The 901,269-nt window shown below is 59.4% G+C and carries 876 protein-coding genes, 15 tRNA genes, 2 other RNA genes, 2 pseudogenes and 3 riboswitches (2 of these 898 cut by a window edge); of the genes and pseudogenes, 488 read left to right on the top strand and 407 right to left on the bottom strand.

Features of this window, described 5'->3' with window-relative positions; all coding sequences use genetic code 11:
• The 4 genes from EYD00_RS09460 to queF form a co-directional block, all read left to right on the top strand.
• Positions 1-372, top strand: the final stretch of a protein-coding gene (locus EYD00_RS09460; RefSeq protein WP_004443027.1) for a branched-chain amino acid ABC transporter substrate-binding protein. 732 nt of this gene lie to the left of the window's left edge; the window shows 372 of its 1,104 coding nt (coding positions 733-1,104); its start codon lies beyond the left edge, outside the window; its stop codon occupies positions 370-372.
• A gap of 66 nt (positions 373-438) precedes the next feature.
• Positions 439-840 carry a glyoxalase superfamily protein gene (locus EYD00_RS09455; protein ID WP_004443026.1) on the top strand — a complete coding sequence of 134 codons (402 nt, stop codon included), beginning with the start codon at positions 439-441 and terminating at the stop codon, positions 838-840.
• 155 nt (positions 841-995) lie between these two features.
• Entirely contained in the window at positions 996-1,898 is a 903-nt protein-coding gene (locus tag EYD00_RS09450; RefSeq protein WP_004443025.1) for a cation diffusion facilitator family transporter, read from the top strand.
• A gap of 16 nt (positions 1,899-1,914) precedes the next feature.
• A complete protein-coding gene (gene queF, locus EYD00_RS09445; RefSeq protein ID WP_004430149.1) occupies positions 1,915-2,379 on the top strand; it encodes a preQ(1) synthase in 465 nt (154 codons plus the stop codon).
• A 25-nt stretch (positions 2,380-2,404) separates the two neighbouring features.
• On the opposite strand, the gene EYD00_RS09440 is transcribed toward queF, so the two are convergent.
• Positions 2,405-3,157 (bottom strand): DUF2076 domain-containing protein, encoded by a 753-nt coding sequence (locus tag EYD00_RS09440; RefSeq protein ID WP_004443024.1) that lies wholly within the window; start codon positions 3,155-3,157, stop codon positions 2,405-2,407.
• Positions 3,158-3,257: 100 nt separating this feature from the next.
• Positions 3,258-3,848 (bottom strand): HupE/UreJ family protein, encoded by a 591-nt coding sequence (locus EYD00_RS09435; RefSeq protein WP_004443023.1) that lies wholly within the window; start codon positions 3,846-3,848, stop codon positions 3,258-3,260.
• Positions 3,849-4,081: 233 nt separating this feature from the next.
• Between EYD00_RS09435 and EYD00_RS09430 the strand changes: the two genes are divergently transcribed.
• Positions 4,082-4,663, top strand: a complete 582-nt coding sequence (locus tag EYD00_RS09430) for an ATP-dependent Clp protease proteolytic subunit (protein ID WP_003523060.1) — start codon at positions 4,082-4,084, stop codon at positions 4,661-4,663.
• Positions 4,664-4,734: 71 nt separating this feature from the next.
• Here the strand turns inward: EYD00_RS09430 and EYD00_RS09425 are convergent, their stop codons facing one another.
• Positions 4,735-4,977 carry a pentapeptide MXKDX repeat protein gene (locus EYD00_RS09425; protein WP_004443022.1) on the bottom strand — a complete coding sequence of 81 codons (243 nt, stop codon included), beginning with the start codon at positions 4,975-4,977 and terminating at the stop codon, positions 4,735-4,737.
• A gap of 182 nt (positions 4,978-5,159) precedes the next feature.
• On the opposite strand from EYD00_RS09425, the gene EYD00_RS09420 reads away from it, so the two are divergent.
• Positions 5,160-5,708 carry a sigma-70 family RNA polymerase sigma factor gene (locus EYD00_RS09420; protein ID WP_044459666.1) on the top strand — a complete coding sequence of 183 codons (549 nt, stop codon included), beginning with the start codon at positions 5,160-5,162 and terminating at the stop codon, positions 5,706-5,708.
• On the top strand, positions 5,705-6,349 hold the full coding sequence (locus tag EYD00_RS09415) for an NrsF family protein (RefSeq protein WP_034498755.1): 645 nt from the start codon (positions 5,705-5,707) through the stop codon (positions 6,347-6,349). The genes EYD00_RS09420 and EYD00_RS09415 overlap by 4 nt, the downstream gene beginning before the upstream one ends.
• Before the next feature lie 79 nt (positions 6,350-6,428).
• Here EYD00_RS09415 and EYD00_RS09410 read toward each other — a convergent pair whose 3' ends face one another.
• Positions 6,429-7,511 carry an esterase-like activity of phytase family protein gene (locus tag EYD00_RS09410; RefSeq protein ID WP_034498757.1) on the bottom strand — a complete coding sequence of 361 codons (1,083 nt, stop codon included), beginning with the start codon at positions 7,509-7,511 and terminating at the stop codon, positions 6,429-6,431.
• 274 nt (positions 7,512-7,785) lie between these two features.
• Here EYD00_RS09410 and EYD00_RS09405 point away from each other — a divergent pair, with 274 nt between their 5' ends.
• The 4 genes from EYD00_RS09405 to leuA all read left to right on the top strand — a co-directional run bounded on the left by EYD00_RS09405 (position 7,786) and on the right by leuA (position 11,521).
• Positions 7,786-8,964 carry a benzoate/H(+) symporter BenE family transporter gene (locus tag EYD00_RS09405; RefSeq protein ID WP_004443018.1) on the top strand — a complete coding sequence of 393 codons (1,179 nt, stop codon included), beginning with the start codon at positions 7,786-7,788 and terminating at the stop codon, positions 8,962-8,964.
• Positions 8,965-9,000: 36 nt separating this feature from the next.
• A complete protein-coding gene (locus EYD00_RS09400) occupies positions 9,001-9,291 on the top strand; it encodes a BrnT family toxin (protein WP_004443015.1) in 291 nt (96 codons plus the stop codon).
• Complete coding sequence (gene brnA / locus EYD00_RS09395) at positions 9,251-9,493, top strand: type II toxin-antitoxin system BrnA family antitoxin (protein ID WP_004443014.1); 243 nt, start codon at positions 9,251-9,253, stop codon at positions 9,491-9,493. The genes EYD00_RS09400 and brnA overlap by 41 nt, the downstream gene beginning before the upstream one ends.
• A gap of 318 nt (positions 9,494-9,811) precedes the next feature.
• Complete coding sequence (gene leuA, locus EYD00_RS09390; protein ID WP_004443011.1) at positions 9,812-11,521, top strand: 2-isopropylmalate synthase; 1,710 nt, start codon at positions 9,812-9,814, stop codon at positions 11,519-11,521.
• Between the two features lie 198 nt (positions 11,522-11,719).
• Here leuA and EYD00_RS09385 read toward each other — a convergent pair whose 3' ends face one another.
• Positions 11,720-12,685 carry a metallophosphoesterase family protein gene (locus EYD00_RS09385; protein ID WP_004443010.1) on the bottom strand — a complete coding sequence of 322 codons (966 nt, stop codon included), beginning with the start codon at positions 12,683-12,685 and terminating at the stop codon, positions 11,720-11,722.
• A 65-nt stretch (positions 12,686-12,750) separates the two neighbouring features.
• On the opposite strand from EYD00_RS09385, the gene EYD00_RS09380 reads away from it, so the two are divergent.
• Entirely contained in the window at positions 12,751-13,242 is a 492-nt protein-coding gene (locus EYD00_RS09380; protein WP_004443008.1) for an NUDIX domain-containing protein, read from the top strand.
• Between the two features lie 15 nt (positions 13,243-13,257).
• Here EYD00_RS09380 and EYD00_RS09375 read toward each other — a convergent pair whose 3' ends face one another.
• Complete coding sequence (locus tag EYD00_RS09375) at positions 13,258-14,250, bottom strand: glutathione S-transferase family protein (RefSeq protein WP_004443005.1); 993 nt, start codon at positions 14,248-14,250, stop codon at positions 13,258-13,260.
• Between the two features lie 295 nt (positions 14,251-14,545).
• Here EYD00_RS09375 and EYD00_RS09370 point away from each other — a divergent pair, with 295 nt between their 5' ends.
• Positions 14,546-15,115: a GNAT family N-acetyltransferase gene (locus EYD00_RS09370; protein WP_004443004.1), complete on the top strand. Its 570-nt coding sequence runs from the start codon at positions 14,546-14,548 to the stop codon at positions 15,113-15,115.
• 211 nt (positions 15,116-15,326) lie between these two features.
• Positions 15,327-16,640 (top strand): MFS transporter, encoded by a 1,314-nt coding sequence (locus tag EYD00_RS09365; protein WP_034498759.1) that lies wholly within the window; start codon positions 15,327-15,329, stop codon positions 16,638-16,640.
• A gap of 56 nt (positions 16,641-16,696) precedes the next feature.
• Here EYD00_RS09365 and EYD00_RS09360 read toward each other — a convergent pair whose 3' ends face one another.
• Positions 16,697-17,662, bottom strand: a complete 966-nt coding sequence (locus EYD00_RS09360; RefSeq protein WP_004443000.1) for an MBL fold metallo-hydrolase — start codon at positions 17,660-17,662, stop codon at positions 16,697-16,699.
• 86 nt (positions 17,663-17,748) lie between these two features.
• On the opposite strand from EYD00_RS09360, the gene EYD00_RS09355 reads away from it, so the two are divergent.
• The gene (locus EYD00_RS09355) at positions 17,749-18,702 is read left to right on the top strand and encodes a LysR family transcriptional regulator (protein WP_004442997.1); all 954 of its coding nucleotides are present in this window, start codon (positions 17,749-17,751) and stop codon (positions 18,700-18,702) included.
• Between the two features lie 19 nt (positions 18,703-18,721).
• Here the strand turns inward: EYD00_RS09355 and EYD00_RS09350 are convergent, their stop codons facing one another.
• From EYD00_RS09350 to EYD00_RS09330, 5 genes are all read right to left on the bottom strand, one after another.
• Positions 18,722-19,135 carry a GNAT family N-acetyltransferase gene (locus tag EYD00_RS09350; RefSeq protein ID WP_004442995.1) on the bottom strand — a complete coding sequence of 138 codons (414 nt, stop codon included), beginning with the start codon at positions 19,133-19,135 and terminating at the stop codon, positions 18,722-18,724.
• 89 nt (positions 19,136-19,224) lie between these two features.
• Positions 19,225-21,309: a membrane protein gene (locus tag EYD00_RS09345; RefSeq protein ID WP_004442993.1), complete on the bottom strand. Its 2,085-nt coding sequence runs from the start codon at positions 21,307-21,309 to the stop codon at positions 19,225-19,227.
• A gap of 1 nt (position 21,310) precedes the next feature.
• Positions 21,311-24,121 carry a DUF4159 domain-containing protein gene (locus EYD00_RS09340; RefSeq protein ID WP_004442990.1) on the bottom strand — a complete coding sequence of 937 codons (2,811 nt, stop codon included), beginning with the start codon at positions 24,119-24,121 and terminating at the stop codon, positions 21,311-21,313.
• Positions 24,118-25,044, bottom strand: coding sequence for a DUF58 domain-containing protein (locus EYD00_RS09335; protein ID WP_004442988.1), 927 nt, complete (start codon positions 25,042-25,044; stop codon positions 24,118-24,120). Before EYD00_RS09335 ends, EYD00_RS09340 begins: the two co-directional genes overlap by 4 nt.
• A 25-nt stretch (positions 25,045-25,069) precedes the next feature.
• Positions 25,070-26,080 (bottom strand): AAA family ATPase, encoded by a 1,011-nt coding sequence (locus EYD00_RS09330; protein ID WP_004442986.1) that lies wholly within the window; start codon positions 26,078-26,080, stop codon positions 25,070-25,072.
• Positions 26,081-26,255: 175 nt separating this feature from the next.
• Between EYD00_RS09330 and EYD00_RS09325 the strand changes: the two genes are divergently transcribed.
• Genes EYD00_RS09325 through EYD00_RS09315 form a run of 3 tightly spaced genes read left to right on the top strand, consistent with a single transcriptional unit; the run spans position 26,256 to position 28,773 of the window.
• A complete protein-coding gene (locus EYD00_RS09325) occupies positions 26,256-26,885 on the top strand; it encodes a DUF1285 domain-containing protein (RefSeq protein WP_004442985.1) in 630 nt (209 codons plus the stop codon).
• The gene (locus EYD00_RS09320) at positions 26,882-27,520 is read left to right on the top strand and encodes an NUDIX hydrolase (protein WP_004442984.1); all 639 of its coding nucleotides are present in this window, start codon (positions 26,882-26,884) and stop codon (positions 27,518-27,520) included. The genes EYD00_RS09325 and EYD00_RS09320 overlap by 4 nt, the downstream gene beginning before the upstream one ends.
• The gene (locus tag EYD00_RS09315) at positions 27,517-28,773 is read left to right on the top strand and encodes a CCA tRNA nucleotidyltransferase (RefSeq protein ID WP_004442983.1); all 1,257 of its coding nucleotides are present in this window, start codon (positions 27,517-27,519) and stop codon (positions 28,771-28,773) included. The genes EYD00_RS09320 and EYD00_RS09315 overlap by 4 nt, the downstream gene beginning before the upstream one ends.
• A gap of 26 nt (positions 28,774-28,799) precedes the next feature.
• On the opposite strand, the gene EYD00_RS09310 is transcribed toward EYD00_RS09315, so the two are convergent.
• From EYD00_RS09310 to hemF, 3 genes are all read right to left on the bottom strand, one after another.
• Positions 28,800-28,985, bottom strand: a complete 186-nt coding sequence (locus EYD00_RS09310; RefSeq protein ID WP_004442982.1) for a DUF1059 domain-containing protein — start codon at positions 28,983-28,985, stop codon at positions 28,800-28,802.
• A 119-nt stretch (positions 28,986-29,104) separates the two neighbouring features.
• Entirely contained in the window at positions 29,105-29,371 is a 267-nt protein-coding gene (locus EYD00_RS09305; protein ID WP_004442981.1) for a hypothetical protein, read from the bottom strand.
• A gap of 121 nt (positions 29,372-29,492) precedes the next feature.
• Positions 29,493-30,404, bottom strand: a complete 912-nt coding sequence (gene hemF, locus EYD00_RS09300) for an oxygen-dependent coproporphyrinogen oxidase (RefSeq protein WP_004442979.1) — start codon at positions 30,402-30,404, stop codon at positions 29,493-29,495.
• A 128-nt stretch (positions 30,405-30,532) separates the two neighbouring features.
• On the opposite strand from hemF, the gene EYD00_RS09295 reads away from it, so the two are divergent.
• Complete coding sequence (locus EYD00_RS09295) at positions 30,533-30,808, top strand: hypothetical protein (RefSeq protein WP_004442978.1); 276 nt, start codon at positions 30,533-30,535, stop codon at positions 30,806-30,808.
• Between the two features lie 59 nt (positions 30,809-30,867).
• Here EYD00_RS09295 and EYD00_RS09290 read toward each other — a convergent pair whose 3' ends face one another.
• Positions 30,868-32,520: a Na/Pi cotransporter family protein gene (locus EYD00_RS09290; RefSeq protein WP_004442976.1), complete on the bottom strand. Its 1,653-nt coding sequence runs from the start codon at positions 32,518-32,520 to the stop codon at positions 30,868-30,870.
• Positions 32,521-32,693: 173 nt separating this feature from the next.
• Positions 32,694-33,167, bottom strand: a complete 474-nt coding sequence (locus EYD00_RS09285) for a tRNA (cytidine(34)-2'-O)-methyltransferase (RefSeq protein ID WP_004442975.1) — start codon at positions 33,165-33,167, stop codon at positions 32,694-32,696.
• Between the two features lie 234 nt (positions 33,168-33,401).
• Between EYD00_RS09285 and EYD00_RS09280 the strand changes: the two genes are divergently transcribed.
• The 3 genes from EYD00_RS09280 to EYD00_RS09270 all read left to right on the top strand — a co-directional run bounded on the left by EYD00_RS09280 (position 33,402) and on the right by EYD00_RS09270 (position 38,517).
• On the top strand, positions 33,402-34,277 hold the full coding sequence (locus EYD00_RS09280; RefSeq protein ID WP_004442973.1) for a phosphodiesterase: 876 nt from the start codon (positions 33,402-33,404) through the stop codon (positions 34,275-34,277).
• Between the two features lie 376 nt (positions 34,278-34,653).
• On the top strand, positions 34,654-36,504 hold the full coding sequence (locus EYD00_RS09275; protein ID WP_004442971.1) for an ABC transporter ATP-binding protein: 1,851 nt from the start codon (positions 34,654-34,656) through the stop codon (positions 36,502-36,504).
• Positions 36,505-36,648: 144 nt separating this feature from the next.
• Positions 36,649-38,517, top strand: coding sequence for an ABC transporter ATP-binding protein (locus EYD00_RS09270; protein WP_004442969.1), 1,869 nt, complete (start codon positions 36,649-36,651; stop codon positions 38,515-38,517).
• Positions 38,518-38,526: 9 nt separating this feature from the next.
• Here the strand turns inward: EYD00_RS09270 and EYD00_RS09265 are convergent, their stop codons facing one another.
• Entirely contained in the window at positions 38,527-39,459 is a 933-nt protein-coding gene (locus tag EYD00_RS09265; protein ID WP_004442967.1) for an endonuclease/exonuclease/phosphatase family protein, read from the bottom strand.
• A 309-nt stretch (positions 39,460-39,768) separates the two neighbouring features.
• Here EYD00_RS09265 and petA point away from each other — a divergent pair, with 309 nt between their 5' ends.
• From petA to EYD00_RS09245, 4 genes are all read left to right on the top strand, one after another.
• Entirely contained in the window at positions 39,769-40,347 is a 579-nt protein-coding gene (petA, locus tag EYD00_RS09260; protein ID WP_004442965.1) for a ubiquinol-cytochrome c reductase iron-sulfur subunit, read from the top strand.
• Between the two features lie 14 nt (positions 40,348-40,361).
• Positions 40,362-41,645, top strand: coding sequence for a cytochrome b (locus EYD00_RS09255; RefSeq protein WP_004442963.1), 1,284 nt, complete (start codon positions 40,362-40,364; stop codon positions 41,643-41,645).
• 22 nt (positions 41,646-41,667) lie between these two features.
• On the top strand, positions 41,668-42,555 hold the full coding sequence (locus EYD00_RS09250; protein WP_004442961.1) for a cytochrome c1: 888 nt from the start codon (positions 41,668-41,670) through the stop codon (positions 42,553-42,555).
• Positions 42,556-42,781: 226 nt separating this feature from the next.
• A complete protein-coding gene (locus EYD00_RS09245) occupies positions 42,782-43,324 on the top strand; it encodes an adenine phosphoribosyltransferase (protein ID WP_004442960.1) in 543 nt (180 codons plus the stop codon).
• 43 nt (positions 43,325-43,367) lie between these two features.
• On the opposite strand, the gene EYD00_RS09240 is transcribed toward EYD00_RS09245, so the two are convergent.
• The 3 genes from EYD00_RS09240 to ychF form a co-directional block, all read right to left on the bottom strand.
• Positions 43,368-43,835, bottom strand: coding sequence for a MaoC family dehydratase (locus EYD00_RS09240; protein ID WP_004442959.1), 468 nt, complete (start codon positions 43,833-43,835; stop codon positions 43,368-43,370).
• Positions 43,832-44,305: a MaoC family dehydratase gene (locus tag EYD00_RS09235; protein ID WP_004442958.1), complete on the bottom strand. Its 474-nt coding sequence runs from the start codon at positions 44,303-44,305 to the stop codon at positions 43,832-43,834. Before EYD00_RS09235 ends, EYD00_RS09240 begins: the two co-directional genes overlap by 4 nt.
• Before the next feature lie 295 nt (positions 44,306-44,600).
• On the bottom strand, positions 44,601-45,704 hold the full coding sequence (ychF, locus tag EYD00_RS09230) for a redox-regulated ATPase YchF (RefSeq protein WP_004442957.1): 1,104 nt from the start codon (positions 45,702-45,704) through the stop codon (positions 44,601-44,603).
• 241 nt (positions 45,705-45,945) lie between these two features.
• Here ychF and clpS (EYD00_RS09225) point away from each other — a divergent pair, with 241 nt between their 5' ends.
• On the top strand, positions 45,946-46,257 hold the full coding sequence (gene clpS / locus EYD00_RS09225) for an ATP-dependent Clp protease adapter ClpS (protein WP_034498844.1): 312 nt from the start codon (positions 45,946-45,948) through the stop codon (positions 46,255-46,257).
• Between the two features lie 3 nt (positions 46,258-46,260).
• On the opposite strand, the gene EYD00_RS09220 is transcribed toward clpS (EYD00_RS09225), so the two are convergent.
• From EYD00_RS09220 to EYD00_RS09200, 5 genes are all read right to left on the bottom strand, one after another.
• Positions 46,261-46,713 (bottom strand): GNAT family N-acetyltransferase, encoded by a 453-nt coding sequence (locus EYD00_RS09220; RefSeq protein ID WP_004442955.1) that lies wholly within the window; start codon positions 46,711-46,713, stop codon positions 46,261-46,263.
• Positions 46,714-46,720: 7 nt separating this feature from the next.
• Positions 46,721-47,437 carry an aminoacyl-tRNA hydrolase gene (pth, locus tag EYD00_RS09215; protein ID WP_004442954.1) on the bottom strand — a complete coding sequence of 239 codons (717 nt, stop codon included), beginning with the start codon at positions 47,435-47,437 and terminating at the stop codon, positions 46,721-46,723.
• Positions 47,438-47,536: 99 nt separating this feature from the next.
• Complete coding sequence (locus EYD00_RS09210) at positions 47,537-48,250, bottom strand: substrate-binding periplasmic protein (RefSeq protein WP_004442952.1); 714 nt, start codon at positions 48,248-48,250, stop codon at positions 47,537-47,539.
• Positions 48,251-48,266: 16 nt separating this feature from the next.
• On the bottom strand, positions 48,267-50,654 hold the full coding sequence (locus EYD00_RS09205) for an EAL domain-containing protein (protein ID WP_004442951.1): 2,388 nt from the start codon (positions 50,652-50,654) through the stop codon (positions 48,267-48,269).
• 298 nt (positions 50,655-50,952) lie between these two features.
• Positions 50,953-51,561 carry a 50S ribosomal protein L25/general stress protein Ctc gene (locus tag EYD00_RS09200; protein WP_004442950.1) on the bottom strand — a complete coding sequence of 203 codons (609 nt, stop codon included), beginning with the start codon at positions 51,559-51,561 and terminating at the stop codon, positions 50,953-50,955.
• A gap of 302 nt (positions 51,562-51,863) precedes the next feature.
• Here EYD00_RS09200 and EYD00_RS09195 point away from each other — a divergent pair, with 302 nt between their 5' ends.
• The 3 genes from EYD00_RS09195 (at position 51,864) to adh (ending at position 56,690) form a co-directional block, all read left to right on the top strand.
• Positions 51,864-53,945 carry a putative bifunctional diguanylate cyclase/phosphodiesterase gene (locus tag EYD00_RS09195; RefSeq protein WP_034498846.1) on the top strand — a complete coding sequence of 694 codons (2,082 nt, stop codon included), beginning with the start codon at positions 51,864-51,866 and terminating at the stop codon, positions 53,943-53,945.
• A gap of 94 nt (positions 53,946-54,039) precedes the next feature.
• Positions 54,040-54,999: a helix-turn-helix domain-containing protein gene (locus EYD00_RS09190; RefSeq protein WP_006699467.1), complete on the top strand. Its 960-nt coding sequence runs from the start codon at positions 54,040-54,042 to the stop codon at positions 54,997-54,999.
• Between the two features lie 173 nt (positions 55,000-55,172).
• Positions 55,173-56,690 (top strand): aldehyde dehydrogenase, encoded by a 1,518-nt coding sequence (adh, locus tag EYD00_RS09185; protein WP_004442948.1) that lies wholly within the window; start codon positions 55,173-55,175, stop codon positions 56,688-56,690.
• Positions 56,691-56,832: 142 nt separating this feature from the next.
• On the opposite strand, the gene EYD00_RS09180 is transcribed toward adh, so the two are convergent.
• Entirely contained in the window at positions 56,833-59,097 is a 2,265-nt protein-coding gene (locus tag EYD00_RS09180) for a methyl-accepting chemotaxis protein (protein WP_004442947.1), read from the bottom strand.
• 189 nt (positions 59,098-59,286) lie between these two features.
• On the opposite strand from EYD00_RS09180, the gene EYD00_RS09175 reads away from it, so the two are divergent.
• The 4 genes from EYD00_RS09175 to EYD00_RS09160 are packed head-to-tail and all read left to right on the top strand — an operon-like array spanning position 59,287 to position 62,755.
• Positions 59,287-60,126, top strand: coding sequence for a glycosyltransferase family 2 protein (locus EYD00_RS09175; protein ID WP_004442945.1), 840 nt, complete (start codon positions 59,287-59,289; stop codon positions 60,124-60,126).
• 20 nt (positions 60,127-60,146) lie between these two features.
• A complete protein-coding gene (locus EYD00_RS09170) occupies positions 60,147-60,434 on the top strand; it encodes a lipid-A-disaccharide synthase N-terminal domain-containing protein (protein WP_034498763.1) in 288 nt (95 codons plus the stop codon).
• Positions 60,409-61,917, top strand: a complete 1,509-nt coding sequence (locus EYD00_RS09165) for an ArnT family glycosyltransferase (protein ID WP_004442942.1) — start codon at positions 60,409-60,411, stop codon at positions 61,915-61,917. The genes EYD00_RS09170 and EYD00_RS09165 overlap by 26 nt, the downstream gene beginning before the upstream one ends.
• Positions 61,907-62,755: a phosphatase PAP2 family protein gene (locus tag EYD00_RS09160; protein WP_034498766.1), complete on the top strand. Its 849-nt coding sequence runs from the start codon at positions 61,907-61,909 to the stop codon at positions 62,753-62,755. The genes EYD00_RS09165 and EYD00_RS09160 overlap by 11 nt, the downstream gene beginning before the upstream one ends.
• A 229-nt stretch (positions 62,756-62,984) precedes the next feature.
• Here the strand turns inward: EYD00_RS09160 and EYD00_RS09155 are convergent, their stop codons facing one another.
• From EYD00_RS09155 to lgt, 6 genes are all read right to left on the bottom strand, one after another.
• A complete protein-coding gene (locus EYD00_RS09155; protein WP_003522877.1) occupies positions 62,985-63,917 on the bottom strand; it encodes a ribose-phosphate pyrophosphokinase in 933 nt (310 codons plus the stop codon).
• A gap of 220 nt (positions 63,918-64,137) precedes the next feature.
• Positions 64,138-64,872: a hypothetical protein gene (locus EYD00_RS09150; RefSeq protein ID WP_004442940.1), complete on the bottom strand. Its 735-nt coding sequence runs from the start codon at positions 64,870-64,872 to the stop codon at positions 64,138-64,140.
• Positions 64,873-64,961: 89 nt separating this feature from the next.
• The gene (locus EYD00_RS09145) at positions 64,962-66,113 is read right to left on the bottom strand and encodes a M24 family metallopeptidase (RefSeq protein WP_004442939.1); all 1,152 of its coding nucleotides are present in this window, start codon (positions 66,111-66,113) and stop codon (positions 64,962-64,964) included.
• Position 66,114: 1 nt separating this feature from the next.
• The gene (gene pgeF, locus EYD00_RS09140; protein WP_004442938.1) at positions 66,115-66,909 is read right to left on the bottom strand and encodes a peptidoglycan editing factor PgeF; all 795 of its coding nucleotides are present in this window, start codon (positions 66,907-66,909) and stop codon (positions 66,115-66,117) included.
• Positions 66,910-67,060: 151 nt separating this feature from the next.
• Complete coding sequence (locus EYD00_RS09135) at positions 67,061-68,161, bottom strand: class I SAM-dependent methyltransferase (protein WP_004442937.1); 1,101 nt, start codon at positions 68,159-68,161, stop codon at positions 67,061-67,063.
• 16 nt (positions 68,162-68,177) lie between these two features.
• The gene (lgt, locus tag EYD00_RS09130) at positions 68,178-68,990 is read right to left on the bottom strand and encodes a prolipoprotein diacylglyceryl transferase (RefSeq protein ID WP_034498768.1); all 813 of its coding nucleotides are present in this window, start codon (positions 68,988-68,990) and stop codon (positions 68,178-68,180) included.
• A 308-nt stretch (positions 68,991-69,298) separates the two neighbouring features.
• On the opposite strand from lgt, the gene EYD00_RS09125 reads away from it, so the two are divergent.
• The 4 genes from EYD00_RS09125 (at position 69,299) to EYD00_RS09110 (ending at position 71,662) form a co-directional block, all read left to right on the top strand.
• Positions 69,299-69,562, top strand: coding sequence for an accessory factor UbiK family protein (locus EYD00_RS09125; protein ID WP_004442935.1), 264 nt, complete (start codon positions 69,299-69,301; stop codon positions 69,560-69,562).
• Between the two features lie 426 nt (positions 69,563-69,988).
• Positions 69,989-70,489 carry a type III secretion system chaperone family protein gene (locus tag EYD00_RS09120; RefSeq protein ID WP_004442934.1) on the top strand — a complete coding sequence of 167 codons (501 nt, stop codon included), beginning with the start codon at positions 69,989-69,991 and terminating at the stop codon, positions 70,487-70,489.
• A gap of 1 nt (position 70,490) precedes the next feature.
• Positions 70,491-71,309, top strand: a complete 819-nt coding sequence (proC, locus tag EYD00_RS09115) for a pyrroline-5-carboxylate reductase (RefSeq protein ID WP_004442932.1) — start codon at positions 70,491-70,493, stop codon at positions 71,307-71,309.
• A gap of 11 nt (positions 71,310-71,320) precedes the next feature.
• Positions 71,321-71,662 carry a tRNA-binding protein gene (locus tag EYD00_RS09110; protein WP_004442931.1) on the top strand — a complete coding sequence of 114 codons (342 nt, stop codon included), beginning with the start codon at positions 71,321-71,323 and terminating at the stop codon, positions 71,660-71,662.
• A gap of 14 nt (positions 71,663-71,676) precedes the next feature.
• On the opposite strand, the gene EYD00_RS09105 is transcribed toward EYD00_RS09110, so the two are convergent.
• From EYD00_RS09105 to EYD00_RS09085, 4 genes are all read right to left on the bottom strand, one after another.
• On the bottom strand, positions 71,677-73,056 hold the full coding sequence (locus EYD00_RS09105; RefSeq protein ID WP_004442930.1) for an ATP-binding protein: 1,380 nt from the start codon (positions 73,054-73,056) through the stop codon (positions 71,677-71,679).
• A gap of 31 nt (positions 73,057-73,087) precedes the next feature.
• On the bottom strand, positions 73,088-73,801 hold the full coding sequence (locus EYD00_RS09100; RefSeq protein WP_004442929.1) for a response regulator: 714 nt from the start codon (positions 73,799-73,801) through the stop codon (positions 73,088-73,090).
• Between the two features lie 2 nt (positions 73,802-73,803).
• Positions 73,804-74,310 (bottom strand): MarR family winged helix-turn-helix transcriptional regulator, encoded by a 507-nt coding sequence (locus EYD00_RS09095; protein WP_004442928.1) that lies wholly within the window; start codon positions 74,308-74,310, stop codon positions 73,804-73,806.
• A 236-nt stretch (positions 74,311-74,546) separates the two neighbouring features.
• Positions 74,547-75,146: a DUF1236 domain-containing protein gene (locus EYD00_RS09085; protein ID WP_004442927.1), complete on the bottom strand. Its 600-nt coding sequence runs from the start codon at positions 75,144-75,146 to the stop codon at positions 74,547-74,549.
• A 229-nt stretch (positions 75,147-75,375) separates the two neighbouring features.
• On the opposite strand from EYD00_RS09085, the gene EYD00_RS09080 reads away from it, so the two are divergent.
• The gene (locus EYD00_RS09080; RefSeq protein WP_004442926.1) at positions 75,376-76,020 is read left to right on the top strand and encodes an MBL fold metallo-hydrolase; all 645 of its coding nucleotides are present in this window, start codon (positions 75,376-75,378) and stop codon (positions 76,018-76,020) included.
• Positions 76,021-76,106: 86 nt separating this feature from the next.
• Here EYD00_RS09080 and EYD00_RS09075 read toward each other — a convergent pair whose 3' ends face one another.
• From EYD00_RS09075 to EYD00_RS09060, 4 genes are all read right to left on the bottom strand, one after another.
• A complete protein-coding gene (locus EYD00_RS09075; protein ID WP_003494703.1) occupies positions 76,107-76,322 on the bottom strand; it encodes a cold-shock protein in 216 nt (71 codons plus the stop codon).
• 445 nt (positions 76,323-76,767) lie between these two features.
• Positions 76,768-77,670: a DMT family transporter gene (locus tag EYD00_RS09070; protein ID WP_034498771.1), complete on the bottom strand. Its 903-nt coding sequence runs from the start codon at positions 77,668-77,670 to the stop codon at positions 76,768-76,770.
• Between the two features lie 152 nt (positions 77,671-77,822).
• Complete coding sequence (locus tag EYD00_RS09065; protein WP_004442924.1) at positions 77,823-78,134, bottom strand: hypothetical protein; 312 nt, start codon at positions 78,132-78,134, stop codon at positions 77,823-77,825.
• 136 nt (positions 78,135-78,270) lie between these two features.
• Positions 78,271-79,194, bottom strand: a complete 924-nt coding sequence (locus EYD00_RS09060) for an EAL domain-containing protein (RefSeq protein ID WP_004442923.1) — start codon at positions 79,192-79,194, stop codon at positions 78,271-78,273.
• Between the two features lie 212 nt (positions 79,195-79,406).
• Between EYD00_RS09060 and EYD00_RS09055 the strand changes: the two genes are divergently transcribed.
• On the top strand, positions 79,407-80,609 hold the full coding sequence (locus EYD00_RS09055) for a pyridoxal phosphate-dependent aminotransferase (RefSeq protein ID WP_004442922.1): 1,203 nt from the start codon (positions 79,407-79,409) through the stop codon (positions 80,607-80,609).
• A gap of 59 nt (positions 80,610-80,668) precedes the next feature.
• Here EYD00_RS09055 and EYD00_RS09050 read toward each other — a convergent pair whose 3' ends face one another.
• Positions 80,669-81,775: a calcium:cation antiporter gene (locus tag EYD00_RS09050; protein ID WP_004442920.1), complete on the bottom strand. Its 1,107-nt coding sequence runs from the start codon at positions 81,773-81,775 to the stop codon at positions 80,669-80,671.
• Between the two features lie 195 nt (positions 81,776-81,970).
• On the opposite strand from EYD00_RS09050, the gene EYD00_RS09040 reads away from it, so the two are divergent.
• The gene (locus EYD00_RS09040; protein ID WP_004442919.1) at positions 81,971-82,237 is read left to right on the top strand and encodes a DUF2188 domain-containing protein; all 267 of its coding nucleotides are present in this window, start codon (positions 81,971-81,973) and stop codon (positions 82,235-82,237) included.
• Positions 82,238-82,340: 103 nt separating this feature from the next.
• Here the strand turns inward: EYD00_RS09040 and EYD00_RS09035 are convergent, their stop codons facing one another.
• A complete protein-coding gene (locus EYD00_RS09035) occupies positions 82,341-83,285 on the bottom strand; it encodes a LysR family transcriptional regulator (protein ID WP_004442917.1) in 945 nt (314 codons plus the stop codon).
• Positions 83,286-83,374: 89 nt separating this feature from the next.
• On the opposite strand from EYD00_RS09035, the gene EYD00_RS09030 reads away from it, so the two are divergent.
• The gene (locus tag EYD00_RS09030; RefSeq protein WP_004442916.1) at positions 83,375-84,412 is read left to right on the top strand and encodes an NAD-dependent epimerase/dehydratase family protein; all 1,038 of its coding nucleotides are present in this window, start codon (positions 83,375-83,377) and stop codon (positions 84,410-84,412) included.
• Positions 84,412-84,801, top strand: a complete 390-nt coding sequence (locus tag EYD00_RS09025) for a DUF6220 domain-containing protein (RefSeq protein ID WP_004442914.1) — start codon at positions 84,412-84,414, stop codon at positions 84,799-84,801. Before EYD00_RS09030 ends, EYD00_RS09025 begins: the two co-directional genes overlap by 1 nt.
• Positions 84,802-84,841: 40 nt before the next feature.
• Here EYD00_RS09025 and EYD00_RS09020 read toward each other — a convergent pair whose 3' ends face one another.
• From EYD00_RS09020 to trxB, 4 genes are all read right to left on the bottom strand, one after another.
• Positions 84,842-85,957, bottom strand: a complete 1,116-nt coding sequence (locus EYD00_RS09020) for an alkene reductase (RefSeq protein ID WP_006699634.1) — start codon at positions 85,955-85,957, stop codon at positions 84,842-84,844.
• A gap of 121 nt (positions 85,958-86,078) precedes the next feature.
• On the bottom strand, positions 86,079-86,369 hold the full coding sequence (locus tag EYD00_RS09015) for an ArsR/SmtB family transcription factor (RefSeq protein WP_004442911.1): 291 nt from the start codon (positions 86,367-86,369) through the stop codon (positions 86,079-86,081).
• Between the two features lie 596 nt (positions 86,370-86,965).
• The gene (locus EYD00_RS09010; protein WP_034498849.1) at positions 86,966-87,862 is read right to left on the bottom strand and encodes a LysR family transcriptional regulator VtlR; all 897 of its coding nucleotides are present in this window, start codon (positions 87,860-87,862) and stop codon (positions 86,966-86,968) included.
• A gap of 24 nt (positions 87,863-87,886) precedes the next feature.
• Positions 87,887-88,861: a thioredoxin-disulfide reductase gene (gene trxB, locus EYD00_RS09005; protein WP_034498773.1), complete on the bottom strand. Its 975-nt coding sequence runs from the start codon at positions 88,859-88,861 to the stop codon at positions 87,887-87,889.
• A 250-nt stretch (positions 88,862-89,111) separates the two neighbouring features.
• Here trxB and EYD00_RS09000 point away from each other — a divergent pair, with 250 nt between their 5' ends.
• Entirely contained in the window at positions 89,112-89,579 is a 468-nt protein-coding gene (locus tag EYD00_RS09000) for an Lrp/AsnC family transcriptional regulator (protein ID WP_004442906.1), read from the top strand.
• Positions 89,580-89,598: 19 nt separating this feature from the next.
• Here EYD00_RS09000 and EYD00_RS08995 read toward each other — a convergent pair whose 3' ends face one another.
• Positions 89,599-90,654, bottom strand: coding sequence for a glycosyltransferase family 4 protein (locus EYD00_RS08995; protein WP_004442903.1), 1,056 nt, complete (start codon positions 90,652-90,654; stop codon positions 89,599-89,601).
• Between the two features lie 85 nt (positions 90,655-90,739).
• Positions 90,740-91,216, bottom strand: a complete 477-nt coding sequence (greA, locus tag EYD00_RS08990) for a transcription elongation factor GreA (RefSeq protein ID WP_003522847.1) — start codon at positions 91,214-91,216, stop codon at positions 90,740-90,742.
• Positions 91,217-91,437: 221 nt separating this feature from the next.
• Here greA and EYD00_RS08985 point away from each other — a divergent pair, with 221 nt between their 5' ends.
• The 3 genes from EYD00_RS08985 (at position 91,438) to EYD00_RS08975 (ending at position 95,388) form a co-directional block, all read left to right on the top strand.
• Positions 91,438-92,670, top strand: a complete 1,233-nt coding sequence (locus EYD00_RS08985; RefSeq protein ID WP_006699637.1) for a putative DNA modification/repair radical SAM protein — start codon at positions 91,438-91,440, stop codon at positions 92,668-92,670.
• Complete coding sequence (locus EYD00_RS08980) at positions 92,670-94,112, top strand: UdgX family uracil-DNA binding protein (RefSeq protein WP_004442900.1); 1,443 nt, start codon at positions 92,670-92,672, stop codon at positions 94,110-94,112. The genes EYD00_RS08985 and EYD00_RS08980 overlap by 1 nt, the downstream gene beginning before the upstream one ends.
• A 136-nt stretch (positions 94,113-94,248) precedes the next feature.
• A complete protein-coding gene (locus EYD00_RS08975) occupies positions 94,249-95,388 on the top strand; it encodes a GGDEF domain-containing protein (RefSeq protein WP_034498776.1) in 1,140 nt (379 codons plus the stop codon).
• An 18-nt stretch (positions 95,389-95,406) separates the two neighbouring features.
• Here the strand turns inward: EYD00_RS08975 and EYD00_RS08970 are convergent, their stop codons facing one another.
• From EYD00_RS08970 to EYD00_RS08960, 3 genes are all read right to left on the bottom strand, one after another.
• A complete protein-coding gene (locus EYD00_RS08970) occupies positions 95,407-95,610 on the bottom strand; it encodes a type II toxin-antitoxin system antitoxin (RefSeq protein ID WP_004442898.1) in 204 nt (67 codons plus the stop codon).
• Positions 95,611-95,827: 217 nt separating this feature from the next.
• Positions 95,828-99,316, bottom strand: coding sequence for a carbamoyl-phosphate synthase large subunit (carB, locus tag EYD00_RS08965; RefSeq protein WP_034498779.1), 3,489 nt, complete (start codon positions 99,314-99,316; stop codon positions 95,828-95,830).
• Between the two features lie 158 nt (positions 99,317-99,474).
• Positions 99,475-100,338: a LytTR family DNA-binding domain-containing protein gene (locus tag EYD00_RS08960; RefSeq protein WP_034498781.1), complete on the bottom strand. Its 864-nt coding sequence runs from the start codon at positions 100,336-100,338 to the stop codon at positions 99,475-99,477.
• A 47-nt stretch (positions 100,339-100,385) separates the two neighbouring features.
• On the opposite strand from EYD00_RS08960, the gene EYD00_RS08955 reads away from it, so the two are divergent.
• Together EYD00_RS08955 and ypfJ are read left to right on the top strand one after the other, a co-directional pair.
• On the top strand, positions 100,386-100,874 hold the full coding sequence (locus EYD00_RS08955; RefSeq protein WP_004442895.1) for a DUF2306 domain-containing protein: 489 nt from the start codon (positions 100,386-100,388) through the stop codon (positions 100,872-100,874).
• A 98-nt stretch (positions 100,875-100,972) separates the two neighbouring features.
• Complete coding sequence (gene ypfJ / locus EYD00_RS08950) at positions 100,973-101,890, top strand: KPN_02809 family neutral zinc metallopeptidase (protein WP_004442894.1); 918 nt, start codon at positions 100,973-100,975, stop codon at positions 101,888-101,890.
• Positions 101,891-101,920: 30 nt separating this feature from the next.
• On the opposite strand, the gene EYD00_RS08945 is transcribed toward ypfJ, so the two are convergent.
• The gene (locus tag EYD00_RS08945; RefSeq protein WP_004442892.1) at positions 101,921-102,400 is read right to left on the bottom strand and encodes a DUF2938 domain-containing protein; all 480 of its coding nucleotides are present in this window, start codon (positions 102,398-102,400) and stop codon (positions 101,921-101,923) included.
• A 287-nt stretch (positions 102,401-102,687) separates the two neighbouring features.
• Positions 102,688-104,778 carry a methyl-accepting chemotaxis protein McpU gene (gene mcpU, locus EYD00_RS08940; RefSeq protein ID WP_004442890.1) on the bottom strand — a complete coding sequence of 697 codons (2,091 nt, stop codon included), beginning with the start codon at positions 104,776-104,778 and terminating at the stop codon, positions 102,688-102,690.
• Positions 104,779-105,108: 330 nt separating this feature from the next.
• Here mcpU and EYD00_RS08935 point away from each other — a divergent pair, with 330 nt between their 5' ends.
• Entirely contained in the window at positions 105,109-106,506 is a 1,398-nt protein-coding gene (locus tag EYD00_RS08935; RefSeq protein ID WP_004442888.1) for an MATE family efflux transporter, read from the top strand.
• A 37-nt stretch (positions 106,507-106,543) separates the two neighbouring features.
• Here EYD00_RS08935 and carA read toward each other — a convergent pair whose 3' ends face one another.
• The gene (carA, locus tag EYD00_RS08930; protein ID WP_004442887.1) at positions 106,544-107,749 is read right to left on the bottom strand and encodes a glutamine-hydrolyzing carbamoyl-phosphate synthase small subunit; all 1,206 of its coding nucleotides are present in this window, start codon (positions 107,747-107,749) and stop codon (positions 106,544-106,546) included.
• Positions 107,750-108,087: 338 nt separating this feature from the next.
• On the opposite strand from carA, the gene EYD00_RS08925 reads away from it, so the two are divergent.
• The 5 genes from EYD00_RS08925 to EYD00_RS08905 all read left to right on the top strand — a co-directional run bounded on the left by EYD00_RS08925 (position 108,088) and on the right by EYD00_RS08905 (position 115,247).
• On the top strand, positions 108,088-108,537 hold the full coding sequence (locus EYD00_RS08925) for a GatB/YqeY domain-containing protein (RefSeq protein WP_004442886.1): 450 nt from the start codon (positions 108,088-108,090) through the stop codon (positions 108,535-108,537).
• Positions 108,538-108,788: 251 nt separating this feature from the next.
• Positions 108,789-109,298, top strand: coding sequence for a GNAT family N-acetyltransferase (locus EYD00_RS25895; protein WP_004442885.1), 510 nt, complete (start codon positions 108,789-108,791; stop codon positions 109,296-109,298).
• Positions 109,299-109,701: 403 nt separating this feature from the next.
• Positions 109,702-111,687, top strand: a complete 1,986-nt coding sequence (gene dnaG, locus EYD00_RS08915; RefSeq protein ID WP_004442884.1) for a DNA primase — start codon at positions 109,702-109,704, stop codon at positions 111,685-111,687.
• A gap of 393 nt (positions 111,688-112,080) precedes the next feature.
• Positions 112,081-114,135 carry an RNA polymerase sigma factor RpoD gene (gene rpoD, locus EYD00_RS08910; RefSeq protein WP_004442883.1) on the top strand — a complete coding sequence of 685 codons (2,055 nt, stop codon included), beginning with the start codon at positions 112,081-112,083 and terminating at the stop codon, positions 114,133-114,135.
• Between the two features lie 194 nt (positions 114,136-114,329).
• A complete protein-coding gene (locus EYD00_RS08905; RefSeq protein ID WP_004442882.1) occupies positions 114,330-115,247 on the top strand; it encodes a DUF930 domain-containing protein in 918 nt (305 codons plus the stop codon).
• Positions 115,248-115,325: 78 nt separating this feature from the next.
• Here EYD00_RS08905 and EYD00_RS08900 read toward each other — a convergent pair whose 3' ends face one another.
• Positions 115,326-117,878, bottom strand: coding sequence for an HWE histidine kinase domain-containing protein (locus EYD00_RS08900; protein ID WP_004442879.1), 2,553 nt, complete (start codon positions 117,876-117,878; stop codon positions 115,326-115,328).
• A 253-nt stretch (positions 117,879-118,131) separates the two neighbouring features.
• Here EYD00_RS08900 and EYD00_RS08895 point away from each other — a divergent pair, with 253 nt between their 5' ends.
• Positions 118,132-118,554: a secondary thiamine-phosphate synthase enzyme YjbQ gene (locus tag EYD00_RS08895; protein WP_004442878.1), complete on the top strand. Its 423-nt coding sequence runs from the start codon at positions 118,132-118,134 to the stop codon at positions 118,552-118,554.
• A 150-nt stretch (positions 118,555-118,704) separates the two neighbouring features.
• Positions 118,705-119,040 (top strand): hypothetical protein, encoded by a 336-nt coding sequence (locus EYD00_RS08890; RefSeq protein ID WP_004442876.1) that lies wholly within the window; start codon positions 118,705-118,707, stop codon positions 119,038-119,040.
• Between the two features lie 154 nt (positions 119,041-119,194).
• Here the strand turns inward: EYD00_RS08890 and EYD00_RS08885 are convergent, their stop codons facing one another.
• Positions 119,195-119,938, bottom strand: coding sequence for an SIMPL domain-containing protein (locus EYD00_RS08885; RefSeq protein WP_004442875.1), 744 nt, complete (start codon positions 119,936-119,938; stop codon positions 119,195-119,197).
• A gap of 178 nt (positions 119,939-120,116) precedes the next feature.
• Between EYD00_RS08885 and EYD00_RS08880 the strand changes: the two genes are divergently transcribed.
• Positions 120,117-120,192: transfer RNA gene (locus EYD00_RS08880), tRNA-Ile, on the top strand.
• Between the two features lie 177 nt (positions 120,193-120,369).
• Here the strand turns inward: EYD00_RS08880 and EYD00_RS08875 are convergent.
• On the bottom strand, positions 120,370-120,735 hold the full coding sequence (locus EYD00_RS08875; protein ID WP_004442874.1) for a hypothetical protein: 366 nt from the start codon (positions 120,733-120,735) through the stop codon (positions 120,370-120,372).
• 211 nt (positions 120,736-120,946) lie between these two features.
• A complete protein-coding gene (locus EYD00_RS08870; RefSeq protein ID WP_004442873.1) occupies positions 120,947-121,579 on the bottom strand; it encodes an outer membrane protein in 633 nt (210 codons plus the stop codon).
• 436 nt (positions 121,580-122,015) lie between these two features.
• Here EYD00_RS08870 and EYD00_RS08865 point away from each other — a divergent pair, with 436 nt between their 5' ends.
• Together EYD00_RS08865 and EYD00_RS08860 are read left to right on the top strand one after the other, a co-directional pair.
• The gene (locus EYD00_RS08865; protein WP_004442872.1) at positions 122,016-122,468 is read left to right on the top strand and encodes a hypothetical protein; all 453 of its coding nucleotides are present in this window, start codon (positions 122,016-122,018) and stop codon (positions 122,466-122,468) included.
• Between the two features lie 199 nt (positions 122,469-122,667).
• On the top strand, positions 122,668-123,228 hold the full coding sequence (locus EYD00_RS08860) for a dual specificity protein phosphatase family protein (protein ID WP_034498853.1): 561 nt from the start codon (positions 122,668-122,670) through the stop codon (positions 123,226-123,228).
• 130 nt (positions 123,229-123,358) lie between these two features.
• Here the strand turns inward: EYD00_RS08860 and EYD00_RS08855 are convergent, their stop codons facing one another.
• On the bottom strand, positions 123,359-124,618 hold the full coding sequence (locus tag EYD00_RS08855; RefSeq protein ID WP_034498785.1) for an AGE family epimerase/isomerase: 1,260 nt from the start codon (positions 124,616-124,618) through the stop codon (positions 123,359-123,361).
• A 179-nt stretch (positions 124,619-124,797) separates the two neighbouring features.
• Between EYD00_RS08855 and metH the strand changes: the two genes are divergently transcribed.
• Positions 124,798-128,571 (top strand): methionine synthase, encoded by a 3,774-nt coding sequence (metH, locus tag EYD00_RS08850; RefSeq protein WP_004442869.1) that lies wholly within the window; start codon positions 124,798-124,800, stop codon positions 128,569-128,571.
• Between the two features lie 69 nt (positions 128,572-128,640).
• Here metH and EYD00_RS08845 read toward each other — a convergent pair whose 3' ends face one another.
• From EYD00_RS08845 to EYD00_RS08805, 8 genes are all read right to left on the bottom strand, one after another.
• Entirely contained in the window at positions 128,641-129,972 is a 1,332-nt protein-coding gene (locus EYD00_RS08845) for an MFS transporter (protein WP_004442867.1), read from the bottom strand.
• A 77-nt stretch (positions 129,973-130,049) separates the two neighbouring features.
• Positions 130,050-130,826, bottom strand: a complete 777-nt coding sequence (locus EYD00_RS08840; RefSeq protein WP_004442865.1) for an AAA family ATPase — start codon at positions 130,824-130,826, stop codon at positions 130,050-130,052.
• Between the two features lie 59 nt (positions 130,827-130,885).
• Complete coding sequence (locus EYD00_RS08835) at positions 130,886-131,929, bottom strand: zinc-dependent alcohol dehydrogenase family protein (protein ID WP_004442864.1); 1,044 nt, start codon at positions 131,927-131,929, stop codon at positions 130,886-130,888.
• A 95-nt stretch (positions 131,930-132,024) separates the two neighbouring features.
• On the bottom strand, positions 132,025-133,083 hold the full coding sequence (locus tag EYD00_RS08830) for an ABC transporter ATP-binding protein (protein ID WP_004442863.1): 1,059 nt from the start codon (positions 133,081-133,083) through the stop codon (positions 132,025-132,027).
• 12 nt (positions 133,084-133,095) lie between these two features.
• Positions 133,096-133,878, bottom strand: coding sequence for an ABC transporter permease (locus EYD00_RS08825; protein ID WP_004442862.1), 783 nt, complete (start codon positions 133,876-133,878; stop codon positions 133,096-133,098).
• Positions 133,875-134,759 (bottom strand): ABC transporter permease, encoded by an 885-nt coding sequence (locus tag EYD00_RS08820; protein ID WP_004442861.1) that lies wholly within the window; start codon positions 134,757-134,759, stop codon positions 133,875-133,877. The genes EYD00_RS08825 and EYD00_RS08820 overlap by 4 nt, the downstream gene beginning before the upstream one ends.
• Positions 134,760-134,859: 100 nt before the next feature.
• Positions 134,860-135,966, bottom strand: coding sequence for an ABC transporter substrate-binding protein (locus EYD00_RS08815; RefSeq protein WP_004442860.1), 1,107 nt, complete (start codon positions 135,964-135,966; stop codon positions 134,860-134,862).
• Positions 135,967-136,254: 288 nt separating this feature from the next.
• Positions 136,255-137,133 carry a MurR/RpiR family transcriptional regulator gene (locus EYD00_RS08805; RefSeq protein WP_004442858.1) on the bottom strand — a complete coding sequence of 293 codons (879 nt, stop codon included), beginning with the start codon at positions 137,131-137,133 and terminating at the stop codon, positions 136,255-136,257.
• 172 nt (positions 137,134-137,305) lie between these two features.
• Between EYD00_RS08805 and EYD00_RS08800 the strand changes: the two genes are divergently transcribed.
• The 8 genes from EYD00_RS08800 to EYD00_RS08765 all read left to right on the top strand — a co-directional run bounded on the left by EYD00_RS08800 (position 137,306) and on the right by EYD00_RS08765 (position 146,834).
• The gene (locus EYD00_RS08800; RefSeq protein WP_004442857.1) at positions 137,306-138,079 is read left to right on the top strand and encodes an N-formylglutamate amidohydrolase; all 774 of its coding nucleotides are present in this window, start codon (positions 137,306-137,308) and stop codon (positions 138,077-138,079) included.
• 213 nt (positions 138,080-138,292) lie between these two features.
• Positions 138,293-139,807 (top strand): amino acid permease, encoded by a 1,515-nt coding sequence (locus EYD00_RS08795; protein ID WP_004442855.1) that lies wholly within the window; start codon positions 138,293-138,295, stop codon positions 139,805-139,807.
• Between the two features lie 63 nt (positions 139,808-139,870).
• A complete protein-coding gene (locus EYD00_RS08790) occupies positions 139,871-141,238 on the top strand; it encodes a glutamine synthetase family protein (protein WP_004442854.1) in 1,368 nt (455 codons plus the stop codon).
• Between the two features lie 18 nt (positions 141,239-141,256).
• A complete protein-coding gene (locus tag EYD00_RS08785) occupies positions 141,257-142,645 on the top strand; it encodes an aldehyde dehydrogenase family protein (protein WP_004442851.1) in 1,389 nt (462 codons plus the stop codon).
• Positions 142,642-143,787 (top strand): iron-containing alcohol dehydrogenase, encoded by a 1,146-nt coding sequence (locus EYD00_RS08780; protein WP_034498788.1) that lies wholly within the window; start codon positions 142,642-142,644, stop codon positions 143,785-143,787. Before EYD00_RS08785 ends, EYD00_RS08780 begins: the two co-directional genes overlap by 4 nt.
• A 285-nt stretch (positions 143,788-144,072) precedes the next feature.
• Complete coding sequence (locus EYD00_RS08775; RefSeq protein WP_004442847.1) at positions 144,073-144,789, top strand: ParA family protein; 717 nt, start codon at positions 144,073-144,075, stop codon at positions 144,787-144,789.
• Between the two features lie 145 nt (positions 144,790-144,934).
• Positions 144,935-145,582 carry a TetR/AcrR family transcriptional regulator gene (locus EYD00_RS08770; RefSeq protein WP_004442845.1) on the top strand — a complete coding sequence of 216 codons (648 nt, stop codon included), beginning with the start codon at positions 144,935-144,937 and terminating at the stop codon, positions 145,580-145,582.
• A gap of 46 nt (positions 145,583-145,628) precedes the next feature.
• Positions 145,629-146,834 carry an MFS transporter gene (locus EYD00_RS08765; protein WP_034498792.1) on the top strand — a complete coding sequence of 402 codons (1,206 nt, stop codon included), beginning with the start codon at positions 145,629-145,631 and terminating at the stop codon, positions 146,832-146,834.
• Between the two features lie 57 nt (positions 146,835-146,891).
• Here EYD00_RS08765 and EYD00_RS08760 read toward each other — a convergent pair whose 3' ends face one another.
• Positions 146,892-148,277 carry a L,D-transpeptidase family protein gene (locus EYD00_RS08760; RefSeq protein ID WP_004442842.1) on the bottom strand — a complete coding sequence of 462 codons (1,386 nt, stop codon included), beginning with the start codon at positions 148,275-148,277 and terminating at the stop codon, positions 146,892-146,894.
• Between the two features lie 155 nt (positions 148,278-148,432).
• On the opposite strand from EYD00_RS08760, the gene EYD00_RS08755 reads away from it, so the two are divergent.
• From EYD00_RS08755 to EYD00_RS08745, 3 genes are all read left to right on the top strand, one after another.
• Entirely contained in the window at positions 148,433-149,266 is an 834-nt protein-coding gene (locus EYD00_RS08755) for an aldose 1-epimerase family protein (RefSeq protein WP_004442840.1), read from the top strand.
• A 115-nt stretch (positions 149,267-149,381) separates the two neighbouring features.
• Positions 149,382-149,720, top strand: coding sequence for a protein tyrosine phosphatase family protein (locus tag EYD00_RS08750; protein WP_003522797.1), 339 nt, complete (start codon positions 149,382-149,384; stop codon positions 149,718-149,720).
• Positions 149,721-149,770: 50 nt separating this feature from the next.
• Entirely contained in the window at positions 149,771-150,112 is a 342-nt protein-coding gene (locus EYD00_RS08745; RefSeq protein ID WP_004442838.1) for a RidA family protein, read from the top strand.
• A 270-nt stretch (positions 150,113-150,382) separates the two neighbouring features.
• Here EYD00_RS08745 and EYD00_RS08740 read toward each other — a convergent pair whose 3' ends face one another.
• The 4 genes from EYD00_RS08740 to EYD00_RS08725 all read right to left on the bottom strand — a co-directional run bounded on the left by EYD00_RS08740 (position 150,383) and on the right by EYD00_RS08725 (position 155,229).
• Complete coding sequence (locus EYD00_RS08740) at positions 150,383-151,147, bottom strand: HugZ family pyridoxamine 5'-phosphate oxidase (protein WP_004442836.1); 765 nt, start codon at positions 151,145-151,147, stop codon at positions 150,383-150,385.
• 67 nt (positions 151,148-151,214) lie between these two features.
• Positions 151,215-152,882: a thiamine pyrophosphate-binding protein gene (locus EYD00_RS08735; protein WP_004442835.1), complete on the bottom strand. Its 1,668-nt coding sequence runs from the start codon at positions 152,880-152,882 to the stop codon at positions 151,215-151,217.
• Positions 152,879-154,081 (bottom strand): succinate--glutarate CoA-transferase, encoded by a 1,203-nt coding sequence (caiB, locus tag EYD00_RS08730; RefSeq protein WP_004442833.1) that lies wholly within the window; start codon positions 154,079-154,081, stop codon positions 152,879-152,881. The genes EYD00_RS08735 and caiB overlap by 4 nt, the downstream gene beginning before the upstream one ends.
• A 167-nt stretch (positions 154,082-154,248) precedes the next feature.
• Positions 154,249-155,229 (bottom strand): alpha/beta fold hydrolase, encoded by a 981-nt coding sequence (locus EYD00_RS08725; RefSeq protein WP_004442831.1) that lies wholly within the window; start codon positions 155,227-155,229, stop codon positions 154,249-154,251.
• A gap of 147 nt (positions 155,230-155,376) precedes the next feature.
• Between EYD00_RS08725 and ettA the strand changes: the two genes are divergently transcribed.
• The 3 genes from ettA to metF all read left to right on the top strand — a co-directional run bounded on the left by ettA (position 155,377) and on the right by metF (position 159,095).
• Positions 155,377-157,026, top strand: coding sequence for an energy-dependent translational throttle protein EttA (gene ettA, locus EYD00_RS08720; protein WP_004442830.1), 1,650 nt, complete (start codon positions 155,377-155,379; stop codon positions 157,024-157,026).
• A gap of 160 nt (positions 157,027-157,186) precedes the next feature.
• The gene (locus tag EYD00_RS08715) at positions 157,187-158,200 is read left to right on the top strand and encodes an ArsR/SmtB family transcription factor (RefSeq protein ID WP_004442828.1); all 1,014 of its coding nucleotides are present in this window, start codon (positions 157,187-157,189) and stop codon (positions 158,198-158,200) included.
• Position 158,201: 1 nt separating this feature from the next.
• The gene (gene metF, locus EYD00_RS08710; RefSeq protein ID WP_004442827.1) at positions 158,202-159,095 is read left to right on the top strand and encodes a methylenetetrahydrofolate reductase [NAD(P)H]; all 894 of its coding nucleotides are present in this window, start codon (positions 158,202-158,204) and stop codon (positions 159,093-159,095) included.
• A 465-nt stretch (positions 159,096-159,560) separates the two neighbouring features.
• Here metF and EYD00_RS08705 read toward each other — a convergent pair whose 3' ends face one another.
• The 7 genes from EYD00_RS08705 to EYD00_RS08675 form a co-directional block, all read right to left on the bottom strand.
• Complete coding sequence (locus tag EYD00_RS08705) at positions 159,561-160,787, bottom strand: lytic murein transglycosylase (RefSeq protein WP_004442825.1); 1,227 nt, start codon at positions 160,785-160,787, stop codon at positions 159,561-159,563.
• A 122-nt stretch (positions 160,788-160,909) separates the two neighbouring features.
• A complete protein-coding gene (locus EYD00_RS08700; RefSeq protein WP_004442823.1) occupies positions 160,910-161,689 on the bottom strand; it encodes a glycoside hydrolase family 25 protein in 780 nt (259 codons plus the stop codon).
• Positions 161,690-161,922: 233 nt separating this feature from the next.
• On the bottom strand, positions 161,923-162,642 hold the full coding sequence (locus tag EYD00_RS08695; RefSeq protein WP_004442821.1) for a class I SAM-dependent methyltransferase: 720 nt from the start codon (positions 162,640-162,642) through the stop codon (positions 161,923-161,925).
• Entirely contained in the window at positions 162,639-163,889 is a 1,251-nt protein-coding gene (locus EYD00_RS08690; protein WP_004442818.1) for a BtaA family protein, read from the bottom strand. Before EYD00_RS08690 ends, EYD00_RS08695 begins: the two co-directional genes overlap by 4 nt.
• Before the next feature lie 333 nt (positions 163,890-164,222).
• On the bottom strand, positions 164,223-165,302 hold the full coding sequence (locus EYD00_RS08685; protein ID WP_004442817.1) for a lytic transglycosylase domain-containing protein: 1,080 nt from the start codon (positions 165,300-165,302) through the stop codon (positions 164,223-164,225).
• A gap of 123 nt (positions 165,303-165,425) precedes the next feature.
• Entirely contained in the window at positions 165,426-166,061 is a 636-nt protein-coding gene (locus EYD00_RS08680; protein ID WP_004442814.1) for a LysE family transporter, read from the bottom strand.
• Positions 166,062-166,113: 52 nt separating this feature from the next.
• Positions 166,114-167,325 carry a pyrophosphate--fructose-6-phosphate 1-phosphotransferase gene (locus EYD00_RS08675; RefSeq protein ID WP_004442813.1) on the bottom strand — a complete coding sequence of 404 codons (1,212 nt, stop codon included), beginning with the start codon at positions 167,323-167,325 and terminating at the stop codon, positions 166,114-166,116.
• Positions 167,326-167,653: 328 nt separating this feature from the next.
• On the opposite strand from EYD00_RS08675, the gene EYD00_RS08670 reads away from it, so the two are divergent.
• The 18 genes from EYD00_RS08670 (at position 167,654) to murB (ending at position 187,298) form a co-directional block, all read left to right on the top strand.
• Positions 167,654-168,394: a J domain-containing protein gene (locus EYD00_RS08670; RefSeq protein WP_034498855.1), complete on the top strand. Its 741-nt coding sequence runs from the start codon at positions 167,654-167,656 to the stop codon at positions 168,392-168,394.
• Positions 168,391-169,170, top strand: a complete 780-nt coding sequence (locus EYD00_RS08665) for an N-acetylmuramoyl-L-alanine amidase (protein WP_004442811.1) — start codon at positions 168,391-168,393, stop codon at positions 169,168-169,170. The genes EYD00_RS08670 and EYD00_RS08665 overlap by 4 nt, the downstream gene beginning before the upstream one ends.
• A gap of 248 nt (positions 169,171-169,418) precedes the next feature.
• Positions 169,419-169,958: a lytic transglycosylase domain-containing protein gene (locus EYD00_RS08660; RefSeq protein ID WP_004442810.1), complete on the top strand. Its 540-nt coding sequence runs from the start codon at positions 169,419-169,421 to the stop codon at positions 169,956-169,958.
• Positions 169,959-170,046: 88 nt separating this feature from the next.
• A complete protein-coding gene (locus EYD00_RS08655) occupies positions 170,047-171,234 on the top strand; it encodes an FAD-dependent oxidoreductase (RefSeq protein ID WP_004442809.1) in 1,188 nt (395 codons plus the stop codon).
• 60 nt (positions 171,235-171,294) lie between these two features.
• Complete coding sequence (locus tag EYD00_RS08650) at positions 171,295-172,485, top strand: NAD(P)/FAD-dependent oxidoreductase (protein WP_004442808.1); 1,191 nt, start codon at positions 171,295-171,297, stop codon at positions 172,483-172,485.
• A 56-nt stretch (positions 172,486-172,541) separates the two neighbouring features.
• Positions 172,542-172,944: RNase P RNA component class A (gene rnpB, locus EYD00_RS08645), an RNA gene on the top strand.
• Positions 172,945-173,345: 401 nt separating this feature from the next.
• A complete protein-coding gene (gene mraZ, locus EYD00_RS08640; protein WP_004442807.1) occupies positions 173,346-173,786 on the top strand; it encodes a division/cell wall cluster transcriptional repressor MraZ in 441 nt (146 codons plus the stop codon).
• 14 nt (positions 173,787-173,800) lie between these two features.
• A complete protein-coding gene (gene rsmH, locus EYD00_RS08635; protein ID WP_004442806.1) occupies positions 173,801-174,826 on the top strand; it encodes a 16S rRNA (cytosine(1402)-N(4))-methyltransferase RsmH in 1,026 nt (341 codons plus the stop codon).
• Position 174,827: 1 nt separating this feature from the next.
• Entirely contained in the window at positions 174,828-175,385 is a 558-nt protein-coding gene (ftsL, locus tag EYD00_RS08630) for a cell division protein FtsL (protein WP_004442805.1), read from the top strand.
• Positions 175,385-177,127, top strand: a complete 1,743-nt coding sequence (locus tag EYD00_RS08625; RefSeq protein ID WP_004442804.1) for a peptidoglycan D,D-transpeptidase FtsI family protein — start codon at positions 175,385-175,387, stop codon at positions 177,125-177,127. Before ftsL ends, EYD00_RS08625 begins: the two co-directional genes overlap by 1 nt.
• A gap of 57 nt (positions 177,128-177,184) precedes the next feature.
• Positions 177,185-178,654: a UDP-N-acetylmuramoyl-L-alanyl-D-glutamate--2,6-diaminopimelate ligase gene (locus EYD00_RS08620; RefSeq protein WP_004442802.1), complete on the top strand. Its 1,470-nt coding sequence runs from the start codon at positions 177,185-177,187 to the stop codon at positions 178,652-178,654.
• Complete coding sequence (locus EYD00_RS08615) at positions 178,651-180,084, top strand: UDP-N-acetylmuramoylalanyl-D-glutamyl-2,6-diaminopimelate--D-alanyl-D-alanine ligase (RefSeq protein ID WP_034498796.1); 1,434 nt, start codon at positions 178,651-178,653, stop codon at positions 180,082-180,084. Before EYD00_RS08620 ends, EYD00_RS08615 begins: the two co-directional genes overlap by 4 nt.
• Before the next feature lie 23 nt (positions 180,085-180,107).
• A complete protein-coding gene (gene mraY / locus EYD00_RS08610) occupies positions 180,108-181,208 on the top strand; it encodes a phospho-N-acetylmuramoyl-pentapeptide-transferase (protein WP_003522196.1) in 1,101 nt (366 codons plus the stop codon).
• 3 nt (positions 181,209-181,211) lie between these two features.
• Positions 181,212-182,621, top strand: a complete 1,410-nt coding sequence (gene murD / locus EYD00_RS08605; protein WP_004442796.1) for a UDP-N-acetylmuramoyl-L-alanine--D-glutamate ligase — start codon at positions 181,212-181,214, stop codon at positions 182,619-182,621.
• A gap of 5 nt (positions 182,622-182,626) precedes the next feature.
• Positions 182,627-183,781: a putative lipid II flippase FtsW gene (ftsW, locus tag EYD00_RS08600; RefSeq protein WP_004442795.1), complete on the top strand. Its 1,155-nt coding sequence runs from the start codon at positions 182,627-182,629 to the stop codon at positions 183,779-183,781.
• A 6-nt stretch (positions 183,782-183,787) separates the two neighbouring features.
• A complete protein-coding gene (gene murG, locus EYD00_RS08595; protein ID WP_004442793.1) occupies positions 183,788-184,924 on the top strand; it encodes an undecaprenyldiphospho-muramoylpentapeptide beta-N-acetylglucosaminyltransferase in 1,137 nt (378 codons plus the stop codon).
• A complete protein-coding gene (gene murC, locus EYD00_RS08590) occupies positions 184,921-186,336 on the top strand; it encodes a UDP-N-acetylmuramate--L-alanine ligase (RefSeq protein WP_004442790.1) in 1,416 nt (471 codons plus the stop codon). Before murG ends, murC begins: the two co-directional genes overlap by 4 nt.
• Entirely contained in the window at positions 186,333-187,298 is a 966-nt protein-coding gene (gene murB, locus EYD00_RS08585) for a UDP-N-acetylmuramate dehydrogenase (protein ID WP_004442789.1), read from the top strand. Before murC ends, murB begins: the two co-directional genes overlap by 4 nt.
• 89 nt (positions 187,299-187,387) lie before the next feature.
• Here the strand turns inward: murB and EYD00_RS08580 are convergent, their stop codons facing one another.
• Complete coding sequence (locus EYD00_RS08580; protein WP_034498798.1) at positions 187,388-188,692, bottom strand: MFS transporter; 1,305 nt, start codon at positions 188,690-188,692, stop codon at positions 187,388-187,390.
• Between the two features lie 175 nt (positions 188,693-188,867).
• Entirely contained in the window at positions 188,868-188,996 is a 129-nt protein-coding gene (locus EYD00_RS26185) for a hypothetical protein (RefSeq protein WP_004442786.1), read from the bottom strand.
• Between the two features lie 237 nt (positions 188,997-189,233).
• On the opposite strand from EYD00_RS26185, the gene EYD00_RS08575 reads away from it, so the two are divergent.
• The 9 genes from EYD00_RS08575 (at position 189,234) to EYD00_RS08535 (ending at position 201,518) form a co-directional block, all read left to right on the top strand.
• Positions 189,234-190,160 (top strand): D-alanine--D-alanine ligase, encoded by a 927-nt coding sequence (locus tag EYD00_RS08575; protein WP_004442785.1) that lies wholly within the window; start codon positions 189,234-189,236, stop codon positions 190,158-190,160.
• A complete protein-coding gene (locus tag EYD00_RS08570) occupies positions 190,148-191,080 on the top strand; it encodes a cell division protein FtsQ/DivIB (RefSeq protein WP_004442784.1) in 933 nt (310 codons plus the stop codon). Before EYD00_RS08575 ends, EYD00_RS08570 begins: the two co-directional genes overlap by 13 nt.
• Positions 191,077-192,408 carry a cell division protein FtsA gene (ftsA, locus tag EYD00_RS08565; RefSeq protein WP_004442783.1) on the top strand — a complete coding sequence of 444 codons (1,332 nt, stop codon included), beginning with the start codon at positions 191,077-191,079 and terminating at the stop codon, positions 192,406-192,408. The genes EYD00_RS08570 and ftsA overlap by 4 nt, the downstream gene beginning before the upstream one ends.
• Before the next feature lie 91 nt (positions 192,409-192,499).
• Positions 192,500-194,254: a cell division protein FtsZ gene (ftsZ, locus tag EYD00_RS08560; protein ID WP_004442782.1), complete on the top strand. Its 1,755-nt coding sequence runs from the start codon at positions 192,500-192,502 to the stop codon at positions 194,252-194,254.
• 270 nt (positions 194,255-194,524) lie between these two features.
• The gene (lpxC, locus tag EYD00_RS08555) at positions 194,525-195,484 is read left to right on the top strand and encodes a UDP-3-O-acyl-N-acetylglucosamine deacetylase (protein ID WP_004442781.1); all 960 of its coding nucleotides are present in this window, start codon (positions 194,525-194,527) and stop codon (positions 195,482-195,484) included.
• A gap of 232 nt (positions 195,485-195,716) precedes the next feature.
• Positions 195,717-196,583, top strand: a complete 867-nt coding sequence (locus EYD00_RS08550) for an outer membrane protein assembly factor BamD (protein ID WP_006697761.1) — start codon at positions 195,717-195,719, stop codon at positions 196,581-196,583.
• A 15-nt stretch (positions 196,584-196,598) separates the two neighbouring features.
• Positions 196,599-198,272, top strand: coding sequence for a DNA repair protein RecN (recN, locus tag EYD00_RS08545; protein ID WP_004442779.1), 1,674 nt, complete (start codon positions 196,599-196,601; stop codon positions 198,270-198,272).
• Between the two features lie 115 nt (positions 198,273-198,387).
• Complete coding sequence (gene ligA, locus EYD00_RS08540) at positions 198,388-200,562, top strand: NAD-dependent DNA ligase LigA (RefSeq protein WP_004442778.1); 2,175 nt, start codon at positions 198,388-198,390, stop codon at positions 200,560-200,562.
• Between the two features lie 62 nt (positions 200,563-200,624).
• Positions 200,625-201,518, top strand: a complete 894-nt coding sequence (locus EYD00_RS08535; RefSeq protein ID WP_034498801.1) for an aminoglycoside phosphotransferase family protein — start codon at positions 200,625-200,627, stop codon at positions 201,516-201,518.
• 4 nt (positions 201,519-201,522) lie between these two features.
• On the opposite strand, the gene EYD00_RS08530 is transcribed toward EYD00_RS08535, so the two are convergent.
• Both EYD00_RS08530 and EYD00_RS08525 read right to left on the bottom strand, forming a co-directional pair.
• Positions 201,523-202,056 (bottom strand): GNAT family N-acetyltransferase, encoded by a 534-nt coding sequence (locus EYD00_RS08530; protein WP_004442775.1) that lies wholly within the window; start codon positions 202,054-202,056, stop codon positions 201,523-201,525.
• A 179-nt stretch (positions 202,057-202,235) separates the two neighbouring features.
• Positions 202,236-203,165: a DMT family transporter gene (locus tag EYD00_RS08525; RefSeq protein WP_004442774.1), complete on the bottom strand. Its 930-nt coding sequence runs from the start codon at positions 203,163-203,165 to the stop codon at positions 202,236-202,238.
• A 197-nt stretch (positions 203,166-203,362) separates the two neighbouring features.
• Between EYD00_RS08525 and gcvA the strand changes: the two genes are divergently transcribed.
• The 3 genes from gcvA to EYD00_RS08510 are packed head-to-tail and all read left to right on the top strand — an operon-like array spanning position 203,363 to position 205,454.
• Positions 203,363-204,265, top strand: a complete 903-nt coding sequence (gene gcvA, locus EYD00_RS08520; protein ID WP_004442772.1) for a transcriptional regulator GcvA — start codon at positions 203,363-203,365, stop codon at positions 204,263-204,265.
• A gap of 42 nt (positions 204,266-204,307) precedes the next feature.
• Complete coding sequence (locus tag EYD00_RS08515; RefSeq protein WP_004442770.1) at positions 204,308-204,916, top strand: 3'-5' exonuclease; 609 nt, start codon at positions 204,308-204,310, stop codon at positions 204,914-204,916.
• Positions 204,917-204,962: 46 nt separating this feature from the next.
• Positions 204,963-205,454, top strand: a complete 492-nt coding sequence (locus EYD00_RS08510; protein WP_004442768.1) for a CreA family protein — start codon at positions 204,963-204,965, stop codon at positions 205,452-205,454.
• Between the two features lie 36 nt (positions 205,455-205,490).
• On the opposite strand, the gene EYD00_RS08505 is transcribed toward EYD00_RS08510, so the two are convergent.
• Positions 205,491-205,958 carry a chemotaxis protein CheW gene (locus EYD00_RS08505; protein ID WP_003522339.1) on the bottom strand — a complete coding sequence of 156 codons (468 nt, stop codon included), beginning with the start codon at positions 205,956-205,958 and terminating at the stop codon, positions 205,491-205,493.
• 226 nt (positions 205,959-206,184) lie between these two features.
• Between EYD00_RS08505 and EYD00_RS25890 the strand changes: the two genes are divergently transcribed.
• The 3 genes from EYD00_RS25890 (at position 206,185) to EYD00_RS08495 (ending at position 208,052) form a co-directional block, all read left to right on the top strand.
• Positions 206,185-206,343: a hypothetical protein gene (locus EYD00_RS25890; protein WP_006697769.1), complete on the top strand. Its 159-nt coding sequence runs from the start codon at positions 206,185-206,187 to the stop codon at positions 206,341-206,343.
• Positions 206,344-206,484: 141 nt separating this feature from the next.
• Positions 206,485-207,093: a cytochrome oxidase assembly protein Sco gene (gene sco, locus EYD00_RS08500; RefSeq protein ID WP_004442764.1), complete on the top strand. Its 609-nt coding sequence runs from the start codon at positions 206,485-206,487 to the stop codon at positions 207,091-207,093.
• Positions 207,094-207,173: 80 nt separating this feature from the next.
• On the top strand, positions 207,174-208,052 hold the full coding sequence (locus EYD00_RS08495; RefSeq protein WP_034498804.1) for a 50S ribosomal protein L11 methyltransferase: 879 nt from the start codon (positions 207,174-207,176) through the stop codon (positions 208,050-208,052).
• A 148-nt stretch (positions 208,053-208,200) separates the two neighbouring features.
• On the opposite strand, the gene EYD00_RS25885 is transcribed toward EYD00_RS08495, so the two are convergent.
• On the bottom strand, positions 208,201-208,374 hold the full coding sequence (locus EYD00_RS25885) for a hypothetical protein (RefSeq protein WP_003522343.1): 174 nt from the start codon (positions 208,372-208,374) through the stop codon (positions 208,201-208,203).
• Positions 208,375-208,667: 293 nt separating this feature from the next.
• Here EYD00_RS25885 and EYD00_RS08485 point away from each other — a divergent pair, with 293 nt between their 5' ends.
• On the top strand, positions 208,668-210,509 hold the full coding sequence (locus tag EYD00_RS08485; RefSeq protein ID WP_004442760.1) for an aminopeptidase P family protein: 1,842 nt from the start codon (positions 208,668-208,670) through the stop codon (positions 210,507-210,509).
• Here the strand turns inward: EYD00_RS08485 and EYD00_RS08480 are convergent.
• Positions 210,506-210,820: an AzlD family protein gene (locus tag EYD00_RS08480; RefSeq protein WP_004442758.1), complete on the bottom strand. Its 315-nt coding sequence runs from the start codon at positions 210,818-210,820 to the stop codon at positions 210,506-210,508. The genes EYD00_RS08485 and EYD00_RS08480 overlap by 4 nt on opposite strands.
• Positions 210,817-211,536, bottom strand: coding sequence for an AzlC family ABC transporter permease (locus EYD00_RS08475; protein WP_004442756.1), 720 nt, complete (start codon positions 211,534-211,536; stop codon positions 210,817-210,819). The genes EYD00_RS08480 and EYD00_RS08475 overlap by 4 nt, the downstream gene beginning before the upstream one ends.
• Positions 211,537-211,702: 166 nt before the next feature.
• Between EYD00_RS08475 and EYD00_RS08470 the strand changes: the two genes are divergently transcribed.
• Positions 211,703-211,939, top strand: a complete 237-nt coding sequence (locus tag EYD00_RS08470; RefSeq protein ID WP_004442755.1) for a DUF2164 domain-containing protein — start codon at positions 211,703-211,705, stop codon at positions 211,937-211,939.
• Between the two features lie 80 nt (positions 211,940-212,019).
• Here the strand turns inward: EYD00_RS08470 and pncA are convergent, their stop codons facing one another.
• A complete protein-coding gene (pncA, locus tag EYD00_RS08465) occupies positions 212,020-212,646 on the bottom strand; it encodes a bifunctional nicotinamidase/pyrazinamidase (RefSeq protein WP_034498807.1) in 627 nt (208 codons plus the stop codon).
• 451 nt (positions 212,647-213,097) lie between these two features.
• Here pncA and EYD00_RS08460 point away from each other — a divergent pair, with 451 nt between their 5' ends.
• Complete coding sequence (locus EYD00_RS08460; protein ID WP_004442753.1) at positions 213,098-214,384, top strand: DUF2778 domain-containing protein; 1,287 nt, start codon at positions 213,098-213,100, stop codon at positions 214,382-214,384.
• Positions 214,385-214,396: 12 nt separating this feature from the next.
• Here the strand turns inward: EYD00_RS08460 and EYD00_RS08455 are convergent, their stop codons facing one another.
• The 5 genes from EYD00_RS08455 to EYD00_RS08435 all read right to left on the bottom strand — a co-directional run bounded on the left by EYD00_RS08455 (position 214,397) and on the right by EYD00_RS08435 (position 219,477).
• Positions 214,397-214,822: a DMT family transporter gene (locus EYD00_RS08455; RefSeq protein WP_004442752.1), complete on the bottom strand. Its 426-nt coding sequence runs from the start codon at positions 214,820-214,822 to the stop codon at positions 214,397-214,399.
• Positions 214,819-215,301, bottom strand: coding sequence for a DMT family transporter (locus EYD00_RS08450; RefSeq protein WP_004442751.1), 483 nt, complete (start codon positions 215,299-215,301; stop codon positions 214,819-214,821). The genes EYD00_RS08455 and EYD00_RS08450 overlap by 4 nt, the downstream gene beginning before the upstream one ends.
• Before the next feature lie 272 nt (positions 215,302-215,573).
• A complete protein-coding gene (locus EYD00_RS08445) occupies positions 215,574-216,386 on the bottom strand; it encodes a glycosyltransferase family 25 protein (RefSeq protein ID WP_034498809.1) in 813 nt (270 codons plus the stop codon).
• Positions 216,387-216,489: 103 nt separating this feature from the next.
• Positions 216,490-218,964, bottom strand: a complete 2,475-nt coding sequence (locus tag EYD00_RS08440) for an ATP-dependent helicase (protein WP_034498859.1) — start codon at positions 218,962-218,964, stop codon at positions 216,490-216,492.
• 102 nt (positions 218,965-219,066) lie between these two features.
• Positions 219,067-219,477, bottom strand: coding sequence for a carboxymuconolactone decarboxylase family protein (locus EYD00_RS08435; RefSeq protein WP_004442748.1), 411 nt, complete (start codon positions 219,475-219,477; stop codon positions 219,067-219,069).
• Between the two features lie 223 nt (positions 219,478-219,700).
• On the opposite strand from EYD00_RS08435, the gene EYD00_RS08430 reads away from it, so the two are divergent.
• The 4 genes from EYD00_RS08430 to EYD00_RS08415 all read left to right on the top strand — a co-directional run bounded on the left by EYD00_RS08430 (position 219,701) and on the right by EYD00_RS08415 (position 229,347).
• A complete protein-coding gene (locus EYD00_RS08430; RefSeq protein WP_004442747.1) occupies positions 219,701-220,867 on the top strand; it encodes an efflux RND transporter periplasmic adaptor subunit in 1,167 nt (388 codons plus the stop codon).
• Positions 220,864-224,013 (top strand): efflux RND transporter permease subunit, encoded by a 3,150-nt coding sequence (locus EYD00_RS08425; protein WP_004442746.1) that lies wholly within the window; start codon positions 220,864-220,866, stop codon positions 224,011-224,013. The genes EYD00_RS08430 and EYD00_RS08425 overlap by 4 nt, the downstream gene beginning before the upstream one ends.
• 131 nt (positions 224,014-224,144) lie before the next feature.
• The gene (locus EYD00_RS08420; protein ID WP_004442745.1) at positions 224,145-225,557 is read left to right on the top strand and encodes an FAD-binding oxidoreductase; all 1,413 of its coding nucleotides are present in this window, start codon (positions 224,145-224,147) and stop codon (positions 225,555-225,557) included.
• A 91-nt stretch (positions 225,558-225,648) separates the two neighbouring features.
• Complete coding sequence (locus EYD00_RS08415; protein ID WP_004442744.1) at positions 225,649-229,347, top strand: AsmA family protein; 3,699 nt, start codon at positions 225,649-225,651, stop codon at positions 229,345-229,347.
• A 374-nt stretch (positions 229,348-229,721) separates the two neighbouring features.
• Here the strand turns inward: EYD00_RS08415 and EYD00_RS08410 are convergent, their stop codons facing one another.
• The 4 genes from EYD00_RS08410 to ssrA all read right to left on the bottom strand — a co-directional run bounded on the left by EYD00_RS08410 (position 229,722) and on the right by ssrA (position 231,394).
• Positions 229,722-229,931 carry a ribbon-helix-helix domain-containing protein gene (locus EYD00_RS08410; protein WP_034498861.1) on the bottom strand — a complete coding sequence of 70 codons (210 nt, stop codon included), beginning with the start codon at positions 229,929-229,931 and terminating at the stop codon, positions 229,722-229,724.
• A 106-nt stretch (positions 229,932-230,037) separates the two neighbouring features.
• Positions 230,038-230,241 (bottom strand): DUF4169 family protein, encoded by a 204-nt coding sequence (locus tag EYD00_RS08405; protein ID WP_004442742.1) that lies wholly within the window; start codon positions 230,239-230,241, stop codon positions 230,038-230,040.
• Between the two features lie 38 nt (positions 230,242-230,279).
• Complete coding sequence (locus tag EYD00_RS08400) at positions 230,280-230,792, bottom strand: SspB family protein (protein ID WP_004442741.1); 513 nt, start codon at positions 230,790-230,792, stop codon at positions 230,280-230,282.
• Between the two features lie 230 nt (positions 230,793-231,022).
• Positions 231,023-231,394: a transfer-messenger RNA gene (ssrA, locus tag EYD00_RS08395) on the bottom strand.
• Between the two features lie 142 nt (positions 231,395-231,536).
• Between ssrA and EYD00_RS08390 the strand changes: the two genes are divergently transcribed.
• From EYD00_RS08390 to EYD00_RS08360, 7 genes are all read left to right on the top strand, one after another.
• A complete protein-coding gene (locus EYD00_RS08390) occupies positions 231,537-231,845 on the top strand; it encodes a DUF2853 family protein (protein WP_004442740.1) in 309 nt (102 codons plus the stop codon).
• A 99-nt stretch (positions 231,846-231,944) separates the two neighbouring features.
• Complete coding sequence (locus EYD00_RS08385) at positions 231,945-232,739, top strand: thymidylate synthase (protein WP_004442739.1); 795 nt, start codon at positions 231,945-231,947, stop codon at positions 232,737-232,739.
• Positions 232,736-233,263: a dihydrofolate reductase gene (locus EYD00_RS08380; RefSeq protein ID WP_004442738.1), complete on the top strand. Its 528-nt coding sequence runs from the start codon at positions 232,736-232,738 to the stop codon at positions 233,261-233,263. Before EYD00_RS08385 ends, EYD00_RS08380 begins: the two co-directional genes overlap by 4 nt.
• Before the next feature lie 143 nt (positions 233,264-233,406).
• Positions 233,407-234,525 carry an FtsH protease activity modulator HflK gene (gene hflK / locus EYD00_RS08375; RefSeq protein ID WP_004442737.1) on the top strand — a complete coding sequence of 373 codons (1,119 nt, stop codon included), beginning with the start codon at positions 233,407-233,409 and terminating at the stop codon, positions 234,523-234,525.
• 1 nt (position 234,526) lies between these two features.
• Positions 234,527-235,450, top strand: coding sequence for a protease modulator HflC (hflC, locus tag EYD00_RS08370; RefSeq protein WP_004442736.1), 924 nt, complete (start codon positions 234,527-234,529; stop codon positions 235,448-235,450).
• Between the two features lie 194 nt (positions 235,451-235,644).
• Entirely contained in the window at positions 235,645-237,189 is a 1,545-nt protein-coding gene (locus tag EYD00_RS08365; protein ID WP_004442735.1) for a Do family serine endopeptidase, read from the top strand.
• An 88-nt stretch (positions 237,190-237,277) separates the two neighbouring features.
• Positions 237,278-238,027: an SDR family oxidoreductase gene (locus tag EYD00_RS08360; protein WP_004442734.1), complete on the top strand. Its 750-nt coding sequence runs from the start codon at positions 237,278-237,280 to the stop codon at positions 238,025-238,027.
• A gap of 23 nt (positions 238,028-238,050) precedes the next feature.
• Here the strand turns inward: EYD00_RS08360 and EYD00_RS08355 are convergent, their stop codons facing one another.
• Both EYD00_RS08355 and serB read right to left on the bottom strand, forming a co-directional pair.
• Entirely contained in the window at positions 238,051-238,614 is a 564-nt protein-coding gene (locus tag EYD00_RS08355; RefSeq protein ID WP_004442733.1) for a GNAT family N-acetyltransferase, read from the bottom strand.
• A complete protein-coding gene (gene serB / locus EYD00_RS08350) occupies positions 238,611-239,501 on the bottom strand; it encodes a phosphoserine phosphatase SerB (protein ID WP_004442732.1) in 891 nt (296 codons plus the stop codon). The genes EYD00_RS08355 and serB overlap by 4 nt, the downstream gene beginning before the upstream one ends.
• On the opposite strand from serB, the gene miaA reads away from it, so the two are divergent.
• Positions 239,500-240,396, top strand: coding sequence for a tRNA (adenosine(37)-N6)-dimethylallyltransferase MiaA (gene miaA / locus EYD00_RS08345; protein ID WP_034498813.1), 897 nt, complete (start codon positions 239,500-239,502; stop codon positions 240,394-240,396). The genes serB and miaA overlap by 2 nt on opposite strands.
• A gap of 6 nt (positions 240,397-240,402) precedes the next feature.
• On the opposite strand, the gene EYD00_RS08340 is transcribed toward miaA, so the two are convergent.
• Positions 240,403-242,409, bottom strand: a complete 2,007-nt coding sequence (locus tag EYD00_RS08340; RefSeq protein ID WP_004442730.1) for an ATP-binding protein — start codon at positions 242,407-242,409, stop codon at positions 240,403-240,405.
• Between the two features lie 381 nt (positions 242,410-242,790).
• Between EYD00_RS08340 and EYD00_RS08335 the strand changes: the two genes are divergently transcribed.
• The 4 genes from EYD00_RS08335 to EYD00_RS08320 all read left to right on the top strand — a co-directional run bounded on the left by EYD00_RS08335 (position 242,791) and on the right by EYD00_RS08320 (position 246,201).
• Complete coding sequence (locus EYD00_RS08335; protein WP_004442729.1) at positions 242,791-244,584, top strand: acetolactate synthase 3 large subunit; 1,794 nt, start codon at positions 242,791-242,793, stop codon at positions 244,582-244,584.
• Positions 244,585-244,603: 19 nt separating this feature from the next.
• On the top strand, positions 244,604-245,176 hold the full coding sequence (gene ilvN, locus EYD00_RS08330; protein ID WP_004442728.1) for an acetolactate synthase small subunit: 573 nt from the start codon (positions 244,604-244,606) through the stop codon (positions 245,174-245,176).
• A gap of 130 nt (positions 245,177-245,306) precedes the next feature.
• Entirely contained in the window at positions 245,307-245,675 is a 369-nt protein-coding gene (locus EYD00_RS08325; protein ID WP_006697797.1) for an ArsR/SmtB family transcription factor, read from the top strand.
• Positions 245,668-246,201, top strand: coding sequence for an SRPBCC family protein (locus EYD00_RS08320; protein ID WP_004442726.1), 534 nt, complete (start codon positions 245,668-245,670; stop codon positions 246,199-246,201). The genes EYD00_RS08325 and EYD00_RS08320 overlap by 8 nt, the downstream gene beginning before the upstream one ends.
• A gap of 165 nt (positions 246,202-246,366) precedes the next feature.
• On the opposite strand, the gene EYD00_RS08315 is transcribed toward EYD00_RS08320, so the two are convergent.
• A complete protein-coding gene (locus EYD00_RS08315) occupies positions 246,367-247,212 on the bottom strand; it encodes an aldo/keto reductase (RefSeq protein ID WP_004442725.1) in 846 nt (281 codons plus the stop codon).
• 162 nt (positions 247,213-247,374) lie between these two features.
• Here EYD00_RS08315 and EYD00_RS08310 point away from each other — a divergent pair, with 162 nt between their 5' ends.
• A complete protein-coding gene (locus tag EYD00_RS08310) occupies positions 247,375-247,968 on the top strand; it encodes a LysE family translocator (protein ID WP_004442723.1) in 594 nt (197 codons plus the stop codon).
• An 18-nt stretch (positions 247,969-247,986) separates the two neighbouring features.
• Here EYD00_RS08310 and EYD00_RS08305 read toward each other — a convergent pair whose 3' ends face one another.
• From EYD00_RS08305 to EYD00_RS08295, 3 genes are read right to left on the bottom strand one after another with little or no spacing between them, the layout of a single operon-like run.
• Positions 247,987-248,775, bottom strand: a complete 789-nt coding sequence (locus EYD00_RS08305) for an anti-sigma factor family protein (RefSeq protein WP_004442721.1) — start codon at positions 248,773-248,775, stop codon at positions 247,987-247,989.
• On the bottom strand, positions 248,772-249,323 hold the full coding sequence (locus EYD00_RS08300) for an RNA polymerase sigma factor (RefSeq protein WP_004442719.1): 552 nt from the start codon (positions 249,321-249,323) through the stop codon (positions 248,772-248,774). The genes EYD00_RS08305 and EYD00_RS08300 overlap by 4 nt, the downstream gene beginning before the upstream one ends.
• Positions 249,307-249,687 carry a COG4315 family predicted lipoprotein gene (locus EYD00_RS08295; protein ID WP_044459614.1) on the bottom strand — a complete coding sequence of 127 codons (381 nt, stop codon included), beginning with the start codon at positions 249,685-249,687 and terminating at the stop codon, positions 249,307-249,309. Before EYD00_RS08295 ends, EYD00_RS08300 begins: the two co-directional genes overlap by 17 nt.
• Before the next feature lie 207 nt (positions 249,688-249,894).
• Here EYD00_RS08295 and EYD00_RS08290 point away from each other — a divergent pair, with 207 nt between their 5' ends.
• Complete coding sequence (locus EYD00_RS08290; protein WP_004442716.1) at positions 249,895-251,022, top strand: ATP-dependent DNA helicase; 1,128 nt, start codon at positions 249,895-249,897, stop codon at positions 251,020-251,022.
• Positions 251,023-251,028: 6 nt separating this feature from the next.
• Here EYD00_RS08290 and EYD00_RS08285 read toward each other — a convergent pair whose 3' ends face one another.
• Positions 251,029-251,727, bottom strand: coding sequence for a MerR family transcriptional regulator (locus EYD00_RS08285; protein ID WP_034498818.1), 699 nt, complete (start codon positions 251,725-251,727; stop codon positions 251,029-251,031).
• A 234-nt stretch (positions 251,728-251,961) separates the two neighbouring features.
• Here EYD00_RS08285 and EYD00_RS08280 point away from each other — a divergent pair, with 234 nt between their 5' ends.
• Both EYD00_RS08280 and EYD00_RS08275 read left to right on the top strand, forming a co-directional pair.
• Positions 251,962-252,717 (top strand): pyridoxine 5'-phosphate synthase, encoded by a 756-nt coding sequence (locus tag EYD00_RS08280; protein WP_034498863.1) that lies wholly within the window; start codon positions 251,962-251,964, stop codon positions 252,715-252,717.
• Positions 252,718-252,891: 174 nt separating this feature from the next.
• On the top strand, positions 252,892-254,157 hold the full coding sequence (locus tag EYD00_RS08275; RefSeq protein WP_004442710.1) for an NAD(P)/FAD-dependent oxidoreductase: 1,266 nt from the start codon (positions 252,892-252,894) through the stop codon (positions 254,155-254,157).
• A gap of 69 nt (positions 254,158-254,226) precedes the next feature.
• Here the strand turns inward: EYD00_RS08275 and EYD00_RS08270 are convergent, their stop codons facing one another.
• Positions 254,227-255,273, bottom strand: coding sequence for an NAD(P)-dependent alcohol dehydrogenase (locus EYD00_RS08270; protein ID WP_004442709.1), 1,047 nt, complete (start codon positions 255,271-255,273; stop codon positions 254,227-254,229).
• Between the two features lie 189 nt (positions 255,274-255,462).
• Here EYD00_RS08270 and EYD00_RS08265 point away from each other — a divergent pair, with 189 nt between their 5' ends.
• From EYD00_RS08265 to ilvC, 3 genes are all read left to right on the top strand, one after another.
• Entirely contained in the window at positions 255,463-256,368 is a 906-nt protein-coding gene (locus EYD00_RS08265; RefSeq protein ID WP_004442707.1) for an AraC family transcriptional regulator, read from the top strand.
• Between the two features lie 397 nt (positions 256,369-256,765).
• Entirely contained in the window at positions 256,766-257,419 is a 654-nt protein-coding gene (locus tag EYD00_RS08260) for a TetR/AcrR family transcriptional regulator (RefSeq protein WP_004442706.1), read from the top strand.
• Positions 257,420-257,468: 49 nt separating this feature from the next.
• Complete coding sequence (ilvC, locus tag EYD00_RS08255; RefSeq protein ID WP_003495030.1) at positions 257,469-258,488, top strand: ketol-acid reductoisomerase; 1,020 nt, start codon at positions 257,469-257,471, stop codon at positions 258,486-258,488.
• A gap of 68 nt (positions 258,489-258,556) precedes the next feature.
• Here the strand turns inward: ilvC and EYD00_RS08250 are convergent, their stop codons facing one another.
• A complete protein-coding gene (locus EYD00_RS08250; RefSeq protein WP_004442701.1) occupies positions 258,557-259,588 on the bottom strand; it encodes an endonuclease/exonuclease/phosphatase family protein in 1,032 nt (343 codons plus the stop codon).
• Positions 259,589-259,696: 108 nt separating this feature from the next.
• Positions 259,697-260,149 carry an RbsD/FucU family protein gene (locus EYD00_RS08245; RefSeq protein WP_004442699.1) on the bottom strand — a complete coding sequence of 151 codons (453 nt, stop codon included), beginning with the start codon at positions 260,147-260,149 and terminating at the stop codon, positions 259,697-259,699.
• Between the two features lie 272 nt (positions 260,150-260,421).
• Here EYD00_RS08245 and EYD00_RS08240 point away from each other — a divergent pair, with 272 nt between their 5' ends.
• The 5 genes from EYD00_RS08240 (at position 260,422) to EYD00_RS08215 (ending at position 266,889) form a co-directional block, all read left to right on the top strand.
• Complete coding sequence (locus tag EYD00_RS08240; protein ID WP_034498821.1) at positions 260,422-261,666, top strand: aminotransferase-like domain-containing protein; 1,245 nt, start codon at positions 260,422-260,424, stop codon at positions 261,664-261,666.
• A 334-nt stretch (positions 261,667-262,000) separates the two neighbouring features.
• The gene (locus EYD00_RS08230) at positions 262,001-262,984 is read left to right on the top strand and encodes an ABC transporter substrate-binding protein (protein ID WP_004442696.1); all 984 of its coding nucleotides are present in this window, start codon (positions 262,001-262,003) and stop codon (positions 262,982-262,984) included.
• A 9-nt stretch (positions 262,985-262,993) separates the two neighbouring features.
• Entirely contained in the window at positions 262,994-264,688 is a 1,695-nt protein-coding gene (locus tag EYD00_RS08225) for an ABC transporter permease (RefSeq protein WP_004442693.1), read from the top strand.
• Complete coding sequence (locus EYD00_RS08220) at positions 264,676-265,704, top strand: ABC transporter ATP-binding protein (RefSeq protein WP_004442691.1); 1,029 nt, start codon at positions 264,676-264,678, stop codon at positions 265,702-265,704. Before EYD00_RS08225 ends, EYD00_RS08220 begins: the two co-directional genes overlap by 13 nt.
• A 75-nt stretch (positions 265,705-265,779) precedes the next feature.
• Positions 265,780-266,889, top strand: coding sequence for an endonuclease/exonuclease/phosphatase family protein (locus EYD00_RS08215; protein WP_004442690.1), 1,110 nt, complete (start codon positions 265,780-265,782; stop codon positions 266,887-266,889).
• 29 nt (positions 266,890-266,918) lie between these two features.
• Here EYD00_RS08215 and EYD00_RS08210 read toward each other — a convergent pair whose 3' ends face one another.
• Positions 266,919-268,658, bottom strand: a complete 1,740-nt coding sequence (locus tag EYD00_RS08210; RefSeq protein WP_004442688.1) for a GGDEF domain-containing protein — start codon at positions 268,656-268,658, stop codon at positions 266,919-266,921.
• A 212-nt stretch (positions 268,659-268,870) separates the two neighbouring features.
• On the opposite strand from EYD00_RS08210, the gene EYD00_RS08205 reads away from it, so the two are divergent.
• Positions 268,871-268,946: transfer RNA gene (locus tag EYD00_RS08205), tRNA-Thr, on the top strand.
• Positions 268,947-269,007: 61 nt separating this feature from the next.
• Here EYD00_RS08205 and EYD00_RS08200 read toward each other — a convergent pair.
• Positions 269,008-269,361, bottom strand: coding sequence for a nuclear transport factor 2 family protein (locus EYD00_RS08200; RefSeq protein WP_004442686.1), 354 nt, complete (start codon positions 269,359-269,361; stop codon positions 269,008-269,010).
• Between the two features lie 394 nt (positions 269,362-269,755).
• Here EYD00_RS08200 and EYD00_RS08195 point away from each other — a divergent pair, with 394 nt between their 5' ends.
• A complete protein-coding gene (locus EYD00_RS08195; RefSeq protein ID WP_003522436.1) occupies positions 269,756-270,358 on the top strand; it encodes a J domain-containing protein in 603 nt (200 codons plus the stop codon).
• 7 nt (positions 270,359-270,365) lie between these two features.
• On the opposite strand, the gene EYD00_RS08190 is transcribed toward EYD00_RS08195, so the two are convergent.
• Positions 270,366-270,932: a DUF922 domain-containing Zn-dependent protease gene (locus tag EYD00_RS08190; protein WP_210276986.1), complete on the bottom strand. Its 567-nt coding sequence runs from the start codon at positions 270,930-270,932 to the stop codon at positions 270,366-270,368.
• 200 nt (positions 270,933-271,132) lie between these two features.
• Complete coding sequence (locus tag EYD00_RS08185; protein ID WP_004442682.1) at positions 271,133-271,588, bottom strand: PRC-barrel domain-containing protein; 456 nt, start codon at positions 271,586-271,588, stop codon at positions 271,133-271,135.
• A 140-nt stretch (positions 271,589-271,728) separates the two neighbouring features.
• On the opposite strand from EYD00_RS08185, the gene EYD00_RS08180 reads away from it, so the two are divergent.
• Complete coding sequence (locus tag EYD00_RS08180) at positions 271,729-272,148, top strand: DUF1801 domain-containing protein (RefSeq protein WP_004442680.1); 420 nt, start codon at positions 271,729-271,731, stop codon at positions 272,146-272,148.
• Between the two features lie 40 nt (positions 272,149-272,188).
• Here the strand turns inward: EYD00_RS08180 and EYD00_RS08175 are convergent, their stop codons facing one another.
• Positions 272,189-273,157, bottom strand: coding sequence for an alpha/beta hydrolase (locus tag EYD00_RS08175; protein WP_004442678.1), 969 nt, complete (start codon positions 273,155-273,157; stop codon positions 272,189-272,191).
• Positions 273,158-273,338: 181 nt separating this feature from the next.
• Here EYD00_RS08175 and EYD00_RS08170 point away from each other — a divergent pair, with 181 nt between their 5' ends.
• Positions 273,339-273,935 carry a hypothetical protein gene (locus tag EYD00_RS08170; protein WP_004442676.1) on the top strand — a complete coding sequence of 199 codons (597 nt, stop codon included), beginning with the start codon at positions 273,339-273,341 and terminating at the stop codon, positions 273,933-273,935.
• 90 nt (positions 273,936-274,025) lie between these two features.
• Here EYD00_RS08170 and uvrB read toward each other — a convergent pair whose 3' ends face one another.
• Entirely contained in the window at positions 274,026-276,995 is a 2,970-nt protein-coding gene (gene uvrB, locus EYD00_RS08165; protein WP_034498865.1) for an excinuclease ABC subunit UvrB, read from the bottom strand.
• 263 nt (positions 276,996-277,258) lie between these two features.
• On the opposite strand from uvrB, the gene EYD00_RS08160 reads away from it, so the two are divergent.
• Together EYD00_RS08160 and EYD00_RS08155 are read left to right on the top strand one after the other, a co-directional pair.
• Positions 277,259-277,612, top strand: a complete 354-nt coding sequence (locus tag EYD00_RS08160) for a DMT family protein (protein ID WP_003507620.1) — start codon at positions 277,259-277,261, stop codon at positions 277,610-277,612.
• Positions 277,613-277,714: 102 nt separating this feature from the next.
• Positions 277,715-278,137, top strand: a complete 423-nt coding sequence (locus EYD00_RS08155) for a GNAT family N-acetyltransferase (protein ID WP_081859515.1) — start codon at positions 277,715-277,717, stop codon at positions 278,135-278,137.
• Positions 278,138-278,176: 39 nt separating this feature from the next.
• Here EYD00_RS08155 and EYD00_RS08150 read toward each other — a convergent pair whose 3' ends face one another.
• Entirely contained in the window at positions 278,177-278,560 is a 384-nt protein-coding gene (locus EYD00_RS08150) for a winged helix-turn-helix transcriptional regulator (protein WP_004442667.1), read from the bottom strand.
• A gap of 145 nt (positions 278,561-278,705) precedes the next feature.
• Between EYD00_RS08150 and EYD00_RS08145 the strand changes: the two genes are divergently transcribed.
• Together EYD00_RS08145 and EYD00_RS08140 are read left to right on the top strand one after the other, a co-directional pair.
• A complete protein-coding gene (locus EYD00_RS08145) occupies positions 278,706-279,317 on the top strand; it encodes an NAD(P)-dependent oxidoreductase (protein ID WP_004442665.1) in 612 nt (203 codons plus the stop codon).
• 12 nt (positions 279,318-279,329) lie between these two features.
• Positions 279,330-279,806 carry a nuclear transport factor 2 family protein gene (locus EYD00_RS08140; protein ID WP_004442663.1) on the top strand — a complete coding sequence of 159 codons (477 nt, stop codon included), beginning with the start codon at positions 279,330-279,332 and terminating at the stop codon, positions 279,804-279,806.
• Positions 279,807-279,871: 65 nt separating this feature from the next.
• Here EYD00_RS08140 and EYD00_RS08135 read toward each other — a convergent pair whose 3' ends face one another.
• The 3 genes from EYD00_RS08135 to EYD00_RS08125 all read right to left on the bottom strand — a co-directional run bounded on the left by EYD00_RS08135 (position 279,872) and on the right by EYD00_RS08125 (position 281,827).
• Complete coding sequence (locus EYD00_RS08135; protein WP_004442661.1) at positions 279,872-280,465, bottom strand: hypothetical protein; 594 nt, start codon at positions 280,463-280,465, stop codon at positions 279,872-279,874.
• Between the two features lie 5 nt (positions 280,466-280,470).
• Positions 280,471-280,863: an acyl-CoA thioesterase gene (locus EYD00_RS08130; protein ID WP_004442658.1), complete on the bottom strand. Its 393-nt coding sequence runs from the start codon at positions 280,861-280,863 to the stop codon at positions 280,471-280,473.
• A gap of 76 nt (positions 280,864-280,939) precedes the next feature.
• Positions 280,940-281,827, bottom strand: coding sequence for a TrmH family RNA methyltransferase (locus EYD00_RS08125; protein WP_004442656.1), 888 nt, complete (start codon positions 281,825-281,827; stop codon positions 280,940-280,942).
• 209 nt (positions 281,828-282,036) lie between these two features.
• Between EYD00_RS08125 and EYD00_RS08120 the strand changes: the two genes are divergently transcribed.
• Positions 282,037-282,121 (top strand) — tRNA-Tyr (locus EYD00_RS08120).
• 25 nt (positions 282,122-282,146) lie between these two features.
• Positions 282,147-282,220: transfer RNA gene (locus EYD00_RS08115), tRNA-Gly, on the top strand.
• A 133-nt stretch (positions 282,221-282,353) separates the two neighbouring features.
• On the opposite strand, the gene EYD00_RS08110 is transcribed toward EYD00_RS08115, so the two are convergent.
• Positions 282,354-282,674, bottom strand: coding sequence for a BA14K family protein (locus EYD00_RS08110; RefSeq protein ID WP_004442654.1), 321 nt, complete (start codon positions 282,672-282,674; stop codon positions 282,354-282,356).
• Between the two features lie 264 nt (positions 282,675-282,938).
• Here EYD00_RS08110 and EYD00_RS08105 point away from each other — a divergent pair, with 264 nt between their 5' ends.
• Positions 282,939-283,388, top strand: coding sequence for a hypothetical protein (locus EYD00_RS08105; protein WP_004442652.1), 450 nt, complete (start codon positions 282,939-282,941; stop codon positions 283,386-283,388).
• Between the two features lie 498 nt (positions 283,389-283,886).
• Complete coding sequence (locus EYD00_RS08100; protein WP_022556541.1) at positions 283,887-284,255, top strand: MliC family protein; 369 nt, start codon at positions 283,887-283,889, stop codon at positions 284,253-284,255.
• A gap of 456 nt (positions 284,256-284,711) precedes the next feature.
• Here the strand turns inward: EYD00_RS08100 and EYD00_RS08090 are convergent, their stop codons facing one another.
• The gene (locus tag EYD00_RS08090) at positions 284,712-285,344 is read right to left on the bottom strand and encodes a TerC family protein (RefSeq protein ID WP_004442646.1); all 633 of its coding nucleotides are present in this window, start codon (positions 285,342-285,344) and stop codon (positions 284,712-284,714) included.
• 401 nt (positions 285,345-285,745) lie between these two features.
• Here EYD00_RS08090 and tuf (EYD00_RS08085) point away from each other — a divergent pair, with 401 nt between their 5' ends.
• The 11 genes from tuf (EYD00_RS08085) to rpoC all read left to right on the top strand — a co-directional run bounded on the left by tuf (EYD00_RS08085) (position 285,746) and on the right by rpoC (position 300,469).
• Positions 285,746-286,921, top strand: a complete 1,176-nt coding sequence (gene tuf / locus EYD00_RS08085; RefSeq protein WP_004442617.1) for an elongation factor Tu — start codon at positions 285,746-285,748, stop codon at positions 286,919-286,921.
• Positions 286,922-287,064: 143 nt separating this feature from the next.
• Positions 287,065-287,958 (top strand): NAD-dependent epimerase/dehydratase family protein, encoded by an 894-nt coding sequence (locus EYD00_RS08080; RefSeq protein ID WP_004442645.1) that lies wholly within the window; start codon positions 287,065-287,067, stop codon positions 287,956-287,958.
• A 125-nt stretch (positions 287,959-288,083) separates the two neighbouring features.
• A tRNA-Trp gene (locus tag EYD00_RS08075) sits at positions 288,084-288,159 on the top strand.
• Positions 288,160-288,342: 183 nt separating this feature from the next.
• Positions 288,343-288,543, top strand: coding sequence for a preprotein translocase subunit SecE (gene secE / locus EYD00_RS08070; RefSeq protein WP_004442643.1), 201 nt, complete (start codon positions 288,343-288,345; stop codon positions 288,541-288,543).
• 21 nt (positions 288,544-288,564) lie between these two features.
• On the top strand, positions 288,565-289,095 hold the full coding sequence (nusG, locus tag EYD00_RS08065; protein ID WP_003523721.1) for a transcription termination/antitermination protein NusG: 531 nt from the start codon (positions 288,565-288,567) through the stop codon (positions 289,093-289,095).
• Positions 289,096-289,239: 144 nt separating this feature from the next.
• On the top strand, positions 289,240-289,671 hold the full coding sequence (gene rplK / locus EYD00_RS08060; protein ID WP_004442641.1) for a 50S ribosomal protein L11: 432 nt from the start codon (positions 289,240-289,242) through the stop codon (positions 289,669-289,671).
• Positions 289,672-289,673: 2 nt separating this feature from the next.
• Entirely contained in the window at positions 289,674-290,369 is a 696-nt protein-coding gene (rplA, locus tag EYD00_RS08055) for a 50S ribosomal protein L1 (RefSeq protein ID WP_003507704.1), read from the top strand.
• 355 nt (positions 290,370-290,724) lie between these two features.
• Positions 290,725-291,243, top strand: coding sequence for a 50S ribosomal protein L10 (rplJ, locus tag EYD00_RS08050; RefSeq protein ID WP_004442637.1), 519 nt, complete (start codon positions 290,725-290,727; stop codon positions 291,241-291,243).
• Between the two features lie 59 nt (positions 291,244-291,302).
• A complete protein-coding gene (rplL, locus tag EYD00_RS08045; protein WP_004442635.1) occupies positions 291,303-291,680 on the top strand; it encodes a 50S ribosomal protein L7/L12 in 378 nt (125 codons plus the stop codon).
• Positions 291,681-291,943: 263 nt separating this feature from the next.
• Positions 291,944-296,080 carry a DNA-directed RNA polymerase subunit beta gene (rpoB, locus tag EYD00_RS08040; RefSeq protein WP_034495659.1) on the top strand — a complete coding sequence of 1,379 codons (4,137 nt, stop codon included), beginning with the start codon at positions 291,944-291,946 and terminating at the stop codon, positions 296,078-296,080.
• A 180-nt stretch (positions 296,081-296,260) separates the two neighbouring features.
• Entirely contained in the window at positions 296,261-300,469 is a 4,209-nt protein-coding gene (gene rpoC / locus EYD00_RS08035; protein WP_004442633.1) for a DNA-directed RNA polymerase subunit beta', read from the top strand.
• Between the two features lie 138 nt (positions 300,470-300,607).
• On the opposite strand, the gene EYD00_RS08030 is transcribed toward rpoC, so the two are convergent.
• The 3 genes and pseudogenes from EYD00_RS08030 to EYD00_RS08020 form a co-directional block, all read right to left on the bottom strand.
• Positions 300,608-301,693 (bottom strand): helix-turn-helix transcriptional regulator, encoded by a 1,086-nt coding sequence (locus tag EYD00_RS08030; RefSeq protein WP_034495656.1) that lies wholly within the window; start codon positions 301,691-301,693, stop codon positions 300,608-300,610.
• Positions 301,694-301,789: 96 nt separating this feature from the next.
• Positions 301,790-302,141 (bottom strand): annotated as a pseudogene (locus tag EYD00_RS08025) (VOC family protein).
• A 12-nt stretch (positions 302,142-302,153) separates the two neighbouring features.
• Positions 302,154-302,447, bottom strand: coding sequence for a hypothetical protein (locus EYD00_RS08020; RefSeq protein ID WP_003523731.1), 294 nt, complete (start codon positions 302,445-302,447; stop codon positions 302,154-302,156).
• Between the two features lie 527 nt (positions 302,448-302,974).
• On the opposite strand from EYD00_RS08020, the gene rpsL reads away from it, so the two are divergent.
• The 31 genes from rpsL to rplQ all read left to right on the top strand — a co-directional run bounded on the left by rpsL (position 302,975) and on the right by rplQ (position 322,609).
• Complete coding sequence (gene rpsL / locus EYD00_RS08015; RefSeq protein WP_003507760.1) at positions 302,975-303,346, top strand: 30S ribosomal protein S12; 372 nt, start codon at positions 302,975-302,977, stop codon at positions 303,344-303,346.
• A gap of 76 nt (positions 303,347-303,422) precedes the next feature.
• Positions 303,423-303,893, top strand: a complete 471-nt coding sequence (gene rpsG / locus EYD00_RS08010) for a 30S ribosomal protein S7 (RefSeq protein ID WP_004442621.1) — start codon at positions 303,423-303,425, stop codon at positions 303,891-303,893.
• A 34-nt stretch (positions 303,894-303,927) separates the two neighbouring features.
• A complete protein-coding gene (gene fusA / locus EYD00_RS08005) occupies positions 303,928-306,027 on the top strand; it encodes an elongation factor G (RefSeq protein ID WP_004442619.1) in 2,100 nt (699 codons plus the stop codon).
• A 65-nt stretch (positions 306,028-306,092) separates the two neighbouring features.
• Entirely contained in the window at positions 306,093-307,268 is a 1,176-nt protein-coding gene (gene tuf / locus EYD00_RS08000) for an elongation factor Tu (RefSeq protein ID WP_004442617.1), read from the top strand.
• A 311-nt stretch (positions 307,269-307,579) separates the two neighbouring features.
• Positions 307,580-307,888: a 30S ribosomal protein S10 gene (gene rpsJ, locus EYD00_RS07995; RefSeq protein WP_003507767.1), complete on the top strand. Its 309-nt coding sequence runs from the start codon at positions 307,580-307,582 to the stop codon at positions 307,886-307,888.
• Positions 307,889-308,056: 168 nt separating this feature from the next.
• A complete protein-coding gene (gene rplC / locus EYD00_RS07990; protein WP_004442604.1) occupies positions 308,057-308,698 on the top strand; it encodes a 50S ribosomal protein L3 in 642 nt (213 codons plus the stop codon).
• A 12-nt stretch (positions 308,699-308,710) separates the two neighbouring features.
• Positions 308,711-309,331: a 50S ribosomal protein L4 gene (gene rplD / locus EYD00_RS07985; RefSeq protein ID WP_003495173.1), complete on the top strand. Its 621-nt coding sequence runs from the start codon at positions 308,711-308,713 to the stop codon at positions 309,329-309,331.
• Positions 309,328-309,621 (top strand): 50S ribosomal protein L23, encoded by a 294-nt coding sequence (locus EYD00_RS07980; RefSeq protein ID WP_003521003.1) that lies wholly within the window; start codon positions 309,328-309,330, stop codon positions 309,619-309,621. Before rplD ends, EYD00_RS07980 begins: the two co-directional genes overlap by 4 nt.
• Before the next feature lie 43 nt (positions 309,622-309,664).
• Positions 309,665-310,501: a 50S ribosomal protein L2 gene (gene rplB / locus EYD00_RS07975; RefSeq protein WP_003521004.1), complete on the top strand. Its 837-nt coding sequence runs from the start codon at positions 309,665-309,667 to the stop codon at positions 310,499-310,501.
• A 15-nt stretch (positions 310,502-310,516) separates the two neighbouring features.
• Complete coding sequence (gene rpsS, locus EYD00_RS07970) at positions 310,517-310,795, top strand: 30S ribosomal protein S19 (RefSeq protein ID WP_003507772.1); 279 nt, start codon at positions 310,517-310,519, stop codon at positions 310,793-310,795.
• Between the two features lie 2 nt (positions 310,796-310,797).
• Positions 310,798-311,187, top strand: coding sequence for a 50S ribosomal protein L22 (gene rplV, locus EYD00_RS07965; RefSeq protein WP_003521005.1), 390 nt, complete (start codon positions 310,798-310,800; stop codon positions 311,185-311,187).
• Positions 311,187-311,918: a 30S ribosomal protein S3 gene (gene rpsC, locus EYD00_RS07960; protein ID WP_004442600.1), complete on the top strand. Its 732-nt coding sequence runs from the start codon at positions 311,187-311,189 to the stop codon at positions 311,916-311,918. The genes rplV and rpsC overlap by 1 nt, the downstream gene beginning before the upstream one ends.
• Before the next feature lie 38 nt (positions 311,919-311,956).
• The gene (rplP, locus tag EYD00_RS07955; RefSeq protein WP_003495190.1) at positions 311,957-312,370 is read left to right on the top strand and encodes a 50S ribosomal protein L16; all 414 of its coding nucleotides are present in this window, start codon (positions 311,957-311,959) and stop codon (positions 312,368-312,370) included.
• A 12-nt stretch (positions 312,371-312,382) separates the two neighbouring features.
• Positions 312,383-312,583, top strand: a complete 201-nt coding sequence (gene rpmC / locus EYD00_RS07950; protein WP_003495193.1) for a 50S ribosomal protein L29 — start codon at positions 312,383-312,385, stop codon at positions 312,581-312,583.
• A gap of 11 nt (positions 312,584-312,594) precedes the next feature.
• Positions 312,595-312,831 carry a 30S ribosomal protein S17 gene (rpsQ, locus tag EYD00_RS07945; RefSeq protein WP_003495195.1) on the top strand — a complete coding sequence of 79 codons (237 nt, stop codon included), beginning with the start codon at positions 312,595-312,597 and terminating at the stop codon, positions 312,829-312,831.
• 234 nt (positions 312,832-313,065) lie between these two features.
• Complete coding sequence (rplN, locus tag EYD00_RS07940) at positions 313,066-313,434, top strand: 50S ribosomal protein L14 (RefSeq protein ID WP_003495199.1); 369 nt, start codon at positions 313,066-313,068, stop codon at positions 313,432-313,434.
• 12 nt (positions 313,435-313,446) lie between these two features.
• The gene (rplX, locus tag EYD00_RS07935; RefSeq protein ID WP_003521006.1) at positions 313,447-313,755 is read left to right on the top strand and encodes a 50S ribosomal protein L24; all 309 of its coding nucleotides are present in this window, start codon (positions 313,447-313,449) and stop codon (positions 313,753-313,755) included.
• On the top strand, positions 313,748-314,302 hold the full coding sequence (gene rplE, locus EYD00_RS07930; protein WP_003495201.1) for a 50S ribosomal protein L5: 555 nt from the start codon (positions 313,748-313,750) through the stop codon (positions 314,300-314,302). The genes rplX and rplE overlap by 8 nt, the downstream gene beginning before the upstream one ends.
• A 33-nt stretch (positions 314,303-314,335) precedes the next feature.
• Positions 314,336-314,641 (top strand): 30S ribosomal protein S14, encoded by a 306-nt coding sequence (gene rpsN / locus EYD00_RS07925; protein ID WP_004442591.1) that lies wholly within the window; start codon positions 314,336-314,338, stop codon positions 314,639-314,641.
• A gap of 12 nt (positions 314,642-314,653) precedes the next feature.
• Positions 314,654-315,052 carry a 30S ribosomal protein S8 gene (rpsH, locus tag EYD00_RS07920; RefSeq protein WP_004442588.1) on the top strand — a complete coding sequence of 133 codons (399 nt, stop codon included), beginning with the start codon at positions 314,654-314,656 and terminating at the stop codon, positions 315,050-315,052.
• Positions 315,053-315,095: 43 nt separating this feature from the next.
• Positions 315,096-315,629 (top strand): 50S ribosomal protein L6, encoded by a 534-nt coding sequence (rplF, locus tag EYD00_RS07915; RefSeq protein WP_003495204.1) that lies wholly within the window; start codon positions 315,096-315,098, stop codon positions 315,627-315,629.
• A 12-nt stretch (positions 315,630-315,641) separates the two neighbouring features.
• Positions 315,642-316,004: a 50S ribosomal protein L18 gene (gene rplR, locus EYD00_RS07910; RefSeq protein WP_003507787.1), complete on the top strand. Its 363-nt coding sequence runs from the start codon at positions 315,642-315,644 to the stop codon at positions 316,002-316,004.
• Positions 316,005-316,123: 119 nt separating this feature from the next.
• A complete protein-coding gene (gene rpsE, locus EYD00_RS07905) occupies positions 316,124-316,693 on the top strand; it encodes a 30S ribosomal protein S5 (protein ID WP_004442585.1) in 570 nt (189 codons plus the stop codon).
• A gap of 11 nt (positions 316,694-316,704) precedes the next feature.
• The gene (rpmD, locus tag EYD00_RS07900) at positions 316,705-316,911 is read left to right on the top strand and encodes a 50S ribosomal protein L30 (protein WP_003495212.1); all 207 of its coding nucleotides are present in this window, start codon (positions 316,705-316,707) and stop codon (positions 316,909-316,911) included.
• 16 nt (positions 316,912-316,927) lie between these two features.
• Entirely contained in the window at positions 316,928-317,407 is a 480-nt protein-coding gene (gene rplO, locus EYD00_RS07895; protein ID WP_003521009.1) for a 50S ribosomal protein L15, read from the top strand.
• Positions 317,408-317,735: 328 nt separating this feature from the next.
• Complete coding sequence (gene secY / locus EYD00_RS07890; RefSeq protein ID WP_004442582.1) at positions 317,736-319,076, top strand: preprotein translocase subunit SecY; 1,341 nt, start codon at positions 317,736-317,738, stop codon at positions 319,074-319,076.
• Complete coding sequence (locus EYD00_RS07885; RefSeq protein WP_003507790.1) at positions 319,073-319,663, top strand: adenylate kinase; 591 nt, start codon at positions 319,073-319,075, stop codon at positions 319,661-319,663. The genes secY and EYD00_RS07885 overlap by 4 nt, the downstream gene beginning before the upstream one ends.
• 299 nt (positions 319,664-319,962) lie before the next feature.
• Positions 319,963-320,331 carry a 30S ribosomal protein S13 gene (gene rpsM / locus EYD00_RS07880; protein WP_003516122.1) on the top strand — a complete coding sequence of 123 codons (369 nt, stop codon included), beginning with the start codon at positions 319,963-319,965 and terminating at the stop codon, positions 320,329-320,331.
• Between the two features lie 138 nt (positions 320,332-320,469).
• The gene (rpsK, locus tag EYD00_RS07875; RefSeq protein WP_003495225.1) at positions 320,470-320,859 is read left to right on the top strand and encodes a 30S ribosomal protein S11; all 390 of its coding nucleotides are present in this window, start codon (positions 320,470-320,472) and stop codon (positions 320,857-320,859) included.
• A 195-nt stretch (positions 320,860-321,054) separates the two neighbouring features.
• On the top strand, positions 321,055-322,065 hold the full coding sequence (locus EYD00_RS07870) for a DNA-directed RNA polymerase subunit alpha (RefSeq protein ID WP_003495228.1): 1,011 nt from the start codon (positions 321,055-321,057) through the stop codon (positions 322,063-322,065).
• 118 nt (positions 322,066-322,183) lie between these two features.
• Positions 322,184-322,609, top strand: coding sequence for a 50S ribosomal protein L17 (rplQ, locus tag EYD00_RS07865; RefSeq protein ID WP_004442575.1), 426 nt, complete (start codon positions 322,184-322,186; stop codon positions 322,607-322,609).
• 82 nt (positions 322,610-322,691) lie between these two features.
• Here the strand turns inward: rplQ and EYD00_RS07860 are convergent, their stop codons facing one another.
• Genes EYD00_RS07860 through msrP form a run of 3 tightly spaced genes read right to left on the bottom strand, consistent with a single transcriptional unit; the run spans position 322,692 to position 324,618 of the window.
• The gene (locus tag EYD00_RS07860) at positions 322,692-323,012 is read right to left on the bottom strand and encodes a hypothetical protein (protein ID WP_004442573.1); all 321 of its coding nucleotides are present in this window, start codon (positions 323,010-323,012) and stop codon (positions 322,692-322,694) included.
• Positions 323,009-323,674, bottom strand: coding sequence for a protein-methionine-sulfoxide reductase heme-binding subunit MsrQ (msrQ, locus tag EYD00_RS07855; protein ID WP_004442570.1), 666 nt, complete (start codon positions 323,672-323,674; stop codon positions 323,009-323,011). The genes EYD00_RS07860 and msrQ overlap by 4 nt, the downstream gene beginning before the upstream one ends.
• A 2-nt stretch (positions 323,675-323,676) precedes the next feature.
• A complete protein-coding gene (msrP, locus tag EYD00_RS07850) occupies positions 323,677-324,618 on the bottom strand; it encodes a protein-methionine-sulfoxide reductase catalytic subunit MsrP (protein WP_004442569.1) in 942 nt (313 codons plus the stop codon).
• A gap of 312 nt (positions 324,619-324,930) precedes the next feature.
• Here msrP and ilvD point away from each other — a divergent pair, with 312 nt between their 5' ends.
• Together ilvD and EYD00_RS07840 are read left to right on the top strand one after the other, a co-directional pair.
• Positions 324,931-326,766 carry a dihydroxy-acid dehydratase gene (ilvD, locus tag EYD00_RS07845; RefSeq protein ID WP_004442566.1) on the top strand — a complete coding sequence of 612 codons (1,836 nt, stop codon included), beginning with the start codon at positions 324,931-324,933 and terminating at the stop codon, positions 326,764-326,766.
• A 451-nt stretch (positions 326,767-327,217) separates the two neighbouring features.
• The gene (locus EYD00_RS07840; RefSeq protein WP_034499158.1) at positions 327,218-328,219 is read left to right on the top strand and encodes a serine hydrolase domain-containing protein; all 1,002 of its coding nucleotides are present in this window, start codon (positions 327,218-327,220) and stop codon (positions 328,217-328,219) included.
• Between the two features lie 5 nt (positions 328,220-328,224).
• On the opposite strand, the gene EYD00_RS07835 is transcribed toward EYD00_RS07840, so the two are convergent.
• Positions 328,225-328,575 carry a lysozyme inhibitor LprI family protein gene (locus tag EYD00_RS07835; RefSeq protein WP_004442563.1) on the bottom strand — a complete coding sequence of 117 codons (351 nt, stop codon included), beginning with the start codon at positions 328,573-328,575 and terminating at the stop codon, positions 328,225-328,227.
• Positions 328,576-328,744: 169 nt separating this feature from the next.
• Between EYD00_RS07835 and EYD00_RS07830 the strand changes: the two genes are divergently transcribed.
• Positions 328,745-330,151 (top strand): DegQ family serine endoprotease, encoded by a 1,407-nt coding sequence (locus EYD00_RS07830; protein ID WP_004442560.1) that lies wholly within the window; start codon positions 328,745-328,747, stop codon positions 330,149-330,151.
• A complete protein-coding gene (locus tag EYD00_RS07825; RefSeq protein WP_004442558.1) occupies positions 330,148-331,464 on the top strand; it encodes a replication-associated recombination protein A in 1,317 nt (438 codons plus the stop codon). Before EYD00_RS07830 ends, EYD00_RS07825 begins: the two co-directional genes overlap by 4 nt.
• 80 nt (positions 331,465-331,544) lie before the next feature.
• Here the strand turns inward: EYD00_RS07825 and EYD00_RS07820 are convergent, their stop codons facing one another.
• Complete coding sequence (locus EYD00_RS07820) at positions 331,545-331,859, bottom strand: DUF1883 domain-containing protein (protein ID WP_004442557.1); 315 nt, start codon at positions 331,857-331,859, stop codon at positions 331,545-331,547.
• 252 nt (positions 331,860-332,111) lie between these two features.
• Between EYD00_RS07820 and EYD00_RS07815 the strand changes: the two genes are divergently transcribed.
• The 5 genes from EYD00_RS07815 (at position 332,112) to EYD00_RS07790 (ending at position 338,479) form a co-directional block, all read left to right on the top strand.
• The gene (locus tag EYD00_RS07815) at positions 332,112-333,926 is read left to right on the top strand and encodes a methyl-accepting chemotaxis protein (protein WP_004442555.1); all 1,815 of its coding nucleotides are present in this window, start codon (positions 332,112-332,114) and stop codon (positions 333,924-333,926) included.
• 174 nt (positions 333,927-334,100) lie between these two features.
• Complete coding sequence (locus EYD00_RS07810; RefSeq protein WP_004442553.1) at positions 334,101-335,369, top strand: extensin-like domain-containing protein; 1,269 nt, start codon at positions 334,101-334,103, stop codon at positions 335,367-335,369.
• Between the two features lie 498 nt (positions 335,370-335,867).
• Positions 335,868-336,689: a sulfite exporter TauE/SafE family protein gene (locus tag EYD00_RS07800; protein ID WP_004442551.1), complete on the top strand. Its 822-nt coding sequence runs from the start codon at positions 335,868-335,870 to the stop codon at positions 336,687-336,689.
• A 105-nt stretch (positions 336,690-336,794) separates the two neighbouring features.
• A complete protein-coding gene (locus tag EYD00_RS07795) occupies positions 336,795-337,721 on the top strand; it encodes an ABC transporter ATP-binding protein (RefSeq protein WP_004442549.1) in 927 nt (308 codons plus the stop codon).
• Positions 337,718-338,479 carry an ABC transporter permease gene (locus tag EYD00_RS07790; RefSeq protein WP_004442548.1) on the top strand — a complete coding sequence of 254 codons (762 nt, stop codon included), beginning with the start codon at positions 337,718-337,720 and terminating at the stop codon, positions 338,477-338,479. Before EYD00_RS07795 ends, EYD00_RS07790 begins: the two co-directional genes overlap by 4 nt.
• A gap of 78 nt (positions 338,480-338,557) precedes the next feature.
• Here the strand turns inward: EYD00_RS07790 and ribB are convergent, their stop codons facing one another.
• The 4 genes from ribB to EYD00_RS07770 all read right to left on the bottom strand — a co-directional run bounded on the left by ribB (position 338,558) and on the right by EYD00_RS07770 (position 341,329).
• Positions 338,558-339,199: a 3,4-dihydroxy-2-butanone-4-phosphate synthase gene (ribB, locus tag EYD00_RS07785; RefSeq protein WP_004442547.1), complete on the bottom strand. Its 642-nt coding sequence runs from the start codon at positions 339,197-339,199 to the stop codon at positions 338,558-338,560.
• A gap of 120 nt (positions 339,200-339,319) precedes the next feature.
• Positions 339,320-339,469: riboswitch (FMN riboswitch) on the bottom strand.
• Positions 339,470-339,628: 159 nt separating this feature from the next.
• The gene (locus tag EYD00_RS07780) at positions 339,629-340,336 is read right to left on the bottom strand and encodes a TIGR02281 family clan AA aspartic protease (protein WP_004442546.1); all 708 of its coding nucleotides are present in this window, start codon (positions 340,334-340,336) and stop codon (positions 339,629-339,631) included.
• Entirely contained in the window at positions 340,333-340,524 is a 192-nt protein-coding gene (locus tag EYD00_RS07775) for a DUF1289 domain-containing protein (protein WP_004442545.1), read from the bottom strand. The genes EYD00_RS07780 and EYD00_RS07775 overlap by 4 nt, the downstream gene beginning before the upstream one ends.
• Before the next feature lie 19 nt (positions 340,525-340,543).
• Positions 340,544-341,329, bottom strand: coding sequence for an adenosylcobinamide-GDP ribazoletransferase (locus EYD00_RS07770; protein ID WP_004442544.1), 786 nt, complete (start codon positions 341,327-341,329; stop codon positions 340,544-340,546).
• A gap of 153 nt (positions 341,330-341,482) precedes the next feature.
• Between EYD00_RS07770 and cobT the strand changes: the two genes are divergently transcribed.
• Positions 341,483-342,517: a nicotinate-nucleotide--dimethylbenzimidazole phosphoribosyltransferase gene (gene cobT / locus EYD00_RS07765; RefSeq protein WP_004442543.1), complete on the top strand. Its 1,035-nt coding sequence runs from the start codon at positions 341,483-341,485 to the stop codon at positions 342,515-342,517.
• Positions 342,518-342,543: 26 nt separating this feature from the next.
• Positions 342,544-342,930, top strand: coding sequence for a diacylglycerol kinase (locus tag EYD00_RS07760; protein WP_373887379.1), 387 nt, complete (start codon positions 342,544-342,546; stop codon positions 342,928-342,930).
• Between the two features lie 60 nt (positions 342,931-342,990).
• Here the strand turns inward: EYD00_RS07760 and pdhS2 are convergent, their stop codons facing one another.
• A complete protein-coding gene (gene pdhS2, locus EYD00_RS07755) occupies positions 342,991-344,526 on the bottom strand; it encodes a two-component system sensor histidine kinase PdhS2 (RefSeq protein ID WP_004442536.1) in 1,536 nt (511 codons plus the stop codon).
• A gap of 108 nt (positions 344,527-344,634) precedes the next feature.
• On the opposite strand from pdhS2, the gene EYD00_RS07750 reads away from it, so the two are divergent.
• The 4 genes from EYD00_RS07750 (at position 344,635) to EYD00_RS07735 (ending at position 347,684) form a co-directional block, all read left to right on the top strand.
• Positions 344,635-345,228, top strand: coding sequence for a thermonuclease family protein (locus EYD00_RS07750; protein WP_004442533.1), 594 nt, complete (start codon positions 344,635-344,637; stop codon positions 345,226-345,228).
• Positions 345,221-345,877 carry a uracil-DNA glycosylase family protein gene (locus tag EYD00_RS07745; protein WP_161794436.1) on the top strand — a complete coding sequence of 219 codons (657 nt, stop codon included), beginning with the start codon at positions 345,221-345,223 and terminating at the stop codon, positions 345,875-345,877. The genes EYD00_RS07750 and EYD00_RS07745 overlap by 8 nt, the downstream gene beginning before the upstream one ends.
• A gap of 67 nt (positions 345,878-345,944) precedes the next feature.
• Complete coding sequence (locus tag EYD00_RS07740; protein WP_003507846.1) at positions 345,945-346,433, top strand: Lrp/AsnC family transcriptional regulator; 489 nt, start codon at positions 345,945-345,947, stop codon at positions 346,431-346,433.
• 285 nt (positions 346,434-346,718) lie between these two features.
• A complete protein-coding gene (locus EYD00_RS07735; RefSeq protein WP_004442522.1) occupies positions 346,719-347,684 on the top strand; it encodes an aliphatic sulfonate ABC transporter substrate-binding protein in 966 nt (321 codons plus the stop codon).
• A 242-nt stretch (positions 347,685-347,926) separates the two neighbouring features.
• Here the strand turns inward: EYD00_RS07735 and EYD00_RS07730 are convergent, their stop codons facing one another.
• From EYD00_RS07730 to EYD00_RS07710, 5 genes are all read right to left on the bottom strand, one after another.
• A complete protein-coding gene (locus tag EYD00_RS07730) occupies positions 347,927-348,751 on the bottom strand; it encodes a class I SAM-dependent methyltransferase (RefSeq protein ID WP_004442516.1) in 825 nt (274 codons plus the stop codon).
• A gap of 84 nt (positions 348,752-348,835) precedes the next feature.
• Positions 348,836-349,102 carry an usg protein gene (locus tag EYD00_RS07725; RefSeq protein WP_004442513.1) on the bottom strand — a complete coding sequence of 89 codons (267 nt, stop codon included), beginning with the start codon at positions 349,100-349,102 and terminating at the stop codon, positions 348,836-348,838.
• 169 nt (positions 349,103-349,271) lie between these two features.
• On the bottom strand, positions 349,272-350,102 hold the full coding sequence (locus EYD00_RS07720) for an ABC transporter permease (RefSeq protein ID WP_004442510.1): 831 nt from the start codon (positions 350,100-350,102) through the stop codon (positions 349,272-349,274).
• Positions 350,099-350,902 carry an ABC transporter permease gene (locus EYD00_RS07715; protein WP_004442507.1) on the bottom strand — a complete coding sequence of 268 codons (804 nt, stop codon included), beginning with the start codon at positions 350,900-350,902 and terminating at the stop codon, positions 350,099-350,101. The genes EYD00_RS07720 and EYD00_RS07715 overlap by 4 nt, the downstream gene beginning before the upstream one ends.
• A gap of 112 nt (positions 350,903-351,014) precedes the next feature.
• Entirely contained in the window at positions 351,015-351,788 is a 774-nt protein-coding gene (locus EYD00_RS07710; RefSeq protein ID WP_004442506.1) for an ABC transporter substrate-binding protein, read from the bottom strand.
• A gap of 347 nt (positions 351,789-352,135) precedes the next feature.
• Here EYD00_RS07710 and EYD00_RS07700 point away from each other — a divergent pair, with 347 nt between their 5' ends.
• The gene (locus tag EYD00_RS07700) at positions 352,136-354,334 is read left to right on the top strand and encodes an OmpA family protein (RefSeq protein WP_034499124.1); all 2,199 of its coding nucleotides are present in this window, start codon (positions 352,136-352,138) and stop codon (positions 354,332-354,334) included.
• A 286-nt stretch (positions 354,335-354,620) separates the two neighbouring features.
• Here the strand turns inward: EYD00_RS07700 and EYD00_RS07695 are convergent, their stop codons facing one another.
• Both EYD00_RS07695 and EYD00_RS07690 read right to left on the bottom strand, forming a co-directional pair.
• A complete protein-coding gene (locus EYD00_RS07695; protein WP_004442502.1) occupies positions 354,621-355,544 on the bottom strand; it encodes a pseudouridine-5'-phosphate glycosidase in 924 nt (307 codons plus the stop codon).
• Between the two features lie 28 nt (positions 355,545-355,572).
• Positions 355,573-356,514, bottom strand: a complete 942-nt coding sequence (locus EYD00_RS07690; protein ID WP_004442500.1) for a carbohydrate kinase family protein — start codon at positions 356,512-356,514, stop codon at positions 355,573-355,575.
• A 246-nt stretch (positions 356,515-356,760) separates the two neighbouring features.
• On the opposite strand from EYD00_RS07690, the gene recA reads away from it, so the two are divergent.
• Positions 356,761-357,849 carry a recombinase RecA gene (recA, locus tag EYD00_RS07685; protein WP_004442498.1) on the top strand — a complete coding sequence of 363 codons (1,089 nt, stop codon included), beginning with the start codon at positions 356,761-356,763 and terminating at the stop codon, positions 357,847-357,849.
• A gap of 15 nt (positions 357,850-357,864) precedes the next feature.
• Here recA and EYD00_RS07680 read toward each other — a convergent pair whose 3' ends face one another.
• Complete coding sequence (locus EYD00_RS07680; RefSeq protein WP_006698766.1) at positions 357,865-358,086, bottom strand: hypothetical protein; 222 nt, start codon at positions 358,084-358,086, stop codon at positions 357,865-357,867.
• Here EYD00_RS07680 and alaS point away from each other — a divergent pair.
• Positions 358,085-360,748: an alanine--tRNA ligase gene (gene alaS / locus EYD00_RS07675; protein ID WP_034499121.1), complete on the top strand. Its 2,664-nt coding sequence runs from the start codon at positions 358,085-358,087 to the stop codon at positions 360,746-360,748. The genes EYD00_RS07680 and alaS overlap by 2 nt on opposite strands.
• Before the next feature lie 205 nt (positions 360,749-360,953).
• On the opposite strand, the gene EYD00_RS07670 is transcribed toward alaS, so the two are convergent.
• Both EYD00_RS07670 and EYD00_RS07665 read right to left on the bottom strand, forming a co-directional pair.
• Positions 360,954-361,580 carry a glutathione S-transferase family protein gene (locus EYD00_RS07670; protein WP_004442494.1) on the bottom strand — a complete coding sequence of 209 codons (627 nt, stop codon included), beginning with the start codon at positions 361,578-361,580 and terminating at the stop codon, positions 360,954-360,956.
• A 440-nt stretch (positions 361,581-362,020) separates the two neighbouring features.
• Complete coding sequence (locus tag EYD00_RS07665) at positions 362,021-363,235, bottom strand: NADP-dependent isocitrate dehydrogenase (protein ID WP_004442491.1); 1,215 nt, start codon at positions 363,233-363,235, stop codon at positions 362,021-362,023.
• A 214-nt stretch (positions 363,236-363,449) separates the two neighbouring features.
• On the opposite strand from EYD00_RS07665, the gene EYD00_RS07660 reads away from it, so the two are divergent.
• From EYD00_RS07660 to EYD00_RS07625, 7 genes are all read left to right on the top strand, one after another.
• Complete coding sequence (locus EYD00_RS07660) at positions 363,450-363,980, top strand: hypothetical protein (RefSeq protein ID WP_004442489.1); 531 nt, start codon at positions 363,450-363,452, stop codon at positions 363,978-363,980.
• Between the two features lie 282 nt (positions 363,981-364,262).
• Positions 364,263-365,096, top strand: a complete 834-nt coding sequence (locus tag EYD00_RS07655; protein WP_004442488.1) for an RNA methyltransferase — start codon at positions 364,263-364,265, stop codon at positions 365,094-365,096.
• Positions 365,080-365,901, top strand: a complete 822-nt coding sequence (murI, locus tag EYD00_RS07650) for a glutamate racemase (RefSeq protein ID WP_004442486.1) — start codon at positions 365,080-365,082, stop codon at positions 365,899-365,901. The genes EYD00_RS07655 and murI overlap by 17 nt, the downstream gene beginning before the upstream one ends.
• Before the next feature lie 388 nt (positions 365,902-366,289).
• Positions 366,290-366,529 (top strand): hypothetical protein, encoded by a 240-nt coding sequence (locus tag EYD00_RS07640; protein ID WP_004442482.1) that lies wholly within the window; start codon positions 366,290-366,292, stop codon positions 366,527-366,529.
• A gap of 187 nt (positions 366,530-366,716) precedes the next feature.
• Positions 366,717-367,355 (top strand): LysE family translocator, encoded by a 639-nt coding sequence (locus EYD00_RS07635; RefSeq protein ID WP_004442479.1) that lies wholly within the window; start codon positions 366,717-366,719, stop codon positions 367,353-367,355.
• 34 nt (positions 367,356-367,389) lie between these two features.
• Positions 367,390-368,277, top strand: coding sequence for an EamA family transporter (locus EYD00_RS07630; RefSeq protein WP_004442477.1), 888 nt, complete (start codon positions 367,390-367,392; stop codon positions 368,275-368,277).
• 128 nt (positions 368,278-368,405) lie between these two features.
• Positions 368,406-369,923: a helicase HerA domain-containing protein gene (locus tag EYD00_RS07625; RefSeq protein WP_004442474.1), complete on the top strand. Its 1,518-nt coding sequence runs from the start codon at positions 368,406-368,408 to the stop codon at positions 369,921-369,923.
• Here the strand turns inward: EYD00_RS07625 and EYD00_RS07620 are convergent, their stop codons facing one another.
• The 3 genes from EYD00_RS07620 to EYD00_RS07610 all read right to left on the bottom strand — a co-directional run bounded on the left by EYD00_RS07620 (position 369,924) and on the right by EYD00_RS07610 (position 371,930).
• Positions 369,924-370,310, bottom strand: coding sequence for a hypothetical protein (locus EYD00_RS07620; RefSeq protein ID WP_286084879.1), 387 nt, complete (start codon positions 370,308-370,310; stop codon positions 369,924-369,926).
• A gap of 239 nt (positions 370,311-370,549) precedes the next feature.
• Complete coding sequence (locus EYD00_RS07615) at positions 370,550-370,759, bottom strand: hypothetical protein (protein WP_004442471.1); 210 nt, start codon at positions 370,757-370,759, stop codon at positions 370,550-370,552.
• A gap of 187 nt (positions 370,760-370,946) precedes the next feature.
• On the bottom strand, positions 370,947-371,930 hold the full coding sequence (locus EYD00_RS07610; protein WP_004442467.1) for a TerC family protein: 984 nt from the start codon (positions 371,928-371,930) through the stop codon (positions 370,947-370,949).
• Between the two features lie 451 nt (positions 371,931-372,381).
• Between EYD00_RS07610 and rpsD the strand changes: the two genes are divergently transcribed.
• The 5 genes from rpsD (at position 372,382) to EYD00_RS07585 (ending at position 376,685) form a co-directional block, all read left to right on the top strand.
• Positions 372,382-372,999, top strand: coding sequence for a 30S ribosomal protein S4 (gene rpsD, locus EYD00_RS07605; protein ID WP_004442465.1), 618 nt, complete (start codon positions 372,382-372,384; stop codon positions 372,997-372,999).
• A gap of 69 nt (positions 373,000-373,068) precedes the next feature.
• On the top strand, positions 373,069-373,998 hold the full coding sequence (locus tag EYD00_RS07600) for a glutaminase (protein ID WP_004442464.1): 930 nt from the start codon (positions 373,069-373,071) through the stop codon (positions 373,996-373,998).
• A 61-nt stretch (positions 373,999-374,059) separates the two neighbouring features.
• A complete protein-coding gene (gene ttcA / locus EYD00_RS07595) occupies positions 374,060-374,986 on the top strand; it encodes a tRNA 2-thiocytidine(32) synthetase TtcA (RefSeq protein WP_004442462.1) in 927 nt (308 codons plus the stop codon).
• Positions 374,987-375,002: 16 nt separating this feature from the next.
• Positions 375,003-375,830: an inositol monophosphatase family protein gene (locus EYD00_RS07590; RefSeq protein ID WP_004442460.1), complete on the top strand. Its 828-nt coding sequence runs from the start codon at positions 375,003-375,005 to the stop codon at positions 375,828-375,830.
• A gap of 30 nt (positions 375,831-375,860) precedes the next feature.
• A complete protein-coding gene (locus EYD00_RS07585) occupies positions 375,861-376,685 on the top strand; it encodes an inositol monophosphatase family protein (RefSeq protein WP_022556490.1) in 825 nt (274 codons plus the stop codon).
• A 221-nt stretch (positions 376,686-376,906) separates the two neighbouring features.
• Here the strand turns inward: EYD00_RS07585 and EYD00_RS07580 are convergent, their stop codons facing one another.
• The 3 genes from EYD00_RS07580 to EYD00_RS07570 form a co-directional block, all read right to left on the bottom strand.
• Positions 376,907-378,115, bottom strand: coding sequence for a multidrug effflux MFS transporter (locus EYD00_RS07580; RefSeq protein ID WP_006698780.1), 1,209 nt, complete (start codon positions 378,113-378,115; stop codon positions 376,907-376,909).
• Positions 378,116-378,252: 137 nt separating this feature from the next.
• Positions 378,253-378,588: a Grx4 family monothiol glutaredoxin gene (grxD, locus tag EYD00_RS07575; protein ID WP_004442454.1), complete on the bottom strand. Its 336-nt coding sequence runs from the start codon at positions 378,586-378,588 to the stop codon at positions 378,253-378,255.
• A 146-nt stretch (positions 378,589-378,734) separates the two neighbouring features.
• Complete coding sequence (locus EYD00_RS07570) at positions 378,735-378,983, bottom strand: hypothetical protein (RefSeq protein WP_004442452.1); 249 nt, start codon at positions 378,981-378,983, stop codon at positions 378,735-378,737.
• Positions 378,984-379,093: 110 nt separating this feature from the next.
• Between EYD00_RS07570 and EYD00_RS07565 the strand changes: the two genes are divergently transcribed.
• Positions 379,094-380,242, top strand: a complete 1,149-nt coding sequence (locus EYD00_RS07565) for a hypothetical protein (protein WP_004442450.1) — start codon at positions 379,094-379,096, stop codon at positions 380,240-380,242.
• A gap of 117 nt (positions 380,243-380,359) precedes the next feature.
• Here the strand turns inward: EYD00_RS07565 and EYD00_RS07560 are convergent, their stop codons facing one another.
• From EYD00_RS07560 to EYD00_RS07545, 4 genes are all read right to left on the bottom strand, one after another.
• Positions 380,360-380,593, bottom strand: a complete 234-nt coding sequence (locus EYD00_RS07560) for a BolA family protein (protein ID WP_003516012.1) — start codon at positions 380,591-380,593, stop codon at positions 380,360-380,362.
• A 16-nt stretch (positions 380,594-380,609) separates the two neighbouring features.
• A complete protein-coding gene (gene purL, locus EYD00_RS07555; RefSeq protein ID WP_004442443.1) occupies positions 380,610-382,844 on the bottom strand; it encodes a phosphoribosylformylglycinamidine synthase subunit PurL in 2,235 nt (744 codons plus the stop codon).
• Between the two features lie 114 nt (positions 382,845-382,958).
• Positions 382,959-383,543 carry an acyloxyacyl hydrolase gene (locus tag EYD00_RS07550; RefSeq protein WP_004442440.1) on the bottom strand — a complete coding sequence of 195 codons (585 nt, stop codon included), beginning with the start codon at positions 383,541-383,543 and terminating at the stop codon, positions 382,959-382,961.
• A 107-nt stretch (positions 383,544-383,650) separates the two neighbouring features.
• The gene (locus EYD00_RS07545) at positions 383,651-385,069 is read right to left on the bottom strand and encodes an aminotransferase-like domain-containing protein (protein WP_004442438.1); all 1,419 of its coding nucleotides are present in this window, start codon (positions 385,067-385,069) and stop codon (positions 383,651-383,653) included.
• Between the two features lie 93 nt (positions 385,070-385,162).
• On the opposite strand from EYD00_RS07545, the gene EYD00_RS07540 reads away from it, so the two are divergent.
• Positions 385,163-385,468 carry a DUF1127 domain-containing protein gene (locus EYD00_RS07540; RefSeq protein WP_004442436.1) on the top strand — a complete coding sequence of 102 codons (306 nt, stop codon included), beginning with the start codon at positions 385,163-385,165 and terminating at the stop codon, positions 385,466-385,468.
• Positions 385,469-385,740: 272 nt separating this feature from the next.
• Here the strand turns inward: EYD00_RS07540 and EYD00_RS07535 are convergent, their stop codons facing one another.
• The 14 genes from EYD00_RS07535 to bcp all read right to left on the bottom strand — a co-directional run bounded on the left by EYD00_RS07535 (position 385,741) and on the right by bcp (position 398,403).
• Positions 385,741-386,145 carry a hypothetical protein gene (locus EYD00_RS07535; protein ID WP_004442434.1) on the bottom strand — a complete coding sequence of 135 codons (405 nt, stop codon included), beginning with the start codon at positions 386,143-386,145 and terminating at the stop codon, positions 385,741-385,743.
• A 77-nt stretch (positions 386,146-386,222) separates the two neighbouring features.
• Positions 386,223-386,894, bottom strand: a complete 672-nt coding sequence (gene purQ / locus EYD00_RS07530) for a phosphoribosylformylglycinamidine synthase subunit PurQ (protein WP_004442432.1) — start codon at positions 386,892-386,894, stop codon at positions 386,223-386,225.
• 19 nt (positions 386,895-386,913) lie between these two features.
• Positions 386,914-387,156: a phosphoribosylformylglycinamidine synthase subunit PurS gene (gene purS, locus EYD00_RS07525; protein WP_003507918.1), complete on the bottom strand. Its 243-nt coding sequence runs from the start codon at positions 387,154-387,156 to the stop codon at positions 386,914-386,916.
• A 54-nt stretch (positions 387,157-387,210) separates the two neighbouring features.
• Complete coding sequence (gene purC / locus EYD00_RS07520; protein WP_004442430.1) at positions 387,211-387,975, bottom strand: phosphoribosylaminoimidazolesuccinocarboxamide synthase; 765 nt, start codon at positions 387,973-387,975, stop codon at positions 387,211-387,213.
• 205 nt (positions 387,976-388,180) lie between these two features.
• Positions 388,181-388,744, bottom strand: a complete 564-nt coding sequence (locus tag EYD00_RS07515) for an alpha/beta hydrolase (RefSeq protein WP_004442428.1) — start codon at positions 388,742-388,744, stop codon at positions 388,181-388,183.
• Positions 388,745-388,824: 80 nt separating this feature from the next.
• A complete protein-coding gene (gene purB / locus EYD00_RS07510) occupies positions 388,825-390,132 on the bottom strand; it encodes an adenylosuccinate lyase (RefSeq protein WP_004442427.1) in 1,308 nt (435 codons plus the stop codon).
• Between the two features lie 81 nt (positions 390,133-390,213).
• Positions 390,214-390,720 carry a hypothetical protein gene (locus EYD00_RS07505; RefSeq protein WP_034499155.1) on the bottom strand — a complete coding sequence of 169 codons (507 nt, stop codon included), beginning with the start codon at positions 390,718-390,720 and terminating at the stop codon, positions 390,214-390,216.
• A 61-nt stretch (positions 390,721-390,781) separates the two neighbouring features.
• Entirely contained in the window at positions 390,782-391,459 is a 678-nt protein-coding gene (rpe, locus tag EYD00_RS07500; RefSeq protein WP_004442425.1) for a ribulose-phosphate 3-epimerase, read from the bottom strand.
• A gap of 131 nt (positions 391,460-391,590) precedes the next feature.
• Complete coding sequence (locus EYD00_RS07495) at positions 391,591-392,718, bottom strand: ABC transporter substrate-binding protein (protein WP_193604412.1); 1,128 nt, start codon at positions 392,716-392,718, stop codon at positions 391,591-391,593.
• A gap of 837 nt (positions 392,719-393,555) precedes the next feature.
• Positions 393,556-393,981, bottom strand: a complete 426-nt coding sequence (locus EYD00_RS07485; protein ID WP_004442420.1) for an NUDIX domain-containing protein — start codon at positions 393,979-393,981, stop codon at positions 393,556-393,558.
• 8 nt (positions 393,982-393,989) lie between these two features.
• Positions 393,990-395,486: a DEAD/DEAH box helicase gene (locus EYD00_RS07480; protein ID WP_004442417.1), complete on the bottom strand. Its 1,497-nt coding sequence runs from the start codon at positions 395,484-395,486 to the stop codon at positions 393,990-393,992.
• Positions 395,487-395,705: 219 nt separating this feature from the next.
• Positions 395,706-397,004 carry a M23 family metallopeptidase gene (locus EYD00_RS07475; protein WP_004442415.1) on the bottom strand — a complete coding sequence of 433 codons (1,299 nt, stop codon included), beginning with the start codon at positions 397,002-397,004 and terminating at the stop codon, positions 395,706-395,708.
• Between the two features lie 92 nt (positions 397,005-397,096).
• A complete protein-coding gene (locus EYD00_RS07470; protein ID WP_004442413.1) occupies positions 397,097-397,918 on the bottom strand; it encodes a ferritin-like domain-containing protein in 822 nt (273 codons plus the stop codon).
• Between the two features lie 17 nt (positions 397,919-397,935).
• Positions 397,936-398,403, bottom strand: coding sequence for a thioredoxin-dependent thiol peroxidase (gene bcp, locus EYD00_RS07465; RefSeq protein ID WP_004442409.1), 468 nt, complete (start codon positions 398,401-398,403; stop codon positions 397,936-397,938).
• Between the two features lie 235 nt (positions 398,404-398,638).
• Here bcp and EYD00_RS07460 point away from each other — a divergent pair, with 235 nt between their 5' ends.
• Positions 398,639-402,022, top strand: coding sequence for a YhdP family protein (locus EYD00_RS07460; protein ID WP_004442406.1), 3,384 nt, complete (start codon positions 398,639-398,641; stop codon positions 402,020-402,022).
• 43 nt (positions 402,023-402,065) lie between these two features.
• On the opposite strand, the gene tyrS is transcribed toward EYD00_RS07460, so the two are convergent.
• Entirely contained in the window at positions 402,066-403,319 is a 1,254-nt protein-coding gene (gene tyrS, locus EYD00_RS07455; RefSeq protein ID WP_004442404.1) for a tyrosine--tRNA ligase, read from the bottom strand.
• A 149-nt stretch (positions 403,320-403,468) separates the two neighbouring features.
• Between tyrS and EYD00_RS07450 the strand changes: the two genes are divergently transcribed.
• A complete protein-coding gene (locus EYD00_RS07450; RefSeq protein ID WP_034499111.1) occupies positions 403,469-404,590 on the top strand; it encodes an anhydro-N-acetylmuramic acid kinase in 1,122 nt (373 codons plus the stop codon).
• Between the two features lie 239 nt (positions 404,591-404,829).
• Here the strand turns inward: EYD00_RS07450 and EYD00_RS07440 are convergent, their stop codons facing one another.
• Entirely contained in the window at positions 404,830-405,507 is a 678-nt protein-coding gene (locus EYD00_RS07440; RefSeq protein WP_003522662.1) for an alpha/beta hydrolase, read from the bottom strand.
• 211 nt (positions 405,508-405,718) lie between these two features.
• Here EYD00_RS07440 and EYD00_RS07435 point away from each other — a divergent pair, with 211 nt between their 5' ends.
• From EYD00_RS07435 to sufA, 7 genes are all read left to right on the top strand, one after another.
• The gene (locus EYD00_RS07435; RefSeq protein ID WP_034499108.1) at positions 405,719-406,888 is read left to right on the top strand and encodes a cysteine desulfurase family protein; all 1,170 of its coding nucleotides are present in this window, start codon (positions 405,719-405,721) and stop codon (positions 406,886-406,888) included.
• A 198-nt stretch (positions 406,889-407,086) separates the two neighbouring features.
• Complete coding sequence (gene sufB / locus EYD00_RS07430) at positions 407,087-408,556, top strand: Fe-S cluster assembly protein SufB (protein WP_004442395.1); 1,470 nt, start codon at positions 407,087-407,089, stop codon at positions 408,554-408,556.
• Positions 408,557-408,735: 179 nt separating this feature from the next.
• A complete protein-coding gene (sufC, locus tag EYD00_RS07425; protein ID WP_003522658.1) occupies positions 408,736-409,491 on the top strand; it encodes a Fe-S cluster assembly ATPase SufC in 756 nt (251 codons plus the stop codon).
• 23 nt (positions 409,492-409,514) lie between these two features.
• Positions 409,515-410,786: a Fe-S cluster assembly protein SufD gene (sufD, locus tag EYD00_RS07420; RefSeq protein WP_004442392.1), complete on the top strand. Its 1,272-nt coding sequence runs from the start codon at positions 409,515-409,517 to the stop codon at positions 410,784-410,786.
• A gap of 110 nt (positions 410,787-410,896) precedes the next feature.
• Positions 410,897-412,138 (top strand): cysteine desulfurase, encoded by a 1,242-nt coding sequence (locus EYD00_RS07415; protein ID WP_004442389.1) that lies wholly within the window; start codon positions 410,897-410,899, stop codon positions 412,136-412,138.
• A 36-nt stretch (positions 412,139-412,174) separates the two neighbouring features.
• Entirely contained in the window at positions 412,175-412,558 is a 384-nt protein-coding gene (locus tag EYD00_RS07410) for an SUF system Fe-S cluster assembly protein (RefSeq protein WP_004442386.1), read from the top strand.
• Positions 412,559-412,663: 105 nt separating this feature from the next.
• Complete coding sequence (gene sufA / locus EYD00_RS07405; protein ID WP_004442383.1) at positions 412,664-413,053, top strand: Fe-S cluster assembly scaffold SufA; 390 nt, start codon at positions 412,664-412,666, stop codon at positions 413,051-413,053.
• Between the two features lie 216 nt (positions 413,054-413,269).
• Here the strand turns inward: sufA and EYD00_RS07400 are convergent, their stop codons facing one another.
• Positions 413,270-413,545 (bottom strand): hypothetical protein, encoded by a 276-nt coding sequence (locus EYD00_RS07400; RefSeq protein ID WP_004442381.1) that lies wholly within the window; start codon positions 413,543-413,545, stop codon positions 413,270-413,272.
• A 338-nt stretch (positions 413,546-413,883) separates the two neighbouring features.
• On the opposite strand from EYD00_RS07400, the gene EYD00_RS07390 reads away from it, so the two are divergent.
• Positions 413,884-414,354, top strand: a complete 471-nt coding sequence (locus EYD00_RS07390; RefSeq protein ID WP_234882505.1) for a DUF6714 family protein — start codon at positions 413,884-413,886, stop codon at positions 414,352-414,354.
• Between the two features lie 10 nt (positions 414,355-414,364).
• Here EYD00_RS07390 and EYD00_RS07385 read toward each other — a convergent pair whose 3' ends face one another.
• Genes EYD00_RS07385 through EYD00_RS07375 form a run of 3 tightly spaced genes read right to left on the bottom strand, consistent with a single transcriptional unit; the run spans position 414,365 to position 417,595 of the window.
• Positions 414,365-415,573, bottom strand: a complete 1,209-nt coding sequence (locus EYD00_RS07385; protein WP_004442376.1) for an ABC transporter permease — start codon at positions 415,571-415,573, stop codon at positions 414,365-414,367.
• Complete coding sequence (locus EYD00_RS07380) at positions 415,563-416,282, bottom strand: ABC transporter ATP-binding protein (RefSeq protein ID WP_004442374.1); 720 nt, start codon at positions 416,280-416,282, stop codon at positions 415,563-415,565. Before EYD00_RS07380 ends, EYD00_RS07385 begins: the two co-directional genes overlap by 11 nt.
• Positions 416,283-416,296: 14 nt before the next feature.
• Complete coding sequence (locus EYD00_RS07375) at positions 416,297-417,595, bottom strand: efflux RND transporter periplasmic adaptor subunit (protein ID WP_004442370.1); 1,299 nt, start codon at positions 417,593-417,595, stop codon at positions 416,297-416,299.
• 238 nt (positions 417,596-417,833) lie between these two features.
• Between EYD00_RS07375 and EYD00_RS07370 the strand changes: the two genes are divergently transcribed.
• Positions 417,834-417,989, top strand: coding sequence for a hypothetical protein (locus tag EYD00_RS07370; RefSeq protein ID WP_004442368.1), 156 nt, complete (start codon positions 417,834-417,836; stop codon positions 417,987-417,989).
• A gap of 148 nt (positions 417,990-418,137) precedes the next feature.
• Here the strand turns inward: EYD00_RS07370 and EYD00_RS07365 are convergent, their stop codons facing one another.
• Positions 418,138-418,587, bottom strand: coding sequence for a GNAT family N-acetyltransferase (locus tag EYD00_RS07365; RefSeq protein ID WP_004442365.1), 450 nt, complete (start codon positions 418,585-418,587; stop codon positions 418,138-418,140).
• Between the two features lie 191 nt (positions 418,588-418,778).
• On the bottom strand, positions 418,779-419,363 hold the full coding sequence (locus EYD00_RS07360; protein WP_004442364.1) for a GNAT family N-acetyltransferase: 585 nt from the start codon (positions 419,361-419,363) through the stop codon (positions 418,779-418,781).
• Positions 419,364-419,570: 207 nt separating this feature from the next.
• On the opposite strand from EYD00_RS07360, the gene EYD00_RS07350 reads away from it, so the two are divergent.
• The gene (locus tag EYD00_RS07350) at positions 419,571-419,789 is read left to right on the top strand and encodes a hypothetical protein (RefSeq protein WP_004442362.1); all 219 of its coding nucleotides are present in this window, start codon (positions 419,571-419,573) and stop codon (positions 419,787-419,789) included.
• Between the two features lie 193 nt (positions 419,790-419,982).
• Here the strand turns inward: EYD00_RS07350 and EYD00_RS07345 are convergent, their stop codons facing one another.
• From EYD00_RS07345 to EYD00_RS07295, 11 genes are all read right to left on the bottom strand, one after another.
• Complete coding sequence (locus tag EYD00_RS07345; protein WP_131258821.1) at positions 419,983-421,089, bottom strand: site-specific integrase; 1,107 nt, start codon at positions 421,087-421,089, stop codon at positions 419,983-419,985.
• Positions 421,090-421,224: 135 nt separating this feature from the next.
• A complete protein-coding gene (locus EYD00_RS07340) occupies positions 421,225-421,728 on the bottom strand; it encodes a hypothetical protein (RefSeq protein ID WP_034499098.1) in 504 nt (167 codons plus the stop codon).
• A gap of 255 nt (positions 421,729-421,983) precedes the next feature.
• Entirely contained in the window at positions 421,984-422,247 is a 264-nt protein-coding gene (locus tag EYD00_RS07335) for a hypothetical protein (RefSeq protein ID WP_034499096.1), read from the bottom strand.
• Complete coding sequence (locus EYD00_RS07330) at positions 422,244-422,552, bottom strand: hypothetical protein (protein WP_034499093.1); 309 nt, start codon at positions 422,550-422,552, stop codon at positions 422,244-422,246. Before EYD00_RS07330 ends, EYD00_RS07335 begins: the two co-directional genes overlap by 4 nt.
• Positions 422,549-422,821: a hypothetical protein gene (locus EYD00_RS07325; RefSeq protein WP_034499090.1), complete on the bottom strand. Its 273-nt coding sequence runs from the start codon at positions 422,819-422,821 to the stop codon at positions 422,549-422,551. Before EYD00_RS07325 ends, EYD00_RS07330 begins: the two co-directional genes overlap by 4 nt.
• Complete coding sequence (locus EYD00_RS07320; protein ID WP_034499087.1) at positions 422,818-423,195, bottom strand: hypothetical protein; 378 nt, start codon at positions 423,193-423,195, stop codon at positions 422,818-422,820. Before EYD00_RS07320 ends, EYD00_RS07325 begins: the two co-directional genes overlap by 4 nt.
• Positions 423,192-423,458 (bottom strand): hypothetical protein, encoded by a 267-nt coding sequence (locus tag EYD00_RS07315; protein WP_034499085.1) that lies wholly within the window; start codon positions 423,456-423,458, stop codon positions 423,192-423,194. The genes EYD00_RS07320 and EYD00_RS07315 overlap by 4 nt, the downstream gene beginning before the upstream one ends.
• On the bottom strand, positions 423,455-423,781 hold the full coding sequence (locus EYD00_RS07310; protein WP_034499082.1) for a hypothetical protein: 327 nt from the start codon (positions 423,779-423,781) through the stop codon (positions 423,455-423,457). Before EYD00_RS07310 ends, EYD00_RS07315 begins: the two co-directional genes overlap by 4 nt.
• Positions 423,778-424,113: a hypothetical protein gene (locus tag EYD00_RS07305; protein ID WP_051674222.1), complete on the bottom strand. Its 336-nt coding sequence runs from the start codon at positions 424,111-424,113 to the stop codon at positions 423,778-423,780. Before EYD00_RS07305 ends, EYD00_RS07310 begins: the two co-directional genes overlap by 4 nt.
• The gene (locus EYD00_RS07300) at positions 424,110-424,403 is read right to left on the bottom strand and encodes a MerR family transcriptional regulator (protein ID WP_034499080.1); all 294 of its coding nucleotides are present in this window, start codon (positions 424,401-424,403) and stop codon (positions 424,110-424,112) included. Before EYD00_RS07300 ends, EYD00_RS07305 begins: the two co-directional genes overlap by 4 nt.
• 289 nt (positions 424,404-424,692) lie before the next feature.
• A complete protein-coding gene (locus EYD00_RS07295; protein ID WP_131258818.1) occupies positions 424,693-425,340 on the bottom strand; it encodes a LexA family transcriptional regulator in 648 nt (215 codons plus the stop codon).
• A gap of 71 nt (positions 425,341-425,411) precedes the next feature.
• Here EYD00_RS07295 and EYD00_RS07290 point away from each other — a divergent pair, with 71 nt between their 5' ends.
• From EYD00_RS07290 to EYD00_RS07275, 4 genes are read left to right on the top strand one after another with little or no spacing between them, the layout of a single operon-like run.
• Positions 425,412-425,642 (top strand): hypothetical protein, encoded by a 231-nt coding sequence (locus EYD00_RS07290; RefSeq protein WP_131258815.1) that lies wholly within the window; start codon positions 425,412-425,414, stop codon positions 425,640-425,642.
• Positions 425,639-425,887: a hypothetical protein gene (locus tag EYD00_RS07285; RefSeq protein WP_034499074.1), complete on the top strand. Its 249-nt coding sequence runs from the start codon at positions 425,639-425,641 to the stop codon at positions 425,885-425,887. Before EYD00_RS07290 ends, EYD00_RS07285 begins: the two co-directional genes overlap by 4 nt.
• Entirely contained in the window at positions 425,887-426,222 is a 336-nt protein-coding gene (locus tag EYD00_RS07280; RefSeq protein WP_034499072.1) for a hypothetical protein, read from the top strand. The genes EYD00_RS07285 and EYD00_RS07280 overlap by 1 nt, the downstream gene beginning before the upstream one ends.
• A 1-nt stretch (position 426,223) precedes the next feature.
• Positions 426,224-426,823 carry a hypothetical protein gene (locus EYD00_RS07275; protein WP_131258813.1) on the top strand — a complete coding sequence of 200 codons (600 nt, stop codon included), beginning with the start codon at positions 426,224-426,226 and terminating at the stop codon, positions 426,821-426,823.
• Here EYD00_RS07275 and EYD00_RS07270 read toward each other — a convergent pair.
• Positions 426,814-427,506 (bottom strand): hypothetical protein, encoded by a 693-nt coding sequence (locus EYD00_RS07270; RefSeq protein ID WP_034499069.1) that lies wholly within the window; start codon positions 427,504-427,506, stop codon positions 426,814-426,816. The two genes, EYD00_RS07275 and EYD00_RS07270, sit on opposite strands and share 10 nt — an antisense overlap.
• 71 nt (positions 427,507-427,577) lie before the next feature.
• On the opposite strand from EYD00_RS07270, the gene EYD00_RS07265 reads away from it, so the two are divergent.
• The 30 genes from EYD00_RS07265 to EYD00_RS07120 all read left to right on the top strand — a co-directional run bounded on the left by EYD00_RS07265 (position 427,578) and on the right by EYD00_RS07120 (position 460,110).
• On the top strand, positions 427,578-427,922 hold the full coding sequence (locus EYD00_RS07265; RefSeq protein ID WP_051674220.1) for a winged helix-turn-helix domain-containing protein: 345 nt from the start codon (positions 427,578-427,580) through the stop codon (positions 427,920-427,922).
• Positions 427,915-428,721 carry a ParB/RepB/Spo0J family partition protein gene (locus tag EYD00_RS07260; protein WP_034499066.1) on the top strand — a complete coding sequence of 269 codons (807 nt, stop codon included), beginning with the start codon at positions 427,915-427,917 and terminating at the stop codon, positions 428,719-428,721. The genes EYD00_RS07265 and EYD00_RS07260 overlap by 8 nt, the downstream gene beginning before the upstream one ends.
• Positions 428,722-428,731: 10 nt before the next feature.
• Positions 428,732-429,844 carry a toprim domain-containing protein gene (locus EYD00_RS07255; RefSeq protein ID WP_034499063.1) on the top strand — a complete coding sequence of 371 codons (1,113 nt, stop codon included), beginning with the start codon at positions 428,732-428,734 and terminating at the stop codon, positions 429,842-429,844.
• Positions 429,841-430,293 carry a hypothetical protein gene (locus tag EYD00_RS07250; RefSeq protein WP_131258810.1) on the top strand — a complete coding sequence of 151 codons (453 nt, stop codon included), beginning with the start codon at positions 429,841-429,843 and terminating at the stop codon, positions 430,291-430,293. Before EYD00_RS07255 ends, EYD00_RS07250 begins: the two co-directional genes overlap by 4 nt.
• Positions 430,290-430,508, top strand: a complete 219-nt coding sequence (locus EYD00_RS07245) for a hypothetical protein (protein WP_034499060.1) — start codon at positions 430,290-430,292, stop codon at positions 430,506-430,508. Before EYD00_RS07250 ends, EYD00_RS07245 begins: the two co-directional genes overlap by 4 nt.
• Positions 430,505-430,765 carry a DUF2312 domain-containing protein gene (locus EYD00_RS07240; protein ID WP_034499058.1) on the top strand — a complete coding sequence of 87 codons (261 nt, stop codon included), beginning with the start codon at positions 430,505-430,507 and terminating at the stop codon, positions 430,763-430,765. The genes EYD00_RS07245 and EYD00_RS07240 overlap by 4 nt, the downstream gene beginning before the upstream one ends.
• 17 nt (positions 430,766-430,782) lie before the next feature.
• Entirely contained in the window at positions 430,783-432,231 is a 1,449-nt protein-coding gene (locus tag EYD00_RS07235) for a hypothetical protein (RefSeq protein ID WP_051674218.1), read from the top strand.
• Between the two features lie 56 nt (positions 432,232-432,287).
• Positions 432,288-432,656, top strand: coding sequence for a Gp49 family protein (locus tag EYD00_RS07230; RefSeq protein WP_034499056.1), 369 nt, complete (start codon positions 432,288-432,290; stop codon positions 432,654-432,656).
• Between the two features lie 60 nt (positions 432,657-432,716).
• On the top strand, positions 432,717-434,636 hold the full coding sequence (locus EYD00_RS07225; RefSeq protein WP_034499055.1) for a hypothetical protein: 1,920 nt from the start codon (positions 432,717-432,719) through the stop codon (positions 434,634-434,636).
• Positions 434,633-434,971 (top strand): theronine dehydrogenase, encoded by a 339-nt coding sequence (locus tag EYD00_RS07220; protein ID WP_131258807.1) that lies wholly within the window; start codon positions 434,633-434,635, stop codon positions 434,969-434,971. The genes EYD00_RS07225 and EYD00_RS07220 overlap by 4 nt, the downstream gene beginning before the upstream one ends.
• A 106-nt stretch (positions 434,972-435,077) precedes the next feature.
• Complete coding sequence (locus EYD00_RS07215; protein WP_034499053.1) at positions 435,078-435,374, top strand: hypothetical protein; 297 nt, start codon at positions 435,078-435,080, stop codon at positions 435,372-435,374.
• 634 nt (positions 435,375-436,008) lie between these two features.
• A complete protein-coding gene (locus tag EYD00_RS07210) occupies positions 436,009-436,704 on the top strand; it encodes a hypothetical protein (RefSeq protein ID WP_131258804.1) in 696 nt (231 codons plus the stop codon).
• A 351-nt stretch (positions 436,705-437,055) separates the two neighbouring features.
• Positions 437,056-438,669, top strand: a complete 1,614-nt coding sequence (locus EYD00_RS07205) for a hypothetical protein (protein ID WP_034499048.1) — start codon at positions 437,056-437,058, stop codon at positions 438,667-438,669.
• 375 nt (positions 438,670-439,044) lie between these two features.
• The gene (locus EYD00_RS07200; protein ID WP_034499046.1) at positions 439,045-439,266 is read left to right on the top strand and encodes a hypothetical protein; all 222 of its coding nucleotides are present in this window, start codon (positions 439,045-439,047) and stop codon (positions 439,264-439,266) included.
• Complete coding sequence (locus EYD00_RS07195) at positions 439,266-440,882, top strand: portal protein (protein ID WP_034499044.1); 1,617 nt, start codon at positions 439,266-439,268, stop codon at positions 440,880-440,882. The genes EYD00_RS07200 and EYD00_RS07195 overlap by 1 nt, the downstream gene beginning before the upstream one ends.
• Positions 440,883-440,920: 38 nt before the next feature.
• Positions 440,921-441,265, top strand: a complete 345-nt coding sequence (locus EYD00_RS07190; protein WP_131258801.1) for a hypothetical protein — start codon at positions 440,921-440,923, stop codon at positions 441,263-441,265.
• Complete coding sequence (locus tag EYD00_RS07185; protein WP_034499041.1) at positions 441,262-442,209, top strand: hypothetical protein; 948 nt, start codon at positions 441,262-441,264, stop codon at positions 442,207-442,209. Before EYD00_RS07190 ends, EYD00_RS07185 begins: the two co-directional genes overlap by 4 nt.
• 156 nt (positions 442,210-442,365) lie before the next feature.
• Positions 442,366-443,328, top strand: coding sequence for a phage capsid protein (locus EYD00_RS07180; protein WP_034499039.1), 963 nt, complete (start codon positions 442,366-442,368; stop codon positions 443,326-443,328).
• Positions 443,329-443,393: 65 nt separating this feature from the next.
• Positions 443,394-443,666, top strand: coding sequence for a hypothetical protein (locus EYD00_RS07175; RefSeq protein ID WP_034499037.1), 273 nt, complete (start codon positions 443,394-443,396; stop codon positions 443,664-443,666).
• Positions 443,667-443,742: 76 nt separating this feature from the next.
• Positions 443,743-444,396, top strand: a complete 654-nt coding sequence (locus EYD00_RS07170; RefSeq protein ID WP_034499036.1) for a phage connector family protein — start codon at positions 443,743-443,745, stop codon at positions 444,394-444,396.
• Positions 444,396-446,474, top strand: coding sequence for a phage tail protein (locus EYD00_RS07165; RefSeq protein WP_034499035.1), 2,079 nt, complete (start codon positions 444,396-444,398; stop codon positions 446,472-446,474). The genes EYD00_RS07170 and EYD00_RS07165 overlap by 1 nt, the downstream gene beginning before the upstream one ends.
• Positions 446,475-446,494: 20 nt before the next feature.
• Positions 446,495-447,028 carry a hypothetical protein gene (locus tag EYD00_RS07160; protein WP_131258799.1) on the top strand — a complete coding sequence of 178 codons (534 nt, stop codon included), beginning with the start codon at positions 446,495-446,497 and terminating at the stop codon, positions 447,026-447,028.
• A 133-nt stretch (positions 447,029-447,161) separates the two neighbouring features.
• On the top strand, positions 447,162-449,828 hold the full coding sequence (locus EYD00_RS26420; protein ID WP_051674215.1) for a lytic transglycosylase domain-containing protein: 2,667 nt from the start codon (positions 447,162-447,164) through the stop codon (positions 449,826-449,828).
• 209 nt (positions 449,829-450,037) lie between these two features.
• Positions 450,038-451,420, top strand: a complete 1,383-nt coding sequence (locus EYD00_RS07150; protein ID WP_131258796.1) for a hypothetical protein — start codon at positions 450,038-450,040, stop codon at positions 451,418-451,420.
• Positions 451,417-453,918, top strand: a complete 2,502-nt coding sequence (locus EYD00_RS07145; protein ID WP_034499030.1) for a hypothetical protein — start codon at positions 451,417-451,419, stop codon at positions 453,916-453,918. The genes EYD00_RS07150 and EYD00_RS07145 overlap by 4 nt, the downstream gene beginning before the upstream one ends.
• 72 nt (positions 453,919-453,990) lie before the next feature.
• Positions 453,991-456,729 (top strand): hypothetical protein, encoded by a 2,739-nt coding sequence (locus tag EYD00_RS07140; protein ID WP_034499028.1) that lies wholly within the window; start codon positions 453,991-453,993, stop codon positions 456,727-456,729.
• A gap of 71 nt (positions 456,730-456,800) precedes the next feature.
• Positions 456,801-458,342 (top strand): hypothetical protein, encoded by a 1,542-nt coding sequence (locus tag EYD00_RS07135; RefSeq protein WP_034499026.1) that lies wholly within the window; start codon positions 456,801-456,803, stop codon positions 458,340-458,342.
• 73 nt (positions 458,343-458,415) lie between these two features.
• Positions 458,416-459,327, top strand: a complete 912-nt coding sequence (locus tag EYD00_RS07130; RefSeq protein WP_034499023.1) for a lysozyme family protein — start codon at positions 458,416-458,418, stop codon at positions 459,325-459,327.
• Positions 459,320-459,610 carry a hypothetical protein gene (locus EYD00_RS07125; protein WP_034499020.1) on the top strand — a complete coding sequence of 97 codons (291 nt, stop codon included), beginning with the start codon at positions 459,320-459,322 and terminating at the stop codon, positions 459,608-459,610. Before EYD00_RS07130 ends, EYD00_RS07125 begins: the two co-directional genes overlap by 8 nt.
• A gap of 176 nt (positions 459,611-459,786) precedes the next feature.
• A complete protein-coding gene (locus EYD00_RS07120) occupies positions 459,787-460,110 on the top strand; it encodes a hypothetical protein (protein WP_034499017.1) in 324 nt (107 codons plus the stop codon).
• A gap of 89 nt (positions 460,111-460,199) precedes the next feature.
• Here EYD00_RS07120 and EYD00_RS07115 read toward each other — a convergent pair.
• Together EYD00_RS07115 and EYD00_RS07110 are read right to left on the bottom strand one after the other, a co-directional pair.
• Positions 460,200-460,276: transfer RNA gene (locus EYD00_RS07115), tRNA-Arg, on the bottom strand.
• 48 nt (positions 460,277-460,324) lie between these two features.
• Positions 460,325-460,630 carry an ETC complex I subunit gene (locus EYD00_RS07110; RefSeq protein WP_004442361.1) on the bottom strand — a complete coding sequence of 102 codons (306 nt, stop codon included), beginning with the start codon at positions 460,628-460,630 and terminating at the stop codon, positions 460,325-460,327.
• Between the two features lie 264 nt (positions 460,631-460,894).
• On the opposite strand from EYD00_RS07110, the gene EYD00_RS07105 reads away from it, so the two are divergent.
• Positions 460,895-460,971 (top strand) — tRNA-Pro (locus EYD00_RS07105).
• A 52-nt stretch (positions 460,972-461,023) separates the two neighbouring features.
• Here EYD00_RS07105 and EYD00_RS07100 read toward each other — a convergent pair.
• Entirely contained in the window at positions 461,024-462,166 is a 1,143-nt protein-coding gene (locus tag EYD00_RS07100; RefSeq protein ID WP_004442359.1) for a ceramide glucosyltransferase, read from the bottom strand.
• A gap of 211 nt (positions 462,167-462,377) precedes the next feature.
• Complete coding sequence (locus EYD00_RS07095) at positions 462,378-462,647, bottom strand: DUF982 domain-containing protein (RefSeq protein ID WP_004442357.1); 270 nt, start codon at positions 462,645-462,647, stop codon at positions 462,378-462,380.
• Positions 462,648-462,870: 223 nt separating this feature from the next.
• Here EYD00_RS07095 and EYD00_RS07090 point away from each other — a divergent pair, with 223 nt between their 5' ends.
• Positions 462,871-463,119, top strand: a complete 249-nt coding sequence (locus EYD00_RS07090; protein ID WP_003522642.1) for a BON domain-containing protein — start codon at positions 462,871-462,873, stop codon at positions 463,117-463,119.
• A gap of 60 nt (positions 463,120-463,179) precedes the next feature.
• Here the strand turns inward: EYD00_RS07090 and EYD00_RS07085 are convergent, their stop codons facing one another.
• Both EYD00_RS07085 and EYD00_RS07080 read right to left on the bottom strand, forming a co-directional pair.
• A complete protein-coding gene (locus EYD00_RS07085) occupies positions 463,180-463,662 on the bottom strand; it encodes a DUF192 domain-containing protein (RefSeq protein ID WP_004442355.1) in 483 nt (160 codons plus the stop codon).
• A complete protein-coding gene (locus tag EYD00_RS07080) occupies positions 463,662-464,240 on the bottom strand; it encodes a cold-shock protein (protein ID WP_004442353.1) in 579 nt (192 codons plus the stop codon). The genes EYD00_RS07085 and EYD00_RS07080 overlap by 1 nt, the downstream gene beginning before the upstream one ends.
• A 192-nt stretch (positions 464,241-464,432) precedes the next feature.
• Between EYD00_RS07080 and EYD00_RS07075 the strand changes: the two genes are divergently transcribed.
• Positions 464,433-464,873: a VOC family protein gene (locus EYD00_RS07075; protein ID WP_004442352.1), complete on the top strand. Its 441-nt coding sequence runs from the start codon at positions 464,433-464,435 to the stop codon at positions 464,871-464,873.
• Between the two features lie 157 nt (positions 464,874-465,030).
• Positions 465,031-466,293, top strand: a complete 1,263-nt coding sequence (locus tag EYD00_RS07065) for a D-Ala-D-Ala carboxypeptidase family metallohydrolase (RefSeq protein WP_004442350.1) — start codon at positions 465,031-465,033, stop codon at positions 466,291-466,293.
• A gap of 367 nt (positions 466,294-466,660) precedes the next feature.
• Here the strand turns inward: EYD00_RS07065 and EYD00_RS07060 are convergent.
• Positions 466,661-466,736 (bottom strand) — tRNA-Lys (locus EYD00_RS07060).
• 280 nt (positions 466,737-467,016) lie between these two features.
• Between EYD00_RS07060 and EYD00_RS07055 the strand changes: the two genes are divergently transcribed.
• Both EYD00_RS07055 and EYD00_RS07050 read left to right on the top strand, forming a co-directional pair.
• On the top strand, positions 467,017-467,763 hold the full coding sequence (locus EYD00_RS07055; protein ID WP_004442349.1) for a cytochrome c biogenesis CcdA family protein: 747 nt from the start codon (positions 467,017-467,019) through the stop codon (positions 467,761-467,763).
• A 34-nt stretch (positions 467,764-467,797) separates the two neighbouring features.
• On the top strand, positions 467,798-468,736 hold the full coding sequence (locus EYD00_RS07050; protein WP_004442347.1) for an AEC family transporter: 939 nt from the start codon (positions 467,798-467,800) through the stop codon (positions 468,734-468,736).
• Here EYD00_RS07050 and EYD00_RS07045 read toward each other — a convergent pair.
• Positions 468,720-469,928: a UbiH/UbiF family hydroxylase gene (locus EYD00_RS07045; protein ID WP_004442345.1), complete on the bottom strand. Its 1,209-nt coding sequence runs from the start codon at positions 469,926-469,928 to the stop codon at positions 468,720-468,722. The two genes, EYD00_RS07050 and EYD00_RS07045, sit on opposite strands and share 17 nt — an antisense overlap.
• A gap of 209 nt (positions 469,929-470,137) precedes the next feature.
• On the opposite strand from EYD00_RS07045, the gene pcsA reads away from it, so the two are divergent.
• From pcsA to EYD00_RS06995, 10 genes are all read left to right on the top strand, one after another.
• The gene (gene pcsA / locus EYD00_RS07040) at positions 470,138-470,863 is read left to right on the top strand and encodes a phosphatidylcholine synthase (protein ID WP_006698811.1); all 726 of its coding nucleotides are present in this window, start codon (positions 470,138-470,140) and stop codon (positions 470,861-470,863) included.
• Between the two features lie 212 nt (positions 470,864-471,075).
• Positions 471,076-472,635: an ABC transporter ATP-binding protein gene (locus tag EYD00_RS07035; protein ID WP_034499013.1), complete on the top strand. Its 1,560-nt coding sequence runs from the start codon at positions 471,076-471,078 to the stop codon at positions 472,633-472,635.
• A complete protein-coding gene (locus EYD00_RS07030; protein WP_004442339.1) occupies positions 472,625-473,716 on the top strand; it encodes an ABC transporter permease in 1,092 nt (363 codons plus the stop codon). Before EYD00_RS07035 ends, EYD00_RS07030 begins: the two co-directional genes overlap by 11 nt.
• Positions 473,716-474,636: an ABC transporter permease gene (locus EYD00_RS07025; protein WP_004442337.1), complete on the top strand. Its 921-nt coding sequence runs from the start codon at positions 473,716-473,718 to the stop codon at positions 474,634-474,636. The genes EYD00_RS07030 and EYD00_RS07025 overlap by 1 nt, the downstream gene beginning before the upstream one ends.
• 35 nt (positions 474,637-474,671) lie before the next feature.
• Positions 474,672-475,745, top strand: a complete 1,074-nt coding sequence (locus tag EYD00_RS07020) for a BMP family ABC transporter substrate-binding protein (protein WP_004442334.1) — start codon at positions 474,672-474,674, stop codon at positions 475,743-475,745.
• A 298-nt stretch (positions 475,746-476,043) separates the two neighbouring features.
• Positions 476,044-476,781, top strand: a complete 738-nt coding sequence (locus tag EYD00_RS07015) for a FadR/GntR family transcriptional regulator (RefSeq protein ID WP_034499011.1) — start codon at positions 476,044-476,046, stop codon at positions 476,779-476,781.
• Positions 476,782-477,003: 222 nt separating this feature from the next.
• The gene (glmU, locus tag EYD00_RS07010; protein WP_034499008.1) at positions 477,004-478,365 is read left to right on the top strand and encodes a bifunctional UDP-N-acetylglucosamine diphosphorylase/glucosamine-1-phosphate N-acetyltransferase GlmU; all 1,362 of its coding nucleotides are present in this window, start codon (positions 477,004-477,006) and stop codon (positions 478,363-478,365) included.
• 102 nt (positions 478,366-478,467) lie between these two features.
• Entirely contained in the window at positions 478,468-480,294 is a 1,827-nt protein-coding gene (gene glmS, locus EYD00_RS07005) for a glutamine--fructose-6-phosphate transaminase (isomerizing) (RefSeq protein WP_004442330.1), read from the top strand.
• The gene (locus EYD00_RS07000; RefSeq protein ID WP_004442328.1) at positions 480,291-480,794 is read left to right on the top strand and encodes a GNAT family N-acetyltransferase; all 504 of its coding nucleotides are present in this window, start codon (positions 480,291-480,293) and stop codon (positions 480,792-480,794) included. The genes glmS and EYD00_RS07000 overlap by 4 nt, the downstream gene beginning before the upstream one ends.
• A 12-nt stretch (positions 480,795-480,806) precedes the next feature.
• Complete coding sequence (locus EYD00_RS06995) at positions 480,807-481,475, top strand: DUF502 domain-containing protein (protein WP_004442327.1); 669 nt, start codon at positions 480,807-480,809, stop codon at positions 481,473-481,475.
• A 1-nt stretch (position 481,476) separates the two neighbouring features.
• On the opposite strand, the gene EYD00_RS06990 is transcribed toward EYD00_RS06995, so the two are convergent.
• Genes EYD00_RS06990 through recG form a run of 4 tightly spaced genes read right to left on the bottom strand, consistent with a single transcriptional unit; the run spans position 481,477 to position 484,559 of the window.
• Positions 481,477-481,860 (bottom strand): type II toxin-antitoxin system VapC family toxin, encoded by a 384-nt coding sequence (locus tag EYD00_RS06990; protein ID WP_004442325.1) that lies wholly within the window; start codon positions 481,858-481,860, stop codon positions 481,477-481,479.
• Positions 481,857-482,114 (bottom strand): type II toxin-antitoxin system Phd/YefM family antitoxin, encoded by a 258-nt coding sequence (locus tag EYD00_RS06985; protein ID WP_004442323.1) that lies wholly within the window; start codon positions 482,112-482,114, stop codon positions 481,857-481,859. The genes EYD00_RS06990 and EYD00_RS06985 overlap by 4 nt, the downstream gene beginning before the upstream one ends.
• A gap of 54 nt (positions 482,115-482,168) precedes the next feature.
• Positions 482,169-482,441, bottom strand: coding sequence for a hypothetical protein (locus tag EYD00_RS06980; RefSeq protein ID WP_004442322.1), 273 nt, complete (start codon positions 482,439-482,441; stop codon positions 482,169-482,171).
• A 12-nt stretch (positions 482,442-482,453) separates the two neighbouring features.
• Positions 482,454-484,559: an ATP-dependent DNA helicase RecG gene (gene recG / locus EYD00_RS06975; RefSeq protein WP_004442320.1), complete on the bottom strand. Its 2,106-nt coding sequence runs from the start codon at positions 484,557-484,559 to the stop codon at positions 482,454-482,456.
• Between the two features lie 188 nt (positions 484,560-484,747).
• Here recG and EYD00_RS06970 point away from each other — a divergent pair, with 188 nt between their 5' ends.
• From EYD00_RS06970 to EYD00_RS06955, 3 genes are all read left to right on the top strand, one after another.
• Positions 484,748-485,059, top strand: coding sequence for an FAD assembly factor SdhE (locus EYD00_RS06970; RefSeq protein ID WP_004442318.1), 312 nt, complete (start codon positions 484,748-484,750; stop codon positions 485,057-485,059).
• A gap of 4 nt (positions 485,060-485,063) precedes the next feature.
• A complete protein-coding gene (gene mfd, locus EYD00_RS06965; RefSeq protein ID WP_034499003.1) occupies positions 485,064-488,561 on the top strand; it encodes a transcription-repair coupling factor in 3,498 nt (1,165 codons plus the stop codon).
• A gap of 380 nt (positions 488,562-488,941) precedes the next feature.
• Entirely contained in the window at positions 488,942-489,286 is a 345-nt protein-coding gene (locus tag EYD00_RS06955) for a hypothetical protein (protein ID WP_004442315.1), read from the top strand.
• 55 nt (positions 489,287-489,341) lie between these two features.
• Here the strand turns inward: EYD00_RS06955 and EYD00_RS06950 are convergent, their stop codons facing one another.
• From EYD00_RS06950 to EYD00_RS06940, 3 genes are read right to left on the bottom strand one after another with little or no spacing between them, the layout of a single operon-like run.
• Positions 489,342-490,274 (bottom strand): DMT family transporter, encoded by a 933-nt coding sequence (locus EYD00_RS06950; RefSeq protein WP_004442314.1) that lies wholly within the window; start codon positions 490,272-490,274, stop codon positions 489,342-489,344.
• Between the two features lie 50 nt (positions 490,275-490,324).
• The gene (locus EYD00_RS06945; RefSeq protein ID WP_034498999.1) at positions 490,325-490,993 is read right to left on the bottom strand and encodes a DsbA family oxidoreductase; all 669 of its coding nucleotides are present in this window, start codon (positions 490,991-490,993) and stop codon (positions 490,325-490,327) included.
• Positions 490,994-491,032: 39 nt separating this feature from the next.
• Positions 491,033-492,880, bottom strand: a complete 1,848-nt coding sequence (locus EYD00_RS06940; RefSeq protein ID WP_034498996.1) for an extracellular solute-binding protein — start codon at positions 492,878-492,880, stop codon at positions 491,033-491,035.
• Positions 492,881-493,187: 307 nt separating this feature from the next.
• Between EYD00_RS06940 and EYD00_RS06935 the strand changes: the two genes are divergently transcribed.
• Positions 493,188-493,844: an invasion associated locus B family protein gene (locus EYD00_RS06935; RefSeq protein ID WP_004442311.1), complete on the top strand. Its 657-nt coding sequence runs from the start codon at positions 493,188-493,190 to the stop codon at positions 493,842-493,844.
• Between the two features lie 100 nt (positions 493,845-493,944).
• Here the strand turns inward: EYD00_RS06935 and hspQ are convergent, their stop codons facing one another.
• The 4 genes from hspQ to EYD00_RS06915 form a co-directional block, all read right to left on the bottom strand.
• Positions 493,945-494,274: a heat shock protein HspQ gene (hspQ, locus tag EYD00_RS06930; RefSeq protein WP_004442310.1), complete on the bottom strand. Its 330-nt coding sequence runs from the start codon at positions 494,272-494,274 to the stop codon at positions 493,945-493,947.
• Between the two features lie 87 nt (positions 494,275-494,361).
• Entirely contained in the window at positions 494,362-495,282 is a 921-nt protein-coding gene (locus EYD00_RS06925; protein WP_034498993.1) for a DMT family transporter, read from the bottom strand.
• 99 nt (positions 495,283-495,381) lie between these two features.
• Positions 495,382-496,791 carry a type I glutamate--ammonia ligase gene (glnA, locus tag EYD00_RS06920; protein WP_004442307.1) on the bottom strand — a complete coding sequence of 470 codons (1,410 nt, stop codon included), beginning with the start codon at positions 496,789-496,791 and terminating at the stop codon, positions 495,382-495,384.
• Between the two features lie 70 nt (positions 496,792-496,861).
• Positions 496,862-497,200, bottom strand: coding sequence for a P-II family nitrogen regulator (locus tag EYD00_RS06915; RefSeq protein ID WP_003515720.1), 339 nt, complete (start codon positions 497,198-497,200; stop codon positions 496,862-496,864).
• A gap of 357 nt (positions 497,201-497,557) precedes the next feature.
• On the opposite strand from EYD00_RS06915, the gene EYD00_RS06910 reads away from it, so the two are divergent.
• Positions 497,558-499,033 (top strand): bifunctional ADP-dependent NAD(P)H-hydrate dehydratase/NAD(P)H-hydrate epimerase, encoded by a 1,476-nt coding sequence (locus EYD00_RS06910; protein ID WP_004442300.1) that lies wholly within the window; start codon positions 497,558-497,560, stop codon positions 499,031-499,033.
• A 237-nt stretch (positions 499,034-499,270) separates the two neighbouring features.
• Here the strand turns inward: EYD00_RS06910 and EYD00_RS06905 are convergent, their stop codons facing one another.
• Positions 499,271-500,311 (bottom strand): GlxA family transcriptional regulator, encoded by a 1,041-nt coding sequence (locus EYD00_RS06905; protein WP_004442297.1) that lies wholly within the window; start codon positions 500,309-500,311, stop codon positions 499,271-499,273.
• A gap of 271 nt (positions 500,312-500,582) precedes the next feature.
• Positions 500,583-500,801, bottom strand: a complete 219-nt coding sequence (locus EYD00_RS06900; RefSeq protein WP_004442294.1) for a DUF1127 domain-containing protein — start codon at positions 500,799-500,801, stop codon at positions 500,583-500,585.
• Between the two features lie 70 nt (positions 500,802-500,871).
• On the opposite strand from EYD00_RS06900, the gene EYD00_RS06895 reads away from it, so the two are divergent.
• On the top strand, positions 500,872-501,810 hold the full coding sequence (locus EYD00_RS06895) for a LysR family transcriptional regulator (RefSeq protein ID WP_169692031.1): 939 nt from the start codon (positions 500,872-500,874) through the stop codon (positions 501,808-501,810).
• A 45-nt stretch (positions 501,811-501,855) separates the two neighbouring features.
• Here the strand turns inward: EYD00_RS06895 and EYD00_RS06890 are convergent, their stop codons facing one another.
• On the bottom strand, positions 501,856-502,776 hold the full coding sequence (locus EYD00_RS06890) for a methylenetetrahydrofolate reductase (RefSeq protein WP_034498988.1): 921 nt from the start codon (positions 502,774-502,776) through the stop codon (positions 501,856-501,858).
• A gap of 90 nt (positions 502,777-502,866) precedes the next feature.
• Positions 502,867-503,643, bottom strand: a complete 777-nt coding sequence (locus EYD00_RS06885; RefSeq protein ID WP_034498985.1) for a formyl transferase — start codon at positions 503,641-503,643, stop codon at positions 502,867-502,869.
• A gap of 188 nt (positions 503,644-503,831) precedes the next feature.
• On the opposite strand from EYD00_RS06885, the gene EYD00_RS06880 reads away from it, so the two are divergent.
• Both EYD00_RS06880 and EYD00_RS06875 read left to right on the top strand, forming a co-directional pair.
• Positions 503,832-503,993, top strand: coding sequence for an entericidin domain-containing protein (locus EYD00_RS06880; RefSeq protein ID WP_004442283.1), 162 nt, complete (start codon positions 503,832-503,834; stop codon positions 503,991-503,993).
• 109 nt (positions 503,994-504,102) lie between these two features.
• Positions 504,103-504,867: a phosphodiester glycosidase family protein gene (locus EYD00_RS06875; RefSeq protein WP_004442280.1), complete on the top strand. Its 765-nt coding sequence runs from the start codon at positions 504,103-504,105 to the stop codon at positions 504,865-504,867.
• 9 nt (positions 504,868-504,876) lie between these two features.
• Here EYD00_RS06875 and EYD00_RS06870 read toward each other — a convergent pair whose 3' ends face one another.
• Entirely contained in the window at positions 504,877-505,224 is a 348-nt protein-coding gene (locus EYD00_RS06870) for a hypothetical protein (RefSeq protein ID WP_004442278.1), read from the bottom strand.
• Between the two features lie 650 nt (positions 505,225-505,874).
• Between EYD00_RS06870 and EYD00_RS06860 the strand changes: the two genes are divergently transcribed.
• Positions 505,875-507,278 (top strand): L-serine ammonia-lyase, encoded by a 1,404-nt coding sequence (locus tag EYD00_RS06860; RefSeq protein ID WP_004442275.1) that lies wholly within the window; start codon positions 505,875-505,877, stop codon positions 507,276-507,278.
• A gap of 65 nt (positions 507,279-507,343) precedes the next feature.
• The gene (locus EYD00_RS06855) at positions 507,344-507,778 is read left to right on the top strand and encodes a DUF1489 family protein (protein ID WP_004442274.1); all 435 of its coding nucleotides are present in this window, start codon (positions 507,344-507,346) and stop codon (positions 507,776-507,778) included.
• 72 nt (positions 507,779-507,850) lie between these two features.
• Here EYD00_RS06855 and EYD00_RS06850 read toward each other — a convergent pair whose 3' ends face one another.
• On the bottom strand, positions 507,851-508,456 hold the full coding sequence (locus EYD00_RS06850; RefSeq protein ID WP_004442271.1) for a transglutaminase-like cysteine peptidase: 606 nt from the start codon (positions 508,454-508,456) through the stop codon (positions 507,851-507,853).
• Positions 508,457-508,701: 245 nt separating this feature from the next.
• Between EYD00_RS06850 and EYD00_RS06845 the strand changes: the two genes are divergently transcribed.
• Entirely contained in the window at positions 508,702-508,962 is a 261-nt protein-coding gene (locus EYD00_RS06845; RefSeq protein ID WP_113394563.1) for a hypothetical protein, read from the top strand.
• Between the two features lie 196 nt (positions 508,963-509,158).
• Here EYD00_RS06845 and EYD00_RS06840 read toward each other — a convergent pair whose 3' ends face one another.
• Both EYD00_RS06840 and EYD00_RS06835 read right to left on the bottom strand, forming a co-directional pair.
• Positions 509,159-509,776 carry a PilZ domain-containing protein gene (locus EYD00_RS06840; protein WP_004442270.1) on the bottom strand — a complete coding sequence of 206 codons (618 nt, stop codon included), beginning with the start codon at positions 509,774-509,776 and terminating at the stop codon, positions 509,159-509,161.
• A gap of 172 nt (positions 509,777-509,948) precedes the next feature.
• Positions 509,949-510,503, bottom strand: a complete 555-nt coding sequence (locus tag EYD00_RS06835) for a PAS domain-containing protein (RefSeq protein ID WP_004442267.1) — start codon at positions 510,501-510,503, stop codon at positions 509,949-509,951.
• A gap of 353 nt (positions 510,504-510,856) precedes the next feature.
• On the opposite strand from EYD00_RS06835, the gene EYD00_RS06830 reads away from it, so the two are divergent.
• Together EYD00_RS06830 and EYD00_RS06825 are read left to right on the top strand one after the other, a co-directional pair.
• Positions 510,857-511,594 (top strand): rhomboid family intramembrane serine protease, encoded by a 738-nt coding sequence (locus tag EYD00_RS06830; RefSeq protein ID WP_004442265.1) that lies wholly within the window; start codon positions 510,857-510,859, stop codon positions 511,592-511,594.
• Between the two features lie 154 nt (positions 511,595-511,748).
• The gene (locus EYD00_RS06825) at positions 511,749-512,183 is read left to right on the top strand and encodes a CBS domain-containing protein (protein WP_004442263.1); all 435 of its coding nucleotides are present in this window, start codon (positions 511,749-511,751) and stop codon (positions 512,181-512,183) included.
• Between the two features lie 144 nt (positions 512,184-512,327).
• On the opposite strand, the gene EYD00_RS06820 is transcribed toward EYD00_RS06825, so the two are convergent.
• From EYD00_RS06820 to folE, 3 genes are all read right to left on the bottom strand, one after another.
• Entirely contained in the window at positions 512,328-513,260 is a 933-nt protein-coding gene (locus tag EYD00_RS06820) for a patatin-like phospholipase family protein (RefSeq protein ID WP_004442259.1), read from the bottom strand.
• Between the two features lie 94 nt (positions 513,261-513,354).
• On the bottom strand, positions 513,355-513,807 hold the full coding sequence (gene hisI, locus EYD00_RS06815) for a phosphoribosyl-AMP cyclohydrolase (RefSeq protein WP_004442257.1): 453 nt from the start codon (positions 513,805-513,807) through the stop codon (positions 513,355-513,357).
• A 127-nt stretch (positions 513,808-513,934) separates the two neighbouring features.
• On the bottom strand, positions 513,935-514,561 hold the full coding sequence (gene folE / locus EYD00_RS06810; RefSeq protein ID WP_003495569.1) for a GTP cyclohydrolase I FolE: 627 nt from the start codon (positions 514,559-514,561) through the stop codon (positions 513,935-513,937).
• 281 nt (positions 514,562-514,842) lie between these two features.
• Between folE and EYD00_RS06805 the strand changes: the two genes are divergently transcribed.
• The 4 genes from EYD00_RS06805 (at position 514,843) to thrS (ending at position 518,302) form a co-directional block, all read left to right on the top strand.
• A complete protein-coding gene (locus EYD00_RS06805) occupies positions 514,843-515,289 on the top strand; it encodes an iron-sulfur cluster assembly scaffold protein (RefSeq protein WP_034499140.1) in 447 nt (148 codons plus the stop codon).
• A gap of 3 nt (positions 515,290-515,292) precedes the next feature.
• Positions 515,293-515,652 (top strand): membrane protein insertion efficiency factor YidD, encoded by a 360-nt coding sequence (yidD, locus tag EYD00_RS06800; protein ID WP_004442241.1) that lies wholly within the window; start codon positions 515,293-515,295, stop codon positions 515,650-515,652.
• Complete coding sequence (locus tag EYD00_RS06795) at positions 515,649-516,173, top strand: DUF1697 domain-containing protein (protein ID WP_004442236.1); 525 nt, start codon at positions 515,649-515,651, stop codon at positions 516,171-516,173. Before yidD ends, EYD00_RS06795 begins: the two co-directional genes overlap by 4 nt.
• Positions 516,174-516,298: 125 nt before the next feature.
• Complete coding sequence (thrS, locus tag EYD00_RS06790) at positions 516,299-518,302, top strand: threonine--tRNA ligase (RefSeq protein WP_004442234.1); 2,004 nt, start codon at positions 516,299-516,301, stop codon at positions 518,300-518,302.
• 214 nt (positions 518,303-518,516) lie between these two features.
• Here the strand turns inward: thrS and EYD00_RS06785 are convergent, their stop codons facing one another.
• Entirely contained in the window at positions 518,517-519,497 is a 981-nt protein-coding gene (locus tag EYD00_RS06785) for an RgsD C-terminal domain-containing protein (protein WP_004442231.1), read from the bottom strand.
• Between the two features lie 110 nt (positions 519,498-519,607).
• On the opposite strand from EYD00_RS06785, the gene EYD00_RS06780 reads away from it, so the two are divergent.
• The 3 genes from EYD00_RS06780 to EYD00_RS06770 all read left to right on the top strand — a co-directional run bounded on the left by EYD00_RS06780 (position 519,608) and on the right by EYD00_RS06770 (position 522,066).
• Positions 519,608-520,189, top strand: coding sequence for a nitroreductase family protein (locus tag EYD00_RS06780; protein WP_004442229.1), 582 nt, complete (start codon positions 519,608-519,610; stop codon positions 520,187-520,189).
• The gene (locus EYD00_RS06775) at positions 520,189-520,800 is read left to right on the top strand and encodes a flavin reductase family protein (RefSeq protein WP_004442227.1); all 612 of its coding nucleotides are present in this window, start codon (positions 520,189-520,191) and stop codon (positions 520,798-520,800) included. Before EYD00_RS06780 ends, EYD00_RS06775 begins: the two co-directional genes overlap by 1 nt.
• Positions 520,801-520,911: 111 nt before the next feature.
• Entirely contained in the window at positions 520,912-522,066 is a 1,155-nt protein-coding gene (locus EYD00_RS06770; RefSeq protein ID WP_034498979.1) for a DUF2336 domain-containing protein, read from the top strand.
• Positions 522,067-522,272: 206 nt separating this feature from the next.
• On the opposite strand, the gene EYD00_RS06760 is transcribed toward EYD00_RS06770, so the two are convergent.
• A complete protein-coding gene (locus EYD00_RS06760) occupies positions 522,273-522,692 on the bottom strand; it encodes a hypothetical protein (RefSeq protein WP_004442223.1) in 420 nt (139 codons plus the stop codon).
• Between the two features lie 107 nt (positions 522,693-522,799).
• Between EYD00_RS06760 and EYD00_RS06755 the strand changes: the two genes are divergently transcribed.
• Positions 522,800-523,255: a GNAT family N-acetyltransferase gene (locus tag EYD00_RS06755; protein ID WP_004442221.1), complete on the top strand. Its 456-nt coding sequence runs from the start codon at positions 522,800-522,802 to the stop codon at positions 523,253-523,255.
• Positions 523,256-523,641: 386 nt separating this feature from the next.
• Here the strand turns inward: EYD00_RS06755 and EYD00_RS06750 are convergent, their stop codons facing one another.
• Complete coding sequence (locus EYD00_RS06750) at positions 523,642-524,874, bottom strand: AI-2E family transporter (protein ID WP_004442218.1); 1,233 nt, start codon at positions 524,872-524,874, stop codon at positions 523,642-523,644.
• Positions 524,875-525,103: 229 nt separating this feature from the next.
• On the opposite strand from EYD00_RS06750, the gene EYD00_RS06745 reads away from it, so the two are divergent.
• The gene (locus EYD00_RS06745; protein WP_004442215.1) at positions 525,104-526,837 is read left to right on the top strand and encodes an ABC transporter ATP-binding protein; all 1,734 of its coding nucleotides are present in this window, start codon (positions 525,104-525,106) and stop codon (positions 526,835-526,837) included.
• A gap of 16 nt (positions 526,838-526,853) precedes the next feature.
• Here the strand turns inward: EYD00_RS06745 and EYD00_RS06740 are convergent, their stop codons facing one another.
• Positions 526,854-527,075 (bottom strand): hypothetical protein, encoded by a 222-nt coding sequence (locus EYD00_RS06740; protein ID WP_004442209.1) that lies wholly within the window; start codon positions 527,073-527,075, stop codon positions 526,854-526,856.
• Positions 527,076-527,201: 126 nt separating this feature from the next.
• Positions 527,202-527,567 (bottom strand): VOC family protein, encoded by a 366-nt coding sequence (locus EYD00_RS06735; protein WP_004442206.1) that lies wholly within the window; start codon positions 527,565-527,567, stop codon positions 527,202-527,204.
• Positions 527,568-527,829: 262 nt separating this feature from the next.
• On the opposite strand from EYD00_RS06735, the gene EYD00_RS06730 reads away from it, so the two are divergent.
• The gene (locus tag EYD00_RS06730; RefSeq protein WP_004442203.1) at positions 527,830-529,155 is read left to right on the top strand and encodes an Nramp family divalent metal transporter; all 1,326 of its coding nucleotides are present in this window, start codon (positions 527,830-527,832) and stop codon (positions 529,153-529,155) included.
• A 6-nt stretch (positions 529,156-529,161) separates the two neighbouring features.
• On the opposite strand, the gene EYD00_RS06725 is transcribed toward EYD00_RS06730, so the two are convergent.
• The 6 genes from EYD00_RS06725 to EYD00_RS06695 form a co-directional block, all read right to left on the bottom strand.
• Positions 529,162-529,494: a helix-turn-helix domain-containing protein gene (locus EYD00_RS06725; RefSeq protein WP_034498976.1), complete on the bottom strand. Its 333-nt coding sequence runs from the start codon at positions 529,492-529,494 to the stop codon at positions 529,162-529,164.
• On the bottom strand, positions 529,484-529,762 hold the full coding sequence (locus tag EYD00_RS06720) for a BrnT family toxin (protein WP_004442197.1): 279 nt from the start codon (positions 529,760-529,762) through the stop codon (positions 529,484-529,486). The genes EYD00_RS06725 and EYD00_RS06720 overlap by 11 nt, the downstream gene beginning before the upstream one ends.
• A gap of 116 nt (positions 529,763-529,878) precedes the next feature.
• Positions 529,879-533,697, bottom strand: coding sequence for a vitamin B12-dependent ribonucleotide reductase (locus tag EYD00_RS06715; protein WP_004442195.1), 3,819 nt, complete (start codon positions 533,695-533,697; stop codon positions 529,879-529,881).
• Positions 533,698-534,520: 823 nt separating this feature from the next.
• Positions 534,521-535,018 (bottom strand): xanthine phosphoribosyltransferase, encoded by a 498-nt coding sequence (gpt, locus tag EYD00_RS06705; protein WP_006698845.1) that lies wholly within the window; start codon positions 535,016-535,018, stop codon positions 534,521-534,523.
• A 306-nt stretch (positions 535,019-535,324) separates the two neighbouring features.
• Positions 535,325-536,170, bottom strand: a complete 846-nt coding sequence (locus EYD00_RS06700) for a universal stress protein (protein WP_034498973.1) — start codon at positions 536,168-536,170, stop codon at positions 535,325-535,327.
• Between the two features lie 105 nt (positions 536,171-536,275).
• Positions 536,276-537,067: a competence/damage-inducible protein A gene (locus EYD00_RS06695; protein WP_004442187.1), complete on the bottom strand. Its 792-nt coding sequence runs from the start codon at positions 537,065-537,067 to the stop codon at positions 536,276-536,278.
• A 277-nt stretch (positions 537,068-537,344) separates the two neighbouring features.
• On the opposite strand from EYD00_RS06695, the gene wrbA reads away from it, so the two are divergent.
• Positions 537,345-537,944: an NAD(P)H:quinone oxidoreductase type IV gene (wrbA, locus tag EYD00_RS06690; RefSeq protein WP_004442185.1), complete on the top strand. Its 600-nt coding sequence runs from the start codon at positions 537,345-537,347 to the stop codon at positions 537,942-537,944.
• Positions 537,945-538,430: 486 nt separating this feature from the next.
• On the opposite strand, the gene EYD00_RS06680 is transcribed toward wrbA, so the two are convergent.
• Together EYD00_RS06680 and EYD00_RS06675 are read right to left on the bottom strand one after the other, a co-directional pair.
• Positions 538,431-538,676 carry a DUF982 domain-containing protein gene (locus tag EYD00_RS06680; RefSeq protein ID WP_004442183.1) on the bottom strand — a complete coding sequence of 82 codons (246 nt, stop codon included), beginning with the start codon at positions 538,674-538,676 and terminating at the stop codon, positions 538,431-538,433.
• Positions 538,677-538,757: 81 nt separating this feature from the next.
• A complete protein-coding gene (locus tag EYD00_RS06675) occupies positions 538,758-539,045 on the bottom strand; it encodes a hypothetical protein (RefSeq protein ID WP_004442182.1) in 288 nt (95 codons plus the stop codon).
• Positions 539,046-539,779: 734 nt separating this feature from the next.
• Between EYD00_RS06675 and EYD00_RS06665 the strand changes: the two genes are divergently transcribed.
• From EYD00_RS06665 to exoR, 9 genes are all read left to right on the top strand, one after another.
• Complete coding sequence (locus tag EYD00_RS06665; RefSeq protein WP_004442177.1) at positions 539,780-539,932, top strand: DUF3309 family protein; 153 nt, start codon at positions 539,780-539,782, stop codon at positions 539,930-539,932.
• 239 nt (positions 539,933-540,171) lie between these two features.
• Positions 540,172-540,245, top strand: a tRNA-Cys gene (locus tag EYD00_RS06660).
• A gap of 243 nt (positions 540,246-540,488) precedes the next feature.
• The gene (locus EYD00_RS06655) at positions 540,489-541,160 is read left to right on the top strand and encodes a protein-L-isoaspartate O-methyltransferase family protein (RefSeq protein WP_004442175.1); all 672 of its coding nucleotides are present in this window, start codon (positions 540,489-540,491) and stop codon (positions 541,158-541,160) included.
• 392 nt (positions 541,161-541,552) lie between these two features.
• The gene (popZ, locus tag EYD00_RS06650) at positions 541,553-542,515 is read left to right on the top strand and encodes a cell division protein PopZ (protein ID WP_004442172.1); all 963 of its coding nucleotides are present in this window, start codon (positions 541,553-541,555) and stop codon (positions 542,513-542,515) included.
• Between the two features lie 238 nt (positions 542,516-542,753).
• A complete protein-coding gene (locus EYD00_RS06645; RefSeq protein ID WP_004442169.1) occupies positions 542,754-545,597 on the top strand; it encodes a valine--tRNA ligase in 2,844 nt (947 codons plus the stop codon).
• Between the two features lies 1 nt (position 545,598).
• On the top strand, positions 545,599-545,892 hold the full coding sequence (locus tag EYD00_RS25880; protein WP_131258793.1) for a hypothetical protein: 294 nt from the start codon (positions 545,599-545,601) through the stop codon (positions 545,890-545,892).
• 145 nt (positions 545,893-546,037) lie between these two features.
• Positions 546,038-547,327 carry an outer membrane protein transport protein gene (locus EYD00_RS06635; RefSeq protein ID WP_004442167.1) on the top strand — a complete coding sequence of 430 codons (1,290 nt, stop codon included), beginning with the start codon at positions 546,038-546,040 and terminating at the stop codon, positions 547,325-547,327.
• 268 nt (positions 547,328-547,595) lie between these two features.
• A complete protein-coding gene (locus tag EYD00_RS06630) occupies positions 547,596-547,889 on the top strand; it encodes a hypothetical protein (protein ID WP_244467030.1) in 294 nt (97 codons plus the stop codon).
• A 1-nt stretch (position 547,890) separates the two neighbouring features.
• The gene (gene exoR / locus EYD00_RS06625; protein ID WP_004442165.1) at positions 547,891-548,685 is read left to right on the top strand and encodes an exopolysaccharide production regulator ExoR; all 795 of its coding nucleotides are present in this window, start codon (positions 547,891-547,893) and stop codon (positions 548,683-548,685) included.
• Between the two features lie 35 nt (positions 548,686-548,720).
• On the opposite strand, the gene xth is transcribed toward exoR, so the two are convergent.
• Together xth and erpA are read right to left on the bottom strand one after the other, a co-directional pair.
• Positions 548,721-549,518, bottom strand: coding sequence for an exodeoxyribonuclease III (gene xth, locus EYD00_RS06620; protein ID WP_004442163.1), 798 nt, complete (start codon positions 549,516-549,518; stop codon positions 548,721-548,723).
• A gap of 277 nt (positions 549,519-549,795) precedes the next feature.
• Positions 549,796-550,128, bottom strand: coding sequence for an iron-sulfur cluster insertion protein ErpA (gene erpA, locus EYD00_RS06615; RefSeq protein ID WP_004442162.1), 333 nt, complete (start codon positions 550,126-550,128; stop codon positions 549,796-549,798).
• A 215-nt stretch (positions 550,129-550,343) separates the two neighbouring features.
• On the opposite strand from erpA, the gene EYD00_RS06610 reads away from it, so the two are divergent.
• From EYD00_RS06610 to EYD00_RS06550, 13 genes are all read left to right on the top strand, one after another.
• A complete protein-coding gene (locus tag EYD00_RS06610; RefSeq protein WP_004442160.1) occupies positions 550,344-551,561 on the top strand; it encodes a deoxyguanosinetriphosphate triphosphohydrolase in 1,218 nt (405 codons plus the stop codon).
• 74 nt (positions 551,562-551,635) lie between these two features.
• Complete coding sequence (argS, locus tag EYD00_RS06605; RefSeq protein ID WP_004442158.1) at positions 551,636-553,393, top strand: arginine--tRNA ligase; 1,758 nt, start codon at positions 551,636-551,638, stop codon at positions 553,391-553,393.
• A 66-nt stretch (positions 553,394-553,459) separates the two neighbouring features.
• Positions 553,460-556,504 (top strand): SPOR domain-containing protein, encoded by a 3,045-nt coding sequence (locus EYD00_RS06600; RefSeq protein WP_004442154.1) that lies wholly within the window; start codon positions 553,460-553,462, stop codon positions 556,502-556,504.
• A 242-nt stretch (positions 556,505-556,746) separates the two neighbouring features.
• The gene (gene nagZ, locus EYD00_RS06595) at positions 556,747-557,763 is read left to right on the top strand and encodes a beta-N-acetylhexosaminidase (RefSeq protein WP_022556274.1); all 1,017 of its coding nucleotides are present in this window, start codon (positions 556,747-556,749) and stop codon (positions 557,761-557,763) included.
• Between the two features lie 55 nt (positions 557,764-557,818).
• Complete coding sequence (locus EYD00_RS06590; RefSeq protein WP_034498970.1) at positions 557,819-558,664, top strand: segregation and condensation protein A; 846 nt, start codon at positions 557,819-557,821, stop codon at positions 558,662-558,664.
• Positions 558,657-559,391 (top strand): SMC-Scp complex subunit ScpB, encoded by a 735-nt coding sequence (scpB, locus tag EYD00_RS06585; protein WP_004442146.1) that lies wholly within the window; start codon positions 558,657-558,659, stop codon positions 559,389-559,391. The genes EYD00_RS06590 and scpB overlap by 8 nt, the downstream gene beginning before the upstream one ends.
• Before the next feature lie 130 nt (positions 559,392-559,521).
• Entirely contained in the window at positions 559,522-559,728 is a 207-nt protein-coding gene (locus EYD00_RS06580; protein WP_003509722.1) for a twin-arginine translocase TatA/TatE family subunit, read from the top strand.
• A gap of 56 nt (positions 559,729-559,784) precedes the next feature.
• The gene (gene tatB, locus EYD00_RS06575; protein WP_004442140.1) at positions 559,785-560,531 is read left to right on the top strand and encodes a Sec-independent protein translocase protein TatB; all 747 of its coding nucleotides are present in this window, start codon (positions 559,785-559,787) and stop codon (positions 560,529-560,531) included.
• On the top strand, positions 560,528-561,331 hold the full coding sequence (gene tatC, locus EYD00_RS06570) for a twin-arginine translocase subunit TatC (protein WP_022556270.1): 804 nt from the start codon (positions 560,528-560,530) through the stop codon (positions 561,329-561,331). Before tatB ends, tatC begins: the two co-directional genes overlap by 4 nt.
• 101 nt (positions 561,332-561,432) lie before the next feature.
• Positions 561,433-562,716: a serine--tRNA ligase gene (serS, locus tag EYD00_RS06565; protein ID WP_004442134.1), complete on the top strand. Its 1,284-nt coding sequence runs from the start codon at positions 561,433-561,435 to the stop codon at positions 562,714-562,716.
• 173 nt (positions 562,717-562,889) lie between these two features.
• On the top strand, positions 562,890-563,660 hold the full coding sequence (surE, locus tag EYD00_RS06560; protein WP_004442133.1) for a 5'/3'-nucleotidase SurE: 771 nt from the start codon (positions 562,890-562,892) through the stop codon (positions 563,658-563,660).
• Positions 563,657-564,310 (top strand): protein-L-isoaspartate(D-aspartate) O-methyltransferase, encoded by a 654-nt coding sequence (locus EYD00_RS06555; protein ID WP_004442132.1) that lies wholly within the window; start codon positions 563,657-563,659, stop codon positions 564,308-564,310. Before surE ends, EYD00_RS06555 begins: the two co-directional genes overlap by 4 nt.
• A gap of 345 nt (positions 564,311-564,655) precedes the next feature.
• Positions 564,656-566,221 carry a LysM peptidoglycan-binding domain-containing M23 family metallopeptidase gene (locus tag EYD00_RS06550; RefSeq protein WP_034498966.1) on the top strand — a complete coding sequence of 522 codons (1,566 nt, stop codon included), beginning with the start codon at positions 564,656-564,658 and terminating at the stop codon, positions 566,219-566,221.
• 290 nt (positions 566,222-566,511) lie between these two features.
• On the opposite strand, the gene mobB is transcribed toward EYD00_RS06550, so the two are convergent.
• From mobB to moaA, 5 genes are all read right to left on the bottom strand, one after another.
• Complete coding sequence (mobB, locus tag EYD00_RS06545; protein WP_004442130.1) at positions 566,512-567,027, bottom strand: molybdopterin-guanine dinucleotide biosynthesis protein B; 516 nt, start codon at positions 567,025-567,027, stop codon at positions 566,512-566,514.
• A complete protein-coding gene (gene mobA / locus EYD00_RS06540; RefSeq protein ID WP_004442128.1) occupies positions 567,024-567,650 on the bottom strand; it encodes a molybdenum cofactor guanylyltransferase MobA in 627 nt (208 codons plus the stop codon). Before mobA ends, mobB begins: the two co-directional genes overlap by 4 nt.
• Positions 567,647-568,846: a multidrug effflux MFS transporter gene (locus tag EYD00_RS06535; protein WP_004442126.1), complete on the bottom strand. Its 1,200-nt coding sequence runs from the start codon at positions 568,844-568,846 to the stop codon at positions 567,647-567,649. The genes mobA and EYD00_RS06535 overlap by 4 nt, the downstream gene beginning before the upstream one ends.
• A 1-nt stretch (position 568,847) precedes the next feature.
• Positions 568,848-569,816: a DMT family transporter gene (locus EYD00_RS06530; protein ID WP_004442125.1), complete on the bottom strand. Its 969-nt coding sequence runs from the start codon at positions 569,814-569,816 to the stop codon at positions 568,848-568,850.
• Positions 569,817-569,986: 170 nt separating this feature from the next.
• A complete protein-coding gene (gene moaA, locus EYD00_RS06525) occupies positions 569,987-571,036 on the bottom strand; it encodes a GTP 3',8-cyclase MoaA (RefSeq protein ID WP_004442124.1) in 1,050 nt (349 codons plus the stop codon).
• 107 nt (positions 571,037-571,143) lie between these two features.
• Between moaA and EYD00_RS06520 the strand changes: the two genes are divergently transcribed.
• From EYD00_RS06520 to EYD00_RS06510, 3 genes are all read left to right on the top strand, one after another.
• A complete protein-coding gene (locus EYD00_RS06520; protein ID WP_004442123.1) occupies positions 571,144-571,512 on the top strand; it encodes a gamma-butyrobetaine hydroxylase family protein in 369 nt (122 codons plus the stop codon).
• A 217-nt stretch (positions 571,513-571,729) separates the two neighbouring features.
• On the top strand, positions 571,730-573,541 hold the full coding sequence (locus EYD00_RS06515) for a monovalent cation:proton antiporter-2 (CPA2) family protein (protein ID WP_034498961.1): 1,812 nt from the start codon (positions 571,730-571,732) through the stop codon (positions 573,539-573,541).
• A 51-nt stretch (positions 573,542-573,592) separates the two neighbouring features.
• Positions 573,593-574,201, top strand: a complete 609-nt coding sequence (locus EYD00_RS06510) for a pyridoxamine 5'-phosphate oxidase family protein (protein ID WP_004442121.1) — start codon at positions 573,593-573,595, stop codon at positions 574,199-574,201.
• Positions 574,202-574,295: 94 nt separating this feature from the next.
• On the opposite strand, the gene EYD00_RS06505 is transcribed toward EYD00_RS06510, so the two are convergent.
• The 8 genes from EYD00_RS06505 to EYD00_RS06470 form a co-directional block, all read right to left on the bottom strand.
• Positions 574,296-575,366 (bottom strand): GGDEF domain-containing protein, encoded by a 1,071-nt coding sequence (locus tag EYD00_RS06505; protein WP_004442120.1) that lies wholly within the window; start codon positions 575,364-575,366, stop codon positions 574,296-574,298.
• Between the two features lie 497 nt (positions 575,367-575,863).
• Positions 575,864-577,081, bottom strand: coding sequence for a molybdopterin molybdotransferase MoeA (locus EYD00_RS06500; RefSeq protein WP_004442117.1), 1,218 nt, complete (start codon positions 577,079-577,081; stop codon positions 575,864-575,866).
• A complete protein-coding gene (gene moaC, locus EYD00_RS06495) occupies positions 577,082-577,588 on the bottom strand; it encodes a cyclic pyranopterin monophosphate synthase MoaC (protein ID WP_004442115.1) in 507 nt (168 codons plus the stop codon).
• Between the two features lie 6 nt (positions 577,589-577,594).
• Positions 577,595-578,410: an indole-3-glycerol phosphate synthase TrpC gene (gene trpC / locus EYD00_RS06490; protein ID WP_004442113.1), complete on the bottom strand. Its 816-nt coding sequence runs from the start codon at positions 578,408-578,410 to the stop codon at positions 577,595-577,597.
• Positions 578,411-578,420: 10 nt separating this feature from the next.
• On the bottom strand, positions 578,421-579,434 hold the full coding sequence (trpD, locus tag EYD00_RS06485) for an anthranilate phosphoribosyltransferase (protein ID WP_004442111.1): 1,014 nt from the start codon (positions 579,432-579,434) through the stop codon (positions 578,421-578,423).
• A gap of 16 nt (positions 579,435-579,450) precedes the next feature.
• Positions 579,451-581,343 (bottom strand): peptidyl-prolyl cis-trans isomerase, encoded by a 1,893-nt coding sequence (locus EYD00_RS06480; RefSeq protein ID WP_004442108.1) that lies wholly within the window; start codon positions 581,341-581,343, stop codon positions 579,451-579,453.
• A 404-nt stretch (positions 581,344-581,747) separates the two neighbouring features.
• Positions 581,748-581,882, bottom strand: coding sequence for a hypothetical protein (locus tag EYD00_RS26175; RefSeq protein ID WP_004442104.1), 135 nt, complete (start codon positions 581,880-581,882; stop codon positions 581,748-581,750).
• A gap of 38 nt (positions 581,883-581,920) precedes the next feature.
• Positions 581,921-582,100, bottom strand: coding sequence for a hypothetical protein (locus tag EYD00_RS06470; RefSeq protein ID WP_004442101.1), 180 nt, complete (start codon positions 582,098-582,100; stop codon positions 581,921-581,923).
• Between the two features lie 436 nt (positions 582,101-582,536).
• On the opposite strand from EYD00_RS06470, the gene coaD reads away from it, so the two are divergent.
• The 6 genes from coaD to EYD00_RS06435 all read left to right on the top strand — a co-directional run bounded on the left by coaD (position 582,537) and on the right by EYD00_RS06435 (position 587,999).
• Positions 582,537-583,031: a pantetheine-phosphate adenylyltransferase gene (gene coaD / locus EYD00_RS06460; RefSeq protein ID WP_004442098.1), complete on the top strand. Its 495-nt coding sequence runs from the start codon at positions 582,537-582,539 to the stop codon at positions 583,029-583,031.
• Between the two features lie 28 nt (positions 583,032-583,059).
• A complete protein-coding gene (locus EYD00_RS06455) occupies positions 583,060-583,629 on the top strand; it encodes a peptidylprolyl isomerase (protein WP_004442095.1) in 570 nt (189 codons plus the stop codon).
• A gap of 36 nt (positions 583,630-583,665) precedes the next feature.
• Positions 583,666-584,175, top strand: a complete 510-nt coding sequence (locus EYD00_RS06450) for a peptidylprolyl isomerase (RefSeq protein WP_004442093.1) — start codon at positions 583,666-583,668, stop codon at positions 584,173-584,175.
• A gap of 262 nt (positions 584,176-584,437) precedes the next feature.
• Entirely contained in the window at positions 584,438-585,520 is a 1,083-nt protein-coding gene (queA, locus tag EYD00_RS06445) for a tRNA preQ1(34) S-adenosylmethionine ribosyltransferase-isomerase QueA (protein ID WP_004442091.1), read from the top strand.
• On the top strand, positions 585,520-586,650 hold the full coding sequence (gene tgt / locus EYD00_RS06440; RefSeq protein WP_004442089.1) for a tRNA guanosine(34) transglycosylase Tgt: 1,131 nt from the start codon (positions 585,520-585,522) through the stop codon (positions 586,648-586,650). Before queA ends, tgt begins: the two co-directional genes overlap by 1 nt.
• A gap of 191 nt (positions 586,651-586,841) precedes the next feature.
• Positions 586,842-587,999: an aminodeoxychorismate synthase component I gene (locus EYD00_RS06435; RefSeq protein ID WP_034498956.1), complete on the top strand. Its 1,158-nt coding sequence runs from the start codon at positions 586,842-586,844 to the stop codon at positions 587,997-587,999.
• Here the strand turns inward: EYD00_RS06435 and EYD00_RS06430 are convergent, their stop codons facing one another.
• From EYD00_RS06430 to EYD00_RS06410, 5 genes are all read right to left on the bottom strand, one after another.
• Complete coding sequence (locus EYD00_RS06430; RefSeq protein WP_004442083.1) at positions 588,000-589,277, bottom strand: type III PLP-dependent enzyme; 1,278 nt, start codon at positions 589,275-589,277, stop codon at positions 588,000-588,002.
• Positions 589,261-590,793, bottom strand: a complete 1,533-nt coding sequence (locus EYD00_RS06425; RefSeq protein ID WP_004442081.1) for an AMP-binding protein — start codon at positions 590,791-590,793, stop codon at positions 589,261-589,263. The genes EYD00_RS06430 and EYD00_RS06425 overlap by 17 nt, the downstream gene beginning before the upstream one ends.
• On the bottom strand, positions 590,790-591,053 hold the full coding sequence (locus tag EYD00_RS06420) for an acyl carrier protein (protein ID WP_034499138.1): 264 nt from the start codon (positions 591,051-591,053) through the stop codon (positions 590,790-590,792). Before EYD00_RS06420 ends, EYD00_RS06425 begins: the two co-directional genes overlap by 4 nt.
• 108 nt (positions 591,054-591,161) lie before the next feature.
• The gene (locus EYD00_RS06415; protein ID WP_081859529.1) at positions 591,162-592,052 is read right to left on the bottom strand and encodes a hypothetical protein; all 891 of its coding nucleotides are present in this window, start codon (positions 592,050-592,052) and stop codon (positions 591,162-591,164) included.
• Positions 592,053-592,189: 137 nt separating this feature from the next.
• A complete protein-coding gene (locus EYD00_RS06410) occupies positions 592,190-593,317 on the bottom strand; it encodes an S-(hydroxymethyl)glutathione dehydrogenase/class III alcohol dehydrogenase (RefSeq protein WP_004442072.1) in 1,128 nt (375 codons plus the stop codon).
• Between the two features lie 428 nt (positions 593,318-593,745).
• Here EYD00_RS06410 and EYD00_RS06405 point away from each other — a divergent pair, with 428 nt between their 5' ends.
• From EYD00_RS06405 to EYD00_RS06395, 3 genes are read left to right on the top strand one after another with little or no spacing between them, the layout of a single operon-like run.
• Positions 593,746-595,017, top strand: a complete 1,272-nt coding sequence (locus EYD00_RS06405; protein ID WP_004442069.1) for a pilus assembly protein — start codon at positions 593,746-593,748, stop codon at positions 595,015-595,017.
• Positions 595,004-595,579, top strand: a complete 576-nt coding sequence (locus EYD00_RS06400; protein ID WP_004442067.1) for a TadE/TadG family type IV pilus assembly protein — start codon at positions 595,004-595,006, stop codon at positions 595,577-595,579. Before EYD00_RS06405 ends, EYD00_RS06400 begins: the two co-directional genes overlap by 14 nt.
• 5 nt (positions 595,580-595,584) lie before the next feature.
• Entirely contained in the window at positions 595,585-596,154 is a 570-nt protein-coding gene (locus EYD00_RS06395; RefSeq protein WP_004442066.1) for a TadE family protein, read from the top strand.
• Between the two features lie 39 nt (positions 596,155-596,193).
• On the opposite strand, the gene trmFO is transcribed toward EYD00_RS06395, so the two are convergent.
• The 3 genes from trmFO to EYD00_RS06380 form a co-directional block, all read right to left on the bottom strand.
• Positions 596,194-597,633: a methylenetetrahydrofolate--tRNA-(uracil(54)-C(5))-methyltransferase (FADH(2)-oxidizing) TrmFO gene (gene trmFO, locus EYD00_RS06390; protein ID WP_034498950.1), complete on the bottom strand. Its 1,440-nt coding sequence runs from the start codon at positions 597,631-597,633 to the stop codon at positions 596,194-596,196.
• 518 nt (positions 597,634-598,151) lie between these two features.
• Entirely contained in the window at positions 598,152-598,295 is a 144-nt protein-coding gene (locus EYD00_RS06385) for a DUF1127 domain-containing protein (protein ID WP_003495735.1), read from the bottom strand.
• Positions 598,296-598,767: 472 nt separating this feature from the next.
• Entirely contained in the window at positions 598,768-598,914 is a 147-nt protein-coding gene (locus tag EYD00_RS06380) for a DUF1127 domain-containing protein (protein WP_004442060.1), read from the bottom strand.
• A gap of 583 nt (positions 598,915-599,497) precedes the next feature.
• Here EYD00_RS06380 and EYD00_RS06370 point away from each other — a divergent pair.
• The 4 genes from EYD00_RS06370 (at position 599,498) to EYD00_RS06355 (ending at position 602,937) form a co-directional block, all read left to right on the top strand.
• A tRNA-Leu gene (locus EYD00_RS06370) sits at positions 599,498-599,580 on the top strand.
• A 240-nt stretch (positions 599,581-599,820) separates the two neighbouring features.
• Positions 599,821-601,299: a trigger factor gene (gene tig, locus EYD00_RS06365; RefSeq protein ID WP_004442056.1), complete on the top strand. Its 1,479-nt coding sequence runs from the start codon at positions 599,821-599,823 to the stop codon at positions 601,297-601,299.
• Between the two features lie 206 nt (positions 601,300-601,505).
• On the top strand, positions 601,506-602,042 hold the full coding sequence (locus EYD00_RS06360) for an ATP-binding protein (RefSeq protein WP_004442054.1): 537 nt from the start codon (positions 601,506-601,508) through the stop codon (positions 602,040-602,042).
• A 247-nt stretch (positions 602,043-602,289) separates the two neighbouring features.
• Positions 602,290-602,937: a hypothetical protein gene (locus tag EYD00_RS06355; protein WP_004442052.1), complete on the top strand. Its 648-nt coding sequence runs from the start codon at positions 602,290-602,292 to the stop codon at positions 602,935-602,937.
• 249 nt (positions 602,938-603,186) lie between these two features.
• Here EYD00_RS06355 and sthA read toward each other — a convergent pair whose 3' ends face one another.
• The 3 genes from sthA to EYD00_RS06335 all read right to left on the bottom strand — a co-directional run bounded on the left by sthA (position 603,187) and on the right by EYD00_RS06335 (position 607,931).
• Positions 603,187-604,590, bottom strand: a complete 1,404-nt coding sequence (gene sthA / locus EYD00_RS06350) for a Si-specific NAD(P)(+) transhydrogenase (RefSeq protein ID WP_004442050.1) — start codon at positions 604,588-604,590, stop codon at positions 603,187-603,189.
• A gap of 750 nt (positions 604,591-605,340) precedes the next feature.
• Complete coding sequence (locus EYD00_RS06340; protein WP_004442049.1) at positions 605,341-605,874, bottom strand: DUF1003 domain-containing protein; 534 nt, start codon at positions 605,872-605,874, stop codon at positions 605,341-605,343.
• A 116-nt stretch (positions 605,875-605,990) separates the two neighbouring features.
• On the bottom strand, positions 605,991-607,931 hold the full coding sequence (locus EYD00_RS06335; RefSeq protein WP_034498947.1) for an LTA synthase family protein: 1,941 nt from the start codon (positions 607,929-607,931) through the stop codon (positions 605,991-605,993).
• Positions 607,932-608,158: 227 nt separating this feature from the next.
• Here EYD00_RS06335 and EYD00_RS06330 point away from each other — a divergent pair, with 227 nt between their 5' ends.
• Positions 608,159-609,838: an NAD+ synthase gene (locus EYD00_RS06330; protein WP_004442045.1), complete on the top strand. Its 1,680-nt coding sequence runs from the start codon at positions 608,159-608,161 to the stop codon at positions 609,836-609,838.
• Between the two features lie 272 nt (positions 609,839-610,110).
• Here EYD00_RS06330 and EYD00_RS06325 read toward each other — a convergent pair whose 3' ends face one another.
• On the bottom strand, positions 610,111-610,488 hold the full coding sequence (locus tag EYD00_RS06325) for a bleomycin resistance protein (RefSeq protein ID WP_004442044.1): 378 nt from the start codon (positions 610,486-610,488) through the stop codon (positions 610,111-610,113).
• 192 nt (positions 610,489-610,680) lie between these two features.
• Between EYD00_RS06325 and EYD00_RS06320 the strand changes: the two genes are divergently transcribed.
• Together EYD00_RS06320 and bluB are read left to right on the top strand one after the other, a co-directional pair.
• A complete protein-coding gene (locus tag EYD00_RS06320) occupies positions 610,681-611,511 on the top strand; it encodes a TolB family protein (protein WP_004442042.1) in 831 nt (276 codons plus the stop codon).
• Between the two features lie 70 nt (positions 611,512-611,581).
• Positions 611,582-611,764, top strand: a riboswitch (cobalamin riboswitch).
• A gap of 136 nt (positions 611,765-611,900) precedes the next feature.
• A complete protein-coding gene (gene bluB, locus EYD00_RS06315) occupies positions 611,901-612,593 on the top strand; it encodes a 5,6-dimethylbenzimidazole synthase (protein ID WP_092651278.1) in 693 nt (230 codons plus the stop codon).
• A 205-nt stretch (positions 612,594-612,798) separates the two neighbouring features.
• Here the strand turns inward: bluB and EYD00_RS06310 are convergent, their stop codons facing one another.
• The 3 genes from EYD00_RS06310 to EYD00_RS06300 all read right to left on the bottom strand — a co-directional run bounded on the left by EYD00_RS06310 (position 612,799) and on the right by EYD00_RS06300 (position 616,880).
• Positions 612,799-613,899: a DUF2865 domain-containing protein gene (locus EYD00_RS06310; RefSeq protein ID WP_034498943.1), complete on the bottom strand. Its 1,101-nt coding sequence runs from the start codon at positions 613,897-613,899 to the stop codon at positions 612,799-612,801.
• Between the two features lie 150 nt (positions 613,900-614,049).
• The gene (locus EYD00_RS06305; protein ID WP_004442037.1) at positions 614,050-614,442 is read right to left on the bottom strand and encodes a VOC family protein; all 393 of its coding nucleotides are present in this window, start codon (positions 614,440-614,442) and stop codon (positions 614,050-614,052) included.
• A gap of 122 nt (positions 614,443-614,564) precedes the next feature.
• Positions 614,565-616,880: an NADP-dependent malic enzyme gene (locus EYD00_RS06300; protein WP_004442036.1), complete on the bottom strand. Its 2,316-nt coding sequence runs from the start codon at positions 616,878-616,880 to the stop codon at positions 614,565-614,567.
• A gap of 229 nt (positions 616,881-617,109) precedes the next feature.
• On the opposite strand from EYD00_RS06300, the gene EYD00_RS06295 reads away from it, so the two are divergent.
• Positions 617,110-617,949: a UDP-2,3-diacylglucosamine diphosphatase gene (locus EYD00_RS06295; RefSeq protein WP_006697377.1), complete on the top strand. Its 840-nt coding sequence runs from the start codon at positions 617,110-617,112 to the stop codon at positions 617,947-617,949.
• A gap of 297 nt (positions 617,950-618,246) precedes the next feature.
• On the opposite strand, the gene dgcA is transcribed toward EYD00_RS06295, so the two are convergent.
• Complete coding sequence (gene dgcA, locus EYD00_RS06290) at positions 618,247-619,230, bottom strand: N-acetyl-D-Glu racemase DgcA (RefSeq protein ID WP_004442032.1); 984 nt, start codon at positions 619,228-619,230, stop codon at positions 618,247-618,249.
• 143 nt (positions 619,231-619,373) lie between these two features.
• Between dgcA and EYD00_RS06285 the strand changes: the two genes are divergently transcribed.
• Genes EYD00_RS06285 through EYD00_RS06270 form a run of 4 tightly spaced genes read left to right on the top strand, consistent with a single transcriptional unit; the run spans position 619,374 to position 623,381 of the window.
• Positions 619,374-620,534 (top strand): ABC transporter permease, encoded by a 1,161-nt coding sequence (locus EYD00_RS06285; RefSeq protein ID WP_004442030.1) that lies wholly within the window; start codon positions 619,374-619,376, stop codon positions 620,532-620,534.
• A gap of 10 nt (positions 620,535-620,544) precedes the next feature.
• A complete protein-coding gene (locus tag EYD00_RS06280) occupies positions 620,545-621,384 on the top strand; it encodes an ABC transporter ATP-binding protein (protein ID WP_004442028.1) in 840 nt (279 codons plus the stop codon).
• 8 nt (positions 621,385-621,392) lie between these two features.
• On the top strand, positions 621,393-622,763 hold the full coding sequence (locus EYD00_RS06275) for an MlaD family protein (RefSeq protein WP_004442026.1): 1,371 nt from the start codon (positions 621,393-621,395) through the stop codon (positions 622,761-622,763).
• A gap of 15 nt (positions 622,764-622,778) precedes the next feature.
• Entirely contained in the window at positions 622,779-623,381 is a 603-nt protein-coding gene (locus EYD00_RS06270) for an ABC-type transport auxiliary lipoprotein family protein (protein WP_034498940.1), read from the top strand.
• Between the two features lie 58 nt (positions 623,382-623,439).
• Here EYD00_RS06270 and EYD00_RS06265 read toward each other — a convergent pair whose 3' ends face one another.
• Positions 623,440-623,877, bottom strand: a complete 438-nt coding sequence (locus tag EYD00_RS06265) for a PACE efflux transporter (protein WP_004442023.1) — start codon at positions 623,875-623,877, stop codon at positions 623,440-623,442.
• Between the two features lie 259 nt (positions 623,878-624,136).
• Here EYD00_RS06265 and EYD00_RS25875 point away from each other — a divergent pair, with 259 nt between their 5' ends.
• Together EYD00_RS25875 and EYD00_RS06255 are read left to right on the top strand one after the other, a co-directional pair.
• Positions 624,137-624,295 (top strand): hypothetical protein, encoded by a 159-nt coding sequence (locus EYD00_RS25875; protein ID WP_004442022.1) that lies wholly within the window; start codon positions 624,137-624,139, stop codon positions 624,293-624,295.
• Between the two features lie 148 nt (positions 624,296-624,443).
• Positions 624,444-624,695, top strand: a complete 252-nt coding sequence (locus tag EYD00_RS06255) for a hypothetical protein (RefSeq protein ID WP_004442021.1) — start codon at positions 624,444-624,446, stop codon at positions 624,693-624,695.
• A gap of 130 nt (positions 624,696-624,825) precedes the next feature.
• On the opposite strand, the gene EYD00_RS06250 is transcribed toward EYD00_RS06255, so the two are convergent.
• The 3 genes from EYD00_RS06250 to EYD00_RS06240 form a co-directional block, all read right to left on the bottom strand.
• Positions 624,826-625,014, bottom strand: a complete 189-nt coding sequence (locus tag EYD00_RS06250; RefSeq protein ID WP_004442020.1) for a hypothetical protein — start codon at positions 625,012-625,014, stop codon at positions 624,826-624,828.
• A 262-nt stretch (positions 625,015-625,276) separates the two neighbouring features.
• On the bottom strand, positions 625,277-625,501 hold the full coding sequence (locus tag EYD00_RS06245) for a hypothetical protein (protein WP_004442019.1): 225 nt from the start codon (positions 625,499-625,501) through the stop codon (positions 625,277-625,279).
• 202 nt (positions 625,502-625,703) lie between these two features.
• Complete coding sequence (locus tag EYD00_RS06240; RefSeq protein ID WP_004442017.1) at positions 625,704-625,955, bottom strand: hypothetical protein; 252 nt, start codon at positions 625,953-625,955, stop codon at positions 625,704-625,706.
• Positions 625,956-626,357: 402 nt separating this feature from the next.
• On the opposite strand from EYD00_RS06240, the gene tolA reads away from it, so the two are divergent.
• Positions 626,358-626,801, top strand: a complete 444-nt coding sequence (gene tolA, locus EYD00_RS06235) for a cell envelope integrity protein TolA (protein WP_004442015.1) — start codon at positions 626,358-626,360, stop codon at positions 626,799-626,801.
• A 161-nt stretch (positions 626,802-626,962) separates the two neighbouring features.
• Here the strand turns inward: tolA and EYD00_RS06230 are convergent.
• Positions 626,963-627,038, bottom strand: a tRNA-Lys gene (locus EYD00_RS06230).
• A 155-nt stretch (positions 627,039-627,193) separates the two neighbouring features.
• Positions 627,194-627,448: a GlsB/YeaQ/YmgE family stress response membrane protein gene (locus EYD00_RS06225; protein WP_004442014.1), complete on the bottom strand. Its 255-nt coding sequence runs from the start codon at positions 627,446-627,448 to the stop codon at positions 627,194-627,196.
• A gap of 137 nt (positions 627,449-627,585) precedes the next feature.
• Here EYD00_RS06225 and EYD00_RS06220 point away from each other — a divergent pair, with 137 nt between their 5' ends.
• The 3 genes from EYD00_RS06220 (at position 627,586) to EYD00_RS06210 (ending at position 634,062) form a co-directional block, all read left to right on the top strand.
• Positions 627,586-630,204 carry a mechanosensitive ion channel family protein gene (locus EYD00_RS06220; protein WP_034498936.1) on the top strand — a complete coding sequence of 873 codons (2,619 nt, stop codon included), beginning with the start codon at positions 627,586-627,588 and terminating at the stop codon, positions 630,202-630,204.
• 349 nt (positions 630,205-630,553) lie between these two features.
• Positions 630,554-633,067, top strand: coding sequence for a GcvT family protein (locus EYD00_RS06215; protein ID WP_004442011.1), 2,514 nt, complete (start codon positions 630,554-630,556; stop codon positions 633,065-633,067).
• Positions 633,068-633,228: 161 nt separating this feature from the next.
• Positions 633,229-634,062 carry a response regulator gene (locus EYD00_RS06210; RefSeq protein WP_004442009.1) on the top strand — a complete coding sequence of 278 codons (834 nt, stop codon included), beginning with the start codon at positions 633,229-633,231 and terminating at the stop codon, positions 634,060-634,062.
• A gap of 15 nt (positions 634,063-634,077) precedes the next feature.
• On the opposite strand, the gene EYD00_RS06205 is transcribed toward EYD00_RS06210, so the two are convergent.
• Complete coding sequence (locus EYD00_RS06205; protein ID WP_004442008.1) at positions 634,078-635,634, bottom strand: phospholipase D family protein; 1,557 nt, start codon at positions 635,632-635,634, stop codon at positions 634,078-634,080.
• Positions 635,635-635,787: 153 nt separating this feature from the next.
• On the opposite strand from EYD00_RS06205, the gene EYD00_RS06200 reads away from it, so the two are divergent.
• Genes EYD00_RS06200 through EYD00_RS06190 form a run of 3 tightly spaced genes read left to right on the top strand, consistent with a single transcriptional unit; the run spans position 635,788 to position 637,106 of the window.
• Entirely contained in the window at positions 635,788-636,102 is a 315-nt protein-coding gene (locus EYD00_RS06200; RefSeq protein ID WP_006697387.1) for an ArsR/SmtB family transcription factor, read from the top strand.
• Positions 636,099-636,455, top strand: a complete 357-nt coding sequence (locus EYD00_RS06195; protein WP_004442005.1) for an SRPBCC family protein — start codon at positions 636,099-636,101, stop codon at positions 636,453-636,455. Before EYD00_RS06200 ends, EYD00_RS06195 begins: the two co-directional genes overlap by 4 nt.
• A 42-nt stretch (positions 636,456-636,497) precedes the next feature.
• Positions 636,498-637,106, top strand: a complete 609-nt coding sequence (locus tag EYD00_RS06190) for an ATP-dependent Clp protease proteolytic subunit (RefSeq protein ID WP_004442004.1) — start codon at positions 636,498-636,500, stop codon at positions 637,104-637,106.
• A gap of 87 nt (positions 637,107-637,193) precedes the next feature.
• Here EYD00_RS06190 and parE read toward each other — a convergent pair whose 3' ends face one another.
• Positions 637,194-639,323, bottom strand: a complete 2,130-nt coding sequence (parE, locus tag EYD00_RS06185; RefSeq protein WP_034498930.1) for a DNA topoisomerase IV subunit B — start codon at positions 639,321-639,323, stop codon at positions 637,194-637,196.
• A 224-nt stretch (positions 639,324-639,547) separates the two neighbouring features.
• Here parE and EYD00_RS06180 point away from each other — a divergent pair, with 224 nt between their 5' ends.
• From EYD00_RS06180 to pyrG, 4 genes are all read left to right on the top strand, one after another.
• Complete coding sequence (locus EYD00_RS06180; RefSeq protein ID WP_034498928.1) at positions 639,548-640,429, top strand: dienelactone hydrolase family protein; 882 nt, start codon at positions 639,548-639,550, stop codon at positions 640,427-640,429.
• 213 nt (positions 640,430-640,642) lie between these two features.
• Positions 640,643-641,413 carry a triose-phosphate isomerase gene (gene tpiA / locus EYD00_RS06175; RefSeq protein WP_004442001.1) on the top strand — a complete coding sequence of 257 codons (771 nt, stop codon included), beginning with the start codon at positions 640,643-640,645 and terminating at the stop codon, positions 641,411-641,413.
• 115 nt (positions 641,414-641,528) lie between these two features.
• Positions 641,529-641,987, top strand: a complete 459-nt coding sequence (gene secG / locus EYD00_RS06170; protein ID WP_004442000.1) for a preprotein translocase subunit SecG — start codon at positions 641,529-641,531, stop codon at positions 641,985-641,987.
• Positions 641,988-642,146: 159 nt separating this feature from the next.
• A complete protein-coding gene (gene pyrG, locus EYD00_RS06165) occupies positions 642,147-643,775 on the top strand; it encodes a CTP synthase (protein ID WP_006697393.1) in 1,629 nt (542 codons plus the stop codon).
• Positions 643,776-644,078: 303 nt separating this feature from the next.
• On the opposite strand, the gene fumC is transcribed toward pyrG, so the two are convergent.
• A complete protein-coding gene (fumC, locus tag EYD00_RS06160) occupies positions 644,079-645,470 on the bottom strand; it encodes a class II fumarate hydratase (protein ID WP_004441998.1) in 1,392 nt (463 codons plus the stop codon).
• Between fumC and EYD00_RS06155 the strand changes: the two genes are divergently transcribed.
• Together EYD00_RS06155 and EYD00_RS06150 are read left to right on the top strand one after the other, a co-directional pair.
• A complete protein-coding gene (locus EYD00_RS06155; protein ID WP_125270496.1) occupies positions 645,460-645,801 on the top strand; it encodes a hypothetical protein in 342 nt (113 codons plus the stop codon). The two genes, fumC and EYD00_RS06155, sit on opposite strands and share 11 nt — an antisense overlap.
• A gap of 70 nt (positions 645,802-645,871) precedes the next feature.
• Positions 645,872-647,830 carry a L,D-transpeptidase family protein gene (locus EYD00_RS06150; protein WP_286086108.1) on the top strand — a complete coding sequence of 653 codons (1,959 nt, stop codon included), beginning with the start codon at positions 645,872-645,874 and terminating at the stop codon, positions 647,828-647,830.
• 63 nt (positions 647,831-647,893) lie between these two features.
• On the opposite strand, the gene EYD00_RS06145 is transcribed toward EYD00_RS06150, so the two are convergent.
• A complete protein-coding gene (locus tag EYD00_RS06145; protein WP_034499129.1) occupies positions 647,894-648,454 on the bottom strand; it encodes a CHAT domain-containing protein in 561 nt (186 codons plus the stop codon).
• 24 nt (positions 648,455-648,478) lie between these two features.
• Positions 648,479-649,180: an HAD family hydrolase gene (locus EYD00_RS06140; RefSeq protein ID WP_004441993.1), complete on the bottom strand. Its 702-nt coding sequence runs from the start codon at positions 649,178-649,180 to the stop codon at positions 648,479-648,481.
• 187 nt (positions 649,181-649,367) lie between these two features.
• Between EYD00_RS06140 and rpiA the strand changes: the two genes are divergently transcribed.
• The 3 genes from rpiA to gor all read left to right on the top strand — a co-directional run bounded on the left by rpiA (position 649,368) and on the right by gor (position 652,176).
• Positions 649,368-650,063: a ribose-5-phosphate isomerase RpiA gene (rpiA, locus tag EYD00_RS06135; RefSeq protein WP_004441991.1), complete on the top strand. Its 696-nt coding sequence runs from the start codon at positions 649,368-649,370 to the stop codon at positions 650,061-650,063.
• Between the two features lie 16 nt (positions 650,064-650,079).
• Entirely contained in the window at positions 650,080-650,646 is a 567-nt protein-coding gene (locus EYD00_RS06130) for a DUF2059 domain-containing protein (RefSeq protein ID WP_004441989.1), read from the top strand.
• A gap of 141 nt (positions 650,647-650,787) precedes the next feature.
• Complete coding sequence (gene gor / locus EYD00_RS06125) at positions 650,788-652,176, top strand: glutathione-disulfide reductase (RefSeq protein WP_004441987.1); 1,389 nt, start codon at positions 650,788-650,790, stop codon at positions 652,174-652,176.
• On the opposite strand, the gene EYD00_RS06120 is transcribed toward gor, so the two are convergent.
• Positions 652,173-653,078 (bottom strand): LysR family transcriptional regulator, encoded by a 906-nt coding sequence (locus tag EYD00_RS06120; protein ID WP_004441984.1) that lies wholly within the window; start codon positions 653,076-653,078, stop codon positions 652,173-652,175. The two genes, gor and EYD00_RS06120, sit on opposite strands and share 4 nt — an antisense overlap.
• 528 nt (positions 653,079-653,606) lie before the next feature.
• On the opposite strand from EYD00_RS06120, the gene EYD00_RS06110 reads away from it, so the two are divergent.
• Positions 653,607-654,983 (top strand): class II 3-deoxy-7-phosphoheptulonate synthase, encoded by a 1,377-nt coding sequence (locus tag EYD00_RS06110; RefSeq protein ID WP_004441981.1) that lies wholly within the window; start codon positions 653,607-653,609, stop codon positions 654,981-654,983.
• A gap of 166 nt (positions 654,984-655,149) precedes the next feature.
• Here the strand turns inward: EYD00_RS06110 and EYD00_RS06105 are convergent, their stop codons facing one another.
• The 6 genes from EYD00_RS06105 to EYD00_RS06075 form a co-directional block, all read right to left on the bottom strand.
• On the bottom strand, positions 655,150-656,883 hold the full coding sequence (locus tag EYD00_RS06105; RefSeq protein ID WP_034498925.1) for a TadG family pilus assembly protein: 1,734 nt from the start codon (positions 656,881-656,883) through the stop codon (positions 655,150-655,152).
• A gap of 1 nt (position 656,884) precedes the next feature.
• Positions 656,885-657,307 carry a TadE/TadG family type IV pilus assembly protein gene (locus tag EYD00_RS06100; RefSeq protein WP_004441978.1) on the bottom strand — a complete coding sequence of 141 codons (423 nt, stop codon included), beginning with the start codon at positions 657,305-657,307 and terminating at the stop codon, positions 656,885-656,887.
• A gap of 136 nt (positions 657,308-657,443) precedes the next feature.
• A complete protein-coding gene (gene radC, locus EYD00_RS06095; protein WP_004441977.1) occupies positions 657,444-658,277 on the bottom strand; it encodes a RadC family protein in 834 nt (277 codons plus the stop codon).
• A gap of 13 nt (positions 658,278-658,290) precedes the next feature.
• On the bottom strand, positions 658,291-659,130 hold the full coding sequence (map, locus tag EYD00_RS06090) for a type I methionyl aminopeptidase (RefSeq protein ID WP_006697403.1): 840 nt from the start codon (positions 659,128-659,130) through the stop codon (positions 658,291-658,293).
• A 31-nt stretch (positions 659,131-659,161) separates the two neighbouring features.
• Complete coding sequence (sfsA, locus tag EYD00_RS06085; protein WP_004441973.1) at positions 659,162-659,881, bottom strand: DNA/RNA nuclease SfsA; 720 nt, start codon at positions 659,879-659,881, stop codon at positions 659,162-659,164.
• 224 nt (positions 659,882-660,105) lie between these two features.
• The gene (locus tag EYD00_RS06075; RefSeq protein WP_004441971.1) at positions 660,106-661,965 is read right to left on the bottom strand and encodes a PHA/PHB synthase family protein; all 1,860 of its coding nucleotides are present in this window, start codon (positions 661,963-661,965) and stop codon (positions 660,106-660,108) included.
• Between the two features lie 25 nt (positions 661,966-661,990).
• On the opposite strand from EYD00_RS06075, the gene EYD00_RS06070 reads away from it, so the two are divergent.
• On the top strand, positions 661,991-662,536 hold the full coding sequence (locus EYD00_RS06070; RefSeq protein WP_100911034.1) for a hypothetical protein: 546 nt from the start codon (positions 661,991-661,993) through the stop codon (positions 662,534-662,536).
• A 468-nt stretch (positions 662,537-663,004) separates the two neighbouring features.
• Here EYD00_RS06070 and fnrN read toward each other — a convergent pair whose 3' ends face one another.
• Positions 663,005-663,730, bottom strand: a complete 726-nt coding sequence (fnrN, locus tag EYD00_RS06065; RefSeq protein WP_004441967.1) for a transcriptional regulator FnrN — start codon at positions 663,728-663,730, stop codon at positions 663,005-663,007.
• Between the two features lie 212 nt (positions 663,731-663,942).
• Here fnrN and hemN point away from each other — a divergent pair, with 212 nt between their 5' ends.
• The 9 genes from hemN to EYD00_RS06025 all read left to right on the top strand — a co-directional run bounded on the left by hemN (position 663,943) and on the right by EYD00_RS06025 (position 672,036).
• Positions 663,943-665,292, top strand: a complete 1,350-nt coding sequence (hemN, locus tag EYD00_RS06060) for an oxygen-independent coproporphyrinogen III oxidase (protein ID WP_004441965.1) — start codon at positions 663,943-663,945, stop codon at positions 665,290-665,292.
• Positions 665,293-665,406: 114 nt separating this feature from the next.
• A complete protein-coding gene (locus EYD00_RS06055; RefSeq protein WP_003495848.1) occupies positions 665,407-665,691 on the top strand; it encodes an acyl carrier protein in 285 nt (94 codons plus the stop codon).
• Between the two features lie 88 nt (positions 665,692-665,779).
• Complete coding sequence (locus EYD00_RS06050; protein ID WP_004441960.1) at positions 665,780-666,259, top strand: 3-hydroxyacyl-ACP dehydratase FabZ family protein; 480 nt, start codon at positions 665,780-665,782, stop codon at positions 666,257-666,259.
• Between the two features lie 51 nt (positions 666,260-666,310).
• Positions 666,311-666,472, top strand: a complete 162-nt coding sequence (locus EYD00_RS25870; protein ID WP_006697406.1) for a hypothetical protein — start codon at positions 666,311-666,313, stop codon at positions 666,470-666,472.
• On the top strand, positions 666,469-667,665 hold the full coding sequence (locus EYD00_RS06045) for a beta-ketoacyl-ACP synthase (RefSeq protein WP_004441958.1): 1,197 nt from the start codon (positions 666,469-666,471) through the stop codon (positions 667,663-667,665). Before EYD00_RS25870 ends, EYD00_RS06045 begins: the two co-directional genes overlap by 4 nt.
• An 11-nt stretch (positions 667,666-667,676) precedes the next feature.
• Positions 667,677-668,957 (top strand): beta-ketoacyl-ACP synthase, encoded by a 1,281-nt coding sequence (locus EYD00_RS06040; RefSeq protein WP_022556203.1) that lies wholly within the window; start codon positions 667,677-667,679, stop codon positions 668,955-668,957.
• 140 nt (positions 668,958-669,097) lie between these two features.
• On the top strand, positions 669,098-670,126 hold the full coding sequence (locus EYD00_RS06035; protein ID WP_004441953.1) for a zinc-binding dehydrogenase: 1,029 nt from the start codon (positions 669,098-669,100) through the stop codon (positions 670,124-670,126).
• Between the two features lie 5 nt (positions 670,127-670,131).
• The gene (locus EYD00_RS06030) at positions 670,132-671,061 is read left to right on the top strand and encodes a lipid A biosynthesis lauroyl acyltransferase (RefSeq protein WP_004441952.1); all 930 of its coding nucleotides are present in this window, start codon (positions 670,132-670,134) and stop codon (positions 671,059-671,061) included.
• A gap of 279 nt (positions 671,062-671,340) precedes the next feature.
• The gene (locus tag EYD00_RS06025) at positions 671,341-672,036 is read left to right on the top strand and encodes a nitrogen regulation protein NR(II) (RefSeq protein ID WP_006697409.1); all 696 of its coding nucleotides are present in this window, start codon (positions 671,341-671,343) and stop codon (positions 672,034-672,036) included.
• Between the two features lie 53 nt (positions 672,037-672,089).
• Here EYD00_RS06025 and EYD00_RS06020 read toward each other — a convergent pair whose 3' ends face one another.
• On the bottom strand, positions 672,090-672,893 hold the full coding sequence (locus EYD00_RS06020) for a TSUP family transporter (RefSeq protein ID WP_004441947.1): 804 nt from the start codon (positions 672,891-672,893) through the stop codon (positions 672,090-672,092).
• A gap of 181 nt (positions 672,894-673,074) precedes the next feature.
• On the opposite strand from EYD00_RS06020, the gene EYD00_RS06015 reads away from it, so the two are divergent.
• The 5 genes from EYD00_RS06015 to recJ all read left to right on the top strand — a co-directional run bounded on the left by EYD00_RS06015 (position 673,075) and on the right by recJ (position 679,253).
• Positions 673,075-674,034: a nucleoside hydrolase gene (locus EYD00_RS06015; RefSeq protein ID WP_004441945.1), complete on the top strand. Its 960-nt coding sequence runs from the start codon at positions 673,075-673,077 to the stop codon at positions 674,032-674,034.
• Positions 674,035-674,336: 302 nt separating this feature from the next.
• Positions 674,337-675,557 (top strand): LL-diaminopimelate aminotransferase, encoded by a 1,221-nt coding sequence (locus EYD00_RS06010; RefSeq protein WP_004441943.1) that lies wholly within the window; start codon positions 674,337-674,339, stop codon positions 675,555-675,557.
• Positions 675,558-675,618: 61 nt separating this feature from the next.
• Entirely contained in the window at positions 675,619-676,929 is a 1,311-nt protein-coding gene (locus EYD00_RS06005; RefSeq protein ID WP_004441941.1) for a homoserine dehydrogenase, read from the top strand.
• 187 nt (positions 676,930-677,116) lie between these two features.
• The gene (locus EYD00_RS06000) at positions 677,117-677,341 is read left to right on the top strand and encodes a hypothetical protein (RefSeq protein WP_022556200.1); all 225 of its coding nucleotides are present in this window, start codon (positions 677,117-677,119) and stop codon (positions 677,339-677,341) included.
• Between the two features lie 103 nt (positions 677,342-677,444).
• Positions 677,445-679,253 carry a single-stranded-DNA-specific exonuclease RecJ gene (recJ, locus tag EYD00_RS05995; RefSeq protein ID WP_081859527.1) on the top strand — a complete coding sequence of 603 codons (1,809 nt, stop codon included), beginning with the start codon at positions 677,445-677,447 and terminating at the stop codon, positions 679,251-679,253.
• A 129-nt stretch (positions 679,254-679,382) separates the two neighbouring features.
• Here recJ and EYD00_RS05990 read toward each other — a convergent pair.
• The 6 genes from EYD00_RS05990 to EYD00_RS05965 form a co-directional block, all read right to left on the bottom strand.
• A tRNA-Glu gene (locus EYD00_RS05990) sits at positions 679,383-679,457 on the bottom strand.
• Positions 679,458-679,904: 447 nt separating this feature from the next.
• A tRNA-Glu gene (locus EYD00_RS05985) sits at positions 679,905-679,979 on the bottom strand.
• Between the two features lie 341 nt (positions 679,980-680,320).
• A complete protein-coding gene (locus EYD00_RS05980; RefSeq protein ID WP_004441935.1) occupies positions 680,321-681,094 on the bottom strand; it encodes an amino acid ABC transporter ATP-binding protein in 774 nt (257 codons plus the stop codon).
• Between the two features lie 12 nt (positions 681,095-681,106).
• Positions 681,107-682,264, bottom strand: a complete 1,158-nt coding sequence (locus EYD00_RS05975) for an amino acid ABC transporter permease (RefSeq protein WP_004441933.1) — start codon at positions 682,262-682,264, stop codon at positions 681,107-681,109.
• Between the two features lie 2 nt (positions 682,265-682,266).
• Positions 682,267-683,463 (bottom strand): amino acid ABC transporter permease, encoded by a 1,197-nt coding sequence (locus tag EYD00_RS05970; protein WP_004441931.1) that lies wholly within the window; start codon positions 683,461-683,463, stop codon positions 682,267-682,269.
• A 106-nt stretch (positions 683,464-683,569) separates the two neighbouring features.
• Positions 683,570-684,592: an amino acid ABC transporter substrate-binding protein gene (locus EYD00_RS05965; RefSeq protein WP_004441929.1), complete on the bottom strand. Its 1,023-nt coding sequence runs from the start codon at positions 684,590-684,592 to the stop codon at positions 683,570-683,572.
• A 376-nt stretch (positions 684,593-684,968) separates the two neighbouring features.
• Between EYD00_RS05965 and EYD00_RS05960 the strand changes: the two genes are divergently transcribed.
• A complete protein-coding gene (locus tag EYD00_RS05960; RefSeq protein WP_004441928.1) occupies positions 684,969-686,156 on the top strand; it encodes a cystathionine beta-lyase in 1,188 nt (395 codons plus the stop codon).
• A 2-nt stretch (positions 686,157-686,158) separates the two neighbouring features.
• On the opposite strand, the gene EYD00_RS05955 is transcribed toward EYD00_RS05960, so the two are convergent.
• Both EYD00_RS05955 and EYD00_RS05950 read right to left on the bottom strand, forming a co-directional pair.
• Complete coding sequence (locus tag EYD00_RS05955; protein ID WP_004441926.1) at positions 686,159-687,340, bottom strand: FAD-dependent monooxygenase; 1,182 nt, start codon at positions 687,338-687,340, stop codon at positions 686,159-686,161.
• Between the two features lie 28 nt (positions 687,341-687,368).
• On the bottom strand, positions 687,369-687,614 hold the full coding sequence (locus EYD00_RS05950) for a zinc-finger domain-containing protein (RefSeq protein ID WP_004441925.1): 246 nt from the start codon (positions 687,612-687,614) through the stop codon (positions 687,369-687,371).
• Between the two features lie 170 nt (positions 687,615-687,784).
• On the opposite strand from EYD00_RS05950, the gene EYD00_RS05945 reads away from it, so the two are divergent.
• Entirely contained in the window at positions 687,785-688,561 is a 777-nt protein-coding gene (locus tag EYD00_RS05945; protein WP_004441923.1) for an alpha/beta fold hydrolase, read from the top strand.
• Here the strand turns inward: EYD00_RS05945 and EYD00_RS26095 are convergent.
• Positions 688,546-688,692 carry a hypothetical protein gene (locus EYD00_RS26095; RefSeq protein ID WP_004441921.1) on the bottom strand — a complete coding sequence of 49 codons (147 nt, stop codon included), beginning with the start codon at positions 688,690-688,692 and terminating at the stop codon, positions 688,546-688,548. The two genes, EYD00_RS05945 and EYD00_RS26095, sit on opposite strands and share 16 nt — an antisense overlap.
• Positions 688,693-688,761: 69 nt before the next feature.
• Here EYD00_RS26095 and cysE point away from each other — a divergent pair, with 69 nt between their 5' ends.
• The gene (cysE, locus tag EYD00_RS05940) at positions 688,762-689,586 is read left to right on the top strand and encodes a serine O-acetyltransferase (RefSeq protein WP_004441918.1); all 825 of its coding nucleotides are present in this window, start codon (positions 688,762-688,764) and stop codon (positions 689,584-689,586) included.
• 141 nt (positions 689,587-689,727) lie between these two features.
• Entirely contained in the window at positions 689,728-689,931 is a 204-nt protein-coding gene (locus tag EYD00_RS05935) for a DUF3126 family protein (RefSeq protein ID WP_003524869.1), read from the top strand.
• A 50-nt stretch (positions 689,932-689,981) separates the two neighbouring features.
• Here the strand turns inward: EYD00_RS05935 and EYD00_RS05930 are convergent, their stop codons facing one another.
• On the bottom strand, positions 689,982-691,376 hold the full coding sequence (locus EYD00_RS05930) for a cytochrome P450 (RefSeq protein ID WP_004441917.1): 1,395 nt from the start codon (positions 691,374-691,376) through the stop codon (positions 689,982-689,984).
• A gap of 111 nt (positions 691,377-691,487) precedes the next feature.
• Here EYD00_RS05930 and EYD00_RS05925 point away from each other — a divergent pair, with 111 nt between their 5' ends.
• On the top strand, positions 691,488-692,144 hold the full coding sequence (locus tag EYD00_RS05925) for a TetR/AcrR family transcriptional regulator (RefSeq protein WP_004441916.1): 657 nt from the start codon (positions 691,488-691,490) through the stop codon (positions 692,142-692,144).
• 86 nt (positions 692,145-692,230) lie between these two features.
• Here EYD00_RS05925 and fdhA read toward each other — a convergent pair whose 3' ends face one another.
• Both fdhA and EYD00_RS05915 read right to left on the bottom strand, forming a co-directional pair.
• On the bottom strand, positions 692,231-693,421 hold the full coding sequence (gene fdhA / locus EYD00_RS05920) for a formaldehyde dehydrogenase, glutathione-independent (protein ID WP_004441915.1): 1,191 nt from the start codon (positions 693,419-693,421) through the stop codon (positions 692,231-692,233).
• Between the two features lie 160 nt (positions 693,422-693,581).
• Positions 693,582-694,454: an ATP-binding protein gene (locus EYD00_RS05915; protein ID WP_004441913.1), complete on the bottom strand. Its 873-nt coding sequence runs from the start codon at positions 694,452-694,454 to the stop codon at positions 693,582-693,584.
• Positions 694,455-694,661: 207 nt separating this feature from the next.
• On the opposite strand from EYD00_RS05915, the gene yajC reads away from it, so the two are divergent.
• From yajC to EYD00_RS05890, 5 genes are all read left to right on the top strand, one after another.
• The gene (yajC, locus tag EYD00_RS05910; RefSeq protein ID WP_004441911.1) at positions 694,662-695,009 is read left to right on the top strand and encodes a preprotein translocase subunit YajC; all 348 of its coding nucleotides are present in this window, start codon (positions 694,662-694,664) and stop codon (positions 695,007-695,009) included.
• Positions 695,010-695,089: 80 nt separating this feature from the next.
• Positions 695,090-697,654: a protein translocase subunit SecDF gene (secDF, locus tag EYD00_RS05905; protein WP_004441909.1), complete on the top strand. Its 2,565-nt coding sequence runs from the start codon at positions 695,090-695,092 to the stop codon at positions 697,652-697,654.
• Positions 697,654-698,046: an Mth938-like domain-containing protein gene (locus tag EYD00_RS05900; protein WP_004441908.1), complete on the top strand. Its 393-nt coding sequence runs from the start codon at positions 697,654-697,656 to the stop codon at positions 698,044-698,046. The genes secDF and EYD00_RS05900 overlap by 1 nt, the downstream gene beginning before the upstream one ends.
• A 23-nt stretch (positions 698,047-698,069) precedes the next feature.
• A complete protein-coding gene (locus EYD00_RS05895; protein WP_004441906.1) occupies positions 698,070-698,915 on the top strand; it encodes a phytoene/squalene synthase family protein in 846 nt (281 codons plus the stop codon).
• Between the two features lie 126 nt (positions 698,916-699,041).
• Positions 699,042-699,500 (top strand): hypothetical protein, encoded by a 459-nt coding sequence (locus tag EYD00_RS05890; protein ID WP_004441904.1) that lies wholly within the window; start codon positions 699,042-699,044, stop codon positions 699,498-699,500.
• Positions 699,501-699,518: 18 nt separating this feature from the next.
• Here EYD00_RS05890 and EYD00_RS05885 read toward each other — a convergent pair whose 3' ends face one another.
• From EYD00_RS05885 to lipB, 3 genes are all read right to left on the bottom strand, one after another.
• Positions 699,519-700,457 (bottom strand): DMT family transporter, encoded by a 939-nt coding sequence (locus EYD00_RS05885; protein ID WP_004441900.1) that lies wholly within the window; start codon positions 700,455-700,457, stop codon positions 699,519-699,521.
• Positions 700,458-700,528: 71 nt separating this feature from the next.
• A complete protein-coding gene (locus EYD00_RS05880) occupies positions 700,529-701,596 on the bottom strand; it encodes an NAD(P)-dependent alcohol dehydrogenase (RefSeq protein WP_004441897.1) in 1,068 nt (355 codons plus the stop codon).
• A gap of 64 nt (positions 701,597-701,660) precedes the next feature.
• Complete coding sequence (gene lipB / locus EYD00_RS05875) at positions 701,661-702,392, bottom strand: lipoyl(octanoyl) transferase LipB (protein ID WP_034498919.1); 732 nt, start codon at positions 702,390-702,392, stop codon at positions 701,661-701,663.
• A gap of 189 nt (positions 702,393-702,581) precedes the next feature.
• On the opposite strand from lipB, the gene EYD00_RS05870 reads away from it, so the two are divergent.
• Positions 702,582-702,666: transfer RNA gene (locus tag EYD00_RS05870), tRNA-Leu, on the top strand.
• A 577-nt stretch (positions 702,667-703,243) separates the two neighbouring features.
• Positions 703,244-703,630, top strand: a complete 387-nt coding sequence (locus EYD00_RS05865; RefSeq protein WP_034498917.1) for a PAS domain-containing protein — start codon at positions 703,244-703,246, stop codon at positions 703,628-703,630.
• A 58-nt stretch (positions 703,631-703,688) separates the two neighbouring features.
• Here EYD00_RS05865 and EYD00_RS05860 read toward each other — a convergent pair whose 3' ends face one another.
• Positions 703,689-703,856, bottom strand: a complete 168-nt coding sequence (locus EYD00_RS05860; RefSeq protein WP_003502827.1) for a Thivi_2564 family membrane protein — start codon at positions 703,854-703,856, stop codon at positions 703,689-703,691.
• Between the two features lie 124 nt (positions 703,857-703,980).
• On the opposite strand from EYD00_RS05860, the gene EYD00_RS05855 reads away from it, so the two are divergent.
• Positions 703,981-704,409 (top strand): OsmC family protein, encoded by a 429-nt coding sequence (locus tag EYD00_RS05855; protein WP_004441881.1) that lies wholly within the window; start codon positions 703,981-703,983, stop codon positions 704,407-704,409.
• Positions 704,410-704,412: 3 nt separating this feature from the next.
• On the opposite strand, the gene EYD00_RS05850 is transcribed toward EYD00_RS05855, so the two are convergent.
• Genes EYD00_RS05850 through EYD00_RS05840 form a run of 3 tightly spaced genes read right to left on the bottom strand, consistent with a single transcriptional unit; the run spans position 704,413 to position 707,525 of the window.
• Positions 704,413-704,907 (bottom strand): peptide deformylase, encoded by a 495-nt coding sequence (locus EYD00_RS05850; RefSeq protein WP_004441879.1) that lies wholly within the window; start codon positions 704,905-704,907, stop codon positions 704,413-704,415.
• An 18-nt stretch (positions 704,908-704,925) separates the two neighbouring features.
• On the bottom strand, positions 704,926-705,225 hold the full coding sequence (locus tag EYD00_RS05845; RefSeq protein WP_004441875.1) for a hypothetical protein: 300 nt from the start codon (positions 705,223-705,225) through the stop codon (positions 704,926-704,928).
• Positions 705,225-707,525 (bottom strand): FdhF/YdeP family oxidoreductase, encoded by a 2,301-nt coding sequence (locus EYD00_RS05840; RefSeq protein WP_004441873.1) that lies wholly within the window; start codon positions 707,523-707,525, stop codon positions 705,225-705,227. Before EYD00_RS05840 ends, EYD00_RS05845 begins: the two co-directional genes overlap by 1 nt.
• Positions 707,526-707,918: 393 nt before the next feature.
• Here EYD00_RS05840 and mgtE point away from each other — a divergent pair, with 393 nt between their 5' ends.
• A complete protein-coding gene (gene mgtE, locus EYD00_RS05835) occupies positions 707,919-709,346 on the top strand; it encodes a magnesium transporter (protein WP_004441871.1) in 1,428 nt (475 codons plus the stop codon).
• A 74-nt stretch (positions 709,347-709,420) separates the two neighbouring features.
• Positions 709,421-709,807, top strand: a complete 387-nt coding sequence (locus EYD00_RS05830) for a MerR family transcriptional regulator (protein ID WP_004441868.1) — start codon at positions 709,421-709,423, stop codon at positions 709,805-709,807.
• 251 nt (positions 709,808-710,058) lie between these two features.
• Here EYD00_RS05830 and EYD00_RS05825 read toward each other — a convergent pair whose 3' ends face one another.
• Both EYD00_RS05825 and EYD00_RS05820 read right to left on the bottom strand, forming a co-directional pair.
• Complete coding sequence (locus tag EYD00_RS05825) at positions 710,059-711,024, bottom strand: acetyltransferase domain-containing protein (protein WP_004441866.1); 966 nt, start codon at positions 711,022-711,024, stop codon at positions 710,059-710,061.
• A 68-nt stretch (positions 711,025-711,092) separates the two neighbouring features.
• The gene (locus tag EYD00_RS05820; RefSeq protein ID WP_004441862.1) at positions 711,093-711,785 is read right to left on the bottom strand and encodes a DUF599 domain-containing protein; all 693 of its coding nucleotides are present in this window, start codon (positions 711,783-711,785) and stop codon (positions 711,093-711,095) included.
• A gap of 500 nt (positions 711,786-712,285) precedes the next feature.
• On the opposite strand from EYD00_RS05820, the gene cobU reads away from it, so the two are divergent.
• The 5 genes from cobU (at position 712,286) to ccoP (ending at position 716,439) form a co-directional block, all read left to right on the top strand.
• Positions 712,286-712,807, top strand: coding sequence for a bifunctional adenosylcobinamide kinase/adenosylcobinamide-phosphate guanylyltransferase (gene cobU, locus EYD00_RS05815; protein ID WP_004441859.1), 522 nt, complete (start codon positions 712,286-712,288; stop codon positions 712,805-712,807).
• Positions 712,808-713,044: 237 nt separating this feature from the next.
• Positions 713,045-714,667: a cytochrome-c oxidase, cbb3-type subunit I gene (gene ccoN / locus EYD00_RS05810; RefSeq protein WP_034498913.1), complete on the top strand. Its 1,623-nt coding sequence runs from the start codon at positions 713,045-713,047 to the stop codon at positions 714,665-714,667.
• Between the two features lie 9 nt (positions 714,668-714,676).
• The gene (gene ccoO / locus EYD00_RS05805; RefSeq protein ID WP_003495954.1) at positions 714,677-715,408 is read left to right on the top strand and encodes a cytochrome-c oxidase, cbb3-type subunit II; all 732 of its coding nucleotides are present in this window, start codon (positions 714,677-714,679) and stop codon (positions 715,406-715,408) included.
• A gap of 12 nt (positions 715,409-715,420) precedes the next feature.
• Positions 715,421-715,573 (top strand): CcoQ/FixQ family Cbb3-type cytochrome c oxidase assembly chaperone, encoded by a 153-nt coding sequence (locus EYD00_RS05800; RefSeq protein ID WP_004441852.1) that lies wholly within the window; start codon positions 715,421-715,423, stop codon positions 715,571-715,573.
• 2 nt (positions 715,574-715,575) lie between these two features.
• Positions 715,576-716,439: a cytochrome-c oxidase, cbb3-type subunit III gene (gene ccoP, locus EYD00_RS05795; RefSeq protein ID WP_004441850.1), complete on the top strand. Its 864-nt coding sequence runs from the start codon at positions 715,576-715,578 to the stop codon at positions 716,437-716,439.
• Positions 716,440-716,562: 123 nt separating this feature from the next.
• Here the strand turns inward: ccoP and mazG are convergent, their stop codons facing one another.
• From mazG to EYD00_RS05780, 3 genes are read right to left on the bottom strand one after another with little or no spacing between them, the layout of a single operon-like run.
• Positions 716,563-717,408, bottom strand: a complete 846-nt coding sequence (gene mazG, locus EYD00_RS05790; RefSeq protein ID WP_004441847.1) for a nucleoside triphosphate pyrophosphohydrolase — start codon at positions 717,406-717,408, stop codon at positions 716,563-716,565.
• A gap of 52 nt (positions 717,409-717,460) precedes the next feature.
• Entirely contained in the window at positions 717,461-718,048 is a 588-nt protein-coding gene (locus tag EYD00_RS05785) for a deaminase (protein WP_004441844.1), read from the bottom strand.
• Positions 718,014-718,322 (bottom strand): hypothetical protein, encoded by a 309-nt coding sequence (locus tag EYD00_RS05780; RefSeq protein WP_022556178.1) that lies wholly within the window; start codon positions 718,320-718,322, stop codon positions 718,014-718,016. Before EYD00_RS05780 ends, EYD00_RS05785 begins: the two co-directional genes overlap by 35 nt.
• On the opposite strand from EYD00_RS05780, the gene cysG reads away from it, so the two are divergent.
• The 5 genes from cysG to EYD00_RS05755 all read left to right on the top strand — a co-directional run bounded on the left by cysG (position 718,308) and on the right by EYD00_RS05755 (position 723,233).
• Positions 718,308-719,771, top strand: coding sequence for a siroheme synthase CysG (cysG, locus tag EYD00_RS05775; protein ID WP_004441841.1), 1,464 nt, complete (start codon positions 718,308-718,310; stop codon positions 719,769-719,771). The genes EYD00_RS05780 and cysG overlap by 15 nt on opposite strands.
• A complete protein-coding gene (locus EYD00_RS05770) occupies positions 719,764-720,078 on the top strand; it encodes a DUF2849 domain-containing protein (protein ID WP_004441838.1) in 315 nt (104 codons plus the stop codon). The genes cysG and EYD00_RS05770 overlap by 8 nt, the downstream gene beginning before the upstream one ends.
• An 8-nt stretch (positions 720,079-720,086) precedes the next feature.
• Entirely contained in the window at positions 720,087-721,757 is a 1,671-nt protein-coding gene (locus EYD00_RS05765) for a nitrite/sulfite reductase (protein WP_004441837.1), read from the top strand.
• A 10-nt stretch (positions 721,758-721,767) separates the two neighbouring features.
• The gene (locus EYD00_RS05760; protein ID WP_004441835.1) at positions 721,768-722,274 is read left to right on the top strand and encodes a DUF934 domain-containing protein; all 507 of its coding nucleotides are present in this window, start codon (positions 721,768-721,770) and stop codon (positions 722,272-722,274) included.
• Between the two features lie 146 nt (positions 722,275-722,420).
• Positions 722,421-723,233, top strand: a complete 813-nt coding sequence (locus EYD00_RS05755) for a ferredoxin--NADP reductase (RefSeq protein ID WP_004441832.1) — start codon at positions 722,421-722,423, stop codon at positions 723,231-723,233.
• Between the two features lie 58 nt (positions 723,234-723,291).
• On the opposite strand, the gene EYD00_RS05750 is transcribed toward EYD00_RS05755, so the two are convergent.
• Entirely contained in the window at positions 723,292-724,578 is a 1,287-nt protein-coding gene (locus EYD00_RS05750; protein ID WP_004441829.1) for an MFS transporter, read from the bottom strand.
• Between the two features lie 192 nt (positions 724,579-724,770).
• Here EYD00_RS05750 and EYD00_RS05745 point away from each other — a divergent pair, with 192 nt between their 5' ends.
• Positions 724,771-725,274 carry a hypothetical protein gene (locus EYD00_RS05745; RefSeq protein WP_004441826.1) on the top strand — a complete coding sequence of 168 codons (504 nt, stop codon included), beginning with the start codon at positions 724,771-724,773 and terminating at the stop codon, positions 725,272-725,274.
• A 28-nt stretch (positions 725,275-725,302) separates the two neighbouring features.
• Here EYD00_RS05745 and EYD00_RS05740 read toward each other — a convergent pair whose 3' ends face one another.
• The 6 genes from EYD00_RS05740 to EYD00_RS05715 all read right to left on the bottom strand — a co-directional run bounded on the left by EYD00_RS05740 (position 725,303) and on the right by EYD00_RS05715 (position 732,061).
• Positions 725,303-726,106: an endonuclease/exonuclease/phosphatase family protein gene (locus EYD00_RS05740; RefSeq protein WP_004441824.1), complete on the bottom strand. Its 804-nt coding sequence runs from the start codon at positions 726,104-726,106 to the stop codon at positions 725,303-725,305.
• Between the two features lie 166 nt (positions 726,107-726,272).
• Positions 726,273-726,830: a fasciclin domain-containing protein gene (locus tag EYD00_RS05735; protein ID WP_034498907.1), complete on the bottom strand. Its 558-nt coding sequence runs from the start codon at positions 726,828-726,830 to the stop codon at positions 726,273-726,275.
• A 247-nt stretch (positions 726,831-727,077) separates the two neighbouring features.
• Positions 727,078-729,942 (bottom strand): aminomethyl-transferring glycine dehydrogenase, encoded by a 2,865-nt coding sequence (gene gcvP / locus EYD00_RS05730; protein WP_004441820.1) that lies wholly within the window; start codon positions 729,940-729,942, stop codon positions 727,078-727,080.
• Positions 729,942-730,304 (bottom strand): glycine cleavage system protein GcvH, encoded by a 363-nt coding sequence (gcvH, locus tag EYD00_RS05725; RefSeq protein WP_004441817.1) that lies wholly within the window; start codon positions 730,302-730,304, stop codon positions 729,942-729,944. The genes gcvP and gcvH overlap by 1 nt, the downstream gene beginning before the upstream one ends.
• Before the next feature lie 27 nt (positions 730,305-730,331).
• Entirely contained in the window at positions 730,332-731,471 is a 1,140-nt protein-coding gene (gcvT, locus tag EYD00_RS05720) for a glycine cleavage system aminomethyltransferase GcvT (RefSeq protein ID WP_004441816.1), read from the bottom strand.
• 150 nt (positions 731,472-731,621) lie between these two features.
• Positions 731,622-731,709, bottom strand: a riboswitch (glycine riboswitch).
• Positions 731,710-731,875: 166 nt separating this feature from the next.
• Positions 731,876-732,061, bottom strand: coding sequence for a DUF3008 family protein (locus EYD00_RS05715; protein WP_004441815.1), 186 nt, complete (start codon positions 732,059-732,061; stop codon positions 731,876-731,878).
• 171 nt (positions 732,062-732,232) lie between these two features.
• On the opposite strand from EYD00_RS05715, the gene EYD00_RS05710 reads away from it, so the two are divergent.
• Positions 732,233-732,613 carry a hypothetical protein gene (locus EYD00_RS05710; protein ID WP_004441813.1) on the top strand — a complete coding sequence of 127 codons (381 nt, stop codon included), beginning with the start codon at positions 732,233-732,235 and terminating at the stop codon, positions 732,611-732,613.
• Positions 732,614-732,702: 89 nt separating this feature from the next.
• Positions 732,703-733,677, top strand: a complete 975-nt coding sequence (locus EYD00_RS05705) for a copper chaperone PCu(A)C domain-containing protein (RefSeq protein WP_004441811.1) — start codon at positions 732,703-732,705, stop codon at positions 733,675-733,677.
• A gap of 213 nt (positions 733,678-733,890) precedes the next feature.
• Here the strand turns inward: EYD00_RS05705 and EYD00_RS05700 are convergent, their stop codons facing one another.
• Positions 733,891-734,220, bottom strand: coding sequence for a hypothetical protein (locus EYD00_RS05700; RefSeq protein ID WP_004441809.1), 330 nt, complete (start codon positions 734,218-734,220; stop codon positions 733,891-733,893).
• 200 nt (positions 734,221-734,420) lie between these two features.
• On the opposite strand from EYD00_RS05700, the gene crcB reads away from it, so the two are divergent.
• From crcB to EYD00_RS05670, 6 genes are all read left to right on the top strand, one after another.
• Positions 734,421-734,798, top strand: a complete 378-nt coding sequence (crcB, locus tag EYD00_RS05695) for a fluoride efflux transporter CrcB (protein ID WP_004441805.1) — start codon at positions 734,421-734,423, stop codon at positions 734,796-734,798.
• 66 nt (positions 734,799-734,864) lie between these two features.
• Positions 734,865-735,854: an RluA family pseudouridine synthase gene (locus EYD00_RS05690; RefSeq protein WP_004441802.1), complete on the top strand. Its 990-nt coding sequence runs from the start codon at positions 734,865-734,867 to the stop codon at positions 735,852-735,854.
• Between the two features lie 6 nt (positions 735,855-735,860).
• Positions 735,861-736,526 carry an HAD family hydrolase gene (locus EYD00_RS05685; protein ID WP_004441798.1) on the top strand — a complete coding sequence of 222 codons (666 nt, stop codon included), beginning with the start codon at positions 735,861-735,863 and terminating at the stop codon, positions 736,524-736,526.
• Between the two features lie 32 nt (positions 736,527-736,558).
• Positions 736,559-737,353 (top strand): ATP12 family chaperone protein, encoded by a 795-nt coding sequence (locus EYD00_RS05680; RefSeq protein WP_004441795.1) that lies wholly within the window; start codon positions 736,559-736,561, stop codon positions 737,351-737,353.
• 60 nt (positions 737,354-737,413) lie between these two features.
• A complete protein-coding gene (locus EYD00_RS05675; protein ID WP_004441793.1) occupies positions 737,414-737,902 on the top strand; it encodes a hypothetical protein in 489 nt (162 codons plus the stop codon).
• A gap of 217 nt (positions 737,903-738,119) precedes the next feature.
• The gene (locus EYD00_RS05670) at positions 738,120-738,509 is read left to right on the top strand and encodes a RidA family protein (RefSeq protein ID WP_004441786.1); all 390 of its coding nucleotides are present in this window, start codon (positions 738,120-738,122) and stop codon (positions 738,507-738,509) included.
• Positions 738,510-738,567: 58 nt separating this feature from the next.
• Here EYD00_RS05670 and fghA read toward each other — a convergent pair whose 3' ends face one another.
• Genes fghA through EYD00_RS05655 form a run of 3 tightly spaced genes read right to left on the bottom strand, consistent with a single transcriptional unit; the run spans position 738,568 to position 740,570 of the window.
• Positions 738,568-739,401 carry an S-formylglutathione hydrolase gene (gene fghA / locus EYD00_RS05665; protein ID WP_004441784.1) on the bottom strand — a complete coding sequence of 278 codons (834 nt, stop codon included), beginning with the start codon at positions 739,399-739,401 and terminating at the stop codon, positions 738,568-738,570.
• 28 nt (positions 739,402-739,429) lie between these two features.
• Complete coding sequence (locus EYD00_RS05660) at positions 739,430-740,089, bottom strand: DUF1345 domain-containing protein (protein ID WP_004441782.1); 660 nt, start codon at positions 740,087-740,089, stop codon at positions 739,430-739,432.
• 25 nt (positions 740,090-740,114) lie between these two features.
• Entirely contained in the window at positions 740,115-740,570 is a 456-nt protein-coding gene (locus EYD00_RS05655; RefSeq protein WP_004441780.1) for a YaiI/YqxD family protein, read from the bottom strand.
• 162 nt (positions 740,571-740,732) lie between these two features.
• On the opposite strand from EYD00_RS05655, the gene EYD00_RS05650 reads away from it, so the two are divergent.
• Positions 740,733-741,185 carry a DUF5680 domain-containing protein gene (locus tag EYD00_RS05650; RefSeq protein WP_004441778.1) on the top strand — a complete coding sequence of 151 codons (453 nt, stop codon included), beginning with the start codon at positions 740,733-740,735 and terminating at the stop codon, positions 741,183-741,185.
• Between the two features lie 49 nt (positions 741,186-741,234).
• Here the strand turns inward: EYD00_RS05650 and EYD00_RS05645 are convergent, their stop codons facing one another.
• Positions 741,235-741,891 (bottom strand): peroxiredoxin, encoded by a 657-nt coding sequence (locus EYD00_RS05645; RefSeq protein WP_004441776.1) that lies wholly within the window; start codon positions 741,889-741,891, stop codon positions 741,235-741,237.
• Positions 741,892-742,110: 219 nt separating this feature from the next.
• Between EYD00_RS05645 and EYD00_RS05640 the strand changes: the two genes are divergently transcribed.
• A complete protein-coding gene (locus EYD00_RS05640; RefSeq protein ID WP_004441774.1) occupies positions 742,111-742,758 on the top strand; it encodes a glutathione S-transferase family protein in 648 nt (215 codons plus the stop codon).
• Positions 742,759-742,803: 45 nt separating this feature from the next.
• Here EYD00_RS05640 and EYD00_RS05635 read toward each other — a convergent pair whose 3' ends face one another.
• Positions 742,804-743,433, bottom strand: coding sequence for a DUF1062 domain-containing protein (locus tag EYD00_RS05635; RefSeq protein ID WP_034498902.1), 630 nt, complete (start codon positions 743,431-743,433; stop codon positions 742,804-742,806).
• Positions 743,434-743,917: 484 nt separating this feature from the next.
• Between EYD00_RS05635 and EYD00_RS05630 the strand changes: the two genes are divergently transcribed.
• Positions 743,918-745,084, top strand: a complete 1,167-nt coding sequence (locus EYD00_RS05630) for a S41 family peptidase (protein ID WP_004441770.1) — start codon at positions 743,918-743,920, stop codon at positions 745,082-745,084.
• Between the two features lie 374 nt (positions 745,085-745,458).
• Here EYD00_RS05630 and EYD00_RS05625 read toward each other — a convergent pair whose 3' ends face one another.
• The 10 genes from EYD00_RS05625 to EYD00_RS05580 form a co-directional block, all read right to left on the bottom strand.
• Positions 745,459-746,019, bottom strand: a complete 561-nt coding sequence (locus tag EYD00_RS05625) for a hypothetical protein (protein ID WP_034498899.1) — start codon at positions 746,017-746,019, stop codon at positions 745,459-745,461.
• Between the two features lie 55 nt (positions 746,020-746,074).
• Positions 746,075-747,448 (bottom strand): ISNCY family transposase, encoded by a 1,374-nt coding sequence (locus tag EYD00_RS05620; RefSeq protein WP_131258787.1) that lies wholly within the window; start codon positions 747,446-747,448, stop codon positions 746,075-746,077.
• Between the two features lie 225 nt (positions 747,449-747,673).
• Positions 747,674-749,455, bottom strand: a complete 1,782-nt coding sequence (locus EYD00_RS05615; protein ID WP_004441767.1) for a chloride channel protein — start codon at positions 749,453-749,455, stop codon at positions 747,674-747,676.
• A gap of 21 nt (positions 749,456-749,476) precedes the next feature.
• Complete coding sequence (locus EYD00_RS05610) at positions 749,477-750,307, bottom strand: MBL fold metallo-hydrolase (RefSeq protein WP_004441765.1); 831 nt, start codon at positions 750,305-750,307, stop codon at positions 749,477-749,479.
• Between the two features lie 2 nt (positions 750,308-750,309).
• Entirely contained in the window at positions 750,310-751,092 is a 783-nt protein-coding gene (locus tag EYD00_RS05605; RefSeq protein WP_004441764.1) for a TatD family hydrolase, read from the bottom strand.
• A gap of 11 nt (positions 751,093-751,103) precedes the next feature.
• Entirely contained in the window at positions 751,104-752,654 is a 1,551-nt protein-coding gene (gene metG, locus EYD00_RS05600; RefSeq protein WP_004441762.1) for a methionine--tRNA ligase, read from the bottom strand.
• 250 nt (positions 752,655-752,904) lie between these two features.
• Entirely contained in the window at positions 752,905-753,930 is a 1,026-nt protein-coding gene (locus EYD00_RS05595) for a DNA polymerase III subunit delta' (protein WP_004441761.1), read from the bottom strand.
• A complete protein-coding gene (gene tmk / locus EYD00_RS05590; RefSeq protein ID WP_004441759.1) occupies positions 753,923-754,597 on the bottom strand; it encodes a dTMP kinase in 675 nt (224 codons plus the stop codon). The genes EYD00_RS05595 and tmk overlap by 8 nt, the downstream gene beginning before the upstream one ends.
• A 137-nt stretch (positions 754,598-754,734) precedes the next feature.
• Complete coding sequence (locus EYD00_RS05585) at positions 754,735-755,907, bottom strand: D-alanyl-D-alanine carboxypeptidase family protein (protein ID WP_034496194.1); 1,173 nt, start codon at positions 755,905-755,907, stop codon at positions 754,735-754,737.
• A gap of 71 nt (positions 755,908-755,978) precedes the next feature.
• The gene (locus tag EYD00_RS05580; RefSeq protein ID WP_034495691.1) at positions 755,979-757,067 is read right to left on the bottom strand and encodes a septal ring lytic transglycosylase RlpA family protein; all 1,089 of its coding nucleotides are present in this window, start codon (positions 757,065-757,067) and stop codon (positions 755,979-755,981) included.
• Between the two features lie 314 nt (positions 757,068-757,381).
• Between EYD00_RS05580 and EYD00_RS05575 the strand changes: the two genes are divergently transcribed.
• The 14 genes from EYD00_RS05575 (at position 757,382) to EYD00_RS05510 (ending at position 768,741) form a co-directional block, all read left to right on the top strand.
• The gene (locus EYD00_RS05575; RefSeq protein WP_004441749.1) at positions 757,382-757,720 is read left to right on the top strand and encodes a hypothetical protein; all 339 of its coding nucleotides are present in this window, start codon (positions 757,382-757,384) and stop codon (positions 757,718-757,720) included.
• A gap of 242 nt (positions 757,721-757,962) precedes the next feature.
• Positions 757,963-759,105: a tyrosine-type recombinase/integrase gene (locus tag EYD00_RS05570; RefSeq protein ID WP_034495693.1), complete on the top strand. Its 1,143-nt coding sequence runs from the start codon at positions 757,963-757,965 to the stop codon at positions 759,103-759,105.
• A gap of 272 nt (positions 759,106-759,377) precedes the next feature.
• Positions 759,378-759,581, top strand: a complete 204-nt coding sequence (locus EYD00_RS05565) for a helix-turn-helix transcriptional regulator (RefSeq protein ID WP_034495695.1) — start codon at positions 759,378-759,380, stop codon at positions 759,579-759,581.
• 2 nt (positions 759,582-759,583) lie between these two features.
• A complete protein-coding gene (locus EYD00_RS05560) occupies positions 759,584-760,675 on the top strand; it encodes an AAA family ATPase (RefSeq protein WP_081859331.1) in 1,092 nt (363 codons plus the stop codon).
• A gap of 187 nt (positions 760,676-760,862) precedes the next feature.
• Positions 760,863-761,120: a hypothetical protein gene (locus EYD00_RS05555; RefSeq protein WP_034495697.1), complete on the top strand. Its 258-nt coding sequence runs from the start codon at positions 760,863-760,865 to the stop codon at positions 761,118-761,120.
• 127 nt (positions 761,121-761,247) lie between these two features.
• Complete coding sequence (locus EYD00_RS05550; RefSeq protein WP_051674132.1) at positions 761,248-761,577, top strand: HNH endonuclease; 330 nt, start codon at positions 761,248-761,250, stop codon at positions 761,575-761,577.
• Between the two features lie 157 nt (positions 761,578-761,734).
• Positions 761,735-763,399, top strand: coding sequence for a terminase large subunit (locus EYD00_RS05545; protein WP_034495699.1), 1,665 nt, complete (start codon positions 761,735-761,737; stop codon positions 763,397-763,399).
• A 537-nt stretch (positions 763,400-763,936) separates the two neighbouring features.
• Positions 763,937-765,103: a phage major capsid protein gene (locus EYD00_RS05540; protein ID WP_051674135.1), complete on the top strand. Its 1,167-nt coding sequence runs from the start codon at positions 763,937-763,939 to the stop codon at positions 765,101-765,103.
• Positions 765,036-765,383: a head-tail connector protein gene (locus EYD00_RS05535; protein ID WP_081859333.1), complete on the top strand. Its 348-nt coding sequence runs from the start codon at positions 765,036-765,038 to the stop codon at positions 765,381-765,383. The genes EYD00_RS05540 and EYD00_RS05535 overlap by 68 nt, the downstream gene beginning before the upstream one ends.
• Positions 765,380-765,922 carry an HK97 family phage prohead protease gene (locus EYD00_RS05530; protein ID WP_034495703.1) on the top strand — a complete coding sequence of 181 codons (543 nt, stop codon included), beginning with the start codon at positions 765,380-765,382 and terminating at the stop codon, positions 765,920-765,922. The genes EYD00_RS05535 and EYD00_RS05530 overlap by 4 nt, the downstream gene beginning before the upstream one ends.
• The gene (locus EYD00_RS05525; RefSeq protein WP_034495705.1) at positions 765,909-767,114 is read left to right on the top strand and encodes a phage portal protein; all 1,206 of its coding nucleotides are present in this window, start codon (positions 765,909-765,911) and stop codon (positions 767,112-767,114) included. The genes EYD00_RS05530 and EYD00_RS05525 overlap by 14 nt, the downstream gene beginning before the upstream one ends.
• Entirely contained in the window at positions 767,111-767,455 is a 345-nt protein-coding gene (locus tag EYD00_RS05520; RefSeq protein ID WP_034495707.1) for a phage head completion protein, read from the top strand. The genes EYD00_RS05525 and EYD00_RS05520 overlap by 4 nt, the downstream gene beginning before the upstream one ends.
• Positions 767,452-767,766 carry a hypothetical protein gene (locus EYD00_RS05515; protein WP_034495709.1) on the top strand — a complete coding sequence of 105 codons (315 nt, stop codon included), beginning with the start codon at positions 767,452-767,454 and terminating at the stop codon, positions 767,764-767,766. The genes EYD00_RS05520 and EYD00_RS05515 overlap by 4 nt, the downstream gene beginning before the upstream one ends.
• Positions 767,767-767,886: 120 nt before the next feature.
• Positions 767,887-768,741: a nucleoside 2-deoxyribosyltransferase gene (locus EYD00_RS05510; protein ID WP_051674138.1), complete on the top strand. Its 855-nt coding sequence runs from the start codon at positions 767,887-767,889 to the stop codon at positions 768,739-768,741.
• A gap of 71 nt (positions 768,742-768,812) precedes the next feature.
• On the opposite strand, the gene EYD00_RS05505 is transcribed toward EYD00_RS05510, so the two are convergent.
• Positions 768,813-768,902: transfer RNA gene (locus EYD00_RS05505), tRNA-Ser, on the bottom strand.
• Here EYD00_RS05505 and EYD00_RS25865 point away from each other — a divergent pair.
• Positions 768,903-769,205 (top strand): hypothetical protein, encoded by a 303-nt coding sequence (locus EYD00_RS25865; protein WP_004441748.1) that lies wholly within the window; start codon positions 768,903-768,905, stop codon positions 769,203-769,205.
• A 277-nt stretch (positions 769,206-769,482) separates the two neighbouring features.
• Here EYD00_RS25865 and EYD00_RS05495 read toward each other — a convergent pair whose 3' ends face one another.
• Together EYD00_RS05495 and EYD00_RS26170 are read right to left on the bottom strand one after the other, a co-directional pair.
• The gene (locus EYD00_RS05495) at positions 769,483-769,710 is read right to left on the bottom strand and encodes a hypothetical protein (RefSeq protein WP_004441747.1); all 228 of its coding nucleotides are present in this window, start codon (positions 769,708-769,710) and stop codon (positions 769,483-769,485) included.
• A 15-nt stretch (positions 769,711-769,725) separates the two neighbouring features.
• Positions 769,726-769,989, bottom strand: coding sequence for a hypothetical protein (locus EYD00_RS26170; protein WP_004441746.1), 264 nt, complete (start codon positions 769,987-769,989; stop codon positions 769,726-769,728).
• Positions 769,990-770,119: 130 nt separating this feature from the next.
• Here EYD00_RS26170 and EYD00_RS05485 point away from each other — a divergent pair, with 130 nt between their 5' ends.
• The 3 genes from EYD00_RS05485 to EYD00_RS05475 all read left to right on the top strand — a co-directional run bounded on the left by EYD00_RS05485 (position 770,120) and on the right by EYD00_RS05475 (position 772,815).
• Positions 770,120-770,839, top strand: coding sequence for a hypothetical protein (locus tag EYD00_RS05485; RefSeq protein WP_004441745.1), 720 nt, complete (start codon positions 770,120-770,122; stop codon positions 770,837-770,839).
• A 139-nt stretch (positions 770,840-770,978) separates the two neighbouring features.
• Entirely contained in the window at positions 770,979-772,472 is a 1,494-nt protein-coding gene (locus EYD00_RS05480) for a D-alanyl-D-alanine carboxypeptidase (protein WP_004441744.1), read from the top strand.
• Between the two features lie 82 nt (positions 772,473-772,554).
• On the top strand, positions 772,555-772,815 hold the full coding sequence (locus EYD00_RS05475) for a hypothetical protein (protein ID WP_004441743.1): 261 nt from the start codon (positions 772,555-772,557) through the stop codon (positions 772,813-772,815).
• Positions 772,816-772,907: 92 nt separating this feature from the next.
• Here EYD00_RS05475 and gyrA read toward each other — a convergent pair whose 3' ends face one another.
• A complete protein-coding gene (gene gyrA, locus EYD00_RS05470; RefSeq protein WP_004441736.1) occupies positions 772,908-775,700 on the bottom strand; it encodes a DNA gyrase subunit A in 2,793 nt (930 codons plus the stop codon).
• A 216-nt stretch (positions 775,701-775,916) separates the two neighbouring features.
• On the opposite strand from gyrA, the gene EYD00_RS05465 reads away from it, so the two are divergent.
• Positions 775,917-776,546, top strand: a complete 630-nt coding sequence (locus EYD00_RS05465) for a MarC family protein (protein ID WP_004441730.1) — start codon at positions 775,917-775,919, stop codon at positions 776,544-776,546.
• A 128-nt stretch (positions 776,547-776,674) separates the two neighbouring features.
• Complete coding sequence (locus EYD00_RS05460) at positions 776,675-777,823, top strand: CBS domain-containing protein (RefSeq protein WP_004441729.1); 1,149 nt, start codon at positions 776,675-776,677, stop codon at positions 777,821-777,823.
• Positions 777,824-777,876: 53 nt separating this feature from the next.
• On the opposite strand, the gene EYD00_RS05455 is transcribed toward EYD00_RS05460, so the two are convergent.
• Together EYD00_RS05455 and EYD00_RS05450 are read right to left on the bottom strand one after the other, a co-directional pair.
• Complete coding sequence (locus tag EYD00_RS05455; RefSeq protein ID WP_234882499.1) at positions 777,877-778,140, bottom strand: hypothetical protein; 264 nt, start codon at positions 778,138-778,140, stop codon at positions 777,877-777,879.
• A 33-nt stretch (positions 778,141-778,173) separates the two neighbouring features.
• Positions 778,174-778,752 carry a single-stranded DNA-binding protein gene (locus EYD00_RS05450; RefSeq protein WP_048902810.1) on the bottom strand — a complete coding sequence of 193 codons (579 nt, stop codon included), beginning with the start codon at positions 778,750-778,752 and terminating at the stop codon, positions 778,174-778,176.
• 264 nt (positions 778,753-779,016) lie between these two features.
• Between EYD00_RS05450 and uvrA the strand changes: the two genes are divergently transcribed.
• Positions 779,017-781,938, top strand: a complete 2,922-nt coding sequence (gene uvrA / locus EYD00_RS05445) for an excinuclease ABC subunit UvrA (protein WP_004441722.1) — start codon at positions 779,017-779,019, stop codon at positions 781,936-781,938.
• A 56-nt stretch (positions 781,939-781,994) separates the two neighbouring features.
• The gene (locus EYD00_RS05440; RefSeq protein WP_004441715.1) at positions 781,995-782,795 is read left to right on the top strand and encodes a DUF72 domain-containing protein; all 801 of its coding nucleotides are present in this window, start codon (positions 781,995-781,997) and stop codon (positions 782,793-782,795) included.
• A 6-nt stretch (positions 782,796-782,801) separates the two neighbouring features.
• Here EYD00_RS05440 and dusA read toward each other — a convergent pair whose 3' ends face one another.
• Positions 782,802-783,812: a tRNA dihydrouridine(20/20a) synthase DusA gene (gene dusA, locus EYD00_RS05435; protein WP_004441712.1), complete on the bottom strand. Its 1,011-nt coding sequence runs from the start codon at positions 783,810-783,812 to the stop codon at positions 782,802-782,804.
• A gap of 137 nt (positions 783,813-783,949) precedes the next feature.
• Between dusA and EYD00_RS05430 the strand changes: the two genes are divergently transcribed.
• Both EYD00_RS05430 and EYD00_RS05425 read left to right on the top strand, forming a co-directional pair.
• The gene (locus EYD00_RS05430; RefSeq protein ID WP_004441710.1) at positions 783,950-784,639 is read left to right on the top strand and encodes a fumarylacetoacetate hydrolase family protein; all 690 of its coding nucleotides are present in this window, start codon (positions 783,950-783,952) and stop codon (positions 784,637-784,639) included.
• 27 nt (positions 784,640-784,666) lie between these two features.
• Positions 784,667-785,200 (top strand): gamma carbonic anhydrase family protein, encoded by a 534-nt coding sequence (locus tag EYD00_RS05425; RefSeq protein WP_004441707.1) that lies wholly within the window; start codon positions 784,667-784,669, stop codon positions 785,198-785,200.
• A 39-nt stretch (positions 785,201-785,239) separates the two neighbouring features.
• Here the strand turns inward: EYD00_RS05425 and zur are convergent, their stop codons facing one another.
• Genes zur through znuC form a run of 3 tightly spaced genes read right to left on the bottom strand, consistent with a single transcriptional unit; the run spans position 785,240 to position 787,408 of the window.
• Positions 785,240-785,653, bottom strand: coding sequence for a zinc uptake transcriptional repressor Zur (zur, locus tag EYD00_RS05420; RefSeq protein ID WP_004441705.1), 414 nt, complete (start codon positions 785,651-785,653; stop codon positions 785,240-785,242).
• The gene (gene znuB, locus EYD00_RS05415) at positions 785,650-786,468 is read right to left on the bottom strand and encodes a zinc ABC transporter permease subunit ZnuB (RefSeq protein ID WP_004441703.1); all 819 of its coding nucleotides are present in this window, start codon (positions 786,466-786,468) and stop codon (positions 785,650-785,652) included. The genes zur and znuB overlap by 4 nt, the downstream gene beginning before the upstream one ends.
• The gene (gene znuC, locus EYD00_RS05410; RefSeq protein WP_004441701.1) at positions 786,461-787,408 is read right to left on the bottom strand and encodes a zinc ABC transporter ATP-binding protein ZnuC; all 948 of its coding nucleotides are present in this window, start codon (positions 787,406-787,408) and stop codon (positions 786,461-786,463) included. Before znuC ends, znuB begins: the two co-directional genes overlap by 8 nt.
• A gap of 104 nt (positions 787,409-787,512) precedes the next feature.
• Between znuC and znuA the strand changes: the two genes are divergently transcribed.
• Positions 787,513-788,532 (top strand): zinc ABC transporter substrate-binding protein ZnuA, encoded by a 1,020-nt coding sequence (znuA, locus tag EYD00_RS05405; RefSeq protein ID WP_004441699.1) that lies wholly within the window; start codon positions 787,513-787,515, stop codon positions 788,530-788,532.
• A 60-nt stretch (positions 788,533-788,592) separates the two neighbouring features.
• Here znuA and EYD00_RS05400 read toward each other — a convergent pair whose 3' ends face one another.
• Positions 788,593-789,645, bottom strand: a complete 1,053-nt coding sequence (locus tag EYD00_RS05400; RefSeq protein ID WP_034495714.1) for a LacI family transcriptional regulator — start codon at positions 789,643-789,645, stop codon at positions 788,593-788,595.
• Between the two features lie 487 nt (positions 789,646-790,132).
• On the opposite strand from EYD00_RS05400, the gene EYD00_RS05395 reads away from it, so the two are divergent.
• The 3 genes from EYD00_RS05395 to EYD00_RS05385 all read left to right on the top strand — a co-directional run bounded on the left by EYD00_RS05395 (position 790,133) and on the right by EYD00_RS05385 (position 794,255).
• Positions 790,133-792,598, top strand: coding sequence for a beta-mannosidase (locus EYD00_RS05395; protein ID WP_034495716.1), 2,466 nt, complete (start codon positions 790,133-790,135; stop codon positions 792,596-792,598).
• A gap of 122 nt (positions 792,599-792,720) precedes the next feature.
• Positions 792,721-793,752, top strand: coding sequence for an L-glyceraldehyde 3-phosphate reductase (gene mgrA, locus EYD00_RS05390; RefSeq protein ID WP_004441690.1), 1,032 nt, complete (start codon positions 792,721-792,723; stop codon positions 793,750-793,752).
• 179 nt (positions 793,753-793,931) lie between these two features.
• On the top strand, positions 793,932-794,255 hold the full coding sequence (locus EYD00_RS05385) for an RcnB family protein (protein ID WP_004441687.1): 324 nt from the start codon (positions 793,932-793,934) through the stop codon (positions 794,253-794,255).
• Between the two features lie 65 nt (positions 794,256-794,320).
• On the opposite strand, the gene gnd is transcribed toward EYD00_RS05385, so the two are convergent.
• From gnd to ccoG, 5 genes are all read right to left on the bottom strand, one after another.
• Positions 794,321-795,751 carry an NADP-dependent phosphogluconate dehydrogenase gene (gnd, locus tag EYD00_RS05380; RefSeq protein WP_004441685.1) on the bottom strand — a complete coding sequence of 477 codons (1,431 nt, stop codon included), beginning with the start codon at positions 795,749-795,751 and terminating at the stop codon, positions 794,321-794,323.
• Between the two features lie 127 nt (positions 795,752-795,878).
• A complete protein-coding gene (gene ccoS / locus EYD00_RS05375; RefSeq protein WP_004441684.1) occupies positions 795,879-796,052 on the bottom strand; it encodes a cbb3-type cytochrome oxidase assembly protein CcoS in 174 nt (57 codons plus the stop codon).
• Positions 796,049-798,331, bottom strand: a complete 2,283-nt coding sequence (locus EYD00_RS05370) for a cation-translocating P-type ATPase (RefSeq protein ID WP_004441681.1) — start codon at positions 798,329-798,331, stop codon at positions 796,049-796,051. Before EYD00_RS05370 ends, ccoS begins: the two co-directional genes overlap by 4 nt.
• On the bottom strand, positions 798,328-798,828 hold the full coding sequence (locus tag EYD00_RS05365; protein ID WP_004441680.1) for a FixH family protein: 501 nt from the start codon (positions 798,826-798,828) through the stop codon (positions 798,328-798,330). Before EYD00_RS05365 ends, EYD00_RS05370 begins: the two co-directional genes overlap by 4 nt.
• Positions 798,825-800,408: a cytochrome c oxidase accessory protein CcoG gene (gene ccoG / locus EYD00_RS05360; protein ID WP_004441679.1), complete on the bottom strand. Its 1,584-nt coding sequence runs from the start codon at positions 800,406-800,408 to the stop codon at positions 798,825-798,827. The genes EYD00_RS05365 and ccoG overlap by 4 nt, the downstream gene beginning before the upstream one ends.
• Positions 800,409-800,529: 121 nt before the next feature.
• On the opposite strand from ccoG, the gene EYD00_RS05355 reads away from it, so the two are divergent.
• Together EYD00_RS05355 and EYD00_RS05350 are read left to right on the top strand one after the other, a co-directional pair.
• Entirely contained in the window at positions 800,530-800,934 is a 405-nt protein-coding gene (locus EYD00_RS05355) for an SRPBCC family protein (RefSeq protein WP_004441675.1), read from the top strand.
• 11 nt (positions 800,935-800,945) lie between these two features.
• Positions 800,946-801,302, top strand: coding sequence for a VOC family protein (locus EYD00_RS05350; protein ID WP_004441672.1), 357 nt, complete (start codon positions 800,946-800,948; stop codon positions 801,300-801,302).
• A gap of 72 nt (positions 801,303-801,374) precedes the next feature.
• Here EYD00_RS05350 and hflX read toward each other — a convergent pair whose 3' ends face one another.
• From hflX to dusB, 9 genes and pseudogenes are all read right to left on the bottom strand, one after another.
• A complete protein-coding gene (gene hflX / locus EYD00_RS05345) occupies positions 801,375-802,781 on the bottom strand; it encodes a GTPase HflX (protein ID WP_004441669.1) in 1,407 nt (468 codons plus the stop codon).
• A 108-nt stretch (positions 802,782-802,889) separates the two neighbouring features.
• Entirely contained in the window at positions 802,890-803,180 is a 291-nt protein-coding gene (gene hfq / locus EYD00_RS26090; RefSeq protein ID WP_197483846.1) for an RNA chaperone Hfq, read from the bottom strand.
• Positions 803,157-803,372: pseudogene (hfq, locus tag EYD00_RS26165) on the bottom strand (RNA chaperone Hfq); the annotation flags it as partial. The pseudogene hfq (EYD00_RS26165) and the gene hfq (EYD00_RS26090), both read right to left, overlap by 24 nt.
• Positions 803,373-803,556: 184 nt before the next feature.
• Positions 803,557-804,933 (bottom strand): Trk system potassium transporter TrkA, encoded by a 1,377-nt coding sequence (trkA, locus tag EYD00_RS05335; protein WP_004441664.1) that lies wholly within the window; start codon positions 804,931-804,933, stop codon positions 803,557-803,559.
• 48 nt (positions 804,934-804,981) lie between these two features.
• Positions 804,982-806,346 carry a nitrogen assimilation response regulator NtrX gene (gene ntrX / locus EYD00_RS05330; RefSeq protein ID WP_004441661.1) on the bottom strand — a complete coding sequence of 455 codons (1,365 nt, stop codon included), beginning with the start codon at positions 806,344-806,346 and terminating at the stop codon, positions 804,982-804,984.
• On the bottom strand, positions 806,336-808,597 hold the full coding sequence (locus tag EYD00_RS05325; protein ID WP_004441659.1) for a sensor histidine kinase NtrY-like: 2,262 nt from the start codon (positions 808,595-808,597) through the stop codon (positions 806,336-806,338). The genes ntrX and EYD00_RS05325 overlap by 11 nt, the downstream gene beginning before the upstream one ends.
• Before the next feature lie 150 nt (positions 808,598-808,747).
• On the bottom strand, positions 808,748-810,199 hold the full coding sequence (ntrC, locus tag EYD00_RS05320) for a nitrogen regulation protein NR(I) (protein ID WP_004441656.1): 1,452 nt from the start codon (positions 810,197-810,199) through the stop codon (positions 808,748-808,750).
• Positions 810,196-811,344, bottom strand: coding sequence for a two-component system sensor histidine kinase NtrB (locus EYD00_RS05315; protein WP_004441645.1), 1,149 nt, complete (start codon positions 811,342-811,344; stop codon positions 810,196-810,198). The genes ntrC and EYD00_RS05315 overlap by 4 nt, the downstream gene beginning before the upstream one ends.
• Positions 811,341-812,357, bottom strand: a complete 1,017-nt coding sequence (gene dusB / locus EYD00_RS05310; protein WP_004441643.1) for a tRNA dihydrouridine synthase DusB — start codon at positions 812,355-812,357, stop codon at positions 811,341-811,343. The genes EYD00_RS05315 and dusB overlap by 4 nt, the downstream gene beginning before the upstream one ends.
• Positions 812,358-812,632: 275 nt before the next feature.
• Between dusB and EYD00_RS05305 the strand changes: the two genes are divergently transcribed.
• Together EYD00_RS05305 and EYD00_RS05300 are read left to right on the top strand one after the other, a co-directional pair.
• The gene (locus EYD00_RS05305) at positions 812,633-813,820 is read left to right on the top strand and encodes a bifunctional 2-C-methyl-D-erythritol 4-phosphate cytidylyltransferase/2-C-methyl-D-erythritol 2,4-cyclodiphosphate synthase (protein ID WP_004441640.1); all 1,188 of its coding nucleotides are present in this window, start codon (positions 812,633-812,635) and stop codon (positions 813,818-813,820) included.
• Entirely contained in the window at positions 813,817-814,326 is a 510-nt protein-coding gene (locus EYD00_RS05300; protein WP_004441636.1) for a CinA family protein, read from the top strand. Before EYD00_RS05305 ends, EYD00_RS05300 begins: the two co-directional genes overlap by 4 nt.
• On the opposite strand, the gene EYD00_RS05295 is transcribed toward EYD00_RS05300, so the two are convergent.
• Both EYD00_RS05295 and EYD00_RS05290 read right to left on the bottom strand, forming a co-directional pair.
• Positions 814,308-814,760, bottom strand: a complete 453-nt coding sequence (locus EYD00_RS05295) for a type II toxin-antitoxin system RatA family toxin (RefSeq protein WP_004441633.1) — start codon at positions 814,758-814,760, stop codon at positions 814,308-814,310. The two genes, EYD00_RS05300 and EYD00_RS05295, sit on opposite strands and share 19 nt — an antisense overlap.
• 9 nt (positions 814,761-814,769) lie before the next feature.
• The gene (locus tag EYD00_RS05290) at positions 814,770-815,339 is read right to left on the bottom strand and encodes a P-loop NTPase family protein (RefSeq protein WP_004441631.1); all 570 of its coding nucleotides are present in this window, start codon (positions 815,337-815,339) and stop codon (positions 814,770-814,772) included.
• A gap of 249 nt (positions 815,340-815,588) precedes the next feature.
• Here EYD00_RS05290 and EYD00_RS25860 point away from each other — a divergent pair, with 249 nt between their 5' ends.
• The 3 genes from EYD00_RS25860 (at position 815,589) to EYD00_RS05275 (ending at position 817,644) form a co-directional block, all read left to right on the top strand.
• Positions 815,589-815,765: a hypothetical protein gene (locus EYD00_RS25860; protein ID WP_003496171.1), complete on the top strand. Its 177-nt coding sequence runs from the start codon at positions 815,589-815,591 to the stop codon at positions 815,763-815,765.
• Between the two features lie 125 nt (positions 815,766-815,890).
• A complete protein-coding gene (locus EYD00_RS05280) occupies positions 815,891-816,625 on the top strand; it encodes a helix-turn-helix transcriptional regulator (protein ID WP_004441626.1) in 735 nt (244 codons plus the stop codon).
• An 89-nt stretch (positions 816,626-816,714) separates the two neighbouring features.
• Positions 816,715-817,644, top strand: coding sequence for a DMT family transporter (locus EYD00_RS05275; protein ID WP_004441623.1), 930 nt, complete (start codon positions 816,715-816,717; stop codon positions 817,642-817,644).
• Between the two features lie 200 nt (positions 817,645-817,844).
• On the opposite strand, the gene lipA is transcribed toward EYD00_RS05275, so the two are convergent.
• The 11 genes from lipA to EYD00_RS05220 all read right to left on the bottom strand — a co-directional run bounded on the left by lipA (position 817,845) and on the right by EYD00_RS05220 (position 829,235).
• Positions 817,845-818,816: a lipoyl synthase gene (gene lipA / locus EYD00_RS05270; protein ID WP_004441621.1), complete on the bottom strand. Its 972-nt coding sequence runs from the start codon at positions 818,814-818,816 to the stop codon at positions 817,845-817,847.
• Positions 818,817-818,918: 102 nt separating this feature from the next.
• A complete protein-coding gene (locus EYD00_RS05265) occupies positions 818,919-819,167 on the bottom strand; it encodes a GlsB/YeaQ/YmgE family stress response membrane protein (RefSeq protein ID WP_004441618.1) in 249 nt (82 codons plus the stop codon).
• Positions 819,168-819,262: 95 nt separating this feature from the next.
• Complete coding sequence (gene lpdA, locus EYD00_RS05260) at positions 819,263-820,708, bottom strand: dihydrolipoyl dehydrogenase (RefSeq protein ID WP_004441615.1); 1,446 nt, start codon at positions 820,706-820,708, stop codon at positions 819,263-819,265.
• Between the two features lie 57 nt (positions 820,709-820,765).
• Positions 820,766-821,410 (bottom strand): SGNH/GDSL hydrolase family protein, encoded by a 645-nt coding sequence (locus EYD00_RS05255; protein ID WP_004441612.1) that lies wholly within the window; start codon positions 821,408-821,410, stop codon positions 820,766-820,768.
• Positions 821,411-821,422: 12 nt separating this feature from the next.
• A complete protein-coding gene (locus EYD00_RS05250; RefSeq protein WP_004441609.1) occupies positions 821,423-822,793 on the bottom strand; it encodes a pyruvate dehydrogenase complex dihydrolipoamide acetyltransferase in 1,371 nt (456 codons plus the stop codon).
• Between the two features lie 14 nt (positions 822,794-822,807).
• On the bottom strand, positions 822,808-824,229 hold the full coding sequence (locus EYD00_RS05245; protein ID WP_004441606.1) for a pyruvate dehydrogenase complex E1 component subunit beta: 1,422 nt from the start codon (positions 824,227-824,229) through the stop codon (positions 822,808-822,810).
• Between the two features lie 17 nt (positions 824,230-824,246).
• On the bottom strand, positions 824,247-825,290 hold the full coding sequence (gene pdhA / locus EYD00_RS05240; RefSeq protein ID WP_004441604.1) for a pyruvate dehydrogenase (acetyl-transferring) E1 component subunit alpha: 1,044 nt from the start codon (positions 825,288-825,290) through the stop codon (positions 824,247-824,249).
• A 153-nt stretch (positions 825,291-825,443) separates the two neighbouring features.
• Positions 825,444-825,761 carry an FtsB family cell division protein gene (locus EYD00_RS05235; protein ID WP_004441601.1) on the bottom strand — a complete coding sequence of 106 codons (318 nt, stop codon included), beginning with the start codon at positions 825,759-825,761 and terminating at the stop codon, positions 825,444-825,446.
• Between the two features lie 338 nt (positions 825,762-826,099).
• The gene (gene eno / locus EYD00_RS05230; RefSeq protein WP_004441599.1) at positions 826,100-827,374 is read right to left on the bottom strand and encodes a phosphopyruvate hydratase; all 1,275 of its coding nucleotides are present in this window, start codon (positions 827,372-827,374) and stop codon (positions 826,100-826,102) included.
• A 137-nt stretch (positions 827,375-827,511) separates the two neighbouring features.
• Positions 827,512-828,357 (bottom strand): 3-deoxy-8-phosphooctulonate synthase, encoded by an 846-nt coding sequence (kdsA, locus tag EYD00_RS05225; RefSeq protein WP_004441596.1) that lies wholly within the window; start codon positions 828,355-828,357, stop codon positions 827,512-827,514.
• Complete coding sequence (locus EYD00_RS05220; protein ID WP_004441594.1) at positions 828,354-829,235, bottom strand: VOC family protein; 882 nt, start codon at positions 829,233-829,235, stop codon at positions 828,354-828,356. The genes kdsA and EYD00_RS05220 overlap by 4 nt, the downstream gene beginning before the upstream one ends.
• 474 nt (positions 829,236-829,709) lie before the next feature.
• Here EYD00_RS05220 and EYD00_RS05215 point away from each other — a divergent pair, with 474 nt between their 5' ends.
• Entirely contained in the window at positions 829,710-830,000 is a 291-nt protein-coding gene (locus EYD00_RS05215; protein ID WP_034495721.1) for an RHS repeat-associated core domain-containing protein, read from the top strand.
• Between the two features lie 212 nt (positions 830,001-830,212).
• Positions 830,213-830,614, top strand: a complete 402-nt coding sequence (locus EYD00_RS05210) for a hypothetical protein (protein WP_044458780.1) — start codon at positions 830,213-830,215, stop codon at positions 830,612-830,614.
• A 268-nt stretch (positions 830,615-830,882) separates the two neighbouring features.
• Here the strand turns inward: EYD00_RS05210 and EYD00_RS05200 are convergent, their stop codons facing one another.
• A complete protein-coding gene (locus EYD00_RS05200) occupies positions 830,883-831,215 on the bottom strand; it encodes a hypothetical protein (protein WP_034495722.1) in 333 nt (110 codons plus the stop codon).
• 83 nt (positions 831,216-831,298) lie between these two features.
• Positions 831,299-831,841: an RHS repeat-associated core domain-containing protein gene (locus tag EYD00_RS26340; RefSeq protein WP_081859337.1), complete on the bottom strand. Its 543-nt coding sequence runs from the start codon at positions 831,839-831,841 to the stop codon at positions 831,299-831,301.
• A 316-nt stretch (positions 831,842-832,157) separates the two neighbouring features.
• Here EYD00_RS26340 and lexA point away from each other — a divergent pair, with 316 nt between their 5' ends.
• Together lexA and EYD00_RS05185 are read left to right on the top strand one after the other, a co-directional pair.
• Positions 832,158-832,880 (top strand): transcriptional repressor LexA, encoded by a 723-nt coding sequence (lexA, locus tag EYD00_RS05190; RefSeq protein ID WP_004441588.1) that lies wholly within the window; start codon positions 832,158-832,160, stop codon positions 832,878-832,880.
• A gap of 252 nt (positions 832,881-833,132) precedes the next feature.
• Complete coding sequence (locus tag EYD00_RS05185; protein ID WP_004441586.1) at positions 833,133-833,810, top strand: glutathione S-transferase family protein; 678 nt, start codon at positions 833,133-833,135, stop codon at positions 833,808-833,810.
• A 19-nt stretch (positions 833,811-833,829) separates the two neighbouring features.
• On the opposite strand, the gene EYD00_RS05180 is transcribed toward EYD00_RS05185, so the two are convergent.
• A complete protein-coding gene (locus tag EYD00_RS05180; RefSeq protein ID WP_286084884.1) occupies positions 833,830-836,304 on the bottom strand; it encodes a ComEC/Rec2 family competence protein in 2,475 nt (824 codons plus the stop codon).
• A gap of 262 nt (positions 836,305-836,566) precedes the next feature.
• On the opposite strand from EYD00_RS05180, the gene gltA reads away from it, so the two are divergent.
• Entirely contained in the window at positions 836,567-837,856 is a 1,290-nt protein-coding gene (gene gltA, locus EYD00_RS05175; RefSeq protein ID WP_004441580.1) for a citrate synthase, read from the top strand.
• A gap of 123 nt (positions 837,857-837,979) precedes the next feature.
• On the opposite strand, the gene lpxB is transcribed toward gltA, so the two are convergent.
• From lpxB to EYD00_RS05105, 15 genes are all read right to left on the bottom strand, one after another.
• Complete coding sequence (lpxB, locus tag EYD00_RS05170) at positions 837,980-839,161, bottom strand: lipid-A-disaccharide synthase (RefSeq protein ID WP_004441577.1); 1,182 nt, start codon at positions 839,159-839,161, stop codon at positions 837,980-837,982.
• On the bottom strand, positions 839,158-840,024 hold the full coding sequence (locus EYD00_RS05165) for an LpxI family protein (RefSeq protein WP_004441575.1): 867 nt from the start codon (positions 840,022-840,024) through the stop codon (positions 839,158-839,160). The genes lpxB and EYD00_RS05165 overlap by 4 nt, the downstream gene beginning before the upstream one ends.
• A gap of 3 nt (positions 840,025-840,027) precedes the next feature.
• A complete protein-coding gene (lpxA, locus tag EYD00_RS05160) occupies positions 840,028-840,843 on the bottom strand; it encodes an acyl-ACP--UDP-N-acetylglucosamine O-acyltransferase (RefSeq protein ID WP_004441573.1) in 816 nt (271 codons plus the stop codon).
• A complete protein-coding gene (fabZ, locus tag EYD00_RS05155) occupies positions 840,840-841,307 on the bottom strand; it encodes a 3-hydroxyacyl-ACP dehydratase FabZ (protein WP_004441570.1) in 468 nt (155 codons plus the stop codon). Before fabZ ends, lpxA begins: the two co-directional genes overlap by 4 nt.
• Positions 841,300-842,367 (bottom strand): UDP-3-O-(3-hydroxymyristoyl)glucosamine N-acyltransferase, encoded by a 1,068-nt coding sequence (gene lpxD / locus EYD00_RS05150; protein WP_004441568.1) that lies wholly within the window; start codon positions 842,365-842,367, stop codon positions 841,300-841,302. The genes fabZ and lpxD overlap by 8 nt, the downstream gene beginning before the upstream one ends.
• Positions 842,368-842,416: 49 nt before the next feature.
• Complete coding sequence (bamA, locus tag EYD00_RS05145) at positions 842,417-844,741, bottom strand: outer membrane protein assembly factor BamA (RefSeq protein ID WP_004441565.1); 2,325 nt, start codon at positions 844,739-844,741, stop codon at positions 842,417-842,419.
• A gap of 199 nt (positions 844,742-844,940) precedes the next feature.
• Positions 844,941-846,062 carry an RIP metalloprotease RseP gene (rseP, locus tag EYD00_RS05140; protein WP_161794434.1) on the bottom strand — a complete coding sequence of 374 codons (1,122 nt, stop codon included), beginning with the start codon at positions 846,060-846,062 and terminating at the stop codon, positions 844,941-844,943.
• A 49-nt stretch (positions 846,063-846,111) separates the two neighbouring features.
• Positions 846,112-846,945 (bottom strand): phosphatidate cytidylyltransferase, encoded by an 834-nt coding sequence (locus tag EYD00_RS05135; protein WP_004441563.1) that lies wholly within the window; start codon positions 846,943-846,945, stop codon positions 846,112-846,114.
• Positions 846,945-847,688, bottom strand: coding sequence for an isoprenyl transferase (locus EYD00_RS05130; RefSeq protein ID WP_004441561.1), 744 nt, complete (start codon positions 847,686-847,688; stop codon positions 846,945-846,947). The genes EYD00_RS05135 and EYD00_RS05130 overlap by 1 nt, the downstream gene beginning before the upstream one ends.
• Before the next feature lie 62 nt (positions 847,689-847,750).
• Complete coding sequence (gene frr, locus EYD00_RS05125) at positions 847,751-848,308, bottom strand: ribosome recycling factor (RefSeq protein WP_004441558.1); 558 nt, start codon at positions 848,306-848,308, stop codon at positions 847,751-847,753.
• 61 nt (positions 848,309-848,369) lie between these two features.
• Entirely contained in the window at positions 848,370-849,092 is a 723-nt protein-coding gene (gene pyrH / locus EYD00_RS05120) for a UMP kinase (RefSeq protein WP_003502561.1), read from the bottom strand.
• 97 nt (positions 849,093-849,189) lie between these two features.
• Positions 849,190-850,116 carry a translation elongation factor Ts gene (tsf, locus tag EYD00_RS05115; RefSeq protein ID WP_004441554.1) on the bottom strand — a complete coding sequence of 309 codons (927 nt, stop codon included), beginning with the start codon at positions 850,114-850,116 and terminating at the stop codon, positions 849,190-849,192.
• Between the two features lie 357 nt (positions 850,117-850,473).
• Entirely contained in the window at positions 850,474-851,241 is a 768-nt protein-coding gene (gene rpsB, locus EYD00_RS05110; RefSeq protein ID WP_003502558.1) for a 30S ribosomal protein S2, read from the bottom strand.
• A gap of 6 nt (positions 851,242-851,247) precedes the next feature.
• A complete protein-coding gene (locus EYD00_RS26160; RefSeq protein WP_003512833.1) occupies positions 851,248-851,373 on the bottom strand; it encodes a hypothetical protein in 126 nt (41 codons plus the stop codon).
• Between the two features lie 60 nt (positions 851,374-851,433).
• Entirely contained in the window at positions 851,434-852,276 is an 843-nt protein-coding gene (locus EYD00_RS05105; protein ID WP_034495726.1) for a cell envelope integrity EipB family protein, read from the bottom strand.
• A gap of 116 nt (positions 852,277-852,392) precedes the next feature.
• On the opposite strand from EYD00_RS05105, the gene EYD00_RS05100 reads away from it, so the two are divergent.
• From EYD00_RS05100 to EYD00_RS05085, 4 genes are read left to right on the top strand one after another with little or no spacing between them, the layout of a single operon-like run.
• Positions 852,393-852,863, top strand: coding sequence for a RidA family protein (locus tag EYD00_RS05100; RefSeq protein ID WP_004441543.1), 471 nt, complete (start codon positions 852,393-852,395; stop codon positions 852,861-852,863).
• Positions 852,860-853,600: a glycerophosphodiester phosphodiesterase gene (locus EYD00_RS05095; RefSeq protein WP_004441541.1), complete on the top strand. Its 741-nt coding sequence runs from the start codon at positions 852,860-852,862 to the stop codon at positions 853,598-853,600. The genes EYD00_RS05100 and EYD00_RS05095 overlap by 4 nt, the downstream gene beginning before the upstream one ends.
• Entirely contained in the window at positions 853,597-854,790 is a 1,194-nt protein-coding gene (locus EYD00_RS05090) for a GNAT family N-acetyltransferase (RefSeq protein ID WP_004441539.1), read from the top strand. The genes EYD00_RS05095 and EYD00_RS05090 overlap by 4 nt, the downstream gene beginning before the upstream one ends.
• Before the next feature lie 22 nt (positions 854,791-854,812).
• A complete protein-coding gene (locus EYD00_RS05085; protein WP_004441536.1) occupies positions 854,813-855,244 on the top strand; it encodes an HIT family protein in 432 nt (143 codons plus the stop codon).
• A gap of 184 nt (positions 855,245-855,428) precedes the next feature.
• Here the strand turns inward: EYD00_RS05085 and EYD00_RS05080 are convergent, their stop codons facing one another.
• Positions 855,429-856,271 (bottom strand): urea carboxylase-associated family protein, encoded by an 843-nt coding sequence (locus tag EYD00_RS05080; RefSeq protein ID WP_161794433.1) that lies wholly within the window; start codon positions 856,269-856,271, stop codon positions 855,429-855,431.
• A 118-nt stretch (positions 856,272-856,389) separates the two neighbouring features.
• Between EYD00_RS05080 and EYD00_RS05075 the strand changes: the two genes are divergently transcribed.
• Positions 856,390-857,268, top strand: a complete 879-nt coding sequence (locus tag EYD00_RS05075) for a LysR family transcriptional regulator (protein WP_004441528.1) — start codon at positions 856,390-856,392, stop codon at positions 857,266-857,268.
• On the opposite strand, the gene EYD00_RS05070 is transcribed toward EYD00_RS05075, so the two are convergent.
• The 6 genes from EYD00_RS05070 to cckA all read right to left on the bottom strand — a co-directional run bounded on the left by EYD00_RS05070 (position 857,252) and on the right by cckA (position 865,270).
• Positions 857,252-858,202, bottom strand: coding sequence for a phosphatase PAP2 family protein (locus EYD00_RS05070; RefSeq protein WP_004441524.1), 951 nt, complete (start codon positions 858,200-858,202; stop codon positions 857,252-857,254). The genes EYD00_RS05075 and EYD00_RS05070 overlap by 17 nt on opposite strands.
• 55 nt (positions 858,203-858,257) lie before the next feature.
• The gene (locus EYD00_RS05065) at positions 858,258-858,602 is read right to left on the bottom strand and encodes an AzlD domain-containing protein (protein ID WP_004441522.1); all 345 of its coding nucleotides are present in this window, start codon (positions 858,600-858,602) and stop codon (positions 858,258-858,260) included.
• A complete protein-coding gene (locus tag EYD00_RS05060) occupies positions 858,599-859,357 on the bottom strand; it encodes an AzlC family ABC transporter permease (protein WP_004441519.1) in 759 nt (252 codons plus the stop codon). The genes EYD00_RS05065 and EYD00_RS05060 overlap by 4 nt, the downstream gene beginning before the upstream one ends.
• A gap of 165 nt (positions 859,358-859,522) precedes the next feature.
• Positions 859,523-862,030, bottom strand: coding sequence for an ATP-dependent Clp protease ATP-binding subunit ClpA (gene clpA / locus EYD00_RS05055; protein WP_004441518.1), 2,508 nt, complete (start codon positions 862,028-862,030; stop codon positions 859,523-859,525).
• 10 nt (positions 862,031-862,040) lie between these two features.
• The gene (gene clpS, locus EYD00_RS05050; RefSeq protein ID WP_003502541.1) at positions 862,041-862,397 is read right to left on the bottom strand and encodes an ATP-dependent Clp protease adapter ClpS; all 357 of its coding nucleotides are present in this window, start codon (positions 862,395-862,397) and stop codon (positions 862,041-862,043) included.
• A 284-nt stretch (positions 862,398-862,681) separates the two neighbouring features.
• Entirely contained in the window at positions 862,682-865,270 is a 2,589-nt protein-coding gene (gene cckA, locus EYD00_RS05045; RefSeq protein ID WP_004441511.1) for a cell cycle histidine kinase CckA, read from the bottom strand.
• Between the two features lie 659 nt (positions 865,271-865,929).
• Between cckA and EYD00_RS05035 the strand changes: the two genes are divergently transcribed.
• Positions 865,930-867,177, top strand: coding sequence for a flagellar biosynthetic protein FliO (locus EYD00_RS05035; protein ID WP_034495730.1), 1,248 nt, complete (start codon positions 865,930-865,932; stop codon positions 867,175-867,177).
• A 103-nt stretch (positions 867,178-867,280) separates the two neighbouring features.
• Here the strand turns inward: EYD00_RS05035 and dksA are convergent, their stop codons facing one another.
• A complete protein-coding gene (gene dksA, locus EYD00_RS05030) occupies positions 867,281-867,700 on the bottom strand; it encodes an RNA polymerase-binding protein DksA (protein ID WP_004441503.1) in 420 nt (139 codons plus the stop codon).
• Between the two features lie 302 nt (positions 867,701-868,002).
• Here dksA and EYD00_RS05025 point away from each other — a divergent pair, with 302 nt between their 5' ends.
• The 4 genes from EYD00_RS05025 to EYD00_RS05010 all read left to right on the top strand — a co-directional run bounded on the left by EYD00_RS05025 (position 868,003) and on the right by EYD00_RS05010 (position 871,851).
• Complete coding sequence (locus tag EYD00_RS05025; protein ID WP_044458792.1) at positions 868,003-868,479, top strand: SixA phosphatase family protein; 477 nt, start codon at positions 868,003-868,005, stop codon at positions 868,477-868,479.
• Positions 868,480-868,606: 127 nt separating this feature from the next.
• Positions 868,607-870,085: a YcjX family GTP-binding protein gene (locus EYD00_RS05020; protein WP_004441498.1), complete on the top strand. Its 1,479-nt coding sequence runs from the start codon at positions 868,607-868,609 to the stop codon at positions 870,083-870,085.
• Positions 870,082-871,161, top strand: coding sequence for a YcjF family protein (locus tag EYD00_RS05015; RefSeq protein WP_004441496.1), 1,080 nt, complete (start codon positions 870,082-870,084; stop codon positions 871,159-871,161). Before EYD00_RS05020 ends, EYD00_RS05015 begins: the two co-directional genes overlap by 4 nt.
• A 129-nt stretch (positions 871,162-871,290) precedes the next feature.
• Positions 871,291-871,851: a hypothetical protein gene (locus EYD00_RS05010; protein WP_004441493.1), complete on the top strand. Its 561-nt coding sequence runs from the start codon at positions 871,291-871,293 to the stop codon at positions 871,849-871,851.
• Between the two features lie 13 nt (positions 871,852-871,864).
• Here EYD00_RS05010 and folK read toward each other — a convergent pair whose 3' ends face one another.
• From folK to folP, 3 genes are all read right to left on the bottom strand, one after another.
• Entirely contained in the window at positions 871,865-872,380 is a 516-nt protein-coding gene (gene folK, locus EYD00_RS05005) for a 2-amino-4-hydroxy-6-hydroxymethyldihydropteridine diphosphokinase (protein WP_004441490.1), read from the bottom strand.
• A 4-nt stretch (positions 872,381-872,384) separates the two neighbouring features.
• Positions 872,385-872,750: a dihydroneopterin aldolase gene (gene folB / locus EYD00_RS05000; protein WP_003502532.1), complete on the bottom strand. Its 366-nt coding sequence runs from the start codon at positions 872,748-872,750 to the stop codon at positions 872,385-872,387.
• Between the two features lie 78 nt (positions 872,751-872,828).
• Entirely contained in the window at positions 872,829-873,614 is a 786-nt protein-coding gene (gene folP / locus EYD00_RS04995; RefSeq protein WP_081859338.1) for a dihydropteroate synthase, read from the bottom strand.
• 178 nt (positions 873,615-873,792) lie between these two features.
• On the opposite strand from folP, the gene EYD00_RS04990 reads away from it, so the two are divergent.
• Positions 873,793-874,419, top strand: coding sequence for a DUF922 domain-containing Zn-dependent protease (locus EYD00_RS04990; protein ID WP_004441483.1), 627 nt, complete (start codon positions 873,793-873,795; stop codon positions 874,417-874,419).
• A gap of 302 nt (positions 874,420-874,721) precedes the next feature.
• Here the strand turns inward: EYD00_RS04990 and EYD00_RS04985 are convergent, their stop codons facing one another.
• Entirely contained in the window at positions 874,722-875,042 is a 321-nt protein-coding gene (locus tag EYD00_RS04985; protein WP_004441480.1) for a 2Fe-2S iron-sulfur cluster-binding protein, read from the bottom strand.
• Between the two features lie 131 nt (positions 875,043-875,173).
• A complete protein-coding gene (locus tag EYD00_RS04980) occupies positions 875,174-875,542 on the bottom strand; it encodes an Hpt domain-containing protein (protein WP_004441477.1) in 369 nt (122 codons plus the stop codon).
• 476 nt (positions 875,543-876,018) lie between these two features.
• Between EYD00_RS04980 and EYD00_RS04975 the strand changes: the two genes are divergently transcribed.
• Positions 876,019-882,384, top strand: coding sequence for an apolipoprotein A-IV repeat region-like domain-containing protein (locus EYD00_RS04975; protein WP_034495736.1), 6,366 nt, complete (start codon positions 876,019-876,021; stop codon positions 882,382-882,384).
• A 110-nt stretch (positions 882,385-882,494) separates the two neighbouring features.
• On the opposite strand, the gene EYD00_RS04970 is transcribed toward EYD00_RS04975, so the two are convergent.
• Positions 882,495-883,412, bottom strand: a complete 918-nt coding sequence (locus EYD00_RS04970; protein WP_006698029.1) for a PhzF family phenazine biosynthesis protein — start codon at positions 883,410-883,412, stop codon at positions 882,495-882,497.
• 307 nt (positions 883,413-883,719) lie between these two features.
• Between EYD00_RS04970 and EYD00_RS04965 the strand changes: the two genes are divergently transcribed.
• Both EYD00_RS04965 and EYD00_RS04960 read left to right on the top strand, forming a co-directional pair.
• Positions 883,720-884,493, top strand: a complete 774-nt coding sequence (locus EYD00_RS04965; protein WP_004441471.1) for an NAD kinase — start codon at positions 883,720-883,722, stop codon at positions 884,491-884,493.
• A gap of 20 nt (positions 884,494-884,513) precedes the next feature.
• Complete coding sequence (locus tag EYD00_RS04960) at positions 884,514-885,014, top strand: hypothetical protein (protein WP_004441468.1); 501 nt, start codon at positions 884,514-884,516, stop codon at positions 885,012-885,014.
• 25 nt (positions 885,015-885,039) lie between these two features.
• Here the strand turns inward: EYD00_RS04960 and EYD00_RS04955 are convergent, their stop codons facing one another.
• From EYD00_RS04955 to EYD00_RS04940, 4 genes are all read right to left on the bottom strand, one after another.
• The gene (locus tag EYD00_RS04955) at positions 885,040-885,522 is read right to left on the bottom strand and encodes a cysteine hydrolase family protein (RefSeq protein ID WP_004441466.1); all 483 of its coding nucleotides are present in this window, start codon (positions 885,520-885,522) and stop codon (positions 885,040-885,042) included.
• A gap of 75 nt (positions 885,523-885,597) precedes the next feature.
• Positions 885,598-886,729 (bottom strand): peptide chain release factor 2 gene (gene prfB, locus EYD00_RS04950; protein WP_004441463.1). Its coding sequence is split into 2 segments (ribosomal slippage): positions 885,598-886,659 and positions 886,661-886,729, totalling 1,131 coding nucleotides; the frame shifts between segments, so codons are not numbered across the junction.
• Between the two features lie 98 nt (positions 886,730-886,827).
• A complete protein-coding gene (locus EYD00_RS04945) occupies positions 886,828-889,275 on the bottom strand; it encodes a penicillin-binding protein 1A (protein ID WP_004441461.1) in 2,448 nt (815 codons plus the stop codon).
• Positions 889,276-889,600: 325 nt separating this feature from the next.
• Positions 889,601-890,860 (bottom strand): N-acetylmuramoyl-L-alanine amidase, encoded by a 1,260-nt coding sequence (locus tag EYD00_RS04940; protein ID WP_034495741.1) that lies wholly within the window; start codon positions 890,858-890,860, stop codon positions 889,601-889,603.
• Positions 890,861-891,505: 645 nt separating this feature from the next.
• On the opposite strand from EYD00_RS04940, the gene EYD00_RS04930 reads away from it, so the two are divergent.
• The gene (locus EYD00_RS04930) at positions 891,506-894,400 is read left to right on the top strand and encodes an Rne/Rng family ribonuclease (RefSeq protein ID WP_004441454.1); all 2,895 of its coding nucleotides are present in this window, start codon (positions 891,506-891,508) and stop codon (positions 894,398-894,400) included.
• A 224-nt stretch (positions 894,401-894,624) separates the two neighbouring features.
• Here the strand turns inward: EYD00_RS04930 and EYD00_RS04925 are convergent, their stop codons facing one another.
• The 3 genes from EYD00_RS04925 to EYD00_RS04915 form a co-directional block, all read right to left on the bottom strand.
• Positions 894,625-895,329, bottom strand: coding sequence for an SDR family oxidoreductase (locus EYD00_RS04925; RefSeq protein WP_004441449.1), 705 nt, complete (start codon positions 895,327-895,329; stop codon positions 894,625-894,627).
• 144 nt (positions 895,330-895,473) lie between these two features.
• Positions 895,474-895,836, bottom strand: coding sequence for an antibiotic biosynthesis monooxygenase family protein (locus EYD00_RS04920; RefSeq protein WP_004441445.1), 363 nt, complete (start codon positions 895,834-895,836; stop codon positions 895,474-895,476).
• Positions 895,833-896,159 (bottom strand): NIPSNAP family protein, encoded by a 327-nt coding sequence (locus EYD00_RS04915; RefSeq protein WP_004441442.1) that lies wholly within the window; start codon positions 896,157-896,159, stop codon positions 895,833-895,835. Before EYD00_RS04915 ends, EYD00_RS04920 begins: the two co-directional genes overlap by 4 nt.
• A 74-nt stretch (positions 896,160-896,233) precedes the next feature.
• On the opposite strand from EYD00_RS04915, the gene EYD00_RS04910 reads away from it, so the two are divergent.
• Entirely contained in the window at positions 896,234-896,917 is a 684-nt protein-coding gene (locus tag EYD00_RS04910) for an ArsR/SmtB family transcription factor (RefSeq protein ID WP_004441439.1), read from the top strand.
• Positions 896,918-896,940: 23 nt separating this feature from the next.
• On the opposite strand, the gene EYD00_RS04905 is transcribed toward EYD00_RS04910, so the two are convergent.
• Positions 896,941-898,098: a pyridoxal phosphate-dependent aminotransferase gene (locus EYD00_RS04905; RefSeq protein ID WP_006698022.1), complete on the bottom strand. Its 1,158-nt coding sequence runs from the start codon at positions 898,096-898,098 to the stop codon at positions 896,941-896,943.
• Between the two features lie 173 nt (positions 898,099-898,271).
• Here EYD00_RS04905 and EYD00_RS04900 point away from each other — a divergent pair, with 173 nt between their 5' ends.
• The 4 genes from EYD00_RS04900 to accC all read left to right on the top strand — a co-directional run.
• Positions 898,272-899,039 (top strand): DsbA family protein, encoded by a 768-nt coding sequence (locus EYD00_RS04900; RefSeq protein WP_004441433.1) that lies wholly within the window; start codon positions 898,272-898,274, stop codon positions 899,037-899,039.
• 125 nt (positions 899,040-899,164) lie between these two features.
• The gene (aroQ, locus tag EYD00_RS04895; RefSeq protein WP_004441429.1) at positions 899,165-899,602 is read left to right on the top strand and encodes a type II 3-dehydroquinate dehydratase; all 438 of its coding nucleotides are present in this window, start codon (positions 899,165-899,167) and stop codon (positions 899,600-899,602) included.
• Positions 899,603-899,627: 25 nt separating this feature from the next.
• A complete protein-coding gene (accB, locus tag EYD00_RS04890) occupies positions 899,628-900,116 on the top strand; it encodes an acetyl-CoA carboxylase biotin carboxyl carrier protein (RefSeq protein ID WP_004441427.1) in 489 nt (162 codons plus the stop codon).
• A gap of 12 nt (positions 900,117-900,128) precedes the next feature.
• Positions 900,129-901,269, top strand: the 5' portion of a protein-coding gene (accC, locus tag EYD00_RS04885; protein WP_004441425.1) for an acetyl-CoA carboxylase biotin carboxylase subunit. It continues 206 nt past the right edge of the window; 1,141 of the gene's 1,347 nt are visible here — the first part of the coding sequence; its start codon is at positions 900,129-900,131; its stop codon lies beyond the right edge, outside the window.

Genomic DNA, 901,269 nt, shown 5'->3' with positions numbered 1-901,269 from the left:
ATCGGCGGTGACGGCCTGTCGAACAGCGAGTTCTGGAACATCGGTTCGCAGGCTGGCGAAGGCACGATCTTCACCAATGCTTCCGACGCGCTGAAGAACGCTGATTCCAAGGCTGCTGCGGAAGCGCTGAAGGCCGCCAACATTCCGGCGGAAGCCTTCACGCTTAATGCTTACGCTGCTGTCGAAGTCCTGAAGGCCGGCATCGAAAAGGCTGGTGCCAAGGATTCCGAAGCGGTTGCCAAGGTCCTGAAGAGCGGTGAAGCCTTCCCGACCGCAATTGGCAAGGTCACCTATGGCGAAAGCGGTGACCTGACCTCGCAGACCTTCTCGCTGTTCAAGTGGCAGGACGGCAAGATCGTCGCAGCCGAATAAGCTGACCTTACCGGCCGCACCTGTTGCGGCCGGTTTCATTTATGGCCTGAAGAGGGTGAAGGCAGCATGGCCGATGCCGGGACGCGCATAGACGGAGATATCGCTTTCGAGCGGATATTCCCCATCCTCAGGATGTTCGACGAGGCCAAGGCACGGGAGTTCTATATCGATTTTCTCGGCTTCGAGGTCGAGTGGGAACACCGCTTCGGCGAAAATTTCCCGCTCTACATGCAGGTTTCCCGCGCGGGGATGGGTCTTCATCTCAGCGGCCATCATGGCGATGCGACACCGGGCTCGAACATCTTTGTCACGATGCACGGCGTTCATGCCTTTCAGCGCGAACTGGCAGCGAAGGATTATCGCTTCATGAAGCCGGGTGTCGAAGAGTTGCCATGGGGCGACGTGATGGAGGTGACCGACCCCTTCGGCAACCGCATCCGTTTCTGCGAACAGAAAAGCCGGCCATGAGGCCTTGAAGGCCGCTACGGCTCTTGACCTTTGCCATGGTTTGAACGATAGAACGCGCAAATTGCGAACCGCGCGCACGGGTACCCCCGTGCGCGCGGTTCGTGCGTTTTGGGACTTGATGATGCAATTCGTTCGCATCCGCACGGGGACAGAAAATGAACGTTGAAGGCAATGCGCTGGTCAGGAAGCTCGCATTCTGGGGCATTCCGCTTTCTTTCGGTGTACTCGGCCTCAAGCTTGTGGCCTGGTGGGTTACCGGCTCGGTCGCGCTGCTGTCCGACGGTCTGGAATCGACCGTCAACGTGGTCGCGGCTTTCATCGCCTATTTCGTCATTCGTTATGCGCAGAAGCCCGCCGATGACGACCACCAGTTCGGCCACCACAAGGCGGAGTATATTTCCGCTGTTGTCGAAGGGGTGCTGATCGTTGTCGCCGCCCTGCTGATCGTGCAGGAGGCCTGGGGCGCTCTCTTCAATCCGAGACTGCCGGAAGCGCCGGTACTTGGTCTTGCCATCAATGCCGCGGCCGGGATCATTAACGCTGTCTGGGCGACAATATTGATCCGCGTCGGCAAACAGCATTCTTCGCCGGCGCTTGCGGCCGACGGCCACCACATTATGTCTGATGTCGTGACATCGGCAGGCGTACTTGTCGGCCTCGTCCTGGCATTGCTGACGGGCTATGCCATTCTCGATCCCGCGCTTGCCATTCTCGTGGCCGTCAACATTCTGTTTCAGGGCTCGAAGGTCATCCTGCATTCGCTGGGTGGCCTGATGGACCGGGCAGTGGAGCCCGAGGAGGATGAGGCGATCAAGAAGGCGATCGCAGCCAATTCCGGTGGCATTATCGGTGTCCATGATCTCAGAACCCGCCGCGCCGGTTCGGCCGCCTTCATCGATTTTCACGTCGTCGTACCGGCGATCATGACGGTGCGTGAGGCGCATGATATTTGCGACCGCCTTGAAGATGCCATAAGGGACGTCATACCGGGCGCCAGCCTTGCCATTCACGTCGAGCCGGAAGGCGAAAAGGCGCATGGCGTCAAAGTGATCGTTTAAAAAACAGGAGTTTTCCATGTCCGTGACGGATGTTTCCGGCCTGTCGCAGCTGGGCACGAAGGTCGATACGCCAGAGAGCCCTGAAAAGGCCGTTCTCGAAAAGGTGCCCAACGGCAATGCCGGCACCGATTATGTCGTGCGCTTTACCGCGCCCGAATTCACCTCGCTTTGCCCGATGACCGGCCAGCCGGATTTCGCCCATATCGTCATCGATTATATTCCCGGCGACTTTCTGGTGGAATCGAAGTCGCTGAAGCTGTTCCTGCAGTCCTTCCGCAACCATGGCGCATTCCATGAGGATTGCTCGGTCTATATTGCCAAGCGCCTTGTGGAATTGCTGCAGCCGAAGTGGCTGCGTATCGGCGCCTATTGGTATCCGCGCGGCGGCATTCCGATCGACGTGTTCTGGCAGACCGGACCGGCGCCCGAGGGCGTATGGCTGCCGGATCAGGGCGTTGCCACTTATCGCGGCCGCGGCTGATCCGGCTCTTTAGGTGAAAAAAAGCTCAAACGAACGAGCTATCGTCGCCTGAATCGAAGTCGGCATCATCGGCGCTGTCGTCGTAATCGGCCTGCTGGATATCGTCGTCATTGTTATCCTGCGGGTTCGCGCTGTCACCATAATAGTTGTTGATGACCGTTTCTTCGACTGGCGCATTGCCAGTGCCGCTATTGCCGCCGAAGGGCGAGCCGAGACCGAGCGACGACATGTGGCTGCCGAAGATGCCGCTCAGCGAGTTCGCAAGCAGCATGCCACCTGCAACGCCGGCTGCGGTGCCAAGCGCGCCCTGCAGGAAACCGCCGCCAGACCGGCCGGCTGCTGCCGGCTGCTGACCCCACGGTCCACCGGGCTGCTGCTGGGCTGCCTGCGATCCCCACGGACCGGCCGTCTGGCCAGCGGTATCGTTGCGCCACGAGGCCGGGGCGGCAGCAACAGGTGTTGGTGTCGGAGCTGGCGGCTGCGGCTGGCCGGTGCCGAAGATGGAACTGAGAAAGCCGCCCTGCGCTGCGGCCTGAGGGGCCGGGTTGGCGCTTTCCAATGCGTGGATGCGCTCTTCGAGCTGCTTGATATGGGCTGCTGCCGCCTCCAGTCCCTTCTCCTGCACGATCACCGCCTGAGCGAGATAATAGGGAGCTGCGGGCTGATCGCGCACGGCGTCTGCGATCAACGTTTCCGCCTCGCGGTCACGCGGGGTGGCGGATGCGGCCTTGGTTCTTTCGAACAGGCCCTTGAGAAGCTGGCTTTCTTCCGGTGACATGTGCTGCCTCCTTACCGTGAAGCGAAATTCTACGATAAGGAGGTAGGCCACAATTTTGGCTTTTCAAAGCGGTCCGAATTTTAAATTTCGGTAATGATTCTCAGCCGCCGAAAGCGAGCGAGAGGCCCGCAATCGCCGTGAGCGCGCCAACCGTGCGGCTGGCGACCGAGCCGAAGCGGGCGATGCCGAGACCGAGGGCGATGCCGGCAAGGTGCAGGATGGCGGTGGCGATCATGAAGCCGATGCCGAATTGCAGCGCGCCCGCGCTGCCGAGTTCGCCGCCATGCGCATGGCCGTGGAAAAGCGCGAAAGCGCCGACAACGGCCGCGGCTGCTGCGGTGGGAAGCTTTGCCGCCATGGCGACCAGAAGGCCAAGGCCGATGACGGAGGCGAGAATGGCGGGTTCGACGAAGGGAAGGTCGATGCCGTAAACCGCCATCAGGAAGCCCACAGCCATGGTGCCGACGAAGGCGGCCGGCACGATCCAGAGCGCCCTTCGGTCACTTTGCGCGACAGCAATCTGGGAGGCCCAGATGCCGACCGCCACCATCGCCAGAATATGATCCGCACCGAAGAAGGGGTGAGAGACACCGGCCATGAAGGAGCCGTGTTCTTCCGGGTTCAAATGCGCGAAAGCGGGCAGGGTGGTAAGGCCGAGCGCGGCGGCTGCAAGGCTTAGTCTTTTCAGCATGGTTCCCTCTTAAGATTATCGCCGCTCACCTGCTGTCTTGGGGTTCCGCAGCGTGCGGCACTGCAATGAGACGCTGACGATATCGCGAAGACGAACGAGCTGTCCATGCGTCATCTGCCGGGGGTGCTGTTTATTGTTCGGGCGCGAACCTTGTCTTTTTTGCTCATTGCCTTACGTAACAAGTCGCACTATGTCCGAAGGGCATGCACGAATTTTGCTGGAGAGAGCCGTTGATGAACGAAGACGAAGACGACAAGAGCAAGGAACTGCCGATCGGCAAGGAAACGGAAGCGAATCTTTTCAAGTCGCGTTCGATCTTCATCTATGGTGGCATCACGCAGGAACTGGCGCAGAAGGTCTGCACGCAGCTCGTGGCCCTTGCCGCCGCCAGCGACGACGACATCCGCGTTTACGTCAATTCTCCGGGCGGTCATGTCGAATCGGGTGATTCCATCCACGACATGATCAAGTTCATCAAGCCGAAGGTTTACATCATCGGCACGGGCTGGGTCGCCTCCGCCGGCGCGCTGATCTATGTTTCGGTGCCGAAAGAACGTCGCCTTTGCCTGCCGAACACCCGCTTCCTGCTGCACCAACCCTCCGGCGGTACGCGCGGCATGGCGTCCGACATCGAAATCCAGGCTCGCGAAATCATCAAGATGAACCAGCGCCTGATCAAGATCTTCTCCAAGGCCACCGGCCAGAGCGAAGAAAAGATCGCCAAGGATATCGATCGCGATTACTGGCTCGGCGCGGAAGAGGCCAAGGACTATGGCCTCGTCGGCAAGATCGTCGAAAGCCAGTCGGAACTCTGAGTTCCGGATTTTCAGTCGATAAAGCCCGCATCGGTGAAAACCGATGCGGGCTTTTTCCTTTCGGGCCGTTGTTATTTCATCATATCGCAGGCCTTCATCATGTCGGCTTTCTTCATCTTGTCCATTTCCATACCGGCCTTGTGCATGCAGGCCTTCTTGCCGGTCACGGACATGCCATCTTTTTTCATCGTCTCCATTTTCATCGCGTCGGGCTTCATGGCGTCTGTCTTCATGCCGTCGGCATGGGCGATGCCCGTGAGGGAAACAGTAGAGAGCAGGGAGGCGGCGGCAACGGCGGTGAAAATGCGGGTCATGAAGGGTCTCCTCTGGACGTGATCGAATGTCCGCCGGCATCATGTCGGGGATCACGATTGTCCATTCGGGAGAAATGGACGGTCGTTACAGCTTCACACGTTTGTGACAACATCTTCGGGCGAGATTTTTCAAACCACCGTGTAACAATATGCTGCCGACCGCGAATAACCCGATAGTGACAATGACAGGCAGCCTTTCAGAAGACACTTTAAAGACGCTGATGCTGCGTTCCCTCGACGGGGACGAAGGCGCCTACAGGCATTTGCTTCATGCCCTGCGCCGGCTGCTGACTGCTTACTACGGTCGGCGCATGGGCGCCGCTTCAAGGGCAGAAGTGGAAGATCTTGTGCAGGAAACGCTATTGTCGCTGCATGCGAAGCGGGCGACCTATGATCGCTCAAGACCGTTCACGGCCTGGTTTTTTTCGATAGCGCGCTACAAGCTCATCGATCACTATCGCGGCAGGGGCGCGCGCATGCGGGGGGAGGTGGAGCTGGATGAGACCCTGGAGGCGGATTGGTCTGTCGACGCCGTCACCGCGCGGATGGATATCGAACGGTTGCTCGAGGATTTGCCGGAGCGGCAACGCGAGCTCATTCGCAGCGTGAAGCTTGAAGGGCAGTCCATTGCCGAAGCGGCAAAAAAAACCGGCCAGACCGAGCTTGCGGCACGAGTCGGCATTCACAGGACATTAAAAACCCTGGCGGCGAAGTTGCGAGGCGACACGTGAAGAAAACGGAAGATATTATCGAGCGACTGGCAGCAGATCTCAGGCCCGTTCCGGCTTTTGCGCTCGAGCGTCGGCTGGCCTTTGCAGCCCTGCCGGCGCTTGGCGTTTCACTTCTGCTGATGTTCATCATTTTGGGACCGCGCGGCGATATGCGGGATGCGGTGAGCGAGCCAGCTTTCTGGGTGAAATCTTTCTACAATGCCCTGCTGGCGATGGTCGCTTTTTTCGCGGTCAGGCGTCTTGCCCGGCCGGAGGGAGAAAGAAGCTGCCTGTTTGTCGGGATCGCGGTGATCGTTTCGGCAATGGCGGTGATGGCCTTCGTGCAGCTGGGATTTGCCCTGCCTGAAGCCTACCGCAGGCTCATCCTGGGTTCTTCAGCCCTGCATTGCCCGCTCTTGATCGTCGCCTTTTCTGTTCCGGTGTTTTTTGCGAATTTTGCCGCTCTCAAACGATCTGCTCCTGCCGATCCCGCCCTGGCAGGTTTTGCTGCGGGACTTGCGGCCGGAGCGGCCGGAGCCTGGGTCTATTCCTGGTTCTGCAGCGAAAACGGCCTGGCCTTCGTGCTGATCTGGTATTCGCTGGGTATTCTCCTCACCGGTCTGATTGGGGCCTTCGCCGGTTCACGTCTTCTCCGCTGGTGAAGGCAGGTTTCCTGTTGTGTCGTGTCCGCTCATGCCGGCCCTGTGGGCTGTCAGGGGCCGGCACGATCCTTATCGTGTGTTACTCACCGAGGTTTGCCGGCACTGCGAAGGCTGCAAACTGGGTGAACTGCTTGCCCGGGTTGAAATTATCGTCCGAGGCGATGACAAAGAGCTGTTTGCCATCCACGACCGGTCCAAAAGCAAGGCTTTCGATATTGTCTATGTCGAGGCCGAAGTCGCCTTCCTTGATTTCGAACCATGCCGATTTGGAAACGGCGGCCACGGATGCCGGATCGATCCTGTCCTTGCCGAGAATATTCTCGGCGCGGGAGAGGTCGACGACGAAGAAGCGGATATGGTTGCCGACCCCGGAGGCGAAATTGCGCTCGACGGCGACGAGGCGGCCGTCCGGCAGGGCCGCAAGAGCGGAGAGGCCATTGTCATTGTATTTCGGCTCGGCGGCTGTCGGTGTGTTGGAGATCGCCTCCGTCACATAGATATGTTCAGCGACCGGCTTCAGGGTCGCGGTATCGATGACGAGAATACGGGCCGGGCTGCCCGCCTGCGGCGTCGCCTTCGGGCCATCCTGAGTGAGCGCATTTTCGGTGGCGGCGATCAGTCTGCCAGGTGTCAACGTCAGTCCTTCGAAGCCGAGATTGTTTTGCACGCCCCTGGTCTTCGCGTCATCGATGAGATAGGCGTCGGGCAGCGCCAGCCGTTTGACATCGCTTCCATCGAGGTTTGACACATAAATCGCCGGCTGGTTTTTCAGGTCGCGTTCCGAAGACCAATAGAGCTTGCCGCCCTTGCGGTCGAGTGTGATGCCTTCCGCGTCGATGCCTTTGGGAGCGAAGGCCGCGCCGGTCTCATCCTTCAATTCATGCATGGCGGCGATATTGAGGGTGGCGACGCCTTCCGACACCGCCAGTTCCAGCTCGTAATAACGGGCCGGGCCCTTTTCCACGCGGTCGTCGGAAATTGCGAGATAACGCCCGGTTTCGCTGTCGAAAGCGAGATCGGAGATCCCGCCGAAGGTGACGCCATCGATGGCGAGGCCGGAGGGAACGACGATCTGGCCCAGAAAGGCCGGCTGCGGCAGGGTCTGGGCAGCCGCCGGAAGGGCTGCAAAACCCAGGGCTGCAATGGTGACGATACGAAACATGAAGCTCCCTCCTGTGGCGGATGATCCGTTGCGATGCAGGGAGGATTAGCGTGCTGCCGCTAAACTTTGATGACGTTTTCCATGCCGGCGTACCCGAAGTCCGGCGGTTCATCTTGCCAAGCCCCGTCTTTTTTGATCCTGAATATAGCCATGCTTCATCCAGAGCGTGCTGCTATCTTCAGATTCGCGCTTCACGCTTCAAATTTGTTCGTGTCCGTCGCCAGTGCAGATCGCTGCGGTTTCTTGCGACGGGCAGCAGGCCGCAGAGTGCTTCATGCTGAGAGATTTTTCCGTCCAGAGCCTGTTCATGGGCTGCCTCACCGCCTTTGTCGGTTTCGCCAGTTCCTTTGCCGTCGTGCTGCAGGGCCTCAAAGCCGTGGGCGCGACCGATTTCGAGGCCGCGTCGGGACTGATGGCACTTTCGGTGGCGATGGGGCTTTGCGCCATCGTTCTTTCCGTCGCCACCCGGCTGCCGGTCAGCATTGCATGGTCGACGCCGGGCGCCGCACTTCTGGCCACGACGGGCGTGATCGAGGGCGGTTTTCCTGCGGCTGTCGGCGGCTTCATTGTCTGCGCCGTCCTGATCATCGTTGCCGGCCTGTTCAAGCCGCTCGGTCGGGCGGTTGCCTCCATTCCGGCGCCACTCGCCAATGCCATGCTGTCGGGTGTCATCATCGGCCTGTGTTTCGCCCCGATCAAGGCGATCGGCTTCAACCCGGCGCTTGGCCTGCCGATCATTCTGGCGTGGATTGTCGTGGGGGCTTTCAGGCGGCTGTTTGCAGTACCTGCGGCCCTTGCCGCCTTCGTGCTGGTGATGATTTTCGGCGTCGATATTCCGGCGGGTGCGCTCGATAGCGTCGCGCAATCGCTGACGCCGCCGATGGAATGGGTAACGCCCGTCTTCAGCCTGCATGCCGTCGTCTCCATCGCGCTGCCGCTCTTCATTGTCACCATGGCCTCGCAGAATATTCCCGGCATTGCGGTGCTGAAGGTCAATCACTACGACCCGCAGCCCGGCCCGCTTTTCGCCGCGACCGGCTTTTTCTCGCTGCTTTCCGCGCCCTTTGGCGGCCATGCGGTCAATCTTGCGGCAATAACGGCGGCGATGTGCGCGGGCGAGGATGCCCATCCTGATCCAAAGCGGCGCTATTGGGCGGCGATCATCGGCGGTGTCGGCTATATTATTTTCGGTCTGCTAGCCGGCGTGGTCACGGCCTTCGTGGCGCTTGCGCCGCCTATCCTCATTCAGGCGGTGGCGGGGCTGGCGCTGGTCGGCGCTTTTTCCGGCTCCGCGGTCGCCGCGTTCAAGGACCCCGAAACCCGCGAGGCTGCGGCCATCACTTTCCTCATCACGGCCTCCGGCCTCTCCTTCGGCGGCGTTTCCGGCGCTTTCTGGGGCTTGATCGGCGGCGGGTTGATGATGGCGTTGCAACGGTTGGTAAGGCGTGGTTAGATAGTGGAAATGGTATAGTTTTTATATTATATTCTCATGGAATTCGAATTTGATCCGGCCAAGAGCGCTGGCAATAAAGACAAGCACGGGATTGATTTTGTCGATGCTCAGGCGTTGTGGCACGACAAATTCGGTTTGACCGTTACCGCGCTGGGCGTCGGTGAAGAGCGGTTTGCGCTCATCGCTCTTCTCGGCGGCAAATTATGGCTCGCAGTGCATACGCTGCGGGATGGGCGTATTCGAATCATTTCCGTTCGGCGCGCCCGTGAGTTAGAGAGGCATCATTATGAAGACAATAAGCGCAGAAGAATTCGACAGAATGGCTGATGATGGCGAGGACATCGGTGAGTATCTCGACTGGACAACGGCGCGGCATCTGAATATCGAGCCCAAACGTGTCAACATCGATTTTCCGACGTGGGTCGTCAACGACCTGGACAATGAGGCTCGGAGACTTGGGGTGACCCGGCAGTCGCTTGTCAAATTGTGGATCGCGGAAAGGCTTGAGATCGGCCGACACGCAAAATAGGCCTGCACCGCACAAGATCACTTGTCAGACCGCCAGCCGCTGTTTATACACATCGCCATGAGCAACAGCATCGCAACCATTTCCGGCATGAGCGCGCAGATTTCTGCGAAGGCCTCGCCGTGCGGTGCACTCTCGCTTCTTAGCCTCGACCTTACACGCGGTTGCCGGGTCCAGTGAGGAGCGCCCGGCGGCCGAAAGCCCGCTGGTGCAAACGCTCCTCATCTCGAAATCTCATTTTATACTGGATTTAGGCCCTCAAGGGCCGCGCATCCGCCGATGGCTTGAATAAGCCCGCGGATGGCGCAAGGAGGAAGCGACATGGACGCCAAGACCACCACTGTTTCCAAGGGCATGACCGACGCGAGCGTGAAGTATCGCCCTTATCCCACGATCAACATCCCCGACCGCACCTGGCCTTCCAAGACGATCACCAAGGCGCCGATCTGGTGTTCGGTGGACCTGCGCGACGGTAATCAGTCGCTGGTCAACCCAATGGGTCACGACCGCAAGGCCCGCATGTTCAAGCTGCTGCTCGAAATGGGTTTCAAGGAAATCGAGATCGGTTTCCCTTCCGCGTCGCAGACGGATTTCGATTTCGCCCGCTGGTGCGTGGAAGAGGGCAATGTGCCCGATGACGTCTCGTTGCAGGTTTTGGTGCAATGCCGCCCGGAACTGATCACCCGCACCTTCGAAGCGCTGGAAGGCGCTAACAAGCCGATCATCCATTTCTACAATTCGACATCGGAACTGCAGCGCCGCGTGGTGTTCGGCAAGGATGTGCACGGTATCAAGCAGATCGCGGTCGATGCGGCCAAGATGATCACCGACATGGCGGCCAAGGCCGGCGGCGGCTACCGCTTCGAATATTCGCCTGAGAGCTTTACCGGCACAGAGCTGGAAGTGGCGCTGGAAATCTGCAACGCCGTCGTCGAGGTTGTGAAGCCGACGGCCGACAACAAGCTGATCTTGAACCTGCCATCGACGGTGGAAATGGCGACGCCGAACATCTATGCCGACCAGATCGAATGGATGTGCCGCAATGTCGACAATCGCGAAAACGTCATCATCTCGCTCCACCCGCATAATGACCGCGGCACGGGCATTGCGGCGACCGAGTTGGGCCTGATGGCGGGTGCGGACCGCGTTGAAGGCACCCTGTTCGGCAATGGTGAGCGCACCGGCAATGTCGATGTCGTGACGCTGGCGCTGAACATGTATACGCAGGGTGTGGACCCTGAGCTGGACTGCCGCGATATCGAGCGCATCAAGGCGGTCTATGAATATTCCAACGAGATGACGATCCCCGAGCGCCACCCTTACGTGGGCGAACTGGTCTACACGGCGTTTTCCGGCTCGCATCAGGACGCCATCAACAAGGGCATGAAGGCGATCAAGGTCGCCAATCATCCCGTCTGGGAAGTGCCCTATCTGCCGATCGATCCAAAGGATGTGGGACGCTCATACGAGGCGATCATCCGCATCAACTCGCAATCCGGCAAGGGTGGCATCGCCTATATCCTCCAGCAGGATTACGGCATCAACCTGCCGCGCAATTTGCAGGTGGAGTTCCGCGAGGATATCCAGCGCATCACCGATGAAGAGGGTGTCGAGCTGCCGGCCAAGCGCATCTATGAGCGCTTTATCGAGCGCTACGTGACGCAGCCGAATGCGCGCCTCAAATTCGTCGATCACCACACCTATCCGGCCGGCGATTTCAAGGGCGTGCGCATCGTTGCCGCCGAGATCACCGACAATGGTGAGGTGAAGCGCATTGAAGGCAAGGGGACCGGTCCGATCGACGGGTTCATCAATGCGCTGTCGGTTTATCTCGGCATTGATCTCTCGGTGAACGATTATTCCGAGCACTCGCTGCAGCACGGCTCGAATGCCTCGGCCATCGCTTATGTCGAGATGGAACATCCGGGCGGCAAGCTGTTCGGAGCAGGGGTGAATACGAATATCGTGGCGGCTTCGCTGGAAGCGATCGTTTCTGCGGCCAACCGGGTGCTGGAAGAGCGGGCGAAGTAAGGCTGGCGTTGAGGGTGGGGCAAAGCCCCCCCCTCTGTCCTGCCGGACATCTCCCCCCAAGGGGGGAGATCGACTCCCGGACAGGTCTCGCCCATCTCAACGTTTGTGAATGAAATGGCGGTAGCGCTTTCCGCTGATCTCCCCCTTGAGGGGGAGATGCCCGGCAGGGCAGAGGGGGTAAGCCGCACGCGCTAAGGTTTACTCCTCCGGGCTCTGCTCCGCAGGCCGCGAAAACCCCAGCGGCCGCCCGTTTTCATAAAATACCCTGATATCCTCAAGCGCGACACCCGTTGCCGTCTCATTGAGGCTGTGCCGTTCGCAGGTCACGTTCCAGGTGCCGGGACCGCCGGAGATGTTGAAGAGATTATAGGCCGCGCGCGGTTTTTCTCCACCGGGCCCCTGGCTGGCAGAGGCGATGCCGACCACGGGAATGTGGTCTTCACCATGGTGCGTGTTCAGCCAATAGACTGTGTTCAAATGTGTATGGCCATGCAGCACGAGCTCCGCACCGCCGACGCCTAGCGCCGCGGCGAAACGGCGTATGCCGATCATGCGCTTGTGCGTTGGGGCGGCGCCACGGATCGGCGGGTGGTGAATCATCACGACGCGGAACAGCCCCTGTTCCCCGGCTTTTTTCAACAGTTCCGCGGTGGCGCGCGCCTGCCGGTTGCCGAAATAGCCGGTGGCCGAGAAAGGTGGCGTCGCAATCGAGGTGGAGCAGCCGATCAGCGCGATGGGGCCGCGCACGCGCATATAGGGGAATATCTTGCGGTCGTCGTCCCACTCGGCAGGGTCGCCATCGCCACGAACATAGGGGTACCAGGCCTGCATGGCCTTGTCATGCGCGCCGGACACATAGGCGTCGTGATTGCCGGGAACGACGGAGGTCTTTTCGGGGTCACCCACCTCTTCCAGCCAGTCGGCGGCGGCGCGAATTTCAATGCCGGTCGCAAGATTGACGAGATCGCCGGTGATAGCCAGATGATCCGGTGATTTTGTCTCCAGATCGTCCAGCAGCTTTTCCAGCGTATCTGTGAAGAGATGCTTGCGGCGGTTGCGATGCCAGTTGACGAAACCGGTGATACGCTTGGATGCAAGTTCGCGAAAAGTGAGTTTTGGAAGTGGCCCCAAATGGACGTCTGAAATATGCGCAAGTTTGAACATGGCGGCAGAGATAACCTATGATATGCCGCACGTCCAACAAAAGCCGGCAGGCGGGGAGAAACAGGGTGAATGACGAGACAACCGGGCGGCAGGCCCGTCCGTTCCATATGCGCGTCTTCATTCGTTTGCTGCATTTCGTTTTTCTGTTCACGCGCGGCGCAACTCTTGGCGTGCGTGCCGCCTGCTATGATGGAACCGGCAGGATTTTCCTCGTCCGCCACACCTATCTGCCGGGCTGGTATCTGCCGGGTGGAGGGGTGGAGCGGGGTGAAACCCTGCTCGCGGCGCTTCACAAGGAAATTAGGGAGGAAGGCAATCTCGAAGCCACGTCAAAGCCTGAGCTTTTCCATGTTTATCTCAATCTGGAAGGCAGCAATCGCGACCATGTCGCGCTTTATCGGCTTGAGGTTACCCAGACCAAGCCGAAAAAGCCGGATCATGAAATTGCCGAAAGCGGCTTTTTCGATCTTTCAAATCTGCCCGAAGGAGTGACAGCCGCAACCCGCCGCCGCCTTGCAGAACTTGCCGGCGAGGCGGCGCTCGCCGATCACTGGTAGCAGTGTCCACCCTCGTCAGGAAAGCGAGTCGCGGCCATGGGCCTTTGTCAGGTCCAGCTCGGGGCCGATGGGCACGATGCCTGTCGGGTTGATGGTGCGGTGGCTGCGGTAATAATGTTCCTTGATATGGCGCATATCGACCGTGTCAGGCACGCCCGGCGTCTGGTAAAGATCGCGCAGGTAACCCGTGAGGTGCGGATAGTCGTGGATGCGGCGGATATTGCACTTGAAATGGCCGACATAGACGGGGTCGAACCGAACCAGTGTGGTGAACAGGCGCCAGTCCGCTTCCGTCTGCTCCGAACCGAACAGGAAACGGCGGTGCTTCAGCCGGTCTTCCAGCATGTCCAGCGTTTCGAAGACCTTGACCGCATTCTGCTGATAGGCATCCTGCGTTGTGGCAAAGCCAGCCTTGTAGACGCCGTTATTGACGGTGTCGTAAATCACGTCGTTCAACGCGTCTATTTCGGCGCGCAACGTCTCGGGATAATAATCGGTCTGCGAGCCGGTGAGGTCGTTGAAGGCGGAGTTGAACATGCGGATGATTTCCGCCGATTCGTTGGAAACGATGGTGCCGCGCTTCTTGTCCCAGAGCACCGGCACGGTCACGCGGCCGGAATATTTGGGATCCGCTTTGGTGTAGACCTGCCAGAGCGCGGATGAACCGAAAAGGTGATCCTCGGTCGCACCTGGCGTCCGCTCACCTTCAGGCTTAAATTCCCAGCCGTTTTCCAGCATCAAAGGGTCGACAACCGAGACCGAAACAAGCTCTTCCAACTTTTTCAGCTTGCGAAAAATCAGGGTTCGGTGCGCCCAGGGGCAGGCGAAGGAGACATAGAGGTGGTAACGGTCCTTCTCCGCCGCGAAGCCGCCTTCTCCTGAAGGGCCGGGTGCGCCATCCGCCGTTATCCAGTTGCGGAATTGCGAGGCGCTGCGCTTGAAATGCCCCTTGGTTTCCTTGGTGTCGTACCAGACGTCTTTCCATACGCCTTCCACCAGCATGCCCATGACGATCTCCTTGATTGTTTCCTTGGCGGCAATCCTACCTGTTTCACTCGTTGTCGCGAACCCGCAAGGCATTGAACAATGCGTTTCCGTGCTGCAGAGCTGGAATGGGGCGGCGACGAGATTTGTTCTGGACGGGTCGTTATTTTCCTGATAATTGCGATTTTCACAAATCTGAGGAAATTTTTGATTATGATCGAACTACGGATGCTCCGACGACGCTGACGCTCCTGAACGCCCTAACCGGCGCAGCCGTCATCTATTGTCGCATCCGCATTCTGGAAGTTTCGGTCTCTTCATGTCCAAGCACGATCTTGTCTACCTCACCGAGGACGCGTCGCACGACGCCATCATCGAAGTCATCAACGAAGAAGCATTTGGCCCCGGCCGGCACACCCGTGCGGCAGCACGCATCCGCGAGCAGGGTCCGCATGACCGGTCGCTCTCCTTCGTCTGCGCCGATGATGGCGAGACGATTGCCTCGGTGCGCATGACGCCGGTTCTGGCAGGCGATGTGAAGGGTCATATGCTTGGCCCGCTTGCGGTTCGGCCCTCTCACAAGAACAAGGGCATCGGCCGGGAACTCGTCCGGATCGCCATCGCGGCGGCAAGGCGCAAGGGCTCCGAAGCCGTGATACTGATCGGCGATCCGCCCTATTACATGCCGCTCGGGTTCGAGAAAGTCGCTTATGCGGCGCTTGATTTTCCGGGGCCGGTTGATCCGAACCGGGTGCTGGTCGTGCCGCTTGGCAATGACGTGCACCAGCGGCTGAAGGGCAATATCGGCTGGCGCAAATGCGAGGCCGTGATGCCGGCCGCGACAGTGGAAGATGAGGGTTTCGAGGCGCCTCTTCGGGTTTACGGGTGACGGGATATCCGAAGAGCTTTTTGCTTCTTAGCGCAACATAAGCCCCGTCATTCCGGCCTTGAGCCGGAATGCAGCCAGGTCAAGTCTTTGGGCTGAAATCTTCTTCCAGTAGCCTGTTTCGAAACAACGCGTCTCCCTCCACAGAATTCAATTCCGTTTCCTCCCCCCATACGATAGCAAGTGAAAGTCGGTTTTTGCGAAGGGACGAGGCATGACGGCAATCACCATGAATGATGCGCTGGAGCGCGCGGGCGCAGGCGCCTATCAGCGCAGGCTGATGGGCATATTCGGCCTCGTCTGGGCGGCGGATGCCATGCAGGTTCTGGCCGTCGGTTTCACTGCGGCCTCCATTGCCGCAACCTTTGGGCTGACGGTGCCGCAGGCGCTGCAGACCGGAACAGCGTTCTTTTTCGGCATGTTGCTGGGTGCTGCGGGTTTCGGACGGCTGGCGGACCGTTACGGCCGTCGCCGGGTGCTGATCGTCACGGTGGCCTGTGATGCCCTGTTCGGCGTGCTTTCGATATTCTCGCCGGATTTCACCATTCTGCTTGTCCTGCGCTTTCTCACCGGGGCCGCCGTGGGCGGCACGCTGCCGGTTGATTATGCGATGATGGCGGAATTCCTGCCCGCCAAGAATCGTGGGCGCTGGCTCGTCTTTCTGGAAGGTTTCTGGGCTGTCGGGACGCTGATCGTGGCGCTTGCAGCGTGGGGTGCCAGCCTTGCCGGTGTTGCCGATGCCTGGCGATATATCTTTGCCGTAACCGCGTTCCCGGCTGTCCTCGGCCTTGGCCTTCGCTTTCTCGTGCCGGAATCGCCGCTTTATCTCCTGCGCACGGGCCGGTCGGAGGAAGCAAAGGCCGTCGTCAACCGTATGCTGGTCACGAATGGCCGCGCTCCGCTCGATGCCGGGACAGGGCTTTTCCAGCCTGAAGTGTCCAAGGGGCAGGGGATATTTTCACCGGCGCTGCGCCAACGCAGCATCATGATCCTCTCAATCTGGTTTCTCGTTTCCGTTTCCTATTACGGCGTCTTCACCTGGATGCCGGCGAAGCTGGCGGGAGATGGCTTCGGTTTCGTACGCGGTTATGGTTTCCTTGTGTTGGTGGCGCTGGCACAGATCCCCGGCTACGCGCTCGCGGCCTATGGTGTCGAAAAGTGGGGTCGCAAGCCGACGCTGATCGGCTTCTGCCTGCTCTCCGCGCTCGGATGCCTGCTTTTCACGCTTGCTTCCGGCGGTGCGATGATTGCCGCCTCGCTTCTCATCATGAGCTTTGCGTTGCTTGGCACCTGGGGCGCTCTCTATGCATTCACGCCGGAACTTTACCCGACGGAATCACGGGCAACCGGCATGGGTGCCGCAGGGGCGATGGCGCGGCTTGGCGGCCTGATGGCGCCATCACTCCTCGGTTATGCCATTGCGCAGGGTTTTGGTGTCGCGATCGGCATATTTGCCGGGCTGCTGGTACTGGCCGCCATTGCGGCGACAATGATCAATGCGGAAACGCGCCAGGTGGCGCTGACATAGGGTGTCAGTGCGGGACGATGGCCTGACCCTTGAGGATCAGGCCATTCTGTTCGGCTTTATAGCGTCGTGTAATTCACCGGCAGCCAATCATAATTGGTGCTGTCGGTGCGCACATGACCGATGCCGGGGAAGGCGATATGCGCCCCTGCCACCAGATATTTGCCTTCCACCGCCTGTTTAAATGCCAGATCACGCGTGGCGACGGCTGCCTTCTGATCGACGTCGAATGCGACGGCGACATCAGGTTCATCGAACTGGAGGATATCGCCATGGGTAATATCGCCCCAGAAGACGATTTTCTGGCCGTTGCTTTCGAGAACGATGCCGCTGTGGCCCGGCGTGTGGCCGGCGTAAAGGACTGAGCCGAGACCGGGAACCGCCGCGGCATTGTCGCCGAACGTCTCGAACTTGCCGGCATCGATATAGGGCTGGATGCTTTCTTTGGCTTCGGCATAGCCCTTCTTCAGCGCCTCCGGTGCTGCCTTGGCCTTCGCCTCATCGAGCCAGAAAGCGGCTTCGCGCTTGTTCACGCGCAGGGTCGCGTTGGCGAAGACGCGCTTGCCATCCGCGGAGAGACCCCCGGAATGATCTGTATGGATATGGGTGAGAACGACGTCATCTATCTCATCCGCTTTGTAGCGCGAGGCTTCGATATTGGCGACGAGCCTGCCGAGGCTTGGGCCAAGATAGGAGCCGGTGCCGGCATCGATCAGCACCAGCCTGTCACCGGTGTTGACGAGAAACGCATTGACGGACGTAGGCGTCTCTTCCGGAAGGAACGCATCCTGAAGCGCCTTCGTCGCATGTTCCGTCGTGGTGTTGGTGTAGATTTTGGCAAGCGGCAGCGCAATGACGCCGTCCGAAAGCGCAGTAACTTCCACCTTGCCGACCATCAGCCGGTAGAAGCCGGGCGCCTGCGTGGCGACAAGCGGTGCCTTGGCAAATGCGACGGAGGGCGCAACAAAGGGGGCGGCGATGAGGGCGCTGGCGGCGCCTTTGAGAAGTGAGCGACGTGATGGCATTGAAGGCTCCTGGGTTTAGGAATGTCTTGAAACTTTCCGATCTCCAGTTAAGTGTAGGCAGGTTAGCAATCAAATCGATGTGACTTATGCAAACTATCGATCATTTCAATCTCCGTTCCTTCGATCTCAATCTCCTCGTCGCTTTCGATGCGATGATGGAAGAGATGAACGTCACGCGCGCGGCACGGCGGCTGAAAATCCAGCAACCTGCCATGAGCCATAATATCTCCACCCTGCGCACACTGTTTCAGGATGAGCTGTTCATTCGCGTGGGGCAGGAAATGAAGCCGACGGCGCGGGCGCTCAATCTGGCGGGGCCGGTGCGGCAGGCGCTGAGACAAGCGCAGGCGGCGGTGCTGACGGCTGATGTGTTCGATCCGGCGACCGAGCGGCGGACGTTCCGGCTCGGCATGTCCAGTGAGGTGGAGCTGCTGCTTTTGCCGGATCTGTCCGCGCGGCTGCGCGAGATCGCACCCGGTATCCGTATCCTTGCGCGCAACGGGCAACAGCAGGAAATCACCGCTATGCTGGATACGGGCGTGATCGACATGGCTGTCGGATGCACCTATTCGAAGGAGCAGCGGCACCATTGCGAACCGCTTTATTCTTCCAGCGTGCTCTGCTGCTTCAACCCGGCTCTGCTCGATCTGCCCAATCCCGTTGGACTGGACGCCTATCTGTCGGCCAAGCACGCGGTCATATCACAGACCGACAGTCTGCATGGCTGTATCAAGGACGCGCTGGAACTGACCGGACTGGAAATCGACGTCGTCGCCGCTGCGCCGGATTTTCTTTCCGTGCTGGCAACGGCGCGCTCCTCAGCCGTGCTGGCGACCGTGTCTTCGCGCATTGCTCAGCGTTATGCGCCCATGCTGGGACTGGAAGTGAGCCCGGTGCCGGTGACGTTGAATTTCCCGCCTGTCGCCATGGTCTGGACATTGCAGACCGATGCGGATGCGGGAGCCGTGTGGCTGCGTCAACAGATTCGCGAGACCATGGGACGCACGGTCGACAGCGAGGTGTCGGGCATCGCCGCCTGAAATTTGCGTGGCTGGCGCTCTAGAACCGTTTCTCCAGCCAGGTGATGGATTGGCCGCTGGAGAGTGGCCCAAGCGAACCGATCTTGGTGAAACCGTACCGCTCGTAAGTCCTCAGCGCATCCGGGTTCATCGTGTCGATATAGGCGCCCATACAGCCGCGCTTTTTCGCCTCGTCTTCGGCCATGGCCAGAAGTTTCGCGGCCGTGCCTTGTCCGCGCATCGTCTCCGGCACGAAAAGAAGCTGCACATAAAGCCAGCCGCGGGCGGTGTGGCCCACCAGGCCGCCGGTGACCTCATTGTCGTCATTGCGGATGGTGATGATAATGTCGCGTTTGTCGCTTTCGCCGAAACGAGCAAGATTATAGGCCACCAGAGGATCGCGGATGGCTTTTTCGGCCTCTGGATCGGCGGCATCGCTTAAAACGAAATTCATGTTCATCTTCCCCGGCCGCCGGGCGGTGGCCGTTTCCCGTTTACGTGCCGAGACGAGGGGAAAGCCCCACGATCTTTGCTGGAACGCCCTTACCGGCCTTCACGCCACCATAGAGCGGAGAAGGCAAGCAGCAACGCGCCTAGCCCGGCGAAACCTGCAAAGAGCGGCAGGGTGTTGACGCCTTTCAGCACCGTCTCGTCGGTCATGCGTATCAGCATGCGATCCTCATCGGCAACCCTGATATCGCCGCGGACCGGCAATATATCCGGCAGTGCGACCCGGCCGGAATTATCGGCGACACGGTGCACGCTGCCTTTGGTGGCATCTGCCAGCGGCTTCAGCGTTTCGGTCGTTGAAATCATCGCCTTGAATTCGGGTGCGTCCACTGCGCCAACATGGACGAGGGTGGTGAAATCGCCGTTCTTGATTTCGAACAGGCCGGTCTCATCCATGCGGCGTTCGATCCTGTAGAGACCGGGCTCGCTGCTGGTGAAAGCCATGTTTTCGGTTTTGCCGGAAGGGAAACGCACGCTGGCCTGACCGGGATCGTCACCGATGGTCTGACGGGTGATCTGCAGGGTGCGTCCGTTGGCGCGCGCCGTCAGCGCCTCTTCCTCAAGCTCGGGTTCTTTCATCAGCCAGTGGGCGATGCGGCGGTAAAGCGCCACATGCGGGCCGCCGCCCTCATAACCACGCGCCCAGAGCCAACCCTGATCCGACAACAGCATGGCGACACGGCCTTCACCCTGGCGGTTGAGCACCAGCAGCGGGTCCTGACCATCGCCCAGCATCACGGTCTGGCCCTGCGGCGGGTCGACGCTGATGGTGCGGAACCAGCGGCCCCATTGGGGCGGCTCGTTGCCTGATCCCTCTAGCCCTCGGGTGACCGGGTGTTTCTTGCCCGCTTCCGAAAGGCGCGGGTAGAAGGCGGCCTGATGCACCTGACCGGTCGGCTGCGCCGGCAGCACGGAGGCCAGAGGCGTCATGGCGATTGAATCCTGACCGGCATGTTCCGGCCCGGCGGCAATCAGCAGCGCGCCGCCTTTTTCGACATATTGGGCGATGTAATCGTAATAGAGGATCGGCAACACGCCGCGATGCTGGTAGCGATCGAAGATGATGAGGTCGAAATCATTGATCTTCTCGACGAACAGCTCCCGTGTGGGGAAGGCGATCAGCGAGAGTTCGTTGATCGGCGTGCCGTCCTGCTTTTCCGGAGGACGCAGAATGGTGAAATGCACCAGATCGACCGAGGTGTCGGATTTCAGGAGGTTGCGCCATGCCCGCTCGCCGGCGTGCGGTTCGCCGGAGACGAGCAGCACGCGCAGGTTCTGACGGATGCCTTCGATCAGATGAACGGCGCGGTTATTGGCAACAGTCACTTCGCCCGGGATTTCGGCGACGGAAAATTCCATGACATTGTTGCCGCCGCGTGGGACCTTGAAGCGGAACGGCGTCGGCTGACCGGGTGTCGCCTGTAGGGTGGCGATCTCTTCGCCATTCATCTTCACCGTCACCTCAGCCGCGCCACCGCCTGCCGGGCGTCCGTCATCGAAGACGCGCAGCGTCAGTTGCTGTTCCTCATTGACGATGCCGAAGCGCGGGGCGCGAACGATTTCGATACGGCGGTCGAACTCATCAGCCTTGCCCGTGATCAGGCCGTGCACGGGCGCGCGGAAGCCGAGCGCCTGCTCGGCGTTGGGCAGGGCATTGGGAATATCGTGAATCTGGCCATCGCTCAGGAAGATCGCGCCACCCACGCGGGAAGGCGACACATCGGAAACGGCGGAGGACAAGGCCGAAAAAAGCTGGGTCGAGGGCGAATCGCTCTCGCCATTGTCGCGCACTTCAACGATGCGCGGCTCGATGCGGGGGAAACGGGACAGCCGGTCTTTCAGCGCATTGAGCGCCGTATCCGTCATCTGCGGCCGGTCCTGCACGTCCTGGCTCTGCGAACGATCGACGATGACGGGGACGATGGTGGAAAGCGGCTCGCGCTCCTCCTGCGTCAAAAGCGGATTAGCGATGGCGGCAAGCAGGGCGGCGAGCGCGAGCCCGCGCAGCCATGCGCCACGCACGCCGCGCCACAGGCCGATGAAGGAAAGGAGAAGTGCTGCGACGGCCAGAACGGCGATCACGATCCATGGCAGGAAGGGGGCGAAGGTCAATGTCATGTCACTGCCCCAACCGTTCGAGAAGTGCCGGAACGTGGACCTGATCGGCCTTGTAGTTGCCGGTCAGCATATACATCATGATGTTGACGCCGGAGCGGAAGGCATGTTCGCGCTGCATCTCGTCAGGCGGAACGGTGGGCAGAACCGGTGCGCCCTGCGCATCGACGGCCCATGCGCCGGCGAAATCATTGCCGGTTATCATGATCGGCGTCACGCCGTCCCCGGAGGAGGAGAGGCCGGAGGTGGTCTTGGCGGCACCCTGACGCGATTCCACCCAGAGCGGCGAGCCATTGTAACGGCCGGGGAAATTGGTGAGCAGGTAGAAGGAACGCGTCAGGACGTGATCCTCCGGCACGGGCTCCAGCGGCGGAATATCGATATTGGCGAGGATCGCCTGCAAACGCTCGCCATTGGCGCTGGTCGCGCCGGTATCGAGCGAGGAGAACTGGTCACGCGTATCGAACAGCACGGTGCCGCCGGCGCGCATATAGGCGTCGATGCGCGAGATGGCGGCGCTGGACGGCATGGGCGCGGAGGCCGAAACCGGCCAGTAGATGATTGGGTAGAAGGACAATTCATCCTTGGAAATATCGAGGCCGACAGGCTGCCCGGGCTCCAGCGTCGTGCGCCAGGTCAGGAATTCGCTCAAACCCTGCAAACCCTGTTCTGAAATGCGGTCGACATCGTCTTCGCCGGTGCGGACATAAGCAAGATGGGTGGTGTCCAGCCGCTCGAATATCTGCTCGTCGCCGGGTTTGGGATCGTCGGCACGAGCATCGGTTGGCGACACCGCGGCAAAGGCGCCGAGGGCGAGGAGTATGCTCGCGGCCGTGGCGCTTCTGGCTTTCGGCAGGCGGGCAAAGGCACCGTTCATGAAAAGCACGATCAGGCTGTCGGCAATCAGCATCAGGAAGGCAGCGATGAAGAGGGCGGGACGCAGCGATTTCGCGGTTTCGCCGATCAGCGCTTCACTTGACGTGCTGACACCGGCGGCCGAGGTATCGAGCGCGCGCAGCGTCGCACCTGCCGGCAGAAGATTGAGAGCCACGAAACCATCCTCTGTGCCGTAAAGGCCGGGGGGATTGTCGAAACCGGTGCGCGGAAGCTGGCCCGCGCGCATTTCCAGCGGCCGGGCAGTGCCGATTTCGGCAGATAGCGCGCCTTCCGCCGTCAGCAGCCGGAAGGGTGGTAGAGCGGCGGCCGGGGCATTGGCGGAAGCCGAAGCGCCGCCCGCCTTGGACAATTGCACGATACGGCGAAGCATATCGACGAAGTGGCCTGATATCGGCAGGTCGGACCAGCTGGCCTCGGCGCTGACATGGAACAGCACGATGCGGCCTGCCTCGACGTTGCGGGTGGTGACGAGCGGCGTGCCATCGGCGAGGCTTGCCCAGGTGCGTTCGGCGAGGTCCGGTGTCGGCTCGGCCAGAACCTGACGTTTGACGAGAATGCCATCGGCTTTCGGCATGCCGGCGAAAGCGCCGAATGCAGGGAAATCGGCAAGCGGTTGCGGTTCAGCCCAGGAGAGTGCGCCGCCGAGCGCGCGTTCGCCCTGTCTCAGCGTCACCGGCACCAGCGGGTCGTCGGCGGGGGCTGCAGCAAGGCGTGGCCCGGCGAAGCGGATCAACGTGCCGCCGCCCGCAAGCCATTTTTGCATCGGCTCATATGTTTCCTGCGGCAGGCGGCCGATATCGGCCATGACAATGACGGAGGGGTTGGATTGCAGGATTTCCGGGATGGCCTGCGCCAGATCGGCCTGCCGCTGCGGAATGAGATCGACGAAGGGCTGAAGTGCGCGGCTGATGTAATAAAGCGGTTGCAGCAGCGGCTGGAAATCATTGCCGGTTTCGCCTGCCAGCAGCGCCACGCGGCGGCGGCGGAAGCCGTCATCGAGAAGATGCACTGCACCCGCCGTGGAAACACCTTCAAGGGAAAGACGGGCGAAATCGTTGCGCAATTCGAAGGGTGCTTCCACCGTTGCCGTTGTTTCAGCCTGGCCGGGGGCGAAGGTGGCGATGCCATTGGCGAGGATGCGGCCCTGGCTGTCCTGCGCGTTGACCGTCAACCGGGCAGCTTCCGCAGTATCGAGCCTTGAAAGCGAAACGCTCATGGCGTCGGCATTGTTGGTTGCGCCCGTTATCGCGGCAATGGCCTTGCCGTCGCCGCTGACGATACGGAATTCGGCTGGTGAAAGACTGGCCAGCGTTTTCAGGGCGCTTTCGTCCTGCGCCGTCTGCACGCCATCAGCGATATAGGCGAGGGTGCCGGGGGTCGTGCCGTTAAGCGCTTCGGTGATGGCTTCGGCCGTACGGACACGATCGGGCACGAGCGGCTTCGGTTTTGCCGCTGCCAGCTTTTCCAGGGCGACCGCTGTCGTTCCGGGTACGGCGTCATGTTCGGCATCGGCTGTAAAAGCGATGGCGACGGGGCGCTCGGCACGCTCTGCATCCCCGATCACGGCTTCCGCGGTCGCCACGCGCCGCTCCCAGTCGGGCGCAGACGCCCAGCTATTGTCAACCACCAGCACCAGCGGGCCGCTGCCGGCGATGCCGCTGTTGCGTGGATTTACCACGGGATCGGCGAGAGCAAGAATCACGGCGGCGGCAAGCGCCATGCGCAGCAAGGTGAGCCACCACGGGCTTTTCGACGGCGTTTCCTCGCGTTTCAACACCGTCGCCAGAATCTTCAGTGGCGGGAAGACCTCTGCCTTGGGGCGCGGCGGGGTCAGCCGCAGCAGCCACCAGATGGCAGGCAGCGCCAGCAAGCCGAAGAGGATGTAGGGGCTGGTGAAGACGAAAGGCAATGCGCTCATCGGCGGCCACCGCCTTGCCCACCGCCCTGTGCCGGCGCGCCGGAGAGATACATGTGCATGGCGACCAGTGCCTCGGAAGCAAGATGGTCGGTGCGGTGGAACACGAAGTTCCAGCCAAGACGGCGCAGCGATGAGGACAGCGCCTCGCGCCTTGCGAGATAGGCGCGGGTATAGTCTTCGCGAATGGTCTCGGCGCGGCCGGACACCAGTTTTTCGCCGGTTTCCGGATCGCTGAATTCGGTGCGGCCGGAATAGGGGAAGGTTTCTTCGGCCGGGTCGGCAATTTCCACCACGTGGCCGCGCAAGCCCCGCCGTGCGAGCGGTGAAATGCGCTCCATCACGGCCTGTGCATCATCGAGAAAATCACCGATCAGCACGATGTCGCTCGCGCCACGGATCATGCCCGTTTCCGGCATGCCTTCGGTCGGCGGCGCATGCATGATCGCGGTGGCGAGCCGTTCGGCAGCATTCCGGGCCGAAACCGGTTCCATGATACCGGGGCAGCCGATGCGCTCGCCGGAGCGCGCGAGGATTTCCGCCAGCGCCAGCATCAGCACCAGGGCCCGGCTTTCCTTGGAGACGGAACCGAGGGTCGATTTGAACATCATCGACGGTGACATGTCAGCCCAGAGCCAGATGGTGTGGGCCGCTTCCCATTCGCGGTCACGCACATAGGTATGATCGTCGCGGGCCGAACGCCGCCAGTCGATACGCGAGAGACTTTCGCCTTCGGCATAGGGGCGGAACTGCCAGAAATTTTCGCCGATGCCGCGCTTGCGGCGGCCATGCCAGCCAGCGGTGACGGTGTTGGCGATGCGCTTTGCCTCGACCATGCAGTCCGGCACCAGGGCAGCGCGCTGGCGCGCGCGCGCCAGAACTTCGCTACCCGGCGTCTTGTCTACGATCTGGCCGATGGATGCCACATGCAGTCCTTTCGCGAACGTCGCTTCAGTTCTTCGCCTGCTCCACGAGGGCAGCGATGACATCGCGCACCGACATGCCTTCGGCGCGGGCCGCAAAGGTCAGCGCCATGCGGTGTTCCAGCACCGGTTCGGCCAGCGCATAGACATCGTCAAGCGAGGGCGCGAGCCTGCCTTCGTAAAGCGCACGCGCACGGGCCGTCAGCATCAGCGACTGGCCGGCGCGCGGACCGGGACCCCAGGCAACGTTCTTATCGGTCAACTTGTTGCCGTGGCCGGGGCGGGCGGAACGGACGAGCGATAGAATGGCGTCCACCACCTTGTCGCTGACCGGCATCTGGCGGATGAGCGCCTGTATCTCCATCATTCGGGGCGCATCGATGACGCCGCGTGCTTCGCCCGAGGCGGTGCCCGTGGTGTCGAGCAGGATTTGGCGTTCGGCGGCAAGTTCGGGATAACCGACATCCACCTGCAGCAGGAAGCGGTCGAGCTGGGCTTCGGGCAACGGATAGGTGCCCTCCTGTTCCAGCGGGTTCTGCGTTGCGAGAACGTGGAACGGCTTCGGCAGCTCATAGGTCTGGCCGGCCATGGTGATGTGGTATTCCTGCATGGCCTGCAGCAGCGCGGACTGCGTGCGCGGGCTGGCGCGGTTGATTTCATCGGCCATCAGCAACTGCGCAAAAACCGGTCCCTTGATGAAGCGGAACGAGCGGCGGCCGTTTTCGTCCTGGTCCATGACTTCGGAACCGAGAATATCTGACGGCATCAGGTCCGGTGTGAACTGAATGCGGTTGGCGTCGAGGCCGAGCACGGTGCCGAGTGTGGTGACGAGCTTGGTCTTGGCAAGGCCGGGAACGCCGACAAGAAGGGCATGGCCGCCGGAGAGGATGGCGAGAAGCGTGTTCTGCACCACCTTTTCCTGGCCGAAGATAACCTTGGAGACTTCCGCGCGGATCGCCGCAATGTCGGACAGCGCCTTTTCGGCCGAGGCGATGATCGCCTTTTCATCGAGGGTTTCGCCGGTATTCATCACGCCCATGTCGCTCTCCTCATACCTTCGCCGCTGTCACATTTGCATTCCGGTTTTGCTGGCCGCCAGCCGGAACGGATTTTGCGCTGCATATAGCTTATTGCTCTCTTGGCCGCTGACAAGCGCCATTCGAATGACTATGTCGTGACTTAGTATTTCCTTATCGGCAAAGCGAGACTCGAATATGGCAGCGGAGACGATAAATTCGGCTGATGATGCGGCTGGCCTTGCGGCGTTGATTTCCCGCGCCGCGGAACAGACCGGTGACGCCAGGCGCGGACCGGCCCCGGTGGACCGCTGGAATCCACCCTTTTGCGGCGATCTCGACATGGAAATCCGGGCCGACGGCACCTGGTTCTACCTCGGCACGCCCATTGGCAGGGCGCCGCTGGTGCGGCTGTTTTCGACCGTTCTGCGGAAGGATGAGGATGGCAAAACCTATCTTGTAACTCCTGTGGAAAAAGTCGGGATCCGGGTCGTCGATGCGCCTTTCGTCGCCGTGGAAATGAAGGTGACGGTGGGCGAGGAGGATGGGGAGCCTGTGCTCACTTTCCGGACGAATGTTGGCGACGTGGTAGAGGCGGGGCGGGAGCATCCGCTGCGGTTTGAAATTTCGGGCGAAAACCGCGAGTTGAAGCCCTATCTTCTGGTCCGCGGCCGTCTGGAAGCGCTTGTCTCGCGAGCCGTGATGTACGACCTCGTCGCCCTCGGTGAAGTGATCGAGGTAAACGGCGTCGACATGTTCGCGGTGCGCTCGGGCGGCGTCGTTTTTCCAGTCATGCCCGCCAATGAACTGGAACGGCTTTCGCAATGACGATCACGACAATAGGCCTCAAGGCTTTTACTGCCAGCGACTTCCGCCGCCGGGTGCTGCAGGAGGGCGAGGGCGTGGCCGAGCGCGAAAATGGCGACCATGTCCTCAATCCGGGCGTGGTGCTGTCCGGGAACGGCATCAAGCTGAAAGACGCCGCCGTGCTGGTCCCCGTTATCGATGACGGCAATGATGCCCGGGTGATCTTCACCCAGCGCACCTCCACCTTACGCAAACATTCAGGCCAGATTTCCTTCCCGGGAGGCGGTATCGACGCCGAGGACCGCACGCCGGAAGAGGCAGCATTGCGCGAAGCGGAGGAGGAAATCGGTCTGTCCCGGTCCTTCGTGGAAACTGTGGGGCGATTGCCGGATTATATCTCCGGTACGGGTTTCCGGATAAAGCCGGTGCTGTCCGTTGTTCGGCAGGGCTTCGACCTCACGCTCAATCCGGCGGAAGTGGACGAAGTTTTCGAGGTGCCGCTGTCCTTTCTGATGAACCCTGAAAACCACGCGCGCGGTAGCCGCATCTTTCAGGGGAAGGAGCGGTTTTTCTATGAAATGCCCTATGGCGAACGCTACATTTGGGGCATTACGGCGGGCATCGTCAGGACGATTTACGAAAGGTTTTATTCATGAACAGCCTTGCCGGCCAGGACTGGTTCGAAAAACCGGCACTGAAGCGCATTTTCGCGCTTTTGAATGCCGATGGCGGCGAGGTGCGGATCGTCGGCGGCGCGGTGCGCAACGCGCTGATGGGCCTGCCGGTGGTCGATATCGACATGGCCACGACGCTGACCCCTGACGTGGTTGTTGCGCGGGCCAAGGCCGCGGGCATCAAGGCGGTGCCAACAGGCATCGAGCATGGCACGGTAACGCTGGTCATCGACGGTGAAGGTTTCGAGGTGACGACGCTGCGCCGCGATGTGGAGACCAATGGCCGCCACGCACAGGTGGCCTTCGGCACCGACTGGCAGACCGATGCCGAGCGGCGCGATCTCACCATCAATGCTCTTTATGCCGATGAAAAGGGCGAGATCATCGACCTTATCTACGGGTTGCCCGATATCGAAACCGGAACCGTGCGCTTCATCGGCGATGCGGCGACGCGAATTTCGGAAGATTATCTGCGGATTCTCCGCTTTTTCCGCTTTTTTGCCCATTATGGCTCTGGCCGCCCGGATGCAGATGGCTTGCGAGCCAGCGCACGGGCCAAGGACAGGCTGGCGACGCTTTCGGCCGAGCGGGTGTGGAGCGAGTTGAAAAAGCTGCTTTCGGCCCGCGATCCTTCCCGCGCCCTGCTCTGGATGCGGCAATCGGGCGTTCTAACGGAAATTCTTCCCGAAACCGAGAAATGGGGGATCGACGCCATTCACGGTCTGGTCGCGACGGAGCAGGCTCTTGGCTGGGCGGTGGATCCAATGCTGCGGCTTGCCGCGATCGTGCCGCCGGATGGCGAGAGGATGGCCTCTCTGGCCGCGCGGCTGAGGCTGTCGAAGGCAGAAGCTGCCTACCTTGCCCATTGGGCCGCGGCCCCGCCGGCAGATCCCGAACTGAAGGAGACGGCGCTCGACCGGCTGCTTTATCGTCAAGGTGTTGAAGGCGTGAAGACGCGGCTGAAACTCGCGCTTTCCTCCGCTCGTGCCGATATTTCGGCCGGCGAGACAGCCATGCAGAAGGCTGCGCGGTTTTCGACACTGCTGGCGAGGGCGGAGAAATTCCAGAAGCCCGGATTTCCGTTAAGCGGTGCAGACGTGATGGCAGCGGGCGTCGCGGCCGGTCCGCAGGTCGGCGAGGTGCTGAAAAGCCTTGAGGAAAAGTGGATCGACGTCAATTTCTCGCTTGACCGGGCAGCGTTGACCGCCCGGCTTAAAGAGATGCTTCAGAACTGATATTGCCAGAGCGCTGATACTACGGTTTAAGCCGCATTCGCCTCGTCGCGGATGCGGGCCTTGATGTTCTCGATCATATTTTCGCGGATAACGGTTTCGCCGTGGGCCGAGCGCATATGCTCCACCGTGCGGCGGACGACTTCAGCATCGTCATCTGCGCGTGTATGCCAGGCGCAGCCCGGCACGAGCGTTCCACATTCAAAAAGTCTCATGGTCTTGCCTCCCTGCTTCAGAAAAAGGCAGCATTGAAGTGACGTGCTGCCCTTCCGTTATGAAACAAAAGTCCGCCGCTTATGTTCCAAAGCGGCGTCCTTGAGCGCTGATACCGGACTTATTCGGGCATCGCCCAGCACTGGAAAACGGAGGACGTCCCGGCTGGCGGGATTTTTGTGCTGGGTCGTTCGTCGTTATCCGCGCGCTTCACGGCTTTTCCGGCGAGCGTGCGTTTCACCTGTTCGACATAAAAGGAATGCGGCAGTTCGCGATCGCCTGTTGAGCGCATTTCGGCGGCCAGGCGGTCAATCAATGCGGTGGTATCGATGGATTGCGATGCTCCCTCGGCGGAAGCAGAAATAGGCATGCTGTTCGAAGTAATCATGACGATAGCTCCTCCAGTACGTCTGCGGGAGGAGACTACCACTGCCTTGATTTTTCCATAAGTCCTAATTTACGCTATTTGCGACAAAATGGCTGATAAGCGTCAAATTTGCGTGAGGTTTTCACGGCCAGCGCACCACCGGCGGCAGGGAGGACAGGATCGATTCGACGTTGCCGCCGGTCTTCAGTCCAAAGATGGTGCCGCGATCGTAGAGAAGGTTGAATTCCACGTAGCGGCCACGGCGAATAAGCTGCTCGTCGCGGTCCTCTTCCGTCCAGTTCTGGTTGAAATTGGCGCGGACGATTTTCGGATAGACCAGATTGAAGGCCCGGCCGACATCCTGCACGAAGGCGAAATTGGCGTCCCAGCCGCCATTTTGCTCTTGCGGATGCAGCCAGTCGAAAAAGATGCCGCCGGTGCCGCGCGGCTCGTCGCGGTGCTTCAGGTAGAAATACTCGTCGCACCACGTCTTGTATCGTGGATAGTCCGCCACGGGATGGCGGTTGCAGGTGATCTCGAAGGCGCGGTGGAACAGCTGGGTATCGGCGTCCTGTTGCGTCCGCCTGCGGCCAAGCACCGGCGTCAGGTCCGCGCCGCCGCCGAACCAGTGGCTGGTGGTGACCACCATGCGGGTATTCATATGCACGGCCGGCACATTGGGATTGACCGGATGGGCGATGAGCGACAGTCCCGATGCCCAGAAGCGCGGGTCTTCTTCCGCGCCCGGTATCTGCTTGCGGAATTCCGGTGAAAATTCGCCGTAGACGGTGGAGGTGTGCACGCCAACCTTTTCGAAGACGCGCCCTTCCATCATAGACATCTTGCCGCCGCCGCCTTCACCATTGTCACGCAGCCAGTCTTTCTGGACGAAACGGCCCGGTTCCTGATCGGACAAGGGGCCGGTCAGTTCGTTTTCCAGGGTTTCGAAGGAGGCGACGATGGTGTCGCGCAGATGCTGGAACCATGCCTGGGCAACGGCCTTCTTGTCTTCAATGTCCTCGGGCAAGCCCTTCGGCAAGATCGGCCGTTCCATGTCTCATTCTCCTGCGGTGTAGTCTGTCATGCCGCCTCTAGCAGGTGTTTGCGCCGCGCACAAATTCGACTCGCCAAGTCAGCGTGTCGACACTATCTTTAAAGACGTAGGTGCCAGAGGTGAATATCATGACGAAATTTACCGGACCGCCGCCCCTCGACGGGCTGAAGCGCAGAATTGCCAATCACCGCAGGGAGCGCGACAGCGCCGGCGGCGAACAAAAGCGTGAGGGCATGTTCGTGCGGCAAACGTTTTGTCTGGGACGCGAAGAAGCCCGCGCCAAGGCCCGAGAATGGTTCGACAGCTTTCCCAAGGCCGCTTACTGGACTGAAGTGGAAAGCTGGCGGCAGCTGGAAGGTGACCGCATCGAATTCACCATGCGCCGGCTTCCCTCGGCAGACTGATTTTTAGAGTGCTTTCGTCTTTCCGTACCGAAAAACCGGGCGACGCTTCCTGAAATCCTCTAGGCGCGCGGCTCGGCGTATCGCAAACGGCTTTCGATCAGCACGCCGCTTTCATCCAGAATGGGGTGCGCCACCGAAACGATATGGGCGTTGATACGCTTGAGGTCGCGCAGCATGTCGAGATGCAGCGAGCTTGTCTGCATGCTTTCCGTCAGTCCATCGCGCAGCCGCTCCAGATGGCGGTTGGAGGATTGTTTTTCGAGGCGGCGAATATCCACCTTGCTTTCCATCAGCCTGCGGGCAAGTTCGAAATCGCCGGTCACCAGAATGCTCTGGGCGGCGCGCAGGTTTTCGATGGTCATGTCGAACAGGGTCTTCAACTCCTCATAACCGTCATCGGAAAATTTGAAGCTGTTCAGCACCTTCTTGCGGATCTGTTCGCAAATGCCCTTTTCGATGATGTCGCCGATATGTTCGAGGTTGATGGCATAATCGATGATTGCGATCGAACGGCGGGCATCCTCATCGTCAAGCCCCTTGCGGCCGAGCTGGGACAGATAGACCTTTACTTCCTGCTGGCGGCGGTCGACCTTTTTTTCGAGCAGGGATATTTCGGCAAGCGGCGCCAGGTCGTTGTGCTTGAAGGCGTTTTCGGCGCGGATCAGCATTCGCTCGATGCTGTCGCCGACGCTCAGGACCTCCCGCGTTGCATTGGCCAGTGCCACCACCGGCGTTGCCAGCGCCTGTTGATCGAGGAAATTCGGGCCGTCTTCGGCTTTCGGATCACCGGGAACCAGCTTCGCCATCAGATCCGAGATGAGGCCCGAGAAGGGCCATGCGAGCGCGGCCAGGATGACGTTGAAGATGAGATGGGCGTCGACCGGCAGTTTCGCGGGTGAAAGCGGCAATTGCTGCAGAAACTCCGCGCCATAGGAGGCGAGCGGCAGGGCGATGAGGCAGCCAGTGGTGCGCACCGCGAGATTGCCTATGGTGATGCGCCGCGCCGAGGCGGGGCCGGAAAGCGTGGCGATGACCGGAGGAATGGCGCCGCCGAGATTGGCGCCGAGAATGAGGACGATGACGAGGCCGGTGGAAAGCGTTCCGGTGGCCGCAAGCGACAGGATCAACACCACCACGGCAAGGCTGGAGGAGGAGACGAAGGCAAGCACCGCGGAGAAAATCAGCGCAACGGGCCAGGCCCCGTCGAGCAGGCCGATAAAGACGGCAAGCGCGGGCGAGGCGCGCATGGGCTCGGTCGCGCCGCTCAGCAGATGCAGTGACAAAAGCATCAGGCCGATGCCGATCAGCGCCGTTCCGCCGCCCTGCCTGGCGTTGGAGCTTCCCTTCTTGAGCACGATGCCCGCGAGGATCAGAAGCGGTGACAACCATTCGACGCCCGCCGCCACGATCCACGCGGTCACGGCGGTGCCGACATTGGCGCCAAGCAGCACGACCTGTGCCATGCGCGGCTTGATGAGATCACGTTCGGCGAAGGAGGCGACGGTGAGAGCGGTTGCCGTGGAGCTCTGCAGCGCGACGGTGGCGAAGAAGCCGGAAAAGAAGGATCGGGGCCCGTTCTGGGTGCCGGTGGCGAGTACGCTCCTCAGTTTCATGCCAAAGGCACGGGTCACGCCATCCTTCACCTGGGCGAGGCCGAAGAGCAGCAGCGCGACCGCGCCGAGAAGATTGACGATGACAATGGTGGACTGCATGCGACGTCTCCACACACCCGCCGGCGGACCGTCTCGGCGAGGGCGATTTTTATTGTCCGGCTAATCAGTATAGGAGCGTGAACGCCTCCGGTACAGGCCGGGTTGCGACAGTTTCGCGGCAAAAACGGCCAATTTTCAAATTTGCCTGAAAAATTGGCTGTAAAGATGGCAGGTCAGGACCATGAGGTCTGGCGCAAGGCCTCGCCGGTGACCATCGCAGCCGACATCGCAACGTTGATCGAGCGCTGCCCGGCGACCATCGGAATGATGATTCGCTCATCCGCCTTTTCATGCACGTGATCAGGCACGCCCGCACTTTCGCGGCCAAAGAGCAGGATATCGTCGGCACGATAGGTGATATCGGTATAGGGCTGGGCTGCCTTGGTGGAGGCGAGGACGAGCCGCCGGCCGGTGGTTGCCCGCCATTCCTCGAAGCGATCCCAGCTGACATGGCGCGTGAGGGCCGCCGCCGCAATGTAGTCCATGCCGGCCCGTTTCAGATTGCGATCCGAGATGTCGAAACCTGCGGGTTCGATGATGTCGACGCCAAGGCCAAGGCAGGCGGCCAGCCGCAGGATGGTGCCGGTATTGCCGGGAATGTCGGGCTGGTAAAGGGCGATTCTGATTTCGGTCGTGGTGCCGGACATGGAGATCTCACTGCGGTTGCTGTGCTCGTCCGATTATCACGCGCAGGCAAGGGACGACAGGCAGTTTGCGAAAAGTCCCTCTCGGGTGCCATTCCAGACCGGATATTCATGCGCGTGACACACTGGGCGGCTACCCATTCACCAGTACATCATCAGGCTTGCCCGAACCATCGGGAACGGTTGACGTCGGCCTACTTGAGCCGGATCTTCTGCACGCAGCAACAGGGGGATAGCATGTCCGAACGGGTGAATTTCGTCCATCTGACCGATCTGCATGTGGGCAATCCGCAGGTGCAGGATGACGATCTTTATTCAGAGACCTCGGCCACGCTTTCCACGACGCTTGCGCAGATCAAGGCGCTGGTGCCGCCGCCCGAATTCATCGTCGTCAGCGGCGATCTGACCAATCGGGGCGATGCCGGCAGCTATGAGGAGCTCAAGCGTCTGATAAAGGAAGCGGAACTCGGTATGCCTGTGCTTTTCGCGCTCGGCAATCACGACCGCCGCGATGGATTTTATCCCGTGATGCTCGATCGCCACGAGGATCTGGACGAGCCCTATGACCATGCCGAGGTGATTGCCGGCATTCACATCATCGTCATGGACACCAGCGTTCCCGGCAAGGTTGGGGGGGCTTTCGAACCCGGACAGGTCGAATGGCTTGAGGATGAGCTGGAAAACCATCCCGAATTGCCGAAGCTGCTGGTGATGCACCATGCGCCGGCGCTTGATTTCGACCGTCCCGATGCGGAGTGGGAATCCCTGTCCTTTGACGATACCGAGATTCTGGACGAGCTGCTGTTCGAACATGACGTCATTGGTATTCTGGCAGGCCACATCCATTACGACCGCATGTCACACTGGCAGGGCATTCCCATCGTGGTCGGTATCGGCCAGCATTTCGCGACCGATCCTCTGTGGCTGCATGAGGGCGTACGCATGCTCTCCGGCGCATCTTTCGCCATCGGCACGATAAGGGATACGGGTCTGACCGTTACCTTTGCCCCGCAGCCCAGCGACCGTCGGGAACTCAAGCGCCATACTCAGGCCGGAATGATCGAGTTGATCACGGAATATGAGAGTGGTCAGGCGCAGGACGCAGCCGAATAAGGCGGTGCAGCACGGCAGGCGGTGGTCGGAAACCTTTGCGGGTAAATCCGTCCCTTTGTGCTACTCGAACATCTCGAGTTTTCGAGCGTGTCGGTGTCTTTCCGGCTGGTCATTGCTTAATTTTTGCGCTACAAGGCCATATCTTCAACACCAGCCAAGGGAGGTTCTTATGCCAAATGACATTCGTATTCGCCTCCCGGCCCCAGTAGTGCTGCTGCTGGCCTAGGTGTTACTCTGCGGCTCGGCCGCGTTTCCCTTATTCCGATTCGTCATGTGGCTGTCACGGCCATGTTCAAAGACTTTTCCGTTCCGTCGTGGGCCATATTGCGTCCGCTTACCTTTGACGACGGGGCGATTTATTGCCGGAGCTTGGCCTATGTTTGGCTGGTTTGAAAAACGTCTCGATCCCTTTCCGTCTTCGACGCCTTCCGTGCCGCCGAAGACGCTTCTGCCGTTCCTGTGGCATTATGTGAAGCCCGCCTGGCCGTGGCTGCTGCTGCTCGGCCTGATGTCGATGGGCATCGCCGTTGCGGAAGCGATGCTTTACAAATTCCTCGGCAATATCGTCGACTGGCTTTCCACGGCCAATCGCGAGACGTTTTTTGCCGATGAGGGCTGGCATCTGATCATCATGGCCGGGCTGGTGCTGTTTCTGCTGCCGCTGATGGGCGCGATCCACACCATGACGATGCACCAGACGCTTGCCGGCAATTTCGGCATGATTGCGCGCTGGAAAATGCACCGTTTCCTGCTGCGCCATTCCATGACGTTTTTCGCCAATGAATTTGCCGGCCGGGTTTCGACCAAGGTCATGCAGACGGCGCTGGCGATCCGCGAAGTGGCACTGAAGGTCATCGACGTCTTCGTCTACGCGATCAGCTTTGTCTTTTCGATGCTGTTCATGGTCGCGGCTGCCGATTGGCGACTGGTTATCCCCCTTTTGGTCTGGCTGGGTATCTACATGGGTATACTCGCCTATTTCGTGCCCAAGCTCGGCCGGCTGGCGCAGGAGCAGGCCGATGCGCGCTCCATGATGACGGGCCGGATAGTCGACAGCTATACGAATATCTCGACGATCAAGCTGTTTTCCCATGCGGGCCGCGAGGAGAGATACGCGCGTGAGGGCATGAACGTGTTTCTCGGAACCGTTCACCGCCAGATGCGCAAGATTTCCGGCTTCAACATCCTGATCGACCTCAACAATGCGGTGGTTCTGTTTTCAACGGCCGCGCTCGGTCTCTATTTCTGGATGCAGGGTTCGGTGACGGCTGGCTCCGTCGCCATTGCCATCAGCCTTGCGATGCGCGTCAACGGCATGTCGCAGTGGATCATGTGGGAAGTCACCTCACTGTTCGAAAATATCGGCACGGTCTATGACGGCATGTCGATGATGACGAAACCGCACGATATCGTCGATGTTCCGAAGGCTCCGGAACTTGCGGCCCCGCAGGGCGGCATCCGCTACGACAACGTCCGCTTCCACTATGGCAAGAACAAGGGCGTGATCGACGGGCTGACGCTCGACATCAAGCCAGGCGAGAAAGTTGGTCTTGTCGGTCGTTCGGGGGCGGGCAAGACGACGCTGATGAACCTGCTGCTGCGTTTTTACGATCTGGAAGGCGGCAGGATCACCATCGACGGTCAGGACATCTCCAAGGTGTCGCAAGACAGCCTGCGAGAATTGATCGGTGTCGTGACGCAGGATACGTCGCTGCTGCACCGCTCGATCCGCGACAACATTGCCTATGGTCATCCGGAAGCCACCGACGAGCAGGTGATTGCGGCAGCAAAGCGGGCCAATGCCTGGGATTTCATCGAAACGCTGGTCGACATGCATGGTCGCCAGGGCCTCGATGCCCAGGTAGGTGAACGCGGCGTGAAACTGTCGGGCGGCCAGCGCCAGCGTATCGCAATTGCGCGCGTCTTCCTCAAGAACGCGCCGATTCTGGTACTTGATGAGGCGACCTCGGCGCTCGATTCAGAAGTCGAGGCGGCAATTCAGGAGAACCTGTTCTCGCTTATGGAAGGCAAGACGGTGATCGCCATCGCCCACCGTCTCTCGACGCTGACCGAAATGGACCGGCTGATCATTCTGGACAAGGGCCGGATTGTGGAAGCGGGCAGCCATGCGGAACTGGTGGCAATGGGCGGCATTTACGCCGATCTGTGGCGGCGCCAGTCCGGCGGCTTCATCGCCGATCACGAGGCGGAAGCGGCCGCGGAGTAAGGAAAGACGAAGGGCGGGAAACAGGGTTCCCGCCCTCCGTCTTTTATTCCCGCCTTTTTCATTCTCGGAACGTTACCGAAATATAATCTCTCACCGTAGCCTCCGCGGCTGTTCCCGCACCGGGAATCCGCCTATATCCGGATCATGCTCATTACCCGCATCTTCGAGTATTTCGAGAACTGGATAAAGCCCTTCGACCGCAAGGACGATTTGCGGCCGCCGGAAAGCACGTTCGCCTTCATCTGGTTTTATATTTCGCAGGCGAAAGCGCCGTTCTTCGCGATGCTGGTGCTGGGTGGGCTGACTGCGGCCATCGAGGCGGCGCTTTTCTGGTTCGTCGGTCGGCTTGTTGATATTCTCTCGACGGTAAAACCGGAAGAAGGCTGGGCCGGGTTGCTTTCCACCCATGGCGGCGAGCTCGTCGGCATGCTTGTCCTGATCGGGGTCATCCGCTTCATCGTCACGATGCTGACGGCGCTGGTGGATCAGCAGATCATCACGCCCGGCTTCTACAACCTGGTGCGCTGGCAATCCTACATGCATGTGGCGCGGCAGTCGCTGACCTTTTTCCAGAACGATTTTTCCGGCCGCATCGTCACCAAGGTCTGGTCCGGCGGGCAGGCGGCGGGCGACCTTGTGACCTCGTTGATGGAAAGCGTCTGGTTCGTCGGTATCTATTCCGTCTCGATGCTGTTTCTGATCGGGGGGCTGGACTGGCGGCTTGCGGTCGTCGTCGTTGTCTGGGTGGCGATCTTCTCGCTGCTGGCGCGCTATTTCGTGCCGCGCATCCGCTATCATTCAAAAGAAACGGCGGAAGCCGCCTCCATGCTTTCCGGCCGCATGGTAGATGCCTACAGCAATATCCAGACCCTGCGGCTGTTCGGGCGCGACGACGCCAATGACCGCTACATGCGGCAGGGCTTCGATATCTTTCAGCGTGCGACGATGACGTTCACGCGGTTCATTACCGGCGTGCGGGCATCGATGGCGCTGCTGTCAGGCGTTATGATCACGTCCATGGCGGCTCTCTGCATCGATCTGTGGCTTTCCGGCAAGATCAGTTCCGGTGCGGTGGCCTTCACGCTGGCGCTGGTGCTGCGTCTCAATTTCCTGCTGGGGCGCCTGATGACGCAGTTCAACGGCATCATGCGTAATTTCGGCACGGTGCAGAACGCCGCCGAGTTGATCTCTCAGCCGATCGGTCTCGTCGATGCGCCTGACGCGGTTATGCTGGAGGTTAAAAAACCGAGCATTCGTTTCGAGAATGTCAGTTTCCACTATGGCCGAAAGAACGGCGTCATCGACCATCTCAATCTCGACATCAGGGCAGGGGAAAAGGTCGGCATCGTCGGACGCTCCGGCGCGGGAAAATCCACCCTCGTTAATCTGCTGCTGCGGTTTTACGATGTCGAGAAAGGACGCATTCTCATCGACGGGCAGGATATTGCGGGGGTAACCCAGGAATCGCTGCGGGCCCATATCGGCATGGTTACGCAGGACACCTCGCTGCTGCATCGCTCTATCAGGGACAACATCCTGTTCGGCCGCACCGACGCCAGCGAAACGCAATTGCAGGAGGCGACGCGACGGGCCAAGGCGGACGACTTCATCAAGCGGCTGGAGGATCAGCGCGGACGCACCGGTTTCGACGCCCATGTGGGCGAACGCGGCGTGAAACTCTCCGGCGGCCAGCGCCAGCGCATCGCCATTGCCCGTGTGATGCTGAAGGATGCGCCAATCCTCGTGCTTGATGAGGCGACCTCAGCGCTCGATTCCGAGGTAGAGGCTGCGATCCAGAGTAATCTGGACGAGCTGATGCAGGGCAAGACGGTACTGGCAATCGCCCACCGCCTTTCGACCATCGCGGCGCTCGACCGGTTGATCGTGATGGATCAGGGGCGCATCGTCGAGCAGGGCACACATTCGGAACTGGTCTCGCGGGGCGGACTCTATTCGGAGCTCTGGGCGCGGCAATCGGGCGGGTTTCTCGCAGCAGACGAGGCGATCCCGTAAAGCGCGGCGCTATTTGCCGATCATGAAGTCGGCCATCAGGCCGTAATGATTGGAGCCGAGACTGTCCGGCAGGCGCGTGGTTTTTATCAGCGTTGCCGGTTCACGGGCGAAGATATGGTCGATGGCTATGCCGAAACGTCCCACTTCCGTTGGCCAAGTCGCGGGCTCCCAGGGGGCTTTCCTGAGATTGTTGGCGGCCAGAAAATCCCGCATATCGGGAGCGATGCTTGCCGAATTGAAGTCTCCTGCAAGAATGAGCGGCCCGGTGACGCGGTAGAGAATTTCGCTGACCTCGTCCAGCTCGTCGCGGTGATAATCGTCGAAATAGGGCTTGGTAAGATGTGCCGCGGCCAGCGTGACTTCCCTGCCGTCGAGATCGATTTTGGCGATCGCGAAACGGTCGCGGCGCAGGTCGCTAAGACTATGAAAATGGCCTTCGAGCAAAGGCCGCTTCGACAGGATCACGAGGTCACAGCCTGGCGTTCCCTCGAAGCAGCCCAGCCTGTGCGGATATGTCTGTTGCAGACGCGGCAGAGCCGATTGTAGGGCGTCCGCTTCAAAGAGATAAACCGCATCGGCGTGTGATTCGACAATCGCGTCGGCAATAACCTCCGCATTGGCGGCGTTATCCATCAGCACATTGAAGGAAAGCAGCCGGAACGGCTGCGCATCCGGTGCGGCCGTGGCCGATGTCGAAAAATCCAGAAGCATGGCCACCGCATGGACGGCGAGCGCAATCGACCAGACCAAGAGCACGGCGGAAAAGGCGTCGCGCATGAGCCAAAATACCAGCCATGACAACAGGATGCAGATAATGGCGATATGAAGCTGGAAGCTGGTGACGAAGGCAAGAAGCCAGAAATCGGTGATGTAGCGCAGACTGGCAATGACGAGAACGGCAGCAACCGCCGTGGAGACCATGCACGAGAGCTTCGCCGTCATCCGAATCCCTGCTTTCCAAGCTCTCCCTCGTAGTCTCCTAACATGGCGCCTTTGGGTGCACAATGTTGCCCGACTGCCAGAGGCGGCGAAAAAATGAGAAGCAAATCGGGCGCTTCGGGCAGAATTACGGCAGCTTTGTGTGCTTTGCTCTTGCCAAGTCGGTCAATATTTTGCGATCACACAGAGTGACGCGGTTTCTTGATGCCGCAGTTGTGTCCAGGACGGTGGGACGGAGATTGTCCTGGATCAAATCATAGCGGGAGGACTCATGCGATTTACGGCAAAAACAGCGCAGAGGATGGTGTAGCGGTGAGCGAGCACGTAACCAATCACGACGCTTCGGGTGAACCGACCCGTCGCGATTTTCTTTATCTAGTGACAGGAATGGCGGGCGCCGTCGGTGCCGCCGCAGTTGCATGGCCTTTCATTGACCAGATGCGCCCCGATGCATCGACGCTGGCGCTGGCCTCCATCGAAGTGGATGTCGCGGCGGTCGAGCCGGGCATGTCACTTACCGTCAAGTGGCGCGGCAAGCCGATTTTCATCCGCAACCGCACGGAAAAGGAAATCGAGGAAGCCAAGGCGGTCGCTCTTGGCGAACTCAAGGATCCGGTGGCGCGCAACGCCAACATTGCCGCCGACGCGCAGGCGACCGATATCGACCGTTCCGCCGGCGAGGGTAAGGAAAACTGGATCGTCATGGTCGGTTCCTGCACCCATCTCGGCTGCGTTCCGCTCGGCCAGGCCGGCGATTTCGGCGGATGGTTCTGTCCCTGCCATGGCTCGCACTACGATACGGCGGGCCGCATACGTAAGGGTCCGGCGCCGCAGAACCTCGCCATCCCGACATTTGCATTCACATCCGATACCGTGATCAAGATCGGATAAGGGGACAGATATTCATGAGTGGTCATTCCAGTTATCAGCCGTCCACCGGCATCGAGAGGTGGATCGATTCGCGGCTTCCCTTGCCGCGCATGATCTATGACAGCTTCGTTGCCTATCCTGTCCCGCGTAATTTGAACTACGCCTACACTTTCGGCGCGATGCTCTCCGTCATGCTGATCGTGCAGATCCTTACCGGCGTCGTGCTGGCCATGCATTATGCGGCCGAAACGACGGTTGCCTTCAATTCCGTCGAAAAGATCATGCGCGACGTCAACCACGGCTGGCTGCTGCGCTACATGCATGCCAACGGCGCGTCGTTCTTCTTTATCGCGGTTTACCTGCACATCGCCCGTGGCCTCTATTACGGCTCCTACAAGGCGCCGCGTGAAATCCTCTGGATTCTTGGCTGCGTCATCTTCCTGCTGATGATGGCGACGGGCTTCATGGGCTATGTTCTGCCCTGGGGTCAGATGTCCTTCTGGGGCGCGACCGTCATCACCGGCTTCTTCACGGCGTTTCCTGCCATCGGCGAATGGATCCAGCAGTTCCTGCTCGGCGGCTTTGCCGTGGATCAGCCGACGCTGAACCGCTTCTTTGCGCTTCACTATCTGCTGCCGTTCATGATTGCGGGCGTCGTTATCCTGCATATCTGGGCGCTGCACGTCACCGGCCAGACCAATCCTACCGGCGTCGAAGTGAAGAGCAAGACCGACACCGTTCCCTTCACGCCCTATGCGACGCTGAAGGATGCGCTCGGTGTTTCCGTGTTCCTGATCGGTTATGCCTGGTTCGTCTTCTACATGCCGAACTTCCTTGGCCACCCTGATAACTACATCATGGCAGATCCCTTGAAGACCCCGGCGCATATCGTTCCGGAATGGTACTTCCTGCCGTTCTACGCCATGCTGCGCGCCATCACCTTCAACATCTGGGTCATCGATTCCAAGCTGGGTGGCGTTCTCGTGATGTTCGGCGCAATCGTCGTGCTGTTCTTCCTGCCCTGGCTCGATACGTCGAAGGTTCGCTCCGCCGTCTATCGTCCCTGGTACAAGATGTTCTTCTGGCTATTCGTGGTGAATGCCATCATGCTCGGCTGGCTGGGTTCGCGCCCGGCGGAAGGCACCTACGTCATCATGTCGCAGATCGGCACGCTTTATTACTTCGGTTTCTTCCTCGTCATCATGCCGATCCTCGGTCTGGTCGAAACGCCCCGGCGTATTCCGAATTCGATTACCGAGGCCGTTCTCGAAAAGAACGCCGCCAAGTCGGGTGCCGCGCCTGCGGCTGCCGAAATCTGAGCGCGAAGGAAGGATGACGACAATGAAGAAGCTTGTAACGAGCATCGCGCTTTTCGCCGCCATCGGCTGTTCCTTCACCGTCGCCTCGGCGGCGGAGGAGAGCCATGACCTCGCCACCAAGACGGAACATGCGATTGCCGGGGGCCACTTCCCGGTGATCAAGCCCGAGGAGCAGAGCTGGTCATTTGCCGGTCCTTTCGGCAAATATGACAAGGGCCAGCTGCAGCGTGGTCTCAAGGTCTACAAGGAAGTCTGCTCGGCCTGCCATTCCATGAGCCTTGTCTCTTTCCGTACGCTGGAGGATCTTGGCTATTCGGAAGAGCAGGTAAAGGCTTTCGCCGCTGAATATGAAGTGCAGGACGGTCCGAATGCCGACGGCGAAATGTATAATCGCAAGGCCGTGCCGTCAGATCATTTCCCATCGCCATTCCCGAACCATGAGGCGGCTGCTGCCGCCAATGGTGGCGCCGCACCGCCAGACATGTCGCTGCTTGCCAAGGCGCGCGGCGTGGAGCGTGGTTTCCCGCAATTCATCATCGACATGATCCCGATCGTCGGCGGTTATCAGGAAGGCGGCCCGGATTACATCCATGCGCTGCTGACCGGATATCAGGACCCGCCGGCTGGTGTTGAAGTGGCCGAAGGCACACATTTCAATCCGTATTTCGTCAGCGCGGTCGCGTTGAAGATGGCGCCGCCGATCAGCGCCGATCAGGTGACTTACGACGATGGCGCGCCGCAGACCGTGGATCAGTATTCCAAGGATGTGGCCGCCTTCCTGATGTGGGCTGCAGAACCGCATCTGGAAGAGCGCAAGCGCACCGGCTTCATGGTCATGGTGTTCCTGTTCATCTTCACCGCGCTGATCTACCTCACCAAGAAATCGGTCTACGCCAACAAGGAACATTGATCGGCACTTCGGTGCCGGCAGTCATCGGCCCCCATGGTCTCCATGGGGGCCTTTTTATTTGAAGTCTGGCATTGACCTGGTTGTCGTTCACAAGATGCGGATTTGCGATGCTCCATACCAATCGGCGTTGGCCGAAGGTTGCGCCGGTCCTTTTTAGTTGGTGCGCCGCCGTCAAGTTGATAGGGTGGCCCGAACCATCCATTTCCCATTTTTAACTGGAAATACCATGACCGTTATCGCTTCGGAGCTTTCCGCTGCCATCCGTTCCATTCCCGACTATCCGAAGCCGGGCATCATCTTCAGGGACATCACCACGTTGCTTGGCAATCCCCGCGCATTCCGCCGCGCCGTGGACGAACTCGTGCAACCTTATGCGGGAACGAAGATCGACAAGATCGCGGGCATGGAAGCGCGCGGCTTCATTCTGGGCGGCGCGGTGGCGCATCAGCTTTCGGCCGGCTTCGTGCCGATCCGCAAGAAGGGCAAGCTCCCGCATGCCACTGTAAGGGTTGCCTATAGCCTGGAATACGGCGTCGATGAAATGGAAATGCATGTTGATGCGGTGCAGCCGGGTGAAAAGGTCATTCTGGTCGATGACCTGATTGCGACCGGCGGGACTGCCGAGGGCGCTGTCAAGCTTTTGCGCCAGATGGGCGCGGAGATCGTCTCCGCCTGCTTCGTTATCGATCTGCCTGATCTCGGCGGCCGCAAGAAACTCGAGGACCTCGGTGTCGAGGTACGGACTCTGGTGGAATTTTCCGGTCATTGAGCGGCGGGTGGGGCAGGTCGCAATGACATGCCCCGAAGCTGGCTTACTCGAATTCCAGAACCCCGCTCTGGAAAGTCAGGACGGTCTCTCCCGACTGGTTGACCCCTTCGTTAAATGTGGTGTTCAGCCAGATACCGGCCCGGGATTCCAGCGCCCGGGTATCGAGCAGGGTGACGAAGTAGGTGACATCGTCTCCCGCGAAGACCGGCTTTTTCCATTTAAGTTCCCGAAAGCCCGGTGAAGGGCCGAGTTTTGGCGGTTCAAGGCCCTCAAGCTTCAGTCTTTTAACCTCTTTGGCCCAGTACGAGAGAAAACACTTCATCCAGCCTGCACCAGTGTGCCATCCAGATGCGCAAAGTGCGCCGAAAACGCTGTTCTTTGCGGCTTCGGCATCAAGATGAAATGGCTGCGGATCGAAATCGCGGGCGAAGCGAATAATGTCTTCGGCGGAAAAATGCAGCGTATCGAGGGTCACTCGTTCGCCGATCGGGGAGAGTTCTGCCAGTCTCATGCCGCAATACCTCCATTGCCGCGCATCAGGAACATCACGGTGTTTTCGCCGTGCGACACCAGAACGTCGCGCTGGTTATAAAGCTCGTGGCGAAATTTCACGAGGCCGATACCGGGGCGCGAAGCCGAAGGGCGCTGCTCCAGCACGATGGATTTCCCAGAAAGCGTATCTCCTGCCAGAACCGGCTTCTTCCAATCAACGTAGTCGATGCCGGGGCTGCCCTGCGACGTCGAATCCGAGATATAGCTGTCCGCCATCATTCGCATCAGCAGACTGCAGGTGTGCCAGCCGGAAGCTGCAAGCCCACCAAGAATGCTCTGGCGGCCTGCTTCTTCGGAAAGATGCATGGGTTGCGGATCGAATTCGCTGGCGAAAGCAATGATCTGCCCCGCGGAGATCGGTTGCGGTCCAAGCGGAAACTCCCGCCCTACCGTGAAATCCTCGTAAGCATAGGTCGCGACCGGCGCCATGGTTTCCTCCCTTCGCACAGTCAATACCGTCGCATCTAAGAGGATTTTTCCCTTTACGTAAAGGTCAAATCGGTGGCGCAATATGGAGCGGGAAGGCGCTATGGAGCGAGCGGATGCGTCTCGCATCTTCCCCCGCCGCGGAGAAGGTCGCGGCAGCGGGATGAGCGGGCGAAGGTAGCGAGCTGCGGCAACGTTGCCCTTCATCCGACCCTTGGGGCAATCTTCTCCCCGCTCGGGGAGAAGAAACAAGCGGCTGGGTCCGCCCCATAAAAGAAGCAAGCCCGTTCAGATCAAATCAGGTATTAAAGCGGAAGTGGATGACGTCGCCGTCCTGAACCACATATTCCTTGCCTTCGTCGCGTCCCTTGCCAGCTTCCTTGGCGCCGACTTCGCCCTTGTAGGTAACATAATCGTCAAAGCCGATGGTGAAGGCGCGGATGAAGCCGCGTTCGAAATCGCTGTGGATGACGCCGGCGGCGGCGGGTGCTTTGGTGCCGCGCACGATCGTCCATGCGCGTGTTTCCTTGGGGCCGACGGTGAAATAGGTGATGAGGTCGAGCAGGTGGTATCCCGCACGGATCAGCCGGTCGAGGCCGGCCTCGTTAAGACCAAGGGCCGAGAGGAATTCTTCGGCTTCATCGGCTGGAAGCTGCGCGACTTCGGCTTCGATCGCCGCCGAGATGATCACGCATTCCGCACCCTGTTGCTTCGCCATTTCCGCGACGGCTGCTGTGTGCTCGTTGCCGGACGATGCGTCGGCTTCCGAGACGTTGCAGACATAAAGCACCGGGTGCGATGTCAGAAGGTTGAGGCCTTTGAGGATTTCGATTTCCTCGTCCGCCAGTGTCTTCAAAAGCAGGCGTGCCGGCTTTCCGTCGGTGAGCAGCGCGATGACGGCTTCCATGACAGGCAGTTGGGCCAGCGATTCCTTGTCCTTGCTGGTGGCGCGCTTGCGCGTCTGCTCGACGCGGCGTTCAAGGCTTTCGAGATCGGCGAGCATCAGCTCGGTCTCGATCGTTTCGGCATCGCCAACCGGGTTGATGCGGCCTTCCACATGGGTGATATCGTCGTCTTCAAAGCAGCGCAGCACGTGTACGACGGCATCGACTTCGCGAATGTTGGCGAGGAACTTGTTGCCGAGACCCTCGCCCTTCGATGCGCCGCGAACCAGACCGGCAATATCGACGAAGGAGATGCGGGTCGGGATGATTTCCTTCGAGCCGGCGATGTCGGCAAGGATTTTCATGCGCGCATCGGGCACCGCCACTTCGCCGGTATTCGGTTCGATGGTGCAGAAGGGATAGTTGGCGGCCTGTGCGGCGGCCGTTTTCGTCAGCGCGTTAAAAAGAGTGGACTTGCCGACGTTCGGCAATCCAACGATACCGCATTTGAAGCCCATGGCTTGAAACCTGTCCGTTTGAAAGAATTCGTTGAGGAGCCTTTTGCGGAAAGGGCGGGGGAAGGTCAAGCCCGCGGGTCGATTTGGGCCGGCAAAGGCTTCTTAAAGGCGAGGAATTCCTGACAGACTTGCCGATGGCGTGGTTGCGGCGCAATATAAGCGGGTCAAGCGATCGATCTTTCGTCATCAACGGGGTTTTCCCATGAGCAACCGCGATGAACGGCAGGCACGAGCGGCCATGATGAGCGACAGTCCTGTCGATCTCAAACCAAAACCGAAGGTCAAGCCAAAGCTGGAGCGGCCGAAGCTCTACAAGGTCATTCTGCTGAATGACGACTATACGCCACGTGAGTTCGTGACTTTGGTGCTGAAAGCCGTGTTCCGCATGAGCGAGGAGGCTGGCCACCGGGTGATGATGACGGCGCACCGTTTCGGCAGCGCGGTGGTCGTCGTTTGCGAACGTGATATTGCCGAGACGAAGGCCAAGGAGGCGACCGATCTCGGCAAGGAAGCGGGATTTCCGCTGATGTTCACGACCGAGCCGGAGGAGTGAGCATCAATCCTGCCGGATCTGAAAACCGGTCTTGTTCTGCACGAAGCCGCAGCTTTCGTAAAAGGCGTGAACCTCCGGGCGTTGTTGCCCTGTCAGCAGCATCACCTTGTAACAATTCGCCGCAAAAGCCGCCTCGACGGCATGGCGCACGACCGCGCGGCCATATCCGCGGCCGCGACGGTTTTCCAGTGTCACCACGTTTTCGATAAGAGCATAGGGACGGGCGGCGCGCGTGAGATTTGGAACAATCTGCAGCGTGGCGGTAGCGACCGCTTCCTCGCCTTCGGTCGCAAGAAACACGGTCAGACCCGGCTGGGCGAGCATGGCCGCAAAAGCCGTCTTTGCTTCTTCTGTCGTCATTTCCGGGTCGGATGGATTAAGCGCCCGGTAGAGATCAAGCAATCCAGCCAGATCGCTGGTTCCGGCTTCGCGCGGGGCGATGGTCTTCGAAGACATTCGCGATCTAATCCTTCTTGCCGAACATCCGTTTCAGCATCTCGGCCATCGGCCCGGTCTCCGGCAGCTTTTTAGGCTGGGCGCTGTTGCGTGCCTGGTGGATATGAGACTGCGCGGCGGGTTTGGCTGCCTTGGCCGGCTTCTCGGCTTCGGGCTTGCTGCCCGTGGCCAGCGCCAGCTTGTTCATCAGCTGGGAATCCTCCGCCTTCACCAGCATGGCGGCGTTGTCGGCAATCGCATCCAGCAGCGGCTCCAGCCAGACCCGGTCGGCCTTGGCGAAATCGCCCAGCACATGGCCGTGCACGCGCTCCTTGTCACCGGGATGCCCAATGCCGAGGCGCAGGCGTCGGTAATCCTTGCCGCAATGGGCGTCGAGCGATTTCAGGCCGTTATGGCCACCGTGACCGCCGCCGGTCTTGATGCGCACGCGCCCGGCCGGAAGATCGAGTTCGTCATGGATGGCGATGATGTCCGCCGGCGTGAGTTTGAAGAAGCGCATCGCTTCGCCCACGGATTCGCCCGACAGGTTCATATAGGTCTGCGGTTTCATCAGCAGGACCTTTTCTCCGGCGATCTCGCCTTCGGAAATCTCGGCCTTGAATTTCTTTGACCAGGGCGCGAACGAAGGCAGGCGCTGTAACGCATCCACCGCCATGAAGCCGATATTGTGCCGGTTTCCGGCATATTGCGTGCCGGGATTACCAAGTCCTGCGATGATCTTCATGAAGCATGTCCGCGTTGTGCCTGATGATGCTGTTGTCACCACCCTGAAATCCGCTGGCTGTCAATCTTTTTGTGGGGTTGCGGCAATGCCGGCCGACGCTCAGGGCCTGATGAGATCGTAACGGTCGAAGATCCGCTGTTGTGTCCCGTCGGCGATCAGCTCATCGAGACGGGCCTGCAATTTCGCGATAACCTCGTCCGGCACGCTCTTGTTGCAGGCAAGCCCAAGCTGCTGTCTCGACAGCGTTATCACTTCCCTGAAAGTGTGCGCCGGCAGGCTCTTGAAGGTGCTTTCCGACATGGGCATAAGGTCGATGCGTCCGGCCGTCAGCTTGTGAAGCGTGATCTCGAAATCCGCGCCGACATCCACCTGCGGAAAACCGAGCGTTTCCAGAAGGGTTTCGGTGTAGTCGCCGCGCTGGGTTCCAACCCGGTATTTCTTGGCGTCTTCGAGGCTCAGGACGTTGATATTCGTCTTGCGCCGCGCCACGAGAATGTTGCGATCGATATGAATTGGCGAGACCCATTTGAAGAGCTTTTCCCGCTCGGCGGTCCTCGCCGTGGCGAAGGCACAATGCATCGGCTGTGTTGTGGCAAGGGCGATCGCCCGGGCCCACGGCATGACGGCGACCTCGTAGCTGGTGCCGGTGTCCTCAAGAATGATCTTGAGCTGGTCGAAATAGACGCCGCGTACGCTGCCGTCACTGCCCTGCAGGTTGTAGGGCGGGTAGACTTCCGTGGTCAGGAAAAGCTTGGCCGCGCAGACGGGATTGGCAAGAGCAAGAAAGACCAGGCAAAAGCGGATCAATCCCATGACTACTCCCCGCGGCTCAGGCTTGTCGCGCCGCTGCGCGGCTTTGTCCAGACCCGGCCTCATAGGCGGCAATCAGCCGCTCGATGGGCTGCGGGCGAGCGAAAAAGTAACCCTGGCCATAATCGGCACCCATATCCGCCAGAAGCAGCTTCTGCTCCTCCGTCTCGACACCCTCGGCGATGACAACGCAATTCATCTTGTGCGAGATGGCTGCGATACCTTCGACCAGCATGCGGTTGCGCTGCCGGATTTCCACCGTATCGTCGCAGATCGAGCGGGTGAAGGATTGGTCGATCTTTACAATATCGACCGGAAAGCGGCTGAGATAGCTGAGCGACGAGTAACCCGTGCCGAAATCATCCAGCGCGATGCGGCAACCCAGCTGATGGATGGCGGTGAGGATCGCCCGGATCTGCGGATCGTCCTTCATGATGACCGCTTCGGTGATTTCGATGACCAGCCGCCCGGGAAGAATGCCGTGCCGGTGCAACAGTCCGGCAATGCGTGTCGGCAGTCCCGGTTCGAACTGCAATGGCGAAAAATTCACCGCCACATAGGTTTGCGCCATGCCCGGCAGGCGCGACAGCCTGGCGAGATTGGCGACCGACTGATCAAGGATCACGTTGCCGATACGGTGAATGGTTCCGTTCTCTTCCGCAAGGCTGATGATGGCAGCAGGGGAAAGCAGCCCCTTATCCGGATGGTTGAGGCGCAGCAAGGCCTCGAAACCCGCTGTCTGGCCGGTTGCAATGTTTTGAATTGGCTGAAAATAGGCCTCGAACCAGTCTTCGGAAAGCGCCTGCGCGATATCCCGTTCCAGTTCCGCATGTTCGCGGGCCCTGTCCATGATCGAGCTGTCGAAGACCTGGGAGCCGTTCTTGCCCGTCCGCTTGCGGGTATACATGGCCATGTCGGCGTTCTGCAGAAGCTCGGAGGCACTCGCGGCGTGAAGAGGGTAGACCGCCATACCAATACTGGCGCTGAGGCGGATGCTGTTGTTCTCGATTTCAAATGGAGTGTCCAGCAGGGTGCAGATGCGCTCACAGAACTGCAGGGCGCGCTCTTCCACCTTGTCACCGGCCAGCAGGATTGCGAACTCGTCTCCGCCCAGACGCGAGGCGCTGTCCAGCGGTGTCAGCAGCGGCTGCAGTTTTAATGTGAATTCGCGCAGAACGGCATCGCCTGCGGCGTGACCGAGATTGTCGTTGATGGCCTTGAACCGGTCGAGATCTATGAACAGGCACGCGAGTTCGCTGCCGTTCCTGTCCGCATCGCGAATCTGCAGGTCGAGGATGGCCTCGAAGCCCTGACGGTTGAAGAGGCCGGTCAGATGGTCGGAAATGGCCTGCTGGCGATTACGCTTTTCCGACTGCCGAAGTTCGGTCACGTCGGTCATAACGCAGAGGCAGGTGCTGTGATGGGCCGTATCGCTGGAATCGAGGGCTTTTTCTAGGATAAGGGCATCCATGACGCTGCCATCCCTGCAGTGGAAGCGAACGGTGATGCCTGCCTGTTGGGTGTCAGCCGCCTGATGCGCCGCCCTGCGTTCCTGGAATAATGTCCGGTCATCGGGGTGGATGAGGTCGGCGAAATTCAGGCCGAGTATTCTGGCACGGTCATAACCGGTAGCCTGCACCCAGTAGTCGCTGACGGCGGCGATCCTGTCGTGCCTGTCCAGCGAAAACAGCATGGCCGGCGTGCGGTTGTAGATTTCCGTCTTGCGGGCGTGGGCGTTCTTTATCTCCAGCTCTTCTTTTTCGAGCTGGCTCTGCATTTCGTTGAAGCTTTTCGCCAGCCGGCCGATCTCGTCTTTCGACCGCCAGTCGACGTGGTGGCGGGAGCCGAGGCGTCGTGTCGCTTCTATTGCCGCGGCCAGCCGCATCAGCGGGCGGATGACCATGAAGCGGTTACCGGCAATGGCGGCAAGGACCATGGTAAGAATGGCGAGGATGAAAATCGTGATAAAGGCCAGTTCGGTGCGGCTGAGGGAGGTCAGAAGACCGACATCATCGTAATACACCGTCAATTGGCCGACCGTGACGGGCCCCTTGGTCGTCTTGTAGATGACCTCGCGCGTCGTCGAGGCGGCATCCTGGATGATGTCGCTGCCGGCGGTCTGAACGACATCAAGCTGGCCGGACGTATCCTTGACCTCGACCATACGGATCATGGGATCGGAGACAAGGGTTCCGGTAATCTGGTTTATCGTGTCGTCATCGAGGTCCCACAGGGGGCGGGCCAGCGCCTGCGTATTTGTCGACAGCAGAATTTCGATATGATTGCGCTGGCTGCGAATAGCCTCGTTATAGGAAAGTGTCAGCAAAAGCGTGAAGAGCGGGGCGACCACTGTAAGAAGTGCGCCGGAAACAATCGCGATAAAGCGACTTTCGACGGAATGAGCCATGTTCGATTGCAGCTACCCTTTGCCCCAGACTTGCTGCGCCCTGTTTCATCCTTTCGGACAGAGATGCGTCAGATCCCGGGCAGAGCCCTTTCCCCACGCTATTTCTCGACCCGCCGGTGTTTCCATGAGGGCGCAAGGGTATCGTTTCATGGAAGTGTTAATCGACGCTGAAACAGGGCCCGCATCGCTGGCGGGAAGCGGGCTTTCTGTTTTTAAAGTTCATAAAAACTAAAAGGCCCGTTCCGGAAACGGAACGGGCCTCGTTCTTCAAAGCTGTCCGGCCTTGCGGCCGCCGATTTTATTCCTCGGAAGCTTCTTCAGTTGCTTCTTCTTCAACGCCTGCTGCCGGGGCAACGATCGTTGCGATCGTGAAGTCACGGTCGGCGATAACGGGCGTGATGTTCTTCGGCAGCTTGACGTTCGAGATGTGAACGCTGTCGCCGATCTTCAGGCCGGAGAGGTCAACCGTGATGGCTTCCGGAATGTCGTTGGCCGGGCAGTGGAATTCCACCGTGTGGCGAACGATGTTCAGAACGCCGCCGATCTTGATGTCCGACTTTTCTTCGTTTTCGAAGTGAACCGGAATTTCGACGTTGACGAGCGTGTTGCCCGAAACGCGCAGGAAGTCGACATGCATGGTGAAGTCGCGGACCGGATCAAGCTGGTAATCCTTCGGGAGAACCTTGATCTTCTTGCCGTCGACGTCGATCGTCGCAACCGTCGTCATGAAACCGCCGGCGTGGATACGCTTGGTGACTTCGTTGGTGGACAGGGCGATAGAAATGGGGGCCTGCTTGTCACCATAGATGACAGCGGGAATCAAACCGTTGCGGCGAAGTTCACGAGAGGACCCCTTACCAACTCGTTCGCGCGCCTCGGCCTTGAGCTCATACGATTCTTTGCTCATGGCAATTCCTTTCGAGGTTATATGGAGAGTTCATGCCCGCGGGCGCTGAACTGGGGAGGCGGCAAGCGCCATCCCACCCGCGTTGCCTCCAAGGGTGTCTACACGGGTGCGGGCGCTATAATACAAACGGGAGACAAAGACAAGAGAGGCCTGCTTTTCGATCGCACGCCTTGCGGGTTTATTAGGTTGTACTAATTCACTCGCATGTTGCAACTTTTAATATGTGCTTATCCATTCATGTAAACCGGGCGAAAACTTGGCGAATGATAAGGCTACGCGAAATTCCAACTGCGTAGATGACAATGCTTAAAGTTCTCCAGTGCCTTACCATCGATCACGACTATCGATATACCGTCGCAGCGGTTTTCGTCTGCATGCTCGGTAGTTTCGTGTCGATGCGCCTTTTTTCGAAAGCACGCCTGGCGACGGGGGTGCAGAAGGTCAACTGGCTGTTTCTGGCAGGTGTCAATGGCGGCGCGGCGATATGGACCACCCATTTCGTGGCGATGCTGGGCTATGTTGCCGCGGGTGACGTGGGATACGATCCGTATCTGACCGGGCTGTCACTTCTGATTGCGATTACCACAACGACTGCCGGTTTCGGAATTTCTGCCTATGGCGGACGCAGCGTGCTGGTGGAAGCCGGCGGGATCATCCTTGGTCTCGGCATTGCAGCCATGCACTACACCGGCATGGCGGCCTACAATGTTCAGGGCATGATTTTCTGGGATCAGAACTATGTCATCGCGTCCCTGGTGCTGGGGGCAGTGCTGGGCGCCGTTGCAGTCAATCGGGTCTCGCGGCCCGTCAATCGGTTCTGCCAGTACAGCGCGGTGGCGTTTCTGATCCTGGCGATAGCGTCGATGCATTATACCGGCATGGCCTCCATGTCTTTCGCCTTCGACCCGCGCATCGTCATTCCTGAAAATCTGCTGCCGCCGGCCATCATGGGCGGAGGCGCCATTGCGGTAACGCTGTTGCTGCTGGCGCTGGGGCTTTCCACTTATGTCATCGACGCCCAGTCCACCCAGCAGGCGGTCGCCCGCTATCGCCATCTTTCCCTGCACGATCCGCTGACCGGCATTCCCAACCGGGCAGCCTTCATCGAACATCTCAATCGTCGCACGCGTCATATTTCGTTGGGCGCACACACGGCGCTTCTTTCCATCGATCTCAACCGTTTCAAGGAAATCAATGACGTTCACGGCCATGCGGCGGGCGACGCCGTGCTTCGCACCATCGCCGACCGGGCGAGTTCCGTGCTGAAGGCCGGCGAATTTCTGGCGCGCATGGGCGGTGATGAATTCGTGGCGATGACAAATTCCTATTATACCCGCGCCGATGGCGCCGAATTCGCCCAGAGGCTGATCGACCAGATCAGCAGACCGGTGGAATGGAACGGGCAGACATTTTCGGTCGGTGCGAGTGTGGGCATTTCGGTCCGCAATACCGGCTCCATCGATGCCGATACGCTGATGGCGCAGGCGGATGTCGCCATGTACCGGGCAAAAAGCGGCAGTTCGGATACGATCTGCTTTTACGACAAATCGATGGATGAGGCCGCGCGTGAACGCAATGTGCTTGCCGTCGCCATGCGTAGCGGCCTCGCCAATAACGAGTTCGAGCTTTATTACCAGCAGCAGAACGACACCAGAAGCGGCAGTATCGTCGGCTTCGAGGCGCTTTTGCGCTGGAACCATCCCGATCGGGGCATGATTTCTCCCGCCGAATTCATCCCGATCGCGGAGCAGACGGGGTTCATCGTCGAACTCGGCGAGTGGGTTCTGAGAGAAGCCTGCGCGCAGGCGGCACTCTGGAAAAAATCGCTTTCCATTGCGGTGAATGTGGCGCCGCAGCAGCTTGCGGATAACGAGTTCCCGGACAAGGTCGAAAAAATCCTGGCAGAAACGGGCCTTGCGCCTGAAAGGCTCGAGCTGGAAATCACCGAGGGCAGCATCATCGCCGATCACCGCCATGCGCTTGTCACCATCCGCAAGCTCAAGGCGCTCGGCGTCAAGATCGCGATGGATGATTACGGCACGGGCTATTCCTCGCTTTCGACGTTGCAGAGTTTCCCTTTCGACAAGATCAAGATCGACCGCGCCTTCATCGACGGGCTGTCGACCAATGTGCAGTCCGAAGCGATCGTGCGTTCGACGCTCATTCTGGCGCATAGCCTGAATATTCCCGTGCTTGCGGAGGGTGTGGAAACCAAGGCCCATGTCGAGTTCCTGCGCCGCGAAGGCTGCCTGCAGGTGCAGGGCTTCTTTTTCGGCAAGCCCGGTCCGCTGACATCCATTGCCAGCCTCGTGGATGACACCTTCCTGTCCGTTGAGGACGAACCTGCGGTCACTGCCGGCAGGCGTTACTTCAAGGCGGTCTGACCGTCAGCTGCGCCTCCGATGCCGGTCGCGAAGTTTTTTGTTGAAACATCGACGCTTCCAGCGCACCATCGCCCAAAAGCTTTGGGAGGAGCGCATGCCGACAGATATCGCCCATGCGGAACGCGTGTATGAAACCGCACGCCACCGTTCCGCAGCCGCAAGTTCGCCGATTGTCGCCTCGTGGCGTCGCTGCATGGTCAAGCACCGTCTTGCACCGGAAGAAAATCGCAAGCCGATCTTTCTCAGCGAGACGGAGTTTCGGCGCGCCCGTGAAAGTGCCGCTGGCCTGATTGCTGAAAGCACCGACGAACTTGACCGAATTTTCCACAGTGTCGGGAGATCCGGCTGCTGCCTGCTCCTGACCGATGCTCAGGGCGTTGCGCTGGAGCGGCGAGGCGCGTCCGGCGATGATCGCGATTTCCGGGCGCTCGGCCTCTGGTCCGGCGCCGTCTGGAGCGAAGAGAGCGTTGGCACAAACGGCATAGGCACCGCGCTCGTCGACGAGCGTTCGGTGGTTGTCTATCGTGACCAACATTTCTTCACGTCGAATACGGAACTGTGCTGCACCACGGCTCCCATTCGCGATCATACCGGCCGGGTGACGGGTGCGCTCGATATTTCCACCTGCCGCGATGACATCAACGAGATGACCTTTTCTTTTGTCACCCAGGCGGTGAAGGACGCGGCGCAGCGCATTGAGGGCAATCTGTTCCGCCGTGCCTTTCCGGGGGCACGCATCGTCGTCGTGCCAAGTGGGTTCGGGGCGGCGCTTTCGCTGCTCGCCGTGGATCAGGACGATCTCGTGCTCGGCGCGACCCGTGCCGCTCGTCTTGCGCTGAAGCTGGACGATGCCCGCATCGCGCAGGGTCTCCCGGCCGCGGATATCCTGCAGGAACAGCGCCATGACAGCGGTTCCGACCTCGCGGAAGCGGAGCGTTCGGCGCTGCGGCGCGTGTTGTCGCGCACCAACGGCAATGTCACGCAGGCCGCGTCCTTGCTCGGCATCAGCCGGGCCACGCTTCATCGCAAGATGAAGAAATTCGACGTTCATTGACGTCCTTGTGGTTGCGATCCGGCCGATCACGCCGGATCAACGCGGCTTTGTCGCAGATGTGAGACAATGTGCGCTGCGGAACCGCGTCGCCCCTCTACCGAACCGCGCCATCTGGGCCCACCTTCCTTTCATGCGGTCCGCTCAGGATCGTTTTCATCAGGGAGGATGAAATCATGAATATTCAGGTTCAGCAGAAAGCGGGCGAAGCGCCCTTCAAGCTGAAATACGGCAATTACATTGGCGGCAAGTGGGTGGAGCCGAAATCCGGCCGCTACATGGACAATCTCTCGCCGGTGACCGGCCACAAGATCTGCGAAGTGCCGCGTTCGGATGCAGCCGACATCGAGTTCGCGCTCGACGCGGCCCACAAGGCCCGCGACAAATGGGGCAAGACGAGCATAACCGAGCGCTCCAACATCCTGCTCAAGATCGCCCAGCGCATTGAAGACAATCTAGATCTCATCGCCCGGGCTGAAACCTGGGATAACGGCAAGCCGCTGCGTGAAACCACCAATGCGGATATCCCGCTCGCCATCGACCATTTCCGCTATTTCGCAGGCTGCATCCGCGCTCAGGAAGGCACGATCGGCGAGATCGATAACGATACCGTCGCCTATCACTTCCATGAACCGCTCGGTGTCGTCGGCCAGATCATTCCATGGAACTTCCCGATCCTGATGGCTGCGTGGAAACTCGCACCGGCGCTTGCAGCAGGCAATTGCGTGGTGCTGAAGCCGGCCGAGCAGACGCCCGCCTCCATTCTCATCGTGATGGAGCTGATTGAAGACCTTCTGCCGCCTGGCGTCCTCAACATCGTCAATGGTACTGGCCTTGAAGCCGGCAAGCCGCTGGCGCAGAGCAACCGCATCGCCAAGATCGCCTTTACCGGTTCCACCTCGGTCGGCAAGGAAATCATGCGTTATGCCGCAGACAACGTCACCAACATCACCTTGGAACTGGGCGGCAAGTCGCCGAACATCTTCTTTGCCGACGTGATGAACGAGGACGATGCCTTCCTCGACAAGGCGCTGGAAGGTTTTGCCTTCTTCGCGCTGAACCAGGGTGAGGTCTGCACCTGCCCCTCGCGTGCTCTGGTGCATGAATCGATCTATGACCGTTTCATGGAAAAAGCGATCAAGCGCGTTCAGGCCATCAGCCAGGACGATCCGCTCAATCCGTCGACGATGCTGGGCGCACAGGCCTCGCAGGAACAGTTCGACAAGATCATGAGCTATCTGGAGATTGGCAAGAAGGAAGGTGCCAAGGTTCTGACCGGCGGCGACCGCAAGACGCTGACGGGTGATCTGAAGGACGGTTATTACATTCAGCCGACCGTCTTTGAGGGCAACAACAAGATGCGGATTTTCCAGGAGGAAATCTTTGGTCCTGTTGTCTCCGTCACGACCTTCAAGACGGTGGAAGAGGCGCTCGAAATCGCCAATGACACGGTTTACGGGCTGGGCGCTGGCGTCTGGAGCCGTGACACGAACATCGCCTACCGCGCCGGGCGAGGCATCGAAGCGGGCCGTGTTTGGACGAACTGCTATCACGTCTATCCGGCGGGTGCCGCCTTCGGCGGCTACAAGCAGTCTGGTATCGGTCGCGAGACCCACAAGATGATGCTCGACCACTACCAGCAGACCAAGAACCTGCTCGTGTCCTACAGCCCGAACAAGGTTGGTTTCTTCTGAGGTCCTCCCCGGAAGCCGGCGAGGGGCTGTGGTGCCAGGTCGCCGGCGTGTTCGCAGGGGCTTCTGCCCCTGGGAGCCCGGATCGGGCTTTCAGGCAAAATAAAAGGCCGGAGGTTTTGCCTCCGGCCCTTTTTGTTTCGCATCATGCCGCGTAACGCTGGTCTCGCCGGCGGGGATCGCCCACGGAGAATTGCCCCACCTGTTCGGTCAGGCCATCCGCCTCGTTGGCGAGCGAGAAGGCGGCGGCCGTTGTCTCCTCCACCATGGCGGCGTTCTGCTGCGTCACGTGGTCGAGTTCATTGACGGAGGCATTGATCTCGCTGAGACGGCCGGATTGTTCGCGCGACGCGGTGGCGATTTCGCCGATCTGGTCGTTGACCGACTGGATGCGTTTCTGGATCTGTTCCAGGCTTTCACCGGTCTTCAACACCAGCGCCACACCGCTTTCCACATCACCCGCAGAGGTGGCGATGAGCTGCGTGATGTCGCGGGCGGCGGCGGCCGATTTCTGGGCTAGTTCGCGAACTTCCTGCGCCACGACTGCAAAGCCCTTGCCGGCCTCGCCGGCGCGCGCTGCTTCAACACCGGCATTCAGCGCCAGAAGATTGGTCTGGAAGGCAATCTGGTCGATGACATCGATGATCTGGCGGATTTTGGCCGAAGAGGTCTCGATGCGTTCCATGGCAACGATCGCTTCTTTGACGACAGCCGTGGATCTATGGGCATCCTGCATCGTATCCGCCGTGGCGGCGACGGCGACATTGCAGCGCGACAGCGACAGATTGACAGCCTGCGTCATGTCTCCGAGCGCCGCTGCCGCCTCCTCAAGGGCTGCTGCCTGACGTTCTGTGCGCCGCGACAGGTCTTCCGAGGCGCTTTTCAGCTCGCCGGAACCGGAGCGGATGGCATTGGCGCTTCCGCCGATATTGGAGATCGTCGCTTCCAGCCCTGCCATGGAGTTGTTGAAGTCGATGCGCAGATGATCGAGTGACGGAACGAAGGATTTTTCGATGCGAAGATCGAGCCTGCCGGCGGCCAGATTGGCAAGACCCGTGGCGAGCGCGTCCACGGCTTCTTCCAGTTCCCTGGCGCTTCTTGCCTTCTCCATCTCGCGCTGGGCGCGTTCCTCGTCCAGTTCTTCACCCTTGCGGTGGGCTTCGGCTTCCATCCGCTGCTTGTCCAGAATGCCCTGGCGGAAGGATTCCAGCGCGCGCGCCATGGTGCCGATCTCGTCGCCACGGGAAACTGCCTTGATCTCGATGTTGTTTTCACCGCCGTTCAGGCGTTCCATAAGACCGGCTAGTCCGGTCAACGGCTTGGTCAGGCTCGCGGAAACGAAAATCCCGATCAGCGTCATTATTGCAAGTACGGCCAGCGTTGCGACCGCTGCCCAGAAGGCGAGATCGTTGGCAGCGGCGAGAACCTTGCTTTCCTGCTGGCCGATGGCAAGAAGATGTTTCTGTCCGAAGACGGCGACCGGACGATAGGCATAGAAGATATTGCCCGCAGGTGTCTGCGCCATGACCGTTCCGGCGTCGTTTACGCTGGAAAGGGCAGCGAGACTTTCGGAAACGGCAGCATCCGCACCGCCCGAGAGGACGCCAGCCCTGAGTTTCCCGTCGGCGCTCAGGAGAACGGCGTCATCGATGGTCTTGCCGGTTTCCTCGGGCGTCACCACCGCGCCGATGCGATCGGCGGCGATGCGCATGATAACGGCACCCTTGCGCTGGAGCTGACCCCAGTTGGAGACGGCGAGCGGCATGCCGATCATGGCCGAATTATTCTCGCCATCGCTGAAGCCCGTGGTGCTGACGACGCCGTCCTTGCCGGCTTCGATGCGGTCGAACAGCTCCTTGATCGCGGCGTTCTGCGGTTCCGTTACATTGGTCAGGAAGTTCTTTCCCTTGGTCACGGAATAGATAATCAGGCCGTTCTTGTCGATCACGTAGATATCGCTGACGCGGGTATTACGCCAGACGCTGGCAATGGCGGCGTTGATGGTCGCATGACGAATGGCGTAGAGCAGCCGCAACCCTTCGCCGTTGAAGGAGGCGCGCTCCTCTTCGGAGACGCCCTCTCGGCGGAAAGCCTGGATGATGGCGTCCTTTTCCGTTGGAACAACGGTGGTCATCGTTTCCAGCGCCTGGGCCACCGCGGCGTTCTGCGACAGTTCGGAAATGCTCTGTTCGACGCGCAACGTATAGGCATCAAGCTGCTTGGACTGGTTGCCTGCAACCGTTTCGAGCCTGATCTTGCTGGCGTCGATCAGCCCCGATTTACCCATCTCGTAGGACAGCAGCCCCACCGACAGGCAGGAAACCAGTGTCGCACCGGTAACGAGCGCGGCAAATTTGGCTTTGATTGACAATGATTTAACTTTGACAGCAGTCGGATTTCCACCCGGCATCCTGTTTTCCTCCCCCCAAAAAACGTGGCCGTACCGTTGCAAAAATTGTTTACGGTCGCGTTAAAGGACAGGGAATTGTAGGATAATTTCCCGCATGGCGTGAAAAAATCGAAGAGCCGCGCCGATAGGAACCACGTAATAAAACTGCAACAGAACGGGCGCATATCCAGCGAAGATCAACGGCTGTTCATGTTCATGCAAGCTTTTCACGCTCCTTCTCTCGCCACAATCGATGATGTTTGCGGAACCCGCGCAGACGGATGTGACGGAGCCAATTTGCGATCTGCCCCGGATTTTGCCGTTGTCGTGCCCATGCACAATGAAGAAGCGAGCGTTGAAACGCTGGTGGCAGAGATCGTGAGCGCCTGTGCGCCGGTCGGCCGCTTCGAGATCGTGGTGGTGGATGACGCTTCTTCTGACCGCACGGCGGAAGCGGTTCTGGCGCTCGCTGCCCGTTACAACATGTTGCGGCTGGTGCGGCACGACCGCCAGGGCGGTCAATCGGCTGCGATCCACAGCGGAGTGCAGGCGGCGCGCGCGCCTATCGTATGTATGCTGGACGGCGACGGCCAGAATCCGCCGGACAATCTGCCGGCACTTCTTGCACCGCTTCTGTCCGCCAATGCACCGCGCCGGCTTGGGCTGGTGGCCGGCCAGCGCGTCGGCCGGCGCGACACGCTGGGAAAACGCCTTTCCTCCCGCTTTGCCAACGGGCTTCGGGCGCGAATTTTGAAGGATGGCACGCGCGATACGGGCTGCGGCCTCAAGGCCTTTCGCCGCGACGCCTACCTCGCTTTGCCCTATTTCGACCATCACCACCGCTACTTCCCGGCGCTGTTCAATCGTGACGGCTGGCAGGTCGCCCATGTCGACGTCACGCACCGGGCACGGCTGCATGGAAATTCCCATTATACCAATATCGGCCGGGCGCTGGTGGGCATCCACGATCTGATCGGCGTCGCATGGCTTTTGCGCCGGCGCAAGCGGTCAAGCTGGGCTGAAACTTTCATAACGGAGACATTGCCGTGAACGTACCGGCTTTATGGTCCATGCTGCATGTGAACAGCTGGGAAGAATTCGTATGGGTCTTGACCGGTTTCATGGGCCAGATGCTGTTCACCATGCGTTTTCTGCTTCAATGGATTTCTTCGGAACGGGCTAACCGGTCAGTCATGCCGGTGGCTTTCTGGTATTTCTCCATTCTTGGCGGTCTGGTTCTGCTTTCCTATGCACTGTGGCGGCGCGACCCGGTCTTCGTTCTCGGACAGGCTTCCGGCCTTCTCATCTATGCTCGAAATCTCTGGTTGATCCATGCAGAACGCCGCCAGCATGCATGAGGCGGCGACCTTGCCTTATGCGCAGGCGGACGATGAGCGTCGATGGCTGACATTCGCGTTTTCAGCGATTGTCCTCGTAACCGCGCTGCGCGTCCTTGGGCTGGCCTTCAACCGCACCGACCTTTTCGTCGATGAGGCGCAATATTGGCTGTGGGGCCGCGAGATGGCGCTTGGCGCCTATTCCAAACCGCCCCTGATCGGGTGGTTTATCCGCGCGGCAACCATTCTGGGCGGTGGTGAGGGCACGTTTCAGGTGCGGTTGGCCGCGCCCGTGGTGCATGGGGTCGCGGCGGCGGCCATCTTCGTGCTTGGCCGCATGATCTATGATGTCAGGCAGGCATCCCTGGCCGCCCTTATCTATCTGACCTTGCCGGCCGTGACGCTCGGCAGCCTGCTGATCTCGACCGATACGCCGATGATGCTGTTCATCGTGCTGTCGATGATATCAGTGCGCAAGCTTGCGCTGGCCCGCAACGAGGGGAGGGCGGCGCCGGGCTGGAGCATCGCTCTCGGCCTCTGTTTCGGCCTCGGCCTGATGTCGAAATATGCGATGATCTATTTTCTGCCCTGCTTCATTGCCGCCGGCTGGCTTTGCGAGGCATGGCGCATCCGGCTGCGCGACGCGGTCATTGCTGCGTTCGTCTGCGTTGCCGTCATCGCGCCCAATCTGTGGTGGAATGCGGCCCATGATTTCATGACGGCACGCCACACCGCCGACAATGCCAACTGGCACGGTGTCCAACTCAAGATCGGCTCCGCGCTTGAATTCTTCTTTTCCCAGGCAGGTGTGGTTGGGCCATACGTCTTCGTCGGTATGATTGTTGCGACAATCCGCGCAAAAACCGGTGAAGCACGCGCACTCGTCGCTCTTTCCGTACCGATCGTGCTTTTGATCACGGCACAGGGTCTCATGTCGCGGGCACTCGCCAATTGGGCGGTGGGAGCTTATGCGGCAGGCGTACTGCTGGCGGTGCCGATCCTGGCATCGCGACGTTGGCTCATCGTATCCACACTGGTCCTCGGCGGCATCGTCGCAATCGCGCTGCCGCTGATGACGATAGTGGGAACGGGCCTGCGCCTGCCGAACAGTAAACTGGCGATGGCACGTTATCTTGGAAGCTCCGAGCTGGTATCGACCGGCCTGTCACGGGCGCGTGAAGCAGGCGCGGACGCAATTGTCGCCAATGATCGTTCGATATTGGCCGAGCTCTTTTACCAGTTGCGGGACGAGAAACAGATGTTGACGCGTGCGCTTCCGGAAACCGGCGTGCCGTCCAGCCATTATGCCCTTCTTTATCCATTGAAGCCGGGCGAAGCGAAAAATCCGCTGTTTCTGGCAAGTGCCGATGGCTTGCCGGCGTGTCTTGCAGGCGAGGAGCCGGTGGCGCACTGGACCGCCGGCCCGGGCTTTGTCGAGGGCAGGGAAATCGGGCTGTGGCGCCTGCCACCACAGTGCATCCCGGAGAGCGTCAATGGGCAATGATGTCTCGCATATGCGGATCACCATCTGGGTTACGTTCGCAGCGCTTGCGCTGGTGATCCTGTTTGCGACCTTTCCCTCTATAGATCTGCGCTTTTCCGCCTTGTTTTTCTCGCCGGTGGGCCAGCCATGGCCTGGCCGGGAGCCGTTTCCGGAATGGCTGCGCGACACGTTGCGGGAAGGTGTCGAGCTCGCCGCGCTTCTGACTTTCCTGGTCCTCGTCGGCAATCTCCGGCTCGGCACTTCGCAGCGAACCGGCTGGCGAGTCTGGGCGTTCCTTTGTGGTCCCGTGATCCTCTGTGCCGGGCTGCTGGTCAACGGCGTGCTGAAGGCCATGATCGGTCGCGCGCGTCCGTTCAGCGTTACCGAATTTGGCGGGCATCAGCTTTTCACGCCACCTTTTCAGTTCAGCACTCAATGCTATTCGAACTGTTCGTTTTCTTCGGGTGAAACCGCGCTGATCGCGAGTTTTTTCCTGCCCCTCTGTGTGCTTGTCTGGCCGCGCCTGCGGCCCTATGGGCGATGGGTGGTGGGCGCCTTTGCCGCCGGGGCAATCATCCTCATGTCCGGTCTTCGCATCGCGGCCGGCGGGCATTTCCTCAGCGATGTGGTGATGTCCATCCTGTTTTCGGCCCTGACGACACTGTTTCTGTACCGGGTGCTGGCGATAAGCCACCACCGTCACCTCTTCAGCGGTGCTGCCATCTCGGCCGATACGATCAGCCTTTGGCGCAATGGCCGCCACGCCATACTTACCCGCGTTCGGGGCTGGTGGCCGAAAATCAGGGCTGCAGCCACCCGTCTCCAACGGCCCCCGGACACGGGTGCGGCGTCGTCTTAGTTGGGAGTTCGAGGTGCAGCATCGCTGGGGTGGGAGCGAGCGGCAAGACAGTTCCGACTTATCCTCGGGGTTGTCCCTATTGCCCGCGCGCCTTGATTTTATCGACGTGGTTAGCTCCTCGGCACAAGGCCGAGGATCACGTTGAGTGAATATGCGCCCACTTTGGCTCAAGCGCATGCCGGAAAAACCGGCAGACGTAGGCAACCCTCAGCGTGATTGCTGAATTTATTCAGTCGAACAGGCCGGAAACCGACTGTTCCTGCGCGGTCCGGTTGATTGCTTCGCCGAGCAGGCCGGCGGTGCTCACCACGCGGATATTATGCGCGGACTGGACACCGGTGGTCGGCTGGATGCTGTCGGTGATGACGAGTTCGCGCAGCTTGGAAGAGGCCACGCGGGCCACCGCGCCGCCGGACAGTACGCCATGGGTGATATAGGCAGTAACGCTGGTCGCGCCCTTTTTCAGCAGGGCTTCAGCGGCGTTGCAGAGCGTGCCGCCGGAATCGACGATGTCGTCAATGAGGATGCAGTCCTTGCCGGAGACATCGCCGATGACGTTCATGACTTCGGATTCGCCGGGACGGTCACGGCGCTTGTCGACGATGGCCAGAAGACAGTCGAGGCGCTTTGCCAGCGCACGGGCGCGAACCACGCCGCCGACGTCAGGCGAAACGACCATGACATTGTTGGTGTCGTAGTGATCCTTCACGTCGCGGGCGAGAATCGGTGCTGCAAAGAGATTGTCGGTGGGGATATCGAAAAAGCCCTGGATCTGTCCGGCATGAAGATCGAGGGTGAGAACGCGGTCGGCGCCGGCTTCGGTAATGAGATTGGCAACGAGCTTGGCGGAAATCGGAGTGCGGGGGCCGGCTTTGCGGTCCTGGCGGGCGTAACCGAAATAGGGAAGCACCGCGGTAATTCGTTTGGCCGAGGAGCGGCGCATGGCATCGATCATGATGAGCAGTTCCATCAGATGATCATTTGCCGGGAAGGAGGTGGACTGGACGATAAAGACGTCCTCGCCGCGCACGTTCTCGCTGATTTCTACGAATATTTCCTGGTCAGCAAACCGCTTTACAGTGGCATTTCCGAGAGGAACATTAAGATACTTGCAGATCGCTTCGGCAAGGTGCCGGTTCGAATTGCCTGCGAAAACCTTCATTGCGGCCGCCTGTTTCCATGCCATCGCCTTGCGCCACGGGGCTCAATCCGCCGTAACCAAGCGTCGTTCAAGGGGAGGAACATCCGGCTGAAAAGCCTTTGCCGGATACGCCTTGTTGCCATGCGCGCCTTAATAGCGCTGTTGCTTCCGATTGCAAGAGGACTCCGCGCTTTCACAATGATTTTCGTGAAATCTCTGTGACTTCTCCCGTCGTTTCACCTCATCCGCTTTGAGACTGCTTCCATGACGTGTAGTCGTTGAGTGTTTTTGCAGCGATGTCCTGCATGACTTTGTCGGTCACGGCGGCCCATGGATCACTGCCTCGCGCGGTCACTGCCTCCTGCCCCTGCAGGCGGTGCAGCCGCACGCCATTGGCGTCGAGAACGTCCCACACGTATACGACATTGACCTTGCCGCCATCGGCAAAGGCGGAAAAATATCCCTTCAGAATATTTTCGGCGGAATTGTCGTTGGATGCGCGGATTGTCAGCCCTTTGGCCCGCGCTTCGGCCCCCAGTTGGCGGGATAGCGGTGTCACCGCCTGTACCGGTGCGCCGATGATGGGCAGGAAGCGGATGGAATTCGCGGCGGTGGCAGGTGCAAGGGAAGCCGTCTGCTGTGATGGCGGTTGTTGCGTGACGGCGGGGGCCGCGGCCGCGGTCTGGTTCTGACGGAGCGGTTCCCCGTACTGGCTGCCATTGGACAGCGCCTGTGCCTGTGCCTGCAGGGAGTTCTGGGGTGCATAGGCAGGGACGGACGATGCGATTGCCGGCCCGCCTGCGGGTGCGCGGTCGGCGGCTGCCGCCATCTGGTCGAGATCACCCTGTGTTACCGGCGTCGACTGTGATGCATTGTGGCCGACATCCACCTGTGGCGTCAGCGCTTCCGTGGTGTTGCAGCCGGACAGGATCAGTGCCAAAGCCGGAACGATGAGGGCAACCCCCAACCGGCTCATGCGATTTTCCCTCTCATGTTCCGCTCCTTCTTGCCCAAGGTGGCGCAATGTAAGGGCGGTTTTCCCGCTGTGTCAAACCCGGGGGCGATTTAAGCTGTGAGAAGATCGAGGCTGTGACGCGACAGTGGCTCCGGCGCGCCGTCCGTGGTCAGATATGTCTGGCCGAGCGTCATGGCCGTGCCGGAATCGGAATCCATCACGATCATATGCACGAAGAGTGTCATGTCGGGCGTGATCTCCTGCGGGTTGCCGGCATGGAACATCTGATGCTCCATCCAGGAGGGCGAAAAACGCGCGCCGAGCGAGTAACCGCAGGAGTTCAGCCGATGGCGGGTGAGGCCGCGCTCGTCCATGACGCGGGCATGCACATCGAAGACATCGCCAAAGGTCTTGCCCGGCCGCAGCACCTCCTCGATGGCGGTGAGGTTTTGCAGGCAGGCGCTGTAAAGCTCCTTCTGGCGGAAGTCTTGTTCGCCGATCACCACCGTGCGCATCATGGCGGCATGGTAATGGGCGCTGACGCCGGCCCATTCCAGTGTCAACTGATCCTTGTTGTCGAGGACACGACGGCCTGCCTTGTAGCGGCATAGAAGCGCATCCGCGCCTGAGCCGATGATGAATTCATTGGCGGGGTAGTCGCCGCCGCCCGCGAGCACGGCACCCTGCATTGCCGCAAGAATGGCGGCCTCGTCCGCGCCGGGCTTGATGAGCGGCAATGCTGCATCGAGAGCCTCATCGGCCAGCTGGCCAGCCTTGCGGGCATAGGCGATTTCGGCGGGACTTTTGACGAGCCTGAGGGTGCTGACGAGATACGACGCATCGGCCATCTGGCCGAAGCTCGCAAGCTGGTGATCCAGCAGGCGGGCGACACGGCCGGTCATGCCGTGGGTGTCATATTCCACGCCGATCTTTGCGCCCAGAAGGTCCAGATCGCTCAGCAGGTTTTTGAGATCGAGCGTCGGGTCGGCATTGGGTCGATCGACCCAGAGGAGGACGTTCTCGATGATCGAAGTATTGCGGGCCTGACGCAGATCGGCCGAGCGTGTCAGCAGCGTCATGGAGCCGTCCGATTTCACCACCAGCGTCTGGAAGAAGCAGTAGCCGAAAGTATCGTAGCCGGTCAGCCAGTACATGCTTTCCTGGGCGAAAAGCAGCAGCGCATCCAGCTTCTCCTCGGCCATTTTCGCGAGCAGCCGCTCGCGGCGGGCATCGAATTCCGAAAGCTCGAAATGCAGGGCCATCTTAGTCCTCCAGAATTGCGATTGCGGAAATCTGCCGGCCGTAATCGGGTTCGGCGCGGTGGGTGGTGCGGCGGTAGGAATAGAAGCGTTCTTCGTCCGGGTAGGTGCAGAGACCAAGATTTTCCGCCTTCACACCGGCTTTGGTCAGGCGGTCGATGGTGAACTGCTTGAGATCGAACAAGGCGTGGCCCTCTTTCTCCGCCCTGGAGAAATAATCCGCGTAAGCGGGCTCGATATCGGTGAAACGCGCGACATATTCCGGCCCGACCTCATAATTGTCCTGGCTGATGGAGGGGCCGAGCGAGGCAGCAATACGATCGCGGCTGGCCCCGAGCTTCGTCATCGCCTCGATCGTGTTTTCCAGCACGCCGAACAAAGCACCCTTCCAGCCGGCATGGGCGGCACCCACGACGCCCGCTTCCGCATCGGCGAACAGGATGGGGCCGCAATCGGCGCTCAACACGCCGAGGACGAAACCGGGTGTCGCTGTCACCATCGCATCTGCCTGCGGACGGCTGCCGTCATAGGTTCCGTCAACCACGACAACCTCGGGGGAGTGGACCTGATGGACCGTGGCGAGGCGGTCTGGGGCAAGGCCGAACCATTGGGTTACGCGGCGGCGGTTTTCCTGCACCCGTTCCGGCTCGTCATCAGATCCGAGCCCGACATTGAGGCCTTGATAAAGACCATCGGAAACGCCGCCCTGCCGGGTGAAAAAGCCATGGCGGATGCGATTTTTATCGAAGGCGGCGAGGAGGGGACTCTGGATGGGGAGCGGCAGCGTTACGTTCTGCATGGTGCGGGAGTTCCTTGGAGAATTTCGCTGTAGCCCAGTGGAGCAGGGTCAAGCGAGATGTTTCCTGTTGCCGCGGCGTTGCGCGGCGTGTGTGATGCAGTGTGCCTGCTTCGTGTGTCGCGACGATGTTGGCCCAGAGGTTATTACGCTGTCAATCCACCGCACGAAACGGCAGAAGATGGAGCGCGGGACTGGAAACGGCGATGACTTTGAAAAGTTCCCCCATCTTGCCGGCGCCTTCGCCGGCGAGGCGGTTGACGGCTTCGGCGATGGCGAGGGTCTGGTCCGCGGTTGCCTTGGCGGCGAGCGCGCCGGCCCGTTCCTTGAGGCCGAGGCCGTAGAGGAAATCGCCCTGTCTCAGGGTGCCGTTAACGTGAACACCGGTCGCCTCGGCCGTTTTCACAAGACTTTCGAAATCGACATGGCTGGTCAGATCGGCTTCGCCTGGATGGGCGAGCGGCGGATCGAAGGCATGGTTGCGCATGGCCTGCAGCGTGTCGCCATAGCCGGCAACCAGATGGCCGTAATCAATGGCGAGCGCGGTGCCGCCATGGGCGGACAGGCGCTGGCAGATTGCGGTCATCACCGCTTCCCGGGCAGGCGAAATCTCGAATATCGTGCCAAGCGGCTGCCGTTCGGGCTGCGGCGGAAGCAGCGCCGGGTCTATGCTGGCAAGACCCGTGGAGAAGACGAGGTCGCCATTGGCATCGAGGCTGACCACGCGTTCGCGGAAACCCTGCGGCGTCCTGACGAATTGCCGGATCGGAATGGCGTCGAAAAGTTCGTTGGCGACAAGCAGCAGGAAACCATCAGGCACATCGTCGAAACTGTCATGCCATGCCAGTCGACCCGCATGTTCGGCCAGCGTTTCCTTCTGGATGGCGGAAAGGCGGGGGCTTGTCTCCACCAGATGCACCCGCATCGTCTCATAGAGCGGCGGCGCGATGCGGCGGATGACGCGCAGCATGTCCGCCATCATGGTGCCGCGGCCGGGGCCGATTTCCACCAGCCGGGTTTCAGCGGGTGCACCGTGCCTCTGCCACGCATGAACCACGAAAACACCAAGCATTTCACCGAAAAGCTGGCTCACCTCCGGGGCGGTGATGAAATCACCCGAACGGCCGAAGGGCTCGCGGCTCTTGTAATAGCCATGTTCCGGATCGGCGAGGCAAAGTGAAAAGAAGTCGGTTACGCTAAGCGGACCGTTGAGCCGGATAAGTGATTTGATGCGTTGCGCGAGCGGTGTGGTCATGGCTGGCCATACCGCTTTAGGCGACTTTTGTCGCGCGGCGCGCGCGCAGGACGGCCCAGAGGCCCAGAAGGAACATTGGAGTGGACAGAACCATGCCCATGGTCAGCCAGTTGCCGGCGAGGTAACCGATCTGCGCGTCCGGTTCGCGAAAGAATTCCACGAAGATGCGTGACAGCGCATAACCGCAGACGAAGATGCCAGTGACGGTGCCGGGCCGCTTCAGAGCCTTGAAGGCGTAAATGGCGATGGCCAGAACGATGGCCAACACGAGGCCTTCGAGGCCAGCCTCATAAAGCTGGCTCGGATGGCGCGCGAAAGGGCCGCCTGTGGGAAAGACGACCGCCCATGGCACATCGGCAATGCGGCCCCACAATTCGCCATTGATGAAATTGGCAATGCGCCCGAAGAGCAGCCCGATGGGCGCTACGGCCGCGACGATATCGAACATGCTCCAGACAGGAATGCCGTTCTTGCGGGCGAAAAGAAGCATGGCGATCGTCGTGCCGATCAGGCCGCCATGGAACGACATGCCGCCATTCCATATTTCGATGGCTCTGATGGGATTGGCGGCGACCGCAGCGAGATCGTAGAACAGGATGTAGCCGATGCGTCCGCCAAGCACGATTCCGCCAGCAGCCCACAGGATGAAATCGTCAAGATGCTGCGCCGAGATGGGTGAGGCGTCGTTAGGCCACAGGCGATCCGTGCGGGCGAGGCGGCGGGCGTAAAGCCAGCCGAGCATGATCCCCGCAACATAGGCGATGCCGTACCAGTGGATCGCCAGAGGACCGATGGACAACGCTATCGGGTCGATGTTCGGGAAGGGCATGATGGCGAGTGAAGTGGGAGCGGCTATCAATCCGTATATATTCCGTCATCGTTGCTGGGCGGACAACGGATCATCCATTGTCTCAAAGGACCGGGCGATGATGCTCACCGGTTCTTTGACGCCAAGGAAAATGGCGATTGCGGTGGCGGCGGTCAAGGTGATTCTTTAAGCTATGGCTCAACATACCAAAGGTGACGCAAGCTCTTGGGATTTTTCGATTTCGCTTGCAAGGCGACGGTGGAGTGCCTACCTGAATGCTATCAACAGCGGGCAAGATGATGCCCCTGAACCGACGAAGGATGAGCGCCATGAGCACGACAGGCACCAATCGTTTTCTCGATGAATTCGCCAAGCTGATGACGGATGCGGCCGGCGCGGCCCAGGGCGTGCGCAAGGAAGCCGAGGCTGCGTTCCACGCACAGGCCGATCGCTGGCTGAACAGTCTGGATGTCGTCCGGCGCGAGGAATTCGACGTCGTGCGGGAGATGGCTATCCAGGCGCGGGATGAAAATGACGCCCTGCGCGCCCGGATCGAGGCTCTCGAAGCAAAGCTTTCGGCCACGAAGGACTGATTCTTCATCACTTTTCTCAGAAGCCCCGGATCGCAGGCGATTCCGGGGCTTTTTGTTTTTCGGCTCTCTCTGGCCGACTTGGTCTCCGGTTGCCGAAAGTCGTGCTCAGACGCGAATTTTTTGGGCCTGTGGACACTTCCAAAAAACACAATCGGCAGAGTCGCTTAAGACTCTCGCCTGAGGTGATGGGGGAGAAGATATCCACTGCTCAAAAAGCAAAAATGGCGAGCGAGGGGTGGCAGCGGGACTCGGCCATTATACACTGATTTTAAATGATGATTCGAAAAGACCGGTAAGCTCCAGACAGGGTGAATGCGTTATTCTGGTGGTGTCGGGCAATCGTCTCAAATGTTTATCCCGGTTTGTATGTGCGTTTTGTGCCCGGCGTTCAAAACACGACATTCCGACCGGCTGAGAAGGTGCCGCATGAGTCTGATAGAATTTGAAATTGAGCGTCAGTCCAATCCCGTCGATATGATCGAGATTGTCGCTGCCTCGAATGACTGGTCGTTCGAGCGTTCGGGCGAGGACGAGATCGCCATGACTGTGGCGGGCCACTGGGCCGATTATCACGTTTCATTTGCGTGGATGGAAGATTTCGAAGCGCTGCATCTTGCCTGCGCCTTTGACATCAAGGTGCCCGATCACCGTGTCAACGAAGTCATTTGCCTGCTGTCGCAGGTCAACGGTCAGGTGCTGATGGGGCATTTCGATCTGTGGCGGCAGGAAGATGTCGTGATCTTCCGCCAGTCGCTGCTTCTGTCAGGCGGTGCCGAGCCGAACAACCAGCAGGTGGAAGTGCTGCTCTCCAGCGCGCTGGAGGCCTGCGAGCAATATTATCAGGCATTCCAGTTCGTCGTCTGGTCGGGTCTGGATGCGAAAAGTGCAATCGAAGCGGTCATGTTCGAGACCGTTGGAGAAGCGTAACATGGTGTACAAGGCTTCCGGGCCGCTCGTCCTAGTGGGCGCCGGCAATATGGGCGGCGCCATGCTGTCTGGCTGGCTGAAAAAGGGCGTGCCGGGATCGCAGGTCATTGTCGTTGACCCGCGGCCCTCCGACGCCATGCGCACAACGATTACGGAAGCGGGTGCGGCCCATAGCGAAAGCGCGCCTGAAGGCGTCAAGGCCGGCATTCTTTTCGTGGCGGTGAAACCGCAGATGATGGAAGCAGTGCTGCCTTCGCTGAAGCCCCTGCTGGGCCCGGAAACGGTCGTCGTCTCCATCGCGGCGGGCACCACCATTGCCACCTTCGTTTCGCATTTCGGTGCGATTGCCGCGGTGCGCGCCATGCCCAATACGCCAGCGATGGTGGGCCGTGGTGTTACCGGCGCATATGCAAATGAACTTGTGACGCCCGAGCTTAAAGCCGTGGTGGACGGATTGCTGAAGGTCAGCGGTCCGGTCGAATGGGTGGATGCCGAAAGCGATATCGATGCCGTGACCGCGGTTTCGGGCAGCGGGCCAGCCTATGTCTTTTATCTCGTGGAATGCATGGCTGAAGCCGGCCGTAAGGCCGGTCTGCCGGCGGATGTGGCCATGCGTCTGGCGCGTGAAACCGTGGCTGGCGCCGGCGAGCTTCTGCACCAGTCCTCCGACGAGGCGGCGCGCCTGCGCCAGAATGTGACTTCGCCGGGCGGCACCACGGCTGCCGCACTTTCCGTGCTGATGGCCGAAGACGGCATGCAGCCCCTGTTCGACAGGGCGGTCGCCGCTGCCAAGACCCGCGCAGAAGAACTGGCGGGCTGAGGAGGCGGGCGATGAGCGGCGAAATTTCCTATGCCGATTTCGAGAAGGTGGATATCCGCGTCGGTACGATCGTGGAAGCCGAGCCTTTTCCCGAGGCGCGCAAACCGGCAATCAAGGTGAAGATCGATTTCGGGCCGGAGATCGGCATCAAGAAGTCCTCGGCGCAGATCACGGTGCACTATACGCCGGAAAGCCTTATCGGCCGGCAGGTTCTGGGCGTGGTGAATTTTCCGCCGCGCCAGATCGGGCCGTTCCGCTCCGAGGTCCTGACGCTTGGCTTTGCCGACGCCAATGGAGATATCGTACTGGCTGCGGTTGAAAGGCCGGTTCCTAACGGCGAGAAAATGTGCTGATTGGCGGCCTGCCGTCAAGCCGGGATTTTGACGATAACCCTCAATCCGCCCATCGGGCTTTTATCCAGCGACACGTCGCCGCCATGGCTGCGGGCGATGTCGCGGACGATGGAAAGGCCAAGGCCGGTGCCCGAGGCATTGAGGTTGCGCGCCTCGTCCAGTCGGAAAAACGGCTTGAATACATCCTCGCGTGAATTCTCCGGAATGCCCGGACCGTCATCGTCAAAGGTCATGATAATGGAGCGTGGCGCCTTGCGGATATCGACGTGGAGGTTGCTGGCATAACGCCGGGCATTTTCGGCCAGATTGGCGACGAGCCGTGAAAGTGCGTTCGGCCGCGCGATGATCCTCTCGATATTATAGAGTTCGTAGCTGAATTTCTTGCCGTGCAGTTCGAAATCATGGCCGATTTTTTCGAGAAGTCCGGGAAGCTCCAGCGTGCCGACATCCTCTTCCACATCCGTACGGGCAAAGGTCAGATAGGCTTCCAGCATCGACTGCATGTCTTCCACATCCTTGTCGAGCCCCTCAAGATCCGGATTGTCGCCGGCGAGCGCCAGCTGCAGCTTGAAGCGGGTGAGGATGGTGCGCAGGTCGTGGCTGACACCGTTCAGCATGGCGGTGCGCTGCTCCATCTGCCGTTCAATGCGCTCCCGCATCAGGATGAAGGCAAGGCCCGCCCGGCGTACTTCATCCGCGCCGCGGGGAGAATAGGCGCTGACCTTCTGGCCCTTGCCGAAATTCTCCGCCGCCTTGGCAAGCGCTTCTATCGGCTTGATCTGGCCGCGCAGGAAGAGGATCGAAATGGCGATGAGCACCAGCGATGCGCCAACCATCCAGACAAGGAAGATGTGGGTATTGGAGGCATAGGCCGCGCTTCTGCTGGTGAAGACGCGGAGCGTCTTATCATCGAGCTGGACACGGATTTCCACCAGTGAGCCGTTGCCATAGGTATCGATCCAGAAGGGCCTGCCGATCTGTTGGCTGAGCTGGTTTGCGAGGATGGTATCGAGAATCGAGAACAGCGGCTCCGGCCGTGGCGCGGGCAGGTCCGTCTTGGGCTCGATATAGACGCTGAGACCCAGCTTGTCGCGGGCGATGCGGATGACCCGCTGATAGTCATCCTCTTCGGGGTCTGTCTGTAGAAGTTCGATGATCGCGGCGATATCCCGGGTCACCGCTGCCGAAAGGCGTTCGGTCACCAGCTGCCAGTGGCGCTCCATGAAGACGGCTGCGACCACGGCCTGCAGCAGGATCATCGGCAGGATGATGATGAGGAGCGAACGGGTGTAAAGCCCGGTGGGCAGCCAGTGTCGCAGCCATCTGCCGATGGAGCGCCAGGTCTTTGCGACGGCGCTTTTTTTAAACGTGTCGAGAAAATCGAGGCTCGCCATGGTCGTGCGTTCGCCCTTCGTTGGGTGCTCGTCAGTCCACGCTGAGGCGGTAACCGATGCCACGCACCGTTTGCAGATAGACCGGGTTGGCAGGGTCGTCCTCGATCTTGCGGCGAAGACGGTTGATCTGCACGTCGATGGTTCTTTCGCCCACTTCCGACTCCGCTTCCACCAGCTCGTGCCGTGGAATGGTATCGCCGGCGCGTAGCGCAAAAAGCAGCATGATCTCCTGTTCACGATCTGTCAGGCGGATCGTTTCCGGACCGCGCCGCAGTTCCCTCCTGGGAATGGAGAAGCTGTAGGGGCCGAACATGATCTGTTCGATCTTCGGCGTGTCCGGGGAGGTGTTGCGCCGCAGAATATTGTTGATGCGCAGGACCAGTTCGCGCGGATCAAAAGGCTTGGCGAGATAATCGTCCGCTCCCGCTTCCAGCCCGGCAATGCGTGAATCCGCTTCCGAGCGGGCGGTCAGAAGAATGACCGGCACGGATTTGTCTTCGTTCAGCGAGCGGGTCAGCGAAAGCCCGTTCTCTCCGGGCATCATCACGTCGAGGATCAGCAGATCGAAACGGATGCCCGTCATCTTGCGGCGGGCTTCTGCTGCATCGGCCGCAACGGAGATGCGATATCCCTTGTCGCCAAGAAAACGCTGCAGGAGATCGCGGATGCGAGCGTCATCGTCGACGATCAGGAGATGAGCCGCATCGTCGTCCGCTGGTGGACGTTTTGCCGGAGCTTGCGCCATCGTCACTCATCCTCCACGCTGGTCATCGTCGCCGGACTGCGCATCTGCGCCAGAAATTTGCGCACGCAGGCGCGCGCATCGGGACCGAGGCCTTCCAGCGCGCGGTCGATGCGGCGTGATTGTGGTTCGCTGAGCGCCAACGCCAGTTCGCGGCCTGTCAGCGTCGGATAGAGCCGGCGCTGGCGGCGGTCTTCAGGACCTGCCATCTGGCGGATGTAACCGTCGTCGATCAATTGCTTCAACACTCGGGCGAGGCTCTGTTTGGTGATCTGCAGCGTATCGAGGAGATCCGCCACGGTCATGCCCGGCTGCCGGCTGACAAAATAGACCACCCGGTGATGCGCGCGCCCATAATCAAGTTTCGACAGGATGACATCGGGATCGGAGACGAAATCGCGATAGGCGAAAAACAGCGCTTCGATCGTGTCGAAGTCAATCTTGCCGTCGTCAACCTTCGGCAGTGCCGGTGTCTGTCTGGCGGCGGCGGTTTTGAGCGATTGCGGTGGCACTGCGGTTCCTTCATATTCTGCGGCTGTCTGATCATATGTTGCAGGCGTCGATGCGCCAATATTCTGTAAACATAGCCGAAAATGCGTCCGCTCGGGAGAATGCCGCGATCATTTTCTGTTGCGGTGGATAATATGGCGAGGGTGCCGGTGCAACTGGAATTCTAAGCGACCTTTACCGCAAATACAAAAGAGCGCGGAAACTCCGCGCTCTCAGCATTACTGTGGTAATGGCCGTCTTACTGGTAGACGTAGACGATACGACGTGTCGAGGGTTCTACGAGTACAGGTACATCGTTCACCCGCACATACCGATACTGATAATCTGGAACTTCAACCAGACGGGTATCGGCCGGCAGGACGCTGCCAACGGCAATGTCACCGTCATAGGTGATGGTATCGGCAGGGTGCTCGTCAATATAGGTGATGACCGACTGGGGCGGATCAACTTCGCCGACGCGGCCCAGATTCGGATCGCCGGGGTTCGGTTCAGCCTGGACACTCGAAGTTTTTTCGTAGGTCACGACCGGCACGCTGAGTTCCGTGCGGCGTTCCTTGAGAATGACGGGCGAACCTTCATACATCACGTTCAGGTAATCGGCATGGGCCCAGCCGCGCAGACCGTTCACCTCGATGCGACACCAGCTGCTGCCTTCCATGCAGCCGTCCAGCACGGCATTGCTGCCACGCGTGGCGAGGCCGACTTCCGGATAGTCGTCACCGGGGCCGGACCGGACAGAAATATCCGAGGCGGTTGTTGCGACCATGGCGGCATTTGCATAGCCCGCCATCAAGGCGAAGGCGCCACCAGCGATCAGCATTTTAAGCGTCTTGTCCATGTGTCTCACTCCTTTCAAGACTGGTGCTACAACGTCGCAATCCCCAGGGCGTTCCACATTTTTCGGGAAGATGATGTCTCATCAAGCCGCCTCTTCGTGTTATCTAACTGTATGGAATAGGGATTTTCTTCGTGAATTCGCCGCTGAGAACAAGGCGACCTGTCGCCATTGTGCCGTAACCGGTAGCGAGCTATAGGATGGCGGATCTTTCAGACAGGAGACACGGGATATGGGAAAGTTGCAGGCCGGGATTATTCCGGTCACGCCATTTGAGCAGAATTGTACCGTCCTGTTTGATCAGGACACCAAGGAAGGTGTCGTCGTCGATCCTGGCGGGGATGTGGACGTCATTCTTCAGGTAGTTGCTGAAAACGGCATCACGCTCAAGGAAATATGGTTGACGCACGGCCATCTCGACCATGCCGGTGGTGCGGATGAGTTGCGCGAAAAACTCTCCCTGCCGGTGATCGGGCCGCATGAAGATGACCGGCCCCTGCTGGAGAGAATTGAGGTGCAGGCGCAGAAATACGGCATCAGCGGTCTGAAGAACGTCGTGCCGGATTCATGGCTGAAGGAAGGTGACAAGGTCTCCTTTGGTGATCACGTCTTCGAGGTCTATCATTGCCCGGGGCACGCGCCCGGGCACGTAATCTATTACAACCGCGACCAGAACTTCGCCCATGTGGGCGACGTGCTGTTTGCCGGGTCGGTGGGGCGCACGGATCTGCCGGGTGGAAACCACGAGCAGCTGATGGCGTCCATTCGCGATAAGCTGCTGCCGCTTGGCGACGATGTCGGTTTCATCTGCGGCCACGGCCCGGGCGGACGGCTGGGTGAGGAGCGGCTGACCAACCCCTATCTCAAGGGACTGTGAGCGCCGGACGGCTGCGGTCTGCAGCGCGCACAAAAAAACCCGGCATTCCTGCCGGGCTTCAACTAGAAAAGAAAGCCGTTTTAGGGTCAGCCAGCAATCTGCAGATTGACTGCCTTCGGCCCTTTGCCGCGACGATCCGGTTCCGTGTCGAAGCTCACTTTCTGATTTTCTGAAAGTCCGGACAGGCCGGAAGCCTGTACGGCAGAGATGTGAACAAAGATATCAGCGCCACCATTGTCTGGCTTGATGAAGCCGAAGCCTTTGTCTGTATTGAAGAATTTTACGGTGCCAGTTTCGGCCATGCATCAGGTCCTTTTCGCTCTGCCCGCGTTCAGCTACAGGCAGCATTACAGTTTTGCCCCGCGTGGGCGTTGGCAGGCAGTTTTTGACTATTGAGAAAATGGACCTTCGCAGCGGGAAGTAATGGCGTTCTCATCCAACGTTTTTCGTCCCACCGCCCGAGGTTTATAGCGTCCCCAGTGCGCAAATTTATAGGCCTTCCCATGCTCGCAAATTGCCCGAACCGCAGTAGATTGCTGCGTTTATCGAAAATTGGCAAGCAAAAGTTTTTACGGGCTTTTTGTCAGATAAAAAACCTGCGGTAGAGTTACGCGTGGGAACCGCACATTTTTTTCGCATAAGTGATAGTTGATGAAATAATTGCCGGTCGGTCTGAGCTTTCCCGGCAAAAATTTGGACGCGTGACCGCGATTTCCCGAGAAAACAGAAAAAACAGTTCTTTTCGCGTCACGCCGCTTCTGTCGCGGTTTTTTGCCGTTTGCGCGTCAGTTCCGGTACCAATTCCACGATCAGGATGGCGATGAAAATGATCAGGCAGCCGACATAGCCGGCACTGGAAATGGTTTCCTTGAGGAAAATCGAGGCCAGCAGGGCGCCGAAGAGCGCCTCCGACGACAGGAAAATCGCGGCCTGCGGCGCTGTTGTGTAGCGCTGGGCAATCACCTGAAGCACAAAGGCGAGGCCGGAAGAAACGAGGCCGACATAGAGAATTTCTACCATCGACGCCTCGATGGCGACCATGCTGATCGGTTCGGATACAACGCCGATCATGCAACTAAGAAGGGAGCAAACCGCGAATTGTGTGCAGGAGAGCGCAAGCGGCCGGCCGCTTTCGGAAACAAAGCGTCCTGCGAGCGTAATCTGGATCGCCCAGAAGAAAGCACAGATGATGCTGAGAATATCCCCTTTCGTCAGCGTCTCGAAGGCGCCGCCGGAAAGGAGGAATATACCGCCGAGCATCATCAGCGCGCAGGGCCAGACGACCCAGTGGGGGTGACGGCGGTAAAGCAGAACGGCAATCACGGGCACGAAGATGACATAGAGCCCGGTCAGGAAGCTGGAATTGGTGACCGTCGTGGTCAGCAGCCCGACCTGCTGGGTGGTGGCACCGCCGAACAGCGCAAGACCGACGAGAATGAAGCTGCCGATCTGACGCGGGCGCGGCGGTGATTTCAGGGACCGGGTTTCCATGAGCGCGAAGGGCAGCACGGCGATGGCGGCGATGGCGAAACGCAAACCGACGAACCAGAAAGGGCCAATCGAGGCCATGGCTGAGGATTGTGCGACAAAGCCGCCTCCCCAGATTGCTGCGGCGAGCAGAAGCAGCATATTGGCCTGAATTCGCGTCATTATTGGCACCAGCAACGCGGGGCCGGGAGATCATTGACGTCACGGCCGGGCAAACAGGGGATTTTGTGAGGTGTCATCCAGCTGTGTCGGACGACTGTTTCCCGGGTGCTTTAGCAGCAACATGCCGATGCCGCAAGTCGAGGGGAGGGCCGTTATCTATAACGGCGGGCCTCGTCCTTCAGGCTGCGCCGGGTAAGCATCAGGCCGCCAAGGCCTAGGCCGACGAACGCCGCGGCCGAGAGGACGATGAGCAGGATATGCGGACCTGCCTTCGTCGTCGCAGCCACCTGCGGTATGGCGGAGGTATGCAGGGTGTCCACCGCTTGCGCAGCCGCATTGGCCGATGTCGCGATGCCGGCTGCCATGGTGATGATGACAAGGAAAGCCGCGACCGCCATCCAGAGGGAAAACAGCGTTCTCTGTGCCCTTAACCTTTCAACGGAAGTGCGGTCGTTGGTAAACATGGCTGTCGCCTCTTGTCCCTGTTCTTAAAGGACAAAAGAGGCTTCGAAATGGACGGCTTGGAGACCGAATTCTGGCGTTCCGCGGCATTTATTGCGGCAATATTGTGGCGGGGGCGTTTTTGAACCGGAATTGGCGTCAGAGGCCGCGTTTTCCGAAGGTCCGAGTCTGGCGAAGGGGATGCGCGTCAGTGGTACGCTCCTCACGGAAAAAAGCCGCGGAGCCTTTCTCCAGTCGCGCGGCAGGGGAAAAATAAGCGCTGCCCAGCTCGGGAAAGCGCGCATCGAAACTGGTGGGCGCAAGTTCCGGTTTTGCCAGAATGTAGCCCTGCATCAGGAAAACGCCGAGTTCCTCACATTGCTCCACCTGCCAACCGGTTTCCAACCCCTCGAAAACCGGCTCTATCCCATCCTCCCGAAACTGGCTGACAATGACGCGCAGGAGAGCGGCGCCCGCAGAATTCTGCATGAAGTCGCGCACCCAGCCCGCTTCGAATTTCACATAGTCCGGCTTGATGAGCTTTACCCGTTCGATGGCGGTATCGCCGGCGCCGTAGTCATCGAGCGCCACGCGAAAGCCGATATCGTGCATGTGGTAGGCGAAATCTGCGACCATCTGGGTGTCGGAGGCCTTCTTCTCGGAGATTTCGCAGACGATACGGTCTGCCGTCATGCCGGCCTCGTGGGCTGCGAGACGCATGCGCTCCACTTCCTGCCGCATCTTGGCTGGCGTCTGGAACAGGCCGGGATGGAAATTGACGAAGATGCGCGCGCGGGAGCGGCTGAGCCTGCCGGTGTTGAGAATGTGGATGGTCCGCAGGATGCTGTCGATATTTTCGATGTCTTCCGGTGCCACCAGCGAGAAAAATTCACCTGGTGTTACCGGTTCGCCGTTGCGGTGGGGTCGCACAAGACCTTCGAAGGAATCGATGTCCAGCGGCCCGCTTGATGTGCGACGGAATATGGGCTGCAGGGCGGACTTGAGGTTGAAGCTGTTATAGGCGGTGGACCATGTGCCATCGGCCTCGCGGACAAGACTGGAAAAGATGCTTTTGGGCGCCATTTTTCAACCAGCTATAGAGAGACACGACCCCTAGGCTCGCGAATGTAGCTCAACAAGCGTTACTTCCGGGTTAAGGAAGGCTTAAATTGTACCCCACGGCGGATAGGCTGGCTTTTGGCCTTGAAACTAGGCCCGTCTTTCGACATAGAAATTGCCGCAGCAGACGAGATTTCCAAGCTCTGCGATGTCAACCCCAATAGGACCGATTAAAAATGGCCTTCCTTGCCGACATTCTCTCCCGCGTAAAGCCATCCGCCACCATCGCCGTTAGCCAGAAAGCCCGCGAGCTTAAAGCGCAGGGCCGCGATGTGATTAGCCTTGGCGCCGGCGAGCCGGATTTCGATACGCCCGACAATATCAAGGAAGCGGCCATTGACGCGATTAAACGCGGTGAAACGAAATACACGCCTGTTTCCGGCATTCCGGAACTGCGCAAGGCGATTGCCGACAAGTTCAAGCGTGAAAACGGCCTCGACTACAAGCCGGAGCAGACGATTGTCGGCACCGGCGGCAAGCAGATCCTGTTCAACGCTTTTATGGCGACGCTGAACCCCGGTGATGAAGTCGTTATCCCGGCGCCGTACTGGGTCAGCTATCCCGAGATGGTCTCGATCTGCGGCGGTACGCCGGTATTCGTCGACGCGACGCTGGAAGACAATTTCAAGCTGAAGCCGGAAGCGCTGGAAAAGGCGATCACGCCGAAGACCAAGTGGTTCGTGTTCAACTCGCCGTCCAACCCGTCGGGCGCGGCCTATTCGCACGACGAGTTGAAGGCGCTGACCGATGTGCTCGTCAAGCACCCGCATGTATGGATCCTCACGGATGACATGTATGAGCACCTGACCTATGGCGACTTTAAATTCGTCACGCCGGTGGAAGTAGAGCCTTCGCTCTATGACCGCACGCTGACGATGAACGGCGTTTCCAAGGCCTATGCCATGACCGGCTGGCGTATCGGTTACGCTGCCGGCCCGCTGCCGCTCATCAAGGCCATGGACATGATCCAGGGTCAGCAGACCTCGGGCGCGAGCTCCATCGCACAATGGGCCGCGGTCGAAGCCTTGAACGGCACGCAGGATTTCATTCCGGCGAACAAGAAAATCTTCGAAGGCCGCCGTGACCTGGTCGTCTCCATGCTCAACCAGGCCAAGGGCATCAGCTGCCCGGCTCCGGAAGGTGCGTTCTACGTTTACCCGTCCTGCGCCGGCCTGATCGGCAAGACCGCGCCGTCGGGCAAGGTCATCGAGACGGATACGGATTTCGTCTCCGAGCTTCTTGAAGCCGAAGGCGTTGCCGTTGTGCAGGGCTCGGCCTTCGGTCTCGGCCCGAACTTCCGCATTTCCTATGCCACCTCGGAAGAGTTGCTGGAAGAGGCCTGCAAGCGCATCCAGCGCTTCTGCGCCGATTGCCGCTGATCGGTTTGTAACCTCGATTGAAAAAGCCCGGCAGCGATGCCGGGCTTTTTTCGTTTCGGTCAGAGCCCCAGGAACAGCAGCATGATGAAGGTGGCGAAGAGAATGAAATGCGTCATTCCTTCAATCGCGTTGGTTTCACCGTCATTGAGGTTGATGGCGGCGGCGATGAGCGTGATGAAGACCATGACGGTCTGAACGGGCGTCATCGCCATGATGAAGGGCTGGCCGGTATAGAGCGCGATACCCTCCATCACGGGCACGGTCAGGATAACCGTCGAGAGCGATGCGCCCATGGCGATATTGACCACGGCCTGCATACGGTTGCGCAGGGCAGACCTGAGCGCGGTGAGGATTTCCGGCGATGCCGAGATCGTCGCCACCACCACGGCCATCAGCGCTGGCGGTGCGCTGGTGCCTTCAAGACTTTCGCCCAGGAAGGCGGACATGAATTCCGCCAGTACGCCGATCAGAACCACGCCGGCGATGATGAGGCCGATGGAGAGTAATACGTTGCCTTCATCGTCCTCTTCCGCATGGCTGCCTGCTGGCTGGCCGGCCGGATGTGGCTTTCGAGGGTAAGTGTAGCTGAAAAAATAGCTGTGCGGGCCCACCTGCATTTTGAGGAACAGCGCATAAAGCGCAATCATCGCCACGATTGTGAACACCGAGTAGATGTGCCAGCTCTGTTCAGGAATGAACTCAGGCACTATCATCGATATGCCCATGGCTGTCAGGATCATCACGCCATAGGTCTTGCCGGAATCATCGTTATACGGCTGTTCTCCGTGGCGAAGGCCTCCAAGAAGCGCGGCGAGACCAAGAATGCCGTTGATGTCGATCATCACGGCGGAATAGATCGTATCCCGCACCAGCGTGGGTGAACTGGATTCGCTCATGATGATGGCAAGGATCAGCACTTCCACCGCAACGGCCGACAGCGTCAGGATCATGGTGCCGTAGGGGTCGCCCACCTTGGCGGCCAGGATTTCGGCGTGATGGGCAACCCGCATCGAGACGAGAACAATGAGCCCGATCAGCACGACGGCAGCGATGATCGTCGCCGTCTTTCCCGCTTCGAAGATTGCATGTTCGGCCAGATAGGCGACGATTGCCGCCGGTATCGCCAGAAGCAGCATACGCTCCTGTTTCAGAATAGAACCCGCCATTGACTTCCCTTCCCCCGGATCGGCTTAGGCTGTGACGTATCGTCCCTCAGATCAAGCAGGATTTGCGCTTGAGTGCTTTTGGTAGGATAGTGATGTCGCAGGACATGCTGCTCATGCCGCGGTGTCCCCATCGGGTGCAATGCTTGAAGCGCGGTTGTGGTTGCCATGTCGCCTACCGAAACAGGAGGAACATGCATGACCAAAGTGGTGTATGAAATCGTCGAACATGACGGGGGCTTCGCCTACCGCATGAACGGCGCTTATTCCGAAACATTTCCTACCTATGCGGATGCCGTCGAGGCTGCGCGCATCGTCGCTGCCGAACAGCAGGTGGGTGGCGATGACGAGGAAATCAGCTATCAGGATGAGAGCGGCCACTGGCATGAAGAATACAGCCAGGGCGGCGATCGCCCGGAAGCCGAGGTGGTGGACAAGACAACGCAGCAGGCCGAACCATTCTGACGGGCGATCCGTGGATTTTATGCAAACCAGGATCGCTTTTCCGTTCCGCCGGTCCCTTCCAGTTGGGGATCGCGGGCCTGCCTCGTATCGACGCGGCACTGCCTTAGCGCTGTTTCGGTGGCGCGCCCGGATCGGTTTCCTTGAGATGACTCTTGAGGCCTTCGACCAGGGCGCTGAAGACGGCGCGGCATCGCGGTGAGGTCTTGAGGTTTTCGTGCATCGCGACCCAGGTATGGAGCGGGATATCGATGTTCGGCAGAACCTGAACCAGTCGCGGGTCCTTGCGGGCCAAGCCAATCTGACAGACGCCGATGCCCGCGCTGGCGCGGATCATGGCAAGTTGTGCAAGGTTGCTGTCGGCGCGTATTTCGAAGGAAATTTCCTCAACATCGGGGATGTCAGGATCGAGCGAACGCATCCGCTGGATGGCCGCCCGGATGAACGGCGTCTTGCGGTCAAAACCAACCATCCGGTGGTGGTTCAGGTCTTCCATGCTCTTTGGCGTTCCGGCTTTTGCCAGATAGTCGCGCGTCGCATGAAATCCAAGACGGAAATTGCCGATGTAACGCATGACGATCGCGTCCTGCAGCGGCTCGGTCATGCGAATGGCAATATCCGCCTCGCGTCTTAGAAGGTCTTCCAGCGTATCTGATAATGACAGCTCGATTTCAAGCCGCGGGTGAACCTCCTGCATGGCCGTGATAATCGGCGGCAGCATTTCGACGCCGATGATGTCAGATGCGCTGATGCGCACCGTGCCTTCGATCTTGCCGACTTCGCCGGAGGCCGCGCGCATGAGGGCGGCGGTCGTCGCCGCCAGATTTTCCGCATAGGGGCGGAGCGCAAGGGCTGCTTCCGTCGGCATTAAGCCGTGCGGCGAGCGGATGAACAGAGGAAAGCCGACGGCCTCTTCCAGCGCGCCGATGTGACGTCCCGCCGTCGGCTGGGTGATGCCAAGCTCGCGGGCGGCGGCGGACAGCGAACCGTCGCTCAGCACGCTAAGGAAGGTGCGATAAAAATCCCAGCTGACGTCGCGGTTCTTGCTCATAAAATTTTGTATAGCCGATCCACTGATTTCGATAATTTCGTATATCGCAAAACGCGACGATACTCCATCCCAGAACAAGGAGTACGGCGATGATATATGAAAACAACGCAGATTCAGCAGAGAATGATCGGCGACTGGCGCTGGTTCTGGGCGTGAATGGGGGTGTCGGCGGCCAGGTCTCCCGTATGCTGCAGCAATGGGGATGGCGCGTGAGGGCGATGACGCGGCGGAAGGCGGCTTCCCACATCACTGGCGATGTCGAGTTCGTGGTGGGTGACGCCATGAGCGGTCAGGACGTCTTGAAGGCGGCACAAGGTGTTCGGCTGATCGTCCATGCGGTTAATCCTCCCGGATACCGCGATTGGGAGAAGCAGGTATTGCCGATGCTGGACAACACGATCGCGGCTGCTGAAAGCTGTGGGGCGAGGATTGTTTTCCCGGGGACCATCTATAATTTCGGCTCTGACGCCTTTCCGCTGCTGAGCGAGGAGAGCCCGCAAAAGCCCTTTACCCGCAAGGGCGCTTTGCGTGTGGAGATGGAGCGGCGGCTTAAACTGGCTTCGATGCGCGGCGTGCCGGTGCTGATCGTCCGGGCGGGCGACTTCTTTGGGCCAGATGCGAGAAACAACTGGTTTTCGCAGATGCTGGTGCGACCCGGCAGGCCGGTTCGCAGCGTGCAGAACCCTTCCGCCCGCCATGCAGGACACCAATGGGCTTATCTGCCTGACGTGGCGGAAACCATTGGCCGACTGCTCGACCGTGCAGACGAGCTTCCGGCCTTTGCCGTCTATCACATGGAAGGTTTCTGGGATTTCGACGGGCTGCAACTGATTGAAGCGATCGAGCGGGTTGTGGGCCATCCGGTCAAGCGGCGACGTTTATCCTGGACAGGCATCAAAATAGTTGCGCCGTTCGTTCCGCTGTTCCGCGAAGTGCTGGAAATGCAATATCTCTGGCAGATGCCGATCAGGATGAGCAATCGTAAGCTGACAGATTTCCTTGGAAGTGAGCCGAAGACACCTATCGACATTGCGGTGGCGACCACGTTGGCGGGTCTCGGCTGCCTTGACGAGAGGCCGCGGCCGTCGAACCTTGCGCATCCGGCCGACGCCGAAGGCAGGGCGTGATGGGCGCGGTTGCGAACGGAATGTCGACCAGGCGTCGCGCCTTTGCCGTGATTTCGGCAAGCGTGCCCGTGCTGATCTTCGCTCAGGTGCTGCTGGCCGGGCTGTCGATCTATTACGATGGATCACTGCTGTCGCTGCACAAGGGGCTCGGCCTTCTGATCGCCGTTCCGATCCTGTCGCTGGCGGTCCTCGCTTTGCGATACGAGGACCTGCGGCCCAATCTTGGCCGTTCGCTGGTGCTGCTTGCTATCTATTGTCTGCAGGTGGCGCTGATGAGCATCGGTCGGGAAACGGGCAATGGGCTGTTGCAGGCGCTGCATCTGCCCAATGCCTTCGTAATGGGCGCCTTTTCCGACTTTGCCGCCCGGCAGGCGAGAAGCGCGCGATGAACGAAAACGCCGCATCAACGATGCGGCGTCTTTTTCATTACTATTGGGCGAGGGCCGGATAGTCGGTGTAACCTTCGGCGCCGCCGCCATAGAAGGTCGGCTGGTTCGGTTCGTTCAGCGGCGCGTCGTTTTTCAGGCGGCGCACCAGATCAGGATTCGCGATGAAGGCCTTGCCGAAAGCAACGGCATCAACCTTGCCACTTTCCACGGCTTCGATGGCGCTCTGCCTATCGTAACCATTGTTGGCGATCCACAGGCCCTTGCCCCCGGCATTGCGATAAGCCGCCTTGAAGGACGCGTAATCGAAAGGCTTGTCGCCCTGCTTGAAATCGCGCGGACCGCCCGTCGCACCTTCAACGACATGAATGAAGGCGAGATTGCGCTTGCCCAGCTGCTCAACCACGTAATTATAGAGCGGTTGCGGATCAGCCTCGAAAATATCGTTGGCAGGGGTAACTGGCGAGAGGCGGATGCCGGTGCGGCCGGCGCCGATCTCTTCCGCCACCGCGTCGACGACTTCCAGCAGGAAGCGAGCGCGGTTTTCGATGGAGCCACCGTAATCATCCGTGCGCTGGTTGGTGCTGGATTTCAGGAACTGCTCGATCAGGTAACCATTGGCGGCATGGATTTCGACGCCGTCGAAACCGGCCTCCAGTGCCGCGCGCGCGCCGCTGCGGTAATCCTCGAGGATGAGGCCGATATCGTCGATGGTGAGGGCACGGGGCTCGGAGGTTTCGGCAAAGGCACCGGTGCCGTCATCATTGATGATATAGGTCTTCGATTTGGCGGTGATGGCCGAGGGGGCGACCGGCTGGCCGCCATGCGGCTGCAGCGAGGTGTGGGAAATTCGGCCCACGTGCCAGATTTGGGCAACGATCTTGCCGCCCGCCGAATGAACGCCGTCAGTGATCTTTTTCCAGCCTTCAATCGCTTCCCGCTTATAAAGACCGGGAACATCGGCGTAACCCTGGCCCTGCTGGGAAATGGGCGTGCCTTCAGTGACGATCAGGCCGGCTGTCGCCCGCTGCTCGTAATAGGTGGCGTTGAGATTGTTGGGAATGGCGCCCGGGGAGCGATTGCGGGTGAGAGGGGCCATGACGATGCGGTTGGCGAGTGCGATATCGCCGGCCTGTGCCGGTTCGAAAAGACTGGTCATGCGACTTCACTTTCTGGTCGGTTGGCGAAATTGCGCGGCAGGCGCGCTATCCTGATATGGGTGCCGGTGCGAAACCGTGTCGCGGTTCCGTCCGGCACCCCGGGCTCAAAGCTTGGGAGGCTCAGAGATTGGTTTGCAGATAATTGCGGAAAGCATCGATGGTTTCCTCGTTGCGCTCAAAAAACACCCATTGCCCCACCTTCTTCGACCTGATCAGGCCCGCCGCCTGCAGTACCGCAAGATGCGAGGAGACGGTGGATTGCGACAGGCCGCTGATCTGAAACTGGTTGGCGCAAACACCCATGCTGAGCGGATGCTCCTGACAGAAGTGACTTTCCGGAGACTTCAGCCATTCCAGAAATTTCAGCCGTGCGGGGTGCGAAAGGGCTTTGAGGACTTCCTCCGGGTTCATTGGGGTTTCTTCAATATCTGGCATACCCGATATTTATATCGACTATTATCGATATACAAGTCACGTCTCTGTGAGGACTGCACGGGCGCGGTGGCATCGGCAAAAAAAAGGCCGCTGGATATTTCCGCGGCCTGATAAGTTTGAAGGTCAAAACCTCCAGAGGGGAACAGCTGTCGCGTGCCTGAGCGAGCGTGACAGCCAACCAAGATATGGTGGGAGCGACAATGCAAAACAAGGTTGCATCATCCGATATTTCGCCAATTTGGAGAAAATTCTTGCGGGTAAAAAAAGAGGGCCGCCGGATGTATCCAGGGCCCTTTAAGTGTGAAGGTCAAAAACCTCCAGAGGGGAACAGCTGATGCGGTGGAACTGGGAGGAAAAGCCACCGTGTGCATCAGCTGAGAGCGATATGGTGCTTTTTTGTGCACGAAACAATTCTTTTTTGTGCAGGTCAGGCATGCGTCGGGTGCAGGCCTCGATATTTCAGGTATATTTTATGTGCAAAGCTGGCGAAGGGCGACTGGTCGCCCTTCCATGAATTCCCCTGTATCTCCTTGAAAAATAACGTCTATTTCAGCCCCTCGGCTATTTAAACGTCAGAAATTCCAATTGCGCGCCTTGGCGACGATAAAGTCGCGGAAGGCCTTCAGCTTTGCAGCATTTTTCATCTCGTCCGGATAGCAGAAATAGGTGTCGAATGACGGAATGTCGGCCGCGAGCGATAACTGGATGAGGCCGGGGTCCCGGCCGACAATGTAATCCGGCAAGCAGGCGATACCTATTCCCAGCAGGCATGCGCGCTTGATCGAGGTCTGGCTGTTGATCTGCAGATGGGGGGTGCGGGTATTGTCGGAAGACCGCCCGGCATTTTCCAGCCAGTTGACATCTAGCAGGTAGTTCGGCGCGGGTTCGCCAAACGAGATGATGCGGTGGTTGTCCAGATCCTCAACCGACTGGGGCTCGCCATGGCGATTGATGTAAGACGGCGCGGCATAGACGTGCATGTGCACCGTGAACAGCTTGCGCTGGATGAGGTCCGATTGCTGGGGCTGGCGCAGGCGAATGGCGCAATCTGCGTGGCGCATGTTCACATCCAGCTCCTCATTGTCGAGGATGAGCTGGATCGACATTTCCGGATAGAGCTGCAGGAATTCCTGCACCTTGTCCGTCAGCCAGCCCTGACCGAGGCCCACCGTCGTCGTGACGCGCAGCTTGCCGCTCGGCTTTTCCGTCGTTTCGGTGAGTTGCATCTTCACCGTTTCGAGCTTCAGCAGCACATCGTGAGCGGTGCGATAGAGCAGTTCGCCCTGTTCGGTAAGAATAAGACCGCGGGCGTGGCGATGAAACAGCTTGACGCCGACATCCTGCTCCAGCGCGCTGACCTGGCGGCTGATGGCCGACTGGGACAAATGCAGCTTGTCGGCAGCATGGGTGAAAGACCCTGCTTCGGCTGCGGCATGAAATATGCGCAGTTTATCCCAGTCCAATGGCATTGCCATGCCTATCCTGCCTTTCAGTTATTCCGCTGCGACAGCAAGCGGTTGATGCGCGGTGAGATAACGTTCCGCTTCCAGCGCGGCCATGCAGCCCATGCCGGCGGCGGTGATTGCCTGACGGTAGATGTCGTCGGTGACGTCGCCGGCCGCGAAAATGCCTTCCACGTCGGTGGCGGTGGAATCGGGAGCGGTCCACATATAACCGTTGTCCTTCAGCTTCACCTTGCCCTTGAAGAGCTCCACGGCAGGCGCGTGACCAATGGCGACGAAGACGCCGTCAATGGGCCTTTCGCTGATCGCGCCGGTTTTGGTGTCGCGCAGCTTGACGCCGGAAACGGAGGGCGGCATCGGCGGTTTTGCGGGCGCGCCGGTAATTTCGGCAACTTCCGTGTTCCAGAGGATATTGACGTTGTCCTTGGCAAAGAGCCGTTCCTGAAGGATTTTTTCCGAACGGAAGCTGTCGCGTCTGTGCACGACCGTTACCGTCTTGGCGATATGGGCGAGATAAAGCGCCTCTTCCACGGCGGAATTGCCGCCGCCCACCACGATCACATCCTTATTGCGATAGAAGAAACCATCGCAGGTGGCACAGGCGGAAACGCCGAAGCCCTGGAAATGTTGCTCGCTCTCGATGCCGAGCCACTTGGCCTTGGCGCCGGTGGCGATGATCAGCGTGTCGGCGGTCCATACCTGGCCAGAATCGGTCTTCACGACGAACGGGCGAACGCTGGTTTCAACTTCGGTCACCAGGTCACTGACGATTTCCGCGCCGACATGCGTCGCCTGCTTCAGCATCTGGTCCATCAGCCACGGGCCCTGGATAGGGTCTGCAAAGCCCGGGTAATTCTCGACATCGGTGGTGATCATCAGCTGACCGCCCTGTTCCATGCCGGCGATCAGCACCGGCTTCAGCATTGCGCGTGCCGCGTAGATCGCCGCCGTGTAGCCTGCGGGACCGGAGCCGATGATCAATACCTTGGTATGGCGGGCAGACATGGGAAATTTCCTTCTCAATAGCAGGGTCTTCAGTCGAGGGCCTTCCAGCCGCGGCAGGGCGGACGGGCCATAACCCCTTCGTTGGCGGGTATTTAAGGTTGTCTAGTGCCTTTATTCAAGGGCAGCCTTGCGTTACCAACAAGGCAGTTGTGGATGCACGCGCAATTTTGTGACCGGTTGGCGGCATATCGTTGCGAATCCCGCGCCGAATAGTACAAGGAAGTTCTCCAGCTTAACGAGGTACTCCTCCGTGACCAGCGTCGAACTCGATGCCATCGATCTGAAAATCCTGCGCGAATTGCAGCGCGACGGGCGCATGACCAATGTGGAACTGGCCGAAAGGGTCGGTATCTCGGCTCCTCCGTGCCTGAGGCGTGTCCGCAAGCTCGAGGAGGCGGGGGTAATCGAGGGTTATCACGCCATGTTGAACGCGCCGAAGCTCGGTTTTGATCTCGTCGCCTTCTGCATGATCGGTCTCAAGCGCCAGTCGGACAGCAATCTGAAGGCCTTTGCCGCGGCGACGGCCGGGTGGCCTCTCGTGCGCCAGGCCTGGATGGTATCCGGCGAAAGCGACTTCCTGTTACATTGCGTCGCAAGAAACCTGACGGAATTTCAGGACTTCGTCATCGAGGTTCTGACTGCGGATGAGAATGTCGATACGGTGCGCACCATGCTGACCATCCGTCAGGTCAAGCGCGTCGGTCTCGTGGAAATCTGATTTTCCGGCTTGCGACGCATTACCCCCGCCGCAACGCCTCATAGACTTCGCCAAGACTGGCCGCTTCTTTTTCCAGCGGAAAAGTGCTGCGCACATGCGCAAGTCCGGTACTCGCGTGGACTTTGGCCATGGCGGGATCGGCGAGATAGGTCTTTATTGCATCCCTCAGTGATGCATAGTCGCCCGCTTCAACAACCGCCCCGGTCTCGCCCGTGACGATCATTTCCTCGTAGGCACCGGCATTGCTGGCGACGACGGCCGTTTCCGAGGCCATTGCTTCAAGCGGAGTCAGCCCGAAACCCTCGTTGCGCGAAGGCGCGACATAGAGCGTCAGCCGCCTGTACCACGGCTTGATGTCATCAACTTCACCCTGAAACACGATACGATCTGCGAGGCCGGCGGCGTTGACATCTGCTTCAAGGGCTTCGGCAAAAGCCTTGTGTTCCGCCGTCACGCGGCCTGAAACCACAGCTGTCCATTGCGGATAGGCGGGCAGAAGTTCGATCATGGCACGCACGAAAAGATCGGTGCCCTTCTGGTGGCGGACCCGCCCGAAGCAGCCGATCAGATATTGTCCCGGCAGGCCGGTCGCGGCTATCGTGTCCTCAGGACCGGTTGCCGGATGGAAAAGTTCGGTATCCACGCCATGCATGACAACGCGATGGGGCACTTCAAGAAATGAGCCTGAGCGGATGTTGGTGGCCACCACGGCATCCATCCTGGAGATCAGGAAACGGGTATAGGCGGAATGCCGCCTCTGCGCGGCCGAGGTGAAGAGAAGCTTCACCTTCATGCGCAGCACATCACGCATGAAAATTCCCGGTAACATTTCGAGGTTGCGGCGGGCATGCCAGATGCGCGGGCCGCCAAACGGGCCGCCTTGCCAGAGCCGCCACAGGTCGCGGAAACGCACATGCGGCAGATGCGGCGGCAGGCCGGGGCCGATGGTGGCGACCTTCTGTCCCAGCCGGTTCTGCACCGGTATCAGCTGAACGATTGTAGAGGTGACGCCGGAGAGCCTGCGTTTGAAATTCGGCGCAAGCACCTGCACATCTTTCAGGCTGACGTGGGACAAGATGGGCTTCCGTCTTTGCGGCTGGTTCAGGGGAGCAACAGGTCAAAAGCAATGCGCCCGCTGGCGGGCGCATTGCATGGGGCAATCAGCCCCACTGAACCGCGAGGATCTCGTAACCCTTGGCGCCGCCAGGCGCGTTGACTTCGATGCTGTCGCCAACTTCCTTGCCGATCAGGGCGCGGGCAATCGGCGAAGAGATGGAAATACGGCCGGCCTTTACGTCGGCTTCCTGGTCGCCGACGATCTGATAGGTCTTTTCCTCGTCGCTGTCTTCGTCAACCAGCTTCACGGTGGCACCGAACTTGATCTTCGAACCCGACATCTTGGAAAGGTCGATGACTTCAGCGCGCGCCGTCAGATCTTCGAGTTCCGTGATGCGGCCCTCGTTATGGCTCTGCGCTTCCTTGGCAGCATGGTACTCGGCGTTTTCCGAAAGGTCGCCATGGGCGCGCGCTTCCGCAATCGCCTCGATGATGCGGGGGCGTTCCTCCTGCTGGCGCCAGCGAAGCTCCTCCTGAAGCTTGACGAATCCACCCTGGGTCATCGGTACTTTTTCTACCATTTTTTTATCCTTCGCATTCCGGTCGCTTTACCTGCAGACACAAAAAGAAACAGGTTCCGGAGGGGAACTCCGGAACCATGCCAAAATCATAACTGAGCGGACTATATCAGAAGACGACAGCGAAATGCCAGCAAATTTGAGGCATCAATATTTCTTTGTCTTTCCAATGACTTGAATATCCTGATTGACAATCTTCAAGAGAACATATAGTGAACATTATTATGAAGAAGTCAATCAGGCAACGGCTGGCCATTCTCTCTGACGCCGCGAAATACGACGCCTCCTGCGCATCGAGCGGGACGGCGAAACGGAACTCCGCAGCCTCTGGCGGATTGGGCTCGACAGAAGGGTCTGGCATCTGTCATGCCTATGCGCCGGATGGGCGCTGCATATCGCTCCTGAAAATCCTGCTCACCAATTTCTGCATCTATGATTGCGCCTATTGCATCAACCGTTCTTCCAGCAATGTGGAACGGGCGCGGTTTACCGCAGAAGAGGTGGTGTGGCTGACGCTCGAATTTTACCGGCGCAACTATATTGAAGGGTTGTTCTTATCCTCGGGTATCATCCGTTCCTCTGATCACACGATGGAGGAGATGGTGCGTGTGGCGCGTGAACTGCGCGTCACCCATGGCTTTCGTGGATACATCCACCTCAAATCCATCCCGGAAGCGTCTCCGAAATTGATCGAGGAGGCGGGGCTTTATGCGGACCGGTTGTCGATCAACATCGAGTTGCCCACCGATAGCGGCATCGGCCGTTTTGCGCCGGAAAAGCAGCCCGCCAATATTCGCCGCTCTATGGCCGATATTCGCCTGAAGATCGAGGAGGCGGGCGAGCCTACCGTCAAAACGCGAAAAACCAAGCGTTTTGCGCCCGCCGGACAGAGCACGCAGATGATCGTGGGCGCCGACGGTGCCGATGACAGCACCATTCTTTCCACCAGCGCGCGGCTCTATGGAAGCTATGGTCTGCGGCGCGTCTATTATTCGGCGTTCAGCCCAATTCCGGATTCGTCGAAGAACCTGCCACTCATCAAGCCGCCGCTGATGCGCGAACACCGCCTCTATCAGGCGGACTGGCTTTATCGTTTTTACGGTTTCGATATCGGCGAGATAACCGCTATCGGCGGAAACGGCATGCTGGATCTTGACATCGACCCGAAGCTTGCCTGGGCATTGAAGCATCGCGATCAGTTTCCGGTAAACGTCAATGCGGCGGATCGCGAAATGTTGCTGCGTGTACCCGGTTTCGGCACCAAGACGGTTGCCTCGATTCTCTCGTCGCGGAAGTTCCGCAGCCTGCGGCTGGAAGATATCGCCCGCTTCGGCGTATCTCTCAAAAAGGTGAAGGCCTTTATCGTCGCGGAGGGATGGACACCGGGCAAGCTGATCGAACGGCCGGATCTGCGCGCGATGTTTGCGCCGCAGCCTGAACAATTGTCGCTGTTGTGATGTATGGCCCGGTGCTGGAGGGGCGGGGGGATTTCACCGAGTGGCGCGATGCTGCGCGCGCGGCGCTTGCGGCCAATATACCGCCGGAGAAGATCGACTGGCGGCTGCAGGATGACGGGTTTGGGCTTCTCGACTTTTCCGGTGCGCCATTGCCAACGGAGGGCGGCGCCCCGGTTCCCGTACCTGCCGCATTTGTCGCACTGGCGCAGGCCGTCATCTGCCACAGCGATCCCGGCCGTTTCGCGCTGCTCTACAGGCTATTGTGGCGGCTGAAACGGGATCGGGCCCTGCTGCAGTTCAAGTCCGATCCGGATGTTTCCGATGTGCGGCTGCTCGAAAAGTCTGTCCGTCGCGATTATCACAAGATGACGGCCTTCGTGCGTTTCAAGGAGCTGTCATTGCCGCAAGGGCAGGGCGGGCGACGGCGGTTCGTGGCGTGGTTCGAACCGGACCATTTCATCATCGAACGTACGGCTCCGTTTTTTCAACGTCGCTTCACCGACATGGACTGGTTGATTGTCTCGCCGAAGGGCAGCGCCCGATGGGACGGAAACCTGCTGCAGACATCACGGGAGGCTGCCGCCAAGCCTGATCTCAAGGATGAAACGGACGATCTCTGGCGGACCTATTACGCCAATATTTTCAACCCGGCCCGCTTGAAGATCAAGGCCATGACAGCGGAGATGCCGAAGAAATACTGGAAGAATCTGCCGGAAGCCGAGCTCATCCCTGACCTGATTCTGGGCGCGGAGGCGCGGGTGCTGGAGATGGCGGCGAAGGAGGCGAGCCAACCGAAGCCGTTTCACCATCGCCTCCAGGCAGCGGCTTCCGCACGGGAAGAGCAGCCACCTTTGCCGGATGGCACGCTTGCTTCGCTGGCGCATGAAGCGCGCCACTGCACACGGTGTGCCCTGCATTGCAAGGCGACGCAGACCGTTTTTGGTGACGGGCCGGAAAACGCGAAGATCATGGTCGTCGGTGAGCAGCCGGGCGATCACGAGGATCTGGCCGGAAAACCTTTTGTCGGCCCCGCAGGCCAGCTGTTCGACAGGACGCTCAGAGAGATCGGTGTGGACCGCGGCGGGCTTTACGTTACCAATGCCGTGAAACACTTCAAATACGAAACGCGCGGCAAACGGCGCATCCACCAGCGGCCGAATGCGGGGGAAGTGGAGCAATGCCGCTGGTGGCTCAACCAGGAAATCGCGCTTGTTCAGCCGAAGCTGATCGTTGCGATGGGTGCAACGGCGCTATATGCGCTGACCGGCGGCAAAGAAAAGGTCTCGGAGATTCGCGGCCGGCCCTTGCCAATGCAAGAAGGGCGGACGCTTTTTGTCACCGTGCACCCATCCTACCTGCTTCGCCTCCCTGATGAGCAGGCTAAAGAGATGGAAATCAAGAAATTCAAACAGGACATGCTTTATGTAAGAAATTTTGAATAGTCTTTTCTATGTATATATTTTATCGAATATCAACTTGGCGTTGTTATGCTTTGCGCATCGTTAGTTTTTCGTTTTAATTGAAATTTATTCGAGTCATTTTATATGTCTCATCAAAATATTTATAAACGGGCGTATTATGCTTGGTGAACTTGACCTTGCAACAGTCATACTAATGCAAAAATGCTCCTACATCGTGGGGCTAATGAGTTTTATTTATTTGATGCTGACCAATCGCGGCCTGCGCGGTCCTGTCACTCTTGCCGCGGGCTTTGCGGCAATGGCCGTCGGCTCAACGCTTGCCGGATATGGCGAGTGGAAGATATTGTCGCCGGCCTTGCGGCGGTTGGGCAGTATCGTATTCGGTATTGCAGGTTATGCGCTTATCTGGCTTGGTCTGAAAGCGTTGAGCGACGGCCGTTTTGTATCGCCGAAAACTCTGCTTGGGACTTGTCTTGTCGTGGTTCTCGGGATTGTCCTCGCGTATGAGGTGGCGGAGAACAATGCGTTGCGCGCTGCGCTGTTCAATGGCTGTGCGGCGCTCGCCTATCTCGGCGCAGCCGTGGTGCTGTTTAGCGGCTGGCGCAAGGAGCCGCTTCTTTCCCGCATCGCGATGGGCGCGATCACCACCGTCTCGGGGCTGATTTCACTTCTGGTGGTAAAGGGGGTGCTTTCACCCTCTCTCGCCTCCATCGACATCGTCAATGCGTTCTTCCTCATCATTATGCTCAACTTTGCGATTGCCCTGTTCGTGATGGTGCTGGTGGCTGAACGCTCGGAGCGGAAACTGTTGATCCTTGCCAATACGGATCCGCTGACAGGCGTGAAGAACCGGCGCTTCTTCTTCCAGACGATGCCCACAAAGCCTGATCCCACCGATGCGACAATGCTACTCGATATCGATCACTTCAAATCGATCAACGACCGCTTCGGCCATTCCGTCGGTGACAGCGTCCTGCAGGAAGTGGCAAAGCGGATCGGCGGCAGTATTCGCAGTGGCGACGTGCTGGCCCGTTATGGCGGCGAGGAATTCATCATCTTCCTGCCCGGCGCAGGAAGCCAAAAGGCGTCAATGATAGGCGAGCGCATTCGCAACGCGGTTGCTTTGAAAGAGGTGGACTGCGGCGGGCTGCGTGTCGGTGTGACAATCAGCATCGGCATTGCGACAAGCGGCGAGATACACTGTGATCTCCAGACGCTGGCCGACATGGCCGACCGCGCGCTGTACCGCGCCAAGAGCGAAGGCCGCAACTGCGTACGGGAAGCACTGGCGGCTTAAAGCCTGCCGTTTCAGATGCTATTCGCTCTCGTTCGATTTGTGGCCCAGGTCATGGCCTACCTCTCGCTCACGCTGCCTAAGGGCTTCTTTCAGAAGAATTTCGATCTGCGCGTTAATGCTGCGCAGCTCGTCGCTCGCAGTCTGGCGGACAGCGTTCAAAATCACCGGTTCGATGCGCAGTGGGAAAGCTACACGCATCGGGCCGGGCGGTCGTCCAGTCATGCTTTTGCTCCAGATGCGGGTTCAGGAACTGGGTGATCGGCGATGGCGGAGAATTCTCGGGACAGGGAAAAATCGTCATCGGCCTGCGGGTGGAAATGATGTTTTTTTGATACCGGCGTTGGATTGCAGGTGTATTACGCAATGAGAAACGCCGCCAACCCGGTGGTTCGCGGCGTTCCGGCGTTCATTCAGTTCGTCAGGCTTTCTTGCTGATCTCTTAGTTGAAGTAGCTCTGCAGCGGCTTCACTTCCAGATTGCCGGCCTTCAGCGCCTTGATGGCGAGGGCGGCTGCTTCGGCACCTGCCATCGTTGTGTAATAGGGCACCTTCTGCATCAACGTTGCGCGGCGCAGAGACTTGCTGTCTGAAATCGCCTTGTTGCTGTCGGTGGTGTTGATGACGAGCTGGACCTGACGGTTGCGGATTGCGTCCTCGATATGCGGACGGCCTTCCTGCACCTTGTTGATCTTTTCGGCGTTGATGCCTTTTTCGGCAAGGAAACGCTGGGTGCCGCCGGTGGCCAGCACTCTGAAGCCGCTTTCCACGAGAATGCGGATGGCGGGCAGAACGCCTTCCTTGTCCTCATCACGGACCGAGACGAAGACCGCGCCGGAGCGCGGCAGGTCAACACCGGCGCCGAGCTGGCTCTTGGCGAAGGCGAGCGCGAAATCAGTGTCGAGGCCGATGACTTCACCGGTCGAGCGCATTTCCGGTCCGAGCAGAATGTCGACGCCGGGGAAGCGCGCGAAGGGGAAGACGGCTTCCTTGACGGCAATGTGCGTGAGGTTACGCGGATCAGGCTTCTCGCCGTAAGCGGCAATCGCCGGATCGAGCCTCTCGCCCGCCATGACGCGGGCGGCGATCTTGGCGATCGGCGCGCCGATGGTCTTGGCGACGAAAGGCACGGTACGCGAGGCGCGCGGGTTGACTTCGAGAACGTAGATCGTGCCGTCCTTGATGGCGTATTGAACGTTCATCAGGCCGCCGACCTTGAGCGCCTTGGCAAGCGCCGTCGTCTGGCGCTCCAGTTCGTCGAGGGTTTCCTTGCTGAGCGAACGCGAAGGCAGCGAGCAGGCCGAGTCGCCCGAGTGGATGCCGGCCTCTTCGATGTGCTCCATGATACCGGATACGAAGACGTTTTCGCCATCGCACAGCGCGTCGACGTCCACTTCGACGGCGTTGGTCAGGTAGCTGTCGAACAGCAGCGGGTTCTTGCCGAGCAGGGTGTTGATCTGGCCGGTCTTGTCGTTCGGGTAACGCTGCTTGATGTCCTCGGGTACGAGACCCGGAACCGTGTCGAGCAGGTAGGTCTGGAGCTGGCCTTCCGAATGGATGATCTGCATGGCGCGGCCACCCAGAACGTAGGACGGGCGAACCACCAGCGGGAAGCCGATTTCAGAAGCGACAAGGCGGGCCTGCTCGACCGAATAGGCGATGCCATTGTTCGGCTGGGCGAGATCGAGCTTCATCAAGAGCTTCTGGAAGCGGTCGCGGTCTTCGGCAAGGTCGATCATGTCAGGCGCGGTGCCGAGGATCGGGATACCGTTCTTTTCCAGCGCTTCTGCAAGCTTCAGCGGTGTCTGGCCACCGAACTGCACGATGACGCCGACGAGTTCACCCTTTTCCTGTTCGGCGCGCATGATTTCGATCACGTCTTCGGCCGTCAGCGGCTCGAAATAGAGGCGGTCGGAAGTGTCGTAGTCGGTGGACACCGTTTCCGGATTGCAGTTGATCATGATCGCTTCAAAGCCGGCATCCTTCAGCGCGAAGGCGGCGTGGCAGCAGCAATAATCGAACTCGATGCCCTGGCCGATACGGTTCGGGCCGCCGCCGAGGATGACGACCTTCTTACGGTCGGAGACCTGCGCTTCAGAGCGGGCTGCGCCGACGAAGGGTATTTCATAGGTCGAATACATGTAGGCGGTCGGCGAGGCGAATTCGGCGGCGCAGGTGTCGATGCGCTTGAAGACCGGGCGGACGTTCAGGCTGTTGCGCAGCTCGGCCACTTCCTTCGGGCGCTTCGAGGTCAGGCTGGCGAGGCGGGCATCGGAGAAGCCCATGGCCTTCAGCATGCGCAGGTTCTCGGCATCCTGCGGCAACCCATGCTCGCGGATGCGGGCTTCCGTGTCGACGATGGCCTTGAACTGGGCGATGAACCAGGGGTCGATCTTCGAGTTCTCGTGGACTTCCTCTTCGCTCATGCCCATGCGAAGCGCCTGGGCGACCATGCGCAGGCGATCCGGCGTCGGCGTGCCGATGGCAGCACGGATCGCGTTCTTGGAGGCTTCGCCCTCTTCGTAACCGGGAATTTCGATTTCATCGAGACCGGTAAGGCCGGTTTCGAGACCGCGCAGCGCCTTCTGCAGGGATTCCGCAAAGGTGCGGCCGATGGCCATGACTTCACCGACCGACTTCATCGCGGTGGTGAGGATCGGCGACGCGCCCGGGAACTTCTCGAAGGCGAAACGCGGGATCTTGGTGACGACGTAGTCGATGGACGGTTCGAACGATGCCGGGGTGGCGCCGCCGGTGATGTCGTTTTCGAGTTCGTCCAGCGTGTAGCCGATGGCCAGTTTGGCAGCGATCTTGGCGATCGGGAAGCCGGTTGCCTTGGAAGCCAGCGCAGAGGAGCGCGATACGCGCGGGTTCATTTCGATGACGACAAGGCGGCCGTCCTTCGGGTTGACGGCGAACTGCACGTTGGAGCCGCCGGTCTCGACGCCGATCTCACGCAGCACCGCAATCGAGGCGTTGCGCATGATCTGGTATTCCTTGTCGGTCAGCGTCAACGCTGGCGCAACAGTGATGGAGTCACCGGTGTGGACGCCCATCGGATCGATGTTTTCGATGGAGCAGATGATGATGCAGTTGTCCGCGGTGTCGCGGACGACTTCCATCTCATACTCCTTCCAGCCCAGAACCGATTCTTCGACCAGAACTTCCGTCGTCGGCGAGGCGTCGAGGCCGCCGGAGACGATGTCGAAGAATTCCGAGCGGTTATAGGCAATGCCGCCGCCCGTGCCGCCCAGCGTAAACGACGGGCGGATGATGGCGGGCAGGCCGACATGATCGATGGCCTGGGCGGCAATGGCCATGGCGTGGGCCATGTAACGCTGCTTGCGGTCGGTTTCGCCGAGGTTCCACTGGTTTTCGAGGTCGTCCAGCGCCTTGTCGAGTTCGGGGCCGGAGAGCTTGCCCTTCAGTTCCGCCCGCGCAGCTTCATGCTTCTTGCGGTCTGCATCCTTGATTTCCGTGGCGTTGGCGAGCATCGAGCGCGGGGTTTCAAGGCCGATGCGGGCCATGGCTTCGCGGAAGAGGGCCCGGTCTTCAGCCATGTCGATGGCTTCGGGCTTCGCGCCGATCATTTCGACATTGTAGCGGTCGAGAACGCCCATGCGCTTGAGAGAAAGCGCGGTGTTGAGCGCGGTCTGGCCGCCCATGGTCGGCAGCAGCGCGTCGGGACGCTCCTTTGCAATGATCTTGGCCACGACTTCAGGGGTGATCGGCTCGACGTAGGTGGCGTCCGCGAGACCCGGATCGGTCATGATCGTCGCCGGGTTGGAGTTGACCAGAATGACCCGGTAACCTTCTTCCTTCAGCGCCTTACAGGCCTGCGTGCCGGAGTAATCGAATTCACATGCCTGACCGATAACGATCGGTCCCGCGCCGATGATGAGGATGGACTTGATATCTTGGCGCTTCGGCATGGGCTCTCTCGTTCCGCTTTTCGGTTGCGCAAAACACCGGCCAGGGTGGAAGATCACCGGCCGGGGAGCGCAATTCAAATGTTTTCAGGCTAGAAGCGGCTTATAGGCAAATGTTTTTGAGAACGGAACCCCATAAATTCCGGAATCGACAGAAACTCTTAACGGGCAGGGGCAAGCGCGGCAAAACGGGCCTGTACCGCCGCGGTATAGGAGCGGCTGACGGGAATTTCTGTGCCGTCCCTTGTCATGAGAAGCAGACGGCCTGTCTGTTTACGCAGCGCGACGACATTCGTATCGGCAATCCAGTGGGAGCGGTGCACCTGCAAGCCCCGCGTCTCGCCAATCTCCTTCAGCGCATCGGCAAAACGCAACAGGACGAGTTGACGCCCGCGCGTGGTGACGATTTCGGTATAATGGTCCTGTACTGAGAGCCGCAGCAGTTCGCCACGCTTTTGCGGTGGAAGCCGCTCCAGCAGCGGTGCGAGGCCCTTAGCGTGTTTGATGTCTTCGTCTCTGACCGTAGAGGCATTGGCCGTCGTCTCGAACGACTGGCAGGCGGTGAGATAACTCAGCAGGCAGAAGATGGCGCAGAGAGGCAGGGAGGACAGGCTGCTCTGCAAAAAGGGGCCGAAACCCATTTCCCTGCCTGAAAAGACCCCGTTTGTGATGGTAAGCAAGAGCCCGATCGGCAAGGCGGCCGTCAGCGAGCCGATCATCATGCGCGCCAGCATATTTTCGATGCGGCCGGCAAGGATGCTGTTGGCGATGATGGAAAAGGATATGGCAAATATCCAGGCGCCGGCCTGAATGATTGTCCAGTAAAGCAACCGGTCGGCGAAGCTCATGGTTTCGCTCGTTCCGAAAGGCCCGGTCACGATGAAGATCGCCAGCACCGCAAGGAATGTCAGCCACAGCCTGCGCGATTGCAGAACGGCGTGCATTTCACGAAGCGTGGATTGCAGATACGGGTGATCCACGAAGTTTTCCTGCTGATGGCGCCAATCCGTTTTTCCTGTCCGCATGTTTCGCCGAAATTGCCGGTGATTTCAACCGAGCCGAAACAGCAACCATGTCATTCCAGCCTCTGTTAGACGCACCGCTTGCCGTGCAATTCCATGTCGCCACCGTCATGCCCGCAGCCATTCTCGGGGCCTTCATCTTCCTGCGTCCCAAGGGAACCGCCATCCACCGGCTGCTCGGCAAGATCTGGGTGATGCTGATGGTTTCGACTTCCATTTCAACCTTCTTCATCCATGAATTGAGGATGTTTTGCGGTTTCAGCCCGATCCATCTCCTCTCCGCTTTCACGATATATGGCTGTCTGCAATCGATCTACTTCGCCCGGCGTGGCGATATCAGACGCCATATGCGGATTATGCAGAGCGTTTATCTGGGCGGCATCGTTATTGCGGGAGGATTCACCTTCGTTCCCGGACGCCTTATGAATAAGGTTGCTTTCGGTGGCGGCGGAGCGGGATTTGTGGCCGTTTCCGCCGGCGCTCTGGTCTTTGCCTTCCTGTTTCTGACCGTGTTGAAACAAAGACGCAGAGCCGCATGAAAGACTCCGCTGACCGCCTCTGCTTTCTTCCGGAACAAGATGTATTATAGTGCCGTTATAAGGCAGCTTGTTGAGGCGATAGTCGCCGGGAGAATAGCATGGAATGGAGAGGGCGCCGCCAGTCGGACAATATTGAGGATCGGCGCGGCATGTCGGCGGGGCCGAGTGATCCTTTTTCCCGAGGCGGGATGCGCGTGCCAATCGGGCGTCGCGGCGGCGGTATCGGGATTGGCGGTCTTCTGGTCATTCTGTTGATCAGCTGGGTGCTCGGCATCAACCCGCTGACGCTGCTGACCGGCGGCGATCTGTCGATGGATGGCGGCGGTACGACGCAGTCGGGGACCCAGCAGTCCGGCACACGACCACAGGGGCAATCGTCCGACGAGACGACCGCCTTCGTCCGCACCGTTCTTGCCGAGACCGAGGATACGTGGAGCGGCATTTTCCAGTCGGCAGGCGAAACCTATCAGAAGCCGACGCTGGTTCTGTTCTCCGGGCAGGTGTCTTCCGCCTGTGGTTATGCTTCCGCTGCCAGCGGTCCGTTCTATTGCCCGGGCGACCGTAAGGTCTATCTCGATACCAGCTTCTTCAAGGAACTGGACCAGCGTTTCGGCGCGGCTGGCGATTTCGCGCAGGCTTACGTGATTGCTCATGAGGTCGGCCACCACATCCAGAACCTGACCGGCGTTCTGCCTGAGTTCAACCGCCGCCGTCAGTCGATGAGCCAGACGGACGCCAACAAGATGTCGGTGCGTGTGGAGCTTCAGGCGGATTGTTATGCGGGCATCTGGGGCAAGTTTACCGAACAGAAGGGCATTCTTGAGACCGGCGACCTTGAGGAAGCCCTGAACGCCGCCCACCAGATCGGCGACGATACGCTGCAGAAGCAGACTCAAGGCTATGTGGTGCCCGATAGCTTCAACCACGGCACCTCGGCGCAGCGCATGGAATGGTTTAAGCGCGGCTTCCAGAGCGGCCGGGTCGAGGACTGCGATACTTTCTCGGCTAATATCTGAGGAGAGGGGGCTTTTCAGCCCCCTTTTCGTTTAGCTCATCAAGAGCGCCACGACATACATGCCGAGGGCGAAGATGGTATGGGCCACGAGGTTGAGGACGCGAACCTTCGTTGGGTTCGGTGTCTTCGATGCGGCCCAGCCAATGCCGAGACCCGGCTGCAGCAGGAACCAGCCTGCGCCCACCGTTATGATGCCGACGACCCACGGCGCTATAAAGGACGGGTTTGCAAACCAGGCGGGCGGGACCACCAGGGCAAGAATGACACCATAGAGAATCCCGACGGCGTAATGCGAAATCCAGCCGAGCGCCAGTTCATGCTCGTAGGGTTCAGCTGTGGCGATGCTGTCGTGAAATATCCTGCCTTTCGGCACATGCCAGAACCAGCGGCCGACCGGCGCCCAGTTCGGGGCGGACTGGCCGAAGAACCGGTGCAGTATGATTGCCCATATATCCATAAACACGGTGCCGCCAATGCCCATGGCAATGCCGCGCCAAATCAGTTCCAGCATGAATCCCTCCGCATGATCATGATCGATCAAGCTCTAGCGGATCGTGTGAATGGCGGGAACCGACTATTAGGAGGGTGGACAAAAAAATGGCCGGATCGCTCCGGCCATGAGGTGAGAAAGGCGTAAGATTTCACCTCCGTCATGCTCGGGCGTGTCCCGAGCATCTGCGACGTATGTTTTACACGAGACGTGGTTGGATCCTCGGGACAAGCCCGAGGATGACGTCGAGCGTGGTGATGGTTGGCCATGATCCGGTGCTATAATGATCGGCCAATATCCATTCTCCCTTAAGCAGCCCGCCCATATTCCGCCTGCCGCCGCGTAGCCGTGGCGAGCTGGAACTGCGCTAGCAACTCATTCAGCGCCGCCGCTTCCGAGGCGAGGCCATGACTTGCTGCCGTCTGCTCCTCGACCATGGCGGCATTCTGCTGCGTGCCCTGATCGATGGTGTTGATGGCGGTGTTGATTTCCTGGAGGCCGGTCGACTGTTCGCGCGATGCGGTGACGATCGCGTCGATGTGGCGGTTGATCTCCTGCACTTCGCGGACGATGGTTTCCAGCGCCTTGCCGGCATTGCCGACGAGTTCGACGCCGGACTGCACCTGCGAGGTGGAGGCGTTGATCAGCGTCTTGATCTCCTTTGCCGCATTGGCGGAACGCTGGGCAAGTTCGCGCACTTCCTGGGCGACGACAGCAAAACCCTTGCCGGCCTCGCCGGCGCGGGCGGCTTCAACACCGGCGTTGAGCGCGAGCAGGTTGGTCTGGAAGGCGATCTCGTCGATCACGCCGATGATGTTGCTGATCTCGGAAGATGATTTTTCGATGCCTTCCATGGCGCGCACGGCATCTTCGACGATGACGCCGGACTGTTCGGCATTGCCGCGGGCGCGGTCGACCAGACGGCCGACTTCTTCCGCACGGCGGGCGGAATCCTTGACAGTCGTGGTGATTTCCTCAAGCGCCGCCGCCGTTTCTTCCACGGAGGCTGCCTGCTGTTCGGTGCGTCGCGCCAGATCGTCGGCTGACTGGCGAATTTCGCCGGCACCGGCATCGATCGCAAGCGCGTTCTGTCCGACGGTGCTGAGCGCAGCATTCAACTTCGCAACTGAATTGTTGAAGTCGTCGCGCAGGCGATCGATGCGGGACACAAACGGCGTATCGATACGATAATTGAGATCGCCGTTGGAGAGATGAGCAAGACCCTTTGCCAGTGAATCGACTGCAAACTGGATATCGGCCGCGTCTTTTGCTGCCAGTCGTTCCCGCTCGTTACGCTCCTGTTCGGAAAGTGTGCGGTTCTGTTCGGCGTCCCCTTCGAGCCGCAGGCGTTCCATGGCGTTCGAGCGGAACACGGCAACGGCCGCAGCCATGGAGCCGATCTGATCGGTGCGTTCCTGGCCAGGAATGGCGACCTCGAGATTGCCGGCAGCCAGGCCTTCCATGGCGGAGGTCATCTGCGTTACCGGGCGAACGATGAAGCGGGAGAGCACGGTCGCCAGCAGGCCGATCATGATCGTGGCGGCGAGAATGGTGGCGATGGTCGCGGCCATGCGGAACTGCCCGATGGCGCCATAGGCAACATCGGAATCAACAACAAAGCCAAGATACCAGTCGACCGAAGGCAGGCCGGCAACGGGAATGAAACTGGTGATTTTGCCCTTGCCGTTGATTTCCGTCTGGGAAATTGCAGAAGAAATCACCGGCGTATCGACTTTGAAGAGATCGGTCAGCGGCTTGTCGACGAATTTTGCATCGGGATGGATGAGAATCTTGCCATCCTTGCTGACGAGGAAGGCGTAACCGTCCTTGCCGGCATCCACTGACGTGATCATCTTGACCAGGGAGTCGAGCGAGAAGTCGCTGCCGGTCACACCGGTAAGCTTGCCGTCGACGGAGACCGGAATGGCAGCCGTGATGATGAGGCCGCCGGTGGAGGCGTCGTTATAAGGCTCGGTCAGCACCGTCTTGCCGGCTTTCACCGCATCCAGGTACCACGGGCGCTTGCGCGGGTCGTAGCCTTCCGGCAGCGGTGTCTTCGGGAAGGTGGTGAAGGTGCCGGTTTCCGCATTGCCAAAATATGTGGACATGAATTGCGCGGTCAGCACCTCATTCTCCAGGAACTGCAGCTTCGCACCGTCCTCGGGAAGCTTGGCAAGCGTCTTTGCCACGGTTTCCGTCAGCATGATGCGGCCATTCAGCCAATTCGCGATGCTCTGGGCGGCCTGCTTGCCGGAAGAATCGATATTTTCCGCCACCGCTTCGGTGGTGACCCGATGCTGAAGGCTGTCGATATAATACGAGAAGCCCGCGAAGGCGGCGACGACAAGAGATGACGCGGCAACCAGAATGCGCGTCATAAGATTGGTTTTCTTTGGCAAGCTACAGATCCTTGAAGCCCGATGCACCGATAAGGTCATCTTGAACAATGGTTGGGGAAACATGCCTCGAAGGCGGGAATATTCTGCGTCATGCAGCTTATGATTTTAGAAGAACTATTCGATGTTCTAATGGATAAAGGCGAATGGTAAAATTCGACTAAACTTGTGTTTGGTGAGGGCTCGTATTGCGAATTTGTCGAGCCTTTTCAGAACTGCGTAATTTTTAACCATGCACTGCTGCCGGTTGCATGCAGACAGCGATTATTTTATTCATCCTCGTGCTGCCGTTGCGCAAATCGCGGGCAACGGCCAATGTTCGGGTGAATTACAATGTCTTCGTCGGTTGTTGCAGGAACCGTTCCGTCCGGATCGGGGTCGTGGTTTTCGCATTTCAAGGCTACGCTTGTTCTCGGGATTCCGCTTATCGGCGCGCAGCTCGCGCAGCTTGGCATCCATACCACCGATATGGTGATCGTCGGTCAGCTGGGTGCAGAGAAGCTGGCGGCCATGGTGCTGGCCGGGCAGTTTTTCTTTGTCGTCTTCATTTTCGGCTCGGGCTTCTCCGTTGCCGTCGTACCCATGGTGGCCCAGGCTTACGGGCAGGGCGATGCGACATCTGCGCGCCGCTCTTTGCGCATGGGCATGTGGGTGGCCATTGCCTATTGGCTGCTGGCGCTGCCGATCTTCATGAATGCAGAGCGCATTCTGGTTGCGCTTGGGCAGAACGCCAACGTAGCGGCACTGACCGGCCATTATCTCGCCATCGCCAAATTCGGCCTTCTGCCGGCGCTGCTGTTTTATGTGCTGCGTGGCCTTGTCAGCGCCATCGGCCGCGCAGGCATCATTCTTTATGCCACCATCATCATGCTGGTGATGAATGGTATACTCGCCTATGCTCTTGTCTTCGGACATTTCGGGCTGCCGGCCATGGGCATGAATGGCGCGGCCGTGGTTGCGGTCATCGTCAACGCCTTCAGCTTCATCTTCATCGTGGCTTATGTGCAGACGCGCGAGGAAACGAAGAAATACGAGCTGTTCGTGCGCTTCTGGCGGCCGGACTGGCATGCGCTTTTTGAAGTGCTGCGTCTTGGCCTGCCGATCAGCATCACCATTCTTGCCGAGGTGACCCTGTTTGCCGCCGCCTCGATCCTGATGGGGCAGATCGGCACGGTACAGCTCGCGGCGCACGGCATTGCCCTGCAGCTCGCTTCCATCGCCTTCATGATCCCGCTCGGCCTTTCGCAGGCAGCGACCGTTCGCGTCGGCGTGGCGCGGGGCCAGGGGGACTTCAAGAACCTCATCCGCGCTTCGATCATGATTTACGCCATCGCCTGTGGCATCGCCCTGTGCGGTGGCATCCTGTTTGCGGCGGTGCCGGAATTTCTGGCGAAGTGGTTCCTTGATCCCAAACTTCCGGAAGCTGCGGAAGTGCTCGCTTATGCGAGCAGCCTGGTGGTGATTGCCGGCATCTTCCAGCTTGTCGATGGCATTCAGGCCGTGACGGCAGGCCTGCTGCGCGGGTTGAAGGATGCGCGCATACCGGCGATGCTGGCGCTGATCTCCTATTGGCCGATTGGGCTGGCGCTTGCCTGGACCATGGCTTTTCCGCTCGGTTTCGGCGGGCGCGGTGTCTGGTTCGGCTTTGTGATCGGTCTTTCGACAGCCGCCGTTCTTCTCACCATCCGCTTCGTGCTGCTTGTGAAGCGTGAAATGAAAACGGCCCGCTGAGAAGCGGGCCGCATGTAACGTCCGGATTGGAAAAGTATCAGCGCTCGGCGAGCGCTGCCTCACCCTTCTTTTCACGCAGCAGGTTGACGAAGCGGCGGAAGAGATAGTGGCTGTCCTGCGGGCCCGGCGATGCTTCCGGGTGGTGCTGGACGGAGAAGACCGGCTTGCCGGTGATGCGCAGGCCGCAATTGGTACCGTCGAACAGCGAGATGTGGGTCTCTTCGACGCCCTCGGGCAGCGACTTGGTATCCACCGCAAAGCCGTGGTTCATCGAAACGATTTCCACCTTGCCGGTCGTGAAGTCCTTGACCGGATGGTTCGCGCCATGGTGGCCCTGATGCATCTTTTCGGTCTTTGCGCCAACCGCAAGGCCGAGCATCTGGTGGCCGAGGCAGATGCCGAAGATCGGCAGGTCGGTCTTGATGAGGTTCTGGATGACAGGAACGGCATATTCGCCCGTCGCAGCCGGGTCTCCGGGGCCGTTGGACAGGAACACGCCATCCGGCTTCAGCGCCAGGATGTCTTCGGCCGAGGTCTGCGCCGGAACGACCGTGACCTTGCAATCGAGACCGGCAAACAGGCGCAGGATGTTGCGCTTGACGCCAAAATCGACGCAGACGACGTGATACTTGGCATCGGCTTCGCCGAGCGTGCCGTAACCCTTGTTCCAGACCCACGGCGTTTCAGCCCAGGTGGAAGACTGGCCGGAGGTGGCTTCTATGGCGAGGTCGAGGCCGACGAGGCCGCTCCATGCCTTGGCTTCCGCCTTCAGCGCTTCGATGTCGAAGACGCCGTTCGGATCATGGGCGATAACCGCGTTCGGGGCACCGTTTTCGCGGATCCATGCCGTCAGGGCGCGGGTGTCTATGCCGCAGAGGCCGATGACGCCGCGGGCCTTCAGCCATGCATCCAGATGCTTGACCGCGCGGAAGTTCGAGGGGTCGGTGATGTCGGCCTTGAAGATGACGCCGACGGCGCCGCGCCGGGCGGCGGGCGTCAGGTCTTCGATATCTTCTTCATTGGTGCCGACATTGCCGATATGCGGGAAGGTGAAGGTAACGATCTGGCCGAGATAGGAGGGGTCGGTGAGGATTTCCTCGTAACCCGTCAGCGCCGTGTTGAAGCAGACCTCGGCCTGAACCTTGCCGGTTGCGCCTATGCCTGTTCCTTCAATCACCGTGCCATCGGCAAGAACAAGCATTGCGGTCGGTTTGCGGGTAGTCCAGGGCGCTGTCTCGGTCATCTCGTTCCGTTTCTGCCGCTTCGCACCCCGCCTCTTGAAAGGCAGGGGGTAAGGGGCCATTTTTGTCGCAGGCTTCGTGACATAAAGGGGCGCGCGATAAAGCTCGCGTTCCGACCCTTCGTTAAAATCTCGTGCAGGTGCCGGAAAATAACGAAAGCAGCCCAAGCGGTCAACCGCAGGGCCAAGATTTACGTGGAATTAAACCGACGTATTTTCAAGGTCTTATGCATTTGATTTGCTTGAGCGTGTCGGCTCGTTTATGTCGTTTCGCAAAATGAGGTGGAAAGTTTCCGTATCGAGAAGCTGCGGAAAGCGCTTTCCCAAGGAGAAGAAAAATGATGCGCGACACGTTCGCAAACGCTTTGAAGGACGCATTGAAGGCTCGTGATGCACGCCGCACCTCGACCGTGCGTCTCATCCAGACGGCCATCAAGGATCGCGATATCGCCAACCGCGGCGTGGGCAAGGACCCCGTCAGCGATGAAGATATCATGCAGATTCTGACCAAGATGGTGAAGCAGCGGGAAGAATCCGCCAGCATCTATGAAGGTGCGGGCCGTCCCGAACTTGCCGCTCAGGAGCGCGAAGAAATCGTCATCATCAAGGAATTCATGCCGGAAGAAATTCCGGCCGAGAAGGTGCGCGAACTTTGCCAGGCCGTCATCGCCGAAACCGGTGCTTCCGGCCTGCGTGACATGGGCAAATGCATGAATGCGCTGAAGGAACGTTATCCCGGTCAGATCGACTTTGCGAAGGCCTCCGGCGTCGTGAAGGATTTGCTGAAGTAGGTTTGCCGCTCCAGAAAAACCAAAAGCAGGGCAGCCATGGCTGCCCTGTTTTTTTTTGTCCGCAGAGACCCACTCAGGTGAACCGAAATGTTGTCATGCGCAGGTATCAAGGGCGGCGTAAAAGCCCGCTCGGCTGCGGCATAAAAATCCGGCAGTCCGAGCAAAACAAGTGGTATGATCGCATTTGCCCCATTTGTTTTGTCACATCCAAAGGCTTGTTCGCTGGTGGGATATTAACAACGGAGTGGGTCGTGAATTTCAGTCTCGATGCAGCATCGGTAGCCGATATGTCTGCTGTTCAAAATATGATGCAATTATACACGCATGATTTCTCCGAATTTTGGGCTGGGACGCCGCGAGGTGAACTTGGCCAAGATGGCAGATTTCCCGATTATCCGATCGCGCCGTATTTTGAGTGCCCCCGGTGGTCAGCTTTCCTGTTTAAGATAGACGATAAGCCTGTTGGATTTGCACTTATCAATGATAAGGGCCACTCGGCCTTACCGACCGAATATTCCGTCGGAGAGTTTTTCATCGTGCGAAAGTATCGCGGACAGGGGCTTGGTCTGATTGCGGCACAGAGACTTTTTCATCGGTACCCGGGGGCCTGGGAAGTTGCCGTCGCCAGAAAAAACACGACGGCGCTGGTATTCTGGCAGGGAGCAATCCGGAAATGTGCCGCTGAGGGCAGCGTTTCCGAACTGGACTGGAACCGTCCTGAATGGAATGGCGCCATCTTCCGGTTTCGCATTTGCGCATAGGAACGCGCCGGAGCCAGAAGTATAGCGAAAAAGTAAAGGCAGGGCAGATGTGGGCTGCCCTGCCTTTTTCTGTCGACGAAAACGCATTCCGGCGGATCAGAATGCTCTCAAGCGCAGGCGTTTTTCGGGGGACGTGCCTGCGGGCGTCGGCAGATTTCTGCGATTTCGTTGCTTTGGCTGTGGCTGTGTTTTTACATCGCGCGGACGGACTGCTCAAATTACAAAAACATAATTTTTAGTGATGATGCAGCGCCACAAATTTGCCTAAAGCAGGCGCAAAGGGCTTTGCCAGCTTTTGCGCCACCCTGTGAATAACGGGTATTGTGGCTGTGAACTGGTTCATAGGGTTGGTGCTGGCGCCATTCTGCGCTTATATGAAAGACTGGCCTCGAACAGGTAACCCATGCGCTTTTCCAACTCTTTCCTTGATGAGATACGCGACCGCGTGAACATCTCCGATGTGATCGGCAGACGTGTGTCCTGGGACAAGAAGAAGACCAATGCGCCGCGCGGGGATTATTGGGCCTGCTGCCCGTTCCATGGCGAAAAAAGCCCGAGCTTTCACTGTGAGGACCGCAAGGGGCGGTATCATTGCTTTGGTTGCGGCGTTTCCGGCGATCATTTCCGCTTTCTGACCGAGCTTGAGGGCTTAAGTTTCCCGGAAGCCGTGCAGCAGATCGCCGATATGGCCGGCATTTCCATGCCGCAGCCCGATCCGCAGGCGGAGAAGCGGGAGCGTGAGCGCACCTCTCTTCAGGACGTCATGGAAATGGCGACGCTGTTCTTTCAGGATCAGCTGCAAACGGCGCTCGGCGCTCGGGCTCGGGCTTATCTGCGCGATCGCGGGCTGACCGGGCGTACCATCGAGACTTTTCGGCTGGGTTATGCGCCTGATAGTCGCAACGCGCTGAAGGAGCATCTTGCAAGCAAGGGTGTTTCCAAGGAGCAGATGGAAGCCTGCGGGCTGGTGGTCCATGAAAACGTGCCGGTTTCCTATGACCGTTTTCGCGACCGCATCATGTTCCCGATCCTGTCCTCGCGGGAAAAGGTGATTGCCTTCGGCGGCCGCGCCATGGCTTCGGATGCGGTGGCGAAATATCTCAATTCCAACGAGACCGAGCTCTTTCACAAGGGCAATGTTCTCTATAATTTCGCCCGTGCACGTCGGGCCGCACAGGCGGCGGGCGGCACGGTCATTGCAGTCGAAGGGTATATGGATGTCATCGCGCTTTATCAGGCGGGCGTCGAAAATGCCGTCGCACCGCTCGGCACTGCCTTGACCGAAAGCCAGCTCGATCTGCTCTGGAAGATGTCGCCGCAGCCGATCCTCTGCTTCGATGGCGACGGCGCCGGCATTCGCGCCGCCAACCGTGCCGCTGATCTCGCCTTGCCACATATCAAGCCGGATCGCTCCGTCAGCTTCGCGCTTCTGCCCGACGGCAAGGATCCGGATGATCTCGTGCGTCTGGAGGGTAGGGCGCCTTTCGACCGCGTTCTTTCCGAGGCAAAGCCGCTGGCCGCGATGATCTGGAGCCGCGAGACCTCAGGCGTTACTTTCGATACGCCGGAAAAGCGTGCCCAGCTTGAGAGCCGCCTGCGGCAGATCGTGGCCGTTATTGGTGACGAGACGGTGCGGCGCTTCTATCAACAGGACATGCGTGACAGGCTGAATGCCTTCTTCCAGCCGCGCTTTCAGGCAGGCGGGCAGCAGGGTGGCAATTTCCGCCGCAATGGCGCACAGGCGCCGGGGCGTGGCTTTCAGCGCAACGCACCGGGCCGGGGTGGGGCTATGGCGACACCTGCCAGCAGTATTTCGGAACGGTTGGCGCAATCCGGCCTTGTCAGGGGTTATCAGACCAAGCCGTCGCTTCGGGAGAGCGTTCTGGCCATCACCATCGTCAACCATCCCGAACTGCTTCTCGAGGAATATGACGAGATCGCCGCGATCGATTATGAGAACCGTGACCTGCAACGCCTGTGGTCTACGGTTCTGACCTACGCGGCCGAAAATGCGGCTGCGATATCGCGGGCGGGGCTGATCGAGCGCCTGTCGCAGCAGGGCTTCGACGTGCTGCTGAAAACCATGGATCAGCAGGTGCGCAATGCCCGTCTGTGGACGGCGACCGGCGAGGCGGCGATGGAGGATGCACGGGAAGGTTACGTGCAGGCGCTTTCCCTGCACAAAAGGACAAAGTCGCTCCTCTGGCAGAAAAAGGAGCTGGAGCGCGAAATTGCCGAGGCGACGGATGATGAGCGCGGGACCCTTCTGGTGCGCGCGCTTGCCGAGGTTCAGCTGGAGATCGGCCGAATGGAAAATCAGGAGGCCATCATCGATGGTTTCGGGGTTATGTCCGGCCGGGTGAAGGGACCGGCCGTCGGTCATGGATGATCGTCGCGGCAAGAATTGAAAGGTGTGTGGGGTTGCCTTTTGCGGCAGGCGTCCTAAATAGGGGATAGTCTGGTGATAATTCGCAAAATGCGGCTCTTTTTAAGAATTTCCGTGGCTGTCTCGCCTTCAAAGGCTTGACGGGGCGGGAAATAGCGGGAATCACCAATTCAGGAAAAGTAAGGTGGAATGAGCCTTGGCGGATAGAAATTGCATGAGCAAGCATTTCCGGGTGCACTGTCCTTGCATTCTGCCTGAGGCTGCCGTGGTTAATCGGCAATTAAAGATCACTCCGTTAGGTGTCTGACAGTGATTCGCGGCAATGCGCCGGATGCTCAAGGGGCGGACGGCGATGCGGCGGAACAGGTGTTAGCGTCAGGGAAAGCGACGAGATAGATGGCAACCAAAGTCAAAGAAAACGAAGAAGCAGAAAACGAACGCGACGGTGCGACGGACGGCCCGCTTCTCGACCTTTCGGATGACGCGGTCAAGAAAATGATCAAGGCCGCCAAGAAGCGCGGCTATGTGACGATGGACGAGCTGAATTCGGTCCTGCCGTCCGAAGAGGTGACCTCCGAGCAGATCGAAGACACGATGGCGATGCTGTCCGACATGGGCATCAACGTGATCGAGGACGAGGATGCCGAGGAAGCCGCCGGTGGCGATGACGACGGCGATTCCGACGGTGACGATTCCGAGGGTGGCGAACTTGCGCCTTCCAGCGGCACCGCGCTTGCGACCGCCAAGAAGAAAGAACCAACCGACCGCACCGACGACCCCGTGCGCATGTATCTGCGCGAGATGGGTTCTGTCGAGCTTCTGTCGCGCGAAGGCGAAATCGCCATCGCCAAGCGCATCGAGGCTGGCCGCGAGACGATGATTTCGGGCCTGTGCGAAAGCCCGCTGACGTTCCAGGCGCTGATCATCTGGCGCGACGAACTCAACGAAGGCACCACGCTGCTGCGCGAGATCATCGATCTCGAAACGACCTATTCCGGCCCGGAAGCCAAGGCTGCGCCGCAGTTCCAGAGCCCGGAAAAGATCGAGGCCGACCGCAAGGCCGCCGAAGAAAAGGAAAAGACCCGCAAGCTGCGTGCTCCGACCGGTGACGAGGATGTCACCGATGTTGGTGGTGACGGCCTGCCGCCGGAAGAGGAAGAAGAGGACGACGACGAGTCCAATCTTTCCCTTGCCGCGATGGAAGCCGAACTGCGTCCGCAGGTCATGGAAACGCTCGACACCATTGCCGACACCTACAAGAAGCTGCGCAAGCTTCAGGATCAGCAGGTGGAAGCGCGTCTGGCCTGCACCGGTACGCTCTCTTCCGGCCAGGAGCGCCGTTACAAGGAATTGAAGGATCAGCTGATCACGGCCGTGAAGTCGCTTTCGCTGAACCAGAACCGCATCGACAGCCTTGTCGAGCAGCTCTACGACATTTCCAAGCGTCTGATGCAGAACGAAGGCCGGCTGCTGCGCCTTGCGGAATCCTATGGCGTCAAGCGCGACAGCTTCCTCGAGCAGTATCACGGTGCGGAACTCGATCCGAACTGGATGAAGTCGATCGCCAATCTGGCCGCCCGCGGCTGGAAGGAATTCGCGCGCGAAGAAAGCAACACGATCCGGGAAATCCGCCAGGAGATCCAGAACCTCTCCACGGAAACCGGCATTTCCATCGCCGAATTCCGTCGCATCGTTTCGATGGTGCAGAAGGGTGAGCGCGAAGCGCGCATCGCCAAGAAGGAGATGGTCGAGGCCAACCTGCGTCTCGTGATCTCGATTGCGAAGAAGTACACGAACCGTGGTCTGCAGTTCCTCGATCTCATTCAGGAAGGCAATATCGGCCTGATGAAGGCGGTGGACAAGTTTGAATACCGTCGCGGTTACAAGTTCTCGACCTATGCGACATGGTGGATCAGACAGGCGATCACCCGCTCGATTGCTGATCAGGCCCGCACGATCCGTATTCCGGTGCACATGATCGAAACGATCAACAAGATCGTTCGTACCTCGCGCCAGATGCTGCACGAGATTGGCCGCGAGCCGACCCCGGAAGAACTGGCCGAAAAGCTGGCCATGCCGCTGGAAAAGGTGCGCAAGGTTCTGAAGATCGCCAAGGAGCCGATCTCGCTCGAAACCCCCGTGGGTGACGAAGAGGATTCGCATCTCGGTGACTTCATCGAGGACAAGAACGCGCTGCTGCCGATCGACGCCGCCATTCAGGCGAACCTGCGCGAAACGACCACCCGCGTTCTGGCTTCGCTGACACCGCGTGAGGAACGTGTTCTGCGCATGCGCTTCGGCATCGGCATGAACACGGACCATACGCTGGAAGAGGTCGGCCAGCAGTTCTCGGTCACGCGCGAACGTATTCGCCAGATCGAGGCGAAGGCGCTGCGCAAGCTGAAGCACCCAAGCCGCTCAAGAAAGCTCCGCAGCTTCCTCGACAGCTAAGCTTTTGCTTCCTTTAAAATTGAACCCGGTCAGTCAGCTCTGGCCGGGTTTTTTGTTTTCCGCACCGGCGAACTCTGCGACAAGCCTTATGTGTGAGGCAGGCGATCCGCTTCCGCTGGATATGTCCGGGTTCGATTTGGTTCGGTAAGATGCAACAGGTTTCGGCAGGCAGGTGGCGGTGGAAGGGATGGGCGATGCCCGTCTCCGTTCTTCTGCATCTTGTCGTCGTGGCGATTTTCCTTTTCGAATTGCCGGAGCGTGTAGCCGAGCCGCAGGAACCGGAAAGCATCAGCGTCGATCTGGTGCCACCGCCTGAGGAAAAAAAGGCAGAAGAGGCCCCGCCGCCCGGTGAGGAGAAGGCGAAAGAGGAAAAACCGCAACCTCCGCCACCACCTCCCGCGCCACCGGCTGAAGAAGCGAAACCGGTGCCGCAACCGCAGGCGACGTTGCCTTCCATCGCCATGCGGCCGGAAGAGGCGCAGGCAGACCCTGAGGACAAGGCCGGCAAGACTGAAGAAGCGGAAAAGACACAACCATCCGCAGAACCGCCGCGCGAGCCCGAGAAAGCGGCCGAGGAAAAGCCTGCGCCCGCCGCCGCCAACAGCGACCTCAAGGTTTCCGCCGAGCAGGGAGAGATCGCGGTTGCGCCGATGAAAGAAGAAGCGTCACCGGAGCAGCCGCCAGTACCGCAACCAAAGCCGCCTGAGGAAAAGCCTTCTGAGGCAAGGGAAAACAAGCCCGCGAAACTTCCTGCGGCTAAGAGTTTGCTTTCATCGGCTCTACTGACACCGGCGCAGAGACGGCAGATGTTTGGCGATCTACCGCCGCGGCGTCGTATCGTGCAGCTTTGCCAAGCGGAAGCACTGGCCCAAATAAGACAGGTTTACGCTGATACCCGCGGCATGTATGGCTTTTCCGACACGGGCGGACGTATATCGGGCAATGTTCTTGACGCGACTGGCGGCGCATTCAACGTCGGCGACGTCTGGCGCGATGTCACGTTTCAATGCGAGGTGGATGTCGATAACTATGCAGTGACGGCCTTCAGAATTAAGATGGGGGACGTCATCACGCCAGCTGAAGCAAGGAAACGGGGTTTCACCGGTCGGTAGCAGATCGGTCGCCGAATTAAAAAATGATCCGTCCTCCAAATGCACGGAAAACCTCGGTTGACGTTTGTCACTTGTCGCTCAAACGCGCTCCGCATCGCCCACCAAAACCCCAATCCCGGCCATTAGCGCATCCTCGTCATAGGGCTTCCTGATCACCGGAACAGCGCCGAATTCATCCGGCACCATGCTGCCATCGGCGTAGCCGGTAGCGAACATGAACGGGATGCCACGGCGGTGAAGTTCCCGGGCGACGGGAATGGAGGTGTCCGAACCGAGATTGATGTCGAGAATTGCCACGTCAGGCACATAGCTTTTCAGCTTTTCAATTGCCATCGCAGACGAAGTCGCCGTTTCGATGGTTTTGATGCCGTTATCCTCGAGCATGTTTTCGACGTCCATGGCGATCAGCATCTGATCTTCGACGAGTAATATTTTCAACGGCTCCTCCCGGTTATAGCGGCTGGATTGCCGCGCGGGCTCATTTTCTGTCGGTATTTCGACACTTTCGGTGGCTGACGAGACATGACGGAAGGGCAGCATAATTTCTGCCTCCAATCCATCGGGCAAATAGCGCAACGTACTGCGTCCGCCGAGATCGTAAGGAATGCTGCGGCTGATAAGCGCCGTGCCGAAGCCGGCGCGGGATGGCGTCGGCAGTTTGGTGGTCAGCACTTCCCGCCACTCGATTTCGCAATCGCGGTTTTCGTTGACCCACCAGCGCACATGCAATTGCCCACCGTTCTGCGAAAGCGCGCCGTATTTGGCGGCGTTCGTCGCCAGTTCGTGCAGAACGAGCGCCATGACGGAGAAGGCGCGCGAATCAAGTGTGACGTGGGGACCTTCGAGTTTCACCGTCGTTTCCGGGGAACGATGCGGCGATAATTCCGCGTCGAGAAGATCGCGCAGCGCGCCGCCACCTTCGCCTCGGATGATCTGATCATGGGCAAAGGACAAGGCTTGAATACGGCCCTTCAGGGCAGCCACATATTCCTGCAGGGTCTTGCCTTCCTGTGAGGGATTGCCGACCAGCGATTTGATGATGGCGAGAACATTCTTGACGCGGTGGTTGAGCTCCTCGTTCAACATGCGCTGGCGCACTTCGGCGCGTTCCCTTTCGCCGGCCATTAGCTCGCTGTGATGGAAGGCGACCTCGACCAGCGCAATTCTGGCGGCTTCCGCTATTTCCCGGTCATCTTCCGACCAGGGCTGCGCCCTCTGATGCACCGTCTCTTTCCAGATCGCGAAACTCTTGCGTGGTGTGAGACGGTCCCCCATCGGGCCGGTTTCATAGGATTTTTCCGGATTGCCGGCCCAGTTCAGATTTTGCACGATCTCCTTGCGGAAAAACAGGAGATAGTCCTGTTTCACCTGAGAAAGTGGGATGGCGAGCATTCCCGCTGCCGTGTCGGCGTAGATTTCCGCCTCAGGTATCGCCTGCGACAGCGCATGGGTCGCCCAGACCCTGCCTTCCGAGGCCGAGGCGACGAAACGCGCGAGCCTTGGAATGGCGTCATGCGGTGGTGTTGCGCCATGGCCGTGCCAGTTGTTGTCTACCCAGAGACCGACACCATCACACGGCATCAGATCGGCAAAATCCTGAAAACTGTCGATCAGCAGTTCTTCGATATTGGCGTGGTGCGCGGCTAGCCGCAGGAAGCGATCGAGCGCGGCATGGGCATGGTTGACGGTGTCCAGCCGACGTTTCTGCTTGAGGACCTGCAAATGCATGGAGAAGAATTCTCCAAACATTTCAGCGGCAATCCTCACCGGCATTGTCAGGACACGCGGGGAATAATGGTGACAGGCGATCAGACCCCAGAGGGTGCCATCGACAATCACCGAAATCGACATGGAAGCGGCGACGCCCATATTGCGAAGATACTCGCAATGGATGGGAGAGACGCTGCGGAGGTGCGCGAAAGAGAGGTCGAGCGGTTCGCCGGAGATATCAAGGGCGGGCAACACGGGGATTCGTGTGCCGCTGGCATCAGAGATAATGCGGAGCGTGTTCTTGAGATAAAGCGTGCGGGCCTGCTGGGGTATGTCGCTGGCGGGGAAATATTGGCCGAGGAAGCTTTCCAGTTCCGGTTGCTTTGCTTCCGAGACGACCTTGCCGGCTCCATCTTCCTCAAAGCGGTAAATCATTACCCGGTCGTAGCCAAGCGTCGCCTTTACCAGCCTGGTCGTTCTGGAGATGAGGCTTTCCACGCTGTCCGCCTCGCGAATGCGATCCACCATCTTGCGTGCGGTGCCCAGGGGCTGGGTTTCGCTGCGGGACGGTTCGAATTCGATGATCGTGGTGGATTTGTAGCGGTGGAGCGAAATGTCGAAGCTTCGGCCGTCGCCCATTTCCGTTGCGGGCAACATGGCCGGGCGCGTTGTCCTCCCGGTTACAGTCAGCGCGTTGCGGAGGTTGTGTACGATGTCCTTGCCGAGAACCTCTTCGGCGGTCCGGCCATTGATATCGCCTTCCACACCCAGAATGTCGCAGCAATTTGCCGAATGCCGCAGCACCATGCGCAAAGCGTTATCGCAGGCGATGAGACAGCCATGGGGTTGAATATAGCCGGGGATATGGATGGGCTCGCGGTCGCAATTGGTCAGATCGACACGATAGTCAGTGGGTGCCATGAGAAAGTCTTTCGCACCCTGTGTCAGTCCTGCGCTGCAAATGCCGTGTTTGTCTATGGAAGGGATAGCCTGGATAATTCATTATTATATTGCCAACCCTTCCCCGTTTTATGCAACTGCAGTGGCGGTTTTCCGTTCTGCTGTCATGGGCTGTTATCGCCCTGTCGTCTTATACTTATCGCCATCGGATAGAATTTGACATGGTGCAACGTTCGCAGCGCCGATTTTGTTCCCGACTATTTGAAAGAAAAACGTGCCGCAGAAGAAAATAATCATCTCTACCCACGGGCAGGGCCTTTACGAGTTTACGTCTGAAGCAAAAGGCTTCGTAAATCAGGCCGGCTCAACGGAAGGCTTGCTGACAGTCTTTGTCCGGCACACGTCCTGTTCCCTGCTCATCCAGGAAAATGCCGATCCCGACGTCCGGCGCGATCTCACGGAGTTTTTCTCCCGTCTCGTCCCGCCTTCGAGCGATCCTTCCATGCGGTGGGTTGTCCACACCCTGGAGGGGCCCGACGACATGCCCGCCCACATCAAATCGGCGCTGACGATGGTTTCCATCGGCGTTCCCATCACGGATGGCAGGCTCGTGCTTGGCACCTGGCAGGGCCTTTATCTCTTCGAACATCGCGATCAGTCGCATCGGCGCGAAGTCGTGCTGCATATCTCGCCGTGATGTGCGGATCCTGATCGGGGTGTCCGCGTTAACCACCCTGAACGCCTGCTGAACATTCGGTTCTGCTGATATTCAGATGGGCGAGTCTAGGGTCTCGTCAATCGCCGGGGGATGTTCCCCCGACGTCAAAGAAACAAACGGAGTGAGTTCATGTTCAGCACCTTCGCAAAAGCCGGCCTGGCTGCCCTCATCGCCCTTGGTGGTATTTCCGTCACCGCTCCAGCTGCTTCGGCCGGCTCGGATGTACAGTTCCGAGTTCAGGTTCAGGATGGTTATGGTCATCGTCCCGGCTGGGGCCGCCCGGATCGCCCGCGCCGTGGCTGCTCGCCCTGGCTTGCGGAAGAAAAGGCAAGCCGCATGGGTCTTCGCCGCGCGCGTGTTGTTGATGTATCTCCGCGCCGCGTCGTCGTTGCAGGTTTTGACCGCCACGGCCGTGACCGCATCGTATTCGCCAATGAGCGCGGCTGCCCGGTGATCCGCCGCTAAAGGCAGCGATCCTGATCGATCTGCCGGCATCCCCGTCCCGGCAGATGGACAAAACGCCCCTCGCTTCCTGAACGGTAGCGAGGGGCGTTTCATTTTATCTGTGCTATGGCGGAGGCCGAGCCGGTGCGGGCGGCCCAAAAGCCGCCCTTGCCGATTACTGCTCGAGCGCAAAGGTGACGTTAACCACAACGCTGTAGCTGTTTTCACCAGAGGCAATCGGGACACTGTCCGCTTCCTTCGCCATGGAGGCGCGCATCATGGCCTGCGGCACCGGCATCGGGCGCTGCGAGTTTTCGGTGATCTGGATAACACGGCCGAGCTTTACGCCAGCAGCTTCGGTCAGGGTCTTGGCCTTGGAAAGAGCGTCGGCCACGGCCTGTTTGCGAGCCTCGGTGACGGTGGCTTCAGGCTTGTCGTTGGTGAAGCTGATGTCTCCACCCTGGTTGATGCCGAGCTTGACGGATGTATCGAGGATCGCGCCGAGTTTCTTCAGGTCCCGCACCCGCACGGTCAGGCCGTTGGACACCTGGTAACCGGTGATTTCGGGAGCGACATAGACGCCGTCCTTTGGCTCATAATGCTTGTAGAGCGGCTGCACCGAGAAGTTGCTGGTCTGCAGGTCACGATCCTCGATCGCCGCCTCCTTCAGCGCCTTCAGAACATCGGCCAGCGCCTTTGAATTTTCCGAAAGAGCGGCCGCCGCGGTCTCTGCCTGCTTGACGACGCTGAACGACAGGATTGCCATATCAGGAGCGATGGCCGCCTGGCCTTCGCCGGAAACGCTGATTGTGGCTTCACGCGGGGTGGCCTCCTGCGCGAGCAACTGGCCGGAGAGCGGCATCATGGCTGCTGCTGTCATTGCGGTAAGTGCAAAAAGGCGGGCCGATTTTGTCTTCATGGTGTTTCCTCGTTGATTGAGTCCCTTGAACGGGTATTGCCTTAGATTGTGTAGCTAATACGGCGGCACTGTTTAGCGAAAGCATCAATGGCTTGTCGGGCTGTAAAAATTGCGTTAGAGCGTGACCACCGGATTCGAACCATTGCGAAACCGGTGTTTCGGATAGCGTTTTCCGAAGGGGCCTGTAGCTCAATGGTTAGAGCCGGCGGCTCATAACCGCTTGGTTGGGAGTTCGAGTCTCTCCAGGCCCACCATTTTTCTTTTTTAATCAGATGGTTGTTGATTTTCTGTGCTGATCGCGGGGGTGCTGTCGCGCCGCACGCAGTATCGGTGAAAGCGCGTGGTGGGGATGAAAATCGTATCTCGCAATCTCATTCGCTGAAAGCAGCCCGGCTTGCCATTTGAAGCAAACCGGGCCGCAGGATCGGACATCAGTTGCAGACCCGCATGCTTTCGGTGTGCCAGCCGCCGTCATAGGAATTCGGAACCCGCCGGTCTTCAAACCAGCAGCGCGGCGGCGGCGGTGGCGGTTCGTAATAACGGGGGCCGCTATTATTGGCGATGGCGCCGCCGATCAGGCCACCGATGACGCCTGCTGCGAGGCCTCCGGCAATGGCTGCGCCATCATTGTGGCGACGGTGTTCGCGATAGGGCGGTGGCGGCGGGCCGCCACGGTCGTAGCCCCGATCGTAACGCGGACGGTAGGGATAGTCCTGCGCGCTGGCGCTGCCATAGGATGCGAAAATGCTGCCAGTGGCAACAAGCGCGGCAATCGTGGAAAGAATTATCTTTTTCATCGGGCTACTCCATAAGCCTGCTTCGGGAGATAGAGGCTCATTATGCCCGCATGATGGCACGGAACTGCTGAACGGCTTGTGAATGTTTCATTTTTACGGAGTTCATATTGTTCCGTTTTTTCGCAGAGCGGATCGTAGCCTGCGCTGGGCTTCTGCAACGAAAGAAGCCCGGCGGATGGCCGGGCTTCGGGTCTACAAAACTCGATTGTGATCAGAACTTCACGCCGAGGCCCACCTTGACGGTGTGCTGGTCAAGGTCGGTATTGATGCCAAATATGTCCTTGTCGCCGTAATCGTTGTAACGATATTCCAACCTGCCGAAGACATTGTCGGTGAAGGCGTAATCCAGACCTGCGCCAACGGTGTAGCCGTTGAAGGTGGCGGTGTCCTTGCCGGCGCCGGGGGTGTCGATGAAGCCGCGTGTGGCGGTCCAGCCGGCCGTGCCATAAAGGAGAGCGCGATCGAAGGCATAACCAACGCGGCCACGAACGGACCCTTGCCAGTCGGTGCCAATGTTCACGCCTGCATAATCATTGTCATTCCAGTTATAGTCGACGTCACCCTCGATGCCGAGAACGAAATTATTGTCGAACTGGTAATTGTAACCGGCGAAGGCGCCGAGAATGCCGCCATCGAAATTATCCGAGCCTATGGGGGCACCGGCCGAAAAGTCACCATTTGCCCAGCCCGCGCCACCTTGAATACCAAGATAAGGACCAGACCAGGTGAAGACCGGTAACGTTTCCTGTGCGACCGGAGGCGCCGGTGTTTCGTAGACGGCATCCGCGGCCATTGCGGTGCTGGCCGAAAGGGCCAGGAGCGACGTTACGATCAGCGTTTTCATCGTTTTCTCCCTGAGCTGACTGATATGTAGCATAGTTTAGTAACTTTTAATATGGGGTGGCTTTCGGCGGTGCCAAGGGGCGGCTTGTCGTCCCTGCCGGCTGGCCTACTTACCTCCATGCCGCGGCGTTTCGTTATGTCCCGCCATGCTGTTCTGATGCTGCGAACGTCTTCGGCGGCGTTTGGTTCCCTTCGCCGTTCTTTCTGAGGACGGCAATGCCGGCGCTATCTGTCACGCTTGGTTGTCTTGACACCGGGGGGAGCACCCATAGAGTTGTGGCTGACGGCTGCGATGCCGGTGCTTCGCGCCATATGCTAGAGGCTTGAGCCGCCGTCGAGATAATACCCCAACGACCGCCTCGCGCGGCCGTTTGTGGCTGGAAGGGCAGGGGAGGGCAGAAACGTATGGAGCTTTATTTTAGCGGAGGAGGGGCGACGTGATTGTCGGAGCCGTTCTCAGCGCCATTCTTCTCCTCACCCTTATTGCATTTCCGCGGCATCTCAAACCAGTGGTCATCTGCCTGCTCCTGATATGGGCCGGCACGGCTGCCTTTGTCATTTACGACTGGCGTCGCAGCAGCCAGCGGCTGGAGCATATCGTCGCGACTGCCGGGTTCGAGGCCGCCTGTCCGGACCCTGCATTGCCCATTCGCGTCAGCTTCCGCAATGATAACAATGTCGCGGTGCAGCGTCTGACCTACACGCTGGAGGGCTTCGAACCGGCCTTTCGAGCTTCCGTATCGTTCGATCCCTATCAGGTGAGCGAAAGGCGGATCGAAGCCGGGGAAACCTTCGCCGCCTGCCGGACATTTCGCCTGCGCAACAACGAGCGGGTGGAACCGCAAAGGCTGGAGTGGCGGGTTACCGTCATTTCCGCCGAATTTGATTGAAGAGATCACACCGGTGCCAGCAATCACGGTATTTTGAGAATTTATGCTTGGGTCCAAAGGCCCTGCATTGCAACCGCTCCATGGGCCTGCCGTGCCCCGGCTGCTTGCGAAGCGCACGGGCCGCGACGGGGCGTGACTTGTTTTCGCCGGTTTGCGGTGTCATCTGCCACACATTGGATTGATGTCGCGGGTTGATGTTTTGCGTATTTTTCTGAAGTTTTTGAAGATCACGGCCATTGGCCTCGTTGCCCTCCCGGTTTTGGCCGGCGCACATATGGGCATCGGCCAGCTGACGGGGAATTTTCATGAGGTCATTCCCGGCGAGCTTTATCGTTCGGCTCAGCCGAGTGGCAAGGACATCGCCGCTTACGCCAAGGCCTATGGCATCAAGACCATCATCAACCTGCGCGATGAAAAGCGTGAAGCCTGGTATGATACCGAAAGCAAGGCCGCGAAAAACAACGGCATCCGGCTGGTCGACTATCCGCTGAGCTCAAGCGAGAAAGTCTCGGTGGAAGATTCAGAAACGCTGGCGGCGGTGCTGCGCAACGCGGAAAAGCCTGTTCTCATCCATTGCGAACATGGGGCGAACCGCACCGGGCTTGCCTCTGCGATCTATGTTGCCGCCGTGGCAGGCAAGAGCGAGGCGGCCGCCGAGTTTCAACTTTCGCCCTATTACGGCCATGTGCCGATCCCTGGCATCGGGCGTTATGAAATGTATCAGTCCTGGGATGACTTCGAGGAAACAATCGGGTTTTGACTGTTGCTTTATCCTCGGCCCTATGCCGGGGATCTAACCGCGTTGCGTCCGGCCGATAGGCTGCAGATGCCCGGGACAAGCCCGAGCATGACAGTGGAGAAGTCTTCGAACGCCGTTGCGAACAACGCGCTTAATAAGCCCCGCCGCTTTCCCCGATCACCCTTGTCAGGCTGCCCGTAGCCGGGAAAAGCGGGATGAGGCAGGCCTGGAGGGCGTGGTATATATCACCCTTGCCGGGGAACAGCGTGTGAGCGGGAACCAGATTTTCCGTCAGTTCCTCATGCCAGCCGCCATTTTCATGGTCGATGAAGCTGTTGGCGATGGTGCTCCAGATGCGGCGGTAGCTGTCTTCATAGAAAGGGTCCGCCGGCAGGTTTTCGTTGAGGAAATGGGCCGCACCCGCCGCTTCGCACATGGGCCACCAGAGCTTTGCCCGCTTGTCGGGATTGTCGTTCCAGTCGAGCGTATAAAAGAAGCCGCCCTTTTCCCGATCCCAGCCAAGCGCCATGGACTGCACGAACAGCGATTTGGCGGCCACCGGCATCCAGTCGTGGCGGCGATCACCCAACACCCAAAGCTGGAGGAGGAGGCGCGCCCATTCCAGCCAATGGCCGGGGGTGGAGCCGGAGGGACGGAACATCTCGTTGCCGCGATAGTCCTTGTCGAGTGTCCAGTTGTCGTCGAAATGCTCCGGAACCCGGAAATCCAGTTCACCGGCGCGACGGCGGATGAGAAGATCGGCGATGCGTTCGGCCTTGCCGAGGTAGTTTTTGTCGCCGGTCACCTCATAGGCGGCCATCAACGCTTCGGTCAGATGCATATTGGAATTCTGGCCGCGATAATTATCGATGGGCGACCAGTCACGGTTGAATTCCTCGGCGATCGCGCCGTGCTTTTCTTCCCAGAAACGGGTTTCCAGCACTTCGGTAATATCGGCCAGCATCTGGTCGGCGAGCGGGTGGCCGACGGTCTTGGCGGAGGAGGCGGCCAGAAGCACGAAGGCATGGCCGTAACCCTGCTTGGTGGCGTCCAGGGGGCCGGCATCGTTAACCTGCCAGAAATAGCCGCCATGCTCGCTGTCGCGATGCCTGTTCCAGAGATAGGTCATGCCGTGGTCGACAATATCGCCACAGCCCGGACGGCCGAGCAGATGGCCGATGGAGAAGCAATGCACCATGCGCGCGGAGGCATGGATGCCGCGCACGGGATCGTTTGCCTGCAGCGGCGCGCCCTTGACATCGAGATCGAAGAAGCCGCCGGCAGGATTGAGCGCCCGGTACTGGAAGAAGTCGAAAAGCCCCTCGGCCTGTTTTACCAGCCACTGGCGGTGCCAGGGCAGGGTATTCCAGTTTCGGCTGTTGTGATCGTCCTCAGACATCGCGTCCTCCATGCGGTTTGCTGCTTCGGCTTATATCCTTGCCGTATAAACCTGTCATCTGTCAGCGATATTTCGTAACGTGACGCAACGACGCAAAGCCATGCCTGTCCCTTGAAGATATATTGACATAAACATATCTTTATGTGACTTGACGACTTGCGATCTTGCAAATCGAAATGAGGAGTGTGCCCGTGTTTGACGATCTGTTTGGCCCTGAGGGGGCAAAGCGCGACGGCGCGGAAATTTTCAAGGCGCTGCGCGAAGCCGCCAGCGAACGCATCCTCATTCTCGACGGCGCCATGGGCACGCAGATTCAGGGTCTTGGTTTTGACGAAGATCATTTTCGCGGTGACCGCTTCATCGGCTGCGCCTGTCACCAGAAAGGCAATAACGACCTTCTGATTCTGACCCAGCCGGACGCTATCGAAGACATCCACTATCGCTACGCCATGGCGGGTGCGGATATTCTCGAAACCAACACGTTTTCCTCGACCCGTATCGCGCAGGCTGATTACGAGATGGAAAATGCGGTCTATGACCTCAACCGCGAGGGTGCGCAGATCGTCCGCCGCGCCGCCCAGCGCGCCGAGCGGGAAGATGGCCGCCGCCGTTTTGTCGCTGGCGCCATCGGCCCCACCAACCGTACGGCCTCGATTTCGCCAGATGTCAACAATCCCGGTTACCGCGCCGTCAGCTTTGACGATCTGCGTATCGCCTATGGCGAGCAGATCGACGGCCTGATCGACGGCGGCGCCGATATCATCCTCATCGAGACAATCTTCGATACGCTGAATGCAAAGGCGGCGATCTTCGCCTGCGAGGAGCGTTTCGAGGCCAAGGGCATCCGCCTGCCGGTCATGATCTCGGGCACGATCACAGACCTATCCGGCCGCACGCTTTCCGGCCAGACGCCGTCTGCCTTCTGGAATTCGGTGCGCCACGCCAACCCCTTTACCATCGGCCTTAACTGCGCACTCGGTGCGGATGCAATGCGTCCGCACCTGCAGGAGCTTTCAGACGTCGCCGACACCTTCGTCTGTGCCTATCCGAATGCAGGCCTGCCGAACGAGTTCGGACAGTATGACGAAACGCCTGAGATGATGGCGCGTCAGGTGCAGGGTTTCGCCCGCGACGGCCTCGTGAACATCGTTGGCGGTTGCTGCGGCTCGACGCCGGAGCATATCCGGGCGATTGCCGAAGCGGTGAAGGATTACAAGCCGCGCCCGATCCCCGAGCACAAGCCCTTCATGTCGCTTTCGGGCCTTGAGCCCTTCGTGCTGACCAAGGACATTCCCTTCGTCAACGTCGGCGAGCGCACCAACGTCACCGGCTCGGCCAAGTTCCGCAAGCTTATCACCGCCGGTGATTACACGGCGGCGCTGGCCGTTGCCCGCGATCAGGTGGAAAACGGCGCGCAGATCATCGACATCAACATGGATGAAGGCCTCATCGATTCCGAAAAGGCGATGGTCGAGTTTTTGAACCTCATCGCTGCCGAGCCCGACATCGCCCGCGTGCCTGTCATGATCGACTCGTCGAAGTTCGAGATCATCGAGGCAGGTTTGAAATGCGTTCAGGGCAAGTCGATCGTCAATTCCATTTCGCTGAAGGAAGGCGAGGAGAAGTTTCTCCAGCAGGCGCGGCTCGTCCACAATTACGGCGCGGCAGTCGTTGTCATGGCCTTTGACGAGGCGGGGCAGGCGGATACCTATCAGCGCAAGGTGGAAATCTGCGCGCGGGCCTACAAGCTGCTGACCGAAAAGGCCGGGCTGGCGCCTGAGGACATCATCTTCGATCCGAACGTCTTTGCTGTCGCGACCGGTATCGAGGAGCACAATAATTACGGCGTTGATTTCATCGAGGCCACCAAGACCATCCGCGAAACCATGCCGCTTACGCATATTTCCGGTGGCGTTTCCAACCTTTCCTTCTCCTTCCGCGGCAATGAACCGGTGCGCGAGGCGATGCATGCCGTGTTCCTGTATCACGCCATCCAGGTTGGCATGGATATGGGCATCGTCAACGCCGGTCAGCTTGCGGTTTATGACAATATCGACCCGGAGCTTCGCGAGGCCTGCGAGGACGTGGTGCTGAACCGCCGCGATGACGCGACCGAACGCCTGCTGGAGGTCGCGGAGCGTTTCCGGGGCACGGGCGCCAAGGATACCAAGGTTCAGGATCTTTCCTGGCGTGAACTGCCCGTCGAGAAAAGGCTGGAGCACGCGCTGGTCAACGGCATCACCGAATATATCGAGGCCGATACGGAAGAGGCGCGCCAGAAGGCGGAGCGTCCGCTGCACGTCATCGAAGGGCCGCTGATGGCCGGCATGAACGTGGTGGGCGACCTCTTCGGTTCGGGCAAGATGTTCCTGCCGCAGGTGGTGAAATCCGCTCGCGTGATGAAGCAGGCCGTGGCGGTGCTTCTTCCTTACATGGAAGAAGAAAAGCGCCTGAACGGCGGCGAAGAGAAGAAGGCGGCCGGCAAGGTGCTGATGGCGACCGTCAAGGGCGATGTGCACGATATCGGCAAGAACATCGTCGGTGTCGTTCTCGCCTGCAACAATTACGAGATCATCGATCTCGGCGTCATGGTGCCGACGACGAAAATCCTCGAAACGGCAATCGCCGAAAAGGTGGATGTGATCGGCCTTTCCGGCCTCATTACCCCGTCGCTGGACGAGATGGTGCATGTGGCCGCAGAAATGGAACGGCAGGGTTTCGACATCCCGCTGCTAATCGGTGGTGCGACGACGAGCCGTGTGCATACGGCGGTAAAAATTCATCCGCGGTATGAGCAGGGGCAGGCGATCTATGTGACCGACGCCTCGCGCGCCGTGGGCGTCGTGTCGGCGCTTCTCTCCGCCGAGCAGAAGCCGGCTTATATCGACGGTATTCGCAGCGAATATGCCAAGGTGGCAGAGGCTCACGCCCGCAACGAGCGTGAGAAGCAGCGCCTGCCGCTTTCCCGCGCCCGCGAGAATGCGCACAAGATTGACTGGTCGAGCTATAGCGCCGTCAAGCCGCAGTTCTTCGGCACAAAGGTATTCGAGACCTACGACCTGGAAGAGCTTTCCCGGTACATCGACTGGACGCCCTTCTTCCAGACCTGGGAGCTGAAGGGCCGTTTCCCGGCCATTCTCGAAGACGAAAAGCAGGGAGAGGCGGCGCGGCAGCTTTATGCCGATGCGCAGGCAATGCTTGCGAAAATCATCGAGGAGAACTGGTTCCGGCCGCGTGCGGTGATCGGCTTCTGGCCTGCCAACGCTGTCGGTGACGATATCAGGCTGTTTACGGATGAGAGCCGTAAAGAAGAACTGGCGACTTTCTTCACGCTGCGTCAGCAGCTTTCCAAACGCGATGGACGCCCGAATGTGGCGCTCTCCGATTTCGTTGCGCCCGTCGATAGCGGTGTTGCCGATTATGTCGGCGGCTTCGTGGTAACGGCGGGTATCGAAGAAGTGGCGATTGCCGAGCGTTTCGAGCGGGCGAATGACGATTATTCGTCCATCCTCGTGAAGGCGCTGGCCGACCGTTTTGCGGAAGCCTTTGCAGAGCGCATGCATGAGCGGGTGCGTAAGGAGTTCTGGGGTTATGCACCGGATGAGGCTTTTGCCGGTGATGAGCTGATTGGAGAGGCCTATGCCGGTATCCGCCCGGCACCTGGCTATCCGGCCCAGCCCGACCACACCGAAAAGAAGACGCTGTTTGCCCTGCTCGACGCCACCAATGCGGCGGGTGTGGAATTGACGGAAAGTTACGCCATGTGGCCGGGTTCTTCCGTCTCCGGCATCTATATCGGTCATCCCGAGAGCTATTATTTCGGCGTTGCCAAGGTGGAGCGTGATCAGGTGCTGGATTATGCGCGCCGCAAGGATATGCCGGTTGAGGAAGTGGAGCGCTGGCTCGGTCCGGTGCTCAACTACGTGCCGACGAACGGCGAGGAGAAAATCGATAGCGCGGCCTGATGGTTCACGCATTGCCGGGACAAATAAAAAGCGCGGGTCTTGCCCGCGCTTTTTTGTTTACTGTGGAACCTACGACCGCAACGCCGCCAGTTCCTCAATGCCGACATGGCTCTCTATCTCGCTGCCGCGCAGATAGAGGTAGAGACCGATCGCGAAGGCGAGGACGGCGATGAAGACCAGATACCAGGCGTGGGCCATGGGGTTGATCGCAAGCGCCGTCGTCACGCCGATCGGCGTCAGCCCGCCGAAGACGGCATAAGAGACGTTGTAGGCGAAGGAGAGGCCGGAAAAACGGACGGATGCCGGAAACGCCCGCACCATGACATAGGGCACCGCACCGGCCATGCCGACCGAAAGGCCCATGACGCCGTAAAGCAAGAACATGGTCTGAAGCGAGGTGCCGGCGTAGCTGTAGAAGGTGAAGGTGGCGATACCGAAGAAGATGCTGGCGCCCATGAAGAAGAGGCCGGAGCCGATACGGTCGATCAGCGCCCCGGCAATGATGACGCCGAAGATCAGGAACAGCGTGCCGAAGCTGGTGCCGGCGAGCGCCTGCGTTGGCGTATAGCCGTAGAGCTTTTGCAGGAAGGTCGCCGTCATCAGCGTGGTGACGACGATTGCCGCTGACAGAACCCAGGTCAGCAGGGCGGAGATGATCACGCCGCGCATATGGTGCTTCAGCACCAGCCCGAGCGGCAGCTTGTCCGTCAGTGACTTCGACTTCTTCATTTCCATGAAGATCGGTGTCTCTTCCAGCCAGCGGCGCAGATAAACGGCGATGAGGCCGAAAATGCCGCCGAGCAGGAAGGGAATGCGCCAGGCGTAACCGGCCACGTCTTCCGGCGTGAAAAGCGAATTGATGGCAAAGGCGATCAACGAGCCCAGCATGATGCCAAAGGAAAGACCGGAGGTGAGGAAACCACAGGCGAGGCCGACGCGGCGGAAGGGCACGTGTTCGGCAACGAAGGTCCAGGCGCCGGGCACTTCACCGCCGATGGCGGCACCCTGCAGCATGCGCAGGATGATGAGCAGGATGGGAGCGGCCACGCCAATGGTGGCGTAGGTCGGCATCAGTGCCATGCCCAGCGTGGAAAGAGCCATCAAGAGGATCGAGAAAGCGAAGACACGCTTGCGGCCGTAACGGTCGCCATAATGCGCCAGTACGATACCGCCCAGCGGCCGCACCAGATAACCGGCGGCAAAGATGCCGAAGGTCTGGATCATCACCAGCCAATCCGGCATCTCAGGCGGGAAGAACAGATGGCCGATCACGGTCGCGAAAAATACGAAAATGATGAAGTCGTAAAATTCGAGCGCACCGCCCAGGGCCGAAAGGCCGAGCGTTTTGTAATCCTGGCTATTGAGGGGCCGGGCTGCCGCCGGTGTGGTGGTGGGAGACATGAGGCTGCTTCTTTTCTAAATTTCGTATTACTTATGGGAATGCGGCAAGCGCAGCGCGATTTCAAGCCTTATGCTGTTCAATCACTCAGGTATTTCGATGGGCTGTCGAGAAAGCGCCGCAGGAAGATTATGGTCTCCAACTCGTCATAAAGACGTTCGGTGATGCCATCCTCGTCGAAATGATAAATCGTTGCCTCTGGAATGGCCAGAAGGACGGGCGAATGGGTGGCGATGATCAATTGCCCGCCTCGATCGGCCGCATGGCGGATGAGCGCGGCGAGTTCGAGCTGTTTCTGCATTGAAAGCGGGCTTTCCGGTTCATCCAGAAAATAAAGACCGGCACCGTGCAACCTCTGCTGCATGATGTCCATAAACCCTTCGCCGTGGGAACGGCGGTCGAGTATATTGTTCCTGACGATCCTGCGAAATGTCTCGGGCGTTTCCTCTGGAAAATCCTCGCCTTTTTTCAGTGCCTTTTCCCGCTCCCAGCGAAAATCGTCCAGCGCTTCCTCATTCTGGCGGCGGATATAACCAAGCACGTCTTCGGCGCGCAGAAACATGCGGATTTTCGGATATTTCTTGCGGGCGAAATAGAACGACTTCGCCACGGTCTCGGCGTGCTGAAGGTAAAGGTCGCCGGTTACCTGACCGTGATTGCCGATGGCATAGGCAGTCATTCCCGCCGCCAGTCCTTCCAGCAGTGTTGATTTGCCCGAACCGTTATTGCCGGCGAAAAAGGTGATCGGCGTCTTGAACTCAAGACGTTGCAGATGGCGCAGCGCAGGGACGGAGAAGGGATAGACGTCGCTTCCGTCGAGGTTCTCTTTTGTGGTTACGCTATCGAGAAACAGCATGTTGGGCTCCTCCTGACGGAAGACACTTAAACGGTGCCCCGTGTCAAAAGCCATTATCCCTATTCGAAACGGTCGATGATGCTGATGCCGCTTTCCCTGAAGCTGTCCATGGCGGGCAGGGCGGTTGCGGCCTCGGAAAGCGTGATGTGGCGGCCGATCAGCTTTTCCGGCGCGAGCCTGCCGCTTTCGATCATAGCCAGCATGTCCTCATAACGCCACGCCTGCATGCCGTGGCTACCATAGATCTCCAGCTCATGCGCGATCACCCGCGCCATGGGAATGGCGGGCATGGCGTGGTCGGCGAGCATGAGCCCCACCTGCACATGGCGGCCGCGCCGGCGCAGGTTGCTGATGGAGTTGCAGCAGGTCTGCGGGTGGCCGAGCGCATCGACAGAGACATGTGCACCGCCACCCGTCACCTCGCGAACCGCCTCGGCAACATCGGCAACCGCGCGGCTGTTGATGGTGGCGGTCGCGCCGAGCTGCCGCGCAAGTTCGAGCTTGTCTTCGGCAATGTCGATGGCGACGACCTGCGCGCCGAGGCCGGCGCCGATCATGATGGCGGAGAGGCCGACGCCGCCGCAGCCATGCACCGCCAGCCATTCGCCGCCCTTCAGGCGTCCCTGATCGGTTACGGCACGGAAGGAGGTGGCGAAACGGCAACCGAGGCCGGCGGCGGTGGCGTAGCTCATCGTATCCGGCAGATGCACGAGGTTCTGATCGGCATAATCGATGGCGACATATTCGGCGAAGGAGCCCCAATGGGTGAAGCCGGGCTGGAACTGCGCCTCGCAGACCTGCTGGTTGCCGGAGCGGCATTCATGGCAATGACCGCAGCCGGAGACGAAGGGCACGGTGACGCGGTCGCCGGTCTTGAAGCGGGTGACGTTTTTGCCGACAGCGGCAATCACCCCGGCGAATTCGTGGCCGGGAACATGCGGCAGGCGAATATCCGGGTCATGTCCCATCCAACCGTGCCAATCACTTCGGCAAAGGCCGGTGGCCTTTACCTCGATGACCACACCGCCATCTGTCGGTTCCGGATCCGGCAGGGACGCGACAACGGGGGTCTCACCGAATCGTTCGTAATAAAGCGCGCGCATCATGGCCTCACATCGTTGGTATGCAGGTTCGAAGTCATACCTGCTCTACCATCTCCCGCAAATGGGCGAAGCGGTTTTGCGTCTGGAAAAGCGTTTTAGTCCTTGATGAGCATCAGGTCGCCGGCTGCGAATTTCAGCGTGACCTGCTCACCGACGGCGGGCGGTGCTGTGCCGGGATCGTTGAACATGTCGAATGACAGCGTGGATCCGCCGAGATCGAGGCGGGTGCGGATGACCGAGCCGAGGAACTGGCTGGAGGTGACCGTGCCGGAAATGGCGACATCGCCTTTCGCGTCGCTGCCGAGCGAACCCGCTTCAGGGCGCAGGGCAAGGGTGATTTTTTCGCCGTTTGCCGCATTGACCGGCTTTTGCAGGGTGATCTGCTGCTCCCCGACCTGGATGGTGTTGGATGAGGAGTCCGCCACGATCGCGTCGATGAGGTTCAGCGTGCCCACGAAGGAAGCGACGAAGCGGGTCGCGGGCGTGTTGTAGATATCAAAGGGCGAGCCGATCTGGTCGGCGCGGCCGGCATTCATGACAACGATGCGGTCGGAAATCGACAGGGCCTCTTCCTGATCGTGGGTCACGAAAATGGTAGTGATGCCGAGTTTCTGCTGAATCTGACGGATTTCCTCGCGCAGCGAAACACGGATCTTGGCGTCGAGTGCCGAGAGCGGTTCGTCCAGCAAAAGCACTTCCGGCTTCGGCGCGAGCGCACGGGCCAACGCCACGCGTTGCTGTTGGCCACCCGACATCTGGTAGGGATAACGGTCAGCCAGATGCTCCAGGTGGATGAGCTGGAGCATTTCTTTCACGCGCGCGTCGATTTCGGCTTTCGGTTTGCCAGCGACTTTCAGGCCGAAGGCGACGTTTTCATAGACGTTCATGTTCGGGAACAGCGCATAAGCCTGGAACACCATGCCAATATTGCGCTGGTTGGGCCGGAGCGTTGTCTGGTCCTTGCCGTTGATGACGATCGACCCTCCGGTCGGGATTTCGAAACCGGCGATCATGCGCAGTACCGTGGTCTTGCCGCAGCCCGATGGCCCGAGGAAGGAGACGAACTCGCCCTTTTCGATGGCCATGTTGAAATCATGTACGACCTGGACGGAGCCGAAGGATTTCTTGATGTTGCTAAGTGTCAAAAAGCTCATGAAATATTGTCCTCAGGCCTTGGGAGGCGCGCCCTTCTGGTAGCGTGAAACGAGTTGGATCAGACCGAGGCAACCCCAGGTAATGCCGAAGGAAATCACGGCAAGCGCTGCCGGTTCATAGGCGCGGTTGGCACCCAGCAGCTGCATGTAGGGGCCGAAGGCCGGGCGGTTCAAAAGGGCTGCCATGGTGAATTCACCGATGACGATAGCGAAGGTCAGGAAGGCGCCCGACAGCACGGCGACCAGAACATTGGGCAGGATGATGCGCGAAAGGATGGTCGTCCAGCCCGCGCCAAGGCTCTGCGCCGCTTCCGTCAGTGTCGCCACGTCGATGGTTCTGAGGCCGGTATCGACGGCGCGGTACATATAGGGCAGGGCGAGCGTGGCATAACCGAACATCAGAAGCAGGTTGGTGCCGAAGCTCGTGCCGGTCAGCGGCAGCCAGCTGGAGGTGTTGTAAAGCCTGATATAACCGAAGACGATGACGATGGCCGGGATGACCAGCGGCAGAAGCGTGATGAATTCGATATAGGGGCGCAGGCCCGGCAGTTTCAGACGCACCCAATAGGCGGTCGGCACCACCAGCAGGACGCCGAAAATGATGGTGAACAGCGCCATGACGACGGAATAGCTGAAGGTTTCCTGGAAGCGCGGGTCGCCCAGCACCTTGGCATAAGCGTCGAAAGAATATTCGCCGCGCCGCATTTTCAGCGAGAAATTGGTCATGCCGATCAGCGGCAGGGCGAAATAGAGCAGGCCGAAAATCAGCGCGCCCCAGGCGAAGAAACGCTTCATTTCAGCCACCTTTCGCTGCGGGCGCGCAGCCAGATATAAAGTGCATTGGCAATGCCTGTCACGACGATCATGCCGAAGGCGAGCGCGTAACCGAGATGCGGATTGCCGAGAACGTCGCCGCGAATCTGCGCGAAGAGCAGGATCGGTACGATGTTGAGCGAGGAGCCGGTGAGCGCAATTGCGGTGGCCACTGCGCCGAAGGCATTGGCAAACAGCAGCGACATGGTGCCGAGCAGCGACGGCAGCAAGATCGGAAAGGCCACCATGCGCCAATATTGAAAGCCGGTGGCTCCGAGAATTTCCGCCGCTTCGCGCCATTCGCGCTTCAGGCCGTCAAGCGCGGGCGTGATGATGAGGATCATCAGCGGAATCTGGAAGAACAGATAGGTGACGGTGAGACCCCAGAAGGACAGGATGTTGAAGCCGAGCATCCTGAGATCGATGCCGATCTGCGTCTTCAGGAAGACGGTCAGGAGGCCGACCGGGCCAAGCGTGGCGATGAAGGCGAAGGCAAGCGGTACCCCGGCGAATTGCGAGGCGACGCCTGAAAAGGTGAGAAGCGGTCCGCGGATACGCTGCGGCAGACCACCGAGCACTACGGCCGCGGCGACGGCAAAGCCGATCAGGCAGCCGAGCGCTGCAGAAGCGAGGCTGATCTTTATCGAGATCCAGTAGGCCGAAAGGATGGATGCGGTAAAAAGCCCTGCAATGTTTTCAAGCGTGAAAGTTCCGTCTGTCCGCTGGAACGCGCCAACGACGATCTTCATCGTCGGCATAATCAGAAACAGCAGCACAAAAACGGCAAAAGGTACGACGCCTATCCAATGCAGCGGCAGCTTTCTGCGCGCGTCGGATGGTCCGCCGGTGTTGGTTGATGGCATCCTTGTCCCCAAACGCCGTTTTCAAACGGTCTGTCTATAAAGGTCTATATTATAAAAGAAGCACCCCGGCTTTGATCGGCCGGGGTGCGTTTTCAACAATTTACTTCACGTTCGCGCCGACAACGCTATCCCAGCCGCCAGTGACGGCCGCCTTGTTGGCATCGACTTCCTCGAGCGTCGGGAAGATCGCCTTTTCATAGGCTGCTGCCGGCGGCAGGCTGTCGATCAGGTCCTGCGGAACCTTGCCGGCCTTGACCATGGCGTTGAAGCGGATCGGGTGGCAATAACCCTTCAGCCAGCCGAGCTGACCGTCGTCGGAGTAGAGGTGCTCCATCCACAGCTTGGCAGCATTCGGATGCGGGGCGTAAGCGGAAATGCCCTGCACGTAAACACCGGCGAGAACGCCCTTCTCGGGAACGACGACTTCCGTCGGCGGGTTGTCGTTCAGCGTCTTCTTCCAGGATAGCGCATTATAGTCCCAGGCAACGATAATCGGCGTGGCACCCTGTGCAAGTGTACCGGCCTTGCCAATAGTCGGCAGGAAGTTGCCAGCCTTGTTGAGGTCGGCGAAATATTTCAGGCCGGCTTCACCGGCTTCCTTGCCGGATTTTGCTCCGGTTGAAAGACCGGCGGCGAGAACACCGAGGATAGCCTGGTTGGAGGCGCGCGGGTCACCCGCAAGCGCGACCTGACCGGAATAGTCAGCCTTCAGAAGGTCTGCCCAGTCCTTCGGCGTTTCCTTGACAAGATCCTTGTTCACGAAGAACGACATCACGCCGTAATAATCGCCGTACCAGTAACCTTCGGAATCCTTGACGTTGTCAGGAATTTCGTCCCAGGTGGAGACCTTGTAGGGCTGCAGCAGGCCTTCGGCCTTCATCTGCGGGCCGAAAGCAAGACCGACGTCAATGACGTCAGGCGCCTGCGGGCCCTTATTGTCCTTGTTTGCCTTGACTGCTTCGACTTCGTCGGCGGAGCCGGCGTCGGGGTTCAGTTCATTGACGGTGATTTCCGGATATTTCGCCTTGAAGGCGGCGATCACGTCGCCGTAACCACACCAGTCGTGCGGCAGGGCGATGGTGGTCAGCATGCCTTCCTTCTTGGCGGCGGCGATCAGTTCGGCGCTCGGCTCAGCGGCGGCAATAGCGGTGGAGGCGATGACCAGTGCGGTGGTTGTAGCAAGCAGTCGGCGGCAGTGAGAGATCACTTTTTTCTCCTCTTCGTGTTCTCATATTGCGGACGCTGATACGGATTCTCGATGAAGCTAATGTGACGGCTGGATGGCAATTCATTTATCCGGATTCCGCCACTTTAAACCCATTTTCCGCCATTATCGGGCTTTTTGCCAGCAATTGCGGGAGTTGACCGTTTTTGTCCGTTAGACCAGATGCGTTCCCCAGCTTGGTTTTTCCCCTGCTTTATCGTGCTGGTAGCGATCGCAGGTATCCAATCAGCGTGCGGCATCGGCGTCAAGTCGTATGCCGGCTACGCATATTCACGTTCTGTCAGGGCGTCGGAACAGGCGTGTCTGTTCAAACAGGCCCTCCAGTGCGTTCATGCGTTCCTTGGTCTCGTCCCACGTGCCGCTCTGCACCGCTTCGATCAGCGCCTCGACGACAAAAAGCGTAACGACAGACGAATCCCACGCGGACGGGGCCTCTATTTTGACCCGGAAAATATGCAGCGCATGACGCGCCACCGGCGATGTCCACTGGTCGGTAAAGAGGATGATCTGCACCCCATTTGCCTTGGCCACCTCTGCCAGCGTCGTCATATCGTGCTCGTAACGGCGGATGTCGAAAATGACGAGCACATCGCCGGCGCTCATATTCAGCATATATTGCGGCCAGGCGCTGGAGTTGGACGACATCAGCGTTGTCTTCGGCCGGATCACCTGCATGTGGGTGAAGAAATATTCGGCAATCGCACCGGTGATGCGCCCGCCGACGAAGTAGATGCTGCGCTTGCGGTCGGAAAGCAGCGCGGCGGCATTGTCGAAGACGGCGGTATCGAGATCCCCAAGCGTATCGCGCAGATTGCCGGTAATGGCGTCGGCGAAACGGTTGAGAATGTGCAGGCCCGGCGCGTTGGTTGCCCAGCGGTCATGTTTGGCCACCGGACCGGAGATCGTCGCTTCCAGCTCCTGGTGCAGATGCGCCTGAAATTCGGGGTAGCCCTTATAGCCGAGCTTCTGCACCATCCGCGCCACTGTCGGGGTGGAAACACCGGCATTTTCGGCAATCGTGGTGATGCTGCCGAGGCCGGACACCGGATAATTGCCGAGCAGGCTTTCTGCCAGCCGTTTTTCGGAACGTGTCAGCGCGTCGTAATGGGCATGGATGACGTCCGACACGGTGGCCGCGGTGTTGCGCAAATCTTTCCCCTTCCGGTCTTTCTGCCTGTGTGGGCTAAAATAAACATCTCTGCCCGTGATTGAGTCAATGGAAAAATGAAGAGAAAATTTCAAAATTCCATTTGACTCCCGCCATAATGTGAAGAATTCTTTTCGCCGTTAGGGAAGACGGTTTTCCGGGTGGGGTACGTGCATGACGGTGCGTTCGCGGTTTTTCACAGAAGCGGAAGGGCAGGCCGTTGGCATCGAGAATGCCGGTGCGGCGGGCGATGTCCTGCTCGTCTGCGAACATGCTTCGGCCACCGTCCCGCAAAGATTAGGCACGCTCGGCCTGTCGCCCGAGGTTCTTTCAAGTCATGTGGCATGGGACCCCGGCGCTCTGGCCGTTGCCCGTCTGCTTTCGGAGAAGCTCGACGCGACGCTCATTTATCAGAGGTTTTCCCGCCTGGTCTATGATTGCAACAGGCCCCCCGAATCGCCGTCCGCCATGCCGGTGAGAAGCGAAGTGTATGATATTCCCGGCAATTTCGACCTCACCGAAGCGGAGCGGTTTGCCCGAACGTCAGCGCTGTATGTGCCGTTTCACGACCGGGTGAGCGAGATCATCGCCGAGCGGCAGGCGAAGCGCCGCAAGGTGGTGGTGGTGACCATCCACAGTTTCACGCCGGTTTATCATGGCCGGTTCCGCGAGGTTGAGATCGGCATCCTGCATGATACCGACAGCCGTCTCGCTGACGCCATGCTGACAGGCGCCGAAGGGGCCTCGCTCACGGTCAATCGCAACGATCCTTATGGCCCGGAAGATGGCGTGACGCATACGTTGCGACTGCATGCGCTGCCGGACGGGCTTTTGAACGTCATGATCGAGATCCGCAACGATCTGATCGCCGATGAAGGAGAGCAGGCGAACATCGCCGCATTTCTACACGAGCTTATGGGGAAGGCACTCGCATCGATCGACGAGTGAGGGAGCAGGGGCCGGCCGATGGTGAACACACCGGGGTCAGGCGTCGAAGGGAGACTGCCGCCATCCGGTCAAAGAAGCCGGAAAACGAAGCGGTACGGGAACAGCAGATGCGTGCGGCGCGATCCGGGAGTTTCCTGATGGCGCCGAAGACTGGGGCACAATCGGCCAATAACGGCTGACTGGCTTGTTTTTTTCTTATCAGGAGAGAAGGGCATGGACAGTTCATCGTCAGGCGTCAGCTACAAGAAAGCTGATGCATCCTATTTCGAAAAACGCGGACTATCCCGTTATGCGGGCGTGTGGTCGCTCTGGTCGCTTGGCGTCGGCGCGGTCATATCAGGGCATTTTTCCGGATGGAATTTCGGTTTCTCCACCGGCGGCTGGGGCGGCATGCTGGTGGCGGGCATCATCATCGCCATCATGTATCTTGGGCTGACATTCTCGATCGCCGAAATGAGCCCGGCGCTGCCACACACGGGTGCGGCCTATTCCTTCGCCCGCACGGCCATGGGCCCATGGGGCGGCTTCATCACCGGCCTTTGCGAGAATGTTGAATATGTGCTGACGCCGGCGGTCGTCGTCACCTTCATCACAGCCTATGTGAACTCGATTCTCGGCCTCGATCCGGCCTATTCACCCTTCGTGTGGATAGCGTTTTACGCTATATTCCTTGCTCTCAACGTCTTCGGGCTCGAGCTTTCCTTCAAGGTGACGCTCGTCATCACGCTGATTTCGCTCGCCGTTCTGGTGTTCTTCTGGATCAGTGCCATTCCCAATATCGATTTTTCGCGTTTTGCGCTCAACATCGGCGTCGGACCTGATGGCAAGGCGGTGGAACTGCCGGAGGGCGGTGGCTCGTTCTTCCCGTTCGGTTTTTCGGGCGTTCTCGCCACGCTGCCTTTCGCGGTCTGGCTGTTCCTCGCCATCGAGCAGCTGCCGCTCGCGGCTGAGGAATCCGTCGATCCGAAACGCGACATGCCGAAGGGAATCATCCTTGGCATGGTCACGCTGATGGTTTCGGCCTTCATGATCGTGCTGCTCAACCCGTCGCTGCCGGGCGTCGGCGCCTTCCATCTCAGCTCGTCGCTTGAGCCGCTTTTGGACGGTTTCAAGGCGATCTATGGCGATGGCGGCGTGGTGCTGCTTGGTCTCGTGGCTCTCACGGGCCTGATCGCAAGTTTTCATACGATCCTCTATGCGCAGGGCCGCCAGATCTATTCGCTGTCGCGTGCGGGTTACTTTCCGACCGTGCTGTCGATCACGCATTCGAAATACCGCACGCCATACGTGGCCAACATCACCGGCGCCATAGTCGGGCTCGCGGTCATGCTGGTCATCTGGTTCGCGCTGGGTGCGGAACAGGGCGGCAGCATCATCGGCAGCGTGCTTTTGAACATGGCCGTGTTCGGCGCGATGTTCTCCTACATCATGCAGGCGATTTCGTTCATCCTGCTCCGCAAGAACCTGCCGCATATCGAGCGGCCGTTCCGCTCGCCCTTCGGCATTCCCGGTGCGGTGCTGACAATCATCATCGCCATCGTCACGCTGCTCTACCAGATCCAGGATCCGAACTTCACAAAGGGCGTGCTCTGGGTCGCCGTCTGGTTTGCGGTCGCCATCGCCTATTTCGCTTTCATCGGCCGTCATCGCCTCATCCTCTCGCCGGAAGAGGAATTCGCGCTGGAGCACAAGCAGGCTGCCATGGCAGCGGCGGCTGCAAAGGCCTGATGCTCAAACAAACGGGCGGCCGGATACGGCCGCCCGGTCACGACACTAAAGGGGACGGATAAAATGACGAGCTACACATTCGACGCGCTTAAAATGGATGTCGCTGAGGGCCGCATCGACACGGTTCTGGCCTGCCTTGTGGACATGCAGGGGCGTCTGATGGGCAAGCGGTTTCAGGCCGAGTTTTTTGTTGAAAGCGCCTATGAGGAAACCCATAGCTGCAATTACGTACTCGCTACCGACATGGAAATGGAAACCGTTCCCGGTTACAAATCGTCCAGCTGGGAAAAGGGTTACGGCGATTATGTGCTGAAGCCCGATCTTTCGACGCTGCGGCGTGTGCCGTGGCTGGAAGGCACGGCGCTGGTGCTGTGCGACGTTCTCGATCATCACACACACGAAGAGGTGCCCCATTCACCGCGCGCACTGTTGAAAAAGCAGGTGGCGCGGCTGGAGGCCATGGGGCTGAAGGCCTATATGGCGACCGAGCTGGAATTCTTCCTGTTCGACCAGACCTTCGACGCGGCGCGCGCCGGCGGCTATAAGGGGCTGAACCTCGCCAGCGGCTATAATGAAGATTACCATATCTTCCAGACAACCAAGGAAGAGGATGTTATGCGGGCGCTGCGCAAGGGTCTGCAGGGTGCCGGCATTCCGGTTGAAAATTCCAAGGGCGAGGCGTCTCCCGGTCAGGCGGAAATCAACGTTCGTTATGCCGAGGCGCTGACCATGGCCGACCGGCACGCCATTATCAAGAACGCCACCAAGGAGATCGCCTGGTCCAAGGGCAAGGCCGTGACGTTCCTCGCTAAGTGGAACTACAATGCCGCCGGCAGTTCTTCGCATATTCACCAGTCGCTGTGGAGCCTCGACGGCAAGACCCCGGCTTTTCTGGACAAGGACGCCGAGCATGGCATGTCCGAACTGATGCGGCATTATGTTGCCGGCCTTCTGGCCCATGCCAGCGAGATCACCTATTTTCTGGCGCCCTACATCAATTCCTACAAGCGGTTCATGGCCGGAACCTTTGCGCCCACGAAGGCGATCTGGAGCCTCGACAACCGCACGGCGGGATATCGCCTCTGTGGCGCCGATACCAAGGGCATCCGCATCGAATGCCGCGTGGGCGGCTCCGATCTCAACCCCTATCTCGCCATGGCTGCCCTGCTTGCAGCAGGCATTGACGGCATCGAAAATAAACTTGAACTTGAGCCCGAATTTGTCGGCGATGCCTATGGCGGCAAGGATGTGCGCGAGATACCCAAGACGCTGCGTGACGCCACTGCGTTTCTGGACGGATCGAAAATGCTGCGCAGCGCCTTTGGCGACGATGTGATCGATCATTACGTCCGCGCCGGGGCGTGGGAACAGGAAGAATACGACCGCCGCGTGACCGACTGGGAAGTGGCGCGCGGTTTCGAACGGGCCTAATCATTACGGGAAAACATCATGACCATGATCCAGAATATCTCGCCCATCGACGGCTCGGTTTATGCCGAGCGGGAGGCGATGTCGCTGGAGGCGGCACGGGCCGCCGTTTCAAAGGCGCGCAAGGCGCAGAAGGACTGGGCTCGACGCCCGCTTGAGGACCGCGTTCAGTTGGTTCTGAAAGGTGTCGCACGCCTCAACGAGATGGTGGATGAGGTCGTGCCGGAACTTGCCCATATGATGGGCCGTCCGGTGCGCTATGGCGGCGAGTTCAAGGGGTTTAACGAACGCTCCAACTATGTCGCCTCCATTGCAGCCGATGCGTTGGCGCCGCTCGTCATCGAGGAAAGCGGCAATTTCGAACGCCGCATCGAGCGTGAGGCGCATGGCGTGGTCTTCGTCATAGCGCCCTGGAACTATCCTTACATGACGGCGATCAACACCGTCGCGCCGGCTTTGATGGCCGGCAATACGGTCGTCATCAAACATGCGGCGCAGACGCTGCTGGTGGGCGAGCGCATGGTGCGGGCTTTTGTCGAGGCCGGTGTGCCTGACGATGTCTTCATCAATGTCTTCCTCGACCACGGTACGACCTCGGCGCTCATTTCCGAAGGCCTTTTCAACTTCGTCAACTTCACCGGTTCGGTGGAAGGTGGCCGCGCCATCGAGCGCGCCGCTGCCGGCACCTTCACCGGTCTAGGTCTTGAACTTGGCGGCAAGGACCCCGGTTATGTGATGGAGGATGCCGATCTGGATGCCGCCGTCGATACGCTGATGGATGGCGCCACCTATAATTCCGGGCAATGCTGCTGCGGCATCGAGCGCATCTATGTCAACGAAAACCTCTATGACGCCTTTGTCGAGAAGTCGGTCGCGTGGGTTTCCAATTACAAGCTCGGCAATCCGCTGGAGCAGGAAACGACGCTCGGGCCGATGGCCAACAAACGTTTCGCCAAGGTGGTGCGTGCGCAGATCGCGGATGCAGTTGCCAAGGGCGCGAAAGCGCTGGTAGATCCGAAGCTATTCCCTGCCGATGATGGCGAAAGCGCCTATGTCGCGCCGCAAATCCTCGTCAATGTCGATCACTCCATGGAGTTCATGACCGAAGAAACCTTCGGCCCGGCGGTCGGTATAATGAAGGTGAAGAACGATGACGAAGCCATCGCGCTGATGAATGACAGCAAATACGGGCTGACTGCTTCGCTGTGGACGCAGGATGCCGCCCGTGCCGGGCGCATCGGCCGCGAGATCGAAACCGGAACCGTGTTCATGAACCGCGCTGATTATCTCGACCCGGCGCTTTGCTGGACCGGTGTGAAGGAAACGGGCCGTGGCGGTTCGCTCTCCGTCCTCGGTTTCCAGAACCTGACCCGTCCGAAATCCTACCATCTGAAGAAAGTCACGAAATGAATATCGTCGCCAACTGGAGCTATCCCACCGCCGTCAAGCTTGGCCGTGGCCGGATCAAGGAACTGGCGGAAGCCTGCAAGACGCTTGGTATCAAGAAGCCGCTTCTCGTTACGGATCGCGGCCTTGCCAATATGGCGATCACCGCGCATGCGCTGGATGTGCTGGAAGAGGCGGGTCTCGGCCGGGCGATCTTCGCCGAGGTCGATCCGAACCCGAATGAAATCAACATGGAAGCGGGTGTGAAGGCCTATCGCGATGGCGGCCATGACGGCGTCGTCGCTTTCGGCGGCGGCTCGGGCCTCGATCTTGGCAAGACCATCGCCTTCATGGCTGGGCAGACCCGCCCGGTCTGGGATTTCGAGGATATTGGCGACTGGTGGACACGGGCGGACGCTTCCAAGATCGCGCCTATCGTTGCCGTTCCGACGACGGCCGGCACCGGTTCGGAAGTCGGTCGCGCCAGCGTCATCACCAATTCGCAGACGCATGTGAAGAAGATCATCTTCCATCCGAAGCTCTTGCCCGGCGTCGTCATTTGCGATCCGGAGCTGACGGTTGGTATGCCGAAAGTCATCACGGCCGGCACGGGCATGGATGCTTTCGCCCATTGCCTGGAGGCCTATTCCTCGCCCTTCTATCATCCGATGAGCGCCGGTGTGGCGCTGGAGGGTCTGCGTCTCGTCAAGGAATTCCTGCCGCGCGCCTATAAGGACGGTACGGATATTGAAGCCCGCACCAACATGATGGCGGCGGCGGCCATGGGGGCGGTTGCCTTTCAGAAGGGGCTGGGGGCCATTCACTCGCTCTCGCATCCGATCGGCGCTGTCTACAACACCCATCACGGCATGACCAATGCCGTCGTCATGCCGGCGGTGCTGCGCTTCAACCGTCCTGCCATCGAGGACAAGATTGCCCGCGCCGCTGCCTATCTTGGCATTTCCGGCGGTTTCGACGGCTTTTATGACTATGTGCTGGAGCTTCGCAAGGAACTCGGCGTGCCTGAGAACCTCACCGCCATGGGCATCAAGCCGGATCGTATCGACGAACTGGCGGCGGAAGCGATCAAGGACCCGAGCTGCGGTGGCAATCCGGTGCCGATGACGCTTGAGAATACCAAGGCGCTTTTTGAGGCTTGCTTTTAAGGAGTTACCTTTGATCGCCGGGTTTGTGAGAGGTTGAGAGGGTGCCGCTTGTTTCTTCTCCCCGGCGGGGAGAAGAAACCTGCGGCGACGCTGTACCCCGCATCGGTGCCGGCGACCATACGACCTCTAATCCATGAAGCCCGCGACGCCATCGCGGGCTTTTTGTTACGCGGCGTAATCGTTATTAGTGTTTTATTAACCCTGTTCGTTAAGATTATGGAAAGCACCATGAAGTGCGTCGGTGCGTGAATGAGCATGAAACGGCTCTGACAAACAGGGGGTATCATGTCAGTCATCACTTTCGCCAATACCAAGGGCGGCGCGGGAAAAACCACGGCCGTGCTGCTTCTGGCGACCGAACTCGCCCGTAGCGGCCATCGGGTGACGGTTCTGGATGCCGATCCGCAATTGTGGATTTCCCGCTGGTACGAACTCTCGGGCATGGTAGAAAACCTGTCAGTGATTTCGCATGTGACGATGGCTTCGCTTGAAGGCCACATTCGCGAAAACCGGGCCAATACAGACTGTTTCATCATTGACCTGCCCGGCGCAAAAACGCCGCTTTTGACCATGGCTCTGGGTATTTCCGATCATGTTCTGATCCCGGTACAGGGATCGGCCATGGATGCGCGTGGCGCTGCCGAAGTTCTCGATCACATAGAATTCCTGAACCGCAAGATGGGCAAGGCGATCGCCCATTCCATCGTGCTGACACGGGTCAACGCCATGGTGGCAACGCGTTCGCTGTTGCTCGTCAAGATGCTGCTGGCGGAAAAGAACGTCTCCGTGCTCAACACGGCGATTGTCGAGCGGGCGGCCTATCGCGATATTTTCGACTATGGCGGCACGCTTCTCTGTCTGGATGGCAAGAAGGTCAGCAATATCGACAAGGCGGTAGAAAATGCGGCGGCCTTTGCCGAGGAAGTCATCAACCTCCTGCCGAAAAGACTTCCGAGGCGCGTTGCGCACCTGGCACGTCTCGTGACACGCAGGGCTGCCTGACCTCGCGTTGCGAATCCCGCCCGGTTGCGGCGACGGTGCGACGGTTTGGTGAAATGGGTTCCCCACCAAAATGCGGAGAAGAGGCGGCCTTTACGAGGCGCTCCCACGTCCTCTTCATGGCGCGAAATTTTTGCTTGATTTGGAAATGATCGTTTCCTATATTCCGCTCATGAGCAATTTCAGCCAGCCCCATTCCCCGGAACAGCGCCATCGCGGCCGCCCGCGCGAGTTCGATCTTGAACGCGCGCTCGATGGCGCGATCAAGGTATTCTCGCGGCGCGGTTATCACGCCACCTCGGTAGGCGATCTTACCGATGCGATGGAGCTGGCCCAGGGTAGCCTCTACAAGGCCTTCAAGGATAAGAAAGCCGTCTTCATCGCGACGATGGAGCGCTACAGGATCATACAGACCGAGCGTTTCGAGGCAGCTGTGGCCGGTTTCGACACCGGTTATGAGCGGCTGAGAGCGGGGCTGATGTTTTACGCCGAACGATCCTACGGCGGTGTTGGCTCCGACGGATGTCTGGTGGTTGGTGCCGCTGCTGATCTGGCGGCACTGGACGACGACATCGCCGTTGTAGTCGAGAGGGCCGTGAAGGCGAGGGAGCGGATCGTCGCCCGCCTTGTTGCCGAAGGGCAGAAGGATGGTTCCGTGCGGTCCAAGGCCGATCCCGATGATCTTGCGCGGGCGATGCTGTGCATGATGTACGGTATGCGCGTGGTGGGAAAGACAGGGCGGAGCCTTAAAGACATGGTGGCCGTGGTGGATATTGCCATGAGGCTTGCCGAGTAATTTTGTGAATATTTAGGAAACGATTGTTTCCATATTGGAGAAAATGATGACGACGCGTGTGATTGATGGGGATGATATTCAGGCACCATCCATTTCCCCGGCTTTGACTTTCCTGCTGGCGACAGCCTGCGGATTGATCGCGGCCAATCTTTATTATGGTCAGCCGCTTGCCGGCATCATCGGTGCGGAGCTTGGTCTTTCCCCTGGCGCGACGGGGCTGATCGTGACCCTGACACAGATTGGTTACGGTATCGGTCTGCTGTTTGTCGTGCCGCTCGGCGATCTCGTGGAAAACCGCAAGCTGGTCGTCGGCTCCGTCTCCATGGCGGTGCTTTCCCTTGCGGCCGCAGCATTCGCGCCACATGCGACGCCGTTTCTGATCGCAGCCTTCCTAGTAGGGGTCAGTTCGGTGGCGGTGCAGGTCATCGTTCCCTATGCGGCCCATATGGCGCCGCACGCCATTCGCGGGCGGGTGGTCGGCAATGTCATGAGCGGGTTGATGGCCGGCATCATGCTGGCGCGGCCGGTTTCCAGCCTTCTGTCGGAAGTTGTCTCCTGGCGCGGTGTGTTTCTGACGTCTGCGGCCGTCATGGCGCTTCTTGCCGTGGTGCTTTTCCGGCTCCTGCCGACCCGTATGCCTGAAGCGCGGCTGAGCTATGGCGCCTTGATGGCTTCGATGGGCCGGCTGGCGCTCCACACGCCCGTCCTGCGGCGGCGGGCGATCTATCATGCCTTTCTCTTCGCGGCCTTCAGCCTGTTCTGGACCACGACGCCTCTTTATCTGAGTGGGCCGCATTTCAATCTCAGCCAGGGTGAGATCGCACTCTTCGCACTGGCTGGTGCGGCCGGCACCGTCGCCGCCCCGATTGCCGGGCGGATGGCCGATCGCGGCTGGACGCGGGCGGCGACATTCTTTGCACTGCTGGCGGTAGCACTCTCTTTCGCCGTCACGCATCTTGCGCCTGAGGGATCGCATCTGGCGCTCGCCATTCTTGTCATTGCCGCAATCGTTCTGGATTTCGGTGTCACCACCAATCTGGTGCTCGGGCAGCGGGCGATCTTCACGCTGGGGGCGGAATTCCGCAGCCGCCTGAACGGCATCTATATGGCGACATTCTTCATGGGCGGTGCAATTGGTTCCGCCGTTGGCGGCTGGGCCTATGCGGTTGGCGAATGGCAAGCCGCCTCCTGGATCGGCTTTGCTCTTCCGGTAACCGCGCTGCTATATTTCCTGACGGAAAAGCGCGACTGAAACGTCATAACTAAAAAAGCCCGGACCGCCGGGCTTTTTCCTTTTCTTCCAGTCGATTTATTCCGCGAATTCGACCACCACACCGGGACGGACCATTTTCGCCAGTTCGGTGGCATCCCAGTTGGTCAGGCGAATACAGCCATGGCTGTTCGTCTTGCCGATCTTCGAGGGTTCCGGCGTGCCGTGAATGCCGTAGGTCGGCTTCGACAGGGCGATCCAGACCGTGCCGACAGGACCGTTCGGGCCCGGCGGGATCTGCAGGATCTTGTCGTTCTGACCCTGCTTGAAGTTGATCTTGGGATTATAGGTGTAGCCCGGATTGAGCGCGATACGCTCTACCGTATGGGTGCCGCTTGGCGAGGGCGTGTCCGTGGAGCCGATCGTGGCTGGATAGGCGGCAATCAGATTGCCGTCCTGGCCATAGGCGAAGACCTGCTTGATACCCTTGTGCGCAACGATGCGGGCGACCTGCCCCTTCTTCGCCTCGCCGGGATTGACGACCTTGATGATAGTGCCGGGCACGGAGAAATCGACGCCGGGGTTCAGCTCTTTCAGATAGTTCTCATCCATATGGAAGCGTTCGGCCAGCGCTTCCGAGGTCGACGTGAAGGAAAGGGCAGGAAGCTGCGATTTCTCGGCATAGTCGTCCGGGATGGAGGCCACGTAGGGGCCGGCGGCATCGGCGGCGGTGATCGTGTAATCCACAATCGGCATGCCGCCCGAGGCGCGCAGGCGTTCCAGAATGTCTTCTGAATTGTTCGGGTCGAGCTTTTCGCCCGTCATGTCCTGCCAGGCGGCTATGGCCTTGTTGACATTGTCGCCCATCTTCCCGTCGATCACGCCGGGGGAGATGCCCTCGCGGTCGAGGAAGGTCTGGAGCGCGACGATTTCCTGGCGGGAACGGTTGACCGGCGTCGTTACCGGCGTATGCCGCTCGATCAGGTGGTCCGGTTGCGGAACGGCGGCCGTGGTGCTTTCTCCCGGCATCGGCTGGCCGAGCGGGCCGCTTTCCACCGCGCCGGGGGCTGGCACGGAACCGGTGTAGAGATTCTCATCGGAGCCGTCGCCGCGATATTCGCGATAATCGCGCACGTTGCCGTTGTCCTGATAACCGTAGTCGCGCGGCGGCTCACGATACTGGCCACCGGGGGCGGGTGGATAATAGGTGGTGTCGCGCTGGCGTACCTGCTGCCGCTGCTGGTAGCCGGAGGGCATTTCGGTGGCCAGCAGGTTGCCGTACTGGTCGTAGAACACGGTACGACCCATTGCGTCACGGCTGATGACGATGTCGCCACGTTCCGGCATGAAATCGAGAACGCGGCCATCCGGCGTAACCAGCATGGTCTGTTCGCCATAACGCTGCTGCGCGCCAGCCTGTAGCGGAGCGAAAATCGACGCCACGGCGATCGTCAGGCCCAGAGCTGCGTTAAGAAACTGTTTCACGATTCTGCTATCCCTTGCTTCGTCACCGATAAACACACCGTAATCTTGACCCTATTGTGAAAAAGGTGAATTCGCGGTTAATGCAATCTTAATTTCCGTCACGGTTAGTAGCGTTTCCGTGAACCATGCGTTTTTACTGCCACAGGGAGGTTGTCTTGCGTTCGTTTCAGGCTGGCAGATCGCCACGCATTTTCCTCGATGAGACCTCCGTTTTCGATATCGGCGCCTGCGTCGTCGATGGCATAGACATCGCGCCCGGCCGCGCTATTCCCGATGATGGCGATGCGCGTATCGACCACTCGCTTGAAGGCTTTCTTTTTACCTGTGGTCCCGATCATATCCGTCATCCCGAACCGATTGATGGTGACCGCGAGGGGCGTCGATATCCCTTGCATGGCTCCTTCTCCTCGCATCCCGCAACGATCACCGCGTTCGATGTTCTCGAGTCCAATGCGCTGGCGCGCGTCGAGGTTCCCGTGAAGCTTGCCGATGGCGGCACGGCGCTGCTGGAACGGACATGGAAGATCGATGGCGAAAGCGGCGAGGTCAGCCTCGATGACAGGATCGTCAATACGTCCGGGCGGCCGATCCCAGTATTCCTGATGTACCATATGAATGTCGGCGCTCGCCTGTTTGACGATGCGGTGCGGCTTGAAGGCGCAATGCTGGATGGCGGCGGCCATGGCTGGCGTTTTGGCGAGGAGCCGGGCACTGTTTTCTGCGTGTCGGCCGGCAAGACTGAATGGGCGGAATTGAAACTCGGCCCGATTGCGGCCATTGGCGGGAAGACGCTCACCGTGCGTTTTCGCACGGAGACGCTGCCCCATCTGCAGATGTGGCGCAACCAGCAGGCACCGGCGAACGTGCTCGGCATCGAGCCGGTTTCGCATCGCTGGGTGGGGCGTAGCGAGCTTGAGGCCGCCGGTGAGTTCAATATTCTTCAGCCGGGGGAAAGCCGTTCCTTCGGTCTGCGCTTTTTCATCCTCTGAGCCGTACCGAATGAAGACCGCGCATCATTGACGCATGGGATTTGACCGCTTACATCGGATGCGGATTTCAAGGATGACGGCCAGCGGCGCGGACGCCGGTTTCAGGAGGCATGACATGGATATCAGGCGCATAGACGACGAATATTCGGTAACTGGACAGATCAGCGTCGCCGATCTGGATGAGATCAAGGCACTCGGCTTCAAGTCGATCGTCTGCCACCGCCCGGACGGCGAAGAAGACGGTCAGCCGCTTTTTGCCGATATTGCCGAGCGTGCAGAGCAGCTTGGCCTGACGATCATGCATGTGCCGGTCGGCCGCTACGGCGTCGATGCCGATGCCGTTGCCGGCATGGTGGATGCGCTCGATGAATTGCAGCGCCCGATGCTCGGCTATTGCCGTTCCGGCGCGCGCTCCACGGCGATCTACGAAAAGACCCATCACCTGCGCGGCTGATTTTTCGCGCATCATTCTATTTTTCAAGTGCCAATCAACAGGAGTTTTCCATGACCATCAAGCGTATCGAGCCGGGCAAGCGCATGAGCGGCGCCGTCGTTCACGGCAACACCGTTTATCTGGCCGGCCAGGTTGGTGAAGGTACGAGCGTGACGGAACAGAGCAAGTCGGCTCTCGCTGAAGTCGACCGCCTGCTGGCTGCTGCCGGTTCCGACAAGTCGAAGATCCTGCAGACCATCATCTACCTCTCCGACATGTCCACCTTCGGCGAAATGAATGCTGTCTGGGAAGGCTGGATCGACCCGGCAAACCCGCCGGCCCGCGCCACCAGCGAAGCCGCGCTGGCAACGCCGGATTACAAGGTTGAATTCATCGTCACCGCTGCTCTCTGAGCATCAGTCTGATCTTTAAGAAAAGGCCGGGTCGCGGAATGCGGCCCGGCCTTTTTTGATAGGATGGGGTCAAAAACTCGCCCCATCATGCCGGGCTTGACCCGGCATCCAGCCACGGCGCGTCTGCGCCGTGAAAAGAATCTTTCGCGATCAAGGGACTTGATCGCGCTGGACCCCGGATCTAGTCCGGAGCGACGGCGCGGCGCGGCGACATGGCCACAAAATGCCAAGTAGAAGCAATTTTCATGTTTTTTGAATCGCTTGCGTCCGTCACCTCACCGGCGAAGCAAGCGCCTTCTCAAACTGCTTCAGCGTCGTCACCCGCTCCGTAAACCAAAGCCGGGCCAGATCGCTGGCCGAGGCGAAATCGATACCATCCGGATCGATGGAGGTGATCGTCCATCGGCCAGCCTTTGCGCCAGCTAGAACGGCGAGCCGAGCTGCTTCGCCCTTGATGGCGTTAAGGCGGGTCGCTTCGCTTTCCGCCGCCGCCATCAGTTCTTCTGCGCCTGACAGATCGGTCCGCAGATCGGCGGGGATGATATTGCTGGCGTTGCGGGCCGGGCCGCCATTAATCTGCACGCCTTCCGTCCGCAGCCGGTAAAGCCTTGTGTCGGGAAGGGAGAGATAAAGTTTCGCTTTGGGGTAGCGGGCAATGTAGCGCGCGATGGCGATCGGCACTTCATCCGGGCTGATTTGTTCCGCCCTGCCCACCAGTGTCAGGCGCGGCAGCGTCAGCGCGTCACCCTTGCCGAAAGGGGCGAGTGTCAGCGAGACACGAGAATCGCTTTCCATATTGCGGGCGTGCAGCGTCAGCCCGGCCGCGAAGAAGAACGGCGTGCCATCCGGCTCGATGCCGATATTGGTCGCGGTTGTATAGGGATAACCGCTGACGGGATCGAGCGTGGCGATTGCTGCCGTGCGGGACGTGTGCAGCACATCGCGGGCCACGCGCACTGCCTCGAAAGGCGCGCCGGCCGAGGGCTCGATCTTCGCGCCGCGTGGGGTGATGACGGGAGGGGCTGTATCCGGCATGGCGTTTCCTAAGCTGTGAGTCACAGTCAGGATTTACACCATGCCGAAGCCATGTCCATGCGCGTTATCAGCTTCGGGTTCTGATCTGCGTCAGGGTACGCGTCGGCGTGATCGCTTCCGCATCCAGCTTCACCTCGATGATCGCCGGTTTGCCGCTTGCCCGTGCCCGTTCGAAGGCGGCGGCGAAGTCTTGCGTTCTTTCCACCGTTTCGCCGTGTCCGCCATAGGCTTTGGCAAAGGCGTTGAAATCCGGATTGACGAGATCGGTGCCGCTGACACGACCGGGATATTCCCGCTCCTGATGCATGCGGATCGTGCCATAGGTGCCGTTATTGACCAGCACGGTGATGATTGGCAGCCCGTAACGCACGGCGGTGATGAATTCCTGCCCGTGCATCATGAAGCAGCCGTCACCGGCAAAGCAGATCACCTCGCGCTCCGGGAACAGGTGCTTGGCGGCCACCGCCGCCGGCAGGCCGTAACCCATGGAGCCTGATGTCGGGGCCGATTGCGTGTTGAAACGGCGGAAGCGGTGGAAGCGGTGCAGCCAGGTGGCGTAATTGCCGGCGCCATTGGTGAAGATGGCGTCTTCAGCAACGTTCGCCTCGATCCAGTCCATGATCGGACCCATCTGCACGGCGCCGGGGCCTGTCTGCGGCGGCGTTGACCATTTGAGATAGGCCTCATGCATTGAGGCCGTGCGATCGGCCCAGGCGGCATTGCCGGCAAGATCGATGGAGGCAAGCGCGGCAACGAAATCGTTCGGGGAGGCGCAGATAGCGAGGTCCGGCCGATAGACGCGGCCGAGCTCTTCCGCCTCCGGATAGATATGGATGAGCTTCTGTGACGGGTAGGGAATATCGAGCAGCGTATAACCGGAGGAGGGCATTTCGGAGAGGCGGCCACCGAGTAGCACCACGAGGTCGGCTTCCTTGATTTCCCTGGCCAGTGCCGGGTTGATGCCGATGCCGACATCGCCTGCGTAGGAGGCGCTCATATGATCAAACAGCATCTGGCGGCGGAATGAACAGCCCACGGGAAGTTTGTGCTTTTCTGCAAAAGCCTTGAAGCCCGTGACGCTTTCCTCGGACCAGCGGGTGCCGCCGGCGATGAAGACCGGGCGTTTTGCCTCGCCCAGCATTTTGGCGAAGGCGGCCATTTGCGACAGGCCTGGATGTGCCTCGACGGGCGTATAGGGCTTTGCCTCGGGAGCTTCGACCTCTTCCACCAGCATGTCTTCGGGCAGCGTCAGCACCACGGGGCCGGGGCGGCCGGAAGTGGCGACGGCAAAAGCGCGGGTAACGAATTCGGGAATGCGGCGGGCATCATCGATCTCGCCCACCCATTTTGCGAATTCGGTAAAGGCGCGGCGATATTCCACTTCCTGAAAGGCCTCGCGCTCGCGGGCATCCCGCTGCACCTGACCGATGAACAGGATCATCGGAATGGAATCCTGCCTTGCAATGTGCAGGCCGGCCGAGGCATTTGTGGCACCGGGGCCACGGGTCACCATGCAGATGCCAGGCTCGCCCGTCAGCCGGCCCCAGGTATCGGCCATCATGGCGGCGCCGCCTTCCTGACGGCAGACCACGGTTTCGATGCCGCTTTCATAAAGCGCATCCAGAACGGCCAGATAGCTTTCGCCCGGAACGCAGGAAACGCGGGAGACACCATTGGCCTTCAGCGCTTCGACGATCAATTGCCCGCCTGTTCTTTTCATTCCGGCTGCAGTCATGGCGTCGTGGTCCTTTCGATGTTTTCCAGTTCGGCCAGCACCTGCGCCTGATGTTCGCCGAGCTTAGGGCTCGGGCGTTCATAACGCAGCGGCGTCTGAGACATGATAATGGGTGTGCGGACACCGGGGATGACAGTGCCGTCTTCCGCCTCCAGATCGATACGGAGGCCGCGTGCCTTCACCTGCGGATCCGCGAACATTTCCTCGATGGAATTGATCGGTCCGGCGGGGACGGCGTTCTTCTCGCAGGCGGTCAGAAGATCGCGCTTCTGCCATTTCAGCGTCTCCGTGGAAACGATCTGCCGCACCTCGACCTTATGCGCCACGCGGGCCTTGTTTGTCGCGTATCGCTCGTCATCGGCGATCGCGCCGATGCCGAGGATATTGCAGAGGCGGCGGAACTGACCGTCATTGCCGACCGCGAGGATCAGGAAGCCGTCGGCCGTTGGCACCACCTCATAGGGGGAGATATTTGGGTGGGCGTTGCCGAGCCGGACGGGAGGCCTGCCGGAGATCAGGTAATTCATGTTCTGGTTGGCGAGAACGGCCGATTGCACATCGAGAAGCGCCATGTCGATATGCTGGCCTTCGCCAGATCGAATGGCGTGGATCAGGGCCGCCTGAATGGCCGATACGGAATAGATGCCGGTGAAGATATCGGCAACCGCCACGCCTGCCTTCATCGGCTGTCCATCGGCTTCGCCCGTAATCGACATGAAGCCGGACATGCCCTGCACGATATAATCGTATCCGGCGAGATCGGCATAGGGCCCGGTCTGGCCGAAGCCGGTGATGGAGCAATAGATCAGCTTTGGATTGAGCGCCCTCAGGCTTTCGTAATCGAGGCCATATTTTGCAAGCCCGCCGCGCTTGAAATTCTCGATGACGACATCGGCGGTGCGCACCAGCCGGCGCACCAGTTCGCAGCCCTCGGGTGTTTTGAGATCGGCGACGATGGAGCGTTTGCCGCGATTGGTGGCGTGGTAATAGGCGGCGGAGAGGTTTTCTCCGTCATTGCTCTCAACGAAGGGCGGTCCCCATGCGCGTGTATCATCGCCGCCTTCGGGGTTTTCGACCTTGATAACGTCTGCGCCCATATCGGCCAGCATCTGCCCCGCCCAGGGACCGGCGAGAACACGCGCCAATTCGATGACGCGGATGCCCGATAGCGGCGGTTTCCTGTTCGGCTTGTCGGTCATCTATCCCCCGGTACTTGGTGTCTGCCGGTTTATAGACCGCTGCTTGCCGCGTCGCATGTGATTTTATCTCATGGACTTATTCCGTTTTGGAACGGCACTAAACTGGGGCTGATACGGCAGCTTCGACATTCGGTATTTTGAGAGTCCCCTAATTCCGTCATTCCGGCTCAAGGCCGGAATGACGGGGAAGGCGTTTTACTGTCATCCACGACGCGGCCGCACCAGGCGGCAAAATCCGCCGCGACGGCCTGCCAGCCGATTTCGTTCAGCGTCTCGTGCCGCATGCCCTTGTAAATCGTGTGCTCGACACGGCTGAAGCCCGCCTCCCGGAAACGTTCGGCAAGCCACACGATCTCCCTGCCGTCGTTGGTCGCGGCGTCCTCATCACCGCTCACCAGCAAAAGCGGCAAAGCCTTCGGCAGACGCTCGATAAGTTTCGGGCCGCGATAGGAGAGTGCCAAGACATCCTGCCAGAGGGAAACGCTCGCCTCGAACTGGCAGAGCGGGTCTTCCACATAGGCGTCCACCGCCGCCTTGTCGTGGCTCAGCCAGTCCGCATGGGTGCGCTTTTCCGGCATTTTCGCGTTCCAGGCGCGGAAAGTGGCTTTCGGCAGGATGGCGCTCGGCACATCCGAGCCTTTCAGCATTTTTTCCAGCCGCAACACAATCTGCGCGAAACGGCCCATAAGACCGGGATTGAGATTGGAATTCCAGATCGACAGACCATCGAAGGCGTCGGGGTAACTGACAGCGGTATTGAGCGCCACGAGGCCCCCCATGGAGTGGCCGAACAGGATCACCGGCAGGCCGGGATGCCGCTCGCCGGCCAGCCGGCGCATCGCCATGACGTCGGCCACGACCTTGTCCGCGCCATCCTTCCAGGCAAAGCGGCCAAGAGGCGCATCCGCTGCTTTCGTGCGACCGTGGCCGCGATGGTCGTGGGCATAGACCTCGAAACCCTGCTGCGACATGACGTCGGCAAAACGGCGGTAACGGCCGGCATGTTCCACAAGGCCGTGGCAGATCATCAGCACGCCGCGGGCGGGAGCAAGGGCGGAAGGTTGATGACGGAAGGCGATGGATGCGCCAGAAGGGGCTTCCAGCCTCTCAATCCGGCTGAATGCGAAGTTATCGGTCGTCTCATTCATCGTCGCACCCGTCGTCTCATCGCGCAGCGTGTCATAATCATGGGGTCATAATCGTGCCAGAGGTTGCCCCAAGGTCCTATTTACCCTACATAGCGGCAAATTTCCCGATACGTACTCTTAAAAATCCGATGTGGAGCATTCGCTACAATGGCACGTCAATTCATCTATCACATGGCTGGGCTGAACAAGTCCTATGGCGCGAAGAAGGTTCTGGAGAATGTGCATCTCTCCTTCTACCCTGACGCCAAGATCGGTATCCTCGGCCCGAACGGCGCGGGTAAGTCGACCGTTCTCAAGATCATGGCCGGCCTTGACAAGGAATATACCGGTGAGGCCTGGCTCGCTGAAGGTGCGACGCTCGGTTATCTCGAGCAGGAGCCGAAGCTCGACGAAAACAAGACCGTGATGCAAAACGTCATGGAAGGCGTGGCGAGCAAGACGGCGATCGTTGACCGCTACAACGAGCTGATGATGAACTATTCCGACGAAACGGCGGAAGAGGGCGCGAAGCTTCAGGACATCATCGACAGCCAGAACCTGTGGGACCTCGAAAATCAGGTCGAAATGGCCATGGACGCCCTGCGCTGCCCGCCCGGCGATTCGCCGGTGACCGGCCTTTCGGGTGGTGAGCGCCGCCGCGTGGCACTGTGCCGTTTGCTGCTGTCGCAGCCGGACCTGCTGCTGCTCGACGAACCGACCAACCATTTGGACGCTGAAACCATCGCCTGGCTCGAAAAGCACCTGCGCGACTATCCCGGCGCCGTGATGATGATCACCCACGACCGCTACTTCCTCGACAACGTGACGGGCTGGATTCTCGAGCTCGATCGTGGTCGCGGCATTCCTTACGAGGGCAATTACTCCGCTTATCTGCAGGCGAAAGCCAAGCGCATGCAGCAGGAAGCCCGCGAAGATGCTTCGCGTCAGAAGGCCATCAGCCGCGAACAGGAATGGATCGCCTCCAGCCCCAAGGCCCGCCAGACGAAGTCCAAGGCGCGTATCAAGGCCTATGACGAGCTGGTGGAAGCAGCGGAAAACCGCCGTCCCGGCGATGCGCAGATCGTCATTCCGGTCGCCGAGCGTCTGGGCCGCGTCGTCATCGAGGCTGAGAACCTCACCAAATCCTATGGCGACCGCGTGCTGATTGAGAACCTGTCCTTCAAGCTGCCCCCGGGCGGTATTGTGGGCGTCATCGGCCCGAACGGCGCCGGTAAGACGACGTTGTTCAAAATGATCACCGGTCAGGAAAAGCCTGATAGCGGCTCGGTGACTGTTGGTGACACCGTTCAGCTCGGTTACGTCGACCAGAGCCGTGACGCGCTGGCGGGTGACAAGACCGTGTGGGAAGAAATCTCCGGCGGCAACGACATCATCAAGCTCGGCAAGTTCGAAGTGAACTCGCGCGCCTATTGCGGCGCCTTCAACTTCAAGGGCGGCGATCAGCAACAGAAGGTCGGCAACCTCTCGGGTGGTCAGCGCAACCGCGTGCACCTTGCCAAGATGCTGAAGGCGGGCGGCAACGTACTGCTGCTCGACGAACCGACCAACGACCTTGATACGGAAACGCTGGCGGCGCTCGAAGAAGCGCTGGAAGCCTTCGCCGGTTGCGCCGTTATCATCAGCCACGACCGCATGTTCCTGGACCGCCTCGCGACCCACATTCTCGCTTTCGAGGGTGACAGCCACGTGGAATGGTTCGAAGGCAACTTTGAAGACTACGAAAAGGACAAGGTCCGTCGCCTCGGCCCGGAAAGCATCAAGCCCGGCCGCGTGAGCTACAAGCGTCTGACACGCTGATCCGTTTGTCATAACTTCAAAAAAGGCCCGCCGCAAAGCGGGCCTTTTTCCGTGTAATAAGTGGAGATGATCGTCTCGCGCGGCACTTTGCGCTTGCATCTCGCGCCACATCGACATAAAGATATCTTTATATGTTGATTAGCTTGCGAGGCGCGGCAGAGTGGCGTTCGGTCTGGACAAATTGGTGGATCTCCTGAAGGCGGCGGGTGAGCCGACGCGCTTCCGGTTGCTGGCGCTTCTTTCGGCCGGCGATCTGACGGTGACCGACCTTACCGAAATCCTTGGCCAGTCGCAGCCGCGTATCTCCCGTCACCTCAAGCTTTTGACGGAAGAGGGGCTGATCGAGCGTTATCAGGAAGGTGCGTGGGCCTATTTTCGCTTGCGGCAGGATGGCGAGCCTGCGGGTGTCGTTCGGCAGTTGCTTGCAGCGGCCTCGCCTTCCGACGCGGTTCTTCAGCGTGACAGTGAGCGACTGGCCGCCGTCAAGCGGGTGAGGGCGGAGCGTGCGCAGGATTATTTCAGCCGTAATGCGTCCGCCTGGGACGAACTGCGTCGCCTGCATGTCAGCGACGAAGCCGTGGAAGGCGCGCTGCTGAAGCTGGTGGGCACCACGCCCGTCGATTCGCTGCTCGATCTCGGCACGGGCACCGGCCGTATCCTGCAGCTTCTGAGCGGCATTTATCGCCGTGCCATCGGCGTGGATGCGAGCCGCGACATGCTTTCGGTGGCACGCGCCAATCTCGACAAGGCGGGCGTGGTGAACGCCTCTGTGCGCCATGGCGATATTCTCAATCTGCCGCTCGAGGGACAGGATTTCGATCTGATTGTCATCCATCAGGTGCTGCATTTCCTCGACCAGCCCGAGATCGCCCTTTCGGAAGCCGCGCGTATGCTGCGTCCGGGCGGTCGGTTGATCGTCATCGATCTTGCGCCGCATTCCTTTGAATATCTGCGCGACGAACACGCGCATGTGCGGCTAGGCTTCTCGCACCCGCTGATGGAAGAGTGGATGAAGAAGGCTGGGCTTTCTCTGGAGCGTGCCGTCGATCTGCATTCTGAAAAGGCGTCCGACGAAGCTCTGGACGTCACGATCTGGGTTGCCCGCGACCAGCGGCTGCTGATGGCAGACGATGTGGCGCAAGAGGCGGTTTTACTTCGCTCCGGGAGGGCATGATATGTTGAGGTCGGAAACCGCACGCCGTGATGGCGACATCCGGTTGTCTTTCGAATTTTTCCCGCCCAAGAACGCCGAGATGGAAACCCAGCTCTGGGAAACGGTTGCCGAGCTCAAGAAGTGGAACCCGGATTTCGTCTCCGTCACCTACGGTGCCGGTGGTTCCACCAAGGCGCCGACGCTGGACGCGGTGCGCCGGATGATCGGTGACAGCCACCTGGCGACGGCCGCACATCTGACCTGCGTGGACGCGAGCCGCGATGAGGTGCACCAGGTCGTCGACGAGTTCCGTAATGCGGGCGTTCGTCATTTCGTGGCGCTGCGCGGTGATCCCTCCACTGGTATCGGCACGGCTTACCAGCCGCATCCGCAGGGTTACGAGAACGCCGCAGCGCTGGTAAAGGGCCTCAAGGAGCTGGGCGACTTTGAGATTTCGGTCTCCGCCTATCCTGAAAAGCATCCGGAAAGCGCAAGTGAAGCTGTTGATATCGACATGCTGAAGCGCAAGGCGGATAATGGCGCTACCCGGGCGCTGACGCAGTTCTTCTTCGATAATGACGTGTTCGAACGTTACATGGAACGGGTTACGGCGGCGGGGATCACCATTCCGGTGGTTCCGGGCATCATGCCGATCCAGAATCTCACCCAGCTCAAGCGTTTCGCCGGACGCTGCGGCACAAGCATTCCTGCGTTTCTGGATGAGCGTTTTGAAGGCTATGACGAGGATCTGGAGGGCCGCGCCCGCGTGGCCGCAGAGGTTGCGGCCGAGCAGATCGCCGATCTCCAGCGGCGCGGCGTCAATGAGTTCCACCTCTATACCATGAACCGCGCGCCGCTGGTGGATGCCGTGCTTGAAAATCTGGGTCTGGAGCGTCTGTGCCGCAGCGCCGCGTGATTTCAGCCAGTCTATTTTCGGACAGAAAAAAGCGCAGGTCCCTCGGGGCCTGCGCTTTTTAAATTCGTGTCATCTACGGTTCTTCACTGCGTTTGGTCTTCACGTCTCGTCAGATGAAAAGCATCATCGCTACGAACAAAAACGCCAAACCGACTGCCAAGGCATTGAGAGATTTTGTAAGTCCCATGGGTGCCTCCTCTTGTTGACAGCTTCGATAATATGACCGTTTTGTGGCAGTTGAAAAGCGGTTTTTGTGATGCGGTGCAGCACGTCTTTCAGGGCCTCAAAAAAGGAATTTCCGTAATTATCTGAAAATGAATGGTTATTTTCTTATCACGCAGTGCTTCATGTGTTTAAAAAAAGTAAATGACCGGGGTTTTATCCCCAGTCATCCGGTCGAGATTAACGATTTTCGCCTTGATTCCGGCCGACAGATTAAGGGCCGGAGAGCAGCGTTAAGACAGGTTAAAGCGCCTGTAGAAGAGCTGCCGTAGGCCAGCCGTCCGCCGGCATGCCGAGGCGCTGCTGTTCCTTCTGGATGGCGACGCGGGTGCCAGAACCGAGAATGCCATCCACCTTGCCGACATTATGGCCGCGTGCTTCGAGCTTGGTCTGAAGCTGCTTCATGGTGGCGTCATCAAAGCCGGGATCTGGGTTGCCCTTGTCATAGACCGGGCCGCCCATCAGGCGGGTAGCGAAATAGGCAGCCGAGGTCGTGTAGATGAACGACTGGTTCCATTCCAGATAGATGTTGAAGTTCGGATAGGTAAGGAAAGTCGGACCCTTGCGGCCCTGCGGCATGATGAGTGCGGCGGGAAGGGAGGCGAAGTTCTTGTTGCCATCGCGCGGGGTGACGCCAAGCGCAAACCATTCGCCGGCGGTCAGCGGGCCGCCAAGGCCGGATTTTTCCCAGGGCAGGTTCTCGGGCAGGGAAACTTCCTGAATCCAGGGTTCGCCCTTTTTGAAGCCGAGGTGCTGGATGAATTTTGCAGCCGTCAGAATGGCATCGGGCGCACTGCTCTTGACGTTGATGTGGCCGTCACCATCACCATCGACGCCGAAGGCGATGATATCCTTCGGCAGCATCTGCACCTGGCCGATTTCGCCGGCCCATGCGCCCGTATTGGTGGCAGGATCCAGATCGCCATGCTGAACCATTTCGATCAGCGCGAGCAGCTGCGGACGGAAGAGCTCCGGGCGGCGGCAATCATGCGACAGGGTTACCAGCGCGTTGCGGGTGTTGAAATCGCCCTGAACGGCGCCAAAATCGGTCTCCATGGCCCAGAAGGCGGCAATGACGCCAGCGGGCACGCCGAACTCGTTTTCGGCGCGGGCGAAGGTGGAGGAGAGCTCCTGCAGCTTCTTGCGGCCGATATCAAGGCGAGCCTGGCTGACGGTGCGCTGCGAGAATTCGAGGAAAGTCTGGCGGAAAACGCCCTGCGCGCGGTCACGCGATAGCACCTTCTGGTCGATCTGTGCGCCCGCCAATGCCTTCTGGATCGCATCTGCCGGAATGCCCTTGGCAAGCGCATCGGCCTTGACGCCTTCAAGAAACGTACCGAGATCACCACCGCAGGCCACCTGCTTGGGATCGTCAGGCGATGCAACCGGTGGCGTGGCGAGGGCTGCGCTGGAAGACAAAAGAGACAGAGCGGCGGCAAAGATTATGCTGCGCGACCGGAACGTGGGCATGGGAATTTCCTCGATAGGTTGTTAGCCCGCTTTACCCATATGTTTGCGACAAAAAAACGGATCGGGCGATCTGACGTGGTTGAACAACGCCGAATTTTGGAAAGTGTTGCTTCTTGGCCGTCCTATTTGGCCGAAGCGATCCATTTCCGCCAGTTTTTCTCGCTTCCGGCAAAGACGTTGATGTCGGTCGGGCCATTTACGCCGGGTACGACGCCTGTTGCGGTGTATTGCCAGAAGGCCCATTGCCGGTCTTCATAGATCTTGGTCGGATGCGCGGCGACGGACCGCACCCAGAAATGATAGTCCTTGAACTGGCCGACGAGATTGTCGCGGTGGAAATCAACCGAGGTATAGATAATCGGACGTTTGCCGTAATGGGCTTCGATGCGGTCGAGGAAGCGCTGCATTTCGGCGCGTACGATGCCGGGGGCCGGGCGCGTCTTGCAGGTGGGGGAGGCAGGGTTCCACTCCACGTCGAGAACCGGTGGCAAAGTAACGGCGTCCTTCGGCACGTTGCGAATGAACCAGTCGGCCTGCGCGTCTGCCGTCGAGCAGAAATAATAGAAGTGGTAAGGCGCATGCAGAATATTCGCGGCTGCGGCGCTGCGCCAATGGTCGCCGAATTTCGGATCGATTCGATCCGACCCCTCCGTTGCCTTGATGAAGACGAATGACACGCCCGACTTGCGCACGGTCTGCCAGTCGACATCGCCATTCCATTTGGACACGTCGATGCCGTGCACCTCATGGCGGTGCGGGTTGTTGACGCCGAAATCCTGCGGGTCGGTATCGGAAAATTTTGGCTTGGATACGGACGCGGTTTCGAGCAGATCGTAACTCGTGGAGGTGCAGCCGCCGATCAATAGCAAAGCCGACAATAGTGCCGATAAACGCAGCCGCATTGGAACCCTGATGAAAATATTGCCCCTATACGGCCGCCAAAACGGCGCGCCGTATCTCCCGATTTACGCATAACATGGTAAACAAACTGATATGGCAAGTGGCAACGTGCTTTTTGCACCCGACAGTCGCTGGATTTGAAGCGATTTGCGCATTCATCGCCGAATAAGGCGCTGCAGGAGCCTTGACGGTGACGCCCCTCGGCGCTGCGCGGGGTCCGTTCTACCTTCTGCAATCAGGCCTCGGCCAGGATGCGGTGGATTTTCGGTTGCTGCGCTTCAGTGACCGGAAGGGTAATGACAGCCCGCCAGGCGTAACCACGGGCGATTTCCTCAAATTCGAGGTTGCCATCAAAACGGCCTGCCATATTGGCCAGAACATAGCGAAGATTCGCGCGGGGCGTAACATGGAAGCGCGTGAGCCAGCCGTGCAGGAGCGTGCGGAACCACTTCGGCAGCTGCTCCTGCTGGCCGAAATCGACAATATGCAGCGCGCCACCGGGTTTCAGCGCCTTGAGCGCCTGTTCCACTGCCTTTTCCCAGTCCGGTATCATCGACAGCGCATACGGAATCATGACCCGGTCGAACCCGTCGGGCTGACCGAACTCGGAGGGGCGGAAAGCGGTGGCGTCGGCCACGCGCAAAATCGGGCGTTCCGCCCTGCCGGCGAAATTCTCGGCTGCGGTCAGCAGCATTTCGGCGGAGATGTCGAGGCCGAATAGTTTGGCGTCAGGAAACCTGCGGCCGGCCAGCAGCAGGTTGCGACCGGTGCCGCAGCCGACTTCCAGGAGCGTGCCGCCCTTTGGTACGTTCAGGCCGGAAATGGTCCGGTCGCGGCCAAGAAGGTAATATTTGCGGGTGATATCGTAGATATGCCGCTGGTGGCGATACATGCGGTCCATCAGGCTCGCATGTGCACTATCTGCAAGACTTACATTCTCACCGACGGTTTTCATGCCATAGCCCTCTGGTAAATATGGAAACCGCCATAAATGGCCGAGCGGTCCAAGGCGTTGAGCTCGCTGGAGCGCTCTTCCAGATAGACCCACTGATTACGGATATCGGGGGAAAGCCGGCCTTCGATCACGCTCTTTTCGGCTGCGGTGCGGAAGATGACGCGAGCGCCCGATGCGGCGGTGCGGCTGATCTGCGACCACAATTCGTTGAGCTGCACATCCGTCATCCAGTCCTGCGCGTCCAGGAGGATATAGCGGTCGACGGCGCTTGCCGGCTTTTTGGAGAGAAGCTCGGTGTAGGTGGCGTGATGCACGGCGACGCGCGCCGTATTGTTGCGGATTGTCTCGTAATATTCCGACTTGAGATAGGCGGGCAAAGAGCCTTCATGCGGCTCCGGATAACGGCGTGCAAAGGCCTGCCAGGCAAAATAATTGTCGCTCAGCGGAAAGTTGCAGGCGAGTTTTTCCAGCCGCTGCTTCAGAACCGAGGCAACCGTGCCGTCATCGGAAAGGCTTGCCAGTTCGTCATATTGGCGGGGCGGTATGCCGAGACCGAAGAGGGAGCTTTTGCGTTTCGTCAACCAGCGGACCACCTTCTTGTCGAAGAGCGGCGCGACCTTGCTGTTGAAAAACTGGCGCTGTTCTTCGAGCGTCCGGGCCCTGGCCATTTCGGTGAGCTTCACACCGTGCAGCCTGGCCATGAGATGGCCTGCGCCGATGAAGCGTCCGAGCAGGCCGGTGTGATAGATGTTCCTGTCAAACACCGAAATGCGACGACGGCCGGAAAGCGTGCGCTTCGACCAGTAAGCCTTGGTCGTGGCATCGAGATGTTCGGCGATGAAGCGATCGTAACCGTGGCTGTTGCTGCGCATATTGGCGCGGCCGAAGTGACGCACCACGTCCTGATGGGCGGGCAGATGGCGGAAGGCGGCGAGCTTCAGCTTGTTCAGCGCAATGTGATGCGGATTGAGGTCAACCACGTCGATGCTGGCCGGGTTGCGCGAGAGATAGGCCAGCATGTTGCAGCCGCCGGAACCGATGGTGACGATACGGTGACCTTCGCCCAGCTCCATCGCCTCCATGTCGATCTCGGGATCTTCCCAGATTTGCGGATAGACGAGGCCGGAGAAGAGAACGCCGAAGAACCGTTCGGAGAGGCCGCTTTTCGAGAGAGCCTTGTGCTGGAGCAATGCGGACTTCAGTTTCGTGTTCTTGCTGAAGCCGGTCTTGGGTGCCGCACTCGTCATTTGTTCACCTCTCAGTCGATTGAGAGGCGTCTACAGCCGTGACGCTACAGTTTGATGACAGGGGCTGTGGGCGAAGGTGGGGAATGATGGAGACGCTGGAAAACCAGACGGGGCCGGCACTGCGGGACACAAAGAACCGCCCCAGCCACAGATGGGGAGGCAACTCGCGCCGCTACGGATACGTCGCCTCGGGCTCGTCCCGAGGATCTGCACGTCCTGATATTTGCGGGGTTTTCAAATCCTTGGGACAAAACCAGGGATGGCGAAAGGAAAATGCTCGACGTTCAAAGAAGGCAAACGGCTGCGCCGCGCTCAGAGCGACGCCAGAGGCGATCACTTGCGCAGAACGTGCAGCATGCCCTTGCGTTTTGCATCGTAATAATAACCGCGCGCGTAAAGCCTGACGGCGTTGTCGCGGTCGTTGCCCGCTACCACCCATGCGCCGCGTAAATATTTGACGGCGTATTTGAGATTGGTTTCGGCGTCGAACAGGCCCGAGGCGGGGCCATCGAAGCCCATGGAGCGTGCCGTAGCGTGCCTGATCTGCATCAGGCCGAAGTTACCGCTGTTATAGGCGCCGGGATTATACCGGCTTTCGCGCTGCACCACGCGATGAACCAGATCTTCCGGTACATCATACATGCTGGCGTATTTGGAAATCAGCCCGCTCAATTTTTCGCGTCCGGCAGGTGGCGTATTAAGCGGCGCGGTCATCGCTTCATTCTGCCGGATGGCGGCAAGGGCGGCGTTGGTCGGCCCGGCGGCATAGGCGAGAACGGTGCTGTCCGGCTTGGGCAGCGGAATGACTTTGCGTTCGGCCGTCAGTTCGGTGCCGATGGAGGGTGAGCCGGGCGGCGGCGGTGCCGGCGGGAAGCTGCCCTTGACGGCAACCACCTGCGGCAGATCGGCCGCGGCATTATGGGAGGCAGGTTTGGCCGCCGCAGCCGCCGTTTCGATGGCTGCCGCCGCGGGAGCGGCGCTTGCCGGTGCGAGTGCTGCGGCCGCGGTGGGTGCAGATGCCGCCACGGCGGCTTGGGCGACCTCGGTCTGCTGCGGCTGCATCTGGGCAGTGATCGCAGCGGCGGCAGCTATTTCGGAAGCCGGCGGCAGCGCCACGCGTCCGCCCTTGACGGCGACGGCTGTGGGAAGTGCTGCTGCCTGAGAAGAGACTGCGGTTTCGGCGGTCTGAACCGATGCAGCTGTCGGAGTTGCTGCTGCGGCCTCGGTCGCTACCGGCTGCGCGGATGTCGACGCAGGAGTGGTCGCGGGGTCGACCGTTGCGATTTTAGGGCCGTTTGGCCCATCCTTCGCGGTATATTCGACGCTGGTGCATGCGCTCAATGCCAGTGCCAGACCCACGGTGGAAGACAGAAGAAGTGTCCTTCTTCCGCGGAATTTGCCCGAATTTCGCATGTTGCCGCCTTCGTTATGCCTGTCTTTCGATACCCCCGCGTCGAGCGAAGCAGGCAGTGTCCCGTCGAGCTTCATTAACCTATTGTAAGGAAAGCGGCAAGCCGGGAGGCGACTTGCAGTGTTTCAGGCCGCGATGCGTCTGTATCCGGCGCTGACCGCACGGCCGGAAATGAAGTGCGTGCGGTACTTCTGGCGGATTTTCTTGTCGCCAGACATGCGCCGCACCAGTGCCAGAGTCGATTCGGGAAACAGCCCCTGCACGATGAGAATGGCCAGAGCCAGAAGCAGGACTGCGGCCTGCGCCACGGCAAACGTCTCTACCGCATTGCCGGTGGTGGAAATGAATTGCGGCAACAGCGCCAGGAAGAAGGTGAAATAGCGCGGTCTCAGGGCGGCGGTTGCATAACAATCGCGGAACGTTCCGCTCCCGGACTTGCCAGCCAGATTGTCATTATCGGCATTGGCCGCCTGGGCGGCGGGAGTGGCGAAAGTCCACAGGAAAAACAGCATCAGCCAACCGAGTCCGGCCCATTGCACGATTTCCACGAAAGACTGCGGCATATAGGCAAAGCCGGCCACAGGAATGGCTGAAATCGTCATGGCGGTTACGATACCGAGAGCGCCGCCGCTGACGGAAGCCAAAAGCGTCTTTTTGCCGCGGATGGCGGCATAAGAGGCGACAGAAAATACAAGGGGAGAGGGGAGTGCGAACACCGCGGCACATGCTGCGCAAAAAATCAGCCAGGCCTGTCCAGACATTCTCTTCCTCCTTGCCCTCCCTGTCGCCGTCTTATTTTAGCCTACCGTAAAATCAGGCCGCTGTGAACGGCTGACCGACATGTTCCATCACTTCGGTAAACCATTTGGCAGAGAGGTCGAAATGCTTTCCGCCCTTGATACGCGGAAATTCGATGGTCCGCAATTTGCCATTCTGGTCTTCGTCGTGGCCGGTGACACCGGAGACCTTGTTGAGTGCGCTTTCCACGGCGAGATCGACCATGCCCTGGATGAGGCGCAGATCGTCGCCATTGGCGGGGGCAGAGCGGGCGAAATAGCCTGATTTCTGCACCATGGAGCGTTCTGCGCCGATGAGGCTGGCAAACTGCTTCTGGAACCAGCCGCCGACATTGATCGTGTCGATCTTCACATGGCCGAAGGCATCGCGCTTTACCGCTTCGCCGGAAGCCTCGCGTTCAGCGACGATGGAATCGAGGCCGGCACCTTCGGAGACGAACAGCGTGACGTAGCCGTGTCTGTCCATGATTTCCTTCAGGCGCTCGGCTTCCGCTTCGATGTCGAAGGCCATTTCCGGCAGGTAGATGCCGTCGATGTTCTTCATCTGCGTGTTCATCATCAGGCCTTCGACATATTCGTTGCCGTTGGTCTTCTGGATATAGGCACGGGCGGTAGCCGCCGTCAGCCAGCCGCAATGGCGGCCCATGACTTCGTGGATAACGAAGGTTTTGGGGGCTGCGCTCTGCTCGTTGCTGACATTGTCGAAGAAGGACGCGCCGACTTCGGCGGCCGTCCAGGCGCCAAGCGACTGCTTGATCGGAACCACGTCATTGTCCACCGTCTTCGGCAGACCGACGACGGTGAGGTCGTAGCCGTTGGCGCCGAGATAGGCGGCGAGGTCCGCTGCGGTCGTATTGGTGTCGTCACCGCCGATGGTATGAAGAATGGTGACGCCGTCAGCCGCCAGCCGCTCGGCAGCGACACGAAGCGGATTATCGCCTTCCTTGACGAGGCCGCGCTTGGCGCAATCGGCGGCGTTGGTAAGCTTGACGCGGCTGTTGCCGATCGGCGAGCCGCCGTAACGATGCAGCAGATGCGCCTTTTCCCGCATGTCTTTGCTGATTTCGATGCGATCACCCAGAAGCACGCCCTGATAACCGGAGCGGTAAGCGATGATGTCGATCTCAGGCGCTATATCGCTGTATCGTTCGATCAGGCCGCCCACGGCCGAAGAGAGACAGGGCGCAAGGCCACCCGCGGTCAGCATTGCGACTTTCTGTTTGGCCATCATGGCTCTCCTTTTGCGTATACTCAAACACATGTCTGGACATGTCTGGCAAATGGATGCGACAGCCGCGTGTAGGTGTAAAGTGAATTTATCAAGAAAAACGCCGATTTCTCGCGCTTTTTCAGCGGCTTGACCTGACCGGGCAAATATAATCGTTTCAATAGGCCCATTGCGGACACGGGCCCAGTGCCCTGTGGAAAACCCGGAGTTCCGTTCACCCCGCTATCTTGTTCCTGAAGCAAAACTGTCGCAAAGATGAATAAAAGTTAATGCCGCTTACCCGCTGTGGATATTGCATTCGCGGCAATATCCCGTCATGCTTGCGGTCATGATGTTCGATTTCGCCTGTTTGCAAATTTCATCCCTGTGGGAACGGCTGCTCGGCGCAATCGGCGACGCGGCAGGCAACGCGCTTGGTCGCGTGGTGGAAGCCATCCGCACCCTGTTCGAAGGTGATCCGGAAACGCGCCGCAAGGTCTCTTTTTCCGTGGCCATCATCGCGCTTTCCGCCAAGATGGCGAAGGCCGACGGCATCGTCAACGATGCCGAGGTACGGGCCTTCAGGCAGATTTTCGATTTTCCGGAAGAAGAAGCCAAAAACGTTGCCCGTCTTTATAACCTCGCACGTCAGGACGTTGCGGGTTACGAAGCCTATGCGGAGCGGCTGGCCGGTCTTTGCGGTTCCGGTCACGATAATTGCGAGATGCTGGAAAGCGTCATCGACGGCCTTTTTCATATCGCCAAGGCGGATGGCCTGATCCACGAGCGTGAGCTTGCCTTCCTCGGCCGTATCGCGGAAATCTTCCATATCACCGAAGATCATTTCGAAACGATCATGGCGCGGCATGTGCATATGGATGGGCGCGATCCCTACCGCGTGCTCGGTGTTTCGCCGTCCGACGACTTCCTGGATATCCGCAAGCGTTACCGTTCGCTGGTGGCGGAGCATCATCCCGACAAGCTCATCGCCCGTGGCGTTCCCATGGAATTGCATGCGGCTGCGAATGAGCGTATGGCGGCTCTCAACGCCGCCTATGCGGCCATCGAGAAAGAACGCCGCGTCGCATGAGTGAATGTCTGCCGGATTTTACCCCGGATTTCGGGGGCGCAACTGTTGCGCCTTCGCCTAATCACGGCGAGAGGATCGGCGTGCCCGGTCCCGATATCATTCTTCTTCATTATACCGGCATGACGACAGCCGATGGTGCTCTGTCGTGGCTCTGCAATCCCGAAAGCCAGGTGTCGAGCCACTACTTTGTTTTCGAAGACGGGCGCATCATCCAGCTTGTGCCGGAAACCCGCCGTGCATGGCACGCCGGAAAAAGCTCCTGGGCCGGGGACGAGGATATCAACTCCCGCTCCATCGGCATCGAAATCGCCAATCAGGGTCATCCCGGCGGGCTGCCGGAATTCCCCATGGAGCAGGTGGAAGCCGTCATCGAATTATGTCGCGATTGCGGCCAGCGGTGGCATATCGCCCCTGAAAGGGTGCTTGCCCACTCGGACGTGGCGCCGATCCGCAAGGTCGATCCGGGCGAAAAATTCCCGTGGGACATCCTGTCGCAGCACGGTGTCGGCCATTGGGTTGAACCCGCGCCAATCCGCGGCGGGCGTTTTTTCCAGCGCGGCGACCATGGCCAGCCCGTCGAAGCGCTGCAGTCTATGCTGTCCATCTATGGTTACGGCGTTGAAATAACGGGCAATTATTGTGAAAAAACCGAGGGCGCCGTGGCGGCGTTCCAGAGGCATTTCCGGCCCGCACTGGTGGATGGCATTGCGGATTTTTCCACCATTGACACCCTGCACCGGCTGATTGCCCGCCTGCCGAAATTTTCGGTCGCCTGAACGCAGATTCTGGAAAACGAATCCCGGTTTGCCGCGCTCCGCAAGTCGCTTTTTTGGGGTTGCCACAGTTAATCCGCATTGAGGAAGTTTAAGAACAGCACTGTATGCGGTGACGTTCTTCAGGGGAACCTGCCGTCAATATCAATCAAGGAGACCGGACAGCGGAGAGTCGCGATCGACTTTCCGGGCGTTGACTAATTGTGCCGATTCATTGTTCCGGTCCTCCGATCTGGAGACTTTTTCTACATATGAACAGGGTTGTTGTTGCTGTCGTAGTGGGTATTGCTGTACTCGCTTCGCAGGCGGGGATTGCTTTTGCCAAAGACGAAGACGTGAAGACCAAAACCGTGACGCTGGAGAATTTCTTCCGCAAGCCCGGTTATCCCATGCCAGAAAAGAGCCTGCCTTCTTCGCTCAGGAACGATTATTCCGATCTGATCGTCAAATATGCCAAGCGTTACGGCGTTCCCACCAATCTGGCGCATGCCGTGGTTTCGGTTGAAAGCAAGTTCAACCCCAAGGCTCGTGGTAGCGCAGGCGAGGTCGGGCTGATGCAGATCAAGCCGGCGACGGCGCGGATGATGGGCTATCGCGGCACGACCAAGGCACTCTACGATCCCGAGACCAATATTCGCTGGGGAATGCAATATCTGGCGACGGCGCATCAGCTGGGCGGCGGTCAGGTTTGCAGCACGATCCTGCGGTACAATGCCGGCCATGGCGCTACCCGCATGAACCCGGTCTCCAAGCGTTATTGCGGCAAGGTGCAGGCGCTGCTGGCCGGCTGAGGCCTCCATCGTCTGAGAAATTGCGAAAAGCGATTCCGCTTCCACCCGGCATGCTGTAGTCAGAAGCAAAGCTGATACGGAGCATGACATGCCGGATTTCAAATATATCGTCGTCGGGGCCGGGATGATGGGAGCGGCTGCGGCGCGGCATCTCTCAGTGCAAACGGATGACGTGGCGCTGATCGGCCCGGGTGAACCCGCCGATCGCAAGACCCATAAAGGCGTGTTCTCAAGCCATTACGACGAGGCGCGCATCACTCGCGGGTTTGACGGTGATCCCGTCTGGGCGGAACTGGCGCAACGTTCCATCCACCGTTATGCCGAGATCGAGGCTAAGAGCGGCATCCGCTTTTTCACCGAAGCGGGCTGCCTGTTCACCGGCAACGGCAAGGGTCTTGCCGGTGATTATGTCTCGCGCGCCCTTTCCTCGGCCGACCGTCTAGGCCTTGGCATAGAGACGCTGCGCCATGATGTGCTTGCCGACCGGTTTTCGATGTTCTCCCTGCCAGCCGATCACGGCGGTTATTTCGAGGCGCGGAATGCCGGTCACGTCAATCCACGCGCCCTGGTGAAAGCGCAGTGCGCCATTGCGGAAGCGCAGGGCGCACGGTTGCTGCGCGAGACGGTGGCGCATATTCGCGATACCTCCCGTGGCGTTGAGGTTTCGACCCGCGAAGGGGCCATCCACACCGCCGAAAAGGTCATCGTAGCCGCCGGCGGTTTTACCAACATGGCAGAACTTCTTCCATCGCCGGTCGATATGGCGGCAACGGGCCGAACCATCGTGTTTTTCGAACTGGATGAGGCAAGGCAGGCCCTGTTTGGAGCGATGCCATCCACCATCGTCCTCGCGGAGACCGAGGACGACATCGTCTACATCCTGCCGCCGGTGCGTTATCCCGACGGCAAGGTCTATCTGAAGATCGGCGGCGAGAGCGAGAAGGGCAGGCTAGAAACGCTGGCTGAAGCGGTTGGCTGGTTCCATTCGGACGGCACGCCTGAGGAGGTGGAGTTTTTGAAGAAGCGGGCGCTATCACTGATGCCGGAGCTTGCCGGCTGCCCCGTGACCTCCGGCTCTTGTGTCGCCTCCATCACCCGCAGCGGCTATCCCTACATCGGCTATACGCAATCTTCCAACATCGCGGTTCTGACCGGCGGCAATTTCGTTTCCGCCAAATCTTCGGACGAAATCGGACGGCTGGGAGCCGTGCTGCTTTTGAACGGTCAGCTGGCAGAGGATGAGTTCGCCGCCGAAATGGCCCCGGTTTTCGTCTGACATTTTCGGGCGAAGCGGCTAAAAGGTTTCGACGGAAGTGAGCGGGTAAAGAGGGGCGGCATGTCGGGACATTTCAAATATATCGTCGTGGGCCGCGGCATGATGGGCGCCGCCGCCGCCCGCCATCTGGCCGAAACAGTGGATGGCGTCGCGCTGATCGGTCCCGGTGAGCCTGCAGATATAAAATCGCATCAAGGCGTCTTCGCCAGCCATTATGACGAGGCGCGGATTACCCGCACCATCGATGGCGATGCCGACTGGGCGTTGCTCGCTAACCGTTCCATTGCACGTTATGGCGATATTGCGACACGCAGCGGTGTCGAGTTTTACGCGCCGGTCGGCTGCCTGATGGTTGGACCTGAGCGGGGCGGCGCCAATCCCTTTGTCGATGATGTTCTGAAGGCGGCTGCTCGGCTCGGGGTTTCCACGGAACTCCTGGATGACCAGAGCCTGAAAAGCCGCTTTCCCTATTTCTCCTTCGAACAGAGCTGCGAAGGCGTCTTCGAGAGGGATAATGCCGGTTACGTCAATCCCCGCGCGCTGGTGAAAGCACAGACCATACTGGCGGAAAAGGCGGGTGTTACGCTGATCGACGATATCGTTGTTTCCACGCGGGAAGAAAGTGGCCGGGCATCGGTTCATACGGCATCAGGTGCGGTTTATACCGCAGACCGGGTGTTGGTGGCGGCTGGCGGCTTCTCGATTACCAAAGATCTGTTGCCCCAGCCGGTAGCGCTGGATGTCTATGCACGCACCGTTGCTTTCTTTGAGATAGATGGGGGTGATCTGGATCAATATGCCGGCATGCCGTCGCTGATCTACGAGCCGCGCGATACGACAAAACATATCTATCTTCTGCCGCCGGTCCGCTATCCCGATGGCAAATTCTACCTGAAGATTGGCGGTGATCCCGATGACAAGCGGCTCGGCAGTGATCCGGAAATCCGGGAATGGTTCCGCTCCGGTGGACGGGAAAGCGTGCGGGATCATCTCGCTGACATCGTCGGAACGCTGGTGCCTGCCATCGATCTCTCGCGTGTCTCGATGGCCGCCTGTGTCGTCTCCAAAACCGGCAGCGGTTATCCCGCCATTGGTTTCACAGCCTCGCCGCGCATCGCCGTTCTGACCGGTGGTAACGGCACGGCGGCCAAGAGCTCCGATGAGATCGGACGGCTTGGCGCGTTGCTGCTACGAGACGGAGAAATCGCCGACGGTGCTTTCTCGACGGATTTCAAACCCGCATTTCTTTAATCTTGGCCGTCGCTTTTCGGTGGCTTTCGCTGCGGAACATGGTTATGCAGCCCATGCCAGTTGGCCGGGCAGCCGCGCTTTACCAATGTCGAAAGACGGTAAGGTGAGGAAAGTCCGGGCTCCACGGAAATACGGTGCCGGATAACGTCCGGCGGGGGCGACCCCAGGGAAAGTGCCACAGAGAGCAAACCGCCATGCATCCGCATGGTAAGGGTGAAAGGGTGGGGTAAGAGCCCACCGCGCTTCTGGTAACAGCGGCGGCAAGGTAAACCCCACCGGGAGCAAGACCGAATAGGGATGACACGGGGCGGGCGAAAGCCCGTTCACAGCCGGTTTCCGGGCCCGTCATCCGGGTGGGTTGCGCGAGGCGGCATGCAAATGCCGTCCCAGATGAATGGCTGCCACGTTCCGGGTCAAACCGGGGCCATACAGAACCCGGCTTACAGGCCAACTGGCGAATTTCCTCTTCGGCTTCGAGGGTGGAAATTTTGGCGGGATGAAGACATCCTGTTGTTTCATAAAAGAAAATATATTTTTCCATGATGCATTTTTGCGTCGTGAAGGCGGGTTGCTGCGCGCAAAGTAAACCATTCGTTAAACTTAACGGCTTATGAATTTCCGATGCGAAGGCGGTATCGTGCCGGCTTCATCCCATTGACGCCCATAGTGTCCCATGGTATCCCAAATGCACACCACATTGGGTCGTGTTTTTGACCCGCAATCGCTGAAACGAGTGAGGAGCCTGCAAGGGGCTGCTGCAGGGCATGTCGCCCTGGCGCTTGGCGATGTGTCGTGCGTACCGGTGTCGGCTGCGGGGCGGATGAATCGCTTTGCGGCATGCGGTTTTGGCGAGTTGAGTGATGGACCGCTTTTTATCGAACGTGACGAACAGGATCGACGCCAAGGGGCGCGTTTCGGTTCCGTCTCCGTTTCGTTCGGTGCTGGCCAAGCGCGGCGTTCAGGAGCTTTATTGTCTCCAGGATTTTGCGTTTCCGGCAATCAGTGTCGGCGGTCCGGATCTGCTGGAGCGCTACGAGCGGCAGATTGCGTCCATGGATGCCTTCTCGCCGGAAGCGAACGCAATGTCGCTGCTGGTTCACGGCGGCGGTGTTTTCATGAAGCTCGACCAGGAAGGTCGATTGATGGTGACGGATTTTGTGCGGGAATTCACCGGCATCTCTACCGAGGTCACCTTCGTCGGACGAGCGGATCATTTTCAGCTTTGGCAACCGGATGCGTTTTTGGCGGCGCAGGCGGAAGCAAGAGCGGGGCGCGGTTTTTCGGCTGCTCGCCCCGCCTAGGACGGGGACACTCAATGGCGGCGAATTCTGGCGGACGATCTTCTGATGCCGATGGCGGACCTCAGCGCCATATCCCCGTGCTGCTTCGTGAAGTCATCAGCGCGCTTGAACCCGCCCCCGGCAAAATTATTCTGGATGGCACTTTCGGCGCCGGCGGCTATACCCAGGCCATTCTCGATCGCGGCGCAAATGTCATCGCACTAGACCGCGATCCAACGGCGATCTCCGGCGGTCAGGCAATGGTCGCAGCCAATGGCGGCCGGCTTTCGCTCATCCAGTCGCAATTTTCCGATCTCGCGAAACATGCGCCCGAGGGCGGCCTTGATGGCGTCGTTCTCGATATCGGCGTATCTTCCATGCAGATCGACGAGGCCGAGCGCGGTTTTTCCTTCCAGAAGAACGGCCCGCTCGACATGCGCATGTCCGCTTCCGGCGTTTCGGCAGCCGATGTCGTCAACCGCGCCAAGGTTGGTGATCTCATCCGCATCTTCGGTTTTCTCGGGGAAGAAAAGCAGCCGGGTCGCATTGCCCGCGCTATCGAGAAGAGGAGAGCGGAAGAGCCTTTCCGCACCACCCGCGATCTGGCGGGCCTGATCGAGATCGCCACGCCACGCAAAGCCAAGGACAAGATTCATCCGGCAACGCGGGTGTTCCAGGCGCTGCGTGTTTTCGTCAATGATGAGCTGGGTGAGCTGGCGCAGGCATTGTTTGCCGCCGAGCAGGTTCTGAAGCCCGGAGGTCGGCTGGTCGTCGTCACCTTCCATTCGCTGGAAGACCGTATCGTCAAGAAATTCTTCTCCGACCGTTCGGGCAAGGCAGCCGGTTCCCGGCATCTGCCGATGGTGGAGGACAAGCCCTCCATTTTCGAGAATATCGGGAAGCCGATGATTGCTGCCAGCGACGAGGAGGCGGAGCTTAATCCGCGGGCCCGTTCGGCCAAGCTCCGCGCTGGCCTGCGCACCACGGCACCGGCGCGCGCTGCGGATTTCTCGATATTCGAGCTTCCCGATCTCGCCAGCCTTGAAAAGATGGGAGGCTGATATGCTGCGCACTTTCGATGTCATCTTGATGGGGGTCATGGTCGCTGCGGCGGTCGTGACCTATTCGATCAAGCACAAGGCCGATCTCAAGCTTGAGGAGGTCCGCAAGCTGGAGGCGGAAATCAAGCTTGAGAAAGATACGATCGATCTCCTGCGCGCTGACTGGGCGCTGCTGACGCAGCCGAACCGTCTGCACCGTCTCGTCAATGCCTATCAAACGGAACTCGGTCTTTCGCCGACACTGCCGACGCAACTGGCGCAGCCGCGCGAGCTGCCGATGCTGCGTTCGCAATTGCCGCAGCCGCCCGAACCGGAAGGCATGAGCGTCGAGGATGTCATCGCCGCTGCCGTCAATGGCTCCAAACCCGGCGCGACGCTGGGTGGCGCTTCCAAGCCAAAATCACCGCCGGCAGGCCAGATTGCCGTCAACGGCGTGCCGGTGCCTACGCCGCGTGCCCGTGTTTCTCGCCCGGCACCGGCACCCGTGCCCGTTGCCTCCGCCACCGCCGGTGATGAAACCGACATGGACGACACGATAACAGGATCGGTGAACCGCTGATGTCTTTTCTCTCCCGCGCCATGGTTTTGAAGAGCAAGGCTCACTTTTCCGCCAGCACGACCGGCATCCACACCGATCATGCGGCGTTTGAAGGCGCGCGCAAGAAGCGCGCGGCGCAGGCGAAAAGCCGCGTCGGCCTTCTCATTTTCGGTTTCGTCGCCTTTTACGCCGTCGTCGGCGGCCGTCTGGTGCAATATGGCATGGCAGAGCAGGAGACGGTGTCGAGCATCGCGCCGGCCGACAGGCTGATGGCGTCGCGCCCTGATCTTCTCGACCGTAACGGCGAGGTGCTGGCCACCGATATCCGCACCGTCTCGCTGTTTGCCGAGCCCCATCGTATCGTCGATATTGACGAGGCCATCGAAAAGCTGCGCACCGTCCTGCCGGATCTCGACCAGCGCACGACCTATCAGAAGCTCTCCTCCAATTCGCGGTTCCAGTGGCTGCGCCGCCAGTTGACGCCAAAGCAGCAGAGCCAGATTCTCGCGCTCGGCATTCCCGGCATCGGCTTCCGTCCGGAAAAACGCCGCTTCTATCCCGGCGGGCCGACCGCAGCGCATGTCGTCGGTCACGTTAATATCGACAACCGCGGTGTTGCCGGCATGGAGCGTTACGTCGACAGCCAGGGTCTTGCCGATCTCACGGCGCTCGGCATGACGAGCGATCAGCCGCTCGAACCTGTGAAGCTTTCCATCGACCTGCGCGTGCAGTCCATCGTGCGCGAAGTCGTGACTTCGGCCATCACCAAGTTCCAGGCGATCGGCGCCGGTGCCGTGGTTCTGGATGTGCATACCGGCGAAGTGCTGGCCATGGCCTCGGTGCCGGATTATGATCCGAACAACCCGGCCGAAGGCGCGAAAGAAGGCTGGCTCAACCGCATGTCGAACGGCACGTTCGAAATGGGCTCCACCTTCAAATCCTTCACCATTGCCATGGGTCTTGATTCGGGGCGCGTCCGCCTCGGTGATATGTTCGACGCGCGTTACCCGATCCGCATCGGCGGCTTCACCATCAAGGACTTCCACGGCAAGGGCCGCATGCTCTCGGTGCCGGAAATCTTCCAGTTTTCGTCCAATATCGGTACGGCCAAGATTGCCGATACCGTTGGCACCGAAGGGCACAAGGAATTCCTGACGCGGCTTGGCCTTCTCACCCGCATGCAGACCGAACTGCCTGAAGTAGCGCTGCCTTCGCAGCCGCGTGAGTGGAAGAAGATCAACTCCATCACCATCTCCTTCGGCCATGGCGTTTCAACCACACCGCTGCAGACGGCGGTTGCCGGTGCGGCACTCGTCAATGGCGGCAAACTCATCGAGCCGACCTTCCTGCCGCGCACCCGTGAACAGGCGGATCAGGTGGCAAAGCAGGTGCTGAAACCCGGCGCCAGCAAGGATATGCGCTTCCTCTTCGAATGGAACGGCGTCAACGGTTCAGGCCGAAATGCGCGCGTCGATGGCTTCAACGTCGGCGGCAAGACCGGCACGGCCGATAAGGTCGTCAACGGCCGTTATGTGCACGACAAGAACTTCAACGCCTTCCTGTCGGCTTTCCCGATGGATGATCCGCAATATGTGGTGCTGTCCTTCATCGACGAACCGAAGACCGACAAGGGCAATGGCGCGGCACTAGCCGGCACGTCCGCAGCGCCCATGGTGCACGATATCATCAGCCGCACGGCGGCGGTGCTGGGTGTGAAGCCGAAGTTCGGCAAGGATGGCTCGGCCTTGCTCGTGTCTTATTGATTGTTAGCTTATGATGTTCCGGCGATTCGTGCCGGGGGGACAAGACGGAAACAGTCGATGAATTTGCGAGATATATCCGGAAATGCGTTTCCGGAATTGAAAGAATTGCTCCTGTCTGAGATCGGGGCGATCGAAATCGGGGGGATCACCGCAGACAGCCGCAAGGCTGCGCCGGGCAGCCTGTTCGTTGCGGTTTCTGGCACCAAGGCTGATGGTGCGACCTATGTAAAGGATGCGGTTGCCAAGGGTGCCGTTGCCGTTGTTTCCGGGCACGCGGTGGAAGCCGAAGTGCCGGTTCTGGTCGTGACCGACCCACGCCTTTATCTCTCCCTTGCCGCCTCCCGCTTTTACGGAAAACAACCGGAAACCATGGTCGCCGTCACTGGCACCGCGGGAAAGACCTCGGTTGCCTCCTTCGTGCGGCAGATCTGGGCTTTCGCCGGCCATGCCGCAGCCCAGATCGGCACAACCGGTGTCATCGCTCCCGGCCGGGAGGATTATGGCGCGCTGACGACGCCCGATCCGGTGACGCTGCATGCGCTTCTGGCCGAGCTTGCGAGCGAGGGCGTCACCCACGCGGCGATGGAAGCTTCCAGCCACGGTCTCGACCAGCGCCGCCTCGATGGCGTGCGCCTTTCTGCCGCCGGCTTTACCAATCTTGGCCGCGACCATATGGATTACCATCCGACCGTCGAGGATTACATGGCCGCGAAGATGCGGCTTTTCGATACGCTGATGGAAAAAGGCGCTCCCGCCGTGATCTTCGCCGACGATCCTTGGTCGGACAAGGCGGTTCATGCGGCGCGCGAAGCGGGTCTCGATGTCCGCACCGTCGGACGGAACGGGCAATATCTCGCTTTGAAGCGCGTTGAGCATTTCCGCCACAAGCAGATGATCGAAGTGCATCATGACGGCGTCATCCACGAAGTCGATATCCCGCTCGCGGGTGATTTCCAGGTGGCCAATGCGCTTGTTGCCGCCGGTCTTGCCATGTCGACGGGTGTTCCCGCCGCAACGGCGCTCAAGGCGCTCGAAAAGCTTGTCGGCGCTGCCGGCCGTCTCGAATTAGTGGGACAAACGAAAAACGGCGCGCTTGCCTATGTGGATTACGCCCACAAGCCCGATGCGCTGGAAAACGTGCTGACCTCGGTCCGGCCCTTCACCTCCGGCCGCATCATCACCGTTTTCGGCTGCGGCGGCGACCGCGACAAGGGCAAACGCCCGATCATGGGCGAGGTCGCGACCCGTCTTTCCGACATCGTCATCGTCACGGACGACAATCCGCGCTCGGAAGACGCGGCGACGATCCGCTCCGAGGTGATGGCGGCGGCGCCCGACGCTCTGGAAATTGGCGACAGGTCCGAGGCGATCCGCCATGCGGTATCGATGCTGTCGCATGGCGATACGCTGATCGTCGCGGGCAAAGGGCATGAAGAAGGGCAGATCGTTGGCTCCGTGACACTGCCTTTTTCCGATCATGAACAGGTGCGCACTGCACTGGCAGCGCTGGAAGGATCGAAAATTTGAGCTGGTTATGGACAGTCGCCGATATGATCGCCATCACCGCAGGACGCCCGGTGGGCAACCTGCCGACAGGAATCACCGGCATTTCCATCGACAGCCGGACGGTGAAGCCGGGTGAAGCTTTCTTCGCCATCAAGGGTGATCGTGTCGACGGTCACGACTATACGAGTTTCGCGGTTGCCAACGGGGCAGGACTTCTGGTCGTTGCTGAAGCCAAGCTGCCAGCGCTCGGCCGCCTGACGGTGCCGATGATCGTGGTCGAAGATGTTCTTGCAGCCCTTGGCAAGCTTGCCATCGCGGCGCGTCAAAGAACATCGGCGCGCATCATCGCGGTGACGGGCTCGGTCGGCAAGACGACGACGAAGGAAATGCTGCGGCAGGCGCTCGCGCCATCGGGCCGGGTGCATGCGGCGGTGGCTTCCTTCAACAACCATTGGGGTGTGCCGCTGACGCTTGCCCGCATGCCCGCCGATACTGAATTCGGCGTGTTCGAAATCGGCATGAACCATTCCGGCGAAATCCGGCCTTTGGTGAAGATGGTCCGCCCACATGTGGCGATCATCACCACCATCGCGCCTGCCCATCTCGGCAACTTCAACAACATCGAAGAGATCGCCGCCGCCAAGGCGGAGATTTTCGAGGGCGTGGAGCAGGGCGGTTCCGTCATCCTCAATCGTGACAATGCCCAGTTCGAGCAGCTTGAAGAGGCCGCGCAGGAGCAGGGCATCGAACACATCCTGACCTTCGGTCAGCATGCCAAGGCGGATTTCCGCCTCGCGGATTTCGAGAGCACGACGACTGGCTCGACGATCTGGGCGATCCTGAACGGCGAAACCAGCGAGCTGCATCTCAACATTCCGGGCCGGCACATTGCGGACAATGCGATGGCGGTGCTTGGCGCAGTGGCGATCACGGGCGCCAATCTCGACCGTGCTTTCGAAGCGCTGGGATCGCTTGAGGCGGTGAAGGGGCGTGGCCAGCGCCACCATCTGCAGATCAACGGCGGCTCCTTCCTTCTGATCGATGAAAGCTACAACGCCAATCCTGCCTCCATGCGGGCGTCGATCGCGGTGCTGGCGGAAACGCCGACGCAGGGCCATGGCCGTCGCGTTGCCGTCCTCGGCGACATGCTGGAGATGGGCGAATTTTCGGCACAACTGCATGAGGAATTGGCCGGGCCATTGCTTGCGGCGGGTATCGAACATGTGTGGCTGGCAGGCGAGGCGATGGCCGCTTTGCGGGACGCGCTGCCTGACAGCGTCACCATCATCTGGTTCCCGACGACGGCGGAACTCACCGATTTCGCCCTGCAATGGGTGCAACCGGGAGACGCGCTGATGGTAAAATCGTCACTTGGGCTTGGTTTCGGCAAGATTGTCGCCGCCCTGCTTGACAAGTATCCGGCATTCCCCGAGACGGAACGCCAAGTCTGAAATAGCCTTTTGAAAGGGCAATTATGCTGATCTGGCTCGTCGAACTGTCGGATAAAATTCAAATCTTCAACCTGTTCCGGTACATCACCTTCCGGGCGGGGGCGGCGATGTTCACCTCTGCGTTGATCGTCTTCCTGTTTGGACCGGCCATCATCAATTCGCTGCGCGTGCGCCAGGGCAAAGGCCAGCCGATTCGCGCCGATGGGCCGCAGACGCATTTCAAGAAAGCCGGCACCCCGACCATGGGCGGCTTGATGATCCTCGCCGGCATTCTCGGCGGTTCGCTTCTGTGGGGCGACCTGTCGAATGTCTATGTCGTCGCCGTTCTAATGGTGACGCTTGGTTTCGGAGCCATCGGCTTCTACGACGATTATCTGAAAGTGACGAAACAGAGCGACAAGGGTTTTTCCGGCAAGGCTCGTCTCGGCATCGAATTCCTGATCGCGGCGATTGCCGTGTTCTTCATGATGAAGATGGCGCTTGCCTCGGCACCGCATGGCGGCACGCTCGGCAGCTCCATCGCTTTTCCCTTCTTCAAGGAATTTGTGATCAATCTCGGTTATTTCTTCGTGCTGTTCGGTGCTTTCGTCATCGTCGGCGCGGGGAATGCGGTGAACCTGACCGACGGTCTCGACGGGCTCGCCATCGTGCCGGTCATGATCGCGGCCGCCACTTTCGGTGTGATCGCCTATCTCGCCGGTAACGCCGTTTTTGCCAATTACCTGCAGATCAATTTCGTGCCCGGCACGGGTGAACTCGCCGTTATTGTCGGCGCCGTCATCGGTGCCGGCCTCGGTTTTCTGTGGTTTAATGCGCCGCCCGCCGCCATCTTCATGGGCGATACGGGTTCGCTCGCGCTGGGTGGCCTGATCGGCTCCATCGCAGTCGCCACCAAGCACGAGATCGTCATGGTCATCGTCGGCGGTCTCTTCGTCATGGAAACCCTGTCGGTCATCATCCAGGTCTTCTGGTTCAAGCGCACCGGCAGGCGCGTCTTCCTGATGGCGCCGATCCATCACCATTTCGAGAAAAAGGGCTGGACGGAAAGCCAGGTGGTCATCCGTTTCTGGATCATTTCCGTTGGCCTCGCGCTGCTTGGCCTCGCTACCCTGAAGCTGAGGTGAGCGATGATCCCGGTCACGTCGTTCAAGGGTAAGAAAGTCGTTCTTTTCGGGCTCGGCGGTTCGGGTCTTGTCACGGCCCGGGCGCTGGTCGCCGGCGGTGCCGACGTCGTGGCTTTCGATGATAATCCCGACAGTGTCGCAAAGGCCGAGGCCGAGGGCATCAAGACGGCGGATCTTCGGACGATTGACTGGTCGAGTTTCTCCTCCTTCGTGCTGGCACCGGGCGTGCCGCTGACGCATCCGAAGCCGCACTGGTCCGTCGATCTGGCGAAAGCCTCCGGCGTCGAGATCATCGGCGATATCGAGCTCTTTGTCCGAGAACGTCGTGCCCACGCGCCGGATTGCCCCTTCATTGCGATTACCGGGACCAACGGCAAGTCGACCACCACGGCGCTGATCGCACATATTCTGAAATCGGCTGGTCGCGATACGCAGCTTGGCGGCAATATCGGTACGGCGGTACTGAGCCTCGATCCGCCTAAGGCGCAGCGCTTCTACGTTGTTGAGTGCTCGTCCTACCAGATTGACCTGGCACCCACGATCAATCCGACTGCCGGCATTCTTCTCAACCTCACTCCCGATCATCTCGACCGGCATGGCACGATGCAGCACTATGCCGACGTCAAGGAACGGCTTGTTGCCGGCAGCGGCACGGCGATTGTCGGTGTCGACGACAGCTACTCGACGCTGATTGCCGATCGCGTTGAGCGTGCCGGCGTCAGGGTTGAGCGCATTTCCAAGCGCAATGTCGTTTCCGAAGGTCTTTATGCCGAGGGCAGCCGCATCCTGCGGGCGCATGGGGGAACTTCGTCGCTACTTGTCGATCTCGATGGTATCCAGACGCTTCGCGGCAGCCACAATGCGCAAAATGCGGCGGCGGCAATTGCGGCCTGCCTTGCAGTCGGTGTTTCCGAGGATGAAGTTCGTGCAGGTCTCAAATCCTTCCCTGGCCTCAAGCATCGCATGCAGCCGGTTGGCCGACGCGGCAATGTCACCTTCGTCAATGACAGCAAGGCCACCAATGCCGATGCGGCGGCACCTGCGCTTTCGAGCTTTGACCGCATTTACTGGATTGCCGGCGGTCTGCCGAAGGCCGGCGGGATTGCCAGCCTTTCACCGCTTTTCCCGCGCATTGCAAAAGCCTATCTGATCGGCGAGGCGGCGGCGGAATTTGCAGCGACGCTCGGTGAAGCGGTGCCCTACGAAATATCCGGCACCCTGGACAAGGCCGTGCAGCATGCGGCGGCGGATGCGGAAAAAGACGCGACGCCCGGCAATATCGTGATGTTGTCCCCGGCTTGCGCAAGTTTCGATCAATATAAGAACTTTGAAGTCAGAGGTGATTCGTTTGTCGCGCAGGTCGCGGCGCTCGATGGCATGACGATGCTCGTTCACTCTGGAAAAGGGGGCTGAAGGCCATGGTAAGCCGAGTTGATCGCGGTCCGGTCGCGGAATGGTTCTGGACCATCGACCGTTTCTTTCTGGCGGCATTCATCGCGCTGATGGGCATCGGCCTGATGCTGTCCTTCGCGGCGTCGCCGGCCGTTGCCGAGCGTATCGGCCTCAACAGCTTCTTTTTCGTTGAGCGTCAGGCCATGTTCATGGTGCCATCGCTGGCGATCATGGTTGGCTTGTCCTTCCTGTCGCCGCGCCAGGTGCGCCGCGTGGCGGTCATCATGCTGATCGCCTCGCTGCTGATGATGATCTTTGCACTGTTCTTCGGCATCGAGGTGAAGGGCGCGCGGCGGTGGATTTCCATCGGCACTTTCTCGATCCAGCCGTCGGAATTCATGAAGCCGGCTTTCGTCATCGTCTGCGCATGGCTTTTTGCAGAGCGGGCGCGCCATCCGGAAATTCCGGGCAATCTCTTTGCGATCATCACCTTCGGAATCGTGGCCGCACTTCTCATCGCCCAGCCTGACTTCGGCCAGACGATCCTGACTTCCGTTGTCTGGGGCGGCATGTTCTTCATGGCGGGTGTGCCGTGGTTCTGGATCATCATGCTCGGTGGTCTCGGCGTCGGCGGCATCATCTCCGCCTACCTCATGCTGCCGCACGTGGCCGGCCGTATCGACCGTTTCTGGACGGGTGAGGGCGACACGTTCCAGGTGGACACGGCGCGTGAAGCGATCATTCGTGGCGACTGGTTCGGTCGCGGACCGGGTGAGGGTATCGTCAAGCGCATCATTCCCGATAGCCATACCGACTTCATCTTCTCGGTTGCGGCGGAAGAATTCGGCATCGTTTTCTGCATGTTTCTTGTTGCCATCTTCGCCTTCATCGTGCTGCGCGGCCTGTCGCACGCCTTCAAGGAAAAGGACGATTTCTGCCGCTTCGCCGTGGCTGGCCTTGTGCTGCAGATCGGCATGCAGTCGATGATCAATATCGGCGTCAATCTGGAACTGATGCCTGCCAAGGGCATGACCTTGCCGCTGATTTCCTATGGTGGTTCGTCAATGATGGCGATATGCGTGACCGCCGGTTTCCTTCTGGCATTGACACGCCACAGACCCGAAAAGCGGGCGCAGGAGCGGAGTTTCTTCCGCGTTGGTTCCGGCGTTCCCGCGGAGTAAACGATCATGAGCAAGGGTATTGTTCTTCTTGCCGCCGGTGGAACCGGCGGCCATGTGTTTCCGGCAGAAGCGCTGGCGCATACGCTGAAGGCACGCGGTTATCAGGTGCATCTCGTCACCGACAGTCGCGCCGAGCGTTATGCGGGCAAGTTTCCGGCAGATGAAATTCATGTGGTTCCGTCTGCCACCATCGGCTCCAAAAACCCAATTTCCGTGGCGGGTTCGCTCTGGAAGCTCTGGGTTGGCCTGCGCGCGGCGCGTCGGCTGGTCGCAAAACTGAAGCCGGTCGCGGTTGTCGGTTTCGGCGGCTATCCGACCGTGCCGCCGCTGCTGGCCTCCACCGGGCTTGGAGTGCCGTCGATCATTCACGAACAGAACGCCGTGATGGGCCGCGCCAACAAGGCACTTGCCGGGCGGGTAAAGGCAATTGCCGGCGGCTTCCTGCCGCCCGCCAATGGTCAATATTCCGACAAGACCGTCGCGACCGGTAATCCGGTGCGCCCAGCGGTGCTGGCGGCATCTGAAATACCCTACACGGCCTCGCAGACAGGCGAGCCTTTCCAGCTCGTTGTCTTTGGCGGCAGCCAGGGCGCGCAGTTTTTCTCGAGCGCGGTACCCGCCGCAATCTGCCTCCTGAAAGACGAGCAGCGCAAGCGCATCGTCGTCACCCAGCAGGCGCGGCCGGAAGACAAGGACAGCGTCATCGCGTCCTACCAGAAGCTCGGCGTGAAGGCGGATGTTTCGCCCTTCTTCGGCGATATGGCGTCGCGTATCGGCGAGGCCGATCTGGTCATCAGCCGCTCGGGCGCTTCGACGGTATCGGAGCTTTCGGTGATCGGCCGTCCGTCGATCCTCGTGCCTTATCCGCATGCGCTGGATCATGATCAGGCGGCGAACGCGGCTGCGCTTTCGGCGGCGGGTGGGGCAAGCGTCATCAAGCAGGCGGAGCTCTCGCCGCAGAAGCTCTCTGGCCTGCTGTCCTCGGCGCTTGCCGAACCCGAGCGGCTTTCCGCAACGGCGGCGGCGGCGAAGGCAACCGGCAAACCGCACGCGGCGGATGTGCTGGCCGATCTGGTGGAGGCGATTGCCTCCGGCCGGTCCGTACAGGAATTCAAGAAGAATATTGAAGGAGTTGGGGCATGAAGATGCCGAAAGCCATAGGCCTTGTGCATTTCATCGGCATAGGCGGGATCGGCATGAGCGGCATTGCCGAAGTGCTTCACAATCTCGGCCACCGGGTACAGGGATCGGACCAGGCCGACAGCGCCAATGTGCAGCGTCTGCGTGACAAGGGCATCGAGGTTTTTGTGGGCCACACGGCTGACAATATCGGCGATGCAGAGGTCGTCGTCGTTTCGACCGCGATCAAGAAGAACAATCCGGAGCTCGTCGCCGCGCGGGAAAAGCACCTGCCGATCGTGCGCCGCGCGGAAATGCTGGCCGAGCTGATGCGCTTCCGTAACGCCATCGCCATCGGCGGCACGCACGGCAAAACGACGACGACCTCCATGGTCGCCACGCTCCTAGAAGCCGGCAATCTCGACCCGACCGTCATCAATGGCGGCATCATCAATGCCTATGGCACCAATGCCCGCATGGGTGAGGGTGAGTGGATGGTGGTGGAGGCCGACGAGTCCGACGGCACTTTCCTGAAGCTGCCGGCCGACGTCGCCGTCATCACCAATATCGATCCGGAACATCTCGACCATTACGGCAATTTCGATGCCGTACGCGCCGCATTCCGTCAGTTCGTCGAGAACGTGCCTTTCTACGGTTTCGGCGTCATGTGCCTCGATCATCCCGAAGTGCAGGCATTGGTTGGCCGCATCGAAGACCGCAAAGTCATCACATATGGCGAGAACCCGCAGGCCGACGTGCGGTTTTCGAATGTCCGCATCGACGGTACGCGCTCGGTCTTCGACGTGGAAATCCGCCGTCGCCGCACCGGCAAGATTTTCTCTTTCAAGGACCTCGTCCTGCCGATGCCCGGCCGCCATAACGTTTCGAATGCGACAGCGGCAATCGCGGTTGCCAATCGTCTAGGCATCTCGGAAGCCGACATCAAGAAGGGGCTTGCCTCCTTCGGTGGCGTCAAGCGACGTTTCACGCTGACGGGTGAAGCCAACGGGGTGCAGGTTTTTGACGATTACGGTCACCACCCGGTCGAGATCAAGGCTGTGCTGAAGGCGGCGCGGGAAGCCTGCAAGGGCCGCATCATCGCCGTGCACCAGCCACACCGCTACAGCCGTCTTTCGAGCCTGTTTGATGATTTCGCGCATTGTTTCAACGATGCCGATACGATTCTTCTTGCTCCGGTTTATGCAGCGGGCGAAGATCCCATCGAAGGCGCAAGCTCCGAAGCGCTGGTTTCGGCCATCAAGGCCGCTGGCCACCGTGACGCGCGTTTCCTCGAAAAGCGGGAGGACCTTGCGTCACAGGTCGCAGCCATTGCGAATCCGGGTGATTTCGTGGTTCTCTTGGGGGCTGGGAATATCACGCAATGGGCAGCGTCGCTGCCTTCGGAATTGAAGAGCATATCAGGAAAGTCTGAATGAGACAGGTCGATGGGGTTAAATTGCTGGGGAGGCTCGGCGACGGGGTAAAGGAATTGCGGGGACGTCTGACACCGGATGCGCCTATGGACCGCGTGACGTGGTTCAGAGCCGGCGGTCTTGCGGAGGTGATGTTCCAGCCGCACGATACGGATGATCTGATTGCCTTCCTGAAAATTCTGCCGGAAGATGTGCCGCTGACCGTGGTTGGCGTCGGCTCGAACCTTCTGGTGCGTGACGGCGGTATTCCGGGCGTGGTCGTGCGCCTGTCCGCCAAGGGCTTCGGTCAGGTGGAGCTTGCCGGTGAAAACCGCATCAAGGCGGGCGCGATCTGCCCGGACAAGCATATTGCAGCCATGGCCATGGATAATGGCATTGGCGGCTTCCACTTCTATTACGGCATTCCGGGCTCCATCGGCGGAGCGCTGCGCATGAATGCGGGCGCAAACGGCGGCGAGACGCGTGAACGTGTCGTGGAAGTCTACGCGGTCGACCGTCAGGGCAACCAGCATGTGCTTTCCAATGCCGATATGGGCTACAGCTATCGTCATTCCGGCGCCGACGCAGGCCTGATCTTCACCGGTGCGCTCTTCGAGGGCTATCCCGAGGACAAGGCGAAAATCCGCGCCGATATGGATGCGGTGCGTCATCACCGCGAAACCGTGCAGCCAATCCGCGAACAGACCGGCGGCTCGACCTTCAAGAACCCCGAAGGTCATTCCGCATGGGAGCTTATCGATGAGGCGGGCGGTCGTGGTCTTGTGATCGGCGGCGCGCAGATGTCATCACTGCATTGCAATTTCATGATCAATACCGGCCATGCGACCGGTTACGATCTGGAATATCTAGGCGAGACCATCCGCAAGCGCGTGTTTGACAAATCGGGCATCCGGCTGGAATGGGAAATCAAGCGGCTCGGGCTGTTCATGCCCGGTCGTGAAGTGGAGCCTTTTCTGGGGGCTTGATGCCAGTCGGCCTTGCTAAGATGTAAACACATTAAAGCCCGCGAAACTCTCGTTTCGCGGGCTTTTTGTTACTGTCGGTATCTATGGACTCAGACTTCGTCCTTGCGGGACAGAAGAATGCAGGCCAGCGTGATGAGCGCGGATACGCAGAGGTAATAGCCGACATAGCCCATGCCGTAGTTCACCTGCAGCCATGTGGCGATGTAAGGCGCCAGCGACGCGCCGAAGATGCCGGCCATGTTGAAGGTGATCGAAGAGCCGGTATAGCGGACGCGGGTCGGGAAGGGGGCGGCGAGCGCCGTTCCGATCAGGCCGTAGGTCATGCCCATCAGCATCATCGCGAGAGCCGCGAAGACGAAGATCGAGCCTTCGCTGCCGGTCATCAGGCCGGGCAGCAGGAAGGAGAACAGGCCGATCAGCACTGTCGTCAGGATCAGAATTTCGCGGCGACCGAATTTTTCCGCAAACTTGCCGGCAATCGGAATGAAGATACCGAAAACGACGGAGCCGAGGATCTGCACTTCCAGCGCGTCGAGGAACGGAATTTTCAGGACCTTGACGTTGTAGGAGAGCAGATAGGCCGTGCCGATGTAGAAGAGCACGAAGGTGGCGAGCGCCACAAAGGTGCCGAGCACGAGGCTGCGCTTGTGGTTGCGGAATAGTTCCGCGACCGGCACGGCCACACGTTCTTCCTTTTCGATGGCCTTCTGGAAGTCGGGCGTTTCGGTGATCGACAGGCGAACCCACATGCCGACCGCGATCAGGATGATCGAGGCGACGAAGGGAATGCGCCAGCCCCAGCTGAGAAGCGCTTCCTGCGACATGAAGTGCAGCAGGATCCAGAACACGCCTGACGAGAGGAACAGGCCGACGGGTGCGCCAAGCTGCGGGAACATGCCGTACCAGCTGCGCTTGCCGGGAGGGGCGTTTTCCGTCGCGAGCAGGACGGCACCGCCCCATTCGCCACCAAGACCGAAGCCCTGGCCGAAGCGGCAAAGTGCGAGCAGCAGCGGCGCCAGAACGCCGGCCGTCTCATATGACGGCAGCAGGCCGATCACGACCGTCGAGACACCCATGGTCAGCAGCGCCGCGACAAGCGTCGTCTTGCGGCCAACGCGGTCGCCATAGTGGCCGAAGACCACGGCGCCGAGGGGGCGGGCGAAAAAGGCGATGGAGAAAGTTGCGAAAGACGCCAGAAGCGCCGTCATCGGATCATTGTTCGGGAAGAACAATGTCGGGAACACGAGCACTGCGGCCGTGGCGTAAACGTAGAAATCGAAAAACTCGATGGTCGTACCGACCAGACTGGCAGTGAGAACTCGTGCAGGCGAATTTGTCTTTACAGCGTTCGAATTGTCAGCGGTCGGCGATACCGGAGATATCGCGTCGGTCATGGTATTGGTTCCATTTTGGATGATTGCAATGTCATGCCTTGGGAGGCGACATCTGCGTTAACGCAATTTTTGTTCTTATGGAATGCTAAAAAAGAAATAATGCAGATAATGTGATCCGTCAGGGCGACACGTGTGGTCACGGCCTTGGAGAACGTTCGTCGATTGAGAGACTGATTCAGGCCGCGGTTTTAAAACGCTGAAACGGCAGATAATTTGCCTGGGGAATAATCCTGTCTGTTAACGTTTCGGCCTTGCCTTTGTCGCGCGGCAGCAGACGCGCCGGCGTCGTTTTATTTCCGATCATTGAAAACCTGCATGTTGCATTCCGCGCAACTCTCTGATTCCAAGGAGGGAATTCGGATCAATGCTGATTCTTTAACAAACTCGGCATGTTGGGCGCGGCGGTTAACGAAAGTAAACGATTCATTAACCTTAATCGCGTTTAACTGGTCTCAAGGGTCATGTGCCAGAATCACCGGTTTGTGAAATCCGGTCGGTTCGGAGCGTGGTCCGTAACGGAGAGTTGGTGTCAGAGGTATCGATGAGCGGCAAGCACGTAGCTGTTCTTATGGGTGGATTTTCGTCGGAGCGGCCGGTCAGCCTGTCGTCGGGCAACGCTTGCGCGCAGGCTCTGGAAGACGAGGGCTACAAGGTCACCCGTGTCGATGTCGGCCGCGATGTCGCCGCCGTGCTTGATGCGCTGCGCCCGGACGTCGCTTTCAACGCGCTGCATGGGCCCTTCGGCGAAGACGGCACCATTCAGGGCATCCTCGAATATCTCGCCATTCCCTATACCCATTCCGGCGTGCTCGCCTCGGCGCTTGCCATGGACAAGGCGCAGGCCAAGAAGGTTGCTGCTGCTGCCGGCATTCCTGTCGCCGCCGAGCGAGTCATGAACCGCTTCGATTTCACCAGCGAACATCCGCTGGCGCCGCCTTATGTGGTGAAGCCGGTGCGTGAAGGCTCGAGCTTCGGCGTCGTTATCGTCAAGGAAGATCAGTCGCACCCGCCGCAGATCCTCACGTCCTCTGAATGGAAATACGGCGACCATGTCATGGTCGAGCGTTATATCCATGGGCGCGAACTGACCTGCGGGGTGCTCGACGGCGAGGCGCTGGGCGTCACCGAAGTGGTGCCGCTCGGTCACAATTTCTATGATTACGATGCGAAATACGCTGCTGGTGGCTCGAAACATGTCATTCCCGCAGAAATTTCACCGAAAATTTACCAAAAAATTCAAACACTGGCGGTTATGGCGCATCGGGCGATCGGGTGCCGTGGCGTAAGCCGTTCAGACTTTCGTTACGACGACCGTTTCTCAGAAGATGGCGAAGTTATCTGGCTTGAAGTGAATACACAGCCGGGCATGACGCCGACCTCCCTGGTGCCTGAAATGGCGGCCCATGCTGGCCGCTCCTTTGGTAACCTTGTCAGCTGGATGGTGGAGGACGCTTCGTGTTTGCGGTGATCGGCAAAAAGTCGACGGCAAAAAAGCGCGAGCAATTCGCGGCGGCGGCCAGTGCCGACGATCGTATGGTGTTGCCGCGTCCGCTGCGTCGCGTCGTGCGTTTCGGCGTCAGCCTTGCGACGGGACGTATCCACATTCCCGCCCATACCGGTACGATTGCGGCCGTCGCCTTTTATGCGGCGACCGGGCTTTATGGCATGTCGCTCGGCGGCCATACGAATATCGTCACGCAGGCAACGACCTCCGCAGCCGGTTTCGCCGTTGAGGACGTGAAGGTCTCCGGCAACCTGCAGACCTCCGAAATCGATGTCTTCCAGCTTCTCGGTCTCGATGGCAGCACGTCCCTGATCGCGCTCGACATCGACGCCGCGCGCCGCAAGCTGGTGCAGCTTCCCTGGGTTGAGGATGTCGATATCCGCAAGATCTATCCGAAGACGGTCGAGGTTCGTCTGAAGGAGCGTCAGGCTTTTGGCATCTGGCAGCACGGCTCGGAGCTGTCGCTGATCGAAAAGAGCGGCAGTGTCATTGCGCCGCTGCGTGACAACAAGTTTGCCTCGCTGCCGCTTTTCGTGGGCCGCGACGCGGAAACCGGTGCTGCCGGTTTCGTCGAGCAGCTGGCTGACTGGCCGGAAATCCGCAGCCGCGTCCGAGCCTACGTGCGTATCGCCGGCCGCCGCTGGGACCTGCATCTCGACAACGGCATCGTCGTCAAGCTACCAGAAGAAAACCTGCCGCAGGCGCTGCAATTGCTCGCGCGGCTCGATCTGGAAGAGAAAGTTCTGTCGCGCGATGTCGCTGCCGTGGACCTGCGCCTGTCCGACCGTACGACGATCCAACTGACCGAAGGTGCCGCCGAACGCCGCCAGGCTGCCGTCGATGCGCGCACCAAGGCTCTCAAGAAAGCGGAGAAGAACACATGAGCTTTTTCGGTTCTTCCCATTTCGGTCTGCCTCGTCTGAAGCCGCTTTCTTCCAAGCGCAGCCACATCGTTTCGGTGCTCGACATCGGCTCGACCAAGGTCGTGTGCATGATCGGCCGGCTGACGCCCCGTCAGGAAAGCGAAATCCTGCCTGGCCGCACCCACAAGGTCGAAATCATCGGCATCGGCCACCAGCGTTCGCGCGGCGTGAAGTCAGGCGTGATTGCCGACCTCGACGCGCTGGAAGGCGTCATCCGTCTTTCAGTCGATGCGGCTGAGCGCATGGCGGGCCTGACCGTCGACAGCCTGATTGTCAATGTTTCCGCCGGCCGCCTGGCGAGCGATATCTACACCGCGAGCATCGATCTCGGCGGCCAGGAAGTGGAAGCAAGCGATCTGCGCAAGGTTCTGGTGGCGGCAAGCCAGCAGTCCATGCGTCAGGACCGGGCGATCCTGCATTCGCTGCCGACGGGCTATTCGCTGGATGGCGAGCGCGGTATCCGCGATCCGCTGTCGATGTACGGCGATCTTCTCGGCGTTGACATGCATGTGGTGACTGTCGAACGCACGGCGCTGAAGAACCTCGAACTTTGCGTCAACCGCGCGCATCTGTCCGTCGAGGGCATGGTCGCGACGCCCTATGCCAGCGGTCTAGCAGCACTGGTGGACGATGAAGTCGAACTCGGCTGCGCCGCCATCGACATGGGCGGCGGCACGACGACGATCTCGGTTTTTGCCGAGGGCCGGCTCATCCATACGGACGCGATCGGCCTTGGCGGCCATCACGTTACGACAGATCTTGCACGAGGCCTCTCGACACGAATCGAAGATGCGGAGAGACTGAAGGTGGTGCATGGTTCGGCTTTGCTGAATGGCGCGGATGAGCGCGACATGATTTCGATCCCGCCGATTGGCGAAGATGATCGCGATCAACCATCGCAAGTTTCAAGAGCATTGGTTACCCGCATCGTGCGGGCACGTATCGAAGAGACGCTGGAATTGATCCGTGATCGTATCCAGAAGTCCGGCTTCAGCCCCATCGTCGGCAAGCGCGTCGTCCTGACCGGCGGCGCGAGCCAGCTGACGGGGCTGCCGGAAACGGCGCGGCGCATTCTTGCCCGCAACGTTCGCATCGGCCGCCCCATGGGCGTGGCTGGTCTTCCGGTCGCGGCAAAGGGCCCGGCGTTTTCAACCGCCTGCGGACTGATGATCTATCCGCAGGTGGCGGACATCGAAATTCATGCGGCGCAAGGCGGAATGTTCTCGCCGTTTGGTAACGGTAGCGGCCGGATAGCCCGGGTGGGGCAATGGCTGAAAGAGAGTTTTTGAGTAGCCTCGGGGCGCAAGCCGGAGGTTTCAGAGTTGAGTTTCAAGAATCGGCCAGCGGGGCGATGCGGCCAGAGAAAGAAGGAATGTTAAAATGACGATACAGCTGCAGAAGCCTGATATCACAGAGCTGAAGCCACGCATCACCGTCTTCGGTGTCGGTGGCGGTGGTGGTAACGCTGTCAACAACATGATCACGGCTGGCCTCCAGGGCGTCGACTTCGTTGTCGCCAACACGGATGCCCAGGCGTTGACCATGACGAAGGCAGATCGGGTCATTCAGCTCGGCGTCAACGTCACTGAAGGTCTCGGCGCCGGTTCCCAGCCGGAAGTCGGGCGCGCTGCCGCTGAAGAATGCATCGACGAGATCATCGATCACCTTAACGGCACGCATATGTGCTTCGTCACCGCCGGCATGGGCGGCGGCACCGGCACCGGTGCTGCTCCTGTTGTCGCGCAGGCTGCGCGCAACAAGGGCATCCTGACGGTTGGCGTCGTCACCAAGCCTTTCCACTTCGAAGGCGGCCGCCGCATGCGTCTTGCCGAACAGGGCATCGAGGAACTGCAGAAGTCCGTCGATACGCTGATCGTCATTCCGAACCAGAACCTCTTCCGTATTGCCAATGACAAGACGACCTTTGCGGACGCCTTCGCCATGGCCGACCAGGTTCTCTATTCCGGCGTTGCCTGCATTACCGACCTGATGGTGAAGGAAGGTCTCATCAACCTCGACTTCGCCGACGTCCGTTCGGTCATGCGCGAAATGGGCCGCGCGATGATGGGCACCGGCGAGGCTTCCGGTCCGGGCCGCGCAATGCAGGCTGCGGAAGCGGCGATCGCCAACCCGCTGCTCGACGAAACCTCGATGAAGGGTGCGCAGGGCCTCTTGATCTCCATCACCGGCGGTCGCGACCTCACCCTCTTCGAAGTCGACGAAGCTGCGACCCGTATTCGCGAAGAAGTTGATCCGGATGCGAACATCATCCTCGGCGCAACCTTCGACGAAGCGCTTGAAGGCCTCATCCGCGTCTCCGTCGTTGCAACCGGCATTGACCGCGTTGCAGGCGTCGGCGAACAGAACGTTGCCGAAATGCGCGCCGCAGCCGCCGCTGCAAAGCCGCTTATCCGTCCTTCCGCGGCCGTTGCTCCCGCTCCGGCCGCAGTACAGCCTGCCGCAGTTTCGCAGGCACCGAAGGCCGTAGACCCGATCGCCCAGACCATCCGTTCGGCAGAAGCCGAAATGGAACGTGAACTCGGTTTTGCCGCACATCAGCAGCCGGCCCAGGACTTCCGTCCGCAGAGCAAGCTGTTCGCATCCTCTCCGGCTGAAGCACCGGCGGCACTTCGTCCGGCCCAGCCGGTTCAGCAGGCCGCTCCGGCTCCGGTTGCTCCGGCACCGGTCTATCACGCTCCGGAACAGCATGCTGCTCCGGCACCGCGCATGCAGCAGCCGCAGGCTCCCGTCTATCAGGAACCTGCACCGGTTGCCCGCCAGCCTGAGCCGGTTCGAATGCCGAAGGTCGAAGACTTCCCGCCGGTCGTGAAGGCCGAGCTGGACCACCGCACCCATGCCGCTCCTGCTGCCCAGGAAGAGCGTGGCCCGATGGGTCTTCTGAAGCGCATCACCAACTCGCTTGGTCGCCGCGAAGAAGAAGAAGTTCCTTCCGACATGATGGATGCGCCGAGCATGGCGCCGCAGCGCCGCGCACCGCTTTCGCCGGAAGCAAGCCTCTACGCACCGCGTCGCGGCCAGCTCGACGATCACGGCCGTGCAACGCCTGCATCGTCCAGCCACCACGATGATGACCAGCTGGAAATCCCGGCCTTCCTGCGCCGCCAGTCCAACTGAGGGCGATTCCATTAGCCTCTCGAAACGCCCGGATCCGACGATCCGGGCGTTTTGTTTATTTTACGTTATTAACACTAAATTAATTAGCGTTGTCAGCTACTTACGCATGTAACAATCCGAAACGAACAGTGATTTGTCGTGGCACGTACATGTGCGTATGTATGAGGCTGGGTAAAGGAACAGACTGACTTCGCCGGTCGTTAAAACCCGGCTTGAAAACTTGAACGGCGCTGGCCCAAGCGGCGCGGTTTGCAAAAAAGGCATACACTAATGACTATCGGACTGCTCGGATTTCAGACAACTATCGCACATGCCGTTCAGCTTAAAGGCATTGGCGTGCATTCCGGCAATCCGGTCTCGATGACGTTCCAGCCCGCAGAAGCTGGAACGGGCATCGTCTTCCATCGCCTCCATGACAATGGCAGCGTCACCGAGCTGAAGGCAGTGTCTGCCAATGTCGGCAATACCGATCTGTGCACCGTGCTTGGCCGTTCGCTTTCCCAGTCGGTAGCGACGATCGAGCACGTCATGGCCGCCATCTACGCCATGGGCCTCGACAACCTTGTCGTCGAGGTAGACGGTCCGGAAGCGCCGATCATGGATGGCAGCTCTGCTCCCTTCATTGAAGCGATCGAATCGGTCGGCATCAAGAACCTTGGCGTGAAGCGCCGCTATATCAGGGTCACCAAGCCGGTGCGTATCGATTCGGGTGCGTCCTGGGCGGAGTTCCGTCCTTATGACGGTACGCGCTTCGAGGTCGACATCGATTTCGACACGCCGCTGATCGGCAAGCAATCCTGGAAGGGTGACCTGACGGCAGAGACGTTCAAGAACGAACTGTCGCGTGCCCGTACTTTTGGCTTTATGCGTGATGTCGAGCGCCTTTGGGCCGCCGGTTATGCACTGGGCTCCTCGCTTGAGAATTCGGTTGTCATTTCCGACGACAACAGCGTCATCAACATGGAAGGCCTGCGTTACGCCAAGGACGAGTTCGTCCGCCACAAGACGCTTGACGCGGTGGGCGACCTGGCACTTGCGGGCGCTCAGTTCATCGGTTGCTACCGTTCTTATCGCGGTGGTCACAAGGTCAATGCCAATGCGCTGAAGGCCCTGCTGAGCGACCGTACGGCTTACGAGATCGTAGAGGCTCCGGCCGCACGCAACCAGATGGTGCGCGCCCGCGAATTTGTGGCCGTCAATATGCCCGAATTCGCGCCCTGGTCCGCGTAAGGTCTTTTGAAGGCTATCAATTGACAGAAAAGCCGCTCCTCCGGGGCGGCTTTTCCGTGAGACGGAGCAGGAAGTTGCAAATTATCGCCGGATAATCGTGCGATTGCATGGGGTGATGCCATAAAAATGCGTTAATGCGTCATCATTGCGTTGCCCTGCGGATGCTTTTATGGCTAGAACGCCAATACAAAGCCGATGCTTATGTATTTGCGCGGGAAGTGGGAACTGTCGAATGAAGCATGTAGGGTCTGGTGCAATGAAGGGTACGATGCGAGGGATCGCCGTTTCGTTGATGTTGGTCGGCGCGAGCGTCGTCGTCACTGCCTGCCAGTCCGATCCGGATATCGACATCACCAAGCTTGGCGTGGAGACCGATCCGCCTGACGTTCTGTACAAGCAAGCGCTGGCGAACATGAACAAAGGCAATATGACGGAAGCCTCACGCAAGTTCGAGGCGATCGACAAGCAGTACCCCTTCACGGAATGGGGCCAGAAGGCGCTTGTCATGCAGACCTTCATTGCCACGCGCACCAACAAGAACGATGTGGCAATCACCACCGGTAGCCGTTTCCTGCGGCAATATCCGCGTTCCAAGGACGCCGCTTACGTTCAGTACATGATCGGTCTTGCCTATTCGAAGCAGATTTCCGACGTCACGCAGGACCAGCGCGCCGCGCAGCGCACAGTTGAGGCGATGAACAAGGTCGTCAACGACTATCCCGATTCGGAATATGTCGCGGATGCGCAGGCCAAGATCCGTTTCGCCCGCGATCAGCTTGCCGGCCGCGAAATGCAGGTCGGTCGTTATTACCTTGAGCGCAAGGAATATCTCGCCGCCGTGTCGCGTTTCCGCATCGTCGTCGAGCAGTACCAGAACACCAACCAGATCGAGGAAGCGCTGGCGCGTCTGACGGAAGCCTATTACGCGATGGGCCTGGTGGACGAAGCGCAGACTGCGGCTGCCGTTCTCGGCAACAACTATCCCGACAGCCAATGGTATGCGGATTCCTACAAGCTGCTGAAGGGCCAGGGCCTGGAGCCGCGTGAGAATAAGGGGTCCTGGATTTCGCGCGCCGGCAAGAAGCTCATCGGCGCCTGAGACGGGGCATAGGCCATGCTGGTCCAGCTCTCAATTCGCGATATCGTTCTCATCGAAAGGCTCGACCTCGGTTTCGAGGCGGGCCTTTCCGTGTTGACGGGCGAGACGGGTGCGGGCAAATCCATTCTTCTCGATAGTCTCTCGCTGGCGCTTGGCGGCCGCGGCGATGGCGGCCTTGTGCGCCACGGGGAGGAAAAGGGGCAGGTCACCGCGACTTTCGAGGTGCCGAACAATCATCCGACAAGGCTTCTCCTGCGCGAAAACGGTCTCGATGACGATGGCGACCTGATTTTCCGCCGCGTGCAATCTTCCGACGGGCGCACCAAGGCCTATATCAACGATCAGGCCATCAGCGTGCAGATGATGCGCCAGCTTGGTCAGATGCTGGTCGAGATTCACGGCCAGCATGATGATCGTGCGCTTGTCGATACGGATGCGCACCGCACGCTGCTGGATGCCTTTGCCGGGCTGAGCGAAGAGGCTCGCGCTGTTCAGGCATTCTATCGCACCTGGAAAGATGCTGACCGGGCCTTAAAGACGCATCGCGCAAAAGTCGAGGCTGCGGCGCGAGAGGCGGATTACCTGCGCTCTTCCGTCGAAGAATTGGAAACGCTTTCGCCGCGCGATGGCGAGGAGGATGAACTGGCCGAACGCCGGGCGGTGATGCAAAAATCCGAACGCATCGCTGGCGATATTGCTGAAGCCAGCGAATTCCTGAACGGCAATGCTTCGCCCGTGCCTGTCATAGCATCCATGATGCGGCGTCTGGAGCGCAAGAGCCACGAGGCTCCCGGCCTGCTGGAAGACACCGTGCAATTGCTGGATGCCGCGCTGGACAATCTTTCCAATGCGCAGATGGAAGTGGAAGCGGCGCTGCGCCGCACAGAATTCGATCCGCGCGAGCTGGAGCGGGTGGAGGAGCGGCTGTTCGCGTTGCGCGCCGCCGGACGCAAATATAATGTCGCCGTGCCAGACCTCCCGGCCCTCGCCGAAAAAATGGTGGCCGATCTCGCCGATCTCGATGCCGGCGAAGAAAAGCTTGGCAAGCTCGAGGCCAATCTCGGCGTCGTGAAGGCTGATTTTGACCGTGCCGCGCAGTCGCTTTCCGACAAACGCCGTAATGCAGCGGAAGCGCTTTCCAACGCTGTCATGGCCGAGCTTCCGGCGTTGAAGCTGGAGCGGGCGCGGTTTACCGTCGAGGTCACCTCCGATCCCGAGCAGGCGACGGCCGACGGCATCGATACGGTGGAATTCCACGTGCAGACCAACCCGGGCACGCGCCCAGGTCCGATCATGAAGGTCGCATCAGGCGGCGAATTGTCCCGCTTCCTGCTGGCGCTGAAAGTGGCGCTGGCGGATCGCGGTTCGGCACCGACTCTGGTGTTCGACGAAATCGACACGGGTGTCGGTGGCGCGGTGGCGGATGCCATCGGCCAGCGGCTGCGCCGCCTGTCCAAAACCGTGCAGGTCCTTTCCGTCACCCATGCGCCGCAGGTGGCGGCACGGGCGGCGACCCATCTTCTCATTTCAAAGGGTCCGTCCGGCGATGGAAGCGAGCGTATCGCCACGCGCGTCGCCACGATGGAGCCGCAGCACCGCACCGAAGAGATCGCCCGTATGCTTGCTGGCGCGTCCGTGACGGACGAGGCGAGGGCTGCTGCCGCTCGTCTTCTCGCAGCCAAGGACTGACCTTCGCGGCAATGCCAGTGCAGTGCCTTTCGGCATTGTGAGCTCAGCGGCAAAACTGTTTTTAATGTTTGTTATTTCGGCTAAAAGCGTTCGGTAATTCCGAAAAGAGGCCGTCATGTCGAAAGACCAGAAACCCGTTGAAAACCTCACCGAGCTTGAAGCCTCTTCGGAGCTTGCATTTCTGGCGGCCGAGCTTGCCCGCCATGACGCGCTTTACCACGGCAAGGATGCGCCGGAGATTTCCGATGCGGAGTATGACGCGCTGAAGCGGCGCAACGACGCCATCGAAGCGAATTTCCCGGCGCTGGTGCGGGCCGACAGCCCATCGAAAAAAGTAGGCTTCGCGCCGCTTCCGACCTTTGCGCCCATCGTGCATGCGCGACCGATGCTGTCGCTCGACAATACGTTCTCGGAAGAAGATCTGCGCGACTTCGTCAGTTCGGTTTATCGTTTCCTCGGGCATCTGCCTGATGACTCTATTGCTTTCACTGCGGAACCGAAGATCGACGGGCTTTCCATGTCCATCCGCTACGAAAACCGCAGGCTGAAGACAGCGGCGACGCGCGGTGACGGCACGACCGGCGAAAATGTCACTCCCAATATCAGGACCATCAAGGAAATTCCGAACGAGCTGCCCGCCGACGCGCCCGATGTGGTGGAAGTGCGCGGCGAGGTCTATATGGCCAAAAGCGACTTTCTGGCGCTCAACGCCCAGATGGAAGCGGAAGGCAAGCAGACCTACGTGAACCCGCGCAATACTGCCTCCGGCTCCCTGCGTCAGCTGGACGCCAATGTGACGGCGAAACGCAAGCTGCGGTTTTTCGCCTACGCCCTCGGCGAGGTTTCGAATGGCGGTCAGCCGACGCGGATTGCTGATACCCAATATGGCATCGTCGAGAAGTTCAGGGAATGGGGTTTCCCGGTTAATCCGCTGATGAAGCGATTCACGTCCGCCCAGCAATTGCTTGAGCATTATAATGAAATCGGTGTTGCGCGGCCCGATCTCGATTACGATATCGACGGTGTGGTCTACAAGGTCGACCGGCTTGATCTGCAGGAACGGCTTGGCTTCCGCTCGCGCAGCCCGCGTTGGGCGACCGCGCATAAATTTCCAGCAGAGCAAGCCTTCACGACGGTTGAAAATATCGAAATTCAGGTTGGCCGCACCGGCGCGCTGACACCTGTCGCGCGTCTTACCCCCATCACTGTCGGCGGTGTCGTCGTTACCAATGCCACGCTGCATAATGCCGATTATATCGAGGGCATCGGGAATAGCGGTGAGCGCATCCGCCCGGAAGATCACGATATCCGCATCGGCGACACTGTTATCGTGCAGCGGGCCGGCGATGTCATTCCGCAGGTTCTGGACGTGCTTCTGGAAAAGCGACCGGCCGGGGCGGCAAAATACGCCTTCCCGGAAAAATGTCCGGTCTGCGGCAGCCATGCGGTGCGGGAGCGTAATGAGAAGACCGGCAAGCTCGATTCGGTCACGCGCTGCACCGGCGGTTTCGTCTGCCGGGCCCAGGCGGTGGAGCATCTGAAACATTTCGTCTCGCGCAATGCCTTCGATATCGAAGGGCTGGGCACCAAGCAGATCGATTTCTTCTTCGAAAGTGACGATCCTGCGCTCTCGATCAAGACCGCACCCGACATCTTCACGCTGAAGGCGCGTCAGGATGCTTCCCATCTGACCAAGCTCGAAAATATCGACGGTTTTGGCAAGGTCAGCGTCAGGAAGCTGTTCGACGCCATCGATGCCCGCCGCGAGATCGATCTGCACAGGCTCATCTTCGCGCTGGGCATCCGCCATGTGGGTGAGACTACGGCGAAGCTTCTGGCGCGCTCCTATGGCACTTACGACCATTTCGAAGAAAGCATGAAGGCGGCGGCGGATCCCGCAAGCGATGCGTGGGCCGAGCTTAATGCCATCGACGGCATCGGCGAGGTGGTGGCCCGCGCCATTGTCGAGTTCTACAAGGAGCCACGCAACCTAGACGTCATCGATCGGCTGATAAGGGAACTTCGTCCGAAAGAGGCGGAAAAGCCTTCTACGGAAGGCAGCCCGGTGGCAGGCAAGACGGTGGTGTTTACCGGCTCGCTGGAGAAGTTTACCCGCGACGAGGCGAAGGCCCGGGCGGAAAGTCTGGGCGCCAAGGTTGCCGGTTCCGTTTCGAAAAAGACCGATATTCTGGTGGCGGGGCCGGGAGCGGGCTCCAAGCTTGCCAAGGCGGCGGAACTGGGCGTGCAGACCATGGATGAGGACGAGTGGCTGGCGCTGATCGGCGGCTGAGGGGCGTCATGGAAATATTGTCCTCTGCCGCTAGAGCTTGTGCCTGAGACGGAGGGTAAGGCATGGATGACCGCATCGTCGTCAGCGCAGAGCAGGTCGGGGCGCTGGTTGACAGCCAGTTTCCTCAATGGGCGGCGTTAGATGTTCGGCCGGTGGAGCTGAGCGGCTGGGACAATCGCAGTTTTCGCCTTGGCGATGAAATGCTCATCCGCATGCCGAGCGCCACCCGTTACGTGGCGCAGGTCGAGAAGGAGCATCGATGGCTGCCAACGCTTGCGCCTTTCCTGCCTTTTCCGATCCCTGCTCCAGTAGCGCTCGGGCAGCCGGGGCAGGGTTATCCGTTCCGTTGGTCGGTCTATCGCTGGCTCGAAGGGGAACCGCTTGCTCAGCATCTGGAGAAGGTCGATCTGTCGGTCATTGCCATTGATGTCGCCACGTTCTTGAGATCATTACATGAGGCGGATGCTGTGGATGGCCCGGTCGCAGGGGCGCATAACTTTCACCGCGGGGGCTCGCTTGCAGTCTATGACGGGGAAACGAAGGCCTCGGCGGCGCGGCTTGCCGGTGAGGTGGATCAGGCGCTGGCTATCGAGATATGGCAGCTTGCGCTTTCGAGCCATTGGCAAAAGCAGCGGGTGTGGGTGCATGGCGACATTGCCGAGGGCAATCTGCTGGTGAAGGACGGCAGGCTTTCGGCCGTCATCGACTTCGGCAGTTCCGGCGTAGGCGATCCGTCTTCTGATCTCATTCTCGCGTGGAATGTGCTTGATGCTGAAAGCCGGGCTGTTTTTCGCAGAGCGCTCGATCTGGATGAGGCCACATGGCAGCGCGGGCGCGGGTGGGCCTTATGGAAGGCGCTGATCGTTCTGGATGCCGAGCGCGGCCGTGACGAAAAAATGGCCGAATGGTCGCGCCGGACCATTCGGGAAGTGTTTGCCGACCACTTGTGCAGCTAACCGACTATCGAAGTCGTGCCATCACGTGGGCATCAACGTATTTGCCATCACGATAGGCGTCGTTGCGCAGGGTGCCTTCAAGTTCAAAACCGAATTTCTCGTAAAGCCGGATCGCGGGGAGATTGTCGGTGAAGACGTTGAGTTCGATGCGGCGGATATCGTGCCAATTATCGGCGGTGTCGATCAAAGCCGCCAGAATGTATGTTCCGACACCTCTGCCGGCAAAATCGTCGTGGACACTGATTACCAGATCAGCAATGTGGGACTGTCTTCCTGCCCTGCGGAACAGTCCTGCATTGGCAACGATCTTTCCCCGCCATTCGCCAACGATGGCGATATCGTTGGGGCCGCGGTTCTCCATCGATTTTCGTGTTTTTTCAACCGACTGAAATGGTTGTCGAAGCGTGCCGTGACGGACGCCGGGCAGGTTGAACATTTCTGTCAGGGCTTCAGCGTCGTCCAGACGCGCGGCGCGCAGGACGACTTCATTCAAGCTGAATTGCGAATCTTCATTACCGGCAAATTTCACAGTCTGCATGCCTGTCTCCTCGGGCGTATGGGAGCAGGAGTGCGAACCCTGCTCGACTGGCAGGGTGGAAATGGATCGCTTAACGCGACGACATACCTTCCCCTGCCGGGTGGCCGGTGATGGTGTGACGACGGGTGGTGTTCTGCTTCGCGATCATGGGCGCACAATGCTTTTGCCGTGTAATTCTGTCAAGCAGGTGCGTTGCCCAGCAGGCTTCTGAGTTTTGACGGCAGCCTGCCGTCGATCGCCGCGAGACCCGCAGCAATCATCGCCATGCCGGCGAAGTGCTTCATTTCCAGTTGCTCCCCTAGAAGCAGGGAACCGAGCAGGATGGCGCTGACGGGGATGAGGAAGGTGACGAGGGCAAGGTTGGTGGCGCCGGCGCTGGCAAGAATGCGGAAGAAAATGAGATAGGCGAGCGCCGTCGAGAGCAGTGCGATGCCGACAAGCGCGCCCCACGTGCCGAGGCTCGGCATGGCGAGTGTCCATGGTTTGTCGATGAGAAGGGCGGCCGGGATCAGCATCAGTGCCGAAGAGGAAATCTGGCCGGTGGCGGTCATCAGCGGCGGCACGCCCATGGCCTTGAAGCGGCGGCCGAATATGCCCGCGAAGGCATAAGAGATAGCCGCGCCGAGGACGGCGATCTGGCCCCAGAGGCCGGATGAGCCGGTAAAGGCGGCAGGGCCGATCATGGTCGCCACGCCGGCGAAGCCGACCAATACGCCGGTCAGCTTATTGCCAGTCATCTTTTCATCAGTGGTGAGAAAATGCGCGACGATAACCGTGAAGAGCGGCGTTGTGGCATTGAGGATCGAAGCCAGTCCGCTGGCAATATGGGTCTGGCCCCAGACGATCAGGCAGAAGGGAATGATGTTATTCAGAAGGCCCATGCCGAAAAAGGCGCGCCACACCGCCCATTGCCTCGGCAGGCGAAGGCCCATGATGCGGCAGACGAGCTGAAGCGCGATTGCCGCAAGGGTAACACGCAGTGCGACGATGGTGACGGGAGGCAGTTCCTTGACCGCAACACCGATGAAAAAGAACGATCCGCCCCACAGGAGCGAAAGCGCGACGAGCATCGCCCATTCGCGGGCATCCATCTGTTTCTGTATCGCCATTATCATCTCCAACGCATGAGCATCGACATGATCGCAGACGGGATCCCCGCCATCCACCCGATATTGGTTGAGTAAATCTCAAGCTCGGAGGTGATGGGTTTTCACGTCGCTCTGTGTCTTGTTGCGTTCATTTACTCTCTGTTTTATGATGTTTTCAAACGATTGTTTCTCGTTCGATAATTGAGTTGAGCTAAATCATGTCCGCCGAACTCCCGTCTCTGAAAGGGCTGCAGGCCTTCGAGGCCGCAGCGCGCTATCGCAGCGTCACGCTTGCCTCCAATGAGTTGAATGTCACGCCCGGCGCCGTCAGTCTGCAAATCCGGGAGCTGGAGGCGCGGCTTGGTGTGCAATTGTTTTTTCGCAAGCCGCGTAGCATCCAGCTGACGCGCGAGGGGGAGCGTTATTACGGCGCGCTCCGCACCGCTTTCCGGATGATGCGCGAGGCGACGGCGGAGCTGACAGCGCGGTCTGAGATCACCGTTTTGACGCTGAGCTGCACACCGACCTTCGCCGTCCAATGGCTGATGCCGCGATTGCCCGCCTTCCAGCAGCAGCACCCGCAGGTGGATGTGCGCATCAGCGTCACGAACCGATTGGTGGATTTTTCGAGGGACGACGTCGATCTGGCCGTCCGGCACGGTTTCGGACGGTACGAAGGGCTTGAGAGCATCCGCTTCATTGATGACAGCACGTTGCCGGTCTGCTCGCCCCAGCTTCTTGAAAAATACGGCCCGCTACGGGAAGCGGGCGATCTGAAATCGGTCCCGCTGCTGCATGATGAAAACCGCAATGAATGGCGGCGCTGGCTGGAAGCGGCAGGTGCAGCGGAAGTCGACGCGTCCGGCGGCACCGTTTTCATCGACAGCAACGGCGCGCTGGATGCCGCCAAGGCCGGGCATGGCATTGCACTGACCCGGCGTTCGCTCGTTTCCCGCGAGCTTGCCGAAGGTGCATTGATTGCGCCATTCGGTAAGGACATGGCCAGCACGCTCGCCTATTTCCTCGTTTATCCCAGGCGTATGCTCGATAATCCCGATCTCGTGACGCTCATCGACTGGATGCTTTCGGAAGCGCATTCCAGCGAAGCCGGTTCTCTTTGAGGCCGATCCGGTTTATGCCGGAAGAAACAACGGGAATCACTCTTGAAAACCATCGCCATCGACTTCGAAACCGCGAATGAAGAGCGGGGCAGCGCCTGCTCCGTCGGCCTTGCCTGGATAGAAGACGGGGCGATCGTTCGTGTCGAGGAACGGCTGATCCGGCCGAAGGACATGCGGTTTTCGCCCTTCAACATCGCCGTGCACGGCATCCGCCCTGCCGATGTCGAGGATGCGCCGGAATTTCCCGAGGTGATGGAGGAGTTCATCGACGACTTCCATGGTGCGACGATGATAGCCCACAATGCCGCCTTTGATTTCAGCGTCATGCGCGCGTCCTTCGACAAATATCGACAGTCCTATCCCGATCTTTCCTATCTGTGCAGCGTCAAGATCGCCCGGCATGTCTGGCCCAATCTGGTGTCGCACAAGCTGAATGTGATCGCTCATCACCTTCAGCTGCGTTTCGTGCACCATAATGCCGCGGAAGATGCCGTTGTCTGCGCGGCCGCGTCGATTGCGGCGGCCAAGGCATTGAGTGTCGCCCATATCCGCGATCTGCCGGAGAAAATCGGCATGGTGGCCGGTCGACTTACCGCCACGGGCTACCAGCCGTGCAGCATGAAAAAACGGCCTGCCGCCCGGGTTGCGTAACGGTGGCTTCCACCTATGTTTGAAGCAGCGTAACGGAGAAGATGCGATGACAAAGAAAACTCTGTCGGGCTTGTTTGCGGGCTTTCTGGTGTTGCTTCCGGTGACTGCGGCGAATTCGCAGGTGGTTGGCGAGGTGGGCGTCGACTGGATCGGCAATGATATCATGATAGAGGCGATCGCTGATCCGAAGATCAAAGGCGTGACGTGCCATGTGACCTATTTCGAGCGTGGCGTCATCGACCGGCTGAAAAACGGAAACTGGTTCGAAGACCCCTCCAACAACGCCATCTCCTGCAGCCAGACCGGGCCGGTGGAGATTGGTGACATCAATCTTTCGAAGGGCGGCGAGGAGGTGTTTCGGCAGGGGATGTCGCTGGTCTGGAAGAAACTCGTCGTCAGCCGCGTCTACGACAAGGCCAATGATACGCTGATTTATCTGGTGCACGCGCGGGAACTGACCGATGGTTCCGCCAAGATGGCGATATCGACGGTGCCGCTCTATAACCAGCAGGTGACATGGGAAAAGGGCAAGCCGTAATGCTCGCCCCCACAATTGCCATGTCGATGCCGTGGATTACGCGGCTTCGCGCGCCAGTTCGTCGGCGATAACCGTATCGAGGTTGAGGAAGCAGACCATGCTTTTTTCCAACGCGACGATGCCGCGGCAGAAGCTTCGCTGTTCTTCCGGAATGATATCGGGCGCGGGCTGCAGGTCTTCGGAGCGGATGGTCATCATGTCGGAGACCTGTTCCACCAGAAGGCCGACCAGCTTGCCGCCGATATCGGTAACGATGATGGCGGAGCGCTCGGAGGGCTCGGTCATTTTCATGCCGAGGCGGCCGGCCATGTCGATGACGGGAATGACGGCGCCGCGCAGGTTGATGAGGCCGAGAACATAAGGCGGGGTGTGCGGCATCGGGGTCACCGGCGCCCAGCCGCGGATTTCGCGGATCGCCATGATATCGATGCAGAATTCCTGATCGCCCAGATGAAAGGAAACGATTTCGAGATATGCGCCGGATTGCTTGATGGCGTTGGACATGACGGCAGGTTTCCTCTGATGGCTCTCTAACAGGCCCACGCAGGATTGAGCTTTATGCGGCGGCCGGAGAATGGACCGGGAGACATCATGTCGAGGCTTGAAAAGCCGCTGGGGTCATAATGCATGGCAAGATTTTAAACTTTCCCTAACAATTCTCCATCTCGCCACGGCAAACTCCAGTATTTTACCGGTTTTCGACTGTGCGTGGACGGGCTATGATAGGAACATGAACGCGCTCGTTTCCCATCCTCTGAAGTTTATTCTGGCTGGACTTTCCGTGGTGGCTTCGCTTGCCATCGTGCTTCTTGCGTTTGACGGCTGGGTGCGGCACGGCACCGATATTTTCCTTTCCGCCGTGCAGAGCGGTATCGCCTGGTGCCTGTGACGCCGCGCCGTCGTCGGGCTTTGTGACAAATCAGCGCGGTCGGCTCAAATACGGCCAGTTGATTTGCCGTCGCCGCCGTCCTTCGCTATCTGTCTGTCGGACGCCCGGACACGGCGCCGGCTTTCGGGGTAGGATTGGACAATGAGAAATATTCGCATCGTATTGTGGGCGGTCGTGATCGTTCTAGCCGGCGTCGTCAGCTGGCTGACGATCGAAATGACGAAGACCCGCGAGCAGATGGTGGAGACCGCCTATGGCGTGCCGTTCGAACTGACGGCTCAAACGGGTCAGCCGATTACCGAAAAAGCCTTTCAGGGCAAGCCGACAGCGCTGTTCTTCGGTTTCACCCATTGCCCGGAAGTCTGCCCGACGACCCTGTTCGAGCTGAATGGCTGGATGGAGAAGGTGGATCCGGCCGGCGACAAGCTGCAGGCCTATTTTGTTTCCGTCGATCCCGAGCGTGATACGCCTGAAATCATGCAGCAGTATGTGTCCAACGTGTCGAAGCGGATCACCGGCATTACCGGACCGGCCGACAAGATTGCCGAGACGCTGAAAGGCTATCGCATCTATGCCAAAAAAGTGCCGGTGGATGAGAAGGACCCGAACGGCGATTACACCATGGATCACACGGCATCCGTTATCCTTCTCGATGCCAATGGCCGTTTTGCGGGAACGATCGCCTATGGTGAAAATCCCGATGTTGCCGAGCAGAAGCTTCAGAACCTGCTAAAGGGCGCGAAGGTTTAATTGCGTTCGGCTTATTGGACTGAGGGCGGTTTTGTGGCAAAGGCAGATTGAACAGCCGAAGCCAGAGGAAAAAGCCTGCCGTGAGCGAAATCCGACTTTACGTCACCACGACCGAAATCAAGGCCGGTGAAATTCTCGATTTGATGTCGGACTATTTCGGCGAGGAGGATGTTGCGATCGCCACGACCGAGGTGGACGAGAAGCGTGACATCTGGGAAGCCTCTGTCTATTTGATGGCGGAGCAGGAAGAGGAATTTCGCGAGCGCATCAGTACGCTGCTTGCGCCGGCCTTTCCGGGCCTTGTCATCGAGAAGGAGTTTGTTCCTGATGTCGACTGGATCGCCAAATCGCTTGAAGGTTTGAAGCCTGTCCGGGCAGGGCGTTTCATTGTTCACGGCGCTCATGATCGCGACAAGGTGCGGCCGAACGATCTGGCCATCGAAATCGAGGCGGGACAGGCGTTCGGCACCGGCCATCATGGCACGACGGCGGGGTGCCTCGAAATGATCGAAGAGGTTCTGCGGGCGCGGCCCGTGCGCAACGCGCTCGATCTCGGCACTGGCAGCGGCGTTCTGGCCATCGCCGTGCGCAAGATGCGTCCTATTCCCGTGCTTGCGACGGACATCGATCCCGTCGCTGTGAGGGTGGCGAAGGAAAATGTCCGGCTTAACGGCATTGTTTCGGGCATGGTGCTGGAGACGGCGCCGGGTTTTCACTCGGACGCCTTCCGCAAGCATGGCCCGTTCGATCTCATCATCGCCAATATTCTCGCGCGGCCACTCATCAAGATGGCGCCGCAGCTCGTCACGCATCTGGCACCCGGCGGCACTGTCATCCTGTCGGGCATTCTGGCGTCACAGCGCTGGAAGGTGCTTTCCGCCTATAATGGCGCAAGGCTTTCCCATGTCCGCACCATCTGGCGCAATGGCTGGGTGACGCTGCATCTTCGCAAGGACTGAAGCTCTCGCAACATTTATTGCGGACAGAAGAAAAAGGCGGCGCTTTCGCGCCGCCTGAAAACCCGCGAGCCTGGGAGGAGCTTGCTCAAGCGGGTAGACGTATTCCTGTCCGGACGCGGGGTAGGGAGGAATGCCGCGCCGGATAAAATCAGAATACGTAGCTGGACTTTGCCTTGCGACGCAGATCGGCGCGGTTCATGCCGAGCGCTTCGAGCGACTTGTCGTCGAGGTTCAGAAGGGCGGCGTTGACATGACGGCTGACCTGACGCTCGCGTGCTTCAACGACGCGATCGAAGGCGGTGCGGAGGAAAGATTTTGCCATTGCTTCAAATCCTTGTTTGCCAGGAGAGTGTCTCTCTCGCTGTGTTGATCCTGATATAAGCGATGTGTTTTTGTTTGGTTAGAGGGTATATTTCAGGGTAGGAATGCATTTTTTGCATATCACTAAGCCTTCAGTATTACTTATTTCGCAAAATATGCCCAATTTATCACCGCAATCCCGGGCATCACTTATGTCTTGAAACCGGCTTTGTCCGCGTGGCATTGTCGTTGCGCGCCAACGATTTGATGGTGCCGACAAACAGCTTTCTCCATGTCAGTTCCCGAAAGATGCCCATGTTCCAGACCTTCGAAAACAAATCCGCGCCGCAATTCGGCAAGGCTCGCGTCGAGGCGCTGCGCGCCGGTTTCGATGCCCTCGGTATCGATGGGTTTCTGGTGCCGCGTGCCGATGAATATCAGGGAGAATATGTGCCTGAGTGCGCCGAGCGCCTCTCATGGTTGACCGGATTTACCGGTTCCGCCGGCATTGCACTGGTAACGCGGACGGAAGCGGTGGTATTCGTCGATGGGCGCTATACGACGCAGCTAAGCTCGCAGGTTGACCAGACAGTGTTCACTGGTGGTGATCTGGTCGGTGCGCCACCTTCCGTTTGGCTTGCCGAACATGCTCCAAAGGGTTTCCGGCTTGGTATCGATCCGTGGCTGCACACCGGCGCCGAATTGAAGCGGCTGGAAAAGGCGATCGCCGGCAAGGGCGGTTCAATCGTTCTTCTGGAAAAGAACCCGCTCGACGCGCTGTGGCAGGACCGTCCCTCCGAACCGCTGGAGCCCGTCGTCATCCAGCCAGAGGCATTTACCGGCGAGCTGGCGAAGGAGAAGATTGCCTCACTGGCGGAAACCGTTTCCGCAAAGGGGGCAGATGCACTGCTGGTGACCGACCCTTCGTCCATCGCCTGGATTTTCAATGTTCGCGGCAACGACGTGCCGCATACACCGCACCCGCTCGCCCGCGCGATCATTTATGCAGATGGCAGGGCCGATATTTTTCTCGACAAGCGCAAGACCGGCATCGAGGCCGAGGCCTATCTGGCGCAGCTCGCGACACAATTGCCGCCGTCGAAGATCGCGGATCGCCTGCACGCCATTGCCAGCGCCAAAGGCCGGGTGATGGTGGATGCCGATCTGACGCCAGTGGCGCTGACCGGCGCAATTACCGCAGCGGGCGGCTCCCTGATCGAGGAAGCCGATCCAGTCCGTCTGCCCCGCGCGCGCAAGAACAGAGCTGAGCTTGCCGGTTCCGCCGCCGCCCATGTGCAGGATGGGGCGGCCATGGTCGAATATCTTTGCTGGCTGGATCGCCAGCAGCCCGGCACGGTGACGGAAATCGACGCCGTCAAGGCGCTGGAGGCGGCTCGCGTCAAGGTGGGGCAGGGGCTGCAAAACCCGCTCAAGGATGTCTCTTTCGACACGATTTCCGGGGCCGGCGCACATGCCGCCATCATCCATTACCGCGTCACGACAGATACGGATCGCACACTTGCCGATGGTGAGATGTTCCTCGTCGATTCCGGTGCGCAATATGTCAACGGCACCACGGACATCACCCGCACCGTTGCCGTCGGCAGCGTTCCGGAGGAGCAGAAGCGCTTCTTCACGCTGGTCCTGAAGGGCATGATCGGCATAAGCACCGCACGGTTTCCAAAGGGAACGCGCGGTTGCGATCTCGATCCGCTGGCGCGCATCGCTCTCTGGAAAGCTGGCGCGGATTATGCCCACGGCACCGGCCACGGTGTCGGTTCCTATCTTTCGGTGCATGAGGGGCCGCAGCGCATTTCGCGGCTGTCGACACAGGAGCTTTTGCCCGGCATGATCCTGTCGAACGAGCCGGGTTATTATCGTCCCGGTGCCTTCGGCATCCGTATCGAAAACCTCATCTATGTGCGCGAGGCGGAAGAGGTGGCCGGAGGCGACCAGCCAATGTTCTCTTTCGAGACGCTGACATGGTGCCCCATTGACCGACGGCTGGTGGTCACCGCACTTTTAACTGACGAGGAGCTCAACTGGCTAAATGCCTACCACACAGGCGTGCTGGAGAAGCTTTCTCCCCTGATAACCGACGAAGAAGTCAAGGCGTGGCTCGTTGGGGCGACCAAGCCATTGGAGCGGGTTGCTTAAAGCAGCCCGAAATGCCGGATGGCGATGACGATGGCCCAGCCGATGGCGAGCATCGTCAGGCCGGGAAAGCGCAGGCAGACCAGAAGGGCGCCCACCATGCCGATCTTCACCTCGTATCCGCCTTCAAAAAAGGCGGGTGCGACGAGTGTGGTGAGAACCGCCACGGGAACGGCGTTCAGGCCCGCCTCCATCCGCGGCGGGATGGATTTCATCCGCGTCATCAACACATAACCGCCGATGCGGGTGAGATAGGTGGCGATGGCGGCTAGTGCGATCAGGAAAATCGTATCTGCGTGCAGAACGTTACTCATGGCTTTTCCACCCCATTCTCAGAATTCGTCGCGCCATTCGGTTTCGGCGGATAGAGGACCGCGACGAGAATTCCGGCGACGGCGCCGAGACTGACATGCCACGGCGAACCGACGATGTGATAGGCGACCGTTGCGCCGACTGCACTTGCCAGCATGACAGGGTAGAAATTTTCTCGCTGACGGAAGCTCAGCACCATGCCCATGAAATAGATCGGGAGCAGGACATCGAGGCCGATGGCTTTCGGGTCGCCGATCATATTGCCGAGCGATGCGCCCAGAATGGTCATGGCCAGCCACAGCACATAAACGGGTGCCGCAAAGCCCATGTACCAGGAAAAGCCCACCGTGCCGGTATTTTCGTATTTCCTCACCGATTCGGCGAATTGCGGATCCACCAGCACGAAGAAACCCGCGGCCTTCTGCAGGAATGACCAGTTCGAGATCATTCTGGCAATGGCGGCGGAATAGAGGATATGGCGGAAATTGACGGCGAACACGGAAAGAACGATCAGCCAGGGGGCAACCTTCTGGCCGAACAGTTCGATACCGACGAGCTGGCTTGCGCCGGCGTAGACGGTGCCGCTCATGATCGTGGCTTCGGTGACGCTCAGCCCGTTATCGACCGCGACCGCGCCGAACAGCGCACCGAAAGGGGCGGCGGAGAGGGCGATCGGAAAACCGCCCTTCAATCCCTCGCGAAAATCTTTATTGAACATCTCTGGAACTCCTTGCCGCCGCTCTATCGCCGTCCCGTCCGACTGGCAAACGAATTGCATGAATGGATCGATTGATTAACTTGAAGCTTCCGTTACGGTATGGTGCCGGCGGACGGTCTCGTGGCCGTCTTCCGACGCCGCTAAATAATCAGACCATGGAAGATCGATGCTGGAGAAGCAGGAGAAGGCCGCGTTGGCCGCACGTGTCCGGAACTATCTTGCCCGGGAAGCCGAAGCCGAAATCGGCCTTCTGCAGGCGGAAATCTTCGTGGATTTTCTGGCGGAGGAATTGGGATATGTGTTCTACAATCAGGGGCTTCGCGATGCGCAGGCGGCGATCCTGAGACGTCTTGAGGACGCGGCGGGGGATATAGACGTGCTGGAGAAACCGAAGCCGCGCTGATGCACCCACCGCGCAGACGCCCGTCAAAAGGGCTCCTGTGGCGAGCACAGCAATCGGTAAAGTGGTAGGCACAGCTCCCTTTAATCGCGCAATATGTCGCGGCTTTTAAGAATGATTGCGCCTTTTTCACGCATCGTCGCAATCGCGGCCTTTATACCCTGCGGGTCGATGCCGCGGCTGGCATCTTCGATGAAGCGGACTTTGACGCCGGGCAGCATGTCCAGCGCATCGAGCACCGAAAAACTGACGCAATAATCGGTGGCGAGGCCACAGACATCGAGTTGCGTCACGCCCTGTCGGGTCAGATAATCGGAAAGCCCCGTCGTCGCGCCCTGGTCATTGTCGCGAAAGGCGGAGTAGCTGTCGACAGCGGGGTTTTCGCCTTTCTGCTGAATGTAGTCGAAAGCTTCCGTCTTCAGATCCGGGTGGAATTCCGCATCCGCCGTGCCCTGCACGCAATGGTCGGGCCACATCATCTGCGGTTTGCCGGAGAGTTCGCCCATGTCGAAGGGTTTCTTGCCGGGATGCTGCGAGGCGAAACTGCCGTGGTTTTCCGGGTGCCAGTCCTGCGAGGCGACGATGAGGTCGTAGCCGCCATTGTCGATCAGGGCATTGGCAGTCGGCACAACCTTGTCTCCATCGGCAACGGCCAGATTGCCGCCCGGGCAGAAACCGTTCTGAATATCGATGAGCAGCAACGCCTTCATGATGGCCTCCCTTTTCCGGGCAGGATGCCAAGCTGCTCCTGGGGGATCAAGCCTTTTTCCGCCTGCCCGGCATGTGCTGTGGTGGGGAGCAGCGACCTTTCATGTCGCACTCCTGCCGCATTTCCAGCAAATTTCCGGCAAAGTCGGAAATTACCTGACAATACGGCGGAAATTTTTCAAGGCCAATGACGCCATTAGGGCGCTTCCCCGGGACCACGCGGTGCACAGGCACCCGGTATCCGCGTAAGTCATTGTTTTGCCTTAGCCCCACAATGCGCAGACCTTAACGAAATATTTTTGCAGGGACTCGTAAACACTTTGGTTACCATAATTCGTCATGCTTCGAACCAGTCAGTTCCGAAAGCGGCCCGGTGTTCGCCCGTTCTTCGGATGTCCCAAAATCCCTCCGGCGTCGGCCGGGTATGCGTGAACGGTTCGAGTAACGAGTATCATGGCGTTTTCTGCTGCGGCCTATAACGGCGCCGGTCTTGCCGGTTCGCATTCCCTCAAGAGAGGCAAATCCTTTTCGTTCGGGCGAATGTCGGCGCTTCTTGGTGGCGGTGCCTTTGCCGGCATTTTTGCCTTTGCCGCTTTCGCTTCGCTGCACGGCATGGCCGCCGCCTCGCATGGCGTCGGACAATTTGAAAAGACCCTTGTGGCAAGGCTGGATACCGCCGAGGCGGCGATTGCCCGCACGGCGGCGCGTGATATTCACGTCCGCAAGTTTTCCCGCCTGAGCGACCACAGTCACGGCCAGCAGAAGGCCGTCCGCCTTGCCGGCATCATGCCGGAGATCGGCGCGAAAGAATTCGGCGAACGATTTGGCGCGGCGGCGAACGCCAAAGGACAGGCGACCGTCAAGGAACTTGCCGCGCTTCAGCCTTCCGCGATCGTCGATTCGGCGCTTGGACGCACCTCCGAGGTTGCCTATCAGAGCGCCGTTCCGCAGCATCCGGCATTCGAAGTGGCGCTGGCCCGACCGCAGGTCGAGGAAGAGGCAAGCAGTCTGCTTCCCGACGACGTGCCGCTGCCAAGCTTCAGACCTGATGTCGCGACAGCTCAAACGGTCGAGCCGTCACCGCGTCCTGCGGCAACTGCCAAGGCGGATGAGCGCGTTCCCGCTATCGCCTCTGCGCCTGCTTTCGATGCGCCGGTTCCGCTGCGGGCGCCGCAGGTGCCGAAACAGAGCACCGGCGCCATGCTGGCCTTCGCGAAACCGGATAATCCGATGCGTGAGCCAAGCAAGATGGATGCGGTTCCGTGGCCTGACCGTGGCAATGGCACGGCGATCTACGATATTTCTTCCGGCGTGGTGCACATGCCGAATGGCGAGAAACTGGAAGCGCATTCCGGTATCGGCAAGATGCGCGACAATCCCGATTATGTTCACGTCAAGATGCGCGGGTCCACACCGCCTTCAAGCTACAAGCTGACAATGCGCGAGGCGCGCTTCCACGGCGTTGAAGCCATTCGCCTGACGCCGGAAAACGGTGTCAATCCGCACGGCCGCGACGGGCTTCTTGCTCATACATACATGCTGGCGAAACGCGGCGAATCCAATGGCTGCGTTGTGTTTCGCGACTATTCCCGCTTCCTCGCGGCCTTCAAGCGCGGTGAGGTCAAGCGCATGGTGGTCGTGCCGAAGCTGAACGGCAACCGCCCGACGCTTGCGAGCAGCGGTGGTAAAAGCGGCGGCAAGACGCTGCTCGGCATGTTCTCGCGCGGCAGCGACTCGTGACTGCGCGAATATTTAACGGCTGCGCCGCTGCGTCAGCACCATGCCGGCCAGAATGAGCAGGATGCCGAGAGCGCTGGCCCAGACTTTCGGCGGATGATCGCTGAAAAGATCGAGCATCACACCCGAGACCATCTGGCCGCTTATGACCAGAAGCGCGGTGTTGACCGCGCCGATGCGGGGGATGAGCCAGCTTCCCGAAGCGATGAAGACGACGCCGATGGGGCCGCCGATAAAGGAAAGCCAGGGTGCATCGGCCGCACCCGGTGGAATGAGGCCGCCGACAACGAGTCCGATCACGGTCAGCACGGCAAAACCGACGATGTGGTTCCAGAAAGACGCGATGAGCGGCGAGTTTGACAGGCTGAGTCGGCCGTTGATCTGGCGGCTCAGCGCCACGAAGACGCCGCCGGTAAAGGCCATGGCGATCCAGACGATCATGCCGTTCTCCCGACAAGGATGATGAGTGCGCTGCCGCATAGAATGAGCGCCACTGCCGCCATGTCCCGAAGGTCCGGCTTTCTTCTGGGCAGTCCGAACAGACCGAAAATATCAGCCAGAAGGCTGAAGATGACCTGTCCACCAAGTCCGAGCGCAATGGTTCCCGAAAGCGCCAGCGGTGAATTGACGGCGGTGGAGGTGAGGATGACGATCGCGGCACCCACAACGCCGCCGCAATAGGCCCAGAGCGGCGCTTTCGGTTTTGCCGGGGCCGAAAGGTCTTTCTTCGAACGCATGATAGCCAGATAGACCAGCGCCGCCACCGTGCCGGTGCCGTGCGCCGTCCAGGAAGAAAACAGCGCGTTGCCGTAATGGGCCAGCTGTCCGTTGAAATGCACCATCAGCGTCAAAAGACAACCGCTGGCGAAGGCGGCGGCGAGATGCAGCGGATTCAGGCGTGGATGCGTCGTGTCTGTCATGTCGGATCGGAAAAGCTGAAGATGGACACGAGCTTTAGCCCATCTGCGCCTGAATCGGAATCGAATTGCGAGAGCTGGCGGATTTGGACGAGATTATCCTGTGCGTTGCGGAACAAGCGATGTGGCCACGCATTATTGCAGCATGAAGAAAACGACACGCAAACCGTTGAACCGGATGACGATTTTCGTCGTCTCGATTTTTATTGTCGGAGCCGTTGTGGCGGCAATTTATCTCATCGGCTTCACGCCCGGCGAAGTGTAAGACGGAGCGATCAATGACCGGCTGGGGCGGCGTTGCCCTTGCCGCGTTCCATTGCAACGCGCGCCCTGGCGACCGCGAAGCGAATACCGCGCAGCAGGAACCGGCTGGTTTCCAGATAGGCCCGATAGGGCAGGACAGTGAAATACCGCCAGCGCGGCAGGCGGTAAATGCGCAGATTGTTCTGGATCTGGCTTTCACCATCCGCATCCTGTGTGGCGCAGAGCGGATAGATGAAGGCGGCCTTCAAGCCGGAGAGATATTCAAGATCGAAGGCGATATCGTAGGCGAGCCGCATCGGGATGAGCTTCGATATCCATTGCCCGGCGCGACGGTTGACGAGATAGGCGCCTGAGCCTTTTTCGCGTGTCAGCGCAATGGCGAGCGAGCGACCGTTCGAGAGCGGACGGAACGGAAATTTCCGGCCATTGCTGACCGTCGTGAGACGCAGCAAGTCCCAGTCTGAGCCATTCAGCGCCGCCTCATCGATCGCATTTAGAAAATCATCATCGAAGATCACGTCATCCTCGAGGATGAGCGAGATATCGGCATCGCCTTCCATGAATTTTCGGGCGCAGGCGACATGGCTGAGATAGCAACCGATTTCCGGAGGTGACGTGCGGCGGCCATGCATCAGCATATAGGAAATTTCGCTGAATTCCGGGATTGGATAATTCAGCTCCCTGCCATTGACGCCTGGGATGCGCTCCGCCTTGAGACCCATGGCATCAAGGCGCGCGGTCATATCCGCGAGGCGCTTGGTGGCGCCGTCCATGTTGATCAGGAAAACCGCAAGCTTGCGCTGGCTTTTCGGCAATATATGCAAAGCAGTCCTCACCCGGTTCTCACATCCCATTGCAACTCCTTTATTGCAATGGCGTGACGTGGGCTATGGGAAAAGCGGCCTTCAGGCACTCATAGTTGTTGAATCAAACCTTTTCCACAAATCCATCCAGCACGCGCTTCTGGCCGGCGCGGTCGAAGTCGATGGTGAGCTTGTTCCCCTCGATGGCAGCGATATTGCCGTTGCCGAACTTGATGTGGAAGACGCGGTCGCCGACGAAGAATCTTGACGGCGTGTCGGCCACGGATTTGGCCACCAGTTCCCCATCGATGGTGCGGGTGCGCGGGCCGCTTTCGCCATAACCGATTCGTTCCACCGCATGGCCGGAGCGCGTGCCCCAGTTGTCGCGGGTGGCATCGCTACGGTTCTGCTGCGCACGTTTCCAGCCCGGGGTTGAATAGGTGTTCGCAAAGGGATCTGCCTTGTCGAAACGCGATTGTCCGTAGCCACCACGCCCGCCATACCCGCCGTAATTGCTGTCGGATGCTGCGACATCGACATGGGCGGGCGGCAGTTCATCCAGGAAGCGCGAGGGCAGGGTGGATTGCCACAGCCCGTGAATGCGCCGGTTCGAGACGAACCAGATATGGCAGAGTTTCTTGGCACGCGTAATGCCGACATAGGCAAGACGACGTTCTTCCTCCAGACCGGAGCGGCCGCCTTCATCCAGCGCCCGCTGGTGCGGAAACAGGCCTTCTTCCCAGCCGGGCAGGAAGACGGTGTCGAATTCCAGACCCTTGGCGGAATGCAGCGTCATGATGGAGACGGCATCGAGATTTTCGTTCTGCTCGGCATCCATGACGAGGGCGACATGCTCGAGGAAACCGCGCATGCTTTCAAAGGCTTCCATCGAGCGGATGAGTTCCTTCAGGTTCTCAAGGCGTCCGGGCGCTTCGGCCGTCTTGTCGGCCTGCCACATGGCGGTATAGCCGCTTTCGTCGAGAATCTGCTCGGCAAGCGTGGTGTGCTCGGTGTTTTCGAGCAGACCCTGCCAGCGGCGGAAATCCTGCACCACATCGAACAGCGCCTTGCGGGCCTTCGGTTTCAGCTCGTCGGATTCGATGATGTCGGCCGCCGCCGCCAGCATCGGAATGTCGCGGGCACGCGCATAGTCGTGCAGGTTGCGGATCGTCGTATCGCCAAGGCCGCGCTTGGGCGTATTGACGATCCGCTCGAAGGCGAGATCGTCGGCCGGCTGGCAGACGAGGCGAAAATAGGCCATGGCATCGCGGATTTCGAGGCGCTCATAAAAGCGCGGGCCGCCGATGACGCGGTAATTGAGGCCGAGCGTGACAAAACGGTCTTCGAATTCGCGCATCTGGAAGGAGGCGCGGACGAGGATCGCCATGTCGTTCAGCATATTACCTTTGCGCTGAAGCTGCTCGATCTCTTCGCCGACTGCGCGGGCTTCCTCCTCCGAATCCCAGGCAGCATGCACCACGACCTTTTCGTCGTCAGGGCTGCTGCGTTCGGTAAACAGCGTCTTGCCGAGGCGTCCCTCATTATGCGCGATGAGGTGGCCGGCCGCGCCGAGAATATGCTCGGTGGAGCGGTAATTGCGTTCGAGCTTGATGACCTTGGCGCCGGGAAAATCCTTGTCGAAGCGCAGGATATTGTCCACTTCCGCGCCGCGCCAGCCATAGATCGACTGGTCGTCGTCACCCACACAGCAGACGTTTTGCGGCTCGCCCTTGGCGCGCTGCGCAAGCAGCCGCAGCCACATATATTGCGCCGTGTTGGTGTCCTGATATTCGTCCACCAGAATGTAACGGAACTTCTGGTGATACTCCTTCAGAATATCGGCGTGGCGGCGGAAGATGCTGATCGGGTGCATCAGAAGATCGCCGAAATCGCAGGCATTCAGCGTTTTCAGCCGGTTCTGATAGGCGGTATAGAGCTCGCGGCCCTTGCCATTGGCGAAGGCGCGGCTGTCTCCTTCAGGAATATCCGGCGGCGTCAGGCCCTTGTTCTTCCAGCCGTCGATCATGCCGGCGAACTGTTTGGCCGGCCAGCGTTTGTCATCGAGACCTTCGGCCTGGATGAGCTGCTTGATCAGCCGCACCACGTCATCCGTATCGAGAATGGTGAAATCCGACTTCAGGCCGACGAGTTCGGCGTGACGACGCAACAGCTTGACGCCGATGGAGTGGAACGTGCCGAGCCAGGGCATGCCCTCGACCGCGCCGCCGACGAGAACGCCGATGCGTTCCTTCATCTCGCGGGCGGCCTTGTTGGTGAAGGTCACGGCAAGGATCTGGCTGGGATAGGCCCGGCCCGTTGCGAGAATATGGGCAATGCGGGTTGTCAGAACACGGGTCTTGCCGGTGCCGGCGCCGGCGAGGACGAGAACCGGCCCGTCCAGCGTTTCCACGGCATCGCGCTGTTCCGGGTTGAGGCCGGAAAGATAATCGGGTGCGGCACGCGTTTGATCGCGCGCAGCCATGGCGCGGGCGGCAATGCCAAGCCCGCCGCCGTTTTCCGAAGGGGCATTGTTCGTCGCCCTGCGCGGCGCCACGGGTTCCTCATCGAAGAACGGCATATCGTCAAAACTGTTGCTCATGCGGCCCAATGTAGTGATTCGGGATATAAAGGCCAGAACCGCGTTCTGCTTTTATTCCGGTATCGCCGCTCAAAACGCCTATTCCAAGGCATTATTTCGGGTTCATGCCCTCTGGTCGGCATCAAAAGCGGCATCGACAGGCACTTGAAGGGCCACCGCAAGCTGGTTGGTCTTGGCGGCGAGCGCGATAATCCGCATCAGATCGGCATGCTGTTCATTCGTCATGCCCTTGGCTTTCGCGGCCGCCGTATGGGAATGGGCACAATAGGAGCAGCCATTGGTGACGGACACTGCGATGTAAAGCATTTCCTTCACCAGCGGGTCGAGCGCCGAGGGTGTCGCCATCACCGCCTTGACCTCGGCCCATGTCTTTTCCAGAAGATCAGGATCAAAGGCGAGGTAAAGCCACATATTGTTGATGAAGTCCGATTTGCGGGTGGTGCGGATATCATCGAACACCGCTTTCACGCGCGGATCGGCTTCGGGATTTTGTGTTTTCGTGACGGTGCTCATGGCTTCCTCCGGCTCATTTCGTGCTGACAGACTACCGCGCTGAACAATATTTGCGATAATATAGCATTTATGGTGTGCTCGACGAGAATCCATCACAAATTACAATTACGTAAGAAACGTATTTGTGCGTTGCCTCGTTTTAAACGACGGGGAATACTGCTGATGTCCCGAAGCCTGTGCTTCAGGGGCTTTCTTATGCTGCGATGATCAACCGGAGAACTATATGCGGGTGTGGAAACAGGTGGGTGTCAGTCTGGCCGTGGTGGGGGCAGGTCTCTGTCTCTGGGGCGTCTATTCGCCCGACGCCCGCAATATGCTCGCCAGCATCGGGCTGGTCAAAGCACCCGCTGCTTCGGTCGAAGTCGCCGCAGCCGGCGGACCGGCGGCCGGCGCGCCGATGGGACAGAATGCGGGTGGCGCACGCCGCAACAATAACGCCACACTGGTTGTGACGGCCCCTGTGAAGAAAGGCACGGTCAACGACCGGTTGAACGCCATCGGCAATGGCGAGGCGATCCAGTCCGTCGTCGTCATGCCGCAGGTTTCCGGCACGCTTTCTGAAATTCGTACATCGTCCGGTGCACGCGTCGTGAAGGGGCAGGTGCTGGCGCGGCTCGATGACGAGGAGCAGGTGATCGAACGCGACAAGGCGCAGGTGGCGCTGCGCAGCGCCGTCGAAAAATCCAATTCCTACAAGAACCTGAAATCCGTTTCCCGCCTCGACGTGCTGGATGCCCAGATTGCCGAAGAAGCCGCCAAGCTTGCGCTGAGCACCGCCGAACTCAATCTCAAGCGGCGTGATATCGTCGCGCCCATCGAAGGCGTGGCCGGTATCGTCGCCGCCAATATCGGTGACAATGTCACGACGCAGTCCACCATTGTCAGCATTGACGACCGGTCTGAAATTCTCGTCAATTTCTGGGCTCCCGAGCGTTTTGCGACTGCGATCAAGGTCGGCATGCCGGTGGAGGCCACGTCGATTTCGCGCCCGGGTGAGACTTTCAAGGGGGAGATCGAGGCCGTCGACAACCGTGTCGACGAGGCGAGCCGCACCATCCGCATCCGGGCAAAGTTCGGAAATGAGAAGGATGAGTTGAGGGCGGGCATGTCATTCGGCGTCACCATGCGCTTCGCCGGGGAAACTTATGCCTCGGTTGATCCGCTGGCCGTGCAGTGGGATGCGGAAGGCTCCTATGTCTGGCGTGTGGCTGACAATAAATCCAACAAGGTGCGGGTGCAGATCGTGCAGCGCAACCCGGATGCCGTTCTCGTCAAGGCTGAACTGGCGGAAGGCGAACCTGTCGTGATTGAGGGCCTGCAGCGCGTGCGCGAAGGCGGGGCGGTGCGGGTCGGCAACCAGCCCAAGCCCGAGGAGGTTGCCAGCCAATGACGACCCAGCCGCCTTCCGGTCAGGATTCCAAGCTCGCCTTTACCGCATTGTTCGTGCGTCGGCCAATTCTGGCAGCGGTCCTTAACACGCTGCTGGTCGTTGCCGGCCTCGCCGCTCTGGTCGGCGTCGAAGTGCGCGAACTGCCCGACGTCGACCGGCCGACGATCAGCGTCAGGACCACGTATGAAGGTGCCGCGCCTGAAACGATCGATCAGGAGGTAACGCAGACCATCGAAGGTGCGGTGGCGCGTGTCAGCGGCATCAAATCCATCGCGTCCAACTCACAATTCGGCACCAGCCGCGTGACGATGGAGTTCGGCGACAATGTCGACATGGCCGTTGCGGCCAATGATGTGCGCGATGCCATTGGCCGCGTCACCAACCAGTTGCCTGACGATGCTGACGAACCGCAGATCATCAAGGCGGATTCCGACAGCCAGCCGATCATGCGGCTTGCCGTCACCTCGTCCACGCTCGGTATGGAAGACCTGACAAAGCTGGTGGATGACGAAATCATCGACCGTCTGGCTGCCGTCGATGGTGTGGCCGATGTGGAGCTTTACGGCGACCAGGAAAAGGTCTTTCGCGTCGATCTCAATCAGGCAGCATTGGCGAGCCGCGGTCTGACGGTGACCGATGTTTCCAACGCGCTTGCAAGCGCTGCCCTCGATGTCCCGGCGGGTTCGCTGAAAAGCACGACGCAGGATATCGTCGTGCGCGCCACCGCGAGCCTGACAAAGCCCGAGGATTTTTCCAATCTTCTCATCAAGAACAATATCCGCCTCAGGGATGTGGCGACCGTCATGCTGGGGGCGGACGACGAATCCACGTCGCTGCGCTCGAACGGCGTTCAGGGCGTCGGTCTTGGCATCATCCGCCAGGCACAGTCAAACACGCTCAGTATCTCGACCGGTGTGAAAGCCGCCGTCGACGCCATGTCGGCCAATCTGCCGGAGGGCACGCGTGTCGTCGTGACCAGTGACGATGCCGTCTTCATCGAAGGCGCGCTGCACGAGGTCGAACTGGCGCTCGGGCTCTCGGCGATCATCGTCGTTGTGGTGCTTTATCTCTTCCTGCGCGACTGGCGCGCCACCCTCATTCCGGCGATCACCATGCCGGTGGCGCTGATTGGCACCATCGTCGCCATTTATATGGTCGGCTTCTCCGTCAATATCCTGACACTGCTCGCCATCGTTCTGGCGACTGGTCTGGTGGTCGATGACGCCATCGTGGTGCTGGAAAATATCGTGCGCCGCCGGGCGGAAGGCATGGGGCCCCGGGCCGCTGCCGTTCTCGGCACGCAGGAGGTGTTTTTCGCCGTCATCGCGACGACGGCGACGCTGGCTGCCGTGTTCATTCCGCTTTCTTTCCTGCCGGGTCAGCTTGGCGGCCTGTTCCGTGAATTCGGTTTTGTCCTGGCCTTCGCGGTGGGTTTGTCCTCCATCGTGGCACTGACGCTGTGCCCGATGCTTGCTTCGCGCATGCTGAAGGAGGGGCTGAAGGAGCCGACTGGGCCGCTCGCCTGGTTCGGTAATGTCTTTGCCTCCACATACAAGTCGACGCTGTCCGCCTGCCTCAACAACCCCCTCATCGTCATCGTCGTTGCGCTCATCTTTTCCGGCCTGTCGTGGATCGCATTCGGCATGATCCAGAGTGAATTGACGCCGCGCGAGGACCGCGCCTCTATCATGATGCGGGTCACCGCGCCGCAGGGCGTCAGCCTCGAATATACCCGCGACCAGTTGCAGCGGATCGAAGAAAACCTGCAGCCGCTTCGCGACAGCGGGGAAATCCGTAACATCTACTCCATCACTGGCATGAATGGCTCGTCCAATACCGGCTTCATGGTGCTGACGCTGGCGCCCTGGGCCGACCGAGATCGCACGCAGAACCAGATCGCTGCCGATGTCACCTCTGCCGCCAACAAGGTTCCGGCGTTGCGGGGCAACGCCATGCAGCCGAACAGCCTCCGCATTCGCGGCGCCGGCAACGGATTGCAGATGGCGATGGTCGGCAGCAATTATGCGGCGCTGACAGAGGCGACGCAGAAATTGCTGCTTTCCATGGAAGAAAGCGGCCTGTTTGATACGCCACGTTTCGACAACGAACCCAATCAGGCGCAGATTTCGGTCTCCATCGACCGTGAGCGCGCGTCTGATCTCGGCATCGACATCACCGGCCTCTCTCGCGCCATGCAGTCGCTGCTGGAAGGGCGCTCGATTGTCGACGTCTTCGTGGATGGCGATGCGATCCCGGTGCGGCTCCTGTCCTCCACCCGGCCGATCAATGATCCGACCGATCTTGAGAATGTCTTCCTGAAGACGGGTGACGGCAAGATCGTGCCGATGTCGGTCATCGCGTCGCTCAAGGAAAATGCGGTCGCGCCGCAGCTCAACCGCGAACAGCAGCTTCCCTCCGTCGGCTTTACCGCCAATCTCAAGGACGGCGTTTCGCTGGGCGAGGCGCTGCAAAAGGTGAACGAGCTCTCGCAATCCGTCCTGCCGCCCGGTGCACGCTTGCTGCCGCTGGGCGAGGCTGCAACACTGGAGGAGAATTCGAGCGGCATGCTGCTGACCTTCGGTTTCGCGATTGCCATCATCTTCCTCGTGCTTGCCGCGCAGTTCGAAAGCGTGCTGAGTTCGATCATCATCATGTCAACGGTGCCGCTCGGCCTTGCCTGTGCCGTCATCGCGCTGCTCGTCACCGGCTCCAGCCTCAATGTCTACAGCCAGATCGGCCTCGTGCTGCTCGTTGGCGTCATGGCGAAGAACGGTATCCTGATTGTTGAATTCGCCAACCATCTGCGCGATCAGGGTGCAACCGTGCGGGAAGCTATCGAAAAAGCCACCAGCATCCGTCTGCGTCCGGTCATGATGACGATGATCGCGACCATCCTTGGCGGCGTGCCGCTGGTTCTGGCGCAGGGAGCCGGCGCCGAGGCGCGCATCGCGCTCGGCTGGGTCATCGTCGGCGGCCTCGGCTTCGCGACGCTGGTGACGCTTTACATCACACCGGTCTCCTACCTGCTGATCGCCCGCTTCGCCAAACCGCAAGCGGATGAGGAAATCCGCCTTCACCGCGAACTGGAACTTGCCGCCCGCCGCAAGGCGCTGGAGGAAGACAAGCCGCTGCTTGCTGCGGAATAAAAACGGTTGCTGCCTTGCCGTCTGGCGCCATTGCGCGGCTGGACAAAGCGTTAACCTTATCCCATACCACCTGACGGAATTTCGTAACGGATCGAATCCTTTACGGGCTGATGTTGCGGTGGAGACGGACGATGGCGTTGAAAGATGTGGTGGCGGGAAAGCGTAACGAAGAGGGCATTGCGTCTGCGCTCGCCGTTTTGAAGCAGCAACTCGGCGACAGGCTCCAGACCGGACAGGCGTTCCGGGAGCAGCACGGCCACACCACCACCTATCTGACACTCCAGGCGCCTGACGGTGTCGTTTTTGCCGAGAGTGCTGATGATGTGAAGGCCGTCGTGAAGGTCTGCTCGCAATATAAGGTGCCGGTGATTCCGTTTGGGACGGGGTCTTCGCTGGAAGGGCAGGTGAATGCGCCCAGCGGCGGAATCTGCATCGATTTCAGCCGGATGAATCGCATCATTGAGGTGAATGCCGAAGATCTTGATGTGACGGTGGAGCCGGGCGTGACGCGCGAGGACCTCAATGTCTATCTGCGCGATACCGGCCTGTTCTTCCCGATCGATCCCGGCGCCAATGCCTCGATCGGCGGCATGGCCTCGACACGCGCTTCCGGCACCAATGCCGTGCGTTACGGCACGATGAAGGACAATGTGCTCGCCGTTACCGCCGTCGTCGCCAACGGCGAGGAAATCCGCACCGCGCGCCGCGCTCGGAAGTCGTCTGCCGGCTATGACCTGACGCGGCTTTTCGTGGGGGCCGAGGGGACGCTCGGCGTCATCACTTCGGTGACGCTACGGCTGCAGGGCATACCGGAAAAGATCGCCGGCGGCGTCTGCACATTCGACAGCATCAAGGCAGCCTGCGATGCCGTCATCATGACGATCCAGATGGGGGTTCCGGTTGCCCGTATCGAATTGCTCGACGAGGTCCAGGTCCGGGCCTGCAATGCCTATTCCGGCCTGAACTATGCGGAGAAGCCGACGCTTTTCTTGGAGTTCCACGGCACCGAGGAAACGGCGGCGCTACAATCGCAGCAGTTCGCAGAAATCGCGGCTGAATGCGGAAGCATCGACTTCCGCTGGACAAGCGATGCCGCCGAACGCAACAAGCTCTGGAAGGCGCGGCACGACGCCTATTGGGCCTCGCGGGCGCTTGCGCCCCATCTCGACGGGCTTTCCACCGATGTCTGCGTGCCGATTTCGAGGCTGGCGGATTGCGTGGTTGAAACGCAGCTGGATATCCAGGAAAACGGCTTTCTCGCACCGATCGTCGGCCATGCCGGCGACGGGAACTTTCATGTCCTTATTCTGTTCGATGGAAAAGATGCGGAAAGCGTAGCGAAAACCGAAGCCTTCGTTGCCCGTCTCAACCGCCGCGCCATCGCCATGGACGGCACCTGCACCGGCGAACACGGCATAGGACAGGGCAAGATGAGTTTCCTCGCCGAAGAGGCCGGCAATGCATTGGATGTGATGCGCGCCATCAAAATGTCGCTCGACCCGGACAACATTTTCAATCCGGGCAAGTTGTTCCGTCTTGTCTGATCGTTCTCACATTTGATTGGTACAAAAGGCTGCTTGCCGTTAAGGCAAAAAAGAATAGGTTTGCAGCGTTCGTGAAGGGAGATGCAGGTCAGTGCTCGGGCGTATTCTGGTTTTTCTGGGCGGACTGCTGGCGGTGGTGCTGTTTTCGGCGCTGCTTATTCCCTATTTCGTCGACTGGACGGATTTCCGCCGTGATTTTGAGGACCAGGCGAGCCGTATTCTCGGCAAGAAGGTTGTGGTGCATGGCCGCGTCGAGGCTCGCATCCTGCCGTTCCCTTCGGTAACGTTGCATGATGTCCGGGCCGGGACGGATGCCGATGGATCGCCGCTCATCCAGGTCGCGCGTTTTTCCATGGACGCCGAGCTCGCGCCCTTCCTTTCCGGCGAGGCGCGCATCTTTGACATGCGCATCGAGGAACCCAAGGCGAAGATCAGGCTGCTGAAAGACGGCACGCTGGACTGGATGCGCGGCAGCCGCGCGGAAATTCCCGCCCGAACCGTGGTTCTGGAAAGCGTCCAGATTGAGGGCGGCCAGATCGAGTTCATCGACGAGCAATCGGGCCGCAACCGCCTGATCACCGGTCTTACCGCCGATATGTCCGCCAATTCGCTGGCCGGACCATGGAAAGCGGACGGGCGAGCTGCCGTCGACGGGCATCCCGGCTCTTTCTCCCTCTCAAGCAGCGAACCTGATTATGCCAATGGCCGCATGGGCCTTCGCGTTCGTGTCGTGCCGGATGAGCATCCCGTCGAGGTCGATCTGGATGGCGTCATCGCCGCAGCGGCGGGAAAGCCCGCCTATAGCGGTTCCTTTTCTTTCAGCTTCAGGGAAGACGAAAAGCAGAAACAGGCCGGGCAATCGCTCTTCTCCTCGCCGCGCACCCGCGGCAGTTTTGAACTGACCAATGAGAGCGTGCGTATACCGAGCTACCGCATGGAACTCGGCGGTAACGAAAATCCCTATGTCGTGACCGGAGAGGCGACGCTCGATACCGGCGCCAAGCCCGAATTCCTGCTGACGGCCGATGGCCAGCAGATCGATGTCGCACGTTTTGCGCCGCCTGTCGTGCAGACGGGCAAGACCTCGCGCCAGCCCACCGTTTCCGTGCGCCAGCGCATCGAGGCCTTTGCCGCCATGGTGGCGCGCATTCCCGTACCGCCGGTGCCGGGCAAGGCGAGCATCAGCCTTCCCGCCCTGGTTTCCGACGACACGACCATTCGTGACATCCGGCTGGATGTTCGGCCGCAGGGCAGCGGCTGGCAGGTGGTGAATGCGGTGGCGACGTTGCCAGGAAGAACCCAGCTGGAGGCCAAGGGATCGTTGACCCTGCTTGGTGGTCCGGCCTTCAACGGCAATATGCTCGTTGCGTCCAACCAGCCCTCGGGGCTGGCGAACTGGCTTTCAGGCTCCGTCGATCCGGCCATCCGGCAACTCAATGCCGCCGGCTTTTCTGCCGATGTCTCGTTGACGACGCTGAACCAGCGCTTCGACAATCTGGAGCTCGCCATCGGCGACGCGTCGCTGAAAGGCGAGCTGGAACGGCGCTCCGACGGCAAGACCTCCAATCTTTCGATCGATCTTGCGGGCAACGAAATCGACCTGGACGCGCTGAAGGCACTCGGCAGTCTGGCGCTCGGCGATCAGGTCGGAAGCTCGGTTCTCGACCACCGCATTACTGCGAAGTTCAAGGCCGACCGGTTCAACATAGCCGGGGTGACCGCCAATCAGGTCGAGACCGCCTTCACGATGGCGGGCGGGGTTCTTTCGCTGGAAAATATGACGGCCGGCGATATCGCCGGTGCAGAGGTCAGGGCAAGAGGCGAATTGCAGGGCTCGTTGCTGAAATATGCGGGCAAGGGCACGGTGAACCTGCACGCGGCGGATATGCAGCCCTTCTTTACGATGCTGCAGCAGAAACTGCCTGCTCATCCCTTCCTCAGCCGCCTGGCGGCCAGCGCGCCATGGTACGCCAATTCCGACCTTGCAATGGATGTCTCGGTCAACAGCGAAAACGGCGGCGCCAATGTTGCCGTCTCCGGTACCGTTAACGGCAGCCGGCTGTCCGCCGTTGCCAAGATGCCGGATTTCCTGTCGATCACCGATGACACGGCCATGTCACTGGAAGCTGTCTTGAAAAACCAGTCGACGGCCATCCTGTTCGGGCAGGCCGGGCTTGACCCGTTGCCCTTCGACGCTGACGGCGAGGGCCTCCTGTCCGTCAAGCTCAATGGCACGCTCGGCGCGCCGGCACAGACCGATATCCGCTTCTCGACGGAACGCACACATTTTTCGGCGAACGGCTCCTTTGCCGTTTCAGCTGCCAATTTCGGTGAAGGCAGCGCCGATGTCGTTCTCGAAAGCGCTGATATCGAGCCCTATCTCATCATGAATGCCGTTGGGCTGCCGCAGCTCGGTGGGGGCATGGCGGTGAAGGCCAATGCGAAAGTTGCGGTGGATGGACAAAAAATTGCGCTTTCTTCTGTCGGCGGACAGGCAGGCGGTAATCCCTTCTCCGGCAACCTGACGTTCGAACGCGCCGCGCCCCATTCCGTCAGCGGCGATCTCTCAGTCCGGACCGCCGATCTCGCGTGGCTTGGCGACGCAATCTATGGTCCGGTGATCGATCCGGAAACCGGGGGCCTCAATGCCAAGCCGCTGGCCATGCCGGCCTTTGCGCAGCTCAAGGCGTCTCTGTCGCTCAAGGCGGAAAGCTTCGAGGCTGGACCTTTCGGCACGGTCACGGGTTTGACGGCCAAGGTAACGCATGATTCGGGCAGTCTCGCACTCGACGACATCACTGGCGGCTTCATGGGCGGCAAGATTGCGGGACGGTTTGCGATGTCCACGGGCGAGGGGGCGGGCATTTTCCGCACCAAGATCGCGGTAACCGACGCCAATCCGGAGCCGATCCTTTGGGCGAATGCGAACGGTCCGGTTGCGACCGGCCGCGTGGCCATTGATCTCACGGCAGAATCGACCGGCAAAAGCGTTGGTGAAATGCTGAAATCAGCGGGTGGCTCGGGTGAAATCCGGGCCAGCGGGCTGGTGCTGAAGGGGCTCAATCCCGGTGCCCTGCCGCCAATCCTGCAGGCGGCGGATGGGTTGCAGCAGCCGATCGATGCTCCGAAAGTTCGGCCGCTGGTGGACCAGAGCCTGTGGCAGGACGAGATCGGGCTCGGCGATGTATCCCTGCCGTTCTCGGTGAATGGTGGTGCGCTGCATTTCCAGAATTTGCGGGCGGCGATCGATCCATTGACGCTGACAGCCGATGCGACGGTTGATCTTGCTGCTTTCACGGTGAATGGCGACTTCGATCTCCTGTTCAATCCCGGCACCGAAACGGTTGCCGGCGCCGAACCGTCTTTGCGCCTGAATTACAACGGTCCGCTTGCTGCGCCAGCCCTGACGACCGACGTTTCGGCGCTCACCAACTACCTGTCCCTGCGGGCCTTCGAAAAGGAGCGGCGCAGGGTGGAGGCAATGCAGGCAAGCGTTCTTGAAAAGCAACGCCTGCGCCGCGAAGTGGCGCTTTATCGTTTCCAGGCGGCTGAGCGGCAGGCGGAAAAGGAACGGGCGGAGGCGGAAGCCAAGGCGAAGGCAGAGGAAGAAGCGCGGCTGAAGGCTGCTGCCGAAGAACGTCTGCGGCAGGAAAAAGAACAGCAGGAACGTTTGCAGCAGCAACAGCAGCAGCCCGTGCCGCAGCCGCAGTCAGCGCCGGTTCTGGTGGTGCCACCGACGGAAAATGCAATCCGGGAACTCGCCCCGGAAAATGCTCCCGCCAATCCGTAATTTTCCGAAAAGGGCTCGGCGTCGCTTTTCATTTCTGCTTCGGTTCCATGTCCGCGGTCTGGACCGCCTCCGGTCGCTACCCCGCAATCCGGACTTTCAGGTCCGAAACGGTTGAAGAGACAGTGAATGAAGGGGAGAAAGCTTGGCTGTTCCCGGAGAAACCCTGGGTATCCCCATCGGGGGATGTCTGGACAGCGAGGTTTCGGACAAAGGCTGGAAACAAGGCTACGCAATACGGGAATGCCTTGCAGCGCAGATTAGTCCGCCAATGTTTAATGAATACTTTCGCAGCGTTACCAGTTTTCGGCGGGAATGTTTTGCAGTCGGCGAACATAAATTGCGGGCTGGCGTCGCCGGGTGACTCCGTCGCGAATTTACCGCGTCTTGAGCCAGTTCAGCACATAAACGCGTAGCGACGAAGACAGATTGCTGTCGGAGGGGCGGTTGTCATCGATTTCGGCCAGCAGGGCTGCGAAGCTGATCTTGCGTCTTTCCGCGATGATTTTCAGCTCGTCCCAAAAGGCGTCCTCAAGCGAAATACTGGTCCGGTGGCCGTGCAACGTCGCAGAATGCTTGCGGATCATCAGATCGGTCTTTGGCTGGAAATCTGAATCATGTTTTGCCGGCAAGCCCCTGTTTTACGATTCTTTTCCGATTTGCTGGCCCTGTCTGTCCCTCGGCAGGCCGGTTTCAGTCCTTCCGGGGCCCGTGAGCGTCGTTTTCGAGCCGGCCCTGGTCAAGTGCCTTTTCGGCTTTTTCATTCAGGGCTGATGTGAGGTTCTTTTCCGCTTTGGTGCGTCCGAAGGACAGGCGGTTCTGCTCCGCCTGTTTTTCTTTTTCGCTGCGGGCTTTCTGCTTCCGGAACTGGCGCAGATTGACGATATCGGCGGCCATGCGGATACGTCTCCTCGGGTTTCGCGCTCAGGCAGGCGTTATTGCTTCTTGCGGAAAGCATCCAGCGAGACGACGGAGCCTTCCTTCTTTTCCTCGCCGGCCTTGGGCGTTTCGGAAGCGGAAGCCGGCTTCGCCTCGTGCGACACCGGATATGCGGTGATTTCCGCGTCTTCCGCTTCTTCCTCGTCCGCCAGGGGGACATCGAACTCAAGTTCGAAATTCACGGAAGGATCGTAGAAACCGCGGATGGCATTATAGGGAATGACGAGCTTTTCCGGTGTATCGGAGAAGGAGAGACCGATTTCGAAGCCGGTTTCGGTGACCTTCAGGTCCCAGAATTGATGCTGGATGACAATGGTCATCTGCTCGGCATATTTCGCCTTGAGGTGCTGCGAAATCCGCACACCGGGTGCACCGGTCAAGAAGGTAATGAAGAAATGGTGGTCGCCGGGCAGGCGGCCGGTGGCGGCCACTTCGCCCAATACCTTACGAATAACGCCGCGAAGGGCATCCTGTGCGAGAATGTCGTAACGGATATGATCCTGCCCCATGCGGTCCTGTCTTTCCCTTATTCGAACGTCTTTTTCATGCGCGGCGCGCCTTGGGTACCAAGGACGCTGTAACACTTTGAATCTCTGCGTAATCCTTGAGCCGGGATCAATTCCGATCCGGATGGTTACGCTTTGCTCAAGTATACGCAATGTCCCGAACGGCAGCAATGGAAAAGCCGATGCTGTCCGCAAGTCAGCTATCATATAACCAATTCAGGCAAAATGGAGAAGGTGGAGGTTTCTGTTGCCAGGTACCTCCGAACCCCGCCTCACGGGGCTAACCGTGAGGGCTTTAGAGCGGAATTCCCGCACCGCCATTAGGCAGCGAGAGCGTATTCCTTAGCGTTGTTGTCGTTTGCAACTACACTTGTGACCCGATAACGGCGGTATCATGCCGAGCAAAAGTTCGATCTTTACACCCTTGTCGATCCTATTTCGCCCCCATCAAAAGCCGGCCTTTCATCTTAAAGCCGCCGGTTTTTGGTGGAGGCGCCGGGTACCGCCCCCGGGTCCAATAGGTTTATTACACCGACCGTTTATCGCCATAGCCGGGTTGCCCCGGCAAGGCTCATATAGGCGTTTCGACCGGCTGAGAAAAGGGGGGCGATGACAATTCGATGAAAAGGTTTCGTGTTTGACGCCGGCAATTTAGACAATTCTTGACGACGAGGGATTGCTGTCTCATTCTCCCTGCAACCGGTCATTAGAAGCAACACCGGGCCGGGGACACACGAAGGAGTGGACATGACTGACTATCTCGCAGATGTGAAGAAATACGATGCAGCAGCCGACGAAGCCGTTGTCGGCAAGATCGTCAAACATCTCGGCATTGCCCTGCGCAACCGGGATTCCTCGCTGGTGTCCGCGTCCGATCCGGAAGAGCTTGCACGTGTGAAGGCGAGCTGGTGCGGCAAGAAGCTTGGTGTCACCGATGACAGCGCCGACAAGGCAATCGATGCCGTTGCGAAAGCCATGGCCGCCGACCGCTCAAAATCGCGCGTGACCTTTTATTACCTGGTCGCCAAGGAACTCGGAAAGCTTCAGTCGCTCTGATTTTCCCGGAAAAACGGGGATAAGCGTTTCCCCGGTGATTGGTTCTGCCGCCCTGTGCTATTATATCTGCCTGATATCAGGGAATCGGCGGCAGAACGCATGAAACAATATCTCGATCTTCTCCGGCATGTGATGGAAACCGGCTCCGACCGCGGAGACCGCACCGGCACCGGCACGCGCTCGGTGTTCGGTTACCAGATGCGTTTCGACCTTGCAGAGGGGTTTCCCGTCCTCACCACCAAGAAGCTGCATCTGCGGTCCATTATCCATGAACTCCTGTGGTTCCTGAACGGCGATACCAATATCGCCTATCTCAAGGAAAACGGCGTTTCCATCTGGGATGAATGGGCCGATGAGAACGGCGATCTAGGCCCGGTCTATGGCGCACAGTGGCGGTCCTGGCCCGCGCCGGACGGACGCCACATCGACCAGATCGCGCTTCTGATCGAGGGCCTGAAAACCAACCCGAACTCGCGCCGTCATATTGTCTCCGCCTGGAACCCGGCGCTGGTGGACGAGATGGCGCTGCCGCCCTGCCACTGCCTGTTCCAGTTCTATGTTGCTGACGGAAAGCTCTCCTGCCAGCTTTACCAGCGTTCCGCCGATATTTTCCTCGGCGTGCCGTTCAACATCGCGTCCTATGCTCTTTTGACGCTGATGGTCGCGCAGGTGGTTGGTCTGAAACCGGGCGATTTCGTCCACACGCTCGGTGATGCGCATATCTATGCCAACCATTTCGAACAGGCGCGGCTGCAGATGACTCGCACGCCGAAGGCCTTGCCGACGATGCGCCTCAATCCTGATGTTAAGGACCTTTTCGGCTTTAAGTTCGAAGACTTTACGCTGGAAAACTACGAGGCCGATTCAAGCATCAAGGCACCGATCGCGGTATGACCGAGCCGCGTATCATCATCATCGTCGCAGTGTCCGAGAACGGCGTCATCGGTCGTGACCTCGACATGCCGTGGAAGCTTTCCACCGACCTCAAGCGCTTCAAGGCGATGACGATGGGCAAGCCGCTCATCATGGGCCGCAAGACGTTTTTATCCGTCGGCGAGCGTCCGTTGCCCGGCCGCCCGCATATCATCGTCAGTCGTAATGCCGATTACCGGCCGCAGGGTGTCGATGTCGTCTCCTCACTGGAGGAGGCCTTGAAGCTCGCCAAAAGCAAGGCTGCGGAACTCCGCGTGGATGAGGTCTTCGTAGCCGGTGGTGGAGAGATCTACCGTCAGGCCATGCCCTTCGCCGATCAACTTTCCGTCACCCACGTCGCGGTAAAGCTCGATGGCGACACTTTTTTCCCGGAGATCGATCCCGTCGTTTTTGAGAAAACCGAGGAAATCCCGGCTCCCGCTGGGGAAAAGGACAATTATCCCGTTCTGTTTACCACGTATATGCGGAGAGCCGCGGCAAAGTGAACTATTTACCCAGATTGGGTATTTAGTTACCACCTCTGCGTTGAAACGAACGCTTCTCCTTCCTATAACGGGTCGATATTCCCGCCGCACGCGAGCAATCGCTTTCGAACGGAACCGGGAGAGGCTTTTACAAAGAGGTATTGATGCCCTGGAGCAATCAGAATGGCGGCGGCGGCCCATGGGGCGGCGGCGGTGGAGGAAACAACCAGGGCGGCGGTGGCGGCCCGTGGGGGCAGGGGCCCAACCGGCCTCGCGGCGGTGGCGGCGGCAATGGCGGTCCGCCCGATCTGGAAGAGATCATCCGGCGCAGCCAGGACCGTTTCAAAAATGTGCTGCCCGGCGGTTTCAATGGCGGCGCAGTTGCCATCGTGGTTCTCGTCGTGCTGGTTTTCCTCGGCATCCAGTCCATCTACACCGTCCAGCCGGACGAGCGCGGCGTGGAGCTGCGTTTCGGCCGTCCGAAGGACGAAATCTCGATGCCCGGTCTGCATTTCCATCTGTGGCCGATCGAGACGGTTGAAATCGTCAAGGTCACCGAGCAGCAGCAGAATATCGGTTCGCGGGCCTCGTCGTCCTCGTCGAGCGGCGTGATGCTCACCGGCGACCAGAACATCGTGAATGTTCAGTTCTCGGTGCTCTATACGGTTTCCGATCCGAAATCCTATCTCTTCAACGTCGACAGCCCGGCCGAGACGCTGCAGCAGGTTTCCGAAAGCGCCATGCGCGAAGTCGTCGGCCGTCGTCCGGCGCAGGATATCTTCCGCGATAACCGTCAGGCGATTGCGGCGGATGTGCGTACCATCATCCAGTCCACCATGGACGGTTATGGCGCCGGCATTTCCATCAATGCCGTGGCCATCGAAGATGCGGCGCCGCCGCGTGAAGTGGCCGACGCGTTTGATGAAGTGCAGCGTGCCGAGCAGGACGAAGACCGCTTCGTTCAGGAAGCCAATCAATACGCCAACCAGAAGCTCGGCGCTGCTCGCGGTCAGGCCGCGCAGATCCTCGAAGAGGCGAACGCCTACAAGTCGCGCGTCGTCAACGAGGCGCAGGGTGAGGCGCAGCGCTTTGTCTCCATCTATGACCAGTATCGCACCGCGCCTGACGTGACCCGTCAGCGCATGTTCCTGGAAACGATGGAACAGGTCCTGAAGGGATCCAACAAGATCATCATCGATGAAAAACAGGGCGTGGTGCCTTATCTGCCTCTGAACGAGATCATGCGCAACAATCCGGGCGCAGCACCGCAGGGAGGCAACTGATATGGGTAACCGTCTTACAGCCGTTCTCGTCGGTCTCGCCGTCCTGCTTTTTCTCGGTTATTCGTCGATCTTCGTGGTCAACGAGCGCCAGCAGGCCATCGTCGTCCGCTTCGGTGAAATCCAGGACGTGAAAACAGCGCCGGGCCTCTATTTCAAGCTGCCCTTCGCCTTCATGGATGCTGACCGCGTGCAATATATCGAGAACCGCGCCTTGCGTTTCGACCACGATAATATCCGTGTTCAGGTTTCCGGCGGCAAGTTCTACGAGGTCGACGCCTTCGTGGTGTACCGTATTACGGATGCGCGCCGCTTCCGGCAGACGGTCTCCGGTGACCAGATGTCGGCTGAATCGCGCCTGCGCACCCGTCTCGACGCATCGCTGCGCCGGGTTTACGGTCTGCGCGGATTTGAATCGGCGCTGTCGGATGCACGTGCGTCGATGATGCAGGAAGTGCGTGACGATCTGCGTCCCGATGCGGAATCGCTCGGCATCAGCATCGTCGATGTCCGCATCCGCCGTACCGACCTGACGCAGGAAGTCTCCCAGCAGACCTTCGAACGCATGAAGTCGGAGCGTCTGGCGGAAGCCGAACTGATCCGCGCCCGTGGTAACGAAGAAGCGCAGCGCCGCCGCGCTATCGCCGACCGTCAGGTTGTGGAACTGGAATCCGACGCTCGCCGCCAGTCCGAAGTTCTGCGCGGTGAAGGCGATGCGGAGCGTAACAAGGTGTTCGGCGAGGCTTTCCAGCGCGATCCGAACTTCTTCGAGTTCTATCGTTCCATGTCGGCCTATGCCAACGCACTGAACGGCAATGGCACGACGCTGGTTCTGTCGCCGGACTCGACCTTCTTCCGTTATTTCAACAATATCGACGGTGCGGCCCCTGCCTCTCCGGCCGCGCCCGCACCTGCGCCGGCGAACTGATAGCGGATAAAATGAATTTGGAGGGGCCGGTTTTTACCGGCCCTTTCTTTTTGGTGGGGTTTCGTGCCAATGCTGTGGCTAAGGGCAAGGCGTCCCCCCGCCTGTTCACGAAAAGGTATTTTTACACTTCATCATTCCGCCTTATGCTTTGACGATATATGCAGGGCAAGACGATTTGAAACGCGAGGACGCATATGGCCGTGACCCTTCTTTCGCCTTTTCGCAGCAGCATTTCCGCAGTCGCGGTAATAGCGCTTGTTGCGGGCAGCCTTGCGGTGCCGCTTCCGGCGGGCGCGCAAAGCCACGGGCCGGAATCTGTTGCCGATCTTGCCGAGCCGCTGCTGGATGCGGTGGTGAATATTTCCACGTCGCAGAACGTCAAGACAGATGGCAAGGGGCCGGTTCCGCCACGTCTGCCGGAAGGTTCGCCCTTCCAGGAGTTCTTCAAGGATTATTTCGACAGCCAGAAGCCGGAAGGCGGTGAGAAGGTCAATTCCCTCGGGTCCGGTTTTGTGATCGATCCCGCCGGTTATGTCGTCACCAACAACCACGTCATCGAGGGTGCCGATGCCATCGAGGTGATTTTTCCGAATGGCTCGAAGCTCAAGGCGACGCTTGTCGGCACCGATACCAAGACCGATCTTTCCGTTCTGAAGGTGGAGCCAAAAACGCCGCTGAAGGCGGTCAAATTTGGCGATTCGCGCAGCATGCGCATTGGCGACTGGGTAATGGCGGTCGGTAACCCCTTCGGGCTTGGCGGATCGTTGACCGTGGGCGTCATTTCAGCGCGCGGCCGCAATATCAATGCCGGCCCTTATGACAATTTCATCCAGACGGATGCGGCCATCAACAAGGGTAACTCCGGTGGCCCGCTCTTCAACATGAAGGGCGAGGTGATTGGCATCAATACGGCGATCATTTCGCCGAGCGGTGGTTCGATCGGTATCGGTTTCGCCGTGCCGACGGAGCTTGCACAGAACATCGTTCAGCAACTGATCGAATTCGGAGAGACCCGCCGCGGCTGGCTGGGTGTTCGCGTCCAGCCGGTCACGGACGATGTGGCCGCGAGCCTCGGCATGGACAGCGCCAAGGGCGCGCTGATTTCCGGGGTCGCCAAGGGCGGCCCGGTGGAAAACGGTCCGATCCAGGCTGGCGACGTCGTGCTGAAATTCGATGGCAAGGATATTCACGAGATGCGCGACCTTCTGCGGATCGTGGCGGAAAGCCCGGTTGGCAAGGAAGTCGATGTCGTCATCCTGCGCGACGGAAAGGAAGAGACCGTCAAGGTCAAGCTGGGCCAGCTGCAGGATACCAAGGATGAGAAAGCTTCGACTGACGACCAGCAGACTGACGACGGCGACAGCGGTGTGATCGCGCCGGAAGACAATGATGGCGGCGACGATCAGGCCCAGGATCAGACTCCGGAGGTGCGTGAAGCGCCGCAGAGCGTGCTTGGCATGAATCTCGTTGTGCTCAGCAATGAGTTGCGGACGGAAAAGGGCATTGCCGAGAGCGTTGAAGGCGTGCTGGTCGCAAGTGTCGATCCGGGTTCGTCCGCAGAACAGAAGGGCATGAAGGCAGGCGATGTGATTGTGGAAGTCGGACAGGACTTCATGGAGGTTCCCGGCGACGTGCTGGTGCGGGTGAATGGTCTGAAATCGGAAGGCCGCAAGAACGCCCACATGATGGTGGCCGATGCGCAGGGCAATCTGCGCGTGGTGGCGCTGCCGCTGGAATAACGCTTTCCGCACGGTCGGGCAGGAATCGGGTGGTTCCGATGCTGCTGGCTCTTTAACCCTTGGCCTCCACCGAACGGAGACCAAGGCTATGAAATTACTTGAAAACAAAGTCGCCATCATCATCGGCGCGTCATCCGGCATCGGCCGTGCGACGGCGCGCCTGTTTGCCGCTCATGGCGCCGCCGTCGTCATTAATGCGCGCGGCGAAAAGGCGCTGGACGAGGTTGCCGCCGAGATTCGTGAGGCGGGCGGACCTGTGCACACGGTTGCCGGCGACGCTGGCGTTGCGGAAACCCATTCCCGTTTGGCCGAGGCGGCCACCGACGTTTTTGGTGGTCTCGATATCGCCGTCAACAATGCGGGCGGCGTGGGTGCCGCCAAACCGCTGGCGGAGATTTCGCCTGACGAATGGGATTACGTGCTTAACGTCAACCTGACTTCCGCCTTTCTTGGCGCGCGCTATCAGATTCCGCTGATGCTGAGGCGCGGCGGCGGTTCTATCGTCTTTACCTCAAGTTTCGTCGGCACCAGTGTCGGCATACCGGGCATGTCGGCTTACGGCGCTGCGAAGGCCGCGCTGATGGGGCTGGTGAAGGGTATTACCGCCGATTATGCCGCCAGCGGCGTTCGCGCCAATGCGTTGTTGCCCGGGGGTGTGGACACGCCGATGGCAGGGGATCAGGCACAAAAGGACTGGGCCGCCAGCCTGCATGCGATGAAACGCATCGCCCAGCCCGAGGAAATAGCGCAGGCAGCGCTTTTCCTCGCCAGCCCGATGGCGAGTTTTGTCGCTGGCGCGGCGCTTTTTGCCGATGGTGGCAACGCCGCGGTGAAATAATTCCGGACCGGCGGGTCACGACGTCAACGCGCCCGCCATTGCTCCAGCGTCAGCGCATAGGTGACGTGCGGACGCAGATGGGGATGCGTCTCCGCGGGCACGCGGGGATGGTCGAAATCCCGCGAGGGATCACGTTTCAGCCCGATTCGCTCCATCACGGCGGTCGAACGGTGGTTGTTCCAGACAGCGAAGGAGACGATTTCCGGCGTCTCCTTTTCGTCAAAGGCCATCACGAGCAGCGACTGCGCCGCTTCGGTGACATAGCCATGTCCCCAGAAACGGGTGGCGAGCCGCCAGCCGATCTCCATGGTGCCGACCGGGAAGGGCGGGTCGAGATTAAGGACGGGCGAAATACCGCAAAATCCCATGGATTCGCCTGTTTCCCGCTGCTCCATCGCATAGAAGCCATAACCACTGCCGCGGATCATGCCATTGATGGTTTCGAGAACCGCGTCCGCTTCCTGATGGCTGCGGCGGAAGGGGAAAAATTCCATGACCTTCTCGTCGGCATTGATTTCACGGAAAAGGTCTCGGTCGCTCTCCTTCCACTCGCGCAGAATAAGTCTTGGCGTCTCGCGAATGATCATGGGGTGACAAAGTCCGTCTTTCGATAACCCTGAATGTAAAGAAGCGCGGTCAGGTCGCCATGGTCGATGCGCATCTGCGCTTCGGCCGCCACGGCCGGCTTGGCGTGCAGGGCCACGCCGGCGCCCGCCACATGCAGCATGCCCAGATCATTGGCTCCATCGCCAACCGCCATCGCCTCATCTGGAGAAATGCCGAGTTTGGCGGCAATATCATTCAACGCATCCACTTTGGCCTGTTTTCCGAGGATGGGTTCGGCAACGGTGCCATCAAGCTCGCCATTTGCCTCACCAAGCAGATTGGCGCGGTTCTCGTCAAAACCGAGCACCGCGGCGACACGGCTGGTGAAGACGGTGAAACCGCCTGACACGAGGGCCGTGTAATAGCCTTTCGCCTTCATGGTGGCGATGAGTTCCTTGCCACCCGGGGTCAGCGTGATGCGCTTTTCGATGACGTCATCGATGACAGCAACCGGCAGTCCTTTCAGCAACGCGACGCGCTCCCGCAGTGCCGGTTCAAAGGCGATTTCGCCGTTCATGGCGCGTGCGGTGATGGCTGAGACCTTGTCCTTCAGCCCGACTTCAGCTGCCAGCTCATCGATGCATTCCTGACCGATCATGGTCGAATCCATGTCTGCGATCAGGAGTTTCTTGCGGCGCTGGTCCTGCTCCTGGACCACGATATCGATCGGCTGGCCGGCGAGGGTGTTAGCGATAGCCCTGTGTGCCTGCTCTGTTGCGGTGCCGGAGGGCAGGGCGATATCGCAGGCAATCCCGTCCGCCAGCCAGTAGAGGCCCGATGCGTTCACGGCTTTCGCGGCCGCTTCGCCGAGGGCCGGTGTCAGAACAGGATTTGACGGATTGGCGATAAGCGTGGCAACCAGAGCCATGATGAAAAACCTTGATGAGAATTTTGATGCGATCCTGATAACCGGCCCGACGGCTAGCGGCAAGTCCGCGCTTGCGCTTCGTCTGGCTGTGGAGCGGGACGGTGTCGTCATCAATGCCGACAGCATGCAGGTTTACGACACGCTGCGCGTGTTGACCGCCCGACCGTCCGAGGACGAGATGGAGGGGGTGCCGCATCTCCTCTACGGTCACGTGCCGGCGAGCAGTCTCTACTCCACGGGCGAATGGCTGCGGGATATCTCCGCCGTGCTTGCCGATCTGCGCGAGCAGGGGCGTTTCCCCGTCATCGTCGGCGGCACGGGGCTTTATTTCAAGGCGCTGACAGGCGGGCTTTCCGACATGCCTGCCATTCCGGACACGATCCGTGAGCCGATGCGGGCCCGGTTGATCGAAGAAGGCGCAGCCATCCTTTACGCCGAGCTTGCCCGGCGCGATCCCGTCATGGCCGACATGCTCCAGCCGGGAGACGGCCAGCGTATTGTCCGCGCGCTGGAGGTGCTTGAAGCGACCGGGAAGTCCATCAGGGATTTTCAGCTTGCCCGTGGCCAGATGATCGTTGATCCGGACCGGGCGCAAAAACTCGTGGTCCTGCCGGAGAGGCCGGTATTGCATGCGCGTATCAACCGGCGTTTCGAAGCCATGATGCATAGCGGTGCGGTGGAGGAGGTGCAGGCGCTTCTCGCCCTCGATCTTCCGGCCGATGCCACCGTCATGAAGGCGATTGGCGTTGCCCAGATTGCTGAAATGCTGGCCGGGCGCATGAGCACGGCGGATGTAGTTGAAAGATCGGCCGCTGCAACCCGACAATACGCCAAACGGCAGATGACATGGTTCCGGAACCAGATGGATGAAGACTGGATGCGTATTCAGCCGTGAAGGAACTCAATCTTTCCTGTAGAGACTGCCGAGCGGTTTCTTGAGCAGGCTTTCACGCAGCGACGGGCGTGTATCACCCTGGGGACCATTCTGCGCCTGCATCTGGAAACCGGCTTTGCGCAACTCGTTGACGGCGCTGGAGGCGGTGTCGGTGCCTACCGGATTTTGTGATGCAGGCAGGGCGCGCCCGGGTAGCATGTCCGGGCGGTAGGGTTCGTATTCCTCGCTTACGGCCGCCCCCAACTCCCGCTTCCAGGGATCGATATCGGCCGCATCGAGAGGCCGCGCGGTCGGTTCCGCCGGATCTGAAAAGGCTGCTTCCACGCTCTGCTGAAAGCCTGTGATAACCGGTCTGCTTGCGGCGCGCATGCGGGTGACGATGGCGTTCAGGTCAACGGTATCGGGCGTTTCCTGGCTGGCGTGGCTAATCGTGCCGCTCGCCTTGGGCAATTTGATGGTGGGCACCCGGTCGAAACGCATGCGCATTGGCACCCCGACTGCCTCGCCGAAGGCGATGGCTTCGCCATTGCCGATGGAGGAAAGAAAGCTTGTGGTTGAGGCCGATGCGTTCGGCACAGCCGAGAGAATGATCTTCTGGTCGATCTCGTTCGACAGCCGCATGGCGAAAACAGTCGAACATTGCGACAGGATTGTCTGATCCAGCTCACTGGGTCTCTGGGTGATGATGCCCAGCGAAATGCCGTATTTCCGGCCTTCCTTGGCAATTTGGGCGATGGATTGCCGGGTGGGGAAAAAGCCGCGCTCGGGGTCGGCGGGAACATAACGGTGCGCTTCCTCGCACACCACGAGCATATGCAACGAACCGCGCGCCAGCACCGCCAGTTCGAAGGACATACGGCAAAGAACGGAAACCACCGAGTTTACCACTTCGGACGGGATGCCCGACAGTTGGAATACCGAAATCGGTTTGCCTTCCCCGGGAATGCGGAAAATATGCGCCACGGTTTCCAGAATCGTGTCGCTGATCGTATTGCTGGAGAACATGAAATTATAGCGCGTGTCGTTGATGGCCGAAAGAATGCGGCCTTTCAGCGTGCGCAGCGCCGGTTTTTCGCCACGCCCCTCCAGCCGCCCGATGCGCTCGTCAATGAGGGCGAGAAGATCGGCGATGCGGTAGGGAACCGGCGTGTCCGGTGTGATCGCGCTCTTGTCGGAGGTGCGGCGAACGGCCGAACCTTCGGTTCCGCGAAACGCTTTTTTCGCCTCGGGAATCAGATCCCGCAGAACATCCATTTCCTCCGGCACGGGTTTGCGGCCGCGGAACACAACTTCCGCGAACTCCTCAAGGCGCATCAACCAGAAGGGAAGGTCCAGCGTATCGGTGTCGATGACGACGGAATGATCTGGGAAGGCGGCGGCGAATTCGTTGTGCGGATCAAGAATGAGGACACGCAGTTTCGGGTCGGTCTCGATTGCCTTGTTCAAAAGCAGGGAGACCGCAGTGGTCTTGCCCACACCGGTCGAACCGACAACGGCGAAATGTTTGGCCAGCATCTGCGGAATATTGATGGCGGCATTGATCGTATCGTCCTGCGTCAGCTTGCCGATGACGCAGGCGTCGCGTTTGCCGCCGTCGTAAATCCTGGAGAGGTCGCTCGCACGGATACGATGCGCGACCGCGCCGAGATAGGGATAACGGGAGATGCCGGTGGAAAAGCGTTCGCTGCCATCTTCGGTACGATAAACCTCGCCCACGAGTTCAACGTCGATCAGCAGCCTGTTCGGCTTGTCTGGCGCCCAGTATTCTTCGCCGGTGCGCATGGCAAAGACAAGCGCGGCGACGCGGCTTGTGCCCATTTCAATGGAGATCAGGCGTCCGACGGACCAGAGCTGCGATACGTCTGTGGTGCCCGGTTCGGTTTCCGCAACAACGGTGGCGCGGGCGCCGTCGCAGGCGATGACACGGCCGAGCATGCGGTTCGCCGGCTGCTCGCCGGATCGCCGTTCGTTTTCGCCCATGCGGGACGCGTTATTAAACGTGTCGTTACTCACATTTTTTCCCGGTACATGCGGATGATCGCGGTGGTTCCGGCAGCATCTGCCTTCCCGGTATAAAAGATTATGCTTAACAACAGGTGTATCGCTCGCGTTCGAAAATTTCGCGCAGGCACGCTTTCCGGTAATAAAAGAAGGCGACGGTGATTTTTTCATGCAATATGCGTTGACGGCTGGGGCTTTTGTGGCTAACACTCCGGCCCATGAAAAATCTTAACGTACTTATCGTGGTGGGACGGCGCATGGGCAGGATGGTGTAACCATCCGGCGAAAGCACCCATGCGCTGAACGAGGCTCCTCTAGGGGCCTTTTTTTATGTCTTCAAACAGGCCCTCGGGCTCCTCGATATCCAAAGCCAAAGCGGGATGGAAACAGGCAATGACGGATAAGGACAATACGGAAAACAGCAATCGCATGACAGGTGCGGAGATCGTTCTGCAGGCGCTGAAGGACAACGGCGTCGAGCACATCTTCGGTTATCCCGGCGGCGCCGTACTTCCGATCTATGACGAGATTTTCCAGCAGGAAGACATCCAGCATATTCTCGTGCGCCATGAGCAGGGCGCTGGCCATGCGGCTGAAGGTTATGCCCGCTCGACCGGCAAGGTCGGTGTCATGCTCGTCACCTCAGGTCCCGGCGCGACCAATGCGGTCACCCCGCTGCAGGATGCGCTGATGGATTCCATTCCGCTCGTCTGCCTGTCCGGCCAGGTTCCCACCACGCTGATCGGCTCGGACGCGTTCCAGGAATGCGATACTGTTGGCATCACGCGCCCCTGCACCAAGCACAACTGGCTGGTAAAGGACGTCAACGAACTGGCTGGTATCATCCATGAGGCTTTCCGCATTGCGCAGACCGGCCGCCCGGGTCCTGTCGTTGTCGATATCCCGAAGGACATCCAGTTCGCCACCGGCACCTACACGCCGCCTTCCGCCGCCGTCCAGCAGAAGAGCTACAAGCCGAAGGTTCAGGGTGACCTTAATGCCATCCATGCCGCCATCGAACTGATGTCGAAGGCGAAAAAGCCGGTTTTCTACACCGGCGGCGGCGTCATCAATTCCGGCCCGGAAGCAACCCGGTTGCTGCGTGAACTGGTCGAGCTGACCGGCTTCCCGATCACGTCGACATTGATGGGTCTCGGTGCCTATCCGGCGTCCGGCAAGAACTGGCTCGGCATGCTGGGCATGCACGGTTCCTACGAAGCCAACATGACGATGCATGATTGCGACGTTCTCGTCTGCGTCGGCGCGCGTTTCGACGACCGTATTACCGGCCGCATCAACGCTTTCTCGCCGAATTCGAAGAAGATCCATATCGATATCGATCCCTCCTCGATCAACAAGACGGTTCGCGTCGACGTTCCGATCATTGGTGATGTCAGCCATGTCCTCGAAGACATGGTTCGCCTGTGGCGCGCTTTGCCGAAGAAGCCTGAGAAGGCGCAGACGGCGGATTGGTGGGCGCAGATCGAGCGCTGGCGTGCCCGCAACTCCTTCGCCTACAAGAATTCCAACGATGTCATCATGCCGCAATATGCACTGCAGCGGCTTTATGAGGCATCGAAGGGGCGTGACACCTACATCACGACAGAAGTCGGCCAGCACCAGATGTGGGCGGCGCAGTTTTTTGGCTTCGAGGAGCCGAACCACTGGATGACCTCGGGCGGTCTCGGCACCATGGGTTATGGACTGCCGGCGGCCATCGGGGTTCAGGTCGCGCACCCCGAAGCGCTGGTTATCGACATTGCCGGTGACGCCTCGATCCAGATGTGCATTCAGGAAATGTCCTGCGCCATCCAGTATGGCCTGCCGGTTAAGATCTTCATCCTCAACAACCAGTATATGGGCATGGTGCGCCAGTGGCAGCAGCTGCTGCACGGCAACCGTCTGTCCAACTCCTATACGGAAGCCATGCCCGATTTCGTCAAGCTCGCGGAAGCCTATGGCGCGGTTGGCATGTATTGCGACGACCCGAAGGAATTGGATGACAAGATTGCCGAGATGATCGCAGTCAAGAAGCCGGTCATTTTCGACTGCCGTGTTGCCAATCTCGCCAATTGCTTCCCGATGATTCCGTCTGGTAAGGCTCATAACGAGATGTTGTTGCCGGATGAGGCGACGGATGAAGCAGTTGCCAACGCCATTGACGCCAAGGGCCGTCAGCTAGTCTGAGCCGGGAGAGGAAAAGGACATGAACGCACACCTACAACCTACCGGCTCCGCCTACTTCATTCAGAAGGAAACGGCTGCCGTCGAAAACCACACGCTGTCGGTTCTCGTCAACAACGAGCCCGGCGTGCTGGCTCGGGTCATCGGGCTCTTTTCCGGCCGTGGCTACAACATTGAAAGCCTGACGGTTTCGGAAACCGAACATGAGGCGCATCTCTCGCGCATTACCATCGTCACGCGCGGCACGCCCATCGTGCTGGAGCAGATCAAGGCGCAGCTGGAACGGATCGTGCCGGTGCACCGGGTTCTCGACCTGACCGTTCGCGCCCGCGAACTGGGGCAGGAGCGGCCGATCGAGCGGGAAGTGGCGCTGATCAAGGTTGCCGGCACCGGTGAAGTCCGTGCCGAGGCGTTGCGGCTTGCCGATGCGTTTCAGGCCAAGGTCGTGGATGCGACGGTGGAGCATTTCATCTTCGAAATCACCGGCAAGTCGTCGAAGATCGACCAGTTCGTGGCGATCATCAAGCCGCTCGGCCTGATCGAAATCTGCCGCACTGGGATCGCGGCGATGAACCGCGGTTCGCAGGGGATGTAATCTCCGTCTTCAGAGCAGATGTTGGAATACAAGCCCGCGGTTCGCCGCGGGTTTTTTATGGCCTGCTCTTGGCTGATATATATTCAACCATATGGTTGACTTTCTTGGGCGGGAGTCTATATTCAACAACATGGTTGAATTATCCGCTTCACATCTAGACACTGTCTTTCATGCCTTGGGCGACGCCACGCGACGCACGATGCTGCGGGATCTTTCCCGCGGTGAGCGAACGGTGACACAGTTGGCTCAGCCGTTCGACATCTCGCTCGCTGCGGCTTCAAAGCACATCAAGGCGCTGGAAAATGCGGGGCTCATCCGCCGCGAGGTGAGGGGGCGTATCCATGTCTGCCGCCTTGCGCCGGAACGGCTGGAAGAAGCGCATGAATGGCTGGATTTCTACCGGCAGTTCTGGGGCAGCCGCCTCGATATTCTTGAGCAGATGCTCAGGGAGGAAGATCAGGGAAAAACCCCTGCAGATGGAGGAAATGACAATGGCTGATATTGCAATGCCTGACAACTATGGTCGCCTCGTTGAACCGACGACCCTGAAAATCGAGCGGCTGCTGCCGGGGCCGGTCGAACGGGTATGGGCCTATCTGACGGAGAGCGACCTTCGCCGCCGCTGGCTGGCTTCCGGCGAGATGCGGCTTGCCGCCGGCGCACCATTCGAGCTGGTGTGGCGGAATGATGAACTTTCCAATCCACCCGGACGCCGCCCTGAGGGCTTTTCCGAAGAGCACAGGATGGCTTCCCGCATCATTACGGTTGTTCCGCCGCACCGCCTTGTTTTCACATGGGGCGAGGGTGCCGAGGTTTCCATCGAACTCCAGGCTCTTGGTAAGGACGTGCTCCTGACGCTGATCCATCGCCGGCTGGCGGATCGCACCACCAGGCTCAATGTCAGCGCCGGTTGGCACGTGCACCTTGATGTTCTCGCTGCCCGCCTTCAGGAGGAGGAGCCGGGACCCTTCTGGGAAACATGGCTGGGTCTGAAAGAGGAATATGAGCACCGGATACCGCAATAGGCACGGTGCGTTCTCGTGATGCAACGGCGCGGCTTGCCGCGCCGTTTCGATTGGTCCGCCTGATTTTCCCTTGGGCGACAGGGCTGCCTATGGGACTTGGCGTTCACATTCCGATTCAACCGCTTGAGCGATTGATTCCGAAGTGTTTCCTAACCGTTTGTTGCGTCAAAGCATTTCCAGCGCCGTCTTGCGCGTTGGCGGGGGGAAGACGGCATCCAGGGCGGCCCAGTCCTCCTCGGTTATATCAAGATCGGTCGCGCCGCGATTTTCTTCGACGCGCGCAGGATTCGAGGATTTCGGGATCGCGATGACGCCTTCCCTTTCCAGCAGAAAAGCCAGAGCCAGTTGCGCCGGGGTCGCCTGATAGGCCTTGGCGATGCGTATGAGTTCATGGTTCTTGAGAATACGGCCCTGTTCTATGGGAGAATAGGCCATCAGTGGCACGCCGTGCTGCTGGCACCAGGGCAACAGCGAAAACTCCGGCCCGCGTCGGGACAGATTGTAAAGTACCTGATTGGCGGCGCAGTTCCTGCCGTCAGGAACAGCGAAAAGCTCTTCCATGTCGTCCGTGTCGAAATTGGAGACGCCCCAGTCGCCGATCTTGCCGTCCCTCTTCAGTCTTTCGAAAGCCGCCACGGTTTCTTCGAGTGGGTGCTCTCCGCGCCAGTGCAGCAGATAGAGATCGATGTGGTCGGTGCCAAGCCGGGCGAGGCTGCGCTCGCAGGCGTCAGCAGTGCCGGTGGCACTGGCATTCCAAGGATAGACCTTGCTTACCAGAAACACGTCTTCGCGATGATTGACGATAGCCCTGCCGACTATCTCTTCCGATCGGCCGTCCGCGTACATTTCCGCAGTGTCAATCAACGTCATGCCAAGGTCGATGGCCCGTCGGATACTTTCAACCTCCTGCTCGGCGGATGATCTCGTCTCCCCCATGTTCCACGTCCCGAGGCCGAGGGCTGGGACCTCTTTTCCGGATGGGAGGGCAACGTAGGGAATGTCATCATACATCGTTTCGCTCCAGGGTTTTCGGGGAAAGAATAAGCCTTTGTTCCGACTTCTCAACCCGGCACGGGCGGGATCGATCCATCAAAAAAATTGACCTCGTCGATCGGTTTGCCGGGCTGGTCTGATGGCGGTCCCGTGGGTAGGGTTGCCTTCACAGGAGAGATCATGACTGCCGAGACATTTATCGCGCTGGTGCTGTTTGCCTTCACCACCTCCATCACGCCCGGTCCGAACAATATGATGCTGTTTGCTTCCGGCGTGAATTTTGGTTTCCGTCGCACCGTCCCGCATATGCTCGGCATCGGTGCGGGCTTTCTTTCGCTGCTGATAGGGGTCGGATTTGGCCTCGGGGCACTGTTGCATTCGGTACCGGCACTTTATACCGGGCTGAAATTTGCGGGTGGGCTTTATCTCGTCTGGATCGCGTGGAAAATCGGAACGTCCCGCAGCCTCCATGAAGGCACGGCGGCTTCGCAGCCGATGAGTTTTCTTGCAGCAGCGGCGTTCCAGTGGGTCAATCCCAAGGCGTGGGTGATGGCGGTCACGGCAATGGCGACATATACGGATGAGACGCAGTATTTCCTTACCGTAATGCTTGTGGGGGTGGCCTTCGCTGCCGTCAATCTTCCCAGTGTTTCCACTTGGGCCGGTTTCGGCTCGGCGCTTCGCGACTGGCTCTCCGTTCCGGTCCGGCTCAAATGGTTCAACATCAGCATGGCCGTGCTTCTCGTCATCAGTCTCTGGCCGATGCTGAAATAGCGGCTCCACTCGGCGACTCTATGTCGGGAACTGCCGGTAACATTCCTCGGCGATCGCCTGTACCTCGGCTCGCGTCAGTTCCGCGGAGACGGCGTAACCCAGCTCGTTGTCGATCCAGTAGAAGGTCTCGATTCCGTCGGCGCTGGCCATGCGGAAACTGGTGGTGCGGTTTTCCTCGTTGTGGCCTATCAGCACCGTCACCCGCCTGCCGGTCCTGTCCTGGTACATCAACATCGCACCCGGCTTGCCGCTGACGGGGATAAGACGCCCACCGACGAGGTCATATCCAATCTTCGAAAGATCGGGAATCGCGAAGGGGTAGCCGAGCCGCTTGCCAAGCCAGGTTGCCAGATGCTGCTGTTCCCCGGCCCCCACCTCTACGGGATGACGCACTTCGCTCGCGTAGATGAGATAAGCGGATTTCGCCTGGGCAGGAATGTCCGTCGTCAGCGATGCCAGCACCACATCCTGCGGCGTGGAAACGGACCAAGGCAGAAGCCTGCCGGCTGCCGCGCCCGCCGTGAAGATCAGGAAGGCTGCCGCGGTTCGCAGGAGAAGGGGTTTAAGCCGCCAGGCGCGTGCGACCTTTTCGCGAGTCAGCATCGATGCGTCACGCGGATGTGCGGCGGCATAGGAGGCGAAGGCATTTCTCAGGCTGTCGGCCTGTCTCTTCCAGTCTTCCACCCGGCTCTGCTCTTCCGGTCTTTCCGCGAGCCATGCCTCGACAGCCGCGCGGTCATCGTCGGAGAGAAGCCCGTCGACATAGGCGTGCAGGTCGTCTTCGGTTATGGCATCAGCCCGTTTCATCGTGGTCTCCGCAGGGGAATGATATTATCCGCCGCCAGATGCTGGCGAAGGGTTTCGCGGGCGCGGGACAGTCTGGACATGACGGTGCCGACCGGGATCGATAATGTCTCCGCCGCCTCCTGATAACTGTAGCCTTCCACCGTCACCAGCATCAGTACGGCGCGCATCTCAGGCGAAAGCAGCGCAAGCGCGCCATGCAGGCGGTCGTTCTCCAGCGTATCGCCCAGCGTTTCGGCAGCGGCGATCGTTTCATCGAGACTTTCCGAAGGATGCCGTTTCTCTGTCCGGTGGCGGTTGCGATAAAGGTTCGTCATTATGGTGTAGGCCCATGATTTCAAACCGGTTCCCCGCCATGTTGCTTTATTGGCCAGCGCCTTTTCGACGCAGTCCTGCAACAGGTCCTCTCCATCGGTATCTGAGCGCGAAAGGCTGCGGGAATAACGGCGCAGCATCGGTATCAGGGCCAGCATCTCCGCTTCGAAGCTGCCGGCCGCGGGGGATTGTCTCCCCCGCGTCGCAGCTTCCATCTCGTCAGGGTTTTGCTGCATCCCACACACCGTTCACGCCGTCGCCGGTGGCATCGCCCTTCTTGGTGTCCTTGATCCAGTAATAGAGCGGCATGCCGTCCTTCGCCCATTGCTTCTTGCCGTCCTTGCGCGTCACGATGGAGTAAACCCCTTCGGCTTTCGCATTCTCCGCAGCGAAGAAGGGCGGCCAGTTCGTGGCGCATTTGTCATAACAATTGGATACGCCCTTCTTGTCGTTCTTGAAAGTGTAGAGCGTCATGCCTTTTTCACCTGCGAGCACATTGCCTTTTTCGGTCTTGACCGTTTCGACCGCCGGGGCGGCATAGGCTGTTCCGGCAAAGGCCAGAACGAGGGCGGGGACGATGAAGCGGATTTTCATGGACATATCCTCCTTGGTTCGGGCGGGCTCGAGCCGCCGGCACAACAAGAGACACCGCTGGTCCGTGATTTATTCCCTTCGCAAAATATTTTTTTCAGCAGCCTGATGACGAACGGAGAAAACCGGGCGTAAACCTGCGCTTCAGCGCTCACGACATTCATCTTTCGTTCTTTTTCGGTTGCGTACCAGGCTCGAATCCTGCGATGAGGGCGCATGTTATTTTCACCGCAACAGGACGAAGCGCTCAAAGCTGTTTCCCGCTGGCTCAAGGAAGGCCGGTCGCCGGTTTTCCGGCTGTTCGGTTATGCCGGAACCGGCAAGACCACGCTTGCCAAGCATTTTGCGGAAAACGTCGATGGAGAGGTGCTGTTTGCGGCCTTCACCGGCAAGGCGGCGCAGGTGCTGCGTTCCCGCGGCGCGACCAATGCCCGCACCATCCACTCCCTGATCTACCGCCCGCGCGGAGAGGAGACGGTGGAAGACGAAGAAACCGGCAAGACCTCGATTGCGCCGATGTTCTCCATCAACCGCCAGAGTCCGCTCGCCAAGGCGGCGCTCATCATCATCGATGAATGTTCGATGGTAGACGAACAGCTTGGCAAGGATCTGATGAGTTTCGGCACGCCGATCCTCGTGCTCGGCGATCCCGGCCAGCTGCCGCCGGTTTCGGGCGGAGGCTTCTTTACCGAGCAGGAGCCGGATTATCTGCTGTCGGAAATCCATCGCCAGGCGAAGGACAATCCCATCATCCATCTTGCCATGGATGTGCGGGAAGGCCGGGAGATCATGCGCGGCGATTATGGTTCCGCGCAGGTGATCTCCAAATCCGAGGTGACGCAGTCGCTGGTGCTCGATGCCGATCAGGTGCTGGTTGGCACCAACCGCACCCGCCGCCGCTACAATCAACGTCTTCGCGAGCTAAAGGGTTTTACCGCCGATTATCCGCAATCGGGCGACAAGCTGGTCTGCCTTCGCAACGATCCGGCCAAGGGCCTGCTCAACGGCTCGCTGTGGCAGGTGATGAGTTCGTCGCGCGAGACGGTGAAGCCTGGCATCAACCTGATGATCCGGCCTGAAGACGACGATATGGATCGCGGTGCGGCCAAGATCAAACTGCTGAAGGCGGCCTTCGAGGACGTGGAGACCGAAATTCCGTGGTCCACGCGCAAGCGTTATGACGAATTCGATTTCGGCTATGCGTTGACGGTGCACAAGGCCCAGGGTTCGCAATGGAATAACGTGGTTCTCTTCGATGAGAGTTATGCGTTCCGGGACTCGCGCGAGAGGTGGCTTTACACCGCCATTACCCGCGCGGCTGAGACCCTGACCATCGTTCGCTGATCCTGATCAGGCGCGGATGACGCCGAGCAGAACCGCCTTGGCCACCGCCTGAAAACGGTTGCTGGCGCTGAACTTGCCGATAATCTTCGCTTCGAGGATGTTAAGCTCGTTTGCCGAAAGGCCAAGGGCGCGGGCGAGCCTGACAGGGGCGTATCCTTCCGCCATGAGTTCGAGACATTTCCGTTCAGGATCGGTTAGCGCGATGTCGTTTGCCTGTCCCCGCTCGGCCGCGTCCGCGCCATCTTCGTCGCTATCGGTGACGAGCAGTTCCTCGATCTGCTGGGCCTGGCGCTGGAGCGTGGAAAGCTCCGCGGTCAACTCTCGCTTTCGCTGCCTTAGTGCGTCGCGAAATATATCGTCTGCCTCTTCCTGTGAGAGAGAACGGACCAGTTTTTCCATGACCTCCGTAATCGAAGCCACTGAAATACCGACTTCGCGGCAAACGTTGATAACGGCCATGCGCTGGACGTTGCGGTGAGAATAGACCCGCATCTGTCCGATGCGTTTAGAGGTGAGCAGTGCCTTTTCTTCGTAAAAATGCAGGGTACGGTGGGTCACTCCGAAGATATTGGCCATGTCGGCGATCGGAACCGGTTCCGCGGGCAGCGATGAGGGCAGGCTTATATCCGGTAGAAAGCTGTTGACCCTTAGATTGGGTTTGTCCTCGTCGCCGTGACTTTCGAACGGCATCCGGCCATCCTGCATTGTCTCCCCCTTCGCGCTCTCTGGCAGCGTGTCTGCCTTTTTAAAGGCGTCTGTTGCTTATTCCCCCGCAACAGACCGTTTTTCGATAAAAACATAATGCCAAACGCTACATCAAAACCGGAACGTGTCATGCGCACTTTCGTTCCCGGTATGATAAAAAATTTATCAGCCTCCTTGCGGTCGGCGTCAACCTGCGTGAAACAGGATGTCAATTCCGAACCGGAGCCCGATGCCATGCCCGCAAAACTCTCTGCCAATCTGAACGCAATTGCCATGTTACGCAACCGCCGCGATCTTCCATGGCCGGATGTCGCGCATTTCGGGCATATTGCACTGGAGGCGGGGGCAAGCGGGCTGACTGTACACCCGCGGCCTGACCAGCGCCATATCCGCTTCTCGGATCTACCGGCCCTGCGCGCGCTGATCGATGACAGGTTTCCCTCCGCGGAGTTCAACATTGAAGGATATCCGAGCGAGGATTTTCTCCTTTTGTGCGAAAAGGCCCAGCCCGAACAGGTCACACTCGTACCTGACGATCCGTCGCAGGCAACCTCCGATCATGGCTGGGATTTCCGCGCGCATGCGAAATTTCTGAAGCAGGTCGTCGGACGGCTGAAATCGGGCGGCATGCGGGTGTCGCTTTTCGCAGATGGCGACGGCGAACGCGAGCCGGTGGAACTGGCGGCTGAGACGGGCGCTGCGCGTATCGAACTTTATACCGGGCCCTATGGCGGCTGTTATGACGATCCGCACAAGGCCGATGTGCTCGTCGAGACGCTTGGGCGGACGGCGGACCATGCTGCGGCGCTCGGACTTGCCGTCAATGCGGGCCATGATCTCACCGTCGCGAACCTGCCAAAGCTGATGAAACGTATCCCTTATCTGGCCGAGGTTTCAATCGGCCACGGGTTGACGGCGGATGCCCTGGAATATGGCATGGCGGAAACAGTCCGGCGTTTTCGGCAGGCCTGCGGTCAGGCTATTTCATAACCAAAGCCAATTTTTTCGCCTATGTTCTGTCTTGCGCATGCTCCGTGCGCGAGGGCGGCGGGAGATATGTCGGAACCGGTCCCGCCGAACTAGGTTCTGGGTTGAGTATCGGCGTTTCCGATAGTCGGAATTCACTTTCCGGATCGATGCTCGGGCTTTTGAAGGCAGAGACATATGCAAGAACATCATGTTGTCGTCGTGGGTGGAGGCTTCGGCGGTTTGCAGCTGGTACACGGGCTGGAGGGGGCCCCTGTCCGCATCACATTGATCGATCGTCGCAATCATCACCTTTTCCAGCCATTGCTTTATCAGGTTGCGACGACTGCGCTGGCGACATCCGAGATCGCGTGGCCGATCCGTCATCTCTACCGCGATCGCAAGGAGGTCACGACGCTGCTTGCCGAGGTGACCGGCGTGGATCGGGCGGCCCGGACCGTGCATCTCAACACCGGTGAAACGATCCGTTTCGACACTTTGGTGCTCGCGACAGGCGCACGCCACGCCTATTTCGGTCACGATGAGTGGGAGCGTTCCGCGCCGGGTCTCAAGACGCTGGAGGATGCAACGACAATTCGCCGCCGCCTGCTTCTTGCCTTCGAACGCGCCGAACTGGCGACCAGCGAAGAGGAACGACAGGCACTGCTAACCTTTGTCATCATAGGGGCAGGCCCGACCGGCGTGGAAATGGCAGGCATGATTGCAGAGCTTGCCCATAAGGCGTTGCCGGCGGAATTCCGCAACGTTGACACCCGAAAGACCCGCGTGCTGCTCGTCGAGGCTGGTCCCCGCGTGCTGCCGGTCTTTACGGAGGATCTTTCGGCCTATGCCAAGGAGGCGCTTGAGAAACTTGGCGTCGAGGTTCTGCTCGGAACGCCGGTGACGGCCTGCAGCGATGAGGGCGTGACGGTGGGCGAGACCCATTATCCCTGCCGTACGGTCGTCTGGGCCGCCGGCGTGCAGGCTTCTCCCGCGGCCAAATGGCTCAATGCCGCCGCCGACAGGGCAGGGCGGGCCATTGTCGGGCCACAGCTTAATCTGGAAGACGATCCCGATATCTTCGTCATCGGCGATACCGCCGCCGTCAATCAGGAAAACGGCAAGCCGGTGCCGGGTATTGCGCCTGCGGCAAAGCAGCAGGGCGCTTACGTCGCGAAGGTCATCAAGGCGCGGCTTGACGGCAAGCCGTTTCCTTCACCCTTCCGCTACAGCCATCAGGGCAATCTTGCCACGATCGGCAAACGCGCGGCGGTGATCGATTTTGGCCGGTTCAAGCTCAAGGGCGTGCTGGCATGGTGGATATGGGGACTTGCCCATATCTATTTCCTGATCGGAACGCGTTCGCGGCTGGCCGTGGCGTGGAGCTGGCTTTGGATTTACTTGAGTGGCCAGCACAGCGCGCGGCTGATCACCCAGAAAGAAACGCTGAAGGACGAGGCGTGAGGCAAGTGACAAAGAAACGGCGGGAAGCATGGCTTCCCGCCGTTTCCTGTTTCGCCGTTTCCTGACGCATCAGGCGTCGAGCGACGCCATGTCGATGACGAAGCGGTAACGTACGTCGCTCTTCAGCACGCGCTCATAAGCCTCGTTGACGTCCTTGATGTCGATCTTTTCGATTTCGGACACGATGTCGTGCTTGCCGCAGAAATCCAGCATCTCCTGGGTTTCCTTGATAGAGCCGATCATAGAGCCAGCCAGAGAACGGCGGCCGGGGATGACCGAGAAGGCGTGCACGGGGATCGCATGTTCAGGCACACCGAGAAGCACCATGGTGCCATTGACCTTCAGCAGGCCGAGATAGGCATTCCAGTCGATTTCCGCCGAAACGGTGCACAGGATCAGGTCGAAGGTGCCGGCGAGCTTTTCGAAGGTCGAGGCATCGCTGGTGGCATAATATTCCTTCGCACCAAGCTTAAGGCCGTCTTCCTTCTTGGAGAGTGTCTGCGAAAGCACGGTGATATCCGCGCCCATGGCTGAACCGATCTTCACGCCCATATGGCCAAGACCGCCCATGCCGACGATAGCCACCTTCTTGCCCGGGCCGGCATTCCAGTGCTGAAGCGGCGAATAAAGCGTGATACCAGCGCAGAGCAGTGGAGCGGAGGCGTCGAGCGGCAGGTTTTCCGGAATGGAGAGGACGTAATCTTCCCGCACGACGATATGGTCGGAGTAACCGCCCTGCGTGGCGGTCTTGCCGTCGCGTTCGACGGAGTTATAGGTCTGCACGAGACCCGGCATGTACTGTTCATTGTCGAGATCGCGCGTGGCGCAACCGACGCAGGAATCGACAAAGCAGCCCACGCCGACATGATCACCGACCTTGAATCTGGTGACCTTGGAGCCAACGGCGCGGACGACACCGGCGATTTCGTGGCCCGGAACGATCGGGTAGACGGCGTTCTTCCATTCGTTGCGGACGGTATGAATGTCGGAATGGCAGATACCGGCATATTTGATATCGATGACGACGTCGTCATCATTCGGCTCGCGGCGTTCGAAGGTGAACGGGGTAAGCGGCTTCGACGCATCTGTCGCAGCGTAACCTCTTGCAATAGCCATCTGAATATCCTTTCGGGAGTTGGGGACGGCGGAATATGCAATGGAAGAACGAACGGGCGTTAGAGCGATCCTCCTAGCTTTTTGCACGATCCTGCAAAAATATGATGGTGCACTCTTTGCGCGGGCCGAGAGGCTTTCTAGATAGATGACATCAAACACACCTCTTCCGTCAGTCAAGGGATTTCCCCTATGTCCTTGTCGTTCAATGTCTATCAGGAAATTGCTTCCATCGCCGCGCGGCATGCTACCAGCGACGGCGAGGTGCAGACGGCAATCGGCTCCCTTGGCATCAGCCGGCGTACGACTCCGAGCGCTCCCTGCCACGGCAGTTATCGCCCTTGTCTCGCCATGGTGATCCAGGGATCGAAAAGCGTCCAATTGGGGACGGACACCATCAACTACGGTGCCGGCGATTATCTCCTGACATCGCTTGATCTGCCGGTTGCGTGGCGGGTGGTGGAGGCGAGCAGGGAAGTGCCGCATTTCTGCATCTCGCTTGCCATCGACAGTGAAAAGCTGCTCGATCTCATGCGGCGTGTTCCTATCGATCCGCCGGTGGAGCCGACGAATGCGCAGCGCGGCATCGTGGTCAACACAGCCACGCCGGAACTTCTCGATGCGGCCATCCGCCTGCTGCGCCTGCTCGATCGTCCCGCAGACATTGCCGCCGTGGCGCCGCTCATCGAACAGGAAATCCTTTATCGCATTTTGACCGGACCGGCCGGCGGGCAGCTGATGAACATCATTGCCGCTGGAAGTCACGGCAACCGCATCGCCCGCGCCATCGCATGGCTGCGCGAGAATTTCGCACGCCAGCTGCGCGTCGAAGACCTTGCAGATCACATCGGCATGAGCGTGTCGTCCTTCCATCATCATTTCAAGACGATCACGGCCATGACGCCGGTCCAGTACCAGAAGCAGCTTCGCCTGCATGAGGCGCGGCGGCTTATGCTGCTGGAGCGACTGGATGCCGGCACCGCGGGCCATCGCGTCGGTTATCAGAGCCCTTCGCAGTTCAGCCGAGAATATAGCCGCTTTTACGGGCTGTCGCCGTCACGGGACGTCGATGCATCGCGCGAGATTGCGGCGGGGTAGACTGGGGCTGTGCATTCGTAGCGGGTCGTCGGTGGGTGTGGCTTACCCCCCTCTGCCCTGCCGGGCATCTCCCCCTCAAGGGGGAAATCAGCAAGAGGCCCCTTTCGCCACTCCATCCTCGACCGCTGAGATGGTCGAAACCTAGCCGCATATCGATCTCCCCCCTTGAGGGGGAGATGCCCGGCAGGGCAGAGGGGGGTAAGCCACACCCACCGACGACCCGCTACCACACACAACCGCCTGAAGACGTACCCCGCGTGCTATTCATCCCACGCCGCACCGCGTCAATTCTCATCCCCCTCTAAAGAATCCGCTTGACCGCAACGCAGCCTCCGCTTAAATGGCGCTCGAACCGTACCGTACGGTACATCAATCGAGCCCCCTGGAGTGGAAAGACTTGGCTTCCGACCCGATCACAGCGCAGGAATTTTCGCCGCGCCAGAACGCCGTTCTGGACCAGGCATTGCGTCTATTGGTCGAAGGTGGCGAGAAAGCGCTGACCACATCGGGACTGGCGCGCGCCGCCAACTGTTCCAAGGAAAGCCTTTACAAGTGGTTCGGTGATCGCGATGGCCTGCTGGCGGCGATGATCACATTCCAGCAGAGCAAGGTCCGCACCTTCGAAAAGGCGGGTGACCGCGTCTCCGCACCGCAGCTTGCCGATCACCTCGAGGTTTTCGCCCATGACCTGCTGGATGTGCTGGCAGGCGACGTGTCATTGGCGCTTAACCGTTTGGCGATAGGGCAGGCGAGCCGGGATGGCTCGAAGCTCGGTGATCTGCTGCTGGAACGTGGTCGTCGCCAGATCGACCGCCGCGCCCGTGGGCTGATCGAGGCAGGTCGCCGTTCCGGTTACCTGCGTTTCGATGATGCCGAAGAGGCATATCGCAGTTTTTACGGCCTTATCGTCTCGGATCTGCATGTGCGCATGCTGCTGGGCGAGGCGCCGGACAAGGATTTTTCTGCCCGGGCGAAGAAGGCGGTCATTGCCTTCCTGACCCTCTACGGCACGGAAAAGGTACATTCGGAACTGGGCGGCAAGGTCGCTTAAGCTTCCGGTTCAGACAACTGAGAGACAAGCATTAGGGAAGGACCATAAAATGCGCGTTTATTATGATCGTGATGCCGATCTCAATCTCATCAAGTCCAAGAATGTCGTCGTCGTTGGTTACGGCTCCCAGGGCCGCGCCCATGCGCTGAACCTCAAGGATTCCGGTGCCAAGAACGTCGTCATCGCTCTCAAGGCCGGTTCTCCGACCGTCAAGAAGGCCGAAGCCGATGGCTTCAAGGTCATGACCGTTGCCGAAGCCGCCAAGTGGGGCGACCTGCTGATGATGGCAACGCCTGACGAACTGCAGGCCGACATCTACAAGGCCGACATTGCCGGCAACATCCGTGATGGCGCAGCGATTGCTTTCGCACACGGCCTCAATGTTCACTTCGGCCTCATCGAGCCGAAGGCATCGCTCGACGTCGTCATGATCGCACCGAAGGGCCCTGGCCACACGGTTCGCGGCGAATACCAGAAGGGCGGCGGCGTTCCCTGCCTCGTTGCCGTTCACCAGAACGCTTCGGGCAACGCCCTTGAACTCGCTCTCTCCTACGCCTGCGGCGTTGGCGGCGGCCGTTCGGGCATCATCGAGACCAATTTCAAGGAAGAGTGCGAAACCGACCTCTTCGGCGAACAGGTCGTTCTGTGCGGCGGTCTCGTCGAACTGATCCGCGCTGGTTTCGAAACTCTGGTCGAAGCCGGTTACGCTCCGGAAATGGCCTATTTCGAGTGCCTGCATGAAGTGAAGCTGATCGTTGACCTGATCTATGAAGGCGGCATCGCCAACATGAACTACTCGATCTCCAACACCGCAGAATGGGGCGAATACGTCACCGGTCCGCGCATCATCACGGCCGACACCAAGGCTGAAATGAAGCGCGTCCTGCACGACATCCAGACCGGCAAGTTCACCTCCGAATGGATGCAGGAATGGAAGGCCGGCGGCGCTCGCTTCAAGGGTATCCGTCGCAACAACGACAGCCACCAGATTGAAGAAGTCGGCGCCAAGCTCCGCGGCATGATGCCCTGGATCGGCAAGAACAAGCTGGTCGACAAGGCTGTCAACTAAGCTTCATTGCTTGATGAAAATTTTGGAGGCCGGGGCGAAAGCTCCGGCCTTTCGTTTTCGATGTGCCCTCACATGATGGCGTCGTCTTCCTCGACGATAACGGAAACGGGAAAGTGATCGGAAAAACCGCCGAGATTGACATTTTTGACCGCGTCGCCCTTCGACAGGCCGAAGCGGATAGGCCCCTCGTTCTTGCTGTGACTGACCATGGCGGCGATGGCTTCGACTTTTGCGGTTTCTTCCCGCACCTTGAAACCGCTGCTGCCGACAAGAAGTGATCTGGAGACGAGAATCTGGTCGAAGATATTGGCATCGCCGTTAAAGTAGAGCGTGCCATAAATCGTTCGCGCTGAACCGACGGAATCCATCACCGGCTGGCGCAGGTAGTTCCAGGCAAGATTGTAGAACATGGCCGATTGCGAGTTTTCGACATCGTCGCGCTCGCGGGTGGAATTGGCGTGGTAGCGCAGTGATGCATCGGAAGGATCGTCGTTGAAGTCGCCGAAGGCGATGACGGCGATGTCGTTGCCTTTCTCTTCCCTGATCCGCTGGTGCCAGTAGCCCAGCGTTTCGCCGGCTGTCATGCGAAAACCGGCGCTTTCCACCGTGCCGCCAGAGCGCGACGGCCAGTGGTTGGAGAGCGCGATAAGCTGGCGGCCGCCCTTGGTGATGAAGGTGCATTGGGTAATGTCGCGCGTGCCGGTGCGGCGCATGACGAAATGGCTGAAAATCTCGTTCTCGTTGATCAGCAGCTTCTTGCTGTCATAGATGAAGGCGGTGTCGATGCCGCGCTGGTCCTTGCTGGAATCGGCGTGCACGACGCGATAGGCTCGCGTGGGCATGAGATCGTTCAGATGTTCCGCCAGCGTCTCCAGCACAAAACGGTTCTCGACTTCGCAGACACCCAGCAGATCCGGTCCCGCGCCGCCGATCTGACTTATGATCAGGCCGAGCTGTTTGACCTTGGTTTTGAACAGGTCTTCGGTCCAGCCTTTCAGATCGTTCTTCAGCCGCTCGGCAATCCACGGCTCGCGCGCCGGATAACCCTCCGGCGCAAACAGGTTTTCGACATTCCAGAATGCCAGGACATATCGTGTCATGATACCTCACCCCTCCGGTTGGTTGTGCGAACCCAGGGGAAGTTTTTGCCACAACAACTTGAAATTGTCATGACGGGTGAGATACCCGGCCCATCTTGTCGTGCGATCTTACTTGCCCGGCGGGATGACGCCCTTCGTCAGAAGAAAACAGCCGTAAAACCGCGTCTCGCCCGTCGTGACGACGCAATAGGCCTGCTTGGCTTTTTCGTAGAAGGCAAAGCGTTCAATGCCGTACATGGGGGCGGATTTTCCTTCCGCCGCGTCGATTTCCCTCTGCACTTCGGCCTGCACCGGTTCCAGCTGATCGGGCGCGCCCATCACTTCCATGCGGCCGACCGAGGGCTGCAGCGGGGTATCGAGCGGCAGGACGGACAGGATCGCTTTCATTGCGCGGGCAGCGGAGACGTTGTCGATGTGAAGAACCTTGCCGACTGTGGTGTGGCGGGCAACAGAGTCGGAGGGGAAATTGGTGTCCGAGATCACCAGCGTGTCGCCGTGACCCATGGCGCGCAGCGCGTGCAGAACGTCGGCATTCAGCGCCGGGTCGATATTCTTCAGCATGTCCTCAAACTCCCATGATGCTTTCGCCGTGTCGTGGCTCGCGTGCAATCCAGCCGGAAAACCCCGTGGCGTCAATCGCAAAGGTGTGATTGTGAAGCTTTGCGCAAGGGTGTATTTGGCTTTGTCCGCGAAATCGGCCTCGATTGAGACCAGTTAAGGGCAATGTGCAGGGAGGCAGAAATAATTCGAAAAACTGATAAGTCAGTATTGCTGACGTATCGACATTTCTGTAAAGATGCACGCATAAAAACGACACAAGAGGAAACGTACCCATGCTCAATTGGGAACAAATTTTCGCCACGCGCTCTTCGCGTATGAAAGCGTCTGAAATCCGCGAGCTGCTGAAGCTGCTCGAGCAGCCCGACATCATTTCCTTTGCCGGGGGTATTCCGGACCCCGCTCTTTTTCCAGCAGAGGAGTTTCAGCAGGCTTACGCGGAGATTTTTTCCGGCGCGCAGGTCAACGCCGCGCTGCAATATTCCGTCAGCGAAGGTTACAAGCCGCTGCGCGAATGGCTGGCGGGCGAAATGGACAAGATCGGCATCGAATGCACCGCCGACAACGTCTTCATCGTTTCCGGTTCGCAGCAGGGTCTCGATTATCTCGGCAAGCTGTTCCTGTCGTCAAAGGATACGGCGCTGGTCACCTGGCCGACCTATCTCGGCGCGCTCTCGGCATTCAATGCCTATGAGCCCAACTATGACCAGCTGAACCCCGGCGGTAACCGCACGCCCGAGGCTTACCGCGAAACCGCGGCCAAGCTTGGCGGTTCGGTGAAGTTCGCTTATCTATCGGCCGATTTTTCCAATCCGACCGGCGAAACCGTCGATCTGGCCGGACGGCAGAAGCTCCTGGAGCTTGCTGACGAGCTCGATATCGCCGTCATAGAAGACGCGGCCTATCAGTCGCTGCGTTATGATGGCGAAGCCGTTCCGCCGATCATGGCGCTCGACATTGCCCGTTCGGGCGGCATCGAAAACACCCGCACCATCTATTGCGGCAGCTTCTCGAAGACGCTCGCTCCGGGTCTGCGCGTCGGTTACATCGTCGCTTCCGCTCCTGTCATCCGTAAGCTGGTGCTGATGAAGCAGGCCGCCGACCTGCATTCCTCGACGATCAACCAGATCGCCATCGAACGCGTCGCCTCGCGCGGCTTCGACAAGCAGGTGGCCAAGATCAAGGCAGCCTATAGCGCACGCCGCGATGCAATGCTGGCGGCGCTCGAGAAGTACATGCCGAAGACGACCAGCTGGACGAAGCCGGAAGGCGGCATGTTCATCTGGGTGACGCTGCCTGAGGGCATGGATGGGGCGGCGCTGCTTGCCAAATCCATCGCCACGGAAAAGGTCGCTTTCGTTCCCGGCCGTGCTTTCTTTGCGGATGGTTCGGGCACGAACACGCTGCGCATCAGCTTCTCCTGCGCCAACGAGGCGATGATCGAGGAAGGCATGAAGCGGCTCGGGCGGTTGATTGCGACGGCTCAGGCGGAAACGGCTGAGGTAGTTCCGGCGATTTGAGGGTTGCGAGGTTTTTTGGCGGCGACGGGGGTTGTGGCTTCACCCCCCTCTGTCCTGCCGGACATCTCCCCCTCAAGGGGGAGATCGACTCGCGGTTAAGGTATCGCCTATCGCAACAGTTGAAAATGAAGTGCTGTCAACGCCTCTTGCCGATCTCCCCCCTTGAGGGGGAGATGCCCGGCGGGGCAGAGGGGGGTGAGCCGCAAGCACCAAGAGGCACTGTTCCCCTCAATCCCGCTGGCACCAACAGATCACACCACTAAAATCCTGCCTGTCACATACATGTTATGCAATCATGTTTTAGCGGTCCCACCGAACAACAGGGACTGGATCCATGAAAACGCTGCTCTCCGCTTTCACCGCCATCGTATCGCTTGGCTTCATCGCCACTGCTGCCAATGCCGCCGATCTGGTGCTTTATACCAGCCAGCCGAATGAGGACGCGCAGGCGACCGTTGACGGGTTCAAGGCTGCCAATCCCGGTCTCGAAGTCGAGTGGGTGCGTGACGGAACGCCGAAAATCATGGCCAAGCTGATGGCGGAAATCAGCGCCGGCAATCCGGTTGCCGACGTGCTTCTCATCGCCGATACCGTGACGCTGGAGCGCATGAAGCAGGCCGGTCAGCTGCTCGCCCACAAGTCTCCCGAAGCCAAGAATATCGATGCCACGCTCTATGATGCAGACGGCTTCTATTACTCCACGAAGCTCATCACGACAGGCATAATGTACAATACGGCCGCCGCGATGAAGCCGACGAGCTGGAAAGATCTGGCGAAGGCGGAAGCCAAGGGTCTCGTGACCATGCCGAGCCCGCTGACGTCAGGTGCCGCACTGATTCACGCGCAGACGCTTGCCGCCGCAAATGGCCTCGGCTGGGATTACTACAAGCAGCTGAAGGCCAATGAAGCCATTGCCGGCGGTGGCAACGGCGCGGTGCTGAAGTCCGTCGCTTCGGGCGAAAAGGCTTACGGCGTGGTGGTCGATTACATGCCGATCCGTGAAAAGGCCAAGGGCGCACCGGTCGAATTCGTTTTCCCGGAAGAGGGCGTTTCTGCTGTCACCGAGCCGGTCGCGATCATCAAGGGCACCAAGCACGAGGAAGCGGCCAAGAAGTTTGTCGATTACGTGCTTTCGGAAAAGGGCCAGCAGGGCTTCGTCAAGCTCGGTTACATCCCTGTCCGTGCCGATGCCGGCATGCCGGAAGGTTTCCCGGCCCGCGACAAGATCAAGGTTCTGCCGCTCAGCGCTGCCGATGCACTGAAGAATTCCGAACAGGATCTCAAGACCTTCTCCGATATTTTCGGTTCCAAGGGCTGATAAATCGGAATGACCCGTTCCAAGGCTTATGGAAACAGCCAGCCGCGCTGGCTGTTTCCTTTTGTGGTGAGTGTTGTTTTTGCGCTGAGCGCGCTGCCGCTCGGACGCCTCGCCTATACCGGCGTCGTTTCATCGCTGAATGGTGATATATGGCGACTTCTGGCCGATCCGGCGCTCTGGGATGCGGCGCTGAACACGCTCTCCACCTCGTTTTTAGGCATGCTGATTTCACTCGGAATCGGCGGCGCTTTCGCGCTTGCCCTGACGCTCTGCGACATCCGCGGCAAGTCGATCTTAAGCTTCCTGTTCATGCTGCCGATGATGATCCCGCCGCAGGTGACGGCGCTGTCGTGGATCGGCATGACCGGCCCGTCGAGTACGCTGTTGAAGGCCATCGGCCTTGCGCCGGCGATGGGTTCGCCGCAGCCGCTTTATTCCATCGCTGGCATCGCACTCTTGCTCGGTGTGCAGCACGCGCCGCTCGTCTATCTGTCGCTGCGCGCGGGGCTACTCGCCTTGCCGCAGGATGGCATAGAGGCCGCCAAGCTTTCCGGGGCTTCACCACGGCGCGTTTTGTGCGATATCATCCTGCCGCTTTCCACGCCTGGACTGATCGCGGGCGCGGCGATCTCCTTCGTCTCCAACGTCGGCAATTTCGGCATTCCGGCGATCCTCGGCATACCCGCTTCGATCTTTACCCTGCCGACGCTGATCTACAGCCGTTTTGCCAGTTTCGGCACCAGCACCTTCGGCGATATCGCCATTCTCTCGACCATGATCGCCATCATTTCCGTCGCCGGGCTTGCGCTGCAGGAACGGGCGATGAAGGGGAGGGATTACCGCATCATCGGCCTTTCCGGCAAGGCGGCGACCTTCCGGCTCGGATTGTGGCGGGTGCCGGCGGAGCTTGCCCTGTGGCTCATCCTGTTCTTCATGCTGGTGGCGCCGCTGACGGCGCTGGTGGCAAGCTCGCTCGCTCCCGCCTATGGCGTGCCGCTCAACCTCAAGACCGCAACGCTGCATGCCTATGAGGAACTGCTTTACCGGCAGAGCGTGACCCGCACGGCCTTCCGCAATTCGCTGTTTCTGGCGACGGCGACATCCTTGTGTCTCCTGGTGGTGACGGTGCTGACGGCTTATTTCCTCGTGCGTGGCAAAAGCCGGTTCATGTTCCTGCTTTCGGCGCTGGTGGATATTCCCTATGCGCTGCCGGGGGTGGTGATTTCCGTCTCTTTCGTGCTGCTTTTCGCCGCTCCTATTCCATTGCTCGGAATTACGCTTTACGGCACGATCTGGATCATTCTGCTTGCCTATTTCTCCTCTTTCTTCGCGGTCAGCCTGAAACCAATGGTCAGCGCTTTCCTGCAATTCGATCCATCGCTGGAAGAGGCAGCAAGGCTGTCGGGCGCGGGTTTCTGGCGACGGCTCAAGGATATTATCCTGCCGCTGGTCGGGCCCGCGGCAGGGGCTTCCGTCATCCTCGTGTTTCTGATCGCCTGCAACGAGCTGACGGTTTCGGCGCTCCTTTGGTCTGCCGGCACACAGACGCTCGGCGTGCTCATCTACAACCTCGATGACAGCGGCAGCTTCGATCTCGCCTCGGCGCTATCGGTGCTTGTCGTCATCATGGTGATTTTCCTCATGCTGCTGCTCGAAATTCTGGGGCGCTATCTGCCAAAAGGAGTTGTGCCTTGGCGAAACTGATCCTTAACCGCCTGTCGAAGAGCTTCGGTGCCGGTTCGAAACCGGCCGTGGACGATGTTTCTCTCACTGTGCGGGAAGGCGGCTTTCTGGCGCTGCTCGGACCCTCCGGCTGCGGCAAGACCACAGTGCTGCGCATGGTTGCCGGGTTCGAACAGCCGACGGATGGTTCCATCCTGCTCGGCGAGCGGGTGCTGGCCGATGCCGGCAGCATGGTGGCGCCGGAGCGGCGCAACATGGCAATGGTGTTCCAGTCCTATGCGCTGTGGCCGCACATGTCGGTTGCCGACAATGCCGGCTACCCTTTGAAGGTGCGCGGTATTACGGGCGAAAAATACCGCGAGAGGGTGCGTCAGGCGCTTGCCGCCGTCCGACTTGAGAGCTTCGCGGATCGCCGTCCCGCCGAACTTTCCGGTGGCCAGCGGCAGCGTGTTGCGCTCGCCCGCTGCCTCGTCACCGAGCCTGACGTCGTATTGCTCGATGAACCGCTCGCCAACCTCGACCGGCATCTGCGGCAGGAAATGGAAGAGACATTTCGGGATTTCCATGCCCGTTCCGGCGCGACGATGATCTATGTCACTCACGATCAGGCGGAAGCCATGGCGCTGGCAACCGATGTCGCCGTCATGTCGCATGGCAAGCTGCTTCAGGTCGCGGCGCCGGCGGAGCTTTACGCGCGGCCGGAGGGCAGGCTGGTCGGGTCGCTGGTCGGGCAGGGCACGATTCTCAGCCTCCCACTGCCGGAAGGGGCATCGCGCGATCTCGACTGGTCCGCACTTCGGGCGGCGATGGAGAGAGGCGCGGGAGCATCGCGGGCCGACGTGCTTGTGAGGCCGCAGGATGTGGTGCGGGACGCGGAAGGCATTGCCTGCACCGTCACCTCGGTTCTGTTCGAGGGCGAGCGTTATGCCCTTCGTCTTGACCTGCCGGATGGGCAGGCGGTCAGGGCCTATTCGCGTGAAGCCGCAGCTGTGGGTGACAGGCTTCCGGTTGCCATTCGCAGCGGGTGGCGGCTTTAGAGCGCACGCACTGCCGAACGCTGGAAAGGCGAAGCGACACCGGCTAAGCTGGGATCGCAGCAATAGGAATGATTCATGTCGCTTCGGCTTGCCACCTTCAATATCGAAAATCTTCTCACCCGTTTCGATTTCACCGGCTTTCGCAACCAGACGCGACGCGACAGGGCGATCCAGCTTTTTGATATCAGGGACGAGGCGACCTATCAGGCCCTTGAAAGTGCGCGGATGGTCTCATCCACCGACGATACGCGCCAGCTTTCGGCGCTCGCCATCGCCGACGCGGATGCCGATATTCTCTGCCTGCAGGAAGTCGACAACATGGCGGCCCTGCAGGCCTTCGAATACGGCTATCTCTATCGCATGGTCGGCAATGGCTATCTGCAGAAATATCTGGTCGAGGGCAATGACAGCCGCGGTATCGATGTCGCGGTCGTCATGCGCGAGGAGACGCGGGATGGCGAGAAAATCGAGGTGGTCGACATCAAGAGCCATGCGGCGCTGACCTATCGTAATCTCGATCTCTTCAATCCGGCACTTGCCGCGACCAACCAGATCGATGACAAGATATTCAAACGGGATTGCCTTGAAATCGATCTGAGGATCGGCGGCAAGCCGCTGACGCTTTACGTCACGCATTTCAAGTCCATGACCAATGCCCGCGAAGCATTGGACGCCCGGCTCGGCACCATGCCGATCCGCGAGGCGGAAGCCATGGCTGTGCGCCGCATCATCGAAAATCGCTGGGGTGCGGGCAATACGCGCAACAAGAATTTCGCGATCTGCGGCGACATGAACGACTATCAGGAACGCGTCGCGATTGCCGGTGACAGGCGCAATGGCTACAGCTTCACGCCCGTCGAAGAGGCAAGAAGTGCGCTCGATGTCTTCACTGCCGACGATTTCGTCATCAATCCGATGCTGCGTCGCGATGTCATGGACCGCTGGACGCTCTATCATTCGCGGGGCCCACAGGAGCAGCATTTGTGCCAGCTTGATTACATCTGGCTTTCTCCGCGCCTGGCCGAAAGCAACGCGACGCGGGTTCCCGAAATCGTCCGCGCCGGCCAGCCTTATCGCACCATCTTTCCGCCGGGGCAGGAGGTGGAGCGTTATCCGCGCACTGGCTGGGACCGCCCCAAGGCTTCCGATCATTGCCCTGTCGTGATGACGCTGGACCTGATCTGACGTCGCCGGCGGTCGGAAACCGGTGGCTTCTAACCGTTGGCGGCTTTCGGGAAATAGGTGGCCCAGACCCGGTTGCGACCTGCGCGCTTGGCTTCATAAAGCCGGTCATCGGCAATCGCGATCAACTCGTCCCAGCTGTTGACCGCCCGCGCTTCCTGCCAGACGACGCCAAAGCTCGCCGTCAGCGACAATCCACTTTGTTCATCCACGATCTGAGCTTCGATCAGGCGGCGGAGGCGGTCGGCCGTTGCCGTTGCCGTGGCATGGCTGACATCCTGCAGCACCACGACGAATTCTTCGCCGCCATAGCGGGCAAGAATGTCGTTCTTGCGCAATGCGCCCCGCAACAAAGCCGCGGTCTTTTGAAGTGCAATGTCACCCATGGCATGGCCATAACGGTCATTGATCGATTTGAAATGGTCGATGTCGACGATCATCACGCCGAGCGACTGACACTGGTCCTCGCCCGTCAACAGGGAACGAACGGCCTTTTCGAGCGCCCGTCGGTTGAACACGCCCGTCAGCGCATCCGTCTCGGAAAGTGCGCGTAACTGTTCGGCCAGCGCGCGCTGCTGGTTCTCCATTTCGCCCTTCTGGCGAAGCTGCTCCCGCAGGAAGTCGAGTTCCTGGAACATCTTCTTCACCTCCGGGGCAACCCTGTCCTCATGCTGCGCCTCTGAAAGATCGCCCGCGGCGATGGCCGCAATCTGTGCCTGAACGGATTGCATGGGCCGGAACAGCGCTGTTTTGTAGACAGATGTGAGCCGCAGCAGGACCAGAACCGCAATACCTGCGAGAAAAAGCGAGGTGGCGCCGTAGATCAGGGCTTCCTGCTGCTTCTTTTCGAGTCGCGCGCGTGTCTCGGCCAGAATGAGATCGCGCAACGTATCGGATGAACGCATCCCCGAAATATAGTTCCTGGAAAATTCAAGCACGCTCGGCTGGGCGGACGGCATGGCGATCACGATCGTATTCTGCGCGTAGCGCAGCGCCTGTCCGAAATAATAGGTTTCGAGATCGCGGAACGCCCTGTCCAGTCGCGGCGTGGAAAGATAGGCGGCGGTGTAGTTGGTCAACGATGCCTTCAGTGATAGCAGGCTCTGCATCTCCGCATCGAACTTGGCGCGATAACCCAGCTTTTCCTGTCTGTTCGCCCGCAGCCCCATGATCACATAGGAGCCGAGGCGGCCGATCCTGTCCCGCATGACACCGGCGGTGCCCGTCATCGCGATGTCTATCGCCACATCGGGCGTCACCTTGATGATGGCACGCGCTGCCTTGCCACGCAGCAGATTGACACTGTCGGCGGCCTTGAACATCGATGATATGGCGCCCGACATGGCCGTGTGGCTGCGTGCTGACAGTGGCAGGGCAGCTACCTGATCTACCGCGTTGCGGGACTGCGCGAGTTTCTCGCGGGTCTCGGCCAGTGATTTCGCCAGCTCCGGCTGGGTCCTGATGTCGTCGGCGAAGGAAGCTTCCAGTTCCGACAGCTTGTCGTCCGTTGCCTTGCGCGCGGCAGCGAGAGCTGCAACCAGATCCTGTTCAGCGGTGGATGCGCCCATCACATTGTTCGCGGGGCCGCGCTCTGCCGAAACCAGCCATGCGGACTGGAGAGCGGTTTCGAAGCGGGTGAGCTGCGCCGCGTTGGTGCGGTAACGCAGATAGTTGGAAACGCTTGGCAGCGCGGCAAGTGTGGCCAGCAGGATGGAGCTCGCGGCGATGACGATCGTGCCCGTTAGCTGAATTTTCTGTATGCTTGCGCGCATTTGATGCGTTGTTCTCACTCAATCGGGTATAATTCATCACCATTTTAGCTGCGCCGCGTAAATACTTCGCTTATATTGCTGCGCTTTTGCCGTCTTGACGATCCTGCCGCCAAGCCTGCGGGCATGGTGTGGAAAAGCGCGCCGCCCGTGCTGCGCGATCAGTTTTCGCTTTACACCCGGTCAGAATCTGATAGTTGGCAAGGCACTGGAATGCCCTTGTAGCTCAGTTGGTAGAGCACCTGATTTGTAATCAGGGGGTCGCGGGTTCGAACCCTGCCGGGGGCACCAGTATTTTCAAGGATTTGGCCTGTCTTTCATACGCACTGCACGACTGATGTTCGTGCAGCGGCTATGGCTTTATGTGATAGAGCTTGTGCACGATCGTCCAGTTGCCGTCGTGCTCCAGCAGGGACAGATATTCGTAAAAATCCATACCGTCGAACCGGGTTGTCAGCTTTACCGAGGCGCTGTCTCCCTCCTTGTCGATGCCGAGGATTTCGAAGGCGGGGTCGTGATCGGGAAGGCCGCGTTCGGTTTTGCGGACCTGATCGACAAAATCCTCCAGAGACAGCCATTCAGTCGCGCCTTCGAATGTGCCGACGATGCTGGCGCGCGGGTCAAAAACATCGCGCATCAGGCCTTCATCCGCATAGGCCATGGCGTGCACATAATCCGTCACGGTCTGGGTAATGGTTTGCGGCATCGGATCGTCCCTCCCTCGGATCCAAAAGGGGAGCTTACACCCCTTGGCGACATTCCACCATAACCTCCTGAAAATGCGCTTGTTCGGGGCACGTGACGATCTCTCGTGGCGGCCCGTGCTGGAGGCGGTTCCGATGCCGGTCGACGTTTTGCTGCCACTGTCCACAATTTTGTCCCGGCTGTCGTTATAGTCGCCTTGGGTCCGACAAATTTCGGCATCAAGGGCTTTTTCGCCAGAGAGACCCTCTCGTGCGGGAGCGCGTAAATTCGTGTTCTGCCGGTTTAAGCGCCGTCGCGGGGTGCCGCACGGGGCGGATTTGGCCTATGATCCGGTTGCTGACCGGTTGAGAGTGGTAGCAGCGTGCGGGTAACAGTTTGCGTTTGAAGGTGTTTTTGTGATTGATCCCTATGTTTTGCTTGGCGTGGAGCGGGATGCCGACGAGGCGGCGATCAAGTCGGCCTACCGCAAGGTTGCGAAGGCTGCCCATCCCGACAGCGGTGGCGATGCCGAGCAGTTCGCGCGCCTGCAGACAGCCTATGAACTTCTGAAGGATCCCGTGCGCCGCAAGGTCTTCGATGACACGGGTTACGATCCGCAGCTTGCCGATGCCAAGGATCTCAAGGGCCTGCTGATGCTGGAAACGCTGGTCAATGAATTCATTCTGGATGAGCGGGAACCCGGCAGTTTTGATCCCGTGGCTGCCATGCGCCGGAAGCTGACCGATGATATTCTGAAAAGCCGCTTCCATATTCTGGAACTCGAACGGCACCGTACCCGGGTGCGTAAACATATGGACCGTCTCGGACGGAAGCCGGAAACCGATGTGCTGAGTTCGATGCTCCGCGCCCGAAGCCAGTCCATAGCCGAAGCCATACGCAACGCGGAGGCGCAGATCGAGGCGATAGAACAGGCCTATACCATGCTCGAGGGCTATTCCTACGAGCTGGAGAGCGTGACGCTCGCCGAGCCGTTGCTGAAGGGCGAGGCGGCGGAGTAACTGCCTGTCATGGGCCGTTGACGAGGGCGAGTATGAGCTGGTGAACCCGCCCGCCCGGGGACAGTTCATCCCGGTCGAAATCTCGGCCGCGTTGGCGCTGCTCGTTGGAAAGCTCACCTAACCTTTGCTGCAGAACAGCGCGCACCTTCTGGCATTTGGGATCGTCTTCCGCCCGTAGCCCGGTGCTGAAGGCTTCGATCTTTCTCACCATATCGAGAATGTGCTCGCCATGAACTCGCTCATGGGTTTCCACCCCGGAAATGAAGGTCTTCCAGCTGGCGGCGACGGCGGCCGGCAGATGGGCAGGCGCCTTTGGCCAGGTGTAGATGATGTTGAGATTGGGTCTGGCACTGGCCAGCACACAGGCACCGTCGGGCTGCGGTCGGTAGTCTCTCCGCCACGTCAGCTTGAAGGTGGTGTGGGCAATGGCCTGCACGCCCGCAGTCGGGCCGCGCTCGCCGATGGACTGATAAAGCGCACCGCCCGTATTGCCGCTGACGGCATAGGTCTTTATCTGCTCGGCGGGTTTCCAGCCGGTGGACTGTGCTGATAGCGGAAGAGCGCTCAGCAACATGATTGCGGCGCTGACGGTGAATTTGGGGAGGCTGTTGACGGGCACGCATCGATCCTTGCAGGTTGCGCGCCGAAGATAGGCGAGAGGCGGGCAGTGAGGCAAGGGTGCGGGCGGTGGGAATGCTGCCTGATGTTCAGACTTCCACGCATGAAAACCCCCGCGCCGGAGCGCGGGGGGACAAGCCTCGACTGCAGGGGTAATCAGTCGTCCAGCTTGTCGTAATCGAGCTTCGGAGCGTTCTGCAGTGCATCCTTGGTGGTATCGACAAAGGCCTTCCATGTGCCGTTGTCATTATGAACGGCCACGGACGCCGGATCGAGCACCACGTAGCTCTTGTCGATGCCCAGGAAGCCGCCGACGCTGGCCACGAGGCCGATCACCGCCTTGCCATCGCCGATCACGACGTCTTCGATTTCGCCGATGTTTTCATTCTGGGCGTTATAGATATCCATGCCATCAAGCTGGGAAGCGGTGAGATCGGTCTTCTGGACGTTGACGAACTTCAGCGGGCCGGTTGCCTTCGTACCCATGGTAATGCCGGGGCCCGACAAGGTCGCATCCGCGCCGGCAGCAGGAGCCGTGGCAGCCGTCTGGGCAAATGCCACGGAAGAGGAGAGCGCTGCTGCGGCAGCGAGAGCGATGACATTGATTTTCATGATGTTTCTTCCCTTTTTATGCTGAACATTGCGTTCGGGGAAGAAACGGCAAAGAGCGGATTTGGTTCCTCATGGGACGACAGGAAAATTTGGTCTATGGTGAAAAAGAAACAGGCGTGCGTCGAAATCGGGAGGATGTCATGGCGAAAAACACGGTGACTGAAGATGCAGAGCAGACCGCACCATCAGACTTCATCGACCGGAAGATCGCGGAGCTGGGCGACTGGCGCGGCGAGACGCTCGCGCGTGTTCGCGCGGTGATCCAGAAGGCCGATCCGGAAGTGGTGGAAGAGGTGAAGTGGCGCGGCGTTCCGGTCTGGTCGCATGCGGGCATTCTGTGCACCGGCGAAACCTATAAAAGCGCGGTGAAGATGACTTTTGCGAAGGGCGCCTCTCTGGAGGACCCGTCAGGCCTGTTCAATTCGAGCCTTGAGGGCAACACGCGGCGCGCCATCGATTTTCACGAGGGCGATGTCGTTGATGAGGAGGCGCTGGCAGCGCTGATCCGCGCTGCGGTGGCGTTGAACGTGGCGGGAAAAAGCGGAAAGAAGCGGGGATAAGGCCGGCCGGTGTCACCGGCAAAGAACGACAGATCATGATTTAATCACGGTTGGCATCCGCTGTCTTGTCCCACTCTCCGTCGATGAATTTCAGCGCATCGATGATCGAAACCTTCCACACGGACCAGACGTGGTCGCCATCCGTCACCCGCAGTTCGGATTTGCGGTTGTCCGCCTGCAGGGTCTCATGCAGGGCAATGGCACCGCGCCAGAGGAAGAAGCCATCGTCATCTCCCACAGTCAAATAGGTGGCGGGGAGATCCTGACTTTCTGCGACATGCTGTGCGACGAGGGTGAAGACATTCTTTTCGTTAAAGAGACGTGCATCGAAAGGGGTGCCGAAGGCGCCGGAGAAATGATCACCGGTTGAGGGAAGCACGATGCCGCTGGTGACGGTGGTGCGGTCGACGCGGTGGAAAAAGGCGCTGTCCTGAATGAGCTTGAGTTCGGCGGGTGTCTTGTCGAGATCGGAGGCGGGCACGTTTTGCCAGATGGCGCCGGACAGGCTGGCGACGGCGCCATAGAGGTCCTCGTGGCCGTAGGCGAGATGCAGGGAGCCGAAACCGCCCATGGAAAGGCCGGCAATGGCGCGGCCTTGGCGATCTTTTCGCACTGGCAGCGTTTTTTCGATCTGGTGGCGTAGATCGCCGGTGAGGGCGGTCTCGTAATCGCCGGGACCGCCGACGGCGGCAGAATCCACATACCAGCTGTTTTTCACGCCGGGCATCACGACAACCAGAGGGCGGATGGCGCCAGCCTCGATGAGCGTGTCGAGCGTCTTTTCGATATTGCCGAGATCGCGCCAGCTGTTCTGGTCGCCGTCATGGCCGTGCAGGAGGTAAAGTACAGGCCAGCCGTTTTCGGGCGGCGGACCTTCGGGGCGATAGATATTGACAGGGAGCGGCGCGTTCAGGGCGGCGCTGTGAAAGGTGGCGTCTTCGATATGGCCGGCGAAGGCTGAACCGGACGACATGAACAGACAGAAGGCCATAAGTTTTTTTCGATACATATGGGTCTCCTGTCATCATTCCCGAAAACCATCAACGTTCCCCGGGCCTACGCGTTCCTGATTTCATAATGTTACGGCAATGTTGTCCGCGCAAGTTTACGCGCGGTCTGGCGATTGCGACGCCGCAAACGTGGTTTGACAAGCCCACTTCATTAAGCTGCTTTTTTCAGGTTCCAATAGGATGACATTGCCATTATCGCGTTTTGCCTGCCTGTCTGTTTTTCTACTGTTCCTCGCCGGTTGCATGACCGTACCGATTTCCAGCATTCCCAAGCTGATGCGGCAGGATTTTCTGACGATGGATTTCGAGCATGTGCGGGTCGGATTGCAACTGCCAGCCAATCTTTCCCTCCGGTCCGGTGACGCCGTGATGATCACCCGGAGCAGGACAGACGGCGCAGCCGAAGAAACCGTTGCGACCTACGCGCTGGTGGCGGATACGGATGCGGCTGCGCTCGCTAAATTCCGGCCGGAAAAACGGGATGGTATGTTGGCAAGCGTATGGCGGGTAAAGCCCGAAGACGTCGGAAGGCTCGCGGAGCTACAGGAGCGGGTGCGCCGTTCCCGCGCTCAGGGTCCACGTATCAGAGGCAGCACCGAGATCAAGATCGTGAAAGCCTGCTTCAAAGGCACGTTTCCCGCTGGCCCGATCTATTCCTCGATCTATATGAAACCGGCGGAAAACGAAGACTATATTCCCACATCGCTTGATGCGGATCTGGTCAAGCTGTTCGGGGCAACCGCGGTCAAGTCGCTGATCACACCTTGTGAAGGCTGACAGGCGCCGCCGGCGTGCGCAGACGGCGCTGACATGAACGATGGGTGCCTTAGCCGCTGTTCATGTTAGGCGGGCCTTGCACAGAGCGCATCAGCGGCCCGGACGGCCAGTCTTGCCCTTGGTCCTGCTTTTGCGCTTCTGCTCTCCGGCATCTTCATAGGAACCGGCGCCGATCTTACCACGGACCAGCGGCCGCAGATCGTCTGCGGCGCGTTCGGGCTGGCCTTCCAGCAGCGGGGAGAACCTCTTGCCGGGTTCGGTCGCGGGCTTATCGGGCACCGCGCCCCTCACGGGCTTTTCGGTCCGACCCACGGTCATCTCGTCCAGCGTGTTCTTGCGGAAAAGCGGTTTTCCTGCGTCGGAGCCCGGACCCATCTCGTCCAGCGAAGGTTTGGCGAAGAGAGACTTCCCGCTTTCGTTCGTGGAAGCGGCATCCCCGTCTGCCCTGCCGGCTGTCTCCCCCTCAGGGGAGGAAATCGACAAGTGGCTCCGTCTGTTGTTTTTCCCGCCGCCTTCGACCGCACGTGCTTCTTCCTTGGCCATGGGGTCGTCCATGGTGGCAAGTTCGGCTGCCTTGAGGCGTTTGATTTCGTCGCGCAGACGGGCTGCCTTTTCAAAGTCGAGGTCCGCTGCGGCGTCGCGCATGGATTTTTCCAGCGCGTTGAGATGGGCCTGGAGATTGTTGCCGACCAGATGACCGCCATCGGCGAAGCCCTTGCCGGAAACGCCTGAAATATCGGCTCTTACGTGGTCGCGTTCATACACGGAATCAAGAATGTCGGAGATCCTCGCCTTGACCGATTCCGGCGTGATGCCATGTTCCTGGTTATAGGCCATCTGCTTTTCACGGCGGCGGGAGGTTTCCTCCATCGCCCGCTTCATCGAACCGGTGATATTGTCGGCATAAAGGATGACCTTGCCATCGACGTTACGCGCGGCGCGGCCGATGGTCTGGATCAGCGAGGTCTCCGAGCGCAGGAAGCCTTCCTTGTCTGCGTCGAGGATGGCTACGAAACCACATTCCGGAATATCGAGACCCTCGCGCAGCAGGTTGATGCCGACGAGCACGTCGAAAGCGCCGAGCCGCAGGTCGCGGATGATCTCGATGCGCTCCAGCGTGTCGATATCGGAGTGCATGTAACGAACGCGGACACCCTGTTCATGCAGATATTCGGTGAGGTCTTCGGCCATCCGCTTGGTCAGCACGGTGCAGAGCGTGCGGTAGCCCTTGGCGGCGGTCTCGCGGATTTCGCCGAGAACATCGTCCACCTGGGTGCGGGCGGAGCGGACTTCGACCGGAGGATCGATGAGGCCGGTCGGACGGATGACCTGTTCGGCAAAAACGCCGCCGGATTGCTCCATTTCCCAGCCTCCGGGGGTGGCGGAGACGGAAATGGTCTGCGGGCGCATGGCGTCCCATTCCTCGAAGCGCAGGGGACGGTTGTCCATGCACGAGGGCAGGCGGAAGCCATATTCGGCCAGCGTTGCCTTGCGGCGGAAGTCGCCGCGATACATGCCGCCGATCTGAGGAACGGTGACGTGGCTTTCGTCGATGAAGATCAGCGCGTTGTCGGGAATATACTCGAACAGGGTCGGCGGCGGCTCGCCCGGATTGCGGCCGGTGAGATAGCGTGAATAGTTTTCGATGCCGGCGCAGGAGCCCGTGGCCTCCAGCATCTCGACATCGTAGCGCGTGCGCTGTTCCAGACGCTGGGCTTCCAGCAGGCGGCCGGCTTTTTCAAGCTCGGCGAGGCGCAGCTTCAGCTCTTCCTTGATCGACTTGATCGCGCCGTTCAGCGTCGGGCGCGGTGTCACATAGTGCGAATTGGCGTAAATCTTCACCGATTGCAGGTCGCCGGTCTTATGGCCGGTCAGCGGGTCGAATTCGGTGATGGATTCAATCTCGTCACCCCACATGGAAATGCGCCAGGCCGCATCTTCAAGGTGGGCGGGGAAGATTTCGATCGTATCACCGCGCACGCGGAAGGAGCCGCGCACGAAGTTGATGTCCTGCCGCTTGTATTGCTGGGCCACGAGGTCGGCAAGAAGCTGGCGTTGCTCCAGCTTGTCGCCCACCTGCATCTGGAAGGTCATGGCCGTATAGGTCTCGACCGAACCGATACCATAGATACAGGAAACCGAAGCGACGATGATACAGTCGTCACGTTCGAGAATGGCGCGGGTTGCGGCGTGGCGCATACGGTCGATCTGCTCGTTGATCGACGATTCCTTCTCGATATAGGTGTCGGAACGCGGCACATAGGCTTCCGGCTGGTAATAATCGTAATAGGAAACGAAATACTCCACCGCATTGTTTGGAAAGAAGTTTTTGAATTCGGAATAGAGCTGGGCCGCCAGCGTCTTGTTGGGCGCCAGAATAACGGCCGGACGCTGTGTGGCCTCGATCACCTTGGCCATGGTGAAGGTCTTGCCGGAGCCGGTGACGCCGAGCAGCACCTGCGAGCGGTCGCCGGAATTGAGGCCTTCGACGAGATCGGCAATGGCGGTCGGTTGATCGCCGGATGGCTTGTAGTCCGTCACCATCTCGATGGCGATGCCGCCTTCCGATTTCGGCGGACGGGCCGGCCTGTGGGGTGTCCACAGCTTGCCATCCTTGAAGAGCGGGTTGCCGCTTTCAATCAGTTTGGAAAGCGCGTCCACCGTCGCCGTCACCGCGCCCGGTGCCAGGGACTGGGCATCCTCCAAGGAGACATCGAGCCCTGCCACAGGATTGAGACCCGCGGCGGCGCGCGTTTTCGGATCGCTCGACGCGCCGATCGAAACGCCGCGTGCCGTTTTTGACGCGGTGGTCTTTTTCGCCGTCTTTGTGGCGGCTTTTTCCGCTTCCTTGCGCGCTTCTATTTCGATCTTCTTGCGGTGCTTGCCCGCCTTCGAAGCGATTTCGCGCTGGGTCTCCACGGAGGATGCTTCCGCTTCCGCCTCAAGTTGCTTGACCCAATCGGCAACGCTGCCGCCGAGCGGCGCGCCTTCGAATGACGATTGCGGAGCTTCCTCGAAGCCCGAGGGCGAGGAGGTGGAGTTTTTCTGTGATCTGGCCATGGGCGAAATATGGAGAGAGTCACGCGCAAAGGGAAGGGGAGACAGTGAAAAAATGAGTACAAAAAGGAAACGGAGCATGCGGAACAAAATTCCGCCGGATGCGTTGCGTAGCGGCTGAACACGGCCTTGCCGCGATCCGTAGAAATCGATTCCGGTTTTCGGTCGGATGCGCTAGAGCAAATCCATTACGGCGGGATGAGGGATCCCCTCAGACTGCCTTCTTCCGCTGCATTTTCAACATCCCTCTTTTTCCAGGACCCATCATGCCGTTCTCAATCAGCCCTGCCCACATCTGGCCTGTCCTGATGCTCATCGCCTCCAATGTTTTCATGACCTTCGCCTGGTACGGCCACCTCAAGCACAAGGGCAGCGCGCTCTTTCTGGCGATTGTCGCCAGCTGGGGCATCGCCTTTTTCGAGTATGTGCTCGCCGTTCCCGCGAACCGCATCGGGTCGGAGGTTTACTCCACCGCGCAGCTCAAGACCATTCAGGAGGTCATCACGCTCGCGGTCTTCGCGCTGTTTTCGATCTTCTGGCTGAAGGAAAGCATCACCATCAACCATGTCATCGGCTTTGCGCTGATCGCTTTCGGTGCTTCCTTCATTTTCCGGTCCTGAATAGGAGGAGACCCGCGCTTTGCCTGCCCAGAACCATCGCAACGGACAAGAGGTGATGTATCGATGAAAATACGGCCTGCGAGACTTGACGATGCAAAGGGAATGGCAGCGGTTCAAAACGAGATATTCGCGGCCGGCCTTCGAAAAGCGCCGACGGACGTCGCGGCGGTGCTGGAGAATTACATCCAGCACGCCGACCGTATCGAGTGTTCGGTCGCGGAGGATGAAGACGGGCATATCCTGGGCTTCCAGTCGCTGCGTTATGCACGGGCGGACAATCCCTATGGCGTGGCGGAAGGGTGGGGCATCATCGGCACCCATGTCAGTCCGCAGGCGGCGCGAAGAGGCGTTGGATCCGCCCTCTTCGCCGCGACGCGCAGGGCGGCGGAGGCGCGGGGCCTCAAGAATATCGACGCCAGCATCGGCGCGGACAATGCGCTCGGGCAGAGTTATTATGATGCCATGGGCTTCATGACCTACCGCCAGCCGGAAGGGTTGGTCTGCAAGGTTTACCGACTGGACTAGATGCGGCGTGCCGCTGCCGGTCAGGTATTGCTCTGATGGTCAGCTGCGATTGTCGTTTTCGGAATATTGCAGGCGGGCCTTGCAGATGCGGACGTGGTTTTCGTCGGCCCATTGGACCAGCAATTGCATCGGTACCAGAAACGAGCGGCCAAGACCTGTCAGCTCATACTCCACGCGCGGCGGCACCTCGGCATAAAGCGTGCGCCGGATGAATCCATCCTCCTCCAGCCGCTTCAGCGTACGGGACAACATCTGCTTGGAAATGTCGTCAATCCTGCGGTTCAACTCGTTGAAGCGCAGCACGCCGCCCTGCAGCGCTTCGAGAACCAGAAGGCTCCATTGATCTCCGATGCGGTCCAGCACATCCCGAATGGGGCAGGGCTGCTCGAAGTCGAAGATTTCTTTCGTCTGCGTATCCGACATTTCGATTACCCCATATCCTTGCAGGTCATCGCCGTGTGACCAGATCACCGGCTGCTGACTTCTTGCGGCCGAGGACGCGATACCATAGCTCTTTCTTTCGGTCTATTATTTAGACCAACGACAATAGCAACAAAAGGAAGAAGCCATGGCTAAAATCGCGCTCATCGGTGCTTCCGGCAATGCCGGGTCCCGTATTCTCAAGGAACTTTCCGACCGGGGGCATCATGTTACGGCCATTGCCCGCAGCCCCGAAAAGATTGCCGCCCTGCCGAACGTCGTCGCAAAGAAAGGCGATGTCTTCGATCAAACCGGACTTTCAAAACTGCTTGCAGGTCACGATGCCGTGATCAGTTCGGTGCATTTCACGGCGAGCGACCCGGTGACGCTGATCGAGGCCGTGCGTGCCTCCGGCGTTCCACGCTACCTCGTGGTCGGTGGCGCCGGCAGTCTTGAAATCGCGCCCGGCCAGCGTGTCGTCGACCTGCCGGATTTTCCTGCCGCTTACAAGGCCGAGGCCACCAAGGGTGCGGAGTTTCTTGATTTGCTGAAACAGGAAACGCAGCTCGACTGGACCTTTCTTTCGCCTTCCGCCGAGTTCGTGCCGGGTGAAAGAACGGGCAAATTCCGCATCGGCAAGGACAATCTTCTGAGCAATGAAGATGGTAGCCGCATTTCCTTCGAAGACTACGCGATTGCGCTTGTCGATGAAATCGAGAAGCCGCAGCATTCCCGCCAGCGCTTCACCGTCGGTTATTGAGAGGTATCACCCATGAATGTCATGACACGTCGTCTCGCCATCGCCGCTCTCGCTCTTGCGCCCGCATTGACAGCCGTTCCGGTGCTGGCCGAAACCGCCGGGCGGGATTTCGCCCGGGAAGAGGCCAATCGCAAGCTGGTGATCGAGTTTTACGATACCGTCTTCAACAAGCACGAAGTGGAAAAGGGTGCTGCCGTTATTGTCGACAGCTACAAGCAGCACAATCCCATGGTGCCGGATGGCAAGAAACCGTTCGTGGATTACTTCACCGGCCACTTCAAGGAAAACCCGCAGTCCAAGGCGCGGATCGTGAGAAGCGCCACGGATGGCGACCTTGTCTATCTGCATATTCATTCAACAGAAAAGGACGGAGACCGGGGCAGGGCCATCGTCGATATTTTTCGGGTGACCGATGGCAAGATCACCGAGCATTGGGATGTAATCCAGCCCGTGCCGGAGACGGCGGCGAACAACAATACGATGTTCTGAGGCGACGAACTTTTGAGGCAGGCGGGCACGCCGGGATCGTGCCCGCTTGCCGGAACGGGTAAACTTCAGGCCAGAAGATCGTAAGTACGGAAAATCCAGGCGATCTGGTAAATCAGCGCAAAGATGATGAGAAACCGATGGAAACGGCGGTTCTCGATGAAGATCGCCAGCGTGAACAAAATGACGTAGATGGCGGTGCGTATAAGGTATTCCGGACCAAGTGAGGCGAGATAGTCCTGGCCTTTCAGCAAAGTATCCCCGACATCGGTGACGAAAAGCGCTGCTAGAAAGGCGAAGAACCAGCTTTTGCGGGAAAGGAAATAATCCTCATATCCCTTGTACTCCTTCATCTCCGTGGGAAAGAGCAGAACGCACAGGAAATAAAACAGCGAGCAGAACAGGATCAGGAAAAGGAACGCGCCGAAGCCGAGTACATGGCCTGTGGCAGAAAGCCGGTGCTCCCACCACCAGAAATGCACCAGCATCAGAAACAGGAACGCCACCCAGCCGATGTGCAGGGGATAAATCCGTTCTTTTTTGGGATGCTGCACGAAACCTGCAAGGCCGGTCAGCAATCGGGCGAGGCTGAGGCCGACCACCATGCCCATGACCGCGCGGATGTGCGAATAGGCTTCTGCGGCGTTGACGGCGGCCTCCATCGCTCCTACTCCGCCGGAGGAATGGGCGTCGGTTGCCCGTTTTCGTCCATCGCCACCATGATGAAGGTGCCGGCGGTTACCTTTTCCAGCTTGTCGTAACGCGACCGCTGCGCCCAGGCCTCTACCGTCAGCGTGATGGAGGTGCGGCCGACGCGGGCAATATCGGTATAGATGGACAGCGTGTCGCCGATCTTCACCGGCAGTTCAAAGGCCATTTCCTTGACTGCCGCCGTGACCACGCGACAGCGAGAGCGTTCTGCCGCACGAATGCCGCTCGCCAAGTCCATCTGTGACATGACCCAGCCCCCGAAAATATCGCCGGCCGGATTGGCGTCGGCCGGCATGGCGAGCGTTCTGAGCGTCAGCTCGCCGGTCGGTTTGATGGTCTGGTCGGTCATGTTGAGATGTGCTCCGTGCGAATGACAAAGGCGCAGCATGCGATGCGCTTTGTGATTTCGCAAGGAAGGGCAAGCGTCAGGACGACGCTTTGCCCAGAAATTGCTGCGTTGCGTAAAGGGCGATGGCCGCCGCGTTCGACACGTTGAGCGATTTGATCGCTCCCGGCATATCGAGACGGGCGAGCGCCGAGACGGTCTCGCGGGTCTTCTGGCGCAGGCCCTTGCCTTCGGCGCCCAGCACCAGTGCGATTTTTTCGCCGCTGAAGGTCCGTTCAATCGGGGCGGGCCCCTCCGAATCGAGGCCGACCGAGAAGAAGCCGAGCTTGTGCAGTTCACCCAGCGCATCGGCGAGATTGGTGATCTGAATATAGGGGATGAGTTCCAGCGCGCCTGAGGCGGATTTCGCCAGCACACCCGACTCGGTCGGGCTATGGCGCATCGTGGTGATAACGGCGCCCGCATTAAAGGCGACTGCCGAGCGCATGATGGCGCCGACATTGTGCGGATCGGTGACCTGATCGAGCACGAGAATGAGTGGGCTATCCTTCAGGGCGCCCAGCCGCTTGACCGGCAGCGGCCGGGTCTCCAGCATCACGCCCTGATGGATCGCCTCAGGCCCCAAAACCCTGTCGATATCCTGCGGGGATACTATCTCGACCGGGAAGGGCTGCGCCTCCGCCTCGCCGATATCGAGACGTGCAAAGGCATTCTGGGTAACCGAAAGCTTCACGATCTGCCGCTCCGGATTGGCAAGGGCTGCGCGTACGGTATGCAGGCCGTAAAGGTGCACCTGGTCGGGCGCAAGTTGCGGCGGCTTCCAGTCGTCGGCGCCGCGGTTCCGGCGCTTAGGCTGCTGCGGGGTCGGAATTTCACCACGCTCGCGCTTCGCGTCGCGCACGGCACGACGCAGGTTGGCGTAATGTGTGTCGCGGGTGGATTTGTTGTTGGGATCGTCTTTGCTCATGGCGCCTTATATCTCCGGGGCGTGCCGCGCACCAGCCCCCGTGATAATCCACAGGGCTGCGAAGGGGATTGAATTTTTTCCCGAAAATTCGTGAAAGGGCGTGTTGACAGAAACGAACGAGGCCGTCATATACGCGCCACAGACGACGCAACGGCGCTTCGCCGCAGCGAAATCTGAAGAGCTTGGTCGCTTGATCCTCGCAGATAACTGGAGGGATGCCCGAGTGGTTAAAGGGGACGGACTGTAAATCCGTTGGCTACGCCTACGTTGGTTCAAATCCAACTCCCTCCACCATTCTGCACGGATCGAAATCGCCACCGCGGGTATAGCTCAATGGTAGAGCAGCAGCCTTCCAAGCTGAATACGCGGGTTCGATTCCCGCTACCCGCTCCAGCTTCCTCTCAGTAAATCACCTTATCGCTGCGGGACGTGTTTCGCGTCTCCGGGTTGTGCCGTGAGCATTCAGCCGATGCGGTGATGGGCTCTAGTTTATCCTATACGCCATGAATGCCGCTCCGAGTCGCGCTCAATAAGGCGAACGGCACTGGCTTCTTGTGCCTGCGGGCGCCAGGTAGCTGTTATCAGTAGGGTGATAGGAGGCGTAACGCGCCGCGCACCATTTTACGTGATTTATTTCGGCCTGCGACAGGGCGTATCCGTCAGGCGTGGCTTCTTCCCCGGTTCCCGCAGCAAAGGCGGATGCGGGATAACCGCGCTGGCCCGAATTTTGTGCCTGCGTTTCATAGGCTGGCTGTATGAGGCTCAACGCCTCAGCGGGCATAACAAAAGCGGCAGATAATGCGACGCCAAGAGCGAGCGCGGAGATGGTCTTCGGCATCCTCAACATCGATAAATCCTCATTATTCGTTCGGGATGCTAACGAAAATTTAGGAATTTCGTTCCGATGGAGGCTTGACGCCACACGAAGACGTGATTCTTCGGCTTGATCGGAGAGCGTGGGTTCGGATCGGGCCTCATTGGGGAATCCAAGGCGCGGCAGGATGGATTTATGCTCGCTCAACCAGACTTTGTATCCATGCCGCACTGCTCGTTGACAAGCGGAAAATCCGGTCAGATAGTCGACCGGCAATCATGCAAACGGGAGTCTTCAATGTTGAACAGGGTTGTCATTCTCTCATCCTTTGCGCTGCTGGCATCGGCGGCGTTTGTCTCCCCCGCTGCCGCACTCACCATGAAGGAGTGCAGCGTAAAATATCAGGCAGCGAAAGCTGACGGGTCCGCCAAGGACATCAAGTGGAACGATTATCGCGCCAAGTTCTGCGGCAGCGAGGCGGCGGCTGAAGATGCGGCCGACGACAAGCAGGTCGCGGCCACAACCGAGAAGGAACCCGAAAAAGCGACGATCAAGGCTCCGAAGGGCGTCGCTTTCCCGAGCGCTGTTGACAAGAAATATTCAAGCGAGACGCCGGCAAAGGCCCGCCTGAAAACCTGTGTCGACTCCTATCACAAGAACAAGAATGACGGTACGCTCGGCGATCTGAAATGGATCCAGAAGGGCGGCGGCTACTGGAGCCTGTGCAACACGGCGCTGAAGAGCTGAGGCGGGCAGGGGCGGCGGTCGGTTTCCGCCGCCCTGTCCCGAGCGATATCGCATGAAGCGTGTAGCGCTGGTGGCGAAGACCCGCGCGCTGGCGGATCCGTGCGTCCTGCTCCGTCCATCGACCCCATTTCGGGCGGGTAAAATATCCGAATAGCCTGTGATTCAGCCTCTTGGTAGACAGGCTGATTCCTGCGGTTTATCCGCATCCAGCAATTCAACGGTTACGGTTGTCGAGCAACGGCCGTCCGGCGATGGGGGCGGATGACCAGACGGTTTCGAAATTATCTCGTAGTTCTGGCCATATCCTTGGCGATGTGGGCTGTGATTCTCGGCATTGTTTACTGGCTGTTTCGATAGCCAGCCCCCGCTTGGGGTGGATTGCAATGATGCACGCGTCCAGCGGCAATGAATCGGGGATATGGCGGCGGTTCCTGGAGCTGCCGCAATTTGGCTTTGCTGGCGTGACCTTATGACGGGGTCAAACCAGGAAGGCCCATCATGAAGAAATCCGTTGCAGCACTCTATCTTGCCGCTCTGTCCTTGCCGGCTGCCTCCAGCGCGCTTGCCGAGGATCTGGTGATTCCGCTTCCCGGGGATACGACGGTTGAAAAAAACGATGCCGTCTATCGGTGCGGCGCCGAGACGGTGGAGGCGGTTTATTACAACGCCGGCGACATCAGTCTTGTTCGGCTGGGCTTGAAGGACGGCGTTATCGTCGCCGCCAATGTCGTTTCAGGCTCCGGAGCAAAATACCAGGGCGGCGCTCGTGTCTGGTGGTCCAAAGGAGACGAAGCCGATCTCTACGATGTGATGGCGGATCCGGACATGAAACAGCCGGTTCATTGTGTGGAAGAGAAAAAAACCTGATCGCCATGATATTCATGGAGCGGCGGCAGGGCGGTTTTGAAAACCGTGCCATGCCGCCGGTCAGTGTCAGGCTGCATGCTCAGCCAAGAACAAGCGACGCTACAAGCGCCAGCAGAATGAGAGAACTGGCGACGACGCCAAGCTTCATTCGGCGAAGACGACGGGTACGTCCGCCGCTCCAGTCATAAGCCATTGGGAGCTCTACCTTTCTTTTTATTATTATGACTTATAAGTAGCTCCCTAGGCTTGCCCGTGGCTGACCTCAATTGCCAGAATCCACCGGCGACAAATCACGATTTCCCAATCTTCTCCGGATGTTGCAGCGAAGGCGACAGCTGATTCCCTGCTCGTTCCACCAACGCAAAGGCCGGGTGGTCGGTGAGCTGGCCCCCGTCATGCAAAAGGCCCGGAAAGCGAGGCTTCCGGGCCTTTTGAAAGTGTGTTTCTGCAGGTGGCTCAGCCGAGATAGGCCTGAATGTAGGGCAGGACTTCGAGCGTGCCGTGATACAGCATGTTGAGCGCCACGTAGATGATGACCATCAGGCCGAGATAGGAAATCCAGCGGTAGCGGTGCAAAAGCTTGGCGACGAAGTTGGCTGCAAGTCCCATCAGCGCGATCGAGACGATGAGTCCGATGACCAGAACAGTCACATGTTCCTGCGCGGCGCCGGCGACGGCGAGCACATTGTCCAGCGACATGGAGACGTCGGCGATGACGATCTGGGTTGCTGCCTGGAAGAACGTCTTGTGGCCCTTGGTCAGGTCGGCCTCTTCATCCGTCACCTCGTCCTCGATGGATCCCGAAGCTTCGCGCAGTTCGCTCCACATCTTCCAGCAGACCCAGGCGAGCAGCAGGCCGCCAAAGAGTTGCAGGCCGACGATGGCAAGAAGCTGTACGGTGACGGCGGCAAACCCGATGCGGAGAACCGTGGCGGCGATGATGCCGACAAGGATCGCCTTGCGGCGGAGATGCGCGGGAAGACCGGCGGCGGCAAGGCCGATGACGATGGCGTTGTCGCCTGCCAGAACGAGATCGATCGCAATGACCTGTAAGAATGCCGTGAAACCGGCGGCTGTGAAGATTTCCATTGGCTGGTCCTGAAACGGATAGAGAGGCGGCGCGGGGAAAAGCGGCGGTCGAGACATGCATGGTAGCGCGGCAGCGCCCGTTTCCGCTCGCCCGTCTCCCCCCCGGCGATGAAGTGTCCTTAAGCCATCGAGCCGCCCCAGGTAAAGAAGTTGTGATGGAAATATCTTAATTAGTGATCGGCGCGACTGAAAAGGCGGCTCGTCTGTATCTCTGTGTGATGCCACGGCGCGGGTTTGAATGTCGCAAAACATACACCATATACGCCCCACAAGGCACGCTTAGAGCGCGCGCGAAGGCGCTTTCACAATTAAGTCTTGCGCATTCGCTTACAAAGCCTTAAACGGCGACACCAAACCGGTTCGCCGGGGAAACTACTTCACGTTCACAGGAAGCAATTCACATGGCAAAGAGCAAGTTTGAGCGGACGAAGCCGCACGTCAACATTGGCACGATCGGTCACGTTGACCATGGCAAGACGTCGCTGACGGCAGCAATCACGAAGTTCTTCGGCGAGTTCAAGGCGTATGACCAGATCGACGCGGCTCCTGAAGAGAAGGCTCGTGGTATCACGATCTCGACGGCACACGTTGAGTACGAGACGGCCAACCGTCACTACGCTCACGTTGACTGCCCCGGCCACGCCGACTACGTGAAGAACATGATCACCGGTGCTGCCCAGATGGACGGCGCGATCCTGGTTTGCTCCGCCGCTGACGGCCCGATGCCGCAGACGCGCGAGCACATCCTGCTTGCCCGTCAGGTTGGCGTTCCGGCCATCGTCGTGTTCCTCAACAAGGTCGACCAGGTTGACGACGCCGAGCTTCTCGAGCTCGTCGAGCTTGAAGTTCGCGAACTTCTGTCGTCCTACGACTTCCCGGGCGACGATATTCCGATCATCAAGGGTTCGGCGCTTGCTGCTCTTGAAGATTCCGACAAGAAGATCGGTGAAGACGCGATCCGCGAGCTGATGGCTGCGGTTGACGCCTACATCCCGACGCCTGAGCGTCCGATCGACCAGCCGTTCCTGATGCCGATCGAAGACGTGTTCTCGATCTCGGGCCGTGGTACGGTTGTGACGGGTCGCGTTGAGCGCGGTATCGTCAAGGTTGGTGAAGAAGTCGAAATCGTCGGCATCCGTCCGACCTCGAAGACGACTGTTACCGGCGTTGAAATGTTCCGCAAGCTGCTCGACCAGGGCCAGGCTGGCGACAACATCGGTGCACTGGTTCGCGGTGTTAACCGTGACGGCGTCGAGCGTGGTCAGATCCTGTGCAAGCCGGGTTCGGTAAAGCCGCACAAGAAGTTCAAGGCAGAAGCCTACATCCTGACGAAGGAAGAAGGCGGCCGTCATACGCCGTTCTTCACGAACTACCGTCCGCAGTTCTACTTCCGTACGACTGACGTGACCGGCATCGTGACGCTTCCTGAAGGCACGGAAATGGTTATGCCTGGCGACAACGTCACCGTTGACGTCGAGCTGATCGTTCCGATCGCGATGGAAGAAAAGCTGCGCTTCGCTATCCGCGAAGGCGGCCGTACCGTCGGCGCCGGCATCGTTGCCTCGATCGTCGAGTAATCTTAAGGCCTGAAAAGGCTTGACGAAAAACCCCGCTGGAGACAGCGGGGTTTTTTGTTTTGTGTCTCGCGCCTGGAGGATAGGAGCTTTCGTTCCTCGGTCCCGGCTGCTACTTCATTGCTGGGGAGATGATGAGGAGTATCATGAAGAAGCGCATTCTGTTTACCGGTGGTTCCGGCAAGGCCGGACGGCATGTGATCCCGTGGCTCATCGACAAGGGATATGAGGTCCACAACATCGATCTCGTTCCGCTCGACAGGCCGGGCGTGACCAATCTCATCGTCGATATCACGGACAGCGGGCAGGTTTTTAATGCCCTTTCCATGCATCGGAACTTCGCGGAGCTCGAAAGCGGGAAGGGTGTTCTGCCCTTTGATGCGGTGATCCATTTTGCTGCGGTTCCACGCATTTTGATCAAGCCGGACAACGAGACGTTCCGTATCAACGCCATGGGAACCTATAATGTCATCGAGGCCGCGATAAAGCTTGGCATCCGAAAGGTAGTAATAGCATCGAGCGAGACCACATACGGGGTCTGTTTCGCCGAGGGCGAGAAGGATTTTCACCACTTCCCGCTTGAAGAGGACTACGATGTCGACCCGATGGATTCCTACGGACTGTCGAAGGTGGTGAATGAAAGAACCGCGCGGGCATTTGCCGAGCGAAGCGGATACGACATTTACGCGCTGCGAATCGGCAATGTCATCGAACCCCATGAGTATGAGAAGTTTCCCGATTTCTTTGCCCATCCGGAAACACGCAAACGCAACGCCTGGGGCTACATCGACGCACGTGACCTCGGCCAGATCTGCCATCTTTGCATCGAAAAGGATGGCCTCGGTTATCAGGTCTTCAATGCCGTTAATGATACAGCTACGGCAACGGTGCCCACGCGCGAGCTTGCCCGGACATATTTCCCTCAGGTGCAATTCCGCCGAGAGATCGGAGAGCATGAGGGATTGATCTCCAACCGCAAGATTCGCGAGATCCTTGGTTTCAAGGAAGAGCATGACTGGCGGAAATACGTCAAAACCTGACGGGTGCATGATTTTCGGGGGCAGAGTGGAAAAAACAAAAAACACACTTGCCATTCTTTTCCCTGCACCTTAAAGGAGCGCATACCGAATTGGCCAAGCGATTTCGCGGCCGGTTCAGGTGATTAAGGGGTATAGCTCAGTTGGTAGAGCGGCGGTCTCCAAAACCGCAGGTCGGGGGTTCGAGCCCCTCTGCCCCTGCCACTTTCCATTCGCAAGCGCGGTTTTCGCTGCATGGCAGATGGGGCCGGTTTACCGGCGAATTTCGCCGAATGTCGATTTCCTCTTGTTAAAAGTGGAATCGGTGTTTATGTAGGGTCAAAACAGACACGCGGTGCGTGGGGCTGATTAGTTCGGCTTTACGCGCCGTAATTGCGTGGGCAGTCAATGGCATCCAAAACCAATCCGTTTACGTTTCTGCAGCAGGTTCGCGCCGAAGCGTCAAAGATCACTTGGCCGTCGCGCCGCGAGACCATGATTTCGACGGCTATGGTGCTGGTGATGGTCATTTTCGCGGCTCTGTTCTTTTTTGCTGCTGACCAGCTCATTGGCTGGATTCTCAGCCTTGTGCTGAACGTCGGCCGGTAACGGATTGAACGGAGAGTAAAGATGGCAGCGCGCTGGTATATCGTTCACGCATATTCGAATTTCGAAAAGAAGGTCGCCGAGTCGATCGAGGAAAAGGCCCGTCAGAAGGGTCTGGACCATCTTTTCGAGAAAATCCTCGTGCCGACCGAAAAGGTGGTCGAGGTGCGCCGCGGCCGCAAGGTCGATAGCGAGCGCAAGTTCTTTCCGGGTTACGTGCTGGTGCGCGCCAACCTGACGGATGAGGCTTATCACCTCATCAAGAACACGCCGAAGGTCACCGGTTTCCTCGGTTCGGACAGCAAGCCTGTTCCGATTCCGGATTACGAAGCCGAGCGTATCCTTGGTCAGGTTCAGGAAGGTGTCGAGCGTCCGAAGTCTTCGGTTTCGTTCGAGATCGGCGAGCAGGTTCGCGTCTCCGACGGTCCTTTCGCGTCGTTCAACGGCGTCGTTCAGGACGTGGACGAAGAGCGTTCGCGCCTGAAGGTGGAAGTTTCGATTTTCGGCCGCGCAACGCCGGTCGAGCTGGAATACAATCAGGTCGAGAAGGTCTGATTGGCGGGGCGATGCCCCAAGCGCGTGGAAGGCTAACTGGCTCTTTAAGCCGGGGCAGGGCGCCGCACCACGCAACCGCAGCCGCCGGAGAAATCCGGCTTAAGAGAAGCCGGGCAACCGGTTTGAATTGAAAGGCAGAGAGATATGGCTAAGAAAGTTGCAGGCCAGCTCAAGTTGCAGGTAAAGGCTGGGTCGGCCAATCCGTCCCCGCCGATCGGTCCGGCACTTGGTCAGCGTGGCATTAACATCATGGAATTCTGCAAGGCGTTCAATGCCGCCACGCAGGAAATGGAAAAGGGTATGCCGATCCCGGTCGTCATCACCTATTACCAGGACAAGTCCTTCACCTTCGTCATGAAGCAGCCGCCGATGACGTACTGGCTGAAGAAGGAAGCAAAGATCACCTCCGGTTCCAAGACGCCTGGCAAGGGCGCCAAGGTCGGCTCCATCACCAAGGCTCAGGTCAAGTCGATCGCTGAAGCCAAGATGAAGGATCTGAACGCAGCCGACATCGAAGGCGCAATGGCAATGGTTGAGGGCTCTGCCCGCGCCATGGGCCTGGAAGTGGTAGGTTGATCATGGCCAAGGTAGCAAAGCGCATTCAGAAGATCCGCGAAGGCGTGGATCCGAACAAGCTCTACGTTCTCACCGACGCCATTTCGATGGTCAAGGAACGTGCAGTCGCCAAGTTCGACGAAACCGTTGAAGTTTCGATGAACCTCGGCGTTGACCCGCGCCATGCGGACCAGATGGTTCGTGGCGTTGTCAACCTGCCGAACGGCACCGGCCGTGACGTTCGCGTCGCCGTCTTCGCCCGTGGCGCCAAGGCTGATGAAGCCACCGCTGCCGGCGCTGACGTTGTTGGTGCGGAAGAGCTGGTTGAAATCGTTCAGGGCGGCAAGATCGACTTCGATCGCTGCATCGCGACCCCGGACATGATGCCGCTCGTCGGCCGTCTCGGCAAGGTACTCGGCCCGCGTGGCATGATGCCGAACCCGAAGGTCGGAACCGTGACCATGGACGTTGCCGGTGCTGTCAAGGCATCCAAGGGTGGCGCTGTCGAATTCCGCGTCGAAAAGGCCGGTATCGTACACGCTGGCGTTGGCAAGGCTTCGTTCGACGCCAAGGCTCTTGAGGAAAACATCAAGGCTTTCGCCGATGCGGTCATCAAGGCAAAGCCGGCTGGCGCCAAGGGCAACTATGTCAAGCGCGTCGCCATCTCCTCGACCATGGGTCCGGGCGTCAAGATCGACCCTTCGTCGGTTACGGCTTAATCAATTCTCGCGCTTCCGGAGTGAAGTGTGAATAAAAGAATTTCCGGCTCCCAGGAGCCGGAGATTTCCGGGGAAACCCGGAACTCCTGTCCGAGATTGCGGGTGGCCATGTCCTTCGGGGCCGGGCCTTAATCATTTAGCCTGCATGAGACGGGTGAGGCTGGATTTGAGGCATCTGTCGATGCCTGACTGTCCGGTTCGAACCTGGTGTGCCTGTGCCTGAAGCCGTTTGCGGCGACAGAGCGGGGGACAGGATCCTCGAGCGTCGCTCGGGATCTTTGTAAAAAGGTCCCTTGGGGCAAAGGCAAACCCGACGGGTTCACAATCATGTGGCCCCGTCTACTGGAGACAGACAGTGGAAAGAGCGGAAAAACGCGAATTCGTCACGGAGCTGAACGAAGTCTTCAAGGCTTCCGGTTCGGTTGTCGTGGCCCACTATGCTGGTGTCACCGTTGCGCAGATGAACGACTTCCGTTCGAAGATGCGCGCTGCCGGAGGCACCGTCAAGGTCGCGAAGAACCGCCTGGCCAAGATCGCTCTTCAGGGTACGGAGTCGGAAGGGATGACCAATCTCTTCAAGGGACAGACGCTGATTGCATACAGCACTGACCCGATGATCGCTCCGAAAGTCGTCATGGATTTCGCCAAGACCAACGACAAGGTCGTTGTTTTGGGCGGCGCCATGGGCGCAACCACGCTCAACGCCGAAGCAGTCAAGTCGCTCGCGACCCTGCCTTCGCTGGACGAGCTGCGCGCAAAGCTGCTGGGCCTTCTCAATGCCCCGGCAACTCGCGTCGCTACGGTTGTCGCCGCACCTGCAAGCCAGCTGGCTCGGGTGTTCTCGGCTTACGCCAAGAAGGACGAAGCCGCTTAAGGCGGTTTTTCGCTGTAAATATTCAAACTGGTTCGAACTGAACAAAAGGAACTATCAAAATGGCTGATCTCGCAAAGATCGTAGAAGACCTCTCCTCGCTGACCGTTCTGGAAGCTGCAGAACTGTCCAAGCTTCTCGAAGAAAAGTGGGGCGTTTCCGCTGCTGCTCCGGTAGCCGTTGCTGCTGCTGGCGGCGCTGCTGCTGCTGCTGCTCCGGAAGAAGAAAAGACCGAGTTCGACGTTATCCTGGTTGACGCTGGCGCCAACAAGATCAACGTCATCAAGGAAGTTCGCGGCATCACCGGCCTCGGCCTCAAGGAAGCCAAGGACCTCGTTGAAGGCGCTCCGAAGCCGGTCAAGGAAGCCGTTTCCAAGGCTGAAGCTGCTGATCTCAAGAAGAAGCTTGAAGACGCAGGCGCCAAGGTTGACGTTAAGTAATCTTGCGATTGCTGGCGGGAAGGGGCTTAATGCCCCTTCCCGTCGTCATCGTTTTTAAAACTCATTACCCAAAAGCCGCGTGAAAATGGCTTTTGGGTAATGGGTTCTTCAAGAGAATGGTTCCGAACCGGCTCATCAAGGCAATCCGGCCTGATCGATCCGGGATGTGGAACGAGATTGAGGATACCCATTGATTGACGGGATCGACTGGCCATCGGTTCCCGTCCGTTGCAGGCCCGGATGCAATTTTTAAAGGAGCGACGATGGCTCAGACCCTTTCGTTTAACGGTCGCAGGCGCGTACGCAAGTTTTTCGGCAAAATTCCAGAAGTAGCGGAAATGCCGAACCTCATTGAGGTTCAGAAGGCTTCGTACGACCAGTTTCTCATGGTTGACGAGCCCAAGGGTGGCCGTCCCGACGAGGGATTGAATGCCGTTTTCAAATCCGTATTCCCGATCACCGATTTTTCCGGCGCCTCCATGCTCGAATTCGTATCCTACGAATTCGAAGCGCCGAAGTTCGACGTCGAGGAATGCCGTCAGCGCGATCTGACCTATGCAGCGCCGCTCAAGGTGACGCTGCGCCTCATCGTGTTCGATATCGATGAAGATACGGGCGCGAAGTCCATCAAGGACATCAAGGAACAGTCCGTCTACATGGGCGACATGCCGCTCATGACCAATAACGGCACGTTCATCGTCAACGGCACCGAGCGCGTCATCGTTTCGCAGATGCACCGTTCGCCGGGCGTGTTCTTCGATCACGACAAGGGCAAGAGCCATTCTTCCGGCAAGCTGCTCTTTGCTGCCCGTGTCATTCCGTATCGCGGTTCCTGGCTCGACATCGAGTTCGACGCCAAGGATATTGTCTATGCGCGTATCGACCGTCGCCGCAAGATCCCCGTGACCTCGCTGCTGATGGCGCTTGGCATGGACGGCGAAGACATTCTGTCGACCTTCTACACCAAGGCTTCCTATGAGCGCGACGGCGACGGCTGGCGTATTCCGTTCCAGCCCGAAGCGCTGAAGAACGCCAAGGTCGTCACCGACATGATCGACGCCGATACCGGCGAAGTGGTCGTCGAGGCCGGCAAGAAGCTCACGCCGCGCCTTATCCGCCAGCTCTCCGAAAAGGGCCTCAAGGCGCTGAAGGCGACCGACGAAGACCTTTACGGCAACTATCTGGCCGAAGACATCGTCAACTACGAGACGGGTGAAATCTATCTCGAGGCCGGCGACGAAATCGACGAGAAGACCCTCGGTCTGATCCTGCAGTCCGGTTTTGACGAGATTCCGGTTCTCAACATCGACCACGTCAATGTTGGCGCCTATATCCGCAATACACTGTCTGCCGACAAGAACGAGAACCGCCAGGAAGCCCTGTTCGACATCTACCGCGTCATGCGTCCGGGTGAGCCGCCGACCATGGATTCGGCGGAAGCGATGTTCAACTCGCTGTTCTTCGATGCAGAGCGTTACGATCTTTCGGCCGTTGGTCGCGTGAAGATGAACATGCGCCTCGATCTCGACGCGGAAGACACCGTGCGCACGCTGCGCAAGGAAGACATCCTCGCCGTCGTGAAGATGCTGGTCGAACTGCGCGACGGCAAGGGCGAAATCGACGACATCGACAACCTCGGCAACCGCCGTGTGCGTTCTGTCGGCGAACTGATGGAAAACCAGTATCGTCTGGGCCTTCTGCGCATGGAACGTGCGATCAAGGAACGTATGTCCTCGATCGAAATCGACACCGTGATGCCGCAGGACCTGATCAACGCGAAGCCGGCAGCTGCTGCCGTTCGCGAATTCTTCGGTTCCTCGCAGCTGTCGCAGTTCATGGACCAGGTGAATCCGCTTTCGGAAATCACCCACAAGCGTCGTCTTTCGGCTCTTGGACCGGGTGGTCTGACCCGCGAGCGCGCCGGCTTCGAAGTCCGCGACGTTCACCCAACCCACTACGGCCGTATTTGCCCGATCGAGACGCCGGAAGGCCCGAACATCGGTCTGATCAACTCGCTTGCAACCTTTGCCCGTGTCAACAAGTATGGCTTCATCGAGAGCCCGTACCGCAAGATCACCGACGGCAAGGTCACGAACGACGTTATCTACCTCTCCGCCATGGAAGAGGCGAAGTATTACGTCGCGCAGGCCAACGCGCCGCTCAATGAAGACGGTTCTTTCTCGGAAGAGTTCGTCGTCTGCCGTCACTCGGGCGAAGTTATGCTCGCACCGCGTGACAACATCAACCTGATGGACGTTTCGCCGAAGCAGCTCGTTTCGGTTGCAGCGGCTCTCATACCGTTCCTGGAAAACGACGACGCCAACCGCGCTCTCATGGGCTCGAACATGCAGCGTCAGGCCGTTCCGCTTCTGCGGGCGGAAGCGCCGTTCGTCGGCACCGGTATGGAACCGATCGTTGCTCGCGACTCCGGCGCTGCCATCGCAGCTCGCCGCGGCGGTGTCGTCGACCAGGTCGACGCGACGCGTATCGTTATCCGCGCCACGGAAGATCTCGATGCAGGCAAGTCCGGCGTTGACATCTACCGTCTGCAGAAGTTCCAGCGTTCGAACCAGAACACCTGCGTCAACCAGCGTCCGCTGGTGTCCGTCGGTGATATCATCTCCAAGGGTGACATCATCGCGGATGGTCCGTCGACCGACCTCGGTGACCTGGCTCTCGGCCGTAACGCGCTCGTCGCGTTCATGCCTTGGAACGGCTACAACTACGAAGACTCGATCCTGATGTCGGAGCGTATCGTTTCCGACGACGTGTTCACCTCCATCCACATCGAAGAGTTCGAAGTGATGGCGCGTGACACGAAGCTTGGTCCGGAAGAAATCACGCGCGATATTCCGAACGTTTCGGAAGAAGCGCTGAAGAACCTCGACGAAGCCGGTATCGTCTACATCGGTGCAGAAGTTCAGCCAGGTGACATCCTCGTTGGCAAGATCACGCCGAAGGGCGAAAGCCCGATGACGCCGGAAGAAAAGCTTCTGCGCGCCATCTTCGGTGAAAAGGCTTCCGACGTTCGCGACACCTCCATGCGCATGCCTCCGGGCACGTTCGGTACGGTCGTGGAAGTCCGCGTCTTCAACCGTCACGGTGTGGAGAAGGACGAGCGCGCGATGGCTATCGAGCGCGAAGAGATCGAGCGTCTGGCGAAGGACCGTGACGACGAGCAGGCGATCCTCGACCGTAACGTCTACGGCCGTCTGATCGACATGCTGCGTGGCCAGGTTTCGATTGCCGGTCCGAAGGGCTTCAAGAAGGGCGTCGAGCTCTCCAACGCCGTCGTCTCCGAATATCCCCGCTCGCAGTGGTGGATGTTCGCCGTCGAGGACGAAAAGGCCCAGGCTGAGATAGAAGCACTTCGCGGCCAGTACGACGAATCCAAGTCGCGCCTTGAGCAGCGCTTCATGGACAAGGTCGAAAAGGTCCAGCGCGGCGATGAAATGCCTCCGGGCGTCATGAAGATGGTCAAGGTTTTCGTTGCCGTTAAGCGCAAGATCCAGCCGGGCGACAAGATGGCCGGCCGTCACGGTAACAAGGGCGTCGTCTCGCGTATCGTTCCCGTCGAGGACATGCCGTTCCTCGAAGACGGCACGCATGTCGACATCTGCTTGAACCCGCTCGGCGTGCCGTCGCGCATGAACGTCGGCCAGATCCTCGAAACCCACCTCGCATGGGCATGCGCAGGCATGGGCAAGAAGATCGGTGAGATGCTCGAAGAGTATCGCAAGACGATGGACATCAGCGAGCTTCGCAGCGAGCTGACGGAAATCTATGCGTCTGAAGCCAATGACGAGGTTCAGCGTTTTGATAACGACTCGCTCGTCAAGCTCGCCGAAGAAGCCAAGCGCGGTGTTTCCATCGCGACTCCGGTTTTCGACGGTGCGCATGAGCCTGACGTTGCCGCGATGCTGAAGAAGGCAGGTCTGCATGAATCCGGTCAGTCCGTCCTTTACGACGGCCGTACCGGTGAGCCGTTCGACCGCAAGGTCACCGTCGGCTACATGTACATGATCAAGCTGAACCACCTTGTCGACGACAAGATCCACGCTCGTTCGATCGGTCCTTACTCGCTCGTTACCCAGCAGCCGCTGGGCGGCAAGGCGCAGTTCGGCGGTCAGCGCTTCGGGGAAATGGAAGTCTGGGCTCTGGAAGCATACGGCGCGGCTTACACGCTGCAGGAAATGCTCACCGTCAAGTCGGACGACGTGGCTGGTCGCACCAAGGTTTACGAAGCGATCGTCCGTGGCGACGACACCTTCGAAGCCGGTATCCCCGAGAGCTTCAACGTTCTCGTCAAGGAAATGCGGTCGCTCGGCCTGTCCGTCGAGCTGGAAAACTCGAAGATCGAGAACCAGCCCGAAGACCAGCTGCCTGACGCGGCGGAATAAACACGACAGAGGCGGGCGCCTGAGAGGGCGCCTGCCGGTTTCCCGAGCGGTCTTTGCGGTTCGGGATACTTTCGCCGCATTATGCGGTTAATCCGTATTTAAAGCTCTGGACGGCGACCCGGGAAGAAGCCGGTCCAGATGCAAACAGGGGCAGCAGCTAGCCTCTCAAGGAGACAAGGCATGAACCAAGAGGTCATGAATCTTTTCAATCCTCAGGTGCCTGCGCAGCATTTCGATTCCATCCGGATTTCGATCGCTTCGCCGGAAAAAATCCTGTCGTGGTCCTACGGCGAGATCAAGAAGCCGGAAACCATCAACTACCGTACGTTCAAGCCAGAGCGTGACGGTCTTTTCTGCGCTCGCATCTTCGGACCGATCAAGGACTACGAGTGCCTGTGCGGCAAGTACAAGCGCATGAAGTACAAGGGCATCATCTGCGAAAAGTGCGGCGTCGAAGTCACGCTGTCGCGCGTTCGCCGTGAGCGCATGGGCCATATCGAGCTCGCAGCGCCGGTTGCCCACATCTGGTTCCTGAAGTCGCTTCCTTCGCGTATCTCGACCCTGCTCGACATGACGCTGAAGGATGTCGAGCGCGTTCTCTATTTTGAGAACTACATCGTCACCGAACCTGGTCTCACCTCGCTCAAGCAGAACCAGCTTCTGTCTGAAGAAGAGTACATGATCGCCGTCGACGAGTTCGGCGAAGACCAGTTCACCGCCATGATTGGCGCTGAAGCCATCTATGAGATGCTGGCTTCGATGAACCTCGAAAAGATCGCCGGCGACCTGCGTGCCGAACTTGCTGAGACCACGTCGGATCTCAAGCAGAAGAAGCTGATGAAGCGCCTGAAGATCGTCGAGAACTTCATGGAATCGGGCAACCGTCCTGAATGGATGATCATGAAGGTCGTTCCGGTCATTCCGCCGGACCTGCGTCCGCTGGTTCCGCTGGATGGCGGCCGTTTTGCGACGTCCGACCTCAACGATCTCTATCGCCGCGTCATCAACCGTAACAACCGTCTGAAGCGCCTGATCGAGCTTCGTGCGCCTGGCATCATCATCCGCAATGAAAAGCGTATGTTGCAGGAATCCGTCGATGCGCTGTTCGACAACGGCCGTCGCGGCCGCGTCATCACGGGTGCCAACAAGCGTCCGCTGAAGTCGCTCTCCGACATGCTCAAGGGCAAGCAGGGCCGTTTCCGCCAGAACCTTCTCGGCAAGCGCGTCGACTATTCCGGCCGTTCGGTCATCGTGACCGGTCCGGAACTGAAGCTGCACCAGTGCGGCCTGCCGAAGAAGATGGCGCTCGAACTGTTCAAGCCGTTCATCTACGCCCGTCTTGACGCCAAGGGTTACTCCTCGACCGTCAAGCAGGCCAAGAAGCTGGTTGAAAAGGAAAAGCCTGAGGTTTGGGATATTCTCGACGAGGTCATCCGCGAACATCCGGTTCTCTTGAACCGCGCGCCGACGCTGCACCGTCTGGGTATCCAGGCTTTCGAACCCATGCTGGTCGAAGGCAAGGCCATCCAGCTGCACCCGCTCGTCTGCACGGCCTTCAACGCCGACTTCGACGGTGACCAGATGGCTGTTCACGTTCCGCTTTCGCTGGAAGCCCAGCTGGAAGCGCGCGTGCTGATGATGTCGACCAACAACATCCTGCATCCGGCAAACGGCCACCCGATCATCGTTCCTTCGCAGGACATGGTTCTCGGCCTGTATTACCTGTCGATCATGAACCAGAACGAGCCGGGCGAAGGCATGGCCTTCTCCGACATCGGTGAGCTGCATCACGCACTTGAAAACAAGGTCGTGACGCTGCATGCCAAGATCCGTGGTCGCTTCAAGACCGTGGATGCCGATGGCAAGCCGGTTTCGAAGATTCATGAGACGACCCCCGGCCGTATGCTGATTGGCGAACTTCTGCCGAAGAACGTCAACGTGCCTTTCGACGTCTGCAACCAGGAAATGACCAAGAAGAACATCTCCAAGATGATCGACACGGTCTACCGTCATTGTGGCCAGAAAGACACGGTCATCTTCTGTGACCGCATCATGCAGCTCGGCTTTGCCCATGCCTGCCGCGCCGGCATTTCGTTCGGCAAGGACGACATGGTCATTCCTGACAGCAAGGTGAAGATCGTTGGCGACACCGAAGCTCTCGTGAAGGAATACGAACAGCAGTACAATGACGGTCTCATCACCCAGGGCGAAAAGTACAACAAGGTTGTCGACGCCTGGGGCAAGGCAACCGAAAAGGTCGCCGAAGAGATGATGGCACGCATCAAGGCTGTCGAGTTCGATCCGGAAACGGGCCGCCAGAAGCCGATGAACTCCATCTACATGATGTCTCACTCGGGTGCTCGTGGTTCTCCGAACCAGATGCGTCAGCTGGGCGGCATGCGCGGCCTGATGGCGAAGCCATCGGGTGAAATCATCGAGACGCCGATCATCTCGAACTTCAAGGAAGGCCTGACCGTTAACGAGTACTTCAACTCGACCCACGGTGCCCGTAAGGGTCTCGCAGACACCGCCCTGAAGACCGCGAACTCGGGTTACCTGACCCGTCGTCTCGTCGACGTCGCGCAGGATTGCATTGTCAACTCCAGGGATTGCGGCACCGACAAGGGCCTCACCATGACTGCCATCGTTGATGCCGGTCAGGTGGTTGCTTCGCTCGGCGCGCGTATCCTCGGTCGTACGGCTCTCGATGACATCGACAACCCGGTCACCGGCGAGAACATCGTCAAGGCTGGCACGCTGATCGACGAAGCCGACGTGGCTGCCATCGAGAAGGCTGGCATCCAGTCCGTTCGCATCCGCTCGGCGCTCACCTGCGAAGTGCAGGTTGGTGTCTGCGGCGTCTGCTACGGTCGTGACCTTGCACGCGGTACGCCTGTCAACATGGGCGAAGCCGTTGGCGTTATCGCCGCTCAGTCGATCGGTGAACCTGGCACGCAGCTCACCATGCGTACGTTCCACCTTGGTGGCACGGCAAACGTGGTCGACCAGTCGTTCCTCGAAGCGTCTTATGAAGGCACGATCCAGATCAAGAACCGCAACATCCTGCGGAACTCCGAAGGCGTTCTCATCGCCATGGGCCGTAACATGTCCGTTACGATCCTCGATGAGCGCGGCGCGGAACGTTCCACACAGCGTGTGGCTTACGGTTCGAAGATCTTCGTTGATGATGGCGACAAGGTAAAGCGTGGCCAGCGTCTTGCAGAGTGGGATCCCTACACCCGTCCGATGATGACGGAAGTGGAAGGTACCGTTCACTTCGAAGACCTCGTCGACGGTCTCTCCGTTCTGGAAGCGACCGACGAATCCACCGGCATCACCAAGCGTCAGGTCATTGACTGGCGCTCGACGCCGCGCGGTTCGGATCTCAAGCCTGCGATCGTCATCAAGGACGCGTCCGGCGCTGTTGCGAAGCTTGCCCGTGGTGGCGAAGCCCGCTTCCAGCTCTCGGTCGACGCCATCCTGTCGGTCGAGCCGGGTGCGAAGGTCTCCCAGGGTGACGTGCTTGCACGTTCGCCGCTGGAAAGCGCCAAGACGAAGGACATCACCGGTGGTCTGCCGCGCGTTGCGGAACTGTTCGAAGCCCGTCGTCCGAAGGATCACGCCATCATCGCAGAGATCGATGGTACGATTCGCCTCGGCCGCGACTACAAGAACAAGCGCCGCGTGATGATCGAGCCTGCGGAAGACGGCGTCGAGCCGGTCGAATACCTGATCCCGAAGGGCAAGCCCTTCCACCTTCAGGAAGGCGACTATATCGAAAAGGGTGAATACATCCTCGACGGTAACCCGGCGCCGCACGACATTCTGGCGATCAAGGGCGTGGAGGCTCTGGCTTCCTACCTCGTGAACGAAATCCAGGAAGTCTACCGTCTGCAGGGCGTTGTGATCAACGACAAGCACATCGAGGTGATCGTTCGCCAGATGCTGCAGAAGGTTGAAATCACCGATGCTGGCGATAGCCAGTACATCGTGGGTGACAACGTTGATCGCATCGAGCTCGATGACAACAATGACCGCCTGATCGAAGAAGGCAAGAAGCCTGCCTATGGCGAGCCGGTTCTGCTCGGCATCACCAAGGCTTCGCTGCAGACGCCGTCCTTCATCTCGGCCGCCTCCTTCCAGGAAACCACCAAGGTTCTCACGGAAGCTGCGATTGCCGGCAAGACGGACACGCTGCAGGGTCTCAAGGAAAACGTCATCGTCGGCCGTCTCATCCCGGCCGGTACCGGCGGCACCATGACGCAGATCCGCCGCATCGCCACCTCGCGCGACGACCTCATTCTCGAGGAACGCCGCAAGGGTACCGGTGCAGGTTCTGCAAACCAGATGCTGCAGGACATGACGGACCAGGCTCCGGCTGCCGAGTAAGGTCAGACAGGGCAGGGGCTTTGCGGAGCCCCCCAAAGTTCGAAGCAAAACGCCCGGAGCAATCCGGGCGTTTTTGTTTTTATGGAAAGAGGCCGGGCGCCTCCACCGCCGCCCGGCATTCCTGCATATGCAGCAGGGTTAGTCCTGTTTCCGGATGTTGTAGCGGGTCAGGACAGAGAGGCGCCGAACAAGATCGGTCTGGCCTGCGCTGCCGGTCTTGGCATAGATCGACTTTGCGTTGCTGCGCACCGTTTCATGGGAAATCTGCAATTGCTTCGCCACTGCCGGTAGCGAAAGTCCTTTCATGATTTCCAAAGCCACGCGTGCCTCGCCTCTTGTAAGGTCGTATAGCCCCTTCAATAACGCACTTGCGTCGGCAATGGTGCCGGTGGGCTGCGATATGAGCACGATGGCGTTGCCTTTCGGAGATAAGTCGAGCGCCGTCTTGCGCAGCGGTATGACGTGAAGAATGCAGGGTCTATCTTCACCGGCGGGGAGAGGGAAGGAACCGGCATCGTGCCCGGCCAGCGCTTTGTACAGGAGCCGGTTCACCCTCTCGTCAGCAATGGCAATACTGTCGCGTGTGGGGGCGGCGAAACATTTCTGCAATGACAGGAAGAGATCGTTGGCCGAGAGAATGAGGCCGTTTGCCTGCAGCACGGCTGCCGGAGCACCAATGGCATTGAGGCCGAAGGTCATCGCGTCGGCTTTCTGCCGTTGCAGCCGCGTTGCGAGCGCAAGGCTACGGGCGATATGTGGCCTCAGTCCGGCGAGTGCAGCCATCGTATCAGGCCGGATTATGCCAGCTTCCAGCCTGTGTTCAAACAGCACTGTCATCTCCGGATGGCCGGGCGGCGCGACCTGTGTCGTCGCACCATAGCCCAGGCCGCGGGGCCTGAGGAACTCACGGACGATCGGCAGTTCGGCCCATTCATCAGGGGTGAAGACGTCGAAATCCTGCACGAAGGCGAACCGGCCTTCACGGGCAGTACGCGTAAGGCGATCATTGCGGTGATTCCAGCCTCCCGCCATGTAGTCCTTCATCAGTTCTTGAAAGTTGGGCGTGTGCAGCCAGGCCTGGTCTTCCCCCTTGCCCCAAGTGATGGCGCCGCCCCAGAAACCGAGGCGGCCACCGGCATTTGCCAGAACCTGCGACCAGCGGTCGGGAAAAAGCGCCGCTTCATAAATGTCATCGATAATGTCTGACGACGATAAAGTATCCAACCCGACCCCGAAATTTTGCGTCGGAACTATTCTAAGCCTATGTTTGCGCGGCATTCAATCTTTTAAGAATCAATACTATTATTCAGACTACATATTCTATAAGTGACTTAATATATTGACAAGCTTTCCAAAAGGGTCGCGTACGAACAGGCGACGTACGCCCCCAGGACTCGACGGTGGGGCCGTATTCTATCGGCAGTCCGGCTGCGACGATCCGGTTGCGGACCTCGTCGAAATTGTCGACTTCTATGGAGAAGTCCGGCACATCTGTGCCGGAACCGCCTTCGCGCGCAAAGCTTAGCTGCGCCGGCGCCTTGAGCGGGCTGGCATGGGTGACGATCCAGCCGTGATCCATGGCGACCGGCATGCCGAGGATATCGCCATAAAAGACCTGCGCCAGCGCGGGGTCGGAGGTAGCGATGTTGGCGACGACACGTCTGACCGCCATGGCCAAGGCTCTTCAGGCGAAGCGGATGATGGCGACTTCGCCTTCGAGCGCGCCCTGATAGGCCGAGGCGTGCGGCTCTTCATCGGGAATTTCGGTCAGCATGCCGATCTGGTCGAGATCGGCTTCGATGAAGCCTTCCTCGGAAAGCGCGTTCAGCGTTTCGCGAACGGCTGTGTCGTCATCCGGCGCCCTGAGGATGACGTGAATGTCGATACCCTCGGAGTTGTCGGTTTCGTAAGCCTTGCCGATGACGATGAAGACCATCGGCTCGTCGCGTCCGTTGTCGTTGTCGGGGAGGGTGCTCATGACGCGGTTCCTTGATCTTTCGTTGCTGTCATCAGGGCAGGGGGAATCGGTTCCGCCCGCGGCACGGCCATGTCCGGCCAGCCTGAGGGAATCAATAGACGGATTTTATGAAAAGCCAAAGGCCGGAGGTTAAAATCGCTGCCGTTGATGCCGACTTATGGTATAGGGAGGGGGAAATGGCGTTGCGGTGGCGTTCGTGGCCCCGGGGGCGGGCGCAAAATGCGGATTCACCCTTGACGAAAGCTGGCTAAAACAGTAGTACGCCCGCCATCGGAGCCTCTGTGGGTGCTGGCCGTTCGGTAAGCTTTTTCCCGAACATCATCTCAAACGGGTCTCCATTGCACGTAGAAGACACGAATGTTGCACGCAAGACGCCTCATCCGGTGTCCTCTGCTCTTGGTGGTCCATCCGTGAAACCGGATCGGGCCACGTTTTGCGCATGAGGATATATGCGTGCATCGTCGCCGGCAACGGCATAGCCGCCACCCGTGAGGGTGGCTAAAGTAGTTTTTGCAAGGGATGGTTATATGCCTACCGTAAACCAGCTGATCCGCAAGCCTCGCCAGGCACAGGTAAAGCGCAACAAGGTTCCTGCCCTGCAGGAAAACCCGCAGAAGCGTGGTGTTTGCACCCGCGTATACACGACGACCCCGAAGAAGCCGAACTCGGCTCTGCGTAAGGTTGCCAAGATCCGCCTCACCAACGGCTTCGAAGTCATCGGCTACATTCCTGGCGAAGGTCACAACCTTCAGGAACACTCTGTCGTCATGATCCGCGGCGGCCGTGTGAAGGACTTGCCGGGCGTTCGTTACCACATCATCCGCGGTGTTCTCGATACCCAGGGCGTCAAGAACCGCAAGCAGCGCCGTTCGAAGTACGGTGCGAAGCGTCCGAAGTAATTTCGGCAACAACAATTCGGCGCTGCGCGAGGTTCTCCGCGTGGTATAGCGTCAATAACATTGAGAGACAAAAAGTATGTCCCGTCGCCATAGTGCAGAAAAGCGTGAGATCAACCCGGATCCGAAGTTCGGTGATCTGGTCGTCACCAAGTTCATGAACGCCATCATGCTTCACGGCAAGAAGTCGGTAGCAGAAAGCATCGTTTACGGCGCGTTCGACGTCGTTCAGGGCAAGACGAAGCAGGAGCCGCTCGCCGTGTTCCATTCGGCCCTCGACAATGTTGCGCCGCATGTTGAAGTGCGTTCGCGCCGCGTTGGTGGTGCGACATACCAGGTTCCGGTTGATGTTCGTCCCGAGCGTCGCCAGGCCCTCGCAATCCGCTGGTTGATCACCGCTGCGCGCAAGCGCAACGAAACGACCATGATCGATCGCCTCTCCGGCGAACTCATGGACGCTGCGAACAACCGCGGCTCCGCCGTCAAGAAGCGTGAAGACACGCACAAGATGGCCGACGCTAACCGCGCATTCTCGCATTACCGCTGGTAATCTTAACCGATCGCATATCGAAAGGCAGTCCATTATGGCTCGCGAATATAAAATCGAAGACTACCGCAATTTCGGTATCATGGCGCATATCGACGCCGGCAAGACGACCACCACCGAGCGTATTCTCTATTACACCGGTAAGTCGCACAAGATCGGCGAAGTTCACGATGGCGCAGCCACGATGGACTGGATGGAGCAGGAGCAGGAGCGTGGTATCACCATCACGTCCGCTGCGACCACGACCTTCTGGAAGGGCCGTGACGGCAAGACCCGCCGCTTCAACATCATCGACACCCCCGGCCACGTTGACTTCACCATCGAAGTCGAGCGTTCGCTGCGCGTTCTCGACGGCGCCATCGCGCTGCTCGACGCCAACGCCGGTGTTGAGCCGCAGACGGAAACCGTCTGGCGTCAGGCTGAGAAGTATCATGTTCCGCGCATGATCTTCTGCAACAAGATGGACAAGACCGGTGCTGACTTCTACCGCTCGGTAGAAATGATCAAGACCCGTCTCGGCGCCACTGCCGTTGTCATGCAGCTGCCGATCGGCGCTGAGACCGAGTTCAAGGGCGTTATCGACCTGATCGAGATGAATGCTCTCGTATGGCGCGACGAGTCGCTCGGCGCCCAGTGGGACGTCGTCGAGATCCCCGAGGACATGAAGGCCAAGGCTGAAGAATATCGCGAAAAGCTGATCGAGACGGTTGTCGAGATCGACGAAGAAGCGATGGAAGCCTACCTCGAAGGCAACTACCCGGACAACGACAAGATTCGTGAACTCGTTCGCCGCGGCACCATCGACGTGAAGTTCCACCCGATGTTCTGCGGTACCGCGTTCAAGAACAAGGGCGTTCAGCCGCTCCTCGACGCCGTTGTCGACTATCTGCCTTCGCCGCTGGACATCCCGGCGATCAAGGGCATCGACGCCAAGACGGAAGCCGAAATCGAGCGTCACGCTGACGATTCCGAGCCGCTTTCCATGCTCGCGTTCAAGATCATGAACGACCCCTTCGTTGGTTCGCTCACTTTCGCACGCATCTACTCGGGCAAGCTCGAAAAGGGCACGTCTGTCATGAATACGGTCAAGGACAAGCGCGAGCGCGTCGGCCGTATGCTTCAGATGCACTCCAACAGCCGTGAAGACATCGAAGAAGCCTATGCAGGCGACATCGTTGCTCTGGCTGGTCTCAAGGAAACCACCACTGGCGATACGCTCTGCGATCCGCTGAAGCCGGTTATCCTCGAGCGCATGGAATTCCCCGAGCCGGTCATCCAGATCGCGATCGAGCCGAAGACCAAGGGCGACCAGGAAAAGATGGGCCTCGCGCTCAACCGTCTGGCTGCAGAAGATCCGTCCTTCCGTGTCAAGACCGACGACGAATCCGGCCAGACCATCATTGCCGGCATGGGCGAACTTCACCTCGACATCATCGTTGACCGTATGCGTCGCGAGTTCAAGGTTGAAGCAACCGTCGGTGCTCCGCAGGTTGCCTACCGTGAAACGATCACGCGTCAGCACGAAGAAGACTACACGCACAAGAAGCAGTCCGGTGGTACCGGTCAGTTCGCTCGCGTGAAGATCATCTTCGAACCGAACCCCGAAGGCGAAGACTTCAAGTTCGAGTCGAAGATCGTCGGTGGTGCTGTTCCGAAGGAATACATCCCGGGCGTTCAGAAGGGTATCGAAAGCGTTCTGTCTTCCGGTCCGCTGGCTGGCTTCCCGATGCTCGGCGTCAAGGCTACGCTGGTCGACGGTGCATTCCACGATGTTGACTCGTCGGTTCTCGCCTTCGAAATCGCATCGCGTGCCTGCTTCCGTGAAGCAGCCAAGAAGGCTGGTGCACAGCTTCTCGAGCCGATGATGAAGGTCGAAGTCGTAACGCCGGAAGACTATGTCGGCGACGTTATCGGCGACCTGAACTCCCGTCGTGGTCAGATCCAGGGCCAGGAAAGCCGTGGTATCGCCGTCGTCATCAACGCGCATGTTCCGCTCGCGAACATGTTCAAGTACGTCGATAACCTGCGCTCCATGTCGCAGGGTCGCGCTCAGTACTCGATGACGTTCGATCACTATTCGCCGGTTCCGTCGAACGTGGCGCAGGAAATCCAGGCAAAGTACTCCGGTCAGAAGTGATCGGGGTACGCCCCACCGAATTTTGAAGATTATTCCCGTCACGGGACAAGAATGGAGAGCCACTAATGGCAAAGAGCAAGTTTGAGCGGACGAAGCCGCACGTCAACATTGGCACGATCGGTCACGTTGACCATGGCAAGACGTCGCTGACGGCAGCAATCACGAAGTTCTTCGGCGAGTTCAAGGCGTATGACCAGATCGACGCGGCTCCTGAAGAGAAGGCTCGTGGTATCACGATCTCGACGGCACACGTTGAGTACGAGACGGCCAACCGTCACTACGCTCACGTTGACTGCCCCGGCCACGCCGACTACGTGAAGAACATGATCACCGGTGCTGCCCAGATGGACGGCGCGATCCTGGTTTGCTCCGCCGCTGACGGCCCGATGCCGCAGACGCGCGAGCACATCCTGCTTGCCCGTCAGGTTGGCGTTCCGGCCATCGTCGTGTTCCTCAACAAGGTCGACCAGGTTGACGACGCCGAGCTTCTCGAGCTCGTCGAGCTTGAAGTTCGCGAACTTCTGTCGTCCTACGACTTCCCGGGCGACGATATTCCGATCATCAAGGGTTCGGCGCTTGCTGCTCTTGAAGATTCCGACAAGAAGATCGGTGAAGACGCGATCCGCGAGCTGATGGCTGCGGTTGACGCCTACATCCCGACGCCTGAGCGTCCGATCGACCAGCCGTTCCTGATGCCGATCGAAGACGTGTTCTCGATCTCGGGCCGTGGTACGGTTGTGACGGGTCGCGTTGAGCGCGGTATCGTCAAGGTTGGTGAAGAAGTCGAAATCGTCGGCATCCGTCCGACCTCGAAGACGACTGTTACCGGCGTTGAAATGTTCCGCAAGCTGCTCGACCAGGGCCAGGCTGGCGACAACATCGGTGCACTGGTTCGCGGTGTTAACCGTGACGGCGTCGAGCGTGGTCAGATCCTGTGCAAGCCGGGTTCGGTAAAGCCGCACAAGAAGTTCAAGGCAGAAGCCTACATCCTGACGAAGGAAGAAGGCGGCCGTCATACGCCGTTCTTCACGAACTACCGTCCGCAGTTCTACTTCCGTACGACTGACGTGACCGGCATCGTGACGCTTCCTGAAGGCACGGAAATGGTTATGCCTGGCGACAACGTCACCGTTGACGTCGAGCTGATCGTTCCGATCGCGATGGAAGAAAAGCTGCGCTTCGCTATCCGCGAAGGCGGCCGTACCGTCGGCGCCGGCATCGTTGCCTCGATCGTCGAGTAATCTCGACCGTTGAAATTCATGCTGGCGGCGGTGTGAACAGCACCGCCGCCGGACTTTTGGTAAAAAGCCTGGCGGCGTTGCATTTTTAATGCTTGAAAAATTCGGTGAAAGCGCGTAAACGCGCACTCACATTCACCGCTGGATTCGCAAGCGATTGCGGAACGCGGTGTTTTTAGCAATACAGACTACTGAAATGATTGGGGTGCGACGCGCATTCCTCTCGATTTTTGAAAATCTGCGGCGCCACGATCAATAGAAGTTCATGTGTTTCCGCGTGCGGAAACGAATAACAAAGAACAAGGACAAGACGAATGAACGGCCAGAATATCCGTATCCGCCTCAAGGCGTTCGATCACCGGATCCTCGATGCCTCTACCCGTGAAATCGTGTCGACCGCAAAGCGCACCGGCGCCAGCGTTCGCGGCCCGGTTCCGCTCCCCACCCGCATCGAAAAGTTTACTGTCAACCGCTCTCCCCACGTTGACAAGAAGAGCCGTGAACAGTTCGAAATGCGGACGCACAAGCGTCTTCTCGATATCGTTGACCCCACCCCGCAGACTGTCGATGCCCTTATGAAGCTCGACCTCGCTGCTGGCGTTGACGTGGAAATTAAGCTCTAAGACCCGGCCCGAACCATTCAGGGTAAGGGCTGAAATAACAAGGAAGGTACGTGGAGCAATCCAACGACTTCCAAACCGGAGACCGGAAACATCGTGAGATGTCGAAGGGCACTCCTTAACAAAGGCCAGAGAGGGTTTTCCCTTCAAGGCTCGCAAGAGGATGAACCAATGCGTTCAGGTGTGATTGCACAGAAAGTGGGTATGACACGCGTCTATAACGACGCAGGTGAACATATCCCTGTAACAGTATTGCGACTGGATAACGTACAAGTCGTTGCCCAGCGCACGGAAGACAAGAATGGCTACACCGCAGTTCAGCTCGGTGCCGGCCAGTCCAAGGTCAAGAACACGACGAAGGCGCTTCGCGGTCACTTTGCCGCTGCCAATGTCGAACCGAAGGCAAAGCTCGTCGAGTTCCGGGTTTCCCCCGAGAACCTGATCGACATCGGTGCAACACTGACCGCAAATCATTTTCAGACCGGCCAGCTGGTCGATGTCACCGGAACCACGATCGGTAAGGGTTTCGCCGGTGCTATGAAGCGTCACAACTTCGGTGGTGGCCGCGCTTCGCACGGTAACTCTATCTCGCACCGTGCACACGGTTCGACTGGTTCCAACCAGGATCCGGGTCGCGTCTGGAAGGGCAAGCGCATGGCTGGTCATATGGGCCAGACCCGCGTTACGACCCAGAACCTCGAAGTCGTTTCGACTGATGAAGACCGTGGCCTCATCCTCGTGAAGGGTGCAGTTCCCGGCTCGAAGGGTTCCTGGATCATCGTCCGCGACGCCGTCAAGTCGGCTGCGAAGTAAGGGAGCCTTATCATGGAATTGAACGTCAAGACCCTCGAGGGAAAAGACGCCGGCAAGGTTTCTCTGTCGGATGAGATCTTCGGCCTCGACCCCCGCCAGGACATTCTGGCCCGCATGGTTCGCTGGCAGCTTGCAAAGAAGCAGCAGGGAACCCACAAGTCCAAGAACCGGTCGGAAGTTTCCCGCACCGGCGCGAAGATGTACAAGCAGAAGGGTACGGGCCGCGCTCGTCACCATTCGGCTCGCGCACCGCAGTTCCGCGGCGGCGGCAAGGCCCACGGCCCGGTCGTTCGCAGCCACGCCCATGACCTTCCCAAGAAGGTTCGTGCGCTCGCCCTGCGTCACGCCCTGTCTGCAAAGCTGAAGGCTGAAGAACTGATCATCGTCGATCAGCTCGTCGCGTCCGAAGCAAAGACCAAGGCTCTGCTGGGCAGCTTCGCTTCGCTTGGCCTGACCAACGCTCTCGTTATCGGCGGCGCCGAACTTGATGGCAACTTCAAGCTCGCTGCTCAGAACATCCCGAACGTGGACGTTCTGCCGGTACAGGGCATCAATGTTTACGACATCCTGCGCCGTGGCAAGCTGGTGCTTTCCAAGGCTGCTGTAGAGGCTCTGGAGGAGCGGTTCAAATGACGGATCTTCGCCACTACGATGTGATCGTATCTCCTTCGATCACGGAAAAGTCGACGCTGGTATCCGAACAGAACCAGGTCGTATTCAACGTCGCCAAGAATGCTTCCAAGCCTGAAATCAAGGCTGCCGTGGAAGCTCTCTTCGGCGTCAAAGTCACGGCTGTGAACACGCTTATCCGCAAGGGTAAGACCCGTCGTTTCCGTGGGTTCGCCGGTAAGCTGAAGGACGTCAAGAAAGCCGTCGTTACGCTCGCCGAAGGTCAATCCATCGACGTGTCCACCGGACTCTAAAGGTTAGGCCCAAGCGGGCAAAGACCCAAAAGGGAACAATAAAATGGCATTGAAAAGTTTCAATCCGACCACGCCGAGCCAGCGCCAGCTGGTTATCGTGGACCGCGCTTCGCTCTACAAGGGCAAGCCGGTAAAGGCTCTCACCCAGGGCCTCAGCTCCAAGGGTGGCCGTAACAACCAGGGCCGGATCACCGTCCGTTTCCAGGGTGGCGGTCACAAGCGGACCTACCGTCTGGTTGACTTCAAGCGTCGCAAGTTCGACGTTGAAGGCACCGTTGAACGTCTGGAATACGACCCCAACCGCACCGCGTTCATCGCGCTGGTTACGTATACCGACGGCGAACAGGCTTACATTCTCGCGCCACAGCGTCTCGCTGCTGGTGACAAGGTGATCGCCTCCGACAAGGCAGTGGACGTGAAGCCCGGCAACACCATGCCGCTTCAGTACATTCCGGTCGGTTCGATCATCCACAACGTCGAGATGAAGCCGGGCAAGGGCGGTCAGATCGCTCGCTCCGCCGGTACGTATGTCCAGCTCGTCGGCCGCGATGCCGGCATGGCCATCCTGCGTCTCAACTCGGGCGAACAGCGTCTGGTGCACGGCTCCTGCCTCGCATCGATCGGCGCTGTTTCGAACTCTGACCACGCCAACATCAACGACGGCAAGGCCGGTCGTTCCCGTTGGCGCGGCAAGCGTCCGCACGTTCGCGGCGTCGTCATGAACCCGGTCGACCACCCGCACGGTGGTGGTGAAGGTCGCACGTCGGGTGGTCGCCACCCGGTTACTCCGTGGGGCAAGCCCACGAAGGGCAAGCGCACCCGTTCGAACAAGTCGACCGACAAGTTCATCATGCGCTCGCGCCATCAGCGTAAGAAGTAAGAGAGGTAGTCACTAATGGCTCGTTCAGTATGGAAAGGTCCGTTTGTTGACGGCTATCTTCTCACCAAGGCTGAGAAGGTGCGCGAGAGCGGACGTAACGAAGTAATCAAGATCTGGAGCCGTCGCTCCACGATCCTGCCGCAGTTCGTTGGTCTGACCTTCGGCGTCTACAACGGCAGCAAGCATGTGCCCGTCTCCGTTAACGAAGACATGGTCGGACACAAGTTCGGTGAATTCTCTCCGACCCGTACCTATTACGGTCACGGCGCGGACAAGAAGGCAAAGAGGAAGTAATCATGGCGAAGGCTAAGACCGAACGCCGGCTGAAGGACAACGAGGCTCAGGCCGTTGCCCGTACGCTCCGCGTCAGCCCCCAGAAACTGAACCTGGTTGCCGCTCTTATCCGTGGCAAGAAGGTTGATCGCGCTCTCGCCGAGCTCGAATTCTCCCGCAAGCGCATTGCAGGCACCGTCAAGAAGACGCTGGAATCTGCAATTGCCAATGCGGAAAACAACCACGACCTCGACGTCGACGCTCTCGTCGTCGCCGAGGCCTATGTTGGCAAGTCCATCACCATGAAGCGTTTCCACGCTCGTGGCCGTGGTCGTGCTTCCCGCATTGAAAAGCCGTTCGCTCACCTCACGATCGTTGTTCGTGAAGTCGAGGAAAAAGGGGAGGCCGCATAATGGGTCAGAAAATCAATCCGATCGGCTTCCGCCTCGGCATCAACCGTACCTGGGATAGCCGCTGGTACGCTGACACCGCAGAATACGGCAAGCTGCTGCATGAAGACCTGAAGATCCGGGCTTACCTGATCAAGGAACTCAAGCAGGCCGGTATCGCAAAGGTTGTCATCGAGCGCCCGCACAAGAAGTGCCGCGTCACGATCCACTCGGCTCGCCCGGGTCTGATCATCGGCAAGAAGGGTGCAGACATCGAGAAGCTTCGCAAGAAGCTTTCCGAGATGACCAACTCCGAAACGCACCTCAACATCGTTGAAGTGCGCAAGCCGGAAATCGACGCGACGCTGGTTGCCCAGTCGATCGCTCAGCAGCTCGAGCGCCGCGTGGCTTTCCGCCGTGCGATGAAGCGTGCTGTTCAGTCCGCAATGCGTCTTGGCGCCGAAGGCATCAAGATCACCTGCGGCGGCCGTCTTGGCGGTGCTGAAATCGCTCGTACCGAATGGTACCGCGAAGGTCGCGTTCCGTTGCACACGCTGCGTGCGGACATCGACTACGGCACGGCTGAAGCTGAAACCGCATTCGGCATCTGCGGCATCAAGGTCTGGATATTCAAGGGCGAAATCCTTGAGCACGATCCGATGGCTTCTGAGCGTCGCGGTCTCGAAGGCGACGCACAGGGCCCTGCAAGCCGTGAGCGTGGCGATCGTGGCGATCGTCGTCGCGAAAACGCTTGATTGACGCTGGCGAAAGATAAGCTCGGAGAAGTAAGAAAATGTTGCAGCCAAAGCGTACTAAGTACCGTAAGCAGTTTAAGGGACGCATCAAGGGCGTCGCCAAGGGCGGCTTTGACCTGGCATTCGGTGAATTCGGCTTGAAGTCGCAGGAACCGAACCGCGTGAATGCACGCGAGATCGAAGCGGCCCGCCGCGCGATCACGCGTTACATGAAGCGCGCAGGTCGCGTGTGGATCCGCGTATTCCCCGACGTTCCGGTTACGGCCAAGCCGACCGAAGTTCGTATGGGTAAGGGCAAGGGTTCGGTCGATTACTGGGCATGCAAGGTCAAGCCCGGTCGTATGATGTTCGAGATCGACGGTGTGTCCGAGGAGATCGCCCGTGAGGCGCTTCGTCTCGGCGCTGCCAAGCTCTCGGTCAAGACGCGCTTCGTACAGCGCATCGCAGAGTAAGGAGCAAGGCACATGAAAGCCGATGAAGTTCGCGGCCTCAGCGCCGACCAGCTCAAGGACAAGCTCGCCGATCTGAAGAAGGAGCAGTTCAACCTGCGCTTCCAGAAGGCAACTGGTCAGCTGGAGAAGTCCTCGCGCATCAACGAAGTCCGCAAGGATATCGCCCGCGTTAAAACCATTGCCCGCCAGAAGGCGGCAGAAGCCAAGGCCTAAGGAAGAATAATATGCCGAAACGCATTCTGCAGGGCGTCGTTGTGTCCGACAAGAACGAGAAGACTGTCGTAGTTCGTGTTGAGCGTCGATTCGCTCACCCGCTGCTTCAGAAGACCGTTCGTCGTTCGAAGAAGTACAAGGCACACGACGAAAACAATCAGTATAAGGTCGGCGATGTCGTTTCCATCGAGGAATGCGCACCGATCTCCAAGGACAAGCGCTGGACGGTCGTTTCCGCCCAAGCTTAATTTCATCAGAATCGCGCCAGGTGTCTTGCACTTGGCGCGAATTCCTGTATGAAGCAGCGCAAGGACGCTCGTGACCCGGGCGTCTTTTGCTTTGATGCGCACGGAAGGTCCTTCGGGAAACCACCCTGTCACGATTTTTCCGCGCAAAAAAAGAGATATTCATAAGCTGGAGCAGGGGGCTCGCTCGGGAGAGTTTGCCCAACCGTTCCGGTAACAACAAGAAGGCGACCTGACATGATTCAGATGCAAACAAACCTCGACGTGGCGGATAATTCCGGCGCACGTCGTGTCATGTGCATCAAGGTGCTGGGCGGCTCGAAGCGCAAATATGCTTCTGTTGGCGACATTATTGTCGTTTCCATCAAGGAAGCTATTCCGCGCGGCCGCGTCAAGAAGGGCGACGTGATGAAGGCGGTTGTCGTGCGCACCGCCAAGGACATCCGCCGCGCTGACGGCAGCGTCATCCGTTTCGATAACAACGCAGCCGTTCTTATCGACAACAAGAAAGAGCCCATCGGCACCCGTATCTTCGGACCGGTTCCGCGCGAACTTCGCGCCAAGAACCACATGAAGATCATCTCGCTGGCTCCGGAAGTACTGTAAGGAGCGTATGCGATGCAGAAAATTCGTAAAGGCGACAAGGTTGTCGTATTGACCGGTAAGGACAAGGGCCGTACCGGCGAAGTAATCCAGGTTTTGCCGAAGGAAGACCGGGCCGTTGTGCGTGGCGTAAACATGGTGAAGCGTCACCAGCGCCAGACCCAGGCCCAGGAAGCCGGCATCATCAACAAGGAAGCATCCTTGCACATCTCCAACATCGCCATCGTCGACAAGGATGGCAAGCCGACCCGCGTTGGCTTCTCGGTTGTGGATGGCAAGAAGGTCCGCGTGGCCAAGCGTTCGGGAGAAGTGATCGATGGCTGATAAGTACGAGCCGCGTCTCAAGACGGAATACGTTTCCCGTATCCGTGGCGCCATGCAGGAGAAGTTCTCCTACGCAAACGTCATGATGATCCCGAAGCTTGAAAAGATCGTGATCAACATGGGCGTTGGCGAAGCGACTGCCGACTCCAAGAAGCCCACGATCGCTGCCGGTGACCTGGCTGCGATTGCCGGCCAGAAGCCGGTCGTTACCCGCGCTCGCAACTCGATCGCTGGTTTCAAGGTTCGCGAAGGCATGCCGATCGGTGCGAAGGTTACCCTTCGTGGCGCCCGCATGTACGAATTCCTTGATCGTCTGGTCAACATCGCGCTGCCGCGCGTTCGCGACTTCCGGGGCCTGAACCCGAAGAGCTTTGACGGCCGTGGCAACTTTGCCATGGGCATCAAGGAACACATTGTGTTCCCTGAGATCAACTACGATAAGGTTGATCAGATGTGGGGCATGGACATCATCGTTTGCACGACGGCGACGTCGGACGACGAAGCTCGGGCTCTGCTGACAGAGTTCAACTTCCCGTTCCGTCACTAACCGTAACGACGAGCGTAGAAAAGGAACTCCGATATGGCGAAAACAAGCGCAGTTGAAAAGAACAAGCGCCGCCGCAAGTCGGTCGCCCAGCAGGCCAGCAAGCGCGCGGCCCTCAAGGCGATCGTGATGAACCAGTCCCTTCCGATCGAAGAGCGGTTCAAGGCCACCCTGAAGCTCGCTTCGCTGCCGCGTGACGGCTCGAAGACGCGTATCCGCAACCGCTGCGAAGTAACGGGCCGTCCGCGCGCGTTCTATCGCAAGCTCAAGATGTCGCGTATCGCGCTTCGTGAGCTGGGCAATTCCGGCAAGGTGCCGGGCATTGTCAAGTCGAGCTGGTAAGGAGACGGGCACATGACCATGACTGATCCTTTGGGTGATATGCTCACCCGCATCCGCAATGGTGCTGCTCGCCGTAAGTCTTCGGTAAGCACGCCTGCTTCCAGCCTCCGCGCACGCGTTCTCGACGTGCTGCAGTCTGAAGGCTACATTCGCGGTTATTCCAAGGTCGATTTCGAAAACGGCAAGTCCGAATTCACCATCGAGCTGAAGTACTACGAAGGCGCGTCCGTGATCCGTGAGATCGGCCGCGTTTCCAAGCCGGGCCGCCGGGTTTATGTCTCGGTAAAGTCCATTCCGCAGGTCGCGAACGGCCTCGGCATCACCATCCTTTCGACCCCGAAGGGCGTGATGGCCGATCACCAGGCTCGCGAACAGAACGTTGGTGGCGAGGTTCTTTGCTCGGTCTTCTAAGACCCGAGCAAGGATCTCCATAACGAACAGACAGGATTGAATAATGTCTCGTATCGGTAAAAAGCCCGTTCCGGTTCCCGCAGGTGTGACGGCCAATGTCGACGGCCAGAAGGTTACTGCTAAGGGCCCGAAGGGTGAACTGTTTTTCGTCGCTAACGACGACATTCAGCTGAAGCTCGAAGATAACGGCGTTTCCGTAACGCCGGCTAACGGCACCAAGGAAGCTCGTTCGAAGTGGGGCATGTCCCGCACGATGATCGAGAACATCTTCAAGGGTGTTAAGGACGGCTATGAGCGCAAGCTCGAAATCAACGGCGTTGGTTACCGTGCCGCCATGCAGGGCAAGAACCTGCAGCTGGCTCTCGGTTTCAGCCACGACGTTGTTTACGAGCCTCCGGTCGGCATCACCATTGCCGTTCCGAAGCCGACGGAAATCATCGTTTCCGGCATCAACAAGCAGCAGGTTGGCCAGGTTGCCGCGGAAATCCGCGAATACCGCGGTCCCGAGCCCTACAAGGGCAAGGGCGTAAAGTACGCTGAAGAGCGTATTGTACGCAAAGAAGGCAAGAAGAAGTAAGGATCACGCGAAATGGCTAGCAGGAAAGAAGCACTTGCACGTCGCGCGAGCCGTGTGCGCCGCCAGATCAAGGCGGTTGCCAACGGCCGCCCGCGCCTGTCGGTTCATCGCTCGTCGAAGAACATCTACGCCCAGATCATCGATGACGTTGCTGGCAAGACGCTTGCGTCTGCCTCCACGCTCGAAGCCGATCTGCGCGGCTCGCTCAAGACCGGCGCCGACGTTGCAGCAGCAGCTGTTGTCGGCAAGCTGGTTGCCGAGCGCGGCGTCAAGGCTGGCGTCAAGGATGTTGTATTCGATCGTGGCGCGTTCATCTATCACGGCCGTATCAAGGCTCTGGCAGATGCAGCCCGCGAAAGCGGCCTGAACTTCTGATTTTTTTCCGCCCGGACATCGATCCGGGCGGAATTTCACCGGACCATGCGGATCTCGTCTTCGAGGCCGCTGGTCTTTTCGTTTGCCGTTCCACCCGTAAAAGAAAAAGGACAAGGACAATGGCACAGGATAAAAGAGGTTCCCGCGAAGAGCGTCAGAACCGCGAAGAGCGCGATAGCGAATTCGTCGACAAGCTGGTCGCGATCAACCGCGTTGCAAAGGTTGTTAAGGGTGGCCGTCGTTTCGGTTTCGCCGCTCTCGTCGTCGTTGGCGACCAGAAGGGCCGCGTTGGTTTCGGTCACGGCAAGGCTCGTGAAGTTCCGGAAGCGATCCGCAAGGCAACTGAAAGCGCAAAGCGCGATCTGATCTTCGTTCCGCTGCGCGATGGCCGCACACTGCATCACGACGTTAATGGCCGCCACGGCGCAGGCAAGGTTCTGCTGCGTTCGGCCAAGGCCGGTACCGGTATTATCGCCGGTGGTCCGATGCGCGCCGTTTTCGAAACGCTCGGCGTTCATGACGTTGTTGCCAAGTCGACCGGTTCTTCGAACCCGTACAACATGGTTCGCGCGACGTTCGACGCTCTGAAGCATCAGGTTCATCCGAAGGACATCGCTGCACAGCGCGGTCTGAAGTATGCGACCCTTCAGGCTCGTCGTGCCGCTTCCGGCAACGCTTCTGAAGAATAAGGAGCTGGATCATGGCCAAGAAAACTACTGAAGCCAAGAAGACTGTTACGGTCGAACAGATCGGCAGCCCTATTCGCCGCCCGGCAATCCAGCGTCAGACGCTGGTGGGTCTGGGTCTCAACAAGATGCATCGTCAGCGTACCCTGGAAGACACTCCGGCGGTTCGCGGCATGATCCGTGCGGTCCAGCATCTCGTTCGCGTCGTTGACGAGAAGTGAGACGGAGTAACCTATCATGAAACTCAATGAAATCAGAGACAACGAAGGCGCCTCCAAGGATCGTATCCGCGTAGGTCGCGGTATCGGTTCCGGCAAGGGCAAGACCGGTGGTCGCGGTGTGAAGGGTCAGAAGGCTCGTTCGGGCGTCGCCATCAACGGCTTCGAAGGCGGTCAGATGCCCATCTACCGTCGTCTGCCGAAGCGCGGTTTCAACAACATCTTCGCTTCCGAATATGTCGTCGTATCGCTCGGCCGCATTCAGACCGCCATCGACGCCAAGAAGCTTGACGCTTCCGCAACGATCGATGCTGCTGCTCTCAAGGCTGCCGGCGTTATCCGCCGCGCCAAGGACGGCGTTCGTATTCTCGCCGACGGCGAGCTGAAGGCTAAGGTCGCTTTCGAAGTTGCCGGTGCTTCCAAGCCCGCAATCGAAAAGATCGAAAAGGCTGGCGGCTCGATCAAGCTTCTCGCAGTTGCAGCAGAAGCCGCCGAGTAATATATAGACTTCAGGCGCCCGGGGCTTGTCGCTCCGGGCGTTTGCGCTCCCTGGCCACTGTTGCTTTCGATCTAAATCGATTTATAGAGCATCAGGGAAATCTCTTCGCGGTGTGCTTCCTCGGCCCCGCTTGCGGCAGAAAGTGCTGCAGGGAGAGCCTCACAGTTCTTGAACTTCCATAGGGGAGGGGATAGGACATAAAAAACAGGGTGAGGCATGATGGCGGCGCAGAGCCGCGTTTGTCCGAAGCCCGGTTTTGACCAGTATCTTTTAGACCTTTCCGCATCGGCCGGTTGCGCTGGCTGGCAAGGGTCATTCGGAGAAATTTATGGCTTCAGCAGCGGAACAACTGGCTTCGAACCTGAATTTTTCGACCTTCGCTAAGGCGGAGGATCTGAAAAAGCGTCTCTGGTTTACTCTTGCCGCACTTCTCGTCTACCGTCTCGGCACCCATATTCCGCTTCCGGGCCTGAACCCTGAAGCCTATGCGCAGGCCTTCCGTGGCCAGGCCAACGGTATTCTCGGTCTTTTCAACATGTTTGCGGGTGGCGCTGTCGAGCGCATGGCGATTTTCGCCCTCGGCATCATGCCTTACATCTCCGCTTCGATCATCGTGCAGCTCATGACCTCGGTCGTGCCTTCGCTCGAAGCGTTGAAGAAGGAAGGCGAAGCCGGCCGCAAGATCATCAACCAGTACACCCGTTACGGCACGGTGCTGCTCGGCACGCTGCAGGCCTATGGCATTGCGGTCGGCCTCGAAAGCGGTAACGGCCTTGTCGTTGATCCGGGCTGGTTCTTCCGCATTTCCACCGTCATCACGCTGCTTGGCGGCACGATGTTCCTGATGTGGCTCGGCGAACAGATCACCTCGCGCGGTATCGGCAACGGTATTTCGCTGATCATCTTCGCGGGCATTGCCGCCGGTCTGCCCAAGGCCCTGGCCGGCACGCTGGAACTCGGCCGCACCGGTGCGCTTTCGACCCCGCTCATCCTGACGGTCGTCGTCGTTGCAATCGGCGTCATTGCCCTCATCGTCTTCGTGGAGCGTGCGCAGCGCCGTCTGTTGATCCAATATCCGAAGAGACAGGTCGGGAACCGCATGTTCCAGGGCGATACCTCGCACCTGCCGCTGAAGCTTAACACGGCCGGCGTCATTCCTGCGATCTTCGCATCGTCGCTGCTGCTTCTGCCGGCAACAGCTGCAGGCTTTGCGGGTAACACCAACCTGCCGACCTGGGCGACCTCGATCATCGCCTCGCTGCAGCATGGCCAGCCGCTGTTCATGGCGCTTTATGGCCTGCTGATTGCTTTCTTCGCCTTCTTCTACACGGCGATCGTATTCAATCCAAAGGATACGGCTGACAATCTCAAGAAGCATGGCGGCTTCATTCCGGGCATCCGCCCGGGCGAGCGCACTGCGGAGTACATTGATTACGTTCTGACCCGCATCACCGTGGTCGGCGCGATTTATCTGGTCTTCGTCTGTATCCTTCCTGAGACACTTATCGCACGTACGGGCATTCCATTAGCCCTTGGTGGTACTTCGCTTTTGATCGTTGTCAGTGTAACTCTGGATACGGTTGCGCAGATTCAGGGTCACCTGATCGCCCAGCAGTATGAAGGTCTGATCAAGAAGTCGAAGTTGCGTGGAGGAAAGAGGGGACGATGAGACTGATATTTTTGGGTCCGCCGGGTGCGGGCAAGGGAACCCAGGCCAAGCGGCTTACTGACAAGTACGGGATCCCCCAGCTTTCAACCGGTGACATGCTGCGCGCTGCGGTCAGCGCGGGCACCGAAATCGGCAAGCGCGCCAAGGCCGTCATGGACGCCGGCGGGCTGGTATCCGACGATATCGTCAATCAGATCGTTTCCGAACGTATCGAAGCTCCCGACTGTGCCAAGGGCTTCATTCTCGACGGTTATCCGCGCACCGTTCCGCAGGCGAAGGCGCTTGCCGACAACATGCGCAAGAAGAACCTGGTGCTCGACGCCGTCATCGAACTCAAGGTGGACGAAGAGGCTTTGATTCGCCGAATCGAAAATCGCGTGGCTGAAACCATTGCCGCCGGCGGTACTGTTCGCTCTGACGATAATCCGGAAGCTTTCCGCAAGCGGCTGACGGAATATCGCGAGAAGACTGCGCCGCTGTCCGCTTATTACAGCGAACAGGGCGAACTGGTGACGCTGGATGGCATGGCAGATGTCGATGCCGTCACTGAGGCCATCGAGCGCGTTCTCGAGAAAGCCTCTGCCTGATCGAAGGAATGAATGGGCGAGGACTGCGTTCTTGCCCATCTTCCTTTTCGAAAGGCGGCTGATCCCTTGGATCGCAAAAGAATCTTGGCGGAGCCGGTTGCTTTTTTGCGCTGATTCCGTTAAACACCGCGCCAACTCGCGACATCCCAAGCGACTGGCGCGGATTTCCCTTAGGGAAGGGAGATCCGGGTTCGGTCGTTTTGACTTGTCACGGACATCAATTTGAACTGGCGGTCTTGTCGGCCGCTCGAATGGAATCACCACTTGCCGGATGGCAACTGGAACCAAGGAGAAAAGACGTGGCACGTATCGCTGGCGTCAACATCCCGACTGCGAAGCGCGTTGTTATTGCGCTGACCTACATTCACGGGATTGGTCCGAAATTCGCGCAGGAAATCATGGACAAGGTCGGTCTTCCGGCTGACAAGCGCGTTCATCAGCTGACGGATGCTGAAGTTCTTCAGATCCGCGAAGCCATCGACCGCGACTACCAGGTCGAAGGCGACCTGCGTCGCGAAACGTCGATGAACATCAAGCGTCTGATGGACCTCGGTTGCTATCGCGGCCTGCGTCACCGTCGTGGCCTTCCGGTCCGCGGTCAGCGCACGCACACCAACGCCCGCACCCGCAAGGGTCCGGCGAAGGCTATCGCTGGTAAGAAGAAGTAATTTTCCGGTTCTCCGGAAAGGGGAGGCTGGTGCAGTCCGCGCCAGCCTTTCTGAGTTTGGCGAAAAGCTCGGTTACGGGCTGATTGCCGGTGTAGCCGCTGGTGTTACGGCGGTGAAGAGATCAATGAAAGGTATAAAATGGCCAAGGAAGCCGCACGCGTCCGTCGTCGCGAACGCAAAAATATCACGTCTGGCGTCGCGCACGTCAATTCGACCTTCAACAACACGATGATCACCATCACCGACGCGCAGGGCAATGCTATTGCCTGGTCGTCCGCTGGTGCCAAGGGCTTCAAGGGTTCGCGTAAGTCGACCCCGTTCGCTGCCCAGATCGCTGCTGAAGATTGCGCGAAGAAGGCTCAGGAACACGGCATGAAGTCGCTTGAAGTTGAAGTTTGCGGTCCGGGTTCCGGCCGTGAATCGGCACTTCGCGCCCTGCAGGCTGCCGGTTTCATGATCACTTCCATTCGCGACGTGACGCCGATCCCGCACAACGGTTGCCGTCCGCGCAAGAAGCGCCGCGTCTGACGCGACCGTGGTTCGGAAATTCCGCCTTACCTCAGGTCTGGCGGAATTTTCGTGTATCTGGCGTGTGCGCGTCGATTTCGATCGGCGGACTTGCGCTCAAGAACCCACCGATGAACCGCTGAATTTGGTTCCTCTCGGTGTTTTCATGCTCGGTCCGTCACGATTGGATGGTGGCGGCGAACGGAAGGTTTAAAGATGATTCAGAAGAACTGGCAGGAACTTATCAAGCCGAACAAGGTCGAGTTCACCTCGTCCAGCCGCACCAAGGCAACGCTCGTTGCCGAGCCGCTGGAGCGTGGTTTCGGTCTTACCCTCGGCAACGCGCTGCGTCGCGTTCTGTTGTCTTCTCTGCGCGGTGCCGCTGTTACGGCCGTGCAGATCGACGGTGTCCTGCACGAATTCTCCTCCATCCCCGGCGTTCGGGAAGATGTGACGGATATCGTGCTCAACATCAAGGAAATCGCCATCAAGATGGATGGCGACGATTCCAAGCGCATGGTCGTGCGCAAGCAGGGCCCGGGTGCCGTGACCGCTGGTGACATCCAGACGGTTGGTGACATCGAGATCCTGAACCCCGACCACGTGATCTGCACGCTCGACGATGGCGCTGAAATCCGCATGGAATTCACCGTCAACAACGGCAAGGGTTACGTACCGGCTGAGCGCAACCGCGCGGAAGATGCCCCGATTGGCCTCATTCCGGTGGACAGCCTCTATTCTCCTGTCAAGAAAGTGTCCTACAAGGTTGAAAACACCCGTGAAGGCCAGGTTCTCGACTATGACAAGCTGATCATGACGATCGAGACCAACGGTTCGGTTTCCGGCGAAGACGCCGTTGCCTTCGCCGCTCGCATTCTTCAGGACCAGCTGGGCGTCTTCGTCAACTTCGACGAGCCGCAGAAGGAAGCAGAAGAAGAATCGGTTACGGAACTCGCGTTCAACCCGGCGCTTCTCAAGAAGGTCGACGAGCTCGAGCTGTCGGTTCGTTCGGCAAACTGCCTGAAGAACGACAACATCGTTTACATCGGCGACCTGATCCAGAAGACCGAAGCCGAAATGCTCCGCACGCCGAACTTTGGTCGCAAGTCGCTGAACGAAATCAAGGAAGTTCTCGCTTCCATGGGTCTGCACCTCGGCATGGAAGTGCCAGCATGGCCGCCTGAGAACATCGAAGATCTCGCAAAGCGTTACGAAGACCAGTACTAACAAACAAGAAGGCAGACCTCAAAGACTGCCTTTCCCCGTCAAACAGCAGGTAAGTCACCTGCATGTGCCAGGAAACGGCAGGCCTTAAAGAAGGAACCTGCGTAGAAGGAGAATAGCAATGCGCCACGGTAATTCAGGCCGCAAGCTCAATAGAACCGCCAGCCACCGCAAGGCAATGTTTGCGAACATGGCTGCTTCGCTCATCACCCATGAGCAGATCGTCACCACGCTTCCGAAGGCGAAGGAAATTCGCCCGATCGTTGAGAAGCTCGTCACTCTCGGCAAGCGCGGCGACCTGCACGCTCGTCGTCAGGCGATTTCGCAGATCAAGGATCAGGACGCTGTTCGCAAGCTGTTCGACGCGATCGCAGCACGTTACGCAAACCGTAACGGCGGCTACCTGCGTATCATGAAGGCAGGCTTCCGCCAGGGCGACAATGCCGCTCTGGCCGTCGTTGAATTCGTCGAGCGTGACGTTGACGCCAAGGGCGCAGCCGACAAGGCTCGCGTTGCTGCAGAAGCTGCTGCTGCCGAAGCTGCATAAGGTTTGACGCCGTTCAGGCGTCATGAGTTAAAAAGCCGGGCGAGTGATCGCCCGGCTTTTTTGTTTGCGTTGTTTTCTGTGTTTAAGGCTGGCGATCGGGCGAATATTGGCTGATTTGACGAATAAGATCGGCAAGTGGCGCCATCAGGGCGACACGGTCCGAAGCATGATGGGCCAGCCAAAGCTTTTGCAGGTCTTCTTCATTGATCTCGCCATTCTCAATGTGTTCGAGAAGCTTTGATAGTGCGTTCCGATGACCGCTGTTCATCGTCCGGGCAATATCAGTGGGGGCGAGAGCCATCCCCATTGCCATGATGCTGAAAATCTCTGAAACAGCCGCTTGACTGGAGCCGGCAATTTTAGGGCGTTGCGAGGTTTTCGGGTTTTGGTCCGTCGGTTTCATGTTTTTGACGGGCGTTGCTGTGCATTGCCAACGGCGCGTCTTCCCCGCTTCCGCGCCATGATCGTCGGCCGCACCAGCCGATAGCCGAGCAATACCACCATCATGCTGATATAAAACACCGGCTCCAGCGTGATCGATTTTCGCGCCAGCACGAAATGCAGGACGCCGACGATGAGGACGAGATAGACGAGTTTATGCAGCGTGTTCCAGCGGCTGCCGAGTTTGCGGATCGACCAGCGGTTGGAAGTGAGCGCCAGGGGCAGGAGCATGACGAGCCCCGCCATGCCGAACATGATATAGGGCCGTTTCAGGATATCACCGGCGATGGAACTGAAGACGAGGCCACGGTCCAGCACCAGATAGACGGTAAAGTGCGCCAATACGTAATAAAAGGCAATCAGGCCCAGCGCCCGACGATAGGCGATGAGGTTGATGTTGAAGAGATCGCGTAGCGGCGTCACCAGCAGGCCTAGACAGAGGAAGCGAAGCGCCCAGATGCCAAGGAGGTGTTCGAAATCCTTGACCGGGTTGAAGCCGAGGCCTCCGGTTGCGGCGAGGTAGAAATACCAGACGCCGGGAGCAAGGCCGATGACATACAGCGACCAGATGGCCGCCGGTTGGTAACGCTTCGGCAGAGAGGGTAAGGTGAAGGCGAAAGCCATGGTCAATAATTCGCCTTCAGGTCCATGCCGGCGTAGAGGCTCGCTACTTCATCGTAGCCATTGAACATCAGGGTAGGGCGGTTCTGGGTGCCAAAGAAGCCGCCTTCGCCGATGCGCTGCTCCGTCGCCTGGCTCCAGCGGGGATGGTCCACATGTGGATTGACGTTGGAATAGAAGCCGTATTCGCGGGCGTTGGAATTTTTCCAGGTCGTTTCCGGCTGTTTCTCGACAAGCGAAATGCGGACGATGGATTTGATGCCCTTGAAGCCGTACTTCCACGGCACGACAAGCCGGATCGGTGCGCCGTTCTGGTTCGGCAACGTCTCGCCATAAAGGCCGACGGCAAGGATGGTCAGGGGATGGCGGGCTTCATCGAGGCGCAAACCTTCGACATAGGGCCATGAAAGGGGCTGGAACAGGCCGCTCTGTCCGGGCATTTCCTCTGGCCGCACCACCGTCTCGAAGGAAACATATTTCGCGCTGCCCAGCGGTTCGACCTTGCCGAGCAGGCTTGTAAGTGGGAAGCCGATCCATGGAATGACCATCGACCAGCCTTCGACGCAGCGCATGCGGTAGGTGCGTTCCTCAAGCTGATATTTCATCAGCTCTTCGATGCCGAATTCCTGTGGCTTGGAAACGAGGCCATCCACTTTCACGGTCCAGGGTGTGGGTTTGAACTTGCCGGAATTTTCCTTGGGGTCGGATTTGCCGACGCCGAATTCGTAGAAGTTGTTGTAGCTGGTGACGGCATCAAGCGGCGTGAGTTTTTCATCCAGCTTGTAAGCGCCGGGTTTCGCCGCGAGCGGAGCGGCAACCGCCTCACGGCCCGCAAGCCCTATTGCCGCAAGGCCCGCCGCTGTGCCGAGGAAGCCGCGTCTGGAAAGGTAGATGTTTTTCGGCGTGATTTCGCTTGCCGAAATATGGGGCGGACGATAGGCGGGCATTGGAACCTCCACAAAAGCCGGGTGCATCGGCGATAAATCGATTATGATAGCCAATACGGCCGCTGCACAGATATGTTTCAGTCTGCTGCGGAAAAACAGCGCCGGGCAGACGGAAATCGCGCATTTGTGATAGGCCGTCGTCCGCTCGCCCGCGTTAAGGGAAAGGCGTACCGTACCGAACCGTACTGTTTTGCCCTAAGGTGACAGTGACAGCGCTTGCGGTTTGCGTTAGAAACACCGCAAAATAGGGCAGAGGCAGCTTCCACCGCGTTGCGGGCAGGCGCGCTTCGCCCCGAGATTGAGGAAAACACCATGCCAGCCTATCGCTCAAGAACGACAACCCACGGCCGCAACATGGCGGGCGCGCGCGGCCTTTGGCGCGCCACCGGCATGAAGGACAGCGATTTCGGCAAGCCGATCATCGCTGTCGTCAATTCCTTCACGCAGTTCGTGCCCGGCCACGTCCACCTCAAGGATCTCGGCCAGCTGGTTGCCCGTGAAATCGAGGCGGCCGGCGGTGTTGCCAAGGAATTCAACACCATCGCGGTCGATGACGGCATCGCCATGGGCCATGACGGCATGCTTTATTCGCTGCCCTCGCGCGAGATCATCGCTGACTCGGTCGAATATATGGTCAATGCCCATTGCGCCGATGCCATGGTGTGCATTTCCAACTGCGACAAGATCACCCCCGGAATGTTGAATGCTGCCATGCGCCTCAACATCCCCGCCGTCTTCGTGTCCGGTGGTCCGATGGAAGCGGGCAAGGTTGTCCTGCATGGCAAAACCGTCGCGCTCGATCTGGTCGACGCCATGGTGGCTGCCGCCGATGACAAGATTTCTGACGAGGACGTCAAGGTTATCGAGCGATCTGCCTGCCCGACCTGCGGTTCCTGTTCCGGCATGTTCACCGCCAATTCGATGAACTGTCTGACCGAGGCGCTGGGCCTGTCTCTGCCCGGTAACGGCTCGACGCTTGCCACCCATTCGGATCGCAAGCGACTGTTCGTCGAGGCCGGTCACCTCATCGTCGATCTTGCCCGCCGTTATTACGAGCAGGAAGACGAAACCGTTCTGCCGCGGACCATCGCCAACAAGGCGGCGTTTGAAAACGCCATGTCGCTGGATATCGCCATGGGCGGCTCCACCAATACGGTGCTGCATATTCTGGCTGCCGCGCACGAGGGCGGGGTGGATTTCACCATGGAAGACATCGACCGTCTTTCCCGCAAGGTTCCGTGCCTTTCGAAGGTCGCGCCCGCCAAGCAGGACGTTCACATGGAAGATGTGCACCGCGCTGGCGGCATCATGCGCATTCTCGGCGAGTTGGAGCGCGGCGGTCTGATCAACCGCGATACCTACACGGTGCATGAAGCGACGCTGGGTGACGCCATCGACCGCTGGGACATCACCCGCACCAACAGCGAGACGGTGCGTGAATTCTTCAAGGCGGCCCCCGGCGGCGTGCCCACGCAGGTTGCCTTCAGCCAGTCCTCGCGCTGGGACGATCTGGATACCGACAGCGACAATGGCGTCATTCGCTCGGTCGAGAAACCATTCTCCAAGGATGGTGGTCTTGCCGTGCTTTACGGCAACATCGCGCTCGACGGCTGTATCGTGAAGACGGCAGGTGTTGATGAGTCCATCCTGAAATTCAACGGCCCGGCGGTCGTTTACGAAAGCCAGGACGCGGCGGTTAAGGGCATTCTCGGCAACGAGGTCAAGGCGGGCGACGTCGTCGTCATCCGTTATGAAGGTCCTAAGGGCGGCCCGGGCATGCAGGAAATGCTCTATCCGACCAGCTACCTGAAATCCAAGGGCCTCGGCAAAGCCTGCGCGCTGATCACCGACGGTCGCTTCTCTGGTGGCACGTCAGGCCTTTCCATCGGCCACGCCTCGCCGGAAGCGGCACAGGGCGGCGCCATCGGCCTCGTGCGTCAGGGTGACCTGATCGAGATCGACATTCCGAACCGCACGATCAACCTGAAGGTTCCCGACGCGGAACTGGCCTCGCGCCGGGCCGAGCAGGAAGAGAAAGGCTGGAAGCCGGAAGCACCGCGCAAGCGCAATGTCACGACGGCGCTGAAGGCCTATGCGGCCTTTGCGTCGAGCGCAGACAAGGGTGCTGTGCGGATATTGCCGGAGTAATCCTGTCGCAGAGTGGGCTGGAAGGTTACGCCTGATGCGTCGCTTTCTTCCCGGAGTGCTCGAAGAGCAATACAAGCGCGCTTCGTCACCCCGGACCGATCCGGGGTCCGGCGCGATCAAGTCCTCGATCGCAAGAGACTCTTCTCACGGCGCAGACGCGCCGTGCCTGATGCCGGATCAAGTCCGGCAGGACGGAGGAGAAAGCTATCCACCTCCATTTTAAATTGAGCCGCTCTCTGAGCGGCTTTTTGCTGTCTGAATTTGGAGTGAATTCGGCTCACAAACAGATTCAATTACTTCGCGGGATGATTCCTGTTATCCCTTCAACGTTTTGTTTTTCCATCGTAAATGCCGAACTGACTGCAGATTTTTTCTGGCGTGGCAGTCACATTGGAGTGATGTTCGTCCAGCGACCCTTTTCCAGAAAGCAGCGATGCCTAAGTTCATCACCATGAAAAGACGAACCGCACTCGCCCTCATGGCATCGCTACCCTTCGCCTCACTTGCCCGTGCCCAGAGCGCCGGGAACAACGTCCGTTTCGGTCCGTTGCTGCGGGAGGCGGATGCGCTTTCCAGCCTCAAGACCGTCATCGTCAGCATCGATGGCGAGGAGATCGCTAGCCGCGCCTATCATGGCGCCGGCTTGAACGGCTCCACCAATATCAAATCGGCCTCAAAATCGATCATCTCCGCGTTGGTCGGCATGGCGATCGACCGCAAGGTTCTCCAAGGTGCGGACCAGCCGATCGCGACCATTCTGCGCGGTGAATTTCCGCAAAATCCCGATCCCCGGCTGGAGCGGATCACCGTCGGTAACCTCCTGTCAATGCAATCCGGTCTGGAGCGCATGTCCGGGCCGAATTACGGCCGTTGGGTCGCCAGCCGCAACTGGGTGCGGATGGCCTTGGGGTCGGGTTTCGCCGGAGAGCCGGGTGGCGGCATGCTTTATTCCACGGCGTCGACACATCTGCTGTCGGCGATATTGACGAAGGCATCCGGCCGTTCGACGCTTTCTCTCGCCCGAGACTGGTTTCGGCCCCTGGAAGGGTTTTCCATCGGCGGCTGGGAGCGCGATCCGCAGGGCATCTATCTCGGCGGCAACCAGATGGCGATGACCGCGCGGTCGCTGCTGGCCTTCGGTGAGCTTTACCGCAGGGGCGGCGTGACACCCGGTGGTGAGCGGTTGATTTCGCAGGACTGGATCGAGCAATCATGGCGACAGCGCACCAATTCGGTCTTCAACGGCGACGGTTACGGTTATTGCTGGTTCATCAGGGAGATGGCGGGCGAGACGGTCTATTATGCCTGGGGTTATGGCGGGCAGATGCTGTACATCGTGCCGGCAAAACGACTGTCCGTCGTGATGACCTCCCGTGAAGACGCGCCATCGGCCCGAACCGGTTATCGCGACCAGTTGCATGGCCTCATGGAGAACGTCATCCGCGCGGTGTGATCGGGTCAGAGCGGTCGGTTGATGCTCTGAAACGCCTCGCCGAGACGTTTCATGCGCTCCTCATAGGCGCCGGTGAGGCAGGCAACGTCGGCTGCGCATTCCTGGCGCTTCTTCAGCCACTGGCTCTGCTCGTCGCGCAACGTGTCGCGGGCGCCCATGGCCATCAGCTGGGTTAGGATATCGAAGGTGGTGGCCATCTTCACGTCCTGATCGTTCAGGGCGCGGTTGTCGCAGATGGCCTTTTCATCCGCTGCGAGATCGGATTTCGTGCAGTCGAAACTTGCAGCACCGGCCGTTGAGAGGAGCGAGGAAGCAAAAAGGATGCCGCAGGCGAGGAGGGGCTTTTTCAAATGCATGGCTTGTCTCTGTTGAGGACTGCTGGTGCGGATGAAACCAAAATACGCCTTTGCTGGTTCCATCAGCGGAAGCCGCCGTGCCTGAAACCCACGGTCATCATCTTGCCGCTCTTTGCTTTACAGGCTTTGACGTTATAACTCCATCATACTGATGACGATGAGGAATCACATGCGAAGCGTGTTGAAGTATCTTTCCACCGGCTTTCTCGCCGCGCTCATTCTCCTGCCAGCGGGTGCCCGGGCGCAGGACAACAGGACCGTGCCGTCCAGCCACACGGAAATGCAGCTTTCCTTCGCGCCGCTGGTCAAGCGCACCGCCGGCGCGGTGGTGAATGTCTATGCCGAACGCATCGTGCAGCGGCGGTTGTCGCCCTTCGCCGGTGATCCCTTCTTCGAACAGTTTTTCGGGCAGCAAATGCCGAACCGCACGGAAAAGCAGTCGTCGCTCGGTTCAGGCGTCATCGTCACAGCCGGCGGTCTCGTGGTGACCAACAATCATGTCATTGACGGTGCTGACGACATCAAGGTGGCGCTTGCGGATGGGCGCGAATTTTCCTCCAAGGTTCTCATGAAAGATGACCGGGTCGATCTTGCCGTGCTGCAGATCGATGCCAAGGAGCAGTTCCCGGTGCTGCCGCTCGGCAATTCGGACAAGATCGAAGTCGGCGATCTGGTGCTGGCGATCGGTAACCCCTTCGGCGTCGGTCAGACGGTGACGAGCGGCATCGTCTCGGGCCTTGCCCGCAACCAGGTGACGCAGGGCGATTTCGGCTTCTTCATCCAGACCGACGCCTCCATCAACCCGGGCAACTCCGGCGGCGCGCTGATGAATATGGCTGGCGAGCTGATCGGCATCAACACTGCCATCTTCTCCAAGGGCGGCGGCTCGAACGGCATCGGTTTCGCTATTCCGGCCAATCTGGTCCGGGTTTTTGTGGCTGCTGCTGAACGGGGCGATGCGAACTTCCAGCGGCCCTACATTGGCGCGACCTTCGATCCCGTCACTTCGGATGTCGCGGAGGCGCTTGGCCTGCATCGCGCCCGGGGAGCGCTGGTCGTGAGCGTTGTCAAAGGCAGCCCCGCGGAAAAGGCCGGCATGGAGCCCGGCCAGGTGGTGACTGCGGTCAACGGATTGGAGGTCGAGCATCCCGATGCGCTCGGTTACCGCCTGACCACGGCCGGCATAGGCAAATCTGCTGAACTGACCGTCATGGACAAGGGCAAGGAAAAGAAGCTGACGATTGCACTTGATATTGCGCCCGAGACCGCTCCCCGCGACGAACGGCTGATCGAAGGGCGCAATCCGTTCGCCGGCGCGACCGTCGCCAATCTTTCGCCGAAGCTTGCTGACGAATTGCGCATGCCCTCGCAGGTCACGGGTGTCGTCATCACGGATGTGAAGCGTGGCTCGCCGGCTTATCGTGTCGGTTTTCTGCCGAAAGATGTGATCCTTTCATTGAACGGCGCAGATATCGGCTCGACGGCCGCTGTCGAAAAGGCGCTGGATGACAATCCTGGTTTCTGGCGGGTGGAAATCCTGCGTGACGGGCAGCGTATCCGGCAGTTCCTTCGATGAGTGACGATCTCTTCGCCCCGCAAGTGCCGGTGGAGGTCGCTAACCGGCGGCCTCTCGCCGATCGCCTGCGACCGAAGACGCTGGCGCAAGTAAGCGGGCAGCCGCATCTGACGGGCGAGGAGGGCGTTCTGCGCCGCATGATCGATAGCGGCTCGCTGGGGTCGATGATCTTCTGGGGGCCGCCCGGCACTGGCAAGACGACGGTCGCCCGCCTGCTTTCCGGCGAGGCGGGGCTGGCTTTCGAACAGATATCAGCGATCTTTTCCGGCGTCGCCGATCTCAAGAAGGTTTTCGAAGCGGCACGTGCAAGGCGCATGAACGGTCGCCAGACCCTGCTTTTCGTCGACGAAATTCACCGTTTCAACCGTGCGCAACAGGACAGTTTTCTGCCTGTCATGGAGGACGGCACCATTATTCTGGTGGGTGCGACCACCGAGAATCCCTCGTTCGAACTGAATGCCGCTCTGTTGTCGCGGGCCCGTGTCCTGACATTTCGGTCGCATGACGAGGACAGTCTCAGCGAGCTTCTGAAGCGCGCGGAGGAGGCGGAGCAGAAGCCCCTGCCACTGACGGAGGATGCACGCGCAAGCCTGATCCGCATGGCCGATGGCGACGGTCGCGCGGTGTTGACGCTTGCCGAAGAAGTCTGGCGCGCGGCGCGGAAAGATGAAACCTTCGACACGGAAGGGCTCACGCGCATCGTGCAACGCCGCGCGCCCGTCTACGACAAGAGCCAGGACGGCCACTACAATCTCATTTCCGCGCTGCATAAGTCGGTGCGTGGATCGGACCCGGATGCCGCACTTTATTATCTCGCCCGCATGTTCGATGCCGGCGAGGATCCGCTCTATATCGGCCGGCGGCTGGTGCGCATGGCGGTGGAAGATATCGGCCTTGCAGATCCGCAGGCGCTCGCCGTCTGCAATGCTGCCAAGGATGCCTATGATTATCTTGGTTCACCGGAGGGTGAACTTGCGCTGGCGCAGGCCTGCGTCTACCTGGCCACCGCTCCGAAATCGAATGCCGTCTATACCGCCTTCAAGGCTGCGATGCGCGCCGCGAAGGAAAATGGCTCGCTTGTTCCGCCCAAACACATCCTGAATGCACCGACCAAGCTGATGAAGGGCGAGGGATATGGTGACGGCTACCGTTACGATCATGACGAGCCGGACGCTTTTTCGGGGCAGGATTACTTCCCGGAAAAAATGGGGCGGACCACCTTTTACGATCCACCGGACAGAGGTTTCGAACGCGAAATCCGCAAACGTCTCGACTGGTGGGCGAAACTGCGCCGCGAGCGGGAATCGCGTTAGCCCTCATCTTCACAAAATGATTCAGGCGCTTGCCAAAAAGAGTCGCGAAACTGCGCTATCGCATTGTTTTTTCAAATAAGTCAGGATGCCTTGCGCTGAGGCGCGGCCTGCGGCTGCGCCGGCAGCATCTTGACCGATGATTCCGCCAGGCCGTTATGCCCGTCGGCATCGATCACCAGATGCCAGTGCATCGTTTCGGGGATGGCGATCCGGATTGGCGACTTTTTCGCGACGCCGCCAAGATATTTGAAATCGAGCAATTCGGTGAAGCGCTGGAAATTCGCGCCCGTCATCAACCGGACATTATTGATGGCCGAGAGAGATACTTCAATGATCGTGCCCGCCCGCAATTCCTTCAGGTCATAATGCGTGTAGCGAAAATTCGGCCGTGCCATCGCGCGCCTCCAAGTACCGGTATTGTGGCAAAAGAGGATAGGGAGGCAGGGTTAACGCTGCCTTTAAATTCGTACGGTTTTCATCGAATTACTGGCTGTCCCGCCGGCGGCCAATGGCGATGGTGAGTATTTCAGGCCGTGTTCGACGCCCATGAAGATAATACCAACGTATAATGGGCGTATTTAATCATAATAAATTTTTTCCCCTTAGCATCGGCTGGTCGAAGTGCACTCATCGGCGTTGGGGGGAATATGAAAAACGTCACTATATCTATGCGCCTATATGCGCTCGTCGCATTGTTTCTGGCAATCCTGACCGCAGCGCTGACATTCAGCCTGTTCGAAACCTTTGGCGAGATGGAACGCGAGCGCAAAGCCGGGCTTGCGGCGATGAACGAAACGGCCGTCGCTATTCTCGATCAATATTATCGCCTGGAACAAAGCGGCAGCTTGACGCGGGAGGCGGCACAGCAGCAGGCCAAGGTCACAATCGCGGCCATGCGGTATGGCAACGGCAGCGGTTATTTCTGGATCAACGATATGCACCCCAAAATGGTGATGCATCCGATCAAGCCGGAAATGAACGGAACCGATCTTACCGCCAACAAGGACCCGAACGGCAAGGCGCTGTTCGTTGAGTTCGTGAATACGGTCAAGGCGGGCGGTCAGGGTTTTGTCGATTATTACTGGCCGAAACCGGGTGCCCCGGAGCCGGTGGAGAAATTCTCCCATGTCGCCGGTTTCGCACCCTGGGGCTGGATCGTGGGTACGGGCGTTTACGTCGACGACCTCGAAGCGGTGTTCTGGAGCGACGCGTATTTCAACATCGGCCTGTGCATCTTGTCCGGCCTTGTCGTCATTGCCGTGGCCGCCGCCGTCGTGCGTAGCGTCACTCGACCGATCGATCTCATCCGGCAGAGCATGAAGCAGATCGCCGATGGCGACGGCACGGCCGAAATCCGCTTCGCGGATCGCCGGAACGAAATCGGCGCGATTGCCAAGACGTTGCTGGTGCTGCGTGACAGCGTCAATGAGCGCAGCGCCCTGCAGGCGCGTGAGGCCGACCAGCAGCGGGCGCTGGAGGAAGCGCGTCGCGGCAACGAGATGGTCCTTCGTTCCGCATCCGAGCGGCAGGCCCATGCCATGGAGCGTCTGGGGGAGGCGCTCGAGGCGCTTGCCAATGGGGATCTGACTGTTGCGCTGACAGATATCGGCGACGACTACGAAAAGCTGCGCACGGACTTCAATCGGGCCGTGGGTGCGCTCCATGGCGCCATCGAAGCGATTTCCCGGACCGGTCATGTCGTCAATGACAGTGCTGCAGATATCAGCGGCGCGACCGGCAATCTCTCGCGCCGGACCGAACAGCAGGCGGCGGCGCTGGAGGAAACGGCCGCAGCGCTTGACGAGATTACCGCCACAGTGCGCACCGCATCCGAACGGGCCAATGAGGCGCGGCAGATGGTGCAGGACACAAAAAGCAGCGCCGGCCGCTCAGGCGAGATCGTGCGCAACGCGGTCGATGCCATGGGCCGCATCGAGGAATCGTCAAAGCGGATCGGACAGATCATTTCCGTCATCGACGAGATCGCTTTCCAGACCAACCTGCTGGCGCTGAATGCCGGCGTGGAAGCGGCGCGGGCCGGCGAGGCCGGACGTGGTTTCGCCGTGGTGGCGCAGGAGGTGCGCGAACTGGCGCAACGCTCCGCCAATGCCGCCAAGGAGATCAAGACCCTTATCAATCGCTCGGCGGAGGAGGTCGGCGGCGGCGTCGCGCTCGTCCGCTCCACGGGCGATGCACTGGAAGAAATCGTGGCGCTCGTAAACCGGGTCGAAGGTCACGTGAATTCCATCGCCACTGCGGCGCGGGAGCAGGCCACCGGCCTCCAGGAGATCAACACCTCCGTTAATCACATGGACCAGATGACACAGCAAAACGCGGCCATGGTGGAAGAAACGACCGCCGCCAGCCAGACGCTCGCCGAGGAAAGCCGCCAGTTGCGCTCGCTTCTGTCGCGCTTCGAACTTGGACATGATGCCGAGCGCGAGGTTTCGCGGGCGGCCTGACTTCAGGCGTCTCGATCTGATGAAGGGCGCGGTTCCGGCTGCGCCCTTTGTTTTGGGCTATCAGAACCAGCCATTCGTTATTTCCCGCAACCAATAAGGTTTCGTTTACCTCATTTCTTTAAAATTTGACCTGTATTGCCGCGGATAGCGGCCGCTGAAGGTACAGGTTCTCGTATGGCGTATGTTTCCCTTCCGCGTCGTCTTGTGACGTTGCTGATGATTTCCACGGTCATGGTGTCGTGTTCGGCGGAGGGCCTCGTGCCACCGGCGGAGGTGGACGGCACCACACGCGTGAGCGCAATTCGTTCGTCGCGGCAACAGGGCTACAGCGCGCCGGCAGGTGCCTTCCATCAGGTTGAGCGGGCCGGACAGAGCAACGATTATCCTACGGCCATATCGCAGCCGATGCCGGAGCCTTATGCTTCGCAGGATCCGCTGCTGCAAACGCGCCAGGCAGGGCAGGGTTATTCCACCCTCGATGCACAGCATCAGGCACGCATGGCGGCTGGCGGTCATGGCAATCTGCCGGTGCAGGCGACGCAAAGCCAGGAGATGCCCCCGCAGCAAATGGCCAGGAGCCAGATTGCCGAGGGCGAAGGCGGCGTGAACATGGATTCCATGCTCGGCGTGGAGCCGGTGCGGGGACTGGCAGAGGAACAGGATGCCGAAATCGCCGAGGGGGCTTCGGCCCAGCCGGTGGTAGACGGCATCGGCACCGACAATCCGGTTGCGGTTTCTCCGGCGCGGCGCCAGTCCGGCCTCATTCCGCCACCACCACCCGGATCGTCCTCCCGCCGCCAGCCGGTGGAAGAGGTGGCCATGCTCATGCCGAATGATCCGACCGTTCGCGGCGGACTTCAGAGCGACCGGTCCCTGCCGCCCGGCATCATGCCGTCTTCGGAGGTTGCGTGCCGCGCCGAGCTTCGCCGTCTGGGTGTCGCTTTTCGCGACGTCGCCCGTATTGCCGACGGGCCGACCTGCGGCATCGATTACCCGATCGAACTCAGCGGTCTCGCCAGCGGCGTCGCAGTTCGTCCGGCGGTGAAGCTCAATTGCCAGGTTACGCTTGCCTTTGCGAAATGGGTGAAGTTCGAACTCGTACCGTCCTCGCGTTTCCGCTATCTCTCCGGCGTCGGCCGCATAACGCCGATGGGTGGTTATTCCTGCCGCAAGATGAATTCCCGTTCCAGCAATCCGTGGTCGGAACATGCGCGGGGCAACGCCATCGATATCGGCACCATCACGCTGAAGAACGGCAAGGAAATCGATGTCCGCAAGAAGAGTTTCTTCGCTTTCCGCGAAAAGGCACTACTGAAGGCCGTCAGATCGGATAGCTGCAAATATTTCTCCACCGTTCTCGGGCCGGGCAGCGACCCCAACCACTGGAACCATTTTCACTTCGACCTGCGTACCCGCAAGTCAGGTTACAGGCATTGCGATTAAGTCGCGCCGTTGGAGGTTGGCGGCTGAGTTTGAAAGCGTCTCCTCCGTCATGCTCGGGCCTGTCCCGAGCATCTGCAACGCCGCTATTGGCGATACGTCGGCAGATCCTTGGCACAAGGCCGAGGATGACGTCGAACACGGAGTGCGGCTTGTCATCGGGCTGCCGCCGATGACATAGGCGCCGGATCTTTGGATATGGTCGGAATGACGAAGCTTGAGGATGTTTTGCTGCCGCTAGCTCGATAATCGCCCGCCACATTCCCACAAAAAAAGACCGGCCCGAAGGCCGGTTGAAGAAGACAGCCTTATCGGGGGGATATCGGCGTCTTTGCAAGGGCATGAAATGGGAAGCGATCCCACAGAACGGTCCATCCGGCGCGGATTTGCGGCAAAAGACGTCGCGCCGTACTGACCTGCGGCCAACATGGCTTGCCGCCCTTTTCTGATACGCTATGAGCGTCACATGTTTGTGACAACGGCCTTCGGGAGCCTGCCTTCATGCCCCCAGTTTCAGAGATAATGATCTTCGCTGCGGCACTTGCTGCTGCGGGTGTGGTTGCAGGCCTTCTGGCCGGCCTGTTCGGTATCGGCGGCGGCGCGGTGCTGGTGCCGGTTTTTTACCAGGTCTTCGGACTTCTGGATGTGCCTGAGGCGGTGCGCATGCATCTTTCGCTCGGAACGTCTCTCGCCATTATCGTGCCGACGTCCATCCGCTCGTTCCTGACGCATCGCCAGAAGGGCGCCGTCGATATCGAGCTTCTGAAAGGCTGGGTCGTTGCCGTGCCGCTTGGCACCGTTCTCGCCTCTATCGTTGCAGCCTATGCCTCGAGTGTGGCGCTGCGCCTGATCTTTGCCTTCATCGCGCTCGCGCTTGCCTTCCGGATGATCTTCAACCGGGCGAGCTGGCATCTCGGTTCCGATCTGCCGCCAAACCCGGCCCGTTTTCTGGTGGGCACCGGCATCGGGCTGTTTTCCGGGCTGATGGGCGTGGGCGGCGGGGTGATGAACAACACCTTCATGACGCTTTACGGGCGCAGCATTCATCAGGCGGTTGCCACCTCTTCCGGTGTCGGCGTGTTGATTTCGCTGCCGGGGCTTGCGGGTTACATCTGGGCCGGCTGGGGCGATGCGGGGCTGCCGCCATTTTCCACCGGCTTCATCAACTGGATCGCCGTGGTGCTCCTGATCCCCATTACCCTTGTCGTCGCGCCCTATGGTGCACGGCTGGCGCATGCGCTCAGCAAGAAGCAGCTGGAGCGGGCCTTCGGCTTGTTTCTGGTTTTCGTCGCAGCGCAGTTTTTCTATAGCGTCTACGGCTGATTTTCCGCTCCCGCCGAACGCAGTGTTCAGTCCGCCGGTCTGGCATTTGCAACCTCTGCGGTCTATATGGCGTTCATCTTACTCGGTTTTTCGAAAGAATTCGCCATGAATGCCATTGTTTCGATACGGAATCTGACCAAATCCTACGCAAATGGCTTCCAGGCGCTCAAAGGTGTCAGCCTCGATATCCGGGAGGGGGAGATACTCGCTCTTCTCGGCCCCAATGGCGCCGGCAAGACGACACTGATCTCGATCATCTGCGGCCTCGTCAATCCGGGCGAAGGTTCGGTGCTGGTTGGCGGGCACGATGTGGTGAAGGATTTTCGCCAGACCCGCGCCCTCATCGGCCTTGTGCCGCAGGAACTGACGACCGACCAGTTCGAGACGGTTTGGAACACCGTCAGCTTTTCGCGCGGACTGCACGGACAGAAGAAGAATCCGGAGCTGATCGAACGCATCCTCAAATCCCTGTCGCTCTGGAACAAGAAGGACAACATGCTGCGGGAGCTTTCCGGCGGCATGAAGCGGCGTGTGCTGATTGCCAAGGCGCTGGCGCACGAGCCGAAGGTCCTGTTTCTCGATGAGCCGACGGCGGGTGTGGATGTGACCCTGCGCCGCGACATGTGGAATGTGGTCTCTGAGCTGCGCGCCAGGGGTGTCACCATCATTCTCACCACGCATTACATCGAGGAGGCGGAAGAAATCGCCGACCGGGTGGGTGTCATCAATGGTGGCGAATTGCTGCTGGTGGAAGAAAAGACGGCATTGATGAAGAAACTCGGCCGCAAGCAGCTTTTTCTTGAGCTTTCCCAGCCGGTGGAGACTTTGCCGGAAAGTCTCGCGCCCTTCGGCCTCACGCTTTCCGAAGATGGCTGCACCATTACCTATGAAATCGAGGATAATGGCGAGCAGGGCCGCATTGCCGATGTCCTGAGCGCGCTTTTCGCCGCCAACATCCATTTCAAGGATATTTCCACGCGGCAGAGTTCGCTCGAAGATATCTTCGTTTCGCTGGTGGGAGGCCAGAAATGAATTTCGAAGCCATCAAGTCCATCTACCTGTTCGAAATGGCGCGCACCCGCCGCACCCTGCTGCAAAGCGTGGTCTCTCCGGTCATTTCCACCTCGCTCTATTTTATCGTGTTCGGCACAGCGATCGGTTCGCGGATTCAGGAGGTTGGTGGGGTTTCCTATGGCGCTTTCATAACGCCCGGCCTCATCATGCTGACGCTTCTGACGCAGTGCATCGGCAACGGCTCCTTCGGCATCTACTTCCCGAAATTCACCGGCACCATCTATGAAATCCTCTCCGCACCGGTGGCGATGACGGAAATCCTTGTCGGCTATGTCGGAGCGGCGGCGACAAAGGGGCTGATGATCGGTACGATCATCCTGATAACCGCGTCGTTCTTCGTGGATATCAGCATCGCCCATCCGTTCATGATGATCCTGTTTTTTGTGCTGACGGCTGTGAGTTTCAGCCTGTTCGGCTTCATCATCGGCATCTGGGCAACAAATTTCGAGCAGTTGAACCTCATTCCCATGCTGGTGGTGCCGCCGCTGACCTTCCTCGGCGGCAGCTTTTATTCCATCGACATGCTGCCGCCCTTCTGGCAGACGGTCAGTCACTTCAATCCGGTGCTTTATCTCATCAGCGGCTTCCGCTGGAGTTTCTACGAGATCGCTGACGTCAATCCCGTCATCAGCCTGGCGATGATCACGCTGTTTCTGGCGCTATGCCTAGGCGTTGTCGGCTGGATGTTCAAGACAGGGTATCGGCTGCGCAACTGATCAGAAACGCTTTCCCGAAAATTGGACGCCCGGCTTGCGCCGGGCGTTTTCGTATTCAAAGCACAACGCGAGCGCAGGTCAGGCGACCTGCTTCTGCGCCACTTCCTCGACAACCTCACCCTCGAGATAGGAAACGAGGTCCTTGATCGTCACGACCAGCAGGCCGTGGCGCTCGGCGAAGACTTCGAGCTGGGGCAGGCGGGCCATGGTGCCGTCGTCATTGGCGATTTCGCATATCGTGCCGGAGGGGAACTTCCCGGCGAGACGGCAGAGATCAACGGCGGCTTCGGTATGGCCCGTGCGTCCGAGAACGCCCTGCGGGTTGGCGCGCAGCGGGAAGATATGGCCCGGGCGAGCGAAATCTTCGGGGCGCGAGCCTTCCGATACCAGCGCGCGCACGGTCTTTGCGCGGTCGGCGGCGGAAATGCCCGTCGTGGTGCCGGGAATGTAATCCACCGACACGGTGAAGGCCGTCTTGAGGGATTCGGTATTGCGCGACACCATCAGCGGAATGTCGAGCGCGTCGAGGCGCTCTCCGGGCATGGCCACGCAGATCAGCCCGCGTGCATGGTTCATCATGAAGGCGATCTGCTGGGGAGTGATGCTGTCGGAGGCGGCGATGATATCGCCTTCGTTTTCGCGGTCTTCGTCGTCAACCACAATCACCATCTCGCCGCGGGAAATGGCGTTAATGGCGTCTTCAATTCTGGCAACTGTCATTCTATTTCAAGCCTTTCAAGGGTTATGCCGTTTTGCGGCATTTTCGCGCTTCGAGAAGCGCCAAATATCCCTTGGGCGAACAATGCAATACGAAGCCCGCTAACGCGCAGGCGTCCCATGCCTTGTCCTCTTCCATCCGGACTATACCGTCGGCTCCGGCCTCTCACCGGATCTGCTGACCTTCCGGCTTTGGAAACCGGAAGCGCTCGCGGGCTCCGGGAAAGTCCCGATACCGCCGGTGGGGAATTGCGCCCCGCCCTGAGAACAGCAACAACTTAAATTATCAAATGCGAGGGAATCAAGGGGCAATGGCCCGCCGCAGCCCTTGCGCGTGAAAAGAATATCCCGATTGCAGACGCGACGAGGAATTTCCTTTCCGGCACCAAGACGTGAGAAAACTCCCCGAAATGAATCTCGAGGGGGCAGTGCTCACCGATCCCGCAACCGCAATTCGTCGGTCTGCATCTGCAGCGAACCAAGCGTTGACAAAAAGCTCATGCCAAGCAGGCTCTGGCCCAATTGGCCATCCTGGGCGACGAGGGCGGGGATGTTGCGTCGCACGATCGGGCCAATGCTGATTTCCGACAGCGTGACGGGTGCTGCTGCCGTGCGGCCATTGGCGGTCATTACCGGTACGGTATAACGGAGATTTGTGGTGTCGATGCCGATTGCGGTCGCATCCGCATTTGCGAGCACCACGGAGCTGGCGCCTGTATCGACCAGCATGTGGATCGTCCTGCCCTCAATCCCGACATTCGCTTCGAAGTGGCCGCTCATGGATTTGTGCAGCACGATTTCCTGCTCGCCTGCCGATGTTGTCACCACGACGGCGCGGCCGGGCATCAGACCGCCGAGCAGCCGGTCGCCGAAGGATTGCAGGTCGTAGCGATAGAGATAGAGCGAGACGAGGCCGAGGATGATGACGAGCCAGACGGCGAGCTGCCGGATGACGGTGCCGAAGTTGCCGCGTCTTCCCGCCAGAATGCCGGCCGACAGCAGCCCTGCGATGGGCAGAAGATAAAGGACCTGGGCAAACTGATCATTATCAATGCCGAGCGTTCGGCCACCATTGTGATTAACGACGAGCAGGCCAAGGCCGACGGCCAGCAGAAGGAGAACGATGGTCAGTCTGTTCATGCGGTATGTGTCTCCTTGGCGGACTCGGACAGATTTGCCAATCTTTGCGGCAGCGCGCGCATGATCGAGCGGCGCGTCTCGTCGCTATAACCCGTCCAGCCGCCGATTTCATCCAGCGTGCGGCCGCAGCCGATGCAGAGAGTGTGGGTCGTGTCGAGGCGACAGATCTGGACGCAGGGTGTTTCCATGGTGATCTATATCAGGCCCTCATGCCGCAAGGGCAAGTGCGACGAGAATCACGATCTCCGTGATCTGCTGGCAAGCCCCAATGGTATCCCCGGTATGGCCGCCAATCTTCCTCTCGCACAGCCTGCCGAACAGCATGGCCGCGATGACCGCCACCGCCAGCACAAGCGCGATCTCAAACAGTGGCAGCGCGTGCAGCGTGAACAATATGAAGAGAAGAAGCCCGGCGGCCAGCGCGATGTTGCGTTCGCTTTCTCCGGGCTGGCCGGCATTGACGGCGATGCCGGAGGTCTTGGCGGCGGGCAGGGACTGCCAGTGCCACACCATCAGCGCGCGGCTCGTGACAAGCGCTGCAATCAGACAGGCGGCAGCGGTTTTGCCCGGCAGGGTTATGATCAGCGAGGCGAGTGCAGTGGCGCGGAGCGCGAAGGAAAGAACCATGGCAATGGTGCCATAACTGCCGATACGGCTGTCCTTCATGATTTCAAGCATACGCGCCTTGTCCCTGCCGCTGCCGAAGCCATCGGCCGTGTCGGCAAGCCCGTCCTCATGCAGCGCGCCTGTCATGAGCGCCGTCAGGCCGATGGCGAGCCACCCGGTGAGCTGCGGAGAAGCATCGAAGCGCGCAAACACGACAACCAGGAAAGCGGCGGGCAGGGCGATCAGCAGTCCCGCGGCGGGGAAAGCACGGGCGGCCCGGCCCATCGACACGCCCGAGTCGTCTTCGAAGAATCGCGAAGGGACGGGCAGGCGGCTTAGAAAGGCGAGGGAATGCATGACATCTGTTATAAAATCCCGGGCCTTCATGCTCTCTCCGTTGCAGTCGCTGCATTTCCGGTTGTTCCGCGGCGCATCCGCTATTATGAGAGGCGCAACAAAGACCGATTTGCCGGAAAACACAAGTTTCCGGACGCATGAGCCGATGCGAAAGCCAGACCGGCTATGAGAGAGACTGATATCATGAGCATGAGCGGATTGCCCTTCGATGATTTCCGCGCGCTGCTGCGCGAGCTTCCTGGCCCGGACACGCACGCGCTTGTTGCGGCGAAGGAGCGCAATGCGCAGCTGACGAAACCTGCCGGTTCGCTCGGCCGTCTCGAAGAAATCGCCATGTGGCTTGCCGCCTGGTCCGGCCGTTCGCCTGCCGTCAACCGTCCGCTGGTGGCAATCTTCGCCGGCAATCACGGCGTGACCCGCCACGGCATCACGCCCTATCCGACGTCTGTGACCCAGCAGATGGTGGAAAATTTTGCCGCCGGTGGCGCGGCGATCAACCAGATCTGCGTGGCCAATGATCTCGGCCTGAAGATTTTCGATCTGGCGCTGGATTACCCGACCGGCGATATCACCTGTGAACCGGCGCTTTCGGAGCGTGACTGCGCCGCCACCATGGCCTTCGGCATGGAGGCGATTGCCGGCGGCACCGATCTTCTCTGCGTCGGTGAAATGGGCATCGGCAATACCACGATAGCGGCTGCGATCAATCTTGCGCTTTATGGCGGTACGGCGGAAGAATGGACCGGTCCGGGCACCGGTTCGGAAGGTGACGTCATGGCCCGCAAGATTGCGGCGGTGAAGGCGGCGGTAGAGTTCCACAAGGACCACCTGTCCGATCCGCTGGAAATCATGCGTCGTCTCGGCGGACGCGAAATCGCGGCGATTGCAGGCGCCATTCTTGCTGCGCGCGTGCAGCGCATTCCCGTGTTGATAGATGGTTATGTGGCAACGGCCGCCGCGGCGCTGCTGAAGGCTGCCAATTCCTCTGCGCTCGATCATTGCCTTATCGGCCATGTCTCGGGTGAGCCCGGCCATCTGGCAGCCATCGAAAAGCTTGGCAAGACGCCGCTTCTGGCGCTTGGAATGCGTCTTGGCGAAGGCACCGGTGCGGCCCTTGCCGCCGGCATCGTCAAGGCCGCCGCCGCCTGCCATTCCGGCATGGCGACGTTTGAGGCAGCAGGTGTCGACACACGCATCACCGCGCCCACCAATCATTGAGGCTGAAGATGGACGCGACGCCGCACATGCCACCGCCAGAACCGGTCTTTCGTAAAGAAAAGGGCTGGCGGCATCTGTTCGCTGCCGCGCGCTATTCCCTGCAGGGGCTCGGCCGGCTTTGGCAGGAAGCTGCCTTTCGTCACGAAGTTCTTGCCTTCTGCGTCGGGCTTGGCCTGCTTCTGGTCGTGGGCGCGCCGTTTGCGCATCTTCTCGTTTTCACGGTGTTGATGCTGCTTTTATTCTCGGTGGAAGCGCTCAATACCGCCATTGAGGAACTGGTGGACCGCATTTCGCCGGAAATTTCCTCCGTGGGCCGCCACGCCAAGGATCTCGGCTCCTTTGCCGTCTTCTGCCTGTTGATGGCGAACGGATTTTTCGTGCTGTATTCGCTGGTGACGACGCTGTTCTTCTGAGGTTGCCAGCTTCGAGGCATTTCCAGGTGGAAAGCCGGGCGACGCCTTCCTGTGGGCGCCTTAAGCGAAGGACCGTCGGCGTGGCTGGATGGCATGGGTTTCTTCGACCGCTGGCAGGCTCTGGAGCACGCGTTTCGCGGGCAGGATGGCGATGCCTTCCGTGCCCTCACGCAGTTTGGATTTCAGAATGAACTGGCCGTCATGCTTGGCGAGGATGGCCTGAACGATGGGCAGGCCAAGGCCTGTTCCCTGCTCGGCGCTCTTGATCGCGATTGATCCCTGGCCGAAGGCTGACAGCACCACCGGAATTTCGTCCTCGGGAATGCCTGGGCCATTGTCCCTGATCGACACATATTGGCCGCCGCCGGCCGTCCAGCCCGCCTTTACGAGAATTTCTCCACCCTGCGGGGTGAACTTGACGGCGTTGGACAGCAGGTTGAGGACGACCTGGCGGATCGATTTTTCGTCCGCCCAGACCTGCGGCAGGCTGTTTTCAAACTGCTGGGAGATCCTGATGTTCTTGGCGCGGGCGCGAAGCTGGATCATGCCGATGCAATCTTCGGCGATTTCCAGCATCGAGATCGCTTCTTCGTTCAGGTCATAACGGCCCGCCTCGATGCGCGACAGGTCGAGGATTTCGTTGATGAGATCGAGCAGATGCTGGCCGGAGCGGTGGATATCGCCGGAATATTCCTTGTAGAGCGGATTGTTGAGCGGCCCCAGCACCTCCGAGGACATGACCTCGGAGAAGCCGAGAATGGCGTTGAGGGGCGTGCGCAGCTCGTGCGACATGGAGGCGAGAAAGCGCGACTTGGCCAGATTGGCCTCTTCCGCGCGTCGCCGCGCCTCGTCGGAAACCGAATTGGCGACTTCGAGCTCGGCGATCAGGTCGTCCTTTTCCGTCTGCGAGGAGAGGAGCTTGATGCTGGTCTGGTAAAGCCGGCTGGTGATGCGGTGGCAGAACAGGATCGCCATGCCGAACATCAGCGCAAGACCGACATCGAATGGATCGCGCGAGAAGACAGAGGTGACGCAGAGAGCCGCCAGCACCGGCAGGAAAGTCATGAAGGTTGCCCGCCGCAGCATGAAATTGGCCGTGGCGGTGAGCGAGAGCGCGATCAGCAGCGTCGAGCCCTTGAAGAAAAGCACGAGCGTCGGGTCATTACGCGTTGGCTCCGCCAGCGCGAACATCGCCCAGATGCACCCGATGACGATCTGCATTCCGAGAAAGAGATTTTTCCAGTGCAGGAGGTTTTCGGCGGTGATTTCCTGTTTTGCAGCCCGTTTGGCGAGCATCAGCGAAATGGCGTGGAAACTCAATGCAGCCAGCGACCAGATGATGAGGCTGATATCGCGGGTTATGTAAACGCCGATGATGGAGGCAAGCACGATGAAAAGCGGCATGATCATCGCGCCCTGCAGGGTCTCGGCGATGTGCATGGTCAGCATCTCGCGTTCATAGGCGTCGCTTGCGCCTGCACCTTGCTGCAAGCGTTCACGCGTCGTCTTCACCGCGTCGAAAACCGCCTTGTTGCGATGTTTTTTCGAGCGGTCGACGATGATCTTGTCGGTGGACGTGCTGACGCTTTTACTCATTGTTACAACGCAGGGTGACATGAACCCTTGCAGACTACGCCCAAAATCTTAAGAAGATGCTGCCGTGAAAGGATTTGTTTGCCATCTCTGACAAGGGTTTGTTGTTACATGAGACGAAATGGAGGCAGGCGCGGGGGTTTTTCCGCAGTCCGCGACGGCGGCCTGTTCCTTGCTACGGTTTTTCTAGGGGTTCTGATTGCCGCCAAGCTCGATCATATCAACAGCGAAACCTATGGCGGCCGCTTCTTCGTGATTGACGGCGACACGCTCTCCAAGGGCAAGGAACGTTTCCGGCTGCTCGGCATCGATGCGCCGGAGCTTGCGCAGACATGTCTGCGCGGGGGCGAAAGCTGGCCATGTGGCGAGGAGGCGCGCCGTGTTCTGCAACGGCTGGCCGCGCCAGCGGATTTCTCCTGCTCCGGCAGTTCCAGAGATCGATACGGGCGACTGCTCGTCTATTGTTCCGCCGGCGGCAGGGATGTTTCGTCGGACATGGTGTCGGCCGGTTTTGCCGTCGCGTCGGGATATTTCCAGTTTTCGAGCGAGCAGGAAGCCGCGCGCAGGCAGGCGCTCGGCATCTGGGCGGGAGAATTCGAAAAGCCCTCGCAGTGGCGGAGGGATCACCGTGCCGCGGCTATGGAAACGCCGGCGGCGGGTTTCCTCACCATCGTCCGCCATCTTCTGGGGTGGGATCATGGCTGAAGGAGAGAGGGTTGGGCCAGTGCATGATGATGGGCTGGACGGGCTGCGCGGTGAGATTGCCCGCTGTCGTCTCTGTCGCGACATGCCGCTCAAGGGAATGGCTGACCGCCTGCCGCATGAACCCCGGCCGGTGGTCGTCATGTCGGCAAGACCACGCATTCTGATTGCCGGGCAGGCGCCAGGGCTGCGCGTGCATGAAACGGGCCTGCCATTCAACGATGCTTCCGGCGACAGGCTGCGCCAGTGGCTGAATGTCGACCGGGAGACATTTTACGATCCGGATCGTTTCGCCATCGTTCCCATGGGGTTCTGTTTTCCCGGTTATGATGACAAGGGAAGCGACCTGCCGCCACGGCGGGAATGTGCGCCGCACTGGCGCACGCGGGTCATGGCGGCGATGCCGAAGGTGGAGCTGATCCTCGCGATCGGCCAATATGCCCAGGCTTTTCACCTGGGTGAAAGACGATGCAAAACCATGACCGAAACGGTGCAAAACTGGCGCAGCTATCTTCACGCCAATTCCGGCCCCGGCATTCTTCCTTTGCCGCATCCGAGCTGGCGCAACACGGGGTGGCTGAAAAAGAACCCGTGGTTTACGGAGGAACTGTTGCCGGTTCTGCGACAACATGTGGAAATGCGGCTTTGGTGAAACAATTTTCTGTTTTTCCGCAAAAATTAGTGTATTGAAAGGAAATTAATTCAGGAGGGTAGACGCATTGGATCGCCTAGACCGTAAGATTTTGCGCATTCTGCAAGAGGATTCCACGCTGGCTGTTGCCGATCTGGCGAAGAAGGTCGGCCTTTCCACGACGCCCTGTTGGCGGCGTATCCAGAAGATGGAAGAAGACGGCGTCATCCGCCGGCGTGTGGCCCTGCTCGATCCGGTCAAGGTCAATACCAAGGTCACGGTTTTCGTCTCCATTCGCACCGCCTCCCATTCCATCGAATGGCTGAAGCGCTTCTCCGAAGTGGTTTCCGAATTCCCGGAGGTTGTCGAATTCTACCGTATGAGCGGTGATGTCGACTATCTGCTGCGCGTGGTCGTGCCCGATATCGCCGCCTATGACGCTTTCTACAAGCGGATGATCGCCAAGATCGAAATCCGCGACGTCTCCTCCGCCTTTGCGATGGAGCAGATCAAATATACGACGGAACTGCCGCTCGATTACATGCTGCTGGATAATCCCAAATCCGGCGAAGAGTGATCCGTCGCTGGTCAGTTTTTGATCAACGCCCTTTCCGGCCGCCGGGGAGGGCGTTTTAATTCGTGGGTGGTTTTTTGGGCGTCGGTCGGGCCTGCCAGGGCTGATACTGTCGGAAGGTCCGTCCGGTAGCTGCCGCAGAGGCACGACAATTCTATTTCGCCGGTAACGGCAAATTCGCACATTCAATTCTCTCAGCGCCGTCTGCGCGCAAACCAAGATTTTGATAAAATCGCTCGAATATCTACGCTTTTACTGTCGAAGGATGGAATAGCGAGGGATATCCATATGCTGACACGACGCGGAACATTGGGACTGATTGCAGGTGCGACCGGGGCGGTGTTTTTGCCGCATATCCGGCGCGCGAGCGCCGCAACCACGACGTTGCGGATTGGCTGGCAGAAGAATGGCGTGATAGCGCTCGCGAAGAGTCAGGGCGCGCTCGAAGCGCTGCTGAAGGATCGCGGCATCGAGGTCAAGTGGTCTGAATTTTCCTCCGGGCCGCCGCTTCTTGAAGCGCTGGGTGCCGGTGCGCTGGATATCGGCCCGACCGGCGATGTGCCGCCGCTTTTCGCGCAGGCCGCCGGCGGCAATCTGCGTTATGTCGGCACCTACAAGGCGGCGGCAGGCGGATCAGCAATCCTCGTGCAGAAGGATTCGCCGCTGAAGACGCTCCAAGACCTAAAGGGCAAAAAGGTCGCCTTCAAGCGCGGCTCCAGCGCCCATAACGTCACTGTGAAGGCGTTGCGAAAGGCGGGGCTGACCTTGGCAGACATCACGCCCGTCGATCTTGCCCCGCCGGATGCGGCGGCCGCCTTTCGAAGCGGCAGCATCGATGCCTGGTCGATCTGGGATCCCTATTTCGCCGTGGCAGAGAAAGAGCCGACGACGAGGGTACTCTCGACAGCCGAAGGCATCGTCGATCCGTGGAGTTACTTCCTCGCCAATGGCGATTTTGTTGAAAGTAACCCCGATCTCGTGCCGCTGATTCTGAAGGAACTGGCGAATGTGGGTGCGAAAGCGCAGACCAACATCGACGCGACAGCCAAGTCGCTGTCGGCCATCACCGGTGTCCCCGAGGATGTCACGAAGGTCTCGCTGACGCGCCCCGGTGCCGACCTAGGACGGGTCTCGCTGGTTCCGGATGAGGCCATTGCCTATCAACAGGCGCTTGCGGACGAGTTCTACGATCTGAAGATCGTGCCGAAGAAGCTCAAGGTGGCGGATATCGTCTGGCGCCCGAAGGCGAGTTGATGGGCGGAAAGTGGAGTCTCTTCAACCGGCTGGCGGATGTTGCTCAGAGGTTGATTCAGGCCGTTGTTGTTAAATGTGAGGCGATTGGATGCCGCTTGTTTCTTCTCCCCGTGGGGGAGAAGTCCGCGGCAGCGGGATGAGGGGGCGAGGGTAGAGATAGACTGAGAGCCAGCCCCCTCATCCGACCCTTCGGGCCATCTTCTCCCCGGCGGGGAGAAGAAAATTGCCTCAAGGTCACCGCATCAGCCCTTAAACTTCGCAATCACCAGATGACCGGGCGTCGGATTGCCGTCCTGCATGCGCACATTGATGTCGGTCACTTCAACCACCTCGAAACCGGTCGCCGCCAGTCGTTCGCGGACATAGGTTTCGGCATGGGCGAAACGCTGGTGCGGGCCGACCATGTAGGGGCGCCCGGCCATGATTTCTTCGGGCAGGGTCTCCGAAGAGAAGATCAGCAGGCCGCCGGCATTGAGGTTTTCGGCGGCGCCGAAAAACAGCGGTTCCAGCGCGCCGAGATAGGGCAACACATCGGTGGCGGTGATGATGTCGAAGGGCTCGTCGTCATTGTCCTCAAGGAAATCCTCAACTTCGGCGACATAGAGCGTCTCGTAGAGGTCCTTCTCATGAGCGATCTCGACCATGTTTTCGGAAATATCGATGCCGGTGATGTCGTCAGCCATATCGCGCAGCGCTTCACCGGTGAGGCCGGTGCCACAGCCGAGATCGAGCAGGCGTTTGAAAGGGCCGAGATTGAGCGTCTGCAGCCGCTGGCGAACCATCATCGGCACGGCGTAACCCAGCTGCTCGACAAGAATGTCCTCGAAGGCTTCGGCATGCTGGTCGAACAGGGTTTCGACATAGGCGTCGGGCGCTTTGGACGGCTGGTCGCCCCGGCCCATGGCGGCAATGCGCACGGCTGCGCCACCGTGGTCTTCCGGATCGATGGCGAGGACCTCCTCATAGGCCTTCACCGCCGCGTCCACATCACCGGCCTTTTCAAGCGCGAGTGCGCGGTTATAGGCCTCGGCGAGCGCCTCTTCGTCGATCTTCTGGTTCTTGGTCATCGTGCCTTATCCGTCAGCGTCTTCAATTGACGTTTGCTGTAAGCCGCATCGGGGACGGGCGCAATGTTTATGTGGCGTGAGGACTTAGTGGAGGATGAACTCTCCTTTGAGTGCGCGCCATTCCTGCGCCGAGATAACCTGCCGGTGCACGTAGCGGACGGAGTGCAGGGGGCCGTCGAGCTTTTCCTGCCAGAACTTGAGGAAGCCGTGCATTTCGGGAAAATCGGGGGCCAGATCGTAATTCTGCCAGACATAGGTCTGGAGAACCAGCGGATGGTCCGGCAGGCGGTAGAATATCTGGGCGGTGGTGAGGCCGTAGCCTCTCAGCATCATTTCCATGTCCTTGTTCATGGTGGCGGTTCCCATATCGATGATGACCGATCACAGCGTTGCCGCTGTATCTTAGATGGGAACACGGCAGGGTTAACCCAACCTTGCCAAAAGAATGGATGTGTCACAAATTTGTTATATTTTTCAAAACGTTGGCAGTACTCATTGATGAGTGCTGCCAACGTTTGGCTCAGCGCTTGAGGTGACGGGTCAAGCGGGCCTCCAGCCAGGCCCAGACATGGCGCAGCGTCTCGACGATCGCAAGGTAAAAGATCGCAGCCCAGAGATAGGCCTGATAATCGAAGGTGCGGGAAAAGGCGTAACGGGTCTGGCCCATCAGGTCGAAGACGGTGACGATGGAGACCACCGCCGAACCCTTGATCATCAGGATGATCTCGTTGCCATAGGGGCGCAAAGCGACGATCAGCGCCTGCGGCAGTATGATCTTTCGGAAGGTGATGAACTTGGAAATACCGAGCGACGCCGCCCCTTCGTGCTGGCCGCGCGGCACACTCTGGATCGCCCCGCGCAGGATCTCCGCCTGATAGGCGGCGGTGTTGAGCGTCAGCGACAGGAGGCCGCAATACCAGGCTTCGCGGAAGAACCACCAGAGATCAACGGCTTCCAGCGCCGGGCGGAAGCTGCCGAGACCGTAATAGATCAGGAAAAGCTGCGCCAGCAGCGGCGTGCTGCGGAAGACATAGACGTAGGCATAAGCGAGCGCGCCGATGACGCGATTTTCAGACATGCGGGCGAAGGCGATCGGCACGGACAGGATGGCGCCGAGAATGATCGAGCTGCCGACCAGCGTGATTGTGGTGATGAGGCCATCGATATAACGGGGACCATACCGTTCAAATTTGTCCCAATCCCAACCCTCGATCATCGCAAATAACAGCCCGGCGGCGAGAAGCAGCCAGAGCGTAATGACAGCGATGCCGACGACACGGGAGATGTTCAGCGGTTTGTCCGCAACGATGGGCGCTGGGCGTGGCGGAATGAGTTCCTTGATATGGCTCATCGTCTAGCCTCCGACTTGCGCGACCAGCGATCTATGAAACCGATGCCGATGGATGAGAGGAGCGCCAGAATGAGGTAAAGCAGGCAGGCGATGCCGTAGAAAAAGAAGGCTTCCTTGCTGACGCGGGCGGCGATGCCGGTCTGGCGGATGATATCTGCAAGGCCGATGATCGATACGTAGGACGTGTCTTTCAGCAGGATGACCCACAGGTTGGTCATGCCGGGAAGGGCGATCCGCACCAGCTGCGGAATGATGATGAGTACCATGGTGCGGCTGCGGGAAAGTCCGAGTGCGTCACCCGCCTCATATTGCCCTTTCGGTATGGCCTTGAAGGCCGAGAGAAGCACCTCAGACGCATAGGATGAAAACACCACCGAAAGCGCCACCATGCCGGCAACGAAGGCGTTGATTTCGATGGGGCCGGTAATGCCGATGTAACCTGCCACGGATTGCAGCAGCATCTGGATGCCGTAATAGACGATGAAGAGCGTCAGCAGTTCGGGTAGGCCACGAAAGATGGTGGTATAGATTCCGGCGGCCAGCCGAAGCGATTTTTCTTCCGATTGCGCGGCGAGCGCGATCAGGAAGCCGATCAATAGCCCGACTGGCAGGGTGGCAAGCGCCAGCGAGATCGTGACCTTGACGCCGAAAGCGATTTCATCGCCCCAGCCCGCATCGCCGCAGGCGACGAGAGTGCCGTTTCCGAAAAGCGAGAAGAGACCGGCCGGCCCGCAGAAGGGATCGAGAAGTGTCGAGACATAGGTCCAGAACGCACCTATGGCGGAAAATGCTCCGCTCATGCCAATTTTCCCCTGCGGTCTTAAGCCGCCGTGATTGTTATGGTGACGTTTTCAAACAAAAATGGCGGAAGGGCAAGCCTTCCGCCACGAGATTTCAACAGATCGAACCGGCTTACTCGCCGTAAACGTCGAAATCGAAGTATTTTTTGTTGATCTCCTGGTACTTGCCGCTGGCGCGGATGCCGGCAATGGCAGCCGTGAACTTGTCGGCCAGCGCCGTGTCGCCCTTGCGAACGGCAATGCCTGCGCCGTTGCCGTTGATGTCGACGTCTACCTTGAGCGGTGTCAGGATCTTGCAGCACTTGCCGGCATCGGTCTTCAGCCATTCCGACAGCACGACGATATCGTCGATGACGGCGTCGATACGGCCATTGGCGATGTCGAGCTTATATTCGTCTGCGGTCGGATACATCTTCACGTCGGAATCCGGGAAGTGTTTTTCAGCGTAGTTGGAGTGGGTGGTGGAGCCCTGTGCGCCGAGCGACTTGCCCTTGAGATCGTCGAGGGACTTGATCGGCGAATCCTTCGGCACGGCGATCGCCGGCGGCGTGTTGTAATATTTCTTGGAGAAGTCGACCTTCTGGAGACGTTCCGGGGTGATCGACATGGACGCGATGATGGCGTCGAACTTCTTGGCCTGAAGGGCGGGGATGATGCCGTCCCAGTCATTGGTGACGAAGGTGCACTCGGCCTTCATTTGTTCGCACAGCGCCTTGGCGATGTCGATATCGAAGCCGGTCAGCGTGCCGTCGGCTTCGAGATTGTTGAAGGGCGGGTAGGCGCCTTCGGTGCCGATGACAATCTTGTCCTGCGCGAGAGCCGCGCCGGAAAAGAGCGAGATGGCGGCAATCGATACGGCTGCGAGCAGACGGGTGGAAATAGGCATTTCGATCCTCTCTTTTGGTCGTTCATCCGCGGTCTGTTGTTGTTTTCAGTGCGGACGCCATGGGCGCCAAGGCGCGGCAGGACGGAGGATACCGCCTGTGGCCTTCAGCGCGGATGTGATTATTCATCCGCTTGGTCAAAAAATGCAACTGCAATATTAGCGACCTTCTTTGTGCCGCAGAGCCTCCACGAAAAGGCCTTGATCTGTTCATTTCCGGTACAGAAGGCTTTGGTCATCATGGGAACCGGAGCGTGTGTAAGGCGTTGAACAGCGCCTGCGTGCCAAGCCGGGCCCACGACGTCGCGTCATTCGCGACCCATAAAATGACGGCAGATGAGGAAGCACTGATGCTGAAAAAGAAAAACACATTGCTGACCGGGGTGGTTTTTCCACTCATGTCTCTCGCGATCGCGGTTGAGCCAGCAGCGGCAGGCTTTGCCGGCGCGGCCCGCGCCCAGGCGCCTGTTTCTCAAACCGCGCCCGGCCAGATAATCCTGGCGCAGGCGGAGCCGGCGCAGGAAAACTCCGAAGAAGAACTCAAGAAGAAGCGTCAGCGCGCCGAAGAGGCGCAACCTGCCGAACCGAAGCGTGAAGAGCGCGCACCGGAGCCCCAGCGCGAGCCGGAGCCCAAGCGCGAAGCGCCGCCGGAACCGCAGCAGCGTGAGGCCCGCCCGGAGCCTGCGCCGGCCGAGCAGCCGCAGGAGCGTCCCCGCAAGCCTGAACGGGCGCAGGAGCCGCAGGGCGAGGGTGAACAACGCCCGGCTCGTCAGCGTGAGGCCGCGCCTGAAGCTGCGCCTGCCGAACAGCAGCCGAAGGAACGTCCGCGCAACCCGGAACGGGCCGAGCAGCCTGCAGGCGACGGCGAACAGCGTCCCGAGCGTCCCCGTAAGGAGCGTGCGAAAGAGCCTGCGGACGAACAGGAGCCAGCAGCTCGCCCTGAAAATGCCGAGCAGCCGGCCAAGCCCCGTGAGCCGGCACCCGCCAAAAAACCGGCAGTAGAGGAAAAGGCCCCGGAACAGAAAGCCGAACCGGCCGAAAAAGCCGTTCCCGAGAAAAAGCCTGCCGCTCCCGAGCCCGCCGCGAAGGAAGCACCTGTTCCGACAGAAGCGCCGACGCCCGCGCGCCCACCGGCACCCGAGGCCCAGCCAAACCCTGCACCTGGCCGCCAGCCTTCCGAACAGCCTCCGGTAGAAGGTCAGGGTAGAACGGAACCCGCAGCCCCGCTGCCAGGCGCGCCGACCCCGCCGCCGAGTGGTGCGACGACCGGGCAGGCGCCCGCCGGCGAACCGGTGCCGAACCAGGTTGCCGTTCCGCAGACGGAAGCCCCGCCGATGACGAAGGAGGAGCTGGACAAGGCCAAGGCGATCGCCAAGGACCCGTCCAAGACGGCCGACACCGTCATCCTGCCGGTCGACAAGGGTGCTGCCGTTCTCGACAGCGACAAGGAAGTGGAGCGCTCCGGCAACCGCCAGACCCGCGAGGAACGCCGTCGTGAACGCGAACAGGCCGGCGACTTCAAGGTCCCGACCTCCGACGCCGAGGCGCAGCGCGCCGGTGCTGCTGAAGGCAAGGCTCCGCCGCCACCCGTAAAGCTGGAAGCCATCACTTCCCAGCAGGGCGAGCGCATCGACCGCCGCCCGCAATATGAGCGGCCGGACGGTGTACGCGAATGGCAGCCGCGCGAGGGTCGTCCGCGTGATCGCGATGGCGATGCGCCGATCATCCTGCAGTTCGGTGACCGCGTCGTCGTTCGTGGCGATGACAACCAGCGCTTCATCCGCGATGGCGGCGAGCCCTATTACGAGCGCCTGCAGGGCGGCCGTGTCCGCGAAACCGTGGAGCGCCGGGATGGCACGCAGGTCGTGACGATCCGCAACCGTTATGGCGACGTGATCCAGCGTTCGCGCATTGACGATCGCGGCCGCGAATATGTGCTGTTCTACGCACCGGAGCTGATGGACGATCCGGACCGCGATTACGTTTATCGCGACCCCGGTCTCGATCTTCCGCCCATGCGTCTGCGCATTCCCGTGACGGACTACATCATCGACACGTCGAGCGATCCGGATCGCGATTATTACCGCTTCCTGGAACAGCCGCCTGTCGAGCCGGTGGAACGTGTCTATTCGCTGGATGAAGTGCGCTATTCGGCTCGCATCCGTGACAAGGTGCGCCGTATCGACCTCGATACGATCACCTTCGCGACCGGCAGCGCTGAAATCCCGATGGCGCAGGCTCGCTCCTTGCGCAAGGTGGCCGACGCAATCAACAAGGCGCTGGAAAAGAACCCGGCGGAAACCTTCCTCATCGAAGGCCATACCGATGCCGTCGGTTCGGATGAAAGCAACCTTGTACTGTCTGACGAGCGCGCTGCCTCCGTCGCCAACGTGCTGACCGATGTTTACGGCATCCCGCCGGAAAACCTCGCGACGCAGGGTTATGGCGAGCGTTACCTGAAGGTCCAGACACTCGGCCCGGAACAGCAGAACCGCCGCGTCACCATCCGCCGCGTGACGCCGCTGGTGAAGCCGGTCGCTCAGAACTGACCGGGTTCAAATAGAAAAACAAGGCCCGGAAGCGAAAGCTCTCCGGGCCTTTTTTATTGCTTACGATGTCCCCAGCGCCGAGGAGTTTGGCAGAACTTGATCATCCGCAATCCGTCACCCCGGACCAGATCCGGGGTCCAGCGTGATCAAGTCCTTGATCACGAAAGACTCTTTCACGGCGCAGACGCGCCGTGGCTGGATGCCGGATCTGGTCCGGCATGACGGAGGTGAGGTTTTCGAACCCTGGCGTCACCCGCAAGCTTGAGGATGATCCCAACCCCGACGGTTAGCTCAGCGCCACCGCAATCTCAGCCGCAAGCTGCGCGTTGTTGCGAACCAGCGCGATATTGGTTTCGAGGCTGCGGCCATCCGTCAGGCGGAAAATGTCACCCAGCAGATACGGCGTGACCGCCTTGCCGGTCACTTCATCCCGCTCGGCATGCGAGATGGCGCGATTGATGTAGATTTCCATTTCCTCGCGTGGAATCTCGTCAGCTTCCGGCACGGGATTGGCCACCAGCATGCCGCCATCGATGCCGAGCTGTTCGCGGGTTACCTGGAAGTTGGCGATTGCGGCCGGGCTGTTGAGCGAAAGCGGGCTTGGCAGGCCGGAGGAGCGAGACCAGAAGGCCGGGAATTCTTCCGAACCGAAAGTGACGACGGGTACGCCGTTGGTTTCGAGGACTTCGAGCGTCTTCGGAATATCAAGGATCGCCTTGGCGCCGGCGCAGACGACGATCACCCCGGTCTTTGCAAGCTCGGTCAAATCCGCGGAGATGTCGAAGGTTTCTTCCGCACCCTTGTGCACGCCGCCGATGCCGCCCGTGGCAAACACGCGGATGCCGGCGCGCGCGGCGGCAATCATGGTCGCGGCAACCGTGGTGGCGCCGGTGCGGCGCTCGGCGATCGCAAAGGCGATATCGGCGCGCGACACCTTCATGGCATCCGTGGTCTGGGCCAGGGCCTCGAGCTGATCCTTCTCGAGGCCGATATGCAATGTGCCGTGAATGACGGCGATGGTGGCCGGAACCGCGCCCTGATCACGGATGATCTGCTCGACGCTTTCCGCCATCTCGATATTGCCGGGGTAGGGCATGCCATGAGTGATGATGGTCGATTCAAGCGCGACGATCGGCGCACCGCGCTGCTTGGCGGCGGCGACTTCCTGAGAATAGACGATGGGCAGGAGAGGGGAGATGGGGCGGGTCATTTACATTGTTCCAGTTCTTAAAAGCGGTTCATGCCAGCATTTCAGCCTGGGGAACAAGCCCCAACATGGCTTCGACACTGTCTTTTGATAGGTCGTGCGCGGTGGCAAAGGGCGATTGCACGGTGATTGCAGCTGCCGCAGCGCCCCGTCTCAGGGCTTCGGCAATCGTCTTTCCTTCGGCAATGGCGGCGAGGTAGCCAGACGCCATGGCGTCGCCCGCACCGGTTACATCCTTCACTTCGCGGATGAGGGGCGGGTGGAGGATTGCTTTTTCATTTCCGTCGAAGGCCACGACTTCGCTGGCGCCGCGGGTGACGACGCCTCCGGAAAGCCCGGCCTTGCGCAGGATATCCGGCCAGTCACGAACGTCAGCGGCCGTCTCGCCGGTGAGCGCGCGCGCTTCCGCCTCGTTCATGAAGAGGATGTCGATGTCGGCCAGCGCCGCTTTCAGCTTCACGGCCTTGGCCGGCGAAATGGCTATGGCCGCCAGCGGCTTTTCGCAGGCGCGGGCAACGAGGCCAAGTGCAGCCAGCGTGTCCTCGGGCAGGTTGGCGTCGCAGAGCAGGATATCGCTTGCGGTGATGGCCTCCCGGACGGCGCGGACCTTGAGCCGGCGCGGCGTGAAGAGCTTGTAGAGATCCATATCGGCGAGCGCGATGACGAGGTTGCCGTCACGCTCCAGAATGGCGGTATAGCTCGGTGTGCGCCGGTCGAGGAAGGTGAACGGCGTGTCCTCCACGCCAGCCTGTCGTGCAGCCTCCGCAACGGCTTCTCCCGTCACGTCGCCGCCCCGCGGGGCGATGATCCTGACTTGAAAGCCGAGCCGGGAGAGATTGCGTGCAGCGTTAAAACCGCCGCCGCCGGCCTCTTCCATCCACGAACCGGGGTTGCTGGCGCCCGGCGCCGTTTCAGTCTCGATCATGCCGCGCCGGTCGATATGCGCGCCGCCCAGAACGAGTATTTTCTTCACGCTTGCGTTTCCCTCTCTGGCGGATGGTAAGGCCGGACGATTCGGCCTAAACTGACGTCTTCCTGACCTCGCCTCCGGTTTGCGGCAAGGGGCCGCGCACAGAAAAACGAAAGCAGAACAAACGACTTATCACTATTTGTTTTCAATATGCTGGCTCAGCCTTGTTAAATGAGAACAAATAGAGTACATACCGTTCTCATACTGCTACATTGCCTGTGCGGCTTCAATAACCTAAAGGTGGTTCGGATGGCACAAAATTCTTTGCGTCTCGTAGAGGATAAATCGGTGGATAAAAGCAAGGCACTGGAAGCGGCGCTCTCCCAGATCGAACGGTCGTTCGGCAAGGGATCGATCATGAAGCTCGGTTCCAATGAAAATGTGGTTGAAGTGGAAACCGTTTCGACGGGTTCGCTCAGCCTGGATATCGCGCTCGGCATCGGCGGACTGCCGAAGGGGCGCATCATTGAAATTTACGGTCCGGAAAGCTCGGGTAAAACGACGCTGGCGCTGCAGACCATTGCGGAAGCTCAGAAGAAGGGCGGCATCTGCGCCTTCGTTGACGCCGAACATGCGCTTGATCCGGTCTATGCGCGCAAGCTTGGCGTGGATCTGCAGAGCCTGCTGATCTCGCAGCCGGATACGGGCGAGCAGGCGCTTGAGATCACCGATACGCTGGTGCGCTCCGGAGCGGTCGACGTTCTCGTGGTCGACTCCGTTGCGGCGCTGACGCCGCGGGCGGAAATCGAAGGTGAGATGGGCGACAGCCTGCCGGGTCTTCAGGCGCGTCTGATGAGCCAGGCGCTGCGCAAGCTGACCGCTTCGATCTCCAAGTCGAAGTGCATGGTCATCTTCATCAACCAGATCCGCATGAAGATCGGCGTCATGTTCGGTTCGCCGGAAACGACGACCGGCGGTAATGCGCTCAAGTTCTATGCTTCCGTTCGCCTCGACATCCGCCGTATCGGCGCTGTCAAGGAACGCGAAGAGGTTGTCGGCAACCAGACCCGCGTCAAGGTCGTCAAGAACAAGATGGCGCCGCCTTTCAAGCAGGTGGAATTCGACATCATGTATGGCGAAGGCGTTTCCAAGACCGGTGAGCTTGTCGACCTCGGCGTAAAAGCCGGTATCGTTGAAAAGTCGGGTGCCTGGTTCTCCTATAACAGCCAGCGTCTGGGGCAGGGGCGTGAAAACGCCAAGACCTTCCTGCGCGATAACCCCGATACGGCAAACGAGATCGAGCTGGCGCTGCGCCAGAACGCCGGCCTGATTGCGGATCGTTTCCTGCAGAATGGCGGTCCTGATTCCGGCGATGACGGCGACGGTGACGAAGGCTGATCCTGCCGTCGAGCTTCAGGCATCCGTTGCCGGATCGCCTGTCTCGATGTGAATCGAATTGAACAAAATGGGCCGTGCGATTTCTGTCGTATGGCCCTTTTTCTTTGTCGGTACGCCTTCGCCGGTCTCCATGGCTGGACAGGGCAGGATGCGGACGATAAAAGCCATTGATTTTGCAATATAGCCATCATTTCCGATGGCGGTGATGGACTCCAGCTGTGAGCGGTGTGTGGGCATGAGCGGTGTAAATGAAATTCGGTCGACCTTCCTCGACTACTTCAAGAAGAACGGACACGAGATTGTGCCCTCCAGCCCGCTGGTGCCGCGCAACGATCCGACGCTGATGTTCACCAATGCCGGCATGGTGCAGTTCAAGAACGTCTTCACCGGTCTGGAAAGCCGTCCTTATTCTACTGCGGCATCCGCGCAGAAATGCGTGCGCGCTGGCGGCAAGCATAACGACCTCGACAATGTCGGTTATACCGCCCGTCACCACACCTTCTTCGAAATGCTCGGCAACTTCTCCTTTGGCGATTATTTCAAGGAAGAGGCGATCACGCACGCCTGGAACCTGATCACCAGGGAATTCGGCATCGACCGCAATCGCCTGCTGGTCACGGTTTATCACACCGACGACGAGGCCTTTAACCTCTGGAAGAAGATCGCCGGTTTCTCCGACGACCGCATCATCCGCATCCCGACCAGCGACAATTTCTGGGCGATGGGCGATACCGGACCCTGCGGCCCCTGTTCCGAAATCTTCTACGACCATGGCGATCATATCTGGGGCGGCCCGCCCGGCTCGCCGGAAGAGGATGGCGACCGCTTTATCGAAATCTGGAACCTCGTCTTCATGCAATATGAGCAGGTGACGAAGGAAGAGCGCATCGACCTGCCGCGCCCGTCAATCGATACCGGCATGGGTCTGGAGCGTATCTCCGCATTGCTGCAGGGCAAGCATGACAATTACGATACGGACCTGTTCCGCGCGCTGATCGCCGCTTCCGTCGAAGCGACGGGTGTTCCGGCTGAAGGCGAAAAGCGCGCCAGCCACCGCGTCATCGCCGACCACCTGCGGTCGTCTGCGTTCCTGATCGCCGATGGCGTGCTGCCTTCCAATGAAGGCCGCGGTTATGTTCTGCGCCGCATCATGCGTCGCGCCATGCGCCATGCCGAACTGCTCGGCGCGCGCGAGCCGCTGATCTACAAGCTGCTGCCGTCGCTGGTGCAGCAGATGGGTCGCGCCTATCCGGAACTGGTCCGCGCCGAAGCGTTGATCTCCGAAACCCTGAAGCTTGAGGAAACCCGTTTCCGCAAGACGCTGGAACGCGGCCTGTCGCTGCTGTCGGATGCCACCTCGACCCTGCACAAGGGCGACATGCTGGATGGCGAGACTGCTTTCAAGCTTTACGACACCTATGGTTTCCCGCTCGACCTGACGCAGGACGCACTGCGCGCCCGCGAAATCGGCGTCGATATTTCCGGCTTCACGGATGCCATGGAGCGCCAGAAGGCGGAAGCCCGCTCGCATTGGGCCGGTTCCGGCGACAAGGCCACCGAAACGATCTGGTTCGAACTCAAGGAAAAGCTCGGTGCCACCGAGTTCCTCGGTTATGACACGGAAACCGCCGAGGGCGTCGTGCAGGCCATCGTCAAGGATGGTAAGGCCGTCGAAAGCGCTGTTGATGGTGAGACCGTGCAGGTCGTGGTCAACCAGACGCCGTTTTATGGCGAGTCCGGCGGCCAGATGGGCGATACCGGCGTCATCTCCGGCGATAACGGCGCTTTTGCCGTTTCCGACACCCAGAAGCGCGGCGAAGGCCTCTTCGTTCATATGGGCACCGTCTCCAAGGGCGGCCTGAAAGTGGGCGACGCCGTTCAGTTGACGGTCGACCATGACCGCCGCTCGCGTCTGCGCGCCAACCATTCCGCCACCCATTTGCTGCATGAGGCGCTGCGTGAAGTGCTCGGCACCCATGTCGCCCAGAAGGGGTCGCTGGTCGCGCCCGAGCGCCTGCGCTTCGACGTTTCACATCCGAAGCCGATGTCGGCCGAGGAGCTGAAGGTCGTCGAAGACATGGCCAACGAAATCGTGTTGCAGAACTCGCCTGTCGTCACCCGCCTGATGAGCGTCGATGACGCCATTGCCGAGGGCGCGATGGCGCTGTTCGGCGAAAAATACGGTGATGAGGTTCGTGTCGTCTCCATGGGCACCGGCTTGCATGGCTCGAAAGCCAACCGTCCTTATTCCGTCGAGCTTTGCGGCGGCACGCATGTGGCTGCGACCGGCCAGATCGGTCTCATCCGCATCCTCGGTGAAAGCGCCGTCGGTGCCGGTGTGCGCCGTCTCGAGGCCGTAACCGGCCAGGGCGCGCTTGCCTATCTCGCCGAACAGGACGAGCGGGTAAAGGCGCTCGCCTCGTCGCTGAAGGTTCAGCCGGGCGATGTTCTGTCGCGCGTTGAAGGCCTGCTGGACGAGCGCAAGAAGCTGGAGCGTGAGCTCGCCGATGCCCGCCGGAAGCTCGCCATGGGCGGCGGTTCAACGGATGCCGGGGCAAGCGACGTCAAGCAGGTCGCGGGCGTCAACTTCCTCGCAAAATCCCTTGCTGGTATCGATGCCAAGGATCTGAAGGGGCTCGCCGACGAGGCCAAGGCCAACCTTGGCTCTGGCGTCGTGCTGCTGATCGCCGTTTCCGAGGATGGCAAGGCAAGCGCTGTCGCCGCCGTGACGGAAGATCTGACGTCCCGTTTCAGCGCCGTCGATATCGTCCGCACTGCTTCCGCCGCACTTGGCGGCAAGGGCGGCGGCGGCCGACCGGACATGGCGCAGGCGGGTGGTCCTGATGGCGCCAAGGCGCAGGAGGCCATCGAAGCGGTGGCAGCGGCTCTGGCGGCCTGATCGACAGAAAATGAGAAGGCGGGATTTTGGCCCGCCTTTTTCTTGTGAATTTCCGTTTGTGGATCGTTCAGGGACTATTGTGCGCTCGGCAGCGCCAAGCCTGCTGAAGCATTTCCAGCCGAAGCGTGTTCGCTTCGGCGTCGGACAATGCGGTAAAAACAAACACTAGAGCATTTCCGGTGATCCCGTGATCACCGGAAATACTCTAGTCCGTCGCTTTCATATCCTTCGCCGCTTCCTCATCGAGCTGCGCGGCTCGCTTGAAGGCCGGGCGCTCGGTCAGATGCGCCAAGTAGTCGATGAAGGCCGGGCGTTTTTCAATCGTGCCGAATTGCAGGCCCCAGCCAACATGGGCGCCGACATAGACATCGGCGGCGGTAAAGAGATCGCCGGCGATGAAGCGGTTTTCGCTGACGGCCCGTTCCAGCGTGTTCATCACATCCGCATAGCTGCCGCAGCCGGCCATACGCAATTTTTCCTTCGGCACTTCAAAACCCATTGCCTTCATGCTCGCCGCCATTTCCAGCGGGCCTGCGGCAAAGAACATCCAGCGGTAATAGAGCCCGCGTGACTTGGGTGTGGGCGCTAGGTTCGCACCGGGAAAGGCGTCAGCCAGATAGGCGCAGATCGCGGCGGCCTCGGTGACGATAGTATCGCCATGTTTGATGGCGGGCACCTTGGCCATCGGATTGATCAGCCGATAGGCGGGCGATTTCATCGAGGTTTCGAAACGAAGTATCTCGGTTCGATAGGGAACGCCCACTTCCTCGAGCATCCACCGCGCGATACGCCCGCGCGACATGGGGTTGGTGTAAAAGATCAGTTCACTCATGCTCTTTTGCCTCCCCAAGCAAAATCGTCGAAACATCAGGCGAACCCAAAGGGCTTTCGGCCTGCGTTTCATATTTTTAAAGTCCGCAACATCCCTAGCGTCTTTCCAAGATCGCGTGGATGCTACGATGAACGTTTGACTGTGTCGGGCAAGTTGTGTGCAAGTAGATGCTGTTTAATCTTAGTCTTATTGTCCTGCTGGCCCTGGACACGCAGAATCAAATTCTGCGCCTAGTGCAACCGCTAATCAAGATGCCGTGAACAAAAAGAAATCTGCGTTGTGTCAGAGTTTTTTCTCTTGGCTCAACCAGCCGGCACGTAACGATATTTGTTCGCTATCTGGTTGTCCATTTCGTTTCTATTGAACGAATGCCTCGTCTATACCGTGCAAATAAAAAACCCGGCACTGAGGCCGGGTTTTGACGTCTTGGCAAAGCAGGCTTAGGCAGCCATCGCCTTCTTGAGGTTTTCGTCGATCTTGTCGAGGAAGGCGGTGGTGGAGAGCCAGGGCTGATCCGGTCCGATGAGGAGCGCCAGGTCCTTGGTCATGAAGCCGCTTTCGACGGTGTCGACGCAGACGGTTTCGAGCGTTGCCGCGAACTTTGCGAGTTCCGCATTGTCGTCCAGCTTGGCGCGGTGGGCGAGGCCACGGGTCCAGGCGAAGATGGAGGCGATCGAGTTGGTCGAGGTTTCCTGACCCTTCTGGTGCTGGCGGTAGTGGCGCGTGACCGTGCCGTGCGCCGCTTCGGCTTCGACCGTACGGCCATCGGGGGACAAAAGAACCGAGGTCATCAGGCCGAGCGAGCCGAAGCCCTGAGCAACTGTATCCGACTGTACGTCGCCGTCATAGTTCTTGCAGGCCCAGATGTAGCCGCCGGACCACTTCAGCGCGGAAGCGACCATGTCGTCGATGAGGCGGTGCTCATAGGTGATGCCGATTTCGTCGAACTGCTTCTTGAATTCGGTCTGGTAGACTTCTTCGAAGATATCCTTGAAGCGGCCGTCATAGGCCTTGAGGATGGTGTTCTTCGTGGAGAGGTAAACCGGCCACTTGCGCATCAGGCCATAGTTCATGGAGGCGCGGGCGAATTCGCGGATGGATTCGTCAAGGTTATACATGGCAAGAGCCACGCCGGCGCTCGGAGCGTCGAAAACGTCCTTTTCGATAACCTGGCCGTCTTCACCGACGAACTTGATCGTCAGCTTGCCCTTGCCGGGGAATTTGAAATCGGTTGCCTTGTACTGGTCACCGAAAGCGTGGCGGCCGACAACGATCGGCTTCGTCCAGCCCGGAACGAGGCGCGGAACGTTCTTGCAGATGATCGGCTCGCGGAAGATGACGCCGCCCAGAATGTTGCGGATGGTGCCGTTCGGGCTCTTCCACATCTGCTTCAGGCCGAATTCCTCGACGCGCTGCTCATCCGGGGTGATGGTGGCGCACTTGATGCCGACGCCGTGCTTCTTGATGGCGTGGGCCGCGTCAACCGTGACCTGATCGTTGGTGGCGTCGCGGTTTTCAACTGAGAGGTCGTAATATTCGATGTCGAGATCGAGGTATGGCAGGATCAGCTTGTCCTTGATGAGCTGCCAGATGATACGGGTCATTTCGTCGCCGTCGAGATCGACGACTGGATTGGCTACCTTGATCTTTGCCATGAATTCCTCACCTTCGAAGCTGTGGCGCCTGTTGACGCCCATAGTCGGAAAAATATCCGGTGGGGCTATAGCATCGCACGCGCCTGAGGCAAAGCCATGGGGGGCGCTTTTTTGGCGCAGCGCAATAACGCTTTGCGCATTGCCAAACCATAATGCCGGAATACAGTCAGGCGAATCGCTTCGCCCGTCTCAGGGCCTCTACCGGGATCATATCATGCGGAAAATTCTGCTTCTGTCTGCCGCCGCCCTCTTTTCCCACGCCGCCCTCGCCGCCGGTCCCACCGATCCCGTCCAGAAGGTGATGGACATCACCGTCAAGAACTGGTCCGGCGATGCGGAAAACTGGAAATACATATTCGACGAGGACATGCTGACGAGCCTCTTCAGCAAGGAGTTCGTCGCGCAATACCGTGAAGCCTCCAAGAAGCCGGCTTACGAGGCCGAAAGCGGCGAGAAGGGCGATCCATTCGGTTATGATGTCGTGACCAACTCGCAGGATGGCTGCCCGCTGCAGGATGTGTCCGTGACGGCGGGCGCGGTGAAGGATGGCGTGACTGACGTGACGGCCAAATTCAAGCTCTGGGCCTGCATGGATGAGGCGGAGATGAAGGCGACCGTGGACGAGGTGCATTTCGATGTGATCGAGGAGGAGGGGCGGCCTGTCATCAGCGACATTCACCGGGTTGGCGACGAAGGCCGGGACTCGCTGCGTGAGGAGATGGCGAACATCATCAAGGGGGAGTAATGGGTCCCGTTTGAGCCGGTGAAGAGTGATACGAGGTTTTCGCCACACTCCCCGTCATCCTCGGGCTTGGCCAGAGGATCCATTGATTTCAACGGGTTGTGGATCCTCGGTTCAAGCCCGAGGATGACGGGAGAGCGGTGTTGCTCTCATCTCCAGCAAAGCCGAGCGGGTGTGCGCTCTCTCCGACTTTGATTTTAACGGCAATCTGTGCCAGTGAAGCGCGCTTTACGGTATCGGCGTCAAAGTCTATGCCGCGCTTTTAAAAACAACGGACAAACAACGATGGCAGGCACAAACAGCGAGCTTGAACTTCTGGCGGAAGGCCCGGCGATCATTCTGGTCGAACCGCAGCTCGGCGAAAATATCGGCATGGTGGCGCGGGCGATGGCCAATTTCGGGCTCGCCGAGCTGCGCCTCGTCAACCCGCGTGATGGCTGGCCAAGCGAAAAGGCGCGCTCCGCCGCTTCCAAGGCCGATCACGTCATCGACGCGACGACGGTGTTCGATACGCTGGAAGAGGCGATCAAGGATCTCAATTTCGTTTATGCCACGACCGCGCGCGAGCGTTATGGGTTCAAGCCGGTACGATCGCCAGTCACTGCGGCCGATACGCTCAGGGCAAAATTCAAGGCGGGCGAAAAGACAGGCATCCTGTTTGGTCGTGAACGCTGGGGCCTCACCAATGAGGAAGTGGCGTTGGCCGATGAGATCGTGACATTTCCGGTCAACCCCGCCTTTGCATCGCTCAATATTGCGCAGGCCGTGCTCCTGATGTCCTATGAGTGGATGAAGTCAGGCATGGACGATCTGGGCGAGACGCTTTTCCAGTCCGTCGAGCAGCGGCCTTCGACCAAGGAGCAGGTTTTTGGCCTGTTCGAACATCTCGAGGAAGCGCTGGATGCGCGCGGTTATTTCCATCCCGCTGAAAAAAAGCCGAAAATGGTCGACAATCTGCGTGCCGTGCTGTCGAGACGCGGTTTTTCCGAGCAGGAAATCAGTGTTTTCCGCGGCGTGATCAATTCGCTCGACCGTTTTCCCCGGCAGTGGCCGAAGCAGGCCGGTCGGGCAACGGGGCCATCGGCCGAGGGAGCAGGGGAGAATGCTGAAGACGAGTGAGGCGGCCACCGACGTGCTGAAGCCGGTGCTGGTGTTCGATTCCGGCATTGGCGGGCTGACTGTGCTGCGCGAAGCGCGCGTGCTGATGCCCGAGCGCGGCTTCATCTATGTGGCCGACGACGCCGGTTTTCCCTATGGAGGCTGGGAGGAGGAGGCGCTCAGGGCGCGCATTCTCTCGCTTTTTGAAAAACTGCTGCAGGATTTCAGCCCGGAAGTCTGCGTCATTGCCTGCAATACCGCCTTCACGCTTGCCGGTGCCGATCTGCGTGCCCGGTTTCCGCAGATGACCTTTGTCGGAACAGTACCCGCCATCAAACCGGCGGCGGAGCGCACCCGTTCCGGCCTCGTCTCCGTTCTGGCGACGCCCGGCACCGTCAAGCGTGCCTATACGCGCGATCTCATCCAGTCCTTCGCGACGCAATGCCATGTCCGCCTTGTCGGCTCGGAAAACCTTGCGCGCATGGCCGAAAGCTGGATCAGGGGGGAGCCGGTGTCGGAAGAGGCGGTGCTTGCCGAAATCGAACCCTGTTTTATCGAAAGCGATGGAAAACGCACCGATATCGTCGTTCTCGCCTGCACCCACTATCCTTTCATGGCCAACGTGTTTCGCCGTCTGGCGCCCTGGCCGGTAGACTGGCTCGATCCCGCCGAGGCAATTGCAAGACGTGCCCGTCATCTGGTGCCGATGCCCCAGGATGCCGAACACCCCGATGGATTCGACTTCGCCGTCTTCACATCAGGCAAGCCGGACTTTGCCACGCGGCGGCTGATGCAGGGTTTTGGCCTCAGCGTCTCCGTGTCCTGATTTCCCTTCCATGAGTTTGTTGCATTTTTGCATCTTTTTTGCGACTCTTTACAATTCGAGATTGCGACCTCTTGTCGCGCCGGATTTCCTGTGTAAGGTGTTTCTCGTCTGTAACCGCTATAAATGGAGGCGTGGAATGACCAATGACATGAATATGCGCCTTAACGGCATGTCTGGCCTTTCCGGCATGAATATCGGCGGTTATGGGGTGCGAGGCATCTCCCTCCGATAAGGCTTAGGCCTGATTTCCCTGCCGTTTGGCGTTTTCATTTCGTTCGACATGTGACCTGCGCGTTTGTGCGGCATCATTGCTGTGCCCGTCGTTTCGTCCTGTCGTTTTTCATCGATAAAGGACCTGGCCGCTTTGCCGCGCCGGGATGGATTTCCCATGCAAAAAAATCAACCACTGGTAGCATATGCGCTGCCGGATGCGGTGGACCGTCTGTTCGTCACATTCGGCGTCTGGAAAACTCTCAAAGCGGTTCTCATTGCCGCTGTCGTGCCCCACGCGCCACCAACTGACCCTGCCGATCTGCCGGAGCGCCTTCTGGTCGATATCGGCCTCGACCCTTCGCGCGTGAAGCGGCGGCGAGACTGGGAAACGCCCTACTGGGCGCCGCGGTTTTGACAATGGTGGCCTCTTCCGCACGCACATGCGGGAGAGGCCGGTCCCGGTTTGACCGCGGATTACGGAGAAACTCGTACCGGGAAGTTTCCCGGGGGCATTAGGAGAGAGCTGCACAGCTCGTACAATCCGGCTTGAAGCAAAACATTTTCCGTGGCTTGCTCAAGACTCGGGATAGAGGAGATTCATCATGCCATTGGAAAACTGGCTGGCCTTCGTGGCCGCGTCCGCCATTATGCTTGCCATTCCAGGACCGACGATCCTGCTGGTCATTTCTTATGCGCTGGGCCATGGCCGCAAGGCGAGCACGGCAACGGTGACAGGCGTGGCGCTCGGCGATTTCACCGCCATGACGGCCTCGATGTTGGGGCTTGGGGCGTTGCTCGCCACATCCGCAGCGCTTTTTACCGGGCTGAAATGGATCGGTGCGGCTTATCTCATCTATCTCGGCATCAAGCTGTGGCGTTCGCCGGTTGGTGGCGAAGGTACTGATGGAACCGGCGTGACGGGCCGGGAAAGACCGCTCAAAATCTTCCTGCATGCCTATATCGTTACCGCGCTTAACCCGAAGAGCATCGTGTTCTTCGTGGCCTTTTTGCCGCAGTTTCTGGTGCCGACATTGCCGTTCTGGCCGCAGGTGCTGATTTTCGAGGCGACGTTCCTTGTGCTTGCCACTGTCAACGCGGCGCTTTATGGACTTCTGGCAAGTGCCGCCCGTAATACGATCCGCAAGCCGAAGGTTCAGCGGATTGTCAACCGCACGGGCGGTGGCCTCCTGATCGGCGCTGGTCTCGTTGCCTTTGGCTGGAAGAGGGCGGCCAGCGTATGACGCCCTCCATCGACTGACATTCGGACATAATAAAATGGCATTGCCGCATATACTTCTGGCCCTGGTTACCGTGTTTTTGTGGGGCTTCAACTTCGTTGTCATCAAGATCGGCGTCAACGATATGCCGCCGCTGTTTTTGACGGGGGTTCGTTATCTCTTTGCGGCAGTGCCACTGGTGTTTTTCCTGCCCAGGCCCAATGTGCCCTGGCGGCATATGATCGTTTACGGCATGGCCATGGGTTTTGTGCAGTTCGGCCTGCTTTATCCGGCCATCAAGCTTGGGCTGCCAGCGGGGCTTGCTTCGCTCGTCATGCAGTCGCAGGCCTTTTTCACGCTGGCGCTTGCCGTGGTGTTCCTCGGGGAACGGCCGTTGCCGTCGCAAATCCTCGGTGCAATCATCGCTTTTGGCGGGCTTGCGGTCATCGGCGTCGAGCGCATGACGGCGGCGGCGCTGGTGCCGCTTCTGATGGGCGTCGGTTCCGCCATTGCCTGGGCCTGCGGTAACATCGTCAATCGCCGCATCGGCCAGGTCAATGCGGTCTCCTTCGTTGCCTGGACGAGCCTTGTGCCTGTTCTGCCGTTGATCCTGCTTTCGCTCGTGGTGGAGGGTCCTCGGGCGATAGTCGATGGGGTGGTCAATGCGACGCCGACCATGGCGTTCGTGGTGATCTATATGGCCTATGGTGCGACAATTGTCGGCGCTGGTATCTGGAGTTATCTGCTTCTGCGGTATCCGGCTGGAACGGTGGCGCCGTTTTCTCTGCTGGTGCCCGTTGTTGGTTTCATTAGCGCCTATCTCGCTTTTGCGGAACATATCACAGTCTTCGAAGTGGCCGGCGCAGCGCTCGTGATTCTCGGGCTGGCGCTCAATGTCTTCGGGCGGCGTATTGCCTTTGCCCGCGCCTGGCGCCGTCCTGCTTAGGCCGGAAACGCAAATGCCTGTGCATTACCGGCATAGGCGAGACGCAATCGACGATTTTTTGGTAAAGAGCATCTTCGGCCGCCGCGAGGGGAATCGGCCGGATCTGAGGCAGTACGAGGAACGGAACATTGCAGGTCGGCATCGACATGGGAACTCTATCGGGCGGGCAGCAGGCCAAGCTCGATATTGAAGAATTGCTTGCGACGCGTTTGCTGGTGCAGGGCAATTCCGGTTCCGGCAAGTCGCATCTGCTGCGCCGGCTGCTCGAGCAATCGGCGCCATGGGTGCAGCAGGTCATCATCGATCCCGAGGGTGATTTTGTTACGCTGTCCGATAAATTCGGCCATGTGGTCGTGGATGGCGAGCGCACGGAAGCCGAGCTCGCGGGCATCGCCAACCGCATTCGCCAGCATCGTGTTTCCTGCGTGCTGACGCTGGAAGGTCTCGATATCGAACAGCAGATGCGGGCGGCCGCTGCTTTCCTCAACGGCCTGTTCGATGCCGATCGCGAATTCTGGTATCCGGTGCTTGTGGTGGTGGATGAAGCGCAGATGTTTGCGCCGTCGGTTGCCGGTGAAGTCACGGAAGATGCACGCAAGGCTTCGCTTGGCGCGATGACCAATCTGATGTGCCGTGGCCGTAAGCGTGGTCTTGCCGGCGTCATCGCCACGCAGCGACTGGCCAAGCTTGCCAAGAACGTGGCCGCGGAAGCGTCCAACTTCCTGATGGGCCGCACTTTCCTCGATATCGACATGGCGCGCGCGGCCGATCTGCTCGGCATGGACCGGCGGCAGGCGGAAATGTTCCGCGACCTTCAGCGCGGCAATTTCGTGGCGCTTGGCCCGGCACTGTCGCGCCGCCCGCTGCCCATCGTCATCGGGGCGGTGGAAACCTCGGCGCGCTCTTCTTCACCGAAGCTGATGCCGCTGCCGGATGCGCCGCAGGACGTCGAAGACCTGATCTTTACGCCGGACCCGGAAGAATTCACGCGTCCCGCAGTTCGTCGCACACCGCCGGCTCCGCGTCCAACAACGGATATTCTGGCTGAATTGTCCCGGTCTACTCCCGCGACCGTCGGTCCAGCGCCGGAGCAGTCGCCACGTGCGGGCCAGCCGGAAATAACGCCGGAAGAGCGCGACGAAAAGATTTCAGCGGTTCTCGTCGAAATTCTCGATGACCCTCAATCCGCCTATCGTACCGACGCCGTGCTTTATCAGGATTTCCTGGTGCGCGCCCGCATGCGCCGCATTCCCGGCACGCCGATGACGCTGGCGGAGTTCCGCCGGCAGGTGGCGATTGCCCGTTCAGGCGTTGATGCCGCAATGGCGGCAAGCGAAGGCTGGGAGAAGGCGCTGGAATTGTCGATGTCGGTTTCCGATGACCTGCAGGGCGTTTTTCTGCTGCTCGTCAAGGCAGCGCTCGGCGAGGAACCTTGCCCGTCCGATGCCCGAATTGCCCGCGCCTACGGCACCCATTCCGCCCGCCGCGCGCGGCGTCTCCTTAGTTATTTCGAGGAGAAGGAGCTTGTGGTGGTGCATGCCGATTTCTCCGGCAAGCGTATCGTGGCATTTCCCGATCTCGACGCAAAAACCGCGCCCGGCGATGCGGATGCGGCTGAGGATGATGCAAGGCTGGCGGCGGAGTAATCACCAATCTGCAAAAAGCCGCACTGCGGAGCCGATTGTCGTGTAGAGACCCACAAGGCTGAGGGCCAGGAGGCAAACCAAAGAGACGATCGCCAGTATCGAGGTCATGCGATGCGACCGTTGACAGGGACGAGCGTCGACATCAGTTTGTATTGGAACGATGTGGGAGAGTTGCGCCGCAGTCCACCCGCTGCGTTCGAATTCCAGCGAAGCGACAAATTCCGCAAGATGCCGTTGCCGTCTCATGGAAGAGGGCAACCGCGCCAGAAAGCGTTGCGGTTCGCGCCTGTCATTTCTTGAGAGGAAGATATCGATCGCTTCCCGGAAGCGCTCGTCCCTTGCGCCCGAGCAGAACAACATACGCCCCGCTTCGATGAGATCGTTCATCTCAAGCAGCACTTCACCATATTTTTGAAAGAGCGCCAGATCGACTTCGGGATGGCTGAGCCTTCCTTGAAGTATTTCCTTCGCTCGTCAAAGCTTCTGCTCAGAAATTGCCTGGTCGATCGATTCAAATGTCATATGTTGCACTTATAAATTTCGAAATAAAGACGTCTATGTCGGCCTAATATGTCTTGGTAAATCGATTAATCGTCGATTAAATCTCCGAATAAATATCACTAAATCTACGATTCTGTATTCAATTCAGGATGTATTTCAATCAGGGGGAATATAATGTCTCTAGCAATATATCCCATTAAATCATTTGCTGATTTATAGAGTGCGAATTTAATTTTTTCGTCGGATATTTTTTCTATGCATTCGAACATTTGCCCCAGAATCGTGTCAATAGATATAGACAATTCTATTATTGATTTTGCTACATCCTTTTCCATCTTATCCTCTTTCCAAACAATATAGGCTATTTAAAATGCTTCGAGATATTTTATCGCGTTTCTTCTAAGAATTGCAAAAAAATACGTGAGCGTCGCGGTAATATTTCATCTCGATAAAGTAACCAAACCGGCCAGTTCTTAAAATGTTACGAAGGAGGCAGCTTTTCTGCCTCCTTCGCGCGTGTAATTACTCGATGGCCTTCGCTTCCTTGCGCGTCGCGATCAGCGAACCGACGACGCCGGTGACGAGAATGGCGACGGTGACGCCGAGCGAAACAGCCGGCGGGATCTTGGCGATGCCTAGCATGTCGGCGACGAAGATTTTCGAACCGACGAAGACCAGAACCGCAGCCAATGCATATTTCAGGTAGGCGAAGCGATGGATCAGGGCGGCAAGCGCAAAATAGAGGGCGCGCAGGCCGAGGATCGCGAAGATGTTCGAGGTATAGACGATAAACGGATCGGTGGTGATCGCGAAGATCGCTGGGATCGAATCGACGGCAAAGATGAGGTCGGCGATTTCGACCATGATGAGCGCCAGGAAGAGCGGCGTCACGAAGGTCTTCAGTTTTCCGGTTGTCTCATCGGTTTCCTTGACGAAGAACTTTTCGCCATGCAGCCTGTTTGTCACTGGCAGGTGACTGCGCAGGAATTTCAGGATGCGGTTGTTGCCGATGTCGTTCTCGTCATGGTCGGAGGAAAACAGCATCTTGAGGCCGGTAAAGACGAGGAAGGCCGCAAAGAGGTAAAGCACCCAGTGGAAGTTTTCGACGATGGCCGCGCCGCCGGCGATCATGATGCCGCGCAGGACGATAACGCCGAGGATACCCCAGAGCAGCACGCGGTGCTGGTATTGGCGCGGAATGGCAAAATAGGAGAAGATCATGGCGATGATGAAGATATTGTCCATCGCCAGGCTTTTTTCGACCACGAAGCCCGTGACATATTCCATGGCGGACTGCTGGCCGGACTGATACCAGATCCAGCCGCCAAAGGCGAGGCCGATGGCAATATAGAAGCCTGACATCAGCAGGCTTTCACGAACGCCGATTTCCTTGGAATTCTTATGAAGTACGCCGAGATCGAGCGCGAGCAGGCCAAGGACAAGAGAAATAAAGACACCCCACATCCAGGTGGGTGTGCCGAGAAAATCCGATAGAAGAAAGTCCATCAGTCAACCTTTAGCCGGACGAGGTTGGCTTTACGGATGGGGAACGCGTGTCAAGAATATACGTGGGCCCCAACCTTAACAAACTCGACATCACGTGTTGTCCGGTAACACGCCAGAGGGGCCCGAGTTCTGATCACGACGAAGAGATGGGTGGGCACTTTTGCTTTTCAAGGGCAGACTTTAGAAAAAAGCGAAAGGCCTTGTTTGACAAAACCGTGAAAGCTCTGTAGAAGCCGCCCCAACGCCGGGCAGTGATGTCCGGTGTGTTTTGTTGACTGCCCTGCAGTTTAAGAACTGACGTTCGGCGGTCAATATCACCGACATGTCCCGTGGTTTCTCCATTCGCATGTGAGAAGCCTGTCAGAGGCCCTGCAACGGGCCTCAGAGGAGGGCGTGTTTCCTTAACCCGGTTTGGCAACAAGCCGGTATAAACCTTTGAGAAGGAAATACGATGAGCAAGCGCGAATCGGCTAAGTACAAAATCGACCGCCGCATGGGCGAAAACATCTGGGGCCGTCCGAAGTCCCCGGTTAACCGCCGCGAATACGGCCCGGGCCAGCACGGCCAGCGCCGCAAGGGCAAGATGAGCGACTTCGGCACGCAGCTGCGCGCCAAGCAGAAGCTCAAGGGCTACTACGGCGAACTGCGCGAAAAGCAGTTCCGCGCTACTTTCGACGAAGCAAACCGTCGCAAGGGCGATACCTCTGAAAACCTGATCGGCCTGCTCGAGTCGCGTCTGGACGCCATCGTCTACCGCGCCAAGTTCGTTCCGACCGTTTTCGCGTCGCGCCAGTTCATCAACCATGGCCACGTCACGGTTAACGGCGTTCGCGTCAACATCGGTTCTTACCGCTGCAAGCCGGGCGACGTTATCGAAGTTCGCCAGAAGTCCAAGCAGCTCGTAACCGTTCTGGAAGCCGTTCAGCTCGCTGAACGCGACGTTCCTGACTACATCGAAGTTGACCACAACAAGATGGTTGCGACCTACGCTCGCGTTCCGTCGCTCTCCGACGTTCCTTACCCGGTCGTCATGGAACCGCATCTGGTCGTCGAATTCTACTCGCGTTAATCGACGCGTTTCAGTATTCAGGAAGCCGCCCTTCGGGGCGGCTTTTTTGTTTGCTGGGGAAGGCTTTGCATGCAGGACATTCAGGGTATCGTCGATTCCATCCATGACAGCATGCTGCCGAGGCTGGGCGAGGGGAAGGTTGCGGATTACATTCCCGAACTCGCCAAGGTCGATCCCAACCAGTTCGGCATCGCCATCACCACGGTCGATGGAACGACTTATACGGCTGGCAATGCGCTGACGCCGTTTTCGATCCAGAGCATTTCCAAGGTCTTCATGCTGACGCTGGCGCTCGGCAAGGCCGGTGAGACGGTATGGAACCGAGTGGGTCGCGAACCGTCGGGATCGTCCTTCAACTCCATAGTCCAGCTGGAGCACGAGCACGGAATTCCCCGCAACCCCTTCGTGAATGCCGGGGCGATCGTGGTGACCGATATCGTTTTGTCCGGCCATCAGCCGCGCGAGGCGATCGGCGAGCTCCTGCGGTTCGTGCGGTATCTCGCTGATGATGACACGATCAGCATCGACGATACGGTGGCGAAATCCGAGCAGGCGACGGGTTTCCGCAATTTCGCGCTCGCCAATTTCATGCGCTCCTTCGGCAATCTGCATCACCCCGTGGAATATACGCTCGGGGTCTATTTCCATCAGTGCGCGCTTTCCATGACCTGCGCGCAGCTATCCCGCGCCGCCCTGTTTCTGGCCAATCGCGGCCGCAACCCGCTGACGGGGCATACCGTCGTGTCGGACCGCCGCGCAAGGCGCATCAATGCGCTGATGCTGACCTGCGGTCATTATGACGGGTCGGGCGATTTCGCCTATCATGTCGGCCTGCCGGGCAAGAGCGGCGTCGGCGGCGGCATCATGGCGGTGGCACCCGGCAAGGCATCGATCGCGGTCTGGTCGCCGGGCCTCAACAAGGTCGGCAACTCGGCGCTCGGGTCACATGCGCTGGAAATGCTGGCGACGAAAACCGGCTGGTCCGTATTCGGGGCTTGATATTGCCGGCGGATGGGGGCATTGCCTCCATTAAGAACGGCAGTCGAGCCGGAGCGAGCGGATGATGAATATTCTCACCAGGATCGATGATATCGCTGATAAGGTGGAGGCAGATCACGAGCCTTCGGAAGAGAACGGCAACTCGCATCCGCTGTTCGACAATGCGCCGCGTTCGGTCTCGTTCAACAAGCTGCGCAAGCGGCTGCTCCGCAATGTGCGTCAGGCCTTCGAAGATTTCGGCATGCTGAATGGCCAGAAGCGCTGGCTGGTCGGCCTGTCAGGCGGCAAGGACAGCTACGGCCTTTTGGCGCTGCTGCTCGATCTCAAATGGCGCGGCCTTTTGCCGGTGGAACTGATTGCCTGCAATCTCGATCAGGGCCAGCCTAATTTCCCCAAGCACGTGCTGCCGGAGTATCTGGCTAAGATCGGGGTTGCCCATCGCATCGAATATCGCGACACCTATTCGGTGGTGAAGGAGAAGGTGCCCTCCGGCGGCACTTACTGTTCGCTCTGTTCGCGGCTCAGGCGCGGCAATCTTTACCGCATCGCGCGGGAGGAGGGCTGCGACGCGCTGCTGCTCGGCCATCACCGCGAGGATATTCTCGAGACCTTCTTCATGAACTTCTTCCATGGCGGACGTCTGGCCGGCATGCCGGCAAAGCTTTTGAATGACGAGGGTGACCTGATGGTCATGCGCCCGCTTGCCTATTGCGCCGAAGAAGACATGGCGAAATTTGCGGCCGCAATGGAGTTTCCGATCATCCCCTGCGACCTTTGCGGCTCGCAGGACGGGCTTCAGCGCAACGCCATGAAGGAAATGCTGGCGGATATCGAGCGGCGTATGCCCGGTCGGAAGGATGTGATGCTGCGGGCGCTGGCACATGTGAACCCTTCCCATCTCCTCGACCCCAGACTTTTTGATTTTTCGGCGCTTTCTGTCACGGGGGCGTCATCTGAAGAGCCTAGGGAGGCCCACCCTCCCTTATGAAGAAGTGCCCCGCGCGATGACCCTTTCCGATAAAGATATCGATTTCCTCGTTGCCACCGTTGCCGCAGCCGGTACGGATGAAATCATGCCCCGCTTCAGGAACCTGAGCGCTGGCGCCATCTCCGAAAAGACATCCGCCGTCGATCTCGTCACCGAGGCGGATGTTCTGGCCGAAAAGCTGATAACCGCAGCGCTGCTCGAGCGGTTTCCAAAGGCGCATATTGTTGGCGAAGAGGCCTATGACGCGGATCATTCCGTCATTCCCGCCCTTGCCGACGCGCCGCTTGCCTTCGTGATCGATCCCATCGACGGCACCTTCAATTACGCTTCCGGCTTTCCCGCCTTCGGTACGCTGCTTGCGGTCACCGTCAAGGGTGAGACCGTGGCTGGACTTATCCACGATCCCGTCATGGGGGACACCATCATTGGTCTGAAAGGTGAGGGCGCCTATCTCCACCGCAAAAACGGATCGCAGGCAAAGCTGAAGGTTGCCGATCCCGCGCCACTGTCCGACATGGTCGGCCTCTTTTCGTGGGGCCACAGCCATCCGGATCGCCGGCCGGTGATCGCCGCCAATATGGCGAAGATAAAGATGGCATTGTCGCTCAACTGCTCCGCACATGAATATTGGCTCGCTTCCGCCGGCAATCTTCATTTCATCGGCCATGAAAAGCTGATGCCATGGGATCACCTTGCAGGCGTGCTCATCCATCAGGAAGCGGGTGGTTACACGGCGCGTTTCGACAACACGCCCTATCGGCCCGGCCAGACGACCGGTGGCATACTTTCTGCTCCCGACAAGGAAAGCTGGAAGATGCTGCGGCGGGAAATCGTCGCCTTATAAGATTTATGCTCAAATGGAAGGATCTCGCCCATGGCTCTCGAACTCGACATCGCCTCTCTTGCCAATGCGCTTCAGGAGGCTGCTGCGGTTGAAATCCTGCCGAGGTTCCGCAATCTGGGCGATGGCGACGTCAGGATCAAGACCGAAGCGATCGACCTGGTTACCGAGGCTGACGAGGCCGCAGAGCGGTTGATCCGCGCCCGCGTGCAGGAGATCATGCCGAATGCTCTGTTCATCGGCGAGGAGGCGGTGGCGGCCGACGCTTCGCTGCTTGGCAAGCTTGCCGATGCCGATCTGGCTGTCGTGGTCGATCCGATCGATGGCACCTATAATTTTGCGTCCGGCCTGCCGCTTTTCGGCGTGATGATGAGCATCATCTCTAAGGGCGAGACTGTCGCCGGCCTGATCTTCGATCCCATGGGCAATGACTGGGCCATTGCCGAAAAGGGCTCCGGCGCATGGCTGTGCAGCGCCGATGGCGCGCAGACGCAGATGTCGGTCGTGCCGGCGCCGGAACTGTCGCAGATGGTGGGTATCGCCAATACCGGTTATTTCGACGTGGAGACGCGCCGCAAGATTCTGGTGAACCTGGCCGATGTGCGGCTCTTCACCAGCTATCGCTGCGCCGCACATGAGTATCGCCTGTTCTGCGGCGGTCACATGCATTTCCTCATGTACAACAAGCTGATGCCCTGGGACCACCTGGCCGGCACATTGATCTCGCAGGAATCGGGCGCCTATGCCGCCCGCCTTGATGGCTCGCCTTATCTGCCACGCCATGTGGATGGCGGGCTGCTGCTGGCGCCTAATCAGGAGACGTGGGAATTGCTGCGCGAGAAGATTTTCACGGTCTGAGGCTCCGGATTTGTGGGGTGCACAACCTTCACCGTCATGCCGGACTTGATCCGGCATCCAGCTGCGGCGCGTCTGCGCGGCGGAAGGACCTTTTTCAGCCCAAGGACTTGGGCTGGCTGAACCCCGGATCAGCTCCGGGGTAACGGCCGTCGGCGAGACCCACCAGCAAACAAAAAAGGGCGCGGAACAGAATTCCGCGCCCTTTTATTTTTCCATGTCCCTTAGCGGATCGGCTTGTTGTGGGCATGAAATAACACACCCTTTTCGCCGATCAGTACAAAGATCAGGCCGATGATGGAGACGACGAAGAAGCCCGCCACCATTGGCAGTGCGGTACCGTCGAAAGCCTGGCCGATGGCGGCGCCGATTAGCGAACCGCCAATGGTTCCCATGAAGCCAATCACCGAGGAGGCTGTGCCGGCGACGTGGCCAAGCGGTTCCATCGCCAGCGAGTTGAAGTTCGAGCCGATCCAGCCGAACTGGAACATGGCAAGTGCGAAGAACACGATGAAGATGGCGAAAGGCATCGGATCCGGTCCCAGCACCTGCACCACAAGCCAGATGAAGGTGATGGCGATGAAGCCGAGCAGCGACCCGTGCGACAGCTTGCGCATGCCGAACCTTCCGACAAGCCTCGCATTGATGAAGGACGAAAAGGCCATGAACAGGGCGACGCCGGCAAATGCCGCCGCGAACCATGGACCAAGGCCGTAAATGCCCTTGTAGACCTGTTCAGCGGAATTGATGAAGCCGAACAGCGCACCGAAGATGAAGGTGCTGGAGAGCGTGTAGCAAAGCGCAATGCGGTTGGTGAGCACGATCTTGAAACCGCCGAGTACCGAACGGGCGGTGAAAGGGCGGACATCGTCCGGATGCAGGGTCTCAGGCAGGCGGAAATACATCCAGGCCGTTACCACGGCAGCGATGCCGGCCATGAAGGCAAAGATAAGGTGCCAGTTTCCGAAGAAGAGCACGATCTGGCCAGTGCCGGGCGCGATGACCGGAACAACCATGAAAACCATCATGATCAGCGACATGACTTCAGCCATCTGGCGGCCGCCATAGATGTCGCGGACGATCGAGATGGTGATGACGCGTGTCGCCGCAGAACCGATGCCCTGAATGAAACGCAGGAGCAGCAGGCCGGAGAAGGACGGCACAAAAACGACCGCAAGCGCTGAAACGATGTAAATCGCGAGACCAAAGAGCATCGGCTTGCGGCGACCGAAACGGTCCGAGATCGGCCCATAGAGAAGCTGGGCGACGCCGAAACCGAGAAGGTAGGCCGAAATGACATATTGGCGATGGTTTTCATTCTCGACGCCCAGCGAGGCGCCGATTTCCTGAAGCCCGGGCAGCATGATATCGATGGCGAGCGCGTTCAACGCCATCAGCATTGCGGCCAGCGCAATGAATTCCGTACGCCCCATCGAGCCTGCGCGCGAAGCGGTGGATTGTGAAAGATTTGTCACAGGATTGCCCCAAAAAGAACGGCAAAGGCGTTGCATGAAGCAACGCCTGGCATAAATTTCTGACAATCAGGGTGGGCCGGATGAACCGGCCGAAATCAGGCCGCGCCGCGGACGCTGATACCCTGTTCTTGGAAGTGGCTCTGCAATTCGCCGGACTGGAACATCTCTCTCACGATGTCGCAGCCGCCAACGAACTCACCCTTGACGTAGAGCTGCGGGATCGTCGGCCAGTTGGAATAGTCCTTGATGCCCTGACGGATGTCGGCATCGGCAAGCACATTGATGCCCTTGTAGTCGACGCCGAGATAATCGAGGATCTGTACCACCTGGCCGGAAAAACCGCATTGCGGGAATTGCGGGGTGCCCTTCATGAAAAGAACGATGTCGTTGCTCTTCACTTCGCTGTCGATCATGTCGTGAATGCCGCTCATAGGCCTATTCCTTTCACATGCGGTTCAAGGCCGCTGCTTTCTGTTAGCCTCTAAATAACATGTCGTGGCGCGATTTCCACCCGTCGGAAGGAAAAAATGCGTGCCTCCTGCAACGCATAACGCGCCAAAAAACGGTCTTCCGACGCCTAGCGATATCTCTGCCGGCTGCGCGCGGCGGCGGTGCGTCTTTTGCTGACCTGTTTTTTGGCCGGCTTCGGTTTGACTGCGGCCTTGATTGCGGCTTCCAGAACGGAGCCGACAATACCGCCGGCAAGAGAACCGGTGCTTTTCGTTCGGCGTGCGCGGCGCGTCTTGCGGATGCCGGTCTTGGTGAGGACTTCCGACAAAGCGCCCTTGACGACGCCGTTTATCAGTTGATCGACGATGCCAGACAAATTTTCTCCGCCTTTAAATAAATCATATTTCCGTCGCGATTTTTACTATACGTGCATCGCCCACTGTATCAAGCGATCCTTTCGGGTGCCTCCAGCCCGAAGGTTTATGCATGCCGACCGTCACGTCACGACTTGTCCTTTATTTCCCGGGTTTCGATCCGCTGGATGCCGCTGCCCATCATCTGCGTTATCAGCGTGCCGCCGCGCTGGCAGGAAAAACATGGGCCGTCGATTATGCAGTGGGGCCGCTGGAGAACAGGCCGGGCGGCGAAACATTCACCGTGGAATCCTCGTCAGGCGATTGGCGGACGCGTTCGGACATCATCGTCTATGATCATAATGCCGTCATCTCACAATTGCGGAATGCGCCGGTCTGGCGGCAGATCTGGCAGGGCTTCAAGGCGGGAGCGGGCATTATCGGTGAGGGGGGCGCGGCGCGCTACTTCCGCCATGCATGGCGTTTTGGGCTGTTCTTTATTTTTCCGTTCCTGCTGATGCTTGCCGGTGGCGTGCTTGCGGCGGTGATTGGCCTGTCGTCCTGGCTTTTCGCCTTACCGCTGTGGCTGCTGGTGGTCAGCCTTCCGGCTGCCGCCCTGTTTTTCAACAAGGCTTTCCTGCCGTTTGCCGAGCGCTTTCACACCCTGCATCTTTATGCGGACTGGCGGTTCGCACTCGCAGTCGGCCGCGACGAGCCGATTGCCCGAGGCTGGATCGAAGAGAAGGCAGCGCTTGTCCTGACGGCGCTGGAGCAGTCTTCGGATGAGGCTCTGGTGGTCTCGCACAGCATGGGCGCCAGCTTGGCCCTCGCGGTCATCGGCCGCGTGCTGGAGCTGAAGCCGGAGGCACTGGATGGACGGAAGTTGTCTTTCGCAACGCTGGGTGGGGCGGCCCTGCAATGCGCGTTTCTGTCGAGCGCCGTGCGGCTTCGTCAGAGCATTGGCGTCATCGCACGTCACCCTGAGGTGACATGGTTCGATATCCAGTGTCTCACAGATCCGATCCATCTATATCGTTGCAACACGGTGGCGCTGACCGGTCATGGCGATGCGCCGCAACCGAAAATCGTGCCGATCCGCTTCAAGCATTCGCTTTCACCGGAGCGTTACAAGAAGAACAAGCGGAATTTCCTCAGAATGCACCGGCAATATGTTCTCGGGCCTGATCGCAGGTCCGGTTACGACTTTACCCTGCTGACGGCCGGGCCTCTGCCAGCCGCCTCATTTGCCGACCTCGAGTCACAAACGCCGCCTGCTCTTTAGAGGTTTCGATAACGTCGAATATGAAAAGGCCCGCGTGGGACTATCACGCGGGCCTTTCTTTATTCTTCAGCCGTCAGGTCTTTCAGCCGATGGGACAGAGACCGGTGATCTCAGTCATCATTCGGGCGCCGAGGTCTGCAGGGCAAGGGCATGCAGGACGCCGCCCATATTGCCCTTCAGCGCGTCATAGACCATCTGGTGCTGCTGCACGCGGGTCTTGCCCTTGAATGCATCTGCCACGACTTCCGCCGCGTAATGATCGCCATCACCGGCCAGATCGCGGATCGTGACCTTTGCCCCGGGAATTCCCGCCTTAATCATGTCTTCAATGTCGCCGGGTTTCATGGGCATGGTGTTTCTCCTTAATTCATTCTGCGGCGACTAGAGTTTCGCCGTCCATGAACTGAGGGAACCACGATTCATAGGCCGAGTGCAATTCTTTAATCTCGACGGCGCGCGCCGTGCCCAGCTTTACGGTGGAACCACCGGTAACGCCGATGTTGGCGCAGGAAACGCCGGCTGCCTTCGCAGCACCCAGTACCTTGTCGAGATCGGTTTTCTTCACGGTGAGCACGTAACGACCCTGATCTTCGCCATAGAAGGTGAGGACCGGGTTGTGGCCTTCGACCGCATCGATGGTCGCGCCGATTCCGGAGGAAATCGCCATTTCGGCAACCGCGAGCGCCAGACCTCCCGAGGAGCAATCGTGAACGGCGGTGGCGAGGCCATCCGTGATGATGCCACGCACGAAATCGCCGTTCTTCTTTTCGGCGGCGAGATCGACATGCGGGGCAGGGCCGTCGATACGGCCATGGATATCACGCATGTACACCGACTGCGCGATGTGGGTGCCGAGGCCGGCAGGTGCGCCGACAAGCAGCACCGCTTCGTCAGCGGCGGCAAAACGGATGCGCGCCATGCGGCCCCAATCCTTCAGCAAGCCGACGCCGCCAATGGTGGGGGTTGGCAGGATCGCCTGGCCATTGGTCTCGTTGTAGAGCGAGACGTTGCCGGAAACGATCGGGAATTCCAGCACGCGGCAGGCTTCGCCGATACCCTTGATGGCATGAACCAGCTGGCTCATGATTTCGGGCTTTTCCGGGTTGCCGAAATTCAGGTTGTCGGTGGCCGCGAGCGGCAGGGCGCCGGTTGCGGTAATGTTGCGCCAGCATTCGGCCACGGCCTGCTTGCCGCCTTCGAAGGGGTCGGCCTCGACGTAACGCGGGGTGACGTCGGAGGAGAAGGCTAGCGCCTTCTTGTCATGGCCTTCGACGCGAACCACACCGGCGTCGCCGCCCGGCAGCTGCAGGGAATTGCCCTGGATCAGCGTGTCATACTGCTCGTAGACCCAGCGGCGCGAAGAATTGTTGGCCGAACCGACGAGCGATACCAGCGCATCGGCGATATCGGCAGCGGGGACGTCGTTTTCTGCAAGCGGGGCGGGCACCTTCGCGGGCGTCCACGGGCGGTCATATTCCGGAGCCTGATCGCCCAGTTCCTTGATCGGCAGGTTGGCGACTTCCTCGCCGTTGTGAATGACGCGGAAACGCAGGTCGTCGGTGGTCTTGCCGACGATGGCGAAGTCCAGACCCCATTTCACGAAAATCGCCTTGGCGACTTCTTCCTTGGAGGGCTCGAGAACCATGAGCATGCGCTCCTGGCTTTCGGACAGCATCATTTCATAGGCAGTCATGCGCTCTTCGCGCACCGGCACGGCATTGAGGTCAAGCTCGATGCCGAGGTCGCCCTTGGCGCCCATTTCCACGGCCGAGCAGGTGAGGCCGGCGGCGCCCATGTCCTGAATGGCGATGACCGCGCCGGTTTTCATCAGCTCGAGGCAGGCTTCCAGCAGGCACTTTTCCGTGAAGGGGTCACCGACCTGAACGGTCGGGCGCTTTTCTTCGATGGACTCATCGAATTCGGCAGAGGCCATGGTCGCGCCGCCAACGCCATCGCGGCCGGTCTTTGCGCCGAGATAAACCACCGGCAGGCCCACACCCTTGGCTTCCGAAAGGAAGATCGCGTCGGACTTGGCAAGACCGGCGGCAAAGGCGTTAACGAGGATGTTGCCATTATAGCGCGGATCGAATTCCACTTCGCCGCCAACCGTCGGCACGCCGAAGGAGTTGCCGTAGCCGCCAACACCGGCAACGACGCCGGCCACGAGATGGCGGGTCTTCGGGTGGTCGGGCGCACCGAAGCGCAGGGCGTTCATGGCTGCAATCGGGCGCGCGCCCATGGTGAAGACGTCACGCAGGATACCCCCGACGCCGGTCGCCGCACCCTGATAGGGCTCGATATAGGAGGGGTGGTTATGGCTCTCCATCTTGAAGACGACGCAATCGCCATCGTCGATATCCACAACGCCGGCATTTTCACCGGGGCCCTGGATGACGCGTGGTCCCTTGGTGGGCAGGGTCTTCAGCCACTTCTTGGACGACTTGTAGGAGCAGTGCTCGTTCCACATGGCCGAGAAGATGCCGAGCTCGGTAAAGCTCGGCTCCCGTCCGATCAGGTCGAGGATACGCTGGTATTCGTCGGGCTTCAGCCCGTGGGATGCAACGAGTTCCGGGGTGATCTTGATGGAGTTTGGAATCGACATAGGTCTCACGCGGTTCGAGCCGAGGGAAGTTTCCGGTTCTTTAGCGCAAGAGGCTCAAAGGTGCGACAGGAAAATGCGCGGTTTTACCCGCAAAACGCTGCTTTCTTGGCTTCTTCAGAACCTGTAGCCGACCATGAGGCCGACGCGGGTCAGTCCGTCATTGGGCCCATCGCACAGATTGGCATGTGATGCATGCTCGATCTGGGTCGAAATATTCCAGTTATTATCGAAACGATAGCCGACCGCCGCATATTCGTGGAAAAGCACCCGGCAGCCGAATTCCGCACCGGTTTCGCCGGCACTGTTTCTCAGCTTGCCATCGTGCCAGAGGCCGCCAAAACCGAAATCGAGAAAGATCTTCGGGTTGAGATCGAAGGTCCAGTTGACGCCGCCGTAAATGGTATTCGCCGAGCCCTCAGTGCCGATCTCGCCACCGATATGTAGCCGTGGGCGGGAGAGTTTTTGGCCGAGCGTCACCGCAGATGCACTGGCGAAGGGATCAAAATAGGCGGTGAAGGCCGGAAAGACGCCATCCTCACCGCCATTGTCGTGATTGGAGATCGAGGTGGTTGCGCCGAAGCGCAATTCGTCGAAGACGGTGCCTTCCGCAGCAGTGGCGGGCATGATGCCGATCAATGCCGCAAGAAGGATCGCCAGCGCAAAACACGCCCTCACACCTGTGGAATTGAATGCTGCCATCGAATCATTCCCCACCTCGAATTGCGGAAAGGATGGCAGGTTTGTCGGTTTGGTAAATGATAAGTTACTGAATTAGGCCGGGTGTTGCAGGAAAGACTCTCCGCCCCTTAGGCAACGCTTTCGTAACCGGCCGAGCCGTTGTCGAGCAGGTGGCGCAGGATGCCGAGGGCATGGGTCAACTCTTGCTGGTTCGATGGACCAGAAAGGCTGACACGCACCCGATGGAAAACCTTGTCGGTGCGGCCGGCCTTGAACTCATCCTCGTCATCTATCAGCACGCCTTCTTTCATCGCCGCGTTTCGGAACGTGCCGGAAAGCCAGGGTTCGGGCAGTCTCAGCCACAGGAAGGCGATGTCGGGCAGCGAATTGAAATCCAGTCCGGCGAAGGCCCGCCGGGCAATCGCCTCCCGCTGGTTGATCTCGGCTATACAGTCCTTGCGAATGTCGTCGGCGTCACCGCTGTTGACGAGGCGGGCATTCACTTCGGCCAGCATGAAGGGCAGACCGCCTGTCAGCATCGAGTGGGAAATGCGGATGCGCGACGAATATTGCGCCGGGCAGGCGACCCAGCCGCCACGAACGCCAGCGGCAACGGATTTCGACAGGCCGCCGACGACGAAGGTAATGTCGGGCGCAAATTCAGCAATCAGCGGGATCGCCTCACGCGTCATCGCGCCATAAAGATTATCCTCTACGACCCAGACACCATACCGGCGGGCAATATCGGCTATCGCACGGCGACGCTCTTCCGGCAGCGTGGCGCAGGTCGGGTTCTGGCCGGCGGACATCAGGAAGATCATCTTGGGATGCTGCTGGGCGCAGACGCGCTCGAAATCGTCAGGGACAATGCCCTTTTCATCCGCTTCAACCAGCGTCACCCGCCGTCCGGCAAGTGTGGCGCTGCGGCTGATATGGGAATAGGTCACGGGTTCGAAGACGATACGGTCTCCCGGGGCGGTCATGGCCGTCACCACACTCATCACCGCCGCATGGGCGCCAAGCGTCGAGACGATGTTTTCCGGTTTTGGCGACCAGCCGTTCTGGGAAAGCCAGCGAGCGCCCGCCATGCACCAGTTGTCAGGAAAGGAACGGGCGTAATTGGTGACGTCGTAGGCATGTTCGCGGGCGACAGCCTCGATATGCCTGGCGATCAGCACACTCTGGCCGACATCGGGTGCCGCCGTGGTGTTGAGCCGGAATTCGGCGCTGCTATCGACAGCGTGGCGTGTGCTGCCGAAGGCTGCCGCCACCGTCTCCATGGGCGCTGAGGGGGCCGGGGTCTTGCGCTCATTGACATAGGTGCCGCGGCCGACCTCGCCGCTGACCAGGCCGCGCTCGTGGATAAGCGCGTAGGCCCGGCTGATTGTACCTATTGTCACGCCGAGGTCATAAGCGAGGTTGCGCTGCGGCGGCAATTTCGAGCCCGCCTGCAGGGTGCCATCGGAAATTGCACCCTCGATACTGTCGGCGAGGCGCAGATATATCGGGCCGTCGCCCACAGTGAGATCAGGAAGCCAATTTGTCATGGTGACGATTTATGCATTGTATCTCTTCGCAAGTCAATTGTATTTATTGTCTGCATTCCATGAAGACAAACGCACGGAGACAATAGGTGCAATATGCGCAAGATGGATCAATACCTTTCGACAGCGGATACGCTCTATCCTGATGGTTACGAACGGGAACGCGTGTTCCGCGATGCCGGCGACATGGTCGCACCGGCGCCTTTTCCGGCCAAGATCGCCAGCACGCCAATTGGTCGCCTGATTGCGGGCATGTTCAACTGGCACCGGAAGCGGCAGGGACGGCTCGCTTTGCGGGAACTGTCTGATGATCTTCTGGAAGATATCGGCGTAACGCGCGATGAAGCCCTGAAGGAAGCGGCGAAATCCCAGCTTTTTTCATGGCCAACACGGCCGCTTTAATTTTTTGCCGGAGAGCGGCGCCTTCTTTCCCCGGCGCCATCAAGCCGTGCGGCAGCCCGCCACGCCATTCCCAACCGGCGTTGGCGGGTTTTTTTATTTACGTACCTTAGAGCAGCTTCGGCAAATTGATAAATGGTACGTGGTAAGAGCTTTTTGTGCCGGCGTCTGCCTTTTGCCGAGCGTTCCCCTTTCCTCATTCCTGTGACAAGCACAGGAATGAGCGACGCGGATACGCCTCGCCCGATATGCAGGGCTAGAATACTACGATGAGATCAGCAGCCCTTGCCGCCATTCGCCCAGCGCTTGACGTCGGTTGCGATGCGGCTGGAAATGGCCTCGTTCATCACCGGGCCAAAAGCGTCGAGCTTTGCCGGGTTGCCTTCAGCCTGAACGACCAGCATGGGCCGCGATTCCGGACTGTTGCGCGGCACGAGCAGGATGCGCGGACGGCCTGAGAAGGAATTGAGTTCAGGGGCCAGACGATAGGCCTTGAAAGCCGCATCCCCCGATTTGAACCAGCAGGCATTCGCGCCAAGCGCTATCCGTTCCATTGTGGGGAGAGCGGCGCGGGAGACCGAGGCTGTCGGCTGTGGTTTCGGCTGACAAGCAGCCAGGGTCGCCGCAGCTAGAAACAATCCGGTCGCCTTGAGGGTATTCGATCGACGGGCAAAAGACATCAGGTCATCCAGAAGAGAGGGCCAAAACGACGCCGTCAGCCGGCATCAAAAAAGCGGGCTCAAAGCCCGCCCGTCTGTCAGGCTGCGATGACGCCAAGCGCCGAAGCGAAGAGGCCGCGGCCGTCATTGCCGCCATGGGCGGCTTCGATCAGGTTTTCCGGATGCGGCATCATGCCGAGAACGTTGCCCTTGGCATTGATGACGCCAGCAATGTCGTTCAGCGAGCCGTTCGGGTTGGTGCCTTCGGCATAACGGAACACGACCTGGCCGTTGCCCTCGACCGATTTCAACTCATCCGCATCGAGGAAGTAGTTGCCATCGTGATGGGCGACGGGGCAACGCAGGATCTGGCCCTTGTCGTAAGCACGGGTGAAATCGGTGTCGTTATTGGCGACTTCGAGCTTCACTTCGCGGCAGACGAATTTCAGCGAGGCGTTGCGCATCAGGGCGCCCGGCAGCATGCCGGCTTCGACCAGAATCTGGAAGCCGTTGCAGACGCCGAGAACCTTCACGCCCTTTTCCGCCTTCTCGCGGATGGCCTGCATGACAGGCATGCGGGCGGCAATCGCGCCGCAGCGCAGATAGTCGCCATAAGAGAAGCCGCCGGGAATAACGATCAGATCGACATCGGGAATATCCGTCTCCGTCTGCCAGATGGTGACAGGCGCCTGACCGGAAATTTTCGTCAGAGCCGCGATCATGTCGCGGTCGCGGTTGAGGCCGGGAAGTTGGACGACAGCGGATTTCATGGACGGCGGCTCCTGGAGCTTAGAGAATGGCGATGGCGTAGTTTTCGATGACCGTGTTGGCCAAGAGCTTTTCGCACATTGCCTTCAGATCGGTTTCGGCCTTCGCCTTGTCGGCGCCTTCCAGTTCCAGATCGAAAACCTTGCCCTGACGGACATGGCCGACGCCACCAAACCCGAGGCTGCCAAGCGCGCCTTCGATTGCCTTGCCCTGCGGATCGAGAACGCCGTTCTTCAGCGTAACAGTCACCCGTGCCTTGATCACCTGATCTTCTCCTGATTTTACCCTACGAGGCCAATATTATTTCACGAGCCGATATTACTTTACCAGAACAGGACCGGTGCCGCGGATCGGTTCGTTTTCATTGATGATGCCGAGACGGCGCGCCACTTCGGAATAAGCTTCCAGAAGACCGCCCAGATCGCGTCGGAAGAGGTCCTTGTCCATCTTCTTCTGGGTCTCGATGTCCCAGAGACGGCAGCTGTCGGGCGAAATCTCGTCGGCGAGGATGATGCGCATCATATCGCCTTCGAAGAGGCGGCCACATTCGATCTTGAAATCGACGAGCTGAATGCCGACGCCGAGGAACAGGCCGGAGAGGAAGTCGTTGACGCGGATGGCGAGCGCCATGATGTCGTCAAGCTCGGCAGGGTTGGCCCAGCCGAAAGCCGTGATGTGCTCTTCGGAGACCATCGGGTCTTCGAGCTCATCCGACTTGTAATAAAACTCGATGATCGAGCGTGGCAGCACCACGCCTTCCTCGATGCCGAGGCGCTTGGAAAGCGAGCCGGCGGCGACATTGCGCACGACGACCTCGAGCGGGATCATCTCCACTTCCTTGATCAGCTGCTCGCGCATGTTGAGGCGGCGGATGAAGTGGGTGGGAATGCCGATCTTGTTCAGATGCGTGAAGACGTATTCGCAGATACGGTTGTTCAGCACGCCCTTGCCGTCGATGACTTCATGCTTCTTCTTGTTGAAGGCGGTCGCATCATCCTTGAAGAACTGGATAAGCGTGCCTGGCTCCGGACCCTCGTAAAGGATCTTGGCCTTGCCTTCGTAAATACGGCGGCGACGGTTCATAATTGCAGGTCTCTTGGTTGACGCCGATTCTGGTGGCGTTGCGTTTGGTCTTTGAAGCGGTCCCATAAAGGAAAAGAGTGCATTCTACAATGCGGCTGGCATATTTCCCTTCAATTCTTGTGACAGGGCCGCCGAACTGTTTCATCCGCAAAACCGGGCCGCGGCAGGGGCGGGGGGCGATGCGGATTTCAGTTGGCGGCTCTCGTCATGGCTCGACGCCTTTAAGGCGGCTCAGGAATTGCGCGAAGACCATGCCGCCCTCCGGCCACGGGCCGTGCCCGGACTCGGCATTGATGTGGCCGGACATGCCGGCATCGATCAAAAGCGAACCCCAGGCAGCAGCGATGTCGTCGGCGTGTTCATAAGAGCCGAAGGGATCGTTGCGGCTGGCGATGGTGATCGCCGGAAAGGGCAGCGGATCGCGCGGGTAAGGCCCGAAGGTCATGAGATGCTTCGGCCTGATTTCGGGATTGGCGACATCAGGCGGCGCAACGAGAAGCGCGCCGGATACCTTCTTGCCGATTTCAGGCAATGCGTGGATCACCGTTGGAACGCCAAGCGAATGGGCAACGAGGACGACGGGCCTGGTGGAGGCGTTGACCTCCTCTACCAGCCTGGCGACCCAATCTTCCTTCACCGGTTTCGACCATTCCGCCTGCTCGACACGGCGGGCGGTGGAGAGCTTGCGCTCCCAGCGGCTCTGCCAGTGGTCCGGGCCGGAATTGGTATAACCGGGGACGATCAGGATATCTGCTTCTGAAACTTTCATGCGCCATATCTGTGTTGTGATGCCACCGCGATCAAGGTCGCGGCGGCATTAACGTCAAGCTCTCGGGTTCAGCTCAAGTCTCAGGCGTTGCCGAAGACGCGGGCGAAGATCGTATCGACATGCTTGGTGTGGTAACCGAGGTCGAATTTTTCGCGGATGACCTCTTCGGGGAGCGCAGCGCGCACTTCCTCGTCGCCCAGCAGTTCCTCAAGGAAGTCCGCACCCTGTTCCCAGACCTTCATGGCATTGCGCTGGACCAGACGATAGGCGTCTTCGCGCGATACGCCAGCCTGCGTCAGCGCCAGGAGAACGCGCTGCGAATGCACGAGACCACGGAACTTGTTCATGTTCTTCAGCATGTTGTCCGGGTAGATCACCAGCTTTTCGATGACGCCTGCCAGACGGTTCAATGCGAAGTCCAGAGTGACTGTCGTGTCGGGGCCGATGGCGCGCTCCACGGAGGAGTGGCTGATGTCGCGCTCGTGCCAGAGGGCAACGTTTTCCATGGCCGGGACGACCGACATGCGCACCAGACGGGCGAGGCCGGTGAGGTTTTCTGTGAGAACCGGGTTACGCTTGTGCGGCATGGCCGACGAGCCCTTCTGGCCGGGAGAGAAGAACTCTTCCGCTTCCAGAACTTCGGTGCGCTGCATGTGGCGGATTTCGATGGCGACGTTTTCAATCGACGAGGCGATGACGCCAAGGGTGGCGAAGAACATGGCGTGACGGTCACGCGGGATGACCTGCGTGGAAACCGGCTCGGGGATGAGCCCGAGCTTTTCGCAGACATGTTCCTCGACGCGGGGGTCGATATTGGCGAAGGTGCCGACAGCGCCGGAGATTGCGCCAGTGGCGATTTCGGCGCGGGCGTTCACGAGGCGCTCACGGTTGCGGTGCATCTCGGCGTAGAAGCGGGCGAAGGTGAGGCCCATCGTCGTCGGTTCGGCATGGATGCCGTGGCTACGGCCGATGCGCACCGTGTTCTTATGTTCGAAGGCCCGGGTCTTGAGAGCCGCAAGCACCCGGTCCATGTCGGCGAGCAGCAGATCGGCGGCGCGCACGAGCTGGATGTTGAGCGTGGTATCGAGCACGTCCGACGAGGTCATGCCCTGATGCACGAAGCGGCTGTCGGGACCGACGAATTCTGCGAGATGGGTGAGGAAGGCGATGACATCATGCTTGGTGACGGCCTCGATCTCATCAATGCGGGCGACGTCGAAGGTGGCGCTGCCGCCCTTTTCCCAGATGGTCTGGGCTGCTGACTTCGGGATGACGCCGAGCTCGGCCAGCGCGTCACAGGCATGCGCCTCGATCTCGAACCAGATGCGGAATTTTGTTTCCGGCGACCAGATGGCGACCATTTCCGGCCGGGAGTAACGAGGGATCATGGCAATGACTTTCTTAGTAGAGGAAATTTGCTGCCCGTTTAGCAAAGTGTTCCGCTAATCTCAATCTATCAAGCTGCATGCCTACGCCGCTTGCGGTGCACGCCGGCAGAGCATTGCCCCTGCGGGCACGAGCGGAAGTGCGGCGAAGGGAAAATAAAGACCAAGTCCCAGAACGACGAACTGGTAGACTGCACCGAGCGACGTGAAAAGCTGCTGAAAAAACCAGATGCGGGAAAACGTTGGCGCATGCCATTGCGCATAAAAGATGCGGTACTCGAACGCGAACAATGCTGCCGCCACGGAGAGCGTGAAGAAAGCGATTGCGAGACATGCTGTCGCAAGACGCAATTGTTGGGATTTTAAGGCAGGGAGAACGCGCAATGCTGCCAGCGCCAGCAGCCAGCCGAAAAATCCGCCCGTGAAGAAAAGCGTGATGATATCGGCGACGTGATCGGTTTCCAGCCTGTTACGAGCATAGAGGCCGATAGCGGCTGACGCCGCTGAACAAACGCTCCAGCCAAGCGCGCCAAGCAGAATGAACAATGCTGGAAGAGCCCTGTCGCGGAAATTCCGCCTGCCGCTTTCCATGACATTCCCCCCCGACGCCTCGTTGTGCCGCATCCGGCTTTCCGCATTCGGCGGTGACGGATTACGCCCGTCCGGCTTCCGCGGCCGTGCGCAGGAGGGCGATCGTCTTGCGATAATCCTCCACGCCATCGCCTTTGAAGACTGCGGAGCCCGCTACCAGTGCATTGGCGCCGGCGGCGATGATATCGCCTGCGGTCTGCGCCGTCACGCCGCCATCCACTTCCAGTTCGATCGGCCGCTGACCGATCATCGCCTTGGCTGCGCGGATCTTGTCGAGCATGGCGGGAATGAATTTCTGGCCGCCGAAGCCGGGATTGACGCTCATGATCAGCACGAGGTCGACATCATCGAGCACGTTTTCGATAACGGAAAGCGGCGTTGCCGGGTTGAGCGTGACGCCAGCCTTCAGGCCCAGTCCGCGAATGGTCTGGAGAGAGCGGTGCAGGTGGGGGCCGGCCTCCGCATGCACCGTGATGCTGTCACAGCCGGCCTTGGCAAAGGCTTCGAGATAGGGATCGACGGGGGCGATCATCAAATGGCAATCGAAGAAGGCATTGCTGTGCGGCCGAAGCGCCTTGATGACATCAGGCCCGAAGGAAATGTTCGGCACGAAATGCCCGTCCATGACATCGAGATGAATCCAGTCCGCGCCGGCCTCGGTGACATCGGCGACTTCCTGTCCGAGCTTGGCGAAATTGGAAGCCAGGATCGACGGTGCTATCCGGATGGGCAGGGACATGGGCAAACTCCTCTCGACGCGTTGCGTAAGTTTGCCTTTAACATCATGCATCGGGGTTTGAAACGGTCAGCGGTGAGGTTGCTGATGGTTTTCCGCTGCCGTCCGCGAATTTGTCCCGGTGCTGGCTGCAGCTACTGCCTTTCGGCTTTGTCCGCCGGTTCGAAGCGCTGGCCGTTCCAGCGCTGCAGGCGGTAGGGATTGTCCGAAAGCTCATGCGACGGGTTGAATGCGAGATCGCCAATCACGGTTTTGAAGGCCGTGCCGGACGCCAGTATCTCCGGCGCCGGTTTCGACTGCGCCTGGGCCGCTTCCGCCAGCGCCGCCGTCAGTTCGGTGGCGGCATAGGCTGGAAGGACGTAACCTTCGGGTTCGATGCCTGCGGCGCGCAGTTCGCCGGCCGCCCCCTGCGCCGAAGGCAGTGTGTCATAGGCCGGGCGCGTGATGGCCATCACGTTCGCAGCCAGTGCGAGGGGGGTGTTGGCGGCGTTCAGCGTATCGCCGCCCAGAATGGTGAGCGGAAAATTCTCTGAAGCGGCGTCCCGTGCCACGACGGCGATATCGTTTCGTTCCGCGCCGATGAAGACATGGGTAATGCCGGTGCGCGCCAGCCGGCGCACAAGCGCCACCTGCTGTTCCTGATTGGGTCGCATCGTATCGGCAAAGGTGGGCTTCAGCCCGTTTTCCTCCAGCGTAGAGCGGATACGGTCGACCAATTCGCGGCTGTAGATCGTGCCGTCATCCACGAGCCCGATCGGGTGGCCTTTCCAGTCGCGAAGAATGACTTCCGCAGCCCTTGCCGATTCGGCCCGATCCGATGGGGCGAGGCGAAAAAGCGGCCAGCCATATTTCAGCGCGTCCTCCATCAGGATGGGTGCGCGGCTGGAAAGCGTGATGGCCGGAACGGCCGCGGCCTTGAGCGGCGGCAGAACGTCCTGAAGCGTTTCCGTGCACAGGAAGCCGATCGCGGCGCTGACTTTCGCCGCCACGAGGCCATCGGCAATCGCGCCGCCACTGCCGTCTTCGCAGCTCTCGTGAATCTCCACGACATCCAGGCCGAGTTTTGCAGCTGCCGCCTTGGCGCCCTGCCGGACCTGTTGCCCGAGAAGCTCGTAGGGACCGCTCTGCGGGGCAACGATCCCGATCGATGCCGCGCTTGCGGAACCCGCAAAGGCAAAACCGGCGATGATCGTTAGCAGGCGAAGTGAAAGCATGACGTGGTCGAAATCCTGTTGTCCCGATCTGATGTTTATCGGCACCAATCGGTTTTCCAAAGGAAAAATCGCCGGTCGTCCATCATAATCGCACGCCGGGGCCTGGACTGCGGCAGCTTGGCTTCGATGTCGGGCGATCCGAATGCCGAGATGGACGCGGCATCTTGTGGTTGTTGCCGTCGGCCGATAATGGTGCCTCGCGGCCATGCCGCAGCGCTGCTCTTTTTCGCCCCGCTATCTTCTTTCTGTCCCGCTTTACTGAAGAAGTATTTCATAAATCCGCCACGTGCCGTTTTACTTCATAAAACTATTACAAGTGGCGCGTATAAGCACACTCCAGCGAAGGCCTTGTTGCTGATTATGCCTTTTGCAGTGCACGTCATAAATCTGCACATTTTATTTTCATATCTGTAATTTATTGATATCTAAGTTTAATATAGAAACCTTCTAATTCCCCACCTCTTTTTCGCCATGTTTTTTTCGCATTTGCGAGAAGAATTGCTTGACGGAAAGTAAATGATTAGCTTAGATGGAATTGTTTCAGGGGACGACTGAAATTGGCTGTAAAAAGCCTCGGAAAGTGTTCCGATTATAAGCACTGCCAGACTATATTCGCTTCTATATTCTATTTTTTTTATTACGTATAAACCGCTTCAGGAAACTGGGGCGGTTTTTTACATAGCTCTAATTTAGGCAATTTAAAATTGAGTTCGGAGAACTTAACGCAAAGCCATTCTCTCGCGATAAGCGTTCCAGGAAAGAAATGGCGTGGATTAAGCGTGCCGTTGTCCAAAATTCTGGCTTTGACCCAATCAGATCCGCCGTTTTCGATTTTGAAAATTCCGCATCCGACGTCATTATTCGACGCCCGGGGCTGCCTCAGCATTATTTCAGAGCGGCCAGAGCGTCCTTTGCAAAGGCTGAGATCGGCTCAGGAAGTTTGTCGAGATCGAACCAGTCGATGGCGGAGAGCTTATCCGGCTCCGTAAGCGAAGGCTGACCCGTTGTGTCGCGGGTGACGAAGATCAGGGAGACCCAGTGATGGCGGTCCACTGCGTCGATAAATTCGCTATGGCAGAGAAATTCGACGTGGCCGATCGTCAGCCCGGTCTCTTCCTCGGCTTCGCGCCGCGCCGCGGCTAGCGACGTTTCGAGGTGATCGACTTTGCCGCCAGGGATGCTCCAATACCCGGCTTCCGGCGCTTTCATGCGCCGGCATAAAAGGAGGCGGCCTTCACGCAAAATGACAAGGCCCACGCCGACGCCCGGAAAATCGAGGCCCGGCTTGATGGTCGACGTCATCGTGTCCATTGCTGTGGTCAGGCCTTGGCGTTGGCCACGATCAGCATGAAGGCGGGAATGTCATCGCCGAAGCCAACCGGTGTCGGGCCATCGTCATGGTCGCGATAGTGGCGGCGACGGTCGCGGTTGTCGTCATTGGCGTGCAGCGGATTGCGACTGTTGCGGTCGGAATTGCGCGGGGCCTTTTCCTGCTTGCGTTCTGCTTTCACCTTGTCGTCTCCATGAGCCGCGATATCTGCGTCCGCAGCGGATTGTGCGCCCTGATTGATGTTTTCGACCGGTGCGGCGTCCCGGCGGTTACGGTCGCGGCCTCTGCCGCCCCGTTCCTTGCCCCGACGGCCGGAATTGCTTTCGAAGCTTTCCATCGGCGCGGGGAGGGTGGAGAGATCACCGTTCAGCCACTCGATCTTTTCGCCGATCAGCTTTTCGATGGCGTCGAGATATTTGGTGTCGCTTTTGGTGACGATGGTGAAAGCCTTGCCCGAGCGGCCGGCACGGCCGGTGCGGCCGATGCGGTGAACATAGTCTTCCGAATGAATGGGAATATCGAAGTTGAAGACGTGGCTGACATCGGGGATATCAAGCCCGCGTGCGGCGACGTCCGAGGCGACGAGCAGCTTCAGATTGCCGTCCTTGAAGTTCTGCAGCATCGTCGTGCGCGAACGCTGGTCCATGTCGCCATGCAGCGCGCCGACGGAAAAGCCGTGGCGGTCGAGCGAACGGAAAAGATCGGCCACATCCTTCTTGCGGTTGCAGAAGATGATGGCGTTCTTGAGTTCAGCCTCTTCGGCGCGGACGAGATCGCGCAGGACGGCGCGCTTTTCGTAGTCCTTGTTATGGGCGGCGACGATGCGCTGGGCAACGGTCTTTGCAGTAGAGGAGGGCTTGGCGACCTCGACACGGACGGGGTTCTGCAGGAAGCGATCAGCCAGCTTCTGTATTTCCGGCGGCATGGTGGCCGAGAAGAACAGCGTCTGGCGGGTGAAGGGGATCATCTTGGCGATGCGCTCGATGTCGGGAATGAAGCCCATGTCGAGCATGCGGTCGGCTTCGTCGATGACAAGGATTTCCACGCCGGTCATCAGCAGCTTGCCGCGTTCGCAATGGTCAAGAAGGCGGCCAGGGGTGCAGATCAGCACATCGGCGCCACGTTCCAGCTTGCGGTCCTGGTCTTCGAAGGAAACACCGCCGATCAGGAGGGCGACGTTCAGCTTGTGATTCTTGCCGTATTTCTCGAAGTTCTCCGCCACCTGTGCCGCAAGCTCGCGCGTCGGCTCGAGGATCAGCGTGCGCGGCATTCTGGCGCGTGCGCGGCCCTTCTCAAGCAGGGTCAGCATCGGCAGAACGAATGACGCGGTTTTGCCCGTGCCGGTCTGTGCGATACCGCAGATATCACGCTTTTCCAGCGCCGGCGGAATGGCGCCAGCCTGAATGGGTGTCGGCGTCGTGTAGCCGGCATCTGCAATAGCGGAAAGAACTTTTTGGCTCAGGCCAAGATCAGAGAATGTTGTCAAAGGAAGAACTTTTTCCGTTCTGGTTCGGTAAGAACACCTGCGTGCCGCGACGGCACTTGCAAAGACTTGGCGCGGGGATATGCCCAAATTGCCGGAAAGTCAAGGAAACAACGGGAAAAGCGCGTTAAACGTGCCGCTCGCGGCTGGGCTTTTAAGCCTCAGGCGCGGTTTTTCGGCATTTATCGTTAAAAGAGCAAAAAAAGCGTTAAAACCGGGACGCTATTTCAAATAGGTTTTAAGCTCTGCCCCGGCGATCAGAAACCGCATCGGATCCACGGGCGTATCGTTGCGGCGCACTTCATAATGCACGTGCGGACCGGTGGAACGGCCGGTGCTGCCGGCGCGGCCGATTACGTCGCCGGCTTCGACCCGGTCGCCGGCCTTGACCAGAATGGCGGAGAGATGGCCGAATCGGGTGGACACGCCCTGGCCGTGATCGATCTCGACCATATTGCCGTAACCGCCGGAATTTTCCGCCACGGTCACCTTTCCAGCGCCGGTGGATTTGACGTCTGCGCCGGTCTCGGCACGAAAATCGATGCCGGTATGTAGCGCCGGGCGGCCGAGAAACGGATCCATCCGATTTCCGAATCGACTGGTGATAGCCCTGCCGGGTGCCGGGTTGCCGAAGGGCAGGGTCGTCGCCGTTTCCCTGACGACGTCCAGCCGGTTGAGAGCGGTGTCGAGATTGGTCAGCGACAGGCTGAAGGGATCGGTTTCGCCGCGCTCTGGCTCCGCATAGGGTCCGCCCATGTCGGCGGTGCCGCTCTCATCGATCTTGAGCCCGGCCTGGCGGATAATGTCCTGCATCGCACTCGCCTTGTCTTCGGCGTCGCTCGTCAGTTGCGCTATCCGCGATATCTGCTGGCGCTCGATGTCCTTCAGCGACAGAGTTACCTTTGAAAATACGCGATCGGCGCGGTCCGAGGGCGTCTCGCCGCCTTCCGGCTGGTAAGCAGCCCGTCTGTCGTTCGCGGTGGGTTGTTCCGGCTGTGGTGGGCGCGGTGTCATCAGCTTTTCGATCGCCGAGAGACCGCCCGACAGATCGGCGCGTTTTTCCGGCGCCATGGCGTTTGAAAGGGACGAGGGTGCTGTCGGCGACGTCGCGACGCCGGAGTTTTCCGCGCGTTCCAGCAGTTCGCTCATGCGGCCGTGCCGCGAGGTCAGCGCCGCCTGCTGTTGCAGAAGCTTTTCCACTTTCTTTTCAACGACCTGCTGATCCAGCAACTGCCTGGAGGTGACGCGGTCCACCTGGGCTCTCAGGGCTGCGATGCGGTCTTCGTAATCGTTCTGAATGCGGGTCTGGCGCGCCATTGTCGCGCCGATCAGGTCGTCCCGCAGGATAAGGTAGCCGGTGGCGCCGAGATAACCGAGCGAAAAAAGGCCGATCGTGCAGCCGGCAAGCGCCGCCATCCACGGCCGGATGGTCATGTGCCGCACCTTGTCGCCGCGCGCGAGAATGAGCACGTGCGGCTCACGCTTTTTGCCAAATACCCGGTTTTCCGCCGTATCAGTCACAATCTCTCTCCGGACTGGCCGATTTCTTGAAGGAAATCATAATTCGTTAAGGTTAACGAAGTTTTGCCGGAGTGGCGTTTCGGCAGCGTCGGCTACTGGCTGACGGATGTGAGCGAGCGGTAAAAGGATGGCGTCAGGCCGGCCTCGGCGCGGGCAAGGTCATTAAAGGGCGGTTTCAAAGGGCCGCGGAAATTGGCGCGCACCAGTTGCCTGAAGGTTGCGGCCGGATCCTTTTTCTCACGGGCACAGAGGAACCGGAACCATTTTGCACCGATGGCGACGTGGCCCTTTTCGTCATTATAGATGACGTCCAGAACGGCAGCGCTTTCCAGATCGCCGGTTTCGCGCATCTTCGCCTGCAGGGAAGGGGTGACGTCCAGTCCGCGCGCTTCGAGGATGAGCGGCACGACGGCAAGCCGTGCGGTGAGATCGTTGCGGGTGGAATGCGCCGCTTGCCACAGCCCGTCATGGGCGGGCAGATCGCCATAGTCGGCACCGAGGCTTCTCAGCCGGTCGCGCACCAGCCGGAAATGTTTTGCCTCCTCGAAGGCGACCTGCATCCAGCCATCGAAAAAGGAGTGCGGCACCGGCTCGCTGGCATAACGGGCGACAATGTCGAGCGCGAGATCGACGGCGTTGAGTTCGATATGGGCAATGGCGTGCAGCAGCGCGATACGGCCCTTGACGCTGTGAAGCGAGCGGCGTTCCACTGCGGTCGGCGGAACGAGTTCCGGCTTTTCCGGCCTGCCCGGGCGCTCTGGCAGGGGCGGGTCCAGCGGAGAGCGCAGCGACAGGCGGCGCTCCAACCACCGTGTCGCCGTCTCCTGTGCGAGCGCGGTCTTCCTGTCGAGATCGGCGCTTGCGACAGCATCCGTCGCACCACCGCGCAGCGACGTGATTTTGAACGGGGGCATCACAACGGGTTGGTCCCTCAGAGTTTCTTCGCTGCGTCGAGAACGGCCTGGGCATGGCCGGCGACCTTCACCTTGTTCCAGATCTCCGCGATCTTGCCGTCCGGTCCAACGAGGAATGTGGTGCGCTCGACACCCATGTATTTTTTCCCATACATGCTTTTTTCCTTCCAGACGCCATAGGCTTCCAGAACCTTCCTCTCTTCGTCAGACGCGAGCATGACGGAAAGCGAATGTTTTGCCGCAAACTTGTCGTGGCTTTTGACGCTGTCGGGCGAGATGCCGATGACAACCGTGTTGGCCGCTTCGAATTCGCCGCCCAGCGCGCTGAAATCGATCGCTTCGGCGGTGCAGCCGGACGTGTCGTCCTTGGGGTAGAAATAAAGAACGACGGCCTTGCCTTGGAGTTTGGACAATGTCACCGTCCCTTCACCGTTGCGGGGCAAAGTGAAATCGGGAGCCGGGCCGCCAATTGTCAAGTCTGTCATAATCTACCTTTCTTTCGCCGGGATGTTGAGTGAAAGTTGCCACATTCGATATATAGCGAAACCGCGCGTCGTCCAGATCACGATTGGGATTTCAGATCGTTTCGACCTCAAATCCCAATCGTGATCCGGGTCAAGGAATTTGAGCGGGATTCCAGACGAGGACCGCTTACACTTTTCGCCATCCCGCTCCGGTGTTGCGGCGAAACAAAAGCTATTCAGGGGCAAATACGGGCGTATGGCTGAAGTCAGGGGTGAAAAGGTCAAGTTCGGCAGGCGCGATATCGTTGCGCTGCACGATCTGCCTTCGGCTCAGGCCGAGGATCCCATCATCGTGCATTGCCCGCCGCCGCGTTCCATGGCGCGTGCTTTCCTCAAGGTTTTCGCGGCTCTTTTCGTGCTCGCCTTCCTCTCTATCGGCGGCATCATTCTTTCCGTCGAGACCGGTTCGATTGACAATGCGCTGTCCAGCCAGGCGCAGCAGGCGCTGGAACGGGCGCTCGGACCGCATTACAGCGCGCGAATCGGATCATCGGCGATCAGGTTCTCCACCGGACTGCGCCTTGCGCTGGTGGCGGAGGATGTGGATATCGTCGAGAAGGAATCCGGCCAGCATCTGAGCAGGGCGCGGGCGATCGGCATGGCGCTCGATCCCCTCGCGCTTCTGGCGGGTCGCGTGTCGGTGGAGAGCCTAGAAGCCGACGGGATGGAGCTGGATACGGCGCTTTTACCCAAGGGCAGCGGGTTCGATCTTGCCAGCGTCAAGCTCGACGCCGTGCCGCTGCAATTGCAGGAAGCCTTCGGGCAGCTCGACAAGCTGGCACAGGCTTTCCTGAGCAGCGGAACCGAGGAAATCGATATTTCCAGCGTTTCCGTTCATCTGCCGCCGGGCGAACTGGGCAAGCCGCGCACCATCGAGGTGCGGGAACTGTCGCTGACGCCAGACCAGCAGGGCGGCTATTCGCTTGACGGGGAAACGCTGTTCAACGGCGAAATCGCCAGCGTGTCACTCAAGACCTCAGGTGCCGGCGGCGTGATCGACGGTTTCCAGGCCCGTATCGATGGCTTCGACATTGGCCCGTTTCTGGAAAAATACGATCCGGACGGAAACCTCCATGAGGGGCTGAATGTCAAGACGGGCATCAACATCGTTGCCCGCCGGGCCAAGGAGGGGCAGGAGCCGCGTCTCGACATCTCGCTCGGCCTCGGTAACGGCACGCTTCGGATCGGCGGCGAGGCCCAGCCCTTCACGGCCGGCACGGTGAATGCACGTTACGATTTCGCAAAAAGCACGCTTGTCATCGACAACTCGCGGGTGGAACTTGGACGTACGATCATTCCGGTCGCCGGCGTAATCAGCGATACGGAGGAGGGTTTTGGTCTGTCCCTCCGCATCGACGATGCGGTTGCTTCGTCCGAAGCCTCGGGCGAGGCCCCGGTTCCTTTCAGCCTGAAGGCGGACGGTCACTTCACGGCTGCGACGAAGCAACTCGACGTTTCATCGCTTTATGTCACGAGCCCACTCGGAGACATGGCGGGATCGCTGAAAATGCGGTTCGGCGAAGGGTCGCCCGAAATCAGCTTCGGCGGACAGATACCGAAGATGGAGGCCACGGCGGTCAAGCAGCTCTGGCCTTTCTGGATGGCGCACAAGCCGCGCGACTGGGTGGTTTCCAATCTTTATGGCGGCACGGTCACCAATGGCTCCATCGCAATCTTCATCCCGCAGGGCCGGATGTGCGGTCCCGGTTGCCCGCTGGTGCTCGGCGAGAGCGAAATGCAGATTCGTTTCGACATTGACGATACGCGCCTTAACACCACCGGCGACATTCCGCCCCTGCGTGATGTCGATGCGCATTTCGATCTCGTAGGCGGCAAGATGGCCGTCGAAATCAAGCGGGCGACGTCCTATTTCCCGTCCAACCGTTCGCTGGCGCTTGAGAACAGCCGGTTCGTGATTTCCTCGGTTTATGACAAGCCTCTGCTTGGAAATCTCGAACTCAGCGTATCGGGCTCCGCAGATGCCGTAGCGGAGCTTGCGACACTGAAGCCGATCAATGCGCTCAAGGACACGCAGTTCAAGCCGGAGGATTTCGCCGGCGATGTGCAAGCCAATGCGAAACTGACCATCGGCCTGCTTTCCAGCCAGAACCCGCCTCCGCCGGTGTGGACGGCCGATCTCGATCTGAAAAACCTGTCGCTGACGAAACCCTTCGCCGGCCACAAGGTGACGGCGCTCGACGGCTTCATGACGTTGAACGACCGTCAGCTCCTGCTTCAGGGCAAAGGCCGCGTCGATGACGTGCCGATGGATATCGAGATGACGGAGCCCGTGCGCAAGAACAGCGGTGTGGCTCCCACCCTGTCCCTGAAGGCCACGTTGACCGAGACACAGGTTGCCAAACTCGCGCCGGAGCTGTCCTCGGTTCTCGGTGGCACAACCGTTTTGGAGATCGACGGTGCCGATCCCAAACGCCAGGACGTACGGCTCGATCTGACCAAGGCGTCGATCATTCTTCCAGGGCTTGGCTGGAGCAAGGGCATCGGCATTCCGGCAAAAGCCGCCTTTACCATGGAAGTGGCGGACGGTCGCACCGCAATCACGGATTTTTCCCTTGATGGCGATGGTTTCGGTGCCGCCGGCGACATTGCCTTCAACAAGAGCGGTCTGATCTCGGCCGATCTCAGCCGCGTGCAGCTGTCGCCCTCCGATAATTATGCCGTTTCGTTGGCTGCTTCGAAAAACGGCTATATTATCAATGCTTCCGGAAAATCCGCGGATCTAAGGCCTTTCCTGTCGAAGCTGCGCAGTCCCGCCGGCGGTGGCGATGGTACGTCTCGTTCGCAGCCATCTCTTTCCATCAAGGCGCAGTTTGACAAGGTCTACGGGTTCAACGATGAGATCCTTGCCAATGTCAATTCCGATGTCAGCGTGCGTGACGGCAAGGTGCGCTCGATCGATTTTCGCGGCGTGACCGGCAACGGACAGGCGGTGGTCGCGCAGACCACCAATCGCGGCGCGACGGGGACTGTGACATTGACCAGCAGCGATGCGGGTTCGCTCGCGCGGTTTGCCAATATCTACAGCCGCATTCGTGGCGGTCTTCTCAACCTCGCACTGACGACCGCCAATGGCAGCGACTGGAGCGGCTCGCTGGATCTGCGCAATTTCTCCGTGGTCAACGAGGCCAAGTTGCAGGACATCGTCGCAACGCCCACGGGCGAGGATGGCAGGAGCCTCAACAATGCGGTCCGCCGCAACATCGATGTCAGTTCGGAGAAGTTCCAGCGCGGCTTTGCTCGGGTTGTGTATGTCAACGGTTCGATCGCGGTGGAAAACGGGGTTGTGCGCGGTGAACAGATCGGCGCAACGTTTCAGGGGCTGCTGAAGGATCAGAATGGCCGCATGGACATGACCGGCACCTTCATGCCCGCCTACGGGCTGAACCGGCTGTTCGGCGAGTTGCCCTTTATCGGCATCTTCCTCGGCAACGGGCGCGACCGCGGCCTGCTCGGCATTACCTTCAAGCTTTCCGGCCAGACGGACCAGCCGAAGCTGACGATCAACCCGCTGTCGCTGATTGCGCCCGGTGTTTTCAGGCAGATTTTCGAGTTCCAATAAAAAGGGCCGCTTTCGCGGCCCTTGATGCGGGTTTGGCGCTGGTTTACGCCGGGCGAACCAGCACGTGCTTCTTCTTGCCTACCGACAGCTTGATGATGCCATCACTCGTCACTTCGCCGGTGCCTATCATCTGGCGCTCGTCGGAAACGCCCTGATCATTGATCTTCACCGCACCGCCCTGAACATGGCGGCGGGCCTCGCCATTCGAACCGGCGAGACCTGCGCGGACGATGAGCGAGAGGACGCCGACGCCAGCTTCAAGTTCGGAGGCCGGAACCTCGATGGAAGGCAGGTTTTCGGCCAGCGCGCCCTCTTCGAAGGTCTTGCGCGCCGTTTCCGCGGCTTCTTCAGCAGCGGCACGGCCGTGCAGGATCGCGGTTACCTCGGTCGCCAGGATTTTCTTCGCCTCGTTGATTTCCGATCCACCGAGCGTAGCCAGACGCGCGATCTCTTCCATCGGCAGGGTCGTGAAGAGCTTGGCGAAGCGAACGACGTCGGCATCTTCGGTGTTGCGCCAGTATTGCCAGAAATCATAGACCGGCAGCAGGTCCTTGTTCAGCCACACGGCGCCCGAGGCCGACTTGCCCATCTTCGCACCCGAGGAGGTGGTCAGAAGCGGCGAGGTCAGCGCGTAAAGCTGCGGTGTCCCCATGCGGTGACCGAGGTCGATGCCGTTGATGATGTTGCCCCACTGGTCAGAGCCGCCCATCTGCAGGCGGCAGCCCGTGCGCTGGTTCAGTTCCACGAAATCGTAGGCCTGCAGGATCATGTAGTTGAATTCGAGGAAGGACAGCGACTGCTCGCGGTCGAGTCGTGTCTTCACGCTGTCGAAGGACAGCATGCGGTTGACCGAGAAGTGGCGGCCGACGTCACGCAGGAATTCGAGATAGTTCAATCCGCGCAGCCAGTCGGCATTGTTGATCATCAGCGCCGGGTTGCCGGGGCGGTCGTAATCGAGGTAGTTGGCGAAGACGTGCTTGAGCGAGGTGATGTTGTCCTCGATCATGTCGATCGTCATCAGCTTGCGGGCCTCTTCCTTGAAGGAGGGGTCGCCTACCATGCCGGTGCCGCCACCCATCAGCGAGATCGGCTGGTGGCCGGTCTGCTGCAGCCAGTGCAGCATCATGATCTGGGTGAGGTGGCCGACATGCAAACTCGAGGCCGTCGGGTCATAGCCGATATAGGCGGTCACGGTTTCCTTGGCGAACAATTCGTCGAGACCTGCCTCATCGGAGATCTGGTGAATGAAGCCGCGCTCATCGAGCGTGCGGAGGAAATCGGACTTGAACCTGGACATAACCTTTTACTTTCTGGTTTGATCTTTACGGCCATCGAAAACCGGTGACCGTCGCGGCTTTATCATTGTTTTTTGAAATGTGCACCCGTTTCGGCCATGAATGTCGGGATTCAAGGTCAGCATGATTCGAGATTGCAGGGGAGCGACAGGTGGGTGAGGTGAAAACGGCAATCGGACTGATGAGCGGCACGTCGATGGACGGCATCGATATCGCGCTTCTGCGTACCGATGGCGAGAGCGTGGTGCGGCATGGGCCAAGCGGCTATTTTCCCTATGATCCCGGCCTGCGGGCCATCTGGCAGAAGGCGCTGACGACAGCCAAATCCATTCGCGAACGGCGTGAGCGTCCGGGCGATCTTGGTGAGGCTGAACGGAAGCTGACGCTTGCCCATGCGGCGGCGGTGAAATCCTTTCTCCATCGTCACCGGCTTCTGCCTGGCGAAATCGATGTCATCGGCTTTCATGGCCAGACAGTGCTGCACCGGCCGGATGAGGCGCTGACGGTGCAGATCGGTGACGGACCTTTGCTGGCTGAAGAAACCGGTATCGACGTGGTCTACGATATGCGCGCCAATGACATGGTGCATGGCGGGCAGGGCGCGCCGCTCATTCCGGCCTATCATATGGCGCTGTCCGCCAACCTACCTGGCGGGTTTGAGACGCCTGCGGTCTTCGTCAATATCGGCGGTATCTCCAACCTCACCTTCATCGGTGAAGCTGGCCAGCTTGCCGCTTTCGATAGCGGCCCCGGCAATATGCTGATCGACCAGTGGATCGAGGCGCATACCGGCAAGGCTTTCGACAAAGGCGGCAGGACGGCGGCGGGTGGCAGCGTCATTGCCTCGCTGGTGGCGAGTTATATGGAAAGCCCGTTCTTTTCCAGTAATATTCGCCGTTCGCTGGATCGCAGCGATTTTGCGCCCCCGGAAAAGGGTGAGGTCTCGCTGGCCGATGGTGCACGGACTTTGGCGCATCTGACGGGGGCCGCCATTCTGAAGTCGGCAAGCTATCTGCCGGAGGCGGCGAAGACCTATGTGGTCTGTGGTGGCGGTCGGCTCAATCCGGTGATCATGGCGGAGTTTGCAGACCTAGCCGCAAAGGTCGGAGCGCGGGTGATTGCGGCGGAAGAGGCGGGGTTCGATGGTGGGGCGATGGAGGCGGAGGCCTGGGCCTATCTGGCCGTTCGGTCGCTGAAGGGGCTGCCGCTGACCTATCCCTGTACGACGGGGGTGAAGGAGCCGGTGACGGGTGGGGTTTTGGTGCGATGCTGATGACGTTGGCGGGTGGGGCTTACCCCCCTCTGCCCTGCCGGGCATCTCCCCCTCAAGGGGGGAGATCAGCAGGAGGCTTACTCTTCGCCTCAGCTGGGACGTTCAAGATGGCCGAAAGGTTGTGCTACGATTCGATCTCCCCCCTTGAGGGGGAGATGCCCGGCAGGGCAGAGGGGGGTAAGCCAAGCCCGCCGGGATCATAATAGGTCGATCAAGGCCTGCTTTAAATACGCCCCAAATCACCGAATACGCTTGGCAGCCGGTTCCGGCACAAGCTCGCCGTTCAGGCGACGGTCGAGATAGTCCTCGCATTCGCCCATCAGCTCATCCACCTTGCCGTTGAAGAAGTGGTTGGCGCCGGGGACGGTGCGGTGGGTGATGAGAATGCCCTTCTGCGTCTTCAGCTTTTCGACCAGGCCGTTGACATCCTTTTCGGGCGCGACCTTGTCGGAATCGCCGTTGATGATGAGGCCAGAAGACGGGCAGGGCGCAAGGAAGGAGAAGTCGTAGGTGTTCGGCTGCGGGGCAATCGACATGAAACCTTCGATTTCCGGGCGGCGCATCAGAAGCTGCATGCCGATCCAGGCGCCGAAGGAGTAACCCGCCACCCAACAGCTCTTGGAATCCGGATGCAGGCTCTGCACCCAGTCGAGCGCCGAGGCGGCATCGGACAGCTCGCCCGCACCGTGATCGAACTCGCCCTGGCTGCGGCCAATCGAACGGAAGTTGAACCGGAGCGTCGTGAAACCGCGCTTCTGGAAAAGATAGAAGAGCTGATAAACGATCTGGTTGTTCATCGTGCCGCCGAACTGCGGGTGCGGATGAAGGATGATCGCGATCGGCGCGCTCTTTTCCTTGGAGGGTTGATAACGGCCTTCGAGGCGACCCGCAGGGCCGTTAAAGATGACTTCGGGCATTGGTACTCCGGTCGTGTTTTTTCATTCTCCAACCGCATTCTTCCGATGAGAAGACTTGACGAACTCTGTCATCTTTTCTAGAACGCAGTTTAGAATAATTCGAAACTTTGCGTGTGCTAAAGCACTCGGGTGGTGTCATAAGGCAAGCGCAACTGTAATTTCAAGAAAAATGCGTTTTCGCGCATTGAAGATTGGATGAAGCCTTTCGGCGATGACGGTTTTGACGCGCACATATATGGACTGGAACGCCACGGCGCCGCTTCTGCCGGCCGTGCGGGAGGTGCTTGTGTCTGCGCTTGATCTTGCCGGCAATCCGTCTTCCGTCCACCGGGAAGGGCGTGCCGCCCGCGCGGCCGTCGAGACGGCTCGCCGGGAGGTTGCGGCGCTTGGCGGCGCTGAGCCGGCGCATGTGACTTTCACCAGCGGTGCGACGGAAGCGGCCAATCTGGTGCTTGTGCCGGAATTCAGGATGGGACGCAGCCCGGTTCGGGTAAGCCGGCTCTATGTTTCCGCCATCGAGCATCCGGCATTCCGCGAAGGTGGCCGTTTCGAAAAGAGTGACGTAACGGAAGTTCCCGTTACGTCAGCGGGTGTCCTTGATCTTGCCGCTCTTGAAGCGTTGCTGTCTTCGCATGACAGGTCGTCCGGGCTGCCGCTGGTCGCTTGCATGCTGGTTAATAACGAGACCGGCATCCTTCAGCCTGTGGCGGAAGCGGCGCGGCTGGTTCATGCGGCGGGCGGTCTGATGGTTGTCGACGCTGTTCAGGCTGCCGGCCGCGTGCCGCTCGATATCAACGCGCTCGATGCGGATTTCCTTGTGATTTCGTCTCACAAGCTCGGTGGCCCGAAGGGTGGCGGCGCTCTTATCTCGCGCGGCGAGGTGATGATGCCGAAGCCGCTGATCCATGGTGGCGGCCAGGAAAAGGGCCATCGTTCGGGTACGGAAAATACCCTGTCGGTCATCGGTTTGGGTGCCGCTGCGGCTTTTGCCTCCCGGAATGTCGAGGTTGAGGCGGCGCGTCTTTCCGCGCTGCGGGCGCGGCTGGAAAACGGTATGCGCGTGAACGCGCCTGATGTGATCATCCACGGTGACGATGTCATGCGCGTCGCCAACACAACGTTTTTCACGCTTCCGGGCCTGAAGGCCGAGACCGGGCAGATCGCCTTCGATATAGAAGGTATCGCACTGTCGGCAGGGTCGGCCTGCTCATCGGGCAAGGTGGGCGAAAGCCATGTGCTGAGCGCGATGGGGCGCGATCCCAAGCTCGGCGCGCTCCGGATTTCGATTGGCCACGCGACTGACGAGGCGGACATTGAACGGACGCTCGCGGCGTTTGCGAAAATTGCCGGACGGCGCAAGCTTTCCGGTCAGGCCGCGTAAAATGCGGCAAAGAATTGCGGATTAGCAATTTTCCGCTTGCCGGGATGTGTGAAAAGCGCCATCCCGCACCTACATGGGTATAAGCTCTGCCCCGGCTGACGGCTCGGAGCGATTTGCCCGAAGATGAATAAGGCGGCTTTCCGCCTTGATACGTTGACAAGCCACCGGACCTTGGCTCCGGCGAGATTGGAGAACGACATGGCAGCGGTTCAGGAAACGATCGATCAGGTCCGCCAGATCGATGTGGACCAGTATAAATACGGCTTCGAAACCAATATCGAAGTCGACAAGGCCCCGAAGGGTCTTTCGGAAGAGGTGATCCGTTTCATCTCGGGCAAGAAGCAGGAGCCGGAATGGATGCTGGAATGGCGTCTTGAGGCTTACAAGCGCTGGCTGACGATGGAAGAGCCGACCTGGGCGCGCGTCAGCTACCCCAAGATCGACTTCAACGATCTCTATTATTATGCCGCGCCGAAAAGCACCCCCGGCCCGAAGTCGCTCGATGAAGTCGACCCGGAGCTGCTGAAGGTCTATGAAAAGCTCGGCATTCCGCTGAAAGAACAGGAAATCCTCGCTGGCGTCGAAAAGCGTCAGGTCGCTGTTGATGCCGTGTTCGACAGTGTTTCGGTCGTCACCACCTTCAAGGCAGAATTGGCCAAGGCCGGCGTGATCTTCATGTCGATTTCGGAAGCCGTGCGCGAGCATCCGGAGCTGGTGAAGAAATATCTCGGCTCGGTCGTTCCGACGACGGACAATTTTTATGCGACGCTGAACTCGGCCGTCTTTACTGACGGTTCCTTCGTGTTCGTGCCGAAGGGCGTTCGTTGCCCGATGGAGCTTTCCACCTATTTCCGCATCAACGAAAAGAACACCGGCCAGTTCGAGCGCACGCTGATCATCGCCGAAGAGGGGGCTTACGTCTCCTATCTGGAAGGCTGCACCGCTCCCCAGCGCGACGAGAACCAGCTTCACGCCGCCGTTGTTGAACTCGTGGCGCTCGATGATGCCGAAATCAAATATTCCACCGTCCAGAACTGGTATCCGGGCGACAAGGAAGGCAAGGGCGGCATCTACAATTTCGTGACCAAGCGCGGCGATTGCCGTGGCAACCGCTCGAAGATCTCGTGGACGCAGGTGGAGACCGGTTCGGCCATCACCTGGAAATACCCGTCCTGCATCCTGCGCGGTGATGACAGCCGTGGCGAGTTCTATTCGATCGCGGTCTCCAATGGTCACCAGCAGATCGACAGTGGCACCAAGATGATCCATCTCGGCAAGAACACGTCGAGCCGCATCATCGCCAAGGGTATCGCCGCCGGTTTCTCAGAAAACGTCTATCGCGGCCAGGTCTCGGCCCACCGCAAGGCGACCAACACGCGTAACTTCACGCAGTGCGACTCGCTGCTGATCGGCGACAAGTGCGGCGCGCATACCGTGCCTTACATCGAGGCGAAGAACTCCTCCGCGCACTTCGAGCATGAGGCGACGACGTCGAAGATTTCCGAAGACCAGCTGTTCTATTGCCTGCAGCGCGGCATTCCCGAGGAAGCGGCGATCGCGCTGATCGTCAACGGCTTCGTGAAGGAAGTCATTCAGGAACTGCCGATGGAATTTGCCGTGGAAGCGCAGAAGCTGATCGGCATTTCGCTCGAAGGGTCTGTGGGATAAGTTTTCCTCGTCATCCTCGGGCTTGTCCCGAGGATCTACGGCCCTTGGCCTGAGCAGAGACAACCCACTTCCTGGATCCTCGGGTCAAGCCCGAGGATGACGGATGAGAGATTTGAGACAAGCCCTGATGGGGCGCACGAGGCGGTCCTTGAAACCGCACCATGAACAGGAACAATACCATGCTTGAAATCATCGACCTGCACGCAAAGATCGCCGATACCGAAACCGAGATCATCAAGGGTCTTAACCTGAAGGTTGCCGCCGGTGAGGTTGCTGCCATCATGGGGCCGAACGGTTCCGGCAAGTCGACGCTGTCCTACATCCTGTCGGGCCGTGAGGACTACGAAGTCACCTCCGGTGACATTCTCTATAACGGCGAAAGCATTCTGGAGCTGGACGCTGCCGAGCGGGCTGCGAAGGGCATTTTCCTTGCCTTCCAGTATCCGGTCGAAATTCCGGGTGTTGCCACCATGCAGTTCCTGAAGGTCGCGATGAACGAGCAGCGCAAGGCGCGCGGCGAGTCCGAACTGACGACGCCGGACTTTATCCGCCGCGTCAAGGAAGCAGCCGGCGATCTGAAGATCGACATGGAGATGCTGAAGCGTCCGCTCAACGTCGGGTTCTCCGGCGGTGAGAAGAAGCGTGCCGAAATCCTGCAGATGGCGCTTCTGGAGCCGAAGCTCTGCGTTCTCGACGAAACCGATAGCGGCCTCGACATCGACGCGCTGAAGATCGTGGCTGACGGCGTCAATGCGCTGAAGTCGCCGGATCGCGCGACCGTCGTCATCACCCACTATCAGCGCCTGCTCGACTACATCGTGCCTGACAGCGTTCACGTTCTCTACAAGGGCAAGATCATCCGCTCGGGTGACAAGGCTCTCGCGCTGGAACTGGAAAACAACGGTTACGCCGACATCATCGGTGAAGCGGCCTGATCGAAGGCCAGGAGGTGATGTCCATGAACATTCAAGCTACCAACCGGCTGACGCCAGCGGAAACCGCGCTGGTCGATGCCTATACCGCCAAGTTCAGCGAGCTGCCCGGCGACGGCGCCGTGGTTGCCGCGCGTGACGTGCTGTTCGACGATCTGAAGACAGGTGGTCTTCCGACACGCCGCATCGAGGCCTGGCACTATACCGATCTGAAGAGCCTGCTGCGCACGGTTCCGGAAGACCGGCCCGCGCCTGTCATCGAGAAGGCTGCGTCGATTATTGCCGGTTCGCCTGTGGCTTACATGCTGCATGGCACGGCCGATATCGGCAAGGTCGATGGTGTCAGCGTATCGCGCTTTGCCGACAGCCTGCTCGATGGCTCTGCCGCGGCTGGCCTTGCGGAAGCCAGCAAGGATGACACGATTGGCCGCATCAATGGCAGCTTTGTGCGTGACGGCCTCGTGGTCGAAATTCCCGCCGATGCTGAGCTCGACAAGCCGATCGAACTGCAGGCTATCCATGGCGCAGGCCAGGTTCACAGCCGCTTCCCGGTGCGCTTCGGCAAGGGTTCGAAAGCGACCGTCATTGAGCGTCACCTTTCGGTGACGCCCGATGCGGCGCTGGTCTCCTCGGTCAGCGATATCGTCGTTGAGGATGGCGCGGAAGCAACCTGGATCCTTTTGCAACAGCAGGGTGGCGCCGATATTCACCTTGGCCAGCTGCGCATCAAGCTTGGCGCGGAAGCCAAGTTGCGTCTCTTCCTGATCAATGCCGGCGGCAAGCTGGTGCGTCAGGAACTGCGCATCGATGTGGAAGGTGAGGGCACTGATCTCATCGTTCGCGGCGTCAACCTTCTCGGTGGCGAAACCCATACGGACGTGACGATGGTTCTTGGCCACAACGTGCCGAACACGACCTCGACGGAAGTTTTCCGCAACGTGGTGTTCGACCGCGCGAAGGGCATTTTCCAGGGCATGATCCGGGTCGCACCGGATGCCCAGAAGACCGACGCGAAGATGGCGTGCAACACGCTGCTCATGTCTGACGATGGCGAGTTCTCGGCAAAGCCGGAACTGGAAATCTTCGCCGACGACGTTCAGTGCGGCCATGGCGCGACGGTTGCCGATATCAGCGACAACCATCTCTACTACCTGATGGCACGCGGCGTTCCGCGGGCAAAGGCACGGGCGATGCTCGTCAACGCCTTCGTTGCCGAGATCGTCGAGGAACTGGAAGAAGAAAATCTGGTAGAGGCGCTGGAGACGATCATTTCCGGCTGGCTGGAGCATCACGCTTAGCAACCTCTCCGTCGTCATCCTCGGGCTTGTCCCGAGGATGAGGTGAAGCAGCGGTAACGCTGTGCAAAAACCGGAGCTCTCCAGAAGAGCACCATGAAAGGGCCCGAGAAATGGACCAGACCGCAATGGCGGCCCCTTATGACATCGAAGCCGTGCGCAAGGATTTCCCGATCCTGTCGCGCGAGGTCTATGGCAAGCCGCTGGTCTATCTCGACAACGGCGCGTCCGCTCAAAAACCGCAGGTGGTGATCGACGCCGTTTCGCATGCTTATGCAAATGAGTACGCTAACGTGCATCGCGGTCTGCATTTCCTCTCCAATGCCGCAACCGACGCCTATGAGGCGGCGCGCGAAAAAGTGCGCCGGTTCCTCAATGCCGATTCGGTGGACGAGATCGTCTTCACCAAATCCTCCACCGAGGCGATCAATACGGTCGCTTACGGTTATGGCATGCCCAAGATCGGCGAGGGCGACGAGATCGTCATCTCGATCATGGAGCACCACTCCAATATCGTGCCGTGGCATTTCATCCGCGAGCGGCAGGGCGCCAAGCTCGTCTGGGTGCCGGTTGATGATGACGGCGCATTTCATATCGAGGCTTTCGAAAAGAGCCTGACGGAGCGCACCAAGCTCGTTGCCATCACCCATATGTCGAATGCGCTCGGCACCATCGTGCCGGTCAAGGAAATCTGCCGTATCGCGCATGAGCGTGGCATTCCGGTGCTGATCGATGGATCACAGGGCGCTGTTCATATGCCTGTGGATGTGCGGGATATCGATTGCGACTGGTATGTGATGACGGGCCACAAGCTTTATGGTCCCTCCGGCATCGGCGTGCTCTATGGCAAGGCCGACCGGCTGCGCGAGATGCGGCCGTTCCAGGGCGGCGGCGAGATGATCCTCGACGTCTCCGAAGACAATGTCACCTATAACGAGCCGCCGCATCGTTTCGAAGCGGGTACGCCGCCCATCGTGCAGGCGATCGGCCTCGGTTACGCGCTCGATTACATGGACAATCTCGGCCGTGCCGCGATTGCAGCACACGAGGCCGATCTTGCCGCTTATGCCGCCGAGCGGCTGCGCGAGATCAATTCGCTGCGCATCATCGGCAACGCGCCTGACAAGGGCGGCATTTTCTCCTTCGAGCTTGAGGGCATTCACGCCCATGACGTCTCGATGGTGATCGACCGGCGCGGCGTTGCCGTGCGGGCCGGCACCCATTGCGCCATGCCGCTCTTGAAACGCTTCGGCGTCACCTCCACATGCCGGGCATCGTTCGGCCTTTACAATACCCGCGCCGAAGTAGACTCTCTTGTCGAGGCGCTGGAATATGCGCGCAAATTTTTCGCCTGATATCGCAGCTTGAAATCAGGATTGAGGTTTAAGACCATGACTGCCGATGCCACTGCAAAGACCCAGGATGCGACCGAAGCTCAGGAAAAGGTATCCACCATTCCGCCGGATGAGCTTGCACGCCTCAGCGACGATGTGATCGCGGCGCTGAAGACCGTTTATGACCCGGAAATTCCGGCCGACATCTTCGAACTCGGGCTGGTCTACAAGATCGATATCGAAGACGACCGGATGGTCAAGATCGTCATGACGCTGACGGCCCCCGGTTGCCCCGTCGCTGGCGAAATGCCGGGCTGGGTGGAGAACGCCGTTGGCGCCGTCGAAGGTGTTTCCGGTGTCACCGTCGAAATGACGTTCGATCCGCCGTGGACGCCGGACCGCATGTCGGAAGAAGCGCAGGTTGCCGTCGGCTGGTACTGATTTGATTTTGCCTGGTGTCATCCCTTGATGACATCGTCAGGCGCACTTAAATTGAATTCCATAAGCATCGAGCCTTGAACTCGATTGTCGAAGGAGAATGGGCCCATGGGCTTTGCAATCATGACCATGACCGGGGCTGCTGCCTCGCGCGTTAAAGCGATCGTCGAAAATTCCGGACCGGACGCCAAGGGCGTGCGCGTCGGCATTAAGAAGGGCGGTTGCGCGGGCATGGAATATACCATCGACCTCGTGACCGAGCCGGATGCGAAGGACGATCTGGTGGAATTCGAAGGCGCGAAAGTCTGGGTTCAGCCTTCCGCCGTGCTTTATCTGCTCGGCACGCAGATGGATTTCGAAGTGACCAAGATGCGCTCCGGTTTCACCTTCAACAATCCGAACCAGACCTCTGCCTGCGGCTGCGGTGAATCGGTTGAGCTGAAGCCTGCGGATCTCGCCGCGCTTGCAAAGCAGCGTGAGGCAGAAGCCAGCGTTTGATTGGTTACGCTATCTCTGCGATGGAGAGGTAGACATTCTTATGCACACAGCGCTCCCACAAACGCGACGTCATCCTCGGGCTTGACCCGAGGGTTCCATCCCCGTCAAATCGCTTGAGACGTTTGTAGATCCTCGGGTCAAGCCCGAGGGTAACGGATGACAAGTTTCAGGTTTTTTCCGCAGACTGCGTCTCACGCAAAATCAGCTTTCCAAGGATCATGACTGCTGTTTGAAGGCTTCGATGAAATCGGCCAGCGGATGGATTGATGGCGTGGTCATCAATAGCGGTTCGAGAGCCGCGGCGATCTCCCGACAATCTTCTGCAGAGAGTGGCCGGAGGCTTGACGTGATCCTGTTATAGTGAGGCGTCCCGCGCGATGCGAGCGAGCGATGGATCACAAACACTTCCGTCTGCCCGTCCTGTCGCTCCACAAAAAGGGCAAGCGATCCGCCGTCTGCAGCCGCAGCGCTATCGGATACGGATTTGAACATCGAGACTCCATGCGGTAGATTTCCGGAGAGCCTATCCGATTGACGTCATGAAGCAAGATTGAATGCGGATGGTTTCAGTGAGGGGGTAGCCGGCGTGGGGAATAGCAGCAGCTCGATTGATGTTTGGACACTTGGCCTCGTTGCTGCCGGCATTCTGGTCGGCCTGACGTTGGTTGTCGGTATTCTTTTCCTCTCCTTTTCTTGGGAGGCTAAAGCACGCAGGCGCGTGTCATCAGCCACCACGGAAGGCGTTCAGTTCGAACGAACTGAAGGCGGCGAGTGGCCAACGGTGCGTGGAGACGGGGGCGGAGGGGGCCATCATTGAACGGGCGGTTCACGTGTTGAGACCGGCAGGGGAGATCACGGCCACGGCAAGGGCGGCGGTAAATGCTGCTTTCGCGCACGTCACCCTAGGCGGCGGTGTGGGTCTTCGTGAGGCCGCCGCGATTGATGATTACGCGAGCCATGATGTGCTTGCCGCCCGCCGCGCCGAGGATGAAAAGGACGATTGGTCTGCGATCACGGTGGAGGACGTGGACCTCCACTCCGCCAGTCCTGCGTTTTTTGATGCCGAAGCAATGCGGTTTCATCTACCCGCCTACATGATCGCCGATCTCGACGGTTGTTACCGGCACGAGTTCGTGCCCCATCTGCGCGGCCGCCCGGAGAAATTTGCGCTGTTGAACGACGCTCAAAGGCGGGCCGTTGAATTATATTTGCACGCCCTCCTGCAGCGAAACTACCCGCCGTCTTACCAGACCGATGTAGAACAGGCGCTTGAGGAATGGCGGCAAGCCGCAGATCGTTAGGCCGGATTGATCACTCGTGTCTCAGGGCTTCGATCGGGCTGAGACTCGCCGCACGTCGCGCGGGAAAATAGCCGAAAATCACGCCGATGGCGGCTGAAAAGGCGAAGGCGAGGAAGATGATCGATGGGCTGGTGACGAAAGGCACGTTGAGGAAGCTGACGACCGCGTAGGCGAGGCCGAGGCCGGTGAGGATGCCGACGATGCCGCCGAAGGCCGAGAGCATCACCGCTTCCACCAGAAACTGTGTCAGCACCTGTTTTTCCAATGCGCCGATGGCAAGCCGAATGCCGATCTCACGCGTGCGCTCTGTTACCGAGACCAGCATGATGTTCATGATGCCGATGCCGCCCACGAGAAGGCTGACGGCGGCGACCGCGCCGAGAAGTCCGGTGAGAAGCGTCGTCGTGCCGGTCATGGCGGAAGCGATCTGCGTCATGTCGTTGACAGTAAAATCATCCTCGCGGCCGATGTTGATGCGGCGACGCTCGCGCAGCAGGTTTTGCAGGTCGCTCTGCACCTTGGCGGTGGAAACGCCATCCTGCGCCGAAACCATGATCGAGGAAATGGTGGTGGTGCCGCCAATGCGCCGCTGGTGGATTTTGAGCGGCATGATGATCGTGTCGTCCTGATCGTCGCCGAGGCCGGACTGGCCTTTGCGGGCGAGAACGCCGATGACGGGGCAGGAGATGTTGCTGACGCGGATCGTCTGTCCCACAGGGTTTTCCGCACCGAACAGTTCCTGACGCACGGTTTCGCCGATGATGCAGCCGATCTGACCGCCGCGATCTTCGGCGGGCTGGAAGTCACGGCCCAGCGCGATCGTCCAGTCCTGGGCGATCAGGTAATCATTGGTGGTGCCGATGACGCTTGTCTGGTGGTTCTTGCCGCCGAAAATGACGGTTGCTGCGGAACTGCGGTTCTGCGGTGCGACGGCGCGTATGCCTGATATCTGGTTTCGGATCGCCTCGACATCGCGGTCATCGAAGCGCTTGGCTTCAGTGCTGGCGCGGCCGGGGCCGAACTGGCCGGGGCGCACGAACAGCATGTTGGTGCCGAGCCGTGACAATTCCGATTTTACCTGCTCGGTCGTACCGTTGCCGATGGTGACCATGGCAATGACGGCGGCCACACCAATGACGACGCCGAGCACGGTGAGGAAGGAGCGCAACAGGTTGCGGCTGATGGCGCGGAGCGCAAGACGCGATGTTTCAAAGAACATCCAATGTCTCCTTATGATCCGCGGCGCTGTCGGAGGCGAGGTGGCCGTCGACAAAACGCAGCAGGCGCCCGGCATAAGCGGCGATATCCTCCTCATGGGTTACCATGACGACGGTGATGCCCTTGTCGCGATTGAGCGAAGTTATCAGTTCCATGATTTCGACGCTCGTCTTCGTATCGAGATTGCCGGTCGGCTCGTCGGCCAGAAGCAGGGCCGGGCGGGTGACGATGGCGCGGGCAATGGCCACACGCTGCTGCTGGCCGCCGGAAAGCTCCTGCGTGGTGTGATCTTCGCGACCTTTCAGTCCCACCTGTGCCAGCGCCTCCATGGCGCGCTCACGCCGTTCCGAAGCCTTCATGCCCCGATAGATCAGCGGCAGTTCGACATTTTCCACCGCAGAGGTGCGGGAGAGAAGGTTAAAGCCCTGAAACACGAAACCGAGCATGTGCCGGCGCAAGAGCGTCAGATGTTCGTTATCGAAGCCGCTGGTCGGCACGCCCTGGAAGAGATATTCGCCAGCCGATGGGACGTCCAGACAGCCGATGATGTTCATCGAGGTGGATTTGCCCGATCCCGACGGTCCCATGATGGCGACGAATTCCTTCTCGCGGATCGACAGGCTGACGCCGTCGAGCGCGCGGATCGTCGCTTCGCCGCGACCATATTGCTTCACGACATCACGGAACTCGATGAGCGGCGGCTGTTGCATGCGCTTGTCCTCCGTCAGCCGGCGTTACGGGCCGTTGCGTCGGTAATTACCTGGTCATCGGCTTTTAATTCGCCAGATTTCACCACGGTATGCTGGCCGTCGGTGGAGCCAGTTTCGATTGCGACGGAAAGCGGATTGTTGTTGCGCAGCACCCAGACCGTCCTTTTACCCTGGGCGGCCTGGCCGGCATCGCGGTTTTGCGGGCGGCCCATGCGGGGCGGTCGGAACAGGCTCATCAACCCGCCCCCACGCGAAGCGGATTCGCGCGGCGGTGTATAACGAAGCGCGGAATTGGGTACCAGCAGGGCGTCCTTGATCTCTTCAACGATGATATTGGCCGTTGCCGTCATGCCGGGGCGAAGCAGCAGTTCTGCATTGTCGACCGTCAATATGCCCTTATAGGTCACCACGTTGGATACGGTTTCCGAGGCGAAGCGCACGGTCTCGATCTCGGCCGGGAAGCTGCGGTCGGGATAGGCATCGACGTTGAATGTGGCCTTCTGCCCGGTTTCCACCTTGCCGACATCGGCCTCATCCACCGAGACCTGCAGCTCCATGTGGCGCAGATCGCCGGCGATGGTGAAGAGAACAGGGGCATTGAGCGAGGAGGCGACCGTGGCGCCGGGATCGACGCTGCGGGTGAGGATAACGCCATCGATCGGCGAAACGATCTTGGCCTTGCCCAGATTGACCTCGGCGAGCCGCAGATCGGCTTCCGCCGACAGCACGGTCGCCTCATTAACCTCAAGCGTTGCGGCCGCCGCATCATGGGTGAACTGCGCGGCGTCCAGATCCTGCTGGCTGGAGACGCGGTTCTGAACCAGGGATCGCAGGCGCTCCATGGATGTCTTTGCCGAGCCAAGGTCCGCGCGGGCCTTCAGCACATTGGCCTTGGCGGAAGCGAGCTTGGCGCGGGCGCTCTGCACGTCGGCTTCCAGCTTGTTGGTATCCAGCTCCGCCAGAACGTCTCCGGCCTTGACCGGGGTGTTGTAGGTGACGTTGACCTTGCGCACCGTGCCGGACAGTTCGCTCGATATATCAACCTGATCCGTCGGCTGAACCGAGCCGGTGGAGGTGACGATGACCGAGAGATCGCCCTGACGCGCTGCTTCCGTGGTGTAGCTATAAGCCACACCGCCTGCGCGTGACTGGTAATAATAACCAAGACCGCCGCCAATCAGCACAATGGCTGCTGCCACATAGAGGAACCGACGCGACTTTTTCTTGCGGCCGTTTCTGGTCGTCCCCAAAATCTCGCGCAGATCGGGCTGGCTGTTTTTGGTATCGCTGCCACTGGTATTGGCGTCATTCATTCTCGTCACCCGCAAAGTTCAAAATACTACAGAGAGTTGCCGCCGCTCTCCGGTTTGTTCGTCCGTCTGTCGCCGTTATATTCCTCTGATTGTGGGAAGTGACATAGCTTGCCCCAAGGGTGAAGTGAAAACTTGGTAATATTTATGATAGTTCTGGTCTGCTAGAGATAGGTATTCGAAAAGCCGATGCCACAGATGCGGCAGAGGTTTCAGCAGCGACATTCAGGACGATGATGAAATGAACGACAATGTGGTGAAGTTCCGCAAACCGGTGCCGCCGAAGAAGCCGCGCGAACCGCTCGGGCCAAAAGCGAAGAGGGCATTGACGGTTGCGGCTGTCATATTGTTTTTCGCGGCCGCATGGGGCTATTTCACGCTGATGGGGCAGGGGTAGAGCAAAGTGCTGGCATAGGCGTTCTGCTTAGGAGCAGGATGGAAGTATGCAAATCGGCTAAAGCGGTGGGCCTCCGCCGCTCATTCTGATCACGGGGATTGGCCAAAGCGGTTGTCGGGCGACTACCGTGTCGCCCGACAAGTTGCCCTTAGCCGACTAGCCGCAAACGGGCATTTTCGAACGGATAACCTTCATCATCAATCGCACGACGGGAAAGCTCCTGAAAGCCGAGCGATCTATAGAAGCCCATCGCCTGCACGTTTTCAGTATAGGCTTCAAGCGAAAGCTCGCCCTTCAAATTCAGCGCGTGCGAAACGAGTTTACGCCCGATACCGAGGCCTTGATGGCACGGGGAAACAAATAAGCCGCCGATGAAAGTGTCGAGCAGACTGATAAAGCCCGCAGCTTGGCCGTTTAATGTTGCGACCCACGTTTGGGCGCCAGGCAAATATTGTTCCTCAATAAGTGCCTTTTGCTCCATCAAACGACGCTCGCCGATAAACGGATGAGCAAGCAACGAGGCTTCGAGCCAGATGTTGGAGAGATTTACTGTGTCCGAGGCCTCGAAAGGCCGGATGATAACGTCCTCGAATTTCATGAGAACTCCGCAGAAAAGATATGCAAAAAGGTCCGGCTACCGATACTGGTGCCAGGTGAAGCCGCAAATTGCGGTCGAAATCACAAGCCTCTGCGCATAAATCTCCTCTGCTATTGGGCGGCTTTTAGGGGACAGCAAACAATTAATCAATGACCGCAATTGGCGCTTCTGCGCGATTATGGCCGTCGGCCCTAAGCGGACGGCAAAATTACGCCGGCGCGCGATTTCCATTCCGAAGCAAGAACCGCGTAAATATACTCGTCTCCCCAGACGTCTCGGAAGCGGTCGTTCTGGATCAAATGCGCTTCTCGACGCAGTCCAAGGCGCTCAACAACGCCGACCGAACCCTCATTCGCAGCGTCCAGCCGCGCGAAGATTCGATGAAATCCGATTGACGAGAAGCCTATGCTGACCATCGCGCCAACAGCCTCCGTTGCATACCCGTTCCCCGCGAATTCTGGATTGAAAATATATCCAACCTCTCCCTGCAGTGCATCAACACTTGCCAGCTTCAACAGGACTTCACCGACCAGTGCGTTGTCAGCCTTTCGCTCGACGGCCAGTCGATAGGTGTCGCCATCCTTCTCAAATGGTGCCGCCAAAATCGCCGAGAACTGCTCTTGCAAAGCATCTCCAGTTGGAGGTGCAGCGTAAAGATACCGGTAAACCTCCTGCAGAGAATGGTAGGCTGAATAGCCGGGGAAATCGCCTCTTGTGAATTCGCGCAGGACAAGGCGGTCGGTCGAAAGCGGTGCACCTAATTTTTGAAGTTGCATCAAGTACCTGATTGATTTTTGCCCCTCCGGGAACCCCGGGGCGGCCTCGTTAAACTCGGCCTCTAGGTAGGTCGTCTTCCGTCGCTTACAATGGTACGACCCCTGCGCAATCCCGCCCGATAAATAACTTGCCGTGGCGGCTGCAAAAGGCGTTTGCCAACGGCATCATATCCAATACCTATCAACACGGCCAAGGGAGTGGATCGCATGAAAGGCTTTCGCGACAGTGTGTTGTTTCCGATCACCCTCTTGATCGGCGGCGTTATCGCGTTTTTTCTCTTTCTTTACCTGACTGGCCACGATCCGGACGAGCGACCTCTGACCTTGGTGGAATGGGTTATCGGCGGCACGCTGATCGGACCGGGTTTCGGGTATCTCATGAAATGGAGAAGAGCGAAGGATCGCCGGAGCGCAAATACGGAATGAAACCGTGTCTGCGATCGAACCCAAACCAGTCATTTGTGGGGAATGCAAGAAAGCGGTGGCGACCCCTGCAGGACTCGAACCTGCGACCTACTGCTTAGAAGGAATTAACAATTTTAATAAAATCAATCACTTAATGTATGTATCCTGCATGCGGTTGGACGATCATGCAGGATACTGTTTCACCGATTTGCCTTCACTCGTAGCTCTCTGATCCGCCTGCCTCATGCCAGGTCACCATCTTGCGCATGGCATTGTCGGCAAGCTCCGGATGCATCGCGAGATAGTGTTTCAGGATCTCGTTTGCGCTGTTGAACGTATGGCCCGTGATAGCGCAAATCTCCGGAATGGTGCAGCCCGCTCTTGCCAGCCAGGTCACGGCCGTGTCGCGCAGATCCTGATCTCGGAGCGTCGAGCAGCTCGGCATTGGTTTGATTTCTTTGCGGTGACCTTGTGCCGGCAGTCCGCTGGTCGCGGCCGCCTTCACTAGCGTGTAGCGCTTGTAATAGCTGAACGTGTCGAACTGCGACCAGTCGCGCTCATCGAGGACCACGTGCGGTGAAACAACCTCAGCCTTTTTGCGTCGCTCCTGCATCGCCTTGATGCGGTTTGTCAGCTCCGGCGCTTCTGGAATGGAAACGATCGCCTTTGTCTTCATCTGCCGAAAATTGACGCGGCCGCGCTCGCGCCCAAGGAATGTGAACTGCCGGCGGTCGTTCTGGCGCTGGCCTGTCCACACGCCCAGGACGATCATATCCGCGATCTCGGGCAAGCCGATCGCGTCAGCAACCTTCACCATCTGCTCGATCTCGGCCGGCGTGCCGGCACGGATCCGCGATGGCGGCGTTTTCATTCGGAGCTTGTGTGCGGGGTTGATCAGCATTTCCGGAAGCTTGCCGCGATCCATGGCCCACTGCAGGGCGGTGCCCAGTCGCCGCATCGTGTTCACAGCTTCCGCCAGGCCGGAGTTTGTCCGGATGCGGTCATACATGCCAAGGCAGATTGGTTTCGTGAGCGCAGCGGCTTCTGCGGCCCAAACATCGGGCATCTGTCTTGCGATGACATCGCCGTTTCTGCGGTACTCGTACCGGGTCTTCGGTGAAATGTCCGCGATCGCCGGGTTTTTCTCCGGGGTGAGCCAGTCTTTCCAAAGCTGCTCGAGCGGATAGGTCGGCAGCACGGGCGCAATCCGTTGCGGCCTTTCCGCCGGCATCCTTGCTTTCGCTCTGGCCTGCTCGCGCTGCTCGGCCTCGATCTCGCGGGCGAATTCCTGTGACCAGTCCAGCGCCTGGCCGGCCGTCATCCAGTTGCCGTCGTCCTCGTTGCGTAGATCCTTGCCCTTGTAGCCTCGATCGCGAAGTGTCTTCGACGGCTCGAAGCGTGGGCGACCATTGCGCCAGGTGACATAGGGGATTTTCGGTTGGGGTTTTTTCATGGCTTATACTCGAAACATATTGCCGTTGATGCTGTAGACGGATCCGGGTGCGATGCTGGATCCGCCGGTTGAGATGATCCAGCCACCGCTCCATTCTTTAAATCTAAAAGAGGCCTCGCTTGCCCAACACTCAGCCTTGGTGGCACGAAGGCGATCACCGGGTTTGAGGACGTCGCGCAAGGCGATATCGGCGAGATGGTTTCGCAGAGCGTTTATCGCTATCCGTTGTTCGATGTGAGGTGCATCACGGTAGGTGTCCTCGAATTCCCGCGATGTCTGCGCCTTGTGACGGCCTTTGAGGACCGCCCATTCATTTCCGATATCGGTTTCTGCGTCCTGGCGGCTCGCCTGATAGCAAAGCAGGGCGTCTTTGGTGACGATGCTCTTGATGGTGAAGCGGCCGCTGTCTTCGGTGATTGTATGGCCGGTGTTGGCGACAGCGCCGATCCTCGCGCGGAAGCATTTCAGCTTTGGATGAATGTAGAGTTCTGCTTTGATGTCGCTCATGGTCGGATCCTCGATAAAAAATGCCCGGCGGTCACGCGAAACAAAGACCGCCGGGCAGGTAGGCCCCGGGAGACTGGAGCCACTGGAGGGATTAGCGGGGCCGGTGGTCCGCCATTGGTACCGGCCCCGCATCGCCGCCCACTGCGGGGGAAGCGGGCGGTGATTGCTTCCGGCGCGTGGCGCGCCAGATTGCGATGAAGGTAAGCGCCTGGGCGATGAGCAACGGCGCGATCGACATAGACCACTGCGCGATCGTCATTGCACGGTCCTCAGCGCCGGGCGTCGGTAGCGTGCTAGGTTCAGCACCGGGCAGCCGCTATCGACGTCCTCGAGCGCGCGGCGGGCCTCTATGAGCATGATGGTCCGCGACGATTTTGCTGCGATCGCACCCTGCAGGTACCCGTCGATCTCAGCCCTGGCGGCGCGCATTTCGCGCAGCTCGTCCTCGAGGCGCTTCATCAGCGCGTCCTGGACGCTACCCAGGCGCTCGAGTTCGTGAATGGTCTCGCCGGCGCTCATGGTGCGTTCTCCTGCTCGGTGAAGCGGGTGAACATGGCCTCGATCTCGGCGAGTTCCTTTTTTGCCTTATCGAGTGTACGCTTGGCGATGTCCTCCGCGATCGTGTCCATTTCGGCAGAAATGAGTTCCATTGCCTGCCAATAGCCAGGCACGCCGTTGGCCCACGTTTGGCTTACGTCAACCTTCGGCTCCGTCATGACCGCGTCGCGGCTGGTAGGTTCCATCCACTCGATTGCCTTCCGAAGATGCTCGGCGCGGTTGGCGGCCTTTGCCACCTTGTCTGCGAAGGTTTTCAAGTCAGTCATGCTCCACCTCTTGCGATCCGCTTTTCCGCCGCCGCCTGCCAGTTGGAGAGGGCGGACAGCATGCTGCTGGTTGAGGTCGACCGAATGCCGGCGAGCTTGATCGATGCGCCGCGCCAGTCAGATTTCCAGACTGCACCTTCGTTTGCCTGCAACTCATCGACGATCGCAATAACGGCGCGTTCGTGCGCCGCCCGCTGTTCGTAGCTGTAGGGCGGCAGGGCCGATTTACGCTCGGTGATGAAATCGCAAAGGCGTTGCAGATTGCTCATGCTTCACCGCCTTCCATTGCCGCCAGCTGCCGCGACACCAGTCCCTCGATTTCGAGGAGCGGAATGCGACCGCTGGCGTGGATGATGAGCTCGGAGACAAACCACATGCGGGTGTGGTCGTCGATCGCTGCCTGCCGCGCCCATGTCGGCTTCTCTGCGATGAGCTCCTGCATGCGGATTTCGAGTCGGCCGAGATCGTACCGGGCCTCCTGCTTTGGCGGTGCTGCGGCGAGACGATCAACAATACCGATCTCCTCAAGGGCTTCTTCCAGCTTGTCTTCCAGAGCGCCGATATGCTTGACTTCGTGATGATCGCGAAGAACCTCCACGATACGATCGCGCAGGTTCGGCATCTGTTTTAGTGCCTGGTTCATGCGTCACCCCGCAGTCTCTGCAGGGCGATGCCGCCGCCAGTCGTGAGCGAAATGTTCGGCGCGCGGCCGCGCACGAGCTGCTTTTCTTCAAGCCGGCGGATCGTTGCCAGATTGAAGCGCTTGTTGCCGACCTGCAGGCGGCCGTCGACTATCCGCTGCTGGCGGAAAAAGTCGATCGAGGCGAGGGCGACTTTTTCCGCTTTCTCGAGGTTTTTGCGCGGATCCAGCACGGCAGGGTTTTCGGTGAGAGGCGTCATCGTCATGCCGCTTCCTCCTGGCCTTCGAAGTCATCTTCGATTTCACGGTTGAGATCTTCGGCTGCTTCCTTTGATGCGTCTCTGCAAGGGATCCTGCAGATGACTTCGTTGCTCTCGTCGATCGACAGCTCAAGTCCGCACCAGAAGCGCGCGGCTGCCTTGTCGTCGCCGTTGGGCGTGAACGTGTTGGGGGATGTGCCGGTGAATACGTCCCGTTCGTCCGTTGGCTCGAATATTTCCGATCGCCAGAATTCCTGCCGGTACGATCCGCATTGGGGGCACTTTGTCACCTTGCGGAGACGTTGTTCTTTGTAGGTGAGCAGGTTCATAGCGCCGGCTCCCTCCGCATCTCCGCGCGGGTGCGCGTCGCGTGTGGTTGGTATTCCCGCTCGATCTCGTCGACGTAGATGTCGACAAGTGTTGGGATGCCGGGCGCCGCGATGAAATTCGCAGCGATCGATGCGTGCGTCTGGATCTGGAAGCGCATAAGCGAAACCAGCAGCATCATCGGGTTGCCGTGGCGGTTGAGCTCGTCATTGACGAAATCAGCCATTCGAACGGCGAAGTCGCTGGAGGCGATGCGAGCCATACAGCGCACATAAGGATCTTCGTGCGTGAGGGCGTCGACTTCGGACAGGCCAGAGTGTCGGATCTTGCTCATGCCGCCGCTCCCGCCGCATAGGCGGCTGTGAGCTGGGCGCGGTCCACGTGGATCCGGACAAGTGATCCGGCTGTGCGCATTGCGTGGGCCTTGATCTCGCCATACTGGCGAAGCCATTTTTCCATACCTTCACGATGCCAGCGCAGTTTCTTCTGCCCGGGCAAAGGTGCCGGCATGCCGTGCTCGATGATGAGGCCATTGCGCTTGCGCAGAAAGGTTTCCCTTTGCAGGCCGAGCGCTTCGGCCACGTCTTCCGCCTGCATGAAGCGGTCATTTGAATTCTGGAGCATGTTTCGCGTCTCCCGTGTGAATTTGCGGCTGCAAATCAGCGCGCACAGAGAGATTGTATGAATTTCATGTGAAAAGCAAATGAATATGTGAATTTCGCATTTCTAACATATGCATTGTTAGGAATGAAGTTGTGAAAAACTTCTTAGCGGAACGTGAAAAAGGAGCGCTCCAAAATTTAGCGTTGCGGAGCGCTCCCCAGTTTAATGATGGCGTGACAAAAGGAGCGCTCCAAAGTTTATCGATTTGGAGCGCTCCTAAATTTAACGTCAATGTCTTGATTGCGACAATCTAATGGCGGAGCCGAAAGCCGCCCACGACAGTGCCCATGATGACGATGTTCTGATCGTCGACGATTTCCGGCGGAGCAGGCTCGCCATTCATGAATGCTGTGAGAAGGTATGGTGTGCGGTACACGCGGAAGATGGTTTCGGCAGTTCCGCGGCGATAGTCGTATTTTTGAGCGCAGACGGCATCACCATTCCTGGCGACTGCCTTTTCATCGACGGCCACTACCATGCCCGGTAAATAGCCCACAGCTGCCAAGCTCGCGGTCTTCAGGGTCCAAAGGTGCACGCTTTGTGCTTCCTTCGCGGTCAGCTTTAGCGCGGTGCTTATAGGGTCGGACGGATCGTCCATGGCGATGAAGGGCTGAGCCTCGTCTTCGCTGAAGCTCTGGATAACCGGCTTCACCTTGGTTTCGTAGGCGGGGACGCGAGTGGCGTCCTCGATCTTCTTTACCGATCGTGCGCTGAGCGAATGGCCGCTCTCATCTTTGCTGTAAAATCGGGTGAGTGTGGACGGGTCAAGCTTCGACGCTCTGGCGATCTCGGTGATCGTCAGCCCGCTCAAATCTTTAATGTGGTCCAGCCATGCGATTTGCTGGTCGCGCAGAGATGTCATGCGCGCAGATATCGCAGGATGCACGGCCATGTTCAAAACGCAAAACTCCACTTGACCAATCACACCAAATCACATCACCATGTGAAAATTCAATATGGATGTGAAAAATGACTGTGTATTCCTTCACGCAAATTCTTGAAAGATGCGCGAGGCTGGGGGTTTCACAGAAGCAATTGTGTCGCGTAGCTGATGTGAATGAGGGCACCTTGTCGCGTGCCAAGAAAGCCGAGCGGGAACCGACGAACAGAATTCGCCGGCGTCTTTCTGCTGCCATCGACGATATCGCCGCCGAGCGTGGCGTTGTATTCGTTGATGAAGGGCAGGAGACGCGGCAATGAGAAAAGCCACGCCCGCGATGCTCTCCGCCCTGTTGTGGTTGAAGAACCGGACAGGCGATGGTGTTCTCGACCGCAACCAGGTTCTGACCGCTGCAGGCGAAAGAGCGCCCGTCATGCGCAGCACTTGGTCAAAGCTTGAGAACGGCGGACTGGTCGAGCGCTACCTGAACAATCGTCGGCTGCGCATCACTGATGCCGGAAAACTCGTCGACCTTCGTGGCGTCCAGGAAAGCGAGGCTGAGTGATGATCCTCGCGGAAGACTGGATCCAACAGCTGGACGAAAACGCCGACGAACTCGGGTTGACTGACACCATGGTTTGCCTGGGCGGCAAGCCGCCAGCTGAGTTCGCCGAGAACCGCGCCTTTCACCTGCAGCTGATCGACGATCTTGCTGCAGAGGCGAGGCGGCGGAAATGGCCCGGGGCGCAATTCTGCTTCTACATGCGCCGTGACGGCTTTGTTTCCATCTACATCGCGCCGTCGAAAGGCGGCGAATTGACCTTGTCCGGTCTCGCGGAACACCGCGAGGCCCAGAAAACCGCGACCAGCAAGCCGCCCGAACTGGTGGCGCTCGTCTGAAATGTTCACGCCGGTTTGTATTGCGTCCGGCCTTTGCTTGCAGGGGCTGATAATGAATTCTGTCGCCGAAATAGATCTGGCGATCAAATCCGCGGGGCTCGTCGAGTGCGAGGTATTGCGCGCCGCCGGCGTCGCATCGCGGTATCTGTACAATATCCGGGCCGGGATCCGGCCACTCACGCCGCGCACCGTCAACCGTGTGCGCTTGGCGATCGCGCAGCTGAAACGTCAGCGAGATCTCGAGCAAAAGGGCAGAGAGGCCGAATTGCGGTTTCCTGACCGCTCCTCTGCGATCCGTTCCTACCGCCTGGCTGTGGCGCTGGTAGCGCAAAAGGCCGCTGTGCAGCCGGGTTTCATCCTTTCTGCCGATCCGTCCAGGCGGGCGACGGCCGACGAACAATGGATGCGGGCAACAAGGCTTCGCCGGCTCGCGATCTACATCACCGTAACTTACCTCGATATTCCGCAAGCAGACATGGCCCGCGCCCTCGGCGTGAGCAAGGCCACCGTCTCGCTTTTGCTGAAAGAGCTCGGCGACGAACGCGAGCGTCCGGAGATCGAGGCAGCGCTGGCCTATGTCGAGGAGGCGTTTCAGTCATGAGACGGTGTGCCTTCATCAACTATTTTGTGGCCGGTGATGGTGGCCGTTTCGGAGAGATGTCTGCTGGCTATTTCCAAAATCATGCCTGCGTAATTGTGCGCCATTTTGTAAACCATCTCCATCCTGGGGTTGTTGAGGGCCACTGCGGTGGAGCTATCCTCTACCCGATTTACGTATTCGAGTGCGGCGCTGATTTCCCTTTTGAGGCTGGTGATATCGGTTCCATCGGGAACATCAATCTCATCCTCAAAGCGTTGAAAAAGCTGGGCTGGAACAACCTCGTCAAGATTGACGGCTGCAGTTCGCATATAGACGATTGGGACCGTAGAAACTCCGTTTTCTTTAAGGCCCTCCCATTCCTCCTGCTGGTACCTAATCAACCTCCTCAAGTTTGTCGCGCGTTTCATGGCCTGTTTTGCGAGGGTCCTGGTCCTCGCGTATTGCAGCTTCATGTTTTCACGCTGATGCTCGTCAGCGTCGCGAACTTGCCTGGCAAGATAGATGACGGTCGGAACGGCTGCAGCCACCGCCGCCCAACCTCCAAGCGCAGATACCCATTCCCGAAAGCATTGTTCAGATTGCTCGCCGCAAAAGGCATCTCGCCCCCAAACGACGCGCAGAAAGCCGACAGCGATAACCACCACGGTTACAATCCAGCCCCATCTGTCCCAGTGCTTCCGCATAAACTTCCCCTTTTCCCGTGCGCGGCGACAGTAGTTGAAATCCCCTCCGGTTTTCAATGGGGGCGTGCAGCATGAGCGACAACGCCTGCAAATGCCCCACCTGCGGCGCGCGCCTCAAGCCGGATCATTTCAGCTTGGATCCTGATAGCGGCCTGGTCGTTGCCGGCGGCCGTTTCGCCATGCTGCCGCGCCGGGAAATGCAGATCTTCGAATACCTCCTCGAGCGCCGGAACCGTGTCGTTACGCGGGGCCAACTTTTTGAGGAAATCTACCGGCGCGATGACGAGCCGGACAACGAAGCCGTCGTTGAAAGTCACATCTCAAAGCTCCGGAGAAAGCTCGCGCCGCTGGGCATCAGCATCACTTCCGAGCGCTTCAAAGGCTACCAGCTCACAATGGAGGTGAAGCATGACTGACGTATCGCAAGATCTCGGCCGGAGGCCGGATTTGATGTGGGTTGCCATGGACAAGATCCGTGTCGATCGGAATTACCAGCGCGAGATCCGGCCCGGCCGTGTCGCCCAGATCCTTCGGGAGTTCAACTGGGCTCACTTCCAGCCGGTCATGCTGGCCGAGCAGGAAGACGGCACCTTTACCGTCTTCGACGGACAGCACCGCGTTGCGGCTGCCCGGGCGCATCCCGGTGTAACCGAGATCCCGGCCGCCGTGGTTCGGATCGACGGCGCACGCGAAGAGGCGGGCGCATTCCTGGGCGTCAACGTCAACCGCACCAATGTTTCAACGGTCGAAAAATACTGGGCAGGCATAGAGGCTGGCGACGCCGACATGATGGCGGTTTGCTCCGTCCTCGAGGAGGCCGGCTGCGAAGTCGTCCAGGCGCACGGCTTGAAGCCGGCCGCGAACAGAACCCATGCCGTGACGGCGGTTAGCAGGGCGATCAAGTCTTATGGCGATGCGGCCGTGATTTCCGCGTGCAAGGCGATCGTCGCTGCCTGGCCGAATGATACCGGCGCGCTGAATGGCGTCGTCATCCAGGCAATTGCCCGCCTGTATCGGAACAACAAGGCCACGATCAGCGACGATCGCATGGTGATGAAGCTGCGCGGGAAAAACCGCCAGATCCTTTCCAGCGATGCAGAGGCGATCCGCCGGCTTTCCGGAAGTGATGCCGGCCTGGCGCTGAGCAAAGCCCTCGTCGAGATCTACAACAAAGGTCTGCAGACGAATACGATTTCCATCGGCGAAAAGCGGTGAGTGGCGACCCATGAACCGTTCCGACACCTCCGAAATCAAACAGGCGCTGAAAGACCGCATCGAGGGTCTTTGCCAGCGCCTGCTGCCCACCGGCAAGAGGGAAGGGCGGCTGTGGGTTTCTCACAATCCCATCACCAATGATTTCCACCAGACGCCGGAGCTCAAGGTGGCGCTCGATCGTGACCCGGGCGCATGGAAGGATTGGCGCACCGGCGAAAAGGGCGACGTGCTCGGCCTGGTGCAATATCTGACCGGCGGCGATTTCCGCGCGGCCATGGATTGGTCGCGCGATTTTCTCGGGCTGCGCTCGATGACGGCCGAGCAGCGCCAGGACATGAAGCGCCGGGCCGATGACGAGCGCCGCAAGGCGGAAGCGCGGGCGGAAGCCGATCGGCTGAAACGCATGGGTAAGGCCGAGCAGGTTTGGAACAGCGGTTACCAGGACGGCGCGCGATCGACGGCGGAAGCCCATGCCAGGGCATACTTTGCCGCACGCGGCTGCCCGATTGATGACATTCCGAACCGCGATATGCAGACATTCCGTTTTGCCGCCGCCCAGGAATACTGGAAGCGGGCGCAGTTCCGCCATGAAAACGGCCGGCGCATCAAGGTGCAGGACGGCCCGAAGTTTCCGGCCGTGCTTTCGGCCATGCGCATGCCGACCGGCCAGATCTCGGCCGTGCACATGACATTTCTTTCGCCGCTCGGGCCGCAAAAGCTGCCCGTGACCGGTGATGAAACCGCCAAAATCATGTTTGGCGAAGCGCGCGGCGCGATGATCCGGATCAGCCACGGCCCGGAAGGTGAGCCGCCGGAAACGGCAACGCGGCCTTTTCCGCTCATCCTCTGCGAAGGCGTCGAAGACGGGCTCTCGCTGGCCCTTGCCATTCCCGAAGCTCGTGTGTGGGCGGCCGGCTCGCTCGGCGCGATGGCGTCGGCGCCAGTGTGGTTGCCGTGCGTCGGCTCCATCATCGTTGCCCGCGACAACGACTGGGAAAAGAAAACTGCCGTCAAGCAATTCGAACGGGTGATGGAGGAGCTTTCGCGCGCCGAAAAGCCGCTGACTGAGATGACCAGCCACCTGGGCAAAGATTTCAACGACCTGATGAAAGGGGAAGAATGATGCTTTTTCAGCGTCACCAACAACTGTTCCGGCATGATCCGGACAACGGCGTCTACGGCGATTGCTTCCGCACCGTCGTCGCGTGCCTGCTTTGCGTCGACCCAGTCGACGTTCCACATGTCTGCAACGGTCCAGATGATGGGTTGGCGAACGATCGCATGCGGGAATTCTTGACCGCGAACGGCATCTTCATGATCGGCGTTGCGTTCGACGGGGCCGTCGAGCTCGAGCGGATCCTCGAAATCGGGGAGCAATCTTCCGGCGGTCTTCCTTGGATGCTGACTGGCCAGAGCACGAACGGCGTCAACCACGTTGTTATCTGCCAAGGCGCGTCCATCACTCATGACACTTCAATCGATCAATCGGGCATCGTTGGCCCGACGAAAGAGGGCTGGTGGTGGATGGAATGGATTGTGCGCGCTGCGAGCTCGGGGAGGGCTGCAGCATGATCGACGTCGATAGCATCGAGCAGTTGCGCATCAGTTATCAACGTGGCCTGCGTGTCGTCTGGGCGAATGTCTGGCGACACTCGGGAAAGACATACGTAGGCACCTACCACACCTCGTCTGGCGCTGCGATCTGCGCACAATTCGGACCTGCTCCCCAGTATAGCTCTGTCGTCTATCGCCTCCGTATCCGCTTCAAGGAAGGGGTGCGGCTGTGAGCTATCCCAAAAATGAAAGCACTGAGACGATCGCGGCCGCCGAGCTGCGCCAATTCATCGAACGCATCGAGCGCCTCGAGGAAGAAGGCAAGGCGATCAATGCTGACAAGGCCGATGTCTACGGCGAAGCCAAAGGCCGGGGCTACGACACGAAAGCAATCAAAACCATCGTCCGTCTTCGCGCCAAAGATGCCAACCAGCGCATCGAGGAGGAGACGATTTTGCAGACCTACATGGCCGCATTGGGCATGGAGTAACCACAAGGAGAAAGAGCATGTCGAAACGTAAAGGACAGACCAATGGAAGCACCACACGAAATCAATCGTCGCCGGCAGCAAGCGGAAATGCGCCTGAGATCGATACTGCAGGCACACCTCCATCAGCTGACAGCACGGCCGTGGACACCGCGTCGCTCGTGGATGGATCTGATGGCGTCGACGGCGCTGCAGACGGCAAGGGGCTGACAGATGCACACGCAGCGAGCACCACAACAACCGAGGCCGTTCAGCAGCCGGAAGGTGTCGGACTGGGCGACGCTGCGGCTCTCTCCGGAGGCGGCGAAGGATCCGCGAGCGCGGGCGGCGTTAAAGCTGCAGGCGGAAGTGATGCGGATGGCGATGGCGCAGATGGCGATCATGCCGGTGGACCTTCGGACGATGGAAGTATTGGGACTGCCGCTGGCTCAACCGCAACCGATAAACCCGGAAACGGTGGGAAGCTTGGCGATGACGGCCATGGTAACGGGGATGGCGGCCTGCCTCCTGGTGCCGGCCCCGGCGATGACAGCGACGGAAGCCAAGATAAAGCAGGATCGGCTGGCTCTGAAATTTCGCCAGATCTAAAAGCGGCGCTCGAGCTCGCCGGCTGCGATACAGCGGAAAATCTCATCGACATGGCAAGGATCGGCTCGAACGTCATGGAAGCGATCGACGACGTTCGAAAGCTTGAGGGTCCGTTTAAGGACTGGGCCCCCATGGATGATCCGGCCGAGATTATTCATGACCTGTACAACGCCCTCGAGCATGCCCGAGAAAAGGCAGGCACGCCGGCGTCGGATCCGGAGGTTCATTGCTGCCCGATCTGCGACGTGCCCTTCAAAGCTGATGATGTCTGCGCCACAGATATCGACGAGGGAACCTGCCACGCGGAATGCTTGGCAGGGTCGCCTGTAGTCGATCTCGATACCGGGGAGCCTAAAGCGGGTCCGGTCGATACATTCCTGTATTCTGATCCCGTCGGTTCCGAGACGGCATCAAGACCGAATAGCCAACCGTGGTGGCTCACCGCACCTAATTTCTCCAAGGATATCGATCCGCGCGAGATCTCACACTCGTTCGCCTATGACGTCTTCCGTGGCGTCCATGGTTCTGTCGAGACGGCCGGCGTGGTTATCAACGGCGGATCGGCGGCCGAGGTACCGTCGATATCCTTCGAGGCTGTCAGCGAGCTCGTCGAACTGGTGCGGCGCATCGGCCCGCGCGCAACGCCGGATGTCCTGGCGCAGCACCTGGTCATCACAAAGCACCGCCAGTCCGCAGAGCTGACAAAGGCGGAAGAACTCGGCCTGAAAGCATTCGCGTCGATCCTGATCGACCTCGACGAATACGCCACGGCTGAAAAGAAGCGCCTCGAGGATCTGGCGGCCGAGAAGCCAAAGCCAAGACCTGTGCCGATCGACGAAACGAACATGGAGCTCGTTGACGGGCCGATGGCTACGCACTGAGCCGCCAACCAATGGGCCCGGCAATGGTGCCGGGCCGAACCTCGAGGAGAAATGCCATGAAAGATGAAGCCGCGATCGAGCGCCAGCTGCAGGACAAAGGTCTGAACGCACCGCGCCTTACGCCAGACCATATCGATAGCGTTATTGCGGGAGAATATTTCCTCGCACGATCGCCAGACCAGCCCAGCCATCCAGCTATTGATTGCCTGACGGTCTGCGTTCTCGTCCTGCAGAACGGTTTCACGGTGACCGGTGAGAGCGCCTGCGCCAGCCCTGAGAATTTCAATGCCGAGATCGGTCGCGATATCGCTCGCCAGAAGGCCCGTGACAAGATCTGGGAGCTCGAGGGCTATCTGCTGCGTGAAAGGCTGCATCAGGCCGAGCAGTGCAGATCCTTTGCCGGCGTCGACGAAAACACGTTCTGATCTATACCCGCCGCGCTGGCGACCAGGCGCGGCGGCTTCCTCTCATTCATGCGGGCAGTTATGGCAAGAAAACCGAAAATTCAGGGTGGTATCCAAGGCATTCGCGCGCAGTTCCTGGACGCGCAGCAGGTGCTGGACGAAAAGAAAGAGTTGGTCGATCCGGATGCCAACCTGCTGCGCGACGGCATCAAGGCCGGACAGTGGGAAGGCGCACCGCATCACAACATGCCCCCGAACTGCCCGATAACCGTGCTCGGTAAAAAGGGCGAGACGATCTATGTCATAAACGCGATCGGCGAGCTCGAGGAGATCACCCGCCACGATCTGCCCACTTTGCTTCGGATCTTCTCGCCATTCGTGAATTATGTGTTCTGGGCATGGCCAGCCTGGTCAAAGGCCAAAGGCGAGCCCGGGAGTGAAGGGTATGTTCCGCCGAAGGTCGAGCGCGTGCAACGCGACCAGGCCTGGACGGCGATCATCGGCGAGGCTGGCCGCAAGGGCCTTTTCGATCCGCAGAACAATGTGCGCGGCCGTGGCGGATGGAAGGCGCAGGACAAATTTATCTGGCACAGCGGCAAGCACCTGTTTTCTGTCGACATCAAAACCGACAAGAACAATCGCGCAACCGACTGGCAGCTGCAGGCGGCCAAGCCCGGCGATTACGACGGGTTCTTCTACGCCCAGGACAACGACACCGTTCACCCGTGGCAGACGCCGATCGGCGTCAACGATAGCCCGGCGCATATCATCCTGCACGATCTCAAAAGCTGGAAATGGGAACGACCATACATCGATCCGATTTTTTTTCTGGGCTGGATCGGCTCGGCGTTTCTTTCCGGCGCGCTCGATGTGCGCCCGATCATGTTCACCATGGGTGGCGCCGGCACAGGTAAATCGACACTGCATGGGATCCTGCGGGCGCTTTTCGGACCCGCGCTCTATTCTACGGCCAACACGACGGCCGCTGGCATCTATCAGAATATCCGACAGGACAGCCGCCCGGTTGCAGTCGATGAGTTCGAGCGAAAGGCGCAGGGTCAGAAAGAGCAGGCCATCATCGAGCTTGCCCGCCAGTCATACTCCGGTGCCAAGGGCTATCGCGGCGGTGCGAATGGCGACGGTACCGAGTTCGAGTTGCGCTCGAGCTTCATTTTTTCCGCCATCCTGCATCCACACCTTGGTGTCCAGGACCGTACCCGCATGATCATTCTGAACCTCAATGCGCTGGATAAGGACGCCAACGCAACGCAGCCGCTGATAAAGGAGGAATGGGGCCGCATGATCCTCAGGCAGATCATGGACGGCTTTCATGACTTCTACTGGCACATTCTGCCAAAATGGCGGCAGATCCTTTCTGATCAGCGCCTGGCGCTGGATCCACGCGCGATCGACACCTATGGCACCGTGCTGGCCTGCGCGGAGCTCCTCGTTGGTGAGCAGGGGCTTGTTGACGCCGGCATGCATCAGGATCCGACGGCAGATGGTGTTCGTCTGGATCTCGATATGCTTGTGGAAACCATAGAGGCGGCGACGTCGGCCGACAGGGCCGAGCAGGTGCCGAAATGGCAGGAAGTCATTGAAAAGATCATGGGCGCAAAGGTGGACGCCTACAAGGCCGGCGAGCGGCAGACCGTCGGCGGCATCATCGAAGCGCTCGAAAACGACCAGCGCACGGATATGCTCATCGAGGATGCCCGCGCCCGCCTGGCGCTGATCGGCCTCGGCCTGCGCGAGAAGGGCAAGCCCTGCAGGGGCTATGCGCTGGCGATCCCGCACAACGATGACAATCTCAACCGGGTGTTCGCCGATGGTGAATTCAACCACGGCGGCTGGACGCTGGCGCTCAAGCAGGCACCACAGACAATCGTGCCGCGCGAGCTGTCGAAGGCCGATAAAACCGTCAAGATCAACCGCGTCGCAAAGACTGTTACCCTGGTCGATCTAGCGGGCTATGACGAACGTATGGAGGCCGACAGGTGACAGTTGAACTGGTTCGCTACTCTTTGGCATGGCGGCGTCCAGATGTTCCTCCGCCTGGCCCTCGTGTACTAAAAGCCATGCTGGTCCCTCGAGGCGAGCGTTGCCCGCCTGAAATCATGGCGCTGTGGGTTCCTGGCGGGGGGTACAGCATCGGTTGGGAACTGGTGACGCAACAGCCAATCCGACGCTGGAGCCGCGAAGCAAAATCCAAAGCGCGCATACGAAACCTGCAGAACCGCATGCGGCAGAAGTACCCGCTGTTTGCAGAGATGTTCATCCAAGCGGAGCTCGATCGCAGGCCCGCCTATTACGCAGCAGAAGACGCTACGATTTAGATATAAGCCGATTGCCGCCCAAAAAGCCCACCAGAGCGATCCGGTGGGCTTTTCCATGCCTGCTGACGATCGTTGGCCGTGGGGCGCACGCACGCTATAATATGCCATGCCTGACCTGTATCAGCCCAAATACATGTGGATCCGCACCCAGATCGACAAAGCCGACCCGCCAACCGTTTACGACTGGATGGGCTACGACGGAGGGATGCCGATCGGTCGCGTCCGCAAGGAATTCCATGGCCCCATAAAGGGTAAGTGGCAATGGGTTGGATGGACACCCAAGCCTTTCCGTCACTCGCCGCCCATGCCCAATCTCGGCTACGCTGATACCGCGCGCCTGGCCGTCCAGATGAGTGAGCGCTACTGGGACAAGTGTAACCAGATTGCGCACGAGAAATCGTAACCCACACCCTGTCCTTATTGCGTCATTTTCCCTCGCCCTTTGCCCCTCGCATTTAACTCTCTTACCCCCGCCCCGTGACTTCAAAAGCGGTGTCCGCGCCGCCGCACTAAACGGCGATTGGGGAAAGGCGACACGAGAAAAGAAACGCCGTGGCCAATCGCTACGATAGCTTGGAGCAAGTGAGGCGCGGACGGTGCCAGCGCCTGCCATTGCGCCAGTTCACGGCCTATGCCTCCGCTTCGCTCCGGCCTCGTGGCCGCTCACCACGATATGCCGGGAAAAATCCCGGCGCTGGCACTTAACACGGGCGAATGCGGCATAGCGTGAACGTCGCGGGGCTTGTCTGCCCTGCCGGGTGCGGGTGGTTACCAGCGGTTACCACTCGGTTGGCGGTCCGGTAACCGAGATAAATCAACAAAATCATAGGCTTGTAATGACGGTTGGCGAGTTACCCATATATTGCACCCTTTTACGCGCGCGCGTGCATACGCGTAGATGGTGATTTGATGGTAACCCGGTAACCGGTAGGTATATGTTCCTGATTTTCTTGCATAAACGCGGTTGGAAAAACGGTTGCCACCGGTTGGCGAAAGCCGCAGCCGGTAACCGGAATAAACAAATAGGGAAATAGCTGGTGAGTGACGAAACCGAGCAAAATCAGGGGCTTCAAGGGGCACACACGCCGCCGGAAATTTCGCCGGAGCGCGCGGCAAAAGTCGGATCGATGGCGGCGATGACGGAAACTGTCATGGCTGGCCTCGCCCAGTCCCTCGCGGGCGAGCGCGAGGAACCCGAGCAGCAATCTCTCTTGCTCGCGGATCCTGACGGCGAGCACTGCCTATTCGGCGGTCCCGTGAAACACGTCGCGTCAATCATGGATGCCGCCAAGCGGGCGAGGGGGAGGCCGAAAGGCTCCCAGAACCGCCGCTCCACCGATCTGGCGAACTATTTGCTATCCATGGGCTATCGCGATCCGGCCTTGAACCTCGCCGACCTGGCGAACGCGAACCCCGCAGCGCTGGCGGTGGAGCTGGCCTGTCTCCCGAATGCCGATGGTGCGACGCCGGAGCAGCTGATGGCCGACGCTTTGAAGGATGGCAAGCTGGATCGTGAGCTGGTGTTCAAGATGATGAGCAAGGCATACGACATGATTGAGGATGCCAACTCAGAGCTCATGCCGTTCTTCCATGCGAAGAAGCCGCAGCAGGTCGAGGTAAAGACCCAAGCCTTGGGCGTCATGTTGATTGGTGAAATGCCGAGCGAGCGGCCAGCTGCAGACGCGACGCTGAACCTGACGCGGGTAGATGCGCCCGATAAACAAAATCAATAGGTTATCCTTCCGACCATTCGGGCGCAATGTCGGATGCTGGGCAAGGCATTGAAAACAAACAACATGATACTGCTTAAAGAGTAGTAGGCGGGTTTGGCTTCCGGCCTCGCGCGCGCGGAAATCCGGCTGGCCTCTGTCCCGTGGTGGGGGTGGTTCATGCGGACGCGGGCAAAGGCCCGCGGCTTCGGTTTGGAAAGTCCCTTCGGGCCTCCCCCTATGGGTGTGCCGCCTCACACACACGGCCCTTTTGGGCTTTGCCTGACTGAACGGTGTTGCGGCGAAACTAATCTCTCCTGATCGAGGGCGGGCGCGGGCGCGCGGGCTCTGGGTTTTAAAAAGGGTTTCAGGGTCATGGGAAATATCGATGTTTCGCGTTATGTGCCGCCGGGTCCGGTCGGTGCTGCTTTCATCCATTCGAGGGGGCCCATCGATATCATCATGGGGCCGGCCGGCTCCGGAAAGACCGTCGCCAGCTGCATCAAGGGGCCGCTGCTGGCCGCCTCCTACATGCCCGTCTGCAGGGACGGGCGCGTGCGCGTGAAGCTGATCTGCGTTCGTGACACCTATCGCGATTTCGCCCGAACGGCGTTGGCCAGCTGGCACGAGATGTTCCCGGTCGGTCACCCCTGGCAGCGGCCAGACAAGGGGTATGAGGGCGGGCAAGATCGACCTGTGCGACACCACCTGGTTTGGGAGGCCTATCGCGGCGCGGACAAGGTGATTGTCGAATTCACGCTCGAGACGGGTGCGATCGCCGACAGCAACGTGATGCAGTTCGTCAAAGGCTATGAGGTCTCAATGGCGTGGGGCAACGAAGTCGACATGATGAGCCCTGAGGTTCCAGGCGCGCTGTTCATGCGTACCGGCCGATATCCGCCGGTGAAGGACATCGCGCCCTCCGAGCTCGATCGGGTTTCGCGCGACGGCCGGGAGGCGATGCGCCGCATGGGCATGACGGTTGACGATACCGAAATCACGCTCCCGCGCATGTTCTGGGGCGATATGAACCCGCCAGACGTCGATCATCCGCTGCTGAAAGAGGTCGGCTGGGAGGACCCTGAAAAGAAAAATCCGGCCTACAATTTTTTTCGCCAGCCTGGTGGCCTCGATGACGGAGCGGAAAACCGCGTTGGCCGACCGCGCTCGGCTTACGAAATGGATCTGCGCGCCATGTCGGAGAACCTTTCACGCCGCATGGTTCATGGTTTGCCCGGTTATGCCCAGGACGGAAAGCCGGTCTATCCGGAGTACAACGAAAAAATCCACAAGGCTGATCAGCCACTCGCGCCAACGCCTGGTCGTGGCATCACAATCGGCCTCGATGGCGGCGGCTCGCCGTCCGCGACGATCGGCCAGCCGCAGTCTAACGGGCAGGATCGTTTGCTGGCTGAGCTGGTGACCGAGCCCGGCACTGGCCCGACACGGTTTTCACTGATGCTGCTCGATCTCCTGATGAGCCAGTTTTCCGGTCTGCCCATTATCGGCATCTATGGCGACCCTGCGATGTTCTACGGTGGTGACACCGAAAACGACGAAATGAATTTCGCCATGACGGTCCAAAAGACACTGCGCTTCCCGATTTTGCCGGCCCCTTCGAATGAGCCGGGTGTGCGCCAGGACGCGGTGCGCATGGGCCTCACCACTATGATTGACGGCCGGGTGCCGGGATATCTTGTTGATCCACGCTGCAAGATGATCCTGGGCGGTTTTGCCGCTCATTACAAGCTGACAAAGCAGGCCACGATCGGCGGTACCGACAAGCTGGCTGTGGTGAAGAATTCTTACTCGCACCCACATGATGCTGAGCAGTATCGTCGCCTGGGCTACATCGGCCTCGCCAATGTCATAGCGCACGGTGTGACCACGTCGTTGCCGGCCGGGGTGGTCAGCCTCCATGAGCAACGCCTTTTGCGTGGCCAATCTGCGCCGCAAACGCCCGGGAATTTCAGCGTATGGGACGTGTGACGGTCACCAGTCCGGCGGCATGGCTCGACTGCCTCGCGTGCGCGGGCGGGCGGGCGCTCGCGCGTAAGGCGGCGATATGGCAGCGATCGAATGGCGAGAGTGTCGCACTTCATGCCGATGGTGAGTTGTTGGCCGTCTCATATCTCGTTCGCGATAGGGAGGGGCAATGGGAATTCTGCCTCGCGCTACGCCCGCTCGCGCGCGCGTATATGCGCGAGCTCGTCCGGATAGCGCATTTGACGCTTGCGGCCTTGGCTCAAAATCAGATCGTCATAACCCATGTGACGGAAAATAACCTAAGCGGCGCGCGTATGGCGCGCCTCGTTGGCTTCCAGCACCTGGGCGGAACCCTTTGGATTTTGAACGGGGAGCAGCATGGGCCAGATCGTCAAGGGACTTTTCGGCGGGTCGGACAAGAGCGCGAGGCGGGAGGCGGAGAAGAGCCGTCAACTTCAACAGGTGGCGAACGATCGCCAGTTGGCGGAAGCGAACCGCAATAATCAGGCGGTGGCGACGACACGCCGCGCCCCGCGCGGCCGCCGTCTGTTTGAGGATGGGGGATCGAACACGGGAAGCTCCAGCACGGTGCTTGCCTGATGGAGGGCGATTTCAACGTTGACGTCGCCACCCTCAAAACCCGTGTCGCCAACACCTGGAACGCTCGCTCCCATTGGACACCGATCTATCAGGAAGCTTACGACTTCGCGGTGCCAATGCGTCGGCCGAGCGGTGGGGCGAACGGCAGGGCTCGCGGGCCGGATCGGTTGTTTGACATGACCGCACCCATGTCGGCGATGTATTTCGCTGGCAACCTGCAGCGCGATCTCTTTCCGGCCGGACAGTCCACATTCGAGCTCGAGGCCGGGCCCCTAGCTGCCATGGCGCTCGAGGACAGCGAGAAAAAGCAGTTCAACCGTGAGCTTTCCCGCGTCTCGAAGCTTATTCACCCGTTCTTTCTGGCGGGTGATTGGGACACGGCCATCCACGAAATGTGCATCGATCTGGCCGTTGGTACCGGCGCGTTGCTGCCAGTGAAGGGCACGCCAAACAATCCCATCATGTTTGCTTGCATCCCCTTCGACCAGCTGGCGATCTCGACCGACGCTTTCGGTCGCGTCAACCTCGTGTCGTGGATGCAGGCGCTGAGGCGGGACCAGATCGTTGACGCTTGGCCGAAGGGCCGCTTTCCAGAAGGTTTCAGGGATCAAGCGAAGACCAGGCCTTCAGATGAGGTCACAGTCTACCAGGATTGGTGGGCTGATCGTCAAGGCGGTGGGTGGCATTTTGGGGCTCGCCTCGATAACTCGACTGAGCTCATTGCGCACGAGCGGTACCGCACCCAGCCGATCGCCATTCCGCGCTACTACCGCGTCCCCGGGGAGGCTTATGGCCGGGGTGTGATACTGACGGCTCTTCCCACGATCAAGACACTCAACAAGGCGCAAGAGCTCGCTCTGAAAAGCGCCGCCATCAACATGTTAGGTATTTGGGGTTATCGCGCGGGCGGTACGTTCAACCCCAACACTGTCAATCTTGCACCTGGCCAGTTCTGGGCCATGCAGTCGACCGGCGGTGTTCTCGGGCCGGACATCACCAGGCTGGATCCGGCATCTGGCAGCATGAATATTGCCCAGGTGCTTATCGGCGACCTGCAGGGCCAGATCAAGCAAGCGATGTTCGATACACGCTTGCCGGACTATGAGGGCACGCCGCGCTCTGCTTCCGAAATGACGGCACGCCTGCAGCAGCGGGCCAATATCCACATCGGCGCGTTTGGCCGCCTCGTGCGCGAGATCATGCCCGTTGTCGTACCTCGTGCTGCCGAGATCCTGATGGAATTTGGCATGCTTCCGGGGATCCAACAGGTGGACGATCTTTTGGTATCGGTGAATGTTCGCTCGCCCATGCAAGCGGCGCTAAACGCCGATCGGATCGCGTCGATCGCAAATTACCACGATATGGTGATGGCTTTTGCCGGTCCTGAACGGCGCGATCTCTACCTCAAGCAGGACAAGGTCATGGAAGAGATCGCAAACGGCCTGCAGATCGACAAGGATCTGATCCCCGACGAAAACGAGAAAGAGGCCGTGCTCGTCAAGATCGAAGAGGCCCGCCAGCAGCAAATGCAGGCGATGATGGCTGCTGAGATGGCAAAGCAGGCTCCGGGTGCGATCAAGGATCTTGCCGTCGCTGATATGCGGAGGGCTGCATAATGTCCGGTCCCTTTCTCCCGGAACGGGCCGCCCAGCCCATGGATTTGCTTGAACATACCTTGGGTGGTGGCACGGGCTGGGACGAGCTCGAGGATCTGTTCCGGCCGCACATGAAAGCTGCGCCATTGCAGCCTCAAGAGCCGGTTGCGACGTTCATGTACGGCCTTTACCGAACGCCCCAGGGTAGGGCGATGTTCGAATGGCTGATGGACATCACAATCAGAATGCCCTTGCGGGCAACCGGCCAGACGATCGAGCAGACGGCACTCAACACGGCAACGCGGCAGGGCATTAACGGGGTCGGCGAGGCGATACTTGCTGCCATCAAACATGGCGAAAGCCTTGTCGAGAAATCACACAACCAGAATGGAGCTGGATCATGAAGGGCAGATTTTTAAGGGGCGTCAACTTTTACGACATGATGCTTTTCAACACTGAAGGCGCGGGCGGTGGCGGCGGCGCGGGTGCCGCTGCTGCGCCGCCTGCAGGATCCTCTGCGGCGGCAGCTCCTCCCGCCGCTGCAGCCGCGCCGCCGTCTCCATCGGCGAGCGCTCCTCCGGCGGGTGTGACGCCTCCGCCCGCCGGAGATATCTACAAGCCGGAAGGCATTGCCGATCACATGCTTGGAAAAAGCAACAACGAGACGATCGACAATCTCCATAAGGCGCTCAATGGATATCGCGAGAGAGACGCTGCGAACAAGGTTCCTGACAAGGCGGAGGCTTACGGTGAATTCACCGGCAATATTCCGGAGACCATCAAGCCTCACCTCGATACACTGGCCAGCGACCCGATCTCGGCGCGCATGCAGCAGTATGCATTCGAAAACAGGGTACCGCTCCCTGTCTACCAGGGTATGGTGCAACAGTTCCTTTCGGTTTCCTCTGAGCTCGGTCTAATGGAGCCCGTGATCGACGAGAAGGCGGAGCGCGCCGCGCTCGTCCCGGATGTTGCCAAGCACTTGCCCGAGGCTGAGCAGCGCCAAGCTGTCGAAAAGCGCATGAACGAAAACTATGCGTTCCTCGACAGCGTCGCCGCCAAGGGTGCTGAAAACGGCGGGCTCGCCAAGGACGACGTCGAATTCGCCAAGGCCATGCTGGGCGATAGCGCAAAGGGTCATCGCGTCTTCGAATGGATCCGCGGCGTCGCCGGCGGCGGTACCGGCAATGGCCCAGCCATGCAGTTCGGCGCGGCTGCTGCTGCGGATCCGCGTCAGGATTTGGCGCGACGCGCGGCGCTTCCGGAAAACACTTGGGGGCATAAGAGTTTTAGTCAGGCCTCCTACGATCAGCTGCAGGCGGACTACAAAAAACAGATTGGCAGCTGACGCGCACTGAACGGCTCTCGCCCGCTGGCATGATTTGCCTGCTACCGGACGGGAGCGACCTGGGCGACGCGCCGGCTATCCTTAACCGGACCCGGCGCAGCCCGGCTAATCGGCCCTCTCGGTGATTTCGTCCATCACTCCTTTTGAGGTCCCGAAATGACAATCGAAAAATGGTTTATTGAAAAGATCCGCGACAAGGTTCGCCTCCGCTATGCGGCAGAAGGCGGCTACCTCGACGACACTATGACGCGTGGTGAAGGTGGCGCAGGCTTGGTCAAGTTCCCCGTCGCTGGCGGCAACATCCAGATGTACGAGCTGAGCGGAGCAGTCCAGGATGTTGATATCTCGGAAATCAACTTCGACATGGTCGAGCTCAAGGTGCGCGATTTTGAGGCGACGGCACTGACCCGCGCCCAGGACAAGCGGAAAACAGGACCAAGTCAGGAAGACGCTCTTTCCAAGTTGATGTCGCGCACCGTCCGCAACAAGCGCGATGAACTCAAATTTAATGCGCTTAACTCGTTCGCAGAAGTCGGCGCCACCAGTCTCACTGACCAGCCCACCGTTGTGCAGACGATCGGTGATGGCACCGCCCGCATCGATCTGGAAACGGCAATTTATGTCACCAGCCGGTTGCATGCGTCCGGTGCTGAGGACGAGATGTTCTGGCCGATGCCCTACAGCTGGTTCGATCAGCTAATGCTTTACAAGCAGTTCAGCAGCTCAGACTATGTGGGTCCTACCGATCTTCCCTTTGCCAAAAGCTCGAAGGTCAAGAAGAAAACCTACCAGGGCGTCCACATCATGGCGTTGCCAGACAGCGTCTTCACCTTCGGTACCGGCGCATACGGCACGGGAACGACCGACGCCAACGGTTATAAGCAGTCGTTCGACGAGACCAAGTATCTCGACACCTTTGCGTGGGCGAAAGATGCGATGGGTTCGGAGATCGAGTGGGACCAAGAGAACATGCAGGCCTATCCTCAGCCGCAGCTGAAGGGGACGCCGGATCTCTGGAAGGTCCAGCTTTCCGGCAACTCCGTTGGGCTGCTGCCCGAAGGCGTCAAGCGCATCCGCATGAAGGCCATCAACAAGGCCACGATGCCGGCCAACCAGTAAGCGCATGCAGTGGCGGCGGCGCGCCGCCATTGCCTCACCTTTCACAGCAATCTTGGAGTTCCAAAATGGCCTTCATCAAAAGCCAGTTGCGCAACGGCGGTCGTCCGATCCGCCTGAGCCCGACGAAATTCATCCGTTTCCATGTCTATGCCACCAACGATACCGCGGCCGAAGTCGTCGCGGCCGGTTATTTCAACGAAGCGCGTGCGGACATGTCCGTTGGCTCAATCATCGACGCCGAGGTGGACTGCGATGGCACTCAGGCCAGCGTTAGGATGCGCGTAACGGCCGTGCCATCGAGCGGTAACGTCACGGTTGCCAATATCACCGTGACCTGACGCAACAGCGTCGCACTGAACGCAAGACCGTGGCCGGTATTCTCTGGCCACGGTTTTTCTTTTTCGGGCGGTGGTCATGACAATCGACAGGGCGACGATCATCAATGAAGCACTAACGGACATTGGTGCTGGCCCCATGTTCTCGATCGATGACGGTTCGGAGCTCTCCGAGCAGATCGAGGCCACCTGGAGGCGCGTTGTCGACCAGGTCTTTGGCATGCATGACTGGAGCTTTGCGCGCAAAACCTTCAAAAACAAGCGCCTTGCGGATCGGCCGGACAACGGGTGGAATTACGCCTTCGAGTTGCCGGGCAACCGTATCGGAAATCCCCTGAAGATCATGGATCGCGCTGGGCAATCCCCGTCGCCGCTTCGGTGTTTCGCGATCGAGGAGGGGCTGTTGTTCGCCAATGTGACAGACACCTGGTCACTCTGCAAAGTTCTGGTCGATCCTGATTACTGGGATCCTTCTTTCCGGGCGGCGTTTGTTATCGCCCTGTCTGGATATCTCGCGATCCCGGTCTGGGCCGATCAGGATCTCCGCGAGGCCAAACTTGTCGAGGCGTTCGGAACGCCGTCGCGCGAAGGGACTGGCGGTCTGTTTGGTCGCCTGATGGGGCAGGACAAGGCGAGCACGCCAATCGGCGAGCCGCTTCTCGCAAGTGATCCTCTTACTGCCGTTCATCATACTGGTGGTCGCGCCTATCTTCCTTGGCATGGAGAATTCTGATGGCTCGCGTCGCAGGACAGCTCAAAAGCTCAGCCAATGCCGGGCAGTTGGCGCAAAGCCTTTTTGGCAAGGTCAATCTCAAGCAGTATTATTCGGGCGCAAAGCGCATGCTAGGCGTAGAACCCGTGACACAAAGCGGTTTCCGGCTGCTTCCTGGCTCGCGCCTCGTCGGCGGTGCGCCGGCAATGCCAGTCGTGCAGACGACACTCGCCGTTAATTCGTCGCTCTCTTACACGCTGTACTTTATGGTCGGCCAGGTCGAGATCTGGCGTCAGGATCTCGTGAAGGTAGCTACCGTCGATATTCCGCAAATCACCGCGCAAATTCTTCCCGATCTAGAATTTTACGGCGAGGCCAATACGGTTGGTATCTTCCACCCTTCGATCTGGAGCGGGCTAAGATTGCTGAGAAGCTCCAGCAACGATGCTGTCTGGACACTTTCCGACTGGCCCTTTGAATTTATTCCCGATGTGGATTTGGGCGGAGACTATGCCAAGACGGACGATGTATGGGATATTTTTCTCCGGTGGGCCGAAGGCGTGCCGGATATTGTCCTGTCGATGAGCGTCGATGGTTCCACAACGTCGTCGGTACCGATGGGGACTAGCCCCGAGAGCGTTGAATGGTACGGGTACGCAGAGCAACTGCAGGACGCGATTGCAGATCTTCCCGGTTTCGGCACGGGTGTGACTGTCCAGTACACCGAAGGGGAAGGTCGCTATCGCCGCCTCATAGTGCGCTTCTCCGGCCCGTTGCAGGGCTCAGAGTATAACTTCGAAGCAAGCGTCGTAAACACGTCTGAGGCGTCCGCGCTCGTTTCGCATGTCGACTTTGGAAAGACGGCCGGCGAGCCGCTTATTTCTCCGTCGCGAGGTGGGTTTGCCGGAATGGTAAACTTCCAGGACCGATCGATTTACAACGCGCCTGCTGCGAAGCCGGCAGCAATGGCTATGTCGCGGACGGGAGAGTATTTCGACCTCAACATCCAGAGCCAGAACGATGCTGCAGCTCGCCTTGAGGCGCTGAGAACGGAAGTTTCGGAAACGATCCGTTACGTTGTCGATGCGACGTACCTGGTCGCATTTACCGATCGCGGGGAGTACTTCGCGTCTAACCGGACGATCGAGCGAAACAAACCACTCAACTGGGTGCGCGCTTCTGCGATCGGTATCAAAAATGGATGCAAGCCGGTCCTTCTGGACGGATCGATTTACTTTGTGTCGAGAGACGGTGGCCGATTGTATTCAGCCGATTATGATGCGGTCTCAGAGGCGTTCAAGCCTGTACCAGTCAACGATCTCTGCAACGACATCGTATCCAATATTCGGCGCATGGTCGTCCAAAAGAAAAGTGGTGACATGGCAGCTGACCGCCTTTTCCTCCTTAGAGAGGATGGCCGTCTGATTGCGTGCGCGACGAATGTCAGTCAGGACATCAGCCTAGCGGCGTGTGAGTGGCCCGTTGCGGGCGGCGGTTTTGTTCACGGCATCAGTGTCGACGGGCTTGATCGCGTATGGCTTACCGTTGAGCGTGATGGCTCTTTCACTCGTGAGATACTGACTGAGCCCGACGCTAACCTGCTGCAGCAAGCGGTCTACGCCAACACGGATCTGGCGGGCCAGATATCAGGGCTTGCAGCCTTGGAAGGCCGTGTGGTCTGGGCTGAAATAGACAACGATTTCCATGGGCCCTACACCGTCACTGGTGGAGCCATCCAGACTGGCCTAGCAGGCAAGTCCGCGATTGTGGGTCGTTGGACTGCGCCTGTTTATGAGGGCATGCCATATGTTCGGGTGCTTCCAAACGACGACGTTGTTCGCCGGCCCGGCAAAGTCGTTTCCGTGCGCCTCTACCTTGAAAACACTGCAAGCATCGCGATCGCTGCAAATGGACGTCCGGCTCGCGACCTGCCCCTGCAGCTGATGAGCGACGACTTGTCAGCGCCGAAACAGAATTACACCGGTCACCAGGTCGTCGCTGGTCTCATCGGCGCCTGCATGGATCCGACATTAACGATCACGCAAGTGCGGCCTGGGAGGCTGCAGGTGCGCGACTATATCGCGGGGGTTAAACTGTAATGGAGCTGGCGGCTAGTTTTGTGACGTCCATTTTCGGGGGCGGTAGCGCTGCAGCGGCCGGTGCTGGTGCGGCAACAACCGCCGCAGCTGCGCCAGCTGCCGCAGGTTTCTCGCTGAGTTCCTTGCTGCAAGGGACGGCCACCGTGTTGGGCATGGTCCAGTCGATCAACGCAGGAAAGGCGGATGCAGAGGCCGCAAACGCAGCGGCTGACGATGCGCGGCGCGAAGTGCCTCTCGAGACCTTACAGGGCATCAACCGGCGCACGGCGATCAAACAGCAAATGATGGAAAGCATCGGCCAGCAGGATGTAGCTTACGCTGCTTCCGGCGTTGACCTTTCTTTCGGCACCCCGCTCCAAGCGCGAAGCGATGCATTCCGCCAAGCGGATCTTGCTCTTACCTCTGACGTCGGAACCGAGCAGACGCGCGTCGCGCGCCTGCAGGAACGAGAGGCCGAATATCGAAAGCGTGCCTCTCGGGCGAAGCGATCGGCGATGTTCGATGCCGCGCTGATCGGCTTCAAGGGCGCAACCTCCATTGCAGACAGGTACTGACATGGCGAACAGACGGATTGACCCCGTATCCTACAAACCTTTCCAAACTCAGCCCCTTTTAAGTGAGGGGCTGCTTTCCGTTTCACGGGAAGGCGGCGACCTTGAGCGGAAGGTGGCCGCTGGGCTTGCCCGAATGGCTGATCATTTCGGCCAGCGTGCCGATCGCGAGGCCGAGCGCGCTGGCGAACTGGCTGGCGCTCGGGCAGCAATGGAGGGGGCACCGACCCCGGCGACCATCACGGGGGGCGGCTACAAAGCCGATCAGGTGTCGTCCGGTGTGCGGGTGAAGGTGCCGCCTGCGGAACTGCGGACCATGATCGCGGATGCTGCCGTGCGGAATGGTGTCGATCCGCATGCCTTGACGGAGGTGGCGGGTATTGAAAGCTCGTTCAACCCATATGCCAGGAACAATAACTCGTCGGCAGGTGGACTTTTCCAGTTCGTGGACGGGACAGCCAAACAGTATGGTCTACGTGACCGCTTCGACCCAGCCCAGGCATCTGACGCCGCGGCGCGTCTTATGCGCGATAATCGCGATCACCTCCGGAAAACTCTTGGGCGCGAGCCGAATGCAGGGGAATTGTACCTCGCTCACCAGCAAGGCGCAGGTGGTGCTTCCAAGTTGCTCGCAAACCCCAACGCCCGCGCTGTCGATGTGGTCGGCCATGATGCGGTGCGGTTGAACGGCGGTTCCGCAGACATGACGGCAGGTCAGTTCGCTGCGAAGTGGACGTCGAAGGTTGCTCCCAGTGGAGGATCTTACGACAAGCTCCCTTCTGCATCATCGGTGGAGCCGGTCTCGGTGACGCCTGTGCGGGAGGAGTTGGTAGTCACTCCTGGCAAGGCGGGCACCTTCCGGCCCTCCGGGCGCGATACGGTTTACGGCCGGGCTTTCGACGTCAAGGGTACCCGCACCTATCTCGAGATAGCAGACGCGGCCATGGTTCAAAACCAGCAGGCGGTCTTTGAAAGATACAAAGACGATCCTGTCTTGCTCGAAAAGGCACTACAGGAAAATCTGACCGCAGATCTGCGGGACAACGTTTTTGAGGAAATCGCGCCGGAATACACCGCCGCATACAACAAGCGCTCCATGGCATTGTTGAGCAAGGCGCGGGCCGATCAGAAAGAGCGGGCAGATGCTGCCAACCGTGTCGAATTTCTTGGCCGTGTGGACGAGCTCGAGAACCGCAAAAGCCAGCAGCTCGCCGGCCTGAAAATGGATGACGATGCAGCCGGCGCGGCGCTGGCTGACACGCAGTCCACCATCGACGCCCATTATGACAGCGCCGTTGCTCGAGGTGTCCTGACGGCAGGTGAGGCGGAAAAGGCAAAGCGGAAAAGCCGGTCGGATCTGACGGTAGGTTTTTACACCAGGCAGGCTGCACTGCTCAATGCTGACCAGATCAAGACGATGCGTGCGGATATGAAGCGCGATTATGCCGCCGGAAAGCTCGAGGGTGTCACGGCCGACGACTGGGACGCCATCGACAAAGGTTTGATGGGCGCGGAAAGCGCTCGCCGAACGCAGGATGCCAAATCGAATGCCGACCTTGAGAAGCGTGGCGAGGATATGGCTAAGCGCATCGCCCGTGGTCTCCCGGTGGGCGCTGATGAGTTGGCCCGGTTTCAGCTCGATGCCGGCACTGCGCCCCGCGGCAAAGAGATTGTGTCGTCTACTCTGACGCGTATGAAGATATCCGACGCTATCAGAACCCAGCCGATCGGAGAGGTGGAAAAATCCCTAAAAACCATCCTGGGTGAGAATGCGACATCCGACGATGTGGATTTTGCCCGGAAGGCGATAGCGGATCACCGCAAGGATCTGCAGGCGGATCCGCTCGGCGTTGCTGAGCGCTTCGGCGTCCTGCCTGTTTCTGAGGGCTTGCCACTGGATGGTGATGTGGATCCGGCGGCGGTTGCCGGCGCGTTCTCTGAGCGCATAAATGCATCCAACGCGGCCGGGCAACATTTCGGCGTTTCTCCGCGCTACTTCCGCCCTGGTGAAGCCGAGCAAATCGAGGCAGCCGTGAAGGCCGATCCGGCAAAGGGGCTGGCGATCGCTGCAGGTCTGGTGGATGCTGCAGGCCGCGACGCCGATCGGGTGTTGCGTGAGCTCGGGGAGACTGCGCCAGCGGTTGCTCTTTCCGGCGGCCTGATAGCTGCAGGTGGCAGCAGACAGGCGGCGCTCGATCTCATCTCCGGTTACGGAAAAAGTCCGGAAGGCAAGGCTTACACCGATATCCCGAACACAAAGCGTATTCCTGTTGCCCAGACGATTGCCGGCGACGCCCTCCAGTTCTCTCCTGCAGAGGTGAACCGACTTGACGAGGCGGCCGCCGCAATCGCTCGCAAGCGTCTTTACGATGCTGGCGTTGATCCGAAGAAAGAAGACGCACGGCCGTTTTATGAAAAGGCCTACCAGGAGGCGGCCGGCGCAACCTTCTCGAATGGCGTCCAGTTCGGCGGGTTCACGAAATTTAGCGGCGGGATGTTCTCCCGGTCTCGTCAGATCCTTGTGCCGCCATCCATCCGGGCAGACAAGTTCGGCGACCTCATCGATGCGCTCGAGGATGGTGATGTGGGGCAGGTGGTCGCCAAGAACGGACGCGCCTGGACCGCTCGCGATTTCCAGAAGGCGACGCCGATCGCGGTCAATGGTGGATACGCTTTTGCTTTGGGAGATCTGTCCGGCTCGTCTCCTCAATTCATTGCCGACAAAGATGGAAATCCCGTGGTGCTCGACCTCGCCGGCATGCGTGGCAAGCTCGGTGCACGCGTTCCGGGGGCTTACCGATGATCCAGCTGCCAAATGTCACGGATCTGCCTGCCAGCCGCTCGGCTGGGCCGGAAAGTTGGGGTGAGGCCTGGACGAAAGCGGCCGGCGCCACCGATGAAACGATGCGGCTGATCGAAAACACCAACGCCGATTATTATGGTCTCGAGAAAGCCTATGATGAGCGTATCAAGCTCATCGCCGATATCACCGGTCAGACATTGCCCAATCCAATGCGTGAGGCTGCAGCCGTCGATCTGGATCCCGATCGCGCGGCTGTTATGGCTATGTCACTCGGCGGTGGCGGCACGGCGTTTTCATCCGTTGATGATGAGAGCAGGGCATCGCGCGAACAGGAGTTCAACACCAAGGCGCTGTCGCTCTCGGGCAAATATCGGCAGGAAATCGAGCAGGTTCTGTCAACCAGTGTTGAAGACGCGCACAACCAAGTAATGCGTGATGCCGAAAAGGCATCACAGGAAGCATTGAACTCGCCCGAGCTCGGCGCGGCGGGGCGTCTTGGCGCGCAGCTTGTCGGCGGCCTGCGCGGCGCAGCTCGCGATCCGACGCAGTGGGGCATGGCGATGTTTGGGGCCGGTGGCGCGACGTCGTCAACGGTTGCTGGCCGGATCGGCAAAACCCTCCTGACAGAAGCGCTTTTGAATGGTGGGCAGGAATTAGTCCTGCAGGGACTGAGCCAGGAGCGTAAGCGCGCGGCCGGGCTCGAGCATGGTATGGGCGCCATGCTGCAGAATGCGGGCGTCGCGGCCGTGTTCGGCGCGCTGTTTGGTGGGTCGATCCAGGGCGGTGCTGAGCTTGCCCGCGTTTATCGCATGGGCAAAGGCGGGCCGGAGATCGCGGCGCGCGTCCTCGAGGGCAATCCCCAGCCTGGTGACATCGAAGCCATCGCGAAAGCCATGAATGTCGATCTCACACCTGAAAAACTCGATCTCATAAATCGCAGCTTTGAGGAGCGCTTGCTGGACGATTACATGGTGTCTTCGGACGCCTCGCCGGCACAGATCGAGGTCATGCAGGCCGCAGAGAGGTATGCGGCGGATCCGGACAATTTCCCGCCGCCTGAGATCGTCGAGCGCATGCTGGCGGAACAGGAGGCCGGACGCCTTCCGACCATGCGGCCCGACGATTACGAGCGGATTTACAGTGGCGACGCAAATGCAATCGACGATATCGCCGACACTTTTTTTGCTTCTGACGTTTCAGATGCCGCGCGGCGCATCGATGAGGCCGCTGCGCGCGTCGAGACTATTGCCGACAAGGTCTCCGATCCTTCCATTTCTCCTCAGTCGGCCGCGCGCCAGATCGATGAGGCTGCAGCGGCTTCGTCCGCTGATCGGTCACTGCAAGAGCAAGCTATACGCCCGCGCGTCGTCGCTGAGCCGCTCGATGACGTCAGTATGCGAAACGCCGAGATCCGCGCCGGCGAGCTCGCCGAACCCACGCGCGACGTGAACGGCAACCCCGAAAACTATTTCGACTTTATCGCGATCGAGGACGGCGACGGCAAGGTGAGCGTGGTTTCCGCCCGTGAAGCACTTGAAATGGCGTCAGAGCCTGAATTCCTCGCCGATCTCCTGGAGGCATGTAAACTATGAGCTTGCGCGATTGTCTGGCTTCCGCCGTTGCACAGGGGGCGATCAACTCGCGCCAGGCGGATGAATTGCACCGCTATTACGATGCCCGCTTTAACAGCAAGCGTTCGGCAATGCCGGAGCGGGAGGCGATGGCGGCTGCGCGCGATGAGGTGGCGGCCGCGCTGCGCGCCGATGCGAAAGAAATGCGCCGGCAGGTAAATCTGACGGAAGCCGCGCGCAAGGATCTGGCGGGCTTCATCGAGAACTACAGGGACAAGAAAGGCCGTCCGGACAAGCTCGATGCCGTTTTGTCGCTCATGATCCACAATGGTTACAAGGGCACCCAGAGCATGGCCGGCAAGGCCAACGCGATCATCGCCCTGGCGCATCGTGAGCTTTCGGATGTGATGTATCATTTCCGGCGCTCCAAGGGGCTCGGCCGTCGTTTGAACAAGGTCGATATTCCGGATCTCATCACCGCCATGCATGGTGAGCATGTGAGCAATCCAACGGCCAAAGCGCTGGCGGGTGCTCTCTCCGGCGTCCTCGAGGATCTGCGGCTGCGCTTCAATGATGCCGGCGGCAACATTCCAAAGCGGCAGGACTGGGGCATCGTGCATAGCCATAACCGCCGGGCGATCCGCAAGCTGGGTCGCACTCCGGAGGAGGCGCGTCAGCGCTGGAAAGATTTCATCCGGCCATTGCTCGATCCGGAACAGATGACCAATCCGAACACGGGGGAGGTGATCGGCGCCAATGGTCTCGATAGTTCGCTTGACTATGTTTTCGAAACGATCACCTCCGATGGCTGGGCGCATCGTCGGCCGGAGGGGCGCAAGTTCGGCAAAGGCAAGGTGGCCAGCAAATACCAAGACAGTCGCTTCCTGATTTTCAGGGATGCAAAAAGCTGGCTGACCTATAACGAGAAGTTCGGTAGCTCCGACGCGATCGGTTCCATTTTCAACCACATCAACGGCGTGGCGCGCGACATCGCCGCCATGGAGCGTTTCGGGCCGAACCCTGACGCGACCATGGAGTGGCTGAAGCAGGCCGTGCAGGTCGATATCGGTAAGCGCCAGTCTGGCGCGCTCAATATCGAAGGTCTGAAAGTTCCGGGTCTGGATGCTGTAAAAGTCGCTGAGTACCGCGTTGACAGTCTCTGGCGGGCATTACGCGGCCGAGAAACCGTCTTGAGTGGGCCGGCCCAATGGGCGGGTGATATTCGTAACCTCGCGACATCTGCGGCGCTCGGATCGACTGGCATTCTGGCGGCAGCGACAGATCCGTTTGTAGCGGCGGCATCGCGCCGGCTGGCTGGCCTTCCTGTCGTGCGTGGTTTCGGCGGGATCCTGAGGCGTTTCGCCAGTGACGGCGATCGCAAGGCGATGGCGCGCCGCGCGATGATCTGGGACGATTATCTGCACACGATGAATGAGAGCGCGCGCTTTGTCGACCAGATGTTTGGCCATGAATGGAGCCGCTATCTTGTCGATCGGTCGCTGACTTGGAACGCACTTTCGCCATTGACGGATGCCCGCAAGCGTCTCGAGGCGACGGCTTGGCATGAAACGCTCGGTGGCCTGGCTGAAAAGGATACCGACTGGATCGATCTTAATCCGCTCCTGCAGCGTGCCATGGAAGGTTTCGGCATTACGCCTGACGACTGGCACAAGATGCGTGCCGGCGTCGACGATATGGGTTTTCTGGATCCGGGCGGCGTCTTTGAGAAGACGGGCGATCGTATGCTTGCCGAAAAATATGCCGAGTTCATTCAGCAATGGCAGGAACGATCGGTTCCGGCAGGAGATCCGCGCATCAAGAGTGTGCTGACGGGAAAGGTGGAGCGCGGCACGATCCTGGGGGAAATCGCCGAGTTCGGATCCCAGTTCATGAGCTTCGGCATGAGCTTTACGGCGCGGCAGATGGAGGCGATGTATGTCTATTCCATGCTCTCGAAAAGCACGGCAGGTCGCGTTGCTCGCGGTTCGGGGTATTTTGCAGCTATGGCTATACCTTTGACGATCGGAGCGGCGATGTACACCCAGATCCTGAGTGTGCTGAACGGAAAAGATCCGGAAGACATGACGGAAGGCAAGTTTTGGGTAAAAGCCTTCGTCAAGGGCGGTGGTGGTGGTTTGTTTGCCGACTTCGTCGATAAATCGGAAAATCGTTTTGGGCAGGGCCTGACGGCGACACTGGGGGGTATTGGTGGGGCGTTTATTTCAGACACCGTGGATCTCACGCTTAAGAGTGTCCAAGCTATTATTTACCCGGAAGACCAGCAGGTAGGTCGCGCAGCGGCGAAGTATGTTGGTCGTTACACGCCTATCCTGTCTTCGCACCCAGCAACGCGCCATTGGTATCGTCGTGCCTTCGTCGATCAGCTGCAGTGGCTGCTCGATCCTGATGCCGATAAAAGTTTCAAGTCTCAGAAGGCCAAAGCTTCACACTGGTGGGAGCCTGGTGAACTGACGTTCAAGCGGCTGCCAAACCCTGAGGCCGCGCTGGGGGCTGATTAGGCCGGCCCCGCACTTAACATTGCCCGCTGGCCCTTACGCTCTGCCTGATCCAAAAATTCAGGCGGGGCGACAATGGTTGAAAATCCTTATCCTATTCCTCGGCAGCTTAGGCAGAGTGGCATCCTCCTGGGCGATGGCGGAGATACCTATGGCCCGTTTGACTTCGAGATTTTCGATACAGACGACGTCGTCGTTTGTTGGCGGCCGACAGGTGCAAAGCGGTACGTCGAGGTTACCGGCGTCGTCGTCACGAAGGTCAACGGCAACAATGTTCTGAACCCGCTCGATTATTTCAGCATCAAATTCCCGGCGGCTGTGCCGGCGTCAACGCGGTTTGTTGTTTTGTCCTCGCGCATCGCTGCTCGTGACGCCGGCGTGATGTCCGGAACGCGAATTAATCCGGATGCGCTGGAAAAAGAATTCTCCAAGATTGCCACCCAGCAGCAGGAGCTGCGTCGAGATCTCGGACGCGCAATTATGACGGATTTCGGTTCGCAGAGTTTCACGCTCGATGCCGGTATCCCGGATGGCCGAACCTTAATGAAAGAGGGCGACCGCCTCGTGGCGGGTCCCGATATCGTCGCGATAGGCGATGAGGTTGAGGCCGCAAAGAGCATTGTTCAGGGATGGGTGAACGATATCGTTTCGTCGAGTGAGGTTCCGATTGTCGCTACAGCTGTAGGGCTTTCGGGCATGACGATAAAGGATGGGATCATTGGGTTGGAGACGCGTGGCTATTACGCGGCTGATGGGAAGGGGGCCGCGCTCTACCGCCTCAAGCCTGCGCTTGAAGCTGATGAGCCTGGACAGCAGCTTTCCAACTCTGGTGCCAAGCGATGGGGGTTGGCCCATCGTGTTGCAGGCGGGCGAAAGGAGATCGACGTTCTTGCGTACGGCATTCGTGCCGGTGAAGATGTGACGGCAACGGCGCGGTCCATCTATTCCGGACTTTCCAACGCTAAAGTCATTTGGCCCGCCGGGTCCTTTTACCTGACGGACTTCATCCCTGTTTACGGTGATTTCGTCGAAACGCAGGGGGCCGGCCGGCGCGATACTATCTTCCGCCAGAAGACTTGGGGTCGGCCGGTGTTTGCGACCGCTGATCCCGCCGATATGTCAGTACGGCCGGCTGGGGCCAGGTTCCTCGATTTTGGCGGAGAAACGTGGAATAGCGGCATCAAATGCTATTTTCACGATGCGTTTTTTGCTCCCGGTTCGGCAGGGCCATATGTTTGCGGCGCTGATCCATCCACGACGCCCGGCAAGGTGTTTCTTTTCAGGAACGGCGTTCTTGAAAACCCAGCGAGTATTGCAGGCCTCGGCACGTCATCCGTAACCTTGACCCTCTCATCGCCACAGGGCGCGAACGACTACATCCTGATCAAGGTCACGAATAAGGACGACTTGCAGGCAGCGACAAGCCTATGGATTTCAGGTGTTGCTCAGGCTGCAAGCGATAGTGCGCTGATCTTCCACGGTGGCGGTGATGATTTTGTTGCGGAGCGGCTGCATGCTGAAGGCTTCGTATGTCCCGTTGCGTTCTATGGTGACTGGACAAGCAATGCGGCCGGTGCTCAGAGCCGCAGACCGAGAATCTACGACATCTCGTTCGACAACTGCGATTTCCTTTTGTTCACGGAGGGGCGAGATGGGTATGTTGACCGCATCATCGGAGGCAAGATTTCCGAAACGCAGACCGATACTGGTCTGACCGTTGGGCAGGCTCCAGTTTATAAGGACCCGCACGTCCTTTATGTCGCTGACCGGTCGACCCTCGCCACTACAGAGAATATGAGGATTGGCGTTCTTGATGGAGAAAACAGATACTCGTCCAACTACAAATTCCGGAATTGTCGGGGTCTAACCGTTGAGGGGGGCGCGGCGCTTTCGTTCTTTCGCCATCTCGATATTGAGGGTGCTGAAAATTCGTTCTTGCACTTCCCCGCCTTGGGTGGAGCATTCAACGGCCACATGGACGGCCAACGAGCGGTGTTCAACCTATATGGGTGTCAAGGGGTAACGATATCGGTTGATCGCCTATACCTAACGTCCGACATTGCGTTTCTGGCACGCTTTCGCAGGGGGTATCAGGTAGGAGGCACCGGTGCCCAGGTCGTTTGCTCGCAGTGCACGATCATCATCAAGGATTTGTTCATAAATGCCTCCGCGTTGCGCACCAACGCCTGGATCGTAAACCACGCCGGCGTCGATTGCCGGGTGATTGTTGAGAACCTGCACATCCTTAATCAGATGGGCGGTTATTTTTATTTTGCCCGCGAGGAGGAAATAGGCGCGCCTGTTCTTACGGCGCAGCGAGGAGGATTGACGATCCGCAACATCTACTGCGCAAGCGCTATAGATTTAAAGCTGGCTGCTCTGATTGGCCAGAACGGCGGCCCCAATCCAAACGGTATGGCCATCGACGTCGATCTTGACGCAATAAGAAGTGGTAATCTTGTTCCCACAACATTTGATCTCCGGGGGGCTAACCATAAAGCTCTATATCGCCGATCGGGCGCGCAAGTCATTCCTTTCACCATTAGAGCCAATGGGGACTCTATCCTCTCTTACAGCAACACTGTCGGATTAACTGTCGCGAAGATTGGCGTCGGGCAATATCGGGTGACGCACAATCTCGGACACGACAACTATGCCGTTTCCGTGATCGTTGAGCGAACGTCGGTCGCAACGAGGAATGTCTTCGTTGATAATGAAACGACGACAACTTTTGATGTCTTCGTGTTCGACGCCGCTAACCCGCAAGATTCTACGGTAAGGGGGATTATCGCCGCCAAGGCTTTTGGTCTGTAAATTTCGTGCCGCCTCTTCACGCGAGGGCGGCCGTAGTGGTAGCAAACCAATGCCCTAAAGTGGAGGTTCCGTTGCAACTGTTGGGAAGACAAACGCTCGTTAGCAAGAAATCGGGTGAAAACTGCAAAAAAAATTTTGGTGGCGATCACCGAATAGGCATCAGATATGCGGGCGATGCGGGAACGTTCCTTGATCATTCCGGCGGGATGCTCCGCCCGGATCCGCTCGGAAGTTCTCTCACATACGTTTTCCAAGGCGACGGAATTGCCATCGCGTCAAACAATATCGCGGACCTAATTCATGAGATGCGATCTGCCGGCGTTTCAGTGAAGATAAACCCCGCGGCCCTTGGTGTGACATTAGCCATGGGGAACCTGCAATCTGGCGATCTTCCGGTTGAGGGCGCGAAGTTCCTGCCCGTCCAGTCGCAAGTCTATCTGGCGAACGGCCAGGCAACCATCACCAGTGCCAGGGACAATTCGGTAGACACTCTTACGGACGAAGCGCTCAGAGACCGTGCCATCGATGAAATTCTAGAAAATCTGAACGCGATTGCTGTCGGACAAGAGCGCATCGTTCTGGAGATGACTGGTGGCCTTGACAGCCGTGTGACCCTGGCTGCTGCTCTTCATCTCGGGTTACATGACCGGCTAGATTTCCTGACCCGTGGGAACGGTACGCCTGACAGAATTTGCTCGGAACGTTTTGCTCACGCTTTTGATATCGACTTGGTCAACAGTCCCTATTCCGCAGAGCTCATCTCCGACGCTGAGTTTGAGGGACATGGCGCATTTTGCGCTGGTGTTCGCTGGCTGGACGACGTTGCGTTCAGGATGGTCCGACCGCGAACAGACTTTCGGGTAATAACTGGCGCAATGGGAGAGCTGTGGCGCAACTATTATTCTGAGGTCCAGTACTACAATTTGGGGCGGCGGAACGACTACTTCGATCAACCTATGACGGAACCTCTCGCTAAGGAAATGTTCGCACTTTTTGCGGGTAGACGGAAGCTGCTTGCAGACGAAAGATCGGCGGAGGATTTATTCGTCTCACAGCTATGTTCTGAGCCGGGGTCTGTTGGGCAACGTTTGTTCGATCAGTACATCGGCTTCCGGAACCGCATTCACTACGGCGGCGCGGCGACAGCGCGGCAGCAATACTTTCAGTCATTCGACCCGCTCTATTCGGTTTCTGGCTATGAGCTGGCGAGGCGCAAGGATACAGAGTGGCAGCTATTCGGTGAGTTGTCGTTCGAGATAATCGACCGTTTGTTTCCGGCTCTAAATTCCTTCCCTCTCGCCGAGAAGGAAATTGCGCCTCGTTTCGCATCTGCGGCGCGTGAGAAACGATTTATCAAGGGTCGGCGTCCTATGCAGGGCATGCGGGACAGAGCGCCTATCAAAAATATCGAGAAGTACCCGCCAAACAAAGAAAAGGCGAATGACATCATGGTCGAATACACGTTGCCCCGCCTAGATAAGCTGGCCGGCGTTCTCAACCTCAATCTCATTCGCAAGCAACTGGCAGAAGACCCCGCAAAACACAAGGCACCAATATGCAAGATGGCGGCAACTGGTGTAATGTTGATGGGGTTGGTCGAGAGCTCTCCGTGATGACTGCCTAGGGCATTTGACGCTACCCTCCGGCGTTTACCATGGCTCCAGTTGAAAAACCGGAGCCTTTTTCATGTCTGCAAAGCTGCCTGACGCCGTGCCCTTGCATGCGCAAAACCTGCTGGACTTCATCGGTGATATCGAAGCACCGCAAGGATACGACACAATTTTCGGGAACCGTCAGGGAAACTTGGCCATTCCGCTGACCCAGATGACGTACGGTAACATCGTCGACGCTCAGGCTAATTGGGGCAGCAAGACTTGGGTGCGGAATAACTGGGGGCATAAAACCGCCTCGAGCGCTGCCGGCCGATACCAGTTCATGCGCGCGACGCTGCAGGGCATCGCCAAGGAAATTCGCACGATCGACGGCCGAACCATCTTCGCCCCCAGCCTGCAGGATCGTCTGGGTTATTATCTGCTTCTGCGTCGGGGGTATTCCGAGTTTATCGCCGGGAAACTAAATCTGGTGCAGTTTGGCCTTAATCTTGCGAAGGAGTGGGCAAGCTTTCCGGTCCTTTCTGAAACGGATGGTGCTCACCGGAGAGTAGCTCGCGGTCAGAGCTATTACGCCGGCGACGGCGTTAATAAGTCTCTTGTGAAGCCGGAGCAGGTTGAGCAGCGCCTACGGCATGTTCGCGACCTTGCTGCGCTTATGACTGAGGCGGATACCGCCGCGACTGTTGGTGTGAAGCCTTCAAGGGGCGGGCGAGGCAGCGGCGGCACGGCTGCAGCGCCGATCGAAAACGTCGGCCCTGACGCCGTCGAAAAGCCAAAGGTCAAGCCGGTCAGGAAGTCCGGCCGCTTCTGGACGTGGCTGCTCGCGGGGGGCATCTCGAGCACGACGATCACCGAAAAGCTGGGGGCTTTCCAGCTTGATTGGCGCGTTCAGATCGCGCTGCTCGCCGTTATCGTCGGATTTGCGGTCTACGCTATCACGACGATGCCGGCGGTTCGTCGTGCGTTGGGGATAGGCGATGCTTAATCGTCTCGCAATAGTGGTGGTTGCCATAGGTGGTGCGGCCGCCGGCGTCGCGGCCACCTATGCCGTCGCCTCGCTGGTTATGGTGCCGGCGGCCAAACGAGAGGGAAGGTCGGCCGCACTTTCTGAGATTGCGATCGCGGCAGCAAAGGTTGAGATGCAGAGGAAGGGTGACGATGCGAGCCTGCAGACCAAAACAGATTATGAGCTTTGCGTTCTTGGCCTTCGCAGCAACGGCGTGCCAGTCGATGCCTGCGAGCAGCTGCGCGGGTTGGGCAAAGAATAATCTTTCCCCTGGCGGACTTGTGGCGTTGATCGCTGCCGATCGGCCGGGAGCTGAACGCGTCATTGGAAATGATCGCAACGGCCAGCGGCAAGGCTGTTGGAGTTGAGCGCTCATTTGACGGAACCGGCATGATGCCAGAATGCTTGTAGTAATCGATATCCGAAAGCGCTGGCGCCATGTCCCTCACTGAATTTCTCGATGCAATTGGTATCAAGCTCGGCGTGCTGCTGGCGGGCTTCTTTGGCGGCGTCCTTCGGGCCCTTTCCCGCCCAAATGTTACGTGGAAAGAAATGATCATTTCGCCAGTATGTGGCGCTCTGGCCGCGGCTTACCTCACAACGCCGTTGTTGCATTATCTTTACAGCATCAACTGGCCGCTTCCGGAGGATCCGCTTGCCACCATGAACGCTGCTGCTTTCCTGACCGGAGCGAGTGCGATGTGGATTTCCGATCTGGTAATATCGAGGCTGACACGGTGGGCTGGTGGCAACCCGGTCTGACATCCATGTCGGATGAAAGTCGGACGGTCGGAATAATGTCGTACGAATGTCGGAAAAATACTGAAAACTATTGATTTTATTTAGGTTTTTGGCGACCCCTGCAGGACTCGAACCTGCGACCTACTGCTTAGAAGGCAGTTGCTCTATCCAGTTGAGCTAAGGGGCCGTCATGCCGGGCAATCGATGCTCCGGCAAAAACTTTGGTCGTCGTGTTTCAGTGCGTCCAGGGCTGGGTGCGGTTGAAACGGAAATTGTCGGTGTAGGAAACCACCTTGCGAGTCGCCTCTTTCGGCTGGATCACGCGATATTCGATGCCCTTGCGCTGGGCATAGGCTTCGGCCTGTTCCTGTGTCTCGAATGTCAGCTTGACCTGCTGTTTCATGTCGGAACTGGAGGTGTAGCCCATGATCGGATCGATCTTGCGCGGAACCTCGGCGTCGAATTCCAGAACCCAGACATTGGTCTTCGCCTTGCCGGATTGCATGGCGGTTTTTGCAGGGCGGTAAATCTTCGCAGACATGTCGAAACTGCTCCGGTTGGACAGCGGGGTGAAACCCCGGATTATTCATCACGTACCTGAATAGAATAACCAAATCGTGTCAGGAACGTTGAATTTGAAATGGACCGAGTTCAAGTGAGAGTCAAGACGATTATCCCCTTGCTGTCGGTTCATGCGCTGCCCGTTCGACCTTACGTTTAGCTCAACAGTGTCGTGGCTGAACAAAGATGAATTTCCCTGTTGCGGACTGCGTATGAACCGTGTATTCCCCAGCCATCGCCTCGGCGGAGTGTAGCGCAGTCTGGTAGCGCATCTGGTTTGGGACCAGAGGGTCGGGAGTTCGAATCTCTCCACTCCGACCATTTTAAGGCAAAGCATCAGCTTTCCGGCGTAACCTCCTCGCATAAATCGTCATTATTCCGCTGGCGGGCCGGCCAAAGTGCTTTCCGCCGTACCGATTGTCATGACATTGCCGCGCCATGCCACTGCGCTGCCAATCCAGCTTCTCGTCCAGATGACGGGCATGATGATGTCCCGTGCGATCATGGCCGGCAGGGTATGGAGCGATATTGGCCACCCGTTGAGGGCGGTCAGGGCCAATTCGGGGCCGTATATGAGGACGAGGACGGCGAGGGCGGTCGCTAAGAGGTTCACATCCATCATGGCCGCCGCGGTGAGTGCGAACAGAAGCGGGGGAAGTGCGCCCGTCAGGATTTCCGGCGCGAAATATTGCGGGAAGGTCACGCGCCTGAGCCGCGCCCAGCGGGCCTGGCGTGACCAGATCTCGCCGGCGTGACGCTGGCCGAGCGGTTGCTCGAAAGGGGCGGAGACAAGATGCACCCTGCGGCCAGCGTTTCGCACCAGCTTCGTCGAGGCGGCGTCTTCGGCGATTTCGGCGGCGAGGGCGCGGATACCCCCATGGTCTTCGAGGAACGGTTTGTTCCACAACATGGATTTGCCCTGCGCGAAACCCATTCCGATGGCTTCTGCCGCATATTGCCAGCGGCCCTGCGCGCCGTTGAGGAAGGCGCATTCCACATGCGCCCAGAAACCCGTCGGCCGCGAGCCCAGCGGCGGGGAGCACACGAGGCCGCTGTCTTTCCGCCAGGCCGACATCATGCGCGTCACGTAGGATTTCGGCATCAATACGTTCGAATCGGCGAGGATGACCCATTCATGCCGGGCGGCCAGCCAGCCCTTGACGCAATTGTTCAGTTTTGGATTGGCACTGATCCGGTCGTCGCCGATGAGCAATTGCGCTGAAACGGAAGGAAAGGCGCTCTGGGCTTTGCGTACTTGCGCAATGACGGGGTCGAATTCATCTGCAACACAGAAAAGCAGTTCGTAATCCGGCCAATCGAGCTCGAAGGCGCGTGACAGCGTAAGAGGGGTGAAACTTTCCACACCGCGCAGTGGCACAACGATCGAGACAGGCGGTTTTTGCCGCGCAAGGGAATTTTCCGGGTCGCGCCGCTTTAGCCGCCACCCGGCAAGGCAGATACCGAGAAGGTTGAAAGCGACGAGCAGAATTGCGCAAAGGGCAAAGACGGTTTCCATGCTGGCCAGGTCCACTCCCGAGCTTCCGGCGGTTTGTCCGCCCGGTGATTCCACGGAATTTGTCTCTGCCGATTATAACGTTTGCGTGACAGTTACATGTCACCGGCGGCAGGCGGGAGTTTTCCACGCGCGACCTCGTGCCTGAAACAGTGAACGCCAAAAGAAAAGCCCTTCGCGGAGAAGGGCCAGTCATCAACGCGGATAATGAACGTCAGTGCATGTTGAGAATATGAGCGTGACTGCTTGCGATGAGAAACGACTCCCGCGCTTTTTCGATGTCGCATCGTCCTGCGATGGCATCGAGGCAGTTTCTGCGTGCTTCTTCATATTCCGGGCCGTGTTCTTCCGGCCAGCGGTACATCAGCATGTCCAGCGCTACCAGCGGGCTGTAGATTTCCACTGCTGCGGACAAGGGCAGGTGGATCGCCACCGGCTTCATCCACGAGGCGTGGTGACACGGCTCCGTTCTGTTGATCAGCATGTCATTTTCCTCCTGTTTCACGCGCCTTCATGGCGGATTTCACTCCCTTTTCACTCCCATGCGCGAAATGCCCGCCTCACGAAATGGTTCCCGATCACCTAAAATGTGATCGATTGGGGGGTTCCAATTTTTCAAGATGAATGGAAGATGAACAAATAGATGAACCGGAGATGAACAAAACCGCCACCAAGGCGTTGTAATGTCCATAAGAAGGAGAACACATATGTTCAATCTGTCAGGTATTCAGGAAAGCTTCTTTGGTGACCGCATGGCAGGCGTATGCCAGGCCATTACCTCGGCACTGGCCTTCGAATCAGGTCTCGAAAAGTCGCGCATTTCCGCCACTGTCGAAAATGACGTGATCTATCTGGAAGGCACGGCTGATTCGGTCGAGGCGATCGACATCGCCATCAACCTTGCCGCTTCCATTTCCAACTGCAGGATTCTGAGTCATATAGAGCCGGTCTACTGAACATTGCGCCAGCCGGGCGAAACATCGTCCGGCTCATTCAGACGCAATAACGCGGCAACGTCACTTCCGGTTGCCAATTTGCGCGCTGCGCACAATATCGCCAGGCTTGATGCCGTAACGTTTCGCAGCGCCGCCATTCAGTTCTAGCACGAATTTCACTGGCCCGCGGGAGCTGATGATGGCTTCCGAATGTGGAACCGCGTTCTCGTGGATGTGGGTGATGCGGCCGTCACGGCCAATGAAAAGCATGTCGAGCGGAATAAGCGTGTTCCGCATCCACATGGCGACATCACGCGGTTCACCGAAATTGAACAACATGCCGTTTTCCGGTGGCATGCTCTTGCGGAACATCAGGCCCTGTTCGCGCTGGGCATTGTTCAGCGCCAGTTCCACAGTGAAATCGTGGCTTTTTCCCCCGGCCGTTTCAATCTGCAGCGGTTCGGAGGTGAATGTCTGCTGTTGCTGCGCCTGGGCGGCGCTGGCCAGCGTGAAAAAAAGAAGCGCCATAACGGCGCTCTTCACCATATCGGGCAGGGCGGACATCAATGCGACATCCCGATCGAAACCGGGTTGTCCGGATGGATTTCCGCGGCCATCAGGCCTTTGTCGCCATCGCCATAACGCACCAGCACAACCTGCCCGGGGCGAAGTTCGGTCAGGCCGAAACGGCGCAGTGTCTCCATATGCACGAAAATGTCTTCCGTTCCTTCGCCACGCGTCAGGAAACCGAAACCCTTGGTGCGGTTGAACCACTTGACGATGGCGCGCTCCAGTCCGCTGGACGGCGTCACCTGCACATGGGTGCGCACCGGCGGCAGCTGCGAGGGGTGGACGGCGGTGGACTGATCCATGGAGAGAATGCGAAATGCCTGAAAGCCACGGTCGCGCCGCTGGATAAGGGCGACAATGCGCGTGCCTTCAAGGATCGTCTGGTAACCGTCGCGACGCAGGCAGGAAACATGCAGCAGCACATCCTGTGTGCCGTTGTCGGGCACGATGAAGCCGAAACCCTTGGCGACATCGAACCACTTCACGACGCCGGTGATCTCGGTCAGGTCCACGGCATCGCCCGAAAGGTCCTCGACATCGACTATCGTTTTCGATGACATCCTATCAGCCATATCCTGCCAACCCCTCGATTACGCGCCATACACCGGTCAACTGATTCCTGTGCGCCAGATTAACATCTTGGTAACGGTTTCACGCAAGCCCTAGTTTTTGATTTACGCAGCTGCTTTTATGTCGCCGTCCTTGTCCGGGGCTTGCGATCATGCGTTTAACGGCTTCGGACCCGTGTAATGGAGAGGAATAAAATGCGGTATCTGCACACGATGGTTCGCGTCAAAGACCTTGGCGAATCACTTAAATTCTATGTCGACCTGCTCGGCCTTACCGAAATACGCCGAATCGAGAACGAAAAAGGCCGCTTCACTCTCGTGTTTCTTGCAGCTCGCGACGACGTTGCTGCGGCGAAGGAAAACAAGGCGCCGTGCCTCGAACTCACCTATAACTGGGATAGCGAAGATTATACCGGCGGCCGCAATTTCGGTCACCTCGCTTATGAGGTCGATAATATCTACGACTTCTGCGCGCATCTGCAGCAGAACGGCATCATCATCAACCGGCCACCGCGAGACGGGCATATGGCCTTCGTACGTTCACCGGATGGTATTTCTTTCGAAATTTTGCAGAAAGGCGAAAGCCTCGCACCAGCCGAACCGTGGATATCTATGCAGAATACCGGTTCCTGGTAGGGATTTTCCGGTGAGCAGCAGCGTTTTCGGGCGCTCTTGCCTTGTCCTGAGGGGATGAGGCATAGTCCGCGAATCGAAACGGCCAGTCCCGTTTTGGGGGAAGCACACGATTCCGTTCCCGTGCTGCTGTTGGAAATAAAAGATACGGAGGCCACCCATGAAAACTGTCGAGGGCGCAAAGGGACGCGTTTCTTGTCGGCGTCTCGTCATCGCGGTTTCGTTGCTGGGGCTTTCCGGATGCGTTTCGGCGGTGACTGACGAGGAGATGGCCGCCACTGCCAAAAAGCCGGAAGTTGCCGGACAGCAGAAGCAGCAGATGGCCGCAACTGCTGCACCCGCGGCCGGTGCGCAGCAGGGGCATTATGTGGATCCCGCCGTGGCGTCAGCGGCTGGCGCGACCACGGCTCCGGCGCAGCATCAGGCAGCGGGCGGCCCGGCACAGGGTTACGGCGCTGCCGCCGATATCGCCGGACTGACGACGCAGCCAACGGGAATTTCCGCTGGAACATCAAGCATCTATTCTACCGCATCCGCAGTGCCTTCCCCGGCCGCCACGGCGCCCGGCGCGGCCGGGGCGGGCGTGTCTTCCCAGAAAATCACACCTGCGCTCAGCAGCGTTTACTCCGCCCCTGTGCAGGCGGCGCAACCGCAGCCGGTATCCGCGCCTGTTGCTGTGCCGTCAGCCGCGCAGGTACCGGAGCAGCACAGCGAGAACCGCCAGCCCGCTGCCGTGCCGGTGCCACAAACCGCATCGGAACAGCTTGCTTCGGTGCAGCCCGCGACCAGTGCCGCCATGGGCGACGAGAAGCAGGAAGGCGAAGGCAAGGGCGTCACGCTTGCAGCATTTTTCGCCGGTGCAGCCAAGAAGCGCCTGCCGAAAATGATCGAAAGCGGTTCGGCAGGTGGCACGCAGGTGGCCGCACTTCCGGGAGCGGCGGACAAGACGATGGGTATTGCGCTCTCCGGTCGCTCGATGATGTCCGACGAATTCGACGACGCTCATCTCGATGAAGAGGACGATGAACCCACCGGGCTGATGAAGCTTGCCTCGCTCTCCGGCCTGACCCGCGTCGCGCCGAACGGGCTTTTCCTGCAGACAGATCGCGTTGAAGTCGGTTGTTTCAAGCCGGAGCTCATCAGCATGATCAAGGATGTGGAGCGACATTATAACAGCCCGGCCATTGTCACCTCGGGCTACCGTCCGCCAAAGGGAATAAGGCAGGGTTCAAAACACTATACCTGCGATGCGGCCGACATACAGATCAAGGGTGTCTCCAAGTGGGAGCTTGCAACCTATCTGCGTTCCCTGCCCAACCGCGGGGGTGTCGGCACCTATTGCCATACCGAATCTGTCCATATGGACACCGGTGAACCGAGAGACTGGAACTGGCGCTGCCGCCGTACCGCCGCGCGGAAGTGATTGCGACCATTCCTTGCCGGCTTACAGCCACGGCACTCCTGACGATGGACAGTGGAGCGTGACCGTGGACGCAACGTTCCCATTGTTGTAGGACGCGGCGGTTCATTGTTTCCCGCTTATGGTGCCTTGCGAAATGCAGCCTGTGTCCAATTTGCCCGTCTACATTTACCCGACTGAGGCGGCTGCCAGCTTATCTTCCAGCTTCTATGACAATATAGCACGTTACATCTACGCGTACCGCTAGGCGTCCGTGTTGGCGACGCTTTTATTTCCTGTATTGATGTTGGAAACGCTTTGAACACCCGAGGGGATCATTGCCTGCCGGTTGGGTAAGTCCATGGAAATAAATACGAAAAATATTGTGATGTGGTGAGAGCGCAGGGATTCGAACCCTGGACCTACTGATTAAAAGTCAGTTGCTCTACCGGCTGAGCTACGCTCTCCCGTGGCGGGCTTGGCTGCCCTTCGGAAGTGCGCGGAACATATGTAGAGCGATCCGTTCGGTCAACCCAAAAAAAGCGCTTTCGGCGATCAATCCGGTTTTTTTTGTCGCACCCCCGAAAAGGTGATTGGAGAGAGGGGGCGGTCGGGGATAAAACCGGCGTCAAGTGTGTCTGCCTGGCGGCTGAAATCGTTTTGCGGCAATGACATGCGTGAAAATGAAGCGCGAAGCGGTGGCGGCTCTCAAGAATCGCGGCGGCTTTGCGGGATGCGGAGTTTCTGTTGTCGATTGCCGATATTTCCCTGTTCAGCGCGCTTTTGGCTGGCGCTCTTTCGTTTCTGTCGCCCTGCGTTCTGCCGCTGGTGCCGCCTTATCTCTGTTATATGGCGGGTGTGTCGGTCGAGCAGTTCAGGACGGAAGACGCGGCACCACGGCCGGAGATTCGCAGGGCCGTTCTGTTTTCGGCCGTCTTTTTCACACTCGGTTTTGCCACCGTCTTCGTGGCGCTGGGCGCGGGCGCCTCGACGATAGGCACGCTTCTGCGCCAGAATCTCGACATTCTCGCCAAGATCGGCGGTTTCATCATCATCCTGATGGGCCTGAATTTCCTGGGCGTGTTCCGTATCGGCCTGTTTTCGCGCGAGGCCCGGTTTCAGGGCGCGGGCAAGCCGGCGACGCTGTCCGGAGCCTATATCATGGGACTCGCCTTCGCCTTTGGCTGGACGCCCTGCATCGGCCCGGTTCTTGGCGCGATTCTCGGCGTTGCTGCTTCACGCGACACGGTCGGCGACGGCGCAATGTTGCTTGCGGTTTATTCTCTTGGCCTTGCGGTACCGTTCTGGATCGCGGCGGCGTTTTCCGGCTCCTTCATGCGTTTCCTCGTCCGCTTCCGTCGCCATCTCGGCCTCGTGGAAAAGCTGCTCGGCGTGTTGCTGGTGCTCACCGGCCTCGCTTTCATATCCGGTTTTATCACCAATGTGGCGATCTGGTTCCAGGAGACCTTTCCGATCCTGATGCAAATCGGCTAAGCCTCCCGCTGGAGTTGCTTGCGGGGGAGACATAGTGACTGACATCGTGGGATTGCTGTTGCCGTTTTTCGGCCTCATCTTGATCGGCTACGGCGCTGCGCGCATCACGAAACAGCCGGTCGAGGCGATGGGCTGGCTGAACACCTTCATCATCTACGCGGCGCTGCCGGCGCTGTTTTTCAAGCTGGTGTCGAAAACGCCGGTGGAAGAACTGGCGCGGATGGATTTCGTTGCCGCCAGCCTCGTCTGTACCTATGGCATTTTCTTGGTTGTGTTCCTGATCGGTCGTTTTGTCCGGAAAAACAGCCTCGCGGAAACGACGATCCAAAGTTTCGCGGCAAGTTACGGCAATATCGGCTATATGGGCCCGGGCATTGCGCTTCTGGCGCTCGGCGAAAAGGCGGCGGTGCCTGTGGCGCTCATCGTCTGCCTCGAAAACGCCGCGCATTTCATTGTCGCGCCGGCGATGATGGCCGTTGCAGGCGGCGACAAGCGTTCCCCGGCGAAGCTTGCGCTGGATGTGGCTCGCAAGGTCATCACCCATCCCTTCATCGTATCCGTCATCGCCGGTTTCCTGGCCGCTTCGCTGTCATGGCAACCGCCGGAGGCGGTGCAGCGGCTGGTGGATTATCTGGCGCAATCAGCCGCACCCTGTGCGCTGTTTGCAATGGGCGTGACGCTGGCCCTTCGGCCGATGAAGCGGGTGCCGGTGGAGATCAGCTACATCGTGCCGGCAAAACTCATCCTGCATCCGCTCGCCGTTTATCTCGTGCTGTCGTCGCTCGGGCGATTCGAGCCGGTGTGGATCTATTCCGCCGTGCTGCTGGCTGCTTTGCCGACCGCGACGAATGTCTTCGTCATCGGCCAGCAATATCATGTGTGGCAGGAGCGGGCGTCGGCGACGATCCTGATTTCGACGGTGCTGTCGGTTCTCACGCTGACGGGCGTGGTTTATTTCATCCAGCCTTTTTGAAGCTGCCGAACAGCAGTGAGGGCAGGGCCTTCAGGCCCCGGCCGGGTTCGATGCCTTCGCGCATGACAATGCTTCGGAGCGTACCGATGCCGGAAAGCACGTGCAGGCCGGCTGCGCGCGCCATCTGGATGGGCAGGAAATCCGAAAGCAGCGAGCGGTTCAGGAGATCGACGCTCAGTGTGCGGCTATAGACATCCGCCCGCCGCCTGCGGTCGAAGCTGCTGCCGGCATCGGCCGCAATGGGGCGGTCGGAAACGGCGCTCAGCAATTCCGTCAGTGAGATGATGTCGCGCAGGCTGAGGTTCAGTCCCTGTGCGCCGATGGGCGGAAAACCATGTGCCGCCTCGCCGATCAGGGCGACGCGGCCCTTGCCGAAGCGATGGGCGGTCATGGAAGAGAGCGGCCATGCCTGGACGCTATCCTCGACGGTAACGGCGCCCAGCATGGACTGCATGCGTTCCTCGACCCGAAGGCTCAGCGCTTCCAGTGGCAGGGCAGTCAGTTCTTCCGCCTGTTGCGGGGTGACGACCCAGACGAGGCTGGAGCGGTTGCCGGGAAGGGGAACCTGCGTGAAAGGGCCGGTGGGCGTGTGGAATTCCGTCGAAACATTTCCATGCTGTCGGCTGTGGCCGAAGTTCAAAACGACGGCGGTCTGCGGATAGGACCAGGATTTCACGCCGATGCCGGCTGCATCCCGGACCATCGACTTCCTGCCATCTGCCCCGATGAGGAAATCGGCAGAGAGCGTTTCGCCATCCGCAAGCGTCACCGTCGCGCGGTCGTCGCCGAGATCGATCGTCTCGGCGAAGGTGTCGAGGCGGGTAATATTGTGTTCCTGCTCCACCGCTTCGCTGAGAACACCGAGCAAGGCCTCGTTGGGGATGTTCCAGCCAAATGCATCCAGGCCGATTTCGGAGGAACGGAACTGCACTGTCGGTGCTCGCAACAGACGGTCGGTTCCGTCTATGATCTGCATGGTGGAAAGGCGGGCGGCCGAAGGCGCGATGCGTGACCACAGGCCGAGACGGTCCAGGAAGCGGATAGACTGGTCCATGAGCGCCGTGGTGCGCCGGTCCTTCCTGTCGGTGGAAGGTGCTACGAGCGCCACGTGGCGACCCGCCCGTGCCAGTGCGATGGCCGCGATCTGACCCGCAAGTCCTGCACCTGTTATGGCGATATCGAAGTGTCTCATGGTCCTGATCCGTTGTTATTTCCAGAGCATCATAAAGGCTTTGCATCGGCAAATCCACTTCCGGACGGGAACATCCGGTTGTGAAGATTCATTGGGTCTGCTGCCACATTAGTCTTAGGATAAGCGGACTGAGCCGGTTGCAAAGCGTGGTGAATGGCCGCATACCGGAATAAGCAGGGCGGATGAAAAGCGGGGCGCAGACGCTGACCATGAAAATTTTCAACTACAAGCGTGTTCCCTATGCGGAAATCCGCGCCTTTTCCGTTCATATTCTAACGGCGTCCGGTTCCTTTCTTGCCTTCCTTGGCGTCGTCGCTGCTTCCGAGCACCGTTTTGTCGATATGTTCTGGTGGCTTGGTCTTGCGCTGCTGGTGGATGGGATAGACGGCCCTATCGCCCGGAAGGTCCGGGTCAAGGAAGTGCTGCCAAACTGGTCGGGCGATACGCTCGACAACATCATCGATTACGTGACCTATGTGCTTCTGCCTGCCTTCGCGCTCTATCAGAGCGGCATGATTGGAGAGCCATGGTCCTTTGTGGCGGCGGGCATGATCGTGGTGTCCAGTGCTATCTACTATGCCGATATGGGGATGAAGACCGACGAATATTTCTTCTCGGGCTTCCCCGTGGTGTGGAACATGGTGATCTTCACGCTCTTCGTGATGGATGCCAGCGCCACCACCGCCATGACAGTCGTGACTGTTTCGGTGTTCCTGACATTTCTGCCGATCAATTTCCTGCATCCCGTGCGGGTGAAGCGGCTGCGGTCTCTCAATCTCCTTGTCGTGGCCATCTGGTGCGCTCTTGGTGGTTATGCGCTGCTGATGCATTTCCAGACGCCGACATGGGCGGTGGTGGGGTTCGTGGCGAGCGGCATCTACCTGTATTGCATCGGAGGAATTTTACAGTTTTTCCCAACGCTCGGCGCGAAATGATGAAGAGGTAAAGCCGTTTATTGCTTGTGCAAATTGCATTTAAGCAGCTTCTTTTTCAGTTGTGCGCAGCAGCAAAACCGTTATCAATAAGTTCTGATCACGTATCATTGCATACTTTTTGGTGCGGGATTGGGAACAATGACCGCGACCGTCTGAAACGCCTCGAAGAAGGCATGGACGGTTGGTGAGAGAGGGAACTCGTGACTGGAACTTTGGCGCCGGAGGCCGTGCCTCTCCTGTCCGTTCGCAAGCTGACCAAGCTGTTCGGCAATTTCGCCGCCTGCAACGGTATCGATCTCGATATTGCGCCGGGTGAAATCCACGCGCTCCTGGGTGAAAACGGCGCGGGTAAATCCACGCTCGTCAAGATGCTGTTCGGCGTGCTTTCGCCCACCGAGGGCGATATCATCTGGCAGGGTCAGCCGGTTTCCGTGGGCTCGCCAAGCGAAGCCCGCAGGCTCGGCATCGGCATGGTGTTCCAGCATTTTTCGCTGTTCGAGGCACTGACGGTTGCTGAAAACATTGCCCTGTCGCTCGATCCGAAAATTTCATTGAAGGAAATCGCCAGGGAAGCGGAAACGCTGTCGCGGGCCTATGGCCTGCCGCTCGACCCCAATGCGCATGTGGCCGATCTTTCGGTCGGCGAGCGCCAGCGCATCGAAATTGTCCGTGCTCTGCTGCAGAACCCGCGGCTTATCATTCTTGACGAGCCGACCTCGGTTCTGACGCCGCAGGAGGCCGACAAGCTTTTCGAGACCCTGGAGAAGCTGAAGGCCGAAGGCCGTTCCGTGCTTTATATCAGCCATCGTCTCGAAGAGGTTCAACGCATCTGCGACCGCGCTACGGTTCTGCGCCATGGCAAGGTGACCGGTGCCTGCGATCCGCGCCGGGAGACACCGGCATCGCTGGCGCGCATGATGGTGGGCAGCGATGTCGCCAGTGTGTCGCGCGCGACGGGCGAAGCGCTGGGTGCGCCGCAGATCGAAGTCATGGGGCTTTCGGTCGCGCCGCGCACGCCGTTCGCCGTGGCATTGAAATCGATTTCGATGACCGTGCGCGCCGGGGAGGTGCTGGCGATCGCCGGGGTCGCGGGAAACGGGCAGGGTGAGTTGTTCGACGCGCTTTCGGGGGAATACCCGGTTTATAATAACGATGCGATCCATCTCCGCGGCAAGCCGGTCGGCCGGATCGGCATCAACGGTCGCCGGCTGATGGGGGCGGGTTTCGTACCGGAAGAGCGCCATGGCCACGCCGCCGTTCCCGGAATGAGCCTCTCCGACAATCTGTTGCTCGCGCGGGCCCGCTCCGATCGCAAGGCGTTCCTGACCGGCGGTTTCCTGCGTATTGTCAGGGGGTCGGCCATCAGGGCAGCGGCGCGGCGCATATCTGAAACCATGGATGTGCGCAAAAGCGGGGCCGATCCGCTGGCAGGGTCGCTCTCAGGCGGCAATCTGCAGAAGTTCATCGTGGGACGCGAGCTCGACCGCCAGCCGGCCGTGCTTGTCGTCCACCAGCCGACGTGGGGCGTGGATGCGGGTGCTGCAAGCCGCATCCGTCAGGCACTTGTCGATCTTGCCAAGTCGGGCTCGGCGGTCATCGTCATCAGTCAGGACCTGGATGAAATCTTTGAAGTCGCCACCAATATCGCGGTCATCTCCGACGGCAAGCTTTCCGAGGCCCATCCGGTGGAGGAAATGACGCTCGAAAAGATCGGCCTGTTGATGGGCGGCATTCACACGACACATTCGGGAGCCGCCCAGCATGCGCATTGAGCTTGAAAAACGCGCAGGGGTTTCCCGGCTTTTTACATTTCTGTCCCCGCTTCTGGCGCTGGTGCTGACCCTGCTGGTCGGTGCTGTCATGTTCGCCATGCTCGGGAAGAACCCGGCCCATGCGCTTTATGCCTTCTTCGTGGAACCATTGCTCGAAGTCTGGTCCCTGCACGAGCTGGCGATCAAGGCCGCGCCGCTGATCCTGATCGGTGTCGGCCTGTCGATCTGTTATCGCTCCAATAACTGGAACATCGGAGCGGAAGGGCAATTCACCATCGGCGCGATTACAGGCTCCATACTGCCGGTTCTTTATCCGGACTGGCATTCGCCGCTGCTTCTGCCGCTCATGCTGGTGATGGGAGCTCTCGGTGGGGCGCTTTATGCGGGTATTCCCGCTCTCCTGAAGACGAAGTTCAATACCAACGAAATCCTCGTCAGCCTGATGCTGGTCTACGTTGCACAGCTTTTCCTCGACTGGCTGACGCGCGGAATCTGGCGTGATCCGGGCGGTTATAATTTCCCGCAGACCAAGCCTTTCAACGATAGCGCCGTGTTGCCGGAGATGCTGGCATCGGGCCGGGCGCACTGGGGCTTCGTTTTCGCCATCGTCGCGGCGATCGCGCTGTGGTTCATGATGCGCTACATGCTGAAGGGCTTCGAAGTCACCGTGCTTGGCCAGTCGGCCCGGGCAGGGCGATTTGCCGGTTTCTCGTCGAGCCGCATGGTGTGGTTTTCGCTGCTGCTATCGGGCGCGCTGGCCGGTCTTGCGGGCATTTCGGAAGCCTCCGGCTCCATCGGCCACCTCCAGCCCAGCATTTCGCCGGGCTATGGTTTTACAGCCATCATCGTCGCGTTTCTCGGCCGTCTTAACCCGCTTGGCATTATCCTGTCAGGGCTGGTGCTGGCGCTGACCTATCTCGGCGGCGAGGCGGCGCAGCTTTCGATCGGTGTATCGGACAAGGTCACGCGCGTGTTCCAGGGGCTGATGCTGTTCTTCGTGCTCTCCTGCGATACGCTCATCTTCTATCGCATCAAGGTCGTTTTTGCCGGCAAGGCGCATCACAAGCAGGGAGCGGCATGATGGACATGCTTCAGGCCATTCTCCTCACCGTCATCACCGCCGCGACGCCGCTCGTCATAGCCGCCTCCGGTGAGCTGGTGGTGGAGCGATCCGGTGTGCTCAATCTCGGCGTCGAAGGCATGATGATCATGGGTGCGGTCTGCGCTTTCGCGACCGCCCATATGACGGGCTCGCCCTATCTCGGCATTCTGGCCGGCATTGCTTCGGGTGCGGTTTTTTCGCTGCTGTTCGGTTTTCTGACATTGACGCTGGTTACCAATCAGGTGGCGACGGGTCTTGCGCTCACCATTCTGGGCCTGGGCGTATCCGGTATGCTGGGCGAAAGCTTCGTTGGCCTGCCAGGCGTCAAGCTGCAGCCGATCGTCTTTCCCGTTCTGTCGGACATACCCTTCATCGGCCCGCTGCTCTTCCGGCAGGATCTGATCTTCTACCTTTCCATAGGGCTGGTGGCCGGCATAGGCTGGTTCCTGTTCAAAAGCCGGGCGGGCCTGAAGATACGCGCCATCGGCGATAGTCATGCCTCGGCCCATGCGCTCGGGATCAACGTCATCCGCACACGCTATCTGACTGTCATGTTCGGCGGTGCCTGTGCCGGTCTCGCTGGCGCGCAGCTTTCGCTGGTTTATACGCCGCAATGGGTGGAAAACATGTCGGCCGGGCGTGGCTGGATCGCGCTGGCGCTCGTTGTCTTCGCGTCCTGGCGTCCATGGCGGGTGCTCGCCGGCGGTTATCTGTTCGGCGCCGTCACCATCGGGCAATTGCACGCGCAGGCCTTCGGCATCGGGGTGCCGTCGCAGCTTTTGTCGGCGCTACCTTACCTTGCAACTATTGTCGTGCTGGTCATCATCTCGCATAATCGCCGCACGACGTTGATCAATACACCGGCATCGCTGGGCAAGTCCTTCGTGCCGGACAGGTAAAGCATTCTCACGTCTCCAAACCAACAGGGGTAAAAATGAAAAAACTGGTCATCGCACTTGCCGCTTCCATCGCGGCGCTGGGAGGCGTTGTTTCCTCCGCTGAAGCCGCCGACGCCAAGAAGGTCTGCTTCATCTATGTCGGTAGCCGCACCGATGGCGGCTGGACGCAGGCGCATGATATCGGCCGCGAAGAGCTGCAGAAGCACTTCGGCGACAAGATCGAAACGCCGTTCCTCGAAAGCGTTCCGGAAGGCCCGGATGCTGAACGCGCCATCGAGCGCATGGCCCGCTCCGGCTGCGAACTGGTGTTCACCACCTCCTTCGGCTTCATGGATGCGACCGTGAAGGTTGCCCAGAAATTCCCTAAGGTGAAGTTCGAGCACGCAACCGGCTTCAAGACGGCCGAAAACGTCGCGACCTACAATTCGCGTTTCTATGAAGGCCGTTACATTCAGGGCCAGATCGCCGCGAAAATGTCGAAAAAGGGCGTTGCCGGTTACATCGCGTCCTTCCCGATCCCGGAAGTGGTGATGGGCATCGACGCCTTCGTTCTCGGCGCGCAGTCCGTTAATCCCGAATTCAAGGTCAAGGTCGTCTGGGCCAACACCTGGTTCGACCCCGGCAAGGAAGCCGATGCCGCGAAGGCGCTGATCGACCAGGGCGTCGATATCCTGACGCAGCACACCGACACGACGGCACCGATGCAGGTTGCAGCCGAGCGCGGCATCAAGGCATTCGGCCAGGCCTCCGACATGATCAAGGCCGGTCCTGAAACGCAGCTGACCGCGATCAAGGATACCTGGGGCGCTTATTACATCAAGCGCACGCAGGCTCTTCTCGATGGCACCTGGAAGTCGGAATCGGTCTGGGACGGCCTGAAGGACGGTATCCTGACCATGGCGCCCTACACCAACATGCCTGACGACGTGAAGAAGATGGCCGAGGACACCGAAGCCAAGATCAAGTCCGGCGAACTGCACCCCTTCACCGGCCCGGTGAAGAAGCAGGACGGCTCGGAATGGCTGAAGGCTGGTGAAAAGGCTGAGGATAAGGTCCTGCTCGGCCTCAACTTCTACGTTGCCGGCGTGGACGACAAGCTGCCGCAATAATCTGCGTTGTGGGACAGGGTGTCATCCTCGGCCTTGACCCGGATGATACTCGCCATGTCCATGGATCCTCGCCTGAAGGGCGAGGATGACGTGGGAAATTGAGTTCGCAAAGATCGGGGCTGTACATCGACGCATGTGCGGCCTTGCTTATTTTCATGGGTTTTATTGCGTAGATGAAGTTTGCCTTTGCTTTTCCGGCAACTTGATGTCTTTCACTATATTCTGACTGAAGATACACGTCTGGCGCGATTTTTAAAATCGCCAACCGAACGGAAGGACATGGCACTTGCAGCGCGGAATGCTCGATGCGGCGATCGGTCTACGAAAGCTGCGGACAAATCATGCACAGGTCGTTCACAAGCTCGGTCTCGACATCGTGTCCGGCACCTTCAGGACCGGCGACATCCTGCCAGGCGATGCGGAGCTGATGGAGCGGCTTAAAGTTTCGCGCACCGTATTGCGCGAAGCGATGAAGACGCTGACGGCCAAGGGCATGATTTCCCCCAAAGCGCGGATTGGTACGCGGGTGACGGAGCGCGAAAGCTGGAACATGTTCGACAGCGAAGTGCTGCTATGGCACTTCGAGGCCGGCGTCAGCGATGAGTTCCTGCTGCACCTCTACGACATCCGCGAAGCCTTTGAACCCTATGGCGCCGGGCTTGCCGCCATCAGGGCAAAGGATGCGGATATCGCAAAGCTTGCCGCCTATGCCAATGAGATGGGCAATACTGCTTATTCGAAAGAAAAGCGCGCGCTTGCGGACATGAATTTCCATGTCCTCATCACCGAAATGTCGGGCAACCCGTTCATGCGCACCGTTGGTTCGCTGATAAAGGCGGCTCTGGCGGGCATTTTCCGGATGAGCAATCCGGACACCGATCCCAATGAAATTTCCGATGTTTCAGCTTCGCACCTGAAGCTCGTGGAAGCCTTTCGTCTGCATGACGAGGCCGCCGCGCGTCGCGAGATGGAAAGATTGATTGAGAACGGCCGCCAGCAGGTACTGGAATTCACTGCCCGCAACTCCCGGCGATAAATCAGACGGTGGGAGCAGGATGTGATCCCGCTCCAATCACGTTTGATGAAAACCGGTGCGGAAATTTGGTGCAGATTTGCATGGTTTCTTAAGTGGGCCGCCGTTATAGCAATCCGGAATGAAATTACCGATGCGCCCGTCCGTTTTGCCGGACGGCGCAAAGTCAAACATGTGCCGCTGTATCGGCTGCCAGGCAGTCGCCGACGGGGTGTTGGAGGTCTTATGGAGCGCAGCTCTCTAGCCGTTATTCTCGCAGCGGGCGACAGCACGCGCATGAAGTCGTCGAAATCCAAGGTGCTGCATCCGGTCGCCGGCCGTCCGATGATTGCGCATGTGGTCGAGGCGGTGGCTGGATCGGGCGTCGGCACGGTGGCGCTCGTCGTCGGACGTGACGCCGACAATGTTGCCTCGGCGGCGAGCCTGCCGGGACTTCAGGTTGAGACTTTTCTTCAGACGGAACGCAAAGGTACCGGCCATGCCGTGCTTGCCGCACGTGCGGCAATCGAACGCGGCTTCGACGATCTCATCATCGCTTATGGCGACGTGCCGCTCATTACCTCCGCCACGCTCGACCGGGCCCGCGAGGCCATTGCTTCCGGCGCCGATGTCGCGGTGATCGGTTTTCACACCCACCGGCCTACGGGTTATGGCCGGTTGCTGGTCGAGAATGGCGAGCTGGTGGCGATCCGCGAGGAAAAGGATGCGACCGACGAAGAGCGCAGGGTGACCTGGTGCAATAGTGGCCTGATGGCGATCAATGGCCGCAATGCCCTTGATCTGCTCGACCGGATCGGCAACGGCAATGTGAAGGGCGAATATTATCTGACGGACGTGGTCGAAATTGCCCGGTCGCTCGGCCGCCGCGCCGTCGCCATCGATGCACCGGAAACAGAACTGGTCGGCTGCAACAACCGCGCCGAACTGGCCTTCATCGAAAAGCTCTGGCAGGAGCGCCGCCGCCATGAATTGATGGTCGACGGCGTGTCGATGGTCGCGCCCGAAACCGTCTTCCTCTCCTTCGATACGACGATCGGTCAGGACGCGCTGATCGAGCCCAATGTCGTTTTTGGTCCCGGCGTGACGGTCGAACCGGGTGCCGTGATCCATGCCTTCTCACACCTCGAAGGCGCGCATGTCGCGGAAGGTGCCACTGTTGGCCCCTATGCCCGGCTGCGACCGGGGGCCAACCTGCACGCCAACTCCAAGGTGGGTAATTTCTGCGAGGTCAAGAAGGCCGAGATCGGCGAGGGGGCCAAGGTCAATCATCTCACCTATATCGGCGACGCCTTCGTTGGCGCGGGCAGCAATATCGGTGCCGGCACCATCACCTGCAATTATGACGGTTACAACAAGGCTGAGACGCGGATCGGCGCGAACAGCTTCGTTGGTTCCAACTCGTCGCTGGTTGCTCCCGTGACGATTGGCGAGGGGGCCTACATCGCCTCCGGCAGCGTCATCACCGATGACGTGCCCGATGATGCGCTGGCTTTTGGGCGTGCGCGCCAGGAGGTGAAGCCGGGCCGCGCAACCGTGGTGCGGGAGCGGGCGAAGGCGCTGAAGGAAGCGAAGAAAAAGTCGCCTTGAAGGACGTTACGAAGCGATACCGAAAGTGACCGGCGCCATAATTGCGGATTGCACGGGAAAGATTAGAAGTTTCGGCGAAAAGATCGCCGTCTGGAGATATATATGTGCGGAATTGTCGGAATTGTCGGAACTGAGCCCGTTGCTGAACGGCTTGTCGATGCACTGAAGCGTCTCGAATATCGTGGCTATGATTCAGCCGGCGTTGCAACGATCGACAATGGCGCGATGGATCGCCGCCGTGCCGAGGGCAAGCTCTTCAATCTGGAAAAGCTGGTGTCCGAAAAGCCGCTTCCGGGCGTGGTCGGCATCGCGCATACACGCTGGGCGACCCACGGCGTGCCGAACGAAACCAACGCTCACCCGCACTTCGTCGATGGCGTGGCCGTCGTCCATAACGGCATCATCGAAAACTTCGCCGAACTGCGCGAAGAACTGACCGCCGAGGGCGCGACCTTCACCACCCAGACCGACACCGAAGTGGTGGCGCAGCTTCTGGCGAAATATACCCGCGAGGGTCTTGGTCATCGTGAGGCTATGCTGAAGATGCTGAATCGTGTCACAGGCGCCTATGCGCTGGTGGTGATGTTCAAGGACGATCCCGGTACGCTGCTTTCGGCGCGCTCCGGCCCGCCGCTTGCCGTCGGTTATGGCCGCGGAGAAATGTTCCTGGGTTCCGACGCCATTGCGCTGTCGCCCTTCACCAACGAGATCACCTATCTGGTGGATGGCGACTGCGCCATCGTGACCCGGCAGGGTGCTGAGATCATCGATTTCTCCGGCAAGCCGGTGAAGCGCGAGCGGCAGATATCGCAGGCGACGGCCTATGTGGTCGACAAGGGCAACCATCGCCACTTCATGGAAAAGGAAATCTACGAGCAGCCGGAAGTCATTTCCCATGCGCTCAGCCATTATGTGGATTTCGCCTCCAAGACCGTGAAAGAGGCCGATAAGGCCATCGATTTCGCCAAGCTTTCCGGACTTGCGATCTCCGCCTGCGGCACGGCTTATCTTTCCGGCCTGATCGGCAAATACTGGTTCGAGCGTTATGCGCGCCTGCCGGTGGAGATCGATGTGGCCTCCGAGTTCCGCTATCGTGAAATGCCACTTCAGCCAACGCAGGCGGCGCTCTTCATCTCGCAATCGGGTGAGACAGCCGATACGCTGGCATCGCTGCGCTATTGCAAGGAAAGCGATCTCAAGATCGGCGCCATCGTCAATGTGCGGGAATCGACCATTGCCCGGGAATCGGACGCCATCTTCCCGATCCTTGCCGGACCGGAAATCGGCGTCGCTTCCACCAAGGCCTTCACCTGCCAGCTTGCGGTGCTTGCTTCGCTCGCCATTGCCGCCGGCAAGGCGCGCGGCACGCTGAAGCCTGGTCAGGAAAAGGAACTTGTGCAACATCTGATCGAGATGCCGCGCATCATGAGCCAGGTGCTCAACATCATCCAGCCGCAGATAGAGGGCCTGTCGCGCGATCTGTCGCGCTTCAAGGACGTGCTTTATCTCGGCCGGGGCACCAGCTTCCCGCTGGCGCTGGAAGGCGCGCTGAAGCTCAAGGAAATTTCCTATATTCACGCCGAAGGTTATGCTGCCGGCGAGCTGAAGCACGGCCCGATCGCGCTGATCGACGAGAACATGCCCGTCATCGTGATTGCACCGCACGATCGTTTCTTCGAAAAGACCGTTTCGAACATGCAGGAAGTCGCCGCGCGCGGCGGCCGTATCATCTTCATCACGGATGAGAAGGGAGCTGCCGCTTCCAAGCTCGACACAATGGCGACGATCACGCTGCCGACCGTCGACGAACTGATCGCACCGATGGTCTTCTCGCTGCCCATTCAGCTGCTGGCCTATCACACCGCCGTTTTCATGGGTACGGATGTCGACCAGCCGCGTAACCTTGCAAAATCGGTCACGGTGGAATGATCATACGGCCGGAGCGCCAGGGTGACGAAGAGCCGATTGCCTGCGTTACGGAAGAAGCCTTCCGTGACGTCGACCATAGCGACAAGACCGAACATCTGATCGTGGCGCGGCTGCGGGAGGCCGGTGCGCTCACGGTTTCGCTCGTGGCCGAAGACAGCGAAGGGATCGTCGGCCATATCGGCTTTTCGCCCGTGACGCTCTCAAGCGGCGACAGCGGCTGGTTTTGCCTTGCGCCTCTTTCGGTGACGCCGGAACGGCAGGGCGAGGGTATCGGCTCCCGGCTGGTGCGTGAAGGGCTTGGTGCGCTTGATCGGCTGAGCGCATCGGGATGTGTCGTCGCCGGCGACCCCGACTATTATGGACGCTTCGGTTTTCAAGCCGTCGAGGGCCTAAGCGCTGTGGGGATTCCTGACGAATATTTCACAGTTCTTCGCTTGCATGGGGGAACGCCATCCGGCATTGTCAGTTTTCATCCGGGTTTCGATAGCGACAACGCTTAACGCGAACGGTAAATGACCGACATTCCTCCCAAAATTTCCTTTGCGACACGGTTGCGCAACAGCTTCCTTACGGGCGTTCTGATCCTCGCACCCGTCACCATTACCATGTGGCTGGTGTGGAGCTTCCTGCAATGGGCGGATAGCTGGGTGAAGCCCTATATTCCCGCCCGTTACGATCCCGAGCAATATTTCGATGTGGCCATTCCCGGCTTCGGCCTGCTGATCGCTGTCATCGGCATCACCCTCATCGGCTTTCTCGGCAATAACCTGATCGGGAAATGGATTGTCGGCGTCGGTGAATCCATCCTCAACCGCATGCCGTTGGTGCGGCCGATCTATAAAAGCATCAAACAGCTGTTCGAATCCGTCCTGAAGGAGCACTCGAACTCCTTCAAGAAGGTTGGCCTGATCGAGTTCCCGTCGTCAGGCACATGGGCGATGGTGTTTGTGGCTTCCGAGGCAAAGGGCGAACTCGCCCATCGCTTCAACGAGATGGGCCAGCAGATGGTCGCCGTCTTCCTGCCGCCCACACCGGTGCCGACGGCGGGCTTCCTGCTGTTCGTGCCCAAGGACAAGATCGTGATGCTGGACATGACCCCGGAGGATGCGGCGAAGCTGCTGATCTCGGGTGGTCTTGTGGCGCCGGATTTCAAGCCGCCGAAGATGATCGCGCCGGTCTAATCTAGAGAACGCCCGGGATGTCCGTCTGCGAAAAGTCGTTACCGACATAAAGCAAACGGCAACCCTCTGTTTTCGCCAGCTCGTAGGCAAAGCAGTCGCCGAAATTTAGTCCGGCAGGATGAACGCCCTTGCCCCAAATGCGATAAGCTTCCGAAACGCCATGCGCCGATTTGGGGGTGACGGGCTTGATTTCGGCGCCCAGACCTTCGATCAGCATCTCTAGTTCCCGGCTACGGTCGCGCCGCTGCGCCACGATCATGGCCTCCGCAAGCGTCCCCGCTGAAATGAGCAGAGGTTCATCAGTTTCGAGCGCTGAGGCGCAGGAATCCGCTTTGGGTTCATCGAGCAGGATCGTCATCAGAGCCGACGTATCGATAACGATCATTTCGGAAGGCCGTGCTCGTCATAGAGAAAATCCTGACTATGCGCGGCATCCGGGCCATTATCGCCTTTGTTGGCGACAGTCGCGCGCACTTTTGCGAGCGCGGCGCTACGGGATGTTTTATCCGCCACGACGGTGACCGGAACCAGCCGCACGGCTGCGTGGCCATGACGGGTGAGAATGACCTCATCACCGGCTTCGGCGCGGCGTACCAGTTCGGTAAGCTGACTTTTTGCATCAGTCACGGATATCTGCACGGCTAACCTCGGGCGTTAAAGTTAGCGTTATATTAGTCCATTCAATGGACCATATCAATCCTCGTCGTCCAGATCATCCACGTCTGTTCCTGTAGTCGTGGCGTGGAACACCGGCACGAAGAGCCGCATATAGACCAGCCTCACGCTCCAGCCTTCTTCCAGCGCCCGGCTCCATGCCTTTTTGCGGCCGGGCTTCTTGAACGCCTTGCCAATCGCCTTCTTCTCGCTCTTCGCAAATGTTTCGGGCTGGAGGATGTTCTGCGGCGAGCAGAGCGCGTAGCCCTTGCGGAAGGCGGGTGGCGGGCGGCGCGGGTCGATCATGTTCATGGGCGTTCACTTTCAGCCGGCGTGCAGGAAACGAATCGCTTCGTCGCGGCGGTGCAGATAGAGCAAGGTGCGTAGCGCATCGCCGCGTGGACCTATCAGTTCCGGGTCGCGCTCGATGACATAGGCGGCGTCCTTGCGGGCGATTTCCAGGAGGTCGGCATGAGCCTCGAGGCTGGCGATGCGGAAGCCAGGCGTGCCTGATTGACGCGTGCCGAGCAACTCGCCTTCGCCGCGCAGCTTCAAATCTTCCTCGGCGATCAGGAAGCCGTCCTCGCTGTCGCGCAGGATGGAGAGCCGTGCGCGGCCGTTTTCGCTGAGCGGGCCCTTGTAGAGCAGGATACAGGTGGAGGCCTCGTCGCCGCGTCCGACGCGGCCGCGAAGCTGGTGCAGCTGGGCGAGGCCGAAACGTTCGGCGTGTTCGATGACCATGATCGTCGCGTCAGGCACATCGACGCCGACTTCGACCACCGTAGTCGCCACCAGCAGGCGGGTTTCGCCGTTCTTGAAGGCGAGCATGGCGGCGTCCTTCTCCGGGCCGCTCATACGCCCGTGAATGAGGCCGATGTTGGCGCCGAGCATCTGCGAGAGAACCGCGTGGCGCTCCTCCGCCGACATCAGGTCGGACTCCTCCGTCTCCTCCACCAGCGGGCAAATCCAGTAGGCTTTTTTGCCGTCCTTCAGCGCTGCGCGCAGCCGCTCGACAATATCGCCGATGCGTTCGGTGGGGATCGTCACCGTCTGGATGGGTTTGCGGCCCGCCGGTTTTTCGGTGAGCTTGGAGACATCCATGTCCCCGAAGGCGGCCAGTACCAGCGTGCGTGGAATGGGCGTGGCGGTCATGACCAGCATATGCGGCGTGATGCCCTTGGCGGTGAGGCGCAGGCGCTGATGCACGCCGAAACGGTGTTGTTCATCCACCACGGCCAGCACAAGGTTCTTATAGGTGACGCTGTCCTGGAACAGCGCATGGGTGCCGATGACGATCTGCGCTTCGCCCGAGGCCACGCGCTCCTCGATCTCGCGGCGTTCCTTGCCCTTGGTGCGGCCGGTCAGCACTTCCACCGTGAGGCCCACGGCCTGAGCGAGTTTAGAGATGGTGGCGTAATGCTGGCGGGCGAGAATCTCGGTCGGCGCCATCAGCACCGCCTGTCCGCCGGCCTCCACCGCCGTCGCCATGGCCATCAGCGCCACCAGCGTCTTGCCGGCCCCCACATCGCCCTGCAACAGCCGCAACATGCGGTCTTCGCCAGCCATGTCGGTCAGGATATCCTTGACGGCGGCGCTCTGGCTTGCCGTCAGCGAGAAGGGCAGTTGCGCGAGGATTTTGGCGGCGATATCGCCCTTGGCGCGGATTGGCTGGCCCGCCACCTTGCGCAGCCGCTGGCGCACCAGCGCCAGTGACAGCTGTCCTGCGAGGAATTCGTCATAGGCGAGCCGTCGGCGCGCCGGGGCTTGCGGTTCGATATCGGCACTGTCGCGCGGGTCGTGGAGCTCGCGGAAGCTGGATGCCACGTCACCGAAGCCCTGCCGGGTCTTGAGCGTCTCATCGATCCATTCCGGGAAAACCGGCAGCTTCGAGAGCCCGCCTTCGATCGCCTTGCGCAACACCTTGGCGGAAAGGCCGGCGGTCATGGGATAGACGGCTTCCACAAGGGGCAGATTTTCCGCCTCGGAAAGCTTCACCATGAAATCCGGGTGCACCATGGAGGCGCGGCCGTTGAACCAGTCCACCTTGCCGCTGACAAGAACCTCTTCATCGACGGGCAGGGCCTTGGACAGCCAGTCGCCCTTGGCGCGGAAGAAGGTCAGCGCCAGTTCGCCGGTCTCGTCATGCAGGAAGACGCGATAGGGCGCGTTGCGGTTTCCCGGCGGTGGCGGCTGATGGCGGTCGACACGTCCCTGAATGGTGACAATGGCGCCAGGTGCTGCAAGCGCGATGCCGGGACGGTTTCGGCGGTCGATGACGTTGGAGGGCGCGTGGAACAAAAGGTCGATAACGCGCGTATCGTCCGCATTCTCCCGTCCCAGAAGTTTTGCCAGGAGATCGGCAAGCTTCGGCCCCACGCCGGCAAGCGTGGAGACGGAGGCAAACAGCGGATCGAGAATGGCCGGGCGCATGGGCAGCAAAATCGGGGAAGGGGACGGCTTATGCAAGACTTCGCAGGTCACAAAGCCGGGTTATCACCGGCAGATTTTCGTGGCGGTGGTATTATTTCGATAAAAACCGGTTCCCAAGCGTTCGCCTCCTGTTCTATAGGAGGTCGCAGTCAACACATTGTTGATTAGTCAACCGAAAGGTGAATGCGATGACTGGACTGGTGCGCACGAGTGCCGACCTCGATCCGAGACGCCGGCGGATACTTTACCGCTGCTGGCACCGCGGCATTCGCGAGATGGACCTCGTTCTCGGGCAATTCGCGGAAGACAATATCGCGCTGCTTTCCGATGACCAGCTCGATGAGCTTGAAGTCATCATGGCGGAAGAGGATAACGACCTCGTCAAGATGGTGACGGGGGCGCTTGCCATCCCGGAAAAATTCCAGACCCCGCTGTTTGAAAAGATCGCATCCTATCGTCCCGATTTCGATCTCGTCACCGCAGACAATGTGAAAGCCTGAAACCATGATAGCCGGATTCGATGCAAAGCTGGTGTCGTCGGCCGATACGCCGCTGACCATCGGAAACGTGCCCGCAGGCATGGAGGCGCTGCTGCTTGCCGAGATGGCGCGCGCAGGCACCTCGGTTGCCTATGTGATGTCGGATGGCCAGCGCATCGCCGATCTCGAACAAATTCTAGGTTTTGTTGCGCCCGATATTCCGGTCATGACGCTGCCGGCCTGGGACTGCCTTCCCTATGACCGCGTGTCACCGAGCGCCGACACGTCGGCGCGTCGCCTGGCGGCGCTTGCCGGTCTCATCAGCCACGCGAAGAAACCGCATCCGGCCATCGTGCTGGTCACCGTCAACGCGATGCTGCAGAAGATGGCGCCGCGCGACATCATCGAAAGCCTTGGCTTCTCCGCGAGACCCGGCAACCAGATTCGCATGGAGGATATTGCCGCGCGGCTGGAGCGCAACGGTTTCGACCGGGTTGCGACGGTGCGTGAGGTGGGCGAGTTCGCCGTGCGCGGCGGTATTCTCGATGTTTTCGTGCCGGGCACCGAGGAGCCTGTGCGGCTCGATTTCTTCGGCGATACGCTGGAGAGCATCCGTACCTTCGATCCGGCCAGCCAGCGGACCATCGGCCAGGCGCGCTCGCTCGATCTGAACCCGATGAGTGAAGTGACGCTGACGCCCGATACGATCAGCCGGTTTCGTAAGAATTATCTCTCGCTGTTCGGTGCGGCGACGCGCGACGATGCGCTTTATCAGGCCGTTTCCGAGGGCCGCCGTTATGCCGGCATGGAGCACTGGCTGCCGCTGTTTTACGAGAAGCTGGAGACCGCCTTCGATTATCTGAAGGGGTTCCGCATCGTCACCGATCACACGGCACGCGAGGCGGCCAAGGAGCGCTCCAAGCTGGTGCTCGATTATTACGAGGCGCGGCGTGCTTCCGGCGAGACGAAGGGATCGACGCAGGGTGCGCCCTACAAGCCCGTGTCTCCCGGCCAGCTTTATCTCAACGGCAAGGATTTCGACACGGCCCTGTCTGCCGTCAATGCCGTGCGTCTGACGCCCTTCAATGAGCAGGATAGCGAGGGAAGACCCGTCGCCACGCTGGACGCGCATGTCGGCCCGCGCTGGGCGCGGCAGCCAACCGAAGGCGAAAGCGAAGAGCGGGTCAATGTCTTTGCCCTGGCTGTGAAACACATAGCCGAGCGCCGCGCCAAGGGCTGGAAGGTGCTGATAACAGGCTGGTCGGAAGGCTCGCTCGACCGGTTGCTGCAGGTGCTGAACGAACACGGGCTTGAGAAGATCAAGCCGGTTACCTCGCTAAAAGAGGTGGAGAAGCTTGGCAAAGGCGAGGCGGCCTCGGCGGTGCTGAGCCTTGAGGCCGGTTTCGAAACCGGAAATCTTGCCGTTATCGGCGAGCAGGACATTCTCGGCGACCGCATGGTGCGGCGCTCCAAGCGCCGCAAACGCGGTGCGGATTTCATTTCGGAAGTGGCCGGTCTGGACGAGGGCTCGCTCGTCGTTCATGCCGAACACGGCATTGGTCGTTTTGTCGGCCTGCAGACCATCGAGGCGGCGGGCGCACCGCGCGCCTGTCTCGAACTGCACTATGCCGATGACGCCAAGCTGTTTTTGCCGGTTGAAAACATCGATCTCCTCTCGCGTTATGGCTCGGACGCGGCAGAGGCAACGCTCGACAAGCTCGGCGGCGGCGCATGGCAGATGCGCAAGGCCAAGCTCAAGAAGCGCCTGCTCGACATGGCCGATGAGCTTATCCGCATCGCAGCGGCGCGTCTCGTGCGCCATGCGCCGGAGCTTGTCGCGCCCGATGGGCTCTATGATGAGTTTGCTGCCCGTTTCCCCTATGATGAAACCGAGGACCAGCTGAACGCCATCGAGGCGGTGCGGGAGGATCTCGCGGCCGGCCGGCCGATGGACCGTCTCATCTGCGGCGACGTTGGCTTCGGCAAGACCGAAGTGGCGCTACGCGCCGCCTTCCTTGCCGCCATGAATGGCGTGCAGGTGGCGGTCGTGGTGCCGACCACGCTGCTCGCCCGCCAGCATTTCCGGACTTTCTCGGAGCGTTTCCGCGGGTTGCCCATCCGCGTGCAGCAGGCTTCCCGTCTCGTCGGCTCCAAGGAACTGGCGCTGACCAAAAAGGAAGTCGCCGATGGCAAGACCGATATCGTCGTCGGCACGCATGCGCTGCTCGGTGCGGGCATCAGCTTTGCCAATCTCGGCCTGCTCATCATCGATGAGGAGCAGCATTTCGGCGTCAAGCACAAGGAGCGGCTGAAGGAGCTGAAAAGCGACGTGCATGTGCTGACGCTATCGGCGACGCCCATTCCGCGCACCTTGCAGCTCGCCATGACCGGGGTTCGCGAACTGTCGCTCATCACCACCCCGCCTGTCGACCGCATGGCGGTGCGCACTTTCATCTCGCCGTTTGACCCGCTCGTCATTCGTGAGACGCTGATGCGTGAGCATTATCGTGGCGGCCAGAGTTTCTACGTTTGTCCGCGGCTTGCCGATCTCGCCGATATCCATGCCTTCCTGCAATCGGATGTGCCGGAACTGAAGGTGGCGGTGGCGCATGGGCAGATGGCGGCGGGCGAGCTGGAAGACATCATGAACGCCTTCTACGACGGCAAATATGATGTTCTGCTGTCGACCACCATCGTCGAATCCGGCCTTGACGTTCCAACCGCCAATACGCTGATCGTGCATCGCGCCGATATGTTCGGTCTTGCCCAGCTTTACCAGCTGCGTGGCCGTGTCGGCCGCTCCAAGGTGCGCGCCTTCGCGCTCTTCACCCTGCCGGTCAACAAGGTGCTGACCACGACTGCCGAGCGCCGGCTGAAGGTGCTGCAATCGCTCGATACGCTCGGCGCCGGTTTCCAGCTGGCGAGCCACGACCTTGATATTCGCGGTGCGGGCAATCTGCTCGGGGAAGAACAGTCCGGCCATATCAAGGAAGTCGGTTTCGAGCTTTATCAGCAGATGCTGGAAGAGGCGGTGGCCGAAGTGAAGGGTGACGAGCAGGTGCAGGATAGCGGTTGGTCGCCGCAGATTTCGGTCGGCACATCCGTCATGATCCCGGAAGATTACGTTCCCGATCTGCATCTTCGCATGGGCCTTTACCGCCGGCTTGGCGAGCTTGCCGATATCAGCGAGATCGACGGTTTCGGCGCTGAAATGATCGACCGTTTCGGCCCGCTGCCGAAAGAAGTGCAGCATCTTCTCAAGATCGTCTACATCAAGTCGCTCTGCCGCATTGCCAATGTCGAGAAGCTGGATGCCGGGCCGAAGGGCGTTGTCGTTCAATTCCGCAACAAGGAATTCCCGAACCCGGCGGCGCTTGTCGGTTACATTGGCAAGCAGGGATCGATGGCGAAGATCCGTCCCGATCACAGCCTGTTCCTCAACCGTGATCTGCCGACGCCGGAAAAGCGGCTGACGGGTGCGGCGATGATCATTACGCAGCTGGCGGAGCTGGCTCGGTCGTAGATTTGAGCCTTTGGGGGGTGTCGGTGGGTGTGGCTTTACCCCCTCTGCCCTGCCGGGCATCTCCCCCACAGGTGGGGAGATCGATATGCGGCAAGGTTTTGCCAATATCAACGTTAGAGAATGAAGTGGTGACAGTGCGTCTTGCCGATCTCCCTCCTTGTGGGGGAGATGCCCGGCAGGGCAGAGGGGGGTAAACCACACCCATCTTTGGCTCATTATCCATTAGCCAATCCCTCGAAAACTCCACTCACTGCCTTCAGCGAAAATTACCGCAATGTAACGAAACGGACATCTACCGGTATTCTTCGCGGGCGTAATCTTTCCCTCATACCCGGTGCGGCGGATGAGTGGATGCCGCCGGGTGATGAAGGAGCAGGACGATGTGGACCAATATCAACAGGTTTGCCACCGCTGGTCTGGTTGCCTTGACAATTGCGGGCACCACAATTGCCACCACCAGTCAGGCGGAAGCGCGCAATAATTTCGGCCGCGGCCTTGCCGCCGGTATTGCCGGCACGATCATTGGCGGAGCGCTGATTGCGGGTGCAAGACACCCGGGCTATGCCTACGGCCCCGCCTATTACGCGCCTGCTTACGGTCCGCCCGTCTATGCTGCGCCGGCTTATGGCCCGCCGGTCGTTTATGAACCCGTCTATCCCCGCTGCCATGTAGCCTGGAGGCAGAACGCCTGGGGCGACATGTATCGGGTCAGGGTTTGCGATTGATTGAACGCCGGACCGGCGGTGCCTGAAGCGCCGCCGGTTTTTTCGCTCTCTGGGGCTAGTGACTGTCTTCCGGCGTAATACCGACAGCCACGTTCTGGTCTGTCGCGGCGATGGAGGCGGGCAATGGCACCTTTCTCTGTTTCTCGCGGAGCAGTGTCAGCAGGCCGGAGCCGACGATGAGGGCGATGCCGATCAACATCCAGCCGTCGATACGATCGCCAAAAATCAGATAACCGAACAGGATGGCCCAGAGCATCTGGCTATATTGTGTCGGGCCGATCATGGCGGCGGGCGCATATTGGGCGGCGTACATGACAAGAATGTTGCCAAGCGCGCCGAGCAGGCCGTATCCTGCCAGCAGCAGCCATTGTTCGCCACCCGGCATGACGAAGCTCGGCACCATGGCAACGCCGCTGATGACGAGACAGCCCAGCACGCCCGCACCGTAAAGCGAAACATTCTTTTCCGATGGGCCCATGGCGCGGAAGATCACGATGCTGAGCGCGCCGCTGAAGCCGGCGATGATGGCGCCCAGATGGCCTATGCCCAGTTCACGGAATCCGGGCCGCAGGATGATGAGCACACCCAGAAAACCGATGATGACGGCCGACCAGCGGCGAATGCCCACCTGTTCCTTGAGAAACATCACCGACATGATGGTGACGAAGGACGGAAGCAGGAAGATCAGCGCGAAAGCTTCCGCCATGGAAAGATGGGTAAAGGCAGTCACGCTGCCGACAGCGCCGGTGCCAGCCGAAAAAAAGCGGATGATCCAGAGCGGCCGGTTGGTTGTTTTCACCACATCCAGCCAGCTGTCGTTGCGTTTGCGGATGAAGGGCAGGGCGACGAGGCCGAACAGGGCTCCGAAGAAGGCCGATTCGATCGGCGAAATCTGGCCTTCAATGAGTTTAACGCTGGCATCGCTCCAAGCATAGGCAGCGAAGGCTGCAAAGGCGAGCAGAATGCCTTTCAGGGTCTGGTCGGACACGGAAACACCGGCAAAAATCGAGTTGTTGAAAACCGCCGGCGGTTTGACCGTCAGTTCATCGATCTATGCTCGTCCGCCTTGATTTTTGCAATATCCCGCAATGCAGCAATCAGAACATCGGGTGTTTGTGCACCGCTTATGGCGTATTTCTGGTCGATGATGAAAAAGGGCACGCCGGCGACACCCATCTGCTGGGCGGCGTCGATTTCGGCGACGACCGTATCCTTGTCCGCGTCCGAAGCCAGCAGCCGCTCGACGACTTTCGCATCCATGCCGGTCTTTGCGGCAACGTCGACCAGCACGGCATGATCACCGATATTGCGGCCTTCCTCGAAATTGGCCTTGAACAGGCCGGTCACGACGCGTTCCTGGACGTCGCGGCCTTCGGAATGGGCCCAGAGCGACAGGCGGTGTGCATCGAGCGTGTTCGGACCGATCTTGATCGCGTCGAAATCGTAGGTAATGCCGACTTCCTTCCCGAGCTGAACCAACGTGGCATGGGCCTGTTCCAGACGCTCCTTGCCGAGCTTTTCCTCGAGAGCGGCTTTCTGGTCGACTCCTTCCGGCGGATAGTCCGGGTTGAGGCGGTAGGGACGCCAGTTCACGTCGACGCTGATTTCATCCTGCACCTCGGCAATGGCGAGATCGAGCCGGGCCTTGCCGAGATAACACCACGGGCAGACCATGTCCGATACGACGTCAACAACGATGCGTTCCATGGCTGATGTTCCTTATATGATCGACATGACGGTGGCAGGTTATTGCGCCCGCGCGTCCCACCAGGTCTGTTTCTGATTGCCCTGTATTGGAGTGATATCCGGGCGGTCGATATATTTCCAGCGGGCGACCCATTGGGCGCCGATATAATAGAGCGGAATGATATAATGTCCCGCCACAAGCAGGCGGTCATAAGCGCGCACGGCCGCCTGGAAATCTTCCGTCGAGCGGGCCTGCAACAGCGCCTCTATCATCCGGTCTATATCGGGATTGGCAACACCTGCATAGTTGAAGCTGCCCTGCGCATCACGCGAGAGTGAGTTCCAGCGGTTCAGCTGCTCCATGCCGGGCGAAAGCGACGAGGGCAGGGAGCGGATGATCATGTCGTAATCGAAGCTGTTCGAGCGCGACTGGTATTGCCCGTCATCAACCGAGCGAATGCCCATGGCGACGCCGATCAGGTTCAGCGAACGCTGATAGGCGAGCGCGATACGCTCCTGCGCCGGGTTCTGCGTCATGATTTCGAAAGCGAGCTGGCGGCCATTGGCATCGGACATCCTGCCGTTCTTGATGCTGTAGCCAGCCTCTCTCAGCTTGTCGACGGCCATTTTCAGAACCTTGCGGTCGGCGCCCGTGCCGTCCGTGGTCGGCAGCGCATAGGTGCCGGCCAGAAGCTCCGGCGGCATGGACTTTGCCGCGTCACCGAGCAGCGCCAGCTCGCGCGCGTCGGCGGCGTTGCCATAGGCGCCGAGCGGCGAGTTCTGCCAGTAGCTCTGCGTCCGCTTGAAGGAGCCGCCGAGGATGTTTTTGTTCATCCACTCGAAATCGAAGGCATAGGTAAGGCCTTCGCGTACCTTTTCGTCAGCGAAGACGGCACGGCGGGTGTTGAAGACGAGACCGAACATGCCGGTCGGCAGGCGCGGCTGGAACACGTCCTTGACGATATCGCCGCGATGCACGGCGGGGAAATTATAGGCCTGCCCCCAGTGGGAGGTATCGGAGGTGCCATTGATGGCATCGCCTTCCGGGTAGATGTCGATATCGCCCTTCTTGAAGGCCTCGAACATGGTCGTGACCTGAAGGAAATAGGTGATGCTGATCTCGTCGTAATTATCGAAACCGACTTTGCCGGGAATGTCCTTGCCCCAGTAGTCGGGGTTTCTCTCCCAGATGATTCGTTCACCCGGGCGCAGCGTCTTGATTCGGTAAGGGCCGGAGCCGACAACCGCACCGAGGCCCGCCTGCTCGAATTTTTCCGGATCGGTCGCGTGTTTCGGCAGGATCGGCGTTGAAGAGGCGAGGATGAGAGGCGTTTCGCGATTCGCCTTTTCGTTGAAGGTAAAGCGCACGCTGTGTTCGCCGGTCTTCTCCATCTTGGCTACGCCGTCGAGACGGCTGTTGAATGGCGGGCGGCCCTTTTCCTTCAGGAGATTGAAGGTGAAGATCACGTCATCAGGCGTTACCGGCTCGCCATCCGACCATTTCGCCTTGGGGTTGATGTTGAACTGGACAAAGCTGCGCTCGTCGTCCCACTCCACGGTTTCGGCGAGCAGCCCATAGAGGCTGAAGGGCTCGTCGCTGGAGCGAGACATCAGCGGCTCGTAAAGAAGATTGCCGAATTCCGGATCCCAGACGCCGCGGGCGCTGGTGCGCATTCCCTTGAGAACGAAGGGGTTCAGGCTGTCGAAGGTGCCGACCACGCCATAAGAAATGCGGCCGCCTTTCTTCACGTCCGGATTGACATAAGGCAGGTGTTGGTAATCTGCGGGAAGCGCTGGCGTGCCATGCATCGAGATGGCGTGCAGCGGTTGCGCTACCGCACTCCCGCCGGGAAGCAGGGATGATCCCAAAAGAAACAATGCGGGGATGAGGGCCGCAAGGTTGCGCATGTCACTGTCCTGTCTCAACTGTCCGTCCGATGTGCGTCAGGACCGTTTATCGTCATGATTCTGGCAGATATGTAGCACACGGACATTGCATGACCCATGCAAGCGCGGGAAATCTTGGCTCCGCTCAAGAAAAAGTTAAAGAAGTGCTGGATATCGCCGCGAACGGCATGTAACAGGGGGACCGGAAGAGACGGGTCACGCATTTGCCTCATTTAAACGACAGTTGAACGGGCAGAAGGATACCGCCATCGACGAACAGGACCTTGAGCGGTTCTGTTCTGGCAGACATTCAGGAGACGGAACTCTTATGATGCACAAGGCAAACACATTCACCCGGACGGCTCTGTCCGCTCTGGTCCTCTCTCTCGGCGCTGTGTCCGCTCCGGCCATCTCGCAGGCGCAGGATGCTGCTCCGGCTGCTCAGGGCGCTGGCGCTCCGCCGCTCGGCTGGTTCAAGACCTGCTCCAAGCAGGAAGACAACGATGTCTGCGTTGTGCAGAACGTGGTTCTCGCCCAGAACGGCCAGATGATCACGGCCGTTGGCCTCATCACCGTTGAAGGCAAGGTCAACCGCAAGCTTCTGCAGGTTTCCGTTCCGACCGCGCGTCTCATTCCTCCGGGTGTGATGATGCAGATCGATGGCGGTAAGGGTCAGAAGCTCGATTACGCCGTTTGCCTTCCCGACAAGTGCACGGCTGAAGTGCCGCTGACGGACGCCATGATCGCTTCGCTGAAGAAGGGTAGCGAGGTGGTTTTCACCTCCATCAACTTCCGCCGCGCGCCGAACCCCATCAAGATCGCGCTTTCCGGTTTCACCGGTGCTTATGATGGCCCGGCAATCACCCAGTCGCAGCTGGCCGAAAGCCAGCGCAGCCTGCAGGAAGGCATGCAGAAGAAGGCGGAAGAAGCTCGCAAGAAGCTCGAAGCTGCTCAGGACGCTGCCAAGGGCGCGCCGAAGCCCTGATTGCCGCGCAAGCTTGAAAAACAGAAAACCGGTCTGGCGACAGACCGGTTTTTTTATGCGTGTTTGATATCCCCGGGAGGAGGGAGATGCTTGGCGGGCGTCAATGCGCCGTGGACATTTTTGGGCGCCATTCGCCGTTCGGCGCCTTGTCAAAGATGCGGCCGATATTGGGATTTCGGAGCGGCGTCTCGTTTTCGTCGTGGACGAGGTTCTGTTCGGAAACATAGGCGACATATTCCGTCTCCTCGTTTTCGGCGAGAAGATGATAGAAGGGCTGGTCGCGTTCCGGCCTGATTTCCGCGGGAATAGCGTTCCACCATTCCTCGGTATTGGCATATTCCGGGTCCACGTCGATTACCACACCGCGGAACGGAAACACCTTGTGGCGAACGATCTCGCCAAGCGTGAATTTTGCGTTTCTTTGTTTCATGGCATGTACTTCCTTTCCCAATACTAGTTGGTATCGGAACGCGAAATATCAAGACCTGGCGCTTTGACGCCGCTCTGCCGTTCGTGTTCAGCGCCTTTTGCCGATCGGCGCGGTGGCGATGATGACGCCGCCGGTGACCAATACGATGCCGATGGCATGATAGGTCTCGAAGGATTCGCCGAGAAACACCGTCGCCATGAGGATCGAGACCGGCGGCATCATGTACAGCGTAATTCCCGCCGTGGCGGGACCGAAAACGCGCACCGTGTGGGTAAAGCAATAAAAGGCCAGAAGTGAGGCGAACAGGATGATGCCGCCGATCTTCGCCCATGCAACAGGCGTGGCAGGCAGCATGCCGCCCTGTGCCAGTTCCAGTGCTGCCGGCGGCAGAAGGACAAGCGCGCCGGAAAAAGCAATCAGTCCGAAGAGACTGAAGGACGCCATCTGCCGCGCCGCCGGATCGCGCAGCAGCACGGAATAGATCGCAAAGGCAATGGCCGCGGTCATAATTGCAAAGTCGCCGATGTTGAAATTCATGTGCCGGAGAGCGGAGATATCGCCCTTGAGCACGATGGCGGCGACGCCGGCGAAGGCGATAATCATGCCCGCCACTTCAAGCTTCCGGATCGGCCGGCCCTGAAAGATGCGCTGGAACAGGATGATGAACAGCGAGGAGGTGGTGTAGATCAGCGTGCCGTTGGCGGCCGTGGTCATGGTGAGGCCCCAATAGACCACGCCGCCGCAGATGCCCATGCCGAGAATGCCGAGGACGAGCCAGAGCAGCGTCTTGTGCCGCACGAAAGCAAGGCAGTTGCGCCAGTCGGCGATCATGAAGGGCGCGATGATGAGCGTCGAGCCGATCCAGCGGATGAAGGCGGCGATGAAAGGCGAGACCTCACCGACGACGCCGCGGCCGAAAACGACGTTGCTGGCGAAAAAGAAGGGAACGGCCAGAAAGATGAGCCAGTCCGTGAGGCGGGTTTGCTGCGTGGCTGGCGTGTTCGGCATTCTTCACGGTCAGGGTTGAACTTCAAAAGAAAACGGCGGCTTTCCGGGGAAAACCGCCGCGATGAATGGAGCGCCCCGGTGGAGCGCCCGCAGGGCCGATCAGGCCGAGTAGTACATGTCGAATTCGACCGGGTGAGGGGTCATTTCGAAACGCATGACTTCCTGCATCTTCAGTTCGATGAAGCTATCGATCTGGTCGTCGTCAAACACGCCGCCTGCGGTCAGGAACTTGCGGTCCTTGTCGAGGCTTTCCAGCGCTTCACGCAGCGAACCGCAGACGGTCGGGATCTTCTTCAGTTCTTTGGCAGGAAGGTCGTAAAGGTCCTTGTCCATCGGCTTGCCGGGATGGATCTTGTTCTTGATGCCGTCGAGGCCGGCCATCAGCATGGCCGCAAAACCGAGATAGGGGTTCTGGGTCGGGTCCGGGAAGCGGACTTCGACGCGCTTTGCCTTCGGGTTGGAGCCGAAGGGGATACGGCAGGAGGCGGAACGGTTGCGCGCGGAGTAAGCGAGCAGAACCGGCGCTTCATAACCCGGCACCAGACGCTTGTAGGAGTTGGTGGTGGGGTTGGTGAAAGCGTTGATGGCCTTGGCATGCTTGATGATGCCGCCGATGTAATAGAGGCAGGTCTCGGAAAGACCGGCATATTCATCGCCTGCGAAGGTCGGCTTGCCGCCCTTCCAGATCGACTGGTGAACGTGCATGCCCGAGCCGTTGTCGCCGAAGATCGGCTTCGGCATGAAGGTTGCCGTTTTGCCATAGGCATTGGCGACCTGGTGCACAACATACTTGTAGATCTGCATCTTGTCGGCGCTGGAGACCAGCGTGTCGAACTTCACGCCCAGCTCGTGCTGTGCGGCAGCCACTTCGTGGTGATGCTTTTCAACGACGACGCCCATTTCGGCGAGAACCGTCAGCATTTCGGAGCGCATGTCCTGCAGGCTGTCGATCGGCGGAACCGGGAAATAACCGCCCTTGACGCGCGGACGGTGGCCGAGGTTGCCGGTCTCGTAGTCGGTGTCGTCATTGGACGGCAGTTCGGACGAATCGAGCTTGAAGCCGGTGTTGTAGGGATCTGCCTTGTATTTCACATCGTCGAAGACGAAGAATTCAGGCTCGGGACCGACGAAAACCGTGTCGCCGATACCTGATGCCTTGAGGTAGGCTTCGGCCTTCTTGGCGGTGCCGCGCGGGTCGCGGTTATAGGCTTCGCCCGAGACCGGGTCGAGAATATCGCAAAGGACGACCAGGGTGGACTGGGCGAAGAACGGGTCGACATGGGCGGTGGCCGGATCTGGCATCAGCACCATGTCGGACTCGTTGATGGCCTTCCAGCCGGCGATCGAGGAGCCGTCGAACATGACGCCGTCGGCGAACATGTCTTCGTCGACGCATACCACGTCCATGGTGACGTGCTGCAGCTTGCCCTTGGGGTCGGTAAAGCGCAGGTCCACGAACTTGATGTCGTTATCCTTGATCTGCTTCAAGATATCGTTTGCGGTCGTCATTTAAACTTTTCCTTGAGTGTGATGATGACGAGGTGAAAACCCAAGCCTCCCCGGCTCAGGACTTTTTTAATTATATGGCGTCCACGCCTGTTTCACCGGTACGGATGCGGATTACTTCCTCGACATTGGAAACGAAAATCTTTCCGTCGCCGATGCGTCCGGTCTGCGCCGCATTGCGGATCGCCTCGATGACGGCTTCCGCATTCTCATCCGCCAATACGACTTCGACTTTCACTTTCGGCAAAAAGTCCACGACGTACTCTGCACCGCGGTAGAGTTCCGTGTGGCCTTTCTGACGACCAAAGCCTTTTGCTTCCGTGACCGTGATTCCCTGAAGTCCGACTTCCTGAAGGGCTTCCTTCACTTCGTCGAGCTTGAAAGGCTTAATGATCGCTTCGATCTTTTTCATGAGAAAATATCTCTCCGCTTCTCCCGTTAAAGCAGGTAACTCCCGCTCTGCCACAAGAATGCACGTATTGTGCCAGATCGGAAGCGGGCTTGAAGAAAAAACTTCGCCCCGCGGCCATTCCCGCACAAAATGCATTCGCTTTTCGCGGTTCTACCGGCAATTCGTCACTAGAATCCGAAAAATCCATCAGCATTTCTGCGGTTTTCTTTAATATTAGAAATTTTTAAAATTCGATTATGCTGTGGTCGCGGGTTGAGCTATTGCACATATTATATGCATTTGAGTATTTTTTGGTCTCCGAATTTTGCTTATTTTTGTATCGATTGCCTTTCCTGCGTTTTGAAGGAATGATGTGGCATGACCTCCATTTCCGAGTTCCTCCTTATCGACCCGGCTGTGATGGCGCGCATCGATGCGGCAGCCGGCCAATCCGGCATCCCGCTTTACGATTTGATGGAGCGTGCGGGGCAGGCGGTGGCTGCTTCGGCGCTTCGGCATTACCCGCAGGCGCTGCGCTTCGTCGTCCTGTGCGGCAGCGGGAATAACGGAGGTGACGGTTATGTTGCGGCGCGGGAGCTGGCGCAAAGCGGCGCTAAAGTCGAGGTCCATCATCTCGGCGATATCGGCCTTCTCAAGGGGGATGCACGCGTGGCCTTGGAGCGGAGCGGCGTGACGCCGCTGCCGCTTGATGCCTATACGCCTCTTTCCGGCGACGTGGTGATCGACGCCGTGTTCGGAGCCGGGCTGTCCCGCGATGTTCCGCCGGAGCTAGTCCGGCTGATCGAGGCGGTCATGCAGGCGAAGGTGCCGGTTCTTGCCGTGGATCTGCCCTCGGGGCTTTGCGGCCGGCGTGGCGTGGCGCTTGGCGCATCGTTCAGGGCGGAGCGCACGATCACCTTCATGGCGCGCAAGCCGGGTCATCTGCTGATGCCGGGGCGGGAGCTTTGCGGAGCGCTGGAGGTTTTCGATATCGGCATACCGTTGCGTATCCTGGAGGCTCATAGGGGATCGGTGGCGGAAAACGATCCGTTTGTCTGGCGGGATGCCTTGCCGCGCGCCGGTATGGAGACCCATAAATTCCGCAGGGGGCACCTGACGGTCTTCTCGGGCCCCGCCCATGCGACGGGTGCTAGCCGCATGACCGCGCTTTCAGCGCTGAAGGCGGGGGCGGGGATCGTTACTGTCGCAGCGCCGAAAGCGGCGCTCGACGTGCTGTCTGTCACATTGACGGCCGTTATGAACGTTCCGATGGACAATGCCGACGATCTACGCGTGTGGCTTGACGATGAGCGCCACGGCGCCTTCGTTCTCGGCCCGGGCTTCGGCGATCTCGAAAAGGCGCGGCAACTCGTGTCGCTGCTTGGCGACAAGTCGGTGGTGCTGGATGCCGATGCGATCACGGCCTTCAGGGATGATACGGATGTCCTGTTCGAGCGTATCACTTCCGGTGCGGGCAAATTCGTGCTGACACCGCATGAGGGCGAGTTCGCCCGGCTGTTTGCCGATCTGGCGGCCGATGGGAGGCTGAGCAAGATCGAGAAGGCGCAGGTCGCTGCGGCGCGCAGCGGCGCGGTTCTGGTCTATAAGGGTGCGGACACGGTGATCGCTTCGCCCGATGGCCGGGCGCTGGTCAATACGAACGCCCCGGCGAGCCTTGCGACGGCGGGATCGGGTGACGTTCTGGCCGGTATCATCGGCGCGCTATTGGCGCAGGGCGCACCTGCCTTCGAAGCGGCTGCAGCCGGGGTCTGGCTGCATGGCGAGGCGGGCGACAGAGCGGGCGCCGGCATGACGGCGGAGGACCTCGCCCATGCGGTTCGGCCGTTTGGGTGAATTGGTCTGATTTGCTGGCTGCTCGCTGAACCTGCGCTCTTACCACAGTTCCATCATCCGCACTTCGTCACCCCGGACTGGATACGGGCTCCAGCGCGATCAGGTCCTTGATCGCGAAATACTCTTCTCACGGCGCAGACGCGCGGTGGCTGGATGCCGGATCTAGTCCGGCATGACGGAGGACAGGTTTTTGCTCTGAGACAAGTCCTGTCGCGCTCGGGACCTTCAACTCCGCCTTCAATGGGCGGCCTTGCCTGCCTGGCTCGCCATTGCCATGCGCGAAGCACTGATCAGCAGCTTGCGCTCGGCGCGCTCCTGCTGCGGGGTGCGATTGTAGATTTCGCGATAACACTTCGAGAAATGCGACGCTGACACGAACCCGCAGGCGACGGCGACTTCCACCACCGGCATGGCCGATTGCACCAGCAGGTGACGGGCGCGGTCAAGGCGGATTTCAAGGTAATAGCGGGCGGGCGAGCGGCCCATTTCCTGGCGGAAGAGGCGTTCCACCTGCCGGCGCGACAGATCGGCGGCGTCGGCGATATCGAGCAGCGACAGCGGCTCGGCAAGATTGCCTTCCATCAATTCGATGATCGACAGAACCTTGCTGTTCTGCACGCCAAGGCGGGCGCGCAGCGGCAGGCGCTGGCGGTCGTTGGGGCTGCGCACGCGGTCGGTCAATTGCTGTTCGCAGACGCGGTTGACGAGGTTCTCGCCGAAATCCTGGCCGATCAGGCTCAGCATCATGTCGAGCGAGGCCGTGCCGCCGGCGCAGGTATAGATGTTGCTGTCGACTTCGAAGAGATCTGCGTAGACTTCCACCTGCGGGAAGGCTTCGGAAAAGCCGGGCAGGTTTTCCCAGTGGATCGCGCAACGTTTGCCGTTGAGGAGGCCAGCCTGCGCAAGGATATGGGCGGCGGTACAGAGGCTGCCGATGGCGATACCGCGATTATAGGCTTCGCGCAGCCAGGCGTTGACCGATTTGTTGATGTGTTGATCCACATCGATGCCCGAACAGATGATTGCCATTTCCGGGCGGTTTTCGCCGCTGACGTAACGCCGCTCATCTGCAAGACAGGTATCGGCCTCAAGACAGATGCCGCTCGAGGACATGACCTTCTGGCCATCGAGCGAGGCGATGCGCCATTCATAGGCCTGGTAGCCCAACATTCGGTTGGCGATGCGAAGCGTTTCAACCGCTGCGGCGAAGGGCAGCATGGTAAATTGCGGAATGAGAAAAAAGACGATTGAGCGCTTCTTCTGGGAGTTTCTGCTCATTTGCCCGTGCTCCGTTGCGAATACGCAATTCCTCCCTTGGAATTGGTCTTCTGGATGTCCTGTATGCGACATCTTTAACGAAAAATACGCCGTGGAATCGGGGCTGTCAAAAAATAGCTTTTGAAATATGCAAATTTTGCGACAAGCCTTTTTAAAGGGCGTCGCGTCGCATGTAAAACAGGCAGGCCAATTTACGCCCGGGGGCCGCCATTTACCCGCAGAGGGCGATGGCTCGCGGGCGTAAGAAAGGCTGCGAGCCATCGGCCGGCGGTCATTTGCGAATGACGCTTCTGCCGTAGTTGTCGGTTGTGGGCCATCCGATATCCTTCAATGTTTCAGGCGGGAGCGCTTCCAGCGCGCGGAGCATCCTCGCACGGCGCCATGACGCATAATGGGAGGCGATATTGCCTGACAGGCGCTGCAGCCAGCCGGCGGATGACGGGCGATGCGGGGAGCGGTTCGCCGCGGGCAGGTAATGTATCATGGTCATGTCTTCATCCTTTCCTGAACCACGATTGATGTGAGGATGGTGCGCCGTTGTTGACATTCAATCAAACGAAATGATATCCATCTATAAATCAAAATATTTGAAGGTGCGTGCCATGACCGTGACTTTCCGCCAACCGCTGCCGTTGCTGGATAACGACATATTGAGGACCTTCGTCGCCATTGCGGAAACGGGAAACTTCTCGACCGCCGCCGAAGTCGTGTTCAGAACACCATCGGCCGTTTCGATGCAGATCAAGAAGCTAGAAGAGCAGCTGAAAACGACGCTGTTCCTGCGCGATGCGCGTTCGGTGACATTGACGGCGCATGGGGAGACGCTTCTGACTTATGCGCGCCGCATGATTGCCTTGTCCAACGAGGCGGTGTCGCGTTTCGTCATGCCCGAATTGTCCGGTGTGGTGCGTCTCGGCGCACCGGAGGATATTGGCGAGCGCGGGCTGCTGCCGGGCATTCTCAAGCGTTTCGCCGAGGCTTTCCCCGGCATCATGATCGACGTCACAATCGATGCCAGCTCCAATCTCTATAAGCGGATGGACGAGCAGCGTCTTGATCTCGCCCTCGTCAACTGTGCTTCACATCCGCTGAGGGATACCGGCGAGGTGCTGATGCGCGAACGGCTCGTCTGGGCGGGTGCGAAATGCGGCACGGCCTATCTGCGCGATCCGCTGCCGATCTCGATATGGGAAGAGGGCTGCATCTGGCGTTCGGAGGCGATTCATTCGCTGGAAAAACGTGGGCGCAATTTCCGCGTGGCTTATCTCAGCGGCCACACGATGGCACAGCGTGCGGCGATTGCCGCGGATCTCGCCATCGCGCCGCTGCCACGATCTTATGTGCTGAACGACATGGTCATTCTGGGTGAGAAGGAAGGCCTGCCGGAACTCGGCTATTTCGATATCCGGCTGATTATGGGCGACAAGGCGTCGCGGCCGGTGCTCGCGGTGGCGGAAAGCATTCGCAATGCATTCGTCGAGGTCGCGAAGGCGGCATGAGGCGAAGGAACGCGTCACGGCCATCATGCGCCGTCGACGCGCCGCTTAGATCGCCACCGAACCCGTGGCTGCGGCGTGATCCGCGTTTTCGGTCCGCCAGCTGCCACGACTGACCAGCCAGTCTGACGACGCCTGCAGCCCGCCGAAGGGAAAGACATGGATCTGCCGGATCGGTCCTTGCGGATTGTCCCGCCAGTGCCGTTCGATCGGCCCGACGATGCTTTCCGGTGAATGGCCCCTGGCAAGCGTGGTCAGGGAAAGCGCGTTTTTCTTGAGATAGGCAATGGAATTGCCGACACCGCAGAGCGCGGCGTATTTCAGGAGCGTGGTGATCTTGGCCGGGCCGGAAACGCCGATATGCACCGGCAGATCGATACCGGATGCGGCAAGCCCTTCTGCCCAGGCGATGAAGCGGGCGGAATCAAAACCGAACTGGGTGACGATGCGCATGGCGGCGTCGGTTCTTTCGCCAAAATCGCGTTTCAGCCGCAACGCGGCCGTCGCCGTTTCGTCGTTGAAATCGGGGCTGCCTTCCGGATGACCGGCAATTGCGATATGCCTGATGCCGCAACGGTCGAAAATGCCCGTGGAAAGCATGTCGATGGTAGACGTGAACGGGCCCTCTGGCTTCTCGACGCCACCGCCGACCGCCAGCACGTCGGTCACGCCGGCGTCGCCGGCAAGCCGCTTCACCTGTTCCTCGAAATCGATGCGAGAGGCGATACGGCGGGCCGCAAGGTGCGGAACGGGCTCATAACCGAGATCACGCAGATGCTTTGCGGCATCGACCAGCTTCACCTGCGAGGCGGCTCCGGTATCTGTCAGATAAACGCGCACGCCCTGCGGAAAAAGACCGGCAAGACTTGCCGGGCCAAGCACCTGCGCGGGTGAGGCCTCGATGGAGGCGGGGATGACGGAAGTGGCGGAGATATCGGGCAATGTGTGCATGATCCTTTTGATTATCATGCACCGTTTTTGAGGCCAAGTCTGTGCCTGTTGCGGCAAGACAGCCCTGCATCTGCGACGAAGCTTGAGCCGAGCGCGGTGCCGGCGGCGCTACCAGACCCGTTTCGTCAGACCGTTCCAGAGCCATGTCCAGATTGTTGGTGGAAAGCGGAGCACCGACTTTCCGGGCGAGGGCGGCTGCGGCGCAAGGCTGCCGGACAAGGCGTCTTCGATGGCATTGATGGCGATATCGACCGAGGCTGCTGTCAAGAGAAGGGGATAGGTGGCGATGGTGTCGGACGGTGAGGGTTTCAGCCGTTTTTCGTAAAGTGTGGCGCCGGTATCCACACCCTTGTCAACGAGATGCACGGTTGCGCCGAAATTGCCCCGGTCCTTTTCCACCAGCGCCCAGTATCCACCCATCTGGCCGCGATAGGCCGGGTTGATGCCGGCGTGAAAATTGATGATGGGGCAGTGCAGGTCCCTGAGCGTCGCCGGCGTCAGCAGACGGCAGGAAATGGTGAAGATGACAGCCGGTTTCAGGAGATTGGCGGCCTTGCGACATTCTTCATCGTTCAGCGAGGCGAAATGCGTGACTGGAATGGTGCCGCCCAGATCAGGCAGGAGACCATGCTCCGCAATGATCTCTTTGCTTCTTCGTACCGTGAAGCGTTTGCCGAGCCGCGATGCGACCATCGTCGCCAGCTGGCCCACTGCGACAATCCAGCCGAGGCGTCTTGCCCGGCGCTTGAGGATGGCCGATTTGCTTTCGGGCTGTTCCATGAACACATGGATGTCGGGAAATCGCGCTGCCAGCGCATTGATCATGACGTTAGGGTTCACGCCGCCCGCCGTCATCACCAGAAGCCGATTATTGATGTCAGTCATGTCACCCACTGGATTTCTCAAGCCACGATCCACGCGCAGTTTCCCTCGCGAAGCTCAAAACCATGTTAATTTTCATCGACAGGATTTTTTGAAACGCCGCTGGAACCGAATTTTGGGACTCACGTTATTGTGACGCATATCACATCGGCGCTTGCCTCGGACGGCAAGTCATAGGGGAGTAGTTTCAAATGATCACACGCATTCTTTCGACCGTTTTCGTGGCTCTGCTGACCGTCGTGACGCTCAGTTCTTGCGGCAACACCATTCGCGGCATGGGCCGGGATACGGCGAACGCCGTGGATGCGACCCAGGATGCCGGCCGTAGCGTCGACCGCGCCGCCCGTCGCTGACGACATCTCCCCTTCTGAAAGTCCGGCGTCTCCCTGAAGCCAGGGTGACGCCTTTTCTTTGACCGAATTTCCCTGCGAATGTTCCCCTGAAGAGAATCACGGGGTGGGCATGAACAGATCGATGAAAAGACTGGCGAAGCTGCTGTTGCCGTTGCTGCTTCCATTTGCGGCCGAAGCGGGCGGGCAGGTGGATTTCTGCAGAATCGTGGATCATGCGGGCGGCCGCTATACCGTCTGCAGTTTCGATCCGGCGAAAAGCACCATCCGGATTTACGACCGCGACCATGTCTCAGGACAGGGATATCGTTCTTTCGCCGATCTATCCTCCGCGCTCTGGCGTCAGCACATGTTCAGTGTCTTCGCCATGAATGGCGGCATGTATCATTCCGATTATTCCCCCGTCGGGCTGTTTATCGAAAACGGCGTGGAACGTTCGCCACTCAGCACCCGCGGTGGCTGGGGCAATTTCCATCTTCTTCCGAATGGCGTGTTTTACCTGAAGGATCACAGGGCGGGCGTGCTGGCGACCGAAGCCTATCTGACGGCCGACCCGAAGCCCGATTTTGCCACCCAGTCCGGGCCGATGCTTGTTATCGACGGCGGAGTGCATCCGCGTTTTCTGCCCGACAGCGACAGCTTGAAGCGCCGCAACGGCGTCGGAGTCTCTCGCGATGGCATGGTACATTTTGCCATTTCGGACAATACCGTGCGCTTTTACGATTTCGCCACCCTGTTCAGGGATGTGCTGGATTCACCGAATGCGCTCTATCTCGACGGCACCATTTCCAGCGTCGATATTCCCGCGATGAAGAGGCGAGATTCATTGTTCCCCATGGGGCCGATCATCGCCGTGGTCGACAGGGTGCCGGATTAGTCGAGCCGATCAGATCGGCGCCTTGGGATAGGCTTTTTCAAGGCCGGCGGAAGCCGTCAGCCCCTTACGGAAGGCGAGATAAGCAGGATGCTGGCTTGCCTTCGCAATTTCCGCGAGGCGGATTTGCAGGCGGGCAGGGGCGTGGCCACCCAGCCATTCACCGGTGGCTTCAAGCTTCAGGCTATTAAGAAAACGAGCGCCGGCCTGCTGGTCGAGATAAAGGTTAAGGCCTGCCAGCAGGTTCTCGTCCTGCAGCGCGTTCTCCATCAGCAACGACACCCATGCCTTATCCTCACTCGCAAGCGAGGTCAGTTTCGAAGCAACAGTTTCACGGTCGGGGAAAGAGGATGTCTGCATGTGGGACTCGCATCGTTGCTGTTTGACCATGGTCGATAAAGCAGCGGTCGCAGCCATTCAAGATGGCTTTCAGCGGAAGAATTGCGACAGCAACGTGCCCGCGTCCGCCGTTTTCAACAGGTGTTTGTATGAAAGCTTTAAAAAACGGTTACACTTTAGCCTAAATTGCGGCGAGGACAGAAATGGCACTGTTTTCAGCGTCGCGCTAACGCTTTGTTTTTTAACATACCTATGCAAAGCGCGAATGGCAGCCCGTCGAAAACGCCTTCATTTAGCCGCTTTTTGCATTTGCCTTCCGCGCCGGATTTTAATAAATGCTTCCTCCACGGGCCGGGTCTTGAAGATCCCCCGGAGAGTGAATAGCTGGAGTAATCATGGAAGAAACCGCTCAGAAATCCTGCTGGGGCGTCACGTTGCGCGCACTCGCAGGCTTTGCCGCTTTTCTCGCATTGACGTACATTTTTGGCAGCCCATAAGCATCTCTCCTGATTGACGGGTTTTGAAACGGCGCGGTTTTCCTCTGGAAACCGTGCTGTTTTCGTTTCCGGGAGGCCCATGTCGCAGCTGCAAAAGCCGGTGCCGCTCTTTTGTGGCGATAAGTTCCAGCTTTGGATATGATGTGACGGAATCCATTACGCAGGAAAAACTCAATGTTTCTTTCGGTCTTTGACGTCTTCAAGATCGGTATCGGTCCTTCCAGTTCGCATACGATGGGACCGATGACGGCGGCCAACCGCTTTCTGGCGCTGATCCTCAGCGACGAGTGGCCGCGCCCCGCCGGTGCCGCCGTCGCGCGCATGAAGGTCAGCCTGCACGGGTCTCTCGCCTTCACCGGCATTGGTCATGGCACCGGCCGGGCAGTCATTCTCGGCCTGACCGGCGAGCGGCCGGACCTTGTCGATCCCGACGCGATGGACGCCATCATAGAGGCGGTGGAGAAGGCCGGTACGGTTACGCCGCCCGGCCATCCGACCTACGAGTTCAGGACGGCCGAAGATCTCGTCTTCGACAAGAAGAACCCGCTGCCAGGCCATGCGAACGGCATGACCTTCTCCGCTTTCGATAACCAGGGCAGGCTGCTGGTCAAGCGCATCTATTATTCCGTCGGCGGTGGCTTTGTCGTCACCGACACGGAACTGGAGGCGATCAAGCAGCGCGGCAAGACCATCGATAACGGCCCGCGCGTGCCCTATCCTTTCGCCACGGCGAAGGAAATGCTGGAAATGGCCGCGCGGTCCGGCCGCACCATCGCCCAGATGAAACGGGCGAACGAGGAGACGGTTGTTTCGCGCGAAGAGCTGAATGAACGGCTGGACCAGATCTGGGACGCGATGAACGGATGTATCGAGCGCGGGCTGAAGGTGGACGGCATCATGCCCGGCGGCCTCAAGGTGCGTCGCCGCGCCCGTTCGATCTATGAAAAACTGAATGCGGAATGGCGTAGCAACCGGTTGAATCCCGTCATGGCGAATGACTGGTTGAGCGTCTATGCCATGGCCGTGAACGAAGAAAACGCGGCCGGCGGCCGTGTCGTCACCGCGCCCACCAATGGCGCTGCGGGCGTGGTGCCGGCGACAGTGCGGTATTTCCGGCATTTCCATGAGGATGCCACCGTCGACGACGTGCGGGACTTTCTCCTCACGGCGGCAGCGATTGGCGGCATCATCAAGCATAACGCGTCGATTTCCGGCGCGGAGGTGGGCTGTCAGGGGGAAGTGGGATCGGCTGCGGCCATGGCGGCTGCAGGTCTTGCGGCGGTGATGGGCGGATCGCCCGAGCAGATCGAGAATGCGGCGGAAATCGCGCTCGAACATCATCTCGGCATGACCTGCGACCCGATCGCCGGATTGGTGCAGGTGCCCTGCATCGAACGCAACGCACTAGGCGCGGTCAAGGCGGTCACGGCGGCGTCGCTGGCGCTGAAAGGCGACGGTCAGCACTTCGTGCCGCTGGATGCCTGTATCGAAACCATGCGCCAGACCGGCAACGACATGAGCGAGAAATACAAGGAAACCTCAACCGGCGGCCTTGCCGTCAACGTTGTGGAGTGTTGAGCGGGCTGGGCGCCCGGCATGTCCGGCATGCTTGACGCCCGCCGCAAAAAGGCATTGATAGAGACATGCCTCTACATCTCATCAAACTTTGCGTCGGCGCGGATTCACTCCAGGACCTGAGGGATTGGGTCGCGCAGCGATCGCTCACCGCCATGGCTGCGGGCCTGGAGCCGCACAGCGTCCACACCACCCGCATGATCCCCAAACGGGTAGAGGAACTGCTTGAAGGCGGCTCACTCTACTGGGTCATCAAGGGGCAGGTGCAGGCTCGACAGAAGCTGCTCGATATCCGTTCTTTCAAGGGAGACGACGGTATTTCGCGCTGCGATCTCGTTCTCGGACCCGAGGTGATCGAGACCTCACCTGCGCCGAAGCGGCCGTTTCAGGGCTGGCGCTACCTGAAGGATGACGAGGCGCCGCGCGATCTCGGGGGTGGAGGAGGCGGCGAGGACATGCCTTCCGATCTCAGGCGCGAACTGGCCGAACTTGGTCTGCTCTGACGCATGATGGACGAAAATGAAAAAGCCGGCCCCTTTTGGTGGCCGGCTTTTTTATTTGGGGAGACGGGTTGGTCAGTTGATGCCGCCGACTGCATTGGTGGCGCGGCCATCCTGAATTTTCACCCAGCGACCCGGGTTGGCGGTGTCCTGACGCTTCAGATAGGTATATTCGGTTTCCGACCAGTTCATGACCTTGTTGCGCATATTGTCGAGAACGAAGTCGCCACGGTCGGTGCGAACGGTCAGAACGGCATGGCCTTCGCCATTCGGCTGCAGAACGACGGTGATCAGCAGGTTGGAGGCGGAGAAACCCTTGTTCATCAGCATCTTGCGCTTCAACAATACGAAATCTTCGCAATCGCCGACGGTGGTAGGATAGGCCCAGCGTTCTTCGACGCCGTAGATTTCCATGTCGGTCATCGGCGTGATCGTGGTGTTGACGGTGTAGTTGACGTCAAGCATCGTCTTCCAGCGCTCTTCCGTCAGCTTCATCGGGCCATTGTCCAGCGAAGTCGGCTGGCACTCGCTCTGATAGGTCTGGCAGAATTCATAGTGGCCGATCGGTGGATTGGCCTTGCCGATGACGCGCATGACCGCTGCCGGCGATGCGCTGGCCTGCTGTGCGAAGGCGCCGACGATGAACGCGATCAGGATGAAAACGATACGGTTGTTGTTCATTGCTTGTCTCCCCGTGTTGAGGAGACATTCGCAGGTATTTTTTGACCCGGCGGAAATTTGCGTGGCGCAATTTGAGCTTAAATTTCAGCAAATTAGCCGATGTTTTGAACTGTATTTGAAGTGTTTTTTACACGTGTTTGAAGCAAATTTTATTAGAATTTTACGCATTCCGGCTTTAGGCTTTTGGTAGCCATTTATGCCGCTGTATCGACAGCGATTTTTCGTTCGCAGGTGTTTTCATACCCATGTTCATCGCCGTAGCGGAAGCGGGCGATGTAGGGGATTTCCCGTTTTGGGATAGGTGTTCCTTGCTGGCGCGCGTCGAAAAAGCGCCGAAAAAAACTTCAAAAAAACTGCTTTTTTCTCGAAAAAAGTTCGGACGGCGTGTTGCAGGCTATGTCGGTGCCCCGGTCGTGCCGCAAATTATCAAGGGGAGCGTTCCTGTCGGGACGTTGTTTGGGCGACAGGTCGAAAGCGGAAAACTGCGTCCGCGGACTTGTTTTTGAAAGGGGATATCCGCGTCGCGAACACACGCCGACCGGATTTTCGGGCAGGGACGAGGAGGCGATGCTGCGGTAAAGGTGCGTTGAAAAAGCCGCCCGGTCCCGACTGCCCATCACGGTGCGATGGACTGACTGCAGCCTTGTACGCTGCCTGACTTCACGCTTTGCGGGGAATGGCGTCGGGCCGTGCGGGGCCTTTTTAAAGAAACTCGATCAATGCGTCGGGTGACTGGACACGATCGAATTCAACGGCGACGCCTTCCATGAAGTGACGCACGATCTTGCCACTCATGTTTTTGCCAAGCTGGACGCGGCTTCCGAGCGGCGGCCGGTGTTCGATCTCGATTGCTGCGCCCGAGAGCGACAGGTCGATCAGGCGGCAGGCGACGAGCATGCCGTCTTCGAGAACCAGCTGCGCCCTGGCATTGCGCGGCGTCAGGCGGTCGTGGCGACGGTCTTCCGGCAGGCCCAGTAACTGACGCTTGGCGATCCATGCGAGCTGGGCGGCGAGCTTTTCGCGTTTGCGCTCGGGCGCATTGATGGCGATGAGGAAACCGGATGCCGTCAGCGACGTCACCGTGCCTTCGATCCGGCCGATATGCTGGAGATAGGCGATGACGCGATCGCCATTGCGGGCGATACCCGGGCAGGTGAATTGCGCTCTCTCGGCGGTCATCTCGGTGGCGGTGCAATCATATTCTTCGTGATCGGGCAACATGAGGCGGCCGTTGAAGGACACACGCACGGCGTCGTCAAGGCGAACTTCCTCAACCGGGCGCAGAATTTGGGCGGTGTTGACCGAACGGGACGAAAACATGGGCAGCGCAAATTGTAATGAATGATGATCGTCCGTTTCTACCCTGTGCGAGTTAACAGACTGTATTGCCTAATCTCTACAATTTTTCTAATCGACCAAATCGTTACGTTTCGTTGCCCCGCGCTCCGTGCGGCCATGGGCTTTCAGCATCGCTTCGTCGATCCTGGACGCCTCAGCATCTACCCGTTCGTAATGCGGCTGCGGCATTGGCCGAATATCCGGCCGGGGTGATGTCCATACGCAGCAGCCGGCTGCTTTTCATCGACAGACAGTGTATCGGCACCATCAATGTGTGGTGCCGTGGCTGCTGTGGAAGCAGCGCGCCGAGGAGCCGCGGGGCGACACCTGCTTCCGTGCGCAGTGGCAGCAGCAGCATTTCGAACGCCAGGGGTTCATCGCCGTAGCCGTCGTCAGCATCGATGTCGAAGACCACGGGCAATTGATGTTGCAGGATGCCGAGCGCCACGCGACAGGGAAAGGACGCGCCGGCCGCCGGCCAGAGTTCTGAAAACGGGCGGTCCCGCAATTCGCGGCCGAACAGGTCGCAAAGACGGGTGCCGGCAAGACGGAAGAAGGGTGTTTCCTCTCCTTTGTCTGTCAGGATGAAAAGGTCGCCGAGATGAGTCTTGAGCTTCGAGGGTTCAATGTCCTCGCGGCGTGGAGCGGCGCTCTTGCCGCGCAATTCATCCCAATAGGCGTATATCTCCAGTCCGGCCATGCTCTTCATAGCATCTCTCCATGTTCGTTTTTGGGACATCATGTCCATCCGAACGTCTGTATCTGGAGGTGTAGCGATTTTCGTGCCAACTGGATTTGTTAAGGTTAACAAAGGGTTGATATTGCCTGACGGCATTTGTCGTGGCATCGGTGCGGCCCTGTCGGGGAAAGCTCCTTCAGCACGATTTAATGGCCCCGCCCGTTCTTTTACGGTGGGCCTGCAAGCCGGACCGTTTTTGGCCTGGCGCCTTTTCCGGTTACGGTTCCGGCGTCGCGCGCTTCGAAGGCGGGACGGCTTTTTTTTCTTTCAGGCTTCCTATATTGCTCGGGAAACGCAAAATTCGACCAAGACAGGGATGAACCATGTCCTACGAGGACGGCGAACAGCCGCCGGTTTCGGAAACGCCGGAGCCGAAAGACGATGCGAACAATCCCGTCTTCAATCTGCCATCGCTGCTGGTGGGCATCCTGGTCGCGCTAATCGTTGCTTATGTCGTTCCCGCCTATCTTCTGTCGGAGGAAGGCAATGGCTGGTTCATCTTCACCTTCGGCTTCATTCCGCTGCGTTATGCGGTGCCGTTTTCCCAGCAGGGGCTGGAATGGCTGTGGACGCCGGTGACCTATTCTTTCCTGCATGGCGGTATCGAGCATATCCTCTTTAACGGATTGTGGCTGATGGCCTTCGGCGCGCCGGTTCTGCGCCGGATCGGAACAGTGCGTTTCGTGCTGTTATGGTGCATTTCCGCCGCCGTTTCGGCCTTTGGTCACGCGGTTCTGAACTGGGGGGACGTGACGGTGCTGATCGGAGCGTCCGGTGTCGTTTCGGCGCTGATGGGAGCGGCCTGCCGGTTCGCCTTTCCGGCGCGGGGCGGATATAGCGCGTCTTTCGGCCATCTGATGCCGCGGCAGAGCATTCTTGCGGCGCTCTCCAACCGTACGGTGCTGATCTTCACGCTGATGTGGCTGTTCGGCAATGTGCTGATTGCGGTCGGCGTGCCGCTGTTCGGCGATGTCGGCGGTCAGATCGCCTGGGATGCCCATGTTTTCGGGTTTCTGCTCGGCTTCCTGTTTTTCGGCCTTTTCGATCGCCCGTTACGCTAGGCCGATCACGCTCCTTGTCGGGCGTGGCGCAAATTTGCTTTCGGGCGTCCCATCCGGGATTGCATTCACGCGGGCCTCAGCGCACCATACCTCATGATTTGCAACCGCCGGGGGAGACTGCGGCACTGCGGATCGCTGCAAAGAGGAGGAAGGCATGCCAACATTCGTAAAGGATCTTCTCGACCGCAAGGGCCGGGACGTCGTGACTGTCAATCCTGAGGTCAGCATCGGTGAGGCGGCGACCACGCTGCACGCACATAAGATCGGTTCCGTCGTCGTGACCGATGGCGATGGTGTCGTTCTCGGCATCTTCACGGAACGCGATCTCGTAAAGGCCGTGGCGGGCCAGGGTGCCGCTTCTCTCCAGCAATCCGTTTCAGTGGCCATGACCAAAAATGTCATCCGCTGTCACCACGATTCCACCACCGATGAGCTGATGGAAATCATGACGGGCGGGCGCTTCAGGCATGTGCCGGTCGAAGAGAATGGCCGTCTTGCCGGCATCATCTCCATCGGCGACGTGGTGAAGGCGCGGATCGGCGAAATCGAGGCCGAAGCGGAGCATATCAAGGCTTATATTGCCGGGTGAATTAGTGTCCTCTCCCTCATTCCTGTGCTCGTCACAGGAATCTAGTCAGCCCAAGTCCTTGGGCTGATGGGAGTTCCTACCGCCACGCAGACGCGCATCAGCTGGATTCCCGTGACAGGCACAGGAATGAGGGAGCTTCTCGCCTCACCGCCGGAACGCCTGCTGCATGCGCTCCAGTTCCGGAATGCGTGCGCGCGTTTCCTGATATCCCCGGTCGATGGCTTCACTGGCGCGATGGAATTCCGACAGTCCGATATCGTTGATGCGGGGATGAAGCATCAGATCGGGCGGATCACCTGCAAGACGCGAGCGCGATATCCTGTCCTGGATGATGTTGAAGGCCTGCACCATGACGCCCGGCAGGCCGGGGCGCGGCGCGCTGTCGTGCGGTGCGCCGCCGGGCGGTGCAGCGGCGTGCTTGACGACGGCGGAGCGGCCGAAGAGATCGTAATTGAGGTTTACAGCCACGACCAGCGCCTGCTCATAGGCCCGGCAGACCGAAACCGGCACGGGATTGACGAGGGCGCCATCGATGAGGGTGCGGCCGTTGCATTGCACGGGTTCGAAGATGCCGGGCAGCGCATAGGATGAACGCAAGGCGGTCACGAGATCACCCTGATGAATCCAGACTTCATGACCCGTGCGCAACTCCGTCGCGACGGCGATGAAGGGATGATCGAGGCTTTCGACGCGCAGCCCTTCCAGATGCTCCTGCATGCGTTTTGTGAGCCGCATTCCGCCGAAGAGCCCGCCGCCGCCGATCGTGAGATCCAGCAGGCCGGCAATGCGGCGCATCGTCAGCGAGCGGGCGAATTCCTCAAGCTCATCGAGCTTGCCGGCGAGATAACATCCGCCAACCAGCGCGCCGATTGAGGTGCCGGCGATCATGCCGATCTTGACGCCCGCTTCATCGAGGGCCCGCAGGACACCGATATGGGCCCAGCCCCGGGCTGCGCCACCGCCAAGCGCGAGCGCTATCCGGTGTTTATCGACGATCTGTGTAACGGGCGGTTCATTGCCGATGACGTCGGTATTACCCGCCGCAAGGTGGTTCTGACGATTTCCCCATCCCAACATGACCGCACTCCCTGCCAGTTCTTCGGGTTCCGCCCTTGGCCCCGGAACCCGCTATATTGGTAGCAAATTGGTGCGGCCGATGGAAGGCGGCGGTTTATGTGCCTGAATAGGTCGTCGCCGGATCGAAATGGCGCCTATCGTCGGTGATTTTCGTCACCGCCTGGCCATCAGCCAGTTCGACCGTGCGGTAGAAGCAGGAGCGGCGGCCGGTGTGGCAGGTGGCATCGTGGCCGGCGACCGAGACCTTCAGCCACACGGCGTCCTGATCGCAATCGGTGCGGAATTCCTTCACGGTCTGCAGGTTGCCCGACGTTTCGCCCTTCTTCCAGATCTTGTCGCGCGAACGGCTGTAATAGTGGGCGATGCCGGTCTCAAGCGTCAGCGACAGGGCCTGTGCATTCATATGGGCGACCATCAGCAGTTCGCCGTCGCGCGCATCGGTGACTACGGCTGTGACGAGGCCGTGGGCGTCGAATTTCGGCGAAAAGAGACCTGCGTTTTCAAGCGCTTCCTTGTCCGCGGGCGCGGACGGAAAGGGAATGGACATGGCAACCTCGGAAAATCATCTGGCGGAACGATGAGAGGGGCGGATGAAACGGACGAGTGCCCGCCACTCTGAATTTTCTTGCGCATCGGATTTTCCGAAAGCCGCATTACGGCTTTCGGGCCGGTGCTTAACGGTTCCGCACCATGGTCATGAAGCGCACCTGTTCGGCCGGGTCGTTCTTGAACGTGCCGGTAAAGGAGGTGGTGAGGGTGGTCGACCCCTGCTTGTTGACGCCGCGCATAGACATGCACATATGTTCGGCATCGATCATGACGGCCACGCCGCGCGGTTTCAGGGTTTCCTCAATCGATCTTGCGATCTGCGCGGTCATGTTTTCCTGCGTCTGCAGGCGGCGGCCGAAGATCTCGACAACGCGGGCGATCTTCGACAGGCCAAGCACGCGACCGGCCGGAAGATAGGCGACATGCGCCTTGCCGACGATCGGCACCATATGGTGTTCGCAATGGGAGAAGAACGGAATGTCGCGCACCAGCACCACATCGTCATAACCGCCGACTTCCTCGAAGGTCGTGCCGAGCACGTCCTGAACATTCAGCTCGTAACCGGCAAAAAGCTCGCGATAGGCTTTGGCGACGCGCTTCGGCGTATCCAGAAGTCCTTCGCGGGCGGGATTTTCTCCAGCCCAGCGCAAGAGAACGCGCACTGCTTCTTCCGCTTCGGCTTGGCTCGGGCGAGCTTCGGCCACGTCGGGTTTTGCGCCAGCGCCGGGGAAATTCTTCACGATCGCATCCATTCCGTCTCTCCCGATGCGGGTAAAGGCCGCACCTGAATTCGTTTTACATCGCGAACCCATGTTCGCAGTTGCTGCTATCTGGTTGTTTTATAGCATTTTGGCAAGGCCGATGCTGTTTTTTCGGTATCGGAGCCGTTAATTTGATCACGGCTTGATGTCCAGAAAGCTCGTTAGCATATAATGAGAATGAAGGGCAGGAAAGCTTCACTGCGACAAACGCTGTGTTAGAAAAATTTGACCTGTCCTGTTTTGGGCATTCTTGAGCGCGCCGGGCACCAATGATGGACGATATCTACAATAATCGCATTCTGGACTTTGCCGGAAATATCCCGCTCATCGGCGTTCTTGAGGATGCTGACGCCAGCGCCGAGAAACACTCCCGGCTGTGCGGTTCGAAGCTGAAGGTCTATCTGAAAGTCGAAGACGGTATCGTAACGTCGTTTTCGCACGAGGTGCGTGCCTGTGCGCTCGGCCAGGCCTCCGCCTCCATCATGGCGCACCACATCGTCGGGGCCTCCAGCGGCGAAGTCCGGCAGGCGCGGGAAGACATGCTTGCCATGTTGAAACAGGGCGGCGATGGCCCGACGGGCCGTTTCGAGGATATGCGCGTTCTGTCACCGGTCAGGGATTTCAGGGCCCGCCACGCCTCCACCATGCTGACCTTCGAAGCCGTGGTCGATGCGCTCGACCAGATCGAAGGCCGGCAGGCTCTCGACGCCGCGGGTTAGGCAATGTGCGGCGAACCGGGCTGCCGGCACCAGCAGACCGAGGTGAAATCCGGGCGATCACGTAACTGGACGGGCAGCTTTGCCAGGACGCCAGGACGGCTTTTCGGTGTCGGCTTTATCAGGCTTTATCAATTGACGCTTTCCGGCTTCATCGGAAACTCCTGCCGCCATATCCCCACCTGTTCGGAATATGGCTACGAGGCGATTGCCCGCCACGGGCTTTGGGCCGGCGGCTGGATGACGCTGTTTCGTGTGGCGCGCTGCGGACCGGGCGGCACAAGCGGTCTGGATCCGGTGCCGGAAGTACTTGATGGAAGCAGGCGCTGGTGGATGCCGTGGCGCTACTGGAGCCGACATCGATGAATGACTATGTGGCCCTGCTGCACAGCATCGTTCTCGGCGCGGGCAAGCGGCTTGTCATGGCCGATCTCAGGGCCTTGGCGGAAGAGCTGGGATTTACCGACTGCAGGACGCTTGTCGCGACCGGAAATCTTGTTTTTCGCGCTGAAGCGGCACCTGTCCGCGAGATAGAGGACAGGCTGGAGCGCGCCTTCGAAGATCGCTTCGGCAAACATGTCGATATTCTCGTTCGTTCCGGCGGCGACTGGCTGAAGCTGGCGGCGGACAATCCCTTCGCCAAGGGCAATCCGCCGGATGTCTGCGTGCGGGTGATGCGTGAACCGCTTGGCGAAGGTATCCTTGGATTTCTCGATAAGTACCGCCGACAGGAGACGATCGCCGTAATCGGCGGTGACTTGTGGATCGATTTCAAGGGCAAACCGAGCGAGAGCAGGCTGCTGTCTGCGCTGACCACAAGAAGGCTCGGTATCGGCACGACGCGCAACGCGAACACGGTCAATGGTCTCGCGGAAATGCTTCGCTGAGCGGCCTTCACCTTTGACTGCAATGGCAAAAGCCTTTATCAGCCTGCGTGCCCGCCTGTCGCGGGCAAATCATTATTCCAACACCACCCGCATTCGTTGGCGGGACTGGACAGGAGCACTAGACGATGTCTGAAGCCGTTTCCCTTACATTTCCCGATGGTTCCGTCCGCAGCTACGCCCCCGGCACGACCGGCCGCGAGGTTGCCGAATCCATCTCCAAATCGCTCGCCAAGAAAGCCGTCGCCATAACGCTTGATGGCACCCTGCGCGATTTGTCCGACACCATCACCGATGGCAAGATCGAGATCGTCACGCGTGAAGACAAGCGTGCACTTGAGCTCATCCGCCACGATGCCGCCCACGTCATGGCCGAGGCCGTGCAGGAACTGTGGCCCGGCACGCAGGTGACGATCGGCCCTGTTATCGAGAACGGCTTTTATTACGACTTCGCCAAGAACGAGCCCTTCACGCCGGAAGATCTGCCGAAGATCGAAAAGCGCATGAAGGAGATCATTCAGCGCAACAAGCCGTTTACCCGTGAAGTCTGGTCGCGTGAAAAGGCCAAGGAAGTCTTCGCCGCCAAGGGCGAGAATTACAAGGTCGAGCTGGTCGATGCGATTCCGGAAGGTCAGGACCTGAAGATCTATTATCAGGGCGACTGGTTCGATCTTTGCCGTGGCCCGCATATGGCTTCCACCGGCCAGATCGGCACTGCCTTCAAGCTGATGAAGGTGGCCGGCGCCTATTGGCGCGGCGACAGCAACAATGCAATGCTGTCACGCATCTATGGCACCGCCTGGGCGACGCAGGAGGAGCTCGATAATTACCTTCACGTTCTGGCCGAAGCCGAAAAACGCGACCACCGCCGTCTCGGCCGCGAAATGGACCTGTTCCATTTCCAGGAAGAAGGTCCGGGCGTCGTGTTCTGGCACGGCAAGGGCTGGCGCATGTTCCAGACGCTGACGGCCTATATGCGCCGGCGGCTCGCCAACACCTATCAGGAAGTCAACGCGCCGCAGGTGCTCGACAAGTCGCTGTGGGAAACCTCCGGTCACTGGGGCTGGTATCAGGAAAACATGTTCGCGGTGAAATCCGCCCATGCCTTTACCCATCCCGATGACGAGGAAGCCGATCAGCGCGTCTTTGCGCTCAAGCCGATGAACTGCCCCGGTCACGTGCAGATTTTCAAGCATGGCTTGAAGTCTTACCGCGAAATGCCGGTTCGTCTTGCTGAATTCGGCAATGTGCACCGTTATGAAGCGTCCGGCGCTTTGCACGGCCTGATGCGTGTTCGTGGCTTCACGCAGGATGATGCGCACGTCTTCTGCACGGAAGAGCAGATGGCGGCGGAATGCCTGCGGATCAACGATCTGATCCTTTCCGTCTACGAAGATTTCGGCTTCAGCGAAATTGTCGTCAAGCTCTCCACGCGCCCGGAAAAGCGCGTTGGTTCCGACGATCTGTGGGATCGCGCCGAAAGCGTGATGATGGAGGTTCTGAAGACCATTGAGGAACAGTCGGAAGGACGCATCAAGACCGGCATCCTGCCGGGTGAGGGTGCCTTCTACGGACCGAAGTTCGAATATACCCTGAAGGACGCCATCGGCCGCGAATGGCAGTGCGGCACGACGCAGGTGGACTTCAACCTGCCTGAGCGTTTCGGCGCCTTCTATATCGACCAGAACTCGGAAAAGACGCAGCCGGTGATGATCCATCGCGCCATATGCGGCTCGATGGAGCGCTTCCTGGGTATCCTGATCGAGAACTTCGCCGGTCACATGCCGCTGTGGTTCGCACCGCTCCAGGTCGTGGTCGCGACGATCACCTCTGATGCGGATGATTATGGTCGTGAGGTTGCGGAAGCGCTGCGCGAAGCGGGCATGGCGGTCGAGACCGACTTCCGCAACGAAAAGATCAACTACAAGATCCGCGAGCACTCGGTGACCAAGGTTCCTGTCATCATCGTCTGCGGCCGCAAGGAAGCGGAAGAGCGCACCGTCAACATCCGCCGTCTCGGCTCGCAGAACCAGACATCGATGTCGCTTGAGGAGGCAATCACCAGCCTCGTGGACGAAGCGACGCCGCCGGATGTGAAGCGCAAGCTTGCGGCGAAGAAGCAGGTTGCCTAATAACAGTTACGGCCCCTTCGGGGGCCGTTTTGTTTGTGGGGATGTGCGGGTAATTTCACTGCCAAAGGCGACGCATTCACCTCCGTTATCCCGGACTAGATCCGGGGCCAGCGCGATCAAGTCGTTGATCGCGAAAGACTCTCTTCACGACGACAGACGCGTCGTCGCTGGATACCGGATCAATTCCGACATGACGGAGGGATGTGGGTGACGCCTACTCAAAATCCCCGGACATCTCTTCCGGCGCCTGATCCTTCATGAGCACTTCCACATCCGAATCCCGGCCTGAGGTTACCTTGAAATTGCGCTGGTAGACCTTGTCCTTGTTGCGGGCGATAGCGGTATATTCACCTTCGGCCAGCACCATGGTCGAAAAGGCGCTGACGCTTTCATTGACAACGTCACCGCCGCCGTTCAGCACCGACCAGGCTGTATCGGCAATGGCTTCGCCGCCCGCTTCGGATACCAGCTTGAGAGTGATCTGTGCCGCCCGGTGCTGAAGGGTCGCTTCTGTCAGCTTGCCGGCTTCCACCTGGATATCGGCGCGCACGGAGGCGTTGGCGTTACCGTATTGGGAAACGACGTGATATGTGCCGGCATTGAGGCGCACGATGGTGTTCGGTTTAACGTCTTCCATAACCAGCCCGCGTTCGCCATCGGGACGGGCGTCGGAGGAATAGATAGCGAATTTCAGCTGGTTGGCGGAAATCTGCTTGTCGGACCCTGCAACGGCGTTCAGCACGAAACCACCGGCATCGAGAATCAGCACCTGTTTCTGGACGCTGCCGGAGGCAGGCACGTTGAGCTTCTTGGTCACCCCTGCGCGGCCGAAAGCGACGTTGACGAAATATTCGCCCGGCACCAGATGGAATTCCGCCGAGCCGCCCTCTGAGCTTGCCAGCATCGGCAATTTACCGTCGGTGCCGGGGATGGGGCTGAATACGCGCCAGGACAGGCCTTCCTTCACCGCTTCGCCTTCGCCGGTCAGCTTGGCTTCCATGACTATGTCGCGGGCGGTGCTAGTCGGCGCGTTGGGGGCGGAGGGAGCGGTGAAAGCATTGAGTTTCGGCATTTTCGGCGTGCCGCCGAGTTGCTTGAAGTCCTTGAAGGCGTCCTGCGAAAAAGCAGCTTGCGATAACAGGCCAAGCGCGGCACATGCAATGGTCAGACGCGCCGCGATTTTGATTGCCGACATTTTCGATACCGATTGACTTCTTGATTTTCCCGGATCACTTCAAAACCAATGCCGTGGCTATTTCAAGGCCCATGTTTTTGCGATGACAGCAGAATGGAAGATTATTGATCATGACAAGTGATATCAAGCTCCTCGATTACCTCAGGGTTCGCCGTTCCACGCCGGCCCTGCAGCTTGCCGAGCCGGGACCTTCGAAGACGGAAATTGAAGACATCCTGCGGCTCGCCGTGCGCGTGCCTGACCATGGTAAGCTTGCGCCGTGGCGTTTCGTGGTTTTCCGCGGCGAGGAGCGCGTCCGTCTCGGTGAAACGGCGCTTCGGATCGCACTCGAAAAGAACCCGGACCTCGACCTGCAGCAGCAGGAAGCCGAGCGCACCCGCTTGACCCGCGCACCCGTCGTCATTGCCGTCATCAGCACTGCAAAGCCGCATTTCAAGATTCCGGAGTGGGAACAGATCATGTCGGCCGGCGCGGTGTGCCTCAATCTCATCTTCGCAGCCAATGCCAGCGGTTTCGCAGCGAACTGGCTGACGGAATGGCTCGCTTTCGATCCGGCCTTTCTCGCGGAAATCGACGTCGATGCGGCGGAGAAGGTCGCCGGGTTCATTCATGTCGGTTCGACGACATTCCCGCCGGTGGAACGGCCTCGGCCGGAGCTTGCCGATGTCGTCACCTGGGTTGGGGACGTCTGATGTTCTACACCACGGACACCAACCAGCACGGCCTGCCGCATGATCCGTTCAAGGCCATCGTCGCGCCGCGCCCGATCGGCTGGATCGGCTCGAAGGGCAGGGAAGGTTCCCTCAACCTCTCGCCCTATTCCTTCTTCAACGCGATTTCGGACCGGCCGAAGCTCGTGATGTTCTCCTCCAGCGGCAGGAAGGACAGTCTGCGCAATGTCGAGGAGACCGGCGTCTTTACCGCCAATCTCGTCAGCCGCCATCTGGTAGACCGGATGAATGCGTCTTCTGCACCCGTCGCTTATGATGTCGATGAATTCGCCCTTGCCGGTCTTACCGCTGTCGATGGCCGCGTGGTGGATGCGCCTTTTGTGGGTGAGGCACTGGCGGTTCTCGAATGCCGGGTAACCCAGATTCAGCAACTCAGGGACATTGACGGCGAGCCAGCGGATTCCTGGATGGTCATCGGTCAGGTCATGGCGATCCACATCGATGAAACGATCATTCACGATGGGCGCATCGACATGGGACTTGCCCGTCCCGTGGCGCGCATGGGCTATATGGATTACTGCGATGGCGGCAGCGATGTATTCCAGCTGCAGCGCCCCTCTACTGCGCCGTAAATATAGGCCTTCTTCGCCGAGGGTTAATTTTTATGGTGAACCAAACGTAAACCATTTGCGCCTAGAGTTTTATACATGGTGGCGGCGATGATGCCGCCATCCATTGTATGAATGTGTTTCGAGGCTCAGGTGATCGTACAGGCATTTCTTCGCTGGTCTGAAAAGGCTGGATCGACCGAGCGGGCGAATGCCGCCAATGCTCTCGGCCGTGCCTATCTGCATTCCGGCATGGCGCGCGAAAACCGCGATGCTGCCTATATGGCGATGACCTATCTTCTCGACGATCCTTCGCCGCGCGTGCGGCTGGCGCTTGCCGAAGCGCTTGCGGACGCCCATGATGCGCCGCGCGCCATTATCGTTTCCCTTGCCGAAGACCAGCCGGAAATCGCCTGCACGGTAATCGCCCGTTCGCCGGTTCTGGCCGAGGCCGATCTGGTCGATCTGGCGGGGCGTGGTGAAAGCTTGACCCGCGCGCTCATCGCCGCCAGGCCCGGCCTGCCGCGCGGGGTCTGCGCCGCACTTGCGGAAGTTGGCGACCTGCCCGAAACCACCATCCTGCTAGAAAATGACGAAGCCTTCATCACACCGTTTTCGCTCCGGCGCATCGCCGAACGTCACGGTTGCGACGCCGATATCCGTGATCTCCTGCTCCGCCGCGAGGCCTTGCCTGCCGATGCGCGTCATCTGCTTGTGGGCCGCGTGAGCGAGGCACTTGCGGATTCCGCGCTGGTTCATGCGCTGATCACGCGCAACCGCGCCGACAGTCTTTTCCGCGAAGCGGAAGATTCCGCCACCATCCTGATCGCATCGAGCGTTTCCTCGCCGGAACTGCCGGCACTGGTGGAGCATCTGCGCCAGAGGCTGGAGCTGACGCCCGCATTGCTCATCCATGCCGTCTGTTCGGGCCGGCTTGAGTTCTTCACGGCGGCCATGGTCAATCTCTCCGGTCTTGATGACCGCAAGGTGCGCGCCATTCTGGCCACGGGCCGGCCGCATGCGCTGAAGGCGCTGTTCCAGTCCATTGGTCTGTCGGGCGACGTCGTTGACGTCTTCAGCGAAGCGACGCTGATGTGGCGCCGTGCCACCCGCTCGCAGCTTCCTGAGGCGGCCGCCTCCGTCTCTGCCGAACTGCTGTCGCATTTCCGTGACGTGAGCGGTTCCGAAACGCTGTTCGAACTGTTGCACGCGGTGCGCAAGCTGAGCATTGCGGAAGAACGGCAGAAGGCGAGATATTATGCGCAGGCGCTGGCGGTGGAGGCGGCGTGAGGTCGGGTTAATTTTCGGCTGATACAAATCGCATGAGTATCATAATTTTCCCGGAAGGGGCATCCTCTCATCCTCATCCCTGTGCTTGTCACAGGGATCCTTCCAGCCCAAGTCCTTGGGCTGGAAGGACTCTCTCCGCCGCTGAGACGCGCGTCGCTGGATTCCTGTGACAAGCACAGGAATGAGGGAAGATCGGTTGCCCGCAATCACTTATCGAACCGTTTGGCAATCCATGAATAGCTGTTTTCGACCATCCTCACAGGCGTTCCAAGGAAGTGCTTTATGCCTTCGGTAGAAGGAAGGACGCGGCTGACGCGGCCGATCGCCTGTTTGGTGAGACTTTCCTCTTCTTTCGGCGTCACTTCCGCCGTGGCCTGCTGGGCATCGGCCGGTGCTGGAGTGCCGGACTGCGTGCCGGCCGTTTGCGGGCTCTGTTCACCCGGTGTCTGGCACACGGCCACGACCACCGGATAGGACGCGTTCGCAAAACGCTCCAGCTCCTTTTCCGATACAGCGTCGCACAGTTCGATGCTCGTCCACCGCTGTTGCGAGGTGGCGAGGTAATGGCAATCGGTGGCGCTGTCGTCGCAACCGAGAAAGGTCATGAGAACGAGGGCTGTTTTCATGGTGTGTGTTGCCTCTGTCGGGAATTATGCTCTAGAAACTCATCTATCCCGATTGCAGTGACATTACGACGAAATACGCATTTTTTTGAGAGAAGGCAGGCATCGCATTGGCCATCGAAATCAAGCTTGAGACACCCCGTCAGGACGCGGTTCTGCGCCTCATCGACCTTTCCAATGCCTATATGGCGTCGCTTTACCCCGCAGAAAGCAATCATCTGGTCGATATCGGCGCGCTTGAGAAGGATAATGTCTCTTTTTTCGTGGTGCGGCATGGTGGCCGCGTGGTCGGCTGCGGGGCGCTGGTGGAAGCGGGCGATGGCACGGCTGAGGTCAAGCGCATGTTCGTCGATCCGGAGGCGCGGGGTCTGCGCATCGGCAAGCTGATCATGGATACGCTCATCGCGCGTGGTGAGGAGCTTGGCCTTTCTGCCATTCGTCTCGAAACCGGCATCAGCCAGCCGGAGGCGATAGGGCTTTACCGCAAGGCGGGTTTCGTGGAGATCGAGGCTTTTGCGCCCTATAAGCCTGATCCGCTCAGCCTCTTCATGGAGAAGGTGCTTTAAGTCGGCGGTACAGGTTCGCGGCCGCTTAGCAGTGTCCAAAACGAAAGAATCCACGCGACATGAAACGCAGCGCGAGCGACGGATCGCGCCAAACACCCAACGTCATCCTCGGTGTGTCACGAGGATCTGCATCCGAGTGATTTTATCTGACGTGATTAGAACCTTGGCACAAGGTGAGGATGACGGCGATGGTGCATTTCCCGCTGTCCATCCGTTTCAGACCTGAATGAAAACTTAGAACTAAGAATGATCGCAACGCGCCGAGGATCAGGTCCCGTACCGGAGAAGCGATAGTTGCGGATGCGCAACGAGGCCGAGCATGGGCGGATGCGAGGTTCGCGGATATCTGTCGTTACCGGAGCTGCGGCGTCTGGCGCAGGCTTCAATCAAAAAGCGGCCTTTCGAAACGCCGTGGTTTCCTCGCTATTGTCCTCGAGCACGGCGACCTCGTCCGGGGCGTCACCCTGCGCAGGAGGCGGTGTCGGAGCTTCGGCGGCCGCGGAAAGTTCGACCTCACGAACCCATTCGCGCCAGATCGCGACCAGAAGCGCCATCAGCACCGGGCCGATGAAGAGGCCGAGGAAACCCATGGTCTTGACGCCGCCGACGAGGCCGAAAAACGTCGGCAGGAATGGCAGCTTGATGGGCCCGCCGACGAGTTTCGGGCGGATGGTCTTGTCAACGATGAAGAGTTCCACCGAACCCCAGACAAACAGGGCCAACCCGTGGGCGGGCGAGCCGCTGGCGACCAGATAGATCGACACCAGCGTGAAGGACAGAGGCGCACCGCCCGGAATGAGAGCCATGACGCCTGTCAGCACGCCGAGCGTGACGGGCGAGGGGACACCGGCGATCCAGTAGGCGATGCCGAGGATGATGCCTTCGCCGATGGCGATCAGCGTCATGCCGGTGACCGTGGAGCTGATGGTGGCGGGCACGACGCGGGAAATGCGCTCCCACCGCGTCGGCAGGATGCGCTCGCCGACCAGATCGACCTGACGGGTGAAACCGGCCCCGTTACGATAGACGAAGAACAGCGCGATCAGCATGAACAGCAACGTCAGCACGAGATGGAACGCGCCATTGCCGGCGGCGAGGATCGCTCTGTAGATATTGCCGATATTGGCGCCGCTGACGAGCTGGATCACTTCACCGATGGCGCCCGGCGTGCCGATGTATTTCACCCATTGTTCGCCAAGCCATGGGCCGACGGCGGGAAGGGCGGCGATCCAGTCCGGCACGGGGGCGCCGGTCTTGTTGACATGCACTGCCCAGCCGAACCATTCGCGGATTTCGCTGGCCGTGTAGGAAGCGGCGATGAAGATCGGGACGACAAGGAAGGCGAGGATGAGAATGATGGCGATGGTGGCGCCGAGCGTGGTGTTGCCGCCCACCTGCCGAAGAAGCCGTGTATAGACCGGCCAGCTGGCGAAACCGATGACGAGGGCGGCGAGAACCGGAACCAGGAAGCCGTGGAAGAAGTAGATGCCGGCCAGGGCAACGAGAACGAGCAGCCAGCGCGCAGCCGAAATGGGCGGGATCAGGGCGATCCGCGTCGGGCTGGCCGGACCAAGCCATCTCGGTTCGCCACTCTGCTTACGGCTGTCATTCTTACTCACGGCAGGCTCTTTCTCGCATTCTCCCCGAAGGGTGCATTCACTCTGTCACACCGATACATATAAGTGCAATATAATCGGATCACATTACCGTTGTGTGTTTATTGCTGAACCTATTGAACGATTTTGGTAAAAATAGAACATCGGTCTTGGCGCGCGCATTGAAATATGACAATTGAACTCCGTTTTTCTTGCGGCGTAAGGTTGCCGCGCCCGATCTCCAGGTCACGCTATGCTCCGCCGCTTCTTCGCCTATTATCGCCCCTATCGCGGTCTGTTCATTCTCGATTTTTCCTGCGCTGTCTTGTCGGGCGTACTGGAACTCGGCTTTCCGATGGCGGTGAAGGCCTTTGTCGACGTGCTGCTGCCGGGCGGTGAATGGGCTATCATCCTGGCCGCCTCCGTCGGGCTGCTCCTCATCTATGTACTGAATACCGGATTGATGGCGACTGTCACCTACTGGGGACACATGCTTGGCATCAATATCGAAACCGACATGCGCCGTCTGGCCTTCGATCATCTGCAAAAGCTTTCCTTCCGGTATTTCGACAACCAGAAGACCGGCCATCTGGTCGGGCGGCTGACCAAGGATCTGGAAGAGATCGGCGAGGTGGCCCACCATGGCCCCGAAGACCTGTTCATCGCCATCATGACCTTTATCGGCGCGTTCCTGCTGATGCTGTCGGTCAATGTGCCGCTGGCGCTCATCACCGCCGCCGTCGTGCCCGTCACCGCCTGGGTCACCAGCCGGTATGGCGGTCGCATGACGCAGAATTTTCGCGCGCTATACGGCCGTGTGGGGGATTTCAACGCCCGTATCGAGGAAAATGTCGGCGGCATGCGAGTGGTGCAGGCCTTTGCCAATGAGGATCACGAGAGGGCGCTGTTCGAAAAAGACAACCAGAAATACCGCCGCACCAAGCTTGACGCCTACAAGATCATGGCGGCCAGCACCTCGCTGAGCTACATGAGCATGCGGCTGACACAGATGATCGTGATGATCTGCGGCGCCTGGTTCGTGTTGAATGGCGACCTGACGGAAGGTGGCTTCGTCGGCTTCCTGCTGCTGGTCGGCGTGTTTTTCCGCCCGGTGGAAAAAATCAATTCGGTCATCGAGACCTATCCCAAGGGCATTGCCGGTTTCCGCCGGTTCACCGAGCTTCTCGACACCGCGCCCGATATTGTTGATGCGCCCGATGCGGTGGAAGCGCCGCTGCTGCGCGGCGATATCGAATACCGCCATGTGGGCTTCGGTTATGCCGAGGGCAAGCAGGTTCTGAGCAACATCGACCTGAAGATCAGCGCCGGCGAGACCGTGGCTTTCGTTGGTCCGTCGGGTGCGGGCAAGACGACGCTCTGCTCGCTGCTGCCGCGCTTTTATGACGTCACCAGCGGTGCGATCACCATTGACGGCATCGATATCAGAAAGATGAAGCTCGCCTCGCTGCGCAATCAGATCGGCATCGTGCAGCAGGATGTCTTCCTGTTCGGCGGCACGATCCGTGAGAACATCGAATATGGACGGCTTGGCGCTTCGGATGCGGAGATCATGGAGGCGGCGCGGCGCGCCCGTCTTGATGGCGTCATCGAGGCCATGCCGCTCGGGCTCGATACCGTCATTGGCGAACGTGGCGTCAAGTTGTCCGGTGGGCAGAAGCAGCGTCTTGCGATTGCCCGCATGTTCCTGAAAAATCCGCCGATCCTCATTCTCGATGAGGCCACCTCGGCGCTTGACACGGAAACCGAGCGGGCCATCCAGCAATCGCTGACCGAGCTCGCCAAAGGCCGCACCACCCTCGTCATCGCCCACCGGCTGGCGACGATTCGCGATGCCTCGCGCATCGTGGTGGTTGACCAGAGCGGCATCGCCGAAACCGGCGCTCATGCCGAACTCCTGGCTGCCAAGGGCCATTACAGCCGTCTGCACGAGGCGCAGTTCAGCGGTCATCTCGCGGGCCTCAGCTGACCGGCCCGCACGTCGCTCAGCCTTCTGCTGCCTGTTCTTCGACAATGCCGGGGTTCGGCTCCGGCTTGCCGGGATGGCTGCTGACGAGGTAACCCATGGCGACGGCGGCCGCGACGACGAAGAGCAGCAGGACACCGCTGATCGTCATCAGCCATTCGCGGGGCTTTCTGTGCCCCATGATATAGTTCGGCCACCGGCCTGGATGGTTCACCACGTCGTTATTCCGGTGCTGTCGCATGAACTTCCCCAGATTTAAGCGTTTTGGTGAAAGATCAACGCCAGCGCTACCGCGACTGTTCCGTTTGGGTGGCGAACAGGTGATGACAAGGACGTGAGTCCGGTCATTCTGTCTTGGGAAGGCCGATCAGGCGGATTGAATGGCGATGCGGTTGCCCTCGCTATCGGAAATCTCCGCGACGAAGAGTGCATCATTCACCGCCGTTTTGGGAAATAGGAGCTCGCTTCCACCGGCAAGGGCTCTGGCAATAACATCATCCACATCAGCGACACTGAAATAGACGATCGCTCCATCTCGCGTCGGTACATAGGCCGGGCCTTCGGCAAGCGCGGCACTGGCGCCATTGCTGTTTTCGTCAAAAGGGAAATAGGCCATTCTGCTATCGTGGATCGCGACGATTTCGGCAAATGGCACATCAAAAACCGCGCGATAGAAGCGGATCGCCCGATCAAGATCGGTCACGGGGATTTCGACATGGGCGACAATATTCATACGCTTCTCCTCAGCTGGACTGACGCACTTTCAAATTTCTGATGGCACCGATCTTTCTAGCGATGGCTGACATGGCGAGGCAATGGCGCGCGGTGTCAGGTAACCACATTGTCAATCGTCCAGCACCCGCGTGACCGGTCGCAGTGCCGGGAGAGGGCTAAGCGCCACATCGCGGCGTCAAAAGTCAGCTTGCGTCCTGCGTCTCTTTATGCGAATGATTTGCAATTGCATTAATCAGATTTCCGTTCAGAAAGCGCATAGTATGGAGAAGCCAGTCTTTGGATGGCGGCGAAACGGCGACGATCTCTCGTTGTCAGACGTTCACAGCTCGATCCGCGTCAAGGCGAATGCCGGCACGTTTCGGCGGGCGATGGCGTTTTTTGGTCCCGGCTATCTCGTTGCCGTCGGTTATATGGATCCCGGAAACTGGGCGACGTCGCTCGCCGGCGGCTCCAGGTTCGGCTATACGCTGCTGACGGTTGCGCTGGTCTCGAACATCATGGCGATCGTGCTGCAATCGCTCTGCGCCCGTCTTGCGATTGCCTCCGGCCGCGATCTCGCCCAGGCCTGCCGTGACGCCTATCCGAAGCCGGTGGCCATACTGCTGTGGTTGCTCGCCGAGATCGCCATCATCGCCACCGATATTGCCGAGGTGATCGGCACGGCCATCGGCCTCAACCTCATCTTCGGCATTCCGCTCGAAATCGGCGTTCTCATCACCGCGCTCGATGTCTTTCTGATCCTTTATCTGCAGAGGCTCGGTTTCCGCTGGGTGGAGGCGCTCGTCATCACGCTGCTTGGCGTCATCGCGGTGTGCTTTGCCATTCAGGTAGCGCTCGCCGATCCTGACTGGGGGCAGGTGATCCTTGGTTTTGCGCCGACGACCGAAATCGTCACCAATCCTGACATGCTCTATCTGGCGCTCGGCATTCTCGGCGCGACCGTCATGCCGCATAATCTCTATCTGCATTCCGGCATCGTGCAGACCCGCGAAATCGGCGAGACAATTGCCGAAAAGCGCGAGGCGCTGAAATTCGCGACGCTCGATTCCACCATCGCCCTGATGTTCGCGCTTCTCATCAACGCCTCGATCCTCATTCTGGCGGCGGCGACCTTCAACAAGGCGGGGCAGACTAATGTCGCCGAACTCGGCGAGGCGCATAATCTGCTGGCGCCGCTGCTCGGCCTTGCGATTGCGCCGACGCTGTTCGGAGTGGCGCTTTTGTGCTGCGGCATCAATTCCACTGTCACGGCAACGCTTGCCGGCCAGATCGTGATGGAAGGGTTCCTCAAGATGCGGCTCGCCCCTTGGCTACGCCGCCTCATCACCCGCGCCATCGCCATCATCCCCGCCGCCGGCGTGACCATCCTTTACGGAGACAGCGGCACGGGCGAACTGCTGATCCTGACGCAGGTTGTCTTGAGCCTGCAACTCTCCTTCGCCGTCTTCCCGCTGGTGATGTTCACCGGTGACAAGGCCAAGATGGGCGAGCTGCGCTCACCGCTCTGGCTCTCAGGCTTCGCATGGCTGATCGCGGTGGTGATTGCAGCGTTGAATGTGAAGCTGCTGGTGGATTTTATCGGGTGAGGCGGGTCAGGCCGCGCCTTTACGGAGCGCGGCGGCCGTGCCCTGCGGGTCGACGGCGATGACCTTGAGATAAGCGCGGGCCGGCTGGTCCGGCTCGCTACGTCCCTGTTCCCAATCACGCAGGGTGCCGAGCGGAATATGATAACGCGCGGAAAACTCTTCCTGCGTCAGCTTCAGGGCCCGGCGAATGATCTTGATGCGCGGCATTCTGGGAGCCGCAGCAAGTTGCTCGGCAGAAAGCGGCGGATTGTCGGGGTCGGCAAGCGCATTCGCCTCCGCCTCTTCATCGGTCATGGCGTGAAGGCGGGCCCAGTCTGTTTGATCGATTTTACCAGCCATTGTCGTCGTATTCCTTGCGCTCCGCGCGTGTCGCCTTTCGTGCCGAGATGATGCGGATCACTTCGCTGCGTTCGGTATAGATCACAGTCAGAACCAATCCGTTGCCCAACCCCACTATACGTCGTCGGACTTCGCCGTAATTAGCCGAACGATCCTCGATATCCACGGCAAATGGATCCTCAAAAACCTTGCGGGCCGTTTCAAAGCTGACGCCATGTTTGGCGAGATTGGTTAAAGCTTTTCGGTCATTCCACTCGAAAGATAACATTGTGGACTACGGGTTTCCAGTAGTGAAAGGGATAAAATATCAAAAGAAGAAGGGCTCTTTCATATCTGAAAGAGCCCTCAAGACTAGTCGTTTTTTGGTGGTGTCTAAGCTAACGCTCAGCTGCAACCGCTCGTCGCACCACAAGTATCGCACTTCTCGCAAGTGCCGTTCCGCACCATCGTGAAGTTCTGGCATTCCGAGCACATGTTGCCCGTATACCCCTGAGCGATCGAGCGCATGCGGCGTTCGTTTTCGACCTTCTTGGCTTCCGTCTTGGCCGAAGCGGCGTCTGCGGCGGCCTTATCGGAGAAGAGGGCGGTTGCCGTCTGCTGGGCTTCCTGGACGACCTCGTCGATCACTTCTTCGGCGATTTCTTCGGCCAGTTCCTTGGCGCGCTCTTCATAGTCCCGCTTGAAGGAGACGATTTCGGAGGTTGCGATGGCGACTGTCGGTTCCAGCTTGCGGGCGGCAGAGCCTGCAAACGAGGTCACGTTGGCCGAGGCGCGGGCAGGGGCTGCCGTTGCCGAACCCTTGGGCTCGGAAGCGGTGCGTTCGCCGTCATTGCGAGACACGATGGTCGGCTTGTAACCGCGGGTCCAGCCGGTGGAAACGAGGTTGGTCTTGCCTTCCTGGATACCCTTGCCGAGCGCCGTGTTGGAGAAGTCGGACGTATCGACATGGGCGAGATCGTGGCGGCCGAGATAGGAGACGGCGAGTTCGCGGAACACGTAGTCGAGGATCGACGTGGCGTTCTTGATCGCGTCGTTGCCCTGCACCATGCCGGCCGGTTCGAACTTGGTGAAGGTGAAGGCCTCCACATATTCTTCCAGCGGCACGCCATATTGCAGGCCGAGCGAAATGGCGATGGCAAAGTTGTTCATCATTGCGCGGAAGGCAGCGCCTTCCTTGTGCATGTCGATGAAGATTTCGCCGATGCGGCCATCACCGAATTCACCGGTGCGCAGATAGACCTTGTGACCGCCCACAGTTGCCTTCTGGGTGTAACCCTGACGGCGGTTCGGCAGCTTTTCACGCTCGCGTGAGACACGCTCGATGACGCGTTCGACGATCTTTTCGGTGATCGTCACGGCCTGCTGTGCGGCGGGCTGCTGGATCAGGTCTTCGATCAGGTCTTCGTCGTCCTCGTCTCCCACCAGCGACGCATTGAGCGGCTGGGAAAGCTTGGAACCATCACGGTAAAGGGCGTTGGCCTTCAGCGCCAGCTTCCAGGAGAGCATGTAGGCTGCGCCGCAATCCTCAACCGTCGCATCGTTCGGCATGTTGATCGTCTTGGAGATCGCGCCGGAGATGAAAGGCTGTGCCGCCGCCATCATGCGGATATGCGATTCGACGGAGAGGTAACGCTTGCCGATCTTGCCGCAGGGGTTGGCGCAATCGAAGACGGGCAGATGCTCGTTCTTCAGGAACGGTGCGCCTTCCAGCGTCATCGCGCCGCAGACGTGAACGTTGGCCGCTTCGATGTCCTTCTTGCCGAAGCCGAGGTGCTCGAGCAGGTTGAAGCTCATGTCGGAGAGCTGCTCGTCGGAAACCTTCAGCGTTTCCTTGAGGAAGTCGGCGCCGAGCGTCCACTGGTTGAAGACGAACTTGATGTCGAAGGCGCTTTTCAGCGCGCCGTTGACGGCCTCGATCTTCTCATCGGTGAAGCCCTTGGCCTTCAGCGTCGAGGGGTTGATGCCGGGAGCCTGGTTGAGATTGCCATGGCCGACGGCATAGGCCTCGATCTCGGCGATCTGGCTTTCGGAGTAACCGAGCGAACGCAGCGCATCCGGAACGGCGCGGTTGATGATCTTGAAGTAACCGCCACCGGCGAGCTTCTTGAACTTCACCAGCGCGAAATCGGGCTCGATACCGGTCGTGTCGCAATCCATCACGAGGCCGATCGTGCCTGTGGGTGCGATAACGGTGGTCTGGGCGTTGCGGTAGCCGTGCTTTTCGCCAAGTTCCAGCGCCTTGTCCCAGGCGGCCGTTGCGTGGGCGATCAGGTCCTGATCCGGGCAGTCGCCATGGACGAGTGCGACCGGGTTGACCGACAGGCCCTCATAACCTTCCAACTGGCCAAGGGCGGCGCGGCGGTGGTTGCGGATGACGCGCAGCATGTTTTCGCGGTTGGGCGCAAAGCCCGGGAAGGGGCCAAGCTCGCCGGCCATTTCGGCCGAGGTGGCATAGGACACGCCGGTCATGATGGCGGTGAGCGCACCGGCAATGGCGCGGCCTTCGGCGCTGTCATAGGGAATGCCGGAGGACATCAGGAGGCCGCCGATATTGGCGTAACCGAGGCCCAGCGTGCGGTACTCATAGGAGAGTTCGGCGATCTGGCGCGACGGGAACTGCGCCATCATGACGGACACTTCGAGCACGACGGTCCAGAGGCGAACGGCGTGTTCGTAATCGGCGATATCGATGCGCTTCGTCGCCTGATCCTTGAACTGCAGAAGGTTCAGCGAGGCAAGGTTGCAGGCCGTGTCATCGAGGAACATGTATTCCGAGCACGGGTTGGAGGCGCGGATCGGGCCGGCCGCCGGCGAGGTGTGCCAGTCGTTCATCGTCGTGTTGAAGTGCAGACCCGGATCGGCAGACGCCCAGGCGGCGTGGGAAATCTTTTCCCAGAGGTCGCGGGCCTTCAGCGTCTTCATGACCTTGCCGTCCTTGCGGGCGGTGAGGTTCCAGTCACCGTCATTTTCGACAGCGCGCAGGAAATCGTCCTTCAGCGAGACGGAGTTGTTGGAGTTCTGGCCCGACACCGTGAGGTAGGCTTCCGAATCCCAGTCCGTGTCATAGGTCTTGAACTGGATGTCCTTGTAACCCTGCTCGGCGAACTGGATGACGCGCTTGACGTAGTTTTCCGGCACCATGTCCTTCTTGGCGGCGCGGATTTCGCGCTTCAGGGCAGGGTTCTTGGCCGGGTCGAAGCAATCGCCGTTGTCAGCTTCGCAGTTGACGCAGGCCTTCATGATCGCCTTCAGGTGCTTGGCGACGATCTTGGAACCGGTGACGAGAGCGGCAACCTTCTGCTCCTCGTTCACCTTCCAGTCGATATAGGCTTCGATATCGGGGTGGTCGGCATCAACGACGACCATCTTCGCTGCGCGGCGGGTCGTGCCGCCGGACTTGATGGCGCCGGCTGCGCGGTCACCGATCTTGAGGAAGCTCATCAGGCCTGACGATTTGCCGCCGCCGGAGAGTTTTTCGCCTTCGCCACGCAGATAGGAGAAGTTGGAGCCAGTGCCGGAGCCGTATTTGAACAGGCGCGCTTCACGCACCCACAGATCCATGATGCCGCCTTCATTAACGAGGTCGTCCTCAACGGACTGGATGAAGCAGGCATGCGGCTGCGGATGTTCGTAAGCGGACTTGGACTTGGTCAGCTTGCCGGTGAAGGGGTCGACATAAAAGTGGCCCTGGCCGGGACCATCAATGCCATAGGCCCAGTGCAGGCCGGTGTTGAACCATTGCGGGGAGTTGGGGGCAACACGCTGGGTGGCGAGCATATAGGCAAGCTCGTCGCGGAAGGCGAGGGCATCTTCTTCGGACGAGAAATATTTGCCCTTCCAGCCCCAATAGGCCCAGGTGCCGGCCAGGCGATCGAAAACCTGGCGTGCATCGGTCTCGGAGCCGTAGCGCTCGGCTTCCGGAACATCCTTCAGAGCCTTTTCATCGGGCACGGAGCGCCAGAGGAAGGAAGGAACGTCATTTTCCTCAACCTTCTTCAGGAACTTCGGCACGCCGGCCTTGCGGAAATATTTCTGCGCCAGAACGTCGGTGGCAACCTGGCTGAACTGCGCGGGAACGTCGATGTCAGCCAGACGGAACACGATGGATCCATCCGGGTTCTTGATTTCACTGACGGCCTTGCGGAAGTCGATCTCCGCATAAGGCGATTGGCCGGGCTTCGTGAAGCGGCGTTCAATGCGCATGGTTTCTGTCCTCGTCCATTGGGCGCCCGGTGAAGGGCGCAAAAATTCGTTCCAGCCGTGCGATGCCTTCGCGCAGCCGGTTGTTGCCGATCTGATGGGATGTTCATCCTTGGATGTCACCCCTGTATCTCGTGTTTAAGATGGCTGCAAGCCTACTATATATAGTGTTAACACATTCTTGCTGCCAGTCCCCGCGTAATGTTTTTGGCGGTTCCGAAGGCGCAGAAAAGCCATCGGCGAACCGCCCCCTCATGGCCGGGACGCCGTTTGGACATGCGCGCTGAAGATGGAGAAGAACCGGCCTCGTTACTTTCCGGTTCGTTGCCGCCGCAACATATTTGTCACTTTCCTCTCGCGACACAGATTCGTCAAGCCATAGATTGAAACCCATTTTTAACCACAAGATATTGTGTGGAGTGCCTGTGGAAAACGGGGATAGGAAAAGCTCTCAGAAAAATCAGTGACTTGGCGGAAAAATTTGAAGCTTGCGCGAGGCTGGTTTCCGCAACGGAAAGGCAAAACCCCGCATTTTCGGGGTGAGGCATAATGGCGACACTGCGGTTTTTCCGTGTTTTTCACTGTGGGCAAAAAGGCCTTTTCACACAAAAAAGCCGCCCCGGGTGGGACGGCGAAAGAGTGTATATTGCTGGGGGAAGTCTTGCGCGGTTGGTGCATCCGCACTCCGTCACCCCGGACCAGATCCGGGGTCCAGCGCGATCAATCCTTGATCGGGAGAGAGTCGTCTCACGGCGCAGACGCGCCGTGGCTGGATGCCGGATCTAGTCCGGCATGACGGAAAGAAAAAGCGCCATTCTTCAGGCACTCAGCCACGCGATCCCTTGGCGATCGGCTCCTGATAGGTGAAGCCCATGTCCCAGGGGAAATAGATCCAGGTGTCCTGGCTCACTTCGGTGACGAAAGTATCAATGGTCGGCACCCCCTTCGGTTTGGCGTAAACGCAGGCAAAATGCGCCTTCGGCAGCATTTCGCGCACTTCGAGCGCCGTCTTGCCGGTATCGGTCAGATCGTCGACGACAAGCACGCCTTCGCCGGCATCAACAGTCAGCTCGGGGGCTACGCCTTTCAACAGGACCGTATCACCCTGGTTGACGTAGTCATGGCGGGTGGCGATGCAGACCGTATCGATCATGCGGATGTTCAGTTCGCGGGAAATGATCGCCGCCGGAACGAGGCCGCCGCGGGTGATGCAGACGATTGCCCGGAACTCTTTGTCGAGACCGGCAAGACGCCAGGCAAGCGCACGGGCGTCGCGGTGAAACTGGTCCCAGGAAACGGGAAAGGCTTTATCGGGAAGGGACATGTCGTCTACCATCTGGTCAAAATTGTCGATGGCTTTGGCTAATAGCCGCAAGACCGGCAAAAAGGCAAGCTTTGCGCTTATCCGGCGTGATTTTGGCTGAGAGAATGCCGCTTGTTTCTTCTCCCCTGGGTGGAGAAGGTGGCCCGAAGGGTCGGATGAGGGGGCTGGCTCTCGGTCTATCTTTTCCCTCGCCCTCATCCCGCTGCCGCGGACTTCTCCCCCGGGCGGGGAGAAGAAACCAGTGGCGGACGCTCCTTTCGAGCGAGATGGCGGGGGCTGGCGGCGCCATTTGCGCCGCATCCATATTCAACGCGACAGCAGCGTCATCGCCGTCATGGAATCGAGCAGCGTGCGGGTAACGCCGCCGAACAGCAGCTCCCACCAGCGGGAATGGCCGTAAGCGCCCATGACCAGAAGGTCGATGCTGTTATCGGAAAGGCGATTTTCGATGGCCGCCTGCGGCGAAAGGCCGGCAATCTTTTCCTGTGAGGTCACCGTCACGTTCACGCCGTGGCGGGCGAGCGTGGCGGCCAGTTCCGTACCGGCAAACCCGGAGGACTGCGTTTCGCTTTCTGCCTGGTCGACGGAGAATATCTCGACGCTGTCGGCGGCTTTCAGAAAGGGCAGGGCGTCGAAAGTGGCGCGCGTCGCCTCGCGAGAGCCATTCCAGGCGATCAGGACGCGTTTGATCGGTTTGGCGACGGTGAGCACATGCGGGACGAGGAGAACGGGACGGCCGCTTTCATAGAGAAAGCTGTCAATATCGGTGCGGCTGTCCGACAAAGCCGAGGAACTGCTCTGGCGGGCGACGACGAGATCGGCGCAACGGGCGCTGTCGATGGCAGAGGCGGAGGCGTAACCCACCGAGGTAACGAAGCTTCGCCATTCATGCGAGATGCCGTTGGCCGATAGCGTACGCTCGAAAAGCGTGCCGACATCGGTGGTTTCCTTGTGTGCCACATCCTGCAGGGCCTGCACGGTGGCGGGATCGGGAATTTCCATCGGCGCGACGAGGGGAACGGCGGCCAGCGTTTCCATGTGCAGGCCGATGACATGCGAGGAAAACTGGTCTGCAAGGCTCACCAAGAATTCGCCGAGCTTCTGTGTGTTCGAAACATTGTCGACCACTGCCAATATCGTTTTGTAACCCATTTATCTCTCCTCGGTGACATCTAATTTCTGTGGGGAGAGTGGCCGCCTTTGCAGGCCGCCACCTTGATTTTGGTCAAAGCCCGTTTGTCAAAGGCCCTTTCTCGCTCAAGCCGTTGCGTCGCCCTTGCCTGCCGCCAGTCTTTTCTCCTGTCCGATGGCTTCGATCATGGCCGCGACCGCATCCGCCGCGGCCTTCAGCACGCCTGCATCCCGGGCGCGCACCACGATTTCCGTCGAAAAGCGTTGCCCGTCATATTTCGGATAGGAACCGATGCTGGTTTCGGGATGGGCTTTCTGGATGGCCGTCAGCGGCGTGCCGATATCGCCTTCGCCATACGGTGAGCGTACGGCCTGCGACATCACCTTGGCGCCGGTGCGGAGCGTCGGCATGACGTTGTCGAGCATCGCCTGGAACACCTGCGGCACGCCGGCCATGACATAGACATTGCCGATGATGAAGCCGGGGGCGACGGAAACAGGGTTGGCGATGTGGACAGCACCTTTCGGCATGCGCGCCATGCGCTTGCGCGCATCGGTGAATTCCATCTCACGGGCACGGTACATGTCGCCAAGTATCCGCAAGGCTTCGGCATCGTGCTCGCAGGGAAGGCCAAACGCCACGGAAACCGCATCCGCGGTGATGTCGTCATGGGTCGGGCCTATGCCACCCGAGGTGAAGACATAATCATAGCGGCTGCGTAGCGCATTCAGCGCTTCGACGATCGCGTCCTCCTCATCGGCAACGATACGCACTTCCTTGAGGTCGATGCCGGACATGGTCAGCACGTCCGCGAGGTGGCCGATATTCTTGTCCTTGGTACGGCCCGAAAGCAACTCGTCGCCAATGGCGAGCATGGCGGCGGTCACGACGGATTGAGCGGAAGAGGGATTGGACATGGGTGTACTCGTCATCTGTTTTATCAGACGTTAGCCCCGTGCCCGATGATTGCAAAGCGGTTTTGAAAAAATGTATTTCGGCAAATAGTTGACGTTTCGCTTTTCCGTTCACTTATGGTGAACAGTGCGTATGCCGATAAGCCGCTGGCGTGGAAGAAGCCTGTGAGCTAGATTTTCATCACATGCTTGTAACGGGTCGCCGATAATCATCATCACGTTTTTGAAAAGGCTTCTGGTCGGGACGCCGGAAACGATAAACCCAAAGGAAACAAAGAAAATGACGAAAGTTCTGGTGCTCTATTATTCTTCCTACGGTCACATCGAAACGATGGCCTATGCTGTCGCCGAGGGTGCAAAATCGGCGGGCGCAGACGTCGTCGTCAAGCGCGTTCCGGAACTGGTGCCGGAAGCGGTCGCCAAGTCTTCGCATTTCAAGCTCGACCAGGCGGCGCCGATCGCCACCGTGGACGAACTGGCTGAATACGATGCCATCATCGTCGGCGCCGGCACCCGCTTCGGCACGGTCGCTTCGCAGATGCGCAATTTCTGGGACCAGACGGGCGGCCTGTGGTTCGGCGGCAAGCTCGTCGGCAAGGTAGGTTCCGCCTTCACCTCTTCCGCCACCCAGCATGGCGGCCAGGAATCGACTATTCTCGGTTTCCTGCCGACCTTCCTGCACCACGGCATGGCCGTCGTAGGTCTGCCCTATGCCTTCCAGGGCCAGATGGGTGTCGATGAAATCAAGGGTGGCTCCCCTTACGGCGCCTCCACCATTACCGACGGCGACGGCTCCCGCCAGCCCTCCGAAGTCGAACTTGAAGGTGCGCGCTTCCAGGGCGCGCATGTGGCGAAAATCGCCGCCAAGCTTTCTGCCTGATCCTGAAAGTCCAGTGAAAAAGAAATGCGGCCCAAAAGGCCGCATTTTCTGTGCCGGTGGCATCATCACCAGCTTAACCGCGATGCTCTCCTGCGAAGCTCGTTCCCCGATCAGATCGGCAGGTTCACCATGAAGAGGCAGCTTGCAACCACGAAGCCGATCATCGAAATTTCAAGAAAACCGTTCAGTCCGTCACGCATTTCAATCCTCCTTGTTCGATCGAAAAGAGAACGGAAAAAGTTTAACGCGGTTCCATAACAGCAGAATGAAATTTAGGGATTCTTAACGCCTGATTTACGGCGTGTCAGCCGGTGACGACGAAAGCCACGACGAGGTGGCCGAGAAGGCCGATCGCCAGGCAGGAGAGAAGAAAGATGAACAGGGCTTTTTTCATATATCCGGACGCTTTCCTCTGTATCGATCCATCGAACCATGAACTTGACGTTAGCGCCCCTGGCGCCTCCGTCGCGACGCGTGACGGGGCCGTTACGCCTTGATGTCGAGCCCCGCTTCGATCGCGGCGGCGATGAAGGCCTTGCGCGCGTCTTCAGGCTTTTTCCTGCCGGCATCCACGGCGGCGCAGACCAGCAGCGCCTTGTCTAGCGCCTCGCCATCCTCCACCGGCCAGTCCTCGATCAGGGCCCAGGAGGCGGCCTGGGTTGTTTCGATGCTCGTATAATCACCCGGCGTTTCGAAGGCGATCAGGACGGGTTTCTGCCAGCGCGTGTTCATCGCTCATCCATGTTGGTTTCGCGCCCGGCTCTAAACGAAGCAGGCGGGATGCGCAATCCGTTTCGGAGCCGACCGGTGCGGTCAGTCGTCGCGTCCGAACAGCCATTCGCGAAGGATGCGCCGGTCAATGAGTTCCAGCGAGCGGTCCGGCGCGATGCGATAGGTTTCCACCGCCCTTGTGCTGCTGTCTATGCGGAACTCATGAGTGAAGGTGCTGCCAATCGGTGACTTCGTCAGCTTCGTGCGCGGCTGGCCTTTATAGATGATGCTCCCGGGAATGGGCTCCACATAGGGTGCCGGACCTGCGGTCGTGCATCCCGCAAGCGCGAGCGAAAGGGCTATTGCGGCCGATGATGCGAGCGTTTTCATCCTGTCCTCCGAGGTCCATCTGCAAAAACGATATGGAGGCGCGGAGGTTCCCGGAAGCGGCGGATGCGGCAGTATTATTCCTTCCGACTACTTGCGCTTTGGGTTCTGAATGTCGCGCGCGACCCAGCGAAAGAAAAAATAGACGAGGAAGCCAAAGATGAAAAGCGGGATGAGGTTCGCAAAACCGGACATATGATTCTCGTTTCTCCCTCCCGTCACGGGGGTCTATCCGGAGAGGCTGAGACGAGGCAAGGGGTAGCACGCATGGTCGTCGGTCACATGTACGTGTGCCGACCTGCCTGCGGCAGGAGTGGGACGGAGCGAGGGAGGGGGCGGGAGAGATCCGGCGCACTGCCAGCGAAGCCGGATCTCTCCGTCTCCCGCCGGTTTCAGGGTACGGGGGACTGTCTTCACTATGGCGGACAACCGAAAATAGACATAGAGCGAGAAATTACCTCGAATAAATTGCAGCGATCCAGAACTCGCGATGGATGCGACGCGCGAGACTATGCACAGTTCCTCATCTTCACTGTCCGGGACATTAATCCGCCAGGCGCGGGGGACGGCACGCCCCTTCCGGCCGGACCATCATGTCTGGGCAAAAGCGGTGTAACCTGTTGAAACGGCACGTCTGCCGTCATTCTTTCAGCCTGCTGGAGAGGCCGGAAGAGGGAACTTTTCACGCGCTGCGTCATTGAAGCAGTCGGACACATGCCAATAGTGGAGGGTTAAACATGCTCGGCACCATCCTTGTCATCCTGCTCATTCTGTTCCTCATCGGCGCGCTGCCAAGCTGGGGTTATCATAATTACGGTTACGGCCCTTCGGGCGGTCTCGGACTGGTGCTGGTCATCGTGCTGATCCTGGTTCTGATGGGACGGATTTGATCGACCGTTCCTGAAAATGCACGGGTTGCCCGCAGTCGAAAACGCTTCGGCTGCGGGCAATTTTTCGTCCGGAGCAACGGTATGACGCCAAAAGCCATGTCATCTTAGTGACTTAGACAAGGTGGGCGGTTGAACTCCACGTACCCGGCTGAAAAAACACGACATTCGGAACGATCCCTCTTGCGCCCCAAATGGATTCGTTCTAAATGCCCGCCATCGCTCCATTGATGAGCGTGTGAGGCCTCGTGGCGGAGTGGTGACGCAGAGGACTGCAAATCCTTGTACCCCGGTTCAATTCCGGGCGAGGCCTCCAAAATTCTCCCACGGTACGATGATTTTTCCTGTTCCGCGTCACGATTGGCGACGTCTCGCCGTTCGTTCCGCGAAGAAAACCGCTGCCATTCTGCTTTTTACCCCACATCCGTCTTACCGCGCTTGAAAGCGCGCTCTTGGCCAATTATGAGATTATTCAAAGGCGAGGGGAGGCCCGCGCCGTTTTGAGCTTTTGGAGCCGGGACTTCCCGACCGGCATCCGTGAAATTGAGGCGATAACGACATGATGGATTTCGAAACCGCGCGCGCCAATATGGTCGACAGCCAGCTGCGTACGACCGACGTGACTTCGCATTCGGTGCTGAAGGCGTTTCTGAGTGTGCCGCGCGAGGCATTCGTGCCGACGGGTGCACGGCAGATTGCCTATGTGGATGAGGATTTGCAGATCTGTCCCGCCCGGGATGGCCGCCCGGCCCGTTATGTCATGAAGGCCTCGCCGCTCGCGAAGCTGCTGCAGCTCGCGGCCGTTTCGAGGGAGGACGTGGTCCTGGAAATCGGCGGTGGTTCCGGTTATGCGGCCGCCATCCTGTCCCAGCTTGCCGGCTCCGTCGTTTCGCTCGAATGCGATGAAGCGCTCGCCGCACAGGCGACCGAAACGCTCGCTTCGCTTGGCTATGACAATGTCGCTGTCGTCACCGGCGATCTCGAAAAGGGTTATGCGAGCGAAGCGCCTTACGATCTGATTTTCGTGAACGGCGCTGTCGAGGAAGTGCCGGCGGCACTTACCGAACAGTTGCGCGACGGCGGGCGTCTCGTCGTCGTTGTCGGATACGGCAATGCCGCAAAGGCCACCGTCTATCGCCGCGATGGCGCCAGCACGTCGGCCGCGACCTTCTTCAATGCTTCGGTCAAGCCGCTGCCGGGTTTCGCCAAGGCGGCCGAATTCGTTTTCTGATCACCGTACCATCATTCTGTTCTTGACGCCGGGGTGGGATTTCCACCCCGGCGTTTTTGTGAGGATTGGAAATTCATCCCGTGTGCGTCTTCGAGAACATCGCGCCCACAAAGCTGTGTATCATCACGAAACTTGTCGAATCAGTGATTTAGTTCGTGGCCGTGCTACCCTAAACTAAGGTGATTCGGGGTGTGCGTATTTCTGCCCCGCATGACCCCTGCAGCGGGTTGCGAAGATGCGGAGCGTCTTTCTCAGGCCTGTTGCAGACTGTCGGCGCGGCGGTTGTTTTCGGCTGCCGCTGCCGTGATGTGCAGATTGAACAGGTGCGAAGTGCCCCTGGCATCCGAAGGGATGCGAGGCCGGGTGCTAGAGAGTGGAAACCGGGGATTGATATGGCTCAGCCAAGCGTAGCGCGTGAACCGTCCATGGAAGAGATTCTGGCGTCGATACGCCGGATCATCGAAAGCAACGAGCCAGGGCCCGCCGGCGCATTTTCCGGCCAGTTACCGCCGGTTTATGACGATGAGGACGAGGCGGCAGGCGACGCAACTTACATGACGGAGCCAGCCAGCCCGCCGGCCCGCGTCCCTCCGCCGGCAAACCAGGCCTTTGGCGCGCGGCCTGCACAGGATTTTTCACCGGCTTATGAACAGTCCCTGGCCGAGCCCCAGGAAATCCCCGTCGAAAAGACGATGTCGCTCGCCGATGTCGCCGCGCGGGTTCGCGCTGCCGCAGACCGCAACGCCGCCATGGGGCCGCAGGCCTTCGCCTCGCAGGGCCAGCGCGCGGCGATGCAGGCTTCTCCAGCTTCCTCTTCTCCCGCCGTGCCGCAGACCGAACGGCCCGCGGCACAGCGTCCGACGGATGTACGGCCGCTGATGGTGGCGGCTGCGGCAACTGCTGCTGAACAGCAGGCGCCCGCCGCTTCCGAGGACCGGGCCGCTGCCGCTGCCATTGAAAGCGCGCCTGTACCGGAAAACCATTTTGATCATATGGCGCTGCGCGGTGCGATTGAAACCGCCGTAGCCGAGGAAGTTTTCGACATCGACGTGCAGGAACCCATTGCCGAGGCGCCGTCACTCGATCTGGTTGCGCCGCAGCCGGAAGACAAAGCACAGGCCGGCTCCGACCTGTCGCTCAACCTCATCTCGGCCGCCGCGGGCGCGCAGATCGCGCGTTCCTTCAGTGAGCTGGCCGAGGTTTTCGACGGCGTCGAACGTCGTTCGATCGAGGACATGGCGGCCGAGATGCTGCGTCCGATGCTGCAGGAATGGCTGGAAGACAATCTGCCAACCCTGGTGGAGCGTCTCGTGCGCGAAGAAATCGAGCGCGTGGCGCGCGGCTCGCGCCGCTGATTTTACGCTGGCCGCAGGGCCTGGTGCTTCCCGCCCGCCTCGGGAGGCGTGGCATTGGCGTTAAACAGGGGCCGCCCGGCACAGGGGCGGCTTTTTTATTGAAGATGAAAGCGTTATCGGGGCATAGTCGGCCATCGGGTCGCTCACGGAGCGTCCTGAGGGTCGGTTTCTGTTGACTCTCGACTGTCCATCCTTATTTAAAAAATCCACACAAGAACTCTAAAATTCAGGTCAGGAAATGCTCGAAAAGACCTACGATTCCGCCACCGTCGAACCGAAGATCGCCAAAGCCTGGGACGAGGCTAACGCTTTTCGTGCCGGCGCCAACGCCAAGCCGGGCGCGGAAACCTTCACCATCGTCATCCCGCCGCCGAATGTGACGGGGTCCCTGCACATGGGCCATGCGCTCAACAACACGCTGCAGGATATTCTGGTCCGCTTCGAGCGCATGCGCGGCAAGGATGTGCTGTGGCAGCCGGGCATGGACCATGCCGGCATCGCCACGCAGATGGTCGTCGAGCGCAAGCTGATGGAGCAGCAGCTTCCAGGCCGTCGTGATATGGGCCGCGAGGCCTTCGTGGAGAAGGTGTGGGAATGGAAGGCCGAATCCGGCGGCCTGATCTTCAACCAGCTGAAACGTCTCGGCGCGTCCTGCGACTGGTCGCGCGAACGCTTCACCATGGATGAAGGTCTCTCCGAGGCTGTTCTCGAAGTTTTCGTCACGCTCTACAAGCAGGGCCTGATCTACAAGGACAAGCGCCTCGTCAACTGGGATCCCAAGCTGCTGACTGCGATTTCCGACATGGAAGTCGAGCAGATCGAGGTCAAGGGTAATCTCTGGCACCTGCGCTATCCGCTCGAAAAGGGCGTTACCTATCAGTACCCGACCGCATTCGACGAGGAGGGCAAGCCCACCGAGTTCGAGACCCGCGATTATATCGTTGTCGCCACGACGCGTCCGGAAACCATGCTTGGCGATACCGGTATTGCCGTGAACCCGGAAGATGAGCGGTACAAGGGCATCGTCGGCAAACACGTCATCCTGCCCATCGTCGGTCGCAGGATTCCCATCGTCGCCGATGACTACGCCGATCCGACCGCCGGTACGGGTGCGGTCAAGATCACGCCCGCGCATGACTTCAATGACTTCGAAGTCGGCAAACGCTGTGGCCTGCGCGCCATCAATGTCATGAATATCGATGGTACCATCTCCATCAAGGAGAACGAGGATTTCCTCGAAGGCCTCGACCATCCGGCGGCGCTGCACGGCGCATGGGACCGGCTGGAAGGTCAGGACCGTTTTGCCGCCCGCAAGATCATCGTCGAAATTTTTGAGGAAGCCGGCCTGCTCGACAGGATCGAGCCGCACAAGCATGTGGTGCCGCATGGCGACCGCGGCGGCGTGCCGATCGAGCCGCGCCTGACGGACCAGTGGTGGGTCGACAACAAGACGCTGGCGCAGCCGGCGATTGCCTCGGTTCGCGAAGGCCGCACCAATTTCGTGCCGAAGAACTGGGAAAACACCTATTTCCAATGGATGGAGAACATCCAGCCCTGGTGCATCTCGCGGCAATTGTGGTGGGGACACCAGATTCCGGCATGGTACGGCCCAGACGGGCAGGTGTTCGTCGAGAAGACCGAGGAAGAGGCGCTGCAGGCGGCCATCCAGCATTACATCGCCCATGAAGGCCCGTGGAAGGCCTGGGTCGAGGAAAAGCTTGAGAACTTCGCTCCGGGCGAAATCCTGACGCGCGACGAAGATGTGCTCGACACCTGGTTCTCTTCTGCGCTCTGGCCGTTTTCGACGCTCGGCTGGCCGGAACAGACGCCGGAACTGGCGCGCTATTATCCGACAAACGTGCTTGTCACCGGCTTCGACATCATCCCCTTCTGGGTGGTGCGGATGATGCAGATGGGCCTGCATTTCATGAAGGACGACGCCGGTAACCCGGTTGAGCCGTTCAGCACGGTCTATATTCATGCGCTGGTTCGCGACAAGAACGGCCAGAAGATGTCGAAATCCAAGGGCAACGTCATCGACCCGCTGGAACTGATCGATGAATATGGTGCCGATGCGCTGCGTTTCACGCTTGCCATCATGGCGGCGCAGGGTCGCGACGTGAAACTCGATCCGGCACGTATTGCGGGTTACCGCAATTTCGGCACGAAGCTCTGGAATGCGACGCGCTTTGCCGAGATGAATGGCGTGAAGCGTGACCCGCATTTCCTGCCGGAAACCGCCTCGCTGACGATCAACCGCTGGATCCTGACCGAGCTTGCCAACACGGCCCGCGATGTGACGGCGGCACTTGAGAACTTCCGCTTCAACGATGCGTCAGGCATTCTCTACCGTTTCGTCTGGAACCAGTTCTGCGACTGGTATCTGGAACTGCTGAAGCCGGTCTTCGGCGGCGACGATGAAAAGGCCAAGTCGGAATCGCAGGCCTGCGCGGCTTATGTTCTGGATGAGATCTACAAGCTGCTGCATCCTTTCATGCCGTTCATGACGGAAGAGCTTTGGGCGCATACGGCCGGTGAGGGCAAGGAGCGCGACGATCTGCTTTGCCTTACCGACTGGCCGGAGCCGGAGTTCCGCGACGACGCCGCGGCTGCGGAAATCAACTGGCTGATCGATCTCGTGTCCGGCATTCGTTCGACGCGCGCCGAGATGAACGTGCCGCCGGGTGCCACTGCCTCGCTGGTGGTCGTTGGCGCCAATACCTCCACGGAAGCACGGCTCGATCGCCACGCCGCCGCTATCCGGCGTCTGGCGCGGGCCGATGAAATCCGTGCCGCCGATGTCGCGCCGAAGGGATCGGCCCAGATCATCGTCGGTGAGGCGACCATCTGCCTGCCGCTTGGCAATCTGGTCGATCTTGCGGCTGAAAAGGCTCGTCTCGAGAAGGCGATCGGCAAGGTGGACGCGGAAATGGAACGCATCGACAAGAAGTTGTCGAACGAGAAATTCGTGGCCAATGCTGATCCGGAAGTCGTTGCCGCCGAACGCGAGCGCAAGGCTGAGCTTGAAATTCAGCTCACAAGCCTGAGAACGGCGCTCACGCGGGTAAGCGAAGCGGGGTAACATGCCGCTTGCGGCTTTGCATGAACAAAAACGCCCCGCTAAAAACGGGGCGTTTTTGCTATGGAGCGACAGGTCGCCGTCTATCGATTGCTGCGTTGCAACGACGAATCATGTTGCTCGCTGGAGGGCGATCATTTCTCGCCATTCAGTCAAAAAAGCCAACAAAAACGGCGTGATAAGCGGCTTTCTTCGGGAAACGCGCGTGTGTGGTTATTTGGCGACAATTCCCGTCACGCGTGGGAAATTGTTTCATTTTGTGTCGGATCGCTTCCGTTTAATTAGAAAAATAACCTAAAATGATTATGCAAGGGGATCGACATGAAATTCTTACGTAAAAAATGGAGAAGTGTCGCAGAACTGTGCCAGTGTGCGGCAGATTGTCATTTTCCGCGAAGCGCTTCACTCTTTTGATGATCACATTGCCTTGATTGGGGAGAGAGATGGCAAAAACTGCAATTTTTCGCGGCGCGGTATGTTTCGCAGTCAGCATCGCGGCGGTAACGCCTTCACTGGCCGGCGGTCTCGAGCGCGGCGGTTATAATATCGATCTGTTGTTCGATCCGTCCGATTACGTTCTCGACAGCTCCGCGACCTTCGTCGCACCGCAGCGCAAGGTAGAGAATGCGCGGGACAATCCGCTGAAAAGTGGCCCCTTGCCTGCATCCTGGTCCAGGACGGCAGATGATTCCGAAAACTTCTGGTCGACCCGCATCGGGGCCAAGGCATCGATCGGCGATTTCGGCGACTGCATGTTCGACTATTCGCAGCCCTGGGGCGCGCATCTCAATCCCGGTATCTGGCAGGGATCGAGCTACAATATCGAAACCAAGGTCAAGTCGCACAATTACGCGACAACCTGCCGGGTGAAGTTCGATCTTGGCAAGGGTGACTTCTCGATTATCGGCGGCGGCTTCTATCAGGAATTGAGCGGCTATAAGTATCGTCAGGTTCTCGGGCCGGCCGTTCTGGGCCTCAATCCGGCCTGGTCCAGCTTCAGCGGCGTCGGCAAACTTGAGATGGAAGGTGACGGCTGGGGCTGGCGCGCCGGCATGGCCTACGAGATTCCCGAGATCGCGTTCCGCGCCAGCCTAGTTTATAACAGCGCTGTCGATCACGATTTGACCGGCTTCGCCGATGTTAGAGGGATCCCACAGACACCGCCGTCCATATCTCCGACGCTTGCAAAATACGGCGGCAAGCTCGTGCCGATCTATGGCTCTGTTTCCATGCCAGACAGCATCGAACTAAAAGTTCAATCCGGCATAGCGCCAGACTGGCTTGCTTTCGGTTCCGTGAAGTGGACAGACTGGAGCCAGATTCAGGTCATTCCTTTCTGCGCGGTCGGCACATCTCCCTGCGTCCCAAGTGGCGCAGACACGCTGAACACGCTTGACCTGTTCTATCGCGACGGCTGGACGATCTCCGGCGGCGTTGGTCACAAGTTCAACGAACAGTGGAGCGGAGCCGTCAGCCTGACCTGGGATCGCGGTACGTCCACGGTCATCGGCACCCAGACAGATACGTGGACGCTCGGCACCCAGATTGTCTATTCGCCCAACAAGAACATCGAGTTCAAGATTGCCGGTGCTCTCGGCCTCCTGACCTCGGGCAGCTCCTCCATCAATGGCGGACCCTGCGGCGCTGGCTTCACCTGCGGCAACGAGGCAGGCTACGATTTCGGCAACGACCTCGTGGCAGCCATCTCGACGGGTGTGAAGGTCAAGTTCTGATCCCATCCTTTCGCTGATGCTAAAATAAAGGTCCGGTTTACCAACCGGGCCTTTTTTCATGTCCGACTATGATTCCTTCTCGATAAAATTTTCTGGCCCGAAAGTTTTGTGACGATTTGGCAACACTTTTCTGCAAGCGTGGGGTCGCGTTGGAATGTGAGCATATCTGTCCATTTCCCGCCACAAACAGGGTGCTTGGCTTATGTTTAGGGCAGCGGGATCGGAAGAACATGCAGGCGTTTGATGTGGGCCCGCGGGGTTGCAGAAAGTGAAAACAGGTTTGGATTCAGGGTTTAAGCAAGTAATACGGGAATTTCATCCGGATTTCTTGTTTGGCGCTGACCGGTGGATGGCGGAACGCCGTTATATTGCCGGAAATTATGCCTATATCTGTCTAACTGGAAAATTTGGGCAATTGCCGCAGGAGACCACCGGTGGTGCGCTGGAAAGTGCTGCCGGAAAGACGCAGTGTGTTCAAAAAATCGCGACCCGGCGGGGTTCGGCTTTGCAGTATTCCGCAAGTATTGGCTATATGCCGGGAAGAGTGAGAGAAGTTCGCTGAAATGCTGAAATGTGAAGCCAACGTTTTAAAGCCGCTCCTCATGGGCATGTTGCTTGCGTCGCTCGCAATGCCTGCCGCGGCTTTTGACATCAATGCGGGCGTGACCAAGGAATCCGGCCCCTTCGACCTGTTCAAGTTCGGCTTCAAGGCCTACAAGAACGGCAACAAGGGTGAAGCTGTCGAGGCCTATCGCTACGCGGCCGAAAAGGGCCATACAGGCTCGCGCTGGGCGCTTGCCAACATGTATGCCTATGGCGATGGCGTCGCCAAGAACGACTTCGAAGCTTTCAAGATCTACAGCGAAATCGCCAATCAGGGTGTCGAACCGGGATCGGAGGATACCGGCTTTTTCGTCAATGCGCTGCTGTCTCTCGCTGATTATTACCGCCACGGCATTCCCGGAAGCCCCGTCAAAATGGACCTTTCACAGGCCCGGCAGCTTTATTTCCAGGTTGCTTCCACCTTCGGTGTGGCTGAGGCCCAGTTCCGTCTGGCAGAGATGATTCTTGCCGGCGAGGGTGGCCGCGCGGATGTGCAGCAGGCAAAAAAATGGCTCAACCAGGCCCGCAAACACGGCCATGCCGGCGCCATGTCGATTTTCGGCAACCTGATCTTCCAGGAGGGCCAGACGACGCAGGGCCTCGCCTTCATGACGGCGGCGCTGGATAAATGCACGGCGGCGGACTGTACCTGGATTCAGAACCTGCAGGAGCAGGCCTTTTCGCTGGCGGGTGAGAACGATCGCCGTGCGGCAATCGCAATGGCGCAGACCATGCGGATTGACGATCCGGATTGAAAATTGCCGCGCCAGAGCTCGGTAAAGATGGCCTGTCAGCCAGCGGGGCTGAAATCGAAGTAACCGCAGACCGGCACGTGGTCGGATGGTTTTTCCCACGCACGCACATGTTTTTCGATGCTGACCGATTCCAGCCTGTCGGCTGCTTCGGCTGACAGCATCAGATGGTCGATGCGGATGCCGTTATTTTTCGGCCATGCGCCGGCCTGATAATCCCAGAAGGAATATAGTCCTGCTTCATCCGTCGTCGCGCGTGCGGCATCGGTAAAGCCAAGGTTCTCCAGCTTGCGGAAGGCTGCGCGGGTCTTCGGCAGAAACAGCGCGTCACCTTCCCACACGCGGGGGTCGTGACAATCGAACGGTTCCGGAATGACGTTGTAGTCCCCCGCGAGGATCAGCGGCTCCTCGAACGCGAGGCGATCTTCGGCAAAGCGCCGCAGCCGCTCCATCCAGGCGAGCTTGTAGGGATATTTGACCGGATCGTCAGGCGGATTGCCGTTCGGCAGGTAAAGCGAGCAGACGCGGATGGCGCCACCGTCGACGGAAAACACGCCTTCGATGAAACGCGCCTGCTCGTCGGCATCATCACCCGGCAGGCCACGATTGACCTCATCGGGCTTCACCTTGGAGAGCAGGGCAACGCCGTTGAAGCCCTTCTGGCCGTGGGTCTCGACGTGATAACCAAGCGCCTCAATCTCCAGCCGCGGAAACCCCTCATCGACCGACTTGATCTCCTGAAGGCAGACGATATCAGGCGAAGAATCCTTCAGCCACTGGCAGAGGTTTTCGATGCGCGCCTTGACGCCGTTGATGTTCCAGGTGGCAATCTTCATCGGAGTTTCCCTTTTGTGAGGGTACTTTTACCCGATGCAAAAGCGATTGCCACCGTTTTTGGAAGGTGGTGGCGAGGATGTGGTGGATAGAGGGGAGGTTGGTAGAGTGAACTGGGCTGCGAAGTCAGCGTCATGTCTCTACCACCTCATTCCTGTGCTTGTTACAGGAATCCAGCCGACGCGCGTCTGCGCGGCGGGGAGACAGGGATGAGGCAGGAGAGGGACGCGGATCACCTCAAAGCTGAGAGCATTGAGGCAGGGCCGCGGACCGTTTCACTCAGATCGAGAAGCTGGTGCCGCAACCGCAGCTAGCCACGGCATTGGGGTTCTTGATCTGGAAGGACTGGCCGAGCAGATTATCGACGAAGTCGATTTCAGAGCCCGCCATATAGACGACCGAAAGGCTGTCGATCAGCACCTTGGCATCACCGCGCGCAATCACGATGTCGTCATCGGCGGGGTCTTCGGCCAGATCGAACTTGTAAGAGAAGCCCGAGCAGCCGCCGCCTTCGACGGAGACGCGCAGCGCCCGTTTGCCGGCGTCGGCGGCGACGATCTGGGCGATTCGCTTTGCCGCTGCTTCCGAAAGGGTAATGTCGCTATTTTCCATGTCGTTCCTCCTGCCGGGGTCAAGAACCGGAGAGCAATAATCTCGTTGTCACTATTATAAACCGGTCAAATTAACGGTCTATAGCCTGTGTGAGGGCGTCTGCGCGGCGATGATGCTTTGCGCTGACCTCTGCGATAGGTATGAAGGGTGAATGAAAAGGTCAATGGCCGAGACCAAAAGGAAGTCGCGGCCATAAGAAGTCAACAGGTGGATGCATGATCATAGACCAGCGCGCATTGGGTTTCGGAAGTGGGGAGAGGGCGGTTTTCGCCTCGGATCCATGGACGACGCGCGGGCGTCTGTTTCCGGAAGAAGGAAGCCTGACGCGTTCCGAATTCCAGCGTGACCGGGACCGCATCGTCCACACGACAGCCTTTCGTCGCCTGAAGCACAAGACGCAGGTCTTCATCAGCCCCGACGGAGACCATTACCGCACGCGGCTTACCCACACCATCGAGGTCGCGCAGATCGCCCGGGCGCTCGCCCGCGCGCTGAAGCTGGACGAGGATCTGGCTGAAGGCGTGGCGCTGGTGCATGATTTCGGCCACACGCCTTTCGGCCATACCGGCGAAGACGCGCTCGATGCGGTGCTGTTGCCCTATGGCGGGTTTGACCACAATGCACAGTCCCTGCGTATCGTCACCAAGCTGGAGCGCCGCTACGCCGAATATGACGGCATCAACCTGACCTGGGAAACGCTGGAAGGTCTCGTCAAGCATAATGGCCCGCTGGTGAACGCGAAGGGTGAGGGGATCAAGGGGCCGGTTCCGCTGCCCATCCTCGAATATTGCGAGTTGCAGGATCTCGAGATCGGCAGCTATGCCAGCCTTGAGGCGCAGGTGGCGGCGATTGCCGATGACATCGCCTACAATACCCACGATATCGATGACGGTCTGCGCGCCGGTTATCTCACCTTCGAGATGCTGGAGGAGGTACCATTCCTCAGCGGCCTCATGGCGCAGGTGCGGGCGAAATATCCCGTGCTCGACAAGGAACGTTTCGCCAATGAGATCATGCGCCGCCAGATCACGCACATGGTTGAGGATGTGATCGGCGTGGCGCAGCAAAATCTTGCCCGGCTGAAGCCGCAGCGGGCCGCCGACATCAGGGCCGCCGATTTTACCGTCGCCACCTTTTCGCCCGAGATGGCCGAGACTGACAGGCAGATCAAGAAGCTGCTGTTTGCCCATATCTATCGGCACCCGGACATCATGCGCATCCGCGCCGGCGCGACGCAGATCGTCACCGATCTTTTCCACCGATATATGGAAACGCCGGCGGAAATGCAGAGCCACTACTGGGTAGACAGCATTTCCGGCATGAGCGTGGCCGCAAAAGCCCGGCATGTGGGCGACTATCTGGCCGGCATGACCGATAGTTATGCACTGCGCGCCCACCAGCGGCTGTTTGACCACACCCCCGATTTGAGATAGGGCAGCGGGCGATCGCGAAGCCGACCGGCTAAAATACCGGACATGAACAGAAGCCCTTCGCGCAGGTTGGAACGATGAACATTTTTGCCGATTTCGATACCAGGATCAAAAACGCGCTCGAGACCCTCGACCTCGTGAAAGAGAACCGCGAAAAGGTCGATTTCAGTCGAATTACCGTCGAATCCCCGCGTGATCTCAGCCACGGCGATGTCGCAACCAATGCCGCCATGGTGCTGGCGAAACCGCTCGGCACCAATCCGCGCGCCCTGGCCGAACTCATTGTGCCGGCGCTTCAGGCGGATGGCGATGTCGATAGCGTCAATGTCGCGGGTCCTGGCTTTATCAATCTCAAGGTGTCGGTTGGTTACTGGCAGCGTCTGCTGGCAGATATGATCAACCAGGGTATCGATTTCGGCCGCTCCACCATCGGTGCGGGCCAGAAGATCAACGTCGAATATGTCTCGGCCAACCCGACCGGCCCGATGCATGTCGGCCATTGCCGTGGCGCCGTTGTCGGCGACACGTTGGCGAACCTGCTCGCATTTGCTGGTTACGGCGTGACCAAAGAATATTACATCAACGATGCCGGCTCGCAGATCGATGTGCTGGCCCGTTCGGTGTTCCTGCGGTATCGCGAGGCGCTCGGCGAAGATATCGGCACCATCCCGTCCGGTCTCTATCCCGGTGATTACCTCGTTCCCGTCGGCCAGGCGCTGGCCGATGAATATGGCATCAAGCTGCGCGCCATGCCTGAAGAAAAGTGGATGCCTATCGTCAAGGACAAGGCGATCGACGCGATGATGGCGATGATCCGCGAGGATTTGGCGCTTCTCAACGTCCGGCACGACGTGTTCTTTTCGGAGCGCACGCTGCATGAGGGCAATGGCGGGCCGATCCTGTCGGCCATCAACGACCTCACCTTCAAGGGCCATGTCTACAAGGGCACGCTGCCGCCGCCGAAGGGCGAATTGCCTGATGACTGGGAAGACCGCGAACAGACGCTGTTCCGCTCCACCGAAGTGGGCGATGATATGGACCGCGCGCTGATGAAGTCGGACGGTTCCTACACCTATTTCGCCGCCGACGTCGCCTATTTCAAGAACAAGTTCGACCGTGGTTTTTCCGAGATGATCTATGTGCTCGGCGCCGACCATGGCGGTTACGTCAAGCGTCTTGAAGCCGTCGCGCGCGCCGTCTCCGAGGGCAAGTCGAAGCTGACGGTTCTTCTGTGCCAGCTCGTCAAGCTGTTCCGCGACGGTGAGCCGGTGAAGATGTCGAAGCGCTCCGGCGACTTCGTGACCCTGCGCGACGTTGTCGACGAAGTGGGTCGCGATCCGGTGCGATTCATGATGCTTTATCGGAAGAATTCCGAGCCGCTGGACTTCGATTTTGCAAAAGTGACCGAACAATCGAAGGATAATCCGGTCTTTTACGTGCAATATGCGCATGCCCGCTCAATGTCGATCTTCCGGCAGGCGCAGGAAGCGTTTCCGGGGCTTTCTCCTTCGGCCGAGGAGATGGCGGCATCTGTATCTTTGATCAGCGATATCAATGAGTTGCAGCTGGTTGCAAAACTCGCGGAATATCCGCGCCTGATCGAATCCGCGGCCCTTTCGCATGAGCCGCACCGGCTTGCTTTTTACCTCTATGATCTCGCCAGTTCCTTCCATGGACACTGGAACAAGGGTAAAGACCATCAGGAATTACGTTTTATTAACGATAAAAACCGAGAATTGAGCATTGCCAGACTTGGGCTGGTGAATGCTGTCGCGAATGTTCTGAGGTCTGGACTGACGCTTTTAGGAGCGGACGCACCTGACGAAATGCGATAACATCTCACCATTATTTGCTCACAATACGCTGGCAAGAGCTGCAATGCGTAGATGGTGGAACACGTAATGGTCGAAAAAAATGTCGCGTATAACCGGGACGCCCGGTCCGAAGGCTTCGCTGACAACGATCCTCTGGCAGAACTGGCGCGTATCGTCGGCTTCGAAGATCGTCCTTCGCATGCGGGTTCCGAAGCTGCGCCACGCGCTGCCTCACCGGTTGCCCGCCGCGAACCCGAATTTAATCTCGAGGACGAGCTGCTTCGGGAATTCGAGGTTTACGATGCGCCGCATGCCGATCCGATCGTTCTTGATCCGGCAAACGATGTTCGTGCAGGCATCCATCCAAGCGATTTCATGCAGCGGGTCGAATCCGTTTTCGCTCGCCGCGAGCCCGAACTTGCGCCGGCAGCTGAACCGGAACCCGAGGTGACATTCGCTCCCGAAGCAGCGGAAGAGCTGCTTCCAGAGGTCAATGAGGCCTATATCCACAATTACGTCGAAACCCCCACGCAGGATATCCGGGCGGATTTCCGCGATGATGCCGGCGCGGTGGCTGAAGTTTTCGATGTGCATTCGCGCCAGGCGCGTCCTGCCGAGCCGATGGTCTACGAGCAGGCTGCCTCACAGGTGGCATGGGAAGAGCCGCAGGCCGCGGAACCCGTCCAGCCGGAATGGCACGCCATGCCGGAGCTTCCGGCAGATGTCTCCAGCAATATTGCTGCCGCCGCTTATGCTGCTACACCGGAGTCCCAGAGCCTCGATCTCGCCGATGAAGTGGAAATCGCCGTCGCCGAACAGGCGCCTGCTCCGATTTCCGTTCGTCCGCCATCGCATGGCGGCCGGTCTTCGCTGGAATTTTCGAGCCTGCGGTTGCCGCTTGCCAATTTCGGAGCCCGCCGCGATGTTTCGGCTGCCGACCCGAAGCGGGTTGAGCCGCGCTCCGAACGGCAGCCTGCCGCGGCCCGGGTAGAGCCTCAGGTCGAAGTCGCTCCCGTGCCTGCCGTCGTCCAGGCGGAAGAGACCGCGCCATCCTTCACGCCTTCGGTCGCCGAGGTCTTTACGCCTGCCGCAGAGCCTCTGACGGTTGAGGCTGCCGAGAAGCCGGCGGCGAAACATCTCTCGCCGATGGACGAGTTGATTTACGACGTCGCGAAATATTCCATTCCCGGTCGCGGTGAAGCGCCGCTCGTGCAGGCGGTCCCCGCAGCGCAGGCTGCCAAGGTTGAACCGCCCGTGGTTACTGCCGCTCCGGTCAAGGCAGCGCCGGTTGCCGATGCAGCGCCCGCAGCACCCGCCGAGGAGCTTGATTTCGCCGGCTTCAATGATGATGATTTCGAGCTTGCGCTTGACGATCTCGATCTCGATCTGGATCTGTCCGACATCGCTGAAGCGGAGGTCGCGCCAGCGCCTGCACCGCAGCCGGTTCGCCAGCAGCCGGCCGCGCCGGTGGCCGTTCAGGCACCCGCACCGCAGCCGGTGAAGGTGCAGCCCGCACCGCAGCCCCGGCCTGCGCCCGTTGCCGCACCTGTTGCTGCCGTTGCCGCCGCACCCGTTGCTGCCGCTCCGGTTCAGCCGCGCCCGGCCGCTCCCCAGCCTGTCGCGCCACAGACGCTGGAAAGCCTGCCTTTCGATCCCTCGCAGATCGGTGAGACGGAAGAGCATCCGGAAACCATCGTCGAGATGGATGTACCGGAACTGCCGGTTGGCGTTTTTGAGCCGAAGCCGGCTCCCCGCCGCCATGAGGAAGACCTCGACATCGACACCGAGCTTGCGACGCTGTTCGCTCCTGCTGTTGCCGGTGGTCTCGACCGCCACAAGCACGCGGAAAACCGCGGAGCTGCCCAGGCTCGTCCTGTTCAGGCTCCGGAAGAGGCCGACGAGTTCGAACGGGCGCTGGAAGAGGATTTCCGCCGCTCCATGCAGGAGGCTGCCGCTTCCCGTGGCAATGCGCCTCGCGAGCCCGAAAATACGTACGTCGACAATCAGGCTGCTTATCGTGACGAGGATGAACGCGGCGGTCGCCGCTGGATCATGCCGGTTGCGGCTGCCATCGGCTTGGTGCTGATCGGCGGCGGTGTTTACGCGCTGGTCTCCGGCGGTTCGTCGAGCACCGGTTCCAACGGCGCGCCGGTCATCATCTCCGCCGATAACGACCCGATGAAGGTCGTGCCGGAAAATCCGGGCGGTCGTGTCGTGCCCAATCAGGACAAGGCGGTTTATGATCGCGTTGCCGGCGGCAGCGCTGCCGATCCGAAGCAGCCGGCGCTGATTTCCAGCAACGAACAGCCCGTGGACGTGGTTCAGCGGACTCTGATTCCTGAACAATTGCCGCTGGAAGGCGAAAACGACGCCGATATGGAAGCCGCTGGCACGCCGGTTGGCGAGACCGAGGATCCGCGCCTGCTTTCGCCGGAAGAAAAGGCCGCACAGAACGAAGGTTCGGCCGCGACCGGCGTTTCCCCGCGCAAGGTCCGCACCATGATCGTCAAGCCTGACGGCACGCTTGTCGCACAGGAAGTCGAGGTGCCGGCAGCCCAGCCGCCGAAGGCTGACAAGGTCGAGGAACTTGCTGCGCCGCAGACCGCCAAGCCGGGTGAGGGCGCTCCCGCCGTCATCGCCGCATCGCGGGTTCCGGTCGCGCCGGAACAGGCTCAGCCGCAGGCCAACACGCCTGCCGCCACCAAGCCGGCTGCGCAGTCCGCCGCGCCGCTTCCGGCAACACGTCCGTCCTCGCAGCCCGCAAACGTCGTGGCGACGGTGACCAATCAGGGCAATGTTCGTCCGACGACGACTGCGCCTGCTCAGCCGCAGGCCGCGCAGCAGCAGACCGCAGCTGCTACACCGGCTGCGACCAGCACGCCGTCCGCCGGTGGCTACTATATCCAGATCGCGTCGCTGCCGAGCCAGGCGGAAGCGCAGAAGTCCTACCAGAACATGTCGGCCAAGTTCGGCTCGGTCATCGGTGGACGCGGCGTCGACATAAAGGCTGCCGAAATCGCCGGCAAGGGCACCTTCTACCGCGTCCGTATCCCGGCCGGTGACAAGAACGAAGCCGTGGCGCTGTGCGAAAAATTCCGTTCGGCCGGTGGCAGCTGCCTGGTGGCGCGGTGATAGCGGGCAATATGGCTTCGTAACGATCAGGGCTGCCGAGTGGGGCAGCCCTTGGCATATTCGGGCCTTCCGGCAAACTCTACGTCATCCTCGGGCTTGACCCGAGGATCCACGGCCGCCGGAATGGATCCTCGGGTCAAGCCCGAGGATGACGCGGAGAAATTAACCGGACCTCTCCGCAGTCTCGGTGGCTAAAGGTCATTCTTCCCTTATCCCTTTTGTTCTCAGACAGGCGTGACACCATGACCGATTGCAAAGCTATGATCCTCGGATGCAGCGGGCTTTCGCTGACTGCCGACGAGATTGCCCTTTACCGCGATGAGCAGCCCTGGGGTTTCATCCTGTTCGGGCGCAATATTGGCGAGCCGCAGCAGATCACCGATCTCGTCGCCGCCATGCGCGATGCCGTCGGGCGGGCAGATGCGCCGGTGCTGATCGATCAGGAGGGCGGACGGGTTCAGCGTATCAAGCCGCCGATCCTGCAGGCTTATCCGAATGCCCGCATTCTCGGTGAAATCTATGAGCGCGACCGGGGTGCCGGTCTGCGTGCCGCCTGGCTGATGTCGCGACTGCACGCGTTTGACCTGATGAAATTCGGCATCAATGTCGATTGCCTGCCGGTGCTCGACGTGCCGGTGGAAGGCGCCAGCAATGTCATCGGCAACCGTGCCTATGGCTATACGCCGACCATGGTGGCCGAGATGGGGCAGGCGGCGGCCGACGGGCTGAAGGCGGGTGGCATGCTGCCTGTCATGAAACATATGCCGGGTCATGGTCGCGGCATGGTGGATTCGCATCATGAACTGCCGGTGGTCGACGTGCCGCTCGATGAGCTGGATGCGCATGACTTCGTGCCCTTCCGGGCACTGAACCGCGAATTGATGGCGATGAGCGCGCATCTGGTGTTCAACGCCGTCGACCGCGAACGGCCGGCGACGACATCACCGAAGGTGATCGAGGAGATTATTCGCGGGCGGATCGGATTTGACGGCCTGCTGATGTCCGACGACAGTTCGATGAACGCGTTGAAGGGCACGCTGGGTGAAAGAGCTGCGAATATTGTTGCTGGCGGCTGCGATATAGTCTTGCATTGCAACGGCGTGATGGGTGAAATGCTCGAGGTTGTGAAAGAGGTTCCCGTTCTTTCCGGCCGGTCGCTGGAGCGGGTGCGGGCAGTTGAAGCGGGTTTCCCGACTGCGGACCCATCCGACGAAGCGGAACTGAGAGCCGAATTCAACGCCATGTGGGCCGTTTCCTGACAGTCGGGCGGCCGCTCACTCGGGATCAAGGCCGGAAGCTCCGGCGGATGGAACGATGGCCGCAGACAAATCTCGCAATTCGACACCGATGGACAAGCTCTGGCAGGATGTGACGCCGGAGCGGCTGACGGGCGAGGCCGGACTGGTCATCGATGTCGCGGGTTTCGAAGGCCCGCTTGATCTCCTGCTGCATCTTGCCCGCACGCAGAAGGTGGACCTGTCGCGCATTTCAGTGCTGGCGCTTGCCGAGCAATATCTGCAATTCGTTGAAAGCGCGCGGCGCGTGCGCATCGAGTTGGCGGCCGATTATCTGGTCATGGCGGCGTGGCTCGCCTTCCTCAAGTCCAAGCTTCTCATTCCGCAGCAATCCAAGGATGACGGCCCCTCGGGTGAGGAAATGGCCGCAACCCTTGCCTTCCGGCTGAAGCGGCTGGAAGCGATGCGCGAGGCGGCGGAACGCCTCGTCAACCGCGCCCAGCTCGGCCGCGATGTGTTTGCCCGTGGTGCGCCGGAGCATATTCCGCACATCAACCGCTCTGCCTACGAGGCGAGCCTTTATGACCTGCTCAGCGCCTACGCCAATCTGCGGCAGAGACAGGCGATCACCCAGGTCACGATTGAAAAACGGCAGGTCTGGTCGCTGGTCGAGGCGCGGGAGCTTTTAACCGGTCTCCTCGGCGATGTCGGAGAATGGACCGCGCTCGATCAATATCTGCTGCAATATGTCCCCGATCCCGCGATGCGGGTGACGGCGATCGCCAGCGCCTTTGCCGCGTCACTGGAACTTGTGCGCGAGGGTACGCTGCAAATCCGGCAGGAGGGCGCTTTCCAGCCCATCTATATGCGCCGTGGCACGAGGGATGATCGTGCGGCGGTCGCCGAGAGGACTGACAATGACTGATAATGATGAGACGGCCGAGGCGACGATCGCGACGGATGGGGTGGGACTAGAACCCACGGTATTTTCCGAGCGCCAGTTGAAAGAGGCCGAGCGGATCGCCGAGGCTTTGGTTTTCGCCTCGGCCGAGCCGGTCTCTCCGGGTTTCATTGCGGAGCGCCTGCCGCGCGGCATGGATGTCGACGCCGTTCTTCAGCATCTGAAAGCCGCCTATGCGGGCCGGGGCGTCAATCTCGTGCAGGTGGGCGGGCAATGGGCCTTCCGCACTGCCGGCGATCTTTCCTTCGTCATCCGCGCCGAGGAAAAGGAACCTAAGAAGCTCTCTCGCGCGGCGCTGGAAGTCCTGGCGATTATCGCATATCATCAGCCGGTGACACGCGCTGAAATCGAGGAAATCCGCGGTGTTCAGACCTCACGCGGCACGCTTGACGTCTTGATGGAGGCGGGCTGGGTCCGGTTCCGTGGCCGCAGGCGCACACCCGGCAGGCCGGTGACGATCGGTACCACGGTTGAGTTTCTCGACCATTTCGGCCTCGAGGAGTTGCGCGACCTGCCGGGGCTCGAGGAGCTGAAGGGAGCAGGGCTGCTTTCCGGCCGCATACCTTCCAATTTCGGCGTGCCCCTGCCGATGATGAGCGACGAATTGCGTGAGGATGAAGACCCGATCACGCAACTTGATCTGGAAGAGCTGGGCCTGCTTGCGCCTGGTGGTGGCGACGGCGACGATTGAGATCGTTATCGCGCGGGCGACACGACGCAAAAACTTTATGCTCACACCCTGTTGAAGCGGCAATTTGTTGTTTGAAAAAGCCTTTCAAACGTCTTACATCGTCTGAAAGCGAAATTCAGGAGTTTCAGTTATGGGTTCTTTTAGTGTGTGGCATTGGCTCATCGTGCTGGTGATTGTTCTCGTCCTTTTCGGACGCGGCAAGATCCCGGAATTGATGGGCGATGTCGCCAAGGGCATCAAGAGCTTCAAGAAGGGCATGGCTGACGAAGACCAGACGCCGCCGCCGGCCGATGCCAACACGAAGACCGTCGACCACAAGGCTGACGAGATCAAGTAAGCGGCCCTGCCGTTTGGTTTGAGACTGACGCGCGTTAGGGTCTCGGGAGCATATTGATGTTTGATATCGGCTGGAGCGAGCTGCTGGTGATTGCGGTCGTACTGATCGTGGTTGTCGGGCCGAAAGACTTGCCGCCCATGATCCGCGCCTTTGGCAAGACCATGGCTGGCCTTCGCAAGATGGCGGGGGATTTCCGTACCCAGTTCGATGAGGCCCTCAAAGAGGCCGACATGGACGATGTGCGCCAAACCATATCGGATGTCCGCAATCTCAACCCGACCAACTCGCTGCGTGATGCGATGAACCCGCTTCGCCAGCTCGGCAACGAGATCAAGTCCGATCTTCAGAAGGCGACCACGCCGCCTGAGGGCCTGTCATCCTCGCCTGCTACGTCGACCGCAGCACCGGCGACCAGTGAGCCGGTTGCACCGCTCGTCAGCATTCCCGAGCCTGAGATGAAGCTGCCGGATACCCCGCCCGTGACTGCCAGCGCCCCCGTAGCGGCACCGGTCGTACCGGCGGAAAAGCCGAAGCGTGCCCGGGCTAAATCGATTGCGACCGTCGAGGCGGAAGCGGTTGCCGCCAAGCCGAAACGCGCCAGCCGCGCCAAAGCGGTCGCGGCGTCCGAACCCGTTGCTGTCAATTCCACGGAGACTTCAGCAGCAAAGCCGACCGTAAAAGCCGTCGCGAGAAAAGCGGCCGCCAGGAAAGTCGTGGCTGAAAAGCCTGTCGTGGCCGCCGATGCCAAGCCGGTGAAGCCGGCGAGAACAAAGGCTGCAAAGCCCAAAAAGGATGAAGCATGAGCGGGGACATCGAGGACAAGCCGCAGCCGCTTATCGAACATCTGATGGAACTGCGCACACGGCTGATTTGGTCGCTGGGTGCGTTCTTCGTTGCCTTCATCGCCTGTTTTGCCGTTGCCAAGCATCTCTTCAACCTGCTTGTCATTCCCTATAAGTGGGCGGTTCTCTGGGCCGGCCTTGATGTGACGAAGTCGTCGCTGATCTATACCGCGCCGCAGGAATTCTTCTTCACGCAGATCAAGGTCGCCATGTTCGGCGCGATGGTCATCTCCTTTCCGGTGATCGCCTCGCAGCTTTATAAATTCGTGGCACCCGGCCTCTACAAGAACGAGCGCGCCGCTTTCCTGCCCTTCCTCGTCGCATCGCCGATCCTGTTCCTCATCGGAGCGGCGCTCGTCTATTTCTTCTTCACGCCCATGGTCATGTGGTTCTTCCTCGCCATGCAGCAATTGCCGGAAGATGGCGAGGTCGCGATTTCGCTGATGCCGAAGGTGTCGGAATATCTGAGCCTCATCATGACGCTGGTGCTGTCCTTCGGTCTGGTGTTCCAGCTGCCCGTGGTCACGACGCTTCTGGCGCGCGTGGGCCTTCTGACCAGCGACTGGCTGCGTGAGAAGCGCAAGTTCGCGATTGTCATGGCCTTTGTGGTCGCGGCCGTGCTGACCCCGCCGGACCCGATGTCCCAGATCGGTCTTGCACTGCCTGCGATCATTCTCTACGAGATTTCCATCTACATGGCTCGACTCGTGGAGAGGAAGCGCGCTGCGGAATCCGCAAGCACGGAGCTGGAGGAGACCTGAGTTTTCGAAGGTCTCGCCGCTCAAGACATCTCCTCGCGCCGGGCTTCTGCCCGGCGTTTTGCTGTAAAACATCGGTGATGCAACAACGGTCTGGAACGACGATGCACGACATTAAATGGATACGTGAAAACCCCGAAGCTTTTGACGCGGCGCTCGCACGCCGTGGCGCGGAGCCTGCGGCCGCAGGTCTGATCGCGCTCGATGAAAAGCGCCGTTCCGTCATCCAGTCCCTGCAGGACATGCAGTCCCGCCGCAATGCCGCCTCCAAGGAAATCGGCGCCGCCATGGCGCAGAAGAACATGGAGCTTGCCGAAAAACTCAAAGCCGAGGTCGCCGACCTCAAGGACAAGATGCCGCGTGCCGAGGAGGAGGACCGCCAGGTCACCGCCGAGTTGAACGACGCCCTGTCGCGCCTGCCGAACATGCCCTTCGACGATGTGCCCGATGGCAAGGACGAGCATGACAATGTGGTGACCCGCGTCGTCGGCCAGAAGCCCGGCTGGAACCACGAGGCCAGGGAACATTTCGAAATCGGCGAAGCGCTTGGTTATATGGATTTCGAGCGGGCCGCCAAACTTTCGGGTTCGCGTTTCACCGTTCTCACCAGCCAGCTCGCGCGGCTGGAGCGGGCGCTCGGCCAGTTCATGATCGACCTGCACACCTCGGAACATGGCTATACCGAAGTTTCCTCGCCGCTGATGGTGCGCGACGAGGCGATGTTCGGCACGGGGCAATTGCCGAAATTCTCCGAGGACCTGTTCAAGACCACCGATGGCCGCTGGTTGATCCCGACGGCGGAGGTGACCCTGACCAACCTCGTGGCCGGCGAAATCCTCGAGCAGGAAAAGCTGCCCCTGCGTTTCACCGCACTCACACCGTCCTTCCGCTCGGAAGCGGGTTCGGCAGGCCGTGACACGCGCGGCATGCTGCGCCAGCACCAGTTCTGGAAGTGCGAGCTCGTCTCCATCACCGACGCGGAAAGCGCTGTCGCCGAGCATGAGCGCATGACGGCCTGCGCCGAGGAAGTGCTGAAGCGGCTGGGCCTGCATTTCCGCACCATGACGCTCTGCACCGGTGACATGGGCTTTGGCGCGCGCAAGACCTACGATCTGGAAGTGTGGCTGCCCGGTCAGAATACCTATCGCGAAATCTCGTCCTGCTCGGTCTGCGGCGATTTCCAGGCGCGCCGCATGAATGCGCGCTATCGCGGCAAGGACGACAAGGCGACGAAGTTCGTGCATACGCTGAACGGTTCCGGCACGGCTGTCGGCCGCTGCCTGATCGCCGTTCTCGAAAATTACCTGAACGACGATGGCTCTGTCACAATTCCTGATGTGCTGCTGCCCTATATGGGCGGTCTGACGCGGATCGAAAAGGCGGCTTGATTTCAAAGATGCCGACATGCCGGACTTGATCCGGCATCCATCCAGCCCAAGTCGTTGGGCTGAAAAGGACTATTCCCGTGGCGCAGACGCGCGTCGACTGGATCCCGGCTCAAGGCCGGGATGACGGTTCGGGAAGTGTTCTGCCTGAGCAAAATGAAGAGCGGGAGGAAAACATGCGGATTTTGCTGACGAATGACGACGGTATTCACGCCGAGGGCCTGGCCGTGCTGGAGCGTATCGCTCGCACGCTCTCCGACGACGTCTGGATCGTTGCGCCGGAGACAGACCAGAGCGGGCTTGCTCACTCCCTGACGCTGTCCGAGCCGTTGCGTCTTCGCAAGGTTTCCGACAAGCATTTCGCTCTGCGCGGCACGCCGACTGATTGCGTTATCATGGGCATTCGCGAGGTTCTGCCGGAAAAGCCAGATCTCGTCCTGTCAGGTGTCAATGCCGGCGCCAACATGGCCGATGATGTGACCTATTCCGGTACGATTGCCGGGGCCATTGAAGGCACGCTGCAGGGCGTGCGGTCTTTTGCGCTCAGCCAGGCCTTCAGCCATGCCGAAGGCCGCGTCGTGCCGTGGGAGGTGGCCGAGACCTATGCGCCCGATCTCATTCGCAAGCTCATCGATGTCGATCTGCCTGACGGCACCTTCCTCAATCTCAATTTTCCCAATTGCGCGCCAAAGGATGTGCAGGGCGTGTCCGTCACGGGGCAGGGCAAGCTCGATTTCGGCCTGACGGTGGAAGAACGCCAGGATGGCCGCGGTTTTCCCTATTACTGGCTGCGTTTCGGCGAACGCATGGGCACCTTCCGCGAAGGCACCGATATCCACGCCTTAAAGCATGGCAAGATTTCCGTCACGCCGCTGAAGCTTGACCTGACGGATTACACGGTGAAGGATCGGGTTGCGCAAGCGCTTGGATTCGGAGTCGCCGATTGAAATCTGCCATGGTCGAAAAGGAAGGTTTTGCAGCTCTCGTTCTGCGCTTGCGGGGCGAGGGGATTTCCGATCTCGACCTGCTGACGGCGGTTGAGCAGACGCCACGATCCAAATTCGTACCGCCGCAATTTGCCGCCGACGCCTATTCCAGCCGCACCATCCCGATAGACTGCGGTTCCTTCATGGAAGGGGCCGACATGGCGGTGAAAATCCTCGCCCGCCTGCAGCTGAAACCCGGCCAGCGCGTGCTGGAAATCGGTACCGGCAGCGGTTTCATGACGGCGATCATTGCCCGCCGGGTGGAGCGCGTCTTTTCGCTGGAGCGGTACAAGACGCTGGTGCAGCAGGCGCAGAACTGTCTCGATGATCTTGCAATCCGCAACGTCGTCATCCGCCAGGCGGATGGCAGCAACGGCCTGGTGGGTGAGGGCACTTTTGACCGAATCGTTTCCACGGCGGCCTTCACCACCATGCCCCGTTTCTTTGCCGAGCAGATCGTTTCCGGCGGTATGATGATCGCGCCGATCATCGTTGAAGGTGATCGCTGCGTGATGACGCGCTTTTCCAAGACCGGCAGCCGCTTCGAGAAGGAAGGACTGTTCGAGGCGCCCTACCTGCCGCTCAGCACCCATATTGCGCGTCATTTGTGACAAAATGAAAATTTTGGAGACATTGTATTTTGGTCTCCTAATGTGCGGAATTTTCGTAAGCATCTGATTTTAAGAGATTTTATTGTTTCATCATGGCGCATCCTGTCTTCGTCATGGTTATCGAAGTGTCAAAAAAGCGCCAAACGGCTTAACGTTTTAACGGCGTGGTAACACTAACGCGCTTTAATCATAAACATCGACGCATGGTTTTCCCCACCTCGGGAAATGGGCCTTGCAAGAATTGAAATTTGTGCCGGATCGATCTCGATGCGGCGGGTTGGCGTCAGTGTAGATCGAGTCATGCGTATGAGACATTCGTCTAAAATCGGAAAATCAGTCGCAAAAATGTTCGCAGCGGCATTGCTGGCAAGCGTCGCAACGGGCTGTAGCTCGGATGCAACGCGGTTCAGCGGCCTCTTTTCCAGTGGACCGGATCAGATGACCACGGCGTCAATTCCTGCCCGTCAGGGCGGCGGTGCTTACGGGCAGGCCCCGGTTCCGCAGGGCGACATGAATGGCGGTTACGCCTCTGCCGCGCCACAGGGAGGTTATGCCAACCAGAACATGGCCGGCAATTCCTATCCGCAGCAATCGGGTGGTTACGGTGGCGTTCAGCCGTCCACGGCCCGTGCCTCGGCCTCGCCGGTGCAGCGTTCCGAGCTGTCTGCGCCGACAGCCGTGGCGAGCCGCGATCCGTCGACCCGCAACGAAGCCATGGCCCAGCCTTTCCCGTCCGCCCAGCCCAAGGCCACGCCGTCTCTGGCAGCGCCCGCACGGCAGGCTGCCGCACCCGCCGCTGACAACCTGACCACCGCGACCGTTCGTTCCGACAAAAACGGCTGGCACACCGATGGCGCCGCCTCCGTGACCCTGCGTCCCGGCGAAAGCATCGCGACCCTCTCCAACCGCTACGGCGTTCCGGAAAAGGAACTGCTGCGGGTCAATGGCCTGAAGACCGCTTCCGCCGCGCAGGCCGGCCAGTCGATCCTCATTCCGAAGTTCGGCCAGGTCCGCAACGCCGCCAAGGATGCCGCCGGCGATATTGCGCTCAACCGCAATGGCGACCAGCCGACACCGCTGCGTGCGCCGGATGGAAACGTGGCCGTGCTGCCGTCCCAGGCCGCCGCCCGTGACAAGGTTTCTGCTGAAGCTGGCAAACTGACGCCTCCGGGCGGCAAGCCGCTGCCGCCCTCCGGTGGCTACAAGGTTCAGCCGGGCGACAGCCTCGCCAAGATCGCCCGTGCAAACGGCGTGTCGGTGGCTGCTCTCAAGGCGGCAAACGGTCTCGGCAACGAAAGCATCCGCGTCGGCCAGACGCTCAACATGCCGGGTGCTTCGACGGATGCCATCAAGACCGCTTCCGTTCCCGCCAAGGAAGCCGCAAAGCCCGTCGAAACCGCATCCGTCAAGCCAGAGCCCTATAAGGCGCCGGCCGCCGCCGCCGCTCCGGCTGCGCCCGCAACTCCGGCCACCGCCAGTGTCAGCGATATCGAGAAAAAGGCCGACATGGCGTCCGTCGCACCGGAATCCACCGGCATCGGCAAATATCGCTGGCCAGTGCGCGGCGCGGTCATCAATAATTTCGGTGACAATGTCGAAGGCAGCCGCAACGACGGCATCAACATTTCGGTTCCCGAGGGCACGCCGATCAAGGCCGCTGAAAACGGTGTCGTCATCTATGCCGGCAATGGCCTGAAGCAGCTCGGCAACACGGTTCTTGTCCGCCATGACGACGGCAAGGTCACGGTATACGGCAACGCTGCCAATCTCGACGTGCAGCGTGGCCAGAAGGTTCAGCGCGGCCAGACCATCGCCACCTCGGGCATGACCGGCAGCGCCAAACGTCCGCAGGTTCACTTCGAAGTTCGCAAGGATGCGACGCCGGTGAACCCATCCACTTTCCTTGAATAGGTATTGCGTCTCAAGGAATGATGAAGCCGGGTGATGAGCCCGGCTTTTTCATTTTATGGGGTGATGCGTGCGGAAAAAGTTCTGGAATGGGTGCCTCGGGCTTAGTGGGCATTGGTTTCTCGCGGTTTTCTCCTCCGTCATGCCGGACCCGATCCGGCATCCAGTCGACGCGCGTCTGCGCGGCGGAATGAGTCTCCTCAGCCCAAGGACTTGGGCTGGCTGGATACCGGCTCAAGGCCGGTACGACGGATGTGGGGATGCAGCCCAAGTCACGTCGAGCAGCTACGTGTCTAACCCCTGACCAGACCCACCGTTTTCTCGATGAAGTCGGCAATCGCGCCGGTATCGTCGAGATCAAAAACCGGAAGCGCCGTGTCCGTCACCGCGTGATCGGCGGCAATGGCGACGATATGCGGATCGAGCGGCGCCAGCGGTTCCGTTTTCGCCGCCTCAACCCGGCGCGCTTCGATTTTCGGGACCGGCTCGTATTTATAACCTTCGATCAGCACCAGGTCGCACGGCGCGAGGCGGGAGAGGATGTCTTCGAAGGAGGGCTCCGGTTCGCCGCGCAATTCATGCATGATGGCGAAGCGGGTGCCGGAAACGATGGTGACCTCGTGCGCGCCGGCCTGCCGGTGACGCCAGCTATCGGCGCCGACCTTGTCAATATCGAAATCGTGATGGGCGTGCTTGATGGTGGAGACACGGTAGCCGCGCGCCGTCAGTTCGGTCACGATGCGCACGGCAAGACCAGTTTTGCCTGAGTTCTTCCAGCCGGCGATGCCGAAGACCTTTTGTGCCGTCATGCTTCCATGCTCTCCAGATAGCTGCGCGCCAGTGCAAGCTCATCCGGCGTGTTGATGTTGAAGAACGGATCGAGGCTGCCCTTTGCCGTTTCCAGCGGCGCAAATGCAACCCCAATGGTGACATGCCGGGCAAGATAAGCGCGGATGCGCCGGTTGGCATCGTTCTTCAGCCATGCCTCGAGATCATCGGCGAGAGCGACCGGCCACAACGCAAAGACCGGATGAAGCTGGCCGCTGGAGGCGGCAATGACGATTGCATTGTCCGACAGGTGTTCGCAAAGCCGCACCACAAGATCGTCAGGGAAAAACGGGCTGTCGGCGGGCGCAGTCAGAAAGTGGCTGACCGCGTCGCCGCGGTGCTGGAAATGGCGCATGCCGGCCAGAACGCCCGCGAGCGGACCGGCATGGCCGTTCAGCGTATCGGGCAGCAGCGGCAGGCCGAAACTTTCCGCCCAGCCATTGGCCGCATTGATGGTGACGTCGCAGACCTGCGGCGTGATGCGGCTGATGACACGGGACATGAGAGGCGCATCGCCCAATTGCACCATCGCCTTGTTGCTGCCCATACGCCGCGAAAGCCCGCCGGCGAGTACCAGGCCGGGTATTTCAAAAGGGGCCGTCATTCCCGCTTTTCCTGCAGCCTTACGATATAGGTGGTGAGGAGGGCGACAAGGCCGGTCGCCAGCATCACCAGAAGAAGCGGCCAGGTTCCATCCTCTTTTGAAAGAACCGAGGAGGCGAGAACCGAGAGTGCCGCGCCGCCGCCAATGGTCATGGCGCCGCCGAGACCGGATGCTGAGCCAGCCAGATGCGGCTGGACGCTGACCATGCCGGCATTGGCGCTGGGCAGCGTCACGCCGTTGCCGACGCCGATCAGGGCGAGCGGCACAAAAAACGCATAGGCGCTTTCCGCCCCGACCGAGATCAGCGCGATGGCGGTGATGATGCCGGCAATGCCGATGACATTGCCCGACAGCATCATGCGGGTGATGCCGATTTCGCTGGCATAACGACCGGAGATGAAGTTGCCGAGCATGTATCCGCTGGCCATGAAGAAGAATTGCAGGCCGAGCATGGCCGGCGAAAGCCCATAAAGCACGCTGCCGACAAAAGGCGCGCCGCCGAGAAAGGAGAAGAACATGCCCGATGAGAAGGTCGAGGTCAGGGCGTAACCCCAGAACAGCGGCGAGCGCAGAAGTTCCGGCCAGGCATGGAACTGCTGCGAGAAGCTTGCCGATCTGTTGTGGTTGGTTTCGCCGAGATCGAGCCAAGCGAGCGCCAGGATGCCCAGGCCAAGCAGGCAGAGGAGGGCGAAGCTCGATTGCCAGCCCGAGATGTCATTGAGCAGGCCGCCAACCGTTGGTCCCACCATCGGCACCACGGACATGCCCATCGTCACATAGCCGATCATCGAGGCCGCCTGTTCCATGGGCACCATGTCGCGCACGATCGCGCGGGCGAGCACGAAGCCGGAAACGACGGCCGCCTGCGCCACGCGTCCGATCATGAAGACTGTGATATTGGGCGCCAGCATGCACACAAGCGTCGCGACGATCATGACGGCGATGCTGGCGAGCATGACGGGGCGGCGCCCGAAGAGGTCGGAGAGCGGGCCGATGACGAGCTGCAGGCAGGCGGTGGCGGCGAGATAACCCGAGACGGCGAATTGCATCACCGCGTAATCGGTCTCGAAATACACTGCCATCGTTGCAAGCGAGGGCAGGAACACATTCATGCACAGAGCCGCGACACCGGCGATGACGACCAGCGTGATGATGTGGGGTGGGGTGGTTCTGTCCAGAAAACGGCCGCCGTTCATGTCATTCTCCCGCCTCTTCCGGAACGGCAGCTTTCGTTACGGAAGCCGGCCGTACGGTGGTCACGGCAGTGGGGGTGGCGGCCGCGCGCTTGGCCATCTGCGAGCGCTTGCGCAGACTTTCCCGGTAGAAGGTATAAAGGCCCGAACTGATGATGATCATGGCGCCGATGATGGTGTAATTGTCGATTTTCTCGTTGAAGAAGAATATGCCGATCATGAAACCCCAGAGCAGGCCGGTATAACGGAACGGCGCGACGAAGGAAATTTCGCCCGATCTCATCGACAATATGATCGCCTGGTAGCCGACCAGCACCAGAATAGCCGAGGCGGCCAGATGCGAGACGATCGTGACGTTCATAGGCTGCCAGCCGCCGAAGGGCAGGATCAAGAGGCCGCCCACTGCCATGTTGACGAAGGCGGTGATGACGGTGATCGCAAGCGAAGGCACATCGGCATACATTTTCCGCGTCAGCAGATCACGCGCGGCGGTGACGGCCAGCGATGCGACAACCAGCAGCGCGCCCGGCGTAAAGCCTTCCGGGCCGGGCCGGATGATGACGAGCACGCCGATGAAACCGACGATGATCGCCACCCAGCGCCGCCAGCCCACAGGTTCGCGCAGGAACAACGCCGCACCCAGCGTCACCACCAGCGGCAGGGACTGCAATATGGCCGAGGCATTGGAAAATTCGATGAGGCCGAGCGCCGTCAGATAAAGAACGGCGGCGGTCACCTCGCAGAGACAGCGCAGGATGATGATGCGGCGCAAAAGGGTTTTCAGGGGCCGGAGCGCGCCGAAATGCCGGGCCGCGATATAGATCAGCACCACGGTCATGATGCCGCGGACGAACATGATCTGACCGGTGTTGATGTAGGGGGTGACGGACTTCGTCAGCGCGTCGTTGGCCGTGAAGCTTGCCATTGCGAGCGCCATGAAAAGCGCGCCGCGCGTATTGTCCGTCAATGCCATTCCCAAATATCCCAGACCATGCGCAGTTTACTCCGCCCGCCCTCTGGGCGATCTGGAGCCGCCGTTACGGCGCAACCACGCATTCCTCCATATAAAGAGACGTGGCACGGCAGAGCTGGCAATTCAACCGTTTATATGGGTGGGTGGATGAGAAAGACGTTCAGCCAGCCTCAGCCGCCTGTCACGCTCATATGGCGGGAGACTGCGGGTCGGTTGTGGGTGCGGTCGATGATGAAATCGTGTCCTTTCGGCTTGCGCAGAAGGGCTTCATCGATGGCGCTGGAAAGATAGGCGTCGCTGTCGGACGCGCGCAGCGCCGTGCGCAGATCGGCAGCGTCGTCCTGGCCGAGACACATATAAAGCGTGCCGGTGCAGGTGAGACGGACACGATTGCAGCTTTCGCAGAAATTATGGGTCATGGGCGTGATGAAGCCCAGCCGGCCGCCGGTTTCCTTCACCGTCACGTAACGGGCCGGGCCGCCGGTCTGGTAATCGCTGTCGATGAGCGTGAAGCTCTGCTCGAGATCGCTGCGCAATTTTGAAAGCGGCAGATAACGGTCGGTGCGGTCTTCCTCGATCTCGCCCATCGGCATGGTCTCGATGACCGTCAGGTCCATGCCGCGGCCGTGGGCGAAGCGCATCAGCTCCGGCATTTCGGCATCGTTGAAGTCCTTCAGCGCAACGGCGTTGAGTTTCACCTTGATACCTGCCGCCTGTGCGGCATCGAGCCCCTCCATCACCCGGTCGATATCCCCCCAGCGGGTGATATGGCGGAATTTATCGCTGTCGAGCGTATCGAGGGAGACATTGATGCGGCGCACGCGGCAATCGGCGAGTTCGGCTGCGAATTTCGCCAGCTGTGAGCCGTTGGTGGTCAGCGTCAATTCCTCGAGCGCACCGCTCTCGACATGCCGCCCGAGGTTCCTCACCAGGGACATGATGTTCTTGCGCACCAGCGGCTCACCGCCGGTCAGCCTCAGCTTGCGCACGCCGCGCGTTATGAAGACGGAACAGAGCCGGTCGAGTTCTTCGAGCGTCAGAAGGTCCTTCTTCGGCAGGAAGGTCATGTGTTCGGACATGCAATAGGTACAGCGAAAATCGCAGCGGTCGGTCACGGAAACGCGCAGATAGGTGATGGCGCGGCCGAAAGGGTCCACCATCGGTGCGTTGTTTTCCGTCAGGAACTGCGCTTTTCCAAGCGATCCGGGGAAACTGTTCACGTCTCCATCCTCATTGCGCGATGCGCCCCTCAAATGATGTAGTGGCTTGCCTATCCTGAGGCAAGTCCGTAATTCTGACGCATGTGATGAGCTTGCGGAAGTGAAAAATGAGTGATGCCTGGCCGACAGAGCTGCTTGTGTCGAAAGACCGGCGCGAATTGACCGTTTCCTTCGACGATGGAAGCGTTTACCGGCTGAAGGCCGAGATGCTGCGCGTGCTTTCGCCCTCGGCCGAAGTGCAGGGCCACGGGCCGGGACAAAAGGTCACGGTGCCGGGCAAACGCGATGTCGCCATCCGCTCCATGGTCGCGACAGGCAACTATGCGGTGCGCATCGTTTTTGACGATGGCCATGACAGTGGCATTTACACCTGGAAATACCTGAAGGAACTGGGTGAGACCGGGGACAGGCTGTTTGCGGATTATGAACGGGAGCTCGCCGAAAAGGGCTTGAGCAGGGAGCCACGGTACCGTTAGGCGGACGCAAGGCCTGCGGCCCCCCTCATTCCTGTGACAAGCACAGGAATGAGGGGGAGAAGGATAGCTGCCTCTGAAGCCCGCATGCCTGAAGGACAAGTAACCCGTTGAATCTGCGCATCGTCCTTCAGTAAAATCGTTTTCGCTTTTCACGCCGATGCGCTAGGAAGTGAGGGAGGGAACACCCTCGTCTTATTGATTTTCAGCGGGGTGGCGTGTGGCTGTAGAAGCGAACGGAAATGATCTGGCCCAGGTGGTCGTATTGCTGACGGCAGGCGTTGTCGCCGCGCCGATCTTCAAGCGCATCGGCCTCGGCTCTGTGCTGGGTTATCTCGCAGCCGGCCTGGTGATCGGGCCTTACGGTCTTGGTTTCTTTTCCGATTCGCAGGCCATTCTGCACATAGCGGAACTCGGCGTGGTGATGTTCCTGTTCATCATCGGCCTTGAAATGCAGCCGTCGCGGCTGTGGTCCATGCGGCAGGATATTTTCGGGCTCGGCGCATTGCAGGTGCTGGTCTGCATGGGCGGCCTGACGTTGATCGGGGTCGGTCTCGGCTTTCCTGTCATCATGTCCTTCGTCGCTGGCACGGGCTTCGTGCTGACGTCGACGGCGATCGTCATGCAGATGCTGCAGGAGCGCAACAGCATGTCGAGCCTGAAGGGCCAGCGCATCATCGCCATCCTGCTGTTCGAGGATCTGGCCATCGTGCCGCTGCTGGCGCTCGTCGCCTTCCTCGGTTCGGGCGGGGAAGATGTCACGGCGTCGGAGCGCTGGGTTTCCGTCGGCATTGCGCTTGCCGCCGTCGGTGCGCTCATCCTTGCCGGACGTTATCTGCTCAACCCGTTCTTCCGCCTGCTGGCGGCCTCCGGTGCGCGCGAGGTGATGACGGCTGCGGCGCTGCTGGTGGTGCTGGGTTCGGCGCTTCTGATGCAGGTCAGCGGCCTTTCCATGGCGATGGGCGCTTTCCTGGCCGGCGTGCTGCTGTCGGAATCCTCCTTCCGCCATCAGCTGGAGGCGGATATCGAGCCGTTTCGCGGCATTCTGCTCGGCCTGTTCTTCCTCGGCGTCGGCATGGCGATCGATCTTGCCGTCATTGCCTCCAACTGGCAATTGGTGCTGGTCAGTGTCGCTGGATACATGCTGCTCAAGGCCTTCCTCATCTATGGCGTGGCGCGGGCGCTCGGCACCACCAGGCGTGAAAGCCTGGAACGGGCGGTGCTGATGGCGCAGGGCGGGGAATTCGCCTTCGTGCTCTATTCGGCGGCTGTCAGCGCCGGCATTCTCGACCGGGAGGCCAATGCCATCCTGACGGCGACGATCATCATCTCCATGGTCCTGACGCCGCTGATGGTCATCCTGCATGACCGGCTGGTGCCGGCGGCGGTGCCCAATACTGACGATCTCGACGTGCCTGAAAATGTCGAGGGCAGCATTCTCCTGATCGGTTTCGGACGTTTCGGCCAGATCGTCAGCCAGCCGCTTCTGGCGCGCGGTTACACGCTGTCTTTGATCGACAAGGATGCCGACTTCGTGCGCGATGCGGCGGAATTCGGTTTCAAGGTCTATTATGGCGATGGCTCGCGGGCGGAAATCCTCCATGCCGCCGGCGCCAGCACGGCGCGTGCTGTTCTCATCTGCGTCGACGACAAGGAAGCAGCCGTCCGGATCGCGGAGATCGTCAAGCATGAATTCCCGCTGGTTCCGGTTCTCGCCCGCGCCTATGACCGTGGCCATGCCATCGATCTGCTGAAGGCCGGCGTGGATTACCAGATTCGCGAGACGCTGGAATCGGCGCTGAATTTCAGCGAGGAGGTTCTGGGCGCCATGGGCGAGGAGCGGGAAGACGCCGCCCGTCTGGTGGAGGAATTCCGCGACCGCGACGAGGAGCGTTTCGCCATGGAGGTCGTCGGCGGCATTTATGCCGGCCGTTCGCTGATCCGTGGCAACGCCCAGCCAGCCGATCTCGTCGCCGCGCGCACGGCGCGTGAGCGGGCGGAGCGGGAAAAGGCGGAAGCGGCGGAAGATTAAGGGATTGCGCCCGGTGGTGTCGCAGGGTGATTTCGAGGGATAGGAACTGACATGACGATCATTCGCACGGTCGAGGAATTGAAGGCCATCTATGACGGCACGAGCGAGGCATCCATCGCCAAGGTGACAGCCGCGCTGACGGCCGAATACAGGCTGATGATCGAAACGTCACCGTTTCTCGCTCTGGCGACGGTAGGGCCGGAGGGCATGGACTGTTCACCGCGCGGCGACAAGGGCGGTGTGGTGCGCGTGGACGATGACAAGACCGTGCTGCTACCGGACTGGCGCGGCAATAACCGCGTGGATTCGCTTCTCAACATCGTGCGGGATCCGCGCGTGGCGCTGATGTTCCTGATCCCCGGCTCGAATACGACCATGCGCATCAATGGCCGCGCCTTGGTTTCCGTTGACCCAACGTTGTTGCAGAGCTTCGAGATGGATGGCAAACATCCGCGCACCGTCATCGTGGTCACGATCGACGAAGTCTATTTCCAGTGTGCACGGGCGCTGATGCGGTCTGAATTGTGGAATCCCGACAATTTCGTCGACCCGTCGTCGCTTCCGACGCCGGGTCTGCTGCTCAAGGCGGCCAAGGCGGAATTCGATCAGGAGACCTATGATCGCGAATGGGCGGCGCGCGCGGCGAAGACGATGTGGTGAGGCTTCCCCCTCTCGCCCCCATTCCTATGCTTGTCAGGAATGAGGGCGGGGACAGCGCTGTGTTTTTAATGCGCCCAAATCGGCGCAATTTGCCTCAAGTCCGATAAATCAGCCAGTTTTTGCCGGTATAGTTCTTCTGCATACCGTCCTCGTAGAAGACCGAGCGGTTCCGGCCGGTTTCCTTGGCGTGGTAGAGCGCCGTATCCGCATGGGCGTAAAGTTCGGTCGGATTGGTGGCCTGCGCGGCAGCGGCAAAACCGATCGAGATCGTTACCGTGCCGTAATCCGCGCCTGATCTCGAATTGCGGAAGGGTGTGCTCTCCAGCGACAGGCGGATGCGCTCGCACATCACCATGACTTCCTCCGGCGTATTGCCGTCGAGAATGATGGCGAATTCCTCGCCGCCGCTTCTGGCGACGAAGCCGTCCTTGCGGACATTCGCCCGAATGACCGAAGCGACGGTAGCCAGAATCTTGTCGCCTACCGGATGGCCGAACGTGTCGTTGATCCGCTTGAAGTGATCGATATCGAGCAGGACGAGCGACGTATATTGCAGGCCGATGGAGGTATCATAAACGGTTGCCAGCCGGTCGTCGAAAGCCCGCCGGTTGGAAAGGCGGGTCAGCGAATCGGTATTGGCGATGCGCTTGTATTCATCCAGCTCCAGGCGCACCTGGTGCATTTCCTCGGCATGGCGGTTGACGTCGTTGAACGCCTTTTCGCCGTCGATGATCTTCGAGCCGGTGGCCTCGGCCAGCAACGCAATTGCGTTTCTCAGAATATTGCTGCTGGCGGCATTCTTGTCATCGATACGCTGCCGCGTCTCGCCGAGGATCCTGTTGTAGTTCTCGATGGAGGATTGTTCCCGCCGTAAGGTCCCCAGAAGGGCTTCCAGTTCGCGTCGCAGCTTTTCATGCGCATCGTCGATGAAGCGCGCGGGACCGCCATCACCGTAACGCGCGGATAGCTCGTCCAGATCGTCCTGCGTCACCCGGTTTCCCAGCGCCGCCAGATCCTTGGTCAGCGCAGGGTTCGAACCGATATAGGCTTCGTAGAAAAGGCTGTAGTTGCGCGGGATCGGCGAAACACCCATGCTCCGCATGGCGTGGGCAATCTGCCCGGCAATGTCGGGTCCCGTGGTCTTGGGCGTGGATGCCGTGTTCATCAAGAAACTCCAGTGAGTCTGCTTATAGACTATGATTATTATTATGGAGGCTGTTTTGAAAAGCTTAATTTATGGAGAACTAATTTTTATTGCAGGAAATTCTATTTTGTACGATTTTTATCTTATTTAATTGATAATTATAAGTAATTTTCATTTTTTGGAATTTCCGGAATTTTTGACCTCTACTATCCGCCTTGGTGACAGTTTCGCATTTATTCTGTCAATCCCGATAACGCTTTGCAGCTGATTTATTTTGGCACAGTAACGTGATTCGTGGAGAGGAAAAAAGCTCAAGGGGCGGGGAATTTCCATTCGCCAAGACATGGTTTTGGGGAAGCCGATATTTGTCGGCCGCCTCCAAAGGCGTAACGTTACAGTTTGTCTGGCGGACCTGAGGGGATTGAACGCGGCGCCGTTCCGGGCGATGTCAGCAGGCGGGTGTACAAATGCCTCATCCGGGTGCCGTGAAAGCGTGTTGTCTACGTTTGGCTGCGGGTTCAGGCCCTGAGTTTGATGACCGGGCATTCGGCCCCGGCGTCAGCCTGCGGCGCATGGGGAGGGCGTATGATGAGGACGTCGGAATGGGCGAGGATGTTCATCATGGATGAATCCTGTCTGGCGTAAGGCTCCGCCACGACCACGCCGCCTTGACCGCTAACCAGGCGGGCGCGAAGATAATCCTGGCGGTGATCGTTGGCTTTCAGCGCCTTCGCGGTTCTTGCGGTCGCGATGCGTTGCGGGGGCAGGTGCCGGCCAATCCGGCTGACCAAGGGTTCAAGGAAAAGCAGACCGCAAACGAGACTGGCCACGGGGTTTCCGGGCAGGCCGAGAACCTGCATGCTGCCGATGGAGCCCACCATCAGCGGTTTTCCCGGGCGCATGGCGATGCGCCAGAAATCGAGCTGCATGCCCTCCGCCTTCAATGCAGCCTGCACCAGATCGTGGTCTCCGACGGAGGCGCCGCCGAGTGTCAACAGCACATCAACCTTCGCCGCAACGGCCTCGCCGATGGCGGCGCGGATCAGCGCGTCATCATCGGGGATAATGCCGAGATCCAGTACCTCTGCACCGGCCTTGCGGGCCAGCGCGGCGACGCCGAAGGTGTTGGAGGCGATGATCTGCGCCGGCTGCGGAACGCTTCCAGGCGGCAGCAACTCGTCGCCGGTGGCAAGGATGGCGATGCGTGGCCTGCGATAGACGGTAAGCGTGGCGTGGTTCGTCGCCGCCGCCAGCGTGAGATCGGCAAAGCCGAGTTCCCTTCCAGCCTCCAGTACCGTTTCGCCTTTGGTAAAATCCTGCCCGCGCGGTCGGATATGTCGCCCGGCGGTGACATCGAAGGCCGTGCGGATTTTTCCGCCTTCCAGGACTTCGGCATCCTCCTGAATGAGGATCGTATCCGCACCCTGCGGCACGGGCGCGCCGGTGAAGATGCGCACGGCCTGTCCTTCACCCACCGTGCCGGCAAAAGCATGACCGGCGGCGGCCTGGCCGATGACGGTGAGGACCGAGCCGATGGCCGGTGCATCGGCGCTGCGCAATGCATAACCGTCCATGGCTGAGGCATCGAAGGGGGGCTGGGTGAGGCTTGCGATGAGATCGACCGAGAGAACGCGGCCGTCGCATTCGGCGAGCGGCAGAGTTTCGGTGTCGGTGACCGGAACCGCTGCGTCCAGAAGGCGCGCGATGGCCTCATCCACGGGCAGCAGCGGCTTCATTCAGTTCTCCTGTCGCCCGAAATCGCTGGCTTTGAAATCACCGGATTTGCCGCCGCTCTTTTCAAGCAGGCGGATATTGATGATCTCCATCGCCTTGTCGGCGGCCTTCGCCATGTCATAGATCGTCAGGCAGGCGATGGAGACGGCGGTCAGCGCTTCCATTTCCACGCCGGTCTTGCCTGACAGTTTCACCCTGGCCTCAACGCGGAGGCCGGGCAGGGTGGCATCTTCGGTTATGTCCACCGCCACCTTGGTCAGCATCAGCGGGTGGCAGAGCGGAATGAGATTGGCGGTCTGCTTCGCGGCCATGATGCCGGCCAGCCGTGCGGTGCCGATGACATCGCCCTTCTTGGCGTTGCCGTCGTGGATAAGCGCCAGCGTTTCCGGCTTCATTTTCACGAAGCCTTCGGCAACCGCAACACGCACGGTTTCCGCCTTGTCGCCAACATCGACCATATGCGCTTCACCGGCCGCGTCGATATGGGTGAGCTTCTGGTCGTCGCTCATCCGGGTTTATTCCGCTGCCAGAATGCCGGACTGGCCCGTCAGCAGCGCCTTGGTGGCCGCCGTCACATCGTCCTTGCGCATCAGGCTTTCACCGACGAGGAAGGTGCTGATGCCGCTTTTTTTCAGGCGCTGGCAATCCTCGAAGGTGAAGATGCCGCTTTCGCCCACCAGCAGCCTGTCGGCGGGCACCAGTCCCGCCAGCCTTTCGCTGGTTTCGAGGCCAACCTCGAAAGTGCGGAGATTACGATTGTTGATGCCGAAAAGCGGCGAGTCGAGCTTCAGCGCCCGTTCCGTTTCCTCTTCGTCGTGCACTTCGATCAGCACATCCATGCCAAGCGCGAAAGCCTCGTATTCCAGCCGTTTCGCGTCGTCATCCGACAGCGAGGCCATGATGAGGAGAATGCAGTCCGCGCCCCAGGCGCGGGCTTCGTGCACCTGATAGGTGTCGAACATGAAATCCTTGCGCAGCGCGGGCAGGGCGCAGGCATTGCGGGCGGCGGTCAGGAATTCCGGAGCGCCTTGAAAGCTCGGCCTGTCTGTCAGGACAGAAAGACATGCAGCGCCGCCAGCCTCATAGGCCGCAGCCAGCGCCGGCGGATCGAAATCGGGGCGGATGAGGCCCTTGGAGGGGCTGGCCTTCTTGATTTCGGCGATAAGGCCGAACTTGCCCTCGGCCTGCTTTGTTTTCAGCGCCCTGTAAAAACCGCGAGGCGCGCTCTGGTCGGCAGCCATGGCCTTCAGATCGGCCAGTGAAACCTTCGCCTTGGCGGCGGCGATTTCTTCGAGCTTGTAAGTCTCGATCTTCTTGAGAATGTCGCTCATGATCTCGCTCTCATTCCTCGTTTGATACGGCGACCAGACGCTCCAGCGCGGCGGCGGCCTTGCCGCCGTCGAGGGCATCGCTGGCAATCGTCATGGCCTGGCCAAGCGTTTCCGCCTTGCCGGCGATGACAAGCGCTGCGGCTGCGTTGCAAAGCGATACGTCGCGATAGGCATTGCGCTTGCCTGAAAGAACCTCGCGCAGCGCCGCCGCATTGGCAATGCCGTCGCCGCCCTTGAGGTCGTCCATCCGCGCCGGCTCAACGCCGAAATCTTTCGGGGTCAGCTCGAAGGTGCGGATATTGCCGCCTTCGAGCGCCGCCACATGGGTGACGCCCGTGGTGGTGACTTCATCCATGCCGTCGCCATGCACGACCCAGATGCTTTCCGAACCCAGATCACGCAGCACTTCGGCAAGCGGCACCAGCCAGCGTGGCGAAAACACGCCGAGCAATTGCCGTTTTGCGCCGGCCGGGTTGGAGAGGGGGCCGAGCAGGTTGAAGATCGTGCGCGTACCGAGTTCGACGCGGCTCGGGCCAACGTGGCGCATGGCGGAATGGTGCATCTGCGCGAACATGAAGCCGAGACCCGCCTCGCTGATGCAGCGGGCGATGAGATCGGGACCGATATCGAGCTTCACGCCGAGTGCGGAAAGCGCATCTGCCGTGCCGGATTTGGAACTCAATGCCCGGTTGCCGTGCTTGGCGACCGGCAGGCCCGTGCCGGCGACGATGATCGAGGCGAGTGTCGAGATGTTGTAGGTGCCGATGCCGTCACCGCCGGTGCCGACGATATCGATGGCATTGGCGGGGGCGGAAACCGGCAACATCCGGGAACGCATGGAGGAGACTGCGCCGACGATTTCGTCGACCGTTTCACCGCGCACGCGCAGCGCCATCAGGAAACCGCCGATCTGCGACGGCGTGGCTTCGCCCGACATCAGAATGTCGAAAGCCGTGCGCGCATCCTCGCGGTTCAGGCTTTCTCCATTCGCGACCCTGGCGATCAGCGGCTTCAGTTCGGCCATCTCGTCGCCTCCCGGGTTAGAAGCCGACCATCGCCTGATCGGCGAGGGCCTGGTTGATCGTCACACCATAGTCATTCTGCAGGCGGTTGACCATCTGGTCCAGCATGTCGTCGCCGGCCGCGCGGGCAATGGCGGCAAACTGCTGGTCGTCATTGGCGAGCGCGTCCGGCGTCGCGTTGGTGTCGACAGAGGTGACCTTGAAGAGGATGCGGCTGGAACCATCGGCATCGGCCGCCGTGCCGACCACGCCTTCGGCGCCCGAGAAGACGGCGGCGATGGTCTGGCGACCGAAAATCGCATCTTCGCTGGTGCGGCGCAGGCCGGATTTCTGTTCGACTGCAAGGCTCAGCTCACCCGCGACAGCCTCCAGCGTCTCGCCCTTTTCAATGCGGGCCTTCAGCTCGTCGGCCTTGGCGGCAAGTGCGGTGCGCTGCTGCTCTGCCGTCCAGTCGGCAACGACATCGTCGCGGACTTCGGCAAGCGTGCGGTCGCGGGCAGGGATGATCTGCTCGACGTCGAACCAGATGTAACCTTCGCGGCCGAGATTGATCGGCAGGGCCTCGGTTCCGGGTTCGGTCTTGAACACGTCCTGGGCGAGCTGCGGGGAGGGCAGGCCTTCGACCGCATCGCCCTTTTCGTCGAGACCGGCTGCGTCGATGGCGGCAATGGTGACCGGTTTCAGGTTCAACTGCTGTGCGGCGTCCGCAAGCGAAGAACCGCCGGCGCGCAGATCCTCGTAACGGTCGTGCACATTGGTGATTTCTTCCGCGGCGGCAGCGGTGGCGAGATCCTTGCGGATGTCTTCCTTTGCCTCTTCCAGCGTGCGGGTGGTTTCCGGCTTGATGCCCGTGACGCGCAGGAGTACCGGGCCGAACGAGCCTTCAACCACCGGCGAAACGCCCCCATCCTTCTGGATGGCAAAAGCGGCATCGGCAATCGACTGGTCGGGGATGGTATCCTTTGTGAATTCGCCAAGCGTGACGTCGGACGGCGTCTTGCCCTGATCCTTCACCACCTGGTCATAGGTGGTGTTGCCGAGCCTGATCTGCTCGGCGGCGGCGGCGGCCATTTCCTTGTCCGGGAAGGTCAGCTGCTCGACCGTGCGGCGGCCGGCGGTGCGGAAGCTGTCCTTGTGGCTGTTATAATAATCGGCGATCTGGGCGTCCGTTACCGAGGCTGGCTCCGCGATGTCGGAAGGTTCCAGCTTCACATAGGTGAATTTGCGGAATTCCGGCGCGCGATATTTCGTCTTGTTCGTCTCGAACCAGGGGGCGAGCACGTCGTCGCCGGGGGCCTTGACCGGCGGGATGACGGCGTTTGAAAGAATGACATAATCAACGGCGCGCTGCTCGTTGCGATATTGCTTCAGGGCATCCACGAGAACCTGCGGTGCGGCAAAACCGTCCGAGACGGCTTCAACGATCTGGCTGCGCACGGCGACCTTGCTGCGTTCCTTGATGTAGTCGTCCTCGCGGAAACCGGAATTGCGCAGGCGCTCCGTAAAGAGGTTGCGGTCGAACTGGCCATTGACCGATTTGAAGGCGGGGTCTTCGGCAATGAGTTTGGCAAGACGGTCTTCCGAAAGACCGAGGTTCATCTTCGAAGCGAGTTCGTCAAGCGATGCCCCGGCTGCAAGCTGGCTGAAGACCTGGCGGTCGATGCCGAAGGCCTTGGCCTGTTCGGTCGTCAGCCTTGTGCCGAACTGGCGGCTGAGATCGGAAATCTGCCGCTGATAGGCGAGGCGGAATTCCTCCGGGCTGACCGTCTGGTCACCCACCGTCATGACGGCGTGGGAATTGGCGGTGACAAGCGATGCGGAAACGCCCCAGATGCCAAAAGAAACAACAAGCAGGAGAAGCAGCAGCTTGGCTGCCATGGTTCGAGAAGCATTTCTCAGGGAATCGAGCATCGTTATGCAAACCTCACAGGAACGTCATCGCGGTCGCCGGCTGTCCGGCCCGCAACGTATCGGCGTTCCTTAAATCAATCCATTCGGAAATTGAAGGGAATTTCCCTTGGAAAAACGGGGTTTTGAAAACGGTTGTGTGATTGGAGGCGCCGAAATGGAGGCAACGGATGGATATCAGCGGCGTCCACACCGTCATTCCTGTGCTTGTGACAGGAATCGAGCCCGCCCAAGTCCTTGGGCTGAAAAGAGTCTTTCCGTCGCACAGACGTGTGTTGACTGGATTCCCGTGACAAGCACAGGAACGAAGGCGGCCATCGCAGGCCTTTCAAAACAAAACCGCCCGGAGGCTCCAGGGCGGCTGAGAACAATCATTTTTAAAGCGGATTTATGCCAGCCTGCCGCACTCAGAAAGCGCGGTCGCGCCGGATCATCGCCTTGAACTCCTCGTCCTCGCGTCGCATCTCGGCAACGACAGAGATCATTGACATCACGAACATTACGCTGATCAGGGCAAGAAGCATCGTCAGAAATGTGAACATGATGTCGTCTCCGGAGTTTCGAGAGTTTCTCCCCGTTATCAGTAATAATTCATATACTGGTAGCGGGCGGTCAGTTGCGGATAGTCAGGTCCAAGCTTTTCAGGCTTCTGTTCATAAAGGCTAAACGTCGTTGCTACCATTGCGATAACCAGAACTGTCCAGGCGGTGCTGATGACGCTGATTTTCGCCGAAGTAGACTGTTTTTCTCTTACAAACATTTGTCTGTTCCTTTGGTTTCTTGTTAACGCACCATGTCCGATCATGTTCCGCGTCAATCATAAAAATCGATTAGCATCGCCCCGGTGAAACTTCCTTGAATGGCTCGTTCATCTGGCGTTCAGGAAACTGGCTGAGGCCGTCATTCGAGGAAAAGATACTCGGCTGCGAATGACGAGATGACCGAAACGACGATCATGAAGGCCAGCATTTTCGATTCTCCGGTTGCTTAACGGGCGAAAGGCGTTTCGGTTTCCCGATGCTGTGCATTTAAACAAAATGGCTCTGAAACCGCACTGAACGGCCCGTTCATCGGGGGTTCACGGCACGGCCGCGCTTGTGAGGGGTGGTTATAAAGTCTTGCGCCGCGTGCTTCTCCATGACAAAAGGCGGCACATATGCTGAAGCGTCGAGACGCGCCCACCATCTGAGAGCGATATGACGATTGCCTTTTATCCAGGATCCTTCGATCCGATGACCAACGGACATCTGGATGTGCTTCTCCAAGCGCTGAACGTGGCGTCAAAGGTCATTGTCGCGGTTGGCATTCATCCCGGAAAAGCGCCGATGTTCAGTTTCGAGGAACGGGCAGGGCTGATAAAGCAGGCGCTTGCGGAGCAGCTGCCGGGCGAAGCGGCGCGCATGGACGTCGTTTCCTTCGATAATCTGGTTGTCGATGCGGCCCGTCAGCATGGCGCGCGACTTCTGCTGCGCGGCCTGCGTGACGGCACCGATCTCGATTATGAAATGCAGATGGCGGGCATGAACCGCCAGATGGCGCCTGATATCCAGACCGTGTTCCTGCCCGCCGGCACCTCGTCGCGACCCATTACAGCCACATTGGTTCGGCAGATCGCCGCCATGGGCGGCAATGTCGAAGCCTTCGTGCCGAAAGCCGTGCTTGAAGCCCTTAACGCCAAGCTGAAGCGCTGACTTCAGCCTTACATTTGGAGCCAATCCGATGAAACTCGTTCGATTTGCCTTTGCCGGCGCCATGTTTGCGGGCGCGCTTGCCGCCAGCACCTTTGCGTCTGCCGCCGAACTTCTCACCGTCCAGCTTAAGGACGGCCCCGTTGTCATCGAGCTTATGCCCGACGTCGCGCCGAAGCACGTGGCGCAGATCGAGGCGCTGGCCAAGAAGGGCGCTTACGACAACGTCGCCTTCCACCGCGTCATCGACGGCTTCATGGCGCAGACCGGCGACGTGCAGTATGGCAACATGGAGAAGGGCTTCAGCGCCCAGCGCGCAGGTACTGGCGGCTCCGACCTGCCGGATATTCCGGCCGAATTCTCCAAGGTTCCGTTCACGCGCGGCGTGGTCGGCATGGCCCGTTCGCAGGATCCGAATTCCGCCAATTCGCAGTTCTTCATCATGTTTGCCGACGGTCCGTTCCTGAACGGCCAGTACACCGTGGTCGGCAAGGTCGTGTCCGGCATGGAAGCCGTGGACAAGATCAAGCGCGGGCAGGGCAGCAACGGCGAAGTTTCCAACCCCGACCGGATGATCAAGGTCACTGTCGGCAAGAAGTAAGACAGGGCAATAGAGCCCGAACAGAGGAGAATAATCATGGCCGAGATCAAGGATCCGGAAAACACCATCATCATGGAAACGACGACCGGCAAGGTCGTGATCCAGCTGCTTCCGGAAGTTGCTCCGGGCCACGTTGCCCGCATCAAGGAACTGGTATCGGAAGGTGCTTATGACGGCGTCGTTTTCCACCGCGTCATCGAAGACTTCATGGCGCAGACCGGCGACGTGAAATTCGGCAAGAAGGGTTCCGAAAGCTTCAACCCGGCCCGCGCCGGCATGGGCGGCTCCGAAAAGCCGGACCTGAAGGCAGAATTCTCCGCCATCCCGCATGTGCGCGGCACCTGCTCCATGGCCCGTTCGCAGAACCCGAACTCCGCCAACTCGCAGTTCTTCATCTGCTTCACGGATTCCCCGTGGCTCAACAAGCAGTACACCGTCTGGGGCCAGGTCATCGAGGGCATGGAAGCCATCGACAAGGTCAAGCGCGGCGAGCCGGTGAAGGACCCCGATTCGATCGTTTCGATGAAGCTCGCTTCGGCGGCTTGAGAATAGCTTATAAAGTGTTTACCCGCTCCGCAGGAAACTGCGGGGCGTTTCACATTGATGACAAGGGTGCCAACCTCTCAGCCGTCATCCTCGGTCCCCGGATCAAGCCCGAGGATGTCCCGAGGATCTAACGATCCCCAACGGCAACGTGGTTAGATCCTCGGGACAAGCCCGAGGATGACGTCTCGTTAGACGAAGCCTTGTCACTACACACCGCCCGCCCCATTGAGGGCGGGTTTTGATATTTTCGAGAGCCCTTGCAATGCGTGTAGACCTGTTCGATTTCGACCTGCCCGAGGAGAATATCGCCCTTCGCCCGGCGAACCCGCGTGATAGCGCGCGCCTGCTGGTGGTCGATCCGAATGAAAATCGCATGGAAGACCATCGCGTTTTCGACCTGCCGTCCTTCCTGCGGGCCGGCGATGCGCTCGTTTTCAACGACACCCGCGTCATTCCCGCCCAGCTTGAAGGTGTCAGGCTGCGCGAAGGCGCGCCGGAGACGGCCGTTTCGGCCACGCTGCACATGCGCGCCGATCAGTCCCGCTGGAAGGCTTTCGCGCGTCCCGGCAAGCGCATCAAGCAGGGCGACCGCATCCGTTTCGGTTATGAGCGCGATAATGCCTGCGGCCTTGCCCATCTGGAGGCCACCGTCGAGCAGAAGGGCGAGGAGGGCGAGATCACGCTGCTGTTCGACGTCTCCGGTCCCGTTCTGGACGAGGCCATTGCCTCCGTCGGCCATATTCCCCTGCCGCCCTATATCGCGGCCAAACGGCCGGAAGATGCGCAGGACCAGACCGACTACCAGACCATCTACGCCCGCGAGAAGGGCGCCGTTGCCGCGCCTACCGCCGGGCTGCATTTCACGCCCGACCTGTTTGCCGCGCTCGACAAGGCCGGTATCGAGCGGCATTTCGTGACGCTTCACGTTGGGGCGGGCACCTTCCTGCCGGTCAAGGCCGATGATACCGACGATCACAAGATGCATTTCGAAATCGGCCACGTCTCGCAGGAAACAGCCGACAGGCTGAATGCGGTCAAGGCGCGGGGCGGGCGCATTGTCTGCGTGGGCACGACGTCGCTGCGTCTGATCGAAAGCGCGGCTGCGGAGGATGGCACCATTCACCCGTGGTCCGATGCGACCGGCATCTTCATCACGCCCGGTTATCGTTTCCGGGCTGTCGACATACTGATGACCAATTTCCACCTGCCGAAATCGACGCTGTTCATGCTGGTTTCGGCTTTCTGCGGTCTCGAAACGATGCGTGACGCATATAAGCACGCCATCGAAACCGGATACCGTTTCTATTCCTATGGCGATTCCAGCCTGTTGTTCCGGAAAAACTGATGCACGACAAATTCACCTTCACCCTGAAAGCCACGAGCGGCGGCGCGCGCCTCGGCGAAGTCGCCATGCCGCGTGGCGTCATCCGCACGCCCGCCTTCATGCCCGTCGGCACTGTCGGCACCGTCAAGGCCATGTATCTTGATCAGGTGCGCGAGCTGGGGGCGGACATCATTCTCGGCAATACCTATCACCTGATGCTCCGGCCCGGCCCCGAGCGTGTCGCCCGCCTTGGCGGCCTGCATGAGCTGATCCGCTGGCCACACCCGATCCTCACCGACAGCGGCGGTTTTCAGGTCATGTCGCTGTCCGGTCTGCGCAAGCTGGATGAGAAGGGCGTGACTTTCAAGAGCCATGTGGACGGTTCGCTGCATCACATGTCACCCGAACGCTCGATCGAAATTCAGGGACTGCTCGATTCGGACATCCAGATGCAGCTCGATGAGTGCATCGCGCTGCCGGCCGAGCGCAAGGAAATCGAGCGCGCCATGGAAATGTCGCTGCGCTGGGCCGAGCGCTGCCGCGTCGCCTTTGGCGACCAGCCCGGCAAGGCCATGTTCGGCATCGTGCAGGGCGGCGACCAGCCGGACCTGCGCATTCGCTCCGCCGAAGGGCTGAAGCAGCTCGATCTCAAGGGTTATGCGGTCGGCGGCCTTGCCGTCGGTGAGCCGCAGGATGTGATGCTGGGCATGCTCGATATTACCCTGCCGGTGCTGCCCACTGAAAAGCCGCGTTACCTGATGGGCGTCGGCACGCCTGACGATATCCTGAAATCGGTGGCGCGCGGCATCGACATGTTCGACTGCGTGATGCCGACGCGTTCCGGCCGTCATGGTCTGGCCTTTACGCGCCGCGGCAAGGTCAATATCCGCAATGCCCGCCATGCCGAGGATATGCGCCCGCTCGACGAACAATCCAACTGCCCGGCCTCGCGCGATTACTCCCGCGCCTATCTGCATCACCTCGTACGCGCCAACGAGGCGCTGGGCGGCATGCTCCTTTCCTGGCACAATCTTGCCTATTATCAGGAGCTGATGCAGGGTATCCGCAAGTCGATCGAGGAAGGCCGTTTCGCCGATTTTTATGCGGAAACCATCGAAATGTGGGCGCGGGGCGATATAGACCCGGTTTAATGCCTCGTGACCTGTCTCCACACTCGACGTCATCCTCGGTCTCGTGCCGAGGATCTGCCGAGGTCGCTAAAGTCAACGGGTGGTAGATCCTCGGGACATCCTCGGACTTGATCCGGGAACCGGGGATGACGATGGAGAGGTTTCTTTCCGACGCCCTGAAGTCTCCAGATTTACCTTCTACGGATTTTACCTTGGCACATGCGCCTTACGTTCTTTTCCGGGATGACACGACCGGCACGGTGACAGCCTTCACCGAGCCGGAGGAAATCATCGTCGCGGATGAGCGAGGAGCGTTTTTTGCAGCGCTGAAGCGCATGGAAGAACTGCGACGTGTAGGAAAGTATTTAGCTGGCTATATGTCTTATGAGGCCGGTTTCCTGTTCGAGCCGAAGCTTGCGCCTTTTGCGGAAGAACCGCGCAACGTGCCGTTCCTGAATTTCGGGGTCTTTTCCGGCCCGCAGCCGGATGACGGCCGCTTTGCGCGGCCTGACGAAGTTCCGGGCGCGGATGCGTTTCTTGCCGATCCGGTTCCGGCATGGACACTTCCCGAGTATCGGCGGCGTTTCGAGCTGTTGCACGACCATATACGCCGGGGCGACTGTTATCAGGGTAATCTGACCATGCCCGTCCATGCCCGCTGGAGCGGCGATCCGCTGACGGCATTCTGGTCGTTGATCGAACGCCAGCCGGTGAAATATGGCGCGCTGGTCGATCTCGGCGGCCCGGTCATCCTGTCACGCTCGCCGGAACTGTTTTTCTCGGTTGACGGGCAGGGGTTCATCGAAACCCATCCCATGAAGGGAACGACGCCGCGCGGAGCGGATGCGGAGGAGGACAGGGCGATCATCGCGGCGATGCTTGCAGATGAAAAGACGCTCGCCGAAAACCGGATGATCGTTGATCTCTTGCGCAACGATATTTCCCGCATCACCGAGGTCGGCAGCCTCGATGTGCCACGGCTTTTCGATATCGAGACCTATCCGACCGTGCACCAGATGGTCAGCCATATCAGGGCGAAACTTTTGCCTGGCATGACGGTGGAAAACATTTTCGCCGCCTTGTTTCCCTGCGGCTCGGTTACCGGTGCGCCAAAAATGTGGGCGATGAAAATCCTGCGCGAACTGGAAGCGGCGCCCCGCGACGCCTATTGCGGCGCCATCGGCCTCATGTCTCCTGGTGGTGAAATGCGCTTTTCGGTGGCGATCCGTACCATGACACTGTTCGATGACGGTTACGCCGTCTTTAATGTCGGCGGCGGCATCGTCTTCGATTCCGTGGCTGAGGCGGAATATGACGAGTGCCTGCTGAAATCGAAATTCGCTGTGGGGGACAGGCTACTGCGAGGGTGATTATCGCCCGATCATCTCAAACGCCCCATTTTCCACCAGCACTTCCTTCGCCACCGCGTGGCTTAGAAAATCCCCGGGGCTGGCGCTTGCGCCATAGGCGCCTGACTGCAGGATGGCGATGAGGTCACCGGCCTGGAGCCTCGGCAATGCCGCGTTGCGAGCCAGCGTATCGAGCGGCGTGCAGAGCGGGCCGACGATGGTTGCAGTCTCCGCGTGGTCGGCCTGCATCATGGCGGGCGCAACGATGGGGTAGTTGCGCTTGACGATCTGACCGAGATTGCCCGAAGCGGCCAGGTGATGGTGCATGCCGCCATCCGTCACAACGAAGGTGGTTCCGCGCGAGGTCTTCACGGAATTGACTTCGGCCGTATAGATGCCGCCCGGACCGGCGAGGAAGCGGCCGGGCTCGACGATGACATGGGCGTCGGCGATCAGCGGATGCGCTTTCAGCAGTGCCTTCAGATCGGGCACGGCGGCTTTTACCTTCGCGAGATCGAGCGGTGCTTCGCCGGCGAAGTAGGGGATGCCGAGGCCGCCGCCGAGATCGATGGTTTCAAGCGGCTTGCCGAGCATTTCCGCCATGCGGGCGGCAATTGAGATGGCATGTCGCCATTGCGAGACAAGCATGTCCGCATCGAGGATCTGAGTGCCGCCATAGATATGGATGCCGACGAGCTCGATAACGCCCGCATGCCGGAAAAGCGCCAGGATATTTTCCAGTTCTTCCTCATCGAAACCAAAAGCGGTGGCCTTGCCGCCCATGCGCATGGCGCCGGCTTGCGCATCCGGCACCGGATTGATGCGGACAGAGGCCTTGACGGGTTTGCCGATTGCCTCGATGCGGGCAATTTCCTCGGCGCTTTCCACGTGGATTTCGCCGATTCCGCCCGCGATCACTTCGTGCAATTCGGCTCTGCTTTTGCCGGGCCCGGCAAAGATGATGTTTTCCGGCGCGACACCAGCCTTTATAGCGGCGCGATATTCGCCGGCGGAAGCGATTTCCGCGCCAGCGCCTTCCTGCCGGAAGAGCGCGATGATGGCGGGCAGGGGATTGGCCTTCACCGAATAATAGATATCGGCAAAACCGGAGAGCGTCGCCTGGAGATCGCGGTAGGCGCGGCGCATCGCGCCAGCATCATAGAGAAAGCATGGGGTTCCGGCTTTGGCGACGATATCGCGCACGGCAAGCCCGCCGATCACAAGATCGTTTTCGCTGATATCGAATGACGCGGCCGCAAGGGCGGGACCGTGGCTCTGGGGTTTATCCGTGGGCGCCATTGTCCGTCCGTTCGCGCACAAGCGCGCGGTAGTCCACCTTGCCATTGGCGGTGACCGGCAACCGGTCGACCAGCTCGATGGCGCGCGGGATCATGAAGGGGGCGAGCATTTCAGCGGCCTTCTTCAGTGCCGCGGAAACATCGATATTTTCATTGGCGGCAGTCGCCACGGCATGCACCTTTTCCCCCGCAAAGGGGTCCGGAAGGCCGATGACGGCGACCTGCTGGAACAAGCCTGTCGACATCAGGCTTTCTTCGACTTCGGTGGGGCTTATGCGATAACCCGAAGACTTGATCATCGCATCGTTACGGGCAACGAAGCTGAAGAACCCGTCTTCGTCTTCCACCGCCAGGTCGCCGGAGTAACATACGGTTTCTCCGCCCAGCGCCGCCGGAATGAAGGGATGCGGGCGCAGGACTTTCGCCGTGTCTTCCGGCCGGTTCCAGTAGCCCAGCGAAACGGTCGGGCCTCGATGCACGAGAATGCCGGGTTCGCCGGGCTTTGCCCGCTGTCCCTCGGCGGTGACGATGAATATCTCACATTCGGGAATGGCCTTGCCGATGGAGGTCGGGCGGCGATCGATTTCATCCGGCGGCAGGAAGGTGGAGCGGAAGGCTTCGGTCAGGCCGTACATCAGGTAGATTTTCGTGTCCGGCAGCTTTTCGCGCAGCGCCTTCACAGTTTCCTGCGGCACGCGCCCGCCAGAATTGGTGATGTAACGCAGATGCGGAAGCGGCGTCCTGGCAAGCGACGGCGCCGCCCTCGTCAGGATCGCCCAGACTGTCGGCACCCCGGCAAGCCCGGTCACGGCGTGGTCGCGCAGGTCGCGGACGATATCGTCACCGAGCCTAAAGGTGGAGATGATTGTTGTCGCGCCCTGTTCCACTGCCGTCAGCAGCTGGTTGAGGCCATAGTCAAAGCTGAAGGGCAGAAGGGAAAGAATGCGATCCTTGCCGGTAATCTCCAGATAGGTGCGCACGATGCGCGCGCCGGCCAGGAGATTGCGATGCGACAGCATCACGCCCTTGGGTGAGCCGGTAGAACCGGATGTATAGAGGATCGCCGCGAGGTCTTCGCCGATTGCCGCCGGGCTTTTGACCGACGTCTTGCCGCCTTCGGCGATATCGTTCGCCAGAAGCACGCGGACACCGGCCAGACCTTCCAGCGCCGCGCTCAGCTCGTCGCGCATGGTCGCATTGCTGATGACAAGTTCTGCGCCGCAATCCACGATGATATGGCGTATCTGCTGCGCCTTCAGCAGCGCATTGACCGGCACGAAGACGCATCCGGCCATGCTGACGCCGAAGATCGCCCAGCATTCTTCCGTGCCTCGCGGCAGAAAAATGACGACCCGGTCGCCGCGTTGCGCCCCAGCCTGCTGCAAGGCAGCCGCGCATCGTTCCGCCGCTTCGGCAAATTGCCGGTAGCTTAGGGATGTGTCTTTATAAACGATCGCCTGCCCGTCGCTTGCCGCGCGCGCGCCCAGCAGGTGGTGCAGCAGGAAAGGAGGTGTCATCTCCTTCGTTCCCTGAGGACGAAGGCGACGAGATCGGCGGGCGTGCCAAGGTTGTCGGGGGTGAAATGTTCGTCGTCGAGAATGATGCCGAAGCCTTCACCAAGAAAGATCATCAGCTCCAGAAAGCCGAGCGAATCGATGACGCCTCCCTCGAGAAGCGGCGTGTCGGCCGAAAAAGGTGCATAGGCAGGGAAACGGTCCGAAAGATAGGAGTGAATGGTATCAGCAATCTCTATTTCGCTCGTTTTTGCTGCAAGCATGTTCATTCCCCGATCTCCCCGTATATTTTCCATGGCTCCCGCCCCGGAACCCCGTTTATCTGTAAAGGCCAGGTTTCGGTCAGGACAACCCTAGCACCACTAAAATACCTAGGGTGGCAATAACACCAACTCTGAGTATGTTTCGTTAATAAATTGTGGGTTCCATGCGCCTTTTACTTGTATCGGCGCAGATTTATGTGCAGCGAAGCCGCCCGCGTTTCGTTCACCGTCGAGTGCAGCCATCGTCATGGCAAATCTGCCGTGGCGAAGGAGATGGCGGGCGATCGCGGAAATGTGTCTTTGTACGACTGCGCGGTCCTCGCAATAGATGAGGCGCGCGGAGGGCGCCCTTTTGGTCGCCGTTTTCAGAAAGACCAGCGGGTAATGACGGCCATCCGCCTGCATGATGGCGACGATGCAGCCGAGGCGCGCGTGATCTTCAAGCATCTCACGCGTCTCGCTGGTCAGCGTACCGGGTTGAGCGGAGGCAAGCGTTATGAGGCGGGCGCTCGAGGGGCGCAACGCCTTCAACGGCAGGGGATAAAAAAGCGTGCAATCCGTCTCCGTGTGAAAGCCCAGCCTCTCATTCAGCCTGCAGGCTTCGGCCGAGGGGGTGAGGTCGGTGAAGACCTCATCCTCTGAAGACGACGCCATTTGCAGCATGCGCGGCGCGAACCATCTGCAAGCCGGCTCGACATACCAGCTGGACAGATTGACGACGACAGTGCCGGTATCCGGCAGGCGGCTTTTGATTGTCAGCAATACACCGGCGGCGTCGTCACCTTTCATCAGCAATTGCCCGACCGGACCGAGTTGCCGGCGTTCGTGATGTTCGGCGATCAGCGCAAGCCCGCGGGACCAGAAGGCCTCGCTCTTTTCAGGGAAACCTTTCGTCAGAAGACTGATGGCGGCGGCGCGGTTTCCGTTATCGATCGATACGATTTTCAGGGGCGCTCTCCGCTGTCTGGCGTCACTCGGCCTGAGGAAGAGATTTTTCAACCCCACCGCGCGTTATGGGATTACAACGATAGATTTACCGTCCCGTTAATCGCGCTGGCTGTAAGGCCGAAGGAGCGATCACATTTGCATGAATGGGCAGGCGCGCGTGCTGCGCGCCTGCTGATGTTGCCGGCCGATCAGTACACGACGACGCCGCGGATGCTTTCGCCCCTGTGCATCAGGTCGAAGCCCTTGTTGATGTCTTCGAGCGGCATGGTGTGGGTGATCATCGGGTCGATCTGGATCTTGCCTTCCATGTACCAGTCGACGATCTTCGGCACATCCGTGCGGCCGCGCGCGCCGCCGAATGCGGTGCCCATCCAGTTGCGGCCGGTGACGAGCTGGAACGGACGGGTGGAGATTTCCTGGCCAGCACCCGCAACGCCGATGATGACCGACTTGCCCCAGCCGCGATGGGAGGCTTCCAGCGCCTGGCGCATGACCCTGGTATTGCCGGTGCAGTCGAAGGTGTAATCCGCGCCGCCGATCAGGTCGCCGTTGCGCTTCGTCATGTTGACGAGATAGGGCACGATATCGTCGCCGACTTCCTTCGGGTTGACGAAGTGGGTCATGCCGAATTTTTCGCCCCAGGCCTTGCGGTCCGGGTTGATGTCGACACCGATGATCATGTCTGCGCCGGCAAGACGCAGGCCCTGCAGCACGTTGAGGCCGATGCCGCCGAGACCGAAGACGATGGCCGTGGAGCCGATTTCGACCTTGGCGGTGTTGATGACCGCACCGATGCCCGTGGTGACGCCGCAGCCGATGTAGCAGACCTTGTCGAAGGGCGCGTCGGGATTGATCTTGGCGAGCGCGATTTCCGGCAGAACCGTGTAGTTCGAGAAGGTCGAGCAGCCCATGTAGTGATGGATCTTGTCCTTGCCGATCGAGAATCGCGAGGTGCCGTCCGGCATCACGCCCTGGCCCTGCGTGGCGCGGATGGAGGTGCAGAGATTGGTCTTGCGCGAGGTGCACGAATAGCACTCGCGGCATTCCGGCGTGTAGAGCGGAATCACATGATCGCCCTTCTTGACGGAGGTAACGCCCGGTCCGACATCCACGACGATGCCGGCGCCTTCATGGCCGAGAATGGCCGGAAACAGGCCTTCCGGATCGGCGCCGGAAAGGGTGAAGTCATCGGTGTGGCAGATGCCGGTCGCCTTGACCTCGATCAGCACTTCGCCGGCCCGGGGACCTTCGAGCTGAACGGTCATGACCTCGAGCGGTTTTCCTGCCTGAATGGCAACGGCGGCGCGGACGTCCATATCTTATCTCCTGGCATTGTCTCGTGATTGGATGGGGCTGTTTTGCCCGAGCTTGGCTGGAGGGACAAGGGGCAAGCCCAAGTTTGTGTTTACGCACGTGGCGGTGAATGCACCCCATTCACTACCGCGACGCGGTCATACGCTTCTATCGAAGATAGCTAATTTATTAATAAATAAACTAAGCATATGAATTTGCGTCATATTTTTCAGTTCCGATTGAGCTTTGATTTACGGTTTGCGTGTTAATTGACCCCTGTATTTTCAGTGGTCAGGCGACGTTGCCCGAAAAGCAGCGCCGCAGGCGGCCAAAGAGCAATTTTCAATCGACCGGCGTTAGCCGGACATATTTAGCGTCGCAGAAAGCCAGGCCAGTCGCTTTTCACAGCGCGCCTTTCCCATGGTGATGAGCGACATGAGACGGTGTTTTGATGACGAGCAGGCCGATAAAAAAAGCAGCACGGGAAAGGGGAGCGTTTTTCTCGCTGCTCAAGGACCGCAAAGGCGCTTTCGCCATTATGACCGCACTGTTGCTGCCCCTCTTCGTCCTTCTGTTAGGGGTGCTTTTCGAAGGCGGCCGGGCGCTGGTCTATTACAACCAGTCAAAGCGCGTCATGGCGCTGGCCTGCGAACGATCGACCAAGCCCACGCGGACCGATACGCCTGAAGATGAGGACCGCCGGGAAGCCGTGCTTACAACCTTCGATTCGATGATCCAGTCTACAAAACAAAAGGTGATCACCCGCGATGTTGTCATTGACTGGCTGCGCACGGATATGAAGGCGGAGTTCGGCTATAATCTGCTGTTTGCCAAGATGTTCAGCCTCGACGAATTCAAGTACCGTTTGAACTACACTTGCCAGGGCATCCCGCCTTATCCCTATGATGGTGAAGTGCTGGTCAATAATGATTTTGAGAAAACCTCACTCGATAAGGAGCGCGTTCTAAAAAACGGGGTCACCGCAAGGACCCCCGGCGGTTGCTGGGGGGTCTATCGCTATACCGAGATCCGCTGGGACGGCGGGACAGACCCCGGTATCGAATTGCAGGACTGGAGCAGCCCCTGCTGCCGCAAGAATCACGACTGGGATGGCTATCCGGACGGGTTTGCGCAGAAAGTTGAGAAAGACAAGGAAACCCTCAACGACAAGGCCTGCGATATCAAAGACACAGACAAGGCGGCCAACACGCGCAGAGATATGGTCGACGACTCCATGGGCAATAATGCGTCCTTGCCGACGCGCTACGTGATCGAGCTGGACAGCGACTGGGGCGCGGTGAGGCAGGGAGGTAAAAAGCCCATGAACGCCAACAGCTCCATCTTCAAAAAAGTGGAGCTTCATCCCGGCTACTATGAGATATCCGTGTGGTACAACGGCCGTAAGAGTCATTTCAAGGACCCTTCCAATCCCGGCAGGCTGATTACCGCTGAGCAGACGAATGGCATCGATGTCACCCTGCAGCAGCTTCTGCCACAATTGGGCACTGTAAAACCGGTCTTTAACATGCGGCAGGGACCGGGCATGGAAAATCCCGTCGATCAGGCCATCAAGTGGCGCTATTACCAGAAGAAATTCACGGTCGACACCTACTCCGTATACAAGCTCACCATCGCCGCATCGGGTTTCAGTGACAGCGTCGGCGGCATCATCACCGGGTTCGAACTGAGATATATCGGAAGGTACGGCGATGAGCGCCGGTAACCGCGTCGAAGCTCGACGGCCAAAAAAACGTCCAACGTCCTCTCGTTTCAATAACCGGTGGCTCGGGCATTATCGGCGTTTTGCCGATGACAGGCAGGCGGCAGCAGCGATTGAGGTCGCGATATTGATGCCGTTCTTCCTCATTCTGATCTTCGGGATATTGGAAATCGGTCTGTTGTTCCTTTATCATCTCAACCTGTCGACGGCCACGACTGCAGGCATAGAATATCTTCGTAAAGCGGCGATGCAGCGGGAGCAGGTGACTGCGGACGCGCTTCGGCGTGCGATCGCGGCCAAGTTTATCGGGGCTACGGACACGGAAACCCTGAAGATAACGCTTGTTCCTATAGCCGATGACGACATCGTCGCGACGCCGATCTCCTTCCCCATCGTCAACCGCTTTCAGGCGCCGAACAGTTCTGCCGGCCAATATATACTTGCGATCGGCTACAACTGGAATTTCGTCATGCCGACGACACATCTGCTTGTGCCCAAGTTCGGAGGCGTTCGTCAGCTGCAGAATGTGTCGCTGGCGGTCACGGCCGTACGGGTGACGGAATGATCGGCATGGGTTCACACCGCATCTTCCGGCTCTTCTCCTGCCGATCCGGCGCCGCTGCCGTCGAGATGGGACTTCTGGCGCCGGTCCTCATTCTTTTTCTGGCAGTCATTGTCGAAGTCGGGCGAGGCTGGATCAGTTATGATCGTTTTGTCACCGTGATCGATAATGCGGCCAGATGGTCGGCACGATTTCCGGAGTTCGAGACACGGGTCAGAACCGGTGTGTCCCAATTCGCGATCATCGCGGGCAACGGCATCCTCGCAACGGATAAGCTCAATCTGACTTTGCGAAGCGTTGAGCTGACCGGCGGCACGCCTAAAGAACAATTCAGGCCGTATAATTTCTTTGGATCGGCCGAGGACGTGCGATGGCAAAAGGCAGTGACTGACGGTGGATTTGGCCCCAAGGAAGCGATCATCGTTGTCTCCGGCCGCTACAGCTACCAGCCGCTGTTCTCAATCCTCTTTGGAACGACGATCACCTTCGAGCACGTTGCCGCAGTCAATCCCTTCTTCTCAAGGCATTATCCCTATCAGACCGGCAAATCCGATTTTGGCAAATGGAACGTGATGTAACGACGGCGGTCATGCCAGGTTGCCATGTCTCGGCGTCAGTCAGGTCGCCGCGCCGCCTTTGGGCGTCGCGAGCCACGCTGCACAATCCTTCAACGCCCGCGCCGCGATCAGCTGACGTTTCATGATCGTCTTGTCCTTGCCGCGAAAACGCTTGACGCCTTCTGGCTTGACGATCGAGCCCGGCTCCAGTTCGGGGAAGAGGCCGAAATTGATGTTCATCGGCTGGAAGGAGCGTTTGCCCGGTTCATCATCGGAAGACAGGTGGCCGCCGGTGATGTGGTTGAGCAGCGAACCTAGCGCGGTGGTAGCCGGCGGCAGGCTCGGGGTTTCGCCCTTTTGCTCGGCGGCGGCGAAGCGGCCGGCGAGGAGGCCGACGGAGGCGCTTTCCACATAACCCTCACAACCGGTGATCTGGCCGGCGAAACGCAGGTCCGGCCGGGATTTCAGCTTCAGCGAGGGGTCAAGCAGGGTGGGGGAATCGATATAGGTGTTGCGGTGCAGGCCGCCGAGGCGCGCGAATTCCGCTTTTTCGAGGCCGGGTATCATGCGGAACACATCCGCCTGAACGCCGTATTTCAGCTTCGTCTGGAAACCGACCATGTTGTAGAGCGTGCCGAGCGCATTGTCCTGGCGCAGCTGGACGACGGCATAGGCCTTGACGGTGGGGTTGTGGGCATTGGTGAGGCCCATCGGCTTCATGGGGCCATGTCGCAGCGTTTCGCGTCCGCGCTCGGCCATGATTTCGATCGGCAGGCAGCCGTCGAAATAGGGCGTGCCTTCCCATTCCTTGAAACCGACCGTGTCTCCCGCGATCAGCGCGTCGATGAAGGCGTTATATTGCTGCTCATCCAGGGGGCAGTTGATGTAGTCCTTACCCGTGCCGCCGGGGCCGACCTTGTCGTAACGCGACTGGTACCAGCAGATATCCATGTTGATGCTGTCGCGGTGGACGATCGGGGCGATGGCGTCGAAAAAGGCGAGCGCATCCTCACCCGTCTCGGCCTGGATGGCGGCGGCGAGATCCGGCGAGGTGAGAGGCCCGGTCGCGATGATCGTGTTGCCCCATTCCTTCGGCGGCAGGCCGTTCACCTCTTCGCGGACGATCGTCACCAGTGGGTGACCCTCCAGCGTTTTCGTCACGGCCTCGGAAAATCCGTCGCGGTCAACGGCAAGCGCGCCGCCGGCCGGCACCTGGTGTTTATCGGCGCAGGCCATGATCAGCGAGCCGGCAAGCCGCATTTCCGCATGGATGACACCAACCGCATTGGCCGTCGCATCGTCGGAGCGGAAGGAGTTGGAACAGACCAGTTCCGCCAGCGTATCGCCCTTATGCGCATCCGTGCCACGCACGCCGCGCATTTCGTGCAGGATGACGGGAACGCCGCTCTCCGCAATCTGCCATGCGGCTTCCGAGCCGGCCAGCCCGCCGCCGACGACGTGAATGGGAGAAATGGTCTTGTCTTGCATTTCGGTGTCCATGGGCGGCCGCGGGGCCAAGGCTCCCGTCCGGCGGCCGTCATTCGAGTGAGTGTTCCGCGCGGGTCCTAAAAGGACGCGGCATTGTTTGCCGATGCACTAGCATGCATGGCGGGGGCAGCCAAATGGTTTTGGCGGATGGAGGCTAGTGGACTACGAAGCTCCCGCCGGGATCGAGGAGCAGGCGCGCATTTGAAGCAGGCAGCGGGATGAGGGGGCGAGGTTGGAGATATCAGGGGAGCTAGCCCCCTCATCCCACCCTTCGGGCCACCTTCTCCCCGGCGGGGAGAAGAAACAAGCAGCGATCTCGAACCCGATGTATTTGGCGTAGCGCCCGTATCCGAAATGCCGGCCGGCCCTGTAAAACCGAATGGTGGCTGAAGCCAGGAGTGCATCTTCGAAAAATAGCTGCTTGCAGCGGAAACTCCAGAATCAAAAACGGCGCCAGAGGCGCCGCTTTCTTAACCTGTCGCTCAATCGTCGCGCCCTGGAGGTCGGGCAGCGGGACGATCGTTTACGCCTTAGCGGAACGAACGGGCTGCTACGTTACGGATGTCGTAACGGGTCAGGCCGATGTCGCTCAGAGCCTGGTTGGAGAGGCTGCCGAGTTCGTTGATCGTGCGGCGGTAGGAGATCCAGTTCTTTGCGATGCGGATAGGGTTCATGGTCGTTTCCTCAATCTATCTCTGTTGATTTCGTCTGCCGGCTCAGCGGTTTCTCTGTGCTCTCGGCTGTTGAGGTTTATATATAGACATGAAGCCATGTTGTGCAGTGCAGAATTTAGGCTACTGCCATGCATTTGTGCAGTATGTCGTCTAAATTTGCGGCTTTGGGTATCATATGGGCAAAATATGAGCGGAAATGCCTGCCTTTGAGGCGGCTTTGAGGATATGGCGGCCTTAGATGGCTTTCGAAAGGGCTCTGCGGCGTGAGAGGGCAATCGGAGCAGGCCCGGACATCATCCTGCCGTACGCCAACACTCGGCATCAATGCATTTATCCGTCGGCCCAGCAGGCGGTACAGACGAATTGCTTGGAGTTGGGGCGCCACCCAAAACGAAAAAAGGCCAGAGGCGGAAGCCTCAGGCCTTTTTGGGTAGGTCGTCTCGCATCCGCCGCAGAGCGGCGGGGCGTCCAATTAGAAGCCGACGGCGGTCTTGGCGACGCGGCGGATGTCCTGACGGCCAATGCCGAGGTCATTCAGTTCGCGGTCGGTCATGCGGCCGAGTTCGGTTACGGTCTGACGATACTTGCGCCAGTTGGTGAGCGAGCGTGCAATGTTCATTTTCATCTTCCTCTTCGTGCTGTTCAGTCGCCGCGGCCAGTCTTGGGAGGCTTTGGTCCGGGGCTGAACTCGATGTCTGTATGACCACGAATATAATCGGTTTAATCAAAACAAAAACAGACAAAGCAAGATGCCACCTATGCATTAAACGCAATGCAATCCGGTAAAATGCCCCGATTGCGGCGATTCATGCATAATTTGTGACCAATTTGTGTGCTTTTGATGGAGTCATCCGCCTGCAGCCTTGCGGCGGTGCGTGATGCGGCGGCTGCGTGCGGCGGTACCGGCGCCATCATGTGCCCGCCATGCCGTATTATATATAATGTCAATGCAGCCGCGTGTTAGCGTGAAGCGGCCATATGATAGGGGGTCGGTAATCAGGGAGGACGATGGCGCGCTACGCCGCTGTCGTCCCTGTATCCTGGAGGCTTTCGTGTTCCGAAAATCCGTTGGCCGGTCGCGAAAGCGGGCCGGGCCTCCTTCTGCCCAGCCCGGCTGGCAAGAAAAGTCCGGGCGAAACGAAAGGCAGGGGAACGGCGTGCTTGACCCTTTCTGAACATTGTGACATACCGCCGCCCAACGTGCGGGTATGGCGGAATTGGTAGACGCATTGGTTTTAGGTACCAACGCTTCGGCGTGGGAGTTCGAGTCTCTCTACCCGCACCACAAGCAAGGCATGGCTGTGCCACGCTTGCGCCAGAGTGCATCCTTACAGGATGCGGGGAGCTTCGGGGTTCATTTCTCCCCTTTGGTCTTTATTCTCCGGTGCAGGCGTAACGGTGTCCGGCAGGCGCTTGTGTAAGAAATAACGGAAGCCACGGCCGGGGAACGATGTTTCCGGCGCAGTGCTCGAAAGTAAACCAACGGCTGTCTGAGCACCGCCGCCATGATGTGAAGGTTAGGAAAATGCAGGTTATCGAAACGCTCGCTGAAGGGCTGAAGCGCGAACTCAAGGTCGTTATTCCGGCTGCCGACATGAAGGCCCGTCTGGACGAGCGCCTGGTCGACGCCAAGGACAAGGTTCGCATCAACGGTTTCCGTCCCGGCAAGGTGCCGGTTGGCCACCTGAAGAAGATGTACGGCAAGTCCATCATGGCCGACCTCGTCAACGAGCTGGTTCGTGAAAAGCCGTCCGAAATCCTCTCCAGCCGCGGCGAGAAGTCTGCAACGCAGCCTGCGATCTCCATGACCGAAGACGAGCAGGAAGCTGAAAAGATCCTGTCGGCCGAATCCGACTTCGAATTCACCGTTGCCTACGAAATCATTCCGGCCATCGAACTGAAGGCCAATGACGGCATCAAGGTTACCCGCGAAGTTGTGGAAGTGACCGAAGACGAAATCAACGAGCAGATCCTCAAGATCGCCGAAAGCGCCCGCACCTACGAGACCAAGAAGGGCAAGGCCGCTGAAGGCGACCGCGTCACCATGAACTACCTCGGCAAGGTTGACGGCGTTGCCTTCGACGGCGGCGCTGCTGAAGACGCTGAACTGGTTCTCGGTTCGGGCCGCTTCATCCCCGGCTTCGAAGACCAGCTGGTTGGCGTCAAGGCCGGCGACGAAAAGACCATCACCGTGACGTTCCCGGCCGATTACCCGGCGGCGAACCTTGCCGGCAAGGAAGCCAACTTCGACATCACCGTCAAGGAAGTTGCTGCCGCCGCTCCGGTTGAAATCAACGACGAACTGGCCGAAAAGCTTGGCTTGGAATCGGCTGAAAAGCTGAAGGAAATCGTCAAGGGTCAGATCGAAAGCCAGTACGGCAACGTCACCCGTCAGAAGGTCAAGCGCCAGATCCTCGACCAGCTGGACGAGATGTACAAGTTCGACACGCCGGCTGGCCTGGTTGACGCCGAGTTCGACAACATCTGGCGCCAGATCAACACCGATCTCGCTCAGTCCGGCAAGACCTTCGCTGACGAAGACACGACCGAAGAAGAAGCCCGCGAAGAATATCGCAAGCTGGCTGAACGCCGCGTCCGTCTTGGCCTCGTTCTCTCCGAAATCGGCGAAAAGGCCGGCGTCGAAGTGACCGAAGAGGAAATGCAGCGCGCGCTGTTCCAGCAGCTGCAGCAGTTCCCGGGCCAGCAGAAGGAAATCCTCGATTTCTTCCGCAACACCCCCGGCGCTTCCGCTTCGCTGCGCGCTCCGATCTTCGAAGAAAAGGTCATCGATAAGCTGCTCACCGAAATCTCGGTAACGGACAAGACCGTTTCCAAGGAAGAACTGCTGGCTGACGACGGCGAAGAAGCCACGGAAACCAAGAAGAAGGCGCCTGCCAAGAAAAAGGCTGCTGCCAAGGCTGATGACGCCGCTGAAGGCGAAGAAGCCGCTCCGAAGAAGAAGGCTCCGGCCAAGAAGAAGGCCGCTGAAGGCGACGCCGAATAATCTTCTTCAGTGCAAGCTGATTTGAATGGAAGGGCCGTGGCGAAAGCTGCGGCCTTTTTGTTTGGCCGTCTTTTTTGGTGGGGTGCGACAGTCACCCGATCCACAGTCTTCCGACATGGTTATGTCATCCCTGGTTATTATGTTTCCAATCCATGGCCGCCAGTTCATGCGTCACCGGCCAAAGCGGGGGAGTCAATGGAAGCGCCATGGGTGTCAGAAACTACCTGATCGAGGGTGTCTCCGGTGTCGGCAAGACATCGGTTGCAACAGAACTTCAGCGACGCGGCCATCATGTGATCCATGGCGACCGCGAACTTGCATATAAGGGCGACCCTGAAACGGGCGCGGCCCTTGATCCAGCTCTGGAGGGCGATGCGGCGGATATGCGTTTCCGTCACCGGCATCATATATGGGATGTCGAAAAGGTTCGGCGGATTGCCGCCGATCACAGCCAGACGCTCACATTCTTCTGCGGTGGCTCAAGGAATTTTCAGCGTTTTATCGATGTGTTCGCTGAGGTCTTCGTTCTCGATCTCGATAGCGAGACCCTGCGAAGACGATTGATCGAAAGACCCCGGGACGAGTTTGGCGGAGAGCCGGAGGAGCGGGAACTTGTTCTGCAGCTCCATGCGACGAAAGAAGACATTCCCGTTTACGCCACGGTCATCGATTCATCCCGATCTCTAAATGCTGTCGTGGATGATATTCTCGCGCGTTGCGCGTCACCGATTGAAAAAGAGTAGCGACCGGGCGTCCCGCATCCTTGTTCCGATCACAATGCAGTGCAGCATGATTTTTTGCTGCATATGCTCTTGTTCATCTCCCGTTCATCTGGCACCCTGCGCAGCATGATTTGCCTGGTCGTATCAAGCGGCCGTTCGGGCATTGCGCCGCTTGAATGTGGCTTCATCGCAGCCAAACCATTGGCCTTAGCTTTTACCGTGCTTGCCGGTTTCTCCCGGTGCGCCCTTAATTTGCCAGGGGACAAGTATGTCGCTCCGAACGGGTTCTGCCCTTGTATTATTGTTCTTCACCGCAGCCGCGGCCGCCCATGCCGATGAGGCGGGGCTGATCTGGAAGCCGGTCAAGAATTCCGATCGGTCCTATACGGCGCGCATCGGCGCGAAACTGCCGGTCGATACCCCGATCCGGGCCGGGCTGGAAATGGGCATGAACGCCTCAAAGACGGGGCAGGTGGTGGATACGCCGGTGCGGCTGTGGGGTAATGTTACGTTGCTGGCCGAACAGCTGCCGGGCGTCTCGCTTGCGCGGGATGTCGGCGTCATGTTCAACGCCCTGACAGGGTCGAGCAGCGTTTCCATGACCTCGCAGCAGAAGCGTATCGTTACGCCGGAGCTGGATATCGAGGCGAACCGCAATTTCACCGTGCGGTATGACGGCACGGCGCAGCAATGGAACGGGCTCGATGTGTCGCAGTCGCTGCGCCTGTCCCGCTCGGAAACCGGCACGGCCTTCGTGCTGACGGGGGCGAGCCGCAACAGTTTCAACGAGTTCAGCAGCGGTGTCGCGGTGGAACAGAAGCTGGGCGATCACCTGACGGTGCGCGGGACGCTGGATCAGGGTTATGCGGATCATTTCCGGCCGGGGGTAAGTGCGCGGTACAGTATTCGGTGGTGAGGGGGCGGGCTGGCTGTATACTGTTAGTTCGCAGGTGAGAAAGTCTCTTTAGGGGCGAAAACCTTTCCTCCGTCATGCCGGGCTTGACCCGGCATCCAGTGACGGCGAGTCGGCGCTGTGAAAGAGTATTTCGCTATCAAAGACTTGATCGCGCTGGATCCCGGCTCAAGGCCGGGATGGGGATGCTGTGCTTTCTCAGAAGGCCGATTACGGCAACTCCGCCGTCTCAAAAGCCGCCCCCGTGCAACCTCAATCCTTCTTGATCTCACCCATGCGGTTCCACGCATCAAGCCCGGCAATCTTGTAGGCTTCCGCCAGCGTCGGGTAGTTGAACGTATTCTCGACGAAATATTCCACCGTGCCTTTGAGGTTCAGCACCGCCTGGCCGATATGCACCAGTTCGGTGGCACCTTCTCCGACGATGTGGACGCCGAGCAGGCGGCGGGTTTTCAGCGAGAAGATCATCTTCAGGAGGCCGCTGTCGAGACCCATGATGTGGCCGCGGGAGGTCTCGCGAAAATGGGCGATACCGCATTCATAGGGAATGTTGCGTTCGATGACTTCCTCTTCCGTCAGGCCGCAGGTGGAGATCTCCGGCACGGCATAGATGCCATAAGGGAAGAACTGCGGCGGTTCGCCGGCCGGTGCGCCAACGGCATGGCGGGCGGCGATGCGGCCCTGTTCCATGGACGTGGAGGCAAGGCTCGGGAAACCGATGATATCGCCGGCGGCATAGATGTTCGGCACGGACGTCTGGAAGGTTTCAGGATCGACTTTCAGGCGACCCCGGCTGTCGGCTTCCAGCCCGCAGGCCGAAAGGTTGAGCGTGTCGGTGGCGCCGACACGGCCGGCGGCGAAGAGGACGGTCTCGGCCTTCAGAACGCGGCCATTGCCGAGCGAGACGAGGCACTTGCCGCTCTCGTCGCGCTCCACCTTTTCCGCCTTCTGCCCGAAGATCAGCTTCATGTTGCGGTCGCGCAGCTGATAGGCGAAATCCTCGACGATTTCCTTGTCGATGAATTCGAGCATGGTTTCGCGCGGTTCCACCACCGTCACCTGCGTATCGAGCGCGCTGAAGATGGTGGCATATTCGATGCCGATGACGCCCGCGCCAACCACGATCATGGAGCGCGGCAGTTCCTTGATTTCGAGAATCTCGTCCGAATCGAGCACCGCTTCGCCATCGAAGGGAATATGCGGCGGCCGGTAGGGGCGGGTGCCGATGGTCAACAGAATGGAAGTGCCGGTGACATTCATGATCTCACCGTCGTTCTTCACCACCTTCATGGTGTTGGCGTCAACGAAGCTTGCCGTGCCGCGAATGTGCTGCACGCGGTTGCGGGCGAACTGGTGTTCCAGCACTTCCACTTCGTGATCCAGGGTGATGAGCAGGCGGCGGCGAAGGTCCTCGGCGTCGATCTCCTGCTTGACGCGATAGGAGCGACCGTAAAAACCGCGCTCGCGCCAGCCGGTGAGATTGAGCGCCGTTTCGCGCAGGGTCTTGGAAGGGATGGTGCCGGTATGCACCGAAACGCCGCCGACGCGGCTGCCTTTCTCGATGACCAGAACCTTCTTTTCGAGCTTGGCGGCCTGAATGGCGGCCCGTCTTCCCGCCGGACCGCTGCCGACAACAATCAGATCGAACTGGTGCATGAAAAACCCCGGAATAGAATGCATTTCGATACCGGATGTCGCATCCGGCATGGCGTCGCCGCGAAATGGTCGTGATGCCATTTTGACGATGGGGAGTGATTCCCCCCGTTTGCCTTGCCCGCTAGAGTGCAATGCAACAAACGCCTGCGTCAATCTGTAGCGCAAGAATCTGACGGATTCGTAACTGGGTGGGGATTTTCGGCGCGGGGGTCCGTTTGCATCTGTCGTAGGGTGCGTATGGCTTTACCCCCCTCTGCCCTGCCGGGCATCTCCCCCTCAAGGGGGGAGATCGACATGCGGCTAGGTTTCGGCCATCTCAATGTCGAGGGTAAAGTGGCGAAAGGGCCTCTGGCCGATCTCCCCCCTTGAGGGGGAGATGCCCGGCAGGGCAGAGGGGGGTAAAACCTCACGCACCCCCGCTCCGCTGTACTCCAAAACCCCAACAGCTTCATCCCGCACGGCACTGCCGAACGGGTGATCGCTAGAGAGGTCGGGCGATTGCCCGGCTGCGCCTCGGATGGGTTTGGTGTGGGTCGGATGCGTTGCGCAGCCGGGTCTTTCACCATGCCGTATCTCGCAAGGGCCGTGCACGGCGCGTTGCGAAATGGTCCTTTCCACGAACGTTGCCAGCGTTCCACCACCAGGACCGTCCTTTGGTTTCCGCCACGTCTGGCGTCCACCCGGCAGGACTGCGACCAATATAACAGCCTGTCGCGGAGCGGGGAAAAGCGGGGGTGAATTTTTCCGGTGTCAGTCTTCCCTGCGGGTGACGTGGCGGTGAAGTGCTGCAAGGTCCTGCCGCAGCGCAGCCAGTTCGGCCAGCACTTTCACATCGATCTTTTCATGCAGTGAAAGCACTTCCAGTTCTGCCTTCAGATTCACCTCATAATCCTTGGCGGCCTCGAAGCGGTCGCGGGCGGCCTGACGATTCTGCGACATCATGATGATCGGCGCCTGAATGGCCGCCAGCATGGAAAGAAGCAGATTGAGGAAGATGAAGGGGTAGGGATCGAAAGCGCGGGTGGTCAGTACGATGGTGTTGATGATAGCCCAGAAAATCAGGAAAAAGCAGAAGCCGAGGATGAAACTCCAGGAACCGCCGACCCTGGCGATCTTGTCTGCCAGCCTGTCGCCGAAACTGGCGCCGGCGGAAAATTCCGCATTAATATCGCTCGAAACCAGCTTTTTCTGGTGCGCCAGCTCGAGAATGCGCCGTTCCACCTCGCCGATTTCACGAGAGGAGCGCTTGAAATGAGAGACGATATAGTCGGAGATATCTGACACGGGCGTGTCTCCGATTCTGATTGGCGGTGCGGAGCTTTCCCGAGATAAACCCGCATGATGGCGGAATTCAAACGTTTTCCGCCACCATGCGTTCAGGCGTCCCTCGCCGAAATTCATTACACCGACGGCGCGTCCTCATGCAGCCAATTGAAGCCGGGGAAAAAGCGCTCTTTTCCATATTGCTTGCCGAACATCATGTCGAATTGCAGCAGGCGATAATTGCGCACCACGTCAGGGACCGCGTTCGGCGCGATCGACCAGTCGGGCAGGGCATCGCCACCGGCCGTCACCAGCATGTGCCGGTCGATCACGGAAAAGGCCTGCTGAACTTCACCCAGCGTGCCGGTATAGAAAGGATCGGAAAAGCCTGCGGTCTTCAGCACGTGATAGGGCAAAAGCGCCGGGCTGATGGTGCCGATATTCTTACGCACGCCCTTCTTCGAAGACCACACGACGAGCGGCGTCTCGTGCTCCTTCTTCATCACCTCAAGCGGTGCGCGGCGGCTTGCCACCATGCCCGGCATATAGCCGCTTTCCACGAAGGTCTGGCCGAGCGGCGGCAGATGATCGCCGAAGAGGACGATGATGGTCTCACGATCGCGCTTCTTTGCCCAGCGCATCAGCTTCAGCAGCGCTTCGTCCGCTTCCACCACCCCTTGAGAATAGGTGGCGAGCGCCTGCGAGGCCGAAGCCGAGAGTTCGCCCTCAATGCCGATGGTGTTTTCGGCGTAACGGTTTGTCTCATAGGGGCCATGTCCCTGCAGGGTGACGGCAAAGAGGAAAAGCGGGTTCTGCGTCCGGTCCGCCGTCTCCATGATCTCTTCCATCAGCGCGTCGTCGGAGGCAAAATTGCCGCGTTTTTCCATGGCCGGCAGCGTCTCTTCGGAGCGGAATTCCTCGAAGCCGAAATTTTTATAGACCTGCTTGCGGTTCCAGAACCATTCCTGGAACGGATGAACTGCGATGGCGGAATAACCTTCGCCGCGGAAGAAGCTGGCGAGCGAGGGCACCGGGCGGCGGATATATTGCTGGTAGGGAATGCTGCCATAGGGCAGGAAGGCGTTCGAAAAGCCGGTCAAGGCCTCGAATTCCACATTTGCCGTCATGCCGCCGAACTCGGGCGAAAACACGTTGCCGGACTGTTTGGCGCGGATGGTCGGCATGGGATCGGCCGAGAGATTCACGTTTTCAAGCCGGGTCGGATCCCACAGGGATTCACTCATCAGCATGATGACGTCAGGGTAATCACCCTTGTTGGCGGCGAAAGATGCCGGTTCCGAGGTGAGATCGGCGATGCTGTTTTCGCCGTAACCCTCCGGCGCCGAGACATTGGCCATGGGAATATTGAAGGCGAAGGCCATCAGGAAGCCGTTGTGGCGGTAGTTTTCCTGCTGATCCCACATCATGGGGATGATGTTGAGGCGATCGCGCACCCAGGAATAATGCGAATAGTCCATCAGCGAGGCGAGGCTGGCGAGAAGCGGCAGCGCCAGCGCAAGGCCGGCGGCGCGCTCACGCCAGCGCAACACCGGCGAATGACGGTGCGCCAGCAGCCAGAGAGCCGTGAGAGAGGCAATTGCGGCGCTGAGGCCGAGACCCACCAGCATCGCCGTAAACGGCTGCGCCTTCAGCATGGTTGGCAAAAGTTCGAGAATCTGCCGCCCGAACAACAGGTCTGAGGGATAAAGCGGATCGGAAAGATAGGTCTGTTTCTGCGCTGAGATCAGCCCCACCAGTGCGCAGAGCGGCGCGACCGCTATCAGCGAAAGATAACGCCGGCCGAGGATCGAATCCAGCGCGACGAGAAGGGCGAACACGGCGGCAATGGTTGTCATGCCCGGACGCGCGGAGGAGGTGATGAAAGTGCCGACATCCTGAAGCGAGCCGCGGACGACCCATTCCAACGCCACGACCAGCACGACGGACGCGACCGTCAGGTTGGCAAGCGTGTAGGCCGTGCCCGAAAGCTTCGAAAGGCTCCTTGTCCATGCAGGCGAAAAGACAAAACCAGCCTTTTCGGAAGCCGTTGTTTTTGGCGCCGAATCTCTCAAACCCATACTCCGGTATTTCAGGCGCCAGCGCCGATCCGGGGAGGTGAATCGGGTGTCGCAAAAGTGTCATGTAACTGTCACATAAGCGCGATGAACGCGACATGAACTTTATGGGATGTGCATATAAGCGCGATAACCTTCGCGTGAGGGCGGCTGTGTCGAGAAGCGCACGAATGAATGCAAGTGGGAATTGCTGCGTTGCGGAGCGATCACGGGCGCGGTATTGAAGGGTTATGAGCGACAGACACGATATAGAGAACCATCTCCGGATTGCCGTCGGGCAGTTCAATCCCACCGTTGGCGACGTGGCGGGCAATCTCGCCAAGGCGCGTGAGGCAAGGGCCGATGCGGCAACGCAGGGCGCCGATCTTCTGCTTCTCACCGAACTCTTCATTTCAGGCTATCCGCCAGAGGATCTGGTACTGAAACCTGCTTTTTTGAAAGCATGTCTGAAAGCGGTGGAAGAACTGGCGGCGGAAACCGCCGATGGCGGGCCGGGTATCGTTATCGGTTTTCCGCGACAGGGCGAGACGGGTCGGCACAATTCCGTGGCGCTTCTCGATGGCGGCAAGATCATTGCGCTGCGCGACAAGATCGACCTGCCGAATTACGGCGAGTTTGACGAAAAGCGTGTTTTCTCCGAAGGGTCGATTTCCGGGCCCTATAATTTCCGCGGCGTGAGGATCGGCATTCCGATCTGCGAGGAAATCTGGAACGACATGGGCGTCTGCGAGACGCTTGCCGAAAGCGGCGCGGAAATCCTGCTGGTGCCGAACGGCTCGCCCTATTACCGCGGCAAGCTGGACGTGCGCCATCAGGTGGCACTCCGGCAGGTGATCGAAAGCGGCCTACCGCTGGTTTTCGCCAACCAGCTGGGCGGGCAGGACGAGCTGGTGTTCGACGGTGCGAGCTTTGGCTTCAATGCCGACAAGACGCTCGCCTTCCAGATGAGCCAGTTCGAAGCCACGCTTGCCGTCACCGACTGGAAACGCACAGCGGATGGCTGGCGCTGCGAAAGCGGGCCATTTTCCAAGATTCCCGAGGGTGAGGAGGCGGATTACCGCGCCTGCATGCTGGGCTTTCGCGATTACGTCAACAAGAACGGTTTCAAGAGCGTGGTTCTCGGCCTTTCCGGCGGCATCGATTCGGCGATCTGCGCCGCCCTTGCCGTCGATGCGCTGGGCGAGGAGCGGGTACGCTGCATCATGCTGCCTTACCGCTATACTTCGGAAGAATCGCTGAAGGACGCCGCCGATTGTGCGAAAGCGCTCGGCTGCCGTTACGATATCGTGCCGATCGTGGAGCCGGTGGAAGGTTTCCTGTCTGCGCTGTCAGAACTTTTCGAGGGCACGGAAGAGGGCATTACCGAAGAAAACCTGCAGAGCCGCACGCGCGGCACCATCCTGATGGCCGTTTCCAACAAGTTCGGATCCATGGTGGTGACGACGGGCAACAAGTCGGAGATGTCGGTGGGTTACGCGACGCTTTATGGCGACATGAATGGTGGTTTCAACCCCATCAAGGACCTCTACAAGATGCAGGTCTATGCCATTTCCGCCTGGCGCAACGCCCATGTGCCGCCGGGCGCGCTTGGCCCTTCCGGCGAAGTGATCCCCGCCAACATTATCGCCAAGGCTCCATCGGCCGAATTGCGCCCCAACCAGACCGACCAGGATTCGCTGCCGCCTTATCCCGTGCTGGACGATATTCTTGAGTGCCTTGTCGAGAAGGAAATGTCGGTCGAGGAAATTCTGGCGCGCGGCCATGATGTGGCGACCGTGCACCGGGTGGAGCATCTGCTTTACCTCGCCGAATATAAACGCCGGCAATCGGCGCCGGGTGTGAAGATCACCAAGAAGAACTTTGGGCGGGACCGGCGTTATCCGATCACCAACCGGTTCCGTGATCGGTAGGGCGTTTTGGGAAGGCGCGTTTAACGCCGTCCCTGCTTAATGAATTGGGCAAGCGCATTGTGAGGCGGTGCGGCATATTTCTTCTCCCCGCCGGGGAGAAGGTGGCCCAAAGGGTCGGATGAGGGGGCAACCCCTCCGTATATCACGAAGCTTGCTTGCCCCCTCATCCCGCTGCCGCGGACTTCTCCCCCTCGGGGAGAAGAAACAAGTGTCATGGGCTCGATCCACAGCGGAGCGTCTTGATTGGCGCGGAAAACTCCGCGCCGCTCACCTCAAATAACCTGCCCCACATCGATACGATTGCCGTCAGGGTCTTCAAACACAAAGGCCCTCAGACCATAATCCTTGTCCTGCAGCCCTTTGATGATGCGCAGCCCATGGCTTTTGCAAACCGCATGCAGCGCATCGACATCGCTCACCATCATATGCGCCACGTTGAAAGGAGCTGCCCTATGGGCCGGCTGCAATGTCAGGTGCAGCTCGGCATTGCCCTGTTTCAGGATCATGAAGCCGACAGGGTTGCCGTTTTCGAAGGTCTTTTCGAAACCGAGCACGCCGACGTAAAAATCACGGGCCTTTTCGATATTTCTGACAGGAAGCATTGCGGCGATCCGCCCGAAGCGGATGCCGTGATCGGCGATGGTATTCATCGCGGAACCTCTGATCTGGGAGAAACGGGGCGGGCCGCGGACGGTGCCGGGGCGCTGGCGTTTTTTCCGGTTTGAATTTGCAGGACGGTGCCTGCCGCCCTAGGATCATAATCAAGGCGATGGTGGATGCAAACGGAATGTCTGCGTCACCAAGCGCTATGAATGAGACCACGGACCCGCCCGGGAGGCAGAATGCGCAGCTCCATCGAAATCTTCAACATCCGTACCCGGCAGATGCGGGTGGTGTGGCAGACGCCCGATCTTTTCGAAGCGCCGAACTGGTCGCCGGATGGACAATATCTGCTGTTGAACAGCGATGGGCTGCTTTATCGCCTGTCCCTTTCCGGTGACGCGTCGCCACAAAAGGTCGATACGGGTTTCGCAATCCAGTGCAACAATGACCACGGCATTTCGCCCGACGGTTCGCTTTACGCCATTTCAGACAAGGTGGAATTCGGCAAGAGCGCCATCTATCTCCTGTCCGCGGCGGGCGGCACGCCGCGGCTGATGACGGAGAACCTTCCTTCCTACTGGCACGGCTGGTCACCGGATGGGAAAAGCTTCGCCTATTGCGGCATTCGCGATCAGATTTTCGATATCTATTCCATGGACATAGACAGCGGCGTTGAAACACGCCTTACCCATGGTGAGGGCCGCAATGACGGGCCGGATTATTCGCCTGACGGCGCCTGGATCTATTTCAATTCCAGCCGCACCGGACGGATGCAAATCTGGCGGGTGCGGGTGGATGGCTCAGCGGTGGAGCGCATCACCGACAGCTCCTATGGCGATTGGTTTCCGCACCCGTCACCAAGGGGGGACAAGGTTGTCTTCATTTCCTATGACGGCGACGTGTTCGATCATCCCCGCGATCTCGACGTGCGGGTGCGGCTGATGGATATGGATGGCGGCAATGTCGAAACGCTTTTCGAGCTGTTTGGCGGGCAGGGCACGATGAACTCTCCCAACTGGTCACCTGATGGCGACGAGTTCGCTTATGTCAGATATTTCCCGGTGGAGTGATGAAGGTAAGGTGCGGCAGGCCACATTGCCGCACCACCTGCACCGCACTTGTGTTCGCAAGCTTTTTTGCCCATAGCTTCACCCGTCAGGTGCCCGCCCTTCGGCGGGAGAATCGGGAATCCGGTGAAAAACCGGAACGTGCCCAACGCTGTGAGGCGGATGCTCTGTTTCTCATGCCACTGGAGCAATTCGGGAAGGCGAAACGGGGCGGATGAAGCTTAGTCAGAAGACCGGCCTGGCAGGATGGACCGAACCGCGCGGACGGCGGCAGGTCGCTGGAAAAGCGCGTCGTCGCTGCAAACCTCCCATGGTTTCGGCACCGGCCCGCCCCGCATTGTTAGGGATAAACGATGCCGACCGAACCGCCCGTCACCATGTCGCCCGTCACCATGCCGCCCGACTCCAACCCGTTCGATCACGCGCTTTCGCCCGCCCGCCCGTTTTCCGGCGAGGAGCGTGAGGCCGTCTATCGTGCCATCGAAACCCGCCGCGATGTGCGCGACCAGTTCCTGCCGGACCCGCTGCCGGATGATCTCATCGAGCGCCTTTTGAGGGCGGCGCATTCGGCGCCATCGGTCGGTTTCATGCAGCCGTGGAACTTCACCCTCGTCACCGATGGCGCCGTGCGCCAGGCGGCATGGGTGGCCTTCAGCCGCGCCAATGAAGAGGCGGCGGCGATGTTTACGGGTGAAAAGCAGGCGCTTTATCGCAGCCTGAAGCTCGAAGGCATCCGCAAGGCGCCGCTCAGCATCTGCGTGACCTGCGATCCGACACGGGGTGGCAAGGTGGTGCTGGGTCGCACCCATAATGCACGCACGGATGTCTATTCCACCGTCTGCGCCATCCAGAACCTCTGGCTCGCGGCCCGCGCCGAAGGCGTCGGCGTCGGCTGGGTCAGCATTTTCCACGACAGCGATATCAGGGCCATTCTGGATATCCCCGATCATATCGAGATTGTCGCCTGGCTGTGCCTCGGTCGTGTCGATACGCTTTATACCGAACCGGAACTGGCGGTGAAGGGCTGGCGGCAGCGCGTGCCGCTGGAAGAGCTTGTGTTTCGTAACCGCTGGGGTGGGGTGTAGACCCGGAGGCCTGCGAACAGGGCGGGACGTTGCCGCGCATTTCTTCTCCTCGCCGGGGAGAAAGTGGCCCGAAGGGTCGGATAAGGGGGTAACGGCGGAGATTTTCGGAGAGCTTGCCCCCTCATCCTGCTGCCGCGGACTTCTCCCCGCCGGGGAGAAGAAACAAGGGGCACGCGCTCGCACCATTCCGCGTGCAGAAGAGATTTCACTGCTGTGGCTGGATACCCTTCAGCGCCGGGTTCTTCAGGTCGATCTTGCCGGTCTGGTCCGGCAGGAATTTGGGGCCGATGACGCGCACCTTGGTGTCGTTCGGGTCATAGTCGCGCTCGGGAACGGGTTGCTCCGGCGGCTTTGCGGCCTGCTGCTCGGCGGGCTTCGGGGCCTTGTCACCTTGCGGCGATGGAATGGTGGTGATGCTGGAATAGGGCTTTTCGGCTTCCGGCCGGGACGCCTCTTCCTGCTTTTGCATCTCCTCGTGATAGGCGGCCATGTTGCAGGCGCAGCCGGGCGCTTTCCTTGAGGCATTGCGATAGGCGAAGGCGGTCGGCAGGTCCTTGTAGGGTTTGCCGGTTTCAGCGGACACCATATCTGCTGTTTCCTGATCCGTCATGGAGTGGAAATAGAGCTCCGTCTCGGTTCCCGGGCACATTTTCTGGCACTGCTCGGCCTGGGCGCGGAAATCGAGTGGCGAGGCGTTGGAGGCGATTGGGAAGAATGAGCCGTCGCAGGTGCGCACGCAGAGTGTGCGAAGCCCGCCCTCCGCGGCGGCGTTGGGGTAAGGGGAAAGGCCCGCCTGTCCCGGCTCACCGCCATTCTGCCTGAAGGCATCGGGATAACGCGTCACATCGGGTGCAGGCGATGCTTGACGGTTCATCTCCTCAGCGGGGGTGCAGCCATTGGCATCGAGGGCGGCAAGAATGCGCTCGCGCCTGGTATCGCCGTCGTCGCTCCTCGCCGCCGCCATGGCGTCGTCGCGATCGCGGATGATCGCGTCGCGTTCGGCCTCGGCATCCACAAGCGCATCGCCGATCTCGGCGCAGAGCCCGGCATTGGGATTGCCATAAACGATGACGCTGCCGGACGAGCAGCCATAGCTGCGCATGTCGTTCCTGATCTTGCGGATGACGATGTTCTGGTGGGCAAGCGCATTGGCATAGCGCCGCACCTCGGCCGTGTTGCCGATGACACGGGGTGGTTCTCGCAACTGTTGATAAAGCGTATCGCACACCTGATCCGCAAGAGCGGCGGCAGGAGCAATGAAAACAAGGGGAAGCAGAAGGCCGATGATGCGGCTGCGCCGGGTCAATTGTGCGATCCGTTTGATGTCCCCGGCCGGTGGCAGGGGTGTTATGCTTCAGGAAATCCGTGTTTCAGGAAGATAACATAAGCTGTTGCCGCAATGCGGCAACAGCATGTTCAAAACTGCGTTAACGCCGACCGCGTGTCGCTTTTCCACCTATTCGGCGGACACGAATTCGACCTTGATCCTGTCAGGGTCTTCAACGAACAGCGCGTAATAATTTTTATCGCCGTTCGCATAGGGGTATCGGTCGTCATAGAGAACCGAAACATGGTTTTGGGCGCAATGCATCTTGAGTTCGTCCACCACGCCGCGAGACGCGACCTGAAACGCGAGATGATTGAGCCCAACGCCGCAACGATGATAATCGCGTTCACGATGCTTTTTCTCCACCTGTACGAAGGTCAGGTAGGCATCCTTGTCATTTGCGATAGTAAAGCCGCTTTCCCAACGGGAGGCTACATCGTAGCCAATCTTTTGCAGAATGCTTGACCAGAACTGAAACGATTTTTCGATATCTGAAACATATATCTCAACGTGATCAAGCATATCTTTCGCTCATAAATAATAAAATAAAATATTAAATCTAAAAATCTGTATTATTTTCTATACTCGCAAATAAAAAGCCGCACGTCAATGCGCGCGGCTTTCTGGATCAATTTAGCGGGGTGTTAGACCGAAGGGTGCGAGGCCTGCACCACGGCAAAGGCCGCCATGTTGACGACGCCGCGCGAGGTGACGCTGGGCGACAGGATATGGGCGGGCAGGGCCGTGCCGAGCAGGATCGGGCCGACATGCAGGCCTTCCGTCAAGGTGCGGGTGACGCCCAGCGTGATGTTGGCCGCATCGAGGTTCGGGAAGACCAGCAGGTTTGCTTCGCCGGTCAGCACGCTGTTGGGCATGGCGCGTTTGCGCAGCGCTTCTGACAGGGCCGAGCCGCCCTGCATTTCGCCGTCCACTTCCAGTTCGGGTGCAGCCTCCTGCACGATCTTCAGCGCGCGGCGCATCTTGCGGGCGCTTTCGGAATCGCGCGAGCCGAAATTGGAATGGCTGGCGAGCGCGATTTTCGGCGTGATGCCGAAGCGGCGGATTTCCTTCGCGGCGAGAATGGCCATTTCGGCCACTTCTTCCGATGTCGGGTCGTTGTTGACGAAGGTATCGGTGAGGAACAGCGCACCCTGCTGGGTGATGAGCAGGCTGAGGCCGGCGAAGGAGCGCACGCCGTCCTGCTTGCCGATGATCTGGTTCACGTCGCGCAGATGGCGGTCGTAACGGCCTTCGAGGCCGCAGATCAGCGCATCGGCTTCGCCACGCTTGACCGACAGCGCACCGATGACAGTGGTGTTGGTGCGCACGATGGTACGTGCCGCTTCCGGGTTGATGCCGGCGCGGCCGACCAGGGCGAAATAATCATCCACATAGTCGCGGTAACGCGGATCGTCTTCCGGGTTCACCACGGCGAAATCCGTATGCGGGCGGATGCGCAGACCGAAACGCTTGAGGCGCGTTTCGATGATCTGCGGACGGCCGATGAGGATCGGGATGCCGGTGCCTTCTTCCAAGAGCACCTGGGCGGCGCGCAGCACGCGCTCGTCTTCGCCTTCGGCAAAGATGATGCGCTTCTTTTCGGCGGCCTTTGCGGCGTTGAACACAGGCTTCATGATGAAACCCGAGCGCCAGACGAAGCGGTTCAGCTGGTCGAGATAGGCTTCGAAATCGGTGATCGGCCGGGCGGCAACGCCGCTTGCGGCGGCAGCACGGGCAACGGCCGGGGCAATGCGCAGGATAAGGCGCGGATCGAAGGGCGAGGGGATGAGGTAGGTCGGGCCGAAGATCGGCGTTTCGCCGCTGTAAGCCTTGGCGGCCACTTCGGAAACTTCCTCACGCGCGAGTTCCGCGATGGCCTGCACGGCGGCCATCTTCATTTCCTCGTTGATCGTCGTCGCGCCGCAATCGAGCGCGCCGCGGAAGATATAGGGGAAGCAGAGCACGTTGTTGACCTGGTTCGGGAAATCCGAACGGCCGGTGCAGATCATCGCGTCCGGGCGGGCGGCACGCGCCTCTTCCGGCATGATTTCTGGCTTGGGGTTGGCAAGCGCGAGGATCAGCGGGTTCTCCGCCATGCGCTCCAGCAGTTCCGGCTTCAGAACGCCTGCCGCCGACAGGCCGAGGAAGACATCGGCGCCGTCGATCGTTTCGGCCAGCACGCGCTTGTCGGTCTTCTGGGCGTAAACTTCCTTCCACTCGTCCATCAGCGTATTGCGGCCGTCATAAACGAGGCCCTCGATGTCGTGGACCCAGATGTTTTCTTTCTTCGCGCCCATCGCAACGAGGAGGTTGAGGCAGGCAAGGGCTGCCGCACCGGCGCCCGAGGCAACGATCTTGACGCTGGACAGGGACTTTCCGGCCAGTTCCAGAGCGTTGGTGACAGCGGCGGCGACGATGATCGCGGTGCCGTGCTGGTCGTCGTGGAAGACGGGAATGTTCATCTTCTCGCGCAGCTGGCGCTCCACCTCGAAACACTCCGGCGCCTTGATGTCTTCAAGGTTGATGCCGCCGAAGGTGGGTTCCAGCGCCGCGATGGTGGAAACCATGTCGTTAATGCCGGGCGCGTCGATCTCGATATCGAACACGTCGATACCGGCGAATTTCTTGAAAAGGACGGCCTTGCCTTCCATCACAGGCTTGGAGGCGAGCGGGCCGATATTGCCGAGGCCAAGCACGGCCGTGCCGTTGGAGATGACGGCGACGAGATTGGCGCGGGCGGTGTAATCCGCCGCCATTTCCGGATTTTCATGGATGGCGAGGCAGGGTGCGGCGACACCCGGCGAATAGGCGAGCGCCAGATCGCGCTGGTTGCCGAGCGGCTTGGTGGCCTGGATCTCCAGCTTGCCGGGGCGCGGATAGCGGTGGAAAAAGAGCGCCTGTTCTTCGATGTCGGCCTTTGCCGTGTTGGCGGGCGTGTTGTTCTTATCGTGAGAGGTCATGTCTTCCACCGTCGTATCTGGTTTTATTTCGGACCCCTGAATACAACAAACTTCCCCGTGGTACAGCCGTTATTTACGGGCGTCTCATGCAAATGCGGCCACGGCTTATTCGCGTTTTCGTGAAGCGTTTCGTCATATTCCCTGCAAAAAACGGCCGCTGTCATGTTGCTGAAACACGAGTCTGGTTCTGAGAGGGAAGAAAGCCGCAGGGACGCAACCGAACAGGGGGATGAAATCCGTGGCCGGTCAAATCGAAACCAGACAGTTCAGAACGCTTTTCATTTCGGATGTTCATCTTGGTTCCAAGGCGGCCAAGACTGACTATCTGCTGGACTTCCTCAGACATCACGAGGCCGAAACGATCATTCTCGTCGGTGACATCGTCGACGGCTGGCGCCTGCGCCGCAGCTGGTACTGGCCGCAGGGTTGCAACGACGTGGTGCAAAAGCTGCTGCGCAAGGCCCGCAAGGGAACCCGCATCGTGTATATTCCCGGCAATCACGATGAATTCCTGCGGGAGTTCCCCGGCATGCATTTCGGCGGCATCGAAGTGGCCGAACGCATGATCCATGAGGCGGCCGACGGCAGGAAATATCTCATCATCCATGGCGACGAGTTCGACGTGGTGGTGCGCAACGCCCGCCTGCTCGCCTATCTCGGCGACTGGGCCTATGACGCAGCAATCGCCATCAATATCGCCATCGCCGCCGTACGCCGCCGCATCGGCCTGCCTTACTGGTCGTTTTCGGCCTGGGCCAAGCTGCAGGTGAAACACGCCGTCAACTTCATCGGTGAATTCCAGCGTGTGGTGGCGGATGAAGCCCGGCGCAACAATGTCGACGGCGTGATCTGTGGCCATATTCACCACGCCGTCATGGAAGACATGGACGGCATACGTTACATCAACACCGGCGACTGGGTGGAAAGCTGCACGGCGATTGCCGAGAACGCCGATGGCAGCTTCGAGCTGATCACCTGGATGCAGACGAGCGAAGTGGTCGCCGAGCAGACATCGGACGAAATGGAGCCGGTGAATATTCCGGGGCTGATTGGCAAGCACGCGGCGTGATTGGAGCGTTTGACGGGCGCTGATGGTAGGCTCACCTGTAAACGAGTGTTGGTTGAAATTGTAGCATCCGCATACCGTCATCCCGGCCCTGAGCCGGGATCCAGTGCGATCAAGTCTTTGATCGCGTAAGACTTATTTCTCACGGCGCAGACGCGCCGTGGCTGGATGCCGGATCAGGTCCGGCATGACGGAGGTGAGGCTTTAGAGGCTTCTCAGTAACCTTCCGGTGACGCACCGGAGAGAGGGTGCGAATGCAGCCTCTAGGCACCAACCCAGTCCGGACCCTTGGCGAGAGCTCTACCCCCACAATTCCGGCCGCCCCGGATAAACAAGCGAGCCTTCATAAACCAGCCCAGGCTCCCGATCCTCGGCCAAAAGCAGCGGGCCGTCGAGATCGGCAAAGGCCGTGCCCTGCGCGGCAAGCACGGCAGGTGCCATGCCCAACGAGGTGCCGAGCATGCAGCCGACCATGATGGTGAAACCGAGCCTTTCGGCCTCCGCCTTCATGACAAGCGCCTCTGTCAGGCCGCCGGTCTTGTCGAGCTTGATGTTGATCGCGTCGTAGCGGTCGCGCAGGCCGGTGAGGTCCTTGGTGGAATGCACGCTTTCATCGGCGCAGATCAGCACCGGATGGTCGATACGGGAGAGAATGGCGTCCTTGCCAGCGGGCAGGGGCTGTTCGATCAGCGATATCTTCAGCTCTGCCGCAAGCCTCAGATAATATTCGATATTGTCGTCGTTCCAGCCTTCGTTGGCATCGATGATGATGCGCGCCTCGGGTGCGGCTGCGCGGACGGCCCGCAGGCGGGCTTCATCGTCGGCTGTGCCGGTCTTGATCTTCAGAAGCGGACGTCCGGCGTTCTCTGCGGTCTTTGCGGCCATGGTCTCCGGGTCTGCAAGCGAAATCGTATAGGCTGTGACGAGCGGCTCTGCCTCCTGTCCGAGGACCTGCTCGGCGACGCTCTGGCCGCTCATCTTCGCCTCGAGATCCCAAAGCGCGCAATCCACCGCATTACGGGCCGCACCCGGTTCCATCGCCTGCTGCAACTCCTGCCGCGTCAGGCCTGCGGCGATCCGCTCCGCCATCGCCTCGATATCGGCAATGACGCCTTCGATGCTTTCGCCATATCGCGGATAGGGCACACATTCACCTCTGCCGGTGAAGGAACCATCGCGGATGGTGCACGTTACGACATCCGCATGCGTCCGGGTGCCGCGTGAAATGGTGAAGCTGCCAGCAACGGCGAAACGTTCTGTTGTGGCTTGAAGGTAACGGGGCATGTTTTTTCACTTCCGATTGGGCGTCAAATGACACATGACGCCAAATTTATCACGAATTGTCGGCTGCCACTGTGGCTTGCCGGAGGCCGAAACGTTATGAAACCTTTAAGAATCTCGTGACGGCTGCATTCGCTCGGAGCATTATGCAAGAACAGGACACACGGCAACAGGCGACCCCGGCCGCAATCACCGAAGACGGCACCGTCTCCGGCGGCGGCCTGCGCTATGTCATGAGCGGCTCCTGGCGCAACAGTAATCTCTCCGCCGTTTTACCTGATCTCGATAAGATCGAAAAAAGCAGACCCGCCGGCCCGGTGGAGATCGAGCTTTCCTCCGTCGAGTCCATCGATACGACCGGCGCCTGGATCATCCAGCGCCTGCGCAAGGACCTCGAGGCGAATGGTGCGACCGTCACGCTCAGCGGCAACGACCGTATCGAGCAGGTGATCGGGCAGCTGCCCGACAAGGCGGAGATGGAGGCGGAGCCGGTCGCGCGCGAGGGACTGGTGGAGCGCATCTTTTCTCCGATCGGCAAGGCCGTGGTCCAGAACGGCGCGGATTTCCTGGCGGGCATGTATATTCTGGGTTCGGCAGTGCGCGGTGCGCAGATGAAGCTCGGGCGCGGGCGCGGCGTCTCGCCGGCGGCAATCGTCAACCAGATCGACCATATGGGCGTGCGCGCCGTGCCGATCATCATGCTGATGTCGTTCCTGATCGGTGCCATCATCGCCCAGCAGGGCGCGTTCCAGCTCAGATATTTCGGGGCTGAGGTCTTCGTCGTCGATCTCGTCGGCATTCTCCAGCTGCGTGAAATCGGTGTGCTGCTGACTGCGATCATGATCGCCGGCCGCTCCGGCAGCGCCATCACCGCCGAAATTGGCTCCATGAAGATGCGCGAGGAAATCGACGCGCTGAAAGTGATTGGCCTCAATCCCGTGGGCGTGCTGGTGTTTCCGCGGCTGGTGGCGCTCACCATTGCGCTGCCGCTTCTGACCATTCTCGCCAATTTTGCCGCGCTTTTTGGTGCTGCCATCGTGGCGCTGCTTTATTCCGGCATCACTTTTGAGGTGTTCCTCTCGCGTCTGCATGGCGCGGTGGAGGAATCGACCATCGCAGCGGGTATGATCAAGGCGCCGTTCATGGCGCTCATCATCGGCATCGTCGCAGCGGTGGAGGGCATGAAAGTAGGCGGCTCGGCGGAATCGCTCGGCCAGCACGTCACCTCCTCGGTGGTGAAGTCGATCTTCGTCGTCATTCTGGTGGATGGTCTTTTTGCCATCTTCTACGCAGCCATCGATTTCTAGGGAGGGCGCGTTGGAAACACTGGACCAGAAACCGCAGCAGCAGACAAAGACCGGAAAAGACGGCCGCGAGGTGGTGCTTTCCGTCGAGGGCGTGACAGTCGGCTTTAACGGCCGGAACGTGCTGGAAGATCTCAATCTCGATGTCTATCGCGGCGAAATCCTGGGTTTCATCGGTCCCTCCGGGGCCGGAAAATCCGTGTTGATGCGCACGGTCCTGCGGCTTTTGCCACGGCAGGCGGGCACGATCAGCATTCTCGGCTCTGATTATGACAAGGCGGGCGAGGACGAGCGCATGAGGCTCGACCAGCGGCTTGGGGTGCTGTTCCAGCAGGGCGCGCTGTTTTCCGGCCTGACGGTGAAGGAAAACATCCAGCTGCCGATGCGCGAATATCTCGATCTGCCGAAGAAACTGATGGACGAGCTTGCCTATCTCAAGATCGAGATGGTGGGGCTGAAGCCCGATGCGGGCGACAAATACCCGTCGGAACTGTCAGGCGGCATGATCAAGCGCGCAGCGCTTGCCCGGGCGCTGTCGCTCGATCCCGACCTCGTCTTCCTTGATGAGCCGACATCCGGCCTCGATCCCATCGGGGCGGCGGAATTTGATATGCTGATCGCGCGGCTGCGCGATTCGCTCGGCCTGACCGTTTATATGGTGACGCACGATCTCGACAGCCTGTTCTCCGTCTGTGACCGCATTGCGGTTCTCGGCCAGAAGAAGGTGCTGGTGGAAGGGACGCTGCAGGACATGTTTGCCTGCGACGACCCGTGGGTGCAGTCCTATTTCCGCGGTAAACGGGCGCGCTCTGTCGTTCTTCCGGACGACAGGCAGGAACATCCGGTGGAGTAACGAGAAGCATGGAAACCAAGGCGAACTACACCATAGTCGGAATTTTCACGCTGATCGTGATCGCCGCTGCATTTGGCTTCGTTTACTGGATGGCGGAATTCGGCCGCGGTGGCCCGACAGCACAGCTTGTGGTGCGTATTCCGGGCTCCGCCAATGGCCTTTCGGTCGGCTCTCCGGTGCGTTTCAACGGTATTCCCGTCGGCACGGTGCGCGGGCTTGCAATCGACCGCGACGACCCGGCCTATTCCATCGCCTTTACAGAGGTACAGGCGGATGCGCCGGTTTTCCCTTCCACACGCGCCGTGCTTGAAATTCAGGGCCTGACCGGAGCGGCGTATATCGAGCTTTCCGGCGGCAACAAGGATGGCGAGCGCATTCTGCAGAAAGCCGTCGAAAGCGGTGTTCCGGCCGAGCTGACGGCCGATCTTTCCAGCGTCACCAACCTGCTTGCCACCGCCGACAAGATACTGAAGCGCGCCGATGGCGCCATCGGCGAATTGCAGGGCTTCGTGCAGGATGCGCGCGGCCCGCTGACGCAGACGGTTCGCAATGCCGAAAAATTCTCCGATGCGCTGGCGGCAAACTCCGATGGCATCAAGAATTTCATTGCCAGCCTCAGCTCGCTTTCCACCACCGTACAGTCGGTCTCGGTGCGCCTCGACGGCACGCTGAGCGCCATCGAAGATCTGGTGAAGGCAGTGGATGCTGGCAAGATCGATTCCATCCTGTCCAATGTCGACAAGGTGACGAAGGATGTCGCGTCGGCTTCGAGCGATATTCAGGGCATCATGGAAACGGTGCAGAGCACGGCGCGCAATTTCGAGGCGGCAAGCACGGAAGTGCAGACGGTCGTCAAGCGCGCGGATGAGCTTCTCGCCTCCGTCGATCCCGCCAAGGTGGGCACCGTGGTTGACGACGTTTCCTCTGCGACCGCCGATGCGCGCGATGCTGTCGCGAACTTCAAGCGGATCGCCGATGATGTGGGCGCACGGCGCGCCGATATCGATCAGGCGGTTTCCGATTTCACCGAGATGGGCCGCAAGCTGAACCTGGCCTCCAGCCGCGTTGATGGGATTCTCGCCAAGGTGGACGGCATGCTCGGCACTGACGACGCCAATTCGCTGTTTGCCAAGGCGCGTGAGACGCTCACCTCCTTCAAGGCGGTGGCCGACAATCTCAATGCCCGCATCGGGCCGATCGCCGACAATCTGACCCGCTTCTCAAGCTCGGGCCTGAAAGATTTCCAGGCATTGATCGGCAGCACGCGACAGACGGTGGACAATCTCAACAATGCCATCACCAATATCGACCGCGATCCGCAACGGTTGATTTTCGGCGGCGAAACCGTGAAACAATATGACGGCAGAACAAGGCGCTAAGAGGGGTATGGGCCAATGAGACTATCGATGAACGGCCAACGCCGCGCCCTCGTTCTGGCTCCGCTGCTTGCTGCAATGATGGCGGGCTGCGCGGGCGCGCCGAAGAACGATACGTTCGATCTCTCCGTCTCGCCGGCGGCGGTGACGCAGGGGCCGTCGCTGAAAAGCCGTCAGCTGCTGATTGCCGATCCGACCGCCCTGAAGGCGCTGGACAGCGAAAACATCGTGGTGCGGCTTTCGGGCTCGGAAGTGCAATATCTCGGCAATTCGCAGTGGAGCGACCGCCTGCCGCGTATGGTGCAATCCAAGCTCGTGGAAGCGTTCGAGGATACCGGCAAACTCGGCGGCGTCGGCCGGCCGGGGCAGGGGCTGGCGATCGATTATCAGGTCGTGAGCGATATCCGTGCCTTCGAGATCGATACGGCGAAGAACCTCGCCAATATCGAAATCTCGGTGAAGCTCCTCAACGACCGCAACGGCACGGTGAAGGCGCAGGAGGTGTTCCGTTCCAGCGCCCGCGTCAGCGGCTCAGGCAACGCCAATTTCGTGAAAGCACTCGACCAGGCCTTTGCCGCCGCGACGCGCGAGATTGTGGCCTGGACGCTGAAGTCTCTCTGACGGTTGGTCCGTGCAGGCGCGGTGCCGGCACGGACGCTATCGGTATTTTCCGATCGTTTCAGGCGGCGTCCTGCTGCGACTTCCATTCCGGCAGGGGGAAGACGCGGTCGTAGCTCCAGTTGAAGACAAAAGCATAGACCACGTAAAAAAGCGCGAAGGAGATATCCATCACCAGCGCGTGGGCAAGGCTGATATTCAGATACCAGGCGATGAAGGGCATCAGGACGATAAGCAGGCCGAGTTCGAACAGCACCGCGTGCCCGACCCGAATGGCGGGTGTCTTGAGCGTCGTGCCCTTCAGGCGCTGCATGGCGTGGTCGAAGCCGAGATTATAGACGTAATTCCAGATGGTCGCGAGCGTGGCGCTGACGAGGCCCACGACGCCGATATCCTCCATGGGCATGCCAAACAGCAATGCGCCGAGTGGAATGACCAGCAGAAGCCCGATGATCTCGAAACTGAGGGCGTGGCGGATACGATCTTGCAGGGAGCGCATTCTATTCTCCGGTTTGTGACCGGGCCGTCCCGCATGCTGTCGCCGATGTGGCCGAGGTCGTCCTCGCGCCTGGTCATATATAGCTTTCGGGCGGATTTTTCAAGCATGGGGGACTTGGGGAGTGTTCCGCCTGCTTCGTCTCGCCGCCGCGGAAGAAAAAACAGGCGGCGACGCGTTCATTCTTTCGACTGCAACAACGAAACCGTGATCGGAACAAGAACAGTGCATTTTCGTTATCGCTTACGGAAGGAGTCGTGCAATGCAGCAGAATTCCCTCGAAGGAAGAACGATCAAGGCCGCCAACCAGGCTAAGGTTTCGACTTACACGCCAAGCCTGATTTCCCTCAAGGGAAGTTACGTGGCGATGATATTTCGCAGACCGCTTTGCGGAAATCCGCTGGATCTGCGGAAGAAATAACAAAGCATGACCAGTTCTGGCGCGCCATTCGCATATCGAAACGACGACTACCGACGTTAAGTTTATAAGGTGTCTCTAAAGTGTGATTTTCAATCCGGTTCGTCTCCACCTAGACTGGAGATTGCCATAAAAGCGAAGGGAGAATGACATGAAATCAGTTCTCATTATCGCCGCTGTCTTTGGTTTTTCCGCCAGTGCAGCGCTTGCGGAATGCGCGGGTCATGAAAAGATCAACGCTTCCGTCCCTGCCGTCGACCGCGAATTCAAAACCGCAAGCATCGTTCCGCCGACGGAACCGGCTGACAAGCCCGTCGTCATCCTGAAAAAGACCGATCGCCTTCCCGCCGCGGCGGTTGCCACCACCGGCGAGCCCGAAGCCGCAATGCAACGCATGCAATAAGACAGAACCATGATCTCTTCATTCTGAAAATCCCGTGCTCGATGTGATCCGCACGGGATTTTTCATTGTCTGCTGCGTCGCGCCGCCGCCGTTTTGCAGCGTTTGAACGGCACCAGAAAGGCAGACAGCCTCAGCTGTCGAGCTTCAGCGACAATTGCCGCGGTCCTTCGCTCTTCTTGAGCACGTAAAGCGGCCGGGTGATGATGACCTCGGTGCGCCGCTGCAATTCGCGCCGGCGTTCCAGCGCGCGCTCGCGCATGTCACGGGAACGGGCCACGACGGTGAGGGCATTTTCTATGGTTGCGTCTGCTGTGTTCATCGCTGACCTCCATAATGTTCACTATATGTTCTCATTATTGGCCGCTTGTGTCAACACTAAGGCAGGCTGTCAGCGCCATTCCGACATTGCTGGGTAAACAGGGGCGTATCACGTGGCAGCGGGCGTGGGGCCCGGCACGGCTCCGCAAGGCGCATCATGCGCCTGCGGTGGAGGCGTTTAGCCTACGCCAGCCTGGGATCGGTGTGTGGGGATGGATATCAAGATTGCCCGGGCGCTGATCCGCCCCGGCGGCAGGGTGCATTCAGGAGTGGGGGCGTTGATCCGGCGCTGCGAGCGTCGATAACATATCGGTGAGATGTTCGCTGGCGAGCGCCACGATGGCGAGTGCGGCCTGCTGGCGGTTCCAGCCGGCATGTTCGGCTTTTTCAATGAGCCCCTGAATGGAGGGTTCCAGTGCGAACTGGCACTCGGCCTGATAGTCCATGGTGTCGATCGAAAGCGACGGGGAATTGATTGCGGCCCGCATCGTTTGGTCTCCCTGTTTTCCGTCATGTCCTTCAAACGCGAAACGCAAATTGGAACATGCACATTCAGAGGCCGGTGATACCGCATATGCCCCGCAGGGCCCGATATCACTGGCAGCGAATCCCCCAGCAGGCGGGAGTTAACGGCAAGTGCCCGTCGCTGTCAACGAATGCCCGGTAGCGATGAGGCGGGGATGCGCTTTTTCAGAGGCTTCGGTTGCGGAAGGGTTTTCGTCTCCAGATCAGCAGAGCCATGACATAAAGCGCGAAAAGGACGAACCATGTGACCGGAAGCACCATGAAAAGCGCCGCGAAAGCACAGCTTCCCTCGAAACAGGAGCCGAGGAGCCCGGAATCGGCAAGGGCTGCCGATAATAAAAACGCACATACCCCGCTCCCGACCGCGCCGAGGACGAACAGCAATATGGTGATGAGTAATCTCATAATCTCGATCATAGGGATGATTGAGACAGCTTTGCGGAAGTAACGTCACCGCAACGCCGAGAATCGCGCTTTCGTCCGCTTCATCGCAAGAATTTGAAGAGGCATCCCGGGATCGTTGGGTGCCTCGACGCAGTATGACTGAAAAACCGCCCGGGGGTTATGTCAATTTCCTTTCTGGGGCGCTGTTTTAATGTATATCTTGATTAAGAGCGGTATATTGTGTAATATATTGTGCAATATAAATATTATTTTGATAGATTTTAGAAAGTTAATGAGTATTTTTGATTCATAATTTTGTATCTAGGTTAGGCGATATATCCGATTTTTATTTCATTGATATTTTAGACATCACTTACTGGCAAGCGGCACGGGCTCACCATCCTGCGGCTGTGTCGCGAGGAAAGGATAGCAAATTTGTTCATTCTTTCATTCCCGGCTTGCCCGACCGGCAAGCTCTCGGGCCTTGTGGCCTGCGCCATCGTGCTGACAGGTTTCCTGACGCAGGCTTCCGCTCAGTCGCGCGCCTGCAACGACCCTACACCTGTCGGCAATCTCAACGAAATGTTCGATGCCATCTTCGCCTGCTGGGTGCCGCCGGAGGACACGGAGGGACTGGTGGTGACGCTGCAGTTCATTTTGCACAAGGACGGAAGGATAAGGGACAAGGTGGTGGTGATTGCCGCGCGCCCGCAGGAGGAAAGTCCAAGACGCAGGGCCTTCATCGAATCCGCCATCGAGGCGGTAAGGCGGGCGGCACCTGTTCCCTTTACCGAGCAGTTTGGAAGCCGTATCGCCGGCCGGCCGCTGGCGCCGCGTTTTGTCGGTGTAAAAGAGCCTGTGCCAACGCTGGAACTTTAGAGGAGGCCAGGCGAAAACACGCGACGCTTCGAGCGCTGGCGTCGTGACTGCCGCAGCAATTTTACTGCTATCGCGCGGAATGCCCGACCTAAGACGAGGCTTCCGAAGCTCACGCGATGCTTCAATCCGGCATCACAACGTCTTGTCACTATGGAGAAATTTGGTGGGTGATGTAGGGCTCGAACCTACGACCCGCTGATTAAGAGTCAGCTGCTCTACCAACTGAGCTAATCACCCGACCGGCACCGTGTGGCGGTGTGAGGGGGCGTATAAAGGGGAAGTTTGGGCTTGTCCAGCGCGTAAATGAAATTTCTTCGATTTTTGTGACGAAAAAATTTCGGCCGCGCTGGAAAAGCCTGGAAATCCGGTGTTTTACGGATTTTTTCTTTTCGTCATCCGCGCCTGAACGCCCGCCCGATAAAGATGAGGATGCAAGCGCCGATGAAGCCGGCGATCAAATATCCCAGCCAGCCGGTCAAAACGATTCCGAAGACCGAAAGGATGGCGTTGGCGATGATGGCGCCGACGATTCCGAGAAGGATGTTCATGAAAACACCCATATTGCTTTTCATGAATTGTTCGGCGAGCCACCCCGCGACGCCACCGATGATGATGGCTGCAATCCAGCCAATGCCAGCAGATTCCATGATTTCCTCCCATGTTTGCTGCACGATCAAAGGTGATGATTCGCGCGGGGAAAAGCAAGGTAAACTCCTGAAAACCTCGCTTCATGCGGGTGGTTTTCCGCGCTGCAGGCGCTAAATAGCCTGATGCGGTGCAAGAGATGAAAGGCGTGGATGTGCGGTTGATGTTTGGCGGATGGATGAGCGGCAGGCGAGTGCTTCACAAGCGGGCGGGCCGTGGCCGGCGGAGCGGCGGACTTGCCGCCTTTCTGGTCGCGATTTTTGCGCTTTTCAGCGTCTTGAGCGTTGCGCCTGTCTCGGCGCAGGAGGCGACGACGCCCACGGCGCCGGGCGCCATCCAGCCCTCGACCATCGAGCAGGCAAAAGCCGATCTGGAAAAATGGAAATCGGATCTGGCGTTTATTTCGGGACAGGTGGAGGCAGGCGGACGCGATGACGCCCAGCTTGTCGATCTCAAGGGGCGGGCGGACGGTATCGCCGCCGATGCTGCCGCAACCAACACCAAGCTTCGAGCGCGGCTGGACCAGATCAAAACCCGGCTGGATGCACTGGGTGCCGCGCCCGGCGAAGGGCAGCCTCCGGAAGCCGACATGGTGACGGACGAGCGTAACCGGCTGACGGCGGAACGCGGCGAAGTGAATGCCATGGCCGGCGAGGTGGAGGCCACGGCCAATAATGCCGCACAAATTTCCAACAATATAACAGCCGTCCGCCGGGCGCTGTTTGCCGCAACGCTGTTCAAGCGAACGGAAGTCTCCGCCGAGACGCTCGGTGATGCCTCGTCCGCCTTCCTGACGGAACTCACCAACCTCAACAATGCGTTCAGCAGCTGGGCAGCCTATGTATGGAATTACAAGCGGCTGCCGATGTTCGGGGCGGTGACGCTGTCGATCATGGCCGCATTGCTGTTTCTGGTTGGCGGCTACCGTCTTTTCGGCAGTCGTATGGAGCGGCGCGCCTTTACGGGGGCACCATCCTATTTGAGACGGCTATCGGTGGCCTTCTGGTCCACCATGGTGCAGTCGCTGTCGCTGTTCCTGTTTCTGCTCACGTCGGCGTTTTTCCTTGATAATTTCAACGTGTTGCGGTCCGACATCGCGCCGATCCTGTTCGGCGCCATGGCGGTCACGGGCTTCGTTTATTTCGTGTCGCGGCTGAGCTATGCGATCTTTGCGCCGACGCAGCCGGAATGGCGCCTGCTGAAGGTTTCCAATCGCGGCGCACATCAGCTGTCCTCGGCCGTGCTTTTGATGGCGCTGGTGAATGGTCTCGATTATCTGTTCGGCACCATCAGCGAGACGCTTTATTCGCCGCTTATCGTCACCGTTGCCAAGAGTTTCGTCGCCTCGATCATCATCGGTCTCATTCTGCTCGCCGTATCGTTCCTGAGGCCGGTGATCGGCGAGGGGCAGGATTATGAGACCGGCAACCAGCGCCTGCCGCGCTGGCTCGTCATTCTGCTGCGCATCGGCGGCCTCGTTCTCATCGGCGCGTGCCTGACGGGTTATGTCGGTCTTGCGCGCTTCCTCGCCACGCAGATCGTTGCGACAGGCGCGGTGCTGGCCACCATGTATATCGGCATTCTCTCAGGCAAGGCCATTTCCCGGCAGGGCGCCTTCGCCGAATCGCTCGTCGGCCGTTACCTTGCCCGCCGTTATGGCCTTGGACCCGTGCCGCTTGATCAGGCCGGGCTTGTGGCGGGGCTTGGCATCTATGCCGTGGCCTTGACCTTCGGTGTGCCGCTCATCCTGTTTTCCTGGGGCTTCCAGCCCGGCGATATAGAAAGCTGGGCTTATCGCCTGCTGACGGGCATCACCGTCGGCAATGCCTCGATCTCGCTGATCGGCATTTTCGGCGGCATTCTCGTCTTCGCCATCGGTTACATCATCACGCGCTGGTTCCAGAAGTGGCTGGACAGCAACGTCATGGCGCGCGGCCAGGTGGATGCCGGCGTGCGTAACTCCGTCAAAACAGGCATCGGATATCTCGGCATTGCGGTTGCGGCCATTTTCGGCGTGTCTTCCGCCGGCCTCAACCTCTCCAGCCTGGCGCTGGTCGCTTCCGCCCTTTCGGTCGGTATCGGTTTCGGCTTGCAGAATATCGTATCGAACTTCGTCTCCGGCCTCATCCTGCTGGTGGAGCGCCCCTTCAAGGTGGGCGACTGGGTGGTGACGGGAACGACCGAAGGCACGGTCAAGCGGCTTTCGGTGCGCGCAACGGAAATCGAGACCTTCCGCGGCCAATCGATCATCGTGCCGAATTCCGAATTCATCAATTCCTCCGTCGGTAACTGGACGCACCGCAACCGCATCATGCGCGCTGAAATCCCGGTCTCTGTTGCCTATGATTCCGATCCGCAGAGGGTCATGGACATTCTGCTTGAGCTGGTGCGCGCCCAGCCGCCGGTATTGCGCAATCCCGAGCCGCATGTGGAATTCCTCCGTTTCGGCGACTTTTCGCTGGATTTCGAACTGCGCTTCCATCTCGCAGACCTCTCGAATGGGCTTGCCGTGAAGAACTCCCTGAGGATCGCCATTCTCCAGCGCTTCCGCGAGGAGGGCATCGCCATCCCGTTCCCGCAGCGCAACCTCAACATCCACGTGGAAGGCGACGCCAATCCGCAGATGCTGGCAGCCCTGCTTTCGGAGGAGGGCGACAAGGCGGTGGTGGCCCATACGGGGGCAGCTGCGCCGGAGAAAGAGGCACCGAAAAACGACAAGGCGACAGAGCCGAAGGAGAAACCCGGCGCGAAAGCGTAGATCGCTGTTGATCGCGGACATTGAGTTCCGGCCAAGGGTGCTCGCCGCTTTTCCACTTCTCCTCGCCAGCGAGAAAGGTCGCGGCAGCGGGTTGAGGGGGCGCGCTCTGCGGAGTCCGGCAACGTTGCCCCTCATCCGATCCTTCGCGCCAGCTTCTCTCCGGCGGGAGAAGAAAAGAGCGGCAAAGCTGTGCAACGTTCGTCCGGCACGCTCCGCAATTTCTTCCCTGTCGCAGCACCCTATGGCCATGTCGCAATCAGGCGGCTGAACGACCCGCAAGCGCTTCATATTCCTCCCATCCAAAGCTGGCGGAATAAGGCAAGGCCGGCGCTTTTCAGGGGTTCTGTAAATGAAGACACATGCACGGGCGGTGGTGATCGGTGGCGGCGTCGTCGGCGTCTCGACGCTTTATCATCTGGCCAAGAAGGGCTGGAGCGACAGCGTGCTCATCGAGCGCAAGGAGCTGACCTCCGGTTCCACCTGGCACGCGGCCGGGCTTCTGCCGCTGTTCAACATGAGCTACTCGGTTGGCCAGATCCACAAATATTCCGTGAAGTTCTACGAGGAACTGCAGGAAGAGACCGGCATGAATGTCGGTTTCTCCAAGGTCTCCAACATCCGTCTCGCCCGCACCAAGGATCGCTGGGACGAATATATGTATTATGCCGGCATTGCCGAGACCATCGGCGTGCGCGTCAATATGCTGACGCCGGAGCAGGTGAAGGAGATCTGGCCGCTCTGCGAGACGGACGGCCTGCTCGGCGCCATCCAGCATCCTGATGACGGTTATATTCAGCCCGCCGATCTGACGCAGGCGCTGGCCAAGGGCGCGCGTGACCGCGGGGCGACCATCTATCGCAACACGACAGTCACCGCCATCGAGCAGCTTGAAGACGGTCACTGGAAGGTGACGACAGACAAGGGCGAGATCATCGCCGAGCACATCATCTCCTGCACGGGCTCCTTTGCCCGCAAGACCGGCGAGATGGTCGGCATCAACATTCCGGTCATTCCGGTCGAGCATCAATATATCGTCACCGAGCCGCATCCGGCCATTCAGGAACGCCGCCGCCAGGGCTTGCCGGAAATGGGCGTGCTGCGCGAATCCGACTCGGCCTGGTACATGCGTGAAGAGGCGGGCGGGCTGATCCTCGGTCCTTATGAAGTTGGCGCGCCGGTCTGTTATGTCGACGGTCCATCCGATGACAGCGAATATGAGCTGTTCCAGGAAGAACTCGATCGACTGATGCCGCATATCGAAACAGCCATGGTGCGCGTTCCGGCCTTCGGCGAAGTGGGCATCAAGAAGGTCTATAACGGCGCGATCGCCTATACGCCTGATGGCAATCCGATTGTCGGTCCTGCGCCGGGCCTGAAGAATTTCTGGCTGAACGAAGGCCATTCCTTCGGCATCACCGCCGCTGGTGGTGCTGGCTGGCAGCTGGCCGAATGGATCGTCGATGGCGAGCCGACGCTCGACCTGATGGGTGTCGATCCGCGCCGCTTCGGCCCTTACGCAACGGAAGGTTACCTCATCGCCAAGAACGAGGAAGCCTATGCCAACGTCTTCACCATGCATTACCCGGATGAAGAGCGCTCTGCCGCCCGTCCGCTGAAGACGACGCCGGTTTATGACCGTCTGAAGAAGCTCGGCGGCGTGTTCGGCTCCGTCTATGGCTGGGAGCGCGCCAACTGGTATGCGCCCGAAGGTTACGCGCTGCGTGAGGAAGACCTCGGCGTTGGCGCCGACGTCATCACCAGTCATAACCATGCACCGGCTCTGGATGACGGCCGTATCGTTGAGAAGTGGTCGTTCCGCCGCTCGAACTACTTCGAGCATGTCGGCAACGAAGTGAAGAACGTCCATCAGAATGTCGGCGTGCTCGATATGTCTGCCTTCGCGAAGATGGAGGTTTCCGGCCCCGGCGCGCGTGCCTGGCTCGACAGCATTCTCGCCAACGCGGTGCCGAAGAAGCGAGGCCGCATCGCGCTCACCCATCTTCTGACGCCGAATGGCGGCGTGAAGGCGGAGTTCACGGTCTATGAATGGGCGCCGGGCCGCTTCTACATGGTTTCGGCCGGTGGTCTCGAAGCGCATGACCATGACGTGCTACTCCGCCTGGCGCCGACCGATGGCTCGGTCGTGCTGCAGCCGATCACCCAGAAATACGGCGTGCTGGTTCTAGCCGGTCCGAAATCGCGTGATCTCCTGAAGAAGCTGACCCGCACCAGCCTTGAGAACAAGGACTTCCCCTGGCTCACCGGCAAGCAGATTTCCGTCGGCGTTGCGACGGCGCATGCGCTGCGCGTCAACTTCGTGGGTGAACTTGGCTGGGAGTTGCATCACCCGATCGAGATGCAGAACTACATCTTCGACCGGCTGATGGAAGCCGGTGCCGAATTCGGCATCAAGCCTTTCGGTATCCGCGCCATGGTTTCCATGTCGCTCGAAAAGTCCTATCGCAATATGGGCCGCGAGCTTTCGGTGGAATACAATGCCTATGAATCGGGTCTCGACCGTTTCCTGCGCCCGGAGAAGAGCTTCATCGGCCGCGACGCACTGGTGGCCTACAAGGAGGCGGGCCTGAAGTCGGTCTTCTCGACGCTCACCGTGTCGGGCAATACGGATGTCGATGCGCGCGGTTCGGAAGCGATCTTCGATGAAAACGGCGCACTTGCAGGGCGCGCGACGAGCGGCGGTTTCGGCTGGCGTCTTGGCAAGTCGATCGCGCTCGCCATGCTCAAGCCGGAATATGCCGCAGTCGGCACCAAGCTGAAGATCCGTATTCTCGGCACCTCCTATGACGCCGAAGTGGTGGAAGAAAGCCCCTTCGACACCGACAACGCGCTTCTGCGCGCATAAGACCAAAATCCCCTCCCAAAGTCGGAATACGGCCCCTCGCGGGCCGTATTTCCGTTTAAGTAAGCATGTGCTCAACTGATGCGTCAGGAAAAGTGCTATTAATCATTCTGAAAAATGAGCCTGCTATCTTCCGCTGACATACGATGGGGGATCGGGGCAGAATGAATTTCCTGGGCATCACGGGCATGCAATATTCGGGCGTGCCTTTTACCAATAACCGCATTTTACTGGCGGAAGACAGCAACGTGTTTACCCAGATGGTGAGCAGGCGGCTCAACGAGATGCTGGGCGTTACCGTGGAAGTATGCCGCTCCTTCGAGGAATTGCAGGCCTGCTACGAACATTCTTCCGAGCCGGTGACGCTCGCCATTTCCAACATCAACCTGCCGGGCGCGGAAAAGGGCGAAGCGCTGGAATATCTGATCGATCTATCGATCCCGACCATCGTTTTCACCAGCACCTTTCACGAGGCGACGCGTGAAACGCTGATCGCCAAGGACGTGGTGGATTATATTCTGAAAGACAATATCTTCGCCGTGGATATGCTGACGGAATCCGTCTGTCGCTTCCTCACCAACCACCGCCATCATGTGCTGATCGTTGACGACAGCCCGACGGCGCGGGCGCTGCTTTCGAGCCGTCTCAAGCGTTATAATTTCCGCGTCAGCCTGGCAGACAGCGGTGCGAAGGCGCTCGATATTCTAAGGGCCAATCCCGATATCGGCCTCGTCGTCACCGACTATAACATGCCCGACATTGACGGTTTCGAGCTGACGCGGCGCATCCGCACCGTGCGCGGCTCCCATGAACTGCGCATCATCGGTGTTTCCTCCTCCACCAACCGTCTGCTGTCGGCGCGTTTCCTGAAGGCTGGCGGCAATGATTTCATGCTGCGGCCCTTCATTGATGAAGAGTTCTATTGCCGCGTCAACCAGAACCTCGATACGCTGGTGCAGATACAGCTGGCGAAGTCCGGGGTGCGGCCGGCTGCGTAAGCCGGACGCTCGTCTTCAAAGCTGAGATTCAAGCGGCAGGAAACGCATGATGCCGGCGATGAGGCGGCGGCCGATAGCGGCGTCTGGCTCGCGCCGGTAGGTCTTGGTACGGCCCTGTTCCTCCGTCGTCCAGACGATGCGGTTGCTGCTGTCGATCTCCAGTTCAAAGCTCATCGTGCGGCGGATTTCCTCGGCGAATATTTCGTCCATGCAAGCGACCAGCGGCGGCGATGTGAAGACCACGCCCATCTCCGTATTGAGAGAGGCCGAGCGCGGATCGAAATTCAGCGAGCCGATATAACCTGTCATGCCGTCACGCGTGAATGCCTTGGTGTGCAGGCTCGCCTGTCCGGAACCGCGCAGGGTGAAGTTCGGCTGGTCCACCTGCGAACGCAGCTCGTGCAGGCGTACGCCGCCCGAGAGAAGCGGCTTGCGATAGCGGGCATATCCGGCGTGAACGGCGGCCACATCCGTTGCCGCCAGCGAATTGGTGAGGATGGCCAGCGATACGCCCCGTTCGGCAATATCAAGGAAAATCTCAACGCCCTGTTTGCCGGGAATGAAGTAAGGGGATGTGACGTGCAGGCTGTCGCTTGCCGCCTGCAGCAGGGGCAGCAGGCTTTCCATCAGGAAGTTGTGGCCCTTCCGCCGCTTGCCTGCCGCTTTTTCCGGAGGATCGGCAAGCACATCCACGGAATCCACCCAGTGCATGCGGTCCGACATCAGGAAATGATCTCGGTCATACTGGCTTTCAACGCGCTCCAGATAAGGTTTTGCGGCTTCGCTTTTTGGCAGGGCGTCCAGCTCGCGCCGTAATCTTGCGAGTTTGCTCGGCCTGCGCGCCAGAAGCGAGCGAACGGGGACGGAAACGGCGCTGTTCCAGTAATCATCGAAGATTTCCGTTGCGTCGGCCACGACGTCACCGAAGCCGAGAATATCGAAATCGTGGAAATTCGCCCGTTCGGCCGCATCGAAATAGGCGTCGCCGATATTTCGACCGCCAACGATCACCGCGCGGCCATCGGCAATCCAGGCCTTGTTATGCATGCGGCGATTGACACTGCGAAAGCGCAGCAAAAGTTCCATGCCGCGATGGAGCATGTTCTCCCGCGCCCGGGTGGGGTTGAACAGGCGAAGTTCGATGTTGGGATGGCTGTCGATGGCGTGGAAAATTCGGTCTGACATGGAGACGCCGAGATCATCGAGCAGCAGCCGTACCCGCACGCCGCGATCGGCCGCCGTGATGACCTCGCGCATCATCAGCCGTCCCGTCAGGTCCGCATTCCACATGTAATACATGAGATCGAGGCTACGCCCGGCCGCGCGCGCCGCCGCGACGCGCACCGCAAATGCATCGAGATTGGAATGTAGCAGGCACAGCGCATTCTTTTCGCTCCAGCCGTTCTTTATGGTCTGCCAGTGCCGATCAAGCACGGTTTCGTCCTCAGTGACGGGCAGGGCGGCGGAGGGGCGTTTGGGAATGGATTTTTCCCGCTGTTTACCGATGACGACAAACAGGCTCGGCCCGACGAGCAGCAGAAGAATGATGATGAAGACCGTAAATGCAGTCACTTTTTTTGATCGCTCCCGGCCTGGAGAGTATCAGGCGGGATGGAAACGCGCGAGGGAATAAAGCGTTCATTTCGGTTCGGCGGCAGTACGAAAAACCGGTACAGGCGCGACAACGGGCTTGCGAAACACATAAGTGCGTGCTTATGTGTGTTTATGACAGAGAACGATATATTCCGGGCACTGGCCGATCCCACGCGCCGTGCCATTTTCGAAAAGCTGGCGGATGGTGCCATGAATGCCTCTGCCCTGCGCGAAGGGATCGAGATCAGTCAGCCGGCCATGTCGCAGCATCTTTCGGTTCTTCGCGGCGCCGGGCTAGTGGTTGAAAGACGGCAGGGCCGTTTCGTCAATTACGAGGTCGATCCGGAGGGGCTGACACGCATTGCTGCGTGGCTCGGCAAATATCGCGCCTACTGGCCACAGCGCATTGAGGCTCTCAAACTCCTGCTGAAGGATATGGACCAATGAACAGGGATGCAGCGGAAGCGACGAAAAACGGCATTGAACTTGAATATGATCTGGACGAGCCGCCGCAAAAGGTCTGGCGCGCCATCAGCATTGCAGCGTTCCGTGAAAACTGGCTGCCGAACGAGGCTCTGGCGGAACCTGACGCGATCGACATCAAACCCGGCGAGGAAGTGCGCTACCGGCTGCGCGAAGACATTCCACCATTTCTGGAAAGCACCGTAACCTTCAGGATCGCGGCCAATGCCGAGGGCGGCACCAGCCTTCGCATCATTCATGAACTGCCCACAAATACCGGCCGGACGATGAAGGCCGCTGTAAACCACAACGGCCCGCCGATCAAGCTCGCCGCCTGATCCCACTCGTTTCCCGACATTTCCAAACACAGGAGTTCGCCGATGCGCGAAGTGATGCAACTCGTCCCTATGGTCGTCGAACAATCATCAAGGGGAGAAAGATCTTTCGACATTTATTCGCGCCTGCTGCGGGAAAGGATCATCTTTCTCAATGGCGAGGTCAACGATGCAGTTTCAGCGCTCGTCTGCGCGCAATTACTGTTTCTCGAAGCGGAAAACCCGAAGAAGCCGATCCATCTTTATATCAATTCTCCGGGTGGCGTCGTGACGAGCGGTCTGGCGATGTATGATACGATGCATTACATCCGCGCCCCGGTTCACACACTCTGTATGGGCACGGCCCGTTCCATGGGATCGTTCCTGCTAATGGCAGGCGAACCGGGCGAGCGCACAGCACTTCCCAATGCCAGCATCCACATTCATCAACCGCTGGGCGGTTTCCAGGGACAGGCATCGGACATGCTGATCCACGCCGAGGAGATGCAGCAGACCAAGCACCGCATGACGCGGCTTTACGCCGAACATTGCAAACAGAGTTATGAGAAATTCGAAGCGGCCATGGATAGGGATTTTTTCATGACGGCGGAGCAAGCGTTGGAATGGGGTCTGATCGACCGCGTTCTGGGCGTTCGTGAGGATATCGCGGCGTAGTGCCGGGTACTATCCGCAAGATGTTGTTTCCATATCAACACAAAAGGCAGCGCCAATGCGCTGCCTTTCAAAGGTCTATCCGGATGATCAAATATCCAGATTATCTGCAAAAGCCGCCCGCTCCTGAATGAAGCGGAAACGGGCATCGGCCTTGGTGCCCATCAGATTGTCGACAGCCTCGCGCGTGCCCTCGAAGTCCACGTCATCGATCTCGACGCGCAGCAGGGTGCGCTTTTCGGGGTCCATGGTGGTTTCCTTGAGCTGGGCCGCCATCATTTCACCGAGGCCTTTAAAGCGGCCCACTTCGACCTTTTTGCCCTTGAAGACGGTTTCCATCAGCTCGGCGCGGTGGGCGTCGTCGCGGGCATAGGCGGATTTCGCGCCCTGACGGATGACGTAGAGCGGCGGCACTGCCAGATAGAGGTGGTTGCCGCGAATGAGTTCCGGCATTTCCTGATAGAAGAAGGTGATGAGCAACGAGGCGATATGGGCGCCGTCGACGTCGGCATCGGTCATGATGATGATGCGCTCATAACGCAAATCTTCTTCGCGGTACTTGGTGCGGGTGCCGCAGCCGAGCGCCTGGATGAGATCGGCGATCTGCTGGTTGGCGGAAAGCTTTTCGCGGCTGGCACTGCCGACGTTGAGGATTTTACCACGCAGCGGCAGAATGGCCTGATTGGCGCGGTTGCGCGCCTGTTTGGCCGAGCCGCCAGCCGAGTCACCCTCGACAATGAAAAGTTCGGCGCCTTCGGCCGTGTTCTGGGAGCAATCCGCCAGTTTGCCGGGCAGACGCAGCTTGCGCACGGCGGTCTTGCGGTTGACTTCCTTTTCCTTGCGGCGGCGCATACGCTCTTCCGAGCGCTCGATGACCCAGTCGAGCAGCTTTGCCGCCTCGGCCGGGTTGCCGGTCAGATAGTGGTCAAATGGGTCGCGCAGCGCGTTTTCGACGATGCGCTGGGCTTCGACGGTGGCGAGCTTGTCCTTTGTCTGGCCGACGAATTCCGGCTCGCGGATGAAGACGGAGAGCATGCCGGCAGCCGAAATCATCACGTCATCGGTGGTGATGTCCTTGGCGCGCTTGTTCTGCGTCAGGTCGGCATAGTTCTTCAGACCCTTGGTGAGCGCGATGCGCAGGCCGGCCTCATGCGTGCCGCCTTCGGGTGTGGGAATGGTGTTGCAATAGGAATGGATCTGCGTGTCGCCGCCATACCAGGTGACGGCCCATTCCAGCGCGCCGTGGCCGCCGGTCTTTTCGGTGCGGCCAGAAAAAATCTCGCGCGTGACGGTGAATTCCTTGCCGAGCGTGGCGGCCAGATAATCCTTCAGGCCGCCCGGGAAATGGAACACCGCCTTTTCGGGGATTTCTCCATCGGCCGGCACCATGCCGGGATCGCAGCTCCAGCGGATTTCGACGCCGCCGAAGAGATAGGCTTTGGAGCGGGCCATGCGGAAGATGCGGGCCGGTTCGAATTTCGCGTGATCGCCGAAGATTTGCGGATCGGGATGGAAACGCACGCGGGTGCCGCGGCGATTATGCACGTCGCCAAGCTCTTCCAGCGGACCGATCGGCAGGCCACGCGAAAAACGCTGGCGGTAAAGCTTGCGGTTTCGCGCCACTTCCACTTCGAGAAGATCGGAGAGCGCATTCACCACGGAGACGCCGACGCCGTGCAGGCCGCCAGAGGTCTCGTAGGCCTTACCGTCGAACTTGCCGCCGGCATGCAGCTTGGTCATGATGACTTCGAGCGTCGATTTGCCCGGAACCTGCGGGTGGTTCTCCACGGGAATGCCGCGGCCGTTATCGGTGACCGTCAGGAAGCCTTCGGCATCGAGATGAACCTCGATGAAATTGGCGTGACCGGCGACGGCCTCGTCCATGGAGTTGTCGATGACTTCGGCGAAGAGGTGGTGCAGCGCCTTCTCGTCCGTGCCGCCGATATACATTCCGGGACGCATGCGCACCGGCTCGAGGCCCTCAAGCACGCGGATCGATGATGCGCCGTAGTCGTCACCGGCTGGAGACGCGGGCGGCGGAGGGGCAGACGACGCGACGGGGGCCGCGGCTGCAACGGCTGCGGGTTTCTGCTGCACGTTCACATTGGCAGCAGAGGTCGCCGGGGCCTTCGCGGGCTTCGCCGCGTCCTCGTTCGTGTCCGTGTCGCTGTTTCGTGCCGCCGGAAGACCGGAGAAGAGATCGTTGCTGTCGTCCATCATGTCCAAAGTTCAAAAGCGTGTGTCAGAATTTCGCCATGCGAATCATTTTGCCATCAGCGTCAATATACCGCCAAATGTGGTTCCCGTCCGATTGAACCGGGTCCGCCTGGGCGAGAGCGGCGCATCCTATGCCACGATTGTGTCAGGGTTTCGCAACAGGAGGATTGCGCTGCCGGCCTTGCGGTGGCAAGTCTCGCAGCCACGAATGAACGGTTAGCCAAGGCATGTCCACAGCTCATTTCACGTTTTGTACTCTTTTCAGCCTGACTGTGGCGGCCATGCCCGTCGCAGCCTCCGCCGCCGACGGGCCGCTGCGGCCTTTCAAGGACGAGTTGTTTTCCGCGCAGACGGTGCTTTCCACTGGCGATGGCGGCGCATCCGAAGTCATCGACTACAAGGAGATGCGCGACATCAACGGCCGCGACGAGGTGCCGGAGCGGCGGGTGAAGCGGCAATATGTGGATATGGCGCCGAAGAAGGTGCAGGCACTGGAAACCGTGACGTTCGCGGGCAGGGCGCTTGAGGTCGGCCGCGTCGGCCCGGCCAGCGGGCAGGCGTTCACCGTCATCTTCATCCACGGGCGCGGCGGTGACCGGCGGCTTGGCATGAACGACTATACGTTCGGCGGAAATTTCAACCGGCTGAAGAATCTGGCCGTCGCCAATGGCGGCACCTATTACGTGCCGAGTGTTCGTTCCTTCGATGAGAACGGCGTTGCCGACATTGCGGCGCTGATTGCCGACGCGGCCAGAAAATCCGGCGGCAAGCCTGTCATATTGACCTGCGCCTCAATGGGCAGTTTCATCTGCTATGGCATTAGCCGCGACAAGGCAGCCGTTGCCAATCTCAAGGGAATGGCGATCCTGGGTGGCGCGGTCGATCCCGATTTTCCGAAAAGCGCTTTCGCGAAGGCGAAGAAGCCGGTCTGGTTTACCCATGGCAGCGCCGACAAGGTTTATTCGGCCGATCAGCAGGCGACGATCTTCCGCACGTTGTTGAAGGCTGGGGAGCCCGCGCGGTTCACGCGTTACGAGACCGGAAGCCACGGCACGCCGGTGCGAATGACCGACTGGCGGGCGGTTCTGAACTGGATTTTGAGCCGATAAGGGATCGCGGCGGGCTCGGTCACGACAAATTTTGCCAGATTTGCCGCTGGTTTTAACCCTTGGGCCGCTTTTTTGTACCAATTGCTGCCCGCTGCGGTTAAAGGAATATCCGGGAAATTGCGGCAGAGCTTCTGTCGTGATCAAGGGCCGTCAGCGGCTGAGGGATAGGGCGCCGCCAGGGCTGCGCCCCGAGACAAAGGGAATGGGATACGCATGACGCCGAATGTTCGACCGCTTGTTGCCGGAAACTGGAAGATGAACGGCACGCGTGCCTCGCTCGACCAGATCAAGGCCATGGCAGAGGGTGTCAAGGGCGCGCTGTCCGGGAAGGTGGATGCGCTGATCTGCCCGCCTTCAACGCTGCTTTATGTCGCGACCGCGCTCTGTGACGACAGCCCGCTGATGATCGGCGCGCAGGATTGCCACCAGAACGCCTCCGGTGCCCATACTGGCGATATTTCCGCCGAGATGATTGCCGACTGCTTCGGCACCCACGTCATCGTTGGTCACTCCGAGCGCCGCACCGACCATGCCGAGACCGACCATCTGGTTCGCGCCAAGGCATCTGCCGCCCATGCGGCCGATCTCATCGCCATTGTCTGCATTGGCGAAACGGCCGATGAGCGCAAGGCGGGCCAGACGCTCGATATTTTGAAGCGCCAGCTTGCCGGCTCGCTGCCGGATGAGGCAACGGCGGAAAATACCGTTATCGCTTATGAACCCGTCTGGGCGATTGGCACCGGCCTTACGCCGACGGTGGACGATGTGCGCGAGGCTCATGCCTTCATGCGCGACGAGCTCGTCAAGCGCTTCGGCGATGCCGGAAAGACCATACGCATCCTTTATGGTGGATCGGTAAAGCCGGCCAATGCGCTGGAGTTGATGGGCGTTGAAAACGTCGATGGCGCGCTGATTGGTGGCGCGAGCTTGAAAGCGTCGGACTTCCTGTCCATCTATGCGGCATATGAGCGACTGACGGCCTGAATGAGGCTTTCCTGAAAGAGTATCGGGAAAGGGGCTTGGAATAAGCCTTCGCCTCATGTAAAGAGCCGCAAAACCTTCTTTATGGTGCTCCGCGCGGGGCATGGAATGGATTGTCATGCAGACCGTTTTGATTGTTATTCACCTCATGATCGTGCTGGCGCTTGTCGGCGTGGTCCTGATCCAGCGTTCCGAAGGCGGCGGCCTCGGTATCGGCGGCGGTTCGGGCTTCATGTCCGCGCGCGGAACGGCCAATGCCCTGACGCGCACCACCGCGATCCTTGCGGCGCTGTTCTTTGCAACGTCGCTCGGCCTTGGTCTTCTGACCCGTTACGAATCGCGTCCGACCGATATCCTGAACCGTATTCCGGCCACGCAGGGCCAAGGCAACGGCATTCTCGACACGCTCGGCCCGTCGACGACGCCTTCGACGCCGGCTCCGGCTGAAAATGGTGTTCCGACCAATAACGGTGCTGCTGCTCCCGCACAGACCACACCGGCTCCGGCCGCTTCCGGCACGGCCGCTCCGGCCCCGGCGCAGCCCGCCGATCCGAACGCAGTTCCGACCGGTCAATAAGCCCGGTTCTGACTTAACGCTCCGGCAGGCCAAAAGCCTGCCGGTTTTCTTTTGTTCGCATTCCGGCCAGTTGAATTGTGAATTCGTCAACAGCGAATTTGCAACAGCATGAAATTTGGGCTGGCGGAATCAGAGGTAAAAAGGTATCCGGTGAATCCCATGGCGCGATATGTATTCATCACAGGCGGCGTGGTCTCCTCTCTCGGTAAGGGCATCGCAGCTGCTGCACTCGGAGCTTTGCTGCAATCCCGTGGTTATCGGGTGCGGCTTCGCAAACTCGACCCCTATCTGAACGTCGATCCCGGCACCATGAGCCCGACACAGCACGGCGAAGTGTTCGTGACTGACGACGGTGCCGAGACGGACCTCGACCTTGGCCACTATGAGCGCTTTACCGGGCGTTCGGCCACCAAGACCGACAACATCACCACCGGTCGCATTTACAAGAACATCATCGACAAGGAACGGCGCGGCGATTATCTCGGCGCAACGGTTCAGGTCATTCCGCATGTCACCAACGAGATCAAAGATTTCGTGATCGAAGGCAATGACGATTACGACTTCGTCATCTGCGAGATTGGCGGCACGGTGGGTGACATCGAGGCGATGCCGTTCATGGAAGCGATCCGTCAGCTCGGCAACGACCTGCCGCGCGGCACGGCGATCTATCTTCACCTGACGCTGATGCCCTATATTCCGGCGGCAGGCGAATTGAAGACCAAGCCGACCCAGCACTCCGTCAAGGAACTGCAGGCACTCGGCATTCACCCCGACATCCTTTTGGTGCGCGCCGACCGGGAAATCCCGGAAGCGGAACGACGCAAGCTTTCGCTGTTCTGCAACGTGCGTCCCTCCGCCGTCATCCAGGCGCTGGATGTGGCGAATATCTATGACGTTCCGATTGCCTACCACAAGGAAGGCCTCGATTCGGAAGTGCTGGCCGCTTTCGGCATCGAGCCGGCGCCTAAGCCGCGTCTGGAGCAGTGGGAAGAGGTCTGCAACCGTATCCGCACGCCGGAAGGCGAAGTGACGATTGCGATCGTCGGCAAATATACCGGCCTCAAGGACGCGTATAAGTCGCTGATCGAGGCGCTGCATCACGGCGGCTTCGCCAACCGCGTCAAGGTCAAGCTCGAGTGGATCGAGTCGGAAGTCTTCGAAAAGGAAGATCCGACGCCATATCTTGAAAAGGTCAACGGCATTCTGGTGCCGGGCGGCTTTGGCGAGCGCGGTTCGGAAGGCAAGATCATGGCGGCGCAGTTTGCGCGTGAGCGCAACGTGCCCTATTTCGGCATCTGCTTTGGCATGCAGATGGCGGTCGTGGAAGCGGCGCGTCATCTGGCCGGCATCGAAAATGCCTCTTCGACCGAATTCGGTCCGACGTCCGAGCCGGTTGTCGGCCTCATGACCGAATGGGTGAAGGGCAATGAGCTCGAAAAGCGCTCCTCCAAGGGTGATCTCGGCGGCACGATGCGCCTCGGCGCCTATAAGGCGGCGCTGAAGAAGGATACCAAGATCGCCGAGATTTATGGCTCCACGGATATTTCCGAGCGCCACCGTCACCGCTACGAGGTGAACGTGGACTACAAGGACCGGCTGGAAGAATGCGGCCTCGTCTTCTCCGGCATGTCTCCGGATGGTGTGCTGCCGGAAACGGTGGAATATCCTGATCATCCGTGGTTCATCGGCGTTCAGTACCATCCGGAATTGAAGAGCCGCCCGCTCGACCCGCATCCGCTTTTCGCCAGCTTCATCGAAGCGGCGGTGGAACAGAGCCGGCTGGTTTGACGGTTTGAAAGATTGTGAAGAGGGCCGCGAAAGCGGCCCTTTTTTATTGTGGGAAGTCTGGACATCTCCTCCGTCACCCGGACTTGATCCGGGGTCCAGTGCGATCAAGTCTTTGATCGCAAAAGACTCTTTTCACGGCGCAGACGCGCCGTGGCTGGATGCCGGATCTAGTCCGGCATGACGGAGAACTCTTCCCCGACTGACCATCCTGAGATTCGTTCGGAATGGGCTTGTCTTTAGTTGAGCAAACAAAAAAAACGGGCCCGAAGGCCCGTTTTGCATTCCACCAAAATTCAAACAGGCTTACTTCGGCCCGATCATGTTCTCCGGGCGCACATACTGGTCGAATTCCTCGTTGGTGAGGTATCCGCCACCAACGGCTTCCTCGCGCAGGGTCGTGCCGTTCTTGTGGGCGGTCTTGGCGATCTTGGCGCAGATGTCGTAGCCGAGCTTACCGTTCAGTGCCGTCACCAGCATGAGCGAGTTTTCGACGCCCTTCTTGATGTTGTCTTCGCGGGCCTCGATGCCGACGACGCAATTGTCGGTGAAGGAGACGGCCGCGTCGCCCAGAAGCTGGACGGACTGCAGGAAGTTATAGGCCATCATCGGGTTATAGACGTTGAGCTCGAAGTGGCCCTGCGAACCGGCGAAGGAGAGCGCTGCATTGTTGCCGAAGATGTGGGCGCAAACCTGCGTCAGTGCTTCCGACTGGGTAGGGTTGACCTTGCCCGGCATGATGGACGAGCCGGGCTCGTTTTCCGGCAGCGAGAGTTCGCCGAGACCGGCGCGGGGGCCGGAGCCGAGGAAGCGGATGTCGTTGGCGATCTTGAAGAGTGCCGCTGCTGCCGCGTTGATCGCGCCATGCGAGAAGACCATGGAATCATGCGAGGCGAGCGCTTCGAACTTGTTAGGCGCGGTGACGAAGGAAAGGCCGGTAATCTTCGAAATTTCCTCGGCTACCTTTTCGGCAAAACCAACAGGGGCATTGAGGCCCGTGCCGACGGCCGTGCCGCCCTGGGCGAGCTTGGAAAGCGCGGGCAGGGTGGTTTCGATGTTGGCGATGGCGGAGGCGACCTGCGCGGCGTAACCGGAGAATTCCTGGCCGAGCGTCAGCGGCGTTGCATCCTGCGTGTGGGTGCGGCCGATCTTGATGATCTTTTCGAACTGCTTGACCTTGGCTTCCAGCGCCTTGTGCAGGTGCTTCAGGCTCGGCAGCAGGTGGTGAACGATCTGCTCGACGCAGGCGATGTGCATCGCCGTCGGATAGGTGTCGTTCGAAGACTGGCTCATGTTGACGTGGTCGTTGGGATGAACCGGCTTCTTGCTGCCCATTTCGCCGCCGAGCATCTCGATTGCGCGGTTGGAAATCACCTCATTGGCGTTCATGTTGGATTGGGTGCCGGAGCCGGTCTGCCAGACGACGAGCGGGAAATGCTCAGTCAGCTTGCCGTCGATGACTTCCTGTGCGGCGGCGATGATGGCTTCACCGATCTTCGGGTCGAGGCCGGCAAGCGCCATGTTGGCACGGGCGGCGGCCTGCTTGACGATGCCGAGCGCGCGAACGACAGAGGCGGGCTGCTTTTCCCAGCCGATCTTGAAGTTGCCGAGCGAGCGCTGCGCCTGCGCGCCCCAGTAGCGATCGGCCTGAACTTCAATAGGGCCAAATGTATCGGTTTCCGTCCGTGTGGCTGTCATCAATCTTGCCTTTTTACTCGTGTTCCTCCGCCAAAACGGCGCCTTCGCCCGCCTTGCGCGGCCGATATATAGAATCATCGCGGCGGCAAAGAAAGCCGCTGCAATGCGGCGCGGGAAGATATTTCCCGTCGTTCCGCGGCGATTTGCCTGCAGCGAATGCAGCAAGGCGAAAAACCCGGCCGCGTGGCATTTTTACTACGTCATGAAAAGGCAGGGAAACCGGGCTTGTACCGGGGCGGGCGCTCAAAGCAAAGTAAATGAAATAAATAGAAATTTAACCATTCTCACCAATTCTGGAAATTACGTTTTTATGGCTTTGGCTGTATTATGAGGTTCATTTCGGCACGATTTTGGGCTTTGGGCGTTTTCTTTTCAACAGGCCGTTGATCGGCTAGACAGGCATGAAACTAATGCCCGCCGTTTTCCCGGTGGTGCTGGGTGCTACGAGGATCAAATTGCAAGTCACATCTGGAAAATCATCGGCAGCACTGGTGCTGGCTCTCGGTCTTTCCGTTTCCACCGCTCTTCCCGGCACCGCCGGTGCGGTGACTCTGATGGACCTCCTGCGCGGCGGGCCCGGCAAGATCGCGCGGGATCGCGGCGAGTTGCCGCCGGCCGGCATCGTCACCTCGCCATCCGGCTCCGGATCGGGCGCCGGTCAGAGTGCTGATGCTTCCGATCCCGAGCCTTTGCCCCGCGTTTCCGGCCCACGCTATTATGATTACAAGGCGGATACAGCCCGGGCGGTGAACACCGCGAATTTCGGCGAAGGCCTTGCCAATCTCAAGTTCAGCGCCACGCCCGAGATCGCCAAGGCGCTTGAGGCTTATTACGGCGCTGGCGGAAAGACGTTGTGGGTATCCGGTGGCGAACTGACCGAGCGCGCCAACGCCGCCATCGCTTTCCTGGAGACGGTTGGCGAAAGCGGTCTCGATCCCGCCGATTACAGCATTTCCGCACCGGCCAAGGATGTGACCGCGAGTATCAGCAGCAATGTTGCCGGCACCACATCGAACGGCACACCGGTCGAGACAGCTTCGGCGCCTGTTTCCGATGCCTATCAGCGGGCGCAGATGCAGTTCGAGCTGGCGCTGTCTGCCAAGGTTCTCGCCTATGTGCAGGATACGACCCGTGGCCGCGTCGATCCGAACCGGCTGTCCGGTTACCATGATTTCAAGCGCAAGACGGTGAACCTCGCTCCCGTGCTGAAGCTTGCTGGCCTTAGCCCAGATGTGGCCGCTTATCTGCGCAGCCGCGAGCCCTCCAGCGCCGAGTATCAGGCGCTGAAGGCAGAGCTTGCCCGCCTGCGTGGCGAGGGCGATGCCGCCCATGTCGTTCGTGTTCCCGCCGATCTGGTGCTGAAGCCCGGCAACAGCAGCGCTGACATGGCGAGTGTCGTCAAGGCTATCGAACATCGGGCTTCTCCCGCCTTCAAGGCGGAACATGCCGCAACGATCTCCGCTTACCAGCAGACGCCGGATTACACGCCCGATCTCGTCGATCTGGTGAAGGCGTTCCAGAGCGAAAATGGCCTGAAGGCGGATGGCGTCATCGGTCGTGCGACCGTGCGCGCCATGGTCGGCGAAAGCAACGACGCGAAGATCGCCAAGGTGCAGGTGGCCATGGAGCAGATCCGCTGGCTGCCGGCCGATCTCGGCCAGCGTTATGTCTTCATCAACCAGCCCGCCTTCATGGCCTATTACCACAATGATGGCGTCGAACAGTTCGGCATGAAGGTCGTGGTCGGCTCCAAGGCCAACCAGACCTATTTCTTCCAGGACGAGATTCAGACCGTCGAGTTCAACCCCTATTGGGGCGTACCGCAGTCGATCATCATCAACGAAATGCTGCCGAAGCTGCGCCGTGACCCATCATACCTCGATCGCCTGGGTTACGAAGTGCAGGTGAACGGGCGCGCCGTGTCGTCCTCCAGCGTCAACTGGTATGGCTCGACCAACGCCGTTTCCGTGCGCCAGCCGCCGAGCAGCGACAATGCGCTGGGCGACCTGAAAATCCTCTTCCCCAACGCACATGCCATCTACATGCATGACACGCCGGCCAAAAGCTTCTTCAACCGCGACATGCGGGCGCTGAGCCACGGCTGTATCCGCCTGGTCGACCCGCGCCGCATGGCGGCTGCCGTTCTCGGCACCAGCGTTGACAAGGTTGGCGAGCAGATTGCGTCAGGCAAGAACCGCGCCGTGCAGGTGCCGGAAAAGATTCCGGTTTATGTGGCCTATTTCACCGCCTGGCCGGATAAGGACGGCAAGGTCCAGTTCTTCGATGATGTCTATGATCGCGACAGCTACGTGCAGAAGGCCTTTGCGGTGACGACGAAGGCAAGGGCCAGCTCGATCTGATGGGTCGCACCTAGAAAAAGCGCCGGAAACGGCGCTTTTTTGTTCCGGCGATTGCGGTTCTGGCTACTGCTTGAAAAGTGCGAATGCGAGGGCGCCATCGTCATCGATCGTTGCAGCGCGGCTAAGCGCGTCTTCAAGCGATGATTTGCCGACTAGCAGTTCGTAAAACAACATATGGACGAAAAGTGGCGTCGCCGCACCGTCCGGGTAACCCGCCGAAGCAATGTAGGCTTTCGCGCCGCCTTCAATAAAGGCCTTCCCGAAAGCATCGTAGCCCGTGCAGCACGCCGTGCTGAAAATTACAGTGCCCGACAGGTGGACTTTTCCCAGAATTGCTTCAACAGGCAGGCTGCCCTCGCGCAATTTCAATTGGGTCACGTCGGGATTGATGTCTCCGATCACGAGGCCATTTTGATCGCCATGGCCGCTGATGATGAGATAGGGCGGCGGGTTATCAGGTTGATTCAGGCACGCCAGAATATCTTCCGGCGTTCCCGGGAGGTGCAGGCGAACCGCGGCTCCCAGGCTCTCCAATATAGCGCGCAAAAGTAGAGCTTCGCCTGTGTCGCCCACCGCGATGATGCTTACAGCCTTGCGCGGGAAAAAGAACTTTTCGTCGACCATCCCGATTTCGTCAGCACGCAGCACTCAAGCCGCAGCAGCGCCTCTTTCAATCAGCTTCGCGAACAAATCAGGTGTCAGGGCTTCGAAATCATCGATGACGACATCTGGCTCGAGCTCGGCCATCGGTATATCCGTGTAACCGAAGGTGACGCCGATGGAGGGCACGTTGGCGTTTTTCGCGGCGAGGATATCGTTGATGCTGTCGCCGACCATGATCGTGCGCGCCGGGTCACCATCGGCCTTTTCGATGGTCCCCAAGATATGGCGGGCGTCAGGCTTGCGGAATTCGAACGTGTCGCCACAGGTTATGGCCGCGAAATACGGCGTAAGGCCGAGTTTTTCGAGCAGCGGTACAGCGAGGACTGCGGTCTTGTTGGTGCAGACGGCAAGCGTGATGCCGGATTGCGAAAGCGCATCCAGGGTGTTGACGATGCCGGGGTAAGGGCGGCTTTCGCCGGGCATTTCAGCGCGGTAATGGGTGATGAAGCGTTCGTAGAGCGGATCGATTTCGGCTTCCGGCAGTTCCGTTTCGCGCAGTGCAAAGGCGCGCTTGATCATGACCCGTGCGCCCTGGCCGACGAGATGCGTCAGGTCGTCATAGGTGACGGGCGCAAGCCCGGCGGCGGCAATGGTATGGTTGAGGCTCGAGACGAGATCAGCGGCGGTATCGACCAGCGTACCGTCGAGATCGAAAATGGCGAGCGGGGAGAGCGGGCGGGATGTCACGGAAACGGCCTCTTGGAGAATGCGGGCTGAGCTATTCATGCTTTCATTCGCGCCAAGCCTAGGCAAAGCCTCCTGTCTTTGCAACCGCATCACAACGTTCTGTTCGTTGCCTTGAAAAAGGCTTTCGTTTGGCTTTCGACCCGTGTAAACAGCACGGCGACGACAAAGCTACCGGAGTTTCAGGCACATGGATGCCCGCCAGATGAAGATCAAGGCCGCCGAGGCCGCATTGTCCCATGTACAGGATGGGATGCGGCTCGGTATCGGCACGGGTTCGACGGCCGAGGAATTCGTCCGGCTTCTGGCCGAGAAGGTCGCCGCCGGCCTCAAGGTCGAGGGCGTGCCGACATCCGAGCGCACCGCGCGTCTGTGCGTCGAGCTTGGCGTTCCGCTGAAATCTCTCGATGAATTGCCGGAACTGGATCTGACCATTGACGGTGCGGATGAGGTTGACCACGCGTTGCGGCTCGTCAAGGGCGGCGGCGGTGCACTGCTGCGCGAGAAGATCGTCGCGGCGGCATCCGCACGCGTGATCGTCATCGCCGACCAGAGCAAGGTTGTGGAGACGCTGGGCGCCTTTCCTCTGCCCATCGAGATCAATCCGTTTGGCCAGGTTGCGAGCCGCATCGCCATCGAAAAGCTGGCATCGCGGTCCGGCCTGTCGGGTGACTTAAAGCTTCGCTCTTCCGGTGACGGCGTCTTCATGACGGATGGCGGACACCTTATTCTCGACGCATCTTTTGGCCGTATTCCTGATGCAGAAGCGCTAGCACGCGAGCTGAACACGATTCCCGGTGTCGTCGAGCACGGACTTTTCATAAATTTGGCATCGCTTGCCATTATCGCTGGCCCTGAAGGCGCCCGCGTGATGCAGGCAGTATAACAGGAGCGAGATTTTCATGATCAAACTAGCGGGACTGGGCAAAGCTGCCGCTGCTTCGATCCTCATTTCCGGCATCGTGTTCGGTACTGCCGCACGCGCCCAGGAAATTTCCGAAGCGCATGTTGCTGCCGCGCGGCAGGCGATCGCCTCTCTTGGCGTTACCGACCGTTTCGACGACATTCTGCCGGGACTGGCCGAACGTCTGAAGGCTGAACTTATTCAGGCTTCGCCGAATGTTCAGGATGCGATTACCGCGACGGTTGACGCCAAGGCGCTTGAGCTTGCACCGCGCCGCGCCGATCTCGAGCGTGAGGCCGCGCTGACCTATGCACGTGCTTTTTCGGTCGAGGAACTGAACGCCATCTCCACCTTCTACAGCAGCGAAGCTGGCAAGAAGCTGTTGAAGGACGGCCCGATTGCGACCCGCGAACTGATGAAGGCTGCCGATATCTGGGCCGCCGGTATCAACCGCGATCTCAACGCTGCCAGCATGACCGAACTGCAGAAGGTCGCCGGCGCTGATCTGAAGCCGCTTCCGGCGGATCACAATGCCACGGGTGGCGCTCCGGCTGCCAAGCCATAAGGCGCTTTTCCAGGTTCAGAAATATTCAAAGCCCGGCCGCAAGACCGGGCTTTTCATTTGTGCGCCGCAGCACCTATATGTGGCGTGAATGCACCGCTGCCCGTTTGCGGCTGATGGCGGTTTTGATCAGGGGTTTTGACTATGACAGCTTATGACTACGATCTCTTCGTCATCGGTGGCGGTTCCGGCGGCGTGCGCAGCGGCCGTGTGGCTGCCTCGCTCGGCAAGCGCGTGGCGATCGCCGAGGAATACCGCTATGGCGGCACCTGCGTCATCCGCGGCTGCGTGCCGAAGAAGCTGTTCGTCTACGCCTCGCAGTTCCCCGAGCATTTCGGGGATTCCGAAGGTTTCGGCTGGAGCGTCGGCGAGCGCAGCTTCGACTGGAAAAAGCTGATCGCGGCGAAGGACAAGGAAATCACCCGTCTCGAAGGGCTCTACCGTAAGGGTCTGGAAAACGCCAAGGCCGATATTTTCGACAGCCGGGCGGAACTCGTGGATGCCCATACCGTCAAGCTGACGAAAACCGGAGAAACCTTCACCGCCGAGCGCATCGTCATCGCTGTCGGCGGCACGCCGAACGAACACAAGGCGCTGCCCGGCCATGAGTTGACGATTTCGTCCAACGAGGCTTTCGATCTCGTGGAGCTGCCGAAATCGATCCTGATTGCCGGCGGCGGTTACATCGCGGTCGAATTTGCCAATATCTTCCACGGGCTCGGCGTTGAAACGACATTGATCTATCGCGGCAAGGAAATCCTGTCGCGCTTCGATCAGGATATGCGCAAGGGCCTGCATGAGGCGATGGAGGCCAAGGGCATCCGCATCATTCTGGAAGACATCATCGAGGAAGTCAGCAAGGATGGCGCCGGCGGTTTCGTGGCCCGCACCAAGCAGGGCGCTTCGCTGCATGTGGGCCTGGTGATGCTGGCGCTTGGCCGCGATCCGAATACCAAGGGGCTCGGTCTCGAGAATGCCGGTGTGGAGGTGGACGCCCGCGGCGCGATCGTCGTTGACGATTATTCGCGCACGAACGTGCCCAGCATCTTCGCACTTGGCGACGTCACCGACCGGGTACAACTGACGCCGGTGGCGATCCACGAGGCGATGTGCTTCATCGAGACGGAATACAAGAACAACCCGACCAAGCCGGATCACGAGCTGATTGCGACGGCGGTATTCTCGCAGCCGGAAATCGGCACTGTCGGCCTTTCGGAAGAGGAAGCCGGCAAGAAATATCCGGAACTGGAAGTCTATCGCGCCCAGTTCCGTCCGATGAAGGCGACGCTATCTGGTCGTCAGGAGAAAACGATCATGAAGCTGATCGTCAATGCCGCTGACCGCAAGGTCGTCGGCGTGCATATCCTCGGCCATGAGGCCGGCGAGATGGCGCAGCTTCTCGGCATCACGCTGAAAGCCGGCTGCACGAAGGATGACTTCGACCGCACCATGGCCGTTCACCCAACGGCGGCAGAGGAACTGGTGACGATGTATTCGCCGAGCTATCGCGTCGTAAACGGCGAGCGGGTCTAGCTCATCTTCCGCTCCGGCTTCCAGCTCGTCTCTGCCTGATAATGGCGGCTGCCATCGAATAACACCTCGTTGCCCTTCAGGAGAGCGACGAGGCGATCTATGGCGAGCCGCATTTCCGGGGCGTGCCGGTCGTCGTCGTTGACGATGATCCAGAGCGGATGGGACAGTTCCTCGATGATCTCGCCGTCGCGGACGAGGCCGGGGACGTTGTCACCAATAAAGCAGGGCAGGACGCCTTTTCCGGCCCCGCTCTGGATCAGGCTCGGCAAAAGGGCAGGGGCATTCGTCCAGGTGTGGATCAGCGGTTCCCGATGCCGGAACACCCATTTTTCGGCGTCGGATTTCGCGACCTCGGTGCCGATCGAAATCCATTGCTCAACATTCTTGCCTGAGCTGTCGCGCGCGCGATAGGCGCAATAGGCAACGTCGACCGATTTCCGGACGGCGAAATTCCCGGCGGCTGGCCTGACGTGCCTGATCGCGATCATGCCGCGCTTGTAGGTCAACTCGTCGTCATTCTCACATTGCTTGCAGCACAGGCGGAAAGCGTCCGACGGGCCGCGAATGGCCGCCGCATTGGTGGCTATGAATCCGGCAATCCAGATGTCACTCGACAGAGAAACGATCGGTAGCGAAAAAGCGTCGCTGTGCCATTGAGTGATTTCCGCCGCGCTGTTGCGCATGGACCTTACCTTCTCGAACAGGACCTGGCCGTCCGGTGCGAGCCGGTATCCGTTCTGACTCCGAATAAAGAGCGTTCGCCCCATTTTGCGTTCAAGAAGCATCATCTTTCGGCCAATCGTCGGCGCACTGAGCCCGGCTTTACCCGCCGCGCCGGCGAGGCCGCCCTCTGTGGCGACAATGTCGAAAAGCCTCAACTCGTCCCAGTCCACTTCTGTCACGGCATCCTCTCCACATCATGGCAGCATCTTAGCCGCATCAGGGCCTGTCTTCTCCGTTCAGATATGAAACGGGTCTTTCAGTCCTGCCTCTATGCTTGCTGCAGGGCGCAACCTAACTCGTCTCCAACAAAGGAGACAGACATGTTACCCGAAACCATGTTCCTTATGGAGAAGATTAGACACATGGAAATCCGCCACGGAAGAGGCGGGTGTGTTTCCGAATGGGAGAACTGGCCTTGCTCGCCACTGGACCGGCTTGTGGTGTTTCTCTTGCATCTGCCCCATTCCCTGCGCCGATATCTCTGCATCAAGCCCGGAAGTCGGTGACTTCGGAGGGATGGGCAACCATCCACGGAAACTATTTAAATCGTTTGAAATCATTTTTCTCCTTCATGGCGGATCAAAACAGTCCGAAAGAGGGCGGGCGGCGCGCGGATGTCTATGCAAAGCCTGTGCTTGGAGCTATAAGCCGCTCAAATTTCCGAGGCGGTCGCGCGGCGCTTGCGCGGTCGAAAGAAGGGTAAGAACATGGCACAGAATTGGACCCCCGGCAGCTGGCGGCAGAAACCGATCCAGCAGGTTCCCGAATATCCTGATGCGGCAGCGCTTGCGGCAACGGAAGCCACGCTTGCAACCTATCCGCCGCTGGTATTTGCCGGTGAGGCCCGCCGCCTCAAGAAGCAGCTTGCCAATGTGGCGGAAGGCAACGCCTTCCTGCTGCAGGGCGGCGATTGCGCCGAGAGCTTCCTCGAGCACGGCGCGGACAATATCCGTGACTTCTTCCGTGCCTTCCTGCAGATGGCCGTGGTGCTGACCTATGGCGCACAGCTGCCAGTCGTAAAGGTGGGACGCATTGCCGGCCAGTTCGCCAAGCCGCGCTCTTCCAACGTGGAAGTGCAGGATGGCGTGACGCTGCCGTCCTACCGCGGTGACATCATCAACGGCATCGAATTCAACGAAGCCTCGCGCATTCCGAGCCCGGAGCGCCAGCTCGACGCCTATCGCCAGTCGGCGGCGACGCTGAACCTGCTGCGCGCTTTCGCAATGGGCGGTTATGCCAACCTCGAAAACGTTCACCAGTGGATGCTCGGCTTCATCAAGGACAGCCCGCAGGCCGACCGTTACCGCAAGCTGGCCGACCGAATCTCCGAAACCATGGACTTCATGAAGGCCATCGGCATCAGCGCGGACAGCAATCCGAGCCTGCGCGAGACCGACTTCTTCACCAGCCATGAGGCGTTGCTGCTTGGTTACGAAGAAGCCTTGACCCGTATCGATTCCACCTCTGGTGACTGGTACGCCACGTCGGGCCACATGATCTGGATCGGTGACCGCACACGTCAGCTCGACCATGCGCATGTGGAATATTTCCGCGGCATCAAGAACCCGATCGGCCTGAAATGTGGTCCGTCGCTGACGCCCGACAATCTGATCGAGCTGATCGACGCGCTGAACCCGGCAAACGAGGCCGGCCGTCTGACGCTGATTTGCCGTTTCGGCCATGACAAGGTGGCGGACAGCCTGCCGAAGCTCATCCGTGCTGTCGAGAAGGAAGGCCGCAAGGTCGTCTGGTCCTGCGATCCGATGCATGGCAACACGATCACGCTCAACCACTACAAGACGCGCCCGTTCGAGCGTATCCTGTCGGAGGTCGAAAGCTTCTTCCAGATCCACCGCGCCGAAGGCACGCATCCGGGCGGCATCCATATCGAGATGACCGGCAAGGACGTGACGGAGTGCACGGGTGGCGCGCGCGCCGTGACGGCGGATTCGTTGTCCGACCGTTACCACACCCATTGCGACCCGCGCCTCAATGCCGATCAGGCGCTGGAACTGGCGTTCCTGCTGTCAGAGCGCATGAAGAGCGGGCGCGACGAGAAGCGCCTGGCAATCGCCAGCGCTTGATGGAAGAGCTGAAAGTCTCTCTGCGCTTGCGCGAGGTCTGATCGTGCCGGACTGAAGATCTGGTCCGGCTTCGGGAGTGTGAGGCTCCCGCTCGCGGACGCTTCAGCCTCTGGTAATGATAAAGCCGCCGGATTTTCGGCGGCTATTTTTATCTGTGGCTATAGGCTTACTGTACCAGAGCCGGCTGCTGGCAGCGGACATCGGTAACACGAACATCGGCTTCGCCGATCTTGACGCCGAGAACCAGAAGCGTGTTGTAAAGCAGCGTATCAACCGGTGCGGTGACGAGGGACAGCGTGTTGGCGAGCGCCGTCTGGATGACGCCGAGGCCGCCAAGGTTGAGGAAGAGAATCCTGATGTCGAGATCAAGGTTCTTCAGCAGCGAGCTGACGAGCGTCGTGACGGTATCCTTCGTGGAGACGCTCTTGATCTTGCCCTGGGCAATATCCAGCTGCGTGAAGGTCAGCTTGGTCTTCGTCATGTTGGTGGCGTTGATGAGGGCGCTGCCGTTGACGGCAAGCAGGGCAGAATCCACGATTGCCGCCTTTGTCACGCGCGGGTCCCGTCCGAAATTGGCGAAGGCCGTGGTATCGACATTGCCAAGTGCAATTTCTGCAACGCCGGGAACAACTTCGACATCCACGGTTCCCTGTCCGCCGCCCGTGCAGCGAATGTCCGCAAGCCGGGCTTCCGCGTGGGCGACTTCCACATAAAGCGGGACATTGACCTTGAGGCCGGCGATTGCCTGGAGCCCATCCACCACGACATTGACCGCAAGGCGGGTCTGGGCGGTACGGACCACGGTGCCCTGGCCGCCAACGGCAAGCGAAGGCGTTTCGACCGGCGGCTGGCCGATGGCGAGTGTCACCTTGGCCGAGGCGAGGCCGAGAACATTAGCGCCGAGATCAAGCGCCAGCTGGTTGCCGCCATTACCGGCAACGGCTGCGGCATTGAGAAGGTCGAAGACGCTGGCATTGACCTTGAGATTTTCCCCGCTGCCAATGAGCTTTTCGGTGAAGGGGCCGAGATTGACGATTTCTTCTAGCTTGAGCTTGATGTTGCTCTTGCCGGCGGTTTTTTCCAATGTCTTCAAAACGGTGACGACGGCTGGCTGCAGGCCCGTCGTTTTCGTCAGCGCGTTCAGGAACTTGCCGTAGGTAATCTCCGTCTGCAGCACGTCCTTGTAGGTGCCGGCGGTGAGGCCAAGATCGATCGCTAGAGCTTCGACGACATGCAGCGCGTTGACATCGGCATCGACGAGGGCCTGATAGTCCATGAGCTTGAGCGAGACCGTGGTGCCGAGCAGACCGCCGAGCAGGCTGTTCAGGAGGCCGTCATTGAGGCTGGCAAGCCGCGATCCCACCGAAAACGCGGCGACTTTCTGAGATGAGGCGGTTCCGGCGGCCGAAATCCTTGGCGGCGTTGTAAAGGCCGAAGCGAAGAAGATCTGGCCCTTTTCGAAGATGTTTACTTTCACCGCATTGGTCGGCTGGGCGTTTTCGACGAACCGCTGTCCGACCGGGAGGCTGGCATCCGGTTCGTAATGGCCTTTGACAACCTCGGCGTAGCCGTGGGTTTTGGCAAACTCATTCCGGGGATCGAAAGGCTGCAGCCCGGTTGGCGTTAGCAGCCCCTGCGCCGTCCTGACGCCGAGGTCCAGGCCGTTGAGTGCAAAATATTGCTGCACCGTCTTTTCGGCGTCGGTGACGTTGGCTGCTGCCGAAATGGCCGCGAGATCGGCGGTCTGCTGCAATTGCCGCTTCTGCAGGGTCAGATAACCGTAATCGACGCCAATCGCCAGGATGCCGATAAAAAGCGGCGCCGTCAGGCCGGCGGAGATGGCGATGTTGCCGGCGCGATCCCTCAGGAAACCGGAGAGCAGGGAATGGATGGTCCTCATGTCATGCTCCTCCGATCCGGATGGTGGAAAAACGCCGGATGACCGGCTCGGGCAGGGTGTAGCTGTAGAGGCTCCAGATCGGCAGATCACGGGCGTCATATTCGACTTTCACCGTGAACTGGTTGGCATTGGCGGGATCAGTGGCGACGTCGACCGTGAAGTGTCTTTTATCCAGGAAGGCGTAGCCGAGATCGCTCTTGGCGACGAAATCCCGGGCGAGCTGCTGGCGCTCGGTTGTGTTAAGGCCGGCGACCGCCGTTCTTGCCGCGTCGGCGGCGATCTGCTGCACCGAATAGGCCGCCATCAGATAAATGCCGTAGGCAATCATGGTCAGGAGGACGAGAAAGAAGATTGGCGCGACAATGGCGAACTCGACAGCGTTCGAGCCGGACCGATCGCGAAGGAAACGCACTGCATTACGCATAAAGCACCCCCGTTCCTTAAGGCACCAAGGTTCGATGCCTTGATTTATTATTTTCGGAAATGCTAATTTATAGGTGTTAATTTTGTGTTGACGTGCGCTTATGGGTTGCAGGCCTGTGTAAACCTTCGCGTCTGCTTCAGATCAGGCGCAGGCCCTTGAAGCTGGCGTGGCCATCCTTGCCGATGATGATATGGTCGTGGACGGCGATACCGAGCGGCTTTGCCGTATCGATGATGGTCTTGGTCATCTCGATATCAGCACGCGACGGTGTCGGGTCGCCGCTCGGGTGATTATGTATTAAAATCAAGGCAGTAGCGGATAGTTCGAGAGCGCGGCGCACCACTTCGCGGGGATAGACCGGCGTGTGGTCCACGGTCCCGTGCCCCTGCACTTCGTCGGCGATGAGGACATTGCGCTTATCGAGGAACAGGATGCGGAACTGTTCGCGCGTTTCATGGGCCATGGCGGCGTGGCAATAATCGATGACCGAGGACCAGGAACTCAGAACCTGCTTGTTGCGGATTTCGCTTTTCAGCATGCGCTGGGAAACGGAGGCGACGAGTTTCAGGTCGAACGCCACGGCTTCGCCCACGCCCTTCACCTCCTGCAACAGCGGCAGAGGTGCGCCGAGTACACCGCCCAGCGTGCCGAAACGGGCAAGGAGCGCCTTGGCGATGGGCTTTGTGTCGCGCCGCGGTATCAGCCGGAACAGTAAAAGCTCCAGCAACTCATAATCGGCAAGCGCCGCGTCGCCGCCATCGCGATACCGCGCCCGCAGCCGGTCCCGGTGACCATGATAATGGGCGGCATCCGCCGGCGGCTCGATGACAGGCACCGGCTTCTTCACCGCATTTCGCGGCTCGGCGAAAAAACCGCGCTCGTCCGCCCCTTCGAAGAGATCGCCTTCGCCCGCCTGAAAGCCTGACGTCGTGGAAAGCTCGGCGGGAGGCGGGGCGGGGCGTCTTGCCATGGGCGGTCTGGCCTTATGAAGGGGTAAGCGGCGGCAGGCCCGGACGGTCGAAGCCGCCGGGCGACAGCGTGAAGATTTCGCAGCCGGTGGCCGTGACGCCAACGGCGTGTTCATATTGGGCGGACAGCGAACGGTCGCGCGTCACCGCCGTCCAGCCGTCGGAAAGCACTTTCACATGCGGTTTGCCAAGATTGATCATGGGCTCGATGGTGAAGATCATGCCTTCCCGGATTTCCGGACCTTCGTCCGGACGGCCGTAATGCAGGATGTTTGGCGTATCGTGGAACAGCCGCCCAACGCCGTGCCCGCAGAAATCGCGCACCACCGAGCAACGTTCGGCTTCCGCATAGGTCTGGATCGCCGCGCCGATCGCGCCGGTGCGCACACCGGGCTTTACAGCCGCGATACCACGCAGCAGGCACTCATAGGTCACTTCCATCAGCCGCTCGGCAGCGCGCTTGATCTGGCCGACCGGATACATGCGGCTTGAATCGCCGTGCCAGCCATCGAGCACATAGGTAACATCGATGTTGACGATATCGCCTTCCCGCAGCGGCTTTTCATCGGGAATGCCGTGGCAGACCACATGGTTGATCGAAGTGCAGACGGATTTGGTATAACCACGATAATTGAGCGTTGCCGGCAGCGCGCCGTGATCGGCGCCGAATTCGAAGACGAAACGGTCAATGGCGTCCGTTGTCACACCCGGCTTGACGATTGCGGCGAGTTCATCGAGACAACGCGCCGTCAGCTGGCACGCCTTGCGCATGCCGTCGAAATCCTCAGGGGTGTAGAGGCGGATGACGCCTGTATTCTTGAGGGGGGCGGAGGCGGCGTCGATATAGGTGACCATCATAGTGCTTTCTGTCTCTTTACGTCCCTGTTCATAAAACAGCCGGACGCCACTCGTCCATCTTAACCGTTCCGTTGACTGAAATTTGTGCCGGGGTGACCGCGCATTTCACGGCATAAGCCTCCACGCCCCGCGCCATTGCCCGTTGGAAAGCCAGCGCATAGACCGGATCGAGATCGTCGCAGATGCGCATCCGGTCGCAATCGCCGCGCTGGATGAGATAAAGCATCACCGCCCGGTGACCGGCTTCCGCTGCATCGCCCAGTTCCTCGAGATGCTTTGCGCCGCGTTTGGTGGCGGTATCGGGGAATTCTGCAAGGCCCTTCTCGCGCATGAAATGCACGTTCTTGACTTCCACATAGGCGTCCGGCCGACCGGGTTCGGATAGCAGGAAATCAATGCGGGAATTGCGCCCGTATTTCTGTTCTCGGCGGATTATCGAATAGCCGGCGAGTTCCGGGATACGGCCGTTCAGGATCGCCTCTTCCGCCAGCCGGTTCGGCATGCCGGTATTGATGCCGACGACGGTGCCGTCGGCCTCGACCATTTCCAGCATATGACGGTATTTGCGGGTGGGGCTGTCATGCTGCGACAGCCAGATGCGGGAACCCGGCGTCGTCAGCCCACGCATGGAGCCGGTGTTGGGGCAGGACCCGGTTATCGCCGTGCCGTCTTCCAGAACTGCGTCAAAGAGGAAACGTTTGTAGCGGGAGATCAGCGTTGCGGGAACGAGCGGGGGCGTGAAGAACATGATGCCTTGAGGTAAGCTTGCGTGTTTGCAGGGTCTTTTTATCCCTCATCCCTGTGCTTGTCACAGAGAACCAGCCAGCCCAAGTCCTTGGGCTGAAGCAAGTCTTTCGCCGCGTAGACCGGCGCCTACTGGATTCCTGTGACAAGCACAGGGATGAGGGTGACGGGGAACGCCTGTGGAAGAGGCCTTTCTGCCGTGTACTGGTCATCTTTTTCACAAATATTCTACAAAAGAACATAGGTTCCCGGCGCATCGCCGAGCACCGGGCGCTTGCCGTCCTCCGGTTTCCGCGCCTTTACCTTCTCGGCGTTCTGGCTTTCGATCCAGTTCTGCCAGTGCACCCACCACGAACCCTTATGAGGTGTGGCGGCGGCCTGCCAGGCGTCGAAGTCTCCGGCTGGTGATGGCCCCGTCCAATACTGATACTTCTCGAGCTGCGGCGGGTTCACGACGCCGGCAATGTGGCCGGAAGCGCCGAGCACGAATTCCACCGGCCCGCCAAACAGGGCAGCACCCGTGAACACCGATTTCGCGGGCGCGATATGGTCATCGCGGGTGGCGAGATCGTAGACGGGTATGTTGATGTCGCCGAGATTGATGCGCTTGCCGGCAACGCGCATCAGACCGCGGGCGAGATTGTTCTCGAGGTAACAGTTGCGCAGATAGTACGAGTGGCTGGCAGCCGTCACCCGGGTGGAATCGGAGTTCCAGTAGAGCAGGTCGAATGGCAGGGGTTCGGTGCCGCGCAGGTAATTATCGACCACATAGGGCCAGATAAGATCGGAGGCGCGCAGCATGTTGAAGACGGTGGCCATGATCGAACCGTCAAGATAACCGACGGCCTGCATGTGTCTGTCGAGCGCGGCCAGCTGACCTTCGTCCACGAAGACCTTGAGGTCTCCGGCATGGATGAAATCGGTCTGGGCGGCGAGCAGCGTGGCGCTGCGGATGCGCTCATTGTCCTGCTGTGCATGCAGCGCCAGCGCCGAGGCCAAAAGCGTGCCGCCGACACAATAACCGACGGCGTTGATCTCCTTTTCGCCAGTCCGTTCCTCGATGGTATCAAGCGCAAAGTCGATGCCTTCGCTGATATAATCGTCCCAGCCTTTTTCGGCCAGACCGGCATCCGGGTTGATCCAGGATACCATGAAGACGCTGTGGCCCTGTTCGAGGCACCAGCCGACGAAGGATTTCTGCGGGTTGAGATCGAGAATGTAGAACTTGTTGATCCAGGGCGGCACGATCAGCAGCGGCCGTTTGAAGACCTTTTCCGTCGTCGGCTCGTAATGGATGATTTCGCAAAGCGCGCTTTTCGCAACGACCTTGCCTGGCGTGACGGCAATGTTCTGGCCAATGACGAATTTGCTGTAATCGGTCTGGCGAAGCTTCAGATGGCCGTTTCCGGCCGCGACATCCTCCGCCAGCTGCGCCATGCCCTTGACGAGATTGGCGCCGCTGGAGGCTACCGTCTCGCGGAAGACCTGCGGATTGGTGAAGACGAAATTGGCCGGAGAAAGCGCCTCTGTCACCTGCCGCATGTAAAACAGCGCCTTGGTGCGGGTGTGCTCATCCAGCCCCTCCGCCTCCGTCACCATCCGGTCTGCAAAACCGACGGTCGTCTGATAGGCCTTGAGAAGAAAATCGAAGAACGGGTTGGCCTGCCAGTCGGCATCGGCAAAACGTTTGCTTCTGCGCTGTGCAGGGCCGCTTTCGGCCGTTTTCTCCGAGGTCGAATCGGAGGCTCCGGAAAATTGCGCCACCGATTTCGACCACAGATCGTAATAGCTCGACAGCAGATGGGTCTGCGCTTCCAGTGACCGCTTCGGCTCGGCCATCCAATATTCGGCGACATCGGAGAGCGTCTTGACCAGATCGGTCACGGGATCGGCGCTCGTCTGCGGAATTTCGCCGCGTTCGCGTGGCGCCAGCCATTCACCGGCAGCCTTGCCGAGATTTTCGAGCGCGCGTGCAATGTTGATCGCGAAGGTTTCGGGGTCGCGGATCAGGTAGGCCTCGGCGGTACTGGCGTCGAAGCCGGGCGTTTTGTCACCCTTTTTCGTGCCCCCGCCGTCAACACCTGCCATGCACCATCCTCCACCAAATTTGTGTTTGCACATTCTGCATGAAAACGAATACAAGTTCCACCAGCAAGGGGAGGCCGCAAAGGGCCGAACCGCGGTCGAATTCGATATCGGCAGATATCCTTACAGGCGGAACATGACGATGGGCAAGCACATGGGCAAATGCGGCACATGGGGAACATATGCGGAAAGCGCCGCAAGAATCGCGTTCCTCTCGCTCTCCGGCGCCATGCTCGTCACCACGCTTGCCGCCTGCAAGGCGCCCGAGCCGATTGTCGCGCCCGCCCATATGCGCCGTCCGACGGCTGAAATCGTCGGACCTCGTCCGGTCAGCGACACCGCGGTAAGCCAGAAGCGCGACACCGGGACCTATCCGACGTTCTCGCAGCCGCTGACGGCCGCTGGCACGCAGATGGGCGACGACGAAGCCTCAACCATGGAATCGAGCCTGTCTCGCCTCGGCGCGGCACGGCGCAACGGCCAGATATCGGAAGCCGAATATAAGCGCCGGGTGGCCGAGCTGCGGGCGCTGGCAGAAAATCAGAAGCCGGTTGCAACGCCTGCATCGCAGTGACGAGCTGGGCGAGTGCATGTCACTTGTTTCTTCTCCCATAGGGGAGAAGTCCGCGGCAGCGGGATGAGGGGCAAGCTCTCCGCATATCTCCGCGTTTGCCCCTTCATCCGGCCCGTCGGGCCACCTTCTCCCCGCCGGGGAGAAGAAACAAGCGGGGATGCCGAACGTCCTACAGCGACAATCACGGCTGAAGGTCCTGTCGGCCCGGCAATCATAACTCCTTCTTTACCCTGCCTTTGAACCTTCCGCTTACCGAAGATGTTAAGCGGATGGATGCGGTTTGCAGCTTATGGTGCAGCCATAACAAACAGGCCGCTGAAAAAGCGGCGCACAGGGTGAAATATCATGAAATGCATCGCCGCTTTGCTGGTCCTTGCCGGTTTTGCGCTCGCACCAGCTCAGGCGCGGGCGCCGCACATCAATTTCGGAACGTCCGCACTTCAGGGGCGATGATCGAGGGGGCGGCTGTCAGTCGTTGCCCGCCGCTTCACTCAGCGCATCGAGATCGGGCACGGTGATGTGACGGTTGTTCTCGATGCGGATAATGCCTTCCTTTCGCAGCTTTGTCATTTGCCGGCTAACGGTCTCGATGGTGAGACCGAGGAAATCGGCAATGTCGGCACGCGAGAGCGGCAGGTCGAAGCATGACTTGTCGTCGTTTTCCGGATCGATATGGGTGGCGATCATATAAAGGAAGCTGGCAACCTTTTCCTGCGCCGATTTGCGCCCCAGTGTCAGCATCCAGTCACGTGCCTCGTCCAGTTCCTTGAGTGACTGGCTGTGCAGCTTGCGTTCCATATCAGGCACTTCGGAGACCATGCGGTCGACGACGCGGCGCGGAAAGAGGCATATTTCCACATCGGTTGCGGCTTCCGCCGTCATCTTGCTTTCCGCCATGAACGGACGGCCGAGAAAATCCGGTGCGAATTGCAGGCCGACGATCTGCTGGCGGCCATCCGACATCATTTTCGATAACTTTACCACGCCATTCAGGATATTGCCGTAGGAGGTGACGAGCTCGCCCTGGCCGAGAAGCTCATTGCCGGCCTCCAGCTTTTTGCGGCTGGAATGGCGGTTCAGATCGCAAAGCTGCTGCGGTGTCAGCGTGCTGCAAAGACCGCCGTGACGCGCCTCGCAGGAGCGGCAAACAACCGGCTCTTCCGAATTGTGGATGGTCTTCTGCAGCGTGTCCATAAGCCTTTTCCAATGCTGGCTTTGCGGGACGATTGCGACCCTGGATATCAAATCCGGTCTCTTTAAAGGCGTGTGCGCTGTAGCCGTCGTCCCCGCGTCTACTTTAGCAAGAACTTATGGCTCAATTTGATTGAAGTCAAAGTTGCAAACTGTCGCAGCCGCTACTGAAAGAGGGGAAATCGACATTTTCTTGATAAAAGGCAAATCGGGTGATGAATATCGACCTTCTTCACAAATATTCCGGGGCAGTGCCGCGTTACACGAGCTATCCGACCGCGCCGCATTTCCACGAGGGAATCGATAATACGACCTATCGCGGCTGGCTCGGCGCACTCGGTCACAGGAATCGCCTGTCGCTTTACGTGCATATTCCCTATTGCGACCGGCTTTGCTGGTTCTGTGCCTGCCATACCAAGCATACGCTGAAATACGAGCCGATTGCTATTTATCTTGAAGCACTTAAGCAGGAAATTGCTGCGGTCGGCGCACTTGTTTCGCCTGACGCCGTGGTGAGTGCCGTGCATTTCGGCGGCGGCTCGCCGACCATGCTTGACCCGCAGGACATGCAGGACCTGATGGACTGTCTGCGGCGTCACTTCACTTTCGGGCTGGCACCAGAAATCAGCGTTGAGATGGATCCCAACGATCTGGACGACAGCCGCTATGACGCGCTTGCCGCCATCGGCATGTCGCGGGCTAGCCTCGGGGTGCAGGATTTTGATGACAAAGTGCAAAAAACCATCAACCGCATCCAGTCTTTCGAGCAGACGAGATCCGTGGTGGATGCGGTGCGGGCGAGGGGCGTTCACTCAGTCAATTGCGACATTCTTTACGGGTTGCCGTTCCAGACATGCGAGACACTGAAAAGAACCGTCGATCAGATCGTATCGCTTGCCCCTGATCGCATCGCGCTTTTTGGCTATGCCCATGTTCCCTGGATGAAGAAACACCAGTCGCTGATCCCCGAACATGCGCTGCCCGATGTTGCCGAACGCTACCGCCAGATGACGATGGCGGGGGAGATGCTGAGGCAGGCCGGATACAGCCAGATCGGCATCGATCATTTTGCCCGGCCGACCGATACATTATCCCAGGCCGCCGAAGCCGGCGCCCTGCGGCGGAATTTTCAGGGCTATACGACCGATACTGCCGATGCGCTGATCGGGCTTGGCGCATCATCCATCGGCCGGCTGCCGCAGGGTTATGTGCAGAACATGGTGGCAACCGGTGAATATCAGCGCATGGTGGGTGAGGGCGGTCTTGCCGCCGTGAAAGGCATTGAGTTGTCGCAGGACGATCATCTGCGCTCGCATGTGATCGAAAGGTTGATGTGCGATTTCTCTATCGATCTTTCGGACTTGCAGCACCGTTTCGGCAAGGTGAGCCATTCCGTGAGGGATCAGGCGCAGCAGTTTGCCGCAGGCGACAGGGACGGTCTGGTGCGGCTGGATGCCGATATTTTTGCCGTGACGGAGGTGGGAAGGCCGTTTGTACGTAATATCGCGGCAATCTTCGATACCTATCTCGGCAATGGGCGCGGCCGTCATTCGGTTGCTGTTTAGGCAACAGTTTTGGGGCAAATTTCAAAGTTACGTCACGAAACCATTGGCTTTTTTGTGCGACTTGCCTATGTGGTGCGTCAGAAAGAATAATTCATACGAACGACAATAAGGATTATGGGCGTGACAGCTACATTCGACAAGGTTGCCGACATTATCGCCGAAACCAGCGAAATCGACCGCGAAACCATTACGCCGGAGAGCCACACGATCGACGATCTGGGCATCGACAGCCTCGACTTTCTTGATATCGTTTTCGCGATCGACAAGGAATTCGGCATCAAGATTCCGCTCGAGCAGTGGACGCAGGAAGTCAATGAAGGCAAGGTTTCCACGGAAGAATACTTCGTGCTGAAGAACCTTTGCGCCAAGATTGACGAATTGCGCGCGGCCAAGGGCTGACGTGACGGTGCCCGCTTCCGGCGGGCATTTTCTTTTGATGCCGCCTGCGGGCAAACCATGACTAACCGACCAGAGACGGGCCGGACGGATGCTGCTTGAATATTTCCAGATGATCGACAAGGTCGAGGCCGTGGACATGACGGCGCGCACGTTGAAGGCGCGGTCCGTTGTTCCCGATAAAAGCCCGGTTTTCGAAGGCCATTTCCCCGGCATGCCGCTGGTTCCGGGTGTGCTTCTGATCGAGACAATGGCGCAGGCCTCCGGCATGCTGGTTCTGGCATTTTCCGATTTCGCGTCCATGCCGTTCCTGATGTCGGTCGATGGCGCCAAGATGCGGACTTTCGTGGAGCCGGGTGCTGTTCTCGACATCGAGGCAGTGCTTGAGCATGACGGTTCGGGCTTTGCGGTTACCAAGGCAAAGATCACCTCCGATGGCAAAAAGGTCTGCGACGCGCAGCTGAAACTGCGCACCATGCCCTTCAGCGAGATCCCGCTTGGGCCTATCGTCAAGAAGCGGGCGGAAGAAGTTGGCCTGATGGCGGCGATTGCCGCCGATGCACGGAAATAAGCTTTTTCATTCGTTTCGGAGAAGACAGTTTTTCCTGTCGGCCCGGTTTTGATGCACGAAAATCGTGGGCTCGCGACGGTGGATCGGGTCTTCGCCATTGCCAATCCGCACCGCGCGCTTTATTCCGCAACGCATGAAGTGGTTGTTCGCAACCGCTGTTGGATAGCCGTGACCGTTTCGGCGGGGCCGGCTGCAAAGGATGACAGACGATGAAATCTGACAATGATGTGGTGATAACAGGGGTCGGCATCGTGACCTGTCACGGCGTTGGCAGCCAGGCGCATGTGGCGCTTCTTTCGGGAACCGCCGCGCCGGCGACGATTGTCGAGACGGAAAAATTCAAGCCATATCCGGTTCATCCCATGCCCGAGATCGACTGGTCGGCACAGATCGCCAAGCGCGGCGACCAGCGCCAGATGGAAAACTGGCAGCGTCTCGGCGTTTTTGCCGCCGGTCTTGCACTTGATGATGCCGGCTTGAAGGAAAATGTCGAAGCCTGCGCCACCATGGATATGATCGTTGCTGCCGGCGGCGGCGAGCGCGACATCAATGTCGATACGCTGATCGTTGACGAGGCTTTGAAGCGCAACGACCGCGAAAAGCTGCTGAACGAAAAGCTGACGACGGAACTGCGCCCGACGCTGTTTCTCGCCCAGCTTTCCAACCTGATGGCCGGCAATATCTCCATCGTGCACAAGGTCACCGGCTCTTCCCGGACCTTCATGGGCGAAGAAGCGGCCGGCATTTCCGCCGTCGAAACCGCGTTCCATCGCATTCGTTCGGGCGAATCGAGCCACGCTCTCGTGGGCGGCGCCTTCTCTGCCGAACGTCCAGACATGATCCTGCTGTTCGAAGCCATCGGGGCGCATGCGCAGGGCGAATGGCAGCCCCTGTGGTCGCGCGAAGGCCAGGAAGGCGGCGGCATGGTTTCCGGCTCGCTCGGAGCCTTCCTCGTGCTGGAATCACGCAAGCATGCCAGCGAGCGCGGTGCGCGCATCTATGCCCGCATCGACGCCATCGAAGGTGATCGCGGCAGCCGCGACGACGGCAAAATGGAAAAGCGCATGGAGCGTCTGCTGGCCCCGGCAACGGACAGCGCCGCGACCGTCGTCTTCTCCGGCGCCAGCGGTTATGACGGCGTTACGGCCCGTGAGAAGCACATTCTCGAAAAGACCTTGCCGAAGGCTGCCATCCGCGGTTTCGGCGGTGTCACGGGCCATGGACTTGAGGCGCAGTTTCCGCTCGGCCTCGCTCTGGCGGCGCTGACGCTTGAAAGCGGTGCCAAGGTTCCTACCTTCGACGCGAATGCGGAAAAGCCAATGGGCGAGGCGGCGACCGAGGCTGTCGTCACCACTGTTGGCCATGTCCGCGGCGAAGGTGTCGCCGTTCTGTCCCGTGACGTGTGAGGAGAAAGACCATGACCAATTTTAAGGATCATCTCGGTCGCCCGATCGTCGCCGTCACCGGCATGGGCATCATTACCTCGCTCGGTCAGGGGCTTGCCGATAACTGGGCGGCGCTGACCTCGGGTAAGTCAGGCATTCACAAAATCACCCGTTTCCCGACTGAAGGGCTTTCGACCCGGATCAGCGGCACGGTGGATTTCATCGATATTCCGGTTCCGAATTCCGTCGAACGTTCCTATGCCTTCGCGCGCGAAACCACCATCGAGGCGCTGGCGCAGGCCGGCATTTCCGGTGACTTTGACGGCCCGCTGTTTCTCGCAGCGCCGCCGATCGAGCCGGAATGGAGTGCCCGTTTCGAGCTTGCCGACCGCTCTCCGCCAGCCGCCCAGCCGGGTGATGCCTATGAGCGGTTCCTGACGGCCTTCCGTCAGCGTCCCGATCCGGCATTCCAGGAAGCAGCGCTGTTTGGTGCCATCTCCGAGCGTCTGTCTGACCGTTTCGGTACGCGCGGTCTGCCGGTTACCCTGTCGACCGCCTGTGCATCCGGCGCGACCGCGATCCAGCTTGGCGTCGAGGCCATCCGACAGGGCCGCGCCGAACGGGCTTTGACGGTCGCGACCGATGGTTCTGTCAGTGCCGAGGCGTTGATCCGCTTTTCGCTGCTGTCTGCCCTTTCGACCCAGAACGATCCGCCGGAAAAGGCTTCCAAGCCGTTCAGCAAGGACCGCGATGGTTTCGTGATCGCCGAAGGTGCCGCAACGCTGGTGCTGGAATCGCTCGAAGCCGCCGTCGCTCGCGGCGCCAAGGTGCTGGGCATCATCAAGGGTGCAGGGGAAAAGGCTGACAGCTTCCACCGTACACGCTCTTCGCCCGATGGCGGCCCGGCGATTGCGACGATCCGTGCGGCACTGGCCGATGCGGGCGTGGCCGAAAGCGATATCGGTTATATCAACGCCCACGGCACCTCGACGCCTGAGAACGACAAGATGGAATATGGCTCGATGCTTGCGGTCTTCGGTGAAGGCCTGAAGAACATTCCGCTGTCGTCCAACAAGTCGATGATCGGCCATACGCTGACCGCCGCAGGTGCTGTGGAAGCGGTGTTCTCGCTGCAGACCATGCTGACTGGCACGCTGCCACCAACAATCAACTATAACAATCCCGATCCGACCATCACGCTCGACGTGGTGCCGAATGTGAAGCGGGATGCCGAGGTGGGTGCGGTTCTGTCGAATTCCTTCGGGTTCGGCGGGCAGAATGCAAGCCTTGTCATGACGCGGGAACCGGCTTAACCGGTTCGTTACAACAGGGGCGTTTCCGAATGACTTGCGGAAACGCGCCCGTTTCTTTGATTTCGCATTCCAGCCGCAAAACCGTTACAGAGTTTTGCTGGAATGATTTTAGATAACGCCTTCGGGCGAAGGACTTATATATGCGCGCTCTTCAACTCGTCGACGACCGGAAGCTCGAAAAAGTGGATCTGCCCGAACCGGATGCGCCGGCGCCGGGCGAGGTAACGCTGCGCGTCAAGGCCGTGGCGCTCAACCACATCGATGTTTGGGGCTGGCGCGGCATGGCTTTCGCCAAGCGCAAGATGCCGCTCACAATCGGTGCGGAAGCCTCGGGTGTGGTGGAAGCCATCGGTCCGGGCGTATCCAACGTGCTGCCCGGCCAGCTGGTCGCGATCTATGGCGCGCGCACCTGCGGGCTGTGCAAACCCTGCCGCGAAGGCCGTGACAATCTGTGCGAACATGTCCAGGGCGTGCACGGTTTCCATCTCGACGGTTTCGCGCAGGAAAAGATCAATATTCCTGCCCGCCAGCTCGTGCCGGCGCCGCATGGCGTCGACGCCGTCGGTGCCGCTCTCGCGCCGGTGACGTTCGGCACGGTCGAGCACATGCTGTTCGACAATGCCAAGCTGGAGTCCGGCGAAACCATCCTCATTCACGCCGGCGGTTCGGGCATCGGCACGGCGGCGATCCAGCTTGCCAAGAAGATGGGTTGCACCGTCATCACGACAGTCGGTTCCGACGACAAGATCGAACGGGCGAAGGCGCTCGGGGCCGATCATGTGATCAACTATCGCACCGACCGTTTCGAAGGCGTCGTGCGCAAGCTGACGAAAAAGAAGGGCGTCGACGTCGTGTTCGAGCATGTCGGCAAGGATACCTGGGCGGGTTCGATGTTCTCGCTGAAGCGCGGCGGTCGTCTCGTCACCTGCGGTTCCACATCCGGTGTTTCCACCGACATCAACCTGATGATGCTGTTCCAGCAGCAGCTGAAACTGCTCGGCTCCTTCGGCTGCCGTATGGAGAACATGGCCAACGCCATGCAGAAGATGGCACGTGGCATCGTGCATCCGGTTATCGACACCGAAGTGACCTTTGACGATATTGACCGGGCGCTGGAGCGCATGGAGACGCGTCAGGTGTTCGGCAAGATCGTGCTGCGGATGGACTGAGCATCTTGAAGCTGTTCCTGACACGGATCGTCCTGAAACTGGACCACTTCCGGCAGTGGCTGATTGCGACATTCGCCTTCGGCCTTCTCAACCTGCTGAAGCTCTTTCCCGCCGATGCGGGCATTCGCGCCGCTGACAGGCTGGCACGTTTCGTGGGGCCGAAAACCGGCCGCCACAAGCTGATGCTCCATAATCTGGCGCGCGCCTTTCCGGAGAAGTCCGAACAAGAGCGGCTCGAGATCGCCATGGACAGCTGGGCCAATATGGGTCGGCTGGCGGCGGAATATGTCTTTCTCGACCGGCTGTTCGATTTCGATCCGGAAAAGAACGAGCCGGGACGCATCGAGGTCCAGGGCATCCCGACCTTCCTCGAGCTGCGCGACAATCCGCGGCCTTTCATCGTCTTTACCGCCCATAGCGGCAATTTCGAACTGCTGCCGGTTGCCGGCTCGGCTTTCGGTCTCGATGTGACGGTGCTGTTCCGGCCACCGAACAATCCCTTTGTGGCCGAGAAAGTGTTCAGTTTCCGCAAGGAGCGCATGGGCAATCTCGTGCCCTCGCATGCCGGCTCCTCCTTCGCGCTGGCGCGGCAGCTGGAAAAGGGCGGTGGTGTGGGTGTGCTCGTCGACCAGAAATTCGGCAAGGGACTGACGACGAAGTTCTTCGGACTTGAGGTTCGCACCAATCCGCTTCTCGCCAAGCTGGTGCGGCAGTTCAATTGCGATGTCTATCCTGCCCGTTGCGTGCGCCTGCCCGATAATCGCTACCGGCTGGAAATCGAACCGAAGGTTGAGATTCCGCGCGATGACAAGGGCAATGTCGACATTCAGGCGACGGCGCAGCTTCTGAACGACAAGGTGGAGAGCTGGGTGCGCGAATATCCCGGCCAATGGCTGTGGTATCACGACCGGTGGGACGTTAAGCACCAGATTTGAGGATGCCGGCTGGCTCGTGCTCTCAGAGCAATTTTCACAAAATCAGGCGCAGGAACTGTGCTTTTCGAAATTTTTCCATAGTAGTGGAACCTCATTTTTCGTTCATGGATTATCGAAATTGAAAAAATAGCAGCGGCTGTGATATTTTGAACAACAATCCCCGCCGTGTTTTCGTGCTTCGTTACGTCATTTTTAAGCGCGGAGACGCTATTATCAGGGATAATTGGTCTATCCTTTCGGATTAGGATCGGGATGTTTGCCCGTTCAGGGAGAGTTGGGTTGAAAGATTTGATTGAGCTGTTCTGGCTGCGTTATACGGAACTGCAATCTGCCGTTGGTAAAAACGAGGCCGACAAGATCGCAGTGCTGGAGCGTGAACTGGAGCAGCTTCTCGAGCGCGTCGTCGGACGCAAGACCGAAAGCTCCGAAGACATTCGCGAGCAGTTCCGTTTTGCTATCGATCTCCTCAACCACGAGGCGGAAGACCTTGGCTGCGTGCAGCGCAATTCCGAACTTCTGCGAACGCTCGTCGACCGTTACGTCGGCATGCCGCTCAAGGCAAAAGTGATCGGTGACGAAGATGCGGACAGCCTCGAATGGCACCACCGCCATCTGATCCTCGATGAAGATATGCTCAACGATCTCGATGAGCCTGTCGTCATCGTGTCCCCCGGTTACCGCGTGTCCTTTGCCAATGCGCTCGACGCCTTCCAGCGTAATGCGCCGGAAGGGCTCGTCGGCTGCCACATCGCCGAACTCGTCGGTGTCCACCGTTTCCAGAACGCACTCAGGGAAAAGCTCGATAATTGCTTCAAGGGCGATACGTCGAAATATACCTATGCGGAAGACCAGAACGGTCGCACAATCGTCAAGTCGCTCGAAATGTCGCCTTGTTACTCTTCCGCCTACAAGCTCGTGGGTGCCATGGTGGTCATCCGCGAAATTGCCGATCGCAGGCGCCGCGCTGCGGGTTGACCCCAAGCTCCCCTGATATCCGAAGGACGGGCTGAACGCGCCCTATCAGTCCCTTATTTCGGGAAGACGGTTTCCCAGATCGTGGCGATGGACCAGGCGGACGAGGCGTCAATCAGAAGCTTCGTCGCCATGGCCAGACACGACAGAACCAGAAGCGGGCGGATGATTTTCGCGCCGTTTTTCATGGCGAAACGCGACCCGATCTGCGCCCCGATGAATTGGCCGAACCCCATTGCCAGTCCAAGCTTCCACAAAACCGCGCCGCCCATCGCGAAGACGACGAACCCGCCGAAATTGGAGCCCAGATTGAGAAGCTTGGTATGGGCTGTCGCCTTCAGCATGCCAAAACCGGCAAGTGCCACGAAGGCGAGCATGTAAAAGGAACCGGCGCCCGGACCGAAGACGCCGTCATAAAAGCCGATCAGCGGCGCGGCGGTAAATCCGAACACCAGCGGTGTGATGCGGCGATGGCTGTCTACATCGCTGAGCTGTGGCTTGAAGGCGAAATAGATCGCTATGGCGATCAGCAGGAAGGGCATGATGGTGCGCAGAAGATCGGCAGGCACGAAGGCGGCCGTCAGCGCCCCCAGCATTCCGCCGGCCATCGCCATCAACCCCATCGGCAATTGCTCTTTCAGATTGACATGGCCACGTCTTGCGTAAGCGAGAGTGGCGGAGGCCGAACCGAACTGTGCCTGCAGCTTGTTCGTGCCAAGCGTATCGAGTGGCGGTATTCCCATGATCATCATTGCCGGAATGGTGATGAGACCACCGCCGCCGGCAATGGAATCGATAAAGCCGGCGAAAATGGCGACGCAGAAGAGGACGAGGAAAACGTTGAGGGCGATGTCTTGCACTTGGCATGTCCGGGCAGGCGGAAGGAGAGGCCCCTTCTTTCACCGAAAACGCGGTCGCGCAATATTTTTCTGTATGGTCTGAGGGGCGCCGGGGGATTGCGGTGCTGCCGCTTATCGTTATGTTTCCGTGGCGCGTCGCCGGAACGACGGATGGCGCCTGACACATGTGGATGAGGGCATTATGCATAAAGTGATATTCGATACGGACCCCGGTGTGGATGATGCCATGGCGCTTCTGTTCCTGCACCGCCACCCCGATATCGATCTGATCGGCGTCACCACCGTTTTCGGCAATGCGCCCATCGACATCACCACCCGCAATGCGCTTTTCCTCAAGCGGGAATGGCAGATGACCGCGCCGGTCGCGAAAGGGGCGGGCGTGACCTTCGATCCGGCCCGCAAGGAAGGCCACTGGCCGACCTTTATCCATGGTGAAAACGGCCTTGGCGATATCGACATTCCAGCGACCATCGACCTGCCGCTCGACCCGCGGCCTGCGCATCGCTTCATCATCGAGACGGTTAAGGCCAATCCCGGTGAAGTGACGCTTATTGCCGTTGGCCGCATGACCAATCTGGCGCTGGCTTTGCGAGAAGAACCTGATTTCGCGGCGCTGGTGAAGGAAGTCATCGTCATGGGCGGCGCCTTCGACATCAACGGCAATGTCTCGCCGGCAGCCGAGGCCAATATTCATGGCGATCCGGAAGCGGCCGATCTTGTCTTCACCGCGCCGTGGCGCGTGGTTGTCGTCGGTCTCGATGTCACGACAAAAACCGTGATGACCAGCGCCTTCATGGCTGAGATGGCAGAGGCGGGCGGCAAGCCGGTGCAGCTGCTTTCGGACCTGTCGCAATTCTACATCGATTTCTACAAGACCCGTACCGGTGACGGCATGGTGGTGCACGACAGCTGCGCCTGTGTTTATCTCGTCGCGCCGGAACTGTTTACCACCCGCAGCGGCCCGGTGCGCGTCGTCTGCGGCGGTCTTGCCGACGGCCAGACCATCCAGAAGCCGGACGGACGCGCCTTTCCGCCGGGCGACTGGGACGGGCATCCGAGCCAGCTGGTCTGCACGGATATCAAGCCGGAGCGCGTGCTTTCGGTCATCCGCGCGGCAATTGTGAAGGGCGAGCGCGGCTGAACGACAGGAATGGCCGTTCTTGAGCATGGCTTGCCTTGCATTTTCCCAGAATCTGGCGTTATGCAAGTTCCCTGATCATAGTGCGCGATCCGCCTTGCCGGAGGGCTTGAAAAGGCGGTGCCGGTAGGACGGGCGGATCACCGCTAGGCGTCGTTGGCGCGAGAAAACCCTTGTGGGTTTTCCCGTGCTTTGCGCTACAATGAATAACGCCTGCCGGGTCGGTTCGTGTCGGCGGCGTTTAACAACAAAAACGAACCTTCGTTATGGACCGGAAGAACCGGTCCATTCCCATGAGGAAAGAGATGGAAGAGTTTCACAAGGTCCGGCGTCTGCCGCAATACGTCTTCGAACAGGTCAACCGTTTGAAAGCGAGCGCGCGAGCGGCCGGGGCCGATATCATCGATCTCGGCATGGGCAATCCCGACCTTCCGACCCCGAAGGCCATCGTCGACAAACTTTGCGAGGTCGTTCAGGACCCTCGTACCCATCGTTATTCCTCGTCCAAGGGCATTCCCGGTCTTCGGCGCGCGCAGGCGGCCTATTATGCACGCCGCTTCGGCGTTAAGCTGAACCCCGACACGCAGGTCGTCGCCACGCTCGGCTCCAAGGAAGGTTTCGCCAACATGGCGCAGGCCATCACCGCGCCGGGTGACGTGATCCTGTGTCCGAACCCCACCTATCCGATCCATGCCTTCGGCTTCCTGATGGCGGGCGGCGTTATCCGCTCGATGAATGTCGAGCCTGACGACAGCTTCTTCGGGCCGCTGGAGCGCGCCGTGCGCCACTCCATTCCGAAGCCGCTGGCGCTGATCGTCAATTATCCTTCGAACCCGACGGCGCATGTCGCGTCGCTCGATTTCTACAAGGACGTCATCGCCTTTGCGAAGAAGCACGAGATCATCGTGCTTTCCGACCTTGCCTATTCGGAAATCTATTTCGACGAAAGCAATCCGCCGCCCTCCGTTCTCGAGGTTCCCGGTGCGATCGACGTTGCGGTGGAATTCACTTCCATGTCGAAGACGTTTTCCATGCCCGGCTGGCGCATGGGCTTTGCCGTTGGCAACGAGCGGCTGATCGCGGCGCTGACCCGCGTGAAGTCTTATCTCGATTACGGCGCCTTCACACCGATCCAGGTTGCTGCGACCCATGCACTGAACGGTGACGGCTCGGACATTGCCGAAGTGCGCAATGTTTATCGCCGCCGTCGCGATGTCATGGTCGACACCTTCGGCAAGGCGGGCTTCGAAGTACCGCCGCCGGCGGCCACCATGTTCGCCTGGGCGAAGATCCCGGAAAAATTCCGCCATCTCGGCAGCCTGGAATTCTCCAAGCTTCTGGTCGAGAAGGCCGATATTGCCGTTGCTCCCGGCATCGGCTTCGGCGAGATGGGCGATGATTACGTCCGTCTCGCGCTCGTGGAAAACGAGCATCGAATTCGTCAGGCAGCGCGCAATCTGAAGCGTTTCCTGTCGACCGCAGACGAAACGATGCACAACGTCGTTTCGCTCAACGCCCACAGATAAGGGCAAACCCAGGGCGGCCGGGTCTCGGCCGCCACCATCACCAGCAATCAGGAACATACCCATGGCAGATTCATTGAGAATCGGCATAGCGGGGCTCGGCACTGTCGGCGCTTCGCTCGTGCGCATCCTCCAGCAGAGAAGCAACGAACTTGCGATTACCTGCGGACGCGCAATTGAGATTATTGCGGTAAGCGCGCGTGATCGTTCGCGTGACCGCGGCATTGATCTCACGGGTATTACCTGGTTCGACACGCCGGAACAGATGGCGAGCGAAGCCGACATCGATGTGTTTGTCGAACTGGTCGGCGGTGCTTCCGGACAGGCCGAAAATGCGGTGCGGGCAGCGCTGTCGCGCGGTCTCCATGTGGTGACAGCCAACAAGGCGCTGCTGGCCAAGCATGGTGTCGAACTGGCGACCATTGCCGAAGACAAGGGCGCGCTTCTGAACTTCGAGGCGGCGGTCGCTGGCGGCATTCCCGTCATCAAGGCCCTGCGTGAATCGCTGACCGGCAATCACGTGACGCGCATCTACGGCATCATGAACGGCACCTGCAACTACATCCTCACAAAGATGGAGAAAGAAGGCCTGTCCTTCGAGGCCTGTCTGAAGGAAGCGCAGCGGCTGGGATATGCAGAGGCTGATCCCGCCTTCGATATCGAAGGTAACGACACCGCGCACAAGCTTTCCATTCTGACCACGCTTGCCTTCGGCAACAAGATCGCTGCCGACGACATTTATCTCGAAGGCATCACCAATATTTCGATCGAGGACATCCAGGCGGCTGCCGATCTAGGCTATCGCATCAAGCTTCTCGGCGTGGCGCAGGTCACCGAATCCGGTATCGAGCAGCGCGTCCATCCGACCATGGTGCCGCTTGATTCCGTCATCGCGCAGGTCGATGGCGTCACCAACGCCGTGGCGATCGAATCCGATATTCTCGGTGAATTGCTGATGGTCGGACCCGGCGCCGGCGGCAACGCCACGGCATCCGCCGTGCTCGGCGATATCGCCGATATCGCCAAGAGCCGTCCCGGTGCACAGCGTGTGCCGGTACTCGGCCGTCCGGCGAAATCGCTGACGGACTATCGCCGCGCCAAGATGAAGAGCCACGAGGGCGGTTACTTCATCCGCCTCACGGTGAAGGATCAGGCCGGTGTGTTCGCCTCCATCGCCAGCCGCATGGCTGACAATAACATTTCGCTGGAATCCATCGTGCAGCGCCAGCGCGTGCACGTGGAAGGCGCGCCGCAGACAATCATCCTTGTTACGCACGCGACAATGGAAGATGCGATCCGCAAGGCGGTAAAAGCGATCAAGAACGAGAAATATCTCGTCAGCGAGCCCCAGGTCATCCGCATCGAGCGGACCTGAAGCGCGACGCTACTGTCGTGAGATCAAAAACCGCGTTTCCATCCGGAAACGCGGTTTTTTGTTGCTTGGGGGACCGGCGCCTTCCTGCGGTCTGGTGGCCGCAAAATTTGAGGGGACGGTGCGTGAAGCGCTGGAAAGCAGGGCGATTCGGCCTTATGGTTAATCGTGTTCACCAAGCGAGGGAGGCGTGGCCGTGACATCGATCATCCTGTTCAAGGACAACAAGCGCCAGGGCGCTCCGGCGAGCCATCACCGGGCGCGGCCGCACAATGCCAATGACAATATTCGCAGCATGGAATTCGATATGGCCGAATATGAGCGTAACTGGTGTTCGCTCGCGGTATTTTCGCTGCTGCTGCTTGTCGCGGCCGTCTCGATTGTCAGCCCTTTTTTCTCGATTTTCTCGACGTGATTTCGTCAAGGCGCGTTTTTGCTTGAAAAACGCAGCATCGCCATTTAGCCCGTTCTAACCATTAGAGCGCCTGTTGGCGCGAATGACAGGACGAATGGACAGGATGGTAATGATGGAGCCGGCCGATACCGTGGCCCGCGCATTTTTAAGCGTGGAGCGGTCGGCAACAGAACAGCGGTGGGTGTCTCGGCTGGATCAGGCCGGGCAGAACCGTGCGCTGGCGATGTCACAGGTCCACGGTATTCCGGAACTGATCGCCCGGGTGCTCGCCGGGCGCGGTGTGGGGGTGGATGATGCCCTGGCGTTCCTTGATCCCACCGTTCGCTCCCTGATGCCCGACCCGCATGTGCTGACCGATTGCGAGAAGGCCGCCGAGCGGCTTGTGCGCGCCATTGAAGCGGGTGAGAAGGTGGCGATCTTCGGTGATTACGATGTCGATGGCGCTGCTTCCTCCGCGTTGATGTACCGGTTTCTTGCACATTTCGGGCTGACGCCCGAGATCTACATTCCCGACAGAATTTTCGAGGGTTACGGGCCTAACCCGGCGGCGATGCAGCAGCTGGCCGCCAATGGCGCGACGCTGATCGTGACGGTGGACTGCGGATCCACCAGCCATGAATCGCTCAAGGCGGCAAAAGAGGCACGAACGGACGTTGTGGTCATAGACCACCATCAGGTGGGTACGGAACTGCCGCCGGCGGTGGCGCTGGTCAATCCCAACCGGGAGGACGATCTGTCGGGGCAGGGGCATCTCTGTGCCGCCGGCGTGGTGTTCCTCGTGCTCGTCGCCACGCTTCGCGTTCTCAAGGACAGGCGGCACCGCCAGGCCTTCACGCTCGATCTGCTGTCATTGCTCGACATCGTTGCGCTTGCGACGGTCTGCGATGTGGTTCCCCTGAAAGGGCTGAACCGCGCCTATGTGGTGAAGGGCCTGATTGCCGCACGCCACATGAAAAATGCCGGCCTTGCCGCGCTGTTCAAGAAGGCGGGGCTGGGCGGGCCTGTGACACCCTATCATTTCGGTTTCCTGATCGGACCCCGCATCAACGCCGGGGGGCGTATTGGCGACGCTGCGCTTGGCAGCCGATTGTTGACGATCGATGATTCCTCGCAGGCCGAGGTGATTGCCGAGCGGCTGGACGAGCTGAACCGCGAGCGACAGGCGATGGAAGCGGCGATGCTGGCGGAGGCCGAAGCGGAGGCCCTGTTCGAATATGGCGACGGCTCGGGTGCCGGTGTTATCGTCACCGCGCGTGAAAACTGGCATCCCGGCATTGTCGGCTTGTTGGCCTCGCGCCTGAAGGATCGCTTCCGCCGCCCGGCTTTTGCCATTGCCTTCGATCCCTCCGGCAAGGGCACCGGCTCCGGCCGTTCGATCGCCGGCTTCGACATGGGGCGGATGGTGCGCGCTGCCGTGGAGGCCGGCCTGCTGGTCAAGGGCGGCGGTCACGCCATGGCGGCAGGCCTCACGGTTGAGCGCGCCAATCTCGGCAAGCTCAGGACCTTTTTCGAAGAAGCCGCGGCAAAGACCGTAAACGAGCTGGTAGAGAGCAGCGTATTGAAGATTGATGGCGCCATCGGCGCTTCGGGGGCTACGTTGCAGCTTGTCGACCAGCTAGAACAGGCCGGTCCCTATGGTTCCGGTCATTCTCAGCCGATCTTTGCTGTTCCGGCGCATCGCCTGCGTGATGTGCGGCTGGTGGGCGCATCCCACGTCAAGATCACGCTGGAGGCCATGGATGGCTCACGGCTGGACGGAATCGCGTTCCGCGCCGCCGAGGCGCCCCTGGGACAGATGCTCATGAATGCCCGCGGACGGAATATTCACGTCGCGGGTACTGTGGGCGCCGATCTCTGGCAGGGGCAAAGGCGGGTTCAACTGCGTGTTCTGGACGCCGCTTTCGCGCCCTGAGAGGGGCCACCAATCTATCTCGGCTGTCACCGGCCAACGGTTGTCGCTGACCTATGCACTACAACGGGATATCTTTACGCGATGCGTGAAGATATACGTTTATGCTGCTGATTTTAAGGGAGAAGCAAGTGGCACGCCCTAGGGGAGTCGAACCCCTCTTTTCAGAATGAAAATCTGACGTCCTAACCGATAGACGAAGGGCGCGTGCGCTTGTGGTGTGGCGCCCTTATAGTCAGGCTCCCGTTGCTCCGCAAGCGGAAAAACTGATTTTTTTCGCTTTGCGGCGAGTTTTTTTGGCAGGGCGGAACGGGCTGTGGAAAACCCGGTCGGACCGGCCCAAATCCTTGAATTATCGCTCCAATCTCGCGCGGCACGGGACGCGACGAAGCGGTGCAAGTGGGCAAAGCCCAGCATCGTGGCCGTTGAGCTGGCAACGCTCTGCCGAAGCCCGGGACTTCCTGATGATCTGGGAGAGGGGAAAGGCAAGCCGGGTGAATTGCGCGGCGGCATTTCGTCCGGCTTGCCTTCCATCGGGGGGACAGGCATCTAACGTGCCGACGGCAAATCGGTTCCGCAGCAATGATGAGATGCTGGAATTATTGCGATTTTATCGAATGATTTCGTCGTGTCGGAGGTAACCAGCAAAGGAAGTGGCACGCCCTAGGGGAGTCGAACCCCTCTTTTCAGAATGAAAATCTGACGTCCTAACCGATAGACGAAGGGCGCGTGCGCTTGTGGTGTGGCGCCCTTATAGTCAGGCTCCGGTTGCTCCGCAAGCGGAAAAACGCATGATTTGACAAAAAAATGACACGGGTGGCCAGAAGCCCTGAAAAACAAGGATTCTTGTTTCGTAACAAAAGGTTAAAGCGTGCTTGGTCCCGCGGTTTTGCGCTTCTAACGGAAGAGAATGATGTGTGGGAACGCGTGGATGGGCAGTGATTCACTCAAGTGGCTCCGGGACGGGAGAAGCGCGGCGTCATGAGGAGCCAAAGATCACGCCAGATCTGGAGCTGGGTTGTCGTCATAAAAAAACGGGGCCCAAAGGCCCCGTCCGATGATGCTTGTTCTCAATGCAGTATCTGGCTGAGGAACAGGCGGGTACGCTCGTGCTGCGGATTGTCGAAGAATTCGGCGGGCGAGTTCTGTTCGACGATCTGGCCCTGGTCCATGAAGATAACGCGGTTTGCGACCTGACGCGCAAAGCCCATTTCGTGGGTCACGCACAGCATGGTCATGCCGTCTTCTGCGAGGCTGACCATGGTATCAAGCACTTCCTTGACCATTTCCGGGTCGAGCGCCGAGGTCGGCTCATCGAAGAGCATGATCTTCGGCTTCATGCAGAGCGAGCGGGCAATCGCCACACGCTGCTGCTGACCGCCGGAGAGTTGGCCCGGATATTTATGCGCCTGCTCGGGAATCTTCACGCGCTTCAGATAGTGCATCGCCACTTCTTCGGCTTCCTTCTTGGGCATCTTGCGAACCCAGATCGGCGCCAGCGTGCAGTTTTCGAGGATCGTCAGATGCGGGAAGAGGTTGAAGTGCTGGAACACCATGCCAACTTCGCGGCGCACCTCGTCGATCTTCTTGAGGTCGTTGGTAAGCTCGATGCCATCAACGACGATGCTGCCCGACTGGTGCTCTTCCAGACGGTTGATGCAGCGGATCATGGTCGATTTGCCCGACCCGGAAGGACCGGCGATGACAATGCGCTCGCCCTTCATGACCTTCAGGTTGATATCACGCAGCACATGGAAATCGCCGTACCATTTGTTCATGCCGGTGATTTCGATTGCGACGTCCGTCGCCGAGACGGTCAGTTTTTTTGCCTGGGTTTCTGCCATTTTGAGCGTCCCTTATCGTTTATGCCCGGTGTCGAGGTGCCGTTCCATGAACAGCGAATATCGCGACATGCCGAAGCAGAATATCCAGAATACGAAGCCTGCGAAAATATAGCCAGTCATGGCGGTGACGGGCGTGGCCCAGTTCGCATCCGATTGGTTGAGTGTGACAATACCGAGCAGGTCGAACATGCCGATGATCGAGACCAGCGACGTGTCCTTGAAAAGCCCGATGAAGGTGTTGACGATGCCCGGAATGACGAGCTTCAGCGCCTGCGGCAGCACGATCAGCCTCGTCTTCTGCCAGTAATTCAGGCCGAGCGAGTCCGCACCTTCATATTGTCCCTTCGGAATGGCCTGCAGGCCGCCGCGGATCACTTCCGCCATATAGGCGGAGGAGAACAGCGACACGCCGACCAGCGCACGCAGGAACTTGTCGAAAGTCCAGCCGTCGGGCAGGAACAGCGGCAGCATGATGCTGGCGAAGAACAGGACGGTGATCAGCGGGATGCCCCTGATGACCTCGATGAAGAGGACGCAGAGCATCTTGATGACCGGCAGGTTCGAGCGTCTGCCGAGAGCCAGAAGAATGCCGAAGGGCAGCGACACCGTTATCCCGAAGAAGGACAGGATGAGCGTGACCATCAGGCCGCCCCAGAGCTGCGTTTCCACCTTCGGCAGGCCGAAGACGCCGCCGATGAGCAGGAAGAACGCAATGAAGGGCAGGATGATGAAGAGCGCCAGCGCATTGAGACGCTTGAACGGCGCCTTGGGAATGAGCATCGGGACCAGCAGGATCGCGAACGTCACCATCACGAGGATGGGACGCCAGCGCTCGTCAATGGGGTAACGGCCGAAGACGAATTGTCCGAGCTTGGCCGAGACAAAGGCCCAGCAGGCGCCGGACTGTCCGTCCGGAAGCGCGCCGCCCTGTGAAGCGGTGAGACACGCAATACGGTCGCTGCCGGTCCAAACCGCGTCGATAAACAGCCACTCGATGATCGGCGGCACGATATAGACGAGGAGGGCAATAGCAAGGACGGTGAGCACCGTATCCTTGGGCGTGGCGAAGAGCTTGGTACGCAGCCAGTGGGTTACGCCCACCGCGCTCGATGGCGCGGGGCGGGCTTCCTCAATGGTCTGGCGCACGAAGGCGTGGTTGCTGATCGTCATCGTCATCTCTCCACCAGAGCCATTTTCGCGTTGAACCAGTTCATGACCACGGCCGTGAGCAGGGACAGCGAGAGGTAGATGACCAGCCAGATGGCAACGACTTCAACCGCCTGACCCGTCTGGTTCAGGATCGTACCGCCAACGGAGACGATATCGGCAAAGCCGACCGCGACCGCAAGCGACGAGTTCTTGGTGAGGTTGAGGAACTGACTTGTCAGCGGCGGAATGATGATGCGCATGGCCTGCGGCACGACGATGAGACGTGTCGTGGTGCTGGAGCGAAGCCCAAGCGCGTCGGCAGCTTCCGTCTGCCCCTTCGCCACGGCCTTGATGCCGCCGCGAACGATCTCGGCGATGAAGGAGGCAGTGTAGAAGGACAGCGCCAGGAACAGCGACATGAATTCAGGCGCGACGACGGCGCCGCCCGAAAGGTTGAAGCGTCCGGCGATGGGGTAATCGAATGTCAGCGGCGCGCCGATTGCGAGGAACGTGGCGAGCGGCAATCCGATGACGAGCAGCGTTATCGTTATTCCGGTGCGGAATTGCTGTCCGGTTTTTTCCTGTCTGGCTTTCGCCCAGCGGTAAACAAGCACGCTGACGACGACGGCGACAAGAAAGGCCAGCGGCACGAGCCAGATTCCGTCCCCCCAGAGCGGTTTCGGAAAGAAGAAGCCACGATTGTTGAGGTAGGTGCCGAGCGGCAGCTCGAGCGATTCGCGTGCCTGCGGCAGGACCGAGATGACGCCCTTGTACCAGAAGAAGATCACGAGCAGCGGCGGGATGTTGCGGAAGATTTCCACATAGGCCTGCGCGAGCTTCGAGATCAGCCAGTTGTTGGACAACCGGGCGATACCGACGATGAAACCGATGATCGAGGCGGCGATGATGCCAAAAAACGCAACCTGGATCGTGTTGAGAATGCCGACGAGCAGCGCCCGGCCATAGGTCGCATCGCTGGTATAAGCGATCAGCGACTGGCCGATGTCGAAGCCGGCGCGTCCGTTGAGGAACCCGAAGCCGGATGAAATGTTTGAACGTTGAAGATTGGTGATCGTATTCGTCACGATGACCCAGACGAAGGCGGCCAGGATGACGACCGTCAGGACCTGGTAAAAAATGCCGCGTATGCGTGGATCGTAGATAAGTGACGACGCGCTTTGCGCGCGCGATCGTTGCGAACTGACCGCGTTGCCTGCCATAGGCACCTTTCCCTTTTATATGCTCTTTGCGAGCTTATTTATATAATTTGAAGCGGAGGCCGGGTGTTGCCCAGCCTCCTTATGATCTAGCCGATGATGGGGCCGATCAACGGACCGGCGGTGCGTATTGCAGGCCGCCCTTGGTCCAGAGCGCGTTCTGGCCGCGCTCGATCTTCAGAGGCGAGCCGGCGCCGACGTTGCGGTCGAAGACTTCGCCGTAGTTGCCCACCAGCTTGATGATGTTGTAGGCCCAGTCATTGGTCACGCCGAGATCGGTACCGATCTTGGTGCCTTCTTCCGTGCCGAGCAGGCGCTTCACGTCCGGATTTGCGCTGTTCTTCTGCTCGTCGACGTTCTTGGAGGTGATGCCAAGTTCTTCGGCATTGACCATGGCGTAATGAACCCAGCTGACGATGTCGAACCACTGGTCGTCACCCTGGCGAACGGCCGGACCAAGCGGCTCCTTGGAGATGACTTCAGGCAGAACGATGTTTTCTTCCGGGTTCTTCAGCTTCAGGCGGATCGCGTAAAGGCCAGACTGGTCAGTGGTGTAGACGTCGCAACGGCCGGCATCATAAGCAGAGGTCGCGTCGGCTTCCTTTTCGAAAACCACCGGGTTGTACTGCAGATTGTTGGTCTTGAAGTAGTCGGCGAGGTTGAGCTCCGTGGTCGTGCCGGTCTGTACGCAGACGGCGGCGCCGGAAAGCTCGAGAGCGGACTTCACGTTGAGGCTCTTCTTGGCGATGAAGCCCTGGCCGTCGTAGTAGTTGACGGTACGGAAGTTGAAGCCCAGCGACGTGTCGCGGCTGATCGTCCAGGTGGTGTTACGGGTCAGAACGTCGACTTCACCGGACTGGAGAGCCGGGAATCGGTCCTTGCTTGAAAGTGCGACGAACTTGGCCTTCGAAGGATCGCCGAAAACCGCTGTGGCAATACCACGGCAATAGTCCACATCGATACCGGACCACTCGCCCTTGTCATCGGGATTGGAGAATCCCGGAATGCCGGCGCTGACGCCGCAGGTGACGAAACCCTTGCCCTTCACATCCTGAAGCGTCGCAGCCGAAGCGACCGAGGCTCCTCCCAAAACTGCTGCGCCGATGGCGGCCGACAGAATTGCCTTTTTCATTTTTCCCAACCTTTGTTTGTTATCGTCACTTGGAAGAGGACCGGCATGTTTGTTCTGCCCCAGCTCCCCCTTCAGCGAGATCTTTTCGATCCGCTTTTTCTATCACAATCGCAATTGGCAGCGGGGTCAAGACGTGCGGGCAATAATTGTGCCTATAAAACGGAATTTTCCAAAATTTGGTCGTGAAGTGTGCAAAGGGTGAAAATATAAGCATATTTTTGCGGAAATTTGCACTTGCACAGTATTTGTATACTTGTTGTATTCTGGCTGGCGATGGATCAATCCCGGCGGTTGTTGCGTCCCGGCGGGACTTGACCTTGCGGTTCGCTCTCAGCATTGTCGCACGCGTCAATGTTCCTTCGAAAGCTGATCTGAAATGACCAAGACAAATGACCTGCTTTCCGCCGCAGGTGTGAATACGCGCCTCACCCATGGCGGCAATGATCCCGCTGACTGTTTCGGTTTCGTCAATCCGCCAATCGTGCGCGGCTCGACGGTGCTTTTTCCCGACGCGGAGACGCTTTCGACCGAAAACCAGAGATATACCTATGGCACCCACGGCACGCCGACGACCGATGCGCTCTGCAATCTCGTCAATGAGCTGGAAGGGTCTGCCGGAACCATTCTCGTGCCTTCGGGCCTTGCGGCCATCACGGTCCCGTTCCTTGCCTATCTCGGCGCTGGCGACCACGCGCTGATCGTCGATTCCGTTTATTTTCCGACACGTCGCTTCTGCAATATGATGCTGAAGAAGCTGGGTGTCGAAGTGGAATATTACGATCCGGCCATAGGGGAGGGCATAGAGGCTCTCATCCGGCCGAACACGAAGCTGGTGCATCTGGAAGCGCCGGGTTCCAACACCTTCGAAATTCAGGATGTCAGGCTGATCACCGATATCGCTCATCGGCATGATTGTGTTGTGACGATGGACAATACCTGGGCGACGCCGCTTTATTTCAAACCTTTGGATTTTGGCGTCGATGTTTCCATCCACGCTGCCACCAAATATCCCTCGGGCCATTCGGATGTGCTGATGGGCTTCGTCTCGGCCAATGAAAAGCACTGGAAGGCGCTTTATCAGGCCAATACCAATCTCGGAATCTGCGTCACTTCGGACGATGCCTATCAGATCCTGCGCGGCATGCGCACGATGGGAATCAGGCTGGCGCACCATCAGAAAAGCGCGCTCGACATCGCCACATGGCTGGAGAGCCGGGACGACGTCGTGCGCGTGCTGCATCCGGCGCTGCCGAGCTTTGCAGGGCACGATCTCTGGAAGCGCGATTTCAAGGGTGCAAGCGGCGTCTTCTCCTTCGTGCTGAAGGCGGAAGAAGGCAGATACAAGCAGACGGCGGCCGCGTTCCTGAATGCGCTGACCTTTTTCGGGCTCGGTTACTCCTGGGGCGGCTACGAATCGCTTGCCGTTTCGGTCTCGCTTGTCGACAGGACCATCGCCAAGGGTCCCTCGGAGGGACCGGTCATCCGCCTGCAGATCGGGCTTGAGGATGTCGCCGATCTCAAGAAGGACCTCGAGGCCGGCTTTGCAGCCGCGGCCGCGGTTTGACCTCAGCCCGTGGCGCGATAGCCGTAGAGCCAGTCGAAGTCCTTCAGGAAGGCGTCGGTGGGACGCGTGGAAAACACGAAGTCCCGCGCGATACGCACCGGGCCTGTGGCGTGATAGGCAAAACGATTGAGAGAGGCCCGCTTGCGGGCCTTTTCTATGCGCGGCAGGCGCAGGGCCTCGAAGGCGGCAAGAGCCTGCGGCGCGGGCAGGGTGGCTGAAGCATCGCTGCCCACCATGGTTCCCGCGAGTTCAAACGCATCCTCGATCGCCATGGCTGCCCCCTGGGCGGCGAACGGCATCATGGCATGCGCTGCGTCGCCGATCAGCACCGTGTCCCGGCCATTGTGCCAGCGGCCGGGGCCGGCCTGATAGAGCGGCCAGAAGGTCGGGTTTTCGGACGAATCGAGCAACCGGACGATGTCAGGGCTGAAGCCGCGAAACTGTTCAAGAAGCAGGGCTTTCTGCCGACCGCTCGATTCCGCCCGCCATGTTGCACCGGGATCGGCGCCAAGCGCGATGGCGACGATGTTGAAACCGCCGACTTCTTTCAGCGGATAGGCGACGATATGGCCACCCGAGCCGAGATAGGCCGTGACGGCGCTTTTGTTGATGGCCGACGGCACGGCATTGGCGGCAACGGTGAAGCGCCAGGCGACATTGCCGGAGAAGGTAGCGGTGGGAGCGGCAGGAACGGCAAAGCGGGCCGCCGACCAGACACCGTCCGCGCCGACAATCAGATCATGGTCGCGGAATGTGGTTGCGGCAATCACATCGGCCGTCGCGTTTTCGATGCGTTTGCCGAGATGCAACCGGCATAGGGGATTATCTGTCACCGCGTGGAGAAGTGCGCTTTGCAGGGTGGAGCGGTGCAGCACGCCATAGGGTGCGCCCCAGCGTGTACGCGCCACCGCGCCCACAGGCAGGGAGAGCAGCGTTGCGAGCGATTTTCCGGAGGCGAGTTCGACACTGACGGGCTCGGTCCAGCGCGCCTCGATGGCAGGCAGCACGCCAAGCGTGGCGAGAATGCGGGCGGCATTGGGCGAAATCTGCAGGCCGGCGCCAACTTCCGTCAGTTCGCCGGCCTGTTCGATGATGTCGCAGTCTATACCGTGCCGGGCAAAAGAAAGGGCAGCGGTGAGACCGGCAATGCCGGCACCGATAATGGCTACGGATTTCATGGGCATGATGCGCCCCGATCAGGAAAAGTGGAGGTCAGGCAGCCTTCACGTGGAAAACGCAGCCCGGAGGATTGGTCTGCTCGGCCTTCAGCGACGGATTGTAGCGATAAAGGGTGGAGCAGTAGGAACAGACCTTCTCATTGTCGTCGCCCATATCGATGAAGATATGCGGATGATCGTAAGGAACGGAAGCGCCGGTGCACATGAATTCCTTGACGCCGATCTCGATCATGCGGTGTCCGCCATCGTTCTGGAAGTGGGGAATGGTATGCCCGGCCATGTTCGTCTCCAAATGCAATATCGTTGTAGAGCCGCAATCCGGCTTCGCATGCCGGCTCGTCGTTGCGGATATGTAGCCTCAAACGCATTGCATCTCCATAAAAATCGTCAGCAAAACATGTTCAACATTGCTAATTCCTGCCATATGGTCCGGCAAAAAGGATGTCCTTGATGAATCTCAACACGCCGCAGTTTTCCGATTTTTTCCATGACGGCCTTCGCCTCGCTTATTTTGACGAAGGCGATCCGGCGGGAGACCCGGTTTTGCTCATCCATGGCTTTGCATCCAGCGCCAACGTCAACTGGGTCCATCCTGGCTGGCTGAAGACGCTGGGAGATGCCGGCTACCGGGTGATCGCCATCGATAATCGCGGCCATGGCGCAAGCGACAAGCCGCATGATACGGAGGCCTATTATCCGTCCGTCATGGCCGAAGATGCGGTGGCGCTGCTCAACCATCTCGGCATCGCAGAGACGCATGTGATGGGTTACTCCATGGGTGCGCGCATTTCCGCCTTCTTGGCCATGGCGCATCCCGAGCGCGTGCGTTCTCTGGTCTTCGGCGGGCTCGGTATCGGCATGGTCGAAGGTGTGGGCGACTGGGACCCGATCGCAGAGGCGCTTCTCGCGCCTTCGCTCGATGTCGTGACCCATGAGCGCGGCCGCATGTTCCGAGCCTTTGCCGATCAGACGAAAAGCGACCGCTTGGCGCTTGCCGCCTGCATCGAGACATCGCGGGTTCTCGTCACGCGCGACCAGGCGGCAAAGATAGATGCGCCGACGCTGATCGCGGTCGGAACGAAGGACGATATTGCTGGCTCCGGTGAAGAGCTCGCTGCCATCATGCCGCACGCGCGGGCGATCGACATTCCCGGCCGCGACCACATGCTGGCCGTCGGCGACCGCGTGTTCAAGGCGGCGGTGCTGGATTTCTACCGTTCGTTCTGAGTTGACGCATTTTCGAGGAAAAACGGGGCAGGCTTTCCGCGCAGAAGCGCGGCAAAGCGCAGTTCGGCAAGAAACGGTTTTTCAAGCTGCATGAAGAAAAACTGAAGCCGTGCCGCCTTTAAAGTCGTCATTCGAATCCCATTTCTAATGCACGTCTTTTTCTGTATAAAGAACGACCACTGCAAACGAGGAGACCGTTCATGGTCGCACGTACCGAGGCCCGTCAGCCTGAACAGCTGGCGATCGTCGACCCGATCTGGGGCAGCCTGCTGCATGAAGCGCGCAGCGCCGCCGCACAGGATCCGCTGCTTTCAGCCTTTCTTTATTCGACGATCCTCAACCACCGGTCTCTCGAAGAATGTGTGATCTACCGTATCTGCGAACTTCTCGACCATCCGGACATACAGGCCGTGCTGTTGCGTCAGACCTTCCAGGACATGCTGGATGACTGGCCGGAATGGGGAAGCGTTCTCCGCGTCGACATCCAGGCCGTTTACGATCGCGATCCGGCCTGCACGCGCTTCATGGAACCGCTGCTTTATTTCAAGGGTTTCCAGGCCATCCAGACCCATCGGCTTGCCCACTGGCTGCTGCAGAAAGGCCGCAAGGATTTCGCGCTTTATCTGCAGAGCCGGTCTTCGAGCATTTTCCAGACCGATATCAACCCCGCAGCACGCATCGGCAAGGGCATCTTCCTGGACCACGCCACCGGGCTGGTGGTCGGCGAGACGGCAGTCATCGGCGATAACGTCTCCATCCTGCATGGCGTCACCCTCGGCGGTACCGGCAAGGAAGGGGCGGACCGCCACCCGAAGATCGCCAACGGTGTGATGATCGGCGCGGGGGCGAAAATCCTCGGCAATATCGAAATCGGCAGCTGCTCGCGCATCGCCGCAGGATCTGTGGTGCTGAAGCCGGTTCCGCCGAAGACCACGGTTGCCGGAGTGCCGGCGCGGGTGGTGGGAGAAGCAGGGTGTTCTGAACCCTCGCGCCTGATGGACCAGCTCATCGGAGCCGATATCTGAGCGGCACTGTCGCGTTGACAGGTGGCCGGGTTTTTTGCCGTCGTCCGTGTGGAAGACACGGATGACCTGCCGCTTTCACTTTACTTTGGCCTTTGTCCCATGCCAAAAGCGGGCCAACGCGAACCGCACAGGAGAATAGTGGTGAAAGCCGACGAAATCAAAAAACTCGACGCCTACTTCAAGCGTACCTTCAACCCGACGATGGTGGTCAAGGCGCGTCCGCGCAAGGACGATTCCGCCGAAGTGTATCTTGGCGAAGAGTTTCTCGGCGTCGTTTACATCGATGACGAAGACGGCGACCGTTCCTACAATTTCTCGATGGCGATCCTCGACGTCGACCTGTGATCGTCACCGTTCGGTGACCCAGGGGGCCTCCATTCATCGCCCGCGGTGGTTCACGCCGCGGGCGATTTGTTTTTCCGTTGCACGATCCGCATCGTCAGGCGACTTTCCGGCCGCAATGTTACCCGCATCAGCGGTGCCGCAGTTGCCGTTGACCTGTTTTCCAGGTGAAGGCCTTGCAGAAGAACGGCCAGGATCGTCACGGCTTCCATCATCGCAAAAGCATTGCCGATGCAGATGCGGGGTCCCGCCCCGAATGGCATATAGGCATAGCGGTGGCGCGCCTTCGTCTTTTCCGGTCCGAAGCGCGACGGATCGAAGCGCTCGGGCTCGTCCCACAAGGCGGCGTGGCGGTGCACGGCATAGATGGGCACGTAAAGAACGGTGCCCGCCGGAATATCATGCCCGCCGAGCCTGAAGTCTTCAAGCGCCGTGCGTGTAATGACCGGAGCTGGCGGGTAAAGCCGCATAGCTTCCGAGAACACCTGTCGGGTATAGGTCAGGCCGGCGATATGTTCCGCCGCGACCGGTTCACCGGCGGTGACGGTGTCGATTTCCTCGAGAATTTTTCTCTCCGTTTCACGGTTCTTCGACAGAAGGTGAAACGTCCATGCGAGACCGAGCGCCGTCGTTTCGTGGCCGGCGGTGATGAATGTCAGGAGATTGTCGACGATTTCCGTGTCGGTCATCATGCGTCCGGTTTCAGGATCCCTGGCCTCCAGCAGCATCGAGACGAGGTCGTTCCTTTCGGATGGATTTTTCCGCCGTCCGGCAATCACCTTCGCAAGGCTTTCGCGCAGATAACCGACGGCGATCCGGGCCTTGCGCCGGCCAGGATGAGGTAGCCATTCCGGCGCCCCCAGCATGGTGAGCGCGAAGGTCCAGCCTGTCGGTTTCAGATAATCGGTAATACTCTGTTCGACCCGCGCAACATCAATTCCGTATCCACCGGACATCATCGTTTCGACGATGATGTCGAACGTGGTTCGCATCATTTCGTGGCCCACGTCGATGTCACCAATGGAAGGAGAGCGCCAGCGCGCTTCCGTGCGTCGTGCCGTCTCGATCATGACCGGAAGCAGATCCAACAGCTTTTCGTGGCGGAAAGCGCCTGCGACGGATTGCCGTTGCCATTTCCAATGGTCCCCGTCGGCGGTCAGAAGTCCCTGACCGAGGGCCGGGCCGAGGACGCGCCGCACATCTTCACCCTTGCCAAGCAGATGGGCGTTCTTGACCAGAGCCTCGTGGATCAAAACGGGATCGGCGAGATGCACGCGCATCGTATCGCCAAGGCGAGTGAAAACCGCCGGTTCATGAAAGATTTCCGGCGGCAACGCCTTCAACGGATTGCGGATAATGGAGAGAGCGAGACGCGCGGTGGCGAGCTTCGATACGGTTTGTGTCCCGATCGCCTCGGGCGAGGGGTTGCGAAGGCCGGTGTCGGTCATCTGCGGGTCCTTTATGCGCGTTGAACAATGGCAACATGCTGTTAAGGTGTTTACCTTATACCGGTAATTTAAGGTGTACGCCTTAGTTTTCAATGGTGGGGTGAAATTTCTATGATAAACGGCGCGAAACGGCCGGGGCGATCCCTGACACGTGAAAAAATTCTAGATGTTACACTCGGTCTCTTCAACGAACGTGGCCCGGACCGTGTGACAACGGCCGAAATCGCCGGCGATGTGAAAATCAACGAGGGCAATCTCTATTATCATTTCCGCACCAAGGAATCGCTGGTCCTTGCCCTGTTCGCCCGCTTCGAAAACGATGCGCTGGCGCTCGTCGCGACTGTTGACGGAGCGGACGAGGCGGCTGCGGCGACTTATGCCGGCTTTTTGTGGCAGTGGTTCTCTCTCGTCTGGAACTACCGCTTCCTTTTTCGCGATCTTGTCGGTCTGGTGGCGTTGGCACCGGGGCTGGTGGAGCCCGTCCGAACCATAAGCGCCGCCATGCGTCTGGCGGTCGGCCACATCGTCACGCGGATGCAGAATGCGGAGCTGGTGGACATTCCCGAAGCGGAGCGCGAGGCGGTTTTGACGAATTTGTGGATCGTCTCGACCTATTGGGCGTCCTATCTTAATCTGCAGGAAGGTGTCAGCGAATTCGGGTCGCAGCAACTGGAGTGGGGGCTGCGGCAGGTATCCAGTCTGTTCAGGCCTTATCTTTCTTCCGAGGCAATGGCCGAGCTGGAGTCACTGGGAGAAGGCGAGAAATAGTGTCTCCGACAGGGGGCATTTGCGCCAATGGAAAACCGCCCGTTTATAGCGGGCGGTTTCATTACACCGGTTTTCCGGTGCAGGCGTCAGGCCGCCTTGAGCAGGTCGCCATGCGGATCGAGCACGAACTTGGTGGCTGCGCCCTGATCGAAGCTCTCATAGCCCTGTACGGCATCGTCGAGCGCAATGATCCTGGCGTTGACGATGTCGGCAATCGGCAGGCGGTCGTGCAGGATCGCCTGCATGAGCTGGCGGTTATATTTCAGCACCGGTGTCTGGCCGGTGTGGAAGGATTGCGCCTTCGCCCAACCGAGGCCGAAACGCAGTGACAGGCTGCCCTGTTTGGCAGCATCATCCACCGCGCCCGGATCTTCGGTGACATAAAGGCCTGGAATGCCGATCGAGCCGGCGGCGCGGGTGATTTCCATCATCTGGTTGAGAACGATCGCCGGCTGTTCGCCGCCTGCGTGGCCGCGCGCTTCAAAGCCGACCGCGTCGATCGCGCTGTCCACCTCGTTGGTGCCGACAATCTCGGCGATCATGTCGCCCAGCCGGTCGCCCTTCGAGAGATCGACGGGTTCGAAGCCGACTTTCGCAGCGTGGGCAAGACGATCCTTGTTGAAATCGCCGATCATGACGACCGCAGCACCCAGAATGCGGGCGGAGGCGGCAGCCGCGAGGCCTACCGGGCCGGCACCGGCGACATAAACAGTGGAGCCGACGCCGACACCGGCCTTCACTGCGCCGTGGAAGCCGGTTGGCAGAATGTCGGAGAGCATGGTGAGGTCGCGGATCTTCGACATCGCCTTGTCACGATCCGGGAATTTCAGCAGGTTGAAATCGGCATAGGGGATGGTGACATATTTCGCCTGACCACCGATCCAGCCGCCCATGTCGACGTAGCCATAAGCGCCGCCGGCGCGGGACGGGTTCACCGTGAGGCACACGCCGGTATCCTGCGACTTGCAGCAGCGGCAGCGGCCGCAGGCGACGTTGAACGGCACGGAAACGATGTCGCCAACCTGCAGCATCTCAACGTCGATGCCCTTCTCGATGACTTCGCCGGTGATTTCATGACCGAGAACGAGGCCCGGCATCGCCGTGGTGCGGCCGCGCACCATGTGCTGGTCGGAGCCGCAGATATTGGTGGAAATCACCTTGAGAATGACACCGTGCTCGATGCGCCGGCCATCCGGCGCCTCAAGCTTCGGGTCGTCGATGTCGCGGACTTCGACCTGACCCGGCCGCATGTAGACGACGCCTCTGTTCCTGCTCATATCCATCTCCTCCATGGTTGAACACCGTACCTGTCCGCTCCTCCGCGGGCAGATGACTTCATGGGTGCAGCAAACCATGAGAGGGGAGATGTGGCGTTCGGGAATACGACACGCGGTGTGGTCGTAACGACACCGCGTTTCGCCCGATGTCACCGTGGTGTTATCTGTCGAGCGGTTTCCTGAGGCGGCCGGCGGCGTCCTGAATATATTGCCAGGCGACACGGCCTGAGCGGCCGCCGCGGGTGGTTGCCCATTCCAACGCCTCGTGATGCAGTGTCTCGCGGTCGAGACCCAGATCGAAATGCGTGGCATAGCTGTCGATCATCGTCAGATAATCTTCCTGACCGCATTTGTGGAAACCGAGCCAGAGGCCGAAGCGATCGGAGAGCGACACCTTTTCCTCAACCGCTTCGGATGGGTTGATGGCAGTGGACTGCTCGTTTTCCATCATGTGACGCGGCAGAAGATGGCGACGATTGGAGGTCGCATAAAACAGCACATTGTCAGGACGTCCCTCGATGCCGCCGTCGAGCGCGGCCTTCAGCGATTTATAGGCGGTGTCGTCATGGTCGAAGGAGAGGTCGTCGCAGAAAACGATGACGCGCTGGCCCGAGGCCTTGAGGATGTCGAGCAGGGCGGGCAGGGTGTGGATGTCCTCGCGGTGCACTTCCACCAGCTTGAGCGAAACACCGCTTGCCGCACGCACATCTTCGTGAACGGCCTTCACCAGCGAAGACTTGCCCATGCCGCGCGCACCCCACAGCAGCACGTTGTTGGCGGCGAAACCTTCCGCGAAACGCAGCGTGTTTTCGTGGAGAATGTCGCGGACATGATCGACGCCGCGGATGAGTTTCAACGCGATGCGGTTGGGGCGGGCAACAGGCTGCAGGAAAGAGTTCAGCGGCGCCCAGACAAAACAATCCGCCGCATTCCAGTCGTTTGCGGCGGGCGCCGGTCCCGCCAGCCGTTCGACGGCATCGGTGAGCCGGCGCAGTTCTGAAAGAAGCAGGGAGGCCGTTTCTTCTCGAATCATGGTGTTTCTTCCGCTTGTCTGATGTTCAAAACTCTGTTTTGCGCCCGGCCTAGCATGGTGTTTGGCGCCCATAAAGGTTAAGAGGTCCGGAATCGGTACGGCGAGGGCCCTGCATCTGTTGCAATCCCGGCGTTCCCCACTATATTCCGGCGGCTTGAAAGCTGGGGCGGCATACGAGGTCGTGCCGTAATCGTTGAGGAGTTTTATATGTTCATTAGTCAAGCTTTTGCCCAGGATGCAGCGGGCGGCACGTCGGCGCTGGGTTCCGGCCTTGAAATGCTTTTCCTGTTTGCGCCGCTCATGGTGGTCTGGTATTTTTTCCTTATCCGTCCGCAGCGCGCACAGATGAAGAAGCGCCAGGAAACGCTGACCAATATTCGCCGCGGTGATCAGGTCGTTCTCGGCGGCGGCATCGTCGGCAAGGTGACCAAGGTCATCGATGACAGTGAACTCGAAGTCGAAATCGCCGAAGGCGTGAAAATCCGCGCTGCCCGTGCTTACATTGCCGAAGTGCGCGTGAAGGGCGAAGTGGTCAAGACGGAAGCAGCTTCCTGATCCTGCCGGACAACCGAATGCCCGATTGCGAATTTTGACGGGTTGCGCAGAGCGCGACCCCAACCCTGACCGAGATCGAAATGCTTCATTTTTCCCGTTGGAAAACAGTCTTCATCTGGCTGCTTGTGCTGGCAAGCGTCGTCATCGCCTCTCCCAATCTGTTTACGGACAAACAGCTGGAGGGCATGCCTGCCTGGTACAAGGACAACAAGGTAACGCTCGGTCTCGACCTTCAGGGCGGTTCCCACATCATGCTCAAGATCGAGCGTTCCGACATCGTCAAGGAACGGCTCGAAACCATCGTGGGCGATGTGCGAACGCAGCTTCGCGATGCCAACATCCGTTATTCGGGCTTGACCGGCAACGGCCAGCAGATTCAGGTCCGCATCAGCGATCCGGCGCAGCTGGAAGCCGCCAAGAACGCACTTCGCGACCTGACGCAGCCGGTATCCGCCGGTACGCTGGTCGGCGGCTCCATTACCGAAGTGACGATGAATGATGGTGGCGACAATCTGCTGCGTCTCAATCTCACGGATGAGGGCATCGATTACCGCCTGTCATCAGCGGTTTCGCAGTCCATCGAAGTCGTGCGCCGCCGCGTTGACGAAGTCGGCACGACCGAGCCGCTCATCCAGCGTCAGGGTTCCGATCGCATCATCGTGCAGGTGCCTGGTCTTCAGGATCCGCAGCGCCTGAAGTCACTTCTCAACCAGACGGCAAAGCTCTCCTTCCGCATGGTTGACACCACCATGCCGGTGCAGGAAGCCATGAACGGCCGTCCGCCAGCGACGTCCGAGGTTCTCTATTCGCAGGACGATCCGCCGGTTCCCTATCTCGTGGAGCGCCGTGCGCTCGTTTCCGGCGACAATCTCGTCGACGCGCAGGCAAGCTTCAACCAGCAGACCAATGAACCCGTCGTCACCTTCCGCTTCGACAGCCGCGGCGCGCAGCGGTTTGCGCAGGCGACGCAGCAGAATGTCGGCAAGCCTTTCGCCATCGTGCTCGATAACCAGGTCATTTCCGCGCCTGTCATCCGTGAGCCGATCATTGGCGGTTCGGGCCAGATTTCAGGTAATTTCTCGGTGCAGGGCGCGAACGACCTTGCTGTGCTGCTGCGCGCCGGTGCGCTGCCGGCGACGCTGACGGTGGTTGAAGAGCGTACCGTCGGTCCGAGCCTCGGTAACGACTCCATTACCGCGGGTCTGACGGCAAGCGCCATTGGCGCCGTGGGCGTCCTCATCTTCATGTTCGTGTTCTATGGCTTCTTCGGCCTGCTGGCGAATATCGCTCTTGTGGTCAACGTCATCATGCTGCTGGCCGTCCTCAGCGTGATCGGATCGACACTGACACTACCGGGTATCGCCGGTATCGTCCTGACCATCGGCATGGCTGTCGATTCCAACGTTCTGATCTACGAGCGAATACGCGAAGAGGTGAAAAGCGGCAAACCACTGATCCAGTCACTGGATAATGGCTTTACCCGCGCCTTTGCGACCATCATTGACGCCAACCTGACGACGCTGATCGTGGCGAGCGTGCTGTTCTACATGGGCACGGGCCCGGTCAAGGGCTTTGCGGTTACGCTGGCCGTCGGTATCATCACGACCGTCTTCACGGCCTATACACTGACAGCGTGGATGTTCGGTTACTGGGTCCGCCGCAGCCGTCCGAAGCATCTGCCGAAGGGCGTTCGTACCGCCATGTTCGATGGTCGCGACATCCCGTTCATGCGCTACCGTCGCGTGGTGTTCATGATCACCGGCGTCATCATGCTTGCCTGTGTTGGCGGTTTCATCGCCAAGGGCCTGAACCTCGGTATCGACTTCCAGGGCGGCTCCGTCATCGAAGTCCGTGCCAAGCAGGGTGAGGCCGATCTGGCCGATATCCGCGATCGTCTGAACCAGCTCAACCTGGGTGAAATCCAGGCTCAGAATTTCGGTACGCCGCAGGATGTTCTCATCCGCATTCAGGCGCAGGAAGGCGGCGAAAATGCCGAGCAATCCGCCATCACCATGGTGCGCGGCGAGCTTGAGGACAAATACGACTTCCGCCGCGTTGAAGTTGTCGGCCCCGCCGTTTCCGGTGACCTCACCTTCACCTCCACGATCGGCATCCTGCTCGCCATGACGGCGATCATGATTTACATCTGGGTTCGCTTCGAATGGCAGTTTGCGCTCGGCGCCGTCATTTCGATGGTGCACGACGTGGTCTTCACAATCGGCCTCTTCGTGTTCCTGGGGATAGAGTTCAACCTTACCAGTATCGCGGCGATCCTGACGATTATCGGTTATTCGCTGAATGACACCGTCGTCATCTATGACCGTATCCGCGAAAACCTGAGGCGCTATAAGAAGATGCCGCTGTCGATGATTATCGACGTGTCGCTGAACCAGACGCTGTCGCGCACCATCCTCACCGGCTTGACCGTGCTTCTGGCGCTGCTCGCGCTCTACCTCTTCGGTGGCGAGGTCATCCGCTCCTTCACCTTCGCCATGCTCTTCGGTGTCGGTATCGGCGTGTTCTCGTCGCTCTACATTGCCGCTCCGGTGCTGATCGCCTTCAAGCTTCGTCCTGATAGCAAGGACGCGGAAGACGAGAAGGATGAAAAGTCCGGCAACGCCATCGGCGGCAAGCCTGCCGTCTGATGGCCGGCGGGATCGAAATACGCCCGGCCCATTTTCCCGGCCGGGCGCCCATAGATGCTTATGGCAATGGCGGCTTCCGCTTTGCCGACATGTCGCATCGAGGCTCGCTTCTGCTCCTGCCTTCGGGCATTTACGGGTGGGAGCCCGTTGACGCCAAACAACTGAGCGTCGGGCATTTCGAAAAGGTTCTGGCGGAAGCGCAGGATATCGAAGTGCTGCTGATCGGCACGGGAGATGGTATGCGGGTTCTGCCGAAGGAGCTGCGCGCGGCTTTCAAGGAAGCGGGCATTTCCATTGATCCGATGAGCACGGGTGCCGCCGTACGCACCTACAATATCATGCTTTCGGAATCGCGCGCCGTGGCTGCGGCGTTGATTGCCGTCGAAGGCTGACGTAACGCTCCGCGCGGGGAACCATGGCACCCACAGAAAATCTCGACGTCTGCCTTGCGACGCTGCGCGATACGGATCGTGACCGCTATCTCGCCTGTCTTCTGTCTCCCGCGGACAGGCGCAACGCTCTTGCAGCGCTTTATGCCTTTAACGCCGAGATTGCGCGTATTCGCGATTCCGTGCGTGAAGCGCTGCCAGGTGAGGTGCGCATGCAATGGTGGCGCGATCTGCTCGAGGGAAGTCCCCATGGGGACAGCCAGTCGCACCCCGTCGCGTCGGCGCTTCTGGAAACGATCGAGCGTTACAGGCTGCCACGATCGGTGCTTTCCAACATGATCGAGGCGCGCATCTTCGATCTCTATGACGATCCTTTCGAGGATCGCAACGCGCTTGAAGGCTATGCAGGGGAAACGGCTTCGGCGCTGATCCAGCTTGCCAGCCTCGTTCTGTCTCCGGAAGAGGCCGCGGCAAGCGCGGAAGCGGCCGGACATGCGGGTGTGGCGCAGGCCATGGCCGGCATGATGCTGCTCATGCCACTGCACCGTCGCCGTGGTCAGGTGTATATTCCAGCCGACATGCTCTCGGCCGCCGGGCTTGACCGGGAGACGTTCCTGGAAGGCACGGACCGACAGCGGATCGGCATTGCCATCGAACTGTTCGCGGCCCATGCGCTGGATCATATCGAGAAGGCAAGACGCGCTCGCATTTCGGGCAACGTCTTTGCGGCCTATTTGCCCGTCGCCATTTCCGGACCGGTCATAACGGCCGCGAGAAAGGCTGGCGCGGGCGTGTTTGAAGGCGAAGTGCAATTATCGCAGCTTCGTCGGCAATGGCTGTTGGCAAAAGCCTCTTTCCTCAAGCGCTTCTGATCGTCACTCCTGGCGCCGATGCGGGAGCCATACTTCGCGCAAGCCTCGTTTCCTATCAAAGCGAACCGGGTTCGCTTCGTTTCGATTCGCGACCCATGATGTTTGGTTGCTGAGGGAGCGTTCCGGATGAATATGGCGATCTGGATTATCGTTTTCGTGCTGCTTTTGGTCTTTGCCGTTTATGCCTGGCGCATGTCGCGGGCGACGGATGAGGACAACAGCCATGATGTCGGGCAGGCGATCATGGATTTCGCCCGCGCCTTTCCCAATGAGGCGATCAGAAGCCTGCACATGACGGCAGATGGAGGCGCTGCCTTCGTGCGGCTGCACGACAACAAGGCCGGTTTCATGCGCAACATGGGTTCTCATTACGTTTGCGTGATGATCGATCCCGAGCGGATCCGGGTGGAGAGCCTGGAAAGCGGAGACGGTTTCGTCGTTACCTTCTTCGACATGCCGAAATATAGCGGTTCATACCGCTTCAAATCGGCAGGAGAGGCGGCCGAAGTCTCTCTCTGGCTGCTCGGCAGTCTCGTCGAGGCGCAGGATCATCACGATGAAGGGCCGCTGCCTTCCGGCACCTGATGGCTATCGCATGGCCCGTCACTGCCCGTCGAGCGGCGGCCGATTGGCCCCCGCCTGCTGGCGTTCGCGCCAGATGATGAACAGGCCGGATGCGACGATGATGAAAATACCGAGCCATTTCGACGGCGTCGGAAAATCCGAGAACAGCGCATAACCGAGGATCGTCGCGGAGATGATCTCGAAATACTGGAACGGCGCCAGCAGCGAGAGCGGGGCCAGCCTGAAAGCCCTGACGATCAGCAGATGCATGTAGCCGGATATCGATCCTAGCAGCACGAGCAGAGCCAGGGCCAATCCCGATTGCGGCAGCGAGACGGCGAAATCCTTGTCGCCGAGCGCATCGCCGGCAAGAAGGGCCGCTCCCATGAATACCGTGCCGGCAATGCCCGACATGGTCTGCATCACAAGCGGGCTGTCGGCGTCGCCGATGGCTCGGTTCAGGAAGAGATAGAGCGTGTAGAGGAATGCGCAGGCCACCGGCAGCAGCGAGGTCCAGCCGAAGATTTCGAAGCTCGGCTGAATGACAATCATCGCGCCGCCGAAGCCGACCACGATCGCCGTCCACCGCTTCCAGCCGACCCTGTCGCCGAGAAACAGAGCCGACATCATCGTCAGCATGAACGGTTCTACGAAATAGATCGCGAACACATCGGCAAGCGGCATGTATTTGACTGCGGCGAAGAACATCAGGCTGGCCGAAGCGTGCAATACGCCGCGCAGGCAGTTCATCCAGGGACGCTTCGCGCTGAAAAGCGCGCTCGGTGAGACCATGAGCAGCAGCGGCAGGGTGCAGACCACCTGGAAGAAGAAGCGATAGAAGGTTACCTGCGCCGGTGACATGCCGCCAACCACGGCCATGTATTTGGCTATTGCGTCCATGACGGGCAGCACGAACATGCAGGTCGCCATGATCGTCATGCCCTTGGCGACATCGCTGAAACCGGTCTGGCTGGTCATGGTTCGAATAGCGCTTTCGACCGGAAGGTCCATTGAGAGAAGGGGGCGCTAAAGGCAGCCCCCTTCGCAGGTCAGGCGGCCTTCTGGCGCGGCAGGCTCTTCATATCAATGACGAAACGATAACGCACATCGCTTTTTATCATGCGTTCATAAGCATCGTTGATCTGATCGATATCGATCATCTCGATTTCGGCGGCGATGCCTTTTTCGGCGCAGAAATCCAGCATTTCCTGGGTCTCGGGAATGCCGCCGATCATCGAGCCGGCAAAGGTCTTGCGGCCCGGAATGAGACTGAACGCCATTACCGACAGCGGCTTTTCCGGCGCACCCACCTGCACCAGCGCGCCGTCTCGCTTCAGCAGGGCAAGATAAGCGTTGATGTCATGGTCGGCGGCGACGGCATCGATGATGAGGTCGAGGCTCGAAGCGGCCTTTTTCATCTGATCCGCATCGCGGGAGACGATCACCTCATGGGCGCCGAGTTTTTTTGCGTCTTCAGCCTTGCCGCGCGACGTCGTGATCATCACCACCGTCGCGCCCATGGCATTGGCGAGCTTCACCGCCATATGACCAAGGCCACCGAGACCGACAACGCCGACCCGCTTGCCGGGGCCTGCATTCCAGTGGCGCAGCGGGGAGTAGGTTGTAATGCCCGCGCAGAGCAGGGGTGCGGCAGCGGCCGGATCGAGACCTTCGGGTATGCTGAGAACGTAACGGTCATCGACCACAACATGAGCGGAGTAACCGCCAAGCGTATGGGCTCCGCCGCCCATCGCCTTGTCAGGCGAATTATAGGTGCCGGTCATGCCGTTTTCGCAATATTGCTCCAGCCCCTCGGCGCAGCTTGCGCATTGCCGGCAGCTATCCACGATGCAGCCGACGCCGACGCGGTCACCCGTCTTGAACCCGGTGACATCCGAACCCACGCGGCCGACACGGCCGATGATTTCGTGGCCGGGAACGCAGGGGTAAAGAGAGCCCGGCCATTCGCTGCGGGCCGTGTGGATATCGGAGTGGCAGACGCCACAGAATTCGATTTCGATTTCGACATCGCGCGGGCCGGGATCGCGACGCTTGATGGTCGCGAGCTTCATCGGTGAAGAACCGTCGTCGCAGGCGTAAGCGGATGTTGTGAACATGGTCGTTCCTCCTCTTGTGTTGATCGATGCATCAAACACCGGCCTGCGGCAAGGGTTGCGGCGGTCAGCCACCAGCGCCGGTTTCGGGGACTGCCGGGCCAAAAACCTCCTCGAAGGCCTCGCGCAGCAGGACGTCGACATCACCGATCATAACCGGCAATCCAAGATCGACAAGGCTGGTGACGCCATAGGCGCTGATGCCGCAGGGAACGATGCCGGTGAAGTGCGAGAGATCGGGATCGACATTGATCGCGAGCCCGTGAAAACTCACCCATTTGCGCAGACGGATACCCAGTGCGGCAATCTTGTCTTCTGCCAGGCCGCCATCCGGCAGGAGAGGTTTCTCGGGGCGCCTGACCCAGACGCCGACGCGATCTTCCCGCCGCTCGCCACGCACGTTCATCTTATCAAGCGTGCGGATGATGACATCCTCGAGTGCCGCCACATAGGCGCGGACATCCTGGCGGCGGCGTTTGAGATCAAGCATGACGTAAGCGACCCGCTGGCCGGGGCCGTGATAGGTATATTCGCCGCCGCGCCCCGTGGCGAAGACCGGGAAACGATCCGGTTCGATCAGATCGGCCACATCGGCGCTGGTGCCGGCCGTATAAAGCGGCGGATGCTCCAGAAGCCAGACGAGTTCGTCCGCCTCGCCAGCTGCGATGGCACTAACCTCGCGCTCCATTTCCTCTACCGCCTGCTCGTAAGGCACGAGGCCATCGGAGATTCGCCAGCGAACGGGCGGCGAACCGGCGGCGGGGAGCATTTTTGTCTCGATATCCGTGCGTGTAAGCATGAAAAAGTCCTTTCCACAGCCTTCTCGCAAAATGGCGTCACGGCCGCAACCCCAGCATTTCCGGGCTTCCTGCATATAGGATGGTGCAGTGCGATTTTTAATTTCAAAAAACTGTCACGACGCTCTTGTGCACCCAAAATCCTTTTGCTACATGCACCCCCGTCGGCGCAAGTCGACGCCTACCACGATGCGGTCGTGGCGGAATTGGTAGACGCGCAGCGTTGAGGTCGCTGTGGGGCAACCCGTGGAAGTTCGAGTCTTCTCGACCGCACCAAAGAAACCCGCTTCGGCGGGTTTTTTCTTTTTTAGCCAATCGGTTAGCCCTGACCCCACAAGACGCCGGGCTGCCTCTGAGCCAATTCGGCTACTGTGTTTTATCTTGCCGTCGGCATTATAAAAATTACGGGCGGCAAATCATTGACCCGACGCCGCCCGAATTGAATGGCCGGACTGAACTAGCGTCGGTAACGCTGTCCGTCCCCGACACGGTAGGGGTCCCCATCCATTACCTGATCCATTCGCCACTCGTTTCCACGATATGGGCTATGCCACGTCTGGCATCCGGCCAGAAAGACGGTTGCGGTCAGCAATCCGAAAGTAAGGGCGGCTCGCATCATCTTGAACTCCTCGAAATGTCATCCCAGCCATGTAGGCGCCCGCCCGCATGTTTGCGATACCTCGTCGGAATTTGTCGTCCGTTTTAGAACGGCGCAACAATTTGGATTGCCGGAAAATTCCGGTGGATTTTGATGCACGCTTTGGTAGCTCGTCTGCTCCCCCCACAAAACGAGGGGTGGAATATGAGAGGTCTGATGTTAGCTTTTGTCAGGAAATAATATCCGGGGGTTTTCGTGCAGGGGGACAAGACGGATTCAGACAATGCGCTCGGTTATTACATGTGGAGCATTTCCGACAACAGGCTGATCATGGATGCGATTACCGCGGAATGCCATGGATTTTCCGAACCGGTTGCATCACGCGGGGTAACGATCGAGGAGATTCTGGAAAGGATCGATATTGAGATGCGCGATCGGGTGGCACAGGCCATTTTCGACAGTATCACCACGGGCGCCTTTTTCGATCAGCGTTACAAGGTCAACCTGCCTGACGGCTCAAGCCGATGGATCGCGGCAAAGGGCAGGGCGATCTTCGATCCGGAGGGCACGCCTTTTCTCGGTATAGGCAGCGTCCGGGATATCACGCTGAAAAAACCTTACCAGTTTGAACCACGCCAGTAACGACAACAAAAAAGAGGCGGCTTTCGCCGCCTTTTTTCGTCTGCGCCTTGCCGGGACATCAGAACACGGCGAGATATTTCAACAGCGAAATGATGCCGATAATAATGACGATAACCTGTGCGATCTGCTTGGCGCCGCCGCCAACGGGCAGTCGCGCGATGAGCCACAAGACAAGCACAATCACCAGGAAGGTGATCAGAATGCTGACGAGCGTAGATGTAACCATATGTCCCAGCTCCCTATTGAAATTCGATATTCAACGATGGTTCACCGTTGCGTGAGTAAAAAGGCGCCAGCCGGTATTTTGTTCCATGTGGTCGATTGCGCGCGATTAAATTAGGATTTTCTGAATGACCGAGAGCGTGAGGATGAAATCGAGGCCGGTCGGCGCTTCCGTCAGCGTGGGGCGGCTTGGCCGTCCTCATGTGTCGTCGGTCACCGGTGGCGCTCTGGACATCGTCACGGGGATTTCGGAGCCAGGGTTTAACCCAATCGATCTCTTATACTCCTCGCTGGCCGCCTGCCTGGCGCTCAGCGTCCGCATCGCAGCCAGCAGCTTGGGACTGCTCGATCTGTTCGAGGGTGTTCGTGTTGATGTCTCCGGCGAGAAATCGGCCGATGAGCCCTATCGCATCATCCGCTTCGACATTCGGATGGAGATCGCCGGAAACTTCAACGCGGCGGAGCGACTGGCGCTTGCGCACAGGGCGGAGGATATCTGCACCGTCAGCAACACGCTGAAGGGCGATGCGGAATTTGTGCTGTCGATTACCAGCTGACGGTTACGGCTTTCTCGACTTTTCCCATTTCTTCACCAGCCGGTCGCGTTTCAGCTTCGAAAGCCGCTTCACCCAGAAAATGCCGTCAAGCTGGTCAATCTCGTGCTGGATGCAAATGGCGTGAAATCCCTCGACGGCCTGACGGTGCTCCGCGCCGTCGATGTCCTGAAACCTCACTTCGATCTTGGATGGCCGCTCCACTTCGTCCGTGAAGCCCGGCATCGAGACGCTGCCCTCCACATGTCGCATGGTCTGCGTGGCGCGGCCGATGATTTCGGGATTGACGTAGGTGAGAACGGTTCCCGGCGTCAGTTCCAGCACAAAAACACGCTGCTTCACGCCGATATGGGCGGCGGTGATGCCGACACCCGGGGCGGCGCGCATCGTGTCGATCAGGTCGCTGACAAGATCCTGCAATTGCCCGTCAAACACCGTGACCGGCTCGCAGATTTCCGATAAGCCGGGATGCGGATAGGGCAGGATAGGCCTGATTGCCAAGGAAATGCTCCGTTCGTTTCAAATCCGGGCGGCGGCAGCGAGCGACTTTCCCTCCGCTGTCGCTTCCAGGAAGCTGCGCTGGGTGCGGGCATCGCGTCTCGTTACCTGCACGAAGCGCGGTGACAGACCGGCGATTTCGCGCAGAACGAGGGCATGTGCAAGACCCAGCCTGTTGGCAATGCCGCGGCTGTCTGTGGCTATATTGAAGTCGACCGCAATCAGTATCGCCGCGCCGGTGGATGTCAGCAAGGGCTGCGATCGCTCTTGAACCCGTGCCACCGCAGCCATGAAGGCATCAGCGGACTGTTCCTCATTCATCAGGAGGCATCCGGGCGCAGGCGGACGGACACGAGCACGGATTTAGACGTCGGTGTAAAACTGTCTTTGCCATAGCTCGACAGCGGCACCAGCACATTCAGTTCCGGATAATAACCGCCGATGCTGCCCCGCGGAATATTGTAGGGCACCAGCCGGAAATTCTGTGCGATGCGTTCGACCCCATCGCCATATTCGCCAACGACATCGACACGCTGGCGGGAATGGGCGCCGAGCGCTTGCATATCCACCGGGTTCATGAAGATGACGTGGCGCTCGCCATAAACGCCACGATAGCGGTCGTCCATGCCGTAGATCGTGGTGTTGTACTGATCGTGGCTGCGGAAGGTCTGCAGGACGAAAAGGTTCTCGCGCGTGAGCGCCTGCTGGTGTTCGGTCTGTTCCGGCAGGGGGCCGCTGAAAAAGATCGCTTTTTTCGCCGGTGTGTTCCATTGCCGTTCCGCAGCCCTATTGGGCAGACGGAAGCCGCGCGGCACGCGAACGCGTTCGTTGAAATTCTCGAAGCCGGGTATGACCCGCTCGATCATGTCGCGGATAAGATCGTAATCATCAGCGAGCGCTTTCCAGTTCACAGGCCCGCTGCCCAGCGTCGCTTCTGCGATGCCGGCGATGATGGCGACTTCCGAGCGCAATTCGTCCGACGCCGGTGGATTGATGCCGCCGGAGCCGTGCACCATGCTCATGGAATCCTCGACCGTGACGATCTGCGCCCGGCCTGCCGAATTGCGGTCGATCTCGGTTCGCCCCAGGCAAGGCAGCACGAACGAGGTTTCGCCAGGCACGAGATGCGAATGATTGAGCTTGGTGGCGATGTTGACGGTGAGCTTCTGATTTTCGAATGCCTTGATAATAAGCGGGCTATCGGGCGTGGCGCGCAGGAAATTACCCCCGAGCGCAATGAAGGCTTGCGCCTTGCCCTCAAGCATGGCCGCCACAGCCTCCACCGTGTTGTGGCCGGGCTTGCGCGGCATGGTAACGCCGAGTTCCTTTTCCAGCGCATCGAGAAGTGCGGGCGGTGCTTTTTCATCGATGCCGACGGTGCGGTCGCCCTGAACGTTGGAATGACCGCGCACGGGGCAAAGGCCCGCACCGGGACGACCGACATTGCCGCGCAGCAACATGAAATTGGTGATCTCGCGCACGATGACGACCGAGTGACGATGCTGAGTGACGCCCATGGCCCATGTCGCGATGACGGAGCCGGCCTTCATGTAGATGTGGGCGGCTTCTTCGATCTCCTCGCGGGTGAGGCCGGACTGGTCGAGAATGGTCTCCCAGCTCGTCGCTTCGACGGCGGCACGGTAGGCCTCGAACTCCGCTGCATGTTCGGCGATGAAGTCGTAGTCGATGATGGCGGGTTCGCCCGCCGCCCTTGCGGCGTCGTCAGCGGCGAAGACCGCCTTGCTCATGCCGCGCACCGCCGCCATGTCGCCGCCCTGGCGCGGCTGGTAATAATTGGTGGCAATCTTCGTGCTGCCGCCACTGATCATCTCGATCTTGTCCTGCGGGTCTGCAAAGCGCTCCAGCCCCTTTTCGCGAATGGGATTGAAGACGGCGATCCGGGCGCCGCGCAGGGCGGCGCGGCGCAGGTCGCCCAGCATGCGCGGATGATTGGTGCCAGGGTTTTGCCCGATCACGAAAATCGCGTCGGCCTTTTCAAAGTCCTCGAGCAGCACCGTTCCTTTGCCGACACCGATCGATGCGTTCAATCCGACACCGCTTGCCTCGTGGCACATATTGGAGCAGTCGGGGAAATTATTGGTGCCGTAAAGCCGCACCATCAGCTGATAAAGGAAAGCCGCCTCGTTGGAAGCGCGGCCGGACGTATAGAATTCAGCCCGGTTCGGGTTGTCGAGACCGTTGAGGATGCTGCCGATTTCGGTAAAGGCCTCGTCCCACGATACGGGCAGGTATTTGTCGCTCATCCGGTCATAGCGCATGGGATGGGTGAGACGCCCCTGTTTTTCCAACTCGTAATCGGACCAGCCGCGCAGTTCGGAGACGGTGTGGCTGGCGAAGAACGCCGGCGGCACGCGGGCTTCGGTCGCTTCCCAGGATACCGCCTTGACGCCGTTTTCACAGAACTCGAAAGAGGAGCCGTGTTCCGGATCGCCCCAGGCGCAACCGGGACAGTCAAAACCATCCGGCTGATTGGTCTTCAACAGGGTGCGGACGCCCGAGATCGGTGCCCCGGATTCCAGAAGGCGCTTGCCGACGCTTTTAAGTGCGCCCCAACCGCCTGCGGCGGACGATGCCTTGCCGATGAAACCCGTCTTGCTCATGGTTTGCCACCCCGAAACTGACTTTCCGCGTCCGGTCGGCGCGGTTTGTCCTTTGTCAAAAATATCTTCAGAAGCGCCCATCCGCATCGGCTGTCAACGCCTTTGTTGTGCGTTGCGGTAAAACCAGCGTCATGGCTATCAACCTTGGCTGCGGAACGGCGTAAAGGGTGCGGGCGTTGTCGTAAAACAAGCGGCACGGATCGGCTATTCATGCTTATAAGCCGCACTCCGCCCGGTCCTGCCGGAGAGGCGAAGAGGAATGACGAATGGAATTTTCGCGACACGCGCGAAGCTTAGGTATTTGCAGCTATCCGGTTGTTGACAATATGCTTTTTAACGCCATTCTGCCTTCGAATCCGAGCATTGCGGCATTTGAATACAAGGGGACGCCAGATGACAGACCGTGACGACGACGCTGTCGCGCCCGATGAATTGAAGCCGTTGGATGCCCCGTCGGATATTTATGCCGAAGATGGCTCGGTGCGTTCCGATTTTCTGACGATGGTGGGTGCGGCAATCGCCGATCGCGACCTCTTGTTCCTGCGCAAGAATGTGGCGCGACTGCATGAATCCGAACTCGGAGACCTGCTTGAATCAATTCTCCCGGAACAGCGCCACGCGCTTGTGCGGCTGCTCGGTTCCGATTTTGATATGACGGCGCTGACCGAGGTGGATGAAGGTATCCGCCTCGATATCGTCGATCAGATGTCGAACGAGCAGATCGCTGCCGGTATCGGCGAACTCGATTCGGACGACGCCGTCTACATTCTTGAAGACCTCGACGACGAGGATCGTAAGGACATTCTCTCGCAGCTGCCCTTCACCGAACGCGTGCGGTTGATGCGGGCGCTGGACTATCCTGAGAGCTCGGCCGGTCGGCGCATGCAGACGGAATTCGTCGCCGTGCCGCCATTCTGGACTGTCGGGCAGACTATTGATTATCTGCGAGAGGAGGAGGAACTCCCGGACTCCTTCACCCAGATTTTTGTCATCGATCCCACTTTCAAGCTGGTCGGCGCGCTCGATCTCGACAAGGTGCTGCGGGCCAAGCGCCAGGTGAAGATCGAAACGATCATGCACGAGACAAACCATTCCATTCCAGCCGAAATGGACCAGGAAGAAGCAGCGCAGCTCTTCGAGCAATACGACCTTCTGTCCGCCGCCGTGGTGGACAATAACGGCCGGCTGGTCGGCGTGCTGACCATCGATGACGTGGTCGACGTCATCCAGGAAGAGGCCGAGGAAGACCTTCTGCGTCTCGGCGGTGTGGGTGACGAAGAGCTGTCGGACTCCATCGCCAGCACGTCCCGTTCCCGCGTTCCGTGGCTCGCCGTCAATCTCATCACTGCCTTTCTGTCCGCTTCCGTCATCAGCCTGTTCGATGCGACGATCCAGCAGATCGTCGCGCTGGCGATCCTGATGCCTGCGGTTGCCGGCATGGGCGGCAACGCCGGATCGCAGACCATGACGGTATCGGTGCGCGCGCTCGCCACCAAAAGCCTCGATATTAACAATGCCGCCCGCATTATTCGGCGCGAGGCGGGGGTGGGCATTCTGAACGGCATGCTGTTCGGCTGCGCCATCGGTGTTGTCGCGGCGCTATGGTTTCAGGACATCCATATTGGCGGCATCATCGCCACGGCCATGTGTCTCAACATGCTCGCGGCGGCCCTGGCGGGAATTCTTATTCCGCTCGTCCTCGACAAGTTCGGAGCTGACCCTGCCGTCTCATCCGCCGTCTTCGTAACGGCGGTAACGGACATTGTCGGGTTTTTTGCCTTCCTGGGAATAGCGACCTGGTGGTACGGAATTTCGGGATAGGCGAGGGCGGCCATAAAATTGACTTTTACGTGAAGGTCAAATAATAATGATCCGGTTAGGAATCGGATAGGCCCGTGAACAAATATTATAGCATAACCGAACTGACCCGAGAATTCGGTGTTTCCACCCGCACACTCAGATTCTATGAGGATGAAGGGTTGATCCATCCTGAGCGGCGCGGGCGCACCAGGCTTTTCCGTGCAGCGGACCGCCGTCTCATTCAGGAAATCCTGCGCGGTCGCCGTATCGGTTTCACGATAGCCGAAATCCGCGAGATCATTCAGGTCTACAAGGAGCCGCCGGGGGAATCGGGCCAGCTTGTGCTCCTGATGAAGAAGGTCGATGAAAAGCGCGCTGATCTTCGGCAGAAGCGCAAGGATATCGAGGAGACGCTGGCGGAGCTCGACAATGTCGAAGAGGCCTGTCTGACGCGTCTTGCCGAAATCGGCGTCGGGACCTGAGCACTGCTTTTTAGCGGTATCGCATATTCCGTTGACGCAACTGTCGGGAACGGCTCCAAGACTCTCCGCTTTACTTCATATGAAACGAGCGGGTTCGGCTTGCCCCGCCGACGAGAATGTCGCGGCAGCGGGATGTGGGACATGATCTCGATTTATCACCGACGTTCGCCCCCTGATCCGACCCTTCGGGCCACCTTCTCCCCGGAAAGGGGGAGAAAAGACGGCGACCGCTGACGCTCTGGCTGCCTGCGCTACTGCGCCTCAACAGTGCACTGCTGTGCCACTTCGCTGACCTTCGTCTGCTGATCCGCGGTCAGCTTGCCTTCCATCATGATGTCGAAAAGGCTTTCCGCCTGGAGCTTCTCCAGCGTGCAGCGGCAGAAGCGCTGGCACAGCTCCAGCCCGTTCGCCTGTTCGACGCAGCTTTTTTCGCAGCTTGATTTGTATAGTTCGACCTGATCGACAGGCGGGGGTGGGGCGACGAGCGAGAGGGTGTAAACAAGCCCGATTAATACTGGCTGGTGGATGAGATAGAAGGCAAGGCTGTGACGGCCGGCGCTTGCAAGAAGGTTGCGAGGTGAACTCGGGCTTCGAAAGCGGTCGAGCCAGCCGCGCGGCGTGACGAATTGCGAGACCGCAAGCCCGGCGAGGAACGGCGCAAGCCATGGCAGCAGCGGGACATAATCATTCGAACGGGGTGGCTGGGTGGAAAAGCCGATCCAGGCCAGCCATTTTGCATCGAACAGTTCGGATTGCAGATATTGCGGCAGTATAAAAGCAATCACAGCGAAAAGCAGTGTCACGGCTGCGGGTGCCCTGAGGAACAACAGTCCCACGAGGCTTGCGGCGGCAATATTATGCAGTATGCCGAAGAAGATGAAGCTGTCCGGAAAGGCAAAATAGGTGGCGATGGTGATGAGCAGCGCCGAACCGGCCACCATGGCGAAACGCTTGCCGAAGGATGGCCAGTTCACGCCCTTGCCGTGGGCGAGAAACAGGCTGAAACCCGCAAGGAACAGAAATGACGTGGCGATGCCGCGTGCGTACAGCTTCCAGAGGCCCGTGGTTGCCGTGCCTGGTTCGAGATAACCGAAATATTCCAGATTCCACGTGAAGTGGTAGGACGCCATGGCGATGAGGGCCAGCCCGCGGAGCGTGTCGAGGCCGCCTATGCGGCCTTTACGGCGGTTTTCGTCGGAGACTGTGTTTGTGTCCATGGTTTCCGTGTTTCAGCTTTCGGTAAGGCCGGTGTCTTGCTCGGCTTGGCCCTTGAAGTGCGGCTATTTCAAGGCCTGTTTTCTTCCATGATGGCGAGTCGCGCCTCGGAAAAGAACTGGCGGCGCAAGAGCGCGACAATGATGATGACCGTGCTGGCGATGAAGACATAGGGGCTGATGAACCAGCCGAGATAACCGATGGACAGAAAGATGGTCCGCAGGCCGTCATTGAAGTTCTTGGCGGCGATGATGTTCATCTTGATGACGTTCTCGGCCGCGCGTTCCGCCGCCTCGCGGTCGGCGCCGACGTCGTGCACCATGGGAATGGCGCCGAAGAGGATGGTGCAATAGTTGAACAGCCGGTAGGACCAGCCGAATTTGAAGAAGGAGTAACCGAAGAGACAGGTGAGCCCGATGACCTTCAGTTCAAAAGCCGTGCGACCGGCATAATGCACGAAAGGCATGTCGCGAAACACCGACTCGACCTGCTCGGTCGCCCCCAGAAGGGCAAAACATCCGCCGATGGCGAAGATGGAGGTGGAAGCGAAAAAGGCGGTTCCGTTCTGCAGGCCGGCCATGATCTGTGTGTCGATCATCTTCAGGTCGCGCTTCAGCGAATTCATGATCCAGTCGCGACGGCGCTCGGCCATGGCCTGGTTGAGGCTGGCGCGCGAAAACAGCCTCGTTCCCGTCGTCACATGGGTGTAGGCGGCCCATAGAAGGATGAAAACGACAATCGCGATATAGTCGATGACGGTCATTACGGGCAGGCCACCTTGCTGTTTGCGAATCTTCGAAACCATATTGATTTGAAGGCCATGGCAAGGCAATGGCGGCGGCTGACGTCACTCCCATATTCTCTTTTGGCGTTGCGGTTTCATCATTCGGTTTAACGCTAACTTTCCGGTAACCAAGTCGCTTTATCAGTCCTGTCGCGGACGACAGGTCTGCCGGTTCCGGGTTAAGGTTTTGCGTACCGGTTCCGCCTGGTTTTTCACCAACGGCAGGGACGGATTGACAGGATGGACGTTCGCACCTAGCTTTTCTTCCGGACCGGTGTTTCCGGTATCCGGAGCATCAAGACTGATATGCCCCGCATCCTGCAGGCAGGTCTTGTTTTTCCGGCCCGGTATCAGCGGCAGTCCGGCGTGAGCAACCGGGGGACGCCTTTTCTACGAATCGTTCCCTTCATGTCCGCCTGTCACTGGCTCGCGACCCGGCGAAGATGCCGGTCCGTTTATTTTCTTCCTTCAGGTTTCCCATGACAGATAATAACCGCTCCGTTTTCATTCTTGGCGGCGCGCGCTCCGGCAAATCGCGTTTTGCGGAAGAGCTTGCCATAAAGGCGGGCGGAAACCTGCATTATCTGGCCACCGGCCGGGCTTGGGATGACGAGATGCGTGACCGGATCGCCCATCATCAGGCGCGGCGTGGCGGCGAATGGACCACCCATGAAGCGCCCGTCGATATCGCCGCCATGCTGGAGCGGCTGGACCGGCCGGACAATGTCGTTCTCGTCGATTGCCTCACTTTGTGGCTTACCAATCTGATGATGGAAAATGCGGATTTCGATGCTGCCTTCGCGGCACTTGAGGCGGCGATCCTGTCGGCTCGGGCGAAGCTGATTTTCGTCTCCAATGAAGTCGGTCTCGGCATCGTGCCGGAAAATCGGATGGCGCGGGAATTCCGGGATCATGCGGGGCGGCTGCATCAGCGAATCGCCGCCATTGCCGGTGAGGTCTTTTTCGTCGCCGCCGGGTTGCCCCTGAAAATGAAGGGCTGAAGCGGCACCCGCGAAAGCGCGGTCGACAGCGCCGCACTCCAGCTTAGAGGCAAATTTCCCTTGTAAATGCGAGCCGCATTTTGGCGAGGCTGCGGCAGCTTTGCTTTCTTGATCTGGATCAAGGTCGCTTCCCATTCCCGGTGGCAATGCTCCAACCGACGCAAAGGCGCACGTCCGCTCTCCCAGGCGCATGCAGTGCCTTTCGTCGGTCGGCTTGCACGTTGGGGGAAACCAACAATGAACTACACACTGGAAACCGCGATCGTGGCCCTTGGGGCCTTTCTCGCGTTGCTCGGGGCGGCATTCGCCCATGACAATCTTTTCGCCGCCCATATGTGGGTGCTGTTCTTTACGCTGCTGGTCAGCACGGTGCTTCTGTTGCGCCGTGTCTCCTTTGCGCCCGTCGATCCGGCCGCGCGGGCCCGGCGCAAGTCGGAATATTTCGACGGAGTCGTACGATACGGTGTCATCGCCGCCGTCTTCTGGGGCGTCGTCGGCTTCCTGGTCGGCGTCGTGGTGGCGCTGCAGCTTGCTTTTCCGGATCTCAACATCGCACCCTATTTCAATTTCGGCCGTGTAAGGCCGCTGCACACGTCGGCGGTGATCTTCGCTTTCGGGGGAAATGCGCTGATCGCCACCTCGTTCTACGTGGTGCAGAGAACCTGTCGGGCACGCCTGTTCGGCGGCGATCTCGGCTGGTTCGTGTTCTGGGGCTACAACCTCTTCATCGTCATGGCCGCCACCGGCTATCTGCTCGGCATAACGCAGGGACGCGAATATGCGGAGCCGGAATGGTATGTCGATATCTGGCTGACGATCGTCTGGGTTGCCTATCTCATCACGTTCCTCGGCACGATCCTGACGCGCAAGGAGCCGCATATCTATGTGGCGAACTGGTTCTACCTGAGCTTCATCGTGACTATTGCCATGCTGCACATCGTCAACAACCTCGCCATTCCAGTCTCTTTTCTCGGCGTCAAGAGCTACTCCGCCTTTTCGGGCGTGCAGGACGCGCTGACGCAATGGTGGTATGGCCATAACGCCGTCGGCTTCTTCCTGACGGCCGGCTTCCTCGGCATGATGTATTACTTCATTCCGAAGCAGGTGAACCGCCCGGTTTATTCCTACCGCCTGTCGATCATCCACTTCTGGGCGCTGATCTTCATGTATATCTGGGCAGGCCCGCACCACCTGCATTACACGGCACTTCCGGACTGGGCGCAGACGCTTGGCATGGTGTTCTCGATCATGCTGTGGATGCCATCTTGGGGCGGCATGATCAACGGCCTGATGACGCTTTCGGGCGCCTGGGACAAGATCCGTACCGATCCCATCGTGCGCATGATGGTGATGGCGGTTGCCTTCTATGGCATGGCCACCTTCGAAGGCCCGATGATGTCGATCAAGGCCGTCAACTCGCTCAGCCACTATACCGACTGGACCATCGGCCATGTGCATTCGGGCGCGCTCGGCTGGAACGGCATGATCACCTTCGGCGCGATCTATTATCTGACGCCCAAGCTGTGGGGCAGGGACCGTCTATACAGCCTGCAACTCGTGAACTGGCACTTCTGGCTCGCCACGCTCGGCATCGTCATCTACGCCGCCGTCATGTGGGTGGCCGGCATCCAGCAGGCGCTGATGTGGCGCGAATATGATAGCCAGGGCTTCCTTGTCTATTCCTTCGCGGAATCGGTGGCAGCGCTGTTCCCCTATTATGTGATGCGTGCACTGGGCGGCCTGATGTTCCTCAGCGGCGCGCTGATCATGGCCTACAACGTCACCATGACCATCCTCGGTCATCAACGCGAGGAGGGCGCCAGCAAAGGCGCGGCTCCTTCGCTGCAGCCCGCTGAATAGGAGGGGCCGATGTCCATACTCGACAAACACGGCGTCATCGAACGTAACGCCACCCTGCTTCTGGTCGGCTCGCTGCTGGTGGTCTCGATCGGCGGTATCGTTGAAATCGCACCGCTCTTCTACCTCGAAAACACCATCGAGAAGGTGGAAGGCATGCGGCCCTACACGCCGCTGGAACTGGCCGGGCGCAACATCTACATTCGCGAGGGATGTTATGTCTGCCACAGCCAGATGATCCGTCCGTTCCGCGACGAGGTGGAACGTTACGGGCATTACAGCCTGGCGGCGGAATCCATGTACGACCATCCGTTCCAGTGGGGTTCGAAGCGCACCGGGCCTGACCTGGCGCGCGTGGGTGACCGTTATTCGAACGAGTGGCACGTGCAGCATCTGGCTGATCCACGCTCGGTGGTGCCGGAATCGATCATGCCGTCCTATGCCTTCCTCAAGACAACGCCGCTCAAGATCACTGACATCTCCATGGAGCTGAAGGCCAACCGTGCTGTCGGTGTGCCCTATAGCGACGAGATGATCGAGAAATCCGCGGCCGATCTCGCCGCCCAGGCGGACCCGAATGCGGATTCGTCGGAACTGCTGGCGCGCTATCCCAAGGCCAAGGTCGGCGATTTCGACGGCGATCCGGCAAAGCTCACGGAAATGGATGCGCTGGTCGCTTATCTCCAGATGCTCGGCACGCTGGTCGATTTCTCGACCTATGACGATGCCGCCGGTTACCGGTGAGGAGGCGGAACGATGGAAACCTACACGGCCATGCGCCACTTCGCCGATAGCTGGGGCCTGCTTGCCATGACCCTGTTCTTCGCCGGCGTCGTCATCTTCACGCTTCGCCCAGGCTCGAAAAGGGCCGCGGACGATGCGGCCAGCATTCCGCTCAGGGAGGACTGAACATGTCCGAAAAACACATCGATAAAATCAGTGGCGTCGAAACCACCGGCCACGAGTGGGACGGTATTCGCGAATTGAACAACCCCATGCCTCGCTGGTGGGTGTGGACATTCTACGCCACGATTGTCTGGGCCATCGGCTACACCATCGCTTTTCCGGCATGGCCGCTGATTTCAGGTGCAACCCAGGGCGTCCTCGGCTGGAACAGCCGTGCCGAAATCGCCGCGGATCTGGCCGATGCCAGACAGTCTCAGAGCATCTATGTCGACAAGATCGGCAACTCGTCGCTTGCCGACATCCAGGCGGACCCGACGCTGATGCAATTTGCCCTTTCGGGCGGTGCTGCCGCTTTCAAGGTCAATTGCATTCAGTGTCACGGTTCTGGCGCGGCGGGCGGGCAGGGTTATCCCAACCTCAATGACGACGACTGGATGTGGGGCGGCAGCGTCGATGATATCTATACGACGGTGAAGCACGGCATCCGCTTTCAGGATGATCCAGACACACGTGCTTCGGAAATGCCGGCCTTTGGCGATATACTACAGCCGGATGAAATTCGTCAGGTTGCCGCTTATGTGTTCAGCCTGACGGGAACGCCTTCCAACCCGGTGCTGGTGGAACCCGGAAGGCAGCTGTTTGCCGACAATTGTGCCTCTTGCCATGGGGAAGATGCCAAGGGCAACCGCGAATTCGGTGCACCCAATCTTGCCGACGCCATCTGGCTGAAATCTCATGGCGAAGAGGGGATCGTTTCGCAGATACGCTCTCCCAAGCATGGCGTCATGCCCGCCTGGGGTGAGCGCCTCGGTGACACGACGGTCAAGCAGCTTGCGATCTTCGTGCACTCGCTGGGCGGCGGCGAATAAGAGCGTCTGAGCAAAAGCAGGGGCCGCATCATGCGGCCCTCGACTGTTTCCATTCTTCTTCGATGATGCAGCTCGGCTGCGGGCGGAGAAAACCGGCGCTCGAGCCGCGAGGCGTCCCGCCGCTCAGGACGTGACCTTATCGAGCGAGCGTTCGATGCGCTTTGCCGCTTGCCAGAGGTCTTCCATCCTCTCGAGGCTTGCTTCCTCCAGCGTCTCGCCATTTTCGCCGAGCGACTTTTCGATGTGGTTGAAGCGCCTGCGAAATTTCGTGTTGGTGCCGCGCAGCGCGTTTTCCGGATCGGCCTTGACGTGACGGCCGATATTGACCAGGGCGAAGATCAGGTCGCCCAGTTCGTCTGAGACCTTTTCAGGCCTTCCTTCCTCCAGCGCTTCGCGCAGTTCGGCGATTTCTTCTTCGATCTTGTCGAGAATGGGGGCGGGGTCCGACCAGTCGAAACCGACGCGCGCCGCCTGCTCCTGCAGTTTGAGCGCTTCGGTCAGCGCCGGCTGGCTGCGTTGCACGCCGCCGAGGAAGCCGGCCTTGAAATCCTCCGTCATGCCCCGGCGCGCACGGCGCGCTGCGCGCTCGCGTTTTTCCTCGGCCTTGATCCGGTCCCACTGCAGCTTGACGCTGTCGGGCGTATCGGCCTCGGAGGCGGCAAAGACATGCGGGTGTCGGCGGATCATTTTCGAGGTGACGGCATGCACCACATCGCCGAAGGCAAACTCACCGCGCTCTTCTGCGATACGTGCATGAAAGACGACCTGCAACAGAAGATCGCCCAGTTCGTCGCAAAGATCGTCCATGTCCCTGCGCTCGATGGCGTCGGCGACTTCATAAGCCTCTTCAATCGTATAGGGCTTGATCGTCTCGAAGGTCTGGACGACATCCCACGGGCAACCGGTTTCCGGCTGGCGCAGGGCTTCCATGATCTCGATCAGGCGGGAAATGTCCTTCGAGGCTTCCATATGCTCAAACCTTCGCTTGTGTTTATGCCGGTCCGGCCGTCCAGTTCCGCGCTTAATTCAGAGGAATATCGTTGCCGCCCTTCGACGACTGATAGCTGGTGGACAGATCGTCATAGGCCGCCTTGATGCGGGCGGTCTGCGCCTTCAACGTGCTCTTCAGCGGATCCTCCTCGGCTTCCACCAGATCGGTGATGAAATACGAGTTCCAGAAAGCGTTGTTGCGGCGATAGCCGCCCGGCTCCAACCCGAAGACTTCCTTCAGAATTTTTAGATCATGCGGGATCGCGAAAGCGTCGCGCGAATCCTCGTGGCTGAAGAAGGAGTAGAAATTGTCGAAACCGGCCCAGGTGATGGCGGACATGCACATGGTGCAGGGTTCGTGGGTGGAGAGGAAAATCAGGTCCTTCGTATTCTGTTTTTCGCCCAGTTCGTAAAACCGCTTCAGCGTATGCACCTCGCCGTGCCAGAGCGGATTTTCCAGCTCGTTGTTGGTTTCCGCAACCACCAGCGACAGGTCGGACTTACGCAGGATTGCCGCGCCGAAAACCTTGTTGCCAAGGCTGACACCACGCGCCGTCAATGGCAGAATATCGTGTTCGATGACATCAAGAAGGCGGGCGGAAAGTGGCTGGCTGGTCAAGGGGGCGGTCCTTCTTGCCGCTTGTATAAAGCGGTCTTCGCATGGAAAACAGATGGCAAATTGTCTTCCCTTGTTCGGCGCGGGGGCCGGGTTTGTCAAGGGATTCGCGCTGCGCTTGGAAGCCTCCAGGCGTGCGGGAAACAGAGGCCGGTTTGTTTTCCTCCAAAACCGGGGTGTTCGAGAAATAAAAATCCAGGTGCCGGAAAGGCTTGAATTTCTGTTTCTTCAATCTTGCGCCGCGATGCGGGATATATGTCCAATGCACAACGAACATGATTTTTCCGCTGTCGGCGATCGCCTTTCAACCTTCCCCGCATTCTTCCGGGTTGAGGGCAGGCAGGTTGCGGTCTTCGGAAATGGCGATGAGGCCTTCGCAAAGGTCAGGCTTCTTGCCAATACCAATGCGCATATCATTGCCTATGCCGACGAGCCGGAGGCTGACTACGCAACTTATCTCCGCGAACACGGCATCGATCATCGGCCTCATGCTTTTGCCAGCCATCTGATCGACGGTGCGACCCTGGTTTTTGCTGCAACTGGCGAGGCTGTTCTGGACAGGGACATCGTTGCTGCCGCGCGTTCCCGGAAAATCCCCGCCAATGCGGTGGACCAGCCGGAATTCTGCGATTTCTTCACGCCGGCGCTTGTGTCCCGGGCACCCGTCGCGGTGGCTATCGGGACCGAAGGGGCAGGGCCGGTGCTCGCGCAGATGATCCGCGCGCGCATAGACCAGATGCTGCCGCCTTCACTTGGCAAGCTCGCACATCTTGCCGTGCAGTATCGCGGTGCAGCGGAACAAACCGTACCGAAGGGCGCGTTGCGGCGCAATTTCTGGCGGCGATTTTTCTCCGGTGCGGTTGCGGATGCCGTCGCCGTCGGCGACGCTCCGGCCGCCCATGAGGCTGTCGACCGTCTTCTGCGGTCGCCCGAACGCAGCGAAGGCCGCGTATGGCTTGTCGGCGCCGGGCCCGGTGCGGAAGATCTTCTGACGCTGCGCGCGCAGCGCGTGCTGATGGAAGCCGACGTCATCGTTTACGATGCGCTGGTGCCGCAGGCGATCATCGATATGGGCCGTCGCGACGCCGAGAGGCTATCGGTCGGCAAGCGCAAGGGCTGCCATAGCAAGTCGCAGGACGAGATCAACCGCCTGCTGGTGCGTCTCGGCAAGGACGGCAAGCGCGTCGTACGCCTCAAATCCGGCGATCCCCTGGTTTATGGCCGTGCGGGCGAGGAGATGGCAGCGCTGCGCGATGCCGGCATCGCTTACGAAATCGTGCCTGGCATCACGTCGGCCTTCGCCGCCGCTGCGGATTTCGAACTGCCGCTGACGCTGCGTGGTGTCGCCTCGTCGCTGATTTTCACCACCGGTCACGATCTGACAGGCGATGTTCTGCCCGACTGGGCCCGGCTTGCCGTTTCCGGTGCGACCATTGCCGTCTATATGGGCCGCAGCGTCGCTGCCTCGGTGGCCACAAGGCTTATCGAAGCGGGGCTCGGTGTGGAAACCACCGTCGCCGTTATCGAAAACGCCAGCCGCGCGGATCGCCGCCTGCTGCACGGAACATTAAACGATCTGCCCGACCTTGAACATCGCGATGAACTGACCGGTCCTGTCATGGTCATCATCGGCGATGCGGTGGCGGGCGCCAATTTCGACAGGTCCGAGGCGCTTGCGCTTGCCGGAAGGCCGGCGGACCTCAAACGGGAGTATGTAAATGGCTGACAAGGTTTTGACCGCCAACCGCCTGAGCGATGGCATTGCCGTCTGGCTCGACGCCAACGGCGAATGGACGGAAAACCTGCAGGGCGCAATCGTCGCCCGCCATGCGGAAGCGGTCGCCTCGTTCGAGGAGATCGGCAAACGGGATTTTTCCGCCAACAAGGTCGTTGACGTGAATATCGTTGACGTTGTGGAAGAGAACGGCAAGCTCTGGCCGACGCGCCTGCGCGAGCGCATTCGCGCCGCCGGCCCGACCGTGCACTATGCGACCGGCTACAAGCCGGCCGATGCAGCATTTATCGCAGTCTGAGGAAGAATATGTACCGTTACGACGAGTTCGATCACGCATTTGTTGAAGGCCGCGTGGCGCAGTTTCGCGATCAGGTGGAGCGCCGGCTATCCGGTGAGCTGGCCGAGGACGCATTCAAGCCATTGCGCCTGATGAATGGTGTCTATCTTCAGCTGCACGCCTATATGCTGCGCGTCGCCATCCCCTACGGTACGCTGAATTCCAAGCAGATGCGAATGCTGGCGCATATTGCCCGTAAATACGACCGGGGTTACGGCCATTTCACCACCCGTCAGAACATCCAGTATAACTGGCCGCGCCTCTCTGATACCCCGGATATCCTCTCCGAACTGGCAAGCGTGGAAATGCACGCGCTGCAGACCTCTGGCAACTGCATTCGCAACGTCACTGCGGATCATTTCGCTGGCGCTGCGGCCGACGAGGTTGCTGATCCGCGTCCTTATGCCGAGATCCTGCGTCAATGGTCTTCCGTGCATCCGGAATTTTCGTTCCTGCCGCGCAAGTTCAAGATTGCAGTGACGGGTGCCGAACGCGATCGTGCGGCCATTCAGGTTCACGATATCGGCCTGCATCTGAAAAAGAACGACAAGGGCGAGATCGGCTTTGCCGTTTATGTCGGTGGTGGACAGGGGCGCACGCCGATGATCGCCAAGAAGATCCGCGACTTCCTGCCGGAAGAAGATCTCCTGTCCTATACCACGGCCGTGATGCGGGTTTATAACCTGCATGGCCGTCGTGACAACAAATACAAGGCGCGCATCAAGATCCTCGTGCATGAGACGGGTGCGGAAGAACTGGCCCGTCAGGTCGAGGTCGAATTTGCGGAACTCAAGAACTCCGAATTGAAGCTGCCGGATGCCGATATCGCCGCCATCACCGCCTATTTCGCGCCGCCGGCGCTGAAGGACCGGCCGGAAGGCTGGGAAAGCCTGGCGCGCTGGAAGCGGGCCGACGAGGGTTTTGCCCGTTTTGTGGAGCAGAACGTCGCCCCGCACAAGCATCCGGACTACGGCATGGTAACGATCTCGCTGAAGCCGATCGGTGGCATTCCGGGCGACGCGACGGATGAGCAGATGGAGCTGGTCGCCGATATTGCTGCGGAATATGCCTTCGACGAAATCCGCATCAGCCACGAGCAGAACATCATCCTGCCGCATGTGGCGCTGGCTGACCTCGAGCCGGTCTATCGTGCACTTGTAGGCGCGGGTCTTGCGACCGCCAATGCCGGGCTCATCACCGATATCATTGCCTGTCCCGGGCTGGATTATTGCGCGCTTGCCAATGCACGCTCCATTCCGGTGGCGCAGGAAATTTCCACCCGCTTCGGTTCGGCGGAGCGTCAGGCGGAAATTGGTGAGCTGAAGATCAAGATTTCCGGCTGTATCAATGCCTGCGGCCACCACCATGTCGGTCATATCGGGCTGCTGGGCGTGGAAAAGAAGGGTGCGGAACTCTACCAGATCACGCTTGGCGGATCGGGTGACGAAAACACCTCGATCGGTGAGATCATCGGTCGCGGCTTCGAACCGGAAAAGGTGACCGACGCGGTTGAGACCATCGTCGACACCTATCTCGGGCTTCGCCTTTCAAAGGAAGAGAATTTCCTTGAAGCCTATCGCCGCGTCGGGCCGCAACCGTTCAAGGATGCGCTCTACGGTTCCGCCGCCGAAGCCGCCTGAGGAGAATGTCATGACGAAAATCTGGACCCGCGACGGCTTCGTGGAGAACGATCCCTGGGTGATCGAAACGGAAGAATTAAAAGCGGTGGCTGAGCAGAAGTCCGTGCTGCCGCTTGCCGATTTTCTGGTTCGTGCGGCCGAAAGCAACGATATCGGTCTCGGGGTGCTGATTGCGCCGGCCGATGATGTGACCCGGCTGGAACCTTATCTTGACCGTATCGAGCTTGTCGCGGTGAGTTTCCCGGCTTTCAACGACGGCCGTGGTTTTAGCCACGCGTCGCTGCTGCGCAGCCGCCTCGGTTTCACAGGCGAGGTGAGGGCGATTGGCGACGTGCTGATCGATCAGGTGCCGCTCATGCTGCGTACCGGCTTCACAAGCTTTGCGGTGACGAATGGTACGGCGATCCGCCGCCTGTCCGAAAATCGCCTGCCGGAAATTCCGGTCTATTACCAGCCGACGGCCAGGCCTGCGAGCGACGGCGAGGCCTATAGCTGGCGTCGGCGTGCGTCTCTGTGACACGTTGCACGGAAATATGAGTTTCTGATACATATTTCCTACGCACATGGCAGTATTGACATTCTCATGCCTTCAAACCGGAGCAGAAATGGTATAATTGCCCGGTCGGAGAATGTCGCTCATCGAATAGAATGGACGGAACCTAAATGAACGCGCCAGCCAAGACGGAAGATTTCGCGATCAAGATACCCGATGGTGTTTATGCCGAGACGGTTTTGTCGGTGGAACATTATACGGATCATCTGTTCCGTTTCCGCATGACGCGTCCGGCCGGCTTCCGTTTTCGTTCCGGCGAATTCGCCATGATCGGCCTGATGGTCGGCGACAAGCCGATCTATCGCGCCTATTCCATCGCCAGCCCCGCCTGGGACGAGGAGTTGGAATTTTTCTCGATCAAGGTCCCGGATGGCCCGCTGACCTCCCATCTTCAGGCGATAAAGCCTGGCGATACCGTTTTGATGCGCAAGAAGCCGACAGGCACGCTGGTTCTCGATGCGCTAACGCCCGGCCGACGGCTTTACATGTTCTCCACCGGCACCGGCATTGCGCCTTTCGCGAGCCTGATCCGCGATCCCGAGACCTATGAGAAGTTCGAAGAGGTCATCCTCACCCATACCTGCCGCGATGTGGCCGAACTGAAATACGGTTTCGATCTGGTCGAGGAAATCAAGAACCACGAGTTCCTCAGCGAGATTGTCGGCGACAAGCTCAAGCATTATGCCACGGTGACCCGCGAAGATTATCCTTTCCAGGGCCGCATCACCACGCTGATCGAAAACGGCAAGCTGTTTTCCGATCTCGGCGTACCAGCGCTCGATCCGGCCATTGACCGCGGCATGATCTGCGGTTCCTCGGCGATGCTCAAGGATACCAAGGAACTGCTTGAGAATGCCGGTCTTACCGAAGGCGCCAACAACAAGCCTGCCGAATTCGTGATCGAACGCGCTTTCGTCGGCTGACGGAACACGGTCTACGACATAAAAGGAGGCCAGATGGCCTCCTTTTATGTTTGCGCCGTTACTGCCTTCCTTGAGACAGGCCATCATTATTCTGTTTAGGCGCTATCTCGTTGCGATAGAGCAGGAAAAGCCCGATGGCGATTGCCGCAATGCCGCCGCCGACAAGGTGCGACAGTGAATAACCGCCCTTCGTCACCAGCCAACCTGCGACGACATTGCTGAATGACGCGCCGATGCCTTGAACCATCATGACGCTGGCAAGACCGACATTAAAGCGGCCCGTGCCCTTCAAAATTCTCTCCACCGCAACCGGCGTGACTATACCGAGCAGCCCCGCTCCGACACCGTCCAGAAACTGGACGGGGAAAATGACCCAGAAGTCCGTAAAGGCGGAAGCGAGAACGCCGCGGATCGGCAGTGCGACGAGCGCGATGATAAAGACGGTTGAGAGACCGAAACGTCGTATCAGCCAAGGGGCCATGGCGGCGACGAAAATCATTGCAAATTGCGCGACGCCGGTAATGATCGCAGTGGTGCGGAAGGGTGTCTGAAGTTCGATGGCGAAATCCTGCGCGATCAACCGGCCCATCGGCGCGTTGCCGAAGTGGAAGACGAGCAGGATGATGGCCAGAAAGATAAGTCCGCGTTCCTGCAGCAAGACCGCGATGCCGGATGGACCGGGTTCGCCCCTGTCTTCGCCAAGGCCGCGCGCCACCTTGTGGTCGATGCGTTCGGGGTCGATGGCCGCCGTCGCGACCAGAGCACCCGCAGCGGTCAGCAGCATCAGGCCGATGATGCCGTCCATGCCGAAGAAAGTGACGACGACATAAGTCGCGAAGAGCGATGCGAAATTGCCGCCGTGGTTCCAGAACTCGTTGCGCGAAATCTGATGGGAAAACAGGCGCTCGCCGACAAGGCCGAGCGTGAGGCCGGCAAGCGCCGGGCCGACCACGGCGCCGACGACGGCCGTCATGATCTGGCCGGTCCAGACGATCCAAACATCGGGAAAGATCAAGGTGATCAGCGCGCCGATGGTCACGAGGACGACGGGTATGGCAATCAGCGTCCTTTTCCACGTCGTTCCATCTACCAGGGCGCCACAAAGCGGCGTGGCGAGCAGACCCACAAGGCCGCCGACCGTGGCGATCATGCCCAGCGAGATCGAAGACCAGCCCCGTGTCGCCAGAAATGCATCCAGAAACGGCCCGAGACCGTCGCGGGCGTCGGCGAGAAAGAAATTCAGTGCAGCGAGGGCAAAAAGCGTGCGATCCGAGATGCCACCGCTATGCGGCAGGCCGCCGGAAGGAAGGCGGCCGTGTGGTGCCGCAACGCCTACAGTCGTCATGAAAATACTCCGAGAAATATGCAGGGAATCGAAAAATTGATCGAGGTTGGCGGAAACATCTGTGCCCGCATTTGGTTGCATTGGCACGACATCAGCAGGGATGTTCCGATATTTTTGCCCGTTGCGGGATTAGCTGGAGGAACGTTTAACGGCATTTGTGAGTTAGGCTTCGTGGAAAAACGGATAATCGCGATGAAGATCAAGGCTCTTGCAGTTTTATTTTCGGTCGGATTGCTCGCAACCCAGCCTGCTTACGCGGACGAGGGCGCATTTCTCTCCTCGCTGAAGGGCACGTGGGCGGGAAAGGGAACCGTAATTACCCGGATCGGCACACCGCCCATTAACGTCAGCTGCACGCTGAATTCCAACGCGGGATCATCGTCACTCAACATGTCCGGCACTTGCCGCGGTCTTCTGGTGGTAAGGCGCGCGATCGCAGCCGATCTCTCGGAGAAGGGCGGGCGCTATAGCGGCGCCTATACGGGCCCTTCTGGTCGGCCGTCCGCACTATCGGGCACAAGAAAAGGAAACGCCATCAATCTGACGGTGCGATGGAACCGCGATATCAACGGCGACCGCGTTGCCGCCATGACCATCGAAAAGGTCGGTGCCAACGGCTTGCGGCTGCGCACGACCGATAAGGACGGCAGGACCGGCAAGACGGTGGTGACGAGCGACATCCAGCTGGTGCGTTGAAGAGCTTACGGATAGCATCTCCAGTTCTTCAGCTGAATTCAAGCAGCAACGGGCAATGATCCGAGACTTCGGGCTGCCTAACGACGTCGAAATGATCAACTTTCACAGCCGGATTGACAAGCAGGTAGTCGGCATATCTGTTCTGCTTGGCGTAATGTGAGGTTCTGGTATCTGTGAAACCGCGGGTCGTGACGAGCTCGACAAGATTGAGTTCATTCAACACGGTAAAGGTTTCGCTGTCGGGCAGGACATTAAAATCACCGCAAACGATCACCCGGTCGCCATTCTCGGCAATGTTCTTGACGAGGTTCACAAGTCGTTTTGCCTGCGCCAAGCGGGCGGCGGTATCGTGTTTGCCGTCGAGGTCGCGTAGCCCATGCATATGGGCAATGACAGCCGGCTGTCCGGTGGCAAAGTCGAAAACCCTGATGGCATGGCCGGTGCGTGACCGTGGATGATCGCCATATCCGTCCGCAGAAAAGGTCCCATGGACGAAGCCCTGTGCCTGGGCAACGATGGTGATGGACTTGCGAACGAATGTGGCCAGTCCCCATTGGGAAAAGTATCTAGTCGTACCGTGCCAGAGATCACCCTGTGCCGCGGGGCAGAATATCGCTACATGATCCGGCAGGGCATCGGCGACATCGCGGAGGAAATTCGCTCTCTGCGGAAGCTCGATGCCGTGATCACGATAGGTCAACCAATCCTCTTGGGCAGCGGGCGTATGCACCACTTCCTGCAGGCACAAGATATCCGGGTCGGACAGGGAGATATAAGGTACGAGTTCGTCGTGGAGCTTTCCGCCCCAACCGTTCAGGCAGATAAGGCGCATGCACACTCCATCGCTTGATTGTGTGATCCGATTTAGCATGGAAGCGATGAAGATCAATCACACCCCGTTCCTTTTCACGGCCGGGATTACGCCCACCTGAATGAGGAAGGCCCGAATTGCTTCGGGCCTTAGTCGTTCGAGCCCAGATTGGCGCTGCGGCGCTGCCTTACATTTTCGGCAGCAGCACCTTGTCTATGACATGTATGACGCCGTTGGATTGTTTAACATCAGCGATGGTGACATGGGCGACCGTGCCATTCTCATCGGTAAGTGTGATTTTTCCCATGCTTTCTTTTGCCTTGAGTACGCAGCCGCCGACCGTCTTCACGTCGTGCTCGCCCTTGTCATCCTTGATCATTTTTTCGATGGCGGATGACAGTGCATTGGCTGCAACGACGTGGCAGGTGAGAACCTTGACCAGCTTCTGCTTGTTCTCTGGCTTCAGAAGATCGTCGACCGCGCCTTTCGGAAGGGCCGCGAAAGCCTCGTCGGTGGGTGCAAAAACCGTAAACGGTCCTTTGCCCTGAAGTGTTTCCACAAGTCCGGCGGCCTTTACCGCGGCGACGAGGGTCGTGTGGTCTTTCGAGTTCACCGCATTTTCAACGATGTTCTTGTCCTCGAACATCGCCGCGCCGCCCACCTTGGGGTTTGCGGCATAGGCCGAAACCGTGCCGATGGAAAGAGCTGCAGCCAACGTCAGGGCGCGAACGGAAAGCTTGTACATCATTATTCCTCCTTGTGACATCCAAGGCCCCGAAAGGTGGCTCTTCCAGCGGCCGCTATCGGTTATCCGTAGCGACACAAGAGACGGAAGCCGGTCTCGCAAAGTTTCAGGCGAGCCGGAAAAAAGGATAAATGGCTGATTTAAAACATGGTCCCAGCGCGCGGAAGCCGGGGGTTCGTCCTGCGACGGGACGGAAAACGAAAAAGCCCGGATCGCTCCGGGCTTTCTGGCTCGAACGAAGGACAGCTTATTCGGCCGCCTCGGCATAGGCCTCCATCGGCGGGCAGGTGCAGATGAGGTTGCGGTCGCCATAGACATTGTCGATGCGGTTGACCGGCGACCAGTATTTGTCGATGCGGAATGCGCCGGGCGGGAAGCATCCCTTTTCGCGGCTATAAGGACGGTCCCATTCGCCGACGAGGTCCTCGACCGTATGGGGCGCGTTCTTGAGCGGATTGTTCGTCTTGTCCGCGCGGCCTTCCTCAATGTCGCGGGCTTCCTCGCGGATGGCCAGCATGGCATCACAGAACCGGTCGAGTTCCGCCTTGGTCTCGGATTCCGTCGGCTCGATCATCAGCGTGCCGGCAACCGGCCAGCTCATGGTCGGCGCGTGGAAACCGCAGTCGATCAGGCGCTTGGCCACGTCATCGACAGTCACGCCACAGCTGTCTGCCAGCGGGCGGGTGTCGATAATGCATTCATGTGCCACGCGTCCCGTTTCGGATTTGTAGAGCACGTCATAAGCACCCTTCAGCCGCTCGGCGATGTAGTTGGCGTTGAGGATCGCAACCTTGGTTGCCTGCGTCAGCCCTTCGCCGCCCATCATCAGGCAGTAGCTCCAGGAAATGGGCAGGATGGACGGCGAACCGAACGGGGCGGCAGACACCGCACCCTCGCGGCCATCGGTCGCCGGATGGCCGGGCAGGTAAGGGGCAAGATGCGCCTTGACGCCGATCGGCCCCATGCCCGGACCACCGCCACCGTGCGGAATGCAGAAGGTCTTGTGCAGGTTAAGGTGCGAAACGTCGGAGCCGATATCGCCGGGACGGGCAAGGCCCACCATGGCGTTCATGTTCGCGCCATCAAGATACACCTGACCGCCATGCTTATGGGTGATCTCGCAAATTTCGCGAACCGTCTCCTCGAACACGCCGTGAGTGGACGGATAGGTGATCATGCAGCATGAGAGGTTTTCGGCGTACTGCTCTGCTTTTGCACGGAAATCATCAATATCGATATCACCGTTATCACGCACTTTCACCGGCACCACCTTCATGCCCACCATCTGCGCCGAGGCAGGATTGGTGCCATGCGCCGAGGTCGGAATGAGGCAGACATCACGGTGTGTCCCGCCATTGGCGAGGTGATAATTGCGGATGGTCAAAAGCCCGGCATACTCGCCTTGCGCACCGGAATTCGGCTGCATGGAGAAGGCGTCGTAACCTGTGACCGAGCACAGCTTTTCGGAGAGATCGTCGATCATCTCCTTGTAACCGAGTGCCTGATTGGCCGGTACGAAGGGATGGATGTCGGAAAATTCCGGCCAGGTGATCGGCAGCATCTCTGCCGTCGCATTGAGTTTCATGGTGCAGGAACCGAGCGGGATCATCGAGCGGTCGAGCGCCAGATCGCGGTCCGAAAGACGGCGGATGTAGCGCGTCATCTCGCTTTCGGCACGGTTCATGTGGAAGATCGGATGCGTCATGTACTGGCTGGTACGCAGCAGCTCCTTCGGCAGGCGATAGTCCGGCGTGAAATCCGAGACCGAGAAATTGCCGCCGAAAGCGCGCCAGACGGCTTCCAGCGTTGCCGGGCGCGTACGCTCGTCAAGGCTCATGCCGATCTTGGTGGCGCCGACCTTGCGCAGATTCACCCCTTCCGCGACGGCCGAACGCAGGATAACGCCCTGCATATGGCCGACTTCGACGGTGATCGTGTCGAAGAAGGTCTCCGGCTCGATGGTGTAACCGAGCTTTTCCAGTCCCTTGGCCATCAGCACGGCCTTCTGGTGGGTCTGCTGGGCAATCGCCTTGATGCCCTGCGGGCCATGGAAGACGCCGTACATCGAAGCCATGACTGCCAGCAGCACCTGCGCCGTGCAGATGTTGGAGGTGGCCTTCTCACGGCGAATATGCTGCTCGCGGGTCTGCAGCGACAGGCGATAGGCGCGGTTGCCGCGCGCATCGACCGAGACGCCGACGAGACGGCCCGGCATGGAGCGCTTATGCGCATCCTTGACGGCCATGTAAGCGGCATGCGGACCGCCGTAGCCGACCGGAACGCCAAAGCGCTGCGAGGTGCCGATGGCGATGTCAGCGCCCATTTCGCCGGGAGATTTCAGCAGCGTCAGGGCCAGAAGATCGGCGGCGACGGCGGCAATCGCGCCCGTCTGATGCAAGCGGGAAATCAGGCCGGAGAAATCGCTGAGATGTCCGTGCGTGCCGGGATACTGGAAGATCGCGCCAAACACGTCGACCGGATCGAGATCGGTGAAGGGGTTGCCGACAATCACCTTCCAGCCGAGCGGGGCCGCACGGGTCTCGATCAGCGCGATGGTCTGCGGATGGCAATTGGCATCCACGAAGAAGGCGGTCGCCTTGGATTTCGCGACGCGCTGGCACATGGCCATGGCTTCGGCGGCCGCAGTCGCTTCATCGAGCAGCGAGGCGTTGGCGACGTCAAGGCCGGTCAGATCGCAGACCATGGTCTGGTAGTTCAGCAGCGCCTCAAGACGGCCCTGGCTGATTTCCGGCTGGTATGGCGTATAGGCCGTGTACCAGGCCGGGTTTTCCAGAATGTTGCGCTGGATGACCGGCGGCGTGATGGTGCCGTAATAGCCCTGACCTATCAGCGAGGTCAGGACCTGGTTCTTGTTTGCCGTCTCGCGAAGACGATCCAGCGCCTCACGTTCGGTCAAGGCCGCACCCCAGGTGAGAGGCACTTTTTGACGGATGGAGGAGGGAACGGTGGCGTCGATGAGCGCGTCGAGGCTCTTATAGCCGACGACCTTCAGCATCTCGGCCATTTCCGACGGCGACGGCCCGATGTGACGCCGGTTGGCGAAATCATAGGGCTGATAGTCGGTGAAATGGAATTCGGTGGGCGTCGTCATTACGCGATCAGCTCCTTGTAGGCTGCCTCGTCGAGCAGCGTATCGGCATCAGCAACGTTGGAAAGCTTGAGCTTGAAGAACCAGCCGGCGCCTTGAGGATCGGAATTGACCAGCGAGGGGTCGTCGACGATGGCCTGGTTGATCTCGACCACTTCGCCATCCAGCGGACAATAGACATCGGAAGCCGCCTTGACGGATTCAACGGTTGCGGCTTCTCCATCCTTGGAGAAGGTGGCACCCACTTCCGGCAATTCGACGAAAACGAGATCGCCGAGCTGTTCAGCGGCGTGGCTGGTAATGCCAACGGTGGCGACATCGCCTTCGAACTTCAGCCATTCGTGTTCTGCAGTAAATTTCAGCATCGTGTTCTCTCCGGAGATGGGATGAAATTATCGTTTGTAGGTGGGCTTTATGAAGGGCAGGGCGGCGACGGTGACGGGCAGATATTTGCCGCGCACTTCCGCGAAGATCGCCGTGCCGGGAGCGGCGTAAGAAACAGGCACGTAACCCATGGCGACGGGGCCTTCGACCGAAGGACCGAAACCGCCCGAGGTCACTTCGCCGATTTCCGTCTTGCCTTCAGCATCCGCGAAAAGCTTCGAGTGGCCACGCACCGGTGCCTTGCCCTCGGGCTTCAGGCCGACGCGGCGGCGCGATGTGCCGTCCTTCAGTTCACCAAGAATGCGTTCCGCGCCCGGGAAACCGCCTTCGCGATCACCGCCGGCGCGGCGCGCCTTCTGGATCGCCCATTCCAGCGATGCTTCGATGGGGGAGGTCGTGGTGTCGATGTCATTACCGTAAAGGCAAAGGCCTGCTTCCAGCCGCAGACTGTCACGCGCGCCAAGTCCGATGGCTTCGCAATCGGGATGTTCGAGCAAGGCCCTGGCGATCTCTTCTGCCTTGTCTGCCGGCACGGAAATTTCAAAGCCGTCTTCACCGGAGTAACCGGAGCGGGAGACGATGCAGGCAACATCGTGCAGCGGCACCTCCTGCACGTCCATGAATTTCATCTCGGAAACGCCCGTCCAGAGTTCGGCCAGTACCTCCTCGGCGCGGGGGCCCTGCAGCGCGATCAAGGCGCGGTCCTCGAGAAGGGTGATTTCGCAGCTGTCTGAAAGATGCGCCTTCATATGGGCGACGTCGGCATCCTTGCAGGCCGCGTTGACGACGACAAAAAGGTGATCGCCGCGATTGGTGATCATCAGATCATCAAGAATGCAGCCCTTTTCGTCGGTGAAGAAACCGTAGCGCTGGCGGCCTTCCTTGAGGCCGAGAATATCCACCGGCACCAGCTTTTCCAGTGCCTGTGCGGCATCGGCGTTGTTGCCGGACTTTGCCTTCACAATCACCTGACCCATATGGGAGACGTCAAAGAGACCGGCTGAGGTGCGGGTTTGAAGATGCTCCTTCAAAACGCCGGCCGGATATTGCACGGGCATGTCGTAACCGGCGAATGGCACCATGCGGGCGCCAAGCGATAGGTGCAGGGAATGAAGCGGCGTGGTTTTCAGCGCGGCGGTATCGTCCAAGGACGCCTCCAGGGTTGCGCGAGCAATCGCGCGGGCTCAGGTCGTGGCGCAGATGCGCCGGTTCAAGAGCCCCCTCTGTCCTTGTCGCCTGAGATTGTTATCCCTTCGGCGAGCCGTCCTTATGAAAGGTGGCTTCTCTCCAGAGTTCCGTCGTCATCGCTGGTCCTTTTGCCTGAGAGTTTCCGGGGCGGTTGCTCCTTCGGCACCGCATTGAAGCGGTTTCTCCCAACGATGATGCGACGCTCATTATCTTCGAAGACCCGCTATTGGCAAGGACCAAATGACGCATCTGAACAGATTCTTGCTCCATCTGCGCCATCATCCCTCATCTCTTTCGCAACGACGTTTTGATATTGTCGTTCCGTCATCATTCCAACGAATGGAATGGCGGTGGAAAGACGCCGTCATTCCGATTTTTTTGCCGGCAGACCCTTGCGTTTCGTTGAGGCAAAATCCTCAAGTTCCTTTTCTGTCATGGACTTCTCCATGCTTTTTGAAGCACCTTTTAAACTGGATCTCTTCGTTTCGCCCCTTTTGGCGGCGAGTGCTGCACCCGCGGCTTTCTGCTGGGCTTTCGATTTGGCAGGCATGTCATGTCTCCCTTGAACGATCCGTGTTGCAGGAAAATGCCGCCTTGCGGCGATTGTTCCTCATACACGTCAAGCCTGCGGCAAAATTCCCCTTTGAAATCGAAGGGAAGCGCGATATCGCATGAGATCATGGGCGCACATCGAAAAAGACGGCTGACAGGGATCGAGAAAATGCTTCGCATTTTCTGTGCAACCCTGATGCTGTCGCTCGGTTTTGCCCACAGGCCGGCGCTTGCCGCAGCCCCCGCAGTCGCGCTCGATGAGAGCTACCGGCTGCCTGATGGCACCTTTGCGGAGATCTGCCTCGGCCATGGCAGCGGGGTGAATGCCTCGCATGCCAAGGAGGGGCCCGCCCATTCGGGCGACGCGATCCTGTTTTGCGAGGCCTGCCTGCTGGCCTCGTCCATTCTTCTGCCGGTCCCCGACAAGGAAAGCTGGCTGAAGACCGAATTTGCCTGGCTTGAGAACCGCCCGTCCACCGATTGGCGTTTCCATCCCGTCCCGACGATCCGCAAACCGGTCGCACGCGGCCCGCCAGCCTTGTCCGCCTGATTTTTCATCTTACAGGATCATCGCCGCCGAACCGGTGGCAAGAAACGGCTGCTTGAACCCGAAGGGCTGGCAGTCGCAGGGACAGACAAATGAAAACCACCAAGATCATCACATCGACCCTTTTTATCGCCGCGGTTTCCACCGCGCAGGCTTTTGCCCACGCCACCTTCGTTGACGGCTCGGCCGAACAGGAAAGCACTGTCGTCGCCGCGCTTCAGGTGCCGCATGGCTGCGAAGGCGGGCTTGCCACGACGGAAGTGCAGATCAAGCTGCCGGAGGGCTTCATTTCCGCCAAGCCGCAGCCGAAGGCCGGCTGGGAGCTGGAGGTCATCAAAGGCGATTACCAGAAGGCCTATAAAAATCACGGCAAGGAGATCAAAAGTGGGCCCGTCGAAATTCGCTGGAAGGGCGGCAATCTGCCGGACGAATTCTACGATACCTTTGCCGTGCAGGGGAAGGTTTCCGGCGTCGAGGTGGGGCAGGAACTACCCTTCAAGGTGACACAGCTTTGCGGCGACAAGGGCAAGGTTTCCTGGGATGAAGTGGCTGCAGCTGGTGTCGATCCCCACTCGCTGAAAAATCCCGCGCCGACCATCAAGGTCACCGCCAAAGCCCATGCGGGCGGCCACGATCACGCGGGTATGAGCATGGATATGGATATCGTGAAGGCTGGCAATCTCGAAGTGTCTGGCGGCGCGACGAAGGCCATGTTGCCGGGCCAGCCCGTCGGTGGCGGTTATGTGACGATCAAGAATGGCGGCGATAGCGACGACAAGCTGATCGGTGTCGAATCGTCTGCCGCCGGACGCGCTGAAATCCATGAAATGGCCATGGTCAATGACGTGATGAAGATGCGCAAGCTGGACGAGGGCATCGTCATCCCCGCCGGTCAGACCGTGGAATTGAAACCCGGCGGCCTGCACATGATGTTCTTCGACGTGAAGAAGCCCTTTGCCGAAGGAGACAAAGTGCCGGTAACGCTGATCTTCGAAAAAGCCGGGAAGGTCGACGTCATACTGTCTGCGGGAGCTGCCAAGGGCGGCGGCGACCATCAACATAATTGACCAATAGAAAAGCGGCTACCGGAACGCGTGACAGGTCCGGTAGCCGCAAGATTTCTCATTTGTCCGGTCTATTGTTTCGGCGCCGCGGCGGAAAAGGGATGACGCTCGCTTTTGGTGATTTCCGGAAGCCGGGTGTAGATATCTAGAAACTCAACCTGACACCAAGCTGAATGCCACTCCCGCAACGACAGGATTGACCTCTAACAAGCGACATCAGGATGTCTGTCTATCATCCTGATTCAAAAGAATATCATCTGCTTTTTTGGGGAGGTTGTTTTCCTCGTATGCCTCCACGGCCTGCTCAAGCGTCGCCTGCGGTTCCTGATGCTGGCTGGCGACGGTCAGGAAATAGAGGGTGAGGGCTGGTGGCTTGATGACAGTCATCATGCCGCGAAGCTGGAAGTCGTCGCTGTTCTCGGCCTTGCGCGCGAGTTCGTGAATGGCCTCTTCGACCTCGCTCCGGCGCGGCACGCGCTGTGACGGTTTTACAGCCTCCAGCGCATAGGCTGCCGTGTTCGCAGAAACGGAAAGAACCTGTGTCATCCAACCTCCGGCCATCGTTGCCGACCTTCAAAAACCGCAGGTTAGCATCTGCGTGTTGTTGGAAGGCTAAATCGCGGAGGCGCAATTTAATCGTATTTTAACAGCTGGCAGTGCCCGGCCAAGGGTTTCGCAGGCGGTTTACGTGGTCTAGAAATCTAAGCGGACCGTGAGGTCCGGCCGTTCCCTCCGGAGATAAATGCATGATCAATATAGTCCTCGTCGCAGCGGGCGGCGCCATCGGTTCCGTCTTCCGTTATCTGGTCGGCGTCTGGAGCGTCCGGCTGGCGGGGGTGAATTTCCCCTGGGGAACGCTTACGGTCAACGTGGTGGGTTCTTTCCTGATCGGTCTCCTGGTGGAGCTCGTGGCGCGACGTCTGAATGCCTCGATGGAAATGCGTCTTTTTCTCGTGACCGGCGTGCTCGGCGGTTTCACGACGTTTTCATCTTTTTCGCTCGATGCTGTCTCGCTTTATGAACGCGGCGCGCTCGGCCTTTCTGCCGTTTACGTTCTTGCGAGCCTTTCGGTTTCCATCGCTGCGGTTTTCGCCGGGCTGGCCTTGGGCCGCAACTTGTTCTAAAGGCTTGATCCAAACGGCGCGCCGAAGAAACGGCTGCGCGATTAGGACAGAGAGACTGGAAAATTTATGGCAGGTATCGAGCATATCAAGGTCGAGGCCGACGAGGCCGGTATGCGCCTCGATCGCTGGTTCAAGATTCACTATCCGGGGCTTGGGTTCGGGCAGTTGCAGAAGCTGCTGCGATCCGGCCAGGTGCGTGTGGATGGCGGCCGGGTGAAGACGGACGCGCGGTTGCAGCCGGGACAGATGGTGCGCGTGCCGCCGGTCGATTCCGATATGAAGACCAAGAGCGGTCCGATCGGCTCGAAGGACCTCAAACATTCCGCCGATGGCGAGCTGTTGGCACGAATGCTGCTGCATGAAGACGACAAGGTGTTCGTTTTCAATAAGCCTGCTGGCATCGCCGTTCAGGGCGGCTCGGGGGTTACCCGGCATATTGACGGCTTGCTGGAAGCCTGGACCAACCAGAAGGGCGAAAAGCCGCGTCTCGTGCACCGGCTGGATCGTGATACGTCGGGTGTGCTGGTGGTTGCCCGTACCAGAGGTGCCGCGCAAAAACTGACCGCCGCCTTCCGCGAACGCGACACCAAGAAAACCTATTGGGCGCTCGTCAAAGGCGTGCCGCGCAAGCACCAGGACAAGATTTCCACCTGGCTGGTCAAGGAACAGACGATCGACGGAGACCGCATGCGCATCGCCAAGCATGGCGAGGAGGGCGCCGATCACGCCGTGTCCTATTACCGCGTCATCGATACCGCCGCGCAGAACCTCGCCTGGCTGGAAATGGAGCCCTATACCGGCCGCACCCATCAGCTTCGCGTGCACGCGCTGCATATGGGGCACCCGATCATCGGCGATCCCAAATATTACATCGACGATCCAAACTGGGATTTTCCCGGCGGCATCCAGAAGCGCCTGCATCTGCATGCGCGCCATATCGACATTCCGCATCCGAATGGCGGCCGGCTTCGGGTCAGCGCACCCCTGCCGCCGCATATGGTACAGACCTGGAACCTGCTCGGTCTCGACGTGGCCGATGGCGATAGGGAAGACTGACGGCAGATGAAACTGGTTCTTTTCGATTGCGACGGAACGCTGGTGGACAGCGCGGGCCTGATCCATGCGGTCATGGCCGATACGTTCGCCGATTTCGGCAAGCCGCGCCCCGATATCTCCGAAACCAAGGCGATCATCGGTCTGACGCTGGATATCGCCATCGCCCGCATGCTCGGCAAGGCGCATGTTGATGACGAGGTTCAGGCGATGACCCAGCGTTATAAGGAAATCTACCATCCGATCCGTGCACGTCCGGGCATGATCGAGCCGCTTTTCGAGGGCATTGCCCCTCTGATCGACACCCTTTCAAGGCGGGATGACGTGCTGATCGGTGCGGTGACGGGCAAGGGGAGGCGCGGGCTGACCCACATTCTCGAAACCCATGGATTTGCCAGGCACTTCATTGTCTCGCGCACGGCGGATGATTGCCCTTCCAAGCCGCATCCGGCCATGGTGATGGAATGCTGCCATGAAACCGGCATGGTTCCGGCCGATACTGTCGTTATCGGCGACGCGGTCTATGATATGCAGATGGCAAAAGCTGCGGGCGCAAAAGCGATCGGCGTCGCCTGGGGTTATGCGTCCGTCGACGAACTCTGGACGGCGGGTGCCGATGCGGTCGTCAGCCACCCGCGTGAAATCCCGGTCTATGTTCCGACCGATAATCCCTAATTATCCTTTCTACCGACCGATGAGGATGTGCCATGCGTGATCTCCTGAACGACCTTTCGGAAGGCCTGAGCCACCCCGATCCGATCTTGCGCGCGCAGATCCAGATGCAGAAACCGCTGCCCAAGCGGTTCTACAAGGATGTGACGGTCGGCGAGGCGGCGGAGGAAGGCTTCACCATCCTTCTCGACGGTAAGCCGTTGCGCACCCCCGCCAAGAAGCCTTTGGTCGTGCCGTCGAGGTCGCTCGCGGAATTGCTTCGCGATGAATGGGACGCCCAGACCGAGGTCGTCAATCCGGTTGTCATGCCGGTGTCGCGCCACGTGAACACGGCCATCGACGGCGTCGCCAATGATACGCAGGCGGTTTTCGAAGATATATTGCGGTTTTCCTCCTCCGATCTCCTCTGCTACCGCGCTGGTGAACCGGAAGCGTTGGTCGCGCGCCAGACGGACCATTGGGATCCCGTGCTCGACTGGGCGGCCAATGTACTTGGCGCGCGCTTCATTCTGGTGGAGGGAGTCATGCATCGCGACCAGCCGCGGGAGGCCATCGCCGCCTTTGCAGTGACGCTGAAAAAATACGATACACCGATCGCGCTCGCGGCACTCCACACCATGACGTCGCTGACAGGGTCTGCCATTCTGGCGCTGGCGCTGGCGGAAGGAGAGCTGACGCTTGAGGAAGCCTGGGCGCTTGCCCATCTGGATGAAGACTGGACTGCGGAACAATGGGGTGAGGATGAGGAGGCGCTGGATCGCCGGGCCGTCCGTCTCATCGACATGCGTGCCGCGGTCAATGTTCTGGAGTCTCTGACGAGCGCATCTTAACGCTTTTCTAACCCTGATCGACGATCATCAGGCTACCTCACGTAAGGGGAGCCACAGATCATGACAACCACGCTGAAACGCCTTGGCATCATTGTGCTGGCGTGTTTCATGCTCATGTCTTTCAGGCTTGAACCGGAAGCGACCAATGCCGATCGGCTGCTTTACGACGTGCGCGGCGCGTTTGTTGCAGCACGACCGGATGTGGCGCCGGCGCTGATGCAGTCCATTCATGCGCAGGTTCAGAATGCGATCAAGACCACAGCACGGGGAGAGACCCGACCGCGCGTGGTGCTGACCATCCGCCTTGCATCCGTCACACGCGGTCCCTTCCTTTTCGGTGAAAAGGCCTCCGCCAAGGTCATCGTGCGGGCCGCCGCCGTGGCCACGGGCGAGGTGATCGCCGAAGCCAAATTCACCGCCACCGTCGTAAGCTTCGATGACGAGGCTTTAGAGCAGGAGCTTGCTTATGGCGTTGCCGAGCGGGTGATCCGCGAATTCAGATTGAACCGGCCGGGTCCGACCACGCTGGCGACGGCGCTGTTTCCATAGATTGGACCAAAGGCGTGAGCGGGACTGCGGCAGTCATCCGCGCGCCATCGCCGGAAACCATCTTCTGCTTTGACAAAGTGCGTCTCGATATTCACATACGTCACGTATCTCAATTGACATGCGTCGTGTAGGTTACTATCTCACATACGCAACGTATGTGAATTGGGCGTCCGGAGTTTTTCTTCCGACGCCACTCAGCCAAAAAGAGAGATGCAAGATGAGCAAACGCGAGGCAATTTTTCCCGCAGACCGGCACGCGCTTTACGAACAGCACGGTTACTCCGCGGCAATTCGGTCGGGTGACCTTCTTTTCGTTTCCGGCCAGGTCGGCAGCCGTGCCGACGGAACGCCCGAACCCGACTTTGAGCGTCAGGTTCGGCTTGCTTTCGAAAATCTCGCGGCCACGCTCAAGGCCGCGGGATGCACGTTCGACGATATTGTCGACGTGACGACGTTCCATACCGACCCGCAGAACCAGTTCGGGACGATCATGGCCGTTAAGCAGGAGATTTTCAGCAAACAGCCTTATCCGAACTGGACCGCCGTCGGCGTCAACTGGCTTGCGGGCTTCGATTTCGAGATCAAGGTGATCGCCCGCATCCCGTAAGGTGCGGTCGGCCTAAAGGGGCGGCGTTCGCAGGCGCCGCCCGCTTTGTGTTTGCGGCTTATCCGAGCCGTTCGGCATGCCATTTCAGATGATCGTCCATGAAGGTGGAGATGAAATAATAGGAGTGATCGTAGCGGTCGTGCAGGCGCAGCGTCAGGCCGATATCCGTGCCTTTGACCGCCTCTTCGAACAGCCATGGCCGCAGGCCCTTTTCCAGGAAACTATCGGCCTTGCCCTGATCGATCAGGAATTCGGGAAAGCGCGCACCGTCCTCCACCAGTGAGCAGGCGTCGTATTGACGCCATGCTGCCCGGTCCGGTCCCAGATATTTTTCCAGCGCCGGTTCCGACCAGTCAGCGGAGGAGGGAGCCACGATCGGCGCGAAAGCGGAGCAGCTTTTGAACCGTTCGGGGTTTTTCAGGGCGATGGTCATCGCGCCGTGGCCGCCCATGGAGTGGCCGAAAATGCCCTGACGGCTCATATCGGCGCGGAAATGCTGGCCGACCAGTGCAGGCAACTCCTCCGTCACGTAGCTGTACATCCGGTAGTGCTCCGACCAGGGTTCCTCGGTCGCGTCGAGATAAAATCCCGCGCCTTTGCCCATCTGCCAGTTGGTCAGTTCATCCGGTACGTCATTGCCGCGCGGACTGGTGTCGGGGCACACGACGATAAGACCAAGTTCGGAAGCCATGCGGCGATATTCGCCCTTCTCCATGACATTGGCGTGGGTGCAGGTGAGGCCGGAGAGATACCACAGTACGGGGCATGGCTCGTGGATTGCCTTCGGCGGTACGTAAACCGCAAAGGTCATCTCGCATTTCAGGGTCTCGGATACATGGGAAAATACGCCCTGCATGCCACCAAAGGCCGTATTTTGCGAAATAATGTTCATGAAGCCATTCCTTTGAAAAAATCCCGGTTCAACCGGCAAGCGAGACTGCGGCATTGACGGCTGCCGCTACCAGAACCGTGTTGAAGAAGAAAGAGACGATGGAGTGCAGCAACGTGACCTTGCGCATGGCGGTCGTGGTCACACCCACGTCCGAGGTCTGCGCCGTCATGCCGATCACCACGGCGAAATAGAGAAAGTCGTAACCGCAGGGCTCTTTGGTCGCGGGGAAGTCCATGCCGCCGCGATGCTGGCGCTTGCCGTCGACCGTGTGCGGACGCCAGTAAAGATGCGCGTAGTGCAGGGCCGTCATGGTGTGGATGGTCAACCAGCCGAAAATCACCGAGGCGAAAGCGATGACCAGCGTCCAGACGGTTTCACCAGTATGGTTTAGCGCCTGAAAAAGGGACACCACGGCGACGGTCACTGCCAGCAGCGTCACGGCGATGATGGCAATTGCGGGGAGATCGTCGCTGTCGGCATGGGCTTTCAGATGCTGCGCCGTCAATTTGGAAAGACGAAAGGCAACCAGCGTCAGATAGGTCAGGAAGAAAGAAACTGCCGCGATTTCTATTGCCACGGAAGGCGCGAGAGCCAATGCAATACCGAGGCCGGAAGCCCCGACAAGAACGGCGATGAAAAAAGGTTGATGGCGGCGATAGGTATTGCTGTTGGAACTGGCCGGGGTCATGGGCTGGGCCTTTCTGCTTGCGGCATCACTTTTTGACACGGCGGCAAAAACGGTCAAGCGTCTCCAGAAAAGCGGATCGATCGCGTGGCGAAAAAGCGGCATTATAGCCCTTGCTTTCACCGGTTTCGCGCAGATGTGCACCAAGGTCTCGCATCGCCGTTGCCATGCCGATATTCGACTGGTCGAAAACGCGGCCCGTCGGACCCGTCACCAGTGCGCCTTTGGCAACACAGCGCCCGGCCAGCGGCACATCGGCGGTAACGACGATATCGTTCTCGCCGGCATGATCGGCAATCCAGTCGTCCGCCGCGTCGAAACCGGCGGAAACAATGACATTTCTGACCATGGGGTCGCGGGACGGGCGCAGACCCGAATTGGCAACAAATGTTACCTCCAGCCCATGCCGCTCCGCGACCCTGAGGATTTCCGGCTTCACTGGACAGGCATCGGCATCGACGTAGATTTGCGGATTTTGCTGCATGGACACTCTTTTGGATCGTTCTGCCACGCTTCTAAGCGCAAATGCTGCGATTACCAAGCCCGCGATTGGTAAATCGCGGGCGAGGCAAGGGCAGGGCGTGGCGCTTGCGAAGGATCCGGAAATGAATTATGTTCCCCTTATGTTCTTTCCCAAGAGGGTTTCATGCTGGAAGAGTTCATAGTGAGGGCCAAGTCCGCCACATATGTTGGCGGGGGCAACAAATCCGCCACGCCCACTCGCACGGGATCGCATGATCTCGGCTATCGCGACGGGGACTGGCACTATATCGACAGCTATTTCGGCGGAACCGATTTCATCGGTCAAGAGGTCGTCTGGCACCAGGGGACAGCCATGTGGGCGATGAATTATCACGGCCGCATCCTCCGGCCCGATATGATCGACGCCACAACGGCCGGCATGGTCATTCAACGTTCGCTTTCCACGCTCTATCGGGAAGGGCGGTTTCTGGGCGGCTTCACGCACCCGGTGGAGAATTTGGTCTATGTCGACACGAATGCAGGCGAATTCCAGTCGTTCACCGGCGTCGAGCGCATTTATCTCGGACATTTCGAGGCGTACCGGCTCGACTATCATGGCGGGATCATAAAGCCATGAGAATTGCGATGATGGGGCGATGATGTTCGCCGCCCCATCAGGCTTCAAATCAGCCCGGCTGCTTCGTCTTGCGCAGATAGGGAAGAACCGTGTCATAGGAACCAAAACGCGCAATCGCATCCTCATTGGAGACGGCGGCGGTAATGATGACGTCTTCGCCTTGCTTCCAGTTGGCTGGCGTCGCCACCTGGTGTTTCGAGGTCAGCTGGATGGAATCGATGGCGCGGAGAATTTCCTCGAAGTTGCGGCCGGTGGTCATGGGGTAGGTGAGGACCAGCTTGATCTTCTTGTCAGGACCGATGACGAAGACCGAGCGTACGGTGGCGTTATCGGCCGGTGTGCGGCCTTCCGAGCTGTCGCCGGCGCCGGCCGGCAGCATGTCGTAAAGCTTCGCGACCTTCAGGTCCTTGTCGCCGATCAGTGGATAATCGACATTGAAGCCAGTGGCGGCGCGGATGTCGTTCTTCCATTTTTCATGGCTTTCGACGGGATCGACCGAGATACCGATGATCTTCACACCGCGCTTTTCGAATTCCGGCTGCAGGCCGCCCATGGCGCCGAGTTCGGTGGTGCAGACCGGCGTAAAATTCTTCGGATGCGAAAACAGGACCGCCCAGCCATCGCCAATCCAGTCGTGAAAGCTTATCGGACCATGGGTGGTCTCGGCGGTGAAGTCGGGCGCTATATCGTTGATACGCAGGCTCATCTGGTGCTTTCTCCCTAATCATTTGAACTGAAAACTGATGGTGCGGCAATCCGTCTCCAGCGCAGGAGCTTAGAGTTTTTGCGTGAAATGGCCAGCCCTTTAGCGTGTGCCGACAACACGATGCGTTGTTTTCGCTCATTCCGGCGCCTATTGTGACACAACGCCAGGTAACAGAATTGCGGGGGGCAATTTTGCATGGGGGAGTGATGGAGAACAGCAATGACAATCACCATTACCGCCTTTGAACGCTCGCCCGATGGCGGCAAGGGTCTTGCCCGCGACATGCGTGTCCGCTGGGCACTGGAGGAAGTGGGGCAACCGTACGAGGTTCGCCTTCTTTCCTTCAAGGCGATGCGGGAGCAAGGGCATCTTGCACTTCAGCCCTTCGGGCAGATCCCGACCTATGAGGAGGGCGATCTCGTCCTGTTCGAATCCGGTGCGATAATATTCCACATAGCCGAGCGCCACGCCGGCCTGTTGCCGCGGGAAGCGAACGCGCGGGCGCGCGCGATCATGTGGATGTTTGCGGCGCTCAGCACCGTGGAACCGCCGATAGTCGAGCATTTTGTCGCCGGTTTTGTCGAAAGGGACAAGAGCTGGCATCGTGAACGCCTGGAGATCGTCGATGAACGTATTCGCAAGCGACTTGGCGAACTGTCCCAGCGACTGGGTGAGGGCGAGTGGCTCGACGGCGCGTTCAGCGCCGGCGACCTGTTGATGATATCGGTGCTGCAACGGATAAAAAGCTCGGGCATTCTCGATGAATATGCGAACCTTGCAGCCTATGTGGCGAGAGGCGAGGCGCGTCCCGGCTATCGACGCGCATTTGCCGATCAGCTGGCGGTTTTCAAAGCCGCATCGAACTGATTGGTGCACATCGCGAGGGCCCGAACTTCAGGCCCTCGCTGTGCGCTAGCACTCCGCCGTGACAGATTTCCACAAACATACCGGATCGAGGCCATCGCACCGCTCGATCACGATCCGCGTGCCGTTTTTCACCTGGCGTCGCCATGGATCGGAGGCGTCGCCGTGCGTGCGAATCCGGCCGCCGCGCTGAAGCCTTTGTAGAAGCGACCGCGAGAGCCCGAGCTCAGACGCCAGCAGGCGGTCGAGGCGTATACCGGTCTGGAACGGAACGATGAGATCAATTTCCGCCACGGCCCAATCGGGAGGTTCATCCCGTATCTGTTTCACGATATCGAATTCGGGAAACTCGTCGACGCGCGGCGATCTGCGTCTCAACGCCTCGAGATTGAACGTTTCCAACCTTATCCATTGCGGGTCATTGTTCTGCAGCGCCTCGAGAACAGAAGGGCTGATGTCGCGAATAGTCCGCCGCTCAAAGATCGGCCGGTTCCAGCTCCTGTCGCATATCCGGCATCTGTATATGAGCCAGGCATCCAGCTTGCGGCCATTGGCATTGAGGCGGATCTTGCCGCTCGGCTGAAATGGCCTCGCTTCTCCGCATCCGCTGCAGGCAATCCAGGGCTGCGGCGCGGTTCTGGGTGTAACGGTCCACTGGACCCGAAATATATTGCACATAGTCGGTTGGTCTTCCATTCGGAAGTCCACCAAGATGGTGCAGGAGAAAACCCATGCGGGAACGGCGTGGCGGTGTTCTGGAGTGGTGAAGAGCTGAAACAGCAAAGCTGCGCAGGGCACATTGTAACAATGCCAGACCGGTCTCTTGCCACCACCCGATGAACATGATCATGCGGCCAATAGCCGGTGGCTATCCGCACAGGGTGAAACTGGATTGAGACCGGTATTTACTTAGGCAAAGTCTACCTCGATGCGCCAATGCTCTTCGCTACGAAGCAATAACAGATAAACGGCGGCAGATGGAGTCCCTCATAGAAAAGACGACCAAGTTTTCATCTTTGGACTATTTATAATAAATACAATGGCTTGTCGGCTAATATTAAACTCATAGCAGAAATGCATTTTACGGGGAGAGGGGAAGGTCTGGCTCAAGCCCAATCTGGACATCGACAGAGAGCTGTGCGCATCGTGGATCATGTCGCTGATGCAAGACCTCGAGAAAATTCTGGACACTGTCCTGCCAATCGATCCCAGCTTTCGGCGCATCGAACCGGCGATGATAGACCGCTGCATTTATGATACCCGACGATACGCTTTGGAGGGCTCCAAAGAGGCCTTTCTGTTTTCCGCGATGCGCCTGCTTGCGCTTCCCGACAATGGACACACACGGTTGATCCCGAACGATTCCATTTCGGTGCTCCCGCTGAGGTTTGTAAGCGTTGGAACGGGGGTGCAGTTAACTGACACGGCACTGGAAACAACTGTCCCAAGAGGGGAGCTGATAGCAGTCAACGGCATACCCCTTGGTCAGATTGAAGCCGCCGCAGGGAAATTTCTGGCGGGAACGCGCCAGCGGAAACGGGTGATCGGACCGATTCTCCTCGCATGGCCATATGCATTGGCTCATCTCGGGTTTTCTTCAAAAGAGAGTAGCACTGAATATCGCCTGAAAGGCGAGAATGCGCAGATCACCGACCTGAAAGTGGAGAACCGGCTTACCGTTCCGGCATCGATGCTCTACCCGAGAAACGAGCATGGCAAGGCTGACCCGGCCTGGAAACCTCGGGCATTTGTGGAGATTGAGGACCGGCAGGAGTTTGGGCTTTCAATATTATTGCCGAGTTTCTTCGACCCAAGCGAAAGTGCGCTGCCGAAAGCCATCGCCGCTGCAGCGGAGCGCGTGAGAACCTGCGGGAACAACAAACTCTTGATTGATGTTCGCGGAAACACCGGTGGCGATTTTCTTCAAACTATGCCCTTGATCGACGCCATCTCTGAAAACGCAGGCAGGCAGGTTGTTGTGCTTGTCGATAAGTGCACGTTTTCTGCAGCGACAGTATTTGTGGCCATTCTCAAACATCGTCTGGGACGCAGGCTCAAGCTCGTCGGGGAAGAAATGGGCGACGGCCTGACGTTTTTTGCTGAGGGAGGGTTGCTCGATTTGCCGACCAGTGGAGCGGTCGTTCGATACTCATCAGCCTTTCAGGACTGGGAGAACGGAACCAGCGACGAAACCACACCGGCTGAGATCGCACAGCAAATGGTTCCTGCAGGAAAACTGCATCTCGATTTGGAATGGATCGAAGGGCCTGCCGCTGAGGTTTCACAAGAAGCGTTCCATCAGCGAGTTTTAAAGGTTCTGTGTGATTAGACGAGGGGCCATTTATGCCAGCGAGCGATCTGGCTTCTCTCATCCATGCCGGTATTGGGACAGGCGTGTTTCACTGAATGTGCCTTGCAGGAGACAACCCATAGGAACATTTACAGGTTGACGTCATTCTCGAACCCGCCAGCGCGCATACAATGTGGCGGCAAGGTTGAAATGTCGCGCATTGCGCAAAGTTAAGATGTCATCTGTCGCTCTGCCAGCCCGTTAGAAATACGACACTGGCGCTGCAGATCAGCCCCCGACCGGACCGGCTGGGCCGGGTTGCAAGGGTAGGGAGGGGGCGGGTGATGGAACACCCCTTCGGCTTTAGCTTCCTCAGCGTCTCGGCTGCTTTGCGCCATTAGCGGTCTGGAAAATCAGTCGTCGAAGCGCTCCTGCAAGAACTGCCTGCCACGCGTTAGTGCGCTTTCGATTGTTTCTCCGTCCCACGAGAACTCCAGCAGTTTCTGATGGGAATCTTTCGTAACGCTCATTTTGATAACGCCGGGCTTGATCCTTGTGGAAGCCCAATCGTACCCATAGCCATCGTCCGTCACTTTGCTCGAGAACATCGCTTCAAGGTGGCGCTCGACGGTCCTGTTGAGGGGTTCCCAAGTATAATCCTTGCTCAGCATGCAGACCTGATGGTCATAGTGTTCCGCTTCGAAAACGACAGTCGTCCGGTTGTGAGATGACCACTCCACTGACGTCGCCGTCCTCCTGACGTCGACGCTGAGATCATCGCATCCCATACAACCGCAACCGCAGCGGCCTATGGTAAGGTTACCTTCGTGTCCTTCGGTAAGCTGGCGAACAAGGTCGGGAGGATCGAGACCCAGGTGGTCTTTTCCAATCCAGTCCTCACCATCAACGATAAACCGCACTTCGTAAGTGTTGTCTTCGTGATTGGGGAGGATTTGATAAGACAGGTTGCTCATAGTGACTTGACGGTACAGACATGGTTCCGTGTCTGCAATGGGTCGGTAGCGGACTTCATTCAGCCGCATCCATTCGCGCCAAAGTTCGAGCACGCTTGGCAATCACATCCGGATCATTCATGAAATCCGTCCGTGGACCAGGCTTGCGACCTCTCGGCTTGTAGCCGATCTTCTCGCTGTTGGTCTTTGGCGCAGCTGCGTGGCATTGATCTTGCTGCTCTTTGATGTAGGCCAGTACCTCGCCGAGACGCTTGTTCTCGACCACAGCCGCATGGCTCACGCGCTGGTCCTTGTCGAAGATCTTGTAAGGCAACGAGTGACCTTTCCATCGAATATCCAGTCGACCATCAGCGTAAGCGTATGTCTCGACATACTTTCCGACTAAGCCGCGCGTGACGTCGTTATCTTCGAGTATGATGCGTTTACGTTCGTAAGAGAATGTCAGCTGCGCGCCGACATATCTCTCCTCACGCTTGCAGAGAACATCCTTCAACCTGCTTGCTGTCATGTCGACAGGTCGATGAAGGTTGTTGGAACGGGCAGGGGCCACCGCAAAACGATCATTATATTGGGAGATGAATGTCGGCAGGAAGGCATTCCCAGCTTCCATGCCGCTGATCTTGGCCAGCCGTAATTCTTTGACGAGTCGATCTTGAAGCGTTCGGTTCATGCGCTCGACACGGCCCTTGGCCTGGCTGGAATTGGCGCAGAGGATCTCGATGTGCAGCTCTGATAGAGCGCGGCCGAACTGCGTCATGCCTTGGCCGCCCTTGGGGTCTTTCTTTGCCACCCGAAAGACCGAATGCTTGTCGGAATAGAAGGCAATCGGTGCGCCATGCTCTTTGAGGTAAAGCGCCAATGCCTCGAAATAGGTAAAGGCGCTCTCAGATCGAACAAACCGGAGCTGCATCAGCTTACCGGTAGCGTCGTCAACGAATACCAATAGAGAGCATGCCGGACCACGATCCTCGAACCAGCGATGCTCCGACCCGTCGATCTGCACCAACTCGCCATAGGCCTCACGCCGCAACCGCGGCTGATGAAACGTTCGCCGCTGCTTTCTCGAAAGCCATATGCCGGCATCCTGCATCCATTTACGCAGCGTCTCACGCGAGACTGTGACACCATGCTCTTCCTGAAGCTTCTCGGCCGCGAACGTAGGTCCGAAATCAAGGTAGCGTTCACGCACCAGCATCAAAACGTAATCACGGACGCCGCTGGCTATTTTATTGTTGGACGGTCGACCGATCGCTTTATGTCTGATCGAGCCAGCGCCGGTATGCTCAATTCGATCGACCAACCTTTGGACGTGGCGCGTGCTGATCGCCAGTACATGGGCTGCTGCAACAATGCTCATGCGGCCATCCACGACTTTGGACAGCACCTCGATTCTTTGCAGGTCGCGCTCGCTCATCGTAATCAATCCCATCCGCAATCTCCCAGATGCTAATCAGACCCGGGGAGTGTGACATTCCAACTTTGCAGGATCAGGACACTTTAACTTTGCGGCTACATACAGTAATCGCATAAGATAGATTATGGAACTTTTTGTGCTGAATTACCGGGAATGCCGTAAGCTGTCAGATCGCAGCGCCGTTGCCCTCATCATTGAAAAGCGCCGCTTGTCGCATTGAAAGATCCATATCTAGGTCGATCATAACTCTCCTGATGCCTCTCGGCGTCGCAGATCGAGCTCTTCACTGTAGCGTCTCAGCGTGTGACTTTCGGTAAGCAGGCCAACGGGACGATTTTCGATCTTGTCGTTGACGACGACGAGTGCTTCGCTTTCCGCCGCGTCAAAGGCTGCCGCCGCTTGCCGTGCATTCATGGTCGGCAGCAATACGTCGTTCTTGTAGTGCAGATAGGTCTCGAGGCTGATCTTGCTTGGGTCGCGATCCATCGGATCGGCATAGATTTCCGGCACGAGAACGATCCCGGCATAACGCCCGTCATCGTGGGTCATGATGACCCGCTGCGTTGAACCGAGCGGGAACTTCTCCTTGAAGGCCGGAAGCCCCATGCTGACATTGGCCTTGCGGATGTCAGCGCGCATCATCTTGCCCACCGTCAGGTCGCGGATCCAGCCGATGTCATGGGCGCTGCGAATGCTCTCACCGCGCAGGTGAAAACGCCAGGTGGCGAAGGAGTAGCCGAATGTGGTGCGCACCACCAGCGATGTGGTGATGACGGCGGCAAGCACCAGCGCCGTAATCTGGAAGTCGCCGGTTAGTTCCAGCGCCAGAAATGTCATTGTCAGCGGACCACCGATGATGGCGGCGGCAAAGGCGCTCATGCCGATCACGGCGTAGACGATCGGCGCTGTCGAGCCATAGCCGATATAGGGCGCGCAGAGGGCGAAAATCTTGCCGAGCAGCGATCCCATGAACAGCGAGGCGAAAAACAGGCCGCCGCGGAAATTCGAACCTATCGAGATCGCGCTGGCCGCCGCCTTCAACAGGAACAATCCTGCAAGCCCGTAGATCGTCAGGTCGGCATCGATGTTGAGATGCAAGGCTCCATGGCCGCTCGAGAGAACCTGCGGTGAAATCAACGCCAGCCCACCGACAACGATGCCGCCAAGCGTAGGACGCAGCCAGCCAGGAATAGCGCTTTTGCGCGCCGTCTCCTCAATGAAGGACACCGCCTGCATGAGCACGATACCGATTGCCGCGCACACAACCCCAAGGAAAATAGCCGGCACGTAATCGGCGGGCGTCACGCGGCTGGCATCGACGATATCGATGGAAAGGCCATGGCCGCCAATCAGGCCGATAACGGTTGTCGCCACCAGCGCCGAAACGATCAGCGGGGCGAGCGTGACGACTGTATAGGTGCCGATGATGAGTTCGATGGCGTAAAATGCGCCAGTCAGAGGCGCGTTGAAGGCGGCCGCGATGGCGCCCGCGGCGCCGCAGCCAACGAGGATGCGCATGTCCCCTCGCCTCAGTTTCAGCTTGATGCCGATCTTCGATGCGACGCCGCTGGCAATCTGCGTGTAGCCCGCCTCAAGCCCGACAGATGCGCCAAAACCGTTGGAAACGATGTTCTGCACGCAGACAATGATGCTGTCCGTGAGCGACAGGCGGCCACCATGCAGCGCATTTGCCTCGATGGGGTCGACCATCGGCTTTTTGCGGGTTTTGGAGAGGATGAAGATGATCAGCCCAAGCAGGACACCGCCCATGATCGGCCCCACCAGCACGATCTGTCCGGAAAGATCGCTGCTGCTCAGACGTTCGACGCCAAAGACGAGCACATGCAATGCCGTGCTCAAAGCGCCGATCAACGCCACCAGCAGGCCGGCTGCGATGCCGATGAGCACGGCAAGCGCGACGAGGCCGAGTTCGCCGCGTCGAAACATGGCGCGCAGGCGGCTGGCGCGCAGATTGTCGAAGAAGCTCGCCATACTCGGTGCACGGAAAGGCTTAGTCGACATGCTGTTCCTTTTCAGGCGGCGTCAGGCGGCTTCGAGATCGATCTCAATTTCGAAACGCATCTGATCATAAGCCGGTTCAACATGATCAGGCGTTTCATGCATCACCGTCTCATAATCGAGCGGAATATGCATGTGGGTCAAGATCGCCCTTTTGGGTGCCAGTGTTTCGATCCAGCCGAGCGCCTGTTCGAGTGATAGATGGCTGGGGTGGTAGCGATATTGCAGGGCGTCGATGATGAGCACCTCAAGTCCGGCGAGTTTCGGCAGGCTTTCGGCCGGAAAATCGCTGACATCGGTGCAATAGGCCACATCACCAATGCGGAAACCCAAAGAATGGACGTCCCCATGCTGTTGCATATGCACCCCAAAGGCGATTGGTCCTCCTGCTCCATCAATAACAACCGGCTCGTTGATATCGGCAATCAGATAAGGCCGGACAATCGGTGGATAATTGCTGCCCGCCGGCGTCTCGAGACAATAGGCAAAACCATCGCGGATGCGCGCCATGGTAATGGGATCGGCATAGATCGGGACGCGGCTTTTCTGGAGTGCGAAATAGATGCGCAGATCGTCAATGCCATGCAGATGGTCGGCATGAGCATGGGTGTAGAGAACGGCATCGATAGCTTCCACCTTCGCGGCGATCATCTGCTCGCGAAAATCAGGACCAGTATCGATCACAACGGTCGTTTTGCCGCCATCAGGACCGATCTGTTCCACCATGAAGGCCGCACGAGTGCGCCGGTTCTTCGGATTATCGGGGTCGCAGGCGCCCCAGTCGCCGTTAATGCGCGGCACGCCGGGTGACGAGGCGCATCCGAGAACCGTGAAGCGGCGACGGTAGATTGCCACGCCTACACCCTTGTCATCTTGGAAAAGCAGCGGAAGGCGTTTTCGGTGGTGATCTCGGCCATCCGCTCGAAGGAGATGCCACGCACCTCGGCCAGAACCTCCGCGGTATTGACGACGTAGGAAGGCTCGTTGCGTTTGCCACGCCAGCGCTTCGGCGCAAGATAGGGTGCGTCCGTTTCTACAAGCAGCCGGTCAAGAGGCACGGTTGCAGCGATATCGCGAATATCCTGCGACTTTGGGAAGGTCAGAATGCCCGAGAAAGACACATATCCGCCAAGCTCGACACCCGTTTTTGCGAGCTCGGGACCAGCGGAAAAGCAGTGCAGAATGAACGGAAATGCGCCCTTCCCGCTTTCGGAGCGCAGGATGGCGGCCATGTCATCATCGGCACTGCGGCTGTGAATGACAAGCGGCAGCTTCGTTCGTCTCGCCGCCTCGATATGGCGAAGAAGGCCGGTCTTCTGGTCTTCGGGCTTCTGCGTGTCGTAGAAGTAATCCAGACCCGCCTCTCCGATCGCTATGATCTTCTCATGACTTTCGGCAAGCTGCACCAGCTCATCGGCGGAGATATCCAGTTCCTCATCGGCATTGTTCGGATGGGTGCCGACCGAGCAAAAGACTGACGGATATTTTTCCGTGATCTTCAACAGCTCCGGCAGACGACGCACCCGGGTCGAGATCGTCACCATCTGGCTCACGCCGGAGGCATGCGCGCGAGCGATGATGTCCTCGCGCTCCGCCTCAAAATCAGGAAAATCCAGATGGCAATGGGTATCGATCAGCATCGTGGTCGCCTTCACGCTTCCGGCGCGACGTAACGCGGAAAGACTGGCTTCGGAGCTTCCAGTGGTGTCCCCGGCACCAGACGACCGGCTTCGCCCAACGCCGCGAAGTCGCGCTTGTCGGCTGGCGCCGCAACGAGATCGAGCAGCTTTTCGCAGGAACCCGGCATGATGGGCTGCAGGAGAATGCCGATCTGGCGCACAACTTCCGCCGTGACGTAAAGCACGGTGCCCATCCGCTCAGGGTCGGTCTTTTTCAGCGCCCAAGGCTCCTGAGAGGCGAAATAGCGGTCGGTCTCGGAAACGACGGCAATGATGGCGGCTACCGCGCGGTGGATGAGCTGCTTGCCCATCTCCTCCCGGCAAATGGCAAGCAGACCGTCTGCAGACGCCAGCATCGCCTTGTCTTCGTCGGTGAACGGACCGGGTGTGGGGATATTGCCGTCGCAATTCTTGACGATCATCGACAGCGAACGGCTGGCGAGATTGCCGATGCCATTGGCAAGATCGGCATTGATGCGGGTGGCAATGCCCTCTTCGCTATAGCTGCCGTCCTGGCCGAAGGAGACTTCGCGCATGAAGAAATAGCGGACCTGATCAAGGCCGAAATGGTTCACCAGATTGGCGGGATCAACGACATTGCCGAGCGACTTCGACATCTTCTCGCCCTTGTTGAGCAGGAAGCCATGTGCATAAACGCGCTTCGGCAGCGGCAGCTTCGCGCTCATCAGGAAGGCTGGCCAGTAGACGGCGTGAAAACGAATGATGTCCTTGCCGATGATATGCACGTCGGCCGGCCAATACTTCGCCCGCGGACCGTTCCTGTCTTCGAGGTAACCCGTTGCGGTGATGTAGTTGGTCAGTGCATCGACCCAGACATACATCACGTGCTTCGGATCATTGGGAACCTTGATGCCCCAGTCGAAGGTGGTGCGGGAAATCGACAGGTCCTTCAGACCGGATTTCACGAAGGAGATGATTTCGTTACGGCGTTCCGCCGGACCGATGAAGTCGGGGTTTTCCTCATAGAGCTTCAGCAGCTTGTCCTGGTACTCGGAGAGCTTGAAGAAATAGCTTTCCTCCTCCACCCATTCCACCGGCGTGCCCTGCGGGCCGTAACGGACGCCATCGGCGCGCACTTCCGTCTCGTCCTCGGCGTAATAGGCCTCGTCACGAACGGAATACCAGCCGGCATAGCTATCCTTGTAGATGTCGCCGCTCTCGGCCATCAGGTTCCAGATATTGCGCGAGGTCTCGTGATGTCGTTCTTCCGTCGTGCGGATGAAATCGTCGTTCGAGGCGTTGAGCAGCTTGCCCATCTCGAGAAACTGATTGGAATTTCGCTCCGCGAGTTCTTCCGGCGAAACGCCTTCCGCACGTGCCGTCTGCTGCATCTTTTGGCCGTGTTCGTCGGTGCCCGTCAGGAAGAACACATCCATTCCGTCCAGGCGCTGAAAGCGTGCCATGGCGTCCGTTGCGATCAGTTCATAGGCATGGCCGATATGCGGCTTGCCGTTGGGATAGGAGATCGCGGTGGTGATGTAGAATGGTGTCTTGTCTGTCATGACGGTCTATCGACTTTACGCGCTGTTTTTTGGATAGACCGCTCTTAAACCATTGTTCGCAGCAGCGAAAGAAAAAGCTACCGAATTGGTACACTGATATCAATATTGCCGACTATTCGTCATCCTCGGGCTCGAGCCGAGTATCCATTAATTTCAGCGGGTTGTGGATTCCCGTGTCAATCCCGGGGGTAATGCGGCTTAGAGTGGGCCAATCCGAAAAGGCAACTTCGGTCCTCACGATTTTCCGGCCTTAGACGCCCCGGATATCCTCAAGAATGGAAATCACCATCTGTTTCTTGTCAAGATTATAGGCCTGCGCCACGGTGATGCGTTCCGAGAGCGCCGAAGAAAGCCGTGCCAGCCTTTCCGCAGCCGTGATATCGCCCGTCATGGCCGCCTCGCGCGCGCGCGCCATCAGATCTTCCGTTACATGTTCCATGAAAAAACCGAGGACGATGTCGCCATCCTTCTGGGCCAGGATCTCGGCGAGCTTGTGCATCTGTTTGCGGGCGCCTGGCCCGTCGGCATTCATGACTGCGGCAAGGGCCTCGACAATATCGGAGCCGCCGTAGTTCATCAGCTTCAGCGCCTGCGCAACGCTACCCTTGGAGGCGGCAAGCAGGGCATCGCGCTTTTCCTCCGAGAGACTTATGCCGAGATGATCGAGCGCCTGCACCATGGCCGAATCCGAAAGCGGTAGCAGCCTGAGCGGCATGCAGCGTGACCGGATTGTCGGCAGCAATTTTCCCGGTGCGTGGGAGAGCACGAGAAACATCGCCCTTTTGGGCGGCTCTTCCAGTATTTTCAGGATCGCGTTCGCGGCATTGCGGTTGAGATCGTCGGCGGGATCGATGATGACGATGCGCCAGTTGCCGGTGCCCGAGGTCTGCGAGAAAAAATGCCCTGCCCGTCGCACCTCGTCCACCGTGATGGCGGATTTCACGCGGCCGGTCTTTTCATCCACGGGCCGGGTGAGATGCAGCAGGTTATGCGAGGCGCCGGCGGTGATCTGCCGGCTGACCAGCGACTGCGGATCGGGGTCTGGCAGAAACTCCGGCGCCGACAAAGGATCGGGATGGTTCAGCACATGATTGGCGAAACGGAAAGCGAGCGTCGCCTTGCCGATGCCCTCCGGCCCTTCGATGAGAATGGCATGATGGCCTTTGCCAGAGCGATAGGACTGCGCGAGAAACGCCTCCGCCTCCTCATGGCCAAAAAGCCTCGTGTTCTGCTGCGGCGCGATTGCACCGTCGAGAACGCCCTGGACCTCACTCATGGGCCCTGCCCGCCTCGGTCCCCAGCTGTTCGAGCAAGGGCTCGACGAAGGACATGACATCCTCCGCAACTTTTTCTTCCGGCTGATCGGCATTGACGATGCGGCAGCGACGCGGCTCGGCAAGCGCGATATCGAGATAGGCTTCCCGCCGCTTCTCGTGGGTTTCGATTTCCTCTTTCTCGAAGCGATCGGGCTTCGCGCCTTCATCCGCACGCTTTCTGGCGCGGGCAAGGCCTTTTTCGGCAGCGATATCGAAAATCAGTGTCAGCTCCGGAACGACGCCATCAATCGCGATGCGCTGCAGCGTCTCGATGAAATCCGGCTCCAGATTGCCGGTCGTGCCCTGATAGACGCGGGATGAATCGAGAAACCGGTCGCAGAGCACGATCTCGCCGCGCTCCAGCGCAGGGCGAATGACCTCTTCGACGTGATCGTTGCGCGCGGCGGCGAACAGGATGGCTTCCATCCGGACGCCAAAGGGCTCCGCCGCACCGGAAAGGAGAACATGTCTTACGGCCTCCGCACCCGGCGAACCGCCGGGCTCACGCGTTACGACCACCTTGAAGCCACGATCGCGAAGCGCCTCGGCAAGCGTGCGAATCTGCGTCGATTTGCCGGCGCCTTCGCCGCCTTCGAAGCTGATGAACAATCCGGTCTTTTCGGCCAATGTCACGTCCTGCAAGGAATTCACGTCAATGTTGAAATGCCTGTTTACAGCATCGGACCGAAATGTGTGAAGCGCTTTTCAGAAAAACCGGTGCCTGAACAAAAGCATAGGAGAAATGGCGCGTGCTGAACCGCACTTCACAGCCAGAACAGCAGAAGTTCCTTCAATGCTCCTGCGGCATTCTGGGTGAGCGACCCCTTGTTCACCCGGCTCTTCGTATAGAGCGGCACTTCGCGCAATAGACGCTCGCCCGAGAATATCTTCAGCGTTCCGGCATTCGCCCCGACATCGAGCGGCGCGTTCAGCGGCCAGCGATAGACGATACGTCCGGAGAGGCGTTCCGGATTGTTGACGGGCACCAGGACGCTGATATCGTCCTTCGGAGAAAGGTCGACATAGGAGGCATCGCCGCCATACACGCTGACGGAGCCAACCACTTCATCCTTGCTGAACAGGCGGCGTTTTTCGAAGGCGGTCAGGCCCCAGTCCACCACTCTGCGCGCTTCCTCCTGCCGCGTCTTGTCGTCTGCGATGCCGGCAAGCGCCAGATAAATGCGGCGCCCTTCCCGCTCCGCCGAAACCACGGCGGCAAAACCGCTGCCTTCTGCAAAACCGAGGCCAAGACCGTCTATACCGCTTCCCGGCATCAGCAACGTGTTCTTGTTGCGCTGGAAAATCCGGTTCCATTCGAAGTCCGGCTTCGTAAACAACGAGTAGCGGTCTGGATAGGTGTCATGCAGATGCTGGGCAAGGCGCACCATGTCCCTGGCAGTCGTCTGGTTTCCGGAATCGGGAAGTCCGGTGGAATTGGCAAACGTGCTGCGGTTCATGCCAAGTTCGCCGGCCCGTGCCGTCATGCGCTTGGCAAAGGCAGCGTCCGATCCCGCCATGCCTTCGGCGATGATGATGCAGCCGTCATTGGCGTTCTGCACGATGATTCCGGTCAAAAGGTCATTGATGCCAACGGAGGATTTCAGGGCGGCGAACATGGTTGACGTTCGCGATGGGGCCCCGCCCGTGCGCCAGGCATATTCCGAAACGGGATAGACCGTTTCCGACGCCAGCTGTCCTTTCGACAGCGCATCCAGCACCACCTCCACCGTCATCAGCTTGGCAAGTGATGCGGGCGGAAAGGACTGATCCTCATTTTGGGCAAGAAGCACCGTACCGGTTTCGGCATCGATCATATAGGCCTGCTCGGCCTTGGCGATGAAGGGCGCTGTCTGCGATTGCGCCGCGCCTGCGCTCAAAAATGCAAAAGCGGCCGCCGCGACGGCCGACAGATAGGAGCGATGAAAGGTCTTGCGCATGAAACCGCCCAGTGCTGTCTGCCACAACCGGCCGCCCGCCATGAGAACGGTGTGCCGGTGTCCTTAATCCGTCAGCGTGACTTCGCCTGCTGACGCTTCACATGGGCGAGGATCGACTCTTCGCTCAAGCCGTCACGATTGACGAGCACGGTGTCGAACACCTTTGCGGTTTTGGATACGGCGGCGGATTCTTCGGAATAGGCCGCTGCATATTTGGAAGACGGCGTGGGCACACGCAGATAATTGCCGCCTGGAGCTGCTGGTTCCCGCAGGAAGTTACCTTCGGGGCGCTCCGCCAGGATCGGGCCGATTTCCGGCAGGATCGCGAATTGTTCGAATGCGGGCTGTACACCGTTGACGAGTGGCATGGCCTGAAGCGCCGCGTTCTTCTTGGAACCGACGAGCGCGGTCTGAGCCGAGCCGGCATAATTCGGGTTCGATGTCGGCGCCGGCACGAAATTCGGCGAGGCCGAAGCAACCATCACGCCGGTTGCGATCTGCCCTTCAGGCACAACGCCCGGCGAACGCGAACCCTTCGGAATATAGGAAGCCATCAGGTAAGGCATGTCATGGCCGTCGAGCGGCGCACGGCCCGCATATTGAACCCGTACATTGGCCGTCCCCGTCGCCTTCATGTCCAGAAGATCTGCCGTCTTGCTGGAAACGTCGATCAGACGGCCCTCGTGGAACGGACCACGGTCGTTGACACGGACGAGCACCGACGCGCCATTATCCATATTGGTGATGCGCGCGTAGCTCGGCAGCGGAAATGTCGGATGTGCGGCAGAAAGATGTTCCTTGTCGTAAACCTCGCCATTGGCCGTGAGGCGTCCATGGAAGGCAGAGCCATACCAGGAAGCAAGGCCAACCTTGTTGTAGCCCGGCTCTTCTTTCGGGAAGTAACGGCGGCCCTTAACGGTATAAGCGTTACCCAGCAGCTCGCGTCCGCCACCCTTCGGGATGTTCTTTCCATCGGCAACGCGCGGGCTGGCCTTCACGCCATATTCGGATTCGGAGAAATATTCCTTGCTGCGCTTGGGCTTAGGCTTTGTCTCGGAGGTGGTGGAACACGACGCCGTTGCAGCGCAAAGCACGGAAATTGCAAGCCACTTCACGCCCGACCTGGCGCTGATGCCTGTTTTCTTGACCGTAGAATTCAAATCGTCTGCCCCACGCTGCTATTGGCTCGGAGAACCGCACCCTCACTTGCCTCGATATTGCCCCTGCCATCGAAGCACCTAACAGTCGCTTAATCTTGTGCATAACGTGGCGAAAATGCGAACGACTTTTGCAAATTCGATAAAATTGTAACGAACGTGGTTAATGATTTCTATCTTTTCAGCGCGCCCGCCACGGCGGAATCCGCCCGCCGTCAGTCCTCCTCTGGCAGCCTCGCAAGGAACAAAGCAGCGGTAACCGCGTTTTCTCCGCGCAAACAAACGAGCTTCCGCCGGTTTCGGCTGAGGGAGGAAACATGATAAATTTTATGAAAACCACAGGTCTGGCGATTGGCATCGCCCTGGTATCCTTCGCCGCACCTATGCCAGCCGGCGCTCAGGATATGGAGCTCAGAATCGGCCCGGATGGCGTCCGTCCCGTCATCCGCGACCGTGATCGGGACATGGACCGCCGGGGTCCTCCACGCATGCGTGGCTGCAGCGAACGCGAAGCCCGCGCCGCGGCCCGTGAAGCAGGCCTTCGTGATCCCGAAGTCGTGCGCGTCACGCCGGGCCGCGTTGTTGTCGAAGGCTTCACGCGCCGGGGACCCGACCGGATCACCTTCGCAAATGAACGAGGCTGTCCGGAAATCTGATCCACGACCGCTGCCTGGAACCCGCCGAAAGGCGGGTTTCTTATTCGTACGGAATTTTCGCGATGCCCAAACGCTGCGGGAACATGCCTCGTCGCGACATTATTAGGAATGATGTTGCGCTTGATGGCAGATGGGGTGTCCGCCGATCCTCGTAACACATTGAAATTACGTATTCATTAGCCTTGTAAATCGTCGTATTTTGCGTATTTTCCATGCCTAAGTTATGGCAACGGGAAATCACGATGGCACGCAACAAGCTCACGGAAACGAAGATCAAGAAGCTTTCCACCGCTGGCATCTATAGCGACGGTGACGGGCTTTATTTACGTGTACGGGCGGGCGGCTCGAAGCAATGGTTCTTCATCTACAAGCGAGACGGCAAGCGTACCGAGATAGGACTTGGCGGCTACGGCCAAGGAACTGCGCCCGTTTCCCTTGATCTTGCCAGAGAGAAAGCCGAAGGCATCCGGCAGCGTCTGGCGCGTGGTGAGGAACTGGCGGTGCGACCGACCTTCGCTGCGATCATGGAAGACGTGATCCAAAAGAAGATGACCGAGTCTAAGAGCAAGGGCCACAAAGCTGCATGGCGCATGACGCTCGATAAGTACGCCGCACCGTTGCACAAGAAGGCCGTGGCCGACATTACACGTGATGACGTGGTTGAGACGCTCAAACCCATCTGGACAGAGAAGCCCGAAACCGCCGACCGGACCCGCATGCGCATTGCAGCAGTGATCGACCACGCCAAGGCTCGCGGGCTATATACCGGCGACAATCCTGCCGACTGGCGCGGGGGCCTTAAGGAATTGCTCCCTGCCCGCCAAAAGCTATATCGCGGCCATCATGAGGCAATCGACTACAAAGTGTTGCCCGCTGTGATCAAGAAGCTGCGGGCGGCTAAAGGTGTGTCCTCTGTTGCGGCGGAATTCGCTTGCCTGACTGCGGCCCGCTCTGGCGAAGCGCGGGGCGCGGTTTGGTCTGAAATCGATCTTGAGAACGCGCTTTGGATCATTCCAGCGGAACGGATGAAGGCAGGCAAGGAGCACAGAGTCCCGCTATCGGCCCGTGCCTTGGAAATCCTCAAAGAGCGGCAGGAAATGGCCACAGGCGTGCTTGTTTTCGAAGGTGAGAGCGAAGGCAAGGCAATATCAGACACGGCCATGGTGAAAGCCCTCCGGGCAGCCACGGGCGGCACAGAGACATTGCACGGCTTGCGATCCTCGTTCCGAGACTGGGCCGGTGACGAAACGCATCACCCCCGCGAGGTCATTGAAACAGCGCTTGCTCACACGCTCAAAGACAAGACGGAGGCCGCTTATCGTCGGTCCGATGCGCTGGCGAAACGGCGCAAGTTGATGGACGATTGGAGTGCTTATCTTGATTAATAGCGCGATGAGGCCCCTTTTCGTAAAATGTGCAAAAAGGGAGTTGACGCGCAATAATCTTGCGTGTAGGAGACTGATTGTTACCTGAAGCGCGGAAGCCCTGCACGTCGAGAACGTTGCCTGCATTATGCGCCGACCCTAACAAATCCTAACAATTTGAACCTTGTCACGGCTTGACCGGCTGGATTTCTGCGCGCCCTCACGGGCTTGCAGCTGCCCGCCCTGTCATCGCTGACGAAAGGAATGTCTTACGAAACAGCAAAGGAGCATCCATGTCCGAAAAATCTCCACCGCGCCTCATGTCGCCAAAGGAGGCTGCCGCCGAAACCACATTTTCCGCGATGCAGCTTGGTATTTTAAGCGCGACCGGCCATTTCCCGAAGCCGGTCCAACTATCGGCGCGCCGCATCGCTTACGTTCGTTCCGAAGTGACGGCTTGGCTTGATGAACGCATTGCATCGCGCACCACGCATTAAAGATGGAACCGCATGCAGAAGACGAGTCCCCCGGTTGGGGCGGGAAGTTCAATTTCGAGAAGATTGGTAGACGGCGGGCAGCCTTTAGCGCGCCAGCGCGGAAATCAAAGCCAAAGCCGGAACCGGAAGATGAGTCCGAAGAAGTCAGACTGACAGCAAAGCAGTTGATGCGGCGGCGATTTGAGAGGCCGCGCCAGATTGTGGAGGGCTTGTTCCCTGCCGGTTGCCTTCTTCTTGTCGGTCCTCCGAAGCAAGGGAAATCTTGGCTCTCTCTACAATTGGCCCGTTGCGTGGAAGCCGGAATTCCGTTCATGGGGCATCGAACCGAACAAGGTGACGTTCTGTATTTGGCGCTGGAAGACGGATTCATTCGCCTTCAGGACCGCTTGGGAAAGCAGGAAATCGAAGGCGCGGAATCATTCACCGATGCGCTGGATTTCCAAATCCAGATACCCACGGCGGAAAAGGGCGGCCTGAAGGAGTTGGAGGAATGGCTGATAGCTCACCCCGATGCATCCTTGGTAATTGTGGACGTTCTCAAAATGTTTCGAGAACCGCGCAAGGGCAAGGTTGATCCGTATGAGCGTGATTATGGCGACGTTCGACCTTTGACGAAGCTGGCGAACAAGTATCGGGTGTGCATCGTCATCGTTCACCATACGAACAAGGGTAGCGCCAGCGCGGTCGATCCTTTCGACCGTGTGAGTGGCACGGGGGGCATTTCGGGTGCGGCTGACGGGACGATTTTGCTTGTCCCAAATGAAGACGGCGATTTGGGGCTTTATGGCCGTGGGCGCGACTTTCAGGAATTTGACTTCAGGGTGCGGTTCGACGCCGATGCTTGTGTTTGGGAGATCGACACCGAAAGCGACGAAAGCGACCGCCAAGGCTACGGCGACGTGACCGGCAAGATATTGCAGCAGCTTGGATTCATGAATGGCAATCCGATTGGCCCTAGCGAACTGGCGGCAATCATCCACGAAAAGCCGCTTGACGTTTCGAAGAGCCTGAAACGGTTGAGTGCCAGCCGGAAGGTTACGAGGATCGGGCGCGGCAAATGGGTTCTTCGCGGCCTAGAGCCGAAAAGCTCATGACAATGAAACTACCATACCATTCGGTAGGAACGGTAGTTACGGTAGTTTCGCAATTGCTAATATGAGGGCAGTCTAGCTAAGTCCTTCTAGCATCACATTAAATAGTATCGGTAGTAAGGGTATTTCGGTTTGTGCAAACTACCGTAACTACCGTTTGTACCTATGATATAGACGAAAGGAGAAACGAATGAACGAAAGGACACACACCGAAAATATGCAGGTCATCAACGCGCTGGTAGGCAAGCCGGTCGCATGGAGTGGATTGCCGGAGTCAGACGAAAAGGTTCTTGCCCTCCTACGGAAGCGGTCAATACCGGCAGCGCCTATGATCTTGTCACGGCTGACGGGTTACGGGCGTCACGAGGTCAACGAGGTGCTGCTGCGCCTGAAGCGCCATGGTCTGGCTAAAGCCGTTGGACACGGTGAATGGGTGGCAGTGCAATGAAACTGATGCACCAAAACCGGCAGGTGTTTGCACGTCTGAGCCGTATCGATCCGGTGCGGAAACAGCCTATCCCGGTCAAGCCGCAGGTTGTTAAGGCTCGGCCCTTGGCCTCGGCTGCCCGCCCCTCATGAGCAGATGGCCGTATAACACGGCTCAGTGGCAACGGCTGCGCATAGCCAAGCTGATGGAATGCCCAGTCTGCGAGCCGTGCCGTGCGCGTGGCGTCATTGAGATTGCGGAAGTCGTAGACCATGACAAGGCTATCAATGCGGGAGGTGACGCGTTCCCTCCCCTGTCCGGCCTGACCAGCATGTGCGCATCCTGTCATAACCGCAAGACCAACGCGAAGGACCGACGCACCGCTAAGACAGGCAGGAGCAGCGGCTTCAGGCGGGCATGGGCTGGCTTTGACGTGGATGGCAACCCGATTGACCCGGAAGGCTGGAACGACACCTGACTGGCTTCCCTGCCCCGTTCCAAAGGTAGGGGGGCATCGAAAGACGGGAGTCCTACGTCTAAGGACCGGTGGGGTACCTTCGCAAAGACTAAGTTTCAAATATTGAACGACGAAAAGGAAATCGTCATGAAAAAATGAACAACGAAAGGAGGCAATTATGGGCCGTCGTGGACCCGGCGCAAAGCCGAAAGCATCCGGCAAGACCGGGGATATCATGAGTGGCGGGCAGCCGAAGCACCGCAAGGTGCTTCCTTGGGAGGTCGAAGGCCTCACCCGGCTTGAAGCCGTTGTCGCATTCGTCAACGACATGAAAATTACGCAGGGCAAACTTGCGGGCCAGAACATGCAGTTGCGTGAATGGCAAATCGAAGAATTCCTTGCGCCGATTTACGCCACTGACGAGTATGGCCGTCGCCCTGTACGAACCGCCGTCCTATCTATGGGCCGCAAGAACGGAAAGACAGGACTGAGCGCGGCGCTTGCCCTTTGCCATCTGGTAGGCCCTGAAGCCGAACAGCGCGGCGAATTGTATTTCGGCGCGATGGATAAGATTCAGGCTGGTAAAGCGTGGGCCGAGTGCAAAGCCATGCTGGAGGCCCATGTCGAACTTTCAGAGCGTGTCAACATCATCAAATTCAGCAAAGAGATTGAAGTCGAGGCCGGTTATCCCGGTGAAGGCTCCGTTCTTAAGGCTGTGAGCGCAGACGCCGATTCAAAGTTGGGGTTGTCGCCATCGTTCTTCCTCGCTGACGAAGCCGGTTATTGGGTGAAGCGCGATCTGTTCGACGCGATGGATTCGGCCCTTGGCGCGCGTGATGAACCGCTTGTTGTGGTCATTTCCACACAGGCGAAAGACGACACGCATTTCTTCTCCGAAATGATTGATTACGGCCTGAAGGTGAAGACCGGCGAAGTCGAAGACGAAAGCTTCCATCTGGCATTGTTCACCACTGACCCGGATGAGGATGCATGGTCCTATGATACGTGGATCAAAGCAAACCCGGCTCTAGGCGACTTCCTTGCCTTGGAACAGGTTGAACGCATGGCGGCACAGGCGCAGCGAATCCCGTCAAAGGAAGCGGACTTCCGCAACAAGATTCTCAACCAGAGAATTGACGGCACGGTACGCTTCATCGCGGCGCGCGAGTGGAACGACTGCGATCTAGAGCCTATTGACGAAGCCGCGCTTGAAGGCCGGGAATGCTATGGCGCTCTTGACCTGTCAGCGGCGCGAGACTTGACGGCGTTCGTGCTGGTTTTCCCTGAAGACGATGGCCGCTTCACTGTCCTGCCTCGGTTCTTCCTGCCTCAGTTCGATATTGACGGCAAATCGGAGAATGACCGCGTGCCGTACAACGTTTGGGCGCGGCAGGCGGATGCGAGGCTAACGCTGTTGCCGGGAAAGGTCATCGATCCGCAGGCCGTTGCGGAATACATCGCTGACGAGGCGGGCCGGTTCGATATCAAGGAGATTGCATTCGACCGCTGGCGCATTGAGGACTTACGGCGCGAACTGGCAAAAGCTTCGATTGAGTTGCCGCTAACGCCGTTCGGGCAAGGCTACAAAGACATGTCTCCAGCCGTTGACATGTTGGAGGTGGCGGTCGCGCAACAGAAGGTCAACCACGCCGGAAACCCGTTGCTTCGGATGTGCGCGGCGAACGCTGTCGTCACGAAAGACCCATCAGGCGCTCGAAAGCTTGATAAGTCGAAAGCCTCCGGGCGCATTGACGGGCTTGTGGCGCTCGCGATGGCATTGCAAACTGCCGCGCGACATGAGGAAGATAATTCGCTTCCAGCGTGTCTTATGGAGGATGCTTAAAAGGAGGCAAAATGGCGAACCCGTACACAAAATTGCCGGGATACGAGAAAGCTTGGCCGATCCATCTTGGGGATGATGACGACTTTCTAGTCTTGTTCGAACGACGTGAGAACGATCCGACAGCGAGTGATCTATATGACTTTCCATGGGAGGTCCGCCACATGCTAACCGGAAGGTTCAAGCGCTACGGAAGGGAAACGCAGAGTTAGAGAGTGCAGCTGTAGCGCGCTCAGCAACTATGAACCGTTGGTGGGAAACCAGCTAATAAAAAATCCGTGCCCGCTGTTTTGTCAAGCAAACAGCGCGAAAATATACTTCCTTGCTTTTTACGATTTACTGTTGATGCGAAAGCAAAACGGAGTATAACCACAATCACCGGACGCAAGCAAAAGACTTGAACCGGCGAGCCTGTCCCGACTGAGGGACGGGCAGCACTGCCGAAGGCAGTAAAACAACCATGACATTGTTGCGCCTACCCAACCGAGCAATTCCGCATCGGCATGGCTCTTTGCGCGCTTACTAGAAAAGGAGACTTATTTGAACATTCATCATCTTCGCGAAACCCGTTCCACAAAGCTCAACGAACTTAAGGCCCTCGGCGAGATCCCGGACAACGCGAAGTTTACAGCAATCGAAGGCGAAATTCGCGCCCTTGATAGCCAGATCAAGAATGCAGCAACCATAGCAGAATTCGAGCGCCACGAAGCCTCACCGCAGGGTGACGCCATGGCCCGCGAACTGCGTTCCTATTCCGTTTCCAAGGCCATCCGCGAGGGCAATGGCGACAGCCTGACCGGCGTTGAACGCGAAGTCCATGACGAACTGTCCAAGGGTCGCGAAGTGCGCGGCGTGATGGTCCCTACGTCTCTCATCTTCGGCGACGAAAACCGCGCGATGCTCACGACCGGCACTGCTGGCAATACTGTCGCAACGAACCTCGGCGGCCTCATTGATCGCCTTCGCCCGGTTCTGGCTGTGCAGTCTCTCGGCGCAACGGTCATTTCCGGCCTGACCGGCAATCTCGACCTGCCGCGCCTCACCTCTGGCCCGCAGGCCTACTGGGTGAACGAAGATGAAGCCACCACGGCGAGCGATGCGACTTTCGACAAGGTTTCGCTGTCTCCGAAGACGGTTTCCGGCGAAATGTACCTTTCCCGCCGTCTCCTGCTTCAGAACGGCGTTGCGCTCGAAAACGTGCTTCGTCAGGACTTGGCTTTCGTTCTTGCGCAGGCTCTCGACTCCGCTGCGATCAACGGCACCGCCGCCGCAAAGCAGCCCGTTGGCATCCTGACGCAAATCACAGAAAGCGCGACCACTGCGACGGACCTGACGGACATTGCAGCGGACCTTATCGCAGCACTCCAGATTGACGACGTGACCGGCACCACGGGTTTCTTGACCAACCCGGCGCTGATGGGCGTTGCCCGCAAGCTGAAGGATGGCCAGCAGCGCCCGATTTCCACGGCTGACACGTTCCACAATGAGCGCGTTGTTTCCACGAATCAGGTTCCGACCATTGGCGGCGAAAACCCGCTGATCTTCGGCGCATGGGCCAACCTCATGATTGGTTACTGGAGCGGCGTGGACATTCTCGCCAACCCTTACACCGACGCTTCTAAGGGCGGTCTGCGCCTGCATGCGTTCCTTGATGCTGACGTGGCTATCCGCCATCCCGAAGCGTTCGCATGGAAGGCCGTCGCCTAATATGGCGTCTGTCTCTCTCGCAGAGGCAAAGGCTCACCTCCGGGTAGATTACCCGGAGGATGATGCCTACGTCTCGACACTCATCAACGCGGCGGAAGGCTACATTTCAGAAATCGGCGTACCTACCGACAAGCTGGCCTCACCCCCCGTCAAACATGCGGCGCTTTTGCTAGTCGGGCATTGGTTTGCCTTTCGCGAGGCCGCAGCGGAGAAACCACCACAAGCAATCGCATTCGGCGTTGACGCCCTTGTGCAGCCATTCAGGGAGGTATCGTTTTGAGCAACTTTGAAAAGCGTGCGGCAACCGACGTTAAGGCCGTAGGAAAGAAACTGACGGGCTACGTCGCGACATTCGACCTTGAAACCCGCATTGGCGATTTCAGCGAAGTGATTCAGGCTGGTGCGTTTGGTGCTTCGCTTCGTTCGAACCCGGACATTCTGGCGCTTGTCGATCATGACCCCGGCAAGGTGTTGGGCCGTAGCGCGTCGGGCAGCCTGATCCTCGAAGAGGATCAGAAAGGACTCCGTTTCGAACTAGATTTGCCAGACACACAGTTGGGCCGCGATATCGCTTCGCTTGCTGCCCGCCATGATATCGGCGGTATGTCCTTCGGCTTCAATGTGCCTGAAGGCGGCGACGAATGGCACGGCGAACGACGGACCCTGAAAGCGATTGACCTCCGCGAAATAAGCGTTGTGCAGGCGTTCCCGGCATATTCTGGCACGTCTCTTGCTGTCCGGTCGCGCAAGCCAATGACAGACGCGGAGCGCCGCATTCGAATCTTGGAATTGGAAGGAGGTGCATATGTGGCCGTTTAAGACAAAGGAAACGCGCGCTGTCTCTTCAAGCGATCCGTTCCTAGGCAAATTCCTTGGTGCGCGTTGGCAGGCCCGTGCCGACATTGAGAAGGCCAGCGGCCATGCCGTTGCCCATCGGTGTATCCAGCTAATTGCGGAACAACTGGCAGCCGTGCCGCTGAAGGTCTACCGTAGAACGGATGAAGGTGGCCGGGAAGCGGCTTCTGATCATGCGCTCTACCCAGTGCTGAAAGATACGTTCTCTCCGCTCCTGACCGCATTTGAGGGCCGGGAATGGATGAATGTTTCGGCGCTGATGTACGGCAATGCTTATGCCCGGATTGAACGGAATGGCCGCAGCCAGATTACCGCGCTGCATCCAATTCCGTCGCCTTCGGTCACGGTGGAACGACTGTCAACCGGACGCCTTCGCTACAAGGTCGCTTTGGCGAACGGTGGAACGGAAACCTACACGCAAGACGAAATCTTGCACGTGCGCTACCGGACGAAAGACGGCGTTCTAGGTCTGTCGCCTATCCAGATCGCAAGCGCCACATTCGGCCTTGCCTTGGCTCAACAGGACACGGCAGGCACAGCGGCTGAGAATGCATTCCGACCGGCTGGCGCTCTGGTGTTTCCTGAAAAGCTCGGCGGCGCTGGTAAAGACGAGGCAATCAAGAAATTCAAGGATCGATTTGTCGGGCAACTCAAGGCGAACGAAGTCATGGTGCTGGATGGCGGCGCTAAGTTCGAAACTTTCCAGTTTAACAGCCGAGACTCCGAATTCCTCGAAAGCCGCAAGCTGTCAAATCTGGATATCTGCCGCGTCTATGGCGTTCCGCCGTCTGCCGTGGGCATTACCGACGATGCGACCTACAGCAACATTGGCGAGGAAAGTCGCGCCCTTGTGACTCGAGTCCTTGCGCCGTGGGCCAAGCGTATCGAAAGCGTCTACAACACGACGCTGCTTTCGCCGGAGGCTCGAAAAACGCACTACATCGAGCATGACCTGTCCGGCTTGCTTCGTGGCGATTTGGCTACCCGCTACGCTGCTTACAAGATTGGCCGTGAGGCTGGATTCCTGTCGGTTGATGAAATTCGCGGCTTCGAGAACATGAGCAAGGTTCCGGGCGGCGATACGTACATGGAGCCGTTGAACATGGCCCGTCTAGGCGTGTCACAAAATGCCCAGGCATCGGAGGTGCAGCAGTGACCGGGGGCGGCGATCTTCGCCGTTCCTTCGGCTTCTGGAAACCAACTGACTCGAATGACGGCTTCGGGACCGTCATTCCCGGCGCTGGCCCGCCAGCTTTGCAATTCACCACGGCTGGCCGGTTCCGCGTCCTGAATGGTGACGAGATTTACCTTAACGGCGTGGTCAGCGGCACTAGGACGGTGGAAGTCACCATTCGAATGCAGCCGAAGTCAAAGGGCGTCAACACGACATGGTTCATGCGCGATACCCGCGATAACCGCAGATACAACATCAAGCTAATGACGCCTTCGGAGAAAGGGGATTTCATTACATTTCGAGCAGAGGAGGGAAAGCCGTGAAGGTAAAGACTATCAGCATTGAGCCTATCAGTAAGGGCTATGACCGTGACACGGGTTTCCGCAAGTTGGCAAAGGTTCAATTCTTCTTGCCTGATATGCAGATGACGATCCGCGATGTAGTCTTGACCCACGACCACGAACACGGGTTCGCTGTGGCGCACGTCAAACCCAAAGAAGGGCAGTCAACGCTCCAATGGGTGCGAAACTCGCCCTTCGCCAAAGCTTTGGCGGAAGCGGCGGCAACGGCCTATAGCGGCATGCTCGCTGAAGACTTGGACGAACTGAAGGCGCTATATAAGGCAGCAGCTTAAACGAAAACCCTGTGGCTCCAGAGAGCTGCAGGGTTTCGCGTTTTTCGAGAACAAAGTAAAGTCTCAACTTTCTATGTTATGCACTTTAGTGCCCTCCCATGAGGCCAAACAGGAGCCGGTATGACCATCAAGCCTTTTGCTTTTGTTTTGATGCCTTTTTCCTCCGAATTTGACGACATCTACAAACTCGGTATTCAGGCTGCGGCAATCGAGTCTGAGGTGGTCGCAGAGCGCGTCGATGAACAAATTTACAGCGAGTCGATGCTCGAACGGATTTATCGTCAGATCGATGCAGCGGACTTCATCATCGCCGATCTTACCGGAAAAAACCCTAACGTTTTTTATGAAATTGGTTACGCGCACGCTAAGGGAAAGCCGTGTACACTGCTTACCCAACGTACAGAAGACATTCCATTTGATCTGAAACATCACAGACATCTTGTCTACGAAGGAAAAATACAGAAACTCAAAGAACAGCTCCTGAACGAGATCGCATGGCAAAAATCCGAACTCGAGAAGCGTCGCTCTACCACATTTCACGTGTCTCTTGCACGCTTGTTCGCTGATCTTTCAAAAACCAAATACTCTGCGACAGCTGAGGCCATCTTCAAAATTGACATTCATAATCACACTCAGCGCCGGACGCCCGACATTGAGGTTATCTATCTCCACACTGGCAAGGGATGGTCTTTTAGCCAAAATGGAGAGCTATGTCCTTTCAGCGAATCAACAATCAGCAACGACCAACTCAGGCACTTCATCAAACCGCCTGTGCCAAGACTCTCACCCGGAGCGTGGGCTCAGCTCGCGGTTGAGGCGAAAAAGACAGTTTGGACGAAATGGGGCCAAGGAACCGAAGAGCCGCAAGAGAAATATCAGCTAAAAGGGGTCTTAACAGTCGAGATCGTGAGTTCCGAGGGAAGCTTCGTCGAGCGCTTGAATATCGATATCGAAGCGGGCGAGATTCCTTTTTGATCGACCTCGCTCAGTCACAAGGTATGGCAACGGGACAAAAACGGTCGCAAGCCATTGATTTTGTTGAGAAATGGCAGATGGGGTGGGATTCGAACCCACGGTACGCTCTCACGCACGCCGGTTTTCAAGACCGGTTCCTTAAACCACTCGGACACCCATCCATGGTGGTGAGGCTTTATAGCGGTTTGAAAAAGGGCGTCAATCCCGCTCCGACGAGCATCGTCGTCCTTCTCTCACAGTTGGCGGATCATTGCCCCGGGGTCGCTGCGGGCGGCAGCAGGGAGCCGTCACTTGAAGGTATCGAAGGGACCTGCTGCGCTGTATCGAACAGCGTGAGGCTCAAAACGATTGCAACAAGCACCAACAAAAGCGCCACAAAGAGGATTCCGGATTTATCCATGCGTCTGCTCATGTCACGTTACGTTAAAGGAGAATATGTGCAATTCGAGGCAAGCAAAGAATAAAGCGAAAGCCTGTCAAGTTGTCTTACAGATCCGTCAAATTCATCGTTCAAAAATCTGCGGATTAAGTGAAATTTGTGCATTGGCGTACTGTTTGGGACGGAAGTGGCCTATCGCGTCCGCATCATTGTCTCTTATATCCCACTCATCGCTCCCGGGCATTGCCCAACTTTCCCCGAGCGATCAACCTGCCCCGCCTCTTTGCGGGGCTTTTTTCTTTTATGGTCATGACATGATGTGCGGCCGGAGGATGGGCGACCCTTTACGGCGGGCGTCTCACTCAAACGCCGATGCTGGGCCCGCCATGGCCGTGCCGGCCTTCCCCCCGGAGAAGGTCCTCGAAGAGGTTCAGGAGCGCCGGCGGTAAGGTATCGGACAACTCGGCGATGATTTCGTTGGCGCGGTTATAAGAATAGATCGCGCAGAGCGTGAGCACCAGCAGAACGATCCAGGGCCAGATTGGTTTGCGCCTTTGCGGCGCTCCGTTGGGCTGTTGCGGTAAAGTCATGCCGGCACCTTCCGTTCAGGCCTTGACGCGCGGCTCGCCTCCCGGCGCATAGGCGGTTTTCTGCAGGAAGCGGAATATGTTGCCGCATTGGGCGCAGCGGATCATGAAGTCGGTTGGGTCGCCCGACGGGCGTTCTGCGCGAAATCCCCGAGGCATTTCGTCAATGCGGAAATCGACGTCCCGGCGGGTTTTGTCATCCGACTCGGACGCCTCGGCAAAACCCTGATGGCCACATTTGGAACATTCGAGTTTCCGGGAATATCTGTCACGCGCTGCCATATGCCGTCCTTTGCTTGCGCTTATCAGGTAGCAGCGGCAAAACATCATTTCAATGGCGATCGCCGCGGGTTAAAGCTTTGCCTGTTATTTCCGCGCCGAAACCCGGCGGACAGAACGAGTTTGAAAGCTCATGCATAGCGACACAGGCTTCCTTTCCTCTTCTCTCATAAGACGCGTCATCGTCATATGCGGAGCCCTTGCCGCCCTTCTCACTGCGCTCAATTTCGGCATGAAATGGTATGGCGACAGAATTATTCAGGCGGGACACACCACGTCGACCGACGAAGTGGAGATCACCATCGGCAACGACCGGCTGAAACTCGCAAAAAACACCCTTCGGAATCCGTCTGATCGTGACAGTGGTGCACATGAGCGCGCCGACCTCTACCTCACCTGGCCCGACCTTGCGGGGTATCGAGATTCGAATCGTGCCCTTTTCGACGATCCGAAAAATGCAGTCGGGCTGATTTTCGTTCAGCTGTCGCAAAGCACCATGTCGCAGGACATGTCAGGACGTTTCGAGCCGATTTATACCAGACTTATAGAAGGTGAGCCGACGCCCCTGAAGCACGGTCTGCTGCTCCATCGGCTGCGCGCTGATTCCGGTTATGGCAAGGAAGTCATATTGACCGGCCGACGCGACGGCGAAAGCGTCTATGTGGTGCGCTGCCTGCTGCCGCAGACGCCTCAGGAAACAACGGGTAGCGATTGTCAGAGAGATATCCACGTCGGCCAGGACCTGAGCCTGTTCTACCGATTCTCGGCCAACCTGCTGCCGCAATGGCAGGCGCTAGACGCGGCCGTGACACGCTATGTCGAGAAACGCCTCGTAAAAGACGAAAACCCGTGACACGGCACGAGACAGATCGCGTGTGAAAAGTCGCATTTTATGGAAGGCGGATACCTTTCATAAACCACTTGGTAACGCCATCCCGATAAAGTTTCCACCCGGAGCATTCGGGCGGGGCGTGTCCGAGCGGAACATAAATATGCGATTGAAGAGTTCAGCAGTGTTGAAAAGTCTATCTTGGGCACATTCGCGCAAAGCGGGTACAGGGTCTTTTGTAAGGTTTGTGGCGGTGACACTTGCGGCGGCGTTCATAACCGCAACATCCGTCCAGACCGCAAAGGCCGATCCGAAATATGCGGGCATCGTCATCGATGCGAAGACCGGCAAGGTGCTTTACGGCGAGGATCCCGACGGGCTGCGTTACCCGGCTTCGCTCACAAAGATGATGACGCTTTATCTGACGTTCGAAGCCCTCAGTGCCGGACGTATCTCTCTTGATTCCAAGGTGCCGGTTTCGGCGAATGCAGCCAAGGAGCCGCCGTCCAAACTCGGTGTGCGCGCTGGCGGCAGCATTACGGTCGAGCAGGCGATCCTTGCTCTCGTTACCCGGTCGGCCAACGACATGGCGACGGCGCTCGGTGAATATCTCGGCGGCTCAGAAGACCGTTTCGCCAGAATGATGACCGCAAAGGCCCGTGCGCTGGGCATGACGCGCACGACCTACCGCAATGCCAACGGGTTGCCCAATACAGCCCAGATGACCACGGCGCGCGACCAAGCCCGCCTCGGCATCGCGCTTCGCCAGCATTTTCCGCAATATTACGGTTACTTCTCCACCCGCACTTTTAATTTCGGCAAGCAGGTAATCGGCAATCACAATCGCCTCGTCGGAACCGTGAAGGGCGTCGACGGTATCAAGACGGGTTACACGCGTGCAGCCGGCAGCAATCTTGCCACCTCCGCGCAGCTCGACGGGCGCTCCATTGTCGCCGTCGTTCTCGGCGGTCGCTCCAGCGCCGCCCGTGACGCCACCATGCGCAAACTGGTTGCAACCTATCTGCCGCAGGCGTCGCGTGGCGGCAACAGCAACCTGATTGCACAGACGCGTTCCGCCCCGGTCGAAGAGCCGGTCGCTGTGGCCGCCGCCGTTCCCTCTGTCGCCGTCGCCGCCACGGATGCCGGCCTGCCCAATGCCGGACCCGTTCCGCAGACGCGTTACGAGGAAGCGCCGGTTACCGCCTTTGCTGGCTCCTCTTCCAATGCAGCCGTCAAGGCAATGGAAGCGGCTACCTGGCAGAAGGGTAAAGACCCCATCCGTCAAGCGCCCTCCGCGCCCGATCGCAAGCTGATAACCAATTCCACCAAGGTCGATAATATCGTCACGGCTTCCACCTCGGCTTCCGCAGCCTCCGTACCTTCCGTTGCGGCAAGGTCTGACGCGCCGCAGGGCGGCTGGGTCATCCAGATTGGCGCATCGCCGGACGAAAATTCCGCGCGCGGCCTGCTGCAGAGCGCCCAGGAAAAAGGTGGTGCGGCGCTGCGTTCAGCCAAGCCCTTCACAGTGGCCTACAGCAAGGATGGCTCCCAGATATACCGCGCCCGTTTCGGCGGCTTCGATGGCCAGAACGCCGCGGTGAATGCATGCAATGCATTGAAAAAGAAAGGCGTCAGCTGCTGGGCATCCCTTCAGTGAAGACGTTCCCGCAGGCGGTGCTCTCTGTTTCGAACATCGCCTGTCTCCTCGAATTGTGTAATGAGTAGCGAGGCTTTCCAAGATGGCAGTCAACGAGAATTATTCGGACATTGCGTCTGGCAACGGGCATGGCAGCCTGTCGGTTCTGCATCCCATTCATGAGGCGGCGATGCGTATCGCCGATCTCGGTCTCAACCGTTCCAAGGCAAAAACGCGTGATCTCGTGGCGTTGCTGCTCTCGCACGGCGCCCGTGCCTGGCGCGCCAACCAGCCGGAAGCCAGCATTCACCTGCACGTCGCCCGTCGGTCGGGGCGCTCACCGGTTCATATACGTATTCGCTAACAGACCGCACCAGACGGAAACCCAAAGAAAAACCCCGCGGCGCACAGGCACCGCGGGGTTTTTGTTGATCCTGATGTGAAAAACGAGGCGGCTTACGCCTCGCTTTCCGGTGCCTCCGGCGTGGTCGGCAGATTGTCATCCGCCTCCTCGCCATTGCCATTTTCAGCCTCGTCGTCGCCTTCAGGCTCGTTGATGCGCTCCACGGAAACCACCTTCTCATCCTTCGCGGTCGAGAAGATTGTCACACCCTTGGTCGCGCGGCTGGCGATGCGGATGCCGTTCACAGGCACACGGATGAGCTGTCCGCCATCGGAAACCAGCATGATCTGGTCGCCTTCTTCCACCGGGAAGGCCGCAACAAGTTCACCGATCTCCGACGTCTTCGCGGTATCGGTGGCGCGGATGCCCTTGCCGCCGCGGCCTGAAGTGCGGAAATCGTAAGACGATGAACGCTTGCCGAAGCCCTTCACGGAAACCGTCAGCACGAATTCTTCGCGCGCCTTCAGTTCCTGGTAGCGCTCCTCACTGAGTTCGCCCTCTTCCGTTACTTCCTCACCGACGAGCGCGATATCGTCCTCATCCACGCCTGCGGCACGCCGTTCGGCAGCCGAGCGCTTGAGGTAAGCCGCACGCTCCCACGGCTCCGCTTCCACATGGCCCACAATGGTCATGGAGATGATGCGGTCGCCTTCGGCCAGGTTGATGCCGCGCACGCCGACGGAATTGCGGCCGGCAAAGACGCGTACATCGTCCACGGGGAAGCGGATGCACTGGCCGAGCGCGGTCGTCAGCAGCACATCGTCGCGGTCCGTACAGGTTTCGACGGAGAGGATTTCATCGCCCTCCTCGTCCAGCTTCATGGCGATCTTGCCGTTGCGGTTGACCTGTACGAAATCGCCGAGCTTGTTGCGGCGAACCGTGCCGCGCGTCGTCGAGAACATCACGTCAAGCGTTTCCCAGGTCGTTTCGTCCTCGGGCAACGGCATGATGGTGGTGATGCGCTCGCCGGGTTCCAGCGGCAGCATGTTGATAAGGGCCTTGCCCTTGGACTGCGGCGTGCCGATCGGCAGACGCCAGACCTTTTCCTTGTAGACGATGCCACGCGAGGAGAAGAACAGGACCGGCGTGTGGGTGTTGGCGACGAACAGACGGTTGACGAAATCCTCATCGCGCGTTGCCATGCCGGAGCGACCCTTGCCGCCGCGACGCTGTGCACGATACGTCGTCAGCGGCACGCGCTTGATGTAACCGAGATGCGAAACGGTCACGACCATGTCTTCGCGGGCGATGAGGTCTTCATCGTCCATATCGGGACCGCCCTCGACGATCTCGGAGCGACGCGGCGTGCCGAATTCGTCGCGGACGGCGGAAAGCTCGTCCTTGACGATCTGCATGATGCGCAGGCGCGATGACAGGATTTCCAGATATTCGCTGATCTCAGCGCCGATCTTGTTCAGCTCGTCGCCAATTTCATCGCGGCCGAGCGCTGTAAGACGTGCGAGGCGCAATTCGAGAATGGCGCGCGCCTGTTCCTCGGAAAGGTTGTAAGTCCCGTCTTCGTTGATGCGGTGGCGCGGATCATCGATAAGGCGGATCAGGCTTTCCACATCCTGTGCAGGCCAGCGACGCGTCATCAGTTCTTCTCGGGCCGAAGCCGGATCGGGAGCATGCCGGATGACGCGGATGACCTCATCGATATTTGCGACGGAAATCGCCAGACCGACCAACACATGCGCCCGCTCGCGCGCCTTGCGCAGCAGATACTTCGTGCGACGGCTGACGACATCTTCGCGGAAGGACACGAATGCACGCAACATGTCGAGCAGCGTCATCTGCTCGGGCTTGCCGCCGTTCAGCGCCACCATGTTGCAGCCAAACGAGGTCTGCAGCGGTGTGTAGCGGTAAAGCTGGTTCAGGATGACGTCTGCATTGGCGTCGCGCTTCAATTCGATGACGACGCGATAACCCTGGCGGTCGGATTCGTCGCGCAGGTCGGAAATGCCCTCGATGCGCTTTTCCTTTACCAACTCAGCCATTTTTTCGATCATCGACGCCTTGTTCACCTGATAGGGAACTTCGGTGATGATGATCTGCTCGCGGTCGCCACGCATCGGCTCGATTGTCGCGCGGCCACGCATGATGACCGATCCGCGGCCCGTTTCGTAAGCCGAGCGGATGCCGGAACGGCCCATGATCAGCGCACCGGTCGGGAAATCAGGGCCCGGAATGATCTGCATCAGTTCCGGCAGCTCGATCGCCGGATTGTCGATCAGGGCGATACAGCCATCGATAACCTCTGACAGGTTATGCGGCGGGATGTTCGTGGCCATGCCGACCGCGATGCCGCCTGCCCCGTTGACCAGCAGGTTCGGGAACTTGGCCGGAATGACGACCGGCTCCTGCAAGGTGCCGTCATAGTTGTCACGGAAATCGACCGTTTCCTTGTCGAGATCGTCAAGCAGCGAATGCGCGGCCTTATCCAGACGGCATTCGGTATAACGTTCAGCGGCCGGCGGATCACCGTCGATGGAGCCGAAGTTGCCCTGGCCGTCGATCAGCGGCAGGCGGAGCGACCAGTCCTGCGCCATACGCGCCAGCGCGTCATAGATTGCCGAGTTGCCGTGCGGATGGAATTTACCCATCACGTCCCCGGTTACGCGGGCGCATTTGACGTATTTCTTGTTCCAGTCGATGCCGAGTTCGGACATGCCGTACAGAATACGGCGATGAACCGGCTTCAGGCCGTCTCGCACATCGGGAAGCGCGCGGGACACGATAACGCTCATGGCGTAATCGAGATACGACCGCTGCATTTCCTCCATGATGGAAATCGGTTCAATGCCTGGCGGAAGCTTTCCGCCGCCGGGGGGGCTCTGGTCAGTCAAAACGGATCACATTCTCTGTTAAGAATCGGATGGATTTTTATAGCGGAAACAGCCACGTTAAGCCAATTTCCCGGCGAGTTTTGAACAGGCTTTTGCGTCATTTGCAAGACGAACGCCGCTTTTCACGATTTAGCCGCCCAAATGCGTGGCGCTCTCTTTCAAAGTGCCCGCGACTTGCGTAGGCTCCGGCCTAAAAACAAAACCAACGGGGAAAGAATGGCCAGCAGCGAAACGCTCATCAATGCGCTTACCACACTTCTGGTCACACTCGATCCGCCTGGGCTTGCGCCCGTCTTTCTGGCGCTGACTGCCGGAATGACCCGTGACCAGCGCAGCCAGGTGGCGTTGCGCGGCTCCATCATCGCTTTCGGTATCCTTGCCGTCTTTGCCCTCTTCGGCCTCGCAATCCTCAGTCTGCTCGGTATTTCGCTGGGCGCCTTCCGCATCGCCGGCGGCCTTCTGCTGTTCTGGATCGCCTTTGAAATGATTTTCGAAAAGCGCCAGGAGCGCAAGGAAAAGACCTCGGAAATCGCCATTACCAAGGACCATCTCCACAATCTCGCGGTCTTCCCGCTGGCCCTGCCGTTGATTGCCGGGCCAGGTGCTATTTCCGCCACCGTTCTGCTTGCCGGCTCAATGAAGACCACGGTCGAGATGGTGGTGCTCATCCTTATCCTCGCTTTCGCGATGGCTCTCGTTTACGCGGCCTTGATCGTCTCGGAACGGATGGACCGCTTTCTCGGCAATACCGGCCGCGCCATCCTTACCCGGCTTCTCGGCGTGCTGCTGGCTGCACTGTCGGTGCAATTCGTGGTCGACGGGATCAAATCCGCATTCGCTTTCTGAGCCGTTCCTGCGCGACACCAACGCAATAAATTCCTGCCCACCGCTGAAATGCCGGAAAATCCTCCCTTAAATTCAGCTGGCGCTTCGGCTAAAAGACGCGTGTCATTTCGGATTCGAAAGTTATCTCCATGCGTTCCACGCTGCGCCGCATCATTCCCGATGCCGCACCCGTCAGCAACAGGGAAAGGCTCCGCTCCGCCACAGGCGCCTTCGTAGGCATACTGCTGACTGGCATTCTCGCCAGTTTCGCTCTTCGTTTCGATCCCACGCTGCCCGCCATGATCGCGCCGATGGGGGCTTCGGCCGTGCTGTTGTTCGCCGTACCCTCCAGCCCGCTGGCGCAGCCCTGGTCGATCCTGTGCGGGAATTTCGTCTCGGCTTTTGTCGGGGTGACGGTGGCGCTGCTGGTTGCGGATCCGTTCCTCGCAAGCGCGCTCGCCATCAGCCTGGCCATCGCCGCCATGATGGCGCTGCGCTGCCTGCATCCGCCGAGCGGTGCGGTGGCGCTGACTGCCGTTCTGGGCGGCCCTGCCATACATGGCCTCGGCTATGGTTTCCTGCTGTGGCCGGTCGCCGGAAATTCGCTGATCCTTCTTGCCCTGGCCGTCGCTTACAACAATGCCACCGGCCGCGCCTATCCACACGGTCTGAAGCTTGGCAAGGCCGCGCACGGGACAGCCGATCCGACACCCATCCAGAAAATCGGCTTTTCCTCCACCGATCTCGACGACGTGCTGAAGGAATATGACGAGTTCATCGATATCGACCGCGATGCGCTGGAAACCATCCTGCGGAAGACAGAGTTGCGCTCCTACCGGCGTCGCGCGCTGCATCTCGATTGCGAAAGTGTCATGTCCCGGGATGTGGTCGGCGTCGCCCCTGATGACAGCCTGCGCCACGCGCATGCCCTGATGCAAAGCCATCATTTCAAGGCGTTGCCTGTCACCAATGACTGCGCCGAAATCGTCGGCATCGTCACCCAGACAGACTTTCTGGAAAAGGCGAGCTGGAGAAACGGTCGTCCCTCAATCGGTTTCCTGCAGCGGCTTCGCCTCATCCTGTCAGGCGCAAGTGCCCCCAACGATACGGTGAAGGACATCATGACATCGCCCGTTAAAACCGTGCGGCCGGAAACACCGATCGAGGAAGCAATCATCCACTTTGCGGAGGAAGGATTGCATTATCTGCCTGTCATCGACGCCAAGGGTAAGATGGTCGGCATCGTGTCGCAATCCGATGTCATGGTGGCGATGCTGGCCGACAAAGTCGCGGCATAAATTGCCCCGGGCGTCGAAGTGTTCTTCTCTTAAAAAAACGGCAAGGCCCGATGTCAGCGTCTCGCCTTTAAAAGGCGCTGCCACAGTGTGCCACCGAAGAACCGCCCGAGCACCACAAAATAGGCAATGATCAGCACGAAGGCGATAAAGGCGGGCGCACCGTTGAGGGCAAAACCTTCGGGCGTTCGCCCTCCCGCTACCGTCGCGACAAGAAATCCGGCGGCGAAAAACGCCGTCCAGAAGTCGAGAAAAAAAGCGAGGATGATGCGCCAGGTGGCGGGCTGTTTTGGCTGCAGGGTTTCGTCAGTCAAGCTCACCTCCTGTCACACGTTTCTTCGTCCCCGGTCCGATCAGAACGGGATATCGTCATCCATGTCGTTGGAGAATCCGCCCGAAGGCTGGTTGCCACCACGGGAAGAACCGCCGCGCGAGGAGGACTGCTGGTCGTAACCGCCGCCATAGCTGGAGCCGCCGCCACTGCCATAATCATTACCGCCGCCGAAGTCGCCGCCGCCGCTACGGCCGCCGCCCTCACCGCGACCATCGAGCATGGTCAGCGTGGAGTTGAAGCCCTGCAGCACGATTTCGGTGGAGTAACGGTCGTTACCGGTCTGGTCCTGCCATTTGCGGGTCTGCAACTGGCCTTCGATATAGAGCTTGGCGCCCTTCTTCACATATTGCTCGACGACCTTGCACAGGCCTTCGTTAAAGACGACGACCGTGTGCCACTCGGTCTTCTCCTTGCGCTCGCCGCTGTTGCGGTCCCGCCAGGTCTCCGAGGTGGCGATGCGCAGGTTGGCGATGGGTCGGCCATCCTGCGTCCGGCGGATTTCGGGATCAGCGCCCACGTTTCCGATCAGAATTACCTTGTTTACGCTACCAGCCATCTCGTCATCCTGTCCGCCGGCCATCATGACCGGCAATTGCATTTCAAAAAATTCGGCACACAATAGCTGCCGCCGCCCGCAAAGGGCACCGCAAGCATGGAACTATCCACAAAGAATAATCTTAAGCTGTGGGGGCAGACATTCGCGCTTGCAATTCGTTCCTTTTTTGTTCTATTGAATTGCAGATTTCGAGTCAAGCATCGTGAAAAGCTGCGACCGATAGGGAATAGACCTCGACACGTCCGGCTGCGTCACTACATAAGGACGCGCCGCCATCCAGCCTGTTATTTTTGTCCGAGCCTTGTCATGAGTGAACTGAAGACGATTTCCATCCGTGGTGCCCGTGAACACAATCTCAAGGGTATCGATCTCGATCTGCCACGCAACAAGCTGATCGTCATGACCGGGCTTTCCGGCTCAGGCAAGTCGTCGCTCGCCTTCGATACGATCTACGCCGAAGGCCAGCGCCGTTATGTCGAAAGCCTCTCGGCCTATGCGCGCCAGTTCCTCGAAATGATGCAGAAGCCGGATGTCGACCAGATCGAGGGCCTGTCGCCGGCAATCTCCATCGAACAGAAGACCACCTCGCGCAACCCGCGCTCCACGGTCGGCACGGTCACCGAGATCTACGACTATATGCGCCTTCTCTTCGCGCGTGTCGGTGTCCCCTATTCGCCGGCCACGGGCCTGCCGATTGAAAGCCAGACGGTCAGCCAGATGGTCGACCGCATCCTCGCTTTCGAGGAAGGCACGCGTCTTTACATCCTCGCGCCGATCGTGCGCGGCCGCAAAGGCGAGTACAAGAAAGAACTTGCCGAGCTGATGAAGAAGGGCTTCCAGCGCGTCAAGGTGGACGGCCAGTTCTACGAGATCGCCGACGTTCCTGCTCTCGACAAGAAGTACAAACACGACATTGACGTGGTGGTTGACCGCGCCGTCGTGCGCCCGGATATGGCCGCGCGTCTTGCCGACAGTCTCGAGACCTGCCTCAAGCTTGCCGATGGTCTGGCAATTGCCGAATTTGCCGACAGGCCCCTGCCGCCCGAAGAGACAGCCGCCGGTGGTTCCGCCAACAAGTCTCTCAACGAGACCCATGAGCGGGTGCTGTTTTCGGAAAAATTCGCCTGCCCCGTTTCCGGCTTCACCATTCCGGAAATCGAACCGCGTCTCTTCTCCTTCAACAACCCCTTCGGCGCCTGCCCCAGCTGCGATGGCCTTGGCTCGCAGCAGAAGGTGGATGAGAACCTGATCGTGCCGGAGCCGGCCCGTACCCTGCGTGACGGGGCCATTGCTCCCTGGGCAAAATCATCGTCGCCCTATTACAACCAGACGCTGGAAGCGCTCGGCAAAGCCTTCGGATTCAAGCTTTCGAGCAAGTGGTCCGATCTTTCGAAGGAGGCGCAGCACGCCATTCTTCAGGGCACTGACGACAAGATCGAGTTCAATTACCAGGACGGCGCCCGCTCCTACAAGACAGTCAAGAACTTCGAAGGCATCGTGCCCAATCTGGAGCGGCGCTGGAAAGAGACAGACAGCGCCTGGGCGCGCGAGGAAATCGAGCGCTATATGTCGGCAGCCCCCTGCCCGGCCTGCGCCGGTTACCGCCTGAAGCCGGAGGCGCTGGCGGTCAAGATCAACAAGCTGCATATCGGTGAAGTCACCGAAATGTCGATCCGGACGGCGCGCGACTGGTTTGAGGTGCTGCCGGAAAGCCTGAACGCGAAGCAGAATGAAATTGCCGTCCGTATTCTCAAGGAAATCCGCGAACGCCTGCGATTCCTCAACGATGTAGGGCTGGATTATCTCAGCCTGTCGCGCAATTCGGGCACGCTGTCGGGCGGGGAGAGCCAGCGTATCCGTCTGGCCTCGCAGATCGGCTCTGGCCTCACCGGCGTTCTCTACGTTCTCGATGAGCCCTCGATCGGCCTGCACCAGCGCGACAATGCGCGCCTGCTGGATACGCTCAAACATCTGCGCGATATCGGCAACACCGTCATCGTGGTCGAACATGATGAGGACGCCATTCTGACGGCGGATTATGTGGTCGATATCGGCCCGGCGGCCGGTATTCACGGCGGCCAGGTGATTGCCGAAGGATCCCCGCAGGAAGTGATGGCCAATCCGAAATCGCTGACCGGCAAATATCTCTCCGGTGAACTCGGCGTTGCCGTGCCGGCTGAGCGCCGCAAACCCAAGAAGGGCCGCGAGATCAAGGTTTTCGGCGCACGCGGCAACAACCTGAAGAATGTCACGGCCGCTGTGCCGCTCGGTGTTTTCACGGCCGTAACCGGGGTTTCGGGTGGCGGCAAATCCACCTTCCTGATCGAGACGCTCTATAAATCGGCGGCGCGCAGGGTCATGGGCGCGCGTGAAATCCCGGCCGAACACGACCGCATCGATGGTTTCGAATTCATCGACAAGGTGATCGATATCGACCAGTCGCCGATCGGACGCACGCCGCGCTCCAACCCGGCCACCTATACCGGCGCCTTTACGCCGATCCGTGACTGGTTCGCCGGCCTGCCGGAAGCCAAGGCTCGTGGTTACGCGCCCGGCCGTTTCTCCTTCAACGTCAAGGGTGGCCGCTGCGAGGCCTGCCAGGGCGACGGGGTGATCAAGATCGAGATGCACTTCCTGCCTGACGTCTACGTCACCTGCGACGTCTGCCACGGCAAGCGTTATAACCGCGAGACGCTGGACGTCACCTTCAAGGGCAAATCCATCGCCGACGTGCTGGATATGACGGTTGAGGAGGGCGTCGAATTTTTCGCCGCCGTTCCCGCCGTGCGCGACAAGCTGCAATCGCTCTTCGATGTCGGCCTCGGTTACATCAAGGTCGGACAGCAGGCCAATACGCTTTCAGGCGGCGAGGCGCAGCGCGTCAAGCTCGCCAAGGAACTGTCGAAGCGCTCGACGGGCCGCACGCTCTATATTCTCGACGAGCCGACGACGGGCCTGCATTTCCACGACGTCAACAAGCTGCTCGAAATGCTGCATGCGCTGGTGGAACAGGGCAATTCCGTGGTGGTGATCGAGCATAATCTCGAAGTCATCAAGACGGCGGACTGGATCATCGATATCGGGCCTGAAGGCGGCACGGGCGGCGGCGAAGTGGTGGCCACGGGCACGCCGGAAGACATCGTCAAGGTGGAGCGTTCCTATACCGGCCACTTCCTGAAGGAGCTTCTGGAGCGCCGGCCGGCCGGAAAACGGGAGGCTGCGGAGTAAGCCGCAGCTTTCGTCGCAAAGGTTCGAAAGGCCGAAGGCCGGAGGAGGAACTAGATATGTCGACATCAGGCACGATCCGCACCGGTATCGGCGGCTGGACCTTCGAGCCCTGGGAAGGCACTTTTTATCCCGAAAAACTGCCGAAAAAACGCCAGCTGGAACACGCCAGCCGGCAGCTCACGGCAATCGAGGTGAACGGCACCTATTACAGCAGCCAGAAACCGGAGACCTTTGCGAAATGGGCATCCGAAGTGCCCGAGGACTTCGTGTTTTCCCTAAAGGCAAGCCGCTTTGTCACCAACCGCAGGGTTCTGGCCGAGGCAGGTGAGTCGATGACGAAGTTCCTGACGCAGGGGCTGACGGAACTCGGGTCCCATCTCGGTCCCATCCTCTGGCAGTTTGCGCCCACGAAGAAATTCGATGCGGAGGATTTCGGTGCATTTCTGGCGCTGCTGCCCGAAAAGCAGGACGGGCTCACTCTTCGCCATGTCGTGGAGGTGCGCAACCCGACATTCCAGGTTCCCGAATTCATCGAACTTCTTGCCAGGCACAAGGTCGCCGTCGTCTGCGCTGACCATCATGATTATCCGATGCTGCCTGACGTAACGGCCGATTTCGTTTATTGCCGCCTGCAGAAGGGCGAGGACGACATCGAGACCTGTTACCCGAAAAAAGAGATCGCGCACTGGGCTGAGCGGGTAAAGACCTATGCCAGTGGCGGTGTGCCGGACGATCTGCCGCTGATCGCGCCGGATCGGAAGGTTGAGAAGACCCCGCGCGATGTTTTCGCTTTCTTCATTACCGGCGGCAAGGTCAATGCGCCTAATGGTGCGCAGGAACTGCAAAAGGCGGTCTGAGCGCTTTCAGCCCGCCATGTCTTTCGTGGTGCTGACATCGATGCTGGCGAAAGCGGCCTCGATGACCTCCGGCCCTGCCCCGGGCCTCGTGGCATCGCTGGAGAGGATTTGCCGGAAACGGCGCGCGCCGGGCATGCCCTGAAACAGTCCGACCATATGGCGGGTGACGTGGTTGAGACGTCCGCCCGCGGCGATATAATCGGCGGCATAGGCCATCATCGCGTCACGCAACGCCATCCAGTCCGGGTGGCGGGCCTCCTCGCCATAGATGCGATGGTCGACGTCGGCAAGGATGGAGGTGTTGTGATAGGCAGCCCGGCCGAGCATCACGCCATCCATATGCTGGAGATGTCCGCTCGCCTGATCGAGATCGGCGATGCCGCCGTTGATGCCGATAAAGACGTCAGGATTTTCCCGCTTCATGCGATAGACGAGGTCATAATCGAGCGGCGGCACTTCGCGGTTTTCCTTCGGCGAAAGCCCTTGCAGCCAGGCTTTGCGCGCGTGAACCCAGACCGCGTCCGCACCCGCCGCAACAACCCTCTTCAGAAAATCAGGCAGAACCGCTTCCGGCTCCTGCTCATCCACCCCGATCCGGCATTTCACGGTAACCGGCCCACTGGCGGCAGCCTTCATTGCGGCCACACATTGCGCCACCACATCAGGCTCGCGCATCAGGCAAGCGCCGAAGGTGCCGGATTGCACCCGATCCGAGGGACAGCCAACATTCAGATTGATTTCATCATAACCGTAGTCCCCGGCGATCCGCACCGCTTCGGCAAGCTTGGCCGGATCAGACCCGCCGAGCTGCAACGCGACGGGGTGTTCCTGAGGGTGATAACCGAGCAGCCTGTCACGCTGGCCATGGATGATGGCGTCGGCAACGATCATTTCGGTGTAAAGCAGCGCACGCTTCGACAATTGCCGGTGCAGAAACCTGCACCTCGTATCGGTCCAGTCGATCATGGGGGCCACGGCGAAGATTTTTTCGCCGCTTGCAAGCGCTTGTCTGTACATGGATTAACCTCTTTGCGCCGGCTTCTACAGCAAAGGACCGTAAAAAGCCAGTTTTGCAGGCGAGGCAATTTTGAACTGGAAATCGCGCCGGAATCGCGGGACAAGAATTGCACCCTAAAAGACGACAGGAAACCCACATGGCCGCTACCGTCATCCCTGCCCCGAAGCCCGTTCTCCTGCCCGTCGAAGGCACGAGCGATCTGTTCCCTGTACGGCGGGTCTATTGTGTCGGCCGCAATTATGCCGATCACGCCATTGAGATGGGCCACGACCCCTCGCGCGAGCCGCCCTTCTATTTTCAGAAGAACCCGGACAACCTGCTGCCCGCAGGACAGGATTTTCCCTATCCGTCGCTCTCATCGAATGTGCATTACGAAGTTGAGTGCGTCGTGGTGCTGAAAAGCGGCCGAGCGGATATTCCGGCGTCGGAAGCGCTGAACCATGTCTGGGGTTACGCCGTCGGTATCGACATGACGCGCCGCGACCTGCAGGACGGGCTGAAGAAGATGGGACGTTCCTGGGAGGGCGCGAAGGCCTTCGAATATTCCGCGCCGGTGTCCCCCGTCGTCCCAGCGGACAGGATCGGGCATCCCGCAACCGGCGCGATCTGGCTCGACGTCAATGGCGAGCGCAAGCAGACGGGCGATCTCGCCCAGATGATCTGGAAGGTGCCGGAAGTGATTGCCGAGCTTTCCAAGCTGTTCACCCTTGCCGCTGGCGACGTCATCATGACCGGCACGCCGGCTGGCGTTGGTCCAATCGTTCGCGGTGACCGCATAGAATGCGGCGTCGAGGGTGTCGGCACACTGTCGGTGACGGTCGTCTGACGCACGAACATAAGGGAGGACATCGACATGCCGCTTTACCGCCTTGCCGACCGTGTGCCGCAAACGCCTGCAGCGGATCGCTACTGGATCGCTCCCGACGCCAATGTCATTGGCTCAGTCACGCTCGGCGAAGACGTCGGCATTTGGTTCGGTGCAACGCTGCGTGGAGACAATGAGCCGATCATCGTCGGGCGCGGCACCAATATTCAGGAAGGCGTGATGGTTCACAGCGATCCCGGCTTTGCCGCAACGATCGGCGAAATGTGCACCATTGGCCACCACGCTATCGTGCATGGCTGTACCATCGGCGATAATTCGTTGATCGGCATGGGCGCGACGATCCTGAACGGCGCAAAGATCGGCCGAAACTGCCTCGTCGGCGCCAATGCTCTGGTGACGGAGGGGAAGGAATTTCCGGATAATTCCCTGATCGTCGGCTCGCCCGCGCGCGCTATCCGCACGCTTGATGACGACGCCGTGGCGGGGATTCGCCGCTCAGCGAAAAAATACGTCGAAAACTGGAAGCGTTTCTCGCAGGATCTGGCGGTCATCGAAAGGTGATCGGGAGCGGGCAACAATACCCATTCCATCCATCGTCCGTCAGGCCGAGCAGGCGGCGCAAAGACCGCGGATTTCGATGGTGGTCTTTTCCGCTTTGAACTTGCTGTCCTTCACCCAGCGCTCCAGCCGGTGATCGATCTCGTGATCGTGGAATTCCGTGACCTGCCCGCAGGACTCGCAGATGGCGAAGGCGACGGTGCCATGGTGACTGGAGCAGCACTCCGCCTGGGTATGGGTGCAGGCGACGAAGGCGTTAAGGCTCTCCAGCCGGTGCACAAGGCCATATTCCACCAGTTTTTCCAGCGCCCGATAGACCTGCAGCGGCGCGCGGAAACCATCATCGCGCAACTTGTCGAGGATCATATAGGCGCTGAGCGGCTGATGCGCGTTTGAAAGGGCGTTCATGACCAGCGACTGGTTCTTGGTGAGGTTCTGCTGGGTCTGCGCATTCATGACTTGCCTCCTTCATCCGCGGAGCGGGACAAACCCGGCGCCGGCAACAGGCTTATAACGAAGAGGATCACCGCGGCAACCACGATGGATGGACCGGACGGTGTATCATAGGTGAGCGATCCGAAGAGGCCGCCAACAACGGCAACCGCACCGATCAGCGAAGCCACCACCGCCATTACCTCCGGTGTAGCGGAGAAACGTCTGGCGGTCGCAGCCGGTATGATGAGCAGCGATGTGATGAGCATGATACCGACCACCTTCATCGCGATGGCGATCACCAGCGCCATCAGCAACGTGAAGATCAATTTCGCCCGTTCCGGTTTCAGCCCCTCGGCTTCCGCCAGCTCCGTATTGACGGTGGAGGCAAGCAGCGATCGCCACAGGAACACCATGGAGACGATGACAACCAGTCCGCCGCCCCAGATCAGTGCAATATCGCTGCGGGTGACGGCGAGAATGTCGCCGAACAGGAACGAGACGAGATCGATGCGGACCCAGCTCATGAAGGCAACGATGACAAGGCCGATCGCCAATGCGGAGTGGGACAGGATGCCCAGCAGCGCATCGGCGGACAGCGCCTGCCGCCGTTGCAGGAAAATCAAAAGGAGCGACACGGCCGACGCGACCAGAAACACGCTGACAATGAGGTTCAGCTGCAGCAGCAGAGACAGGGCAACACCCAGAAGCGCCGAATGGGCCATGGTATCGCCAAAATAGGCCATGCGCCGCCAGACGACAAAGCAGCCAAGCGGACCGGCTGTCAATGCAACCCCAATGCCGGCGACCATGGCGCGGACGAAGAAATCGTCAAACATGGCGTTCTCCCTGCCGCTGGTTAAGGTGGGCGTCGTCGTCACGTTCATGGCCGCAGCCGCATTCTCCATGATCATCGTGGCGGTGGCCGTGGTCATGATGGTCATGCCCGTGGTCATGATGAAGATCATGCCCGTGATGGTGACCATCCTCGGGGTGGCAATGGTCCGTCACCGTGCCATCCGCATGTTGCACCCGGCCGTCCGGCAAATGGGTGTGATCATGATGGTGACTGTAGACGGCCAGCCCCTTCGCCGCCGCGCCGCCAAACAGGCGCATATATTCCGGACTCTGGCTCACCGCCTGCGGTGTGCCGCGGCAGCAGACATGGCCGTTGAGGCATATCACCGTATCGGTTTCCGCCATCACTACATGCAGATCATGCGAGATTAACAGAATTCCGCAATTATTTGAATTCCTGATATTTTTTATCAGATCATAAAGCGCGATCTCGCCGGAGAAGTCCACCCCCTGCACGGGTTCGTCAAGAACCAGAAGGTCGGGCTTGCGGGCAATGGCGCGGGCAAGAAGCGCGCGTTGGAACTCGCCACCGGACAGATGCTGCACCTCGGCATTGGCAAGATGCGCGATACCGGTCGCATTCAGAGCGGCGTCTATTTCGCGGGCAGCGAGCGGTCCTGTCAGTGTCATCAGTCGGCGCACCGAAAGCGGCATTGTCCAGTCGACCGAAAGCTTCTGCGGCACATAACCCACTTTCAGACCAGCCTTGCGGGTAACCACCCCCTCGGTTGGTTTGACGACACCAATCGCCATTTTCGCGCTCGTGGACTTGCCTGATCCGTTCGGCCCGATCAGTGTGACGATCTCGCCCTTGCTGACGGAAAACTCCACGCCGCGCACCAGCCAGCGGCCGTTGCGCTGGACGCCGGCATTGGCAAGGGAGACCAGTATCTCGTTACCCGGATGGGCGGAATGAAGCATGGGATTGTCCGTTTGGCGATGTTGCTTACCGCTATCGCATACGTTATAGAGTTACGCAATAAATGTAATAACATAACTAACGTTCTTCAAGTGGAGTGCATTTCATGAAATCGATCCTGATCCCGCTCGCGGCCTCCATGGCAATCGCGGTCGCCGCTTCGGGCGCCACCGCTGCACCCGAGGTCGTGGTGTCGATCAAGCCCGTCCACTCCCTCGTTGCGGCCATCATGCAAGGTGTCGGGGAACCACAGCTCATCGTCGATGGCGCGGCCTCGCCGCATACCTATAATCTCCGTCCGTCGAATGCACGCAAGCTCGAAACGGCGGATGTGGTTTTCTGGGTGGGTCCCGGACTGGAAGCATTTCTGGAGAAGCCGCTGGAAGCGCTGGCCGCCAAGGCGACTGTTGTGGAACTGGAAGATGCCAAGGGGCTGGAAAAGCTGCCCTTCCGTGAAGGGGGGCCCTTTGAAGCGCATGATCATGGTGAAGAAGGCCATGAGGCGAATGACGGTCATGCCGAAAAGCCGGACGCGCACGAGCATGGTCACGAGCATGACGGAGGCGGTCACGCCGGTCACGACGGTGAGAGCCACGACGACCATGAGCATGGCACCTATGACACACATCTCTGGCTTGACCCCGCCAATGCCAAGGCCATGGCCCAGGCAATCGAAACCGCGCTGATCGCGGCCGATCCCGGCAATGCCGCGATCTATCAGTCCAACACAAAGAAACTGATCGATGATCTCGATACACTTGACGCCGAACTGGCCAAAACGGTTCAGCCGGTGAAGGACAAGCCGTTCATTGTCTTCCACGACGCCTACCAATATTTCGAACATCGCTATGGCGTGAAGACGGCGGGATCGATCACCGTCAGCCCCGAAACCCTGCCGGGCGCGGATCGCGTCAAACAGATGCAAGAAAAGGTTCGCCAGCTCGGCGCGACCTGCGTTTTTGCCGAACCGCAATTCGAGCCTAAGCTGGTCTCGGTCATCACCGAAGGTACGGCAGCGAAGTCGGCTACGCTTGATCCGGAAGCGGCAACGCTGGAGCCAGGCCCGGAGCTTTACTTCAAGCTGATGCGCGGTATCGCCGGGTCGCTGAAGAATTGTTTGTCCTGATTGGCACTCATCAAGCCCGGCATGGCCAATGCGCCATGCCGGCTCGGTCTTGCGTGTGCCTTAAGGCTTCGGCGCCATGGAGGACCAGACCGGGCGGCTGATACTCTGCAGAGTTTCCGCGGGCGCGCCGTTGATGCGGGCCAAAAGGGCTTTCGCAAGCTCCCTGCCCGCCAGTTTGATATCCTCATTGACGGTATGGATCTGCGGCTTGATCCAGTTCAGGAATTCGGCGGACTGTTTCGAGACGATGTCGATGTCCTTTCCGATTTTCACGCCCGCGGCCTCGAACCCGGCCACCAGCGCTATGGTGCTGCTGCCACTGATCGAAACGATGCCATCGGGACGATCATCGGACTGCATGAGCCTCTGACCGAAATCGCGGATTTTTTCCAGCGGCGTTTCGATTGTAACGGTGTCCAACGGAAATTCGGTAAGGCCGAAATCCCTGATTGCCCGATTAAACCCCTTGCGAGCGTGGTCGTGAAACGAAAAACGTGACGGCGGCACGATGACGGCGATCTTCCTGCGTCCGCATTGAGCCAATCGCTCGACCGCTTCGTAGGCGTAGGCTTCATTGTCAAAATCATGAAAGGCATGGTCGATGCCCATGTCCGAACGTCCATGGGTGACGAAGGGCATCTTGCGCTCCGTCATGAAACGGACTCGCGGATCGTTAGGTTCGATCTTCGAAATGATGACGCCATCCGCCGATCCCGTTTCGAGAATGTAGCGGATCGGCACCATGGAATCCTTGGCGTGGATATGGGGCGTTACGACCAGATGATATTGGGTCGAGGACAGAACCTCGGTGATGCCGAACACCATCTGGCTGGTAAAACCCATCAGCTCTTCATCGACGCTGAGAACGAGGGCAATCACATTGGTCTTGCCGGTGCGAAGGCGCACGCCGGCGCGGTTTGGCTGATAGCCGATCTGGCGGGCAATCAGCCGCACGCGCTCCTTGGTCTCCGCGCCGATATCAGGCGCATCCTTGAGAGCGCGCGAAACGGTGGTGATGCCGAGGCCCGTCATGTAAGCGATGGTCTTCAGGGTCGGGCGCTCGCCCGTCGTCACGGGCGCTTCGCTCCCGCCGGATTTACCAGTATCGTTCATGTCATTTCGCCATGCTTGACCGAACGGTGATCATAGATAGCTTTTACGTCGTTGCAAAGGCAAAGGTCCTCAACCGGGATCCGCTTTCCGCGCGGGAGCCCCTGTTTGGGCTATAACGATGTAGCTCGAAAAAATGTCCGGTTCTTACTGCGCTTTTCTCTCGCCCGCCCGTGATGGCTGCGTAGCCAATATATGATTTAATCATAAACATTGAAAAATTATAATAACTTATTGATATAATATCGAAAAATAAAATAACCTTTAGACCGATCCATCCGGCCGCGATTGATGCTCCGTTCCAGAAATTTTTCCTGACATATGTTGTACCTGAAAGACATGACGGAATGGAGGTTTTACGGTAACGTTGCCGAAGGGAGGGTATCATGAGACCGAGCAAGCGGGCGGTTAGCCACTTGCGGCGTCCATCCTCCCCAGATTCTGACACAAGCCTGCATCACAATGCCGGCTTTCTTATTTGAATTCATAAATGCAGGGTTCCGTCATGATTTCTTCCTCCACGCCCGAAACCGTCATCGATCTGGCAGGGCTCTGGCGTCTGACATCAGTGGACAGAGATCATACGACCGAGCTTACCGTCCCTGGGGATATCCATACGGCACTCAAAGATGCGGGCATCATTCCAGAACCCTACCACGGAGCCAATGAAAAGGCCGTGCAATGGGTGGCCCAACAGGACTGGGTTCTTGAGCGAACGTTCATCCTCGATGAGGCGGACGCAAGCTGGTATCTCGACATCGACTATCTCGACACCGTCGCGATTGTCTTCGTGAACGACGTTCCGGTGCTCAGCGCGGACAATTGCTTCCGTCGCTACCGCCCTGACATTTCCCGTGCAGTGCGCCCCGGTGAAAACACCATTCGCATCCATTTCCACTCCAATATAACCGCCGGGGCGGAGCGGCAGGCGCGCCAGCCGTTTTATATACCCTATCACCCGGGGAATTCGCCCATCGCCAATGGCAATATGCTGCGCAAGCCGCAATGCCATTTCGGCTGGGACTGGAACATCGCGATCGCGCCACTCGGGCTTTACGGCAAAATCCTGCTGAAACGGCTCGATACGGCCCGGATCGAGCATGTCGTTACCTCACAGCGCCATATCGACGGCGGCGTCGAGCTGCATGTCGCCGTCACCCTCTTTGCCGAGGGACCGGCAAGCCTGCCGGTTTATCTGTCTCTCAACGATGAAAGGCTGAGGCTCGATTGCGGCGTCGGCGCAGGCGAAACCGTGGTGCGTCACGTCTTCTTCGTGGAAAATCCGGAGCTCTGGTGGCCGGCCGGCAGTGGCGAGCAGACGCTCTACACGCTGATGGTTGAGCTGCCCGATGAGACTGTGACCCGGCAGATCGGCTTCAGGACCATCGAGCTTCTGACCGATAAGGATGAGGCTGGCAGCCGCTTCGCGTTCCGCATCAACGGCCGGGAAATCTTCTGCCGCGGTGCCAACTGGATTCCCGCAGATGCGCTCTATTCGCCCACCAGCCGGGAAAAGACCGAAGACCTCCTCTGCTCCGCGGTCGAGGCTAACATGAACATGATCCGGGTCTGGGGCGGCGGATTTTATGAGGAAGACTGGTTCTACGATCTCTGCGACCATCTTGGCCTGCTGGTGTGGCAGGACTTCATGTTCGCCTGCAATCTTTATCCCTGCAGCGAGGACTTTCTCGATAATGTCGAACACGAGGTTGATTATCAGGTGAAACGCCTCTCCTCGCATCCTTCCATCGCGCTCTGGTGCGGCGATAACGAGCTGGTGGGTGCACTGACCTGGTTCGATGAGTCCCGCAACAATCGCGACCGATACCTTGTGGCTTATGACCGACTGAACCGCACCATTGAAAAGGCCCTGAAAAAGGCCGCTCCCGAAGCCCTGTGGTGGCCATCAAGCCCCGCCTCCGGTTATCTCGATTATGGCGATGCCTGGCACGCGGATGGTTCCGGCGACATGCATTACTGGTCCGTGTGGCACGAGAACAAGTCATTCGACAATTACCGTTCGGTGAAGCCGCGTTTCTGCTCGGAATTCGGTTTCCAGTCCTACACCTCCATGCCGGTCATCCGCACCTATGCGGAAGACAAGGACATGAACATCGCCTCCCCCGTCATCGAACTGCACCAGAAAAATGCCGGCGGCAACGAGCGGATCGCCGGTACGATGTTCCGCTACTTCCGCTTCCCAAAGGACTTCGAGAATTTCGTTTATCTGAGCCAGGTCCAGCAGGCATTGGCTATCCGCACGGCCGTCGATTACTGGCGCTCGCTGAAGCCGCATTGCATGGGAACGCTATACTGGCAGCTGAACGACACCTGGCCGGTCGCCTCGTGGTCAAGCCTCGATTATGGCGGCGGCTGGAAGGCGCTGCATTATGCCGCCCGCCGCTTCTTCCAGCCAGTAACGGTTTCGGCTATCCCTGCGGAGGATGGACGCCGAATAAACTTCTCCATGGTGAACGACACGGCGGAAGACGTCGAGATCGACATGAATATCGTTGCCCTGACTATGGACGGCAACCGAGTGCCGTTGAAATCCGCCAACGGCACCTGCACGACCGACAAGGCCGCTACGCTGACCGACATCGACATGAGCAGCCTGCCTGACGGCACCATCCTTGCCTGGAGCTTCATCGCCTCCAACGGCATGACCGGGGAAGGCCACCATGTGCGCGACACCTATAAAGCGCTGGAACTTCTGCCCGCCGGTCTGACATTCACCACCAGCTCACTGAAAAACGGGCAGTTCGAAATAGATGTCACCGCAAGCGGGCTTGCGCTCTTCGTCATGCTGGAGGCAGATCAGCCCGGGCGTTATTCCGACAACCTTTTCGATCTCGCCGCCGGCGAAACGCGGCGTATCATCTTCACCCCGAAAGCGGGCGGCGGACAGCCGCACTTCCGTGTCTTCGATCTTCATGGCTGCCAGTCCCCGCATTGAAACGACGCGGAGAAAGGCATAACCATCCTGTTCGGGAAGACAGGCGTCGCGGCCTGCCCTCATCAGTTCAAATGGTTGCCGGGTTCTTCGGCAGCCGATCATCAGCAAGTGGAGGAAGACCCATGGTTTGGCAACCGGCCGAAAACCGTTACACGTCCATGAAATACAATTATTGCGGAAAGACCGGACTGAAACTGCCGGCGATCTCGCTGGGACTCTGGCATAATTTCGGCAACGATACGCCGCATCAGACGAAACAGGCCATCTGCCGCCGTGCCTTCGATCTCGGCATTACCCATTTCGACCTCGCCAACAATTATGGCCCGCCGCCCGGCAGCGCCGAGACCGCCTTCGGCGAAATCCTGAGGACGGATTTCCGGGGTTATCGTGACGAGATGATCATCTCCTCCAAGGCGGGTTACAACATGTGGCCAGGCCCTTACGGCGAATGGGGCAGCCGCAAATATCTTATCGCCTCCTGCGACCAGAGCCTGAAACGCATGGGGCTGGATTACGTCGATATCTTCTATTCTCACCGTTTCGATCCCAACACGCCGCTTGAGGAAACCTGTGGTGCGCTCGATCAGATCGTGCGTTCGGGCAAGGCGCTTTATGTCGGCATCTCTTCCTACAATTCGAAGCGCACCCGCGAGGCAGCTGCCATCCTGAAGGACCTCGGCACGCCCTGCATCATCCACCAGCCGAGCTATTCGATGATCAACCGCTGGATTGAAGAAGATGGTCTCGTTGATACGCTGGAGGAACTAGGCATTGGCTCCATCGTCTTCTCGCCGCTGGCGCAGGGCATGCTGACGACGAAATATCTCGGCGGCGTGCCCGATGGCAGCCGCGCATCGCAGAGCAAGTCGCTGAACCCGGCTTTCCTCAACGAACGTAATGTCGAGAATATCCGTGCGCTGAACGGCATCGCCGAACGCCGCGGCCAGACACTGGCGCAGATGGCCATCGCCTGGGTGCTGCGTGGCGGTCGCATCACCTCGGCGCTGATCGGCGCCAGCCGCGTCGAGCAGGTTGAAGACTGTGTGAAAGCGCTGGACAAACCGGATTTCACGACCGAAGAACTCGCTGAAATCGACCGCTATGCCAAGGACGCGGATATCAACCTCTGGGCAAAATCTGCCGAACGCGTCTGACCGAGGAGAGACCGCCCGGTTATTCCGGGCGGTCCGACCGCGTCAAGAAACTTCAAAACAAAAGATTAACTTCCGCCTCTAAGCCTTAACAACCATTACATAATTGTAATTTTAAATTCAGTTTCCGTTCATTCGTTTATTCGTAAGTTCTTCTCATTGAAACACGAGAGGAAACTTCCATGAAAAAGTTCGTCACCATTCTTCTGGCTGCAACCGTTCTCGCGGCCCCGATGGCTCAGGCGCAGGGCCGTCACGATGATCGCCACCGCGGCGTCACCGTCGAGCGTCATGTCACGAAAAAGGTCATCGTCAAGAAGCACCGCTGGGATCGTGGTCAGCGCCTCTCGCCAGCAGAGCGTCGTCATTTCGTCGATCGTCGCGATTATCGCCGTTACCGCCTGGCCGAACCGCGCCGCGACCAGCGCTGGGTGCGCGTTGACAACCAGTTCCTGCTCATCAATGCCGTCAGCGGCCTGATCGTCGGCCTTGCCGCCGCTCGCTAATTCCAAGCACCGGTGAAATGAAAAAGGCCCGCTTGCGCGGGCCTTTATCTTTATCCAATGGCCGATCAGAAAATATCGGCGCCGCTGCCCCACGGGCCATGCGGCTTGTCCACGCCGTCGGTGCGTTCGAAACCATGCGCGCCGAAGAAGTCGCGCTGCGCCTGGATGAGATTGGCGCTGCCGCGGCCGCGACGATAGGCGTCGAAATAGCCAAGGGCGGAAGCCAGCGCCGAAACCGGCAGGCCCGACAGGGCAGCGTAAGAAACGACGCGGCGCAGCGGCGCATCGGTTTCCTTGACGACGGCGGAGAAAGCCGGCGTCACGATGAGGTTGGCCACATGCGGATCCTTGGTAAAGGCCGAGGTGATCTCATCGAGGAACTCCGAGCGGATGATGCAGCCGGCGCGCCAGATGCGGGCAATCGTCGGCATCGGCAGGTTCCAGTTGAACTCCTTCGAAGCGGCCGACATGATGGCGAAGCCCTGCGCATAGGCACCGACCTTGGCGGCCAGAAGCGCGCTTTCCAGATCGGCGATGAAGGCCTTCCTGTCGGCCGGTGCGGCTGCAAGGGCCGGAAGGCCGAAGATCTTCTCGGCAGCTTCGCGCTCATCCTTCTGCGAGGAGAGAATACGGGCAGCCACGGCCGCTTCGATGGCGGTTGCGGCGACGCCCATGTTCTGCGCCTCGATGACGGACCATTTGCCGGTGCCCTTCTGGCCGGCCTTGTCGAGGATCAGATCGACCATCGGTTTGCCGGTGATCGGATCGGCGGCGCGCAGAACCTTTTCGGTGATTTCGATCAGGTAGGAATTAAGACGGCCCTTGTTCCATTCACCGAACACATCGGCGATTTCGGCAGCGCTCATCTTCAGACCGTCACGCAGGATGCCGTAGATTTCCGCGATCATCTGCATGTCGGCATATTCGATACCGTTATGGATGGTCTTGACGAAGTGGCCAGCACCATCATTGCCGAGCCATGCCACGCACGGATCGTCATTATATTTGGCCGAGATGGAGGTGAGCACTTTCTCGACGCGCTTCCAGCTGTCCTCGGTGCCGCCAACCATGATGGACGGTCCATGACGCGCGCCCTCTTCGCCACCCGAAACGCCCATGCCGATAAAGGTGAGGCCGCTGTCCTTCAGATTGTCGAAACGGCGGATCGTGTCGCGGAAATTCGCATTGCCCGCGTCGATCATGATGTCGCCGTTCGAAAGATGCGGCTTCAGGATTTCCATCTGCTGGTCGACCGGATCGCCAGCCTTGATCATGATGATGATCGGGCGCGGAGGACGAATGGCGGCAACGAATTCCTCGATGGTTTCGCAAGGGATCAATTGTCCCTGCAACTCGCCGGCTTCAGCGTAGAATTTTCTCGTCGCTTCAGGGGTTCGGTTGAATACGGCGATCTTGTTGCCCTTTTCGGCGATGTTGAGCGCCAGGTTAGAGCCCATGACGCCGAGACCGATCAAACCGATTTCTGCCTGTTCCACGGATGTGCCTCCATCTTGCTTTTTGGTGGTCGTGTTGTGGCACTGTAATCACCAAACGGCAAGGCTGGGCGTGACTGAAACGATTAAATTTTGATGACGCAAATCAGCTTTGCATATTTGCGGCAGGTCATGGCCCATTCGAAATCGAGGATCGCGGCCGGTTATCACCATCGTCCAGCGCCCGCCAGGCGGCCCCATCCATGTCCTCATACTGGCCCGAACGCACCGACCAGAGGAAGGCAAAAAGTCCGAGTGCGCCTAATAGCAGCGCAACGGGAATGAGATAGATCAGCATGTTCATGCCAGTTGCGCCCCCTCGCCCGCAAACCCGGTCTCTGGTTCATTCCGACGACCGGCGGATCCGGCGAGGCGCAATGCGTTGGCGACGACGATCAGCGACGATGTCGACATGGCGATGGCCGCGATCATCGGCGTCGCATAACCAGCAATCGCGATCGGCACAGCAATGATATTATAGCCGATGGCAAGCGCGAAGTTCTGCCGGATGAGCTTTCCGGCCTGCTGCGATGTCTCGATCGCGAAAGGCACGGCATCGAGGTCCTCCTGCATGAAAACAAAATCGGCGGCCTGCCGGCCGATATCGGCCGCGGTGGCGGGCGCCACAGAAACATGTGCGGCGGCGAGCGCCGGCGCATCGTTGATACCGTCTCCCACCATCAGGACTTTGTGCCCTTCCCCGGCAAGCGAGGCGCAACGCGCCGCCTTGTCCTTCGGCGACAGGTCCGCGCTCCAGTTGGCGATCCCCAGCCGGTCGGCCATGGCGCTGACAGCTGCTGCCCGGTCACCCGAAACGATCTCCTGAGCCAAACCCCGCACCGACAGGCTGCGCAATGCCGCAGCCGCACCTGCGCGCGGATTGTCATCGAAACCGAAGCTCACCAGAAGGCGGCCATCGAGTGACAACACCACCTCCGACCGCGCATTGCCGTTGTCGGCACCCTCATCATCCGGGCACGCGAAACGGCGGTTGCCGAGCCGATAGGTTCCCACATCAGTCTTCGCCTCGACGCCCGAACCCGGGATTTCATGCACCGTCTCATACGCCGGCAAAGGGCCGCTGTAGGCGGCATGCAGAGCTTTTGAGAGGGGATGGCGGGAATGGGCAGCAAGTCCTGCCGCAATTGCCATGGTGGCGGGCTTCACCTCGCCCGTCTCGACCAGTCGCGGCCTGCCGATGGTCAATGTGCCGGTCTTGTCGAACAGTACGGTATCGATCTCCGCCAGTCGCTCCATGGCCGACCCTTCCTTGACCATGATCCCGTGCCGGAAAAGCCTTCCCGCGGCCACCACCTGCACGACGGGAACGGCAAGGCCGAGCGCGCAGGGGCAGGTGATGATGAGAACCGCGATGGCGATCAGCATCGCCTGTTTCCAGTCGCCACCGAAGAAGCCCCATCCGAGAAACGACACAAGCGCCAGAAGATGGACGACGGGCGAATAATAGCTTGCGGCCCGGTCGGCAATACGGCGGTAACGCGCTCGCCCACCTTCGGCCGCCTCCATCAGACTGATGACCTCCGACAGGAATGAATCCCTGGCCGAGGCGGTCACCCGGGCCACCAGCGAACCGGTAAGGTTCAGCGTACCCGCCTGCAGGCTGTCACCCGCCGCAACCCGCCGTGGCGCGCTTTCACCATTGACGATCGACATGTCGAGATCGCTGCTGCCACTCTCGACCACCGCGTCCACCGCCACACGGTCTCCTGCCGCTATCGCAATCGACATTCCCGGCTCGATATCAGCAAGCGGGCGGTATTCGCGTGTTCCGTTCTCACCGAGGACGGTCGCGCCCCGTGGCGAGAGCCGGGCGAGCCCGGCAATCGCCGAACGAGCCTTGTCGCGCATGATGTGATCGAGCGTGCGGCCGATCAGCAGGAAGAACAGCAGCGACACCGTCGCATCGAACCAGGCATGTTCACCGTGGTGGATCGTCTCCCACAGCGAAACGGCATAGGACAGCGTGATGGCCAGTGCGATCGGCACGTCCATGTTGGTGCGGCCGTGTTTCAGCGCGCTCCAGGCCGACTGATAAAAGAAACGCCCACCGTAGATCAGCGCCGGGGCGGCGATCATCGCCGAAATCCAGTGAAACATGTCGCGCGTCGCCGCATCCGCCCCGGACCAGACGGAAACGGACAAAAGCATGATATTGGCCGAGGCAAAGCCGCATAGCGCAACCGCCCTGATCAGCTGCGAACGCAACGCGTCGGAAGCGTCCTGACCACTGGCGAAAAGATGCGTGCGGTATCCCGTCGCCAGAATGGCGCGGGCAAGGTCGGCGGGATCAGTCCTGACACCCTCGACCTCTTGTCTCCAGACAATCGCAACACGCTTGGACGAAAGGTTCAACCGCGCCCGCTCCACCTGCGGCAAGCGGCCGAGCGCGCTCTCCACGGTGGTAATGCAGGCGCCGCAATAAACATCCGGCACGCTGAGATCGGTCTGGCGGAGACCCTGCCCGAGATCACGGCTTGCCAGCATCAGCTCCTCTGACGACGGTGGATTGACCGGATCGGCAAGCTGCAGCGATCCTTCCGTCCCCGGTGCACAACAGCTCATTGGCGCCCCCTGACAACGGCGATCCGCGTACCCTCGTGCACGATGATCCGGCCGTTCTTGACGGCTGTAATTTCTACGATCCACTGACCCGGCAGCATGTCATGCGGGCCGGTAAAGACCCCTTTGGCAACCGGGGTCAGCTCCATGTCGAAATTCTGGCGCTCCCCGACGGGCCGGCGAAAATGCGCGATCACCTGATCGGTATCGACCGGGCCGGTATCGGGATGAAAGACCTCGTAGCGGACCGTCCTTTCGTCCACCGCAAGTTTACCCTTGATGCCGGTCGCCGCCCTCGCCTTGGCTGCTTCCGCCTTCGCGTTGAACTGCTGGCTGGCCACATAGGTATTCGGCACGACAAGCCCGCTCCAGCTGTTGACCGCGTTCCAGGCCATCACCATGTTGACGGTGATGACGGTGCCGAAAAACAGCAGCATGACGCCCAGCATATGCCAGCCGGTAAAAGTGAAACCGGACGTGTGACGATTGTTCACGGTCATTTTGTCGCTCCCGGAGCGTTGAAAACAGCGTCATAGCGGGCCGTCTCATGGCCGCCCGTATCGCTGACGATAAACTCGAAATTTTCCGCGGCCCGAGCGACGCGCCCGCCCGGCCGGGTGACGAAGACCTTCAGCGTCGTCGCTTCATCCGGCTCCACCGTCACCTCAAAGGCACGCGCGGCCGCATCGGGCATACCGTTTATCTTCATCACGGCATCAGGAAGGCCATTGATGGTCAGGCTCATTGTGCGCGGCTGCGGCACCATGTTGAGGATGCGCACGGTGTAGCCGTTACGGATGGATCCGTTCGATTCCAGCACATATTGCGGATTGCGGTCGTGCAGAACATTGAGCGCCAGCCGCTCGCGCGTCACCAGCGCAGACAGCATGCCGATGCCGACAGCCGCCCAGATGGCAGTATAAAGCAGCGTGCGCGGACGGAAGATGATGCGCCAGTTGAAGTGGCGCACGCGCTTGCTGAACTTGCCGTCTTCCTCACGCACGTTGGCTGGGCGGATTGCGTGCTGACCGTTGCCGGTCGCGAGCGCCATGTTGGATTGATACTCGGCAAGCGTGGCATAGGCGATCAGGCCACGCGGCTTGCCGATCTTGTCCATCACCCCGTCGCAGGCATCGATGCAGAGCGCACAGGTGATGCATTCCAGCTGCTGCCCGTCCCTGATGTCGATGCCCATGGGACAGACCGCGACGCAAGCGTTGCAATCGACGCAATCGCCGACGCTCTCCCCCGCTGCGGCGGCCTTTTTGGCGTGCCGTGAGCGTGGCTCGCCGCGCCAGTCGTTATAGGTGACGACAAGCGAATTCTCATCCAGCATCGCCGCCTGAATGCGTGGCCAAGGGCACATGTAGGTGCAGACCTGTTCCCGCATCAACCCGCCAAAGACATAGGTCGTGGCGGTGAGGATGGCGACGGTCGAATAGGCAATCATGGGCGCCTGGCCGGTGACGAATTCCCGCGCCAGCGTCGGCGCATCGGCGAAGTAGAAAATCCAGGCGCCGCCGGTCAGGGCGCCAATCACCAGCCAGATCGCGTGCTTCAACACTCGCTTGCGGAATTTGCCGACTGTAAGGGGCGCGGCGTCCAGCTTCATGCGTGCATTTCGGTCACCCTCGATCGCCCGTTCGACGACGAGAAACAGGTCCACCCACACTGTCTGGGGACAGGTGTAACCGCACCATGCACGTCCCACGGCGGAGGTAACGAGAAACAGCCCCAACCCCGCCATGACCAGCAATCCCGCGACGAAGAAAAATTCCTGCGGCCAGATTTCGATGAAAAAGAAATAAAAGCGTCGATTGGCGATATCGATCAATACTGCCTGATCGGGCGCATAGGGGCCACGGTCCCAACGCAGGAACGGCGTGAGATAATAAATGCCGAGCGTGACGAGCATGACAAGCCATTTGAACCGCCGGAACCGACCTTCCGCGCGCTTGGGAAAAATTTTCCTGCGTGCTTCGTAAAGCGGTTTGCGCGTTTTTGCGGAATTGACGGCCTCCGCGTCCAGCCTTTCAACGGGCTGCTGCGGGCGTTCCTGTCCGGCGCGATAGATGTTCATGATAGGAGTCCGGTTTTTATCTCCTTGCTTTCTCCCATCTCTGCGGTGAAACATCCTTGACTTGCATCAAGTGACGACAAAGTGGCGCAGCAAGAGGAGCGTGCCGCACGAGGAGGATGAAATGTCTGTCATGCAGTCGAGAATCATTCATCTGTCTATCGAGAAGCCGTGGAGTCACGTCTATGACTTCGTTTCCGATCCGAACAACATGGCTCGCTGGGCTGCCGGACTGGCAGGTGGCCTCAGGCCGGATGGCCAAGACTGGATCGCCGAAGGCGGACCACTCGGCGAGGTCAGGGTGAATTTTGCGCCAGCAAACGAATTCGGGGTCGTGGATCACGTCGTCACCTTGCCCGATGGCCTCAAGGTCTATAACGCGCTCAGGGTGACCCCGAACGGCGGTGGCGCCGAGGTCAGTTTCACGCTGCTTCGTCTTGAGGGGATGACGGACGAGGATTTCAACGGGGATGCGAGGGCTGTCACAGCCGATCTCGAAGCCTTGAAGGCGCTGCTCGAAGAGACGTGATGGAGTAAATGATGACGGAAAATGGCAACGACCGGCGAATCGACTATGTCGAATTCAACGTGAGCGATATTGAGCGCAGCAAAGCCTTTTACGGCGGCGCTTTCGGCTGGTCTTTCAAGGATTACGGTCCGCAATATTGCGAATTTTCCGACGGCCGCCTGACCGGCGGTTTTACCACCACGGCGCCGGTTTCCGCGAAGGGTGGACCGCTGGTTATTCTCTATGCGGCTGATATCGACGATGCCCAGCGGCAGGTGGCGGCGGCGGGTGGCGAGATAACCGTCGCAATCTTCGCCTTTCCCGGCGGACGCCGGTTCCATTTTACCGATCCCGATGGATATGAACTGGCGGTCTGGTCTGCGGCGTAAGACGTTTCAGCAAACGTCAACTCTCGGCTTTGCGCGGAATAATGACTTGGAATAAGGGGCGGCCGGGAGCGCTCAGCGTTCCCAGTCCTCCCGCTCGCGTGTGGTCGTCTTCCCGAGCTTGCGTTCCAGCTCTGCGGCCTGCGCTTCGGACAGGCGAACATCGAGGGCAACCGAACCATCCTCGTGATCTTCCCGCCCGTCGACGATGGAATTGCTGTAGACCCAGGAAATCAGCGGCAATTGTTCAACGGACAGGACCACGGTCGTCTCCGTCAGGACACCGGAGAGGCGTTTCGAAATCTCGTCCATCAGGGCATCGACGCCCTCGCCGGTGATCGCAGAGACAGCACGAATATTGGCGCTGCCTTCGGCTCTTTGCATGATGGCGTCGTGGGCTTCCGGATCGAGGCGGTCAACCTTGTTCCAGACCTCGATGATACGGTGCTCGGCTTCCTTTTCGTCAATGCCGAGATCGCCGAGAATACGCAGCACATCCGCCGACTGCGCGGCATTGTCCGGATCGGACATATCGCGGACATGCAGGATGAGATCGGCTTCCAGCACTTCTTCCAGCGTCGCACGGAAAGCCGCGACCAGATGTGTCGGCAGATCCGAAATGAAGCCGACCGTATCAGACAGGATCACCGTGCGGCCGTGCGGCAGTTTCATGCGCCGCAATGTCGGATCGAGTGTGGCGAACAGCATGTCCTCGGCCAGAACGCCCGCACCGGTAATGCGGTTGAACAGCGTCGACTTGCCGGCATTGGTATACCCGACCAGCGCCACGATCGGATGCGGCACCTTGCGGCGCTTGGCGCGATGAAGCTGGCGGGTTCGCACCACCTGCTCCAGTTCCCGCTCAAGCTTGACGATGCGTTCCTGAAGCAGGCGCCGGTCAGCCTCGATCTGCGTTTCACCAGGGCCGCCCATGAAGCCCGCGCCACCGCGCTGGCGTTCAAGGTGTGTCCAGCTTCGAACGAGGCGACCCTTCTGATAGTTCAGATGCGCAAGATCGACCTGCAGCGTACCCTCCTTGGTGGAGGCTCGGCGCCCGAAGATTTCCAGGATCAGGCCCGTTCGGTCGATGACCTTGGCATTCCAATGCTTTTCGAGATTGCGCTGCTGCACCGGCGTCAGCGGATGGTCGACAATGACCAGGCCGGAATTGGTTTCATCCAGAAGATGACCGATTTCCTCGATCTTGCCGGTGCCGAACAATGTCGCCGGGCGTGGCTGGTTGACCGCGACGATGAGCCCCTGGGTCACCTCGAGATCGATGGCGAGCGCTAGCCCCTTCGCTTCCTCAAGCTTCGCCTCGACCGAGCGGCCAGCCGCGGCAGGTAATGCAGCCGCGTCGCGGGTGTCGCGCTGCTTCAGGACCGGCACAAGAACCACGGCGCGCATGTCGTCGCGGTGTTTTTCCTGCTCGGGAATGATCGATTCGTTCGAGGTGTCGCGGGTCGAAATGGCAGTCCTCATCGGGAAAGACGGTTGGAATTCGTCCGCGCCGGCGCGGACGTCAATAGGAAGCAACCGCCCAGCGGCAAATAAGTTCCCGGCGCGGCTGGTTCCATTAAGACGAGAAGGTCAGGACGCCTCGCGTGCAGCGCCTTCTTCGTTTTCGAACATCTGCATCGGCTGACCCGGCATGATGGTCGAAATAGCGTGCTTGTAGACAAGCTGTGCGTGATCGTCGCGACGCAGAAGCTCGCAGAAATTGTCGAAAGCCGTGACCACGCCCGTGAGCTTGACACCGTTGATCAGGAAGATCGTCAGCGCAATGTTCTTCTTGCGAACCGTGCTGAGGAACAGATCCTGAAGATTCTGCGAGCGGTCCGGACCTTCTTCGATTTCGAGTTCCAGCGGCTGTCCGGGCATGATGGTCGAGATCGCATGCTTGTAAACCAGCTGCGAATGACCGTCCCGGCGCAGCAGAACGCAGAAATTATCGAAGGACGTTATCACGCCCGTGAGCTTCACACCGTTGATCAGGAAGATCGTCAGTGAAATCTTTTTCTTGCGTACGGTGTTGAGGAAAAGATCTTGAAGGTTTTGAGAACGTTCCGCCATGGCGCCGCTTCTTTCTTTTTTGCCGGCAGGGATACCGGAAAATAATCAATCAATAATAAGCCGGCCAAATCTCGTCCCCCGTTTGGCCGACCTCAAACTCTGGTATCAAATCGTGTCTTGTTCGGCAACGGCGAAAACAGCCGAATGGGTACGAGTATTGACCCGTTTTCTGCCGTCGAAACAGTCAGAAATATTGTATCGAAACGCGGAAAAGCTGTTCCACGTCCCGCACCGCGTCGGCGGAGGCGAACAGTACGACACGGTCTTTCGCCTTGATCTTGGTGCTCCCGTCCGGCCGGATGACCACGCCATCGCGATATATCGCGCCGATACGGACGCCTTCGGGCATTTCAACGTCACGAAAGGACTGACCGACGAGCGGTGACGTTTCCAGCGCCTCCGCCTCGATCACCTCTGCCGAACCGCGCTGCACGGCATAGACGGAACGAATACGACCCTTGCGCACATGCTGGAGAACGCGGGAAATGGTGACCGCCCTCGGATTGATATAGGCGTCAAGTCCGAGCGAGTCGGCAACCTCGTGAAAGGAGGAACTGTTCAAAAGCGCGAGGTTCGACTTGCAGCCGAGTTGCTTGGCCATGACCGCAGCCAGGATATTGGTCTGGTCGTTATTGGTCAGGGTGACGATCAGGTCCGCGTCCTGAATGTCGGCCTGCATGAGAATTTTCTGGTCCAGCGCTGAACCATGCATGACGATGGTGTGGCTGAGCTGTTCCGATGCGGCAACTGCCCTGTCGCGATCCGCTTCGATTATCTTCACCCGCGTCTTTGGCTGCAACTCCTCGATCTTGCTTGCAACGAAGTGGCCGATATTGCCCGCGCCCGCAATAACGATGCGCTGCGCCTCCTGCTCTTCGTGACCGAACAGGCTGAGCGTGCGGCGGGCGTGTTGCCGCTGGCAGATGACGTAGGCAAGGTCGCCGACCCGCAATTGTTCGGAAGAATGCGCCACCTTGAGGAAACCATCCCGGTAGACACCCACAACCGTCGCGATGAGGTCTGGAAAGAGGCTGGAGAGTTGCTGCAACGGCGTATTGATGACCGGGCAATCCTCCATACATTCGATGGCCAGCATGTAGACCGTGTCGTCCGCGAAACGCACCACGTCGGTCGCGCCCGGAAAGGCGATGCGCCGCAGCACCATCTTGCCGACTTCAACTTCCGGCGAGATCGTCACGTCGATGGACATGTTTTCCCGGCTGAAGAGATCGGCATATTCAGGCTTAAGATAGCTCTGGTCGCGGATGCGGGCAATCTTGGTCGGCACGCTGAACAAGGCATGCGCAACCTCGCAGGCGACGATGTTGATTTCGTCATGCAGCGTCACGGCGATGATCATGTCCGCCTGGTCCGCTCCGGCCTTGGCCAGCATGTCTGGGTGCGCGCCATGGCCGACGTAACCGCGGACATCAAGCGTCTCTGTGATGGCGGTTATCAAGGACGCGGCGGTATCGATGACGGATACTTCGTTGTCCTCGCGCGACAATTGTTCGGCGATGCCGTAACCCACCTGCCCTGCGCCGCAAATGATGACTCTCATGCTGTCTCTCTGACGGATAATCGGTTACGGCGACCTAGCCCTGGCCCCTTATACGCCGAGAGATTTCAGTTTGCGATGCAGTGCAGAGCGTTCCATGCCGACAAATTCCGCCGTTCGCGAAATATTGCCCCCGAATCGGTTGATCTGCGCCACCAGATAGTCTCGCTCGAACATTTCGCGAGCTTCGCGCAACGGCAGCGTCATGATGTGCTGATCGCCCTGAGCCGATATCTTCGGCAGCATGTCGCCGATATCGGACGGCAGCATGTCAGCAGAGATCGGGGCTTCACCGCCTTCGGGACGCGCCAGTATCATCAACCGCTCGATATTGTTGCGAAGCTGTCGAATGTTGCCCGGCCAGTCATGGGTCTGAAGAACGGCCATTGCGTCGTCGCCGATCTTGCGCGGACGGATGCCAGCCTGTTCGGAAATCTGCCGCATGAACATGTCGACGAGGAAGGGAATATCCTCACGTCGCTCGGACAGCGCCGGTACCTTCACCGGCACGACGGCGAGACGGTGGTAGAGGTCCTCACGGAACTGGCCCTCGGCGATCAGGCTTTCGAGGTGATGGGCCGTCGACGAAATGATGCGCACATCCACCTTCACGCGCTTGCCGCCGCCCACACGCTCGAATTGCTGGTCGACAAGCACGCGGAGGATCTTGTTCTGGGTCTCGCGGGGCATCTCGCCCACTTCGTCGAGATAAAGAACGCCACGATGGGCTTCTTCCAGTGCGCCCACCTTCCGGGGTTGTCCAGGCAGGCCTTCGGTGCCGAAGAGTGCAATCTCCATGCGATCCGGCGTGATCGTCGCGGCGTTAAGGGCAACAAAGGGACCTGTCGCCCGAGACGACTTTTTGTGGATCATCCGCGCCACCAGTTCCTTGCCGGAACCTGACGGGCCGAGAATCATGATTCGGCTGTTGGTGGGCGCGACCCGGTCGATGGTCTGGCGCAGCTGCGATACCGCAAGTGACGCACCGACAAGTTCAACCGCATCCCCCGTGCGCTTCTTGAGCTCCTGAACCTCGCGCTTCAGCTTGGAGTTTTCCAGCGCGCGTTCGGCAATGAGAATCAGACGGTCCGCCTTGAACGGCTTTTCGATGAAGTCGAAGGCGCCGCGCTTGATGGCGTTGACGGCGGTTTCGATATTGCCGTGACCCGAGATCATCACGACCGGAATTTCGGGATGGCGGCTCTTGATCTCGTCGAGCAGCGCCAGACCGTCGAGCTTCGAACCCTGCATCCAGATGTCGAGAAAGATCAGGCGCGGCACGCGTTCCGAAATGGCAGCCAGCGCGCTGTCGCTGTCGAACGCCATACGCGTTTCATGCCCCTCATCGGAGAGAATGCCCGCCACGATTTCGCGAATGTCCGCCTCGTCATCCACGACCAGAATATCAGACGCCATATGCTGCTTCCTTGTTATTTTCGCCGCCGACCGCCTCGATATAGGGCAGCAGCACTCTGATCATGGCGCCGTGGCCATGATCGAACTCCGGCGGGGCATCATGGAGTTCCAGATACCCGCCATGCTCTTCGATGATCTTCTTGACGATGGCGAGGCCAAGGCCCGTGCCCTTATCCCGCATCGTCATATAGGGTTCGAGAATGCGGTGGCGATTTTCCACCGGCAGACCGCGGCCATTGTCGATGATGTCGGCCACAAAACGCGAGTTGGCCTCGTCGAAGGACGCGCGAACGAGGATCTTGCCCGGCCGCTTTTCGCCTTCCACCGCTTCGATGGCTTCCGTCGCGTTCTTGATGAGGTTGCCAAAGGCCTGCCCCAGCATGCGGGCATCGAACATGCCCTCCAGCGGGGTGTCACCCAGCTCCGTCGTGAACTTGGTGTCAGCGGCGCTGATTTCCCGGAGAAACGCTGCGTCCTTCAGGATCGCCCTCAGGTCCGACTTTTCCTTCGTTGGCTTCGGCATACGCGCAAAAGCGGAGAATTCATCCACCATGCGGCCGATATCGCCGACCTGCCGGACGATGGTGTCCGTACACTGGTCGAAGACGGCGCGGTCGCTTTCGTCGATCTGCTTGCCGAAACGGCGCTTGATGCGCTCGGCGGAAAGCTGGATCGGCGTCAGCGGGTTCTTGATTTCGTGCGCGATACGCCGCGCGACATCCGACCACGCCGTCGAGCGTTGCGCGATGACGAGATCGGTGATGTCGTCGAGCGTGATGACGTAGCTGTCACGGCTGTCGCGGGCGTCTTCGCGCGTTACCTGTACATTCAGCGTTCGTTCCTTGCCACGCCGCATAATGTTGATCTGCTTGCGGAAGTTGCCGCGCGACCAGCTGTTGGCCTCGTTGACGACCTGTTCGATCTCAGGCGCGATCTCGGAGAGTTGTGCGCCAATGAGCTGTTCCGACGTTTGTGCGAGGAACTCTTCGCCCGACGGATTGACGATGGTTATCCTGCGGTTTTCGTCAACGCCGATAACCGCGGCGGTCACGCCTGACAGCACGGCCTCGATGAAACGGCGGCGATCATCGATGTCGTCCTTGGCCTCGATGATCTGCTCCTGCTGGCTGCGCAGTTCCGACACCATCTTGTTGAAGGTGCGGGACAGGCGCCCGACGTCGCCATCGACGGCGCGAACGGGAACGAGAACATGCATGTTGCCGGTGGCGACACTGTCTGCGGCGCTGATGAGAAGGCGGATCGGCCGCACGATACGGTCGGCCACCGCAATGGCCGTCCAGATTGCCGCGAGCAGCACGATCAACGCAAAACCGAGATAGAGAATTGCGAAAGCGATCTGCAGCGGGGCGCGGCCTGCCTCCATGGCCTTGTATTCGGCGCGGTTCTCTTCCATCAGCCGCATCGCGCCCATCACCTTGGGATCGACCGCACGCACCGTATAAAGGAATGTGCCGCTGATGCCTTCGAGCTTGATGATGGCGCCTACGAGGTTGGTAATACCGGGCGGGATCAGCGTCGGCTGGCCGGCGGCCGCCTTTTCGAGCGCGTCATGCGGTATCGCAGGAAGCGGCTTTTCCGTCTTGATGTCGGCCTGGGCGACGGCGTCGCCATCCTCCTGCACGAGAAACGCACCAAGAAGGCCGCGCCCCTTCGCCTGGCGGGTCATAAGATCAACGAATCCGGTGCGGTCGAGATAAAAGAGAGCGCGGTTGCGGTCGAGGTCGGTCGCCATCGACAGGGTCTGCCCCTGGAGGTAACCGGCATTCTCCATCATGTATGCCTGGGCGATATTACTTGATGAATCGACGATCGACTGGGTGCGCAGCGAAAACCAGCGATCGAGACCGACATTCAGCGTCAGGCTGGCGAAGATGGCGACGAGCACTGCGGGCGTGATCGCCACGATGGAGAAAAGGACGACAATGCGCACGTGCAGACGCGCCGCCGCCCTGCCCTTTTTGCGCGCTTTCAGCAGCCGGTTGATTTCGCGGCCGATCAGGAAGATCAGGCCGATCACGAAAATCGAGTTGATGACGACGGAAGCGATGACCACATTCGATGTCGGCGCGATTGGCGTGACGCCCAGCAGCACGAAAAGCGTGATGATGGCGCACACGAGGGCCACGCCGGCGAGCACCAGCCCCGGCAGAGCGAAAGACATCCTGCGATCGGCGACCACCATTCCCGCTGCTTCGTCGGCAACGGCGTTTTCGGCGGCAGGTTTCCGCATGCACTACTCCCAATCGCTGGCCAGCCAGCGCCACAGTCATGAAGTCAGGCGAGGTTCGCGCGTGTCCCGCGAATCTCTGTCCTTCCTAGTGTTTTCCAAGCAACACAATGTGGCGAAAATGCAACGACAAATGCGGCCTTGTCAACATTCTCAGCTGGGGCGGGAGCTGCGATAGACGGAAACACCCAGCTCGCGGATTTTCTTGCGCAGGGTATTTCGGTTCAGACCGAGAAGATCGGCAGCCTTGATCTGGTTGCCGCGCGTGGCAGTCAACGCAGCCAGAATCAGCGGATACTCCAGTTCGCGCAGCACGCGGTCATAAAGGCCGGGCGGCGGAAGGCCATCGCCGAAGCTGGCGAAATAGTCCCGCATGTTTTCCTCGACAGCCTGCGAGATGGTGAGTGAACCGGTGCGGACCGCCATCTTGTCGAGCGGGCTGTCGGGAACATCCGATTGCAGTTCCTGCTCGATGATCTCGCGGGTGATGACTTCCTGCGGATAAAGCGCCATCAGTCGGCGGATCAGGTTTTCCAGCTCGCGCACGTTGCCCGGCCAGGCATAGGCCTTCATGACTTCAAGAGCTTCGGTCTCGAAACGCTTGCCTTCCAGGCCTTCCTTCTCGCCCGTCTGGATGAAATGGCGCACCAGATCGGGAATATCCTCGGCGCGGTCACGCAGGGGTGGCAGGCGCAACGGCACCACGTTCAGGCGGTAATAGAGGTCCTCGCGGAACAGGCCCTGATTGATCGACTGCTTCAGATCCTTGTTGGTTGCCGCGACGATACGGACATCTGTACGGATCGGCGTGCGTCCGCCGACCGTCGTATATTCACCCTGCTGCAATACGCGCAGCAGGCGCGTCTGGGCGTCCATCGGCATGTCACCGATTTCATCGAGGAAGAGCGTGCCGCCCTCAGCTTGTTCGAAACGGCCGGTCGAGCGGTTCTGAGCGCCGGTAAAGGCACCCTTTTCATGGCCGAAGAGTTCGGATTCGATGAGATCGCGCGGGATGGCCGCCATGTTGATGGCAACGAAGGGACCGTTGCGGCGCTTGCCATAATCATGCAGCGCGCGCGCCACCAGTTCCTTACCCGTACCGGATTCACCCGTGATCATCAGCGTCAGGTCGGTCTGCATCAGGCGGGCAAGAACACGGTAGATTTCCTGCATCGCCGCCGAACGACCCACAAGCGGCATACCGTCCTGCATGTCGTCATCGAGCTTGGCCGGCTTGCGCTTCGGCTCGGAGAGTGCGCGGCCGATGATGGCGATCAGTTCTGTCAGATCGAAGGGCTTGGGCAGGTAATCGTAGGCGCCCTTTTCCGAGGCCTTGATGGCGGTCATGAAGGTGTTCTGAGCGCTCATGACGAGAACGGGAAGGTCCGGACGGGCTTTCTTGATGCGCGGCAGAAGGTCGAAGGCGTTCTCATCGGGCATGACGACGTCCGTGACGACAAGATCGCCCTCACCTGCCGAAACCCAGCGCCAGAGCGTTGCAGCATTGGAGGTGATGCGCACGTCATAACCGGCGCGGCTCAGCGCCTGGTTGAGCACCGTGCGGATTGCGGCATCATCATCGGCGACGAGGATCGTAGCTGTCATTGGTCATTCCCTGTCGTGTTCGGCAAAGTGCTGTCGTCGAGCGCCACTTCCGGCGAGACGGGCATCAATACGCGGAAAGTCGTGCGGTGGTTCTGGCTGTCGCATTCGACAATGCCGCCATGGGCGCCGATCAGCTTGGCGACAAGCGCTAGACCGAGGCCCGAACCATTCGTCTTGGTGGTGATGAACGGATCGAAAAGATGCGGCAAGAGATCGGCGGGTACGCCCGGGCCATTGTCATGCACGCAGAATTCCAGCGGAAGCGAGATGCGCTCCCGGCTGCCGGCAACCGATAGTCGGATCCCGGGACGATAGGCGGTCGTCAGCACGATCTCGCCATCCGACTGATTGGCCACCGCTTCGGCCGCATTCTTCACCAGGTTGAGGAAGACCTGCACCAGCTGGTCGCGGTTTGCGTAGACCGGCGGCAGCGACGGGTCGTAATTTTCCGATATCTTGATGTTACGGGCGAAACCGGCCTTGGCGATCGCCTTTACATGATCGAGAACCGAATGGATGTTGACCGGCACGCGATCCACCGGCCGCTCGTCGGAAAACACCTCCATGCGGTCGACCAGCGAAACGATGCGATCCGTCTCGTCGCAGATCAGCCGGGTCAGCGCCCGGTCCTCATCCGCAACCGAGGTCTCCAGAAGCTGGGCCGCGCCGCGAATGCCCGACAGAGGGTTCTTGATCTCATGCGCGAGCATGGACGCAAGACCGGTGACTGAACGGGCAGCAGCGCGATGGGTCAGCTGCCGGTCGATCTTGTCGGCCATAGACCGTTCCTGAAAGACGACGACGACCGATCCAGGCTCGCTGACGACGGGCGCGACATAAAGATCGACCAGCTTGTCCTGGCCGAGACGCGGCGAGCTCAGATCAACGCGATATTCATTGACCGGCGCGCGGCGCTCCCGCACCTGATCGATCAGGGCAAGCAGCGGGCTGCCGAAGGGGATGAAAGTGGAAACCCTATAGCGCGCGAGGTGGGAGGCGCTGGCGCCGAAAAAGGCTTCGGCTTCCCAGTTGGCGAAGGCGATAAAACCTTCGGCATCCACCAGAATGACGGGATTCTGCACCGCGTTCAGAACCGCCATGGCGAGCGGGTTCGCATCTGCAGGGCTGTGTTTATCAGCGCTCATGCGGCCTTCCTTGCGGCATCTTCGCCCGCATTTTCGCAAAGGGCGGAACGCAGCAGGTCTGCCACCTCCCCCGTCTCGCGCGATGTCATGATTTTTGCCTTGTCGGTCGTGGCGATACCTGGCGCGAAACGGTCGAGATACCAGCCGAGATGTTTGCGGGCATGCCGGAGGCCGGCTTCCCTTCCGTAAAATTCCAGCATCATCTCATAATGTTCGACGGCGATGGCGGGGATATCCTCTCGATGCGGCGCTGCATGCCCCGCGAGCACCGCCGGCAACCACGGCTGCCCCTGCGCGCCGCGACCGACCATGACGGCGTCCGCACCCGACCGCCGCAGGATTTCGCGAGCATCTTCCGCCGTCTCGATGTCACCATTGGCGATCAGCGGCACGGAAATCACCTCACGCACGGCGCGGATGGCATCCCAATCCGCCCGCCCCTCGTAAAACTGCATGCGGGTGCGACCGTGAATGGTAATAAGGCGAACGCCTGCTGCTTCGGCGCGCCGAGCTATATCAGGTGCGTTAATGCTGTTTTCATCCCAGCCGAGCCGCATCTTCAAGGTCACCGGCACATCGACCGCATTGACAGTCGCCTCGATCAGCGAAAGCGCGTGATCGGGATCGCGCATCAGCGCCGAGCCGGAATAACCGCCCGTCACCTTCTTGGCAGGACAGCCCATATTGATATCGATGATACCGGCGCCATTGCCAGCAGCGATCTTCGCCGCCTCGGCCATGAAATGCGCCTCGCGCCCCGCAAGCTGCACCATGTGCGGAACCATGCCTACATTTTTCAGCCGCGCCCAGGATTCCCCGCGATTGGCAACAAGCTCCCGGCTTGCCACCATTTCCGTCACCACGAGGCCTGCTCCATAACGCCAGGCGAGCTGTCGGAAAGGCAGATCCGTCACGCCCGACATGGGCGCCAGCACAGCCCGATTACGGATCGTAACTGAGCCGATGCTGAACGGTTCTGACAACTCCGGAAGGGCCAAATGATGATCTTTCATGCAGAAGGGTTATTTGCATTATTTTTAGACAGTGTTTGCGCAGTTGCCAAGCACTTTTAGAAGGTTGCACCTTTTATTTGCTGAGCGGCTGCCTGCCTGTTTTGCTGTCGGCGGCAAATTGTGCAGCTTCGAAAGCGCAGCAACGTCATGTCCTGCGCTTTGCGGGGCTGATGCCCGCCTTATCGGGCTGGCCATCCGGGTTTTGAAACGCTAGAGCATGACTGTCAACCACGAAGGGTTGCACGCAAAGCATACGACCAATGCAGGAACGTACTATGAAACTCGGCATCGTCATCGTGGCCGCGGGACGCGGGGAAAGAGCCGGCTCTCCCGAGGAGGGTCCGAAACAATATCGTCCGATCGGCGGCAAGGCTGTGATCGAGCACACTCTGTCGACGTTCCTCCAGTGGAAGAACGCTTCCCATATCGTCGTCGTGCGCCATGCGGACGATACGGCGCTGCTCACTCCGGTTCTCCAGCGACTTGATGCCGGGGAGCGCGTCACCACGGTTATTGGCGGCGTGACACGGCAGCAGTCTGTTCTTGCCGGGCTGGAGGCGCTTTCCCGCCATGGCCTGAGCCACGTAATGATCCACGACGCGGTGCGGCCTTTCGTTTCCGTCGATATGCTTGAACGTATTGTCGCCCTGCACCGGGAGGGAGCGGGCGGTGTTCTACCCGCCCTGCCCGTCACTGACACGCTGAAACGCGGCGCGGGCAATCGTGTCACCGACACGGTTTCGAGACAGGGCCTTTATGCCGCACAGACCCCACAGAGTTTCGACTATGACGACATCCTCGCCGCGCATCGCGCTGCTGCCGCCTCGGGAAAATCGGATTTTACCGATGACGCGTCGATTGCCGAATGGGCGGGTCTGGCAGTAACATTGACCGAAGGTTCGGTCGATAATGTGAAACTCACTCTCAAGCGGGATATCGCCATGGCCGATGAAAAGCTCTCTCATGCAATGCCGGACGTGCGCACCGGGAACGGCTACGACGTACACCAGCTGGAGCCCGGCGAAGGCGTGACGCTGTGCGGCATATTCATCGAGCATGATCAGAAGCTCAAAGGTCATTCGGATGCGGACGTTGCGCTGCATGCGCTGACGGATGCCTTGCTGGCGACCTGCGGCGCCGGCGACATCGGTGACCATTTCCCTCCTTCCGATCCGCAATGGAAAGGAGCTCCTTCCCGCATATTTCTGGAGCACGCGGCGAAAGTGGTGCGCGACAATGGCGGCACGATCATGAATGCCGATGTCTCGCTGATCGCCGAAGCGCCGCGCATCGGGCCGCATCGGCAGGCCATGCGGGAAGCGCTCTCCGACATGCTCGGCATCTCGCTGGAGCGTTGCTCGGTGAAGGCGACGACCAATGAAACCATCGGCTTCGTTGGTCGCAGGGAGGGGATTGCAGCAATCGCCACCGCCACGGTCGTTTACAGGGGCAGACCGCCATGAGCCTGTTTCCAGCGGATATTGAAGGGCTCGCACGGCAGATCATTGCTGATTTTGCAGCAGACGGTCTCATGGTCTCGACCGCGGAAAGCTGCACGGGCGGCCTGATCGCGGGTGCGTTGACGGAGATTTCGGGCTCCTCGGCGGTGGTCGACCGCGGTTTTGTCACCTATACGAACGAGGCCAAGATGGACATGCTTGGCGTTGGCGCTGAAACGCTGACGGGCTTTGGCGCGGTCTCGCGGCAAACCGCACTGCAGATGGCGCACGGCGCCCTGTTCCGGTCACGCGCCGATTTCGCGGTTGCCGTTACCGGCATTGCCGGTCCGGGGGGTGGATCCGCTGAAAAGCCGGTGGGTCTCGTTCATCTGGCCGCCAAGGCCCGTCACGGCCGGAGCCTGCATCAGGAAATGCATTATGGCGAGATCGGCCGCACGGACATCCGTCTTGCAACGGTCAGGACGGCGCTCGAGATGCTGATCGCCCTCCGTCAGGCGGGATTGGTGTAGATCTTGTCGGCGCGGGTCTCGAAAGCTTCTGCGAACATGCGGAAGGCACGGTCGAACATGGACCCCATGACTGCGCCCAAGAGGCGGTTCTTGAACTCGTATTCGATGAAGAAATGCACGTTGGAGCCGCCCTCGGCGGCGTCGAAACGCCAGCGATTGTCGAGATATTTGAACGGCCCGTCGATATATTTGACGTCGATGGCCCGTTCCGCGGGATTGAGCAGAACCTGCGTGGTGAAGGTCTCGCGAATGGCCTTGTAACCCACGGTCATATCCGCCACCAGCAGCGTCTTGCCATCGCGCTCCTTGCGGGAGCGTACGGTGAGTGCTTCGCATAAGGGCAGGAACTGCGGATACTTCTCCACATCGGCGACGAGGTCGTACATGCGGTCCGGCGAGTGTTTTACAAAACGATGCGTTTCGAACTTGGGCATGAGCGGCAGTTAATCCTCGATGTGCAGAAGATCAAGAAGGCGGCGGAGTTGTTTTCGGCTTTTCAGCTGCCATACCGGCACATCCGGCCCATAGAGGTCGAAATTCTGCTCGAAAAGTGGTGCGTGTCGCCGCTCGAAATTCCAGATATAGCGCAGGAATTCGCGGTCCAGTCGCTCAGGGCAGCCCTGCGCCATTTCCGGTCGCGCCTTGCCGTAGCCTTTCACGATTCGGCTGGTGGCACCCCAGAGACAGAGCCAGCGCGGCATGCGAACCCAGATCACGATATCGGTTCTCGGCAGACGCAGATCAAACGACGAGGGATTGCTGCCATCCATCAACCACCGCTCGCCCGCAACGAAGTCCGCGATCCTTTCACGCTGTTCCGCACGCGGGCGCAGTTGCCAGCCCGGAAGCCAGAAAATCTCCCGGTCCATCGAGATATATTCCAGTCCAAAGCGCCGCACGAGCTTGCGCGAGAGCGTGGACTTGCCACCGCCGGAACAGCCGACGATCATGATGCGTTGCGCGCCAGCGATGATGGCGGCCGCATCATCCGCCTTTTCGAGGTAGTTTGGCATATTCTGAGCCCCATTCGAGCGCTGCGCGCCCCTCTCCCATCTGGCGATTGCTTTCAATCGATATCCGGGTGGCGCATGGCAGTTACGGAAAATTGACTATTGCAACCCCTTGCGGGGGATTGCTATTTATTTGCGACTAATATTACACCCATTGGATGCAACGGCGCTGGAAGCTCCCTATTTCGCCCAGCCTATTCATCCTTGGGTTCAGACCCGACACATAACCGCTTTGAGCCACTGAGTGAGCCGATGGACGATTTTTCCAACATCATCAACCTTCTCGAATCCGCCAAACAGCTTGCATCGATGAACGGCATGCCTGTGCTCGCCTATCTGATCGACGTCGCCAAATGCGAGGCGAGAGAAAACAAGCCGGTTCTGCGCAAGCGCAAGCGCGGCGAATCGACCGCCAAGGAAGACTGTTAATTGCCGGCGCCTGGCCGACCGATAAAGCCGGCTGGCCCAATCTTCGAGACAATGTCATAATCACCCAATGAAACCGGCCGCTTTTCCAGGCGGCCGTTTCTTTGCCCAATGGAAACGACAGCGTCATGACAGCCGCATCAGCCGACATCAGAACCTACAGACAGGAAAGACCGAAGGAGCGACACGCATTCGTTCAGATCGTTCTGCCGGTCTCGGGTTGCCTGCGTATCGATGTGGCAGGACGGCAAGATGAGTTGTCCATCGGGCGCGGCGTCTTTATCCACCGCGATCTTCCGCATACCCAGGAAGCCACGGCCATCAATCATTCGCTGGTGGTGGATATCGATGAATGCGTGATTCCCGAACAGACGCTTGAAAAATTCGCTCACGCGCCCTTTCTCGATATTGCGCCTGAGACACGTCAATTGATCGCCTATATGCACAGCGTGGTTGGAACGGATGGACGCCGCGACGATATTGCCGCCATTTGGGCGCCGCTGCTGGTTGACAGTCTTGCCAACAACAAGAGCGATGTGCGCCGGCGCCTGCGAAAGCTGAGCGAAGTCGTGAGGGCCGAGCCCTTCTTTCCGTGGACGATCGAGATGCTGACCTCTTGCATGACGCTCAGCGACAGCCGCCTGCATACGCTGTTTCTCGAAGAATTCGGTGTTCCGCCGCATCGGTGGCTTTCCGGGTTGCGCATGGAGAAGGTGTGCGCCCTGCTCAGCAACTCCGTCGTGCCGATTTCCGAAATCGCGCTTAGGTCCGGTTTTTCCGACCAGACGGCGCTGACACGAGCCATGCGCCTTGCGGTGGGAGAGACCCCCGCCGCGTATCGCCGCCGCCACGGCATTCATTAGAACGCTCACATTCGTCAGGAGTTTTTGTCAAGACAGCCGCAACCGCCTGTGGCACATCGCTGACAAATGTGAATGCGGATGTGATGGACATGAACAGGACTGGTCTCGGTGTTTTTTACGGCATAATGGCGGGTGCGCTCTGGGGCGGGATATTTCTCGCTCCGAAACTCGTGCCGGATTTTTCCGCCCTGCAGCTTTCCACGGCGCGCTACCTGACCTATGGGCTGATTTCGCTGGTCATTATCGGGCCACGCCTCAAACAAGTGTCGGCGCGGTTTGGCGCGCGCGAATGGTTAGCGCTTGGCTGGCTGAGCATGATCGGCAACATCGCCTACTATGTTTTCATCTCGACCGCGGTGAAATTGAGCGGCGTCGCCTTCACCTCAATCATCATCGGCTTCCTGCCTGTTGCCGTTACCATCATCGGCAGCCGCGACCACGGCGCCGTATCGCTGAAGCGGCTATGGCCATCGCTTGCCTTCGGCGCGATAGGCATTCTCGGCATCTCATGGCAGTCGCTGACGGAAAACGATGCGGGTCTGGATATTTCTCGTGTCATCGGCCTTGCCTGCGCGCTCGGGGCGCTGGCTTCATGGACGGCTTTCGCCGTAGGCAATGCCCGCTGGCTGTCGCGCCTTCACGATGTGAGCGCCGATGACTGGAACATGATGACGGGTGTAGTGACCGGCGGGCTTGCGCTGGCGCTCGCCATCCCCGCCTTCGCACTGGGTGGAGAAAGCCACAGCACGGGCGACTGGCTGTATTTCGTCGCCATCGCCGCCGGGCTCGGCTTCACCGCGTCCATCCTCGGCAATGCCTTCTGGAACCGTATGAGCCGCATGCTGCCGCTTACCATGGTTGGGCAGATGATCCTGTTTGAAACGCTGTTTGCGCTGCTTTACGGTTTTCTCTGGGAAGGGCGTGGCCCGACGCTGGTCGAGGTCCTGGCGATCTGCTCGGTCGTGCTGAGCGTCGTGCTCTGCATGCGGGCGCACAGGCCTGAAAAGGTTGCGGCGTGATCGGCCTGAGGGTCAAGACTATTGTATTGATCCACAGGCGCCGCGTCTCACGCACCGTCATCCTCGGGAATATCCCAAGGATCTAATCACCCATTGTCATTTCCATAGGTTGCAGATGCTCGGGGCAGGCCCGAGCATGACGATGGTGAGAACATGAAGACTTCAAATCTCAATGCCGTATTGGCGAACCTTTGCGTCGCTTACTCCGCAGCCGCCAGCAACTTCTTTTCGCGTGCCGCACGCAGGCGTTCGAAATCGTCACCGGCATGGTGGGAAGAACGGGTCAGCGGGCTCGACGAAACCATCAGGAAGCCCTTGGTGTAAGCCACCGTCTCGTAGGACTTGAATTCCTCCGGCGTCACGAAAGCCTCGACCTTGTGGTGCTTGCGGGTGGGCTGCAGGTACTGGCCGATGGTCAGGAAGTCGACGTCAGCGCTGCGCAGATCGTCCATCAGCTGCAGCACTTCATTGCGCTCTTCACCGAGGCCAACCATGATGCCCGACTTGGTGAACATGGTGGGATCGAGTTCCTTCACCCGTTGCAGAAGGCGCACCGAGTGGAAATAGCGCGCACCCGGGCGGACCGTGAGGTAGTTGCCCGGAACCGTTTCCAGATTATGGTTGAAGACGTCGGGCTTTGCGGCAACGACACGTTCCAGCGCGCCGGGCTTCTTCAGGAAGTCGGGCGTGAGGATTTCGATTGTGGTCGTGGGAGAGGCTGCGCGGATTGCCCAGATCACCTTTTCGAAATGTTCAGCACCGCCATCGGCGAGATCGTCACGGTCGACGGAGGTGATGACGACGTGGGAAAGTCCCATCTGCTTGACGGCCTTGGCGACATTTTCCGGCTCATTCATGTCGAGCGGATTGGGCTTGCCGGTCGCGACGTTGCAGAAGGCGCAGGCACGGGTGCATATTTCACCCATGATCATGAAGGTCGCGTGCTTCTTGTCCCAGCACTCGCCGATATTTGGACAGCCGGCTTCCTCGCACACGGTCACCAGCTTGTGGCTGCGCACCAGTTCGCGCGTCTCGTGGTAACCCTTGGAGGTCGGCGCCTTGACGCGGATCCATTCGGGCTTGCGCATCACCTCGGTATCAGGCTTGTGCGCCTTTTCCGGGTGGCGGATACGCTTTTCGTCAGACGACGTCCTGTCGAGAATAGTGACCATAAAAACCTGCTTCCATCGCCCTTGGCGATCCAGACATCTTTGGTGCGATGCTTTAGAACAATTCCAGAAAAAGCGTAAGCCCCTTCCGGTCACGACGCCTTGTCAGCGCCGCACGAGCTTAGCCACGAACAGCAACAGGCTTGCGCCGATGAAGGCGGTAACGAAATAACCGAGCCTGCTATCCTGCACGAAAACATCGAAGGTTCGCAGTACCGCAACAGCGACCACCGAACCGACAATGCCAAGGACAATGTTCATGAAAATGCCGAAACGCATGTCCATGAGCTTGCCGGCGAGCCAGCCGGCGAGACCGCCGATGATGATTGCTGCAATCCAGCCTACACTTTCCATTCCCACGCTCCCTGAAATAACAGCCCGCCTTAAGGCTGTATCGAGACATATGGGACACCCGGCATGGTTAGACAATGCCGGGCATCACGCGGCACTTATGCGTTAAGCACACGTCCATAGGCATCGAGCACGCTTTCCTTCATCGATTCCGAAATGGTCGGATGCGGGAAGATCGTGTGCATCAAATCTTCTTCTGTCGTCTCCAGATTCATAGCGACGACGAAGCCCTGGATGAGTTCGGTCACTTCCGCCCCGACCATATGCGCGCCGAGCAGCTCGCCGGTCTTCTTGTCGAAGATGGTCTTGACCATGCCCTGATCTTCACCCAGCGCGACAGCCTTGCCGTTCGCCGCAAAGGAGAAGCGGCCGACGCGGATATCGCGGCCCTGTTCCTTGGCCTTGGCTTCGGTGAGACCGACAGAAGCGACCTGCGGGTTGCAATAGGTGCAGCCGGGAATCTTCAGTTTGTCCATCGGGTGAACATTCGGCAGACCGGCGATCTTTTCGACGCAGATGACAGCCTCGTGCTCAGCCTTGTGGGCAAGCAGCGGCGGACCTGCGACATCGCCGATGGCGTAGATGCCGGGAACGTTGGTCTTGCCGTAGCCGTCGATGACGATAAAGCCGCGATCGGTCTTCACGCCGGCAGCTTCGAGGCCGATGCCTTCGATATTGGCAACGACCCCAACGGCAGAGATCATGCGATCAGCCGTGATCTTTTCGGAAGAACCGTCCTTCTTCTCCAGCGTCGCGGTGATGGAGTTTGCGCCCTTTTCCACCTTGGAAACCTTGGTTTCCAGATGGATCTTCATGCCCTGCTTTTCGAGTTGCTTCTTGGCGAAGGTGGAGATTTCCGCATCTTCGACAGGCATAACCTGGCTCATGATTTCGACAACGGTCACGTCCACGCCCATGGTGCGGTAGAAGCTGGCGAATTCGATGCCAATCGCGCCGGAGCCCATGACGAGCAGCGACTTCGGCATTTCTTCCGGCTTCATTGCCTCGAAATAGGTCCAGATCAGCTTGCCATCGGGCTCAATGCCGGGCAGCGCGCGCGGGCGGGCGCCCGTGGCGACGATGATGTGCTTGGCTGTATAAGTACCCTCGCCCAGCGTGTTCTTCGGAACCGGACCCTGCGGCTGCACCACCGGCTTGGTGGACTTGCCGACCACGATTTCGCCCGGCTTGGTGATCTTGGCTTCACCCCAGATGATATCGACCTTGTTCTTCTTGAACAGGAAACCGACGCCATTGTTCATGCGGGCTGCAATGCCGCGCGAGCGCGCCACGATTGCCTTGACGTCAGGCTTGATCGAGCCTTCCAGCGTCAGGCCGTAATCCTTGGCGTGGGTGGCGGTGTGCATGACATCGGCGGTGCGCAGCAGCGCCTTGGTGGGAATGCAGCCCCAGTTGGAGCAGATGCCGGCCAGATGCTCACGCTCCACGACGGCAACCTTCATGCCGAGCTGGGCTGCGCGGATCGCGGCAATGTAACCGCCCGGTCCCGAACCGATGATGATGACGTCATATGATTGAGCCATTGGAAATCCTGCCTTGTCCTATCGGGTCGCGAGCAGCGCCACGACCGGGAATTGTTCTTAAAGTCCGAGCATCATGCGGACGACGGGCTCCAGCCCCCGCCCGATGGCCCGCGTATTTTCAGCATCGAGATGAACGCCATCCACCGGCGTCGTTCGGGCGACGGAACCCGCATCGAAAAAGCCGCAATCAAGCTCGTCGGCAAGGTCCCGGTAAACGGACGCCAGCATCGCCGATTCATCGATCGCATCACGAAAGATCGCGCCCATGAACGGATTGGCCGTTTCACACAGCTGCGGCGGTGCGACGATCAGCACGTCAGGCGCTTCCCAGTCCGGCACCTGCCAGATGTGGTTGCGCGTGAGCTTCACCAGCCGTTCGACACCCTTCATGGCAACGATCGCCGATCCGTGGATTGACGGCTTCAGGTCGTTGGTGCCGAGCATGACAATCACCAGATCCAGCGGCGCATGGCTGTGCAACAACGTCGGAAGAACCCGCGCGCCGTTGCGGTCGCAATCGGCGGTGTTGTCGTCATAGGCGGTGGTGCGACCACCCAGACCTTCGTGAATCACATGCACGTCAGGACCGAGCGCCTTCTGCAAGACGCTCGGCCAAAGATCGTCATGGCTATGCCGGCCACCCGTTTCCGCATTTGATCCCCAGGTGAGGGAATCGCCAAAGCAGAGGACCGACTTCACCATCTTACTCTCCGATCAAACCAGCATGCCCATCGGGTTTTCGATGTAGCGCTTGAAGGCGCCGATCAGTTCGGCTCCGAGCGCGCCATCGACGCAACGGTGGTCGGTGGAGAGCGTAACCGTCATGACGTTGGCGATCTTGATCTCGCCATTCTTGACGACAGCGCGTTCTTCACCCGCGCCGACCGCAAGGATGGTGGCATGCGGCGGGTTGATGACGGCGGAGAAGCTCTTGACGCCCATCATGCCCATGTTGGACACGGCGGTCGTGCCGCCCTGATACTCCTCAGGCTTCAGCTTGCGCTCTTTTGCGCGCTTGCCGTAGTCCTTCATCTCGTTGGAGATGGTGGAGAGCGACTTCTGCTCGGCCTTGCGGATGATCGGCGTTATCAGGCCACCCGGAATGGAAACGGCAACGCCGACATCCGAATGCTTGTGCTTGACCATGGCGCTTTCCGTCCAGGAGACGTTGGCGTCAGGCACGTCACGAAGCGCCAGCGCCAGCGCCTTGATGACCATGTCGTTGACCGACAGCTTGTAGGCCGGCTTGCCGTCCTTTTCAGGGGCAGCGGCGTTGAGCTGGGCGCGTAGCGCCAGAAGCGTATCCAGTTCGCAATCGACCGAAACGTAGAAATGCGGAACGGTCTGCTTGGATTCGACCAGACGCTTGGCAATGACCTTGCGCATGCCGTCATGCGGCACGAGCTCATAGGAGCCTTCTTCGAACAGCTTGAGAACGGCTTCGTCCGACTGGCCCTTGGCAAGCGCCGGAGCTGGTGTGCCTGCGGATGCAGCAGCGGCGGGAGCAGCCTTTGCACCGCCGGAAGCAGCAGCTTTTTCGACGTCGGTCTTGACGATACGGCCATGCGGGCCGGAACCGGAAAGGGCCGAAAGGTCGAGACCGGCTTCCTTGGCGAGACGACGTGCCAACGGCGAAGCGAAGATGCGCTCGCCGGACTTTGCAACCGGCGCTGGCGTGGACGAGGCGGCGGGCTGGTCGGCAACCGGCTTTTCAGCCTTCGCCGGGGCAGCCTCTTCCTTCGGCGCTTCCGCCTTGACGGCGTCCTGCTTGGGGGCCTCCGTCTTTGCCTCAGCCTTGGCAGGAGCGGCATCGCCGCCCTTTGCCGCCTCGGCCACATCTTCGCCATCGGCGGCGAGGATTGCGATGAGGGCATTGACCTTGACGGCTTCCGTGCCGGCCGGAACGACCAGCTTGGCAACGGTGCCTTCGTCGACGGCTTCCACTTCCATGGTCGCCTTATCGGTCTCGATCTCGGCGATCACGTCACCGGGTGCGACCTTGTCGCCTTCCTTGACCAGCCACTTGGCCAGATTGCCCTCTTCCATCGTCGGAGAAAGGGCAGGCATGGTGATGTTGATAGGCATCGAAACGCCTCCCCTTACTTGTAGCAGACGGTTTTGACGGCCTGGACGACTTCATCGACATTCGGAAGCGCCAGCTTCTCCAGATTGGCCGCGTAAGGCATCGGAACGTCCTTGCCGGCAATCGTCAGGATCGGCGCGTCGAGATAATCGAAAGCAGCGCGCTGGACCTGGTTGGAGATGAAGTCACCGACCGATGACTGCGGGAAGCCTTCTTCGACAGTGACGAGACGGCCTGTCTTTTTCACCGATTCGATAACGGTCGGCAGGTCCATCGGGCGGATGGTGCGCAGGTCGATCAGTTCGACGTCGATGCCGAGCTTTTCGAGTTCCGCAACAGCCTTCACCGCATACGTCATGCCGATGCCGAAGGAAACGATGGTTGCGTCCTTGCCCTTGCGATGAATGCGCGCCTTGCCGATCGGCAGCACGAAATCATCGAGCTTCGGCACTTCGAAGCTCTGGCCGTAGAGAATTTCGTTCTCGAGAAAGATGACGGGGTTCGGATCACGGATGGCGGCCTTCAAAAGACCCTTCGCATCGGCAGCCGTATAGGGCATGACAACCTTGAGGCCCGGAATATGGCTGTACCATGCGGCGTAACATTGCGAGTGCTGGGCCGCAACGCGGGCAGCAGCACCCGAAGGACCACGGAACACCATCGGCGCGCCCATCTGGCCGCCCGACATGTACAGGGTCTTCGCTGCCGAGTTGACGATCTGGTCGATCGCCTGCATGGCGAAGTTGAAGGTCATGAATTCGACGATCGGCTTCAGGCCGGTCATGGCTGCGCCGACGCCGATGCCGGCAAAGCCGTGTTCGGTGATCGGGGTGTCGATGACGCGGCGCTCGCCGAATTCCTGCAGCAGGCCCTGGGTAATCTTGTAGGCGCCCTGATATTCGGCGACTTCTTCACCCATGATGAAGACTTTTTCATCGGCGCGCATTTCTTCGGCCATGGCGTCACGCAGCGCTTCACGCACCGTCGTCATCACCATTTCGGTGCCTTCCGGAATGTCCGGGTCAGCGGCAACCTCGATCTTGGGCGCTGCCGGAACCTTCGCGGCTTCCTTGGAAGCGCTCGGCTCTTCGGTCGCTTCGCGGGTCTTGCCGCCAGCGGCATCAGAACCGGAATTGGCAGCTTCGGCCTTCGGCTCTTCCTTCTTGGCAGAGGAAGAGATGTCGTCGGCGCTTTCGCCTTCCTGGATGAGCACGGCGATCGGGGTGTTGACCTTGACGCCTTCGGTGCCTGCATCGATCAGCAGCTTGCCGATGACGCCTTCATCCACGGCTTCCACTTCCATGGTCGCCTTGTCGGTTTCGATTTCCGCGATCACGTCGCCGGAGGTGACCTTGTCGCCTTCCTTTTTAAGCCATTTGGAAAGCGTGCCTTCCTCCATGGTCGGGGAAAGGGCGGGCATAAGAATTTCTACAGGCATGGGTTTCCCTTTCCCGATCAGAGCAGAATGTCGGTGTAGAGCTCGGACGCATCCGGCTCGGGGTCGTTCTGGGCGAAGTCGGCGCTGTCGGCAACGATATCACGGACATCCTTGTCGATGGCCTTGAGTTCGTCTTCGCTGGCCCAGCCCTGCTCCAGAAGGCGTGCTTTCACCTGCTCGATCGGATCGTGTTCCGAACGCATCTTCTGCACTTCGTCCTTGGAACGGTATTTCGCCGGGTCGGACATGGAGTGACCGCGGTAACGGTAGGTCAGCATTTCCAGAATGATCGGACCCTTGCCGGAACGGCAATGTTCCAGCGCCTGATCGGCTGCTGCCTTGACGGCGCGCACATCCATGCCATCCACCTGAATGCCTGGAATGCCGAAGGACTGGCCACGCAGCGAATAGTTCGACTGGGCGGTGGCGCGGGCGGTCGAGGTGCCCATGGCATAACGGTTGTTTTCGACGATATAGATGATCGGCAACTTCCAGAGAGCGGCCATGTTGAAGCTCTCATAGACCTGGCCCTGGTTCGCCGCACCGTCACCGAAGTAGGTCACGGAGACGTTGTCGTTACCGCGATAGCGGTTGGCGAATGCGAGGCCGGTGCCGAGCGACACCTGGGCACCGACGATGCCGTGACCGCCATAAAAATGCTTCTCTTTCGAGAACATGTGCATGGAGCCGCCCTTGCCTTTAGACAGACCGCCCTTGCGGCCGGTCAGTTCGGCCATGACGCCACGGGCGCTCATGCCGCAGGCGAGCATGTGACCATGGTCGCGATAGGCGGTGATGACCTGGTCGCCCTCTTTCTGAGCCATCTGCATGCCAACGACGACAGCTTCCTGGCCGATGTAGAGGTGACAGAAACCACCGATGAAGCCCATGCCATAGAGCTGGCCGGCCTTTTCTTCAAAACGGCGGATCAGAAGCATCTCGCGATAGGCGTGAAGCTCTTCTTCCTTTGAGAAGTCGGGGCTGTTCTTGCCGGTGAATTCGGTTGCGGACTTTGCCGTTGTCTTGCGGCCGGATACGGTCGCTGATTTTCGCGGCGCCATTCATCCCTCCCTGAGTTGCCGTTTGAATGGATAGAGTGGCGCGTACCATATGCAAGAAAGCGCCATGCAGCAATGCTTTAAACGCATGGCACATATTCACGCTAAGATGCTGTGAATAAATCAAAAATGTTGAATTAACCTAATCTCGGTTAATCAGAAATATGTGTTCATGATGACGATTTCGTCCGTTCGGGACATATTCAGCTGGTACCGGGAAATCTCGTCGATCATGTCCCGTTCAAGCGAACCGTCACTCAACAGTTCCACCTGACGCTCCAGCGCCACGCGCGCCTGTGTCAGCTTTGCAAGCTCCGCCGTCCGGGTAATACGCTGCCGTTCCAGCCGCTCCGTTGCCTGAAGGCCGAAATCGCCATGGATCGAATGATAACCGAAGTAGGAAAGAAAAGCGATGGTAATGGCTGGAACGATCAGCCGACCGAATCGTCTCTTTTTATGATGCCTGGTCCACATGCCGGAGAGATGCCTCAAAACGCGTAACGTGAGTCTGAGACTAGAGCGGATTGTTTAACTATCCGTTGACCTTAAATTCCAATCGGCAATTGGGCATGAAAAAGCCCGCCGGAGGGCGGGCTGGATTGGCGGGGACGCTAAAAGAACGCTCGTCATGCCGGACTTGATCCGGCATCCAGCCACAGCGCGTCTGCGCTGTGAGAAGACTCTTTCGCGATCAAGGACTTGATCGCACTGGACCCCGGATCAAGTCCGGGGTGACGGAGTGCGGACCATACCGCTCGCCGCTTAAACGAGCCCGCCAGGCAGCGGGCCACATCATGAAACCCGAACGCAAACTAACCGCGCAGGATTGAACGGCCGGCGTAAGCAGCCTGAGGGCCGAGCATTTCCTCGATACGGATCAGCTGGTTATACTTTGCGAGCCGGTCGGAACGGGCAAGCGAGCCGGTCTTGATCTGACCGCAGTTCGTGGCAACTGCGAGATCGGCGATGGTCGAATCTTCGGTCTCGCCCGAACGGTGCGACATGACGGCGGTGTAGCCGGCCTTGTGGGCGGTTTCGACCGCGTCCAGCGTCTCGGAAAGCGAACCGATCTGGTTGACCTTGACGAGGATGGAGTTGGCGACGCCCATCTTGATGCCGTCGCGAAGACGCGCGGAGTTGGTGACGAAGAGATCGTCGCCGACCAGCTGGCACTTATTGCCGATGAGATCGGTCAGCGCCTTCCAGCCGTCCCAGTCGTCTTCAGCCATGCCGTCTTCGATGGAAATGATCGGGTACTTGGCAACGAGGTCAGCAAGGTATTCAGCCATGGCGCCCGATTCCAGCGTGCGGCCTTCGCCCTCGAGAACGTATTTGCCGTTTTTGAAGAATTCGGTCGATGCACAGTCGAGGCCGACATACATGTCTTCGCCCGGACGGTAACCGGCCTTTTCGATCGACTTCATGATGAAATCGAGCGCGGCAGGCGCGCTTTCAAGACCGGGAGCGAAACCGCCTTCATCGCCGACATTGGTGTTGTGGCCCTGCGCGGAGAGCTCTTTCTTCAGCGTATGGAACACTTCCGAACCCATGCGCACGGCTTCGCGGATGTTTTCTGCGCCAACCGGCAGGATCATGAATTCCTGGAAGTCGATCGGGTTGTCGGCGTGGGCGCCGCCGTTGATGATGTTCATCATCGGAACCGGCAGCAGATGCGCGTTCGGGCCGCCGACATAACGGTAGAGCGGCAGGCCGGAGGCTTCGGCAGCAGCCTTGGCGATGGCGAGCGACACGCCGAGAATGGCGTTGGCGCCGATGCGCGACTTGTTCGGCGTGCCGTCCAGCGCGATCATCATCTGGTCGATCTGGATCTGGTTTTCAGCATCGAAACCGCCGATGGCGTCGAAGATTTCCGTGTTGACGGCTTCAACGGCCTTTTCCACGCCCTTGCCGAGATAACGCTTGCCGCCATCACGCAGCTCAACCGCTTCATGCGCGCCGGTGGAGGCGCCCGAAGGAACGGCGGCACGGCCCATGGAGCCGTCTTCGAGGTACACATCGACTTCAACGGTCGGGTTGCCGCGGCTGTCGAGGATTTCGCGCGCGATGATATCGGTAATGGCAGTCATGGTCTCTCCCTTGGGAATGGAACAGATATTTTCCGTCGCCTGTCTTAGACGATGGCGAAGAAATTACAATGACGGCAGGCCGTAGAAAGGGAACCACCGCCATTTAAAATCGATTGGCACGGCACCGCGCCCGCCGCTCAGGCTTTCGCGATGGCGTCGAAGGCCAGCAGCTTTTCGAGCAGTTTCGGCATATCCTTCAGGTGAACCATGTTCGGGCCGTCAGAAGGCGCGTTGTCCGGGTCCTCATGGGTCTCGATGAAGAGGCCTGCGACACCAACGGCGACAGCTGCGCGAGACAGCGTTTCGACAAATTCCCGCTGACCGCCGGTGGAACCGCCCTGCCCGCCCGGCTGCTGCACCGAGTGGGTGGCGTCGAAGACAACAGGTGCGCCGAGGGATGCCATGATCGGCAGAGAACGCATGTCGGAGACCAGCGTATTGTAGCCGAAGGACGCGCCGCGTTCGCACAGCAGCACATTGGGGTTGCCGCTTTCATTCAGTTTGGCGAGCACGTTCTTCATGTCCCATGGCGCCAGGAACTGGCCTTTCTTGACATTGATGACACGGCCGGTTTTTGCGGCGGCAACGAGAAGATCGGTCTGACGGCTGAGGAAGGCCGGGATCTGCAGCACATCCACCACTTCGGAAACGATGGCGCACTGTTCTTCGGTGTGAATGTCGGTCAGGACCGGAAAGCCGAATTCCTTCTTGAGATCGGCAAATATCTGCATGGCACTGTCCAGGCCGATGCCACGCTTGCCGGAAAGCGAGGTGCGGTTCGCCTTGTCGAAAGATGACTTGTAAACGAGGCCGATTCCGAGCCCGTCACAAAGCTCCTTCAAGACACCCGCAACCATGAAGGCGTGCTCCCGGCTTTCCATCTGGCAGGGGCCGGCGATCAGTGAAAAACGCTCGCTATTGCAAAAGGAAACCTTGCTGGCGCCCTGGCCGGCGGTGACTTTGAGATTGTTCGTGACGCTCATCTTTTTTCCTCGAAGGCGAAATCGACGCCCTGTCCGGGTGCTGCGGGCACCACCAGACGGCCGCCCGCTTCTGCGCTGGACACGCCATTAGCAGCAAGTGCCGTCGCTGTCACGGCAAGATCGTCAACGGAAAAGACGACGCCCATGCCGCGCAGGCCCTCACCGCTTTTTCCCGTAGCCTTCGGGTCGACGCCAGAAAGGGCGGGTCTTTCACTCAGCCTCACCCTTGCATTGCCGGTTTCGAAAACGACATCACCATCCGGAGACACGACGCCGTTGCAGCCGAAAACCGCTTCTATCAAGTGGGTGTCACTCCGCGTACCGGAACACAGCACGATCTCGCGAAGGCCCAGAACTCCGTTCTGGTGACGTTCCAGTGCAGCACGGTCCCCCGGCAGTGCCTGCAGGCGTTGACAACTGAAGAGGAAGAAATCCGCAGCCGATCCGCTTGCCGCGAAAGCAAGCCGGAACGCCGCCTCGCCTGACGATCCGTCCGGCATTTGCATGGGCCGCGAAAATTCGAAGACCTCGCCGGCCGATACGCCAGACGCCACGAATCTCCGGTGATCGGCACGAGCGTCAGCGGTGGAGGCCACAAGGGCAGAAAAACCTTCCTGTCCGTACGATCGCCGGAATGCCTGGTCCCTGCCGGTAAAAACATCGCCTCTCTCGACCGACGCGATATAGCTAACCCGGTCAGCAATTGTCAGAGGCTCAAGATAGGTGCCATCCCTGAAGAACACACAGGCATTCTCCGTGCCGAAAGGATGGAGAGCCTGTGGCGCGACCGTAAAGCCAAGGACCTTGAGCCGCGCGGCCGCTACCGCAAGGTCCCGAACGGGCAGAACGAGATGATCGACGCGATGCCTGTCAGCCATAAATCTTGCCTTTTTGACGCGCCCGGCGCAGGTGCCGGGTATTGAAGCTGACAAAAGCACGAAGAGCGCCGGGAATGCAAATGACCGGCCTGCGCGTCGATGCCGGTATCGGCAGTGGGCTGAGGTTACCGGGTTTCACCAGTCCTCCGGCTTCACCTGAATGCGGACGGTTTACCAGTTTTCATCCGCCTGCGGATTGTTGGCGAGATCGGTCGCGACCGTTTTTGGATGGCCAGTGACTTCAGGTGTGTAGCGCCGGTTAAAGGCGGAAAACGCAAGGTCGGCTGTTGGCCACTGTGCATCTGACCGATATCAGGCGTTTGTATTTTCTCGCGCCACAACACTTCCCTATATTTACGACTTCAGCGGCAACATCATCGCGGAATATGACGGCAACGGCGCGCTGGGACGGGAGTATATCTGGCTTGACGAGAGCCTTTGGCAGTGGTTGCAGATGCCGGTACGGAAGTAGCTATGATCTACCAGGTTCATACCGATCATCTCGAACGTCCCATCATGATGACCGACAGCGCAAGAAATGTGGTCTGGAGCGCAACCTACCTGCCTTATGGGGAGGCATATACGATCCTCGGATCCGCCACGCTCGACCAACGCTTTCCGGGGCAATGGTTTCAACTGGAATCCGGTTTGGACTACAATTGGCATCGCCACTACGATCCGACGACAGGCCGCTATCTCCAGGCCGATCCTCTTGGGATGCCCGATGGACCAAATATGTGGACCTATGTAACTAATTCACCTTAGATGGGCGTAGATCCGGACGGGCGCTAAAAAAATCGAAACGGGGGACCGATCCTATATTGCCCCGGTGTCTATGGCTATGAATGTGGAGCACGAGATCGTCCTCCGGATATAAATCCAGAATATCCGAATGCCTGCTATCAATGCCTCTGCCGAATCGTAGAATGGCCACCTTCCAGATTAGCACCAACAATTCCTAATTGATTGAAATTAAAATGAAAGAGATCATTGGTCATGAATTGAGACTAATGCGAGAGGGAAAAAAACCCCTCTCAATGTTCTACTATATTGAGTCGGTAGGCGATAAGGACCTAATCCCCGTCGATAACTTCCAGCCATATGTTGATGAGGGATCGATCCTAATGGAAGAATTTACACTTCTAAATCCCGAGCACCCTCGCTTTAGCGTGACTTACATTTTCTACAGTCTTCCCGAGGAAGCTTGGCGCATTCCTGCTTTAAAGACAGCCTTGGTTGCCCAACAGGACAATATTCAACGCCCTGATGAGGGTATTGATCGAATTATAGGATTACTACTTGGCTACTCTAAAGAAGAAATTGATCAATGGGTAAGAAAAGGACTGAATTCCGCGACGTCACCAAACCATAGTCGTTGAACATAATTCGCTCAACCAGCTATTTCCGGTTAATATATCCAGCTAGAACCCGATTTGCACTACAATTGATATCACCATTACGACCCGAAGGCGGGCCGCTATCTTCAGGTCGACTCTTTTAAAATGCGCGGGCAGGTATCCCCCGAGCACATCATATTCGTAGGTCCAAACATTGCCTGCGGCCTCCGTTCGGGAGACAAGCCTATCCAAGGCGTCGTAAGTAAGGGCGGTAAATGAGTCCTGATCTTGGGAACAGGTCGACCTTCGGTCAGGGTTGCTTATGTAAGATCATTAAATTGCTTATAATCCTAGCAGGAACCGGCAAAATATCATCCACTTTCAATACGCCAATGTCATAATCGATTCCATATTCTTCACTTATTTTCATTACATTTAGATAAGAATATATAATCGCGTTAACAATTGAACTGATGCCATCAAGGCCTTCGATACTGCGCTCTTTGGTAATACCTCTGAACCTCACGCGCGCACGACAAACGTATAAATCGCCATTGTTCATTGGCCAACTAATTTCAACCTCAATCCTATCAGTTGACCCTATAACATCAAGAAATTTCGTGAAATGTCTTTCCTGTTTCATTTAATTTCCCATGCTTCATGGCTGCGATTGTCTTACACATCATTAAATTGGAATCTAACTGGACATCACACGGTTCGGCCGGATCATCTGCAGGTCCGCCTTTTAGGAGGTTCGTTTGGCGGAGTCGATCGCGCCAAAACACCACAACCACTTACGCCGACAATCTGCATTTTCGGTTGCATCGCTGTATTCAGCGCATCGGCAAGGGTGTAGAAGGTGCATGCTATAGCTGCACCAATCGTACTCAATGCATTCTTGTCGGCGGATGCCAGATATCGCGCGGTGCCACTGGCTGTGGATAGCATGCGTTGTGTAGCAATCGTACCACCCATCAGTGCAACTGGCACAGCGAGTGTACTCGCATATTGTCCTGCTGCCGCCATTCCACTCGGATCGGTCCAATTGGCGGGCGAGTTCCAGACATAGCGGTAGACGTTAAAGTCACCGGCTTTGAACCAGATCGGATCTTCCTGAAGGAAGCGGCTGGTCGAGGGATCGTAGGCGCGTGAACGATAGTGGGATAGGCCCGTCTCAGGCTCGCACTCCCGCCCGGCGAGACCGACAAGAAAAGCTTGGGTTGCTATAGGGGTTCCAATAAGGTTCCTAATCACGACATCGCAGAGCATTCAATCGTAAGACGGGGCTCAATATATTCTGAGTAATCGGCTACTTAGCTGCTGCGCGAGAACGACGCATTATCGAGGTTTGCCAATACAGCGACTGGCGACGCCTAATTTTCGGAAAAAAGCTAATAAAAACAATGAAATCTTATGATTTTCATTCCAGCTTACCTACCGGGGTTCTTAGCGTGCCATTCCCGTTTTGTTTTCTCGCCCCAAGTTCACGAAATTTTAGGGGATTGCGGAACACATATGGAACATATAGTGTTCGTTCTGTATTTGTTTCGCGACTTCAACGACGATTCTCAAGGGTGTTTTCCTCATGCTCACGCGCAAACAGCAGGAATTGCTTCTCTTCATTCATGAAAGAATGAAAGAGTCCGGCGTGCCGCCCTCCTTCGATGAAATGAAGGACGCACTCGATCTTGCCTCCAAATCCGGCATCCACCGGCTGATCACCGCTCTGGAAGAGCGAGGGTTCATTCGCCGGCTACCTAATAGGGCGCGAGCGCTTGAAGTGATCAAGCTGCCGGAGGCCTATGTGCCGGGTGCGAGGCCGCAACGGGGCTTCTCGCCGAGCGTTATTGAAGGCAGTCTCGGCAAGCCCAAGATGCCCGAGCCCGCCCCTGCTCCCAAGGCGCCCGCGAACGATATAGCAGGCGCGGCAACCGTGCCCGTCATGGGCCGGATCGCTGCCGGTGTGCCGATCTCAGCCATTCAGAACAATACGCATGACGTGGCGGTTCCGGTGGACATGCTTGGCTCGGGTGAACATTACGCGCTCGAGGTCAAGGGCGATTCGATGATCGAGGCCGGCATCTTCGATGGCGATACCGTCATCATTCGCAACGGCAACACCGCCAATCCCGGCGATATCATCGTGGCGCTGGTGGATGACGAGGAAGCGACGCTGAAGCGCTTCCGTCGCAAAGGCGCCTCGATCGCACTTGAAGCCGCAAACCCTGCCTATGAGACCCGCATTTTCGGACCTGATCGGGTTAAAATCCAGGGCAAGCTGGTAGGGCTGATCCGCCGGTATCATTGATGCTGCTGCCGGTCCGGATAAGGCCGGAGCGGTCGATGAGCGATAAACCAGGCCTTCAAGATGAACGGCGCGTCATTCCACTCGAGTGATGCGCCTTTTCTTTTTAATGGCGGCGAAGGCGGCTTTGCCAGAGGACGTCGGCAGGGATGGCGCCCCACCCATCAATTGGCGTTATGGGAGCGATGGATTCTTTGCGATATTCCGGGCCGGGCCGCTGGTATAAAAACCCGCTTCACAGTCAGGAGACCCGCAATGTACGATCTTTATATCGCCAACAAGAATTACTCCTCCTGGTCGCTGAGGCCATGGGTCCTGATGCGCACGCTCGGTATCGCCTTCGAGGAGAAACTCGTCCCGTTTGGTGAAGGCGTGTCATTCTCCACCTTTTCCCCAACTGGCAAGGTGCCTTGCCTCGTCGATGATGGCGTGACGATTTGGGAGTCACTCTCGATTGCCGAATATCTTGCCGAACGTCATCAAGGGGTATGGGCAAGCGACAAGCATGCGAGAGCCTGGTCGCGGTCGGCAGCAAGCGAAATGCATGCGGGATTTTCGTCCCTTCGCAATCTCTACCCCATGTCCGTTGGCGTTCGTGTCAGACCGAACGTCAGCGATGCCGGGCTTGCGGCGGATATAAAGCGTGTCGATGCGTTGTGGAGCGAGGGCCTGTCGAATTTCGGCGGTCCCTATCTCGCCGGTCAGAAGTTCACGGCGGTGGATGCCTTCTACTGCCCTGTGGCATTCCGTTTCCAGACGTATGGCGCAGACCTTTCTCCTGCGGCAAAAGCCTATTGTGAGCGACTGCTCGCTCTGCCGTCCATGCGCGAATGGTATGAGGCGGGACTGAAGGAGACCTGGCGTGACGCGGCACATGAAGAGGAGATCGCCGGAATCGGCGAATTGACGACGGATCTACGCGCAAAGGCCTGACGATCCGTGCTGGCGGCGATCATTGCGACGCCGCCAGCAGACGGGTGATCGTTTCAGGCAATTCCCGGTCGAAACGTCCGGTTTTCCAGTCATAATATCGATGTTCACTCCACGGGCGGTTTGCGCCCGCGGTCGACGCCCGTAGCCGACCGACAACGCCGGGCTGATCGCTCCTCGCGAAGTCTATCTCCACGGAACCGATGCGCCGCAATATGTCGCGGTTGAGGAGTAACGCGCCCGAGCGACACTGTGCAAACGACGTTCTGCGGGAAACAATGACGATGTCGGCAATGTCACATGCCTTTCCGGCGAGGCGGCCGTCTTCCAGTACGATGATCCATTCGCCGCTTTCCGCACGCGCCACGCACCAGCGACCTGACTTGCATGTAAAAATTCCAGGCGCTGCATCCTTCAACGCAGCCACCATGTCTCGTCCCACAGCCTTTATTTCGTCCCGCGTGAGCTTTGATTTCCTGGTGAGTGCGATGCCGGACGCGGTTGGAACGACTTGTCTGAGGATAACGGGCGCGAGCGGTTTCTCCGGAAGCAGCAGCGCCCTTTGCCACTGGTCATAGATGAAGCCATGCGGCCGGGTTTTTGTGGCGTAAACCTTGTTCTCGTCCAGAAGCGCGACCAGAGAACCGTCTTCATGAACGAGGAGATCGGGCAGATCGCGCTGAGATGTCGCTGCCGAGAGGCCGAAGGCAAGCAGCAAAGGCGGAATGCCCAAAAGCGCAAGGCGGCTGCGCAGCAGGGTCAGCAGCAGGAAGCCAGCCGAGGCGATGCCGATGAACCAGCCATGCGGACGTCCGGTCGCGGCGCTGCCACCCCAGGAGGCGACTTCGTCCGCGACCTCTATGACCAGCGCCATGCCATGGCCCATGACCTTCAGGAATGGCGCGTCGAGCCCGAACGGCATCAGCAGCATGGCAATCAGACCGAAGGGCATGACGATCAGCGACATGAGCGGCGTGGCGGCGAGATTGGCAAAAAGTCCATAGGTGGTGACACGCTGGAAATGTTCGGCAGAATAGATTGCTGTCGAAAGCCCACCGATCAGCGACGTTGTGATAACGCCGCCGATCACGGCACCTGCCGTTTGCGCTACCGTCACCCAAGCCGGTTTTCGCCCTCTAAAAAGACGCTCGCGGTCAATGCGCCAGCGGCTCCAGGCCGCATAGGCAGAAACAAGCGCGATCGTTGCGGCAAAAGACATCTGAAAGCTTGGACCCATCACTTCCGACGGGGACAGCGCCAGTATCACGAGGGCGGAGAGCGCAACATTTCTCAGGCTGAGCGAGGGCTGATCGAAGAGCACCGCAATCAGCATCACGGACATCATCAGCCAGGCCCGCTCGGCGGAAACTGCGAAACCGGAAATCAGATAGTAGCAAAGTGTCATCAGGAGCGCTGCGAAGGCGGATATCTTCTTGACCGGCCATCGCTGGGCAAAGGCTGGGAACAGGCTGAATGCGAGCCTCATGCCGACAAAGAAGATGCCTGATGCCAAGGCCATGTTGAGCCCGGATATGGCAACGATATGAGCCAGCCCCGAGACCCGCAGTGCCTCCATGGTTTTCGGCGATATGGCTTGTCTCTCATCGGTGACGATGGATGCAGCAAAGGCACCCGCATCGCCGCCGATCGTCGTGCGAATGCGCTCGGCGATGGCGGCACGCAGGCGATAAAGCCACATGTCGGCCATCTCCAGCCAACCCTCGGCCCCAAGGTCCGCCGTCGCCACCGCCTGGGGCGGCTGGTAAAAAAAGCCTGTCGCACCGATGCCCCGGAAATAAGATGAAAAGGCAAAGTCGTTCAATCCCGGCAAAGCCGGTCCGGACGGTGGAGAGAGCCGTGCCTTGCCGCGTATGGTCGCGCCGATCGGCATGGCGTCGCCGCCACCGCGCGCAAGGAGCGACACCCTCCCCGGCAGACGCGTTAGTGACGGTGCTTCAGTGGAGTGGAGCTGCACCAGATACCGCCAGTCGCCCCGCGCATCCACCTCCCGGCGCACCACCTTGCCGGTGAGCGTGGTGGTGACCGGCGTGTCCAGAAGGATGGTCGCCGCACGGCGGGTTTCCAGTTCCGCAAAAAGCATGCCGAGCAACAAGAGGGCGACAAGGCTGCACGCCCTTCCCACCGTATCAAGGCGGTATCGGTTGAGAAGCGCCAGTGGGGCCGCGACTAAAAATGCGACGATCAGAAGGGGCAAGGAAGGCGCGGTGTCGAGAGAAAACCAGAGGATCGCTCCGCAACCGATGACAACGGGTACGAAAAGAAAATCGTGCCCGAATGCGCGTTCTTCCGTCAGCCAGACGGCAACTTTTCGAGAAACGGAAACGCCGGGTTCGGGCCTGTCGACCAGAGGCGGCAGAACAGGGATCGCGACGGCGACGGTCCGCTGCAGCGGAAACAGGATATCCACCGTGCCGGGGGCGTTTCCCTGCATCGTTTCGGCATATCCGAAATGCTGTTTTTCCCCTTGACCAAGCATTCTGCGCCGCGCCCCTGCCGCACTGTAAACAGGTTTGCAGAGGGACGCCCGAGATTGCAATGCTTTCCTTTAACCGCGCGTTGACCGAGATTGAATTGCTTCGATCGACGAGGCCAAAAGCAACGCATTTGCGTTTGCCGCAATGCACAATTTGACCTTTGGATAGCTTGGCATCTGCGACAGGATCATATAGCTAATCGGTAGACGCTTAACCGCGGGGCGTGTCTCAACGCCCCCACCCGCATGTTTTCGGAGGATCAGTATGACGGAAAAAAGCGCTACAGTGACACTTGGCGACAAACAGGTCGAACTCCCAGTCAGGGAAGGCACGATCGGGCCGAGCGTCGTCGATATCGGCACGCTGTACAAACACACGGGCTCCTTCACTTACGACCCGGGTTTCACGTCGACGGCCTCCTGCGAATCCAAGATCACCTATATCGACGGTGACGAAGGTGTTCTCCTGCACCGTGGCTTCCCCATCGAACAGCTCGCCGAACAGGGCGACTTCCTGGAAACCTGCTATCTGCTGCTTTACGGCGAACTGCCGACGGCGGCACAGAAGAAAGATTTCGATACCCGCGTCACGCGCCACACCATGGTGCACGAGCAGATGAGCCGCTTCTTTACCGGCTACCGCCGCGACGCGCATCCGATGGCCGTCATGTGCGGCACGGTCGGCGCTCTCTCGGCCTTTTACCACGACTCGACCGACATCACCGATCCGCATCAGCGCATGGTCGCATCGCTTCGCATGATCGCCAAGATGCCGACGATCGCCGCGATGGCCTACAAGTACCATATCGGCCAGCCCTTCGTTTACCCGAAGAACGATCTGGATTACGCCTCCAACTTCCTGCACATGTGCTTTGCCGTGCCGTGCGAGGAATACAAGGTCGATCCGGTTCTGGCCCGCGCCATGGACCGCATCTTCATTCTGCATGCCGATCACGAACAGAATGCCTCCACCTCCACGGTGCGTCTTGCCGGTTCGTCGGGCGCCAACCCGTTCGCCTGTATTGCGGCCGGCATTGCCTGCCTCTGGGGTCCGGCACACGGCGGCGCCAACGAAGCGGCGCTCAACATGCTCAATGAAATCGGCTCGGTTGATCGCATTCCGGAATACATCGCCCGCGCCAAGGACAAGAACGACCCGTTCCGCCTGATGGGCTTTGGTCACCGCGTCTACAAGAACTACGACCCGCGCGCCAAGATCATGCAGAAGACGATGTATGAAGTGCTGGAAGCCACTGGCAATTCCGACGATCCGATCATGCAGGTCGCGCTGGAACTGGAAAAGATCGCCCTTTCCGACCCGTATTTCGTCGAAAAGAAGCTTTACCCGAATGTCGACTTCTATTCGGGCATCACGCTGAAGGCGCTCGGCTTCCCCACGACCATGTTTACCGTCCTCTTCGCTCTCGCCCGCACCGTCGGCTGGATCGCACAGTGGAACGAAATGATCGAAGATCCGCAGCAGCGCATCGGCCGTCCGCGCCAGCTTTACACGGGTGCCGGCAAACGCGACTACATTCCGGTTTCCAAGCGTTAATCGGCAAACCACGTCACATCAAAGGCCGGCGAGTTTTACTCGCCGGCCTTTTTGCTTGCCATTGTGGATTGGGATACACGCGGTGGGACCGGCGGCAACACAGGCCCTGACACAGATGGGGCTTCAACCTCGCTGTCTGCGGGCGTTCACGACCTCGAGGAGAATAGCCGCGCCGGTTTCGCCGGGCGGGACATCCGTGCGCAGACGTTGCTGCACCAGAGCATAACCTTCGAGCATGGCCTTCCGCTCAATTGTATCGGATGACAGGCGTTCCGCCCAACGCAGCATCGATCCGGCCCTGACCACCTCGTTGAAATACTCCGGGACGACAGCATAATCGGCAATGAGATTGGGTAGCGCACCCGTCCAGGTCTTCACCCGCTTGCTCAGCATGGTGAAAATCCAGTCGGTCTTGTAGACAGATATGGTCGGCACGCCGGCAAGAGCCAACTCAAGAATGACCGTGCCTGACGCTGCGATAGCCGCATCGGCTTCCGCAAAGGAGTTCCACTTGAAAGCAGGATCGATGCCGATTTCGGGTCTGATTTCCTGCGGCCAAGACGCCGCCAGTTCGCGGATGCGATGTTCCTGACGTGGAACGGTGGGCAGCAGAAACCGCGTCGGACCATTCCGTTCCACAAAAGCCTTCGCCGCGTGCTGGAACGGCTCCATCAGCCTGGTGGTCTCGGTGGAACGCGACCCGGGCAGAAGAAGAATCGTCTTCAGCCGCCCCTCCGCTGGAAGTGGCCGTTCTGCCCGCTTCCGACGCACCGCGAGGACGTCCGGATCGACGCTGAGGCGATGGCCGACGAATGTGGTCGGCGGGCCTCCGAGACGGCGCATCGCCTCCGGCTCAAATGGCAGGAGAGCCAGGACATGGTCCACATAGGATAACATCGCCGTTGCGCGATGTTCTTTCCAGGCCCAGACGCTCGGGCACACATAATTGACGACCGGGAGATGCGGCAGTTCCTTGCGGACTTTTTTCGCCACTCGATGGGTGAAATCCGGGCTGTCGATGATCAAAAGGACATCCGGTTTTTCCCGTATCACCGCCTCAGCCGCCCGGTTGATCAGGCCGATCAGTTTGGGCAGTTTCTTGAGGACCTGCGTGAACCCCATGATCGAGAGTTCGGAATAATCGAAAAGAGAAGTGAGCCCCTGCCCCTCGAGCGCCTCGCCGCCGACGCCGACAAGTTCGATCGAACCGGGATATCGGGCCTTGAGGGCCCGGATCAGATCCGCGCCGAGAAGATCGCCCGACACTTCGCCGGCGATGACCGCCACCTTCAATCTCTCCGTCATTCCATCATGTCTCCGCGAAGTGACGTATCGATGCCACAGACGAATATGCCCGCCTGATCGGCAGCTTTCAACATCGCGTCACGATCAAGCACCAGTGCGCGTCCGGCTTCGACGGCAATGCCCGCAAGCCCGGCCTTTTGGGCATTTTCGACAGTTTCGATCCCGATTGTCGGCAGATCGGCGCGTACATCCTGCTGCGGTTTGCAGAGCTTGACCAGCACGCCCCGGCGGCGGGGCGAGATGCGTCCCTCCGCGCGCAATGCCGCGACGCGCAGTAACATTGCGTCCGTGCCTTCAACGCCCTCGAGCGCCACGATGCGGCCGCCGACGGAGACCGCACCCTGCCCGACATCAAGTTTGCCGAGCGCAAGCGCCGCCTCAGCTGCCCTGCTTATGTCTTTCAAGTCGTCTTCGGCCGGTTTTTGCGTGCCGAAAGCGCCTGTCGTGGCCAAGAGGCCTGGAGCGATCTCATGCGCGCCGATGACTTTCGCACCGAGCGTGCCGATGATCTTTATGACCATCTGCAGAACGGCGTCATCGCCGCCCGACAATAGCGTTTTGACGATGGATGGAAGTTTTAGCAGGATAGCGACGGTGGGGCGGATTTCACGCCATTCCGGCCGCCGCGCCACGGCCCCGGAAAGCACGACACGATCCACCCGGTTGTCACGCAGCAGCCGGCCAAGCCCGGCGACGTCACCAACCGAGATGACGGCGTTGTCGAAACCGCTCCAGTCGAAGCGGGAATCATCGCGCAGCCGCACGATGAAAGGATCTTCTCCCATCTCACGGGCGGCGTTCGCCACGTAAAGTGGCAACTGGCCGCTGCCGGCCACAATGGCGAGACGCCCGCCGCCTGTCACGGCTCACTTGCCCCGGTTGGGCGAAGAGATCGCGCGGTCGCTGTCCACTCCAATGAAATCGATGATTTCTAGCGCCTGCGGGCAATCCAGATATTCGCTGCGGTCGATCGCTGCCGCATTGCCGCGGATAGTGCCTTCCGCCTCGAAGATCTGCTTGAAGACGCGCCGGACCTTGTGGATATCTGCGCGCTCAATGCCGGCACGCGTCATGCCAACGACATTAAGGCCGCCGAGAATGCCGGGATTGCCATTCAGCATTCCATAGGGAATGACATCGTAATTGACCGCGGACAGTCCGCCGATGAAGGCCTGACGGCCAATGCGGGTGAACTGGTGAACAGCACAGCCGCCGCCGAGAATGGCGCGGTCCTCGATCGTCACATGGCCGGCCAGCATCACATTGTTGGACAGGATGATGTGGTCACCAAGGCGGCAATCATGCGCCACATGTGAGTTGGCAAGGAACAGATTGTCGTTACCGACGATCGTCTTGCCGCTGCCATCAGAGCTGCCGGCGTTCATGGTGACGCCTTCGCGCATGGTGCAGCGCTCGCCAATTTCAAGCGTGGTTTCAGAACCGTCGTGGCGAACCGCCTGCGGTGTGCCGCCGATGACCGCCATGGGGTGGACGACCGATCCACGGCCGATGACCGTCAGGCCGGATACAACGGCATGATTGTGCAGCCGGACATCATCATGCAGCGTGACTTTCCCGCCGACGTAGCTCAGCGCACCGATGACGACGTTTTCACCGATCACCGCACCGTCTTCGATCACGGCGGTGGGGTGAATTCTGGCCGAGGCGGCAATCGTGCTCATTGCTGGTCCTCGGGGATCATCATGGCGCCGACATCAGCCTCCGCCACCAGCGCACCATCCACCTTCGCCTCGCAATGGAATTTGAAGACATTACCGCGCTGGCGCTGCTTGACGACGTGAATTTCCAAACGATCGCCGGGGATCACGGGTTTGCGGAAACGGGCGTTGTCGATTGTCATGAAGTAGACCAGATGGCCGCCCTCACCTTGACTGCGGGCGCATATTGCACCTGCCGTCTGGGCCATGGCTTCGACGATCAGAACACCCGGCATGATCGGCCGGTCCGGGAAGTGGCCGGTGAAATGCGGTTCGTTGACCGTCACGTTCTTGATGCCGGTCGCCGAATTGTTACCGTCAATATCGATGATCTTGTCGATCAGCAAGAATGGGTAACGATGCGGCAGAAGCTTCATGACTTCCAGAATGTCAGCCGCGCCGAGCGTCGTCTTCGTTTCTTCAGTCATTGTTTTTCTCTCCTGTTTTTTTATCACGCCCTTCAGCGCGTGCCAGAATTTCGGCCATGTCGCGCAGGAAATATTTCATCGGTCGCGCAGGCGTTCCGCCATAACGGGCGCCTGCCGGCACGTCCGCCACAACACCGCTCATGGCAGCGATCTGCACGCCGTCGCCAATGTTGATATGGCCATTGATGCCTGCCGCACCACCAATCATCACACCGTCGCCGATACGGGTGCTGCCCGCAATGCCGACCTTGCTGACGATGCCGCAATGGCGGCCGATGCGAACGTTGTGGCCAATCTGGACCTGATTGTCGATCTTGGTGCCTTCGCCGATCACCGTGTCATCCATGGTGCCGCGATCGATCGTGGTGTTCGCGCCGATCTCGACATTGTCCTGGATGATGACACGGCCAATCTGGACGATCTTCAGCATGCCGCGTGGACCGGGGGCATAACCGAAACCGTCTTGCCCGATGCGCGCACCATTGTGGATAATCACATTATTACCGATGAGCGCGGCAAGAACGCTTGCGCCGCCTGCAATGGTGCAATCGCGTCCGATCTGTACATCCTGCCCGATGATGACACCCGGCCCGATCCGCGTACCAGCACCGATGTGGGCGCCGGCGCCGATCACTGCGAGCGCCTCGACAATGACGCCCGCTTCCAGCTTCGCGGAAGGATCGACATGCGCAGCATGAGAAATTTCGCTTTCCATCCGCGCGATCGGACCGGGACGCATCGCCGAGGGGTGCAGCAAGGCACCAACCTGGGCAAACAGCGTGTGTGGATTTTTCGATATCAGCGCGGGGATGTCGGACGGAAGCATGTCCACAAGGGCAGCGTCACAAATGACGGCGGCGGCTTCGCAGGTCTGCAGCTCATCGCGGTTCTTGCGCGAAAGGATATAGCAGAGCTGATCGGGTTTTGCCCGATAGACCGGAGAAACGGACCTGACAATCCGCTCTCCCGCCGCCCCATCAGACAGTTCCGCCCCAAAGCGGTCTGCGATGTCTTTCAATCGCAGTCCCTCGTGGGGCGGAAAAAACGCGTTGTATTCCATTAGCCGGAAACTCCAGAACGTTCAAAGTTGCAGTTCTGGACTGCCGATATCAGAAAGTGTTGGACATGCCAAACCGGAAACGCTGTTCCTCGTCGTAGTCTTCCTTGGCGATCGGAACCGCGTAGTCTACACGGATCGGACCGAAGGGCGACGCCCACATCACGCCAATACCGGCGGATGCGCGGATGGAATTGTCATCCTTTACACCGGCGCTGTTGGCCACCTTATTGCCGTAAAGCGTACCGGCATCGACGAAACCAGCAAGACGCAGACCGAAATCCTCGGGAACGCCAGGCATCGGAGCCGTGACTTCAGCAGAGGCGGCGAAATAGGTCGTGCCGCCGATGGAGTCGGAACCGATGCGCGGACCGATACCATCGTTCTTGAAGCCGCGCACCTGACGTCCGCCGAACTTGAACTGATCGAATACCAGCAGATTGTCGCCCGTCGGCATCACGTGACCGGCCTGACCGGTGAGCGAGCCGATGACGTCGTACTCATCCGACAGGGTATAGAAGAAGCGCGCCTTGGCGTAGATCTTGTAATATTCGGAATCGCCACCCAGACCGGCAAATTCGTTCGTCAAAGCAGCCTGCCAGCCTTCACGCGGCATGTTGCGGTCGTCGAGCGTATTGTAGTTCAGCGTGTTGGAGATGATGGACTGCGTCCAATCGCCACCGCGGATCAGGTCCTTATAAGGCGCCGCAAGGTTGCTACCGGTCTCCCAGTCACCCTCACCATCATAGTTGAGCTGCTTGTAGGTATACTTGAACGTCGTCGAGAGATCCTCGGTGATAGGCGCGGTCACGCGCAGCGAGAAGCCCTGCTCGTCGTAGTCGTAATAATCTTCGCTGCGGCTCTGGCTCTTGAACAGGTCGAAACCCGCAGCAAGGCGGTAGCCGAGGAAATAAGGCTCGGTAAAGGACAGCGTGTAGCTACGCGCATCGTCTTCACCCGCACCGGCAGCGAGACGGATATACTGACCGCGGCCGAGGAAGTTCTTTTCTTCGATGGAGGCTTCGAGCAGAACACCGTCGTTCTGCGAATAACCGGCGCCGATACCGAACGAACCGGTCGACTGATCTTCAACGTCAACCACGATCACGACGCGGTCAGGCGCGCTGCCGCCGGCGGTCGAGATATTGACCTTCGAGAAGTAACCCAGCGCTTCCAGACGACGCTTGGCAGCGGTGATAACCGTCTGGTTGAACGCATCGCCTTCAGAAATATCGAATTCGCGACGAATGACATAGTCACGCGTGCGGGTGTTGCCACGGATTTCGATACGCTCGACGTAAGCGCGCTCGCCCTGATCAACGATGTAGGTCACGCCAATGGTGTTGCCGGACATGTCGCGGTCGCCGCGCGGCGTTACACGGGCGAAAGGATAACCTTCACCGGCGACGCGCTTGGAAATCGCCTCCATGCTCTGCTGAACTTCCTTGGCGCTGTAGCTTGCGCCCTGGCGGGTCTCAACGAGGCCCTGAAGCTCCGAACCCTCAACACCCGGAACGGTCGATTCGACCGCGACGTTGCCGAAGTTGTAACGCTGACCTTCATCGACCGTGATGGTGATGTTGTATTCGTTTTTGGACTCATCAAGCACAGCCTCGGAACCAACGACCCGGAAGTCGGCGTAACCGCGGTTGTAATAGAACTGGCGCAGCGCCTCTTCGTCGGCGCGCAGCTTGTCCTCGTTGTAGACGTCCTTACGCGTCAGGAATGACAGCATGTTGGACTTCTTGGTATTGATGACAGCAGCCAGACGACCATCGCTGTAGGCATTGTTGCCCACGAAGTCGATGCGGCCGATCTTGGTACGCTCACCTTCATTGATGACGAAAGCGATGTTCACGCGACCCTGACCGACGGAAACCGTCTGGGTGGTGACTTCGACATCGCTGCGGCCGATAGCGGCATAGGCTTCCTTGATGCGGGCAATATCCGCCGTCACGATGGCCTGATTGAACGGGCCGAGCGACTGCGTCTGCACGATACCGGCGAGCTTGTCGTCCTTGATCTTGCGGTTGCCGTTGAAGACTACCTGGTTAACGAGCTGGTTCTCGTTGACGGTCACGACAAGCGTGCTGCCCGAAACGCGCATGGAAACATTCGAGAAATAACCGGTGGCGTAAAGACGCTTCACCGATTCATCGATGTCCGAATTGGAAAAGTTCTTGCCGGGCGCAATGGTGATGTTGGAACGAACCGAATCCGCACCCGATCTTTCGGCGCCGCGAACGTCGATTCTGCTGATGACGGCTGCCTGTGCAACGCCAGCAGAGGCAAGCACACCAAGGCCCGCAACCGAAGAAACACCGGCAGACAGAGCAACCGCCGACACAGCGTTCAAAAATCTTGAACCAGCCTTCATTTCAATTCTTACCTTTTTACGTTGTCCCTCAGCGGGCGGAACCCGACTCCGGCCATGTGCGTCGTTTTACCTGCTTTTCCCCTACAAGCAAGCGCGAACGTTAAATTCTGTTTACTTCGTGCTCCAGAGTGGCTCATTCGCCACTTTGGCATAAAAACAAGGTAAACAACCGACTAACAAAACCGTTAAAACACAATCCTCAGCCAATCAAGCTGCTGATATCATTCCATGTTGCAAAAACCATAAGACCCAAAATCATCGCCATGCCGATGCGGAAGGCAACCTCCTGCGCGCCCGCTTCCAGCGGCCTGCCGCGGACGGCCTCGATGGCGTAGAACACGAGATGTCCGCCGTCCAGAACCGGGACGGGCATCAGATTGAGGAGCCCGATCGATACCGACAAAACGGCTGCAAGTTGAATCACGGCGGAAATGCCAAGCGTCGCCATCTGGCCGGAAGCCTGCGCGACCCGCACCGGGCCGCCGAGCTGATCGGCATTCATGCGGCCGGTAACGAGATTGCCGATATAATTGAATGTGCCGGTGATGACGTGGCCTGTTTCGCGCACACCTTCCAGAAGCGCCTGCGACGGTGAATATTCGATGTGACGGAAATTACCGCTGGTCTGGTCGGTGACAATGCCGATAATACCCATTTCCAACTTGTTGCCGAACTGGTCGGTGGTTTCTGTCCGGGTCGGCACCATCGGCAGCTTGAGCTCCTCGCCTGCCCGCTCGACGGTGACCGTGATAGGCGTGCCGGGCCGGATGCCGACATAACGGCGGACATCTTCGAAGGTCACCACTTTTTCGCCATCAATCGCCACCAGACGGTCGCCGGGGCGCACGCCCGCAGCGGCGGCGGCACTGTTTTCACGCACCTCTGCAACGACGGGATCGGCGATCATCCGGCCGTAAATGCCGAAGAGTACTGCGAAGATGAGAATCGCGAGGATGAAGTTTGCGATCGGGCCCGCGGCGACGGTCGCCGCCCTTTTCCACAGTTTTGCACCGGAAAGCGTCTGCGCCCTCTCCTCCAGCGTCATATGGGACAGGCCCGAGCTGTCCGGCTTGCTCGCTGCGTCTTCATCGCCGAAGAATTTCACGTAGCCGCCCAGTGGTATGGCTGAGATCTTCCATCTCGTCCCGTGCTTGTCGGTGAAACCGAGCAGCTCGGGGCCGAAGCCGACGGAGAATGCCGTGGAACGGATGCCGCACCAGCGACCGACGAGATAATGCCCCATCTCGTGGACAAAAACGAGAAGGGAAAGCACCAGGATGAAGGGCACGATATAGCCGGTCAAAAAGCCGGTCGCCGCCATTACTGTGTTCATGACAATCTGCCCTTCATGTCGTGACCTTTCGTGCCGCTTAGAAACCCGGCAGCAGACCGCCGCCCGACCCGGGCACATCGCCGGTTGCCGCCGCGTGCACGAAAGCTATGAGGAATACCGTAAAGCAGGCGAAAACAAGACCGTCAACACGGTCCATGAAGCCACCATGGCCAGGAATGAGATGGCTTGAATCCTTGACCTGGAAACGCCGTTTCACGAAGGATTCGAAGAGATCGCCGATCTGGCTGAACACGGAAAGAAGGAGTGCAAGCCCCAGTACCAGAAAGCTGATGCGTCCGTGATAGGCCATGGAGACTGCCGCGCCGCCGATCACGGCCGCCGCCGCCCCGCCAATCGCGCCGGACCACGTCTTGCCGGGCGAAATAGAAGGCGCCAGCTTCGGCCCGCCGATGGCGCGACCGACGAAATAGGCAAGAATATCCGTTGACCAGACAACGGCGAAAATGAACAGGATGGATACAAAGCCCGTCAGTTCGTCACCGCGGATGGCCGCCAGTGATATACCGCTCAGACCCGCATAAAAAATGCCCCCCACCAGCCACCAGTTTTTGCCGCGCAATACCGGAAACAGCGCCGCTGTCAGCGTGAAGCCTGACAAAAGCGGCAGGTCGAGCGAGGATTCGCCGAAAATCGTGTTGCCGGCAATGACGGCGACGGAAAACCAGCCCCAGGCGTTCCCGGTCGGATTGCTCTCCGACATCCGGGTAATCGTCGACCACTCATAATAGATGAGAATCGCCAGAAGGCCTGCAACGATGCGGAACAGAATGCCGCCATACCAGGTTGCGGCCAGAATGACCGCGGCCATGACGATCGCGGAAACAATCCGCAGTCTGAGTTCTCGGCTCATCAGGCGCCTGCCACGGCAACCTGCTCGGTGAGTGCACCGAAGCGGCGGTCACGCGTTGCATATTGCTCGATTGCGGAGAAGAAGAGCTGCCGGTCGAAGTCCGGCCAATATTCCGGAATGAACAGGAACTCGGAATAGGCCGCCTGCCAGAGCAGGAAGTTCGACAGGCGTTCCTCGCCGCTGGTGCGGATGATCAGGTCAGGATCAGGAATCCCCGAGGTGTCGAGCCGGGCCGAAATCATCTCGGGGGTGATGGAAGCGGCGTCTAGCCTGCCTGCGGCAACATCAAGGGCGATTGACGCCGTCGCGCGAGCGATCTCGTCACGGCTGCCGTAGTTGAAGGCGATCACCAGCGTCAGCTTGGTGTTGTCGGCCGTCATCTGCTCAGCCTCTTCCAGAAGCGAGCGAATATCGTTCTTCAGCCCCTGCCGGTCACCGATGATCCGCACGCGGACGTTCTCGCGGTGCAGTTCGGCAAGGTCGCGGCGGATGAAAGCCTTCAAAAGCCCCATCAGGTCGCTTACCTCGGATTCGGGCCTGCGCCAGTTTTCCGACGAGAAGGCGAAGAGGGTGAGATAGCGTATGCCGCAGTCACCGGCCGCGCGCACGGTCTCGCGCACGGCCTCCACACCGCGGCGATGCCCCATCACGCGCGGGAGGCCGCGCTGCTTTGCCCAGCGGCCGTTGCCATCCATGATGATGGCGACGTGCTCGGGTATGGAGGAACGTGTCGTCGTCGGCATATCGATCCAGTAACAGGGCAGCGCGGAATTAAACGGAAAAGACAGGTCTATCGCAGGCGATATCAGACCTGCATGATTTCCTTTTCCTTCTCGGCAAGCAAGCGGTCAATTTCCGAAATCGTGTCGTCGGTCATTTTCTGCACCTTTTCCGACTGGCCACGGCTTTCGTCCTGACCGATGTCGCCATCCTTTTCGGCTTTTTTCAGACCGTCCATGCCATCACGACGGACATGGCGAATCGCCACCTTGGATTTTTCGGCATAGTCATGGGCGACCTTGACGAGCGACTTGCGGCGCTCTTCATTGAGTTCAGGCAACGGAATTCTGAGGTTCTGGCCGTCAACTATCGGGTTGAGGCCAAGGTTGGATTCGCGGATGGCACGGTCGACAGCGTTGACCATCGACTTGTCCCAGATGTTGACGCCGAGCATGCGCGGCTCGGGAACGGTGATGTTGGCCACCTGGTTGAGCGGCACACGCGAACCGTAGGCGTCGACGGTCACTGGGTCCAGAATGTTGGCCGACGCGCGGCCGGTGCGCAGCGACGCGATATCGCTCTTGAACGCATTGATGGCGCCATCCATACGGCGCTTGATATCGTTGAGGTCAACACCACTCATCTTGATACTCCATCTTGTCGGCCAGCGGCCGTATTCGCCCCAGGGGCGGCATCGTTTTGGATTATTTGTCGTGCACGATGGTCTTGCGGCCGCCGCCGGTCAATATCTGTGCAAAACCGCCCTTCTCATGGATCGAGAAAACAATGATCGGGATGTGGTTTTCGCGGGCAAGGGCGACAGCGGCGATATCCATGACCGCGAGCCCCTTGCCGAGCACTTCGCTATGGGTCAGCTCATCAAAGCGGGTTGCCGTCGGGTCCTTCTTTGGGTCAGCGGAATAGATGCCGTCCACCTGGGTTCCCTTGAAGATCGCCTCTGCGCCCATTTCGGCGGCGCGCAGTGCAGCAGCGGAATCGGTGGTGAAGAACGGGTTGCCCGTACCGCCGGCGAAAATCACCACGCGGCCCTGGGCCAGATGATGAAGGGCGGCACGCTGGGAGAAGCTCTCACAGATCTCGGGCATGGCGATTGCCGAAAGAACGACAGTGTCGATGCTGAGCTTGCGGAGCGAGGTGGCAAGGGCCAGCGCGTTGATGACGGTTGCCAGCATGCCCATATGGTCGCCGGTGACGCGGTCGCCGCCCTTGGATGCCACGGCCACGCCGCGAAAGATATTGCCGCCGCCGACGACAACGCCGACTTCAACGCCCATCGCCCTTGCCTCGGCGATATCGGAGGCAATGCGGTCGGCCACCGCCACATCGATACCGAAACCCTGATCACCCATGAGGGCTTCGCCGGAAGCCTTGAGAAGAACGCGTTTGTAGATCGGCTTGGAAGACATCATGACTCCTCGGAAATGTAACCGAAACGCGGATACACGAAGGGCACCGCGTTGTCACGCGATGCCCTCCCGTTTTCCCAAGATTGGGTAAATATAATCAGCCCTTGGCGACGGCTGCGACTTCAGCTGCGAAATCGCTTTCTTCCTTTTCGACGCCTTCGCCGAGCAGCAGGCGAACCATGCCGGTAACTTCGATGGAAGCGCCAGCTTCCTTCTCGGCTTCCTTGACGGCAGCGCCGACGGTCAGGTCGGGGTTGATGACGAAAGCCTGCGACAGAAGGGCGACTTCTTCGAAGAACTTGCGCATGCGGCCATCGACCATCTTTTCGATGATGGCTTCGGGCTTGCCGGATTCGCGGGCCTGTTCGATGAAGACGTTGCGCTCGCGCTCAGCAACGGCAGCGTCGACTTCTTCAGCACGGATGGCGAGCGGGTTGGTTGCAGCGATGTGCATGGCAACCTGGCGGCCGATGGAGTTGAGAACTGCCTTGTCGCCTTCCGACTTCAGCGCAACGAGAACGCCGAGCTTGCCGATGCCGTCGCCGGCAGCGTTGTGGATGTAGGTCGCGACAACGCCGTGCGGCACTTCCAGCGCAGCGGAACGACGCAGCGTCATGTTCTCGCCGATCGTTGCGATCGCGTCCTTGATGCTGTCGGAAACGGACTTGCCGGTTGCCGGATAGGTGGCAGCGGAAACAGCGTCAACGGTGCCATCGGTGGAGAGAGCAACCTGGGCGATGCCGCGGATGAGGTCCTGGAAAGCGTCGTTACGGGCAACGAAGTCGGTTTCCGAGTTCAGCTCGACAACGACAGCCTTGTGACCCATGGTGGCAACGCCGACCAGACCTTCGGCAGCCGTGCGGCCGGACTTCTTGTCGGCCTTCGCGATGCCCTTGGCGCGCAGCCAGTCGATCGCCGCTTCCATGTCGCCATTGGTTTCAGCAAGAGCCTTCTTGCAGTCCATCATGCCTGCGCCAGACTTTTCGCGCAGTTCCTTCACCATTGCGGCTGTGATTTCGGTCATTGTGTGCCTCTTATCGGTTCGATCGGTCAGCCGGCGGAATTTGCCGTGCCGAAGTTCTGGGTGATGACTGTACCCGGCCGCACACCCTTTGAAACCCTGAGGTTCCGACAAGGGGCATGCGCATTCCCAAGTGCTGCGGCGTCGCCAAACATCGAAATGATGGGTGCCGCTCTAGTGTGACAGCGTTATGAAGACTGCCTGCCGTTCCAACCACCTCGGACGCCTGTGGTTTCCAGAAACCGTGGCGGAGCGGTTAGAAACGAACAAGGCCGTCAACCCATTGAAGGTCTTTGACGGCCTTGTCATATCCTGGTCGAGGAGACGGCGATACGGGATCGCCGCCAGACAGGGCCTATATCAGGCGCCAGCCTCGTCTTCGAGAGCGGGCTCGATCGGAGCTTCTTCAGAAGCGCCGATGTCGCGGCCGGAAGCGCCCTGCTGACGGGCAATACCGTCGATGGCAGCGCGGGCGATCAGGTCGCAATAAAGCGAGATGGCGCGCGAAGCATCGTCGTTACCCGGGATCGGGTAGTCGATGTGATCCGGATCGCAGTTGCTGTCGATGATCGCAACGACCGGAATGCCAAGACGCTTGGCTTCTTCGATCGCGATCTTTTCCTTGTTGGTGTCGATGATGAACATCAGGTCCGGAACGCCGCCCATATCGCGGATACCGCCGAGAGCCTTTTCAAGCTTTTCGCGTTCGCGCTCAAGGTTCAGGCGTTCCTTCTTGGAGTAGCCAGAGCCTTCCGAGTTCAGGATCTCGTCAACCTTGCGCAGGCGCTGGATCGAGTTCGAGATGGTCTTCCAGTTGGTCATCATGCCGCCGAGCCAGCGGGAGTTGACGTAGTACTGGGCCGAACGCTTTGCGCTGTCGGCGATGATTTCGGACGCCTGGCGCTTGGTGCCAACGAACAGAACGCGGCCGCCACGGGCAACGGTGTCGGACACGACCTGAAGGGCGCGCGACAGCATCGGAACGGTCTGAGCCAGGTCGATGATGTGGATGTTGTTACGGTCGCCGAAGATGTACGGCTTCATCTTCGGGTTCCAGCGGTGCGTCTGGTGGCCGAAGTGAACACCAGCTTCCAGAAGCTGGCGCATAGAAAAATCGGGCAATGCCATGCCTTGTTACTCCTTTTCCGGTTTAACCCCCGCGAAGCGAACAGCGCCGATTTTCATCGACACCACCGGGCGGAACGGACCGGATTTCTCCCGGAACATCCCAAGCTTCGCGTGTGGAATGGTGAGCCGCATACAGTCGCCTGCTTAAAAATGCAAGCGATTATGCGAAAAAACCGCGCAAATGGCCCCGTTTCAGCGCACGGGCTTGTTTTCGCAGGTTTCGGGCTTGAGAATATCAAGCTTCGCAAGCTTTCCCGTCAGAACGAAATCACCGTAATCCATGGTGAGATCGCGGGTGATTCCGTTTTCATAAAGCTTGAACGACATGCGGTAGATCGGCAAAGCGTCGGTGCCGGTCTTGTCGTTGTAATAGGCGATGGTCACCGGCCAGAAGGCGGCCTTGGCGAAATCGCCCGCCTTGCCGGCATCCGCGTCCCCGTCCTTCGGTGTCTGCGCCTTGCCGACCAGCGTCGAGGTGATCAGGCTTTCATCACCATCATCCGACCCGTCGAAAATACGGGATTCGAAAATGCGCTTTCCCTGCTTCGCGTGCTCGATGACCTGAAACATGTGTTGTGTCGGGAATTCACTTGCGACCAGACTGACCTGGCGGGCATCCGGACGGGTCAGGTCGACCTTCACGCCATCGCTGCTGTCGGTTGCCGCCCCCTGCACTTCCTTGTCCAGCTTGTCATCGGTGTAGGACTTGGTGTCGAAGGTGAATTTTTTGGCGGCAATGTCTTCGAACGTCGTCGTCTGCTGATCCGTCATCCGCACGGCATCGCCCGTGTTGATCTGCGTTACGAAACGGAAATCCGTCTTGTAACCCTGGCAGGCGGAGCCGGTGAACTCATAGACCATGCGACCAGTCATGCCTTCGATGCCGGAGCGATCGGACGCATCCTTGAGTTCGAGGTCGTAGACGGCGCGATGTGCAATGAGATCGGGAACCGCGACGGGCAAGGCGCTGGCGGCGTTCGACAGGCCGGTCATAAGCCCTGTTGCGGCAACGAAACCAAGCGTCCTGACAAACATGCAATATCTCCTGTTGGACTCGCCGCTCATATTGTACAAGCAACCGCCCGGCTTTTGGATCAACATCTTCTGAATGCCGGATTCTTGAAGGATTTACAACAAAACCGGAGACGAAAATGTCGGACGTCATCGAAGGCCGCCTCAAGGAACTAGGCTTTACGCTTCCTGTTGCGGCAGCACCAGCCGCAAACTACGTTCCGTTCACCATCAGCGGCAATCTGCTTTATGTATCGGGTCAACTGCCGATGGAATCGGGCAAGATTGCGGTGACGGGCCTCGTTGGCCGCGATGTCGACGTGGCAGGCGCCCAGCGCGCAGCCGAACTTTGCGCCGTGAACATTCTCGCACAGGTCAAGGCCGCCTTGAATGGCGATCTGTCGAAAGTCCGCCGCGTCATCAAGCTGAACGGCTTTGTGGCTTCCGTTCCCGAGTTCGTTGAGCAACATCTCGTCATCAACGGTGCATCGAACCTCATCGCCAATGTTCTGGGCGAAGCCGGCAAACATGCCCGCGCCGCCGTCGGCATGGCCGCCCTGCCCTTCAATGCATCGGTCGAAATCGACGCCATCGTGGAAATCGACGTATGACACTGAAACTTTCCTGGCTGACGGCCCAGCCCGTCGCCCATCGCGGTTATCATGATCTCAACAAGGCGGTCTGGGAAAACACGCTCTCCGCCTTTTCCCGCGCCGTCGAGGCCGGTTTTGCGATCGAATGCGACGTTCAGCTAGCGGCAGACAGTGTGCCGGTGGTTTTCCATGATCACGACCTGGAAAGGCTGACCGGCATCAAGGGCGATGTGCGTGAACGCACCTCGGCGGAGCTGGCAATGCTTTCCGTCGGCCAAACCAAGGATCGCGTTCCGAGCCTCAAGCAGCTGCTGGCTCTCGTGGCCGGCAGGGTGCCGCTGGTTATTGAGCTGAAGGGCCGCGAGGGCGAAGGCGTCGATGACGGCTTTGCCGAAGCGGTGCTGGAAGACCTCGAGGGCTATAACGGCCACGTGGCGCTGATGAGCTTCGACCACCATCTGCTGAAGGACCTGAAGGCTGCGGGCTCGCCCTGGCCGCTCGGGCTGACGGCCGAAGGCGATAGGCCGGAGGACTTCTTCAGACATGACGACGCCATGCAGCTGGGGCTCGATTTCATCTCCTATCATTGGGGTCACCTGCCCAACAGCTTCATTGAAGCGCAAAGAAAACTCGGGCTTCCGGTGATTACCTGGACGGTCAGGGATGAAAATGCGCGCGAGACGACCTATAAATATGCGGACCAGATGACATTCGAAGGTTTCGACCCGAGAGAGAACCCGTCCACCACGGCATGACAGAAGATTATTCCATCAGCATTGCGCAGTCCTTCGCGGACATCGATCCGGAAAGCTGGAAACGGCTTTCCGGAACATCGCGCGATGCATCAGGAAAATCTTACAACCCGTTCATATCGCATGAATTCCTGTCTTCCATGGAAGACTCCGGCTCGGCCACCGCCAAGACTGGCTGGCTGGGGCACCACCTGCTGCTGGAAAACGCTGCAGGCACCCTTATTGGCGCCGTTCCTGCCTACCTGAAAAACCACAGCAAGGGCGAATACGTCTTCGATCACGGCTGGGCAGATGCCTTCGAGCGGGCTGGCGGGCATTATTATCCGAAATTGCAATGCTCAGTGCCCTTTACCCCGGCGACGGGCCCGCGGCTGCTGGTTGCCAACGGCGAAGATGTCGGACGATTCAAGCCGCTCCTTGCCTCCGGTCTTGCACAAGTGACCGAGAAGATCGGCGTTTCCTCGGCTCACGTCACGTTTCTGGAAGAGGATGACCTATCCGCTCTTCTGCCATGCGATTTCCTGCATCGTACGGACCAGCAATTCCATTTCATCAATGACGGTTATCGCGATCACAACGATTTCCTCGATGCGCTGTCATCACGCAAGCGCAAGGGGCTCAAGAAGGAACGCCGATCAGCGCTGGAACACGGCATCGAGATCGACTGGCTGACGGGGTCCGACCTGACGGAGGACATCTGGGACCAGTTTTTCGCCTTCTACATGGATACCGGCAGCCGTAAATGGGGCCGGCCCTATCTGACCCGGGAATTTTATTCGCTGATCGGCGAGCGAATGGCCGATGACGTGCTGCTGGTCATGGCGAAACGCGAGGGGCGCTATATTGCCGGTGCGATCAACTTTATCGGCTCGGACGCGCTTTACGGCCGGCACTGGGGCTGCATCGAGGATCATCCTTTTCTGCATTTCGAGGTCTGCTACCATCAGGCGATCGATTTCGCGCTGTCCAAGGGTTTGAAACGAGTGGAAGCCGGTGCGCAGGGCGAACACAAGCTGGCGCGCGGTTACGTGCCGGTCACCACCCATTCGGCGCATTTCATCGTCCACCCGGGCCTGCGCCGCGCCATTGCCGATTATCTTCAGCGGGAGCGCGAAGAGGTCGAGCATATCGGCGATTACCTTGATGAACACACGCCTTTCCGCAAGGGCGAAAGACAGGAACCGGACGCATAGTCCGACATACGGAGAGAGCAGAATGACGGCCAGCGCCTATGACGACAACAATATCTTCGCAAAAATCCTGCGCGGCGAAATTCCGAGCCATAAGCTTTACGAGGACGAGCATACTCTGGCCTTCATGGATGTGATGCCGCAGGCCCCGGGCCATCTGCTCGTCGTTCCCAAAACCGGCTCCCGCAACCTGCTCGACGCCGATCCCGAAGTGCTGGCGAAAACCATTCCGGTGGTGCAAAAACTCGCAGTCGCGGCAAAGGAAGCCTTCGATGCGGACGGCGTTTTCATCGCCCAGTTCAACGAACCGGCCGCTGGCCAGACCGTTTTCCACCTGCACTTCCACGTCATTCCACGCAAGGAAGGCGAGCCGCTGAAGCCGCACTCGGGCGTGATGGCCGATGGTGACGTGCTGAAGGCTCACGCAGAGAAGATAAAGGCGGCGCTCGCCTCGTGACGGGCGCCAAGACACCCGCGCGTTTGTCGCGGCCTCCGCACGCCGTTGTCACAGACCCGATCCCTCGGCTGGCGCGATCAAGTTCTCGATCGCGCTAGCTTTAAGGCGCAGAAGCGCCCTGGCTGCACGCGGCATCATTCTCTGGCCTGTTCGGGAACGCACACGGCGGCAATATTGTTTGCAGTCACGCCGGAGGGCGATAGGCATTCCTCTCCGGCCATGGCCAGCCTTCAAGCATCGTCGGATCCGGCCGGTAGATCTCTACCTGCAGCGGATAACAGGCCGCCGTATCGCTGGAATGCGTGGCGCTGCAATCCCCTCCCGGGCAGGCGGACAGCGCGCCGATGAGATCGATTTCCGCAAAGAACTCGAGATAATCGCCCGGACGCACCGGACTTGCCTTCATGAAATACTGGTGGGTGTCGCGGGTGAACCCCGTGCACATGAAGACGTTCAACACATCATGAACATGCGGCTCCGCCTGCCGGAACGAAAGGCCCTTGGCGGAAGCAAGCGCGTTCGTGAGGTTGGAGTGGCAACAATGATGATAATCGCCGCCGCTGAGCAGCTTGTTCGTGTAGGGATCGCAGCGCGTGCCGATCACGTCATGCACACCGCCGCCGTCCTCGTCCCAGCCATACCATGACAGCGTGTCATGGGTGATGGTCGCCATCGGCCGAAGGGATGGCAGGTTGCTCCACAACCGGTTGCCGACAGAAACATGGGTGGCATGCAGCGCGCGGGTCTTGCCGCTGAAAAACCGTTCATTCAGATCATGCGCATTCCAGAGGTTCAAATCCCCCACCTGCGGGCCTTCGATACTGACGATGCGGAAAAAATGGCCCTTCGGAACATTGAAGGTTCGGCCGTCACGCGGCGGCACGATAACCTCATCGATCTTTTCCATGCTCCCGCGTGCTTTTTCCAAAAGCGCAAGGTCGGGAGTCTCAAGTGTGCCGTTCGGGTAAACGACGACAGGCGAAATGGCGCGGCGCGCGGCGGCGTCTTCGGGTTCGGCAACAGGCATTCGGGGCATGAAATCCTCTGAGCAATGTAATGTCGGAGGGAAATTGCGGTACGAATGACCGGGTGACAAGATGGGTTCTTCTTGCGCTCAGACCAAGTTTTACTTACCCTTTTTTCTCATGATGTTGCCTCCGCTCGCCACTCTCCGCGCCTTCGAGGCGGCCGCCAGGAAAGGCAGTTTTGCCTTGGCCGCTCTTGAACTCGGCATGACGGCGACCGCCGTCAGCCAGCATATACGCAATCTCGAGGCATGGCTTGGTGTTGCACTCTTCGAACGGCATGCCAGGGGCGTAACACTGACGCCGGCCGGGAAGGATTTCGGGGGCACGGTTTCCTCAAGCCTCAGGCAGATCGCTTCCGGCGCAGAACGCATACGCGGCCGTCGCGATCGCATCACGGTCCGCCTCGCCAGCCTGCCTTCAGTCATTGCGCATTTTCTGACGCCGCGGCTTCCGCGTTTCCGGGCGATGCATCCCGATATTCAAGTGTCCATCAGCTATCTCGGCGCCAGGCAGGCCGTGCCGGCCGATCTCGCCATAGAGCACGGCGTGTCTGCCGGGCCAAATGCCGTGGCGCTTTTCAGCGCCGAGACGCGCCCCACCTGCGCTCCCGGTTACGCTGCCCAATTCGGTCCGTTCAGCGCGGTTGCCAGCCTGTTGCAGGCGGAATTGCTGCATGACGATAGCGAAATGGCCTGGCGGGCCTGGTTCGCCGCCGCCGGCACGGTCCCGCCGAATAGCACCGGCCCGATTTTCGCGGATTTCAATCTTCTCGTAACAGCGCTGAAGGCCGGCCAGGGCGTCGGTCTCTGTCCGACAGAACTTCTGCGCGACGAGATTGCGAAAGGCGAACTGACCGTTCTCTTCGAGCGCGCCGCCGACAAGGACAAATATTACTGGCTGGTGGAAACGGCGGAAATGAGTACATCGGCGAGGCTTCTGGCGAACTGGCTGTTGGCAGAAGCACGCGAAGCCGGGGCGACTATTCCGCCACCATGACCTGCCCGGCCGCCTCGGCCGTCCTTTCCATGCGCTCTTTTGCCGACAACCATTGGAGCAACCGGCCCGAGACAGCGCAGATGATGGCAAAAGCGACGAGACCGCCAAAAACATCCGAGAGGTGATGCCCGCCCTGCACGAGGACGGCCGGCAGCATCAACAGGTTAAGCGGCAGTATGACGAGCATCGCCCACCAGTGCCTTGGTGCGAACCAGACAGACATTGCCGCCATGAAGATGTGGAACGATGGAAAACCGATAAGTCCCAGGACGCTTTTAGGGGAAAGGTAGTCAACGCCCTGCGTCGAAAGACGGTTCAGTTCCTGCCCATACTCATTGCCCACCGCCAGAGGAATTGCCTGGGAGACCCATTGGGGCAGCGCCATATAGGCAGATGGTCCGAATGTCGGGAAAAATATCCAGAAAACAATGCTCGCAAAAGCGCCCAGCACCCCGGTGACGAGGAAATGATGCAGCAGCCGGTTCTTGCCCGTAAAGCCCAGAGTGAGGACAATCAATAGAAGCTGGGGAAGTGATGTCGCATAAACGAAGAACAGGATTGTCCCGATCCACGAATGCGTTGCCGCCCAGATGACAATGTCCTTCCAACTATAGCCAAATGCCGCGTCCACAGCGAAGAGCACATTATCGATCGTCGGGAACGCAATTGGCAGGAACATATAGTTGAAGATGGAGGCCGCGAGCGTGAAGAGGATAAAAAGCCCTCCCGACATGAGGGCGGCAGCTATACGGTAATCGCGCCCGCTTCTGCGATAGAATTGACCAAGAAGAAAGACGCCGGCACCCGCGAATACACACAGGAAGTACCCGGCATAATCCACGCTGATGCCCCTTGCTGCAATCAAGGCTGCATCAACGACAAATAATAAAGCGATAAAGCCAACGACGAAACGTTCCGCTGCAAATAATCGCATGGCGCTGGATCCCTGTTTTGATCGCGCAGTCTAAACAGGGAGTTTTAATACCAGGTTAGAAACCCAGCGCGAAAAGTCCGCCTGCCAGGAGCACGATCGGCACCGCGACGCCGACGATGACGCGTTGGCCGGCGGCCAGAAAGGCAATAAAGCCGAGTACTGCCGCACCGATACGCAGCCACATCGGCGAGGACTCAAGCGTTCCGGTCGGAAACACGATCAGCTTGGCGGTGACCGCCATGACGAGTGACGTGGCAACCGCCCTCACCCAATAAAGCGCCTCGGAATCCTCTTTCAACCGGTTACCGGCGAGAACACCGAGCCAGCGCCAGAGATCGGTCGCCAGCCAGCCTGCGATTGCGATGAAGAGATAGGGTGCCCACCAATGGTCGCTCATCATGGTTCACTCTCCGGTGAGGCCGGTTTCATCCTGCGGCGGAATATGAGGCGATCGATTGCATAAGCCACCGTGCCTCCACCGATACCGGCATAAAGGATGTCGAATTCGGGCGCGAGGACCGCAAAGGCCGGACCGGCGATGACGCCGATGACAAAGGCGACCTTGACGACGGAGTGGCGCGCGGAAGCCCAGATGGACGCGATGAAATAAACCGGCGTCAGGAAGAACAGGACACCAGCAACCAGCGGCGGAAACGCGGCGACGACACCGTAACACAGGCCAACGATGATGGCATTGACGACGGTGAGCGTGATGCCAAACCCGGCAAACCAGGCGGCGCGGGCCTCCCGCGGCACCTTTGAAAGGTTCTGTGTTGCAAAGACCCACGCCGTAATCGCAACGAAATGCGAAAGGAACAGCAAAATCCAGGTCGGCGTCTTCGCGCCGCGCATTTCGGGAACGATGGAGGCCACCATCGGCATCATACGTACCGATGACAATGTCACCGCCAGAAAACAGGCGGCAAGATTGGCGCCGCCGACCATGGAGCCGATCAGGATCATCTTGGCGGGCAATGCCCAGATGAACAGCGTCATGAACACGGCTTCACCGCGGGCTACGCCCGATTCCAGTGCAAAAGCGCTGAAACCGACGAAGGATGTCATGAGAATAAGGGACGGCAGCGAGAATATGCCCCGCATTCCCCTGAAAAACCAGCCGCGCAATGGGATGGTGTCGCTATCGGCATTTTGCATTGCGAACCCACTCGTGCATGTCGTCTGAAATGCCGTGGCATCGCGGCAACGTCATACAGACGGAGAAATGAAGACTTGCCGCCGATTCCATTAAAGAGCGGCACGCTTCATGCATAAAAATGCCGGGCTTTCGCCCGGCATCTGTTTATCGATCAAAGACCGCGGTCACTTCTTCTTCGGTACCTTCGGTACGGCGTTGGCCTTGCGCCGCGGCTTTTCGGCATCGTCGGACTTGTCAGCTTCGGCGACGAGGACATCCGCCTCTTCCTTCGCTTTAGCAGCCTTGGAAGATGTTTTCGCCTTTGCCTTGCCGGGGGACTTCGCCGCCTTGAGTTCGGCTTCCGGCTGCGGCTTGACGGGTGCGGTCTCCGGCAGAACCTCGAGTATGAGGCCATCGGCACCGTCATCCTTCTTGCCGACGGTGACACTGACGACGCCGCCCTTTTTCAGCTTGCCAAAGAGAATTTCATTGGCGAGCGGCTTCTTGATGTTCTCCTGGATCACACGAGACAGAGGACGGGCGCCCATCTTCTCGTCGTAACCCTTCTCCGCCAGCCAGGAGATCGCATCTTCATGCAGATCGAAGGTGACGTTGCGCTCGGAGAGCTGGGTTTCCAACTGCATGACGAACTTCTGCACGACCTTGTGGATAACGGCGGTCGGGAGCGGCGAGAACGGAATGATCGCGTCCAGACGGTTGCGGAACTCCGGCGTGAACAGGCGGTTGATCGCCTCTTCATCTTCACCAGTGCGGCGCGAAGAACCGAAACCGATGGCGGATTTCGCCATTTCGGAAGCGCCCGCATTGGTCGTCATGATGAGGATGACGTTGCGGAAGTCGATTTTCTTGCCGTTGTGGTCGGTCAGCGAGCCGTGGTCCATCACCTGCAACAGGATGTTGTAGATGTCAGGATGCGCCTTTTCGATTTCGTCCAGCAGCACCACGGAATGCGGATGCTGATCGACGCCATCGGTCAGAAGACCGCCCTGGTCGAAGCCGACATAGCCGGGAGGCGCACCAAGCAGGCGCGACACGGTATGACGTTCCATGTACTCCGACATATCGAAGCGCAGCATCTCGACGCCGAGCGAGGCGGCGAGCTGCTTGGCCACTTCCGTCTTGCCCACCCCTGTCGGGCCGGAGAAGACATAGGAGCCGATCGGCTTGTTCGGTTCGCGCAGACCGGCACGGGCCAACTTGATGGCCGTGGCAAGCGCCTCGATGGCGATGTCCTGCCCATAAACGACGGAGCGCAGTTCCTTCTCGAGGTTGGCGAGAACCATCTCGTCATCCTTGGACACCGTCTTCGCGGGAATACGGGCCATCGTCGCGATGGTCGCCTCGATTTCCCGTTCCGTGATCAGCTTGCGGCGCTTGGAAACAGGCAGCAGCATCTGCGCTGCACCGGTCTCGTCGATCACGTCGATCGCCTTGTCCGGCAGCTTGCGGTCCGAGATATAGCGGGCCGACAGCTCGACAGCAGCCTTGATCGCCTCATTGGAATATCTGAGGTGATGGTAATCCTCGAAATAGGGCTTCAGGCCCTTCATGATCGCAATCGCATCATCGATCGACGGCTCGTTGACATCGATTTTCTGGAAACGACGCACGAGCGCACGATCTTTCTCGAAGAACTGGCGATATTCCTTGTAGGTGGTCGAACCGATGCAGCGGATTGCACCCGACGAAAGCGCAGGCTTCAGCAGGTTAGACGCATCCATCGCGCCGCCGGAGGTCGCGCCCGCACCGATGACGGTGTGGATTTCATCGATGAACAGGACCGCGCCCGGGTACTCTTCGAGTTCCTTGACGACCTGCTTCAGACGCTCTTCGAAATCACCGCGATAACGGGTGCCCGCCAGCAGCGTGCCCATGTCGAGCGAAAAGATCGTGTCATTGGCGAGCGCCTCCGGCACCTTGCCTTCGACGATACGCTTGGCAAGCCCTTCAGCGATCGCCGTCTTGCCGACGCCCGGATCCCCCACATAAAGCGGGTTGTTCTTGGAGCGGCGGCAGAGGATCTGGATGGTGCGGTTTACCTCGTCGTGACGGCCGATCAACGGGTCGATCTTACCGTTTTTCGCCTTTTCATTGAGGTTGACGCAGTAGGCCTTCAAAGCATCCTGCTGCTTCTTGGCGGACGATCCGTCCTCCTCGGGATTGCTGCGGTTCGGCTTGTTTTCGCTTTCCGGTTCGTCAGCGCCACGCGGCGTGCGCGTCTGGGACGTGCCGGGGCGCTTGCCGATACCGTGAGAGATGTAGTTGACCGCATCGTAACGGGTCATTTCCTGTTCCTGCAGGAAATAGGCAGCATGGCTCTCGCGCTCGGCGAAAATCGCCACAAGCACGTTTGCGCCGGTCACTTCCTCGCGGCCGGATGACTGAACATGGATCACGGCGCGCTGGATGACGCGCTGGAAGCCGGATGTGGGTTTGGAATCCTCGTCGTAACCGGTGACGAGGTTGGTCAGTTCATTGTCGACGTAATCGCTGACAGTCTTGCGAAGGGCATCGAGATCGACGTTGCAGGCGCCCATGACGGCTGCGGCATCCGCGTCGTCGATCAGCGCCAGAAGTAGATGTTCGAGCGTCGCATATTCGTGGTGACGCTCATTTGCAAAGGTCAGTGCCTGGTGCAGCGCCTTCTCGAGACTCGGGGAAAAAGTTGGCACGTTGCGATCCTCATTTCTTTTCCATGACGCACTGCAGCGGATGCTGGTGCTGTCGGGCGAAATCCATGACCTGGCTTACTTTCGTCTCTGCGACCTCATATGTAAACACCCCGCATTCGCCTACGCCGTGCTGGTGCACGTGCAGCATGATGCGGGTTGCCGCTTCACGATCTTTCTGGAAAAACCGTTCCAGAATGTGAATGACGAATTCCATGGGAGTGTAGTCGTCATTCAGTAAAAGAACACGGTACAAATTCGGTCTTTTCGTCTTCGGCTTAACGCGGGTGATAACAGACGTTCCACGGTTGGTACCGCCCCCGTCTTCCCCTTCGCCCTCGCCCTGCATGTAGATCGGCTTAGCGATCATCTTTCATCATTCTCCAAACTGTTCTCAAACCGACAGCTGATTGCCAGGAGGGAGAACTTCGCCTCTCCATATTTAGGTCGTTAAGAAGCGATTTTAAGCCCCTTGCGCGACGGTGCAATCACTATTGCGTTTGCGAAGAGGCAAACCTCGCGAAAAGTGCGGGATATGAGAGGTAACCGAAGTCCGAGAAGACATACCCCGTCCGCATGGGCGCGCCTTCGCGCCAAATGCGGACGGCTGCGACAGGCGGCCGCTCTGCCGAATTCGGTTCGACGGCGCCGGTCTCACTCCTTGTCGTCGAGCATTTCGCGCACGGCGATGGCAAGCTGCTTCAATGAGAAGGGTTTGGGCAGGAAACCGAACTTGGCATCAGCCGGCAGGTTTTTCGCGAAGGCGTCCTCGGCATAACCTGAAACGAAGATGAATTTCAGGTCTGGATAGGATTTGCGCAGCTCTCTCAGCAGCGACGGGCCGTCCATCTCAGGCATCACGACGTCGGAAACGACGATATCCACCTTGCCTTCCAGTTCCTCCATCACCTCCAGCGCCTCTGTGCCTGAGCCTGCCTCGTGCACGGTGTAGCCGCGCGTTTCCAGCATGCGTTTGCCGCCACGCCGCACCGCCTCTTCGTCTTCCACCAGCAGCACGACGGCGGATTTGCCTGTGAGGTCCAGCGGCTCTTCCTTCACCGGCTCGGCCGCGGCGACCGGAGCAAGCGCCGCCTCGCCTGGCTGCTGTCCAGTGCCGGGAACCGCCTCCACCACGTGGCGCGGAAGGTAGATGCGGAAGGCCGTTCCCCTGCCCACTTCCGATTCGGGATAAATATAGCCGCCGGACTGTTTGACGATGCCGTAGACCATCGACAGCCCGAGGCCCGTGCCCTTGCCCACTTCCTTGGTGGTGAAGAACGGTTCGAAAATCTTGTCCATGATCTCCGGCGGGATGCCCGTGCCGTTATCGGCAACTTCCACCATCACCATGTCTTCGGCCGGGAATTCGGGACGGCCGAGCGCGGCGATCTCTTCTGCGTCGACGTTGCGTGTCCTGATGGTGATCTTGCCGCCATCGGGCATGGCGTCGCGTGCATTGACGCAGAGATTGATGAGCACCTGCTCGAACTGCGACAGGTCTGTTTTCACCGGCCACAGATCCCGGCCGTAATCGACCTCCAGCTTGACATTGGTGCCGGAAATCAGCCTGTCCACCAGCATGCGCAGGTCGCCGATCACATCCGTCAGGTTGAGGATTGCCGGGCGCATCGTCTGCTTGCGCGAGAATGCCAGAAGCTGGCGCACCAGTACGGCGGCGCGGTTGGCGTTTCGCTTGATCTCCATCAGATCGGCGAAGCTCGGATCGGCCGGACGCGCCTGCAAGAGCAGATGGTCGGACGACAGCAGGATGGCGGTCAACACGTTGTTGAAATCGTGGGCAATGCCGCCTGCGAGCGTGCCCACCGCGTTCATCTTCTGCGTCTGCGCCATCTGGGTTTCGAGCGCCTTCTGCTCGGTCACCTCTATCGCATAGACGATTGCCACCTCTTCCGGCGCCTCGTCGTCCTGGTCGATGACGGCATTGACGTAGAAACGGAAATGCCTGGTCTCGTCGCTCGGATGGCGGGAATCGAAGGGCGCGATATCGCCCTGACGGTCCTTGGCCTCGGCGAGCGCCTGTTCAAGGCGCGGCTTTTCATTGTCGTGAAGGACTGTCTCGAGTGCCACGCCGCGATCAATATCGTCGCGCCCGACAACGCCAGAGAACAGCTTGAGGAAAGGCGCATTGATGCGCAGGATGCGTCCATCGCCGTCAAGCGAGGCAATCGCCATCGGTGTATTGTTGAAAAAGCGCGTGAAGCGCATGGCGGAGGAAGATTCGGTATCCTCCTGCCCCTTGGGCCGCATCAGGACGATGGTACGGCTCTCACCCGGCGCGCCGTCCTTTGCGGTGACCTGGTGGACGAGGCGGGCCGGCATGCTCTGGCCGTTCACCCGGCGCATGTCGAGATCGAGGATTTCGGTGCGCTTTGCTGAACCCTGGGGCTGGACGGATTCGATCAGCGCCATGCCCTCGCCGGCGACGATGTCCGAGACCGTCATCGAGCCTGGCGAAAACTGTGCGAGATCGATGCCGAGCCATTCCGACAGAGTGGCGTTCAGATAAACGATCTCACCCTTGCGACCGGCGGAAAAGAAACCGGCCGGCGCGTGGTCGAGGTAATCGATGGCATTCTGCAATTCGCGGAAAAAGCGCTCCTGATCTTCGCGCTCTGGCGTGATATCGGCAATCTGGAAGACATGCAGCCCCTCGCCGCCCGAATCCTTCAGCACCCTGCCCTTCAGCCTGTACCAGTGTGGCCCCGCATTGGAATCCTCGCCCAGCGGTTTCAGCAGGCGAAATTCTTCGTAGCCGTCGCGGCCTTCGCGCAGCATGTTGATGAGACGGTAAAGAGCCTCCGTCGCTTCCCGGCTGCGCGACAGCAATGTTTCAAGACTCTGGATATCGCTCGCCTTGGTGGTGCCGCTCATCCTGCAATAGGTGGCGTTGGCATAAACCATATGCCCCTTGGCATCTGTTATCAGCGTACCATCGGGGTGGGCAGAGAGAAACCGGCGTGCAAGCCCATCCGATTGCGATTGCGGCATCACCTCAATGAAACCGATGATCGACGAAACCAGAAAGAAAATGCCCATCATGGCCAGCACACCAAGAATGCCGAGCACGATTTCGTTTTCGAGAGAATCTTTGAAATAGACAAAGGCGGCGGCAGCGGCGATCAGCACCAGCGCCAGCAGCAGAATGCGCAACACCGTGCCGGAACGGGCACGCCTGTCCACCAGCGGAAGGTCGTTGTCGCTTGTCTCGCGCACCCGTGTCATCTTGGCCTCGCAGTCGTGCAGGTCGTCATTCGAACAGTCCCGCACTCCGGACGGAATCGGGCAGCAGAATTTCTTGTAGCAACTCGCTCGACCCTCAAAAAGCTCCGCAGCGACACAAAGGCTTAAAACGCACAGCGAAAACGGCTTCAAAGCCGCATATCAGCCTCAAAAGACTAATGGCGCGTGCAGGTGAGTTCCCTCACCTGGCATTGGATCCGCGGCGCGGAGCACTCAATCCTGCCGTCACTGACGGTGCAGACCGAACATCCATCGGTAAAGTCCACACACGATGGGTTGTCCCGAACGAACTCATCCATCGTGAAAACCTTGTCTGGCGCCTTATCATCCGCCGCTGCCGAACAGGAAATCAACAGGGCGGCACTGCAGCGCCTCAGTACGGGTCCGACGAGACGGGATCGGAACATGGCAAGCGCTCCCTTCTATTGGAAGAATTGCAACTTTCGCTCTCGCCCAGCATTGAAGGACGAGATGTGGCGCTTTGGTGGCGCCGTTGCCATCGATAGGGCGATGCCCGTGCTGAAATGAATAAACCTTGTGTTGCGCCTAAAAAAATCGTCTTTTCGTGCTTGATGTTCACATTATAAGAACCACGGCAATATTAATTGCCCAAGAAATTAAAAAGCCAAAAATCTGAAGGGATGATCTCCATGATGGAAGATTTTATCGGCACCTATGGAAACCGTCTCATCGTCGCCGTCGTCGGTGTGGGTGTGGCCCTCCTCGTTCTGGCGATTGCTCTGTGGATCCTGCGCAGACGAAGCGGTTCGGCGCCCTTTATCCGCGGCGGCCGCAACCGGCAGCCACGTTTGCAGGTGCTTGACGCCACAGCCGTCGATGCGCGGCGTCGCCTCGTGCTGGTGCGACGCGACAATGTCGAGCATCTGGTCATGATCGGCGGTCCAACCGATATCGTCATCGAGAGCGGCATAGGCGCGATCCCGATCGTCAGGGATGTGCAGGAGCCGGAACTCAAGGCGCTCCCGCGTCAGGAAAGCGAGCCGAAAAGGACCGAGCCTTCCATCTCACCGGAACGCCGCGCCGTGCTGCCGCAGCAGCAACCGTCTCAGGCCCCTGCGCCCGCTTCGATAGCGGAGGAGCCGGTGAAGCAGCCGCAACGGCCGGAACCGCCCGCTCAAGCCCAACGTCCCGCGCCGACAGCAGCGGCAGCACCACCGTCGCCGCGCCCGGCAACGCCACCGCCGCCTGCGTCCCCGCCTCCGACGGCGCGTGAATCCGCCGCGCCGGCAAGACCTGCACCTTCCGAGCGGGAGGCGGCCCGTCCTGCCCCGCCGCCAATACCGGTGACCGTAGCCCCGACGGGCGCGACCGTTCTGCCCGTCGCCGCCGCGTCACTCCCCATCACCCCGGAGCGGCCGGAGTTTAAGCGGGCCGAACCCTCGGCACCCGCCCCCGCACCGGTTGCGCCGCCGATCCCGGCCCAGGGACCTATAGAAGCAAAGACGGCAGAGGACGGGCCTGCGGACGTTGCGCCGCCCGTTTTCGCTGCGCGCGAGCCGGTGATCAATCAATCCATCGCAGCCGATTTTCTCGACGCTGCGCGGGAGCGGGTTCTTCCCGGTATGAACCCGGCGGCGAGCGCACCGTCTGTTCCGTTCCCACCCAAGCCTGAGAATCCGGCTGTCGCCGCCAATGACACCGAGCCGAAATTTTCAGACGAGCTGGCCAGCGATTTCGAGAGCTTCCTCGAAGCTGAGATCGCCAAAAGCAAGGGAGCCGATAGTGACCCGGCCACTTTCCCCGTAGCGGAAAAGCAGGCAAAACCGCAGCCGGCCACGCCACCAGTCACCGGCGCATCGCCGGATGGTGACGTCCAGAAGGAGATGGCACGCATCTTCGGTGAGCTTTCGGTGACCCGCGACCGCTGAAGGGACGAATTTACCCGGCCGAGGCTATTGCATAAAAAAGGGCACGGAAGCGTTTCCGTGCCCTTGTTCTTTTATAGTGTCACCGGTCTGACGCGGCTTAGCCTTATTCGTCGCGGTAGACTTTTTCGCGACGCTCGTGGCGCTCCTGCGCTTCGATGGAGAGGGTCGCAATCGGGCGCGCGTCCAGACGCTTGAGGCCGATGGGCTCGCCTGTTTCCTCGCAATAACCGTAAGTGCCGTCTTCGATCCGCTGAAGGGCTGCATCGATCTTCGATATCAGCTTGCGCTGACGGTCGCGGGCGCGAAGCTCGATCGCCCGGTCTGTTTCGGAAGAGGCCCGATCCGCAAGATCGGGATGGTTGGCGCTTTCTTCGGCGAGATGTCCGAGCGTCTCGCGCGCTTCTCTCAGGATATCGTTTTTCCAGGCTATGAGCTTCGCGCGAAAGTAGGCGCGCTGGCTGGCATTCATGAACTCATCGTCTTCCGAGAGCACATATTTGCTAAGATCGATCTTCTCACTCAACGCGATTCTCCTCGAAGAACATCTCAATGCGGCGGTGTATACTCCAATGATAGTGGCCGGTTCAAGTCTACAGATCAGTTTTCGGGCATTTTTAAAACTGACACAAAAATCATCTAAATGACTAATTTTTATTCTTTATTCGTATTGAAGCGATCTCTTCTTCAATCACTTCAACGCGACTTACCAACAGGAAAGAGGACTTGCGGTCCTGCAACCCAATCCTGTAGCATTCCGCCCGTGCCCTGACATTCGAACGCCGGTCCCCGCCCTTGACAGCATCTTCCCCGAGCCGAGTTTATCTTCTGCGCCACGCCAAAGCCGCCTGGGCGGCGCCGGGAGAACGGGATTTCGACCGGGGATTGAACGAGGCCGGCTTTGCCGAGGCGGAGGTCATTGCCGACCTCGCCGCCGACCGCCGCTACCGGCCCGAAGTCCTCCTGTCTTCCACGGCCGTTCGCTGCCGGCAGACAACGGAGGCCTGGCAAAGGGCCTTCAATGAAGGCATAGACATCTTCTATGTCGATGAGATGTATAATGCGCGCAGCGAAACCTATCTCTCCCTTGTCGCCGCTCAGACGGAGGCGCAGTCAGTGATGCTGGTGGGCCATAACCCCACCATGGAGGCAACGCTGGAAGCGATGATAGGCGAGGACCTGCTGCATGCAGCCCTGCCCTCGGGTTTTCCGACATCGGGCCTCGCGGTTCTGGATCACGACGGCGGTGCCAGCAACGGCAGAGACCGCTGGCGGCTGATCGATTTCCTCGCACCGGGCAAATAATCGCTTCGGCGCGCGATGAATTGCGGAAAGAAGGCGCGCTGAAAATCCGCTGGCGCGCTTCTTTTTTGGGCAACCGTATCTTCCTATATTGCAGCCGTGACCGTTTAACGCAGCCGGGAAATTGCCATTGCCGCCTTCTCTTACGTCCCTGACAGACAGTGCGCTCATTGCGTTCGATAATCTGGCCGACCGCGCGAGTAACCTCACTCACCCCACATTGCGGCTTGGTGTCACCGGCCTTTCGCGGGCGGGCAAGACGGTTTTCATCTCTTCGCTGGTCCATAATCTTCTCAACGGCGGGCGGCTGCCGCTGTTTGAGGCCATGCGCTCCGGACGCGTTTCTAACGTGCGGCTGGAGCCGCAGCCGGACGACGCCATTCCCCGTTTCCAATATGAAGATCACATCCAGGCACTGGTGCGCGACCGGCTTTGGCCGGATTCGACGCGGGCGATCTCAGAACTCAGGATCACGCTGGATTACCAGAGCGCCAGCGGCTGGGGCCGCTGGTTCTCGGCCGGCAAGCTCTCTATCGATATCGTCGATTACCCCGGCGAATGGCTGCTCGACCTGCCGCTTCTGTCGCAGGATTACAGGCAATTCAGCGATACCACAGTCTCGCTGGCCGGAAGCGGGGTCCGCGCCGAGCTGGCACAGGAATGGCTGGCCATCGCCTCTTCGCTCGATATCAACGCGCCCGCCGACGAAATGACGGCCCGACGCTTGGCTGAAAGCTTCGCGGCCTATCTCAAGGCCTGCAAGTCCGACGAGAGATCGCTGTCCACCCTGCCGCCCGGCCGCTTCCTGATGCCCGGCGATCTGGAAGGGTCGCCCGCGCTGACCTTTGCGCCGCTTCCCGGCCTGACGGACGAAAAAGCGCCGAAAGGCTCCCTGCGCGCCATGATGGAGCGGCGCTACGACGCCTACAAGTCGATCGTCGTCAAACCTTTCTTCCGCGAGCATTTCGCCCGCCTCGACCGGCAGATCGTCCTGATCGACACGCTGCAGGCCGTCAATCGCGGTCCGGAAGCCGTTCAGGATCTGGAGCGGGCGCTGGGCGATGTTCTCGCCTGTTTCCGCCCCGGCACCAACAGCCTGCTGTCGTCGCTGATCGGCCGTCGCATCGACAAGGTGCTGATTGCGGCTACGAAGGCCGATCATCTGCATCACGAAAGCCATGACCGGCTGGAGCGCCTGACCCGGCGTCTGGTCGACCGCGCCATCACCACCATCGGAATGAATGGCGCCGGTATCGAAGTCATGGCGCTGGCTTCGGTTCGCGCCACGAGAGAGGCAAGCGTTCGACAGGATGGCCACGAACTGCCCGTCATCGTGGGCACGCCGATGACCGGCGAAACCATCAATGGCGAGACATTTGACGGCAATCGCAAGACAGCGATCTTTCCGGGCGACCTGCCTGACGATCCGGAGCCATTGTTCCGCAGCATAGACCGGGATGGCGACAAGGCGACACTACCTGATGTCAATGTCGTGCGTTTTCGACCGCCCAACATTGACGAGCCGGGCAGCGGCGGCATTCGGCTTTCCGTTCCACATATCAGGCTCGACCGCGCCATGCAGTTCCTGTTCGGAGACAAGCTCGCATGAAAGCTCCCACACAAAACGATCCGCAGACGCGCCGCCCCGCCGCTTTCACGCTCGAGACGGAAGAGACGGCACGACCGTCCGCCACGCAGAAGCGAGCGCCGCGCAGTTTCGATGCGGAGATATCTTTGACGCCAGATGAAGACGATCCGTTTCTGGCACCTGAGGACATAGACGCTGCCGCTCTGCCCGTGGCGATACCGAAGAAAAGCCGCTTCTCCTTCGGCAAGCTGGCGCTGGGTGCTTTGGGTGTCCTGTTCTCGCTTGCCTTCGGGCTCTGGGCGGATCAGCTCATCCGCAATCTGTTTTCCCGCTCCGACTGGCTGGGCTACACGGCAACGATCGCCCTCATCGTGGCGCTTTTTGCGGTTCTCGCCCTCGTCGGCCGCGAAGTCTTCGGCATCATGCGGCTCAATGCCGTACAATCTCTCAAGGCGGATGCCGAGACGGCAAGCCTTGACAAGAGCCCGAAACCCGCCCGCGCCATCGTCACCCGCCTGAATGCCGTCCTTTCCCATCGGGCGGAAACGGCCAAGGGGCGCGCGGCGCTGAAGGAAACGGAAAGCGATGTCATCGACGGCCCGCATCTGATCGAGCTTGCCGAACGTGAACTGCTGGTGCCGCTCGACCGACAGGCGCGGGCGCTGATTCTCAATTCCTCGAAACGAGTCTCGGTTGTCACTGCCGTCAGTCCACGCGCCGTCGTCGATCTCGCTTATGTGCTGTTCGAAGTGACGCGGCTGGTGCGCGCCATGGCAGAGCTTTACGGCGGCCGTCCCGGCACGCTCGGCATGCTGAAACTCCTGCGCGATGTTGTCGCCCATCTCGCCGTCACGGGCTCGATCGCCGTCGGTGACGGGCTCGCTCAACAGGTTCTCGGACACGGCCTTGCTTCGAAACTCTCCGCACGTCTCGGCGAAGGCGTCATCAACGGCCTGATGACGGCGCGAATCGGCATTGCCGCAATGGATCTTTGCCGCCCGCTGCCGTTCAGGGCTGTGAAACGGCCGGGAATCGGCGATTTCATGTCCGACCTCACGCCCGATTTAAGCAGTGGAAAAAGCGGCGAGAAAGCCTGATTGCTCGACTTTGAGCGGTTCAAAAGGTTACGGATGACGCCGCAAATGAGAGTGAAATAAACCAAGCATTAACCATTCCGCCGGTAGATTGCAGCCTATCGAACAGGCTTCTTCGCCGGGGAAAGTATCATGTATTCGCGCTTCTTTTCGCTTGTGGGCGGACTTGCCGCCATATTGTCCGTCAGCGGCGGTTTCGGCATGTCTGACGTGCATGCCGCATCACGCGATCGCGACGACGTGTTTTTCCGCTCCGTTGCCGGCGTCTGGAAGGGTCCGGGCGAAATCGTCGCCGGCAAATACAAGGGCACGAAATTCACCTGCGACCTGACGGGCGAACCGCTTGACGACAAGCAGACCGGCATAAAGCTCGGCGGCACCTGCCGCGTCGGCGTCTTCAGCCAGCCCATGTCCGCCGTCATCAGCCAGAAGGGCAACAGCTACGAAGGCAGGTTCCTTGATGGCGCGGCCGGCAAGGGTCTGGACATCACCTCCGGACAGGTCAGCGGCGACAAGGTCGTCGTCGGCATCAACCGCGCCAAACTCAACGGTGCAATGGTTGCCCGCGTCTCCAACGACAATTCGATGAACATCACCATCTCGGTGAAGGTCGCCGATCAGATGATACCGGTCATCGGCGTCACGCTGGCGCGCGATATCGACCAGCTGGCTGTCGGCTCGATCAAGCCGTAAAGACTACAGTTTTTCAGCCATTGCCAGGCGGGAGTGTCCACCACTCCCGCTTTTCGTTTGCGCTGACAATGCCGCTCTTGTCCGCCTGCTGAAGCCATTCCCGGACGGACTTTCCCCTGACCTGGAGATCAGGCGCTATATCAGCAAGCGGCATCAGCACGAAAGCGCGCTCCGTCATGCGTGGATGCGGCACTTCAATGCTTTCCGTAACGATAGACTGGTTCCCGAAGGTCAGCACATCGATATCGATGGTGCGCGGGCCCCAGCGTTCCGTCCGTACCCGTTTCATGCCTTTTTCGATATCGAGGCACAGTTCCAGCAGCGCGGGCGCCGGAAGCGCGGTCTCGACCAAAGCGCAGCAATTGAAAAAATCGGCCTGATCGGTCTTGCCCCATGGAGGTGTGCGGTAAAGGTTGGAGACGGCCATCAGGCGGCAATCGCCATGCGCATCGAGTTCGCGCAGTGCCCTGGCCATGGCGGCGGCCGCATCGCCGATATTGCCGCCGAGACCCAGGGCAGCGACGGTCATCGTTTCAGGCTCGGTGTTCAACGCTCACCTGTGCATAATCCAGAATACCTGGAACCGGCGCCGAGGGCTTGCGCACCGTGATGCGCAGCCAGACGATTTGCGGATAACGGGCACGCAGCGCCTTGGCGATGTCGTTCGCAAGCGCCTCTATGAGATACCGGCGCTGGCCGACGACGATCTTTTCGATGACCGCGAAAGCCACGCCATAATCGACGGTGTTCTCAATATCGTCGGTTTCCAGCGCGTCGCCCGCCTCGACCTCCATCTCGGCATCGACGAAAAAGCGCTGCCCCAACACCTCTTCCTGTTCAAGAAGACCATGACGGGCAAAGAAGGAACAGTTTTTCAGGATGATGGTATAGCGGCTCATCGCATCGCCTCCATGGCAGGACTGTTTCGCCGGAAAGCCGCACCCTCCTCGGGACATGACATTCCGGCACTCATTGATCTAGGCATCGGCCTTTGCCGACGCTTTGGCAAGAACCGCATCGGCGATTGCCAATGCATCACGCGTCGCGGCGACATTGTGCACACGAAAAATCGAAGCGCCGGCAAGCCTCAGGATCGCCGTCGTCGCAGCCGTTCCGATATCGCGTTCATCGGCCGCATCCCGGCCCGTCAGCGACCCGATAAAACGCTTGCGCGACGTGCCGGCAAGAACCGGCAGGCCAAAGGCGGCAAGCTCGCTGAAACGGGCCATCAGCTCAACATTTTCCCGCTCATCCTTGGCAAAACCAAAACCGGGATCCAGCACGACGGCATCGCGGGCAACACCCGCGTCCTCGGCGATCTCGAGCGAATGATTGAGGAATTCGAACTGGTCGGCGATGACATCGGCGAGCTTCTGCCGGTCGCGGCCGGTATGCATGATGCAGACGCCCGCGCGGGTGGCGGCGACCACGCCCGCCATTTCGGCGTCTTTCTGCAAACCGAAAACGTCATTGACGATATGCGCCCCTGCCGCGATGGCGAGCCGAGCCGTCGAAGCGCGATAGGTATCGACGGAAATCAATACATCCGTCTCGCGGCGCAATTTCTCGATGACGGGCAGCACCCTATCCTGCTCCTCGGCTTCCGTTACCGCGGCAGCCCCGGGCCTGGTGGACTCGCCGCCGATATCGATGATGTCGGCTCCTTCTTCCGCGCAGGTCAGCGCATGGGAAAAAGCCGCATCGACGGCGAGATAACGACCGCCATCCGAAAAGGAATCGGGCGTTGCGTTGACGATGGCCATAATACGGCCACGCCCATCAAGTTTCAGGGAGCGGCCATGGGCCGCTTGCCACGCGTTGCTGCCGGCTGTTATCACGTAACACGTGCCTTTCGGAATAACGGAGTGTTATGCCAATTCTTATAAGTTCCGCTCCGCCTATGCAGCAAACGTTTTTCAAGTTCAACCGGAAGGCCGGGTCATGACCAAATCATCACGTGCTCTTTGCGCCGCTTTGGCGGTCGCAGTCGCACTTTCCATCCCCGGACCGGCTTTTTCCGAAACCATCGTCCGCAAGACCTATTCCTATTTTTCGATCAGCGGCAAAACCGCCGCCGACCTCGACCAGCAGCTTTCCAGGCACGGCCCGCTGACCCGCAATACCGGCGCGCGCCATCCGGGCGCGACCGAAATCAAATTCGGTGGCGAACTCACCTATGTTGAGAAAAACGGCCTTTGCAGCGTCGGAACCGCCAAAGTGGTGCTGAATACCCGGATTCTCCTGCCGCAATGGAAAAACCGCCGCCGCACCACGGCGGAACTGGCCTTCATCTGGGATACGCTGCTTGCCGATATCAAGCGCCACGAGGAACGGCACGCCGAAATCGCCCGCACTCACGCCCGTTCGCTCGAACGGCAGTTGACCGCGCTTCGCCCCCAGAAAAACTGTGAAACGCTGCAGGAAATGGTTGGCAAGATCACCCAGACGGTGATGGACGAGCACGACAGGGACCAGATGCGGTTCGACGTGGTGGAATCGCGAAATTTCGATGCCCGCATGACACGGCTCCTGAAAAACCGGCTCGAACAGGGACAGAGCCGCCGCTGAGAGGCCTGCGCCTTTCTTCCGACAAAGCTGAATGATTGGCCGACATGACGTAACGTGATGTCCGATCTCACCCGTGACTTCTGGTGATGGTGCGTCCGGTGAGACTCATTGTACGTTCTACGTACGGTTTCGGACCATACTGTCTCAAAAGCTTTGATGGTCGCAGCCGCCTCCGGTTCTCCCGGTGCGCACTTGAGGGCTCGCAGGTGTTTCCTCCCTCGCCTGCATGCTGCGTACCCGCCTCGCCCCGCTCCCCGCTACCTTGGTGAGCGGGGCTTTTTCTGCCGCAAAGCCGTTTCGTCTCAGCCCTGGCGCTCAGGAACGTGAACGACGAGACCGTCAAGGTCGTCGCTCATCTTGATCTGACAGGAAAGACGCGAAGTCGGCCGCACGTCGAAAGCGAAATCCAGCATGTCTTCTTCCATCGGCTCCGACCCGCCAACGCGCTCCGACCAGGCGTCGTCGACATAGACATGACAGGTGGCGCAGGCGCAGGCACCGCCACATTCCGCGTCGATGCCGGGGATGGAGTTGCGCACGGCATTCTCCATCACGGTGGAACCGTTGCTCACGTCGAGTTCATGGGGCGTGCCGTCAAAGGCAACGATTGTCAGTTTTGTCATGCCGAAATCCAGAATGTGATCTAAGAACTGTTCTAAACACATAGAAAGGCCGGTTCGCCTTGGCAACCCGCTTGGAGGGCGCCCAGGGCCTCAACCGGCCTTGCGAAACCGCAATTTTGATGAATTACGCCTCAGCGGCAAAGTTTCAGGATGAAATTTTCGGCCTCGACAATGGCGGCCGCAAGCTTTGCAATCGCGGCGCTGTCATTGCCACCAGCCTCCACGGCGGCGGCAGCCACAGAAACACCAAAGGCGCCGACAGCCTGTGCTGCGCCCTTCAGACGATGCGCGGTCGCCTTCACGCCCGTGTCGCCGGCGCCCGCCATTTCGTGCAGCGCGGCGCGCGCATTGCGGCTGAACAGTTGCAGCACCTCGATCTCAAGATCCTTGTCGCCCATCGTCTGACGGGCCAGATGATCGAAATCGATAGGCTTTTTTCCAGTGACCGGCGCGCCGCCGCAATTATCGGGCGCTTCGAAAGCGATACTGACTGCTGCCATGTCTCAAATTCCTGTCTTGCCGTTTCCTGTTTCGTGTCACATCTGTGTCGTATTCAGGCATCCTAACCGGTGCTATCGGCTTAAATTACGGCGTGACGCGGCTGAAAATCTTCTGCTATGGTTAATTTATGTTAAACTTATGCGAAACAAGGCGTTCAGCGTGAAACTTAGGTTTAAAAACTGTTAAAAAGCCGACACTTCGCCACCACCGCAAATCCGCATTAATTGTTTCGAACACCTAAATGTGTCACTACGGTACTGCTGTTGCTGCGAGGCCTAAGCACAAGCTTTGTTATTGCGGCACAGTGTTGTAATTTCGCCCGAAAGCTGGATCACCAGCATTCGGGATTTGGTAAGTGGCGGGATTGTTCTCTCATGAGGGATATGTTCCGCTGGCATGATGGCGGCAGTCCGCCTGCATAGGCAGGCGGTCCAACGGCATGAAGCCGGGCGTATGTGTAACGAGGCGTAACCGCATGGCGAATAACAAGATCAGCGACTCTGTCGACGAGACTGCTTTCCAGGCATTGGAAGATGCCCTGCAGCTTGGCGCTTTCGAAGAAAAGCCGGAGACGCGGAAGACTGCAGCGCCGAAGCAGCCGGAGGCCAGAGTGAAGGAAGCCAGCAGACCGACCCCTGCTCCCGAAGTCGCGCGCACGCCTGTCGAACCGGCGCCGAAATCGCCCAATCTCGAAGCGGCCAATGACGGGTCCAAGCGCAGCCCGGCCATGATCCTCAAATCGCTGGAAGGCGGGTCCATCGGCGGCGCGCTTCGCAACGCCACGATCATGTCGGTCATATGGGCGCTCGGCGGCCTTGGCATCGCGCATCTTCTTTACGGCAATGCGCTCTGGAATATCGGTTCGCTTTCCGACCTTGCCGCGATCCCCGGCCTGATGGCGATCGTCGTCGGCATTCTGGTGCCGGTCATGTTGTTTTTCGCCTTCGCCATCATGATGGCGCGTGCCCGCGATCTGCGCAACGCCGCCCGCTCCATGGCGGAAGTCGCGCTTCGGCTTGCCGAACCCGAAACCGTTGCCTCTGACCGCATCATGTCCGTTGGCCAGGCGGTTCGCCGTGAAGTCTCGGCCATGAATGACGGTATCGAGCGCACCATTGCGCGTGCGACGGAACTCGAAACCCTCGTCCATTCCGAAGTCAATGCGCTTGAGCGCAGCTATGCGGACAATGAGCTGCGCGTGCGCAGCCTCGTGCAGGAACTGACCGCCGAACGCGACGCAATCGTCAACCATGCCGAGCGCATCCGCTCCTCCATCGTCGGCGCGCAGGAACAGATCAAGGAAGAACTCTCCATCGTCGGCGAAGAGCTTTCGATGCGGATCGCCACGACCGGCGAGGCCTTCGCGTCGATGATCGACACACGTTCGGCGGCTCTCCTGGAAAAATCGCGCGCTTCGACGGAAGCGATGGGCAGCCTGATCGCTGCCAAGACCGAGAACCTGCTTCAGGCGCTGAACTCCTCCGGCACGACGATTTCCAACGAATTCGACATGCGGCTGCATAATCTCACCTCGACGCTGGACGAACGCGGTGAAGTGCTGCTCGAACGCTTCGCGATCCATGCCTCGACGCTCGACAGCGGCGTGGAAAGCCTCAACAGCGCGCTTGAAGAACGCACCCGCCAGCTCAACGAGACGCTTTCCAGCCGCACGCTCGAGCTCAACCGCAATATCGAACGCGGCCAGCAGATCATCGGCGGTTCGCTGGATACCGTGCTCGACAAGCTCTCCACGACGCTCGAGGAAAAAGGCCTCTCCTTCCGCCAGAGCCTGCAGAGCACGGCCGACGACGCCATCATGGATCTCGATCTCCGCTCCGGCCTCTATGAGGAACGGATGCAGGCGACGGTGGGTCAGGTCAACTCGGCCTTCGATGAACACGTGGCGCAATTCGCCAGCGCCTTCGACCAGCGCGCCGGCAGCCTCGATAGCAAGCTGATGGAAAGCCTTGCCCGGATCAACGAAACCGTGGCGGGCGGTTCTGAAGCGCTAGACACCATGTTGAGCGCCGGTCTGGAACGCATCGGCACCACCATGACCGATCAGTCGCTGGCGCTCGCCACCGCGCTCGGCACGGGTCAGGAAATGCTGGAAAGCGCGCTTGAGGCCCGGACTCAGGCCTTCAGCGACGCGATCGGCCAGCGCACCGCCGAAATCACAGACGTCTTCGCCAATTCGCACGAGAAGATCGACGCCGTACTGTCGGAACGCAGCAACGCCCTGTTCGGCGCGCTTTCGGCCAGCCAGAACCGTTTCGACGAAGCGCTCGCCAGCCGTTCCATGGCTATTACCGGCTCCGTCTCCGGCACGGCAGAACGCCTCGCTGCCATGCTCGACGAACGTGCAGCTGCGATCAACAACGTCGTCGCCGACGTGGAACGTCGCCTTGCCGAAACGCTCGAAACGCGGGCCGCAGCCATTACCGGCGCAGTCTCCGGCATCGAGGACCGCATCTCCGACACGCTGGAAAGCCGCACGGCTGCCCTGCACGACGTCGTCTCCGGAGCCGAGAGCCGTATCGCCGAAACGCTTGATGGCCGCACGGCTGCGCTTTCCAGCACCATTTCCGGCGTCGAGGAACGTATCGCCGACACCATGGACAGCCGCACGCTGTCTCTCGACATGACCTTCGCTAATGTGGAGGAACGGCTTTCCGAGACGCTCGACAACCGCACCTCCGCCCTCACCGGCATCGTGGCGAGCGCCGAAGAGAAAATTGCCGGCGCGCTGGACAGCCGTACAGCCGCGCTCGGCGATGTGGTGGCGGGCGCCGAAACCCGGATTGCAGAAACGCTGGACGGCCGCACCGCAGCCCTCAACGCCGTGGTTTCGGGTGCGGAAGAACGCATCACGGATGCACTCGACAGCCGCGCGATGGCGCTGGATATGGCCTTCTCCGGAGTCGAGGAAAAAATCACCGAAACGCTCGATTCACGCACCGCAGTTCTCGGCGAGTTGGTGGCCAGCGCCGAAACCCGCATCGCCGGCGCGCTCGACAGCCGCACGGATTCGCTGAAGTCAGTCGTTTCCGGCGCGGAAGAGCGCATCACCGACGTCCTCGACAGCCGCACGATGGCGCTCGACATGAGCTTCTCGGGCGTGGAGGAAAAGATCGCGGATATTCTCGACGGCCGCACCGCCGCCCTGCACAGCGCCGTTTCCGGCGTGGAAGACCGCATTGCCAGCGCGCTGGACACCCGCACGGCGGCTCTTTCCGGTATCGTATCGGGTGCGGAAGAACGCATCGCCGATGCGCTCGACAGCCGCACCATGGCGCTCGACATGACCATTTCGGGTGTCGAAGAACGGATCGCCGAAGCCATGGACGCCAGGGCGTCATCGCTTTCGCTTGCGGCGGCCGGCGTCGGCCAACGCCTGGAAGCCACTGCTTTCACGCTTGAAAATGCGCTTGCCAGCGGCCATGAGCGGCTCGAAACCATGCTTGGCTCGCAGGCCGAGCGTATTGCCGGATCGCTGGAACGCAACAGCGGTCTGATCGAGCTAAGCGTTTCGGGCGCGGCCAACCGCATTGAAAGCGTCGTTGAGGACGGCAGCACCCGGTTTGCGCAGACCGTGGAAGAAGGCGTCTCGCGCCTCGAAAGCAATCTTTCGCAATCGCACGAGGACATCCGCAGCACGCTTGAGCAGCGTCAGGCAGAAATTGCAGCCACGCTCAGCGCCGCCACGACCCAGATGGGCGACATGCTCTCCGAGCAGGCGATGATGATCGGCACCACTGTCGCCTCCAGCGCCAGCATGCTTGAACTGTCGCTCGAAACCCAGCAGGAAACGCTGCAGAAGGCGATTGACGGTAGTGCGGCAACGCTGGAAGAGCGTCTTCGCAACAGCGCCGGCGATATCGCCGTCAAGATCGGCGAAGCCGCACGCGAAATCGGCGGCGCGACGGACGCCCTATCCTCGAAAATCGAGACCTCTATCGGCAACGTCACCACCCGTCTCGACGAAACCGGCACCCGCATCGAGACCTCTCTCGATACGCTTCAGGCACGCGTCGGCGGCGATCTCGCCAATGTGAACACGTCGATCGAGGATGCCGGCCGCCGCTTCGCCGAGGCGCTGGAAGACAAGACAGCCGTCTTTGCGCGCACCAGCGATGAGGCCGCCGAGCGGATCACCGGCATCCTGGACGAGCAGACGACCCGCGTTGCCGACACCTTCGAAAGCCGCACCAGCCGTCTGGCCGAAACCTTCGATACCGGCACGGCCCGCATCGATGAGCGCCTCGGCACGATGGACCGCGCACTGACGATCGGTCTCGAAAACGTCAATCGCACCATCGAAGGCAAGGCCACCGATCTTGCTGTCAGCCTGCGTGGGGCGGTTACCTCTGCCACGCAAAGCATCGGCGACGAAGCTGCCCGTTCCTCCGCCCTGCTGGCGAAGTCCGGCGCGGAGTTCGCCGAACAGGTGCAGGCACAGAACGAGGCCTTTACCAAGGCCATCGAGGAACGCTCGGGTGAAATCGTCAACCGTATTTCGGATGCACAGACGCGCCTCTCCGGCCAGGCTGCCGCCGTGGCGCAGACCTTCTCCGAGGCGGGCAACATCATCGTCAACAAGGTTGCCGAGGCTGAAGCCGTTGTCCGCTCACAGGTTGGTGTCATTTCCGAGACTTTGACGGGTGTTGAATCCGCCCTCGACGCGCGCGGCGAATCGATCCGTTCGGCACTGGACAACCGCACCCGCGAACTCAACTCGATGCTGGCCAGCCGCTCCGCGGAGCTGTCGCGTCTTATCGAGGAAAAGGCAAAGCCTGTCGTCGACGAATATGCCACCATCGGCCGCGAAGCCGCCGAAAAGATCGTTTCCGCCGCCCAGCAGAGCGCCGAGCTTCTGTCGCAGAGCAATAGCGGCATGGTCGGCATGGTGGAGCAGGCAATCAGCGATTATGCCGCCGCCGGAACGGATGCGGCAAGCAAGCTGGTCGCAGCCACCCGCCAGAGCACCGACATGTTGTCGGAAACCCATACTGCAATGGCGGACGCCGTCGAACAGGGTATCGACAAATATGCCCGCGCCGGAAGCGAAGCAGCCAACAAGCTGGTTGCCGCCACTCGTCAGAGCACGGATATGCTGTCGCAGACCCATAACAGCATGGCCGAAATCGTCGAACAGTCGGCAACCAACTTCAATTCGGCCGTTGAGCGCGCCGCTCAGGGCTTCGGTGCAGCGGATGAAGCGCTGAATGCGTCTGCAGCCCGTTTCTCGGAGTCCGCGTCGCAGGCCGCCGACATGGTGTCCAGTTCCAGCCGTCTGCTGGAAGGAAAGATCGACCGTCTGTCGAATATTTCCGGCCAGACGCTGGCGCAGGTCGCTGGCATCGTCAGCCGCTTCGAAGAACATTCCAAGGTGCTGAGCCAGGCATCCGAGCTGCTGAATGCCGCCCAGTCGAGCCTCGTCGGCACGCTGGAAGAACGCCAGGATGCGTTGCGCAGCCTGTCTGTCGGCCTCGTCAAGCGTTCCGAGGAAATCGAAAGCGCCATGCGCAATGTCATTGGTGTGGTAGAAACCACACTTAACGAGGCTGAAGAGCGTTCGCAAAACGTCGCCGGCAACCTGCGTGAAAATCTGCAGGCTTCCTTCTCCGATATCGGCCGCTCGCTTGATGAAACCGAACAGCGCGCCCGTTCGGCGGCACAGACCATGCGGGGCGCCCTGCTTGCCGCCGGTCAGGATGCGAGCCGCTCGATCGAGAGCACGCTTTCCGACGCGCAGAAATATTCCGACGAGCTCGTGAACCGCCTGCGCGGCGGTGTCGAATCCTCTCTTTCGGAAGTCGACAACCTTCTCGGCAGTGCTTCCGAAAAATCCAATGCTGCCGCAGCCAACCTCAAGGAAACGCTGCGCCAGGCTGTCGAGGAAGCGGTGAGCCGCTTCGCCGGCGCGACCGATGAAATCCGTCGCTCAAGCCACGATATCCGCCGCGAACTTGACGCGACCCGCGCCGAACTGAAGCGTGGTGCCTTCGACCTGCCGGAAGAAGCCAAGGAAAGTGCGGCCGCAATGCGCCGCGCCGTATCCGAGCAGATCAAGGCGCTGCAGGATATTTCCCAACTCGTCGGCCGCTCGACGCAGCAGATGGAAGTGTCCGAGCCGGTTGCCCGCGCCATCGCCGCAACCCAGCCGGCCGTCGAGCGCCGTGTAGAGCCGCGCCCGCAGCCCGCAGCCCCGGCGCCGGTTCAACAGCAGCGCCCGGCGCAGCAGCAGCCAGCACCTGCCCTGCGCGGCACGTTGCCGCTCGAAAATCGCCAGGTCGAAAACCGGCAAGTCGAGAATCGTCAGGCACCCGCTCCGGCGCAGCCGGTCGCACCAAGCCAGGCGGGACGTCGCGAAGAAGGCGGCGGCTGGATCAGCGATCTGTTGCGCGGCGCCTCCCAGGAGACGCCCGCAGCCCCCGCACCGCGCGCCAGCACCGAGCAACAGCCGACCCGTGCAGCCGACACCCGTAATCCCCGCCACATGGTGGAATCGCTGAACTCGCTCTCCGTTGACATCGCCCGCGCCATCGATCACGATGCGTCGGTGGAACTGTGGCGCCGTTACCAGCGTGGCGAACGCGACGTCTTTACCCGTCGTCTCTACACGCTGAAAGGCCAGACGACCTTCGACGAGATCAAGCGCAAATATGAGCGTGAAGCGGAGTTCCGCACCGCCGTTGACCGCTATATCAACGATTTCGAGAAGCTGCTTGCCGATGTGGCCCGGACCGACCGCGACCGGACCGTGACACAATCCTACCTCACCTCAGATACCGGCAAGGTCTATACGATGCTTGCCCATGCGGCGGGTCGGTTTAATTGATCTGAACGACACTGAAAGAAAAACCCCGGTGAAGACCGGGGTTTTTCTTTTGCGCGAGCCAGTTGCTTCGCCATCCTTTCACCTTGGGTATTTGACCAGCATGGCCCGCATCAAATTTCGAACGTGCCTGATGCAACCCGCACCGCGTGGCCGCCGATGCGGGCGCGGCCGATTTCGCCGTCCTTGATGTCCATGCGCAGGTGGATGTGAGACGGTCTTTCCATCTCCACCCCCTGCTCGATCAGAAGCGGATAATGTCCGTCAGTCAGCCCGTCGAAATGGTGGATGGCGCCGGAAAGCGCGGCGGCGGCCGAGCCGGTTGCGGGGTCTTCGGCAATGCCCATATCCGGGGAGAACATACGGGCATGGAACTTTGCGGCGTGATTGACACCGCCGCGACAGTAAATATAGGCCGCCGTCAGCAGCCCCTCAACCAGCGGTGCGGTGCGCAGCCACAGACCGGCGTCGAAATCCATATCACGCACTGCGGCGATATTATGCATCGGCACCAGCAGGAAAGGCACGCCGGCCGTCCAGATCGATGGCACATGATTTTCAAAACCGAGATGGCCTTCGCTGACACCCAGCGCATCCGCCAGGGCGGCATGATCGAGGGGCAGGTCCACCCTTGAAGATCTGCGCGGCAGATCGAATTCCGCAAAGCTGACGGCGCCGGCGCGCATTTTCACCGCGCAGCGCACGGGCCCCACCTTCTCCTCGAGTACGCAGACCATATCGATGTCGTCATCGCCATCCCCTCGATTGCGCTCGGCAATCGCTACTGCGGCGCCGACGGTCGGGTGTCCGGCGAAAGGCAATTCACCCGAGGGTGTGAATATGCGCAGGGAAGCCGCGTGCGCAGGGTTGCTGGAGCGATTGATGAAAACGGTCTCGGAGAGATTCATCTCCCGGGCGATGGCCTGCATCGTCCCCTGATCGAGGTCATCGGCATCATACATCACCGCCAGCGGGTTTCCCGCCATTTTCGTCTCGGTAAACACATCATAGATATTGTAGTGCAGCGCCACACCCGTCTCCTGCCATTCGACACCTCGTCTGCCTTGCGCAAACTGCATCAGGCCGCCTTACACCGCAACCCTTGTTGCGACAGGAAATCAAGAAGCTGTGGAACGGCGCGATTCAATGGCATGGCCGGGAGAACGTCTCCCTGCCCGAAAGGCCTTGTCGCCGGCGGCCGTCTTCATGTACCAAGGATGCGTCTTGCGGCTTGCGACCGGAGGTCTTGAACGACTTTCGAAGATTGCGAACCGCTTCAACAGGTTACATTGCAGTCGCAGGCCGGGTCCCGGTCTTCGCCGTTGTCGAGGGAAGCGGATGTCGCATTCTACCTATTCACTATCCTTCGTAGCCTCCGCGACTGCGGAGGCGCAGGCGGCGCTGGAAGAGCTGAAAAGCGCTTATGGCAATACTCCGTTTGACGAAGCGGACGTCATCGTGGCTCTCGGCGGTGACGGATTCATGCTGCAGATTCTCAACGAGACGATGAATTCCGGCAAGCGTGTCTACGGCATGAACCGGGGCTCGGTCGGCTTCCTGATGAACGACTACCGGGTGGAAGGCCTCATCGAACGCATTGCGGTGGCAAGCGGCAACGATTTCCACCCCCTGCGGATGACGACGACGGATTCCGACGGCGACGAGTTTACGGCGCTCGCCATGAACGAAGTCAGCCTGTTCCGCCAGTCGCATCAGGCTGCCAAGCTTCGGGTCGAGGTGGACGGCAAGGTGCGACTGGAAGAGCTGATCTGCGACGGCATGATGGTGGCGACGCCAGCAGGGTCTACGGCGTATAATTTTTCCGCTCATGGACCGATTCTGCCGTTGGAATCGCCGCTGCTTGCGCTGACGCCGGTCAGCGCATTCCGTCCGCGGCGCTGGCGCGGCGCGCTTTTGCCGAATAAGGTCACGGTCGACATTCATGTTCTCGAACGCGACAAGCGCCCGGTGAACGCGGTGGCCGACCACACCGAGGTGAAATCCGTTCGTCATGTACGGATCGCACAATCGCAGGACAGGACGGCCAGAATTCTCTCGGATCCGGACCGTTCGTGGTCGGACCGGGTCCTCGCCGAACAGTTCAACAACTGAAGCCAACGATCGACAATGCCATGCAACTGACAAGAACCATCATCGCAGCCTGCCTTTTCGCCGCCGCCGCGCTTCCGGCGCGGGCGCAGACGGAAGCGATTGACGCGCTGCCGGTCTCGGCGATCTTTGTCACCAGCAGCGGCATGTGGGAAGATCGCAATCTTGAGCCGGTGAAGGGGCCTGACGGGCAGCTGCGGCCCCCACCTGCCTCACCAACGCGCGGCTATTACAAGGTCATCGCCATACGCCAGGGCGATGGTACGGCGAAAATTTATCTGCAGCGCATCGCCTTTACCGCCGAGGGGCCGAATCTTCTCGAAAATATCGAGCTTGAGGAATTCAGTCAGATGAAGTCCTATGTCACGGATATTCGTCCCGAAAGCTCGAATGGAGCGCCCGCCTCGCCCGGCCTTTTCGTGACGGTTTATCTCAAGACCGATCCGATGAGCAAGGAAGCGGAAAGCTGGACGATCCTGATCGACGAGCTGGGTGAGATGAAGGTTGAGAAGGCTTCGAACTAGCCCGTGATTGGCCGGTGGGCAGTCGTCATGCAATAGTCTGGGTGTTCAACTCATGAGGGCCATCCAGAACTGCACCGAAATGATGCTTCCACAAGCGCGCGCCCAGTTCGCCGCTGCGGTCGAGACTCGAGCCGACCGTCAGCCACGGCAGAAGCGTGGGATGAAGTCCCGCATCGAAGAGCGCAAAACCGGCAGCCAGAACGCAGGTATCTGCCTGTATGCCGCAGACCAGCACGCGGTCGAGCTTCAGCGACAGAAGATAGTCGATGGCCTCCCGTGGCGGCGCATAGCCATGTTTAATGAAGATGCGATCGGCAACCACCAGCGACTCATCGTCCCTGCCCGGCTTCCAGCCAAGTTGCCGTTCAAATGGCGTCACGCTTTCGTCATGGCGTTCGACAGTCGCGAGGCTGGGCATGGTCTGCGCGAGACTGGATATCTCGGCAACCAGCGTTGCCGGAGGATTGAAGCTCGGCTGGATGTCGACGATATAGAGCGCCTGTTTCATGCATCTCCTCCAATGAAAAACCCCTCGCAATGGGTTCGCGAGGGGTGATCTTTTTCGATCGACGCGCCTAGGGCCTCAGTCGATATCCGCCACGTCCACATCCGCACCGCCGCTGATGCGGTGGGCAAGAGCGGCTTCCATGAATTCGTTCAGGTCGCCATCCAGCACGTTGCCGGGCGCCGTGCTTTCCACGCCGGTACGCAGATCCTTCACCAGCTGGTAAGGCTGCAGGACGTAGGAGCGAATCTGGTGGCCCCAACCGATATCGGTCTTGGATGCCGCCTGCGCATTGGCCGCTTCTTCCCGCTTCTGCAGCTCCACCTCATAAAGGCGGGCACGCAGCATGTCCCACGCCTTGGCGCGGTTCTTGTGCTGGGAGCGTTCCTGCTGGCAGGCGACGGCAATACCGGTCGGAATGTGCGTGATGCGCACGGCCGAGTCCGTGGTGTTGACGTGCTGACCGCCCGCACCGGACGAACGATAGGTATCGATGCGGCAATCGCTTTCATTGATATCGATCTGGATCGAATCGTCGACGACGGGGTAAACCCAGACGGAAGAGAACGACGTGTGGCGACGCGCGTTGCTGTCATACGGCGAAATGCGGACGAGGCGATGCACGCCCGATTCCGTCTTCAGCCAGCCAAAGGCATTATGTCCCTTGACGAGGATCGTCGCGGACTTGATGCCAGCTTCTTCGCCATCGTGGACTTCCAGAACCTCGACCTTGAAACCTTCACGGTCGGCCCAGCGGGTATACATGCGCAGCAGCATGTTCGCCCAGTCCTGGCTTTCGGTGCCGCCAGCGCCGGAGTGCACTTCGAGATAGGTATCATTGCCGTCGGCCTCGCCTGAGAGCATGGCTTCCACCTGACGGCGGTTTGCCTCGCTCTTCAACGCCTTCAGCGCGTCTTCGGCGTCCTTGACGATTTCATCATCGCCCTCCATCTCGCCGAGTTCGATCAGCTCGATATTGTCACGGAGCTGCTGCTCCAGCGCCTTGACGCCATTGATGCTGTCATCGAGCTGCTGGCGCTCGCGCATCAACTTCTGCGCCTCTGCGGCATCGTTCCAGAGGGTCGGATCCTCTGCCTTGTTGTTCAACCAGTCCAGTCGTCTTATCGCCTGGTCCCAGTCAAAGATGCCTCCTCAGCAGGCTTATGGCCTGCTTGATTTCGTCGACTACGTTCACGATTTCATTGCGCATTTCGCTGGTTCTTCACCTTCATTGAAACTCGTTGCTCAAATAAATGCGGGGGGCGCGGATGTAAAGACCCGCGCCCCCGCCAAACGTCATGGCTGATGTCAATAAAGGCCGCCGCCACCGCCGGTGATGGCCTGCTGCGCCTGTGGCGAGGTCTTCAGAATATCTTCCTGCGACATGTAGCCTTCAGCACCGATGACCGAGAAGCTATCGGCCGGGCCTGTGCCGGGCTTAAAGGCTTCCATGATCGTGTCCGGTTCGCCTTCCGCTGCCGCCATGCCGGTCTTGCGGTTGACGGCGACGAAGTTCATGCCTGCAGGCACGATGAACTTGCTCGGCTGGAGATGCTTGGCCGCATCGGCGATGAATTCACCGAAAATCGGCGCAGACAGCGAGCCGCCGGTACCACCGCGACCGAGCGGTGCGGGCGAGTCGAAACCAATGTACAGGCCGGCAACCATGTCCGGCGTGTAACCGACGAACCAGGCATCCTTTTCATCATTGGTGGTACCCGTCTTGCCGGCAACCGGCAGATCGACCTTGATCTTGCCTGCGGCCGTACCGCGCTGCACGACACCTTCCAGCATGGAGGTGGTCTGATAAGCGGTCATCGGGTCCAGAACCTGTTCGCGGTTGTCGACGATCACAGGCTCATCCTGGTTCTGCCAGCTGGTAGCGTTGCAACCTTCGCAGGCGCGCTCCTCATGGCGGAATATCGTCTTGCCATAACGGTCCTGAATGCGGTCAATCAGCGTCGGCTTGATCTGCTTGCCACCATTGGCGATGACCGAATAGGCCGAAACCATACGCATCACGGTGGTTTCACCAGAACCGAGCGACATGGAGAGAAGCGGCGGCATCTTGTCGTAGATGCCGAAGCGTTCGGCATATTCCGCCACCAGATTCATGCCCATGTCCTGCGCCAGACGCACGGTCATGAGGTTACGGGACTTTTCGATGCCGAGGCGCAGGGTCGAGGGACCTGCAGAACCGCCGCCGTAATTCTGCGGTTTCCAGACCTGGCCGCCCGACACCACCTCAATGGGCGCATCAAGAATAACCGATGCGGGCGTATAGCCATTGTCGAGCGCCGCTGCATAGATGAACGGCTTGAACGAGGAACCGGGCTGACGCATTGCCTGCGTCGAGCGGTTGAACTCCGATTGCGCATAGGAGAAACCGCCGACCATGGCCAGAACGCGGCCGGTATGCGGGTCCATCACCACCATACCACCCTGGACCTTGGGCGGCTGCCGCAGGCGATATTCATTTCCGGAGCTGGAAAGCGGTTGTGCATAGATGACGTCACCGACTGTCAGGACGCCAACCGGAGACTTGGCGGTGGCTTTCTTGCCTGCCGCGTCACGATAGGCCCAGCGCATGTTCTCCGCAGAGATGTGACCGCGCGTGCGCTTGTCGCCATCTTCCGCATCGGGGTCGGCCTGGATGCCGATATCGACACCATCTGCGGCAACCGCAAGCACGACCGCGACCTTCCATTCCGGAACGTCTCTCAAGCCCTTGACCTTGGCAAGCGCAGCCGTCCAGTCGCCGGCCGTCTCGATCTTTTCGATGGGTCCACGGAAACCGCGACGCTCATCATACTGCACCAGACCATCCTGAAGCGCCTTGCGGGCCTCCATCTGAATCTGGGGATCGAAGGAAGTGCGAACGGAAAGGCCGCCTTCGAGAAGTGCTTCCTCGCCGTATTTCTCGACGATCTGGCGGCGGACTTCTTCGGCAAAGTAGTCGGACGCGAAGATATGCGCGCCACCGCGGCGCAGGTTCACTCCAAGCGGCTGTTTCTTGGCGTCTGCAGCATCGGAGGCCGTGATATAGCCGTTTTCGGCCATGCGGTCGATCACCCAGTCGCGACGCTCGAGAGCCGCCTTTTCGCGGCGGATCGGGTGGTAATTGGCCGGACCTTTCGGCAGCGATGCCAGATAGGCGGTTTCCGCAATGGTCAGTTCCGTCACCGACTTGTTGAAATAGGTGAGCGCCGCGCCGGCGATGCCGTAGGAATTCAGGCCGAAGAAGATCTCATTGAGATAAAGCTCAAGAATCTTGTCCTTGGAATAGGTCTGCTCTATGCGGAAGGAAAGAATGGCTTCCTTGAGCTTGCGGTCGATGGTCTGGTCGTTTGTCAGCAGGAAGTTCTTCGCGACCTGCTGGGTGATGGTGGATGCGCCCACCGGACGGCGGCCGGAGCCGAAATTCTGGATATTGACGAGAATGGCACGGCCGAGGCCCCACACATCGACGCCGGGGTGATTGTAAAAATTCTTGTCTTCCGCGGACAGGAAGGCGGCCTTCACCCGGTCGGGAATGGCCTGGATCGGCAGGAACAGGCGCTTCTCATGGGCATATTCCGCCATAAGCGCACCATTGCCCGCATGCACGCGGGTCGTGACCGGCGGTTCATAGGTGCTCAGAACTGCGTAATCCGGCAGGTCCTTCGTCACGCCGTGCAAATAAATCGCACCGGCGGCGGCGGCGCACAGGAAGAGCACGCTGGCCAAGCCGAAAAAATATCCAATCAGTCTGATCATACCAAGCTACCGATAATTCGAATCGTAACCATCCACGCCCGAGGAAACGGGCGCATCTTTGCATATCGCGTGCCGTTTTGCACACCATACCTTCGATGACAAGCCGGATACGGCAGCATTCGCTGATATGTTACCGGGCCACCAGCCCGCAACTCCGCGCCAACGCTTTGCGGACCGCCACCGAATCCGAGTTCCGAGTAACGCGGCGAATGTGAGTAAAATAGGGCTCGGCCCCGTTATTCATCCGCAAGGTCCCGAATTGAACAGCATTTTTAGCGATCAATGGCAACGCGGCAACAGCTCTGCCGACGCGGCGCATTTCCCTTCAACCACCGTTCGCCAGAGCCTTCGAACGGTACCGCCCGACGGCTGTTGCCAGCGTATCGGCCACCTTCTTGCGCCATTCCGCATCGAGAAGCAGCTTCTCGTCGTCAGGATTGGAAAGGAAACCAAGCTCGAGAAGCACCGATGGCACGTCATGGGCGCGCAACACCATGAAACCGGCGTAACGATGTGGATTGTTGATGAGGCCAACCTGCCCCTCGAAGGAAGAAACGATGTTTTCGGCGAGTGTCACCGAGAACGCCTGGGTTTCCCGGCGCGTGAAATCGAGGAGAATATCGGCGACTTCCGGCGGCTCGCTGGAAACGGCGACACCGGCGATCTGGTCGGACTTGTTTTCACGCTCCGCCAATTCCTGCGCCATACGGTCCGACGCGCGATCGGACAAAGTATAGACGGTCGCGCCGCGTATGCCCTTCTGTTTCAGTGTATCGGCATGCAGGGAGATGAAAAGACTGGCGTTGTTCTGCCGCGCGATCGTCACGCGTTCGGACAAGGCAAGAAATGTATCGGAATCACGCGTCAGGAAGGCCTTTATGCCGGGCTCGCGGTTCAGGCGCTCCGCGAGCTCCTTCGCGAACATCAAGGTGATGACCTTTTCCTCGGTGCCTGTCGTGCCACCTGAGGCGCCGGCATCGATGCCTCCATGACCGGCGTCGACCGCGATGACGAATTCCGCCGGGCGGGAAGTCTTGTCCGCGGGAGAAATCGCGGCGGTGGTAACGGGCGCAGGCGCCTGCCACTGCTGCTCCTTCACAAGTTCGGCGAACTTGCCCTTGGTGGTGATTTCCGTATCGAGGACGAAACGGAAGGACTGCCCGTCATCGGCCTTTTTCGTTTCAGCGACCGCCACCCGCACCGGCTTCTTCGCCGTCAGCACGATACGGGCGCTGTTTTCCCCCATTCCGCCGAAGCGAATATCGGAAAAAAGGCCGGTCGGCCTGAGATCGGATGCGGGAAAGCTGAAATTCACCGCCGGGAAGTCCACCACGATGCGGGCGGGCGAATCGAGATAGTGAACGTCGAACTCCGGCTCCTCGGCAAAATCGAGAACGATGCGCGTGCGCGCCTCATCGCCGATGATGCGGGCCTGATGCGCGACGAGCGGCTCCGTGGCCTGGACGGCCGGAACGACGGAAACCGAGGCGACGGCAGACAATGTCACGACAGCCGCAAGCCGCGCGATTCGCGCGCCAATCCACCCTGCCCCACCTGATTTCGTTGCGCTGCGCGTGAAATTCATGGTCTTCAAGAAATTCCGTATTTCAGTCATTTTCGATAACCGGCGCGGTAAAACACCCGGAACGGTGCCGTTTCAACCACGCCGGACGACAATTTGCGCGTTTGCGCCTCACCATCGCAGGCCTTGGTGAACCAATTGTTAACCCGGAAATTCCACCAACAATATGGCATATTTAGCCAGCCTATTGCTATTATGACAGAGAAAACATACAACATGGATGAGGGTTAAAAGTGTTGACGGGATAGATGCCCGCCGGCTGCCAATCGAAAAAGACGCTGGCGCTGCAAATCGGGCAATCATCTGCCGTCGTTACATTTATCCTGAAACTCGATCAATTCCGGCCGTGGCCGGAGACCTACCCGGTGGCGCTGCCACCGCCGCTCTGAGGAGAGCAAATTCATCGGACCCCAAGGGGTCTATATATTATTGTCGTTCCGCCTGGCCAATGATGTCGCAGCAGTTTTCACATGAACCGGATACCAGGAGCAGGCCAAGCGCCTCGCCGTCGGTCCGGATGCTGCCAGTTTACAGACGCCCGGCAGGAGACTTCATTTCCGGCACATCCTTGCACTCATATGAAAGGCTCGTCCGTGTGGCGGGCCTGTTCTCGTATAAAACAAGGCTGCGCCGAGGAGCACAGCTTACATGGCAGACAAAATGCTTATCGACGCCTCCCACGAAGAGGAGACACGCGTAGTCGTTGTCCGTGGGAACCGGATCGAAGAATTCGATTTTGAATCGGAACACAAAAAACAGATCCGCGGCAATATCTACCTTGCCAAGGTCACCCGCGTTGAGCCCTCCCTCCAGGCGGCCTTCGTGGATTACGGTGGAAACCGTCACGGCTTTCTCGCTTTCGCGGAAATCCATCCGGATTATTACCAGATCCCGCTCGCTGATCGTCAGGCCCTGCTGAAAGCGGAAGCCGAGGATCATCGCCGCAGCGACGATTTCGAATCGGCCGATGCGCCTGAGCCCGCCGCCCCGATGATCGACCTTTCGCAGGTGGATCAGCCGGATGTCGGCATTGTTTCCGCAAGCGAAACCACTGAGACCGTTGTGACGGAAGAAGCTGCACCCGTCGTGGAAGCGGTTTCCGAAGAAGCGGCCGTCGAAGTCGTCGCGGAAGAAGCGCCGGCTGAGGAAGAAAAGCCGAAGAAGCGCGTTCGCCGCCCCCGCGCCAAGAAGAAGACAGCCGAAGAAATCGCAGCCGAGGCGGCAGACGCGTCTTCCGAAGACGATGGCAGCACCGGCGGTGAAATGGCCGCGATGGTCGATACCGACACGATTTCCGAGGAAGTCGAAGGTCTTCGCCGCGGCAATGACGATGATGACGACGACGATGACGATCACCACGAAAAGGAAGTGATCGAATCCGTCGGCGCCGAAGACGCCATGGAAGAAGTTCCGGATCGCGTTGCCCGCAAGCCGCGCAAACAATACCGCATCCAGGAAGTCATCAAGCGCCGCCAGATCCTTCTCGTGCAGGTGGCCAAGGAAGAGCGCGGCAACAAGGGTGCTGCACTCACCACCTATCTGTCGCTGGCCGGCCGTTACTCCGTGCTGATGCCGAATACGGCGCGTGGCGGCGGTATTTCCCGCAAGATCACCCAGCCGACCGACCGCAAGCGTCTGAAAGAAATCGCGCGCGATCTGGAAGTGCCGCAGGGTATGGGCGTCATTCTGCGCACCGCAGGCGCCAACCGCACCCGCGTCGAAATCAAGCGCGACTTCGAATATCTGATGCGCCTGTGGGAAAACGTCCGCACGCTGACGCTGAATTCCACGGCTCCCTGCCTCGTTTACGAGGAAGGCTCGCTGATCAAGCGTTCGATCCGCGATCTCTATAACAAGGATATCAGCGAGATCATCGTTTCCGGCGAAGAAGGCTATCGTGAAGCGAAAGACTTCATGAAGATGCTGATGCCGAGCCACGCCAAGGTTGTTCAGCCTTACCGTGACATTCACCCGATCTTCTCGCGCTCCGGCATCGAAGCGCAGCTCGACCGCATGCTGCAGCCGCAGGTGACGCTGAAGTCGGGCGGCTACCTCATCATCAACCAGACCGAAGCTCTGGTTTCGATCGACGTCAACTCGGGCCGTTCGACACGCGAGCATTCCATCGAGGAAACCGCGCTGACGACCAACCTGGAAGCTGCGGAAGAAGTGGCACGCCAGCTGCGTCTGCGCGACCTTGCCGGTCTTGTCGTCATCGACTTCATCGACATGGAAGAAAAGCGCAACAACCGCGCCGTCGAGAAGAAGCTCAAGGACTGCCTTAAGAACGACCGCGCCCGCATCCAGGTCGGCCGCATCTCGCATTTCGGTCTTCTGGAAATGTCGCGCCAGCGCATTCGGGCTTCGGTGCTGGAATCGACCACGCAGGTCTGCCAGCATTGTGGCGGCACGGGTCATGTGCGTTCGGAATCCTCCATCGCGCTGCATGTGCTGCGTGGCGTCGAGGAATATCTGCTGCGCAACACCACCCACAACATCACCGTGCGTTGCACGCCGGAAACGGCGCTCTATCTGCTCAACCACAAGCGCGGCACGATTGTCGATTATGAAGGCCGCTTCGGCGTGTCGATCATCATTGCCGCCGACTCCGGCGTCGGCGCCCAGCATTTCGCCATCGATCGCGGTGAAGCCGTCGAAAATCCCGTGAAGATCGAAAGCCTCATCCAGATGCTGCCGAACTTCGTGGAAGAAGAAGACGATTTTGTCGCCGAGGTGGAAGAGGACGAAGACGAGGAAGAAATCGTCAAGACCGAAAGCGCCCAGCCCCGCCAGCAGCAGCAGGGCGACAATGGCGAAGAAGGCAAGCGCAAGCGCAAGCGCCGTCGCCGCCGTCGTGGCAAGGGCGGTCAGAACGACCAGAACGGCTCGCTTGAGGCCGGTTCCGGCAACGACGCTGACGGCGACGATGCCGAGGGTGATGACGACGGGATCGACACCGATGACAATGGCGTTGAGACCGAAAACGGCACTGCGGAAGCTGTAACCTCCGAAGAGGAAAGCAAGCGCAAGCGCCGTCGCCGCGGGAAGCGTGGCGGTCGCCGCAATCGTGCAGAGGACGAAGCTCTCGACGCTTCCGGCGCTGAGGACGAAGGCGAAAGCGAAAGCGACGAAGCGCCTGTAACTGAGGCACCGGTAACCGAAGAGGCGACCGCAGCCGAAGTGGTGGAAGGTGTCGTTGCCGACGTCGTGGAAGAGGAAGCACCGAAGAAGCCACGCCGTACCCGCAAGGCGAAGGCCAAGACGGAAACCGAAGAAGCGCCGAAGGCCGAAGCGGTTGAAACGGTGGAGCCGGTGATAGTTGAGGAAACCGTCGTGGATGTCGCTGTTGAAGAAGCAGGCGAAGCGTCGGCCGATGTCGCTCCGCAGGCGGATGCACCGGCGAGCGAAGAAAAGGTCCGCGCGAACCGGGGCAGCAATGTTTCGACTTCGGAGCCGGTGGTTACGTCGTCGTCTCCCAATCCCGATGGCGATGAGCCGAAGCCGCGCAAGGGCGGCTGGTGGCAGCGCCGCGGCTTCTTCTGAGAGAAGCTACGTTCTGGATAAAAGACGCCCGCAACGATGTTGCGGGCGTTTTCTTTTATCGGTGCAAAGAACGGGCCCTTTTAGGGCCACTGACATTTCCTCATTCCATGCTTGTCACAGGAACGCAGTCAACGCATGCCCGCGGCGGGAGCGTCCTTTCAGCCCAAAGACCTGGGCTGGATCCCTTTAACAGGCACGGGATGAGGAGTGGGAGAGGCCAACCGTCAGACAGACCTCGTGAGACCACCATCCACGCGGATATTCTGGCCGGTAATATACCCTGCCCCCTCAGATGCGAGAAATGCCACTGTGGCGGCGATCTCTTCGCTCTTGCCGTAACGTTGCATCGGAACGCTTTCGCGGCGTTCTTCCGTCGCCGGCAGGCTGTCGATCCAGCCGGGAAGGACATTGTTCATGCGGACATTATCGGCTGCGTAGGTATCGGCAAAAATCTTGGTGTAGGAGGCAAGGCCGGCGCGGAACACGGCGGATGTGGGGAACATGCTGCTCGGTTCGAAAGCCCAGGCAGTCGAGATGTTGACGATCGCGCCCGCCCTCTGCCTTACCATGACCGGGGCGATGATGCGCGTCGGGCGAATGACGTTCATGAGGTAGACATCGAGCCCGGTATGCCATTGTTCGTCGGTAATATCGAGGATGGCGGCGCGCGGGCCATGGCCGGCGCTGTTCACCAGCACGTCGATACGGCCGAATCTCTCAAGCGCCAGATCCGTCAGCCGTTGCAGGTCTTCATTGGACTGGTTGGAACCGGTAACGCCGATGCCGCCCAACTCTTTCGCCAGCGCCTCTCCCTTGCCAGAAGACGACAGGATAGCGAGCTTGTAACCATCCGCGGCCAGGCGTTTCGCAACGGCAGCTCCCATGCCGCTGCCGCCTGCCGTCACCACCGCCACTTTTTCTGCCGACATCGCTTTTCTCCCATTCCAGGTCTGACGGACAGCCCGTATGGCGGTCCTTCTTCAGCTTAAACTGTCTCATCTTTAACGGGTTTCCAAGACGAGTTCGAACCAGAAAGGCTTGTCGAGGCATGCAGAAAAATTGATGCTGATGCGTCAGCCCGGGCCGACACCCGTTGGGTGAGCAGACCGGCTATCCGCCGGTGCTTCCTCCCTCTCCTGCAAACCATAGTCACGCATCACATGCGCGATACGCAACCTGTAATCGGAGAAGACGCCAGTCCGGCCGAGCGACTGGGCGGCGCGATGAGGCAGGGTGTTGCGCCACGCCTTCACCGCCTCCTCATCACGGAAGAACGACAAGGAGAGCATCTTGTCCGGATTGCCGATGCTCTGAAACCGCTCGACGGAGAGGAAACCGTCGATGGTTTCAAGTTCTGCCCGCAGGCCGGCGGCCATATCCAGATAATGTTGCTTCTCGCCTGCGGCTGGCCAGACCTCAAAAATAACGGCAATCATCGTCCGGCTCCCGCGTGGGGGGCGGACGCGAGGCGCAGAAACAGCCGGTCCTCGCGACGGATGAATTGTTCGCGGCGCGCGAATTCATAATTTTCCTGCCCGGCCGGATCGGCGGCGAGCCGCGCCCTATAGGCTTCGTAAGCGGCGAGGTTTTCGATGTTGTAGACACCGTAGGCAATGGTGCTCGATCCCTCTTTCGGCGCGTAATAACCGATCAGATCAGCCCCGCAACGCGGGATCGCCTCTCCCCAGTTGCGGGCATAGCGTTCGAAGGCATCGACCTTGAACGGATCGATCTCGTAGCGGATGAAACAGGTCAGCATCGTTTGTCTCCTCATGTTCTGCCTCTCCCTTCTACGCCATTGCCATGCCTCGATGCTTCGGTTACCATCGAAGCATGAAAGACGGACCCGTGATTGCCAATGTTGCCGCCCTTATCGGCGATCCTGCCCGCGCCAACATCTTGACGGCGCTGATGGACGGGCGCGCGCTGACCGCGAGCGAGCTCGCGGAGGCCGCGGGTGTGACCCTGCAAACTGCGAGCGGGCACCTGTCAAAGCTCTCGGACGCACAATTGCTGAAAGCGGAAAAACAGGGGCGGCATCGATATTTCCGCCTCTCCGATGAGGATGTGGCGCAGGTTCTGGAAGCGTTGATGGGGCTTGCCCAACGCACTGGCGCGGTACGTGTGCGCACCGGGCCGAAGGACAAGGCGCTGCGTGAGGCGCGCATCTGCTACGATCATCTGGCCGGGGAAAGCGGCGTGGCACTGCTTGCCGCCATTACGGCAAAGGGGCTCGTGACGTTAGGTGATGATCCTGCCTTAACGGAGAGCGGACGCGAATTCTTCTCGAACTTCGGCATAGACCTTTCGCCGCTCGAAAAGGCCCGCCGCCCGGTCTGCCTGCATTGCCTGGACTGGAGCGAACGCCGGCATCACCTCGGCGGCGGGCTTGGCGCATCGCTTCTTGAAGCGATGCAGCAGCGCGACTGGTTGCGGCGCGGAAACGGCCGTGTGCTGACATTTACTGCCAAGGGTGAAAAGGCGTTCAACAGCACCTTTGGCTGCACGCCCGCCTGATCTCTCCACCGTATGATACCCGATTATTTCAGCCAGCCGGCTATACGCCCAACGGCCTCGGCAATGTCAGACACGGAACCCGCATAAGAAATGCGCAGCGCCCTATGGCCTTCCTCCGGGTCGAAATCCATGCCGGGTGTCGCTGCCACGTCGATTTCTGCCAGCATACGCTTTGCGAAATCCATGCTGTCATTGGAAAAACGGCTGGTATCGACATAGGCATAAAACGCGCCGTCCATGGGGGATGCCAGCGGCAGGCCTATTTCCGGCAGTCGCGCCATCAGGAAATCGCGATTGGTGCGATAGCTCTCCCGATAGACATCCAGTTCCTCCGCCGCCGAAAAGGCTGCGGTCGCCGCAAGCTGCGACAGTTCAGGCGGGGAAATATAAAGGCTCTGGGCCAGACACTCGACCGGCCGGACGAGGTTTTCCGGCAAGACCATCCAACCGATGCGCCAGCCCGTCATGCAATAATATTTGGAGAAGGAATTGATGACCACCGCATTGTCGGTGATTTCGAGTGCGCTCGTCTCTTCGCCGACGAAGGTAAGGCCGTGGTAAATCTCATCGGAAATGAAGGCCATGTCGCGGCTTTCGCAATAGGTCGCAAGCCGCTTCAGTGCCTCGCGGCCTGTGACGGTGCCGGTCGGATTGGCCGGGCTTGCCAGCAGAACGCCCTTCAGCTTGCAGCCCGCTTTCGTTTCCGCACGCTCCAGACTTGCCGGCGTCAGCGTGTAGCCGGTTTCAGCCGTGACCGGCACTTCCACGACGTTAAGGCCGAGAGCCTTCAGGATATTGCGATAGGCCGGATAACCGGGCCTCGCGATCGCGACATGATCGCCTGCGTCGAAAAGGCTGAGAAAGGCAAGATTGAAGGCCGCTGACGAGCCCGTTGTCACGGCGATGCGAGCCGGATCAATCGCGACCTGGTGACGCAACCGGTAATGGCCGGCAATCGCCTCCCGCAGTTCGCGCAGGCCGAGCGCATCGGTATAACCGATCCGCCCATGTTTCAGCGCCTCTTGAGCCGCTGCCAGCGACGCCTTCGGTGCGGGATGGGAGGGCTGGCCGACCGCCATGGAAATGACGGGGCGGCCCGCCTGCCTGCGCCTGTTCGCCTCCGCCAGAATATCCATGGCGTGAAAGGGTTCGACTGCGCTCCGCTTCGACATCGTAATCAAGGGCATGCTCTTTCCTGAACCGTATTTCAGAGACTTGCCGCAGAATCACAATCTTCACAATCATGCGACCATAATGCGGACAAGTATTTTTGCCGTATGGCATTTGGCTTAAAGTAAGGTAATTGCCTTCATAAGATTTCAAGAGGCTCCGGCCGCACAGAATGAGGACCGATATGGCGCATTTTCTCCGTTCCACCCTTCTTGCCAGCGTGACGGCCCTTTCAGCGGTATTCGCCTCCCTGCCCGCGCATGCGCTCGATGAGCAGCAGAAGAAGGAAATGGGCGAGTTCATCAAGCAGTATCTGATCGAGAACCCGGAGATCATGCTTGAGGTTCAGGATGCGCTTGAGCGCAAGCAATATGCGGCGCGCAACGCCAAGGCGGCAGAGGCGGTCGCCGACAACAAAAAGGCGATCTTCGAATCGAAATTCGATCTGGCACTCGGCAATCCCGATGGCGACGTCACACTCGTTGAGTTCTTCGATTACAACTGCGGTTATTGCAAACGCGCCATGGGAGACATGGACAACATCCTGAAGAGCGACAAGAAAATACGCGTCGTGCTCAAGGAATTCCCGATCCTCGGACCGGAATCGGTCGCCGCACATCGGGTCTCCAATGCCGTGAAGCTGCTGGCGCCGGCCAAATATCCGGAGTTCCAGCGCACGCTCCTCGGCGGCCGCGGACGGGCGAATGAGGACAGCGCCATGGAAGTCGCGACCTCGCTCGGCCTCAAGGAAGCCGATATCCGCAAGTCGATGGCGGAAAACCCCAATGATGCGCAGGTGCAGGAAACCTACAAGCTGGCAAACAGCCTCGGCATCACCGGAACGCCGTCTTATATCGTCGGCGACGAGGCGGTTTTCGGCGCCGTCGGTGCCGACCCGCTGAAGGAGAAAATCGCCAATATGCGCAGCTGCGGTAAAGCCACCTGCTCCTGATTGCTAAAAAAGCAAGTGCATTCCCTGTGAGATGCCGGCCTGGCGGCCGGTTTACGGCTTGCAGGGGCTTTTCCTTGGCGGCTGCGCAGTCTATAGGTGTCGCTGATTTTCGTATGGAAACGTGAATGAGCAACATCATCATCGTCATCAACGGCCCCAATCTCAACATGCTGGGAAAAAGGGAACCGGGTATCTATGGTGGCAAGACGCTGAAGGACATCGAGAATGATTGTCTTCAAGCCGGTGCCGATCTCGGTTTCGCAGTGGAATTCCGCCAGTCCAACCACGAAGGCGTGCTCGTGGACTGGTTGCATGAGGCGGGAGAAAGGGCGGCGGGTGTCGTCATCAATCCCGGCGCTTACAGCCACACCTCTATCGCGTTGCACGACGCCATTCGCGCGATTTCCACGCCCGTCGTGGAAGTGCACATTTCCAACATCCACGCCCGGGAAGAGTTCCGCCACAAATCGATGGTCTCACCGGCAGCGAAGGGCATGGTCTGTGGTTTCGGACCATATGGATACGTCATGGCGCTTCACGCGCTGAAAAACATCACGGCATAAAAAGAAACAAAGAATAGGGTTTGTCATGTCTGAAAAGAAACAGGGTATCGACAAGGAACTGATCCGCGAACTCGCGAATATCCTCAACGATACCGACCTTTCGGAAATCGAAGTGGAGCAGGATGACCTGCGCATCCGCGTTTCGCGCGCCGCTCCCGCAGCCACGGTTTATGCCGCAGCACCGCCCGCTTACGCACCGGCTCCCGCAGCAGCGCCCGCCGCGCCGGCAATCGCGGCCCCTGCTGCACCGGCAGCAGCCGCTGCACCGGCACGCAACCCGGCAAACACCGTGTCTTCGCCCATGGTTGGCACCGTCTATCTCTCGCCAGCCCCCGGTGCCCGCCCCTTCATCGAAGTCGGCGCAACCGTCAAGGAAGGCCAGACACTTCTCATCGTCGAGGCCATGAAGACCATGAACCAGATCCCGGCTCCGAAGTCCGGCAAGGTTGTGGAAATCATCGTCAACGACGCACAGCCCGTGGAGTATGGCGAAGCCCTCGTGGTCATCGAATAAAGGCGGTTCAGCATGGTTTCGAAGATCCTCATAGCCAACCGCGGCGAAATTGCGCTGCGCGTCCTGCGCGCCGCCAAGGAGCTTGGCATCCCCACCGTCGCTGTGCATTCCACGGCGGACGCGGACGCCATGCATGTGCGCCTCGCCGACGAAAGCGTATGCATCGGCCCGCCGCCTTCGCGTGACAGCTACCTCAACATCCACCAGATCGTTGCGGCCTGCGAAATAACAGGTGCGGACGCCGTTCACCCCGGCTACGGCTTCCTGTCGGAAAACGCCAAGTTTGCCGATATCCTTGACGCGCACGGTATCACCTTCATCGGGCCGACCGCCGAGCATATCCGCATCATGGGCGACAAGATCACCGCCAAGCAGACGGCGCAGGAACTCGGTATCCCCGTGGTTCCCGGCTCCGATGGCGAAGTGAAGCCTGAGAACGCGCTGGAAATCGCACGCACGATCGGCTTTCCGGTCCTCATCAAGGCAACCGCCGGCGGCGGTGGTCGCGGCATGAAGGTGGCGAAGACCGAGGCCGATCTGGAAGAGGCCGTTGCGACTGCCCGCTCCGAAGCGGCAGCAGCATTCGGCAACGACGCCGTCTACATGGAAAAGTACCTCGGCAAGCCACGCCATATCGAAGTGCAGGTGTTCGGCGACGGTGAAGGCAATGCCATTCATCTCGGAGAGCGCGATTGCTCGTTGCAGCGTCGCCACCAGAAGGTGCTGGAAGAAGCCAACTCTCCGGCTCTGACGGTTGAACAGCGCATGAAGATCGGCGAGATTTGCGCGAGCGCCATGCGCAAGCTGAAATATCGCGGTGCCGGCACCATCGAGTTCCTTTATGAAAACGGCGAGTTCTATTTCATCGAAATGAACACGCGTCTGCAGGTGGAGCATCCGGTCACGGAAGCGATTACCGGCATGGATCTCGTGCAGGAACAGATCCGCGTCGCATCGGGTCAGGGCCTCTCGGTCACGCAGGCCGATATCGAATTCCATGGCCACGCCATCGAATGCCGTATCAATGCCGAAGACCCGCGCACCTTCGTTCCCTCGCCTGGCACGCTGACCTATTTCCACACGCCGGGCGGCCTTGGTGTGCGCGTCGATTCGGGCGCCTATCAGGGCTACAAGATCCCGCCCTATTACGACA

It is taken from the genome of Agrobacterium sp. 33MFTa1.1 (assembly GCF_004328495.1).
GTDB lineage: Bacteria > Pseudomonadota > Alphaproteobacteria > Rhizobiales > Rhizobiaceae > Agrobacterium > Agrobacterium pusense.
Note: the sequence above shows the minus strand (reverse complement) of the source record. Positions and strands in the feature narration are given on the sequence as shown.

What these genes read in the sequence shown, in the direction of transcription:
- murC (WP_004442790.1), top strand. Translation starts at nt 184,921, where the DNA reads ATGAAGATGCCGAAAGCCATAGGCCTTGTGCATTTCATCGGCATAGGC.
- EYD00_RS08665 (WP_004442811.1), top strand. Translation starts at nt 168,391, where the DNA reads ATGAGTGAATGTCTGCCGGATTTTACCCCGGATTTCGGGGGCGCAACT.
- rpsH (WP_004442588.1), top strand. Translation starts at nt 314,654, where the DNA reads ATGACCATGACTGATCCTTTGGGTGATATGCTCACCCGCATCCGCAAT.
- metF (WP_004442827.1), top strand. Translation starts at nt 158,202, where the DNA reads ATGTTGAGGTCGGAAACCGCACGCCGTGATGGCGACATCCGGTTGTCT.
- EYD00_RS06995 (WP_004442327.1), top strand. Translation starts at nt 480,807, where the DNA reads ATGACCGACATTCCTCCCAAAATTTCCTTTGCGACACGGTTGCGCAAC.
- alaS (WP_034499121.1), top strand. Translation starts at nt 358,085, where the DNA reads ATGAGCGGTGTAAATGAAATTCGGTCGACCTTCCTCGACTACTTCAAG.
- EYD00_RS05860 (WP_003502827.1), bottom strand. Translation starts at nt 703,856, where the DNA reads ATGGTTACATCTACGCTCGTCAGCATTCTGATCACCTTCCTGGTGATT.
- EYD00_RS09405 (WP_004443018.1), top strand. Translation starts at nt 7,786, where the DNA reads ATGCTGAGAGATTTTTCCGTCCAGAGCCTGTTCATGGGCTGCCTCACC.
- cobT (WP_004442543.1), top strand. Translation starts at nt 341,483, where the DNA reads ATGAGCATGAGCGGATTGCCCTTCGATGATTTCCGCGCGCTGCTGCGC.
- adh (WP_004442948.1), top strand. Translation starts at nt 55,173, where the DNA reads ATGAATATTCAGGTTCAGCAGAAAGCGGGCGAAGCGCCCTTCAAGCTG.
- EYD00_RS05960 (WP_004441928.1), top strand. Translation starts at nt 684,969, where the DNA reads ATGACCAAGACAAATGACCTGCTTTCCGCCGCAGGTGTGAATACGCGC.
- EYD00_RS06745 (WP_004442215.1), top strand. Translation starts at nt 525,104, where the DNA reads ATGCTCCGCCGCTTCTTCGCCTATTATCGCCCCTATCGCGGTCTGTTC.
- msrQ (WP_004442570.1), bottom strand. Translation starts at nt 323,674, where the DNA reads ATGGCTTTCGCCTTCACCTTACCCTCTCTGCCGAAGCGTTACCAACCG.
- EYD00_RS08875 (WP_004442874.1), bottom strand. Translation starts at nt 120,735, where the DNA reads ATGAAAAAGATAATTCTTTCCACGATTGCCGCGCTTGTTGCCACTGGC.
- parE (WP_034498930.1), bottom strand. Translation starts at nt 639,323, where the DNA reads ATGATGGACGACAGCAACGATCTCTTCTCCGGTCTTCCGGCGGCACGA.
- EYD00_RS07585 (WP_022556490.1), top strand. Translation starts at nt 375,861, where the DNA reads ATGGCTCTCGAACTCGACATCGCCTCTCTTGCCAATGCGCTTCAGGAG.
- scpB (WP_004442146.1), top strand. Translation starts at nt 558,657, where the DNA reads ATGACTGATAATGATGAGACGGCCGAGGCGACGATCGCGACGGATGGG.
- murG (WP_004442793.1), top strand. Translation starts at nt 183,788, where the DNA reads ATGAGCAAGGGTATTGTTCTTCTTGCCGCCGGTGGAACCGGCGGCCAT.
- EYD00_RS06610 (WP_004442160.1), top strand. Translation starts at nt 550,344, where the DNA reads ATGATCATAGACCAGCGCGCATTGGGTTTCGGAAGTGGGGAGAGGGCG.
- EYD00_RS09145 (WP_004442939.1), bottom strand. Translation starts at nt 66,113, where the DNA reads ATGGCCCTGCATTTCGAGCTTTCGGAATTCGATGCCCGCCGCGAGCGG.
- EYD00_RS06850 (WP_004442271.1), bottom strand. Translation starts at nt 508,456, where the DNA reads ATGAACAACAACCGTATCGTTTTCATCCTGATCGCGTTCATCGTCGGC.
- EYD00_RS06695 (WP_004442187.1), bottom strand. Translation starts at nt 537,067, where the DNA reads ATGTCCAATCCCTCTTCCGCTCAATCCGTCGTGACCGCCGCCATGCTC.
- EYD00_RS07715 (WP_004442507.1), bottom strand. Translation starts at nt 350,902, where the DNA reads ATGAGCGGAGCATTTTCCGCCATAGGTGCGTTCTGGACCTATGTCTCG.
- EYD00_RS08690 (WP_004442818.1), bottom strand. Translation starts at nt 163,889, where the DNA reads ATGACGAGTGCGGCACCCAAGACCGGCTTCAGCAAGAACACGAAACTG.
- EYD00_RS05585 (WP_034496194.1), bottom strand. Translation starts at nt 755,907, where the DNA reads ATGCGCAAGACCTTTCATCGCTCCTATCTGTCGGCCGTCGCGGCGGCC.
- rplD (WP_003495173.1), top strand. Translation starts at nt 308,711, where the DNA reads ATGGAATTGAACGTCAAGACCCTCGAGGGAAAAGACGCCGGCAAGGTT.
- glnA (WP_004442307.1), bottom strand. Translation starts at nt 496,791, where the DNA reads ATGACGACCGCAAACGATATCTTGAAGCAGATCAAGGATAACGACATC.
- EYD00_RS07885 (WP_003507790.1), top strand. Translation starts at nt 319,073, where the DNA reads ATGAGACTGATATTTTTGGGTCCGCCGGGTGCGGGCAAGGGAACCCAG.
- EYD00_RS06285 (WP_004442030.1), top strand. Translation starts at nt 619,374, where the DNA reads ATGCAAGAACAGGACACACGGCAACAGGCGACCCCGGCCGCAATCACC.
- EYD00_RS05450 (WP_048902810.1), bottom strand. Translation starts at nt 778,752, where the DNA reads ATGCAATTGCCGGTCATGATGGCCGGCGGACAGGATGACGAGATGGCT.
- EYD00_RS09160 (WP_034498766.1), top strand. Translation starts at nt 61,907, where the DNA reads ATGGGCAATGATGTCTCGCATATGCGGATCACCATCTGGGTTACGTTC.
- EYD00_RS25860 (WP_003496171.1), top strand. Translation starts at nt 815,589, where the DNA reads ATGGACGATTTTTCCAACATCATCAACCTTCTCGAATCCGCCAAACAG.
- EYD00_RS08305 (WP_004442721.1), bottom strand. Translation starts at nt 248,775, where the DNA reads ATGAAACGGGCTGATGCCATAACCGAAGACGACCTGCACGCCTATGTC.
- EYD00_RS08735 (WP_004442835.1), bottom strand. Translation starts at nt 152,882, where the DNA reads ATGACTGCAGCCGGAATGAAAAGAACAGGCGGGCAATTGATCGTCGAA.
- EYD00_RS05800 (WP_004441852.1), top strand. Translation starts at nt 715,421, where the DNA reads ATGGAAACCTACACGGCCATGCGCCACTTCGCCGATAGCTGGGGCCTG.
- ccoP (WP_004441850.1), top strand. Translation starts at nt 715,576, where the DNA reads ATGTCCGAAAAACACATCGATAAAATCAGTGGCGTCGAAACCACCGGC.
- EYD00_RS05740 (WP_004441824.1), bottom strand. Translation starts at nt 726,106, where the DNA reads ATGCGCCTTATCTGCCTGAACGGTTGGGGCGGAAAGCTCCACGACGAA.
- EYD00_RS05465 (WP_004441730.1), top strand. Translation starts at nt 775,917, where the DNA reads ATGGCCAGCAGCGAAACGCTCATCAATGCGCTTACCACACTTCTGGTC.
- EYD00_RS04940 (WP_034495741.1), bottom strand. Translation starts at nt 890,860, where the DNA reads ATGAATTTCACGCGCAGCGCAACGAAATCAGGTGGGGCAGGGTGGATT.
- EYD00_RS06180 (WP_034498928.1), top strand. Translation starts at nt 639,548, where the DNA reads ATGTCCACAGCTCATTTCACGTTTTGTACTCTTTTCAGCCTGACTGTG.
- serS (WP_004442134.1), top strand. Translation starts at nt 561,433, where the DNA reads ATGCACGACATTAAATGGATACGTGAAAACCCCGAAGCTTTTGACGCG.
- EYD00_RS09180 (WP_004442947.1), bottom strand. Translation starts at nt 59,097, where the DNA reads ATGCCGGGTGGAAATCCGACTGCTGTCAAAGTTAAATCATTGTCAATC.
- EYD00_RS09385 (WP_004443010.1), bottom strand. Translation starts at nt 12,685, where the DNA reads ATGTTCAAACTTGCGCATATTTCAGACGTCCATTTGGGGCCACTTCCA.
- EYD00_RS06330 (WP_004442045.1), top strand. Translation starts at nt 608,159, where the DNA reads ATGAGCGACAGACACGATATAGAGAACCATCTCCGGATTGCCGTCGGG.
- EYD00_RS07590 (WP_004442460.1), top strand. Translation starts at nt 375,003, where the DNA reads ATGACCCTTTCCGATAAAGATATCGATTTCCTCGTTGCCACCGTTGCC.
- EYD00_RS08410 (WP_034498861.1), bottom strand. Translation starts at nt 229,931, where the DNA reads ATGATCCGCAAGCATTCTGCGACGTTGCACGGCCACCGGACCAGTATT.
- EYD00_RS25865 (WP_004441748.1), top strand. Translation starts at nt 768,903, where the DNA reads ATGGTGGTGAGGCTTTATAGCGGTTTGAAAAAGGGCGTCAATCCCGCT.
- EYD00_RS09330 (WP_004442986.1), bottom strand. Translation starts at nt 26,080, where the DNA reads ATGGGCGTGATGAATACCGGCGAAACCCTCGATGAAAAGGCGATCATC.
- EYD00_RS06845 (WP_113394563.1), top strand. Translation starts at nt 508,702, where the DNA reads ATGTTCATCGCCGTAGCGGAAGCGGGCGATGTAGGGGATTTCCCGTTT.
- EYD00_RS05365 (WP_004441680.1), bottom strand. Translation starts at nt 798,828, where the DNA reads ATGACCGTGAACAATCGTCACACGTCCGGTTTCACTTTTACCGGCTGG.
- EYD00_RS08160 (WP_003507620.1), top strand. Translation starts at nt 277,259, where the DNA reads ATGCCGTTCTCAATCAGCCCTGCCCACATCTGGCCTGTCCTGATGCTC.
- EYD00_RS09195 (WP_034498846.1), top strand. Translation starts at nt 51,864, where the DNA reads ATGCTTAAAGTTCTCCAGTGCCTTACCATCGATCACGACTATCGATAT.
- EYD00_RS05715 (WP_004441815.1), bottom strand. Translation starts at nt 732,061, where the DNA reads ATGCCTGCCAAATCGAAAGCCCAGCAGAAAGCCGCGGGTGCAGCACTC.
- EYD00_RS07775 (WP_004442545.1), bottom strand. Translation starts at nt 340,524, where the DNA reads ATGGAAACACCCTGCGTCCAGATCTGTCGCCTCGACACGACCCACACT.
- EYD00_RS08975 (WP_034498776.1), top strand. Translation starts at nt 94,249, where the DNA reads ATGCTTGGTGAACTTGACCTTGCAACAGTCATACTAATGCAAAAATGC.
- dgcA (WP_004442032.1), bottom strand. Translation starts at nt 619,230, where the DNA reads ATGCCCCGTTACCTTCAAGCCACAACAGAACGTTTCGCCGTTGCTGGC.
- bluB (WP_092651278.1), top strand. Translation starts at nt 611,901, where the DNA reads ATGCCGCCCGACTCCAACCCGTTCGATCACGCGCTTTCGCCCGCCCGC.
- proC (WP_004442932.1), top strand. Translation starts at nt 70,491, where the DNA reads ATGGTGTACAAGGCTTCCGGGCCGCTCGTCCTAGTGGGCGCCGGCAAT.
- EYD00_RS05745 (WP_004441826.1), top strand. Translation starts at nt 724,771, where the DNA reads ATGAAGATCAAGGCTCTTGCAGTTTTATTTTCGGTCGGATTGCTCGCA.
- ccoO (WP_003495954.1), top strand. Translation starts at nt 714,677, where the DNA reads ATGTCCATACTCGACAAACACGGCGTCATCGAACGTAACGCCACCCTG.
- EYD00_RS08700 (WP_004442823.1), bottom strand. Translation starts at nt 161,689, where the DNA reads ATGCGGCTGCGTTTATCGGCACTATTGTCGGCTTTGCTATTGATCGGC.
- EYD00_RS05280 (WP_004441626.1), top strand. Translation starts at nt 815,891, where the DNA reads ATGACAGCCGCATCAGCCGACATCAGAACCTACAGACAGGAAAGACCG.
- EYD00_RS07600 (WP_004442464.1), top strand. Translation starts at nt 373,069, where the DNA reads ATGCAGGACATTCAGGGTATCGTCGATTCCATCCATGACAGCATGCTG.
- EYD00_RS05290 (WP_004441631.1), bottom strand. Translation starts at nt 815,339, where the DNA reads ATGCCAAACTACCTCGAAAAGGCGGATGATGCGGCCGCCATCATCGCT.
- EYD00_RS09365 (WP_034498759.1), top strand. Translation starts at nt 15,327, where the DNA reads ATGACGGCAATCACCATGAATGATGCGCTGGAGCGCGCGGGCGCAGGC.
- rplQ (WP_004442575.1), top strand. Translation starts at nt 322,184, where the DNA reads ATGCGCCACGGTAATTCAGGCCGCAAGCTCAATAGAACCGCCAGCCAC.
- pyrH (WP_003502561.1), bottom strand. Translation starts at nt 849,092, where the DNA reads ATGTCTTCCAAGCCGATCTACAAACGCGTTCTTCTCAAGGCTTCCGGC.
- EYD00_RS05185 (WP_004441586.1), top strand. Translation starts at nt 833,133, where the DNA reads ATGTACGATCTTTATATCGCCAACAAGAATTACTCCTCCTGGTCGCTG.
- mgrA (WP_004441690.1), top strand. Translation starts at nt 792,721, where the DNA reads ATGGTTTGGCAACCGGCCGAAAACCGTTACACGTCCATGAAATACAAT.
- EYD00_RS05400 (WP_034495714.1), bottom strand. Translation starts at nt 789,645, where the DNA reads ATGAACGATACTGGTAAATCCGGCGGGAGCGAAGCGCCCGTGACGACG.
- EYD00_RS06725 (WP_034498976.1), bottom strand. Translation starts at nt 529,494, where the DNA reads ATGGCTGGTAAAATCGATCAAACAGACTGGGCCCGCCTTCACGCCATG.
- EYD00_RS08145 (WP_004442665.1), top strand. Translation starts at nt 278,706, where the DNA reads ATGGCTAAAATCGCGCTCATCGGTGCTTCCGGCAATGCCGGGTCCCGT.
- rpmD (WP_003495212.1), top strand. Translation starts at nt 316,705, where the DNA reads ATGGCCAAGAAAACTACTGAAGCCAAGAAGACTGTTACGGTCGAACAG.
- hisI (WP_004442257.1), bottom strand. Translation starts at nt 513,807, where the DNA reads ATGTCCATTCCCTTTCCGTCCGCGCCCGCGGACAAGGAAGCGCTTGAA.
- EYD00_RS05845 (WP_004441875.1), bottom strand. Translation starts at nt 705,225, where the DNA reads ATGAATGAGGAACAGTCCGCTGATGCCTTCATGGCTGCGGTGGCACGG.
- EYD00_RS07410 (WP_004442386.1), top strand. Translation starts at nt 412,175, where the DNA reads ATGACTGCCGATGCCACTGCAAAGACCCAGGATGCGACCGAAGCTCAG.
- EYD00_RS09325 (WP_004442985.1), top strand. Translation starts at nt 26,256, where the DNA reads ATGGCAGCGGAGACGATAAATTCGGCTGATGATGCGGCTGGCCTTGCG.
- ftsL (WP_004442805.1), top strand. Translation starts at nt 174,828, where the DNA reads ATGCTGCGCACTTTCGATGTCATCTTGATGGGGGTCATGGTCGCTGCG.
- EYD00_RS05010 (WP_004441493.1), top strand. Translation starts at nt 871,291, where the DNA reads ATGTATTCGCGCTTCTTTTCGCTTGTGGGCGGACTTGCCGCCATATTG.
- rpsQ (WP_003495195.1), top strand. Translation starts at nt 312,595, where the DNA reads ATGCCGAAACGCATTCTGCAGGGCGTCGTTGTGTCCGACAAGAACGAG.
- EYD00_RS05685 (WP_004441798.1), top strand. Translation starts at nt 735,861, where the DNA reads ATGAAACTGGTTCTTTTCGATTGCGACGGAACGCTGGTGGACAGCGCG.
- EYD00_RS04960 (WP_004441468.1), top strand. Translation starts at nt 884,514, where the DNA reads ATGCAACTGACAAGAACCATCATCGCAGCCTGCCTTTTCGCCGCCGCC.
- ribB (WP_004442547.1), bottom strand. Translation starts at nt 339,199, where the DNA reads ATGACAGTTGCCAGAATTGAAGACGCCATTAACGCCATTTCCCGCGGC.
- EYD00_RS09175 (WP_004442945.1), top strand. Translation starts at nt 59,287, where the DNA reads ATGTTCATGCAAGCTTTTCACGCTCCTTCTCTCGCCACAATCGATGAT.
- pcsA (WP_006698811.1), top strand. Translation starts at nt 470,138, where the DNA reads ATGAAAATTTTCAACTACAAGCGTGTTCCCTATGCGGAAATCCGCGCC.
- EYD00_RS06680 (WP_004442183.1), bottom strand. Translation starts at nt 538,676, where the DNA reads ATGAACACGCGCTGGCAGAAACCCGTCCTGATCGCCTTCGAAACGCCG.
- EYD00_RS09420 (WP_044459666.1), top strand. Translation starts at nt 5,160, where the DNA reads ATGACAGGCAGCCTTTCAGAAGACACTTTAAAGACGCTGATGCTGCGT.
- pyrG (WP_006697393.1), top strand. Translation starts at nt 642,147, where the DNA reads ATGGCGCGATATGTATTCATCACAGGCGGCGTGGTCTCCTCTCTCGGT.
- EYD00_RS07080 (WP_004442353.1), bottom strand. Translation starts at nt 464,240, where the DNA reads ATGGCTGATAGGATGTCATCGAAAACGATAGTCGATGTCGAGGACCTT.
- EYD00_RS06665 (WP_004442177.1), top strand. Translation starts at nt 539,780, where the DNA reads ATGCTCGGCACCATCCTTGTCATCCTGCTCATTCTGTTCCTCATCGGC.
- EYD00_RS07760 (WP_373887379.1), top strand. Translation starts at nt 342,544, where the DNA reads ATGCCACCGCCAGAACCGGTCTTTCGTAAAGAAAAGGGCTGGCGGCAT.
- EYD00_RS07315 (WP_034499085.1), bottom strand. Translation starts at nt 423,458, where the DNA reads ATGACGATGACGCCTCTCACCGAAAACCCTGCCGTGCTGGATCCGCGC.
- EYD00_RS08360 (WP_004442734.1), top strand. Translation starts at nt 237,278, where the DNA reads ATGAAATTACTTGAAAACAAAGTCGCCATCATCATCGGCGCGTCATCC.
- EYD00_RS05085 (WP_004441536.1), top strand. Translation starts at nt 854,813, where the DNA reads ATGACGGCCAGCGCCTATGACGACAACAATATCTTCGCAAAAATCCTG.
- EYD00_RS08425 (WP_004442746.1), top strand. Translation starts at nt 220,864, where the DNA reads ATGACGACCCAGCCGCCTTCCGGTCAGGATTCCAAGCTCGCCTTTACC.
- eno (WP_004441599.1), bottom strand. Translation starts at nt 827,374, where the DNA reads ATGACTGCCATTACCGATATCATCGCGCGCGAAATCCTCGACAGCCGC.
- EYD00_RS04910 (WP_004441439.1), top strand. Translation starts at nt 896,234, where the DNA reads ATGAAAGACGGACCCGTGATTGCCAATGTTGCCGCCCTTATCGGCGAT.
- EYD00_RS09315 (WP_004442983.1), top strand. Translation starts at nt 27,517, where the DNA reads ATGAACAGCCTTGCCGGCCAGGACTGGTTCGAAAAACCGGCACTGAAG.
- EYD00_RS08580 (WP_034498798.1), bottom strand. Translation starts at nt 188,692, where the DNA reads ATGACCGACGCGATATCTCCGGTATCGCCGACCGCTGACAATTCGAAC.
- EYD00_RS04975 (WP_034495736.1), top strand. Translation starts at nt 876,019, where the DNA reads ATGGCGAATAACAAGATCAGCGACTCTGTCGACGAGACTGCTTTCCAG.
- EYD00_RS05595 (WP_004441761.1), bottom strand. Translation starts at nt 753,930, where the DNA reads ATGAGTGAGGTCCAGGGCGTTCTCGACGGTGCAATCGCGCCGCAGCAG.
- EYD00_RS05135 (WP_004441563.1), bottom strand. Translation starts at nt 846,945, where the DNA reads ATGAGCCGAGAACTCAGACTGCGGATTGTTTCCGCGATCGTCATGGCC.
- EYD00_RS06855 (WP_004442274.1), top strand. Translation starts at nt 507,344, where the DNA reads ATGCCTCTACATCTCATCAAACTTTGCGTCGGCGCGGATTCACTCCAG.
- EYD00_RS06715 (WP_004442195.1), bottom strand. Translation starts at nt 533,697, where the DNA reads ATGCGCATTGAACGCCGCTTCACGAAGCCCGGCCAATCGCCTTATGCG.
- rplR (WP_003507787.1), top strand. Translation starts at nt 315,642, where the DNA reads ATGGCTAGCAGGAAAGAAGCACTTGCACGTCGCGCGAGCCGTGTGCGC.
- EYD00_RS05255 (WP_004441612.1), bottom strand. Translation starts at nt 821,410, where the DNA reads ATGGTGAAGTCGGTCCTCTGCTTTGGCGATTCCCTCACCTGGGGATCA.
- EYD00_RS05890 (WP_004441904.1), top strand. Translation starts at nt 699,042, where the DNA reads ATGAATATGGCGATCTGGATTATCGTTTTCGTGCTGCTTTTGGTCTTT.
- EYD00_RS07225 (WP_034499055.1), top strand. Translation starts at nt 432,717, where the DNA reads ATGGCAAGAAAACCGAAAATTCAGGGTGGTATCCAAGGCATTCGCGCG.
- EYD00_RS05925 (WP_004441916.1), top strand. Translation starts at nt 691,488, where the DNA reads ATGATAAACGGCGCGAAACGGCCGGGGCGATCCCTGACACGTGAAAAA.
- EYD00_RS06430 (WP_004442083.1), bottom strand. Translation starts at nt 589,277, where the DNA reads ATGGCGCCCACGGATAAACCCCAGAGCCACGGTCCCGCCCTTGCGGCC.
- EYD00_RS06635 (WP_004442167.1), top strand. Translation starts at nt 546,038, where the DNA reads ATGGCAAAAACTGCAATTTTTCGCGGCGCGGTATGTTTCGCAGTCAGC.
- sufD (WP_004442392.1), top strand. Translation starts at nt 409,515, where the DNA reads ATGAACATTCAAGCTACCAACCGGCTGACGCCAGCGGAAACCGCGCTG.
- rplE (WP_003495201.1), top strand. Translation starts at nt 313,748, where the DNA reads ATGGCTGATAAGTACGAGCCGCGTCTCAAGACGGAATACGTTTCCCGT.
- EYD00_RS08270 (WP_004442709.1), bottom strand. Translation starts at nt 255,273, where the DNA reads ATGGCTATTGCAAGAGGTTACGCTGCGACAGATGCGTCGAAGCCGCTT.
- EYD00_RS05780 (WP_022556178.1), bottom strand. Translation starts at nt 718,322, where the DNA reads ATGTTCGTTGTGCATTGGACATATATCCCGCATCGCGGCGCAAGATTG.
- EYD00_RS08405 (WP_004442742.1), bottom strand. Translation starts at nt 230,241, where the DNA reads ATGGCCGCCGATATCGTCAATCTGCGCCAGTTCCGGAAGCAGAAAGCC.
- EYD00_RS07610 (WP_004442467.1), bottom strand. Translation starts at nt 371,930, where the DNA reads ATGGACTTTCTTCTATCGGATTTTCTCGGCACACCCACCTGGATGTGG.
- brnA (WP_004443014.1), top strand. Translation starts at nt 9,251, where the DNA reads ATGAAGACAATAAGCGCAGAAGAATTCGACAGAATGGCTGATGATGGC.
- sthA (WP_004442050.1), bottom strand. Translation starts at nt 604,590, where the DNA reads ATGCACCAGTTCGATCTGATTGTTGTCGGCAGCGGTCCGGCGGGAAGA.
- queF (WP_004430149.1), top strand. Translation starts at nt 1,915, where the DNA reads ATGTCCGTGACGGATGTTTCCGGCCTGTCGCAGCTGGGCACGAAGGTC.
- EYD00_RS06055 (WP_003495848.1), top strand. Translation starts at nt 665,407, where the DNA reads ATGGGCGTGACAGCTACATTCGACAAGGTTGCCGACATTATCGCCGAA.
- EYD00_RS06225 (WP_004442014.1), bottom strand. Translation starts at nt 627,448, where the DNA reads ATGGAATCTGCTGGCATTGGCTGGATTGCAGCCATCATCATCGGTGGC.
- EYD00_RS06835 (WP_004442267.1), bottom strand. Translation starts at nt 510,503, where the DNA reads ATGAAGAGCATGGCCGGACTGGAGATATACGCCTATTGGGATGAATTG.
- EYD00_RS08695 (WP_004442821.1), bottom strand. Translation starts at nt 162,642, where the DNA reads ATGAAAACCGTCGGTGAGAATGTAAGTCTTGCAGATAGTGCACATGCG.
- EYD00_RS26185 (WP_004442786.1), bottom strand. Translation starts at nt 188,996, where the DNA reads ATGATCGGAAATAAAACGACGCCGGCGCGTCTGCTGCCGCGCGACAAA.
- EYD00_RS06200 (WP_006697387.1), top strand. Translation starts at nt 635,788, where the DNA reads ATGACAGAGAACGATATATTCCGGGCACTGGCCGATCCCACGCGCCGT.
- EYD00_RS06830 (WP_004442265.1), top strand. Translation starts at nt 510,857, where the DNA reads ATGTCCTACGAGGACGGCGAACAGCCGCCGGTTTCGGAAACGCCGGAG.
- EYD00_RS07825 (WP_004442558.1), top strand. Translation starts at nt 330,148, where the DNA reads ATGAGTGACGATCTCTTCGCCCCGCAAGTGCCGGTGGAGGTCGCTAAC.
- EYD00_RS08890 (WP_004442876.1), top strand. Translation starts at nt 118,705, where the DNA reads ATGTTCAGCACCTTCGCAAAAGCCGGCCTGGCTGCCCTCATCGCCCTT.
- EYD00_RS06730 (WP_004442203.1), top strand. Translation starts at nt 527,830, where the DNA reads ATGGAGAAGCCAGTCTTTGGATGGCGGCGAAACGGCGACGATCTCTCG.
- EYD00_RS05295 (WP_004441633.1), bottom strand. Translation starts at nt 814,760, where the DNA reads ATGCCCAAGTTCGAAACGCATCGTTTTGTAAAACACTCGCCGGACCGC.
- EYD00_RS07470 (WP_004442413.1), bottom strand. Translation starts at nt 397,918, where the DNA reads ATGCCCCCGTTCAAAATCACGTCGCTGCGCGGTGGTGCGACGGATGCT.
- EYD00_RS08945 (WP_004442892.1), bottom strand. Translation starts at nt 102,400, where the DNA reads ATGCTGGAACTGATTTGGCGCGGCATTGCCATGGGCATTGGCGGCACC.
- erpA (WP_004442162.1), bottom strand. Translation starts at nt 550,128, where the DNA reads ATGGAAAATAGCGACATTACCCTTTCGGAAGCAGCGGCAAAGCGAATC.
- EYD00_RS08955 (WP_004442895.1), top strand. Translation starts at nt 100,386, where the DNA reads ATGTCATTCCAGCCTCTGTTAGACGCACCGCTTGCCGTGCAATTCCAT.
- EYD00_RS08355 (WP_004442733.1), bottom strand. Translation starts at nt 238,614, where the DNA reads ATGATCATTCGCGAGACGCCAAGACTTATTCTGCGCGAGTGGAAGGAG.
- EYD00_RS07580 (WP_006698780.1), bottom strand. Translation starts at nt 378,115, where the DNA reads ATGGGGCGTACGGAATTCATTGCGCTGGCCGCAATGCTGATGGCGTTG.
- hemN (WP_004441965.1), top strand. Translation starts at nt 663,943, where the DNA reads ATGAATATCGACCTTCTTCACAAATATTCCGGGGCAGTGCCGCGTTAC.
- folB (WP_003502532.1), bottom strand. Translation starts at nt 872,750, where the DNA reads ATGAGCCGCTATACCATCATCCTGAAAAACTGTTCCTTCTTTGCCCGT.
- EYD00_RS05570 (WP_034495693.1), top strand. Translation starts at nt 757,963, where the DNA reads ATGGCACGCAACAAGCTCACGGAAACGAAGATCAAGAAGCTTTCCACC.
- EYD00_RS07145 (WP_034499030.1), top strand. Translation starts at nt 451,417, where the DNA reads ATGAGCTTGCGCGATTGTCTGGCTTCCGCCGTTGCACAGGGGGCGATC.
- EYD00_RS04955 (WP_004441466.1), bottom strand. Translation starts at nt 885,522, where the DNA reads ATGAAACAGGCGCTCTATATCGTCGACATCCAGCCGAGCTTCAATCCT.
- EYD00_RS06110 (WP_004441981.1), top strand. Translation starts at nt 653,607, where the DNA reads ATGGCACAGAATTGGACCCCCGGCAGCTGGCGGCAGAAACCGATCCAG.
- EYD00_RS07275 (WP_131258813.1), top strand. Translation starts at nt 426,224, where the DNA reads ATGTTCACGCCGGTTTGTATTGCGTCCGGCCTTTGCTTGCAGGGGCTG.
- EYD00_RS08650 (WP_004442808.1), top strand. Translation starts at nt 171,295, where the DNA reads ATGTCGGGACATTTCAAATATATCGTCGTGGGCCGCGGCATGATGGGC.
- EYD00_RS09205 (WP_004442951.1), bottom strand. Translation starts at nt 50,654, where the DNA reads ATGGCTCATTCCGTCGAAAGTCGCTTTATCGCGATTGTTTCCGGCGCA.
- EYD00_RS07245 (WP_034499060.1), top strand. Translation starts at nt 430,290, where the DNA reads ATGATCGACGTCGATAGCATCGAGCAGTTGCGCATCAGTTATCAACGT.
- EYD00_RS06970 (WP_004442318.1), top strand. Translation starts at nt 484,748, where the DNA reads ATGACTGGACTGGTGCGCACGAGTGCCGACCTCGATCCGAGACGCCGG.
- EYD00_RS06410 (WP_004442072.1), bottom strand. Translation starts at nt 593,317, where the DNA reads ATGGACGTCCGCGCCGCCGTTGCCATTCAGGCAGGAAAACCGCTCGAG.
- EYD00_RS07800 (WP_004442551.1), top strand. Translation starts at nt 335,868, where the DNA reads ATGCCCCCAGTTTCAGAGATAATGATCTTCGCTGCGGCACTTGCTGCT.
- EYD00_RS06925 (WP_034498993.1), bottom strand. Translation starts at nt 495,282, where the DNA reads ATGCCGAACACGCCAGCCACGCAGCAAACCCGCCTCACGGACTGGCTC.
- EYD00_RS07030 (WP_004442339.1), top strand. Translation starts at nt 472,625, where the DNA reads ATGCGCATTGAGCTTGAAAAACGCGCAGGGGTTTCCCGGCTTTTTACA.
- EYD00_RS07620 (WP_286084879.1), bottom strand. Translation starts at nt 370,310, where the DNA reads ATGAACGATCTCATCGAAGCGGGGCGTATGTTGTTCTGCTCGGGCGCA.
- wrbA (WP_004442185.1), top strand. Translation starts at nt 537,345, where the DNA reads ATGACGAAAGTTCTGGTGCTCTATTATTCTTCCTACGGTCACATCGAA.
- EYD00_RS07180 (WP_034499039.1), top strand. Translation starts at nt 442,366, where the DNA reads ATGACAATCGAAAAATGGTTTATTGAAAAGATCCGCGACAAGGTTCGC.
- pgeF (WP_004442938.1), bottom strand. Translation starts at nt 66,909, where the DNA reads ATGCAGAACGTAACGCTGCCGCTCCCCATCCAGAGTCCCCTCCTCGCC.
- EYD00_RS06240 (WP_004442017.1), bottom strand. Translation starts at nt 625,955, where the DNA reads ATGATCGAGATTATGAGATTACTCATCACCATATTGCTGTTCGTCCTC.
- EYD00_RS08770 (WP_004442845.1), top strand. Translation starts at nt 144,935, where the DNA reads ATGATCGTTTCCTATATTCCGCTCATGAGCAATTTCAGCCAGCCCCAT.
- EYD00_RS06100 (WP_004441978.1), bottom strand. Translation starts at nt 657,307, where the DNA reads ATGCGTAATGCAGTGCGTTTCCTTCGCGATCGGTCCGGCTCGAACGCT.
- EYD00_RS07485 (WP_004442420.1), bottom strand. Translation starts at nt 393,981, where the DNA reads ATGGACACGATGACGTCGACCATCAAGCCGGGCCTCGATTTTCCGGGC.
- EYD00_RS04915 (WP_004441442.1), bottom strand. Translation starts at nt 896,159, where the DNA reads ATGCTGACCTGTTTCATCCGCTACGAGATCGATCCGTTCAAGGTCGAT.
- ntrX (WP_004441661.1), bottom strand. Translation starts at nt 806,346, where the DNA reads ATGGCGTCTGATATTCTGGTCGTGGATGACGAGGCGGACATTCGCGAA.
- EYD00_RS05765 (WP_004441837.1), top strand. Translation starts at nt 720,087, where the DNA reads ATGTACCGTTACGACGAGTTCGATCACGCATTTGTTGAAGGCCGCGTG.
- EYD00_RS08510 (WP_004442768.1), top strand. Translation starts at nt 204,963, where the DNA reads ATGACAAAGAAAACTCTGTCGGGCTTGTTTGCGGGCTTTCTGGTGTTG.
- EYD00_RS07165 (WP_034499035.1), top strand. Translation starts at nt 444,396, where the DNA reads ATGGCTCGCGTCGCAGGACAGCTCAAAAGCTCAGCCAATGCCGGGCAG.
- EYD00_RS07350 (WP_004442362.1), top strand. Translation starts at nt 419,571, where the DNA reads ATGAAAGGCTTTCGCGACAGTGTGTTGTTTCCGATCACCCTCTTGATC.
- EYD00_RS07550 (WP_004442440.1), bottom strand. Translation starts at nt 383,543, where the DNA reads ATGGCAGCATTCAATTCCACAGGTGTGAGGGCGTGTTTTGCGCTGGCG.
- fusA (WP_004442619.1), top strand. Translation starts at nt 303,928, where the DNA reads ATGGCTCGCGAATATAAAATCGAAGACTACCGCAATTTCGGTATCATG.
- tuf (WP_004442617.1), top strand. Translation starts at nt 306,093, where the DNA reads ATGGCAAAGAGCAAGTTTGAGCGGACGAAGCCGCACGTCAACATTGGC.
- EYD00_RS05950 (WP_004441925.1), bottom strand. Translation starts at nt 687,614, where the DNA reads ATGGCCGGGCATACCATTCCCCACTTCCAGAACGATGGCGGACACCGC.
- EYD00_RS06400 (WP_004442067.1), top strand. Translation starts at nt 595,004, where the DNA reads ATGAGCGCCGGTAACCGCGTCGAAGCTCGACGGCCAAAAAAACGTCCA.
- EYD00_RS07435 (WP_034499108.1), top strand. Translation starts at nt 405,719, where the DNA reads ATGACGGTTTTGACGCGCACATATATGGACTGGAACGCCACGGCGCCG.
- EYD00_RS06275 (WP_004442026.1), top strand. Translation starts at nt 621,393, where the DNA reads ATGGAAACCAAGGCGAACTACACCATAGTCGGAATTTTCACGCTGATC.
- purC (WP_004442430.1), bottom strand. Translation starts at nt 387,975, where the DNA reads ATGAACCGTCGCCGCCGTATTTACGAAGGCAAGGCCAAGATCCTTTAC.
- fabZ (WP_004441570.1), bottom strand. Translation starts at nt 841,307, where the DNA reads ATGACTGAAGAAACGAAGACGACGCTCGGCGCGGCTGACATTCTGGAA.
- EYD00_RS09295 (WP_004442978.1), top strand. Translation starts at nt 30,533, where the DNA reads ATGACGAAATTTACCGGACCGCCGCCCCTCGACGGGCTGAAGCGCAGA.
- EYD00_RS08575 (WP_004442785.1), top strand. Translation starts at nt 189,234, where the DNA reads ATGAGCGGCAAGCACGTAGCTGTTCTTATGGGTGGATTTTCGTCGGAG.
- EYD00_RS05105 (WP_034495726.1), bottom strand. Translation starts at nt 852,276, where the DNA reads ATGTTTGTCAGGACGCTTGGTTTCGTTGCCGCAACAGGGCTTATGACC.
- sufA (WP_004442383.1), top strand. Translation starts at nt 412,664, where the DNA reads ATGGGCTTTGCAATCATGACCATGACCGGGGCTGCTGCCTCGCGCGTT.
- EYD00_RS07515 (WP_004442428.1), bottom strand. Translation starts at nt 388,744, where the DNA reads ATGAAAGTTTCAGAAGCAGATATCCTGATCGTCCCCGGTTATACCAAT.
- EYD00_RS07815 (WP_004442555.1), top strand. Translation starts at nt 332,112, where the DNA reads ATGAAAAACGTCACTATATCTATGCGCCTATATGCGCTCGTCGCATTG.
- EYD00_RS08240 (WP_034498821.1), top strand. Translation starts at nt 260,422, where the DNA reads ATGCTCAATTGGGAACAAATTTTCGCCACGCGCTCTTCGCGTATGAAA.
- EYD00_RS06220 (WP_034498936.1), top strand. Translation starts at nt 627,586, where the DNA reads ATGAAAGGCGTGGATGTGCGGTTGATGTTTGGCGGATGGATGAGCGGC.
- EYD00_RS06910 (WP_004442300.1), top strand. Translation starts at nt 497,558, where the DNA reads ATGACCTCCATTTCCGAGTTCCTCCTTATCGACCCGGCTGTGATGGCG.
- EYD00_RS06270 (WP_034498940.1), top strand. Translation starts at nt 622,779, where the DNA reads ATGAGACTATCGATGAACGGCCAACGCCGCGCCCTCGTTCTGGCTCCG.
- EYD00_RS07305 (WP_051674222.1), bottom strand. Translation starts at nt 424,113, where the DNA reads ATGAGCAAGATCCGACACTCTGGCCTGTCCGAAGTCGACGCCCTCACG.
- EYD00_RS06215 (WP_004442011.1), top strand. Translation starts at nt 630,554, where the DNA reads ATGAAGACACATGCACGGGCGGTGGTGATCGGTGGCGGCGTCGTCGGC.
- EYD00_RS06870 (WP_004442278.1), bottom strand. Translation starts at nt 505,224, where the DNA reads ATGCAGACATCCTCTTTCCCCGACCGTGAAACTGTTGCTTCGAAACTG.
- EYD00_RS09435 (WP_004443023.1), bottom strand. Translation starts at nt 3,848, where the DNA reads ATGCTGAAAAGACTAAGCCTTGCAGCCGCCGCGCTCGGCCTTACCACC.
- lpxD (WP_004441568.1), bottom strand. Translation starts at nt 842,367, where the DNA reads ATGGAATACAACGCGTTTTTTCCGCCCCACGAGGGACTGCGATTGAAA.
- trpC (WP_004442113.1), bottom strand. Translation starts at nt 578,410, where the DNA reads ATGAGCGACATTCTCAAGAAGATCGAGACTTACAAGCTCGAAGAAATC.
- EYD00_RS06895 (WP_169692031.1), top strand. Translation starts at nt 500,872, where the DNA reads ATGATATCCATCTATAAATCAAAATATTTGAAGGTGCGTGCCATGACC.
- EYD00_RS06455 (WP_004442095.1), top strand. Translation starts at nt 583,060, where the DNA reads ATGAAACTCGTTCGATTTGCCTTTGCCGGCGCCATGTTTGCGGGCGCG.
- EYD00_RS05885 (WP_004441900.1), bottom strand. Translation starts at nt 700,457, where the DNA reads ATGACCAGCCAGACCGGTTTCAGCGATGTCGCCAAGGGCATGACGATC.
- EYD00_RS09135 (WP_004442937.1), bottom strand. Translation starts at nt 68,161, where the DNA reads ATGACCACACCGCTCGCGCAACGCATCAAATCACTTATCCGGCTCAAC.
- rpsE (WP_004442585.1), top strand. Translation starts at nt 316,124, where the DNA reads ATGGCACAGGATAAAAGAGGTTCCCGCGAAGAGCGTCAGAACCGCGAA.
- EYD00_RS04925 (WP_004441449.1), bottom strand. Translation starts at nt 895,329, where the DNA reads ATGTCGGCAGAAAAAGTGGCGGTGGTGACGGCAGGCGGCAGCGGCATG.
- EYD00_RS08170 (WP_004442676.1), top strand. Translation starts at nt 273,339, where the DNA reads ATGACATTGCCATTATCGCGTTTTGCCTGCCTGTCTGTTTTTCTACTG.
- EYD00_RS09220 (WP_004442955.1), bottom strand. Translation starts at nt 46,713, where the DNA reads ATGTCTTCGAAGACCATCGCCCCGCGCGAAGCCGGAACCAGCGATCTG.
- EYD00_RS08390 (WP_004442740.1), top strand. Translation starts at nt 231,537, where the DNA reads ATGACTGACTATCTCGCAGATGTGAAGAAATACGATGCAGCAGCCGAC.
- EYD00_RS05630 (WP_004441770.1), top strand. Translation starts at nt 743,918, where the DNA reads ATGCAAGACCTCGAGAAAATTCTGGACACTGTCCTGCCAATCGATCCC.
- lexA (WP_004441588.1), top strand. Translation starts at nt 832,158, where the DNA reads ATGCTCACGCGCAAACAGCAGGAATTGCTTCTCTTCATTCATGAAAGA.
- EYD00_RS07185 (WP_034499041.1), top strand. Translation starts at nt 441,262, where the DNA reads ATGAAGGGCAGATTTTTAAGGGGCGTCAACTTTTACGACATGATGCTT.
- EYD00_RS09340 (WP_004442990.1), bottom strand. Translation starts at nt 24,121, where the DNA reads ATGAGCGCATTGCCTTTCGTCTTCACCAGCCCCTACATCCTCTTCGGC.
- trpD (WP_004442111.1), bottom strand. Translation starts at nt 579,434, where the DNA reads ATGGCCGAACTGAAGCCGCTGATCGCCAGGGTCGCGAATGGAGAAAGC.
- EYD00_RS05840 (WP_004441873.1), bottom strand. Translation starts at nt 707,525, where the DNA reads ATGAGCAAGACGGGTTTCATCGGCAAGGCATCGTCCGCCGCAGGCGGT.
- recJ (WP_081859527.1), top strand. Translation starts at nt 677,445, where the DNA reads ATGGTAATGATGGAGCCGGCCGATACCGTGGCCCGCGCATTTTTAAGC.
- EYD00_RS06385 (WP_003495735.1), bottom strand. Translation starts at nt 598,295, where the DNA reads ATGAACCCTATCCGCATCGCAAAGAACTGGATCTCCTACCGCCGCACG.
- rpsS (WP_003507772.1), top strand. Translation starts at nt 310,517, where the DNA reads ATGGCTCGTTCAGTATGGAAAGGTCCGTTTGTTGACGGCTATCTTCTC.
- purQ (WP_004442432.1), bottom strand. Translation starts at nt 386,894, where the DNA reads ATGAAATCCGCTGTCGTCCAACTTCCCGGCCTCAACCGCGACCGCGAC.
- znuB (WP_004441703.1), bottom strand. Translation starts at nt 786,468, where the DNA reads ATGTTTGACGATTTCTTCGTCCGCGCCATGGTCGCCGGCATTGGGGTT.
- trmFO (WP_034498950.1), bottom strand. Translation starts at nt 597,633, where the DNA reads ATGGACACCGAAATGCAAGACAAGACCATTTCTCCCATTCACGTCGTC.
- ftsZ (WP_004442782.1), top strand. Translation starts at nt 192,500, where the DNA reads ATGACGATACAGCTGCAGAAGCCTGATATCACAGAGCTGAAGCCACGC.
- EYD00_RS07640 (WP_004442482.1), top strand. Translation starts at nt 366,290, where the DNA reads ATGCAAAAAAATCAACCACTGGTAGCATATGCGCTGCCGGATGCGGTG.
- cysE (WP_004441918.1), top strand. Translation starts at nt 688,762, where the DNA reads ATGGTCGCACGTACCGAGGCCCGTCAGCCTGAACAGCTGGCGATCGTC.
- EYD00_RS04930 (WP_004441454.1), top strand. Translation starts at nt 891,506, where the DNA reads ATGGCAGACAAAATGCTTATCGACGCCTCCCACGAAGAGGAGACACGC.
- EYD00_RS07980 (WP_003521003.1), top strand. Translation starts at nt 309,328, where the DNA reads ATGACGGATCTTCGCCACTACGATGTGATCGTATCTCCTTCGATCACG.
- EYD00_RS26175 (WP_004442104.1), bottom strand. Translation starts at nt 581,882, where the DNA reads ATGTTCACATTTCTGACGATGCTTCTTGCCCTGATCAGCGTAATGTTC.
- EYD00_RS06580 (WP_003509722.1), top strand. Translation starts at nt 559,522, where the DNA reads ATGGGTTCTTTTAGTGTGTGGCATTGGCTCATCGTGCTGGTGATTGTT.
- EYD00_RS05060 (WP_004441519.1), bottom strand. Translation starts at nt 859,357, where the DNA reads ATGCAAAATGCCGATAGCGACACCATCCCATTGCGCGGCTGGTTTTTC.
- EYD00_RS05575 (WP_004441749.1), top strand. Translation starts at nt 757,382, where the DNA reads ATGATAAATTTTATGAAAACCACAGGTCTGGCGATTGGCATCGCCCTG.
- EYD00_RS07140 (WP_034499028.1), top strand. Translation starts at nt 453,991, where the DNA reads ATGGTTGAAAATCCTTATCCTATTCCTCGGCAGCTTAGGCAGAGTGGC.
- EYD00_RS09080 (WP_004442926.1), top strand. Translation starts at nt 75,376, where the DNA reads ATGGGAAAGTTGCAGGCCGGGATTATTCCGGTCACGCCATTTGAGCAG.
- EYD00_RS07280 (WP_034499072.1), top strand. Translation starts at nt 425,887, where the DNA reads ATGATCCTCGCGGAAGACTGGATCCAACAGCTGGACGAAAACGCCGAC.
- EYD00_RS05945 (WP_004441923.1), top strand. Translation starts at nt 687,785, where the DNA reads ATGAATCTCAACACGCCGCAGTTTTCCGATTTTTTCCATGACGGCCTT.
- EYD00_RS07150 (WP_131258796.1), top strand. Translation starts at nt 450,038, where the DNA reads ATGCGTGAGGCTGCAGCCGTCGATCTGGATCCCGATCGCGCGGCTGTT.
- popZ (WP_004442172.1), top strand. Translation starts at nt 541,553, where the DNA reads ATGGCTCAGCCAAGCGTAGCGCGTGAACCGTCCATGGAAGAGATTCTG.
- EYD00_RS08290 (WP_004442716.1), top strand. Translation starts at nt 249,895, where the DNA reads ATGTTATTTTCACCGCAACAGGACGAAGCGCTCAAAGCTGTTTCCCGC.
- EYD00_RS07215 (WP_034499053.1), top strand. Translation starts at nt 435,078, where the DNA reads ATGCCTGACCTGTATCAGCCCAAATACATGTGGATCCGCACCCAGATC.
- EYD00_RS05035 (WP_034495730.1), top strand. Translation starts at nt 865,930, where the DNA reads ATGATCTCCATGATGGAAGATTTTATCGGCACCTATGGAAACCGTCTC.
- EYD00_RS06735 (WP_004442206.1), bottom strand. Translation starts at nt 527,567, where the DNA reads ATGAATATTGTCGCCCATGTCGAAATCCCCGTGACCGATCTTGATCGG.
- EYD00_RS08935 (WP_004442888.1), top strand. Translation starts at nt 105,109, where the DNA reads ATGTCTTCGTCGGTTGTTGCAGGAACCGTTCCGTCCGGATCGGGGTCG.
- ccoG (WP_004441679.1), bottom strand. Translation starts at nt 800,408, where the DNA reads ATGAACATCTATCGCGCCGGACAGGAACGCCCGCAGCAGCCCGTTGAA.
- EYD00_RS07335 (WP_034499096.1), bottom strand. Translation starts at nt 422,247, where the DNA reads ATGAGCGCCGGCGAGACCATTCACGAACTCGAGCGCCTGGGTAGCGTC.
- EYD00_RS08460 (WP_004442753.1), top strand. Translation starts at nt 213,098, where the DNA reads ATGGCGTTTTCTGCTGCGGCCTATAACGGCGCCGGTCTTGCCGGTTCG.
- EYD00_RS08840 (WP_004442865.1), bottom strand. Translation starts at nt 130,826, where the DNA reads ATGCTGTTTCTCGATAGCGTAACCACAAAAGAGAACCTCGACGGAAGC.
- caiB (WP_004442833.1), bottom strand. Translation starts at nt 154,081, where the DNA reads ATGACCGACAAGCCGAACAGGAAACCGCCGCTATCGGGCATCCGCGTC.
- EYD00_RS05955 (WP_004441926.1), bottom strand. Translation starts at nt 687,340, where the DNA reads ATGCCCATGAAATCCGTAGCCATTATCGGTGCCGGCATTGCCGGTCTC.
- EYD00_RS05245 (WP_004441606.1), bottom strand. Translation starts at nt 824,229, where the DNA reads ATGCCTGTAGAAATTCTTATGCCCGCCCTTTCCCCGACCATGGAGGAA.
- EYD00_RS09200 (WP_004442950.1), bottom strand. Translation starts at nt 51,561, where the DNA reads ATGAGCAAAGAATCGTATGAGCTCAAGGCCGAGGCGCGCGAACGAGTT.
- yajC (WP_004441911.1), top strand. Translation starts at nt 694,662, where the DNA reads ATGTTCATTAGTCAAGCTTTTGCCCAGGATGCAGCGGGCGGCACGTCG.
- mraZ (WP_004442807.1), top strand. Translation starts at nt 173,346, where the DNA reads ATGGACCGCTTTTTATCGAACGTGACGAACAGGATCGACGCCAAGGGG.
- accB (WP_004441427.1), top strand. Translation starts at nt 899,628, where the DNA reads ATGTCTGAAAAGAAACAGGGTATCGACAAGGAACTGATCCGCGAACTC.
- EYD00_RS08625 (WP_004442804.1), top strand. Translation starts at nt 175,385, where the DNA reads ATGTCTTTTCTCTCCCGCGCCATGGTTTTGAAGAGCAAGGCTCACTTT.
- EYD00_RS08785 (WP_004442851.1), top strand. Translation starts at nt 141,257, where the DNA reads ATGACCATGATCCAGAATATCTCGCCCATCGACGGCTCGGTTTATGCC.
- rpsG (WP_004442621.1), top strand. Translation starts at nt 303,423, where the DNA reads ATGTCCCGTCGCCATAGTGCAGAAAAGCGTGAGATCAACCCGGATCCG.
- EYD00_RS08660 (WP_004442810.1), top strand. Translation starts at nt 169,419, where the DNA reads ATGAACAGGGTTGTTGTTGCTGTCGTAGTGGGTATTGCTGTACTCGCT.
- carA (WP_004442887.1), bottom strand. Translation starts at nt 107,749, where the DNA reads ATGACCGAGACAGCGCCCTGGACTACCCGCAAACCGACCGCAATGCTT.
- EYD00_RS06480 (WP_004442108.1), bottom strand. Translation starts at nt 581,343, where the DNA reads ATGCTCGATTCCCTGAGAAATGCTTCTCGAACCATGGCAGCCAAGCTG.
- pdhS2 (WP_004442536.1), bottom strand. Translation starts at nt 344,526, where the DNA reads ATGAGTAAAAGCGTCAGCACGTCCACCGACAAGATCATCGTCGACCGC.
- EYD00_RS07285 (WP_034499074.1), top strand. Translation starts at nt 425,639, where the DNA reads ATGAGAAAAGCCACGCCCGCGATGCTCTCCGCCCTGTTGTGGTTGAAG.
- EYD00_RS04990 (WP_004441483.1), top strand. Translation starts at nt 873,793, where the DNA reads ATGACCAAATCATCACGTGCTCTTTGCGCCGCTTTGGCGGTCGCAGTC.
- EYD00_RS05485 (WP_004441745.1), top strand. Translation starts at nt 770,120, where the DNA reads ATGCATAGCGACACAGGCTTCCTTTCCTCTTCTCTCATAAGACGCGTC.
- miaA (WP_034498813.1), top strand. Translation starts at nt 239,500, where the DNA reads ATGATGAAAAACCTTGATGAGAATTTTGATGCGATCCTGATAACCGGC.
- EYD00_RS09310 (WP_004442982.1), bottom strand. Translation starts at nt 28,985, where the DNA reads ATGAGACTTTTTGAATGTGGAACGCTCGTGCCGGGCTGCGCCTGGCAT.
- moaC (WP_004442115.1), bottom strand. Translation starts at nt 577,588, where the DNA reads ATGAGCGACGACCAGAAGCTCACCCATATCGACGCGGCCGGTGAAGCG.
- EYD00_RS07205 (WP_034499048.1), top strand. Translation starts at nt 437,056, where the DNA reads ATGGGAAATATCGATGTTTCGCGTTATGTGCCGCCGGGTCCGGTCGGT.
- EYD00_RS09155 (WP_003522877.1), bottom strand. Translation starts at nt 63,917, where the DNA reads ATGAAGGTTTTCGCAGGCAATTCGAACCGGCACCTTGCCGAAGCGATC.
- EYD00_RS06320 (WP_004442042.1), top strand. Translation starts at nt 610,681, where the DNA reads ATGCGCAGCTCCATCGAAATCTTCAACATCCGTACCCGGCAGATGCGG.
- EYD00_RS08970 (WP_004442898.1), bottom strand. Translation starts at nt 95,610, where the DNA reads ATGACTGGACGACCGCCCGGCCCGATGCGTGTAGCTTTCCCACTGCGC.
- EYD00_RS07565 (WP_004442450.1), top strand. Translation starts at nt 379,094, where the DNA reads ATGCCGACCGTCACGTCACGACTTGTCCTTTATTTCCCGGGTTTCGAT.
- EYD00_RS08295 (WP_044459614.1), bottom strand. Translation starts at nt 249,687, where the DNA reads ATGTCCATGAAAATCCGCTTCATCGTCCCCGCCCTCGTTCTGGCCTTT.
- EYD00_RS07330 (WP_034499093.1), bottom strand. Translation starts at nt 422,552, where the DNA reads ATGACTGACTTGAAAACCTTCGCAGACAAGGTGGCAAAGGCCGCCAAC.
- EYD00_RS05965 (WP_004441929.1), bottom strand. Translation starts at nt 684,592, where the DNA reads ATGAAAAAGGCAATTCTGTCGGCCGCCATCGGCGCAGCAGTTTTGGGA.
- EYD00_RS08725 (WP_004442831.1), bottom strand. Translation starts at nt 155,229, where the DNA reads ATGAATGAGACGACCGATAACTTCGCATTCAGCCGGATTGAGAGGCTG.
- nagZ (WP_022556274.1), top strand. Translation starts at nt 556,747, where the DNA reads ATGACCGATTGCAAAGCTATGATCCTCGGATGCAGCGGGCTTTCGCTG.
- EYD00_RS08090 (WP_004442646.1), bottom strand. Translation starts at nt 285,344, where the DNA reads ATGGAAATCTTCACAGCCGCCGGTTTCACGGCATTCTTACAGGTCATT.
- folK (WP_004441490.1), bottom strand. Translation starts at nt 872,380, where the DNA reads ATGACCGTCGCTGCCCTGGGTCTCGGCGGCAATATCGGCGATGCGGCC.
- EYD00_RS07310 (WP_034499082.1), bottom strand. Translation starts at nt 423,781, where the DNA reads ATGAACCTGCTCACCTACAAAGAACAACGTCTCCGCAAGGTGACAAAG.
- EYD00_RS08795 (WP_004442855.1), top strand. Translation starts at nt 138,293, where the DNA reads ATGGACAGTTCATCGTCAGGCGTCAGCTACAAGAAAGCTGATGCATCC.
- EYD00_RS07660 (WP_004442489.1), top strand. Translation starts at nt 363,450, where the DNA reads ATGCGGAAAATTCTGCTTCTGTCTGCCGCCGCCCTCTTTTCCCACGCC.
- EYD00_RS08740 (WP_004442836.1), bottom strand. Translation starts at nt 151,147, where the DNA reads ATGCCGGATACAGCCCCTCCCGTCATCACCCCACGCGGCGCGAAGATC.
- EYD00_RS09030 (WP_004442916.1), top strand. Translation starts at nt 83,375, where the DNA reads ATGATATATGAAAACAACGCAGATTCAGCAGAGAATGATCGGCGACTG.
- EYD00_RS09040 (WP_004442919.1), top strand. Translation starts at nt 81,971, where the DNA reads ATGACCAAAGTGGTGTATGAAATCGTCGAACATGACGGGGGCTTCGCC.
- EYD00_RS09235 (WP_004442958.1), bottom strand. Translation starts at nt 44,305, where the DNA reads ATGGCGCCGGTCGCGACCTATGCTTACGAGGATTTCACGGTAGGGCGG.
- lpxA (WP_004441573.1), bottom strand. Translation starts at nt 840,843, where the DNA reads ATGAGCACGATTGCCGCCTCGGCCAGAATTCACCCCACCGCCGTGATC.
- EYD00_RS07735 (WP_004442522.1), top strand. Translation starts at nt 346,719, where the DNA reads ATGCTGACACGACGCGGAACATTGGGACTGATTGCAGGTGCGACCGGG.
- EYD00_RS07175 (WP_034499037.1), top strand. Translation starts at nt 443,394, where the DNA reads ATGGCCTTCATCAAAAGCCAGTTGCGCAACGGCGGTCGTCCGATCCGC.
- EYD00_RS08480 (WP_004442758.1), bottom strand. Translation starts at nt 210,820, where the DNA reads ATGAGTAACGTTCTGCACGCAGATACGATTTTCCTGATCGCACTAGCC.
- mobB (WP_004442130.1), bottom strand. Translation starts at nt 567,027, where the DNA reads ATGACGGCACAAAAGGTCTTCGGCATCGCCGGCTGGAAGAACTCAGGC.
- EYD00_RS07200 (WP_034499046.1), top strand. Translation starts at nt 439,045, where the DNA reads ATGGGCCAGATCGTCAAGGGACTTTTCGGCGGGTCGGACAAGAGCGCG.
- EYD00_RS07360 (WP_004442364.1), bottom strand. Translation starts at nt 419,363, where the DNA reads ATGCAACTTCAAAAATTAGGTGCACCGCTTTCGACCGACCGCCTTGTC.
- EYD00_RS06785 (WP_004442231.1), bottom strand. Translation starts at nt 519,497, where the DNA reads ATGTCGGCAATCAAAATCGCGGCGCGTCTGACCATTGCATGTGCCGCG.
- bcp (WP_004442409.1), bottom strand. Translation starts at nt 398,403, where the DNA reads ATGACAGACTTGACAATTGGCGGCCCGGCTCCCGATTTCACTTTGCCC.
- EYD00_RS09425 (WP_004443022.1), bottom strand. Translation starts at nt 4,977, where the DNA reads ATGACCCGCATTTTCACCGCCGTTGCCGCCGCCTCCCTGCTCTCTACT.
- tatB (WP_004442140.1), top strand. Translation starts at nt 559,785, where the DNA reads ATGTTTGATATCGGCTGGAGCGAGCTGCTGGTGATTGCGGTCGTACTG.
- EYD00_RS07710 (WP_004442506.1), bottom strand. Translation starts at nt 351,788, where the DNA reads ATGCCTATTTCCACCCGTCTGCTCGCAGCCGTATCGATTGCCGCCATC.
- EYD00_RS06990 (WP_004442325.1), bottom strand. Translation starts at nt 481,860, where the DNA reads ATGATCGTTATCGATACGTCGGCTCTGATGACGATCCTGCTCGATGAA.
- EYD00_RS05565 (WP_034495695.1), top strand. Translation starts at nt 759,378, where the DNA reads ATGTCCGAAAAATCTCCACCGCGCCTCATGTCGCCAAAGGAGGCTGCC.
- EYD00_RS25880 (WP_131258793.1), top strand. Translation starts at nt 545,599, where the DNA reads ATGCCGCTTGCGGCTTTGCATGAACAAAAACGCCCCGCTAAAAACGGG.
- EYD00_RS08870 (WP_004442873.1), bottom strand. Translation starts at nt 121,579, where the DNA reads ATGAAAACGCTGATCGTAACGTCGCTCCTGGCCCTTTCGGCCAGCACC.
- EYD00_RS08215 (WP_004442690.1), top strand. Translation starts at nt 265,780, where the DNA reads ATGTCGCTTCGGCTTGCCACCTTCAATATCGAAAATCTTCTCACCCGT.
- metG (WP_004441762.1), bottom strand. Translation starts at nt 752,654, where the DNA reads ATGACAGACAAGACACCATTCTACATCACCACCGCGATCTCCTATCCC.
- EYD00_RS09125 (WP_004442935.1), top strand. Translation starts at nt 69,299, where the DNA reads ATGAGCACGACAGGCACCAATCGTTTTCTCGATGAATTCGCCAAGCTG.
- EYD00_RS06265 (WP_004442023.1), bottom strand. Translation starts at nt 623,877, where the DNA reads ATGCGCTCCCTGCAAGATCGTATCCGCCACGCCCTCAGTTTCGAGATC.
- EYD00_RS26095 (WP_004441921.1), bottom strand. Translation starts at nt 688,692, where the DNA reads ATGACGACTTTAAAGGCGGCACGGCTTCAGTTTTTCTTCATGCAGCTT.
- EYD00_RS09350 (WP_004442995.1), bottom strand. Translation starts at nt 19,135, where the DNA reads ATGAATTTCGTTTTAAGCGATGCCGCCGATCCAGAGGCCGAAAAAGCC.
- rseP (WP_161794434.1), bottom strand. Translation starts at nt 846,062, where the DNA reads ATGGCGGCGACCGGCTTTTTGACCGGCTATATCGTGCCCTTCATCCTG.
- EYD00_RS09165 (WP_004442942.1), top strand. Translation starts at nt 60,409, where the DNA reads ATGCAGAACGCCGCCAGCATGCATGAGGCGGCGACCTTGCCTTATGCG.
- EYD00_RS05100 (WP_004441543.1), top strand. Translation starts at nt 852,393, where the DNA reads ATGTCGGACGTCATCGAAGGCCGCCTCAAGGAACTAGGCTTTACGCTT.
- EYD00_RS06045 (WP_004441958.1), top strand. Translation starts at nt 666,469, where the DNA reads ATGAAATCTGACAATGATGTGGTGATAACAGGGGTCGGCATCGTGACC.
- EYD00_RS05760 (WP_004441835.1), top strand. Translation starts at nt 721,768, where the DNA reads ATGACGAAAATCTGGACCCGCGACGGCTTCGTGGAGAACGATCCCTGG.
- carB (WP_034498779.1), bottom strand. Translation starts at nt 99,316, where the DNA reads ATGCCGAAGCGCCAAGATATCAAGTCCATCCTCATCATCGGCGCGGGA.
- EYD00_RS07085 (WP_004442355.1), bottom strand. Translation starts at nt 463,662, where the DNA reads ATGTCCGCCCTGCCCGATATGGTGAAGAGCGCCGTTATGGCGCTTCTT.
- ntrC (WP_004441656.1), bottom strand. Translation starts at nt 810,199, where the DNA reads ATGACAGCTACGATCCTCGTCGCCGATGATGATGCCGCAATCCGCACG.
- EYD00_RS09345 (WP_004442993.1), bottom strand. Translation starts at nt 21,309, where the DNA reads ATGACATTGACCTTCGCCCCCTTCCTGCCATGGATCGTGATCGCCGTT.
- EYD00_RS08685 (WP_004442817.1), bottom strand. Translation starts at nt 165,302, where the DNA reads ATGCGAAATTCGGGCAAATTCCGCGGAAGAAGGACACTTCTTCTGTCT.
- EYD00_RS08430 (WP_004442747.1), top strand. Translation starts at nt 219,701, where the DNA reads ATGCGGGTGTGGAAACAGGTGGGTGTCAGTCTGGCCGTGGTGGGGGCA.
- EYD00_RS06520 (WP_004442123.1), top strand. Translation starts at nt 571,144, where the DNA reads ATGAGTGATGCCTGGCCGACAGAGCTGCTTGTGTCGAAAGACCGGCGC.
- EYD00_RS05915 (WP_004441913.1), bottom strand. Translation starts at nt 694,454, where the DNA reads ATGATTCGAGAAGAAACGGCCTCCCTGCTTCTTTCAGAACTGCGCCGG.
- EYD00_RS06720 (WP_004442197.1), bottom strand. Translation starts at nt 529,762, where the DNA reads ATGTTATCTTTCGAGTGGAATGACCGAAAAGCTTTAACCAATCTCGCC.
- tsf (WP_004441554.1), bottom strand. Translation starts at nt 850,116, where the DNA reads ATGACCGAAATCACAGCCGCAATGGTGAAGGAACTGCGCGAAAAGTCT.
- EYD00_RS09305 (WP_004442981.1), bottom strand. Translation starts at nt 29,371, where the DNA reads ATGATTACTTCGAACAGCATGCCTATTTCTGCTTCCGCCGAGGGAGCA.
- EYD00_RS07195 (WP_034499044.1), top strand. Translation starts at nt 439,266, where the DNA reads ATGGAGGGCGATTTCAACGTTGACGTCGCCACCCTCAAAACCCGTGTC.
- EYD00_RS07170 (WP_034499036.1), top strand. Translation starts at nt 443,743, where the DNA reads ATGACAATCGACAGGGCGACGATCATCAATGAAGCACTAACGGACATT.
- EYD00_RS07820 (WP_004442557.1), bottom strand. Translation starts at nt 331,859, where the DNA reads ATGGCACGGCCGAATTTTCGCTACACGCATTATGACCTGAAGGAATTG.
- EYD00_RS05755 (WP_004441832.1), top strand. Translation starts at nt 722,421, where the DNA reads ATGAACGCGCCAGCCAAGACGGAAGATTTCGCGATCAAGATACCCGAT.
- EYD00_RS07790 (WP_004442548.1), top strand. Translation starts at nt 337,718, where the DNA reads ATGAATTTCGAAGCCATCAAGTCCATCTACCTGTTCGAAATGGCGCGC.
- EYD00_RS08905 (WP_004442882.1), top strand. Translation starts at nt 114,330, where the DNA reads ATGCCCGTCTCCGTTCTTCTGCATCTTGTCGTCGTGGCGATTTTCCTT.
- tgt (WP_004442089.1), top strand. Translation starts at nt 585,520, where the DNA reads ATGCACGACAAATTCACCTTCACCCTGAAAGCCACGAGCGGCGGCGCG.
- EYD00_RS06405 (WP_004442069.1), top strand. Translation starts at nt 593,746, where the DNA reads ATGACGAGCAGGCCGATAAAAAAAGCAGCACGGGAAAGGGGAGCGTTT.
- EYD00_RS05430 (WP_004441710.1), top strand. Translation starts at nt 783,950, where the DNA reads ATGGCCGCTACCGTCATCCCTGCCCCGAAGCCCGTTCTCCTGCCCGTC.
- ychF (WP_004442957.1), bottom strand. Translation starts at nt 45,704, where the DNA reads ATGGGCTTCAAATGCGGTATCGTTGGATTGCCGAACGTCGGCAAGTCC.
- EYD00_RS06760 (WP_004442223.1), bottom strand. Translation starts at nt 522,692, where the DNA reads ATGAAAACAGCCCTCGTTCTCATGACCTTTCTCGGTTGCGACGACAGC.
- EYD00_RS05930 (WP_004441917.1), bottom strand. Translation starts at nt 691,376, where the DNA reads ATGACCGACACCGGCCTTCGCAACCCCTCGCCCGAGGCGATCGGGACA.
- rplF (WP_003495204.1), top strand. Translation starts at nt 315,096, where the DNA reads ATGTCTCGTATCGGTAAAAAGCCCGTTCCGGTTCCCGCAGGTGTGACG.
- rpoB (WP_034495659.1), top strand. Translation starts at nt 291,944, where the DNA reads ATGGCTCAGACCCTTTCGTTTAACGGTCGCAGGCGCGTACGCAAGTTT.
- EYD00_RS08475 (WP_004442756.1), bottom strand. Translation starts at nt 211,536, where the DNA reads ATGTTCAATAAAGATTTTCGCGAGGGATTGAAGGGCGGTTTTCCGATC.
- EYD00_RS08505 (WP_003522339.1), bottom strand. Translation starts at nt 205,958, where the DNA reads ATGTCCAACGCCATCAAGCAATCCGGCGCATATCTCGAAATCGTTTCC.
- EYD00_RS05180 (WP_286084884.1), bottom strand. Translation starts at nt 836,304, where the DNA reads ATGCTTGGTCAAGGGGAAAAACAGCATTTCGGATATGCCGAAACGATG.
- znuC (WP_004441701.1), bottom strand. Translation starts at nt 787,408, where the DNA reads ATGCTTCATTCCGCCCATCCGGGTAACGAGATACTGGTCTCCCTTGCC.
- EYD00_RS08180 (WP_004442680.1), top strand. Translation starts at nt 271,729, where the DNA reads ATGGCGAAAAACACGGTGACTGAAGATGCAGAGCAGACCGCACCATCA.
- EYD00_RS08780 (WP_034498788.1), top strand. Translation starts at nt 142,642, where the DNA reads ATGAATATCGTCGCCAACTGGAGCTATCCCACCGCCGTCAAGCTTGGC.
- EYD00_RS07270 (WP_034499069.1), bottom strand. Translation starts at nt 427,506, where the DNA reads ATGCGGAAGCACTGGGACAGATGGGGCTGGATTGTAACCGTGGTGGTT.
- rpsK (WP_003495225.1), top strand. Translation starts at nt 320,470, where the DNA reads ATGGCCAAGGAAGCCGCACGCGTCCGTCGTCGCGAACGCAAAAATATC.
- EYD00_RS09240 (WP_004442959.1), bottom strand. Translation starts at nt 43,835, where the DNA reads ATGAGACTGGCAGAACTCTCCCCGATCGGCGAACGAGTGACCCTCGAT.
- EYD00_RS09280 (WP_004442973.1), top strand. Translation starts at nt 33,402, where the DNA reads ATGTCCGAACGGGTGAATTTCGTCCATCTGACCGATCTGCATGTGGGC.
- EYD00_RS08140 (WP_004442663.1), top strand. Translation starts at nt 279,330, where the DNA reads ATGAATGTCATGACACGTCGTCTCGCCATCGCCGCTCTCGCTCTTGCG.
- tyrS (WP_004442404.1), bottom strand. Translation starts at nt 403,319, where the DNA reads ATGTCCAGGTTCAAGTCCGATTTCCTCCGCACGCTCGATGAGCGCGGC.
- EYD00_RS05395 (WP_034495716.1), top strand. Translation starts at nt 790,133, where the DNA reads ATGCAGGGTTCCGTCATGATTTCTTCCTCCACGCCCGAAACCGTCATC.
- murD (WP_004442796.1), top strand. Translation starts at nt 181,212, where the DNA reads ATGATCCCGGTCACGTCGTTCAAGGGTAAGAAAGTCGTTCTTTTCGGG.
- EYD00_RS07095 (WP_004442357.1), bottom strand. Translation starts at nt 462,647, where the DNA reads ATGCTGATCAACAGAACGGAGCCGTGTCACCACGCCTCGTGGATGAAG.
- fnrN (WP_004441967.1), bottom strand. Translation starts at nt 663,730, where the DNA reads ATGGACACGCTGCAGAAGACCATCCACAATTCGGAAGAGCCGGTTGTT.
- rpsJ (WP_003507767.1), top strand. Translation starts at nt 307,580, where the DNA reads ATGAACGGCCAGAATATCCGTATCCGCCTCAAGGCGTTCGATCACCGG.
- EYD00_RS09320 (WP_004442984.1), top strand. Translation starts at nt 26,882, where the DNA reads ATGACGATCACGACAATAGGCCTCAAGGCTTTTACTGCCAGCGACTTC.
- EYD00_RS09105 (WP_004442930.1), bottom strand. Translation starts at nt 73,056, where the DNA reads ATGGCGAGCCTCGATTTTCTCGACACGTTTAAAAAAAGCGCCGTCGCA.
- EYD00_RS05640 (WP_004441774.1), top strand. Translation starts at nt 742,111, where the DNA reads ATGACAATCACCATTACCGCCTTTGAACGCTCGCCCGATGGCGGCAAG.
- trxB (WP_034498773.1), bottom strand. Translation starts at nt 88,861, where the DNA reads ATGTCTGCCCGCCATACCAAGGTATTGATCATCGGCTCCGGTCCCGCA.
- EYD00_RS06425 (WP_004442081.1), bottom strand. Translation starts at nt 590,793, where the DNA reads ATGACACCTCCTTTCCTGCTGCACCACCTGCTGGGCGCGCGCGCGGCA.
- murB (WP_004442789.1), top strand. Translation starts at nt 186,333, where the DNA reads ATGAGACAGGTCGATGGGGTTAAATTGCTGGGGAGGCTCGGCGACGGG.
- EYD00_RS08150 (WP_004442667.1), bottom strand. Translation starts at nt 278,560, where the DNA reads ATGTCGGATACGCAGACGAAAGAAATCTTCGACTTCGAGCAGCCCTGC.
- EYD00_RS08765 (WP_034498792.1), top strand. Translation starts at nt 145,629, where the DNA reads ATGACGACGCGTGTGATTGATGGGGATGATATTCAGGCACCATCCATT.
- EYD00_RS06535 (WP_004442126.1), bottom strand. Translation starts at nt 568,846, where the DNA reads ATGAACGGCGGCCGTTTTCTGGACAGAACCACCCCACCCCACATCATC.
- ilvD (WP_004442566.1), top strand. Translation starts at nt 324,931, where the DNA reads ATGCCAGCCTATCGCTCAAGAACGACAACCCACGGCCGCAACATGGCG.
- EYD00_RS25875 (WP_004442022.1), top strand. Translation starts at nt 624,137, where the DNA reads ATGCAGCAGAATTCCCTCGAAGGAAGAACGATCAAGGCCGCCAACCAG.
- EYD00_RS06780 (WP_004442229.1), top strand. Translation starts at nt 519,608, where the DNA reads ATGACAAGTGATATCAAGCTCCTCGATTACCTCAGGGTTCGCCGTTCC.
- secDF (WP_004441909.1), top strand. Translation starts at nt 695,090, where the DNA reads ATGCTTCATTTTTCCCGTTGGAAAACAGTCTTCATCTGGCTGCTTGTG.
- EYD00_RS07110 (WP_004442361.1), bottom strand. Translation starts at nt 460,630, where the DNA reads ATGTCTGCGAAGATTTACCGCCCTGCAAAAACCGCCATGCAATCCGGC.
- EYD00_RS08655 (WP_004442809.1), top strand. Translation starts at nt 170,047, where the DNA reads ATGCCGGATTTCAAATATATCGTCGTCGGGGCCGGGATGATGGGAGCG.
- EYD00_RS07460 (WP_004442406.1), top strand. Translation starts at nt 398,639, where the DNA reads ATGGCTGAAGTCAGGGGTGAAAAGGTCAAGTTCGGCAGGCGCGATATC.
- EYD00_RS08675 (WP_004442813.1), bottom strand. Translation starts at nt 167,325, where the DNA reads ATGGCCAAACAGAAAGTCGCAATGCTGACCGCGGGTGGCCTTGCGCCC.
- EYD00_RS08300 (WP_004442719.1), bottom strand. Translation starts at nt 249,323, where the DNA reads ATGCAGCAAAACCCTGACGAGATGGAAGCTGCGACGCGGGGGAGACAA.
- EYD00_RS07670 (WP_004442494.1), bottom strand. Translation starts at nt 361,580, where the DNA reads ATGAGTGAACTGATCTTTTACACCAACCCCATGTCGCGCGGGCGTATC.
- EYD00_RS08790 (WP_004442854.1), top strand. Translation starts at nt 139,871, where the DNA reads ATGACGAGCTACACATTCGACGCGCTTAAAATGGATGTCGCTGAGGGC.
- EYD00_RS04980 (WP_004441477.1), bottom strand. Translation starts at nt 875,542, where the DNA reads ATGGCAGCAGTCAGTATCGCTTTCGAAGCGCCCGATAATTGCGGCGGC.
- EYD00_RS07290 (WP_131258815.1), top strand. Translation starts at nt 425,412, where the DNA reads ATGACTGTGTATTCCTTCACGCAAATTCTTGAAAGATGCGCGAGGCTG.
- EYD00_RS05855 (WP_004441881.1), top strand. Translation starts at nt 703,981, where the DNA reads ATGACCGAGAGCGTGAGGATGAAATCGAGGCCGGTCGGCGCTTCCGTC.
- EYD00_RS08485 (WP_004442760.1), top strand. Translation starts at nt 208,668, where the DNA reads ATGTTCCAGACCTTCGAAAACAAATCCGCGCCGCAATTCGGCAAGGCT.
- EYD00_RS09050 (WP_004442920.1), bottom strand. Translation starts at nt 81,775, where the DNA reads ATGGCGGGTTCTATTCTGAAACAGGAGCGTATGCTGCTTCTGGCGATA.
- EYD00_RS08775 (WP_004442847.1), top strand. Translation starts at nt 144,073, where the DNA reads ATGTCAGTCATCACTTTCGCCAATACCAAGGGCGGCGCGGGAAAAACC.
- EYD00_RS06380 (WP_004442060.1), bottom strand. Translation starts at nt 598,914, where the DNA reads ATGAACATTGCACGCTCGCTCACCAACTGGCGCAAGTATCGTCAGACC.
- EYD00_RS07770 (WP_004442544.1), bottom strand. Translation starts at nt 341,329, where the DNA reads ATGAAGGCCCGGGATTTTATAACAGATGTCATGCATTCCCTCGCCTTT.
- rplC (WP_004442604.1), top strand. Translation starts at nt 308,057, where the DNA reads ATGCGTTCAGGTGTGATTGCACAGAAAGTGGGTATGACACGCGTCTAT.
- EYD00_RS06150 (WP_286086108.1), top strand. Translation starts at nt 645,872, where the DNA reads ATGAAACTAATGCCCGCCGTTTTCCCGGTGGTGCTGGGTGCTACGAGG.
- EYD00_RS06035 (WP_004441953.1), top strand. Translation starts at nt 669,098, where the DNA reads ATGCGCGCTCTTCAACTCGTCGACGACCGGAAGCTCGAAAAAGTGGAT.
- EYD00_RS08385 (WP_004442739.1), top strand. Translation starts at nt 231,945, where the DNA reads ATGAAACAATATCTCGATCTTCTCCGGCATGTGATGGAAACCGGCTCC.
- EYD00_RS06940 (WP_034498996.1), bottom strand. Translation starts at nt 492,880, where the DNA reads ATGCGCAACCTTGCGGCCCTCATCCCCGCATTGTTTCTTTTGGGATCA.
- EYD00_RS07860 (WP_004442573.1), bottom strand. Translation starts at nt 323,012, where the DNA reads ATGAAACCGACGGACCAAAACCCGAAAACCTCGCAACGCCCTAAAATT.
- rplK (WP_004442641.1), top strand. Translation starts at nt 289,240, where the DNA reads ATGGCTAAGAAAGTTGCAGGCCAGCTCAAGTTGCAGGTAAAGGCTGGG.
- EYD00_RS25890 (WP_006697769.1), top strand. Translation starts at nt 206,185, where the DNA reads ATGAACGCGCTCGTTTCCCATCCTCTGAAGTTTATTCTGGCTGGACTT.
- purL (WP_004442443.1), bottom strand. Translation starts at nt 382,844, where the DNA reads ATGTCGATTCCAAACTCCATCAAGATCACCCCGGAACTCGTTGCATCC.
- EYD00_RS05200 (WP_034495722.1), bottom strand. Translation starts at nt 831,215, where the DNA reads ATGAAACAGGAAAGACATTTCACGAAATTTCTTGATGTTATAGGGTCA.
- EYD00_RS07365 (WP_004442365.1), bottom strand. Translation starts at nt 418,587, where the DNA reads ATGAAATTCGAGGACGTTATCATCCGGCCTTTCGAGGCCTCGGACACA.
- EYD00_RS09020 (WP_006699634.1), bottom strand. Translation starts at nt 85,957, where the DNA reads ATGACCAGTCTTTTCGAACCGGCACAGGCCGGCGATATCGCACTCGCC.
- mfd (WP_034499003.1), top strand. Translation starts at nt 485,064, where the DNA reads ATGATAGCCGGATTCGATGCAAAGCTGGTGTCGTCGGCCGATACGCCG.
- EYD00_RS08845 (WP_004442867.1), bottom strand. Translation starts at nt 129,972, where the DNA reads ATGTCTCCCACCACCACACCGGCGGCAGCCCGGCCCCTCAATAGCCAG.
- EYD00_RS06450 (WP_004442093.1), top strand. Translation starts at nt 583,666, where the DNA reads ATGGCCGAGATCAAGGATCCGGAAAACACCATCATCATGGAAACGACG.
- znuA (WP_004441699.1), top strand. Translation starts at nt 787,513, where the DNA reads ATGAAATCGATCCTGATCCCGCTCGCGGCCTCCATGGCAATCGCGGTC.
- lipB (WP_034498919.1), bottom strand. Translation starts at nt 702,392, where the DNA reads ATGCTTACACGCACGGATATCGAGACAAAAATGCTCCCCGCCGCCGGT.
- EYD00_RS05350 (WP_004441672.1), top strand. Translation starts at nt 800,946, where the DNA reads ATGACGGAAAATGGCAACGACCGGCGAATCGACTATGTCGAATTCAAC.
- EYD00_RS06860 (WP_004442275.1), top strand. Translation starts at nt 505,875, where the DNA reads ATGTTTCTTTCGGTCTTTGACGTCTTCAAGATCGGTATCGGTCCTTCC.
- rpe (WP_004442425.1), bottom strand. Translation starts at nt 391,459, where the DNA reads ATGTCCCTGCCCATCCGGATAGCACCGTCGATCCTGGCTTCCAATTTC.
- gcvA (WP_004442772.1), top strand. Translation starts at nt 203,363, where the DNA reads ATGTCCGCCGAACTCCCGTCTCTGAAAGGGCTGCAGGCCTTCGAGGCC.
- map (WP_006697403.1), bottom strand. Translation starts at nt 659,130, where the DNA reads ATGGTCACCTATATCGACGCCGCCTCCGCCCCCCTCAAGAATACAGGC.
- EYD00_RS05305 (WP_004441640.1), top strand. Translation starts at nt 812,633, where the DNA reads ATGAAACTCGGCATCGTCATCGTGGCCGCGGGACGCGGGGAAAGAGCC.
- EYD00_RS08100 (WP_022556541.1), top strand. Translation starts at nt 283,887, where the DNA reads ATGAAGAAATCCGTTGCAGCACTCTATCTTGCCGCTCTGTCCTTGCCG.
- zur (WP_004441705.1), bottom strand. Translation starts at nt 785,653, where the DNA reads ATGAATGCGCAGACCCAGCAGAACCTCACCAAGAACCAGTCGCTGGTC.
- hspQ (WP_004442310.1), bottom strand. Translation starts at nt 494,274, where the DNA reads ATGAAACAAAGAAACGCAAAATTCACGCTTGGCGAGATCGTTCGCCAC.
- kdsA (WP_004441596.1), bottom strand. Translation starts at nt 828,357, where the DNA reads ATGAGCGTCACGAACAATCTCAAAGTCACCGCCGGCCAGGGCGCCAGC.
- EYD00_RS07320 (WP_034499087.1), bottom strand. Translation starts at nt 423,195, where the DNA reads ATGAACCAGGCACTAAAACAGATGCCGAACCTGCGCGATCGTATCGTG.
- EYD00_RS05655 (WP_004441780.1), bottom strand. Translation starts at nt 740,570, where the DNA reads ATGCAGCAAAATCCGCAAATCTACGTCGATGCCGATGCCTGTCCAGTG.
- EYD00_RS09060 (WP_004442923.1), bottom strand. Translation starts at nt 79,194, where the DNA reads ATGGCGCCCAAAAGCATCTTTTCCAGTCTTGTCCGCGAGGCCGATGGC.
- thrS (WP_004442234.1), top strand. Translation starts at nt 516,299, where the DNA reads ATGTCTGAAGCCGTTTCCCTTACATTTCCCGATGGTTCCGTCCGCAGC.
- surE (WP_004442133.1), top strand. Translation starts at nt 562,890, where the DNA reads ATGCGGATTTTGCTGACGAATGACGACGGTATTCACGCCGAGGGCCTG.
- EYD00_RS08105 (WP_004442652.1), top strand. Translation starts at nt 282,939, where the DNA reads ATGTTGAACAGGGTTGTCATTCTCTCATCCTTTGCGCTGCTGGCATCG.
- rsmH (WP_004442806.1), top strand. Translation starts at nt 173,801, where the DNA reads ATGGCGGCGAATTCTGGCGGACGATCTTCTGATGCCGATGGCGGACCT.
- EYD00_RS08450 (WP_004442751.1), bottom strand. Translation starts at nt 215,301, where the DNA reads ATGACAGACACGACGCATCCACGCCTGAATCCGCTGCATCTCGCCGCC.
- EYD00_RS06335 (WP_034498947.1), bottom strand. Translation starts at nt 607,931, where the DNA reads ATGGGTTTGAGAGATTCGGCGCCAAAAACAACGGCTTCCGAAAAGGCT.
- EYD00_RS09400 (WP_004443015.1), top strand. Translation starts at nt 9,001, where the DNA reads ATGGAATTCGAATTTGATCCGGCCAAGAGCGCTGGCAATAAAGACAAG.
- EYD00_RS07340 (WP_034499098.1), bottom strand. Translation starts at nt 421,728, where the DNA reads ATGAGCGACATCAAAGCAGAACTCTACATTCATCCAAAGCTGAAATGC.
- EYD00_RS05015 (WP_004441496.1), top strand. Translation starts at nt 870,082, where the DNA reads ATGAAAGCTCCCACACAAAACGATCCGCAGACGCGCCGCCCCGCCGCT.
- gor (WP_004441987.1), top strand. Translation starts at nt 650,788, where the DNA reads ATGACAGCTTATGACTACGATCTCTTCGTCATCGGTGGCGGTTCCGGC.
- EYD00_RS08435 (WP_004442748.1), bottom strand. Translation starts at nt 219,477, where the DNA reads ATGAGCACCGTCACGAAAACACAAAATCCCGAAGCCGATCCGCGCGTG.
- rpiA (WP_004441991.1), top strand. Translation starts at nt 649,368, where the DNA reads ATGGATGCCCGCCAGATGAAGATCAAGGCCGCCGAGGCCGCATTGTCC.
- EYD00_RS05710 (WP_004441813.1), top strand. Translation starts at nt 732,233, where the DNA reads ATGCTTCGCATTTTCTGTGCAACCCTGATGCTGTCGCTCGGTTTTGCC.
- EYD00_RS06245 (WP_004442019.1), bottom strand. Translation starts at nt 625,501, where the DNA reads ATGCGGGCCGCAATCAATTCCCCGTCGCTTTCGATCGACACCATGGAC.
- lgt (WP_034498768.1), bottom strand. Translation starts at nt 68,990, where the DNA reads ATGCCCTTCCCGAACATCGACCCGATAGCGTTGTCCATCGGTCCTCTG.
- EYD00_RS07680 (WP_006698766.1), bottom strand. Translation starts at nt 358,086, where the DNA reads ATGCCCACACACCGCTCACAGCTGGAGTCCATCACCGCCATCGGAAAT.
- EYD00_RS05625 (WP_034498899.1), bottom strand. Translation starts at nt 746,019, where the DNA reads ATGAGCAACCTGTCTTATCAAATCCTCCCCAATCACGAAGACAACACT.
- EYD00_RS05495 (WP_004441747.1), bottom strand. Translation starts at nt 769,710, where the DNA reads ATGACTTTACCGCAACAGCCCAACGGAGCGCCGCAAAGGCGCAAACCA.
- EYD00_RS07635 (WP_004442479.1), top strand. Translation starts at nt 366,717, where the DNA reads ATGCCATTGGAAAACTGGCTGGCCTTCGTGGCCGCGTCCGCCATTATG.
- mazG (WP_004441847.1), bottom strand. Translation starts at nt 717,408, where the DNA reads ATGGAAGCCTCGAAGGACATTTCCCGCCTGATCGAGATCATGGAAGCC.
- EYD00_RS26170 (WP_004441746.1), bottom strand. Translation starts at nt 769,989, where the DNA reads ATGGCAGCGCGTGACAGATATTCCCGGAAACTCGAATGTTCCAAATGT.
- EYD00_RS05425 (WP_004441707.1), top strand. Translation starts at nt 784,667, where the DNA reads ATGCCGCTTTACCGCCTTGCCGACCGTGTGCCGCAAACGCCTGCAGCG.
- folE (WP_003495569.1), bottom strand. Translation starts at nt 514,561, where the DNA reads ATGGATGCGATCGTGAAGAATTTCCCCGGCGCTGGCGCAAAACCCGAC.
- EYD00_RS05250 (WP_004441609.1), bottom strand. Translation starts at nt 822,793, where the DNA reads ATGCCTATCAACATCACCATGCCTGCCCTTTCTCCGACGATGGAAGAG.
- lpxC (WP_004442781.1), top strand. Translation starts at nt 194,525, where the DNA reads ATGACTATCGGACTGCTCGGATTTCAGACAACTATCGCACATGCCGTT.
- EYD00_RS07540 (WP_004442436.1), top strand. Translation starts at nt 385,163, where the DNA reads ATGCGCAAGATGGATCAATACCTTTCGACAGCGGATACGCTCTATCCT.
- EYD00_RS06880 (WP_004442283.1), top strand. Translation starts at nt 503,832, where the DNA reads ATGATCACACGCATTCTTTCGACCGTTTTCGTGGCTCTGCTGACCGTC.
- ttcA (WP_004442462.1), top strand. Translation starts at nt 374,060, where the DNA reads ATGATGAATATTCTCACCAGGATCGATGATATCGCTGATAAGGTGGAG.
- EYD00_RS08985 (WP_006699637.1), top strand. Translation starts at nt 91,438, where the DNA reads ATGAAGAAGTCAATCAGGCAACGGCTGGCCATTCTCTCTGACGCCGCG.
- EYD00_RS06190 (WP_004442004.1), top strand. Translation starts at nt 636,498, where the DNA reads ATGCGCGAAGTGATGCAACTCGTCCCTATGGTCGTCGAACAATCATCA.
- EYD00_RS09190 (WP_006699467.1), top strand. Translation starts at nt 54,040, where the DNA reads ATGCCGACAGATATCGCCCATGCGGAACGCGTGTATGAAACCGCACGC.
- EYD00_RS06145 (WP_034499129.1), bottom strand. Translation starts at nt 648,454, where the DNA reads ATGGTCGACGAAAAGTTCTTTTTCCCGCGCAAGGCTGTAAGCATCATC.
- EYD00_RS06875 (WP_004442280.1), top strand. Translation starts at nt 504,103, where the DNA reads ATGAACAGATCGATGAAAAGACTGGCGAAGCTGCTGTTGCCGTTGCTG.
- recA (WP_004442498.1), top strand. Translation starts at nt 356,761, where the DNA reads ATGGCACAAAATTCTTTGCGTCTCGTAGAGGATAAATCGGTGGATAAA.
- EYD00_RS07810 (WP_004442553.1), top strand. Translation starts at nt 334,101, where the DNA reads ATGGCGTATGTTTCCCTTCCGCGTCGTCTTGTGACGTTGCTGATGATT.
- purB (WP_004442427.1), bottom strand. Translation starts at nt 390,132, where the DNA reads ATGATCCCTCGTTACTCCCGGCCGGAAATGGTCGCCATCTGGTCGCCG.
- EYD00_RS05770 (WP_004441838.1), top strand. Translation starts at nt 719,764, where the DNA reads ATGGCTGACAAGGTTTTGACCGCCAACCGCCTGAGCGATGGCATTGCC.
- argS (WP_004442158.1), top strand. Translation starts at nt 551,636, where the DNA reads ATGAACATTTTTGCCGATTTCGATACCAGGATCAAAAACGCGCTCGAG.
- rpoD (WP_004442883.1), top strand. Translation starts at nt 112,081, where the DNA reads ATGGCAACCAAAGTCAAAGAAAACGAAGAAGCAGAAAACGAACGCGAC.
- EYD00_RS06600 (WP_004442154.1), top strand. Translation starts at nt 553,460, where the DNA reads ATGGTCGAAAAAAATGTCGCGTATAACCGGGACGCCCGGTCCGAAGGC.
- EYD00_RS07630 (WP_004442477.1), top strand. Translation starts at nt 367,390, where the DNA reads ATGGCATTGCCGCATATACTTCTGGCCCTGGTTACCGTGTTTTTGTGG.
- EYD00_RS08745 (WP_004442838.1), top strand. Translation starts at nt 149,771, where the DNA reads ATGACCATCAAGCGTATCGAGCCGGGCAAGCGCATGAGCGGCGCCGTC.
- EYD00_RS07750 (WP_004442533.1), top strand. Translation starts at nt 344,635, where the DNA reads ATGAGACGAAATGGAGGCAGGCGCGGGGGTTTTTCCGCAGTCCGCGAC.
- EYD00_RS08535 (WP_034498801.1), top strand. Translation starts at nt 200,625, where the DNA reads ATGGATGACCGCATCGTCGTCAGCGCAGAGCAGGTCGGGGCGCTGGTT.
- EYD00_RS07780 (WP_004442546.1), bottom strand. Translation starts at nt 340,336, where the DNA reads ATGAACAGACTGACCATCGTTCTCCTTCTGCTGGCCGTCGGCCTTGGC.
- EYD00_RS09035 (WP_004442917.1), bottom strand. Translation starts at nt 83,285, where the DNA reads ATGAGCAAGAACCGCGACGTCAGCTGGGATTTTTATCGCACCTTCCTT.
- nusG (WP_003523721.1), top strand. Translation starts at nt 288,565, where the DNA reads ATGGCAGCGCGCTGGTATATCGTTCACGCATATTCGAATTTCGAAAAG.
- EYD00_RS05080 (WP_161794433.1), bottom strand. Translation starts at nt 856,271, where the DNA reads ATGCCTGTTGCCGAACCCGAAGACGCCGCCGCGCGCCGCGCCATTTCG.
- EYD00_RS06740 (WP_004442209.1), bottom strand. Translation starts at nt 527,075, where the DNA reads ATGCGACAGCACCGGAATAACGACGTGGTGAACCATCCAGGCCGGTGG.
- fdhA (WP_004441915.1), bottom strand. Translation starts at nt 693,421, where the DNA reads ATGAGCAGGAACAGAGGCGTCGTCTACATGCGGCCGGGTCAGGTCGAA.
- EYD00_RS08320 (WP_004442726.1), top strand. Translation starts at nt 245,668, where the DNA reads ATGGCTGATATTGCAATGCCTGACAACTATGGTCGCCTCGTTGAACCG.
- EYD00_RS05535 (WP_081859333.1), top strand. Translation starts at nt 765,036, where the DNA reads ATGCGTTCCTTGATGCTGACGTGGCTATCCGCCATCCCGAAGCGTTCG.
- EYD00_RS06075 (WP_004441971.1), bottom strand. Translation starts at nt 661,965, where the DNA reads ATGGCAGGTGTTGACGGCGGGGGCACGAAAAAGGGTGACAAAACGCCC.
- ilvN (WP_004442728.1), top strand. Translation starts at nt 244,604, where the DNA reads ATGAACGCACACCTACAACCTACCGGCTCCGCCTACTTCATTCAGAAG.
- EYD00_RS07730 (WP_004442516.1), bottom strand. Translation starts at nt 348,751, where the DNA reads ATGACCAAGAACCAGAAGATCGACGAAGAGGCGCTCGCCGAGGCCTAT.
- hflK (WP_004442737.1), top strand. Translation starts at nt 233,407, where the DNA reads ATGCCCTGGAGCAATCAGAATGGCGGCGGCGGCCCATGGGGCGGCGGC.
- ilvC (WP_003495030.1), top strand. Translation starts at nt 257,469, where the DNA reads ATGCGCGTTTATTATGATCGTGATGCCGATCTCAATCTCATCAAGTCC.
- EYD00_RS07065 (WP_004442350.1), top strand. Translation starts at nt 465,031, where the DNA reads ATGAAAACTGTCGAGGGCGCAAAGGGACGCGTTTCTTGTCGGCGTCTC.
- EYD00_RS06500 (WP_004442117.1), bottom strand. Translation starts at nt 577,081, where the DNA reads ATGAAGCCGCTGCTGCCCGTGGATGAGGCCATCGCGCGCCTTCTGGAC.
- cysG (WP_004441841.1), top strand. Translation starts at nt 718,308, where the DNA reads ATGCACAACGAACATGATTTTTCCGCTGTCGGCGATCGCCTTTCAACC.
- EYD00_RS06050 (WP_004441960.1), top strand. Translation starts at nt 665,780, where the DNA reads ATGCTGCTTGAATATTTCCAGATGATCGACAAGGTCGAGGCCGTGGAC.
- EYD00_RS05970 (WP_004441931.1), bottom strand. Translation starts at nt 683,463, where the DNA reads ATGGCAGGCAACGCGGTCAGTTCGCAACGATCGCGCGCGCAAAGCGCG.
- EYD00_RS07700 (WP_034499124.1), top strand. Translation starts at nt 352,136, where the DNA reads ATGCTGAAAAAGAAAAACACATTGCTGACCGGGGTGGTTTTTCCACTC.
- EYD00_RS05620 (WP_131258787.1), bottom strand. Translation starts at nt 747,448, where the DNA reads ATGGGATTGATTACGATGAGCGAGCGCGACCTGCAAAGAATCGAGGTG.
- msrP (WP_004442569.1), bottom strand. Translation starts at nt 324,618, where the DNA reads ATGCCCGCCTATCGTCCGCCCCATATTTCGGCAAGCGAAATCACGCCG.
- EYD00_RS05980 (WP_004441935.1), bottom strand. Translation starts at nt 681,094, where the DNA reads ATGGCAGAAACCCAGGCAAAAAAACTGACCGTCTCGGCGACGGACGTC.
- EYD00_RS05650 (WP_004441778.1), top strand. Translation starts at nt 740,733, where the DNA reads ATGCTGGAAGAGTTCATAGTGAGGGCCAAGTCCGCCACATATGTTGGC.
- tuf (WP_004442617.1), top strand. Translation starts at nt 285,746, where the DNA reads ATGGCAAAGAGCAAGTTTGAGCGGACGAAGCCGCACGTCAACATTGGC.
- rplB (WP_003521004.1), top strand. Translation starts at nt 309,665, where the DNA reads ATGGCATTGAAAAGTTTCAATCCGACCACGCCGAGCCAGCGCCAGCTG.
- EYD00_RS08245 (WP_004442699.1), bottom strand. Translation starts at nt 260,149, where the DNA reads ATGCTGAAGAATATCGACCCGGCGCTGAATGCCGACGTTCTGCACGCG.
- EYD00_RS05825 (WP_004441866.1), bottom strand. Translation starts at nt 711,024, where the DNA reads ATGGACACAAACACAGTCTCCGACGAAAACCGCCGTAAAGGCCGCATA.
- EYD00_RS06470 (WP_004442101.1), bottom strand. Translation starts at nt 582,100, where the DNA reads ATGTTTGTAAGAGAAAAACAGTCTACTTCGGCGAAAATCAGCGTCATC.
- exoR (WP_004442165.1), top strand. Translation starts at nt 547,891, where the DNA reads ATGCTGAAATGTGAAGCCAACGTTTTAAAGCCGCTCCTCATGGGCATG.
- EYD00_RS08400 (WP_004442741.1), bottom strand. Translation starts at nt 230,792, where the DNA reads ATGGGGCAGGATCATATCCGTTACGACATTCTCGCACAGGATGCCCTT.
- lpxB (WP_004441577.1), bottom strand. Translation starts at nt 839,161, where the DNA reads ATGACGGAGAGATTGAAGGTGGCGGTCATCGCCGGCGAAGTGTCGGGC.
- gcvH (WP_004441817.1), bottom strand. Translation starts at nt 730,304, where the DNA reads ATGCTGAAATTTACTGCAGAACACGAATGGCTGAAGTTCGAAGGCGAT.
- hflX (WP_004441669.1), bottom strand. Translation starts at nt 802,781, where the DNA reads ATGAGGACTGCCATTTCGACCCGCGACACCTCGAACGAATCGATCATT.
- EYD00_RS09285 (WP_004442975.1), bottom strand. Translation starts at nt 33,167, where the DNA reads ATGTCCGGCACCACGACCGAAATCAGAATCGCCCTTTACCAGCCCGAC.
- EYD00_RS09245 (WP_004442960.1), top strand. Translation starts at nt 42,782, where the DNA reads ATGACCGTTATCGCTTCGGAGCTTTCCGCTGCCATCCGTTCCATTCCC.
- EYD00_RS07505 (WP_034499155.1), bottom strand. Translation starts at nt 390,720, where the DNA reads ATGGAAAGCGGCAGGCGGAATTTCCGCGACAGGGCTCTTCCAGCATTG.
- EYD00_RS08925 (WP_004442886.1), top strand. Translation starts at nt 108,088, where the DNA reads ATGCGCGACACGTTCGCAAACGCTTTGAAGGACGCATTGAAGGCTCGT.
- murI (WP_004442486.1), top strand. Translation starts at nt 365,080, where the DNA reads ATGCTGAAGACGAGTGAGGCGGCCACCGACGTGCTGAAGCCGGTGCTG.
- EYD00_RS07125 (WP_034499020.1), top strand. Translation starts at nt 459,320, where the DNA reads ATGCTTAATCGTCTCGCAATAGTGGTGGTTGCCATAGGTGGTGCGGCC.
- EYD00_RS09210 (WP_004442952.1), bottom strand. Translation starts at nt 48,250, where the DNA reads ATGGGATTGATCCGCTTTTGCCTGGTCTTTCTTGCTCTTGCCAATCCC.
- rpsC (WP_004442600.1), top strand. Translation starts at nt 311,187, where the DNA reads ATGGGTCAGAAAATCAATCCGATCGGCTTCCGCCTCGGCATCAACCGT.
- EYD00_RS08960 (WP_034498781.1), bottom strand. Translation starts at nt 100,338, where the DNA reads ATGCGGACAGGAAAAACGGATTGGCGCCATCAGCAGGAAAACTTCGTG.
- EYD00_RS08980 (WP_004442900.1), top strand. Translation starts at nt 92,670, where the DNA reads ATGTATGGCCCGGTGCTGGAGGGGCGGGGGGATTTCACCGAGTGGCGC.
- EYD00_RS08620 (WP_004442802.1), top strand. Translation starts at nt 177,185, where the DNA reads ATGAATTTGCGAGATATATCCGGAAATGCGTTTCCGGAATTGAAAGAA.
- EYD00_RS07015 (WP_034499011.1), top strand. Translation starts at nt 476,044, where the DNA reads ATGCTCGATGCGGCGATCGGTCTACGAAAGCTGCGGACAAATCATGCA.
- EYD00_RS05215 (WP_034495721.1), top strand. Translation starts at nt 829,710, where the DNA reads ATGATCTACCAGGTTCATACCGATCATCTCGAACGTCCCATCATGATG.
- EYD00_RS08155 (WP_081859515.1), top strand. Translation starts at nt 277,715, where the DNA reads ATGGCAGCGGTTCAAAACGAGATATTCGCGGCCGGCCTTCGAAAAGCG.
- EYD00_RS05355 (WP_004441675.1), top strand. Translation starts at nt 800,530, where the DNA reads ATGTCTGTCATGCAGTCGAGAATCATTCATCTGTCTATCGAGAAGCCG.
- EYD00_RS26340 (WP_081859337.1), bottom strand. Translation starts at nt 831,841, where the DNA reads ATGCTCTGCGATGTCGTGATTAGGAACCTTATTGGAACCCCTATAGCA.
- EYD00_RS08335 (WP_004442729.1), top strand. Translation starts at nt 242,791, where the DNA reads ATGACGGATAAGGACAATACGGAAAACAGCAATCGCATGACAGGTGCG.
- EYD00_RS05545 (WP_034495699.1), top strand. Translation starts at nt 761,735, where the DNA reads ATGGGCCGTCGTGGACCCGGCGCAAAGCCGAAAGCATCCGGCAAGACC.
- EYD00_RS05210 (WP_044458780.1), top strand. Translation starts at nt 830,213, where the DNA reads ATGAAAGAGATCATTGGTCATGAATTGAGACTAATGCGAGAGGGAAAA.
- EYD00_RS08670 (WP_034498855.1), top strand. Translation starts at nt 167,654, where the DNA reads ATGATGTTCGATTTCGCCTGTTTGCAAATTTCATCCCTGTGGGAACGG.
- frr (WP_004441558.1), bottom strand. Translation starts at nt 848,308, where the DNA reads ATGAGTGGTGTTGACCTCAACGATATCAAGCGCCGTATGGATGGCGCC.
- EYD00_RS08825 (WP_004442862.1), bottom strand. Translation starts at nt 133,878, where the DNA reads ATGAAGCGTTTCTTCGCCTGGGGCGCGCTGATTTTCGGCCTGCTCTAT.
- EYD00_RS06255 (WP_004442021.1), top strand. Translation starts at nt 624,444, where the DNA reads ATGAAATCAGTTCTCATTATCGCCGCTGTCTTTGGTTTTTCCGCCAGT.
- EYD00_RS07440 (WP_003522662.1), bottom strand. Translation starts at nt 405,507, where the DNA reads ATGCCCGAAGTCATCTTTAACGGCCCTGCGGGTCGCCTCGAAGGCCGT.
- EYD00_RS05065 (WP_004441522.1), bottom strand. Translation starts at nt 858,602, where the DNA reads ATGATGAGCGACCATTGGTGGGCACCCTATCTCTTCATCGCAATCGCA.
- EYD00_RS07720 (WP_004442510.1), bottom strand. Translation starts at nt 350,102, where the DNA reads ATGAGCCATATCAAGGAACTCATTCCGCCACGCCCAGCGCCCATCGTT.
- EYD00_RS06945 (WP_034498999.1), bottom strand. Translation starts at nt 490,993, where the DNA reads ATGGAACGCATCGTTGTTGACGTCGTATCGGACATGGTCTGCCCGTGG.
- EYD00_RS09065 (WP_004442924.1), bottom strand. Translation starts at nt 78,134, where the DNA reads ATGTTTACCAACGACCGCACTTCCGTTGAAAGGTTAAGGGCACAGAGA.
- uvrB (WP_034498865.1), bottom strand. Translation starts at nt 276,995, where the DNA reads ATGGCCAGATCACAGAAAAACTCCACCTCCTCGCCCTCGGGCTTCGAG.
- EYD00_RS08855 (WP_034498785.1), bottom strand. Translation starts at nt 124,618, where the DNA reads ATGGAGGACGCGATGTCTGAGGACGATCACAACAGCCGAAACTGGAAT.
- EYD00_RS08175 (WP_004442678.1), bottom strand. Translation starts at nt 273,157, where the DNA reads ATGTATCGAAAAAAACTTATGGCCTTCTGTCTGTTCATGTCGTCCGGT.
- EYD00_RS07725 (WP_004442513.1), bottom strand. Translation starts at nt 349,102, where the DNA reads ATGAACAAGGACATGGAAATGATGCTGAGAGGCTACGGCCTCACCACC.
- EYD00_RS05315 (WP_004441645.1), bottom strand. Translation starts at nt 811,344, where the DNA reads ATGAGCGCTGATAAACACAGCCCTGCAGATGCGAACCCGCTCGCCATG.
- EYD00_RS06700 (WP_034498973.1), bottom strand. Translation starts at nt 536,170, where the DNA reads ATGGGTTACAAAACGATATTGGCAGTGGTCGACAATGTTTCGAACACA.
- EYD00_RS08680 (WP_004442814.1), bottom strand. Translation starts at nt 166,061, where the DNA reads ATGTCTGGACAGGCCTGGCTGATTTTTTGCGCAGCATGTGCCGCGGTG.
- EYD00_RS05615 (WP_004441767.1), bottom strand. Translation starts at nt 749,455, where the DNA reads ATGTCGACTAAGCCTTTCCGTGCACCGAGTATGGCGAGCTTCTTCGAC.
- EYD00_RS26420 (WP_051674215.1), top strand. Translation starts at nt 447,162, where the DNA reads ATGGCTGATCATTTCGGCCAGCGTGCCGATCGCGAGGCCGAGCGCGCT.
- EYD00_RS06015 (WP_004441945.1), top strand. Translation starts at nt 673,075, where the DNA reads ATGCATAAAGTGATATTCGATACGGACCCCGGTGTGGATGATGCCATG.
- clpS (WP_003502541.1), bottom strand. Translation starts at nt 862,397, where the DNA reads ATGATCGCTAAGCCGATCTACATGCAGGGCGAGGGCGAAGGGGAAGAC.
- EYD00_RS06645 (WP_004442169.1), top strand. Translation starts at nt 542,754, where the DNA reads ATGCTCGAAAAGACCTACGATTCCGCCACCGTCGAACCGAAGATCGCC.
- uvrA (WP_004441722.1), top strand. Translation starts at nt 779,017, where the DNA reads ATGAGTGAACTGAAGACGATTTCCATCCGTGGTGCCCGTGAACACAAT.
- EYD00_RS08550 (WP_006697761.1), top strand. Translation starts at nt 195,717, where the DNA reads ATGAAGCATGTAGGGTCTGGTGCAATGAAGGGTACGATGCGAGGGATC.
- secY (WP_004442582.1), top strand. Translation starts at nt 317,736, where the DNA reads ATGGCTTCAGCAGCGGAACAACTGGCTTCGAACCTGAATTTTTCGACC.
- EYD00_RS06130 (WP_004441989.1), top strand. Translation starts at nt 650,080, where the DNA reads ATGATCAAACTAGCGGGACTGGGCAAAGCTGCCGCTGCTTCGATCCTC.
- EYD00_RS06420 (WP_034499138.1), bottom strand. Translation starts at nt 591,053, where the DNA reads ATGCTTGCAGCAAAAACGAGCGAAATAGAGATTGCTGATACCATTCAC.
- EYD00_RS05750 (WP_004441829.1), bottom strand. Translation starts at nt 724,578, where the DNA reads ATGACGACTGTAGGCGTTGCGGCACCACACGGCCGCCTTCCTTCCGGC.
- EYD00_RS07045 (WP_004442345.1), bottom strand. Translation starts at nt 469,928, where the DNA reads ATGAGACACTTCGATATCGCCATAACAGGTGCAGGACTTGCGGGTCAG.
- EYD00_RS06805 (WP_034499140.1), top strand. Translation starts at nt 514,843, where the DNA reads ATGGACGATATCTACAATAATCGCATTCTGGACTTTGCCGGAAATATC.
- hfq (WP_197483846.1), bottom strand. Translation starts at nt 803,180, where the DNA reads ATGCCCGGACAGCCGCTGGAACTCGAAATCGAAGAAGGTCCGGACCGC.
- EYD00_RS09110 (WP_004442931.1), top strand. Translation starts at nt 71,321, where the DNA reads ATGAGCGGCGAAATTTCCTATGCCGATTTCGAGAAGGTGGATATCCGC.
- EYD00_RS05075 (WP_004441528.1), top strand. Translation starts at nt 856,390, where the DNA reads ATGATGTTGCCTCCGCTCGCCACTCTCCGCGCCTTCGAGGCGGCCGCC.
- EYD00_RS06915 (WP_003515720.1), bottom strand. Translation starts at nt 497,200, where the DNA reads ATGAAAAAGATCGAAGCGATCATTAAGCCTTTCAAGCTCGACGAAGTG.
- EYD00_RS07385 (WP_004442376.1), bottom strand. Translation starts at nt 415,573, where the DNA reads ATGTTCTTTGAAACATCGCGTCTTGCGCTCCGCGCCATCAGCCGCAAC.
- EYD00_RS08900 (WP_004442879.1), bottom strand. Translation starts at nt 117,878, where the DNA reads ATGGCACCCACTGACTATCGTGTCGATCTGACCAATTGCGACCGCGAG.
- EYD00_RS06885 (WP_034498985.1), bottom strand. Translation starts at nt 503,643, where the DNA reads ATGACTGACATCAATAATCGGCTTCTGGTGATGACGGCGGGCGGCGTG.
- EYD00_RS05510 (WP_051674138.1), top strand. Translation starts at nt 767,887, where the DNA reads ATGACCATCAAGCCTTTTGCTTTTGTTTTGATGCCTTTTTCCTCCGAA.
- EYD00_RS26160 (WP_003512833.1), bottom strand. Translation starts at nt 851,373, where the DNA reads ATGCGGCTCACCATTCCACACGCGAAGCTTGGGATGTTCCGGGAGAAA.
- EYD00_RS09015 (WP_004442911.1), bottom strand. Translation starts at nt 86,369, where the DNA reads ATGAACCCGGAGGAAGTCCTCAAAGCCCTTTCGCACCCCGCACGGCTG.
- ypfJ (WP_004442894.1), top strand. Translation starts at nt 100,973, where the DNA reads ATGGAATGGAGAGGGCGCCGCCAGTCGGACAATATTGAGGATCGGCGC.
- pdhA (WP_004441604.1), bottom strand. Translation starts at nt 825,290, where the DNA reads ATGGCGCCGCGAAAATCAGCGACCGTATCCGGCCGCAAGACAACGGCA.
- hemF (WP_004442979.1), bottom strand. Translation starts at nt 30,404, where the DNA reads ATGGAACGGCCGATCTTGCCGAAGGGCTTGCCCGAGGACATTGAAGAC.
- EYD00_RS07230 (WP_034499056.1), top strand. Translation starts at nt 432,288, where the DNA reads ATGAAAGATGAAGCCGCGATCGAGCGCCAGCTGCAGGACAAAGGTCTG.
- EYD00_RS07545 (WP_004442438.1), bottom strand. Translation starts at nt 385,069, where the DNA reads ATGACAAATTGGCTTCCTGATCTCACTGTGGGCGACGGCCCGATATAT.
- EYD00_RS09025 (WP_004442914.1), top strand. Translation starts at nt 84,412, where the DNA reads ATGGGCGCGGTTGCGAACGGAATGTCGACCAGGCGTCGCGCCTTTGCC.
- EYD00_RS05560 (WP_081859331.1), top strand. Translation starts at nt 759,584, where the DNA reads ATGGAACCGCATGCAGAAGACGAGTCCCCCGGTTGGGGCGGGAAGTTC.
- rplP (WP_003495190.1), top strand. Translation starts at nt 311,957, where the DNA reads ATGTTGCAGCCAAAGCGTACTAAGTACCGTAAGCAGTTTAAGGGACGC.
- EYD00_RS06325 (WP_004442044.1), bottom strand. Translation starts at nt 610,488, where the DNA reads ATGAATACCATCGCCGATCACGGCATCCGCTTCGGGCGGATCGCCGCA.
- EYD00_RS07090 (WP_003522642.1), top strand. Translation starts at nt 462,871, where the DNA reads ATGTTCAATCTGTCAGGTATTCAGGAAAGCTTCTTTGGTGACCGCATG.
- EYD00_RS05645 (WP_004441776.1), bottom strand. Translation starts at nt 741,891, where the DNA reads ATGAGCCTGCGTATCAACGATATAGCGCCCGACTTCACCGCCGAGACC.
- rpoC (WP_004442633.1), top strand. Translation starts at nt 296,261, where the DNA reads ATGAACCAAGAGGTCATGAATCTTTTCAATCCTCAGGTGCCTGCGCAG.
- EYD00_RS06210 (WP_004442009.1), top strand. Translation starts at nt 633,229, where the DNA reads ATGAATTTCCTGGGCATCACGGGCATGCAATATTCGGGCGTGCCTTTT.
- EYD00_RS07255 (WP_034499063.1), top strand. Translation starts at nt 428,732, where the DNA reads ATGAACCGTTCCGACACCTCCGAAATCAAACAGGCGCTGAAAGACCGC.
- EYD00_RS09255 (WP_004442963.1), top strand. Translation starts at nt 40,362, where the DNA reads ATGAGTGGTCATTCCAGTTATCAGCCGTCCACCGGCATCGAGAGGTGG.
- EYD00_RS07835 (WP_004442563.1), bottom strand. Translation starts at nt 328,575, where the DNA reads ATGCATTTGAAAAAGCCCCTCCTCGCCTGCGGCATCCTTTTTGCTTCC.
- EYD00_RS05895 (WP_004441906.1), top strand. Translation starts at nt 698,070, where the DNA reads ATGGCACCCACAGAAAATCTCGACGTCTGCCTTGCGACGCTGCGCGAT.
- ettA (WP_004442830.1), top strand. Translation starts at nt 155,377, where the DNA reads ATGGCACGTCAATTCATCTATCACATGGCTGGGCTGAACAAGTCCTAT.
- EYD00_RS08470 (WP_004442755.1), top strand. Translation starts at nt 211,703, where the DNA reads ATGCTGGAGAAGCAGGAGAAGGCCGCGTTGGCCGCACGTGTCCGGAAC.
- EYD00_RS05070 (WP_004441524.1), bottom strand. Translation starts at nt 858,202, where the DNA reads ATGCGATTATTTGCAGCGGAACGTTTCGTCGTTGGCTTTATCGCTTTA.
- EYD00_RS25885 (WP_003522343.1), bottom strand. Translation starts at nt 208,374, where the DNA reads ATGGCAAAATCTTTCCTCCGCACCGCCTTCGATCGCGTCGTTGAAGCA.
- clpS (WP_034498844.1), top strand. Translation starts at nt 45,946, where the DNA reads ATGAGCGACAGTCCTGTCGATCTCAAACCAAAACCGAAGGTCAAGCCA.
- EYD00_RS07190 (WP_131258801.1), top strand. Translation starts at nt 440,921, where the DNA reads ATGGATTTGCTTGAACATACCTTGGGTGGTGGCACGGGCTGGGACGAG.
- EYD00_RS08210 (WP_004442688.1), bottom strand. Translation starts at nt 268,658, where the DNA reads ATGCGCGCAAGCATACAGAAAATTCAGCTAACGGGCACGATCGTCATC.
- EYD00_RS05735 (WP_034498907.1), bottom strand. Translation starts at nt 726,830, where the DNA reads ATGTACAAGCTTTCCGTTCGCGCCCTGACGTTGGCTGCAGCTCTTTCC.
- EYD00_RS08365 (WP_004442735.1), top strand. Translation starts at nt 235,645, where the DNA reads ATGGCCGTGACCCTTCTTTCGCCTTTTCGCAGCAGCATTTCCGCAGTC.
- EYD00_RS07560 (WP_003516012.1), bottom strand. Translation starts at nt 380,593, where the DNA reads ATGCCCATGAAACCCGGCGACATTGAAGACATGATTAAGGCGGGAATT.
- EYD00_RS07375 (WP_004442370.1), bottom strand. Translation starts at nt 417,595, where the DNA reads ATGAATGACGCCAATACCAGTGGCAGCGATACCAAAAACAGCCAGCCC.
- EYD00_RS06305 (WP_004442037.1), bottom strand. Translation starts at nt 614,442, where the DNA reads ATGCTTGATCACGTTGAGATATATGTTTCAGATATCGAAAAATCGTTT.
- serB (WP_004442732.1), bottom strand. Translation starts at nt 239,501, where the DNA reads ATGGCTCTGGTTGCCACGCTTATCGCCAATCCGTCAAATCCTGTTCTG.
- EYD00_RS07745 (WP_161794436.1), top strand. Translation starts at nt 345,221, where the DNA reads ATGGCTGAAGGAGAGAGGGTTGGGCCAGTGCATGATGATGGGCTGGAC.
- EYD00_RS08885 (WP_004442875.1), bottom strand. Translation starts at nt 119,938, where the DNA reads ATGAAGACAAAATCGGCCCGCCTTTTTGCACTTACCGCAATGACAGCA.
- EYD00_RS05660 (WP_004441782.1), bottom strand. Translation starts at nt 740,089, where the DNA reads ATGACCCCGGCCAGTTCCAACAGCAATACCTATCGCCGCCATCAACCT.
- EYD00_RS05385 (WP_004441687.1), top strand. Translation starts at nt 793,932, where the DNA reads ATGAAAAAGTTCGTCACCATTCTTCTGGCTGCAACCGTTCTCGCGGCC.
- EYD00_RS08440 (WP_034498859.1), bottom strand. Translation starts at nt 218,964, where the DNA reads ATGAGCAACAGTTTTGACGATATGCCGTTCTTCGATGAGGAACCCGTG.
- EYD00_RS07235 (WP_051674218.1), top strand. Translation starts at nt 430,783, where the DNA reads ATGTCGAAACGTAAAGGACAGACCAATGGAAGCACCACACGAAATCAA.
- rpsD (WP_004442465.1), top strand. Translation starts at nt 372,382, where the DNA reads ATGAGCAAGCGCGAATCGGCTAAGTACAAAATCGACCGCCGCATGGGC.
- EYD00_RS08750 (WP_003522797.1), top strand. Translation starts at nt 149,382, where the DNA reads ATGGATATCAGGCGCATAGACGACGAATATTCGGTAACTGGACAGATC.
- EYD00_RS05820 (WP_004441862.1), bottom strand. Translation starts at nt 711,785, where the DNA reads ATGACCGTCATCGACTATATCGCGATTGTCGTTTTCATCCTTCTATGG.
- EYD00_RS05690 (WP_004441802.1), top strand. Translation starts at nt 734,865, where the DNA reads ATGGCAGGTATCGAGCATATCAAGGTCGAGGCCGACGAGGCCGGTATG.
- EYD00_RS08225 (WP_004442693.1), top strand. Translation starts at nt 262,994, where the DNA reads ATGACCCGTTCCAAGGCTTATGGAAACAGCCAGCCGCGCTGGCTGTTT.
- EYD00_RS07000 (WP_004442328.1), top strand. Translation starts at nt 480,291, where the DNA reads ATGATCATACGGCCGGAGCGCCAGGGTGACGAAGAGCCGATTGCCTGC.
- bamA (WP_004441565.1), bottom strand. Translation starts at nt 844,741, where the DNA reads ATGAAGGCTGGTTCAAGATTTTTGAACGCTGTGTCGGCGGTTGCTCTG.
- EYD00_RS05090 (WP_004441539.1), top strand. Translation starts at nt 853,597, where the DNA reads ATGACAGAAGATTATTCCATCAGCATTGCGCAGTCCTTCGCGGACATC.
- EYD00_RS09440 (WP_004443024.1), bottom strand. Translation starts at nt 3,157, where the DNA reads ATGTCACCGGAAGAAAGCCAGCTTCTCAAGGGCCTGTTCGAAAGAACC.
- EYD00_RS05130 (WP_004441561.1), bottom strand. Translation starts at nt 847,688, where the DNA reads ATGCCGACGACGACACGTTCCTCCATACCCGAGCACGTCGCCATCATC.
- EYD00_RS07830 (WP_004442560.1), top strand. Translation starts at nt 328,745, where the DNA reads ATGCGAAGCGTGTTGAAGTATCTTTCCACCGGCTTTCTCGCCGCGCTC.
- EYD00_RS08200 (WP_004442686.1), bottom strand. Translation starts at nt 269,361, where the DNA reads ATGCCGCAAACCATTACCCAGACCGTGACGGATTATGTGCACGCCATG.
- lpdA (WP_004441615.1), bottom strand. Translation starts at nt 820,708, where the DNA reads ATGGCTCAATCATATGACGTCATCATCATCGGTTCGGGACCGGGCGGT.
- EYD00_RS05525 (WP_034495705.1), top strand. Translation starts at nt 765,909, where the DNA reads ATGTGGCCGTTTAAGACAAAGGAAACGCGCGCTGTCTCTTCAAGCGAT.
- EYD00_RS09450 (WP_004443025.1), top strand. Translation starts at nt 996, where the DNA reads ATGAACGTTGAAGGCAATGCGCTGGTCAGGAAGCTCGCATTCTGGGGC.
- EYD00_RS05475 (WP_004441743.1), top strand. Translation starts at nt 772,555, where the DNA reads ATGGCAGTCAACGAGAATTATTCGGACATTGCGTCTGGCAACGGGCAT.
- radC (WP_004441977.1), bottom strand. Translation starts at nt 658,277, where the DNA reads ATGGCAAGACGCCCCGCCCCGCCTCCCGCCGAGCTTTCCACGACGTCA.
- EYD00_RS09055 (WP_004442922.1), top strand. Translation starts at nt 79,407, where the DNA reads ATGGCCTTCCTTGCCGACATTCTCTCCCGCGTAAAGCCATCCGCCACC.
- EYD00_RS06955 (WP_004442315.1), top strand. Translation starts at nt 488,942, where the DNA reads ATGTGGACCAATATCAACAGGTTTGCCACCGCTGGTCTGGTTGCCTTG.
- EYD00_RS05300 (WP_004441636.1), top strand. Translation starts at nt 813,817, where the DNA reads ATGAGCCTGTTTCCAGCGGATATTGAAGGGCTCGCACGGCAGATCATT.
- EYD00_RS06935 (WP_004442311.1), top strand. Translation starts at nt 493,188, where the DNA reads ATGATGCACAAGGCAAACACATTCACCCGGACGGCTCTGTCCGCTCTG.
- EYD00_RS08110 (WP_004442654.1), bottom strand. Translation starts at nt 282,674, where the DNA reads ATGTTGAGGATGCCGAAGACCATCTCCGCGCTCGCTCTTGGCGTCGCA.
- EYD00_RS06360 (WP_004442054.1), top strand. Translation starts at nt 601,506, where the DNA reads ATGGGTGTCAGAAACTACCTGATCGAGGGTGTCTCCGGTGTCGGCAAG.
- EYD00_RS08310 (WP_004442723.1), top strand. Translation starts at nt 247,375, where the DNA reads ATGACTGCCGAGACATTTATCGCGCTGGTGCTGTTTGCCTTCACCACC.
- EYD00_RS09290 (WP_004442976.1), bottom strand. Translation starts at nt 32,520, where the DNA reads ATGCAGTCCACCATTGTCATCGTCAATCTTCTCGGCGCGGTCGCGCTG.
- EYD00_RS06530 (WP_004442125.1), bottom strand. Translation starts at nt 569,816, where the DNA reads ATGGCATTGACGGACAATACGCGCGGCGCGCTTTTCATGGCGCTCGCA.
- EYD00_RS04945 (WP_004441461.1), bottom strand. Translation starts at nt 889,275, where the DNA reads ATGATCAGACTGATTGGATATTTTTTCGGCTTGGCCAGCGTGCTCTTC.
- EYD00_RS07795 (WP_004442549.1), top strand. Translation starts at nt 336,795, where the DNA reads ATGAATGCCATTGTTTCGATACGGAATCTGACCAAATCCTACGCAAAT.
- EYD00_RS07265 (WP_051674220.1), top strand. Translation starts at nt 427,578, where the DNA reads ATGAGCGACAACGCCTGCAAATGCCCCACCTGCGGCGCGCGCCTCAAG.
- EYD00_RS06355 (WP_004442052.1), top strand. Translation starts at nt 602,290, where the DNA reads ATGTCGCTCCGAACGGGTTCTGCCCTTGTATTATTGTTCTTCACCGCA.
- grxD (WP_004442454.1), bottom strand. Translation starts at nt 378,588, where the DNA reads ATGAGCGGCATTCACGACATGATCGACAGCGAAGTGAAGAGCAACGAC.
- EYD00_RS08230 (WP_004442696.1), top strand. Translation starts at nt 262,001, where the DNA reads ATGAAAACGCTGCTCTCCGCTTTCACCGCCATCGTATCGCTTGGCTTC.
- EYD00_RS05275 (WP_004441623.1), top strand. Translation starts at nt 816,715, where the DNA reads ATGAACAGGACTGGTCTCGGTGTTTTTTACGGCATAATGGCGGGTGCG.
- rplO (WP_003521009.1), top strand. Translation starts at nt 316,928, where the DNA reads ATGAAACTCAATGAAATCAGAGACAACGAAGGCGCCTCCAAGGATCGT.
- EYD00_RS06510 (WP_004442121.1), top strand. Translation starts at nt 573,593, where the DNA reads ATGACGATCATTCGCACGGTCGAGGAATTGAAGGCCATCTATGACGGC.
- mraY (WP_003522196.1), top strand. Translation starts at nt 180,108, where the DNA reads ATGCTGATCTGGCTCGTCGAACTGTCGGATAAAATTCAAATCTTCAAC.
- EYD00_RS06795 (WP_004442236.1), top strand. Translation starts at nt 515,649, where the DNA reads ATGAATGACTATGTGGCCCTGCTGCACAGCATCGTTCTCGGCGCGGGC.
- EYD00_RS07325 (WP_034499090.1), bottom strand. Translation starts at nt 422,821, where the DNA reads ATGAGCAATCTGCAACGCCTTTGCGATTTCATCACCGAGCGTAAATCG.
- rplN (WP_003495199.1), top strand. Translation starts at nt 313,066, where the DNA reads ATGATTCAGATGCAAACAAACCTCGACGTGGCGGATAATTCCGGCGCA.
- EYD00_RS05635 (WP_034498902.1), bottom strand. Translation starts at nt 743,433, where the DNA reads ATGTGCAATATATTTCGGGTCCAGTGGACCGTTACACCCAGAACCGCG.
- recN (WP_004442779.1), top strand. Translation starts at nt 196,599, where the DNA reads ATGCTGGTCCAGCTCTCAATTCGCGATATCGTTCTCATCGAAAGGCTC.
- EYD00_RS04920 (WP_004441445.1), bottom strand. Translation starts at nt 895,836, where the DNA reads ATGATTGCCGTTATTTTTGAGGTCTGGCCAGCCGCAGGCGAGAAGCAA.
- EYD00_RS07615 (WP_004442471.1), bottom strand. Translation starts at nt 370,759, where the DNA reads ATGGAAAAGGATGTAGCAAAATCAATAATAGAATTGTCTATATCTATT.
- EYD00_RS09010 (WP_034498849.1), bottom strand. Translation starts at nt 87,862, where the DNA reads ATGCCATTGGACTGGGATAAACTGCGCATATTTCATGCCGCAGCCGAA.
- ccoS (WP_004441684.1), bottom strand. Translation starts at nt 796,052, where the DNA reads ATGAACATGCTGATCTATCTCATTCCCGTTGCGCTGCTATTAGGCGCA.
- EYD00_RS06010 (WP_004441943.1), top strand. Translation starts at nt 674,337, where the DNA reads ATGGAAGAGTTTCACAAGGTCCGGCGTCTGCCGCAATACGTCTTCGAA.
- gpt (WP_006698845.1), bottom strand. Translation starts at nt 535,018, where the DNA reads ATGTCCCTTCCCGATAAAGCCTTTCCCGTTTCCTGGGACCAGTTTCAC.
- EYD00_RS06300 (WP_004442036.1), bottom strand. Translation starts at nt 616,880, where the DNA reads ATGACCTCTCACGATAAGAACAACACGCCCGCCAACACGGCAAAGGCC.
- yidD (WP_004442241.1), top strand. Translation starts at nt 515,293, where the DNA reads ATGTGCGGCGAACCGGGCTGCCGGCACCAGCAGACCGAGGTGAAATCC.
- EYD00_RS08275 (WP_004442710.1), top strand. Translation starts at nt 252,892, where the DNA reads ATGCAAGAACATCATGTTGTCGTCGTGGGTGGAGGCTTCGGCGGTTTG.
- queA (WP_004442091.1), top strand. Translation starts at nt 584,438, where the DNA reads ATGCGTGTAGACCTGTTCGATTTCGACCTGCCCGAGGAGAATATCGCC.
- EYD00_RS07075 (WP_004442352.1), top strand. Translation starts at nt 464,433, where the DNA reads ATGCGGTATCTGCACACGATGGTTCGCGTCAAAGACCTTGGCGAATCA.
- EYD00_RS09410 (WP_034498757.1), bottom strand. Translation starts at nt 7,511, where the DNA reads ATGTTTCGTATCGTCACCATTGCAGCCCTGGGTTTTGCAGCCCTTCCG.
- EYD00_RS07535 (WP_004442434.1), bottom strand. Translation starts at nt 386,145, where the DNA reads ATGTCTTTTGCCCGTCGATCGAATACCCTCAAGGCGACCGGATTGTTT.
- sfsA (WP_004441973.1), bottom strand. Translation starts at nt 659,881, where the DNA reads ATGTTCTTCACGCCCCCGCTCGTTCCCGCAACGCTGATCTCCCGCTAC.
- EYD00_RS06840 (WP_004442270.1), bottom strand. Translation starts at nt 509,776, where the DNA reads ATGTTTTCGTCCCGTTCGGTCAACACCGCCCAAATTCTGCGCCCGGTT.
- EYD00_RS05880 (WP_004441897.1), bottom strand. Translation starts at nt 701,596, where the DNA reads ATGTTCACAACATCCGCTTACGCCTGCGACGACGGTTCTTCACCGATG.
- EYD00_RS06590 (WP_034498970.1), top strand. Translation starts at nt 557,819, where the DNA reads ATGGCCGCAGACAAATCTCGCAATTCGACACCGATGGACAAGCTCTGG.
- EYD00_RS05680 (WP_004441795.1), top strand. Translation starts at nt 736,559, where the DNA reads ATGCGTGATCTCCTGAACGACCTTTCGGAAGGCCTGAGCCACCCCGAT.
- EYD00_RS09085 (WP_004442927.1), bottom strand. Translation starts at nt 75,146, where the DNA reads ATGGACAAGACGCTTAAAATGCTGATCGCTGGTGGCGCCTTCGCCTTG.
- ccoN (WP_034498913.1), top strand. Translation starts at nt 713,045, where the DNA reads ATGAACTACACACTGGAAACCGCGATCGTGGCCCTTGGGGCCTTTCTC.
- EYD00_RS08835 (WP_004442864.1), bottom strand. Translation starts at nt 131,929, where the DNA reads ATGCGCGCGCTTTATTACGAACGATTCGGTGAGACCCCCGTTGTCGCG.
- EYD00_RS07370 (WP_004442368.1), top strand. Translation starts at nt 417,834, where the DNA reads ATGAACGACAATGTGGTGAAGTTCCGCAAACCGGTGCCGCCGAAGAAG.
- EYD00_RS08285 (WP_034498818.1), bottom strand. Translation starts at nt 251,727, where the DNA reads ATGCAGGATGGCCGGATGCCGTTCGAAAGTCACGGCGACGAGGACAAA.
- EYD00_RS06770 (WP_034498979.1), top strand. Translation starts at nt 520,912, where the DNA reads ATGTGTTTCGAGGCTCAGGTGATCGTACAGGCATTTCTTCGCTGGTCT.
- EYD00_RS08530 (WP_004442775.1), bottom strand. Translation starts at nt 202,056, where the DNA reads ATGCAGACTGTGAAATTTGCCGGTAATGAAGATTCGCAATTCAGCTTG.
- hflC (WP_004442736.1), top strand. Translation starts at nt 234,527, where the DNA reads ATGGGTAACCGTCTTACAGCCGTTCTCGTCGGTCTCGCCGTCCTGCTT.
- EYD00_RS09120 (WP_004442934.1), top strand. Translation starts at nt 69,989, where the DNA reads ATGAGTCTGATAGAATTTGAAATTGAGCGTCAGTCCAATCCCGTCGAT.
- EYD00_RS07020 (WP_004442334.1), top strand. Translation starts at nt 474,672, where the DNA reads ATGAAAAAACTGGTCATCGCACTTGCCGCTTCCATCGCGGCGCTGGGA.
- EYD00_RS08080 (WP_004442645.1), top strand. Translation starts at nt 287,065, where the DNA reads ATGAAGAAGCGCATTCTGTTTACCGGTGGTTCCGGCAAGGCCGGACGG.
- EYD00_RS05705 (WP_004441811.1), top strand. Translation starts at nt 732,703, where the DNA reads ATGAAAACCACCAAGATCATCACATCGACCCTTTTTATCGCCGCGGTT.
- coaD (WP_004442098.1), top strand. Translation starts at nt 582,537, where the DNA reads ATGACGATTGCCTTTTATCCAGGATCCTTCGATCCGATGACCAACGGA.
- cckA (WP_004441511.1), bottom strand. Translation starts at nt 865,270, where the DNA reads ATGACACGGGTGCGCGAGACAAGCGACAACGACCTTCCGCTGGTGGAC.
- EYD00_RS07260 (WP_034499066.1), top strand. Translation starts at nt 427,915, where the DNA reads ATGACTGACGTATCGCAAGATCTCGGCCGGAGGCCGGATTTGATGTGG.
- tig (WP_004442056.1), top strand. Translation starts at nt 599,821, where the DNA reads ATGCAGGTTATCGAAACGCTCGCTGAAGGGCTGAAGCGCGAACTCAAG.
- EYD00_RS07130 (WP_034499023.1), top strand. Translation starts at nt 458,416, where the DNA reads ATGTCTGCAAAGCTGCCTGACGCCGTGCCCTTGCATGCGCAAAACCTG.
- EYD00_RS05480 (WP_004441744.1), top strand. Translation starts at nt 770,979, where the DNA reads ATGCGATTGAAGAGTTCAGCAGTGTTGAAAAGTCTATCTTGGGCACAT.
- recG (WP_004442320.1), bottom strand. Translation starts at nt 484,559, where the DNA reads ATGCGCCCGGCCATTCTCGATCCGCTGTTTGCCTCCGTCTCCACGCTT.
- EYD00_RS05325 (WP_004441659.1), bottom strand. Translation starts at nt 808,597, where the DNA reads ATGCGGAAACCTGCCGCCGAAAACGCCGTTGCCGACGAAGCAGCGGGA.
- sufC (WP_003522658.1), top strand. Translation starts at nt 408,736, where the DNA reads ATGCTTGAAATCATCGACCTGCACGCAAAGATCGCCGATACCGAAACC.
- EYD00_RS09360 (WP_004443000.1), bottom strand. Translation starts at nt 17,662, where the DNA reads ATGCCATCACGTCGCTCACTTCTCAAAGGCGCCGCCAGCGCCCTCATC.
- EYD00_RS07345 (WP_131258821.1), bottom strand. Translation starts at nt 421,089, where the DNA reads ATGACGGCCGGCCAGGCGCTGGACTGGTCACAGGAATTCGCCCGCGAG.
- EYD00_RS06005 (WP_004441941.1), top strand. Translation starts at nt 675,619, where the DNA reads ATGGCAGATTCATTGAGAATCGGCATAGCGGGGCTCGGCACTGTCGGC.
- EYD00_RS08325 (WP_006697797.1), top strand. Translation starts at nt 245,307, where the DNA reads ATGGTTGAATTATCCGCTTCACATCTAGACACTGTCTTTCATGCCTTG.
- EYD00_RS07100 (WP_004442359.1), bottom strand. Translation starts at nt 462,166, where the DNA reads ATGGAAACCGTCTTTGCCCTTTGCGCAATTCTGCTCGTCGCTTTCAAC.
- ftsW (WP_004442795.1), top strand. Translation starts at nt 182,627, where the DNA reads ATGGTAAGCCGAGTTGATCGCGGTCCGGTCGCGGAATGGTTCTGGACC.
- EYD00_RS08250 (WP_004442701.1), bottom strand. Translation starts at nt 259,588, where the DNA reads ATGACACGATATGTCCTGGCATTCTGGAATGTCGAAAACCTGTTTGCG.
- aroQ (WP_004441429.1), top strand. Translation starts at nt 899,165, where the DNA reads ATGAGCAACATCATCATCGTCATCAACGGCCCCAATCTCAACATGCTG.
- rplV (WP_003521005.1), top strand. Translation starts at nt 310,798, where the DNA reads ATGGCGAAGGCTAAGACCGAACGCCGGCTGAAGGACAACGAGGCTCAG.
- EYD00_RS05670 (WP_004441786.1), top strand. Translation starts at nt 738,120, where the DNA reads ATGAGCAAACGCGAGGCAATTTTTCCCGCAGACCGGCACGCGCTTTAC.
- tatC (WP_022556270.1), top strand. Translation starts at nt 560,528, where the DNA reads ATGAGCGGGGACATCGAGGACAAGCCGCAGCCGCTTATCGAACATCTG.
- EYD00_RS08020 (WP_003523731.1), bottom strand. Translation starts at nt 302,447, where the DNA reads ATGAGCACCCTCCCCGACAACGACAACGGACGCGACGAGCCGATGGTC.
- EYD00_RS06195 (WP_004442005.1), top strand. Translation starts at nt 636,099, where the DNA reads ATGAACAGGGATGCAGCGGAAGCGACGAAAAACGGCATTGAACTTGAA.
- EYD00_RS09455 (WP_004443026.1), top strand. Translation starts at nt 439, where the DNA reads ATGGCCGATGCCGGGACGCGCATAGACGGAGATATCGCTTTCGAGCGG.
- EYD00_RS05975 (WP_004441933.1), bottom strand. Translation starts at nt 682,264, where the DNA reads ATGACGATCAGCAACCACGCCTTCGTGCGCCAGACCATTGAGGAAGCC.
- glmU (WP_034499008.1), top strand. Translation starts at nt 477,004, where the DNA reads ATGGAGCGCAGCTCTCTAGCCGTTATTCTCGCAGCGGGCGACAGCACG.
- sufB (WP_004442395.1), top strand. Translation starts at nt 407,087, where the DNA reads ATGGCAGCGGTTCAGGAAACGATCGATCAGGTCCGCCAGATCGATGTG.
- lipA (WP_004441621.1), bottom strand. Translation starts at nt 818,816, where the DNA reads ATGGTCACTATTCTCGACAGGACGTCGTCTGACGAAAAGCGTATCCGC.
- EYD00_RS08525 (WP_004442774.1), bottom strand. Translation starts at nt 203,165, where the DNA reads ATGGCGATACAGAAACAGATGGATGCCCGCGAATGGGCGATGCTCGTC.
- EYD00_RS06820 (WP_004442259.1), bottom strand. Translation starts at nt 513,260, where the DNA reads ATGTTGGGATGGGGAAATCGTCAGAACCACCTTGCGGCGGGTAATACC.
- trkA (WP_004441664.1), bottom strand. Translation starts at nt 804,933, where the DNA reads ATGAGAGTCATCATTTGCGGCGCAGGGCAGGTGGGTTACGGCATCGCC.
- EYD00_RS07415 (WP_004442389.1), top strand. Translation starts at nt 410,897, where the DNA reads ATGGACCAGACCGCAATGGCGGCCCCTTATGACATCGAAGCCGTGCGC.
- glmS (WP_004442330.1), top strand. Translation starts at nt 478,468, where the DNA reads ATGTGCGGAATTGTCGGAATTGTCGGAACTGAGCCCGTTGCTGAACGG.
- EYD00_RS06395 (WP_004442066.1), top strand. Translation starts at nt 595,585, where the DNA reads ATGGGTTCACACCGCATCTTCCGGCTCTTCTCCTGCCGATCCGGCGCC.
- dnaG (WP_004442884.1), top strand. Translation starts at nt 109,702, where the DNA reads ATGCGCTTTTCCAACTCTTTCCTTGATGAGATACGCGACCGCGTGAAC.
- EYD00_RS07665 (WP_004442491.1), bottom strand. Translation starts at nt 363,235, where the DNA reads ATGGCAAAGATCAAGGTAGCCAATCCAGTCGTCGATCTCGACGGCGAC.
- EYD00_RS09270 (WP_004442969.1), top strand. Translation starts at nt 36,649, where the DNA reads ATGCTCATTACCCGCATCTTCGAGTATTTCGAGAACTGGATAAAGCCC.
- EYD00_RS08185 (WP_004442682.1), bottom strand. Translation starts at nt 271,588, where the DNA reads ATGAAAATCAATGTCATCGCTCTCGCTGCCGCAGCAGCGCTCTCCTCT.
- EYD00_RS06775 (WP_004442227.1), top strand. Translation starts at nt 520,189, where the DNA reads ATGTTCTACACCACGGACACCAACCAGCACGGCCTGCCGCATGATCCG.
- EYD00_RS06890 (WP_034498988.1), bottom strand. Translation starts at nt 502,776, where the DNA reads ATGATAATCAAAAGGATCATGCACACATTGCCCGATATCTCCGCCACT.
- EYD00_RS07025 (WP_004442337.1), top strand. Translation starts at nt 473,716, where the DNA reads ATGGACATGCTTCAGGCCATTCTCCTCACCGTCATCACCGCCGCGACG.
- EYD00_RS04900 (WP_004441433.1), top strand. Translation starts at nt 898,272, where the DNA reads ATGGCGCATTTTCTCCGTTCCACCCTTCTTGCCAGCGTGACGGCCCTT.
- rpmC (WP_003495193.1), top strand. Translation starts at nt 312,383, where the DNA reads ATGAAAGCCGATGAAGTTCGCGGCCTCAGCGCCGACCAGCTCAAGGAC.
- EYD00_RS08800 (WP_004442857.1), top strand. Translation starts at nt 137,306, where the DNA reads ATGACGGTGCGTTCGCGGTTTTTCACAGAAGCGGAAGGGCAGGCCGTT.
- crcB (WP_004441805.1), top strand. Translation starts at nt 734,421, where the DNA reads ATGATCAATATAGTCCTCGTCGCAGCGGGCGGCGCCATCGGTTCCGTC.
- EYD00_RS07840 (WP_034499158.1), top strand. Translation starts at nt 327,218, where the DNA reads ATGAAAAGACGAACCGCACTCGCCCTCATGGCATCGCTACCCTTCGCC.
- EYD00_RS08130 (WP_004442658.1), bottom strand. Translation starts at nt 280,863, where the DNA reads ATGACCGACCAGACCATCAAACCGACCGGCGAGCTGACGCTCAGAACG.
- EYD00_RS08455 (WP_004442752.1), bottom strand. Translation starts at nt 214,822, where the DNA reads ATGATCGTCTGGATCGCCATGGCCTTTACCGGCGGCGTCTTCGTGGCG.
- EYD00_RS09075 (WP_003494703.1), bottom strand. Translation starts at nt 76,322, where the DNA reads ATGGCCGAAACTGGCACCGTAAAATTCTTCAATACAGACAAAGGCTTC.
- mobA (WP_004442128.1), bottom strand. Translation starts at nt 567,650, where the DNA reads ATGACGGCCCCTTTTGAAATACCCGGCCTGGTACTCGCCGGCGGGCTT.
- EYD00_RS06980 (WP_004442322.1), bottom strand. Translation starts at nt 482,441, where the DNA reads ATGAACATGATCGACCCGCGCCGCCCGCCACCCGCCTTCCGCAAGGGC.
- EYD00_RS06655 (WP_004442175.1), top strand. Translation starts at nt 540,489, where the DNA reads ATGATGGATTTCGAAACCGCGCGCGCCAATATGGTCGACAGCCAGCTG.
- rpsN (WP_004442591.1), top strand. Translation starts at nt 314,336, where the DNA reads ATGGCGAAAACAAGCGCAGTTGAAAAGAACAAGCGCCGCCGCAAGTCG.
- EYD00_RS06505 (WP_004442120.1), bottom strand. Translation starts at nt 575,366, where the DNA reads ATGAACACGGCATCCACGCCCAAGACCACGGGACCCGACATTGCCGGG.
- EYD00_RS07300 (WP_034499080.1), bottom strand. Translation starts at nt 424,403, where the DNA reads ATGCTCCAGAATTCAAATGACCGCTTCATGCAGGCGGAAGACGTGGCC.
- EYD00_RS09355 (WP_004442997.1), top strand. Translation starts at nt 17,749, where the DNA reads ATGCAAACTATCGATCATTTCAATCTCCGTTCCTTCGATCTCAATCTC.
- rplA (WP_003507704.1), top strand. Translation starts at nt 289,674, where the DNA reads ATGGCCAAGGTAGCAAAGCGCATTCAGAAGATCCGCGAAGGCGTGGAT.
- greA (WP_003522847.1), bottom strand. Translation starts at nt 91,216, where the DNA reads ATGGTAGAAAAAGTACCGATGACCCAGGGTGGATTCGTCAAGCTTCAG.
- EYD00_RS08280 (WP_034498863.1), top strand. Translation starts at nt 251,962, where the DNA reads ATGCCCGCAAAACTCTCTGCCAATCTGAACGCAATTGCCATGTTACGC.
- leuA (WP_004443011.1), top strand. Translation starts at nt 9,812, where the DNA reads ATGGACGCCAAGACCACCACTGTTTCCAAGGGCATGACCGACGCGAGC.
- EYD00_RS08265 (WP_004442707.1), top strand. Translation starts at nt 255,463, where the DNA reads ATGTCCTTGTCGTTCAATGTCTATCAGGAAATTGCTTCCATCGCCGCG.
- EYD00_RS09250 (WP_004442961.1), top strand. Translation starts at nt 41,668, where the DNA reads ATGAAGAAGCTTGTAACGAGCATCGCGCTTTTCGCCGCCATCGGCTGT.
- EYD00_RS06040 (WP_022556203.1), top strand. Translation starts at nt 667,677, where the DNA reads ATGACCAATTTTAAGGATCATCTCGGTCGCCCGATCGTCGCCGTCACC.
- rpsB (WP_003502558.1), bottom strand. Translation starts at nt 851,241, where the DNA reads ATGGCATTGCCCGATTTTTCTATGCGCCAGCTTCTGGAAGCTGGTGTT.
- EYD00_RS05700 (WP_004441809.1), bottom strand. Translation starts at nt 734,220, where the DNA reads ATGACACAGGTTCTTTCCGTTTCTGCGAACACGGCAGCCTATGCGCTG.
- EYD00_RS08705 (WP_004442825.1), bottom strand. Translation starts at nt 160,787, where the DNA reads ATGCCCACGTTCCGGTCGCGCAGCATAATCTTTGCCGCCGCTCTGTCT.
- EYD00_RS08420 (WP_004442745.1), top strand. Translation starts at nt 224,145, where the DNA reads ATGGCGTTGAAAGATGTGGTGGCGGGAAAGCGTAACGAAGAGGGCATT.
- EYD00_RS08315 (WP_004442725.1), bottom strand. Translation starts at nt 247,212, where the DNA reads ATGTATGATGACATTCCCTACGTTGCCCTCCCATCCGGAAAAGAGGTC.
- EYD00_RS09150 (WP_004442940.1), bottom strand. Translation starts at nt 64,872, where the DNA reads ATGAGCCGGTTGGGGGTTGCCCTCATCGTTCCGGCTTTGGCACTGATC.
- gcvP (WP_004441820.1), bottom strand. Translation starts at nt 729,942, where the DNA reads ATGACGACGCCCACCGAATTCCATTTCACCGACTATCAGCCCTATGAT.
- EYD00_RS08190 (WP_210276986.1), bottom strand. Translation starts at nt 270,932, where the DNA reads ATGTTGCTGAGCGCTCTTCCGCTATCAGCACAGTCCACCGGCTGGAAA.
- EYD00_RS09375 (WP_004443005.1), bottom strand. Translation starts at nt 14,250, where the DNA reads ATGGGCATGCTGGTGGAAGGCGTATGGAAAGACGTCTGGTACGACACC.
- EYD00_RS09265 (WP_004442967.1), bottom strand. Translation starts at nt 39,459, where the DNA reads ATGACGGCGAAGCTCTCGTGCATGGTCTCCACGGCGGTTGCTGCCGTT.
- EYD00_RS08125 (WP_004442656.1), bottom strand. Translation starts at nt 281,827, where the DNA reads ATGAGCAAAGACGATCCCAACAACAAATCCACCCGCGACACACATTAC.
- folP (WP_081859338.1), bottom strand. Translation starts at nt 873,614, where the DNA reads ATGGCCATCGTCAACGCAACGCCCGATTCCTTTTCGGATGGCGGTCGT.
- EYD00_RS04965 (WP_004441471.1), top strand. Translation starts at nt 883,720, where the DNA reads ATGTCGCATTCTACCTATTCACTATCCTTCGTAGCCTCCGCGACTGCG.
- fumC (WP_004441998.1), bottom strand. Translation starts at nt 645,470, where the DNA reads ATGACAGCCACACGGACGGAAACCGATACATTTGGCCCTATTGAAGTT.
- cobU (WP_004441859.1), top strand. Translation starts at nt 712,286, where the DNA reads ATGACAGATAATAACCGCTCCGTTTTCATTCTTGGCGGCGCGCGCTCC.
- EYD00_RS05440 (WP_004441715.1), top strand. Translation starts at nt 781,995, where the DNA reads ATGTCGACATCAGGCACGATCCGCACCGGTATCGGCGGCTGGACCTTC.
- EYD00_RS07400 (WP_004442381.1), bottom strand. Translation starts at nt 413,545, where the DNA reads ATGTTCAAATCCGTATCCGATAGCGCTGCGGCTGCAGACGGCGGATCG.
- xth (WP_004442163.1), bottom strand. Translation starts at nt 549,518, where the DNA reads ATGAAGATTGCCACCTGGAACATCAACGGCGTCAAGGCGCGCATCGAA.
- pncA (WP_034498807.1), bottom strand. Translation starts at nt 212,646, where the DNA reads ATGAAGGCGTTGCTGCTCATCGATATTCAGAACGGTTTCTGCCCGGGC.
- EYD00_RS05460 (WP_004441729.1), top strand. Translation starts at nt 776,675, where the DNA reads ATGCGTTCCACGCTGCGCCGCATCATTCCCGATGCCGCACCCGTCAGC.
- EYD00_RS09370 (WP_004443004.1), top strand. Translation starts at nt 14,546, where the DNA reads ATGTCCAAGCACGATCTTGTCTACCTCACCGAGGACGCGTCGCACGAC.
- gltA (WP_004441580.1), top strand. Translation starts at nt 836,567, where the DNA reads ATGACGGAAAAAAGCGCTACAGTGACACTTGGCGACAAACAGGTCGAA.
- EYD00_RS05550 (WP_051674132.1), top strand. Translation starts at nt 761,248, where the DNA reads ATGAGCAGATGGCCGTATAACACGGCTCAGTGGCAACGGCTGCGCATA.
- EYD00_RS06675 (WP_004442182.1), bottom strand. Translation starts at nt 539,045, where the DNA reads ATGAAAACGCTCGCATCATCGGCCGCAATAGCCCTTTCGCTCGCGCTT.
- EYD00_RS09100 (WP_004442929.1), bottom strand. Translation starts at nt 73,801, where the DNA reads ATGGCGCAAGCTCCGGCAAAACGTCCACCAGCGGACGACGATGCGGCT.
- pth (WP_004442954.1), bottom strand. Translation starts at nt 47,437, where the DNA reads ATGAAGATCATCGCAGGACTTGGTAATCCCGGCACGCAATATGCCGGA.
- secG (WP_004442000.1), top strand. Translation starts at nt 641,529, where the DNA reads ATGCAGACCGTTTTGATTGTTATTCACCTCATGATCGTGCTGGCGCTT.
- ligA (WP_004442778.1), top strand. Translation starts at nt 198,388, where the DNA reads ATGTCGAAAGACCAGAAACCCGTTGAAAACCTCACCGAGCTTGAAGCC.
- EYD00_RS05095 (WP_004441541.1), top strand. Translation starts at nt 852,860, where the DNA reads ATGACACTGAAACTTTCCTGGCTGACGGCCCAGCCCGTCGCCCATCGC.
- EYD00_RS06825 (WP_004442263.1), top strand. Translation starts at nt 511,749, where the DNA reads ATGCCAACATTCGTAAAGGATCTTCTCGACCGCAAGGGCCGGGACGTC.
- EYD00_RS05265 (WP_004441618.1), bottom strand. Translation starts at nt 819,167, where the DNA reads ATGGAAAGTGTAGGCTGGATTGCAGCAATCATCATCGGCGGTCTCGCC.
- EYD00_RS07870 (WP_003495228.1), top strand. Translation starts at nt 321,055, where the DNA reads ATGATTCAGAAGAACTGGCAGGAACTTATCAAGCCGAACAAGGTCGAG.
- EYD00_RS06295 (WP_006697377.1), top strand. Translation starts at nt 617,110, where the DNA reads ATGAAATCCGTGGCCGGTCAAATCGAAACCAGACAGTTCAGAACGCTT.
- EYD00_RS07380 (WP_004442374.1), bottom strand. Translation starts at nt 416,282, where the DNA reads ATGCAACAGCCGCCGCTCATCGAGTTCCGTGATGTCGTGAAGCAATAT.
- EYD00_RS05900 (WP_004441908.1), top strand. Translation starts at nt 697,654, where the DNA reads ATGGCCGGCGGGATCGAAATACGCCCGGCCCATTTTCCCGGCCGGGCG.
- EYD00_RS08135 (WP_004442661.1), bottom strand. Translation starts at nt 280,465, where the DNA reads ATGGAGGCCGCCGTCAACGCCGCAGAAGCCTATTCGCACATCCGCGCG.
- EYD00_RS09430 (WP_003523060.1), top strand. Translation starts at nt 4,082, where the DNA reads ATGAACGAAGACGAAGACGACAAGAGCAAGGAACTGCCGATCGGCAAG.
- EYD00_RS06550 (WP_034498966.1), top strand. Translation starts at nt 564,656, where the DNA reads ATGTTCGCAGCGGCATTGCTGGCAAGCGTCGCAACGGGCTGTAGCTCG.
- EYD00_RS07655 (WP_004442488.1), top strand. Translation starts at nt 364,263, where the DNA reads ATGGCAGGCACAAACAGCGAGCTTGAACTTCTGGCGGAAGGCCCGGCG.
- EYD00_RS06105 (WP_034498925.1), bottom strand. Translation starts at nt 656,883, where the DNA reads ATGAGGACCATCCATTCCCTGCTCTCCGGTTTCCTGAGGGATCGCGCC.
- dusA (WP_004441712.1), bottom strand. Translation starts at nt 783,812, where the DNA reads ATGTACAGACAAGCGCTTGCAAGCGGCGAAAAAATCTTCGCCGTGGCC.
- mgtE (WP_004441871.1), top strand. Translation starts at nt 707,919, where the DNA reads ATGACAGACCGTGACGACGACGCTGTCGCGCCCGATGAATTGAAGCCG.
- EYD00_RS25870 (WP_006697406.1), top strand. Translation starts at nt 666,311, where the DNA reads ATGCACGAAAATCGTGGGCTCGCGACGGTGGATCGGGTCTTCGCCATT.
- EYD00_RS05675 (WP_004441793.1), top strand. Translation starts at nt 737,414, where the DNA reads ATGACAACCACGCTGAAACGCCTTGGCATCATTGTGCTGGCGTGTTTC.
- rpsL (WP_003507760.1), top strand. Translation starts at nt 302,975, where the DNA reads ATGCCTACCGTAAACCAGCTGATCCGCAAGCCTCGCCAGGCACAGGTA.
- EYD00_RS08830 (WP_004442863.1), bottom strand. Translation starts at nt 133,083, where the DNA reads ATGAGCTTTTTGACACTTAGCAACATCAAGAAATCCTTCGGCTCCGTC.
- sco (WP_004442764.1), top strand. Translation starts at nt 206,485, where the DNA reads ATGAGAAATATTCGCATCGTATTGTGGGCGGTCGTGATCGTTCTAGCC.
- EYD00_RS06905 (WP_004442297.1), bottom strand. Translation starts at nt 500,311, where the DNA reads ATGAGCAGAAACTCCCAGAAGAAGCGCTCAATCGTCTTTTTTCTCATT.
- EYD00_RS05605 (WP_004441764.1), bottom strand. Translation starts at nt 751,092, where the DNA reads ATGCTGATCGATACCCATTGCCATCTGGATTTTCCTGATTTTGAGGCG.
- EYD00_RS08820 (WP_004442861.1), bottom strand. Translation starts at nt 134,759, where the DNA reads ATGCCATCAACCAACACCGGCGGACCATCCGACGCGCGCAGAAAGCTG.
- EYD00_RS05370 (WP_004441681.1), bottom strand. Translation starts at nt 798,331, where the DNA reads ATGAGCTGTTGTGCACCGGGGACGGAAGGATCGCTGCAGCTTGCCGAT.
- dusB (WP_004441643.1), bottom strand. Translation starts at nt 812,357, where the DNA reads ATGAAAGATCATCATTTGGCCCTTCCGGAGTTGTCAGAACCGTTCAGC.
- EYD00_RS09070 (WP_034498771.1), bottom strand. Translation starts at nt 77,670, where the DNA reads ATGACGCGAATTCAGGCCAATATGCTGCTTCTGCTCGCCGCAGCAATC.
- tpiA (WP_004442001.1), top strand. Translation starts at nt 640,643, where the DNA reads ATGACGCCGAATGTTCGACCGCTTGTTGCCGGAAACTGGAAGATGAAC.
- EYD00_RS08380 (WP_004442738.1), top strand. Translation starts at nt 232,736, where the DNA reads ATGACCGAGCCGCGTATCATCATCATCGTCGCAGTGTCCGAGAACGGC.
- EYD00_RS04985 (WP_004441480.1), bottom strand. Translation starts at nt 875,042, where the DNA reads ATGACAAAACTGACAATCGTTGCCTTTGACGGCACGCCCCATGAACTC.
- EYD00_RS05555 (WP_034495697.1), top strand. Translation starts at nt 760,863, where the DNA reads ATGAACGAAAGGACACACACCGAAAATATGCAGGTCATCAACGCGCTG.
- EYD00_RS07120 (WP_034499017.1), top strand. Translation starts at nt 459,787, where the DNA reads ATGTCCCTCACTGAATTTCTCGATGCAATTGGTATCAAGCTCGGCGTG.
- fghA (WP_004441784.1), bottom strand. Translation starts at nt 739,401, where the DNA reads ATGAACATTATTTCGCAAAATACGGCCTTTGGTGGCATGCAGGGCGTA.
- ftsA (WP_004442783.1), top strand. Translation starts at nt 191,077, where the DNA reads ATGAGCTTTTTCGGTTCTTCCCATTTCGGTCTGCCTCGTCTGAAGCCG.
- EYD00_RS07250 (WP_131258810.1), top strand. Translation starts at nt 429,841, where the DNA reads ATGATGCTTTTTCAGCGTCACCAACAACTGTTCCGGCATGATCCGGAC.
- EYD00_RS09275 (WP_004442971.1), top strand. Translation starts at nt 34,654, where the DNA reads ATGTTTGGCTGGTTTGAAAAACGTCTCGATCCCTTTCCGTCTTCGACG.
- EYD00_RS06250 (WP_004442020.1), bottom strand. Translation starts at nt 625,014, where the DNA reads ATGAACACAGCAGACGCAACCATAGAAAATGCCCTCACCGTCGTGGCC.
- rplL (WP_004442635.1), top strand. Translation starts at nt 291,303, where the DNA reads ATGGCTGATCTCGCAAAGATCGTAGAAGACCTCTCCTCGCTGACCGTT.
- EYD00_RS05220 (WP_004441594.1), bottom strand. Translation starts at nt 829,235, where the DNA reads ATGGCTGACAGGCATCGCGTCGATCATCTCGTTCTGCCCGTTCGGGAC.
- EYD00_RS05235 (WP_004441601.1), bottom strand. Translation starts at nt 825,761, where the DNA reads ATGTGGACCAGGCATCATAAAAAGAGACGATTCGGTCGGCTGATCGTT.
- EYD00_RS09170 (WP_034498763.1), top strand. Translation starts at nt 60,147, where the DNA reads ATGCTGCATGTGAACAGCTGGGAAGAATTCGTATGGGTCTTGACCGGT.
- EYD00_RS06900 (WP_004442294.1), bottom strand. Translation starts at nt 500,801, where the DNA reads ATGACCATGATACATTACCTGCCCGCGGCGAACCGCTCCCCGCATCGC.
- secE (WP_004442643.1), top strand. Translation starts at nt 288,343, where the DNA reads ATGGCATCCAAAACCAATCCGTTTACGTTTCTGCAGCAGGTTCGCGCC.
- rplX (WP_003521006.1), top strand. Translation starts at nt 313,447, where the DNA reads ATGCAGAAAATTCGTAAAGGCGACAAGGTTGTCGTATTGACCGGTAAG.
- EYD00_RS07695 (WP_004442502.1), bottom strand. Translation starts at nt 355,544, where the DNA reads ATGACCCGCCCCATCTCCCCTCTCCTGCCCATCGTCTATTCTCAGGAA.